At 68.0% G+C, this 685,689-nt stretch carries 636 protein-coding genes, 2 tRNA genes, 1 other RNA gene and 11 pseudogenes (1 of these 650 running past the window's edge); 348 read left to right on the plus strand and 302 right to left on the minus strand.

Annotated elements, in window-relative coordinates:
* Positions 1-891: the 3' portion of a dihydrolipoyllysine-residue acetyltransferase gene (aceF, locus tag I0D00_RS10015; protein WP_213639574.1), read on the plus strand. Its footprint begins 753 nt before the window's first position; the window shows 891 of its 1,644 coding nt (coding positions 754-1,644); the start codon falls outside the window, past its left edge; the stop codon is at positions 889-891.
* Between the two features lie 80 nt (positions 892-971).
* Here the strand turns inward: aceF and I0D00_RS10020 are convergent, their stop codons facing one another.
* Positions 972-1,502, minus strand: a complete 531-nt coding sequence (locus I0D00_RS10020; RefSeq protein WP_213639575.1) for a hypothetical protein — start codon at positions 1,500-1,502, stop codon at positions 972-974.
* Between the two features lie 76 nt (positions 1,503-1,578).
* On the opposite strand from I0D00_RS10020, the gene I0D00_RS10025 reads away from it, so the two are divergent.
* The 3 genes from I0D00_RS10025 (at position 1,579) to I0D00_RS10035 (ending at position 5,798) form a co-directional block, all read left to right on the plus strand.
* Positions 1,579-3,744 carry a putative bifunctional diguanylate cyclase/phosphodiesterase gene (locus I0D00_RS10025; RefSeq protein ID WP_213639576.1) on the plus strand — a complete coding sequence of 722 codons (2,166 nt, stop codon included), beginning with the start codon at positions 1,579-1,581 and terminating at the stop codon, positions 3,742-3,744.
* 68 nt (positions 3,745-3,812) lie between these two features.
* Entirely contained in the window at positions 3,813-4,460 is a 648-nt protein-coding gene (gene msrA, locus I0D00_RS10030) for a peptide-methionine (S)-S-oxide reductase MsrA (protein WP_213639577.1), read from the plus strand.
* 87 nt (positions 4,461-4,547) lie between these two features.
* Entirely contained in the window at positions 4,548-5,798 is a 1,251-nt protein-coding gene (locus I0D00_RS10035) for a cyclic di-GMP phosphodiesterase (RefSeq protein ID WP_213639578.1), read from the plus strand.
* Here I0D00_RS10035 and I0D00_RS10040 read toward each other — a convergent pair.
* On the minus strand, positions 5,795-6,643 hold the full coding sequence (locus tag I0D00_RS10040; RefSeq protein ID WP_213639579.1) for a 23S rRNA (adenine(2030)-N(6))-methyltransferase RlmJ: 849 nt from the start codon (positions 6,641-6,643) through the stop codon (positions 5,795-5,797). The two genes, I0D00_RS10035 and I0D00_RS10040, sit on opposite strands and share 4 nt — an antisense overlap.
* A 114-nt stretch (positions 6,644-6,757) precedes the next feature.
* On the opposite strand from I0D00_RS10040, the pseudogene I0D00_RS10045 reads away from it, so the two are divergent.
* The 5 genes and pseudogenes from I0D00_RS10045 to selO all read left to right on the plus strand — a co-directional run bounded on the left by I0D00_RS10045 (position 6,758) and on the right by selO (position 16,477).
* Positions 6,758-7,806 (plus strand): annotated as a pseudogene (locus I0D00_RS10045) (NAD(P)H-dependent flavin oxidoreductase).
* A gap of 81 nt (positions 7,807-7,887) precedes the next feature.
* The gene (locus I0D00_RS10050; protein WP_213639580.1) at positions 7,888-9,690 is read left to right on the plus strand and encodes an acyl-CoA dehydrogenase; all 1,803 of its coding nucleotides are present in this window, start codon (positions 7,888-7,890) and stop codon (positions 9,688-9,690) included.
* Positions 9,691-9,820: 130 nt separating this feature from the next.
* Entirely contained in the window at positions 9,821-11,566 is a 1,746-nt protein-coding gene (locus I0D00_RS10055) for a potassium/proton antiporter (protein WP_213639581.1), read from the plus strand.
* 33 nt (positions 11,567-11,599) lie between these two features.
* A complete protein-coding gene (gene mscK, locus I0D00_RS10060; protein ID WP_213639582.1) occupies positions 11,600-14,947 on the plus strand; it encodes a mechanosensitive channel MscK in 3,348 nt (1,115 codons plus the stop codon).
* A gap of 69 nt (positions 14,948-15,016) precedes the next feature.
* Positions 15,017-16,477, plus strand: coding sequence for a protein adenylyltransferase SelO (gene selO / locus I0D00_RS10065; protein WP_213639583.1), 1,461 nt, complete (start codon positions 15,017-15,019; stop codon positions 16,475-16,477).
* Here selO and I0D00_RS10070 read toward each other — a convergent pair.
* On the minus strand, positions 16,461-17,213 hold the full coding sequence (locus I0D00_RS10070) for an aspartate/glutamate racemase family protein (protein ID WP_213639584.1): 753 nt from the start codon (positions 17,211-17,213) through the stop codon (positions 16,461-16,463). The genes selO and I0D00_RS10070 overlap by 17 nt on opposite strands.
* A 232-nt stretch (positions 17,214-17,445) precedes the next feature.
* Between I0D00_RS10070 and I0D00_RS10075 the strand changes: the two genes are divergently transcribed.
* Positions 17,446-19,236, plus strand: coding sequence for an SLC13 family permease (locus I0D00_RS10075; RefSeq protein WP_213639585.1), 1,791 nt, complete (start codon positions 17,446-17,448; stop codon positions 19,234-19,236).
* 122 nt (positions 19,237-19,358) lie between these two features.
* Here the strand turns inward: I0D00_RS10075 and I0D00_RS10080 are convergent, their stop codons facing one another.
* Together I0D00_RS10080 and I0D00_RS10085 are read right to left on the minus strand one after the other, a co-directional pair.
* Entirely contained in the window at positions 19,359-20,231 is an 873-nt protein-coding gene (locus I0D00_RS10080; RefSeq protein WP_213639586.1) for an alpha/beta hydrolase family protein, read from the minus strand.
* A 63-nt stretch (positions 20,232-20,294) separates the two neighbouring features.
* Positions 20,295-21,185 carry a LysR family transcriptional regulator gene (locus tag I0D00_RS10085; protein ID WP_213639587.1) on the minus strand — a complete coding sequence of 297 codons (891 nt, stop codon included), beginning with the start codon at positions 21,183-21,185 and terminating at the stop codon, positions 20,295-20,297.
* A 79-nt stretch (positions 21,186-21,264) separates the two neighbouring features.
* On the opposite strand from I0D00_RS10085, the gene trxC reads away from it, so the two are divergent.
* The gene (trxC, locus tag I0D00_RS10090; protein WP_213639588.1) at positions 21,265-21,699 is read left to right on the plus strand and encodes a thioredoxin TrxC; all 435 of its coding nucleotides are present in this window, start codon (positions 21,265-21,267) and stop codon (positions 21,697-21,699) included.
* Between the two features lie 122 nt (positions 21,700-21,821).
* On the plus strand, positions 21,822-22,619 hold the full coding sequence (locus I0D00_RS10095) for a universal stress protein (RefSeq protein ID WP_213639589.1): 798 nt from the start codon (positions 21,822-21,824) through the stop codon (positions 22,617-22,619).
* Positions 22,620-22,690: 71 nt separating this feature from the next.
* On the opposite strand, the gene I0D00_RS10100 is transcribed toward I0D00_RS10095, so the two are convergent.
* On the minus strand, positions 22,691-23,464 hold the full coding sequence (locus tag I0D00_RS10100) for a ParA family protein (RefSeq protein ID WP_213639590.1): 774 nt from the start codon (positions 23,462-23,464) through the stop codon (positions 22,691-22,693).
* A gap of 238 nt (positions 23,465-23,702) precedes the next feature.
* On the opposite strand from I0D00_RS10100, the gene I0D00_RS10105 reads away from it, so the two are divergent.
* From I0D00_RS10105 to I0D00_RS10200, 20 genes are read left to right on the plus strand one after another with little or no spacing between them, the layout of a single operon-like run.
* Entirely contained in the window at positions 23,703-24,416 is a 714-nt protein-coding gene (locus tag I0D00_RS10105; RefSeq protein ID WP_213639591.1) for a beta-ketoacyl synthase chain length factor, read from the plus strand.
* The gene (locus I0D00_RS10110; protein ID WP_213639592.1) at positions 24,389-25,198 is read left to right on the plus strand and encodes a lysophospholipid acyltransferase family protein; all 810 of its coding nucleotides are present in this window, start codon (positions 24,389-24,391) and stop codon (positions 25,196-25,198) included. The genes I0D00_RS10105 and I0D00_RS10110 overlap by 28 nt, the downstream gene beginning before the upstream one ends.
* Entirely contained in the window at positions 25,173-25,433 is a 261-nt protein-coding gene (locus tag I0D00_RS10115; protein ID WP_213639593.1) for a phosphopantetheine-binding protein, read from the plus strand. Before I0D00_RS10110 ends, I0D00_RS10115 begins: the two co-directional genes overlap by 26 nt.
* Positions 25,434-25,443: 10 nt before the next feature.
* A complete protein-coding gene (locus I0D00_RS10120) occupies positions 25,444-25,701 on the plus strand; it encodes an acyl carrier protein (protein ID WP_213639594.1) in 258 nt (85 codons plus the stop codon).
* Complete coding sequence (locus I0D00_RS10125) at positions 25,698-26,246, plus strand: COG4648 family protein (protein WP_213639595.1); 549 nt, start codon at positions 25,698-25,700, stop codon at positions 26,244-26,246. Before I0D00_RS10120 ends, I0D00_RS10125 begins: the two co-directional genes overlap by 4 nt.
* The gene (locus tag I0D00_RS10130; protein WP_213639596.1) at positions 26,243-27,907 is read left to right on the plus strand and encodes an acyl-CoA synthetase family protein; all 1,665 of its coding nucleotides are present in this window, start codon (positions 26,243-26,245) and stop codon (positions 27,905-27,907) included. The genes I0D00_RS10125 and I0D00_RS10130 overlap by 4 nt, the downstream gene beginning before the upstream one ends.
* The gene (locus tag I0D00_RS10135; RefSeq protein WP_213639597.1) at positions 27,900-28,634 is read left to right on the plus strand and encodes a glycosyltransferase family 2 protein; all 735 of its coding nucleotides are present in this window, start codon (positions 27,900-27,902) and stop codon (positions 28,632-28,634) included. The genes I0D00_RS10130 and I0D00_RS10135 overlap by 8 nt, the downstream gene beginning before the upstream one ends.
* Complete coding sequence (locus tag I0D00_RS10140; RefSeq protein ID WP_213639598.1) at positions 28,631-29,575, plus strand: LpxL/LpxP family acyltransferase; 945 nt, start codon at positions 28,631-28,633, stop codon at positions 29,573-29,575. Before I0D00_RS10135 ends, I0D00_RS10140 begins: the two co-directional genes overlap by 4 nt.
* Complete coding sequence (locus I0D00_RS10145) at positions 29,556-31,097, plus strand: HAL/PAL/TAL family ammonia-lyase (RefSeq protein ID WP_213639599.1); 1,542 nt, start codon at positions 29,556-29,558, stop codon at positions 31,095-31,097. The genes I0D00_RS10140 and I0D00_RS10145 overlap by 20 nt, the downstream gene beginning before the upstream one ends.
* Positions 31,090-31,515 carry an acyl-CoA thioesterase gene (locus I0D00_RS10150; protein WP_213639600.1) on the plus strand — a complete coding sequence of 142 codons (426 nt, stop codon included), beginning with the start codon at positions 31,090-31,092 and terminating at the stop codon, positions 31,513-31,515. The genes I0D00_RS10145 and I0D00_RS10150 overlap by 8 nt, the downstream gene beginning before the upstream one ends.
* On the plus strand, positions 31,512-32,117 hold the full coding sequence (locus I0D00_RS10155; RefSeq protein ID WP_213639601.1) for an outer membrane lipoprotein carrier protein LolA: 606 nt from the start codon (positions 31,512-31,514) through the stop codon (positions 32,115-32,117). Before I0D00_RS10150 ends, I0D00_RS10155 begins: the two co-directional genes overlap by 4 nt.
* The gene (locus I0D00_RS10160) at positions 32,107-34,491 is read left to right on the plus strand and encodes an MMPL family transporter (RefSeq protein WP_246533200.1); all 2,385 of its coding nucleotides are present in this window, start codon (positions 32,107-32,109) and stop codon (positions 34,489-34,491) included. The genes I0D00_RS10155 and I0D00_RS10160 overlap by 11 nt, the downstream gene beginning before the upstream one ends.
* Positions 34,478-35,722 carry an NAD(P)/FAD-dependent oxidoreductase gene (locus I0D00_RS10165; protein WP_213639602.1) on the plus strand — a complete coding sequence of 415 codons (1,245 nt, stop codon included), beginning with the start codon at positions 34,478-34,480 and terminating at the stop codon, positions 35,720-35,722. The genes I0D00_RS10160 and I0D00_RS10165 overlap by 14 nt, the downstream gene beginning before the upstream one ends.
* 9 nt (positions 35,723-35,731) lie before the next feature.
* Entirely contained in the window at positions 35,732-36,460 is a 729-nt protein-coding gene (locus I0D00_RS10170) for a class I SAM-dependent methyltransferase (RefSeq protein WP_213639603.1), read from the plus strand.
* The gene (locus I0D00_RS10175; RefSeq protein WP_213639604.1) at positions 36,457-36,963 is read left to right on the plus strand and encodes a DUF3261 domain-containing protein; all 507 of its coding nucleotides are present in this window, start codon (positions 36,457-36,459) and stop codon (positions 36,961-36,963) included. Before I0D00_RS10170 ends, I0D00_RS10175 begins: the two co-directional genes overlap by 4 nt.
* The gene (locus I0D00_RS10180; RefSeq protein WP_213640262.1) at positions 36,963-38,162 is read left to right on the plus strand and encodes a beta-ketoacyl-[acyl-carrier-protein] synthase family protein; all 1,200 of its coding nucleotides are present in this window, start codon (positions 36,963-36,965) and stop codon (positions 38,160-38,162) included. The genes I0D00_RS10175 and I0D00_RS10180 overlap by 1 nt, the downstream gene beginning before the upstream one ends.
* Positions 38,159-38,623, plus strand: coding sequence for a hotdog family protein (locus I0D00_RS10185; RefSeq protein WP_213639605.1), 465 nt, complete (start codon positions 38,159-38,161; stop codon positions 38,621-38,623). The genes I0D00_RS10180 and I0D00_RS10185 overlap by 4 nt, the downstream gene beginning before the upstream one ends.
* Positions 38,620-39,348, plus strand: a complete 729-nt coding sequence (gene fabG / locus I0D00_RS10190) for a 3-oxoacyl-ACP reductase FabG (protein WP_213639606.1) — start codon at positions 38,620-38,622, stop codon at positions 39,346-39,348. The genes I0D00_RS10185 and fabG overlap by 4 nt, the downstream gene beginning before the upstream one ends.
* The gene (locus I0D00_RS10195) at positions 39,348-40,574 is read left to right on the plus strand and encodes a beta-ketoacyl-ACP synthase (protein ID WP_213639607.1); all 1,227 of its coding nucleotides are present in this window, start codon (positions 39,348-39,350) and stop codon (positions 40,572-40,574) included. The genes fabG and I0D00_RS10195 overlap by 1 nt, the downstream gene beginning before the upstream one ends.
* A gap of 25 nt (positions 40,575-40,599) precedes the next feature.
* Complete coding sequence (locus I0D00_RS10200) at positions 40,600-41,001, plus strand: hypothetical protein (protein ID WP_213639608.1); 402 nt, start codon at positions 40,600-40,602, stop codon at positions 40,999-41,001.
* A 62-nt stretch (positions 41,002-41,063) separates the two neighbouring features.
* On the opposite strand, the gene hemE is transcribed toward I0D00_RS10200, so the two are convergent.
* The 11 genes from hemE to I0D00_RS10250 all read right to left on the minus strand — a co-directional run bounded on the left by hemE (position 41,064) and on the right by I0D00_RS10250 (position 56,598).
* Entirely contained in the window at positions 41,064-42,131 is a 1,068-nt protein-coding gene (gene hemE, locus I0D00_RS10205) for a uroporphyrinogen decarboxylase (protein ID WP_213639609.1), read from the minus strand.
* Positions 42,132-42,285: 154 nt separating this feature from the next.
* Positions 42,286-43,704, minus strand: a complete 1,419-nt coding sequence (locus I0D00_RS10210) for an FAD-dependent oxidoreductase (RefSeq protein WP_213639610.1) — start codon at positions 43,702-43,704, stop codon at positions 42,286-42,288.
* A gap of 33 nt (positions 43,705-43,737) precedes the next feature.
* The gene (gltB, locus tag I0D00_RS10215) at positions 43,738-48,186 is read right to left on the minus strand and encodes a glutamate synthase large subunit (protein WP_213639611.1); all 4,449 of its coding nucleotides are present in this window, start codon (positions 48,184-48,186) and stop codon (positions 43,738-43,740) included.
* A gap of 238 nt (positions 48,187-48,424) precedes the next feature.
* Complete coding sequence (locus I0D00_RS10220) at positions 48,425-49,999, minus strand: SPOR domain-containing protein (protein ID WP_213639612.1); 1,575 nt, start codon at positions 49,997-49,999, stop codon at positions 48,425-48,427.
* A gap of 10 nt (positions 50,000-50,009) precedes the next feature.
* Complete coding sequence (gene aroB / locus I0D00_RS10225; protein ID WP_246533201.1) at positions 50,010-51,113, minus strand: 3-dehydroquinate synthase; 1,104 nt, start codon at positions 51,111-51,113, stop codon at positions 50,010-50,012.
* Between the two features lie 51 nt (positions 51,114-51,164).
* The gene (aroK, locus tag I0D00_RS21500) at positions 51,165-51,683 is read right to left on the minus strand and encodes a shikimate kinase AroK (protein ID WP_338050407.1); all 519 of its coding nucleotides are present in this window, start codon (positions 51,681-51,683) and stop codon (positions 51,165-51,167) included.
* Between the two features lie 4 nt (positions 51,684-51,687).
* Positions 51,688-53,766: a type IV pilus secretin PilQ gene (locus I0D00_RS10230; protein ID WP_213639613.1), complete on the minus strand. Its 2,079-nt coding sequence runs from the start codon at positions 53,764-53,766 to the stop codon at positions 51,688-51,690.
* 54 nt (positions 53,767-53,820) lie between these two features.
* On the minus strand, positions 53,821-54,345 hold the full coding sequence (gene pilP, locus I0D00_RS10235; RefSeq protein ID WP_213639614.1) for a pilus assembly protein PilP: 525 nt from the start codon (positions 54,343-54,345) through the stop codon (positions 53,821-53,823).
* Positions 54,342-54,965, minus strand: a complete 624-nt coding sequence (gene pilO, locus I0D00_RS10240) for a type IV pilus inner membrane component PilO (RefSeq protein ID WP_213639615.1) — start codon at positions 54,963-54,965, stop codon at positions 54,342-54,344. The genes pilP and pilO overlap by 4 nt, the downstream gene beginning before the upstream one ends.
* Positions 54,962-55,534: a PilN domain-containing protein gene (gene pilN / locus I0D00_RS10245; protein ID WP_213639616.1), complete on the minus strand. Its 573-nt coding sequence runs from the start codon at positions 55,532-55,534 to the stop codon at positions 54,962-54,964. The genes pilO and pilN overlap by 4 nt, the downstream gene beginning before the upstream one ends.
* The gene (locus tag I0D00_RS10250) at positions 55,534-56,598 is read right to left on the minus strand and encodes a type IV pilus assembly protein PilM (RefSeq protein WP_213639617.1); all 1,065 of its coding nucleotides are present in this window, start codon (positions 56,596-56,598) and stop codon (positions 55,534-55,536) included. Before I0D00_RS10250 ends, pilN begins: the two co-directional genes overlap by 1 nt.
* A 181-nt stretch (positions 56,599-56,779) precedes the next feature.
* Between I0D00_RS10250 and I0D00_RS10255 the strand changes: the two genes are divergently transcribed.
* Entirely contained in the window at positions 56,780-59,203 is a 2,424-nt protein-coding gene (locus I0D00_RS10255; protein ID WP_213639618.1) for a penicillin-binding protein 1A, read from the plus strand.
* An 84-nt stretch (positions 59,204-59,287) separates the two neighbouring features.
* Here the strand turns inward: I0D00_RS10255 and I0D00_RS10260 are convergent, their stop codons facing one another.
* The 4 genes from I0D00_RS10260 to rpmE all read right to left on the minus strand — a co-directional run bounded on the left by I0D00_RS10260 (position 59,288) and on the right by rpmE (position 63,137).
* Positions 59,288-60,556 (minus strand): malic enzyme-like NAD(P)-binding protein, encoded by a 1,269-nt coding sequence (locus I0D00_RS10260; RefSeq protein WP_213639619.1) that lies wholly within the window; start codon positions 60,554-60,556, stop codon positions 59,288-59,290.
* A gap of 102 nt (positions 60,557-60,658) precedes the next feature.
* Positions 60,659-62,095 (minus strand): M48 family metalloprotease, encoded by a 1,437-nt coding sequence (locus tag I0D00_RS10265; protein ID WP_213640263.1) that lies wholly within the window; start codon positions 62,093-62,095, stop codon positions 60,659-60,661.
* Entirely contained in the window at positions 62,095-62,895 is an 801-nt protein-coding gene (locus I0D00_RS10270) for a thermonuclease family protein (protein ID WP_213639620.1), read from the minus strand. Before I0D00_RS10270 ends, I0D00_RS10265 begins: the two co-directional genes overlap by 1 nt.
* 26 nt (positions 62,896-62,921) lie before the next feature.
* The gene (rpmE, locus tag I0D00_RS10275; protein WP_213639621.1) at positions 62,922-63,137 is read right to left on the minus strand and encodes a 50S ribosomal protein L31; all 216 of its coding nucleotides are present in this window, start codon (positions 63,135-63,137) and stop codon (positions 62,922-62,924) included.
* Between the two features lie 167 nt (positions 63,138-63,304).
* Here rpmE and I0D00_RS10280 point away from each other — a divergent pair, with 167 nt between their 5' ends.
* From I0D00_RS10280 to I0D00_RS10325, 10 genes are all read left to right on the plus strand, one after another.
* Positions 63,305-65,524, plus strand: coding sequence for a primosomal protein N' (locus tag I0D00_RS10280; RefSeq protein ID WP_213639622.1), 2,220 nt, complete (start codon positions 63,305-63,307; stop codon positions 65,522-65,524).
* Positions 65,525-65,629: 105 nt separating this feature from the next.
* A complete protein-coding gene (gene argS, locus I0D00_RS10285; protein WP_213639623.1) occupies positions 65,630-67,369 on the plus strand; it encodes an arginine--tRNA ligase in 1,740 nt (579 codons plus the stop codon).
* Position 67,370: 1 nt separating this feature from the next.
* On the plus strand, positions 67,371-68,039 hold the full coding sequence (locus I0D00_RS10290) for an SPOR domain-containing protein (protein ID WP_213639624.1): 669 nt from the start codon (positions 67,371-67,373) through the stop codon (positions 68,037-68,039).
* A 157-nt stretch (positions 68,040-68,196) separates the two neighbouring features.
* Positions 68,197-68,730 (plus strand): ATP-dependent protease subunit HslV, encoded by a 534-nt coding sequence (gene hslV, locus I0D00_RS10295; protein WP_213639625.1) that lies wholly within the window; start codon positions 68,197-68,199, stop codon positions 68,728-68,730.
* Between the two features lie 25 nt (positions 68,731-68,755).
* Entirely contained in the window at positions 68,756-70,096 is a 1,341-nt protein-coding gene (gene hslU / locus I0D00_RS10300; protein WP_213639626.1) for an HslU--HslV peptidase ATPase subunit, read from the plus strand.
* A gap of 52 nt (positions 70,097-70,148) precedes the next feature.
* Positions 70,149-70,523: a gamma-butyrobetaine hydroxylase family protein gene (locus I0D00_RS10305; protein WP_213639627.1), complete on the plus strand. Its 375-nt coding sequence runs from the start codon at positions 70,149-70,151 to the stop codon at positions 70,521-70,523.
* 349 nt (positions 70,524-70,872) lie between these two features.
* Positions 70,873-72,552 (plus strand): class II poly(R)-hydroxyalkanoic acid synthase, encoded by a 1,680-nt coding sequence (gene phaC, locus I0D00_RS10310; RefSeq protein ID WP_213639628.1) that lies wholly within the window; start codon positions 70,873-70,875, stop codon positions 72,550-72,552.
* Positions 72,553-72,708: 156 nt separating this feature from the next.
* Positions 72,709-73,566, plus strand: a complete 858-nt coding sequence (gene phaZ, locus I0D00_RS10315; RefSeq protein ID WP_213639629.1) for a poly(3-hydroxyalkanoate) depolymerase — start codon at positions 72,709-72,711, stop codon at positions 73,564-73,566.
* 180 nt (positions 73,567-73,746) lie between these two features.
* Positions 73,747-75,429 carry a class II poly(R)-hydroxyalkanoic acid synthase gene (phaC, locus tag I0D00_RS10320; protein ID WP_213639630.1) on the plus strand — a complete coding sequence of 561 codons (1,683 nt, stop codon included), beginning with the start codon at positions 73,747-73,749 and terminating at the stop codon, positions 75,427-75,429.
* Between the two features lie 75 nt (positions 75,430-75,504).
* Positions 75,505-76,119: a TetR/AcrR family transcriptional regulator gene (locus I0D00_RS10325; protein WP_213639631.1), complete on the plus strand. Its 615-nt coding sequence runs from the start codon at positions 75,505-75,507 to the stop codon at positions 76,117-76,119.
* Positions 76,120-76,178: 59 nt separating this feature from the next.
* Here the strand turns inward: I0D00_RS10325 and I0D00_RS10330 are convergent, their stop codons facing one another.
* The 3 genes from I0D00_RS10330 to I0D00_RS10340 form a co-directional block, all read right to left on the minus strand.
* Positions 76,179-76,934, minus strand: a complete 756-nt coding sequence (locus I0D00_RS10330; protein WP_213639632.1) for a phasin family protein — start codon at positions 76,932-76,934, stop codon at positions 76,179-76,181.
* A gap of 10 nt (positions 76,935-76,944) precedes the next feature.
* Positions 76,945-77,379, minus strand: coding sequence for a phasin family protein (locus tag I0D00_RS10335; protein ID WP_213639633.1), 435 nt, complete (start codon positions 77,377-77,379; stop codon positions 76,945-76,947).
* A 119-nt stretch (positions 77,380-77,498) separates the two neighbouring features.
* The gene (locus I0D00_RS10340; RefSeq protein WP_213639634.1) at positions 77,499-77,777 is read right to left on the minus strand and encodes a polyhydroxyalkanoic acid system family protein; all 279 of its coding nucleotides are present in this window, start codon (positions 77,775-77,777) and stop codon (positions 77,499-77,501) included.
* A gap of 158 nt (positions 77,778-77,935) precedes the next feature.
* On the opposite strand from I0D00_RS10340, the gene ubiE reads away from it, so the two are divergent.
* The 10 genes from ubiE to I0D00_RS10390 all read left to right on the plus strand — a co-directional run bounded on the left by ubiE (position 77,936) and on the right by I0D00_RS10390 (position 84,379).
* Positions 77,936-78,706, plus strand: coding sequence for a bifunctional demethylmenaquinone methyltransferase/2-methoxy-6-polyprenyl-1,4-benzoquinol methylase UbiE (gene ubiE, locus I0D00_RS10345; RefSeq protein ID WP_213639635.1), 771 nt, complete (start codon positions 77,936-77,938; stop codon positions 78,704-78,706).
* Positions 78,706-79,323, plus strand: coding sequence for a ubiquinone biosynthesis accessory factor UbiJ (locus I0D00_RS10350; RefSeq protein ID WP_213639636.1), 618 nt, complete (start codon positions 78,706-78,708; stop codon positions 79,321-79,323). Before ubiE ends, I0D00_RS10350 begins: the two co-directional genes overlap by 1 nt.
* Positions 79,320-80,909: a ubiquinone biosynthesis regulatory protein kinase UbiB gene (gene ubiB / locus I0D00_RS10355; protein ID WP_213639637.1), complete on the plus strand. Its 1,590-nt coding sequence runs from the start codon at positions 79,320-79,322 to the stop codon at positions 80,907-80,909. Before I0D00_RS10350 ends, ubiB begins: the two co-directional genes overlap by 4 nt.
* Positions 80,910-80,975: 66 nt before the next feature.
* Entirely contained in the window at positions 80,976-81,377 is a 402-nt protein-coding gene (hisI, locus tag I0D00_RS10360; protein ID WP_213639638.1) for a phosphoribosyl-AMP cyclohydrolase, read from the plus strand.
* Complete coding sequence (locus tag I0D00_RS10365; protein WP_213639639.1) at positions 81,370-81,702, plus strand: phosphoribosyl-ATP diphosphatase; 333 nt, start codon at positions 81,370-81,372, stop codon at positions 81,700-81,702. The genes hisI and I0D00_RS10365 overlap by 8 nt, the downstream gene beginning before the upstream one ends.
* Before the next feature lie 27 nt (positions 81,703-81,729).
* Positions 81,730-81,963: a twin-arginine translocase TatA/TatE family subunit gene (tatA, locus tag I0D00_RS10370; protein ID WP_213639640.1), complete on the plus strand. Its 234-nt coding sequence runs from the start codon at positions 81,730-81,732 to the stop codon at positions 81,961-81,963.
* A gap of 12 nt (positions 81,964-81,975) precedes the next feature.
* Complete coding sequence (gene tatB, locus I0D00_RS10375) at positions 81,976-82,317, plus strand: Sec-independent protein translocase protein TatB (protein WP_213639641.1); 342 nt, start codon at positions 81,976-81,978, stop codon at positions 82,315-82,317.
* Entirely contained in the window at positions 82,314-83,111 is a 798-nt protein-coding gene (gene tatC / locus I0D00_RS10380; protein ID WP_213639642.1) for a twin-arginine translocase subunit TatC, read from the plus strand. Before tatB ends, tatC begins: the two co-directional genes overlap by 4 nt.
* Positions 83,108-83,815: a 16S rRNA (uracil(1498)-N(3))-methyltransferase gene (locus I0D00_RS10385; RefSeq protein WP_213639643.1), complete on the plus strand. Its 708-nt coding sequence runs from the start codon at positions 83,108-83,110 to the stop codon at positions 83,813-83,815. Before tatC ends, I0D00_RS10385 begins: the two co-directional genes overlap by 4 nt.
* 93 nt (positions 83,816-83,908) lie before the next feature.
* Positions 83,909-84,379 (plus strand): UPF0158 family protein, encoded by a 471-nt coding sequence (locus tag I0D00_RS10390; protein ID WP_213639644.1) that lies wholly within the window; start codon positions 83,909-83,911, stop codon positions 84,377-84,379.
* On the opposite strand, the gene dtd is transcribed toward I0D00_RS10390, so the two are convergent.
* Together dtd and pip are read right to left on the minus strand one after the other, a co-directional pair.
* Entirely contained in the window at positions 84,342-84,779 is a 438-nt protein-coding gene (gene dtd, locus I0D00_RS10395; protein ID WP_213639645.1) for a D-aminoacyl-tRNA deacylase, read from the minus strand. The genes I0D00_RS10390 and dtd overlap by 38 nt on opposite strands.
* Positions 84,776-85,747, minus strand: a complete 972-nt coding sequence (pip, locus tag I0D00_RS10400; protein ID WP_213639646.1) for a prolyl aminopeptidase — start codon at positions 85,745-85,747, stop codon at positions 84,776-84,778. Before pip ends, dtd begins: the two co-directional genes overlap by 4 nt.
* Before the next feature lie 128 nt (positions 85,748-85,875).
* Between pip and I0D00_RS10405 the strand changes: the two genes are divergently transcribed.
* On the plus strand, positions 85,876-86,310 hold the full coding sequence (locus I0D00_RS10405; protein ID WP_213639647.1) for a hypothetical protein: 435 nt from the start codon (positions 85,876-85,878) through the stop codon (positions 86,308-86,310).
* 36 nt (positions 86,311-86,346) lie between these two features.
* On the opposite strand, the gene I0D00_RS10410 is transcribed toward I0D00_RS10405, so the two are convergent.
* The 11 genes from I0D00_RS10410 to I0D00_RS10460 form a co-directional block, all read right to left on the minus strand.
* Entirely contained in the window at positions 86,347-88,269 is a 1,923-nt protein-coding gene (locus I0D00_RS10410; RefSeq protein ID WP_213639648.1) for an autotransporter domain-containing SGNH/GDSL hydrolase family protein, read from the minus strand.
* Positions 88,270-88,400: 131 nt separating this feature from the next.
* Positions 88,401-89,225, minus strand: coding sequence for a quaternary amine ABC transporter ATP-binding protein (locus I0D00_RS10415; protein WP_213639649.1), 825 nt, complete (start codon positions 89,223-89,225; stop codon positions 88,401-88,403).
* Complete coding sequence (locus tag I0D00_RS10420) at positions 89,222-90,073, minus strand: ABC transporter permease (RefSeq protein ID WP_213639650.1); 852 nt, start codon at positions 90,071-90,073, stop codon at positions 89,222-89,224. Before I0D00_RS10420 ends, I0D00_RS10415 begins: the two co-directional genes overlap by 4 nt.
* Before the next feature lie 221 nt (positions 90,074-90,294).
* Positions 90,295-91,308 carry an ABC transporter substrate-binding protein gene (locus I0D00_RS10425; RefSeq protein WP_213639651.1) on the minus strand — a complete coding sequence of 338 codons (1,014 nt, stop codon included), beginning with the start codon at positions 91,306-91,308 and terminating at the stop codon, positions 90,295-90,297.
* A gap of 190 nt (positions 91,309-91,498) precedes the next feature.
* Positions 91,499-92,446: an IS481 family transposase gene (locus I0D00_RS10430; protein ID WP_213639652.1), complete on the minus strand. Its 948-nt coding sequence runs from the start codon at positions 92,444-92,446 to the stop codon at positions 91,499-91,501.
* A gap of 83 nt (positions 92,447-92,529) precedes the next feature.
* Positions 92,530-93,084, minus strand: a complete 555-nt coding sequence (locus tag I0D00_RS10435; protein ID WP_213639653.1) for a lipocalin family protein — start codon at positions 93,082-93,084, stop codon at positions 92,530-92,532.
* Between the two features lie 10 nt (positions 93,085-93,094).
* Entirely contained in the window at positions 93,095-93,349 is a 255-nt protein-coding gene (gene bamE, locus I0D00_RS10440; RefSeq protein ID WP_213639654.1) for an outer membrane protein assembly factor BamE domain-containing protein, read from the minus strand.
* Between the two features lie 67 nt (positions 93,350-93,416).
* Positions 93,417-94,019 carry a DUF924 family protein gene (locus I0D00_RS10445; protein WP_213639655.1) on the minus strand — a complete coding sequence of 201 codons (603 nt, stop codon included), beginning with the start codon at positions 94,017-94,019 and terminating at the stop codon, positions 93,417-93,419.
* A 3-nt stretch (positions 94,020-94,022) separates the two neighbouring features.
* Entirely contained in the window at positions 94,023-95,030 is a 1,008-nt protein-coding gene (locus I0D00_RS10450; protein WP_213639656.1) for a class 1 fructose-bisphosphatase, read from the minus strand.
* Between the two features lie 112 nt (positions 95,031-95,142).
* Entirely contained in the window at positions 95,143-96,495 is a 1,353-nt protein-coding gene (locus I0D00_RS10455) for a DUF3999 domain-containing protein (protein ID WP_213639657.1), read from the minus strand.
* A complete protein-coding gene (locus tag I0D00_RS10460; protein ID WP_213639658.1) occupies positions 96,492-100,001 on the minus strand; it encodes a DUF2339 domain-containing protein in 3,510 nt (1,169 codons plus the stop codon). The genes I0D00_RS10455 and I0D00_RS10460 overlap by 4 nt, the downstream gene beginning before the upstream one ends.
* 242 nt (positions 100,002-100,243) lie before the next feature.
* Between I0D00_RS10460 and I0D00_RS10465 the strand changes: the two genes are divergently transcribed.
* Positions 100,244-100,645, plus strand: coding sequence for a YkgJ family cysteine cluster protein (locus I0D00_RS10465; protein WP_213640264.1), 402 nt, complete (start codon positions 100,244-100,246; stop codon positions 100,643-100,645).
* Positions 100,646-100,715: 70 nt separating this feature from the next.
* Here the strand turns inward: I0D00_RS10465 and typA are convergent, their stop codons facing one another.
* Complete coding sequence (typA, locus tag I0D00_RS10470; protein ID WP_213639659.1) at positions 100,716-102,536, minus strand: translational GTPase TypA; 1,821 nt, start codon at positions 102,534-102,536, stop codon at positions 100,716-100,718.
* A 163-nt stretch (positions 102,537-102,699) separates the two neighbouring features.
* Positions 102,700-104,154, minus strand: coding sequence for a tRNA uracil 4-sulfurtransferase ThiI (gene thiI, locus I0D00_RS10475; RefSeq protein WP_213639660.1), 1,455 nt, complete (start codon positions 104,152-104,154; stop codon positions 102,700-102,702).
* A 327-nt stretch (positions 104,155-104,481) separates the two neighbouring features.
* On the opposite strand from thiI, the gene glnA reads away from it, so the two are divergent.
* The 5 genes from glnA (at position 104,482) to ntrC (ending at position 109,946) form a co-directional block, all read left to right on the plus strand.
* Positions 104,482-105,888, plus strand: a complete 1,407-nt coding sequence (glnA, locus tag I0D00_RS10480; RefSeq protein WP_213639661.1) for a glutamate--ammonia ligase — start codon at positions 104,482-104,484, stop codon at positions 105,886-105,888.
* A gap of 161 nt (positions 105,889-106,049) precedes the next feature.
* On the plus strand, positions 106,050-106,607 hold the full coding sequence (locus I0D00_RS10485; protein ID WP_213639662.1) for a DUF4124 domain-containing protein: 558 nt from the start codon (positions 106,050-106,052) through the stop codon (positions 106,605-106,607).
* A gap of 2 nt (positions 106,608-106,609) precedes the next feature.
* Positions 106,610-107,224 (plus strand): DUF4124 domain-containing protein, encoded by a 615-nt coding sequence (locus I0D00_RS10490; protein WP_213639663.1) that lies wholly within the window; start codon positions 106,610-106,612, stop codon positions 107,222-107,224.
* A 200-nt stretch (positions 107,225-107,424) separates the two neighbouring features.
* Positions 107,425-108,513 (plus strand): nitrogen regulation protein NR(II), encoded by a 1,089-nt coding sequence (glnL, locus tag I0D00_RS10495; protein WP_213639664.1) that lies wholly within the window; start codon positions 107,425-107,427, stop codon positions 108,511-108,513.
* Complete coding sequence (ntrC, locus tag I0D00_RS10500; protein ID WP_213639665.1) at positions 108,510-109,946, plus strand: nitrogen regulation protein NR(I); 1,437 nt, start codon at positions 108,510-108,512, stop codon at positions 109,944-109,946. The genes glnL and ntrC overlap by 4 nt, the downstream gene beginning before the upstream one ends.
* A gap of 267 nt (positions 109,947-110,213) precedes the next feature.
* On the opposite strand, the gene I0D00_RS10505 is transcribed toward ntrC, so the two are convergent.
* Positions 110,214-110,654, minus strand: a complete 441-nt coding sequence (locus I0D00_RS10505) for a hypothetical protein (RefSeq protein ID WP_213639666.1) — start codon at positions 110,652-110,654, stop codon at positions 110,214-110,216.
* Between I0D00_RS10505 and trmL the strand changes: the two genes are divergently transcribed.
* On the plus strand, positions 110,653-111,108 hold the full coding sequence (trmL, locus tag I0D00_RS10510) for a tRNA (uridine(34)/cytosine(34)/5-carboxymethylaminomethyluridine(34)-2'-O)-methyltransferase TrmL (protein ID WP_213639667.1): 456 nt from the start codon (positions 110,653-110,655) through the stop codon (positions 111,106-111,108). The genes I0D00_RS10505 and trmL overlap by 2 nt on opposite strands.
* 57 nt (positions 111,109-111,165) lie before the next feature.
* On the opposite strand, the gene secB is transcribed toward trmL, so the two are convergent.
* The 3 genes from secB to I0D00_RS10525 are packed head-to-tail and all read right to left on the minus strand — an operon-like array spanning position 111,166 to position 112,372.
* A complete protein-coding gene (secB, locus tag I0D00_RS10515; RefSeq protein WP_213639668.1) occupies positions 111,166-111,651 on the minus strand; it encodes a protein-export chaperone SecB in 486 nt (161 codons plus the stop codon).
* A 51-nt stretch (positions 111,652-111,702) separates the two neighbouring features.
* Complete coding sequence (grxC, locus tag I0D00_RS10520) at positions 111,703-111,957, minus strand: glutaredoxin 3 (RefSeq protein ID WP_213639669.1); 255 nt, start codon at positions 111,955-111,957, stop codon at positions 111,703-111,705.
* A gap of 1 nt (position 111,958) precedes the next feature.
* Entirely contained in the window at positions 111,959-112,372 is a 414-nt protein-coding gene (locus I0D00_RS10525) for a rhodanese-like domain-containing protein (protein ID WP_213639670.1), read from the minus strand.
* A 143-nt stretch (positions 112,373-112,515) separates the two neighbouring features.
* On the opposite strand from I0D00_RS10525, the gene gpmI reads away from it, so the two are divergent.
* From gpmI to I0D00_RS10540, 3 genes are all read left to right on the plus strand, one after another.
* Positions 112,516-114,051: a 2,3-bisphosphoglycerate-independent phosphoglycerate mutase gene (gene gpmI, locus I0D00_RS10530; RefSeq protein ID WP_213639671.1), complete on the plus strand. Its 1,536-nt coding sequence runs from the start codon at positions 112,516-112,518 to the stop codon at positions 114,049-114,051.
* Positions 114,052-114,158: 107 nt separating this feature from the next.
* Positions 114,159-115,394, plus strand: a complete 1,236-nt coding sequence (locus I0D00_RS10535) for a murein hydrolase activator EnvC family protein (protein WP_213639672.1) — start codon at positions 114,159-114,161, stop codon at positions 115,392-115,394.
* Between the two features lie 32 nt (positions 115,395-115,426).
* Entirely contained in the window at positions 115,427-116,737 is a 1,311-nt protein-coding gene (locus tag I0D00_RS10540) for a S41 family peptidase (protein ID WP_213639673.1), read from the plus strand.
* A 57-nt stretch (positions 116,738-116,794) separates the two neighbouring features.
* Here the strand turns inward: I0D00_RS10540 and I0D00_RS10545 are convergent, their stop codons facing one another.
* The 8 genes from I0D00_RS10545 to hisB all read right to left on the minus strand — a co-directional run bounded on the left by I0D00_RS10545 (position 116,795) and on the right by hisB (position 122,842).
* Positions 116,795-117,550: a substrate-binding periplasmic protein gene (locus tag I0D00_RS10545; protein WP_213639674.1), complete on the minus strand. Its 756-nt coding sequence runs from the start codon at positions 117,548-117,550 to the stop codon at positions 116,795-116,797.
* 130 nt (positions 117,551-117,680) lie between these two features.
* Entirely contained in the window at positions 117,681-118,436 is a 756-nt protein-coding gene (locus I0D00_RS10550; RefSeq protein ID WP_213639675.1) for a substrate-binding periplasmic protein, read from the minus strand.
* A gap of 94 nt (positions 118,437-118,530) precedes the next feature.
* Positions 118,531-119,265, minus strand: coding sequence for a substrate-binding periplasmic protein (locus I0D00_RS10555; protein WP_213639676.1), 735 nt, complete (start codon positions 119,263-119,265; stop codon positions 118,531-118,533).
* A gap of 151 nt (positions 119,266-119,416) precedes the next feature.
* Positions 119,417-120,187: an imidazole glycerol phosphate synthase subunit HisF gene (hisF, locus tag I0D00_RS10560; RefSeq protein WP_213639677.1), complete on the minus strand. Its 771-nt coding sequence runs from the start codon at positions 120,185-120,187 to the stop codon at positions 119,417-119,419.
* Between the two features lie 118 nt (positions 120,188-120,305).
* On the minus strand, positions 120,306-121,043 hold the full coding sequence (gene hisA / locus I0D00_RS10565) for a 1-(5-phosphoribosyl)-5-[(5-phosphoribosylamino)methylideneamino]imidazole-4-carboxamide isomerase (RefSeq protein WP_213639678.1): 738 nt from the start codon (positions 121,041-121,043) through the stop codon (positions 120,306-120,308).
* A 38-nt stretch (positions 121,044-121,081) separates the two neighbouring features.
* Positions 121,082-121,342: a DUF2164 domain-containing protein gene (locus I0D00_RS10570; protein ID WP_213639679.1), complete on the minus strand. Its 261-nt coding sequence runs from the start codon at positions 121,340-121,342 to the stop codon at positions 121,082-121,084.
* On the minus strand, positions 121,343-121,981 hold the full coding sequence (gene hisH, locus I0D00_RS10575) for an imidazole glycerol phosphate synthase subunit HisH (protein ID WP_213639680.1): 639 nt from the start codon (positions 121,979-121,981) through the stop codon (positions 121,343-121,345).
* Between the two features lie 267 nt (positions 121,982-122,248).
* Positions 122,249-122,842, minus strand: a complete 594-nt coding sequence (hisB, locus tag I0D00_RS10580; RefSeq protein WP_213639681.1) for an imidazoleglycerol-phosphate dehydratase HisB — start codon at positions 122,840-122,842, stop codon at positions 122,249-122,251.
* 145 nt (positions 122,843-122,987) lie between these two features.
* On the opposite strand from hisB, the gene I0D00_RS10585 reads away from it, so the two are divergent.
* From I0D00_RS10585 to I0D00_RS10690, 22 genes and pseudogenes are all read left to right on the plus strand, one after another.
* On the plus strand, positions 122,988-123,386 hold the full coding sequence (locus I0D00_RS10585; RefSeq protein WP_213639682.1) for an acetyl-CoA sensor PanZ family protein: 399 nt from the start codon (positions 122,988-122,990) through the stop codon (positions 123,384-123,386).
* A 63-nt stretch (positions 123,387-123,449) separates the two neighbouring features.
* Positions 123,450-124,556 (plus strand): NAD(P)/FAD-dependent oxidoreductase, encoded by a 1,107-nt coding sequence (locus I0D00_RS10590; protein WP_213639683.1) that lies wholly within the window; start codon positions 123,450-123,452, stop codon positions 124,554-124,556.
* Between the two features lie 60 nt (positions 124,557-124,616).
* Complete coding sequence (locus tag I0D00_RS10595) at positions 124,617-126,863, plus strand: AsmA family protein (protein ID WP_213639684.1); 2,247 nt, start codon at positions 124,617-124,619, stop codon at positions 126,861-126,863.
* Complete coding sequence (gene mutY / locus I0D00_RS10600; protein ID WP_213639685.1) at positions 126,860-127,939, plus strand: A/G-specific adenine glycosylase; 1,080 nt, start codon at positions 126,860-126,862, stop codon at positions 127,937-127,939. Before I0D00_RS10595 ends, mutY begins: the two co-directional genes overlap by 4 nt.
* Positions 127,936-128,208, plus strand: a complete 273-nt coding sequence (locus I0D00_RS10605) for an oxidative damage protection protein (protein WP_213639686.1) — start codon at positions 127,936-127,938, stop codon at positions 128,206-128,208. Before mutY ends, I0D00_RS10605 begins: the two co-directional genes overlap by 4 nt.
* Before the next feature lie 90 nt (positions 128,209-128,298).
* Positions 128,299-128,374, plus strand: a tRNA-Phe gene (locus I0D00_RS10610).
* Positions 128,375-128,796: 422 nt separating this feature from the next.
* The gene (locus tag I0D00_RS10615) at positions 128,797-129,570 is read left to right on the plus strand and encodes an ABC transporter ATP-binding protein (protein ID WP_213639687.1); all 774 of its coding nucleotides are present in this window, start codon (positions 128,797-128,799) and stop codon (positions 129,568-129,570) included.
* Between the two features lie 16 nt (positions 129,571-129,586).
* Entirely contained in the window at positions 129,587-130,339 is a 753-nt protein-coding gene (locus I0D00_RS10620; RefSeq protein WP_213639688.1) for an ABC transporter substrate-binding protein, read from the plus strand.
* 50 nt (positions 130,340-130,389) lie between these two features.
* A complete protein-coding gene (locus tag I0D00_RS10625) occupies positions 130,390-131,085 on the plus strand; it encodes an ABC transporter permease (protein ID WP_213639689.1) in 696 nt (231 codons plus the stop codon).
* Entirely contained in the window at positions 131,082-131,771 is a 690-nt protein-coding gene (locus tag I0D00_RS10630; RefSeq protein ID WP_213639690.1) for an ABC transporter permease, read from the plus strand. Before I0D00_RS10625 ends, I0D00_RS10630 begins: the two co-directional genes overlap by 4 nt.
* Before the next feature lie 23 nt (positions 131,772-131,794).
* A complete protein-coding gene (locus I0D00_RS10635) occupies positions 131,795-133,012 on the plus strand; it encodes a methyltransferase (protein WP_213639691.1) in 1,218 nt (405 codons plus the stop codon).
* A 282-nt stretch (positions 133,013-133,294) separates the two neighbouring features.
* Positions 133,295-133,370 (plus strand) — tRNA-Thr (locus tag I0D00_RS10640).
* A gap of 174 nt (positions 133,371-133,544) precedes the next feature.
* Entirely contained in the window at positions 133,545-134,600 is a 1,056-nt protein-coding gene (gene rfbB / locus I0D00_RS10645; RefSeq protein ID WP_213639692.1) for a dTDP-glucose 4,6-dehydratase, read from the plus strand.
* A 12-nt stretch (positions 134,601-134,612) separates the two neighbouring features.
* The gene (rfbA, locus tag I0D00_RS10650) at positions 134,613-135,485 is read left to right on the plus strand and encodes a glucose-1-phosphate thymidylyltransferase RfbA (RefSeq protein ID WP_213639693.1); all 873 of its coding nucleotides are present in this window, start codon (positions 134,613-134,615) and stop codon (positions 135,483-135,485) included.
* On the plus strand, positions 135,482-136,027 hold the full coding sequence (gene rfbC, locus I0D00_RS10655; protein ID WP_213639694.1) for a dTDP-4-dehydrorhamnose 3,5-epimerase: 546 nt from the start codon (positions 135,482-135,484) through the stop codon (positions 136,025-136,027). Before rfbA ends, rfbC begins: the two co-directional genes overlap by 4 nt.
* Positions 136,024-136,905, plus strand: coding sequence for a dTDP-4-dehydrorhamnose reductase (gene rfbD / locus I0D00_RS10660; protein WP_213639695.1), 882 nt, complete (start codon positions 136,024-136,026; stop codon positions 136,903-136,905). Before rfbC ends, rfbD begins: the two co-directional genes overlap by 4 nt.
* Before the next feature lie 235 nt (positions 136,906-137,140).
* The gene (locus I0D00_RS10665) at positions 137,141-138,952 is read left to right on the plus strand and encodes a sensor histidine kinase (protein ID WP_213639696.1); all 1,812 of its coding nucleotides are present in this window, start codon (positions 137,141-137,143) and stop codon (positions 138,950-138,952) included.
* Positions 138,949-140,341, plus strand: a pseudogene (gene dctD, locus I0D00_RS10670) (two-component system response regulator DctD). The gene I0D00_RS10665 and the pseudogene dctD overlap by 4 nt, the downstream one beginning before the upstream one ends.
* 307 nt (positions 140,342-140,648) lie before the next feature.
* Positions 140,649-141,641 carry a TRAP transporter substrate-binding protein gene (dctP, locus tag I0D00_RS10675; protein ID WP_213639697.1) on the plus strand — a complete coding sequence of 331 codons (993 nt, stop codon included), beginning with the start codon at positions 140,649-140,651 and terminating at the stop codon, positions 141,639-141,641.
* Between the two features lie 141 nt (positions 141,642-141,782).
* A complete protein-coding gene (locus I0D00_RS10680; protein WP_213639698.1) occupies positions 141,783-142,430 on the plus strand; it encodes a TRAP transporter small permease in 648 nt (215 codons plus the stop codon).
* Positions 142,427-143,710: a TRAP transporter large permease gene (gene dctM, locus I0D00_RS10685; RefSeq protein WP_213639699.1), complete on the plus strand. Its 1,284-nt coding sequence runs from the start codon at positions 142,427-142,429 to the stop codon at positions 143,708-143,710. The genes I0D00_RS10680 and dctM overlap by 4 nt, the downstream gene beginning before the upstream one ends.
* A gap of 431 nt (positions 143,711-144,141) precedes the next feature.
* The gene (locus I0D00_RS10690) at positions 144,142-146,052 is read left to right on the plus strand and encodes a beta-ketoacyl synthase (RefSeq protein WP_213639700.1); all 1,911 of its coding nucleotides are present in this window, start codon (positions 144,142-144,144) and stop codon (positions 146,050-146,052) included.
* Between the two features lie 73 nt (positions 146,053-146,125).
* Here the strand turns inward: I0D00_RS10690 and cysQ are convergent, their stop codons facing one another.
* Both cysQ and nudE read right to left on the minus strand, forming a co-directional pair.
* Entirely contained in the window at positions 146,126-146,947 is an 822-nt protein-coding gene (gene cysQ, locus I0D00_RS10695; RefSeq protein ID WP_213639701.1) for a 3'(2'),5'-bisphosphate nucleotidase CysQ, read from the minus strand.
* Complete coding sequence (nudE, locus tag I0D00_RS10700) at positions 146,944-147,510, minus strand: ADP compounds hydrolase NudE (protein ID WP_213639702.1); 567 nt, start codon at positions 147,508-147,510, stop codon at positions 146,944-146,946. Before nudE ends, cysQ begins: the two co-directional genes overlap by 4 nt.
* Positions 147,511-147,646: 136 nt before the next feature.
* On the opposite strand from nudE, the gene yrfG reads away from it, so the two are divergent.
* The 5 genes from yrfG (at position 147,647) to I0D00_RS10725 (ending at position 154,852) form a co-directional block, all read left to right on the plus strand.
* Positions 147,647-148,303, plus strand: coding sequence for a GMP/IMP nucleotidase (gene yrfG / locus I0D00_RS10705; protein ID WP_213639703.1), 657 nt, complete (start codon positions 147,647-147,649; stop codon positions 148,301-148,303).
* Between the two features lie 119 nt (positions 148,304-148,422).
* Positions 148,423-149,259 carry a formate dehydrogenase accessory sulfurtransferase FdhD gene (gene fdhD / locus I0D00_RS10710; RefSeq protein ID WP_213639704.1) on the plus strand — a complete coding sequence of 279 codons (837 nt, stop codon included), beginning with the start codon at positions 148,423-148,425 and terminating at the stop codon, positions 149,257-149,259.
* A gap of 148 nt (positions 149,260-149,407) precedes the next feature.
* Positions 149,408-151,054, plus strand: a complete 1,647-nt coding sequence (locus I0D00_RS10715) for a DUF6531 domain-containing protein (protein WP_213639705.1) — start codon at positions 149,408-149,410, stop codon at positions 151,052-151,054.
* Positions 151,055-151,071: 17 nt separating this feature from the next.
* Complete coding sequence (locus tag I0D00_RS10720) at positions 151,072-153,843, plus strand: RHS repeat-associated core domain-containing protein (protein ID WP_213639706.1); 2,772 nt, start codon at positions 151,072-151,074, stop codon at positions 153,841-153,843.
* Between the two features lie 598 nt (positions 153,844-154,441).
* The gene (locus tag I0D00_RS10725) at positions 154,442-154,852 is read left to right on the plus strand and encodes a hypothetical protein (RefSeq protein ID WP_213639707.1); all 411 of its coding nucleotides are present in this window, start codon (positions 154,442-154,444) and stop codon (positions 154,850-154,852) included.
* 276 nt (positions 154,853-155,128) lie between these two features.
* Here the strand turns inward: I0D00_RS10725 and I0D00_RS10730 are convergent, their stop codons facing one another.
* Positions 155,129-156,085, minus strand: a complete 957-nt coding sequence (locus tag I0D00_RS10730) for a LysR family transcriptional regulator (protein ID WP_213639708.1) — start codon at positions 156,083-156,085, stop codon at positions 155,129-155,131.
* Between the two features lie 226 nt (positions 156,086-156,311).
* Between I0D00_RS10730 and I0D00_RS10735 the strand changes: the two genes are divergently transcribed.
* Positions 156,312-157,376 carry a hypothetical protein gene (locus I0D00_RS10735; RefSeq protein ID WP_213639709.1) on the plus strand — a complete coding sequence of 355 codons (1,065 nt, stop codon included), beginning with the start codon at positions 156,312-156,314 and terminating at the stop codon, positions 157,374-157,376.
* Positions 157,373-157,951 carry a hypothetical protein gene (locus I0D00_RS10740; RefSeq protein ID WP_213639710.1) on the plus strand — a complete coding sequence of 193 codons (579 nt, stop codon included), beginning with the start codon at positions 157,373-157,375 and terminating at the stop codon, positions 157,949-157,951. Before I0D00_RS10735 ends, I0D00_RS10740 begins: the two co-directional genes overlap by 4 nt.
* Positions 157,952-158,109: 158 nt before the next feature.
* Here the strand turns inward: I0D00_RS10740 and I0D00_RS10745 are convergent, their stop codons facing one another.
* The 4 genes from I0D00_RS10745 to I0D00_RS10760 form a co-directional block, all read right to left on the minus strand.
* On the minus strand, positions 158,110-158,352 hold the full coding sequence (locus I0D00_RS10745; protein ID WP_246533202.1) for a formate dehydrogenase subunit delta: 243 nt from the start codon (positions 158,350-158,352) through the stop codon (positions 158,110-158,112).
* An 83-nt stretch (positions 158,353-158,435) separates the two neighbouring features.
* Positions 158,436-161,279, minus strand: coding sequence for a formate dehydrogenase subunit alpha (gene fdhF, locus I0D00_RS10750; protein ID WP_213639712.1), 2,844 nt, complete (start codon positions 161,277-161,279; stop codon positions 158,436-158,438).
* Between the two features lie 15 nt (positions 161,280-161,294).
* Positions 161,295-162,884, minus strand: coding sequence for a formate dehydrogenase beta subunit (locus I0D00_RS10755; RefSeq protein ID WP_246533203.1), 1,590 nt, complete (start codon positions 162,882-162,884; stop codon positions 161,295-161,297).
* The gene (locus I0D00_RS10760) at positions 162,881-163,375 is read right to left on the minus strand and encodes a formate dehydrogenase subunit gamma (RefSeq protein WP_213639713.1); all 495 of its coding nucleotides are present in this window, start codon (positions 163,373-163,375) and stop codon (positions 162,881-162,883) included. Before I0D00_RS10760 ends, I0D00_RS10755 begins: the two co-directional genes overlap by 4 nt.
* Positions 163,376-163,578: 203 nt before the next feature.
* Between I0D00_RS10760 and I0D00_RS10765 the strand changes: the two genes are divergently transcribed.
* From I0D00_RS10765 to I0D00_RS21505, 3 genes and pseudogenes are all read left to right on the plus strand, one after another.
* Positions 163,579-164,667 (plus strand): substrate-binding domain-containing protein, encoded by a 1,089-nt coding sequence (locus tag I0D00_RS10765; RefSeq protein ID WP_213639714.1) that lies wholly within the window; start codon positions 163,579-163,581, stop codon positions 164,665-164,667.
* Between the two features lie 224 nt (positions 164,668-164,891).
* Positions 164,892-165,382 (plus strand): annotated as a pseudogene (locus tag I0D00_RS10770) (glycine zipper domain-containing protein).
* 101 nt (positions 165,383-165,483) lie between these two features.
* A pseudogene (locus I0D00_RS21505) lies at positions 165,484-165,874 on the plus strand (hypothetical protein); the annotation flags it as partial.
* A 59-nt stretch (positions 165,875-165,933) separates the two neighbouring features.
* Here the strand turns inward: I0D00_RS21505 and I0D00_RS10775 are convergent.
* The 4 genes and pseudogenes from I0D00_RS10775 to I0D00_RS10790 all read right to left on the minus strand — a co-directional run bounded on the left by I0D00_RS10775 (position 165,934) and on the right by I0D00_RS10790 (position 168,745).
* Positions 165,934-167,148, minus strand: a complete 1,215-nt coding sequence (locus I0D00_RS10775; protein ID WP_213639715.1) for a 1-acyl-sn-glycerol-3-phosphate acyltransferase — start codon at positions 167,146-167,148, stop codon at positions 165,934-165,936.
* 118 nt (positions 167,149-167,266) lie between these two features.
* Positions 167,267-167,854 (minus strand): annotated as a pseudogene (locus tag I0D00_RS10780) (AMP-binding protein); the annotation flags it as partial.
* Positions 167,854-168,108: a hypothetical protein gene (locus tag I0D00_RS10785; protein ID WP_213639716.1), complete on the minus strand. Its 255-nt coding sequence runs from the start codon at positions 168,106-168,108 to the stop codon at positions 167,854-167,856. The gene I0D00_RS10785 and the pseudogene I0D00_RS10780, both read right to left, overlap by 1 nt.
* 82 nt (positions 168,109-168,190) lie before the next feature.
* Positions 168,191-168,745: an acyl carrier protein gene (locus tag I0D00_RS10790; RefSeq protein WP_213639717.1), complete on the minus strand. Its 555-nt coding sequence runs from the start codon at positions 168,743-168,745 to the stop codon at positions 168,191-168,193.
* Between the two features lie 204 nt (positions 168,746-168,949).
* Here I0D00_RS10790 and I0D00_RS21510 point away from each other — a divergent pair, with 204 nt between their 5' ends.
* Positions 168,950-169,699, plus strand: a complete 750-nt coding sequence (locus I0D00_RS21510) for an MFS transporter (RefSeq protein WP_246533204.1) — start codon at positions 168,950-168,952, stop codon at positions 169,697-169,699.
* Positions 169,618-170,235, plus strand: a complete 618-nt coding sequence (locus I0D00_RS21515) for an MFS transporter (RefSeq protein WP_338050408.1) — start codon at positions 169,618-169,620, stop codon at positions 170,233-170,235. The genes I0D00_RS21510 and I0D00_RS21515 overlap by 82 nt, the downstream gene beginning before the upstream one ends.
* 56 nt (positions 170,236-170,291) lie before the next feature.
* Here I0D00_RS21515 and I0D00_RS10800 read toward each other — a convergent pair whose 3' ends face one another.
* From I0D00_RS10800 to I0D00_RS10820, 4 genes are all read right to left on the minus strand, one after another.
* Positions 170,292-170,666: a VOC family protein gene (locus I0D00_RS10800; RefSeq protein WP_213639718.1), complete on the minus strand. Its 375-nt coding sequence runs from the start codon at positions 170,664-170,666 to the stop codon at positions 170,292-170,294.
* Between the two features lie 221 nt (positions 170,667-170,887).
* A complete protein-coding gene (locus I0D00_RS10805; protein WP_213639719.1) occupies positions 170,888-171,508 on the minus strand; it encodes a class I SAM-dependent methyltransferase in 621 nt (206 codons plus the stop codon).
* Positions 171,509-171,979: 471 nt separating this feature from the next.
* Positions 171,980-172,273: a DinB family protein gene (locus I0D00_RS10815; RefSeq protein ID WP_213639721.1), complete on the minus strand. Its 294-nt coding sequence runs from the start codon at positions 172,271-172,273 to the stop codon at positions 171,980-171,982.
* Positions 172,274-172,449: 176 nt separating this feature from the next.
* The gene (locus I0D00_RS10820) at positions 172,450-173,031 is read right to left on the minus strand and encodes a hypothetical protein (RefSeq protein WP_213639722.1); all 582 of its coding nucleotides are present in this window, start codon (positions 173,029-173,031) and stop codon (positions 172,450-172,452) included.
* Between the two features lie 707 nt (positions 173,032-173,738).
* Here I0D00_RS10820 and I0D00_RS10825 point away from each other — a divergent pair.
* Both I0D00_RS10825 and I0D00_RS10830 read left to right on the plus strand, forming a co-directional pair.
* On the plus strand, positions 173,739-174,014 hold the full coding sequence (locus I0D00_RS10825; RefSeq protein WP_213639723.1) for a hypothetical protein: 276 nt from the start codon (positions 173,739-173,741) through the stop codon (positions 174,012-174,014).
* On the plus strand, positions 174,007-174,303 hold the full coding sequence (locus I0D00_RS10830; RefSeq protein ID WP_213639724.1) for a LasR-specific antiactivator QslA: 297 nt from the start codon (positions 174,007-174,009) through the stop codon (positions 174,301-174,303). Before I0D00_RS10825 ends, I0D00_RS10830 begins: the two co-directional genes overlap by 8 nt.
* 127 nt (positions 174,304-174,430) lie before the next feature.
* Here I0D00_RS10830 and I0D00_RS10835 read toward each other — a convergent pair whose 3' ends face one another.
* From I0D00_RS10835 to I0D00_RS10850, 4 genes are all read right to left on the minus strand, one after another.
* Positions 174,431-174,841, minus strand: a complete 411-nt coding sequence (locus tag I0D00_RS10835; protein ID WP_213639725.1) for an HPF/RaiA family ribosome-associated protein — start codon at positions 174,839-174,841, stop codon at positions 174,431-174,433.
* 245 nt (positions 174,842-175,086) lie between these two features.
* Positions 175,087-175,428 carry a cupin domain-containing protein gene (locus I0D00_RS10840; protein WP_213639726.1) on the minus strand — a complete coding sequence of 114 codons (342 nt, stop codon included), beginning with the start codon at positions 175,426-175,428 and terminating at the stop codon, positions 175,087-175,089.
* 180 nt (positions 175,429-175,608) lie between these two features.
* Positions 175,609-176,211, minus strand: coding sequence for a nitroreductase family protein (locus I0D00_RS10845; RefSeq protein ID WP_213639727.1), 603 nt, complete (start codon positions 176,209-176,211; stop codon positions 175,609-175,611).
* 226 nt (positions 176,212-176,437) lie between these two features.
* Positions 176,438-176,599, minus strand: coding sequence for a hypothetical protein (locus tag I0D00_RS10850; RefSeq protein WP_213639728.1), 162 nt, complete (start codon positions 176,597-176,599; stop codon positions 176,438-176,440).
* A 240-nt stretch (positions 176,600-176,839) separates the two neighbouring features.
* Here I0D00_RS10850 and I0D00_RS10855 point away from each other — a divergent pair.
* The 5 genes and pseudogenes from I0D00_RS10855 (at position 176,840) to I0D00_RS10875 (ending at position 181,122) form a co-directional block, all read left to right on the plus strand.
* Positions 176,840-177,987 (plus strand): annotated as a pseudogene (locus I0D00_RS10855) (MlaE family ABC transporter permease).
* Entirely contained in the window at positions 177,984-178,772 is a 789-nt protein-coding gene (locus I0D00_RS10860; protein ID WP_213639729.1) for an ABC transporter ATP-binding protein, read from the plus strand. Before I0D00_RS10855 ends, I0D00_RS10860 begins: the two are co-directional and overlap by 4 nt.
* Positions 178,773-179,690 (plus strand): MlaD family protein, encoded by a 918-nt coding sequence (locus I0D00_RS10865; RefSeq protein WP_213639730.1) that lies wholly within the window; start codon positions 178,773-178,775, stop codon positions 179,688-179,690.
* Positions 179,687-180,331, plus strand: a complete 645-nt coding sequence (locus I0D00_RS10870; RefSeq protein ID WP_213639731.1) for an ABC-type transport auxiliary lipoprotein family protein — start codon at positions 179,687-179,689, stop codon at positions 180,329-180,331. The genes I0D00_RS10865 and I0D00_RS10870 overlap by 4 nt, the downstream gene beginning before the upstream one ends.
* An 86-nt stretch (positions 180,332-180,417) precedes the next feature.
* Positions 180,418-181,122 carry a glutathione S-transferase N-terminal domain-containing protein gene (locus tag I0D00_RS10875; protein WP_213639732.1) on the plus strand — a complete coding sequence of 235 codons (705 nt, stop codon included), beginning with the start codon at positions 180,418-180,420 and terminating at the stop codon, positions 181,120-181,122.
* Between the two features lie 61 nt (positions 181,123-181,183).
* Here the strand turns inward: I0D00_RS10875 and I0D00_RS10880 are convergent, their stop codons facing one another.
* Entirely contained in the window at positions 181,184-182,725 is a 1,542-nt protein-coding gene (locus I0D00_RS10880; RefSeq protein WP_213639733.1) for a phosphoenolpyruvate carboxykinase, read from the minus strand.
* A 159-nt stretch (positions 182,726-182,884) separates the two neighbouring features.
* Complete coding sequence (gene hslO, locus I0D00_RS10885) at positions 182,885-183,778, minus strand: Hsp33 family molecular chaperone HslO (protein WP_213639734.1); 894 nt, start codon at positions 183,776-183,778, stop codon at positions 182,885-182,887.
* A gap of 98 nt (positions 183,779-183,876) precedes the next feature.
* Between hslO and I0D00_RS10890 the strand changes: the two genes are divergently transcribed.
* Positions 183,877-184,674, plus strand: coding sequence for a phosphatase PAP2 family protein (locus I0D00_RS10890; RefSeq protein ID WP_213639735.1), 798 nt, complete (start codon positions 183,877-183,879; stop codon positions 184,672-184,674).
* A 10-nt stretch (positions 184,675-184,684) separates the two neighbouring features.
* Here I0D00_RS10890 and I0D00_RS10895 read toward each other — a convergent pair whose 3' ends face one another.
* Positions 184,685-185,083, minus strand: coding sequence for an RNA-binding S4 domain-containing protein (locus tag I0D00_RS10895; protein WP_213639736.1), 399 nt, complete (start codon positions 185,081-185,083; stop codon positions 184,685-184,687).
* A 117-nt stretch (positions 185,084-185,200) separates the two neighbouring features.
* On the opposite strand from I0D00_RS10895, the gene rimB reads away from it, so the two are divergent.
* The gene (gene rimB / locus I0D00_RS10900) at positions 185,201-185,668 is read left to right on the plus strand and encodes a retropepsin-like aspartic endopeptidase RimB (protein WP_476748430.1); all 468 of its coding nucleotides are present in this window, start codon (positions 185,201-185,203) and stop codon (positions 185,666-185,668) included.
* Entirely contained in the window at positions 185,665-186,570 is a 906-nt protein-coding gene (gene rimK, locus I0D00_RS10905; RefSeq protein WP_213639738.1) for a 30S ribosomal protein S6--L-glutamate ligase, read from the plus strand. Before rimB ends, rimK begins: the two co-directional genes overlap by 4 nt.
* 8 nt (positions 186,571-186,578) lie before the next feature.
* Here rimK and I0D00_RS10910 read toward each other — a convergent pair whose 3' ends face one another.
* On the minus strand, positions 186,579-187,892 hold the full coding sequence (locus I0D00_RS10910) for an ATP-binding protein (protein WP_213639739.1): 1,314 nt from the start codon (positions 187,890-187,892) through the stop codon (positions 186,579-186,581).
* Between the two features lie 90 nt (positions 187,893-187,982).
* The gene (gene ompR, locus I0D00_RS10915) at positions 187,983-188,720 is read right to left on the minus strand and encodes an osmolarity response regulator transcription factor OmpR (RefSeq protein WP_213639740.1); all 738 of its coding nucleotides are present in this window, start codon (positions 188,718-188,720) and stop codon (positions 187,983-187,985) included.
* A 224-nt stretch (positions 188,721-188,944) separates the two neighbouring features.
* On the opposite strand from ompR, the gene I0D00_RS10920 reads away from it, so the two are divergent.
* From I0D00_RS10920 to tssD, 9 genes and pseudogenes are all read left to right on the plus strand, one after another.
* Entirely contained in the window at positions 188,945-191,257 is a 2,313-nt protein-coding gene (locus I0D00_RS10920; RefSeq protein ID WP_213639741.1) for a Tex family protein, read from the plus strand.
* A gap of 3 nt (positions 191,258-191,260) precedes the next feature.
* Positions 191,261-191,647 carry a PaaI family thioesterase gene (locus I0D00_RS10925; RefSeq protein WP_213639742.1) on the plus strand — a complete coding sequence of 129 codons (387 nt, stop codon included), beginning with the start codon at positions 191,261-191,263 and terminating at the stop codon, positions 191,645-191,647.
* 248 nt (positions 191,648-191,895) lie between these two features.
* A complete protein-coding gene (gene gshA, locus I0D00_RS10930; protein ID WP_213639743.1) occupies positions 191,896-193,476 on the plus strand; it encodes a glutamate--cysteine ligase in 1,581 nt (526 codons plus the stop codon).
* 111 nt (positions 193,477-193,587) lie between these two features.
* Positions 193,588-193,791, plus strand: a complete 204-nt coding sequence (gene rmf / locus I0D00_RS10935) for a ribosome modulation factor (protein ID WP_213640266.1) — start codon at positions 193,588-193,590, stop codon at positions 193,789-193,791.
* Between the two features lie 342 nt (positions 193,792-194,133).
* A complete protein-coding gene (locus tag I0D00_RS10940; RefSeq protein ID WP_213639744.1) occupies positions 194,134-194,652 on the plus strand; it encodes an Hcp family type VI secretion system effector in 519 nt (172 codons plus the stop codon).
* A gap of 172 nt (positions 194,653-194,824) precedes the next feature.
* A complete protein-coding gene (locus I0D00_RS10945; RefSeq protein WP_213640267.1) occupies positions 194,825-196,915 on the plus strand; it encodes a type VI secretion system Vgr family protein in 2,091 nt (696 codons plus the stop codon).
* Positions 196,912-200,145, plus strand: coding sequence for a hypothetical protein (locus I0D00_RS10950; protein WP_213639745.1), 3,234 nt, complete (start codon positions 196,912-196,914; stop codon positions 200,143-200,145). Before I0D00_RS10945 ends, I0D00_RS10950 begins: the two co-directional genes overlap by 4 nt.
* Before the next feature lie 8 nt (positions 200,146-200,153).
* A complete protein-coding gene (locus I0D00_RS21520; RefSeq protein ID WP_246533205.1) occupies positions 200,154-201,350 on the plus strand; it encodes a hypothetical protein in 1,197 nt (398 codons plus the stop codon).
* 11 nt (positions 201,351-201,361) lie between these two features.
* Positions 201,362-201,581 (plus strand): annotated as a pseudogene (gene tssD / locus I0D00_RS10960) (type VI secretion system tube protein TssD); the annotation flags it as partial.
* A gap of 185 nt (positions 201,582-201,766) precedes the next feature.
* Here the strand turns inward: tssD and argA are convergent.
* From argA to I0D00_RS10980, 4 genes are all read right to left on the minus strand, one after another.
* The gene (argA, locus tag I0D00_RS10965; RefSeq protein WP_213639746.1) at positions 201,767-203,065 is read right to left on the minus strand and encodes an amino-acid N-acetyltransferase; all 1,299 of its coding nucleotides are present in this window, start codon (positions 203,063-203,065) and stop codon (positions 201,767-201,769) included.
* A 146-nt stretch (positions 203,066-203,211) separates the two neighbouring features.
* Positions 203,212-204,363: an acetylornithine deacetylase gene (gene argE / locus I0D00_RS10970; protein WP_213639747.1), complete on the minus strand. Its 1,152-nt coding sequence runs from the start codon at positions 204,361-204,363 to the stop codon at positions 203,212-203,214.
* Between the two features lie 69 nt (positions 204,364-204,432).
* A complete protein-coding gene (locus I0D00_RS10975) occupies positions 204,433-205,701 on the minus strand; it encodes an inorganic phosphate transporter (protein WP_213639748.1) in 1,269 nt (422 codons plus the stop codon).
* Positions 205,702-205,739: 38 nt separating this feature from the next.
* A complete protein-coding gene (locus I0D00_RS10980) occupies positions 205,740-206,417 on the minus strand; it encodes a TIGR00153 family protein (RefSeq protein WP_213639749.1) in 678 nt (225 codons plus the stop codon).
* Between the two features lie 113 nt (positions 206,418-206,530).
* Here I0D00_RS10980 and I0D00_RS10985 point away from each other — a divergent pair, with 113 nt between their 5' ends.
* From I0D00_RS10985 to I0D00_RS11005, 5 genes are all read left to right on the plus strand, one after another.
* Positions 206,531-207,895: a CYTH domain-containing protein gene (locus tag I0D00_RS10985; RefSeq protein ID WP_213639750.1), complete on the plus strand. Its 1,365-nt coding sequence runs from the start codon at positions 206,531-206,533 to the stop codon at positions 207,893-207,895.
* A gap of 119 nt (positions 207,896-208,014) precedes the next feature.
* Complete coding sequence (tfpB, locus tag I0D00_RS10990) at positions 208,015-209,799, plus strand: type IV pilus assembly ATPase TfpB (RefSeq protein ID WP_213639751.1); 1,785 nt, start codon at positions 208,015-208,017, stop codon at positions 209,797-209,799.
* Positions 209,800-210,061: 262 nt separating this feature from the next.
* Positions 210,062-210,982 (plus strand): SPFH domain-containing protein, encoded by a 921-nt coding sequence (locus I0D00_RS10995; RefSeq protein WP_213639752.1) that lies wholly within the window; start codon positions 210,062-210,064, stop codon positions 210,980-210,982.
* Between the two features lie 3 nt (positions 210,983-210,985).
* Positions 210,986-211,435 carry an NfeD family protein gene (locus I0D00_RS11000; protein ID WP_213639753.1) on the plus strand — a complete coding sequence of 150 codons (450 nt, stop codon included), beginning with the start codon at positions 210,986-210,988 and terminating at the stop codon, positions 211,433-211,435.
* 157 nt (positions 211,436-211,592) lie between these two features.
* Complete coding sequence (locus tag I0D00_RS11005) at positions 211,593-211,901, plus strand: DUF2388 domain-containing protein (RefSeq protein ID WP_213639754.1); 309 nt, start codon at positions 211,593-211,595, stop codon at positions 211,899-211,901.
* 54 nt (positions 211,902-211,955) lie between these two features.
* On the opposite strand, the gene gcvP is transcribed toward I0D00_RS11005, so the two are convergent.
* The 10 genes from gcvP to I0D00_RS11055 form a co-directional block, all read right to left on the minus strand.
* Entirely contained in the window at positions 211,956-214,832 is a 2,877-nt protein-coding gene (gcvP, locus tag I0D00_RS11010; protein ID WP_213639755.1) for an aminomethyl-transferring glycine dehydrogenase, read from the minus strand.
* Between the two features lie 84 nt (positions 214,833-214,916).
* Positions 214,917-215,306: a glycine cleavage system protein GcvH gene (gcvH, locus tag I0D00_RS11015; protein ID WP_213639756.1), complete on the minus strand. Its 390-nt coding sequence runs from the start codon at positions 215,304-215,306 to the stop codon at positions 214,917-214,919.
* Positions 215,307-215,403: 97 nt separating this feature from the next.
* Positions 215,404-216,501 (minus strand): glycine cleavage system aminomethyltransferase GcvT, encoded by a 1,098-nt coding sequence (gene gcvT, locus I0D00_RS11020; RefSeq protein ID WP_213639757.1) that lies wholly within the window; start codon positions 216,499-216,501, stop codon positions 215,404-215,406.
* Positions 216,502-216,739: 238 nt separating this feature from the next.
* Entirely contained in the window at positions 216,740-218,356 is a 1,617-nt protein-coding gene (locus I0D00_RS11025; RefSeq protein WP_213639758.1) for an ABC transporter permease, read from the minus strand.
* A gap of 94 nt (positions 218,357-218,450) precedes the next feature.
* The gene (locus tag I0D00_RS11030; RefSeq protein ID WP_213639759.1) at positions 218,451-219,080 is read right to left on the minus strand and encodes a hypothetical protein; all 630 of its coding nucleotides are present in this window, start codon (positions 219,078-219,080) and stop codon (positions 218,451-218,453) included.
* A 92-nt stretch (positions 219,081-219,172) separates the two neighbouring features.
* Entirely contained in the window at positions 219,173-220,174 is a 1,002-nt protein-coding gene (locus I0D00_RS11035; RefSeq protein WP_213639760.1) for an extracellular solute-binding protein, read from the minus strand.
* A gap of 179 nt (positions 220,175-220,353) precedes the next feature.
* Complete coding sequence (locus I0D00_RS11040; protein WP_213639761.1) at positions 220,354-221,571, minus strand: 2-octaprenyl-3-methyl-6-methoxy-1,4-benzoquinol hydroxylase; 1,218 nt, start codon at positions 221,569-221,571, stop codon at positions 220,354-220,356.
* A 122-nt stretch (positions 221,572-221,693) separates the two neighbouring features.
* Positions 221,694-222,881: a 2-octaprenyl-6-methoxyphenyl hydroxylase gene (gene ubiH / locus I0D00_RS11045; protein ID WP_213639762.1), complete on the minus strand. Its 1,188-nt coding sequence runs from the start codon at positions 222,879-222,881 to the stop codon at positions 221,694-221,696.
* A 4-nt stretch (positions 222,882-222,885) separates the two neighbouring features.
* Positions 222,886-224,220, minus strand: coding sequence for a Xaa-Pro aminopeptidase (gene pepP / locus I0D00_RS11050; RefSeq protein WP_213639763.1), 1,335 nt, complete (start codon positions 224,218-224,220; stop codon positions 222,886-222,888).
* 34 nt (positions 224,221-224,254) lie between these two features.
* On the minus strand, positions 224,255-224,806 hold the full coding sequence (locus I0D00_RS11055) for a YecA/YgfB family protein (protein WP_213639764.1): 552 nt from the start codon (positions 224,804-224,806) through the stop codon (positions 224,255-224,257).
* A gap of 146 nt (positions 224,807-224,952) precedes the next feature.
* On the opposite strand from I0D00_RS11055, the gene I0D00_RS11060 reads away from it, so the two are divergent.
* From I0D00_RS11060 to I0D00_RS11080, 5 genes are all read left to right on the plus strand, one after another.
* The gene (locus I0D00_RS11060) at positions 224,953-225,162 is read left to right on the plus strand and encodes a TIGR02449 family protein (protein WP_208707910.1); all 210 of its coding nucleotides are present in this window, start codon (positions 224,953-224,955) and stop codon (positions 225,160-225,162) included.
* A complete protein-coding gene (locus I0D00_RS11065; RefSeq protein WP_213639765.1) occupies positions 225,159-225,473 on the plus strand; it encodes a cell division protein ZapA in 315 nt (104 codons plus the stop codon). The genes I0D00_RS11060 and I0D00_RS11065 overlap by 4 nt, the downstream gene beginning before the upstream one ends.
* 30 nt (positions 225,474-225,503) lie before the next feature.
* A non-coding RNA gene (ssrS, locus tag I0D00_RS11070) (6S RNA) lies at positions 225,504-225,682 on the plus strand.
* Between the two features lie 48 nt (positions 225,683-225,730).
* Positions 225,731-226,327, plus strand: coding sequence for a 5-formyltetrahydrofolate cyclo-ligase (locus I0D00_RS11075; protein ID WP_213639766.1), 597 nt, complete (start codon positions 225,731-225,733; stop codon positions 226,325-226,327).
* A 378-nt stretch (positions 226,328-226,705) separates the two neighbouring features.
* The gene (locus I0D00_RS11080) at positions 226,706-227,155 is read left to right on the plus strand and encodes an EVE domain-containing protein (RefSeq protein WP_213639767.1); all 450 of its coding nucleotides are present in this window, start codon (positions 226,706-226,708) and stop codon (positions 227,153-227,155) included.
* An 11-nt stretch (positions 227,156-227,166) separates the two neighbouring features.
* Here the strand turns inward: I0D00_RS11080 and I0D00_RS11085 are convergent, their stop codons facing one another.
* Positions 227,167-227,574, minus strand: coding sequence for a flagellar basal body-associated FliL family protein (locus tag I0D00_RS11085; protein ID WP_338050409.1), 408 nt, complete (start codon positions 227,572-227,574; stop codon positions 227,167-227,169).
* Positions 227,575-227,730: 156 nt separating this feature from the next.
* Here I0D00_RS11085 and I0D00_RS11090 point away from each other — a divergent pair, with 156 nt between their 5' ends.
* Positions 227,731-228,708, plus strand: coding sequence for an NADPH:quinone oxidoreductase family protein (locus I0D00_RS11090; protein WP_213639768.1), 978 nt, complete (start codon positions 227,731-227,733; stop codon positions 228,706-228,708).
* Positions 228,709-228,760: 52 nt separating this feature from the next.
* Here I0D00_RS11090 and I0D00_RS11095 read toward each other — a convergent pair whose 3' ends face one another.
* From I0D00_RS11095 to trxA, 4 genes are all read right to left on the minus strand, one after another.
* Positions 228,761-229,729: a CDP-6-deoxy-delta-3,4-glucoseen reductase gene (locus I0D00_RS11095; protein WP_213639769.1), complete on the minus strand. Its 969-nt coding sequence runs from the start codon at positions 229,727-229,729 to the stop codon at positions 228,761-228,763.
* Positions 229,729-231,195 (minus strand): 4-hydroxy-3-polyprenylbenzoate decarboxylase, encoded by a 1,467-nt coding sequence (gene ubiD / locus I0D00_RS11100; protein WP_213639770.1) that lies wholly within the window; start codon positions 231,193-231,195, stop codon positions 229,729-229,731. The genes I0D00_RS11095 and ubiD overlap by 1 nt, the downstream gene beginning before the upstream one ends.
* A gap of 130 nt (positions 231,196-231,325) precedes the next feature.
* On the minus strand, positions 231,326-232,585 hold the full coding sequence (rho, locus tag I0D00_RS11105; RefSeq protein ID WP_213639771.1) for a transcription termination factor Rho: 1,260 nt from the start codon (positions 232,583-232,585) through the stop codon (positions 231,326-231,328).
* Between the two features lie 249 nt (positions 232,586-232,834).
* Entirely contained in the window at positions 232,835-233,161 is a 327-nt protein-coding gene (gene trxA / locus I0D00_RS11110) for a thioredoxin TrxA (protein WP_213639772.1), read from the minus strand.
* A gap of 331 nt (positions 233,162-233,492) precedes the next feature.
* On the opposite strand from trxA, the gene ppx reads away from it, so the two are divergent.
* Positions 233,493-234,995 (plus strand): exopolyphosphatase, encoded by a 1,503-nt coding sequence (gene ppx / locus I0D00_RS11115; protein ID WP_213639773.1) that lies wholly within the window; start codon positions 233,493-233,495, stop codon positions 234,993-234,995.
* On the opposite strand, the gene ppk1 is transcribed toward ppx, so the two are convergent.
* Together ppk1 and hemB are read right to left on the minus strand one after the other, a co-directional pair.
* On the minus strand, positions 234,982-237,174 hold the full coding sequence (gene ppk1 / locus I0D00_RS11120; protein WP_213639774.1) for a polyphosphate kinase 1: 2,193 nt from the start codon (positions 237,172-237,174) through the stop codon (positions 234,982-234,984). The two genes, ppx and ppk1, sit on opposite strands and share 14 nt — an antisense overlap.
* Positions 237,175-237,191: 17 nt before the next feature.
* Positions 237,192-238,205, minus strand: coding sequence for a porphobilinogen synthase (gene hemB / locus I0D00_RS11125; protein ID WP_213639775.1), 1,014 nt, complete (start codon positions 238,203-238,205; stop codon positions 237,192-237,194).
* 213 nt (positions 238,206-238,418) lie between these two features.
* Here hemB and I0D00_RS11130 point away from each other — a divergent pair, with 213 nt between their 5' ends.
* From I0D00_RS11130 to I0D00_RS11145, 4 genes are all read left to right on the plus strand, one after another.
* The gene (locus I0D00_RS11130; RefSeq protein WP_213639776.1) at positions 238,419-238,997 is read left to right on the plus strand and encodes a DedA family protein; all 579 of its coding nucleotides are present in this window, start codon (positions 238,419-238,421) and stop codon (positions 238,995-238,997) included.
* 117 nt (positions 238,998-239,114) lie between these two features.
* A complete protein-coding gene (locus I0D00_RS11135; RefSeq protein WP_213639777.1) occupies positions 239,115-239,945 on the plus strand; it encodes a dienelactone hydrolase family protein in 831 nt (276 codons plus the stop codon).
* A gap of 13 nt (positions 239,946-239,958) precedes the next feature.
* Positions 239,959-240,621 carry an isoprenoid biosynthesis glyoxalase ElbB gene (gene elbB, locus I0D00_RS11140; protein ID WP_213639778.1) on the plus strand — a complete coding sequence of 221 codons (663 nt, stop codon included), beginning with the start codon at positions 239,959-239,961 and terminating at the stop codon, positions 240,619-240,621.
* Between the two features lie 116 nt (positions 240,622-240,737).
* A complete protein-coding gene (locus tag I0D00_RS11145; RefSeq protein ID WP_213639779.1) occupies positions 240,738-241,205 on the plus strand; it encodes a thioesterase family protein in 468 nt (155 codons plus the stop codon).
* A gap of 51 nt (positions 241,206-241,256) precedes the next feature.
* Here I0D00_RS11145 and I0D00_RS11150 read toward each other — a convergent pair whose 3' ends face one another.
* From I0D00_RS11150 to I0D00_RS11165, 4 genes are all read right to left on the minus strand, one after another.
* Complete coding sequence (locus I0D00_RS11150; protein WP_213639780.1) at positions 241,257-241,712, minus strand: YaiI/YqxD family protein; 456 nt, start codon at positions 241,710-241,712, stop codon at positions 241,257-241,259.
* A 15-nt stretch (positions 241,713-241,727) separates the two neighbouring features.
* On the minus strand, positions 241,728-242,360 hold the full coding sequence (gene rhtB / locus I0D00_RS11155; RefSeq protein WP_213639781.1) for a homoserine/homoserine lactone efflux protein: 633 nt from the start codon (positions 242,358-242,360) through the stop codon (positions 241,728-241,730).
* A 95-nt stretch (positions 242,361-242,455) separates the two neighbouring features.
* Positions 242,456-243,214: a TerC family protein gene (locus I0D00_RS11160; RefSeq protein WP_213639782.1), complete on the minus strand. Its 759-nt coding sequence runs from the start codon at positions 243,212-243,214 to the stop codon at positions 242,456-242,458.
* 194 nt (positions 243,215-243,408) lie between these two features.
* Positions 243,409-245,325, minus strand: a complete 1,917-nt coding sequence (locus I0D00_RS11165) for an ATP-binding cassette domain-containing protein (protein ID WP_213639783.1) — start codon at positions 245,323-245,325, stop codon at positions 243,409-243,411.
* 50 nt (positions 245,326-245,375) lie between these two features.
* On the opposite strand from I0D00_RS11165, the gene I0D00_RS11170 reads away from it, so the two are divergent.
* Positions 245,376-245,840, plus strand: a complete 465-nt coding sequence (locus I0D00_RS11170; RefSeq protein ID WP_213639784.1) for a TIGR02444 family protein — start codon at positions 245,376-245,378, stop codon at positions 245,838-245,840.
* Here I0D00_RS11170 and I0D00_RS11175 read toward each other — a convergent pair.
* From I0D00_RS11175 to I0D00_RS11215, 9 genes are all read right to left on the minus strand, one after another.
* Entirely contained in the window at positions 245,837-246,763 is a 927-nt protein-coding gene (locus I0D00_RS11175) for an AlgP family protein (protein WP_213639785.1), read from the minus strand. The two genes, I0D00_RS11170 and I0D00_RS11175, sit on opposite strands and share 4 nt — an antisense overlap.
* A 289-nt stretch (positions 246,764-247,052) precedes the next feature.
* Positions 247,053-247,526 (minus strand): sigma D regulator, encoded by a 474-nt coding sequence (gene rsd / locus I0D00_RS11180; protein WP_213639786.1) that lies wholly within the window; start codon positions 247,524-247,526, stop codon positions 247,053-247,055.
* A gap of 267 nt (positions 247,527-247,793) precedes the next feature.
* Positions 247,794-248,285 carry a disulfide bond formation protein B gene (locus tag I0D00_RS11185; RefSeq protein WP_213639787.1) on the minus strand — a complete coding sequence of 164 codons (492 nt, stop codon included), beginning with the start codon at positions 248,283-248,285 and terminating at the stop codon, positions 247,794-247,796.
* Between the two features lie 150 nt (positions 248,286-248,435).
* Positions 248,436-249,683 carry a heme biosynthesis protein HemY gene (locus I0D00_RS11190; protein WP_213639788.1) on the minus strand — a complete coding sequence of 416 codons (1,248 nt, stop codon included), beginning with the start codon at positions 249,681-249,683 and terminating at the stop codon, positions 248,436-248,438.
* On the minus strand, positions 249,680-250,678 hold the full coding sequence (locus I0D00_RS11195; protein WP_338050411.1) for a uroporphyrinogen-III C-methyltransferase: 999 nt from the start codon (positions 250,676-250,678) through the stop codon (positions 249,680-249,682). Before I0D00_RS11195 ends, I0D00_RS11190 begins: the two co-directional genes overlap by 4 nt.
* Before the next feature lie 16 nt (positions 250,679-250,694).
* A complete protein-coding gene (locus tag I0D00_RS11200) occupies positions 250,695-251,468 on the minus strand; it encodes a uroporphyrinogen-III synthase (RefSeq protein ID WP_213639790.1) in 774 nt (257 codons plus the stop codon).
* Positions 251,465-252,403: a hydroxymethylbilane synthase gene (gene hemC / locus I0D00_RS11205; RefSeq protein WP_213639791.1), complete on the minus strand. Its 939-nt coding sequence runs from the start codon at positions 252,401-252,403 to the stop codon at positions 251,465-251,467. The genes I0D00_RS11200 and hemC overlap by 4 nt, the downstream gene beginning before the upstream one ends.
* Before the next feature lie 87 nt (positions 252,404-252,490).
* The gene (locus I0D00_RS11210; RefSeq protein ID WP_213639792.1) at positions 252,491-253,237 is read right to left on the minus strand and encodes a LytR/AlgR family response regulator transcription factor; all 747 of its coding nucleotides are present in this window, start codon (positions 253,235-253,237) and stop codon (positions 252,491-252,493) included.
* A complete protein-coding gene (locus tag I0D00_RS11215) occupies positions 253,234-254,316 on the minus strand; it encodes a sensor histidine kinase (protein ID WP_213639793.1) in 1,083 nt (360 codons plus the stop codon). Before I0D00_RS11215 ends, I0D00_RS11210 begins: the two co-directional genes overlap by 4 nt.
* 258 nt (positions 254,317-254,574) lie before the next feature.
* Here I0D00_RS11215 and argH point away from each other — a divergent pair, with 258 nt between their 5' ends.
* The 4 genes from argH to I0D00_RS11235 all read left to right on the plus strand — a co-directional run bounded on the left by argH (position 254,575) and on the right by I0D00_RS11235 (position 259,658).
* Positions 254,575-255,969 (plus strand): argininosuccinate lyase, encoded by a 1,395-nt coding sequence (argH, locus tag I0D00_RS11220; protein WP_213639794.1) that lies wholly within the window; start codon positions 254,575-254,577, stop codon positions 255,967-255,969.
* Positions 255,970-256,035: 66 nt separating this feature from the next.
* Positions 256,036-256,323 (plus strand): hypothetical protein, encoded by a 288-nt coding sequence (locus I0D00_RS11225; RefSeq protein WP_213639795.1) that lies wholly within the window; start codon positions 256,036-256,038, stop codon positions 256,321-256,323.
* A gap of 150 nt (positions 256,324-256,473) precedes the next feature.
* Complete coding sequence (locus I0D00_RS11230) at positions 256,474-256,719, plus strand: TIGR02647 family protein (RefSeq protein ID WP_213639796.1); 246 nt, start codon at positions 256,474-256,476, stop codon at positions 256,717-256,719.
* 83 nt (positions 256,720-256,802) lie between these two features.
* Positions 256,803-259,658 carry a class I adenylate cyclase gene (locus tag I0D00_RS11235; RefSeq protein ID WP_213639797.1) on the plus strand — a complete coding sequence of 952 codons (2,856 nt, stop codon included), beginning with the start codon at positions 256,803-256,805 and terminating at the stop codon, positions 259,656-259,658.
* A 68-nt stretch (positions 259,659-259,726) separates the two neighbouring features.
* Here the strand turns inward: I0D00_RS11235 and rnk are convergent, their stop codons facing one another.
* From rnk to cyaY, 3 genes are all read right to left on the minus strand, one after another.
* The gene (rnk, locus tag I0D00_RS11240; RefSeq protein WP_213639798.1) at positions 259,727-260,137 is read right to left on the minus strand and encodes a nucleoside diphosphate kinase regulator; all 411 of its coding nucleotides are present in this window, start codon (positions 260,135-260,137) and stop codon (positions 259,727-259,729) included.
* Between the two features lie 119 nt (positions 260,138-260,256).
* Positions 260,257-260,457 carry a DUF1289 domain-containing protein gene (locus I0D00_RS11245; RefSeq protein WP_215730805.1) on the minus strand — a complete coding sequence of 67 codons (201 nt, stop codon included), beginning with the start codon at positions 260,455-260,457 and terminating at the stop codon, positions 260,257-260,259.
* Entirely contained in the window at positions 260,438-260,770 is a 333-nt protein-coding gene (gene cyaY, locus I0D00_RS11250) for an iron donor protein CyaY (RefSeq protein ID WP_213639799.1), read from the minus strand. Before cyaY ends, I0D00_RS11245 begins: the two co-directional genes overlap by 20 nt.
* Before the next feature lie 302 nt (positions 260,771-261,072).
* On the opposite strand from cyaY, the gene lptM reads away from it, so the two are divergent.
* The 6 genes from lptM to I0D00_RS11280 are packed head-to-tail and all read left to right on the plus strand — an operon-like array spanning position 261,073 to position 265,632.
* Positions 261,073-261,198, plus strand: a complete 126-nt coding sequence (lptM, locus tag I0D00_RS11255; RefSeq protein WP_213639800.1) for an LPS translocon maturation chaperone LptM — start codon at positions 261,073-261,075, stop codon at positions 261,196-261,198.
* 9 nt (positions 261,199-261,207) lie between these two features.
* Positions 261,208-262,455: a diaminopimelate decarboxylase gene (gene lysA, locus I0D00_RS11260; protein WP_213639801.1), complete on the plus strand. Its 1,248-nt coding sequence runs from the start codon at positions 261,208-261,210 to the stop codon at positions 262,453-262,455.
* A 5-nt stretch (positions 262,456-262,460) separates the two neighbouring features.
* Positions 262,461-263,291: a diaminopimelate epimerase gene (dapF, locus tag I0D00_RS11265; protein WP_213639802.1), complete on the plus strand. Its 831-nt coding sequence runs from the start codon at positions 262,461-262,463 to the stop codon at positions 263,289-263,291.
* The gene (locus I0D00_RS11270; RefSeq protein WP_213639803.1) at positions 263,288-263,986 is read left to right on the plus strand and encodes a DUF484 family protein; all 699 of its coding nucleotides are present in this window, start codon (positions 263,288-263,290) and stop codon (positions 263,984-263,986) included. Before dapF ends, I0D00_RS11270 begins: the two co-directional genes overlap by 4 nt.
* Positions 263,987-264,043: 57 nt before the next feature.
* A complete protein-coding gene (gene xerC / locus I0D00_RS11275; RefSeq protein WP_213639804.1) occupies positions 264,044-264,940 on the plus strand; it encodes a tyrosine recombinase XerC in 897 nt (298 codons plus the stop codon).
* On the plus strand, positions 264,937-265,632 hold the full coding sequence (locus I0D00_RS11280) for an HAD family hydrolase (protein WP_213639805.1): 696 nt from the start codon (positions 264,937-264,939) through the stop codon (positions 265,630-265,632). The genes xerC and I0D00_RS11280 overlap by 4 nt, the downstream gene beginning before the upstream one ends.
* A 67-nt stretch (positions 265,633-265,699) precedes the next feature.
* On the opposite strand, the gene sutA is transcribed toward I0D00_RS11280, so the two are convergent.
* The 4 genes from sutA to glnK form a co-directional block, all read right to left on the minus strand.
* Positions 265,700-266,029 carry a transcriptional regulator SutA gene (sutA, locus tag I0D00_RS11285; RefSeq protein ID WP_213639806.1) on the minus strand — a complete coding sequence of 110 codons (330 nt, stop codon included), beginning with the start codon at positions 266,027-266,029 and terminating at the stop codon, positions 265,700-265,702.
* 229 nt (positions 266,030-266,258) lie between these two features.
* Positions 266,259-267,509 (minus strand): ammonium transporter, encoded by a 1,251-nt coding sequence (locus tag I0D00_RS11290; RefSeq protein WP_213639807.1) that lies wholly within the window; start codon positions 267,507-267,509, stop codon positions 266,259-266,261.
* Positions 267,510-267,587: 78 nt separating this feature from the next.
* Entirely contained in the window at positions 267,588-268,901 is a 1,314-nt protein-coding gene (locus I0D00_RS11295) for an ammonium transporter (RefSeq protein WP_213639808.1), read from the minus strand.
* Positions 268,902-268,937: 36 nt separating this feature from the next.
* A complete protein-coding gene (gene glnK / locus I0D00_RS11300) occupies positions 268,938-269,276 on the minus strand; it encodes a P-II family nitrogen regulator (protein WP_003096476.1) in 339 nt (112 codons plus the stop codon).
* A 403-nt stretch (positions 269,277-269,679) separates the two neighbouring features.
* Here glnK and I0D00_RS11305 point away from each other — a divergent pair, with 403 nt between their 5' ends.
* A complete protein-coding gene (locus I0D00_RS11305; protein ID WP_213639809.1) occupies positions 269,680-269,952 on the plus strand; it encodes an accessory factor UbiK family protein in 273 nt (90 codons plus the stop codon).
* A gap of 38 nt (positions 269,953-269,990) precedes the next feature.
* Complete coding sequence (locus I0D00_RS11310; RefSeq protein ID WP_213639810.1) at positions 269,991-271,490, plus strand: YifB family Mg chelatase-like AAA ATPase; 1,500 nt, start codon at positions 269,991-269,993, stop codon at positions 271,488-271,490.
* 24 nt (positions 271,491-271,514) lie between these two features.
* Here the strand turns inward: I0D00_RS11310 and I0D00_RS11315 are convergent, their stop codons facing one another.
* Complete coding sequence (locus I0D00_RS11315; RefSeq protein WP_213639811.1) at positions 271,515-272,435, minus strand: LysR substrate-binding domain-containing protein; 921 nt, start codon at positions 272,433-272,435, stop codon at positions 271,515-271,517.
* Positions 272,436-272,573: 138 nt separating this feature from the next.
* On the opposite strand from I0D00_RS11315, the gene I0D00_RS11320 reads away from it, so the two are divergent.
* The gene (locus I0D00_RS11320) at positions 272,574-273,953 is read left to right on the plus strand and encodes a NorM family multidrug efflux MATE transporter (protein ID WP_213639812.1); all 1,380 of its coding nucleotides are present in this window, start codon (positions 272,574-272,576) and stop codon (positions 273,951-273,953) included.
* A gap of 9 nt (positions 273,954-273,962) precedes the next feature.
* Here I0D00_RS11320 and I0D00_RS11325 read toward each other — a convergent pair whose 3' ends face one another.
* Together I0D00_RS11325 and I0D00_RS11330 are read right to left on the minus strand one after the other, a co-directional pair.
* A complete protein-coding gene (locus I0D00_RS11325) occupies positions 273,963-275,642 on the minus strand; it encodes a putative bifunctional diguanylate cyclase/phosphodiesterase (RefSeq protein ID WP_213639813.1) in 1,680 nt (559 codons plus the stop codon).
* Between the two features lie 228 nt (positions 275,643-275,870).
* The gene (locus I0D00_RS11330; protein ID WP_420850781.1) at positions 275,871-277,547 is read right to left on the minus strand and encodes a putative bifunctional diguanylate cyclase/phosphodiesterase; all 1,677 of its coding nucleotides are present in this window, start codon (positions 277,545-277,547) and stop codon (positions 275,871-275,873) included.
* 180 nt (positions 277,548-277,727) lie between these two features.
* Between I0D00_RS11330 and rep the strand changes: the two genes are divergently transcribed.
* Together rep and I0D00_RS11340 are read left to right on the plus strand one after the other, a co-directional pair.
* Positions 277,728-279,740: a DNA helicase Rep gene (gene rep, locus I0D00_RS11335; protein ID WP_213639814.1), complete on the plus strand. Its 2,013-nt coding sequence runs from the start codon at positions 277,728-277,730 to the stop codon at positions 279,738-279,740.
* A gap of 67 nt (positions 279,741-279,807) precedes the next feature.
* Positions 279,808-280,380, plus strand: coding sequence for a xanthine phosphoribosyltransferase (locus I0D00_RS11340; protein WP_213639815.1), 573 nt, complete (start codon positions 279,808-279,810; stop codon positions 280,378-280,380).
* Here I0D00_RS11340 and I0D00_RS11345 read toward each other — a convergent pair.
* From I0D00_RS11345 to dadA, 5 genes are all read right to left on the minus strand, one after another.
* Positions 280,364-282,499, minus strand: a complete 2,136-nt coding sequence (locus I0D00_RS11345) for an acetyl-CoA hydrolase/transferase C-terminal domain-containing protein (protein WP_213639816.1) — start codon at positions 282,497-282,499, stop codon at positions 280,364-280,366. The two genes, I0D00_RS11340 and I0D00_RS11345, sit on opposite strands and share 17 nt — an antisense overlap.
* Positions 282,500-282,627: 128 nt before the next feature.
* Positions 282,628-283,044 carry a c-type cytochrome gene (locus tag I0D00_RS11350; protein WP_213639817.1) on the minus strand — a complete coding sequence of 139 codons (417 nt, stop codon included), beginning with the start codon at positions 283,042-283,044 and terminating at the stop codon, positions 282,628-282,630.
* Between the two features lie 122 nt (positions 283,045-283,166).
* Positions 283,167-283,715: a cupin domain-containing protein gene (locus tag I0D00_RS11355; RefSeq protein ID WP_213639818.1), complete on the minus strand. Its 549-nt coding sequence runs from the start codon at positions 283,713-283,715 to the stop codon at positions 283,167-283,169.
* Positions 283,716-283,819: 104 nt separating this feature from the next.
* Positions 283,820-284,893, minus strand: a complete 1,074-nt coding sequence (gene alr / locus I0D00_RS11360) for an alanine racemase (protein WP_213639819.1) — start codon at positions 284,891-284,893, stop codon at positions 283,820-283,822.
* Positions 284,894-285,010: 117 nt separating this feature from the next.
* Entirely contained in the window at positions 285,011-286,309 is a 1,299-nt protein-coding gene (dadA, locus tag I0D00_RS11365) for a D-amino acid dehydrogenase (protein ID WP_213639820.1), read from the minus strand.
* Between the two features lie 155 nt (positions 286,310-286,464).
* Between dadA and dadR the strand changes: the two genes are divergently transcribed.
* Positions 286,465-286,953: an AsnC family transcriptional regulator gene (gene dadR / locus I0D00_RS11370; protein ID WP_213639821.1), complete on the plus strand. Its 489-nt coding sequence runs from the start codon at positions 286,465-286,467 to the stop codon at positions 286,951-286,953.
* A gap of 8 nt (positions 286,954-286,961) precedes the next feature.
* Here the strand turns inward: dadR and I0D00_RS11375 are convergent, their stop codons facing one another.
* Positions 286,962-287,315, minus strand: coding sequence for a YkgJ family cysteine cluster protein (locus I0D00_RS11375; protein ID WP_213639822.1), 354 nt, complete (start codon positions 287,313-287,315; stop codon positions 286,962-286,964).
* Between the two features lie 172 nt (positions 287,316-287,487).
* Here I0D00_RS11375 and I0D00_RS11380 point away from each other — a divergent pair, with 172 nt between their 5' ends.
* Both I0D00_RS11380 and I0D00_RS11385 read left to right on the plus strand, forming a co-directional pair.
* Positions 287,488-288,801, plus strand: a complete 1,314-nt coding sequence (locus I0D00_RS11380) for an NAD(P)/FAD-dependent oxidoreductase (protein ID WP_213639823.1) — start codon at positions 287,488-287,490, stop codon at positions 288,799-288,801.
* An 83-nt stretch (positions 288,802-288,884) separates the two neighbouring features.
* Positions 288,885-289,832 carry an IS481 family transposase gene (locus I0D00_RS11385; RefSeq protein WP_213639824.1) on the plus strand — a complete coding sequence of 316 codons (948 nt, stop codon included), beginning with the start codon at positions 288,885-288,887 and terminating at the stop codon, positions 289,830-289,832.
* A gap of 19 nt (positions 289,833-289,851) precedes the next feature.
* Here I0D00_RS11385 and I0D00_RS11390 read toward each other — a convergent pair whose 3' ends face one another.
* Both I0D00_RS11390 and I0D00_RS11395 read right to left on the minus strand, forming a co-directional pair.
* Entirely contained in the window at positions 289,852-291,009 is a 1,158-nt protein-coding gene (locus I0D00_RS11390) for an MFS transporter (RefSeq protein WP_213639825.1), read from the minus strand.
* Positions 291,010-291,129: 120 nt separating this feature from the next.
* Positions 291,130-292,623 (minus strand): aldehyde dehydrogenase, encoded by a 1,494-nt coding sequence (locus tag I0D00_RS11395; protein WP_213639826.1) that lies wholly within the window; start codon positions 292,621-292,623, stop codon positions 291,130-291,132.
* Between the two features lie 234 nt (positions 292,624-292,857).
* Between I0D00_RS11395 and aptA the strand changes: the two genes are divergently transcribed.
* Together aptA and I0D00_RS11405 are read left to right on the plus strand one after the other, a co-directional pair.
* On the plus strand, positions 292,858-294,195 hold the full coding sequence (aptA, locus tag I0D00_RS11400) for an omega-aminotransferase AptA (RefSeq protein ID WP_213639827.1): 1,338 nt from the start codon (positions 292,858-292,860) through the stop codon (positions 294,193-294,195).
* A 22-nt stretch (positions 294,196-294,217) separates the two neighbouring features.
* A complete protein-coding gene (locus I0D00_RS11405; protein WP_213639828.1) occupies positions 294,218-294,583 on the plus strand; it encodes a cupin domain-containing protein in 366 nt (121 codons plus the stop codon).
* Between the two features lie 117 nt (positions 294,584-294,700).
* Here the strand turns inward: I0D00_RS11405 and rpmG are convergent, their stop codons facing one another.
* Together rpmG and rpmB are read right to left on the minus strand one after the other, a co-directional pair.
* Entirely contained in the window at positions 294,701-294,856 is a 156-nt protein-coding gene (gene rpmG / locus I0D00_RS11410; RefSeq protein ID WP_003464575.1) for a 50S ribosomal protein L33, read from the minus strand.
* A gap of 10 nt (positions 294,857-294,866) precedes the next feature.
* The gene (rpmB, locus tag I0D00_RS11415) at positions 294,867-295,103 is read right to left on the minus strand and encodes a 50S ribosomal protein L28 (protein ID WP_069516515.1); all 237 of its coding nucleotides are present in this window, start codon (positions 295,101-295,103) and stop codon (positions 294,867-294,869) included.
* Between the two features lie 359 nt (positions 295,104-295,462).
* Here rpmB and I0D00_RS11420 point away from each other — a divergent pair, with 359 nt between their 5' ends.
* A complete protein-coding gene (locus I0D00_RS11420) occupies positions 295,463-297,052 on the plus strand; it encodes an ABC transporter substrate-binding protein (protein WP_213639829.1) in 1,590 nt (529 codons plus the stop codon).
* 35 nt (positions 297,053-297,087) lie between these two features.
* Here the strand turns inward: I0D00_RS11420 and radC are convergent, their stop codons facing one another.
* Positions 297,088-297,762 carry a RadC family protein gene (gene radC / locus I0D00_RS11425; RefSeq protein ID WP_213639830.1) on the minus strand — a complete coding sequence of 225 codons (675 nt, stop codon included), beginning with the start codon at positions 297,760-297,762 and terminating at the stop codon, positions 297,088-297,090.
* Positions 297,763-297,898: 136 nt separating this feature from the next.
* Here radC and coaBC point away from each other — a divergent pair, with 136 nt between their 5' ends.
* From coaBC to argB, 4 genes are all read left to right on the plus strand, one after another.
* Entirely contained in the window at positions 297,899-299,107 is a 1,209-nt protein-coding gene (coaBC, locus tag I0D00_RS11430) for a bifunctional phosphopantothenoylcysteine decarboxylase/phosphopantothenate--cysteine ligase CoaBC (RefSeq protein WP_213639831.1), read from the plus strand.
* A 2-nt stretch (positions 299,108-299,109) separates the two neighbouring features.
* Positions 299,110-299,565 carry a dUTP diphosphatase gene (gene dut / locus I0D00_RS11435; protein ID WP_213639832.1) on the plus strand — a complete coding sequence of 152 codons (456 nt, stop codon included), beginning with the start codon at positions 299,110-299,112 and terminating at the stop codon, positions 299,563-299,565.
* A gap of 1,228 nt (positions 299,566-300,793) precedes the next feature.
* Positions 300,794-302,188 carry a phosphomannomutase/phosphoglucomutase gene (gene algC, locus I0D00_RS11440; protein ID WP_213640272.1) on the plus strand — a complete coding sequence of 465 codons (1,395 nt, stop codon included), beginning with the start codon at positions 300,794-300,796 and terminating at the stop codon, positions 302,186-302,188.
* 28 nt (positions 302,189-302,216) lie between these two features.
* Entirely contained in the window at positions 302,217-303,122 is a 906-nt protein-coding gene (argB, locus tag I0D00_RS11445; protein WP_213639833.1) for an acetylglutamate kinase, read from the plus strand.
* Positions 303,123-303,170: 48 nt separating this feature from the next.
* On the opposite strand, the gene I0D00_RS11450 is transcribed toward argB, so the two are convergent.
* Positions 303,171-303,764: a DUF4124 domain-containing protein gene (locus I0D00_RS11450; RefSeq protein ID WP_213639834.1), complete on the minus strand. Its 594-nt coding sequence runs from the start codon at positions 303,762-303,764 to the stop codon at positions 303,171-303,173.
* Positions 303,765-303,789: 25 nt separating this feature from the next.
* Complete coding sequence (pyrE, locus tag I0D00_RS11455) at positions 303,790-304,431, minus strand: orotate phosphoribosyltransferase (RefSeq protein WP_213639835.1); 642 nt, start codon at positions 304,429-304,431, stop codon at positions 303,790-303,792.
* Between the two features lie 93 nt (positions 304,432-304,524).
* Between pyrE and I0D00_RS11460 the strand changes: the two genes are divergently transcribed.
* Complete coding sequence (locus I0D00_RS11460; protein WP_213639836.1) at positions 304,525-305,304, plus strand: exodeoxyribonuclease III; 780 nt, start codon at positions 304,525-304,527, stop codon at positions 305,302-305,304.
* Between the two features lie 57 nt (positions 305,305-305,361).
* Here I0D00_RS11460 and I0D00_RS11465 read toward each other — a convergent pair whose 3' ends face one another.
* Both I0D00_RS11465 and rph read right to left on the minus strand, forming a co-directional pair.
* Positions 305,362-305,730: a DUF4870 domain-containing protein gene (locus tag I0D00_RS11465; protein ID WP_213639837.1), complete on the minus strand. Its 369-nt coding sequence runs from the start codon at positions 305,728-305,730 to the stop codon at positions 305,362-305,364.
* A gap of 28 nt (positions 305,731-305,758) precedes the next feature.
* Entirely contained in the window at positions 305,759-306,481 is a 723-nt protein-coding gene (gene rph / locus I0D00_RS11470) for a ribonuclease PH (protein ID WP_213639838.1), read from the minus strand.
* Between the two features lie 143 nt (positions 306,482-306,624).
* Between rph and I0D00_RS11475 the strand changes: the two genes are divergently transcribed.
* The 6 genes from I0D00_RS11475 to I0D00_RS11500 all read left to right on the plus strand — a co-directional run bounded on the left by I0D00_RS11475 (position 306,625) and on the right by I0D00_RS11500 (position 312,042).
* The gene (locus I0D00_RS11475; RefSeq protein ID WP_213639839.1) at positions 306,625-307,488 is read left to right on the plus strand and encodes a YicC/YloC family endoribonuclease; all 864 of its coding nucleotides are present in this window, start codon (positions 306,625-306,627) and stop codon (positions 307,486-307,488) included.
* Between the two features lie 71 nt (positions 307,489-307,559).
* Positions 307,560-308,180: a guanylate kinase gene (gene gmk / locus I0D00_RS11480; RefSeq protein WP_213639840.1), complete on the plus strand. Its 621-nt coding sequence runs from the start codon at positions 307,560-307,562 to the stop codon at positions 308,178-308,180.
* A 117-nt stretch (positions 308,181-308,297) separates the two neighbouring features.
* Positions 308,298-308,561, plus strand: coding sequence for a DNA-directed RNA polymerase subunit omega (gene rpoZ / locus I0D00_RS11485; protein ID WP_213639841.1), 264 nt, complete (start codon positions 308,298-308,300; stop codon positions 308,559-308,561).
* 60 nt (positions 308,562-308,621) lie between these two features.
* Positions 308,622-310,730, plus strand: coding sequence for a bifunctional GTP diphosphokinase/guanosine-3',5'-bis pyrophosphate 3'-pyrophosphohydrolase (spoT, locus tag I0D00_RS11490; RefSeq protein WP_213639842.1), 2,109 nt, complete (start codon positions 308,622-308,624; stop codon positions 310,728-310,730).
* A 143-nt stretch (positions 310,731-310,873) separates the two neighbouring features.
* Positions 310,874-311,254 (plus strand): RidA family protein, encoded by a 381-nt coding sequence (locus I0D00_RS11495; RefSeq protein WP_213639843.1) that lies wholly within the window; start codon positions 310,874-310,876, stop codon positions 311,252-311,254.
* A gap of 53 nt (positions 311,255-311,307) precedes the next feature.
* Complete coding sequence (locus tag I0D00_RS11500) at positions 311,308-312,042, plus strand: hypothetical protein (protein WP_213639844.1); 735 nt, start codon at positions 311,308-311,310, stop codon at positions 312,040-312,042.
* A 36-nt stretch (positions 312,043-312,078) separates the two neighbouring features.
* Here the strand turns inward: I0D00_RS11500 and I0D00_RS11505 are convergent, their stop codons facing one another.
* Complete coding sequence (locus I0D00_RS11505) at positions 312,079-312,948, minus strand: SDR family oxidoreductase (protein WP_213639845.1); 870 nt, start codon at positions 312,946-312,948, stop codon at positions 312,079-312,081.
* A gap of 95 nt (positions 312,949-313,043) precedes the next feature.
* Between I0D00_RS11505 and I0D00_RS11510 the strand changes: the two genes are divergently transcribed.
* The 3 genes from I0D00_RS11510 to I0D00_RS11520 all read left to right on the plus strand — a co-directional run bounded on the left by I0D00_RS11510 (position 313,044) and on the right by I0D00_RS11520 (position 317,555).
* Positions 313,044-313,970 (plus strand): hydrogen peroxide-inducible genes activator, encoded by a 927-nt coding sequence (locus I0D00_RS11510; RefSeq protein WP_213639846.1) that lies wholly within the window; start codon positions 313,044-313,046, stop codon positions 313,968-313,970.
* A 9-nt stretch (positions 313,971-313,979) separates the two neighbouring features.
* Complete coding sequence (recG, locus tag I0D00_RS11515) at positions 313,980-316,055, plus strand: ATP-dependent DNA helicase RecG (protein ID WP_213639847.1); 2,076 nt, start codon at positions 313,980-313,982, stop codon at positions 316,053-316,055.
* Between the two features lie 93 nt (positions 316,056-316,148).
* Positions 316,149-317,555 (plus strand): aminoacyl-tRNA deacylase and HDOD domain-containing protein, encoded by a 1,407-nt coding sequence (locus I0D00_RS11520; protein WP_213639848.1) that lies wholly within the window; start codon positions 316,149-316,151, stop codon positions 317,553-317,555.
* 56 nt (positions 317,556-317,611) lie between these two features.
* Here I0D00_RS11520 and I0D00_RS11525 read toward each other — a convergent pair whose 3' ends face one another.
* The 12 genes from I0D00_RS11525 to glcD all read right to left on the minus strand — a co-directional run bounded on the left by I0D00_RS11525 (position 317,612) and on the right by glcD (position 329,528).
* On the minus strand, positions 317,612-318,346 hold the full coding sequence (locus tag I0D00_RS11525) for a hypothetical protein (protein ID WP_213639849.1): 735 nt from the start codon (positions 318,344-318,346) through the stop codon (positions 317,612-317,614).
* Between the two features lie 75 nt (positions 318,347-318,421).
* On the minus strand, positions 318,422-318,814 hold the full coding sequence (locus I0D00_RS11530; protein ID WP_213639850.1) for a helicase: 393 nt from the start codon (positions 318,812-318,814) through the stop codon (positions 318,422-318,424).
* 145 nt (positions 318,815-318,959) lie between these two features.
* Positions 318,960-319,232: an HU family DNA-binding protein gene (locus tag I0D00_RS11535; protein ID WP_090447331.1), complete on the minus strand. Its 273-nt coding sequence runs from the start codon at positions 319,230-319,232 to the stop codon at positions 318,960-318,962.
* Between the two features lie 185 nt (positions 319,233-319,417).
* A complete protein-coding gene (locus I0D00_RS11540) occupies positions 319,418-320,566 on the minus strand; it encodes an NAD(P)/FAD-dependent oxidoreductase (RefSeq protein WP_213639851.1) in 1,149 nt (382 codons plus the stop codon).
* Positions 320,567-320,643: 77 nt separating this feature from the next.
* Positions 320,644-320,811: a rubredoxin gene (locus I0D00_RS11545; protein ID WP_213639852.1), complete on the minus strand. Its 168-nt coding sequence runs from the start codon at positions 320,809-320,811 to the stop codon at positions 320,644-320,646.
* Positions 320,812-320,939: 128 nt separating this feature from the next.
* Positions 320,940-321,107, minus strand: coding sequence for a rubredoxin (locus I0D00_RS11550; protein WP_213639853.1), 168 nt, complete (start codon positions 321,105-321,107; stop codon positions 320,940-320,942).
* 114 nt (positions 321,108-321,221) lie between these two features.
* On the minus strand, positions 321,222-322,922 hold the full coding sequence (locus I0D00_RS11555) for an L-lactate permease (protein WP_213639854.1): 1,701 nt from the start codon (positions 322,920-322,922) through the stop codon (positions 321,222-321,224).
* Between the two features lie 170 nt (positions 322,923-323,092).
* A complete protein-coding gene (locus I0D00_RS11560) occupies positions 323,093-325,270 on the minus strand; it encodes a malate synthase G (RefSeq protein WP_213639855.1) in 2,178 nt (725 codons plus the stop codon).
* A gap of 59 nt (positions 325,271-325,329) precedes the next feature.
* The gene (locus I0D00_RS11565) at positions 325,330-325,731 is read right to left on the minus strand and encodes a heme-binding protein (protein WP_213639856.1); all 402 of its coding nucleotides are present in this window, start codon (positions 325,729-325,731) and stop codon (positions 325,330-325,332) included.
* A gap of 12 nt (positions 325,732-325,743) precedes the next feature.
* Positions 325,744-326,961: a glycolate oxidase subunit GlcF gene (gene glcF, locus I0D00_RS11570; RefSeq protein ID WP_213639857.1), complete on the minus strand. Its 1,218-nt coding sequence runs from the start codon at positions 326,959-326,961 to the stop codon at positions 325,744-325,746.
* 3 nt (positions 326,962-326,964) lie between these two features.
* Entirely contained in the window at positions 326,965-328,023 is a 1,059-nt protein-coding gene (glcE, locus tag I0D00_RS11575; protein ID WP_213640273.1) for a glycolate oxidase subunit GlcE, read from the minus strand.
* Positions 328,024-328,028: 5 nt separating this feature from the next.
* Complete coding sequence (gene glcD / locus I0D00_RS11580) at positions 328,029-329,528, minus strand: glycolate oxidase subunit GlcD (RefSeq protein ID WP_213639858.1); 1,500 nt, start codon at positions 329,526-329,528, stop codon at positions 328,029-328,031.
* Between the two features lie 257 nt (positions 329,529-329,785).
* Between glcD and glcC the strand changes: the two genes are divergently transcribed.
* The 6 genes from glcC to I0D00_RS11610 all read left to right on the plus strand — a co-directional run bounded on the left by glcC (position 329,786) and on the right by I0D00_RS11610 (position 335,765).
* Positions 329,786-330,559 (plus strand): transcriptional regulator GlcC, encoded by a 774-nt coding sequence (glcC, locus tag I0D00_RS11585; RefSeq protein WP_213639859.1) that lies wholly within the window; start codon positions 329,786-329,788, stop codon positions 330,557-330,559.
* Between the two features lie 93 nt (positions 330,560-330,652).
* A complete protein-coding gene (locus I0D00_RS11590) occupies positions 330,653-331,207 on the plus strand; it encodes a chorismate lyase (protein ID WP_213640274.1) in 555 nt (184 codons plus the stop codon).
* A 78-nt stretch (positions 331,208-331,285) separates the two neighbouring features.
* The gene (ubiA, locus tag I0D00_RS11595) at positions 331,286-332,176 is read left to right on the plus strand and encodes a 4-hydroxybenzoate octaprenyltransferase (protein ID WP_213639860.1); all 891 of its coding nucleotides are present in this window, start codon (positions 331,286-331,288) and stop codon (positions 332,174-332,176) included.
* Positions 332,177-332,284: 108 nt separating this feature from the next.
* Positions 332,285-332,974, plus strand: coding sequence for a phosphate regulon transcriptional regulator PhoB (gene phoB, locus I0D00_RS11600; protein ID WP_213639861.1), 690 nt, complete (start codon positions 332,285-332,287; stop codon positions 332,972-332,974).
* 76 nt (positions 332,975-333,050) lie between these two features.
* Positions 333,051-334,358 carry a phosphate regulon sensor histidine kinase PhoR gene (gene phoR / locus I0D00_RS11605; RefSeq protein WP_213639862.1) on the plus strand — a complete coding sequence of 436 codons (1,308 nt, stop codon included), beginning with the start codon at positions 333,051-333,053 and terminating at the stop codon, positions 334,356-334,358.
* Positions 334,359-334,424: 66 nt separating this feature from the next.
* Positions 334,425-335,765 carry a hemolysin family protein gene (locus tag I0D00_RS11610; protein WP_213639863.1) on the plus strand — a complete coding sequence of 447 codons (1,341 nt, stop codon included), beginning with the start codon at positions 334,425-334,427 and terminating at the stop codon, positions 335,763-335,765.
* A 4-nt stretch (positions 335,766-335,769) separates the two neighbouring features.
* On the opposite strand, the gene I0D00_RS11615 is transcribed toward I0D00_RS11610, so the two are convergent.
* The 6 genes from I0D00_RS11615 to I0D00_RS11640 all read right to left on the minus strand — a co-directional run bounded on the left by I0D00_RS11615 (position 335,770) and on the right by I0D00_RS11640 (position 342,397).
* Positions 335,770-336,633: a DMT family transporter gene (locus I0D00_RS11615; RefSeq protein ID WP_213639864.1), complete on the minus strand. Its 864-nt coding sequence runs from the start codon at positions 336,631-336,633 to the stop codon at positions 335,770-335,772.
* Positions 336,634-336,681: 48 nt separating this feature from the next.
* On the minus strand, positions 336,682-337,470 hold the full coding sequence (locus I0D00_RS11620; RefSeq protein WP_213639865.1) for a maleate cis-trans isomerase family protein: 789 nt from the start codon (positions 337,468-337,470) through the stop codon (positions 336,682-336,684).
* Between the two features lies 1 nt (position 337,471).
* Positions 337,472-338,416: a cyclodeaminase gene (locus tag I0D00_RS11625; RefSeq protein WP_213639866.1), complete on the minus strand. Its 945-nt coding sequence runs from the start codon at positions 338,414-338,416 to the stop codon at positions 337,472-337,474.
* Complete coding sequence (gene eutB, locus I0D00_RS11630; protein WP_213639867.1) at positions 338,403-339,398, minus strand: hydroxyectoine utilization dehydratase EutB; 996 nt, start codon at positions 339,396-339,398, stop codon at positions 338,403-338,405. Before eutB ends, I0D00_RS11625 begins: the two co-directional genes overlap by 14 nt.
* A gap of 65 nt (positions 339,399-339,463) precedes the next feature.
* Positions 339,464-340,870: an aspartate aminotransferase family protein gene (locus tag I0D00_RS11635; RefSeq protein ID WP_213639868.1), complete on the minus strand. Its 1,407-nt coding sequence runs from the start codon at positions 340,868-340,870 to the stop codon at positions 339,464-339,466.
* A gap of 54 nt (positions 340,871-340,924) precedes the next feature.
* Positions 340,925-342,397 carry an NAD-dependent succinate-semialdehyde dehydrogenase gene (locus I0D00_RS11640; RefSeq protein WP_213639869.1) on the minus strand — a complete coding sequence of 491 codons (1,473 nt, stop codon included), beginning with the start codon at positions 342,395-342,397 and terminating at the stop codon, positions 340,925-340,927.
* A 423-nt stretch (positions 342,398-342,820) separates the two neighbouring features.
* On the opposite strand from I0D00_RS11640, the gene I0D00_RS11645 reads away from it, so the two are divergent.
* Positions 342,821-343,963: a BCCT family transporter gene (locus tag I0D00_RS11645; protein ID WP_213639870.1), complete on the plus strand. Its 1,143-nt coding sequence runs from the start codon at positions 342,821-342,823 to the stop codon at positions 343,961-343,963.
* 19 nt (positions 343,964-343,982) lie between these two features.
* Here I0D00_RS11645 and I0D00_RS11650 read toward each other — a convergent pair whose 3' ends face one another.
* The 4 genes from I0D00_RS11650 to doeA all read right to left on the minus strand — a co-directional run bounded on the left by I0D00_RS11650 (position 343,983) and on the right by doeA (position 347,903).
* On the minus strand, positions 343,983-344,456 hold the full coding sequence (locus I0D00_RS11650; protein WP_213639871.1) for an Lrp/AsnC family transcriptional regulator: 474 nt from the start codon (positions 344,454-344,456) through the stop codon (positions 343,983-343,985).
* 87 nt (positions 344,457-344,543) lie between these two features.
* Entirely contained in the window at positions 344,544-345,584 is a 1,041-nt protein-coding gene (locus I0D00_RS11655) for a TRAP transporter substrate-binding protein (RefSeq protein WP_213639872.1), read from the minus strand.
* Positions 345,585-345,640: 56 nt separating this feature from the next.
* Positions 345,641-346,699 carry a N(2)-acetyl-L-2,4-diaminobutanoate deacetylase DoeB gene (gene doeB / locus I0D00_RS11660; protein ID WP_213640275.1) on the minus strand — a complete coding sequence of 353 codons (1,059 nt, stop codon included), beginning with the start codon at positions 346,697-346,699 and terminating at the stop codon, positions 345,641-345,643.
* Positions 346,700-346,715: 16 nt separating this feature from the next.
* Positions 346,716-347,903 carry an ectoine hydrolase DoeA gene (doeA, locus tag I0D00_RS11665; protein ID WP_213639873.1) on the minus strand — a complete coding sequence of 396 codons (1,188 nt, stop codon included), beginning with the start codon at positions 347,901-347,903 and terminating at the stop codon, positions 346,716-346,718.
* 272 nt (positions 347,904-348,175) lie between these two features.
* Between doeA and ehuR the strand changes: the two genes are divergently transcribed.
* The 3 genes from ehuR to I0D00_RS11680 all read left to right on the plus strand — a co-directional run bounded on the left by ehuR (position 348,176) and on the right by I0D00_RS11680 (position 351,555).
* Positions 348,176-349,576 (plus strand): MocR-like ectoine utilization transcription factor EhuR, encoded by a 1,401-nt coding sequence (gene ehuR, locus I0D00_RS11670; protein ID WP_213639875.1) that lies wholly within the window; start codon positions 348,176-348,178, stop codon positions 349,574-349,576.
* Positions 349,577-349,722: 146 nt separating this feature from the next.
* Entirely contained in the window at positions 349,723-350,259 is a 537-nt protein-coding gene (locus tag I0D00_RS11675) for a TRAP transporter small permease (protein WP_213639876.1), read from the plus strand.
* A gap of 18 nt (positions 350,260-350,277) precedes the next feature.
* Complete coding sequence (locus I0D00_RS11680; RefSeq protein ID WP_246533273.1) at positions 350,278-351,555, plus strand: TRAP transporter large permease; 1,278 nt, start codon at positions 350,278-350,280, stop codon at positions 351,553-351,555.
* A gap of 72 nt (positions 351,556-351,627) precedes the next feature.
* Here I0D00_RS11680 and I0D00_RS11685 read toward each other — a convergent pair whose 3' ends face one another.
* The 7 genes from I0D00_RS11685 to I0D00_RS11715 all read right to left on the minus strand — a co-directional run bounded on the left by I0D00_RS11685 (position 351,628) and on the right by I0D00_RS11715 (position 360,508).
* Positions 351,628-352,524, minus strand: a complete 897-nt coding sequence (locus I0D00_RS11685; RefSeq protein WP_213639878.1) for a peptidoglycan DD-metalloendopeptidase family protein — start codon at positions 352,522-352,524, stop codon at positions 351,628-351,630.
* 131 nt (positions 352,525-352,655) lie between these two features.
* Positions 352,656-353,552 (minus strand): response regulator, encoded by an 897-nt coding sequence (locus tag I0D00_RS11690; RefSeq protein ID WP_213639880.1) that lies wholly within the window; start codon positions 353,550-353,552, stop codon positions 352,656-352,658.
* A 101-nt stretch (positions 353,553-353,653) separates the two neighbouring features.
* Positions 353,654-354,385 carry a phosphate signaling complex protein PhoU gene (gene phoU, locus I0D00_RS11695; protein ID WP_213639881.1) on the minus strand — a complete coding sequence of 244 codons (732 nt, stop codon included), beginning with the start codon at positions 354,383-354,385 and terminating at the stop codon, positions 353,654-353,656.
* Positions 354,386-354,477: 92 nt separating this feature from the next.
* Positions 354,478-355,305: a phosphate ABC transporter ATP-binding protein PstB gene (gene pstB, locus I0D00_RS11700; RefSeq protein WP_213639883.1), complete on the minus strand. Its 828-nt coding sequence runs from the start codon at positions 355,303-355,305 to the stop codon at positions 354,478-354,480.
* A 69-nt stretch (positions 355,306-355,374) separates the two neighbouring features.
* Positions 355,375-356,991: a phosphate ABC transporter permease PstA gene (pstA, locus tag I0D00_RS11705; RefSeq protein WP_215730921.1), complete on the minus strand. Its 1,617-nt coding sequence runs from the start codon at positions 356,989-356,991 to the stop codon at positions 355,375-355,377.
* Between the two features lie 81 nt (positions 356,992-357,072).
* Positions 357,073-359,358: an ABC transporter permease subunit gene (locus tag I0D00_RS11710; RefSeq protein WP_213639887.1), complete on the minus strand. Its 2,286-nt coding sequence runs from the start codon at positions 359,356-359,358 to the stop codon at positions 357,073-357,075.
* A gap of 181 nt (positions 359,359-359,539) precedes the next feature.
* A complete protein-coding gene (locus I0D00_RS11715; protein ID WP_213639896.1) occupies positions 359,540-360,508 on the minus strand; it encodes a PstS family phosphate ABC transporter substrate-binding protein in 969 nt (322 codons plus the stop codon).
* Between the two features lie 251 nt (positions 360,509-360,759).
* Here I0D00_RS11715 and I0D00_RS11720 point away from each other — a divergent pair, with 251 nt between their 5' ends.
* From I0D00_RS11720 to arsH, 3 genes are all read left to right on the plus strand, one after another.
* Positions 360,760-361,161, plus strand: coding sequence for an acyl-CoA thioesterase (locus I0D00_RS11720; protein ID WP_208707788.1), 402 nt, complete (start codon positions 360,760-360,762; stop codon positions 361,159-361,161).
* Between the two features lie 196 nt (positions 361,162-361,357).
* Complete coding sequence (locus tag I0D00_RS11725) at positions 361,358-361,693, plus strand: ArsR/SmtB family transcription factor (RefSeq protein ID WP_213639897.1); 336 nt, start codon at positions 361,358-361,360, stop codon at positions 361,691-361,693.
* Positions 361,684-362,346, plus strand: a complete 663-nt coding sequence (arsH, locus tag I0D00_RS11730; protein WP_213639898.1) for an arsenical resistance protein ArsH — start codon at positions 361,684-361,686, stop codon at positions 362,344-362,346. The genes I0D00_RS11725 and arsH overlap by 10 nt, the downstream gene beginning before the upstream one ends.
* 57 nt (positions 362,347-362,403) lie before the next feature.
* On the opposite strand, the gene I0D00_RS11735 is transcribed toward arsH, so the two are convergent.
* Positions 362,404-363,504: a TRAP transporter substrate-binding protein gene (locus I0D00_RS11735; protein WP_213639899.1), complete on the minus strand. Its 1,101-nt coding sequence runs from the start codon at positions 363,502-363,504 to the stop codon at positions 362,404-362,406.
* A gap of 194 nt (positions 363,505-363,698) precedes the next feature.
* On the opposite strand from I0D00_RS11735, the gene I0D00_RS11740 reads away from it, so the two are divergent.
* The 6 genes and pseudogenes from I0D00_RS11740 to I0D00_RS11765 all read left to right on the plus strand — a co-directional run bounded on the left by I0D00_RS11740 (position 363,699) and on the right by I0D00_RS11765 (position 371,274).
* Positions 363,699-364,241 carry a TRAP transporter small permease subunit gene (locus I0D00_RS11740; RefSeq protein ID WP_213639900.1) on the plus strand — a complete coding sequence of 181 codons (543 nt, stop codon included), beginning with the start codon at positions 363,699-363,701 and terminating at the stop codon, positions 364,239-364,241.
* Positions 364,234-365,610, plus strand: coding sequence for a TRAP transporter large permease (locus I0D00_RS11745; RefSeq protein WP_213639901.1), 1,377 nt, complete (start codon positions 364,234-364,236; stop codon positions 365,608-365,610). Before I0D00_RS11740 ends, I0D00_RS11745 begins: the two co-directional genes overlap by 8 nt.
* A gap of 119 nt (positions 365,611-365,729) precedes the next feature.
* Positions 365,730-366,635: a D-hexose-6-phosphate mutarotase gene (locus I0D00_RS11750; protein WP_213639902.1), complete on the plus strand. Its 906-nt coding sequence runs from the start codon at positions 365,730-365,732 to the stop codon at positions 366,633-366,635.
* A gap of 465 nt (positions 366,636-367,100) precedes the next feature.
* Positions 367,101-368,078: pseudogene (gene tssA / locus I0D00_RS11755) on the plus strand (type VI secretion system protein TssA); the annotation flags it as partial.
* A 255-nt stretch (positions 368,079-368,333) separates the two neighbouring features.
* A complete protein-coding gene (locus I0D00_RS11760) occupies positions 368,334-368,633 on the plus strand; it encodes a hypothetical protein (protein WP_213639904.1) in 300 nt (99 codons plus the stop codon).
* 460 nt (positions 368,634-369,093) lie between these two features.
* Positions 369,094-371,274 carry a M14 family zinc carboxypeptidase gene (locus I0D00_RS11765; protein WP_213639905.1) on the plus strand — a complete coding sequence of 727 codons (2,181 nt, stop codon included), beginning with the start codon at positions 369,094-369,096 and terminating at the stop codon, positions 371,272-371,274.
* A gap of 89 nt (positions 371,275-371,363) precedes the next feature.
* Here I0D00_RS11765 and I0D00_RS11770 read toward each other — a convergent pair whose 3' ends face one another.
* From I0D00_RS11770 to purE, 5 genes are all read right to left on the minus strand, one after another.
* Positions 371,364-373,427, minus strand: coding sequence for a cation:proton antiporter (locus tag I0D00_RS11770; RefSeq protein WP_213639906.1), 2,064 nt, complete (start codon positions 373,425-373,427; stop codon positions 371,364-371,366).
* Between the two features lie 152 nt (positions 373,428-373,579).
* Positions 373,580-374,113 (minus strand): DUF3299 domain-containing protein, encoded by a 534-nt coding sequence (locus I0D00_RS11775; protein ID WP_213639907.1) that lies wholly within the window; start codon positions 374,111-374,113, stop codon positions 373,580-373,582.
* Positions 374,114-374,147: 34 nt separating this feature from the next.
* Positions 374,148-374,393, minus strand: coding sequence for a GlsB/YeaQ/YmgE family stress response membrane protein (locus I0D00_RS11780; protein WP_213639908.1), 246 nt, complete (start codon positions 374,391-374,393; stop codon positions 374,148-374,150).
* A 121-nt stretch (positions 374,394-374,514) separates the two neighbouring features.
* On the minus strand, positions 374,515-375,600 hold the full coding sequence (locus tag I0D00_RS11785) for a 5-(carboxyamino)imidazole ribonucleotide synthase (protein ID WP_213639909.1): 1,086 nt from the start codon (positions 375,598-375,600) through the stop codon (positions 374,515-374,517).
* Between the two features lie 100 nt (positions 375,601-375,700).
* Entirely contained in the window at positions 375,701-376,192 is a 492-nt protein-coding gene (gene purE / locus I0D00_RS11790; protein WP_213639910.1) for a 5-(carboxyamino)imidazole ribonucleotide mutase, read from the minus strand.
* A 506-nt stretch (positions 376,193-376,698) separates the two neighbouring features.
* On the opposite strand from purE, the gene I0D00_RS11795 reads away from it, so the two are divergent.
* From I0D00_RS11795 to aauR, 9 genes are all read left to right on the plus strand, one after another.
* Entirely contained in the window at positions 376,699-377,568 is an 870-nt protein-coding gene (locus I0D00_RS11795; RefSeq protein ID WP_213639911.1) for a DUF6236 family protein, read from the plus strand.
* Between the two features lie 253 nt (positions 377,569-377,821).
* On the plus strand, positions 377,822-378,292 hold the full coding sequence (locus I0D00_RS11800) for an SPFH domain-containing protein (RefSeq protein ID WP_213639912.1): 471 nt from the start codon (positions 377,822-377,824) through the stop codon (positions 378,290-378,292).
* A gap of 27 nt (positions 378,293-378,319) precedes the next feature.
* Positions 378,320-378,679 (plus strand): VOC family protein, encoded by a 360-nt coding sequence (locus I0D00_RS11805; RefSeq protein ID WP_213639913.1) that lies wholly within the window; start codon positions 378,320-378,322, stop codon positions 378,677-378,679.
* A 1,012-nt stretch (positions 378,680-379,691) separates the two neighbouring features.
* Entirely contained in the window at positions 379,692-380,606 is a 915-nt protein-coding gene (locus tag I0D00_RS11810) for a glutamate/aspartate ABC transporter substrate-binding protein (protein ID WP_213639914.1), read from the plus strand.
* Between the two features lie 240 nt (positions 380,607-380,846).
* On the plus strand, positions 380,847-381,593 hold the full coding sequence (locus I0D00_RS11815; protein ID WP_213639915.1) for an amino acid ABC transporter permease: 747 nt from the start codon (positions 380,847-380,849) through the stop codon (positions 381,591-381,593).
* On the plus strand, positions 381,590-382,258 hold the full coding sequence (locus I0D00_RS11820; RefSeq protein ID WP_213639916.1) for an amino acid ABC transporter permease: 669 nt from the start codon (positions 381,590-381,592) through the stop codon (positions 382,256-382,258). The genes I0D00_RS11815 and I0D00_RS11820 overlap by 4 nt, the downstream gene beginning before the upstream one ends.
* Positions 382,255-382,989 carry an amino acid ABC transporter ATP-binding protein gene (locus I0D00_RS11825; protein ID WP_213639917.1) on the plus strand — a complete coding sequence of 245 codons (735 nt, stop codon included), beginning with the start codon at positions 382,255-382,257 and terminating at the stop codon, positions 382,987-382,989. The genes I0D00_RS11820 and I0D00_RS11825 overlap by 4 nt, the downstream gene beginning before the upstream one ends.
* A 149-nt stretch (positions 382,990-383,138) precedes the next feature.
* Positions 383,139-385,046, plus strand: coding sequence for a sensor histidine kinase (locus I0D00_RS11830; protein WP_213639918.1), 1,908 nt, complete (start codon positions 383,139-383,141; stop codon positions 385,044-385,046).
* A complete protein-coding gene (aauR, locus tag I0D00_RS11835) occupies positions 385,039-386,361 on the plus strand; it encodes a two-component response regulator AauR (RefSeq protein ID WP_213639919.1) in 1,323 nt (440 codons plus the stop codon). Before I0D00_RS11830 ends, aauR begins: the two co-directional genes overlap by 8 nt.
* Positions 386,362-386,370: 9 nt before the next feature.
* Here the strand turns inward: aauR and I0D00_RS11840 are convergent, their stop codons facing one another.
* On the minus strand, positions 386,371-387,360 hold the full coding sequence (locus I0D00_RS11840; RefSeq protein WP_213639920.1) for a GlxA family transcriptional regulator: 990 nt from the start codon (positions 387,358-387,360) through the stop codon (positions 386,371-386,373).
* 157 nt (positions 387,361-387,517) lie between these two features.
* On the opposite strand from I0D00_RS11840, the gene I0D00_RS11845 reads away from it, so the two are divergent.
* The 5 genes from I0D00_RS11845 (at position 387,518) to I0D00_RS11865 (ending at position 392,645) form a co-directional block, all read left to right on the plus strand.
* Positions 387,518-388,363, plus strand: coding sequence for an alpha/beta hydrolase family protein (locus tag I0D00_RS11845; protein WP_213639921.1), 846 nt, complete (start codon positions 387,518-387,520; stop codon positions 388,361-388,363).
* A 14-nt stretch (positions 388,364-388,377) separates the two neighbouring features.
* Positions 388,378-389,172 carry an acyl-CoA thioesterase gene (locus I0D00_RS11850; RefSeq protein ID WP_213639922.1) on the plus strand — a complete coding sequence of 265 codons (795 nt, stop codon included), beginning with the start codon at positions 388,378-388,380 and terminating at the stop codon, positions 389,170-389,172.
* A gap of 105 nt (positions 389,173-389,277) precedes the next feature.
* Entirely contained in the window at positions 389,278-390,270 is a 993-nt protein-coding gene (locus I0D00_RS11855) for an AraC family transcriptional regulator (protein ID WP_213639923.1), read from the plus strand.
* 124 nt (positions 390,271-390,394) lie between these two features.
* On the plus strand, positions 390,395-391,423 hold the full coding sequence (locus I0D00_RS11860; protein WP_213639924.1) for a histone deacetylase family protein: 1,029 nt from the start codon (positions 390,395-390,397) through the stop codon (positions 391,421-391,423).
* Positions 391,424-391,532: 109 nt separating this feature from the next.
* A complete protein-coding gene (locus I0D00_RS11865; protein ID WP_213639925.1) occupies positions 391,533-392,645 on the plus strand; it encodes a polyamine ABC transporter substrate-binding protein in 1,113 nt (370 codons plus the stop codon).
* 54 nt (positions 392,646-392,699) lie between these two features.
* On the opposite strand, the gene I0D00_RS11870 is transcribed toward I0D00_RS11865, so the two are convergent.
* From I0D00_RS11870 to I0D00_RS11885, 4 genes are all read right to left on the minus strand, one after another.
* On the minus strand, positions 392,700-393,611 hold the full coding sequence (locus tag I0D00_RS11870; RefSeq protein WP_213639926.1) for a metal ABC transporter solute-binding protein, Zn/Mn family: 912 nt from the start codon (positions 393,609-393,611) through the stop codon (positions 392,700-392,702).
* On the minus strand, positions 393,608-394,525 hold the full coding sequence (locus I0D00_RS11875; RefSeq protein WP_246533206.1) for a metal ABC transporter permease: 918 nt from the start codon (positions 394,523-394,525) through the stop codon (positions 393,608-393,610). The genes I0D00_RS11870 and I0D00_RS11875 overlap by 4 nt, the downstream gene beginning before the upstream one ends.
* Complete coding sequence (locus I0D00_RS11880) at positions 394,525-395,268, minus strand: metal ABC transporter ATP-binding protein (RefSeq protein WP_213639927.1); 744 nt, start codon at positions 395,266-395,268, stop codon at positions 394,525-394,527. The genes I0D00_RS11875 and I0D00_RS11880 overlap by 1 nt, the downstream gene beginning before the upstream one ends.
* A gap of 155 nt (positions 395,269-395,423) precedes the next feature.
* The gene (locus tag I0D00_RS11885) at positions 395,424-396,272 is read right to left on the minus strand and encodes a LysR family transcriptional regulator (protein ID WP_213639928.1); all 849 of its coding nucleotides are present in this window, start codon (positions 396,270-396,272) and stop codon (positions 395,424-395,426) included.
* Positions 396,273-396,439: 167 nt separating this feature from the next.
* Between I0D00_RS11885 and I0D00_RS11890 the strand changes: the two genes are divergently transcribed.
* The 3 genes from I0D00_RS11890 (at position 396,440) to choX (I0D00_RS11900) (ending at position 399,200) form a co-directional block, all read left to right on the plus strand.
* On the plus strand, positions 396,440-397,525 hold the full coding sequence (locus tag I0D00_RS11890; RefSeq protein WP_213639929.1) for an amidohydrolase family protein: 1,086 nt from the start codon (positions 396,440-396,442) through the stop codon (positions 397,523-397,525).
* Between the two features lie 17 nt (positions 397,526-397,542).
* Positions 397,543-397,899, plus strand: coding sequence for a Rieske (2Fe-2S) protein (locus tag I0D00_RS11895; RefSeq protein ID WP_213639930.1), 357 nt, complete (start codon positions 397,543-397,545; stop codon positions 397,897-397,899).
* A 356-nt stretch (positions 397,900-398,255) separates the two neighbouring features.
* On the plus strand, positions 398,256-399,200 hold the full coding sequence (gene choX / locus I0D00_RS11900; protein WP_213639931.1) for a choline ABC transporter substrate-binding protein: 945 nt from the start codon (positions 398,256-398,258) through the stop codon (positions 399,198-399,200).
* A gap of 78 nt (positions 399,201-399,278) precedes the next feature.
* Here the strand turns inward: choX (I0D00_RS11900) and I0D00_RS11905 are convergent, their stop codons facing one another.
* On the minus strand, positions 399,279-400,229 hold the full coding sequence (locus I0D00_RS11905; RefSeq protein ID WP_213639932.1) for a LysR substrate-binding domain-containing protein: 951 nt from the start codon (positions 400,227-400,229) through the stop codon (positions 399,279-399,281).
* A 212-nt stretch (positions 400,230-400,441) separates the two neighbouring features.
* Between I0D00_RS11905 and I0D00_RS11910 the strand changes: the two genes are divergently transcribed.
* On the plus strand, positions 400,442-401,674 hold the full coding sequence (locus I0D00_RS11910) for a TauD/TfdA family dioxygenase (RefSeq protein ID WP_213639933.1): 1,233 nt from the start codon (positions 400,442-400,444) through the stop codon (positions 401,672-401,674).
* A gap of 599 nt (positions 401,675-402,273) precedes the next feature.
* Entirely contained in the window at positions 402,274-402,741 is a 468-nt protein-coding gene (locus I0D00_RS11915) for a hypothetical protein (RefSeq protein ID WP_213639934.1), read from the plus strand.
* Between the two features lie 143 nt (positions 402,742-402,884).
* Here I0D00_RS11915 and I0D00_RS11920 read toward each other — a convergent pair whose 3' ends face one another.
* Entirely contained in the window at positions 402,885-403,229 is a 345-nt protein-coding gene (locus I0D00_RS11920; protein WP_213639935.1) for a hypothetical protein, read from the minus strand.
* A gap of 26 nt (positions 403,230-403,255) precedes the next feature.
* Here I0D00_RS11920 and I0D00_RS11925 point away from each other — a divergent pair, with 26 nt between their 5' ends.
* A complete protein-coding gene (locus I0D00_RS11925) occupies positions 403,256-403,804 on the plus strand; it encodes an SH3 domain-containing protein (protein ID WP_213639936.1) in 549 nt (182 codons plus the stop codon).
* Positions 403,805-403,963: 159 nt separating this feature from the next.
* On the opposite strand, the gene I0D00_RS11930 is transcribed toward I0D00_RS11925, so the two are convergent.
* Positions 403,964-404,869 (minus strand): LysR substrate-binding domain-containing protein, encoded by a 906-nt coding sequence (locus tag I0D00_RS11930; protein ID WP_213639937.1) that lies wholly within the window; start codon positions 404,867-404,869, stop codon positions 403,964-403,966.
* A 172-nt stretch (positions 404,870-405,041) separates the two neighbouring features.
* Between I0D00_RS11930 and I0D00_RS11935 the strand changes: the two genes are divergently transcribed.
* The gene (locus I0D00_RS11935) at positions 405,042-406,466 is read left to right on the plus strand and encodes an aspartate ammonia-lyase (RefSeq protein ID WP_213639938.1); all 1,425 of its coding nucleotides are present in this window, start codon (positions 405,042-405,044) and stop codon (positions 406,464-406,466) included.
* A gap of 69 nt (positions 406,467-406,535) precedes the next feature.
* Here I0D00_RS11935 and pdxR read toward each other — a convergent pair whose 3' ends face one another.
* Positions 406,536-408,008: a MocR-like pyridoxine biosynthesis transcription factor PdxR gene (gene pdxR, locus I0D00_RS11940; RefSeq protein WP_213639939.1), complete on the minus strand. Its 1,473-nt coding sequence runs from the start codon at positions 408,006-408,008 to the stop codon at positions 406,536-406,538.
* A 90-nt stretch (positions 408,009-408,098) separates the two neighbouring features.
* Between pdxR and I0D00_RS11945 the strand changes: the two genes are divergently transcribed.
* From I0D00_RS11945 to I0D00_RS11955, 3 genes are read left to right on the plus strand one after another with little or no spacing between them, the layout of a single operon-like run.
* Positions 408,099-408,731, plus strand: coding sequence for an FMN-binding negative transcriptional regulator (locus I0D00_RS11945; RefSeq protein WP_213639940.1), 633 nt, complete (start codon positions 408,099-408,101; stop codon positions 408,729-408,731).
* Between the two features lie 14 nt (positions 408,732-408,745).
* A complete protein-coding gene (locus I0D00_RS11950) occupies positions 408,746-409,198 on the plus strand; it encodes a GNAT family N-acetyltransferase (protein WP_213639941.1) in 453 nt (150 codons plus the stop codon).
* Positions 409,199-409,211: 13 nt separating this feature from the next.
* Entirely contained in the window at positions 409,212-409,907 is a 696-nt protein-coding gene (locus I0D00_RS11955; RefSeq protein ID WP_213639942.1) for a GNAT family N-acetyltransferase, read from the plus strand.
* Between the two features lie 6 nt (positions 409,908-409,913).
* On the opposite strand, the gene I0D00_RS11960 is transcribed toward I0D00_RS11955, so the two are convergent.
* Positions 409,914-410,732, minus strand: a complete 819-nt coding sequence (locus I0D00_RS11960) for a helix-turn-helix domain-containing protein (protein WP_213639943.1) — start codon at positions 410,730-410,732, stop codon at positions 409,914-409,916.
* A gap of 157 nt (positions 410,733-410,889) precedes the next feature.
* Between I0D00_RS11960 and I0D00_RS11965 the strand changes: the two genes are divergently transcribed.
* The 4 genes from I0D00_RS11965 to I0D00_RS11980 all read left to right on the plus strand — a co-directional run bounded on the left by I0D00_RS11965 (position 410,890) and on the right by I0D00_RS11980 (position 414,680).
* Positions 410,890-412,329, plus strand: a complete 1,440-nt coding sequence (locus I0D00_RS11965) for an alanine/glycine:cation symporter family protein (protein ID WP_213639944.1) — start codon at positions 410,890-410,892, stop codon at positions 412,327-412,329.
* Between the two features lie 59 nt (positions 412,330-412,388).
* Positions 412,389-413,378 carry an asparaginase gene (locus tag I0D00_RS11970; protein ID WP_213639945.1) on the plus strand — a complete coding sequence of 330 codons (990 nt, stop codon included), beginning with the start codon at positions 412,389-412,391 and terminating at the stop codon, positions 413,376-413,378.
* Between the two features lie 116 nt (positions 413,379-413,494).
* Entirely contained in the window at positions 413,495-413,953 is a 459-nt protein-coding gene (locus I0D00_RS11975; protein WP_215730808.1) for a GNAT family N-acetyltransferase, read from the plus strand.
* A gap of 19 nt (positions 413,954-413,972) precedes the next feature.
* Positions 413,973-414,680, plus strand: a complete 708-nt coding sequence (locus I0D00_RS11980; RefSeq protein WP_213639946.1) for a GNAT family N-acetyltransferase — start codon at positions 413,973-413,975, stop codon at positions 414,678-414,680.
* On the opposite strand, the gene glsB is transcribed toward I0D00_RS11980, so the two are convergent.
* From glsB to I0D00_RS12005, 5 genes are all read right to left on the minus strand, one after another.
* On the minus strand, positions 414,677-415,585 hold the full coding sequence (glsB, locus tag I0D00_RS11985) for a glutaminase B (protein WP_213639947.1): 909 nt from the start codon (positions 415,583-415,585) through the stop codon (positions 414,677-414,679). The two genes, I0D00_RS11980 and glsB, sit on opposite strands and share 4 nt — an antisense overlap.
* 96 nt (positions 415,586-415,681) lie before the next feature.
* Positions 415,682-415,984 carry a DUF3240 family protein gene (locus I0D00_RS11990; RefSeq protein ID WP_213639948.1) on the minus strand — a complete coding sequence of 101 codons (303 nt, stop codon included), beginning with the start codon at positions 415,982-415,984 and terminating at the stop codon, positions 415,682-415,684.
* A gap of 1 nt (position 415,985) precedes the next feature.
* The gene (locus I0D00_RS11995) at positions 415,986-416,927 is read right to left on the minus strand and encodes a sodium-dependent bicarbonate transport family permease (protein ID WP_213639949.1); all 942 of its coding nucleotides are present in this window, start codon (positions 416,925-416,927) and stop codon (positions 415,986-415,988) included.
* Between the two features lie 122 nt (positions 416,928-417,049).
* Entirely contained in the window at positions 417,050-418,855 is a 1,806-nt protein-coding gene (oadA, locus tag I0D00_RS12000) for a sodium-extruding oxaloacetate decarboxylase subunit alpha (protein ID WP_213639950.1), read from the minus strand.
* An 11-nt stretch (positions 418,856-418,866) separates the two neighbouring features.
* Entirely contained in the window at positions 418,867-420,282 is a 1,416-nt protein-coding gene (locus tag I0D00_RS12005; RefSeq protein WP_213639951.1) for an acetyl-CoA carboxylase biotin carboxylase subunit, read from the minus strand.
* Between the two features lie 227 nt (positions 420,283-420,509).
* On the opposite strand from I0D00_RS12005, the gene I0D00_RS12010 reads away from it, so the two are divergent.
* Positions 420,510-421,457 (plus strand): LysR family transcriptional regulator, encoded by a 948-nt coding sequence (locus I0D00_RS12010; protein ID WP_213639952.1) that lies wholly within the window; start codon positions 420,510-420,512, stop codon positions 421,455-421,457.
* Here the strand turns inward: I0D00_RS12010 and I0D00_RS12015 are convergent.
* Positions 421,399-421,623 (minus strand): PA3496 family putative envelope integrity protein, encoded by a 225-nt coding sequence (locus I0D00_RS12015; protein WP_213639953.1) that lies wholly within the window; start codon positions 421,621-421,623, stop codon positions 421,399-421,401. The two genes, I0D00_RS12010 and I0D00_RS12015, sit on opposite strands and share 59 nt — an antisense overlap.
* Before the next feature lie 105 nt (positions 421,624-421,728).
* Positions 421,729-422,598 carry a transcriptional regulator HexR gene (hexR, locus tag I0D00_RS12020; protein ID WP_213639954.1) on the minus strand — a complete coding sequence of 290 codons (870 nt, stop codon included), beginning with the start codon at positions 422,596-422,598 and terminating at the stop codon, positions 421,729-421,731.
* 111 nt (positions 422,599-422,709) lie between these two features.
* On the opposite strand from hexR, the gene zwf reads away from it, so the two are divergent.
* Positions 422,710-424,197 carry a glucose-6-phosphate dehydrogenase gene (gene zwf, locus I0D00_RS12025; protein WP_213639955.1) on the plus strand — a complete coding sequence of 496 codons (1,488 nt, stop codon included), beginning with the start codon at positions 422,710-422,712 and terminating at the stop codon, positions 424,195-424,197.
* 11 nt (positions 424,198-424,208) lie between these two features.
* Here the strand turns inward: zwf and I0D00_RS12030 are convergent, their stop codons facing one another.
* Positions 424,209-425,468: an MFS transporter gene (locus tag I0D00_RS12030; protein ID WP_213639956.1), complete on the minus strand. Its 1,260-nt coding sequence runs from the start codon at positions 425,466-425,468 to the stop codon at positions 424,209-424,211.
* 85 nt (positions 425,469-425,553) lie between these two features.
* Positions 425,554-428,439, minus strand: coding sequence for a putative bifunctional diguanylate cyclase/phosphodiesterase (locus I0D00_RS12035; RefSeq protein ID WP_213639957.1), 2,886 nt, complete (start codon positions 428,437-428,439; stop codon positions 425,554-425,556).
* A gap of 221 nt (positions 428,440-428,660) precedes the next feature.
* Here I0D00_RS12035 and uvrD point away from each other — a divergent pair, with 221 nt between their 5' ends.
* The 4 genes from uvrD (at position 428,661) to I0D00_RS12055 (ending at position 433,623) form a co-directional block, all read left to right on the plus strand.
* On the plus strand, positions 428,661-430,847 hold the full coding sequence (uvrD, locus tag I0D00_RS12040; RefSeq protein ID WP_213639958.1) for a DNA helicase II: 2,187 nt from the start codon (positions 428,661-428,663) through the stop codon (positions 430,845-430,847).
* Between the two features lie 43 nt (positions 430,848-430,890).
* The gene (locus I0D00_RS12045) at positions 430,891-431,985 is read left to right on the plus strand and encodes a TRAP transporter substrate-binding protein (RefSeq protein ID WP_213639959.1); all 1,095 of its coding nucleotides are present in this window, start codon (positions 430,891-430,893) and stop codon (positions 431,983-431,985) included.
* A 104-nt stretch (positions 431,986-432,089) separates the two neighbouring features.
* The gene (locus I0D00_RS12050; protein WP_213639960.1) at positions 432,090-432,668 is read left to right on the plus strand and encodes a TetR/AcrR family transcriptional regulator; all 579 of its coding nucleotides are present in this window, start codon (positions 432,090-432,092) and stop codon (positions 432,666-432,668) included.
* 115 nt (positions 432,669-432,783) lie between these two features.
* Positions 432,784-433,623, plus strand: coding sequence for a Tim44 domain-containing protein (locus I0D00_RS12055; protein ID WP_213639961.1), 840 nt, complete (start codon positions 432,784-432,786; stop codon positions 433,621-433,623).
* Between the two features lie 170 nt (positions 433,624-433,793).
* Here I0D00_RS12055 and I0D00_RS12060 read toward each other — a convergent pair whose 3' ends face one another.
* Positions 433,794-434,264 carry an aminoacyl-tRNA deacylase gene (locus tag I0D00_RS12060; RefSeq protein ID WP_213639962.1) on the minus strand — a complete coding sequence of 157 codons (471 nt, stop codon included), beginning with the start codon at positions 434,262-434,264 and terminating at the stop codon, positions 433,794-433,796.
* A gap of 215 nt (positions 434,265-434,479) precedes the next feature.
* On the opposite strand from I0D00_RS12060, the gene I0D00_RS12065 reads away from it, so the two are divergent.
* The 4 genes from I0D00_RS12065 to I0D00_RS12080 all read left to right on the plus strand — a co-directional run bounded on the left by I0D00_RS12065 (position 434,480) and on the right by I0D00_RS12080 (position 436,950).
* Positions 434,480-434,890 (plus strand): SMI1/KNR4 family protein, encoded by a 411-nt coding sequence (locus tag I0D00_RS12065; RefSeq protein WP_213639963.1) that lies wholly within the window; start codon positions 434,480-434,482, stop codon positions 434,888-434,890.
* Between the two features lie 248 nt (positions 434,891-435,138).
* Positions 435,139-435,897, plus strand: a complete 759-nt coding sequence (locus I0D00_RS12070; protein WP_213639964.1) for an SDR family NAD(P)-dependent oxidoreductase — start codon at positions 435,139-435,141, stop codon at positions 435,895-435,897.
* 106 nt (positions 435,898-436,003) lie between these two features.
* Positions 436,004-436,486: an acyl-CoA thioesterase gene (locus tag I0D00_RS12075; protein WP_213639965.1), complete on the plus strand. Its 483-nt coding sequence runs from the start codon at positions 436,004-436,006 to the stop codon at positions 436,484-436,486.
* A gap of 83 nt (positions 436,487-436,569) precedes the next feature.
* On the plus strand, positions 436,570-436,950 hold the full coding sequence (locus I0D00_RS12080) for a DUF3301 domain-containing protein (protein WP_213639966.1): 381 nt from the start codon (positions 436,570-436,572) through the stop codon (positions 436,948-436,950).
* 37 nt (positions 436,951-436,987) lie between these two features.
* Here I0D00_RS12080 and blaOXA read toward each other — a convergent pair whose 3' ends face one another.
* From blaOXA to I0D00_RS12095, 3 genes and pseudogenes are all read right to left on the minus strand, one after another.
* Entirely contained in the window at positions 436,988-437,770 is a 783-nt protein-coding gene (gene blaOXA, locus I0D00_RS12085; RefSeq protein ID WP_213639967.1) for a class D beta-lactamase, read from the minus strand.
* 78 nt (positions 437,771-437,848) lie between these two features.
* On the minus strand, positions 437,849-438,727 hold the full coding sequence (locus I0D00_RS12090) for an alpha/beta fold hydrolase (protein WP_213639968.1): 879 nt from the start codon (positions 438,725-438,727) through the stop codon (positions 437,849-437,851).
* Positions 438,728-438,825: 98 nt separating this feature from the next.
* Positions 438,826-439,790 (minus strand): annotated as a pseudogene (locus I0D00_RS12095) (CobW family GTP-binding protein).
* A gap of 104 nt (positions 439,791-439,894) precedes the next feature.
* Between I0D00_RS12095 and I0D00_RS12100 the strand changes: the two are divergent.
* The gene (locus I0D00_RS12100; RefSeq protein ID WP_213639970.1) at positions 439,895-440,248 is read left to right on the plus strand and encodes an NADH:ubiquinone oxidoreductase; all 354 of its coding nucleotides are present in this window, start codon (positions 439,895-439,897) and stop codon (positions 440,246-440,248) included.
* On the opposite strand, the gene I0D00_RS12105 is transcribed toward I0D00_RS12100, so the two are convergent.
* Genes I0D00_RS12105 through dksA form a run of 3 tightly spaced genes read right to left on the minus strand, consistent with a single transcriptional unit; the run spans position 440,245 to position 442,516 of the window.
* Complete coding sequence (locus I0D00_RS12105) at positions 440,245-440,886, minus strand: DUF1826 domain-containing protein (protein WP_213639971.1); 642 nt, start codon at positions 440,884-440,886, stop codon at positions 440,245-440,247. The genes I0D00_RS12100 and I0D00_RS12105 overlap by 4 nt on opposite strands.
* Positions 440,886-442,091, minus strand: coding sequence for a zinc metallochaperone GTPase ZigA (gene zigA, locus I0D00_RS12110; RefSeq protein WP_213639972.1), 1,206 nt, complete (start codon positions 442,089-442,091; stop codon positions 440,886-440,888). The genes I0D00_RS12105 and zigA overlap by 1 nt, the downstream gene beginning before the upstream one ends.
* A gap of 14 nt (positions 442,092-442,105) precedes the next feature.
* Complete coding sequence (gene dksA / locus I0D00_RS12115; protein ID WP_213640278.1) at positions 442,106-442,516, minus strand: RNA polymerase-binding protein DksA; 411 nt, start codon at positions 442,514-442,516, stop codon at positions 442,106-442,108.
* Between the two features lie 91 nt (positions 442,517-442,607).
* Here dksA and folE2 point away from each other — a divergent pair, with 91 nt between their 5' ends.
* From folE2 to I0D00_RS12160, 10 genes and pseudogenes are all read left to right on the plus strand, one after another.
* Entirely contained in the window at positions 442,608-443,504 is an 897-nt protein-coding gene (folE2, locus tag I0D00_RS12120; RefSeq protein ID WP_213639973.1) for a GTP cyclohydrolase FolE2, read from the plus strand.
* Complete coding sequence (locus I0D00_RS12125; protein WP_213639974.1) at positions 443,501-444,172, plus strand: metal ABC transporter ATP-binding protein; 672 nt, start codon at positions 443,501-443,503, stop codon at positions 444,170-444,172. Before folE2 ends, I0D00_RS12125 begins: the two co-directional genes overlap by 4 nt.
* Before the next feature lie 40 nt (positions 444,173-444,212).
* Positions 444,213-445,028 carry a metal ABC transporter permease gene (locus tag I0D00_RS12130; RefSeq protein ID WP_213640279.1) on the plus strand — a complete coding sequence of 272 codons (816 nt, stop codon included), beginning with the start codon at positions 444,213-444,215 and terminating at the stop codon, positions 445,026-445,028.
* A gap of 10 nt (positions 445,029-445,038) precedes the next feature.
* The gene (locus I0D00_RS12135) at positions 445,039-445,911 is read left to right on the plus strand and encodes a metal ABC transporter substrate-binding protein (RefSeq protein WP_213639975.1); all 873 of its coding nucleotides are present in this window, start codon (positions 445,039-445,041) and stop codon (positions 445,909-445,911) included.
* An 84-nt stretch (positions 445,912-445,995) separates the two neighbouring features.
* Entirely contained in the window at positions 445,996-446,199 is a 204-nt protein-coding gene (locus tag I0D00_RS21525; RefSeq protein ID WP_246533207.1) for a MerR family transcriptional regulator, read from the plus strand.
* Positions 446,200-446,229: 30 nt separating this feature from the next.
* Entirely contained in the window at positions 446,230-446,355 is a 126-nt protein-coding gene (locus I0D00_RS21670) for a hypothetical protein (protein ID WP_274611271.1), read from the plus strand.
* Positions 446,356-446,447: 92 nt separating this feature from the next.
* The gene (locus tag I0D00_RS12145) at positions 446,448-446,933 is read left to right on the plus strand and encodes an NAD-dependent epimerase/dehydratase family protein (protein WP_213639976.1); all 486 of its coding nucleotides are present in this window, start codon (positions 446,448-446,450) and stop codon (positions 446,931-446,933) included.
* A pseudogene (locus I0D00_RS12150) lies at positions 446,934-447,262 on the plus strand (ribonucleotide reductase subunit alpha); the annotation flags it as partial.
* 144 nt (positions 447,263-447,406) lie between these two features.
* Positions 447,407-449,305: a DUF294 nucleotidyltransferase-like domain-containing protein gene (locus tag I0D00_RS12155; RefSeq protein ID WP_213639978.1), complete on the plus strand. Its 1,899-nt coding sequence runs from the start codon at positions 447,407-447,409 to the stop codon at positions 449,303-449,305.
* A complete protein-coding gene (locus I0D00_RS12160) occupies positions 449,302-450,039 on the plus strand; it encodes a 3'-5' exonuclease (RefSeq protein WP_213639979.1) in 738 nt (245 codons plus the stop codon). The genes I0D00_RS12155 and I0D00_RS12160 overlap by 4 nt, the downstream gene beginning before the upstream one ends.
* A gap of 60 nt (positions 450,040-450,099) precedes the next feature.
* Here the strand turns inward: I0D00_RS12160 and I0D00_RS12165 are convergent, their stop codons facing one another.
* Positions 450,100-451,758 carry a BCCT family transporter gene (locus I0D00_RS12165; protein ID WP_213639980.1) on the minus strand — a complete coding sequence of 553 codons (1,659 nt, stop codon included), beginning with the start codon at positions 451,756-451,758 and terminating at the stop codon, positions 450,100-450,102.
* 246 nt (positions 451,759-452,004) lie between these two features.
* Here I0D00_RS12165 and cls point away from each other — a divergent pair, with 246 nt between their 5' ends.
* Complete coding sequence (gene cls / locus I0D00_RS12170) at positions 452,005-453,450, plus strand: cardiolipin synthase (RefSeq protein WP_213639981.1); 1,446 nt, start codon at positions 452,005-452,007, stop codon at positions 453,448-453,450.
* Between the two features lie 87 nt (positions 453,451-453,537).
* Positions 453,538-454,275 carry a substrate-binding periplasmic protein gene (locus I0D00_RS12175; RefSeq protein WP_213639982.1) on the plus strand — a complete coding sequence of 246 codons (738 nt, stop codon included), beginning with the start codon at positions 453,538-453,540 and terminating at the stop codon, positions 454,273-454,275.
* Here I0D00_RS12175 and I0D00_RS12180 read toward each other — a convergent pair.
* The 7 genes from I0D00_RS12180 to I0D00_RS12210 form a co-directional block, all read right to left on the minus strand.
* Positions 454,272-455,504 (minus strand): PepSY-associated TM helix domain-containing protein, encoded by a 1,233-nt coding sequence (locus tag I0D00_RS12180; protein WP_213639983.1) that lies wholly within the window; start codon positions 455,502-455,504, stop codon positions 454,272-454,274. The two genes, I0D00_RS12175 and I0D00_RS12180, sit on opposite strands and share 4 nt — an antisense overlap.
* Before the next feature lie 56 nt (positions 455,505-455,560).
* The gene (locus I0D00_RS12185; protein WP_213639984.1) at positions 455,561-457,678 is read right to left on the minus strand and encodes a TonB-dependent siderophore receptor; all 2,118 of its coding nucleotides are present in this window, start codon (positions 457,676-457,678) and stop codon (positions 455,561-455,563) included.
* A 290-nt stretch (positions 457,679-457,968) separates the two neighbouring features.
* Positions 457,969-458,394, minus strand: a complete 426-nt coding sequence (locus I0D00_RS12190; protein WP_213639985.1) for a DUF1850 domain-containing protein — start codon at positions 458,392-458,394, stop codon at positions 457,969-457,971.
* On the minus strand, positions 458,391-460,418 hold the full coding sequence (locus I0D00_RS12195) for a TRAP transporter permease (RefSeq protein WP_213639986.1): 2,028 nt from the start codon (positions 460,416-460,418) through the stop codon (positions 458,391-458,393). Before I0D00_RS12195 ends, I0D00_RS12190 begins: the two co-directional genes overlap by 4 nt.
* Before the next feature lie 246 nt (positions 460,419-460,664).
* Positions 460,665-461,618: a TAXI family TRAP transporter solute-binding subunit gene (locus I0D00_RS12200; RefSeq protein WP_213639987.1), complete on the minus strand. Its 954-nt coding sequence runs from the start codon at positions 461,616-461,618 to the stop codon at positions 460,665-460,667.
* Between the two features lie 382 nt (positions 461,619-462,000).
* Positions 462,001-463,344 (minus strand): sigma-54-dependent transcriptional regulator, encoded by a 1,344-nt coding sequence (locus tag I0D00_RS12205; protein WP_213639988.1) that lies wholly within the window; start codon positions 463,342-463,344, stop codon positions 462,001-462,003.
* A 62-nt stretch (positions 463,345-463,406) separates the two neighbouring features.
* Positions 463,407-465,155, minus strand: a complete 1,749-nt coding sequence (locus I0D00_RS12210) for a sensor histidine kinase (protein WP_213639989.1) — start codon at positions 465,153-465,155, stop codon at positions 463,407-463,409.
* 131 nt (positions 465,156-465,286) lie between these two features.
* On the opposite strand from I0D00_RS12210, the gene I0D00_RS12215 reads away from it, so the two are divergent.
* Positions 465,287-466,117 (plus strand): AraC family transcriptional regulator, encoded by an 831-nt coding sequence (locus I0D00_RS12215; RefSeq protein WP_213639990.1) that lies wholly within the window; start codon positions 465,287-465,289, stop codon positions 466,115-466,117.
* On the opposite strand, the gene I0D00_RS12220 is transcribed toward I0D00_RS12215, so the two are convergent.
* The 8 genes from I0D00_RS12220 to I0D00_RS12255 form a co-directional block, all read right to left on the minus strand.
* Positions 466,118-466,705, minus strand: coding sequence for a LysE family translocator (locus I0D00_RS12220; protein WP_213639991.1), 588 nt, complete (start codon positions 466,703-466,705; stop codon positions 466,118-466,120).
* Between the two features lie 105 nt (positions 466,706-466,810).
* Positions 466,811-467,995, minus strand: a complete 1,185-nt coding sequence (cfaB, locus tag I0D00_RS12225) for a C17 cyclopropane fatty acid synthase CfaB (RefSeq protein ID WP_213639992.1) — start codon at positions 467,993-467,995, stop codon at positions 466,811-466,813.
* Between the two features lie 81 nt (positions 467,996-468,076).
* Positions 468,077-468,862: an HvfC/BufC N-terminal domain-containing protein gene (locus I0D00_RS12230; RefSeq protein WP_213639993.1), complete on the minus strand. Its 786-nt coding sequence runs from the start codon at positions 468,860-468,862 to the stop codon at positions 468,077-468,079.
* Positions 468,853-469,698 (minus strand): MNIO family bufferin maturase, encoded by an 846-nt coding sequence (gene bufB, locus I0D00_RS12235; RefSeq protein ID WP_213639994.1) that lies wholly within the window; start codon positions 469,696-469,698, stop codon positions 468,853-468,855. The genes I0D00_RS12230 and bufB overlap by 10 nt, the downstream gene beginning before the upstream one ends.
* A 55-nt stretch (positions 469,699-469,753) precedes the next feature.
* Positions 469,754-470,005, minus strand: coding sequence for a BufA2 family periplasmic bufferin-type metallophore (bufA2, locus tag I0D00_RS12240; RefSeq protein ID WP_213639995.1), 252 nt, complete (start codon positions 470,003-470,005; stop codon positions 469,754-469,756).
* Positions 470,006-470,111: 106 nt separating this feature from the next.
* Positions 470,112-471,035 carry an HD-GYP domain-containing protein gene (locus I0D00_RS12245; protein ID WP_213639996.1) on the minus strand — a complete coding sequence of 308 codons (924 nt, stop codon included), beginning with the start codon at positions 471,033-471,035 and terminating at the stop codon, positions 470,112-470,114.
* Between the two features lie 102 nt (positions 471,036-471,137).
* Positions 471,138-471,392, minus strand: a complete 255-nt coding sequence (gene bufA2, locus I0D00_RS12250; protein ID WP_213639997.1) for a BufA2 family periplasmic bufferin-type metallophore — start codon at positions 471,390-471,392, stop codon at positions 471,138-471,140.
* A 221-nt stretch (positions 471,393-471,613) separates the two neighbouring features.
* Positions 471,614-472,105, minus strand: a complete 492-nt coding sequence (locus tag I0D00_RS12255; RefSeq protein ID WP_213639998.1) for a winged helix-turn-helix transcriptional regulator — start codon at positions 472,103-472,105, stop codon at positions 471,614-471,616.
* A gap of 143 nt (positions 472,106-472,248) precedes the next feature.
* Here I0D00_RS12255 and I0D00_RS12260 point away from each other — a divergent pair, with 143 nt between their 5' ends.
* Together I0D00_RS12260 and I0D00_RS12265 are read left to right on the plus strand one after the other, a co-directional pair.
* Positions 472,249-472,563: a hypothetical protein gene (locus tag I0D00_RS12260; RefSeq protein ID WP_213639999.1), complete on the plus strand. Its 315-nt coding sequence runs from the start codon at positions 472,249-472,251 to the stop codon at positions 472,561-472,563.
* A gap of 1 nt (position 472,564) precedes the next feature.
* Entirely contained in the window at positions 472,565-473,866 is a 1,302-nt protein-coding gene (locus I0D00_RS12265; protein WP_213640000.1) for a DUF1329 domain-containing protein, read from the plus strand.
* Positions 473,867-473,970: 104 nt separating this feature from the next.
* Here I0D00_RS12265 and glmS read toward each other — a convergent pair whose 3' ends face one another.
* The 21 genes from glmS to rpmH all read right to left on the minus strand — a co-directional run bounded on the left by glmS (position 473,971) and on the right by rpmH (position 494,227).
* On the minus strand, positions 473,971-475,821 hold the full coding sequence (gene glmS, locus I0D00_RS12270; RefSeq protein WP_213640001.1) for a glutamine--fructose-6-phosphate transaminase (isomerizing): 1,851 nt from the start codon (positions 475,819-475,821) through the stop codon (positions 473,971-473,973).
* A 12-nt stretch (positions 475,822-475,833) separates the two neighbouring features.
* Positions 475,834-476,604, minus strand: coding sequence for a DeoR/GlpR family DNA-binding transcription regulator (locus I0D00_RS12275; protein WP_213640002.1), 771 nt, complete (start codon positions 476,602-476,604; stop codon positions 475,834-475,836).
* Between the two features lie 180 nt (positions 476,605-476,784).
* Entirely contained in the window at positions 476,785-478,143 is a 1,359-nt protein-coding gene (glmU, locus tag I0D00_RS12280; protein ID WP_213640003.1) for a bifunctional UDP-N-acetylglucosamine diphosphorylase/glucosamine-1-phosphate N-acetyltransferase GlmU, read from the minus strand.
* Positions 478,144-478,230: 87 nt separating this feature from the next.
* Positions 478,231-478,659, minus strand: coding sequence for a F0F1 ATP synthase subunit epsilon (locus I0D00_RS12285; protein ID WP_213640004.1), 429 nt, complete (start codon positions 478,657-478,659; stop codon positions 478,231-478,233).
* A 77-nt stretch (positions 478,660-478,736) separates the two neighbouring features.
* Positions 478,737-480,113 carry a F0F1 ATP synthase subunit beta gene (gene atpD / locus I0D00_RS12290; protein ID WP_213640005.1) on the minus strand — a complete coding sequence of 459 codons (1,377 nt, stop codon included), beginning with the start codon at positions 480,111-480,113 and terminating at the stop codon, positions 478,737-478,739.
* 30 nt (positions 480,114-480,143) lie between these two features.
* A complete protein-coding gene (atpG, locus tag I0D00_RS12295) occupies positions 480,144-481,004 on the minus strand; it encodes a F0F1 ATP synthase subunit gamma (RefSeq protein ID WP_213640006.1) in 861 nt (286 codons plus the stop codon).
* Positions 481,005-481,054: 50 nt separating this feature from the next.
* A complete protein-coding gene (gene atpA, locus I0D00_RS12300) occupies positions 481,055-482,599 on the minus strand; it encodes a F0F1 ATP synthase subunit alpha (protein WP_213640007.1) in 1,545 nt (514 codons plus the stop codon).
* Positions 482,600-482,620: 21 nt separating this feature from the next.
* Positions 482,621-483,157: a F0F1 ATP synthase subunit delta gene (locus I0D00_RS12305; RefSeq protein ID WP_213640008.1), complete on the minus strand. Its 537-nt coding sequence runs from the start codon at positions 483,155-483,157 to the stop codon at positions 482,621-482,623.
* Between the two features lie 14 nt (positions 483,158-483,171).
* The gene (locus tag I0D00_RS12310; RefSeq protein WP_213640009.1) at positions 483,172-483,642 is read right to left on the minus strand and encodes a F0F1 ATP synthase subunit B; all 471 of its coding nucleotides are present in this window, start codon (positions 483,640-483,642) and stop codon (positions 483,172-483,174) included.
* Between the two features lie 56 nt (positions 483,643-483,698).
* A complete protein-coding gene (atpE, locus tag I0D00_RS12315; protein ID WP_003097235.1) occupies positions 483,699-483,956 on the minus strand; it encodes a F0F1 ATP synthase subunit C in 258 nt (85 codons plus the stop codon).
* A gap of 156 nt (positions 483,957-484,112) precedes the next feature.
* A complete protein-coding gene (gene atpB, locus I0D00_RS12320) occupies positions 484,113-484,979 on the minus strand; it encodes a F0F1 ATP synthase subunit A (protein WP_213640010.1) in 867 nt (288 codons plus the stop codon).
* Between the two features lie 16 nt (positions 484,980-484,995).
* Positions 484,996-485,403 carry a F0F1 ATP synthase subunit I gene (locus I0D00_RS12325; protein WP_213640011.1) on the minus strand — a complete coding sequence of 136 codons (408 nt, stop codon included), beginning with the start codon at positions 485,401-485,403 and terminating at the stop codon, positions 484,996-484,998.
* A gap of 159 nt (positions 485,404-485,562) precedes the next feature.
* The gene (locus I0D00_RS12330; RefSeq protein ID WP_213640012.1) at positions 485,563-486,435 is read right to left on the minus strand and encodes a ParB/RepB/Spo0J family partition protein; all 873 of its coding nucleotides are present in this window, start codon (positions 486,433-486,435) and stop codon (positions 485,563-485,565) included.
* Between the two features lie 10 nt (positions 486,436-486,445).
* Complete coding sequence (locus tag I0D00_RS12335) at positions 486,446-487,234, minus strand: ParA family protein (protein ID WP_213640013.1); 789 nt, start codon at positions 487,232-487,234, stop codon at positions 486,446-486,448.
* Positions 487,235-487,246: 12 nt separating this feature from the next.
* Positions 487,247-487,894, minus strand: a complete 648-nt coding sequence (gene rsmG, locus I0D00_RS12340; RefSeq protein ID WP_213640014.1) for a 16S rRNA (guanine(527)-N(7))-methyltransferase RsmG — start codon at positions 487,892-487,894, stop codon at positions 487,247-487,249.
* Positions 487,894-489,786 carry a tRNA uridine-5-carboxymethylaminomethyl(34) synthesis enzyme MnmG gene (gene mnmG, locus I0D00_RS12345; protein ID WP_213640015.1) on the minus strand — a complete coding sequence of 631 codons (1,893 nt, stop codon included), beginning with the start codon at positions 489,784-489,786 and terminating at the stop codon, positions 487,894-487,896. The genes rsmG and mnmG overlap by 1 nt, the downstream gene beginning before the upstream one ends.
* A gap of 531 nt (positions 489,787-490,317) precedes the next feature.
* Positions 490,318-491,685 (minus strand): tRNA uridine-5-carboxymethylaminomethyl(34) synthesis GTPase MnmE, encoded by a 1,368-nt coding sequence (mnmE, locus tag I0D00_RS12350; RefSeq protein ID WP_213640016.1) that lies wholly within the window; start codon positions 491,683-491,685, stop codon positions 490,318-490,320.
* 76 nt (positions 491,686-491,761) lie between these two features.
* Entirely contained in the window at positions 491,762-493,435 is a 1,674-nt protein-coding gene (gene yidC, locus I0D00_RS12355; protein WP_213640017.1) for a membrane protein insertase YidC, read from the minus strand.
* A 2-nt stretch (positions 493,436-493,437) separates the two neighbouring features.
* Positions 493,438-493,683, minus strand: coding sequence for a membrane protein insertion efficiency factor YidD (yidD, locus tag I0D00_RS12360; protein WP_213640018.1), 246 nt, complete (start codon positions 493,681-493,683; stop codon positions 493,438-493,440).
* Positions 493,676-494,077, minus strand: coding sequence for a ribonuclease P protein component (gene rnpA, locus I0D00_RS12365; RefSeq protein ID WP_213640019.1), 402 nt, complete (start codon positions 494,075-494,077; stop codon positions 493,676-493,678). Before rnpA ends, yidD begins: the two co-directional genes overlap by 8 nt.
* Positions 494,078-494,092: 15 nt before the next feature.
* Positions 494,093-494,227, minus strand: coding sequence for a 50S ribosomal protein L34 (gene rpmH / locus I0D00_RS12370; protein WP_003246698.1), 135 nt, complete (start codon positions 494,225-494,227; stop codon positions 494,093-494,095).
* Between the two features lie 525 nt (positions 494,228-494,752).
* On the opposite strand from rpmH, the gene dnaA reads away from it, so the two are divergent.
* From dnaA to gyrB, 4 genes are read left to right on the plus strand one after another with little or no spacing between them, the layout of a single operon-like run.
* Complete coding sequence (gene dnaA, locus I0D00_RS12375) at positions 494,753-496,225, plus strand: chromosomal replication initiator protein DnaA (RefSeq protein WP_213640020.1); 1,473 nt, start codon at positions 494,753-494,755, stop codon at positions 496,223-496,225.
* 32 nt (positions 496,226-496,257) lie between these two features.
* Positions 496,258-497,361: a DNA polymerase III subunit beta gene (gene dnaN / locus I0D00_RS12380; RefSeq protein ID WP_213640021.1), complete on the plus strand. Its 1,104-nt coding sequence runs from the start codon at positions 496,258-496,260 to the stop codon at positions 497,359-497,361.
* Between the two features lie 6 nt (positions 497,362-497,367).
* Complete coding sequence (gene recF / locus I0D00_RS12385; protein WP_213640022.1) at positions 497,368-498,471, plus strand: DNA replication/repair protein RecF; 1,104 nt, start codon at positions 497,368-497,370, stop codon at positions 498,469-498,471.
* 4 nt (positions 498,472-498,475) lie between these two features.
* Positions 498,476-500,893: a DNA topoisomerase (ATP-hydrolyzing) subunit B gene (gyrB, locus tag I0D00_RS12390; protein ID WP_213640023.1), complete on the plus strand. Its 2,418-nt coding sequence runs from the start codon at positions 498,476-498,478 to the stop codon at positions 500,891-500,893.
* Between the two features lie 467 nt (positions 500,894-501,360).
* Here gyrB and I0D00_RS12395 read toward each other — a convergent pair whose 3' ends face one another.
* The 4 genes from I0D00_RS12395 to glyQ form a co-directional block, all read right to left on the minus strand.
* The gene (locus I0D00_RS12395; protein WP_213640024.1) at positions 501,361-502,134 is read right to left on the minus strand and encodes a lysophospholipid acyltransferase family protein; all 774 of its coding nucleotides are present in this window, start codon (positions 502,132-502,134) and stop codon (positions 501,361-501,363) included.
* A gap of 36 nt (positions 502,135-502,170) precedes the next feature.
* Positions 502,171-502,701 (minus strand): D-glycero-beta-D-manno-heptose 1,7-bisphosphate 7-phosphatase, encoded by a 531-nt coding sequence (gene gmhB, locus I0D00_RS12400; protein ID WP_213640025.1) that lies wholly within the window; start codon positions 502,699-502,701, stop codon positions 502,171-502,173.
* A 76-nt stretch (positions 502,702-502,777) separates the two neighbouring features.
* Positions 502,778-504,832 carry a glycine--tRNA ligase subunit beta gene (gene glyS, locus I0D00_RS12405; protein WP_213640026.1) on the minus strand — a complete coding sequence of 685 codons (2,055 nt, stop codon included), beginning with the start codon at positions 504,830-504,832 and terminating at the stop codon, positions 502,778-502,780.
* Positions 504,829-505,776 (minus strand): glycine--tRNA ligase subunit alpha, encoded by a 948-nt coding sequence (gene glyQ, locus I0D00_RS12410; protein WP_213640027.1) that lies wholly within the window; start codon positions 505,774-505,776, stop codon positions 504,829-504,831. The genes glyS and glyQ overlap by 4 nt, the downstream gene beginning before the upstream one ends.
* An 83-nt stretch (positions 505,777-505,859) precedes the next feature.
* Here glyQ and I0D00_RS12415 point away from each other — a divergent pair, with 83 nt between their 5' ends.
* The 3 genes from I0D00_RS12415 (at position 505,860) to I0D00_RS12425 (ending at position 507,751) form a co-directional block, all read left to right on the plus strand.
* Entirely contained in the window at positions 505,860-506,414 is a 555-nt protein-coding gene (locus I0D00_RS12415) for a DNA-3-methyladenine glycosylase I (protein WP_213640028.1), read from the plus strand.
* 87 nt (positions 506,415-506,501) lie between these two features.
* Positions 506,502-507,389, plus strand: coding sequence for a lysophospholipid acyltransferase (locus tag I0D00_RS12420; protein WP_213640029.1), 888 nt, complete (start codon positions 506,502-506,504; stop codon positions 507,387-507,389).
* Positions 507,390-507,487: 98 nt separating this feature from the next.
* The gene (locus tag I0D00_RS12425) at positions 507,488-507,751 is read left to right on the plus strand and encodes a PilZ domain-containing protein (RefSeq protein WP_213640030.1); all 264 of its coding nucleotides are present in this window, start codon (positions 507,488-507,490) and stop codon (positions 507,749-507,751) included.
* A gap of 3 nt (positions 507,752-507,754) precedes the next feature.
* Here the strand turns inward: I0D00_RS12425 and I0D00_RS12430 are convergent, their stop codons facing one another.
* From I0D00_RS12430 to def, 5 genes are read right to left on the minus strand one after another with little or no spacing between them, the layout of a single operon-like run.
* Entirely contained in the window at positions 507,755-508,075 is a 321-nt protein-coding gene (locus I0D00_RS12430) for a tetratricopeptide repeat protein (RefSeq protein WP_213640031.1), read from the minus strand.
* A gap of 43 nt (positions 508,076-508,118) precedes the next feature.
* Positions 508,119-509,492 (minus strand): Trk system potassium transporter TrkA, encoded by a 1,374-nt coding sequence (trkA, locus tag I0D00_RS12435; RefSeq protein ID WP_213640032.1) that lies wholly within the window; start codon positions 509,490-509,492, stop codon positions 508,119-508,121.
* Between the two features lie 12 nt (positions 509,493-509,504).
* On the minus strand, positions 509,505-510,815 hold the full coding sequence (gene rsmB, locus I0D00_RS12440) for a 16S rRNA (cytosine(967)-C(5))-methyltransferase RsmB (RefSeq protein ID WP_213640033.1): 1,311 nt from the start codon (positions 510,813-510,815) through the stop codon (positions 509,505-509,507).
* A gap of 13 nt (positions 510,816-510,828) precedes the next feature.
* Positions 510,829-511,770 carry a methionyl-tRNA formyltransferase gene (gene fmt, locus I0D00_RS12445; RefSeq protein WP_213640034.1) on the minus strand — a complete coding sequence of 314 codons (942 nt, stop codon included), beginning with the start codon at positions 511,768-511,770 and terminating at the stop codon, positions 510,829-510,831.
* Between the two features lie 55 nt (positions 511,771-511,825).
* Positions 511,826-512,332 carry a peptide deformylase gene (def, locus tag I0D00_RS12450; RefSeq protein WP_213640035.1) on the minus strand — a complete coding sequence of 169 codons (507 nt, stop codon included), beginning with the start codon at positions 512,330-512,332 and terminating at the stop codon, positions 511,826-511,828.
* A 155-nt stretch (positions 512,333-512,487) separates the two neighbouring features.
* Between def and I0D00_RS12455 the strand changes: the two genes are divergently transcribed.
* The 3 genes from I0D00_RS12455 (at position 512,488) to tsaC (ending at position 515,342) form a co-directional block, all read left to right on the plus strand.
* The gene (locus tag I0D00_RS12455; protein WP_213640036.1) at positions 512,488-513,513 is read left to right on the plus strand and encodes a LysM peptidoglycan-binding domain-containing protein; all 1,026 of its coding nucleotides are present in this window, start codon (positions 512,488-512,490) and stop codon (positions 513,511-513,513) included.
* A gap of 85 nt (positions 513,514-513,598) precedes the next feature.
* Positions 513,599-514,711: a DNA-processing protein DprA gene (dprA, locus tag I0D00_RS12460; RefSeq protein ID WP_213640037.1), complete on the plus strand. Its 1,113-nt coding sequence runs from the start codon at positions 513,599-513,601 to the stop codon at positions 514,709-514,711.
* Between the two features lie 73 nt (positions 514,712-514,784).
* Positions 514,785-515,342, plus strand: coding sequence for an L-threonylcarbamoyladenylate synthase type 1 TsaC (tsaC, locus tag I0D00_RS12465; RefSeq protein WP_213640038.1), 558 nt, complete (start codon positions 514,785-514,787; stop codon positions 515,340-515,342).
* A gap of 134 nt (positions 515,343-515,476) precedes the next feature.
* Here the strand turns inward: tsaC and I0D00_RS12470 are convergent, their stop codons facing one another.
* A complete protein-coding gene (locus I0D00_RS12470; RefSeq protein WP_213640039.1) occupies positions 515,477-516,454 on the minus strand; it encodes an NADPH:quinone reductase in 978 nt (325 codons plus the stop codon).
* 190 nt (positions 516,455-516,644) lie between these two features.
* Between I0D00_RS12470 and hemF the strand changes: the two genes are divergently transcribed.
* Together hemF and aroE are read left to right on the plus strand one after the other, a co-directional pair.
* Positions 516,645-517,565, plus strand: coding sequence for an oxygen-dependent coproporphyrinogen oxidase (hemF, locus tag I0D00_RS12475; protein ID WP_213640040.1), 921 nt, complete (start codon positions 516,645-516,647; stop codon positions 517,563-517,565).
* Positions 517,565-518,389, plus strand: coding sequence for a shikimate dehydrogenase (gene aroE, locus I0D00_RS12480; RefSeq protein ID WP_213640041.1), 825 nt, complete (start codon positions 517,565-517,567; stop codon positions 518,387-518,389). Before hemF ends, aroE begins: the two co-directional genes overlap by 1 nt.
* 83 nt (positions 518,390-518,472) lie before the next feature.
* On the opposite strand, the gene I0D00_RS12485 is transcribed toward aroE, so the two are convergent.
* The 3 genes from I0D00_RS12485 to betC all read right to left on the minus strand — a co-directional run bounded on the left by I0D00_RS12485 (position 518,473) and on the right by betC (position 522,660).
* Complete coding sequence (locus I0D00_RS12485; RefSeq protein ID WP_213640042.1) at positions 518,473-520,044, minus strand: SulP family inorganic anion transporter; 1,572 nt, start codon at positions 520,042-520,044, stop codon at positions 518,473-518,475.
* 91 nt (positions 520,045-520,135) lie between these two features.
* Complete coding sequence (choX, locus tag I0D00_RS12490) at positions 520,136-521,062, minus strand: choline ABC transporter substrate-binding protein (protein WP_246533208.1); 927 nt, start codon at positions 521,060-521,062, stop codon at positions 520,136-520,138.
* A gap of 89 nt (positions 521,063-521,151) precedes the next feature.
* Positions 521,152-522,660, minus strand: a complete 1,509-nt coding sequence (gene betC, locus I0D00_RS12495; RefSeq protein WP_213640043.1) for a choline-sulfatase — start codon at positions 522,658-522,660, stop codon at positions 521,152-521,154.
* A gap of 113 nt (positions 522,661-522,773) precedes the next feature.
* Here betC and I0D00_RS12500 point away from each other — a divergent pair, with 113 nt between their 5' ends.
* The 7 genes from I0D00_RS12500 (at position 522,774) to I0D00_RS12530 (ending at position 528,692) form a co-directional block, all read left to right on the plus strand.
* Positions 522,774-523,694, plus strand: coding sequence for a choline sulfate utilization transcriptional regulator (locus tag I0D00_RS12500; protein WP_213640044.1), 921 nt, complete (start codon positions 522,774-522,776; stop codon positions 523,692-523,694).
* Positions 523,695-523,828: 134 nt separating this feature from the next.
* Positions 523,829-524,740 (plus strand): D-alanyl-D-alanine endopeptidase, encoded by a 912-nt coding sequence (gene pbpG / locus I0D00_RS12505; RefSeq protein WP_213640045.1) that lies wholly within the window; start codon positions 523,829-523,831, stop codon positions 524,738-524,740.
* A 184-nt stretch (positions 524,741-524,924) separates the two neighbouring features.
* Positions 524,925-525,914, plus strand: a complete 990-nt coding sequence (locus tag I0D00_RS12510; protein WP_213640046.1) for a phospholipase C/P1 nuclease family protein — start codon at positions 524,925-524,927, stop codon at positions 525,912-525,914.
* A 13-nt stretch (positions 525,915-525,927) separates the two neighbouring features.
* A complete protein-coding gene (locus I0D00_RS12515; RefSeq protein WP_213640047.1) occupies positions 525,928-527,166 on the plus strand; it encodes a peptidylprolyl isomerase in 1,239 nt (412 codons plus the stop codon).
* A gap of 269 nt (positions 527,167-527,435) precedes the next feature.
* On the plus strand, positions 527,436-527,750 hold the full coding sequence (locus tag I0D00_RS21530) for a hypothetical protein (RefSeq protein WP_246533209.1): 315 nt from the start codon (positions 527,436-527,438) through the stop codon (positions 527,748-527,750).
* A gap of 79 nt (positions 527,751-527,829) precedes the next feature.
* Complete coding sequence (locus I0D00_RS12525) at positions 527,830-528,324, plus strand: peroxiredoxin family protein (RefSeq protein ID WP_213640049.1); 495 nt, start codon at positions 527,830-527,832, stop codon at positions 528,322-528,324.
* Between the two features lie 80 nt (positions 528,325-528,404).
* Positions 528,405-528,692 (plus strand): YciI family protein, encoded by a 288-nt coding sequence (locus tag I0D00_RS12530; protein ID WP_213640050.1) that lies wholly within the window; start codon positions 528,405-528,407, stop codon positions 528,690-528,692.
* 120 nt (positions 528,693-528,812) lie between these two features.
* Here the strand turns inward: I0D00_RS12530 and trpA are convergent, their stop codons facing one another.
* A complete protein-coding gene (trpA, locus tag I0D00_RS12535; protein ID WP_213640051.1) occupies positions 528,813-529,622 on the minus strand; it encodes a tryptophan synthase subunit alpha in 810 nt (269 codons plus the stop codon).
* The gene (gene trpB / locus I0D00_RS12540) at positions 529,619-530,830 is read right to left on the minus strand and encodes a tryptophan synthase subunit beta (RefSeq protein WP_213640052.1); all 1,212 of its coding nucleotides are present in this window, start codon (positions 530,828-530,830) and stop codon (positions 529,619-529,621) included. The genes trpA and trpB overlap by 4 nt, the downstream gene beginning before the upstream one ends.
* Positions 530,831-530,979: 149 nt before the next feature.
* Between trpB and I0D00_RS12545 the strand changes: the two genes are divergently transcribed.
* The 3 genes from I0D00_RS12545 (at position 530,980) to I0D00_RS12555 (ending at position 533,287) form a co-directional block, all read left to right on the plus strand.
* Complete coding sequence (locus I0D00_RS12545; protein ID WP_213640053.1) at positions 530,980-531,867, plus strand: LysR family transcriptional regulator; 888 nt, start codon at positions 530,980-530,982, stop codon at positions 531,865-531,867.
* An 86-nt stretch (positions 531,868-531,953) separates the two neighbouring features.
* Positions 531,954-532,169, plus strand: coding sequence for a dodecin (locus I0D00_RS12550; RefSeq protein WP_213640054.1), 216 nt, complete (start codon positions 531,954-531,956; stop codon positions 532,167-532,169).
* Between the two features lie 113 nt (positions 532,170-532,282).
* A complete protein-coding gene (locus I0D00_RS12555; protein ID WP_213640055.1) occupies positions 532,283-533,287 on the plus strand; it encodes an LLM class flavin-dependent oxidoreductase in 1,005 nt (334 codons plus the stop codon).
* Between the two features lie 13 nt (positions 533,288-533,300).
* Here the strand turns inward: I0D00_RS12555 and I0D00_RS12560 are convergent, their stop codons facing one another.
* The gene (locus tag I0D00_RS12560; RefSeq protein ID WP_213640056.1) at positions 533,301-533,723 is read right to left on the minus strand and encodes a PA0061/PA0062 family lipoprotein; all 423 of its coding nucleotides are present in this window, start codon (positions 533,721-533,723) and stop codon (positions 533,301-533,303) included.
* Positions 533,724-533,807: 84 nt separating this feature from the next.
* Between I0D00_RS12560 and I0D00_RS12565 the strand changes: the two genes are divergently transcribed.
* Both I0D00_RS12565 and I0D00_RS12570 read left to right on the plus strand, forming a co-directional pair.
* Positions 533,808-534,890: an aminopeptidase gene (locus I0D00_RS12565; protein ID WP_213640057.1), complete on the plus strand. Its 1,083-nt coding sequence runs from the start codon at positions 533,808-533,810 to the stop codon at positions 534,888-534,890.
* 54 nt (positions 534,891-534,944) lie between these two features.
* Positions 534,945-535,175 (plus strand): DUF1161 domain-containing protein, encoded by a 231-nt coding sequence (locus tag I0D00_RS12570; RefSeq protein WP_213640058.1) that lies wholly within the window; start codon positions 534,945-534,947, stop codon positions 535,173-535,175.
* A gap of 25 nt (positions 535,176-535,200) precedes the next feature.
* On the opposite strand, the gene I0D00_RS12575 is transcribed toward I0D00_RS12570, so the two are convergent.
* Together I0D00_RS12575 and I0D00_RS12580 are read right to left on the minus strand one after the other, a co-directional pair.
* Positions 535,201-535,848: an HAD family hydrolase gene (locus I0D00_RS12575; RefSeq protein ID WP_213640059.1), complete on the minus strand. Its 648-nt coding sequence runs from the start codon at positions 535,846-535,848 to the stop codon at positions 535,201-535,203.
* Between the two features lie 23 nt (positions 535,849-535,871).
* On the minus strand, positions 535,872-536,417 hold the full coding sequence (locus I0D00_RS12580; RefSeq protein WP_213640060.1) for a gamma carbonic anhydrase family protein: 546 nt from the start codon (positions 536,415-536,417) through the stop codon (positions 535,872-535,874).
* A gap of 136 nt (positions 536,418-536,553) precedes the next feature.
* Between I0D00_RS12580 and prlC the strand changes: the two genes are divergently transcribed.
* From prlC to I0D00_RS12645, 13 genes are all read left to right on the plus strand, one after another.
* Positions 536,554-538,602 (plus strand): oligopeptidase A, encoded by a 2,049-nt coding sequence (gene prlC / locus I0D00_RS12585; RefSeq protein ID WP_213640061.1) that lies wholly within the window; start codon positions 536,554-536,556, stop codon positions 538,600-538,602.
* Complete coding sequence (locus I0D00_RS12590) at positions 538,599-538,877, plus strand: YheV family putative zinc ribbon protein (protein ID WP_213640062.1); 279 nt, start codon at positions 538,599-538,601, stop codon at positions 538,875-538,877. Before prlC ends, I0D00_RS12590 begins: the two co-directional genes overlap by 4 nt.
* Before the next feature lie 182 nt (positions 538,878-539,059).
* Entirely contained in the window at positions 539,060-539,557 is a 498-nt protein-coding gene (locus I0D00_RS12595; protein ID WP_213640063.1) for a VOC family protein, read from the plus strand.
* A gap of 162 nt (positions 539,558-539,719) precedes the next feature.
* Positions 539,720-540,778 carry a PA0069 family radical SAM protein gene (locus I0D00_RS12600; RefSeq protein ID WP_213640064.1) on the plus strand — a complete coding sequence of 353 codons (1,059 nt, stop codon included), beginning with the start codon at positions 539,720-539,722 and terminating at the stop codon, positions 540,776-540,778.
* A gap of 205 nt (positions 540,779-540,983) precedes the next feature.
* Entirely contained in the window at positions 540,984-541,889 is a 906-nt protein-coding gene (locus I0D00_RS12605) for an AraC family transcriptional regulator (RefSeq protein ID WP_213640065.1), read from the plus strand.
* A gap of 212 nt (positions 541,890-542,101) precedes the next feature.
* Positions 542,102-543,412, plus strand: coding sequence for an ABC transporter substrate-binding protein (locus I0D00_RS12610; protein WP_213640066.1), 1,311 nt, complete (start codon positions 542,102-542,104; stop codon positions 543,410-543,412).
* Between the two features lie 92 nt (positions 543,413-543,504).
* Positions 543,505-544,437: a carbohydrate ABC transporter permease gene (locus I0D00_RS12615; RefSeq protein ID WP_213640067.1), complete on the plus strand. Its 933-nt coding sequence runs from the start codon at positions 543,505-543,507 to the stop codon at positions 544,435-544,437.
* A 10-nt stretch (positions 544,438-544,447) separates the two neighbouring features.
* On the plus strand, positions 544,448-545,281 hold the full coding sequence (locus I0D00_RS12620) for a carbohydrate ABC transporter permease (protein ID WP_213640068.1): 834 nt from the start codon (positions 544,448-544,450) through the stop codon (positions 545,279-545,281).
* Between the two features lie 15 nt (positions 545,282-545,296).
* Positions 545,297-546,400: an ABC transporter ATP-binding protein gene (locus I0D00_RS12625; protein WP_213640069.1), complete on the plus strand. Its 1,104-nt coding sequence runs from the start codon at positions 545,297-545,299 to the stop codon at positions 546,398-546,400.
* Between the two features lie 33 nt (positions 546,401-546,433).
* On the plus strand, positions 546,434-547,906 hold the full coding sequence (locus I0D00_RS12630; protein WP_213640070.1) for a mannitol dehydrogenase family protein: 1,473 nt from the start codon (positions 546,434-546,436) through the stop codon (positions 547,904-547,906).
* 62 nt (positions 547,907-547,968) lie between these two features.
* Positions 547,969-548,910 (plus strand): carbohydrate kinase family protein, encoded by a 942-nt coding sequence (locus tag I0D00_RS12635; protein ID WP_213640071.1) that lies wholly within the window; start codon positions 547,969-547,971, stop codon positions 548,908-548,910.
* Between the two features lie 49 nt (positions 548,911-548,959).
* Entirely contained in the window at positions 548,960-550,624 is a 1,665-nt protein-coding gene (gene pgi / locus I0D00_RS12640; RefSeq protein WP_213640072.1) for a glucose-6-phosphate isomerase, read from the plus strand.
* Positions 550,625-550,916: 292 nt separating this feature from the next.
* On the plus strand, positions 550,917-551,642 hold the full coding sequence (locus I0D00_RS12645) for a carbonic anhydrase (protein WP_213640073.1): 726 nt from the start codon (positions 550,917-550,919) through the stop codon (positions 551,640-551,642).
* A 62-nt stretch (positions 551,643-551,704) separates the two neighbouring features.
* Here the strand turns inward: I0D00_RS12645 and I0D00_RS12650 are convergent, their stop codons facing one another.
* The gene (locus I0D00_RS12650; protein ID WP_213640074.1) at positions 551,705-552,361 is read right to left on the minus strand and encodes a hypothetical protein; all 657 of its coding nucleotides are present in this window, start codon (positions 552,359-552,361) and stop codon (positions 551,705-551,707) included.
* Between the two features lie 355 nt (positions 552,362-552,716).
* On the opposite strand from I0D00_RS12650, the gene coxB reads away from it, so the two are divergent.
* The 4 genes from coxB to I0D00_RS12670 are packed head-to-tail and all read left to right on the plus strand — an operon-like array spanning position 552,717 to position 556,894.
* A complete protein-coding gene (gene coxB / locus I0D00_RS12655; RefSeq protein WP_213640075.1) occupies positions 552,717-553,841 on the plus strand; it encodes a cytochrome c oxidase subunit II in 1,125 nt (374 codons plus the stop codon).
* A 4-nt stretch (positions 553,842-553,845) separates the two neighbouring features.
* Positions 553,846-555,435 (plus strand): cytochrome c oxidase subunit I, encoded by a 1,590-nt coding sequence (gene ctaD, locus I0D00_RS12660; RefSeq protein ID WP_213640076.1) that lies wholly within the window; start codon positions 553,846-553,848, stop codon positions 555,433-555,435.
* Positions 555,436-555,446: 11 nt separating this feature from the next.
* Positions 555,447-555,995: a cytochrome c oxidase assembly protein gene (locus tag I0D00_RS12665; RefSeq protein ID WP_213640077.1), complete on the plus strand. Its 549-nt coding sequence runs from the start codon at positions 555,447-555,449 to the stop codon at positions 555,993-555,995.
* A gap of 11 nt (positions 555,996-556,006) precedes the next feature.
* A complete protein-coding gene (locus tag I0D00_RS12670) occupies positions 556,007-556,894 on the plus strand; it encodes a cytochrome c oxidase subunit 3 (RefSeq protein WP_213640078.1) in 888 nt (295 codons plus the stop codon).
* Between the two features lie 5 nt (positions 556,895-556,899).
* Here the strand turns inward: I0D00_RS12670 and I0D00_RS12675 are convergent, their stop codons facing one another.
* Positions 556,900-557,103 carry a twin transmembrane helix small protein gene (locus tag I0D00_RS12675; protein ID WP_213640079.1) on the minus strand — a complete coding sequence of 68 codons (204 nt, stop codon included), beginning with the start codon at positions 557,101-557,103 and terminating at the stop codon, positions 556,900-556,902.
* 74 nt (positions 557,104-557,177) lie between these two features.
* Between I0D00_RS12675 and I0D00_RS12680 the strand changes: the two genes are divergently transcribed.
* Genes I0D00_RS12680 through I0D00_RS12700 form a run of 5 tightly spaced genes read left to right on the plus strand, consistent with a single transcriptional unit; the run spans position 557,178 to position 561,100 of the window.
* Positions 557,178-557,909: an SURF1 family protein gene (locus I0D00_RS12680; RefSeq protein WP_213640080.1), complete on the plus strand. Its 732-nt coding sequence runs from the start codon at positions 557,178-557,180 to the stop codon at positions 557,907-557,909.
* On the plus strand, positions 557,884-558,465 hold the full coding sequence (locus I0D00_RS12685) for a hypothetical protein (protein WP_213640081.1): 582 nt from the start codon (positions 557,884-557,886) through the stop codon (positions 558,463-558,465). The genes I0D00_RS12680 and I0D00_RS12685 overlap by 26 nt, the downstream gene beginning before the upstream one ends.
* 9 nt (positions 558,466-558,474) lie before the next feature.
* Complete coding sequence (locus I0D00_RS12690) at positions 558,475-559,527, plus strand: COX15/CtaA family protein (RefSeq protein ID WP_213640082.1); 1,053 nt, start codon at positions 558,475-558,477, stop codon at positions 559,525-559,527.
* 25 nt (positions 559,528-559,552) lie between these two features.
* A complete protein-coding gene (cyoE, locus tag I0D00_RS12695; RefSeq protein WP_213640083.1) occupies positions 559,553-560,452 on the plus strand; it encodes a heme o synthase in 900 nt (299 codons plus the stop codon).
* A 12-nt stretch (positions 560,453-560,464) separates the two neighbouring features.
* Entirely contained in the window at positions 560,465-561,100 is a 636-nt protein-coding gene (locus tag I0D00_RS12700; RefSeq protein WP_213640084.1) for an SCO family protein, read from the plus strand.
* Positions 561,101-561,140: 40 nt separating this feature from the next.
* Here the strand turns inward: I0D00_RS12700 and I0D00_RS12705 are convergent, their stop codons facing one another.
* The gene (locus tag I0D00_RS12705) at positions 561,141-561,566 is read right to left on the minus strand and encodes a VOC family protein (RefSeq protein WP_213640085.1); all 426 of its coding nucleotides are present in this window, start codon (positions 561,564-561,566) and stop codon (positions 561,141-561,143) included.
* 111 nt (positions 561,567-561,677) lie between these two features.
* On the opposite strand from I0D00_RS12705, the gene I0D00_RS12710 reads away from it, so the two are divergent.
* Positions 561,678-562,559, plus strand: coding sequence for a LysR family transcriptional regulator (locus tag I0D00_RS12710; protein ID WP_213640086.1), 882 nt, complete (start codon positions 561,678-561,680; stop codon positions 562,557-562,559).
* 73 nt (positions 562,560-562,632) lie between these two features.
* Here I0D00_RS12710 and I0D00_RS12715 read toward each other — a convergent pair whose 3' ends face one another.
* The 7 genes from I0D00_RS12715 to zur form a co-directional block, all read right to left on the minus strand.
* Positions 562,633-563,403: a MetQ/NlpA family ABC transporter substrate-binding protein gene (locus I0D00_RS12715; protein WP_213640087.1), complete on the minus strand. Its 771-nt coding sequence runs from the start codon at positions 563,401-563,403 to the stop codon at positions 562,633-562,635.
* Positions 563,404-563,479: 76 nt separating this feature from the next.
* A complete protein-coding gene (locus I0D00_RS12720) occupies positions 563,480-564,145 on the minus strand; it encodes a methionine ABC transporter permease (RefSeq protein ID WP_213640088.1) in 666 nt (221 codons plus the stop codon).
* Positions 564,145-565,152: a methionine ABC transporter ATP-binding protein gene (locus I0D00_RS12725; protein ID WP_213640089.1), complete on the minus strand. Its 1,008-nt coding sequence runs from the start codon at positions 565,150-565,152 to the stop codon at positions 564,145-564,147. Before I0D00_RS12725 ends, I0D00_RS12720 begins: the two co-directional genes overlap by 1 nt.
* Positions 565,153-565,340: 188 nt before the next feature.
* Complete coding sequence (locus I0D00_RS12730) at positions 565,341-566,189, minus strand: PA5502 family lipoprotein (RefSeq protein ID WP_213640090.1); 849 nt, start codon at positions 566,187-566,189, stop codon at positions 565,341-565,343.
* An 81-nt stretch (positions 566,190-566,270) separates the two neighbouring features.
* Positions 566,271-567,059: a zinc ABC transporter permease subunit ZnuB gene (znuB, locus tag I0D00_RS12735; RefSeq protein ID WP_213640091.1), complete on the minus strand. Its 789-nt coding sequence runs from the start codon at positions 567,057-567,059 to the stop codon at positions 566,271-566,273.
* Positions 567,052-567,855, minus strand: coding sequence for a zinc ABC transporter ATP-binding protein ZnuC (znuC, locus tag I0D00_RS12740; protein ID WP_213640092.1), 804 nt, complete (start codon positions 567,853-567,855; stop codon positions 567,052-567,054). Before znuC ends, znuB begins: the two co-directional genes overlap by 8 nt.
* Positions 567,852-568,337, minus strand: coding sequence for a Fur family transcriptional regulator (gene zur, locus I0D00_RS12745; RefSeq protein WP_213640093.1), 486 nt, complete (start codon positions 568,335-568,337; stop codon positions 567,852-567,854). Before zur ends, znuC begins: the two co-directional genes overlap by 4 nt.
* Here zur and znuA point away from each other — a divergent pair.
* The 3 genes from znuA to I0D00_RS12760 all read left to right on the plus strand — a co-directional run bounded on the left by znuA (position 568,299) and on the right by I0D00_RS12760 (position 572,385).
* A complete protein-coding gene (znuA, locus tag I0D00_RS12750) occupies positions 568,299-569,381 on the plus strand; it encodes a zinc ABC transporter substrate-binding protein ZnuA (RefSeq protein ID WP_213640094.1) in 1,083 nt (360 codons plus the stop codon). The two genes, zur and znuA, sit on opposite strands and share 39 nt — an antisense overlap.
* Before the next feature lie 149 nt (positions 569,382-569,530).
* A complete protein-coding gene (locus tag I0D00_RS12755) occupies positions 569,531-571,672 on the plus strand; it encodes an adenosylcobalamin-dependent ribonucleoside-diphosphate reductase (protein ID WP_213640095.1) in 2,142 nt (713 codons plus the stop codon).
* Between the two features lie 29 nt (positions 571,673-571,701).
* Positions 571,702-572,385, plus strand: a complete 684-nt coding sequence (locus tag I0D00_RS12760; protein WP_213640096.1) for a TSCPD domain-containing protein — start codon at positions 571,702-571,704, stop codon at positions 572,383-572,385.
* Positions 572,386-572,389: 4 nt separating this feature from the next.
* Here I0D00_RS12760 and I0D00_RS12765 read toward each other — a convergent pair whose 3' ends face one another.
* Both I0D00_RS12765 and I0D00_RS12770 read right to left on the minus strand, forming a co-directional pair.
* Complete coding sequence (locus tag I0D00_RS12765) at positions 572,390-573,340, minus strand: homoserine kinase (protein ID WP_213640097.1); 951 nt, start codon at positions 573,338-573,340, stop codon at positions 572,390-572,392.
* 13 nt (positions 573,341-573,353) lie between these two features.
* The gene (locus tag I0D00_RS12770; protein WP_213640098.1) at positions 573,354-573,638 is read right to left on the minus strand and encodes a DUF2782 domain-containing protein; all 285 of its coding nucleotides are present in this window, start codon (positions 573,636-573,638) and stop codon (positions 573,354-573,356) included.
* A gap of 74 nt (positions 573,639-573,712) precedes the next feature.
* Between I0D00_RS12770 and polA the strand changes: the two genes are divergently transcribed.
* A complete protein-coding gene (polA, locus tag I0D00_RS12775) occupies positions 573,713-576,484 on the plus strand; it encodes a DNA polymerase I (protein WP_213640099.1) in 2,772 nt (923 codons plus the stop codon).
* A gap of 334 nt (positions 576,485-576,818) precedes the next feature.
* Here polA and yihA read toward each other — a convergent pair whose 3' ends face one another.
* Positions 576,819-577,460 (minus strand): ribosome biogenesis GTP-binding protein YihA/YsxC, encoded by a 642-nt coding sequence (gene yihA, locus I0D00_RS12780; RefSeq protein WP_213640100.1) that lies wholly within the window; start codon positions 577,458-577,460, stop codon positions 576,819-576,821.
* Between the two features lie 246 nt (positions 577,461-577,706).
* Between yihA and I0D00_RS12785 the strand changes: the two genes are divergently transcribed.
* From I0D00_RS12785 to I0D00_RS12805, 5 genes are all read left to right on the plus strand, one after another.
* A complete protein-coding gene (locus tag I0D00_RS12785; RefSeq protein ID WP_213640101.1) occupies positions 577,707-577,997 on the plus strand; it encodes a c-type cytochrome in 291 nt (96 codons plus the stop codon).
* Between the two features lie 46 nt (positions 577,998-578,043).
* Positions 578,044-578,652 carry a c-type cytochrome gene (locus tag I0D00_RS12790; protein WP_213640102.1) on the plus strand — a complete coding sequence of 203 codons (609 nt, stop codon included), beginning with the start codon at positions 578,044-578,046 and terminating at the stop codon, positions 578,650-578,652.
* Between the two features lie 155 nt (positions 578,653-578,807).
* Positions 578,808-579,437: a thiol:disulfide interchange protein DsbA/DsbL gene (locus I0D00_RS12795; RefSeq protein WP_213640103.1), complete on the plus strand. Its 630-nt coding sequence runs from the start codon at positions 578,808-578,810 to the stop codon at positions 579,435-579,437.
* A 22-nt stretch (positions 579,438-579,459) separates the two neighbouring features.
* A complete protein-coding gene (locus I0D00_RS12800; RefSeq protein ID WP_213640104.1) occupies positions 579,460-580,341 on the plus strand; it encodes an endonuclease/exonuclease/phosphatase family protein in 882 nt (293 codons plus the stop codon).
* Complete coding sequence (locus tag I0D00_RS12805; RefSeq protein WP_213640105.1) at positions 580,338-582,317, plus strand: GGDEF domain-containing protein; 1,980 nt, start codon at positions 580,338-580,340, stop codon at positions 582,315-582,317. Before I0D00_RS12800 ends, I0D00_RS12805 begins: the two co-directional genes overlap by 4 nt.
* A gap of 13 nt (positions 582,318-582,330) precedes the next feature.
* On the opposite strand, the gene I0D00_RS12810 is transcribed toward I0D00_RS12805, so the two are convergent.
* Positions 582,331-583,308 carry a DASH family cryptochrome gene (locus tag I0D00_RS12810; RefSeq protein ID WP_246533210.1) on the minus strand — a complete coding sequence of 326 codons (978 nt, stop codon included), beginning with the start codon at positions 583,306-583,308 and terminating at the stop codon, positions 582,331-582,333.
* A gap of 121 nt (positions 583,309-583,429) precedes the next feature.
* A pseudogene (locus I0D00_RS21535) lies at positions 583,430-583,924 on the minus strand (deoxyribodipyrimidine photo-lyase); the annotation flags it as partial.
* Between the two features lie 36 nt (positions 583,925-583,960).
* Between I0D00_RS21535 and I0D00_RS12815 the strand changes: the two are divergent.
* The 3 genes from I0D00_RS12815 to I0D00_RS12825 all read left to right on the plus strand — a co-directional run bounded on the left by I0D00_RS12815 (position 583,961) and on the right by I0D00_RS12825 (position 586,623).
* Positions 583,961-584,554 carry a MarC family protein gene (locus I0D00_RS12815; protein WP_213640106.1) on the plus strand — a complete coding sequence of 198 codons (594 nt, stop codon included), beginning with the start codon at positions 583,961-583,963 and terminating at the stop codon, positions 584,552-584,554.
* Positions 584,551-585,327, plus strand: coding sequence for an N-acetylmuramoyl-L-alanine amidase (locus tag I0D00_RS12820; protein WP_213640107.1), 777 nt, complete (start codon positions 584,551-584,553; stop codon positions 585,325-585,327). The genes I0D00_RS12815 and I0D00_RS12820 overlap by 4 nt, the downstream gene beginning before the upstream one ends.
* A gap of 66 nt (positions 585,328-585,393) precedes the next feature.
* Positions 585,394-586,623: a nucleoside recognition domain-containing protein gene (locus tag I0D00_RS12825; RefSeq protein ID WP_213640108.1), complete on the plus strand. Its 1,230-nt coding sequence runs from the start codon at positions 585,394-585,396 to the stop codon at positions 586,621-586,623.
* Here I0D00_RS12825 and I0D00_RS12830 read toward each other — a convergent pair.
* Complete coding sequence (locus I0D00_RS12830; protein WP_246533211.1) at positions 586,605-587,711, minus strand: DUF5924 family protein; 1,107 nt, start codon at positions 587,709-587,711, stop codon at positions 586,605-586,607. The two genes, I0D00_RS12825 and I0D00_RS12830, sit on opposite strands and share 19 nt — an antisense overlap.
* Positions 587,712-587,864: 153 nt before the next feature.
* Here I0D00_RS12830 and I0D00_RS12835 point away from each other — a divergent pair, with 153 nt between their 5' ends.
* Both I0D00_RS12835 and I0D00_RS12840 read left to right on the plus strand, forming a co-directional pair.
* Entirely contained in the window at positions 587,865-588,827 is a 963-nt protein-coding gene (locus I0D00_RS12835; RefSeq protein WP_213640110.1) for an NAD-dependent epimerase/dehydratase family protein, read from the plus strand.
* Positions 588,828-588,967: 140 nt separating this feature from the next.
* Entirely contained in the window at positions 588,968-589,939 is a 972-nt protein-coding gene (locus tag I0D00_RS12840; protein WP_213640111.1) for a TAXI family TRAP transporter solute-binding subunit, read from the plus strand.
* On the opposite strand, the gene I0D00_RS12845 is transcribed toward I0D00_RS12840, so the two are convergent.
* Complete coding sequence (locus tag I0D00_RS12845) at positions 589,940-590,566, minus strand: class I SAM-dependent DNA methyltransferase (protein WP_213640112.1); 627 nt, start codon at positions 590,564-590,566, stop codon at positions 589,940-589,942.
* A gap of 123 nt (positions 590,567-590,689) precedes the next feature.
* Here I0D00_RS12845 and chrA point away from each other — a divergent pair, with 123 nt between their 5' ends.
* Positions 590,690-592,033, plus strand: coding sequence for a chromate efflux transporter (chrA, locus tag I0D00_RS12850; protein ID WP_213640113.1), 1,344 nt, complete (start codon positions 590,690-590,692; stop codon positions 592,031-592,033).
* Between the two features lie 83 nt (positions 592,034-592,116).
* A complete protein-coding gene (locus I0D00_RS12855) occupies positions 592,117-592,470 on the plus strand; it encodes a RidA family protein (protein ID WP_213640114.1) in 354 nt (117 codons plus the stop codon).
* Positions 592,471-592,486: 16 nt separating this feature from the next.
* On the opposite strand, the gene I0D00_RS12860 is transcribed toward I0D00_RS12855, so the two are convergent.
* The 11 genes from I0D00_RS12860 to dibA all read right to left on the minus strand — a co-directional run bounded on the left by I0D00_RS12860 (position 592,487) and on the right by dibA (position 613,683).
* A complete protein-coding gene (locus I0D00_RS12860) occupies positions 592,487-593,839 on the minus strand; it encodes a glutamine synthetase family protein (RefSeq protein ID WP_213640115.1) in 1,353 nt (450 codons plus the stop codon).
* A 24-nt stretch (positions 593,840-593,863) separates the two neighbouring features.
* Complete coding sequence (locus tag I0D00_RS12865) at positions 593,864-594,421, minus strand: helix-turn-helix domain-containing protein (RefSeq protein WP_213640116.1); 558 nt, start codon at positions 594,419-594,421, stop codon at positions 593,864-593,866.
* 32 nt (positions 594,422-594,453) lie between these two features.
* Positions 594,454-595,743 (minus strand): NAD(P)/FAD-dependent oxidoreductase, encoded by a 1,290-nt coding sequence (locus I0D00_RS12870; RefSeq protein ID WP_213640117.1) that lies wholly within the window; start codon positions 595,741-595,743, stop codon positions 594,454-594,456.
* A 111-nt stretch (positions 595,744-595,854) separates the two neighbouring features.
* Complete coding sequence (locus I0D00_RS12875) at positions 595,855-597,513, minus strand: diguanylate cyclase (RefSeq protein ID WP_213640118.1); 1,659 nt, start codon at positions 597,511-597,513, stop codon at positions 595,855-595,857.
* The gene (locus tag I0D00_RS12880; protein ID WP_213640119.1) at positions 597,506-597,892 is read right to left on the minus strand and encodes a response regulator; all 387 of its coding nucleotides are present in this window, start codon (positions 597,890-597,892) and stop codon (positions 597,506-597,508) included. The genes I0D00_RS12875 and I0D00_RS12880 overlap by 8 nt, the downstream gene beginning before the upstream one ends.
* Positions 597,885-601,031: a response regulator gene (locus I0D00_RS12885; protein WP_213640120.1), complete on the minus strand. Its 3,147-nt coding sequence runs from the start codon at positions 601,029-601,031 to the stop codon at positions 597,885-597,887. The genes I0D00_RS12880 and I0D00_RS12885 overlap by 8 nt, the downstream gene beginning before the upstream one ends.
* Before the next feature lie 42 nt (positions 601,032-601,073).
* Positions 601,074-603,674, minus strand: a complete 2,601-nt coding sequence (locus I0D00_RS12890) for a hybrid sensor histidine kinase/response regulator (protein ID WP_213640121.1) — start codon at positions 603,672-603,674, stop codon at positions 601,074-601,076.
* Positions 603,675-603,763: 89 nt separating this feature from the next.
* Entirely contained in the window at positions 603,764-605,716 is a 1,953-nt protein-coding gene (locus tag I0D00_RS12895) for an ATP-binding protein (protein ID WP_213640122.1), read from the minus strand.
* Positions 605,713-610,524, minus strand: a complete 4,812-nt coding sequence (locus tag I0D00_RS12900) for a PAS domain S-box protein (protein WP_213640123.1) — start codon at positions 610,522-610,524, stop codon at positions 605,713-605,715. The genes I0D00_RS12895 and I0D00_RS12900 overlap by 4 nt, the downstream gene beginning before the upstream one ends.
* Positions 610,525-610,559: 35 nt before the next feature.
* Complete coding sequence (locus I0D00_RS12905) at positions 610,560-611,687, minus strand: HDOD domain-containing protein (protein WP_213640124.1); 1,128 nt, start codon at positions 611,685-611,687, stop codon at positions 610,560-610,562.
* Between the two features lie 49 nt (positions 611,688-611,736).
* Entirely contained in the window at positions 611,737-613,683 is a 1,947-nt protein-coding gene (gene dibA / locus I0D00_RS12910) for a phosphodiesterase DibA (RefSeq protein WP_213640125.1), read from the minus strand.
* A 166-nt stretch (positions 613,684-613,849) separates the two neighbouring features.
* On the opposite strand from dibA, the gene desA reads away from it, so the two are divergent.
* From desA to I0D00_RS12950, 8 genes are all read left to right on the plus strand, one after another.
* Positions 613,850-615,037, plus strand: a complete 1,188-nt coding sequence (desA, locus tag I0D00_RS12915) for a delta-9 fatty acid desaturase DesA (RefSeq protein WP_213640126.1) — start codon at positions 613,850-613,852, stop codon at positions 615,035-615,037.
* Between the two features lie 111 nt (positions 615,038-615,148).
* On the plus strand, positions 615,149-616,120 hold the full coding sequence (locus tag I0D00_RS12920) for a GGDEF domain-containing protein (RefSeq protein ID WP_213640127.1): 972 nt from the start codon (positions 615,149-615,151) through the stop codon (positions 616,118-616,120).
* 477 nt (positions 616,121-616,597) lie between these two features.
* Positions 616,598-617,860 (plus strand): OprD family porin, encoded by a 1,263-nt coding sequence (locus I0D00_RS12925; RefSeq protein WP_213640128.1) that lies wholly within the window; start codon positions 616,598-616,600, stop codon positions 617,858-617,860.
* A gap of 209 nt (positions 617,861-618,069) precedes the next feature.
* On the plus strand, positions 618,070-618,396 hold the full coding sequence (locus I0D00_RS12930; protein ID WP_213640129.1) for an ArsR/SmtB family transcription factor: 327 nt from the start codon (positions 618,070-618,072) through the stop codon (positions 618,394-618,396).
* A complete protein-coding gene (locus I0D00_RS12935; RefSeq protein ID WP_213640130.1) occupies positions 618,393-618,824 on the plus strand; it encodes a YeeE/YedE family protein in 432 nt (143 codons plus the stop codon). The genes I0D00_RS12930 and I0D00_RS12935 overlap by 4 nt, the downstream gene beginning before the upstream one ends.
* Positions 618,825-618,826: 2 nt before the next feature.
* Positions 618,827-619,246 carry a DUF6691 family protein gene (locus tag I0D00_RS12940; RefSeq protein WP_213640131.1) on the plus strand — a complete coding sequence of 140 codons (420 nt, stop codon included), beginning with the start codon at positions 618,827-618,829 and terminating at the stop codon, positions 619,244-619,246.
* Positions 619,247-619,255: 9 nt separating this feature from the next.
* The gene (locus I0D00_RS12945; RefSeq protein WP_213640132.1) at positions 619,256-620,122 is read left to right on the plus strand and encodes an MBL fold metallo-hydrolase; all 867 of its coding nucleotides are present in this window, start codon (positions 619,256-619,258) and stop codon (positions 620,120-620,122) included.
* Entirely contained in the window at positions 620,119-621,843 is a 1,725-nt protein-coding gene (locus tag I0D00_RS12950; protein WP_213640133.1) for a SulP family inorganic anion transporter, read from the plus strand. The genes I0D00_RS12945 and I0D00_RS12950 overlap by 4 nt, the downstream gene beginning before the upstream one ends.
* 34 nt (positions 621,844-621,877) lie before the next feature.
* Here the strand turns inward: I0D00_RS12950 and aguA are convergent, their stop codons facing one another.
* From aguA to I0D00_RS12975, 5 genes are all read right to left on the minus strand, one after another.
* Positions 621,878-622,984, minus strand: a complete 1,107-nt coding sequence (aguA, locus tag I0D00_RS12955) for an agmatine deiminase (RefSeq protein WP_213640134.1) — start codon at positions 622,982-622,984, stop codon at positions 621,878-621,880.
* 136 nt (positions 622,985-623,120) lie between these two features.
* Positions 623,121-623,999 (minus strand): N-carbamoylputrescine amidase, encoded by an 879-nt coding sequence (gene aguB, locus I0D00_RS12960; RefSeq protein WP_213640135.1) that lies wholly within the window; start codon positions 623,997-623,999, stop codon positions 623,121-623,123.
* A 261-nt stretch (positions 624,000-624,260) separates the two neighbouring features.
* Positions 624,261-624,908: a TetR/AcrR family transcriptional regulator gene (locus I0D00_RS12965; protein WP_213640136.1), complete on the minus strand. Its 648-nt coding sequence runs from the start codon at positions 624,906-624,908 to the stop codon at positions 624,261-624,263.
* A 90-nt stretch (positions 624,909-624,998) separates the two neighbouring features.
* The gene (locus tag I0D00_RS12970; protein WP_213640137.1) at positions 624,999-626,057 is read right to left on the minus strand and encodes an extracellular solute-binding protein; all 1,059 of its coding nucleotides are present in this window, start codon (positions 626,055-626,057) and stop codon (positions 624,999-625,001) included.
* 162 nt (positions 626,058-626,219) lie between these two features.
* Positions 626,220-627,599, minus strand: coding sequence for a glutamine synthetase family protein (locus tag I0D00_RS12975; protein ID WP_213640138.1), 1,380 nt, complete (start codon positions 627,597-627,599; stop codon positions 626,220-626,222).
* A gap of 276 nt (positions 627,600-627,875) precedes the next feature.
* Between I0D00_RS12975 and I0D00_RS12980 the strand changes: the two genes are divergently transcribed.
* The 9 genes from I0D00_RS12980 to I0D00_RS13020 all read left to right on the plus strand — a co-directional run bounded on the left by I0D00_RS12980 (position 627,876) and on the right by I0D00_RS13020 (position 638,116).
* Positions 627,876-628,628, plus strand: a complete 753-nt coding sequence (locus tag I0D00_RS12980; protein WP_213640139.1) for a gamma-glutamyl-gamma-aminobutyrate hydrolase family protein — start codon at positions 627,876-627,878, stop codon at positions 628,626-628,628.
* Between the two features lie 43 nt (positions 628,629-628,671).
* A complete protein-coding gene (locus I0D00_RS12985; RefSeq protein WP_213640140.1) occupies positions 628,672-630,030 on the plus strand; it encodes a glutamine synthetase family protein in 1,359 nt (452 codons plus the stop codon).
* 62 nt (positions 630,031-630,092) lie between these two features.
* Positions 630,093-631,466 (plus strand): aspartate aminotransferase family protein, encoded by a 1,374-nt coding sequence (locus I0D00_RS12990; protein WP_213640141.1) that lies wholly within the window; start codon positions 630,093-630,095, stop codon positions 631,464-631,466.
* Positions 631,467-631,628: 162 nt separating this feature from the next.
* Positions 631,629-632,726, plus strand: coding sequence for a polyamine ABC transporter substrate-binding protein (locus tag I0D00_RS12995; protein WP_213640142.1), 1,098 nt, complete (start codon positions 631,629-631,631; stop codon positions 632,724-632,726).
* 263 nt (positions 632,727-632,989) lie between these two features.
* On the plus strand, positions 632,990-634,084 hold the full coding sequence (locus tag I0D00_RS13000) for a polyamine ABC transporter substrate-binding protein (RefSeq protein ID WP_213640143.1): 1,095 nt from the start codon (positions 632,990-632,992) through the stop codon (positions 634,082-634,084).
* A gap of 54 nt (positions 634,085-634,138) precedes the next feature.
* Positions 634,139-635,281, plus strand: coding sequence for a polyamine ABC transporter ATP-binding protein (gene potA / locus I0D00_RS13005; RefSeq protein ID WP_213640144.1), 1,143 nt, complete (start codon positions 634,139-634,141; stop codon positions 635,279-635,281).
* A gap of 26 nt (positions 635,282-635,307) precedes the next feature.
* Complete coding sequence (locus I0D00_RS13010) at positions 635,308-636,189, plus strand: ABC transporter permease subunit (protein ID WP_213640281.1); 882 nt, start codon at positions 635,308-635,310, stop codon at positions 636,187-636,189.
* Positions 636,186-637,085: an ABC transporter permease subunit gene (locus tag I0D00_RS13015; protein WP_213640145.1), complete on the plus strand. Its 900-nt coding sequence runs from the start codon at positions 636,186-636,188 to the stop codon at positions 637,083-637,085. The genes I0D00_RS13010 and I0D00_RS13015 overlap by 4 nt, the downstream gene beginning before the upstream one ends.
* 83 nt (positions 637,086-637,168) lie before the next feature.
* Entirely contained in the window at positions 637,169-638,116 is a 948-nt protein-coding gene (locus I0D00_RS13020) for an IS481 family transposase (protein ID WP_213639652.1), read from the plus strand.
* 75 nt (positions 638,117-638,191) lie between these two features.
* Here I0D00_RS13020 and I0D00_RS13025 read toward each other — a convergent pair whose 3' ends face one another.
* Entirely contained in the window at positions 638,192-638,773 is a 582-nt protein-coding gene (locus tag I0D00_RS13025) for a DUF6436 domain-containing protein (protein ID WP_213640146.1), read from the minus strand.
* 120 nt (positions 638,774-638,893) lie between these two features.
* Between I0D00_RS13025 and bipL the strand changes: the two genes are divergently transcribed.
* The gene (gene bipL / locus I0D00_RS13030) at positions 638,894-639,835 is read left to right on the plus strand and encodes a phospholipase BipL (RefSeq protein ID WP_213640147.1); all 942 of its coding nucleotides are present in this window, start codon (positions 638,894-638,896) and stop codon (positions 639,833-639,835) included.
* Positions 639,836-639,839: 4 nt separating this feature from the next.
* Here the strand turns inward: bipL and I0D00_RS13035 are convergent, their stop codons facing one another.
* Complete coding sequence (locus tag I0D00_RS13035; protein WP_213640148.1) at positions 639,840-640,607, minus strand: hypothetical protein; 768 nt, start codon at positions 640,605-640,607, stop codon at positions 639,840-639,842.
* An 89-nt stretch (positions 640,608-640,696) separates the two neighbouring features.
* On the opposite strand from I0D00_RS13035, the gene I0D00_RS13040 reads away from it, so the two are divergent.
* Both I0D00_RS13040 and I0D00_RS13045 read left to right on the plus strand, forming a co-directional pair.
* Positions 640,697-641,314, plus strand: coding sequence for a 2OG-Fe(II) oxygenase (locus I0D00_RS13040; protein WP_213640149.1), 618 nt, complete (start codon positions 640,697-640,699; stop codon positions 641,312-641,314).
* Between the two features lie 35 nt (positions 641,315-641,349).
* The gene (locus tag I0D00_RS13045) at positions 641,350-641,841 is read left to right on the plus strand and encodes a 2-thiouracil desulfurase family protein (RefSeq protein ID WP_213640150.1); all 492 of its coding nucleotides are present in this window, start codon (positions 641,350-641,352) and stop codon (positions 641,839-641,841) included.
* Positions 641,842-641,905: 64 nt separating this feature from the next.
* Here I0D00_RS13045 and serA read toward each other — a convergent pair whose 3' ends face one another.
* Positions 641,906-643,135 (minus strand): phosphoglycerate dehydrogenase, encoded by a 1,230-nt coding sequence (serA, locus tag I0D00_RS13050; protein ID WP_213640151.1) that lies wholly within the window; start codon positions 643,133-643,135, stop codon positions 641,906-641,908.
* A gap of 187 nt (positions 643,136-643,322) precedes the next feature.
* On the opposite strand from serA, the gene I0D00_RS13055 reads away from it, so the two are divergent.
* From I0D00_RS13055 to I0D00_RS13065, 3 genes are all read left to right on the plus strand, one after another.
* A complete protein-coding gene (locus I0D00_RS13055) occupies positions 643,323-644,717 on the plus strand; it encodes an FAD-binding oxidoreductase (protein ID WP_213640152.1) in 1,395 nt (464 codons plus the stop codon).
* A gap of 91 nt (positions 644,718-644,808) precedes the next feature.
* Positions 644,809-645,474, plus strand: a complete 666-nt coding sequence (locus I0D00_RS13060; protein WP_213640282.1) for a fumarylacetoacetate hydrolase family protein — start codon at positions 644,809-644,811, stop codon at positions 645,472-645,474.
* A 108-nt stretch (positions 645,475-645,582) separates the two neighbouring features.
* Positions 645,583-646,494 (plus strand): SdiA-regulated domain-containing protein, encoded by a 912-nt coding sequence (locus tag I0D00_RS13065; RefSeq protein WP_213640153.1) that lies wholly within the window; start codon positions 645,583-645,585, stop codon positions 646,492-646,494.
* Positions 646,495-646,520: 26 nt separating this feature from the next.
* Here the strand turns inward: I0D00_RS13065 and rpiA are convergent, their stop codons facing one another.
* The gene (gene rpiA, locus I0D00_RS13070) at positions 646,521-647,192 is read right to left on the minus strand and encodes a ribose-5-phosphate isomerase RpiA (protein WP_213640154.1); all 672 of its coding nucleotides are present in this window, start codon (positions 647,190-647,192) and stop codon (positions 646,521-646,523) included.
* A 141-nt stretch (positions 647,193-647,333) separates the two neighbouring features.
* Between rpiA and ilvA the strand changes: the two genes are divergently transcribed.
* Positions 647,334-648,848 (plus strand): threonine ammonia-lyase, biosynthetic, encoded by a 1,515-nt coding sequence (gene ilvA, locus I0D00_RS13075; protein ID WP_213640155.1) that lies wholly within the window; start codon positions 647,334-647,336, stop codon positions 648,846-648,848.
* A gap of 25 nt (positions 648,849-648,873) precedes the next feature.
* The gene (locus I0D00_RS13080) at positions 648,874-649,314 is read left to right on the plus strand and encodes a DUF2269 family protein (protein WP_213640156.1); all 441 of its coding nucleotides are present in this window, start codon (positions 648,874-648,876) and stop codon (positions 649,312-649,314) included.
* Between the two features lie 62 nt (positions 649,315-649,376).
* Here I0D00_RS13080 and I0D00_RS13085 read toward each other — a convergent pair whose 3' ends face one another.
* Entirely contained in the window at positions 649,377-650,030 is a 654-nt protein-coding gene (locus I0D00_RS13085; protein ID WP_213640157.1) for a histidinol-phosphatase, read from the minus strand.
* 144 nt (positions 650,031-650,174) lie between these two features.
* Here I0D00_RS13085 and I0D00_RS13090 point away from each other — a divergent pair, with 144 nt between their 5' ends.
* Positions 650,175-650,654 (plus strand): RNA pyrophosphohydrolase, encoded by a 480-nt coding sequence (locus I0D00_RS13090; protein WP_213640158.1) that lies wholly within the window; start codon positions 650,175-650,177, stop codon positions 650,652-650,654.
* Between the two features lie 19 nt (positions 650,655-650,673).
* Positions 650,674-652,953 carry a phosphoenolpyruvate--protein phosphotransferase gene (gene ptsP / locus I0D00_RS13095; RefSeq protein ID WP_213640159.1) on the plus strand — a complete coding sequence of 760 codons (2,280 nt, stop codon included), beginning with the start codon at positions 650,674-650,676 and terminating at the stop codon, positions 652,951-652,953.
* Positions 652,954-653,012: 59 nt separating this feature from the next.
* On the opposite strand, the gene I0D00_RS13100 is transcribed toward ptsP, so the two are convergent.
* Positions 653,013-653,759, minus strand: coding sequence for an NRDE family protein (locus I0D00_RS13100; protein WP_213640160.1), 747 nt, complete (start codon positions 653,757-653,759; stop codon positions 653,013-653,015).
* Between the two features lie 297 nt (positions 653,760-654,056).
* On the opposite strand from I0D00_RS13100, the gene I0D00_RS13105 reads away from it, so the two are divergent.
* From I0D00_RS13105 to I0D00_RS13150, 10 genes are all read left to right on the plus strand, one after another.
* Positions 654,057-654,839 carry a sulfite exporter TauE/SafE family protein gene (locus tag I0D00_RS13105; RefSeq protein WP_213640161.1) on the plus strand — a complete coding sequence of 261 codons (783 nt, stop codon included), beginning with the start codon at positions 654,057-654,059 and terminating at the stop codon, positions 654,837-654,839.
* Positions 654,840-654,848: 9 nt separating this feature from the next.
* Entirely contained in the window at positions 654,849-655,652 is an 804-nt protein-coding gene (gene lgt, locus I0D00_RS13110) for a prolipoprotein diacylglyceryl transferase (RefSeq protein WP_213640162.1), read from the plus strand.
* Positions 655,649-656,443: a thymidylate synthase gene (locus tag I0D00_RS13115; protein WP_213640163.1), complete on the plus strand. Its 795-nt coding sequence runs from the start codon at positions 655,649-655,651 to the stop codon at positions 656,441-656,443. Before lgt ends, I0D00_RS13115 begins: the two co-directional genes overlap by 4 nt.
* Before the next feature lie 22 nt (positions 656,444-656,465).
* Positions 656,466-657,326 (plus strand): LysR substrate-binding domain-containing protein, encoded by an 861-nt coding sequence (locus I0D00_RS13120; RefSeq protein WP_213640164.1) that lies wholly within the window; start codon positions 656,466-656,468, stop codon positions 657,324-657,326.
* Positions 657,327-657,453: 127 nt separating this feature from the next.
* Positions 657,454-658,506: a putative 2-aminoethylphosphonate ABC transporter ATP-binding protein gene (locus tag I0D00_RS13125; protein WP_213640165.1), complete on the plus strand. Its 1,053-nt coding sequence runs from the start codon at positions 657,454-657,456 to the stop codon at positions 658,504-658,506.
* Between the two features lies 1 nt (position 658,507).
* Entirely contained in the window at positions 658,508-660,217 is a 1,710-nt protein-coding gene (locus tag I0D00_RS13130) for a putative 2-aminoethylphosphonate ABC transporter permease subunit (protein ID WP_213640166.1), read from the plus strand.
* A gap of 19 nt (positions 660,218-660,236) precedes the next feature.
* Positions 660,237-661,064, plus strand: a complete 828-nt coding sequence (phnX, locus tag I0D00_RS13135) for a phosphonoacetaldehyde hydrolase (RefSeq protein ID WP_213640167.1) — start codon at positions 660,237-660,239, stop codon at positions 661,062-661,064.
* Between the two features lie 34 nt (positions 661,065-661,098).
* A complete protein-coding gene (locus tag I0D00_RS13140; RefSeq protein WP_213640168.1) occupies positions 661,099-662,115 on the plus strand; it encodes a putative 2-aminoethylphosphonate ABC transporter substrate-binding protein in 1,017 nt (338 codons plus the stop codon).
* A gap of 209 nt (positions 662,116-662,324) precedes the next feature.
* A complete protein-coding gene (locus I0D00_RS13145) occupies positions 662,325-663,485 on the plus strand; it encodes a TIGR03364 family FAD-dependent oxidoreductase (RefSeq protein ID WP_213640169.1) in 1,161 nt (386 codons plus the stop codon).
* A 78-nt stretch (positions 663,486-663,563) separates the two neighbouring features.
* Positions 663,564-664,631, plus strand: a complete 1,068-nt coding sequence (locus tag I0D00_RS13150) for a transporter substrate-binding domain-containing protein (RefSeq protein ID WP_213640170.1) — start codon at positions 663,564-663,566, stop codon at positions 664,629-664,631.
* On the opposite strand, the gene I0D00_RS13155 is transcribed toward I0D00_RS13150, so the two are convergent.
* Positions 664,613-666,013 carry a GTPase/DUF3482 domain-containing protein gene (locus I0D00_RS13155; RefSeq protein ID WP_213640171.1) on the minus strand — a complete coding sequence of 467 codons (1,401 nt, stop codon included), beginning with the start codon at positions 666,011-666,013 and terminating at the stop codon, positions 664,613-664,615. The two genes, I0D00_RS13150 and I0D00_RS13155, sit on opposite strands and share 19 nt — an antisense overlap.
* Entirely contained in the window at positions 666,006-667,400 is a 1,395-nt protein-coding gene (locus I0D00_RS13160) for a DUF2868 domain-containing protein (RefSeq protein WP_338050414.1), read from the minus strand. Before I0D00_RS13160 ends, I0D00_RS13155 begins: the two co-directional genes overlap by 8 nt.
* A gap of 175 nt (positions 667,401-667,575) precedes the next feature.
* Here I0D00_RS13160 and I0D00_RS13165 point away from each other — a divergent pair, with 175 nt between their 5' ends.
* Together I0D00_RS13165 and I0D00_RS13170 are read left to right on the plus strand one after the other, a co-directional pair.
* Positions 667,576-668,745 carry a GGDEF domain-containing protein gene (locus I0D00_RS13165; RefSeq protein WP_213640173.1) on the plus strand — a complete coding sequence of 390 codons (1,170 nt, stop codon included), beginning with the start codon at positions 667,576-667,578 and terminating at the stop codon, positions 668,743-668,745.
* A gap of 47 nt (positions 668,746-668,792) precedes the next feature.
* A complete protein-coding gene (locus tag I0D00_RS13170) occupies positions 668,793-669,305 on the plus strand; it encodes a dihydrofolate reductase (protein WP_213640174.1) in 513 nt (170 codons plus the stop codon).
* Between the two features lie 66 nt (positions 669,306-669,371).
* On the opposite strand, the gene ilvD is transcribed toward I0D00_RS13170, so the two are convergent.
* From ilvD to I0D00_RS13195, 5 genes are all read right to left on the minus strand, one after another.
* Positions 669,372-671,210: a dihydroxy-acid dehydratase gene (ilvD, locus tag I0D00_RS13175; protein ID WP_213640175.1), complete on the minus strand. Its 1,839-nt coding sequence runs from the start codon at positions 671,208-671,210 to the stop codon at positions 669,372-669,374.
* 237 nt (positions 671,211-671,447) lie between these two features.
* Positions 671,448-672,311, minus strand: a complete 864-nt coding sequence (locus tag I0D00_RS13180) for an ABC transporter permease (RefSeq protein ID WP_213640176.1) — start codon at positions 672,309-672,311, stop codon at positions 671,448-671,450.
* A 13-nt stretch (positions 672,312-672,324) separates the two neighbouring features.
* Entirely contained in the window at positions 672,325-673,557 is a 1,233-nt protein-coding gene (locus I0D00_RS13185; RefSeq protein WP_213640177.1) for an ABC transporter permease, read from the minus strand.
* 104 nt (positions 673,558-673,661) lie between these two features.
* A complete protein-coding gene (locus I0D00_RS13190; RefSeq protein WP_213640178.1) occupies positions 673,662-674,735 on the minus strand; it encodes an ABC transporter substrate-binding protein in 1,074 nt (357 codons plus the stop codon).
* A gap of 30 nt (positions 674,736-674,765) precedes the next feature.
* The gene (locus I0D00_RS13195; RefSeq protein ID WP_213640179.1) at positions 674,766-675,884 is read right to left on the minus strand and encodes an ABC transporter ATP-binding protein; all 1,119 of its coding nucleotides are present in this window, start codon (positions 675,882-675,884) and stop codon (positions 674,766-674,768) included.
* Between the two features lie 677 nt (positions 675,885-676,561).
* Here I0D00_RS13195 and I0D00_RS13200 point away from each other — a divergent pair.
* Positions 676,562-677,797 (plus strand): NAD(P)/FAD-dependent oxidoreductase, encoded by a 1,236-nt coding sequence (locus I0D00_RS13200; protein ID WP_213640180.1) that lies wholly within the window; start codon positions 676,562-676,564, stop codon positions 677,795-677,797.
* Between the two features lie 48 nt (positions 677,798-677,845).
* Here I0D00_RS13200 and I0D00_RS13205 read toward each other — a convergent pair whose 3' ends face one another.
* A complete protein-coding gene (locus I0D00_RS13205) occupies positions 677,846-679,042 on the minus strand; it encodes a class I SAM-dependent rRNA methyltransferase (protein ID WP_213640181.1) in 1,197 nt (398 codons plus the stop codon).
* A gap of 187 nt (positions 679,043-679,229) precedes the next feature.
* On the opposite strand from I0D00_RS13205, the gene I0D00_RS13210 reads away from it, so the two are divergent.
* The 3 genes from I0D00_RS13210 to I0D00_RS13220 all read left to right on the plus strand — a co-directional run bounded on the left by I0D00_RS13210 (position 679,230) and on the right by I0D00_RS13220 (position 681,377).
* Entirely contained in the window at positions 679,230-680,042 is an 813-nt protein-coding gene (locus I0D00_RS13210; RefSeq protein ID WP_213640283.1) for an HDOD domain-containing protein, read from the plus strand.
* 78 nt (positions 680,043-680,120) lie between these two features.
* Entirely contained in the window at positions 680,121-680,933 is an 813-nt protein-coding gene (mutM, locus tag I0D00_RS13215; RefSeq protein ID WP_213640182.1) for a bifunctional DNA-formamidopyrimidine glycosylase/DNA-(apurinic or apyrimidinic site) lyase, read from the plus strand.
* Between the two features lie 105 nt (positions 680,934-681,038).
* Positions 681,039-681,377: a multidrug transporter gene (locus I0D00_RS13220; protein ID WP_213640183.1), complete on the plus strand. Its 339-nt coding sequence runs from the start codon at positions 681,039-681,041 to the stop codon at positions 681,375-681,377.
* Positions 681,378-681,471: 94 nt separating this feature from the next.
* On the opposite strand, the gene ggt is transcribed toward I0D00_RS13220, so the two are convergent.
* From ggt to I0D00_RS13240, 4 genes are all read right to left on the minus strand, one after another.
* On the minus strand, positions 681,472-683,166 hold the full coding sequence (gene ggt / locus I0D00_RS13225; RefSeq protein ID WP_420850787.1) for a gamma-glutamyltransferase: 1,695 nt from the start codon (positions 683,164-683,166) through the stop codon (positions 681,472-681,474).
* A 3-nt stretch (positions 683,167-683,169) separates the two neighbouring features.
* Entirely contained in the window at positions 683,170-683,421 is a 252-nt protein-coding gene (locus tag I0D00_RS13230) for a YfhL family 4Fe-4S dicluster ferredoxin (protein WP_025163485.1), read from the minus strand.
* Positions 683,422-683,538: 117 nt separating this feature from the next.
* The gene (gene coaD, locus I0D00_RS13235; RefSeq protein ID WP_213640184.1) at positions 683,539-684,018 is read right to left on the minus strand and encodes a pantetheine-phosphate adenylyltransferase; all 480 of its coding nucleotides are present in this window, start codon (positions 684,016-684,018) and stop codon (positions 683,539-683,541) included.
* A 119-nt stretch (positions 684,019-684,137) separates the two neighbouring features.
* A partial coding sequence (locus tag I0D00_RS13240; RefSeq protein ID WP_213640185.1) for a GMC family oxidoreductase occupies positions 684,138-685,689 on the minus strand: 1,552 nt, incomplete at its 5' end.

Below are 685,689 nucleotides of genomic sequence, written 5' to 3' on the forward strand. Positions count from 1 at the left end.
GCCGTGCGCCAGCTGGCCCGCGAGATGGGTGTCGAACTCGGCGCCCTCAACGGCAGCGGCCCCAAGGGCCGGATCCTCAAGGAGGACGTGCAGGCCTACGTCAAGGCGATGCTGCAGAAGGCCAAGGAAGCGCCGGCCGGCGCCACCGGCGGCGCCGGCATCCCGCCGATCCCAGCCGTGGACTTCAGCAAGTTCGGCGAAGTGGAAGAGGTGGCGATGAGCCGCCTGATGCAGGTCGGCGCCGCCAACCTGCACCGCAGCTGGCTCAACGTGCCCCACGTGACCCAGTTCGATTCGGCCGACATCACCGAGCTGGAAGCCTTCCGCGTGGCGCAGAAGGCGGTGGCCGAGAAGGCCGGGGTCAAGCTGACCGTGCTGCCCCTGCTGCTCAAGGCCTGCGCCCACCTGCTCAAGGAACTGCCGGACTTCAACAGTTCGCTGGCCCCCAGCGGCAAGGCGGTGATCCGCAAGAAATACGTGCACATCGGCTTCGCCGTGGACACCCCGGACGGCCTGCTGGTACCGGTGATCAAGAACGTCGACCAGAAGAGCCTGCTGCAGCTGGCCGCCGAGGCCGCCGCGCTGGCGGAGAAGGCGCGCACCAAGAAGCTTTCGGCGGACGACATGCAGGGGGCCTGCTTCACCATCTCCAGCCTCGGCCACATCGGCGGCACCGGCTTCACGCCGATCGTCAATGCGCCGGAAGTGGCGATCCTCGGCGTCAGCAAGGCGACCATCCAGCCGGTCTGGGACGGCAAGGCCTTCCAGCCCAAGCTGATGCTGCCGCTGTCGCTGTCCTACGACCACCGGGTGATCAACGGCGCCGCCGCGGCACGCTTCACCAAGCGCCTGGGCGAAGTGCTGGGAGACATCCGCACCCTGCTGCTGTAAGCCCCGGCTACACCTTTCGAGCACGCCACGCTCGTACCCTCGACCCCGCCTCCAGGCGGGGTTTTTTTTGCCTCGTCGCCCTAGCCCTTCTGCAGGTTGCGGATCAGGAAGCTCAGGGCCTTGGCCAGCTCTGCAGCGCCCCGGTGATCGCGCACGATGCTCAGCAGCGGACTGCCGTCCGCCGGGCTGAACAGCACGCAGCTGATGCCCGCCGGTGGGCAGTCGTAGCGGATGAAGGGATCGACGCCGAACAGCGCGAGGCGCTGGTTGCGCACGGCGAGATCGCTGCCCTGGGCGCCACGGGTCTCCTCGCGCAGCAACAGCTCGCCGGGTGCCCCCAGGCGCAGCTGGTAGCGCAGATCCTGGCGCTGTGCCTGGCCGACCTGGTAGGCGGCGCTCAGCGCATAGGTCTCGAGCAGGCCGTTGCTGTGGGCGAGCAGGGCCTGACGCTCATCCTGGGTCAGGTAAAGGCGCTTGAGCTCGCTCAGATAACGTTCCTGCTCGGCGCCACTGAGCACGGCAGCGGGCTCGGCGGCGGACAGCGGCCCGGCCAGCAGACCGCCGGCCAGGAGCAGCCCGGCGATTAGATTTCTTGTCAGTCGTAATTGCATGATGCACCCTTACCGACGCGATAGTGAAGTGGGCCGAAACCCCGACTCGGTCAGCATACTGGAAGCCAGCCGCCCAATGAAAAGCCATACCGATGCCGCGAGCCTGCTAGCGGCCGAGGCTGTGATGCAGTTGCCAGTGCCTGCGCGCCTGGGCCTGCTGCGTTTCGAGCGACTCAACGAGGCGAGCTGGACGCTGCTGTTTCTCGACCCGGACTGCGAGCAGCGCCTGGGCATTGCCGCCAGCGAACTCTGCGCCCTGATCGACGCCCCCTATGCCAGCCTGATGGAACCCGAGGCGCGCCATCGCCAGCACGACGCCATCCAGCAGCAACTGGCGCGACATTCACGCTACCTGGTGCACTACACCCTGCACACCCCCCGCGGCCCGCTGCGGCTGACCGAGTTGGGCGAGCCGTTCAAGCAACGCCAGCGCCAGCTGCTGCGCGGCTACCTGCTGGTCGCCGAAGACGAGGCGGCGCCGCACCTGCTGCCGACGCTCGACGGCCTGGCGCCGCTCGAGCAGCCGCCGGCCGGCCGGCTATCCGAACCGCGGCCACGCCACGCCGTCGGCGCCCTGCATTTGTTCCAGCGCGCGGTCGAGCAGAGCGCCAGCGCCTTTATCCTGCTCGACCGCGACGGCCTGGTGGAGTATGTCAACCCGAGCTTCACCGCCATCACCCAGTACAGCGCCGAGGAAGTCCAGGGCCGCCGCCTGTCCGAGTTGCCGGCCCTGGAAAACCTCGGCGAGCTGCTGTTCGACGCCCACTCCGGGCTGGCCGAGCAGAACAACTGGCAGGGCGAGTTCAAGAGCCGGCGCAAGAACTTCGAGCCCTACTGGAGCCAGCTGTCGCTCTCCAAGGTGCATGGCGAGGACGGCCGCCTGACCCACTACATCGGCATCTACGAGGACATCACCGCCAACAAGCAGGCGCAGCAGCGCATCGAGCGCCTGGCCTTCAGCGACAACCTCACCGGCCTGGGCAACCGCTACGCCTTCATTCGCGCCCTGGAAGAGCGTTTCGCCCTGGCCGAGGGCAAGCCCCTGAGCCTGCTGCTGGTGGACATCGACAACTTCAAGCGGATCAACGACAGCCTCGGCCACCAGACCGGCGACAAGTTGCTGAGCAGCCTCGCCCGCCGCCTGCGCAACAGCCTCGCGCCGACCAGCGTGCTGGCGCGCTTCGCCAGCAACGAGTTCGCCATCCTGCTGGAGGGCCTGGGCGTCGAGGAGGGCCAGCGCATCGCCCTGCAGGTACTGCAGACCCTGGACAAGCCCCTGTTCGTCGACAACCAGCTGATCAGCGTCACCGCCTCGGTGGGCCTGGCCTGCGCGCCGCAGCACGGCCGTGACCCGCAGACCCTGATGAAGCATGCCGGCCTGGCCCTGCACAAGGCCAAGGCCAACGGCAAGCACCAGCTGCAGCTGTTCACCGAGGCGCTGAATGCCGAGGCCGACTACAAGCTGTTCGTCGAGAGCAACCTGCGCCGCGCCCTGACCCAGAACGAGCTGGAGGTCTATTACCAACCCAAGCTGTGCCTCAAGAGCGGCCAGCTGCTCGGCCTGGAGGCGCTGCTACGCTGGCAGCACCCGGAGAAGGGCATGATCCGCCCGGACCAGTTCATCGCCGTGGCCGAGGAGACCGGCCTGATCATCCCCATCGGCAAGTGGGTGGCACGCCAGGCCTGCCGCATGAGCAAGCAGCTGAGCACGCTGGGCATCGGCGCCCTGCAGGTGGCGATCAACCTGTCGCCCAAGCAGTTCTCCGACCCGGACCTGGTCGGCTCGATCGCCGCGATCCTGGAGGAGGAGCAGCTGCCCCCGGCGCTGCTCGAGCTGGAGCTGACCGAGGGCCTGCTGCTGGAGGCCTCCGAGGACACCCGCGACCAGCTCAACCGCCTCAAGAGCCTGGGCCTGACCCTGGCGATGGACGACTTCGGCACCGGTTACTCCTCGCTGAGCTACCTGAAGAAGTTCCCCATCGACGTGATCAAGATCGATCGCAGCTTCATCAAGGACATCCCGGAGAACCAGGACGACATGGAAATCACCTCGGCGGTGGTCGCCATGGCCCACAACCTGAAACTCAAGGTGGTCGCCGAGGGCATCGAGACCGCCGCCCAGCTGGGCTTCCTGCGCCGCCAGCAGTGCGACATCGGCCAGGGCTACCTGTTCGACCGGCCGATCGCCGGACGCGAGCTGGTCGAGCGCCTCAAGCGCTACCCCACCCGCCCGCCCGCCTGAGCGGCCTGTAACGGCGCGGCCGGCTGGCGGTCTATCTGCACACAGACTCTTCCTTGAGGACACGGCACATGGTTCTACGTTCGCACATACTCGCCCACAAGCTGGAGTTGCCCAGCGCCGCACAGGCCCTGCCGGGGCGCACCACGCCGCTGCCGGTGCCGGACGCCCACTATGTCAACGGCAATCCGTTGCGAGGCCCTTTTCCGGCGGGCCTGCAACAGGCGGTATTCGGCCTCGGCTGCTTCTGGGGGGCCGAGCGGCGCTTCTGGCAGCAGCCCGGCGTCTGGACCACCGCGGTCGGCTATGCCGGCGGCCATACCCCCAACCCCACCTACGAGGAAACCTGCTCGGGCCTGACCGGCCATAGCGAGGTGGTGCTGGTGGTGTTCGACCCGCAACTGACCAGCTACGCGGCGCTGCTGAAGGTGTTCTGGGAGGCGCACAACCCGACCCAGGGCATGCGCCAGGGCAACGACGTCGGCAGCCAGTACCGCTCGGTGATCTACTGCTACGGAGCCGCGCAACTGGCCGCGGCCCGGGCCAGCCAGGCGGCGTTCCAGGGCGAGCTGGACAAGGCCGGCCTCGGCGCCATCACCACCGAGATCGCCGAAGCGCCGCCCTTCTACTACGCCGAGGCCTACCACCAGCAGTACCTGGCGAAGAATCCCGGCGGCTATTGCGGCCTCGGCGGCACCGGGGTGTGCCTGCCGGCCTGAGGGCGCACGACGACAGGGCGACGGAATCGGCGCGGGACAACGGGATATACTCTGGCCCCTGGCCACCATAGCGTCCCGCGAGCGCCCATGCCCGACGACCATCTCATCCACCCCGACCAGCTGTGCATCGGCCTGTTCATCCAGCTCGAGCTGAGCTGGTGGAAACACGGCTTCGCCCGCAACAGTTTCAAGCTCAAGGATCAGGGCCAGATCGACGCCCTGCGGGCCCTGGGCCTGAAACAGCTGCGCTACGACCCGGCGCGCAGCGACTGCCCGCCGCTGCCGCGGCCAGCGCTCGCTCCGCCCCCGCCCAGCGCACCGCTGCCGCTCGACCCCGAGGCGCTGGCGCGCCAGGCCCGGGCCGACACCCTCAGGGCCCTGCGCAAACGCCTGGCCGAGGTGGACCGCAGCTTCCTCAAGGCCGGCCAGCGGGTCAAGACCCTCAACCAGACCCTGCGCGGCCAGCCCGAGCATGCCGTCCAGCAGGCCGGCGAGGTGGTGCGCGGCCTGGTCGAGGCCCTGTGCGGCGATCACCAGGTGGTGCTGCACAACATCACCGGCAAGGCCGCCGAGGATGCCCACTCCCACGCCCTCAACGTCACGGTGCTGGCCATGCTGCTGGGGCGCCAGCTCGGCCTGGACGCCGAGGCCATCCACATCCTCGGCCTCGGAGCGCTGCTGCACGACATCGGCAAGCTCGAGGTGCCGAGCAAGGTGCTGCTCAAGAGCGAGCCGCTGACCCGCCCCGAGCAACAGCTGCTGCAGCTGCACACCGAGTTCGGCCTGCGCATGGGCCAGCGCCTGATGCTCGACGACGAGGTGCTGCGCATCGTCAACGAACACCACGAGTACTGCGACGGCAGCGGCTACCCGCGGCAGCTGCGCGAAGCGGCGATCGGCCGCCTCAGCCGCCTGGTGTGCATCGCCAATAGGTTCGACAATCTGTGCAACCCGCTACGGGCCGAGGACGCCCTCAGCCCCCACGAGGCCCTGTCGCGGATGTTCGCCCAGGAGCGCGCGCGCTTCGACGAGGTGGCGCTCAAGGCCTTCATCCGCTGCCTGGGGGTCTACCCGCCCGGCAGCCTGGTGCAGCTGGACGACCAACGCTACGGCCTGGTGCTGGGCATGAACCCCGGCCGGCCGCTCAGGCCCACGCTGATCCTGTACGACGAGCAGTTGCCCAAGACCGAGGCGCCGATCCTCGACCTGCTGGAGGAGCCGGGCCTGGCGATCGCCCGCAGCCTGCGCCGCGGCGAGCTGCCCGGCGCGGTGTACGCCTACCTCAGCCCGCACCGGCAGCTGAGCTACTACGTGGAGCCGCAGACGGCGGGGCGCTAGCCAGCGCCCCGCTCCGGCACCGGCCAGTCCAGCCGCCAGCCGCCCTCGCCCTGGGCCAGGTGCTCGGCCAGCCAGGGCAGCAGCTGGCGGAGTTCGTCCTCCAGGCCCCAGGGCGGATTGGCGATGGCCAGGCCGGAGCCGGCCAGGCGCGCGGGGTCGTCCGGGCTGTGCACCAACAGCTCGGCGCGCAGCAGCTTGGGCGCGCCGCTGCGCTGCAGTCCGGCATAGAAGCGCTTGAGCTGCTGCTCGTCCTTGATCGGGTACCAGATCGCCACGATGGCCTGGCGCATCCGCCCCAGGGCCTCGCCGAGCGCCTGCAGGCAGCGCTCCAGCTCGTCGGCCTGTTCGAACGGCGGATCGATCAGCAACAGCACGCGCTTCTCCCGGGTCGGCAGCAGCGCCCGCGGCACATGCCAGCCCTCGCCCCGGTGCACCGCCACGCGGCGGTCGCCGCGCATGTTGTCCTTGAGCAACGCGCCGTCCTCGGGGTGCTTCTCGTTGAGCTGCAGGCGGTCCTGCTCGCGGCTGAGCAGCCGCGCCAGCTCCGGCGAGCCGGGGTAGTAGCGCAGCTGGCCGTCCGGGTTCATGGCGCGGATCACCTCGAGGTAGTCCTGCAGCAGGTCCGGCACCGCCTCGGCCTGCCACAGGCGGCCGATGCCCTGCTGCCACTCGCCGGTACGGCTGGCCTGGTCGCCCGCCAGGTCGTAGAGGCCGACGCCGGCATGGCTGTCGAGGTAGGCGAAGGGCGCCTCCTTGCGCCCCAGCAGGGCGAGCAGGCGGCTCAGGACCAGGTGTTTGAGCACGTCGGCATGGTTGCCGGCGTGGAAGGCATGGCGGTAGTTCATCGGGACTCCCTCGGGACGAGGGCGCAGTGTAACCGCCCGCGGCCGCGGGCGACGACCCGAAACACCAACTGTGGCATGCTCGTGGCCCCGCCACACTGCGGCCAAGGAGGCCCCATGAGCCTGCCAGAATTGCTCGGCTGCGAACTGCCCATCATCCAGGCGCCCATGGCCGGCGCCCAGGACCAGCGCCTGGCCAGCGCCGTGTGCCAGGCCGGCGGCCTCGGCTCGCTGCCGGCCGCCATGCTCGACGCCGCCGGCCTGCGCACGCAGCTGCTGGCCCTGCGCGAGGCGACCGACCAGCCGTGCAACCTGAACTTCTTCTGCCATGCCCAGCCGCCGGCGGATGCGGCCCGCGAGGCGACCTGGCGCGAGCGGCTGGCGCCCTTCTACGCCGAGTTCGGCGTCGACCCCGCCAGCATCCCCGCCGGCCCCGGGCGCCAGCCATTCGACGCGGCCATGGCCGAGTTGGTGGAGGAACTGCGCCCGGAGGTGGTCAGCTTCCACTTCGGCCTGCCACAGGCCGCGCTGCTGGAGCGGGTACGGGCCAGCGGGGCGAAGATCCTCGGCTGCGCCACCACGGTGGCCGAGGCCCTGTGGCTGGAGGCCCGCGGCGTCGACGCGATCATCGCCCAGGGCCAGGGCGGCCGGGGTGCAGGTCGGCAGCGCCTACCTGCTGTGCCCCGAGGCCGGCACCAGCGCGGTGCATCGCGCCGCCCTGCAGAGTGGCGGCGGCGGTGCGCCTGCCGGTGATCGCCGCCGGCGGCATCGCCGACGCCCGCGGCGTGGCGGCCGCCCTGGCCCTGGGCGCGGCCGGGGTGCAGGTCGGCAGCGCCTACCTGCTGTGCCCCGAGGCCGGCACCAGCGCGGTGCATCGCGCCGCCCTGCAGAGCGAGGCGGCCCGGCACACGGCGCTGACCACCCTGTTCAGCGGCCGGCCGGCACGGGGCATCGTCAACCGCCTGATGCGCAGCCTCGGCGCCATGCCCGCCGAAGTGCCGGCCTTCCCCCTGGCCGCGGCCGCCATCGCGCCCCTGCGCGCCGCCGCCGAACGCCAGGGCCTGGGCGACTGCTCGCCGCTCTGGGCCGGGCAGAACCTGGCCGGCTGCCGGCCCGTCGGCGCCGCCCAGCTGACCCGCGAACTGGCCGCCGGGCTGGCCATGTGAACCTCCATCACGGCCATGGATAGTGCTGGGCAGCCGCAAACCGGCTGCCTAGACTCGCCCCCATCATCTGGAGGCCCGCCCATGTCCGAGACCCTGCTCAGCTCCCGCAACCTGGCGTTCGAACTCTACGAGGTGCTGGACGCCGAAGCCCTGACCCGCCGCGAACGCTTCGCCGAACACAACCGCGAGACCTTCGACGCCGCCCTGACCACCGCCCGCGGCATCGCCGAGACGCTGTTCGCCCCGCACAACCGCAAGAACGACGAGCACGAGCCGCAGTACGTCGACGGCGCGGCGCAGCTGATCCCGGAGGTGAAGCCGGCGGTGGACGCCTTCCTCGCGGCCGGCTTCCTCAATGCCACCCGCGACTTCGAGGCCGGCGGCATGCAGCTGCCCAACCTGCTGTCGCAGGCCTGCTTCGCCCACTTCCAGGCGGCCAACGCGGCGACCAGCTCCTACCCCTTCCTGACCATGGGCGCGGCCAACCTGATCGAGAGCTTCGGCAGTGCGGAGCAGAAGCGCCGCTTCCTGCAGCCGATGATCGAGGGCCGCTGCTTCGGCACCATGGCCCTGACCGAGCCCCACGCCGGCTCCTCCCTGGCGGACATCCGCACCCGCGCCGAGCCGGCGGCCGACGGCAGCTATCGCCTCCGCGGCAACAAGATCTTCATCTCCGCCGGCGACCACCCCCTGAGCGAGAACATCGTGCACATGGTGCTGGCCAAGCTGCCGGACGCGCCGCCCGGGGTGAAGGGCATCAGCCTGTTCATCGTGCCCAAGTTCCTGGTGGACGAGGACGGCAACCTGGGCCCGCGCAACGACGTGACCCTGGCCGGGCTGTTCCACAAGATGGGCTGGCGCGGCACCACCTCCACCGCGCTGAACTTCGGCGACAACGGCCAGTGCGTCGGCTACCTGGTGGGCCAGCCGCACCAGGGCCTGTCCTACATGTTCCAGATGATGAACGAGGCGCGCATCGGCGTCGGCATGGGCGCGGTGATGCTCGGCTACGCCGGCTACCTCTACTCCCTGGACTACGCCCGCAACCGCCCCCAGGGCCGCCAGCCCGACGGCAAGAACCCGAGCAGCCCGCAGGTGGCGATCGTCGAGCACGCCGACGTGCGGCGCATGCTGCTGGCGCAGAAGGCCTACGTCGAGGGCGCCTTCGACCTCGGCCTGTACGCCGCGCGCCTGTTCGACGACACCCAGACCCTGGCGAGCGCAGCTGAACGGGCGCAGGCGCTGGAGCTGCTCGACCTGCTCACCCCGATCGTCAAGTCCTGGCCCTCGGAGTTCTGCCTCAAGGCCAACGAACTGGCCGTGCAGATCCTCGGCGGCCACGGCTACACCCGCGACTACCCGGTGGAGCAGTACTACCGCGACAACCGCCTCAACCCCATCCACGAGGGCACCCACGGTATCCAGTCGCTGGACCTGCTCGGGCGCAAGGTGGCGATGAACGGCGGCGCCGCGCTCAAGCGATTGCTCAGGCTGATCCTCGACTGCTGCCAGCGGGCCGCCGCGTTCGAGTCGCTGAGCGCGCTGCGTCAACCGCTGGAACAGCTGCTGGCGCGCCTGCAGGCGGTGACCCTGGCCCTGCTGGGCGACCTGATGAGCGGCAAGGTCAATCGGGGCCTGGCCAACTCGGCGCTGTACCTCAAGGTGTTCGGCCACACGGTGATCGGCTGGCGCTGGCTGGAACAGGCGATTCGCGCCGAGCAGGGCCTGGCCGGCGGCCAGGCGGCCGACCGCGACTTCTACCAGGGCAAGCTGCAGGCCGCGCGCTACTTCCTGACCTGGGAGGTGCCGGCCTGCCAGCACGAACTGGCCCTGCTCGAGGCCCGCGACGCGACCTGCCTGGACATGCGGGACGCCTGGTTCTGAGGCCCCCCGGTTCGGCGCCATGCCCCGCTTGCGCGGGGCATTTTTTTGCCCGCCGGCCGGGGCCTGCGGTTAGAATCGCTGGCACGCGCCATGCATGAAGGCGCCCTCTCCCCTCGGCCGGAGTACGCCCTTGGACGCCAGCGCCATCAACAACCTGTTCCTGATCGGTGCATTGCTGGTGACCATGAGCATCCTGGTCAGCGCCTTCGGCTCGCGTTTCGGCATTCCCATCCTGGTGATCTTCCTCGCGGTCGGCATGCTCGCCGGGGTCGACGGCCCCGGCGGCATCGAGTTCGCCGACTACTCCCTGGCCTACCTGGTGGGCAACCTGGCGCTGGCGGTGATCCTCCTCGACGGCGGCATGCGCACCCGGGTCAAGAGCTTCCGCGTGGCGCTGTGGCCGTCGCTGTCGCTGGCCACCGTCGGGGTGCTGATCACCGCCGGGCTGACCGGCATCGCCGCCGCCTGGCTGTTCGGCCTGAGCCTGATGGAGGGCCTGCTGATCGGCGCCATCGTCGGCTCCACCGATGCCGCCGCGGTGTTCGGCCTGCTCGGCGGCCGCGGCCTCAACGAACGGGTCAGCGCCACCCTGGAGATCGAGTCCGGCAGCAACGACCCCATGGCGGTGTTCCTCACCGTCGCCCTGATCGCCATGCTGGTGCGCGGCCAGACCGGCTTCGGCTGGGAGCTGCCGCTGCAGCTGCTGCTGCAGTTCGGCCTCGGCGGCGTGCTGGGCCTGGGCGGCGGCTGGCTGCTGCTCAACCTGGTCAACCGCATGCACCTGGCCAACGGCCTCTACCCGCTGCTGGTGGTCAGCGGCGGGCTGATCATCTTCGCCATCACCAACGCCGCCGGCGGCAGCGGCTTCCTCGCCATCTACCTGTGCGGCCTGCTGCTGGGCAACCGGCCGATCCGCTCGCGCCACGGCATCCTGCACATGCTCGACGGCCTGGCCTGGCTCAGCCAGATCGGCATGTTCCTGGTCCTCGGCCTGCTGGTCACCCCCCGCGAGCTGCTGCCCATCGCCCTGCCGGCCCTGGGCCTGGCGCTGTGGATGATCCTCATCGCCCGGCCGCTGTCGATCTACCTCGGCCTGCTGCCGTTCCGCGCCTTCCATGACCGCGAGAAGCTGTTCATCGCCTGGGTCGGCCTGCGCGGCGCGGTGCCGATCATCCTCGCGGTGTTCCCGCTGATGGCCGGCCTGGAGAATGCCCAGCTGTTCTTCAACCTGGCCTTCTTCATCGTCCTGGTCTCGCTGCTGCTGCAGGGCACCAGCCTGCCCTGGATGGCCAGGTGGCTGCGCGTCACCGTGCCGCCGGAACCGGCGCCGGTGTCCCGCGCCGGCCTGGAGGTGCATGCGACCAGCGAGTGGGAGCTGTTCATCTACCGCCTGGGCGCCGAGAAGTGGTGCATCGGCGCCGCCCTGCGCGAGTTGAAGATGCCCGAGGGCACGCGCATCGCCGCGCTGTTCCGCAACAACCAGCTGCTGCACCCCTCCGGCAGCACCACCCTGAAGGCCGGCGACCTGCTCTGCGTGATCGGCCACGAGCATGACCTGCCGGCCCTCGGCAAGCTGTTCAGCCAGGCGCCGCAACGGGGCCAGGACCTGCGTTTCTTCGGCGACTTCGTCCTCGAAGGCGACGCCCAGCTCAGCGCCGTCGCCGCGCTCTACGGCCTCAAGCTGGACGGCATCGACGGCCAGCAGCCCCTGGGCCGCTTCATCGCCCATGAGATCGGCGGTGAACCGGTGATCGGCGACCAGGTCGAATGGCAAGGCCTGACCTGGACGGTGGCGGCGATGGCGGGGAACAAGATCCGCAAGGTCGGCGTCAAATTCCCCGAAGGTGTTCGCCCAGGTCCGGGCCTGTTCCTCTAAACTCACTGCCTTTCGAGCCGCACGATCGCGACCATGCCCCTATTCCGCTTCCTATTCGCCGCCGCCCTGCTCGGCCTCTGCCTCGGCGTGGCCCCGCTGCAGGCGGCCGACTCGCCGAAAATCACCGAAGTCAAGCGCAGCCTGGAGAGCCTGGCCGAGCGCAAGCTGCCGGAGGCCGAGCTGCTGGCGCTCAAGCAGACCCTGGAGAAGACCCTCGGCCTGCTCACCCAGCGCGCCGAGAGCGAACAGCGCCTGGCCGAGCTGAAGCAGCAACTCGAGCAGGCGCCGCGGCTGATCGGCGAGGCCCAGCGTGAACTGACCCGGCTCAAGGCCAGCGAGCCGACGGACATCGCCCGGCGCCACGCCGCCACGTCGGTACCGCAGCTGGAGCAGCTGCTCGGCGAGCGCAGCACCCAGCTCAGCGAGTGGCAGAAGCAGCTCGGCGACGCCAACAGCCTGATCATCACCGCCCAGACCCGCCCGGAGCGGGCCCAGGCCGAGATCAGCAGCAACCAGACCCGCACCCAGGAAATCAACAACAGCCTGAAGACCGGCAAGGAATCGGGCAAGCCGCTGACCACCGAGCTGCGCGACCAGCTCAGCGCCGAACTGGCCCTGCTCGACGCCAAGACCCAGTTGCGCCGCCAGGAGCTGGCCGGCAACAGCCTGCTGCAGGACCTGGGCCACGCCCAGCGCGACCTGCTCGAGGAGCGCATGAAGCGCCTGGAGCAGGAGCTGCAGGAGCTGCAGACGCTGATCAACGAGAAGCGCCGCGCGCAATCGGAGGAGACCGTCGCCGAGCAGTCGCGCGAGGCGGAGAAGGCCGGTTCCGACAAGCTGCTGGCCAGCCAGAGCGCGCTCAACCTCAAGCTCTCCGACTACCTGCTCAGCGCCACCGACCGCCTCAACCAGCTGACCCAGCAGAACCTGCAGATCAAGCAGAAGCTCGACAGCCTCAGCCAGACCGACCAGGCCCTCGACGAGCAGATCAACGTGCTGCAGGGCAGCCTGCTGCTGGCCAGGATCCTCTACCAGCAGAAGCAGGCGCTGCCCGCCCTGGAGCTGGACAACAACCTGGCCAACGAGATCGCCGACCTGCGCCTGTACCAGTTCGAGCTGAACCAGCAGCGCGAGCGCATCGGCAACCCCGGCGCCTATGTCGACAGGCTGCTGGCCAAGCAGCCGCCCCAGGACGTCACCCCGGAGCTGCGCAGCACCCTGCTCGAGCTGATCGCCACCCGCCGCGAGCTGCTCGATCGCCTCAACCGCGAGCTCAACGCGCTGCTCAACGAGTCGATAACCCTGCAACTCAACCAGAAGCAGCTGCAGAGCACCGCCGGCGCCCTGAGCGCCACCCTCGACGAGCAGATGTTCTGGATCCCCAGCAACAAGCCGCTGAACCTGGACTGGTTCGCCAGTGCGCCGGGGCTGCTCAAGCGGCAGATCGCCGACCTGCCCTGGGGCGCCAACCTGCGCGCCCTGGGCGCCGGCCTGATCGAGCGGCCGGTGCTGTTCCTGCCGCTGCTGCTGCTGATCGGCCTGCTGCTGTGGAAGCGCGGTTTCCTCTACCGCAAGCTGACCGAGCTGCACCAGGACGTCGGCCACTTCAAGCGCGACAGCCAGCTGCACACGCCCATGGCGATCCTGCTCAACGTCCTGCTGGCCCTGCCCGGCGCCCTGTTCTTCGCCCTCTGCGGCCTGGCCCTGCAGATCGACGCCCGCGGGCAGAACGCCAACCTGGGCTCGGCGCTGTTCGGCATGGCCCTGGCCTGGCTGGTGTTCTACACCGTCTATCGCATCGTCACCCCGGGCGGGGTGGCCGAACTGCACTTCCACTGGCCGCGCCGCCACGTCGGCTTCCTGCACCGGCAGATCCGCTACCTCGGGCTGGTGGTGATGGCCCTGGTGGCCGTGGTCACGGTGGCCGAGCACCAGCCGGCCAGCCTGGCCGAGGACGTGATCGGCATCGCCGTGGTGCTGGCCTGCTTCGGCCTGATGGCCTGGCTGCTGCACAAGCTGCTGCTCAGCGGCTCGGCGCGCGAACACAGCTCCAACTTCCGCACCCTGGTCGGCCTGCTGTTCAGCCTGCTGCCCCTGGCGCTGATCGTCGCGGTCGGCTTCGGCTACTACTACACCGCGCTGAAGCTCAGCGACCGGCTGATCAGCACGCTGTACCTGCTGATCATCTGGACCATCGTCGAGGCGGCCTTCGTCCGCGGCCTGGGCGTCGCGGCCCGGCGCCTGGCCTACCAGCGCGCCATGGCCAAGCGCCAGGCCGTGCCCAAGGAGGGCGCCGAGGGCGGCGAGACGCCGGTGGAGGAACCGACCCTGGACATCGAGCAGGTCAACCAGCAGTCGCTGCGCCTGATCCGCCTGAGCCTGCTCGGTCTGTTCATCGCCGGCCTGTACTGGGTCTGGGCCGACCTGATCTCGGTGTTCGCCTACCTGGACAACGTCACCCTCTACGAATACAGCAGCGGCAGCGGCGAGAGCGCCAGCCTGGTGCCGATCAGCCTCAGCGACCTGCTCGGCGCCCTGATCATAGTGGCCATCACCGTAGCCCTGGCGCGCAACCTGCCCGGCCTGCTCGAGGTGCTGGTGCTGTCGCGCATGCGCCTGGCCCAGGGCAGCGCCTACGCCACCACCACCCTGCTGTCCTACGTCATAGTCGGGGTCGGTTTCGTGGTCACCCTGTCGACCCTGGGGGTCAGCTGGGACAAGCTGCAGTGGCTGGTCGCCGCGCTCTCGGTGGGCCTGGGCTTCGGCCTGCAGGAGATCTTCGCCAACTTCATCTCCGGCCTGATCATCCTGTTCGAGCGCCCGGTGCGCATCGGCGACGTGGTGACCATCGGCAACCTGTCCGGCACGGTCAGCCGCATCCGCATCCGCGCCACCACCATCACCGATTTCGACCGCAAAGAAATCATCGTGCCGAACAAGACCTTCGTCACCGACCAGCTGATCAACTGGTCGCTGCACGACACCGTCACCCGGGTGATCATCCGCATCGGCGTGGCCTACGAGACCGACCTGCCGCTGGCCCGCGAGCTGATGATGCAGGCGGTGCTGGAGAACCCGCGGGTGCTGCGCGATCCCGAGCCGCAACTGTTCTTCCTGACCATCAGCGCCAGCACCTTCGACTACGAGCTGCGCTTCCACGTGCGCGAGCTGGCCGACCGCAACGCCTCGACCGACGAGATCCTCACGCGCATCGCCCTGAGCTTCCGCGAACACAAGGTGGAGATGGCCTTCAACCAGGTCGAGGTGACGCTGAAGAACCAGCAGGGCCAGGAGCTCGACCTCGGCAGCGGCCAGACCAGTGGCGGCCAGCAGCCGCAACTGCGGCCGCAGCCGGCGGCGCCGCTGGTCGACCCGAACTGAACGACGGGTTATGGTCGAGGCCTGAGCCCCCGACCATGACCCGCCGCCCGCCTCCGCTGGAGAGTTGCCTTGAAGTCGCTCACCGACCTGACCTTCGATAACCGCTTCGCCCGCCTCGGCGATGCCTTCTCCACCGAGGTACTGCCCGAGCCGATCGCCGAGCCGCGCCTGGTGGTGGCCAGCCCGGCGGCCATGGCCCTGCTCGACCTCGACCCGGCGGAGGCCGAACTCCCGGAGTTCGCCGAGCTGTTCGCCGGACACAAGCTGTGGAACGACGCCGAACCACGGGCGATGGTCTATTCCGGGCATCAGTTCGGCGTGTACAACCCGCGCCTGGGCGACGGCCGCGGCCTGCTGCTCGGCGAGGTGGTCAACGACGCCGGCGAGCACTGGGACCTGCACCTCAAGGGTGCCGGCCAGACCCCCTACTCGCGCATGGGCGACGGCCGCGCGGTGCTGCGCAGCTCGATCCGCGAGTTCCTCGCCAGCGAGCACCTGCATGCCCTCGGCATCCCCACCTCGCGGGCGCTGTGCGTCACCGCCTCGAGCACCCCGGTGTGGCGCGAGCGCCAGGAAAGCGCCGCCATGCTGCTGCGCCTGGCGCGCAGCCACGTGCGCTTCGGCCACTTCGAGTACTTCTACTACACCCGCCAGCCGGAACAGCTCAAGCAGCTCGGCGAGCACGTGCTCAGCTGCCACTTCCCCGCCTGCCTGAGCCAGGACGAGCCCTACCTGGCGCTGTTCCGCGAGGTGGTCGAGCGCAACGCCGCGCTGATCGCCCACTGGCAGGCCTACGGCTTCTGCCACGGGGTGATGAACAGCGACAACATGTCGATCCTCGGCATCACCTTCGACTACGGCCCCTACGCCTTCCTCGACGACTTCGACGCCAACCACATCTGCAACCACTCGGACGACAGCGGCCGCTACAGCTTCAGCAACCAGGTGCCGATCGCCCAGTGGAACCTGGCGGCCCTGGGCCAGGCCCTGACCGCCTTCGTCGAGGTCGAGGCGCTGCGCGAGACCCTCGGCCTGTTCCTGCCGCTGTACCAGGCCCACTACCTGGACCTGATGCGCCGGCGCCTGGGCCTGACCGATGCCGCCGAGGGCGACGAGGCCCTGGTGCAGCGCCTGTTGCAGCTGATGCAGGGCAGCGCGGTGGACTACACGAACTTCTTCCGCAGCCTCGGCGACAGTGCGCCCGAGCAGGCGCTGGCGCGGCTGCGCGAGGACTTCGCCGACCTGGCCGGCTTCGACGCCTGGGCCGCCGACTACCGGGCCCGCTGCAAAGCGGACGGCGACGACCAGGAGGCGCGGCGCACGCGCATGCACAGGGTCAACCCCAAGTACATCCTGCGCAACTACCTGGCCCAGCAGGTCATCGAGGCCGCCGAGCAGGGCGACTATGGGCCGGTGCGCGAACTGCACGCGGTGCTCAGCCGCCCCTTCGACGAGCAACCGGGTATGGCGCGTTATGCCGAGCGCCCGCCGGAATGGGGCAAGCACCTGGCGATCAGCTGCTCGTCGTAGGCCGGGTTGAACGCCGCGCTACCCCAGGCCGTGAACCTCGAGCCTCCTCCAGCAGCCACTCCAGGCCCATGGCCACATGTACTTCGCTGCTGTCGAGCAGCGGCAAGGGCGCGTCGACACCCTCCAGCAGCAGGCCGATCTCGGTGCAGCCGAGGATCGCCACCTCGGCGCCATCGTCGCGCAACCGCTCCAGGCACTGCAGGTAGAAGGCGCGCGACGCCGTCGTGAACTCGCCGCGGCACAGCTCGGCGAAGATCACCCGGTCGATCTCGGCCATGGCCGCCGCCTCCGGCAGCAGCGTCTCGATGCCGAAGCGCTCACTTAGCCGCTGCCGGTAGAAGGCTTCCTGCAGGGTGAAGCGCGTGCCGAGCAGCGCCGCGCGGCGCACGCCCTGGCGCCCCAGCGCCTGGCCCACGGCGTCGCCGATATGCAGCAAGGGGATGTCCACCGCCGCCGCGATGGCCGGCGCCACCTTGTGCATGGTGTTGCTGGCCAGCAGCAACGCCCCGGCCCCGGCCGTCGCCAGCCCCTGGGCGGCGTGCGCCAGCTGCCGGCCTGCCTCGCTCCAGTCGCCGCGGTTCTGCAGTTCGGCGATCGCCGCGAAGTCCACCGAATGCAGCAACAGGGACGCCGAATGCAGGCCGCCCAGGCGCTCCCGCACGCCCTGGTTGAGCAGCCGGTAGTAGCTCGCCGTGGACTCCCAGCTCATGCCGCCAAGAATGCCTAGCTGACGCATGCTCCGCCCTCCCCGAGTAAACCCCGAGCCTAGCCCCAACGGGGCCTGCGGGCACAGGCACAGTGCGTCGCGCAGGCGCCGGTACAGCCTTATCGAATAAGCCGAAAAGGCATATAAACCTTCTCAAACATTCTTAGACTATCTAAGCAAAGGCCACTATCTTGGCGACCTTGCGCGGCCGCCGCCGGGCGCGCCCGTCACCTCATACGAGATTCGCACGCTAAGGACGCTTATGTTCTGGGACTCCCTGCCATTGCTCTTCGTCGGCGCGCTGCTGATCTGGCTGCTGGTGGCTTTCGTCCGCGAAAAGTGGAGCCCGGACGTGGTCGCGGCGATCGCCGTGGCCGCCCTGCTGGTGGCCCAGCTGCTGGAACCCAAGGAAGTGCTCAGCGTGCTGAGCAACTCGGCGCCGGTGACCATCGCCTGCATGTTCGTGCTGTCCGCCGCCCTGGAGCGCACCGGCTGCATCGACGCCCTGGGCAACTGGCTGGGCAACCTGGTCGGCACCAGCCCGATCCGCGTGCTCACCGGCCTGACCCTCACCGCCCTGGTGATCTCCGCCTGCCTGAACAACACCCCGGTGGTGGCCATCCTCACCCCGGTGGCCATCTCCCTGGCGCGCCGCGCCGGCACCCAGCCGTCCAAGCTGCTGATCCCGCTGTCCTACGCCACCATCCTCGGCGGCACCCTGACCCTGATCGGCACCTCGACCAACATCCTGGTCGACGGCGTGGCGCGCAAGGCCGGCCTGGAGCCCTTCGGCATCTTCGAGATCACCGGCGCCGGGCTGATCCTCGCCACGGTCGGCATGCTCTACCTGCTGACCATCGGCCGCCACCTGCTGCCGGAGCGCGAGACCCTGTCCCGGCAGCTGCGCCCCGACCTGGACCGCACCTTCATGACCGAACTGCTGGTGCCCCAGGCATCGCCGGTGATCGGCAAGACCCTGGCCGAGGCCAACCTCAATGGCGGCAGCGGCCTGCAGGTGCTCAAGCTGTTCCGCGAGGACCAGGAACTCACCGAGCCCGGCCACGACACCCTGCTGGCCAGCGGCGACCGCCTGGTGCTGCACGGCCAGGTGAAGAACGTGGTGGAGCTGCGCGAGAGCGGCCACCTGTCGTTCAACCGCGGCGACGCCTTCGAGACCATCAGCAGCCACGACGTGATCCTCGCCGAGGCCATAGTCGGGCGCAATTCGCGCTACAGCCACCGGCCCATGCGCGACCTCGACCTGACCGCGCGCTACGGCATCGCCGTGCTCGCCGTGCACCGCCAGGACGAGAACATCCAGGGCAACCTCGACGACTTCGAGCTGCAGTTCGGCGACGTCATGCTGGTCGAGGGCACCCCGGCGCAGATCAAGCGCTTCGCCGACAACGGCGAGCTGATCAGCCTCAACGCCGTGCAGGAGCGTGCCTTCCGCCGCGACAAGGCGCCGATCGCCATCGTCGCCACCCTGGCGGTGATGCTCCTGGCCGCCCTCGGCCTGATGCCCATCGAGGGCCTGGCGATCATCGGCGCGGTGACCGTGCTGGCGACCCGCTGCCTGGACGTGGAAGACGCCTACAAGGCGGTGGACTGGAAGATCCTCAGCCTGATCTTCGGCATGCTGGCGATCAGCATCGCCATGGACAAGGTCGGCCTGGTCAGGCTCCTGGTGGAGAACGTCATGGGCTGGCTGCCCTGGGCCGGGCCGCTGCTGATGCTGTCGTTCATCTACCTGTTCACCTCGATCCTCACCGAGATGCTGTCGAACAACGCCGTGGCGGTGCTGGTCACCCCCATCGCCATCGGCCTCGCCCAGCACCTGGGCGTCGACCCGCGGGCCTTCGTGGTGGCGGTGATGTTCGCCGCCAGCGCCAGCTTCGCCACGCCGATCGGCTACCAGACCAACACCTTCGTCTACAACGCCGGCGGCTACCGCTTCACCGACTTCATGAGGGTGGGCATCCCGCTCAACCTGCTGCTGTGGCTGGTGGCGACCCTGGTCATTCCGCTGTTCTGGCCGTTGACGCCGATCTGATCACCCACGCCCAGCTAGCGGCGACCGCGGCTGTCGGTCGGCATGGCGCTAACCGACGCCAGCCTCGGCGAGCCGGATCCGCTGCGAACGAGCCCTCGAGGCTGAGGCCCGGACCGCCGCGCTCAGGCCACCGCGCGGGCAGGCGCCAGGCCGAGGGCGTGCTCCAACCAGGCCAGCTGCTCATCCCACAGCCCGCGCGGGGTATCGCGGCGGAAGAAGCCGAAGTGCCCGAGTCCGCTCAGCCCCCAGTGCGCCGGCGCGACCACCCGCACCTCGCGGCGTGCCGCCGGGTAGAACGCGGCCAGCGCCTCCACCGCCTGGCGCGGGGCGAAGGCCAGGTCATCGTCGATCACCAGAAACCGCGCCGGCCCTAGCAGCTCGGCGAAGTGCGGGCGCCAGGCACGGCCGTCCGGCGTGGCGATGAAGGCCGGCGTGCGGCACCAGCGCGCCCACTCCAGCGCCACCTCCCGCGGCAGCGCCTCGCCGCCCATGACCCAGCCCGGCAGCCGGCCGCAGGCGCGAGTGAGCAGCGGAATCAGCGCATACCAGTTGAGCGCCAGGCGCCACTGCCGGCGCGCCGGCCACAGGCGCCAGTAGCCGGACTGGGCGGCCACGCCGAGCAGCGCCCGGATGCGCCCGGCGTTGTCGGCCAGGCCCGGCAACTGCCCGCCCACCGAGTGGCCGAGTACCGCCAGCGGCAGGTCGGCGGGCAGGTGGTCGAGCAGGCTCGCCAGATCGATGCGCCCCCAGTCGGCCATGCACGGGGCCGGCCCCTGCCAGGTCGCCGAGCGGCTGGCGCCGATGCCGCGGTAGTCGTAGGTGAATACCCAGGCGCCGCGCTCGGCCGCGTGCTCGGCAAAGCTGCGGTAGAAACGCTGGGCGACGCCGGTGGCGCCGTTCAGCAACAGGCAGTAGCGCGGCAGTGCCGGGCGGAAGGCGCTGACGGCGAGCGGGTGACCATCGCGGGCGGGCAAGGTGTAGCTGTCGAAACGCATGGCGGACTCCTCCTGTGCAGGCCGCCACTCTTGCCGGCCGTCGCCGAGGAGAAAAGCGAGATTTCAGCCCTCCAGGGCTGAGAAAAACTCAGCGCTACGAGTCTCCATCCCGGCCAGGCGCGCCTCCAGCCAGTCGACCACCCGCAGCAGCGCCGGGCTCTGCGCCGTGGCCGGCCAGACCGCCCACAGCGCCCCGCCGCTGACCCGCCGCCCCGGCCACAGCGGCCGCAGGCCGCCGCCCTGCAACGCGTCGATGCACAGCGGCAGAAAGCCGATGGCCACCCCCAGCCCCTGCTCGGCGGCGCTCAGCACCGCCGCGTAGCTGTCCAGCTCCAGGCCGTCGGCCGCCGGTTGCCAACCGTACGCCGCGGCCCACTGCTCCCAGCTGTGCCGCTCCTGGCTCAGGCGGATCGGCAGCAGATCGTCCGGCGGCGGCCAGGACACCTCCGGAAAGCCCGCGGCCACCAGCGGCGCCAGTTGAAAACCGCTCAGGCGCCGGGCGCACAGCGCGCCCCAGTCCGCCGGATCGACGGCGAAGCGCAGGCCGAGGTCGATGCCATGGCCTTCCAGGTCGAGGATTTCGCGGCGGGTGTCGAGGCTCAGCAGGCGCTCGCCGAGCAGCCCCTGCAGTTCCCCCAGCGCAGGCAGCACCACGGCCTGGGCGAGGAAGGGAAAGCTGGATAGGCGGAACGGCCGCCGCACCTGGCGCGCCCGGGTGGCGCTCTCCAGCTGGCGAATCGCCGGCGCCACCTCGGCCCAGAACGAGCGCCCGGCGTCGGTCAGCGCCAGGCCGCGGGGCAGGCGCTGGAACAGCTTGCAGTCCAGCGCCGCCTCCAGCTCGCGCAACTGGTGGCTGACCGCCGTCGGTGTGACATGCAGCCGTTCGGCGGCGCGCTTGACGCTGAGGGTGTCGCCGAGCACGGCGAAGGTGCGCAGTAGATTCAACGATGCCATGGGTCCTCCGGTGCCGCTCACTCTAACCTTGTTTTATCGCCCTCCCGCCACCACCTTGAAGGCAACCCAGGAGTACCCCATGTCGCCACCCATGCTGATCCCCTGCCCCCACTGTGGCGGCCTCAACCGCATCCCCGCCCAGCGCCTGGGCGACAACCCGGTGTGCGGGCGCTGCAAGCACACGCTGTTGCCCGCCGCCCCCTTCGAGCTGAACCAGGCCAGCTTCGCCAGCCAGCTGCAGGGCGACCTGCCCTTGCTGGTCGACGTCTGGGCCGACTGGTGCGGCCCCTGCAAGGCCTTCGCGCCGACCTTCGCCCAGGCCGCGCACCAGCTGCAGGGCCGCGTGCGCCTGGGCAAACTGGACAGCGAGGCCAACCGCCAGCTGGCCGGACAACTGGGCGTCCGCTCGATTCCCAGCCTGATCCTGTTCCGGGGCGGCGCCGAAGTGGCCCGGCAGAGCGGCGCGCTACCGCTGCCGCAGCTGCTCGCCTGGCTCGCCGGCCAGGGCATCTGAGCGGCGCCGCGACCGACGGGGGCGCACGGCCTGACGCCTGACCTTGCGGTAGATCAATACAACGGCTAAGCCTGTGGGGATAATAAATTTCCGAGCCCCCCGACGGCTGGAGTGCCTGTCCCATGTTCAGCCACATCCTCATCGCCCATGACCTGCGCGACACCGCCGACCTGGCCCTGTGCCGGGCCGCCCAGCTGGCCCGGCAGCACAATGCCCGGCTGACCATCCTGCATGTCCTCGACCCCGGCCTCGACGGGGCGCAACAGGAGCAGGCGCAACAGGCCCTGGATCGCAGCCTGACCCGCCACGCCCCGCCCGGCAGCGAGCTGTGCCTGCGCAGCGGCAAGCCGTCCGAAGTGGTGCTGCAGCAGCTGCAGGCCCTGGGCTGCGACCTGCTGGTGCTCGGCGCCCACCACCAGCGTCACGACTTCTTCTCCGGCACCAGCCTGGACCGTATCGCCCGCCAGTGCCCGGTGCCCCTGCTGCTGGTCGCCCACAACGACTTCCAGCCCTACCAGCGCGCCCTGGCCGCCATCGACTTCTCCCTGTGCGCCTGCAGTGCCCTGGGCCAGGCCTACCGCCTGCTGCCGAGCAGCGCCGGGCTGCACGCCCTGCATGTATTCGAGGCGGACAAGGGCACGCCGCGCCAGGTCGAGGCCCAGCTGCAGATCCAGCAGGCGCTGATCGACCAGCTGCTCGAGGACGAGAGCCGCAACCTGCCCAGCGACGGCCCGAGCCTGAGCCACGAAGTTATCCAGGGCGGCATCCTGCGCTGCCTGCAGGAGCAACTGAAGGCCCGTCGCAGCGAACTCCTGGTGCTTGGCAGCCACGGCCGCAGCGCCCTGTCCCAGGCCCTGCTCGGCAGCCTGGCCCAGCACTTCCTGCACCGCGCGCCCTGCGACATCTTCGTGGTCCGCTAGACGCGGCCACTCAGCATACAACCGCAAACGCACGAGGCGCCCATGGCGCCGCGTACGTCTAGCCTGTCGCTCTAGACGCCGGCATCGAGCAGGTCGTGCAGCTCGACGAACTGCTGGGTCAGCTTGTGCCGCGCATCCAGATGGATCAGCGGCGTACAGGCCTGGTGCGATTCGCGCATCTTCACCGAGCTCATCAGGTTCACCGGCAGCACCGGCAACCCCTCGCCGAGCAACTCGTCGAGCAGCAGTTGCGGCAGGGACGCCCGCGGCTGGAACTGGTTGACCACGATGCCCTCCACCGCCAGGGCCTCGTTGTGGTCCTCGCGCAGCTCCTCGATCTCCTGCAGCAGGCCGTACAGGGCATTGCGCGAGAAGCTGTCGCAGTCGAAGGGTATCAGGCAGCGATCGGCGGCGATCAGCGCGGAAACCGTGTAGAAGTTCAGAGCCGGCGGAGTATCCAGGTAGATCCTGTCGTAGTCCTCGCCCAGCTCGTCCAGCAGTTTGCGCAGCTTGTTGATCTTGTGCTTGGCCTCGAGCTTGGGCTGCAGATCGGCCAGCTCCGCGGTGGCGGTGATCACGTGCAGGTTGGCGAACGGCGTCTCGTAGATGTCGACCCGGCCCTTCTTGGCGAAGGGCCCGCTGGCCAGGGTCTGCTTGAAGAACTCGGCGATCCCGGTGGGAATCTCGGCGCCGGTCAGGCCGGTCAGGTAGTGGGTGGAATTGGCCTGGGCATCCAGGTCCACCAACAGGGTGCGATAGCCCTGCGCCGCACTCACCGCCGCCAGGTTGCAGGCGATGCTGGACTTGCCCACGCCGCCCTTCTGATTGAACACCACACGCCGCATCGCACACCTCCCTGAGCCCGGAATGGACCTGGATTCTATGCAAAGCACGTGACAAGCGCGAGGTTGCCAGGCAAGAAGGGCCGCCCGCCGATCCGGAGCGGCCTCGCAACAATTGCGCAGAATGCGCGCCATCTAGATAATGCCGCCACTTCGCCATGGACCGTCCACGCCCCAGAGGCAGAACGGGACGGCCGCAGTTGACAAGGATGCCCGAACGGGCCGGGAAACTTTCCGTGTGATGCATTTCAGGATCGAACAATGGCGTGCCTGGGCCCCCGGCCTGGATAGCACAGATGACTGGCGTGCCTGGTGCAGGACCCCTGTGCCCCTGGAAGACGCCCAGCAGCAGCCGGATGTCGGCTTCCTCCCCGCCCTGCAACGCCGCCGCCTCAGCCGCCTGGCGCGGATGATGTTCCATGTCGCCTGGCCCCTGGCCGAAGGCCACAGGGCGCTGCCCCTGGTGTTCGCCTCGCGCCACGGCGACGCCCCGCGCACCCTGGCGCTGCTCGAGCAGCTGGCCAGTGGCGAGCCGCTGTCGCCGACCCAGTTCAGCCTTTCGGTGCACAACGCGACCATCGGCCTGTGGTCGATCCTGCGCGGCGACACCAGCGAAATGAGCGCCCTGGCGGCCGCCGGCGACGGCCTGGAGCAGGCCCTGCTGGAGGCCTGCAGCCTGCTCGGCGACGGCGCCCCGGCCGTGCTGCTGGTCCTCGCCGAAGAGATGCCACCGCCGCTCTACGCGGCCCAGGTCGACGACGTGCCCTTTCCCTATGCCGTCGCCCTGCTGCTGACCCCGGGCCAGGACTGGCGCCTGCAGCTGCACGCCGGCAGCGGCCCGCGCGCCGACTGGCCCCACGCCCTCAACCTGCTGCGCGCCCTGTGCGGCGAACGGCACAGCCTCGAGCACCACTGGAAGAATCGTCGATGGATCTGGTCACCCACCACGGCCTGAGCCGCCACAGCGCCCCCTACGGGTGGCGTCTGCTCGCCACCGCCCTGAGCTTCGCCCTGTTCGGCCTCGGTGGCGTGCTCCTGCGCCTGCTGGTCTTCCCGGCGCTGGCCCTGCTGCCCGGCGACGCGCTGGCACGCCGCAGCCGCGCCCGGGCCACCGTGAGCCGGGCCTTCCGCCTGTTCGTGCAGTTCATGTTCAGGACCGGGGTGCTGACCTACGAGGTCGAGGGCGTCGAGCGCCTGGGCCGCCCCGGGCAGATGATCATCGCCAATCACCCCTCGCTGATCGACGTGGTGGTACTGATCGCCTTCATCCGCGACGCCAACTGCGTGGTCAAGCAGAGCCTGTGGGACAACCCCTGCATGCGCGGGCCGATCCGCGCCGCCGGCTATATCAGCAACAGCGGCAGCCTGGACATGCTCGACGAGGCCGCCGCCGCACTGCTGGGCGGCCAGACCCTGATCGTCTTTCCCGAGGGCACCCGCACCACCCCCGGCCAGCCGCCGCAGTTCCACCGCGGTGCCGCCGCCATCGCCGTGCGTGGGGCGCGCATCGTCACCCCGGTGGTGATCAGCGTGACGCCCACCACCCTGACCAAGGCCGAGCCCTGGTACAGCATTCCACCGCGGCGCTTCCACTTCCGCCTGCGCGTCGGCCAGGACATAGACCCGCGGCAGTTCCAGGGTCCGCACCCGGTCGCCTCGCGCAAGCTCAACGAACACCTGCACCAGCACTTCATCAAGGAGCTCGCCGAAGATGAGCGATCTGCACACAGAGATTAAGCACCTGATCATCGACTCCCTGGGCCTCGAGGACATGAGCGCCGAGGACATCGCCGCCGACCTGACCCTGTTCGGCGAAGGCCTGGGCCTGGACTCGGTGGATGCCCTGGAGCTGGGCCTGGCGATCCAGAAGCGCTTCGGCATCAAGATCGACGCCGAGGCCAAGGACACCCGCACCCATTTCGCCAACGTGGCCAGCCTGGCGGCCTTCGTTTCCGCCCACCAGGCCGCCTGAGGACGCCCCCATGCAGAACCGCGACGAGATTTTCACCACCCTGCGCGATGCCATGGTCGAACTGTTCGAGCTGGACGCCGAACGCATCACTCTCGAGGCCAACCTCTATCAGGACCTGGAGATCGACAGCATCGACGCCGTCGACCTGATCGACCACATCAAGCGCCAGACCGGCAAGAAGATCGCCGCCGAGGAATTCAAGTCGGTGCGCACCGTCGGCGACGTGGTCGAGGCCGTACACCGCCTGGTCAACGCCGCAGCGGAATGAGAGGCCGCCTGATCGGCCTGCTGCTGGTGATCGCCGGCCTGGCCTACCCCTTTGCCGTGTACTTCGGCATCGAGCGGTTGCCACCGCAGGCCTTCGCCGCCCTGCTCGGCGGCCTCTGGCTGGGGCGCCTGCTGCTCGGCGAGCAGCGCCCCGGCAGCCGCTGGATGGCCCTGGCCGCCCTGGCCTTCTGCCTGTTGCTGGGCCTGGCCGGCGAGCCGGCGCTGCTGCGCTGGTACCCGGTGCTGCTCAGCGCCCTGCTGCTGGGCCTGTTCGGCCTCAGCCTGAGGTTCGGCCCGCCACTGGTGGAGCGCCTGGCGCGCCTGCGCGAGCCGCAACTGCCGGAGGTGGCGGTGGGCTACACGCGCAAGGTGACCCAGGTCTGGGCCCTGTTCTTCCTCGCTAACGGCCTGGTGGCCGCCGCCCTGACCCTGTGGGCGCCGCTGGCCTGGTGGACCCTGTACAACGGCCTGATCGCCTACGCCCTGATGGGCCTGCTGTTCGCCGGCGAGTGGCTGCTGCGCCAGCGCGTGCGGAGGAGCGCATGAACTGGATCGCCCCCTCCCGGCTGCTGCTGCCTGCCGATGCCCCACGCCCGGTCTGCCCCGACCTCGACCACGCCGAGCTGTGCCGGCGCGCCCTGGGCCTGGCGGCCTGGCTGCGCGAACGCGACGTCCGCCGCGTCGCCCTGTACCTGGACGACGCCGCCTACCTGGCCATCGCCCTGCTCGCCGCCTGGCGCGCCGGCGCCCAGGTGCTGCTGCCGGCCGACGCCCAGGCGCAGACCCGCCGGCGCCTGGCCGGGCAGCTTGACCTGTGGCTCGATGCGCTGGACCCCGCCGCCACCGCCGCACCCCTGCCCGCCGCGGCCCTGGACCCCGAGCGCTGCCGCCTGACCCTGTGCACCTCCGGCTCCAGCGGCGAGGCCAAGCCGATCGACAAGTCCCTGGGCCAGCTGGCCAACGAGGTCGAGGCGCTGGAGCGGCTGTGGGGCGCCAGCCTCGGCGCGGCGACCATTATCGGCAGCGTCGCCGCCCAGCATATCTACGGCCTGCTGTTCCGCGTGCTCTGGCCGCTGTGCGCCGGCCGCCCGTTCCTGCGGCGCGCCCTGCCGTTCCCCGAGGACCTGCAGCGCGCCAGCCTGGAGGCGCCGTCCGGCTTCGCCTGGGTGGCCAGCCCGGCCCTGCTCAAGCGCATGGGCGACAACCTCGACTGGCCCGCCCTGGCCCCGGTGCGCCGGGTCTTTTCCTCCGGCGGCGCGCTGCCGGCGGAGGCCGCCGCCACGCTGCAGACCCGCCTGGGGCAGTGGCCCACGGAAATCTACGGCAGCTCGGAAACCGGCGGCGTCGCCTGGCGCCAGGGCAGCGAACCCTGGCACCCCTTCGCCGGGGTCGAACCGAGCCTGAACGCCGACGGCGCCCTGCGTATCGCCTCGCCCTATTTACCGGGCGGACACCGCGAACAGACGGCCGACGCCGCCGAGCTGCTGGCCGACGGCCGTTTCATCCTGCGCGGGCGCCTCGACCGCATCGTCAAGCTGGAGGAAAAGCGCATCGCCCTGCCCAGCCTCGAGCAGGCCCTGCTGGACCACGCCTGGGTCGCCGACGTCCGCCTCGGCGTGGTCCAGCAGGGCCGCGCCTACCTCGGCGCCCTGGTCGCCCTGAGCCCGGCCGGCGTGCATGCGCTGCGCAACCAGGGCCGGCGCGCCCTCACCGAGGCGCTGCGCCGGCACCTGTCCGGACACTGCGAAACCATCGCCCTGCCGCGGCGCTGGCGCCTGCTGCGCGAACTGCCCTACAACAGCCAGGGCAAGCTGGTCCAGACAAGCGTCGATGCCCTGATCGCCGCGCCCAGGCCGACCCGGGTCGAACCCCAGTCGGCGCTCGAGCAGGACGGCGAGTGGCGCCTGGAGCTGGAGGTGCCGCTGGACCTGGCGCACTTCTCCGGCCACTTCCCGCAGACCCCGGTGCTGCCCGGCGTGGTGCAGATCGACTGGGCCCAGCAGCTGGCGCGCCGCCTCATCCCCGGGCTGCCGCCGCGCTTCGTCGGCATGGAGGTGCTGAAGTTCCAGCAGCTGGTGCGTCCCGGCGACCGGGTGCAGCTGGCCCTGCGTTTCGACGCCGAGCGCGGCAAGCTGTATTTCGCTTTCCGCAACGGCGAGGCGGCCTGCGCCTCCGGCCGCATCCTGCTGCAGGCCGCCCATGCATAGGCCCTGCGCGGTGATCCCGGTGTACAACCACGAGCACCCCCTGCCGCAGGTGGTCGCGGCGCTGCGCGACGCCGGCCTGCCCTGCGTGCTGGTGGACGATGCCTCCGGCCCGGCCTGCGCCGCGGTGATCGACGAACTGGCGCGGCAGCCCGATTGCTTTTTGCTGCGCCTGGCGGCCAACCAGGGCAAGGGCGGCGCGGTCATGGCCGGGCTGCGCGAGGCGGCGCGCCTGGGTTTCAGCCATGCGCTGCAGGTGGACGCCGACGGCCAGCACGACCTGAGCGATGTCGAGCGCTTCCTCGCCCGCTCGCAAGAACAGCCCCAGGCGCTGATCTGCGGCTACCCGCAGTACGACGCCAGCGTGCCCAAGGGCCGCCTCTACGCCCGCTACCTGACCCATGTCTGGGTGTGGATCAACAGCCTGTCGCTGTCGATCCGCGACGCCATGTGCGGCTTCCGCGTCTACCCGCTGGCGGCCACGGTGGCGCTGCTCGACTCGACCCGGCTCGGCCGGCGCATGGACTTCGACCCGGAGATCCTGGTGCGCCTGGCCTGGCGCAACCAGCCGATGCACTGGCTGCCCACCAAGGTGCATTACCCGCTGGACGGCCTCTCGCACTTTCGCCTGCTGCACGACAACGCGCTGATCTCCAAGATGCACGCCAAGCTGTTCTTCGGCATGCTGCTGCGCGCGCCGCTGATCCTCTGGCGGCGGTGGCGCGGATGAACGAGCAGGCGAAGAGCGGCCACTGGGCCGGCCAGCGCGAGCGCGGCAGCCTCCTGCTGATGAGACTCACCGCCCTGGCCGCCCGCCATCTAGGCCGCCGCGCCCTGAGCCCATTGCTGCATGCCATAGTGCTGTACTTCTTCCTGTTCGGCGGCCAGGCGCGGCGCAGCATCCGCGACTACCAGCGCCACCTGGCCGCCTGGAGCGGGCGCGCCGAGCTGCAGCCGACCCGGCGCTCGGTGTTCCGCCAGTTCATGGCCTTCGCCGACGCCCTGCTCGACAAGCTGGACATCTGGCGCGGCGCCCTGGGTCTGGAGCGAGTCAGCCTGCACGACCCCCACGACCTGCGCAGCCAGTTGCGTGGCGCCCGCGGGCAGCTGCTGGTCGGCGCCCACCTGGGCAACCTCGAGGTGTGCCGCGCCCTGGCCGAACTCGGCGAGCAGGTACGGATGAACGTGCTGGTGCACACCAAGCACGCCGAGCAGTTCAACCGCCTGCTGGGCGAGGCCGGCGCCAGCCACCTGCGCCTGATCCAGGTCAGCGAGCTGGACCCGGCGATCATGCTGCAACTGTCCGAGCGCCTGGAGCGCGGCGAGTGGCTGGCGATCGCCGGCGACCGCGTGCCGCTGCACGGCGGGCGCAACGTCACCGTGGACTTCCTCGGCCACCCGGCCGCCTTCCCCCAGGGCCCCTGGCTGCTGGCCGGCCTGCTGCGCTGCCCGGTCAACCTGCTGAGCTGCCTGAAGATCGACGGCCGCTACCAGGTGGCCCTGGAGCCCTTCGCCGCACAGGTGCAGTGGAGGCGCGGCGAGCGCGAGGCGGTGATCCACGGCTGGGTGCAGCGCTATGCCGAGCGCCTCGGCCGGCGCTGCCTGGAAGCCCCCCACCAATGGTTCAACTTCTATCCGTTCTGGAAATCACATGACGACACTTCAGCCTGAGCCGGTGATCTTCGGCGAAGCCCACCTGAGCATCGAACAGCTGGTCGGCCTGGCCCAGCGCCGCGCCCAGGCGCTGCTGCAGGACGACCCGGCGTTTCGCGAGAAGATCGCCAAGGGCGCGCGCTTCGTCGAGCGCCTGCTGGACAAGGAAGGGGTGATCTACGGCATCACCACCGGCTACGGCGACTCCTGCGTGGTGCCGGTGCCGCTGCACCAGGTCGAGGCGCTGCCGCGTCACCTCTACACCTTCCACGGCTGCGGCCTGGGCCGGCTGCTGGACGAGGAAGCCACCCGCGCGGTGCTGGCCGCACGCCTGCAGTCGCTGTGCCACGGCGTCTCCGGGGTGCGCGTGGAGCTGCTCGAGCGGCTGCAGGCCTTCCTCGACCAGGATGTGCTGCCGCTGATCCCCGAGGAGGGCTCGGTCGGCGCCAGCGGCGACCTGACCCCGCTGTCCTATGTCGCCGCCACCCTGAGCGGAGAACGCGAAGTCATGTACCAGGGCGAGCGCCGCGCCGCCGCCGAGGTCCACGCCGAGCTGGGCTGGACGCCGCTGGTGCTGCGCCCCAAGGAAGCCCTGGCGCTGATGAACGGCACCGCGGTGATGACTGCCCTGGCCTGCCTGGCCTACGCCCGCGCCGACTACCTGCTGAAATTGGCCACGCGCATCACCGCCCTCAACGTGGTGGCGTTGCAGGGTAATCCCGAACACTTCGACGAACGCCTGTTCGCCGCCAAGCCACACCCGGGGCAGACCCAGGTGGCCGCCTGGCTGCGCCGGGACCTGGCCATCGACGCGCCTACCGCGCCGCTGCACCGCCTGCAGGACCGCTACTCGCTGCGCTGCGCGCCCCATGTGCTGGGCGTGCTGGCCGACAGCCTGGGCCTGCTGCGGCAGTTCATCGAGACCGAGCTGAACAGCGCCAACGACAACCCGCTGATCGACGCCGAGGCCGAGCGGGTGCTGCACGGCGGGCACTTCTACGGCGGCCATATCGCCTTCGCCATGGACAGCCTGAAGAACCTGGTGGGCAACGTCGCCGACCTGCTCGACCGCCAGCTCGCCCTGCTGGTGGACGTGCGCTACAACCACGGCCTGCCGAGCAACCTGTCCGGCGCCCCGGCCGCGACGGCGATGATCAACCACGGCTTCAAGGCGGTGCAGATCGGCGCCAGCGCCTGGACCGCCGAGGCGCTGAAGAACGGCATGCCGGCGAGCCTGTTCTCGCGCTCCACCGAGTGCCACAACCAGGACAAGGTGAGCATGGGCACCATCGCCGCCCGCGACGCCCTGCGCAGCCTGGAGCTGACCGAGCAGGTCGCCGCCGCCACGCTGCTGGCCGCCAACCAGGGCGTCTGGCTGCGCCTGCGCGGCGGCCACCAGGCCCTGCCGGCGCCGCTGGCGGCCATGCGCGCGCAGCTGGCGGCCGATTTCCCGCCGGTGATCGAGGACCGCGGCCTGGAAGCCGAACTGCGCCTGTGCCTGACGCGCATCCGCAGCCAGCACTGGAGGCTCTATGCGTAGCCGCGGCGTGCTGCAGGCAGAGATCGAGCTGGTCGTGCCGTTCTTCGATGTCGACTCGATGGAAGTGGTCTGGCACGGCCACTATGTCAAGTACTTCGAGGAGGCACGCTGCGCCCTGCTGGACAGGCTCGGCCACAACTACCGGCAGATGCGCGAGGCCGGCTACGCCTGGCCGGTCATCGACCTGCAGCTGCGCTATATCCGCGGCGCCCGGTTCGGCCAGCGCCTTAAGGTGCGCGCCGACCTGGTGGAGTGGGAGAACCGCCTGAAGATCCACTACCTGATCAGCGACGCGGCCAGCGGCGAGCGCATGACCCGCGGCAGCAGCGTGCAGGTGGCGGTGGCGATCGCCAGCCGCGAGATGCTCCTGGCCTCGCCCCGGGTGCTGGTCGAGGCGGTGGAGCGGGCACTGGCATGAGTCCGCTGCGCCGCCTGCTCGCCGCCCTCGCCCTCGGTCTGCTGGCCACGCCTCCGGCGTGGGCCTTCGACCTCGACCAGCTCGGTGCCCGGCTGGCGACCCAGGCGGTGGTCCGCGGCCCCTTCGTTCAGGAGAAGCACCTGCGCGCCCTGGAGCGCCCGCTGACCAGCCGCGGCCAGTTCGTGCTGTCCGCCGAGCATGGCCTGCTCTGGCAGCTGCGCAGCCCCCTGCAACTGGACTACCGCATCGACCGGGCCGGCGTCGCCCGCCATACCGGCAGCGGCTGGCAAGCGCTGCCCGGCCAGGACATGGCCGCCCAGCAGAGCCGGCTGTTCCTCGCCCTGCTGCGCGGCGACCGCTCGGGCCTGGAGCGCGACTTCGACCTGCGCCTGAGCGGCAGCGGCGAGGCCTGGACGCTGCGGCTGACCCCGCGTGCCCTGCTGCTCAGACAGGTCTTCAGCGCCATCCACATCCAGGGCGGCGCCCAGGTCGAGCGCATCGAGCTGCTGGAGACCCAGGGCGACCGCACCCTGCTGCGCCTGCCGCAGAGCCGGGCGGACGTTGCCCTCCAGGCGCAGGAGCGCGACGCCTTTGCGCCCTGACCGCCCGACGCTCGAACGCCAGCTGCCCCGACTGTTCCTGGTCCTGCTGCTGGCCCTGCTGGTCCTGACCGCCTGGCAGTGGCGCCACGGTCCGCCGCTGTCGGCCGGCCTGCTCGACCTGCTGCCCCGGGGCAGCGGCGACGCACGCCTGGAGCAGGCCGAGCGACGCATGCAGGAGCCGCTCAATCGCGAGCTGCTGCTGCTGATCGGCCATCCGCAACGCCAGCAGGCCATCGACCTGGCCCGGCAGCTCGGTCGGGACTGGCAAGCCAGCGGGCGCTTCGCCCAGGTGCAGTGGCGCCTGGAGGCCGACCTCGCGGCCGTGCGCCAGCAGCTGCACGCCAGCCGCCTGGCCCTGCTGCCGTCCGCGGACCGCCGACTGCTGGTCGAGCAACCGGACGCCTTTATCCAGCAACGCGCCGCCGAGCTGTTCGACAGCTTCGCCGGCCACGGCCTGCTGCCCGCCGCGCAGGACTGGCTGGGCCTGGGCCTGCGCGCCCAGCAGGCCATCGCCGCCCAGGGGCCGGTGCAGGCCGACCTCGGCAGCGGCGTCCTGCTGCTGGAGGCGGACGGCATGAGCTGGGCGCTGCTGCGCGCCCGCAGCCACGCCGATGCCTTCGACCTGCAGGCGCCACCGGCCATCGCCGCCGAGCTGCAACGGGTGCGCGCGGCGCTGCAGCAGCAGGGCGCCCAGCTGCTGGCCAGCAGCGGCGTGCTCTACGCCGCCGCCGGCCAGGCCCGGGCCAGCCGCGAGATCGGCCTGCTCGGCGGCGCCGCGCTGCTCGGCACCCTGCTGCTCCTGCTGCTGGCCTATCGTCGAGCCTCGGCACTGCTCGGCCTGCTGCCGGTGGCCGTGGCCCTGCTCGCCGGCTGTGCCGCCTGCGTGCTGGTGTACGGCCAGGTCAATGCGCTGACCCTGGTGCTCGGCGCCAGCCTGATCGGCGTGGCCGCGGACTTCCCCCAGCACTACCTGAGCAAGAGCTGGGGCCCGCTACCCTGGCACAGCTGGAGCGCCCTGCGCGCCACCCTGCCGGGCCTCAGCCTGAGCCTGGCGACCAACCTGATCGGCTACCTGGCCCTGGCCTTCACCCCGTTTCCGGCGCTGAGCCAGATCGCCCTGTTCTCCGCCGCCGGCCTGATCGGCGCCTACCTGTGCGCGGTGTGCCTGCTGCCCGCCTGGCTCAGTGGCGTGCACCTGCGTCCGGCGCCGGCCCTGCTCGGCAGTGCCGCGCGCCTGCTGGACTGGCGCAGGCGCCTGCTCGCCAGCACCGGCAGCCGAGCGCCGCTGGCTCTGCTCCTGCTGTTCTGTGGCGGCGGCCTGTGGCAGCTGCAGACGCAGAACGACCTGCGCCAGTGGCTGGGCGCCGAACCGCAGCTGCAAGCCGAGGCGCGGCGCATCGCCGAGCTGACCGGCCAGCAGCCGACCAGCCAGTTCTTCCTAGTGCGCGCCCGCGACGAGGCGCAACTGCTGCAGCGCCAGGCCGCGCTGAGCGCACGCCTGGACGCGACGGTCGCCAGCGGCCAGCTGCGCGGCTATCGCGCCCTCAGCCAGCTGGTCGCGCCGCCCGCCGAACTGCACAGCCTGCACGGCGCCCTGCAGCGGCTGCCGCAACACTGGCAGCCGCTGCTGCAACTGGGCCTGGCGGAAGCGGCGCTGCAGGCCGAGCTGGCCGCCCTGCTCGACAGCCCGCAGCCGAGCCTGGAGCAGGCCCTGGCCGGGCCTCTGGGCGAGCCCTGGCGCCCGCTGTGGCTCGGCGCCGAGGCCGACGGCAGCGTCGCCGGACTGGTCAGCCTGCAGGGCCAGGCCGAGGTGGCGCTCCTGCGCCGCGCCGCCGCGGGGCTGGACGGCGTGCAGCTGGTCGACCGCCTCGGCGAGCTGAACCGGCTGTTCGCCGCCACTCAGCTCGGCGCCGCCGAGCTCAAGCTGCTGTCCTGCCTGGCGATCGTCCTGCTGCTGTGCCTGCCCTTCGGCCTGGCCGGCGCGTTGCGGGTGGTCGGCCTGCCGCTGCTGGCGGCCCTGGCGGCGGCGGCCTGCCTCGGCTGGCTGGGCCAGCCGCTAACCCTGTTCAGCCTGTTCGGCCTGCTGCTGATCACCGCCATCGGCGTCGACTACTGCATCCTCCAGCGCGAGGCCATCGGCGGCGCGGCGGTGAGCCTGCTCGGCACCCTGCTGGCGGCGCTGACCAGCTGGCTGTCGTTCGGCCTGCTGCTGCTCAGCCAGACCCCGGTGATCGCCAACTTCGGCCTGGCCGTCAGCCTCGGCCTGTTCTTCGCCTTCCTCCTGGCGCCCTGGGCCCGCCCGCCCGCGGCCAGCAACGAGCTGTGCATCAGCCCTACCCATAACGAGGCACGAAGCCCCCATGAAGTCTCCTGAAGTCGAACAGCGCCGGGTCGTGGTGATCGGCGCCGGCCCCTCCGGGGCCATCGCCAGCGCCCTGCTCAAGCGTCACGGCCATGACGTGCTGGTGCTGGAGCGCCAGCGCTTCCCGCGCTTCTCCATCGGCGAGAGCCTGCTGTCCCATTGCCTGGACTTCGTCGAGGAGGCCGGGATGCTCGAGGCGGTGCGCGCCGCCGGTTTCCAGGCCAAGCACGGCGCGGCCTTCGCCTGGGGCGAGCGCTATACCGACTTCGACTTCCGCGACACCTTCACCCCGGGCCAGGGCTCCACCTTCCAGGTGCAACGCGCCCAGTTCGACCAGCTGCTGGCCGACGAGGCGGTCCGCCAGGGCGTGGAGATCCGTTTCGAGGAGGAGATAGTCGCCGCCGACTTCGCCGGCGACTGCCCGCGCCTCGGGGTGCGCCGCCAGGATGGCAGCCAGTACCAGGTGGAAACCGCCTTCGTCCTCGATGCCAGCGGCTACGGCCGGGTGCTGCCGCGCCTGCTCGACCTCGACCTGCCGTCGGACTTCCCGGTGCGCCAGGCGCTGTTCACCCACCTGGAGGACCGCATCGACGACCCGGCCTTCGACCGCGAGAAGATCCTCATCACCACCCACCCCGAGCTGCGCGACCTGTGGTTCTGGACCATCCCCTTCAGCAACGGCCGCTGCTCCCTCGGCGTGGTGGCCGACGCCGGCCGCTACCAGGGCCGCGACAGCGACCTGGCGGCCTGCCTGCGCCAGTTCGTCGCCGAGACCCCGTCCCTGGCCCGGGTGCTGGCCAATGCCGTATGGGATACCCCGGTGCGCGCCCTCGGCGGCTATGCGGCCAACGTCAAGCGCCTGCACGGCCCGGGCTTCGCCCTGCTGGGCAACGCCGCGGAGTTCCTCGACCCGGTGTTCTCCTCCGGGGTGACCATCGCCATGCGCTCGGCGAGCATGGCCGCCGGCCTGCTGCATCGCCAGCTCGGCGGCGAGGCGGTGGACTGGCAGCGCGACTTCGCCGAACCGCTCAAGCGCGGCGTGGACTGCTTCCGCACCTACGTCGAGGGCTGGTACGACGGTTCCTTCCAGGACGTCATCTACTACCAGCACGCCTCGCCGGAGATCCGCCGGATGATCAGCTCGATTCTCGCCGGCTACGCCTGGGACCCGCGCAACCCCTATGTCGCCGAACCCAAGCGGCGCCTGCGGGTGCTGGCCGAACTCTGTGCGACGAGCGCATAAGGACGATCGATGAAGCGCGCCGCCACCACCTATGTCGAGGAGACCGGCTTCGGTTTCTGGTTCCTGCAGAGCCATGTCTGGCAGCACCATGTGCTGCGCGTGGCGATCGACGACCTCGAGGGCCTGATCGACCGGCCGCTGCCGAGCGCCCCGGTGCTGCTCGACGCCGGCTGCGGCCAGGGCAAGTCCTTCGCCCTGCTCCAGGCGGCCTTCCGCCCGGCCCGGCTGATCGGCCTGGACGCCGATCCCCACAGCCTCGCGTGCTCGCGCACCGAGGCCGAGCGCCAGGGCCTGGAGGTGCAGCTGATCGCCAGCGACTGCGCGGCCATCCAGCTGGCCGACGCCAGCGTCGACCTGCTGTTCTGCCACCAGACCTTCCACCACCTGGTCGAGCAGGAGAAGGCCCTCGCCGAGTTCTGGCGGGTGCTCAAGCCCGGCGGCCTGCTGCTGTTCGCCGAGTCGACCAAGTTCTACATCGACACCTGGGTGATCCGCTGGCTGTTCCGCCACCCCATGCAGGTGCAGAAGAGCGCCGAGCAGTACCTGGCGATGCTGCGCGAGCAGGGCTTCGAGTTCGCCGCGCGCAACGTCTCCTATCCCTACCTGTGGTGGAGCCGGGCCCGGGACTTCGGCCTGCTGGAGCGCCTGGGCATTCGCCGGCCCAAGCCGTTCGGCCAGCGCGACGAGACCCTGGTCAACGTCGCGGCGCGCAAGCCGCTGGCGCCTGTCGCTCGATGATCCGCGCCACCCTGCTCGGCCTCTGCCTGCTGCTCGGCGCCTGCGCCGCGCGCACGCCGCTGCCGCTGCCGCTGGCCAATCCGAGCCTGGTGGCGCCCCTGCCGCTGTCGCTGCATGTCCAGCGCGAGCAGGCCGGCCGGCACCAGGACTGGCTGCTGGTGCTGCAGGCCGAGGGCGAGGCGCTGCACTGGTCGCTGCTCGACCCGCTCGGCGTGCCGCTGGCACGGCAGCGCCTGAGCCAGGGCCAGTGGCGGGACGACGGCCTGCTGCCGCCCAACGCCGAGGCCCGCGAACTGTTCGCCGCCCTGCTGTTCGCCCTGACCCCGGCCGCGGCGCTGCCGAGCCGCTACACCCGCGGCAGCTGGACACTGACGGCCGAGGATCGGCGCCGACTTAACCCGGCGTGGCGAATCCGCTACCGTGCACCGCTGGATTTCACCCTGCACAACCCGCCTGGCCCGCGCTACCGGGTCCGGCCACTCGCCCCCGAAGAAGGTTCATGATGCCCAGTTACCTCAACGCCCTCGGCCTGCTCTGCGCCCTCGGCCGCGGCCAGCCGGCAGTGGCCGAGGGCCTGTTCGCCGGCGCGGCCGCCGGCATGCGCGCCGAGGACGGCTGGGTCGCCGGGCGCCGCCTGACGGTGGGCAGCGTGCCCGGCGCATTGCCAGCGATGCCCACGGGCTGCGAGTCGGCCCAGAGCCGCAACAATCAGCTGCTGCTGGCCGCCGCCCTGGAGATCGAACCGCAGATCCGCGCCGCCATCGCCCGCTACGGCGCGAGCCGCGTCGGCGTGGTGATCGGCACCAGCACCTCAGGCATCCACGAGGCCAGCCAGAACATTGCCCGCTTCGTGGAGGATGGCGCGCTGCCCGCCGACTACCGGTACGCGCAACAGGAAATGGTCGCACCGGCAGCCTTCCTCGCCGACTGGCTGGGCCTGAGCGGCCCGACCTACTGCCTGTCCACCGCCTGCACCTCCAGCGCCCGCGCCCTGCTCAGCGCCCATCGGCTGCTGCAGCAGGGGCTGTGCGACGCGGTGCTGTGCGGCGGCGCCGACAGCCTGTGCCGGCTGACCCTGAGCGGCTTCGCCGCCCTGGAGGCGGTGTCGGCCGAGCCCTGCACCCCCTTCTCGGTGAACCGCCAGGGCATCAATATCGGCGAGGGCGCGGCGCTCTTCCTGATGACCCGGGAGCCGTCGGCGGACGCATCGTCCCCCATCGCCCTGCTCGGCGGCGGCGCCAGCTCCGACGCCTACCACATCTCCGCGCCGCAGCCCGAGGGCCTGGGCGCCCAGCAGGCGATGCGCAGCGCCCTGGCCGCCGCCGGCCTGGCCGCCGAGCAGATCGACTACCTCAACCTGCATGGCACCGCCACCACGCACAACGACGCCATGGAGAGCCTGGCGGTGCAGGCGCTGTTCCCCGCAGGGGTGCCCTGCTCCTCGACCAAGCCCCTGAGCGGCCACTGCCTGGGCGCGGCCGGGGCCCTGGAGGCGGCCTTCTGCTGGCTGACCCTGAGCGCGCACAACCACGACCGGCGCCTGCCCCCGCACCTGTGGGATGGCCAGGCCGATCCGCAGCTGCCGCCCCTGGCGCTGGTGGCGCCGGGCGCCCGGGCCGAGCGGCCGCCGCGCTACCTGATGAGCAACTCCTTCGCCTTCGGCGGCAGCAACCTGTCGCTGATTCTGGGTACCCCGTCATGATCCCGTGGCCGATCGCCGAACTGCTGCCCCATGCCGGCGACATGATCCTCATCGACGAGGTCCTGAGCTTCGACGCGGACAGCATCGTGACCCGCCTGTGCGTGCGCCCGGGCGGGCTGTTCAGCCAGGCCGACGGCAGCCTGCCGGCCTGGGTCGGCATCGAGCTGATGGCCCAGAGCGTCGCCGCCTACGCCGGCTGCCAGGCGCGCCAGGCCGGGCGGCCGGTGCAGCTGGGCTTCCTCCTCGGCACGCGCAACTTCCGCTGCGACGTCGAACGCTTTGCCGCCGGCAGCGAGCTGCGCATCCGCGCGCTGCGTTCGCTGCAGGACGACAACGGCATGGGCGTGTTCGAATGCCACCTGCACGGCCCGGGCCTCCATGCCGAAGCCCGCCTCAACGTGTTCTGCCCGCCGCAGATCGACAGCTACCTCCAAGAACCCCCTCAGGAAACCGACTCATGACCGACCCGATTCTGGTGACCGGCTCCAGCCGCGGCATCGGCCGCGCCATCGCCCTGCGCCTGGCCCGCGCCGGCCACGACCTGGTGCTGCACTGCCGCGCGCGGCGCGACGAGGCCGAGGCGGTGCAGGCGCAGATCCAGGCCCTGGGCCGCAGCGCGCGCATCCTGCAGTTCGACATAGCCGACCGCGGCGCCTGCCGCGCCCAGCTGGAGGCCGACGTCGAGGCCCACGGCGCCTACTACGGCGTGGTCTGCAACGCCGGCCTGACCCGCGACGGCGCCTTCCCGGCGCTGAGCGAGGACGACTGGGACCAGGTGCTGCGCACCAACCTGGACGGCTTCTACAACGTCCTGCAGCCCCTCACCATGCCGATGATCCGCCGCCGCCAGCCGGGGCGCATCGTCTGCATCACCTCGGTGTCGGGGCTGATCGGCAACCGCGGCCAGGTCAACTACAGCGCCGCCAAGGCCGGCGTGATCGGCGCCGCCAAGGCCCTGGCGATCGAGTTGGGCAAGCGCAGGATCACGGTCAACTGCGTGGCGCCCGGGCTGATCGACACCGACATGCTCGACGAGCAGGTGCCCGTCGAGGAGCTGCTCAAGATGATCCCGGCGCAGCGCCTGGGCACCCCGGAGGAAGTGGCCGGCGCGGTGAATTTTCTGATGTCCGAGGAGGCGGCCTACATCACCCGCCAGGTCCTCGCGGTCAACGGTGGGTTGTGCTGATGAAACGAGTGGTAGTGACCGGCATGGCCGGCATCACCTCGCTGGGCGAGGACTGGGCGAGCATCGAGGCGGCCTTTCGTGGCAACCGCAGCGGCATCCGCTACATGCACGAATGGGACAGGTTCACTGAACTGAACACCCGCCTCGGCGGCCCGATCGACGACTTCGCCGTGCCCAGACACTGGACCCGCAAGCAGACCCGCAGCATGGGCCGGGTGTCCAAGCTGGCGGTCTACGCCGCCGAACGGGCCCTGGAAGATGCCGGCCTGCTCGGCGATCCGTGCATCCAGGACGGCCGCATGGGGGTGGCCTGCGGCTCCTCCACCGGCAGCACCGACGAGATCAAGACCTTCGGCAACATGCTGCTCAACTCGGTGGCCGACGGCCTCAACGCCAACTCCTACGTGCGCATGATGCCGCACACCACCGCGGCCAATATCAGCATCTTCTTCGGCCTCAAGGGACGCCTGATCCCCACCTCCAGCGCCTGCACCAGCGGCAGCCAGGGGATCGGTTACGCCTATGAGGCGATCAAGTTCGGCCGCCTGCCGCTGATGCTCGCCGGCGGTGCCGAGGAGCTGTGCCCCACCGAGGCCATGGTGTTCGACGCGCTCTACGCCACCAGCCTGAAGAACGCCACGCCGCACAGCTCGCCGCGCCCCTACGACAGCGGCCGCGACGGCCTGGTGATCGGCGAAGGCGCCGGCATCCTGGTGCTCGAGGAGCTGGAACATGCCCTGGCCCGCGGTGCACAGATCCACGCCGAAATCGTCGGCTTCGGCAGCAACGCCGATGGCCAGCACACCACCAAGCCGGAACAGACCACCATGCGCCGCGCCATGCAGCTGGCCCTGGAAGACGCCGGCCTGACCCCCGCAGCCATCAGCTACGTCAACGGCCACGGCACCGCCACCGAACAGGGCGATGTCGCCGAATCCCTGGCCACCAGCAGCCTGTTCGGCCCAGGCATGCCGATCAGCTCGCAGAAGAGCTTCCTCGGCCACACCCTCGGCGCCTGCGGCGCCCTGGAGTCCTGGTTCAGCATCGAGATGATGAACCGCGACAGCTACGTGCACACCCTCAACCTGGACGAGGTGGACCCGGCCTGCGGCGAACTGGACTACCTGCGCGGCGAGATGCGGCCGATGAGCAACGAGTACGTGATGAACAACAACTTCGCCTTCGGCGGGGTCAACACCTCGCTGATCTTCCGTCGCTGGCATTAACCGCAAGACCAAAGGAGATCAAGGAATGAACAGAATTGCCCGTAGCCTGCTTCTGGGCCTCGCGCTGCTCGGCATCGCCGCCTGTGCCACAAAGCCCGTCGAGAACATTCAGCAGACCGCTCCCGCCTCGAGCGTGCGGGGCGCCTCGGAAATGCAGAAGGCCATCCTCAGCGCCCTGAATGAACGCGGCTGGCTGGTGCAGCAGACCAGCGATGCACAAATCCTGGCGGAGATCAACGTACGCGGCCGCCACCACGCGGAGATCGCCATCCCCTACAGCGCCAGCCAGTTTGAAATCCACTACCGCAGCAGCCGGGGCCTGGATTACAAGAGCGGCAAGATCCACCGCAACTACAACAAGTGGGTAAACATCCTGCGCGACGACATTCTGCGCAACCTGCAGGCCAGCAGCCTAAGTCTGAACTGAAGAATCGACGCCCATGAAAAAAGCCCGACATTGCCGGGCTTTTTTCATACTCGGGCTGTCGCTCAACCGTGGTATTGCGCCGACAACTCATGCACCGCTTCGAGGAAGGCGCCGGCGTGGGCCGGGTCGACTTCCGGGGTGATGCCGTGGCCGAGGTTGAACACGTGGCCCGAGCCCGGGCCGTAGCTGGCGAGGATGCGCGCCACCTCGGCGCGGATCGCCGCCGGCTTGGCGTAGAGCACCGTGGGGTCCATGTTGCCCTGCAGGGCCACCTGGTTGCCGACCCGGTAGCGCGCCTCGCCGATGTCGCAGCTCCAGTCCAGGCCCAGGGCGTCGGCGCCGGTGGCGGCCATGGACTCCAGCCACAGGCCGCCGTTCTTGGTGAAGAGGATCACCGGCACCTTGCGCCCATCCTGTTCGCGGATCAGGCCGGCGACAATCTTCTGCATGTAGGCCAGGGAGAACTCCTGGTAGGCCGCCGCCGACAGGTTGCCGCCCCAGGTGTCGAAGATCTGCACGGCCTGGGCGCCGGCCCGGATCTGCCCGTTGAGGTAGCGGGTGACCGATTGCGCCAGCTTGTCGAGCAGGGCGTGCATGGCCTGCGGGTTGTCGTAGAGCATGGCCTTGGATTTGCGGAAGTCCTTCGACGAGCCGCCCTCGACCATATAGGTGGCCAGGGTCCAGGGGCTGCCGGAGAAGCCGATCAACGGCACCCGGCCGTTCAGCTCGCGGCGGATGGTGCGCACCGCATCCATCACGTAGCCCAGGTCCTGCTGCGGATCGGGAATCGGCAGGGCCTCGATGTCGGCGGCGCTGGCGATGACCTTCTTGAAGCGCGGCCCCTCGCCGGTCTCGAAGTACAGGCCCTGGCCCATGGCATGGGGGATGGTCAGGATGTCGGAGAAGAGGATCGCCGCATCCAGCTGCGGATAGCGGTCCAGCGGCTGCAGGGTCACCTCGCAGGCGAACTCGGGGTTCATCATCAGGCTCATGAAGTCCCCGGCCTTGGCCCGGCTGGCGCGGTACTCGGGCAGGTAGCGACCGGCCTGGCGCATCATCCACACCGGGGTGACGTCGACGGGTTGCTTGAGCAGGGCGCGGAGGAAGCGATCGTTCTTCAGGGCAGTCATGGCAGTTCCTGAGACAAAGTAGGCGGCAAAAAAGTGCGGGCATTTTCGCAGACCGCAAAACAAAAGGCACGGCGGGCGCCGTGCCTTTTGTCTAGCGGGTCAATTTGTCGCGGCCGCAGGATGGATCAGCCGAAGGCGTTACCCATCCTGCGTATCACACACCGAGATAATCCAGGATGCCTTCGGCGGCGTTGCGGCCCTCGAAGATCGCCGTCACCACCAGGTCGGAACCACGCACCATGTCGCCACCGGCGAAAATCTTCGGGTTGCTGGTCTGGTGTTTGAATGCACTCTGCTCAGGTGCAACCACACGGCCCTGGCTGTCGGTCTGGATCTCGAACTGCTCGAACCAGGGCGCCGGGCTCGGGCGGAAACCGAAGGCGATCAGCACGGCTTCGGCCGGGATGATCTCCTCGGAACCCGGGATCGGCTCGGGGCTGCGCCGGCCGCGGGCATCCGGCTCGCCGAGACGGGTCTCGACCACCTTGACGCCCTCGACCCGGTCTTCGCCGACGATGGCGATGGGCTGGCGATTGAACAGGAACTTAACCCCCTCTTCCTTGGCGTTCTTCACTTCCTTGCGCGAGCCCGGCATGTTCTCCTCGTCGCGGCGATAGGCGCAGGTCACGCTCTTGGCGCCCTGGCGGATCGAGGTGCGGTTGCAGTCCATGGCGGTGTCGCCGCCACCGAGCACGACGATGCGCTTGCCCTTCATGTCGATGAAGTCTTCCGCGGCCTTCTCGAAGCCCAGGTTGCGGTTGACGTTGGCAATCAGGAAGTCCAGCGCGTCGTAGACGCCGGGCAGGTCCTCGCCGGGGAAACCGCCCTTCATGTAGGTGTAGGTACCCATGCCCATGAACACGGCGTCGTACTCGGCGAGCAGCTGCTCCATGGTCACGTCCGTGCCGACCTCGGTGTTGAGGCGGAACTCGATGCCCATGCCGCTGAAGACCTCGCGACGATTGCTCATCACGGTCTTCTCCAGCTTGAACTCGGGGATGCCGAAGGTCAGCAGGCCGCCGATTTCCGGGTTCTTGTCGAACACCACCGGGGTCACGCCGTTGCGCACCAGCACGTCGGCGCAACCGAGGCCCGCGGGACCGGCACCGATCACCGCGACGCGCTTGCCGGTCGGCTTGACCTTGGACATGTCCGGGCGCCAGCCCATGGCGAAGGCGGTGTCGGTGATGTACTTCTCCACCGAGCCGATGGTCACCGCGCCGAAGCCGTCGTTGAGGGTGCAGGCACCCTCGCACAGGCGGTCCTGGGGGCAGACCCGGCCGCAGACTTCCGGCAGGGTGTTGGTCTGATGGCTCAGCTCCGCCGCCGCCAGGATGTTGCCCTCGGAGACCAGCTTCAGCCAGTTGGGAATGAAGTTGTGCACCGGGCACTTCCACTCGCAATAGGGGTTGCCGCAGCCCAGGCAACGGTGCGCCTGGTCGGCGGCCTGGGCCGGCTTGAAGTTGTCGTAGATCTCGACGAACTCCTTCTTGCGCTGACGCAACAGCTTCTTCTTCGGGTCTTTGCGCCCGACTTCGATGAACTGGAAGTCGTTATTCAGACGTTCAGTCATTTCAAAACCTCATCAAACTACTGCAGGCGCAAATCATTGCGGGTTGGCACGGGTGCTGGAGAGCAGCGTCTTCAGGCTCGCGGCCTTCGGCTTGACCAGCCAGAACTTGCGCAGGTAGTCGTCCAGGTTTTCCAGCAGGGTGCAGCCCCACTCGCTGGCAGTCTCCTCGACGTACTCGGCCAGCACGCGCTGCAGGTGGCTGCGGTAGGCCTCCATCGCCTCATTGTTGATCCGCTGGATCTCCACCAGTTCGTGGTTGACCTTGTCGTAGAAGCTGTTGTCCAGGTCGAGCACGTAGGCGAAGCCACCGGTCATGCCGGAGCCGAAGTTGTAGCCGGTCTTGCCCAGCACGCAGACGAAGCCACCGGTCATGTATTCGCAGCAGTGGTCACCGGTGCCCTCGACTACGGTGTGCGCACCGGAGTTGCGTACGGCGAAGCGCTCGCCCGCGGTGCCGGCGGCGAACAGTTTGCCGCCGGTGGCGCCGTACAGGCAGGTGTTGCCGATGATGGCGCTGTCCTGGGTGGCGAACGGGCTGCCCGCCGGCGGGGTGATCACCAGCTTGCCGCCGGTCATGCCCTTGCCCACGTAGTCGTTGGCGTCGCCCTGCAGGTACAGGTTGAGGCCGCCGGCGTTCCACACGCCGAAGCTCTGCCCGGCGGTGCCCTTGAAGCGGAAGGTGATCGGCGCCTTGGCCATGCCCTGGTTGCCGTGTACCCGGGCGATCTCGCCGGACACGCGGGCACCGATGGAACGGTCGCAGTTGCAGATGTCCAGCTCGAACTCACCGCCGCTGGCGGCGTCGATCGCCGGCTTGGCCAGCTCGACCATCTTCTCGGCCAGCAGACCCTGGTCGAACGGCGGGTTCTTCTCCACCTGGCAGAACTGCGGCTTGTCGGCCGGGATGTGCGCGCTGCCGAGCAGCGGGCTGAGGTCCAGGTTGCCCTGCTTGGCGGTCTCGCCCGGCAGCACTTCGAGCAGGTCGGTGCGGCCGATCAGCTCCTGCAGGCTGCGCACGCCGAGCTTGGCCAGCCACTCGCGGGTTTCCTCGGCGACGTAGGTGAAGAAGTTCATCACCATCTCGACGGTGCCGATGAAGTGGTCCTTGCGCAGCTTGTCGTTCTGCGTGGCCACGCCGGTGGCGCAGTTGTTCAGGTGGCAGATGCGCAGGTACTTGCAGCCCAGGGCGATCATCGGCGCGGTACCGAAGCCGAAGCTCTCGGCGCCGAGGATGGCCGCCTTGATCACGTCCAGGCCGGTCTTCAGGCCGCCGTCGGTCTGCACCCGCACCTTGCCGCGCAGGTCGTTGCCGCGCAGGGTCTGGTGGGTTTCGGCCAGGCCCAGTTCCCAGGGCGCGCCGGCATAGCGGATGGAGGTCAGCGGCGAAGCGCCGGTACCGCCGTCGTAGCCGGAAATGGTGATCAGGTCGGCATAGGCCTTGGCCACGCCGGCGGCGATGGTGCCGACGCCGGCCTCGGCGACCAGCTTGACCGACACCAGGGCCTGCGGGTTGACCTGCTTGAGGTCGAAGATCAGCTGCGCCAGGTCCTCGATCGAGTAGATGTCGTGGTGCGGCGGCGGCGAGATCAGCGTCACCCCAGGCACCGCGTAGCGCAGGCGGGCGATCAGGCCGTTGACCTTGCCGCCCGGCAGCTGGCCACCCTCGCCGGGCTTGGCGCCCTGGGCCACCTTGATCTGCAGCACCTCGGCGTTGACCAGGTACTCCGGGGTCACGCCGAAACGGCCGGTGGCCACCTGCTTGATCTTCGAGCTGCGCGCGGTGCCGTAGCGGGCCGGATCTTCGCCGCCCTCGCCGGAGTTCGAGCGCGCCCCGAGGCGATTCATCGCCTCGGCGATGGCCTCGTGGGCCTCGGGCGACAGGGCGCCGAGGGAGATGCCCGCGGAGTCGAAGCGCTGGAAGATGGACGCCAGCGGCTCGACCTCGTCCAGTGCCAGCGGCTGCTCGGCCAGCTTGGGCTTGAGCAGGTCGCGGATCATCGACACCGGTCGGCTGTCGACCAGGGCGCTGTATTCCTTGTACTTCTCGTAGTTGCCCTGCTGCACGGCGGCCTGCAGGGTGCTGACCACGTCCGGGTTGTAGGCGTGGTACTCGCCGCCGTAGACGAACTTGAGCAGACCGCCCTGCTGGATCGCCTTGCGGTTGTTCCAGGCCTCGCCCGCCAGCAGCTTCTGCTCGGCCTCGAGGTCGGCGAAGCGCGCGCCCTTGATCCGGCTGGCGACGCCACGGAAGCACAGCTCGGTGACCTCGTCGGCCAGGCCGACGGCCTCGAACAGCTGGGCGCCGCGGTAGGAGGCCACGGTGGAGATGCCCATCTTCGAGAGGATCTTCAGCAGGCCCTTGGAGATGCCCTTGCGGTAGTGCTTGAACACCTCGTACAGGTCGCCCAGCACCTCGCCGGTGCGGATCAGGTCGCCCAGCACTTCGTAGGCCAGGAACGGATAGACCGCCGAGGCGCCGAAGCCGAGCAGCACCGCATAATGATGCGGGTCGCGGGCGGTGGCGGTCTCCACCAGGATGTTGCAGTCGCAGCGCAGGCCCTTCTCGGTCAGGCGGTGGTGTACCGCACCGGTGACCAGCGCGGCATGCGCCGGCAGCTTGCCCGGGGCGATGTGGCGGTCACTCAGCACCAGCAGCACCTTGCCGCCGCGCACCGCTTCCTCGGCCTGGTCGGCCATGTTGCGTACCGCGGCCTCCAGGCCCAGGGCCTCGTCGTAGTTCATGTCGATCAGCTGGCGCTCGAAGCCCGGACGCTCCAGGGTCATCAGGGCGCGCCACTTGGCCGGCGAGATCACCGGGCTGCTGAGGATCACCCGCGCCGCATGCTCGGGCGACTCGCTGAAGATGTTGCGCTCGGCGCCCAGGCAGACTTCCAGGGACATGACGATGGCTTCGCGCAGCGGGTCGATCGGCGGGTTGGTGACCTGGGCGAACTGCTGGCGGAAATAGTCGTAAGGCGAGCGCACGCGCTGGCTGAGCACCGCCATCGGCGTGTCATCGCCCATGGAGCCGACCGCCTCCTGGCCCTGCTCGCCGAGCGGGCGCAGTACCTGATCACGCTCTTCGAAGGTGACCTGGTACATCTTCATGTACTGCTTGAGTTGATCGGCATCGTAGAAGGCCGAGCCGTGGTCGCGATCCTCCAGGGTGGCCTGGATGCGCTGGGCATGCTTGCGCAGCCACTGCTTGTAGGGATGGCGCGACTTCAGCCGGCTGTCGATGTCGTCGGTGGTCAGCACCTGGCCGGTCTCGGTGTCGACCGCGAGGATCTGCCCCGGGCCGACGCGGCCCTTGGCGATCACGTCCGCAGGCGCGTAGTCCCACACGCCGATTTCCGACGCCAGGGTGATGTAGCCGTTGCTCGTGGTGACCCAGCGCGCCGGACGCAGGCCGTTGCGGTCGAGCAGGCAGACGGCATGGCGGCCGTCGGTCAGCACCACGCCGGCCGGGCCGTCCCAGGGCTCCATGTGCATGGAGTTGTATTCGTAGAACGCGCGCAGGTCGGCGTCCATGGTCTCGACGTTCTGCCAGGCCGGCGGGATGATCATGCGCACGCCGCGGAACAGGTCGATGCCGCCGGTGACCATCAGTTCGAGCATGTTGTCCATGCTCGAGGAGTCGGAGCCGACGCGGTTGACCAGCGGGCCCAGCTCGTCCAGGTCGCCGATCAGCTCGTTGGCGAACTTGGTGCGACGGGCCTGGGCCCAGTTGCGGTTGCCGGTGATGGTGTTGATCTCGCCGTTGTGGGCGAGGAAGCGGAAGGGCTGCGCCAGCGGCCACTTCGGCAGGGTGTTGGTGGAGAAGCGCTGATGGAACACGCAGATGGCGGTCTGCAGGCGTTCGTCACCCAGGTCCGGGTAGAACTGCTGCAGGTCGGCCGGCATCATCAGGCCTTTGTAGATGATGGTCTTGTGCGAGAAGCTGCAGATGTAGTGATCGGCGTCGGCGGCATTGGCCACCGAGGAACGACGCCGGGCGCTGAACAGCTTGATCGCGAATTCCTGGTCACTGAGGCCGTCACCGCCGACGAACACCTGCTCGATCTGCGGCAGGCGCTCCAGCGCCAGGCGACCGAGCACGCTGGTGTCGACCGGCACCTTGCGCCAGCCGATCAGTTGCAGCCCGGCGGCGAGGATTTCGCGGTTCATGTTCTCGCGGGCGGCCTCGGCCTTGGCCGGGTCCTGGTTGAAGAAGACCATGCCCACGGCGTATTGCGCCGGCAAGTCGACGGAGAAGTGCTCCTGGGCCACGGCGCGCAGGAAGGCATCCGGCTTCTGGATCAGCAAGCCGCAGCCATCACCGGTCTTGCCATCGGCGTTGATCCCACCGCGGTGGGTCATGCAAGTCAGGGCTTCAATGGCGGTCTGCAGCAGGTGATGGCTCGCCTCGCCCTGCATATGGGCGATCAGGCCGAAGCCGCAGTTATCCTTGAACTCATCAGGACGGTACAAACCTGCTTTCATAGGGACTCTCACCAGACTGCCTTTTTCAAGGCAATTGCTTTCTAATTCAACCACTTACCAAGCGCGCAGGGCGAAGCCCCGGCTTTGCGCAGGCAAAAGGGAGGTCATTGTACATATCCACCCGGCTCGTCACAAATCCTAGCGGCGAACCGATGAAAACTTATGTCGCAAAAGCGAAGGATGCGACCGGGCGATCATGCTATTGACCGCCCGGTCACCTCGACAACGCGCCGCTCCTCTAGCGCGCCTGAGCGATGTCCTGCTTGATGCTGGCAAAGGTCCGGGGCCAAGGCTTGCCCGCCTGCACCTTGGCCGGCAGCGTCCTGAGCGCCGCCTGGGCCGCCTCCCGGGAGGCGAAGCTGCCATAAGTGACCACGTACAGCGGCTGCCCCTGATGCAACTTCTTGAAGTAGCGATACGCCCCGCCGTGCTGACGCACGAAGGCCTGCGCACTGCTTTCCGCCCGAGCCCCCAGTATCTGCAGGGTATAGTGCGATGCGCCCTGGGCTGCGTACCACTCGGCCTGCCCCGCCACCTTGCCCGGCGCCGCCGATGCCGCCTGCGGAGCAGGAGCAGGAGCAGGAGCAGGAGCAGGAGCAGGAGCAGCGACCTGAGCCTGCGGCGCCACCGGCGCCTCGGACACCACCGCGGCGACCTCGACCGGCGGAATCGCGGGGGCGACGGCCGACGCGACCTCGGCAACCGCACCGCTATTGCCCAGCGACTCCTCGCCCTCTTCGATCGAACCGCCGCCTGCGGCCTCCGCCAGCGGCTGGCGAATGACCGGCTGCGCCTCGCCCACCAACGGCAGTGGCAGCGGCTGACTGGCGCCGGCGAACTCAATTGCCGGCGCCCCTCCCGAGGCTGGCTCGACCACAGGCTGCGGCGACGCCTCGCCCGCCGACGGCGCGACCTGCCCGAGCGGCAACTGCGCCGTAGCCGACATGCCCCCATCGTTCGCCGAACGCCCCTGCATCAACCAGGCCGCCAGCACGCCAGCGCCCACCACCAGCAACGCCGCCAAGTGCTTCCTCGGCAGCCGCAGCGACAGCCCTCCGCGACGCCCACTCCCCCGCTGAGCCAGCATGGCCTCGATCAGGACCTCACGGGCCACCTCGTTGATCGCGCCCGGCCAGCCCGCCGAACGGCGATGTACATCCTGCACCTGCTCGTCCGAGAGCAATTCCAGCCCTTGCCCCGCGCCCTCCAGGCGCTGCGCCAGGTATTCGCGGGTTTCGTCCTCGGCATAGGGCTGCAACGCGAGAGCATGGAAACACTCCTCCCCGTCCGCCAAAGACTCCAGGCGCCCGACCAGCTGCGGCTCGGCAAACAGGAACACATGGGCACGCCCCTCCCCGTCGCCTCCGGCCAGGGCCAGCAGGGCGGCCAGCGCGGCATCGCCGAGATGCTCCGCATCGTCGACCAGCACGTAGACCTCCTGCCCGGTCAGCGCCATCTGCCCGACCTGCCTCAGGATGGCCGTCAACTCGACCTGCTGAACCTGCAAACCCTGAGCGATCTGCCTCAGCACGGCGTCGGGCTCGACCGCGCCACGGGCAGAAACCACCACGCAGTGCACGGCCTGCTTATTGGTGCTGGCTACCAGCGCCTGCCGCAAGAGCGTCTTGCCGCTGCCCAGGGGGCCGGACACCACCAACAACAGCTGACTGTAACGGGCGAGATGGTGCAATTGCCCCAGCACCGGCTTGCGCTGAGCCGGAAAGAACTTGAAACCAGGCACCCGCGCAGCGAAAGGATCATGGCTGAAATGGTAGTGTTCGAGAAAAGCCTCGTCAGCGTGCAGACTGGTCATGGGGCACTCATTAGTTTTTTAGCTGATCCACCAGCGCCGCATAATCGGCGGCGAGGGTGGCGTGCAATATCTCGCGAGGATAATCGCCGGTAACCACCGCCTCACCCAGGTGACGCAGCAGGACCAGACGCAAACGACCGTCGAGAACCTTCTTGTCGACGGCCATGTGCTGCAGAAAATCGTCTGGTGTCATGTCGCTCGGCGGCACCACCGGCAGACCGGCCGCCTGGAACAAGCGAATCGCCCGGTCACGTTCGGCCTGCCCGATCCAGCCGAGGCGCCTGGACATCTCCAGGGCCATCACGGTACCCGCGGCCACCGCCTCGCCGTGCAGCCAGACGCCATAGCCCTGATGGGTTTCGATGGCATGACCGAAGGTATGGCCCAGATTGAGCGTGGCCCGCACCCCCGACTCACGCTCGTCCGCCCCCACCACCCGGGCCTTGGCCGCACAGGATCGCTCGATGGCCACGGTCAGTGCCGCCCGGTCCAGAGACCGCAACGCTGCCATGTTTTCCTCGAGCCAGGCGAGGAAGTCCGCGTCGCAAATCAGCCCGTACTTGATCACCTCCGCAAGGCCCGCGGACAACTCGCGCGCCGGCAGGGTGCTCAGACTTGCCGTATCGATCAACACCGCCTGGGGCTGATAGAAGGCACCGATCATGTTCTTGCCGAGAGGGTGGTTGATTCCGGTCTTCCCCCCGACCGAAGAGTCCACCTGCGACAGCAGGGTAGTCGGTACCTGAATGAAATTGACTCCGCGCTGGTAGCAGGCCGCGGCGAACCCCGCCATGTCGCCGATCACCCCGCCCCCCAAGGCAATGACGGTGGTACGCCGATCATGTCGCGCCGCCAGCATCGCATCGAAGATCTTCTGCAGGGTTTCCCAGGTCTTGAACGCCTCGCCATCGGGCAGAACCACGGAGGTCAGCACGTAACCGTCCAGCACCGATTCGAGGGCACGCAGATACAGCGGCGCCACCGTTTCGTTGGTGACTATCGCGACCTGGCGCCCGGCGATATGTGAAGTCAAGAGATCGGGCCGAGCCAGTATGTCGGCGCCGATATAAATGGGATAACTGCGCTCACCGAGATCGACCTGAAGTGTTTGCATGGAGCCCCCGGACTGAAAAGGGCCCTAGGATAGCGCAGTTCAGCCCGCGCTTTAACGGGGCGGCAACGCTTCCAGGCGCTCCAGTATCTCCTGCACGACCAGTCGTGGCGGACGCTCGTCCGTTTCCACCACAACATCCGCGATCTCCCGATACAGTGGGTCGCGTATCGCCAGCAGATCACCGAGCACCTTGGCCGGATCGGCCGTACGCAACAGCGGGCGATTGCGGTCGCGGGAAGTCCGATCGAGTTGCTGATCAACCGACGCATGCAGGTAGACGACTCGCCCACCGCGCCGCAGCGCCGCACGATTTTCCGGGCGCATCACGGCCCCGCCCCCGGTCGCCAACACCATGCCATCGCACTCACACAACTCGGCGATCACCGCCTGCTCGCGCTCGCGAAACCCCTGCTCCCCCTCGACATCGAATATCCACGGAATATCGGCCCCCGTCCGCTGCTCGATTTCCTTATCCGAGTCCTTGAACGGCAGCCGTAGCTCTTTGGCAAGCAAACGCCCGATGGTGCTCTTGCCTGCACCCATCGGGCCAACGAGGATCAAATTGCGCACTGCGTTAACGGCTCACTGCGATGGCCTGGTTGTTCATGATACGCGGCGTAAGGAAGACCAGCAGCTCGGATTTTTCGTCCTGCACCACGTCACGCCTGAACACGCGCCCGATGAATGGCAGATCGCCCAAAAAGGGCACCTTGTCGACCGACTTACTCTGGGTGTTGGAGAATACCCCACCGATCACGATGGTCTCCCCATCGGCCACCAGCACCTTGGCATTCACCTCGTTCGTATCAATCGAAGGCACCCCCTGAAATATTTGCCCCACCGAATCCTTGTTGACCTTGACCTCCATGATGATGCGGTTGTCGGGCGTGATCTGTGGCGTCACTTCCAGTGACAAGGCTGCCTCCTTGAAGGACGTTGTAGTCGCGCCACTGGAACTCGCCTCCTGATAAGGCACCTCGGTACCCTTGAGGATCTTGGCGGTCTCCTTGTCCGATGTCACCACTTTTGGCTGAGAGACAACCTCACCATTGCCGGTGCTTTCCATTGCGGACAACTCAAGATCCAAGATCAAGTTGTCCGTAATAAGCCCGATACCGATTCCTGAGCTCGCGCCAGCTGCCCCCATATCGACAAAGGGTGTATTGAACGGAACTTCAATCGTGTCGCCGTCCTCCCCCTCCTCAAGACTCAAACGCTGGCCTCGCCCGAAAATATCCACATTACCCTTACGAAGATTCCCCCCCCAGCGAACCCCCAGGGACTTGGAAAAGTCCACATTCGCCTCAACAATCCTTGCTTCGATCATCACCTGCCGTACCGGTATATCGAGCTGGGAGACGATTCGACGCAACTCATCCAGCCGCGCCTGAGTTTGATAGGCAATAATGCTATTCGTCCTATCGTCGACCGTAATAGAACCGCGCTCGTCAGCACCTCCCTCGGCACTGGTCACAGACTGGAACAATTTGGCCATGTCAGCTGCTTTCGCATAGTTGACCTGAATGAGTTCACGCCGCAGTGGCGCCAACTCTGCAATTTGCTTCTGCGCCTCAAGCTCCTGACGTTCGCGTGCCGCGATTTCATCAGCCGGCGCCACCAGCAACACATTGCCGACCTGGCGCTTGTCCAATCCCTTGGTTTTGAGAACTAGATCCAACGCCTGATCCCAGGGCACATTCTGCAAGCGCAAGGTGATATTGCCCTGCACCGTATCGCTAGCAACCAGGTTCAGGTCGGTAAAGTCGGCGATCAGCTGCAGAACCGAACGCACATCAATATCTTGGAAATTGAGGGATAGTTTTTCGCCCGTATACGCGAAGCGCTCATTCTTGCGTTTCTCCGCATCGCTTTCCGTCAACGGCTTGATACTGAGCGTGAGCTTATTGTCAGTCTGATAGGCCAAGTAGTCATACAGCCCCGACGGCTCGATAATCACACTCGCCTTATCCGCCGAGCCGCTCGCGCTTACAAACTGGACCGGAGTCGCGAAGTCCTTGACATCCAGGCGAACACGCAGCGACTCGGGGAGCTGGGTTTTTGCGAAATCAAGGCGGATTTTCCCAGCCTGTTCCTGTATGTCAGGGCTCACCGAAGGGTCCGACAGGGTAATTACGACATTCCCCTCCCCCTGCTCACCGCGCTGAAAATCGATATTGCTGATGCTCTTTCCCTGGGCCGCATAGGTCTTTGTCCCAGACGAACTGGCTGGGACCGCCGCCGCAACAGGCTGCACCGCTGCCGTAGTGCGCGCACCGCCCTCACCGACCAATACGTAGAGATTATTACCCTCGACACGAGTGCTATATGGCGCCAGGTTAGTCAAATTTATGATAAGTCGGGTACGATCCCCCGCCTCGACTACGGTAACGCTACGCGCATTACCTACGCCCAGTTCACGATTCTTCGCCCCCAGCTTGCTGGAGACCCCTGGTAGATCCAGGGCAATACGGGCGGGCTGTTCGATCGTGTAACCCCGTGGCGCGGGAACCGGTTCGTCAAACGACAGCTTCAATTCGACCCTATCGCCAGGCAAAGCAGCGACATCCAGCGCTTGCAGGTCCGCTGCCAACAGTGCCGGCGACAACAGCATCGCCGACAGAGAAATACCTATACGCGAAAGGGAGCTATTCATTAGCGGATTCCGTTGGGCAGACCAGTTATTTTTCTTCATGTTCACTTCACTCCCTTAAGAGCGCTCCTTAAGGGATAGGCTACGCGGCCGCTCGAGCCATCCACCTTCGCCATCCGGAACGATTTCAACTACGTCGACTTTGGACTCATCAATCGCCAGTACGCGACCGTGATTGCGCCCAAGGTAGTCCCCCACCTTTATTCGGTGCACGCCCCCGGCACCACTCACCAAGGCGTAAGTAGCGTCTTCATTCCCGAGCGTACCGACCATCTCGAAGACCTCGATATTGAAGCCTTCCAGAAACTGCTTTACCCGGGCCTCGTCTGGCTTGACTTCCAGAGAGCCTTTCTGGCGTTGCACCATGTCAATTTTGATCGGTGGTTGAAATGGGCTTCGCAGCGCAGCGGCGCTGTAGGTGAAACTTTCATAGGGCTGAAATTTCGGCAGCGGTTCAATCGCGCCTTTCGGCCGTGAGCGGACCTCATCCATATATGCCTGCAGGTCCGAAAAATCCCCACCACCCCCGCAGCCACTTAGCCCGGCCATAGCGATACACAACACGAAATGGGAGCACTTCATTGTTGCACCCCCTTATCGTTATAACGATAAGTCTTGGCCAGAATATTCATGCGTAACTTGGACGCGCTATCCGTACGGGCAGGCACAAGCTCGAAATTATGCAGAGTCACGATGCGAGGCAAGCTGGCAACACCGCTAACAAAAGTCGCCAAGTCGTGATAGGCACCAACCACCTTAATCTGAATAGGCAGCTCGATATAAAACTGCTGAGTAACTTCAGGTAGCAGTTTTATTTCCTCAAATTCCAGACCACTACCCAGACCAGTGCGCGTTATATCCTCCAACAAACCCGGCACTTCGGTATCGCTTGGCAACTGCTTCAACAAAGCGCCAAACGAAATCTCCATTTCTTCCATCTGCGCCTTATAGGCCTCCAGATTGGCAGCCTGAAATGCCTTTGTCGCGAACTGCTGCTTCAGCGCCCCCTCTTCACTTTGACGCGATTCCAACTGCACCTGCAAGTCCTTCAAGTGGAAGTTGTAACCCAGCGCCAGAACCAACACCAGCAGTAGGACCCCAGCAATAAACTTGACCGCAGCAGGCCAGGAGCCGACATTGTTGAAGTCCAAGTCACTGATATCAATTTTCCGCAGGCTGTCTAACGAGTCACTCAGGCTCATTGCTGTGCCTCCTCAGCTTCTAGACCAGGCTGCGTCTGCTGCACGGTCAACTGGAATACATTGGCTTGATCGACCGTCCCCGCCGTGACCGCCTTGACCTCCGTCAAATTGGGGGACTCCAGCCACTCGGACGAATCCAGGTTGCGCATCAGATTGGAGACGCGATTGTTCGACTCGGCCGCACCGACGATGGCAATGTTCTTCCCGGTCATTTTGAGCCCGGTGAAGTGGACGCCATCCGGCAAGGTTCTGACCAGCTGATCGAACACTCGCCCAATGATCGGACGGTTACCCTGCAAATCCTGAATAATTTTCATCCGTTCAAGCAGTTGCTGCCGGCGGGTTTTCAGCTCGCTAATTTCCTTGATGCGCGCATCCAGCACCGCAATTTCCTTGCGCACGAACTCATTACGTGCATTTTGCTGCTCGATTGCACCGTTCAGATATTGGTCGCCAAGGAACACGGCACCGGCCGCGACCACCAAGACCCCACCGAGCGCGACCAAGAACCGCTGCTTGCGCTCCTCGCGCAACTGTTCGCGCCATGGAAGCAGGTTAATCCGCGCCATTAGTCAAAACTCCTCATCGCCAACCCACAGGCAATCATCAGCGACGGTGCATCACTGGCCAATGCTCCGGCATTGACTCGATTGCCCAGGGCCATCTCCGCAAACGGGTTGGCCACCAACGTCTGAGTACCAATCTTCTGCTGTATCAGGCGATCCAGATCCGGAATGGAAGCCGTGCCGCCGGCCAGGAGGATGTAGTCGACATCATTGAACTGGCCCGCCGCGAAGAAGAACTGCAAGGAGCGCGAGACCTGCTGTACCACGGCCTCCTTGAAAGGTTGCAATACTTCGCTGTCGTAGTCGTCCGGCAGACCGCCCTGCTTCTTGGCGAGCCCGGCTTCCTCCACCGACAGGCCGTAGCGACGCTGAATTTCCTCGGTCAGCTGCTTGCCACCGAACAACTGCTCGCGCGTATAGATCGTCCGGCCATCATGCAGAACGCTCAGGGTGGTCATGGTCGCACCGATATCGACCACCGCCACCGTCAGGGCCTCTTGGCCACCGCCCAGCTGCTCCGCAAGCAAGCCGTAAGCCCGCTCCAGCGCATAGGCCTCGACGTCGACCACCCTGGCGCTCAGGCCGGACAAGGCCAGCGCGGCCTCGCGGACCTCGACGTTCTCCTTGCGGCAGGCGGCGAGCAGCACCTCGACCCGATCGGGGTTGCGGGGCGAAACGCCCTGCACCTCGAAATCGATCGCCACTTCCTCGAGGGGATAGGGAATGTACTGATCGGCCTCGATCTTCAACTGGTTCTCGAGATCATCGTCAGAAAGCCCGGCTTCCATCTCGATGGTCTTGGTGATCACCGCCGAACCGGCCACCGCCACGGCGACCGACTTCACGCTGGTCTTGGCCTTGCTCAGCACGCGCGAAAGCGCCTGTCCAACGCCTTCCAGTTCGGCGATGTTCTTCTCGACCACGGCATTTGGGGGGAGCGGCTCGACAGCGTAAGCCTCTACCTTGTAGCGGCTTCCGGAGCGACTCAACTCGAGGAGCTTGACCGAGGTCGAACTGATATCGATCCCCAGCAGCGTATTCGCATTCTTATTGAAGAGCCCTAGCACGACCGATTTCCTATTGGCATCCGCGACTTACGGACTATTTATGTTTTTTCACATTAAATAACAGTCTTGACAGAAGCGCAAATGGCTCCCCAGGAAAAAAAACGCTTATAATGTGAACAGTTTTCCCCTTTTGCCTTCGCTTTCCGTTTAACTCGTTCTTTTATCTGGAAATCCAAAAATCTTGATGCGTCTGCTGAAGTTTTTCTGCTGGTCCTGTGTCGCCGTTTTTTGCGGGCTGTTACTCAGTTTGAGCGGCGCGTTCCTCTATCTTAGCCCCAACCTCCCCTCCGTCGACTCACTGCGCAGCATCCAGCTGCAGATCCCCCTGCGGGTCTACAGCAGCGATGCCAAGCTGATCGCCGAGTTCGGCGAGATGCGCCGCTCGCCCATCGCCTTCGCCGATATCCCCGCGGACTTCACCAACGCCCTGCTGGCCGCCGAGGACGATAATTTCGCCAATCATTATGGCGTCGACGTTACCGGCCTGCTGCGGGCTGCCACGCAAATATTGAAAAGCGGCCAGATCCAGTCCGGCGGCAGCACCATCACCATGCAGGTGGCGAAGAACTTCTTCCTCAGCAGTGAGAGAAGCTTCTCGCGCAAGATCAACGAGATCCTCCTCGCCTTGCAGATCGAGCGGGAGCTGAGCAAGGACGAGATCCTCGAGCTCTACGTCAACAAGATCTATCTCGGCAACCGTGCTTACGGCATCGAGGCTGCCGCCCAGGTCTACTACGGCAAGTCGATCCGCGACCTGAGCCTGTCGCAGATGGCCATGATCGCCGGCCTGCCCAAGGCCCCTTCGCGCTTCAACCCCCTGGTGAACCCGAGCCGCGCCCAGGAGCGCCGCGACTGGATTCTCGGGCGCATGCACCTGCTCGGCCGAATCGACCAGCAGAGCTACGCGGCGGCGCTGGCCGAACCGATCAACGCCAGCTATCACGTCCCAACGCCGGAAATCGTCGCCCCCTACGTGGCCGAGATGGCCCGCGCGGAGATGGTCGGCCGTTTCGGCAGCGACGCCTATACCGAGGGTTTCAATGTCACCACCACGGTCCCCAGCGAGCTGCAGGACGCCGCCAACCGCGCGGTGCGCGAGGGCCTGATCGCCTATGACCAGCGCCACGGCTACCGCGGTCCGGAAAATCGCCTGCCCGGCATGAGCATGGACACCTGGCTGCGCGAACTGGCCAAGCAGACCTCGCTGGGCGGGCTGGAGCCGGCCATCGTCACCCAGGTGGAAAGCAGCGGCATCCTCGTGCTCACCCGCAGCCGCACGGAAGAGGCGGTGGCCTGGGACAGCATGAAGTGGGCGCGCCCCTTCCTCAGTACCAACAGCCTCGGGCCGCGGCCCAAGCAGCCGGCCGACGTGGTCCAGGTCGGCGACCTGATCCGCGTGCAGCGCCAGGCCGACGGCAGCCTGAATTTCGTCCAGTTGCCTGCCGCGCAGGGCGCCCTGGTCTCCCTCGACCCACGCAACGGCGCGATCCGCGCCCTGGTCGGCGGCTTCTCCTTCGAGCAGAGCAACTACAATCGCGCCGCCCAGGCCAAGCGCCAGCCGGGCTCGAGCTTCAAGCCGTTCATCTACAGCGCCGCGCTGGACAGTGGCTACACCGCCGCCAGCCTGGTCAACGACGCGCCCATAGTGTTCGTCGACGACTACCTCGACCAGGTCTGGCGACCGAAGAACGACAACAACACCTTCCTCGGCCCGATCCGCCTGCGCGAGGCCCTGTACAAGTCACGCAACCTGGTGTCGATCCGCCTGCTGCAAGCCATCGGCATCGAACACGCCCTGGACTACGTCAGCCGCTTCGGCTTCGACCGGCAGGACCTGCCGCGCAACCTCTCCCTGGCGCTGGGCACGGCGAACCTGACCCCGCTCGAGGTGGCCAGCGGCTGGACCGCCTTCGCCAACGGCGGCTATCGGATCCAGCCCTACCTGATCGAGCGCATCGAAGACCGCCAGGGCCAACTGCTCTTCGCCGCCAACCCGGCCAGCGTGCCGGGCGGCGAGCCTGAGGAGTCGAAACCCGCCGCGGAAGGCCTGCTCGCCGCCGCCCAGACGTCCGGCGCCCCCCAGCCGGAACCCATCGTCGCCGAACGCATCATCGACGAGCGCACCGCCTACATCATGACCAGCATGCTGCAGGACGTGATCAAGCGCGGGACGGGACGCCGCGCCATGGCCCTCGGGCGCGACGACCTAGCCGGCAAGACCGGCACCACCAACGAGTCCAAGGACAGCTGGTTCTCCGGCTACAACGCCGACTACGTGACCACCGTCTGGACCGGTTTCGACCAGCCGGAGAGCCTCGGCCGCCATGAGTATGGCGGCACGGTCGCCCTGCCCATCTGGATGAACTACATGGGCGCCGCGCTCAAGGACAAACCCAGCCACCCGCCCGCCGAGCCGAGCGGCCTGCTGACCCTGCGCATCGATCCGCACAGCGGGCGCACGGCGCTGCCGAGCACGCCGGACGCCTACTTCGAGGTATTCAAGAGCGAGGATTCGCCACCACCGATGAGCGAGCTCGATCCGAGCCTGGGCATTCCCGGCAGCCCGCTGCCCGCCGACGAGGCGGCCCCGCTCGACCTGTTCTAGCCAGGCCCAGGTCCACCCGCCACCCGCGGCGCCATTGGCGCCCATAAAAAAACCCGCCGAGGCGGGTTTCTTTATGAGCCGGCCTTAGCCGTTGAACACTTCATCCACCGACTTCAGCGGATAGTGCTTCGGATAGGGCAGGGTCGCCACACCACTCTCGATGGCGGCCTTGGCCACGGCGTCGCACACCAGGGTGATCAGGCGCGGGTCCATCGGCTTCGGAATGATGTACTCGCGGCCGAACTCCAGACTGATACCGCCGTAGGCGTCGCAGACTTCCTGCGGCACCGGCAGCTTGGCCAGGTCACGCAGGGCCAGGGCGGCGGCGATCTTCATTTCCTCGTTGATGCGGGTGGCGCGAACGTCGAGGGCACCGCGGAAGATGAAGGGAAAGCCCAGGACGTTGTTGACCTGGTTCGGGTAATCCGAGCGGCCGGTGGCCATGATCACGTCGTTGCGCACCTCATGGGCCAGCTCCGGCTTGATTTCCGGGTCGGGGTTGGAGCAGGCGAACACGATGGGGTTGGCCGCCATGCGCTTGAGGTCTTCCTGGCTCAGCAGGTTGGCCCCGGACAGGCCGACGAACACGTCCGCGCCGTCGAGGGCATCGGCCAGGGTGCGCTTGTCCGTCTCGGTGGCGAACACGGCCTTGTACTGGTTCAGGTCGTCGCGACCGGCGTGGATCACGCCCTTGCGATCGATCATGTAGATGTTCTCGACCTTGGCGCCCATGCTCACCAGCAGCTTCATGCAGGACACCGCGGCGGCACCGGCGCCGAGGCAGACGATCTTCGCCGCCTCCAGGCTCTTGCCGGCGATTTCCAGGGCATTGAGCATGCCGGCCGCGGTGACGATCGCGGTGCCGTGCTGGTCATCGTGGAACACCGGGATGTCGCACTGCTCGATCAGCGCGCGCTCGATCTCGAAGCACTCGGGCGCCTTGATGTCTTCCAGATTGATGCCGCCGAAGGTGATGGAAATGCGCTTGACCGTGTCGATGAACGCCTGCGGGCTTTCCGAATCGACCTCGATGTCGAACACGTCGATCCCGGCGAAACGCTTGAATAGCACACCCTTGCCTTCCATGACCGGCTTGGAGGCCAGCGGGCCGAGGTCGCCCAGGCCGAGGATCGCGGTACCGTCGGAAATGACAGCCACCAGGTTACCCTTGCCGGTGTAGCGGTAGGCCAGCTCGGGATCGCGGGCGATCTCGCGCACCGGTTCGGCGACGCCCGGGCTGTAGGCCAGCGACAGGTCGCGGGCGGTGGCAGTGGGCTTGGTCAGCTCGACGCTCAGCTTCCCGGGACGGGGTTGTGCGTGATACTCGAGAGCGGCGGTTTTCAGATCAGACATAGTGGCATTTCCGCTTTTTGGCTGTTGAACAGGCAGGCGTGCGAGGATACGCAACTTGTATACAACGGCACAAGACCGGCAGGTCAGCCCGACGACGGGTGCCTAGCGCACGATCTTGAGGTGATCGCCGGGGCGCGGCTCGCCCGTCGGATAGAGATTGTTGAGCAGGCGCAGGCTGGCCTCGGCATCGCCCGGCAGCCTGCTCTGCTTGGCCAGGGCCACCAGGCTCTGCCCCGCCCGGGCGCGCACCACCCGCAGGCGCAGCGGCTCGGCCAACTTGCGCTCGGCAGTGGCCAGCGGCCGGAAGCTGCCGATCACCTCGAGAAAATGGGCGTCGCGGCTTTCCAGCGAAGCCTCCCCGCGCACCGCCGCAACGAACAGATAGGCCCGCCCCCCGTGCAATAGCACCGCAACGCGCCGCGCCGCGGTGCCGGGAACGATCGCGCTGTGCCCGCGCAAGCCGGCCTGGTGCAGATCCTGCCAGGCCACCAGGCGCTGCCCGCCGACCCGCTCGCGCAGCAACTGCGCGGCACTCAGGCCCTGCGGGTTGTCTGCCAGGGTCATGGCGATGACCGCCTGCCCGTCGCCGGCGAGACCGATCAGCGCGTCCGGGCGGTTGTTGATGGTCCAGCCCTCGGGGAAGCCCAGGGTGAAATCCAGCTCGCCATGGTAGAAGCGCTGGCCCCGGCGCACGCCGGTGGCCGCCGAGTCGCCGAACGGCAAACCCTCCAGATGCTTGAGAAAGGCCTCGCGCCCGACCTCCTGGCGCCCGGTCGCCAGCGCCCGCGCCGGCCCCAGCACCTGCTGCAGGCGCCGATCGTTGTCCGGATGGGTGTCGAACAGCCCGTGATAGCCGCTGCCCTGCCTCACCTGCCCGCGCCGGGCCGCCTGGTCGCTGGCGAAGTCCTCCTGGGCCTTGAGCACCTTGACCACCTCGATCATCGCCTGCGGGTCGTAGCCGCTGCGCGCCAGGTATTGCGCGCCCAGGCCGTCGGCCTCCAGCTCCATGTCGCGGCCGTAGCCGCGGACGAAGGCGCCACCCAGCACATTGGTCAGGTCGGCGGCGGCGCCGATGCCCGTACCGATCGCCACCGCCTGGCCGAGGACATTCCAGGCGCTCGACTGGCTCTGCTGCTGCACGCTATGGCGCGCGGTGACGTGCCCCACCTCGTGCCCCAGCACGGCCGCCAGCTCGGCTTCCGAATTGAGGTAGGCCAGCAGCCCGCGGTGTATATAGATGTAGCCGCCGGGCAGGGCGAAGGCATTGATGTCGGGACTGTCCACCACGGTGAACTGGTAGTTCAGCTGGCTGCGATGGCTGTGCCTGGCCACCCGCTCGCCGACCTGCTGCACATAGGCCTGCAGCGCCTCGTCGGCATAGCGCGGGTACTGCTTGAGGATCTGCTGGTTGTAGCGCTGCCCCAGCTCCAGCTCCTGGCGCTCGCTCATCATCACGAAGTCGCTGCGCCCGGTCGCCGGGTTGAGTGCGCAGCCGGCGAGCTGCAGCAGCCCCACCAGCACCAGCATGCAACGCAGCATCATCGCAGTACCTCCAGCATCGCCTCATGGCTCAGCGGCAACAGCCAACGGGCCTGTCCCGGTTTTACGCCGCCGCGCCGGGCGCGGTCAACCACCCAGCCGCGGGCCTCGACCCGCTTGCCGGCCAGGCCCTGCAGGCGGCGCCCGTCGAACTGCGCCAGGGCCTGGGGCGCGACCCGCAGCACCAGCGGGCCGTCCAGCTCCAGCCATACCCCGCCGCCATTGCGCTCGACCCGCTCGACCCGCCCCCGCACCAGGGCGAAGCCGCCCCGCGTCAGCTGCCGTGGCGCGAGCTGCGGCGGCCGGCGCCACAGGCCGACAGCGGCCCGCCGCGCGCCACGCTCGGCCGCCCGCTGGCACTCGAGCAATTGCACGTTGGGCGGAATCGCCACCAGGTAGCCGAGACCCTCGGCCAGCAGTTGCGCCTCGAGATTGCGCCCCCGCGCATCGAAACCATGGGCCAGGATGCGGCCGTAGCGGTCCCTGGCCTCGCGCCCGAGCCGCAGGCCGATGCGCCGGTCGCTGGCGCTCACCAGCTCGTCGAGACGGCGCCTCGCCGCCTCGGCATAGGGCTCGGCAGAACGCCCGTCGCGCCCCAGCTCCGGACTGTTCAGGCCGATCAGGCGGACGCTACGGCCGTCCACCAGGCGCAGGGTGTCGCCGTCCACCACCCGAAGCACCTCCACGCTCTGCAGCGCCCCCGGCGCCGGGCACAGCGCCAGAGCGGGGACAAGGAAGAACACGGAAACGAAAAAGGCGCCCACCAGGGACGCCTTTTTCAGTAGCGCGGAACAAGCCATCGGGCTCTTTCCGGCAGATCGGCTGCTTACTTGGCAGCACCGAACATGCCGAAGCGCTGCTTGAAGCGATCGACGCGGCCGCCGGTATCCAGCATCTTCTGCTTGCCGGTGTAGAACGGGTGGCACTCGTTGCACACGTCCAGGCTCAGCGGCTTGCCCAGGGTGGAGCGCGTTTCGATCACGTTACCGCAGCTGCAGGTGGCGGTGATCGCTTCGTAGTTCGGGTGGATATCGGCTTTCATGATGGATTCCTCGGGGCTGTCGTGCCGCCACCCGACACTATTGTCGGATACCGCACGGAAATAGGCCGCGGATGATACCAGACCGACAACCCGTTGCAAGCCGCCGCCCTGCCGGCTGTCGCGGGAGGCCATGCTAAGATCGCCGCGACCTTGCCTGGAGCCTCCGCGTGTCCGCCGCCATCCTGCGCCTCGCCCTGCCCTCACCGCTACGCCGCCTGTTCGACTACCGCGCCCCGCCCGGCGTGCCGCGCAGCGCCCTGCAGCCGGGCATGCGCCTGCGCGTGCCCTTCGGCCGCCGCGAGCTGGTCGGCATCCTCATCGAGGTCGGCGACAGCAGCGAAGTGCCGACGGACAAGCTCAAACCCGCCCTGGAACTGCTCGACGCCGAGGCGCCGCTGCCCCCGGCGCTGTTCAGGCTGTGCCTGTGGACCGCCCAGTACTATCAGCACAGCCTCGGCGACACCCTCAGCTGGGCCCTGCCGGTGCTGCTGCGCCAGGGCGAACCCGCCGAGGCGCGCCAGGAACGCTTCTGGCTGCGCAACGAAGGTGCCCGCACGGATGACCCGCGCCTGGCCCGGGCCCCGCGCCAGCGCGAGGCGCTGCAGGTGCTCGCCCAGCACCCCCATGGCGTGCCCCACCAGCTGCTCGGCCAGCTGCAGCTGAACAAGGACAGCCTGGAGCTGCTGCGGGACAAGGGCCTGGTGCGCGTCGAGGTGCGCCGCCACGCCCCCCGTGAGCGCCACGCCAGCTGGCTGGCCCAGCCCGAGCTGGCGCTGAATGCCGAGCAGCGGGTCGCCGAACGGGCGGTACGCGAGGGCTTCGGTCGTTTCGGCGCCTTCCTCCTGGCCGGGGTGACCGGCAGCGGCAAGACCGAGGTCTACCTGCAGCTGATCCGCGCCACCCTGGAAGCCGGCAAGCAGGCCCTGGTGCTGATCCCCGAGATCAACCTGGGCCCGCAGACCCTGGCGCGCTTCGAGCGGCGCTTCAACGCGCGCATCGCCCTGCTGCACTCGGCGGTCAACGACCGCGAGCGCCTGGACGCCTGGCTGGCGGCGCGCGACGGCGAGGCCGACATCATCATCGGCACCCGCTCGGCGCTGTTCACGCCGATGCAGCGCCCGGGACTGATCATCATCGACGAGGAGCACGACGCTTCCTATAAACAGCAGGAGGGCCTGCGCTACCACGCCCGCGACCTGGCCCTGGTGCGCGCCCGCCAGGAGAACGTGCCGATCCTGCTCGGCTCGGCCACCCCCGCACTGGAAAGCCTGCACAATGCCCAGAGCGGACGCTACCAGCTGCTGCGCCTGGAACGGCGCGCCGGCGGCGCCCAGCCGCCGCGCTTCCTGCGCCTGGACGTGAAGAGCCTGCCGCTCGACTCCGGCATTTCCGGGCCGCTGCAGCAGGCCATCCGCCAGACCCTGGAAGCCGGCCAGCAGGTGCTGGTGTTCCTCAACCGCCGCGGCTTCGCCCCGACCCTGCTGTGCCACGACTGCGGCTGGCTGTCGGAGTGCCCGCGCTGCGACGCGCGGATGACCGTGCACCAGCGCTCCAACGAGTTGCGCTGCCACCACTGCGGCCACGTCCAGCGCCGTCCCAGCCACTGCCCGAAGTGCCAGAAGCTCGACCTGCGCCCGGTCGGTGCCGGTACCGAGCGCGCCGAGGAGCGCCTGGCCATCCTCTTTCCGCAAATCCCGGTGTTGCGTGTCGACCGCGACAGCACCGCGCGCAAGGAGGCCATGAACAACCTGTTCGACACCGTCCAGCGCGGCGAGCCGTGCATCCTGGTCGGCACCCAGATGCTCGCCAAGGGCCATCACTTCCCCCGCGTCACCCTGGTGGCGATCCTCGATGCCGACGGCGGCCTGTTCTCCGCGGACTTCCGCGCCAGCGAGCGCATGGCCCAGCTGATCGTCCAGGTCGCCGGCCGCGCCGGCCGCGCCGAAGAGCCGGGCCGGGTGATCGTCCAGAGCCACCTGGCCGACCACCCCCTGCTGGTGCAGCTGACCGAGCAGGGCTACTTCGCCTTCGCCGAGCAGGCCCTGGGCGAGCGCCGCAACGCCGGCCTGCCGCCCTTCTGCCACCTGGCCCTGCTGCGCGCCGAGGCGCACAGGCCCGGCCAGGCCGAGGAATTCCTCGACGCCGCCTGCGCCGAGGCCGAACTGCTGCTGAACGAACTGGGCCTCGACGGCATCGAACTGCTCGGCCCGGTACCGGCGCCGATGGAGCGCCGCGCCGGCCGCTACCGCGCCCAGCTGCTGCTGCAGAGCGGCGCCCGCGCGCCGCTGCACCGCCTGCTGCACGTATGGCTGGCGGCCCTGGAGCGGCTGCCCGGCGGCCGCACGGTGCGCTGGTCGCTGGATGTCGACCCGATCGATCTGTTCTGATCAAAGACGACAGCGGTTGGCAAGCCTGGGACGGCCACGGATAATGTGCAGTTTTCAACCAGCGCCCCAGGGCGCCGCCGCGCCACGCGGCCGGACGAGCAGACCATGAAAGACAGCATTCGCCACCTGATCCAGCAAGCCCTGACCCGCCTGACCGCCGAAGGCGTGCTGCCCGAGGGCCTGAGCCCGGCGATCCAGGTGGAGAACACCAAGGACAAGAGTCACGGCGACTTCGCCAGCAACATCGCCCTGATGCTGGCCAAGCCGGCCGCCATGAAGCCCCGCGAGCTGGCCGAGAAGCTGATCGCCGCGCTGCCGGCCGACCCGCAGATCCGCAAGGTGGACATCGCCGGCCCGGGCTTCCTCAACTTCTTCCAGAACAGCGACGCCCTGGCCGAGCGCCTGGACGCGGCGCTGGCCGACGAGCGCCTCGGCGTGCGCAAGGCCGGCGCGCCACAGCGGGTGGTGATCGACCTGTCCTCGCCGAACCTGGCCAAGGAGATGCACGTCGGCCACCTGCGCTCGACCATCATCGGCGACGGCGTGGCGCGGGTCCTGGAGTTCCTCGGCGACGAGGTGATCCGGCAGAACCACGTCGGCGACTGGGGCACCCAGTTCGGCATGCTGCTGGCCTACCTGGAAGAACAACCGGCCGCCGCCGAGAGCGAGCTGGCCGACCTGGAGGTGTTCTACCGCGCGGCGAAGAAACGCTTCGACGAGTCGCCCGAGTTCGCCGACCGCGCCCGCCAGCTGGTGGTCCAGCTGCAGGCCGGCGACGCCCGCTGCCTGGACCTGTGGCAGCGCTTCAACGACATCTCCCTGTCGCACTGCCAGAAGGTCTACGACCGCCTCGGCGTCAAGCTCAGCCCGGCCGACGTCAAGGGCGAGAGCGCCTACAACGCCGAGCTGCCGGGGATAGTCGCGGCGCTGCGCGACCAGGGCCTGCTGACCGAGGACAACGGCGCCCAGTGCGTGTTCCTCGAGGAATTCAAGAACGCCGAGGGCAACCCGCTGCCGGTGATCGTGCAGAAGGCCGGCGGCGGCTACCTCTACTCGACCACCGACCTGGCCGCCATGCGCTTCCGCAGCCAGGTGCTGCAGGCCGACCGCGCCCTGTACTTCGTCGACCAGCGCCAGGCCCTGCACTTCCAGATGGTCTTCGAGGTGGCGCGCCGCGCCGGCTTCGTGCCCGCGGCCATGCAGCTGGAGCACATGGGCTTCGGCACCATGAACGGCGCCGACGGCCGCCCGTTCAAGACCCGCGACGGCGGCACGGTGAAGCTGATCGACCTGCTCGACGAGGCCGAGGAGCGCGCCTACACCCTGGTCAAGGGCAAGAACCCCACGCTTGCCGAAACCGAACTGCGGCAGATCGCCCGCGCGGTGGGCATCGGCGCGGTGAAGTACGCCGACCTCTCCAAGCACCGCACCAGCGACTACAGCTTCAACTTCGAGCAGATGCTCAGCTTCGAGGGCAACACCGCGCCCTACCTGCTGTACGCCTACACCCGCGTGGCCAGCGTGTTCCGCAAGCTGGGCCGGGGCGTGACGGAGATCGACGGACGGATCAGCCTGGTCGCCGAGCAGGAGCAGGCCCTGGCCGCCAAGCTGGCGCAGTTCGCCGAGGTACTGAACAATGTCGCCGACAAGGGCACGCCGCACCTGCTGTGCACCTACCTGTACGACCTGGCCGGGCTGTTCTCCAGCTTCTACGAGAACTGCCCGATCCTCGCCGCCGCGGATGAGGCCACCCAGCACAGCCGCCTGCGCCTGGCCGCGCTGACCGGCCGCACCCTGCAGCAGGGCCTGCAACTGCTCGGCCTGGAAACCCTGGAGCGCATGTAAGGTGGCCGCCCGCAAGAAGCCGGCCGCCAAGCGCGGCGCCAGCCGCTACAAGGCGCCGGCGAAGAAGCCGGTGCCGGCCTGGATCTGGCTGGCCTGCGGCCTGGCCATCGGCGGCTTCATGACCTTCCTGTTCAGTCTCGAGCCCGGCCGCGACGAGATCAAGCGCGACAAGGCCGAACAGGCGCGCAGCGCCAAGCCGGCCGCCAAGCCGAGCCCCAGCGAGCCGGCCAAGCCCAAGTACGACTTCTACACCCTGCTGCCGGAGTCGCAGGTCGTGGTCCCGCCCCAGGCCCTGGAAGAGCCGCCGCCCGCCGAGCAGAAGCCGGTGAGCGCCGAGGAGGCGGCGAAGATCGACGCGGCCCGCGCCGAGGCGGCGCTCAAGGGCGAGGTGCCGCCCCCGCCGCCGGTGCTCGCCAAGGCGCCGGCCAGCACCCAGTTCTTCCTCCAGGCCGGCTCGTTCCGCCGCAAGGACGACGCGGAAAGCCTGCGCGCGCAGATCATCCTGCTCGGCCAGGACGTGCGCGTGGAGTCCGGCAAGGTGCGCGAGGAAGTCTGGCACCGGGTGCTGATCGGTCCCTTCGCCGATCGCCAGCAGCTGGCCCAGTCGCAGAAGACCCTGGCCGCCAACGGCTTCAGCAACCTGCTGCTGCAGCAACGACAGGGCCGCTGAGCCGTACGCCGCACCCGCGGCGCGCGGCAATCCACTGTTACCGATGGGCCAGCGCCGTTCGGCCGAGAATCGCCCGGCGTCGGTTGAAAAGCCGCGCACGCCCCCCCATCTGAGTCTGCATTGGGCATTTTCGCCCCGCTGCGTGGAGACTCTCCCCTTGACCACCATCGTTTCAGTGCGCCGCCACGGCAAAGTCGTCATGGGCGGCGACGGCCAGGTGTCCCTCGGCAACACCGTGATGAAAGGCAACGCCAAGAAGGTCCGGCGCCTGTACCACGGCCAGGTGCTGGCCGGTTTCGCCGGCGCCACCGCGGACGCCTTCACCCTGTTCGAGCGCTTCGAGGGCAAGCTGGAAAAGCACCAGGGCCACCTGGTCCGGGCCGCCGTCGAGCTGGCCAAGGACTGGCGCACCGACCGTTCCCTGAGCCGCCTGGAAGCCATGCTGGCGGTGGCCAACAAGGACGCCTCGCTGATCATCACCGGCAACGGCGACGTGGTCGAACCCGAGCACGGCCTGATCGCCATGGGCTCCGGCGGCGGTTACGCCCAGGCCGCCGCCCTGGCGCTGCTGCAGCACACCGAGCAGATGTCCGCCCGCGAAGTCGCGGAAACCGCGCTGAACATCGCCGGCTCCATCTGCGTGTTCACCAACCAGAATCTGACCATCGAGGAACTGGACTCGGCCGTCTGAGCCGCCGTCCGTTCAGGAGCCCATCATGTCCATGACCCCTCGCGAGATCGTCCACGAGCTCAGCCGCCACATCGTCGGCCAGGACGATGCCAAACGCGCCGTGGCCATCGCCCTGCGCAACCGCTGGCGGCGCATGCAGCTGCCGGCCGAGCTGCGCGCCGAAGTGACGCCGAAGAACATCCTGATGATCGGCCCGACCGGCGTCGGCAAGACCGAGATCGCCCGGCGCCTGGCCAGGCTGGCCAACGCGCCGTTCATCAAGGTCGAGGCGACCAAGTTCACCGAGGTCGGCTACGTCGGCCGCGATGTCGAGTCGATCATCCGCGACCTGGCCGACGCCGCGGTGAAGATGCTGCGCGAGCAGGAGATGACCAAGGTCCGCCACCGCGCCGAGGACGCCGCCGAGGAGCGCATCCTCGACGCCCTGCTGCCGCCGGCGCGCACCGGCTTCAACGAGGACGCGGTGCCCAGTGGCGACTCCAACACCCGCCAGCTGTTCCGCAAGCGCCTGCGCGAGGGCCAGCTGGACGACAAGGAGATCGAGATCGAGGTGGCCGAGGCGGCCGCCGGCATCGAGATCATGACCCCGCCGGGCATGGAGGAGATGACCAGCCAGCTGCAGAACCTGTTCTCCAACCTCGGCAAGGGCAAGCGCAAGAGCCGCAAGCTCAAGGTCAAGGAGGCCCTCAAGCTGGTGCGCGACGAGGAAGCCGCGCGCCTGGTCAATGAGGAGGAGCTCAAGGCCCGTGCCCTGGAGGCGGTGGAGCAGAACGGCATCGTCTTCATCGACGAGATCGACAAGGTCGCCAAGCGCGGCAACACCGGCGGCGCCGACGTCTCCCGCGAGGGCGTGCAGCGCGACCTGCTGCCGCTGATCGAGGGCTGCACGGTCAACACCAAGCTGGGCATGGTCAAGACCGACCACATCCTGTTCATCGCCTCCGGCGCCTTCCACCTGAGCAAGCCCAGCGACCTGGTGCCCGAGCTGCAGGGCCGCCTGCCGATCCGCGTCGAACTCAAGGCCCTGACCCCGGAGGACTTCGAGCGCATCCTCACCGAGCCCCATGCCTCGCTGACCGAACAGTACGCCGCGCTGCTCAGTACCGAGGGCCTGAACATCGAGTTCGCCGCCGACGCCATCAAGCGCCTCGCCGAGATCGCCTGGCAGGTCAACGAGAAGACCGAGAACATCGGCGCCCGGCGCCTGCACACCCTGCTCGAGCGCCTGCTCGAGGAGCTGTCCTTCAGCGCCGGCGACCTGGCGTCCAAGCACGAGGAGGCGCCGATCCGCATCGACGCGGCCTACGTCAACGGCCACCTCGGCGAACTGGCCGAGGACGAAGACCTGTCGCGCTATATTCTCTAGATCAGCCACCCAGGCCGCCCGGCTCCCCCGGGCGGCGCAGCAGTCGAAGACCATGAGCCAGATCCCCAGCGCCATAGAGCTGCACAAAGCCTCCAAGACCCTGACCCTGCAGTACGGCGAGCGCAGTTACAGCCTGTCCGCCGAGTTCCTCCGCGTGCATTCACCCTCGGCCGAGGTCCAGGGCCACGGCAAGCCCATCCTGCAGACCGGCAAGCTGCATGTCGGCCTGAGTGCCATCGAGCCGGCGGGCAACTACGCCCTGAAGCTGTGCTTCGACGACGGCCATGACAGCGGCCTGTTCACCTGGGCCTACCTGTACGACCTGGCCACCCGCCAGGACGAGCTCTGGGCCGAGTACCTCGCCGCACTCGCCGCCGCCGGCCAGTCCCGCGACCCGAACGAGTCGGTGGTCAAGCTGATGCTCTAGCCTGGTGCGCCCCCGCCCGGGGTCGCACCGCAGCGTCACCGACACCCTTCCCCCGCCACCGGCCCCGCCGGGCGGCGCGCCCTTCCTGCCTGCCGGGTTAGAGCGCATTTTCTAATCCTTCGCGGCATACTCCCTGCGCATTCGGCTCGTTTCGCCGCCAGCTTGCGCAAACTGCCAAACTCGGGTAACCAGGGACCTGGCAGGTTCCCTGCATTTGTCGAACGGACAACTGCAAGAAAGTCGCGGAATAATCCGCCTTCGGTAACCCGAGCGATAACCGGCCCCTCGGCCCCGTGTCTCCGTGCACAGCAGTACGCCGGCATTCGCCCAGGACAATGGAGCGTCGTTGATGACAGATAGACCCAGTGATGACCTGAAGAAACAAGCCTCCGAGAACACCCTCGGCCTCAATCCGGTCATCGGCATTCGCGGCAGGGACCTGCTGAGCTCGGCGCGGACCGTGCTCACCCAGGCCATCAAGCAACCGGTGCACAGCGCCAAGCACGTGGCCCACTTCGGCCTGGAGCTGAAGAACGTGTTGTTCGGCCAGTCCGAACTCAGCCCCGAAGCCGGCGACCGTCGCTTCGCCGACCCGGCCTGGAGCCAGAACCCGCTGTACAAGCGCTACCTGCAGACCTACCTGGCCTGGCGCAAGGAGCTGCACGACTGGGTCGAGTACAGCGACCTGTCGGAGCAGGACGTCAGCCGCAGCCACTTCGTCATCAACCTGATGACCGAGGCCATGGCGCCGAGCAACAGCATGGCCAACCCGGCCGCGATCAAACGCTTCTTCGAGACCGGCGGCAAGAGCCTGCTGGACGGCCTCAGCCACCTGGCCAAGGACCTGGTCAACAACGGCGGCATGCCCAGCCAGGTCAACATGAACGCCTTCGAGGTCGGCAAGAACCTGGCCACCACCGAAGGCTCGGTGGTGTTCCGCAACGAGGTGCTGGAGCTTATCCAGTACCGGCCGATCACCGAGCAGGTGCACAGCCGCCCGCTGCTGGTGGTGCCGCCGCAGATCAACAAGTTCTACGTGTTCGACCTGTCGCCGGAAAAGAGCCTGGCGCGCTTCCTCCTGCGCAATGGCGTGCAGACCTTCGTGGTCAGCTGGCGCAACCCGACCAAGGCCCAGCGCGAGTGGGGCCTGTCGAGCTATATCGAGGCGCTGAAGGAGGCCATCGAGGTGATCACCGCGATCACCGGCAGCCCGGACATCAACATGCTCGGCGCCTGCTCCGGCGGCCTCACCACCGCCTCGCTGCTCGGCCACTACGCCGCGCTGGGCGAGCAGAAGGTGCATGCCCTGACCCTGCTGGTCAGCGTGCTCGACACCCAGCTGGATACCCAGGTGGCGCTGTTCGCCGACGAGACCACCCTGGAGGCGGCCAAGCGCCGCTCCTACCAGGCCGGCGTGCTGGAAGGCAGCGACATGGCCAAGGTGTTCGCCTGGATGCGTCCCAACGACCTGATCTGGAACTACTGGGTCAACAACTACCTGCTCGGCAACGAGCCGCCGGTGTTCGACATCCTCTACTGGAACAACGACACCACGCGCCTGCCCGCCGCCCTGCACGGCGAGTTCATCGAGATGTTCAAGACCAATCCGCTGACCCGCAGCGGTGCCCTGGAAGTCTGCGGCACGCCGATCGACCTCAAGCAGGTGACCTGCGACTTCTTCTGCGTGGCCGGCACCACCGACCACATCACGCCCTGGGACAGCTGCTACAAGTCGGCGCACCTGTTCGGCGGCAAGTGCGAGTTCGTGCTGTCCAACAGCGGCCACATCCAGAGCATTCTCAATCCGCCGGGCAACCCCAAGGCGCGCTACATGACCAACAGCGAGATGCCGCTCGACCCGAAGGACTGGCAGGACAGCTCGACCAAGCACACCGACTCCTGGTGGCTGCACTGGCAGAAGTGGCTGGCCGAGCGCTCCGGCGAGACCAGGAAGGCGCCGGCCAAGCTGGGCAACAAGGCCCACCCGGCGGCCGAGGCCGCGCCCGGCACCTATGTCCACGAACGTTGATCGACTGCGCCCTGCGCAGCACTGCCCGCGGCACCAGGAGGTGCCGCTCGACCACCCGGCCGTGACGGCCGGGGCAACGAACCAGGCGCTGCCCTGGCGGATCTGGAGGGGCCCGGACGGCCCGAACCAGCGGTTCAACCGATAGGGCCTCTGCGCATGCCGTTATCCTTTATCTTTCGCACCATCGAGCTCGACGGCCAGAGCATCCGCACCGCGGTGCGCCCCGGCAACGGGCAGATGGCGCCGCTGCTGATCTTCAACGGCATCGGCGCCAACCTCGAGCTGGTGATGCCCTTCGTCCGGGCGCTGGACCCGGACCTGGAGGTGATCGCCTTCGACGTGCCCGGGGTCGGCGGCTCCTCGACACCCGGCACCCCCTACCGCTTCCCCGGCCTGGCCAAGCTGGCGGCGCGCATGCTCGACTACCTGGACTACGGTCAGGTCAACGCCATCGGTGTGTCCTGGGGCGGCGCCCTGGCCCAGCAGTTCGCCCACGACTACCCGGAGCGTTGCAAGAAGCTGGTGCTGGCCGCCACCTCCGCCGGTGCGGTGATGGTCCCGGGCAAGCCCAGGGTGCTGTGGCGCATGGCCAGCCCGCGACGCTATATCCAGCCCTCCTATGGCGTGCAGATCGCCCCGGACATCTACGGCGGCGCCTTCCGCCGCGACCCCAAGCTGGCCCTGGCGCATGCCAGCAAGGTGCGCTCGGGGGGCAAGATGGGCTACTACTGGCAGCTGTTCGCCGGCCTCGGCTGGACCAGCATCCACTGGCTGCACAAGATCCGCCAGCCGACCCTGGTGCTGGCCGGCGACGACGACCCGCTGATTCCCTTGGTCAACATGCGCCTGCTGGCCTGGCGCATTCCCAATGCCGACCTGCACGTGATCGACGACGGCCACCTGTTCCTGGTGACCCGCGCCGAGGCGGTGGCGCCGATCATCATGAAATTCCTCGCCGAGGAGCGCCAACCCGCCATCATGCACCCGCAACCGAGCGCCGCCCGCGAGCAGTGAAGCGACCCGGCGGCCGCACCGCCGCGGTGCGAGGCCGGCGGACTTGACCCACCCGCAGGCGCAGGCTAAGAACACTAACCCGGCAGCGGCGCTGTGCGCTGCCTTGACGCGGCCTGGTACAAGCCTTGCTGCGACCCGCGGAACCCGGATCTCAGCGGATAGACGACGGAGTGTTGCCCCATGCGAGACAAGCCACGTAGCGGCGCCTTACCGGCCCCGGCCACCTTCATGACCGCACAGAACGCGGTGGTCGGCCTGCGCGGCCGCGACCTGCTGTCCACCCTGCGCACCCTGGCCCTGCAGGGCATCCGGCAACCGCTGCACAGCGCGCGGCACGCCCTGGCCCTCGGCGGCCAGCTGGGCCGCGTGCTGCTCGGCGACACCCCGCACAGGGTCAACCCGCAGGATGCCCGCTTCGCCGACCCCACCTGGCAGCTCAACCCCTTCTACCGGCGTGGCCTGCAGGCCTACCTGTCGTGGCAGGATCAGCTGAACCGCTGGATCGACGGGAGCAACCTGTCCGCCGATGACCGCGCCCGCGCGCGCTTCGTCACGACGCTGCTCGGCGACGCCCTGGCACCGTCCAACTCGCCGCTCAACCCGCTGGCGCTCAAGGAGCTGCTCAACAGCGGCGGCACCAGCCTGATCAAGGGGCTCGGCCAGCTGCTCGACGACCTGCTGCACAACGACGGCCTGCCCCGCCAGGTCAGCAAGCAGGCCTTCGAGGTCGGTCGCAACCTGGCCGCCACGCCCGGCGCGGTGGTGTTTCGCAACGAGCTGCTGGAGCTGATCCAGTACCGGCCGATGAGCGAGAGGCAGTACCTGCGCCCGCTGCTGATCGTGCCGCCGCAGATCAACAAGTACTACATCTTCGACCTGTCCAGCGACAAGAGCTTCGTCCAGTACGCCCTGAAGAACGGCCTGCAGTGCTTCATCCTCAGCTGGCGCAACCCCAGCGCCCGGCACCGCGAGTGGGGCCTGTCGAGCTATGTGCAGGCTCTGGAGGAGGCGGTGGACGCCTGCCGGGCGATCACCGCCAGCAAGGAGGTCAACCTGCTCGGTGCCTGCGCCGGCGGCCTGACCATCGCCGCCCTGCAGGGTCATCTGCAGGCCAAGCGGCAACTGCGCAAGGTGGCCAGCGCCACCTACCTGGTCAGCCTGCTCGACAGCCAGGTCGACAGCCCGGCCATGCTCTTCGCCGACGAGCAGACCCTCGAGGCGGCCAAGCGCCGCTCTTACCAGGCCGGCGTGCTGGACGGTCGCGACATGGCCCGGGTGTTCGCCTGGATGCGCCCCAACGACCTGATCTGGAACTACTGGGTCAACAACTACCTGCTCGGCAAGCAACCCCCGGCCTTCGACATCCTCTACTGGAACAACGACTGCACCCGCCTGCCGGCGGCGCTGCACGGCGACCTGCTGGACTTCTTCAAGTACAACCCGCTGAGCCACGCCGGCGGCCTGGAGGTCTGCGGCACCCCCATCGACCTGCAGAAGGTCGCCCTCGACAGTTTCAGCGTCGCCGGCATCAACGACCACATCACCCCCTGGGACTCGGTCTACCGCTCGGCCCTGCTGCTCGGCGGCGACCGGCGCTTCATCCTGTCCAACAGCGGACATATCCAGAGCATCCTCAACCCGCCGGGCAATCCCAAGGCCACCTACCTGGAGGGCCCCAGGCTCAGCGGCGACCCCCGCGCCTGGTACCACGACGCGCAGAAGCACGAGGGCAGCTGGTGGCCGCGGTGGCTGGAGTGGATCCAGCAGCGCTCCGGCGAGCAGCGCCAGACCCTCGCGACCCTGGGCAGCACCCGCTACCCGGCCATGGAGGCGGCGCCTGGGACCTATGTGCATGTGCGCTGAGCCGAGCGGGCAAGGCCCGGCCCGAACCCCGGCCGGGCTTGCCGTCCCTTCAAGCGGCCCCACCAAGAAGAGCAAATGAAAACCCGCGACCGCATCCTCGAGTGCGCCCTGCTGCTGTTCAACCAGCAGGGCGAACCCAACGTCTCCACCCTGGAGATTGCCAACGAACTGGGCATCAGCCCGGGCAACCTCTATTACCACTTCCACGGCAAGGAGCCGCTGATCCTCGGCCTGTTCGAACGCTTCCAGGCCGAGCTGGCGCCGCTGCTCGACCCGCCGGCCGACGCGCGGCTGGAGGCCGAGGACTACTGGCTGTTCCTGCACCTGATCGTCGAGCGCCTGGCCCACTACCGCTTCCTGTTCCAGGACCTGTCCAACCTGGCCGGGCGCCTGCCCAAGCTGGCCCGCGGCATCCGCCAGTGGCTCAACCTGCTCAAGCGCACCCTGGCCACCCTGCTGGCGCGGCTGAAGGCGGAGAACCAGTTGGTCAGCGAGACCCAGGCCCTGGGCCAGCTGGTCGAGCAGATCACCCTGACCCTGCTGTTCTCCCTCGACTACCAGCGCATCCTCGGCGCCCAGGGCGAAAGCCGTCTGGTGGTGTATCAGGTGATGATGCTGGTGGCGCCGCACCTGACGAGCGCCTCGCGCCAGGCCGCCGAGCAGCTGGCCCAGCGCTACCTGGAGGCCTGAGGAGCATAACGCAAACGCCCGGCACTGGGCCGGGCGTCAGGAAAGCGGCGAGGACCGCGTCAGGACTGGCTGGCGGGCGTGCTCGGCGCCGGCGCTTCCGTCGGTGCCGCGGCAGCCGCAGGCGCCACCGGCTCCGAGGCGGCCGGCGCCACCACCTTGGCCAGCGGAGTCTTCTTCACCGCCGGCTTCTTCGCCGCGGCCGGCTTGGCCGCCGCTTCGGCTAGCGGTGCCGCCGCCACCTTGGTCGCCGGCTTCGCAGCGGCCTTGGCTGCTGGCTTGGCAGCGGGTTTAGCCGTCGCCGGCTTGACCGCGGCCTTGCTCGCCGGCTTGGCCGCCGCTTTCGGAGCGGCCTTGCGCACCGGCTTGGCCGCCGGCTTGACCGACTTGGCGGCAACCCCGGTGAGCGCCTCGAGCTGCTTGGTCAGGCTCTCGACCTTGTCATTGAGTGCCTTCACCTCGCTGCGGCTGGGCACGCCCAGGCGCGAAATGGCGTTGTGCAGGCGCTTGTCGAACGCCTCCTCCAGTTCGCCCCACTTGCCCATGGCCTTGTCCTTGACCACATCGACCTTGGACTTGGCGGTCCCGACCTTGGACTCGACGGTGGACTTCACCGACTCGACCTGCTTGTCGACCTCGCTCTTGGCCTGCTTCTCGGCCTTCTCGCCGTCCTTGACCAGGGTGTCGAACAGCTTGGTGCCGTCCTTGCTGACCTTGGAGTAAGCGCCCAGGCCGGCCAACCAGATCTGCCGCGAATACTTCTCGACCTCGCCGATCCAGGAGCTGGTCTGTTTTTCGGTTTTCTTCTTAACAGCCATCCCGCTCTCCTTATTTGCTACGCGCGACATGCTCGAGCAATGCGCCCAGTTCATCCAGCTTAGCAGAGAGCTCTTCGATATCTTGCTTGGTCGGAATGCCGATGCGCTTGAGGGCGCCAGCCACGCGATTGTCGAAGGCCTTCTCGATCTTGTCGAACTGCACGTCGACCTTGCCCTTGACGCTGGTGACGCGGTTCCTCACGCCGTCGAGCTGGCTGTTGGCCGCCTCGACCTGCTCGCCGACCAGGCGCTTGCCCTGCTCCTCGACACCCTCGCCGGCCTTGACCAGCTCCTTGAAATACTCGGCGCCTTCCTGCCCGGCCTTGGCGTAGGCACCCAGGCCGGCCAGCCAGACCTTGCGGGCATAGACTTTGACATCGCTCAGCACGCCGGCTTTGGCTTCGGCTTCGGCTTCGGCTTTCTTCTTGATTGCGACTTTCGACATGGTGCACCTCACGCGCGGTGGTTTGCGGAAACGCCCACGGAATGCAGGCTTGGGTGCAAGGTATCGAGGAAAATTAGAAACCGCATACTAGCCGCCGGCGTCCGCGCCCGAAGCTCGCCTCAAGCCTTGAGGTTCTTGTCCAGCACCTCCTCGATCTGCCGTTTGATGCTGCCGCCCATGGCCGACAGCAACAGGCCCAGCTTGAGCTCCACGCGCACCCGGTCCGCACCGACCTCGATGCGCCCGTCGGCGCCGCTGCGCTTGAATTCCAGGGTGTCGCCGCTCCAGCGGTAGCGCACGTCGAAGTCGCGGGCCAGGCGCTCGGCCAGCTGCTCGGCTTTCTCCCGGGCCGCCTCGCGGCCGAGGTTATGGGAACGTTCCACATCGATTCGGGTCATGGCCTCTCTCCTCACTGCGACCTCAGATCGCGCGACTATAACAGCCCGCGCCGCCCCCTCGCCCGGCGCCGGCCCGCGCGCGCCAAGACAAAGGTAGGCCGCAGGTTTAGAATGGCCGCCACTTTAGAATCAGCCTCTCTCGTTTAGGTAAGGGCGACATGACCGACACGCGCAAGCGCAGCGACAGCGAACCCACCACGCACTTCGGCTTCCAGGACGTTCCGGAAAGCCAGAAGGCGCAGAAGGTCGCCGAGGTCTTCCACTCGGTGGCCGCCAAGTACGACCTGATGAACGACCTGCTCTCCGGCGGCATGCACCGCCTGTGGAAGCGTTTCACCATCGAGCTGTCCGGCGTGCGCAACGGCAACCGGGTGCTGGACATCGCCGGCGGCACCGGCGACCTGACCAGGCAGTTCGCCCGCCTGGTCGGCCCCGAGGGCGAGGTGGTGCTGGCCGACATCAACGAGTCGATGCTCAAGGTCGGCCGCGACCGCCTGCTCGACCGCGGCGTGGCCGGCAACGTCAAGTTCGTCCAGGCCGATGCCGAGAAGCTGCCGTTCCCGGACAACCACTTCGACTGCGTGACCATCGCCTTCGGCCTGCGCAACGTCACCCACAAGGAAGACGCCCTGCGTTCCATGCTGCGGGTGCTCAAGCCCGGCGGCCGGCTGCTGGTGCTGGAGTTCTCCAAGCCCTCCAGCGAGCTGCTGTCGAAGGTCTACGACCGCTACTCGTTCAGCTTCATGCCGCTGATGGGCAAGCTGATCACCAACGATTCCGAGAGCTACCGCTACCTGGCCGAGTCGATCCGCATGCACCCGGACCAGGACACGCTCAAGGCGATGATGGTCGAGGCCGGCTTCGAGCGGGTCACCTACCACAACATGACCGGCGGCATCGTCGCCCTGCACCGCGGCATCAAGCCCTGATGCTGCTCAGCGGGCTGCTGGCCGGGGTCGAGCAGGGCCTCAACCGGGTGCTGGCCCTGGACGGCACGGCCCTGCCGCGCCTGGCGCGCCTGCGCGGCCGGGTGATCGAGATCGATTGCCGGGCGCCTGCGCTGCAGCTGTTCATCCTCGCCGACGAGCAGGGCCTGCGCCTGGCGCCGCACTGGGCCGGCGAGGTCGCCTGCCGCCTGCGGGCGCCGGCCAACAGCCTTCTGCGCCTGGCCGCCAGCGCCGACAAGAGCGCCGTGCTGCACAGCCCCGAGGTCGAACTGGACGGCGACAGCGCCGCCCTGCTGGACCTCGCCGCGATCCTCCAGGACCTCGAACTGGACTGGGAATACGAACTGGCGCGCTGGCTCGGCCCGGTCGGCGCCCGACTGCTCGCCGGCCACCTGCGCAGCCGCGCCGGCTGGACCGCGCAGAGCCTCGACAGCCTGCGCCTGAACCTCGCCGACTACCTCAGCGAGGAGTCGCGCAGCCTGGTCGGCCGCCGCGAGGCCGACGCCCGCTTCGCCGAACTGGACCGCCTCAAGCTCGCCCTCGACCGCCTCGATGCGCGTATCGAACGCATCGCCCAACGCCATAAGCCCAACGCATGAAGCTGCTCGCCGCCCGCCGCCTGTTGCGCATCCAGCGCGTGGTCATCCGCTACCAGCTGGACGACCTGCTGTTCGACCTGCCGCTGCCGCTGTGGCTGCGCGCCCTGCGCTACGCCCTGCCCTGGCACTGGCTGCCGCGCCGCACCCTGAACCTGTCGCGCGGCGCGCGCCTGCGCCTGGCCCTGGAGGAGCTGGGGCCGATCTTCATCAAGTTCGGCCAGCTGCTGTCGACCCGCCGCGACCTGCTGCCGCCGGATGTGGCCGACGAGCTGGCCAAGCTGCAGGACCAGGTCCCGCCCTTCGACCCGGCCCATTCCCTGGCCCTGATCGAGGCCCAGCTCGGCGCCAAGGTCGGCGAGGTGTTCGCCCGCTTCGACGCCAAGCCGCTGGCCTCGGCCTCGGTCGCCCAGGTGCATGGCGCGCAGCTCAAGAGCGGCGAGGAAGTGGTGGTCAAGGTCATCCGCCCGGGGCTCAAGCCGGTGATCCGCCAGGATTTGGCCTGGTTGTTCCTGCTCGCCCGGCTGGCCGAGAAGGCCTCCCCCGACGCCCGCCGGCTGCGCCCGGTGGAGGTGGTCGGCGACTACGAGAAGACCATCTACGACGAGCTCGACCTGCTGCGCGAGGCGGCCAACGCCAGCCAGCTGCGGCGCAACTTCGAGGGCTCGGCGCTGCTCTACGTGCCCCAGGTGTACTGGGACCTGTGCCGGCCCAAGGTGCTGGTGATGGAGCGCATCTACGGCGTGCCGGTGACCGACCTGGCCAGCCTGGCCGACCAGCGCACCGACATGAAGCTGTTGGCCGAGCGCGGCGTGGAGATCTTCTTCACCCAGGTGTTCCGCGACAGCTTCTTCCACGCCGACATGCACCCCGGCAACATCTTCGTCAGCACCCGCCAGCCGTGGAACCCGCAGTACATCGCCATCGACTGCGGCATCATCGGCAGCCTCACCGCCGAGGACCAGGACTACCTGGCGCGCAACCTGCTGGCCTTCTTCAAGCGCGACTACCGCCGCGTCGCCCAGTTGCACATCGACTCCGGCTGGGTGCCGGCGCAGACCCGGGTCAACGACTTCGAGGCGGCGATCCGCACCGTGTGCGAGCCGATCTTCGAGCGCCCGCTCAAGGACATCTCCTTCGGCCAGCTGCTGCTGCGCCTGTTCCAGACCGCGCGGCGCTTCAACATGGAGGTGCAGCCGCAGCTGGTGCTGCTGCAGAAGACCCTGCTGAACATCGAGGGCCTGGGCCGCCAGCTGTACCCGGACCTCGACCTGTGGAGCACCGCCCAGCCCTTCCTCGAGCGCTGGATGCGCGAGCGCATCAGCCCGCGCCACCTGCTGCGCAACCTGCAGCAGCAGGTCGAGCAGGTGCCGCACCTGTCGCAGATGGCCCGCGACACCCTGGAGCGACTCAATAACCAGCAGCCGGTGGTCCGGGTCGAGTCGGCGGACAACCGGCAATGGCCGATCCGCCTGCTCGGTGCCCTGCTGATTGCCGGCGCCGCGGCCCAGGGCCTGGCCCTCAGCCTGCCGGCCTGGCCCAGCTGGGCCATGCTGGCCGGCGGTCTCTACCTGGTGCTGCGCCGATAGCCAGGCCCGTACCACGCTGGCACACTAGACCTCTATCCGACAGGCCCGCGACGGGCGGAAGTAGCGATGAACGATTGGCTCGACGAGATCAACTGGAACAGCGACGGCCTGGTGCCGGCAATCGCCCAGGACCACCGGACCGGCCGCGTGCTGATGATGGCCTGGATGAACCGCGAGGCCCTGGCCCTGACCGCCAGCGAGCAGCGCGCCATCTACTGGTCGCGCTCGCGCGGCAAGCTGTGGCGCAAGGGCGAAGAGTCCGGCCATGTGCAGAAGCTGCACGAGCTGCGCCTGGACTGCGACGCCGACGTGATCATCCTCAGGGTCGAACAGCTCGGCGGCATCGCCTGCCACACCGGCCGCGAGAGCTGCTTCTACCGGGTGTTCGACAACGGCACCTGGAAAACCGTCGATGCGGTGCTGAAAGACCCGCACGCCATCTACCGCGCAGGACATACCCATGACTGACACCCTGAGCCGCCTGGCCGAAGTTCTGGAGGCGCGCAAGGGCGCCGCCGCCGACAGTTCCTACGTCGCCAGCCTGTACCACAAGGGCCTGAACAAGATCCTCGAGAAGGTCGGCGAAGAGTCGGTGGAAACCATCCTCGCCGCCAAGGACGCCGCCGCCAGCGGCGACTGCAGCGAGCTGATCTACGAGACCGCCGACCTGTGGTTCCACAGCCTGGTCATGCTCGCCGCCCTCGGCCAGCACCCCCAGGCGGTGCTCGACGAACTGGACCGGCGCTTCGGCCTGTCCGGGCACGCGGAAAAGGCCGCGCGCCCGCAAAACTGATCATCCACTTACTACGGAGTACACGTCATGGGATTCGGTGGCATTAGCATCTGGCAACTCCTGATCATCCTGCTGATCGTGGTCATGCTGTTCGGCACCAAGCGCCTGAAGAACCTGGGCGGCGACCTGGGCGACGCGATCAAGGGCTTCCGCAAGTCGATGGGCAACGGCGAGGAAGACAAGCCGGCCGTGGACGAGCACAAGGGGCAGACCATCGACGCCCAGGCGCGCAAGGTCGAAGAGCCGGCGAAGAAAGACTAAGAGCCGACCGCCATGTTCGACATAGGCTTCACCGAACTGCTGCTGGTCGGCCTGGTCGCCCTGCTGGTGCTCGGCCCCGAGCGCCTGCCGGGTGCCGTGCGCACGGCCGGGCTGTGGATCGGCCGGCTCAAGCGCAGCTTCAGCGCGATCAAGGCCGAGGTCGAGCGCGAGATCGGCGCCGACGAGATCCGCCGCCAGCTGCACAACGAACAGATCCTCGAGCTGGAACGGGAGATGCAGGCGATGAAGCAGGACCTGCTGTCGTCGGCCACCACCGCCAAGCCCGAACAGGCCGCCGAGCCCGCCCCCCCCGCCAAACCAGACGCCAGCCAGGACAAGCCCGCCCAACCATGAGCCGACCAACCGAAGGCGACCAGGAAATGCCCCTGGTGTCGCACCTGACCGAGCTGCGCACGCGCCTGCTGCGCAGCGTCGTGGCGGTGCTGGCGCTGTTCGCCGGGCTGTTCTACTTCGCCCAGGACATCTACGCCCTGGTCGCCGCGCCGCTGCGCGCCTACCTGCCGGAAGGCGCGACGATGATCGCCACCGGCGTCGCCTCGCCCTTCCTGACGCCGTTCAAGCTGACCATGATGGTCGCCCTGTTCCTGTCGATGCCGATCATCCTGCAGCAGATCTGGGGGTTCATCGCCCCGGGGCTGTACAAGCACGAGAAGCGCATCGCCGTGCCCTTGCTGATCTCCAGCATCCTGCTGTTCTACGGCGGCATGGCCTTCGCCTACTTCGTGGTGTTCCCGATCATGTTCGGCTTCTTCGCCAGCGTGACCCCGGAAGGGGTGGCGATGATGACCGACATCGGCCAGTACCTGGACTTCGTCCTGACCCTGTTCTTCGCCTTCGGTGTGGCCTTCGAGATCCCGGTGGCGACCTTCCTGCTGATCTGGGTGGGCATCGTCGACGTCGCCACCCTGCGCAAGAGCCGGCCCTATGTGATAGTCGGCTGCTTCGCCGTGGGCATGCTGCTGACCCCGCCGGACATCTTCTCCCAGACCCTGCTGGCGCTGCCGATGTGGCTGCTGTTCGAGTCCGGGGTGCTCTTCGGCAGCCTGGTCAAGCGCCGCGCCGAGCACGAGGACGCCGCCGCGGACGAGGCGGAATCCGAAGACCAGCCCCCCGCGCCACAACCGTGAACCTGCTGCTGCTGGAGGACGGCGACTTCGTCGCCGCCGACCGGGTGCGGCTCGACGGCCGACGCCTCAAGCACCTGCACGAGGTGCACCGCGCCGAGGCGGGCGACAGCCTGCGGGTCGGCCGCCTGAACGGCCCGATGGGCCAGGGCCGGCTGCTCAGCCTGACGCGCGAGGCCGCCGAGCTGCAGGTGGAGCTGGACCAGGCGCCGCCGGCCAAGCTGCCGCTGACCCTGCTGCTGGCCCTGCCACGGCCGAAGATGCTGCGCCGCGTGCTGCAGACGGTGAGCGCCATGGGCGTGCCGCGGCTGATCCTGCTCAACAGCTACCGGGTCGAGAAGAGCTTCTGGCAGACCCCCTTCCTCGCGCCCGAAGCGATCCGCGAGCAGCTGATCCTCGGCCTGGAGCAGGCCCGCGACAGCGTGCTGCCCGAGGTGCTCATCGAGCAGCGCTTCAAGCCCTTCGTCGAGGACCGCCTGCCGCCGCTGGCCGCCGGCAGCCTCGGCCTGGTCGGCCACCCCGGTCCCTACCCGGACTGCCCGCGCGCCGTCGCAGGCCCGGTCACCCTGGCCATCGGCCCGGAGGGCGGCTGGATTCCCTACGAGGTGGACAAGCTGCAACAGGCCGGCCTGCAGCCGGTGCAGCTCGGCGCGCGCATCCTGCGCGTGGAGACGGCGGTCAGCGCCCTGCTCGCCCGCCTGTTCTGAGCGCCCGGCGGCGTCTCGCGCCGCCAGACGGCATGGCCAAGCCGCGCCGGCGCAGCTATGGTCGGTGCAGGACAGCAGCTGGAGCACGCCGCCATGCATCCCCTGACCCTCGACCTGCCGCGCATCGAACAGGCCCTGCTCAGTCAGGCCGAACTCGAGCACTACCTGGACCTCGCCACCGGCGCGGTGCTGAGCGTCGCCCCCGGCGACCCGGCGCCCGGCGCCGACGAGAAATACGACGTGCAGCCCGATCGCTACCTGGCCATCGAACCCCTGCCCCATGGCCAGGCGCTGGCGCTGCGCGAGGCCTTCCTGTTCGGCCTGCACGATCCCCACGCCCACACCCTGCTGAGCCACGCCCTGGCCGGACGCAAGCCGCTGCGCAGCTTCGACTACCAGCTGGAAGCGCTGCCGCGGGTGCGCCAGGCCTGGCTCGCCTTCCAGGCCCAGCAGGTGCGCGAACTGGCCCTGGAGTGGCTGCAGGACAATGGCCTGGAACAGGTGCGACAGCCGCGTGACGAGGCGCTCAGACCTCGAGGAGAAAGGTCACCGGCCCGTCATTGACCAGGTGCACCTGCATCTCGGCGCCGAAGCGCCCGGTGGCGACCTGCGGATGGTGGGCGCGGGCCTGCTCGACCAGCAGCTCGAACAGCTCGGCGCCCAGGGCCGGCTTCGCGGCACTGGAGAAGCTCGGTCGCAGGCCGCTGTTGGTATCGGCGGCCAGGGTGAATTGCGAGACCAGCAGCAGGCCGCCGTCGACATCGGCGAGGGACAGGTTCATCTTGCCCTCGGCATCGCCGAACACCCGGTAGTTGAGCAGCTTGTGCAGCAGCCTGGCGACGCTCTCGGGGCTGTCCTGGGGCTCGACGCCGACCAGCGCCAGCAGGCCCTGGTCGATGGCGCCGACCACCTCGCCGGCGACCTCCACCCGGGCCCCGCGCACCCGCTGGATCAGCGCCTTCATGCTTCGTCCGGCGACAGGTTGAGCAGGCGCCGGGCGATCTGGTTGGCGGCACGCACCAGGGCATCGGTGATGCCCACTTCGGCCGCCGAGTGGCCGGCATCGCGGATGATCTGCAGCTCGCTGTTGGGCCAGGCCTGGTGCAGCTCCCAGGCGTTGTCCAGGGGGCAGATCACGTCGTAGCGGCCATGCACTATGACCCCCGGCAGATGGGCGATCTTGGGCATGTCGCGGATCAGCTGGTCGGCCTCGAGGAAGGCGTTGTTGACGAAGTAGTGGCACTCGATGCGGGCGATCGACAGGGCGCGGTGCGCCTCGCTGAAGCGCTCGACCACCTGCGGATTGGGGCGCAGGGTGGCGGTGCGCCCCTCCCAGCTCGACCAGGCCTTGGCCGCGTGCATCTGGGCGATCTGGTCGGGACCGGTCAGGCGCTTGTAGAAGGCCTGCATCAGGTTGCCGCGTTCCTCGACCGGGATCGGCGCCAGGTAGTCCTGCCAGTAGTCGGGGAACATACGGCTGGCGCCTTCCTGGTAGAACCAGTGGAACTCCTGGGGGCGGCAGAGAAAGATGCCGCGCAGGATCAGCCCGTGCACCCGCTCGGGATGGCTCTGGGCGTAGGCCAGGGCCAGGGTCGAGCCCCAGGAGCCGCCGAACAGCACCCATTTGTCGATGCCCAGGTGCTCGCGGATGCGCTCCAGGTCGGCGACCAGGTGCCAGGTGGTGTTGTTCTCCAGGCTGGCATGGGGCGTGGAGCGCCCGCAGCCGCGCTGGTCGAAGGTGACGATGCGGTACAGGTTGGGGTCGAAGAAGCGCCGGCTCAGGGCGTCGCAACCGGCGCCGGGGCCGCCGTGGATGAACACCACCGGCAGACCGTCCGGCGACCCGCTCTCGTCCACATAGAGCACATGCGGCTCTTCGACCGCCAACTCGTGGCGGGCGTGGGGTTTGATCTCCGGATACAAAGTCTGCATGGCAAGCTCCTGAATGTAGGCGTACGGTGCGTTCCAGGCTTCGGCGGGAGCACTTCGCCCCCCTCGGGGTTGCCAAGCCGCCGGGTTCCGCTCTGCCCCGCATCATAACCATGAAAAAGGAGTTCGGCATGCCGGCACGGCGATTTGCCCTGGCTTTCCTGATGCTTTTCACCCTGCTGGCCGGCTGTGGCGGCCGCGACGATCCCCAGGCGGCCCTGGAAGCCGCCGTGCAGCAGTTGCAGGACAACCTGGAGGCGAAGGACAACGGCGCGGTACTGGCGCTCTTGCACCCGCAGTTCTCCGCCCAGCAGCAGCTCGACCGCGACTGGGCCCGGCGCACCATGGCCCTGCTGTTCCTGCGCCATCAACAGGTGCGCGTGCTGGCCCTGAGCAAGAATAGCTACCTGGACCCGACCTATGGCGAGAAAGGCCACACCGAGGCCCAGGTCGCCCTGACCGGTGCCGCCGGCCTGATCCCGGACAGCGCAGGGCATTTCGCGGTCAAGCTGGAATGGTGGCGGGAGGACGGCGAGTGGCGCCTGGCGCGCCTGGGCTGGGACTGAGACCACCCGCGCCAGACGGCGCAGGTGGTGCGGGCGTTACAGGTCCCAGTTGAGGGACAGGCCGATGCCGTGCTGGCGGTCGTCGGTGCCGCGGAACTGGTAGGCCGCGCGCAGCTGCAGCGCCTCGGCCAGGGCGTGGCTGACGCCCAGGGACGCCAGGGTCTGGCCGCCGGCCGGGGCATGGCCCTGCAGCTCGAAGCGGTTGCCGGTCACCGAGCCGAGGCCCATGCGCAGCTGACGGGGGTCATCCTCGAACTCCCGTTCGCGGGCCACCTCGGCGAACACCTGGGTCGCCGGGCTCAGCTGGTAGTTCACCTGCACACCCAGCCCCAGACGCCTGCTGTCGCGCTGCTGGTCGGCGACGTCCAGCGCCGTCGAACTCTGCCCGCGCTCGCGGTAGCCATCCACATCGACCCGGGCGTAGTCGGCACTGACGAAGGGGCTGACCCGCCAGCCAGTGCCGGCATTGGCCAGGTCATAACCCAGGCGCCCGGACAGGGCCCAGAGCTGGCCATCGGTGTCGCCCGTCTCGCGGCGCTCGACGATGCCCAGGGCGAACTGGCGATTGAGGTCGTGGTAGTCCAGATGGCCCAGGCTCAGGCTGCCGTCGGCCCACACGCGACCATTCTGGTACTGGCCGAAGGCGCTGAGCAGGTAGCTGCGCAGGTCGTACTCGGAGTCGGCCTCGCCGGCCTCCAAATTCTGCTCCTGCAGGCCCAGGGCCAGACCCAGGCGCCAGTTGTCATCCAGACGGTAGCTGCCGCCCAGGTGCAGGCCATAGGCGTCGCTGTCCCCCGCGGCCACCGCCTCGCTGCGCTGGAAACGCTGGCGCTGACCGCTGGCGGCGACGAAGCTGCGCCACTGGCCCGGCGCCTGCCAGGCGCCGCGATCGGCCTGCCATTCGCTGCGCAGCTGCTGCTGGTGGCCGTTGAGGCTGGCCATGGCCATTTCCGGCAACAGCGACAGCTGCCAAGGTGCGGCGAGGATCGCGTAGGTGTAGTCGGCGGTGATCTGCTGCACCGCCGCGGTCGGGTGCACGCCATCGTTGAACAGCAGCCTGCCCGGGTTGGCCGAGGTGCCGCCCAGGCCCCAGGTCGGATCGGCCAGGCAGCTGCTGCCGCTGAAGCAGACGTCGGTCTGACTCACCAGCGGGTCGAACCCGTAGCTCGCCAGGTCGCCCTGCACCTCGTGCAGCAGGCCGCGGAAATTCAGGCGGATGACGTTGCCGCCCAGGGCCGTCAGCTGGCTGGCCAGCGCATCGTTGTACAGCGCCGCGGCGCCCGACCAGGCCGCGCGCATGCCAGTGGCGAAGCCGGCCGGGGTCAGGCCGACGTCCGGCAGGTCGGCGACGATGATGGTGCGCGCCCCCGCCTGCTGCAGGGCGGCGACACCGGCCACCAGGTTGGCCGCCGACGTGGCGGCGCTGGCCGGATCGACCACCACCCCCTGCAACACGTCGTTACCGCCGCCGTTGACGTAGAACAGCGCATCGGGGTCTACCCGCGGCACGTCAATCAGATAGCCGTTGCGGGTCCTGACCAGGCCGCCCCCGGCGTTCACCACCGAGCCGTTGGCCGCGGTGATCGAGGCGAGGACCTGATCGGTGCGGTAGCCGCCGACCGCATAATTGCTGCCGTCCGCATTGCCGGTCAGGGCCTGCGGCAGGATGGGCGTGGACGGCAGCGCCTGCAGGCCGAGATGAGCGGCCAGACGCTGCGGGGCGACCGCGTCGAAATATTCGCTGTTGTTCGCCAGGAAAGTCGGCCCGGTACGGTTGGTGAAGCGCAGGCCGCCGGTCGGGTTGCCACCCAGCAGGGGGCTGCCGGTATCCGGGAACTGGCCGCTGTCGCTCAGCGAATCGCCGAAGATCACCAGTTGCGAGTAGGGGTTGGCCTGGGTCGCGACCGGCAGCCCGGCCAGGAGTACTGCAGCGGTCAATGCTTTGATGGGGAAAGTCATGGCTACTCCGTCTTGTTGTATTGCCGACAGGCAAGCACGACAGAGTAGCCAGTCCGGCCGCAGCCGACTGTCCCCCAAATGGGCGAGTCGCCAGCCGGAGCTTCTGGCCCAGGCGGGGAGCCGATCCGGCGCTAGCGTCCCCGGAGGCTGGCCACCCGGCGCTGGACGAAGCGGTCGACGTAGTCGTCGGCCGGCTGCTCGAGAATCTCGCGGGGCGCGCCGACCTGGACCAGGCGGCCATCCCTGAGGATGGCGATGCGGTTGCCGATGCGCAGCGCCTCGTCGAGGTCGTGGGTGATGAAGACGATGGTCTTGTGCAGGCCCTGCTGCAGCTCCAGCAGCTGCTCCTGCATGTCGGCGCGGATCAGCGGGTCGAGGGCGCTGAAGGCCTCGTCCATGAGGATGATCTCGGTGTCGGCGGCCAGCGCCCGGGCCAGGCCGACCCGCTGGCGCATGCCGCCGGACAGCTGGTGCGGGTAGTGCGTCTCGTAGCCGGCCAGACCGACCCGGGCGACCCAGTGCGCGGCCCGCTCCAGGCAGTGCGCCCGGGCCTCGCCGCGCACCGTCAGGCCGTAGGCGACGTTGTCCAGCACGCTCCTGTGCGGCAGCAGGGCGAAGCTCTGGAACACCATGCTGATCTTCTTGCGCCGCAGTTGCCGCAGGGCCTGGCGGTCGTAGCCGAGGATGTCCTCGCCATCGATCAGGATCTGCCCGCTGCTGGGCTCGATCAGCCGGTTGAAGTGGCGCACCAGGGTCGACTTGCCGGAGCCGGACAGGCCCATGACGACGAAGACCTCGCCCGCCTCGATGCGCAGCGACAGGTCGTTGACCCCCACCACGCAGCCGGTGGCGGCGAGCACCTGCTCCTTGCTCCGGCCCTGGCGTATCTGGGCCAGCGCGGCCTCGCTGTGGCGGCCGAAGACCTTGTAGACGTGGTCGACCTGGATCTTGCTCACCGCCCGTCCTCGTGCGGCGCACGGCCATAGGCCTGGGTGATGCGATCGATGACCACGGCGAGAATGACGATGGCCAGGCCGGCCTCCAGGCCCTTGCCGACATTCAGCGTCTGGATGCCGATCAGCACCTCCTCGCCCAGCCCGCGGGCGCCGATCATCGAGGCGATCACCACCATCGACAGGGCCATCATGGTGGTCTGGTTGATCCCCGCCATGATGCTCGGCAGGGCCAGCGGCAGCTGCACGCCGAACAGCTGCTGCCAGCGGTTGGCGCCGAAGGCGTTGACCGCCTCCATCACCTCGCGGTCGACCTGGCGGATGCCCAGATCGGTGAGGCGGATCAGCGGCGGCGCGGCGTAGATCACCGTGGCGAAGATCGCCGGCACCTTGCCCAGGCCGAACAGCATCAGCACCGGGATCAGGTAGACGAAGCTGGGCAGGGTCTGCATGACGTCCAGCAGCGGCATCAGCAGCAGCCGCAGACGCGCGCTGCGGGCGGCCAGGATGCCCAGCGGGATGCCGATCAGCACCGCGATGACGGTGGCCACCAGCATCAGCGCCAGGGTCTGCATCAGCTTGTCCCACAGGCCGACCGCACCGACCAGAAACAGCAGGCCGACCATCACCAGGGTCGCACGCCAGCGCCGGGTGGCATGCCAGGCGATAGCGCCGACCAGTGCCAGCATCAGCCACCAGGGCGCGGCCCGAAGCAGGCCCTCGAGGCTGACGATGGCCCACAACAGGGTCTCAGATATCTGGCGGAACAGATCGCCGTACTGGATCACCAGCTTATCGACCCAGGCGTTGACCCAGTCGGCGATGGAGAAGGTGAAACGCTCGGGAAACATAGGTCAGTCTCGGCCGTGAGTTGTCGACTGCCCCCTTGGAGGACGGTCAAGCGGGTCTGCTGGATGAATCCGCGCCAACGTCGTCCTGAATTGATCAGGCGCAGGTCTCAGAATCCGCGTCATTCGACAAAGTAGTGCGCTGTCATCAGGGACTGGAGGCTCGACGCGTTGAGGACGCAGTCCAGACGACCGGCAGCGAGGGCCGGCGCCTGGCCCGCTAATCAGTTCAGGGCCGCGTCGATCCGCGCCGCGACCTCGGCCGGGACCCAGGTCGACCAGATGTCCCGGTGCTCGCGGTAGAACTGCCGGCTGACCTCAGCGGCCTCGCTGTGCTGCTCGGACATCCGCGCCAGGATGCTGTTGAACAGCGGCAGGGGAATCTGCACCTTGTCGAATACCTTGACCAGCTCGGGGGCGCGCGCATGGAAGTCGCGGGACACGCCGATGGCGATCTTGGCCGGCAACGAGCGGCTGCCGACGGGGTTGGGGTGGTCGCCGTCGATCAGGGTCGCCCAGGCCGCGGCGTCGAACGGCGGCTCCGCCAGTTGCACCAGTTCGTAGCGCCCCATCAGCGGGGTCGGCGACCAGTAGTAGAAGAGGATGGGCTGCTGCCGGCGAATCGCCGAACTGATCGCCGCATCCAGGGCCGGGCCGGCGCCGGTGCGGAAGTTCACGTAGCTGTCCGTCAACCCGTAGGCCTTGAGCTTCTGCGAGTTGACCACGGCACAGGTCCAGCCGCTCGGGCAGTTGTAGAAGCGCCCCTTGTCCGGCTCCTCGGGGTCGCGGAACAGCGCCTTGAAGCGTGGCAGGTCGCTCACCGACTCGAGCCCGGCCGCCGGCGCATCGGCGCCCCTGACCAGGTAGGCGGGCACCCACCAGCCCTCGGTCGCCCCCCGTACCGGCTCGCCGACGGCGAACACCTCGCCGGCCGCTTCGGCCTTGCGCCAGATCTCGCTGCGTCCGGCCCATTGCTCGGCGATCACCTGCACGTCGTTCTGCTTCAGCGCGTTCTCCATGGTCAGGGTATTGCCCGGCAGCGCATCGGTCTGACAGCCATAGCCCTGCTCCAGCAGATCGCGCAGCACCTGGGTGGCGAACATGCCGCTCTCCCAGTTGAGTCCGGCGAACACCACGGTGCTCGGATAGGGGCAGGCGGCCGGCGCGGCCTGGGCGGCGGCGCCGGACAGCGCCCCGACCAGGGTCAGGGCGGCGAACACGGGACGGAACAACGGCATGGCAGTCTCCAGGTCGACGGCGGAGGCGAGTGCCGTTTGCCGCCCCGAGAGCGGCGACAGACGACTACCAAGGGTTTAGACCCCGGCGCGCCGTTTGCCCAGTTTTTCCCCCGGCGGCCTGCCGGCATTGCTCCGCGGGCGGAGGGCACGGGCTGTCGCCGGCCCGGTGCCGGGCCGCACGATTCAGCGGCTAGTTGTGTAAACCCAGTACGTTATTCAGTGAAAGCGGAACGCGACTGATTGGTGGCTGGTAGCCGAGGCTGGCGTGTGGCCGGTGCCAATTGTAGTGATGTAGCCAGGGCGTCAGGTGCTGTGCTCGCTGTGCCGAACTTTCATAGCTATGGGCATAGGCCCACTCGCGCAGACTGGTCTGGATGAAGCGCTCGGCCTTGCCGTTGGTGCGTGGCGTGTAAGGTTTGGTGCGCAGATGGCGCAGCCCCAATCGTCTGAGCAAACGCCGAAACGTGCGAGAGCGATAGCAGCTGCCGTTGTCGGTCATGATGCGGGTGAAACGAATGCCCAGGCTGCGGTAGTAGCGCAGCGCCTGGAGCAAGGCTTGGCAAGCACTGCGACCACGCTCGTCAGGATGCAGGCTGCTGAAGGCGATGCGGCTGGCATCGTCGATGGCCACGTGGACGAATTCCCAGCCCGCGCCGTCGGAGTTCTGCTGTCGGTCGCCGGTGACCCGATGGCCAGGTCGCCAGAAACGGCCCAGCTTTTTGATATCCAGATGCAGCAGATCTCCGGGTGTCGGGTACTCGTAGCGCACCACCGGTGGCGCCGGCTCCAGCTCAGCCAGTCGATGAAAGCCGGCCCGCCGCAGGCGGCGCGCAACAGTGCTGACGGCCAAGCCTAGCTCTCTGGCGATCTGCCGATAGGTCTTGCGGCATCGCCGATGTTCGATCAGACGCTCGACCACGGTATCGGGTGTCGCATGCGGGCAGTGTTGCGGACGTGATGAACGATCCATCAACCCGGCCTCGCCTTCCTCGCGAAAGCGCCGCAACCATTTGTAGGCGGTTCGCACGCTCACACCGGCCGCCTGGGCGGCTTCTTCGACCCGCAAGCCGTGCTGGATGCGCTGAACCAAAAGGGCTCGACCGCGAGGGGTAAGACGGGCATGTTTATGCAGGTTCATCCGGGGCTCCTGGAAGGCTAGGTTGGTCGCACTTCCAGAATTCCGGGAATGCCCCGGATGAACAACCTACTGAGAGATCACAGCTAGTCGAGCTCGCCGTCGGCCGCCCGCCAGATCAGCGCCCCGGTGTCGTAGCCCCGGTCGCGCGCCACCTGCAGCAGCCGGTCGCGCTGCGCCGGTTCGACCCGCGGGCTGCGCGCCAGCAGCCACAGGAAGTCGCGATCCGGATGGCCGACCAGGGCGCTCTGGTAGTCGTCGTCCAGGTAGAGCACCCAGTACTCGCCCTTGGCCACGCCGGGCAGCAGGCGGCTAAACCAGTTGTCGAAGCGCACCCACAGCTTGTCGGTCTCGCCCGTCACCTGCGGAACGGCCACGCCTTCGGCCTGTTGCCACTCGCCTTCGCGGGTAAGGCAGCGGTTGACCACCGCCAGGCTGCCGTCGTCCTGCAGGGCGTAGTGGGCCTCGGACTGGGCGCAGTTGCGCTGGAAGAACATGGGCAGGCGTGCCCACTCGTACCAGGTGCCCTGGTAGCGCTGCAGATCGACTGCGTCGACCGTTCGCGGCGGCACCGGCCCGGTTCCGGAATTGGCGCAGCCGGCCAGCAGCGCCACCATCATCAAGCTCGACAACCCGCGCATCGCGACCTCCTTACTTGAGCCCCTTGCCGGAGAACATCAGCACCTGGTCACCGGCGAACTGCACGCTGATGAAGCTCTGCTCGTCGCCCCAGGTGCAGCTGGTGATGCCCAGGGCGCCGGCGCATTCGCTGGGCGCACCGAGCAGCTGCTCGACCTCGGGCTTGCTCATGCCGGCCTGCAGTTTCGAGTAGTTGGCCTGGTTGACCTTGTTGCAGGCGACCAGCAGCACAGAAGCTGCGATCAGGGCGAGGGCGCGAAACGACATGCAGGGACTCCGCTGGATAAAGGTTCGAGCCCGCCTGATGCAGGCCCGCGATACGCTCGGTTGGACGTCAGAAGCGCGAGCCGGGTTCCTCGAGGAAGCGCAGTTCCTCCTCGCTCGAGTCGCGACCGAGAATCGCATTGCGATGGGGAAAGCGGGCAAAGCGGGCGATTATTCGCTGGTGGCGTTCGGCGTAATCGAGGTAATCGGCGAACAGCTTGTGCTCGGCGGCAGGCGCGGCATCGAGCAGGCGACTGAAGCGTCGCACCGCCTCGTCCTGCAGCAGCAGGTCCTCGGCGTGCTCCAGCACCAGGTAGATGAACACCCGCTGGATCGGCGCCAGCGCCGCTTCGCGCTCGCCATCCAGGCCGTCCAGCACCAGCTGGCGGGCACGGGCGTCACCGGCGAAGGCGCGCGGGTCGTCGCGATGGATCATGCGCGGCAGCTGGTCGAGCAGCAGGGTCAGCGCCAGCCAGCCTTCGGCCTGCTCCGCCCAGTCGCCGAGGCCGCCGGCCAGGGCCTGCTCGACCAGCCCGCCGAAGCGCTCGCGCGCCTCGGCGTCCTGGCCGTCACGCTTGCCGAACCACAGCCCGGAGCGCGCCGCGGCCACCTCGCCCGCCGTCGTCAGGGGGCCGAACCACCAGTCGAGCAGAGGCTGCCAGGGCGCGCTCATGGTTCATTCCTGGTGGTAGGCGGTAACGCGCTCGACTTCCTGCTTGGAGCCGAGGAACACCGCCACCCGCTGGTGCAGCGAGCTCGGCTGGATGTCGAGAATGCGCTGGGTGCCGTTGGTGGCGGCACCGCCGGCCTGCTCGATGATAAAGGACATCGGGTTGGCCTCGTACATCAGGCGCAGCTTGCCGGGCTTCTCCGGCTCGCGGGCGTCGCGCGGGTACATGAAGATGCCGCCGCGGGTGAGGATGCGGTGCACGTCGGCCACCATCGAGGCGATCCAGCGCATGTTGTAGTTCTTCTCCAGCGGCCCGGTCTCGCCGGCCAGCAGCTCGCCGACGTAACGCTGCACCGGCGCCTCCCAGTGGCGCTGGTTGGACATGTTGATGGCGAATTCCTTGGTGGTCTCCGGCACCTTGATGTTGTCGTGGGTCAGCACGAAGCTGCCCAGCTCGCGGTCCAGGGTAAAGCCCTTGACGCCGTTGCCCAGGGTCAGCAGCAGCATGGTCTGCGGGCCGTAGATGGCGTAGCCGGCGGCGACCTGCTGGGTGCCCGGCTGGAGGAAGGCGTCCTCGCCCAGGTCGCCCACATCACCATTGCGCTCGGGGCAGCGCAGCACCGAGAAGATGGTGCCGACCGAGACGTTTACATCGATGTTCGACGAGCCGTCCAGCGGGTCGAACACCAGCAGGTAGGCGCCCTTGGGGTAGCGGCCGGGAATCTGGTAGGCGTTGTCCATCTCCTCCGAGGCCATGCCGGCCAGGTGGCCGCCCCACTCGTTGGCTTCCAGGAGGATTTCGTTGGACAGCACGTCAAGCTTCTTCTGCACCTCGCCCTGCACGTTCTCGGTTTCCATGCTGCCGAGCACGCCGCCCAGGGCGCCCTTGGAGACCTGATGGCTGATCGCCTTGCAGGCCCGTGCCACCACTTCGATAAGGAAACGCAGATCGGCGGGGGTGTTGTGGCTGCGGGTCTGCTCGATCAGATAGCGGCTCAGGGTAACGCGGGACATGGACGGCTCCGGGAAGGAAGAAAAATCGCGCGCAGTTTAACCCTTTATCGGCTTCGGCGCCTCAGCAGCTGGATGGAAGGCCCCGGAGCAGGCCTCCATCGCGGGCTTGAGCTCAATGGCTGGGTGCCCGGCGCAGCAAGCTGGCGGCCATCAGCACCAGCAGGGCGACGCCCAGCAGCAGCACGCCCCACAGCCCCCAGCGCCGCCACTGTGGCTGGCCAGCCGCCGGCGCCGTGGCCTGCAGCGCCGCGCCCGGCGCCACCTGCGCCGAGTCGAGCTGCTGCAGGCGCTCCGGGCGAAAGCCCGGGATCAGGCTGGTCAACGGCAGCGCAACCGAGGGTGCATCCGGGTTGCCCAGGGCCAGGCGGTAGGGCGGGCCGCCACGCTGCAGGAACACCAACCAGGTGGCGCGCACGCCGACCTGCAGGCGCGGGGCGAGGCCCAGGCCGCCGCCGCGCTCGTCCACCTGCAGGCGCAGCTGCTGCACGGCGACACCGGGCAGGGCCAGTTCATCCTGTCGCTGCTCACCCTCCGGCTCCGGCAGGCGATAGAGCAGGCCGCTGCCCAGTGTCCGCCAGCGGCCCTGACCGCCACCGCGGCCACTGACCCGCACCGGCACCAGGCGGTTGTCCTGGCCCAGTTCGAGGCGGATCCGCTGCACCGGCAACGTGCGTGGCAACTGCCAGCGGAAAGAGTCGTCGGCGGCGCGGTCGGCCGGCAGCGGCTCGGACCACACCAGCGGCAACGACAGGCTGCCCGCTGGCCGACTGAACAGGCGCGCGACGGTCAGTGGCGGCGCCTCTCGCGGGCTCTCCCACATCAGCCGCAGGTAGCGCGCCTGCCGGCCCGGCAAGTCGATCTGACGCCGTTCGATGCGCTCGTCGGCAAACGACAGGCGTGCCAGCTGCGCCTGACCCCAGGAGCGCCAGGTGCGCAGGTCGTCACTGGCCTCGATGCGCAAGCGCTGAAAGCCCTCGTGGTCGCTGCTCCAGTCCAGCTCCAGGCGCACCAGGGGATCCTCGACGGCGCTGACATCGAGCAGCCAGCCGCGCCGGGCAGAGGCCTGCGCCGATGGAGCCGTCTCGACCAGTTCGATCAGCGTGCCCCTGGCGCTGCGCTGCACGCGCAGGCCCGGCGAGTCCGTCAGGTCGTCCGCTTCGGCATGCAGCGCGAACCAGCGCACCTCGTGCTCGTGCAAGGTCTCCTCGGCCGGGCTGCGCACCAGGGCATAGGCCAGGGTCTCCCCCTCGCCGTTGAACACCCGCAGGTCGCGCAGGTCGGCGAAATCAGCCGCCAGGTGCACGGCCATGGGCAGTTCCAGGCGATACCAGGGGCCCACCCCGGTCAGCGCCAGGGGCAGTTGCCAGGCGTAGTCGCCGGGCCGCTCCGCAGCCTGGCCGACAAGGCTGCACAGCAGGCCCACAAGCAGCAGCCAGGCGCGTCCAGGGTGCTTGTTAATGCTCATGCCTGCTCCTGTTCCATCTGGCCCGCCTCGTCTTTTCTGGCGGGTGGCAAGGGGGCGAAATAACCGACCACCAGGAGCAACACGCCGACCCCGATAAAGGAGACGATGCGCTCCAGCCCGCCGCGGTTGCCCAGCTCGACGAAGAACAGCTTGGCCACCACCACGGCGATCAGCAGCGCGCCGAGCAACCACAGCTCGCGGCGCTGGCGCAGGTGACCGAAGACCATCAGTGGCAGGGCGATCAGGGTCCAGACGATGGACAGCCCGGCCTGCACCAGCATCGAGTCGAGCAGGATCGGCAGGCGGTAGGGCACCCCGCCCCAATGGTGCGCCGTGCGCATCACCAGGGCGGTGAACAGGGCGAACAGCGAGGCGCCGAGCAGTCCCTGGAGCAACAGGCGGCCGCGTGCGGCCGACATACCCAGCTGCGGCAGGCTCACCGAAGACCAGGCATAGAGCGCCGCCAGGGCGAACAGCAGGCCCAGCTCCAGGGGGTTGAGCAACGGCAGGTAGGGCAGCGGCGCGGCGCCACCGTCACTGGCGATATTGGCCAGCCAGAACCAGGCGAGCATCAGCAGGGCCAGCGGCAACGCCGCCAGCACCCGGTACTCGCGCGGGTGCTCAACCAGCGGCCAGGGCCACTTCTGCGGCTTCGCCATCCACCACAGGTAGGCACTGGGCAGCAGCGCCCAACCGAGCCAGCGCCAGGCGTTGTAGTGCGCGGACAGGGCGAGGAAGCGGTAGCGCAGCTCCAGGGCCAGCACCGCCAGCAACAACCAGCAGCCGAATACGTGGGCCGCGCTGCGGGCACCGCCCGGCAGCTTCGGGCCCAGGCGTCGCAGCAGCCAGAAGTGCGCGGCGAACAGCGCCGGCCAGGCCAGCCAACCGAGATGGGCCAACGGCTGGTAGCGAAAGTGCCAGCTCTGCAGCAACACCGCCGCCGCAACCGGCACCAGCAGGCACGCGAGCAGCGCCAGCTGCGGCCAGGCCCGGCGCTGCGCCAGCACCCCGCCCAGCGCCGCGCTCGCCGCTAGCGCCAGCAGCAGGGCTGCCCCTTGCAGGCCCGTGCCCTCGACGAAACGCAGCACCTCGGCGGCCAGCGCCAGCCCCAGCCAGGCCACGCCCCACACCAGCAGCCACAGGGCCAGCGGCGCACCCGTGCGCTCAAGCAGCGGCAAGCCCTCGCCCCGCTCCAGCATGTGCAGCCGCCACGCGGCGAACAGCGCGGCGAGCGCCAGGGACGCGGGCGCCCAGAACTCGGTATGGAGCAATGGCCGCAACCCGTCGCCGTCGCCCGGGACGAGCAGCAGCTCAAGGCCGACAAGCACGGCCAGGGCGCAGGCGAACTGCAGTCCCAGGGCGAAGAGGAAGCCGGCACGCTGCTGCAGGTGCAGGCCGAGCCCGAGCACCAGCAACGCACCGGCGCCGTATACGGCGCCACTGCCGGGCAGTCCGAGCACCCGAGCCAGATACAGCCAGACCAGGCCCAGCAGCGACAGCGCCGCCAGCCCAAAAAGCAGCCGGCGCTCTCCACCCAGGCGCAGCACGCGCATCGCGGCGAACACGCCAACGATCAGCAGCCCGGCGACCAGTGCGGCGGCCAGCAAAGCAGATCCGTCACGCCCGTCATCGAACAGCGGCGCGCTGCCCATCTGCAGCGCAAGCAACAGGCCGCCGAGCAGCTGAACCGCGCAGGCGGCCAGCAGCAGGTTCCGCGCCTGCAGGCGCAGGCCGAGCAGCAGGGTCAGCAACCCCGCTGCCGCCCAGGCGATGACGCTGCCGGCGACGGCGAAGCTCAGCGGCGCCATCAGGTAGAAGAAGGCCAGGCCGGCGCCGGCCAGCCACGGCAGGCCGCGCCGCTCCCAGCTGCTGCTGGCCTCGGCAGGCGCCCGGCGCAGCTGCCAGTAGCTGAACGACAGCGCCACGCCGAGCAGCAGTGCACCCAGCACGGCGCCGCTCAGCAACGGGTCCTGGCCGATGCGCAGCTCGCCCAGGTAGGCCAGCGCCGCGCCGAATTGCAGCAGCAGGGCGAAGGCCCGTGCCAGACCCCGGCGCTGGTGCAGCGCCAGCCAGTAGACGCCGGCGCCCTCCACCGCCCAGGCCGCCGAGGTCCAGCGGGCATCCAGGCCCAGGGGAATCGCCAGGCTGGCGAACACCACGCCCAGGGCCAGGCAGGTCTCCACCAGCAGCAGCGCGCGGCCGGCGGTGCGCCCTGCCAGCAGGCGGGCCAACGCCAGGTACAGCAGCCCCAGGCCGAGGGCGCTGAAGGCCGCGGCGAATTCGAGGTGCTGCACCAGGGCGAACTGCAGGCCGAAGCCGACCAGCGGCGGGCCGAGCAGCACGGTGGCGTCGAGGTAGTCGCCCTGCCCGGCCGACCAACGCAGCAGCTCGCCGCGCGCGACGGGGGCATCGGCCGCCTCGCGCAGCTTGCGCCGGGCGAACAGCAGGCCGATGGCCAGGTACATCAGGAAGAACAGCCACAGGAAGGGCGCGGTGCTCCACAGCAGCTCCGGGGTATAGGCGCGCAGGCCCCAGGCCAGGCCGATGCTGAAGGTGCCGACGAAACCGATCAGGTTGAGCAGGCGCCAGGCCTTGAACCAGGCGATGGCCAGGATGCCGGCGTTGAGCAGGGCGAAGTAGCCGAACAGCGCGACATGATCGCCGCTGCCGGTGGAGCTCAGGATGGGCGCGGCGAAGCCGCCGAGGGCCGCCGCGGCGGCCAGGCCCAGGGCGTTCTGCGCCACCGCGAGGACCGCCGAGGCGCAGGTCACCAGCACCAGCAACGCCAGGGCCATGCCCCCCGGCAGCAGCGGATGCAGGCGCAACGCGGCGAACACCGTGAGGTAGAGCACGCCGACCCCGGCGCCCTGGAGCACCAGGGCATAGCCGGGATTGCGCCGGCGCAGCCACCAGCCCAGGCCGAGCAGGGCGATGGCGCTGGCGGCGACGCCGGCGTAGCGCAGCTCCACCGGCAGCACCAGGCCCTCGGTGGCGTAGCGCAGGAGGAAGGCCAGGCCGAGGAACAGCAGCAGCACCCCGACCCGCAGCACCGTGTTGCCGCCCAGCAGCCAGGCCCGCGCCTTGGCCAGGCCACGCTGGAGCAACGACGGCTCGCGCGGCGCCGGGCGCGCCGGCCCGGCGTGCTCGGCTGGGTCCGTGACCGCCGCGGCACCGCTCGCCGCCTCGGCGGCCTGCGGCGGGATCTCCAGGCTCCAGTCCGGCTCCGGCTCCGGCTCGGCCGTAGGCTCAGGCGCCGCGGCCGCCTGCGGGGCCCGGGCCTGCTCGACCCGCAGCAGGCGCTCGTGGATCGCCGTGGTGCCGCGCTCGAAGCGCTCGGCGAAGCTCGCCAGCTGCGCCGCCAGCTCCGCGTTGTGCCGGGCCAGCGCCTGCAGCCTGAGGGCCTGGCCCAGGCTCAGGCCCAGCACGCCGCCCAGCAGCGCGGCGCCGAGGGACTCCCCGACCAGGGTGCCCAGCGCCAAGCCCACCAGCATGAAGATCCATTGCATGCAGCATTTCCCGATCCGCTAGAACAGTTCGGCCGCACCCTGCGCCCGCGCCGCCGTCCGCAGCGTTGCTCAGTATAGGTGCCGGCCTCCTCGACACTCAGGAGACGCCCGCCCCGGACCTGGCGGACACAAGCGGGGGGCCGACGGTAGGAAAAACCGACCAGCCGGCAGAAGTGTGTTCACATTTTCACCAGCACCGCTATCATCGCCCGCCGCACAGCCACCGCACGCACATCGCCGCCATGAAGAACAACCTGATCGCCGCCGCCGAACTCGACCGCCTGGACACCTGGGCCAAATACAGCGCCGACATGTGCCACAGCTGCATGTCCAGCTGCTGCACCCTGCCGGTGGAGGCGCGCATCGGCGACCTGATCCGCATCGGCGTGGTCGACGAGTTCGAGCGCGGCGAGCCGGCCAAGAACATCGCCAAGCGCCTGCAGAAGGACGGCATAGTCGAGCGCTTCAACCAGAAGTCCGGGGTCTTCACCCTGGCACGCATGAGCAACAACGACTGCCTCTACCTCGACCGCAAGTCGCGCCTGTGTACCATCTACGACAAGCGCCCCGACACCTGCCGCAACCACCCCAAGGTCGGCCCGCGTCCGGGCTACTGCGCCTACAAGCCCAAGCCGCTGAGTTAGCCGCTCAGGCCAGAATAGAAAAACCCCCGCCGGCCTGCGCCGACGGGGGTTTTTCATTCAGCCTGACGAATCAGTTCTTGGCTTTCTTGGCTGCGCGGGTGCGCTCGCCTTCGTCCAGGATCTTCTTGCGCAGACGGATCGACTTCGGCGTGACTTCGCACAGCTCGTCGTCCTGGATGAATTCCAGGGCCTGCTCCAGGGTGAAACGAACCGGCGGCACCAGGGCGATGGTCTCGTCTTTACCGGAAGCACGCATGTTGTCGAGCTTCTTGCCCTTGGTGGGGTTCACGCCCAGGTCGTTGTCGCGGCTGTTCAGGCCGACGATCTGACCGTTGTAGATTTCCTGGCCGTGCTCGACGAACAGCTTGCCACGCGCCTGCAGGGTTTCCAGGGAGTAGGTCAGGGCCTTGCCGGTATCGATCGAAACCAGTACGCCGTTCTGGCGGCCGGACATGTGGCCGGACTTCATGGTGTCGTAACGGTCGAAGATCGAGGTCAGGATGCCGGCACCGTTGGTCAGGGTCAGGAACTGGTTACGGAAACCGATCAGACCGCGAGCCGGGATGTTGTACTCCAGGCGCACACGGCCCTTGCCATCCGGCACCATGTTGCTCAGGTCGCCCTTGCGCAGGCCCATCTCTTCCATGACCTTGCCCTGAGCATCTTCCGGGATGTCGATGGTGACGTTCTCGAACGGCTCCTGCTTGACGCCGTCGACTTCACGGATGATCACTTCCGGACGGCCTACGCCCATCTCGAAGCCTTCGCGACGCATGTTCTCGATCAGTACCGAGAGGTGCAGCTCACCACGGCCGGAGACCTTGAACTTGTCGGCCGAGTCGCCCTCTTCGACGCGCAGGGCCACGTTGTACAGCAGCTCCTTGTCCAGACGCTCCTTGATGTTGCGGCTGGTGACGAACTTGCCTTCCTTGCCGCAGAACGGCGAATCGTTGACCTGGAACGTCATGGAGACGGTCGGCTCGTCGACGGTCAGCGGCTTCATCGCTTCGACGTTGTTGATGTCGCACAGGGTGTCGGAGATGAACAGTTCATCGAAGCCGCTGATGCAGACGATGTCGCCAGCGGTGGCTTCTTCGACGTCCACGCGGTGCAGACCGTGGTGGCCCATCAGCTTGAGGATACGGCCGTTGCGCTTCTTGCCTTCGGTGTCGATGGCGACGACCGGGGTGTTCGGCTTGACGCGACCGCGGGCGATACGGCCAACGCCGATGATGCCGAGGAAGCTGTTGTAGTCCAGTGCCGAGATCTGCATCTGGAACGGGCCGTCAACGTCGACTTTAGGGGCCGGTACGTGGTCGACGATGGCCTGGTACAGCGGGCTCATGTCTTCGGCCATGGCGGTGTGATCCAGGCCGGCGATGCCGTTCAGGGCCGAGGCATAGACGACCTGGAAGTCGAGCTGCTCTTCGGTGGCGCCGAGGTTGTCGAACAGGTCGAAGATCTGATCCAGCACCCAGTCAGGACGGGCGCCCGGACGGTCGACCTTGTTGATCACCACGATCGGCTTCAGGCCGGCTTCGAAGGCCTTCTTGGTCACGAAGCGGGTTTGCGGCATCGGGCCGTCCTGGGCGTCGACCAGCAGCAGTACGGAGTCCACCATCGACATCACGCGCTCTACCTCACCGCCGAAGTCGGCGTGGCCGGGGGTGTCGACGATGTTGATGCGGTACTCGTTCCAACGGATGGCGGTGTTCTTCGCCAGGATGGTAATGCCGCGCTCTTTTTCCTGGTCGTTCGAGTCCATCACGCGCTCGTCGTTGAGCTCGCCGCGCTCCAGGGTGCCGGACTGACGCAGGAGTTTGTCTACCAGGGTGGTCTTACCATGGTCAACGTGGGCGATGATGGCGATGTTACGTAGATTTTCGATCACTTTTGTATCTCGATCAGAGGATTCGGTGTGCCGCGAAGTCTAGGCGGCGGAGATTAACTAATTGCGAATTCGGCCAGGCGGTGCAAAGGCCTGGCGGCAGCGTCGGGCTGCCCCGCGGTCGGGGGGGCGATGGCGGATGCTGCCGCCATTCAGCCCCGGGGTCTTATGTCGGACGATAAACGCGCACATTGGCATGCCCCTCGCTCAACAGGTGGTGGGCATGCAGGCGGCTCATCACCCCCTTGTCGCAATACAGCAGGTACTGGCGCGCCTCATCCAGTTCCTTGAACTTGCTGTTCAGGGCGTAGAAGGGCAGCGCCTGCACCTCGATGCCGGGCAACTCCAGCGGCTCGTCCTCGACCGCGTCGGGGTGGCGGATGTCGATCACCACCTGGCCGGCCAGGGCCTCGCCGACCTCCTCGACCTGCACGTCCTTGCCCAGCTCGTCGATCACCTTGTCGATCGGCAGCAGGGTGGCGCGCTCCAGGGCGCGCTCGAGGATGGCCATGTCGAACTGCGCCTCCTCGTAGGCGATGCGCTCGGGCTTGGCCTTGGTGGTCGGGTTGACCGAGATGACCCCGCAGTATTCCGGCATGTGCTTGGCGAACTCGGCGGTGCCGATGGCGTAGGCGGTGTCGATGATGTCCTGCTTGTGGCTGGCGATCAGCGGCCGCAGCACCAGCTTGTCGGTGGCCGAGTCGATCACCGAGAGGTTCGGCAGGGTCTGGCTGGACACCTGGCTGATCGCCTCGCCGGTGACCAGGGCGTCGATCTGCAGGCGCTCGGCCATGCGCGTGGCGGCGCGCAGCATCATGCGCTTGAGGACCACGCCCATCTGGCTGTTGTCGACCTTGCCGAGGATCTCGCCGAGCACTTCCTCGAACGGCACGCTGATGAACAGCACGCGGTGCGAGCGGCCGAACTTCTGCCACAGGTAGTGGGCCACTTCCATCACCCCCAGCTCGTGGGCGCGGCCGCCGAGGTTGAAGAAGCAGAAGTGGCTGAGCAGGCCGCGACGCATGATCTGGTAGGCGGCGACGGTGGAGTCGAAGCCGCCGGACATCAGCACCAGGGTCTGCTCCAGCGAGCCCAGAGGGTAGCCGCCCAGGCCGTTGTGCTGGCGATGGACGATGAACAGGCGCTGGTCGCGGATTTCCATGCGCACCTCGACCTCGGGCTGCTTCAGGTCGATGCCGGCGGCGCCGCACTGCTGGCGCAGCTGGCTGCCGACATGGCGCTCGACGTCCATCGAGGTGAAGCTGTGCTTGCCGCCGCGCTTGCAGCGCACGGCGAAGACCTTGCCCGGCAGCTGCTCGGCGAAATGCAGCTTGCACTTGTCCAGCACGTCGTCGAGGTCGCCCAGCGGATACTCGTGGACCTCGAGGAAATGGATCAGGCCCGGGGTGCAGCGCAGGCGCTCGATCATTTCCTGCAGCAGCTTCGGCTCGTCGACCGCAGTCTCCACCTCGAGGTTGTCCCACACACCGCTGACCTGCAGCTGCGGATCGAGGTCGCGCAGCACCAGGCGAATGTTCTTGGCCAGCTGACGGATGAAATGCTTGCGCACCGGCCGGCTCTTGATGGTGATTTCCGGGAAGACTTTAACGATCAATTTCATGAAAGCTGCGCGTGCCGAAACGGCCGAAAAAACAGGGGCGCGGATTATAGCGGAAATTGCTCAGACTTTGATCAAAAATCCCAGCCCCCTCCTGGCTCGCACCATTTTAGTGCCTTTCAGAAACATACAGCCTCAATTTGGTGCAAAAACCCTCAGCAAACTGCCGCACAGCCCCCGCCACCCCTGAGTTTCAGCCATCAAGCCCATTCCGGGGCACTGGCATGCAATTTGCTCTCTTGTGAGGCAGGTTGTCCTGGCCGACTATCGCGCCGGGCTTCACGAACTATTGAAGGCTCCCATTCGAGCCTTATTCATCTGGAGGACAGCATGTCGAAGTCGATTCAACTGATCAAAGAACACGACGTGAAGTGGGTGGACCTGCGCTTCACCGACACCAAGGGCAAGCAGCACCACGTCACCATGCCGGCTCGCGATGCCCTGGACGAAGACTTCTTCGAACACGGCAAGATGTTCGACGGCTCCTCCATCCACGGCTGGAAAGGCATCGAAGCCTCCGACATGATCCTGATGCCGGTCGACGAGACCGCCGTGCTGGACCCCTTCACCGAAGAGCCGACCCTGATCATCGTCTGCGACATCGTCGAGCCGAGCACCATGCAGGGCTACGACCGCGACCCGCGCTCGATCGCCAAGCGTGCAGAGGAATTCCTCAAGACCACCGGCATCGGCGACACCGTGTTCGTCGGCCCGGAGCCCGAGTTCTTCATCTTCGACGAAGTGAAGTTCAAGTCCGATATCTCCGGCTCGATGTTCAAGATCTACTCCGAGCAGGGCTCCTGGATGACCGACCAGGACGTCGAAGGCGGCAACAAGGGCCACCGCCCGGCCGTCAAGGGCGGCTACTTCCCGGTTCCGCCGTGCGACCACGACCACGAAATCCGTACCGCCATGTGCAACGCCATGGAAGAAATGGGCCTGGTCGTCGAAGTGCACCACCACGAGGTGGCCACTGCCGGCCAGAACGAGATCGGCGTGAAGTTCAACACCCTGGTGGCCAAGGCTGACGAAGTGCAGACCCTGAAGTACTGCGTGCACAACGTCGCCGACGCCTACGGCAAGACCGCCACCTTCATGCCCAAGCCCCTGTACGGCGACAACGGCTCGGGCATGCACGTGCACATGTCGATCTCCAAGGACGGCAAGAACACCTTCTCCGGCGAAGGCTATGCCGGCCTGTCCGACACCGCCCTGTACTTCATCGGCGGCATCATCAAGCACGGCAAGGCGCTGAACGGCTTCACCAACCCGTCGACCAACTCCTACAAGCGTCTGGTCCCGGGCTTCGAAGCACCGGTCATGCTGGCCTACTCGGCGCGCAACCGCTCCGCCTCGATCCGCATCCCCTATGTGTCGAGCCCGAAGGCCCGCCGCATCGAGGCACGCTTCCCGGACCCGGCCGCCAACCCCTACCTGTGCTTCGCCGCGCTGCTGATGGCCGGCCTGGACGGTATCCAGAACAAGATCCACCCCGGCGACGCGGCGGACAAGAACCTGTACGACCTGCCGCCGGAAGAAGGCAAGCTGATCCCGCAGGTGTGCGGCAGCCTGAAGGAAGCCCTGGAAGAGCTGGACAAGGGCCGCGCCTTCCTGACCAAGGGCGGCGTGTTCTCCGACGACTTCATCGATGCCTACATCGAGCTGAAGAGCGAAGAAGAAATCAAGGTGCGCACCTTCGTGCACCCGCTGGAATACGACCTGTACTACAGCGTCTAAGCCAGCCCCACGCCGCCTGACGGCGTGACGCCCAAGGCCTCCCCCGCCACCGCCGGGGGAGGCTTTTTTTTGTGGGCGACAATCACAGCCGGGAGGCGCCGCGCTTGCCAGCACGGCGCACCGGTGCAACGCTAGGCAGCACGAACCCCGGGAGATTGGCCATGCGCCTCATGCTCACCTGCCTGCTGCTGGCCCTGGCCCTGCCGGCCAGTGCACAGATCTACAAGTACACCGACGAGAAAGGCAATACGGTATTCACCAACCAGCCGCCGGACGGCAGCGCGGCCCAGCCCGTCGAACTGCCCCCGACCAACAGCGTGGAGATGCCGGCCCCGAGTCCCGCGCCGGCGGGCGGCGCCAGCACCGAGACGGCGGCGCAAGCGCCCTATCGCACCCTGCAGCTGACCGACCTGCCCAGCGACGAGGCCCTGCGCGCCAACAACGGCACCTTCAGCGTCGGTGTCGCCCTCGAGCCGCGCCTGGCCGCGAGCCACCGCCTGCGCCTGCTGCTGGACGGCCAGCCCTACGGCCAGCCGAGCCGCGCGCTGCGCCTGCAGCTGAGCAATCTCGACCGCGGCGAGCACAGCCTGGCCGTCGAGGTGTTGCGCGGCGACAGGACGATCCAGCAGAGCCCGACCGTGACCTTCACCGTGCAGCGGGTCAACACCAGCAGCCCGGCACTGCGCCCGCCACCGCCGCCGCCCAAGCCTGCGCCCTGAGCATGAGAGTCGCCCTGCTCTGCCTGGCCCTGCTCTGCCTGCCGCTGCAGGCGGACGTCTACACCTATATAGATGCCGAGGGTAACCGGGTCTTCACCGACCGCCCCGGCACCGGCAACGCCCAGCGCCTCCAGCTGGCGCCTGCCAACAGCATGCCCGCGCCGCCCCCTGCGGCGCCGCCGGCCGTCGTGCCGAGCGAACCACCGGCACCGGCCTACCAGCTGTTGCGCATCCTGATACCGCAACCCGATGCGACCATCCGCGACGGCGCCGGCAACCTCATCGTCACCGCCAGCAGCGACCCGGCCCTGCTCCCGGGCCACAGCTACCGCCTGCTGCTGGATGGCCAGGCCCTGGGCGAGCCCAGCCGCAGCCCGGTCTTCCCCCTGGAGAACGTCGACCGCGGCAGCCACCAGCTGGCCATCGAGATCATCGACGAGCAGGGTCGCACCCTCGAGCGCACCCCCGCCCAGCCCTTCCACATGCAGCGCATCTCCCTGGCCCAGAAGCGCCGGGTCAAGCCCTGCCAGAAGGACGACTACGGCGTGCGCCCGGAATGCCCGCTCAAGGACAAGCCGCCGGAGAAGAAGGACATCCCCCTGGTACCCTTCATCTGAGCCGAGCCCATGCCGTGACGCACCATATCGGTGCAGCAACACGCCCGCCTTTCTATACTCTCCCTGTTTTGGTTCGCCGCAGCGCCCGCCCATGGGCCGGAATACGGCCGCCGGCGCCGCCCCTGCCCGCTCCGCGGGTCTTTTCGGGGCTTTGGTTTGCTTCTTGCATTTTCCTGTTCATCGCCGGAAAGCCCTCGCCTATGACTATCAACGACGCACTGCACCGCCTGCTGCTCGACAACCTGACCACCGCCACCCTGCTGCTCAATGGCGAACTGCGGCTCGAGTACATGAACCCGGCCGCGGAGATGCTCCTGGCCGTCAGCGGCCAGCGCAGCCACGGCCAGTTCATCAGCGAACTGTTCACCGAGTCGGCCGAGGCCCTCAGCGCGCTGCGCCAGGCGGTCGAGCAGGCGCACCCGTTCAACAAGCGCGAAGCGGTGCTGACCTCGGTGACCGGCCAGACCCTGACCGTCGACTACGCGGTGACGCCCATCCTCAGCCGCGGCGCGACCCTGCTGCTGCTGGAGGTGCACCCGCGCGACCGCATGCTGAAGATCACCAAGGAAGAGGCGCAGCTGTCCAAGCAGGAAACCACCAAGCTGCTGGTGCGCGGCCTGGCCCACGAGATCAAGAACCCCCTCGGCGGCATCCGCGGCGCCGCCCAGCTGCTGGCCCGCGAGCTGCCGGACGTCGAGCTCAAGGACTACACCAACGTCATCATCGAGGAGGCCGACCGCCTGCGGAACCTGGTCGACCGCATGCTCGGCTCCAACAAGCTGCCCTCCCTGGCCCTGACCAACGTGCACGAGGTGCTGGAGCGGGTCGCCAGCCTGGTCGAGGCGGAAAGCCAGGGCGGCATCATTCTGGTGCGCGACTACGATCCGAGCATCCCCGACCTGCTGATCGACCGCGAGCAGATGATCCAGGCGGTGCTCAACATAGTGCGCAACGCCATGCAGGCCCTCGCCGGACAGAAGCACGGCCTGGGCCTGGGCCGCATCACCCTGCGCACCCGCACCCTGCGCCAGTTCACCATCGGCCACACCCGCCACCGCCTGGTGGCGCGCGTCGAGATCATCGACAACGGCCCGGGCATTCCCGCGGAGCTGCAGGAAACCATCTTCTACCCCATGGTCAGCGGGCGTGCCGACGGCACCGGCCTGGGCCTGGCCATCACCCAGAACATCATCAGTCAGCACCAGGGCCTGATCGAGTGCGAGAGCCACCCCGGGCACACCCTGTTCTCGATCTTCCTGCCGCTGGAACAAGGAGCAACGCCTGCATGAGCCGCAGTGAAACCGTCTGGATCGTCGACGACGACCGCTCCATCCGCTGGGTCCTGGAAAAGGCCCTGCAGCAGGAGGGCATGACCACCCAGAGCTTCGACAGCGCCGACGGCGTGCTCGGCCGCCTCAGCCGCGAGCAGCCGGACGTGATCATCTCCGACATCCGCATGCCCGGGTCCAGCGGCCTGGACCTGCTGGCGCGGATTCGCGAGCTGTACCCGCGCCTGCCGGTGATCATCATGACCGCCCATTCCGACCTGGACAGCGCGGTGGCCAGCTACCAGGGCGGTGCCTTCGAGTACCTGCCCAAGCCGTTCGACGTCGACGAGGCGGTTTCCCTGGTCAAGCGCGCCAACCAGCACGCCCAGGAGCAGCAGGGCCTGGCGGCGCCGGTGGAACAGCCGCGCACCCCGGAGATCATCGGCGAGGCGCCGGCCATGCAGGAGGTGTTCCGCGCCATCGGCCGCCTCTCCCACTCCAACATCACCGTGCTGATCAACGGCGAGTCGGGCACCGGCAAGGAACTGGTCGCCCACGCCCTGCACCGCCACAGCCCGCGCGCCGCCTCACCCTTCATCGCCCTGAACATGGCGGCCATACCGAAAGACCTGATGGAGTCCGAGCTGTTCGGCCACGAGAAGGGCGCCTTCACCGGCGCGGCCAACCTGCGCCGCGGCCGCTTCGAGCAGGCCGACGGCGGCACCCTGTTCCTCGACGAGATCGGCGACATGCCGGCCGACACCCAGACCCGCCTGCTGCGGGTGCTGGCCGACGGCGAGTTCTACCGGGTCGGCGGCCACACCCCGGTCAAGGTCGACGTGCGGATCATCGCCGCCACCCACCAGAACCTGGAAAACCTGGTGCAGGACGGCAAGTTCCGCGAGGACCTGTTCCATCGCCTCAACGTCATCCGCATCCATATTCCGCGCCTGGCCGACCGCCGCGAGGACATCCCCACCCTGGCCCGCCATTTCCTCGGCCGCGCCGCCCTGGAGCTGGCGGTGGAGCCCAAGCTGCTGAAGAGCGAGACCGAGGACTACCTGCAGCACCTGCCCTGGCCGGGCAACGTGCGCCAGCTGGAGAACACCTGCCGCTGGATCACGGTGATGGCCTCGGGGCGCGAGGTGCATATCGACGACCTGCCGCCGGAGCTGCTGGCCCAGCCCCAGGACAGCATGCCGGTGAGCAGCTGGGAGCAGGGCCTGCGCCAGTGGGCCGACCAGGCCCTGAGCCGCGGCCAGTCCAGCCTGCTCGACAGCGCGGTGCCGGCCTTCGAGCGGATCATGATCGAGACCGCCCTCAAGCACACCGCCGGCCGCCGCCGCGACGCCGCCGTGCTGCTCGGCTGGGGGCGCAACACCCTGACGCGCAAGATCAAGGAACTGGGCATGAAGGTCGACGGCGCCGAGGACGACGGCGACGACGACAACTGAGCGCCTCCGGCACAAAAAAGCGGGCCTTGCGCCCGCTTTTTTGTGCCCGAAGCAAACGCCCTGTCTCGGCACGGCGCCGCACCGCCATGCACCGCCGCGGCACGCCAGGCCCTCCGGCAGCGGCTGCCAGAGACCCAGTTTCGCCTCGCACGCCAGTGTTTACGGGGCCTGGACGGCACTGCAAGAAAACTGGCACAGCGAGTGCATAGACTAAAGCATTCCCAGTTTCGGGGACCTTGGTACAGGCAGGCCGGGGATTCCCCGCTTTTATTGCTCCGCCAGGCTGACCCTCAGCCGCCAGCGCCCGTCCACCTCCTCGGCGTGCCACTCGCCGCGCAGGGGACGGGCCGCCACCAGACGCAACACCAGCTCGCGGCGCTCCCGCTGCAGACGCCAGTTCACCGCCCGCCCATGCAGGCGCAGCTGGCCCTGCTGCTCACGCCCCAGGGTCTCCACCCGCAGCACGTAGGCGCCGGCGAAATGCCCGGCACGGGGCGCGGGCTCTTCGTTGAACCACAGCTGCAGCCCCCCCTCGACCACCTCCACCTGCCCCAGACGCAGCTCGGCCGGCTGCAGCAGGCGGCCGATCATCAGGCCGATGAGGAAGCCGAACAGCGCCAGCGAGGCGAACACCCGCAGCCAGGGACGCGGCCGCTCGCCGCTATCGGAGGTAGAATGCTGACCGTCTTCAGGCCCGGAGCCGCGCATGTTTCACGTGATCCTCTTTCAACCGGAAATCCCACCGAACACCGGCAACATTATCAGGCTGTGCGCCAACAGCGGCTGCCACCTGCACCTGATCGAACCCCTGGGCTTCGAGCTGGACGACAAGCGCCTGCGCCGCGCCGGCCTGGACTACCACGAGTACGCCACGCTCAGGCGCCACGCCGACCTCGACAGCTGCCTGCAGAGCCTCGGCCAGCCGCGCCTGTTCGCCTTCACCACCAAGGGCTCGCAGCCCTTTCACGAAGTGCAGTACCAGCCCGGCGACGCCTTCCTGTTCGGCCCGGAAAGCCGCGGCCTGCCGGCGGAGATCCGCGACGCCCTGCCCGCCGAGCGCCGCGTGCGCCTGCCGATGCGCGAGGGCTGCCGCAGTCTCAACCTGTCCAACAGCGTGGCCGTGGCGGTCTACGAGGCCTGGCGCCAGCAGGGCTTCGCCTGAGGCAGTCCGAGGCAATAAAAAACGCCCCGCAGGGCGTTTTCTAGCGGGCAGGCCGACTCAGCTGGCCGGAGCCTGCTCGGTGCTCTGCTGCATGCGCTTGAGCTCCTGGGCATAGAGCGCATCGAAGTTCACCGGCGCCAGCATCAGGGCCGGGAAGGAACCGCGTACCACCAGGCTGTCCAGGGTCTCGCGGGCATAGGGGAAGAGGATGTTCGGGCAGAAGGCGCCCAGGGTGTGGCTCATGGCCGCCGCCTCCAGGCCCTTGATCAGGAAGATGCCGGCCTGCTGCACCTCGGCGATGAAGGCGGTCTCCTCGCCGTTCTTCACGGTCACCGAGAGGGTCAGCACCACCTCGTGGAAGTCGCCATCCAGGGTCTTCTGCCGGGTGTTGAGGTCCAGGGCCACGCTCGGCTTCCACTCCTGGCGGAAGATCTCCGGGCTCTTCGGCGCCTCGAAGGACAGGTCACGGATGTAGATGCGCTGCAGGGAGAACTGCGGGCTCTGTTCGCCCTGAGCGGCGCCGCTGTTAGCTTGTTCAGTCATGGCAAATCCTTTCTATTGGGCTATTGGGGTACGGGGATGAGGCTATTGGTGTCACGCCTTGAGCAGAGCGTCCAGCTTGCCGGCGCGCTCCAGGGCATAGAGATCGTCGCAGCCGCCGACGTGGGTGGCGCCGATCCAGATCTGCGGCACCGAGGTCTGCCGCGCCTTGCGCGTCATCTCGGCACGCAGCTCGGGCTGGCCATCGACCTTGATCTCCTTGAAGGCGACGCCCTTGCTGGCCAGCAGCTGCTTGGCGCGAATGCAGTAGGGGCACCAGTCGCTGGAATAGATGACGATGTCCAGCATGTCACTTCACCAGCGGCAGGTTGTCACCGCGCCAGCTGGCGATCCCGCCGGACAGCTTGGCGGCGTTGAAGCCGGCCTTCTTCAGCTCGCGGCTGGCGCTGCCGGCCTGCTGGCCCATGGCGTCGACCACGATCAGGATCTTGGCCTTGTGCTTCTCCAGCTCGGCGATGCGCCCGGCCAGCTTCTCGTAGGGGATGTGCAGCGCGCCGACGATATGCCCGGCGGAAAAGTCCTTCTGCGCCCGCACATCCAGCACCAGGCCCTGCTCGCTGTTGAGCAACGAGGTGAGCTCGCGGCTGCTCAGGCTCTTGCCGCCCTTGAGCAGCTCGGTGAACACCAGCAGCGCCAGGAGGACGACGAACGATCCGCTCAGTACATAGTGGGTCGTGACAAATTCAATCAGATTGGCAAGCATCGTGCGGTTCCGGGACGGTAAAATGCCGGCCAGTATACACAGCCCCACAGGCCGACCAAAACCCGCCCGGCGGTGACGCCCACGGCTCTTGGCCGTAAAATGGCGGGCCTTTTTTGCCCCCTCACGCAGAGCGAGCCAGCTTTATGAGCGCGACGCCCAAACCCCTGGTCCTGATCATCCTCGACGGCTTCGGTCACAGCGACAACCCCGAGTACAACGCCATCCATGCCGCCGCCACGCCGGTCTACGACCGCCTGCGCGCCACCCAGCCCCACGGCCTGATCTCCGGCAGCGGCATGGACGTCGGCCTGCCGGACGGGCAGATGGGCAACTCCGAGGTGGGCCACATGAACCTCGGCGCCGGTCGCGTGGTGTATCAGGACTTCACCCGGGTGACCAAGGCCATTCGCGACGGCGAGTTCTTCGACAACGCGGCGATCTGTTCCGCGGTGGACCAGGCGGTCGCTGCCGGCAAGGCGGTGCACATCCTCGGCCTGCTGTCCGACGGCGGCGTGCACAGCCACCAGGAGCACATCGCCGCCATGGCCGAACTGGCGGCCAGGCGCGGCGCCGAGCGGATCTACCTGCACGCCTTCCTCGACGGCCGCGACACCCCGCCCAGGAGCGCCCAGGCGTCCATCGAACTGCTCGATGCCACCTTCGCCAAGCTCGGCAAGGGCCGTATCGCCAGCCTGATCGGCCGCTACTTCGCCATGGACCGCGACAACCGCTGGGACCGGGTCGAGCAGGCCTACCAGCTGATCGTCGACGGCCAGGGCCAGTACCAGGCCGCCGATGCCAGTGCCGGCCTGCAGGCCGCCTACGAGCGCGGCGAGAGCGACGAGTTCGTCAAGGCCACGGTGGTCGGCGCGCCGGTGCGGGTCGAGGACGGCGACGCCGTGGTGTTCATGAACTTCCGCGCCGACCGCGCCCGCGAGCTGACCCGCGCCTTCGTCGAACCGGGCTTCGCCGAGTTCCAGCGCCCGCGCGTGCCGCAGACCGCCGGCTTCGTCATGCTCACCCAGTACGCCGCGAGCATCCCGGCGCCCAGCGCCTTCAAGCCGGAGGCGCTGACCAACGTGCTCGGCGAATACCTGGCCAAGCTGGGCAAGACCCAGCTGCGCATCGCCGAGACCGAGAAATACGCCCACGTCACCTTCTTCTTCTCCGGCGGCCGCGAGGAGCCGTTCGAAGGCGAGGAGCGCATCCTCATCCCCTCGCCGGACGTCGCCACCTACGACCTCAAGCCGGAGATGAGCGCCCCCGAGGTCACCGACCGTATCGTCGAGGCCATCGAGCAGCAGCGCTACGACCTGATCGTGGTCAACTACGCCAACGGCGACATGGTCGGCCACACCGGCGTGTTCGGTGCGGCGGTCAAGGCGGTGGAATGCCTGGACGCCTGCGTCGGGCGCATCGTCGCGGCCCTGGACAAGGTCGGCGGCGAGGCGCTGATCACCGCCGACCACGGCAACGTCGAGCAGATGGAGGACGCCTGCACCGGCCAGGCGCATACCGCCCACACCTGCGAACCGGTGCCCTTCATCTATGTCGGCAAGCGCCCGGTCAGCCTGCGCCAGGGCGGCGTGCTGGCCGACGTGGCGCCGACCCTGCTGGCGCTGATGGGCCTGGAGAAGCCGGCGGAGATGAGCGGCACCAGCATCATCGCCCTGCAGTAAGCGCGGAAAAGACCGCAACGCCCCACTCCCTGCGGACTGGGGCGTTTTTTTTGCCCGTCACCACGGGCATACTAAGGTCGTTCCCCGCCCCCGGTGTCGCCATCCCCATGTTTCGCGCCCTCGTCCTGATTCTCCTGTCCTGCCTGCTCGCCCCGGCCCATGCCGACGACAAGGCCGACGCCCAGAAGCAGCTGGAAGCCGCCCGCAGCGACGTGGCCGAGCTGAAGAAGCTGCTGCAGCAGCTGCAAGAGGAAAAGTCCGGGGTGCAGCAGGACCTGCGCAAGACCGAGACCGAGATGGGCCAGCTGGAGCAGCAGGTCAAGGGCCTGCAGCAGGAGCTGCGGCAGAGCGAAGAGGAAATCCGGCGCCTCGACACTGAGAAAAAAAAACTCCAGGGCGCGCGCCTTGAGCAGCAACGGCTGATCGGCATCCAGGCCCGCGCCGCCTACCAGAGCGGGCGCCAGGAATACCTCAAGCTGCTGCTCAACCAGCAGAACCCGGAACAGTTCTCGCGCACCCTCACCTACTACGACTACCTCAGCGAAGCGCGCATGGAGCAGCTGGCGCTGTTCAACGAGACCCTGCGCCAGCTGCACAACGTCGAGCAGGACATCGTCAGCCAGCAGGCCCTGCTGCAGGAGCAGAAGAGCGCCCTCGACAGCCGCCGCGAGCAGCTCGCCCAGGCACGCCAGGAGCGGCGCCAGGTGCTGGCCAGGCTGAACCAGGAATTCTCCGCCCGCGACCGCAAGCTCAAGGCGCGCCAGCAGGAGCAGGCCCAGCTGACGCGGGTACTGAAGACCATCGAAGAGACCCTCGCCCGCCAGGCCCGCGAAGCCGAACAGGCCCGCCAGCGCGCCCTGCTCGCGGCCCGCCGACAGCAGAGCGCCCCGGCCGCCGGCAACGGTCCGCTGGTCAGTGCCGGCGCGGCCTTTGGCGGCCCCTTCGCCCAGGCCCGCGGCAAGCTGCCCTGGCCGGTGGACGGCCGCCTGGTGGCGCGCTACGGCGCGCCGCGCGGCGACGACGCCCGGGCCAAATGGGACGGCGTGCTGATCGGCGCCGCCGCCGGCAGCCAGGTGCGCGCGGTGCATGGCGGGCGGGTGGTGTTCGCCGACTGGTTGCGCGGCGCCGGGCTTCTGGTCATTCTCGACCATGGCAATGGCTTTCTCAGCCTGTACGGGCACAACCAGAGCCTGCTGAAAGACCCGGGCGACCTGGTCGAGGCCGGCGAAGCCATCGCCACAGTCGGCACCAGTGGCGGCCAGGATACCCCGGCCCTGTACTTCGCCATTCGCCAGCAGGGCCGCCCCAGCGACCCGGCCCAATGGTGCCGCGCGCAAGGATAGGCGCCACCTCATTCCGTAGGAGTTAGCTCGACATGCCGCATCTGCCTCGCCTCACCACTCTGGCCCTGAGCATCGCCCTGCTCGGCGGCGCGCCCCTGCTGCAGGCGGCGGAAACCCCGGATGCGACCGCGCCCAAGGTGAGCGACAAGGCACCGCTGCCGCTGGACGACCTGCGCACCTTCGCCGAGGTACTCGACCGCATCAAGGCCGCCTACGTCGAGCCGATCAGCGACAAGACCCTGCTGGAGAACGCGATCAAGGGCATGCTCAGCAACCTCGACCCGCACTCGGCCTACCTCGACATCGACGCCTTCCGCGAACTGCAGGAGAGCACCAGCGGCGAGTTCGGCGGCCTCGGCATCGAGGTCGGCATGGAGGACGGTTTCGTCAAGGTGGTGTCGCCGATCGACGACACCCCGGCCTCCAAGGCCGGCATCCAGCCGGGCGACCTGATCATCAAGATCGACGGCCAGCCGACCAAGGGCCTGTCGATGCTCGAGGCGGTGGACAAGATGCGCGGCGAGGCCGGCAGCAAGATCCAGCTGACCCTGGTGCGCGAGGGCGGCCAGCCGTTCGACGTCGAACTGACCCGCGCGGTGATCAAGGTCAGGAGCGTGAAGAGCCAGCTGCTCGACGACGGCTACGGCTACCTGCGCATCACCCAGTTCCAGGTCAACAGCGGCGACGAGGTGCTCAAGGCGCTGAACAAGCTGCGCAAGGACAACGGCAAGAAGCTGCGCGGCCTGGTGCTGGACCTGCGCAACAACCCCGGCGGCGTGCTGCAGGCGGCGGTGGAGGTCTCCGACCACTTCCTCAAGCGGGGCCTGATCGTCTACACCGAGGGGCGCATCGCCAACTCCGAGCTGCGCTTCTCCGCCGACCCGGCCGACCCCAGCGAGGGCGCGCCGCTGGTGGTGCTGATCAACGGCGGCAGCGCCTCGGCCTCGGAGATCGTCGCCGGCGCCCTGCAGGACCACAAGCGCGGCGTGCTGATGGGCACCAGCAGCTTCGGCAAGGGCTCGGTGCAGACCGTGCTGCCGCTGAACAACGACCGCGCCCTGAAGCTCACCACCGCGCTGTACTACACGCCCAACGGCCGCTCCATCCAGGCCCAGGGCATCGTACCGGACATCGAGGTGGCGCGCGCCAAGCTGACCCGCGAGCGGGACTCGGGCGACTTCAAGGAAGCCGACCTGCAGGGTCACCTGAGCAACGGCAACGGCGGCGCCGACAGGCCCAGCACGGGCCAGACCGCCCGCCCGAGCCGACCGCAGGACGACGACTACCAGCTGAGCCAGGCCCTCAACCTGCTCAAGGGGCTGAACGTCACCCGCGGCGAATAGTCGCCCAGCCAACAAAAAGCCCGGCACTGTGTCCGGGCTTTTTCGTTGCCGCCAGGGTTACAGGTAGCTGCTGGTCATGTCGTCGACGAAGCCTTCGCTGCGCAGCTCGTCCAGGGCCTTCTGCAGGCGCTGCACCACCTCGTCCGGGGTTTCCTTGTTCAACGCCAGATACAGCTCGGCCTCGTTGAAGCGCAGCACCGTGGTCAGCCCGCTGACGCCTTCCTGCTTGGCCAGGTAGCGGCCCACCGGGTCGGTGGTGGCCCACAGGTCGATCTGCCCCTTGAGCAGCTTCTGCACGTTGAGCTGGTCGCGCAGCGCGTTGACCGGCTGCAGCCCCTGGCTTTCCAGGTGCTGGCTGACCGCATCGTTCTTGTAGGCGCCGATCTTGTACTGCGCCGCCTCTTTCAGGCTGCCGACGCTGAGGTTGTTGCCCGGGGCGGCGAGCAGGACCCAGCCGCTCTTGGCGATGGGCCCGACCCACTTGAACAACGGCTGGCGCTCGGGGGTGAAGGTGGTGGAGAACAGCCCGTAGTTGGGTTTGTCCAGGGTCAGGCGGTACAGGCGATCCCAGGGAAAGCGCAGGGACAGGCTGTAGTCGATGCCGGCGCGCTTGAACATGGCGCGGACGATCTCCGCGCTGATGCCGTCGATGGCGTCGTCGCGGGCAAAGTTCTTGTCGTCGACCGCCATGTTGAACGGCGGGAAGTTCTCGGTCAGCAGCACCACCTTGTAGCCATAGGGCAGCTCGGCCTGGGCCGTGCAGGCACTGAGGATGAGGCCGAACACCAGGCCGATTTTCAGAGTTTTCAACATAAGTTTCCCCGCTTGCTTGATTTATGGTTATGGCTAGCGGCTGCCCTGCTTGGGCGAAGCCCCGGCGACATATGACGCTTGGCGTCGACCTTCCCTGGCCGCGTGCCGGCCGCTGGCCGGCACGCGGGTCTTACAGATAGCTGTTGAGAATATCGTCGACGAATCCTTCGTCGCGCATCCGCTCCAGTTCGCTTTGCAGTTTCTGCACCACCTCATCCGGCACCTCCCGGTTGAGGGCCAGGTACAGCTGGGCGCTGTCGAATCGCAGCACCGTCTTCAGGCCGCTAACGCCCTCCTGCTTGGCCAGGTAGCGGCCGGCCGGATCGCCGGTGGCCCACAGGTCGATCTGCCCCTCCATGAGCTTCTTGGCATTGAGCTGGTCGCGCAGCGCGGTGATCGGCTGCAAGCCCCGCTCCTCCAGGTGCTGGGCGATGGCGTCGCCCTTGTAGGCGCCGACCTTGTACTGCTTGGCCTGCTCCAGGCTGCTCAGGCTGATCGGACTGTCGCCCCTGGCCAGCAGCACCCAGTCGTCCGGGCCGATCGGCCCGACCCACTTGAACAGCGCCTCGCGCTCCGGCAGGCGGGCGGTGACGAATACGCCATAGCCCGGCTTCTCCAGCGCCAGCTTGTAGATGCGGTCCCAGGGGAAGCGCAGGGTCAGGTTGTACTGGATGCCGGCGCGCTTGAACATCTCGCGCACGATATCCACGGCGATGCCGTCGAGGTTGTCTTCCTGGGCGAAGTTCTTGCCGTTGATGGCCATGTTGTACGGCGGAAAGTTCTCCGTCAGCAGCACCATGCGGTAGTCCGGGTCGATCTCGGCATGGGCCGCGCCCGCCAGCAGCATCAGGGTACCGAGGCAGGCCAGCCGTAAACGCTTGAACATGGATGTTCCCTCATTGTTGTAGGTACGCAGGCGGCCCAGCATACCCAGCACACCGGCCTTCGCCCAGTAGCTGCGGCAAAATCCTGGCGCCGGCTCAGTAGCGCGCCACTATCCGGCTCAGCTCGCCCTCGGCCCGCAGGGCGTCCAGGGCCCCCTGCAGGCGCTGTACCAGCGCGTCGGGAGTGGCCAGGTTGAGCGCCAGGTAGAGCTCGGCGGTATGGAAGCGCTGCACCACGCGCAAGGCATCGACGCCCTCCTGCCTGGCCAGGTAACGACCGCCGGGGTCGGCGGTGACCCACAGGTCGACCTGCCCCTTGACCAGCTTCTCCAGGCTCTTGTTGTCGCGCAGCGCCAGCTGCACCGGCAGCCCCCGATCGATCAGGTACTGGCTGATGGCGTCGCCCTGGTAGCCGCCGATGCGGTACTGCGCGGCCTCCTGCAGGCTGCCCAGCCGGATCGGGCTGTCGGCCCTGGCCATCAGCACCCAGTCGTTGCTGGCGATCGGCCCCACCCACTTGAACTGCTTCTCCCGCGCCGGCGTGCGGGCGGTGGAGAACAGGCCGTAGCCGGGCTCGTTGAGCGCCTGCTGATAGACCCGCGCCCAGGGGAAGCGCAGGATCTGCTGGCACTCGACCCCGGCGCGCGCGCAGACCGCCCGCAGGGTGTCGGAGCTGATGCCGGTGACGCCCTCGTTCTTGGCGAAGTTGCGCCCACTCACCGCCTGGTTGAAGGGCGCGAGGTTCTCGGTGAGCAGGACCAGGTTCTGTGCGTGGGCTAGGCCGACCTCACACAGCAGCAGGACAACAGCGAATAGCCGTACGGCGGGCATGGGGACTCCGTGTCGAATTTGCAGACGGGGGCGCGGGGGCTGGCCTGACCAACCGGCGGCCAGAACGGCCGGTGCGCGGACGCTGGAATTCTAACGAAGCGGGCCGGGCGGGTCTGTCGACTCCGCCGCACTGGCGCCCAAACGCTCGCGCTCAGCGCACCACGATACCGCGGCTGGCCAGGTAGGCCTTGGCCTCGGGCACGGTGTATTCGCCGAAGTGGAAGATGCTCGCGGCCAGCACCGCATCGGCCTTGCCCTCGAGGATGCCGGCGGCCAAGTGCTCGAGATTGCCGACGCCGCCGGAGGCGATCACCGGGATGCCGACGGACTCGCTGATGGCGCGGGTGACGCCCAGATCGTAGCCGCTCTTGACGCCGTCCTGGTCCATGCTGGTGAGGAGGATCTCGCCGGCGCCGAGGTCTTCCATCTTCTTCGCCCAGAGCACCGCATCCAGGCCGGTGGGCTTGCGCCCGCCGTGGGTGAAGATTTCCCAGCGCGGCGTCTCGCCCGGCGCCGACACGCGCTTGGCATCGATGGCCACCACGATGCACTGCGAGCCGAAGCGCGAGGCCGCCTCGCCGACGAACTCGGGGGTGAACACCGCGGCGGTATTGATCGAGACCTTGTCGGCACCGGCGTTGAGCAGGTTGCGGATGTCCTGCACCGTCCTCACCCCGCCGCCCACGGTCAGCGGAATGAACACCTGGCTGGCCATGCGCTCGACCGTGTGCAGGGTGGTGTCGCGGCCGTCGACGCTGGCGGTGATGTCGAGGAAGGTGATCTCGTCGGCCCCCTGCTCGTCGTAGCGGCGGGCGATCTCCACCGGGTCGCCGGCGTCGCGGATGTTCTCGAACTGGACGCCCTTGACCACGCGGCCATTGTCCACGTCGAGGCAGGGGATGATGCGTTTAGCCAGTGCCATGGCAATCTCTCTCGTAGGGTGGGTTAGGCCGCAGGCCGTAACCCACCAAAGCGGGTATAAATTCAGCGCCCATCGGTGGGTTACGCCGCTGCGCGGCCAACCCACCCTACGGCCCAGGTTAACCCTTATAGGTGTCGCAGAAGGCCTGGGCCTCGGCCACGTCCAGGGTGCCTTCGTAGATCGCCCGACCGGTGATGGCGCCGATGATGCCCGGGGCCTTGGCGGCCAGCAGCTTACCGATGTCGCCAAGATTGTGGATGCCGCCGGAGGCGATCACCGGGATGCGGCTGGCGGCGGCCAGGGCGGCGGTGGCCTCGACGTTGCAGCCCTGCATCATGCCGTCCTTGGCGATGTCGGTGTAGACGATCGCCGAGACGCCATCGGCCTCGAAGCGCCTGGCCAGGTCCACGGCCTGCACGCTGCTGACCTCAGCCCAGCCGTCGGTGGCGACGAAGCCATCCTTGGCGTCCAGGCCGACTATGACCTTGCCCGGGAAGGCCTTGCACGCCTCGGCGACGAACTCCGGCTGTTTCACCGCCTTGGTGCCGATGATCACGTAGCTGACCCCGGCCTTGACGTAATGCTCGATGGTTTCCAGGGAGCGGATGCCGCCGCCGATCTGGATCGGCAGCTTCGGGTAACGCCGGGCTATGGCGGTGACCACCTCGCCGTTGACCGGCTGGCCCTCGAAGGCGCCGTTGAGGTCGACCAGGTGCAGGCGACGGCAGCCGCCGTCCACCCACTTGGCGGCCATGCTCACCGGGTCGTCGGAGAATACCGTGGAGTCTTCCATGCGGCCCTGGCGCAGACGCACGCAGGCGCCGTCCTTGAGATCGATAGCGGGGATAATGAGCATTGGGGAACCTGTGCGAGTCGGTGGAAGTCGGTGCGGGGTCAGCTCTTCTCGAGCGCCCAGAGGTCGCTTTCGATGCTCTCGAACCTGTCCTTCAGGTGCGTCTGCACATCGAAAATCGCCTTGTTGTAGAAGTGCGGGGCAATCTCACGAGCGAACAGATCCAGCAGTTCCTGCACCTCGAAGCTGCCCAGCTCGAGCTCGAAGCGCTCGTCCAGGAAACGCTTGAGCAGCTGCACGGCGGCCTGCTCCTGCTCGGCCTCCAGGCGCAGCAACGGCGCCCTGTCCTTGCCCCGGCTCATTTACCAGCGGCCGTCCCAAGCGATGAAGTTCTGCAGCAGCTGCAGGCCGTGGCTGTGGCTCTTCTCCGGGTGGAACTGCACGGCGAAGCGCGAGCCGTCGGCCAGTGCCGCGGCGAAGTCCTCGCCGTAGTGGCCGCGGCCGGCGACCTGCTGGGCCTTGCCCGCCGCGACGTAGTAACTGTGCACGAAGTAGAAGCGCGCGCGATCGGGAATCTCGTGCCACAGCGGATGCTTGAGCGTCTGCGTCACCTCGTTCCAGCCCATGTGCGGCACCTTGAGCGGTTCGCCGTCCTCCACCAGGCCCTTGCCGAAGAAGCGCACCTGGCCGGGGAACAGGCCGATGCAGTCGACCCCGTCGTTCTCCTCGCTGCGCTCGAGCAGCGCCTGCATGCCCACGCAGATGCCGAGGAAGGGACGGTCCTGGCTGACCTCGCGCACCAGCTCATCGAAGCCCAGGCGACGGATCTCGGCCATGCAGTCGCGGATCGCGCCGACCCCGGGGAACACCACCCGGTCGGCCTCGCGAATCACCTGGGCGTCGCTGGTCACCAGCACCCGGCCGGCGCCGACGTGCTCCAGCGCCTTGGCCACCGAGTGCAGGTTGCCCATGCCGTAATCGATAACAGCTACCGTCTGCATAAGAACCTGCCCGCCCAAAAATCATGCCCGCGTTGCTGCCCAAAAGCGTGCCAGGCAAGGCGTGGAACGCAGTCAATGGTCGTTCCATTGGCAAGTTCTACAACACCGCATGGCGCGCTTTTGAGCGCAACCCTGCGGGACGGGGCCGTTTTTCCGCAGCCCTGCGTTAATCGTCGTTCATTTGGAATAACCAAACTTCTCTCCTCTTGCCTTGCGCTGCGGAAAAACGGCCTCCGCCGCGGGCATAACTTTTGGGCGGGGCAGGTTCTACAGCACGCCCTTGGTCGACGGCATCTGCCCGGCCATGCGCGGGTCCAGTTCCACGGCCATGCGCAGGGCGCGGCCGAAAGCCTTGAACACCGTCTCGATCTGGTGGTGGGTGTTGCTGCCCCGCAGGTTGTCGATGTGCAGGGACACCAGGGCATGGTTGACGAAGCCCTGGAAGAACTCCTGGAACAGGTCGACATCGAAACCGCCGACCACCGCGCGGGTGAAGGGCACATGCATCTGCAGGCCGGGGCGACCGGAGAAGTCGATCACCACCCGCGACAGCGCCTCGTCCAGCGGCACGTAGGAATGGCCGTAGCGGGTCATGCCCTTCTTGTCGCCGATGGCCTTGGTGAAGGCCTGGCCGAGGGTGATGCCGACGTCCTCGACGGTGTGGTGGTCGTCGATATGCAGATCGCCCTTGCACTCGATATCCAGGTCGATCAGGCCGTGGCGGGCGATCTGGTCGAGCATGTGCTCGAGGAAGGGTACGCCGATGTCGAAACGCGCCTTGCCGGTGCCGTCCAGGTTGATCGAGACCTTGATCTGGGTCTCCAGGGTGTTGCGCTCGACGAATGCCGTACGTTCGGCCATCACCAGCTCCAAAAATTGCTCGCGGAAAAAGGCCGCCATTATAGGCGCCCCAGGCCCCGGGCGGCTACCGGCGCTAATCGGAAGGCCGGGCAGTCGAGCCTGGGCGCGAATCGTCTTACACTGCGTCACCGGAGGAGCCCAACCCATGCCCGTGACAGTCGACAGCCTCAGCACCCCATCCGCCCAGGACCGCCTCGACCTGGCGAAGATCTACGCCGACGCCCCGCCCTGGCTGCTCGCGCCCTACGGCGACGCGCAGGCGCTGATCCAGGCGGGCCTGGCGGCCGGCACCCTGCTGGCCGGGCGCTTCAACGACCGCCTGCTCGGCGCCGCGCTGCTGGAGCGGCATGCCGACCACTGGCGCCTGTCACACCTGTGCGTGCGCACCATCACCCGGCGCCGCGGGGTCGCCCGGCGCCTGCTCGCCGCGGCCAGGGACCGGGCCAAGGCCACCGGCCAGCCGCTGTACCTGGCGGCCCCGGCCGGACACCTGGACATCCAGGCCCTGGCCGCCACCCAGCAGCTGCCCCTGGTCCAGCTGTAGCGCCAGCCCGGGACTTCCCGCCATGTTCGCAGTCATCGGCCAACGTCCAGCACCGAGCACGCCATGGACAGTATCGACACCCTGATCATCGGCGCCGGCGCTCTCGGCCTGGCCTGCGCCGCGCGCCTGGCCCGGCCGGGCCGGAGCACCCTGGTGGTCGAGGCGGAAAGGCTCATCGGCAGCCACACCTCCAGCCGCAACTCCGAGGTGATCCACGCCGGCCTCTACTACCCGCCCGGCTCGCTCAAGGCCGAACTGTGCCTGGAGGGGCGCGAGCGCCTGTACGCCTGGTGCGCCGCGCATCGGGTCGGCCACCGCCGCCTCGGCAAGCTGCTGGTGGCCGTGAGCGGGGCCGAGCGCGGCAAACTCGACGCCCTCGCTGCCAACGCCGCGGCCTGCGGCGTGCACGACCTGCAGGCACTGAGCCGCAGCCAGCTGCTGGAACTGGAGCCGGCCGTGCGCGGGGTCGCGGCGCTGCTGTCGCCGAGTACCGGGATCATCGACAGCCACGCCTACCTGCAGTCCCTGCTCGCCGCCGCCGAGCAGGGCGGCGCGCAGCTGGTGCTCGACACCCGGGTCGAACGCCTCGAGCCCGGCGCCGACGGCTGGCTCGCCAGCGGCCGCAGCGCCGGCGAGCCCTTCCAGCTCAAGACGCAGCGGGTGGTCAACGCCGGCGGCCTGTTCGCCCAACGGCTGGCGCGGCACACCGCCGGCCTGAACGCGGCGCAGGTCCCGCCGCTGCACCTGTGCCAGGGCCGCTACTTCGGCTACCGCGGCCGCTCGCCCTTCCACCACCTGATCTACCCGCTGCCGCCAGCCGATACCGCCGGCCTGGGCATCCACGCCACCCTCGACCTGGCCGGCCAGCTGCGCTTCGGCCCGGACACCCACTACCTCGAACGACTCGACTACCGGGTCGACGAACAGCTGCGCGAGCCCTTCGCCGCGGCGATCCGCCGCTACTTTCCGGGCCTCGACAGCAGCCGCCTGACACCCGGCTACAGCGGCATCCGCCCGAAACTCGCCGGCCCCGGGGAACCGCCCGCCGACTTCCTTATCCAAGGCCCGGGCGCACACGGCCTGGCCGGGCTGGTCAACCTGTTCGGCATCGAGTCACCGGGGCTCACCGCCAGCCTGGCCATCGCCGAGCGCGTGGCGCAGATGCTTTGAGCCGCGCGGCGTTATACTTTTGCGTTCTTCCTCCCAGCCATTCACAACAAGGATTCGTCCATGAAAGCGCTCGGCAAGATCCTGGGTCTGTTTTTCCTCGGACTGCTGCTGATCATCGTGGCCCTGGGCTTCGCCCTGACCCACCTGTTCGACCCCAACGACTACAAGGACGAGATACGCCAACTGGCCCGCGACAAGGCCAACCTGGAGCTGACCCTCAAGGGCGACATCGGCTGGAGCCTGTTCCCCTGGCTCGGCCTGGAGCTGACCGACGCCACCCTGGCCAGCGCCACCACCCCGGACAAGCCCTTCGCCGACCTACGCCTGCTCGGTCTGTCGGTGCGCGTGCTGCCGCTGCTGCGCAAGGAAGTGCAGATGAGCGACATCCGCGTCGACGGCCTCAATCTCGACCTGCAGCGTGACCAGAAGGGCCGCGGCAACTGGGAAGACGTCGGCCGCCCGGCCCCCGCCTCCGCGGACGCACCGGCACCGGCACCGGCCCAGACCGCCAGTGGCGGCGCCGCCGGCGACACCCAGAGCAGACCGGCCAGCGGCGGCCAGCCGATCAAGCTGGATATCGACAGCCTGATCGTCAACAACGCACGCATCGACTACCACGACGCCCGCCTGGGCCAGCAGTTCAGCGCCGAAAGCATCCAGCTGACCACCGGCGCCATCCGCGAAGGCGCCAGCATCCCGGTCAAGCTCAGCGCCTTCTTCGGCACCAGCCAGCCGTTGCTGCGCGCCCGCAGCGAGCTGCAGGGCCGCCTGCGCTTCGACCGCGCCCTCAAGCGCTACCAGCTGGAGGGCGCACGCCTGTCCGGCGAGGCCTCCGGCGAGCCCCTCGACGGCCAGACCCTGACCTACGCGATCCAGGGCGAACTGCTGCTCGACCTGGCCGCCCAGGTCGCCGAATGGAACGGCCTGAAGCTCTCGGCCAACCAGTTGCGCGCCCTCGGCGAGCTCAAGCTGCGCGACCTGGACAAGACCGCGCAGCTGTCCGGCGGCCTGTCCATCGCCCCCGTCAACCTGCGCGACTTCCTCACCGGAATCGGCCAGCCGCTGCCGGCGATGAACGATGCCAAGGCCCTCGGCGAGTTCGAGCTGGTCAGCCGCCTCAGCGGCACGCCCAGCAGCCTGAGCCTGGAAGACCTGCAGCTGAAGCTCGACGGCAGCAGCTTCAGCGGCCAGCTGGCCGTCAGCGACCTCGCCAAGCAGGCCCTGCGCGTGCAGCTGGTGGGCGACCGCCTGGACCTCGACCGCTACCTGCCGCCGCCGAGCAAGGACAACAAGGACAGCAAGGGCGCCGACGCCGCGCGCCAGGTCGAGGTCAAGGAAGCCGTCGCCCGTGCCGGCAGCAACGGCAACAGCCCCCTGCCCGACGCCCCGACCCAGCAGGCCTGGAGCGCCAGCCCGCTGCTGCCCATCGACCGCCTGCGCACGCTCGACCTGCAACTGGCCCTGAAACTCGATCAGCTGACGGTCAAGGAGCAGGTCATCGACGAGCTGGACCTCAAGGCCAAGAGCAAGGCCGGCGTGCTGACCCTGGAGGAGCTGCGCGGCAAGCTCGGCGACGGCAGCTTCGCCACCAAGGGACGCATCGACGTGCGCCCGGCCGTGCCGCTGCTCAGCCTGCAGCAGCGCCTCAAGCGCATCCCCGTCGAGCCCTTCCTCAAGAGCGCCGAGCAGCCCGCCCCGCTCAAGGGCCTGCTGGACCTGCAGGCCGACCTCAGCACCAGCGGCAACAGCGAGAAGGCCTGGATCGACGGCCTGAACGGCACCGCCAGCTTCGCCCTGGAGGACGGCGTACTGGTCGACGCCAACCTCGAGCATCAGCTGTGCCGCGGCATCGCCACTCTCAACCGCAAGGTGCCGAGCAATCCGCCGAGCGGCCAAGACACCCCCTTCGAGGCCCTGCAGGGCAGCCTGACCCTGCGCAACGGCGTGGCCAGCAATGACGACCTCAAGGCGCGCATCCCCGGCCTCAGCGCCAAGGGCGACGGCGACCTCGACCTGCGCGTGCTCGGCCTCGACTACCGCGTCGGCGTCACCATCGAGGGCGACCAGCGCGCCATGCCCGACCCGGCCTGCCAGGTCAACGAGCGCTATGCCGGCATCGCCTGGCCGCTGCGCTGCCGTGGCCCCCTGGAGCTCGGCGCCAAGGCCTGCCGCCTGGATCAGGACGGCCTGGGCAAGGTCGCCGCCAAGCTGGCGGGCAACAAGCTCAACGAGAAGCTGGAAGAGAAGCTCGGCGACAAGGTCAGCCCGGAACTCAAGGACGCCCTCAAGGGCCTGTTCAACCGATGAGCCCCACGCAATTCTCCACCGCGGTACTCGACTGGTATGACCGCCACGGACGCAAGGACCTGCCCTGGCAACAGGGCATCACGCCCTACCGGGTGTGGGTCTCGGAGATCATGCTGCAGCAGACCCAGGTCGGCACCGTGCTCGGCTACTTCGACCGCTTTATGGCCGCCCTGCCCAGCGTGCAGGCCCTGGCCGAAGCCGCCGAGGACGAGGTGCTGCACCTGTGGACGGGCCTGGGCTACTACACCCGCGCGCGCAACCTGCAGAAGGCGGCGCGCATCGTCATGGCCGAGCACGGCGGCGAGTTCCCCCGCGACGTCCAGGCCCTGACCGCCCTGCCCGGCATCGGCCGCTCCACCGCCGGCGCCATCGCCAGCCTGAGCATGGGCCTGCGCGCGCCGATTCTCGACGGCAACGTCAAGCGCGTGCTGGCCCGCTACGTCGCCCAGGAGGGCTACCCCGGCGAGCCCAAGGTGGCCCAACAGCTGTGGGCGGTGGCCGAGCGCCTGACCCCGCGAACCCGGGTCAATCACTACACCCAGGCGATGATGGACCTGGGCGCCACCCTCTGCACCCGCAGCAAGCCGAGCTGCCTGCTCTGCCCGCTGCGCAGCGGCTGCCAGGCCCACCTGCTCGGCCTGGAGATTCGCTACCCGCTGCCCAAGCCGCGCAAGGCACTGCCGCAGAAGCGCACGCTGATGCCGCTGCTGGCCAACGGCGCCGGCGAGATCCTGCTCTACCGCCGCCCCTCCAGCGGCCTGTGGGGCGGCCTCTGGAGCCTGCCGGAGCTGGACGACCTGCGAGGGCTGGAAGCCCTGGCCGAACGCCACGCCCTGCGCCTCGGAACTCGCCGGGAGCTGCCAGGCCTGACCCACACCTTCAGCCACTTCCAGCTGGCCATAGAGCCCTGGCTGATCCACGCCGAGCGCGCCGCCCACGCCGTGGCCGAGGCCGACTGGCTCTGGTATAACCTCGCCACCCCGCCGCGCCTGGGCCTCGCCGCCCCGGTGAAGAAACTGCTGAAGCGCGCGGCCGACACCCTGAACGCCGACCCCCTCACTGGAGAGCAGCCATGACCCGCACCGTGATGTGCCGCAAGCACAAGAAAGAACTGCCCGGCCTGGACCGCCCGCCCTACCCGGGCGCGAAGGGCGAAGACATCTACAACAACGTCTCCAGGCAGGCCTGGGACGAATGGCAGAAGCATCAGACCCTGCTGATCAACGAACGCCGCCTGAACATGATGAACGCCGAGGACCGCAAGTTCCTCCAGACCGAGATGGACAAGTTCCTCTCCGGCGAGGAATACGCCCAGGCCGAAGGCTATGTCCCCCCCAGCGAATAGGCGCCTGAACGTAAACGCCCGTAATAGTTAAATATTTTTTGAGCTCGCGCTTGACAGGCCAAAGCCAAATCCGTCTAATAGCGCCCCGTTGCCCAGGTAGCTCAGTCGGTAGAGCAGGGGATTGAAAATCCCCGTGTCGGCGGTTCGATTCCGTCCCTGGGCACCACCTTTCGTTTTCAGGTGGTGTCAAAATCACCCGAAAGCCCACAAGAAACCCGCCTAGTGCGGGTTTTTTGTTTTCTACCCTTTCTATGCCCTCCCTTGTAGCCCGATGCTTTAGGGCCATCTTTGGGGGCATCGCCGGTTCGGTCGCGGCGAGCGCCCCCACGAGGCAGCTCGCCACGGCATGCTCGCACGCGCCCGGGACAGCCAACACCCGCCCCCCTTCAGCCTGCCCACCCGGGCATCCCGCCACTGTTCTTGCGCTCGCGCGACAGACAGCTGCGATCAGGCGACACCCGTGACCGGACAGGCCGAAGCCGCCCAGTAAACGGCTTGGCGGTCAGCGAAACGCTATGCTAGCTTGGCGCCACGCCAGGAAGGCCGGACCATAGCCCGGAGCGCATCCGTACAAGAAGAGGACCCCCCATGGCCGAGGCCACGCCCGCGCTGGAAATTCGCAATCTGCACAAACGCTACGGCGACCTCGAGGTGCTCAAGGGCATCTCCCTCACGGCCCAAGACGGCGACGTGATTTCCATCCTCGGCTCCTCCGGCTCCGGCAAGTCCACCTTCCTGCGCTGCATCAACCTGCTGGAGAACCCCAATCAGGGACAGATCCTGGTGGCCGGCGAGGAACTCAAGCTCAAGCCCGGCAAGCAGGGCGAACTGGTCGCCGCCGACAACCAGCAGATCAATCGCCTGCGCAGCGAGCTGGGCTTCGTCTTCCAGAACTTCAACCTGTGGCCGCACATGAGCGTGCTCGACAACATCATCGAGGCGCCGCGCCGGGTGCTGGGCCTGAGCAAGGCCGAGGCCGTGGAGCGCGCCGAGGCGTTGCTGGCCAAGGTCGGCATCGCCGACAAGCGCCACGTCTACCCCAACCAGCTGTCCGGCGGCCAGCAGCAGCGTGCGGCCATCGCCCGCACCCTGTGCATGGAGCCCAAGGTGATCCTGTTCGACGAGCCGACCTCGGCCCTCGACCCGGAGATGGTCCAGGAAGTACTTAATGTGATCCGCGCCCTGGCCGAGGAAGGCCGGACTATGCTGCTGGTAACCCATGAAATGGGCTTCGCCCGCCAGGTGTCCAGCGAGGTGGTGTTCCTCCATCAGGGCCTGGTGGAGGAACAGGGCCCGCCCGAACAGGTATTCGACAACCCGAGTTCGGCGCGCTGCAAACAGTTCATGTCCAGCAATCACTAAAATGGAGCTACATCGCATGCAGAAATATAAGAAGATCCTGCTGGCCGCGGCCGCCACCCTGGCCTTCGGCACCAGCGCGGTGGCCGCCGACAAGCTGAAGATCGGCACCGAGGGCGCCTACCCGCCGTTCAACCTGATCGACGCCAGCGGCCAGGTGGTCGGTTTCGATATCGAGATCGCCCAGGCCCTGTGCGCCAAGATGCAGGCCGAATGCGAAGTGGTCACCTCCGACTGGGACGGCATCATCCCGGCGCTGAACGCCAAGAAGTTCGACTTCCTGGTGGCCTCGATGTCGATCACCGAGGAACGCCAGCAGGCAGTGGACTTCACCGAGCCCTACTACACCAACAAGCTGCAGTTCATCGCCCCCAAAGGCAGCGACTTCAAGACCGACAAGGCCAGCCTCAAGGACAAGGTGATCGGTGCCCAGCGCGCCACCATCGCCGGCACCTGGCTGGAGGACAACCTCGACGGCGTGGTCGACATCAAGCTGTACGACACCCAGGAGAACGCCTACCTGGACCTGTCCTCGGGCCGCCTCGACGGCGTGCTGGCCGACACCTTCGTCAACTGGGAGTGGCTCAAGAGCGACGCCGGCAAGGGCTTCGAGTTCAAGGGCGAGCCGGTGTTCGACAACGACAAGATCGGCATCGCCGTGCGCAAGGGCGATCCGCTGCGCGAGAAGCTCAACGCCGCGCTGAAGGAAATCGTCGCCGACGGCACCTACAAGCAGATCAACGACAAGTACTTCCCCTTCAGCATTTACTAAGCAGCCTGTCCTGCGTCGCCCTGCCGGGCGGCGCAGGCACCTGAGCCTCCATGACCCTAGACCTCTACGGATTCGGCCCCGCCCTGGCCGCCGGCACCCTGATGACCATCCAGCTGGCGCTGTCCGCGCTGAGCCTGGGTCTGGTGCTCGGCCTGCTCGGCGCACTGGCCAAGACCTCACCCTACAAGCCGCTGCAATGGCTCGGCGGCAGCTACTCGACCATAGTCCGTGGCGTGCCCGAGCTGCTCTGGGTGCTGCTGATCTACTTCGGCACGGTCAACCTGATGCGCGAGCTGGCCGACCTGCTCGGTGTGGAGAGCCTGGAGCTGTCGCCTTTCGCCGCCGGCACCATTGCCCTCGGCCTGTGCTTCGGCGCCTACGCCACCGAAGTGTTCCGTGGCGCCATCCTGGCCATTCCCAAGGGCCACCGCGAGGCCGGCCAGGCCCTCGGCCTGTCCAAGGCGCGGATTCTCTGGCGGCTGATCCTGCCGCAGATGTGGCGCATCGCCCTGCCGGGCCTGGGCAACCTGTTCATGATCCTGATGAAGGACACCGCGCTGGTCTCGGTGATCGGCCTGGAGGAGATCATGCGCCGCTCGCAGATCGCCGTGACCTCCAGCAAGGAGCCCTTCACCTTCTTTCTGGTCGCGGCACTGATCTACCTCGGCCTGACCATCCTCGCCATGATCGGCCTGCACTTCCTCGAGAAGCGTGCCAGCCGTGGCTTCGTCCGGAGCGCCGCATGAACTGGGAAGTCATCATCAAGTGGCTGCCACGCCTGGCCGAAGGCGCCCTGTTGACCCTGGAGCTGGTCGCCGTCGCGGTGATCGCCGGGCTGATCCTGGCCATCCCCATGGGCATCGCCCGCGCCTCCAAGCACTGGTACGTGCGCGCCCTGCCCTACGGCTACATATTCTTCTTCCGCGGCACCCCGCTGCTGGTGCAGCTGTTCCTCGTCTACTACGGCCTGGCCCAGTTCGATGCGGTGCGCGAAGGGCCGCTGTGGCCCTACCTGCGCGATGCCTACTGGTGCGCCATCATCACCATGACCCTGCACACCGCCGCCTACATCGCCGAGATCCTCCGTGGCGCGATCCAGGCCGTGCCCTCCGGCGAAGTCGAGGCGGCGCGCGCCCTGGGCATGGCGCGCTGGCAGACCATGCTCTACATCGTCCTGCCACGGGCGGCGCGCATCGGCCTGCCGGCCTACAGCAACGAGGTGATCCTGATGCTCAAGGCCAGCGCCCTGGCCAGCACCGTGACCCTGCTGGAGCTGACCGGCATGGCCCGCACCATCATCGCCCGCACCTATCTGCCGGTGGAGATCTTCTTCGCCGCCGGCCTGTTCTACCTGGGCATCGCCTTCGTCCTGGTGCGCGCCTTCAAGCTGCTGGAGCAGTGGCTGCGGGTCGATGCCTGCCAGGGCCGCTGAACCGCACCCGCCGGCACCAGAAGATGGACGACCAGCCCCTCGGCGGCGACGCCCTGTTTCAGCGCTTCCAGGCGCTGGACCGACTGCTGACGGAACGGCAGGCGCTCTGGCGCCCGCAACCCTTCACTCAGCACCGCCTGCCCTGGGAGGATGTCCATCCCGAACTGGGCCGCTGGCTGCGCAGCCGCAGCCTGGAGCAGGCCGAGGCCGATCATCACCACCCCCAGCGGCTGCAAGCACCGTCCCCCTGGCCCGACCTGGCCCGCCAGAGCGACGCCCTGAGCCGCGTCGGCGAGCTGCCGCAACGCGTGCGGCCCACGCCACCGGCACGCCTGGCCCTGGATGTGCCCGGGCGCAAGTGGCAGCAGATCCAGGCGTTCGCCAGCAGCCTGAGCTTCCAGTCCGCGCCGCTGCACTGGCTCGACTGGTGCGCCGGCAAGGGCCATCTGGGCCGCCTGCTGGCCCATGACGGCACGCCACTCACCTGCCTGGAGCACGACCGACAGCTGATAGAGGACGGCCATAGACTCAGCCAGCGCCTCGGCCTGACCGCCCATCACCTGCAGCAGGACGTGCTGGCAGCCGACGCCCTGGAGCGGCTCGCCGCGCACCACACCCCGGTCGCCCTGCACGCCTGTGGCGACCTGCATGTGCGCCTGCTACAACTGGCCAGCCGCGCCGGCTGCCGCCAGCTGGCCATCGCCCCCTGCTGCTACAACCGCATCGCCACGCCCAGCTACCAGCCACTCTCCGCCCCGGCCCGAGCCTCGGCGCTGCAGCTGTCGCTGGAAGACCTGGCCCTGCCCCTCAGGGAAACCGTCACCGCCGGCGCCCGGGTCCGCCGCCAACGCGACCTGTCCATGGCGCGGCGCCTGGCCTTCGACCTGCTGCAGCGGCAGCTGCGCGGCAGCGATGACTACCTGCCGACCCCCTCCCTGCCGCCGGCCTGGCTGGACAAGAGCCTGGCCAGCTACTGTCAGGACCTGGCCAGCCTCAAGGGCCTGCCAGCCCCAGATCCGGCAACCGACTGGTCCCGCCTGGAGCAGCAGGGCTGGCGGCGCCTGGCCGAGGTGCGCAACCTGGAACTGCTGCGCGCCCTGTTCCGCCGCCCACTGGAGCTCTGGCTGTTGCTCGACCGCGCCCTCTACCTGCAGGAACAGGGCTTCGCCGTGCGCCTCGGCAGCTTCTGCGCACACCACCTCAGCCCGCGCAATCTCCTGCTGCTGGCCGAACGCCCCTGAGTTGCCCACACAATCTGTGGATAACTTTGTTGATAGAATCTGGGCAACCGGCTGAAAGATGCAGCCCAGCGCCCTTCCCAGCGCCTGCCGACTTTTTGATCATCTATAAAATGCCAATAAAAACATGTCCTTACAGACATCCGTGATGCGCGTCACGGTTCCAGCCAAGACCCCGATGGGCAGCCTGCCAGTTGTGCATAAGGATTTTTCCGCTGATAGCCAGGCGTGTTCCGCTATGGCTTTACTCGCGCAAACTAATGGATATAATGGCGGCCCTTCCGTGCCGGTATAGCTCAGCTGGTAGAGCAACTGACTTGTAATCAGTAGGTCCCGGGTTCGACTCCTGGTGCCGGCACCATCAAATTCAAAGGCTCGCAGCGATGCGGGCCTTTGTTGTTTCTGCCGCTGAAAAATTGGCCGAAACCTTTGCTCGACCATCGCTACTCCGCGCCATGCAATGCTTGCAGCCACCGCACTCAGCCGACAAGCTAGGCGGCACACTCGCAGCCTGAACCATGAGGCCACTCTCTCCATGCGAATTCTGGTCACCGGCGGCGCCGGCTTTATCGGCTCGGCACTGATCCGCCACCTGTTGAACGAAACCGAGCACCAGGTGCTCAACCTGGACAAGTTGACCTACGCCGGCAACCTCGAATCCCTGGCAACAGTCGCCAATAGTCCCCGCTATCAGTTCGTCCAGGCCGACATCGGCGATCAGGCCAAGGTGACCGAGGTACTCGCCGCGTTCCAGCCGGACGCGCTGATGCACCTGGCCGCCGAGTCCCATGTCGACCGCTCCATCGACGGCCCGGCGGCATTCATCCAGACCAACATAGTCGGCACCTACAGCCTGCTGGAAGCGACCCGCAGCTATTGGTCGGCGCTGCCGGACGGGCGCAAGCAGGCGTTCCGCTTTCACCACATCTCCACCGACGAGGTCTACGGCGACCTCCACGGCATCGACGACCTGTTCAGCGAAACCACGCCCTACGCCCCCAGCTCCCCCTATTCGGCCAGCAAGGCGGCCTCCGACCACCTGGTGCGCGCCTGGCAGCGGACCTACGGGCTGCCGGTGCTGCTGACCAACTGCTCGAACAACTACGGCCCCTACCACTTCCCGGAGAAGCTCATCCCCCTGGTGATCCTCAATGCCCTGGATGGCAAGCCGCTGCCGGTCTATGGCGACGGTCAGCAGGTGCGCGACTGGCTGTACGTCGAGGACCACGCCCGCGCCCTGCTCAGGGTGGTGACCGCGGGCCGGGTCGGCGAGACCTACAATATCGGCGGGCACAACGAGCAGAAGAACCTGCACGTGGTGGAAAGCATCTGCGCGCTGCTGGACGAGTTGGCGCCGCGCCAACCAGGCGGCTCCTACCGCGAGCAGATCAGCTTCGTCACCGACCGCCCCGGCCACGACCAGCGCTATGCCATCGACGCCGGCAAGATCGAGCGCGAACTGGGCTGGAAGCCCGAGGAAACCTTCGCCAGCGGCCTGCGCAAGACCGTGCGCTGGTACCTGGACAACCTCGACTGGTGCCGCCACGTGCAGGACGGCAGCTATCAACGCGAGCGCCTCGGCGCCCTGTAAGGAGCAGCACCCATGAAAGGCATTATCCTGGCCGGCGGCTCCGGCACCCGCCTGCACCCGATCACCCTGGGCGTGTCCAAGCAGCTGCTGCCGATCTACGACAAGCCGATGATCTACTACCCGATCTCGGTGCTGATGCTCGCCGGCATCCGCGACATCCTGATCATCTCCACCCCCCACGACCTGCCGCAGTTCGAGAAGATGCTCGGCGACGGCAGCCAGTTCGGCGTGCGCTTCGCCTACGCCGAGCAGCCCTCGCCGGACGGCCTGGCCCAGGCCTTCCTGATCGGCGAGTCGTTTATCGGCGACGACTCGGTGTGCCTGATCCTCGGTGACAACATCTTCCACGGCCAACACTTCGGCGAGCAGCTGCAGCGCGCGGCCAGCCAAGCCGATGGCGCCACGGTGTTCGGCTACTGGGTCAGCGACCCCGAGCGCTTCGGCGTGGTCGAATTCGACCCGCACGGCCAGGCCCTGTCCATCGAGGAAAAACCGGCCAAACCGAAATCCAGCTATGCAGTCACCGGCCTGTACTTCTACGACAACGACGTGATCGAGATCGCCAAGGCGGTGAAACCCTCTGCCCGCGGCGAGCTGGAGATCACCGACATCAACAACGCCTACCTCAAGCGCGGCGACCTGCGCGTCGAGCGCTTCGGCCGCGGCTTCGCCTGGCTCGACACCGGCACCCACGACAGCCTGCTGGAGGCCTCGCAATACGTGCAGACCATCGAGCACCGCCAGGGCCTGAAAGTCGCCTGCCTGGAGGAAGTAGGCTTTCAGAACGGCTGGATCGATCGCGAGCAGCTGCTCAGCCAGGCCCAGGCCTTCGGCAAGACCGGCTACGGCCAGTACCTGTTCAAGCTGGCGGAGGAGCACGCGTGAAAGTGATTCAAACCGATCTGCCGGGCGTGCTGATCCTCGAACCCAAGGTGTTCGGCGACGAGCGCGGCTTCTTCTACGAAAGCTTCAACGCCCGCGCCTTCGCCGAGGCCACCGGCCTGGACCCCGACTTCGTCCAGGATAACCACTCGCGCTCGCAACGCGGCGTGCTGCGCGGCCTGCACTACCAGGTACAGCAGGCCCAGGGCAAACTGGTACGGGTGACCGCCGGCGAGGTCTACGACGTGGCGGTGGACGTGCGCCGCGCCTCACCGACCTTCGGCCGCTGGGTCGGCGTGCAACTGTCCGCCGAGAACAAGCGCCAGCTCTGGCTGCCGGAGGGCTTCGCCCACGGCTTCCTGGTGCTCAGCGAGTTCGCCGAGTTCCTCTACAAGACCACCGACTACTACGCCCCGACCCATGAACGCTGCATCCGCTGGGACGATCCGACCCTGGCCATCGCCTGGCCGCTCGCCGCAGCGCCACAGCTGTCGGCCAAGGATCAGGCCGGCCTCAGCCTGGGCGACGCGGAGCTGTTCCCATGAAGATCCTGCTGCTCGGCGAGCACGGCCAGGTCAGCCGGGAACTGCAGCTGTGCCTGGCCGGGCAGGCCGAGCTGATCGTCCGTGGACGCGAACAGCTCGACCTGGCCGACCCGCAACAGATCCGCCAGCAGGTCCGCGCCCTGCGTCCCGAGCTGATCATCAATGCCGCGGCGCACACCGCGGTCGACCTGGCCGAGAGCGAGCCCGAGCGGGCCTTCGCGATCAACGCCACGGCGCCCGGGATCCTGGCCGAGGAAGCCGCCGACCTGGGCGTGCCGCTGCTCCACTACTCCACCGACTACGTGTTCGACGGCCGCAAGGCGGCGCCCTACACCGAGGACGACATGCCCAACCCGCTGGGCGTGTACGGCCGCAGCAAGCTGGCCGGCGAGCAGGCGATCCAGGCTGTTGGCGGTGCGCACCTGATCCTGCGCACCAGCTGGGTCTATTCGCTGCACGGGCGCAACTTCCTGCTGACCATGCAACGCCTGCTGCAGGAGCGCGACGAACTCAAGGTGGTTTCCGACCAGATCGGCGCACCGACCTGGGCCGGCAGCATCGCCGCCGTCACCGCAGAGCTGATCGGCCACTGGCGCGCCGGCCAGGCCGGCCCCTGGGGCACCTGCCACCTGACCGCCCGCGGCCAGACCTCCTGGTTCGGCTTCGCCAGTGCCATCGCCGAGCAGCTGCGCGCGCAAGGCAAGCCGGTCGCCCGGCTCGAGGCCATTCCCAGCGGCGCCTACCCGACCCCGGCGCAACGTCCGCTCAACTCGCGCCTGGACTGTACGCGCCTGCAACGGGACTGGCAGATCCAGCTGCCGGACTGGCACGACGCCCTGCTCGAGTGCCTGGCCAGCCCGCGCCGAGGGCTGCAATAGCACGGTCGGCTATCCAGAGGGCAATGAGCAGCCTCCGTCTGTCCGTTGAGCCCGCCGGACCGCACGGCGCCGAGCGCCCTCGCTCGTAGCAAGACCTGCCGCATTGAACCTGCCGGAATGGGCCATGCCCCGACCGGCAGCCGTTCACACCGCTGCCTGGTCCGACAATTGCTTTATGCTCAGGCCCTGGACACCACTCACTACGCTCAACGATACAACGGCCGAGTCACCGCCCATGCCATCCACCGCATTACCCAGCCGCCCGCGCTGGCGCAGCCTGGCCCTGCTAGCACTCGTGCTGGCCCCCCTGCTCTGGCCCCTGCAGCAGCTGGCCGAGCGCTACTACCGCGACGTGCTGAACGCCCAGAGCGCCCAGACCCTCGACCTCTACGTCGCCAACCTGCTCGGCACCCTGCGCCGCTACGAGGTGCTGCCGCCGATCCTCAGCCAGCTGCCCACCCTGCGCCAGCTGCTGCAGCAACGCGCCGACGAGGGCCTGCGCGACCAGGCCAACCGCCTGCTCGACGACCTGCAGCAGCAGACCGGCGCCGACGTGATCTACCTGATGGCCCCCGACGGCCAGACCCTGGCCGCCTCCAACTGGGCCCGGGAGGACAGCTTCGTCGAGCGCAATTTCTCCTACCGCCCCTATTTCCGCGAGGCCATGCAGGGCCGCCAGGGCCGCTTCTTCGGCCTCGGCACCACCTCGCGCAAGCGCGGCTACTTCTTCGCCGCGCCGGTACGCCAGGGCGACAGCACCCTCGGCGTGCTGGTGGTCAAGGTCGACCTGGATCACACCGAGACCCTCTGGGGCCAACGCCCCGAACAGCTGCTGGTGACCGACAACTATGGCGTGGTGATCCTCACCTCCCGTGCCGACTGGCGCTTCCACGCCACCCGCGCGCTGGACAACGCCGAGCGGGCGGTCATCGCCGACACCCAGCCCTACCGCATCCAGTCGCCCCCGCCCCTGCAGCTCGAGGACGACGCCTGGCTGCGCCAGGCCCGGCGCCTGGAAGACATCGGCTGGACGGTCAACATCCTCGCCCCGCGCAGCCTGCTCGACCGCCCCGTGCGCGCCGCCGTGGTCATCGGCGGCGCGGCGCTGCTGGTGCTGATCCTGCTGCTCGGCCTGCTGATGCAACGGCGTCGCCACTACCTCGAACGCATCGCCCTGGACGCGCGGGCCCGCCAGCAGCTGGAGCAGCGGGTACAGGAACGCACCCAGGACCTGGAACTGCTCAACAGCCGCCTGAAACAGGAGGTGCTGGAGCGCGAGCAGGCCCAGCAGGAGCTGGTACGGGCCCAGGACGAGCTGGTCCAGGCCGGCAAGCTGTCGGCCCTCGGCACCATGAGCGCGAGCATCAGCCACGAACTCAACCAGCCCCTGGCGGCGATCCGCAGCTACGCCGACAACGCCGGCGTGCTGCTCGATCACCAGCGCAGCGAGGACGCCCGCGGCAACCTGCGGCTGATCAGCGAGCTGACCGAGCGCATGGCCTCGATCATCGCCCATCTGCGCGCCTTCGCCCGCCGCGACCGCCACGCCCCGGAGAGCGTCGCCCTGCAGCCGGCTATCGACGATGCCCTGGCGCTGCTGGCCAAGCGCCGTCAGGCCATGCAGGTCGAGCTGGTCCGCGACCTGCCGGACGCCACCCTGTGGGTGCAGGCCGGCGAGACCCGCCTGCGCCAGGTACTCGGCAACCTGCTGGCCAATGCCCTCGACGCCCTGGGCGAGAAGGCGCCACCGCGGCGCATCTGGCTCAGCGCCCAGCGCGCCGGCGAACACGTCGAGCTGCAGCTGCGCGACAATGGCCCCGGCTTCTCCGCCGAGGCCCTGCAACGGGCCCGCGAACCGTTCTTCACCACCAAGACCAGCGCCCAGGGCCTGGGCCTGGGTCTGGCCATCTGCGAGACCCTGATGCGCGCCCTCGGCGGCGAGCTGCTGCTGGCCAACCACCCGGCCGGCGGCGCCCTGTTGACCCTGCGCCTGCGCGTCGCCGAGCGCGGCGTGAACATTCAGCCGCCTGAGGACATTGCCCTATGACCCTGCCCCTCGACGCCCGCACCCAGGTCCTGCTGATCGACGACGACCCGCACCTGCGCCAGGCCCTGAGCCAGACCCTGGATCTGGCCGGTCTCAAGGTCGCCAACCTGGCCGACGCCCGCGGCGTCGCCGCCCGCATCGAGCGCGACTGGCCGGGCGTGGTGGTCAGCGACATCCGCATGCCGGGAATCGACGGCCTGCAGCTGCTCGAACAGCTGCACCAGCAGGATCCGGAACTGCCGGTGCTGCTGATCACCGGCCACGGCGACGTGCCCCTGGCGGTGCAGGCGATGCGCGCCGGCGCCTACGACTTCCTGGAGAAACCCTTCGCCAGCGACGAGCTGCTCGACAGCGTGCGCCGCGCCCTGGCCCTGCGCCGCCTGGTGCTGGACAACCGCAGCCTGCGCCTGGCCCTGAGCGACCGCCACGAGCTGTCGGCCCGCCTGGTCGGGCAGTCGCCGGGCATGCAGCGCCTGCGCGAACAGGTCGGCGCCCTGGCCGGGATAGCCGCGGACGTGCTGATCCTCGGCGAGACCGGCGCCGGCAAGGAGGTGGTGGCGCGCGCCCTGCACGACCTGTCGAGCCGCCGCGGCGGCCCCTTCGTGGCAATCAACGCCGGCGCCCTGGCCGAATCGGTGGTGGAAAGCGAGCTGTTCGGCCACGAGCCCGGGGCCTTCACCGGCGCGCAAAAGCGCCGCATCGGCAAGTTCGAGTTCGCCAACGGCGGCACCCTGTTCCTCGACGAGATCGAAAGCATGAGCCTGGAGGTGCAGGTCAAGCTGCTGCGCCTGCTGCAGGAGCGGGCGGTGGAGCGCCTGGGCGGCAACCAGCTGATCCCCCTGGACATCCGGGTGATCGCCGCGACCAAGGAAGACCTGCGCCAGGCCGCCGACCAGGGCCGCTTCCGCGCCGACCTGTACTACCGGCTGAACGTCGCGCCGCTGCGCATCCCGCCGCTGCGCGAGCGCGGCGACGACATCCTGCTGCTGTTCCAGCACTTCACCGAGGCCGCCGGCAAGCGCCACGGTCTGCCGCCCCGCGAGCTGCAGGCCGGCCAGCGCGCCCTGCTGCTGCGCCACCCCTGGCCGGGCAACGTGCGCGAGCTGCAGAACGCCGCCGAGCGCTTCGCCCTGGGCCTGGACCTGGGCCTGGAGCCGGAGCTCCAGCTGGCCGGCCAGACCGACGCCCCCCTCCACGGGCAGCCTGAGCGAGCAGGTGGAGGCCTTCGAGCGCGCCCTGATCGCCGCCGAGCTGGGCCGCCCGCACGGCTCGCTGCGCAGCGTGGCCGAGGCCCTCGGCATGCCACGCAAGACCCTGCACGACAAGCTGCGCAAGCACGGCTTGAACTTCACCGACGCTGGCGGAGGCTCGCCAGAAGACCTCGAGTGACTGGCGGATTTCCGCCAAATCCGCCCCCTGCCGCACCCGGGCCGCCTCACACGGCCCCGCTCCTCGCCCCGTCGCGGCCCCTGCCAGACTGCCGCCAGCAGACTTCGCCATCGATTAGTGGGGCGCCGCATGCCAGCCTGGCATGGCGGTTGCTCTAGTCCCTGCAGGCGATCCCACAAGTACAAGTCCAGGCCCTCGCAGCCCAAGGTCCGTCGTTTTCCGACTGGCCGCCTAGACTTGCTCTTGTTCGCCCGTTTCCGGCGCTGCGGCGCTCATCGCGATAAGCACAACAAGAGGAAGCACTCGTATGTTCAAGTTCACTGCCAAGGCGCTGGCGTGCGCCCTGTCCCTGACCATCGCCGGCCTGGCCCAGGCGGCCGAGCCGATCGTCATCAAGTTCTCCCACGTGGTGGCCGAGAACACCCCCAAAGGCCAGGGCGCGCTGATGTTCAAGCGCCTGGCCGAGGAGCGCCTGGGTGACAAGGTGCGGGTCGAGGTCTATCCGAACTCCTCGCTGTTCGGCGACGGCAAGGAAATGGAGGCGCTGCTGCTCGGCGACGTGCAGATGATCGCCCCGTCCCTGGCCAAGTTCGAGCAGTACACCAAGCAGCTGCAGGTGTTCGACCTGCCCTTCCTGTTCAACGACATCGCCGCGGTCGACCGCTTCCAGCAGAGCCCCGAAGGTCAGGCGCTGCTCAAGTCCATGGAGAGCAAGAACATCACCGGCCTGGGCTACTGGCACAACGGCATGAAGCAGCTGTCGGCCAACAAGGCCCTGCGCGAGCCGAAGGACGCCCGCGGCCTGAAGTTCCGCGTGCAGGCCAGCGCCGTGCTCGATGAGCAGTTCAAGGCCGTGCGCGCCAACCCGCGCAAGATGAGCTTCGCCGAGGTCTACCAGGGCCTGCAGACCGGCGTGGTCAACGGTGCCGAGAACCCCTACTCGAACATCTACAGCCAGAAGATGCACGAGGTGCAGAAGTTCATCACCGAGTCCGACCACGGCGTACTGGACTACATGCTGATCACCAACACCAAGTTCTGGGAAGGCCTGCCGGCCGACGTGCGCGGCGAGCTGGAGAAGATCAACGTCGAGGTGACCGCCGAGGTGAACAAGCAGGCCGACGCGCTGAACCAGGAGGCCAAAGAGGCCATCATCGCCGCCGGCACCAGCGAGATCATCCAGCTGACCCCCGAGCAGCGTGGCCAGTGGCGCGACGCCATGAAGCCGGTGTGGAGCAAGTTCGAAGCCGAGATCGGCGCCGACCTGATCAAGGCCGCCGACGCCGCCAACCAGCAGTAAGGCCGTCTGGCGCCCGGGCGGTTTCGTCCCGGGCGCCCCACGGGCGCTGCCTCTGGTAGCGCCCGGCATCACCCGGTGGGTCAGCGCCTACGCCTGGCCCACCCCATGTGTTATCCACCTGTTCACCGGGAGACTCGAACGATGAACGCCATACGGCGCGTCTGGGACCACTTCGAGGAGGCGTTTATCGCCTTCCTGCTGGGGACCATGACGCTAGTGACATTCGTCTATGTGATCCTCAATAACCTCTACACGGTGTTCTACAGCCTTGGCGACAACTGGCCGGCGGCCAGCGACTTGTTCTTCGCCATCGGTGACAGCGTGATCGAGATGGCCCAGGCCATGACCTGGAGCATCGCCCTGACCAAGGCCCTGTTCGCCTGGCTGATCTTCTTCGGCCTGGCCTATGGCGTGCGCACCGCCGGGCACATCGGCGTCGACGCCCTGGTCAAGCTGGCCAAGAAGCCCACCCAGCGCATCATCGGCCTGATCGCCTGCCTGTGCTGCCTGGGCTATGCCGGGCTGATCAGCGTGGCCAGCTTCGACTGGGTGCGCACCCTGCTGACCGCCGGTATCGGCGCCGAGGACCTCGGCCACTACGGCATCAAGCAATGGCATATCACCCTGATCGTGCCCTTCGGCTACGCCATGGTGTTCATCCGTTTCCTGGAAATCTTCGTACGCATCCTGCGTAACCAGCAGACCGGCCTGGGCCTGGCCGACGAGGCCGCCGAGGCGATGAAACTGACCGAGCACGACGACGCATCGAAGAAGGACCCCAAGCCATGACCATTCTGTTCCTCTTCGTCCTGCTGTTCCTGCTGATGTTCATCGGCGTGCCGATCGCCGTGTCCCTGGGCCTGGCCGGCTCCATGACCATCATGCTGTTCAGCCCGGATTCGGTGCGCTCGCTGGCGATCAAGCTGTTCGAGACCTCCGAGCACTACACCCTGCTGGCCATCCCGTTCTTCCTGCTGTCCGGCGCCTTCATGACCACCGGCGGCGTGGCCAAGCGCCTGATCGACTTCGCCAACGCCTGCGTCGGCCATATCCGCGGCGGTCTGGCGATTTCCGCGGTGCTGGCCTGCATGCTGTTCGCCGCCCTGTCCGGTTCCAGCCCGGCCACCGTGGCCGCGGTCGGTTCCATCGCCATCGCCGGCATGGTCCGTTCCGGCTACCCCCAGGCCTTCGGCGCCGGCATCGTGTGCAACGCCGGCACCCTGGGCATCCTCATCCCGCCGTCGATCGTCATGGTGGTCTATGCCGCGGCCACCGAGCAGTCGGTGGGCAAGCTGTTCATGGCCGGGGTGGTGCCCGGCCTGCTGCTGGGCCTGGCGCTGATGGTGGCGATCTACGTGGTTGCGCGCAAAATGAACCTGCCAGCCATGCCGCGGGCCAGCCTGCGTGAACTGATCGCCACCGGGCGCAAGGCGATCTGGGGCCTGCTGCTGATGGTGATCATCCTCGGCGGCATCTACTCCGGCATGTTCACCCCGACCGAGGCGGCCGCGGTGGCGGCGGTCTACGCCGGCTTCGTGGCGCTGTTCGTGTACAAGGACATGACCATCCGCGAGTGCCCCAAGGTGCTGCTGGAGTCGGGCAAGCTGAGCATCATGCTGATGTTCATCATCGCCAACGCCATGCTCTTCGCCCACGTGCTGACCACCGAGCAGATCCCCCAGACCATCACCGCCTGGGTGATCGAGATGGGCCTGCAGCCCTGGCAGTTCCTGCTGGTGGTGAACATCGTGCTGCTGGTGGCCGGCGCCTTCATGGAGCCTTCGGCGATCATCCTGATCCTCGCGCCGATCCTCTTCCCCATCGCCATCCAGCTGGGCATCGACCCGATCCACCTGGGCATCATCATGGTGGTGAACATGGAGATCGGCCTGATCACCCCGCCGGTGGGCCTCAACCTGTTCGTCACCTCGGCGGTCACCGGCATGCCGCTGACCTCGGTGATCCGCGCCGCCTGGCCCTGGCTGATGCTGCTGCTGAGCTTCCTGCTGGTGATCACCTACATCCCGGCGGTGTCCATGGCCCTGCCGAACTGGCTGGGCATGAGCTGAGCAGCGGCAGCCGCGACTCCTGCACTCCTCGCCCGGCCTCGTGCCGGGCTTTTTTTTTGCGCCCGCGTGGGCGGCGCCCGGGCGCCGTTGATCGGCCCCAGGGGCCACGGCTAGACACCGGCGGCACACTGGCCGAAGCTCGGAAGAACCTCGCCCCGGCGCCCGCCGGCAGGGGCGCCATGCCCTCGACGGCCAGGCCACCGGCCGGCGCGGCGGCGCTTCGAAACCCGGCAGGCGCACGCTTCCGAGCAAGCAGCGCCCGGACCCGGCCGTGACTCACAGGTCATGAACCGCGTCAGCATAGGCATCCGAACAGTCGAGCCAAGGCCCGTTCCGTGCCATACCCCGAAGCAGGGGGGCGGGCGGGCGACAAGCGTCCCTGGCCTCAGCCGCGGCTTGTCCTGGCGTACTTATTTGAAGGAGTTCCCCGCGTGAAGTCTCGTTTCCCCGTGATCGTTGGTTTTGGTGGTTATAACGCAGCCGGCCGCAGCTCCTTTCACCACGGTTTCCGCCGCACCGTACTCGAGTCCATGGACGTCGCCGCGCGCCAGGAAACCCTCGCCGGCCTGGCGGTGATGATGAAGCTGGTGCGGGTGGTCGACGGCGTCCACCAGGCGCCCGACGGCACGCCCCTGAGCCTGGCCGAGATCGACAGCCGTTTCGCCGAGCAGATCCTCGCCTCGACCCTGGTGCGGCGCATCGAGAAGACCTACCTGGACGTCGACGCCGCCCACTGGCAGAAGAGCATCGGCGTCGCCGGCGCGGCGGACGCGCCGCTGAGCTTCATCACCAGCCGCAAGCAGCTGCCCGAGCCGCTGCCGGCCAACTGGTCGGTGGAGGAACTGAACGCCGCCGAGGTGCGCGTCACCCTGCACGACAACTGCGAATTCAAGGTCGACAGCTACCGGCCGCTGCCGGTCAAGTCCGCCGGCCAGCTGCCCAGCGGCTTCGAGCCGGCCGAGCTGTACAACTCGCGCTTCCACCCGCGCGGCCTGAGCATGGCGGTGGTCGGGGTGACCGATGCCCTGCGCTCCACCGGCCTGCCCTGGCAGTCGATCGTCGAGCGGGTGGCGCCGGACGAGATCGCCGTGTTCTCCAGCTGCATCATGAGCCAGCTGGACGAGAACGGCTTCGGCGGCCTGATGCAGTCGCGCCTCAAGGGCGGCCGGGTCACCGCCAAGCAACTGGCCCTGGGCCTCAACACCATGTCGGCGGACTTCATCAACGCCTACGTGCTGGGCAGCGTCGGCACCACCGGCGCCGTCACCGGCGCCTGCGCCACCTTCCTCTACAACCTGCAGAAGGGCGTCGAGCAGATCGTCCTGGGCAAGGCGCGGGTGGTCATAGTCGGCAGCAGCGAGGCGCCGATCAACCAGGAATGCATCGAGGGCTACGGCGCCATGGGCGCCCTGGCCACCGAGGACGGCCTGCGCCAGGTCGAGGGCCAGGACCAGGTGGACTTCCGCCGCGCCAGCCGCCCGTTCGGCGACAACTGCGGCTTCACCCTGGCCGAGGCCTGCCAGTTCGTGGTGCTGATGGACGACGAGCTGGCCCTGGAGCTGGGCGCCGACATCCACGGCGCGGTGCCGGACGTGTTCATCAACGCCGACGGCTTCAAGAAGTCCATCTCCGCCCCCGGCCCGGGCAACTACCTGACCATGGCCAAGGCGGTGGCCAGCGCCGTGCAGCTGCTCGGCATCGACGCCGTGCGCCAGCGCAGCTTCGTCCATGCCCACGGTTCCAGCACGCCGGCCAACCGGGTCACCGAGTCCGAGCTGCTCGACCGCATCGCCGCCACCTTCGCCATCGAACAGTGGCCGATCACCGCGGCCAAGGCCTTCGTCGGCCATTCCCTGGCCAGCGCCAGCGGCGACCAGCTGATCGCCGCCCTGGGTACCTTCAAGTACGGCATCATCCCCGGGATCAAGACCATCGACGCGGTGGCCGACGACGTGCACCAGCAGCACCTGAGCATCGCCACCAGGGACCGCCAGACCGGCGAGCAGGCGCTGGACGTCTGCTTCATCAACTCCAAGGGCTTCGGCGGCAACAACGCCAGTGCCCTGGTGCTGGCCCCCCACGTGGCCGAGCGCATGCTGCGCAAGCGCCATGGCGAGGCCGTCTTCGCCGCCTACTGCGCACGCCGCGAACAGACCCGCGCCGCCGCCCGGCAGTACGACCAGCAGGCGCTAAAGGGCCAGCTGGACATCATCTACAACTTCGGCAACGACCTGATCGACGACCAGGCCATCGAGCTGGGCAGCGAACAGCTCAGGGTACCCGGCTTCCCCCAGCCGCTGGTGTTCAAGCAGGACGACCGCTACCGCGACATGCTCGACTGAGCGCCGCGCAGGTTGGGTTGAGCAGCGCGCCCCATCACCCACCCGCCAGTAGACGGCCATGCCGCTACCCGCCTCAATCCAGGGCGCGGGCCAGCTGGATCAGCTCGGCGCGCCATTCGGCCGCAGCCGGCAGGGCGAGGAAGGAGGGGTTGAGCAGGGACTCGCGGGCCTCGTAGGTCAAGGCCTCGCCCTCGAGGGTCAGCACCTCGCCGCCGGCGCCTTCCAACACGCCCTGGGCGGCGGCGGTGTCCCACTGCGAGGTCGGCGCCAGGCGCGGGTAGCAGTCGGCCAGGCCCTCGGCGAGTTGGCAGAATTTCAGCGAGCTGCCGACGCTGAGCAGCTGCAGGTCGCCGAAACGTTCGCCGAGCCCCGCCAGCAGGCGCTCCTGGGCCGGACTGGAATGGCGGCGGCTGGCCACCAGGGTGAAGGCCTCGGCCGGCGCCAGGCGCACGCCGATGACCTGCTCGGTGCCGTCGGCCTCGGCGCGCCGGGCACCCAGCCCGGCTCCGCCGAAATAGCAGCGGCCGTTGGCCGGGATGCCGACCACGCCGAACACCACCCGCCCGCGCTCGATCAGGGCGACGTTGACGGTGAACTCTTCCGACCCGGCGATGAACTCCTTGGTGCCGTCCAGCGGATCGACCAGCCACCAGCGGCTCCAGCCGGCGCGCTCGCTCAAGGGGATGTCCGCCGCCTCCTCGGACAGCACCGGAATGCTCGCGTCCAGGGCGCGCAGGCCGTCGACCAGCAGGTGGTGGGCGGCCAGGTCGGCGGCGGTCACCGGCGAGGCGTCGGCCTTCTCGGTCACCGCCACGCCGGCGCGCCAATGGGGCAGGATGGCGCTGCCCGCCTGGCGCACCAGCTGGATCACCGCGGGAATCAGGGGATGGTTCACAGGACGAAATCTCCGCGCTGGCTGAGCAGGTCGCGCGCCAGGTAGAGGGCGGCCAGGGCACGGCCCTCGCTGAACTGGGGGTGTTGCATCAGGCTCGACAGCTCGCGCAGGTTGACCCGGTCCACCCGCATCGGCTCCGGCTCGTCGCCCGGCAGGCGCTCCTCGTAGAGGTCGCGGGCCAGCACCACCTGGATCTTCTGGCTCATGTAGCCGGGCGACAGGCTCAGCTCGGTGAGGTGCTCCAGTTGGCGGGCGCCGAAACCGGCCTCCTCCTTGAGCTCGCGGTTGGCCGCCACCAGCACGTCCTCGCCCGGCTCGATCAGCCCCTTGGGCAACGACAGCTCGTACTCGTCGGTGCCGCCGCAGTACTCCTCCACCAGCAGCGCGTGCTCGCCATCGACCATCGCCACCACCATCACCGCGCCGTAGCCGACGCCCTTGCCGACCAGGCGCTCGTAGGTGCGCTCCACGCCGTTGGCGAAACGCAGCTGCAGTTCCTCGACACGGAACAGGCGACTGCTGGCGACTATCTCGCGGGCGAGTACGGTGGGCTTCTGGCGCATGATGCGGCTCCTTGGCATGACCGGGCGGGTTATCATACCCCGGCTTTTCCGATTAGCCCCGGCGGAGATTGCGCGATAGACGACGGCTGCCGACCGAATCGCGACAGACTCCGCACCAGCCGCCGAAGACCCTGCCATGCCGCCGCTACCCTGGAGCGAGATCGACACCGTCCTGCTGGATATGGACGGCACCCTGCTCGACCTGCACTTCGACAACCACTTCTGGCTCGAGCACCTGCCCCGGCGCTACGCCGAGCACCACGGCATCAGCCGCGCCCTGGCCGACGCCGAGCTGCTGCCGCTGTTCCGCGAGCATGCCGGCCAGCTGACCTGGTACTGCACCGACTTCTGGACCCGCGAGCTCAAGCTGTCGATCCGCGAGCTCAAGCGCGAGGTGGCCGACCTGATCGCCCTGCGCCCGGACGCCGACACCTTCCTTGCCGCCCTGCGCGCCGCCGGCAAGCAGGTGGTGATGATCACCAACGCCCACCGCGACTCGCTGTCGCTCAAGCTCGAACGCATCGAACTGGCGCCCTACTTCGACCGCCTGATCAGCTCCCACGACTATGGCTTCCCCAAGGAGAACCAGCAGTTCTGGCATGCCCTGCAGCAGGACCTGAGCTTCGAGCCGGCACGCAGCCTGTTCATCGACGACAGCCTGCCGGTGCTGCGCAGCGCCCGCGCATTCGGCGTCGGCCACCTGCTGGCGGTGCGCCAGCCGGACAGCCGCCAGGGGCCGAAGAACACCGAGGAATTCGCCGCGGTCGAGGACTACCGCGCGCTGTTGCCCTGAGCCCATCCCGGCCAAAAACGACCCGCGACTGCCCAGCCTCGGCACAGGCGTGCGCAGCATTAGACGCCTGCGCCCCGGGGGCTTAGGCTAGGCCCATTACCCTTTCGGAAGGCTCGAACATGGCGCGCGCCGCAACCACCTCAACCTCCGGCGACGGCCCCGCCCAGGACGCCTACGCCTATGTCGAACTGGATGCCGCCGCCCAGGCGGGCGAGGCCGTGCTGGCCGAGGAATGCGCCCTGGCGATCAGCTACAACGGCATCAGCCATGCGGTGATGATGGTCTCGCCCTCGGCGGTGGAGGACTTCGTCGCCGGCTTCAGCCTGAGCGGCGCGCTGGTCGACGGCCTCGACGACATCTACGACATCCAGGTCAAGCGCGCCGGCGCCGCCCTCAGCGCCGAGGTGCAGATCAGCAGCCGCGCCTTCTGGGCCCTCAAGCAGCAGCGGCGCAATCTGGCCGGCACCAGCGGCTGCGGCCTGTGCGGCGTCGAGGCACTGGAACAGGCACTGCCGCAACTCGACACCCTAAACGCCAGCCCACTGCCGCCGGCCGACCACCTGCAGGGCCTGCGCGAGCGCATCGGCACCTACCAGCGCCTGGCCCGGCAGAGCGGCGCCCTGCATGCCGCGGCCTTCATCGATGGCAGCGGCGAGATCCGCCTGTGCCGCGAGGACATCGGCCGCCACAACGCCCTGGACAAGCTGATCGGCGCCCTGCTGCGCGAACGCCTCGACCCGCGCCAGGGTTTCGCCCTGGTCACCAGCCGCTGCAGCCTGGAGCTGATCCACAAGGCGGTGCGGGCGAAGATCGGCACCCTGGTCAGCCTCTCGGCACCGACCAGCCTGACCGTGCAGTGGGCCCGCCGCCACCACCTCAACCTGATCCACCTGCCCCACCACAGCGCGCCAAGGGTCTACAGCCCGGCGCCGGATGAAGCCGCGCCCACCGCCTGATATGGCGTCCTCTCGCCCCCCTGCGCGAAATGGCGGTTGCGCGGCGATGATGCAATCTTGCGCAGCGCTGCTCATTTGCCCGCTGGCAAGTTTCTCGGCCGAGCCTTAGGCTTCGCCGCGTCACTTATCCACGGCAGGATTCCAGAACATGGATCGTTCCTCTTGCGGGCTCAGTCTCGCCCTCGTTTTCTCCACCTGTGCCTTCGTCCCGCAGTCCGCCCTCGCCGCAGCAAGCTGCACGACAGGCGGCGTCAGCTACTTCGGTACTGAAGTCTATGCCGCGCCGCAAACCCCGAACGGGCAAGGCCAATACCTCTACAAGATCGCAGGCCTGCAATGCTCCGGTGGCAAGGTCATCAAATGGAACGAAAGCAGTGCCTGGTACACCCCCGATCAGATGCTGGCCACACTCAAACAGTCGAACGGCAACATGCGTCGAGCCTTCCCCAACACCTGCAAGACGCATGCAGTGCTGCTGCACGACAACTTCACCGGTTCGGTCGACGGTGTGACGGCGACCAGCTATGCGGGCGCCAATCAGACCCACTTCGATGTTTTCGCCGGCCCGGTTTTCTATGACCGCCCAGCCGAGCTGCTCTGCCCGGAGGTCGACGGCATCGGTAACCCCGACCTGCCGGGCACTTGCCCCGTGCAAAGCGCCGAGCCGGTGCTTGCCAGCTCAGGTGCCCCCAGCCAGGCCCAGGGCGACCCGATCAACGTCTCCAACGGCAACAGCTACCAGGTCGAAGTCGACTACCAGGGGCTGCCCGGTACCCAGCTGCACTTCGCGCGCTACTACAACAGCAAGACCACGAACTGGACCCATAGCTATTCGGCCAGGTTGAAGACATCTCCAAGCAAAGCACTGCTGGTCAATGCCGATGGCCGAGAGAGTCTGTTCACGATTTCCGGCAGCACCGTTACCGCCTCGCCGAAGGAACTGGGACGGCTGGAAAAGACCGTCGATGGCTGGCGTTATGACTCGCCGCAGAACGAGCACCTGTACTTCAACCCGCAGGGGCAGCTGACGCGGATCGAGCGGGCCAACGGCACGTTTGAAACCCTGGCCTATGGCACCAATCAGATCGTGCTCAGCGACTCGCTCGGCAGGTCGATGACGCTCACCTTCAACAGCGCCAAGCGCCTGAGCGGGTTGACGGCCGGCACGCTGCAGGTGGCCTACACCTACAACAGCGCCGGGCGACTCACCAAAGCGACGCGCACTCAGGGGGGGAAAAGCCGCTCGCGCAGCTATCACTACGAGGACACCCGTGAAGGCGGCTGGCTCACCGGCATCACCGACGAGCGTGGCATCCGCTATGTCACCTGGACCTTCGATGCCCAAGGGCGAGCCACCAAGAGCGAACTGAACGGCGGCGTCGACAGGTGGCTGTTCACCTACAACAGCAATGGCACCACCACCCTGACCAACCCGCTTGGGAAGAAGTCCACCTACAGCTTCCAGACCGTCGCCGGTGCCAAGCGCGTCACCTCCCTGGCCGGTGTGGCATCGGCCAACTGCCCAGGCAGCAATTCGACCTTCACCTATGACAACCGCGGCCTGATCAAGACGCGGACCGACAACAAGGGCAATGTCACCACCTACGACTACAACGCCCGCGGCTTGGAAATCTCCCGCACGGAGGCCTCCGGCACACCACAGGGGCGTACCGTCACCACCGAATGGCACCCGACGCTCTATCTGCCGGTAACCATCACCGAGCCCGGGCGCGTGCTGCGCTTCGAATACGACGCTCAAGGCAACCAGCTAAGCCAAACCATTTCCGAACGTTGATCAGAAGGAACTGACCGATGAACACTTTGCATCGCGCAAGCCTGCTCGCGCTGGCGCTGACAGCGGCACTGGGGGCGTCCAGCGCCCAGGCCAGCGAACGCAGCTGGAGCTACAGCTACAACAGCCAAGGCTTGATCGAGACCGCCGACGGCCCGCACACCGATGTGCAGGACGTCACCACCTACGCCTACGACGCCCAGGGCCGCCTGACCCAGGTGACCAACGCCCTCGGCCATATCACCCAGCTGTCCAACTTCGACAACTACGGCAACCCGCAGACCCTGACCGACGCCAACGGCGTCACCACCGACCTGAGTTACAGCCCGCAGGGCTGGCTGGCCTCGGTCAGCACCGCCGGCAGCACCACTGCCTTCGAGCACGACGCCGTGGGCCTGATCACCAAGGTCACCCGCGGCGACGGCAGCTGGCTGAGCTACACCTGGGACGGCGCGCGGCGCCTGACCAAGATCAGCAACAACCTCGGCAAGACCGTCGAGTACGACCTCGACCCCATGGGCAACCGCACCGCCCAGCGCCTCAAGGATGCCTCGAACAACCTGACCCAGCAGCAGACCTGGGTCTACGACGAACTGGGCCGCCTGCTGCGCGCCGTCGGCGCCGCCGGGCAGACCAGCCGCTACCAGTACGACCTCAACGACAACCCGAGCGCCAGCACCAACCCGCGCCAGTTCAGCCACAGCCAGGCCTATGACGCCCTCGATCGCCTGGTGAGCAACACCGACCCGCTGGGTGGCGTCACCACCCTGGCCTACGACGGCCAGGACAACCTCACCGAGGTCAAGGACCCGCGCGGCGTCACCACCCGCTATGTGTATGACGGCCTCGGCAACCTCACCCAGCTGATCAGCCCGGACAGCGGCACCACCACCTACAGCCACGACGCCGCCGGCAACGTGATCAGCAAGACCGACGCCAACGGCGTGGTCACCACCTACAGCTACGACGCGCTGAACCGCCTCACCGGCCGCCAGTACCCGGCCAGCCCGGCGCTCAACGTGCAGTACCACTACGACATGACCGCCGAAGGCAACCACGGCATCGGCCGCCTCACCGCCGTGCAGGACGCCAGCGGCGTGCTCGGCTACCGCTACGACGCCCGCGGCAACCTGGTCGAGCAGATCCGCTCGGTGGCGGTGGGCGGCGTCGACCAGTACGACCGCCTCGGCTACGCCTATGACGGCGCCAACCAGCTGACCCGCATCGACTACCCCCTGGGCCTGAGCGTGCTCTACCCGCGCAACGCTGCCGGCCAGGTGCGCGAGGTGCAGCTGCAGGTGGGCAGCAACCCGCCCAGCGCCTTCGCCGGCGCCATCGCCTACCTGCCCTTCGGCCCGCTCAGCAGCCTGACCTGGGGCAACGGCGTCAGCCTCAGCCGCACCTTCGACCAGGACTACCGCCTCAGCCAGCAGACCGTGGCCGGCTGGAACAGCAGCTACGGCTACGACGCCAACGGCAATATCGAAACGCTGGGCAGCAGCCTGCTCGGCGACCTCAACTACCGCTACGACGCCCTCGACCGCCTCACCGCGGAGCACAAGGCCGACCTAGAGCAAGGCTACAGCTACGACGCCGTGGGCAACCGCAACGGCAAAACCGTCACCCCCATAATCAATGGCCAGGCGCAGGCCGGCAGCACCCACACGTACCAGTACGCGGCCAACAGCAACCGCCTGAGCGAGATCGACGGCCTGGCGGTACTCAGCGACGCCGCCGGCAACCTGACCCAGGACCGCGCCGAGCGCGAACTGGACTACGACGCGCAGAACCGCCTGACCCGGGTGAAGCTCGCCGGCAACATCGTGGCCGAGTTCCGCTACAACGCCCTCGGTCAGCGCACCCACAAGCTCGGCGCCGACGGCACCACGGTGTTCCTCTACGGCCCGGACGGCCAACTGCTCGGCGAAGAGCGCTACGACGCCCAAGGCGCCAAGCTCAGCGGCCAGTTCTACATCTGGCTCGACAGCCTGCCCCTGGGCGGCATCACGGTGAGCTACGACGGCCAGGGTGGCGTCGCCAGCAGCACGCCGTTCTACCTGCACAGCGACCACCTCAACACCCCGCGCCTGGCCACCAGCCAGAGCCAGCAGGGCGTGTGGCAGTGGCAATCGGATGCCTTCGGCGTGGGCCAGGCCAGCGGCAGCCTGACGATGAACCTACGCTTCCCAGGGCAGTACTTCGATCAGGAGAGCGGGCTGCACTACAACTACTTCCGCGATTACGACCCGCAGACCGGGCGCTACGTCGAAAGCGATCCGATTGGGCTCAGGGGTGGGTTGAATACATACGGCTATGTCTATGGAAACCCGCTGAAGTATTCTGATCCTAAAGGCCTTGCAGTAGCAGCGCTTTGCTTTGTCCCTGGCATAGGTTGGACCACATGCGCCGTAATAGCCGAAGCAGCAATCTCGGCATGTGCTTATGTAGGCACAGCAGTTGGAGGAGCTCTACTTGGCGGCTATCTAGCGAATGAGGCCGCGCAGGATGGTGATGGCGAAGGCAACACCAACCCGTATGCTGGCCCCGTAGATGAGCCGGTGATTGTTGTTGATGAGAACGGAAATGCAATTCCCGTTGAGCCTGGACAGAGCGTCAACAGCTCCCCGAATGGCGACTACCAACAAGTCGTGGGTGCAGATGGCAGACCAACAGGAGACCGACTAGACCGAGGAGGGCACCGGAATCAGTCCGACCCTCGCGCTCAGGGGCCCCATGGACACAGGCCAGGAGTGACAACTCCTGATGGCAATCCTCACCTACCGATATATTAACTATGCCTAAATTTAACTACGATGACATCGTTACAGCTTCCAGTGCAGCCCCCTCAAATGCACGTCCAGGGAAAAAGGCTTGGGTTGTTGGGGTCTTTGAAACTCGAAGAGGTGAGTTTTTAAAGTCTTTTCCGGAAGGAGTTGTATATGTAATTGAGTTCGAGGACGGCACTTCAGCAGAAGTAGCTGAAATCCATTTAGAGCTTTACATTGAGCCCCGAAATTAGCGAGCACTAGCTTAAAAAGGCTGCAACCTGCAAGCGGGTTACAGCCTTTTTTCTATATTCAGCCTTGTAGGGCGGGTCATTGACCCGCACTGACCGGTGTTTACCTCCACGCCGTACTGCCGGCTGGCATGGCGGCAATGGGTTTGCTGCTGGCCGGCACAACGCTCGGCGGGTTACGCCTTTGGCTAACCCCGCCCTACGTCCGTATCAATTCCCCCAGCAGCCCGTTCAGACCTTTTCGGTTCAAGGTTTCAGGTTGTACTGGTACGGCGTTCAAGTTGGTGCAGCACCTACAGGTGTAGGGGCCGGATGATTTAATACGGCCTGCTGGTTAAGGTTGATACTGTTCCAGGGGCTGACAAGGAGCCACTATGAGCACAACACCTAATAAGGTTAAAACAGTAGCTTTATGCTTGCGTGGATTTGAGCTGACGCCTGAACAAGTGGAGTCTGCAACAGGGAGGAAAGCCTCTGAAACTGGTACTCGTGGTGAACCAGTTAAGCCAGGGGTAAAAAGTCTATTGAAGCGCTCATTTGTCAGATTTTCAGTGCAGATCCCTAATGGCTGCCGAATTGATGAGCTGATTCCAGCACTTTGGACTCACCTTGGCGGCATTGAGCGAATTCGAGAAGCCAGAGATATCATTAAGCCCGAGTATCTAGAAGTAGACTTAGTGCTTCCCGTTAAGAACTCTGATGAGCAAGAAGGTGGTTTCATACCCCCTTCAACCATTACCGAGCTTAGCCTTTTGGGAGCGTCTTTATCTTTCCAGTTTCTTTAGATTTATAGATACAGCTCTCACCTGACGCCGGCCTCGTGCCGGTGTCTTTTTATGCAGCCTTGTAGGGCGGGTCATGCCCCGCGCTGATCGATCTTCGGGTTAATGCGTTATTGCGTATGTCCGAATTTGATCTGCGTGGGGGGCGGGTTAAACCGATAGTTTTGGATTGTCGCCTGACACGGCGGCCGCGCAATTTTGGCGTTGGCCACACCATCGCTCGGCGGGTTACGCCTTCGGCTAACCCGCCCTACGGTTCTCATGAAAAAGGGGGCGGATTTATTTAGCCCCTTTTCCAGTCGCCCCCTTGTCCATTCCGGCTGCAAGGCTCGGCCACGATCCCTCCCTCGGATAGGCCTTCTCGAAGAACTCCACAAATGCGCGCACCTTCGCCGGCAGGTAGCGATTACCCGGATAGACCAGCATCAGCGGCAAGGCCTCAACCGAATGCTCGGTCAGGAATGGCTGCAACTGGCCACTTGAAATGGCGCCCTGCACCAGCGGCTCCGGGACATGGGCCACCCCGAGCCCGGCGGCCGCCGCGGCGATCGTGGCGTCCAGGGAGGTGAGCCGCAGCCTTCCCCGAGGCGTAAAGGCGACCCGTTTGCCGCCCTCCTCGAACGGCCAGTCACAGCCACGCCGGGTCGAGGGCGAGACGAACTGGATGCAATCGTGGCGGCCCAGATCCGCGATGCGCGCCGGTATGCCGCGCCCTGCGAGATAGCTGGGTGCCGCGCAGGTCAGCCAGCGCACGCTGGTCAGCTTTCGCGCGACCAGATCGGCGTCCGCTGGAACTCTGCCGCTGCGCAGCGCGCAGTCGATGCCCTCCTCGACCAGATTGACCATGCGATCGGTGATGATCACATCCACTGAGAGATCGGGGTAGCTCGCCATGAACTGCGCAAGATTCGCAAAGAACGCCAGGGGCACGATGGACTGGGCGACCGACACCCGCAGGCGACCACGGGGCAGTGAGCGCCCGCTGGAGAGGTTGTCTTCGGCTTCCGCGATCTCACCCAGAATGCGCACGCAATCCTGGTAATAGGCTTGCCCCTCTTCGGTCAGACCGAGTCGCCGCGTGGTGCGGTTCAACAGGCGTACGCCCAGACGCTGCTCCAGTTGCGCGACGGCGGTGGTGACCGACGCCCGGGAGGTATTCAGATTATCGGCGGCACGCACGAAGGCGCCGTGTTCGACCACCCTCACGAATATCCGCATGCAGGCCAGCTGGTCCATCTGATTGTTCCGAATCACCAAATCATCCGTTCAGTGTAATGCTGTTTTTCCCTCGGCTACGCGCCCATAAAGTGCGCCCACCTGGCCAGCGGAAAGGCGCTGGCAAGCAGACCCCGATCAATGTGGAGAACGCTGCGATGAGCCCAAGCCCGTGCACTGCCGTTGTGGCAACCAACGCCGCCCAGCAAGGCGGCCTGCTCGGCGCGCGGCGGGCGGCCCCACGGCCATGAAGCGGCGGATCGGAGTGCCCTGGCGGCTGGCCGCGCTCGGCGCGGCGCTCGGCCTTGCGTCGACCGCGAGCCTCGCGCGACCGGCGACAGACCCGTCGAGCGATCCGCCGGCGCTGCTCAGCGAAACCGGGCTGTTCGCACCGGGCTCCCGCGCGATCGCCAGCGGCCTGCAGGCCTTCGCGCCGCAATACCCCTTGTGGTCCGACGGCGCCGAAAAACGCCGCTGGCTGTCATTGCCGCCGGGCTCGGCCATCGATGCCTCGACCCCGGATGCCTGGGTATTCCCCAAGGGCACCCGGCTGTGGAAGGAGTTCGCCTACGCCGGCCAGCCCGTCGAGACGCGCTTTATCGAGCGGCTGGCGGACGGCTCCTGGCGCTACCTGACCTATATCTGGGCGGCCGATGGCCGGGACGCGGCGCTGGCCCCGGGCGAAGGCGCGACGCTGGCCGTCGCCGCGGCGCCGGGCGGCCGCTACGCCGTGCCGTCGCGCGATGATTGCCGCGGCTGCCATGAGGCCGGTCCGGTGCCGGTGCTGGGTTTCAGCGCCCTGCAGCTGTCGCCGGATCGGGATGGGCTGGCACCTCATGGCCAAGCCGTCGAAGCCGACCCTGTCAACCTCGAGGGGCTGTTGACCCGCGGGCTGCTGCGCGACCTGCCTCGGGGGCTGCTCGACCAGCCGCCGCGCATCGCCGCACGGTCGCCGACCGAACGGGCGGCCCTGGGCTATCTGCACGGCAATTGCGGCCATTGCCATAACGCGTCCGGACCGCTGGCCCTGCTGGAGCTGAGCCTGACCCAGGGCGCCGGCGCCGCCGCCGACGCCGAACGCAGCCTGCGCACCACCGTGGGCCAATTGAGCGAGTCGCGCCTGAACAACCTGGACACCCGCATCGTTCCCGGTGATGCCGCACGCAGCCTGCTCCTGGCCCGGATGCGCTCGCGCAATCCGGTGCTGCAAATGCCTCCGCTCGGCACGGTGCGGACCGATGCCCAAGCCAACGCCCTGATCGAGCGGTGGATCGTCCACGAACTTCCATTCCTACAGGAGAAAACACCATGAGAATCGCAAGCGCTGTTCTTCGCCGCGCCTCGGCGCTGTATCTGGCTGTCATGACCAGCGCCGCGCTGGCGGCGGGCGACACGGGGCAGGCCCAGCCCGAGAACCCGACGACCAGCGTGACCCGCGGCAAATACCTGGTCGATACCTCGGGCTGCCATGACTGCCATACGCCCTGGGTCATGGGGCCGGACGGGCCGGCGCCGGACATGAGCCGTGCGCTGTCCGGCCATCCCCAGTCGCTGCAGCTGCCGCCCGCGCCCAAGCTTCCCGAGGGCCCCTGGCTGGTCAGCATCGCGGCCACCAACACCGCCTATGCCGGCCCCTGGGGCGTCAGCTTCACGGCCAACCTGACGCCGGACAGGGAAACGGGCCTGGGCAAGTGGACCGAACGCAACTTCATCGAGACCATCCGCACGGGCCGTCACCTGGGGCGCGGACGACCGGTCTTGCCGCCCATGCCGGTTCAGGTGTACCGAAACATGACGGACGCGGATCTGGGGGCGATCTATGCCTACCTGCAGAGCATTCCGTCGGTGAACAATCGGGTGCCCGCGCCGATCACAGCGGAGGAATAAGCCAGTAGCCTGGATATCCCCGGTGGACAAGGCTCCGCTTGTCCACCGGGCAGGTAAAACAGCCTTTCTACAGCCCATGGCAGCCAACAAAAAGCCCGCATCGCGCGGGCTTCTTGTTGGCTGATGCGCCTGACTGGGCCAGGTCGCTTGAGCGTCGATCAGGCGCTCTTGGCCACCGGCTCGATCTCTGCGCGCTGGTCGCGCATCGCCTCCAGGGCAAAGGCGCTGAGGCCTTCGCCGGCGGTGGCGTCGATGTGGGCGTAGAGCGCGACGCGCATCTGCGGGTCCCACTGTTTCTTCAGGTGCACGGCGAAATCCGCCCGTGCCTGGGCGGGATTCGGCTGGGAAGCGAAGAAGGCGCCGATCTGGTTGGCCATCTTGATCAGTTGCGTGGCGTTCATGCCCATCTGCGAACCCCTGTGTGGTCGAAGAGGTGGAAGAAGTACAGCGGCAGGCCATCGCCAGGATGGCCCGCCGCCGGCGGTCAGAGCTGGGTCACCTTGATCCGCGGCAGGAAGTCGAGCTGCTCCTTGGTGAAGGCCTGGAACTCCTCCTGCCACTGCGACGGCGCCTCGACCTTGCTGACCTGCACCGCGGTGACCTTGTACTCGGGACAGTTGGTCGCCCAGTCCGAGTTGTCGGTGGTGATCACGTTGGCGCCGGACTCCGGATGGTGGAAGGTGGTGTAGACCACCCCCGGCTGCATGCGCTCGGTAACCACCGCGCGCATCACCGTCTCGCCGGCGCGGCTGTTGATGCCGACCCAGTCGCCGTTCTTGATGCCGCGGTCCTCGGCGTCCACCGGGTGCAGCTCCAGCACGTCCTCGGCGTGCCAGGCGCCGTTGTCGGTGCGGCGGGTCTGCGCGCCGACGTTGTACTGCGAGAGGATGCGCCCGGTGGTGAGGATCAGCGGGCGCTTGCGCGAGGTGCGCTCCTCGGTGGGGATGTACTCGGTGACCATGAAGCGGCCCTTGCCGCGCACGAAATGGTCCTCGTGCATGATCGGCGTGCCCTCCGGCGCCTCGTCGTTGCACGGCCACTGGATGCTGCCCAGGCGGTCGAGCTTGGCGTAGCTGACCCCGGTGAAGGTCGGGGTCAGGCGGGCGATCTCGTCCATGATCTGCGACGGGTGGCTGTAGTTCATCGGGTAGCCCAGGGCGTTGGACAGCGCCACAGTGACCTCCCAGTCTTCCTTGCCGGCCAGCGGCGGCATCACCTTGCGCACCGGCGAGATACGCCGCTCGGCGTTGGTGAAGGTGCCGTTCTTCTCCAGGAAGGAAGCGCCCGGCAGGAACACGTGGGCGAACTTGGCGGTTTCGTTGAGGAACAGGTCCTGCACCACCACGCACTCCATTTCCTTCAGCGCGTCGGTGACGTGCTGGGTGTCCGGGTCGGACTGCGCCGGGTCTTCGCCCTGGATGTAGATGCCCTTGAAGGTGCCGGCATGGGCGGCAGCCAGCATGTTGGGGATACGCAGGCCCGGCTCGTCGAGCAGGGACACGCCCCAGGCCTCTTCGAACAGCGGGCGGATCACCGGGTCGGAGACGTGGCGGTAGCCCGGCAGCTCATGGGGGAAGGAGCCCATGTCGCAGGAACCCTGCACGTTGTTCTGCCCGCGCAGCGGGTTGACGCCGACACCGGCGCGGCCGATGTTGCCGGTGGCCATGGCCAGGTTGGCGATGGCCATCACGGTGGAGGAACCCTGGCTGTGCTCGGTCACGCCCAGCCCGTAGTAGATGGCCGCGTTGCCGCCGGTGGCGTACAGGCGCGCCGCGGCGCGCACTTCGGCCGCCGGCACGCCGGTGTTGGCCTCCATGGCTTCGGGGCTGTGCCGCTGGTCGGCGACGAAGGCGCGCCACTGCTGGAAGTCTTCGGCTTCGCAACGCTCGGCGACGAAGGCCTCGTCGACCAGGCCCTCGGTGACGATGACGTGGCCCAGGCTGTTGAGCAGGGCGACGTTGCTGCCGGGGCGCAGCTGCAGGTGGTGCTGGGCCTTGATGTGCGGCGAACGCACCAGGTCGATGCCGCGCGGGTCGGCGACGATCAGCTTGGCGCCCTCGCGCAGGCGGCGCTTGAGCTGGGAGGCGAACACCGGGTGGCCGTCGGTGGGGTTGGCACCGATCACCAGCACCACGTCGGCGGCCAGCACCGAGTCGAAGTCCTGGGTCCCGGCCGACTCGCCGAGGGTGACCTTGAGGCCGTAGCCGGTCGGCGAATGGCAGACCCGCGCGCAGGTGTCGACGTTGTTGTTGCCGAAGGCGGCGCGCACCAGCTTCTGCACCAGGTAGGCTTCTTCGTTGGTGCAGCGCGAGGAGGTCAGGCCGCCGACCGCGTTCTGCCCGTACTGCGCCTGGATCTCCTTGAAACGCTTGGCGGCGTAGCCGATCGCCTCGTCCCAGCTGACGGTGCGCCAGGGCTGGTCGATGCTGTCGCGGATCATCGGCGCCTTGATGCGGTCCGGGTGGGTGGCGTAGCCCCAGGCGAAGCGGCCCTTGACGCAGGAGTGGCCGTGGTTGGCGTGGCCATCCTTGTTCGGCACCATGCGCACCACTTCGTTGCCCTTGACCTCGGCCTTGAACGAGCAGCCGACGCCGCAATAGGCGCAGGTGGTGGTGACGCTGCGCTCGGCCTGGCCCATCTCGATCACCGACTTCTCCATCAGCGTGGCGGTCGGGCAGGCCTGCACGCAGGCGCCGCAGGACACGCACTCGGAGTCGAGGAAGTCCTCGTCCTGGCCGGCGGCCACGCGCGAGTCGAAGCCGCGGCCGTCGATGGTCAGGGCGAAGGTGCCTTGCACCTCCTCACAGGCGCGCACGCAGCGGTTGCAGACGATGCACTTGGCGGGGTCGTAGCTGAAATAGGGGTTGGACTCGTCCTTGGCCTCGGCCAGGTGGGTCTTCACCGGGTCGTAGCGCACTTCGCGCAGGCCGACCACGCCGGCCATGTCCTGCAGCTCGCAGTTGCCGTTGGCCGAACAGGTCAGGCAGTCCAGCGGGTGGTCGGAGATGTACAGCTCCATGGTGCCGCGGCGCAGCTCGGCCAGCTTCGGGCTCTGCGTGCGGACCTTCATGCCCGGCTCCACCGGGGTGGTGCAGGAGGCCGGGTAGCCGCGGCGGCCTTCGATCTCCACGGTGCACAGGCGGCAGGAGCCGAACGGCTCGAGGCTGTCGCTGGCGCACAGCTTGGGCACGGCGATGCCGGCCTCCTGGGCCGCGCGCATCACCGAGGTGCCGGCCGGCACGGTGATGGCGGTGCCGTCGATTTCCACCGTTACCGGGGCACCGGTACGGGCGGGGGTGCCATAGTCGAGTTCACGATACAGGGCCATGAGGACGCCTCCGGATCAGCGGGCTTCGGTGGCGTCTGACGACGCCCCGAAGTCCTCGGGAAAGTGGTTGATGGCACTGAGCACCGGGTAGGGTGTCATGCCGCCGAGGGCGCACAGCGAGGCCCCGAGCATGGTGTCGCAGAGGCTCTTGAGCAGCTCGATGCGACCCGGCTGCGGCCCTTCGGAGCGGGCCACGATGATCTGCTCGAGCAGCTCCTCGCCGCGGGTCGAGCCGATCCGGCACGGCGTGCACTTGCCGCAGGATTCCACCGCGCAGAACTCCATGGCGTAGCGGGCCATGTCGGCCATGTCGACGCTGTCGTCGAACACCACTATGCCGCCGTGGCCGAGCACCGCGCCGAGGGCGGCGAAGGCCTCGTAGTCCAGCGGGGTGTCGAACTGCGACTCCGGCAGGTAGGCGCCCAGCGGGCCGCCGACCTGCACCGCGCGGATCGGCCGGCCGCTGGCCGAGCCGCCGCCGTATTCATACAGCAGCTCGCGCAGGGTGACGCCGAAGGCCTTCTCGATCAGGCCGCCGCGGGCGATGTTGCCGGTCAGCTGGATCGGCAGGGTGCCGAGCGAGCGGCCCATGCCGTAGTCCTTGTAGTAGGCGCCGCCCTTGTCGAGGATGATCGGCACCGAGGCCAGGGAGATCACGTTGTTGATCACCGTCGGCTGGCCAAACAGGCCCTCGATGGCCGGCAACGGCGGCTTCGGCCGCACGGTGCCGCGCTTGCCCTCGAGGCTCTCCAGCAGCGCGGTTTCCTCGCCACAGATGTAGGCGCCGGCGCCGCGGCGCAGCTCCAGGTGGAAGGCCTTGCCGCTGCCGAGCACGTCGTCGCCCAGGTAGCCGGCGGCGTAGGCGCTGGCGATGGTCGCCTGCAGCGTCGCCTCGGCATGCGGGTATTCGGAGCGCAGGTAGATGTAGCCCATGGTGGCACCAACGGCGAGACCGGCGATGGTCATGCCCTCGATCAACACATAGGGGTCGTCTTCCATCACCATGCGGTCGGAGAAGGTGCCGGAGTCGCCCTCGTCGGCGTTGCAGACGATGTACTTCTGTGCGGCCTCGCAGCCGGCCACGGTGCGCCACTTGATGCCGGTGGGGAAGGCCGCGCCGCCACGGCCGCGCAGGCCGGATTCGGTGACCTCGGCGACGATCGCCTCGGGGCTCATGCCCAGGGCGCGCTTGAGGCCGCGGTAGCCGTCGTGGGCGATGTAGTCGTCCAGCGACAGCGGGTCGGTGATGCCGGCGCGGGCGAAGGTCAGGCGCTCCTGGCGCTTGAGGTAGTCGATCTCCTCGGTCAGGCCGTGGCCCAGGGCATGCGCCTTGCCTTCGAGGAAGCCGGCGTCGAACAGCCCCGCCACGTCCTTGGCCTTGACCGGGCCATAGGCCACGCGACCGGCCGGGGTGGCGACCTCGACCATCGGCTCGAGCCAGAACAGCCCGCGCGAGCCGTTGCGCACCAGCTTGATCTCCAGGTTGCGCGCCTTGGCCTCGGCGGCGATGGCCTGGGCCACCCGGTCGGCGCCCAGGCTCAGGGCGGTGGCGTCGCGGGGGACGTAAACGGTCAGGGTGCCTGCGCTCATGCTGTTCTCGCTCATGCCTGTGCCTCCTGTTCTGCCAGCAGAGCCAGCAGGCCCTCGGCGTCGACGCGACCGTGCAGCTCGCCGTTGAGCATGGCGTTCGGCGCGCAGGCGCAGTTGCCCAGGCAGTACACCGGCTCGAAGGTCAGGCTGCCGTCTTCGCGGGTCTCACCCAGTTGCAGGCCGAGCTTGTCCTGCAGCTCGACGGTCAGCGCCTTGACCCCCATCGACTGGCAGGCCTCGGCCTGGCACAGTTTGAGGTGCTGGCGGCCGGGCGGGCTGGCGCGGAAGTCGTGGTAGAAGCTGACTACCCCGTGCACCTCGGCGCGCGACAGGCAGAGCTCCTCGGCGATCAGCGGCAGCAGCTCGGGCGGCACGGCGCCGAGACGGTCCTGGATGTCGTGGAGAATGGGCAGCAGGGCGCCGGGTTGCCCGCGGTGCGCGGCCAGTACCTCACGGGTAACGGCCTGGCACTGTTCGGGGTCGAAGCGCTGGGGAAGAGTGGCCATGTGCGATGCTCCAGCCGGCAGGCTTAGCCGGTGCTGTCGGGGAGATGACGCGGTCCATTCACGGTTTATGGGCCGGTTATCTCTGGCGGTCGCCTTACGGCTCGCCACATATGAAATAAAGTTCTTATACTCGGACGCAGAACAGGCCCGATAACGCAAAGTACCATGGGCTCCCCCTCGAACAAATATGAAGCCCTGATCATATGATCCGCATCGAAATCCAACCGCGCTGGCGCTTCCACCAGAGCGACGGCAGCAGCCTCGACCCCCAGGGCCTGGCCCTGCTGCAGGCGGTGCACGACACCGGCAAGCTGACCGAGGCCGCCGCCCGGGTCGGCTACTCCTACCGCCACGCCTGGAACCTGCTGGGCAAGTGGCAGGCCTTCTTCGGCAGCCCGCTGATCGAGCTGGAGCGGGGCAAGGGCGCGCGCCTGGCGCCGCTCGGCGAGAAACTGCTGTGGGCCGACCAGCGCATCCGCGCCCGCCTGTCGCCGCAGCTGGACAACCTGGCCGGCGAACTGGAACTGGAACTCAACCGGGTGCTGCAGGCCAGCAACCCCGGGCTGCGCATCTTCGCCAGCCATGGCTTCGCCGTGGCGGCGCTGCGCGAGTGGCTGGAACAGGACCCCAGCTGGCAGTGGGAACTGCAGTTTCGCAGCGGCAGCGAGGCGATGATCGCCCTGCACCGCCGCGACTGCGAGGTGGCCGGCCTGCACGTGCCGGTCGGCCCCCTCGGCGCCCTGAGCCTGAAGCGCATCCAGCCCTGGCTGCGCCCGGACCTGCGGGTGATCACCTTCGTCGAACGCACCCAGGGGTTGATCCTCGCCCCCGGCAACCCAGGCGGCGTGCGGGACCTGGCCGACCTGCTACGCGGCGACCTGCGCTTCGTCAACCGCGAGCAGGGCTCGGGCACGCGCATGCTGCTGGAGAGCCTGTTGCGCCGCGACAACCTGGACAGCGCATTGATCAACGGTTTCCATAACGAAGAGTTCACCCATGCCGCCGTGGCCGCCTACGTCGCCAGCGGCATGGCCGACGCCGGCTTCGGCGTCGAGGCGGCGGCGCGCCAGTTCGGCCTGACCTTCATCCCCATGGCCCGGGAAAACTACTGCCTGCTGTGCCACGAGGACAGCCTCGAGCTGCCGGCCATGGGCGCCCTGCTCAGGGTGCTGCAGAACCCCGAGTTCCAGGGCCGCATCGCCCAGCTGCCCGGCTACACCCTGAGCCGCCCGGGTGCGGTGCTGCCGTTGCCCCAGGCGCTGGAGCAGTGGCGCAAGGAGAGCCCGCTATAACCGCGCGCCGATACCGGCATAACGCCATCGCTCGAGCACAGTCACTCAGCCCTGCCGGGGCGCGACCAAGAAGCCTCAGACCGCCACCGTTCGCCGAAGTTCTCCTCAAAAAACAAATATTTAGCAACTGAGAACAAAGTCATGCAGCTCGTCGGCAGGTGCTTGCGCGCACCTCGCAGCGGCCCGAGGATCGCCGCCATGTCCACACAGAGGCCCTCATCCTCATGAACTACTCCTCGATCCTCCTGTTGTCCCTGAGCCTGGCCAGCGGCACCGTGCTCGCCGGCAGTAGCGAAGCCGGCATCGGCGGCGCCCTGGGCGGGGTATTGGGTGCCGTGGTTGGCCAGCAGGTCGGCGGCAATACCGGCGCGGCCATCGGTGCCGGGGTCGGCGGTGCGGCCGGCAGCGCGGTCGGCGCCGAACCGCCGCAGCACACCGGGCGGTATCCGGCGGCGCCCCTGGGCGGCGCCGGCAGCATCATCGGCCAGCAGGTCGGCGGCACCACCGGCGGCCTGATCGGCGCCGCGATCGGCAGCGGCGGCGGCGGTGCCCTGGGCAACTACTACGGCAACCCAGCCGCTACGACGACGATCGTCGTCATTACCACGACGACCGCCGCTACTATCGCGACGACCGCCATGGCCACCGCCACTACCGCAAACATGGCAAGCGCCATGGCTGGCACCGCGGCCACGGCCATGACCACGACGATTGATCCGGCGAGGCCGCGCCCGGTCCCGCTCCCCATTACCCTCTTGAGAACGATCTAATGCGCACACTCCTTTCCGCGCTGGCCTTCAGCGCCCTGGCGGCAACGCCTTCGCCGGCGACAGCAACAGGTCGCCATCGGCAGCGGCATCGGCGGCGGCGCCCTCCCGGCAGCGTCATCAGCCCAGCAGGTCGGCGGCAGCACCAGCGCCGCCGTCGGCGCCGCCTCGGCTGGCGCGGCCGGCGGCGTGATCCCGCGACGGCAACAAGACCGAGGCGGCCCTGGGCGGCGGCCTGGGTGCCGCCGGCGGCTCAGTGATCGGCGGCAAGCTCGGCGGCAGCACCCGGCTCGACCATCGGTGCCGGCCTGGGTGGCGCCGCCGGCGCCTGGGCAGCGGATAGTAACGGCAGCCGTCGCGACGACGGCGGTCATTACCACGGCGACAACGGCCATCACTACGGCCACAAGAAACACAAGCACAAACACAAGCACCACTGAGTGCCCGCCCCTGCCGAAAGCCCGCCCAGCGCGGGCTTTCGCGCTTCTGCGCGCCCGCCTCAGCCGGCCAGGCGCAGCCGATCAGGCTCATCCAGGCGCCGCAACAGCGGCGCCCGCGCCTTGTGCGCAGCAGTCGCATCCAGCCACTCCCGGGCCCGTCGGCCAGCAACTGGCCACAGAGTTCCACCCGTACGGCGCCGCGATGGGGGAACCACTGACCGTCGCGCAGCACCATGCGCGCGTGCGCCGAGGGCCACCGGCAGCAACGGCACGTCGGCGCGCGCGGCCAGGACGAAGGCGCCCATGCGGAACGCCTGCAGGCCCGGCTCGCGGCTCAGGGTGCCCTCGGGGAAGAACACCAGCGACTGCCCGCTCTCCAGCGCCGCGCCCAGGGCCTCGGCATCGGCGGCGCTGCGCTGCGGGTCGAAGCGCTCGACGAAGCAGGTGCCGAGCCGGCGCAGGAAGCGTCCGGCGATGAACTGCCCGGCCAGTTCGCGCTTGGCGACGAAGGCGAAACCCGGTGGCAGCACGGCACACAGCACCAGGCCGTCCAGGTAGCTGGCGTGGTTGGCGACCAGCACCCGCACCTCCGGCAGGCGCAACTGGCCCAGGCCGCTGACCTGCAGCGGCACCCCGACCAGGTGCAGGAAGAGCCGGGCCGAGCGGCGCACCAGCCGCCGACACCAGCTGCGCTTCGGCAACAGCGCCACCGCCAGCCAGGTCAGGCTGGCGAAGCCCAGCAGCAGCGCCCAGAGTAGCCGGCGTAGCACAGGACGGCAGAACGCCGCGCCAGGCGCCCGGCCTGGGCGCACGACGCCAACGGGCGCAGCAGCTGGCGCCACCGCGCGGCGCGGCACCCACCTCGCCGCGCTCGTACAGCTCGCGGCTGGCGGCGCGGCGGATCTTGCCGCTGGAGAGGTCTTCAGCACGCTGTGCGGCGGCGCCAGGACGATGTCGTCCGGCGGCACCCCGGTGAGGTCCAGGGCCACCCGGTTGATCGCCTGGCGCAGGCCGCGCCGCGCGTCGGCATCCTGCTCGCAGGTCTCGGCCAGCACCACCAGGCGCTCGCTGCCACCGGCCGCGTCGCCGCTGCCGAACACCGCCACACAGCCCTTGCGCAGGCCCTGCAGGTTGCCCACGGCGGTTTCCACGTCGTAGGGATAGATGTTGCGCCCGCCGCGGATGATCAGGTCCTTGGCGCGGCCGCTGAGGTACAGCTCGCCGGCGGCCATGTAGCCCAGGTCGAGGGAGTCGAGCCAGGCGCCATGGCGCACCCGCCTCTCCTGCGGGTTGCCGAAGTAGCCGGCGGTGGTCGACGGCGCCAGACTGCACGCGGCCCTCGGTGCGCTCGGGCAGCTCCACCCCCTGGGCATCGACCACCCGCAGCTGATGCGGCATGGCCGGCGCAACAGACGAAGCGCAAAGGCGTCCACCGCCCGGCGCGACCGGCTCGGCGCGGCCGCTGGCCTGGAAGGGCTCGCGCCGCACCCAGTCGACCTGCGGGCCACGGCCCAGCGGCGGGAAGGCCACGCCCAGGGTGCCCTCGGCCAGGCCGTACACCGGGGTCAGCGCCGTCGGCGCCAGGCCATAGGCGGCGAAGCGCTCGGCGAAGCGCTCCAGGGTGTCCGGGTTGACCGGCTCGGCGCCATTGAGGATCAGGCGCCAGCGGCTCAGGTCGAGCCCTTCCAGGTCCGCCGCATCGAGCTTGCTCAAGCACAGCTCGTAGGCGAAGTTCGGCGCCGCCGACAGGGTGCCGCGGTACTGGTGGATCGCCCGCAGCCAGCGGGCCGGGCGGGCGAGGAAGGCCAGCGGCGACATCAGCACCAGCTCGAAGCCGTAGTACAGGCTGCCGAACCAGGCGCCGATCAGGCCCATGTCGTGGTACATCGGCAGCCAGCTGACGAACACGTCCTCGGCGTCCACCCGCAGCGCCGTGCCCATGGCCCGCAGGTTGGCCAGCAGGTTGGCATGGCTGACCATCACCCCCTTGGGCTGCCCGGTGCTGCCGGAGGTGCCTGCAGGAAGGCCAGGTCGCCGGCCGCAACGGCTGCAGGCCGGCGCCAGCCTGCCAGCTCGGCGACGCCGAGGATCTCCCTCAGGCTCGAGCACCTGCGGCCCGAGCAGGCGGGCGAGCAAGCAGCCTCGCTGACGGTGATCAGCATGCTCGCCCCCGGCATTGCGCCGAGGATGGCGGCCTGGCGACGCAGGTGGTCCTCGATCTGCGACAGGCGCATGGGCGGGCCGGATCGGCACCGGCACGCCGCCGGCCAGGAGGATGCCGAAAGCCGAAGAGGAAGTCGCGGCCGGTCGGCAGCATCAGCGCCACCCGCTGCCCGGCCTCCAGGCCGCGCTGCGCTGCACCAGGCCGGCGGCGACGGCCGTGGCGCCCTGCTGCGGCGCCAGGTGGCTGATCGCCTCGACCGCATCGCCGTCGCCCAGCAGGCGCACGTGGCAGCGCTGCGGGTGCTGGCGCACGTGCCAGTCGAGCACCTCCATCAGGGTCTCTGCGCCGCTCGGGTGTGCAGGTCCTCGTCGAGGGTGACCCGCGTGGGCTCGGCGAGCCGCGTTCGGCCGCCGCCCCGTCGGCCTGGGCGCGCAGAACTCGAGCAGGTCATGGGGGGTGTCGGCGGTGGCGAACAGCGCCTCGGGCAGGCGCACGCCGAACTCGCGCTCGATGCGCGACCAGAGTTCGACGCGGGCCAGGCTGTCCAGGCCCAGGTCGCGGTCGAGGACGCTGTGCAGGCCGATGGGGGCGCCCTCTGCGGCATGCGGGCGCAGCTCCAGCACGGTTTGCCGGACGATCCCCAGGAGCTTCTCCGCAGCCCCCGGGGCGTCGGTGTCGACGGATGTTGCATGAGGCAGGCGACTCATCGGCGACCCCTCATTCACTGGGCCGTCGTTGGCGACGGCCCACGCCTAAGCACCATAACCCTTTGCCGGCGGCGGCGATAATAACCCTCCCCCATAACAGGCCCGCGGTTATAGCCGGGGGTGCTCTCGCCGAGCCCGCCAGCCGGGACTAGGCTTGCCGGAACGACCGCTGCCCGTGCCAGCGCCACCCATGGAGAACCTGCCATGCCTGCCAGCCTCGCCCGCGGCGTGACCCGCCGCGAAGCCTGGGCCTGGGCGATGTACGACTTCGCCAACTCCGGCTACACCACGGTGGTGATCACCGCGGTGTTCAGCGCCTACTTCGTCGCCGAAGTGGCCGGCGGGGCCGCCTGGGCCACCCTGGCCTGGACCAGCGCCCTGTCGCTGTCCTACCTCCTGGTGATAGTCGCCGCCCCGCTGCTGGGGGCCTATGCCGACGCCTTCGCCTGCAAGAAACGCCTGCTGCTGCTGAGCACCCTGGGCTGCGTCGCCGCCACCGCCGGCCTGGCCCTGGCCGGCCCGGGCGCCCTGGCCCTGGCCGTGCTGTTCATCGTGCTGTCGAACTTCTGCTTCGGCTGCGGCGAGAACCTGATCGCCGCCTTCCTCCCGGAGATCGCCCGCGAGGACGCCATCGGCCGGGTCTCCGGCTGGGGCTGGGGGCTGGGCTATCTCGGCGGCCTGGTCAGTCTCGGCGCCAGTCTCGGCTATGTCGCCTGGGCCCAGGCCCAGGGCCAGGTGGCGGCGCAGTTCGTGCCGCTGTGCATGCTGATCACCGCGGCGCTGTTCGCCCTGGCCAGCCTGCCGACCTTCCTGTTCCTGGGCGAGCGCGCCCGGCCGCAGTTGCCCAGCCCGGCGCCCGACACAACGCGGCGGTGGCCTGGCGGCGCCTCGCCCGCACCCTGGGCGAGGCCGGGCGCTACCGCGACCTGCTGCGCTTTCTCGCCTGCACCCTGAGCTACCAGGCCGGCATCGCCGCGGTGATCACCCTGGCGGCGATCTATGCCGACCAGGCGATGGGCTTCTCCACCCAGGACACCCTGCTGCTGATCCTGCTGGTCAACATCACCGCCTCCCTCGGCGCCGTGCTGTTCGGCTACCTGCAGGACCGCCTCGGCCACCGCGCCACCCTCGGCCTGACCCTGCTCGGCTGGCTGCTGATGGTCGGCCTGGCCTGGGCCGCCGAGGGCCCGCCGCTGTTCTGGCTGGCGGCCAATATCGCCGGCCTGTGCATGGGCGCCAGCCAGTCGGCCGGACGCGCCATCGTCGGCCTGCTGGCGCCGCCGACGCGCCTGGCGGAGTTCTTCGGCCTGTGGGGCCAGGCGGTGAAGCTGTCGTCGATCCTCGGCCCCATGACCTACGGCCTGACCAACTGGCTGTCCGGCGGCGACCACCGCCTGGCGATCCTGATCACCGGCGGCTACTTCGTCATCGGCCTGCTGATCCTCGCCAGCGTCGACCTCAAGCGCGGCCGCCGCGCCGCCCTGGCCTAGCTGCCGACCGGCAACTGAGCGGCGCCGGGTACGCCGGGACGGGATACCGGACGGGCTCACGACCAGGACGCGGAGTCCTTGCAGACCAGGTGGATGATGGCTGCCGGGCTCGATATCCAGAAGGCCTGCATGCCCTGGGGCAGCGGCTCGATCTCATCGCAGCGTACTACGCCCGCGGCTTCGAGATGCGCCGAAGCCGCTTCGATGTCATCCGTGATCACCTCGAGCCAGGTCTCGGCCTGGCTCAGCCCAGCAACGCGATCGAGCCAGAGATTGTTGGCGCCGAAGTGAAAACCTACGGCGGGTGCGTGCTCCGAAATCTCCCTGAGCCCGAGGACCTCGCGATAGAACTGCACCGTCGCGTCGTACTGGTGCGGCGGGATCTTCATCGCGATATTGCGGCCAGCCGTGAACTTCACCTTCTTGTCCATGTGAATTGCTCCTTATGTCTAACGATTTAGCCGGTTCAGGCAGCGAGGCCCCTTGGCAAATGTCAGCTTGACCCTCGACTTGCAGGCTGAGCCCGTGCAGATGATCCCGGCGAGGGCCCAAACGCCCCCCAGACGGGTTGCCGGGCGTGGACCCTTTACACACCCAGTGAGAGGGCGGCTTGACCGGCCCGACGATCAGTACCTCGTCACGAGCCCCTCGATCATGTGCACTTCCTGGCAACGATAAAAACCGACCCCTTACCAGGCAGCCATTCGTACTCAATGCTAAAACCGGCAGCGACCAGCTTAGACACAAGCGCCTGCTTGCCAAGACGATTGACGTAAGGCGCGAACCCGACGAGCTGCATGGTGGAAATCAACAGGCGCCAGAAGACATTGATCTCACCCACCAACGCAGTGCTGGACACGAAGAGGCCCCCAGGCTTCAACAAGCCATGCACTCTTGAGAGTGCCGCATCGACATCATCAAGAAGGTGCAACACATTGAGCCCCAGAACGGCATCGAAGCTTTGCGCTGCAAGTTCGAGGCTGTCCAGGGTACCCTGCTGGAAGCTGACATTCTCAACACCTGCAGCCATTGCCTTTCGTGCCGCGATATCCAGCATCTTGCTGGATATATCGGTAGCGACAATACGCTCGACGTAGGGCGCATGGACAATTGCCGTACTGCCAGTACCGCAACCGAACTCCAACACGGACCAGTCCGGCCGGAAATAGCCCTGCGTAATCGCCAGCTTCTTTTGGTAGTTCGCCTCGTCTCTAACCGGACTCCTGGCATAACGAGGCGCACGCTTATCCCAAAACTCTTTCGCCCCCTTCAATTAGCAACCTCCATATTACTATCACCTATTCCCTGACTGCCGCCCTCGATCAACGCAAGGCATCGCCATTGTAGTGATCTACTGATCCCGGTGATCCCGGTGATCCTTTGAACGCTTGCCCCCCGCTACGCGAACTACAGAGTGGCCAGGGCCTACTGCCCACAACGGGCCGGATATACGAATGCAACCACACTGACGACAGGCTTGAAAAGCGATTCCTCACTGCTTGTGGGGAGCGTCCATATACCACTTGTTAGGTGCTGGCTCACCGAGCCTCCTCTCTTCTAAAAGGCTCTATCTCATGCAGATATCGAGTGAATGTGTCTTTTGGACGCTCAAGGCCATTTGATGCCAATGTACGCGAAGCCATACCTCTGTGATTACTGCCGTGAGTTAATAGGTGAATCATTGCCTCCTCTACTGATAGTTTTCCATAGTCGCCGTCAGTAAATTTGAAAGAGATGATTTTGGTCAATATTTCAGGGGCGGCTGTGGCGGAGAAATGAACAAGCCACGAATCATTTTTTCAATTCTTTCTTTTAATTCTGAGTACGTTGGTGTTTCTAGAGTGTTGTCAGCAGAGTAAATCTCAGGAGTCCCTGACATTCGGCTGATAAATAAACTGTCAACCACTGTGGTGTGGTTGAGGACTCTAATAAAGAAGACAGCATCGCTCTCCGGGAGCAAGTGTAGCTGGCGTTCTCCGAGATCCAGCAGTTCAGAGTTTGCCCATTTTTTATACTGAAATGCCTTTGCAAACTGCAATTTAGAAATCTCCATTTTCTGTTGAAGGCAGTGCTTTCTCGCTCCAGCACCTAACGTTTGGTTAAGGGGCGGGCTTTAGCCCGTCCCAGCGAGCGAAACGAGTGATTTGAACCAGTTGTTAGAGCGGTTGACAGGCATAATTATTGTTTGAGTTTTGTTGGGTTGAAGTTTTGAAGCTATTGTTCTATTTCTTTTCGTGCCTCAGGGTTTAAGGACAGCTTGACAAGCTCTAGGCTGCTAAGCCCTGAGTTGCTGAGACCAATGTCTTCTCGTATAGCTGAGTACAGGGAGTTAACTGCGCGAAATAATTTCTTTGTGTCGCCACTACCGGAAACACTTTCAAAATATATTTGTGCTTTTATGACCTTTGGTGAACCCCAAAGCAAGAGGTCTGATTTGAATTTGAATGCAAAATGTACCAATTCTTGCGGATCAACCTCTTTTAGTGAGAGGTTTTTATTCGATGCCCCCATCATTCGGCTGATGATATCGATGAATCCTTGATATATTTCGATTTTTCTAAGCCTATGAGCTTCATCGGCAGAGCGCTTGCGCTCATGAGATTGGCTTATTAAAACGGCTGATATACCGACCAGTATTGTGGCCATGGCACCAATGATGGCAGCTGTTATCTCTGGACTGGCGGCTGTAAGTGCGCTTAAAAATTCTTTAATAAGAACCCATGAGCCATATCCAATTGCACCAATTACAGTAATCCCTATAAGTAATTGTAATAATTTCAGTATTTTTGATTTCATGGGCTCTAGCTCTAACTAAAATTAGACACCAAATGGTGCGTTTAAACGCACCATTTGGTGGATAACATTCCCCGCCGTCGCCAGAACAACCTCTCTATCTTGAGGCTTTCGGCTTGTGGCAGGGGCCGATGGGGGGTTATGCCCCAAGGGGGCGCATCGGTAACCCTGGGCAAGCGTTGGCATGCCATTTTTGCATCGGCGGATGGCTCCGTTGAAAACGGTCTATGCAAACAGGGGAAAGATAACCGGCGTCCTGCCCGCGGGGTGCGTCATTGCGTGGGTTGAAGCTACCCGAATAGGGAAAGTCGCCACAAGTTGTTGTGGAGAAACTCTCTCCTTGCTTCGGGCTTGCCCTGCCCATGGCGCCGGGCTAGAGTGCGCCGGTCACGGTCAACCCCGTGGCCGGGTGTGGTAACCCGTATATGTCTGAGGCGCGACAGCGCCATAGCCGAGAGCAGGCGCTTTTTTGTGCCTGCTGTTTTCTCGCGTAGTTATGGCGGGCCGTGCAAGGCAGGCTTCGGCCTGGCCGGTTCCCTCGGACGCCGGTTTACCACCCTTGTACGGTCCGCCTCCATTCGTGTGGTAACGGATGGTTGCGGCTCCTTAATCAGTTCGAGGAGCATAAGGAATGCGCTATCCACCTTTTACCCAAGGGCTCCACCTTGGGCTGTTCGTCTTGTCGTTCGCCTCCGGCCTGGAGGTGCGTCATGGCTAGATTCAACGCCGTTGTCGTTCCCTTCCCCAAACGCTGCGCACCACTCGATCACTTCGATGGCCAGGGCTGCCACTTCCAGGCGGCGGCCGAGTTGCGGGTGGCGATGCTGCATAGGCTGTTCGCCATCCTGGCGCGCATGGAGGCGCCCAGCCCCGGCGCGAGGCCGCTGCATGAGGCCTGCGGCAGCGCCCGCGCGCTGCTGAACGAGGTGCGGGTGCTGTACCGCCGTGCGTTGGCCCAGGCCCACGGGAGGGCTGGCGATGAATAGACCCTGCACCAGCCACCTGCCGACCCACGACGGCCATCGCGGCGCGATCATCAAGTGGCCGGTGAACTGCCACGCGGCCTTCGAGCGGGGCGTGGCCAGCGCCCAGGCCTGGTTGAGCAACGACGACAGCGGCTGGCTGTGGGCCAACCTGATCATCGAGCGCGACGCGCTGCCCCCTGGGGCGCAGCGCCGGGCGTTCGAGATCGGCTTCCTCAGCCGGGTGCACCAGCGCCTGTGTTCGCCGTTCGGCGGCAATCACCAGGCGAGGAAGACCTGCCTGCAGCTGTAGGCCGGCAGTCGACCTCGCCACAGGCAGCCATCTGCACGGCCCATGGCTCGCTGAGGCTTCGCCACTAAAAAGGGGCACCCACGCCTGCGTGGGTGCCCCTCGGGTCAGTCGGTTGGGTGGTACGGCCTTATGCCCGTTCCAGTTCTTCCTGCTTGGCCAGGAATTCTTCCTCCAGCAGCGCGTCGCTGGGCGCTTCGCGGGGGCTTTCCAGGCGTCCGTTGGCCGTGGCCTTGGCTTCGAGCTTGCCCATCAGGTGCTCGAGGGCGTGGCGCATTTTTTCCGTGGCGCCGTCCACCGCCTGTTCCAGGTCCTGGGCCTTGTGGCTCACGGAGATGGCCTGCAGCCCCTTGGGCCGGGCCTCGATCTGGCAGCGCTTGTCGTCGGGGCCGGATTTGTGGGCGTTCTCGTCGCTGACATGCACTTCTATGCGGGTGAGCAGATCGGCGTAGCGCTGCAGCCTTTCGGTCAGGGTCGCACTGACCCAGTTCTGCAGCCGGGCGTTGCCGTCGATCTGATGGATGTTCACTTGTATGTGCATAGGGCTTCCTCGTTCTGACGTTGCTGTTCTTGCGAGGTGTGGCGGTTCTCGGGGTTCCAGTCGACTGCATGCCCTCCTGTCACGGCGCCGGCTGCACGGGGAATGCAGCGCACGGCTCTCGCCAGATGCAATCGGTGAACGGTTCCGACGCCTCCATGATTACCAGAAGCGCGGCGGACATGCCAGCGCCGAGGGCGGTCGCGCGGTATTCCGCGCGCCGGCCGCCCTGGCCACTGGCACGCAGATCAGGCGAAGACGAAGTACTTGCGCACGGTCTCGACCACTTCCCAGGTGCCGGTCATGCCGGGCTCGACGACGAAGATGTCGCCGGCCTTGAGGTGGATCGGCTCCTGGCCGTCGGGGGTGATGATGCAATAGCCTTCCTGGAAGTGGCAGTACTCCCACTTGTCGTAGGCGACCCGCCACTTGCCGGGGGTGCAGATCCAGGTGCCCATGATCTTCTTGCCGTCTTCCGAGGTGTAGGCGTTGAGGTTGACGGTGTGCGGGTCGCCGGCGATGCGCTCCCACTTGCAGGCGTCGAGGACCGGAACCGGGGTGGTATCGCGAAGAACGGTGATAGGTTGCATGTCTGCTCCAAGGTGGTCGGGCTGAAATAGCACCCGGCTAAGCTAGCGCCGCGGCGCCGGTCGCGAATGTCTGTTCTCGACGCCCAACTGCCTGGAAGCGCGCTGGGCGATGCCCGCACCGGGCCGCACAACGCAAAAGGGCGCGCCCGCGGCACGCCCTTGGCGCTTTCAGCCCCTGGCTCAGAAGCGGTCGCGGATCACCAGCTCGTCGAACGGCAGCTTGCCGACACGCGGCTTGGGCTCGACGGCACGCTTGCCCACCGCGACCATCAGGCCGATGAGGTGGTTGTCCGGCAGGTTGATCAGCCTGGCCACGGCGTCGAAGTCGAAGCCGTCCATCGGGCAGGAGTCCAGGCCCTTGCCGCGGGCGGCGAGCATCAGGGTCTGGGCCTTGAGGCCGCAGCTGCGCATGGTCTCGTCGCGCTGCACCTGGGGCTTGTCGCGGTAGTAGGCGTCGATGGCGCCGGCCATGTAGTCCTGCACCTCCTGCGGCGCGCCCTGCCAGACGCGGCCGGCGTTCTTCTCCCAGCTGTCGAGCTGGGCGCACACCACCACCAGCATCGCCGCGTCGGTGACCTGGGCCTGGCCCCAGGCCTGCTCGCGGATCTGCTCGCGCAGCGCCGGGTCGCTGACTTCGACGAAGCGCACGTGCTGCAGGTTGAAGGCCGTCGGCGCCAGCAGGGCCAGCTGCAGCAGTTCGTCCTTCTCCTCGCGGCTGAGGCGGAAGTCCGGGTCATAGACCTTGACGGCGCGGCGGCTACGGATGGCGTCTTCGATATGCATGGTCACTCCAGTTGCGGGTTGCCTAGTGAGAGGCCGCCCATGCTAGGCACCGGCTCGGGACAACGCCATGCGCCTTGGCCGATGAAGGTTATCGAGCGCATCGATGCCGCCCTAGCCGGGCCGGGCTCGCTGATAGGCGGCGATTGGCCTCTGCTCCAGGCCGCGCTGGCGCCCTGGTGCGAGCGCGGCGCGGCAGTCTGGATGGGTTCAGGTCTCCGCTAGACGCCTAGGCGGCGAGGTCTTCGCTGATCAGCATGCCGTGCATCACCACCCAGCTCTTGCGCCCCTTGCGCAGCGCCAGAGGGCTGCGCCCGGCGATGATCCAGCCGTTGCCGAGCAGTTGATCGATATAGGCGCGCAGCGCCGGCAGTTTGCGTTGCTCTTTCATGGTCGAGTCCTTTCTTCCATTGACGATCGGGTAGGCGAGTAGAGGCGTGCCTGCCTCCACTTGTGAAGCACGTCACGCAGAATACCCCGGCCCGCGGGCCCGCAAAACCCCACAAGCGGGTGAGCGCGGCACTTTTCCGAGTCACCGCCTGGTCTTATCACATGGCGTCCCGATCGGACGCCCGCGCCCGGCTCGGCGTCGATCCGTCGCGGCGGACCTGCGCGAACTAAGCTTGGAGCTATGAGCACCGCCCCGTACATCACCCCGCTCCAGTCCCAGGATACGGATGCCGCTCCGGGCCTGCGGATCGGCGGCGACTGGACCCTGACCCACTACGCCACCCTGGAGCCCCGGGTGCGGGCGCTGCGCGGCCGCCTGACGGCGACCGCGGCGGTCGAACTGCAGGACCTCGGCGCCCTGGACACCGCGGGCGCGGCGCTGCTGGTGGAGCTGCTCGGCAGCCGGCGCCTGGGCGAACTGGCGAGCACGGCGCCGGGCCTGGCGGCCGAGCGGCGCGCCCCCTGCTGCAGGCGGTGGGCAGCGCCATGGCCGGCGCCGCCCCGCCGCCGCCGACGCGCCGGCCCTCGACCCTGCGCGAGCTGCTCGGGCATATCGGCGAAGCGGTCGAGGCGCTGTGGCAGCTGGTCGTGGCCCTGCTCGGCTTCATCGGCCTGACCCTGGCCACCATCCTCGCCGTGCTGCCGCGCCCACGCCGCTGGCGCCTCACCGCCCTGGTCGCGCACCTGGAACAGAGCGGGCTCAACGCCCTGCCCATCGTCGCCCTGCTGACCTTCCTGGTCGGCGCGGTGGTGGCCTTCCTCGGCGCCACGGTACTGGCCGGCTACGGCGCCAGCCTGTACACGGTCAACCTGGTGGCCTTCTCCTTCCTGCGCGAGTTCGGCGTGCTGCTCACCGCCATCCTCATGGCCGGGCGCACGGCCAGCGCCTTCACCGCGCAGATCGGCGCGATGCAGGCCAACGAGGAGATCGACGCGATCCGCACCCTGGGCCTCAGCCCGCTGGAGTTGCTGGTGCTGCCGCGGGTGTTCGCCCTGCTGATCGCCCTGCCGATCCTGACCTTCGTCGCCATGCTCAGCGGCATCCTCGGCGGCGCCGTGGTCTGCGCCCTGGCCCTGGACATCGGCCCGACCATGTACCTGGCGATCCTGCAGGAGAACATCGTCCTGCGGCACTTCCTGGTGGGCATGGGCAAGGCGCCGCTGTTCGCCTTCCTGATCGCGGTGATCGGCTGCCTGGAGGGCTTCAAGGTCACCGGCAGCACCCAGTCGGTGGGCGAGCGCACCACCTCCAGCGTGGTCCAGTCGATCTTCGTGGTGATCCTGCTGGACGCCCTGGCCGCGCTGTTCCTGATGGAGATGGGCTGGTGAACGCCGAGCCGATCATCGAGGTGCACGGCCTGTGCAACCGCTTCGGCGCCCAGGTGGTGCACCAGGACCTGCAGCTGCAACTGCGGCGCGGCGAGGTGCTCGGGGTGGTCGGCGGCTCGGGCACCGGCAAGTCGCTGCTGCTGCGCAGCATCCTCGGCCTGCGCCGCCCGAGCGGCGGCAGTGTGCGGGTGTTCGGCGAGGAGGTGCTGGGCCTGTCGCCGGCGCGCCGCGCACAGCTGGAGCGGCGCTTCGGCGTGCTGTTCCAGCGCGGCGCGCTGTTCTCCTCGCTGACCGTCAGCGAGAACATCGCCCTGCCGCTGATCGAGCACGCCGGCCTGCCCCGGGCCGCCGCCGAGCGCCTGGCCGGGGTCAAGCTGGCCCTGGTCGGCCTGGCCCTGGAGGCCGGCGCCAAGTACCCCGGCGAGCTGTCCGGCGGCATGGTCAAGCGCGCCGCCCTGGCCCGCGCCCTGGCCCTGGACCCGGAGATCCTGTTTCTCGACGAGCCCACCTCCGGGCTCGACCCGATCGGCGCGGCGGCCTTCGACGGCCTGCTGCGCACCCTGCGCGATGCCCTGGGGCTGAGCGTGCTGCTGGTCACCCACGATCTCGACGTGCTCTACAGCCTGTGCGACCGGGTGGCGGTGCTGGTGCGCCAGCGGGTGCTGGTGGCCGACCGCCTGGAGCGGGTCGCGGCCTACGACGACCCGTGGATTCGCGACTACTTTCACGGCCCCCGTGGACGCGCCGCCGAGCGGGCCGCCCACGGCGCGCCGGGGAGGCCCTGAATGGAACCGCGTGCCCACCATGTGTTGATCGGTCTGTTCACCGTGCTGAGCCTCGGCGCCGCGCTGCTGTTCGCCCTGTGGCTGAACAAGTCCACCGCCGACCAGGCGCTCAGCGACTACGAGGTGATCTTCAGCGAGACCGTCAGCGGCCTGAGCAAGGGCAGCGCCGTGCAGTACAGCGGCATCACGGTCGGCGAGGTGGCCCGCCTCGACCTCGACCCCGAGGACCCGCGCAGGGTGCGCGCGCACATCCGCGTGCTCAGCCACACGCCGATCAAGCGGGACACCCGCGCACGCCTGTCGGTCACCGGCATCACCGGCATCGCGGTGATCCAACTGCACGGCGGCACCCCGCAGAGCCCCTTGCTGCGCGGCGACGGCACGCAGCCGCCGCAGATCGTCGCCGAGCCCTCGCCCCTGGCGCGGATGATGGCCAACGGCGACGACCTGCTGCTGACCCTGACCCGCCTGCTCGAGCGCGCCGACCGCATGTTCTCCGAGGCCAACATCCAGCGCGTATCACGCACCCTCGAGCACCTGGAGCAGACCAGCGCCAGCGTCGCCGCCCAGCGCGACAGCCTGGGCCAGGCCCTGCAGCAGATCGGCGCCGCCAGCCAGGAAACGGCGCAGCTGATGCGCGGCCTCAACCTGCTGCTGGCCGCCGAGGGCCGCCAGAGCCTGGCCAACACGGCGCGCCTGACGGCCTCGCTGGCGCGCAGCAGCGAGAACCTCGAGCGCCTGCTCGGCGACAACCGCGAAGCCCTCGACAGCGGCCTGCAGGGCCTGGGCGAGCTGGGTCCGGCGGTCGAGGAGCTGCGCGACACCCTCGCCGTGCTGCGCGCCTTCTCCCGGCGCCTGGAACAGGACCCGGCGGGCTACCTGCTGCGCAGCGAGCGCATCGAGGAGTTCCAGCCATGAGCCGCCTAGCCTGCGCCCTGCTCCTGGCCGGCCTGCTCGGTGCCTGTTCGCTGCTGCCCGAGAGCGAGCCGCTGACGCTCTACCGCCTGCCCGCCAGCGCCCTGCCCAGCCAGGCCCAGGGCTCGGCGGGCGTCGCCTGGGGCCTGCGGGTGAACACGCCCCACGGCGGCGCCCTGCTGGACAGCCCGCGCATCGCCGTGCTGGCGGACGGCGACCGGGTCAGTGCCTACCACGGCGCACGCTGGGTCGACCGCGCCACCCTGCTGCTGCGCGACCGCCTGCTCGACGGCTTCCGCGACGACGGCCGCATCGCCCTCCTCAGCAGCGACACCAATCGCCTGCGCGCCGAACTGCAACTGGACGGCGACCTGCGCGCCTTCCACGGCGAATACCAGGAGGGCCGTGGCGAGGCCCACATCCTCCTGGAGGCGCGCCTGGTAGACAGTCGCAGCAGGCGCATCCTCGCCAGCCGCCGCTTCCAGGTACGCCAGGGGGCGAGCGACAGTTCGGTGGCGGCCCTGGTCAGCGCCTTCGGCCGGGCGGCGGACCGCCTGAGCCTGGAGCTGGTGCAGTGGACCCTGGCGCAGGGCCGGGCGGCGACAGGGCCCGGCTCGAGCGCTGGCGACGGCGCGGCAAACTGACCCGCCCCAGGACAACGCATGGCCGCAGGCGCTCGGGTTCGCTATCGTGCCCCTTGCCCAGCAATCACTGCCGCCAAGGACTCCCGATGCACGACCTCTGCGCCTACCCCATCACCGCGAAATGGCCCGCCGCTCACCCCGAGCGGCTGCAGCTCTACTCCCTGCCGACGCCCAACGGGGTCAAGGTGTCGATCATGCTCGAGGAGACCGGCCTGCCCTACGAGGCGCACCTGGTCAGCTTCGAGCGCAACGAGCAGCTGTCGCCGGCCTTCCTCTCGCTCAACCCCAACAACAAGATTCCCGCCATACTCGACCCCGACGGCCCGGACGGCCGGCCCCTGGCGCTGTTCGAGTCCGGGGCGATCCTCCTCTACCTGGCGGAGAAGACCGGCCAGCTGCTGCCCGGCGATGCCAGGGGGCGCTACGAGACGCTGCAATGGCTGATGTTGCAGATGGGCGGCATCGGCCCGATGTTCGGCCAGGTCGGCTTCTTCAACCGCTTCGCCGGCAAGGACTACGAAGACAAGCGCCCCCGCGACCGCTATGTCGCCGAGGCCAGTCGCCTGCTCGGCGTGCTCGACCGGCGCCTGGCCGAGGGGCCCTGGATCATGGGCGAGGACTACGGCATCGCCGACATCGCCACCTTTCCCTGGGTGCGCAACCTGATCGGCTTCTACGAGGCCGGCGAGCTGGTGCAGATCGAGCGCTTCGCCCACGTCACCCGGGCGCTGCAGGCCTTCCTCGCGCGGCCGGCGGTGAGCCGCGGACTGAACATTCCGCCGCGCGAATAGGCCGGCGGCGGACACGAAAAAGCCGCCCGTAGGCGGCCTCTTCTGCGAACCCGGGCGCGGCTTAGAGCTGCGGGCCGGCGTTCTTGATGGCGTCGGAGACGTCGAACTTGGCGAAGTTGTCGATGAACAGCTTGGCCAGGCCCTTGGCGGCCTCGTCGTAGGCGTTCGGGTCAGCCCAGGTGTTGCGCGGGTTGAGCAGGTTGGTTTCCACGCCCGGCACCGACTTCGGCACGCTGAGGTTGATGATCGGCAGCTGCTCGGTCTCGGTACCGATCAGCGCGCCGCTCTGGATGGCGGCGATCACCCCACGGGTGGTGGGGATGTTGAAGCGCTTGCCGACGCCGTAGCCGCCGCCGGTCCAGCCGGTGTTGACCAGGTAGACCTTGGAGCCGAAGCCGCGGATACGCTTGATCAGCAGCTCGGCGTACTCGCCGGCCGGACGCGGGAAGAACGGCGCGCCGAAGCAGGTGGAGAAGGTCGACTTGATGCCGCTGCCGCTGCCCATCTCGGTGGAACCGACCAGCGCGGTGTAGCCGGAGAGGAAGTGGTAGGCCGCCTGCTCCTCGTTGAGGATCGACACCGGCGGCAGCACCCCGGTGAGGTCGCAGGTGAGGAAGATCACCGCATTCGGCTCGCCGCCGAGGTTGCGCTCGCTGCGCTTCTCGACATGGCTCAGCGGGTAGGCGGCGCGGCTGTTCTGGGTCAGGCTGTCGTCGCTGTAGTCCGGTACGCGCTGCTCGTCGAGCACCACGTTCTCCAGCACGGCGCCGAACTGGATGGCCTTCCAGATCACCGGCTCGTTCTTCTCCGACAGGTCGATGCACTTGGCGTAGCAGCCGCCCTCGATGTTGAACACCACGCCCTCGCCCCAGCCGTGCTCGTCGTCGCCGATCAGGTAGCGGCTCTCGTCGGCCGACAGGGTGGTCTTGCCGGTGCCGGACAGGCCGAAGAACAGGGTGACGTCGCCTTCCTCGCCGATGTTGGCGGCGCAGTGCATCGGCAGCACGTCGGCCTCCGGCAGCAGGAAGTTCTGCACGCTGAACATGGCCTTCTTCATCTCGCCGGCGTAGCGCATGCCGGCGATCAGCACCTTCTTGGCGGCGAAGTTGATGATCACGCAGCCGTCGGAGTTGGTGCCGTCGCGCTCCGGCACGCACTCGAAGTTGGCGACGTTGAGGATCTGCCACTCGGCCTTGGCGGCCGGGTTGTAGGACTCAGGGTTGATGAACAGGCAACGGCCGAACAGGTTCTGCCAGGCGGTGGCGGTGGTCATCTTGACCGGCAGGTAGTGGGCCTCGGCCGAACCTACATGGACGTGGGAGACGAAGCTGTCCTGGGCGTCGGAGAAGGCCTGCACGCGGTCCCACAGGGCGTCGAACTTGTCCGCCGGGAACGGCCGGTTGATCGGGCCCCAGGCGATCTTCGCCTCGCTGCCCGGCTCCTGCACGATGAAGCGGTCGGCGGGCGAGCGGCCGGTACGCTGGCCGGTGCGCACCACCAGCGAGCCGTTGGCGGCCAGTTCGCCTTCGCCACGACGGAGGGCTTCTTCGACCAGTTGGGCGGCGCTGATGTCGGTGTACACGGCGTTGTTGGCTTGCGTCATGTGAGTCCCCGTCGGCCCGGCGGCCGAGTCTTCCAAACGTTTTGTAGTTAAGGCCTGAGCACTACTACAGCGATAAAAAAGTCGCGGGAGTATGCCAGAAAGCACCTCCCTTGGCAGCACCCGATCCGCCCAGCGGGCCGATAGACGCCCGCTATCGCCTCAGTGGCGCGTGTCCAAGGGCCCCTCGCTGCCACCGCCGGCGAACAGCTGGGCGACGTCGGCGGCATCGAAGGCGTAGCGCTGGTTGCAGAACTGGCAGTCGATCACCACCTCTCCGGCGTGCTCGGCGAGCAACAGCTCGGCATCGGCCTGGCCCAGGCTGACCAGCGCCCTGGCCGAGCGCTCGCGCGAGCAGCTGCAGCGGAAGCACAGCGGGCGCGGCTCGAACAGGCGCAGCGCCTCCTGGTGGTAGAGGCGGTGCAGCAACGTCTCGTTGTCCAGGCCGAGCAGCTCCTCGGCGCTCAGGGTGTCGGCCAGGGTCAGCAGGTGTTGCCAGCTGGCCGCGCGGGCCTCGGCGTCCGGCAGGCGGTCGGCCGGCAGTTGCTGCAGCAGCAGGCCGCGGGCGCGCTGGCCGTCGGCGCACAACCAGAACCGCGTGGGCAGCTGTTCCGAGGTGGCGAAGTAGTTGGTCAGGCAAGCGGCCAGGGTGGCGCCGTCCAGGTCGACGATGCCCTGGTAGCGCTGGCCCTGCTTCGGCTCGATGGTCATGGCCAGCACGCCTTCGGGCATCAGCTCGAGCAGCCCGGCCGCGGCGCCGATCTGCTCGGCGTGGTAGCGGGCGATGCCGCGCAACTCGCCGTCGCTGGAGCACTCGACCATCAGCAGCGGCACCGCGCCGGAGGAGCGCGCCTGCAGCACCAGCAGGCCGTCGAACTTGAGGGTGCCGATCAGCAGCGAGGCCGCGGCCAGCAGCTCGCCGAGCAGCTGCGCGACCGGCTGCGGATAGTCGTGCTTGGCCAGCACGTGCTGGTAGCTCTGGCCCAGGCCGACCAGCTCGCCGCGAACATCGGAGTCGTCGAACAGGAAGCGCTGGGTGTGATCGAAATCGTGCATTGGGCAACCGGATGTGAACAACAGATGACAAAGCGCCGCGACCTATCTATAAAGCGCGTCGCAAATTTCATCAGGGAAGGTTAGAGGAGCGACATTCTATGGATAAAGACAACCGCATCCAAGCCACTTGGCGATGGCCGGCCCTGCTCGGCCTGCACCTGCTGGCCGCCGCCGTGCTCGCCAGCTGGCTGCTGCCGGCCAGCCGCGCGCTGTGGGACGGCGCCGGCCTGTGGCTGTTCCAGTGCCTCAACGGCTCGCTCGGCCAGGTGCCGCTGTGGGACGGTTTCTGGGCCGTGACCAGCACGCGCCTGAGCGATGCCCTGGTCGGCGCGCTGATGCTCGGCCTGATGCTGAACTCGCGCTGGGTGTTCCGCGTGGGCGAGCTGCGCCCGGCGCTGTTCACCTTCCTCGGCCTGCTGCTGGTGCTGCTGGTGGTGCGCGTGCTGTTCAACAAGCTGGTCGGCCTGCTCGACTGGCAGCACGCCAGCCCCTCGACCCTGGTGCCGGGCACCTATCACCTGAGTGCCGCCTTCCCCGAACTGGAGCGCCTGTTCGAACTCAAGGACCGCTCCAGCCGCAGCTTCCCCGGCGACCACGCCTCGGTGCTGCTGCTCTGGGCGCTGTTCATGGGATTGTTCAGCCGCGGCTGGAAACGGGCGGTGAACTTCGGCCTGGCCCTGTTGTTCGTGCTGCCGCGGCTGGTGGCCGGCGCCCATTGGCTGGCGGACGTCGCGGTCGGCGGGGTGTTCATCGCCCTGACCAGCTTCGCCTGGGGCTACTGCACGCCGTTGGCCGGGCATATCGGCAACGGCCTGGCCCGGTTCAGCCAGCTGCTGTGGGGGCTGCTGCAGCGACTGCCGCTGCTCAAGCGACTGCGGGTGATTTCCCCGCTCTGAACGCCGCGCGTCAGTCGTCCTGGCCGCCGCGGAACTGCTGCAGCTGGCGGCGCTGCTTCTTGCTCGGCCGGCCGTCGGTCTGCACGCCCAGGGCGCCGGCCTTGCGCTGCGCCGCGGCGAGTTCGCGACGGGCGATGCTGTCGGCGGTCTCGCGGTACAGTTCCTGGGCCTGCGGCGCGCCCCGGCGCACCGCCGACAGCGCCTGGATCACCACGGTGCGCTCGTCGAAGCCGGCGCGGATCACCAGCTCGTCGCCGAGCTTCGGCTCCTTGCTCGGCTTGCAGCGTTCGCCCCGGCAATGCACCTTGCCGCCCTCGATCGCCGCCTTGGCCAGGGCGCGGGTCTTGTAGAAGCGCGCCGCCCACAGCCACTTGTCCAGGCGCACCTTGTCGTCGTCTTTCTCGCTCATCGCTCTCTCGATCAAAAGAATGCCGCTGCCCGACGATTCTGCCTGATGCAGTTGCCCCGATGCACAACTAGAATTCCCGGACTATCGGTCAGCAAGGCCCAATGGATACCGCCCCGCGTGAAGACCTTCGACCAACTCAGCGTGATCGGCCTGCGCGAATGGATCAACCTGCCGGACCTGGGCATGGTCGGCCTGCGCGCGAAGATCGACACCGGCGCCAGCACCTCCTGCCTGCATGCCAGCGATATCCAGCCGTTCGAGCGCGACGGCGCCGACTGGGTGCGCTTCACCGCGCACATCGGCACCCTGGTGCAGCGGCGCCATCGCTGCGAGGCGCCGCTGGTGGCGGTGAAGCGGATCAAGAGTTCCACCGGCCATGTGCAGAGCCGCTACACGATCCGCACCAGCCTGATCCTCGGCGACCGCAGCTGGTCGGTGGAATTCACCCTGACCTGCCGCAAGACCATGCGCTACCGGGTGCTGCTCGGCTCCAAGGCGCTGGTCGACGGCCAGCTGGTGGTCAACCCGGCGCTGACCTACGTGCAAGACAAACCCTCGCTCCTCGACCTACCTGGTGCCCCATGAAAATCGCCATCCTGTCGCGCAACCCGCGTCTCTATTCCACTCGCCGCCTGCTCGAAGCGGGCGAGCAACGGGGGCACGAAATGGTGGTGATCGACACCCTGCGCGCCTATATGAACATCGCCAGCCACAAGCCGCAGATCCACTATCGCGGCGAGCCGCTGGAGGGCTTCGACGCGGTGATCCCGCGGATCGGCGCCTCGGTGACCTTCTACGGCTGCGCGGTGCTGCGCCAGTTCGAGATGATGGGGGTGTTCCCCCTCAACGAGTCGGTGGCCATCACCCGCTCGCGGGACAAGCTGCGCTCGCTGCAGCTGCTGTCGCGCAAGGGCATCGGCCTGCCGGTGACGGGTTTCGCCCACTCGCCGGACGACATCCCCGACCTGATCCAGATGGTCAACGGCGCGCCGCTGATCATCAAGGTGCTGGAAGGCACCCAGGGCATCGGCGTGGTCATGTGCGAGACGCAGAAGGCCGCCGAGTCGGTGATCGAGGCCTTCATGGGCCTGAAGCAGAACATCATGGTCCAGGAATACATCAAGGAGGCCGGCGGCGCCGACATCCGCTGCTTCGTGGTCGGCGACAAGGTCATCGCGGCGATCAAGCGCCAGGCCAAACCCGGCGAGTTCCGCTCCAACCTGCACCGCGGCGGCGAGGCCAGCCTGATCAAGATCACCCCGGAGGAGCGCATGACCGCCATCCGCGCCGCCAAGGTCATGGGCCTGTCGGTGGCCGGGGTGGACATCCTACGCTCGCACCACGGCCCGCTGGTGATGGAGGTGAACTCCTCCCCCGGCCTGGGCGGCATCGAGACCACCACCGGCAAGGACGTCGCCGGGATGATCATCGAGTACCTAGAGAAGAACGCCGTGCCGCACCTGACCCGCACCAAGGGCCGCGGCTAAGACGGGCCTCAGGCCGCGTCGCGCGGCAGCAGCAGGCCCAGGGGCAGGCAGACCCGCGCCTCCAGGCCGCCGCCGGAGCGGTTGCGCAGCTCGACGCTGCCGCCGTGCAGCGCGGCGATGCGCTTGACGATGGCCAGCCCCAGGCCCGCGCCCTGGCCGCCGCGGGCGCGGTCGCCGCGGATGAAGGGGTTGAAGATGCTGCTCAGCTCGTCCGGAGCGATGCCGGCGCCACGGTCGAGCACGCTGAGCACCACGTAGGGCGCGCTGTGGTGGCCGGACAGGTAGGCGGCCACCTCCACCGCGTCGCCGCCGTAGCGCAGGGCATTCTCGATCAGGTTGACCAGCAGGCGCTTGATCGACACCCGGCGCAGCGGGAAGGCCGGCAGCGGCTCCAGGCACAGGCGCACCCGTTCCCCCTGCTGGTTGTAGGGCGCCACCACCTCGCGGATCAGCTCGCCCAGATCGAACGCCTCCAGCGGCTCGTCGCGACCGTCGCGGATGAAGGCGAGGAACTGGTCGAGGATCGCGTCCATGTCCTCGATGTCGCGCACCATGTCCTCGGTCAGCTCCGAGTCGCTGTCGAGAAACTCCATGGACAGGCGCAGGCGGGTCAGCGGCGTGCGCAGGTCGTGGGACACCCCGGCCAGCATCAGCTCGCGCTCGCGGGCGGCCTGCTCGACGTCCTCGGCCATCTGGTTGAAGGCGCGGTAGACCTCGGCCATCTCGCTCGGCGTGTCGCCGACCGGCAGGCGCACGCTGCGCCCCTGGCCGATCTGCCGGGCGGCGAACACCAGGCGCTTGAGCGGCGCGCTGAGCTGGCGCACGAAGATCCAGGCCGCCGCGGTGGACAGCAGGCCGATGCCGAGGAACCAGCCGAGCACGCTCCAGATCCGCTGGCCGCGCAGCGGGTGGGGGTACATGGGCACCCGCAGCCAGCCGTCGTCGAAGGCCGGGGCGTGCACCCAGAGCGCCGGCGGGCTGTGCACCCGCACCCGCACCTCGGTGTCCGGGCCCAGCTCGGCCTGCATCTGGCGCTGGAAGATCTCGCTGTAGGGCCAGTGCTGCTCGCTGGCCGGCACGGCCTTGTAGGGCACCCGCTTGAGGCCGGCGGCCGCGGCGATGGTCGCGCGGTCCTCCGGATCGGCCGCCCAGTAGGCGCGCAGGGTCAGGGCCGCGCCGTGGCTGTACTGGCGGTCGACCAGCACGTCCTCGTTCATCATCAGATAGACCAGGGTCAGCGCCTTGGAGAACAGCACGACCACCAGCACCAGCCAGAGGGTACGGGCGAAGAAGCTTTGCGGGAACCACAGCGGGGTTTTCATAAGCGGCTCGGCGTAGGGTGGAAAACGGTCACGGGCCTTTTCCACCAGGCGATCTCATCGGTGGGTAAGCCCCATGCGGCGTTATCCACCCTAGGACTTGGCACCGTCCGGGACGAACACATAACCGACGCCCCAGACCGTCTGGATATAGCGCGGCTTGGAGGGGTCCGGCTCGATCAGGCGGCGCAGGCGCGAGATCTGCACGTCGATGGAGCGCTCCAGGGCGTCCCACTCGCGGCCGCGGGCCAGGTTCATCAGCTTGTCCCGGGTCAGCGGCTCGCGGGCGTGCTGCACCAGAGCCTTGAGCACGGCGAACTCGCCGGTGGTGAGCATGTGCACCTGCTCGCCCTTCTTCAACTCGCGGGTGGCCAGCGACAGCTGGTAGTCGCCGAAGCTCACCGTCTGCTCCTCGCTGCCCGGCGCCCCCGGTACCACCGGCGCCTGGCGGCGCAGCACGGCCTTGATCCGCGCCAGCAGCTCGCGCGGGTTGAAGGGCTTGGCCAGGTAGTCGTCGGCGCCCAGTTCCAGGCCCTGGATGCGGCTGGCCTCGTCGCCCTTGGCGGTGAGCATGATGATCGGCACCTGGTTGTTCGCCTCGCGCAGGCGGCGGCAGGCGGACAGGCCGTCCTCGCCCGGCAGCATCAGGTCGAGCACCACCAGGTTGAACAGCTCGCGCGCCAGCAGGCGGTCCATCTGCTCGACGTTCTCCACGGTGCGCACGCGGTAGCCCTGCTCCTCGAAGAAGCGCTCGAGCAGGCGACGCAGGCGGGCATCGTCATCGACGATAAGGATTTTCTCGCCTTCGACAGAAGAGGCGGTACCGCTCATAGAGGCTCCTAGATCGAGGGGCTGTCGCGCCCGAAGGGCGCTCGAACAGCGGGCAACGTCGGCATTATGGCCCAGCCACGGCCCCCGGCGGGCCGGCCATTGTTAGCAGATTTTTCCCCGAACGGTTCCCAGCACGCCGCCGGGCGGTGTTTATAATGCGCCGCTTTCGTGTCTGGCCAGTGCTCTGCGTGGCCGGTTTTTCGTTTCAGTGTGGGTAGCTCTATATGGACAGCATCAACAACCGCATCGCCGAAGAACTGGGCGTGCGCCCGCAACAGGTCGCCGCCGCCGTGGCCCTGCTCGACGAAGGCTCCACCGTGCCCTTCATCGCCCGCTACCGCAAGGAAGTCACCGGCAGCCTGGACGACACCCAGCTGCGCCACCTGGAAGAGCGCCTGCGCTACCTGCGCGAGCTGGACGAGCGCCGCGCCAGCATCCTCGCCAGCATCGAGGAGCAGGGCAAGCTGACCCCCGAGCTGGCCCGCGAGATCAAGCTGGCCGACACCAAGACCCGCCTGGAAGACCTCTACCTGCCGTACAAGCAGAAGCGCCGCACCAAGGGCCAGATCGCCCTGGAAGCCGGCCTCGGCGAGCTGGCCGACGCGCTGTTCGCCGACCCGACCCTGGCCCCGGAGCAGGAAGCCCAGCGCTTCATCGACGCGGAAAAGGGCTTCGCCGACGTCAAGGCGGTGCTCGAAGGCGCCAAGTACATCCTCATGGAGCGCTTCGCCGAGGACGCCACCCTGCTGGCCAGCCTGCGCGGCTTCCTCAAGGACCACGCCACCCTCAGCGCCCGGGTGGTCGCCGGCAAGGAGGAGGAAGGCGCCAAGTTCCGCGACTACTTCGCACACGACGAGCCGCTGAAAAGCGCGCCGTCGCACCGCGCCCTGGCGATCTTCCGCGGACGCAACGAGGGCATCCTCAGCGCCAGCCTGAAGGTCGGCGAGGAGCTGCCGGGCACCCTGCACCCCTGCGAGCTGATGATTGCCGAGCGCTTCGCCATCGAGCAGCGCGGCCGCGCCGCCGACAAGTGGCTGGGCGAGGTGGTGCGCTGGACCTGGAAGGTCAAGCTCTACACCCACCTGGAGACCGACCTGCTCGGCGAGCTGCGCGAGGGTGCCGAGAACGAGGCCATCGGTGTGTTCGCCCGCAACCTGCACGACCTGCTGCTGGCCGCCCCGGCCGGCCCGCGAGCCACCCTGGGCCTGGACCCGGGCCTGCGCACCGGCTGCAAGGTGGCGGTGGTCGATGCCACCGGCAAGCTGCTGGATACCGCCACCGTCTACCCCCACGCGCCGAAGAACCAGTGGGACCAGACCCTCGCCGTGCTCGCCGCACTGTGCGCCAAGCACGCCGTCGACCTGATCGCCATCGGCAACGGCACCGCCAGCCGCGAGACCGACAAGCTGGCCGCCGAGCTGATCAAGAAGTACCCGGGCCTGAAGATGACCAAGATCATGGTCAGCGAGGCCGGCGCCTCGGTCTACTCGGCCTCCGAGCTGGCCGCCAAGGAGTTCCCCGAGCTGGACGTGTCGCTGCGCGGCGCGGTGTCGATTGCCCGCCGCCTGCAGGACCCGCTGGCCGAACTGGTGAAGATCGAGCCGAAGTCCATCGGCGTCGGCCAGTACCAGCACGACGTGTCCCAGCTCAAGCTGGCGCGCAGCCTGGATGCCGTGGTGGAGGACTGCGTGAACGCCGTCGGCGTCGACGTCAACACCGCCTCCGCCGCCCTGCTGGCGCGCATCTCCGGGCTCAACGCGACCCTGGCGCAGAACATCGTCGCGCACCGCGATGCCAACGGCGCGTTCAAGACCCGCGATGCCCTGAAGAAGGTCTCGCGCCTGGGCGAGAAGACCTTCGAGCAGGCCGCCGGCTTCCTCCGTGTGATGAACGGCGACAACCCGCTGGACGCCTCGGCGGTGCACCCGGAGACCTACCCGCTGGTGCAGCGCATCGCCGAAGACACCGGCCGCGACATCCGCTCGCTGATCGGCGATGCGACCTTCCTCAAGCGCCTGGACCCGAAGAAGTTCACCGACGAGCGCTTCGGCCTGGTGACCATCGGCGACATCCTCGCCGAGCTGGAGAAGCCCGGCCGCGACCCGCGCCCGGAGTTCAAGACCGCCGAGTTCCAGGACGGCGTCGAGACCCTCAAGGACCTCGAACTGGGGATGATCCTCGAGGGCGTGGTGACCAACGTCACCAACTTCGGCGCCTTCGTCGACATCGGCGTGCACCAGGACGGCCTGGTGCACATCTCGGCGCTGTCGGAGAAGTTCATCAAGGACCCGCACGAGGCGGTCAAGGCCGGCGACGTGGTCAAGGTCAAGGTGCTGGAGGTGGACATCGCGCGGGGCCGCATCGCCCTCTCGATGCGCATGGGCGACACCCCCGGCGAGAAGGTCGAGGGCCCGCGCGGCGGCGGCAAGCGCGGCAACACCCCGCGCAGCGAGCGTCACTCCAGCCAGGACAAGCCGGCCGCAGGCAACAACGCCATGGCCGCGCTGTTCGCCAACGCCAAGCAACTGAGGAAGTAAGCCATGAGCCACAGCGCCCCGGTCGGCCAGAACAGCGCATTCAGCACGCTGCTCGGCATGACCATCGAGAAAGCCGAGAGCGGCGAGGCTCAGGTACGCATGAGCATGCAGGACCACCTGCTCAACCTGCACGGGCGCATGCACGGCGGCGCGCTGTTCTCGCTGATCGACACGGCCATGGGCCAGGCCAGCCACAGCCTGTTCGATGGCCAGGCCGGCAGCATGACCCTGGAGTGCAAGATCAACTACATCCGCGCGGTCGAAGACGGCGAGATCGTCTGCAACGCCCGGGTGCTGAATGCCGGGCGCAAGGTGCATGTGCTGGAAGCGCGGGTGCAGCAGGGCGACAGGCTGGTCGCCACGGCCCAGGCCACCTTCATCTGCAAGTGAGCCACCGGAGCCGGTGCGCCGTCCGTGGCCGCCGGCCCTTCGAGGCCGAGGCGCATCGGCACGGCAGGCGGGTCGCTCTGGCGCACGCCACCTTCGCCTGCGGGTAACTGCCAACGCCCGGGCTGGTCTAGGGTAAAGCGTCCGTCCCTAGCCCAGGCCCGGGAGCAAAGCGCCGTTACCGATTCCCCCTTGTAGAGCTGTCGATCCACCCCCATATTGGGCCGACCGACGCGTGAAGGAATGCAATCTTGAGCGACCTGTTATCCCGCCGCCTGGCCCTGCTCGGCGAGCGCGCCAACCTCTCCCTGCTTTCCCAGTGCCTGCACGGCATCGAGCGCGAATGCCTGCGCGTCGACAGCGACGGCCAGCTGGCCCTGACCCCGCACCCGGCGGCCCTCGGCTCGGCGCTGACCCACCCGCAGATCACCACCGACTACTCGGAGGCGCTGCTGGAGTTCATCACCCCGGCCGAGGCCGACCCGGCCACCACCCTGGCCGACCTCGAGCTGATCCACAGGTACGCCTACAGCAAGCTCGACGGCGAATACCTGTGGAGCCCGTCGATGCCCTGCGCCCTGCCGGACGAGGAGACCATCCCCATCGCCCGCTACGGCGACTCGCATATCGGCCGGCTCAAGTACGTGTACCGCAAGGGCCTGGCGCTGCGCTACGGCAAGACCATGCAGTGCATCGCCGGCATCCACTACAACTTCTCCCTGCCGGACAGCCTCTGGGCCCTGCTGCAGCATGCCGAAGGCGACAGCCGCAGCGCCCGCGACTACCAGTCGGCGCGCTACATCGGCCTGATCCGCAACTTCCGCCGCTACAGCTGGCTGCTGATGTACCTGTTCGGCGCCTCGCCGGCCCTGGACGCCGGCTTCATGCGCGGCCGCCCGCACCAACTGCAGCAGCTCGACGCCGACACCCTCTACCTGCCCTACGCCACCAGCCTGCGCATGAGCGACCTGGGCTACCAGAGCAACGCCCAGGCCGGCCTGACCCCCTGCTACAACGACCTGGCCAGCTACACCGACAGCCTGCGCCAGGCGGTCGGCACGCCCTACCCGGCCTATGTCGAGGCCGGCACGCAGAAGGACGGCGAGTGGCTGCAGCTCAACACCAACATCCTGCAGATCGAGAACGAGTACTACTCGAACATCCGCCCCAAGCGGGTGACCCACAGCGGCGAGCGGCCGATCCAGGCCCTGGTGGCCCGCGGCGTGCAGTACGTCGAGGTGCGCTGCCTGGACATCAACCCCTTCCTGCCGCTGGGCATCGACCTCGCCGAGGCGCGCTTCCTCGACGCCTTCCTGCTGTTCTGCGCGCTGCACAGCAGCCCGCTGCTGGACAGCGACGAGTGCCACGCCTGCACCGACAACTTCCTCGCGGTGGTCAAGGAGGGCCGCCGCCCCGGCCTGCAGCTGCAGCGCCAGGGCCAGGCCGTCGGCCTGCAGGCCTGGGCCGAGGAGCTGCTCGACAGCATCCGGCCGCTGGCCGAACTGCTCGACCGCAGCCTGGGCGGCGACGCCCACCTGCAGGCGCTGCAGGCGCAGCGGGCCAAGGTGGCCGATGCCGCGCTGACGCCCTCGGCCCAGGTCCTCGCCCAGTTGCAGCAGGGGGAGAGCTTCACCCAGTTCGCCCTGCGCCACAGCAAGCTGCACGCCGAGCACTTCCGCAGCCTACCGCTGAGCGCCGAACGGCAGGCCGCCTTCGAGGCGGCCGCGGCGAAGTCGCTGCGCGACCAGGCGGAACTGGAGGCCCAGGAAGAAGGTGACTTCGACAGCTTCGCCGCGGCGTACCAGGCCAGCATCCTGGCCCAGGCGATCTAGCGAACTCCATCACAAATACAACCAGCGGGGCAAAGGCCGGGACCGACGGCCCGCTGCACCCCGCTCGGCATGGCTAGCATAGACCCGGAAGAAGCCACGCGAGCCCTGCCCATGGCGTCCGACGCCCGACCCGACGATACCCGCCAGTGGAGCCTGGAGAGCCTGAACAAGGCCTACCAACAAGGCTACATGGCGGGCCTGACCGGCCAGCCGAACAGCCAGCAGCCCTATGCCGCCGAAGTGCCCGCCGCGGCCTGGGAGGCCGGCTGGGAAGACGGTCACGAGCAGCTGCTGCGCCAGCAGAAGAGCGCCTGAGCCGCCCGCCCGGCAGCCGGACACCCCGCAGCGACTGCTCCGCTCCCCTTGCCTCGCCCCGCGAGTGTGCAGCTTATTGCTCGCCAGCCTGTGGACAAGGCTGTGCATAGCGCCACCCAGGCCCCGCCAATCCTGACGCCAAACCGCATTGCGCAACTTTCTGCGCAGGCCTGCGCCACTCTCTGCGCAGCTTTTCGTGAACCCTGTCATGGGTCGCGTCTCGAAATGCCACAAAACACTTTAAGTCATTGTTTTTATAGATATTTATATTGATGGCACGGTGCTCGCTATAGACCCGGCTCCCGGATCACCCGATCCACGAACCAGGCAAGGAGAGCATTCATGCCAACACCCGCGTATCTGTCCCTCGAAGGCACCAAGCAAGGTCTGATCACCGCTGGCACCTTCACCGAGGACTCGGTCGGCAACATCTTCCAGGAAGGTCACGAAGACCAGATTCTGGTGCAAGCCTTCAACCACCAGGTCATCATCCCGCGTGACCCGCAGTCCGGCCAGCCGACCGGCCAGCGCGTGCACAAGCCGCTGATGATCACCAAGGTGTTCGACAAGTCCTCGCCGCTGATCTTCAACTCCCTGACCTCCGGCGAACGCCTGAGCAAGTGCCGCCTGGAGTGGTACCGCACCTCCTCCACCGGTACCCAGGAGCACTACTTCACCATCGAACTGGAAGACGCGGTGATCGTCGACGTACAGTCGCGCATGCCGAACTGCCAGGACCCGGGCATGTCCCACTTCACCCACCTGGAAGACGTCTACTTCACCTACCGCAAGATCGTCTGGACCCACGAAGTCTCCGGCACTTCCGGCTCCGACGACTGGCGTACGCCGATCTCCGCCTAAGGTGATCGTGCGGTAACGCTCACGACGGCCAGGCAGAGTCCTGGCCGTCGTGTTTCAGCCGGGAAATACCCGAAAAAGTCGAGTACGCACGTTCTCCACGCCGCGCCTGGGTTACAACGGCGCCGCCGCGCGTACCGGCGCGACTCAAGGAACGATGGAAGAGGAACAACGGATGTTCGCCCAGGCCAACCAGACCCATTTCAGCCTGGACATCGAGGGCGTCAGCCACGATCTCCAGATCCTCGAATTCAGCGGCCGCGAGGCGCTCAGCCAGCCCTTCGCCTTCGAGCTGGAGCTGGTCAGCGAACGCCCCGACCTCGACCTGGAAGCCCTGCTGCATCGGCCGGCCTTCCTCGCCCTGGCGCCAGCCGGCAACGGCATTCACGGGCACATCTACCGCTTCGCCCAGGGCGAGTCCGGCAAACGCCTGACCCGCTACCACCTGAGCCTGAGGCCGCAGCTGGCCTACCTGGCGCACCGCGTCAACCAACGCATCTTCCAGCACCTGTCGGTGGCGCAGATCATCGGCCAAGTGCTCGAGGAGCACGGCATCCAGGCCAACGCCTACCGCTTCCAGCTCGGCTCGGTCTATCCCGAGCGCGAGTATTGCGTGCAGTACGACGAATCCGACCTGCACTTCGTCCAGCGCCTGTGCGAGGAGGAAGGCATCCATTACCACTTCCAGCACAGCACTGACGGGCATGTTCTGGTGTTCGGCGACGACCAGACGCCCTTCCCCAAGCTGGCCCCCACCGCCTACCAGCAGGACAGCGGCCTGGTCGCCGACACGCCTGCGATCAAGCGTTTCGGCGTGCGCGTGGAAACCCGCACCAGCCGGGTGACCCGCCGCGATTACGACTTCGAGAAGCCCAAGTTGCTGCTGGAGGCCGACGCCAAGAGCCCCTTCAGCCCGGACCTGGAGGACTACGACTACCCCGGCCGTTTCGTCGAGCGTGAGCGCGGCAAGCACCTGAGCCAGCGCGCCCTGGAACGCCACCGCCACGACTTCGAACTGGCCGAGGGCGAGAGCGACCAGAGCCTGCTGGTCAGCGGCCACTTCCTGGCCTTCACCGACCACCTGCGGCCCAGTTGGAACGACCTCTGGCTGCTCACCGAAGTGCAGCACCAGGGCAAGCAGCCCCAGGTACTGGAAGAGGCCGTGACCAGCCACACCGATAGAGCCGATGGCTTCCAGCAGGGCTACCGCAACCGCTTCAGCGCCACGCCCTGGACGGTGCCCTACCGGCCGAGCGTGCGCCACCCCAAGCCGCGCATCCTCGGCAGCCAGAGCGCCGTGGTCACCGGCCCCGCCGGCGAAGAGATCCACTGCGACCAATACGGCCGGGTCAAGGTGCAGTTCCATTGGGACAGACAGGGCCAGGCCGACGACAAGACCAGCTGCTGGCTGCGCGTGTCCAGCAGCTGGGCCGGCGACCGCTACGGCGGCATCGCCATCCCGCGTATCGGCATGGAGGTGCTGGTGACCTTCCTCGAAGGCGACCCCGACCAGCCGCTGGTGACCGGCTGCCTGTACCACAAGGAACACCAGGTGCCCTACGACCTGCCGGCGAACAAGACCCGCAGCCTGTTCAAGACCCTCAGCTCACCGGGCGGTGGCGGCTACAACGAGCTGCGTATCGAGGACCGCAAGGGCGCCGAACAGATCTACCTGCACGCCCAACGCGACTGGGACGAGAACATCGAGCACGACCAGAAGATTCGCGTCGGCAACCAGCGCCACGACACCGTCGAGGCCAACAGCCATAGCGAATTCAAGGCCGAGGAACACCGCACCACCCACGCCGACCGCAAGAGCGAGATCAAGGCCAACGACCACCTCAGCGTCGGCAACAACCAGCACATCAAGATCGGCACCGGCCAGTTCATCGACGCCGGCAGCGAAATCCACCTGTCCAGCGGCCAGAAAGTGGTGCTCGAAGCCGGCAGCGAACTGACCTTCAAGGCCGCCGGCAGCTTTATCAAGCTCGATGCCGGCGGCATCACCCTGGTTGGGCCGGTGATCAAGATCAACTCCGGCGGCGGGCCGGGCAGTGGGTCGGGGGCAGCGCCCATCTTGCCGATCATTCCCAAACCCGCCGATACCGCACCGGTCGGCGAGAAGACCGGCAAGGCCAATATCAATCCGCTGTTGCCGCTGGCAAGCCTGGGCGAGCAAGGGCCGCAACAACTGATCGTCGACGTATGGGGCGACCCCGCCTTGGGTGGCCAAGTACAACTGCTCGACCCGGAAGGTGACGCATGAGCGAGCTAAAGGATCGGCCCATCGATCAGGGCACCCGCAAACGCGCGGAATACGACAACGCCCGCCGCGCGCGGTTGGCGCTGAATATCGAGCGCAGCGATGGTCGGATGCTGCAGATTCCCGTCGAGTCGGACATGCGCAGCCACGAAGAAGAGCCGGAGATCCAGCAGAATACCTTTCTCGCCGTCGTACCCATGGCACGGCTGCCCGGCTATGACCAGTACGATATAGCGCCGAAAGGCGCACTGCCTCGACCTGGGCGCATTTATGTTTTTCAGAGCGGCAAGCTGTGGCGTGAGTTGGCCTGCGACGGCCAAGGCAACCTATCGGACGTGGATGTCGCCCATTGGCGCAAGCTGGCGACCCAGGGCAGACCGGCAGATGATCGAGCAGCAGTCGGTAGACCATTGGCGCTGACGCTGGTGCCCATGCTGCTGCAAGGCCGCTTTGTCGGCGACCAGTACAGCATGGCCTACAGCGAAATGGCCTGGACCTGGGAATACATCGCCTGGTTGGAAGCCAGCAGTGGCCGGGTCCAGAACCGCTGCCAAAATGTAGCGCCGGCGTGGTCGGCGGCGGTTGTCGGCGGCGAACAGTGGAGGCCAACACAGGCGATGCCGATTGTCGTGATCGACAAGCAAGTCGAGGGGCTTAGGCCACGCGACTTGCATATTGAGTGTGCGTTGCGCGACCCCGCGACTTTTACCCCGGCAATGACCGCGCTCGATCCCCAAGAACTATTCGTCGTACTGCATAAGCAACAGCAAGCGCTCGCACGGCATATGGGGGCTGCCGCCCCAGCTGCGCCGCCAGGGCTGCCTGCGGGCAAGGATGTTCTCGCAGAGAAAAGCTTGCGCGGTTATCCAAAACTGGTCGGCTTCATGTTGGACGACCCCTTGTTCGAGTTGCGCCATGCGGTGGAGCAGTCCCGCCTGGCAACCGAGGCCTTGCAAACCTATAACGCCCTGGTGCCGCTCCAACCGTTCGGTCGTTACGCCGAAGTGCTGCATCAATGGTCGATGCCAAACAACGCGCCATTGGCTGACCTGCGCAAGCATATCGATATGGCCGCGCTTGAGAAAACCATGCTGCATACCGAACGCCAAGGTGCGCGCGAGTGCATTCATCGCCAGCTCGAGCGGACCTTGGCGCTATCGCAGCGCAAATTGACCGCCGTATGGAACGACTGGGTCTACAGCAACGATGAGCGCTTGCTGGAACCTTACAGCCTGCTGATCGATATGCTGGAAATGCTCAGTCGCCTGCCTCAAGGCAGCGATGCACGCAGTACCGACGCCGAGGATCGCGCACTCGCGCAAGCGGTGGAGCGCCTGATCAGGCAGCTGGCGGATGCCAATCATCCGCTTACCCGTGCAGCCCTGGCCGACCAAAATGGAACACTGCCAGAACTGGCCAAGCGGCTGGCAAAGCTGGCGGCGACAAACCGGGCCATCAAGCCGGAGAACTTGGGTATAAGCTCCTTGGCAATGTTCGCCGGGCTGGAGAGCCAGCAGTCGGCCAACTATCAATACGCGGCACAGAACCTGGCTCTGGCGGTAGACGAATGGCTGAACCACCTGAGTAAAGCCGTGCTACTGACGCTCAGGCAGTTGCGCACCAACGCTGCCACCGTCCAGTTGGATATGCAGCGCCTCTTTACACCGACAGCGGGCCTGCTGAGCAAGCTGCATAGCCAAGCCAAGACGATCAAGTTCATGCCCCAGGGCGAAGCCCTCGCACAAAATATGGTGGTGCTGGGCGTGCATGGGGGCGGTCTCAGTTTTGGCCTGGCGCCCAGCGAACGCACCACCTTGACCCGACAGAATTACCTGTATGGCAACTTGCAGGGCCGCGGCGGCAATGTACTGGCCACCACCAGTGGCAAGCTGGCGGAGGCCAACCGCTTCGCCAGCAAGGACCTGGGGCGTTTTATGGTCGTGGCCGCGCCTGCCAACGACCCACTGGTGCAAGAGTTGAACAGCTGGCGGCTCGGCGCCGCCAATCTGGGCCGCGCCGGGCAAATCGCCAAGTCGCCGGCATTGCCGCTCTTTGCCACACTAATGGCGGCTTATAACCTGCATGTAAATACAGTGGGGGCTAAGGCGCTGATTGAACATGAAACAGGAAGATGGGTAGCTGGCTTCATATCGGCTTTTACAGACCTTTTCCTTGCCTCAAACAACGTTGCGCTAAAAATTATAGAAGGCTCAAGCGTCCGCTCACCCTGGTATGCGCTGTGGGAAAAGGGCCGTTTCGACGTCTCGCGGATATCGCAGCGTTGGGCCAGCAACCTCAGCAAGCGCACCGGTAGTACTTGGCTTAACGCCTCAAGGGCCGGCTCATTCGTAGCAATGGGCGTTACTTCAGTACTATTTGCGTGGGACGCCAAGCGCGCTTTCGACCAAGGCGATAAGGACGTCTCCGTTGCCAATGCCATTGCCGCCTCCGGCGGTGCCATGTGGGCGCTCTATACGGTGGGCCTATTGGCCAGCCCCTGGGTACTGGGCGCGGGTATCGTATTGCTGCTGGGTGGCGCGGTTGCCGCCGTGCTATTGGCCGATGGCGCTATCGAGCAGGCGATCAAGCACGGTCCCTTCGGCAAGGAACAGCGCCTGGCGCACATGAGCGACCCTAGGGTCGCCTATCAGCAACTGCTCGGCGCTATCGGCCAACCTCGAGTACGCATCGAGCGCCTGGAAAATTGGCAGAAAAGCGCCTCCGCGGAGGATCAGGCGAAGCTGCAGGCCGCGGAAGCCCAGGGCAATAGCGATCTCGACCCGCTGGACTGGGTAGTCGAGTTGCAATCCGGCCTGCTGAGCCAATACCCCAGTAATCAGGGCTTTACCCTGCTAGCGTCCGAACTCGAACTAACGCGCAGCTATCACAGTGGTTGGCAGCGCCGGCCGGCCAAGGTTATATCGCGGGAAAAACTCGGCGCCGTAGTGCTGGATGGCAGCCGCGTACTCTATGTACTCCCTTATCAGCATCAACCCGGCTTCAGCCCTTTGGCTGCCAGCCAATATGCCCTCAAGGTGCGCGCGCAGTTCCGCCTTGAACATCAAGCGTGTCGAGCCGGCGATCCTTTCCCGGCCTATGACGACTTGATTTTGCCGCAGCCGAGTCCGCGCCAATGGGCGGCCTTCAATCCAGCGCTGCTACCCGAGGAAGACGACGTGATGGATGACGTACCCTATTGGCTGATCGACCAGAGCGACTACCGCAAATTATGAATGCCCCCGTGATTGAGCAAAGCCCTTATACGGCTAGCGCCTACAACTCCACCGATATTCCGACCCAGCCGCCGCATAAATGGCGGCAGGATGCCAACCGCAGCAACCTGCGCCGCACCCAGTTGCGCTGGGGCCACTATGCCAACTTGCAGCCCTGGCAGGTGGTCGATATGCAACTGCAGGCCAACGAACATTGCTTTGTTGAGCGCACGGGAGAGGCTGAGCTGTATTGCGATCAGCAGCGCTGGCGGTTTGAGAACTTTAATAAACTGTTAATGTTAATACCGTTTTTAAAAATTACTGCTCTATTTGTGGTGCCGTGGTTTTTCTGGGCATTTGCGACCATGGACTTGCTACCAAAGCTAGTGCTGCCCCTTTCTTTATTGTCAGTTTTTACTGTGTTGATGTTTGGTGTTAGTGGCTGGCTCTATTGGGAGAAAAATTTAAAGGCCTATTTGATTCAAGTAGGCACTGGCTTGGCTACGGCTCTGCTCAGTGCTTTATTTACTTACAATACGTCTAGCTACGGCACCGATCTGTTTTGGTTTTGCGGGATCATGGCCTTCTCCATCTTTATGGGCCTGGTCGGTTTCGACTTCCTGCTGGACCTGTATCTGCGCCTATTCAAATACGACGGCAGTGAATTCAATAGGAAAACCGGTATGGTGACCATCACCCGGCGCTTTCGTAAGCCGTTCGTGGCGCCTTTCTATGAGTTCGACACCACCATGGAGTTTCGCCCTGGGGCGCATGGCAGTGGCGGCATGGCCCTGTGGTTGCATCACCGTTATGCCGATTGTGAAATATTCCTCGGTGGCAAGATGCATCCACTCGGCCTCACCTCGGAAGAGGCACTGGCCTTCTGGGACTGCCTGCAACGCTATATGGATATCAGCCAGCCACTACCCGAGCTGCCGGTGCTCGAACAGTTCCGCCACCTCGACCCAACCACCGCCGAGTACGATCGCCAGAACAAGCGCGATCCGCGCCACTGGCGCGATATGCCCTACCGCGCCTGGCAAGGCCGTGGGCAATCAGAAACGATGAAACGCAATCAGAAATACCCCTGGCAACAGCAGCCCTGCATCCTCCAATCCAAAATCGACCCCAGCCTGAGCATCGAGGCGTACTACCGCAGCCAGGAAGCCAAAGGCATCCAGGCCACGCCCAAGGGCGATGACTACGACAATATTTATCGGAGGTGAGAAAAGCTTTTCTGCACCCAAAAACACCCGCATATCTGTCCCTCGAAGGCACCAAACAAACTCTGATCACCGCTGGGCCCCTTCACCGAGGACTCGGTCGGCAACATTTTCCAGGAAGGTCATGATGATCAGACTCTGGTTCAAGCCTTCAACCATCAGGTAATCATCCCGCGCGACCCGCAGTCCGGCCAGCCGACCGATCTGCGCGCGCACAAGCCGCTGATGATCACCACTACAACTTGCAGAGACGAGATAGGCCTGCGCTTTACTCCTCAACGACGGTGATCGTAGCGCACGGATGCGACCGATTTATCCCACTACACGCCGCCAACTGGCCTGGGGACGGACAGCTTCAAGGTCAGGCCTCGAACCAATCCTGGGCGTAGCGCGGCTTGCGCCCAGAGCGGGCCGCGGACCTACAAGCCCTTCTCGAACACCTGCGAATTACGCTGGAAGTTGTACAGCGAGGCCCGCGCCGCCGGCAGGCGGTCGACGCTGCTGGGGACGAAGCCGCGCTCGCGGAACCAGTGGGCGGTGCGGGTGGTGAGGACGAACAGGGTCTTGATGCCCTGGGCGCGGGCGCGTTCCTCGATGCGTTCGAGCAATTCGTCGCCGCGACCGCCGTGGCGGTAGGCCGGGTTGACGGCCAGGCAGGCCAGTTCGCCGAAGTCGGAGTCGGCGATCTGGTACAGGGCGGCGCAGGCGATGATCAGGCCGTCGCGCTCGACGATGCTGAACTGCTCGATCTCCCGCTCCAGCACCTCGCGGGAGCGGCGCACCAGGATGCCCTGCTCCTCCAGCGGGCTGATCAGCTCGATCAGCCCGCCGACGTCCTCGATGGTCGCCTCGCGCAGGGATTCGAACTGCTCCTGGTCGACCAGGGTGCCGCCGCCGTCGCGGGTGAACAGCTCGGTGAGCAGCGAACCGTCGTCGGCATAGCCGACGATATGGGCGCGCTTGACCCCGCCGCGGCAGGCCTGGGCGGCGGCGTCGAGCAGTTCGGCCTGGTAGCTGTTGCCCAGGCGCGCCAGGTAGGCGGGCACCTGCTGCGGACGCAACTCGCGCACCAGCTTGCCCTGCTCGTCGAGCAGGCCGCGTTCGGGGCTGAACAGCAGCAGCTTGTCGGCGCCCAGGTCGATGGCGGCGCGGGTGGCCACGTCCTCGCAGGCGACGTTGAAGATCTCCCCGGTGGGCGAATAGCCCAGCGACGACAGCAGCACGATGCTGCGCTCGTCGAGCAGGCGGCCGATGCCCTTGCGGTCGATGCGCCGCACCTCGCCGGTGTGGTGATAGTCGATGCCGTCGACCACGCCGATGGGCCGGGCGGTGACGAAATTGCCACTGGCCACCCGCAACCGGGCGCCATGCATGGGCGAGGCGGCCATGTCCATCGACAGGCGCGCCTCGATGGCGATGCGCAGCTGGCCGACCGCGTCGATCACGCACTCCAGGGTCGGTCCGTCGGTCACCCGCAGGTCGCGGTGAAAGTGCGGGGTCAGGCCGCTCGCGGCCAGGCGCGCCTCGATCTGCGGGCGCGAGCCGTGCACCAGCACCAGGCGCACGCCGAGGCTGTGCAGCAGCACCAGGTCGTGGACGATATTGCCGAAGTTCGGGTGGGCGACGCCGTCGCCCGGCAGCATCACCACGAAGGTACAGTCGCGGTGGGCGTTGATATAGGGCGAAGCGTGGCGCAGCCAGTTGACGTAGTCGTGCATTGCAGAGGGAACCTGTAACCGAGTAGGGAACGCATGAAAAGGTGCAACACGCACCCGGTGAAGCAGCCAGCGGCACCCGCTCTATCGTCGCAGTTGGGGCAGCATCACGCGTTCTCTCCTTGCGCTGGCAAAGGCCGCCGCCGGGCTCAAGCGGCCGGGCTCAGGCAGTAGTGTTGGATCAGTTCACGCAACAGACGCACGCTCGGCTGGATACGTGACATCTCCAGGTATTCGTTGGGCTGGTGCGCGCAGGCGATATCCCCGGGACCGAGCACCAGGGTCTGGCAGCCGAGTTGCTGAAGATAAGGCGCTTCGGTGGCGAACGCCACCGCCGCCGCCGGATGGCCGGTCAGGCGCTCGGCCAGGCGTACCAGTTCGGCGTCGGCACCCTGCTCGAAGGGCGGCACGCTGGGAAACAGTGGGGCGAAGTCGATCTTCACCTGGTGCAGCTCGGCCAGCGGCTGCAGCTTCTGGCGGATCGCCGCGCGCAGGGCCTCGGGCTGCATGCCGGGCAGCGGACGCAGGTCGAATTCCAGGGAACATTGGCCGCAGATGCGGTTGGGGTTGTCACCGCCATGGATGCAGCCGAGGTTGAGGGTCGGCTGCGGCACGCTGAACTGCGGGTTGCAGTACTGCTGCTGCCAGTCCCGGCGCAGCTGCATGAGTTCGCCCATCACCGCGTGCATGGCTTCCAGCGCGCTGTGACCCAGGCTCGGGTCGGAGGAGTGGCCGCTCTGCCCGAGGATGTCGATGCGCTCCATCATGATGCCCTTGTGCAGGCGGATCGGCTTGAGGCCGGTCGGCTCGCCGATCACCGCGGCGCGGCCCAGGGGGCGCCCCGCCTCGGCCAGGGCGCGGGCGCCGGACATCGAACTTTCCTCGTCGCAGGTGGCGAGGATCAGCAACGGCTGCTGGAAGCGCTGCTCCAGCAGCGGCTGCACGGCCTCGATGACCAGGGCGAAGAAGCCCTTCATGTCGCAACTGCCGAGGCCGACCCAGCGGCCGTCGACCTCGCTCAGCTTGAGCGGATCGGTCTGCCACAGCTCGGCGTCGAAGGGCACGGTGTCGCTGTGCCCGGCCAGCACCAGACCGCCCGGACCGCTGCCGTAGCTGGCCAGCAGGTTGAACTTGCCGGGCTCGATCTCCTGCACCTCGCAGGCGAAGCCGAGGTCGCCGAGCCAGCTCGACAGCAGTTCGATCACCGGGCGATTGGATTGATCCCACTGCGCCTGGGTGCAACTCACCGAAGGCGCGGCGATCAGCGCGGCGAATTGCTCTTTGAACGAAGGCAGGCTCATCGGCGGTCTCCACTGGCGATGTTCCCATCATAGGACCATCGCCAGCGCAGATGAAACCGCCGAGTCGGATCAGACGCCGCCGAAGACGGCGCGCAGGATCAGGAAGAACAGGATCGACAGCACCGCGCCGACCGGCAGGGTGATGATCCAGGACATGAAGATCTTGCCGATCACGCCCAGGTTCAGCGCGCCGATACCGCGGGCGATGCCGACGCCCAACACCGCACCGACCAGGGTGTGGGTAGTGGACACCGGCAAGCCGATGGCCGAGGCGCCAACCACCGTGGTGGCGGTGGCCAGCTCGGCGGCGAAGCCGCGGCTCGGGGTCAGCTCGGTAATTTCCTTGCCGATGGTGGCGATCACCTTGTAGCCGTAGGTGGCCAGGCCGATGACGATACCGATGGCGCCGAGCAGCAGCACCCAGCTCGGCAGCGCCGCCTTGGCACCGACCGCTTCGCCGCCGGACTGGATAACCCCGACGATGGCCGCCAGCGGGCCGACGGCGTTGGCCACGTCGTTGGAGCCGTGGGCGAAGGCCATGGCGCAAGCGGTGAAGATCATCAGCACGGCGAAGACCTTCTCCACGCTGGCGAAGTGGAAGGCCTTGTCGGCCTCGACGTCGATCTTGATGCGGCTGAGCAGGGCGATGCCGAGCAGCATCACCAGCACACCGATGCCGGCGGCAAGGAAGAAGCCTTCGCTGCCCGACAGGTGCAGGCCGATATGCTTGAGACCCTTGGTCACGGTCATGATGGTGACCATGAAACCGGTGAGGAACATGTACACCGGCACATAGCGCTTGGCGTTGAGGAAGGGCTGGTCGGTGTCGATGATCAGCTTCTGCACGCTGACGAACACGCCGAAGGCCACCACGCCGGACAGTACCGGGGAGACCACCCAGCTGGCGACGATCGGCCCGACCTTGCTCCAGTGCACCGCATCCATGGACACGCCGAAGGCGGCGAAGCCGATCACCGCACCGACGATCGAGTGGGTGGTCGAGACCGGCCAGCCGCGGGTCGAGGCCACCAGCAGCCAGGTACCGGCCGCCAGCAGCGCCGACATCATGCCCAGCACCATCAGCTCGGGGCTGATTATCGATGCGTCGACGATGCCGCTCTTGATGGTTTCGGTTACCTGGCCACCGGCCAGGTAGGCGCCGCAGAACTCGAAGACCATGGCGATGAGGATCGCCTGCTTGATGGTCAGCGCACGGGAGCCCACCGAGGTGCCCATGGCGTTGGCCACGTCGTTGGCGCCCACGCCCCAGGCCATGAAGAAGCCGAACAGGCAGGCCAGCAACAGGAGTACGAGACCGTAGTCCGCAATCAGAGACATAAGTTAAGTTCCGTTGATCCCAGAAAGGACACTGGCGCTTAGCGCGCCAGCAGTTGTTCCAGTCGGTTGCCCACTCGTTGGGCGCGGTCGGCTACATCGCCGATCCAGTCGATGATCTGATAGAGAAACATCACATCGACCGGAGGAAGTTCCTTCTCCAGTTTGAACAGCTGGCGGCGCACGTCGATCTGCAGGCTGTCGGTGTCCTGCTCGATGACCCCCAGCTCCTCGATCAGGGTCTCCACCAGCACCGCCTCGCGGCCGGCGAAGCCGGTCTCCAGCAGCTCGTCCAGCTCGTTCATGGCCTTCAGCGCCTGGGCGCTGGCATCCACGCTGCGCTGCACGAAGCTGCGCATGATCGGCTGCAGAGCCTGAGGAATCGCCATCTCGCGGCCCAGCATCAGCCCGGCGATGTCCTTGGCGCGGTTGGCGACTTTGTCCTGTACACTCAGCAGCTCGAGCAGATCCGAGCGCGGCACCGGCAGAAACAGGCTCTTGGGCAGGTGCAGGCGCACGCTTTTCTTGAGCTTGTCGGCTTCGTGTTCCAGACGCGCCATTTCCTGCTGCACCTGCTCCACCTTGGCCCAGTCCTCGGCCATCACGGCCTCGAAGAAGGGCACCAGATTCGCCGCACACTCGTGAGCCTTGGCGATGTGCTGCTGCATCGGCCCGATGGGCGAACGCCCGAACAGGCTGACAAAGGGATTGACTGGCATAGGGTGAACCCTGGTCTTTTGAAAGGCGGCAAGTATACGGATCGCTCCCGGTGCCCGCCATCGCAGGCCATCGAACCGTCACAATTTTATAGTAGGCACTTAAGTTCCCCACCATGGTCAAAGAAACCGAAATCAAGTTGCGGGCCAGCCGCGACACCCTCGCCGCCCTGCGTGAGCACCCCCTGTTGAAGAAGCGCAACAAGAGCGGCTGGGAGCAGCGCGAGCTGTTCAACCAGTACTTCGACACCGCCGAGCGTGACCTGGCCCAGGCCAAGGTCGCCCTGCGCCTGCGCCGCGACGGCGAGCAGTTCATCCAGACCCTGAAGACCCGCGGCCAGAGCGTCGCCGGACTGTCCGAGCGCAACGAATGGGACTGGTACCTGAGCAAGGCCAAGCTGGAGCTGAAGAGACTCGACGACAGCTGCTGGCCGGCTAGCCTGGCCGCGCTGGACAAGAAACAGCTCAAGCCGCTGTTCACCACCGACTTCGTCCGCCAGCGCGCCGAGATCGCCTGGGGCCGCGGCAAGGCCAAGGTGGTGATCGAGGCCGCGCTGGACCTCGGCCAGGTCGTCGCCGGTGGCCAGCAGGAAGAAATCTGCGAGCTGGAACTGGAGCTGCGCCAGGGCGAGCCCGCCGCCCTGCTGGAGCTGGCTGCCGAACTGGCCGCCGACCTGCCCTTGATGCCGTGCGACATCAGCAAGGCCGAACGCGGCTATCGGCTGTTCGATGCCGGCAGCTACGCCCTCGGCCTGCCGGCACCAGAGCTGACGCCGGAAAGCGGCCTGGACGACGCCTTCGCCGCCCTCGCCTGGCACCTGCTGGGCAGCAGCCAGCGCCTGGCCGAACAGTACCGTTTCAACGGCCACTGGCGCCTGCTGGGCGACTGGCTGCAGCAGCTGATCGACCTGCGTGCCCTGCTCGGCAGCCTCGGCCAGGCCGCGCCGCGGGCCAGCAGCAGCGAACTGCGCCAGCGTCTCGACGCCCTGCTGCAGGACTGGCGGCCACGCCTGCTGGCCGGCCAGCAGGACGAGGCCGTGCGCCACGATGCGCCGGCGCAGTTCGCCGCCGAGCTGCAGCTCACCCGCTGGGGGCAGTTCTCCCTGCACGCCTCGCGCTGGCTGCTGGCGCGCAGCTGGACCTGCGAACGCAACAACCGCGGCAATCGCCAGGGCGCCGCGGCCCTGGGCAACTGGCTGACCACACTGATCGCCGAGGAAGGCGCCGCCCTGCAGCTCAAGCGCTACCAGCAGCAACCGGAGGACCTCGGCGAGCAACTGCCGCGCCTCGAGCGCCTGCTGGCCTGGCTGCGCCTGGCCCGGACCGTGCTGGATGTGGCGGAAGTCGACCGCCTGTACGGCGAACTGCTCAAGTTGGGCGAACTGGCGCAACGCGCCCGCAGCGAGGAGACCTTGGAAGCGCGCCGCAGCCAGGCCCATACTGTGGCTACGCTGAAGGCCTGGAAGCTGCTGGTGAAGTGAACCCGGTCGCGCCGGCGGGGCACACCCCCGGCGGCGCAGCGCAATGGAGTCGGCAGACAGGCGCAGCACCTGGCTGCACACTTAGGCCTTTGCGCCACTCGCCACGCCCAGGGAGTTCTATGTCCTCGCTCGCCTCGCCCACCCAGGATCGCCCACTGGACCTCAATGACCTGCTGCGCGAACTGGTCGCCCAGGGCCGGCTCGACCAGGACAGCGCCGAGCAGTGCCTGGCGGTCCGCCGCAGCGCGGTGAACAACCAGCAACACCCGCTGGAATTCCTCGCCACCCAGCAACTCGACGACCTCGGCCGGCCGGGCAAGAAGCTCGACCTGGAGTACCTCACCCAATGGCTGGCGGAGTTCGCCGGCCAGCCTTACCTGCGCATCGACCCGTTGAAGATCGACGTCGCCGCCGTCACCCCGCTGATGTCCTACGCCTTCGCCCAACGGCACAAGATCCTCGCCGTGGCGGTGGACCGCGAGCAGGTCACCATCGCCAGCGCCCAACCCCTGGTGCACGGCTGGGAAGCCAACCTGACCCACGTGCTCAAGCGTCCGATCAAGCGGGTGGTGGCCAACCCGGCGGACATCCAGCGCTTCACCATGGAGTTCTACCGCCTGGCCAAGTCGGTCAGCGGCGCCACCGCGGTGGACCAGAAGGTCAGCGGCGTCGGCAACTTCGAGCAACTGCTCAACCTCGGCGCCCAGGACCAGGAGCCCGACGCCAACGACGCGCACATCGTCAACATCGTCGACTGGCTGTTCCAGTACGCCTTCCAGCAGCGCGCCAGCGATATCCACATCGAGCCACGGCGCGAACAGGGCACGGTGCGCTTTCGCATCGACGGCGTGCTGCACAACGTCTACCAGTTCCCGCCCCAGGTGACCATGGCGGTGGTCAGCCGCCTGAAGAGCCTCGGGCGGATGAACGTGGCCGAGAAGCGCAAGCCCCAGGACGGCCGGGTCAAGACCAAGACCCCGGACGGCGGCGAGGTGGAGCTGCGCCTGTCCACCCTGCCCACCGCCTTCGGCGAGAAGATGGTGATGCGCATCTTCGACCCCGAGGTGCTGCTCAAGGGCTTCGACCAGCTGGGCTTCTCCGCCGACGACCTGAAACGCTGGCAGAGCATGACCAGCCAGCCCAACGGCATCATCCTGGTCACCGGGCCGACCGGCTCGGGCAAGACCACCACCCTGTACACCACGCTCAAGCAGCTGGCCACCGACGAGGTCAACGTCTGCACCATCGAAGACCCGATCGAGATGATCGAGGGCGCCTTCAACCAGATGCAGGTGCAGCACAACATCGACCTGACCTTCGCCAGCGGCGTGCGCGCGCTGATGCGCCAGGACCCGGACATCATCATGGTCGGCGAGATCCGCGACCTGGAAACCGCCGAGATGGCGATCCAGGCGGCGCTCACCGGCCACCTGGTGCTCTCCACCCTGCACACCAACGACGCCCCCAGCGCCATCACCCGTCTGCTGGAGCTGGGCGTGCCGCACTACCTGCTCAAGGCCACCCTGCTCGGGGTCATGGCCCAGCGCCTGGTGCGCACCCTGTGCCCGCACTGCAAGGCGCCGCACAGCCTGGACGAGAGCGACTGGCACAGCCTGACCAAGCCATGGAACGCGCCCCTGCCGAGCGGCGCGCACAAGGCCGTGGGCTGCCTGGAGTGCCGCGACACCGGCTACCGTGGCCGCGCCGGGGTCTACGAGATCATGCTCCTGGGCGACACGATCAAGCCGCTGATCAGCGCCGACACCGACCTCATCGCCCTGCGCCGCCAGGCCTTCAAGGAAGGCATGCGCAGCCTGCGACTGTCCGGCGCGCAGAAGGTTGCCGCCGGCCAGACCACCATCGAGGAAGTACTGCGGGTCACCCCGCAGAGCGAACAGAACTGACGCCCGACGCTCGCGGGCACGCCCTCAACGGTCGAGGATGGCCGCCGCCTGCCGGTCCTGATGGCCTACTGGGCCGCTCATATGGGCGCGGATGGCGCGCTGATTCTGCGCAACGGCATCTACGCCCGGGACGCCGCCCCGCTCGTCGCGCAGGAAAAGGCTGGGCACTGATTCACAGGTCGAGGTGGCGCCCCGGCACAGGAGCGACTATAGGCTTACAATCGCGCCCGGTCCGTACCGCACACACAAGGAGCTCGGTTCCATGGAAATCGGCAGCGTCATCTTTCTCTTCGTCGGCCTCGCCGTGGCCGTCGTCTTCATGGGCTTCAAGGTGGTGCCCCAGGGGTCGCAGTGGACCGTGGAGCGCTTCGGTCGCTACACCAACACCCTCAAGCCGGGACTGAACATCATCGTCCCGGTGATGGACCGCATCGGCCGCAAGCTCAGCGTGATGGAGAGCGTGCTGGACATCGAGCCGCAGGAGGTGATCACCTCGGACAACGCCACGGTGCAGATCGACGCCGTGTGCTTCTTCCAGGTGATCAACGCCGCCCAGGCCGCCTACGAGGTGAACAACCTCGAGCACGCCATCCGCAACCTGGTGATGACCAACATCCGCACCGTGCTCGGCTCCCTGGAACTGGACGCCATGCTCAGCCAGCGCGACGCGATCAACGAGCGCCTGCTCAAGACCGTCGACGAGGCCACCGCGCCCTGGGGCATCAAGATCACCCGCATCGAGATCAAGGACATCAGCCCGCCGGAGGACCTGATGGCGGCCATGTCCGGGCAGATGAAGGCCGAGCGCATCAAGCGCGCACAGATCCTCGAGGCCGAAGGCCTGCGCCAGGCGGCGATCCTCACCGCCGAAGGCAAGAAGCAGGCACAGATCCTCGAGGCCGAAGGCCAGCGCCAGGCCGCCTTCCTCGAGGCCGAAGCCCGCGAGCGCGCCGCCGGCGCCGAGGCCGAGGCCACCCGCGTGGTATCCGACGCCATCGCCAGCGGCAACGTGCAGGCGGTCAACTACTTCGTCGCACAGAAGTACGTCGACGCCCTCGGCCAGCTGGCCAGTGCCAGCAACAGCAAGGTGATCCTCATGCCGCTGGAGGCCAGCCAGGTGATCGGCGCGGTGGGCGGCATCGGCGAGATAGTCCGGGCCACCTTCACGGAGCAGAAGGGCTAAGCCATGTGGGACTACCTGCAACACCTGTCGTTCTGGGACTGGCTGGCCGTCGGCACCCTGCTGCTGATCCTCGAGGTGTTCGGCGCCGGCGGCTACCTGCTGTGGATCGGCATGGCCGCCGCCGGCGTCGGCGTGCTGACCTACCTGTTCCCGGCCCTGCCCTGGGCCCTGCAGTTTCTCCTGTTCGGCCTGTTCTCGGTGCTCAGCGCGGTGCTCTGGTGGCGGCGCCAGCGCACCGCGGCCAAGCCTTCCGACCAGCCCGGCCTCAACGACCGCGGCAGCGAGCTGCTCGGCCGCGAGTTCCCGCTGCACGAGGGCATCAGCGGCGGACGCGGCAAGATCAAGGCCGGCGACTCGCTGTGGCTGGTCAGCGGTCCGGACCTGCCGGCCGGCAGCCGGGTCCGGGTGGTCGGCCAGGACGGCGTGCTGCTCAGGGTCGAAGCGGCGGCATAGGCGCACCGGCACGGCCAACACGGCGGCGCTGCCCTCGCCCTGCGCCGCCGCTGGCGGCAGCAACCTCGCCCTGGCGCCCTGCATTCGGTCGACTCGCCGGAACCCGCAGGCCGCCGTGGACTCTGAGCAATATCACCACCGCTCGGGAGCCCTCTCCATGCGCCGTATCTATCTGCCCCTGCTCGCCGCCCTGTCCCTCGTCGCCGCGCCGGCCTTCGCCGACAGCTTCTGGCGCGACGTGCTGTCGTCCGGGGCGACGACCGCCTCGACCTACCTGACCTTCAAGGACAAGAAACTCATAGTCCCGGCCCAGGACGACGCCAGCAGCTTCATTGCCAGCGGCGGACAGATCCGCGGCCCCTACCTGGAGGCCGCGCTGCAACGGCTGCGCCGCGAGCATCCCGACCTGCAGCAGGCCAGTGACCTGGAACTGGCCGGCGCCATCCTCGCCGCCGAATCGCCCTAGGCGCGCCACGGCCCATGCGGCCGCCCACGGGCGGCCGCATGCGTAGGAGCCTCCTCACTCCCGATAAGCATCCAGCGGCACGCAGGCGCAGAACAGGTTGCGGTCGCCGTAGACGTTGTCGACCCGATTGACCGTCGGCCAGTACTTGTGGGCCCGGCAGTGCGCGGTCGGCGTCACCGCCACCTCGATGCTGTAGGGCCGCTGCCAGGGGTCGAGCAGGTCGGCCAGGGTATGCGGCGCATGCTTGAGCGGGTTGTCCTCGGCCGGCCACTCGCCGCTCTGCACCTTGGCGATCTCCGCGCGGATGCTCAGCATCGCCTCGACGAAGCGGTCCAGCTCGTGCTTGTTCTCGCTCTCGGTCGGCTCGACCATCAGCGTGCCGGGTACCGGGAAGGACATGGTCGGCGCGTGGAAACCGTAGTCCATCAGGCGCTTGGCCACGTCCTCCTCGCTGATCCCGGTCTGCGCCTTGAGCGGGCGCAGATCCAGGATGCACTCGTGGGCCACCCGGCCATTGCGCCCGCTGTACAGCACCGGGAAGGCGCCGCCCAGCTGGTTGGCCAGGTAGTTGGCGGAGAGGATCGCCAGCTCGGTGGCATCGGCCAGCTGCGGCCCCATCATGGCGATGTACATCCAGCTGATCGGCAGGATGCTGGCGCTGCCCCAGGGCGCGGCACTGACCGCATCGTTCTGCGGATTGGGCCCCTGCAGCTCGACCACCGGGTGGTTGGCGACGAAGGGCGCCAGATGGGCGCGCACGCCGATCGGGCCCATGCCCGGACCGCCGCCGCCATGGGGGATGCAGAAGGTCTTGTGCAGGTTCAGGTGGGAGACGTCGGCGCCGATATCCGCCGGGCGGGTCAGGCCGACCTGGGCGTTCATGTTGGCGCCGTCCATGTACACCTGGCCGCCCTGGGCGTGGATCACCTGGCAGATCTCGCGGATGCCCTCCTCGTAGACGCCGTGGGTCGAGGGGTAGGTGGCCATCAGGCAGGCCAGCTGCTCGCCGGCCTCGGCCGCCTTGCGCTTGAGGTCGTCGAGGTCGACGTTGCCCGCCGCGTCGCACTCGACTATGACCACGCGCATGCTGGCCATCTGCGCCGAGGCGGGGTTGGTGCCGTGGGCCGAGGCCGGGATCAGGCAGATGGTGCGCTGGCTGTCGCCGCGGCTCTCGTGGTAGCGGCGGATCGCCAGCAGCCCGGCGTACTCGCCCTGGGCGCCGGAGTTGGGCTGCATGCTGATGGCGTCGAAGCCGGTGATGGCGCACAACCAGGCCTCCAGCTCGTCGAGCATCGCCTTGTAGCCCTGGGCCTGCTCCAGCGGCACGAAGGGATGCAGGTCGGCGAACTGCGGCCAGGTGATGGGGATCATCTCGCTGGTGGCATTGAGCTTCATGGTGCAGGAGCCCAGCGGGATCATCGCCTGGTTCAGCGCCAGGTCCTTGTTCTCCAGCTGCTTGAGGTAGCGCAGCATCTCGGTCTCGCTGTGGTGGGCGTTGAACACCGGATGGCTCAGGTAGCCGCTGCTGCGCGCCAGCGTGGCGGGAATGCCGGCGTCGACCGCGCCGGCATCCAGCGCGGCCACCTCCAGCCCGTGGTCGGCGCCGAGGAAGATGGCGAACAGCTGCATCACCGTCTGCTCGTCGCAGGTCTCGTCGAGGCTGACGCCGAGCTTGCCGCGACCGAGGATGCGCAGGTTGATCCGCGCCGCCTTGGCCGAGTCGATGATCGCCGTCTGGCTGCCGCCGACGTCCAGGGTCAGGGTGTCGAAGAAATATCGGTTGACGCGGGCGATGCCGTGCTGCGCCAGGCCGGCGGCGAGCAGCGCGGTCAGCCGGTGCACCCGCTGGGCGATGCGCCTGAGGCCCTCGGGGCCGTGGTACACCGCATAGCAGCTGGCGATGTTGGCCAGCAGCACCTGGGCGGTGCAGATGTTGGAGTTGGCCTTCTCGCGGCGGATGTGCTGCTCGCGGGTCTGCAGGGCCATGCGCAGCGCCAGGTTGCCGCGGCTGTCCTTGGACACGCCGATGATCCGCCCAGGCATGGCCCGCTTGAACGCATCGCGGGTGGCGAAGAAGGCCGCATGGGGGCCACCGTAGCCCATGGGCACGCCGAAGCGTTGCGCCGAGCCGAACACCACGTCGGCCCCCTGCTCGCCCGGCGGGGTCAGCAGTAGCAGGCTGAGCAGGTCGCTGGCGACGCAGGCCAGGGCCTGCTGGGCATGCAGCTGCTCGATCAGCGGCCGCAGGTCGCGGATCTCGCCGTGGGTGTCGGGGTACTGCAGCAGTGCGCCGAACACCTGATGGGCGGCCAGCTCGTCCACGGCGGCGATCACCAGATCGAAGCCGAAGGCCTCGGCGCGGGTGCGCACCACGGAGATGGTCTGCGGGTGGCAGTTCTCGTCGACGAAGAACAGGTTGCTCTTGCTCTTGGCCACGCGCTTGGCCAGGGCCATGGCCTCGGCGGCGGCGGTGGCCTCGTCGAGCAGCGAGGCGCTGGCCAGCTCCAGGCCGGTCAGGTCGATGGTCAGCTGCTGGAAGTTCAGCAGCGCCTCCAGGCGCCCCTGGGCGATCTCCGGCTGGTAGGGCGTGTAGGCGGTGTACCAGCCGGGGTTTTCCAGCAGGTTGCGCAGGATCACCGTGGGGGTCAGGGTGCCGTAGTAGCCCATGCCGATCAGGCTGGTCCACACCTGGTTCTGCTCGGCGTAACCGCGCAGCTTGGCCAGGGCGGCCCGCTCGTCCAGGGCCGCCGGCAGCTCCAGGGCCCGTTTCAGACGGATCGCCGGCGGCACCGTCTGCTCGATCAAGGCGGCGCGGCTGGGCAGACCGAGAACGGCCAGCATGGCCTGCTGCTCGGCCTCGTCCGGTCCTAGGTGGCGACGCAGGAAGGCGTCGGGCTGCTGCAGCTGGGAAAGACGGGGGGTCTGGGACATGGCCATCACTCTGCTAAAAAGACAAAGCCTCGACGATGCGAGGCTCTATCAGCTTAGGAAAAACTCAGAGTTCTGCCCGATCGATCAGGCGTCCGCGTCGGCCTTGGCCTGGTAGCTGGCGGCGTCCAGCAGCTTGTCCAGCTCGCTGACATCGCTCGGCTTGAGCTTGTAGAACCAGCTGCCGTAGGGGTCGCCGTTGACGCTCTCGGGACTGTCGGCCAGGGCCTCGTTGATGGCGATCACCTCGCCACCGATCGGCGAGTAGATGTCGGAGGCGGCCTTGACCGACTCCACCACCCCGGCTTCCTGACCGGCGGCCAGGGTCTTGCCGACCTCCGGCAGCTCGATGAACACCACGTCGCCCAGGGCCTCCTGGGCGTGGTCGGAAATACCCACGGTGACGCTGCCGTCCGCCTCCAGGCGGGCCCATTCGTGGCTGGCGGCGTAACGCAGATCGGCGGGGATAGTACTCATGTATCGTTCCTCATCAGACATGACGGCGACCGCGCCGTCTGGAAAATTTAGCAGGCGCGCGCCAGGGCGTCGGCCTTGCGTCGGAAAAACCGGGCGCCTAGATCAGTGCCTTGCCATGGCGCACGAAGTTCGGCTGGACCACCCGCACCGGGAACCACTTGCCGCGGATCTCCACCTCGGCGCGCTCGGCGGTGGCCGCCGGCACCCGCGCCAGGGCGATGGACTTGTTCAGGGTCGGCGAGAAGCTGCCGCTGGTGATCTCGCCCTCGCCCAGGCCCTCGACCCGCACCGTCTGGTGGGCGCGCAGCACGCCGCGCTCCTCCAGCACCAGGCCGACCAGCTTGGCCTGGTTGCCGGCCGCCCGCTGCGCCTGCAGCGCGCTGCGGCCGACGAACTGGCGCTCGGTCGGCTCCCAGGCGATGCTCCAGGCCATGTTGGCGGCCAGTGGCGAGACGTCCTCGTCCATGTCCTGACCGTACAGGTTCATGCCCGCCTCCAGGCGCAGGGTATCGCGCGCGCCCAGGCCGACCGGCGAGATGCCGGCGCCGACCAGGTCGTTGAAGAAGGCCACCGCCTGCTCGGCCGGCAGCATGATCTCCAGGCCGTCTTCGCCGGTGTAGCCGGTGCGGGCGATAAACCAGTCGCCCTCGGCCAGGCCCTGGAAGGGCTTGAGCTCATGGATCAGCGCCGCGCGGGCCTGGGTCACCAGCTCGGCGGTCTTGGCCCGGGCCTGGGGACCCTGGATGGCGAGCACGGCCAGTTCGCCACGCTCCTGCAGTTCGACGGCGAAGCCGGCGCTGCGCTGGCGCATCCAGGCCAGGTCCTTGGCGCGGGTGGCGGCATTGACCACCAGGCGATAGCTCGGTCGGGCCTCGAGGGTGCCGGTCAGGTAGACGATCAGGTCGTCGACCACTCCGCCCTGCTCGTTGAGCATGGCGCTGTACAGCGCCTTGCCGGGTACCTGCAGGCGCGCCACGTCGTTGGCCAGCAGCTGCTGCAGGAAGGCCTGGGCCTGCTCGCCGCAGACATCCACCACGCACATGTGGGAGACGTCGAAGATCCCGCAGTCGCGGCGTACCTGATGGTGCTCCTCGACCTGCGAGCCGTAATGCAGCGGCATGTCCCAGCCGCCGAAATCGACCATCTTCGCCCCCAGGGCGAGGTGCAGGTCGTAAAGAGCTGTGCGCTGTCCCATGGATGTCTCCTTGCGGGCTTGGCAGAGCCGCGGGCAGATGCCGAAGCCCGCTTGAGCCTGCCGACCGGGGTCGCAGGCATGGGGTTCGCGCACCCGGTCCGGATGACGGCCCGCGGCGAATGGCGCGCATTGTAGCCGCAAGGCCCGGACGGGTCATCTTGGCCGATGGACTCATTGCCAGGGTCGAGCCGGCGCCGCCATGGGGCAACGGCTGGCAGCGGCGCGCGGCGCCCTCCGCCTAGCCGATGCGCCGCGCGGAGCGGCGGATCAGCAGGATCACCGGCAACAGGCCGACCAGCACCAGGGTCAGGGCCGGCAAGGCGGCGCGCGCCCACTCGCCCTCGCTGGTCATCTCGAACACCCGCACCGACAGGGTGTCCCAGCCGAAGGGGCGCATCAGCAGGGTCGCCGGCATCTCCTTGAGCACGTCGACGAACACCAGCAGCGCCGCGGACAGCACCCCCGGCACCAGCAACGGCAGGTAGACCCGCAGGAACAGCCCGATGCCGCCGACCCCGAGGCTGCGCGAGGCCTCCGGCAACGACGGGCGGATCCGCGCCAGGCTGTTCTCCACCGGCCCGTAGGCCACCGCCATGAAGCGGATCATATAGGCCAGCAGCAGCGCCGACAGGCTGCCCAGCAGCAACGGCTGGGCGGGTCCGCCCAGCCAGGCCGACAGCGGGATCACCAGGTGACGGTCCAGGTAGCTGAACGCCAGCATGATCGCCACCGCCAGCACCGAACCCGGCAGCGCATAGCCGAGATTGGCCAGGCCGACCAGCGAGCGCATCGGCCGGGTCGGCGCCAGGCGCCGCGAGAACGCCAGCAGCAGGGCCACGCCGACGGTGATCAGCGCGGCCAGACCGCCGAGGTAGAGGGTGTGCAGGATCAGCGCGCTGTAGCGCTCGTCCAGGTCGAAACGGCCGCGCTGCCAGAACCACACCAGCAGCTGCAGCACCGGGATGACGAAGGCACAGGCGAACACCAGCCCGCACCAGGCACTGGCGGCCAGCGCCTGGCCGCCCTTGAGGTGGTACAACGCCTTGCCCCGCGGCCGTTCGTTGCTCGGCCGCACCGCACCGCGGGCGCGACGTTCGCCGTACAGCGCGAGCATCACGCCGAACAGCAGCAGGCTGGCCAGCTGGGTGGCGCTGGTCAGGCTGTAGAAGCTGTACCAGGTCTTGTAGATCGCGGTGGTGAAGGTGTCGAAATTGAACACCGAGACCGCGCCGAAATCGGCCAGGGTCTCCATGATCGCCAGGGCCAGGCCGGCGCCTATGGCCGGCCGCGCCACCGGCAGGGCCACCCGCCAGAATGCCCGCCACGGGCTCAGGCCGAGGACCCGCGCGGCCTCCATCAGGCCCTTGCCCTGGGCCAGGAAGGCGTTGCGCGCCAGCAGATAGACATAGGGGTAGAACACCAGCACCAGGACGACGATCACCCCGCCGGTGGAGCGCACCCGCGGCAGCCGCAGGTCGCCGCCGAACCAGTCGCGCAACAGGCCCTGCAGCGGCCCGGCGAAATCCAGCAGGCCGACGAAGACGAAGGCCAGCACATAGGCAGGGATGGCGAACGGCAGCATCAGCGCCCAGTCCAGCCAGCGCCGCCCGGGAAACTCGCAGAGGCTGGTGAGCCAGGCCAGGCTGACCCCGAGCAGGGTCACCCCGACGCCCACCCCCAGCACCAGCACCAGGGTGTTGCCGAGCAGGCGCAGCATCTGGGTCTGCCACAGGTGCGCCCAGATCTGCCGGTCCACCTCATGCCAGCTCAGCAGCAGCACGCTCAGCGGCAGCAGCACCAACAGGGCGACGGCGAAGGCGATGGGGTACCAGCGATGCTGGGCAGGGTGGGCCACAGACTCTCCTCATTCACTGCTTGAGATCTCTATGCGCCCGACCTTCCCTGTCTGCGCGCCAATGCTGCAAAACCGGGAAACCTATCGCGCGGAATCAGATTCCATCTTCGACCCGCAGCGTGCGCACGGCGATATCGTCTGCGCTTTTGCCCTGCCATTTCGGCAGATACTCGAGCTTGCGCGCGCGAATGCTGTCGGCATTGCGACGAAACCAGGCCTCGGCCTCGGGGCCAATCGCCATCCACTCGGTCGCCTCGTCCCAGCGGCGGAACTCGGCGGAGCGGAGATTGTGCTTGCTGGCCCCATCGTTACGGATCGGCAGCAGGGAAAAACGGGCTTTCCAGATGCCCATGCGCGGGCTTACCAGCACGTGGTAGCGCTTGCCGGCCTCCAGTTGGGCCTCCAGAAAATCGGCGTTCTCCCCAACCACCATGAACAGATGGCGGCCTGGCTCGGCCTGGTAGGCCACCTTGCTGCCGGCCGAAACGACGCCGGCAAACAGGTCCTGGCCCTCGCCCTGGGTGTCGTAGACCGAGGACTGTATGGCCCCGCCGAACGAGGATGGCCGCATGAACACCACCAGGGCCTTGTCCTGGACCACCACCGGCAGATCCGAGGTCGGGGGCGCGACCATCAGCCTCGACTGACAGCCCGTCAGCGCGAGCAATGCCAGCAGCACGACAATCACGGCGGCGGGACGCCTGGAGAAACTCAATGAAATCATGGGTACTTCCTTGTCATCGGTGGGCCAGCCACGGGTAATAAAAAGCCGCGACCTGAGTCGCGGCTGCGGATTATAACCCTGTTGCCGGCAGATCAGTTCCAGCCGGCGCGATCCATCAGCATGGTGGCTTCGGCCTGGCGCTTGCCGGCCACTTCCACCGGGATGCTGTCGGCCTTGAAGCTACCCCAGGCGGCGACCTCCTCGGACGGGGCGATCTTCGGGTTGGCCGGGAACTCCTGGTTGAGCGCACCGAACAGGCCCTGGGCCTCGTCGCCGGTCATCCACTCCAGCAGCTGCTGCGCGGCCTCGGCGTGCGGGGCATGCTTGGTCACGCCGGCGCCGGACAGGTTGACGTGCACGCCGCGACCGTCCTGATTCGGCCAGAACAGCTTGGCCTTGAGGTCCGGCTTCTGCTTGTGCAGGCGGGCGAAGTAGTAGCTGTTGACGATACCCACGTCGCACTGGCCGGCATCGATCGCCTGGATCAGCGCGGTGTCGTCCGGGAACACGTCGGTGGCCAGGTTGCTCACCCAGCCCTTGACGATCTCCTCGGTCTTGGCCGCGCCATGGGTCTCGATCAGGGTGGCGGTCAGCGACTGGTTGTACACCTTCTTGCTGGTGCGCAGGCACAGACGGCCTTCCCAGTTCTTGTCGGCCAGGGCCTCGTAGCTGGTCAGCTCGCTCGGCTCGACCCGCTCGGTGGAATAGACGACGGTCCGCGCGCGCAGCGACAGGCCGGTCCAGCTACCGGTGCTGGAACGGTACTGGGCCGGGATGTTCTGCTCGATGGTCGCGGACTGCAGCGGCTTGAGCACGCCTTCCTGCTCGGCCTGCCAGAGGTTGCCGGCATCCACGGTGATCAGCATGTCGGCGGGGGTGTTCTCGCCCTCGGCCTTGAGGCGAGCCAGCAGCGGCGCTTCCTTGTCGGTGATGAACTTCACCTGCACGCCCGTCTTGGCGGTATAGGCATCGAACACAGGCTTGATCAGCTCGTCGATACGCGCGGAGTAAACCACCACCTCGTCGGCGGCCTGCACGGCGCCGGCCAGCGCGGTAAGGGTGAGGGCGGCGAACAAACGCTTGCTTACTTGCATGGATCCTGCCTCTTGTTCGAAAGGAAACTGAGGCGACGAATACTAGTGAATCCTATTTAGTTTCTCAACCTGTCTTCGCCAGGATCGACCGCTGACCGCCGTAGCCACCGTTGCCGCCCGGAACCCCGCCCCCTCGCCCGCCCCGCTGCATGCTGCGCGCAGGCCGGGACCGACGCGGCTCAGGGGCGCGCCAGCTGCGGCAGGTCGCCGGACAGTCCCAGGGCCTGGCGGACGAACAGGGCCTTGGCCTCGGGCAGGCCGTCGACCCAGTCCAGGCCGGCGTTGCGCAGCCAGCGCAGCGGCAGCGGGTCGGCCTGGAACAGCCGCTCGAAGCCCTCCATCGCCGCCATCATCGCCAGGTTGTGGGGCATGCGCCGACGCTCGAAGCGGCTCAGCACCCGCTCTTCGGCCAGCCGTTCGCCGCGCCCCTGGGCATGCTGCAGCACTTCGGCGAGCACCGCGGCATCGAGGAAGCCAAGGTTCACCCCCTGCCCGGCCAGCGGATGAATGCTGTGGGCGGCATCGCCGATCAGCGCCAGGCCCTCCTCGACATAGCGTTTGGCGTGGCGCTGGCGCAGCGGGATGCACAGGCGCCGGTCGGCGTGCAGCACCGCGCCGAGGCGCTGCTCGAAGGCCCGGCCCAGCTCGTGACAGAAGGCGCCATCGTCCAGCGCCATCAGGCGCCCGGCCTCGTCCGGCACCACCGACCAGACGATCGAGCACCAGTGTTCGTCGGGGCCGGCGTCCAGCGGCAGGAAGGCCAGCGGGCCGTCGTCGGTGAAGCGCTGCCAGGCCGTGGCCTGGTGCGGCTCGGCGCAGCGCACGCTGGTGACGATGGCGTGATGCAGGTAGTCCCATTCGCGGGTGGCGCAGCCGGCCAGGCGGCGCACCGCCGAGTTGGCGCCGTCGGCCGCCACCAGCAAGGGCGCCCGCAGCTCCCGGCCATCGGCCAGGTTCAGCAGCCAGCCGTCGCCGGAACGGCGCAGGCGCTCCAGTCGCGCCCCCGCCAGCAGGCCGATACTGCTGTCGTGCAGGCGCTCGAGCAGGGCATCCTGCACCACACTGTTCTCGACGATGTGGCCGAGCGCTTCGGCGTGCACGCTGGCGGCGCTGAAGTGGATCTGCCCGGTGCCGGTGCCATCCCACACCCGCATCTCGGCATAGGCGCTGGCGCGCCGGGCGGCGATGCCCGGCCACACGCCGAGGCGCTCGAGCACCCGCTGGCTGGCCGCCGAGAGCGCGCTGACCCGCGGCTCGAACGGCGCAGTGCGGTCGAAGGGCGCGACGCTCAGCGCGCCGCCATCGACCAGCAGAATCTCCAGGCCCGTGTCCCGCAGCGCCAGCGCCAGGGCGCTGCCGACCATACCGGCGCCGACGATGATCAGATCCGCATCCATGTCCTTTCCTTAAACAGCCTGACGCCTCCGCATAGCGGCGCCCAGGCAGGGGAGATAGAGATTCGGGGGCCGGCGCAGCCCGTGCAACCCGCACGCCGAATGCCCCATGTCCACGAGCCGGCTCAAGGCTGCCCGCGGGTGCCCAGGCCCATGGCCTGGCGGGCGAACCAGCGCTTGGCCGGCGGCAACAGGTCCAGCCCGAGCAGGCCGAGGTTGCGCCCGGCGGCCAGCAGCGGCTCGCCGTTGCTGAACAGGCGGGTGACCCGGTCGGAGAAGCCCGCCGTCAGCTGCTGATCGCCCCGCTGCCGTCGCAGATAGCCCTGCAGCACGGCGAAGTCGCCCAGCGGCGCGCGGCTGGCCAGCAGCGCCTCGGCCAGGGCCTGGGTATCGCGCAGGGACAGGTTGTAACCCTGGCCGGCGATCGGGTGCAGGCTGTGGGCGGCATTGCCCAGCACCACCAGGTGCGGACGCACCTGCTCCTGGGCCTCGACCAGCGCCAGCGGGTAGAGGTGGCGGGCACCGACCTGGCGGATGGCGCCGAGGCGATAGCCGAAGGCCTGCTGCAACTCGTCGCGAAAGCCCGCCTCGTCCAGCCGCAGCAGGCGCTCGGCGTCGGCCGCGGCCCGGGTCCAGACCAGCGCACAACGGTTGTCCGGCAGCGGCAGCAGGGCCATGGGCCCGTCCTCGGTGAAGCGTTCGAAGGCCTGGCCGCGGTGGGCTTCCTGCGGGCTGACATTGGCGATCAGCGCGCTTTGCCCGTAGGGCCGCTGGCTGACGCCGATGCCCAGCTGTTCGCGCAGGCCGGAGCGGCCGCCGTCGGCCAGCACCGCCAGCTCGCACGCCAAACAGGATTCGTCGTCCAGGGTCAGCCGGTAGCCGCCCGCCAGGGCTTCCAGGCGCGTCACCTGGGCCGGGCTGCGCCAGCTGACCACCTCGGCGTCGAGCGCCTGCCACAGGCACTGGCCGAGCCAGGCGTTCTCCACCACGTAGCCGAGCGCCGGCACCCCTTCCTCCAGGGCGCTGAGGCGCGCCGCGGCGAAGCGGCCGCGGTCGGAGACGTGGATCTGCTGGATCGGCTCGGCGCGCCGGGCGATCTGCTGCCAGAGGCCCAGGCGCTGGTAGATCTGCTGCGAGCCGTAGGACAGCGCGGTGGCGCGCGCATCGTAGCTGGGCTGGTAGCCGTCGCCCGGGGTGAAGGCCTCGATCAGGCAGATCGTCCAGCCGCGCGCCTTGGCCGCGCCCTGCAGGGCCAGGGCCAGGCTCGCACCGACCAGGCCGCCGCCGATGATCGCCAGGTTGGCGCGCTGCATGACCTCAGGCCACCTCGTTGCGGGTCGCGGCCATCAGCGCCTCGATCTCGGCGACGGTCTTCGGCACATCGGTGGTGAGGATCTCGCAACCGTCCTTGGTCACCACCACGTCGTCCTCGATGCGCACGCCGATGCCGCGCCACTTCTTCGCCACGTTCTGGTTATCGGCGGCGATGTAGATGCCCGGCTCGACCGTCATGGCCATGCCGACCTCCAGCTCGCGCCAGACGCCGCCAACCTTGTAGTCGCCGACATCGTGCACGTCCATGCCCAGCCAGTGGCCGGCGCGGTGCATGTAGAACGGCTTGTAGGCCTCGCTGGCGATCAGCTCATCGACCTCGCCCTGCAGCAGGCCCAGTTCCACCAGGCCGGCGGTGATCACCCGCACGGTGGCCTCGTGGGCCTCGTTCCAGTGCCTGCCGGGGGCGATGTACTTGAACGCCTCCTCGTTGGCCGCCAGCACCAGTTCGTAGATGGCCTTCTGCTCCGGGGAGAAGCGCCCGCCCACCGGGAAACAGCGGGTGATGTCGCTGGCGTAGCAGTCGATCTCGCAGCCGGCGTCGATCAGCACCAGGTCGCCGTCCCTGAGCGGCGCGTCGTTCTCGCGGTAGTGCAGGATGCAGGCGTTCTTGCCGGCGGCGACGATGGAGCCGTAGGCCGGCATCTTCGCCCCGCCCTTGCGGAACTCGTAGTCCAGCTCCGCTTCCAGGTGGAACTCGTGCAGACCGGGGCGGCTGGCCTGCATGGCGCGGATGTGGGCGCGGGCGGAGATCTGCGCGGCCTCGCGCATCACCTTGACCTCGGCGGCGCTCTTGTACAGGCGCATGTCGTGCAGCAGGTGGTCGAGGGCGACGAACTCGTTCGGTGGCTGGGCCCCCTGGCGGGCCTTGGAGCGGATCACGTTGATCCACTCCATCAGGTGGCGGTCGAACTCCTGGTTGGTGCCCATGGCGTAGTACACCCGCTCGCGGCCCTCGATCAGGCCGGGGAGGATGTCGTCGATGTCGCCGATGGGGAAGGCGTCGTCGGCGCCGTACTGAGCGATGGCGCCGTCCTGGCCGGCGCGCAGGCCGTCCCACAGCTCGCGCTCGGGATCGCGCTCGCGGCAGAACAGCACGTACTCGCCGTGCTCGCGGCCGGGGATCAGGGCGATCACCGCCTCCGGCTCGGGGAAGCCGGAGAGGTACTGGAAGTCGCTGTCCTGGCGATACACGTGCTCGACGTCACGGTTGCGGATGTACACCGGCGCCGCCGGCAGGATGGCGATGCTGTCGGGCTCCATCTGCGCCATCAGCGCCTTGCGCCGACGGGCGTATTCCGACTTGGGGATGCTGGTCATGGGCGGCCTGGTCCAGTGCGTGTGGGATGAGGAATCAGTGCAGCGACGGCTTGGCGGCCGCCACCGGCTTGGCGCATTCGCTGAACAGCAACAGCGGGGCGACGCGCAGGTACTCCATCACTTCCATATAGTCGTTCTCGCCGTCTTCCGACTCCTCCAGGGCATTCTGCACCTGGGCGATGGCCGACAGGTCCTGCAGCACCTCCATGGCCTCAGCGCTCAGCGCCTGGTCGCCGGCGGTCAGGCCGAAGCCACCGAGGAAGCCCTGGCACCACTGGCCCAGGGCCTTGGCCCGCTCCCGCAGCGGCGCCTCGTCCGGCGGCAGCAGCAGCACCACGGCGACCTCGTCGCCGGCCAGCTCGCCCTTGACCATCTCCTGCAGGCCGATCAGCGCCTGGCGCACGCTGTCCTGCGGCGCCTCGCCGAGCAACTCGGCGGCGTCCACCAGCCAGCCGTCGACCTCGAAGCCGGCGCCGGCGCAGCTGCGCCCCAGCAACAGGCCGTGCAGTTCGGCGGGAGACACGGGATTGGCGCTGCTGGCGAGCAGCGCGGCGAAGGCGGCGTAGGCGGAGCTGGAAGTCGGCATAGATAACTAGGCGCCAGACGGCGCAATCACTAGAATGGGGGCCTCGTATCCTAGCACCGGCAGGCGCGGCAAGACCATCGGCGGGTTTGACCCCGCGGCCGCCCGCGCCTATACACTCCGGTCAACCCTTGCCTTAGCGAGAGCCCATGGAAGACGCCGATCTGCACGCCCTTACGACCAAGCTGGACCTGCTGATCCAGCGCGTCGAGCAGCTCAAGGCCCACAACCGACTTCTCCTGGCGAATGAAAAGGCCTGGCGCGAGGAACGCGCCCATCTGATCGAAAAGAACGAAATGGCCCGGCACAAGGTCGAATCGATGATTTCGCGCCTCAAAGCCCTGGAGCAGGACTCATGACCCAGTCGAATACCGTCACCGTCCATATCCTGGACAAAGAATATTGCATCGCCTGTCCGCCGGACGAACGCGCCAACCTGGAGAGCGCCGCCCGCTACCTGGACGGCAAGATGCGCGAGATCCGCTCGAGCGGCAAGGTCATCGGCGCCGACCGCGTGGCGGTGATGGCCGCCCTGAACATTTCCCACGAGTTGCTGCACAAGGAGCAGCACCTGGAACGGCACACCAGCAGTACCCGCGACCAGGTGCGTAGCCTGCTCGAGCGGGTCGATGGCGCCCTGAACAACGAAGTCGATGGCCACAATGGCTGACGCCAGCGTCGATTCGGGTATACTGGCCGCCACTCCCTGGGGTGTGCGCCAGTTGGTGATGTCCCTGAGCCGATACGCACAAACCCGGGGGTTGCATGTTGAGGCAGGTGTGCATGTCCGCCTGACGGAAAGCCTTAACGCCTCCTGCAACCTCCACCTTGAACTCTCGGGTTCAAGGGCTAAACCGACAGCGGCACGTCGGGGAGTCACCCCTTCCTACCTGCTGCCCGCTCCCGGCAACCGGTACCTCGCCTGATATGCTCGAAGCCAACGACCTGACCCGCGCGCAGCTGCGCCGCCTGCTGCGCAAGACCCGCGGCGCCCTCGACGCACCGGCCCAGCGCCGCGCCGCCCGCGACCTCTATCGCCAGCTGAGTCACCATCCGCGCTTTCGGCGCGCCCGCCACATCGCCCTGTACCTGCCCAACGACGGCGAGATCGACCCCCGGCCGCTGCTGCGCGCCGCCCAGCGCCGCGGCAAGGCCACCTACCTGCCGGTGCTCAACCACTGGCCGCGCAGCAAGATGGTGTTCCAGCGGGTGCGCGCCCACGAGAAGATGACGCCGAATCGCTTCCGCATCCCCGAGCCCACGCGCAGCCGCGCGCAACAGCGCAAGATCTGGGCGCTGGACCTGATCCTGCTGCCGCTGGTCGGCTTCGACCGCTTCGGCGGCCGCCTGGGCATGGGCGGCGGCTTCTACGATCGCAGCCTGGGCTATCGCGACATGCGCAAAAATTGGCACAAGCCGACCCTCCTGGGCCTGGCCCACGAGTGCCAGCAGGTGGATCGGCTGAGCATGGCCAGCTGGGACGTGCCGCTCGAGGCGACGGTGACGGACAAGGGCTGGTACTGAGGCCGCCACCGCCCTAGCGGCGGTGGCGGAGCACCTGGCCCCGAGGCCTCAGGGCTGCTGGCTAAGGACGGCGGGCGCCTGGTTCTGGCGGTCCCACAGGCTCTGGGTGTAACCCGTGGTAACCATGCCCAGGCTGAACAGTATGACCAATACCCACAATAGATCTGGTTTGCGTTTCATCGAATGCCTCCCCCTTCAAGGCACACTGCGCACGGTGGACCGGCGGCGTTTTTCTTATCGGCCGAATATGCTGCCTGGCGCGAGGGCCGGCATTGTCGGCCAACCTCGGGCGCCTCGCAAGATCAGGCGCCAAACGGTTGTCGGCTGCACATACGACCATAGGCTCGCTAAATGGACCGAACAAACGGAGCAAAGTTCATGCCTTACTGGCTGATGAAATCGGAACCGGACGAACTCTCCATCCACGACCTGCAGCGCCTCGGCGAAACCCGCTGGGACGGGGTGCGCAACTACCAGGCGCGCAACTTCCTGCGCAGCATGCAGGCCGGTGACGCGTTCTTCTTCTATCACTCCAGCTGCCCGGAGCCCGGCATCGCCGGCATCGCCCGCATCAGCCGTCCGGCCTATGCCGACCCGAGCGCGCTCGACCCGCTCAGCCACTACTTCGACGCCAAGGCCAGCGTCGACAAGAACCCCTGGAGCGCGGTCGACGTACGCTTCGTCGAGGCCTTCGCCCGGGTCATCCCGCTGGCCGAACTGAAGCTACAGAGCGCCCTGCTCGAGCTGCCCCTGGTCCAGCGCGGCAACCGCCTGTCGGTAATGCCGGTGAACAGCGCGCAATGGACGGCCATCCTCGCCCTGCGCTAGGGCCGTGCCGCTCAGCGCTGCAGGATCAGGTTGTTGAACAGCAGGTCCTCGACCACCGGCTGGCCCTCCTCCTGGGTCAGTGCCTGCTGCACCTGCTGCAATGCCTCCTGGCGCAGGGCCTCCTTGGCATCCGGCGCGCTCAGGCCCTCCTCGGTCTGCTGGGCGAACAGCATCACCAGCTGATTGCGGATCAGCGGCTCGTGATGCTTGACCTTGGCCTGGGCCTCCGGCCCGCTGACCCGCAGGGCCACATCGGCCTTGTAGAACTTCAGCTTCGGCCCGCTGCCGAAGTTGCCGACCAGGGCCGGGAACAGGCTGTGGTAGATCACCTGCGGCGCGGCGGCTTTCTCCTCCTCTTCTTCGGCCAGGGCCGACAGCGGTAGCGACAGGGCGAGCAGTGCAGCGATTAGGACTTTCACGAACGAGATCTCCACGAGGTTGCCGCCTAGCATAGCCATTGCCGGCTCGACACCCAAGCCCGGCGCTTATGCCCCGCCATCAGGGCCGGCCATGCTCGTTGACCGCCGCCGTCGACTTCCTACACTGCGGGCCATACCCCCAGAGGACGAGCCCCGATGAAAGCCGTGCTGTGCAAAGCCTTCGGCCCTGCCGAAACCCTGGTCCTGGAAGAAGTCGCCAGCCCCGAGGCGAAGAAGAACGAGGTGCTCCTCGAAGTGCATGCCGCCGGGGTCAACTTCCCCGACACCCTGATCATCGAGGGCAAGTACCAGTTCAAGCCGCCCTTCCCCTTCGCCCCGGGCGGCGAGGCGGCCGGCGTGGTCCGCGCGGTCGGCGAGAAGGTCGGCCACCTCAAGGTCGGCGACCGGGTCATGGCCCTGACCGGCTGGGGCAGCTTCGCCGAAGAGGTCGCGGTGCCGGGCTACAACGTCATGGCCATCCCGCCGAGCATGGACTTCACCAGCGCCGCGGCGTTCGGCATGACCTACGGCACCTCGATGCACGCGCTCAGGCAGCGGGCCGACCTGCAGCCCGGCGAGACCCTGCTGGTGCTCGGCGCCTCGGGCGGCGTCGGCCTGGCCGCGGTGGAGATCGGCAAGGCCATGGGCGCCAGGGTGATCGCCGCGGCCAGCAGCGCGGAGAAGCTTGAGGTGGCCCGCGCCGCCGGCGCCGACGAGCTGATCGACTACAGCCAGCAGAGCCTGAAGGACGAGGTCAAGCGCCTGACCGGCGGCCAGGGCGCCGATGTCATCTACGACCCGGTGGGCGGCGACCAGTTCGACGCCGCCATCCGCAGCATCGCCTGGAACGGCCGCCTGCTGGTGGTGGGTTTCGCCAGCGGGCGCATCCCCGAACTGCCGGTCAACCTCGCCCTGCTCAAGGGCGCCGCGGTGGTCGGGGTGTTCTGGGGCGCCTTCGCCCAGCGCCAGCCCCAGGACAACGCCGCCAACTTCCAGCAGCTGTTCGCCTGGCATGCCGCCGGCAAGCTCAAGCCGCTGGTGTCGCAGACCTTTCCACTGGAGCTGGCCGGTCAGGCGATCGACTGCCTCGGCCAGCGCAAGGCCGTCGGCAAGCTGGTGGTCCGGGTCAGATAGACCGGGCCAACGAACAAGGCCGCCAACCGGCGGCCTTGTTCGTCGACGGCGTTCAGCCTCTGGGCGCGTAGGCGAACACGTCGGCGCGCATCTGGTGCGCATCCATGCCCGCCTCGACCAGCGCATCCAGGGTCGCGTAGACCATCGCCGGCGAGCCGCTGGCATAGACATGCAGCGGCTTGAGGTCGGCGAAGTCCTCGCGCACCGCCTCGTGCAGCAGGCCGCAGCGCCCGGACCAGGCGCACTGGTCGCTGACCACCTGATGCAGGAACAGGTTGTCCAGCTGCTGCCAGTCGCCCCAGCACGGTAGCTGATAGAAGTCCTCGGGCCGTCGCGCGCCCCAGTACAGGTGCACCGGATGCTTGAAGCCGGCGGCGCGGCAGTGCTCGATCAGGCTGTGCATCTGCGCCATGCCGGTGCCGGCGGCGATCAGCACCAACGGCCCAGCCGGCAGCTCGGCCAGATGGGTGTCGCCGAACGGCAGCTGCACCCGGGCGAAACCCTGGCGACGCAGGAAGGCCAGCAGGCCGCGGGTCGCCTCGTCGCGGGCGAGGATGTGCAGCTCCAGCTCGCGGCCGCAGTGCGGCGCCGAGGCCAGGGAGAAGGCGGCGTACTCGCCGTCCTCGCGCTGCAGCAGCAGGTACTGGCCGGCATGGTAGCGCGGGCTCTTGCCGGCCGGCGTGCGCAGCTGCACGCGGAACACGTCGCCGCCGACCTCGACACAATCGACCAGCTGGCAGCTCAGTTCGCGCACCGCCAGTTCGCCGGGGGCCATCACCCCGTCCCAGTGCAGCACGCAGTCGCCCAGCGGCTCGGCCAGGCAGGTGAGCAGCTCGCCATGGTCCAGCTCGGCATCGCCCTGGCGCACCCGCCCCTCGACCAGCAGCGCCGCGCAGACATGGCAGTTGCCGTTGCGGCAGCTCTGCGGGCAGTCGTAGCCCAGGCGCCGGGCGGCGTCGAGGATGCGCTCGCCGGGCCGAGCCTCGAGTACCGCGCCTGAAGGTTGCAGAGTGACACGCATCAATCGATTCCCAACTCGGTCCATAGTTCGTCGACCCGCCGCTTGACCGCCTCGTCCTGGACGATGACCCGGCCCCACTCGCGGGTGGTTTCCCCCGGCCACTTGTGCGTGGCGTCCAGGCCCATCTTCGAGCCCAGCCCGGACACCGGCGAGGCGAAGTCCAGGTAGTCGATCGGCGTGTTGTCGATCAGCACGGTGTCGCGCTTGGGGTCCATGCGCGTGGTGATGGCCCAGATCACGTCGTTCCAGTCCCGCGCATTGACGTCGTCGTCGGTGACGATAACGAACTTGGTGTACATGAACTGTCGCAAAAACGACCAGACGCCGAGCATCACCCGCTTGGCATGCCCCGGGTACTGCTTCTTCATGGTCACCACCGCCATGCGGTAGGAACAGCCCTCCGGCGGCAGGTAGAAGTCGGTGATCTCGGGGAACTGCTTCTGCAGGATAGGCACGAAGACTTCGTTGAGCGCCACGCCGAGGATCGCCGGCTCGTCCGGCGGCCGCCCGGTGTAGGTGCTGTGGTAGATGGGCTGCTGGCGGCGGGTGATGCGCTCGACGGTGAACACCGGGAAGCGGTCCACCTCGTTGTAGTAGCCGGTGTGGTCGCCGTAAGGCCCTTCATCGGCCATCTCGCCGGGATGGATCACCCCTTCGAGGACGATCTCGGCACTGGCCGGCACCTGCAGGTCGCTGCCGCGGCACTTGACCAGCTCGGTCTTGTGGCCGCGCAGCAGGCCGGCGAAGGCGTATTCGGAGAGGCTGTCGGGCACCGGGGTGACGGCGCCGAGGATGGTCGCCGGATCGGCGCCGAGGGCCACCGCCACAGGATAGGGGCGGCCCGGGTACTTCTCGCACCAGTCGCGAAAATCCAGGGCACCGCCGCGGTGGCTGAGCCAGCGCATGATCAGCTTGTTGCGACCGATCACCTGCTGGCGGTAGATGCCGAGGTTCTGTCGCTCCTTGTTCGGCCCCCTGGTGACGGTCAGGCCCCAGGTGATCAGCGGCCCGACATCCCCCGGCCAGCAGGTCTGCACCGGCAGCCTGCCCAGGTCGACGTCCTCGCCTTCCTCGATCACCTCCTGGCACGGCGCGTCCTTGAGCACCTTGGGCGCCATGGCCAGGACCTTCTTGAAGATCGGCAGCTTGGACCAGGCATCCTTCAGGCCCTTCGGCGGCTCCGGCTCCTTGAGAAAAGCCAGCAGCTTGCCGATTTCGCGCAGCTCGCCGACCTCCTCCGCGCCCATGCCCAGGGCCACCCGCTTGGGCGTGCCGAACAGATTGCCGAGCACCGGCGTAGTAAAACCGGTGGGGTTCTCGAACAACAGCGCCGGGCCGCCGCGGCGCAGGGTGCGGTCGCAGATTTCGGTCATTTCCAGCACGGGGGAAATCGGCGTCTGGATGCGCTTGAGTTCGCCGCGCTGTTCCAGACCGCGGATAAAGTCGCGCAGGTCGCGATACTGCATGCAGGAGCCTCGTCTCGGGCCAGCCAGTGGGGGCGCAAAGTTTAGCGCCGAACTGGGTTATTCAGAAGGATAGCGGGCGTGCAGATGCACGAAAGCCGGGTTTCCCCGGCCTTCGTCACAGCCCAGCGGCTTACTTGCGACGCATCGACAGGAAGAACTCGTCGTTGGTCTTGGTCGCCTTGAGCTTGTCGATGAGGAACTCGATGGCGGCGATCTCGTCCATCGGGTGCAGCAGCTTGCGCAGGATCCACATGCGCTGCAGCTCGTCCTCGGCGGTCAGCAACTCCTCGCGGCGAGTGCCGGAGCGGTTGATGTTGATCGCCGGGAACACGCGCTTCTCGGCGATGCGCCGGTCCAGCGGCAGCTCCATGTTGCCGGTGCCCTTGAACTCCTCGTAGATCACCTCGTCCATCTTCGAGCCGGTTTCCACCAGCGCGGTGGCGAGGATGGTCAGCGAGCCGCCCTCCTCGATGTTGCGCGCGGCACCGAAGAAGCGCTTGGGCTTCTCCAGGGCATGGGCGTCGACACCACCGGTGAGCACCTTGCCGGAGCTGGGGATCACGGTGTTGTAGGCCCGCGCCAGGCGGGTGATGGAGTCGAGCAGGATGACCACGTCCTTCTTGTGCTCGACCAGGCGCTTGGCCTTCTCGATCACCATCTCGGCGACCTGCACGTGGCGGGTCGGCGGCTCGTCGAAGGTCGAGGCGACCACTTCGCCGCGCACGGTGCGCTGCATCTCGGTCACTTCTTCCGGGCGCTCGTCGATCAGCAGGACGATCAGGTGGCACTCGGGGTTGTTGCGGGTGATGTTGGCCGCGATGTTCTGCAGCATGATGGTCTTGCCGGCCTTCGGCGGCGCCACGATCAGGCCGCGCTGGCCCTTGCCGATCGGCGCGCAGAGGTCGATCACCCGACCGGTGATGTCTTCGGTGGAGCCGTTGCCGGCTTCCATGACCAGGCGCTTGGTGGGGAACAGCGGCGTCAGGTTCTCGAACAGGATCTTGTTCTTGGCGTTTTCCGGGCGATCGTAGTTGATCGTATCGACCTTGAGCAACGCGAAGTACCGCTCGCCTTCTTTCGGCGGGCGGATCTTGCCGACTATGGTGTCGCCGGTGCGCAGGTTGAAGCGGCGGATCTGGCTCGGCGAGACGTAGATGTCGTCCGGGCCGGCCAGATAGGAGGCGTCCGCGGAGCGGAGGAAGCCGAAACCGTCCTGGAGGATCTCCAGCACGCCATCACCGGAGATCTCCTCGCCGCTCTTCGAGTGTTTTTTCAGCAGCGAGAAGATCACATCCTGCTTGCGCGAACGGGCCATGTTCTCGATGCCCATCTGTTCGGCCATTTCCAGCAGTTCGGTGATCGGCTTTTGCTTGAGTTCGGTCAGATTCATAGGAATGACGTAATCATTGAAGGAGGGAAGATAAGCTAGATAGCTTGGAAGGCCGCGCCGCTGAGAAGGCGACTGGATCGCCTGCTGGTGTAGCGAAAGATTCGAGTAGGAATGCGTCGGCGACGGCTATGCAGGGGGCTGCATAGGAAATGCAGCGAGGCCGAATGTAACACCGGCCCGACGAAGGCGTCTAGCCTTCGGCCAGAAAAAAGCCCCGCGAGTGACGGGGCTTTTTCGTGTACGGCGACTCTAGATGTTGCTGTCGAGGAAGGCGGCCAGCTGCGACTTGGACAGGGCGCCGACCTTGGTCGCCTCGACGTTGCCGTTCTTGAACAGCATCAGGGTCGGGATACCGCGCACGCCGTACTTCGGCGGGGTGTCCTGGTTTTCGTCGATGTTCAGTTTGCAGACCTTCAGCTTGCCCTGGTAGGTCTGGGCGATCTCGTCGAGCACCGGGGCAATCATCTTGCATGGGCCGCACCACTCCGCCCAGTAGTCGACCAGTACCGGACCTTCAGCCTGGATAACTTCTTGATCGAAGCTAGCGTCGCTGACGTTGGTGATGAATTCGCTCATGGAAAGTCTCCGTGTTCGGAAGCAAAAAGTGGCTGGCATCATAGCCCGGCTTTGGCGGCGCAGGAAGGCGAGGGCCATCGATAGGCACTATTGAACCAATCTATGGGCCTGCGCCCCTTCCGGCGCACCACCAACACCCCGCCGCGAACCAGGGCCATGCCCCTCGCCACCGAAGAATATTGCGCCGCTCGCGGCAGACTGCAACCCCGGCGCCGCACAGGCTCGACTGGTGCGACGCGGCCTCCTGGCGGTGGCGGCAGGGTCACTATGCGTTGGCTCACCCGGCCTATCGTGGCAGGATGGCAGCGTTCCACACAGAGACCTATGCTCCATGCCGCATACCCCTGCCGAGTCTTTCCCCTTGATTGCAGCTATCGACCTGGGCTCCAACAGTTTCCACATGGTTCTGGCCAAGGCCGACCACGGCGAGATCCGCATCCTCGAGCGCCTCGGCGACAAGGTCCAGCTGGCTGCCGGCATCGACGAGCAGCGCCTGCTCAGCGAGGAGGCCATGGTCCGCGGCCTCGACTGCCTGCGCCGCTTCGCCCAGCTGACCGCCAGCCTGCCGGAAGGCGCGGTGCGCATCGTCGGCACCAATGCCCTGCGCGAGGCGCGCAACCGCGGCGAGTTCATCCGCCGCGCCGAGGAAGTCCTCGGCCACCCGGTGGAGGTCATCTCCGGCCGCGAGGAGGCCCGCCTGATCTACCTCGGCGTGTCCCACAGCATCGCCGACACCCCGGGCAAGCGCCTGGTCGCCGACATCGGCGGCGGCAGCACCGAATTCATCGTCGGCCAGCGCTTCGAACCGCTGCTGCGCGAGAGCCTGCAGATGGGCTGCGTGAGCTACACCCAGCGCTTCTTCCGCGACGGCAAGATCACCCCGGCCCGCTATGCCCAGGCCTACACCGCCGCACGCCTGGAGCTGATGGGCATCGAGCAGGCCCTGCGCCGCCACAACTGGGAGGACGCGGTCGGCGCCTCCGGCACCATCAAGGCGGTATGCCTGGCCATCCAGGCCGCCGGCCTGGGCACGGGCGAGGTCAACCCCGAGGGGCTGGCCTGGCTCAAGCGCAAGCTGTTCAAGCTCGGCGAGGTGGACAAGCTCGCCCTGGACGGCATCAAGCCCGACCGCCGGGCGATCTTTCCCGCCGGCCTGGCGATTCTCGAGGCCGTGTTCGACGCCTGCGACATCCAGCGCATGAAACATTCCGAAGGGGCGCTGCGCGAAGGCGTGCTCTACGACCTGCTCGGCCGCCACCACCACGAGGACGTGCGCGAGCGCACCCTGAGCGCGCTGATGGAGCGCTACCACGTCGACCTGGAACAGGCCGCGCGGGTCGAGAGCAAGGCCCTGGAGGCACTGGAGCAGGTGCAGGACAGCTGGGGCCTGGGCGACGACTGGCACCGCGAACTGCTGGTCTGGGCCGCACGGGTCCACGAGATCGGCCTGGACATCGCCCACTACCAGTATCACAAGCACGGCGCCTACCTGGTCGAACACTCCGACCTGGCCGGCTTCTCGCGCCTCGACCAGCAGATGCTGGCGCTGCTGGTACGCGGCCACCGACGCAACATCCCCAAGGACAGGCTCGCCGACTTCGGCGCCGAAGGCATCAAGCTGGTGCGCCTGTGCGCCCTGCTGCGCTTCGCCATCCTCTTCCACCACATCCGCGGCACCCAGGAAATGCCCCGGGTGCGGTTGCGGGCGGCCGAGAGCCGCCTGGAGATTCACTTCCCCGAGGACTGGCTGGCGGCCAACCCGCTGACCCTGGCCGACTTCACCCAGGAAGCGGAGTGGCTCAAGCGCGTCGGCATCGACCTCAGCGTGCGCTGACCACCGGCGCCGTCAGCTTCTCCAGCAGCGCGGCCTGGGCGCTGCGCGAGTTCTGGTTGCCGGTCGGACTGCAGCGCAGGTAGCGACCGTCCGGCTGCAGCACCCAGGCCTGGGTGTTGTCGGTCAGGTAGCTCTCCAGTTCCTTCTTCACCCGGGTGATCAGCTTCTTGCCCTCCACCGGGAAACAGGTCTCCACGCGCTTGTCCAGGTTGCGCTCCATCCAGTCGGCACTGGACAGGTAGATCTTCTCCTCGCCCTCGTTGAGGAAGTAGAACACCCGGGTGTGCTCGAGGAAGCGGCCGATGATCGAGCGCACCTGGATGTTGTGCGAGACCCCGGGAATGCCCGGGCGCAGGCAGCACATGCCGCGCACCACCAGGTCGATCTTCACCCCGGCCTGGCTGGCCTTGTACAGCGCGCGGATGATCTTGGCGTCGGTCAGCGAATTGAACTTGGCGATGATGTGCGCCGGCTTGCCCTCGCCGGCCAGCACCGTCTCGCGGCCGATCAGATCGAGCAGGGTCTTCTTCAGGGTGAAGGGCGCATGCAGCAGCTTCTTCATGCGCAGGGTCTTGCCCATGCCGATCAGCTGGCTGAACAGCTTGGCGACGTCCTCGCCCAGGGCCACATCGGCGGTGAGCAGGCTGTAGTCGGTGTACAGGCGGGCGTTGCCGGCATGGTAGTTGCCGGTACCGACGTGAGCGTAGCGGACGATGTCGCCGTTCTCGCGGCGCAGGATCAGCATCATCTTGGCGTGGGTCTTGAAGCCGACCACGCCGTAGATCACCACCGCGCCGGCCGCCTGCAGGCGGCTGGCCAGGGCCAGGTTGGACTCCTCGTCGAAGCGCGCGCGCAGCTCGATCACCGCGGTGACCTCCTTGCCGTTGCGCGCCGCCTCGACCAGCGCATCGACTATCTCCGAGTTGGCCCCGCTGCGGTACAGGGTCTGCTTGATCGCCAGCACGTGGGGGTCCTTGGCCGCCTGGCGCAGCAGGTCGACCACCGGGGTGAAGGACTCGAAGGGGTGCAGCAGGAGGATGTCCTGCTTGCTGACCACGCTGAAGATGTTCTCGCTGTTCTGCAGCAGCTTGGGAATCACCGGGGTGAAGGGCGTGTACTGCAGTTCCGGGTGGCTATCCAGGCCGGTGATGCTGAACAGCCGGGTCAGGTTGACCGGGCCGCCGACCTGGTACAGCTCGCCCTCGGTCAGGCCGAACTGCTTGAGCAGGTAGTCGGTCAGGTGCTTCGGACAGGTATCGACCACCTCCAGGCGCACCGCGTCGCCGTAGCGCCGCGAGAACAGCTCGCCGCGCAGGGCGCGGGCCAGGTCCTCGACGTCCTCGGTGTCCACCGACAGGTCGGCGTTGCGGGTCAGGCGGAACTGGTAGCAGCCCTTGACCTTCATGCCCTGGAACAGGTCGTCGGCATGGGCGTGGATCATCGAGGAGAGGAACACGTAGTTGGCGCCCGGACCGCCCACCTCCTCCGGCACCCGGATCACCCGCGGCAGCAGCCGCGGCGCCGGGATGATCGCCAGGCCCGAGTCGCGGCCGAAGGCGTCGACGCCCTCCAGTTCGACGATGAAGTTCAGGCTCTTGTTCACCAGCAGCGGGAAGGGATGGGTCGGGTCGAGGCCGATGGGGGTGATGATCGGTGCGATCTCGTCGCGGAAGTAGCGGCGCACCCAGGCCTTGACCTTGGTGTTCCAGTGGCGGCGGCGGATGAAATTGATGTTGTGCTTGGCCAGGGCCGGGAACAGCACGTCGTTGAGGATGGCGTACTGGCGGCCGACCTGCTCGTGCACCAACTCGGAAATCCGCGCCAGCGCCTGGTGCGGCTGCAGGCCGTCGGCGCCGGCCTGCTCGCGGGCGAAGTTGATCTGCTTCTTCAGGCCGGCGACACGGATCTCGAAGAACTCGTCGAGGTTGCTGGAGAAGATCAGCAGGAACTTCAGCCGCTCGAGCAGCGGATAGGACTCGTCCAGCGCCTGTTCCAGCACGCGGATGTTGAACTGCAGCTGCGACAGCTCGCGGTGGATGTACAGGCTGCTGTCGTCCAGGCTCGGCACCACCAGCGGCGGCGCCGGGGTGGGCGCCTCGACGGGCGCCGGCTCCGGCAACTCGACGGGCGGCTGCTGGGGATCGAGCACTTCGCTCTGGGTGAGTCCTTCGGTGTTCATCGTGTCGTCCTGGGGGACTAGCGCCCCTGCTGCAAGAGTTCTGCCGCGCGAACGGCGAAATAGGTGAGGATGCCATCGGCGCCGGCGCGCTTGAAAGCCGTCAAGGACTCGAGGATCACCGCCTCGGAGAGCCAGCCGTTCTGGATCGCCGCCATGTGCATGGCGTACTCGCCGCTGACCTGATAGACAAAGGTCGGCACGCGGAATTCGTTCTTCACCCGGGCGAGGATGTCCAGGTAGGGCATGCCCGGCTTGACCATGACCATGTCGGCGCCTTCGGCCAGGTCGGCGGCCACCTCGTGCAGGGCCTCGTCGCTGTTGGCCGGGTCCATCTGGTAGCCGAGCTTGTTGCCCTTGCCGAGGTTGGCCGCCGAGCCGACCGCATCGCGGAACGGCCCGTAGTAGGCGCTGGCGTACTTGGCCGAGTAGGCCATGATGCGCACGTTGCTGTGCTCGGCCAGCTCCAGCGCCTCGCGGATCGCCTGCACCCGGCCGTCCATCATGTCCGAGGGCGCCAGCACCTGGGCGCCGGCCGCGGCATGGGACAGCGCCTGCTTGACCAGGGCGTCGACGGTGACGTCGTTCTGCACGTAGCCGCTGTCGTCGAGGATGCCGTCCTGGCCATGGGTGGTGAAGGGGTCCAGGGCCACGTCGCTGATCACCCCTAGCTCGGGGAACCTGGCGCGCAGGGCGCGGATCGCGCGCTGGGCGATGCCGTCCGGGTTCCAGGCCTCGGCGCCGTCCAGGGACTTCTTCTCCAGCGGCGTCACCGGGAACAGCGCCAGCGCCGGGATACCCAGGGCCACCCAGCGCTCCGCTTCCTGCAGCAGCAGGTCGATGGACAGCCGCTCGACGCCGGGCATCGAGGGCACCGCCTCGCGGCGGCCGTCGCCGTCGAGCACGAACACCGGCAGGATCAGGTCGTCGACACTCAGGCGGTGCTCGCGCACCAGGCGCCGGGCGAACTCGTCGCGGCGATTGCGGCGCAGGCGGGTAGCGGGGAACAGGCGGTTGGCGGGGGTAAAGCTCACGGCAGACTCCAGAGCCCGCGCGGACGGGCGAGTGTGACAGTTATAAGCGGTCATTATGACCAATAGATGACAGCCGGATCGAGTCTGCGACGGCGGGTCGCAGTGGTCGGAGGGGCATTGTGACCGTGCTGGCGCGCCGCCGTCGAGTCGCCGGCGGTTTTCCCCGCCGCCCCGAGGGAGTAGGCTGGACACCCCCGCCTGACGATGCGCTCCATGCTCGACGACCTGCTGCAGCAATTCGGCTATCCCGCCCTGATCCTGGGCACCTTCCTCGAAGGCGAGATGTCGCTGCTGCTGGCGGCCTACCTGGCCCTGCGCGGCTACCTGAGCATCGAGGGCGTGGTGCTGTGCGCCTTCTGCGGCACCTATGCCAGCGACCAGCTGTGGTACTGCCTGGGCCGCCGCCATGGCCGCCAGGTCATCGAGCGCCGCCCGCGCTGGCAGGCCCTGAGCGAGAAGGCGCTCGGCCACCTGCGGCGCCACCCGGACCTGTGGGTGCTGAGCTTTCGCTTCATCTACGGCATGCGCACGGTGATGCCCCTGGCCATCGGCCTGTCCGGCTACTCCTGGCGCCGCTACCTGCTGCTGGACGGCATCGGCGCGGCACTCTGGGCCGGCGGCCTGGGCCTGGCCGCCTACCACCTGGGCGCGAGCCTGGAGGTGCTGTTCGGCGACTTTCGCCGCTATCAGCTCTATCTCCTCGGCGCCCTGCTGCTGTTGCTGGGAACGCTCTGCTGGCGCCACCAGCGATCGCGCCCGGGCGGCGCCGAGGGCAACGCGCAGACGCCGTAATTCTCTCGGCGGCGTATCGCCGGGCGAGGTCTGCGGCTAGCATTGTAGGGATGCCGCCCCGTCCGCCGGCGCCTCTCGCGAGGCGCCCAGACAGCCCGAACGCCATGTGACGACAGTATGCGCAGACCTCTTCGCTGGTTCCTGATCGGCCTCGCCCTGCTGAGCACCGCCGCCCTGCTCGGCCTCTACCCCTATCGCGCCGCACTGCTGCCGCAGGCCGACGACCTGGCCAGCGCCAAGGCCCGCCTGGCCCCGCACCTGCGCCTGTTCACCCCGGCGGGCGACGGCCCCTTCGCCACCGTGCTGGTGTTCCACGGCTGCAGCGGGCAACGCCAGGCGCTGCTCGACAGCGTCAATGCCTGGCTGCTGCCGGCCGGCTACGCCACGCTGTTCGTCGACAGCTATGGCGCCCGCGGCATCGACGACTGGCGCGCGGTGTGCGCCGGCAAACGACTGTGGGGCAACCAGCGCGCCCTGGACGTCTACGCCGCCATCGAGTTGGCCGCGCAACTGCCCCGGGTCGATGGCCAGCGCCTGGCCCTGCTGGGCTTCTCCCACGGCGGCTGGAGCATTCTCGACGCCCTGGCCTATGCCGGCGAGGCCGGTCACGGTTTCGCCGCCCCCGGCCGCCAGGGCCTGGCGCGGGTCAGGGCGGCGATCCTCTACTACCCCTACTGCGGCTTTCCCGCCGAACTGCGCCGGCAGATGACGCCGCAGCCGCCGCAACTGATGCTGCTGGCCGGCGAAGACCACATCACCGATCACCGCCAGTGTCTGGACGCCCTGCGCCAGCTGCCCTCCGGCGCGATCCAGGTGAAGCGCTATGCTCAGGCCGATCATGTGTTCGACCATCTCAGCGATCTGGCCACCTACCAACCGCAACTCGCCAGGGATGCCCAGCAGCTAGCCAGACGCTTCCTGCGCAGCCACCTCGGCCCAGCCCAATGACCAGGAGTATTAGATGAAAGAGAAAGTCGCGGTGATTCTGTCCGGTTGCGGCGTCTACGACGGCGCGGAAATCCACGAGAGCGTGATCACCCTGCTGCGCCTCGACCAGCGCGGCGCCCAGGTGCAGTGCTTCGCGCCCAACGTCGAGCAGCTGCACGTGGTCGACCACTACAGCGGCGACGAGATGGACGAGAGCCGCAACGTGCTGGTCGAGTCCGCGCGCATCGCCCGCGGCAAGATCAAGGACGTGCGCGAGCTGCATATCGACGACTTCGACGCGCTGATCCTGCCCGGCGGCTTCGGCGCGGCGAAGAACCTCTCCGACTTCGCCCTGAGCGGCGCCAACTGCACCGTGCAGCCCGACGTGCTGGCGGCGGCCAAGGCCTTCGCCGACGCCGCCAAGCCGATCGGCCTGATCTGCATCTCGCCGGTGCTGGCGGCGCGGATCTTCGGCAACGGCGTGGAATGCACCATAGGCAACGACCACGACACCGCCGCGGCCCTGACCCAAATGGGCGCCGTGCACTGCGAATGCGAGGTCAGCGAGATAGTCGAAGATCCTGCGCGCAAGCTGGTCAGCACCCCGGCCTACATGCTCGCCCAGTCGATCAGCCAGGCCGCCTCGGGGATCAACAAGCTGGTCGATCGGGTCCTCGAACTGGTCCATGCCGGCTGAGCCGACGCGGTAGCGCTACGCCAATCCCGCCAATGCGCGCGGCACACCCGCCGCGCCACTGGTCAAGCCCGGCGCACTGCGGCAGCGTGGCGCCATCATTCCCAGGCGCACGCTCCATGACCCAACCTTTCGAACTCACCCCCGAGCTGCAACAGGCGGTGAGCGGCTTCTTCCAGCGCATCCCGTTCAACCAGCTGCTCGGCATCCAGCTCGAGCAACTGTCGCCGGAACGGGTGACCATGAGCCTGCCGATGAAGGACGAGCTGATCGGCAACTTCATGCACGGCATCCTCCACGGCGGGGTGATCGCCTCGTTGCTCGACGTGGCCGGCGGCGCCATGGCGCTGATCGGCGCCTTCGAGCGCCACCAGCAACTGCCCGCCGGCGAACGCCTGGCGCGGCTGTCCAAGCTCGGCACCATCGACCTGCGCATCGACTACCTGCGCCCCGGCCGCGGCCGCGGCTTCACCGCCAGCGCGGTGCTGCTGCGCTCGGGCAACAAGGTGGCGGTGGTGCGCAGCGAGTTGCACAACGACGAAGGCACGCTGGTGGCGGTCGGTACCGGCACCTACCTGTGCGGTTAGGACGGGGGTGAACGCAGCGATACCGGGGGCGATGGGTGTCGGCGCCGCGCCTCAACCCATCCTGCTCAAACGAGTCAGGATGCGATCCAGGGCGTTGGCGAAGGCCTGGCGGTCCTTGTCCCCATAGGCCGCCTGGCCACCGCCGACCTGGCCCTGCTCGCGTAGCTCGGTAAAGAGGTTACGGGTGGCCAGCTTGTCGCCCATGTTGCGCTCGTCGAACTCGCGCCCGCGCGGATCGAGGGCGGCCACGCCCTTCTTCAGCAGACGGTCGGCCAGGGGCACGTCGCTGCAGATCACCAGCTCGCCCGGCACGGCGTGCTCGACCAGGTAGTCGTCCGCCGCATCCGGGCCACTGGGCACCACGATCAGCTTCACGCAGGCGAAGCCCGGCCGGGCCACCGCCTGGCCCGCCACCAGCACCACCTCGAAGCCACGCTTGAGGGCGAACTTCACCAGCTGATCCCGGGCCGCCCGCGGGCAGGCGTCGGCATCGATCCAGACACGCATCGAACAATAATCTCCTCAGGCCGGCGCCCGACGTACCGTGGCGAGCAGCGCCGCGGCGCCGATGAACATGGCGCCGAAACAGCGGTTCATCAGGCGCTGCTGGCGCGGCGTACGCAGCAGGCGCAGGACCCGCGCGGCCAGGCCGGTGTAGCCCGCCATGACCAGCAGATCGACGCAGATCATGGTCACCCCCATCAGCAGGTACTGCGCCAGCAACGGCGCATGGGGGTCGAGGAACTGCGGCAGCACGGCGAGCATGAAGACGATCGCCTTGGGGTTGCTGACGTTGACCAGGAAGCCGCGCGCCACCAGGGTCAGCGGCCGGCCAAGCGGCCGTTGCGCGGGGCCGGCCGCCATGTCGGCCGGCAGCGCACGCCACTGGCGATAGCCCAGGTACACCAGGTAGAGCACGCCGAACCACTTGATCAGGCTGAAGGCCAGCGCCGAGGCGGCGAGGATCGCCCCCACCCCGGCGGCGACGATGGCGATCTGCAGCGCCAGGCCGATCTGCAGGCCCAGGGCATTCCAGTAACCGCGCCAGAAGCCGTATTGCAGGCCCGCGGACATCGAGGCGATGGCCCCGGCGCCGGGCGACAGACTGATCACCCAACAGGCGACGAAAAACGCGAGCCAGGTCTGCAGGGCCATGGCGAATACCTCGAGACGATGATTGAAGGATGCCCCAGAAAAAAGGGCAGGCCTCTCAGCCTACCCTTTGCGCTGCGCCGCGGCCAGACGCCCGATCAGTCCGGCGCGCCCTTGCGCAGGTGCACCGGCTCGACGCCTTTCTTGCGCGCCATGGCGCCGCGCAGGCGGATGTTGATCGCCTCGACCGCCAGGGAGAAGGCCATGGCGAAGTAGACGTAGCCCTTGGGCACATGCACCTCGAAGGACTCGGCCACCAGCACGGTGCCGACCACGATGAGGAACGACAGGGCGAGCATCTTCAGGCTCGGGTGCTTGTCGATGAAGTCGCTGATGGTGCTGGCCGAGAGCATCATCACGATCACCGAGATGACGATGGCCGCGACCATCACCGGCACGTTGTCGACCAGGCCGACCGCGGTGATCACCGAGTCCAGGGAGAAGACGATGTCGATGATGGCGATCTGCACGATGATGCCCATGAAGCCATAGGCCTTGCCGGCAGCCTGCTGCGCCTCTTCCGCCCCCTCCAGGCTGTGGTAGATCTCCATGGTGCTCTTGAACAACAGGAACAGGCCGCCGAAGAACAGGATCAGGTCGCGCCCGGAGATGCCCTGGCCGAAGACCTGGAACAGGTCGGCGGTCAGGCGCATGACCCAGGTGATCGACAGCAACAGCAGGATGCGCGTGCCCATGGCCAGGGCCAGGCCGAAGAAGCGCGCCTTCGGCTGCTGGGCCTTGGGCAGGCGGCTGACGAGGATCGAGATGAAGATGATGTTGTCGATGCCGAGGACGATTTCCAGGGCGGTCAGGGTGAGAAATGCGACCCAGATTTCCGGGTTGGCGAGCCATTCCATAGTGCGTTCGGTCTCATGTTTGCCAGGGTTTTAGTGTGCACCGCCGCGCCACGGGCGCAGGGTGCGCTGAACAGCTGAATCAACCAGTCGCTATCGACTGGGTCGCGGGCCACCTCTACTTCGCCTCGCTGCGAGGCCTTGCCCGGCAGCCTCGCCAAGCCGCTCGCCGGGCCGCTTGAACGCCATGCACCGGCTCAACTGGCCGCCTCCAGCTCACGCTGCAGGGCTTCGAGCGTTTCCAGGGCGAGCAGCCAGCGCTCCTCCAGCTCCGCTTCGCGGCCCTTGAGCCCGGCCTGCTCGGCCAGCAGGTCACGCAGTTCGTCCTTGCGGCTCGCCTCGTACAGGGCGCTGTCGCCCAAGCGGGCCTCGATCCCGGCGAGGCGCTGGTGCAGTTGCCCCAGCTCCTTCTCCAGGCGGTCGGCCTCGCGCTTGTGCGGCGCCAGCTGCTGGCGCAGCGCCGCGGCGGCCTGGCGCTGGGCGCGCTTGTCGGTCCGCTCGAGGCCGGCCTCGCCGCCGTTCGCCGGGGCCGGCGCCTGGCGGGCCCGGTAGTCCAGCAGCCAGCGCGCGTAGTCGTCGAGATCGCCGTCGAACGCCTGCACCCGGCCGTCGGCGACCAGGAGGAACTCGTCGGTGGTGCTCTTGAGCAGATGGCGGTCGTGGGACACCACCACCACCGCCCCGGCGAACTCCTGCAGGGCCAGGGTCAGGGCCAGGCGCATCTCCAGGTCGAGGTGGTTGGTCGGCTCATCGAGCAGCAGCAGGTTGGGCCGCCCCCAGGCGATCAGGGCCAGGGCCAGGCGCGCCTTCTCGCCGCCGGAGAAGTTCAGCACCGGCTCGTCGCAGCGCGCACCGCGGAAATCGAAGCCGCCGAGGAAGTCGCGCAGGCTCTGCTCGCGCTCGCTCGGCGCCAGGCGCTGCAGGTGCAGCAGCGGGCTGGCCTGGTCGTCGAGGGCGTCGAGCTGGTGCTGGGCGAAATAGCCGACCACCAGGTTCTCGCCGCGCTGCAGGCGGCCGCCGAGGGGCTGCAGCTCGCCGGCCAGGTTCTTGATCAGGGTCGACTTGCCGGCGCCGTTCGGCCCCAGCAGGCCCAGGCGGGCGCCCGGCGCCAGGCTCAGCTTGACCTGTTCCAGCACCGCCTTGTCGCCGTAGCCGAGGCGTCCCTCGGCCAGGTCCAGCAGCGGGCTGGAGATCTTGCCGGCCTCGCGGAAGCTGAAGTCGAAGGGCGAATCGACATGGGCCGGGGCCAGCTCCTCCAGGCGCTCCAGGGCCTTGATCCGGCTCTGCGCCTGGCGCGCCTTGGTGGCCTGGGCCTTGAAGCGGGCGATGTACTTTTCCATGTGCGCGCGCTGCGCCTGCTGCTTCTCGTAGGCCTGCTGCTGCTGGGCCAGACGCTCGGCGCGGGTGCGCTCGAAGGCCGAGTAGCCGCCGCGATAGAGGGTCAGCTTCTGCTGGTCCAGGTGGGCCACATGATCGACCACCGCGTCGAGGAAGTCGCGGTCGTGGGAAATCAGCAGCAGGGTTCCCGGATAGCTCTTCAGCCAGCCTTCCAGCCAGAGAATGGCATCCAGGTCCAGGTGGTTGGTCGGTTCGTCCAGCAGCAACAGGTCCGACGGGCACATCAGCGCCTGGGCCAGGTTCAGGCGCATGCGCCAGCCGCCGGAGAAGTCGCCGACGCGGCGGTCCATCTGCCCATGCTCGAAGCCCAGGCCGGCCAGCAGCTTGCGCGCGCGGGCGGCGGCCGTATAGCCGTCGGCGCTGTCCAGCTCGGTGTGCAGGCGGGCGATGGCGGCGCCATCCTGGGCCGTCTCGGCCACCGCCAGCTGAGCCTGCAGGCGGCGCAGGTGGACGTCGCCGTCGAGCACGTAGTCGACCGCCAGGCGCTCCAGGGTATCGACCTCCTGGCGCATATGGGCGATGCGCCAGTCCGCCGGCAGCAGACAGTCGCCGGCGTCGGGGCCCAGCTCGCCGCGCAGCAGGGCGAACAGGCTGGATTTGCCGGCGCCATTGGCGCCGATCAGGCCGGCTTTCTGGCCGGCGTGCAGGGTCAGCTCGGCGCCTTCTAGCAGGCGTTGCGGACCACGCTGTAGAGTGAGGTTCTGGAGTCGGATCATAATGGCGGCGGAGTCTACCAGAGTCGCCTGCCACATACCCGGAAAGCACCATGTCCACTGATCTGTGGCGTTTCGCCAAAGACTACTACCAGCGCCCCGGCGTCGAGGCGGCCTGCCTGCGCTTGCAGGAGCAGGGCGCCGATGTCTGCCTGCTGATCTGCGCGGTCTGGCTCGAGCGCCGCGGCGTCGCCTGCAGCCCCCAGCGCGCCGAGCAACTGCAGGGCCTCGCCCAACCCTGGCGGCGCCAGGTGGTCGAGCCTCTGCGCCAGCTCCGCCAGGACTGGCGCGCCGCCGCCCGCGGCGACGACGCCCTGGCCGCGCTGCGCGAGCACATCAAGCGCCTGGAGCTGGAAGCGGAACGGCTGCAGTTGCAGCGCCTGGCCGCGGCCTGCGGCGCCTGGCCGGGCACGGCCCCGCGGGTGTCTGCGGCCTGGTTGCAGGCCCTGGCGCCGGCTGGCGCGGCAGCGGACGACGAGGCACTGGCGCTATTGCGCGCCGCCGCCCGGTTGCCCTAGGACGAGGCCGGCGGCGTGCTGCCGTTGCCGCTCGGGGCGCCGCTCGGGGCGCCGCTCGGCGTCGCGGCGCTCGGCTCGGCGGCGGCCGCCGTCGATGCAGCGCTGCCGGCCTTGGCGGCAGCGGGCTTGCGGGCCACCGGCCTGTTCGCGGCCGGCTTGGCCGCAGCTTTGGCCGCCGGTTTTCTCGGCGCCTTGCTCACGGCCGGTTTGGCCGCGGCCGCCCCGGACGCATCGGTCGTCTTGGCAGCGGGTTTGACCGCGGGCTTGGCGGCGGCCCGCGCCGGGGCCTTGGTCGCGGCCCTAGGCGCGGCCGGCTTGGCAGGAGCCTTGGCGGCCGAGCGCGCGGCGGGCTTGGCGGCGGGCTTCGGCGCCGTCGCGGCGGCGGGGGTAGCAGCTGACTTCGCGACCGCGGCGGCGGGCTTCTTGGCCGCGGGCTTGGCCGGGGCCTTAGCCGCAGGGCGCTTGGCCGCCGCGGCCTTGCTGGCCGCGCCCGCGCCGGCCGATTTGGATTCGCGGCTGCTCAGCGCCTTGCTCGTGGCTTCCCTGACCTTGCCGACACCCTGGGCGAGCTTCAGGCTCTCCTGGGCATCGCGCTTGAGCTGCAGAATGTAGCCGCGCGTCTCGGTTTGCCGTGCCTTGAGGGTATCGAGCAACTCCTCCAGCTCGGCCACCAGGGTCTTGGCCTTGGCCTGCGCCTTGGCCTTGCCGGCTGCGGCCGCGTCCTGCAGCTTGCCGCGAGCCTTGTGCAGCTTTTCCTGGGCGCTGCCCCGCTGCTTCTCCAACTTGGCCAGGAGCTTTTCGGCATCGGCCAGCGCCTGCGCACAGGCCTTTTCCAAGTGCTCGAGCAGACTGCCGGATAGCTGATGAAGCAGGTGCAGGGGGGTACCAACCGTATTTTTCTTAGCGTTCTTCTTGGCCGACATGGCGCGCCTCCGGGTGGGGGTAGGTGCAGCCATACTAGCCCTCGGGAACGGCGCTCGCTAGTTCGCCCTGGCTATCGCCGCCGGAGCCCGGCCCCTGTCCGCCGGGTTCCGAGCGATCCAGGTCCGGTGTGCGGCGCAGCCGTGGATCGGCCCCGGACAGGGCGCCTGCCGGCGCGCCGGGCACGACCAGGAAGGGCACGCGCCTGCTGAAGGCTGGCGCGCGACATCGAGACGTCGGTGACATCGGCAATCCGCCGGGAGCCCGCAGCGCGATGGCTGCGCTAGTCGCTCAGAGGGCCGGGGTCGCCTGCTGCTGGTGGGCGTTGTGCAGCACCTCGATCAGGCAGTCCTCCAGCTCGAAGCGTTCGTGCAGCAGCTGGCCGAGGCGATTGAGCTCCTCGCTCAGCGACACGCCGTCACGGCAATCGCCGTTGTCGCAACGGTCGTTGAACGACAGCGCCACTTCGGTGATCGCCTCGATGCGTGGGTAGATCTGCTTGGCCAGCTCGAGACCGCGTTGGTCACCGAAGGCCTTGGCCTCGCTGGTCAGCTGTTCGTAGACCTCGAAATGCCCGGCCGACACGTAGTCGACCAACACTTCACAGAATTTCTGCAGGGTTTGCGCATTGGCGCTGGACGCTCGCGGGGAGTCGCTGAGGGTCGCGAAGGCGGCGACCAATTCTTGGCGCTCCTGCAACCAGCGGTCTATCAGCAGGTGAACCCCACCCCAACGTTCCTGGGCGTTCTGACAACTCTCGAGCATGACGACCTCACTTCCCTTATCGGTATTCCTGTTATACGTCCGATCCGAGACGGTTTTTTGTCAATCGGTGCATGGTCTTGGGAAGGCAACCGCCTAACGGCAACTTTCCGGCGGTGCGTGCGAGCCAGATTATGCCCCTGGGCCGATGCCGACAAGGCACCGGATTGAGAAAATTTCATACAACCGTTTAATCGGTGCCCCACGCCACGCCTGGGCTCGCCGCGCGGCGGGCGGCACCTCGAGCTCCCGGCGAAGACGGCCTGCGCATCAATCGCGGCGCAGCAACTGCACCAGGGCGAACCCCAGCATGACGACGAATCCGAGCAGGCTCCACTCCGGAATGCTCATGCCGAACAGGGTCCAGTTGACCTCCGCGCAATCGGCCGAGCCGTGCAGCACCAGGCGCACGATTTCCTGGAACGGCAGGGCTTCCATCATGTAGTCGAGGCTCGGCAGACAGGCCGGCAGCTGATCGGCCGGCACCCCTTGCAGCCAGATCTGCCGCCCCGCGGTGCCGCCGCCGGCAACGGCGAACAGCAGCGCCAGGCCGGCATAGCCGCGACGACCGCCACGCCCCGGCGCATGCAGTGCGGCAGCCAGGCAGACCAGGCCGAAGCCGATCACGCAGACCCGCTGGACGATGCACAGGGGGCACGGCTCCAGGCCGACCACGTGCTCCAGATAGAGCGCCGCGCCCATCAGCAGCAGACAGCCGAGGAAGGCGAGTGAGTACAGGGAACGAGGACTGGCCAGGGGCATGGCGGCTCCGAAGGAGGGGATACGAAGCCGCCTACGGTAGAGGAAAGCGCCCGCGCCGATCAAGGCAAAGCCACCGGCCAGAGCGGCTAGCCGTCCGCCCAAAAGCGCCATGCGTCCGCCGGCCGGGCCTCCTGCCGCCGGACGTCCCCGCTAGTGCACGACCGGCTGTGGCAGGGGCAGGCCAGCCAGGCGTCTGTCGAGCAGACCCAGGCCCTCCTGGAACAGCTGATTGCTGCGCTCGACCTCACCCAGGCGCGCCAGCAGCCGGGCCAGCTCGGCACAGGCCTCCGGGTCGCGCTGGAACACCAGGCTGCTCTCGAAATATTCCTTGGCCTTGCCCCACAGCTGATTCTGCAGACACAGCCGGCCGACGGTCAGCAGCAGGCCGGCGTCCTGCGGATGCTGCTTGAGCCAGCCCTCGGCCGCCTGTAGCTGGCGCCCCGGGTTCTGCCCGCGCAACAGCCCGTACAGGCGCACCAGGCGGCTGTCGTACTGACGCTTGAGGGCCTGGTACAACAATTCCTCCGCCTCGCTCTCGGCCCCCAGCCCCCGCAGCTGTTCGGCATATACGGCGAGCAGCTCGGGCTCCTGGCGCTGGGCCGAGGACAGCTGCTCCCAGGCCTGGGTCAGGGCCGCCAGGGCCGCCGGGGCGGCGCCCTCGCCGCCCCGCCCGGCCACGGCCAGCCGACCGTGCCAGGCCTGGCGCTCGAGTTCGGCCAGCTCGGCACCGCCGAGGACCTTGTGCTTGCGCAGCTCCGGCAACAGGCCGAGCAGGGCCGACCAGTCGCCAGCCTGCAGGTACAGTTGCTGCAACTGGCGCAGCACCTGGCGGTGCTGGGGGTAGCGCTCGCGCATGATCTCCAGGGTCTCGCGCGCCGAGTCACTCTGGCCACGCGCCTGCTGCAGCTTGGCATGGGTCAGGGCGATCGCCAGCTCGGCATCGGGCTGGCGCTTGAGCGCCCGCTCCAGCAGGGCGTCGCTGTCCTCGTGCTGGCCCAGCTTGTGGGCGGCGCGCGCCGCGCTGAGGTAATACATCAGGGGTTGCGGGTCGCTTTCCGCGGCCCGCCGCAGATAGCGCAACGCCGGCACCCAGCGGCCCTCGGCCAGGTCGACGAAGCCCTGCTCGGAGGCCAGGCGCACGCGGCGGCTGCGGTGCAGGCGCGACCAGGGATTGAGCAGCCGCCCCGAGGTCAGCAGCAGGCCCAGCGACAGGCGCAACAGGCGCCACAGCAGCCAGGCCGCCAGCAGCAGCCCGAGGAACGCCCACAGGCTGGATTCGTAGCGGAAGCCTTGGTAGGCGAACAGCACGTAGCCCTTGTGCTCGGCGACGGCCATGCCGAGCAGCGCCAGCCCCGCCACCACCAGCAGCACGGCGAGCAACAGGAAGACCCGCTTCATGGCCGCGCCTCCTCGCCATCGACGGCGTCGGCGGCCTGGGCCTCGGGGACCAGGCCGTTACGCGCCGACTCCTTGCGCTGCAGGTAGGCCTGCACGGCGCTGAGCGAGTCAGCCAGGTCCGGCGCGACCACCTCGACCGACTGGCCGATCAGCTCGTCGACGCGCGCCCGCAGGGCGCGGCTGGCGGGGTTGTCGCGGTTGAAGTGCGCGTCGAGCACCTCGGCCGCCTGCAGGAGTGCCTGGCGGTACACCGGGGTCTGCCCGTGCAACGCGGCCCACTGCGCCTGCTCCAGGGCCAGGCTGAGGGCCAGGCGCACCTGGGTCAGGCTCTGCCCGGCGAGCAGCGGGCGGATGTTCTGGTCGGCGCTGAAGTCGATGCGGAAATACTGCGACAGGGTCTGCAGCCCCTGGGACCACCAGCTGGTGCCATCGCCCTGGACGGCGAGCTCGCCGAGCACCCCGCCCTGGCTGTCGAACACCGGGTTGAGCGCGCTGAGCTGCCCCGCCTGGTCGCGCAGGGCGCCGAGCTGGAGGAACAGCCCGGTGCGGTCCGGGTTCGACGTGGCACGCAAGGCCTCCAGGCTCTTGGCCAGCTGCTCGCGGGCGGCGAAGGCCGCCGGGTCGTCCTGCTCGCGGAGAATCTCGTCGGCGCCCTGCACCAGGGCCTTGGCGCTGTCGATGTCCTGCAGGGCGGACAGGCGCAGGCTGGCCAGGCGCAGCAGGTGCTCGGCCTCGGCCAGGCGCCAGTCCTGGCGGCTGGCGCCGAGCACGGTCTCCAGACGCTGGTTGAGCAGCTGCTGGTCGCCCTGCAGCCGGACCAGCAGGCGCCGGCGCTCCTCCAGCTCGGCGACGCCCAGCAGCAGGGCCAGGGCGGCCACCGGCAGCGCCGCGCCCCTGGCGGGGCCGTTCGGCTTGTCCGCAGCGCCCTGCGGCGCCACCTCGGGCGCCTCCGGCACGGGTTGCTCTTGCTCACTCGGGGAAGTCGCTTCGCTCACGTATCCATCCTTCGCATCAGAGGTCCGGGGCGGGTTGCACCTGCAACGCCGCCAGCAACGCCGCGGCGCTGGCGCCACGACAGTCCACAACAATCTCGGCGCCCGCGGCGCGCGCCAGCTCGGCGACCCGCGGGCTGGGTACGAACAAGGGTAGCCGAGCCAACTCGGGCCAGTGTTCGCCGGCCAGCTGCTGCAGGTGCTCGAAGCCCTGCCCGCTGCTGACCACCAGGCCGTTCAGGTCCTCGCCACGCACCCGTCGGTAGAGGAGTCCGGCCGGATAGTCCGGCAGCCGGCGGCGGTACAGCGGCAGGTAGTCGACCTGCACGCCCTGCTCGCGCAATCGCTCGGCGAGCCATTCGCGACCGTCCTCGCCCCGCAGGATCAGCACCCGCGGGGTGAAGGCCCGGGCCAGTGCCTGCTGCAGCTGGGGCAGCGCCAACAGGCTCTCGCTGTCGTCGCCCCCGTCCGGGTAATAAACCGGCAGGCCGTAGTCGGCGAGAATCTCCGCGGTGGCCGCGCCGACGCCGAACCAGGGCTGCTCGGCCAGCGGTTGCGGCCAGTAGCGATCGAGCAATTCCACGCCGCAACGAGCGGCCGGCTTGCTCACCACGATCACCGCGCAATAGCGGTCCAGGTCAAGGATGGTCGCGCGCTGTTCGGCGGTCTCGGCCAGCGTCTCGATCGCCAGCAGCGGCAGGCTGCTGCTGTGGATGCCCTCGGCGGCGAGCGTCGCGGCCAGCGCCGGACACTCCTCGGCCGGCCGGGTCAGCAGCAGGCGCCAGGCAGTCACTCGGGATCGGCCTCGCCGTAGATCGCCTGCAGGATCGCCGCCGCGCCCTGGGCCAGCAGGGCTTCGGCGACCTGTACGCCGAGCTGCTCGGCCGCGGCCGCCGGCGCCCGGCCCTCCGCGCGCAGCAGCAGGCCGCCGTCCGGCTGACCGACCAGGCCGCGCAGCCACAGCTGCTCGCCTTCGAGTACCGCGTAGCAGGCGATCGGCACCTGGCAGCCACCGTTCAGGCGCTTGTTCAGCGCGCGCTCGGCCGTTACCCGCACCGCGGTGTCGGCGTGGTGCAGCGGCGCCAGCAGGGCGTGGATCTCGCTGTCGGCACTGCGGCACTCGATGCCCACCGCGCCCTGCCCGCCCGCCGGCAGGCTGTCCTCGACGCCGATCGAGGAACGGATGCGCTCGGCGAATCCGAGGCGGATCAGGCCGGCGGCGGCGAGGATGATGGCGTCGTACTCGCCGGCATCGAGCTTGGCCAGGCGGGTGTTGACGTTGCCGCGCAGGAACCGGATCTGCAGGTCGGGGCGGCGCGCCAGCAGTTGCGCCTGGCGGCGCAGGCTGGAGGTGCCGACCACGCTGCCGGCCGGCAGCGCCTCGAGGCTGTCGAAGCGATTGGAGACGAAGGCGTCGCGCGGGTCCTCGCGCTCGCAGATGCAGTACAGGCCCAGCCCCTGGGGGAAGTCCATCGGCACATCCTTCATCGAATGCACGGCGATGTCGGCCTGGTCTTGCAGCAGTGCGGTTTCCAGTTCCTTGACGAACAGCCCCTTGCCGCCGATCTTCGCCAGCGGCGCATCGAGCAGCTTGTCGCCGCGACTGACCATGGGCACCAGGCTGACCTGCAGGCCCGGATGCGCCTGTTCCAGGCGGGCCTTGACGTGTTCGGCCTGCCACAGGGCCAGGGCGCTTTTTCGGGTGGCAATGCGGATTTCGCGGGACATGGGCAATTCCAGAATTCGAACCGCCGAAGATGATAACAGGCTGGCCCGCCTGCGGCCTGCAGACGACTGCGCGGCGTGATGGCGCGGCTAGAGGCTATGCATCAGCTTGCGCACCCCGGCCACGTGCCGGCGGCTGACGATCAGCGCGTCGCCGTCCAGCCCCTTGAGGTACAGCTGGAAGTGCCCGAGGGGGGTACGTTGCAGGCGTTCGATGCGCTCGCGGGCCACCAGGGCGTTGCGGTGGATGCGCACGAACCGCTCGCCGAACTCGTCCTCCAGCGCCTTCAGCGGCTCGTCCAGCAGCACCTCGCCGCCGTCATGGCGCAGCGTCACGTACTTGTGGTCGGCGATGAAATAGATGACCTGGTCGAGCGGGATCAGCTCGATGCCCTTGCGGGTGCGGGCGCTGATGTGACTGCGCGGACCGCCCCCGGTCTCGGCCGCCGGGCGGGTCAGGGCGGCGAGTTGCACGCGGTTCGGCCGCTCGGCCTTCTTCAGCGCCTCGCTGAGGTTCTCCGGGCGCACCGGCTTGACCAGGTAGCCCACCGCGCTGACCTTGAACGCCTCCAGGGCGAACTCGTCATGGGCGGTACAGAAGATCACCGCCGGCGGCGCCTCGCGCTCGCACAGCTTGGCGGCAACCTGCAGGCCATCCAGGCCGGGCATGCGAATATCCAGCAGCACGATATCCGGCCTCAGGCTGTCGATCAGGGTCAGTGCCTCCTCGCCGTTGCTCGCGGCAGGCTCGAGGACGCGATAGCCATCGAGGTCGCCGACCATACGGCTGAGACGCTCGCGGGCCAAGGGTTCATCATCGACAATCAGGACATTCATAATGCACCGGCTTCCTGCGTGAGTCTCGCACAAGGATAGCGTAGACAGGTGTAGTGGCGGCCGTCACGGCGCTCCACGCTGAGGCTGGCCCGCGCCCCGAAAAGCGCCGCGAGGCGGGCATCGATGTTGTTCAGCGCCTGATGGGTGCCGTGCGACGGCTGCTGCTCGCCCTGTGCCTGGTAGGGGTTGCTGACGCACAGCTGGAACACGCCGTCCGCGTAGTTCGCCTCGACACGCACCAGGCCGCCCTCGATGCGCGGCTGGATGCCGTAGATCAGGGCGTTCTCCAGCAGCGGCTGCAAGGTCAGCTGCGGTATCGGCAAATCGTTCGGCACCTCGGCCACCTCCCACTGCAACTGTAAGCGTTCGCCGAGCCGGTAGCGCTCGATCGACAGGTAGCGTTTGGCCAGCTCCACCTCCTCGCTCCAGGGCACCAGGCTACCCGGCTTGGCCAGGCTGGCGCGGAACAGATCGGACAGATCCAGCACCGCCTGCTCGGCCTTGTACGGATCGACGGCCACCAGGCTGGCGATGCTGTTCAGGCTGTTGAACAGGAAGTGCGGGCGGATCCGCGCCTGCAAGGACTCGATGCGCGCGCGCAGCTCGGCCTGCTCCTGCCGCCGCCATTGGCTCTGCAGATAGAAATAGCGTAGCAGCAGTGCCGACATGATCAGGCTGATCAGCGCATGGCGCAGGTACAGGTTGACCTCGCCGTTGTGCGGCAGCGGTCCGCCGAGCTCGTAGTAGTCGGCCACCGCGGTGCAGCCCAGGGTCAGGCCGACCACCAGCGCGCAGCACAGGACGCCGGCCAGCGCCGCGCGCAGGCGCGCCAGCAAGGGCCGCAGGCGACACAGCAGCGCCGCCGACAGCAGCACGATCCACTGCACGAACAGCGAGGTCAGCGCCAGGCGCACCCAGTTGAAGCCCGGCAGCATCGGCTCGGCGAGCACCAGCACCAGCACCAGCAACTCGGCGAGCAGCACCATGCTCAGCAGCGCTTCCGGCTCGCAGAGTTCAGGGACGAAGAAGTCGTCGGCCGGGGCCGCGAGGTGCTTGTGGGGGATCCATTGAATAGGCATCGGCGCAGTTTCCGTGTAGCGCCCCCCCGGCGGCAAGACAGCCGGCTCCCAGCGGGCCAAATAAAGCGCCGAATGTCCCGCCCGGCGGTGCGAACTGTGACCTGGCCAACACTGGCCACGCCCCGCGCGCCCGGGAGCGATCGGCGCATGCGCCGCGGCGACATTGCCCGCGACCCTGTTATTATCGACGGACTTTTTCCGCCGCGCCGGCCGTTATCCGCGGCCCGCGCGAATCTGCGCACCAGCCGAGCGAATCCCATGAGCACAGAGAAGACCAATCAATCCTGGGGCGGCCGCTTCAGCGAGCCCGTCGACGCCTTCGTCGCCCGCTTCACCGCCTCCGTCGAGTTCGACAAGCGCCTGTATCGCCACGACATCATGGGCTCCATCGCCCACGCGACCATGCTGGCCGAGGTCGGCGTGCTCAGCGACGCCGAGCGTGAGGCCATCGTCGATGGCCTGACCCAGATCCAGGGCGAGATCGAGGCCGGCCAGTTCGACTGGCGCGTCGACCTGGAAGACGTGCACATGAACATCGAGGCCAAGCTCACCGAGCGCATCGGCGTCACCGGCAAGAAGCTGCACACCGGCCGTTCGCGCAACGACCAGGTGGCCACCGACATCCGCCTGTGGCTGCGCGACGAGATCGACCTGATCCTCGCCGAGCTCACCCGCCTGCAGCAGGGCCTGCTGGAGCAGGCCGAGCGCGAGGCCGAGACCATCATGCCCGGTTTCACCCACCTGCAGACCGCCCAGCCGGTGACCTTCGGCCATCACCTGCTGGCCTGGTTCGAGATGCTCAGCCGCGACTACGAGCGCCTGCTCGACTGCCGCAAGCGCACCAACCGCATGCCCCTGGGCTCGGCCGCGCTGGCCGGCACCACCTACCCGATCGACCGGCAGGTCAGCGCCCGCCTGCTGGGCTTCGACAGCGTCGGCGGCAACTCCCTGGACGGCGTCTCCGACCGCGACTTCGCCATCGAATTCTGCGCCGCCGCCAGCCTGGCGATGATGCACCTGTCGCGCTTCTCCGAGGAGCTGGTGCTGTGGACGTCCGCGCAGTTCCAGTTCATCGACCTGCCCGACCGCTTCTGCACCGGCAGCTCGATCATGCCGCAGAAGAAGAACCCGGACGTGCCGGAACTGGTGCGCGGCAAGACCGGCCGGGTGTTCGGTGCCCTCACCGGCCTGCTGACCCTGATGAAGGGCCAGCCGCTGGCCTACAACAAGGACAACCAGGAGGACAAGGAGCCGCTGTTCGACGCCGCCGACACCCTGCGCGACAGCCTGCGCGCCTTCGCCGACATGATCCCGGCGCTCAAGCCCAAGCACGCGATCATGCGCGAGGCGGCGCTGCGCGGCTTCTCCACCGCCACCGACCTGGCCGACTACCTGGTGCGCAAGGGCCTGCCCTTCCGCGACTGCCACGAGATCGTCGGCCATGCGGTGAAGTACGGCGTCGACAACGGCAAGGACCTGGCCGAGATGAGCCTGGACGAGCTGCGCCAGTTCAGCGACCAGATCGAGCAGGACGTGTTCGCCGTGCTGACCCTAGAGGGTTCGGTGGGCGCCCGCGACCATATCGGCGGCACCGCGCCGAACCAGGTCCGCGCCGCGGTCAAGCGCGGCCAGGAACTGTTGGCCGCCCGCTAGGCCTGCCTCATCGGCGGCGCCTGACGGCGCCGTCGCCACCTCCGCCTGCCTCGGACTGAACCGGCCATGCACGAACACGACGACAACGATGACGAAGCCTTCGCCGAAACCGCACTGCTGCAGGCCATCGAGAACCAGATCGAGGCCGGCGAACCGTCCGCGGCCCTGGCCACGCTGAACAAGCTGACCCTGGTCGGCTACGAGCGCGAAGACATCGTGCAGATGATGGCGCTGGTATTGGCCCACGAGGTCAAGCGCATGCTCGCCGCGGACCGGCCGTTCGACAGCGCCGCCTATGAGCAAGCCTTGCGCGCGCTGCCCGAGCTGCCGGAAGATCCGCAAGCGCCGGCGTAACGCCGACGCGCTACGCTAGTCGTTGAAGCCAGCGCGCCGCCACGCGGCTCGCTACACTGCAGGCACCCGACGCGCCATCGGCCGCGGGGGCCACCCAACCGCCGGGCATCAGCCCGGCGCCGCGCAAGACAACAAGAAGCGGGAGCACCTATGACCTTCACCCCTGATCTGGTCGCCGAACTGGAACTGCTTGCACTGTTCAACCTGGGCAACACCCAGGAAGGCCTCAAGGTTCACCATGTCGCCGCCCCCGAGGCCATCGCCGCGGCCAAGCGGCTGCACGACAAGGGCCTGGTCACTCAGACCGACGGCGGCTACCTGACCAGCCTCGGCCTGGAGGCCGCCGAGCATGCGCAATCGCTGCTGACCATCCTCAAGGTCAGCGAAACCGCCTGAGTCACCCCGCGAGCAAGCCGTCGCTCCTCAGCGAGCGACGGCGCACCGCAGCGCCACCGCCACGCCCTGCCCCGAGCCCCGACATGAGCCGTACCCAGGAAATCCGCCCGGACATCGACGACGGCATCGACCGCAAGGTGCTGGGACAGTTGCGGGCGCGCTTCCTCAAGGTCAACGAGGGCCGCCTGCAGCGCGCCATGCAGGCGCTGTCGACACGCCAGCAGCTGGTGCTCAAGCTGTTGCCGCTGCTGTTCCACGTCAACCACCCGCTGCTGCCCGGCTATGTCTCGGGCCTGACCCCGGCCGGGCTGTCCGGTTTCGAGCCGGACGACGCACTGCTCGCCGAGGCCCAGCGCCTGACCCGCTCCTTCGCCTACAAGGCGCGCCGCGGCCCGGCGAGCCTGCCGCTTCACGGCCTGTTCCTGATGGGCAGCCTGGGCACCGTGGCCCAGGCCGAGCAGAGCGACATGGACCTGTGGGTGTGTCACGCGCCGGAACTCGGCGCCGAGGCGCTCGCCGAGCTGGCCAGGAAGTGCGAGCTGCTGGAAGCCTGGGCCGCGACCCAGGGCGCCGAGACGCATTTCTTTCTGGTCGACCCGAGCCGCTTCAGCAGCGGCGAACGCGAGGCCAAGCTGACCTCCGACGACTGCGGCACCACCCAGCACTACCTGCTGCTCGACGAGTTCTACCGCTCGGCGATCTGGCTGGCCGGGCGCACGCCGCTCTGGTGGCTGGTGCCGGTGTACGAGGAGGCGCGCTACCACGACTACACCCGCACCCTGCTGAGCAAGCGCTTCATCCGCGCCGAGGAGGTGCTCGACCTCGGCCACCTGGCACGCATCCCGCCGGAGGAATTCATCGGCGCCGGCATGTGGCAGCTGTACAAGGGCATCGAGTCACCCTACAAGTCGGTGCTCAAGCTGCTGCTCACCGAGGTCTACGCCAGCGAGCACCCCGGGGTGGAGTGCCTGTCGCTGCGCTTCAAGCAGGCGGTCTACGCCAACCGCCTGGACCTCGACGAGCTGGACCCCTATGTGCTGGTCTACCGGCGCCTGGAGGAGTACCTGACCGCGCGCGGCGAAGGCGAGCGCCTGGCCCTGGTGCGGCGCTGCCTGTACCTGAAGGTCGGCAAGAAGCTCAGCCGCGCGCCGCGCGCCGCGGCCAAGAGCTGGCAGCGCCAGCTGCTGGAGCGCCTGACCGACGCCTGGCAGTGGGACCAGCGCCAGCTGGCGGTGCTCGACAGCCGCAGCCAGTGGAAGGTCCGCCAGGTCAGCGCCGAGCGGCGCATGCTGGTCAACGAGCTGACCTACAGCTACCGCTTCCTCTCGCAGTTTGCCCGCCGCGAGCAGGCCGGCAGCTCGCTCAACCGCCGCGACCTCGGCGTGCTCGGCCGGCGCCTGTACGCCGCCTTCGAACGCAAGGCCGGCAAGGTCGAGTTCATCAACCCGGGCATCGCCCCGGACCTGGGCGAGGACATCCTGACCCTGGTGCACTGCCCGACGCCCGACGCCGCCGAGCAGCACCAGTGGGCCCTGTTTCGCGGCAGCCTCGGCGCCCAGGAATGGGCGGACTTCGCCCCGCTCAAGCGGGCCCGGGAGCTGATCGAGCTGCTCGCCTGGTGCCACCGCAACGGGGTGATCGACAGCGGTACCCGGCTGTCGCTGCACCCCGGCAGCAGCGACCTCAGCGAGCCCGAACTGGCCAACCTGCTGGTCAGCCTGCAGCAGACCCTGCCCCTGCCCCTGCCGGCGGTCGACGAGGCCGCGCTGCTGCGCGCCAGCGCCCCGAGCACGGTGCTGCTGCTGGTCAACGTCGGCCTCGACCCGCTGCGCCAGCACAGCCAGATGAACCTGCACATGACCAGCGAGCGCACCGATGCGCTGGGCTATTCCGGGGTCCGCGAGAACCTCATCCTGACCCTCGACCAGGTCAGCCTGAACAGCTGGAACGAGCTGAGCGTCCACCGCTACGCCGGCCCCCACGCCCTGCTCGACTGCCTGCGCGGCCTGCTCAACAGCCTGCCGCCCGGCGCCGCCAAGCCCAGGCTGCAGGTCCGCTGCTTCTGCCGCAACCGCGCCGCGGCCATTGCCGAGCGGGTCGACGGCCTGCTGCACGACATCCTCGAGCACCTCGACGGCAGCCGGCGCAGTCGCTACCTGCTGCAGATCCAGCAGCACTACCACATGCTCGAACTGGTCCCCGGCCAGGCCCGCCACACGGCCCTGCGCGACCTGCCCGCGCTGCTGGCCCACCTGGGAACGGCGCAAGCGGACTACAGCCCGCTGCACCTGGACCGCAATGCCCTGGAGGGCGAGGACCTGGCGCTGATCCTGCCCCAGGCGCGCCCCGCCTGCATTCAGGTGTTCTACCGTCTGCACGAGCACGACGGCACAGCCGAACTGACCGTGCTCGACGAGCACAACGCGCTCTGGCGCCAGGCCCTGCCCTTCTACGACGAGCAGAGCCTGCTGACCCCGCTGCAACGCTTCCTGCACGCCTTCCTCTACCGGCGCGACGCCCTGCTGCCGCTGGACAGCCCGCTGCCCCAGGCGCCGCCGGAAATCCTCTACTACCAGGTGCTGCCGCCCGCACCGCACCGCGCCCGGCGCCTGGAGCGGCGGCCAGCGCCGAATTCGCCGGTCAGCCATCCCTTCTACGACGTCCAGGCGATCGTCGAGCCGGGCGCGGACAAGGGCACCAGCGTCACCCTGTACTGCAACCACCGCGAATTTTCCGAACTGGAATACCGCGGCGAGCTGTTCCGCGCCGTGGCCCGCCACATCCTCGCCCAACGCCGTGCCGGCGCACGCTACCCCTGCTACATCAGCGACCTGGACCTGTCCGCCGTGCTCGGCGACAGCCAGGCCCAGACGATTCACTACCTGCGCTACAAGACCGAGCTGGAAGCGGCGCTGAACAGCGCCCTGGAACGGGCCTGAGCCTAGCCCTCCGGTTGTGCGCAGCGGCCTACGGCGCCTGGGGTGCGCGGCCGGGCTCCGGCCGCTAGCTAGGCGCGGTTGTACTCGCCGGCCGCCTCGGGCTGATACTCCACCGCCAGCAGGGCCAGCTTCAGCGGCTTGCCGCCGGGCCCCACCCAGTCGATGTGCTGGCCGACCGAGAGGCCGAGCAGGGCGCTGCCGACCGGGGCGAGGATCGATACCCGCCCCTCGCCCTTGGCATCCTGCGGGTAGACCAGGGTCAGGTGGTAGTCCTTGCCGCTGCCCTCCTCGCGGCAGTGCACCCGCGAGTTCATGGTCACCACCCCGGCCGGCACCTCGTCGTGGCCGACCACTTCGGCGCGATCCAGCTCGGCCTGCAGGGCCGCGGCGCCCGCGCCGAAGTCCTCCAGGCTGTCGAGCAGGCGCTCCAGGCGTTGCAGATCGAGGCGGGTGATGGTGATCGGCGGTGCGTTGCTCATGGGGCTGCGGGTCTCCTTAGCGGGAGGCTAGAAAAGCAAAACCCCACCGGGACGGCGGGGTTTTGCGAGCGATTCCGGCCGACCCTAGCACAGCCATTCAAATAAACAAGACCGCCCGGTCAGCGCCGCCCTTGCAGGCGCGCCTGGGCCTCATGGCAGATCAGCCGGCGGCGCGCCTGGTCGGCGGCGCCCCACTCGCGGATCTCCGCCAGCAGCCGGCCGCAGCCCAGGCACATGTCGCGCTCGTCCAGGCAGCATTGGCGCCGGCACGGCGAGGCGACCGGCACGAGGGGCTGACCCTCAGAGCTCGTCGAACTCAAGATCGGCGCCTGCCTGGTCGAGGGTGATACGCGCGAGCATCTCGCCGAGCTGCTCGTCGCTGCTGTCGCAGATCCAGCGCTCGCTGGCCGCGTCGTAGTCGAAGTGGAAACCGCCGGAGCGCGCCGCGACCCACAGCTGACGAATCGGCTCCTGGCGGCTGAGGATCAGCTGGCTGCCGTTCTCGAAACGCACGGTCAGCACCCCGCCGGAGTTCTCCAGGTCCAGGTCCAGGTCGCTGTCGTCGAAGATATCTTCCACGGCCTGTTGTGCGGCATCGACCAGGTCGTGAAAACGGGCTTCGGTCAAACTCATTGCGGGTGTCCTCGAAAGATTCAGGCCCATCGGAAAAGGGGCCGGCAACGCCGGCCGCGGCGCGGGCGGCGCTCGCCGGGGGGCGCAGATAATGCAGCACTGCCGCCGGCGTGTCTCGCCCGGCACGTGGCTAAAGGATAAACCGTCGGCGCGCGAACGCCTCCCAAACGCCGCCGCCCAGCACCCCGCCGCCCCCGGCGGATAGCGGCAAAGCCCCGCCCGACGGGACTCCCGGCGCATAGGCAAGGCCTCGGGGGGCCGGTATACTCCGGCGCAATCATGCTTTTTACAAGGATTGCCCCATGAAGCGGCTGCTTACTGCCTGCATCGCGCTCGTCGCCGTCTCCGCCCTGCTCTCCGGCTGCGGCCAGAAAGGCCCGCTGTACCTGCCGGACGACAGCCCGTCCACCGCCGAACACAGCGAATAAGGACGGTCCATGAACGCCTTCAACTACCGCGACGGCGCGCTGTTCGCGGAGGGCGTGGCCTTGTCCGCCATCGCCCAACGCTTCGGCACGCCCACCTACGTCTACTCGCGCACGCACATCGAGGCGCAGTACCACGCCTACGCCGACGCCCTGGCCGGCATGCCGCACCTGGTCTGCTTCGCCGTCAAGGCCAACTCCAATATCGGCGTGCTCAATGTCCTGGCGCGCCTCGGCGCGGGCTTCGACATCGTCTCCCGCGGCGAGCTGGAGCGGGTCCTGGCCGCCGGCGGCGAACCCGCCAAGATCGTCTTTTCCGGGGTCGGCAAGAGCCGCGACGACATGCGCCGCGCCCTCGAGGTCGGCGTGCACTGCTTCAACGTCGAGTCCACCGACGAGCTGGAGCGCCTGCAGCAGGTGGCCGCCGAGCTGGGCGTGAAGGCGCCGGTATCCTTGCGGGTCAACCCGGACGTGGATGCCGGCACCCACCCCTACATCTCCACCGGCCTGAAGGAAAACAAGTTCGGCATCGCCATCGCCGATGCCGAGGCGGTGTACGCCCGCGCCGCCGCGCTGCCCAACCTGGCGGTGATCGGCGTCGACTGCCATATCGGCTCCCAGCTGACCACGCTGCCGCCCTTCCTCGACGCCCTCGAGCGCCTGCTGGCGCTGATCGACCGCCTGGCCGAGCGCGGCATCGCGCTCAAGCACCTGGACCTGGGCGGCGGCCTCGGCGTGCAGTACCGCGACGAGCAGCCGCCGCTGGCCGGCGACTACATCCGGGCCGTGCGCCAGCGCCTGGCCGGCCGTGACCTGGCCCTGGTGTTCGAGCCGGGCCGCTCCATCGTCGCCAATGCCGGCGTGCTGCTGACCCGCGTCGAATACCTCAAGCACACCGAGCACAAGGACTTCGCCATCGTCGATGCGGCGATGAACGACCTGATCCGCCCGGCCCTGTACCAGGCCTGGATGGACGTGCAGGCCGTGCAACCGCGCGACGGCGCCACCCGCCACTACGACATAGTCGGGCCGATCTGCGAGACCGGCGACTTCCTGGCCAAGGAGCGCGAATTGGCATTGGCCGAGGGCGACCTGCTGGCGGTGCGTTCGGCCGGCGCCTACGGCTTCGTCATGAGCTCCAACTACAACACTCGCGGCCGCGCCGCCGAGGTGATGGTGGATGGCGAGCAGGCCTTCGAGGTGCGCCGCCGGGAAACCCTCGACGAACTCTTCGCGGGCGAAAGCCGCCTGCCGGAGTGACCTCGATGCTATTGCGCTTTACCAAGATGCACGGCCTGGGCAACGACTTCATGGTCCTCGACCTGGTCAGCCAGCACGCCCACATCCAGCCGAAGAACGCCAAGCAGTGGGGCGACCGCCACACCGGCGTCGGCTTCGACCAGCTGCTGATCGTCGAGCCGCCGAGCAACCCGGACGTCGACTTCCGCTACCGCATCTTCAACGCCGACGGCTCCGAGGTGGAGCAGTGCGGCAACGGCGCCCGCTGCTTCGCCCGCTTCGTGCTGGACAAGCGCCTGACGGTGAAGAAGCAGATCCGCGTCGAGACCAAGGGCGGCATCATCGAGCTGGACGTGCGCAACGACGGCCAGGTGCGGGTCAACATGGGCCCGCCGCGCCTGGCGCCGGCGCAGATCCCCTTCCAGGCGGACTACGAGGCGCTGAGCTACCCGGTGCAGGTGGACGGCCAGAGCGTCGAGCTGGCCGCCGTCTCCATGGGCAACCCCCACGCGGTGCTGCGCGTCGACAGCGTCGACCACGCGCCGGTGCACGAACTGGGGCCGAAACTGGAACACCACCCGCGCTTCCCGCAACGGGTCAATGTCGGCTTCCTCCAGGTCATCGACCGCCAGCGCGCACGTCTGCGCGTGTGGGAACGCGGCGCCGGCGAGACCCAGGCCTGCGGCACCGGCGCCTGCGCCGCGGCGGTGGCGGCGATTCGCCAGGGCTGGATGGACTCGCCGGTGCAGCTGGAGCTGCCGGGCGGCCGCCTGACCATCGAGTGGGCAGGCGCGGACCAGCCCGTTATGATGACCGGACCCGCCGTGCGCGTGTTCGAAGGACAGGTTCGCCTATGACCGACCAGCAGGATTCGCCCAAGCCCCTCGACTCGGAGACGGTCGCCGCCTACCTGCGCCTGCATCCGGAGTTCTTCATCGACCACGACGAGCTGATCCCCGAGCTGCGCATCCCGCACCAGCGCGGCGACACCGTGTCGCTGGTCGAGCGCCAGGTGAAGCTGCTGCGCGAGCGCAACATCGAGATGCGCCACCGCCTGTCGCAGCTGATGGACGTGGCCCGGGAGAACGACCGGCTGTTCGACAAGACCCGCCGCCTGGTGCTCGACCTGCTCGACGCGGCCAGCCTGGAAGAGGTGGTCGGCGCCGTGGAGGACAGCCTGCGCCACGAGTTCCAGGTGCCCTTCGTCAGCCTGATCCTGTTCAGCGAAACGCCGCTGCCGGTCGGCCGCTCGGTCAGCAGCGCCGAGGCGCACCAGGCCATCGGCGGCCTGCTGGCCGGCGGCAAGACCATCAGCGGCGTGCTGCGCAAGCACGAGCTGGCCTTCCTGTTCGGCGCCGGCGAGGCCGAGCAGGTCGGCTCGGCCGCCGTGGTCGCCCTGTCGCACCAGGGCCTGCACGGCGTCCTGGCCATCGGCAGCGCCGACCCGCAGCACTACAAGAGCTCACTCGGCACCCTGTTCCTCGGCTATGTCGCCGAGGTCCTGGCCCGCGTGCTGCCGCGCTTCGCCACGCCGCTGCGCTCGGTGCGCTGAAGCCTGCCGAGTCCGCCGGATCGCCAGGTCCGGCATCGACTTCCCGCCGGAGTCACCATGCAGAGCCACCTCGACGCCTACCTCGAACACCTGCGCAGCGAGCGTCAGGTGTCCGCGCACACCCTGGACGGCTATCGCCGCGACCTGGGCAAGCTGCTGGCCTACTGCGAGGCGCAGCGGCTGTCCGCCTGGACCGCGCTGGACACCGGCCAGCTGCGCCGCCTGGTGGCCAGGCTGCACCAGCAGGGCCAGTCCGGGCGCAGCCTGGCGCGCCTGCTCTCGGCGGTGCGCGGCCTCTATCGCTACCTGATCCGCGAGGGGCTGGCCCAGCACGACCCGGCCAGCGGCCTGAGCCCGCCGAAGGGCGAGCGCCGCCTGCCCCGGGCCCTGGATGCCGATCGCGCCGCGCAACTGCTCGACGGCGCGGTGGAGGACGACTTCCTCGCCCGCCGCGACCAGGCCATGCTCGAGCTGTTCTACTCCTCCGGCCTGCGCCTGGCGGAACTGGTGGGTCTCGACCTCGACGGCCTCGACCTACCCGCCGGCCTGGTGCGGGTGCGCGGCAAGGGCAACAAGACCCGCGAGCTGCCGGTCGGACGCCTGGCCCGCCAGGCACTGGAAGCCTGGCTACCCCTGCGCGCCCTGGCCAGACCGGCGGACGGCGCGGTGTTCATCGGCCAGCAGGGGCGGCGTCTCGGCCCGCGGGCGGTCCAGTTGCGGGTGCGCCAGGCCGGCGTGCGCGAACTGGGCCAGCACCTGCACCCGCACATGCTGCGCCACTCCTTCGCCAGCCATATGCTGGAGTCGTCCCAGGACCTGCGGGCCGTGCAGGAACTGCTCGGCCACGCCGACATCGCCACCACCCAGGTCTACACCCACCTGGACTTCCAACACCTGGCCACGGTGTATGACCGTGCCCACCCTCGGGCCAAACGCAAAGGCACTCCGGAATGACCATCGAGCTGATCACCTTCGACCTCGACGACACCCTGTGGGACGTCACCCCGGTGATGCAGGACGCCGAAGCCGCGCTGCGCAACTGGCTGTGCCTGCACGCCCCGCGCCTGGGCGCCCTGCCGGTGGACCACCTGTGGGCCATTCGCGCCCGCCTGCTGCAGGCCGAGCCCATGCTCAAGCACCGCCTCAGCGAGCTGCGCCGGCGCATCCTGCTCAATGCCCTGGAAGGCGCCGGCTACCCCCATGACGAGGCGCAGGCCCTGGCCGAGTGCGGCTTCCAGGTATTTCTCGCCGCGCGCCACCAGGTCGAGCTGTTCGCCGAGGTGCATCCGACCCTGGAGACCCTGGCCGAACGCTTCCAGCTCGGGGTGATCACCAATGGCAACGCCGACGTGCGCCGCCTGGGCCTGGCCGACTACTTCCAGTTCGCCCTGTGCGCCGAGGAGCTGGGGGTCGGCAAGCCGGATCCCAAGCCCTTCCGCGAGGCCCTGGCCCGCGCCGGCGTGGCGGCGGAGCACGCCGTGCATGTCGGCGACCACCCCAGCGACGACATCGCCGGCGCCCAGGCGGCCGGCCTGCGGGCGATCTGGTTCAACCCCCAGGGCAAGGCCTGGGAGGCGCAGGCCCCGGCGGATGCCGAGATCCGCAGCCTGGCCGAGCTGCCGGCGCTGCTGGAGCGCTGGGCCTAGCGCCAGGCGCAACGCCGCCCACAAAAAAGCCCGCCGATGAGCGGGCTCTGCATGGAACCGGCGCGCCTCAGATAGGGCGGCTGCCGTATTTGCTGTCCGGCTTCTTGGGCGGGTCGGAGACCACGTTGGGCTCGACCTCCTGCACCTTGCCGCCGCGCGCGAGAAATTCTTCCATGGCGCGCGCCAGGGCATCGCGCTCCTTCTGCTTGGCTTCGACGCTGGGCAGCTCCTCGGCATCGGCCACCTTGGCCTTGGCCTTGCTCTTGCCCTTGGCTACGACCTCGCCGTCGCCATCATCGTCGCTGTCGTTATCGCCATTGTCGGCCGCGGCCAGCTCCTCGCCGTCGTCCTCATCGGCGCCGTCCAGCTCGTCTTGTTCCAGATCTTCGTCGCTCATGTTCAACCTCATGACTTGCGAAAAGCAGATTAGTTATAGCCCAGCTGCGTACTCTATCGTACACCGCCGGCAAAAATTCAAATGCCGGCGCCCGCTCCATCGCGAGCGCCGCGGCGGGCCGGGAGGAGCCGCCGCAAGGGCAGACCCGAGGCCTTGCGACGGGCATTCTAGCGCGCTGCCAGAAAAAACAAAGGGCGCCCGCAGGCGCCCTCATGCCAAAGCCGTCCGATCAGGACTTGGTGAACTCCGGATAGGCTTCCATGCCGCATTCGGCGAGGTCCACGCCCTCGTATTCCTCTTCCTCGCTGACCCGCAGACCGATCACCGCCTTGAGGATCGACCAGACGATCAGGCTGGCGACGAACACCCAGGCGAAGATGCAGGCGATGCCCAGCAACTGCGCGCCCAGGCTGGCGTCCGGGTTGGTCAGGCAGACCGCCAGCAGGCCCCAGATGCCGACCACGCCGTGCACCGAGATGGCCCCGACCGGATCGTCGAGCTTGAGCTTGTCCAGCGCCAGGATGGAGAACACCACCAGCACGCCACCGACGCTGCCGATCAGGGTGGCCTGCAGGGCGCCGGGGGTCAGCGGCTCGGCGGTGATCGCCACCAGGCCGGCCAGGGCGCCGTTGAGGGCCATGGTCAGGTCGGACTTGCCGAACAGGATGCGCGCCACGATCATCGCCGCGATCAGGCCACCGGCGGCGGCCATGTTGGTGTTGACGAATACCTGGGCGACCGCGTTGGCGTCCTCGACGGTGCTCATCTTCAGCTGCGAGCCGCCGTTGAAGCCGAACCAGCCCATCCACAGGATGAAGGCCCCCAGGGTCGCGATCGGCAGGTTGCAGCCGGGGATCGCGTTGACCTGGCCGCCGGCGCCGTACTTGCCCTTGCGCGCACCGAGCAGCAGCACCCCGGCCAGGGCGGCGCTGGCACCGGCCATGTGCACCACGCCGGAGCCGGCGAAGTCGAGGAAGCCGGCCTCGTTGAGGAAGCCCGAGCCCCACTTCCAGAAGCCCTGCACCGGGTAGATGAAGCCGGTCATGACCACGGCGAAGGCGAGGAAGGCCCACAGTTTCATGCGCTCGGCCACCGCGCCGGAGACGATCGACATGCAGGTGGCGGCGAACACCACCTGGAAGAAGAAGTCGGAGCGCGCCGAGTAGTAGGGCGCATCGTCACCGCCGCCGAGCACCGCGTCCGCGCCGTTCTCGTCGCCGAGCAGGAAGCCCAGGCTCGGCAGGATGCCGCCCTCGGGGCTGGAGTACATGATGTGGTAGCCGATCACCAGGTACATGACGCTGGCCACCGCATACAGGGCGATGTTCTTGGTGAGGATCTCGGTGGTGTTCTTGGCGCGCACCAGGCCCGCCTCGAGCATGGCGAAACCCGCCGCCATCCACATCACCAGGGCCCCGCAGACGAGGAAGTAGAAGGTATCGAAACCGTACTGCAATGCAGTCAATGCTGTGTTGTCCATGGTTCACCTCTTGCCGGCGCTTATCGTTGCGCTGTTCGGTTAAGGCGCCCGGCTTGGCAGCGGGCGCACTCCGTGTGCTTACAGGTTGTAGCCGCGCTCGTTGTGCAGGGCGAGGTCGAGACCGACCGTCTCTTCCTCGTCGCTGACCCGCAGGCCCATTACTAGATCGATCACTTTCAGGATCAGGTAGGTCAGCACGGCGGTGTAGGCCACCGTGAACAGCACCCCCTCGACCTGCACCCACAGCTGCGCCGGGATGTCCTCCACCGTGCCGAAGCCGCCCAGCGCCGGCGCGGCGAAGGCTCCGGTGAGGATGGCGCCGACGATGCCGCCGACCGCATGCACGCCGAAGACGTCCAGGGAGTCGTCATAACCCAGTTTGCGTTTCAGGCTGGTGGCACAGAAGAAGCAGATCACCCCGGCGGCCAGACCGATCACCAGCGCCCCCATGGGCCCGGCGGTGCCGGACGCCGGGGTGATGGCCACCAGGCCGGCCACCGCGCCGGAGGCGATGCCCAGCACGCTGGGTTTGCGATGGGTGATCCACTCGGCGAACATCCAGCCCAGGGCCGCGGTGGCCGTGGCCACCTGGGTGACCAGCATGGCCATGCCCGCGGTGCCGTTGGCCGCCACCGCCGAGCCGGCGTTGAAGCCGAACCAGCCGACCCACAGCATGCTCGCGCCGATCAGGGTGTAGCCCAGGTTGTGCGGCGCCATGGCGGTGGTCGGGAAGCCCTTGCGCTTGCCCAGCAGCAGGCAGGCCACCAGGCCGGCGATCCCGGCGTTGATGTGCACCACAGTGCCGCCGGCGAAGTCGAGCACGCCCCAGTCCCACATCAGCGCACCGTCGCCGCCCCAGACCATGTGCGCGATCGGCACGTAGACCAGGGTGAACCACACGGCCATGAAGATCAGCATGGCGGAGAACTTCATGCGCTCGGCGAAGGCCCCGACCATCAGCGCCGGGGTGATGATGGCGAAGGTCATCTGGAAGGTGATGAACACGCTCTCCGGGACGCTGGCGACCAGGCTGTCGAGGGTCAGGCCGGCGAGAAAGGCCCTGGACAGGCCGCCGACGAAGGAGTTGAAGTTGACCTCCCCCCGCACCATGCCGCTGCTGTCGAAGGCCAGGCTGTAGCCGTACGCCACCCAGAGCACGCTGATCAGGGCGCAGATGGCGAAGCACTGCATGAGCACCGACAGCACGTTCTTGGAACGCACCATGCCGGCATAGAACAGCGCCAGACCGGGGATGGTCATGAACAGCACGAGGACGGTCGCGACCAGCATCCAGGCTGTGTCGCCGCCGTTGAGGCTCGCCTCTTCGGCCATGGCAAGGCCAGGAACGAGAGACAAAAGGGCTCCGAGCCCTGCGAAAACTCGCAGAGTCATGGTTTAACTCCTGGGGCGTGGGGGTTCGAAGGGCGCTTAGATCGCGTCGGTATCGGTTTCGCCGGTACGGATGCGGATGGCCTGCTCCAGGTTGACCACGAAGATCTTGCCGTCACCGATCTTGCCGGTGTTGGCCGCCTTGGTGATGGCCTCGATCACCCGGTCCAGCTGATCGTCGGCGATGGCCACGTCGATCTTCACCTTCGGCAGGAAATCGACCACGTATTCGGCACCGCGATACAGCTCGGTATGCCCCTTCTGCCGACCGAAGCCCTTGACCTCGGTGACGGTAATGCCCTGCACGCCGATCTCCGACAGTGACTCGCGGACGTCGTCCAGCTTGAACGGCTTGATGATGGCAGTGACTAGCTTCATGTAACTCTCTCCCGTGTAAGGTGGACTTGCCCCAGGAATTGCGAACCCGGCTCAAGTCTATGCGCAGTGCCTGGCTTTTGTAATGCATTGGCGGTCCCGACTCCCCTGCCGCGCCGGGCCAGGCACTCCCCGCGTCGTCCGATGCAGCGAAACCGCATTGGTGCATGGGTCGACAGGGACTAAGCAGAATTCTTGCCAGCTCATGAAAAAGCGCTTTTATTCAGGCAGTTAACGGCTAATAGCCAGGACGTCGCGAATTTTCCGGAAGACAAACGCACGATAACGGTGCGCCCGCCCGCCGAGCCGTGCGCGAAAATCGTGCGCAATGCCGGCCCTTGGCCAGCCCGACGCCCAGGCCCGAGGCGCGTGCTACACTGCCGCCGTCTGTCAGTGGAACCACACCATGCTGCCTCCCAAAGCCTTTCTCGACGCCCTCGGCGCCCATGCCTCGCGCCTGTTCAACGGCGACACCCCGCTGCCGCGCAGCGAGTTCGAAGCCCAGTTCAAGGCCCTGCTGCAGAGCGGCTTCAGCAAGCTCGACCTGGTCAGCCGGGAAGAGTTCGACAGCCAGATGACCGTGCTCGCCCGTACCCGTGCGCGCCTGGAGGCCCTGGAGGCCAAGGTCGCCGAGCTGGAAGCCCGCCTCGCCACCGAGCCCGCGCCGCCCGCCGAGTAACCCGCGCGAGCCGGCACGGCACGATCAAGGAGTGATCGATGTCCCTGGCCATAGTCCACAGCCGCGCCCAGGTGGGCGTCGAGGCCCCCGCGGTCACCGTCGAGGCGCACCTGGCCAACGGCCTGCCGTCCCTGGCCCTGGTCGGCCTGCCGGAGACGGCAGTGAAGGAAAGCAAGGACCGGGTGCGCAGCGCCATCCTCAACTCGGCCTTCGAGTTCCCGTCACGGCGCATCACCCTCAACCTGGCTCCCGCCGACCTGCCGAAGGACGGCGGGCGCTTCGACCTGGCCATCGCCCTGGGCATCCTCGCCGCCAGCGGCCAGGTCCCGGCCAGCGCCCTGGAACCGCTCGAATGCCTCGGCGAACTGGCCCTGTCCGGCGCCGTGCGCCCGGTGCAGGGGGTGCTGCCCGCCGCCCTGGCGGCCCGCGCCGCCGGCCGCAGCCTGGTGGTGGCCAAGGCCAATGCCGAGGAGGCCAGCCTGGCCTCGGGGCTGACCGTGATCGCCGTCGAGCACCTGCTGGAGCTGGCCGCCCACCTCAACGGCCAGACGCCCATCGCGCCCTACCAGGCCCAGGGCCTGCTGCGTCAGCTGCAGCCCTACCCGGACCTGGCCGAGGTGCAGGGCCAGGCCGCGGCCAAGCGCGCCCTGCTGGTGGCCGCCGCCGGCGCCCATAACCTGCTGTTCAGTGGCCCCCCGGGCACCGGCAAGACCCTGCTGGCCAGCCGCCTGCCCGGCCTGCTGCCGCCGCTGGACGAACGGGAGGCCCTGGAGGTCGCGGCGATCCATTCGGTGGCCGGCCAGGCGCCGCTGGACGCCTGGCCGCAGCGGCCGTTCCGCACGCCCCACCACAGCGCCTCCGGGCCGGCCCTGGTCGGCGGCGGCAGCCGCCCGCAACCGGGCGAGATCACCCTGGCCCATCAGGGCGTCTTGTTCCTGGACGAGCTGCCCGAGTTCGACCGCAAGGTCCTGGAGGTGCTGCGCGAGCCCCTGGAAAGCGGGCAGATCGTCATCGCCCGGGCCCGCGACAAGGTACGCTTCCCGGCGCGCTTTCAGCTGGTGGCGGCGATGAACCCCTGCCCCTGCGGCTACCTCGGCGACCCCGGCGGTCGCTGCCGCTGCACCCCGGAGCAGATCGCCCGCTATCGCGGCAAGCTCTCCGGGCCGCTGCTCGACCGCATCGACCTGCACCTGAGCGTGAGCCGCGAGAGCACCGTGCTGCATCCGCCGACGGGCGAGCCGGCCGGCGACACGGCGAGCGGCGCCGCCCGGGTCGCCCAGGCACGCCAGCTGCAGCTGCGGCGCCAGGGCGTGGCCAATGCCCTGCTCGACCTGAACGGCCTGCGCCAGCACTGCGCCCTGCAGGCCGAGGATCGGCGCTGGCTGGAGAACGCCTGCGAACGCCTCGGCCTGTCCCTGCGCGCCGCCCACCGGGTACTCAAGGTGGCGCGCACCCTGGCCGACCTGGAACAGGCCGAAGGCATCGCCCGCGGCCATCTGGCCGAGGCGCTGCAGTATCGCGGCGACCCTCAGCGCTGAGGCGCGGGCCGGCGCAGCCAGCGTTCAACCGCGTCGTTCCACATCCGGCAGGCGCATCGCCGCCACCTCGGCGAGGAGGAAATCGCGCAACAGGCGGAAGCGCTCCTGGCCGCGCCGGGCCCTGGGCCAGACCAGGTAGTAGCTGCAGCCGCTGGGCACGGCGCAGGGCCAGGGCAGGCCGAGGCGCCCCTGCTCGACATCCTCGGCGACCAGCACCAGGTCGCCGATCGACACGCCGTAGCCGCGTGCCGCGGCGACCATGCCCAGCTCCAGGGTGTCGAACACCTGGCCGCCCTTGAGCGGCACCTGCTCGCTCAGGTCCATGGCCTGCAGCCACTGGCGCCAGTCGCGGCGGTCCGGAGTCGGGTGCAGCAGCTCGGCGCCCTGCAGCCGCGCCAGGTCCCAGCCGCCGGCGGCGACCGCTTCCGGCGCACACACCGGGATCAGCCACTCGGCGAACAGCAGGGCGCTGTCCCAGTCGTCGGGAAAACCGCCGCTGCCGAGCAGCACCGCGCAGTCGAAGGGTTCGTGGTGGAAGTCGACCTTGTCCACGTCCATCCAGGCGCTGGTCAGCTGCACCTCGGTGCCGCTGTGCTGCAGGCGAAAACGCGACAGCCGCGCCAGCAGCCAGCGCATGGTCAGGGTCGAGGGCGCCTTCAGGCGCAGGATGGCGTCGTCCACCCGCAGCGTGGCGCAGGCCCGCTCCAGGGCCTCGAAACCGTCGCGCAGGCCCGGCAGCAGCAGGCGCGCCGACTCGGTCAGCTGCAGGCTGCGCCCGCGCCGTTCGAACAGGCGGCAGGCGAAGTGCTCCTCCAGGGTGCGGATATGCCGGCTGACCGCGCTCTGGGTGATGACCAGTTCCTCGGCGGCGCGGGTGAAGGAGCTGTGCCGGGCCGCGGCCTCGAAGGCGCGCAGGGCATAGAGCGGCGGCAGGCGGCGGCTCATCGCTCCAAACCATGAGTATTAATCATGCAAGGCATCGTATTTATCCCTTTGTGCGCCCCTCTAAAGGCCCAGCAGAATGGCGACATCCACCGAATGCCGGGCGTTCACCGGCCAGCTTAACATTGAGCCTGACTCATCATGCAGCCACCTCTTCGCGACGAGCTTCTCGCCATCCTGCGCCTGGCCGGTCCGCTGATCGCCGCCCAGCTCGCCCATGTGCTGATGGTCTTCACCGACACCGTGATGATGGGCCTGCTCGGGCCCGCGGCCCTGGCCGGCGGCGGCCTGGGGGCGGCCAGCTATTCCTTCGTGTCGATCTTCTGCGTCGGGGTGATCGCCGCGGTCGGCAATCTGGTGGCCATCCGCCATGGCGCCGCCGACGCCGCCGGGGTCACCCGCCTGACCCAGAACGGCCTGTGGCTGGGCTGGGGCCTGGCCCTGGGCGCCGGCCTGCTGCTGTGGAATCTGCGCCCGGCGCTGCTGTACGTCGGCCAGGCGCCGCAGAGCGTGGCCGCGGCCATGCAGTTCCTGTCCACCCTGGTGTTCGCCCTGCCCGGCTACCTGAGCTTCATGGCCCTGCGCGGCTTCACCAGCGCCATCGGCCGCCCCGGCCCGGTGATGGCCATCAGCATCGGCGGCGCCCTGGCCAATTTCGTCCTCAACTACGCGCTGATCGAGGGCTGGTTCGGCCTGCCGGCCCTGGGCCTGGCCGGCATCGGCCTGGTCACCGCCCTGGTGATGAACGCCATGGCGCTGCTGCTGGCCTGGCAACTGCTGCGCGGCCCGCTGGCGCATGCCTATCCCGTGCTGCGCGGCCTGCTGCGCCCGCAATGGCGCGAACTGCAGGAGCTGCTGCGCCTGGGCCTGCCGATCGGCGGCACCTACGCGGTGGAGTCCGGGCTGTTCGCCTTCGCCGCCCTGTGCATGGGGGCGCTGGGCAGCGGCCAGCTGGCCGCGCATCAGATCGCCATCCAGTCGGTGTACGTGGCCTTCATGGTGCCGGTGGGCATCTCCTACGCCATCACCTTCCGCATCGGCCAGCACTACGGCGGCGGCCGCCTGCTCGAGGCGCGCCGGGCCGGGCGCCTGGGCATCGCCCTGGGCGCGGCCTGCATGTTCGCCTTCGCCGCACTGTTCTGGCTGGCGCCGCACCGGGTGGTCGGGCTGTTCCTCGACATTCAGGACCCGGGCTACCACGAGGTGGTCGCCCTGGCGACCGCCCTGCTGGCCATCGCCGCCTGGTTTGAGCTGTTCGACGGCATCCAGACCATCGCCATGGGCGCCATCCGTGGCCTCAAGGACGCCAAGACCACCTTCCTGGTCGGCCTCGGCTGCTACTGGGCGATAGGCGCGCCCCTGGCCTGGACCCTGGCCTTCGTCCTCGGCTGGGGCGCGGCGGGGGTGTGGTGGGGGCTGGCCGGCGGCCTGGCCTGCGCCGCCATCGGCCTGAGCCTGGGCTTCGAGTGGAAGACCGCGCGCCTGCTGCGGCCGGTGCCGCAGCAGGCCCTGACGAACTGAGCGGAGCGGCTAGATGAGCGCCTTGCCGAGCAACGCCTGACGCTGGCCGAACACCAGGAAACGCACCAGCTCGTTCAGCGACAGCGCCTTGCTGATCAGGTACCCCTGCGCCTGGTCGCAGCCGAACTGGCACAGCAGCGCCTGCTGCTCCGGGGTTTCCACCCCTTCGGCCACCACCTCCAGGTCGAGGTTGTGCGCCAGGTCGATCATCGCCCGCACCAGCTGGCGATTCTCCGCCCGCCCGGTCATGCCGGCGACGAAGCTCTTGTCGATCTTCAGCAGGGTGATCGGCAGGTTGTTGAGGTGGACGAAGGAGGAGAAGCCGGTGCCGAAATCGTCCAGGGAGAAGCGCACGCCGAGCCGGCCCAGGGCCTGCATGGTCTGCTGCACCCGATCGCTGCGGCGCATCACCGCGGTCTCGGTCAGCTCGAACTCCAGCCACTGGGCCTCGACGCCGCGCTCCTCGATCAGCCGCTGCAGGGTGGCCAGCAGCTGGCCGTCCTGGAACTGGCGGAACGACAGGTTGACCGCCATGTGCAGGGCCGGCAGGCCGCGCCCGCGCAACCACTGCATGTCGCGCAGGGCGCGGGCGATCACCCAGTAGCCGAGCGGCACGATCAGCCCGCTCTCCTCCGCCAGCGGCACGAACTCGCTCGGCGCCAGCAGGCCGCGCTCGCCGTGGCGCCAGCGCACCAGGGCCTCGACGCCGACGATGCGCCCGCTGCGCAGACACAGGCGCGGCTGGTAATGCAGCTCCAGCTCGTCGCGGCGCAGGGCCCGGCGCAGTTCGCCCTCACGTTCGGCCTGGCCGCGCGCGCCGCGCTGGCTGCGCTCGTCATAGACATGGAAAGTGCAGCCCTGCTGGCTCTTGGCCTGCTGCATGGCGATATGGGCGTGCCACATCAGCTCATCGGCGCTGCCGCCATCGCGGCCATGGGCCAGGCCCAGGCTGCAGCCGAGCAGCAGGTTCTCGCCCTCGACCCAGTAGGGCTCGGCCAGCACTTCGCAGAGCCGCTCGACCAGACGCTCGACGTGCCGCGGGCCGCGGCGCGCATCGAGCAGCAGGGCGAACTCGTCGCTGCCCAGCCGCGCCAGCTGGTCGCCGGCCGGCAACTGCGCCTTCAGCCGCGCCACCGCCTGCAGGATCAGGCGGTCGCCGGCCTGGTGGCCGAGGACCTGGTTGACGCTGCGAAAGTTGTCCAGGTCCAGATGGCCCAGGGCCAGGCCGGCACCGCCCGTCTGCGCCAGGCGCGCCGCCAGCAGGGTATGGAAACCCTGGCGGTTGGCCACGCCGGTCAAGGCATCCTGCTCGGCCAGGCGCCGCAGGGTCGCCTGCAGCGCCTGGCGCTCGCCGGCGTAACGCAGGCAGCGGCGCAGGGCATCGGCACCGAAGGTCTCGGCGACCAGCCAGTCGCTGACGCCGGCCGGCCGCTGCCCGGCGGCGGGCTCCCGCGCCAGCAGCAGCACGACCGGCAGGCTGCAGCAGCCCGCCGCCGGCAGTTGCTCGGGAGTGCACAGCAGCAGGGCCAGCCCGGCATCCTCGAACAGGCCGCTGGCCGCCGTCCAGGAGGGCGCGGTGATCAACCCCTGGTCGCCGCCCAGGCCGCGCAACTGCTCACGCAGGCGCGCGATCCAGCGGGCCGACTCGGTCAGCAGGAGCAAACGTGGGGGTTGGACTGGAGCGGCCACTCGACTTCCTTGACTGGGCATGACGACCGGCGGCACGGCCGCCCGCGGGCGCGCCGACGGGCGACGCCGCTCCATCCGCGCCCCCGGCCGCGGCGCGGGGGATTCATGGAACGCGCGACACACTAATCAACGGCGGCATATCCGACCAGCGGCACGAGGGGAAGCTGTGAGCGAGATCATGTCCGGGGCGCCCCCCAACCTTCGGCCGGGGTCGGACGCAGCCTGCGATCAGCCCAGGGACAGGCTGAGCAGGGGCTCCTGGCGCTGGCCCTGGACCTGGACCTGACCCTGCAGAAAACGCTGCAGCTCGACCAGCGGCAGCGCCTTGCTGATCAGGAAGCCCTGGCCCTGGTCGCAGCCGAACTGCTGCAGCAGCGCCAGCTCGGCCTCGCTCTCCACGCCTTCGGCGACCACCTCCAGGCCCAGGTTGCGTGCCAGGCTGATCATCGCGCTGACCAGGCGGGACTGCTCCGGGCGCACCGCCATGCCGGAGACGAAGCTGCGGTCCAGCTTCAGCAGGGAGATCGGCAGGCTGGCCAGATGGACGAAGGAGGAGAAGCCGGTGCCGAAGTCGTCCAGGGAGAAGCGCACACCGAGCTCGCCGAGGCAGCTCATGGTGTCGAGCACGTAGTCGCTGCGACGCATCATGGCGGTTTCCGTCAGCTCGAACTCCAGCCAGCGCCCGGCCACCCCGCAGTTCTCGATCAGCCGCTTGACGGTGGGCAGCAGTTGGCTGTCCTGGAACTGGCTGAAGGACAGGTTGATCGCCAGGTTCAGCAGCAGGTCGCGCTCGGCCAGCCAGCGCAGGTCGCGCAGGGCACGGTCCACCACCCAGTAGCCGAGCGGCACGATCAGCCCGCTCTGCTCGGCCAGCGGGATGAAGTCCTGGGGATAGAGCAGGCCGCGCTGGGGGTGGCGCCAGCGGACCAGCGCCTCCACCCCGACGATGGCGCCGCTGGCCAGGTCCTGGCGCGGCTGGTAGTGCAGCTCCAGTTCGTCGCGACGCAGCGCCCGGCGCAACTCGCACTCGACATCGGCGAGGCGGCGGGCCTGGCTGGAGCTGCGTTCGTCATACAGGCGATAGCTGCAGCCGCCCTCGTGCTTGGCCTGCTGCATGGCCGCCTGGGCGTGCCACAGCAGCCGGTCGGCATCCTCGCCGGCGCGGCCATAGGCCAGGCCCAGGCTGCAGCCCAGGCTCAGGCTCTCGTCCTGCAGCCAGTAGGGTTCGGCCAGGGTCTGCATCAGCGTCTGGGCCACGGACTCGACCCGGGCACTGGACTGGCTGACATCCAGCAGCAGGGCGAACTCGTCACTGCCCAGGCGCGCCAGGCAGTCCTGGGGGCCGAGCACGCCGGCGAGGCGTTGCGCCACCTGCTGGATCAGCTGGTCGCCGGCCCGGTGGCCGAGGCTGTCGTTGGCATGCTTGAAGTTGTCCAGGTCCAGGTAGCCGAGCAGCAGGCCGCGGCCGCGATTGTGCTGCAGGCGCTTGTGCAGCAGGGCCTGGAAGCCCTGGCGATTGATCACTCCGGTGAGCGGATCGCGCTCGGCCTGGGTTTGCCAGGCCTGGCGTTGTCGACTGTAATCCACACAGCGCCGCAGCACCTCGGCGCTGAGGCTGTCGCGGGCCAGCCAGTCCTGGCCCCCGGGCGGCGGCGCCAGCGGCGCGCATTCGAGCAGCAGGATCGGCTGGAGCGGGCACTGCTCGGCGGCGGGCAGGCACGAGGGGGTACTGAAGATCAGATCGGGCAGGCCGCCGGGGTAGCGCTGTGTGGCATCCTGCCAGCTGCTGGCCACCAGCAACCAAGCCGGCTCGGTCTGCTCGGCCAGCAGGCGGTCGAGCAGGCTCACCCAGTGGTTTTCCGTCGTCAACAGCAGCAGTCGACAGAAATCGCTTTGGCAGGACACAGAACCTCCGCAGCTCACATCTAACAAACTACTTTAACTTATAGTCGTACCAATCTAATAAAGCATCAAAATCTTCGCGATTATCTCACCAGCCGACCAGTTGCCGGCCGCGCCGCCTGCGCCCACCGGCGCATTGCTGATAGAATTTGCGGCCTTTTTTCCCGACTCCGGCTCGCTCCCATGTCCCGACTGAACCCCCGGCAACAGGAAGCCGTGAACTACGTCGGCGGCCCGCTTCTGGTGCTCGCCGGCGCCGGCTCCGGCAAGACCAGCGTGATCACGCGCAAGATCGCCCACCTGGTGCAGAACTGCGGCATCCAGGCCCGTCACATCGTCGCCATGACCTTCACCAACAAGGCCGCCCGCGAGATGAAGGAGCGGGTCGGCAGCCTGCTCAAGGGCGCCGAGGCGCGCGGCCTGACGGTGTCGACCTTCCACAACCTGGGGATGAACATCATCCGCAAGGAGTACGCCCGCCTGGGCTACAAGCCGGGTTTCTCGATCTTCGACGAGGGCGATATCAAGGCCCTGCTGTCGGACATCATGCAGAAGGAATATGCCGGCGACGACGGCGCCGACGAGATCAAGAACTACATCGGCGCCTGGAAGAACGACCTGATCCTCCCCGACCAGGCCCTGGCCGAGGCGCGCGGGCCCAAGGAGCAGACCGCGGCCATCGTCTACCTGCACTACCAGCGCACGCTCAAGGCCTACAACGCGGTGGACTTCGACGACCTGATCCTGCTACCGGTGAAGCTGTTCCAGGAACACGCCGACATCCTCGAGAAGTGGCAGAACCGCATCCGCTACCTGCTGGTCGACGAATACCAGGACACCAACGCCAGCCAGTACCTGCTGGTCAAGCTACTGGTCGGCACGCGCAACCAGTTCACCGTGGTCGGCGACGACGACCAGTCGATCTACGCCTGGCGCGGCGCCCGCCCGGAAAACCTGATGCTGCTGAAGGAGGACTACCCCTCGCTGAAGGTGGTGATGCTGGAGCAGAACTACCGCTCCACCAGCCGCATCCTCAAGTGCGCCAACGTGCTGATCGCCAACAACCCCCACGCCTTCGAGAAGCAGCTGTGGAGCGAGATGGGCATGGGCGACGAGATCCGCGTGATCCGCTGCCGCAACGAGGACGCCGAGTGCGAGCGGGTGGCCCTGGAGATCCTCACCGAGCACCTGCGCACCCAGCGGCCCTACAGCGACTTCGCCATCCTCTACCGCGGCAACTACCAGGCCAAGCTGATGGAGCTGAAGCTGCAGCACCACCAGATCCCCTATCGCCTGTCCGGCGGCACCAGCTTCTTCGCCCGCCAGGAGGTGAAGGATCTGATGAGCTACTTCCGCCTGCTGGTCAACCCGGACGACGACAACGCCTTCCTGCGGGTGATCAACGTGCCGCGCCGGGAGATCGGCTCCACCACCCTGGAGAAGCTCGGCAACTACGCCACCGAGCGCAAGATCAGCATGTACGCCGCCGCCGGCGAGATCGGCCTCGGCGAGCACCTCGACAGCCGCTTTACCGAGCGCCTGGCGCGCTTCACCCGCTGGATGGACGGGGTGCGCCAGCAGTGCGCGCAGAACGAGCCGATCGCCGCGATCCGCAGCATGGTGATGGACATCGACTACGAGAACTGGCTGCGCCAGAACGCCTCCAGCGACAAGGTCGCCGATGCGCGCATGGGCAACGTCTGGTTCCTCGTCGACGCCCTGAAGAACACCCTGGAACGCGACGAGGACGGCGACATGACCGTCGAGGACGCCATCGGCAAACTGGTGCTGCGCGACATGCTCGAGCGCCAGCAGGAAGAGGAGGAAGGCGCCGATGGCGTGCAGATGATGACCCTGCATGCCTCCAAGGGCCTGGAGTACCCCTCGGTGTACATCCTCGGCGTGGAGGAGGACATCCTCCCGCACCGCTCCAGCATCGAGGCCGACACCGTCGAGGAAGAACGGCGCCTGGCCTATGTCGGCATCACCCGGGCCAAGCGCAACCTGACCATGACCTTCGCCGCCAAGCGCAAGCAGTACGGCGAGATCATCGAATGCTCGCCGAGCCGTTTCCTCGACGAGCTGCCGCCCGAGGACCTGATCTGGGAAGGCCAGGAAGACGCCCCCGCCGAGGTCAAGGCCGCCACCGGCAACTCGGCGCTGGCCAACATGCGCGCCCTGCTGAAAAAAGCCTGAGGCGGCGCCACACTCGAACAGCCCGGCGCAGACCGGGCATCCGACCAAGAACCAAGAGGGACACCGCGTGGACGCGCTGAAGCAGAAGATTCGTGAAGAAGGCATCGTGCTCTCCGAGCAGGTGCTCAAGGTCGATGCCTTCCTCAACCACCAGATCGATCCCGTGCTGATGCAGCAGATCGGCCACGAATTCGCCCGGCGCTTCGCCGGCCAGGGCGTCAGCAAGATCGTCACCATCGAGGCCTCCGGCATCGCCCCGGCGGTGATGGCCGGCCTGGAGCTGGGGGTGCCGGTGATCTTCGCCCGCAAGTACCAGTCGCTGACCCTCAAGGACGACCTGCTGACCTCCAAGGTGTTCTCCTTCACCAAGCAGACCGAGAGCACCATCGCCATCTCGGCCAAGCACCTCAATGCCGACGACCAGGTGCTGCTGATCGACGACTTCCTCGCCAACGGCCACGCCGCCCGGGCGCTGATCGACCTGATCGGCCAGGCCGGGGCGAGCATCGCCGGGGTCGGCGTGGTGATCGAGAAGTCCTTCCAGGCCGGTCGCGCCGACCTCGACGCCCGGGGCTACCGGGTCGAGTCCCTGGCGCGCATCGCCTCGCTGGCAGGCGGCGCGGTCAGCTTTCTGGAATAGTCGCGTGCAGCCCCGCCAGCACTAGGCGCTGATACAGCTCCTCGCGCCAGCCGTCCGGCGCGGCCAGGCCCATGCGTGCCAGGTGGCGGGCGAAGTCGTCCGGCGGCGGCGCCTCCAGGGCGGCCCGGCCCAGCTCCAGCGCCTCGCTGAGCTTGAACCTGCCCTTCAGCCAGTTCAGCGCGCGCAGCAGGTCGCGCTCCTCGCGGCCGAAGTCGCTGCCCAGCGGATACTCGTCGAACAGACTCGGATGGCGCGCCTGCACCGCCTGCAGGCGTTCCGGGCGGTTGTCGAGAAAGCGCGGATCGAGGCGGAAGTCCCGCGGCAGCTTGCCGGCCCGCTGCGCCTGCTCGATCAGCTCGGGCTGGAAGCGCGAGTCGCTGATGTTCAGCAGCGCCTCGATCACCTCGGCATCGGTCCTGCCGCGCAGGTCGGCGATGCCGTACTCGGTCACCACCAGGTCGCGCAGGTGGCGCGCGATGGTGACATGCCCATAGCTCCAGAGGATGTTGGAGCTGAGCCGCCCGGCCGACTCGCGCCAGCTGCGCAGCAGCAGGATGGAACGCGCGCCGTCCAGGGCCTGGGCCTGGGTGACGAAGTCGTGCTGGCCGCCGACCCCGCTGAGCACCCGACCGTCCTCCAGCTGGTCGGCCACCCCGGCGCCGAGCAGGGTCATGGCGAACGCGCTGTTGATGAAGCGCGCATCGCGGCGCTGCAGGCGCTTGAGCGCCTCCTCGCCATACAGCTGGTTGACGAAGCCGATGCCGGTCATGGCGAAACGCCCGCGCCGCGTGGCATCCATGTCGCGCAGGCGCCGGTAGAAGTCCGCCGGGCCGAGGAAGAAGCCGCCGTGCAGCAGCACCCCGCCGCGCGCCGGGCACAGGTGGGGGCGTAGCGCGGCCTGGGTGCGCGGGTCGTCCAGGGCGGCCGCCAGCTCGCGGCCATCGCTGAGCTGCAGGCGCTCGCCGCGCAGCTGCGGCGAGGCGTCGAGCAGACCGCTGGCCTGCAGCCAGGCCAGGGTCGCGGCGTCCAGGCGCGCCGGCAGGCCGGCGTCGAGCAGCGCCTGCACGCTGTGCGGCCGCCCCTCGCCGTCCAGCGCGCCGGCGGCGGCCAGCTGCTGCAGGCGCAGGTCGGGATAGACGCGGCGCCGCAGCACCCCGGCCTCGGCCAGGGCCAGCAGGCCGTTGACGAACATCTCGCTGCAGCCGTACACCCCCTCGTCGAAGGGCCCCAGGCCGCCGCTCGCGGCGATCTGCGCCGCCCAGCGCCCGCCCTGCAACGCCTCGAGTCCGGCGCGGTAGGCGTCGTTGTCCTGCTGCCGCGCCAGCAGCGCCGCGGTCAGTGCATCGCCCAGGGCGCCGATGCCGATCTGCAGCGTGCCGCCATCGCGCACCAGGCTGCTGGCATGCAGCCCGATGCACTGGTCCTGCAGGCTGACCGGCTGGTTCGGCACGGAGAACAGCGTGCTGCGCTCCGGCTCGCGCAGCAGCAGGTCGAAGCGCTCGCAGGGGACTTCCGCGGTACCCGCCATATAGGGCAGGTCCTCGTGTACCTGGGCCAGGCACAGGATGCGTTCGCCGGCCGCACGGCGCCGCTCCAGCAGGGGCAGCAGGTCGAGGGTGATGTCCGGGTTGCAGCTCAGGCTGAAGTGCCGCGGGCGCCGCGGGTCGCGGGCCACCAGCTGGGCGATCAGGTTGACCCCCTTGGCATCGAGGTCGCGGGCGACCTGGCTGTAGTTGCAGCTGTTGTAATCCTGCTGCGCCGCCGGGTTGTCCAGCAGGCTGCCCGGCTCGAGGAAGAACTGCTCGATGCGCACGTTGCCCGGCAACTGGCCGGCATGCAGGTCGGCGAGGAAATCCAGCTCGGGGTAGTCGCCGTAGACCCGCTCGACGAAGGGCTCGAGGAAGCGCCGCTGCAGCTCCTGGCGGGCCCGCGGACGGCCCAGGCACAGCGCCGTGTAGATGGTCAGCTGGCGCTCCGGCAGCTGCTTGAGGCGCGCATACAGGGCGTTGACCCAGCGGTTCGGCTTGCCCAGGCCCAGTGGCAGACCGAGGCGGATGGGGCCCTCGATAGCGTCCAGCACGCGATCGACGGCCTGCTCGATGGAACACGGCTCCGGCATCTGGCGACTCCCGACGACCTCCCTGGCGATGTCAGGTTTGACTGCGCGCCGGGCGGTTTTGCTGCATCGCCGGGACGAGAATGCGAAAAGCCGCCCGAAGGCGGCTTTTCAGTGCGGCAGTGGCTGCCTTACAGGCCGGCCATCTTCTCGATGGCCGCGCGCAGTTCGTCGTCCGAACAGTCGCCACAGGTGCCTTTCGGCGGCATGGCGTTGATACCGGAGATGGCATTGGCCAGCAGGCCGTCCACCCCGTTGCTGGCGCGGGCCTGCCAGGCGGCGCTGTCGCCGATCTTCGGCGCGCCCAGCACGCCGGCGCTGTGGCAGGCGGCGCAGTGCTTGGCGACGATGTCGTCGGCCGTGCGGGCCGCGCCGCCGGCGCTAGCCGCGACCGCCTCGACGCCCTTGCACTCCTCGCCCATCACGCAGACTTCGCCGACCGGCTTGAGGCGCGCGGCGATCTCGTCGTTGGTCGCGGCCTGCGCAGTCACTGCCCACAGGGCCAATACGGCGGCCGGGGCCACCAGCATCTTGCTAATTAGGTTCACGGATACACCCTCATCGTGGCTAGTCACGCCCGCGGCCACGGTTTCGCGAGCGGGCGACAGTATAACGGGAAGCCTGCCGGGCCGAAACAACCCAGATTGTCGCAGGGTTATTGGCCCGCGCCTCAGAAGTTGGCGGGGGTGGTCGCGCTGATCAGCCGCGCCGGCGCGTCGAAGGGGTTGCGGAAGCGATGGGGCCTGCTGCTCTCGAAGTAGTAGCTGTCGCCCGGCTCGAGGATGAACACCTCGCTGCCCACGGTCAGTTCCAGACGGCCCTCGACCAGCAGCCCGGCTTCCTCGCCCTCGTGGGCGTACATCTCGTCGCCGGTGTCGGCACCGACCGGATAGGTCTCGTCGAGAAAGGAGATGGCCCGGCTCGGATGGGCCTTGCCGACCAGCTTCATGGTCACCGCGCCGTCGGAGATGTCGATCAGTTCCCCGGCCCGATAGACCACCTGGGTGTGATTGTCCTGCTCCACCTCCAGGGAGAAGAACTCCACCAGGGACATGGGAATACCGGCCAGGACCTTCTTCAGCGAGCTGATCGAGGGGCTCACGCTGTTCTTCTCGATCATCGAAATGGTGCTGTTGGTGACGCCCGCGCGCTTGGCGAGCTCACGCTGGGAAAGGCCTTTGAGTTTGCGAATGGATTGCAGTCGTACACCGACGTCCAATGCTGGAGTCCCCCTGGGGAAGATACGGAAAATGTGCCCGTATCATGGCAACAGCGTTCAGTATTTACAACACCCTGCTTGCAAATCCTGCCCGGCGAGTCGCCTCACCCCCCGCAATAGAGCAGCGGCACCCGACGCAGGTTGCAGAACAGCTGGTAGGGAATGCTGCCGGCGCGGATCGCCACGTCGCTGGCCAGCACCTGCCGGCCCCACAGCTCGACCCGGCTGCCGAGGCCCGCCCGGGGCAGATCGGTCAGGTCGACGGTGAGCATGTCCATCGACACCCGGCCGATCAGCCGGGCGGGCTGGCCGTCGATGCTCACCGGCGTGCCGCTCGGGGCATGGCGCGGGTAGCCGTCGGCATAGCCCATGGCGACCACGCCGACCCGGGTCGGCCGCTCGGTGACGAAGCGCGCGCCGTAGCCGACCGGCTCGCCGGCCGGCAGCTCGCGCACGCTGATGATCTTCGACTCCAGGGTCATCACCGGCTGCAGGCGCGCCGCCTGGGCCTGCTCCTGCTCGAAGGGGGTGGCGCCGTAGAGCATGATGCCGGGGCGCACCCAGTCGCTGGGAATGTTGGGCCAGCCGAGCACGGCCGGCGAGTTGCGCAGGCTGATCTCCGCCGCCAGGCCCTGGCGGGCCTGCTGGAACACCGCCAGCTGCTCCTCGCTGCGCGGGCAATCCAGCTCGTCGGCGCGGGCGAAGTGGCTCATCAGCACGATCTTGCCGACCTTGCCGCTGGCCAACAGGCGCCGGTAGGCCGTCTGGTAGTCGGCCGGCGCCAGGCCGACCCGGTGCATCCCCGAGTCCATCTTCAGCCAGAGGGTCAGCGGCTTGCCCAGGGCGGTGCGCTCGATCGCCTCGATCTGCCACTGCGCATGCACCACGCACCAGAGGTCGTGTTGCTCGATCAGCGCCAGTTCCTCGGCCTCGAAGAAGCCCTCGAGCAGCAGGATAGGCGCGCGGATGCCCGCCTCGCGCAACTGCAGCGCCTCCTCGATGCAGGCCACGGCGAAGCCGTCGGCCTGCTCTTCCAGCGCCTGGGCGCAGCGCACGGCGCCGTGGCCGTAGGCGTCGGCCTTGATCACCGCCAGGGCCCTGGCGCCGGCCACCGCGCGGGCCAACCGGTAGTTGTGGCGCAGGGCCTCTAGATCGATCAGGGCACGGGCTGGACGCATGGCTCTCACACTTCTTGACGGAAACGGTGAATAAAAAGGCCCGGCAGAACCGGGCCAAGCAGGATTCAAGGTCGCATGCGTGGCCGGAACGAGACGACGGCTACGGGCTGACGGGGCTCAGTGCGCAGGCGCAGGACTGACATGCCCGGAGGTCTCCTTGGACTTGCTGTAACGGAAGATATCCAGGCCCTCGGCACTGATCTGCGGGCGCTTGTTGGCCATCAGGTCGGCGAGGAAGCGGCCGGAGCCGCAGGCCATGGTCCAGCCCAGTGTGCCGTGACCGGTGTTGAGGAACAAATTGCGGAAGCTGGTGGCGCCGACGATCGGCGTGCCGTCCGGGGTCGCCGGGCGCAGGCCGGTCCAGAAATCCACCTGGCTGAGGTCGCCGCCCTGGGGGTAGAGGTCGCCGACGATCATCTCCAGGGTCTCGCGCCGCCGCGGGTTGAGGCTCAGGTCGAAACCGGCGATTTCGGCCATGCCGCCGACCCGGATGCGGTCGTCGAAACGGGTGATGGCGACCTTGTAGGTCTCGTCGAGGATGGTCGAGGCCGGGGCCATGTCCGGGTTGACGATCGGCACGGTCAGCGAATAGCCCTTGAGCGGATACACCGGCGCACGGACCCCCAGCGGCTTGAGCAGCTGCGGGCTGTAGCTGCCGAGGGCCAGCACGTAGCGATCGGCGGTTTCCAGCTTGCCGTCGATCCACACGCCGTTGATGCGGTCGCCGGCGAAGTCCAGGCGCTCGATGCTCTGGCCGAAGCGGAACTCGACGCCCATCTGCTTGGCCATCTCGGCCAGCTTGGTGGTAAACACCTGGCAGTCGCCGGTCTGGTCGTTGGGCAGGCGCAGGGCGCCGGCCAGCTTGTCCTTGACCTGGGCCAGGGCCGGCTCGGCGCGGGCGATGCCGTCGCGGTCGAGCAGCTCGAAGGGCACGCCGGACTGCTGCAGCACGGCGATATCCTTGGCGGCGTTGTCCACCTGGGCCTGGGTGCGGAACAGCTGGGTGGTGCCCAGGCGGCGGCCTTCGTAGGCGATGCCGGTCTCGGCGCGCAGCTCGTCGAGGCAGTCGCGGCTGTACTCGGACAGGCGCACCATGCGCTCCTTGTTCACCGCGTAGCGGCTGGCGGTGCAGTTGCGCAGCATCTGCGCCATCCACAGGTACTGGTCGACGTCGGCGGTGGCCTTGATCGCCAGCGGCGCGTGCTTCTGCAGCAGCCACTTGATGGCCTTCAGCGGCACGCCGGGGGCGGCCCAGGGCGAGGCATAGCCGGGCGACACCTGGCCGGCGTTGGCGAAGCTGGTCTCCATGGCCGGCGCGGCCTGACGGTCGACCACCACCACTTCGAAGCCCTGACGGGCCAGGTAGTAAGCACTGACCGTACCTATTACACCACTGCCGAGCACCATAACCCGCATTCTTCACTCCTCGCCGCGACGATGCGCTGGCGTTTGCTGTCTAGAGAGTTGATGGGCGCAGTATATTGAGCAATAGCCAGTGCTTCTCACTATATTGATAGCTATATTTGGCGAGAATTCTCGGCAAGAAAGCGTTTTTCGGAGGGACATCTCCCATGCGTACCCAGCACCAGAGCCGTCGCGAACTGGACAAGATCGACCGCAACATCCTGCGCGCCCTGCAGGAGGACGGACGCATCTCCTTCACCGAACTGGGCGAGCGGGTCGGCCTGTCCACCACCCCCTGTACCGAGCGGGTACGGCGCCTGGAGCGCGAGGGCATCATCATGGGCTACCACGCCCGCCTCAACCCGCAGCACCTCAAGGCCAGCCTGCTGGTGTTCGTCGAGATCAGCCTGGACTACAAGTCCGGCGACACCTTCGAGGAGTTCCGCCGCGCCGTGCTCAAGCTGCCCCATGTGCTGGAGTGCCACCTGGTCTCCGGTGACTTCGACTACCTGGTGAAGGCGCGGATCAACGAGATGGCCAGCTACCGCAAGCTGCTCGGCGACATCCTGCTCAAGCTGCCCCATGTGCGCGAATCGAAGAGCTATATCGTCATGGAGGAGGTCAAGGAGTCCCTCAGCCTGCCGGTGCCGGAGTAGCCGGGCGCTCAGACCAGCAGCTGGCGGGTGCTGGCGATCAGCCGGTGCACCTGGCGCTCGAGCGCAGGCGCGGTCGCCTGCTCGGGGCCGCGCCCCCGCGGGCAGGGCAGGCTCGCCGTGGTGCCGAACAGCCGGCAGATCAGCGGGCGCTGGTCGTACACCCGGCAGCCCTGGGGGCCGAGGTGCACGCAGTCCCAGCGGGCCAGCGCCGCCTCGTGCTCGGCCGCGCTCCGCACCGGCAGCCGCGCCATCTCCTCGGACGAGGCGGTGACCGGGCCGCAGCAGTCGTGGCAGCCTGGCACGCAGGCGAACGCAGGAATCTGCCGGCGCAGGTGATCGATCTTGCGATTGGTACAGCTCATCGGCGCGGTCCTGGGAAATTTCGCGCATCTTACCCGCGACCAGCGCCGGCAGTGGGAAACGCGGCGCCCTTCCGACGAATTTCCCGTTTTTTGCCCTGCCCCCTTGGCGGCGGGCGGAAACCGCGCTTATTCTTCGTAAAATTTTCCAAACAAAATAATCAGGATTTCACACATGAACGCCCGCGTTCACCAACCGGTCCACAGCCCCCAGCACGCCGCCTCCTACTATGCCGCCAGCGTCAATCGCCAGCTCGACTTCCCGCCCCTGGGCGGCGAGCTGCGCGCCGACGTCTGCGTGGTCGGCGGCGGCTTCTCCGGGCTGAACACCGCCATCGAACTGGCGCAGAAGGGCCTGTCGGTGGTGCTGCTGGAGGCGCGCAGGGTCGGCTGGGGCGCCAGCGGGCGCAACGGCGGTCAGCTGATCCGCGGCGTCGGCCACGGCGTCGAGCAGTTCGAGTCGGTGATCGGTGCCGAGGGCGTACGCCAGCTCAAGCTGATGGGCCTGGAGGCGGTGGAGATCGTCCGCCGCCGGGTCGAGCAGTTCGCCATCGATTGCGACCTGACCTGGGGCTACTGCGACCTGGCCAACAAGCCCGGCCACCTGGCCGGCTTCGCCGAGGAAGCCGAAGAACTGCGCGGCCTCGGCTACCGCCACGAGCTGCGCCTGCTGCAGCCCGAACAGATGCACGAGGTGGTCGGCTCGCAGCGCTATGTCGGCGGCCTGATCGACATGGGCTCCGGCCACCTGCATCCGCTCAACCTGGCCCTGGGCGAGGCCGCCGCCGCCCAGTCCCTCGGCGTCCGGCTGTTCGAGGACTCGCCGGTGACCCGTATCGACTACGGCCGCGAGGTGCGCGTGCACACCGCCCGCGGCCAGGTGCGCGCCGCCCACCTGGTACTGGGCTGCAACGCCTACCTCGGCCAGCTGCAGCCGAGCCTCGGCGGCAAGGTGCTGCCGGCCGGCAGCTACGTCATCGCCACCGAGCCGCTCTCCGCGGATCAGGCCAAGGCGTTGATCCCGCGGAACATGGCGTTGTGCGACCAGCGCGTGGCCCTCGACTACTACCGCCTGTCCGCCGACCGTCGCCTGCTGTTCGGCGGCGCCTGCCACTACTCCGGGCGGGACCCGGCGGACATCGCCGGCTATATGCGGCCGAAGATGCTGGCGGTGTTCCCCCAGCTCAGAGATGTCGCGATCGCCTACCAGTGGGGCGGCATGATCGGCATCGGCGCCAACCGCCTGCCGCAGATCGGCCGGCTCAGGGAGCAGCCCAACGTGTTCTACGCCCAGGCCTACTCCGGCCACGGGGTCAACGCCACCCACCTGGCCGGCAAGCTGCTCGCCGAGGCCATCGCCGGGCAGGCCGGCGGCGGCTTCGAACTGTTCGCCCGGGTGCCGCACATGACCTTCCCCGGCGGCCGCTACCTGCGCTCGCCGCTGCTGGCCCTGGGCATGCTCTGGCACCGCCTCAAGGAAGTGCTCTAGCTGTGATCTCTCAGTAGGTTGTTCATCCGGGGCATTCCCGGAATTCTGGAAGTGCGACCAACCTAGCCTTCCAGGAGCCCCGGATGAACCTGCATAAACATGCCCGTCTTACCCCTCGCGGTCGAGCCCTTTTGGTTCGGCGCATCCAGCACGGCTTGCGGGTCGAAGAAGCCGCCCAGGCGGCCGGTGTGAGCGTGCGAACCGCCTACAAATGGTTGCGGCGCTTTCGCGAGGAAGGCGAGGCCGGGTTGATGGATCGTTCATCACGTCCGCAACACTGCCCGCATGCGACACCCGATACCGTGGTCGAGCGTCTGATCGAACATCGGCGATGCCGCAAGACCTATCGGCAGATCGCCAGAGAGCTAGGCTTGGCCGTCAGCACTGTTGCGCGCCGCCTGCGGCGGGCCGGCTTTCATCGACTGGCTGAGCTGGAGCCGGCGCCACCGGTGGTGCGCTACGAGTACCCGACACCCGGAGATCTGCTGCATCTGGATATCAAAAAGCTGGGCCGTTTCTGGCGACCTGGCCATCGGGTCACCGGCGACCGCCAGCAGAACTCCGACGGCGCGGGCTGGGAATTCGTCCACGTGGCCATCGACGATGCCAGCCGCATCGCCTTCAGCAGCCTGCATCCTGACGAGCGTGGTCGCAGTGCTTGCCAAGCCTTGCTCCAGGCGCTGCGCTACTACCGCAGCCTGGGCATTCGTTTCACCCGCATCATGACCGACAACGGCAGCTGCTATCGCTCTCGCACGTTTCGGCGTTTGCTCAGACGATTGGGGCTGCGCCATCTGCGCACCAAACCTTACACGCCACGCACCAACGGCAAGGCCGAGCGCTTCATCCAGACCAGTCTGCGCGAGTGGGCCTATGCCCATAGCTATGAAAGTTCGGCACAGCGAGCACAGCACCTGACGCCCTGGCTACATCACTACAATTGGCACCGGCCACACGCCAGCCTCGGCTACCAGCCACCAATCAGTCGCGTTCCGCTTTCACTGAATAACGTACTGGGTTTACACATCTAGCCCACGCCCCGCGCGCGGTCTATTTGCCGAGCGGCAGCGGCGCGAGGGCCTCGTCGAAGCCCCCGGGGCGAAACACCAACCAGACGAAGCCGGCCGCCCCGGCCGCCATCAGCAGCGGCAGCGCGTGGCCGCTGACCCACTGGCTGGCGGCCCCGGTGAGCAGCGGCCCGAGCAGGCATCCTATGCCCCACAGCTGAGCCACGTGGGCATTGGCGCGCACCAGTTCGTCGTCGCGATAGCGCTCGCCGATCAGGATCAACGACAGGGTGAACAGCCCCCCGGCACTGGCGCCGAACAGCACCAGCACCGGCCAGATCAGCGGGCCGTGCAGCAGCGGCGGAATCGCCAGGCTGGACAGCAGCAGCACCAGGCCGCAGCCGCGGAACAGGCTGCGCCGCGACAGATGATCGGCCAGCCAGCCGATCGGCAGTTGCAACACGGCATCACCGACCACCACCACGCTGACCATGAACAGGGCCACCTCCTGGCTGAAGCCCTGACGCAGGCCGTAGATCGGCAGCAGGGTGAGCATCATCGCCTCGAAGGCGGCGAACAGTGCCACGGCCCAGGCGATCGCCGGCAGCCTGCGGCAGAACGCCGGCAGGCCGCGCCCGGAGGCGCTGTGCGCATCGACCCGGGGAGCGCCGTCGCGCCCCAGCAGCCACAGCGCACCGCCGATCAACAGCCCGGTGCCGGTCCAGAACCCCAGGTCCGTCGCGGTGCCCAGGGCGGTGAGCAGCAGGGGCCCGCAGAGCTGGCTCAGCGCATAGCCGGTGCCATACAGGGCCACCAGGCGTCCGCGCCATTGCTCCACCGCCAGCTGGTTGATCCAGCTCTCGCCGAGGATGAACACCACGGTCAGGGCCACGCCGATCAGCAGGCGCAGCAGCAGCCACACCCCGTAGTCCTGCACCAGCGCCAGCAGCGCCACGGACAGCGCGCCGAGCAGCAGGCACAGCTGCATCAGCGGCGCCGTGCCCAGGCGCGAGGCCAGGCGCCCGGCCAGGGAGGCGCCGAGCAACACGCCGACCGCCGGCGTCGCCGCCATCACCCCGATGGCGAAGCTGCCATGCCCCCAGGCCTCCAGGCGCAGCGACACCAAGGGCATGGTCACCCCGAGCGCCAGGCCGATGCTGATGACGGCCGCGCAGACGGCGAAATAGGTTCCCCAGCGCATCTTTCCTCTCCTCTCCGTGGAGGCCCGACGTAAACGGCCGGGCCCCTTTTCAGGAAGCCCGGCCGCAGGCGTGGCTCGCCAGAGCCGACCTCGAATGCGGGCACCTGGCCCGCGCAAGCTTCAGAGCTTGATCCAGGTCGCCTTCAGCTCGGTGTACTTGTCGAAGGCGTGCAGCGACTTGTCGCGGCCGTTGCCGGACTGCTTGAAGCCGCCGAACGGCGCGGTCATGTCGCCGCCATCGTACTGGTTGACCCAGACGCTGCCGGCGCGCAGCGCCTTGGCGGTCAGGTGGGCCTTGGACAGGTTGCTGGTCCACACCGCCGCGGCCAGGCCGTAGACGGTGTCGTTGGCGATGGCCACGGCCTCTTCCACCGTGTCGAAGCCGATCACCGACAGCACCGGGCCGAAGATCTCCTCCTTGGCGATGCGCATGGCGTTGTCCACGCCGTCGAAGATGGTCGGCTCGACATAGGTGCCGCCGGTCTCCTCCAGCACCCGCTTGCCGCCGGCCACCAGCTTGGCGCCGTCATCGTGACCGGCCTGGATATAGCCCAGCACGTTGTTCATCTGGGTGGTGTCGACCAGCGCGCCGACATTGGTCGCCGGGTCCAGCGGATTGCCCGGCTGCCAGGTCTTGAGGGCCTCGACCACCAGGGGCACGAAGCGCTCCTTGATCGAATTCTCCACCAGCAGGCGCGAACCGGCGGTGCACACCTCGCCCTGGTTGAAGGCGATGGCACCGGCGGCCGCCGCGGCGGCGGCCTCGAGGTCCGGGGCGTCGGCGAAGACGATGTTCGGGCTCTTGCCGCCGGCCTCCAGCCAGACCCGCTTCATGTTCGACTCGCCGGCATAGACCATCAGCTGCTTGGCGATCTTGGTCGAGCCGGTGAACACCAGGGTGTCGACATCCATGTGCAGGGCCAGGGCCTTGCCCACGGTGTGGCCGAAGCCGGGCAACACGTTGAACACCCCGGCCGGGATGCCGGCCTCGATGGCCAGCCGGGCGATACGGATGGCCGTCAGCGGCGACTTCTCGGACGGCTTGAGGATCACCGAGTTGCCGGTGGCCAGGGCCGGGCCGAGCTTCCAGCAGCTCATCAGCAGCGGGAAGTTCCACGGCACGATGGCGGCGACCACGCCGATCGGCTCGCGGGTCACCAGGCCCAACTCGTCGTGCGCGGTGGCGGCCACCTCGTCGTAGATCTTGTCGATCGCCTCGCCGCTCCAGCGGATGGCATTGGCGGCGCTGGCCACGTCGATGTGCAGCGAATCACCGATCGGCTTGCCCATGTCCAGGGTTTCCAGCAGCGCCAGCTCCTCGCCATGCTGCTCCAGCAGTTCGGCGAAACGGATCATCACCCGCTTGCGCTTGGCCGGCGCCAGGCGCGACCAGACGCCGGCGTCGAAGGTGGCGCGGGCGTCACGCACGGCGATCTCGGCGTCGGCCGCATCGCAGCTGACCACCTGCGCCAGCAGGCGCCCGTCCACCGGGCTGATGCACTCGAAGGTGGCGCCGGACTGCGCCGCGCAGTATTCGCCGTGAATAAAGGCACGGCCTTCGATGTTCAGGGTCTTGGCGCGCTGTTCCCAGTCGGCGCGGGTCAGGCTAGTCATGCGGGCATCCTCTATCGGTAAAAAGTGCTGCGGCGGCGGCCGCGAGCACTGTCAATAATTCTGCAAGGCCCCTGCGGGCCGTTTTCCTGCTGGCAACACTAAACCAGAGGGCTGCACCTTTTCAATATTTTTGACAAAGCTCGATAAAACCCCCTTGTCATGTTCATTTTATTAAACATAGACTGCGCGAAATCGCTCCCTTGCACCCACTTTTTGCGCGTTTGGACGGACAGCATGACACTCGATAACTCCCCTCAAGCGAACGAAATAAACAACGGCCTCGACGATTTCTGGATGCCCTTCACCGCCAACCGTCAGTTCAAGGCCCGCCCGCGCCTGTTGGAAAGCGCCGCAGGCATGTATTTCACCAGCAGCGACGGCCGCAAGGTATTGGACGGCACCGCCGGACTTTGGTGCTGCAACGCCGGCCACGGTCGTCGGGAAATCACCGAGGCGGTGAGCCGGCAGATCGCCAAGCTGGACTTCGCCCCGACCTTCCAGATGGGCCATCCGCTGCCGTTCGAACTGGCCAGCCGCCTGGCCGAGATCGCCCCGGCCGGGCTGAACAAGCTGTTCTTCACCAACTCCGGCTCGGAGTCGGTCGACACCGCACTGAAGATCGCCCTGGCCTACCAGCGCGCCATCGGCCAGGGCACGCGCACCCGCCTGATCGGCCGCGAGCTGGGCTACCACGGGGTCGGCTTCGGCGGCATCTCGGTCGGCGGCATGGTCAACAACCGCCGCGCCTTCCCGGTGCAGCTGCCGGGGGTCGATCACCTGCCGCACACCCTGGACATCGCGCGCAACGCCTTCAGCCGCGGCCTGCCACGGTTCGGCGTCGAGAAGGCCGACGAACTGGAGCGCCTGGTCACCCTGCACGGCGCCGAAAACATCGCCGCGGTGATAGTCGAGCCGATGTCCGGCTCGGCCGGGGTGGTGCTGCCGCCGCTGGGCTACCTGCAGCGCCTGCGCGAAATCACCAAGAAGCACGGCATCCTGCTGATCTTCGACGAGGTGATCAGCGGCTTCGGCCGCGTCGGTCAGGCCTTCGCCGCCCAGCGCTGGGGCGTCACCCCGGACATCATCACCTGCGCCAAGGGCCTGACCAACGGCGCCATCCCCATGGGCGCGGTGTTCGTCGACGAGAGTATTTACCAAGCCTTTATGCAGGGCCCCGACGGCATCGAGCTGTTCCACGGCTACACCTACTCCGGTCACCCGGTGGCCTGCGCCGCCGCCCTGGCGACCCTGGACATCTACCAGGGCGAGCGCCTGTTCGACCAGGCCATCGAGCTGGAAGGCTACTGGCAGGACGCCCTGCATAGCCTGCAGGGCCTGCCCAACGTGATCGACGTTCGCGCCGTCGGCCTGGTCGGCGGCGTGCAGCTGGCGCCCCGCGCACAGGGCGCCGGCATGCGTGGCTATCAGGTGTTCGAGCAGTGCTTCTACAACGACCTGATGGTACGGGTGACCGGCGATACCCTGGCCATGTCGCCACCGCTGATCGTGGAGAAGGCGCAGATCGACAGCCTGGTCGAGAAGCTCGCCGACGCGATTCGCCAGGCCCACTGACCGACAACCACGGAGCCACACGATGAACATCGAACAGATAGTCGACTTCGCCCAGGCCGGCAGCGCCGCCGAGCACTACCGCCCGGCGCCGGAGAAGGTGCTCAAGGGCGATCCCGCGCAGAGCGTGCGCAATCACTACGCCAGCCCCTGCGGCCAGTTCAACGCCGGCGTCTGGGAGGGCGCCGTGGGCCTGTGGACGGTCAGCTACAGCGAACACGAATACTGCGAGATCCTCCAGGGCGTCTCGGTACTCCGCGACGCCGCCGGCAACGCCAGGACCGTGCGCGCCGGCGACCGTTTCGTCATCCCCGCCGGCTTCGCGGGCACCTGGGAGGTGCTGGAGCCCTGCCGCAAGGTCTACGTGATCTTCGAGCCGGTGCCGGCCTGACTCCGCGACTTTCCTGCGTCACCCTTTAGCCCGCGTCATGCGGGCATTTTTTTGCGCCGACGACAGAAACGAAAAAGCCCGCCATGGAGGCGGGCTTTTCGACAAGGCGCGGATCAATTACTTGATCTTGGCTTCCTTGTACATCACGTGCTTGCGTACGACCGGATCGAATTTCTTGATTTCGATCTTGTCGGGGGTGGTGCGCTTGTTCTTGTCGGTGGTGTAGAAGTGGCCGGTACCGGCGCTGGACACCAAACGGATCAGTTCACGCATGATTAGCTCCTTAAACCTTTTCGCCGCGAGCGCGCAGCTCGGACAGCACTACGTCGATACCACGCTTGTCGATGCAGCGCATGCCCTTGGCAGATACGCGCAGACGCACGAAGCGCTTCTCGGACTCGACCCAGAAGCGATGGTGCTGCAGGTTCGGCAGGAAACGACGACGGGTTTTGTTGTTTGCGTGGGAAATGTTGTTCCCGGTTACCGGACCCTTACCGGTAACTTGACAGACTCTCGACATGCCTCAGCCCTCTAAACCACATGCCCAACCCGGCATGGGTTGGCCGCTTAAACTCAATGTCATTGGCGCTCTGCGCCGCGTTTCTCGAGGGTCTTACCGGCCACACCTGAAAGCGCAACAACCGGGCCCCTAGAAAAGAGCGCTGCTTTATACCAGAAAGGCTCCAAGGCAACAAGGTCGAATGCACTTTAGCGCGCCTGGGCGATGGCCGCGGACAGCCCACGGCGCCGCCTGCGCCGGGCACGGGGCGTCTCGACCGCTCGTCGCCCTGGCGCGCTGTTCCGCCACCGCCTTATGGTCTAGGGTAGGACCTTGCCGGCTCGCGACTGCAAGCGCGCCACACCACCCAGGAGCCCGCCATGCGCCTCGCCGCCCTCCCGTTGCTGCTCGTCCCACTGTTCAGTCCCCTGCTCGCCCAGGCCGCCACCCTGAGCGTCTGCACCGAAGCCAGTCCCGACGGCTTCGACGTGGTCCAGTACAACTCGCTGACCACCACCAACGCCTCGGCGGACGTCCTGATGAACCGCCTGGTGGAGTTCGATGCGGCCAGCGGCACCCTGCAGCCGAGCCTGGCCCAGGGCTGGGAAGTCAGCGAGGACGGCCTGAGCTACAGCTTCGAGCTGCGCCGCGGGGTGCAGTTCCACAGCACCGCCTACTTCACCCCCAGCCGCGCGCTGAACGCCGACGACGTGCTGTTCAGCTTCCAGCGCATGCTCGAACCCTCGCACCCCTGGCACAAGGTCGCGCCGAGCGGTTACCCCCATGCCCAGTCGATGCAGCTGCCCGGCCTGGTGGCACGCCTCGACAAGCTCGGCGAGCACCGCCTGCGCGTCACCCTCAAGCGCCCCGACGCCACCTTCCTCGCCACCCTGAGCATGGGCTTCGCCTCCATCTATTCGGCCGAGTACGCCGCGCAGCTGCTCGCCGCCGGCACCCCGGAGCGGCTCAACAGCCAACCGGTCGGCACCGGCCCCTTCGTCTTCAAGCGCTTCCAGAAGGACGCCCTGGTGCGCTACAGCGCCAACGCCCAGTACTTCGCCGGCAAACCGGCGGTGGACGACCTGGTGTTCGCCATCACCCCCGATGCCAACGTGCGCCTGCAGAAGCTGCGCCGCGGCGAGTGCCACATCGCCCTGTCGCCCAAGCCCCAGGACGTGCGCAGCAGCGCCGGCGACGAGACGCTCACCAGCGTACAGACCGCGGCCTTCATGACCGCCTTCGTCGGCATCAACAGCCAGCACCCGCCCCTGGACCAGACGCGCGTGCGCCAGGCGATCAACTTGGCCTTCGACAAGGCCAGCTACCTGAAGGCGGTATTCGAGGACAGCGCCGAGGCGGCCAGCGGACCCTACCCGCCCAACACCTGGAGCTTCGCCGGCGAACTGCCGGGCTACCCCCACGACCCGGACAGGGCCCGCGCCCTGCTGGCCGAGGCCGGCCTGGCCGGGGGCTTCGAGACGACCATCTGGACCCGGCCGTCCGGCAGCCTGCTCAACCCCAACCCGGCCCTCGGCGCACAGCTGCTGCAGGCCGACCTGGCCAAGGTCGGCATCCAGGCGCAGATCCGCGTGATCGAGTGGGGCGAGCTGATTCGCCGGGCCAAGGCCGGCGAGCACGACCTGCTGTTCATGGGCTGGGCCGGCGACAACGGCGACCCGGACAACTTCCTCACCCCGCAGTTCTCCTGCGCCGCGCTCGAGTCCGGACTGAACTTCGCCCGCTACTGCGACCCGCAGCTGGACCGCCTGATCAGCGGGGGCAAGACCACCAGCGAACAGGCGATACGCAGCGCGCTGTACCGGCAGGCCCAGGCGATCATCCAGCGGCAGGCGCTGTGGCTGCCCCTGGCCCACCCCACCGCCTTCGCCCTGACCCGCAAGGAGGTCGAGGGCTACCGGGTCAGCCCCTTCGGTCGCCAGGACTTCGCCCGGGTGCGCCTCGCCCCCTGAGCCCGACGCGGCGACCGCCGGCGCGCGGCCCGGGCCTACAACCAGCCGTACTCGGCCAGGGACAGCGGCTCGCCGTCGCCGACGATGAAGTGATCGAGCACGCGCACGTCCACCAGCTCCAGCGCCTCCTTCAGGCGCCTGGTCAGCAGCCGGTCCGCCTGGCTCGGCTCCGCCACCCCGGAGGGGTGGTTGTGGGTGAGGATCAGCGCCGCGGCGTTGTGCGCCAGGGCCCGCTTGACCACCTGGCGCGGGTAGACGCTGGCGCCGTCGATGGAACCATGGAACAGCGCCTCGAAGGCCAGCACCCGGTGCCTGGCGTCGAGGAACAGACAGCCGAACACCTCGTGGGGCTCATGGCGCAGCAGCGCCTTGAGGTAGTCGCGCACCGCCTGCGGGCTCTCCAGCGCCGAGTCGCGGCGCAGCTGCTCGGCCAGGTGGCGCCGGGCCATCTCCAGCACCGCCTGCAGCTGGGCGAACTTCGCCGGGCCCAGGCCCAGGCGCCGGCTGAAGGCCGGCAGATCGGCCTGCAGCAGCGCGCGCAGGCCGCCGAAATCGCCAAGCAGGTGGCGCGCCAAGTCCACCGCGCTCTGCCCGGCGACGCCGGTGCGCAGGAAGATCGCCAGCAGCTCGGCGTCGCTCAGGCTCGCGGCGCCCAGGGCCAGCAGCTTCTCCCGCGGGCGCTCCGCCGCGGGCCAATCGCGAATGCTCATGTCACCTCCGTGTCGAGCCAGGCGCCGCTGCTCCGCTGCGGGCGCTGTGCTATCGTAGCCCATCTTTTGCGCGGCGAACGGCCTGGGGAGGTGTCATCGCCGCGGCGCACATCCACCCAATATAAAAGGCAGGCCTATGCAGCGGCTTTATCGCAAACGCATCATCGTCGGCGTGGGGGGCGGCATCGCCGCGTACAAGAGCGCCGAGCTGGTTCGCCGGCTCAAGGATCAGGGCGCCGAGGTGCGGGTGGTGATGACCCAGGGCGGTCGCGAGTTCATCACCCCGCTGACCCTGCAGGCGCTGTCCGGCCATCCGGTGCACCTGGACCTGCTCGACCCCGCCGCCGAAGCCGCCATGGGCCATATCGAACTGGCCCGCTGGGCCGACCTGGTGCTGATCGCCCCGGCCACCGCCGACCTCATGGCCCGCCTGGCCCAGGGCGTGGCCGACGACCTGCTGACCACCCTGGTGCTGGCCACCGACGCCACGGTGGCCCTGGCGCCGGCGATGAACCAGGCGATGTGGCGCGACCCGGCGACCCAGGCCAATGCCCGCCTGCTGGCCGAGCGCGGCCTGCGCCTGTTCGGCCCGGCCGCCGGCGAGCAGGCCTGCGGCGACGTCGGCCCCGGGCGCATGCTCGAGGCCGAGACCCTGGCCCAGTGCGCCGCCGACTGTTTCGAACGCCAGGCGCTGACCGGCCAGCACGTGCTGATCACCGCCGGCCCGACCCAGGAAAACATCGATCCGGTGCGCTACATCACCAACCACAGCTCCGGCAAGATGGGCTTCGCCCTGGCCGAGGCGGCCGCCGAAGCCGGCGCCCGGGTCACCCTGGTCAGCGGCCCGGTGCACCTGCCGACGCCGGAGCGGGTCAACCGCATCGACGTGGTCAGCGCCCGCGACATGCTCGCCGCCTGCGAGGCGGCCATGCCCTGCGACCTGCTGATCGCCGCCGCGGCCGTCGCCGACTACCGCCCGGAAGTGGTCGCCCCGCACAAATTGAAGAAAGACCCGCGCAACGGCGACGGCCTGCTCCTGCAGATGGTGCGCAACCCGGATATCCTCGCCACCCTGGCCCACCGCAGCGACCGCCCGTTCAGCGTCGGCTTCGCCGCCGAGACCGAGAACCTGCTGGAGTACGCCTCGCGCAAGCTCATGGACAAGAACCTCGACCTGATCGTCGCCAACGACGTGGCCAACCCCAGCATCGGCTTCAACAGCGAGGAGAACGCCATCACCGTGATCGACCGCGACCTGCAGCAGAACGCCTTCGCCCAGACCAGCAAGAGCAAGATCGCCCGCCAGCTGCTGGCCTTCATCACCGACCGACTGAACAAGAACTGACCATGCACGCATTGCAAGCCAAGATCCTCGACCCGCGCCTCGGCCGCGACTTCCCGCTGCCGCACTACGCCACCCCAGGCTCCGCCGGCCTCGACCTGCGCGCCATGCTCGAGCGCGACACCGTCCTCGAGCCCGGCCAGACCCTGCTCATCCCCACCGGCCTGTCGATCTATATCGGCGACCCCGGGCTGGCGGCGATGATCCTGCCGCGCTCGGGCCTCGGCCATAAGCACGGCATCGTGCTCGGCAACCTGGTCGGCCTGATCGACTCGGACTACCAGGGCGAGCTGATGGTGTCCTGCTGGAACCGCGGTCAGAGCGCCTTCACCGTCGCGGTCGGCGAACGCATCGCCCAGCTGGTCCTGGTGCCCGTGGTGCAGGCGCACTTCGAGCTGGTCGAGCAGTTCGATGAAAGCCAGCGCGGCGCCGGCGGCTTCGGGCACTCGGGCAGCCATTGATCGCCCCGACTCTTTCCAGGATGAATCGCCGAGGAGCCCTTCGATGAAACTCTTCAAGCGCACCGCCAAGGATGCCCGCCCCGCCGCCCAGGGCAAAGCGCCACGCACCGGCCCGCGGCTGTCGGCATTGCTGCCGGGCCTGCTGGCCGTCGCCACGGGCCTGCTGCTGGCCGCCGGCCTGCTGTGGTTCGGTGTGCTGGCCAGCGCCCAGCAACAGCACCGCCAGCAGCTGGCCCAGGCCTGGGGCGGCGGCCAGGCCGCGACCCTGCAGCTGGCCCTCGAGCAACTGGCCAGCGCCACCCAGCGCGCGGCACACAACCCGCAGCTGCTGGAGGCCCTGCAGAGCCAGGACCGCGAACGCATTCGCACCGCCGAGCGCAACCTCGGCTATTGGGCCGGCGTGGTCGATGCCCACCTCAACCCGCACGGCCAGGCGACCCAGGACATGAACCGCGACGCGCCGATGAACTTCGCCGCCCTGGACCTGTTGCGCCGCGTGGAGAACGGCCAGATCCCCGCGGTCGAAGCCTACCGGATCGGCGAGCGCTGGCTGGTGTACAGCGCCGCGCCGGTGCGCCTGAGCGACGACCAGCCGCTGCAGGGCACCCTGCTGCTGGCCTTCGACCTCAAGCACCTGCTGGCCAGCCTGCCGCCGCTGCCGGCCGCGGTCGGCCAGCTGCAGCTGTTCCAGCAATTCGCCGGCGGCACCCCGCAGCTGCTGGCCCAGCGCGGCCAGGCCGAGGGCAGCGGGCTGCGCTTCGACAGCGGCAACCCCAACTGGGCCCTCGGCTTCACCCCGGGGCCGGCCCTCGACGCCTCGGCCCTCTCGCCGGCCCTGCTCGGCCTCGCCGCCTTGCTGACCCTGGTCGGGGCCGTGCTGGGCCTGCTGCTGGTGCACGGCGGCCTGCAGCGGCGCCTGCACGCCGACGTCCAGCAACTCGGCCAGATGATCGGAGAACTCTCGGCCGGTAAAAGCGTCAAAGCCTTCAGCCTGAGCCTGCCGGCCCTCGACGGCCTGGCCCGGACCCTGGCCCGCCTGCCGCGCCACCCTCCTGAGAGTGCGCCGGCGGCGCAAACGCCCGAAAAGGGCGCCCTCCCCCCGGCGGCCGCAACGGCGCCGCACGAGCCGGCGGATCTGGTCGATCCGCTATTCCAAGACGCCGATATCCTCGATATCGACATTCTCGACGAAGACCAGGATCTCCTGGGACTGGAGCAACCCCCCGCAATGAGTACTCAGCAAGCCGCCCCGACCCTTCCCGCCGACATCTTCCGCGCCTACGACATCCGTGGCGTGGTGGGCAGCAGCCTGACCGCCGAGACCGCCTACTGGGTCGGCCGCGCGGTCGGCTCGCAGAGCCTGGCACTGGGCGAGGCGAACGTCGCCGTCGGCCGCGACGGGCGCCTGTCCGGGCCCGAGCTGATGCAGCAGCTGATCCAGGGCCTGCTCGACTGCGGCTGCACGGTCAGCGACGTCGGCATGGTGCCGACCCCGGTGGTCTACTACGCCGCCCATATCCTCGCCGGCAAGTCCGCGGTGATGCTCACCGGCAGCCACAACCCGCCGGACTACAACGGCTTCAAGATCGTCATCGCCGGCGACACCCTGGCGGGCGAGCAGATTCAGGCGCTGAAGGCACGCATCGACGCCAACGACCTGGCCAGCGGTGTCGGCAGCGTCGAGCAGGTCGACGTGCTGCAGCGCTACTTCAAGCAGATCCGCGACGACATCGCCCTGGCCAGACCGCTGCGCGTGGTGGTCGACTGCGGCAACGGCGCCGCCGGGGTGATCGCCCCGCAACTGATCGAGGCCCTGGGCTGCAACGTGATCCCGCTGTATTGCGAGGTGGACGGCACCTTCCCCAACCACCACCCGGACCCGGGCAAGCCGGAGAATCTGGCCGACCTGATCGCCAGGGTCGAGGCCGAGCAGGCCGACCTCGGCCTGGCCTTCGACGGCGACGGCGACCGCGTCGGCGTGGTGACCAACAAGGGCACCATCGTCTACCCGGACCGCCTGCTGATGCTGTTCGCCAAGGACGTGGTGTCGCGCAATCCCGGCGCCGACATCATCTTCGACGTCAAGTGCACCCGCCGCCTGACCCCGCTGATCAGCGGCTACGGCGGCCGCCCGGTGATGTGGAAGACCGGCCACTCGCTGATCAAGAAGAAGATGAAGGAAACCGGCGCGCTGCTGGCCGGCGAGATGAGTGGCCACATCTTCTTCAAGGAGCGCTGGTTCGGCTTCGACGACGGCATCTATGCCGCCGCCCGCCTGCTGGAGATCCTCAGTCAGGACAAGCGCGACGCCGAACAGGTGTTCGCCGCCTTCCCCAGCGACATCTCCACCCCGGAGATCAACATCCCCGTCACCGAGCAGAGCAAGTTCGGCCTGATCGACAGCCTGCAGCGCGACGGCGCGTGGGGCGAGGGCAACATCACCAGCCTCGACGGCGTGCGCGTCGACTACCCCAAGGGCTGGGGTCTGGTGCGCGCCTCCAACACCACGCCGGTGCTGGTACTGCGCTTCGAGGCCGACAGCGAGCAGGAGCTCGAACGCATCAAGGGCGTGTTCCGCAGCCAGCTGCAGCGTGTCGCCGCCGATATTCACCTACCGTTCTGAAAGAGCGATTCAGCATTTGGAGTCCCGCATGACCCTCGAGCGTGATGCCGCCGCCCAGGTGGCCAAGGTTCTATCCGAAGCCCTGCCCTATATCCGCCGCTTCGTCGGCAAGACCCTGGTGATCAAGTACGGCGGCAACGCCATGGAGAGCGAAGACCTCAAGCAAGGCTTTGCCCGCGACATCGTGCTGATGAAGGCGGTCGGCATCAACCCGGTAGTGGTGCACGGCGGCGGTCCGCAGATCGGCGACCTGCTCAAGCGCCTGTCGATCGAAAGCCACTTCATCGATGGCATGCGCGTCACCGACACCGCCACCATGGACGTGGTGGAGATGGTGCTCGGCGGCCAGGTCAACAAGAGCATCGTCAACCTGATCAACCAGCATGGCGGCAGCGCCATCGGCCTGACCGGCAAGGATGCCGGGCTGATCCGCGCCAAGAAACTCAAGGTCTCGCGCCAGACCCCGGAGATGACCCAGCCGGAAATCATCGACATCGGCCATGTCGGCGAGGTCACCGGGATCAACACCGAGCTGCTGAACATGCTGGTCAAGGGCGACTTCATCCCAGTGATCGCGCCCATCGGCGTCGGTCCGGACGGCGAGTCCTACAACATCAACGCCGACCTGGTGGCGGGCAAGGTCGCCGAGGCGCTGAAGGCCGAGAAGCTGATGCTGCTGACCAACATCGCCGGCCTGATGGACAAGCAGGGTGAGGTGCTGACCGGCCTGACCACCGAACAGGTCGACGGCCTGATCGCCGACGGCACCATCTACGGCGGCATGCTGCCGAAGATCCGCTGCGCCCTGGAGGCGGTGCAGGGCGGGGTGACCAGCGCCCACATCATCGACGGCCGGGTGCCCAACGCGGTGCTGCTGGAGATCTTCACCGACAGCGGCGTCGGCACCCTGATCTGCAACCGCAAGCGCCAGTAAGACCGGCGCCTCGACCGAGGCGTCACGTGTCCGGGACAGGGAAAGGCGCTAGGGGCGCGCGCCCAGCAACTCGCTGAGCCGCGCCCGATCGGCGGCGAAACTGGCCCTGGCCTGCTGGCGCGCCTCCTGGTAGCGGGCGATGTCCTGCTGCAGACGCTGCTGCTCGGCCAGTTGATTGCCGATCTGCGCCAGCAGGTGCTCCGGCACCGCACGCCCGGCACGTTCGTGCTCGGCGGCCTGGCTCTGCAGGTTGCCCTGCTGGGTGCGCGCCGACTGCAGGTTGCCGCGGGCCACGCCGATCAGGGCGTCCAGCTCGGCCAGCTTGCGCTCGAGGGCGCGGTCGACATCCTCCGGCCCGCTATACAGCCGCAGCAACTGCGCATCGCTGCCGGCCCGGGCCTTGTCGGCCAGCAGCCGCCGACGCTCCGCGGCACTGGGCGCCGGCGGCACCACCTGGATCACCCGCCCCTGCTCGTTGAGCACCTCGTAGCCCTTGGCGATGAACTCCGGCGGCACGCCCTGGCGACTGAGCACGGTGATGCCCTGATCGTCGACATAGCGGTACAGCTCGGCGGCGCCGGCCGCGAGCGGCAGCAGCATGCCGAACAGCAGCGAACAGTGGATCAGGGCCGGTCTGTGCATCGGAGCACCATCTTATGCGGGGGCGTTAGATTCCATACTCGGCGCGGTACGCCTCCACCGCCGGTAGATACTGGCGCAGTTGCGCGTCGCCCGCCAGGTACTCGAGCACCTGCTCGAGCGACACGATGCTCACCACCGGCATGCCGAAGTCGCGCTCGACCTCCTGTATCGCCGACAGCTGGCCCTGGCCACGCTCCTCGCGGTTCAGCGCGATCAGCACGCCGGCGGCCTGGGCGCCCTGAGCCTGGATGATCTGCATCACCTCGCGAATGGCCGTGCCGGCGGTGATCACGTCGTCGATGATCAGCACCTTGCCGGCCAGCGGCGCACCAACCAGGGTGCCGCCTTCGCCATGAGCCTTGGCTTCCTTGCGGTTGAAGCACCAGGGCAGGTCGCGCTGGTGGTGCTCGGCCAGGGCCACCGCGGTGGTCGCCGCCAGGGGGATGCCCTTGTAGGCCGGACCGAACAGCACGTCGAAGGGAATTCCGCTGTCGACCACCGCCGCCGCGTAGAAGCGCCCGAGCCGAGCCAGCGCCAGGCCGCTGTCGAACAGCCCGGCGTTGAAGAAATAGGGGCTGGTGCGCCCGGACTTGAGGGTGAACTCACCGAAGCGCAGCACGCCGCGCTCGATGGCAAAACGAATGAAGTCGCGCTGGTACGCTTGCATGGAAAATCCCGGACGGCACGGATTTGGCTAGGAATTTAGCTAATTGGAGACGAGCTCGGGTATCATACACGCACGTGTTTTTGGGGGCCATTTATGCGGATCATCAGTGTGAACGTGAATGGTATTCATGCTGCAGTCGAGCGCGGTTTGCTCAGCTGGCTGCAAGCACAGAATGCCGACGTCATCTGCCTGCAGGACACCCGCGCCTCCGCCTTTGAGCTGGACGACCAAGCCTTCCAACTGGACGGCTATTTCCTCTATGCCTGCGATGCTGAAGTGCCGAGCCAAGGTGGCGTGGCACTCTATTCGCGGTTGCAACCCAAGGCGGTAATCAGTGGACTCGGCTTTGAGATGGCCGATCGCTACGGGCGCTACCTGCAGGCCGATTTCGACAAGGTGAGTATCGCCACCCTGCTGCTGCCATCCGGGCAGGGCGGCGACGAGAGCTTGAACCAGAAGTTCAAGTTCATGGACGACTTCACCCATTATCTGGACAAGCAGCGCCGCAAGCGCCGCGAGTACATCTATTGCGGCTCGCTGTACGTGGCGCATCAGAAGCTGGACGTGAAGAACTGGCGCGACTGCCAGCAGTCGCCGGGCTTCCTCGCGCCGGAACGCGCCTGGCTCGACGAGGTGATCGGCAGCATGGGCTATGTCGATGCCCTGCGCGAAGTCAGTCGCGAGGGCGAGCAGTTCAGCTGGTGGCCGGACAGCGAGCAGGCCGAGCTGCTCAATCTGGGTTATCGCTTCGACTATCAGCTGCTCACGCCCGGCATGCGCCGCAACGTGCGCACCGCACGCCTGCCGCGCCAGCCGCGCTTCTCGCAGCACGCGCCGCTGATCGTCGACTACGACTGGATCCTCAGCCTGTAAGCTCAGCAGTAACGAAAAAGCCGGCGATCAGCCGGCTTTTTCGTTCAGCGAACAGGCTTACTTCACCAGGCGCCAGCACAGCGGGTAGCGATAGACCTCGCCGGCATTGGCCTTGATGCCGGCGATGATCGTCAGCACCAGCGCCACCACGCTGACCAGCAACATCAGCGGGAAGCCGATGATGACCCAGGCCAGCACGCCGCAGATCATCATGGCCAGGCTGAAGGTGATCTGGAAATTCAGCGCCTCCTTGCCCTGGTCATCGACGAAGGCGGCGCTGTCCTTCTTCATCTGCCAGATGATCAGCGGCCCGATCACGTTGCCGACCATGGGCACCAGAAACCAGAAGAACGCCGCGTAATGACAGAACATCGCCCACTTGCGCGCTTCCGGGCCGGGGCTCGGCACGAGTTCCTGCTGCTCCATGGTCAACCTCCTGCACAGCCGAACCGTATCAGTCGGCCAGCGCCGCCTGCTGCAACTCGAACAGCTCGCCCATGCCCTGCCGGGCCAGCGCCAGCATCGCGTTCAGCTCCTCGGGCTGGAACGGCGCGCCTTCGGCGGTACCCTGCACCTCGATGAAGCCACCGGCGCTGGTCATCACCACGTTCAGGTCGGTCTCGGCGGCCGAGTCCTCCAGGTAGTCGAGGTCCAGCACCGGCTCGCCCTGGTACATGCCCACCGACACGGCGGCGATCATCTGCTTGAGCGGATCGCCGCCCTTGAGGCCGCCGCGCTTCTTGATCACCTTCAGGGCATCGACCAGGGCCACCATGGCGCCGGTGATCGAGGCGGTGCGAGTACCGCCGTCCGCCTGGATCACGTCGCAGTCGACGTACAGGGTGTTCTCGCCGAGCTTGGACATGTCCAGGGCCGCGCGCAGCGAACGGCCGATCAGCCGCTGGATCTCCAGGGTACGCCCGCCCTGCTTGCCGCGGCTGGCCTCGCGCTGGTTCCGCTCGCCGGTGGCGCGCGGCAGCATGCCGTACTCGGCGGTCAGCCAGCCCTGACCCTGGCCCTTGAGGAAGCGCGGCACGCCCGACTCGACGCTGACCGTGCAGATCACCTTGGTATCACCGAACTCCACCAGGACCGAGCCCTCGGCATGCTTGGTGTAGTTGCGGGTGAGGCGGATCGGGCGCAACTGATCGGCGGCGCGGCCACTGGGACGTTTCATCGAGGAATACCTGCTCTGGAGTGAAATCTGCCCTGCATTATAGGGGCCATGGCCCGGCGGCGACACGACCAATTGGGAGCCGGCGACGCTCTGCGCTACAATCCTGCGCCTTTCGTCCCGACTTTCCGCGAGGTGCGCCCCCGATGATCCACAGCATGACGGCCTTCGCCCGCGCCGAACAGGCCGGGCCAAACGGCACCCTGAGCTGGGAGCTGCGTTCGGTCAACCATCGCTACCTGGAACCCCACCTGCGCCTGCCGGAAGCCTTCCGCGACCTCGAGGGCGCGGTGCGCGAGGCCCTGCGCCAGGGGCTGTCGCGGGGCAAGGTCGAGTGCACCCTGCGCTTCGCCGAGGACAATGCCGGCAAGCCGCTGCAGCTCGACCGCGAGCGCGCCGCCCAGCTGGTCGCCGCGGCGGAGAGCGTGGCGGCCCTGATCCAGCAGCCGGCCCCGCTCAATCCCCTGGAGGTGCTCGCCTGGCCCGGCGTACTGGTGGCCGACGCCGCCGATCCCCAGGCCCTCAACAAGACCGCCCTGAGCCTGTTCAACCAGGCCTTGGGCGAGCTGAAGAACGGCCGCGGGCGCGAAGGCGCCGAGCTGGCCAAGCTGCTGAACGAGCGCCTGGACGGCATCCTCGCGGAAGTCGCCGCCCTGCGCGAACTGGTGCCGCAGATGCTCGAGGCGCAGCGGCAGAAGGTCCTCGAGCGCTGTGCCGAGATGCAGGTCGAACTCGATCCCCAGCGCCTGGAGCAGGAGCTGGTGCTGCTGGCGCAGAAGAGCGACGTGGCCGAAGAACTCGACCGCCTCGCCACCCATGTCGGCGAGGTACGCCGCGTGCTCAAGGCCGGCGGCGCCGCCGGCCGGCGCCTGGACTTCCTCATGCAGGAACTCAACCGCGAGGCCAACACCCTCGGCTCCAAGGCCTTCGACCCGCGCAGCACCCAGGCGGCGGTCAACCTCAAGGTACTGATCGAGCAGATGCGCGAACAGGTGCAGAACATCGAATAGCCCTGGCGGCAACCGGCCCAACCACTCATCACCTTCAAGAACTGAACGCACGACAGCCTCGGGAACCACTCATGACCACTACCACCGGCACCCTCTATATCGTTTCCGCCCCCTCCGGCGCCGGCAAGACCAGCCTGGTCAAGGCGCTGATCGACAGCGAGCCGCTGATCCGCGTCTCGGTCTCCCACACCACCCGCGCCATGCGTCCCGGGGAAGCCGACGGGGTGAACTACCATTTCGTCGACCACCAGCAGTTCCACGCCATGCTCGACCAGAATGCCTTTCTCGAGCACGCCGAGGTGTTCGGCAACCTCTACGGCACCTCCCAGCGCTGGGTCGAGCAGACCCTCGCCGAAGGCTACGACCTGATTCTGGAAATCGACTGGCAGGGCGCGCAGCAGGTACGCCGGCTGATGCCCCAGTCCAAGTCGATCTTCATCCTGCCGCCGACCCAGGAGGCGCTGCGTCACCGCCTGACCAACCGCGGCCAGGACAGTGGCGAGATCATCGAGCAGCGCATGCGCGAGGCGGTCAGCGAGATGAGCCACTACGTCGAGTACGACTACCTGGTGATCAACGACGACTTCGCCCATGCCCTCAGCGACCTCAAGGCCATCTTCCGCGCCAACCAGCTCGCCCAGGGCGTTCAGCAGCAACGCCACAGCGGCCTGCTCGGCGAGCTGCTGGCCTGAGCCCCGGCGCCCGCGCCTAAAACAGTGCTTCCCTTAACGCTGGTGATTTTTTAGACTATTCAGTCCGCTCGCCCATCTGGGCCCAGCTCTATATCTGCATTTGCTACGAGGAACACCATGGCCCGCGTAACCGTCGAAGATTGCCTGGACAACGTTGATAACCGCTTCGAGCTGGTCATGCTCGCCACCAAGCGTTCGCGCCAGCTCGCCACCGGCGGCAAAGAGCCGAAGCTGGCCTGGGAAAACGACAAGCCGACCGTGGTCGCCCTGCGCGAAATCGCCGCCGGCCTGGTCGACTATGACGTCATCGCCCAGGACGAGATCGTCGAGGAAGAGCCGCTGTTCGCCGCCTTCGAGGAAGAGGCCAACGAGCCTCTGTAAGCCCATGCCTGGTCGAAGCGGCACGGCGCGGCGTCATCCGGGTCGGCAGGGGGAACGCCCATGCCGAGCATAGACGCCCTCGCCGATCGACTTTCGACCTATCTCGACGGCGATCAGGTCAACCTGGTGCGCCGCGCCTACTTCTACGCCGAGCAGGCCCACGACGGCCAGCGCCGGCGTAGCGGCGAAGCCTACGTCACCCACCCCCTGGCGGTGGCCGGCATCCTCGCCGACATGCACATGGACCATCAGAGCCTGATGGCCGCCATGCTGCACGACGTGATCGAAGACACCGGCATCGCCAAGGAAGCGCTCAACGCGCAGTTCGGCGAAACCGTGGCCGACCTGGTCGACGGGGTCAGCAAGCTGACCCAGATGAACTTCGAGACCAAGGCCGAGGCCCAGGCCGAGAACTTCCAGAAGATGGCCATGGCCATGGCCCGCGACATCCGCGTGATCCTGGTCAAGCTGGCCGACCGCCTGCACAACATGCGCACCCTGGAAGTGCTGTCCGGTGAGAAGCGCCGGCGCATCGCCAAGGAAACCCTGGAGATCTACGCCCCCATCGCCAACCGCCTGGGGATGCACAGCCTGCGCGTGGAATTCGAGGACCTGGGTTTCAAGGCCATGCACCCGATGCGTTCCGAGCGCATCCGCGCCGCGGTGCGCCGCGCCCGCGGCAACCGCAAGGAAATCGTCAACAAGATCGAGGAGTCCCTGGTCCACTGCCTGGCCCGCGAGGGCCTGGAAGGCGAGGTGGTCGGTCGCGAGAAGCACCTCTACGGCATCTACCAGAAGATGCGCGGCAAGCGCCGGGCGTTCAACGAGATCATGGACGTCTACGCCTTCCGCATCGTGGTCGACAAGGTCGACACCTGCTACCGCGTGCTCGGCGCCGTGCACAACCTGTACAAGCCGCTGCCCGGGCGCTTCAAGGACTACATCGCGATCCCCAAGGCCAACGGCTACCAGTCGCTGCACACCACCCTGTTCGGCATGCACGGGGTGCCCATCGAGATCCAGATCCGCACCCGCGAGATGGAGGAGATGGCCAACAACGGCATCGCCGCCCACTGGCTGTACAAGTCCAGCGACGACGACCAGCCCAAGGGCACCCATGCCCGCGCCCGCCAGTGGGTCAAGGGCGTGCTGGAGATGCAGCAACGCGCCGGCAACTCCCTGGAATTCATCGAGAGCGTGAAGATCGACCTGTTCCCCGACGAGGTCTACGTGTTCACGCCCAAGGGCCGCATCATGGAGCTGCCCAAGGGCTCCACCGCGGTGGACTTCGCCTACGCGGTGCACACCGACGTCGGCAACACCTGCATCGCCTGCCGCATCAACCGCCGCCTGGCGCCGCTGTCCGAGCCGCTGCAGAGCGGCTCCACCGTGGAGATCGTCAGCGCGCCGGGTGCCCGGCCGAACCCGGCCTGGCTCAATTTCGTGGTCACCGGCAAGGCGCGCACCCATATCCGCCATGCCCTCAAGCTGCAGCGCCGCTCCGAGTCGATCAGCCTCGGCGAGCGCCTGCTGAACAAGGTGCTGGCCGGCTTCGACAGCCACCTCGACAAGCTGCCGGCCGAACGGGTGCAGGCGGTACTCGGCGAGTACCGCCTGGAGCTGATCGAGGACCTGCTCGAGGACATCGGCCTGGGCAACCGCATGGCCTACGTGGTGGCCCGCCGCCTGCTCACCGAGGGCGGCGAGGAGCCGCCGAGCGCCGAGGGGCCGCTGGCGATCCGCGGCACCGAGGGCCTGGTGCTCAGCTATGCGAAATGCTGCACGCCGATCCCCGGCGACCCCATCGTCGGCTACCTCTCCGCCGGCAAGGGCATGGTGGTGCACCTGGAGAGCTGCCGGAACATCGGCGAGATCCGCCACAACCCGGAGAAGTGCATCCAGCTGTCCTGGGCCAAGGACGTCGCCGGCGAGTTCAACGTCGAGCTGCGCGTCGAGCTGGAGCACCAGCGCGGCCTGATCGCCCTGCTGGCCGGCAGCGTCAACGCCGCCGACGGCAACATCGAGAAGATCAGCATGGACGAGCGCGACGGCCGCATCAGCGTGGTCCAGCTGGTGGTCAGCGTGCACGACCGCGTGCACCTGGCGCGGGTGATCAAGAAGCTCCGCGCCCTCGCCGGGGTGATCCGCATCACCCGCGTACGCGCCTGATCCCCGCCCGACTGAGCGGTCATTTTTCCCGCAGCTGTGCTTTGACAGCGCCCCGCCTTTGGCCGAACCTAGGCGGCCGCAGCTGCGCGACACACACCTGCGCGACGCAGCGCCTTAACCCGAGCAACCTCTCAGGAGTTCCCATGAGCAAGAGCGTCATCAACAGCGACAAGGCCCCGGCCGCCATCGGCACCTACTCCCAGGCGATCAAGGCCGGCAACACCGTCTACATCTCCGGGCAGATTCCGCTGGACCCCAAGACCATGGAACTGGTCGACGGCTTCGAGGCGCAGACCGTGCAGGTGTTCGAGAACCTCAAGGCGGTGGCCGAGGCCGCCGGCGGTTCGTTCAAGGACATCGTCAAGCTGAACATCTTCCTCACCGACCTGGCCCACTTCGCCACCGTCAACGAGGTCATGGGCCGCTACTTCCAGCAGCCCTACCCGGCCCGCGCCGCCATCGGCGTAGCCGCCCTGCCGCGCGGCTCGCAAGTGGAAATGGACGCTATCCTGGTACTGGAATAAGTCCGCCGGCGGGGCACGACGCCCCGCCTCCTACCGCGTGCAAGGACCCTCCCATGCGCCCGCTCCCCTTCGCCCTGCTCGGCCTCGGCCTGCTCGCCGGCTGCGCCAGTCAGCCCCATGACCCCAGCGGCACCTGGATCAACCAGGCGGCGATCGCTGCCGCCAGCCGCGGCGGCCCGCTGCGCGAAGCCCTGCTGGCCTACGGCCCCAACCTGGAGTGGCGGCTCGACCCGCAGCGCCAGCGGGCCAGCTACAGCAACGGCTACGAACAGGACGAGGGCCGCCTGGTGAGCCTGGACGAGCAGCGCCTGCGGGTCGACTTCTACGGCGACTACCAGGAGTTCCTCGACCTCGACGGCGACGAGCTGGTGCAGGCGGCCAGCGGCACCTGGCCGGAGCAGCGCTTCGTCCGCGCGCCGGCAGCCGCTGCCGACCACGTACCCGCGGGGGGACGCTTCGAGCGGGCCCTGTACGACGCCTACCTGGGCGGCACCTGGCGCATCGCCGAAGGCCTCGGCGAAGGCGGCCTGGTGCTGTTCCACAGCGACGGCCGGGTCGAGGGCCTGCCCGGCGCGCAGCGCTATGCCCTGTGCCTGGCCGGCGACTGCGCAGCCATGAGTGGCGAATTCGACAGCCTGTGGCTGCAGCTTGGCGAGCAGGGCCAGGCCTGGTTGTTCGAACGCGACGGCGAGCGCATGGGCATCTTCGCCGCCCTCAACCGCGCCCAGGCCGACGAGATGCCCGACTACCACAAGGGACCGCGACGCTGGCTGCTGCAACGCGACTAGGCGCCGCCGATGGCGGGCGCCGCGCGGCCCGCCATCCTAGGGCCTGAGCGGCGCCCCGGCGAGCATCTCCCCGTAGCCTTCGCGGTAGCTCGGGTAGCGCGGCACCCAGCCCAGCGCCCTGGCCCGGGCGTTGCTGCAGCGCTTGCTGCCGGCGCGACGCACCGTCGCCTCCGCGGCCCAGTGGCTGACCCCCAGCTGCTCGCGCAGCCAGGCCAGCACCTCGTGCAGGGCGACCGGCGCGTCGTCGACGCCCAGATAGCAGTCCGCCAGCGCCGCGCCCTGGGCATCGGCCTGCAGCAGGCACGCCAGCAGGCCGGCGGCATCCTCGACGTGGATGCGGTTGGCGTACAGCGGCGGCTCGCTGGCCACCCGGTAGCCCTGGCGCACCTGCTCGAGCAGCCACTGCCGTCCCGGCCCGTAGAGCCCGGCCAGGCGCACCACGCTGGCCGCGAGGCCGCAGTGCAGGGCCAGCTGCTCGGCCTCGCGCAGCACCCGCCCGGAAAAGCCCGTGGCCTCGGCCGGCGAGTCTTCGTCGACCCATTCGCCGTCCTGCTGGCCATAGACCCCGCTGCTGGAGACGAACAGCAGGCGCCTGGGCCGCTGCCCGTGCCGCGCCAGCCAGGCCAGCACCCGGCGCAACCCCTCGACGTAGATGGCCCGGTAGCCGGCCTCGTCGCGCTGCTCGGCCGCCGCGCAGTACACCAGGTAATCCAGCTCGCCGCCGGGCCAGGCCGGCGGACAGGCCTCGTCCTGCAGGTCGCCGGCCACCGGGATGATCGGGGCCGGTAGCTGCTGCGCCGCGCGGCGCAGGCCATGCACCTGCCAACCGGCCGCGGCCAGGCGCAGCCCCAGGCGCGTGCCGACATCGCCACAGCCGGCGATCAACACCCTCACAGAACGCGTCATGCGCCCCTCCACAATTTGCCGATGGGCCAGTGTAGCGCGGTTGGTTCGCCGCAATGCAAAGGCTATGCTTAGAAGCAATTCAATGGATATTCACTATGACCCTCACCGAACTGCGCTATATCGTCACCCTCGCCCAGGAACAGCATTTCGGCCGCGCCGCCGAACGCTGCCATGTCAGCCAGCCGACCCTGTCGGTGGGGGTGAAGAAGCTCGAGGACGAACTCGGCGTGCTGATCTTCGAGCGCAGCAAGAGCGCGGTGCGCCTGACCCCGGTCGGCGAGGGCATCGTCACCCAGGCGCAGAAGGTGCTGGAGCAGGCCCAGAGCATCCGCGAGCTGGCCCAGGCCGGCAAGAACCAGCTGGCCGCGCCGCTGAAGATCGGCGCCATCTACACGGTCGGCCCCTACCTGTTTCCCCACCTGATCCCCCAGCTGCACCGGGTCGCCCCGCAGATGCCGCTGTATATCGAGGAAAACTTCACCCACGTGCTGCGCGACAAGCTGCGCACCGGCGAACTGGACGCCATCATCATCGCCCTGCCGTTCCAGGAGGCCGATGTGCTGACCAAGCCGCTGTACGACGAGCCCTTCTATGCGCTGATGCCGGCCGGCCATCCCTGGGCCGAGCTGAAGAGCATCGACAGCAAGCTGCTCAACGACAAGAGCCTGCTGCTGCTGGGCGAGGGCCACTGCTTCCGCGATCAGGTGCTGGAGGCCTGCCCCACCCTGCGCAAGGGCGGTGAGGAGCACGCCAAGCACACCACGGTGGAGTCCAGCTCGCTGGAGACCATCCGCCACATGGTCGCCTCGGGTCTCGGCGTGTCGATCCTGCCGTTCTCCGCGGTGGACAGCCACCACTACGCCCCCGGGGTGATCGAGGTGCGCCCGCTCAGTGCCCCGGCGCCGTTCCGTACCGTGGCCATCGCCTGGCGCGCCAGCTTCCCGCGGCCAAGCGCCATCGAGGTGCTGTCCGACTCGATCCGCCTCTGTTCGGTGGCCCACCCGCAAGCCAAGAGCGCCTAGGGCCGCCTCATGAGCGAACTGGCAGCGGTTTCCGTCACCGCGCTCAAGGGCGTCGGCGCCGCCCTGGCCGAGAAACTGGCCAAGGTCGGCCTGGAGACCCTGCAGGACGTGCTGTTCCACCTGCCGCTGCGCTATCAGGACCGCACCCGCATCGTGCCCATCGGCGCCCTGCGCCCGGGCCAGGATGCGGTGGTCGAGGGCGTGGTGGCCGGCGCCGACGTGGTCATGGGCCGGCGGCGCAGCCTGCTGGTGCGCCTGCAGGACGGCAGCGGCACCCTGAGCCTGCGCTTCTACCACTTCAGCCAGGCGCAGAAGGACGGCCTCAAGCGTGGCACCCAGCTGCGCTGCTACGGCGAGGTGCGCCCCGGCTCCTCCGGCCTGGAGATCTACCACCCGGAATACCGCGCGCTGAGCGGCGGCGAGTCGGCGGCGGTGGAACAGTGCCTGACGCCCATCTACCCGACCACCGAGGGCCTGACCCAGCAGCGCCTGCGAGCCTTAAGCGAGCAGGCCCTGGCGCGCCTCGGCCCGCACAGCCTGCCGGACTGGCTGCCTGCGGAGCTGGCCCGCGATTACCGCCTCGGCCCCCTGGACCAGGCCATTCGCTACCTGCACCGGCCGCCGCCGGACGCCGATCTGGAGGAGCTGGCCGAGGGCCGTCACTGGGCCCAGCACCGCCTGGCCTTCGAGGAGCTGCTGACCCACCAGCTGTCGCTGCAACGCCTGCGCGAGCAGGTCCGCGCCCAGCAGGCGCCGCCGCTGCCGGAGGCTAAGCGTCTGCCCCCGCTGTACCTGCAGAACCTCGGCTTTCCGCCCACCGGCGCACAGCGGCGGGTCGGCGCCGAGATCGCCTACGACCTGAGCCAGGGCGAGCCCATGCTGCGCCTGGTGCAGGGCGACGTCGGCGCCGGCAAGACTGTGGTCGCCGCCTTCGCCGCCCTGCAGGCCCTGGAGGCCGGCTACCAGGTGGCGCTGATGGCGCCGACCGAGATCCTCGCCGAGCAGCACTTCCTCAACTTCAGCCGCTGGCTGGCGCCGCTCGGCCTCGAGGTCGCCTGGCTGGCCGGCAAGCTCAAGGGCAAGGCCCGCGCCGCGGCGCTGGAGCGGATAGCCGCGGGCGTGCCGATGGTGGTCGGCACCCATGCGCTGTTCCAGGACGAGGTGCAGTTCCGCCACCTGGCGCTGGTGATCATCGACGAGCAGCACCGTTTCGGCGTGCAGCAGCGCCTGGCGCTGCGGCAGAAGGGCGTCGGCGGGCGGCTGTGTCCGCACCAGCTGATCATGACCGCCACCCCCATCCCGCGCACCCTGGCCATGAGCGCCTACGCCGACCTGGACACCTCGATCCTCGACGAACTGCCGCCGGGGCGCACTCCGGTCAACACCCTGGTGGTCGCCGACAGCCGCCGCCTGGAGGTCATCGAGCGGGTGCGCTCGGCCTGCAACGAGGGGCGCCAGGCCTACTGGGTGTGCACCCTGATCGAGGAGTCGGAGGAGCTCACCTGCCAGGCCGCCGAGACCACCTTCGCCGACCTCGTCGCGGCCCTCGGCGGCCTCCACGTCGGCCTGATCCACGGCCGCATGAAGCCGGCGGAGAAGGCCGCGGTGATGGAGGAGTTCAAGCAGGGCCGGCTGCAGCTGCTGGTCGCCACCACGGTGATCGAGGTGGGTGTCGACGTGCCCAACGCCAGCCTGATGATCATCGAGAACCCCGAACGCCTCGGCCTCGCCCAGCTGCACCAGCTGCGCGGCAGGGTCGGCCGCGGCAGCGCCGCCAGCCACTGCGTGCTGCTCTACCATCCGCCGCTGTCGCAGCTCGGCCGCGAGCGCCTGGGCATCATGCGCGAGACCTGCGACGGCTTCGTCATCGCCGAGAAGGACCTGGAGCTGCGCGGCCCCGGCGAGATGCTCGGCACCCGCCAGACCGGCCTGCTGCAGTTCAAGGTCGCCGACCTGATGCGCGACGCCGACCTGCTGCCGGCCGTGCGCGACGCCGCCCAGGCCCTGCTGGCGCACTGGCCGCAGCATGTCAGCCCGCTGCTGCAGCGCTGGCTGCGCCATGGTCAGCACTATGGCCAAGTCTGATGCTGCGCGCGGGGCGTCCGTCGTATTGCCGTGCAGCCTGCGACCCGCTGTTTATACTTCGAGGCATTCGCCCTCCCTACGCCGGACAACCTCATGACTGAAGCAGCCCTCGCCACCGATTCCACCCCGCGTCCGCCGGCCGTGATCCAGCAGCTGCTCGACAGGCTCGGCCTGGGCTTTCGCGCCTGCCGCGAGCACGCCGACCTGCCCGCCGCCCAGCGTCTGCAGGCGGTGTTGCTGGAGGACGCGGTCGGCGCCCTGCTGGTGCTCTACCCGCAGAGCCAGCTGCTCGACCTGGGCCGCCTGGCCGAGCTGACCGGGCGCCAGCTCGCCGCGGTCAAGCCGGAGCGCCTGGAGCGCATGCTCGGCAAGCACCAGCTGGGCGAGCTGCCCGGACTGCCGCCGCTGACCAGCTCGCCCTGCCTGTACGACGAACGCCTGCTGCAGGAGCCCAGCCTGTATGTCGCCTCGGGCCAGCCCGGGGTGCTGCTGGAAATCGCCAGCGCAGCCTTCAGGGGCCTGCTCGGCAAGGCCAGTGCCGCGCGTTTCGGCGAGCCGCTGAGCAATATCCGGCCGAACCTCGATCGCCCGGACGACGACCGCGCGGAGATCAGCCAGGCGGTGCAGGCCTTCACCGCCCGGCGCATCCAGCAGCGCCTGGAGGAGACCATCGAGATCCCGCCGCTGGCGGAAACCGCGCAGCGCATCATCAAGCTGCGGGTCGACCCGGACGCCACGGTGGACGACATCACCGGGGTGGTCGAGACCGACCCGGCGCTGGCCGCCCAGGTGGTCAGCTGGGCGGCCTCGCCCTACTACGCCGCCCCCGGCAAGATCCGCTCGGTGGAGGACGCCATCGTCCGCGTGCTGGGCTTCGACCTGGTGATCAACCTGGCCCTGGGCCTGGCCCTGGGCAAGACCCTGAGCCTGCCCAAGGACCAGCCGCAGCGGGCCACCCCCTACTGGCAGCAGGCGATCTACACCGCCGCGGTGATCGAGGGCCTGACCCGGGCCATGCCGCGGGCGCAGCGCCCGGAAGCCGGCCTGACCTACCTCGCCGGGCTGCTGCACAACTTCGGCTACCTGGTCCTGGCCCACGTCTTCCCGCCGCACTTCTCGCTGATCTGCCGGCACCTGGAGGTCAACCCGCACCTGTCGCCCGACTACATCGAGCAGCACCTGCTGGGCATCAGCCGCGAACAGATCGGCGCCTGGCTGATGCGTTTCTGGGACATGCCGGAGGAGCTGGCCAGCGCCCTGCGTTTCCAGCACGACGCGGAGTACGCCGGCCCCCATGCCGCCTACCCGAACCTGGTGTGCCTGGCGGTCAGCCTGCTGCGCAACCGCGGCATCGGCAGCGGCCCACGGCGCGAGATCGCCCAGGACCTCTACGATGCCCTCGGCCTGAGCCGGGAGAAGGCCGAAGAGGCGGTCGACAAGGTACTGGCCGCCGAGGTGGCGCTGCGCGAGCTGGCCGCCCAGTTCCACTCGCCGCACTGAGTGCGGCCAACGGACCAGGACCAAGGGGCCCGCGGGCTCCTTGGTCGTTCCGCCAGCTAGCGCAGCGCGTCGCGGCGGGTGGCGAACAGCCGCGGCAGGGCCTGCAGGCTTTCGTCCAACAGGCGGCGCAGGGCGGGCTGCTCGTACAGCGCGGCATACTCGGCGAGCTGCTCGCTGGGAATCTGCCGGTAGGCGTAGAGCATGAAGGACTCCACCGCCGCGGCGCTGGACTGGTTCAGGGCCTCGGCCTGGGCGCTGGTCTGGCGGCTCAGGGACTGCTCGTCGAGGGTCTCGCCGCGCGCCCTGAGCGCCAGCAACGCCTGGGTCTTGCCCACCTCGTAGCGCAGCAGGGCGGCCAGCTCGGTGGTCCGTGCGGCCGCATCCAGGCGCCGCACCAGGGCCAGCCTGCTCGGCCGCGGCGCACGGGCGGCGAGTTGTCGACGGTAGTCCGCCAGGGCCGTGCCGCCGTCCTCGCCGACCGCCCGCTCGGCCGCAGTGAAACGCCGGGCCAGGGGGCTCTCGAGCAGCCGCCGGGCCTGCTGTAGCTGGTGTTGCTCGAACCGGCCGGCCAGTTGCTCGGCCAGGTCCCGGCACAACCCCGCGGCAGCGAAGGCCTGGCCCAGGGGCGCCTGCTGCTGGGCGCTCAGACCGCGGCGCAGCAGCGGTTCGCTCTGTTCGCAGAGCAGGTGAATCCCCGCCAGTTCGAACAGCGGCGCGAAGGCGTCGGCCTTGGACGGCGCGGCCTGCGCCATGCCGACGGCCAACAGCAGGACGACTAGGAGCACGGGCATGGGCAGGCCTCCATCGGGGACTCCAGCCAGCCTAGCGAATGCCTCGGGCGGCGGCCAGCACCGCCCCCTGCGGGGTCAGGCGGCCTTCTTCTCGTCGACGCGCTTGTTCGGTGCCAGATGCTTGGTCAGCCCCTGGAACCACAGCACCAGCGCCGGGTTGCCCTGGATCTGGATGTCCTTGCTCTGGATCCCCTGCATGAAGGCCAGCTGCTTGTTCTTCGCGTTCATGGTGGCGAAACCGTAGGCGCCGTCCCGGAAACCCAGGGCAAAGGCCGGCTCGGCGGCAGGGCCACGCCTGCTGCTGATGCGCTGATCCTTGACGATGAAATGGCGGGCGATCTTGCCGTCCAGGGTGTGCAACTGGAACTGCATATCGCGACCGGCCAGCTGTTGCCGGAAGGCGGGGTTGTCGCGGCTGGCCTTGGCCATCAGGCGGCCCAGCAACCACAGGAGAAAACGGAATTTCATGCGCACGGCCTCGACGGGGGATGGAAATGGCGGCGCATTGTAGCGGGTTGTGCGGGGGACTACAGCCAAACCAAAGCCTGGTCGTGGCGGCTGGCGCGGAGCGGGACTGGAGGCCCGGAGCCGTTCGGCCCCGGGCTGACGCGGCTCAGTTGACCGCGTCTTTCAGGGACTTGCCCGGTTTGAAGGCGACGGTGTTGCTGGCCTTGATCTTGACCGGCTGGCCGGTCTGCGGGTTCTTGCCGGTGCGAGCACCCCGGTGGCGTTGCACGAAGGTGCCGAAACCGACCAGGGTCACACTGTCCTTGCGGTTCAGTGCGCCGGTGATTTCTTCGAGCACGGCGTTGAGTACACGACTGGCCTGATCCTTGGTGAGATCGGCCTTTTCGGCGATGGCGGCGGCGAGTTCCGGTTTACGCATAGATGCCTCTTAGACGGTTATTGTTGTTGTGTCCGTGCTGTCCTTCCAGGTCAGCGCCCAAGGCGCCGCAACGGCTCTACGCTGCGGCAGACCCAGGGAGAATGGCATGTGATTCGGCCCTGCGCCAGTCTCGCCCGGCAGTTTGCGCCGGAATAACATGGCAAATCAGCCATAAGGAATGACGATCAGGCCAGCAGCGGCGGCAACTGCCTGTTCAGCGCCAGCTTCTCCTGCACCGCCGCACCGGTCAGGGCATAGCCGAGCAGGTTGCCCGCAGCGTCCCGGCACAGGGCCTTGATGTCGCGGCCAGCCCCTTCCACCGTCCACTCGCCCGCCAGGCCTCGCGGTGGCGGCGACACCACCAGCGGGCACACCGGGGTCTTCACGGTGACCGGCATGGGCCCGTAGGCCACCCGGGTCGGCGTGCCCGCCAGGGTCTGGGCCAGGGCCCGGGCGCAACTCATCAGCGGCATCACGTAGAGCAGGTTGAGGCCCTCGACCTCGGCGCAGTCGCCCAGGGCATAGACATGGGCGTGGGAGGTGCGCAACTGGCGATCGACCGCCACCCCGCGCCCCACCGCCAGGCCGGCGGCCGCGGCCAGCCCGGTGCGCGGGCGCAGGCCGACGGCGGAGATCACCAGGTCGCAGGCGATCCGGCTGCCATCGGACAACCGGGCCTCCAGCTCGGCGCCCTTGTGCTGGAGGCTGTCCAGCGTCGGGCCGAGGTGGAAGCGCGCCCCGAGGCTCTCCAGGCCGGCCTGCACCGCCGCCGCCGCGGCCGGGTGCAGCAGCCCGGGCATCACCTGCTCGCAGGGCGCGACCAGCTCGACCTGATAGCCGCCGACGCTCAGGTCGTTGGCGAATTCGCAGCCGATCAGCCCGGCGCCGAGCAGCAGCACGCGCCGCTTGCCCGCCGCCGCGGCGCGGAAGCGCGCGTAGTCCTCCAGGTCGTTGATCGGGAAGAGCGCGTCCTCGGCGTCGCCCGCCACCGGCACGCGGATCACCTCGGCGCCCCAGGCCAGCACCAGGTCGCGGTAGGCCACGGCTTCCTCGCCGAGCCACAGGCGCTTGTGCTCCGGGTCGATGGCGGTGACGCGGGTATGGGTGCGGATCTCGGCGTTCAGCTGTTCGGCCATGGCGCCGGGCTCGGCCATGCTCAGGCCGTCGGCGTCCTTGTGCTTGCCGAAGCCGGTGGAGAGCATCGGTTTGGAATAGGAGCGACCATCGTCGGCCGTGATCAGCAGCAGCGGTGTGCTGCTGTCCAGCTTGCGGAACTCGCGGGCCAGGTTGTAGCCGGCCAGGCCGGTGCCGACGATCACCAGGGGTGCGCTCATCATCCTTCCTCAATCTGCTGCGGCGCGGCGCCGTCAGGCCACCAGCGCACTGCTGCCCGGCCCGGCGCCTGCGCCACTCAGGAAATCTCGATCATCTCGAAATCGGCCTTGTCCGCGCCACAATCCGGGCAGACCCAATCGGCGGGAATGTCTTCCCAACGGGTGCCGGGGGGGATGCCCTCATCCGGCAGGCCCTGGGCTTCGTCGTAGATGAAGCCACACACGATGCATTGCCACTTGCTCATGCAGATCTCGCGTTGCCAGCACTCCTGCAGACCCTACTGCAATTGCCGGGGGCTCGCCAAGCACGCCGAGCGGGCCCGCGGCGCCCCTGGAGAGCGGCGGCCCGGGCCGCCGCGCGGGACGCTGCGACTCAGGCGATCTCGATCATCTCGAAATCCATCTTGCCCACGCCGCAGTCGGGGCACAGCCAGTCTTCCGGCACGTCCTGCCAGGGCGTGCCGGCGGCGATGCCTTCATCGGGCCAGCCCTGGCGCTCGTCGTAGATCAGCCCGCAGACCACACATTGCCACTTTTTCATTGTTACCTCAGGCGAGTCTTACTGTGTTGCGCGGGGCACGCTACCGCAAATTGCCCGGATGCGCCAAGCCGCCGGGGACGAATGTCACCCGGCGGCTTGGCGCGATGCGGGGCGTTAGCGCGCCTGCAGCAATGGATCGGTGATGCCCATGCCGTACATGGCGATCATGGTCAGGCTGCCGGCGGCCACGAGGTAGTAGAGGGTCGGCAGCATGGTCTTGCGCAGGGTGATGCCCTCGCGACCGAGCAGGCCGACGGTGGCCGAGGCCGCCACCACGTTGTGGATGGCGATCATGTTGCCCGCCGCGGCGCCGACCGACTGCGCGGCCACCATCATCGCGCCGGACACCCCGAGCAGGCCTGCAGCGTTGAACTGGAACTGCGACAGCATCAGGTTGGACACGGTGTTGGAGCCGGCGATGAAGGCACCCAGGGCGCCGACTGCCGGGGCGAAGAACGGGTAGATACCGCCCACGCTGTCGGCCACCAGCTGCGCCATGGCCACCGGCATCGACATCAGGTCGGAGGCGTTGACCCCCGAGTTGATCAGGATGCGCACCATCGGGATGGTGAAGATCAGCACGAAGCCGGCGCCCAGCAGGGTGCGGCTCGACTCATGGACCGCCGCGCCCAACTCCGCCAGACGCATGCGATGCAGCACGGCGGTGAGCAGCACCACGGCGCAGAGGATGCCGCCCGGCAGGTACAGCGGTTGGATGGCGCCGGAAACGCCGGTCTCGCCGAGGATGTCGGTCCAGCCGAAGCTGAGGGTCATCAGCGCGCCCTTCAGTTCGGGGAACACCCGCGAGGCCACGAGGAAGAGCGCCAGCAGCACGTAGGGTGCCCAGGCCATGCGCACGGAGATCGGCGCCTTGCCGGCGATGTCGTCGAGCTTCATCTCGATCCGGCCCATCCACTCGGCCGGCCAGTCCTTCGCGTCGGCGAAATCCCAGGCCTGCCTGGGCAGCAGGAAACCGGCCTTGGCGGCGGGAATCACGATGGCCAGGCCAACCATGGCGCCGATCATCGACGGGAACTCCGGGCCGAGGAACACGCCGGCGGCCATGTAGGGCAGCACGAAGCTCAGGCCGGTGAAGATGGCGAACGGCGCCATTTCCAGGCCTTCCTTCCAGGACTGATTCTTGCCGAAGAAGCGGGTCATGATCGACAGCATGATCAGCGGCATGAGGATGCCGATCAGACCGTGGGTGATCGCCACCCGGGAGAAGATCAGGTGGAAGAACACCTCCCAGCTGCTGTTCAGCGCGGTCAGCTGAGCGCTCATGCCGGCCTGATCCAGGCCGCCGGCGACCCCCACCAGGATCGGCGTGCCGACGGCGCCGAAGGACACCGGGGTGGACTGCACCATCATGCCCAGCACCACCGCAGCCAGGGCCGGAAAGCCCAGGGCCACCAGCAACGGCGCGGCCACGGCGGCCGGCGTGCCGAAGCCCGAGGCGCCCTCGATGAAGCAGCCGAACAGCCAGGCGATGATCAGGGCCTGGACCCGGCGGTCGGGGGTGATGGTGGCGAAGCCGCGGCGGATGGCGGCGATGCCGCCGGAGTGCTTGAGGGTGTTGAGCAGCAGGATCGCACCGAAGATGATCCAGAGGATCGCCGCGGTGAGGATCAGGCCTTGCAGGCTGGAGGCCAGGACCCGGTTGAAGGACATGTCCCAGGCCGTCAGGCCGATGCTCGCGGTGAGCAGGAAGACCACCGGCATGGCGTACTTGGCCGGCCAGCGCAGGCCGATCAGCAGCACACCCGCCAGCACCAGCGGCACGAAGGCCAGAATCGACAGCAGTGTTTGACTCATGGATTGGTTCCTAATTGTTGTTATGAACCAGGGTTTCCGGGGGTGTCCCGGCGCCACGCACGAGGGCCTTGCGGCCCGCAGCGCCGACCGGGGATCACCCAGGCCGACGCCTATGCTCAGAACCCCCGGCCGCGTGTGGCGGCCGGGGGTTCTACCGCTCGCTCCGCGAATCAGGCCTGCTGCTTGAAGCGCAGACGCCAGGCGTGCAGCAGCGGCTCGGTGTAGCCGCTGGGCTGCTCACGGCCCTTGAACACCAGGTCGCTGGCCGCCTGGAACGCCGCCGACTGGGCGAAGTTCGCCGCCATCGGCCGGTAGTGCGCATCACCGGCATTCTGCTGATCGACCACCTTGGCCATGCGCTCCAGGGTCTCGCGCACCTGGGCCTCGCCGACCACGCCGTGGTGCAGCCAGTTGGCGATGTGCTGGCTGGAGATGCGCAGGGTGGCGCGGTCTTCCATCAGGCCGACGTCGTGGATGTCCGGCACCTTGGAGCAACCGACGCCCTGCTCGACCCAGCGCACCACGTAGCCGAGGATGCCCTGGCAGTTGTTGTCCAGTTCTTCCTGGATCTCGCTGGCGCTCCAGTTGCGCTCGGCGGCCACCGGCACACTGAGCAGGCCGTTGAGCAGTTCGTCGCGCTGGCTGTTCAGGTCGATGGCCTCCAGCTCGCGCTGCACCGCCTGCACGTCCACCTGGTGGTAGTGCAGGGCATGCAGGACGGCGGCGGTCGGCGACGGCACCCAGGCGGTGTTGGCGCCGGCCTTGGGGTGGCCGATCTTCTGCTCGAGCATGGCCGCCATCAGGTCCGGCATGGCCCACATGCCCTTGCCGATCTGGGCACGGCCGCGCAGGCCGCAGTTCAGGCCGACCAGCACGTTGTTGCGCTCGTAGGCCTGGATCCAGGCACTGCTCTTCATGTCGCCCTTGCGCAGCATGGCGCCGGCGGCCATGGCGGTGTGCATCTCGTCGCCGGTGCGGTCGAGGAAGCCGGTGTTGATGAAGGCCACCCGCGCGCTGGCGGCGGCGATGCAGGCCTTGAGGTTGACGCTGGTGCGCCGCTCCTCGTCCATGATGCCCATCTTCAGGGTGTGGCGCGGCAGCTTGAGCAGGTCCTCGATGCGGCCGAACAATTGGTCGGCGAAGGCCACTTCGGCCGGGCCGTGCATCTTCGGCTTGACGATGTAGACGCTGCCGGTGCGCGAGTTGCCGCGACGCTGCAGGTCGTGCAGGGCGATCAGGCTGGTCATCACGCCGTCGAGGATGCCCTCGGGGATCTCGTTGCCTTCGCCGTCGAGGATCGCCGGGTTGCTCATCAGGTGGCCGACGTTACGCACGAACAGCAGCGAGCGGCCGTGCAGCTTCAGCTCGCCACCGGCGGCGGCGGTGTATTCGCGGTCCGGGTTGAGGCGACGGACGATGCGCTTGCCGCCCTTCTCCAGTTCCTCGGTCAGGTCGCCCTTCATCAGGCCGAGCCAGTTGCGGTAGACCACCACCTTGTCGTCGGCATCGACCGCGGCCACCGAGTCCTCGCAGTCGAGGATGGTCGACAGCGCGGCTTCGATCAGCAGGTCCTTGACGCCGGCGGCGTCGGTGGCACCGATCTGGCTGTTCGGGTCGATCTGGATTTCCACGTGCAGGCCGTTGTTCTTCAGCAGCACGGCCTTGGGCGCGCTGGCCTCGCCCTGGTAGCCGATGAACTTGTCGGCCTGGGCCAGGCCGGTCTGGGTGCCGTCCTCCAGGGTCACCTGGAGCTGGCCGTCGACCACCCGGTAGCTGACGGAGTCGGCGTGGGAGCCGGTCGCCAGGGGCGCGGCCTGGTCGAGGAAGGCGCGGGCGAAGGCGATGACCTTGGCGCCGCGGGTCTGGTTGTAGCCCGGGCCCTTCTCCGCGCCGCCTTCTTCGGAAATGGCGTCGGTGCCGTACAGGGCGTCATACAGCGAGCCCCAGCGGGCGTTGGCGGCGTTCAGCGCGTAGCGCGCGTTCATCACCGGCACCACCAGCTGCGGGCCGGCCTGGCTGGCGATTTCGCTGTCGACGTTGGCGGTGCTGGCTTGCACGCTGTCCGGCTGGGCCAGCAGGTAGCCGATGGACTCGAGGAAGGCGCGGTAGGCCGGCATGTCGCTCACCGGGCCCGGGTGCTCGCGGTGCCAGGTATCCAGCTTGGCCTGCAGGGCATCGCGCTCGGCCAGCAGCGCGCGGTTGCGCGGCGCCAGGTCGTGCACCAGGGCGTCGAATCCGGCCCAGAACGCCTCGCGCTCGATACCGCTGCCCGGCAGCACTTCCTCGTCGACGAAACGTTGCAGGTTGGCGGCCACTTGCAGGCGCTGGCAGTTCACGCGATCGGTCATTTCTCTACTCTCCATCAAACGTCACTCGGGCGGCGCCGGGCGCCGCGTCAGTATTCGAATCAGCCCAGGGCGGCGATGCCGGCCTTGGCCACTTGCGCGTCCTGGTCGGCCTTGACCCCGGACACGCCCACCGCGCCGACCACCTGGCCGTCGACGATCACCGGCACGCCGCCTTCCAGCGAGGTCACCAGGGGGGCGGACAGGAAGGCGTTGCGACCGCCGTTGACCATGTCCTCGTAACCCTTGGTCTCGCGACGACCGATGGCCGCGCTGCGGGCCTTCTCGGTGGCGATGTAGGCGCCAATCGGCGCGCAGCCGTCGAGGCGCTCCAGGGCCAGCGGGTGGCCGCCGTCGTCGACCACGGCAATGGCCACGGCCCACTGGTTCTGCTGGGCTTCGGCGCGGGCGGCGGCGAGGATGCGGCTGACTTCGGTCTGGCTCAATACGGCTTTGCTATGCATGGTGATCTCCGGTTAATTCAGGGCTTCTTCGACGAGTTCGATCCAGTGCCGCACGGGGGTGCGGCCGGCGCCGTCGAGGTGGGTCTGGCAGCCGATGTTGGCGGTGACTATCACCTGCGGCTGGCCGCTCTCCAGGGCGTCGAGTTTGTTGTCACGCAGCTGCTTGGACAGCTCCGGTTGGGTCAGCGAATAGGTGCCGGCCGAGCCGCAGCACAGGTGGCTGTCCGGCACGGCGGTGAGGCTGAAGCCGAGGCGGCTGAGCACGCCTTCGACCGCGCCGCCGAGCTTCTGCGCGTGTTGCAGGGTGCAGGGGCAATGGAACGCCAGGCGCTTGTCGCCGCGCACCCCGAGCTGGTCCAGGGGCTCGGCACTGAGCACCTCGACCAGGTCCTTGGCCAGGGCGCTGACGCGCTTGGCCTTCTCGGCGTAGGCCGGGTCCTGGGCCAGCAGGTGGCCGTATTCCTTGACGAAGGCGCCGCAGCCGCTGGCGGTCTGCACGATGGCCTCGGCGCCCTGCTCGATGGCCGGCCACCAGGCGTCGATGTTGCGCCGGGCGCGCTCCAGGCCCTTGTCCTGGGCGTTGAGGTGGTAGTCCACGGCGCCGCAGCAGCCGGCCTCGAAGATCGGCGTGACGCTGATGCCGAGGCGATCGAGCACCCGCGCCGTGGCCGCATTGGTGTTGGGCGACAGGCCCGGCTGCACGCAGCCTTCGAGCAGCAGCACGCGGCGCCCGTGGCGCGGCTCGGGACGCGGCTTGGCGGCACGGGCCGCGCGCGGCAGCTTGGCCTGGAGGGTTTCGGGCAGCAGCGGGCGCAGCACCTGGCCGACCTGGGTCAGGCCCTTGAACAGGCTGGCGTTCGGCACCACGGCGCGCAGGCTCTCGCGCAGCGCACGCTGGGCCAGCGGACGCGGCACGGCCGCATCGACCACGGCACGGCCGATGTCCAGCAGGTTGTGGTAGTCCACCCCCGAGGGGCAGGTGGTTTCGCAGTTGCGGCAGGTCAGGCAACGGTCCAGGTGCAGCTGGGTCTTGGCGGTGACCTCGCTGCCTTCGAGCACCTGCTTGATCAGGTAGATACGCCCGCGCGGCCCGTCCAGCTCGTCGCCGAGCAGCTGATAGGTCGGGCAGGTGGCGTTGCAGAAGCCGCAATGCACGCAGGTCCGCAGGATGCGTTCGGCTTCTTCGCCACGCGGCAGACGCTTGGCTTGTTCACTCAGGTTCGTCTGCACGGGTTACACCTCGGAATACATGCGGCCAGGGTTGAAGATGCCCTGGGGGTCGAGCTGGGCTTTCAGCTGGCGGTGGTAGCGCTGCAGGGGCGCCGCCAGCGGGTGGAACGGGGTGTCGCAGTGACCGGCGCTGAAGCAGGTGGCGTGGCCGCCGACTTCGCCGACGATCTGCCGGATCGAGGCGGCATCGGCGTCGGACTTCAGCCAGCGCTGGGCGCCGCCCCAGTCGATCAGCTGATCGCCGGGCAGTGCCAGCACGCCGGTGTGGCTCGGCACGGCCAGGCGCCACAGCGGCCGCGCATCGGCGAAGAAGGCCAGGCGCTGGTCGCGCAGGTCGGTCCAGTAGTCGCCCTCGAGCGCCTCACCGCCGAGGCGCTCGCGGGCCGCGGCCACCGAACCCTCGCCGCCTTCCAGGCGCAGGTGCAGGGCCTGGCCGTCATGGCTGGCGGCGCTCAGCGGAATCGGCTGCTGGCCCCATTCGGCAAGCTTCTGCAGGGCCTGGGCGGCGTCCATCTGCAAACGCAGGCTGAGGGTCTGGCGCGGCTTGGGCAGCACCTTGAGCGACACCTCGGTGATCACCCCCAGGCAGCCGAAGCTGCCGGCCATCAGGCGCGACAGGTCGTAGCCGGCGACGTTCTTCATCACCTCGCCGCCGAAGCGCAGGTGCTTGCCCAGGCCGGTGATCACCCGGGTGCCGAGGACCAGGTCACGGACCGCGCCGGACCAGGGCCGACGCGGGCCGGACAGGCCGGCGGCGAGCATGCCGCCGACCGTGGCGTCCTCGGTGAAGTGCGGGGCCTCGCAGGTGAGCATCTGCCCGGCCTCGTCCAGCGCCGCCTCCAGCTCGACCAGCGGCGTGCCGGCGCGGGCGGTGATCACCAGCTCGGTCGGGTCGTAGCTGACGATGCCGCGGTGGGCACGGGTGTCGAGCACCTCGCCGCCGACCTGGCGGCCGAGAAAGGCCTTGCTGTTGCCGCCCTGAATGCGCAGCGCAGTCGAGCTGCCCAGGGCGTGATTGACTTGTTCCAGCAGCGCCGCACTGGCGTCTGCGTCGTGACGCATGACCATTAGAAACGCTCCAGTTCGGGGAAAGGCAGCTGCCCGTGGTGCACATGCATGGAGCCGAACTCGGCGCAGCGGTGCAGGGTCGGGATGTTCTTGCCGGGGTTGAGCAGGCCGCTGGGATCGAAGGCCGCCTTCACCGCGTGGAACAAGGTCAGCTCGTCGCTGTTGAACTGGGCGCACATCTGGTTGATCTTCTCGCGGCCCACGCCATGTTCGCCGGTGATGCTGCCGCCGACCTTGACGCAGAGTTCGAGGATCTTGCCGCCGAGGGCCTCGGCGCGCTCCAGCTCACCGGGCTGGTTGGCATCGAAGAGGATCAGCGGGTGCATGTTGCCGTCGCCGGCGTGGAACACGTTGGCCACGCGCAGGCCGAACTCCTCGGACAGCTCGCTGATGCCCCTGAGCACGCCGGGCAGCTCGCGGCGCGGGATGGTGCCGTCCATGCAGTAGTAGTCCGGCGAGATGCGCCCGACCGCCGGGAAGGCATTCTTGCGCCCGGCCCAGAACTTGACGCGCTCGGCCTCGTCGCGGGCCAGACGCACCTCGGTGGCGCCGGCCTGCTTGAGCACCGCCTCGACCCGCGCGCAGTCGTCCTGCACGTCGGCCTCGACGCCGTCCAGCTCGCACAGCAGGATGGCCTCGGCCTCCACCGGGTAGCCGGCGCGGATAAAGTCTTCGGCAGCACGGATCGCCAGGTTGTCCATCATCTCCAGGCCGCCGGGGATGATGCCGGCGGCGATGATGTCACCGACCGCGCGCCCGGCCTTCTCCACCGAATCGAAGCTGGCCAGCAGCACCCGCGCCACCTGCGGCTTGGGCAGCAGCTTGACCGTGACCTCGGTGACGATGCCGAGCATGCCCTCGGAGCCGGTGAACAGCGCCAGCAGGTCGAAGCCGGGGGCGTCCAGGGCATCGCTGCCCAGGGTCATGCGCTCGCCCTCGACGGTGAGGATCTCCACCTTGAGCAGGTTGTGCACGGTCAGGCCGTACTTCAGGCAGTGCACGCCACCGGCGTTCTCGGCGACGTTGCCGCCGATCGAGCAGGCGATCTGCGAGGACGGGTCCGGTGCGTAGTACAGCTCGTAGGGGGCGGCCGCCTGGGATATCGCCAGGTTGCGCACGCCGGGCTGGACCCGGACGAAACGCCCCGCGGGATTGACCTCGAGGATCTGCTTGAAGCGCGCCATCACCAGCAGGATGCCCTGCTCCAGCGGCAGCGCGCCGCCGGACAGACCGGTGCCGGCGCCACGGGCCACCACCGGCACCTGACGCTGGTGGCAGAGCTTGAGCAGGCTTTCCACCTGCTCGACCCGCTCGGGCAGCACCACCATCAGCGGCGTGGTGCGGTAGGCCGACAGACCATCGCACTCGTAGGGCTTGAGGTCTTCCTGGGTGTGCAGGATTTCGAGATCCGGCAGGCGCGCTTGCAGCTCGCTCAGCAATGCGGACTTGTCGACCTTGGGCAGCGCGCCGTCGACGCGCTCGTCGTACAGAATATTCATTAGCAGGCTCAATCAGGCAGCGTCATGGTTCTGGTCAACCCGGGAATCGCGTTCCCGGACTGCTGATGTGACGCCAATATGTAGACCTGGCGAATCTCCACGTCCATCGCAAATGACACTGGTACGACCAGTTTTTAGCGACGAATAACCTGATATCTCTTGGATTTATCCTTATGAAATCAGGCCTTCAGGTTTATAGTTGCAGTCCTGTGGATATCTTTACTGAACTGGTCCTACCAGCTTAGCGAGGCACCGTGATGAGCGAATCAACTGCCGCCCCCCGCCGCCAGGTCAGCGACGTGGTGGCCGAACGCATCGAGCGCCTGATCGTCGACGGCGTGCTCAAGGTCGGCCAGCCGCTGCCCTCGGAACGGCGCCTGTGCGAGAAGCTGGGCATCTCCCGCTCGGCGCTGCGCGAGGGCCTCAAGGTGCTGCGCGGGCGCGGCATCATCGACACCGCCCAGGGCCGCGATTCGCGGGTCGCCGCGCTGAGCGGGCCGCGCGACGCCAGCCCGCTGATGAGCCTGTTCAGCTCGCAGCCGCGCACCCTCTACGACCTGCTGGAGGTGCGCGCGCTGCTGGAGGCCGAGTCGGCGCGCCTGGCGGCGCTGCGCGGCACCGACGCCGACTTCGTCCTGCTGACCCGGCGCTACGAGGAGATGCTCGCCGCCCACGACCGCCCCGAGGGCGTCGAGCCGCGGGAGCATGCGCGCCTCGACCACGCCTTCCACCTGGCGATCTGCGAGGCCTCGCACAACCCGGTGCTGCTGCACACCCTGCAGTCGCTGACCGACCTGATGCTCAGCAGCGTGTTCGCCTCGGTCAACAACCTCTATCACCGGCCGCTGCAGAAGCGCCAGATCGACCGCCAGCATGCGCGCCTGTACCACGCGGTGATCGAACGCCTGCCGGAACAGGCGCAGCGCGCGGCCCGCGAGCATATCCACGGCATCCGCGACAACCTGCGCGACATCGAGCAGGAAGAACAGCGCCTGGTGCGCGCCACCATGCGCCTGGAGGGCTGGTCCTAAGCACCGCCGCGAGCCGCCGTGAGCGGCCCCGCGGCAAACGGCGGCGAACGCCGTGGTAGACTCGCGCGCTTCCGATTCGCGGTGAACCTGCCCGTGCCCTACGCCTCCCTAGCCCACCCGCCCCGCTGGCTGAGCGCCACCCAGCTGCATCCGAGCCCCGCGGCCGGGGTGTACAGCTGGCTGTTCGTCAACCAGGACTCGCTGACCCAGCGGCTGATCGCGCTGGCCGCCGGCCACTTCGATGTCTGCCCGCTGGCCGAGGGCTGGCAGCGCCTGCGCAAGGACGAATGCGCCGCCCTCGGCGTGGCGGACGGCAGCCTCGGCTGGGTACGCGAGGTGTACCTGCGCGGCCACGGCCAGCCCTGGGTGTTCGCCCGCAGCGTGGCGGCGCGCTGCGCCCTGGAAGGCTCCGGCCTGAACCTCGACCAGCTCGGCAGCCGCTCCCTGGGCGAACTGCTGTTCAGCGACCGCGCCTTCCAGCGCGGCGAGCTGCAGGCCTGCCACTACCCGGCGCCCTGGCTGCCCGCCGAGGTGCGCGCCGAGCGCCTGTGGGCACGGCGCTCGCGCTTCAGCCGCGGCGCCCTCGGCGTGCTGGTGGCCGAGGTGTTCCTGCCGGCGTTCTGGCCGGCGGCGGGCGTCGAGGCCTAGGCTGGATAACGCTTTAGCGATCCACCCTGTGCCGCCTTCGCCCGTATAATCCGCGCAACCCGCACGGAGACGCGCCCGATGTACACCCACCTGCTGAAGTCGCTCAATCGCCTGCACCCCCGCACCTGGGACTTCATCCAGCTGATGCGCCTGGACAAGCCGATCGGCATCTACCTGCTGCTATGGCCGACGCTGTGGGCGCTGTGGGTGGCGGCAGAAGGCGTGCCGAGCGCGAAGAACCTGCTGATCTTCGTCTTCGGCGTGATCCTCATGCGCGCCGCCGGCTGCGTGATCAACGACTACGCCGACCGCGACTTCGACGGCCACGTGGCGCGCACCCAGGCGCGGCCGCTGGCCAGCGGGCGGATTCAGCCGCGCGAGGCGCTGCTGCTGTTCGCCGTGCTGGTGGCGGCGGCCTTCGTGCTGGTGCTGCTGACCAACGCCGCCACGGTCTGGCTGTCCTTCGGCGGCCTGGCCCTGGCCGCCTGCTACCCCTTCATGAAGCGCTACACCTTCTACCCCCAGGTGGTGCTGGGCGCGGCATTCTCCTGGGGCATGCCGATGGCCTTCACCGCCGAAACCGGCGGCGTGCCGCCGGAGGCCTGGCTGCTGTACATCGCCAACCTGCTGTGGACGGTGGCCTACGACACCTACTACGCCATGGCCGACCGCGACGACGACCTGAAGATCGGGGTCAAGTCCACCGCCATCCTGTTCGGCGAGGCCGACCGCCTGATCATCGCCAGCCTGCAGGGCCTGGCCCTGCTGTGCCTGCTGCTGGCGGCGGCGCGCTTCGAGCTGGGCCTGTACTTCCACCTCGGCCTGCTGGCCGCCGCCGCCTGTTTCGCCTGGGAGTTCCACGCCACGCGCAACCGCAAGCCGATGGCCTGCTTCAACGCCTTCCTGCACAACCACTGGGCCGGCCTGGCGATCTTCCTCGGCCTGGTGCTGGACTACGCCCTGCGCTGAGGCGGCCGCTTCGGAGGTGTAGACTGGCAGCGCCAGGCTGTCATATCGCTGCAATATTTCCGTTATCTAATGCGGCGCTAGACAGTTGAACGAACCGAGGCGGGACCCATGGTTGGCAAGAACATCCTGATCGTCGACGACGAAGCACCGATCCGCGAGATGATCGCGGTGGCCCTGGAAATGGCCGGCTACGAGTGCCTGGAAGCGGAGAACACCCAGCAGGCCCACGCCATGATCGTCGACCGCAAGCCCGACCTGATCCTCCTCGACTGGATGCTGCCCGGCACCAGCGGCATCGAATTGGCCCGGCGCCTCAAGCGCGACGAGCTGACCGGCGACATCCCGATCATCATGCTCACCGCCAAGGGCGAAGAGGACAACAAGATCCAGGGCCTGGAGGTCGGTGCCGACGACTACATCACCAAGCCCTTCTCGCCGCGCGAGCTGGTCGCCCGCCTCAAGGCCGTGCTGCGCCGCGCCGGCCCCAGCGACAGCGAGGGGCCGATCGAGGTCGGCGGCCTGCTGCTCGACCCCATCAGCCACCGCGTCACCATCGACGGCAAGCCGGCCGAGATGGGGCCCACCGAATACCGCCTGCTGCAGTTCTTCATGACCCATCAAGAAAGGGCGTACACCCGCGGCCAGCTGCTCGACCAGGTCTGGGGCGGCAACGTCTACGTCGAGGAGCGCACCGTCGACGTGCATATCCGCCGCCTGCGCAAGGCCCTCGGCGAGGCCTACGAGAACCTGGTGCAGACCGTGCGCGGCACCGGTTATCGTTTCTCCACCAAGAGCTAACGGCCGCTCGGTGGGTTAGGATGACCGGCCGGACACCTGAGCCGGCTGAACGGATCGACTGGCGGATGACCTCCAAGTGAACCAAGACTGGCATGGCGCCCTGCTGCGCCGCCTGCTGCTGCTGATCGGCGGCTGCCTGCTGCTGGGCCTGATCAGCGGCGAATATGCCTGGGCGCTGGCCCTCGGCCTGGGCGCCTACCTGGCCTGGACGCTCAAGCAACTGCTGCGCCTGCACCGCTGGCTGCAGGAGCACCAGCCGGGCGAGGCACCGCCGGACGGCTACGGCCTGTGGGGCGAGGTGTTCGACAGCATCTACCACCTGCAACGCCGCGACGAGCGCGTGCGCGGCCGCCTGCAGGCGGTGATCGACCGCGTGCAGGAATCCACCGCGGCGCTCAAGGACGCGGTGATCATGCTCGACCGCGACGGCAACCTGGAGTGGTGGAACCGTGCCGCGGAGACCCTGCTGGGCCTGCAGACCCCGCAGGACAGCGGCCAGTCGATCAGCAACCTGGTGCGCGACCCACGCTTCAAGGACTACTTCGAGCGCGAGAACTACCTCGAGCCGCTGGACCTGCCCTCGCCGGTCAACAGCCGCGTCCAGCTGCAGATCCACGTCACCCAGTACGGCAACAGCGAGCACCTGATGCTGGTGCGCGACGTCACCCGGCTGCACCAGCTGGAGCAGATGCGCAAGGACTTCGTCGCCAACGTCTCCCACGAGCTGCGCACCCCGCTGACGGTGATCAGCGGCTACCTGGAGACCCTGCTGGACAACGTCGAAGGGGTCAATCCGCGCTGGCTGCGCCCGCTGCAGCAGATGCAGCAGCAAGGCGCGCGCATGCAGAGCCTGCTCAACGACCTGCTGCTGCTGGCCAAGCTGGAGGCCACCGAGTATCCGGCGGACAACCAGCCGGTGGCGGTCGACCTGCTGCTGCTGTCGATCCAGAACGACGCCCAGGCCCTGTCCGGGGCGCGCCGCCACCGCATCAGCCTGGAGGCCGACCCGCACCTCAGGCTCAAGGGCAGCGAGGCGGAGCTGCGCAGCGCCTTCTCCAACCTGGTGTTCAACGCGGTGAAGTACAGCGCCGACGAGGGCCGCATCCACATCCGCTGGTGGGGCGACGAACAGGGCGGCCATCTGGCGGTGCAGGACAACGGCCCGGGCATCGAGGCCAAGCACCTGCCGCGCCTGACCGAGCGCTTCTACCGGGTCGACTCCAGCCGCGCCAGCGCCACCGGTGGCACCGGCCTCGGCCTGGCGATCGTCAAGCATGTGCTGCTGCGCCACCGCGGTCGCCTGGATATCGCCAGCACCCTGGGCCAGGGCAGCACCTTCACCTGCCATTTCCCCAGCACCCAGGTGGTGCGCCGGGCAAAGTAACGCGGCCCTTGCAAAGCCCGGCGCCAGCCCCCACCCTTTAGCGGTCATTGGTCAACCGAACCCTCCATGGACCCCTCCTCTAGTTACTCCGCCGCCACCTATTTCGCCGATTTCGGCCTGGTTCTCTTCGCCCTCTTCCTGGTTCTGCTCAACGGCTTCTTCGTCGCCGCCGAGTTCGCCATCGTCCGCCTGCGCGCGACCAAGGTCGAGGCGCTGGCCGAGCAGCACGGCTGGCGCGGGCACATCCTGCGCACCGTGCATGCGCAGATGGACGCCTACCTGTCGGCCTGCCAGCTGGGCATCACCCTGGCCTCCCTGGGCCTGGGCTGGGTCGGCGAACCGGCCTTCGCCCACCTGCTCGAGCCGCTGCTCGGCGCCGTCGGTATCGACTCGCCGAAGCTGGTCAGCGCCATCGCCTTCTTCACCGCCTTCGCCATCATTTCCTACCTGCACATAGTGGTCGGCGAACTGGCGCCCAAGTCCTGGGCGATCCGCAAGCCGGAGCTGCTGTCGCTGTGGACCGCGGCGCCGCTGTACGGGTTCTACTGGCTGATGTACCCGGCGATCTTCCTGCTCAACGCCAGCGCCAACGCCATCCTGCGCATCGCCGGCCAGGACGAGCCGGGGCCGCACCACGAGCACCACTACAGCCGCGACGAGCTCAAGCTGATCCTCCACTCCAGTCGCGCCCGCGACCCCGGCGACCAGGACATGCGCGTGCTGGCCTCGGCGGTGGAACTGGGCGAGCTGGAGGTGGTGGACTGGGCCAATTCCCGCGAGGACCTGGTGTTCCTGGAGCTCAACGCGCCCCTGGACGAGGTGTTCAGCGTGTTCCGCCGGCACAAGTACAGCCGCTACCCGGTGTACGACGCCGAGGCCGAGGACTTCGTCGGCGTGCTGCATATCAAGGACCTGCTGCTGCACCTGTCGCTGCTGGAGATGCTGCCCTCGGCGCTGAAACTCGCCGAGCTGATGCACCCGATCGAGCGGGTCACCCGGCATATGCCGCTGTCCAGCCTGCTCGAGCAGTTCCGTCAGGGCGGCGCGCATTTCGCCCTGGTCGAGGAAGCCGACGGCAAGGTGATCGGCTACCTGACCATGGAAGACGTGCTCGAGGCCCTGGTCGGCGACATCCAGGATGAACACCGCAAGGCCGAGCGCGGCATCCTCGCCTACCAGCCCGGCAAGCTGCTGGTGCGCGGCGACACCCCGCTGTTCAAGGTCGAGCGCCTGCTCGGCGTCAGCCTCGACCCCATCGAGGCGGAAACCCTGGCCGGACTGGTCTACGAGACCCTCAAGCGGGTGCCCGAGGAGGAAGAAGTACTGGAAGCCGAAGGCCTGCGCATCATCGTCAAGAAGATGAAGGGCCCGAAGATCCTCCTGGCCAAGGTCCTGCGCCTGGACTGACCGCTCAGCCGGCCGGCGCCCCGCGGCGCCAGCCCAGCAGGCCGTGCACGCACAGGGTGGCGAAGATCAGCGCGCCGCCCAGCAGCACCTGGCCGCTCGGCGCCTCGCCCAGCAGCCACCAGACCCACAGCGGCCCCAGCACCACCTCCAGCAGCAGCAGCAGGCCGACCTCGGTGCCGCTGATCCAGCGCGGCCCCAGCTGGATCAGCATGAAGGCCAGGGGCAGCAGCACCCCGGCCATGAAGGCCAGGCCGGCCCACTGCGCCGCGCCCAGGGTCGGGTGGCCGCCGAACAGGAAACCCAGCAGCGACACCAGCAGGGCCCCGGGAATCAGCGAGGGGCTCATGTCCACCGCCGGCCGGCTGCGGGCCAGGGTGAAGTTGCCCGCCAGCAGGGTGGCGGCCGCCAGGGCCCAGGCGTTGCCGGCCAGGCTGTTGCCCGGCGCCTCGTCGGCGACGATCAGCAGTACCCCGGCGACGCAGATCAGGATCGCCAGCAGGGTGCGCAGGGCCAGGCGTTCGCCGAGGAACAGCCAGGCCAGGGCCGCGGCGATCAGCGGCGCGACGCTGAGGATCAGCAGGGTGTTGGCCGCCCCGGCGAGGGTGATCGCCTGGACGAAGCCGATGGTGCTGACGCAGTAGCACAGCCCGCACCCCACGCCGACCCAGCCGCAGCGGCGGGCGGCGGCCGGCAACCCGCCGCGGTAGCGCCAGGCCAGCAGCAGGCCCAGGCCGATGGCCATGAGCAGGCCGCGCCAGGCCAGCACCTGCATGGCATCGGCGGCCAGCCAGCGCAGCACCAGGGCGTCCGGCGACAGCACCAGCACCCCGAAGGCGGTCAACAGCAAGCCCTTCTGTCTGTCCTGCACCTCAGACTCCCCGATCCCGCGCGGCGCCCCGGTACGCCCCTGCGCCCGTCACGCCAACGCGTAGCTGTCGGTCAGCAAGGTACCGAAACCCTGGGGCCGGTGCACGCAGCCGGCCAGTTGCAGGGCATGCCAGAACAGCGCCTGGTTGCTGGAGATCACCGGCAAGCCGAGGCTGCGCTCCAGTTCGCCGAGCAGGCCCAGGGTGCGCAGGTTGGTGCAGGAGAGGAACAGCGCGTCGACCCGCTGGCCGATCAGCAGCTCGCGCGCCGCCTGCTCGATGGCCGCCTCGGGAATGCGCGGAATCTCGGCATCCTCCAGCACGCCGAAGGTGCCGAAGGCCGCCACCTCGTGGCCGGCCTGCTGCAGCCCCTGGCAGATCGGGTAGTTGACCTCGCCGATATAGGGCGTGAGCACCGCGATGCGCCGCGCGTCGAGGCCGCGCAGGGCCGCCTTGACCGCGCTCCAGGGGTTGGTCACCGGCACGCCGGGGTGGGCCTGGTTGAGCAGCCGGGTCACCTCCTGCTCGCCGATCAGCATGCTCCCCGAGGTGCAGCCGAAGGCCAGCACGTCCAGCGGCAGGCCCGGCACCAGCAGCGCGCTGGACCGGCTCAGGCCCTGGGCCAGGCCGCGCAGCCCGTCCGGGGTGACGGTCGGGCTGCAGGGGGTGCGGGTGCTGTACAGCTCGACCCGCTCGCCGAGCAGCTGGCGCCACTCGTTCTCCAGGGTGAAATCGCTGGCCAGCTGCACCAGGCCGATGCGCACGTGGCCGTCATCGCTGGCGCGCACGTGGTCGAAGGTCTGCTGCAGGGCCTGGAACTCGGCGAAGGACTGGATCATCTCAGGCCTCCTCGAGCAGGCGCGCGGCGTAGTTGGCGATGGCGGTGTCCTGCACCCCGGTGCCGGTCAGGTCGCATACGGTGACCTGCTCGGCAGAGCTGCGCGCCTGGCGCTCCTCGGCGATCAGGCTGCCCAGTTCGAACACCTCGCGCTGCAGATCCGGGGCGTGGTGCAGCTCGCCGAGGGCGCGGGACTGACTGAGGCGATCGACCACCAGCACGTCGGCGTTGGCCAGGATGCTCGGCTCCAGCTCGTTCTTGTGCGGGTTGTCCGAGCCCATGGCGGTGACGTGCACGCCCTTGGGCAGGTCGCTCCAGCGCAGCACCGGCTCGCGCGCCGGGGTGGTGGTGACCACGATGTCGGCCTGGGCGCAGGCGGCCGCGGCGCTGTCGTGCACCGTCACCGCCAGGCCGTACTGCTCGCGCATGCGCGTGGCATAGGCCTCGGCCTTGCTGCGCTCGCGGCTGTGCACATGCACCTGGCGGATGTCGCGCACCAGGCGCAGGGCCGCCACCTGCAGTTCGGCCTGCAGACCGGCGCCGATCACCGCGACGCGCTGGGCGTCCTCGCGGGCCAGGTGCTTGGCGGCGATGGCGCCGGCCAGGGCGGTGCGGATGTCGGTCAGGTAGCCCTCGTCGAACAGCACCGCATCGACCAGCCCGGTCTTGGCCGAGAACAGCAGCATCAGGCCGTTGAGGCTGGGCAGGCCGAGTTTGGGGTTGTCGAAGAAACCGGGGCTGATCTTCACCGCGAAACGCGGCCAGCCCTGAATGTGCGCGGTCTTCACGTCCACCTCGCCGTTGCTCTCGGCGATGTTCATGCTGAGGATCGGCGGCATCGCCACCTCGCCGCGGCCGAGGGCGGCGAAGCCGGCCTCGACGGCCTCCAGGGCGGCCGGGTCGAGCTTGACCCGCTCGGCGATCTGCTCACGCTTATAGATTTTCATAGGGGCGCTCTCCGGCCAGGCGGCAGGCCTCGGCAAAGGTGGCGGTGGACAGGTTCTGACCGCTGACCACGAACGCCACGCGGCGCCCGCTCAGGTCCAGCTGGTGCTGCTCGACGGCGGCCACGCCGACCGCGGCGGCGCCCTCGACCAGGAGTTTCTCTTCGCGCAGGAAGTGCACCATGGCGCGGGCGATCTGCGCCTCGTCGACCCTGTAGCCGCGGTCCATGTAGCGCTGGGTCATGGCGAAGGTCCAGGCGTTGTCCAGGCCCACGCCGCCGCCCAGGCTGTCGGCCAGCGACGCCACTTCGGGCACCTGCAGCGGATGGCCGGCGGCCAGGCTCTCGAGCATCGCCGCGCCCTCGTTCATGCTCACGCCGATCACCTCGGCCCGCGGGTTGATGGTCTTCACCGCCAGACCGACACCGGCGATCAGGCCGCCGCCGGACAGGCCGGCGAACACCAGGTCGGTCTCCGGCTGCTCCTCCATGATCTCCAGCCCGCAGGTGCCCTGGCCGGCGATCACCAGCGGGTCGTCGAAGGGCGAGACATAGGCCAGGCCCTGTTCGTCGCGCAGGCGGCGCGCCTCGACGTCGGCCTCGTCCTGGGCCTGGCCGTGGATCACCAGATCGGCGCCGCTGCGGCGCAGGGCCTCGACCTTGTTCTCCGGCACCAGGCGCGAGATGCACACCCTGACCGGAATGCCCAGGTGCTGGCCGGCGTAGGCCAGGGCGCGGCCGAAGTTGCCGGTGGACATGGTCACCACGCCGCGCCGGCGTTGTTCGGCGTCCAGGCCGAGCAGCGCGTTGACCGCGCCACGCAGCTTGAAGGCGCCGGTCGGCTGCAGGCAGTCGAGCTTCAGCCAGGCCTCGCAGTCCCAGCGCCGCGACAGCGATTCGGAACGCACCAGCGGCGTGCGCAGGGCCAGCCCGGCGATGCGCTGGCGCGCCAGATAGATGTCTTGCAGTGTCAGTTGTTTGCTCATGGTTAAGTCCAACCTGTGAACGCAGGCGGGGTCGCCTGCCCGGCGACCCCGCGTTGACCTGGCGCTTACTTGGCCTGCCAGGCGCCGCTGCTGATCAGCTTGTCGGTGACCTTGTTCACCGCCCGCTCGGCGCGGGCGACGATGTCGTCCACCTCGCCGCGGCTGACCACCAGCGGCGGGGCGAAGCCGAGGATGTCGCCGTGGGGCATGGCGCGGGCGATCAGACCCTCTTCCAGGCAGGCGGCGGAGATCTGCGGGCCGACCTTGAGGCTGGGGTCGAAGTGCTGACGCTTGTTGCGGTCGGCGGAGAACTCCAGGGCCGCCAGCAGGCCGATGCCGCGCGCCTCGCCGACCAGCGGATGCTGGCCGAAGGTTTCCTGCATGCGCTGCTGCAGGTAGGCACCGGTGTCGCGGGCGTTACCGGTGAGGTTCTCGCGCTCGATGATGTCCAGGTTGGCGATCGCCGAGGCGATGCCCATGGGGTGGCCGGAATAGGTGTAGCCGTGGCCGATGGCGCCGTAGGTGTCGGTGCCCTGCTCCAGCACCTGCCACACGCGCTCGCCGACGATGACCCCGGACAGCGGCTGGTAGGCCGAGGTCAGGCCCTTGGCCACGGTGATCAGGTCCGGCTTCATCTCGTAGTACTGCGAGCCGAAGTCCACGCCCAGGCGACCGAAGCCACAGACCACCTCGTCGGCGATCAGCAGGATGTCGTACTTGTCCAGCACCTTGCGGATCTCCGCCCAGTAGCCCTGCGGCGGCGGCACGATGCCGCCGGTGCCGAGCACCGGCTCGCCGATCATGGCGGCGACGGTGTCCGGGCCCTCGGCGAGGATCATCTCCTCGAGCTTCTGCGCGCAGTAGCGGGAGAACTCCAGCTCGCTCATGCCGTCGTCGGGGCGGCGGTAGTAGACCGGCGCGACGGTGTGCTTGATGCGCTCCAGCGGCAGGTCGAAGTGGGCGTGGAACACCGGCAGGCCGGTCATGGAGCCGGAGGCGATGCTCGAACCGTGGTAGCCGCGGTCACGGGAGATGACCTTCTTCTTGTCCTTACGGCCGAGGATGTTGTTGTAGTACCAGACCAGCTTGAGCTGGGTCTCGTTGGCGTCCGAGCCGGACATGCCGTAGTAGACCTTGCTCATGCCCTGGCCGGCGAGCCTGACGATGCGCTCGGACAGAGTCGCCATGCCCTCGGTGGTGTGGCCGACATAGGTGTGGTAGTAGGCCAGCTGCTTGGCCTGCTCGTAGATCGCCTCGGCCATCTCGGTGCGGCCGTAGCCGATGTTCACGCAATACAGGCCGGCGAAGCCGTCGATGAACTCGTTGCCCAGGGAGTCCTGGATGCGGATGCCCTGGGCGCCGGTGACGATGCGCGCCGGGCTCTCGCCGTGGGCGTGCTGCTTCAGGTGGGTGGAGGCGTGAAAGACGTTCTGGCGGTCGATCTCGATGATCTTCTGGGTGTCGATGGTCATGGCATTGCCCTCGTTCGATTCGGTTTCGGGTGGCGTTCAGGCGGCTGAGCGCGGTTAACTTCCGCTGGCGCTGGGCAGGTTGCCCAGGCAGTAGTATTTGATCTGGCTGTACTCATCGAGGCCGTGGCGCGAGCCCTCGCGGCCGAGGCCGGACTGCTTGACGCCGCCGAAGGGCACGGGCGGGCCGGTCATCTTCACCGAGTTGACGCTGACCATGCCGAACTCCAGGCCGCGCAGCAGGCGCCACACCTGGCGCATGTCGTAACCATAGACATAGGCGGCCAGGCCGTACTCGGTGTCGTTGGCCTGGGCGATGAGCTGCTCCAGGTCGTCCCAGGCCAGCACGCCGGCCACCGGGGCGAAGTTCTCCTCGCGGTAGACGCGCATGTCCGCGGTCACGTCGGCCAGCAGGGTCGGCATGAAGAAGTTGCGCCCCGGCGCCTGCTCCTGGTCGCCGGCCAGCCGGCGCGCGCCCTTGGCGACGGCGTCGTCCACCAGCTCCTGGGCCTTGGCCACCGCCTTGGCGTTGATCAGCGGGCCCTGGCTGACGCCACGGACCAGGCCGTTGCCCACGGTCAGCTCGCCCATGCGCCGGGCGAAGGCATCGAGGAAGGGCTGGTACAGCGAGCGGTGCACGAAGATGCGGTTGGCCGCCAGGCAGTCCTGGCCGGTGGTCTGGAACTTGGCGTCGATCGCCGCCTGGGCGGCCTGCTCCACGTCCATGTCCGGCAGGACGATGAAGGGCGCGTTGCCGCCCAGCTCCATCGAGCACTTCTTCACCGTGGCCGCGGCCTGCTGCAGGAGCAGGCGACCGACCCGGGTCGAGCCGGTGAAGGACAGCGCCTTGACCTTGTCGCTGGCGCAGAGCACCTGGGAGACCATCTCCGGCTCACCGGTGATGACGTTGAACACCCCGGCGGGGAAGCCGGCGCGCTCGGCCAGCTCGGCCAGGGCCAGGGCGGAGAACGGCGTCTCGCCGGCCGGCTTGACCAGCACGGTGCAGCCCACGGCCAGGGCCGCGGCGGCCTTGCGGGTGATCATCGCGCAGGGGAAATTCCACGGCGTGATCAGGGCGGCGACGCCGATCGGCTCGCGCACGCTGCCCAGCTGGGCATTGCGGATATGGCTGGGGATGGTCTCGCCGTAGGCGCGGCGCGCCTCCTCGGCGAACCAGCGGATGAAGGAGGCGGCGTAATCGATCTCGCCCCGGGCCTCGTCCAGCGGCTTGCCCTGCTCCAGGGTCATCAGGCGGGCGAGGTCTTCCTTGTTCTCCAGCAGCAGGTCGTGCCACTTGCCGAGGAGGGCACCACGCTCGTCCACCGAGCGGGCGCGCCAGGCCGGGAAGGCGGCGTCGGCGGCATCGATGGCGGCGGCGATCTGCTCCTGGTCGAGCAGGGTGCAGCGGCCGATGGTTGCTTCGCTGGCCGGATCGATCACCGCTTCGTCGCGGCCGTCGTGGCCGGCGACCCACTTGCCGTTGACATAGGCCAGCTGGCGAACCAGGCGCGGATCTTTCAGTGTGTGCATGGACGGCGTCCCCTCTGCGGGCCCTGCAGCGGTGTCGCGCTGCTGGGCGTGGTGCGTGTTTACGGCTTCCACTTTAGGGGGGATGGCCGCGCGGTTTTTTCTCTTGGGCGGCGGCCGGCGCGCGGTTTTTTTTCTTTGCCCGGGCTTTCCCAGGTTTTTTTTCGGCGGCGGCTTGAGGCCGCTGCATCTGGCCGATTCGGGGCGCAGCTTGACGGGAATGCGGCATTGGCCGCGGCAGGTGGCCGGGATCACGACTCCCGACGGCGCCCTTGGGCATGCAGCGCTCGTGTCGAGCGGCCAGGATGGGGCCGGCATCGACCCCGCCAGCCGGGGTCGCCTGCGCGGCATCCTTCCAACAAGAAAATCACCGGCGAGCCGAGCACGGGCCCCACGCCCGCAGCGCTCACGGCGGATGGGGACTCTATGAATCTGATTCTATCGGGGGCGATCATCGCCCTGCTGGCGGCCACCCTGCTGGTCCTGCTGCGCTGGGGCAACCTGCGCTGCACCGGGCCGGAACCCGTGGGCCTGTTCACCTTCCTGGCGATCCTGTTCACCTCCGGCCTGGACATGGGCCTGATCATCTTCCCGCTGACCGAGTTCCCCACCTACGCCGCGGAGGCCCAGTACCAGTTCTCCAACCCCCTGGCGGTGGAGTTCGCCTTCTGGGGTTTCCTGATCTGGGCCTTCTACTTCATCACCACCTTCTATTTCTGCGTGATCGAGCCGCGGGTCAGGCTGTTCGAGCTGCGCCCGGTGAAGCTGGTGAACAACCTGGTGATCGTCTCCACCTGCGCCTTCACCGCCTACCTGTTCCTGGTCAACAGCGCCTGGTACATGCCGGAGCTGGGCGAGGCCTGGGGCTACCTGGTGGTGCTGGCGATCGTCCTGGCGGCGGTCTATTCCAGCACCGACATCCGCTACCTGAAGATCCTCAGCGTCTCCTCGACCTGGCTGTTCTTCGCCCTGATCCTCGGCATGTGGTGGGCGGCCGATCTCGGCGGCGGCCTGTTTGTCGACGCCGCGGCGCAGATCGGCAGCGGCTACTTCGCCCAGTTGCCCGGCTTCATCCTGCCGCTAGGCGACTACCACGCCTTCTACCTGTTCTGGTGGTTCGCCTGGAGCGTGATGATCGGCCAGTTCGTCTCGCGCTTCGTCGGCGGCCTGCGCACCTGGCAGCTGCTGCTGGCGCTGCTGGTGATTCCGTCGATCCCCCTGGCGATCTGGTTCGCCGTGCTGCACGGCTACTTCGACCAGGGCCTGGAGGTCGGTGCGTTCTGGAAGCTGGCCATGCTCGGCGTCGGGGTGATCTTCGTGATCAACTCGGTGGACTCGCTGGTACGCCTGTACACCGACAACCTCGGCATCACCGTGGCCAAGCTCGGCCGGCCGCGCTTCGTCGCCCTCAACGTCGGCCTGCTGAGCAGCCTGGTGCTGCTGTTCAAGTTCACCCCCTTCGAGATCCAGTGGGTGGGTCTGGTGGTGATCGGCCTCTACGCCGTGACCCTGGCGCTGCTGCTGACGCGGCATCGCCGGGCCCTGAGCGGCATCGCCGCCAGCGGCTGAAGCCGCCGGCCGCCGGTGCCTAGTCGCCGGCGTCCAGCTCCAGGGGCGGCTCGGCGTGCTTGATGGTCTTGGTGACGATGTAGGTGAAGTAGCGCTCGATGCCCAGGTCGGTCATCAGCCAGCGGTCGACCAGGCGCTGGTACTGGTCGATGTCGCGGGCCATGACCTTGACGATGTAGTCGATGCCGCCGCCGGTGGCGTAGCACTCGGTGACCTCCGGGCACTCCTGCATGGCCTTCTCGAAGCGCTGGAAGGCCTCGCGGTTGTGCTGCTTGAGGCTGACCTCGACCAGCACCGCGGCGCGCTTGAGCAGCACCTCGGTGTTCAGCTGGGCGCCGTAGCCGCGGATGATCCCCGCCTCCTCCAGGCGCTTGACCCGCTCCCAGCAGGGGCTGACCGAGAGGTTGATGGCCTCGGCCAGGCTGGACTTGGTGATGCGGCCGTTGTGCTGGAGGATGCGCAGAATCTTCAGGTCGTAACTGTCCAGACGCATAGAACCGCTCCGGCGCAGGCTCGTCCTGCGCACCAGACGTGAAAGAGCCGGCGGGACAACCCCGCCGGCTCGCGTGACGAGCGCCGTTTAGTATTTCTGTTCCAGCTCGGCGATCTCGGCCTCCAGGGCCTGCAGGGCGGTGCCGGCTTCCGGGCCGGCCAGTTCCACCAGCTTGTCACGCAGCGGCTCGCTGGCCTTGCGGAAGGTGGCCTGTTCCGCGTCGTTCAGGTGCACCACCTGGATGCCCGGCTTGGCCTGCTGGATCTTCTCCAGGCGCTCCTGGTTGTACTTGGCCTGGGTCTCGAAGATGTAGGGCGCCAGTTCGTCGATGGTCTCGTCGATGATCTGGCGCTGCGCGGCCGGCAGACCCTGGTACCAGGACTCGCTGGACAGCACCGCGACGGTGAACTGCTGATGGCCGGACCAGGTCAGCACGTCGGTGACCTCGTAGAACTTCATCTCCTCGATGGCGAAGATCGGGTTCTCCTGGCCGTCGATCATCTTCAGCTGCAGGGCGCCGTACACCTCGGAATAGGGCAGCGGGGTGGGCACCGCGCCGAACGACTTGTAGGTCTCCACCAGCATCGGCGAGGCCATCACGCGCATCTTCACGTTGTCGAAGTCGGCCGGCTTGCGCACCACCTTGTTGGTGGTCCAGACCATCTCGCCTTCCGGGTACATGCTCAGCAGGCGCAGGTTGCGGGTCTTCAGCTTGTCGGCCATGGGCCCGTAGATGGTCGGGCTCTCGGTCAGCAGCTCGAGGTTGACCTTGTTGTTCTGCGACAGCAGGTAGGGCATGGAGAACACCTGCATCGACGGCGCGGTGGAGCCGAGGATGCCGGTGGAGCCGTGGGTGAACTGCAGCACGCCGTTGGCCACCAGTTCGGTGAGGTCTTCCGACTCGCCCAGGGCGCCGTAGGGGTAGACGGTGACGGTGATGTCGCCGCCGCTCTTCTCTTCCACCAGCTGCTTGAACTTCTGCGCGTAGGCGTCCTGCACGCTGCCGCTGATCTCCTCCAGGGCGAACTTCCACTCCTCGGCCGCCGCCGCCAGGCTCGCCTGGCCCGCCAGGGCCAGGCCCATTGCCGCGGCCAGGGCCGCCTTCTTCAGTGTGCTGAACTTGCTCATGGTGAGGTCTCCGCTTGTTTTTATGTTCAGGGATGTGCGATTGAACCCGCTCGTCTTCAGCCTTCGATTAGGTCGGCGATCACCGCCAGGGTGTCGCCTATGTCCACCAGCGCCGGGAAACGCCGCGCCACCAGCATCCCGTCACGCTCGGCGCGGTATTCCACCGCCGGCGTGCCGGTGCGCTCGAAGGCATGCACCCGCGCCACCAGGTCACCGCGCCGCACCCGATCGCCCAGGCTCAGGGCCAGCTCGAGAATGCCGCGGTGCAGGCTCTGCACGTAGCAACTGGCGTCTGGCATATCCAGCTGCAGCGCCGGCTCGTCGGCCAGCTCCGGCTCACCTTCGATGATCCCGGCGAACTTGAGGAAGTTGCGCACCCCGCGATCGGCCAGAGCCATGGTCTGCGGCGTGCTGGTGCCGCCGCCGCGCAGCTCGGTGGTGACGAACACCTTGCCCTGGGCTTCCACGGCGGTGTCGTACAGCGAGGCCGCATCCAGCTCGAAGAGGATCATGCTGGCGGCGGTGCCGAACAGCCGGGCGCCCTCGATGCACTTGGCCTCCTGCGCCGGGTCCGGCAACCGGTGGGCCGCGGCGAAGGGCAGGATGTCCAGGGTCTTGCCGCCGGAGTGGATATCCAAAGCGTAGTCACACAACGGGATCAGGTAGCGCTGGAAGTAGTCGGCGATGCGCTCGGTCATCGCCCCGTGGGGATTGCCCGGGAAGGCGCGGTTCATGTTGCCCTTGTCGATCGGCGAGGTGCGGCTGCCGTTCTGCACCGCCGGGTAGTTCATCGCCGGGACTATGATCACCCGGCCCTGGACGTCCTCGGCGCGCAGCTCGCCGGCCAGCTTGAGCAGGGCGGTGATGCCCTCGTACTCGTCGCCATGATTGCCGCCGGTGAGCAACGCGGTGGGCCCCGTGCCGTTCTTCACCACGGTGATGGGGATCATGATGCAGCCCCAGGCCGACTGGTCGTGGGAGTACGGCAGCTTGAGGAAGCCGTGCTGTACCCCGTCGCGCGCGAAGTCGACGGTGGCGCTGATGGTGCTTTCGCCGACCTCGGCGATGGTCGAGAGACTGGTCGCCTGCAGGTCGGATTCGGGGGAGATATTCATTTGCGCTGCACTCATCTCAGGCCTTCACGAACAATTCGCGCGGGTAGTCGCAGAGGGTTTCCACGCCGCTGTCGGTGATCAGGATGCTTTCGGTGGTCTCCAGCCCCCAGTCGTCCAGCCACAGGCCCGGCATGAAGTGGAAGGTCATGCCCGGCTGCAACACCGTGGTGTCGCTCTCGCGCAGGCTCATGGTGCGCTCGCCCCAATCCGGCGGATAGCTCAGCCCGATGGGGTAGCCGCAGCGGTTGTCGCCGCGGTCGTAGCCGTAGCGGCGCAGGGTGCTGTTCAGTTCGCGAGCGATGTCGCCGCAGGTGTTGCCCGGCTTGGCCACCGCCAGGCCGGCCTCGAGGCCGGCGTTGATCGCCTCCTCGGCCTTGCGGAACGCCGCCGAGGGCTCGCCCAGGTAGACGGTGCGCGACAGCGGGCAGTGGTAGCGCTTGTGGCAGCCGGCGATCTCGAAGAAGGTGCCTTCGCCCTGCTTGAACGGGCGGTCGTCCCAGGTCAGGTGCGGCGCCGAGGCGTCCTTGCCCGAGGGCAGCATGGGCACGATGGCCGGGTAGTCGCCGAACTTGCCGTCGTGGCCGACGCAGGCGACCCGGTAGATCTCGCCGACCAGCACGTTCTTCGGCAGGCCCGGCTCGATCATCTCGACGATGGCGCGGTGCATGTTCTCGACGATGCGCGCGGCGACGCGCATGTACTCGACTTCCTGTGCCGACTTGATCGCCCGGCACCAGTTGACCAGGCCGGTGGCGTCCACCAGCTCGGCCTGAGGCAGGCCGCGCAGCAGCGCCTGGTGCGAGGTGGCGCTGTAGTAGTAGTTGTCCATCTCCACGCCGATCACCCCGGCGGTCCAGCCCCGCGCCGGCAGCACCTGCTCGCACAGGTAGTCGAGGGCATGGTGCGGCGGGTTCATCACATAGCGGTCGCTGTAGGAGGCGATGTCCTCCTCCGGCAGGTAGACGGTACGGCGCGCGCCGTTGGCGTCGATGCCGCGGCCGTACCACAGCGGGTTGCCGCTCTGGCCGACCACCACGCATTGCGGGGTGTAGAAGGACCAACCGTCATAGCCGGTGAGCCAGGCCATGTTCGACGGGTCGTGGACGATCAGCGTGGCGATCCCCCGCTCGGCCATGGCGGCGCGCACCTTGGCCAGTCGCTGGGCGTACTCTGCACGGCTGAAATTCAACGCGATTTCACTCATGACAGCATCTCGATAACGAACGCCGGGGCGTTCAGGCCTCTATCAGCCCGCCGGACAGCAGCCGGGCGGACGACATTGCTGCGACGCATGGAGCATGGCGCCGAGCCGTTCATGCACCCTCCAGGCCGCTTGCCGTCCCGGTACCGCGGACGTCGGTCCGCCTGGAGAAATTGTACTGAAACCTGCTAAAGTAACCGCGACAAATGCAGGTCAATACGCCTTGAGGCCCATATTATGACCATTACAATCATCGTCAAGGAATTTATTGTTCTATGACAATTGACCTGAAACCCTTCATCCGCTCCGGCCAACCCAAGTACCTGGCCATCGGCAATGCCCTGACCGAGGCGATCAACAGCGGCGCGCTGCAGCCCGGCAGCAAGCTGCCGACCCACCGCGAGCTGGCGGAAACCCTGGGCGTCAGCGTGCAGACGGTGAGCAATGCCTATGCCCACGCGGAGAAGCAGGGCGCCATCTATGCCCAGGTCGGCAGCGGCACCTTCGTGCGCAGCCGCCACGTCAGCCACGAGTCGGACTACCTGTCCACCGACGAACATGAGGACCCGCACCGCGGCATCGACCTGTCCACCGCCCATCCGGTGTGCACCCAGCGCCACGTCAAGCTCTACCGCGATGGCCTGGAACGCCTGGCCCGGGAGGGCCGCGACGACTTCATCACCTCCTTCCACCCGACCCAGGGCCTGACCCAGCACCGCGACGTGGTCTGCGCCTGGCTGGCGCAGCAGAAGATGCCGGCCAACCCCGACCACATGCTGTTCTGCAACGGCGCCGCCCATGCCCTGACCATCGCCATGGCCACCGTGCTCAAGCCCGGCGACACGGTGCTGTGCGAGCGGGAGACCTGCATGCTGCTGCTGGCCCTGGCGCAGACCCTGCACTTCAACCTCAAGGGGCTGGCCACCGACGACCAGGGCCTGCTGCCGGAGGCGCTGGAGGCGGCCTGCAAGCAGGGCGGCGCGCGGGTGCTGTTCTGCACCCCGACCATGAACAACCCGACCACCGACACCATGGGCCTGGAGCGACGCCAGGCGATCGCCGAGCTGGCGCGGCGCTACGACCTGACCCTGGTGGAGGACGACGTCTACGGCGCCCTGCAGCCGGACCGCCACCCGCCGCTGTCGGCGCTGATCCCGGAGCGCAGCTTCTACGCCACCAGCCTGACCAAGATCACCCTGCCGGGCATGCGCGCCGGCTACCTGATCACCCCGCCGCACCTGGTGCAGCAGGCCATCGGCCGCCTGCGCAGCACCACCTGGATGGCCACCCTGATGCCCTTCGAGATCGCCAGCTGGTGGATGCAGGACGGCACCCTGGAGCGCATGGTGGCCTTCCAGCAGCAGGAGTTCGCGGCGCGCCAGCAGCTCGCTCGCGAGCTGCTGGCCGACTGCAGCTTCCGCGCCCATCCCAACGGCATGCATATCTGGGCCGAGTTGCCGGCGCACTGGCAGCCGGAGAAGTTCGCCCGCCGCGCGCGCCAGGAAGGCGTGATGATCTTTCCCGCCGAGCCCTTCCTGGCCACCGCCGACCGCAGCAACCAGCACGTGCGCATCAGCCTGGGCGCCGAGCAGAGCCGCGCGCGCCTGCAGGCCGGCCTGGCGACCCTCAACGGGCTGTTCGGCGAGACGCCACCGCCCATGCATTTCGTGTTCTAAAACAGGGCACCATCATTACATTTGCTCGATAACGACGCATATGTACTGATTCAAATATTAATTGACATGATTTTTGACCGGCGATAAGGTCTGGCTTCCACAACAAGAACAATGTCCGCCGCGTCGACGACGGGCTGGAGGTGGCTATGTCTTGGTTGCACAAGTTGGATTGGCTGCTGGAGAAGCTCGAGGCCTTCATCCTCGCCAGCGCCATTCTGCTGATGGCGCTGAATTCGGTCGGCAACGTGTTCGGCCGCTACCTGTTCAACCAGAGCATCTATTTCTCCGAGGAGCTCAACCAGTTCCTCATCATCTTCGTCACCTTCGTCGGCTGCAGCTATGCCGCCCGCCATAGCCGGCACATCAGCATGAGTGCCTTCATCGAGCACCTGACCGGCAAGCCCGCCGCCGCCAGCCTGCTGCTGATCAACCTGCTCACCGCCCTGCTGATGCTCTGGCTGACCTGGGCGGCGATCGGCTACGTCGAGTCGGCCGCCCGCGTCGGCCGCGCCTCCTCGGCGCTGCAGCTGCCGCTGCACTACATCTACCTGGTGATCCCCCTGGGCCTGGGCATGACCGGCCTGCAGTTCCTGCGCCACGCCTTCACCCAGCTGCTGGTCCTGCTCGGCCGCCGCGAGGCGCCGCCGCGTCACGTCGACGCCCCCCTTCCGCCGCAACCCTGAGCCCTCGCCACCATGGATATGACCACTGCCCTGCTGCTCATCATGCTGGTCCTGCTGCTGGCAGGCTTCCCCATGATGACCACCCTGCTGGCCGCCGCCGCCGCCGGCTTCGTGTTCTTCTTCACCATGGGCCCGGAGTTCATCGTCCAGCAGATGATCGCCGGCATCCGCCCGGCCGCCCTGGTGGCGGTGCCCATGTTCATCCTCGCCGCCGACATCATCACCCGCGGCGCCACGGCCAATCGTCTGCTGGACGTGGCCACCGCCTTCGTCGGCCACGTGCGCGGCGGCATGGCGGTGACCACGGCGCTGAGCTGCGCGCTGTTCGGTGCCCTGTCCGGCTCGACCCAGGCCACCGTGGTCGGCGTCGGCAGCATCATGCGGCCGAAGATGCTGCAGCAGGGCTACAAGGACAGCTTCGCCATCTCGCTGATCATCAACGCCTCGGACATCGCCCTGCTGATCCCGCCGAGCATCGGCATGATCATCTACGGCGTGGTCTCCGGCACCTCGGTGGCCGAGCTGTTCATCGCCGGCATCGGCCCGGGCCTGCTGCTGATGCTGCTGCTGGCCGGCTACTGCTACCTCTACGCGCGGCTCACCGGCATTCCCAGGGGCGACAAGTTCAGCTGGCGCGAACGCCTGGTCACCTGCCGCCGCGCCATCCTGCCGCTGCTGTTGCCGGTGCTGACCATCGGCGGCATCTACTCCGGGGTGTTCAGCCCCACCGAGGCGGCCGCGGTGTCGGTGCTCTATGCGCTGGTCCTGGAGATGCTGATCTACCGGCGGGTGAAGTTCAGCGAACTGTCGTCCATCGCCCTGTCCACCGGCCTGATCACCGCCGTGGTGTTCATCCTGGTGGCGGCCGGCGCGGCCTTCTCCTGGGTGATCTCCTTCGCCCAGATCCCGCAAGCCATCCTCAGCGGCATCGGCATCATGAGCGCCTCGCCGACCGAGCTGCTGATCATCATCTCGATCGCCTTCTTCATCGGCTGCATGTTCGTCGACCCGATCGTGGTGATGCTGATCCTGGTGCCGATCTTCGCCCCGGCGGTGCGCCTGTCCGGCCTCGACCCGGTGCTGGTCGGCATCATCATCACCCTGCAGGCGGCCATCGGCTCGGCGACCCCGCCGTTCGGCTGCGACATCTTCACCGCCATCGCGGTGTTCCGCCGCCCCTATGTCGACGTGGTGCGCGGCAGCCTGCCGTTCTTCCTGATCCTGCTGCTGATGTCGGTGCTGCTGATCCTGTTCCCGCCGATCACCCTGTTCCTGCGCGACCTGGCCTTCCGCTAGCGCGGCTACCCGCCGACACAGGAAAACCCCGCTGTCGGCTCGAGCGCAATCGAGCCGGCAGCGGGTTTTTTTTCATTCGCCGCCGACGGCGAAGTTGGGCAGGCTGTCGACCGGCTGGGTGAAGCTGAAGGGGATGGACTCCAGGGCCAGGCCGACGTTGCGCTGCACCACGAAGTGCAGGTGCGGGCCGGTGCTGTTGCCGGTGTTGCCGGAGCGGGCGATCTGCTCGCCGACCGCCACCCGGCGGCCTTCGCGGACCCGCACCGAGCCCTTCATCAGGTGCAGGTAGACGCCCATGGTGCCGTCGTCGTGGAGGATGCGCACGTAGTTGCCGGAGGGGTTGGTGCCGCGCCCGCTCTGCTGGTTCTCGGTCTTCACCACCACGCCGCCGCGCGCCGCCACTATGGGCGTGCCCTCGGGCATGGCGATGTCCAGGGCGTAGCGGCCCTTGGGGGTGAAGTGGCTGTACTTGCCGCCCGCGCCCTGGGTCAGGCGGAACGGCCCGCCGCGCCAGGGCAGCGGATAGCGCTGCTGGGTCGGCAGCAGGCGCGGGTCGCCGAGGGCGTAGCGCAGCTTCGGCGTGTAGCGCAGCGGCCGCCCGGCGTCGCGCGGGGCCAGGGTGGCCAGGCGGATCTTGCTGCGCGGCGGCAGCACCCAGGTGATCGGCTCGTCCGGGGCGCCGACGGCGTTGTCGACGTCCACCAGCTGCAACTCGACCTGCACCGGGGCATAGAGGTCGTTGCGCACCAGCAGGGTCTCGCCGGCCGCGTGCTTCTTGGTTTCCAGCTTCACCTGGTTGTCCAGGCGCTCGACCATGCGGTCGCGGAACACGAACACCTGGGCCCCCGGGGCGGCCTGGTCGGAATAGGTGACCACGCCGTTGGCATCGGTGTACTTGTAGATGGTCAGGGCCGCCGCCTGGCTGGCGGCGGCCCAGAGGCTGCAGAGAAGAATCAGGCGCCCTAGCATATCGACTCGGATCTTATGGCTTTTGGATATCCGGACCAGGGAGACTAGCAGCCCCGCGGGCACCGCGCGAGGCGGCGCGCCCCGGGATGTGAGCCAGCTCGCGCGGCGCCCCGGCAGCCACGACCGACGGTTCAGGCGCCGGGACTGAAATGCTTCTGTGCGGTGCCGCGGGCGATCAGCCGCGACAGGTAATCGAGTTTCTGCGGGTCGCGGTCGACGAAACGCAGGGTCAGCTGCAACCACTCGCTGTCGGCCTTCGGCTCGAAGGCGGCCACCGCGTGCAGGTAACCGTTCAGTCGCGCCACCTCGCCGCCCTCGCCCTGCTCCAGGTCGAGCACCGCACTTTCCAGCACCTGGGGCAGCGCCTCGCCGCGTTTGACCAGCAGCAGCGCCTCCTTGAGGCTCAGGCCCTTGATCACGCAGGCCATGCTGCCTCCCGGTAGACGCAGCTGGCCCTGGCCACGGCCGGCGGTCGCCGCCCGGGCCGCGGGCCTGGATGGCGTCGGCGGGATGCCGGCCGCGGGCGGGGATGGCGCGGCCTCGGCCTTGATCACCTCGGCCTTGCCGCCGGTCAGGGCGGCCAGCGAGTCATTGCCGAAGCCGCTCGCCAGGGCCCGGGGCGCCTGGGCCTGGAGGGCCTGCAGCTTGCCGGCGCGGCTCAGGGCCTTCTTCACCTTGGTGACCAGCTGCTCGTTGGAGAAGGGCTTGCCGATGAAGTCCGAGACCCCGGCCTGGATCGCCTGCACCACGTTGTCCTTGTCGCCGCGGCTGGTGACCATGATAAAGGGCAGGCTCTTCAGGTTGTCCTGCTCGCGGCACCAGCCGAGCAGCTCGAGCCCGGACATCTCCGGCATCTCCCAGTCGCAGAGGATCAGGTCGATGGCGACCCGGCCGAGCAGTTGCTGGGCCTTGCGCCCATTGACGGCTTCATGGATCTGCACGCCCGGGAAGTGATCGCGCAGGCCCTTCTTCACCAAGTCGCGGATAAAGGTCGCATCGTCCACCACCAGCACGTTGACTTTACTCATCGGCCACTCCCAGTTCGAATGGCCCCTAGCATAGTCGTGGCGGCTTGCCGCTGGCTAACCCTAAAGCGGCGAACGGCGAGCCAGGTCCGCCGTCGACGGCCTCAGCTGCTCTTGCCGCCGCCCTGCACCTCTTCCTGCATGCGGGTCAGGCCGATGTGCTTCACGTCGGTGCCGCGCACCAGGTAGATCACCAGCTCGGCGATGTTGCGCGCATGGTCGCCGATGCGCTCCAGCGAACGCAGCGCCCAGATCACGTTGAGCACCCGGGAGATCGAGCGCGGGTCTTCCATCATGTAGGTGACCAGCTCGCGCAGGGCGGTCTTGTATTCGCGGTCGACGGTCTTGTCGAACTGCGCCACGGCCAGCGCCAGGTCGGCATCGAAGCGGGCGAAGGCGTCCAGCGCCTGCTGCACCATCTTGCGCACCTGGTCGCCGATATGGCGGATCTCCACGTAGCCACGCGGCGACTCGCCTTCCTCGCACAGGAGGATGGCGCGCTTGGCGATCTTGGTCGACTCGTCGCCGATGCGCTCCAGGTCGATCACCGACTTGGACACGCTGATGATCAGGCGCAGGTCGGAGGCCGCCGGCTGGCGGCGGGCGAGGATGCGCACGCACTCCTCGTCGATGTTGCGCTCCATCTGGTTGATCTGGTCGTCGACCTCGCGCACCTGCTGGGCCAGGCCGGAATCGGCCTCGATCAGCGCGGTGACCGCGTCGTTGACCTGCTTCTCGACCAGGCCGCCCATGGCCAGGAAGTGGCTGCGCACCTCCTCGAGCTCGGCGTTGAACTGCTGGGAGATGTGGTGGGTAAGGCTGTCTTTGTTGATCATCTGCGAACCCTTGGGTTAACCGGATACGTTTGCTGGTGGGGATAAGCTGTGGCGGAGCGCACCACGCGAGGCGGCGTCCTCCGCCAGGGCCATCAACCGTAGCGACCGGTGATGTAGTCCTCGGTCTGCTTCTTTTCCGGGTTGGTGAACAGGGTATCGGTATCGCCGTACTCGATCAGCTTGCCCATGTACATGAACGCCGTGTAGTCGGACACCCGCGCGGCCTGCTGCATGTTGTGGGTAACGATGACGATGGTGTACTTGGATTTCAGTTCGTAGATCAGCTCTTCGACCTTCAGCGTGGAGATCGGATCGAGGGCCGAGCAGGGCTCGTCGAGCAGCAGCACTTCCGGCTGCACCGCCACGGTACGGGCGATCACCAGGCGCTGTTGCTGGCCGCCGGACAGGCCCAGGGCCGAGTCGTGCAGACGGTCCTTGACCTCGTCCCACAGCGCCGCGCTCTTCAGCGCCCACTCCACCGTCTCGTCGAGTACGCGCTTCTGGTTCACGCCCTGGATGCGCAGGCCGTAGACCACGTTCTCGTAGATGCTCTTGGGGAAGGGGTTGGGCTTCTGGAACACCATGCCGACGCGGCGGCGCAGCTCGGCCACGTCCTCGCCCTTGCGGTAGATGTTGCGCCCGTCGAGGTTGATCTCACCTTCCACACGGCAACCGTCGACCAGGTCGTTCATCCGGTTGAAGGTGCGCAGCAGGGTGGACTTGCCGCAGCCGGACGGGCCGATGAAGGCGGTCACGCGCTGGCGCGGGATGTTCAGTTGCACATCGAACAGGGCCTGCTTGTCGCCGTAGAACAGGTTCAGGCCGGGCACTTCGATGGCCACGGCCTCCTGGTTCAGGTCCAGGCTCTGCTTGTCGCGGCCCAGGGCGGAGATATCGATACCGTGTGCTTGGTGCTGCATGGGGGACTCCCTACGCTAACAATTCGTGGGCCGCGCCCGCGCCAGGGCGGGCGGCGGCGATAGTCGGTTTTAGTGATCCAGCGCCTTGTACTTCTCGCGCAGGTGGTTGCGGATATACACCGCACTGAGGTTGAGCGAGGCGATCACCAGCACCAGCAGCAGCGCCGTGGCGTACACCAGCGGCCGCGCGGCCTCGACGTTGGGGCTCTGGAAGCCGACGTCGTAGATATGGAAGCCCAGGTGCATGATCTTCTGGTCCAGGTGCAGGTAGGGGTAGTTGCCGTCCAGCGGCAGGGCCGGCGCCAGCTTGACCACGCCCACCAGCATCAGCGGCGCGACCTCGCCGGCGGCGCGGGCCACGGCGAGGATCAGGCCGGTCATCATCGCCGGGCTGGCCATCGGCAGCACCACCTTCCACAGCGTCTCGGCCTTGGTCGCGCCGAGGGCCAGGGAGCCCTCGCGCAGGGCCCGCGGCACGCGGGCCAGGCCCTCCTCGGTGGCGACGATGACCACCGGCACGGCGAGGATCGCCAGGGTCAGCGAGGCCCACATCAGGCCCGGCGTACCGAAGGTCGGCGCCGGCGCGGCCTCGGCGAAGAACAGGCTGTCGATCGAGCCGCCCAGCACGTAGACGAAGAAGCCCAGGCCGAATACGCCGTAGACGATCGACGGCACGCCGGCCAGGTTGTTCACCGCGATGCGGATGATCCGGGTCAGCGCCCCCTGCTTGGCATACTCGCGCAGGTAGATGGCCGCCAGCACGCCGACCGGGGTGACGATCACCGCCATGATCAGGGTCATCATCACGGTGCCGAAGATGGCCGGGAAGATGCCGCCCTCGGTGTTCGCCTCGCGTGGGTCATCGCTGACGAATTCCCAGACCTTGGCGAAATAGAAACCCAGCTTGTCCAGGGTCCCCATGGCGTTGGGCTGGAAGACGCGAACCACCTTGCCCAGGCTGATCTCCTGCTCGCGGCCGTCGACCGTCCTGACCGTGACGCTGTCGCGGTTGAACTGCTGGTTGAGGCCCACCAGCTCGGCCTCCAGCACCTTGTACTCGGCGTCCCACTGGGCGCGCTCGGCGTCCAGGTCGGCCTGTGCCGCGGCATCCAGCCGGCCCTCCAGCTCCAACCTGCGGGTCTTCAGGCGCAGCGCCTCCAGGCCGTGGTTGATGCGGCCGATATCCTTCTTCTCCAGCCGGCTGAGCTGGCCGTGCAGCTCGTCGATGCGGGCGATACGCTGCTGCAGCTCATCCCAGGCGGCATCGCCCTCGGCGACCAGCTGGCCGTCCTGCTTGACGTTGACCAGGTAGCCGTAGAAGTTGCCCCACTCGCGGCGCTCCATCACCAGCAGATTGGCCGGCGTATGGGATTCCCGCAGCCATTCGGCGACCACCCAGCTGAAGTCGGCGCCGAACACCTCGCGGTTGCCCACCTTGAGCAGCTGGCGGGTCATGAACTCGCCGCCCTCGGTGTCCACCGGCAGCCCTGCGGACTTCAGGCGGGCACGGGGCACCTCTTCGGACTGCACCAGTTCGCCGGCCAGCACGCGCGGGCTTTCACCCGGAACCTGGTAGGTGGATTCGATCACGTCGGCCGGCCAGAAGTGCGCCAGGCCGCGGGTGGCGATCACCGCCAGCAGGCCGAGGGTCATGATCACCGCGATGGCGACACCACCGGCGGTCATCCACACCCAGGGCGTGCCGCTCTTGAACCAGGAGTTGAGGTTTTGCTTTTTCACGTTCACGGACGTCTACCTTCCCGAGTCTTAGAGCGAGGCGTATTTCTTGCGCAGGCGGGTACGGATGATCTCCGCCAGCGTATTCATCACGAAGGTGAAGGACAGCAGCACCAGCGCGGCGAGGAACAGCACGCGGTAGTGGGTACTGCCGACTTCCGACTCCGGCATCTCCACCGCCACGTTGGCGGCCAGGGTGCGCAGACCCTCGAAGATGTTCATCTCCATGATCGGCGTGTTGCCGGTGGCCATCAGCACGATCATGGTCTCGCCGACCGCGCGGCCCATGCCGATCATCAGCGCCGAGAAGATGCCCGGACTGGCGGTGAGGATCACCACCCGGGTCAGGGTCTGCCAGGGCGTCGCCCCCAGGGCCAGGGAGCCGAAGGTCAGGCTCTTGGGTACGCTGAACACGGCGTCCTCGGCAATCGAGTAGATGTTCGGGATCACCGCGAAGCCCATGGCCAGGCCCACCACCAGGGCGTTGCGCTGGTCGAAGGGGATGCCCAGGTCGTTGCTCAGCCACATGCGCATGTCGCCGCCGAACAGCCAGTTCTCCAGGTAGCCGCTCATGCTCAGGGAGAAGGTGCCGACCAGCAGGATCACCGGAATCAGCAGGGCCGCCTCCCAGCCATCCGGCACCACCAGGCGGATGCGCTCCGGCAGGCGGCTCCAGCCATAGGCGGCCAGGAGGATGCCGACCGGCGTGAGCAGCAGCAGGCTGAAGATGCCGGGCAGATGTCCCTCCACATAGGGTGCCAGGAACAGGCCGGCGAAGAAGCCGAGGATCACCGTCGGCAGCGCCTCCATCAGCTCGATCACCGGCTTGACCTTGCCGCGCATGGCCGGGGCCATGAAGTAGGCGGTGTAGATCGCCGCGCAGATGGCCAGCGGCGCGGCCAGCAGCATGGCGTAGAAGGCCGCCTTCAGGGTGCCGAAGGTCAGCGGCGAGAGACTCAGCTTGGGCTCGAAGTCGCTGTTGGCCGAGGTCGACTGCCAGACGTACTTGGGCTCGTCATAGCTCTCGTACCAGACCTTGCCCCACAGCGAACTCCAGGACACCTCCGGGTGCGGGTTGTCGACCACGAAAGGCAGGATCTGCCCCTTGGACTCCACCAGCACGCGGCTGGCCCGCGGCGACAGGGTGGCGACGGCCGCGCCCTCGGCAACCTGCTCGACCAGCAGGGTGCGATGCGCGGTGCTGTGGAAGATGCCCAGCTTGCCGTCTGTGTCCAGGGCCAGGAAGCCCTTGCGGCGCTCTTCCGGAAGGAACTGGGTAATCGCGCTGTCACCGAGCTTGAAGTCGCGGATGCGGGTCAGGGCCGACTCACCCTCTTCGTCACGCACCATGAACCACTGGGCGATACCACCCTTGCTGTCGCCGACCAGCAGCGAGATGCCGCCCAGCAGCGGGCTCACGGCGCTGATCTTGGCCTCGCCCTCGCGCAGCTTGTAACGGCCATTGAGGCTGTTGCTGCGCAGGTCGAAGACATCGGCGGTGGCGCGGCCGTTGAATACATAGAGCCACTGATGACGCGGATCGATCAGCAGCGCGCTGATCGGCTCGGCGATCTGCGGCAGGGCGATGCGCCGTTCTTCCTGGGTCACCTCGCCGGTGAACTCGTTCTCTTCGCGGCTCATCGACAGCACGTGCAACTCGGCGCCGGTGGCGGCGCTGAGCAGCAGGGTGTCGCCGCTCTGGCTGATCGCCACGTGCTCCAGGGCCCGGCCCTGGGGATCGAGACCGATCGGCGCCTCGCCGAAGGGGTACTCCAGGCTCGGGGTGATGGTCTTGACGTTGTCCGGATAGGTCACCCGGTAGTTCTGCTTGAACACCAGCACCTGGCCGTTGGACAGGCCCAGGGCGACTCGGCGGCTACCCGGCTGATCCTCGCTAAAGGAAACGATGCTGGCGCCGGCCGGCAGCGGCAGCTGGACGCTGCTCAGCGCCGCGCCGTCCTTGGTGGCGAAGAACTGCACCTGGCCGGCGCGATTGAGGCGCATGGCCACCTTGTTCTGCTCTTCCACCGCCAGCAGCAAGGCCTCGCCTTGCTCGGCCAGCCAGGCGGGCTGCTGCGCCTCGCGCGCCTCCAGCTCGGCGCCGGAGAAGATCGGCAGCACCACATGGGCCAGGTAGAAGAAGATCAGGGTGATCGCAGCCAGCACGACCAGGCCGCCGATGGACACGTACCAATGCGCCAGGCGGTCCTTGATGGCCCGCATGCGGCGCTTGCGCTGCATGGCCGGGGTGTTGAAGTCCAGCCGTTGGCTGCTGTTCAGAGGTGCGGTCATGGTGTCGGTGGCCAAGTCGGTCATACGAAAATCTCTGGGCAGTTGCGCACACGCGCCGCCGGATAAGCGGACCGTCAATCTAACCGCCTTGTATGACAGAAAGATTACAGCGTGGTGACGCAACAACGCCCACCGCTCCTCGGGGAGCGGCGGGCGCGTCTAGCGCGTGCCGCGGCACAGGGCCGCGGCGAGGTCGGCGGCCTGCTTAGAGACCGAGTTCCTTCAGGGTTTTCTCAGCAACCTTGGCCGGCAGCGGGATGTAGCCATCCTTGACCACCACTTCCTGCCCCTGCTTGGACATCACCAGCTTGACGAACTCCGCTTCCAGCGGGCTCAGGGCCTTGTTCGGCGCCTTGTTCACGTAGACGTAGAGGAAACGCGACAGCGGGAACTTGCCAGCCAGGGCGTTCTCTTCGGTGGCGTCGAAGGCTTCACCGCCCTTCTTCGACAGCGGCACGGCGCGAACGCTGGAGGTCTTGTAGCCGATGCCCGAATAGCCGATGGCGTTCAGGGTGCTGGAAATCGACTGTACCACGGAAGCCGAACCCGGCTGCTCGTTGACGTTGGGCTTGAAGTCGCCCTTGCACAGGGCCTCTTCCTTGAAGTAGCCGTAGGTACCGGACACCGAGTTACGACCGAACAGCTGGATCGGCTTGGCCGCCCAGTCGCCGCTCAGACCGAGGTCGCCCCAGGTCTTGGCGTTCTGCGCCGCACCGCACAGGCGGGTGCTGGAGAAGATGGCATCGACCTGGGCCATGTCCAGGCTCTTGATCGGGTTGTCCTTGTGCACGAACACCGCCAGGGCGTCGATGGCGACCGGGACGGCGGTCGGCTTGTAGCCGTACTTCTCTTCGAAGGCCTGCAGCTCGGCATCCTTCATCTTGCGGCTCATCGGGCCGAGGTTGGAGGTGCCCTCGGTCAACGCGGGCGGCGCGGTGGAGGAACCGGCGGCCTGGATCTGGATGTTCACGTTCGGGTAGAGCTTCTTGTAGTCCTCGGCCCACAGCGTCATCAGGTTGGCCAGGGTGTCGGAACCTACGCTCGACAGGTTGCCGGATACGCCCGAAGTCTTCTCATAGGCCGGCAGTGCCGGATCGACAGCAGCAACCGCGGTGGCGGTGGCGGCGCCAGCGGCAACGAACGTCATGGCCGCCATCAAACGCGTAAGTTTCATGCCTTGCTCCTAAGCTAGAGGGGTGTGGATCGAGGCCAAGTATCTGCAGGCCGTGTGAGCAATCTATGAAACCAATGTGACAATTAAATGACCGTAGCCGCATTTGCGTGAAATGCCCGGAAATACATGGCCAACACCGGCGGGCGGGCATCGTGGTCGCCCGGCGACCGCTCAGTCGGTATACTCGCCAAACCCGCAATGCTGCGGGCTCCGCGCCCACAACAACAACCGCGCCGCGAGCCATACCCGAGATGAACGAATTCGAACAGGATGATCCGATTCCGCAAGGCGACCTGGCCCTGCAGATCACCGCGCTGCCACGCGAGACCAATGGTTTCGGCGATATCTTCGGCGGCTGGCTGGTGGCGCAGATGGACCTGGCCGGCACCGCCATGGCCAGCAAGGTCGCCGGCGGCCGCGTCGCCACGGTGGCCATCGACCGCATGGCCTTCCTGGTGCCGGTCGCCGTCGGCGCCCAGCTGTCGTTCTACACCCAGACCCTGGAAGTCGGCCGCAGCTCGATCCAGATGCTGGTCGAGGTGTGGAGCGACGACCCGCTGTCCAGCGAATGGCGCAAGGTCACCGAGGCGGTATTCGTGTTCGTCGCCATCGACGGCAGCGGTCGCACCCGTCCCGTGCCGCCACGCCGCTAGCCGTCGCACGTGGCTCGAGCAGGCGTCCCTGCCGACGCCCGAGCGCCCGATACGCGACGGCCACGCCTCGCCACAGACCACCACGGCCCGCGCCATCGCCGCGCTCCGCCATGCTTGAGCCCATCCGTCATGCTGCACTTGACCCGGGCTCAGGCCTGGACGATCATTTGCATAAATGTGCAAACATGGAAGCAACATGAGCGAACCCATGATCGCGGCTCTCGCCGCCCTGGCCCAGGGCACTCGGCTACAGGCCTTTCGCCTGCTGGTGAAAAGCGGCCCGCAAGGCCTGTCGGTCGGCGACCTGGCCGCGCAATTGAAGGTGCCTTTGTCGACCCTGTCCCGTCATCTCGGCCAGCTGCAGCAAGCCCGCCTGGTCAGGACCTGGCGCGAAGGCCGCCACGTGCTCTACGCCACCGACTGGGCCGGCACCGGCGCCCTGCTGAACTACCTGACCGAGGACTGCTGCCAGGGTCGCGCCGACCTCAACAGCCTCTGCGACAACTCCGGAGATGGCCAGCCATGCCCCTGACTCACCCCCCACGCATCCTGTTTCTCTACGGCTCCCTGCGGGAGCGCTCGTTCAGTCGCCTGGCCGCCGAAGAGGCGGCACGGCACCTGACGGCGATGGGCGCCGAGGTGCGCCTGTTCAACCCGAGCGGGCTGCCGTTGCCGCACAGCACCGATGAGCGCCACCCGAAAGTCGCCGAACTGCGCAGCCTGGTCGAATGGTCGGAAGGCATGGTGTGGTCCAGCCCGGAGATCCACGGCAACCTCAGCGGGCTGATGAAAATGCAGATCGACTGGATTCCCTTGAACAACGGCGCGGTACGTCCGACCCAGGGCAAGACCCTGGCGGTGATGCAGGTCTCCGGCGGCTCGCAATCGTTCAATGCGGTGAACAGCCTGCGCGTGCTGGGGCGCTGGATGCGCATGTTCACCATCCCCAATCAGTCCTCGGTGGCCAAGGCCTACGAGCAGTTCGAGGCCGACGGGCGGATGAAGGACTCCGGCTACCGCGACCGGATCATCGACGTGATGGAAGAGCTGTATAAGTTCACCCTGCTGGTGCGCGAGCAGAAGGATCACCTGACCGATCGCTACAGCGAGCGCAAGGCGCAGGACCCGCAGGCCGGCTACGCGATCCTGCACGGCAGTGGTGCCGTCGCGCCGGCCACGGCCTGAGATTGCGCCCAACGAAAACGCCGGCCCTAAGGCCGGCGTTTGCGCTCGCGCTACGGATCAGCCGCGGATGTTGTAGATGAGCTTCTCGTTGAACTCCGCGTACTCGGCCAGGCGCTGCAGGTAGGCCTTCTGCTGGGCCCACACCTTGGCGGCCACCGGGTCGGCCGCGGCACTGGCTTCGACCACCTCGGCCGCCACTTCCTTGAGCCTGGCCAGCACCTCGTCCGGCAGGCTGCGGACGTCGACGCCCTCGGCCTTGAGCTGTTCCATGGCCTCCATGTTGCGCGCGTTGTAGGCATCGAGCATGTCGCCATTCACGTCGCGGGCGGCGGCGCGGACGATGGCCTGCAGGTCAGGCGGCAGGGTTTCCCAGGCCTTGAGGTTGATGTCCAGTTCGAAGGTGACGTTCGGCTCCTGCCAGCCCGGGGTGTAGTAGTACTTGGCCGCCTTGTGCAGGCCCAGGGCCTGGTCGTTGTACGGGCCGATCCACTCGGTGGCGTCGATGGCGCCGGTCTGCAGGGCGGTGAAGATCTCGCCGGCCGGCATGTTGACCACGGTGCCGCCCATCTTGGTCAGCACTTCGCCGCCCAGACCCGGGGTGCGCATCTTCAGACCCTTGAAATCCTCGACCGAGTTGATTTCCTTGTTGAACCAGCCGGCGGTCTGCACGCCGGTGGCGCCGCAGGCCATCGGCAGCACGCCGAAGGGCTTGTACACCTCCTCCCACAGCTCGATGCCGCCCCCCTTGTGCAGCCAGGCATTCATCTCCTGGGCGTTGGGGCCGAACGGCAGGGCACAGAAGAACTGCGCCGCCGGCACCTTGCCCTTCCAGTAGTAGGGCGCGCCATGGCCCATCTCGGCAGTGCCGCGGGACACCGCGTCGAACACCTCGAGCGCCGGCACCAGTTCGCCGGCGGCATAGATCTTCACCTTCAGGCGGCCGTTGCTCATTTCCTCGACCAGGGTGGCGAAGCGCTCGGCGCCGACGCCGACGCCGGGGAAGTTCTTCGGCCAGGAGGTGACCATTTTCCAGTTGAAGGTCTCCCCGCCCCCGCCCTCTTGGGGCTTGGCAGTGGTTTCGGCCTCCTTGTTGCAGCCAGCCAATGCGCTGGCGGCCAGGCCTACACCCGCTGCCGCGAGAATCTGACGACGTTTCATGCAATGCTCCTTCTTGTTGTATTGGTCTGACCACGGGGTCGCCGTGGCTAGACTGTGCCTCGATAACATAGGGGTTAGTGAGCATCAAGCCTAGTAGATACGACTAAAGTTGTAGTGGCATTGCTGCGCCGGCCCGGGCCAGCCTAGAATTCCCGGCTGGCCGCCCTCCTCACCCATAACGATAAGGACTTCCAATGTCCGACACGCCCCCGCTCTTACGCCTCGCTAGCCTGATCGACACGCTGAACACCCGTTTCGGCCAGGGCTGCGCCTGGCTGACCCTGTTCCTGGTGATCGGTACCGCCATAGTCGTGGTGCTGCGTTACGGTTTCGGCATCGGCGCCACCGCCCTGCAGGAAGCCGTGCTCTATGCCCACGCCCTGGTATTCATGGGGGCCGCGGCCTGGACCCTGATCCGCGGCGCCCACGTGCGCGTGGACATCTTCTACCAGAAGTTCAGCGGCCGCCGCCAAGCCCTGGTGGAGGTCTGCGGCAACCTGCTGTTGCTGCTGCCACTGTGCCTGTACCTCGGCTGGTCCAGCTGGGACTACGTCGCCAACTCCTGGTCCACCCTGGAAGCCTCCAGCGAGTCGGGCGGCCTGAAGTTCGTCTACCTGCAGAAGAGCATCATCCTGGTGCTGGCCGTCGGCCTCGCCCTGCAGGGCGTCGCCGACCTGATCAAGGCCGCTTATCTGCTGGCCGGCCGCCTGCCCAAGTCCGAGGTAAAACATGATTGAATTGATGGCGATCCTGCTGTTCGTCACCATCTGCCTGGCCCTGATGGCCGGCTTCCCGGTGGCCTTCACCCTCGGCGGCGTGTCGCTGATCTTCGCCGGCATCGGCGCCCTGACCGGCACCTTCGACTCCGGCTACCTCAGCGCCCTGCCCAACCGCCTGTACGGCATCATGAACAACCAGACCATGCTGGCGGTGCCGCTGTTCGTGTTCATGGGGGTGATGCTGGAGAAGTCGCGGGTCGCCGAAGACCTGCTGGAGTCCATGTCGCGGCTGTTCGGCACCCTGCGCGGCGGCCTGGCCATCTCGGTGTGCGTGGTCGGCGCGCTGCTCGCCGCCAGCACCGGCATCGTCGGCGCCACCGTGGTGACCATGGGCCTGATGGCGCTGCCGACCATGCTGCGGCGTGGCTACGACCCGGCCATCGCCACCGGCACCCTGGCCGCCACCGGCACCCTGGGGCAGATCATCCCGCCGTCCATCGTGCTGGTGCTGCTCGGCGACGTGATGTCCAGCGCCTACCAGCAGGCGCAGCTGAAGATGGGCATCTTCTCGCCCAAGACCGTGTCGGTCGGCGACCTGTTCGTCGGTGCCTTCATCCCCGGCCTGCTGCTGGTGGGCCTGTACATCCTCTATATCGTCGGCACCGCGATCTTCCAGCCGAAGAAGCTGCCGGCGCTGCCCAAGGACGAGCTCGGCCCTATCGAGTGGGGCAAGCTCATCGGTGCCCTGCTGCCGCCGCTGGCGCTGATCGCCGCGGTGCTCGGCTCGATCCTCGCCGGTTACGCCACCCCCACCGAAGCCGCGGCCCTCGGCGCGTTCGGCGCCATGATCCTGGCCTTCGGCAAGGGCAAGCTGAACTTCAAGCAACTGCGCGAGGTGGCCTACGGCACCACCGAGATCAGCGCCATGGTGTTCATGATCCTGATCGGCGCCTCGCTGTTCTCCCTGGTGTTCCGCGGCTTCGGCGGCGAGGTGCTGATCGAGGACGTGTTCGCCCAGCTCCCCGGCGGCGTACTCGGCGCCTTCTTCCTGGTGATGCTGGTGATCTTCCTGCTCGGCTTCATCCTCGACTTCATCGAGATCACCTTCGTGGTGGTGCCGATCGTCGGCCCGGTGCTGCTGGCCATGGGCCTGGACCCGATCTGGCTGGGGGTGATGATCGCCCTCAACCTGCAGACCTCCTTCCTCACCCCGCCCTTCGGCTTCGCCCTGTTCTACCTGCGCGGCGTCACCCCGCAGTCGGTGGCGACCAGCACCATCTACCGCGGCGTCATTCCGTTCATCCTGATCCAGCTGATCCTGCTGATCATCGCCTACCAGTTCCCCGGGCTGATCACCTGGCTGCCGGAGCAGGTCTACGGCAAGTAAGCGCTCTGCGCTGCGAGGCAACGCCCGTCACCACGACGGGCGTTTTGCTGTCTGCCCCTTGGACTGCAGGCCAAGCTGCGTTCCAATAGGGCTATCCACTCCGGCGACAGGGCATGCAGATGGCTACCTCCAATGTTGAACGGGTCGAACTCGGCGCCTTGACCTGCTGGCGCATCCGCCACGCCGATGCCGAACTGCTGGTGGCCCAGCAGGGTGCCCAGCTCCTGAGCTACCAGCGCGACGGCGAACGGCCGCTGATCTGGCTGAGCGAGCAGGCGGCCTACGAAAGCGGCCGCAGCGTGCGCGGCGGCGTGCCGGTGTGCTGGCCCTGGTTCGGCGACCTGCGGCGCAATCCACAGGCGGTGCAGGCCATGTACCAGGGCGGCAACCTGGTGCCCTCCCACGGCCTGGTGCGCGACCTGGAGTGGAGCCTGCTGGGCATCGACCGGCAGGGCGACGGCATCAACCTCGAGTTCGCCTTCAACAGCGCCGAACAACCGCTGCCGGGCTGGCCCCAGGCGGCCGAACTGCAGCTGCGCATCCGCCTCGACCGGCAGCTGCACCTCGACCTCGACAGCCGCAACCTCGGCGACCAGCCGCTGGCGCTGAGCCAGGCCCTGCACAGCTACTTCGCCGTCGGCGACATTCGCCAGGCCCAGGTCGAAGGCCTGCAGGGCTGTCGCTATATCGACACCCTGGACGACTGGCGCGAACGCCAGCAACTCGACGCCCTGCGCTTTGCCGGCGAGACCGACCGTATCTACCTGGATACGCCGAGCCAGCTGAGCATCCTCGATCCGGCCTGGCAGCGGCGCATCCAGCTGCGCAGCAGCGGCTCGCGCTCGGCGGTGCTGTGGAACCCCTGGACCGACAAGGCTCAGCGACTCTCGCAGTTCGCCGCCGACGCCTGGCAGGGCATGCTGTGCATCGAGCACGCCAATGTCCTGGAGGACCTCGTCATGCTCGCGCCCGGCGCCCGGCATCGCCTGAGCGTGAGCCTGTGGAGCGAGGCCTTGCCCGGCTGAAGCAGCGTCCAGCATGGCTGGCCTCCTCCAGAGCCAGCCAGATAGCAAAGCGCTATTACACGATTTGCCCAGGCGAGACTGGGCAACCCTCGCAAACCGAAAGACGGCCAGGCGCAGTTCTGTGATGCGCCACTAATTTGCCAGCAAGCCATTTCCTACAGCCCACAACTTCTATTTCCTACAACTTCCGCACGACTTAATACTTGTGCGGTAATTCGCAAAAGCGCCGGGAACTATCGTTTCAACAACCAGTCGAGCAAACCCATTCATTGCAACGGGTTTCACACTTTCAACAGTTGCCCGCCTCTCGTCATCTCGCTAGGATGCCCACCCCACTAAGGCCATGCGCAATTTGTTGCACATTGATGTGCGCAGAAAGTTGCACAACTCAGAACAGTTAATACGTGCCGCCCAAGGATGGAAAGGGCGTTTCTGAGTTGCCTGGACATATAACCGAGTCATGGAATGACCTATTCGAACACGCTCACCGCTCATTATTTGGAGCTGGCCAAACTCCCCATTAACCAGGGAGACTTCGCCGGCGCGGATATGCGTTATTCCAGCGAGTACGAAGTGCTGGAGAACGAGCTGGGCAAGGCCAGCGCACTGCATGAAACCACCGCCATCGACTGGCAGAAGGTTCGCGCATGCAGCGAAGCCCTGCTCAGCACCCAGTCCAAGGATCTGCGGGTCGCCGCCTGGCTGATCTGGGGCCTGTACCAGCGCGAATCCTTCGCCGGGCTGCAGGCCGGTCTGAGCCTGCTGCACTACCTGTGCCTGAATCACTGGGCCGACCTGCATCCGCGCAAGCCGCGCACCCGCGCCGCCGCTGTCGGCTGGCTGCTGCCGCGTCTGGAACAGGCCCTGGCCGAGCATGTGCCGATCGGCGAACAGCTGGCCCTGTTCCGCAGCCTCGCCGAGCAGCTGCGCGCCCTCGAAGCCTGCCTGTCCGCGCACCTCGGCGCAGACGCGCCGTTGCTGCTGCCACTGTGCCGGCGCCTGGACGAACTGGTCAGCCGCGCCAGCCAGGGCCAACCGGAGCCGGGCAGCGTCGGGGCGGCCATTGCCCAGGTCAAGCAGGTCGCCACTCAGCTGCTCACCCCCGGCGCGCCGGTGGAGAACGAAAAAGAAGCCCACAAGAACCTGCGCAGCCTGCAGGACCAGGCCCGCCCGCTGTGCGCCTATTGGCTCAGGCAGAAGGCCAGCGACCTGCGCGCCCTGCGCCTGGCCCGCACCCTGCTGTGGTTGCCGATCGACAGCCTGCCGGAGCGCAACGCCGAGCAGGTCACCGCCCTGCGCGGCCTGCCGGCGGACAAGCTGGCCAGCTACCAGGAACGCTACCAGCAGGGGCAGTACGCCGACCTGCTGGTCGACCTGGAAGCCAGCATCGCCCGTGCGCCCTTCTGGCTCGACGGCCAGCACCTGGTCTGGCAGTGCCTGCAACCCCGGTTACACAAAATTCTGCACACCCTCCCTCACCAACCCCAAACGCCCCTACTCATACATAAACAACCACCCCGCCGCCCTCACCTGCTCGCCCTCCACGGCGAACAGCAGCTGGTCGTGCTGGCCGCGCCATTCGTAGGCCCAGAGTTCGCCTGCTGGTTGGCCGCGCCACTCGGTCAGGCGCAGCCAGTTGGCGTATCCATCCGAGTCCGACGTCCAGACTCGGTCCGGGGTGCCGAGCAGGGCGCGTAGTTGCGCCGCGTCGTAGCGTTGGCTCCAGGCCAGTTCGAGCAGTTGCTGCATCAGCCGATGCTTGCTGCCCTGCCATTTGTCGACCTGGTCATCCCAGGCGGCGCCAGAGAAATGCCCGGGCTTGGTGCGCAGCGCTTGCCATTGCTCGGCCAGGTGCCGGGCCTCGGCCGACAGTGGCGGCGCGGGTTCTGCGACGGCGCAGGCAACCAGCGCCGCGCTGAAACCGCAGACGGCGAGGAATCCCAGAAAACGGCTCGTTCTCGATTTTCGCGGATGCGACATATCCTTATATCTCCGTGATCGACTCGACACTTCGCGTGCACTTATCAGGCGCACAGCTTACAACTTCACCACCCAGTCATTAATTTGACTCGTTCAAAGCCAAATCCAAGCACCCCGCATTAATAACAGTAACAATTTGATTTGCCTGCCCGCCGTTGTTTCCCACTAAACGATCTAGTCGGCTACCTATTCGGCTGGCACGCCAAGCTGTCGTTAACGTCACATGAAATGCCCAAATAGCCTTCAAATTTCCGGACATTTCCGGTAATTGACAGCAATTTAGAGCACTTCTACTTTGCAACGGTTCCCTGCCTGCGCTGGTATCAACAGCCGTTGCGGGTCAATTGAGGATGTATTGAGCCCGACTCTAACTGGCAGCGGAATGCATTCCCCCAGCAGCCCCGAGTTCCACAAGAACTCGTCCAGTCGCGAAGCCTATCCCGCTTCGCCGAGCCACTTTATTCGAAGGAAATGAATAATGAAGACAGCTCTACATACCTTGTCGGCTATCGCCTTGGTGGTCGCCGGTGTTAATACCCACCTGGCATTCGCCGACGCCGCAGTTACCCAGGACGACTTTCTGCTGCTCGAGCAGGAAAAGTCGAACAACCAGGTCTACAAGGCGTTCTTCCCGAGCACGGAACTTGCCCGCAAGGCGGCCATCAGCTTCCACGGGCAGATGCTCGAGTCGCATTACGACGACGGCTATCTGGTCATGGAATTGAATGACGAAGAGATGCAGAAGCTGCAGGTATTCGGCTTCACCTTCGCTCCGGCCACCGAGTTCATCGAGCAGCGCAACCAGATCCTCAGCAAGATGCAGAACCGCCTGCAGATGAAGAGCATGGCTACGCCCAGCGCCAGCAGTGCCAGTGGCATTCCCGGTTACGCCTGCTACGCCACGGTGGAAGAGACCTTCGCGGCGGCCGCGGGGATGGCCAGCAGCAAGCCGAACCTGGCGCAGTGGCTGGACGTCGGCGACTCCTGGGAGAAGAGCAGCAACCTGGGGGGCCACGACATGCGCGTACTGAAGCTGACCAACCAGGCCAAGACCGGCGACAAGCCCAAGCTGTTCATCAACAGCGCCATTCACGCCCGCGAGTACACCACCGCGGCCCTGACCCTGGACTTCGCCCGTTGGCTGGTCGACGGCTACGGCCAGGACGCCGATGCCACCTGGATCCTCGACCATCACGAGGTGCACATCATGCTGATGGCCAACCCGGACGGCCGCAAGAAGGCCGAGACCGGACTGTCCTGGCGCAAGAACACCAACCAGAACTACTGCGGCGCCAGCAGCAACAGCCGCGGCGCCGACCTCAACCGCAACTTCAGCTTCGGCTGGAACAGCACCAACGGCCAGGGCTCCAGCGGCAGCCAGTGCAACGACACCTACCGCGGCCCCAGCGCCGGCTCCGAGCCGGAGATCCAGGCCCTGGAGAACTACGTGCGCGGCCTCTGGCCGGACCGTCGCGGGCCAGGCAAGAACGACGGCGCACCCAGCGACACCAGCGGCATCCACCTGGACATCCACAGCTACAGCGAACTGGTGCTCTGGCCCTGGGGCGACACCAGCAGCCCGGCGCCCAACGGCAGCGCCCTGCAGACCCTCGGGCGCAAGTTCGCCTTCTTCAACGGCTACAGCCCGCAGCAGTCCATCGGTCTCTACCCCACCGACGGCACCAGCGACGGCATCAGCTACGGCGAACTGGGGGTGGCGGCCTACACCTTCGAACTGGGCACCCAGTTCTTCCAGAACTGCAGCACCTATACCAACACCATCAAGCCGAACAACCTGCCGGCGCTGATCTATGCCGCCAAGGTGGTGCGCACGCCTTACCTGACCCCCTCGGGCCCGGACGTCACCGCCCTCAGTCTGAGCGGCAGCGCCGCCACCAGCGGCGTGCCGGCCGGCACCGCGGTCACCGTCAGCGGCACCGCCAGCGATGCCCGCTTCAACAACAGCAACGGCAGCGAAAGCACCCAGGCCATCAGCGCCGTGGAGGTCTACATCGACCAGGCGCCCTGGGAGTCCGGAGCGACACCGGCGGCGCTACAGGCCAGCGACGGCAGCTTCAACGCCAGCACCGAGGACTTCACCGGCAGCCTGGTGACCGCCGGCCTCAGCGAAGGCAGGCATATGGTCTATGTGCGCAGCCGCGACAGCTCGGGGGCCTGGGGCGCGGTCAGCGCCAGCTTCCTGGTGATCGACGAGGACGGCGGCAACCCGCCGGCGCAGTACTGCAGCGCCGCCAGCGGCAGCGCCAGCTACGAGTGGATCGGCAAGGTGCAGGTCGGCAGCTTCAGCAACGCCTCCGGCGCGGCCAGCTACAGCGACTTCACCGGCCAGCAGATCGCCCTGCAGCGCGGCAACAACAGCCTGAGCCTGACCCCGCAGTTCGCCGGCACGGCCTACAAGCAGTACTGGAAGGTGTGGATCGACCTCAACCAGGACGGCGACTTCAGCGACAGCGGCGAACAGGTGTTCAGCTCGGGCAGCGCCAAGACCTCGGTGGTCAACGGCACGCTGAACATTCCGGCCGGCGCCGCCAGCGGCAAGACCCGCATGCGCGTGGCCATGCGCTACAACAGCGCCCCCAACGCCTGCGGCAGCTACGACTACGGCGAGGTGGAGGACTACAGCGTGGTGATTCAGTAAGCCGCCGGCAGGGCCGGGCAGCGCGCCCGGTCCTGCCCCGTCCGCCGCGAACCCTGTCGGCGGCTCTTCCCGCCGCCTCGCCAGGCCGGCTAACTGTGCCGATCCAGAGCATCGGCCCGCCCGCGCGCCAACTCGAACATCCGCTCCTCCACCCGCTCGATCAGCTTGCGGCTTTCCGCCGGCTCCAGCACGCCCTCGTCGGCCAGGTGCTGCACCGCCTCGCGCTGGCGGTTGAGCAGCAGGCGCAGGGCCGTATAGGTTTCCAGCTGCGCCACTACCGGGCCGTGCTCATGGCGCAATTGCGCCAGGAGGGCCTGGGCCTGCTCGAGGTTGGCGCCGATCTGCCTCCGCGCGGCCTCGGCCATGGCCGGGTCCGGGGCCAGGTCGGTGGCCAGGCTCAGCAGCGCCTGCTGGGCCTGCAGGTAGCCGCGCAGGGTGCCGTAGACCGCAGCCAGATGCTGGAAGCGACTGCGTCGCAGCCAGCCCCAACGGGCCAGGCGCTCGAGCCAGGGCGGCTCGGACCAGAGGGCCTGCAAGCGGGCCCGCGGCCCCAGGTCGGGGACGCCATCGAGAGCCGCCTCCACCGCCTCGACCAGGCGCGCCGCGGCGCCCTGGTCGAGCAGCCCGAGGCCGAACTGGTTCCAGTAGTTCTGCCGTTCGCTCTCCAGCAGCTGGCGCTTGTAGAACACCGCCAGGTCCTCCTGCGGCCCCGGCTCGCGCGGCTGGAACTCGGCGCTGAGCCTCAGCCCCTGCAGGCTGCGCTCGATGCTCGGCCAGTCGGCGTGGGCCAGCAACGGGTCGCGGCGCAGCGCCTCGAGCAGGTCGGCCACCTCGTTGTGGATCAGCCCCTCGGCCTTGACCACGGTGGCCTGCTTGGCCGGCGGCAGCTGGGCCAGGCCGAGCCACTGCAGCAGCGTGCTGATGGTGCCGCCGTTGATCACTATGGTCAGCACCACCAGGCCGGCGGTGAGGAACAGCACCTGCTCGCGGATGCTCGCCTCGATCTGCCCCTGCTGCGCCACCGACAGCGCCAGGGCCAGGGCCACCGCGCCGCGCAGGCCGCCCCAGGTCAGCACTATGGCCTTGTCGCGGGTCAGGCCGATGCCCAGGCGCGCCAGCAAGGGCGAGAGCAAGGCGATGGTGGTGCCGCGGATCAGGTTGACCCCCAGGTACAGCAGCAGCAGGCTCAGCCACATGTGCAACGGCGGCAGCGCCACCAGGCGGGCGATGATGATGCCCACCAGCAGGAAGATCAGGGTGTTGAAGATATAGGCGAGCATCTCCCAGAAATGATGCAGGTAGTGCATCACCTCCGGGCTGAAGCGGGTGCGACCGACCCCGGCCAGCAGCACCGCGGTGGTCACCACCGCCACCACCCCGGAGGAATGGAAGCCGTGCTCGGCGACGATGAAGCCCAGGTAGGCCGCGGCGATGGTCACCACGGTTTCCAGCACCGCGTCGTTGAACACCTTGCCGACCCAGAGCACCACCACCGCCGCCACCAGCAGGCCGACCAGGGCGCCGACGCAGACCACCCGGAGGAACTCCAGGCCGATTTCGCCGACCCCGGCCTCGACCGCGCCGCCCAGCAGCATGGCGTAGAACAGCACGAAGAAGACGATGGCGGTGCCGTCGTTGAGCAGCGACTCGCCCTCGATCAGGGTCTCCAGGCGCTTGCGCGAACTCTGCTCCTTGAGCAGCGAGACCACCGCCACCGGGTCGGTGGCGCTGACCAGGGCGCCGAACATCAGCGCCACCGGCCAGCTCCACTCCAGCGGCAGGGCCAGGCGCACCAGCAGCGCGGTGAGCAGGGTCGCGATGATCAGCCCCGGCACCGCCAGCAGGGCGATCTGCGGCAGCATGCGGCGGAACAGGTGCACCTCCAGGGCGAAGGCGGACTCGAAGATCAGCGCCGGCAGGAACAGGAACAGGATCAGCTGCGGCTCGATGCCGGCCACATAGTCGACGCTGTGGCCGAATTCCTGCGCCCAGGCCGGCAGCCAGGCCTGCTCCGCCAAGGCGCCGACCAGCAGGCCGAGCAACAGCAGGGCGACCGAGTAAGGCACCCGGCTGCCGTGCAGCAGGAAGCGCAGCACAGCACCGCTGAGCAGGGCGAAGACCGCAAACAGCAGAATCGCCAGACCGTCCGTCATGGCTCACTCCCGGTTCGGGCAGGCGGCCGGCCTGCCCGCGCACCGGGGCCCAGCTGCGGACAGGCCGCCTCCGTTCAGCATAGGCAACGGGACGCAGCAGGCAGCAGGAGGTAGATGAAACGAGGTACGCCGGCCCCGGGGCTACGGGATCGCTAGAGGTCCGCCTCGTCCACCAGGCGCACCGCGCCGGCATCCAGGGCATAGGCCGCATCCGCCAGCTCGTTGCTGACCGGCTCGACCTTGAGCGTGCCGCTGACCCACAGCGGCGCGTAGATGTCTTGCAACTCGATGCCCTCCGGGTAGCGCACCAGCACCAGCTGGTTCGGCGGCGGCGGCGGCACGTGGATGCAGGCGCCGGGATAGGGCACCAGGAAGAACAGGGTGCTGCGACCCTGGGCATCGCTCTCCAGCGGCACCGGGTAGCCGCCCAGGCGGATCGCCCGGCCGTCCAGCGCCGCCACCGTCCTGGCCGAGTACATCACCGCCGGCAGGCTCTTGTCCTGCTGGCGCAGGCCGCCGGGGTTGTAGAAGGTACCGTCCTGCTCCGGGCCGTCGTGGTCGATCTCCGGCATGGCCTCCAGCGCCTGGCGGTCTTCTTCCGGCATCAGCTCCAGCCAGTCGGTTTCCGCCGGCTCGGCCAGCGCCAGGTGACTGAGCAACAGCAGGGGCAGCAGCAGATAGCGCATGGGCGGGCTCGCAGCAGATGGAAAAACCTTGGGCTCAGCGCTTCTTGATCGCGCCATAGATGATCAGCAGCACCACCGCGCCGACCACCGCACCGATGAAGCCGGCGCCCTGGCCGACCCGGTAGATGCCCAGGGCCTGGCCGCCGTAGGTCGCGGCGATGGAGCCGCCGATGCCCAGCAGGATGGTCATGATCCAGCCCATGCTGTCGTCGCCGGGCTTGAGGAAGCGGGCGATGAGGCCAACGATCAGGCCGATGAAGATGATGCCGAGGATGTTCATGTCGGGCTCTCTCTTTCGGTGACAGGTGCCGAAAGCGGCACCTGGCCATCAGACGGGAGCCGGCGGCAGAGGTTCAATCCGCTGCCGCCGGCAGCACCCGCAGACGGCGCCGGCTTGCGCCTCAGGCCGGCTCGATCAGCGCCTGGACTTCGGCGATCTTGCGCTCCAGGGTGGCGCGGTCGGCGCAGCGCAGGGTGGCGTGGCCGACCTTGCGGCCGACCTTGAAGGCCTTGCCGTAGTGGTGCAGGTGGCAGTCGTCGATCGCCACGACCTTATCCACCGCCGGCACCGCGCCGATGAAATTGAGCATGGCGCTCTCGCCGACCTTGGCGGTCGAGCCCAGCGGCAGGCCGGCGACGGCGCGCAGGTGGTTCTCGAACTGGCTGCACTCGCTGCCTTCGATGGTCCAGTGCCCGGAGTTGTGCACCCGCGGGGCGATCTCGTTGGCCTTGAGGCCGCCGTCCACCTCGAAGAACTCGAAGGCCAGCACGCCGACGTAATCGAGCTTCTGCAGCACCCGGCCGACGTAGTCCTCGGCCAGGGCCTGCAACGGGTGATCGGTGCTGGCCACGGACAGGGCGAGGATGCCGCTGTCGTGGCGGTTGTGCACCAGCGGGTAGAAGCGCGTCTCGCCGTCGCGGCCGCGCACCGCCACCAGCGACACCTCGCCGCTGAAGGGCACGAAGCCCTCGAGGATACAGGGCACGCTGCCCAGCTCGGCGAAGGCGTCGGCGGCGTCGGCCGCCTGGCGCAGGACCTTCTGGCCCTTGCCGTCGTAACCCAGGGTGCGGGTCTTGAGTACCGCCGGCAGGCCGATGCTGGCCACCGCGGCATCCAGGTCGGCCTGGCTCAGCACGTTGGCGAATTCCGGGGTGGGGATGCCCAGGTCCTTGAACATCGACTTCTCGAACCAGCGGTCGCGGGCGATGCGCAGGGACTCGGCGCAGGGGTAGACCGGCACGAACTGCGAGAGGAAGGCCACGGTCTCGGCCGGCACGCTCTCGAACTCGAAAGTCACCAGGTCCACCTCGTCGGCCAGCTGGCGCAGGTGGTCCTGGTCGCCGTAGTCGGCGCGGATGTGCTCGCCCAGGGCCTGGGCGCAGGCGTCCGGCGCCGGGTCGAGGAAGGCGAAGTTCATCCCCAGCGGAGTGCCTGCCAGGGCCAACATGCGGCCCAGCTGGCCGCCACCTATTACACCGATCTTCATGGTTCTACCTCATCGACTGCCGCAGGCGCCTGCGGCCCTATGCACTGCCCTGGGCGCGGGCTCGCCCGCGCGACTCAAACTTGGCCCGGCTGGCGCGGCCTCAGGCCTGGCGCGGGTCCGGATTGTCCAGCACGGTCTCGGTCTGTTCCTGGCGGAATTTTTTCAGCGCCGCGTGGAACTGCGGGTGCTGGTGGCCGAGGATGCTCGCCGCCAGCAGCGCCGCGTTGACCGCACCGGCCCGGCCTATGGCCAGGGTAGCCACCGGCACGCCGGCCGGCATCTGCACGATCGACAGCAGCGAGTCGACGCCCGACAGCATCGACGACTGCACCGGCACGCCGAGCACCGGCAGGTGGGTCTTGGCCGCGCACATGCCCGGCAGGTGGGCGGCGCCGCCGGCACCGGCGATGATCACCTGAATGCCGCGGCCTTCGGCCTCCTCGGCGTACTGGAACAGCAGGTCCGGGGTGCGGTGGGCGGACACCACCTTGACCTCATGGGGGATGCCCAGCTTGTCCAGCATCTCGGCGGTGTGGCTAAGGGTGGACCAGTCGGACTTGGAGCCCATGATCACGCCAACCAGTGCGCTCATCGTCGTGCCTCTTCATCGGGCGCCTCACGGCGCGTCAAAAACCAACAAGCCACGCGCAGGGCGTGGCTTGTCATGTTCGGGTCAAACCCGCGAGCCGGCGGATTTTAAGGCGGCGCAGTATAGCGTAACGACACAAATAGCGCCCCCCCTGCGTGACCGTCCGTCGTCCGGCCCGGGCGCGGGCTGCGTGGTCCTTCCTCTATAGAAGGCCACGCCGGGCTGCGCAGCCCTTGAGCTAGATGTCTGCGCAGGAGCAGACTGCCAGTACGCCCCTCGCCACCAAGCAGGATATGGATATCTGAATATGCCCTCCCCTCCCCAACTCCACCGACGACCTATATGCCCGAAATACAAGCAGGCCTCGGTGCACGTTGGATTTGCCTATTACTTGAGGGACACGGTAAATGGCTGAATATGCTGAGAGAACATTCGGACCAAGTCACTGATTATCACTTATCTGGGATCGACCTTCGCCTTCTAACCCGCAGCCATGAGATTATTAGGTAATGAGTAGACATTTTGAAAGAGGCGTAATCGCCTCACCTGGAATAATAAAACGACTTCCACAAGGCTTTCAAATGGAGAGAAGCCTTTCCGCCGAAGAGCTTCGTTATTACATTATGTATTGGGATAAAATTATCATCCCCGGAAATAATCTTGTATATATCGGCTTGCCGGACGAAGAAACCCTTATAAATGCAGGCGCGATTGAACGACCAACCATTGGGTTTAATGGCTCCTTTTTCGGCGACCAAATAACGGACGCTATCTTGTCCTGCCAAAGCATTGTCGCAAAAGACCTCGTAAGGGACAAAAAAACAGACTGGGTAATACATCAGCTAACTGATGAGTGCGCTTTCCCTAGTAATTACAACCAAAGACGCAACATAATAAGAGTTGATATTTCATCCACTTTGCCGGCTCCGCCTGCAAATACCAACGTGTATGAAATTCTTGAATTTAAGGCAGCCCGCAAAGACGAATTGGCGAACCTACATTTGCATCTAGATAGCCTATACGAAACCATTCTTTCTTCACCAGACCCCGAACTCGCCTCAAAAAAAGCCATCTCAGGGCTGTCATCTGCAATCGCCGATTTGGAAAAGGTGACAAACGAACGATTTACAAAGACAAGAAAATTCGATTTTTCAGCCGAACTTAATTTGAGCGGCAAAGACATATCAGCAGGAGCAGCGTCTGGAGCGATAATAGATTTCTTTTCAACAGGAATGACAATTCCTCTAGCCACAGTTGCTGGCGCCGTTCTATCTACATTAAAAATAACATCTAAAACCACCAATACATTCCAACCTGCATCGCAGAACTCCAAACTTGCCTATTTATCTACAGCCAAAAATCACAACATACTCGACTAAATCACATAACCGAAAGGCAAGCAGCGAGTAACCTCGATGTTCCTGATGGAAAAGGCTTCGCCGTTTTCCACCCTGCGTGACCGGCACAGTGCTTGACGGCGAGGGGCGGAAGCCGCAGATGCCATCGAGGCTTGCGTAGGGTGGGCAACGCTTTGCTTGCCCACCAGCCACTTGGGCGAAAAAGAAACCGTTTTACCGTAGCCACACTATCTATTCGTTAGCCCCTACCCAACACAACTAAACGGAGTACTGGATGTACCAAAACAGACAGGCCTTGGCCTTTGGAACGCTGGCTTTTCTGGTAATCGCCGGGTTTATCGCAATCGCCCTGGCGCTGTGGGCCTGGCCCAAATACAACGTCTACAAGATGGAACTCAATGGCCGGGCCGCGCTGAAAGAGGCCGAGTGGTCGAAGCAGATTCTGATCGAGGAAGCCAAGGCCCGCGAGCAGGCGGCGCTGATGCAGGCCAAGGCCCGAGTCACCCTCGCCGAGGCGGAGGGGAAGGCTAAGATTGTTCAGGCGAAAGCCGAAGGGGCGGCCGATATCGAGCGCGCGAAGGCGGCGGCCGAAGCCAATCGCATCATCGGCGAATCGCTGAAGCACAACGAGGAATACTTGCGGTATATCTGGATCAAGGGGCTGCAGGACGGCAAAGGCGAGCGCATCTATATACCGACCGAGGCCGGCCTGCCGATTCTGGAAGCCGGCAAGGCTCGAAACTGAGGATCGAGAGTCGAAAGGAGCCTACTGATGAACCAGCACGAAAAACTCAACTACGTCGAATTCCCGGCCAAGGACCTGGCCGCGACCAAGGCATTTTTCGAGGCCGCGTTCGGCTGGGTCTTTACCGATTACGGCCCCGAGTACACGGCGTTTGCCGATCAGGGCCTGGATGGTGGCTTCTTCAAGTCCGAGCTGTGCGCCGCGCAAGACCGGGGCAGCGCGCTGCTGGTGTTCTACAGCGGCGCGCTGGAGGAGACCCAGGGCAAGGTCGAGCGGGGCGGCGGGCGGATCAGCAAGGCCATCTTCCCTTTCCCCGGCGGCCGGCGCTTTCACTTCATCGAGCCCAGTGGCAATGAGTTCGCGGTGTGGAGCGATATCGGCGCCTGACGTTCCGCAGTTGATCAAAGCTGCGTTGGGTGTGGTCGCCCCGGCCGGACTGCGGTGGCCGCACCTGCTGGTTTCGCCCCCTCGGGCGAGTTGCTTCTTCTTTGCTTGTGCAAAGAAGAAGCAACCAAGAAGAAAGCACACCCCACATCCGGCCCTGGCTGCGCCAGGGTTCCCTCGCTCCATCGCCGCTCCAGGGGCCCGCGGCGAAGGGCCCTCCCTGGCCCATCGCAGCTCTCGCGGCATCCCTGCCGCTCGCCCCCTTCCACGGCGATTGCACTCGGCCTCCTGAGGGGGCCCGGGGCCCGGCGCCACTTCCTGTGCAAGACCAATCATCGAGTCGGCGCCGCACCCGCTGGTCCGCTTCGCGCCAAGTGGCCAGCACAGCCGCTGCTGCCGTCCAGCCATGCCTCGGTGTGTCTGCCGTGGAGCGCCCCCCCGTCAGGAGGCCGAGCAGAGGCGCTGCGCAGGGGGACGCGAGGCAGGACGCCGAGCGAGTCACGAAGGGGCAGGGACGCCCCTTCGTGACGTGCCCCCGGAGCGGTGCCGGCGCGAGGGAAGTCTCGCGCAGCGAGACCCGGATGCCGGGGCGTGTTTCTTTTGCTTACTTTTCTTGGCACGAGCAAAGAAAAGTGAGGCGCCCGAGGGGGCGCAACCCGAATGTGCGGCAAAAGCCGGGAATGGCTGACACCCCACCTCACCCCCCATCACCGCGAGAAAAAGTAGCGAGTGGCCGCGATCCCCCCGGTGGAAGACGAATAGCCTGCCCCAACGCCGTTCGGTTTTCCGAATGCACAGAGCCCCCTCGTTCGCCGAGGCGAACGCGGCGCCTCGGCAGCATCAGCTAGGCAGAGATATTTTTCCTTTATTTTCAGTGTGTTACTAAACATGGCAAGTCCCAAGAGTAGCTGGCACGCTCCCTGCTCTAGCTCACTGCAGGAAGGCCGCGCGCCTTCCCCGCCGACCGCCACGCACCTGGCCGGCCCGCCCGATAACAACAACAGTGAGAACCCGCATGACCAAGAGCACGCTTTCCCGCGCCGTCGCCATCGCCCTGGCCGCCGGCCTGCTCAGCGCCCCGGCGCTGGCCGAGGAACTGACCGGCACCCTGAAGAAGATCAAGGAGTCCGGCACCATCGTCCTCGGCCACCGCGACGCCTCCATCCCCTTCTCCTACTTCGGCGACAGCCCGCAGCAGCCGGTGGGCTTCTCCCACGACCTGCAGCTGAAGGTGGTCGAGGCGATCAAGCAGCAGCTGGAGTTGCCGGAACTGAAGGTGCGCTACAACCTGGTTACCTCGCAGACCCGCATCCCGCTGGTGCAGAACGGCACCGTCGACCTGGAGTGCGGTTCGACCACCAACAACGTCGAGCGCCAGCAGCAGGTGGACTTCTCCGTGGGCATCTTCGAGGTGGGCACCCGCCTGCTGACCAAGAAGAGCTCCGGCGTGACCGACTTCGCCGACCTGGCCGGCAAGAACGTGGTGACCACCGCCGGCACCACCTCCGAGCGCCTGCTCAAGAGCATGAACGCCGAGCAGCAGATGGGCATGAACATCATCTCGGCCAAGGACCACGGCGAGTCCTTTCTGATGCTCGAGTCCGGCCGCGCGGTGGCCTTCATGATGGACGACGCCCTGCTCTACGGCGAGATGGCCAAGGCCAAGCAGCCGGCCGACTGGGCCGTGGTCGGCACCCCGCAGTCGTTCGAGATTTACGGCTGCATGGTGCGCAAGGGCGATCCGGCGTTCAAGGCGCTGGTCGACGGCGCCATCACCGCCACCTACCAGTCCGGCGAAGTCAGCGCCATCTACGACAAGTGGTTCATGCAGCCCATCCCGCCGAAGGGCCTGAACCTCAACTTCCCCATGAGCGCGGAGCTGAAGAAGCTCATCGCCACCCCCACCGACAAGGCTGCCGAGCAGCTCTGACGGTGACGCCGGCGTGCCCTCACGAGGGGCGCGCCGGCGGGGAACCGGGAGCCCAGGGCCCTGTCGGGCTCGCTCCCAGCCACCCCCCGAATGGACCGGGGGCACGTCCGCCAACCGCGGACGGGGCCGGCAGCCGCCTGCCCTGCCCCCTCCAACCGATTGTTTTGGATGCAGCCGCCAATGCCTGCGAAGGCCGGCGACCTGGCGGCTGAATCTGGCGACACCCGAGGGTTTACCCGCATGAATTACAACTGGGACTGGGGCATCTTCTTCAAGTCCACCGGCATCGGCAGCGAGATCTACCTGGACTGGTTCTTCACCGGCCTGGGCTGGACCATCGCCATCGCCCTGGTCGGCTGGGTCATCGCCCTGCTGCTGGGCACCCTGCTGGGCGTGCTGCGCACCGTGCCGAACCGCGTGCTGGCCGGCATCGCCACCGCCTATGTGGAAATCTTCCGTAACGTGCCGCTGCTGGTGCAGCTGTTCCTCTGGTACTTCCTGGTGCCGGACCTGCTGCCCGAGCCGCTGGAGCTGTGGTTCAAGCAGGACCTGGCGCCGGCCACCTCGGCCTACCTGAGCGTGGTGCTGTGCCTGGGCCTGTTCACCGCGGCGCGGGTCTGCGAGCAGGTGCGCACCGGCATCCAGGCGCTGCCCCCGGGACAGACCGCCGCCGGCTACGCCATGGGTTTCAGCCTGCCGCAGATCTACGCCAACGTGCTGCTGCCCCAGGCGCTGCGCATCGTCATCCCGCCGCTGACCTCGGAGTTTCTCAACATCTTCAAGAACTCCTCGGTGGCCTCCTTGATCGGCCTGATGGAGCTGCTGGCGCAGACCAAGCAGACCGCCGAGTTCAGCGCCAACCTGTTCGAGGCCTTCACCCTGGCCACGCTGATCTACTTCACCCTGAACATGACGCTGATGCAGCTGATGCGTGTGGTGGAGAAGCGGGTCGCGGTCCCCGGGCTGATCGCCGTAGGAGGCAAGTGATGGATTTCTCCGCAATCATCCCGGCCCTGCCGGGCCTGGCCGACGGCATGTGGATGACCCTCAAGCTGATGGCCCTGGGCGTGCTCGGCGGCGTGCTGCTGGGCACCCTGCTGGCGTTGCTGCGGCTGTCGCCGAACAAGCTGCTGGCCAACTTCGCCGCCACCTACGTCAACTACTTCCGCTCCATCCCGCTGCTGCTGGTGATCACCTGGTTCTACTTCGCGGTGCCCTTCATCCTGCGCTGGATCACCGGCGAAGACACCCCGGTGGGCGCCTTCAGCTCCTGCCTGGTGGCCTTCATCATGTTCGAGGCGGCCTACTTCTGCGAGATCGTCCGCGCCGGCATCCAGGCCATTCCCAAGGGCCAGATGGGCGCCGCCAGCGCCCTGGGCATGAGCTACGCCCAGAGCATGCGCCTGATCATCCTGCCCCAGGCGTTCCGCAAGATGACCCCGCTGCTGCTGCAGCAGAGCATCATCCTGTTCCAGGACACCTCGCTGGTCTACACCGTGGGCCTGATGGACTTCCTCAACGCCGCCCGCTCGCGCGGCGACATCATCGGCCAGGCCCATGAGTTCCTGATCTTCGCCGGGTTGGTCTACTTCCTCGTCAGCTTCTCCGCCTCGCTGCTGGTCAAGCATCTGCAAAAAAGGTTAGCCGTATGATCTCTATCCAGAACGTCAGCAAGTGGTACGGGGACTTCCAGGTGCTCAGCGACTGCAGCACCGCGGTGAAGAAGGGCGAGGTGGTGGTGGTGTGCGGGCCGTCCGGCTCGGGCAAGTCGACCCTGATCAAGTGCGTCAACGCCCTGGAGCCCTTCCAGAAGGGCGACATCGTGGTCGACGCCACCTCGGTCGCCGACCGCAAGACCGACCTGCCCAGGCTGCGCTCGCGGGTCGGCATGGTGTTCCAGCACTTCGAGCTGTTCCCCCACCTGTCGATCACCGAGAACCTGACCATCGCCCAGGTCAAGGTGCTCGGCCGCAGCAAGGCCGAGGCCACCGCGAAGGGCCTGGCCCTGCTCGAGCGGGTCGGCCTGGCCGCCCATGCGCACAAGCACCCCGGCCAGCTCTCCGGCGGCCAGCAGCAGCGCGTGGCCATCGCCCGCGCCCTGGCCATGGACCCGGTGGTGATGCTGTTCGACGAACCGACCTCGGCCCTGGACCCGGAGATGGTCAACGAGGTGCTCGACGTCATGGTGCAGCTGGCCAACGAGGGCATGACCATGATGTGCGTGACCCACGAGATGGGCTTCGCCCGCAAGGTCGCCGACCGGGTGATCTTCATGGACGCCGGCAAGATCGTCGAGGACTGCCCCAAGGACGAGTTCTTCGGCGACATCAACGCCCGCTCGGAGCGGGCCCAGCAATTCCTCGCCAAGATCCTCCAACACTGACCACCACCTCGTAGGATGCGGTTGAGCGCAGCGATACCCATCGATTGGGTGATGGGTATCGCAGGCTCAACCCATCCTACGTCCTAAGGTTTACTCGCCACCGCACCAACCGCTCGCCCAGCGCAACTGGTCAGCCCCGGACGACTATGATGCAATCCCCTCCCGCCCGCCTCTGCGCCATGCCGCCCGCCCTGACCGTGAAACCGCGCCTGTTCCGCCATCTGCTGCTGCCGTTGCTGTTGCTGGCCCTGGTGCTCGCCTGTGGCTACGCCGGCTACCGCCTCAGCGAGGGGGTGGGCATCCGCGCCCTGGCCGAGAACGGCGAGCGCCAGCTGGAGCTCAATGCCCGGGCGGTGGAAAGCGAGATCACCAAGTACACCTACCTGCCCAGCCTGCTGGAACTCAACGACGACGTGCGCCGCCTGCTGCAGACGCCCAGCCACTACCGGCGGCAGCGGGTCAACGACTTCCTCGAGGGGCTCAACCAGCGCAGCGGCAGCCTGGCCACCTATGTGCTGGACACCGAGGGCCGGGTGCTGGCCACCAGCAACTGGCGTACGCCGAGCAGCTTCCTCGGCGAGGACCTGGCGTTCCGCGCCTATTTCCAGGACGCCATGCAGGGCCGGCCGGGGCGCTTCTACGGCATCGGCAGCACCACCGGCGAACCCGGCTACTACCTGGCCCACGGCCTCAGGCAGGGCGAGCGGATCATCGGCGTGGCGGTGGTCAAGGTGCGCCTGGATGCCCTCGAGCAGCGCTGGCAACGCGCCCGCCTGGAGGCCTACGTCAGCGACGAGAACGGCATCATCATCCTCTCCAGCGATCCGGCGCGGCGGCTCAAGGCCGTCTACCCCCTGGGCCCGAACACCCGCGAGCGCCTGGCGCGCAGCCTGCAATACCACTGGGTGGCCCTGGAGGAACTGCAGCCCCTGGCGCGTCAGGGCCTGGGCGAGGGCATCGAGCAGGTCAGCTTCGCCGCCGCCGCCCCCGGCCAGGCCGCCGAGGCGGTCAACTACCTGCAGCAGAGCCGCGCCCTGGACGACACCCCCTGGCACCTGACCCTGCTCACCCCGCTGCGCGACCAGCGCCGCACGGCCATCGGCCACGCCCTGCTGGCCGCCGTGGCCTGCGCCCTGCTGATCTTCCTCGGCCTGGCGCTGAACCAGCGGCGCAAGGTGATCGCCACCCGCCTGGCCGCCCGCGAGGCCCTGGAGCAGGCCAACAGCCAGCTGGAGCGGCGCATCGCCGACCGTACCCGCTCCCTGCGCGCCAGCAACGAGCGGCTCAAGGCCGAGATCGGCGAACGCCGGCAGACCGAGGCCAACCTGCGCAAGACCCAGGACGAGCTGGTCCAGGCCGGCAAGCTGGCGGTGATCGGGCAGATGTCCACCAGCATCGCCCACGAGCTCAACCAGCCGCTGGCGGCCCTGCGCACCCTGTCCGGCAACACCGTGCGCTTCCTTGCGCGCGGCGCCCTGGACGTGGCCGGCAGCAACCTGCAGACCATCGGCGAGCTGGTCGACCGCATGGGCAAGATCACCGCCAGCCTGCGCGCCTTCGCCCGGCGTTCCGACGACCACGGCCAGGCCGACCTGGACAAGGCCGTGGAGGCGGCGCTGATGCTGCTGCAGCCGCGCCTGCAGCGCACCAAGGTGAGCATCCGCCGCGAGCATGCGCCGGCCGCCCTGGCCATCGACCAGACCCGCCTGGAGCAGATCCTGGTGAACCTGATCGGCAACGCCCTGGATGCCATGGCCGCGCAGAGCGACCGCCGCCTGTGGTTGTGCGGCCTGGCCGAGGGCGACAGCTACCGCCTGGAGGTGCGCGACAACGGCCCGGGCATCGACCCGGCGCTGCGCGGCCACCTGTTCGAGCCCTTCTTCACCACCAAGCCCGGCGAGCAGGGCCTGGGCCTGGGCCTGACCCTGTCGGCCAGCCTGGCCGCCGCCGCCGGCGGCAGCCTCGGCGTGCGCCACCCGAGCGAAGGCGGCACCGCCTTTATCCTCAGCCTGGCGCCGCTCGCCGGCGCCCCCCTGGAGCATCGACAAGATGGCTGAAGCGCTCAGCGTCCTGATCGTCGAAGACGATCCCCACGTGCTGCTCGGCTGCCAGCAGGCCCTGGCCCTGGAGGACATCCCCAGCGAGGGCCTGGGCAGCGCCGAGCAGGCCCTGGCGCGGGTCGGCGGCGACTTTCCCGGCATCGTCGTCAGCGACATCCGCCTGCCCGGCATGGACGGCCTGCGCCTGCTGAGCGAACTCAAGCGCCGCGATCCGAGCCTGCCGGTGGTGCTGATCACCGGCCACGGCGACATCGCCATGGCGGTGGGCGCCATGCGCGACGGCGCCTACGACTTCATCGAGAAACCCTTCTCCCCCGAGCGCCTGGTCGAGGTCTGCCGCCGCGCCCTGGCCCAGCGCGGCCTGGCCCGCGAGGTCGGCGAACTGCGCCGCCAGCTGGCCGGGCGCCAGGCCCTGGAGCAGCGCCTGATCGGTCGCTCGCCGGCCATGCAACGCCTGCGCGAGCTGATCGCCAACGTCGCCGACACCGGCGCCAACGTGCTGATCGAGGGCGAGACCGGCACCGGCAAGGAGCTGGTGGCGCGCTGCCTGCACGACTTCAGCCGGCGCTCGGCCAAGCAGTTCGTCGCGCTCAACTGCGGCGGTCTGCCGGAGAACCTGTTCGAGAGCGAGATCTTCGGCCACGAGGCCCACGCCTTCACCGGCGCCGGCAAGCGGCGCATCGGCAAGATCGAGCACGCCGACGGCGGCAGCCTGTTCCTCGACGAGATCGAGAGCATGCCGCTGGCCCTGCAGATCAAACTGCTGCGGGTGCTGCAGGAGCACAGCCTGGAGCGCCTGGGCTCGAACCAGTCGATCGCCGTGGACTGCCGGGTGATCGCCGCGACCAAGGCCGACCTCGACCAGCTCGGCCGCGCCGGGCAGTTCCGCAGCGACCTCTACTACCGGCTCAACGTGGTCAGCCTGGAGCTGCCGCCGCTGCGCGAACGGCGCGAGGACATCGGCCTGCTGTTCGAACACTTCCTGCAGCTCGCCGCGCTGCGCTTCGACCGCCCGGCGCCGGCGCTGGACCGCCACAGCCTGGCCGCGCTGCTGGCCCACGACTGGCCGGGCAACGTGCGCGAGCTGCGCAACGTCGCCGAGCGCTTCGCCCTCGGCCTGCCGGCGTTCAAGCACAGCGGCCTGGCCGACGGCGGCAGCGGCCCGGGCTTCGCCGAAGCGGTGGAGGCCTTCGAGCGCAACCTGCTGGGCGACGCCCTGAGCCGCCACGCCGGCAACCTCAGCCAGGCCGCCCAGGCCCTGGGCATGGCCAAGACCACGCTGTTCGACAAGGTGAAGAAGTACGGCCTGTAGACTGGCGGGCTAGCCCTCGCCGCCGCGCTGCTGGCTGTTGAAGCGCCGCCGGTAGGCGCCCGGCGCGATGCCGACCCGCTGCTTGAACAGGCGGCGGAAGGAACTGCCATCCTCGTAACCGACCTGCTGGGTGATGCGCTCGAAGTTCTCCTGCCCGCCCTCCAGCAGGTGCTTGGCCCGCTCGATGCGCAGGTTCTGCAGGTACTGCCCGGGAGTCTGCCCGGTGGCGTCCTTGAAGCGGCGGATCAGGCTGCGCGGGGTCAGGGCGAAGCGCTCGGCGACCTGCTCCAGGGTGATGGGCTCGGCCAGGTGCTTCTCCAGCCAGATCTGCACCTTCAGCACCTCCTGGTCCTGGTGGGCCTTGTCGAACTGACTGCTCATGTAGGGCGTCTGGCTGCGCTCGGCGCTGTCGACCAAGAGTTTCTTCGAGCACTCGGCGGCCAGCTGGGGCGAGGCGAAGCGGCGGATGATGTGCAGCAGCAGGTCGCTGCCGGTGGTCGAGCCGGCCGAACAGAGCAGCAGGCCGTCGTCGGTCACCGTGCGCTCGGCCTGCAGCCGCACCCGCGGGAAGTGCCGGGCGAACTGCTCGGCGAATATCCAGTGGGTGGTGGCGCGCTTGCCGTCCAGCAGGCCGGCCTGGGCGGTGACGAAGGTGCCGGTGCACATGCTGGCGATATAGCTGTTGCGGCCGTGATGGTGGCGCAGCCAGGCACATACCGGCGCCATCTCGGGCAGTACCGCGAGGATGTTGAACATGAACCCCGGCACTATGATCAGGTCGGTGTCCTCGACCTCGGCCAGGGCCTTGTGCGGCGTCAGGCGCAGGCCGCCGGTGCAGGTCACCGGCGCGCCGTCGATGGACACGCTCTGCACCTCGAAGGGGACGGCGCCACCGCCGCTGGCGAAGCGCTGCAGCACGTTGGCGCACTCGAGAAACTCCAGGGCCGCCGAGACGCTGGTGGCCGAGCAGCGATTGGCCATCAGAACCGTCACTCTCATTTCAATCTCCCCGATCCCTTAGGCGCGTGTTTCGCACGTTTTTCGTCAATTTCACCCATGGCGGGCTCGCCGCCCGCTGCCTAGCATGGCGCCCCACCAGCGGATGGCAGGCGCCGGCATGGGCGCACTGGCACCATAGTTCCAGAGGAGCACGGCGATGAAACATACAGCCTATCGACTGTTCAAAAAACCCTTCTTCGGCCGCTTCATGCGCCCCTGGCGCTGGCCGGACGACGTGGACCAGGAGCAATGGCAACGTCTGGCCATCGCCAGCGGCTCGGGCGCCCGCCTGGCCGCCCTGCTGGCCGAGGCCCACACGCCCAGGGCCAGGGGCGCGGTGTTGCTGGCCCATCCCATGGGCACCGCGGCCAAGGGCTTCTGGCTGAAGCAGGGCCACGCCGAGCTGCTGCGCCGGGCCGGTTATCACGTGATGCTGTTCGACCTCAACGGCTTCGGCGAGAGCAGTTCCACCACCATGGACTACCCCCTGGACGTGCTGGCCGCCGGCCAGGCCCTGCAGGCGCGCTACCCGCAGTTGCCGCTGGCGCTGCTCGGCGCCTCCATGGGCGCGGCCATGAGCGTCTGCGTCCTGGCCCAGGCGGATCATCCGTTCAAGGCGGCGGTGCTCGAGTCGGCCTTCCCGACCCTGCTGCACTTCTGGCGCCGCTACCCCCTGCCCCGGCTCGGCATCCAGCTGTCCAGGCTGCTCTATCCGGCCGGCGAGCGGCGCCTGCGCCCGATCCACGCCGCCGCCCACCTGGTGGGCCAGCCGCCCGTGCTGCTGATCTACGGCGAGGACGACCTCTACACCCCGGTCGCCGACGGCCAGCAGCTGCACCAGGCCCTGGCCAAGAAGACCCATACCGAGTTCTGGCAGGTGCCCGGCGCCCGGCACACCCTGGCCTATGCGGCCCAGCCCGAGGTCTATGCGCAGCGGGTGACCGCCTTCCTGAACCGACACCTGGCCTGCCACGGCCCATCCCTCAGCCACGCCATCGCCTGATCGGAGGACTGCCCATGAATCTTGCCGACCTGCTGCACGCCGCCTGCGCCTCGTCCCCCACCCAGGTGCAGATTCCCGAACACTGGGGCCAGGGCCGGGCCACCTTCGGCGGCCTGCTGGCCGCCTGCCTGTTCGAGAAGATCCGCCCGCGGGTGGCCGCCGAGCGGGCGCTGCGCTCGCTGATGGTTTCCTTCATCGCCCCGGTGGCAGCCGGCGCCCTGGATGTGCAGGTCAGGGTGCTGCGCGAAGGCAAGGCGGCGACCCAGGTGCAGGCCACGGCCTATCAAGACGATCAGCCCTGCGTGGTGATGCTGGCCAGCTTCGGCGGCGACCGCAGCTCGAGCGTGACGGTGGAGGCGCTGACGGCGCCGCACTTCGAGGCGCCCGAGACGGTTACCCCCTTTCCCTTCATCCCCGGCCTGACCCCGGACTTCACCCAGTACTTCGACTACCGCTATGCGGTCGGCAAGATGCCCTTCATGGGCGGCCGGGAACCCCACCTGGGCGGCTGGATCCGTTTGCGCGAGGCGGGGCCCCAGGCGGCCGGCGTGGCCGAGTTGCTGTGCCTGCTGGACGCCTGGCCGCCGGCGGTGTTCAGCCTGCTCAAGGCGCCGGCCAGCGGCAGCTCCCTGACCTGGAGCATTGGCTTCGTCGAGCAGCCCGCGGACTGCAGCGGCGGCGACTGGTGGCAGTACCTGGCCGACATCCGGCAGGCCGCCAACGGTTACAGCCACATCGACGCCACCCTGTGGGACCGGCACGGCCGCACGGCGCTGCTCAGCCGCCAGACGGTCAGCGTCTTCGCCTGAACGAGCAGCACTCGGCGCAACGCGGCACGACCGGGGGTGACCGCACAACAGACGCGGTATGCTTCTTGCTGTCTATCGGTCACCCAAGGCCCGCGGAAATCGCCGATGCTGCATGCCCACCTGACCACCCTGCACGTGGTCGCGCTGATCCTCGAGCTGCTCGCCGAGCGGCCCGAGCAGGCCGAGGCGCTGCTGGCCGGCAGCGGCATCCGCGCCGCCGACCTGGCCGGCGGCGACCAGCGCATCACCCGCACCCAGGAACTGCAGGTGTGCGCCAACGCCCTGGCCCTGCGCAGCGACCTCGGCCTGGAGCTGGGCCGGCGCCTGCATGTGTCGTCCTACGGCCTGCTCGGTTACGCCGCGCTGTCCAGTGCCACCTTTGGTGACGCCTGGCGCCTGCTGCTGCAGTACCCGGCCCTGCTCGGCACCTACTTCAGGCTGGAGCTGAGCGTCGAGGGCGAGCTGGCCTGGGTCGGCGCCGCCGAGTACCACCACGCGCCGGCGCTGGAGCGCTTCAACGTGGAGATGTGCCTGGCCTCGCTGCGGCTGGTCTGCGACGAGCTGCTCGGCCAGGCGCTGCCGCTGGTCGCGGCGCAGTTCCGCCATGGCCGGCCCGACTACGTCGCGCGCTACGCGGCCAGCTTCCCCTGCCCGCTGCGGTTCGACGCCACGCGCAACGCCTTCGCCTTTCCCGCCGAGTGGCTGCAGCGGCGCCTGCCCCTGGCCGACCCGGTGACCCACCAGGACATGCTCGAACGCTGCCGCAAGCAGAACGCCGAGTTCACCACCCGCCAGGCCTGGCTGCAGCGGGTGCGCCAGGAACTGGCCGCGCACCTGGCCGAACCGCCCGGCCTGGAGGCCCTGGCGCAGCAGATGCACTGCTCGCCGCGCACCCTGCGCCGCCACCTGCAGGAACTCGGCACCCACTATCAGGAACTGCTCGACGAGCTGCGCTTCGAGCGTGCCAAGGCCCTGCTGGCCCGGGCGGACTGGCCGATCTGCCGCATCGCCGAGGAGCTGGGCTTCAGCGAGAGCGCCAGCTTCCGCCATGCCTTCCAGCGCTGGAGCGGCGTGGCACCGAGCCGTTTCCGCGCATAGGGCGCTGCGGCCGAGGAATTTGGCCACTTCGATCCCCTATTGGCCGTTGCCAGCGTTCTCCCGCCGGCCCCCTGGGCGAACAATGACTCCCACAACCACAAGCGAGCCCGGGAGCCGTTCACCCATGCTGACCTACTACAGCGACGACCATCACCTGCACCACGGCAGCTGCGAGCTGATCGACGGCCAGCTGCTGCCCTGCTTCGAGAAGCCGCAACGCGCCGAGCATATCCTGGCGCGGGTGATGGAGCGCGGCCTCGGCCAGGTGCGCGCGCCCCGGGACTTCGGCCGCGCACCGCTGGCGCGCATCCACTCGGCGGCCTACCTGGACTTCCTCGAAGGCGCCTGGGCGCGCTGGCAGGCCCAGGGCGGCCAGGGCGACCTGCTGCCCTACACCTGGCCGGCACGCACCCTGCGCCAGCAGTTGCCCAGCAGCCTGCACGGCCAACTCGGCTACTACAGCTTCGATGCCGGCGCACCGATCACCGCCGGCACCTGGCAGGCGGCCTACAGCGCCGCCCAGGTGGCCCTCAGCGCCCAGGCGGAGATCGCCGCCGGCGCCCACAGCGTGTTCGCCCTGTGCCGGCCGCCGGGCCACCACGCCGCCGCCGAGGTGATGGGCGGCTACTGCTACCTGAACAACGCCGCCATCGCCGCCCAGGCCTTCCTCGACCAGGGCCGCGCCAGGGTGGCGATCCTCGACGTCGACTACCACCACGGCAACGGCACCCAGTCGATCTTCTACGCGCGCAGCGACGTGCTGGTCGCCTCGATCCACGGCGACCCGGCGGCCGAGTTCCCGTTCTTCCTCGGCCACGCCGACGAGTGCGGCGAAGGCGCCGGCGAGGGCTGCAACTTCAACTACCCGCTGCCGGCCGGCAGCGACTGGGCGACCTGGAGCGCGGCCCTGGAGCAGGCCTGCCGGCGCATCGCCGAATCCGGCGCCGAGGTGCTGGTGGTGTCGCTGGGGGTGGACACCTTCAAGGACGACCCGATCTCCCAGTTCAAGCTCGACAGCCCGGACTACCTGCGCATGGGCCAGCGCATCGAGGCCCTCGGCCTGCCGACCCTGTTCGTCATGGAAGGCGGCTACGCGGTGGAGGCGATCGGCGTCAATGCGGTGAACGTGCTGGAAGGCTTCGAGGGCGCGTAGGGTGGCTGGCGCTTTATCCGTCCAGCAGCTCCCGGTGGATGAAAAGAGCGTCATCCACCCTACGCCGACCGCCACGGCAAACACTTAGAACAAGACTGGAGTGACCCCGATGAACAGACTCACCCGCACCCTGACCGCCGGCCTCTGCGCCGGCGCCCTGCTCGGCGGCCTCGGCCAGGCCCTGGCCGCCGACAAGCCGCGCGAGCTGCGCGTGTACAACTGGGCCGACTACATGCTGCCCTCGGTGCCCAAGGAATTCCAGGCCAAGAGCGGCATCCAGCTGACCTGGGACCTGTTCGACACCAACGAGGCACTGGAGGCCAAGCTGCTCACCGGCAACTCCGGCTACGACCTGGTGGTGCCGTCCAACACCTTCCTCGACACCCAGATTCGCGCCGGGGTGTTCCAGACGCTGGACAAGAGCCAGCTGCCCAACTGGCAGCACCTCGACCCGGCGCTGCTCGAGCTGATGAGCGCCAACGACCCGGGCAACGCCCACGCGGTGCCCTACATGTACGGCACCGTGCTGCTCGGCTTCAACCCGGACAAGGTCAGGGCCGCCCTCGGCGCGGACGCCCCGGTGAACAGCTGGGATTTGATCTTCAAGGAAGAGAACGCCGCCAAGCTGGCCCAGTGCGGGGTGACCCTGCTCGACTCGCCCGGCGAGATCCTGCCGATCGCCCTGCACTACCTGGGCCTCGACCCCTCCAGCACCCGGCGCGAGGACTACGACAAGGCCACCGCACTGCTGCTGAAGATCCGCCCGCACGTGCGCTACTTCCACTCGGCCAAGTACATGACCGACATCGCCAACGGCAACATCTGCGTGGCGGTCGGCTACTCGGGCAGCTTCTACCAGTTCGCCAACCGCGCCAAGGAAGCCGGCAACGGCGTGCTCATCGACTGGCGCCTGCCCAGGGAAGGCGCGCCGCTGTGGTTCGACTCCTTCGCCATCCCGGCCAGCGCCAAGAACGTCGAGGAGGCCCACGAGTTCCTCAACAACCTGCTCGACCCGCAGGTGGTGGCGCCCATCAGCACCTTCCTCGGCTACCCGAACCCGAACAAGAGCGCCATGCCGCTGGTCAGCGCGGAGATCCGCGACAATCCGCACCTGACCCCGAGCGCCGAGGCGCAGAAGACCCTGTACGTGCTCAAGCCGCTGCCGCAGAAGGCCGAGCGCCTGCGCACCCGCGCCTGGACGCGGATCAAGTCGGGCACCTGAGCCCGCTGCGCCCCTGACCGCGGCGGCCACCACGGCCGCCGCGGCCTCGCACGGCTAACGCAGGGCGGCGAGAATGGTGCGGATGTTCGCCTCGAGCATGCCGGCATAGCTGTCGCCGGGCGTGCCGGGCAGGCCCAGGGAATCGGTGTACAGGGTCCCGGCGATCGGGATGCCGCTCTCGCGCGAAACCATCTGCATGCTGCGCGCATCGACGCTGGTCTCGACGAACAGGGCCGGCACCCGGCGCTGCTCGAGCTGCCCGAGCAGGGCGATGACCTGCTGCGGCGTGCCCTGGTTCTCCGCGTTGATCTCCCAGATGTAACCGGCGTCGAAACCATAGGCGGCGCAGAAGTACTTGAACGCCCCCTCGCTGGTCACCAGGTAGCGGCGCGCGACCGGGATCTCGGCGAAGGCCGCCAGGGCCTTGTCGTGCAGCTGTTGCAGCCGCTCGATATAGGCCGCGGCGTTGGCCTGGTAGGTCGCCGCGTGCCCCGGGTCGACGCGGATCAGGGCGTCCCGGGCGTTGCGCGCGTACTGCATGCCGTTGCGCGCATCCAGCCAGGCGTGGGGGTCCTCGCTGCCGGCCTGGCCGCTGGAGGTCAGGTACTGCGGCGTGACTCCCTCGCTCAGGCGGAACACCGGGGCGTCCGCGCCGGTCTTGCCGGCGGTGCGCAGCAGCTTGTCGAACCAGGCATTGCCGGCTTCCAGATTGAGGCCGTTGTAGAACACCAGGTCGGCATCGCTGGTCTGCTGCACGTCCAGCGGCAGCGGGTCGTATTCGTGGGGGTTGGAGCCCAGCGGCGCCAGGCTGTGGATCTCCACCCGCTCGCCACCGACGTTCTTGACGATGTCGTAGAGGATCGAATAGCTGGTGACCACCTTGAGCCTGGCGCCGCTGTCGGCCCAGGCCGGCGCCAGCCAAGGCCCGAGCAGGCCGAGAGCGATGAGTAGAAGGGTTCTGATCATGGGCTCACCTCGTGCTCGAGCATGGCGTTGTCGGGGTCATTGACGGGGCCGTCGCCGCATGGCGCCTGCTGGCGCCGACGCCGGGCCTGCAGGCCGCGCCAGATCAGGCCCTGGCTGGGGGACAGCAGCAGCGCGGCGAGAAACAACAGGGTCGAGGTCATGACGATGGTCGCGCCCGAGGCCAGGTTGTAGGTGAAGCTCAGGTAGATGCCGCTGAAGGCCGAGACCAGGCCCAGGCCGGCGGCCCAGCAGATCATCAGCGACAGGCGGTTGGTCAGCAGGTAGGCGGTGGCCGCCGGGGTGATCAGCATGGCCACCACCAGGACGATGCCGACCGTCTGCAGCGAGGCCACCGTGACCAGGGTCAGCAGGGTCATCAGGAAGTAGTGGATCAGCTTGACCGGCAGGCCGTAGGCGGCGGCCATGGTGGCGTCGAAGGTGCTGAGCAGCAGTTCCTTGTAGAACAGGTAGATCGAGGCCAGCACCAGGGCGCCGATGACCAGGGTGATCCACATTTCCTCCGGGCGCACCGCCAGCACGTTGCCGAAGAGGATGTGATAGAGGTCGGTGCTGCTCTTCTGCAGGGTGATGAGGATGATGCCCAGGGCGAACGCGGCGGTGAACATCACGCCGATCGACACGTCATGCTTGATCCGGCTGTGCTGGCTGACGTAGCCGATGGCGATGGCGGTGAGCAGACCGGAGAGCACCGCACCGATCAGCAGGTTGATGCCGAGCATGAACGACAGGGCGACCCCGGGCAGCACCGCGTGGGAGATCGCATCGCCCATCAGCGCCATGCCGCGCAGGATGATGAAGCAACCGATCACCCCGCAGATGATGCCGACCATGGCCGAGGTCAGCAGCGCCTTCTGCAGGAAGTCGTACGCCACGACGGCTTGAAGGAAGCTCATCAGCAGGCCACTCCCGGTTGCGCGGTGCAGGGCAGGTCGCCCAGGTAGGCCCTGGCCAGGGCGGCCGGGGTGCAGACCTCGGCGGCGGCGCCGTAGCCGAGGATGCGCTGGTTGATCAGGATCACCCGGTCGAAATACTCGGCGGCCTTGCTCAGGTCGTGATGCACCACCAGCACCGTCTTGCCCGCGTCGCGCAGGGCCTTGAGGATGCCGATGATGGTGCGTTCGCTGAGTGCGTCGATGCCGACGAAGGGCTCGTCCAGCAGGTACAGGTCGGCGTGCTGGGCCAGCGCCCTGGCGAGGAACACCCGCTGCTGCTGGCCGCCGGACAGCTCGCCGATCTGGCGCTGGGCCAGGTCCTGCAGGCCGACCCGTCGCAGGCACTCCAGGGCCCGCTGCCGCTCATGCCGCCCCGGCTTGTTGAACCAGCCCAGGTTGGGGTAGGTGCCGAGCACCACGGTGTCCAGCACATCGATCGGGAACTGCCAGTCGATCTCGCTGCGCTGCGGCACATAGGCGACCGTGCGGCGGGCCTGCGGCAACGGCCGGCCGCCGATCTCGACCCGGCCGTGGTCGCTGGGAATCAGCTCGAGCAGGGCCTTGAGCAGGGTCGACTTGCCGGCGCCGTTGGGGCCGATGATGCCGACCAGCTGCCCCGCTTCGATGCTCAGGCTGGCATCCTCGACGGCATAGTGGCCGGCATAGCAGACGCTCAGATTCTCGACCCGCAAGGCGTGGTTCATGGCTGCAGTCCTCGTACTGGGGCGCCGGCGGCGGATGGCCGGCAGTGGGTTGAGCAGAGGCTACCAATCAACATGATCGTTTGCTTTCGCGGCATTAATCGCTATTTACGATCAACCTAGCCAGAGCATGCCCGCCGAGCGGAACGGCGAGGCCCTCAGTCGAGGGCGATCAGGCGCAGGGCCTTGAGCGCCTTGCTGATCTGCGGGCGATGGCGGTTCTTGCTGAGAAAGGAGACGAACACCGGCTGCTCGATCTGCGGCGCGTCGGCCACCGGGAAGAAGTCGCCGCTGTCGATGTACTGCTGCGCCAGGTCGGCCGGCAGGTAGGCCGCGCCCCCGCGGCCGCGCAGGTATTCCACGCTCATCACCCCCAGGCCCATGGACACCGGCGCCAGCTGCAGCTGCGGCAGCAGTTCGCCGTGGCGGGCGACGAAGTGCGGGCAGATGGCGACCAGCACGTAGTCTTCCACGCGCACCTCGGCGAGCGCCTGCGGCTGCGCGGCGACCATCACGAAGCGCTCGTTGAACAGGTGCTGGATCTCCAGTTCCGGGCGGTACTGCGGGGTGTAGATCACCGCGATGTCCAGGTTGCCGAAGCTCAGCTCGTCGATCATGGTCTTGGAGTAGTCGGCCTCGACATGGATGGCCGTCTTGGGAAACTCCTGGCGCAGCCAGAACACCCACTTGCTGATCAGCCGCTGCCACAGACTCACCTGGGTGGCGATGCGCAGGCGGCCCTGGTAGTCGCGCGGCATGCCGATGTCCTGGCGCGCCTGGTTCCAGCACAGACGCAGGTTGGCGGCATAGCTCTCGAAGCGCCGGCCCTCGGCGGTCAGCTCGGCGCCGGCGCGGCCGCGGATGAACAGCTGGGCGCCGATCGCCTCCTCCAGGCTGCGGATGCGCATGCTCACGGTCGACTGGGTGACGCACAGGCGCTCGGCGGTGCGGTTGAAGTTACGCGTCTCCACCAGGTCGGCGAAGGTGTCCAGGAACTCGATTTTCATCCGCGGCCTCCCGGGCCAGTCATTTAATCGTATTTTTGCATTTATACGGCATTTCCAATTCATTATAAAAATCAAAATCGGGCCCATAGGATGGCAGCCATCACCCAGTCGTGGTGGCCGGGGTCGGCCTCGACCCGCCGCCGCGCATCACCACAGGAGCCTGAAGGATGACCACGATCATCGACTGCGATTGCCACAACTACTGGATGTCGGCGGAGGTGCTGCTCCCCTACATGGACGGGATCTTCAAGGACTTCTTCGTCCGCGGCGAACAGCCCGGCCCGGCCGGCGCCTTCCCCCACGGCCACCGGCCCTGGCTGCATCCAGAAGGCTTCAAGCGCGCCGACATCAACCCGACCAGCCAGGACGAGCACTACAGCCTGATGAAGGAGAAGCACCTCGACCGCTACAACATCGACTATGCCATCCTCACCGGCGACGAGGCCCTGGAGGCCTCGACCCTGGCCAACCCCCACTACGCCGCGGCGCTGGTGCGCGCCTACAACGACTGGATGGTCGACTACTGGCTGCCCAAGGACCGCCGCTTCAAGGGCTCGCTGCTGATCAGCCCGACCGACCCGCACGGCGCGGCGGCGGAGATCCGTCGCCTCGGCGGCCACCCGGACATCGTCCAGGTGCTGGCCTCCCATGGCGCCCAGCGGCCCTACGGCGACCCCTTCTACCACCCCATCTACCAGGCCTGCGCCGAGATGGGCCTGCCCTTCGCCATCCACCTGGGCGGCCAGGGCGGGGTCAACAGCAACCCGATCGGCGCGGGCCCGACCACCTTCTTCTGGGAGACCCACGCGCTGCTGCCGCAGTCGGCCATGACCCACGTGGCCAGCATGATCGCCCAGGGCGTGTTCGAGAAATGGCCGGACCTGTACTTCGTGGTCATCGAGTGCGGCGTGGCCTGGGTGCCCAGCCTGCTCTGGCGCCTGGACGCCAACTACAAGGCGCTGCGCAAGGAAACGCCCTGGCTGAAGATGCTGCCCAGCGAGTACTTCAAGCGCAACATCCGCTTCACCACCCAGCCGCTGGAGCAGCCCGGCACCAAGGTCGAGCACCTGTGGGCGATTCTCGAGGCGATGGACGGCGAGAACACCCTGCTGTTCGCCTCCGACTACCCGCACTGGGATTACGACAGCGTCGAATCCCTGCACATTCCGCCGCAGTGGCGCGACAGCATCCTCGGCGGCAACGCGCTGAAGGTGTACTCGCGCCTGACCCAGCCCCTGGCCAAGAGCGCCTGAAAGAAGAGGAGAACAACATGAATGCGAAGAAGGTTCTGGCCTGCAAGACCCACGAGGTCGTCAGCGGCCGGCAGAAGATCGTCAAGCTCGGCCACCTGCCGGTCGGCATCTTCAAGGTCGGCGACGCGTACCATGCCATGCTCAACGTCTGCCCGCACCGCGGCGCGTCGCTCTGCGAGGGGCCGCAGTGCGGCACCACCCAGGACACGCCGCACTACGAGTTCATCTACGGCAAACGCGACGACCTGGTGCGCTGCGCCTGGCACGGCTGGGAGTTCGAGATCAAGACCGGCGAGTTCATCGTCGATCGCAGCATCAAGGCCAAGACATACCCGGTCAGCGTCGAGGGCGAGGATCTCTACGTCCATCTCTGAGCGCCCGCGGGGGCGCCGCCGGCAGCGATCAGGGCGGCCGCACAGGGACAGTGCGGCGCCGGCAGCGGCCGATGACGAAGCCAGGCATTAGCCCAGCTTGGCCTTAGCGCCCGAATAGATCGTTTGCCAGGCATGGGGTCAGGCCGCAGTCTTGGTCTGCACCCGGCCAGGCCGCGTGCCCCCTCATGGACGGCCGGGCCGCATTTCCGGCGACTTGCCTGCACGGAAAGCCCCGAAGACTGCACATCCGCCGTTGCCACCGCTGGCCCGGGCTGCGCGGATGCCGACGAAGCAGCAGCCGAGCCAGCAGCACCGCTCGCCCCCTGCCACAACCTGAACCTGACGAGACGAATAAAATGAATAGAACGAATCGTACTGCTTTGGTGGCCCTTGCCCTGACACTCGCCGCCTCCCCGTCCTGGGCCCAGGAAGCCGCCTCGTGCCAGACCTTGCGCATGGCCGACGTCGGCTGGGTGGACAACGGCGCGATCAACGGTCTGACCATGGCGGTGGCCGAGGGCCTGGGCTACCAGGCGAAGGTCTCCACCCTGAGCCTGCCGATCATCCTGGTCTCGGTGCAGAAGAAGGATGTCGACTTCTTCCTCGACTACTGGTCGCCGGCCTCCGACCCGCTGTTCCAGCCGGCGGTCGCCAACAACAGCGTCACCCTGGTGGAGGAGCCCAACCTGGTGGGCGCCAAGTTCACCCTAGCGGTGCCGAGCTACCTGGCCGCCGACGGCCTCAAGGACATGAGCGACATTGCCCGCTACAAGGATCAGCTCAAGGGCAAGATCTACGGCATCGAGTCCGGTGCCGGCGGCAACCAGCTGATCAAGACCATGATCAAGGAGAACCGCTACGACCTCGGCGACTTCGACCTGGTGGAGTCCAGCGAGACGGCCATGCGCCTGCAGGTCGCGCGGGCCATCCGCAAGCAGGAACCGATCGTCTTCCTCGGCTGGGCGCCGCACCCGATGAACCTGCAGTTCGACATGACCTACCTCAGCGGCGCCGACGACCTGTGGGGGCCGGACGGCGGCGCCGCCAAGGTGCACACGGTGATGGCCAACGACTACCAGACCCGCTGCCCGAACGCCGCCAAGCTGGTGAGCAACATGAAGTTCGACATCCCGATGGAGTCGCACATGATGGAGAGGATCATGGACAAGGAGCCGGCGGTACAGGCCGCCAAGCAATGGATCGCCAAGAACCCGCAGTGGCTGGACACCTGGCTGGACGGCGTGACCACCTTCGACGGCAAGGATGCCAAGAGCGCGGTGCTGAGCTACCTGCAACAGTGACCGCTCGGGCGTGCGCCGGGCAATGCGCCCGGCGGGCGTCAGCGCGGCTCTGCCCGCCCAGCGGCGCAGCCTGCCGGCTCAGCTCTGGCTATGGCTGGCCAGCCAGTCCCAGAGCTTCTGCGCCGGCGCGCGCAGCTGCCGGCGCAGCGGCCGCACCAGCCAGAAACGCTCCGGCGTGGCCACGCACAGGTCGAACACCGGCACCAGGCCGTGGCGCACTTCGCGCTGCCAGCGCATGAACAGGTTGCGGTGGGCCAGGGCCAGGCCCATGCCCTGGCGCGCCAGCTCCAGGGCCATCACCTGGGTGTCGCAACTGACCCGCCGGGTCTGCCGTTCCAGCTCCGCCACCCCCGCCGCCTGCAGCCAGGCCCGCCAACCGACGGCGAAACCGACGGAGTGCAGCAGCGTCTGTCCGGCCAGGTCCTGGGGACTCTGCAGGCGCGCCGCCAGCTCCGGCGCCGCCAGCACCACCATCTCCTCCTCGCCCTCGCCCAGGGCCACGCATTCCAGCTCGTTCCAGTCGCCGCGGCCGTAGCGGATCTCCATGTCGGCGCCCTCGCTGCCGAAGTCGGTGCTCCAGAAACCGCTGGCCAGGTGCAGGGCCACCTCGGGATGGGCCCGGTGAAAGGCCACCAGCCGCGGCGCCAGCCAGGCCTGCTGCGCCAGCGGCGTGGCGCGCAGGGTCACCGGCGCATCGCGGGTCAGGCCGAACACCTCGGCCGTGCTGTCGCGCAGGCGCACGAAGGCGGCCTGGATCGAGGGCAGCCAGGCCTGCCCGGCCAGGCTCAGGCTGAGGCTGCGCGGATGGCGCACGAACAGCTGCTGGCCGAGGCGGTCCTCCAGCAGGCGGATGCGCTGGCTGACCGCCGACTGGGTGATGTTCAGCTCGCGCCCGGCGGCGGTGAAACTCAGGGTGCGGGCCGCCACCTCGAAGGCTTCCAGCCACAGCAACGGCGGCAGGTCCTGGGTCAGCCCGGGCCAGTCCGGGTATTCCGGCACCGGGGCGCCGGGCCGCTGGGAATCGCTCATGCGGAAGGCTCCTCGCACAGGAATGATGGGCCGAAGATAGCAGCATATGGCTAAGCCAGGCATTAGTTTGGCTTGGCCTTAGTCCGCGAATTGATCGTTTGTCAGCCACCCGGCCAGGCCCCACTCTTGGCCTGCACCCGGCAGCCGCCGACAGCGCCTCCCCGGGGCGGCCGGGCACCATTTTCATGCGATGCGCTCTTGCGGAGATACCCATGACCACCAGCCTCCTCCCCCCCGCTACCGCCGGCGCCAACCTGGGCCCTTCGGTCGACATGAAGGAGTACGGCGCCTACGCGCTGGACCTGCCGATCGTCGCCGCGGGCTATGCCGAGGCCTGCATCCAGGTCGACTGGCAGGTGATGGACACCATCGAGAGCGCCGCGTTTCCCCTGCTGTGGTTGCGCGACCACTGTGCCTGCGACGCCTGCCGCCATCCGCAGACCTACGAGCGCACCCAGTTCATCATCGACCTCGACCCCGCCTGCCTGGAGGTGGCACCGGCCATCGACGTGGCGGACGGCCACCTCGGCCTGACCTGGAGCGACGGCCATGTCAGCCGCTTCGACGCCGGCTGGCTGTATCGGCTGCGCCCGCACCAGCAGGCCTGGCAACCGAGCATAGTGCCGGCGAACCGCGCCTGGGCGGAGAACTTCAGCGCCCATCGCACTGACTTCGACGACTACATGGCCGGCGGCGGCGCGCGCCTGGACTGGCTGCATGCGCTGTGCCGCGACGGTTTCGCCATCCTGCAGAACGGCCCCAGCGAGGGCGGCGAGATCGACCGGGTCGCCGCCACCATCGGACCGATCCGCGCCACCAATTTCGGCGGCCGCTTCGAGGTCTTCAGCAAGCCCAAGCCGAACAACGCCGCCTACACCGCCCTGGGCCTGGAGCTGCACACCGACCTGACCAACTGGAAGAACCCGCCGGACATCCAGATGCTCTACTGCCTGGCCAACGATGCCCAGGGCGGCGAGTCGATCTTCGCCGACGGCGTCGCCGTGGCCGAGGCCCTGCGCCAGCAGGACCCCGAGGCCTTCCGCCTGCTGGCCGAGACGGCGATCGACTGCCGCTTCGCCGACGAGGACAGCGACATCGTGGTACGCGCCACGGTGATCCACCTCGACGAGCACGACCAGGTCATCGAGGTGCGCTTCAACAACTGGCTGCGCGACAACCTGCGCCTGCCGCCGGCGCAGATCATGCCCTGGTACCGCGCCTACCTGGCCTTCTGGAAGATCCTGCGCTCGCCGCGCTACCGCCTCGACCTGCGCCTGGCCGCCGGCGAGATGGTCGCCTTCGACAACCGCCGGGTGCTGCACGGGCGCAAGAGCTTCGACCCGCAGACCGGCCGGCGCCACCTGCAGGGCTGCTATGTCGACTACGACATGGTCGAGTCCGCCCTGCGAGTCACCGCCCGCCAGAGCCACGACGCCTCGGTCTAACCACAGTCCATGGCCGCCCTGCTGGCCCACGACCGGCCGGGCACCGTGCGCGAACCGCGCAACGTCGCCCACGGCCTGCCGGCTTTCAAGTGCAGCGGCCAGGCCACAGCCCTGCACCCGCTTTAGCCTGAGAGCGGCCGGGCGGCGCCGCGCCCCGGCCGCGAAGCCTTCAAGCTCTTGCTTGCCCAACGGAAAGTGGGCAAAGAGATCGGCGCCCCTGCCTCCAGCGCTTGCCGCGCTGGACTTCCCTCCTTCCGCCCCCCAGGCCGGCGGACCGCCAACCCAGCACCTTCATCCCGCCTGCCGACGGAAACCCGCCGCGCGCCCGATAGTAGGTGGCAAGTGCCAAGGAGAAGTTGCTTGCCGACTTGGCTGGGGGCTCGCTATGGTTCAAATCAGACTGATAGCAATCTGCCGCGCCGCCATGCCGGCTGATAGGGCAAGCCACACGATTACGGATCGTTCAGGGAGAGAACAGGCAGATGACTGATTCTTGAATATTTTTCGATACGTACTGGCTTGGTAGGGCTGTGCTTGTCTGGAATTCATCAATGTTCAATATGACGAGTTCCGTCTATTCACTGTTAACCGGTAGAAGTATGGAGAGCTACGAAACAAGTTTCACTGGAAAAATACTGAAGAGAGGCTTTTGGCTTTATGTCTGGCGAATATCATCTGGAGAAAAAACTGTTTGGTATGTAGGGCGCACAGGGGATAGTTCATCCGCAAATGCAGCATCCCCATTTGGTCGTTTGAGCCAACATCTGGATTTACGCCCATCAGCTAAGGCCAATATGCTAGCTACGAACTTGCGAAATTCAGATATGATTCCCGACGAGTGTGAGTACAATCTTTTGACATTAGGCCCCCTGTTCCCAGAACAGAGCGATTTCGAAGACCACAAGCCCTATCGAGATATCGTCGGAAAGCTGGAGGCTGAGCTAGCTTATACCCTTAGTCAAAGGGGACTGTTGGTTCTTGGCACACACCCCAAGCGGGGTGACTTCGATAAAACTCTTTTTACAGAGGTGCTAAGTAAAGCAAATGCGTTCGTCAAAAACGGTTAACAAGTCAAAGCAGCAACGCCACTTCGTGGCTGGACGCGCTAACGCACGCCGCTGTTTGAGGCGTTAGATTTCACAGAAACTTTTGAAGCTCTCATAAATGACAAAGAAATTAATTAGTGTCTTCGAGCGGCTGGATGAAGTGCTCAAGCCACATCGAGCACTGCAAGAACAAATTGATCGAATTCTGGAGCCTCAACGCCTCCTTCAAGAGCAAATAGATAAATTTTTGGAGCCGCAGCTGCGACTTCAGAAGCAAATGGATAAATATCTTGAGCCACATAGAAAGTTTCAAGATCAGATGCAGAGGTATCTCGAACCGCATCAGCGGCTGCAAGAACAACTAGATAAATATCTTCAGCCTCAGCGCCAGCTTCAAGTGCAGATAGATAAGTATCTAGAGCCTTATCGCCAAAGGCAAGAGCAAATACACAAGTACCTGGAGCCATACCGCTTACTTGAAAATCAAGTAAGCAAGCACCTGAATTCACTAAATAAATACCTGTCAGACCCTATGATGGATAGCATTTCCATCAATAAGGGTGGCGCGCTCTCCATCGCTGGCGAAGTGGTTGATGTTGAACAAATAGAAAATACTGTAGCAGAGATATCTGGTGACTACTCAAGCCCCGAGGAATTCTTCAATGCTTTCTTCAAGCTACTTGAGAAACTTGGCAATGCGACCCGCATCGCAGTTATCTACTTAGTATTTCCATATTTTCTCTCTATTGTCGCCAATCTCACAACTCCATTATATGAAGAATGGTGGAAAGAATATGCAGGAGGCGACCACCGAGCTGCAAAAAAGGAAATTGTACGAGAAGCAAATGAAGTCTATCGACCGGAAGAGCTGAATGGATATCGCTTTGTGTACGCAACAATACTCCACGTCCGAAGCTCTGGAAGTATTAGTTCTGAGATAATAGATAAGCTCTATCTAGGTAAGACGGTAAAAATTATCGAGAGAGTTAAGCGCTGGTCTCATGTTGAGTACCAAGACTCTGACTCTGGAGAGCCAAAGCAAGGCTGGGTCTTTTCTAGATATTTAGAGAAATTTCGGCATTGAGATCTAACAATTGTATATGGACTCTCCCCACAAGCAGTGAGGAATAGGTTTTCAAGCCTGTCGCCAGCACGGTTGCATTGGTCTATCCGGCCTGTTGTGGGCAAGAGCTCCATAGCCAATCCGTAGTTCGCACAGCGGCGGCCTGGAAGCCGGGCAGGTCTACCCCCCCAACTCCCCACTCTCCAGCTTGCGCCAGAGCAGGCGCACCGCCGCCTTGCGCACCAGGGCGCAGCGGTACAGGCGGATCTCCAGCGGCGTCTGCCACTGCTCGCCGCCACACACCGCCAGCTCGCCGCGGGCCAGTTCCATGGTCACCGACAGGCGCGGCACCCAGGCCACGCCCATGCCCTGCAGGGCCATGCTCTTGAGGCTGTCGGCCATCGCCGTTTCGTACACCGTGGTCGAGCGCAGGGCGCGCTGGCGCAGCAGCAGGTTGACCGAGCGGCCGAGGAAGGCGCCGGCGCTGTAGGCCAGCAGCGGCACGCTCTGGCCGCTGTCGAGGTCGTACAGCGGCTGGCCCTGCTCGTTCACCGCGCACACCGGCAGCATCTGGGTTGCGCCCAGGTGCAGCGAGGGGAAGATCTCCGGGTCCATCTGCAAGGCGGCGTCCGGGTCGTAGTAGGCGAGGATCAGGTCGCAGCTGCCTTCGCGCAGCGAGTGCACCGCCTCGCCGACGTTGGTCGCCACCAGCCGGGTGGTCAGCGGCAGGCCCTCGCGGCGCAGACGGGCGATCCACTCGGGAAAGAAACCCAGGGTCAGCGAGTGCGCCGCGACTATCTGCAACACCTCGCCCTGCTTGCCCTCGAGGTTGTGCAGGTGGCGCACCACCTCGCCGAGCTGCTCGACCAGGCTGCGCGCGGTGACCAGGAACAGCTGGCCGGCCTCGGTCAGCTCCACCGGCGTGCGGGCGCGGTTGACCAGGGTCAGGCCGAGCATCTGCTCCAGCGCCTTGATCCGCCGGCTGAAGGCCGGCTGGGTGACGAAGCGCTTCTCGGCCGCCTGGGAGAAGCTGCGGGTGGCGGCCAGGGCGACGAAGTCCTCCAGCCATTTGGTTTCCAGGTTCATGCTCAGCCTTCGCGGTTTCGCGGCATACGTCCGACGAGTTTAAGACGTCACGCCGGCATTATGCCGATTATGCATGGGCCAGCGTTTAACAGCATTAGCCGGCATACCGCCGCAAACCCTAGTCTAGAAGGCATCGCGGCCTGTGCCGCTTATTCCAGAGACTCCCGTCATCATGTCCGCTGCTGCATCCTTCCGCGTCGAAAAAGACCTGCTCGGCACCCTCGAAGTCCCCGCCGAGGCCTACTACGGCATCCAGACCCTGCGCGCCGTGCACAACTTCCGTCTGTCCGGGGTGCCGCTGGCGCACTACCCGAAGCTGGTGGTCGGCCTGGCCATGGTCAAGCAGGCCTCGGCCGACGCCAACCGCGAACTGGGCCACCTGTCGGCGGCCAAGCACACGGCGATCAGCACCGCCTGCGCACGCATCATCCAGGGCGAGTTCCACGAGCAGTTCGTGGTCGACATGATCCAGGGCGGCGCCGGCACCTCGACCAATATGAACGCCAACGAGGTGATCGCGAACATCGCCCTGGAAGCCATGGGCCATGAGAAGGGCGAGTACCAGTACCTGCACCCGAACAACGACGTGAACATGGCGCAGTCGACCAACGACGCCTACCCCACGGCCATCCGCCTGGGCCTGCTGCTCGGCCACGACAGCCTGCTCACTGCCCTGGACAAGCTGATCCAGTCGCTGGCCGCCAAGGGCCTGGCGTTCGGCCATGTGCTGAAGATGGGCCGCACCCAGCTGCAGGACGCCGTGCCCATGACCCTCGGCCAGGAGTTCCGCGCCTTCGCCACCACCCTCGGCGAGGACCTGCAGCACCTCAAGCTGCTCGCCCCGACCCTGCTCACCGAGGTCAACCTGGGCGGCACCGCCATCGGCACCGGGATCAACGCCGATCCCAAGTACCAGGCCCTGGCGGTCAAGCGCCTGGCCATCATCAGCGGCCACCCGCTGACCCCGGCCGCCGACCTGATCGAGGCCACCAGCGACATGGGCGCCTTCGTGCTGTTCTCCGGCATGCTCAAGCGCACCGCGGTCAAGCTGTCGAAGATCTGCAACGACCTGCGCCTGCTATCCAGCGGCCCGCGCACCGGGATCAACGAGATCAACCTGCCGCCGCGCCAGCCGGGCAGCTCGATCATGCCCGGCAAGGTCAACCCGGTGATCCCCGAGGCGGTCAACCAGGTGGCCTTCGAGGTGATCGGCAACGACCTGGCGCTGACCATGGCGGCCGAGGGCGGCCAGCTGCAGCTCAACGTCATGGAGCCGCTGATCGCCTACAAGATCTTCGACTCGATCCGCCTGCTGACCCGCGCCATGGACATGCTGCGCGAGCTGTGCATCGACGGCATCAGTGCCAACGAGGCGCATTGCCGGGCGCTGATGGAGAACTCCATCGGCCTGATCACCGCGCTGAACCCCTACATCGGCTACGAGAACGCCACGCGCATCGCCAAGCTGGCCCTGGACAGCGGCCGCGGCGTGCTGGAGCTGGTGCGCGAGGAGCAGCTGCTGGACGACGCCGAGCTGGCCGAGATCCTCCGCCCGGAGAACATGATCGCTCCGCGCCTGGTGCCGCTGCAGGCCTGAGCGTAACTGCTCGCACAGACGAGGCCTCACCAGCCTCACCTCTCTGGGATGGCCTCGGCCATCCCTTTTTTATTCCGCCAGTTTCCAAGCTCGACGCAACGCGGCGATCGCCGCGGCGATCTGCGCCTCGGGCACCGCGGCGAAGCCCAGCACCAGCCCGGCGCGCCGCTCCGCAGGCTCCGGGCTGTCCGCCAGCCAGTAGTCGCTGAGGGCGCCGACCTCCACCCCCACCTCGGCCGCCGCCGTCACCAGCTCGCGCTCGCGCGCCAGGCCGTCGACCCGCACGCACAGGTGCAGGCCGGCCTCCACCCGCGGCAGCGGCGCGCAGCCGGGCACATCGGTCGGCCAACCGGCCAGCAGGGCATCGCGGCGGCTCCGCGCGGCCATGCGCATGCGCCGGATATGCCGCTGGAAGTGCCCGGCGGCGATGAACTCGGCCATCACCGCCTGGCTGCCGATCTCCGAATGGCGCATGTCCAGGGCGCGGCGGCGGGCGAAGGGTTCGACCAGGGCCGGCGGCAGCACCAGGTAACCCAGGCGCAGTGCGGGGAAGGCGATCTTGCAGAAGGTGCCGACATAGAGCACCCGGCCCTGGCGGTCGAGGGCGGCCAGGGGCGCCAGGGGCGTGCCGCTGTAGCGGTACTCGCCGTCGTAGTCGTCCTCGACTATCCAGGCGTCGTGACGCTCGGCCCAGTCCAGCAGTTCCAGACGCCGCGCCAGCGACAGGACGACCCCGGTGGGGTACTGGTGCGAGGGCGTGACATAGGCCAGGCGGCAGTCGCCGGCGCGCTCCAGCGCGGCGGCGTCCAGGCCCTCGTCATCCACCGCGATGCCGTTTAACTCGGCGCCGGCCACGGCGAAGGCATGGCCGGCGGCGCGATAGCCCGGGTTCTCGATGGCCACCCGGTCGCCCGGCTGCACCAGCAGCTGGGCGCACAGGCTGATGGCCTGCTGGGCGCCACAGGTGACGACGATCTGCGCCGGGTCGCAGTGCAGGCCGCGGCTGTTGCGCAGGTAGGCGGCGATCAGCTCGCGCAGCTGCGCGTCGCCGGCCGGGTCGCCATAGCCCAGGCGCGCCGGCGACGGCTTGCGCCAGAAACGCGCCGAGAGCCGCGCCCAGGTCTCGAAGGGGAACAGGTCGAAGGCCGGCACGCCGACCCGGAAGGCCCGCGGCGCCCCCTCCAGCGGCGGGTTCAGGTGATGCGTCACGAGCCGCTGCAGGGCCGGGCTGGCCCCCGGGTCGGCGCTGCTCGGCGGGGCCGGGCGCACCACCGCGGCCAGTTCGGCGACATAGGTGCCGGCGCCGACCCGCCCCTCCACATAGCCCTCGGCATACAACTGGTCGAAGGCACGGGTCACGGTGTTGCGCGAGATGCCCAGCAGGCCGGCGAGGTCGCGGCTGGCCGGCAGGCGGGTGCCGCCCGCCAGGCGGCCATCGAGGATGCGCGCGCGCAGCGCCTGATAGAGCTGGCGCGCCAGGCCCAGGGCCGGGTCGAGCTGGATACCGTAGAGGTCGACGGGCAACGGCACTGGGCGGACCATAGATTGGCTCCATGAAGTTCGCAATAAATGGATCTTACAACAGACCAATGTCTTGCCTAGCATGGTCCTGCCTGCTTTCGGAGACTCGCCATGTACACACCCGCGCCCTTTCGCCAGCACGACCTCCCCACCCTGCACCGGCAGATCGCCGCCAGCGGCCTGGCCACCGTGGTCAGCCGGGGCGCGAGCGGCCTGCAGGCCAGCCACCTGCCGCTGCTGCTGGAGCCCGCGGAGGGCGAGTTAGGCACCCTCTACGGCCACTTCGCCCGGGCCAACCCGCAGTGGCGCGACCTCGAGAACGGTGGCGAGGCGCTGGCGGTGTTCAGCGGCCCGGACGCCTACGTCAGCCCCGGCTGGTACCCGAGCAAGGCCGAGCACGGCAAGGCGGTGCCCACCTGGAACTACATCGCCGTGCATGCCCATGGCCGCGCCGAGCTGTTCGACGAACCCGAGCGCCTGCTGCACCTGCTCGGCCGCCTCAGCGAGCGGCACGAGGCCGGCCGCGCCCAGCCCTGGGCGGTGAGCGACGCGCCGCGCGACTATATCGACGCGATGCTGCGCGCCATCGTCGGCTTCGCCCTGCCGATCCAGCGCCTCGACGGCCAGTGGAAGCTCAGCCAGAACCGCAGCCCGGCCGACCAGCGCGGCGTGCACCAGGGCCTGAACAGCAGCGCCGCCAGCGGCGACCGCGAGCTGGCCGCACGCATGCCCAGCGCTCACTAAACCAGGGAGTCACCATGTCCAGCATCGCCCTCGAGATCCGCCCGGTCACCGCCGCCGACCACGCCGCCTGGCATTCGCTGTGGCAGGCCTACCTGAGCTTCTACCGCAGCGAGCTCCCGGAGGCGACCAGCGCCGTCACCTGGCAACGCCTGCTCGCCGCCGTCGAGCCGACCCGCGCCGCCCTGGCCTGGCAGGGCGAGCGCGCCATCGGCCTGGTGCAGTGGATCTTCCACCGCAGCAACTGGTCGGTGGAAGACTCCTGCTACCTGCAGGACCTGTTCGTCGCCGCCGATTCCCGCGGCACCGGCATCGGCCGCTTGCTGATCGAGCATGTGTACACCGAGGCCCGCGCCGCCGGCGCCAGCAAGGTGCACTGGCTGACCCACGAGAGCAACGCCACCGCCATGCAGCTGTACCAGCGCATCGCCGAGCGCTCGGGCTTCGTCCAGTACCGCAAGAGCCTGTGAAGGGAGCAGCGCCATGACCTGTGCCGATTTGTCCGGCTGGCAGCCCCGCCCTGTCCCGCCACGGGCGGCGCTGCACGGCCGCTACGTGCGCCTGGAGCCCCTCGACCCGGCGCGGCACGGCGACGACCTGTGGCGGGCGCTGCAGGGTCCGGACAGCGACCCGCTGCTGTGGGACTACCTGCCCTACGGCCCTTTCGCCGAGCCTGCGGGTTTCGCCGCCTGGCTGGCCGGCAACGCGGCCGGTGCCGACCCGCTGTTCTTCGCCGTGATCGAGCAGGCCAGCCGGCGCTGCGTCGGCCTGCTCAGTTTCCTGCGCCTGGCGCCCAGGGACGGCTGCATCGAGATCGGCCACATCGCCTTCGGCGCCGCCATGCAGCGCAGCCCGGCCTCCACCGAGGCGGTCTACCTGCTGGCCGAGCTGGCCATGACCACGCTCGGCTACCGTCGCCTGGAGTGGAAGTGCAATGCCCGCAACACCCGCTCCATGCGCGCCGCCGAGCGCCTGGGCTTCGTCCACGAGGGCACCTTCCGCCAGCACATGGTGGTCAAGGGGCAGAACCGCGACAGCGCCTGGTTCTCCATCATCGACCGGGAGTGGCCGTGCCGCCGCGCCGCCTTCGAGCGCTGGCTGGCCGAAGACAACTTCGACGCCCAGGGACGGCAGCGGCAGCGACTGGCGCAGCTGCGCGAGGACTGTGGCCGGGCCTGAGGCCGCTCACTCGACCTCGAACAGGCCGTCGCGCAGGTGCGCGGCGGCCAGGCGCTGGCGAATGTCGGCGGCGATGCGCGGGTCGTCCGCGCTGTAGAGCATCACCTGGCGGTAGGCGTTGACCCGGTTGACCTCCGTGCCCAAATACACCCACACCACCCGGGTGCAGGCCGGAGTGCGCCGGTCGCCGCTGGAGACCCCGGTCTTCAGGCCGTTGAGCCGGGTGATGCGGCTCTTGAAGCTGGGAATCAGGATGGTCTGGCTCATCTCGTTGCCGGTCAGCGACTCGTAGTCGATCAGGAACAGGCGGTCCTGCAGGTAGAAGGCCGCGCCCAGGTAGCGGCAGCGCACCGAATCGTCGGCCTCCGGGCCGGGGCCGCGGGGCCGGCCCTGACGCTCCTGGCGCTCGAACAGGTAGCTGCCGCGCTCCTCGCGCAGCTGCACCAGCGACACCAGGATCTGCCCCGGCACCGACATGCAGTTGGCATACTCCAGGTAGTAGCCGCAATAGCGCGACAGGCTGCTGCCGTGCTCGCGCAGCGGCTGCAGCAGCTCCAGCAGCGGGTCGCCGGGCGCCGCGCGCTCCTGTCCGGCGTCGCGGGCGCCGACCAGCCCGGCGAACTGCTCGGCGGGCAGGCCCAGCTCGTAGGCCTCGACGCCGAAGAAATCGCAGATGCGCTTGAGGTTGTAGGGCGTCGGCCGGCTCTGGCCGCTCAGGTACTTGTTGAACTGGGCGCGGTTGATCGCCAGCTGGCGGCAGACCTCGGCGATGGAGCGGTAGTGGCTGCAGAGCAGCTTGAGGTTGTGCCCTAGATGATCGGTCATGGTGCCTGGCGAGGTGATGCGAATGACGCGATTGTAGCATCGACTCGCATCACCTCGCCGCGCCCTGCGAAATTGCCAGGGCAGGGCGATTACCCAACCATGCCCGGGTCATTCGCCCGCGTGGCGTCCCCGCATAACGACAAGAGAGACTTTCCCCATGCTCGACCTCGTCAACGACCTGCTCTGGAGCAAGCTGCTGATCGTCATGCTGATCGGCCTCGGGCTGTACTTCAGCGTCCGCTCGCGCTTCGTCCAGTTCCGCTACTTCGGCCGTATGTTCCGCATCTTCGCCGAGGCCTTCCAACGCCAGCCGGGCCAGCTCAGCTCGTTCCAGGCGCTGATGCTCAGCGTCGCCGGCCGGGTCGGCGCCGGCAACATCGCCGGGGTCTCGGTGGCCATCATGCTCGGCGGCCCCGGCGCGATCTTCTGGATGTGGGTGGTGGCCCTGGTCGGCATGGCCACCAGCTACTTCGAGTGCGCCCTGGCCCAGCTGTACAAGCGCCGCGAGCCCGACGGCAGCTACCGCGGCGGCCCGGCCTTCTATATCGAGCACGGCCTCGGCCAGCGCTGGCTGGGCATCGTCGTCTCCCTGCTGCTGCTGGTGACCTTCGGCTTCGGCTTCAACGCCGTGCAGTCCTACACCGTGGCCAGCTCGCTGCACGACACCTTCGGCCTGCCCACCCACGTCAGCGGCATCGCCCTGATGGTGGTGATCGGCCTGATCATCTTCGGCGGCATCAAGCGCATCGCCAGCATCGCCGACGTGCTGGTGCCGGCCATGGCCTTCGCCTACATCGCCATGGCGCTGTTCGTCATCGGCAGCCAGATCGACCAGGTGCCGCAGGTCCTCGGCCTGATCGTCAAGAGCGCCTTCGGCCTGGAGCCGGCCTTCGCCGGCGGCATCGGCGCGGCGATCATCATGGGGGTCAAGCGCGGCCTGTTCTCCAACGAAGCCGGCCTGGGCAGCGCGCCCAACGTCGCCGCCGTGGCCGAGGTCAAGCACCCGGTGGCCCAGGGCATCGTGCAATCGCTCAGCGTGTTCATCGACACCATCGTCCTGTGCAGCTGCACCGCGCTGATCATCCTGCTCTCCGGCGTCTACCAGCCGGGCAGCGAGATGGCCGGCGTGGTGCTGACCCAGACCGCCGTGGCCAGCGTGGTCGGCGAGTGGGGCCGGGTGTTCGTCAGCATCGCCCTGCTGCTGTTCGTCTTCACCACCCTCATCTACAACTACTACCTGGGCGAGAACGCCCTGGGCTTCTTCAGCCAGAAGCGCATGCCGGTGCTGGTCTACCGCGTGCTGGTGATCGGCCTGGTACTCTGGGGTTCGGTGCAGGACCTGGGCACGGTGTTCGCCTTCGCCGACGTGACCATGGGCCTGCTGGCGGTCGCCAACCTGGTGGCCCTGGCCCTGCTGTTCAAGGTCGGCCTGCGCCTGATGCGCGACTACGACAGCCAGGTCAAGGCCGGCGTCGAGTCGCCGGTGTTCGATCCCAAGCAGTTCGCCGACCTGGATCTCGATCCGGCGGCCTGGCCGGCCGGCGCGCCGAGCCCGGCGGCGAGTGCCGAAATCGCCCATAACGCGCATCAGCGCTGATCGATCGCGCAGTTGCAACAGGGGCCATGACGGCCCCTGTTGCGTATGAGGAGAGGCCAATGCCTTCGACAAAACTTCTGGTGCTCTACACCGGCGGCACCATCGGCATGCAACAGACCGCCAGCGGCCTGGCGCCGGCCTCCGGCTTCGAGGCCCGGCTGCGCTCGCAGCAGGCCCTGGAGACCGGCCGCCAGCTGCCGCCCTGGGTGTTCCGCGAGCTGACGCCCCCGCTCGACAGCGCCAACATGAGCCAGGCCAACTGGCTGAGCATGGCCGCGGCGATCCGCGCCGGCGTCGAGCAGGACGGCTGCGACGCGGTGCTGGTGCTGCACGGCACCGACACCCTGGCCTACAGCGCCGCGGCGCTGAGCTTCCTGCTGCTGGGCCTGCCGGTGCCGGTGGTGCTGACCGGCGCCATGCTGCCCGCCGGCGCCCCGGACAGCGACGCCTGGAGCAACCTGTTCGGCGCCATGGCCGCACTGCGGCAGGGCGTGGCCCCGGGGGTGCGGCTGTACTTCAACGGCAAGCTGATGCACGGCGCACGGGTCAGCAAGCTGGGCAGCGCGGTGTTCGAGGCCTTCGCCGAGCAGCCGCGCCAGCGCGTCGCCGCCCGGGCCGGGGCGATCCCCGCCGAGCTCGACTACCGCCAGCCGCGCCAGCCGGTGAACCTCGCCGTGCTGCCGCTCTACCCCGGCATCCAGGCCGCCCAGGTCGAGGCGCTGCTGGCCAGCGGCGTGCGCGGCCTGCTGCTGGAGTGCTACGGCAGCGGCACCGGGCCGTCGGACGATGCCGCGCTGCTGGCCGCACTGGCGGACGCCCACGCGCGTGGCGTGGTGCTCGCGGCGATCAGCCAGTGCCCCCACGGCCATGTCGCTTTCGGCACCTATGCCGCCGGCAGCCGGCTGGCCAGCGCCGGCCTGGTCTCGGCCGGCGGCATGACCCGCGAAGCGGCCCTGGGCAAGCTGTTCGCCCTGCTCGGCGCGGGCCTCTCCCAGGCCGAGGTCGAAGCCTGGTTCGCCCTCGACCTGTGCGGCGAGAACGCCGACTGAGGTCCGCGCGGCCCCGGCTCGGCCCGTGGCCGGCCCGAGCCGCGCGACCCTTGCGCACTTGCGCGGCACGGGCAAGAGTCTCAGGATGAGAAGTTGCAGCTAGAGGAGGTCGCCCGATGGCCGTACGCATTCCCGTTGAGATCCGCCCGGTCGGCGCCGCCGACCATGCCGCCTGGCTGCCCCTGTGGCAGGGCTACCAGCGCTTCTACATGACCGAGATTGCCGCCGCCGCCAGCGAGCAGGCCTGGCAGCGCTTCCTCGACCCCGGCGAACCGATGCACGCTGCCCTCGCCTGGCACGAGGACAAGGCCATCGGCCTGGTGCACTGGATCTTCCACCGATCCAGCTGGACGCTCGGCGACTACTGCTACCTGCAGGACCTGTTCATCGCCAAGGACGTGCGCAGCAGCGGCATCGGCCGCCAGCTGATCGAGCACGTCTACGACCAGGCCCGCCAGGCCGACTGCGCCCGGGTCTACTGGCTCACCCACGAGAGCAACAGCCGCGCCATGCTGCTCTACGAGCGCATCGCCGCGCGCTCGGGCTTCGTCCAGTACCGCAAGCTGCTGAACTGAACGAGACCGGGAGCCGCCCGTGTCGAGTACTCCCCTGCCCCACTGGCGACCGCCCGGGGTCCCCGCGCGCCGGCCCCTGGACGGCCAGTACGTGCGCCTCGAGCCGCTCGACCCGGACCGTCACGGCACGCCCCTGTGGCAGGCCCTGCAGGGCCCCGGCGCCGACCCGGCGCAGTGGGACTATATGGCCTTCGGCCCGTTCGCCACGCGCAGCGCCTTCGACGCCTGGCTGAGCGGCAACCAGGCCAGCGCCGACCCGCTGTACTTCGCCGCGCTCGACCCGGCCAGCGGCCAGGCCCAGGGCCTGCTCAGCCTGCTCAACATAGTCCCCGAGCACGGCCGCATCGAGATCGGCAATATCTGCTTCGGCCGCGCCATGCAGCGCAGCGTACGCGCCACCGAGGCCATCTACCTGCTCGCCCGCCACGTCTTCGAGCTGGGCTACCGGCGCCTGGAGTGGAAGTGCGACGCGCGGAACGTCCGCTCCCGGCAGGCCGCCGAGCGCCTCGGCTTCGCCTACGAGGGCCTGTTCCGCCAGCACCTGGTGGTCAAGGCGGGCAACCGCGACACCGCCTGGTACGCCGCCCTCGACGGCGAGTGGCCGGCCATCGGCCTGGCCTTCCAGCGCTGGCTGGCGGCGGACAACTTCGACGCCGCGGGACGACAGCGGCGCCGGCTGGCCGAGCTGCGCCGGCGTGACCCGGCCGAGCGAGGGACCGCGGGCTAGAACACCGACCAGCCGATGCGCTGGCTGAGCAGCTCCAGCGCCGCCATGCCGGCCAGGGAGTTGCCGGCGGCGTTCAGCTCCGGCGACCAGACGCAGACGCTGAAGCGCCCCGGCACCACCGCCACTATGCCGCCGCCGACCCCACTCTTGCCCGGCAGGCCGACCCGGTAGGCGAAGTTGCCGGCCTCGTCGTACAGCCCGCTGGTGGCCATGATGGCGTTGACCTGCTTGGCCTGGCGGGCGCTGAGCAGCTGCTCGCCGCTGTGCGGGCAATAGCCGTCGTTGGCCAGGAAGGAAAAGGCCCGCGCCAGGTCGACGCAGCTCATGCGCAGGGCGCAGTGGCTGAAGTAGCTGCGCAGCACCGCCTCGACATCGTTGTGGAAGTTGCCGAAGGCCTGCATCAGGTAGGCCATGGCGGCGTTGCGGGCGCGGTGCTGGTATTCCGACTCGGCCACCCTGGTGTCGATCACCAGCTCCGGGTTACCGGCCAGGCGGCGGACGAAGTCGCGCATCGACAGCGCCGGGGCGGCGAAGCGCGACTGGTTGATGTCGCAGATCACCAGGGCGCCGGCGTTGATGAAGGGGTTGCGCGGTCGGCCGCGCTCGAATTCCAGCTGCACCAGGGAGTTGAACGGCTGCCCGGACGGCTCGTGGCCCAGGCGCTGCCAGATCGCCTCGCCGGAATGGCCGATGGCCTGGACCAGGCTGAACACCTTGGAGATGCTCTGGATCGAGAAGGCCGTGCGCGCATCGCCGGCCACATGCAGCTCGCCGTCGTTGCCGTACACGGCGATGCCCAGCTGGTTGGGTTCGACGCCGGCCAGGGCGGGGATGTAGTCGGCCACCTTGCCCTGGCCGATCAGCGGCCGGACTTCGTCGAGTATCTCGTTCAACAGGTCTTGCATGGGGAAGCTCGCAGCCGGGCCCGGGCGGCGCCCGGGCTATGGCTGCTAGACGCTCGAGGGCCGGCGCTGATCACAGCAGCCGGCCCTTGGCGCGGGTCAGAATTTCTGCGGGCGCAACACCTCGACCGTGGCCAGGTAGCAGATCATCGCGTAGTCGGCGTAGTAGTGTTGTTGCAGGTGCTCGGCCAGCTGCTCGGCCAGCTCGCGGGCGCAGATGATCTCCACGCGGATATTGCCCTCGGTGTCCCAGCCGGCGCTGCGCACGCCGTGGCCACCGCGGCCGCGGGCATCGGTGATGGTCCAGCCGGGGGCGCCGAGGTGCTCCAGGTCGGCCACCAGCTTCTTCTCCAGGGCCGCCTCGCAGATCACGGTGAGCAGGGTACGGGTCGATGCGTTCATGTCAGAGCCCCCAGGCGATGAGTCGTTCGGCCAAGCCGTGGTAGAGCGGAATGCCGATCAGGATGTTGAAGGGGAAGGTGATCCCCAAGGACGCGGTCAAGGACAGCGAGGGGTTGGCCTGGGGCAACGCCAGGCGCAGGGCCGCCGGCACGGCGATGTAGGAGGCGCTGGCCGCCAGGGTGGCGAGCATGGCCGTGCCGCCCAGCGACAGGCCCATGAAGCGCGCCAGCAGGGCGCCGATCAGCGCGCCGATCAGCGGCATCAGCAGGGCGAAGCTCACCAGGCGCAGGCCGAACTGCTTCAGCGAACCGAGCTGACCGGAGGCGATCAGGCCCATTTCCAGCAGGAAGAACGCCAGCACCGGCTTGAACATGCTGGTATACAAAGGCTCCAGCGGCTTGATCGCCTCCTTGCCGGCCACCGCGCCGATGATCAGGCCGCCGAGCAGCAGCATGATGCTCTTGCCGAGGAAGATCTCCCGGCCCAGTTCGCCCCAGTGGGTGTCGCGGCTGATGCCCTTGGCCAGGACGATGCCGACCAGGATCGCCGGGATCTCCAGGATGGCCACGAACAGGGGCATGTAGCTCTCGAAGGCGATGTCGCGGGAGACCATGTAGGCGACCACCACGGCGAAGGTACCGGCGCTGACCGAACCGTAGTGCGCCGCCACCGCCGCCGCATTGATGCGGTCGAAGCGCAGGCCGCGCAGCAGGGTGAAGGCCAGCAACGGCAGGAAGACGCCCAGGCCCAGCACCAGCAGCGCCTGCAGCAACAAGGTCGCACTGGCGTGCTCCACCAGTTCCACGCCGCCGTGCAGGCCGATGGCCAGCAGCAGGATGATCGACAGCGTCTCGTACAGCGCCGGCGGCAGCTTCAGCTCGCTCTTCAGCAGGCCGGCGGCCAGGCCGAAGACGAAGAACAACACTACGGGATCGATGCCCATCTCACGCTCCTGATCCGGCCGACAACCTTCGACCGGGCAAAAAAAGGGAGCCTTGCGGCTCCCAGAGGACTCACTCGTTACAAGACGTTCTAAAGCCTAGCCGGCGATACATGCGGCGGCCTTCATTCGATCTCGATCAGCACTTCGTCCGGGTTGACCCGGTCGCCCTTGGCCACATGCACGGCCTTGACCGTGCCGGCGATCGGCGCCTGCACCTCGGTCTCCATCTTCATCGCCTCGGTGATCAGCACCGCCTGGCCGGCCTTGACCGCGTCGCCTTCCTTGACCAGCACATCGACGATGTTGCCCGGCATGCTGGTGCTGACGTCACCCGGCGCCGCGGCGGCCTTGCGCTTGCCGCCGGCGGCGCCGACGAACTCGTTGAGTGGCTCGAACACCACCTCTTCCGGCATGCCGTCGATGGACAGGTAGAAGTGACGCTTGCCGTCGCCCTTGACGCCGACGCCGGTGATGTCGACCCGGTAGCTCTCGCCGTGCACGTCGACCACGAACTCGGTGGGCACGCCCTCGCCGCCCGCCGGTCTGGCGCCGCCGGCCTCGGGAATCGGCAGCAGCGCCTCGGGGGTCAGGGTGCCGGCCTCGCGCTCCTCGAGGAACTTGCGGCCGATGTCGGGGAACATGGCGTAGGTCAGCACGTCCTCCTCGGACTTGGCCAGGGCGCCGATCTCGCCGCGCAGCTTGACCATCTCCGGCTTGAGCAGGTCGGCCGGGCGCACGTCGATCACTTCCTCGCTGCCGATCGCCTGCTTGCGCAGCTGCTCGTTGATCTCGCCCGGGGCCAGGCCGTAGCGGCCCTGCAGGTAGAGCTTCACCTCGTTGGTGATGGTCTTGTAGCGCTCGCCGGCGAGCACGTTGAACACCGCCTGGGTGCCGACTATCTGCGAGGTCGGGGTGACCAGCGGCGGGAAGCCGAGGTCCTCGCGCACCCGCGGGATTTCCGCGAACACCTCGTTGATGCGGTCCAGGGCGCCCTGCTCCTTGAGCTGGTTGGCCAGGTTGGACATCATCCCGCCCGGCACCTGGTTGACCTGCACGCGGGTATCCACGGCGGTGAACTCGCTCTCGAACTGGTGGTACTTCTTGCGCACCGCGTAGAAGTACAGGCCGATCTCCTGCAGCAGCTCCAGGTCCAGGCCGGTGTCGTACGCGCTGCCCTTGAGGGCGGCGACCATCGACTCGGTGCCCGGGTGGCTGGTGCCCCAGGCGAAACTGGAGATGGCCGTGTCGATATGGTCGGCGCCGGCCTCGATGGCCTTGAGCTGGCACATGGCGCCGAGCCCGGCGGTGTCGTGGCTGTGGACGAACACCGGCAGGTCGACCTCTTCCTTCAGCGCCTTGACCAGGTCGTAGGCCGCGTACGGGGTGAGCAGGCCGGCCATGTCCTTGATCGCCACAGAGTCGATGCCCATGGCCTGCATGGCCTTGGCCTGTTTGACGAACGCCTCGACCGTGTGCACCGGGCTGACGGTGTAGGCCAGGGTGCCCTGGGCGTGCTTGCCGGCGGCCTTGGTCGCCTCGATGGCCACGCGCAGGTTACGCACGTCGTTCATGGCGTCGAAGATGCGGAACACGTCGATGCCGTTGACCGCCGCCTTGGCCACGAAGGCCTTGACCACGTCGTCGCTGTAGTGGCGGTAGCCGAGCAGGTTCTGTCCACGCAGGAGCATCTGCAGGCGGGTGTTGGGCAGTGCCGCCTTGAGCTGGCGCAGGCGCTCCCAGGGGTCCTCCTTGAGGAAGCGGATGCAGGCGTCGAAGGTGGCGCCGCCCCAGACTTCCAGGGACCAGTAGCCGACCCGGTCGAGCTTGTCGCAGATCGGCAGCATGTCTTCGGTGCGCATGCGCGTGGCCAGCAGCGACTGGTGGGCGTCGCGCAGGATGGTGTCGGTGACGGTGATCTTCTTAGACATATCTCAAATCCTCACAGGCCAGCGTGGGCGGCAATGGCAGTGGCGATGGCGATGGCCAGGTGCGACGGGTTGCGCTTGATCGAGTACTCGGTCAGCTCCGGGTGGCTCTCGACGAAGCTGGTGTTGAACTGGCCGCTGCGGAACTCCGGATTGCGCAGGATCTCCTGGTAGTAGGCCGCGGTGGTCTTGACCCCCTGCACACGCATGTCGTCCAGGGCGCGCAGGCCACGGTCCATCGCCTCCTCCCAGGTCAGCGCCCAGACGATCAGCTTCAGGCACATGGAGTCGTAGTAGGGCGGAATGGTGTAACCGGTGTAGATCGCCGTGTCGGTGCGCACGCCGGGGCCGCCGGGGGCGTAGTAGCGGGTGATCTTGCCGAAGCTGGGCAGGAAGTTGTTCTTCGGGTCCTCGGCGTTGATGCGGAACTGCAGGGCGAAGCCGCGGTGGATGATGTCTTCCTGCTTGACCGACAGCGGCAGGCCGCTGGCGATGCGGATCTGCTCGCGGACGATGTCCAGGCCGGTGATTTCCTCGGTGATGGTGTGTTCCACCTGCACCCGGGTATTCATCTCCATGAAGTACACCTCGCCCTCGGCGAGCAGGAACTCCACGGTGCCGGCATTCTCGTAGCCCACCGCCTGCGCCGCGCGCACCGCCAGGTCGCCGATATAGGCGCGCTGCTCGGGGGTCAGCTGCGGGCTGGGGGCGATCTCGATGAGCTTCTGGTTACGCCGCTGGATCGAGCAGTCGCGCTCGTACAGGTGCACGGTGTTGCCGTGGCTGTCGGCGAGGATCTGCGCCTCGATGTGCTTGGGGTTGACGATGCACTTCTCGAGGAACACCTCGGCCGAGCCGAAGGCCTTGGTCGCCTCGGAGATCACCCGCGGATAGGCCTGCTCCAGCTCCTCGCGGCTGTTGCAGCGGCGGATGCCGCGGCCGCCGCCGCCGGAGGTGGCCTTGAGCATCACCGGGTAGCCGATGCGCTCGCCTTCGCGCAGCGCCTCGGCGAGGTCGGCGACGTTGCCTTCGGTGCCCGGGGTGACCGGCACCCCGGCCTTGATCATGCTGCGCCGGGCCTCGGTCTTGTCGCCCATGCGGCGGATCACCTCGGCCGAGGGGCCGATGAACTTGATCCCGCGCTCGGCGCAGATCTCCGCCAGTTCGGCGTTCTCCGAGAGGAAGCCGTAGCCGGGGTGCAGGGCGTCGCAGCCGGTCTCCACCGCCAGGTTGACCAGCTTGCGCGGGTTCAGGTAGCCGGCCAGCGGGTCGGCGCCGATGCCGTGGGCCTCGTCGGCACGCTTGACGTGCAGGGCCATGCGGTCGGCGTCGGAATAGATGGCCACCGAGCGGATGCCCATCTCGGCGCAGGCGCGCACGATGCGCACGGCGATCTCACCGCGGTTGGCAATCAGGATTTTCTTGATCACAAGCTTTTTCCTCGGCCAGGCTCAGATAATCGGTTGCTCGCGCGCCGGCACAAGCCGGTCGGCGCGTGACCGCCGTCCAGCTAGCGGTCGCGGTATCACCCTACGCCGAACAACGAATTACCCAAAATCAATAATAATTTGATTGGCTATAAGTAATAGCTAATGCATCCTTGCGGGACGCCCATCCAGGCCGCCGCCATTCGAGGTACAAGGTGCGTAAGTCATTGATGCGCATGACATTGCGCCAACTCCAGGTGTTCCGCTCGGTGTGCCAGCAGCGCTCCTACAGCCGCGCCGCGGAGGAGATGTCGCTGACCCAGCCAGCCGTCAGCCTGCAGATTCGTCAGCTGGAGGAACTGCTCGGCCAGCCGTTGTTCGACTATGTCGGCAAGAAGCTGCACCTGACCGACGCCGCCGAGGCCCTGCAACGGGCCAGCGCCGACATCTTCGGCCGCCTGGAGAGCCTCGACATGCAGCTGGCCGACCTGCAGGGCTCGCTGCAGGGGCAGCTGAGCCTGGCCGTGGAGTCCAGCGCCAAGTACTTCGTTCCCCACCTGTTCGCCGAATTTCGCCGGGAATACCCCGAGGTCAGCCTGCAGCTGGTGGTGGTCAATCACGCCCAGGCGCTCAAGCGCCTGAGCGCCAACCGCGACGACCTGCTGATCATGTCCCTGGTGCCCTCGGACATGGCCCTGGAATTCCTGCCTTTCCTCAACAACCCCATAGTCGCCGTGGCGGCGCCCGACCATCCGCTGTGCGCCCGCCAGCAGCTGAGCCTGCAGGACCTGAGCGCCTGGCCGCTGCTGGTGCGTGAGCCCGGCTCGGGTACGCGCCGGGCCTGCGAGGAGTACTGCCACCAGAAGCGCGCGCACTTCGCCCAGACCCTGGAGGTGGGCTCCACCGAGGGTCAGGCGGAAGGGGTGATCGCCGGCCTGGGCCTGGCCCTGCTGCCGCGTCATGCGGTGCGCCGCGAACTGGCCCAGGGGGTGCTGCGCGAGCTGCCGGTGACCGAGCTGCCGCTGCTGCGCAGCTGGTGTGTGGTGCACCCGCGGGGCAAGTACCTGTCGCCGGTGGCCCAGGCCTTCTTCGCCTTCGTGCGCCAGCGGCGCAGCCAGATCAGCGAGCTGGCCGAGCGCTTCGCCGGCCCAGGGAATGGGCCGCCGCCAGGTAATTAGCGGCGATCAGCTCGGGATAGTCGGACAGCTGCTGCTGCAGCAGGCGCTGCTCGGCGTAGCTCTCGATGGCGCGGCGGTATTCCATGCGCCGCTGGTCCAGCAGCTTGCGGCGGGTCTTGGCATCGAGCTTGGCGTGCGACTGCGCTTCATCCACATAGCGAGGCATGTTCTGACTCCCAGGCTGACTCTCGGAAGTCTCAGCATGCGCGCGCCCCGTGACGCTTTGACGGCGCGGCGATGACGCTGCGGTGACCGCGCCGCCGGCGCGGGCTCAGTGCTCCTCGACCGTCTTCACCGACTTGGGCGACAGGCGCAGGCTGCGCAGGCTGCGCTTGACGCTCTTGAGGTGGTTGACCAGGCTCGGCCCGCGGGCCATGGCCACGCCCATGGCGAGCACGTCGATCACCACCAGGTGGGCGATGCGCGAGGTCAGCGGGGTGTAGATCTCGGTGTCTTCCTGCACGTCGATGGCCAGGTTGACCGTGGCCAGGTCGGCCAGGGGGGTCTGGCTCGGGCACAGGGTGATCAGGGTGGCGCCCGACTCGCGCACCAGGTTGGCGGTGATCAGCAGGTCCTTGGAGCGTCCCGACTGGGAGATGCAGATGGCCACGTCGCTGGGCTTGAGGGTCACCGCGCTCATCGCCTGCATGTGCGGATCGGAATAGGCGGCGGCGGTGAGCAGCAGGCGGAAGAACTTGTGCTGGGCATCGGCGGCCACCGCGCCCGAGGCGCCGAAACCGTAGAACTCCACGCGCTGGGCCTGGGCGATCGCCGCGATGGCCTGCTGCAGCGCCTGGGAGTCGAGGTGCTCGCGCACCTCCATCAGGGTGTGCAGGGTGGTGTCGAAGATCTTCAGGCTGAAGTCGGCGACCGAGTCGTCCTCGTGGATGGCGAACTGGCCGAAACTGGCGCCGGCGGCCAGGCTCTGCGCCAGCTTGAGCTTGAGGTCCTGGAAGCCGCCGCAGCCGATGGCCCGGCAGAAACGCACGATGGTCGGCTCGCTGATGCCGACGCTGTGCGCCAGCTCGGCCATGGAGCTGTGCATCACCGCTGCCGGGTCGAGCAGTACGTAATCGGCGACCTTGAGCTCCGACTTGCGTAACAGGTGGCGGGACTGGGCGATGTGCTGCAACAAATTCACAAGATTAGGCTCGGCTTTGAGGATGGCGAATCCGTCGCTCGCCCCGCAGCCGAGGGGCGACTCGGTTATGATCGGGGCAGACGGGTTGTAGTGATCTTGTAGTTATACTACATGACTGCCGGCCCCGCACGGCCAAACCGAGTCGGAGTTCCTGCTTTGAGCATTTCCTGTGACATGCTGGTCTTTGGCGGCACCGGCGACCTCGCCCTGCACAAGCTGCTGCCCGCGCTCTACCACCTGCACCGCGACGGCCGCCTGCACGCCGACATGCGCATCCTCGCCCTGGCCCGCAGCCCACACAGCCGCGCCGCCTATCAGGCCCTCGCCGAACGCCGCTGCCGCGCCCAGGTGGCCCGCGCCGACTTCGACGAGGCCAGTTGGCATGGCTTCGCCGCGCGCCTCGACTACTTCGCCATGGACGCCGGCCAGAGCGCCGACTTCGGCCGCCTGGCCAAGCACCTGGGCGACGCCGCCGAGCGCGTGCGGGTCTACTACCTGGCCACCGCGCCGGACCTGTTCGAGGACATCGCCGCCCACCTGCAGATCGCCGGCCTGGCCGGGCCCAAGGCGCGCATCGTGCTGGAGAAGCCGATCGGCCACTCGCTGGCCTCGGCCCAGGCGATCAACGCGGCGATCGGCGCGGTGTTCGACGAGTCGCGGGTGTTCCGCATCGACCACTACCTGGGCAAGGAGACCGTGCAGAACCTGATGGCGCTGCGCTTCGCCAACGCGCTGTTCGAGCCGGTGTGGCGCGCCGGGCACATCGACCACGTGCAGATCAGCGTGTGCGAGACCCTCGGCGTGGAGAACCGCGGCGGGTACTACGACCAGGCCGGGGCGATGCGCGACATGGTGCAGAACCACCTGTTGCAGCTGCTCTGCCTGGTGGCCATGGAGGCGCCGGTGCGCTTCGACGCCGAGGCGGTGCGCAACGAGAAGGTGAAGATCCTCGAGGCGCTCAAGCCGCTGTCCGGCCTCGACGTGCAGGACAAGACCGTGCGCGGCCAGTACACCGCCGGCAAGATCGGCGGCCAGGAGGTGCCGGCCTACTACTTCGAGAAGCACGTGGACAACGACAGCGACAGCGAGACCTTCGTCGCCATCCAGGTGGAGATCGACAACTGGCGCTGGGCCGGCGTGCCCTTCTACCTGCGCACCGGCAAGCGCATGGCGCGCAAGGCCTCGGAGATCCTCATCCAGTTCAAGCCGGTGCCGCACCGCCTGTTCGGCGACGGCGAGGCCAACCGCCTGCTGATCCGCCTGCAGCCGGAGGAGCGCATCAGCCTGCAGCTGATGGCCAAGAACCCGGGCAAGGGCATGCGCCTGAAACCGGTGGAACTGGACCTCAACCTGGCCCACGCCTTCAGCACGCAGCGCCGCTGGGACGCCTACGAGCGCCTGTTGCTGGACGTGATCGAGGGCGACTCGACGCTGTTCATGCGCCGCGACGAGGTGGAGGCCGCCTGGGAGTGGATCGACCCGATCATCCAGGGCTGGCACCAGCACTACCAGAGCCCGCGCCCCTACCCGGCCGGCAGCAACGGCCCGGAGCAGTCGCAGAATCTGCTGGAGCGCCACGGCCGGCGGTGGGCGGACTGAGCCGCCGCGCCTCAGGCCCCGGCCAGACGCTGCCGGCGGAAGTACAGCGGCAGCAGGACCAGCACCCCGGCGCCCAGCACGCCGGCGGCGAGGAACAGCCCGGCGTAGCCGAGCCAGGTGGCCAGCAGGCCGCTGGCCGCCCCCACCAGGCCGCCCAGCAGCAGCTGCGCCGAGGCCTGCAGGGTGAAGTCGGCGCCCTCGTGCTCGGCGCGGCACTGACGCATCATCGCGGCGAACAGCGCCACCGTGGACATGCCGTCGGCCGCCTGCTCGAACAGCGCCAGGCCATAGACCAGGGCGTGGTTGTCGCCGGCCTGCACCAGCGCGGCCATGGCGCCGATGCCCAGGGCCTGCAGCGCGCCGAACAGCAGCAGCGCCCGTAGCACGCCGAGGCGCGCGTAGAGCAGGCCGCCGAGCAGCGCCCCGGCGATGCCCACCAGGCTGCTGATCAGGGTCAGCCGCCCCAGTTCGGCGGCGCTCCAGCCCTGGTCCACCAGCATCGGCTTGATCATCGGCGAGCCCAGGGCGTCGCCCAGCTTGAAACTCAGCAGCACCGCCAGCCACAGGCCCATGCCCGGCAGCGCCAGCAGGCCGCGGTAGTGCCGCAGCAGCAGCCCGGGACCCGCTGGCTCGGCCAGCGCCGGGCGAAAAGGCAGGCGCTCGCGTTCGGCGAAACGCCAGATCGGCACCAGGGTGAGCAGCAGCAACAGCAGCAACAGGCCCATCGACAGGCTCCAGCCGACACTGTCGTAGACCAGCAGCAGACCGCTGCCGCTGACCAGCATGCCGACCTTGTAGCCGCCCACCTGCAGGCTGTTGCCCAGGCCGCGCCAGCGCTCCGGCAGCAGGCGCACGGTGAGGCCGTCGGTGGCGATGTCCTGGGTCGCCGCCGCCAGGTTGACCAGCAGCAGCAGGCCCAGCAGCAGCGGCAGCTGGCGGCCGAACAGCTCGCCCGGCGCCAGCAGGGCCAGGCCCGCGACGACCAGGGCGATGCCGCCCTGCAGCGGCAGGATCCAGCCGCGGTGATGGCCCAGGCGCGGCGATGACAGGCGGTCGACCCAGGGCGCCCACAGCACCTTGAGCAGCCAGGGCAGGGCCAGCAGCTTGAGCAGACCGATCAGCGCCAGGTCGACGCCGTGCTGGCGCAGCAGCACCGGCAGGGAATGGGCGATCAGCCCCGAGGGCAGGCCCTGGGCGCAATAGAGCGAGGCCAGCAACAGCAGGGTGGTATTGGCGGGGCGATCCGGGGAAGCGAGGCGAGGGGCCGGCATGCTGTCCTCATGGCGGGCTGGCGGGCGCAGCGACAGTAACCAGCGCCCCGCCGCGAGACAAGAGCAGCCGCGCCGCTCCCCCGCCTCAGCCCGGCAGCACCGCGGCCTGCTCGCGCAGCAGCTGGGCGAAGGCCGACGCCTCCACCGGCCGGCTGATCAGGTAGCCCTGCAGCTCGTCGCAGTGCTGGGCCTTGAGGAAGTCCATCTGCGCCTGGGTCTCCACCCCCTCGGCGACCACCTTGAGCTCCAGACCGTGGGCCATGGCGATGATCGCCCGGGTGATCGCCGCATCCTCGCCGCCCGCCGCCAGGTCGCGGATGAAGCTCTGGTCGATCTTCACGTAGTCCACCGGGAAGCGCTTGAGGTAGCTGAGCGAGGAGTAGCCGGTGCCGAAGTCGTCAATCGCCAGCTTGACCCCCAGGTCGCGCAGCTGCTGGAAGGTGGCGATGACGCTCTCGACGTTGTCCAGCAGCTGGCTCTCGGTCAGCTCCAGCTCCAGCAGGTCGGGGGCCAGGCCGGTTTCCTCGAGCACCTGGCGCACCAGACTGGTCAGGTTGCCCTGGCGCAGCTGATGCACCGACAGGTTGACCGACACGCGGATCTCGGCCAGGCCCTGGCGCTGCCACTCGCGCGCCTGCTGGCAGGCCTGGCGCAGCACGAACTCGCCGATCGGCGCGATCAGCCCGGTTTCCTCGGCCAGGCCGATGAACTCGCCCGGCGGCACCAGGCCCAGCTGCGGGTGCCGCCAGCGCACCAGCGCCTCGGCGGCCTTGACGCTGTCGTCGGCCAGGCACAGCTTGGGCTGGTAGAAGACCTCCAGCTGGTCCTCGGCGATCGCCTTGCGCAGCTGGTTCTCCAGCTGCAGGCGTTCCAGGGTGCAGGCCTGCAGGTTGTCGGTGAAGAACTGGAAGGTGTTGCCGCCCAGGTGTTTGGCATGCTGCATGGCCATGTTGGCCTGGCTGATCAGCGCGGAGATCTCCCGCGCGTTGTCCGGCAGCAGGCTGATGCCGATCGAGGCGCTGATCACCAGCTCCTGGTCGCCGACCACCAACGGCAGGCGCAGCTTGGCCAGCAGGCGGCTGGCCATGCGCGCCAGGCTCGACAGGCTGCCGTAGGAGTCGAGCAGCACGGCGAACTCGTCGCCGGACAGCCGGGCGATGCAGTCCGCCTCGGGGGCGGCCTGGGTCAGGCGCTGGCTCATCTGGCGCAACAGCTGGTCGGCCAGGTCGTGGCCGAGGCTGTCGTTGAGCAGCTTGAAGCGGTCCAGGTCGATATGCAGCAGGGCCAGGCTGCGGCGGTTCTGCCGGGCGCGCTGGGCGGCCTCGTGCAGGCGCTGCTTGAACAGGCTGCGGTTGGCCAGGCCGGTCAGCTCGTCGTAGTGCGACAGGTAGCGCAGGCGCTCCTCGGTCTCGCGCCGCGCCGACAGGTCGGCGAAGAAGCCGACGATATGGCTGACCTGGCCCTTGGCATCGCGCACCACCTTGAGCTGCAGCCACTGCGGGTACAGCTCGCCGTTCTTGCGCGTCTCGATCAGTTCGCCCTGCCAGCTGCCGATCGCCTCCAGCTCCAGGCGGATCGACTGGTACTGGCGCCGCGACTCGCGGCTGCTGATCAGGGTCGCCACGTTCTTGCCCACCAGCTCGTCCTCGCGGTAGCCGGTGACCTGGAGGAAGGCCTGGTTGGCCGCCAGCAGGCGGTAGTCCGGGTCGAGGATGACGATGCCCTCGCTGGCCGCATCGAACACCGTGGCGGCCAGCCGTTGCTGCTGCTCCAGGCGCTTGCGCGCGCTGATGTCGCGGCGGGTGCCGAGCATGCGCAGCACCCGGCCCTGATCGTCGCGTTCCACCGCGCGACCACGGTCCTCTATCCACACCCAGTGGCCGGCGGCGTGCTGGATGCGGTACTCGATCTGGTAGCCGTCGCTTTGCCCCTTGAAGTGCTCGACCAGGGCCCGGCGCAGCAGCGGCAGGTCCTCCGGGTGCAGGCGCGGCTTGAGGTCGCGCAGCATGATCTGCACGGCCTCCGGCTCCAGACCGAACAGCTCCTTGAGGTGCGAGTGGTGCACCTCGTCGCTTTGCAGGTTCCAGTCCCACAGCCCCAGCTCGCTGGCCTCCAGGGCCAGGGCCAGGCGCGCCTGGCTCTTGCCCAGGGCCTGGGTGGCGGCGTCCAGCTCCAGGGTGCGCTCGGCCACGCGCCCCTCCAGCTCGCCGTGGGCCTCGCGCAGCTCGCGCTCGGCCCGGCGGCGCTGCTCGACCTCGCGCGCCAACTCGGCGTTGAGGCCCTCGGCCTGGCGCTTGGCGTGTTCCAGGTGGTCGATCAGCGCCTGGTTCTGGAAGCGCTGCAGCAGGCTGCGCTGCACCAGGCGGTTGACCTGCCAGGCCACCACCAGCAGGGCCAGGCTCAGGATCACCCCGAGCAGGCCCCAGCCCTGCAGCAGGCGCTGGTCGCTCAGCAGCAGGTAGGTCAGGGTCGGCAACAGGCAGGGCAAGACGAAGGTCAGGAAAGCCGTCAGGCTGATGGCATAGGCGACGCTGGCGGAGAGGATCGCCGCGCAGATCAGGCCATAGAGCAGGGCCTGCTGGAAGAACTGGTCGGCCGGCACCAGGGCGATGGCGGCGAAGGCCAGGGTCAGGCCGGAGGCGGCGGCGCCGAACAGGAAGCGCCGCTGCCACCGCGGGTGGGCCTGGCGCTGCGCCGGGGCCATGCTGAAGGCCTGCACCTGGACCAGACGCAACACCGCCAGCAGCACCAGCCAGACCAGCCAGCCGCCGAGCAGCAGGCGGGTCTGCGGGGACCACAGCAGGTAGGCGCAGACCAGGCCGTTGAGCAGCATCAACAGGGTCGGCACCCGCGAGCCCTGATAGAGCAGGCGGGTCCGCTCGACGGCGAACTGCGTGGCGAACTGTCGCTGGATAGGGCTGCCGCTGTCGGGCGGCAACTCCGCGGAGGGGGCATTTGTGCTGGCTGTCATAGGCGGTGTTCTTGTAGTGGTTGCCTAGGCGTCGGCGGAGCATACCCGAGCCAGACGCCTCGCCCAAGGAGCTTGCACGCATTTCCCGACGCCCACCGCAGAGCCTGCGTGTGGCCTCGAGCGCGCGACCGGGCGCCGCCAGGCTGACCCGCCGGTCGTCGATTGCCGCGCACCGGCCGCGGCGGTTTGCCCTGCCGGCCCCCGCCCCCTAGAATGCCGCGATGCGCGACGATCTCTCCCTTCTGCTCAACTCCCTCAACGATGCCCAACGCCAGGCCGTAGCCGCCGGCCTGGGCCGGCAACTGGTGCTGGCCGGCGCCGGCTCCGGCAAGACCCGGGTGCTGGTGCATCGCATCGCCTGGCTGATCCAGGTGGTGAACGCCTCGCCCCACAGCATCCTCTCGGTGACCTTCACCAACAAGGCCGCCGCCGAGATGCGCGCGCGCATCGAACAGATGCTCGGCATGAATCCGGCCGGCATGTGGGTCGGCACCTTCCACGGCCTGGCCCACCGCCTGCTGCGCGCCCACTGGCAGGAGGCGGGGCTGGCCGAGAACTTCCAGATCCTCGATTCCGACGACCAGCAGCGCCTGGTCAAGCGGGTGATCCGCGAGCTGGGCCTGGACGAGCAGCGCTGGCCGGCCAAGCAGGCGCAGTGGTTCATCAACGGGCAGAAGGACGAGGGCCTGCGGCCCCAGCACATCCAACCCGGCGGCGACCTGTTCCTGGCCACCATGCTGAAGATCTACGAGGCCTACGAGGCGGCCTGCGCCCGCGCCGGGGTCATCGACTTCTCCGAACTGCTGCTGCGCGCCCTGGACCTGTGGCGCGACCAACCCGGCCTGCTCGAGCACTACCAGCGGCGTTTCCGCCACGTCCTGGTCGACGAGTTCCAGGACACCAACGCCGTGCAGTACGCCTGGTTGCGGATGCTCGCCAAGGGCGGCGACAGCCTGATGGTGGTGGGCGACGACGACCAGTCGATCTACGGCTGGCGCGGCGCGCGGATCGAGAACATCCAGCAGTTCTCCGACGACTTCAAGGACGCCGAGGTGATCCGCCTGGAGCAGAACTACCGCTCCAGCGCCGGCATCCTCAAGGCCGCCAACGCGCTGATCGCCAACAACCAGGGGCGCCTGGGCAAGGAGCTGTGGACCGAAGGCGGCGACGGCGAGCCGATCAGCCTGTATTCGGCGTTCAACGAACACGACGAGGCGCGCTACGTGGTCGAGTCGATCGAGGACGCCCTGCGCAAGGAGGGTCTCAAGCGCAGCGAGATCGCCATCCTCTACCGCTCCAACGCCCAGTCGCGGGTGCTGGAAGAGGCCCTGCTGCGCGAGAAGATCCCCTACCGCATCTACGGCGGCCAGCGCTTCTTCGAGCGCGCCGAGATTAAGAACGCCATGGCCTACCTGCGCCTGCTCGACGGCCGCGGCAACGACGCGGCGCTGGAGCGCATCGTCAACGTGCCGGCGCGCGGCATCGGCGAGAAGACCGTCGAGGCGATCCGCGAGTACGCCCGCGGCCACGACCTGTCGATGTGGGAGGCGGTGCGTCTGATGCTGGCGAACAAGGCCCTGCCCGGCCGCGCCGCCGGCGCCCTGGCGGGTTTCGTCGAGCTGCTCGACAACCTCGCCGCCAAGGTGCTGAGCATGCCGCTGCACCTGATGACCCAGACCGTGATCGAGCAGAGCGGGCTGATCGCCTACCACAAGGCGGAAAAGGGCGAGAAGGCCCAGGCGCGCATCGAGAACCTGGAGGAACTGGTCAGCGCCGCGCGCGCCTTCGAGAACGCCGAAGACGACGAGCTGACCCCGCTGCAGGCCTTCCTCAGCCACGCCTCGCTGGAGGCCGGCGACACCCAGGCCGCGGAGAACGAAGACAGCGTGCAGCTGATGACCCTGCACAGCGCCAAGGGCCTGGAGTTCCCCCAGGTGTTCCTGGTGGGCATGGAAGAAGGCCTGTTCCCGCACAAGATGAGCCTGGAGGAACCCGGCCGCCTGGAAGAAGAGCGCCGCCTGGCCTACGTCGGCATCACCCGCGCCATGCACAAGCTGATCATCACCTACGCCGAGACCCGCCGCCTGTACGGCAGCGAGACCTACAACAAGGTGTCGCGCTTCGTCCGCGAAGTTCCACCGCAACTGATCCAGGAAGTGCGCCTGTCGGGCAGCGTCAGCCGGCCGTTCGCGGCGGCGGGCCGCGGCACCGGCGCCAGCATGTTCGCCGGCAGTGCCGTACCGGATACCGCCTTCAGCCTCGGCCAGCGGGTGCAGCATGCGCTGTTCGGCGAAGGCACCATCCTCAACTTCGAGGGTGCCGGCGCCCAGGCGCGGGTCCAGGTGAACTTCGAGAACGAAGGCAGCAAGTGGCTGATGCTCAGCTACGCCAAGCTGCAAGCGCTCTGACAAGACCAACAACCACACCACTGCGCAATTGGGGAGATTCTCGATGAACCGCCGTTTCCTGTTCGGCACCGCCGCGGCCCTGCTGGCCGCCATCGGCCTGGCCGGCTGCAAGGATGAACAAGCCAGCACGGAGCAGGCCGCGGCCGAGCCGGTGCAGCGTTTCGAATGGAAGATGGTCACCGCCTGGCCGAAGAATTTCCCCGGCCTGGGCACCGCCGCCGAGCGCCTGGCCGAGCGCGTGGCGACCATGAGCGGCGGCCGCCTGAGCATCAAGGTCTACGCCGGCGGCGAACTGGTGCCGCCGCTGGAGGTGTTCGACGCGGTGTCGCGCGGCACCGCCGAACTGGGCCACGGCGCCGCCTACTACTGGAAGGGCAAGGTGCCGGCCGCGCAGTTCTTCACCGCGGTGCCCTTCGGCCTGTCCACCAGCGAGATGAACGCCTGGCTGAGCAAGGGCGGCGGCCAGGCGCTGTGGGACGAGGCCTATGCCCCCCACGGCGTGAAACCCCTGGCGGTGGGCAACACCGGCATGCAGATGGGCGGCTGGTACAACAAGGAGATCAGCTCCCTGGACGACCTCAAGGGCCTGAAGATCCGCATGCCGGGCCTGGGCGGCGAGGTCCTCGGCCGCCTCGGCGCGACCACCGTGAACCTGCCCGGCGGCGAGATCTTCACCGCCCTGCAGACCAATGCGATCGACGCCACCGACTGGGTCAGTCCTTACAACGACCTGGCCTTCGGCCTGCACAAGGCGGCCAAGTTCTACTACTACCCCGGCTGGCAGGAGCCCCAGGCGGTACTCGAACTGCTGATCAACCAGAAGGCCCTCGACGGCCTGCCGGCCGACCTGCAGGCGATCCTCACCGAGGCGGCCCGGGCGGCCAACCAGGACATGCTGGACGACTACGTCTACCACAACGCCCTGGCCCTGGATCAGCTCAAGCAGCAGGGCACCCTGCTCAAGCGCTTCCCCGACGAGGTGCTGGCGGCCATGCAGTACCAGGCCGAGGCGGTGCTCGGCGAGCTGGCCGCGCAGAGCGAGCTGAACGGCCGCATCTGGGCCTCGATGAAGGCCTTCCAGGCCCAGGTCAGCCAGATGCACCAGCTGTCCGAGCAGGAGCTGTACAACTGGCGTTGAGCCCCCGCCGGCCGCACCCTGCACACGGAGCCTTCGGGCTCCGTTTGTCGTTTCAGCCCGCCCCCGCGACACAGCCGGCCCATACTCGATGGCGAGGTGAGCCGATGAAGAAACCCAGCACCACCGCGCCGAAGATCCTCGACACCGCGCTCGAACTGGCCGACGTCTGCGGCTGGGAGCGCCTGCACCTGTTCGATGTGGCGGCGCAACTGGGGGTCGGCCTGGAGGCCATCGCCGCCCACTACCGCGACAAGGATCAGCTGGTGGAGGCCTGGTTCGACCGGGCCGACCAGGCCCTGCTGAGCCGGGCGAAAGCCGCCGACCTGATCCCCCTGGAGCCGGCCAAGCGCCTGGAAGAACTGCTGATCGCCTGGCTCGACTGCCTGGCCGCGCACCGCGCCGTGACCGGGCAGATGCTGCTGTACAAGCTCGAGCCCGGGCACATCCACCTGCAGGTGCTCGGCCTGTTGCGCGTCAGCCGCACCGTGCAGTGGTGGCGCGAGGCGGCGCAGCGCCAGTCCATTCACCTGCACCGGATCGCCGAGGAGAGCCTGCTCAGCGGCGCCTACCTGCGCACCGTGCTCCACTGGCTGCGCCACCCCGAGGAAGACGCCGCCGAGTGCCGCGCCTTCCTGCGCCGGCAACTGCGCTGCGCTCCACTGCTGATGCTGCTGCGGCCCTAGGCAGGCTGCGGCGCCCTTATACAAGCAAAAACCCGAAACACTCTGCGCTGGCGTTCGTCACCCCGGCCATGCAAGATGCCGTGCAGAGTTCCAACCCACAAGAGACCGACCGAACATGCAGCGTTTTCTCAGCATCGCCCTGGCCATGTGCCTGAGCCTGGGCCTTACCATGAGTTTCGAAGCCGAAGCCAAACGCCTGGGCGGCGGCAAGTCCTTCGGCTCCGCGCCGAGCCACCAGACCCGCCAGACTGCACCGCAGAGCCAGCCAGCAGCCACCGCGCCGACCGCCGGTCGTCAGCCCGCCGCGGCCAGCGGCGCCTCGCGCTGGCTCGGCCCCCTGGCCGGCCTGGCCGCCGGTGGCCTGCTCGCCTCGATGTTCATGGGTGACGGCTTCGAAGGCCTGCAGATCATGGACATGCTGATCTTCGGCCTGATCGCCTTCCTGCTGTTCCGCTTCCTCGCCGCGCGGCGCAAGAGCCAGCCGGCCATGGCCGGTGGCGCGCCCTACCAGCGGGAAATGCCGACTGCCGCCACGCCGGTGTTCGGCAGCGGCGCCAGCGCCGCGATCAAGCCGGTGATCAACGCCCCGGCCTGGTTCAACGAGCAGAGCTTCGTCGCCGCCGGCCGCGAGCACTTCCTCAGCCTGCAGCAGCACTGGGATGCTGGCGAGATGGAGCAGATCGCCGAGTTCGTCACCCCGCAGCTGCTGGAGTTCCTCAAGCGCGAGCGCGCCGAACTGGGCGACGGCTTCCAGTCCACCTACATCGACAACCTCGAAGTACAGCTGGACGGCGTCGACGACATGAGCGACAAGACCGTGGCCACCCTGACCTTCAGCGGCCTGTCGAAGACCTCGCGCTTCGACCAGGGCGAGGCCTTCAGCGAAAGCTGGCGCCTGGAGCGGGCGGTCGGCGACAACCAGCCCTGGCTGGTGGCGGGCATCCGCCAGAACTGATCGGTTCTCCCGCACACAGCGAACCCCAGGCTTGCCTGGGGTTTTTTATGCGTGCGCACCAGCGCGGGGCGAGCCGCCTTCAGCGCCGTGCCTTGCCTTGCTTGCCGCTGCCGTGACGCTGGCGACAGGCGATGGAGCGGCGCCGGTAGTAGAGCGGCGGCCGCACCCTCTCAGGTTTGCGGGCACAGCTCGCGGACTTCGGCACGGGGCACCAGCTTCAGGAACTGCTCGGTGCTCATGTGCACCAGGCTCTCGTGATCGCCGGCCTCGAAGTAGATGTCCTGCTGGCGGGTGAGCAGCGGGTCGACCCGCATGTTCATCCCGTAGGGCTCGCCGACCGCCGGCACGGCACCGAGCTCGCAGTCCTTGAACAGACTGGCGATGTCCGACTCGGTGCTCAGGTGCCACAGCTCGTCACCCTTGCAGACCATGCTCATGTCCAGGTGGCGGTTGGCCGGCACCACGGCCATCAGGTAGTGGCCCTTGCGGTCATCGAGGATCACCGGCTTGGCCAAGCGCTCGGCCGGCACGCTGGCGACCCGCGCCGACTCCAGGCTGCTCGCCGAATGCGGGTGCGGCACGACATCGAACTGACACTGCGCACGCTCCAGGCTGCGCTGTAAGGTTGCTGCCATATGCATGATGAACCTCCTCTCGCGCCCACTGGCTGGGCTGCAAACCAGACACCGACCCCTGCTTGAATTCTAGTCCCGGGGCTCGGGCCGGGCAGAAACACTTGCGACTAGCCGAGCGGCGTGAAAGCAGTTCCCGGCCTAACCCACCGGACACGGCAGGCTTTTTCCTGCCGCCGCGGCTGCTGTATAAAGCCCGTTTCAACGCACGAGAGCCCGTTGCCATGGAAGAAGTCATAGAACAGCTGCGCGAACTGAACGAGCCGGTGCCGGTGCCCCTGGAACTGCCGGACGAGGAGACCCTGGTGGAGATCCAGGAGCAGATCCTCATCCATCTGCCCTATGCACTGCGCGAGTTTCTGCTGACCGTCAGCGACGTGGTGTACGGCCGCCTGGAGCCGGTGACCGCCGCAGACCCGCAGTCCCACACCTACCTGCCGGAAGTCGCCTCGCTGGCCTGGTCGCTCGGCGTGCCGCGTGAGTATGTCCCGCTGTGTGAAGACCACGGCAATTACTACGTGGTGGAAGAAGACGGCACCGTGCTGCTGTGGGAAGCCGATAGCGGCGAGATCAATGAGGACGAGAGCTGGGAAACGGTGTGGCACTGGGTGCGCGACGTCTGGCTGGAGAGCTGAGCGGCCCCCTGCGCCCGCGTCGAGCGCGGGGGGGTTCGCCCTGCTTGACACCCGGGCGAGCGGCCGCGGATGATGTGCAACAAATCGAACGAACCGCTCGATAATAATTGACGCTCACCCGCCGGGGGCCGCCTCGGCGCCAACCGCCGACTGCCCGTCTGCGCAGGGATCGAAGCCGCTCCCCACGCAGAGCACAGCCATCGTCCTTGCCTACACTGGACTGACCATCGCCCCTGGAGGACCTCCCCATGAGCACGCCCGTTATCCTCATCACCGGCGCCGCCGGCGGCCTCGGCCGCGCCATCGCCAAGCGCTTCTCCCAGAGCCACTGGCGAGTCACCGCCACCGATGTCGACAAGGGCGGCCTGCATGCACTCAACGGCCAGGTGCCGCTGGACTTCAGCTGCACCGCCGACCTGCGCAGCGCCGGCAACTGCCATGAGCTGATCGCCAAGGTCATGGCCAGCACCGGCCGCCTGGACGCCGTGGTCAATGCCGCCGGGGTCTGGCGCGAGGGCGCGGTGGAGCAGTTCGCCGAGGAGGACTTCGACCTGGTCATGGGGGTCAACCTGAAGGCCGCCTTCTACCTCAGCCAGGCGGCCATCCCCCACCTCAAGGAATTCCGCGGCAGCATCGTCAACATCGCCAGCGATGCCGGACGCCAGGCCTATCGCGGCTCGGCCGCCTACTGTGCGAGCAAGGCGGCGCTGGTGATGCTGAGCAAGACCCTGGCCCTGGAACTGGCGGAGCACGGGGTGCGGGTCAACGCGCTATCCCCCGGCGACATCGCCACGCCGATGCTCGACTACCAGGCCGAGCGCTACGGCAAGGGCAACCCCACGGCCTACAAGCGCGAGCTGCTCAGCCTCTACCCGCAGGGCCGCGGCGCGCGCTTCCTGCGCCCCGAGGAGGTGGCCGAGATGGTCTGGTACCTGTGCCAGCCCCACGCCGAGGCCATCACCGGCGCCGACCTGGCGATCGACTTCGGCCTCTCGGCGGGGCGCTAGGCCGGCCCGCTGGCGCGCGGCAGCGTGACCCGCGCCGGCCCTGGGTCGTTCTGATAGACAGGGCGCCGGCGCGCCCCGCGCCGTCCCTCAACTGCAAGAGAGCCCCATGGAAGCCGGAAACGCCCAACTGTCGATGACCGTGTTGATGACCCCGGATATGGCCAACTTCTCCGGCAACGTCCACGGCGGCACCCTGCTCAAGTACCTCGACGAGGTCGCCTATGCCTGCGCCAGCCGCTACGCCGGCTGCTACGTGGTGACCCTGTCGGTGGACCAGGTGACCTTCCGCGAGCCGATCCACGTCGGCGAGCTGGTGACCTTCCTCGCCTCGGTCAACTACACCGGGCGCAGCTCCATGGAAATCGGCATCAAGGTGGTCACCGAGAATATCCGCCAGCGCTCGGTGCGCCACACCAACAGCTGCTTCTTCACCATGGTCGCCGTCGACGAGCAGGGCAAGCCCACCCCGGTGCCGCCGCGCCAGCCCCAGGGCTCGGAGGAACAGCGGCGCTTCGCCCAGGGCCAGCAGCGCCGGGCCATCCGCCAGGAACTGGAGCAGCGCTACCAGCAGCTCAAGGACGAGGACTGAGGTCCCGGGCGCGACAGCGCCCGCGGCGGCTGGCAAAATGCGGGTAGACCCCGGCCAACGCCCCTGGCCGCCTGGAGCCGCCCATGCTGACCCTCGGCAATATTTTCGTCCTGATGCTGCTGGCCACCGCCGGCGCCTGGCTGTGGCACGCCCACGGCCTGCGCGAACGCGCCCTGGCCCTGGTCAAGCAGCATTGCGCCAGGGCCGATGTCGAGTTGCTCGACGGCAACGTCGCCCTGCGGCGGATCGCCCTGCTGGCCGATGCCCGCGGGCGCAAGCGTCTGGCCCGGGTCTACGGCTTCGAGTTCACCGTCACCGGCGAGCAGCGCCATGCCGGCAGCATCGTCATGTTCGGCCAGCAGCTGGGCCGCATCGAACTGGCGCCGCACCCCTTCAATGCGCCGCCGGCGGACAATCCCCGGGTCATCGAGCTGGAGCGCTGGCGCCGCGAACGCGAGCAGTAGCCAGGCCCGGCCCGGCGCCACGGCCAGCGGGAACAATCTACAGCAGCCCCAGGGCGCGCAGGCTGGCCTTGCCCAGGGCCATGCGCCGGGGCAGCTCGGCCGGGCCGTGGATGTCCATGTTCAGCGCGAAGCTGTAGCCCTTGCCGTCCTGTTCCAGCCAGCCCACCCACCAGCCGATGGCCGGCTCGACGGACGTCGCCCAGCCGGTCTTGCCATACAGGCGCCAGCCCGGCCCCTGCTCGAGCAGGCTGATCTCCCGCACCTTGGCCTGGATGGCCGGCGCCAGGGGCAGTCGGTCCTGGCTCAGGCGGGCGAGGAACTCGGCCTGCTCCACCGCGCTGATCGCCAGCGGCCCGTCCAGCCAGAACCTGTCGACTGCAGTGCCGACCTCGCCGTTGCCATAGACCAGGGCCGCCACCTGGCGGCGCATGCGCGGCAGGCCGATGCGCCGCGCCAGCATCTGGTAGGCGGACAGGTTGGACACCCTGATCGCCTCGCGCAGGCCCATGTCGCGCTCCCAGCTCTTGAGGAACTGCGGCTGGCCGTCGTAGGGGAACACCTCGTCGACGCTGGCGACCGCCCCCGTCGCCAGGCCGATCAGGCTGTTGGCGATCTTGAAGGTGGAGGCCGGGCTGTAGCGGGTTGCCGCGCGCCGCCGGTTGTGGCCCTGCAGCCGGTCGCTGCCGACCTCGTGGAGGACGAAGGTGCCCGTCGCCCCGGCCTGGGCGAACGCCCGAGACACGGCCGGACTGTCCTGCCAGTCCAGGGCCTGGGCGTGGCCAACCAGCACCAGCAGGACGCCGCATAGCATGCGTTGCATGATCATTCCCTATGATTGAGCTCGCAGCCTAGACCGCGCCGCCCCCGGAACAGTTCCGCGGGCGAGCGGCGCATCGCCTCAGCCGGCGGGCCGGAGGAACGCCCGCACCCGCTCGGCGGCGGCGTCCGGCTGCTCCTGCATGAAGCAGTGCCCGCCCGGGACCACCTGGGCATGCACATGGGGATTGCCGGCGCACCAGCGCGCCACCGACTTGGCGACGAAGGGGTAGCTGGCCTGGCCGTAGAGCACCTGGGTCGGTGTCTGCACCTTGGCCAGGGACGGCCACAGGCGCTTGGGGAAGGAGGCGAAGATGTCCGCCTCGCGGCTCGGCCGGCACTTCAGCTCGACGCCCTGTTCGGTGTCCCTCAACGCATGGTTGATATAGGCCTCGAACGCCGCCTCGGTCCAGCCACGGAACATGCCCCGGCCATGCAGGGCGGCATGCGCGGCGAGACGGTCCGGCCACAGCCGGCGGCGCTTGCGCGCCTTGCTCGCCAGGGTATTGCGCCGGCTCAGGCCGACCACGTCGGACAGCGCCATCACGCCGATCATCGCCGGGGTGAAGAGCACCGGGTCGAGCAGCACGGCGCGCTGGAACAGCTGCGGCTGCTGGGCCAGCATCAGGCTGCTGAGCACGGCGCCGAAGCTGTGGCCGGCGGCATGGACGGGCACGCCGCCGAAGGCGCCGCGGCCCTGGGCGAAGGCCTCCAGGGCCAGTTCGGCGCTGCGGTTCCAGCCGTGGAAGCGGCCGCCATGATCGCTGTCGCCATGCCCCTGGACGTCGCACAACCACAGGTCGAAGTCCTCCGCCAGGCGCTCCAGCATGGGCTCGTAGACCCGTCCGCAATAGCCGTTGCCATGCAGGAAGTGCAGCAGCGGCTTGCCCGAGGGCGGGCTGTGCCAGCCGCGCAGGGTGAAGCCGGCGGAACAGGCGTGGGACCAGGACTCTAGATGCATGGCGGTATTCGACGATCAGGGGACGACAGCCAAGCTTATCAGCCCTGCGTCGGTGACCGCGCGGTTCTGCCTGCGTGCGGCGCGGGGGCACGGAGCGATCAGGGCAACCGGCAGCGGCCGAACGCGGCGGACAGGGCCGCGCCGTCCTGCGCCTCGTCGAAGATCAGCTCCAGGCGCGAGTCCCGGCGCCAGGCGCTGGCCTGCCAGTGCAGGGCCTGACCGTCCAGGGCATTGGCCGCCAGCCAGCCGGCGTCGGTGTGCAGCACCAGCTTGGCGCGGCGCCAGGCCAGGCTCTCGAGCCAGAGCTGCACCCCTTGCCGGGCGAAGCGCTGGCTGGGGTGCCAGGTCCAGCCGATGCTCCAGCCTTCGGCCTGCGCCTGGATCTGGCAGATCGCCTCCTCCGGCGTGCGCCGGATGCTCGGTGGCGGCGCGCTCGATTCGGGCAGGGCCGACAGATCGAGGCGCCCCGCCGCCGCGCCGGCATAACCCGGCAGCTGCGCCAGCGCCAGCGCGGCCTGGCTGGTCCAGCGCAGCGGTCGCTGCGGCAGGCCGGCGAGGACCCGGCCCTGGCCGCCGCGTCCAGGCCCTCGGCCTTGTTCAGCAGCAGCAGGCCGGCCACCTCCAGCGCCGCCTGCTGGCTGGCCGCCAGCGGCTGGCCGGCCGCCAGGGCCGCGGCGTCCAGCACCAGCGGCGCCGGTTGCACGGCCAGCACCCCGGCCCAGGGCGGCTGACGCAGCTGCTCCAGCAGCTGCAGCGGGTGGCCGAGGCCGGAGGGCTCGATCAGCAGGCGCTGCGGCCGCGCCTTGCGCAGCAGGCGGCCCAGACCGACCTGGAAGGGCACGCCGTTGACGCAGCACAGGCAACCGCCGGCGACCTCGCCGAGGGCCACGCCATCGGCATCGCTGGCAAGCAGGGCGGCGTCCAGGCCGATCTGGCCGAACTCGTTGACCAGCACCGCCCAGCGCTCGTGCGCCGGCCGCTGCGCCAGCAACTGGCGAATCAGGCTGGTCTTGCCGGCGCCCAGGGGACCGCCGATCAGATGGGTGGGAATATTGTTGAGCATGGTCCTATGGTGCGGCTTTGCCGCGGCGAGGAGAAGGGCCGGGGCGCTGACGGGCAACAGGCCCCATGCTAGAGTCGCCGGCACACGAATCTGGAGCCCATGCGATGCGTCGTCTAGCGCCGCTCATTCTCTGCACCCTGTCCTCCCTGGCCTGGGGCGAAGCCTGCGTGATTCACAGCCAGGCCGAGCGCCTGGACGTCAAGGTCTGCCAGCAGAACCGCAGCATCCCGCCGAACCTGTTCCGCAGCGGCTTCTGCCAACCGCAGCTGAAGGGGCAGAAGGTCGAGGTGGCCTTCGTCGAGCAGTGCCCGCCGGGCGCCTTCGGCGTCTGTCGCAGCGCCAGGGTCGGCGGCACGCCCTACCAGCAGGACATCCACTACTACGGCGTGGCCAGCGACGCCAACTACCTCAGGCCCGCCTGCGAGCAGCAGAGCCAGGGCGTCTGGATGGCCCGCTAGGCCAGCCAGTCCAGGGTCAGCAGGAGCCGGCGCGCGCCAGCGGGAGGCGCGGGCGAGCGATGGATGAGCCCGCCGCCCTCGTTGCCCGACCACTTCTCGCCCTTGGCCAGCGCCACCCAGCCCGCCTGCAGCTGCTGAACCTGCCCGCTCCCGCCCGGCTCGGCCTGCGGATCGCCCAGGCTCCCGCGTTCCATGGCGCCCTCGCGCAGCCACTCGCTGGCCACCCCGGCATAGGTGCTGATCAGCCGCAGCGGCACGTGGTCGACATGAAAACGTGGGCACATCGGCTTGGCCAGGCTGCGCAGGCGCAGCCCCACACGGCGGGCATCGAGCAGGCAGGCGAAGGCCTGTGCCAGCCAGGTGAGGTCGGCGACAAAGGCGGCGTGCCCCGGCAGCTCGGCCTGGGCCGCCAGTAGCGGCGGCATGTGCAGCGTCTCGTCCGCGTCGATCTCGATCTGCAGGGACTCGCTCACCTCCAGCGGCTGCGCCAGCAGCAGCCGGGCGAATTCCTCTACCGGCGGCGCCAGGCGACGCTGCCAGACGGCCAGGTTGACCCCCTCGTGCAGAACCTCGGTCAGCACCTCGTGGTGCGCGCTCAGCACCTGCCGCGGCGCCGCATGCAACCGCAGGGCCTGCATCAGGCGGCCTCCTCGGCCCAGGGGCCGAACGGATCGGGCAGCAGCGCCCAGGCCTGCGGGCCGGCGGCCATCTCGGCGTCGTTCAGCAGGCAAGCGTCCAGTTCGCGGCGCAGCCGGGCGAAGTCGAGGTTCTGGCCGATGAACACCAGCTCCTGGCGGCAGTCGCCGACCGTGGCGTGCCACTTGCCCATGATCGTCGCCTGGCTCTCGGCGTCCTGCGGCCACTGCGCCTCGGGCACGAAGCGCCACCAGCGCCCGGCGTAGCCGTGGCGCATCAGGCCGCCGGCCTGCGACCAGCTGCCGGCCTCCTGCGGCTTGCTGGCCAGCCAGAAGTAGCCCTTGGAGCGCAGCAAACGGCCATTGCTCCACTCCCGCCCGAGGAAATCGAAGAAGCGCTCGGGGTGGAAGGGCCGGCGCGCCTGGTAGGCGCCGGAGGCGATGCCGTATGCCTCGGTCTCCGCCACATGCTCGCCGCGCAGTTCCTTGAGCCAGCCCGGCGCCTGGGCGGCGCGGGCGAAGTCGAAGCGCCCGGTGTCGAGGACCTTCGCCAACGGCACCTGACCCATGACCATCGGCAGGATCTCGGCTTCGGTATTGAGGCCGCGCAGAATGGCGCTCAGCTCCTCGCGCTCGGCGCTGCAGATCAGGTCGGTCTTGCTGATCAGGATGACGTCGGCGAACTCCACCTGCTCGATCAGCAGGTCGGTGATCGAGCGCTCGTCTTCCTCGCCGAGGGTTTCGCCACGGCTGGCCAGGCTGTCGGCGGCGTGGAAGTCCCGCAGGAAGTTGACCCCGTCCACCACCGTCACCAGGGTGTCCAGGCGCGCCAGGTCGGCCAAGCTCTGGCCCTGCTCGTCGCGGAAGGTGAAGGTCTCGGCCACCGGCAGCGGCTCGCTGATGCCGGTGGACTCGATCAGCAGGTAGTCGAAGCGGCCGTCCCGGGCCAGACGCGCGACCTCTTCCAGCAGGTCTTCGCGCAGGGTGCAGCAGATGCAGCCGTTGCTCATCTCCACCAGGCGTTCCTCGGTGCGGTTCAGGCTGACATCGCGCTGGACCTCGCGGCCATCGATGTTGATCTCGCTCATGTCGTTGACGATCACCGCGACCCTGAGGCCCTCGCGGTTCTTCAGGACGTAATTGAGCAGGGTGCTTTTGCCGGCACCGAGAAAGCCCGATAGCACGGTCACGGGTAGTCGTTCGGTCATTGCAGGGGTCTCCATCATTGATCACGGTCGCGCAGGTGTTTTTCCCGCTGTTCCTGGCGTTCCTTGGCTTCGATGCACAGGCTGGCGGTGGGCCGCAGCAGCAGGCGCCTGAGGCCAATCGGCTCGCCGGTCTCGCGGCACCAGCCGTATTCGCCGCGGGCCAGGCGGGCCAGGGCTTCATCGATCTTGTCGAGCAGCTTCTTCTCCCGCTCGAGCTGGCGCAGCTGCCACTGCCGCTGTTCCTCGGCGCTGCCGATATCGGCCGGGTCGCTGCTGGTTTCGCGCTCGCGCAGGGCCTCGAACTCCGCGGCGATACGCGCCTGCAGTTCGCCGCGCTGGCTCAGCAGCAAGGCGCGGAAGAAATGCTGCTGGGCGTCGTTCATATAGTCAGCGGGCGGCTGGGCGAGCAGTTCGGCTTCGGTCAGCAGGGTCAAGGTCATGGTTCGAATTCGCTGGCGCGGTGTTTTAATTGTTATAACATAACACTTATCGCCTCAGTCACACCCTGGATTTCTGATGAACGCCCTGACCCTGCCGGATATTGCCGGCCAAACGACTCACTACCCACAACCCCTGGACTGGGTCGGCATGAGCGCAATCGCCCTGCCGCTGCTGTTTGCCGGGCAACGGATCAACGCCCGCGCCGACGCCGGGGTCAGCCTGGATGATGGTGGCGCGCGCGGCATTCATATGTCACGCCTGTATCTGGCGCTACAGACCTTGGAGGCTGAAAGCCTCAGCCCTATGCTGTTACGCCAGATGCTGGAGCAGTTTCTCGACAACCATGTACAACTGTCGAATAGCGCTTATCTCGACCTGCGTGGCGAAGCGCTGTTGAACCGCCCGGCCTTGGTCAGTCCGCTCGCCGGCTGGAAGGCCTATCCCTTCGAAGTGCGTGCACGCCAGGATTCGCGGGGGTTCCACGTGGAACTGCAGGTACAGCTCGACTATTCCTCGACCTGTCCCTGCTCGGCGGCGCTGGCCCGCCAACTGATCCAGCAGCGCTTTAGCGACGACTTCGCCAATCAGCATCTCAGCCATCAAGAGGTGCTGGCCTGGCTCGGCTCCACCCAGGGCATTCTGGCCACGCCGCACAGCCAGCGCAGCACTGCCACCCTGCAGGTGCGCCTGAGCCCGCAGGCCGATGATCTGCCCCTGATAGAGCTGATCGACCGTGCCGAACGGGCCCTGGGCACTGCCGTACAAACCGCGGTCAAGCGCGCCGACGAGCAGGCCTTCGCCCTGGCCAACGGGCAGAACCTGATGTTCTGCGAAGATGCCGCACGGCGCCTGCATAGCGCCCTGTTGCTGCAGTCAGGGTTGAGCGCCTTCAGCCTGCGCGTGGTGCATGCGGAAAGCCTGCATGCCCACGACGCCGTGGCCGCCAGCAGCTGGAACTGGAGCCCGGCATGATCCGCTGCCAGCACCTGCAATGGGGGCCGAGCGGCCAGCCGCTGACCCCTCCGCTGGATCTGCACTTGCCCAGCGGCAGCCTGAGCGGGCTGATCGGCAGTAACGGGTGCGGCAAGAGCAGCCTGCTCAAGATAATCGCCGGCCTGCAACAACCGCTGCGCGGACGCCTCGAACTGGGTGTGCCGCGCCTGGGTGGCGTGGCCTATCTGGTGCAACAGCAGGCCCTCGACCGGCAATTCCCGATCGACCTGCACAGCCTGGTCAGCGCCGGCTTCTGGCGCAGCCCGCTGAGTCGCCGCGAACGCCAGGCGCGCCTGTGCCAGGTCCTGGACGATTGGGGCCTGTACGGTTTGCAGCGACACTCGCTGCAGGCGCTCTCCGGTGGCGAACTGCAGCGCGCACTGCTGGCCCGCCTGAGCCTGACCGACGCCCAGGTACTGCTGCTCGACGAACCCGAAGCGGCCCTGGACGATCAGGGCCAGACCCTGCTCTGGCAGCATATCCGCCGCTGGCAAGCCGAGGGCCGCACCCAGCTGCTGGTCAGCCATGACCTCGCCAGCCTCGGCCAGCGCCTGGACCACGCCCTGCAGCTGTCGCGCAGCGGCTGCCGCTTCGCGCCTATCCGTCAGCTGATCGGCCAGCGCTCGCCCTTGGAACAGGTGGCCTAGGGTGGAGCTGCTGTGGGCACCCTTCGTCGAGTTCGCCTTTATGCGCCGCGCCCTGCTCGGCGGCCTGGCCCTGGCGTTGAGCGCGGCCCCCCTGGGCGTATTTCTGATCCTGCGTCGCCTGAGCCTGATCGGCGACGCCATCGCCCACGGCATCCTGCCCGGTGCGGCCGTGGGTTTCTGGCTGTTCGGTCTGAGCCTACCGGCGCTGACCCTCGGCGGCCTGGTCGCCGGGCTCGGCATGGCCGGCCTGGCCGCCTGGGTCACCCGGCGCACCGGCCTGCGCGAAGACGCCAGCCTGGCGGCCATCTATCCGATTGCCCTGGCCAGCGGCGTGCTGTTGCTGGGCCTGGCCGGGCGCCAGCTGGACTTGCTGCACCTGCTGTTCGGCTCGGTGTTGGCGGTCGACCAGAGCACGCTCCACGGCATGCTGCTGGTCTCGCTCGCCAGCCTGCTGGGTTTGGCATTGATCTATCGCTGGTTGCTGCTGGACAGCCTCGACCCGCTGTTTCTCGGCAGCGTCAGCCGCTTCGGGTCCATCGCCTACGGGCTGTTCCTGACCCTGGTGGTGCTCAATCTGGTGATCGGTTTCCAGGCCATAGGCGCGCTGATGGTGGTCGGCCTGATGATGTTGCCGGCCGCCGCCGCGCGCTTCTGGAGCCGTCACCTACCCCGCCTGCTGCTGATCGCCGCGCTCACCGGCGCGCTCTGCGTCTGGCTCGGCCTGCTGCTGTCCTATTACGCCAACCTGCCCAGCGGGCCGTGCATCGTCCTGCTGGCCGGGTCGGCCTATGCCGTTTCAGTGGTGCTCGGCCCGGTCAACGGCCTGCTGCGCGCCCAGCCTCTACCTTCACTCTGAGGAAACACCCATGCGCACCTTGATTGCCCTGTTCACCCTGCTCGCCTCGCTATCGTTGGCGGCGGCGGAAAAGCTTCAGGTCATTACCAGCTTCAGCATTTTGGCCGATATTACCCAACAGATCGCCGGCGATCGCATAGAGCTGCACAATCTGGTCGGCGCCGATGCCGACGCCCATGTCTATGCGCCGAGCGCCGAGGACGCCAAGGCCGTACTCGACGCCGACCTGATCATCGCCAACGGCCTGGGCTTCGAGCCCTGGCTGGATCGACTGATCGCCAGCAGCGATGCCGCCGGCACGCGCATCGACGCCAGCAGCGGGGTACTGGCGCTGATGCTCGATGAGGACGGCCATCAGGTTGCCGACCCGCACGCCTGGCAGAACCTGGCCAATGCCGAGATCTATGTGAGCAACATCGCCAAGGCGCTGAGCCAGGCCGACCCGGCCCACGCTACCTACTACACCGCGCGCCGCGATGCCTACTTGGGCGAGATCCGCGCCCTGCTCAGCGAAGCCCGCACCGGCCTGGGCCAGTTGCCGCAGGCCCAACGCAGCATCATCACCAGCCACGACGCCTTCGGTTACCTGGGCCAGGCTTACGGCCTGAAGTTTATCGCGCCCCAGGGGCTGTCCAGCGAAGACCAGCCCTCGGCCGCCGAAGTGGCCGCCTTGATCCGGCAGATTCGCGCCGATGGCGTGCGCGCGGTGTTCGTCGAAAATATCCGCGATCCGCGGCTGATCCAGCAGATCGCCGCGGAAGGCGGCGCCAAGGTCGGCGGCACCCTCTACTCGGATGCCCTGGCCAGCGAAGGTCCGGCCAGCAGCTACCTGGGCATGTTCAAGCACAACCTCGATACCCTGCTGGCTGCGCTCAAGCCATAAGTCACGGCCGCCGCCAGTCGCCGATTTACCTACCCTCGCCTGCCGGGTAACCTGCCAGCCTTCTCGTCGCGCAGGACTTATCTGATGTTCGTCGGACAACTGGCCAAACTCACCGCCTGCACGCCCAAGACGATCCGCTATTACGAAAAGATTGGCCTGCTCCCCGAACCGCAGCGCCAAGGCAGCTACCGCTGCTATGACGAGCACCATGTCACCCTGGTGCGCATGATCCGCCAGGCCCAGGCCGTGGGCTTCAAACTGACAGAGATACTCCCGCTGATTACATAAATACTGCGCAGCCAGCGCTTCTCCCTCGAGGTGGCCAACCTCGGCATCGAGCAAAAACGCCAGCAGGTGCAGGGCGAAATCGAAGCCTTGCAGCGCCTCGATCAACAACTGCTGCAGTTCAAGCAGGAGATCAACCGCCTATTCGCACCCCATTAAGGTTCAACCAGCGAGAGCTTGACCCTGTCCCCACGGACAAGGTTTAGCCTGTCTCCCGACAAATCAGCCAGTCGCCGAGAAGGGAGATCGCTATGGGCAATTTATCGTTGGTAACCGGGGCCAATGGCCATTTGGGCAATAACCTGACCCGGGCGCTGTTGGCGCAAGGCCACAGGGTTAGGGCCGGAGTCCGCGATTTAGACAATACTCAGCCATTCGCCGGGCTGGACTGCGAACTGGTATATGCCGCGCTTGAGGACAAAGCGGCGATGCTCGAGGCGCTGGAGGGCGTCGAGGTGCTCTATCAGGTCGCAGCGGTGTTCAAACACTGGTCGCTGGACCCGGAAGCGGAAATAGTCCGAGCCAATGTCGAAGGCACCCGCATCGTGCTGGAAACCGCGGCGCAGGCGGGCGTCAAACGCGTGGTCTATGTCAGTTCGGTCGCCGCCGTCGGCCACAACGGCCAGCCCTTGAACGAGGACTCCTGGAACCAGGACCTGAGCAACCCCTACTACCGCTCGAAGATCCTCGCCGAACAACAGGCCTGGCAAGTCGCCCAGGCCCAACCGGAGCCGTAGCGCTTGCTGCTGATGTTCGTGGCCGCCGAGCTGCCTGAAGACGCGACCGACCAGGAACGCCAGCGCCATGCCGAGCAGCAGGGCGGCTCGCTCAAGCCGGTGCTCTGCGTCGACAAGCTGCCGAGCGAACTGGTCGACTTCGCCGGACTCTTGGCCGAATCCAGTCATACCGGAATCGCCTGGGACCTGGTGTTCGCCGCAGGCATGGGCGGACGCGCGGGCATTGCGCCGAGCAGCCGCTGAAGATGATGGTCGGCGCCATCGAGAGCGGCAGCATCGGCAACTTCTTCTCCTTCGATCGCACGGGCCAGGCGGTGACCTTTTTCTGATCCGCCGCCGGCGCCTGAGCGGACGCCTGGCTGCCGGTCGCGACCGGGCATGTGGCAGGTCGCGCCCCGGGTGACGCGACAGACCCGGAACCGGGTATGGTTCACTGCATGCAGCACACTCCAGCAAGCAGCTAGGAGGCCTGAATGCAGGTCGAACAGATCGAGATACGCGACCACCTGAGTCGTTACGCCCCCTTCGACGCGCTGCCGGAAGAAGTCGTCGACGACATCGCCCGCCAGGTGGAGGTCGGCTACTTCAAGGCCGGCAGCGACATCCTCGGCTACGGCGAGCCGATCGAGGATCTGCACTACATCCGCAGCGGCGCCGTGGAGATCTACCGGCGCAACGGCGAACTCTACAACCGCCTGGCCGAGGGCGAGGTGTTCGGCCAGTTCGGCCTGCTGCGCGGGCACAAGGTGCGCCTGCCGGCCAAGGCCATCGAAGACAGCCTGATCTATTTCATTCCCGGCAACCTGTTCGAGCAGCTGTGCGAGGCCTACGACAATTTCGCCGACTTCGTCGAGGCCGAGGGGGTGTCGCGCCTGAAGTCCAAGGACGCCCCCCAGGGCACGGCCACCGAGCTGATGAGCATCGAGGTGCGCAAGCTGATCACCCGGCGCACGGTCAGCGTGCCGCTGGGCACCTCGGTGCAGGACGCCGCCCGGGTGATGACCGAGCATGGCGTGTCCTCGCTGGTGATCTTCGGCTCGACCCCGGCCGGCGCCGCCGGCCCCCGGCCGACCCAGATCATGGCCGGCATCACCACCGATCGCGACCTGCGCATCCGGGTGCTCGCCGAGGGCCTGCCCCTCGACACCCCGGTCGACCAGGTGATGTCGCCCAACCCCATCACCATCCAGGCCGAGGACTCGGTGTTCGAGGCCATGCTGTGCATGCTGCGCAACAACATCCACCATCTGCCGGTGGTGCATCGCCAGCGCCCGGTGGGGGTGATCAACCTCTCGGACATCATCAAGTACGAGTCGCAGAGCAGCCTGTACCTGGTCAACACCATCTTCAACCGCAAGTCGGTGGCCGAACTGCAGGCCCTGCTGCCGGACCTGCGCGCGACCTTCCTGCGCATGGTCAACGAGGAAGCCAACGCCCACATGATCGGCAGCGCCATGTCCGGCATCGGCCGCAGCTTCACCCAGCGCCTGCTGGAGCTGGCCGAGGAGGAACTCGGCCCGCCGCCGGTGCCCTACTGCTTCATGGCCCTGGGCTCCATGGCCCGCGACGAGCAGCTGATAGTGACCGACCAGGACAATGCCCTGGTGCTGGACAACCGCTTCGACCCGCGGGTCCACGACGAGTACTTCCTCAGGCTGGCGACCTTCGTCAGCGACGGCCTGGCGGCCTGCGGCTACAGCTACTGCAAGGGCGGGATCATGGCCACCAACGCCAAGTGGCGCCAGCCGCTGCGGGTGTGGAAAGGTTATTTCAACCAGTGGATCGAGCAGCCCAACCCGGAGACCCTGCTCAACGCCTGCATCTTCTTCGACCTGGACAGCGTCTACGGCGAGGCCGGACTGGTCGAGAGCCTCAAGGAACAGCTGGCGCAGAAGGCCAGCCGCAACCCGCTGTTCCTCGCCAGCCTGGCGCGCAACGCCCTCAACCGCACGCCGCCGCTGGGTTTCTTCCGCACCTTCGTGATGGAGAAGGACGGCCAGCAGAACAACATCATCAACCTCAAGGGCCGCGGCACCGCGCCGCTGACCGACCTGATCCGCGTGCACGCGCTGGCCTGTGGCTCCAAGGCGCAGAACTCCCTGGAGCGCCTGGACGCCATCGGCGAGACCAAGCTGCTGACCGAGGAGGCCATCAGCCAGCTGCGCCATGCCCTGGAGTTCCTCTCCATCGTGCGCATTCGCCACCAGGCCATGGACCTGCAGGAAGGCCGCGACCCGGACAACTACATCGAGCCGGAGAAGATCTCCGCCAGCGACCGGCATGACCTCAAGTCGGCCTTCCAGGTGCTGAGCAATGCGCAGAAGTTCCTGCGCTTCCGCTATCCCGGGCAGCAGCAGGGCCTGCCGACATGAGCCCGCCCGGGACCCTGCCGCGCAGCGGGCAAGCGCCCGCCCCGGACTGGCCGCAACTACTCGGCGAACTGGCGGGAAAGGCCCGTGACGAGCGCCTGGCGCGCTTCTATCGGGCCGGCACGGTGAGCGCCGATACGCCGCTGGAGCAGGTCCCCCTGCTGGCCCTCGACGTGGAGACCACCGGCCTGGACAGCCAGCGCGACTCGATCGTCAGCCTCGGCCTGGTGCCCTTCGACCTGCAGCGCATCCGCTGTGGCGCGGCCAAGTACTGGGTGGTCAAGCCGGTGTGCGAGCTGAGCAGCCAGTCGGTGACCTTCCACCACATCACCCACTCGGACATCCGCGATGCGCCGCCGCTGGCCAACGTGCTCGACGAGCTGCTGGCCGCCATGGCCGGCAAGGTGGTGGTGGTGCACTACCGGCGCATCGAACGCGGCTTTCTCGACCAGGCCATGCGCCAGCTGGTCGGCGAGGGCCTGCACTTCCCGCTGATCGACACCATGCAGCTGGAGGCGCGCCTGCACCGGGGCAAGCACAGGCCGGGCTGGCTGGACCGGCTGCTGGGCCGCAAACCCCTGTCCATCCGCCTGGCCGACAGCCGCCTGCGCTACGGCCTGCCGCTGTACCAGGCGCACCATGCCCTGACCGATGCCCTGGCCACCGCCGAACTGCTGCAGGCCCAGGTGGCCCGCCTCGACGCGGCGCAGATCGCCGTCGGCGAACTCTGGCAATAAAAAAGGCGTGCCCGCGAACGGGCACGCCTTGCTTACCTGAGGGCCGGGGCGGCAGCGCGCTTAGCGCGGTTCCGACATCAGCCCCTTGACGATGGAAATACAGCCGACCAACAGCACGATGGTGAAGGGGAAGCCGGCGGACACCGCCATCGCCTGCAGGGCCACCAGGCCGCCGCCGAGCAGCAGGGCAATGGCCACCACGCCTTCCAGAATCGCCCAGAACGCGCGCTGCGGCACCGGCGCGTTGACCTTGCCGCCAGCGGTGATGGTGTCGATCACCAGGGAGCCGGAGTCCGACGAGGTGACGAAGAACACTATCACCAGGACGATACCGACGAAGGAGCTGATCTCGGTCAGCGGCAGCTCGCCGAACATGGCGAACATCTTCAGCTCCAGGGCGGCATCCTGCACCCCGGTGAAGCCGTCACCGAGCAGCTGGCTCAGCGCCGTGCCGCCGAAGGCGGTCATCCACAGCACCGACACCAGCGAGGGCACCAGCAATACCGCGATGAGGAACTCGCGCACGCTGCGGCCGCGGCTGACCCGGGCGATGAACATGCCGACGAACGGCGACCAGCTGATCCACCAGGCCCAGTAGAAGGCGGTCCAGCCCTGGCTGAAGTTGGCGTCTTCGCGGCCGATCGGGTTGGACAGCGCCGGCAGGTTGACCAGGTAGCTGCCCAGGTTGCTGAAGAAGCCGGTGATGATCGCCAGGGTCGGGCCGACCGCGATGATGAACACCAGCAGCAGCGCCGCCAGCACCATGTTGATTTCCGACAGGCGCTTGACCCCCTTGTCCAGGCCGGCCATCACCGACAGCAGGGCGATCGCGGTGATGCCCACCACCAGCAACACCATGCTGGTGTCGTTGGACTCGATGCCGAACAGATACTCCAGCCCGGCCGATGCCTGCTGCGCGCCGATGCCGAGGGAGGTGGCCAGGCCGAACAGGGTGGCGAGCACCGCCAGGATGTCGATGATGTGCCCCGGCCAGCCCCAGACCCGCTCACCGAGCAGCGGATAGAAGATCGAGCGGATGCTCAGCGGCAGGCCCTTGTTGAAGGAGAACAGCGCCAGGGACAGGGCGACGATGGCGTAGATCGCCCAGGGGTGCAGGCCCCAGTGGAAGATGGTGGCGGCCATGCTCAGGCTGGCGGCCGCCTCGGCATCGCCGGCGGCGGCGCCCAGGGGCGCCCAGTCGGTGCGCACGCCGTTCTCGACACTGGTACCGCCCAGGGCCGAGGAGTAGTGCGACATCGGCTCGGCCACGCCATAGAACATCAGGCCGATGCCCATGCCGGCAGCGAACAGCATGGCGAACCAGCCGCTGTAGGAGTAGTCCGGGGTGGCTTCCTTGCCGCCGATGCGCACCCGCCCCAGCGGCGAGAGGATCAGGCCGACGCACAGCAGCACGAAGATGTTCGCCGAGCCGAGGAAGAACCAGGCCAGGTTGCTGGTCAGCCAGTTGCGCAAGGCGGTGAACAGCGGCTCGACCTCGCTCTGCAGGGCCAGGGTCAGCACCACGAACAGCACGCTCAGCAGCGCCGAGATGGTGAACACCTTGCCGTGGATGTCCAGGTTGAAGAGGAAACGTCCCTTGATGTTGTCCTGGCCGATGACGTAGTCGGTGTCGATCAGATTCGCCGCCCCGGTCGGGGCCGGGATGCTATCCAGGCTTTCCGCTGGCGGGGCGGTGCCCTGCGCAGGATCTTTACCCATGTGAGTGCTCCTTTTCGCGTGTGTCGTGCAGACAGGCATAAAACCGTGCTCTACGCCGTCCTCATAACAACCGATTCTCTGCCGGTTGAATGTTAAGCGTAACAGCACAGTCGAGAACCTGCCGGTCCGAGCGCGGCACCCTGCATAGCGAGAACGTCAGCTCTTGCCGCGGCGCCCCCGGTTGGTGCCACACTGCAGCTCTGTCCTGGCCGACTGCGAGCCGGCTTCTGCATCACAGGAATGCGCATGTTCACGGACTTCGGCGTCCCCCACCTGTTCACCTACCTGATCGCCGCGATCCACGCCCTCGGCGTGCTGGCGGCCATCCATGCGGTGCTCACCGTGCGCACCGCCCAGGGCGCCATCGCCTGGGCGGTGTCGCTGTTCTTCATGCCCTACCTGACCCTGCTGCCCTATCTGGTATTCGGCCGCAGCCGCTTCGACGCCTATATCAAGGCGCGGCGCCTGGCCGACCAGGAAATGCACCGGGCCATGGCCGCGCTGAACTGGCGCCCCTGGGTCGAGGAGGCCCTCGCCGCCAGCGAGTCCAAGGCCTTCCGCCGCCTGCGCGCCCTGCCGCGCCTGGGCCAGATGCCCTGCCTGGCGAACAACCAGGTGTGCCTGCTGATCGACGGCGAGGCGACCTTCGCGGCGATCTTCGCCGCCCTGGCCGAGGCCCGCCAGGTCATCCTGCTGCAGTTCTTCATCGTCCGCGACGACGCCCTGGGCCGGCGCCTGCATGCCCTGCTGCTGGAGCGGGCCCGTGCCGGCGTGCGGGTGTATTTCCTCTATGACGGCATCGGCAGCCACGCCCTGCCCCGCGCCTATGTCGACGGCCTGCGCACGGCGGGCGTGCACATCCATGCCTTCCCCACCCGCGGCGGCCTGCTCAATCGCTTCCAGCTGAACTTCCGCAACCACCGCAAGATAGTGGTGGTCGACGGCGAGCGCGGCTTTCTCGGCGGGCACAACGTCGGTGATGCCTACCTGGGGCTGAAACCACCCCTGGCGCCCTGGCGCGACACCCATGTCGAGGTGCGCGGCCCGGTGGTCGCCTGCCTGCAGGAATCCTTCGCCGAGGACTGGTTCTGGGCCACCCGGCAGATGCCGCCGCTGCTGCTGCCCGCGGCCTACCCCAGCGCGGGCATGCTCTGCCAGGTGATCACCAGCGGCCCGGCCGACGCCCAGGAGACCGGTTCGCTGCTGTTCGTCGAGGCGATCCATGCGGCGCGCGAGCGCATCTGGATCACCAGCCCCTACTTCGTTCCCGACGAGGCCCTGTTCAGCGCCCTGCGCCTGGCGGTGCTGCGCGGCGTCGACGTGCGCATCCTGCTGCCGGCGCGGCCCGATCACCGGGTGGTCTACGCCGCCTCCAGCCTCTACGCCTTCGAGGCGCTGCGCGCCGGGGTGCGGGTGTTCCGCTACCTGCCGGGCTTCCTGCATCAGAAGGTCATGCTGATCGACCGCGGCGCCTGCGCCATCGGCAGCGCCAACCTGGACAACCGCTCGTTCCGCCTGAACTTCGAGATCACCCTGTTGACCGTCGACGACGGATTCGCCACCCAGGTCGAGCAGATGCTCGAGGACGATTTCGCCCGCTCCCGCGAGCTGGCCAGCGCCGACCGGCGCAAGGTGCGCCGCCTGCAGCAGCTGGCCATGCGCGTGGCGCGGCTGATTTCACCGATACTCTGAGGCGCGCCGCCACCAATCCGGGGCCCGGACTATGGTTAGAGCTGAAGTCGCGCGCACCTCCTCGCGCTCCTCAGCGGGTACCTGCCGATGAAGACCTGGTTAGCGGTGATCCTCTGTTTCTGCCTGTGGCTCCCCGCCGGCCCGGCGCCGGCCGAGCGCTACCGGGTCGGCGTCGAACTGCAGCCCTACCTGCCCTACTTCGCCGTCCAGGACGGCCAGTACCGGGGCTACGCGCGGGAACTGCTGGACGCCTTCGCCCGCGACCAGGGCCACCAGTTCGTCTACGTGCCGCTGCCGGTCAAACGCCTGCTGGGCGACTACCTCGCCGGCCGGCTGGACTTCAAGTTTCCCGACCATCCGAACTGGAAGCCCCGCCAGAAGCAGGGCCACCTGATCCATTACAGCCGGCCCGTCGCCCCCTACCGCGACGGTGTCCTGGTGCTGCCCGGCCACCTCGGCCGGGACAAGGCCAGGATCAGGCTGCTCGGCACCCTGCTCGGCTTCACCCCCTGGCCCTACCTGGCCGACATCGAAGACGGCAGCATGACGCTGACCCAGAGCAGCAGCATCGACTCGCTGCTGCGCATGGCCCTGAGCGGGCGCGTCGATGCGATCTACCTCAACCCCAGGGTGGCGCGGCAGGCGCTGCGGGCCGCCGGCCTGCCGGGCGACGCCCTGGTGTTCGACCCCGGGCTGGCCCATGTCGAGGATCACTACTACCTGTCCAGCCGCCTGCACCCCGAGGTGATCGTCGCGTTCGACCAGTTCCTGCGGCGCCACCCGCAGCTGCTGCGCCGCTTGCGGGCCAAGTACGGGATCGACTAGCCGGACTGGCGCTGGGCGAGCGGCCAGCCGGCCTCGGGCGGGCGCCCGCGCTGCCGGCGCAGCACCCGCGAGCGGCGTTTCTTCAGCCAGATCACCAGGCCGGTCAGCGACAGCCCGGCCACCGCCAGGCCGAGCAGCGACACCAGGATGCGTCCGGGCAGGCCGAGGATGCGCCCGGAGTGCAGCGGGAACTGCGCCTGCATGAAGATATCCCCGGCGCTGCCGGTACCCGGAATGTGCTGGCCCAGCAGCGCGCCGCTCTGCCCGTCCAGGTACAGCCAGGGATTGCCCAGGCCGCCATCGCCGTGGTCGTTCTCGGCGGTGTAGAAACCCACGCCGTAGACATCGAACTCCGGCGAATAGAACACCCCGCCTGCGGGTTTATCCAGGCCCAGCCGCGCCGCTTCCACCTCCCCGCGCGCCACCGCCTCGGCACGGCTTATACCGGGCTGGGGCTGCTGGTCGAGGCCGACGGGCGTGCGGCTGGCAAAGGGACTGGGGGTCAGCGGCGAGAACAGCTCGACCAGCGGCCGCACCACCTGCACATTGAGGTTCATCGACACCGAGGTCACCGCCAGCATCAGCAGCAGGGCCCAGAGCCACACGCCGCCGGAGCGGTGCAGGTCGAAGTTGAGCCTGTAGCCGCCCTGCTGCCAGCGGAAGGCCAATGACTTGCGCCAGCCGCGCCAGCTGGGGAACGCCAGCCAGAGGGCGACGAAGGCATCCAGGCTCCAGACGATGGCGACGATGCCGAACAGCAGGATGCCCAGCTCGATGCCGAAGGCATCGGGAATATGCAGGCTGTAATGCAGCTTGTAGAGAAACGGCATGAGGTTTTCCCGGCTCAGCGACACCGCGCCCCACATCCGCCGCCCCTGCTCCACGCCGGTCACCGGGTCGAGGGCCACCTGGTTGAAGTCCAGCGCGAAGGCCTTGCCGGTGGCCGGGTCGATGCGTGGATTGACGCTGACGCCGAAGGCGTGGCCCGGCTCGGTGTACAGCGGCATGAAGCCGATCTGCAGGCGCGGGTCGCGCGCTTCCAACTGCGCAGCCAGGGCTTGGGGCGCCTGCGCCACGCCCTGGCTGCGGCTTTCGAACAGCTGGGGGTTGAGCCATTCGTCGATCTCGTGATCCCAGGAGATCACCGCGCCGGTGAGCCCGGAAACGATCAGGAACAGGGCGATGAACAGGCCGAACCAGCGGTGCAGGAGAACCAGGAAGCTGCGCATGGATGTCTCTCGAAGCGATCACGCCGGACCCGGGCTCCGGGTCCGGCGAGGTGGGACTAGTAGTGCCAGCTGAGGGTCATGCTGGCGTTGCGCGGCGCACCGTAGAAGCCTTGCTCCCAGTACAGGCTGGAGATGTAGCGCTCGTCGGTGAGGTTGTTCAGGTTGGCCGACAGCGTCCAGTTCGGATCGACCTCGTAGCTGGCCATCAGGCCCAGCAGGGCGTAGTCGTCCTGCTCGATGCGCCCGGCGCTGCCGTCCGCCAGGCTGACGTCACGATGGATGTCGTCCTGCCAGCTGAGGTTGGCGCCGACCTTGAGCTTCTCCAACCCCGGCACCCGGTAGGCGGTGGAGGCGCGCAGCTGGTGCTTGGGGGCATAGGGCCGGCCATGGCTGTGGTCGGCGTTCTGGATGTCGACGTAGGTGTAGCCGCCCATGACCTGCCAGCCCGGCAGCACTTCGCCGGACACCTCCAGTTCGTAGCCCTCGCTGAGGAAGTCGACGCCCCGATAGATCTGCGTGCCACTGCCGGCATCGAAGCCGATGGACTCGGCGACGTTGGACTGCTTGGTCTTGAACAGCGCCGCCGAAACATTCAGCTTGCCGTCCAGCAGCTCGCCCTTGATACCCAGCTCATAGTTCTCGCCCTCGACCGGGTCGAGGCGCTGGAGCTCGGCGCCCTCTTCCTTCTGCGGGTTGAAGATCTCGGTGTAGCTGGCGTAGACCGAGTATTGCTCGCTCAGGTCGTAGACCAGGCCGGCGTAGGGCAGGATGCCGTCGTCCTTGCGCTCGCGGTCCACGCCGTAGGACAGGCCTGCGGTCTTCAGCTCGATTGCGCGGGCACCGGCAATCAAGCTCAGGTCCTCGGCCAGGCTGAAGCGCACCGCCGAGTAGAGGCTCTTCTGCCTGTCCTCGTAGTCGCCACCGCGCGAGCTTCCCCAAAGCGTCGGCTTGGGGGAGTCGCCGTTGAAGATCTGCTCCGAAGGCACGGCAGCGAAGAACCCAGGTACGTAGCGCGACAGTTCCGCCACCTCGGACTTGTACCAGTTGGCGCCCAGCACCGCCTCGTGCTCGCGCCCGGCCAGGCTGAACGGGCCGCTGAGCGAGACATCGGCGATCCACTGGTGGATATCGGCCGCGTAGTGCGATGGATAGCCGAACAGCCCCTGTCCGGTCACCGCATCCGGCGTGCCGAAGGCATAGAACAGCTGCGAGTCGCTCTTCTTCTTCACGTAGGTGACGCTGCCCTTGGCCTGCCAGTCGTGGGCGAGGCGCTGGGTCAGCTCGGCGAAGGTGCGTTGTTCCTGGTTGTCCCACCAGGACCAGTCGGTTGCGGTACTGGTCGAGCGCGCCAGGTCGGTCTTGTTGCCGAGCGAATCGAACAGCGGCAGGGCGCCCCACAGCGGGCTGTCGGCGTAGTTCCTGCTCAGCGTGTGGCCGAGGGCGAACAGCCTGTCATCGCTCAGGTCGGCCTCGAGCACCCCGTAGAACACATTGGCCTCGCGCGCATAGCGGTCGAGGTAGGAGTTCTTGTTCTCGTGGGCGTAGACCGCCCGACCGCGGATACGGCCCTGGTCGCTCAGTGCGCCGGAGACATCCGCTTGCACACGGCGCTTGTCCCAGGAGCCGGCGGTCAGGTCGATGCGCGCCCGGGGCATGACCGTCGGGCGCTTGCGCACGAAGTTGACGGTGGCCGACGGGTTGCCGCTGCCGCTCATCAGGCCGTTGGCGCCGCGCACCACCTCGACGCGTTCGAAGGGCGCGAGGTCGACGTCACCTGACTGGCTACCGGAGGAAAACGGAATGCCCAGGCCGTCGAACTGGAAGTTGGTGATATCGAAGCCACGGGCGGTGAAGTAGGTGCGATCGGTTTCGATCTTCTCGACCGTGATGCCGGGGGTGAATTTCAGCACATCGTTGATCGTGTTGAGCTGGAAGTCGTCGATCTGGGTACGACTGATGCTGGAGATCGACTGCGGGGTCTGACGCGGGGTCAGGTCCAGCTTGGTGGCCGCGCTGCTCGGCTGCGACTGGTAGCTGTCGGCCTCGAGCGCTGCGGCGTGGCCGACCACGGTCTGGGCGTCCAGCTCGAGCTGCTCCAGCTCGGTGGCCAGGGCATTGCTGAAACTGCAGGCGGCGGCGATGGCCACGGCCAGGTGGGTGCTTCTGAAATACACGGGACTCCCCCAATTCACTGTCGAATGGCCTGCACTCGTCCCTGGTTGCAGCGCTGCCTCACTGGCAGGCATTCGCCCGGCTGCATGCACAGCAGGACCAAACGCGAATGATTATCGAATGAATTCTACAGGAGGCTCGCCTCGGGTCAATGCAATTGATACTGATTATCACTTGCCGGAGACCACGGGGGCGCCGCCCGGAAAAAGCAAAACCCCCAGCGGCCAGGCCGTCTGGGGGTTCTGTCGTGCTGTTGCGGCCGGCGCTTGTGGCGCCGGGAGCGGGCGCGGCCTCAGCCGTCGTCCTGGCCCTCGTCCGTTGGGGACGCGGGGGAGCCGAGCTCACAGCTCCAGAGTTCCAGCGCCGGCTGGGTCGCTTGTGGCGGGCCGAGCCAGTCGGCCATGGGCCGACAACGCTGGTTGAAACACAGTTGGTAATCCCCTGCCTCGGGGGTTCGCCCCAAGCGCAGCGGTTGCAGGGGCGGTAGCTGGCGGCGGTAGTGCCAGCTGCCCTCACGCAGTTCGGCGCCGTCCGGGATTTCCATGCCGGCGCCCGAACCCTTGACCCGCGCCTCGCCGAGCAGCAGCCCCTCGGCGGTGACGCGGTAGTCTTCCTCCCAGCGGACCTTCTCGATCGTGTGCCGCCAGGCCAGGGTGAACTCGGCCGCGGGCACCTGCGCCCACACCGCCCCGGCCAGGCCCATGCACAGTCCGATCACGCGGCGGCGGCCTGGACGTGGCGGCCGCGCCAGAAGTGCAGGGCGAGGAACAGCGCCGCCAGGGCGAAGCCGATCTCGTCGCTCATCGGCGTGGCCAGGATCAGACTGGCGCCGGCGGCGAAGCCCAGCGCCCGCTCCCACCAGGGCATCTTGCAGTGCAGGAAGCCGGTGAACACCGCGCCCCACAGGCCGATGGCCAGCGCCGCCTTGAACAGGATGTAGAGGGTGGCCAGCCAGCTGCCGCCCTGCAGCATCAGCGCCGGCTCGTAGACCGCCATGAACGGCACGACGAAACCGGCGATGGCGATGCGGATGGCCCACAGGCTGATCTTCAGCCCCTTTTCCCGGGCGATCGGCGCGGCGGCGAAGCAGGCCAGGGCCACCGGCGGGGTCAGGTCGGCCATGATGCCGAAGTAGAACACGAACATGTGCGAGACGATCAGCGGCACGCCCAGTTCCAGCAGCGCCGGCGCGGCGATCGAGCTGGTGATGATGTAGTTGGGGATGGTCGGGATGCCCATGCCCAGCACCAGGCAGGTGAGCATGGTCAGCACCAGCGAGAGGAACAGGTTGTCCTGGCCGATGGCCAGGATGTAGCCGGCGAAAGTCGAGGCCACCCCGGTCAGCGACACCACGCCGATGATCACCCCGACCAGGGTGCAGGCGATGCCCACCGGCACCGCATGGCGGGCGCCCTCGACCAGGGCGTGCAGGCAGATGCGCAGGGTGTCGCGGCCGCCCTTGAGGAACCAGCAGGTCGCCACCAGCATCCCGACCACGCCGAACACCACGCCGATGCCGAGCTGGAAGAAGCCGGCGCAGAGCACCCCGAGGGCGATCCAGAAGACCATGCGCAGCGCGGTCGAGGACACCCGCAGGATGATCGCCGAACCGAGGATGACGATGGCGGTCAGGGCCAGGCCGACCATCCCGGAGAACAGCGGGGTGCGCCCGGAAAACAGCAGGTAGATGAGGATGAACAGCGGGATCAACAGGTACCAGCGCTGCTTCACCGCGGCCCAGGGGTCCGGGCACTGGTCCTTCGGCAGGCCCTGCAGGTTGGCCCGCTTGGCTTCCAGATGAACCATCCAGAACACCGAACCGAAATACAGCAGCGCCGGCACCAGGGCGGCCTTGGCCACCTCGAAGAACGGCACGTTGATGGTCTCGGCCATGATGAAGGCCACCGCGCCCATGATCGGCGGCATGATCTGGCTGCCCATGCTCGAGGTGGCCTCGACGCCGCCGGCGAAGGCCGGGCGGTAGCCGAAACGCTTCATCAGCGGGATGGTGAACTGGCCGGTGGTGACCACGTTGGCCACCCCGGAACCGGTGATGGTGCCCATCAGCGCCGAGGACACCACCGAGACCTTGGCCGGGCCGCCGAGCTTGTGGCCGAACAGGCCCATGGCGAAGTCGGTGAACAGCTTGATCATCCCGGCCTGCTCGAGGAAGGCGCCGAACAGGATGAACAGGAAGATGTAGGTGGCCGACACATAGGTCGGCGTGCCGTAGAAGCCCTCAGTGCCGAAGGACAGCTGGTTGACGATCTGGTCCAGGCCGTAGCCGCGGTGCGCCAGGTCGCCCGGCAGGTACTGGCCGAGCAGGCCGTAGGCGAGGAACAGGCCGCAGATCAGCGGCAGGGCGATGCCCATGACCCGCCGCGCCGCCTCGAACACCAGCACCGTCAGCAGCAGGCCGATGGCCATGTCCATGTCGGTGAGGTCGCCGGAGCGCTGGATCAGGTCGGCCTCGAACACCCACTGGTAGATGGCCGTGGCCATGCCGGCCAGGCCCAGCAGCCAGGCCAGGGGTTGCCAGGGCTTGTCCTTGCCGTCGGCGGGGAAGCTGAGAAAGACCACCAGCAGCAGGAAGCCCACGTGCACGGCACGGAGGATCTGGCTGGACACCGGGTGAAAGGCCGCGGTGATGATCTGGAAAGTCGAGAACAGCAGGGCCACGTAAAACAGCGCCTTCGGCCAGTCGCCCGGGCTCGCTGCGAGGCCTTGGTTGTGTTCACTCATGAAGGTAACGCCCTCATTACAACGTCGATGAAGCGGAAGAGCCGCTAACAAAACCTGCCGTGTGCGCCACGCTGGTTTTATTAGCAGTTCTGCATCTGCCTGGATGGGGCCGCGCAGCGGCCCGAGCCGGGTAGGAAGGGGTTAGCCGCGTAGCGGGGTACCCCATCGCGCGATGGTGAAGACTCTCACCCTGCTCACGCCGTGCGGCATGAGCATCGCTGCGCTCGACCCACCCCTCCGGCAGCCTTACAGCGCGCCGGCTTCCTTGTAGAAGCGCTCGGCACCCGGGTGCAGCGGGATCGGCAGGTTCTTCGCCGCGCTTTCCAGCTTGATGTCCTTGGCCGCGGAGTGGGCGGTTCCCAGGCGCTCGAGGTTGTCGAACATCAGCTTGGTCATCTGGTAGGCGACCTCGTCGGACACCCCTTCATGGCTGACCAGGATGTTGGTGATGGCCACGGTCGCCACTTCGACCTCCTGGCCGTCATAGGTGCCGGCGGGGATGGCGGCCGGCTGGTAGGCGGCGTTGCCGATCTTCGCGGTGACCTCGGCCGGGATGGCGACGAAGGTGATCGGCAGGGTCGAGGCCAGGTCGCGGATCGCCGCCATGCCCAGGCCGGAGGACTGCAGGGTGGCATCCAGCTGGCGGTTCTTGATCAGCTCGACCGACTCGGCGTAGGGCAGGAACTCGACCTTGCCCATGTCCTCGTAGCTCAGGCCGGCGGCCTCGAAGATGGCGCGGGCGTTCAGCTCAGTGCCGGACTTCGGCGCGCCGACGGAGATGCGCTTGCCCTTGAGGTCGGCCAGGCTGGTGATGCCGGACTCCTTGCTGGCGACGATCTGGATGTAGTTCGGGTAGGTGGCGGCGATGGCGCGCAGCTTCTTCAGCGGCGCCTTGAAGCCGGCATCCTCGACGCCGTTCCAGGCGTCGGCCACCGAGTCGCCCAGGGCCAGGGCCAGTTCGCCGCGGCCTTGCTGCAGCAGGTTGAGGTTCTCCACCGAGGCCTTGGTCGCCTGCACCGAGGTCTTCGAGCCTTCGATGCCGTTGCTGTACAGCTGCGACAGGCCCACACCGATCGGGTAGTACACACCGCTGGTGCCGCCGGTGAGGATGTTGATGAAGGTCGGTGCGGCGAGTACCGCGGTGCTGGCAGTCAGGGCCGCGGCGGCGGCAAACAGGCTGAAACGCTTGGTCAGTCGCATGGATCAATCTCCGTCGTTGTTATGGCTTTGTGCAGATTTTTCACTGTAGACGATGCCCCGGCGCCGCAGCGCCTGGGCCCGCATGGGCTCAGAGGGTGTCGCGAAAGCGGCGGGCGCCCGCGGCGGAGCGGCATCCGGCGCGCGCGAGGAAGCGGGGAACGGCGTGGCGAGACGGGCTCGCGTAGGGGCAGTGGCAGTTCATCGGCAAACCTCTGGTCTTTCTTATGGTCGCCCGCACACAGGCTATGCGTGGCTGACAAGGGCTATAGCAGATGCCGTGCCAGAGTGCCAAAGGCGCGGAATAGAGGGGTTTGCCTCGGCCGCAGCGGCGTCGACCAGCAGGATTTCGCCGATCGCCGAACGGCCATCGGCAAGATTCCGCCTAGTCCTCGTCGACGCTGCCCGCCGGCCTGTAGCTGGCGCGCTGCAGGCCGTGGCGCTGCATCTTCTCGTTGAGGGTGCGCCGCGGCAGCTGCAGCAGGGTCATGACCTGGGTGATATTGCCCTGGCAGCGCTGCAGCGCGTTATGCAGGCACTGCGCCTCGAAGGCCTCCATCTGCTCGGCCAGCGACTGCGCGGCCGCCTCCGGCTGCGGGGCGCTGAGCCCCAGGGCGTGGCGCTCGGCGGCGTTGATCAGCTCGCGGACGTTGCCCGGCCAGTCGTGGCCGAGCAGCCGCGCCAGCTCGCCGGGGGTCAGCGGCGGCGCCTCGCGGCTGTTGCGTTGGGCCGCCTGGCCGGCGAAATGCTCGAACAGCAGGGCGATGTCCTCGCGGCGCTCGCGCAGCGGCGGAATCTGCACGCTGGCCACGTTCAGCCGGTAATACAGGTCCTCGCGGAAACGCCCGGCGCGCACCTCGTCCAGCAGGTCCGGCTTGACCGCGCAGATCACCCGCAGGTCGACGCGGATGCTCTTGTTCGAGCCGAGGCGCTCCAGGGTCTTCTCCTGTAGCACGCGCAGCAGCTTGACCTGCTGCGCCAGCGGCAGGCTCTCCACCTCGTCGAGGAACAGGGTGCCGCCGTCGGCATGCTCGATGCGCCCGACCCGCTTGCCCTGGGCGCCGGTGAAGGCGCCGCTCTCGTGGCCGAACAGCTCGCTCTCGAACAGCTGCTCGGGGATCGCCGCGCAGTTCAGGGCGACGAAGGGCTTGGCGGCGCGCGGGCTGAAGTCGTGCAGGCAGCGGGCGACCCGCTCCTTGCCGCTGCCGGTGTCGCCGCGGATGAGGACGTTCACCGAGGTGGCGGCCAGCTCGAGGATCTGCCGGCGCAGGCTCTCCATCGGCTTGGAGACGCCGAGCAGCTGGGCCTCGATGCGGTCCTTGAAGGCGAACTGCTGGCGCAGCTGGCGGTTCTCGCAGACCAGGCGGCGCTTGTCCAGGGCACGGTGCACGCTGTCGAGCAGGCGCTCCGGGGTGAAGGGCTTCTCGATGAAGTCGTAGGCGCCCTGGCGCAACGCCTGCACCGCCATGGGCACGTCGCCGTGGCCGGTGATCAGGATCACCGGCAGGTCGCGGTCCAGCGCCACCAGCTTGTCGAGCAGCTGCAGGCCATCGCTGCCGGGCATGCGCACGTCGCTGACCAGCACCCCGGGAAAATCGCGGTCGACCAGGGCCAGGGCCTGGTCGGCACTGGCGCAGCTCTGCACCCGGAAGCCGGAGAGCTCCAGCCACTGCTGCACCGCCTCGCGGATCGCCGCCTCGTCATCGACCACTATCACCTGACCGCTCATAGCATCTCCTCAGCAGATGGCCCCAGTGTATCGCGCAGGCCGGCCCGGCCGCAGCCGCTCGCCTAGGGTGCCAGCGGCAGGCGCAGGCTGAACACCGCGCCGCGCTCGCCATTGGCCGCCTCCAGGCTGCCGCCCAGCTCGCGGACGATGCCGTAGGACACCGCCAGGCCCAGGCCCAGACCCTGGCCCACCGGCTTGGTGGTGAAGAAGGGCTCGAACACCTGGCCCAGCTGCTCGCCGGGGATACCGGCGCCGCTGTCCGCCACCGTCAACAGGCACTGCTCGCCGTCGCGCCGCAGCGTCAGGCTCAGCACCCGCGTGTCGGTCCCGGCCATGGCATCCAGGGCGTTGTGCAGCAGGTTGAGCAGCACCTGCTCGAGGCGGATGGCATCGCCCAGCACCTGCAACTCGCCTTCGATCGCCCGGCGCAGCTCCACCCGCTCGCTGCGCAGGCGCGGCGCCAGCAGCTGCAGGGCCTGCTCCAGCACCTCGCTCAGGCGCAGGCGCTCGGCGAGGCCGGCGGGGCTCTTGCGGGCGAAGGTCTTGAGGTGGCCGGTGAGCCCCGCCAGGCGCTGCAGCAGGCCGTCGATCCGCTGCAGGCCCTCGCGCACCTCGTCCTCGCGGCCGCTGTCGAGCAGCAGGCGCAGGCTGCCCAGCTGCATGCGCATGGCGGTCAACGGCTGGTTGATCTCGTGGGCCATGGCCGCCGACATCTGCCCCAGGGCGGCCATCTTCGCCGCGTGCACCAGGCCCTCCTGGGCCTCGCGCAGCTCGGCGGTGCGCAGCGTCACCTCGCGCTCCAGGCGCTCGCGGATGCCCGCCTGCAGGCGCTGGTTCTTGCGCCGCTGGGCCAGGTAGAGGAGGAGGAAGGCCAGGGTCATCCACACCCCGGCGGCGGCCAGGCGATAGCTGCGCACGCTGTCGACCAGGGCCTGGGGTTCGACCAGCAGGTGCAGGGTCCAGTCCTCCTCCGGCAGTTCGAGGCGCTGCCAGAGGTAGTCGCGGCGGCCCTGCGGGCCATCGACCCGGCGCCACTCGGCGGCCGTGCCGATCCGCCGGCGCAGCTCGCTGGGCAATGGCTGCAGCGCCTGCTCGGCGTACTTGCGTACCTCCACCAGCTCCTCCCGGTCCCGGTCGCTCAAGGCCTGCAGGGCACGAAAGCGCCAGGCCGGGCGATTGCTGAGGATCACCACGCCATAGCCGTCGGCCACCAGCAGCACGCCGGCCTGCCCCGCCCACTCGCGCTGCAGCTCCTCCAGTTCGAGCTTGACCACCAGCACGCCGAGCACCTCGCCGTCGTCGTCGCGCACCACATGGGAGAGGAAGTAGCCGGGAATGCCGGTGGTCACGCCGACCGCGAAATAGCGCCCGGACGACTGACGCAGGGCGTCCTGGAAATAGGGGCGAAAGGCATAGTTGTTGCCGACGAAACTGCTCCAGTCGCGCCAGTTGCTCGCCGCCAGGGCCTCGCCACGACGATCGAGCAGGTACAGCACATTGGCGCCGGCGGCGGTGTTGAGACGCTCCAGACGGCGATTGAGGGCATCGCGCAGCAGGCGGTCGTGGGGCGCGCGCAGCAGCGACCTGATATCGCTGTCCAGCGCCAGCACCTCGGGTACCGAGCGGAAGCGTTCGACCAGGGTGTGCAGCGACTGGGCGTACAGCTGCAGCTGACCGCGGGCCTCGAGGCTGCGCTCCTCCCAGGCCCGCCGCTCGGCATAGCGCCCGGCCAGCCAGGCGCTGGCCAGCAGGCCGAGCAGGATCAGCAGGACGATCAGGACGACGCGATAACGCAGCAGGAAAGCGGACATGCGCGGCTCGATGCAGGACGGTCCCGGTATGCTAAGGCAAAGCGCCGGCCGGTGCAGATCGGGCTTTGAGGCGTGCCCGTCCGGGGCTATAGTCCCTCCTACGGCCGCTGTCGGCCGGTGGGCCACAGAGCATGAGCAAGGCGATCCGAGCAACCACTCCACGCTTCTGGCGCGACCCCGCGCTGCCCTTCGTCGAGGCCCGCGAGGTGCTGGACGGACGCCGGGTGTGCTACGCCAGGCACGCCCACGAGACCTTCTCCATCGGCGCCATCACCCAGGGCCGCAGCACCTACCTCAACGAGAAGGCCCGCGAGCGGGTCGGCGCCGGCAGCCTGGTGCTGATGAACCCCGGCGACGTGCATGCCTGCAACCCCATCGAGGGCGAGCCCTGGTCCTACCTGATGTTCTATGTCGACGTGGCCTGGCTGACCGAGCTGCAGCACCAGCTGGGCTTCGACCGCAACCAGCCGCTGCGCGCCTTCGCCGCCATCCTCAGCCAGGATCCCGGGCTCCATGCCGGCCTCACCGGCCTGTACCGCCTGCTCGACGATCCGCAGGCCGACACCCTGGGCAAACACTGCGCCCTGCTGGAGTTCTTCACCGCGCTGCAGCAGCGCCTGGAGCCGGCGCCCGCCGCGCGCCGCGCGGACAACCCGCGCATTCAACTGGCCGCCGAGTTCATCCGCGATCACTGCACCGAGCCGCTGAAGCTGGAGGAGATCTGCGCGGCGGCCGGGCTGTCGCCCTCCTACCTGACCCGCAGCTTCCGCCGGCGCTACGGCATGACCCCCCATGCCTACCTGGTCAACAGCCGCATCCAGTACGCCCAGGCCCGGCTTCGCCGTGGCGGCGCGATCGCCGAGGTGGCCCTGGCGGCCGGCTTCGCCGACCAGGCCCACCTGCAGCGCACCTTCAAGCAGCTGCTCGCCGCCACCCCGGGGCAGTACCGCCGCGCCGGCTGATCAGGCCCACAGCAGATAACCCGCCGAGCCCAGCAGCAGCAGCGCCAGGCCGCGGTTGAACAGGCGCAGGCGCCCGGGCTCCTGCAGATAGCGGCCGAGGAACGCCCCGGCGTAGGCCCAGCAGGCGATGGACAGGTAGCAGATGACGAAGTACAGCGCGGCGAACTGGCCGACCAGCCCCGGCTCGCCGCCCGCGGCATAGGCGCCCATGCCGGCCAGGGCCGCCAGCCAGGCCTTGGGGTTGAGCCATTGCATCAAGGCGCCGGTGAACAGCGAGGGCGGTCGCTGCGCCTTGCCGCCGTCCAGCCGGCCCTCGTCGCGCGCCAGGCCGTAGGCCATGTACAGCAGGAAGGCCACCCCGGACCAGCGGATCAGTGCGCCCAGCGCCGGCCACTGGCTCATCAGCTGCTGCAGCCCCAGGCCCATGGCCAGCAGCAGCAGGGTGAAGCCGAGGGTCGCCCCGGTCACGTGGCGCAGGCTGGCGCGCAGGCCGTAGCGCGCGCCGCAGCTCAGCGCCACCAGGTTGACCGGGCCGGGGGAAATCGAGGCGGCCAGGGCAAAGGCCGCCATGGACAGTTGGACACTCATCGCACACCTATCGGGTCGTCAGAAGAAGGCTGCAGACTGACGCCGACATGGCGGTGCGGTATTGAAGAAAAATGCCCCGCCCGGGCTCAGGGCCCGGTGCACGGCTCAGCGATACAGGTCGGCGCGGGTCCAGGGCAGGTCGTGGCGGCCGTCGGCATGGGGCTTGACCGCGAGGATCTGGTGCAGGTTCATCCAGCCGTGGGCGAAGCCATAGGCGCAACCGGCCAGATAGAGGCGCCAGATACGCAGGGCCTGCTCCGGCACCAGCTGCGCGGCCCGTTCCAGCTGCGCCTCCAGGCGCGCGCTCCACAGCTCGAGGGTGCGCGCATAGTGCAGGCGCAGGCTCTCCACGTCGACGATCTCCAGGCCGGCCTCGCTGATGCGGGCGCTGATGGTCGCCAGGTGCGGCAGCTCGCCCTCGGGGAACACGTAGCGGTCGATGAACTCGCCGCCGCCGCGGGCCACCGGGCGGCCGTCGGTGTACCTGGCGGTGATGCCATGGTTCATCACCAGGCCGCCGCTCTTCACCGCGCCGAACAGGCACTGGCAGTAGAGCGGCAGGTTGGCGTGGCCGACATGCTCGAACATGCCGACGCTGACCACCTTGTCGAAGCGGCCGTCCTGGGGCAGGTCGCGGTAGTCCAGCAGCTCCAGTTGCACCTGCTGCTCCAGGCCCTCGGCCGCGACCCGCTGGCGGGCCAGCTCCAGTTGCGCGCGGCTGAGGGTGATGCCATGCACCTGCACGCCGAACTCGCGGGCGGCGAAGCGCGCCAGGCCACCCCAGCCGCAGCCGACATCCAGCAGACGCTCGCCCGGCTGCAGGCGCAGCTTGCGACACAGGTGGCGCAGCTTGGCCTGCTGGGCCTGGTCGAGGTCTTCCTTGCCCGTCTCGAAGTAGGCGCAGGAATAGACCAGCTCGCGATCCAGCCAGAGGGCGTAGAAGTCGTTGGACAGGTCGTAGTGGTAGCTGATGGCCGCGGCGTCGGTGGCCTTGTCGTGGGGCTGGAAGTCCGGCTCGGTCGGCGCCTCCTCGCCGATCAGCGCCTGGCTGAGGGCATCGCCGATCTCGATCACCTCGCCGATCGGCCCTTCCAGGTCCAGGCGGCCCTCGACGTAGGCGCCGCCCAGGGCATCCAGGCTCGGGTGCGCCAGCTGCGCCACCAGGCTCGGGTCCTTGACCACCAGGGTGACCCGCGGCTGGGGTCCGAGATCGATTTGCTTGCCATCCCACAGGCGCAGGCGCAACGGCAACTGCAGGTCCCGCAGGGTTGGCGGCAGATACGCGAGCATGGGCACCTCCACCTCTCGAAATCATCGGAAAGGTTAGTTCAGATGACCCGTTTGTCAGGGCTTAGGTTCCCTAAAAGCTGGCTATCGGCCATGTCGCTGCAGCAGGCCCTCGTGCAGCCACTGGCGCAGCCAGCTGGCGGCCTGCAGCGGCGCCTTGTCGCCCAGCCCGCTCAGCCGTTCGCACAGCTCGGCGAAGCTCCAGCCCGCCACCGCCATGCCGTGCAGGGCCGCCTCCTCGGCGGCGTCCAGGCTGCGGTAGCGGCTGATCAGGCCCTGGCGCCAGATCAGGCAGACATGGGCCTGGGCCAGCTCGACGCTGCCGGGAAACGCGGCCTGCTCCTTGTGTGCCCGCCAGAGCGCCAGGCTGTTGAAGCGACAGACCTGCCACTGCACGCCGGGCAGCAGGCGCACCTGCAGTCCCGGCCAGTCCTGCGGCGCCAGGCCGGCCATCTGCTCCAGGGTCAGGGGCTCGCCCGCCGCAGCGTCGAAGGCCAGGGTGAAGGCCCATTCCAGGCGCGCCAGTTCGCCCAGCGGGGCGGCCTGCGCCGGGACCAGGTAGCCGTCGATGAACGCGGCCAGACGATCGCCCAGCCAACGCAGGCTGAAGTGCCGCGACGGATGGGCGTCGAGGTAGGCCAGGGCCAGGGCGTCGAACTCCTCGTCGCCGAGCCAGCCGTGCAGGGCGCCGTAGTCGCCGCGCAGCGCCTCGAGCAGGCGCGCGCGGTAGGCGTTGTGGTAGATCGCCAGGCCCTCCTCGACCGCCAGGGCCTCGCTGCCGCGCAGGCTGGCGCGCAGCCGTGGATCGGGCTGCGGGTCGCCGCCCAGCAGGTAGTTCTCGAGCTGCCGCTGCCAGTCGCTCAGTCGCATAGGGCCTCGCTCTCCAGGGCGCTAGCGGCCACGGCGCGGGCCTTGTCCAGTTCGACGAGCAGCTCCGCCAGCGGCGGGAAGTGGTCGTCGCGTTCCAGCAGGGTCGCCACCGGGCCCAGATGGCGCAGGGTGCGCGCGTAGAGTTGCCAGACCGGGTCGCTGACCGGCGCATCGTGGGTGTCGATCAGGTAGCTGCCGTAGTCGCTGTGGCCGGCCAGGTGCAGCTGGCGGATGCGCTGCGCCGGCAGCCCGCTGATGAACTCCCAGGGCTCGAAGCCATGGTTGCGCGCGCTGACGTAGACGTTGTTGACGTCGAGCAGCAGCTCGCAGCCGGTGAGGTCGCTGAGGGCGGCGAGGAACTGCCACTCGCTGAACTGATCGTCGGCGCTGCGCAGGTAGCTGGAGACATTCTCCAGCACCAGCGGCCGCTCGATCACCTCCTGCACCTGACGCACACGGCCTGCCACGTGCTGCAGGCTCTCCTCGGTGAACGGCAGCGGCAACAGGTCGTGCAGCTGGTGGGCGCTGCCGCGGCTCCAGCACAGGTGGTCGGAGATCCACGCCGGCTGGACGCGATCGGCCAGGCGCTTGAGGCGCAGCAGGTAGTCGCGATCCAGCGGATGGGGGCCGCCGATCGACAGCGACACGCCGTGCATCACCAGCGGATAGTGCTCGCCGATGGCCTCCAGGTAGTAGAGCGGCTTGCCGCCCTCGACCAGATGGTTCTCCGAGACCACCTCGAACCAGTCGACCGCCGGCCGTCGCTCGAGAATCTCCTGGTAATACGGGGTGCGCAGGCCCAGGCCGAAACCCAGGCAGGCCGCATCGTTAGACATGCCGAACTCCTTCGCTCGCGGCGTATGGGCGGCCCCCCGGGCCGCCCGCCTGGCCTTACTCGCCGGGACGACCGCCGGCCTGGGTGCATTCTGCCAGAGTCATGGTCTTGAAGCCCTGGCCCTTGCACGCGCCCTGGCCCTTGCAGGCGTTGTTCGCGGTCTTGCAGTCGTTCTGGCCCTTGCAGGCGTTGACGCCGTAGCAGCTGACCGCGGCTTCCTCGGCCATGACCAGGGTCGGCAGGCTGGCGAACAGCCCGGCAGCGGCCAGTGCCAGGGCGGCACCGGCGGCGGTGGTTTTGATGGACATCTGGATGATCCTCTCAGGTTGGGGAGACATCGGTGCCGTACACCAGAAGCGCAGCCGACTCTCTTTAGAGCAGGAACAGCCACCGGCGTTACAGCGGCGGCGCGATTCAGGCCGGCGCCGCCAGCCCCAGCAGTTGCCGCGCCGTGGCCTGCACCAGCTCGCCGATCAGCTGCTCGTCGGCCCGCGGCGCCAGGTCGTCCGGCTTGCCGCTGGCGCCGGTCGGCCTGGCCAGCAGATGGCCATCGGCGTCGTCCTCGAGGCGGTACTCGCCGCCGCAGGAGCGGCAGTAGAGATGCTCGCCGGCCTGCTGGTCGCGGCGCAGGACCAGGGTCGGCCCGCACATGATGCAGGTCTGCAGGGGAATGCCGAGGTCGCTGTGGCCGACGATATGGTCGAGCGCACCGGCGCGGCCCAGCTGCAGGAAATGCGCACCCAGTGCCGCGTCGAACTGCCGGCCGAGATTCGCCTCGATGATGTCCAGCGCCTGCCCCACGGCCATGCCGGCGCGGTAGGGGCGGCTGCTGGTCATGGCGTCGAAGGCGTCGCCGATGCCGACGATCCGCGCCATCGGCGGAATCTCGTCGCCCCTGAGGCCGAGCGGATAGCCGCGGCCGTCCGGGGTTTCATGATGCAGGCGCACCGCGTCGCTGACCAAGGCGGCCAGCGGGTGGCCCTGCAGCATACGGAAGCCGACCTCGGGGTGGGTCTTGATCACCGCGTACTGGTCGGCGTCGAGCTGGGTGCGCTTGTTGAGAATCGCATCGGGGATGCCGATCTTGCCGAGATCGTGGAGGAAGCCGCCGAGGCTGATTCGCGCACTCTCGGCCGGATCGAGGCCGGCGGCGCCGGCCAGCAGCTCGGCGAACCGCGAGACCCGCCACAGATGGCCGCCGGTGTAGGGGTCGCGCGCCTCCACCACCCAGGCCATCGTCAGCAGGCTGGCCAGCAGTTGTGCCTGGGCCTCGCGCGTGGCGGGCGCCGCCTGCGCGGGCTGGCCAATGGCCCGGCCCAAGAAACTCAGCAATCCCATCAGGCTGTCTCCGCTGAAGGCGTTCAACCAGCGTAGTCGGTCCCTCGCCGGTCGCCGTCTCTGCCCGGAGTCCGGGACCGGCAGCGCCGGCCCCGTGCCCGGTCACTCGCCGACGGTGCCCTTGGCGAGGTTGCACTCGGCCAGGGTCATGCTCTTGAAGCCCTGGCCCTTGCAGGAACCCTGGCCCTTGCAGGCGTTGCTCGCGGTCTTGCAGTCGTTCTGCCCCTTGCAGGCATTGACGCCATAGCAATGGATCTGGGCCTCCTCGGCCACGACGGCGGTGCTGGTGAGGCCGGCGAACAGGGTGGCGGCGGCGAAGGCCAGGGCGGCTCCGGTAGCGGTGGTCTTGGTATTCATGGGGTGGTCCTCGAATAGTCTGGATAGGCCGGTGCGCGCAGCATGCGTCACCGGTACAGGACTAGAGGACGGTCGCCGCCTGGCGTTACAGGGCCGGGCGCAAATAGCCACGCCCGGGGCCGGTCGCGGGGGCCGAGCGCGCGGCAAGGCTCGAGCGCTTGCCGAAGAAGGGCATGCCCCCGTGCGGGGCACTCGCTCGCCAGGGCACTCGAGGGCGCTGCCTAGAGCGCCTTGTCCCGGTGTATCCGCCGAATCCTTTCGCGGGTCTCTGGGTTGGCGCCCGGTCCGTCACAGATGCCGATGTCGGCGAGACTCATCTCATTGCCGTCCTGATCGTAGAACCTTGCCCGCGTCAGCGGCGAACCGGTCTTCTTGTTGACCAGCAAGACCGGCGGCCCTTCGGCGTGCGGGTACCAGCGGTCCCCCCACTGCAGCATGCTCATGATGATCGTGTTGACCTCCTGGCCCTTTTCCGTGAGGTGGTAATCGACACCGCCGCCCCGGTTCTGCTTTTCCAAGACCTGATGTTCGAGGAGCAATTTCAAGCGCTTGGACAGGATGCTCTTGGACATGCCGAGGTTGCGCTGGAAGTCATCGAACTTGCTGGTTCCCCACAGCGCCTCCCTGATGATCAGCACGTTCCACCAATCGCCGAGGACGTCCAGCGACCGTGCCAGCGAGCAATTTCGCCCTTCAAAGCTCACCCTCTCCATAGATAACCACCTAATTATTTGAAAATTAAACGAAATCTCAAAGTTATCGGAATGCCTTGACAGGTTCTATCATGAAACCTATGGTGTTCGTGGTTCTATGATGGAACCTGAGACACCGCAAGTCAAACCTTGGAGCGATCGACATGAACACAGTGTTGTATTCCAGCCTCGTGGCCGTCATCACGGCGGTCTTCGTGGGCTATGCCTCGGCGGGCGAGGAACAGCTCGAGCAGGCCTGCCTGACCAACGAAATCGATAAGGAACTGATCAGCAGCAGCCTGGCGATTACCACCGGGGAGTGCCACCTGAATGCCGCGGAGACGGACAAGCAGCAGGCCATGCAGCATGCGCAGATGGCCTACAGCTGGTTTTCCTACGCACAGCGGCTAGCGGACGGCGTCAGCCCGACATACCTGAAACAGGCCGCGGCGAAAATTGACGAACTGCAGGTTAAATAAGATGAAGAATAGTTTTGTTCTTTCCTGGCTGTTATTCGGCTGCCTGTCCGCTCAGGCGCAGGAGCTGACCGCTGTGGGCGCCGAGGTTGCGGCCAACGCGGATGGATCCATTCCGGCCTGGACCGGCGACTTCAAGGCTGCCGGCCAGGACCTGTCCGATCCGTTCGCGGGCGAGTCGGCCAGGCTGCGCATCGGTGCCGACAACTTCCACGCGCACCGGGCCCATCTCACCGATGGACAGATCGCCATGCTGCAGCGCTACCCGGACAGCTACTTCATCGATGTCTATCCGACGCATCGCACCGCCGTGCTGCCCGAGCCGGTGCAGGAACTGGCGAAGTACAACGCGCGCAATGCCAGGTTGAGTGCCGATGCCAATGGCGTGGAAGGCTACCGCGGCTACTACCCCTTTCCCGTGCCCCGAAATGGCCTCGAGGCGGTCTGGAATCATTTCATGCGCTATCGGGGCGGCAGCCTGAATCGCGACCAGGTGCAGGTAGTCGCTCAGGCCAATGGCAGCTACAGCGAGGTGAGAATCAAGGAGCAGGTCGTCTGGCCGGAAAACCTCGATGGCTACGACGAAGTCGGCGACCGGAACGTGATGCTCTACGCCAAGCAGATCGTCGCGGCGCCGTCCCGGCTCGCCGGGAACATCCTGCTGGTTCATGAAACCGTCAACCAGGTCGAACAGCCGCGTCTTGCCTGGATGTACAACGCTGGCCAGCGCCGGGTCAGGCGCGCCCCCCAGGTGGCCTACGATGGCCCCGGCACCGCCGCCGACGGGCTGCGCACCTCCGACAACGCGGACATGTATTCCGGCTCACCGGATCGCTATGACTGGAAGCTCGAAGGAAAGCGGGAAATCTACATCCCCTACAACAACTTCCGCCTGGCCGACCCGGCGCTGTCGGTCGCCGATGTGGCCGGCAAGGGGCATATCAACCAGGGTCTGGCCCGCTACGAGAAGCATCGCGTATGGAAGGTCGTCGGCGAACTGAAGAGCGGCAAGCGCCATATCTACAACAAGCGTGTTCTATACCTCGACGAGGACACCTGGCAGATCGCCCTGGCCGAGCATTACGACAATCGCGGGGAGCTGTGGCGGGTGTCCGAAGGCTTCCATGTGCAGTTCACCTATGCCGACACGCCCTGGTATGCGGCGGAGGCCATATATGACCTGAACAGCTCCAGATACCTGATCTACGGGCTGCTGGTCGATGCACAGCAGCCCATAGAGTTCGGCTTCCGGGCCTCCAAGAGCGAATACCAGCCCGCCGCCCTGCGGCACCTGGGGGTCAAGTAGCCCGAAGGCCCCGCGGCGTCGCCCCTTCCCGGGGCGGCGCCGGAGAAACTCGGCGGAAACCTCGGACCTGCCCCGGTTTCCGCCCCTCCCCCGGCCTGCTCCGATTATTCGACCGTCACGCTTTTCGCCAGGTTGCGCGGCTGGTCGACGTCGGTGCCCTTGAGCACGGCCACGTGGTAGGACAGCAGCTGCAGCGGAATGGTGTAGAGGATCGGCGCCAGCACGTCGTGGATGTGCGGCATGTTCACCACATGGGTGCCCTCGCCGTTGCTCATGCCGGCCTGCTCGTCGGCGAAGACCACCAGTTCGCCGCCGCGGGCACGCACTTCCTGCAGGTTGGACTTGAGCTTCTCCAGCAGCTCGTTGTTCGGCGCCACGGTGACCACCGGCATGTCGCTGTCGACCAGGGCCAGGGGACCGTGCTTGAGCTCGCCGGCCGGGTAGGCCTCGGCGTGGATGTAGGAGATCTCCTTGAGCTTGAGCGCCCCCTCCATCGCCACCGGATACTGCGCGCCGCGACCGAGGAACAGGCTGTGGTGCTTCTCGGCGAACAGCTCGGAGACCTTCTCCACCACCGCGTCCATGGCCAGGGCCTCGCCCAGGCGGGTCGGCAGGCGGCGCAGCTCCTCCACCAGCTCCGCCTCCAACTGCGGCGCGAGGCTGCCGCGCACCCGGCCCAGGGCCAGGCACAGCAGCAGCAGGCCCACCAGTTGAGTGGTGAAGGCCTTGGTCGAGGCCACGCCGATCTCCGGGCCGGCCTGGGTCAGCAGGCACAGGTCGGATTCGCGCACCAGGGAGCTGATGCCGACGTTGCAGATCGCCAGGCTGGCCAGGTAGCCGCCCTGCTCCGGGCTCAGCGCCTTGGCATTGCGCAGCGCGGCCAGGGTGTCGGCGGTCTCGCCGGACTGGGAGATGCTGACGAACAGGGTGTCGGGCTGCACCACCACCTGGCGGTAGCGGAACTCGCTGGCCACCTCGATCTGGCAGGGCACCCCGGCCAGGGCCTCGAGCCAGTAACGGGCGACCATGCCGGCGTGGTAGCTGGTGCCGCAGGCGACGATCTGCACGTTGCGCACCTTGGCGAACAAATCGGCCGCCTGGGGGCCGAAGGCCTGGATCAGCACATGGTCGGCGGCCAGGCGGCCCTCCAGGGTGCGCTGCACCACCTTGGGCTGCTCGTGGATCTCCTTGAGCATGAAGTGGCGGTACTCGCCCTTGTCGGCGGCTTCCGCACCCTCGTGGTACTGCACGCTCTCGCGCTGCACCGGCTGACCGTCGACCGACCAGATCTGCACCGCATCGCGGCGGATCTCGGCGATGTCGCCCTCTTCCAGGTACATGAAGCGGTCGGTGACCTGACGCAGGGCCAGCTGATCGGAGGCGAGGAAGTTCTCGCCCAGACCCAGGCCGATCACCAGCGGGCTGCCGCTGCGGGCGGCCAGCAGGCGGTCCGGCTGCTTGGCGCTGATCACCGCCAGGCCGTAGGCGCCGTGCAGTTCCTTGACCGCCTCCTTGAGCGCGGCGGTGAGGTCCGGCTGGCTCTTGAGCTTGTGGTCGAGCAGGTGGACGATCACCTCGGTGTCGGTGTCCGAGGCGAAGACGTAGCCCAGGCCCTTGAGCCGGCTGCGCAGCGCCTCGTGGTTCTCGATGATGCCGTTGTGCACCACCGCCAGGTCGCTGCCGGAGAAGTGCGGGTGGGCGTTGTGCTCGGTCGGCGCACCGTGGGTGGCCCAGCGGGTATGGGCGATGCCCAGACGCCCGGCCAGGGGCTCGGCGCCGAGGGCCTGCTGCAGCTCGCTGACCTTACCGACCCGACGACGGCGTTCGAGTTGGTTCTGGTCGCCCAGCAGCGCCACCCCGGCGCTGTCGTAGCCGCGGTATTCCAGGCGCTTCAGCCCTTCGACCAGTACGGCGGTGATGTTGCGTTCGGCGACGGCGCCCACGATGCCACACATAGTTTGTTCTCCTCAGTCTTGCACGGTCGCGCAGATCAGCTTGATCCCGCGCGCCGTCAGTTGTTCACGAGCCTCGGCGGGGAGGCGCTCGTCGGTGATCAGGGTATGGACGCTGCCCCAGGGCAGCTCCAGGTTGGGAATCTTGCGGCCGATCTTGTCGCTCTCGACCATGACGATGACCTCGCGGGCCACCTCGGCCATGACCCGGGACAGGCCCAGCAGTTCGTTGAAGGTGGTGGTGCCACGCGCCAGGTCGATGCCGTCGGCGCCGATGAACAGCTGGTCGAAGTCGTAGGAACGCAACACCTGTTCGGCGACCTGGCCCTGAAACGACTCGGAATGGGGGTCCCAGGTTCCGCCGGTCATCAGCAGCACCGGCTCGTGCTCCAGGTCGCGCAGGGCGTTGGCCACGTTCAGCGAGTTGGTCATCACCACCAGGCCGGGCCTGTGGCCCAGTTCGGGAATCATCGCCGCGGTGGTGGTGCCGCTGTCTATGATGATCCGCGCATGCTCACGGATGCGCGTCACGGCGGCGCGGGCGATGGCCTGCTTGTAGCGGGAGACCGGCTGCACGCCGTCGCCGATCAGCTCCTGGGGCATGGGCACCGCACCGCCGTAACGGCGCAGCAGCAGGCCGTTCTTCTCCAGGGCGGCGAGATCCTTGCGGATGGTCACTTCCGAGGTGGCGAAGGCCTTGGCCAGCGCGTCGACGCTGACCTCGCCCTGCTCGTTGAGCAGGGCGAGGATGGCGTGGCGGCGCTGCGGGGTGTTGCGCTTCGACATGGTTAAGTTTCGATTCGAAAGTTAGTGGCGCGAATCAAAACCTAATGAAGCTTTGCCGTCAAGCTTGAAAACGACCAAAGGCCGTAGGAAGGGTCGGGCCGCGTAGGTTGAGCGCAGCGATACCCAAGCCGCTTTAGCGATGGGTTACGCCGCTACGCGGCGCCCCCCCTGCGGCCAGTATCACTTCTTGGTCGGGCGCTTCCAGCCTTCGATATTGCGCTGCTTGGCACGGCCGACGGCGAGGCTGTCGCCCGGCACGTCGCTGGTCACCACCGAACCGGCGCCGGTGGTGGCACGGTCGCCGAGAGTGACCGGCGCCACCAGGGCGCTGTTGGAGCCGATGAACACGTCCTCGCCCATGACGGTGCGGAACTTGTTGGCGCCGTCGTAGTTGCAGGTGATGGTGCCGGCGCCGATGTTGCTCCGCGCGCCGATCTCGGCGTCGCCCAGGTAGCTCAGGTGGCCGGCCTTGGCGCCCTCGCCCAGCACCGCATTCTTCAGCTCGACGAAATTGCCGACATGGGCCCTGGCGCCGAGCTTGGTCCCGGGACGCAGGCGGGCGAACGGACCGCAGTCGGCGCCCTCGCCAAGCTCGGCGCCGTCCAGGTGGCTGTTGGCCTTGACGATGGCGCCACAGCGCAGGGTGCTGTCCTTGATCAGGCAGTTGGCACCGATCTGCACGCCATCCTCGATCACCACCCGGCCCTCGAGGATCACGTTGATGTCGATCAGCACGTCGCGGCCGACCGTGACCTCGCCGCGCAGGTCGAAGCGGGCCGGATCGCGCAGGGTCACGCCCTGGGCCATCAGCTGGCGAGCCGCGCGCTGCTGGTAGTGGCGCTCCAGCTCGGCCAGCTGGATGCGGTCGTTGGCGCCCTGCACCTCCATGGCGTCCAGCGGCTGCTCGGTGGCCACCGGCAGGCCGTCGGCCACCGCCATGGCGATCACGTCGGTCAGGTAGTACTCGCCCTGGGCATTGCTGTTGGACAGCCGGCCCAGCCAGTCGCCGAGGCGCTTGCCGGGCACGGCGAGGATGCCGGTGTTGCCCTCGCAGATCTGCCGCTGCTCGGGGCTGGCGTCCTTGTGCTCGACGATGGCCTGCACCGCGCCATCCGCACCGCGGACGATGCGCCCGTAGCCGGTCGGGTCGTTGAGGTCGACGGTGAGCAGGGCCAGCTGGTCGTCGGCGACCTTCTGCAGCAGGCGCTCGAGGGTGGCCTGCTCGATCAGCGGCACGTCGCCGTAGAGGATCAGCACGCGCTCGGCGGACAACGCCGGCAGCGCCTGGGCCACCGCATGGCCGGTACCGAGCTGCTCGGTCTGCAGCACGAAGTTCAGGTCATCCGCCGCCAGACGCTCGCGCACTATCTCCGCGCCATGGCCGATCACCACGTGGATGCATTGGGGCGACAGCGCCCGTGCGGTGTCGATGACATGGCCGAGCATGGACTTGCCGGCGACCGGGTGCAGGACCTTCGGCAGGGCGGAACGCATGCGGGTGCCTTGGCCGGCGGCGAGGATGACGATATCGAGGGACATGGGGCAGGACCGATCCAGAAGAAGACGGAAAAGAAAAAGGGTAGCCAAGGCTACCCTTTTACCGACGTGCGATGAAGCCTGGCGGAATCAGCTGCCGCCGAACTTCTTGCGCAGCTGCTGGACGGTGCGCAGCTGGGCTGCGGCCTCGGCCAGGCGAGCGGCGGCGGAGCCGTAGTCGAACTCGGCGCCCTGTTCGTGCAGCGCCTTCTCGGCCGCCTTGACGGCTTCCAGGGCGGAGGCTTCGTCCAGGTCGGCGGCCCGCTGCACGGTGTCGGCGAGAACCTTGACCATGTTCGGCTGCACTTCCAGGAAGCCGCCGGAGATGTAGAACACCTCGGCTTCGCCACCCTGCTTGATCAAGCGGATCGGGCCCGGCTTGAGGTCGGTGATCAGCGGCGCGTGGCCCGGGGCGATACCGAGATCACCCAGGTTGCCGTGCGCGATCACCATCTCCACCAGACCGGAGAAGATTTCCGCTTCTGCGCTGACGATATCGCAATGGACTGTCATAGCCATACGCTTGCCTCACATTACAGGCTGTGGATAACACTTTATCCACAGCCTGATGCGCCCGTTGCCGGGCGCATGGGTGATTACAGTTTCTTCGCTTTCTCGATGGCTTCTTCGATGCCGCCGACCATGTAGAACGCCTGCTCAGGCAGGTGGTCGTAGTCACCCTTGAGAATGCCGCTGAAGCCAGCGATGGTGTCCTTCAGGGAGACGTACTTGCCCGGCGAACCGGTGAAGACCTCGGCCACGAAGAACGGCTGGGACAGGAAGCGCTGGATCTTACGGGCGCGGGATACCAGCTGCTTATCCGCTTCGGACAGTTCGTCCATGCCGAGGATCGCGATGATGTCCTTCAGTTCCTTGTAGCGCTGCAGCACGTACTGCACGCCACGGGCGGTCTCGTAGTGCTCCTGGCCGATCACCAGCGGGTCCAGCTGGCGGCTGGTGGAGTCCAGCGGATCGACGGCCGGGTAGATACCCAGGGAGGCGATGTCGCGGGACAGTACCACGGTGGCGTCCAGGTGGGCGAAGGTGGTCGCCGGGCTCGGGTCGGTCAGGTCGTCCGCGGGAACGTAGACGGCCTGGATCGAGGTGATCGAGCCTTTCTTGGTGGAGGTGATGCGCTCCTGCAGGACGCCCATCTCCTCGGCCAGGGTCGGCTGGTAGCCTACTGCGGACGGCATACGGCCGAGCAGTGCGGATACTTCGGTACCGGCCAGGGTGTAACGGTAGATGTTGTCGACGAACAACAGTACGTCACGGCCCTCGTCACGGAACTTCTCGGCCATGGTCAGGCCGGTCAGTGCCACGCGCAGACGGTTGCCTGGCGGCTCGTTCATCTGACCGTAGACCAGGGCTACCTTGTCGAGAACGTTGGAATCCTTCATCTCGTGGTAGAAGTCGTTACCCTCACGAGTACGCTCACCCACACCGGCGAACACGGAATAACCGCTGTGCTCGATGGCGATGTTACGGATCAGTTCCATCATGTTTACGGTCTTGCCGACACCGGCACCACCGAACAGACCGACCTTACCACCCTTGGCGAACGGGCAGACCAGGTCGATTACCTTGATGCCGGTTTCCAGCAGCTCGTTGGAGCCCGCCTGCTCGGCATAGGACGGCGCAGGGCGGTGGATTTCCCACTGCTCTTCTTCGCCGATCGGGCCGGCTTCGTCGATCGGGTTGCCGAGCACGTCCATGATCCGGCCCAGGGTCGCTTTACCGACCGGTACGGAGATGGCCTTGCCAGTGCTGCCGACGTCCAGGCCACGCTTGAGGCCTTCGGTCGAACCCATCGCAATGGTACGCACCACGCCGTCGCCCAGCTGCTGCTGGACTTCCAGGGTGGTTTCGGCGCCGACTACTTTCAGCGCTTCATAAACACTCGGCACCTGATCACGCGGGAATTCCACGTCGATAACGGCGCCGATGATTTGAACGATACGTCCGCTACTCATCTTTGGTTCCTCTGAATATTTGAACCGTTCTTAAACCGCGGCAGCGCCGCCGACGATTTCCGAAATCTCTTGGGTGATCGCTGCCTGACGCGCCTTGTTGTAGATCAGCTGCAAATCGCTGATCAGGTCACCGGCGTTGTCGGTGGCGTTCTTCATCGCGATCATCCGCGCAGCCTGCTCGGCGGCGTTGTTCTCGACCACCGCCTGGTACACCTGCGACTCCACGTAACGCACCATCAAGCCGTCCAGCAGCTCCTTGGCGTCGGGTTCGTACAGGTAGTCCCAGTGGTGCTTGAGCTCTTCATCCGGAGTCGCCACCAGCGGAATCAACTGCTCCACTGTCGGCTGTTGCGTCATGGTATTGATGAACTTGTTCGAGACCACGGACAAACGGTCGATGCGACCCTCGAGGTACGCATCGAGCATCACCTTGACCGAACCGATCAGATCGTTGATCGACGGTTCCTCGCCCAGGTGGCTGATCGCAGCGACGACGTTGCCACCAAAGTTGCGGAAGAATGCCGCACCCTTGCTGCCGATCACGCAGAGATCGATCTCCACGCCGCGCTCGCGATTGCTCGCCATGTCCTTGACCAGAGCCTTGAACAGGTTGGTATTCAGACCACCGCACAGACCCCGGTCCGAACTCACCACCACGTAGCCGACGCGCTTGACTTCGCGCTCGACCATGAAGGGATGACGGTACTCCGGGTTGGCGTTGGCCAGATGACCGATGACCTGGCGGATACGCTCCGCGTAGGGACGGCTCGACGCCATGCGCTGTTGAGCCCTGCGCATTTTGCTGACCGCCACCTTTTCCATGGCGCTGGTGATCTTCTGCGTGCTTTTGATGCTCGCAATCTTGCTGCGAATCTCTTTTGCGCCTGCCATTTGACACCTATCGGGTTAGCAGGCGGGGGCTGCGAGGCCCCCGCTGCGGCTTACCAGGTTTGGGTGGCCTTGAACTTCTCGATGCCGGCCTTGAGCTGGCCATCGATGTCGTCGTTGAAGTCACCCTTCTCGTTGATCTTGGCCAGCAGAGCGGCGTGATCCCGGTTGAAGTAGGCGATCAGGGCCTGCTCGAAGGCGCCGACCTTGGCGACTTCGATGTCCCGCAGGAAACCACGGTCGGCGGCATACAGCGACAGCGACATGTCGGCGATGGACATCGGCGCATACTGCTTCTGCTTCATCAGCTCGGTAACGCGCTGACCATGCTCGAGCTGCTTGCGGGTGGCTTCGTCCAGGTCGGAGGCGAACTGGGCGAAGGCCGCCAGTTCACGGTACTGAGCCAGGGCGGTACGGATGCCACCGGAGAGCTTCTTGATGATCTTGGTCTGCGCGGCACCGCCTACACGGGATACCGAGATACCGGCGTTGACCGCCGGACGGATGCCCGAGTTGAACATGGCCGATTCCAGGAAGATCTGACCGTCGGTGATCGAGATCACGTTGGTCGGAACGAACGCGGAAACGTCGCCTGCCTGGGTTTCGATGATCGGCAGGGCGGTCAGGGAACCGGTCTTGCCTTTCACTTCGCCGTTGGTGAACTTCTCGACATACTCTTCGGAGACGCGCGAGGCACGCTCCAGCAGACGGCTGTGGAGATAGAACACGTCGCCCGGGTAGGCTTCGCGGCCCGGCGGGCGGCGCAGCAGCAGGGAGATCTGGCGGTAGGCCACGGCCTGCTTGGACAGATCGTCATAGACGATCAGCGCGTCTTCGCCGCGGTCGCGGAAGTACTCACCCATGGTGCAGCCGGCGTACGGTGCGATGAACTGCAGCGCAGCGGATTCGGAGGCGGAAGCGGCCACCACGATGGTGTTGGCCAGGGCGCCGTTCTCTTCCAGCTTGCGCACCACGTTGGCGATGGTCGACTGCTTCTGACCGATGGCCACGTAGACGCAGCGGATGCCGCTGTTCTTCTGGTTGATGATGGCGTCGACGGCCAGAGCGGTCTTACCGATCTGACGGTCACCGATGATCAGCTCGCGCTGGCCACGGCCGACCGGGATCATGGCATCGACCGACTTGTAGCCGGTCTGAACCGGCTGGTCGACCGACTTACGCCAGATCACGCCCGGCGCAACCTTTTCAACCGCGTCGGTGGCGACGTTGTTGAGCGGGCCCTTGCCGTCGATCGGGTTGCCCAGGGCATCGACCACGCGGCCCAGCAGTTCCGGACCGACCGGGACTTCCAGGATGCGCCCGGTGCACTTGGCGCTCATGCCTTCGGCCAGGCTGGTGTAGGCACCCAGCACCACGGCACCGACGGAGTCCTGCTCCAGGTTCAGTGCCATGCCGAAGACGCCGCCCGGGAACTCGATCATTTCGCCGTACATGACGTCGGCGAGACCGTGAATGCGCACGATGCCGTCGGAAACGCTGACGACTGTGCCTTCGTTGCGGGCTTGGGAGGCGACGTCGAGTTTCTCGATGCGCCCCTTGATGATTTCACTAATTTCGGAAGGATTGAGTTGCTGCATAGCTCTGCTGCCCCTTCAAACTCAAGATTTCAATGCTTCGGCCAGCTTCGCGATCTTGCCGCGAACTGAGCCATCGATAACCAGGTCGCCGGCGCGAATGACGACACCACCGATCAGGGTGGCGTCCTCCGCGGCGTGCAGACGCACTTCTCGGCTGAGCCGTGCACTGAGAACCTTGGCGAGTTTGTCTTGCTGTTCATCGCTCAATGCGAAGGCACTGGTGACATCCACGTCGATCGACTTCTCCTGTTCGGCCTTGTACAGCTCGAACAGCGCGACGATCTCCGGCAACAGGGCCAGACGATCGTTCTCGGCGAGAACGTGGATGAAATTGCGTACCTGGGCGTCGAACTTGTCACCACACACCTCGATGAAGGTGGTGGCCTTATCTGTACTCGTCAGACGCGGGGCCTTGAGCACGCGCTGCATGGTGTCGTCCTGCGACACCGCAGACGCCAGGCCGAGCATGGCTGACCAATCGGCCAGCTGCTGGTGGGCCTGGGCGTACTCGAAGGCAGCCTTGGCGTAAGGTCGGGCCAGCGTGGTCAGTTCTGCCATGATCGCGCCCTCGCTTAGATTTCGGCTGCCAGTTTGTTAACCAGCTCCGCATGCGCGTTATGGTCGATGGATACGCCCAGGATCTTCTCGGCGCCGCTGACCGCCAGGCTGCCCACTTGGGCACGCAGGGCGTCCTTGACGCTGTTCAGTTCCTGTTCGATCTCGGCCTGAGCCTGAGCCTTCACGCGATCCGCTTCGACACGCGCCTGTTCACGGGCCTCGTCGACGATCTGGGTACCGCGTTTCTTGGCCTGCTCGATGATCTCGGCTGCCTGGGTTTTGGCTTCGCGCAGTTGTTGGGCCACTTTCTCATGGGCCAACTCCAGGTCACGAGCCGCACGGTTGGCAGCGTCCAGGCCATCTGCAATCTTCTTCTGACGCTCCTGCAAAGCCGTAATGACCGGGGGCCACACGTACTTCATGCAGAACATCACGAAGATGAAGAAGGCAACGGACTGGCCAATCAGGGTTGCATTAATGTTCACGCCAACACCTCGCTCGTTCGTTGTCCGGCAAACCAATCACTCGAATGAACGAGTGATTAGCCAGCGATTTGACCAACGAAGGGGTTCGCGAAGGTGAAGAACAGTGCGATACCAACGCCGATCATGGTCACGGCGTCCAGCAGACCGGCGACGATGAACATCTTGACCTGCAGCATCGGCACCATTTCCGGCTGACGCGCGGCGCCTTCCAGGAACTTGCCGCCCAGCAGGCCGAAGCCAATGGCGGTACCCAGGGCGCCCAGGCCGATCAGCAGAGCAACAGCGATAGCGGTCAGACCAACTACAGTTTCCATCTTTCCTCCCGACTTTTATGTCGTATTGGTTAAGGTTTCTAAGGTAGAGCGGTAAAGCAAAATCGTTTGCAGCATGCCCTCGCGGGCGTCCACCAACATCACCACATCCAGGCCGACGCCCCATCGAGGAGTCGGCCGACGGATGCCTGGGAGCTGTTAGTGGTTGTCTTCGTGCGCCATCGACAGGTAGACGATGGTCAGCATCATGAAGATGAACGCCTGCAGGGTGATGATCAGGATGTGGAACACAGCCCAGGCCCAGTGCAGCACGATGCCGAAGGCGCCCAGCAGCCAGCCGGCACTGAACACCACGGCGATCAGGATGAAGATCAGTTCGCCGGCATAGAGGTTGCCGAACAGACGCAGGGCCAGGGACACCGGCTTGGCGATCAGGGTGACGAACTCGAGCAGGAAGTTCACCGGTACCAGCAGGGCCTGGACCAGGACGTTCTTGCTACCGAACGGATGCAGGGTCAGTTCGCCGAGGAAACCGCCGATGCCCTTGACCTTGATGCTGTAGAAGATGATCAGGGCGAATACCGAGAAGGACAGCCCCAGGGTGGCGTTCGGGTCGGTGGTCGGCACGACGCGGAAGAACAGGTGGCTGTCGCCGCTCAGGTTGGCCGCGATCAGCGGCAACCAGTCAACGGGGATCAGGTCCATGAAGTTCATCAGGAAGACCCAGACGAAGATGGTCAGGGCCAGCGGCGCGATCAGCGGATTGCGGCCGTGGAAGGTCTCCTTGACGCTGGTGTCGACGAACTCCACCAGCACTTCGACGAAGTTCTGCAGGCCGCCGGGCTGACCGCTGGTCGCGCGCTTGGCGGCCATGCGGAACAGCAGGACGAAAACCAGGCCCAATACTACGGACCAGCCCAGGGTATCCACGTGGAATGCCCAGAAACCCATTTCTTTGGCTTGTTCTGCGGTGTGGGCAAAGCCCCAGTCACCATTGGGCAGCTTCCCGAAAGTCAGGTTCTGCAGGTGGTGCTGGATATAGCCCGAAGCGGTTTGTTCTGCCATGGTTGCCTCAAACGCCCTAAGGTCTCAAAAGTCTTATTTTCAGCAGCAGGGGAGCGAACCAGTTGACCAGTTGGGTCAGCAGGAAGACGCCGAATACCGCCAGCGCCTCCAATGGCTTCACGCCTGCGAACGTCAGCGCAAACAGCGCCGCCGTCAAAATCAACTTGCCCGCCTCGCCGGCATAAAACGACCGGACGATGGCCTGGGCGGCCCGCGCCCCGGAATACCGGAACGCCTTGTGGGCGAAGTACAGATTGGGCAACCACGCGATCAGGCCGCCGCACAATCCGGAATAACCGGCCACCACACCATGCCCTTGCCAGAGCAGTACGGCCGCCAGCAACACAACTACCAACTGCACCACCAGCACCGGAAATACCGGCAGGCGATGGAAGGGCAAGCGGTTCGGCGTGCGTACATCCATCGCGATCAACCCTGGAAACGGCCTCTGGTGTCGACACCAAAAAAATCAATAACTTGGCATAGTTTGTGCCGACGAAATGCGCGCAGAGTATAGGGGCGCTTCCCACCCCATTCAACCTTCGGCAACGATTTCCGACTAGTCGTTAAGCGTGCAGATGTTTCAACGAATGTGCGCCAACACGCCTTGCAGCTCATCCAGCGAACTGTAGCGGATGACCAGTTGGCCTTTGCCCTTCTGTCCGTGCTTGATCTGCACCGGCGAGCCCAGGCGCTCAGCCAGGCGCTGTTCGAGGCGGCTGATGTCGGGATCCGGCTTGACCTTCTCGACAGGTTTCTCCTTGCTGTTCAGCCACTGCCGCACCAGTGCCTCGGTTTGGCGCACGGTCAGCCCGCGTGCGACAACATGTCGCGCCCCGTCGACCTGTTGTTCGGCCGGCAGGCCCAGCAAGGCGCGGGCATGGCCCATCTCGAGATCGCCATGGGAGAGCAGGATCTTGATCTCCTCCGGCAGGCCGATCAGGCGCAGCAGGTTGGTGATGGTCGCCCGCGATTTGCCGACGGCCTCGGCGACCTGCTGCTGGGTCAGCTGGAACTCCTGCTGCAGACGCTGCAGGGCGACGGCCTCCTCGATCGGGTTGAGGTCTTCGCGCTGGATGTTCTCGATCAGCGCCATGGCGATGGCGGCCTCGTCCGGCAGCTCTCGGACCATGGCCGGAATGCGCTCCAGGCCGGCCTGGTGGCAGGCGCGCCAACGGCGTTCACCGGCGACGATCTCGTAGCGACCGCCAGCGATCGGGCGCACCACGATCGGCTGCATCACGCCCTGGGCCTTGATCGACTGGGCCAGTTCGTCCAGCGCGGTCGGGTCCATGTCGCGACGCGGCTGGTATTTGCCACGCTGGATCAGCTCCAGCGGCAGGTGTTGCAGTTCCTGGCGGTCGACCTGGACGGCTTCTTCCTGCAAGGCGGTGACACTGGTTCCCCCCAGCAGGGCGTCCAGGCCTCGCCCCAGCCCTCGTTTCTTGGCGGCCATGCGGAATTCCTTATGCGGTAGCGGTGTGGGCGCTGGCGCGCTGTCGGCGAACCAGTTCGCCGGCCAACGCCAGGTAGGCGATGGCACCACGGGATTGCTTGTCGTAGACCAGCGCCGGCATGCCGAAGCTCGGTGCCTCGGCCAGGCGCACGTTGCGCGGGATCACGGTTTGATACAGCTGCTCGGCGAAATGCTCCTTGAGCTGCGCCGAGACGTCGTTGGTCAGGCTGATGCGCGGGTCGTACATGGTGCGCAGCAGCCCCTCGATCCTCAGCTGCGGATTGAGCATCTGGCCGATGCGCTGGATGCTGTTGATCAGATCGCTGAGGCCCTCGAGGGCGTAGTACTCGCACTGCATGGGGATGATCACCCCGTCGGCGGCGACCAGGGCATTGATCGTCAGCATGGACAGCGCGGGCGGGCAGTCGATGAGGATGTAGTCGTAGTTCTCGCGGATCGGCGCCAGGGCATTGCGCAGGCGACTCTCCTTCATCTGCATTTCCAGCAGGGCGACCTCCGCCGCGGTCAGGTCGCGGTTGGCCGGCAGCAACTGGTAGCCGCCGTGTTCGGAGAACTGCATGGCCTCGCCCAGGTTGCACTCGCCGATCAGCACGTCATAGATCGAATACTCGAGGGCATGCTTATCCACACCGCTGCCCATGGTGGCGTTGCCCTGGGGATCGAGGTCGATCAGCAGCACCCGGCGCTTGGTCGCCACCAGCGAGGCCGCCAGGTTGATGCAGGTGGTGGTCTTGCCCACCCCGCCTTTCTGGTTAGCGATTGCGAATACCTTAGCCATCTGCCCTTCCCCCTAGACCGAGCGACGCAGTATCAGCAGATGGCGTTGGCCTTGGCAACCGGGAACCTTGAGCACCTCGGTGGCGATGAGGCGGAAGTCCGCCGGCAGCGCCTGCAGTTCGTCGTCCGGATGCACGCCCTTCATCGCCAGCCAGCGGGTCTGCTGGTCACCCAGATGGCGGGTCCAGTTGGCGAAGTCCTGCAGCGCGCTGAAGGCCCGCGAGCAGATGCCGGCGAACGGCCGGGGGGGCGTGAAGGCCTCGACCCGACTGTGGATAACTTCCAGGTTGGGCAGTTTCAGCTCCAGCTTCACCTGGGTGAGGAAGCGGGTCTTCTTGCCGTTGGAGTCGAGCAGGGTGAAGCGTCGCTGGGGAAACAGGATGGCCAGGGGAATCCCCGGCATGCCGCCGCCGCTGCCGACGTCCAGCCAGTCGTCGCCGCCTTCGGCGACATAGGGCACCACGGACAGGCTGTCGAGCAAATGGCGGGAGACCATCTCGTCGGGATCGCGCACCGCGGTGAGGTTGTAGGCCTTGTTCCACTTGATCAGCAGCGCCAGGTAGGCGAGCAGCTGCTCTTGCTGCGTCGCGGACAGCTCGACGCCGAGCTCGCGGGCGCCCTGGGCCAGCTCCTCGGCATGGCGATGGGTAACCGTGGACATCAGGCGCTGTGCTCCAGCTGGCGGCCGGCGCCGCGTTTCTTCAGGTGGATCAGCAGCAGCGAGATCGCCGCCGGGGTGACCCCGGGAATGCGCGACGCCTGGCCCAGGGTCTGCGGCCTGGTCTCACCGAGCTTGTGCTGGATCTCCTTGGACAGACCGGAGATGGTCGCGTAGTCGATGTCGGCCGGCAGCAGGGTGTCCTCGCTGGCTCGCAGGCGGGCGATCTCCTCCTGCTGGCGGTCGATATAGCCGGCGTACTTGGTCTTGATCTCCACCTGTTCGGCGACCTGGGGGTCCGTGGCGCCACCACCGGTGAGTTCGACCAGGCCGGCATAGTCGATCTCCGGGCGGCTGAGCAGGTTGAGCAGGTTGTACTCGTGGCTCAGCGGCGTGCCGAAGCGCGTGGCGATGGCCTCGCCCTGCGGGGTGTTCGGCCGCACCCAGGTGCTCTTCAGGCGTTGTTCCTCCTGGACGATGCCCTCGCGCTTGGCCTCGAAGGCCGCCCAGCGCGCATCGTCCACCAGGCCCAGCTCGCGGCCCTTGGCGGTCAGGCGCAGGTCGGCGTTGTCCTCGCGCAGGATCAGCCGGTACTCGGCCCGCGAGGTGAACATGCGGTAGGGCTCCTGGGTGCCCAGGGTGATCAGGTCGTCGACCAGCACGCCGAGGTAGGCCTCGTCGCGGCGCGGGCACCAGGCGTCCCGGCCCCGGGCGCGCAGTGCGGCGTTGGCGCCGGCCAGCAGGCCCTGGGCGCCGGCCTCCTCGTAGCCGGTGGTGCCGTTGATCTGGCCGGCGAAGAACAGCCCGCCGATGACCTTGGTCTCCAGGCTGTACTTGAGGTCGCGCGGATCGAAGTAGTCGTATTCGATGGCATAGCCGGGGCGGATGATATGGGCGTTCTCCATGCCGCGGATGGAACGCACCACCTGCAGTTGCACATCGAACGGCAGCGAGGTGGAGATGCCGTTGGGATACAGCTCGTGGGTGGTCAGGCCCTCGGGCTCGATGAACACCTGGTGGCTGTCCTTGTCGGCGAAGCGGTGGATCTTGTCTTCGATCGACGGGCAGTAGCGTGGGCCGACCCCTTCGATCATCCCCGAGTACATCGGCGAACGATCCAGGTTGGCGGCGATGATCTCGTGGGTACGGGCATTGGTATGGGTGATCCAGCAACTGATCTGCCGCGGCTGCTGCTCGGCCTTGCCGAGGAAGGACATCAGCGGCGTCGGCCTGTCGCCAGGCTGCTCGGTCATCTGCGCGAAATCCACCGAGCGGCCGTCGATGCGTGGCGGGGTGCCGGTCTTCAGCCGACCGACGCGCAGCGGTAGTTCACGCAGGCGGCGCGCCAGGGCGATCGAGGGGGGGTCGCCGGCGCGACCACCGGAATAGTTCTGCATGCCGATGTGGATAAGTCCGCCGAGGAAGGTGCCGGTGGTCAGCACCACCGCATCGGCGAGGAAGCGCAGGCCCATCTGGGTGACCACGCCTTTGACCTCATCCTGTTCGACGATCAGGTCGTCCGCCGCCTGCTGGAATATCCACAGGTTGGCCTGGTTCTCCAGGGTCTCGCGGATGGCCGCCTTGTACAGCACCCGATCGGCCTGGGCGCGGGTGGCGCGTACGGCCGGGCCCTTGCGGCTGTTGAGCACGCGGAACTGGATGCCGCCGTGGTCGGTGGCCTGGGCCATGGCGCCGCCGAGGGCATCGATTTCCTTGACCAGGTGACTCTTGCCGATTCCGCCGATGGCCGGGTTGCAGCTCATCTGCCCGAGGGTTTCCACGTTATGGGTCAGCAGCAGGGTCTTCACGCCCATGCGTGCGGCGGCGAGGGCGGCCTCGGTGCCGGCGTGGCCGCCGCCGATGACGATCACCTGAAAACGGGAAGGGAAATCCACCACGCACCTCGTGCCTGTTGAGAATTGGGGGGCTTTTGGGTCGAAAAGCTGGAAAGCCGGCAAGTATAGGCAGTTAGCCCAGTCGAAAGAAGCCTTTTGCACAAAAAATAGCCAACCGGGAAGGAGGCAGCGGGTCGACCGGTTAATAAAGAATATATGAATGAATTTTTATAAAGACTTGTTTTTATGTTTATTACTTATGCAGCGATTTTCTGTGGATAGGTTCCTGCAGGTCCCGCTGCCGGTGACGTTGAGCGATGTATAAGGCTGTGCCATTCCGGTCGGTAGCCGGTGGGAGAGGTGGGTGTAGCCTGTGGAGGAAATGCCCTGTTATACACAGGGACGATTATCCTCAGCTTTTTGGCCGGGTTATCGACTGGGCTCAGGGGCGGTTTTCCACAGGCCTCAGGAGCGTTGTGGATGACCTGCCGCGCGAGGTTTCGCCCAGGCGAACGCCCTCCGGCGGCATGCGCCACAGAGCTTTCGTGGGAAGGGTTAAGCGTTTGGCAGAGGAAGGCCGCTGGCGGCCAGCTATTTGCCGATGCAGAAGCTGGAGAAGATGCGCCCGAGCAGCTCGTCCGAACTGAAGGCGCCGGTGATCTCGCCCAGGGCATGCTGAGCCTGACGCAGGTCTTCGGCGAGCAGTTCGCCGGCGCCGGCCAGGGTCAGCTGGGCGTGGCCGTGGTCGAGGCTGGCTGCGGCCTGGCGCAGGGCCTGCAGGTGCCGGCGGCGGGCGCTGAAGCCGCTCTCGGTGGTCTGCTCGTAGCCCATGCAGGCCTTCAGATGTTCGCGCAGCAATTCCAGCCCGGTACCGGACTTGGCCGACAGGCTGAGGGTCACGTGACCATCGTCACCGACCTCCAGGGCCACCGGCTCGCCGGACAGATCGGCCTTGTTGCGGATCAGGGTGACCCTGGCCGGGTCCGGGCGCTGCTGGAGAAACTCCGGCCACAGGGCGAAGGGATCGCCGGCCTCCGGCGCCGTGGCGTCGACCATCAGGAGGATGCGGTCGGCCTCGGCGATGGCCTTCAGCGCGCGTTCCACGCCGATGCGCTCCACCTGGTCCTCGGTGTCGCGCAGGCCGGCGGTGTCGACCACGTGCAGGGGCATGCCGTCGATGTGGATATGTTCGCGCAGCACGTCGCGGGTGGTGCCGGCGATTTCGGTGACGATGGCCGCCTCGCGCCCGGCCAGGGCGTTGAGCAGGCTCGACTTGCCGGCGTTGGGCCGGCCGGCGATGACCACGGTCATGCCCTCGCGCAGCAGGGCGCCCTGGCCCGCCTCGCGCAGCACTGTGGATAAGTCTTCGCGCAGGCCTTCGAGCAGGCCGAGGACATGGCCGTCGGCGAGGAAGTCGATCTCCTCCTCGGGGAAGTCGATGGCCGCCTCGACATAGATGCGCAACTGGATCAGCCGCTCGGTGAGGGCGTGGATGCGTCGCGAGAACTCGCCCTGCAGGGACCTCAGGGCGTTGCGTGCGGCCTGCTCGGAGCTGGCCTCGATCAGGTCGGCGATGGCTTCCGCCTGGGCCAGGTCGAGCTTGTCGTTGAGGAAGGCCCGCTCGCTGAACTCGCCAGGCCGTGCCTGGCGCGCGCCGAGCTCCAGGCAACGGCGCAGCAGCAGGTCCAGCACCACCGGGCCGCCGTGCCCCTGCAACTCGAGCACGTCCTCGCCGGTGAAGGAGTGGGGGCCGGGGAAGAACAGGCTCAGCCCCTCGTCGATCAGCTGGTCGTGCTGCGCATAAAAGGCGCCGTAATGGGCATAGCGCGGCTGTAGTTCGCGCTGGCAGATGTCGCGGGCGATCGCTCCCGCCAGCGGGCCGGAGACGCGCACTATGCCGACCCCGCCACGGCCCTGGGCGGTGGCGACGGCGGCGATGGTTTCACGGAGGGTTTGCATGCTGGACTCCGAAGGCTGGATAGCAAGACGCCCCACTGCGGGGGCGTCTTGTTTAGCGCTCAGAAGCGGGGGCGGGTCAGGCGGCAGCAGCCTTGCTCGCGGCTTCGATCTTGCGGGTAATGTACCACTGCTGGGCGATGGACAGGACGTTGTTGACCACCCAATACAGCACCAGACCGGCCGGGAACCAGAGGAAGAAGAAGGTGAAGATGATCGGCATCAGCTTCATCACCCGGGCCTGCATCGGATCCGGCGGCGTCGGATTGAGCTGCTGCTGGATGAACATGGTGGCGCCCATGATGATCGGCAGGATGAAGAACGGATCCTTGATCGACAGGTCGGTTATCCACAGCAGCCAGGGCGCCTGGCGCATCTCCACGCTTTCCAGCAGTACCCAGTAGAGGGCGAGGAACACCGGCATCTGCACCAGGATCGGCAGGCAGCCGCCGAGCGGGTTGATCTTCTCCTTCTTGTACAGCTCCATCATCGCCTGGGACATCTTCTGGCGATCGTCGCCGAACTGTTCCTTCAACGCCTGCAACTTGGGCGATACCGCCCGCATGCGCGCCATCGACTTGTAGCTGGCGGCCGACAGCGGGAAGAACGCCAGCTTGATGATGATGGTCAGGACGATGATCGACCAGCCCCAGTTGCCCAGCAGGTCGTGGATATGGCCGAGCAGCCAGAAGATCGGCTTGGCCAGGAACCAGAGGATGCCGTAGTCGACGGTCAGATCCAGGCCGGGCGACAGCGCCTCGAGGTTGTCCTGGGTCTTCGGGCCGGCGTAGAGGATGGCGCTGGCCTCGGCACTGGCGCCGGCCGGTATGTTCAGTGCGGGACCGGTGAAGCCGATGATGTAGTTGCCCTGGCTGTCCTTGCGGGTCTGCACCAGGTTGCTGCTGTCCTTGGCCGGGATCCAGGCGGTGACGAAGTAGTGCTGCAGCCAGGCGATCCAGCCACCCTGCACGGTTTCGCGCAGGTTCTTGTCGTCCATGTCGCCGGTGGAAACCTTGGTGTAGGGCTTCTCCTGGGTCCAGAGGGCGGCGCCCAGGTAGGTCGCGGTGCCGGTGGCGGTGCTGGACGACGGGTCGCTGCTGTCGTCGCGCTTGAGCTGGGCAAACAGGTTGCCGGTCCAGGCCTGGCCACTCTGGTTGTCGATCTGGTAGCCGACGTTCAGGTCGTACTGGCCGCGCTCGAAGGTGAAGCGCTTGGTGTAGTTGACCCCGGCCTCACTGAACTGCAGTTCGACCACCAACTGGTCCTGGCCATCGGCCAGACGGTATTCGCGCCGTTCGCTGCGGTACAGCGGGCGACCGCTGGCGCGAGCGTCAGGGCCGTTGGCGCCGGTCAGGCCGCTCTGCGCCAGGTACAGGCGCTCGCTGCCGTTGTCGAACAGCTGGAACGGCACGTCCGGACGATCCTGCCGGCGCGGGTACTGCAGCAGGTGCAGCTGCACCACGTCGCCGCCACGGGGGTCGATGGACAGGTCCAGGACATCGGTCTTGACCCGGATCAGCTCGTCGCTGACCGGGCTGCCGACCACCGCCGCCTCACTGGCTTCGGTGCCAGCCGTCGGCACATCGTCGCTGCTGGCGGCAACGGCGGTTTCCGGCAAGCCGGGTACGGTGCTACTGGCTGGGGCGGTCTGAGTCGGCAGCGCAGCTTGGCCATAGTCCTGGTTCCACTGGAGAACCATCATATAGGACACGATTGCCAGGGCGACGATCAGGATCGTGCGTTGAATATCCATGATTATTCGGCCATCGAAGAGGATCGGGAGGATTTCGCGGAGGGTACCGGATCGTAGCCACCGGGGTTCCAGGGGTGGCAGCGACCGAGCCGACGGAGAGTCAGCCAGCCACCACGCAGGAGGCCATGATGTTCGATGGCTTCCTGGGCGTAGCAGGAACAGCTGGGATAGAAGCGACAGTGACTGGCCATCAGCGGGCTGATGGCATAGCGGTAGAACTGGATTGAAAGCAGAGCCAGTTTACGCATGGGGACTGTCGCTTACCCCGGGTCGGGCATTGGCCTGCGGGGCAGCTTTGTCGCGCGCCAGGCGTTTCCAGAGCTTGCCGAACTGGTGGGCCAGTTCGGCGTTCTGCAAGTCGCCCAAGCCTTTACGTGCCACCACCACTATGTCCCAGCCTGCCAGGGCATCCTGGTTGAGGCGGAAGGATTCGCGGATCTGGCGTTTCAGGCGATTGCGTTCAACCGCGAGCTTGACGCTCTTCTTGCCGATCACCAGGCCCAGTCGGGGATGATCCAGCTCGTTGTTGCGCGCGAGCAGCAGGACATTTCTGCCCGGAGCCTTGCCGCTGGGGGAGTCGAAGACTGCCTTGAACTGGCGGGGGGTCAGCAGACGCTTTTCCCGGCCGAAGCCTCGACTCACCACAAGACAGAATGCTTAGACAGTCAGACGCTTACGGCCCTTGGCGCGGCGACGCGACAGGACGGCACGGCCGTTCTTGGTGGCCATACGGGCACGGAAGCCGTGGGTGCGAGCGCGCTTGATGGTGCTGGGTTGGAAAGTGCGTTTCATGATGCGGTACCTGGGTGGTCGACGACGGGCCGGAATGGCCCCGGTTTTAAGAGACCGGCGATTGTAGAGAAAGCCGTGGGTCAGGTCAATTTCCAACCAGGCTTTCCGCCGATCAGAAAGAATATAAAGAAGAGAATATTTAAAGATGTTTTGTAGTGCTTATGATGATTAGGCCGAGGCTTTTCTGTGGATAAGTAGCTGAGAGCCTCTTCAGGCATGGGCTCAAGGGGTGGGGCAAGTCTGTCGAAAAACGGTGCTGCGGCTGTGTGGAGGGGGCGGATAAGCTGAGGATGAAACGCCGGGTTATCCACAGTGGGGTTATGCCTAGAGTTGTGCCCCGGTTTATCCAAGGGCTAGCGGCTTCGTTATCCACAGAGTTTCCGGGTGTCGGCGGAGTACCTCGCCGTTGCGGTAAGATCTTGATTTCCCTTGGTGGAGGGGCCGCTTTCGTGTGGATAACTCGTCCGGCGGAAGCTACAATGGCGGCTGTTTTTGCCTCACCGCCTTTCGACTTAGGGGATATCCGTGTCCGTGGAACTTTGGCAGCAGTGCGTGGAACTCCTGCGCGATGAACTGCCTGCTCAGCAATTCAACACCTGGATCCGTCCACTGCAGGTCGAAGCCGAAGGCGACGAGCTTCGCGTCTATGCGCCCAATCGCTTCGTGCTCGATTGGGTCAACGAGAAGTACCTGGGGCGCCTGCTCGAACTCCTGGCCGAACGGGCCAACGGCCTGGTTCCAGCGCTTTCCTTATTAATAGGCAGCAAGCGTGCGGCGGCCTCGCGAGGCGCGCCGAGCGTGGCGAGTAGCCCGGCCCCTGTCGGCGCTGCGCCCAGTCAGCCGAGTATGGCGCCCCCTCCAGCACTCGAGCAGCCCTCCCGCGCGCGGTTCGACGGCTCGGCGCAAGCCGGTGCCGGCCAGCCACAGCAACCGGTGCGCAGCGAACGCACGGTGCAGGTAGAGGGGGCGCTCAAGCACACCAGTTACCTGAACCGGACCTTTACCTTCGACAATTTCGTCGAGGGCAAGTCCAACCAGCTGGCCAGGGCAGCAGCCTGGCAGGTCGCCGACAACCCCAAGCATGGCTACAACCCGCTGTTCCTCTATGGCGGCGTGGGCCTGGGCAAGACTCACCTGATGCATGCGGTGGGCAATCACCTGCTGCAGAAGAACCCCAACGCCAAGGTGGTCTACCTGCATTCCGAGCGTTTCGTCGCCGACATGGTCAAGGCCCTGCAGCTCAATGCGATCAACGAGTTCAAGCGCTTCTACCGTTCGGTGGATGCGCTGCTGATCGACGACATCCAGTTCTTCGCCAAGAAGGAGCGCTCCCAGGAGGAGTTCTTCCACACCTTCAACGCCCTGCTCGAGGGCGGCCAGCAGGTGATCCTCACCAGCGACCGCTACCCCAAGGAGATCGAGGGGCTGGAAGAGCGCCTGAAGTCGCGCTTCGGCTGGGGGCTGACGGTGGCGGTGGAGCCGCCGGAGTTGGAAACCCGGGTGGCGATCCTGATGAAGAAGGCCGATCAGGCCAAGATCGATCTGCCGCATGACGCGGCGTTCTTTATCGCCCAGCGCATTCGCTCCAACGTGCGCGAGCTGGAAGGCGCCTTGAAGCGGGTGATCGCGCACTCCCATTTCATGGGCCGCGACATTACCATCGAGCTGATCCGCGAGTCGCTGAAAGACCTGCTGGCGCTGCAGGACAAGCTGGTGAGCATCGACAATATCCAGCGCACGGTCGCCGAGTACTACAAGATCAAGATTTCCGATCTGCTGTCCAAGCGCCGCTCCCGTTCGGTGGCCCGCCCGCGTCAGGTGGCCATGGCCCTGTCCAAGGAGCTGACCAACCACAGTCTGCCGGAGATCGGCGACGCCTTCGGCGGGCGCGATCACACCACGGTATTGCATGCATGCCGTAAGATTGCTGAACTTAGGGAATCCGACGCGGACATCCGCGAGGACTACAAGAATCTGCTGCGTACACTGACCACTTAACTCCGCCATTCCACTAGGCAAGGGACTAGACCATGCATTTCACCATTCAACGCGAAGCCCTGTTGAAACCGCTGCAACTGGTCGCCGGCGTCGTGGAACGCCGTCAGACCTTGCCGGTGCTGTCCAATGTGCTGCTGGTGGTCGAGGGCCAGCAGCTGTCGCTGACCGGCACCGACCTGGAGGTCGAGCTGGTCGGCCGGGTGACCCTGGAAGAGGCCGCCGAGCCCGGCGAGATCACGGTGCCGGCGCGCAAGCTCATGGACATCTGCAAGAGCCTGCCGAGCGACGCGCTGATCGATATCCGCGTCGACGAGCAGAAGCTGCTGGTCAAGGCCGGGCGTAGCCGCTTCAGCCTGTCGACCCTGCCGGCCAACGACTTCCCGACCGTGGAAGAAGGGCCGGGCTCGCTGACCTTCAGCCTGGTGCAGAGCAAGCTGCGTCGGCTGATCGAGCGCACCAGTTTCGCCATGGCCCAGCAGGACGTGCGCTACTACCTCAACGGCATGCTCCTGGAAGTGCAGAGCGGCGTGTTGCGTGCAGTCGCCACCGATGGTCACCGCCTGGCGATGTGCTCGATGGAAGCGGCGATCGAACAGGTCGAACGCCACCAGGTCATAGTGCCGCGCAAGGGCATCCTGGAGCTGGCGCGCCTGCTCACCGAGCAGGATGGCAGTGTCAGCGTGGTGCTGGGCCAGAACCACATCCGGGCCACCACCGGCGAGTTCACCTTCACCTCCAAGCTGGTCGACGGCAAGTTCCCGGACTACGAGCGTGTGCTGCCGCGCGGCGGTGACAAGCTGGTGGTGGCCGACCGTCAGGGACTGCGCGAGGCGTTCAGCCGCACCGCCATTCTGTCCAACGAAAAGTATCGTGGCATCCGCCTGCAACTGGCCGCCGGTCTGCTGAAGATCCAGGCCAACAACCCGGAGCAGGAAGAGGCCGAAGAAGAAATCGCCGTGGATTACAGCGGCAGCGCCTTGGAGATCGGCTTCAACGTCAGCTACCTGCTGGACGTGCTGGGCGTGATGACCACCGAGCAGGTGCGGCTGATTCTTTCCGACGCCAACAGCAGCGCGTTGGTTCAGGAAGCCGACAACGACGATTCCGCCTATGTCGTGATGCCGATGCGCCTGTAACCCTGCATGTCCCTGACCCGCGTCACTGTCACCGCGGTGCGCAACCTGCACCCGGTGACGCTCTCCCCCTCCCCTCGCATCAATATCCTCCACGGCGCCAACGGCAGCGGCAAGACCAGCCTGCTCGAGGCCGTGCACCTGCTCGGACTGGCGCGCTCCTTTCGCAGCAGTCGTCTGCTTCCGCTGATCCAGTACGAGCAGCCGACCTGCACGGTTTTCGGCCAGGTGCTCCACGCCGATGGCCGGCTGTGCAGTCTGGGCGTCTCCCGTGATCGCCACGGCGAGCTGCAGATCCGTATCGATGGACAGAGTGCGCGCAGCACGGCGCAACTGGCGGATGCCCTGCCGCTGCAGTTGATCAATCCGGATAGTTTTCGCCTGCTGGAGGGGGCACCGAAGATCCGCCGGCAGTTCCTCGACTGGGGAGTGTTCCACGTGGAACCGCGCTTTCTACCGGCCTGGCAGCGCCTGCAGAAGGCCCTGCGGCAGCGGAACTCATGGCTGCGGCATGGTACACTTGATGCCGCTTCGCAGGCGGCCTGGGACCGTGAATTGTGCCTGTCCAGCGACGAGATCGACGGCTATCGGCGTGCCTATATCCAGGCGCTGAAGCCCGTCTTCGAGCGCACGCTCAGCGAGCTGGTGGAACTGCAGGGGCTGACCCTCAGTTACTACCGTGGCTGGGACAAGGAACGCGAGTTGAGTGAGGTGCTGGCTGCATCCCTTTCCAGAGACCAGCAGATGGGACATACCCAGGCCGGACCTCAGCGGGCCGATCTCAGGTTGCGACTGGGTGCGCACAACGCCGCCGACATCTTGTCGCGCGGCCAGCAGAAATTGGTTGTCTGCGCCCTGCGCATCGCTCAGGGCCATTTGGTCGACCAGGCCAAGCGCGGCCAGTGCATCTATCTGGTGGATGACTTGCCGTCAGAACTGGATGAGCTGCACCGTCGCGCGCTGTGCCGTTTATTGGAAGATTTGCACTGCCAGGTGTTTATCACCTGCGTAGACCACGAATTGTTGCGGGAAGGCTGGCGCACGGATACGCCGGTAGCAGTGTTCCACGTGGAACATGGCGGCATCACCCAGACCCACGACCACCGGGAGTGAAGGCATGAGCGAAAACCAAACGTACGACTCCAACAACATCAAGGTCCTCAAGGGCCTGGATGCCGTACGCAAGCGACCTGGTATGTACATCGGCGACACCGACGATGGCAGCGGTCTGCACCACATGGTGTTCGAGGTGGTCGATAACTCGATTGACGAAGCGCTCGCCGGTTACTGCAGCGAGATCACCATCACCATTCATCCAGACGAGTCCATCAGCGTGCGCGACAACGGTCGCGGCATCCCGGTGGATATCCACAAGGACGAGGGCGTGTCCGCCGCCGAGGTGATCATGACCGTCCTGCATGCCGGCGGTAAGTTCGACGACAACAGCTACAAGGTCTCCGGCGGTCTGCACGGGGTCGGCGTATCTGTGGTCAACGCGCTGTCCAAGGAGCTGATCCTGACGATCCGCCGCAATGGCAAGATCTGGGAGCAGACCTACGTCCATGGCGTGCCCCAGGCGCCCCTCGCGGCCGTGGGCGATACCGACGGTACCGGCACCCAGATCCACTTCCGCCCCTCGGAAGAGACCTTCCACAACATCCACTTCAGCTGGGACATCCTGGCCAAGCGCCTGCGCGAGCTGTCGTTCCTCAACTCCGGGGTGGGTATCCTGCTGAAGGACGAGCGCAGCGGCAAGGAGGAGCTGTTCAAGTACGAGGGGGGGCTGCGTGCCTTCGTCGAGTATTTGAACATCAACAAGTCCACGGTCAACCAGGTGTTCCACTTCAACGTCCAGCGCGACGACGGTGTCGGCGTGGAAGTCGCCCTGCAGTGGAACGACAGCTTCAACGAGAACCTGCTGTGCTTCACCAACAACATTCCCCAGCGTGACGGCGGCACCCACCTGGCAGGTTTCCGCTCGGCGCTGACGCGCAACCTGAACGCCTATATCGAGCAGGAAGGCCTGGCCAAGAAGCACAAGATCTCCACCACCGGCGACGATGCCCGCGAAGGCCTCACGGCGATCATCTCGGTCAAGGTGCCGGACCCCAAGTTCAGTTCCCAGACCAAGGACAAGCTGGTCTCCTCCGAGGTGAAGACCGCGGTGGAACAGGAGATGGGCAAGTACTTCTCCGACTTCCTGCTGGAGAACCCCAACGAAGCCAAGGCCGTGGTCGGCAAGATGATCGACGCGGCTCGGGCCCGCGAAGCCGCCCGCAAGGCGCGGGAGATGACCCGGCGCAAGGGCGCGCTGGACATCGCCGGACTGCCCGGCAAACTGGCCGACTGCCAGGAGAAGGACCCGGCGCTGTCCGAACTCTACATAGTGGAGGGTGACTCCGCCGGCGGCTCGGCCAAGCAGGGCCGCAACCGCAAGACCCAGGCGATCCTGCCGCTCAAGGGCAAGATCCTCAACGTCGAGAAGGCCCGCTTCGACAAGATGATCTCCTCCCAGGAGGTCGGCACCCTGATCACCGCCCTCGGCTGTGGCATCGGCCGTGAGGAATACAACATCGACAAGCTGCGCTACCACAACATCATCATCATGACCGATGCCGATGTCGACGGTTCGCACATCCGTACCCTGCTGCTGACCTTCTTCTTCCGCCAGCTCCCCGAGCTGGTCGAGCGTGGCTACATCTATATCGCCCAGCCGCCGCTGTACAAGGTCAAGCGCGGCAAGCACGAGCAGTACATCAAGGACGACGAGGCCATGGAAGAGTACATGACCCAATCGGCCCTGGAGGACGCCAGCCTGCACGTCAACGAGAGTGCACCCGGCCTGTCCGGAGAGGCCCTGGAGCGTTTGGTCAACGACTACCGCATGGTGATGAAGACCCTCAAGCGCCTGTCGCGTCTGTACCCCCAGGAACTCACGGAGCACTTCGTCTACCTGCCGGCGGTGACCCTGGAGCAGCTGGCCGACAAGGACGCCATGCAAGGCTGGCTGCAGCAGTTCGAGACGCGCTTGAAGACCATGGAGAAATCCGGCCTGGTGTACAAGACCAGCCTGCGCGAAGACCACGAGCGGCATCTGTGGTTGCCGGAGGTCGAGCTGATCTCCCACGGCATCTCCAATTACATCACCTTCAACCGTGACTTCTTCTCCAGCAACGACTACAGGACGGTCACCAGCTTGGGCGATCAGCTCAACAATCTGCTGGAGGACGGCGCCTATGTGCAGCGTGGCGAGCGCAAGAAGCCGGTCAGCACCTTCAAGGACGCCTTGGGCTGGCTGATGACCGAGAGCACCAAGCGCCACAGCATCCAGCGCTACAAGGGACTCGGCGAGATGAACCCGGACCAGCTGTGGGAAACCACCATGGACCCGGAAGTGCGCCGCATGCTCAAGGTACGGATCGAGGACGCGATTGCCGCGGATCAGATCTTCAACACCCTGATGGGCGACGAGGTGGAGCCGCGTCGCGACTTCATCGAAACCAACGCCCTGGCGGTGTCCAACCTGGACGTCTAAGCCGTTTTCCTGTGGGTATAGCGAGTGGCTTACACGGATTGGCGCGTTTGGATATATAGAACTCCGTCGCTCGCGACTAATCTATACCCGTCCACTAAGCGAAGGACTCGCTTGGAATCAAGGATGATAGACCATCGCTAGGAAGCACCGACAGGATGTCTAATGGTCAGGAAAAAACCCGCTTCGGCGGGTTTTTTGTTATTTGCTTAAGCCTACGTTTGTCCCCCGACCTGTTCATTCCTGTCACTCGATCTTGGCAGGAATGACACCGCGTCGAATGGTGGCTCGGGCTCTAGCCTGGAGCATGAAAAAGCCGGCCACTAGGGCCGGCTTTTTTGTCTCCTGTAGAAACTTATGCACGCAAACGACAAAATTCTGAAGGCTAATAAAGGCTAATCAATTCAGCTATTTACGGCCAGCATTACGGCCTGTTGACGCTTTTCTTGCACAGCTTATCCACAGACGGGTCAGTTCGGTTCGACGGACTCGCCGAATGGCGCGGCGGGGCCGAGTGCGCCGATATCGCGCTGCGCCTGAGCGACCCAGGCGAAGGCGCGGTCGTTCAGCTCGGCGATCGCCCGCGGCCCCTCGCCTTCGGCGTGCAACGCCGGGCCTATGACGACCTGAATGGTGCCGGGCTTCTTGCTCCAACCCTCCTTGGGCCAGAACTCGCCGGCGTTGTGCGCCACCGGCAGCACCGGCAGGTTGGCATTGACCGCCAGGGCCGCGCCGCCGCGGGAGAACTTGCCGATCTGGCCGCTGGGGATGCGCGTGCCTTCCGGAAAGATCAGCACCCAGGCGCCCTGCTGCAGGCGTTCGTGGCCCTGCTTGGCGAGCTGCTTGAGCGCCGCCTTGGGGTTGCTGCGGTCGATCGCAATGGGGCTGAGCATGGCCATCGCCCAACCGAAGAAGGGGATATGCAGCAGCTCGCGCTTGAGCACCTGGCTGAGGGGCTCGAACTGCGCGGAGAGGAAGAAGGTCTCCCAGGTGCTCTGGTGCTTGGCGAGGATCACGCAGGGTCGTTGCGGGATGTTCTCCAGACCTTTGACCTCATAGCGAATGCCCACCAGCACCTTGGCCAGCCAGACGGCGAAGCGGCACCAGGTCTGGTTGACGAAGCGGTAGCGGGCACGGAACGGCAGGAGGGGCGCGACGAAGACGCTGAGGATGCACCAGAAGCAGGCGCTCAGCGCCAGCAGCAGGTAAAAAAGGACGGTTCTAGCGGACTGCACTGGCGACATAGGAGCCTTTACCGTGGCAGGTCGGAGCCTGCGTTATCAGGAGAGAAGATGGTCGGCGACCGCCGCCAGATCCTCGAATACCAGGGTGCCCTCTGGCAATGCCTTGGCCAGGGTGCGTTCGCCCTTGCCGGTCTTGACCAGCACGGGCCGACAATCGACGGCGCGGGCGGCATCGAGGTCACCGCTGCTGTCGCCGACGAACCAGACGCCAGTGAGTGGCACCGCGTAATGCTCGGCGATGGCCTGGAGCATGCCGGGTCTGGGTTTGCGGCAGGCGCAGCCGTCGTCCGGCCCGTGGGGGCAATGGACGATCAGGCCGAGCTCGCCGCCCTGCTCCGCCACCAGTTGGCGCAGGCGCGCGTGCATCGCCTCCAGGGTCGCCAGATCATAGTAGCCGCGGGCCAGCCCCGACTGGTTGGTGGCCACCGCCACGGTCCAGCCGGCCCTGGACAGGCGGGCGATGGCCGCGATGGCCCCGGGCAGCGGGATCCACTCCTCGAGGGATTTTATGTAGGCGTCGGAGTCGTGATTGATCACGCCGTCGCGGTCGAGAATCAGTAGTTTCATATGCCTAGCTTCGTGCTGAGGAGGGCCTGGGCACCAAGGCTAAAGCCCTGGTGCCGATGCCTGTTCCGGCCGGGCGTCAGCCCAGCACGGAGATGTCGGCGACGCCGAGGAACAGGCCGCGCAGCCGCGCCAGCAGCGCGTAGCGGTTGGCCCGCACGGCCGGCTCCTCGGCATTGACCAGCACCGCCTCGAAGAAGCTGTCCACCGGCTCGCGCAGGCTGGCCAGGTGCTCCAGGGCTTCGCGGTAGCAGCGCGCCGCCGCCATCGGCAGCACCGCCTGCTCGGCGTGCGCCACGGCCTCGGCCAGGGCCTGTTCGGCCGGCTCCTGCAGCAGTGCGGCGTCGACCTGGGCCGGTACCTCGCCGTCGAACTTGCTCAGCAGGTTCCACACCCGCTTGTTCGCCGCGGCCAGGGCCTCGGCCTCGCTGCGGGCGCGGAAGGCCTGGACCGCCTGCACGCGCTGGTCGAAGTCCAGCGGCGCTCTCGGGTTGAGGGCGCGCACCGACTGGTACACGGCCACATCCACGCCCTCGTCCTCGTAGCGCGCGCGCAGGCGGTCGAAGACGAAATCCTGCACCTGGGCGGCCAGGCCGTCGGCCTTGACCTTGTCGGCGAACTGCTCGATGGCGAAGGCCAGGGTGTCGTTCAGGTCCAGGTCCAGGCCTTTCTCGATCAGGATGCGCAGCACGCCGAGGGCGGCGCGACGCAGGGCGTAGGGGTCCTTGCTGCCGGTGGGCAGCATGCCGATGCCGAAGATGCCGACCAGGGTGTCGAGCTTGTCGGCCAGGGCCACGGCGGCGCCGGTGAGGGTGCTCGGCAGTTCCGCGCCGGCGCCGCGCGGCATGTACTGCTCGTTCAGCGCCAGGGCCACATCCTCGGCCTCGCCGTCGTGCTTGGCGTAGTAGTAGCCGGCGATACCCTGCATCTCCGGGAACTCGCCGACCATCTCGCTGGCCAGGTCGCACTTGCTGAGCAGGCCGGCCCGCGCCGCGCGCTCGGCGTCGCCGCCGACCCGTTCGGCGATGAAGGCGGCTAGCTGGGAAACCCGCTGGGCCTTCTCGAACACCGAACCGAGCTGGGCCTGGAACACCACGCCGGCCAGGCGCTGGTTGAAGTGCTCCAGCGGCAGCTTCTGGTCCTGCTTGAAGAAGAACTCGGCGTCGGTCAGGCGCGGGCGCACCACCTTCTCGTTGCCCGAGACGATCTGCGCCGGGTCCTTGCTCTCGACGTTGGCCACGGTGATGAAGCGTGGCAGCAGCTTGCCGCTGGCATCCAGCAGGCAGAAGTACTTCTGGTTGTCCTGCATGGTGGTGATCAGGGCTTCCTGAGGCACCGCGAGGAAGCGTTCCTCGAAGGAGCAGACCAGCGGCACCGGCCACTCGACCAGGGCGCTGACTTCGTCGAGCAGCGCCGCCGGTACTATGGCGCTGCCCTGCTGCTCGGCGGCCAGTTCGGCGACGCGGCTGGCGATCAGCGCGCGGCGCTCGGCGAAGTCGGCCAGCACATAGGCGCTGCGCAGGTCTTCCAGGTAGGTGGCGGCGCTGCTGATGCGCACCTTGGCCGGGCTGTGGAAGCGGTGGCCGCGGGACTCGCGGCCGGCCTTCTGGGCGAGGATCTCGCAGTCGATCACCTGGTCGCCGAACAGCATCACCAGCCACTGGGTCGGGCGCACGAACTCGTCGCGCCGCGCCGCCCAGCGCATGCGCTTGGGAATCGGCAGCTCGTTCAGCGAGGCCTCGACTATCGCCGGCAGCAGGGCGCTGGCCGGTTGCCCGGGAATGCGCTGGGTGTAGCGCAGCTTGGGCCCGCTCTGGTCGATCTCGGCCAGCTCCACGCCGCACTTCTTGGCGAAGCCGAGGGCGGCCTGGGTCGGCTCGCCGGCGGCGTTGAAGGCGGCCTGCAGCGGCGGGCCGTCGAGGTTGTGGCTGCGATCGGGCTGCTGGCTGGCCAGCTGGTCGATCTGCACCGCCAGGCGCCGCGGCGCGGCGTACATGCGGCTGGCCCGGTAGTCGAGGCCGGCGGCCTTGAGGCCCTTCTCGATGCCGGTGAGGAAGGCTTCGCCGAGGCTCTTCAGGGCCTTGGGCGGCAGCTCTTCGGTGCCCAGTTCGACGAGGAAATCCAATGCACTCATTCTGCAGCCTCCAGCTTGGCCAGTACTTCGTCACGCAGTTCGGGGGTGGCCATGGGGAAGCCGAGTTTGCGCCGCGCCTGCAGGTAGCTTTGGGCCACGGCGCGGGCCAGGGTGCGCACGCGCAGGATGTAGCGCTGGCGTTCGGTCACCGAGATGGCGCGACGGGCGTCGAGCAGGTTGAAGGTGTGCGAGGCCTTGAGCACCATCTCGTAGGTCGGCAGCGGCAGCTCCAGTTCGATCAAACGGTTGGCTTCGCTCTCGTAGAAGTCGAACAGCTCGAACAGTTTCTCGACGTTGGCGTGCTCGAAGTTGTAGGTGGACTGCTCCACCTCGTTCTGATGGAACACGTCGCCGTAGGTGACCTTGCCGAACGGGCCGTCGGTCCACACCAGGTCGTAGACCGAGTCGACGCCCTGGATGTACATGGCCAGGCGCTCGAGGCCGTAGGTGATCTCGCCGGTCACCGGGTAGCACTCGATGCCGCCGGCCTGCTGGAAGTAAGTGAACTGGGTCACTTCCATGCCGTTCAGCCAGATCTCCCAGCCCAGGCCCCAGGCGCCCAGGGTCGGCGACTCCCAGTTGTCCTCGACGAAACGGATGTCGTGCACCAGGGGGTCGATGCCGATGGCCGCCAGCGAGCCCAGGTACAGCTCCTGGAAGTTCTCGGGATTGGGCTTGAGCACCACCTGGAACTGGTAGTAGTGCTGCAGACGGTTGGGGTTCTCGCCATAGCGGCCGTCGGTGGGGCGGCGGCTCGGCTGCACGTAGGCGGCGTTCCAGGATTCCGGGCCGACGGCGCGCAGGAAGGTGGCGGTGTGGAAGGTGCCGGCGCCCACTTCCATGTCGTAGGGCTGCAGCACCACGCAGCCCTGCTCGGCCCAGTACTGCTGCAGGGTCAGGATCAGGTCTTGGAAGGTGCGCACGGCAGGCGTAGTCTGGCTCACGAAAAATTCACCTGTTGAGGCTGCGACGGAAAACCCGGGAGTATAACCCAATCCGTCCACCCTCCACCGCCCGGGAAGGCCCTATGCCACGCTGCTTCTGGTGCACCGAAGACCCGCTCTACCAGGCCTATCACGACCGCGAATGGGGGGTGCCGCAGCGCGATCCCCAGGCCCTGTTCGAGCTGCTGTTGCTCGAGGGCTTCCAGGCCGGCCTGTCGTGGATCACCGTGTTGAAGAAGCGCGCGCGCTATCGGGAGGTGCTGCACGGCTTCGACCCCGAGCGCCTGGCGCAGCTGAGCGACGCCGAGATCGACGCCTTGATGCAGGACCCCGGCATCATCCGCAACCGCCTCAAGCTCAAGGCTGCGCGGCAGAACGCTCGGGCCTGGCTCAGGCTGGAGGACCCGGTGGCGCTGCTCTGGTCCTTCGTCGGCGGCGCGCCGAAGGTCAACCACTTCGCCGCGCGCGGCGAGGTGCCGGCGGTCACCGCCGAGGCCGAGGCCATGAGCCGCGCGCTGAAGAAGGCCGGCTTCACCTTCGTCGGTCCGACCATCTGCTACGCCTACATGCAGGCCGCCGGCATGGTCATGGACCACACCACCGACTGCGAGCGCTACGCCGAGCTGGCGGCCGGCTGACTCCGCCCGCCGGACAACGCCCCTGCGGCTGCATGGCGGGCCGCGGCCTGGTTACAATAGGCGTTTTGCGATTTCCTGGAGTTGCCTGTGGAGAAGCTCAAAGGTGTGCTGGTGGTGGGCTTCCTGCGCCTGCTCGCCCTGCTGCCCTGGCGTGCCGTGCAAGGACTGGGCAGCGCCATCGGCTGGCTGATGTGGAAACTGCCCAATGGCTCGCGCAGCGTCGCCAGCACCAACCTGAGCAAGTGCTTTCCGGAGCTGGACGCGGCGGCCCATCAGCGCCTGCTGCGCGAGAGCCTGGCGGGCATCGGCAAGACCCTGACCGAGAGCGCCTGCGCCTGGGTCTGGCCGGCGCACAAGTCGCTGGCCCTGGTGCGCGAGGTGGAGGGCCTGGAGGTGCTGCAGCAGGCCCTGGCCTCCGGCAAGGGGGTAGTCGGCATCACCAGCCACCTGGGTAACTGGGAGGTGCTCAATCACTTCTACTGCGCCCAGTGCAAGCCGATCATCTTCTACCGTCCGCCCAAGCTCAAGGCGGTGGACGAGCTGCTGGCCAAGCAACGGGTGCAGATGGGCAACCGCGTGGCGCCCTCGACCAAGGAGGGCATCCTCAGCGTCATCAAGGAGGTGCGCCGCGGCGGCGCCGTGGGCATTCCCGCCGACCCCGAGCCGAGCCTGTCCGCCGGCGTGTTCGTGCCCTTCTGCGGCGTGCCGACCCTGACCAGCAAGTTCGTCCCCGGCATGCTCGCCGGCGGCAAGGCCCTGGGGGTGTTCCTGCATGCCCTGCGCCTGGCCGACGGCAGCGGCTACAAGGTCATACTCGAGGCCGCGCCCGAAGGCATGTACAGCGAGGATGTCGGCGAGGGCGTGGCCGCGATGAGCGCGGTGATCGAGCGCTACGTGCGCACCTATCCGAGCCAGTACATGTGGAGCATGAAGCGCTTCAAGAAGCGTCCGGACGGCGAGCCGAAGTGGTACTAGCGCCGCAGGCCCCCCTAGGGTTTCTGTCGCCTTCGCGAAGACCGGCTGGCACTATGCTCGGGTCATTTCCAGCGCCCTAGTCGAGGATATCTGCAGTCATGTCCAACCAGCGCCAACATGTCCGTACGTCGATGAAATGCCGGATCAAGATCTGTCATCCGAGCTTCGGTGAGCTGGTGGCCCAGACTCGCGACCTGTCCGATGGCGGGGTGTACGTCAAGCACCCGCAACTCGCCGCGCTGGAAGCCGGCACCCGGGTCACCGGGCAGGTCCAGGACCTGCCGATCGAGGCGCCGGTGCTGCAGATGGAGGTGATGCGCGTGGATGCCGAGGGCGTCGGCCTGCGCTTCGTCGAGGGCTGAGGTTCAGTCGCCGGGCTGGTGCCGCTGCAGGCGCTTGAGGAACACCGTCATCTCCTTCTCCGCCTGCTTGTCGCCGTGGCCCTGGGCCGCGGCGATGCCCTGCTGCCAGGCCCGCTCGGCCGCCTGCTGGTCGCCCAGCTCCAGCTGCGCCTTGCCGAGCAGCTTCCAGGCCGCGGAGTACTTGGGATCGTGCTCCACGCAGCGCTGCAGGTGCTCGGCGGCGCGGGCGAATTCGCCGGCATCCAGGTAGCCCTTGCCCAGGCCGAAGCGCAGCAGGGCATTGTCCATGCCCTGGGCCAGCATTTTTTCCAGGGACTCCAGCATGGTGACTCCGGCTCGCAGTGGGTGGATGACGGCGCCGTGGCGCTTAGAAGAAGGTTAGCCCGACCTGGAACAGGCTTTCCGCCGCGCGGATGTATTTCTTGTCGACCAGGAACAGGATCACGTGGTCGCCGGACTCGATCACCGTGTCGTCGTGGGCGATCAGCACCTCCTCGTCGCGGATGATCGCGCCGATGGTGGTGCCCGGCGGCAGGGCGATCTCCTCGATCATGCGCCCGACCACCTTGCTCGACTTGGCGTCGCCGTGGGCGATGGCCTCGATGGCCTCGGCCGCGCCGCGGCGCAGCGAGTGCACGCTCTCGATGTCGCCGCGGCGCACGTGGGTCAGCAGGGTGCCGATGGTGGCCAGCTGCGGGCTGATGGCGATGTCGATCTCGCCGCCCTGGACCAGGTCGACATAGGCCGGGTTGTTGATGATGGTCATCACCTTGCGCGCGCCGAGACGCTTGGCCAGCAGCGAGGACATGATGTTGGCCTCGTCGTCGTTGGTCAGGGCGAGGAAGATGTCGGCGTCGTTGATGTTCTCTTCCACCAGCAGGTCGCGGTCCGAGGCGCTGCCCTGCAGCACCACGGTGCTGTCCAGGTTCTCCGACAGGTAGCGGCAGCGCGCCGGATTCATCTCGATGATCTTCACCTGGTAGCGGCTCTCGATGGCTTCGGCCAGGCGCTCGCCGATATGCCCGCCGCCGGCGATCACCACCCGCTTGTAGCTGTCCTCGAGACGGCGCATCTCGCTCATCACCGCGCGGATATGGGCCTTGGCGGCGATGAAGAACACCTCGTCGTCGGCCTCGATCACCGTATCGCCCTTGGGCATGATCGGCCGGTTGCGGCGGAAGATCGCCGCCACCCGGGTGTCGACGTTGGGCATGTGCTCGCGTAGCTGCTTGAGCTGCTGGCCCACCAGCGGGCCGCCGTAGTAGGCCCTGACCGCCACCAGCTGGGCCTTGCCCTCGGCGAAGTCGATCACCTGCAGGGCGCCGGGGTACTCGATCAGGCGCTTGATGTAGTTGGTCACCACCTGTTCCGGGCTGATCAGCACGTCCACCGGGATGGATTCGTTGTTGAACAGGCCGCTGCGGGTCAGGTAGGCGGCCTCGCGCACCCGGGCGATCTTGGTCGGGGTGTGGAACAGGGTGTAGGCCACCTGGCAGGCGATCATGTTGACTTCGTCGCTGTTGGTCACCGCCACCAGCATGTCGGCGTCGTCCGCGCCGGCCTGGCGCAGCACCGCCGGAAACGAGCCGCGGCCCTGCACGGTGCGGATGTCCAGGCGGTCGCCGAGCTCGCGCAGGCGGTCGCCGTCGGTGTCGACCACGGTGATGTCGTTGGCCTCGCTGGCCAGGTGTTCCGCCAGGGTGCCACCGACCTGGCCGGCGCCGAGAATGATGATCTTCATCCGCTCTGTTCCTCAGCCGCGATCGGCGGCGATCTTGATCAGCTTGGCATAGTAGAAGCCGTCATGGCCGTCCGCCTGGGCGAGCAGCTGGCGGCCGTGGGGCTGCTTCAGGCCGAATGGCCCGGCGATATCCAGCTCGCGGGCACCGGGGGTGCGGGCGAGGAAGGCGGCGATCACCTCGGTGTTTTCCGTCGGCAGGGTCGAGCAGGTGGCGTAGAGCAGGATGCCACCCACCGCCAGGGTCGGCCACAGGGCGTCGAGCAACTCGCCCTGCAGCTGCGCCAGGGCGGGAATGTCCGCGGCCTGGCGGGTCAGCTTGATGTCCGGGTGGCGGCGGATCACCCCGGTGGCGGAACAGGGCGCATCCAGCAGGATGCGCTGGTACGCCTGGCCGTCCCACCAGCTGTCTATGGCACGGGCATCGGCGGCGATCAGCTCGGCTTGCAGGCCGAGCCGCTCGAGGTTCTCGCGCACCCGCACCAGGCGCTTCTCTTCCAGGTCCACCGCCACCACCGCGGCCAGCCCGGGCTGCGCCTCGAGCAGGTGGCAGGTCTTGCCGCCCGGCGCGCAGCAGGCGTCGAGCACCCGTTGCCCGGGCGCCAGCTCGAGCAGTTCGGCGGCCAGTTGGGCGGCTTCGTCCTGCACGCTGACCCGGCCTGCGGCGAAGCCCGGCAGGCTGGTCACGTCGCAGGCCTGGACCAGGCGGATGCCGTCGCGGCTGTAGGCGCAGGGCTCGGCGGCGAAGCCGGCGGCGCGCAGTTCCTCCAGGTACTGGTCGCGGCTGCCGTGGCGCCGGTTGACCCGCAGAATCAGCGGCGGATGGGCGTTGTTGGCCGCGCAGATGGCCTGCCAGTGTTCGGGCCAGTGGGCCTTCAGGGCCTTCTGCAGCCAGCGCGGGTGGGCGCTGTGCAGCACCGGGTCGCGCTCGAGGCTGGCGATGAGGCTGTCGCCCTCGCGCTGGGCGTTGCGCAGCACGGCATTGAGCAGGCCCTTGGCCGAGGATTTCTTCAGTTTGTCGGCGCAGCCCACGGTCTCGCCGATCGCCGCATGGGCCGGGATGCGCGTGTAGAACAGCTGGTACAGGCCGATCAGCAGCAGGGCCTCGAGGTCGCGGTCGGCGGCCTTGAAGGGTTTCTGCAGCAGCTTGTCCGCCAGCAGGGCCAGACGCGGCTGCCAGCGGGCGGTGCCGAAGGCCAGATCCTGGGCCAGGCCGCGGTCGCGCGGCTCGACCTTGTCCAGCAGCGGCGGCAGGCTGCTGCCCAGCGAGGCCTTGCCGCCGAGCACGCTGGCCAGGGCGCGGGCGGCGGCCAGGCGCGGGTTCATTGGCATGCCCTCATCACTGCAGCACCGTGCCGATGGCGAACTGCTCGCGGCGGCTGTTGTACAGGTCGGCGAAGGCCAGGGCCTTGCCGCCGGGCAGCTGCAGGCGGGTCAGGCGCAGGGCGCCGCTGCCGCAGGCCACCGTCAGGCCGTCCTTGCTGGCGGCGAGTATCTGCCCCGGCGTACCCCGCTCGTCCACCCGCTGCGCGGCGAGGACCTTGAGTGGCGCGCCGGCGAGGCTGCTGTGGCAGATCGGCCAGGGGTTGAAGGCGCGGATCAGCCGCTCCAGCTCGGCGGCCGGGCGCTGCCAGTCGAGGCGCGCCTCGTCCTTGTTCAGCTTGTGCGCGTAGGTGGCCAGGCCGTCGTCCTGCACCGCGCCGACCAGGGTGCCGGCGGCCAGGCCGGCGATGGCCTGGACCACCGCCGGCGGCCCCAGTTCGGCGAGGCGGTCGTGCAGGCTGCCGCCGGTGTCCCCGGCGCTGATCGGCGTGCTGGTCTTGAGCAGCATGGGCCCTGTGTCCAGGCCGGCCTCCATGCGCATCACCGTCACCCCGCTCTCCTCGTCGCCGGCCTCTATGGCGCGCTGGATCGGCGCCGCGCCGCGCCAGCGCGGCAGCAAGGATGCGTGGCTGTTGATGCAGCCCAGGCGCGGGATGTCGAGCACCGCCTGCGGCAGGATCAGGCCATAGGCCACCACCACCATCAGGTCGGGCGCCAGCGCCGCCAGCTCGGCCTGGGCCGCCGGGTCGCGCAGGGACAGGGGCTGGTAGACCGGGATCGCATGCTGCAGCGCCAGTTGCTTGACCGGGCTGGGGGTCAGCTTCTGCCCGCGCCCGGCGGGACGGTCCGGCTGGCTGTAGACGGCGACGATCTGGTGCGGGGTGTCGAGCAGGGCCTTGAGGTGCTCGGCGGCGAATTCCGGGGTGCCGGCGAAGACGATGCGCAGTGCTTCAGTCATGGGCTCTCGCTAAAGAAAAAGGCTTGCCGCGGCAAGCCTTTATGGAAGTCGTGGGTCAGGCCCGCTGGCGGTGTTGCTTTTCCAGCTTCTTCTTGATGCGATCACGCTTGAGCGTCGACAGGTAGTCGACGAACAGCTTGCCGTTGAGGTGGTCGCACTCGTGCTGGATGCACACCGCCAGCAGGCCTTCGGCGACCAGCTCGAAGGGCTGGCCATCGCGGTCCAGCGCCTTGATCCTGACCTTCTGCGGGCGGTCGACGTTCTCGTAGAAACCGGGCACCGACAGGCAGCCTTCCTGGTACTGGTCCATCTCGTCGGTCAGGGTCTCGAACTCGGGGTTGATGAACACCCGCGGCTCGGAACGGTCTTCCGACAGGTCCATCACCACCACGCGCTTGTGCACGTTGACCTGGGTCGCGGCGAGGCCGATGCCCGGGGCTTCGTACATGGTTTCGAACATGTCGTCGATCAGCTGGCGCAGGGCGTCATCGACCACGTCCACCGGCTTGGCGATGGTGCGCAGGCGCGGATCGGGGAATTCGAGGATGTTCAGGATGGCCATAATTGGGTTTGTGATGCACTTGTGGAATAAAGTCAAAATCCGCTGCTAAGATGATGAGCAGCATTGAAAAACGGCTTCACGCCGCTGTTTCACTGGGTTTCAGTCGCGGCGCCAGGGCGCTCCACGTGAAGACACATAATAAAGGGATTCACCGTATGAGGAAATCACTACTCGCCCTGCTGCTGCTCGCCGCAGGCGGCTTGGCCCAGGCCGAAGTGCAGCTCAAGGAAGGTCACCCCGACCGTTACACCGTGGTCAAGGGCGATACCCTCTGGGACATTTCCGGTCGATTCCTCAGTCAGCCGTGGAAGTGGCCGGAGATCTGGCACGCCAACCCGCAGGTGGAGAATCCCCACCTCATCTACCCCGGCGATGAACTCAGCCTGGTCTACGTCGACGGCCAGCCGCGCCTGGTGCTCAATCGCGGCGAGTCGCGCGGCACCATCAAGCTGTCGCCCAAGGTGCGCGTCACGCCGATGGCCGAGGCCATCCCGACCATTCCGCTGGAGGCGATCAACAGCTTCCTGCTGAGCAACCGCATCGTCGATACCCCGGAGCAGTTCCAGGGCGCGCCCTATGTGGTCGCCGGCAACGCCGAGCGCGTGGTCAGCGGCGCCGGCGACCGCGTCTATGCCCGCGGCCAGTTCGATGAAGGCGCGCCGGTGTACGGCATCTTCCGCCAGGGCAAGACCTATATCGATCCGGAGACCCAGGAGTTTCTCGGGATCAACGCCGACGACATCGGCGGCGGTGAGATCGTCGCCGAGGAAGGCGACATCGGCACCATGAACCTGACCCGCTCGACCCAGGAGGTACGCCTCGGCGACCGCCTGTTCCCCACCGAGGAGCGGGCGATCAACTCGACCTTCATGCCCAGCGAGCCGGCCAACGACATTAACGGCCTGATCCTCGACGTGCCGCGCGGGGTGACCCAGGTCGGCCAGTTCGACGTGGTCACCCTGAACAAGGGAATCCGTGACGGCCTGGAGGTGGGCAACGTGCTGGCGGTGTACAAGACCGGCGAAACCGTGCGCGACCGGGTCACCGGCGAAGCGGTGAAGATTCCCGATGAGCGGGCCGGTCTGCTGATGGTGTTCCGCACCTACGACAAGCTCAGCTATGGCCTGGTGCTCGGCGCCACCCGCTCTCTCGAGCTGTTGGACAAGGTGCGCAACCCGTAACAGCGAAAAGCCCCGCCAATGCGGGGTTTTTTCTGCCTGCCGCTAGCTGCCGTCAGCGCGGCGCGACCGATCAAGGATGATCAGCATGTCGCAACCTTTCAGCCCCAGCATGTCTCCCGCCGAATGCGCGGCCCGTCTGCGCCTGCATGCCCTGCCGGAGCTGGGGCCGCGGCGTTTCCGCAGGCTGCTGGCCGCATTCAAGTCCGCCTCGGCCGCCCTCAGCGCCCCGGCCAGTGCCTGGCGGGCCCTGGGCCTGCCGGCGGCCTGTGCCGAGGCGCGGCGCAGCGCCGAGGTGCGCGAGCGCGCCGCGTCCGCCCTGGCCTGGCTGGACAGGCCCGGTCATCACCTGCTGATGTGGGACGACCCGGCCTATCCGGGCCTGCTGGCCGAGTTGGCCGACGCCCCGCCGCTGCTGTTCGTCGCCGGTGATCCCGGCCTGCTCGAGCGGCCGCAACTGGCCATGGTCGGCAGTCGCCGCGCCTCGCGTCCCGGCCTGGACTGTGCCCGCAGCTTCGCCAGCAGCCTGGCCGGCGGCGGCTTCGTGATCACCAGCGGCCTGGCCCTGGGCATCGACGGTGCGGCCCACCAGGGCGCGCTGGAGGCGAACGGCAAGACCGTCGCGGTGCTGGGCACCGGCCTGGGGCACATCTATCCGGCGCGGCACCAGCGACTGGCGGCGGAGATCGTCGAGCGCGGCGGAGCCCTGGTCTCCGAGCTGCCGCTGGACTGTCCGCCCCAGGCCAGCAACTTTCCCCGGCGCAACCGCATCATCAGCGGCCTGTCCCTCGGCGTGCTGGTGGTCGAGGCCAGCCCCTCCAGCGGTTCCCTGATCACCGCCCGCCTGGCCGCAGAGCAGGGCCGCGAGGTGTATGCGATTCCCGGCTCCATCCACCATCCCGGGGCGCGCGGCTGTCACCAGCTGATTCGCGAAGGCGCCATCCTGGTGGAAAGCATCGAGCACATTCTCGAGGCCCTGCGCGGCTGGCAGGTCCAGCCTGCCGCGGCGGCCGCGCCGACTGCGCCGCTGCAGCCAGGCCATCCCCTGCTCGACCTGCTGCTCGCCGCCCCGCACAGCAGCGAGGCCCTGGCCTCGGCCAGTGGCTGGCCGCTGGCCGAGGTCCTGGCCGCCTTGACCGAGCTGGAGCTGGAGGGACGCATCGCCCGCGACGGCAGCCGTTGGGTCGGCCTTGCCGGCTGAGCCGCAGTACGGTTTCTCAAGCGACGGCAAGCTTGGATACACTGCGCCGCAGTGGATTTCCGGAGAGCGGCAGATGGTCAGCAGTTGGCAGGTGCAACAGGCGGCGCGGGTGGTACGGCAGGGCGGCGTCATCGCCTACCCCACCGAGGCGGTATGGGGATTGGGCTGCGACCCTTGGGACGAGCTGGCGGTGGAACGCCTGCTGGCGCTCAAGGAGCGGCCCGTGGAGAAGGGCCTGATCCTGGTGGCGGACCGCATCGAGCAGTTCGACTTCCTGCTCGAGGACCTGCCGGAGGTCTGGCGCGAGCGCCTGGCCGGCAGCTGGCCGGGGCCGAACACCTGGCTGGTGCCGCACCAGCGGCGTCTGCCCGAGTGGATCAGCGGCCGCCATGCCAGCGTGGCCCTGCGGGTCAGCGATCATCCCCTGGTGCGCGCCCTGTGCGCCCTCACCGGCCCGCTGGTGTCGACCTCGGCCAACCCGGCCGGGCGGCCGGCGGCGCGCAGCCGCCTGCGGGTCGAGCAGTACTTCCCGCGGCAGCTGGACAAGGTGCTCGGCGGCGCCCTGGGCGGGCGCAAGAACCCCAGCCTGATCCGCGACCTGGTCAGCGGCGAGGTGATTCGTCCTTCCTGAGCCTGTCCGGGGGCGTAGGCTGGGTTAGGCGCGAAGATCGGCTTCGCCGACAGCAATCGATCCCTGTTACGCGGCGAGCAAACACCGTGCAGGCATGCAGGTTGCCGTGGTTCGCCGCCAACCCACCCTATAATTTACGGCAGCAGAATGGTCGAGCCGGTGGTCTGCCGGGCGCTCAGCGCGGCCTGGGCGGCGGCGGCGTCCTTGAGCGCGTGGCGGCTGCCGATCTCCACCTTGAGCTGGCCGCTGCTGATCATGGCGAACAGCTCGTCGGCCATCGCCTGCAGGCGTTCCGGGGTATCGGCATAGCCGGCCAGGCTCGGCCGGGTGACGAACAGCGAGCCCTTCTGCGCGAGGATGCCCAGGTTGACCCCGGTGACCGCGCCGGAGGCGTTGCCGAAGCTGACCAGCAGGCCGCGCGGGGCGACGCAGTCCAGCGAGGTTTGCCAGGTGTCCTTGCCGACGCCGTCGTAGACCACCGGGCACTTCTGCCCGTCGGTCAACTCCTGCACCCGTTGCACCACGTTCTCGTGGCTGTAGTCGATGCACGCCCAGGCGCCCTGCTCCAGCGCCCGCGCCGCCTTCTGCGGCGAACTGACGGTGCCGATCAGCTTCACCCCCAGGGCCTTGGCCCACTGGCAGGCGAAGGAGCCGACGCCGCCGGCGGCGGCATGGAACAGGATGGTTTCGCCGCCCTGCAGGGCGAAGGTCTGGCGCAGCAGGTACTGCACGGTGAGGCCCTTGAGCATGACGGCGGCGGCCTGCTCGAAGCCGATCGCCTCCGGCAGCCTGACCAGCTTGCTGGCCGGCAGCACGTGCAGCTCGCTGTAGGCGCCGAGCGGGCCGGTGGCGTAGGCCACGCGGTCGCCGACCCGGAACTGCTCGACTTCGGCACCCACCGCCTCGACGATGCCGGCGCCCTCGGTGCCGAGGCCGGAGGGCAGTGCCGGTGGCGGATAGAGGCCGCTGCGGTAGTAGGTGTCGATGAAGTTCAGGCCGATCGCCTGGTTCTGCACCCGCACCTCGTGGGGGCCGGGAGTGGCCGGCTGGTAGTCGAGGTATTCGAGCACTTCGGGGCCGCCGTGGCGGCTGAACTGGATACGCTTGGCCATATCAGGCTCCTGTGCAAAGGGGGGACGCAACCCGGCCATGATGCCGCCCGGCGTGCGCGCGGGCACCTATCCAATCGTCCCTATTGACCGGCGTCAACAGCGGCGCGCCGGCGGCAGATGTTATGCTGGCCGCCGACTTCGCCGGCCGCTGCGCGCTGCGCCGGCCCGACCCGTTTTTCAAGGTGCCGCCGTGAGTGACCGTACTGAGGCCGTGAAGGCCTATCTGCTCGATCTGCAAGACCGTATCTGCGCAGCGCTGCAAGCCGAGGACGGCAGCGCCGACTTCATCGAGGACGCCTGGCAGCGGCCCGCCGGCGGCGGTGGCCGTACCCGGGTGCTGGAGAACGGCGCGCTGATCGAGAAGGGCGGGGTGAACTTCTCCCATGTGTTCGGCAGCGGCCTGCCGCCCTCGGCCAGCGCCCACCGCCCGGAACTGGCCGGCCGCGGCTTCGAGGCCCTCGGCGTGTCCCTGGTGATCCACCCGCACAACCCGCACGTGCCCACCTCCCATGCCAACGTGCGCTTCTTCAGCGCCGAGAAGGAAGGCGAGGAGCCGGTCTGGTGGTTCGGCGGCGGTTTCGACCTGACCCCCTACTACGCCAACGAGGAAGACTGCGTGCACTGGCACCGGGTGGCCCAGGCCGCCTGTGCGCCCTTCGGTGCGGACGTCTACCCGCGCTACAAGGCCTGGTGCGACCGCTACTTCCACATCAAGCATCGCGACGAGCCGCGCGGCATCGGCGGGCTATTCTTCGACGACCTCAACCAGTGGGACTTCGACACCAGCTTCGCCTTCATGCGCGCCATCGGCGACGCCTACCTGGAGGCCTACCTGCCGATCGTGAAGCGGCGCAAGAGCACCCCCTTCAGCGAGCGCCAGCGCGAGTTCCAGGCCTTCCGCCGCGGCCGCTACGTCGAGTTCAACCTGGTCTACGACCGCGGCACCCTGTTCGGTCTGCAGTCCGGCGGGCGTACCGAGTCGATCCTCATGTCGCTGCCGCCGCTGGTGCGCTGGGGCTATGACTGGCAGGCCGCGCCCGGCAGCGAGGAGGCGCGCCTGACCGAGTATTTCCTGCAGGACCGCGACTGGCTGCAGGAGGTGGGGGCCTGATGGACCGCTATGGCGTATTCGGCAATCCCATCGGCCACAGCAAGTCGCCGCTGATCCACCGCCTGTTCGCCGCGCAGACCGGCCAGCAGTTGAGCTACGAGGCGCTGCTGGCGCCGCTGGAAGACTTCCCCGGCTTCGCCCGGGCCTTCTTCGTCGGGGGCCGCGGCGCCAACGTCACCGTGCCGTTCAAGGAGCAGGCCTTCCAGCTGGCCGACGAGTTGAGCGAGCGGGCCCGCCGCGCCGGCGCGGTGAATACCCTGAGCAAGCGCGCGGACGGCAGCCTGTTCGGCGACAACACCGACGGCGCCGGTCTGGTGCGCGACCTGACGGTCAATGCCGGCCTGGACCTGGGCGGCAAGCGCATCCTCCTGCTCGGCGCCGGCGGCGCGGTGCGCGGCGTGCTCGAGCCGCTGCTGGCGCAGCAGCCGGCGGCCCTGGTGATCGCCAACCGCACGGTGGCCAAGGCCGAACAGCTGGCCGCCGAGTTCGCCGACCTCGGCCCGCTGGTGGCCAGCGGCTTCGACTGGATAGACGCGCCGGTGGACCTGATCGTCAACGGCACCTCGGCCAGCCTGGCCGGTGAGCTGCCGCCGATCGCCGCCAGCCTGATCGCCCCCGGTCGGACGATTTGCTACGACATGATGTACGCCCGCCACGCCACCGCCTTCAATGCCTGGGCCGCCGAGCAGGGGGCGGCGCGCACCCTGGATGGGCTGGGCATGCTGGTGGAGCAGGCCGCGGAGGCCTTCCAGCTGTGGCGCGGGGTGCGCCCGGACAGCGCACCGGTGCTGGCCGAACTGCGCCGCCAGCTGCAGCAGGGATAAATCCGTAGGGTGCGCTGTGCGCACCGATGCAACGGCATGGCCAAGACCTTCGGCGAGCCGATGGCGCGCGTGGCGCCGCCTGCCTAGTCCTCGAACTGCACCGGGCAGCGCTCGGCGCCTTCGAGCTTGTGGATCTCCTCGATCACCTGGGGCCGGGCGCGACGCAGCACCAGGCTGCGGTGCTGCGCCTGCAGGCGCCGCGCTTCCTGGTGCAGCATCTCGACCCCGGCGTAGTCGATGAAGTTGACGTGGTGGGCGTCGATGATCACCCGCTCGCCGCCGCTGCGTTGCAGCAGTTGCTGCAGGTAGTGGCAGGCGCCGAAGAAGATCGAGCCCTCGACCCGCAACAGCTCCTCCTCGCCCTCCTGCCAGAACTTCACCCGCGGCTGCGAGGTGCGCTTGAGGTAGAAGAACAGCGAGGCCAGCACCCCGGCGTAGATCGCCGTCTGCAGCTCCAGCAGCAGGGTCGCCAGCAGGGTCAGGGCCATCACCAGGAACTCCGCGCGGCTGACCCGGAACAGCGCCCGCGCACCGGCGATATCCACCAGGCCCCAGCAGATCAGCAGGATGCCGGCGGCCATGGACGGCAATGGAATCAGCGCGATCAGGCGGGCACCGAACAGGGCGAACAGCGCCACCAGCAGCGCGGAGAACACCCCGGCCAGGGGCGAACGGGCGCCGGCCTGCAGGTTCAGCGCCGAACGGGTGAAGGAGCCGGCCGAGAGGAAGCCGGAGAACCAGGGGCCGACCAGGTTGGACAGGCCCTGGGCGCGCACGTCCTGGTTGGCGTCGAGAAACTGCTGGGACTTGCCGGCCAGGGCGCGGGCGATCGACAGGCTGGTGACCAGGCCGAGCATGCCGCAGGCCACCGCCGCCGGCAGCAGCTGCAGCAGGCTGGTCAGGTCGAACTGCAGCGGGCTGAACGGCGGCAGGCGGCCCTCGAAGGCGCTGACCAGGGCGATGCCGGAGGTCAGCCGTTGCGGCAGCAGCAGGACCACCAGGCTGCCACCGACCAGCCCCAGCAGCAGCGCCGGCAGGCGTGGCCACAGCCGGCGGATCAGCAGGCTCAGGCCGAGGGTGAACAGGGCCAGGGCCAGGGCGCGCCAGTCGCTCTCCGGCAGATGCTCGCCGATGTTCAGCAGGGTGGCCAGGGCCGTGGCCTGGCTCGGCACGCTGATGCCGAGCAGGTTGGGCAGCTGGCCGAGGGCGATGACCACGGCGGCGCCCATGGTGAAGCCCAGCACCACCGAATGGGAGACGAAATTGACCAGGGCGCCGAAGCGCAGCAGGCCGAGCAGCCACTGGAACAGCCCGGCGACGAAGGTCAGCAGCAGCACCCGGGCGATGAACTCGTCGCTGCCGGGGGCGGCGAAGGGGCTGACGCTGGTGAAGATGACGATGGCGATCGCCGCGGTCGGCCCGCAGATCAGGTGCCAGGACGAGCCCCACAGGCAGGCGATGATCACCGGCACTATGGCCGCATACAGGCCGTATTCGGCCGGCAGGCCGGCGATCAGGGCGTAGGCGATGGACTGCGGCAGGGCCAGGATGGCGCCGCTCAGGCCCACCAGCAGGTCGTTGCCGAGGCTGCGCCGGCTGAGGTTGGGCAACCATCTGAGGAAGGGCAGCAGGGTCTGGCGGTCGGGTAACGGCATCGGTGTCGTTCTGTGGGAGGGTGGGCTTGCGGCCCACCGCGTGCGAGAAGGGTAGGCCGAAGCCTACCCTACGCCAAGTTTACCGAGCGGCTCAGAGCCGTGCCTTCACCGCCGCCAGGGCATCGCCGCCGTCGCGGGTGGTGACGCCCTGCAGCCAGCCGTCGAGCACCGCCGGGTTGGCCTTGAGCCAGGCCTTGATCGCCTCGGCATTGCTCGCCTGCTTGCTCAGCACCTGGTTCATGATGCTGTTCTCCATGTCCTGGGTGAAGGCGAGGTTGCTCAGCAGCTTGCCGACGTTCGGGCACTGCGCGGCGTAGTCCTTGCGCGCCAGGGTGTTGACGTTGCCGCTCTCGCCGAAATACTTCTCGCCGCCGCGCAGGTACTGCATGTCGTAGTTGACGTTCATCGGATGCGGGGTCCAGCCGAGGAACACCACGAACTGCTCGCGCTTCACCGCGCGGCCGACCTGCACCAGCATGGCCTGCTCGCTGGACTCCACCAGCTTCCAGTCGCCCAGGCCGAACTCGTCGGCCTCGATCATCTGGCGGATCGACTCGTTGGCCGGCGAGCCGGAGGCGATGCCGTAGAGCTTGCGGTCGAACTTGTCGGCGTGCCGGTCGAGGTCGGCGAAGGTCTTCACCCCGGCCTCGTAGGCATAGCTCGGCACGGCCAGGGTGTATTCGGTGCCGCTGAGGTTCTGCGCCAGCTTGTCCACCGCGCCGCTGGCGACGAACTTGTCGTAGTTGTCCTGCTGGGCCGGCATCCAGTTGCCGAGGAACACGTCGACCTGGCCCTTCTGCAGGCCGGCGAAGATGATCGGCACCGCCAGGGTCTGGCTCTGCGCCTTGTAGCCGAGGCCCTCGAGCAGGAAGCTGGCGATGCCGTTGGTCACGGCGATGTCGCTCCAGCCCGGATCGCCGAGTTTCACCGTGGCGCAGCGGGCGTCTTCGGCCTGAGCGTGAAAGGCGCCGGCGGCCAGGATCAGGCCGGCGGCCAGGATGGTGCTGAATGTTTTCATGCCTGCATTCCCCTCTAGGGTTGTTGTTCTGGGTGTGGAGTGGCGACTTGCCGCCGGCGCCACGCGGGCGCCGGCGGCGGCGCGCAAGCTCAGGGTTGTGGATAGCGGGCGCGACGCTCGAGGTCGTCCAGGTCGATATGGTTGCGCATGTACTGCTGGCTGGCGTCGACCATGGGCTGGTGGTCCCAGCTCTTCAGCCTGCCGTGGGTCAGGGCCTCGGCGACCAGGCGCCGGCGCCGCTGGCTGGCCAGGGTGGCCTGGTGGATCGCCGGCATGTCCCAGCGCGCGCGGGCCTCGGCGAGGAGCTCGGCGACCAGGTCCTGGTACTCGGCCGCGGCCGCCAGGTTCTCCAGCTCGCGCGGGTCGTTGACCAGGTCGAACAGCAGCAGCGGGTCCTTTTCAGAGTAGATGAACTTCCACTGCGCCCGGCGGATCATCATCAGCGGCGCGTCGCTGCCCTCGGCCATGTACTCGCCGAGCACCTCGTCGTGGCCACCCTCGCCCCGCAGGTGGGGCAGCAGCGAGCGGCCGTCCAGGGCCAGGCCCGGCTCGACGCTGCCGCCGGCCAGTTCCACCAGGGTCGGCAGCAGGTCCATGGTCGACACCGACTGGCTCACCCGGTGGGCGGCGAAGCGCTGCGGGGCATGCACCAGGAAGGGCACCCGGGCGGCCATCTCGAACCAGTGCATCTTGTACCAGAGGCCGCGCTCGCCGAGCATGTCGCCGTGGTCGCCGGAGAAGACGATGATGGTGTCCTCGGCCAGGTCGCAGTCCTTGAGGGTCTTGAGCAGCTTGCCGATGTTGCTGTCGATGTAGCTGCAGGCACCGAAGTAGGCGCGGCGGGCGTCCTTGATCTTGTCCTCGGGCAGCGGCTTGTCCCACAGGTCGATGACCTTGAGCAGGCGCTTGGCGTGCGGGTCCTGCTCGGCCTGGTCGATGGTATGGCTCGGCAGCGGGATCGCCACGTCCTCGTAGAGGTTCCAGAATTCCTCGGGGATGGTGTAGGGGTCGTGGGGGTGGGTCATCGACACGGTCAGGCAGAACGGCTGTTCGGGGCTCATGCGCACGTGGTCGTAGAGGTACTGCTGGGCCTTGAACACCACCTCCTCGTCGAAGTCCAGCTGGTTGGTGCGCACGCAGGGGCCGGCCTGCAGCACCGAGGACATGTTGTGGTACCAGCTCAGGCGCTTCTCCGGCTCGTCCCAGTTCACCGCCCAGCCGTAGTCGGCCGGGTAGATGTCGCTGGTCAGGCGCTCCTCGTAGCCGTGCAGCTGGTCCGGGCCGCAGAAGTGCATCTTGCCGGACAGCGCGGTGCGGTAGCCCAGGCGGCGCAGGTAGTGGGCGTAGGTCGGCACGTCGCCGGGAAAGTCGGCGGCGTTGTCGTAGGCGCCGATCTTGCTCGGCAGCTGGCCGCTGACCAGGGTGAAGCGCGACGGCGCGCACAGCGGGCTGTTGCAGTAAGCGGAATCGAAGACCACCGCGGATTCGGCCAGCCGCACGAGGTTGGGCATCTTGACCGGCGAGGCCGGGTCATGGATCGGCAGGATCGGCGCGGCCATCTGGTCGGCCATGATGAAGAGGATGTTGGGACGTTTCATGGCGAGCCTGTTTTCCATATGAAGGGTTTATGCGAAATTGCTGGTTCGATCATTGCGCCTCATGGCTAGCGGGTAAACCCGCCGGGAAGACATGACTCGGATAACTTCAGCTTATGTTTAAACACTTCGACGGCCTGTCCCTGGATGCCCTGCTGGTGTTCGAGTCCGCCGCGCGCCACCTGAGCTTCACCGCCGCGGCCGGCGAACTGGGCAGCAGCCAGCCGGCGATCAGCCAGCAGATCAAGCGCCTCGAGCAGCAGCTGGCGACCCGCCTGTTCGACCGGGTCTACCGCGGCATCGTCCTCACCGAGGCCGGCGAGCTGCTGCTGCGCCACGTGCGCGACGGCTTGCAGAGCCTGGACGACGGCCTGGCGGCGCTCAGCGCCCAGCCGCAGCACGAGGTGCTGCAGGTGGCCACCGACTTCGCCGTCGCCGCCTACTGGCTGATGCCGCGCCTGCATCGCTTCAACCAGCGCCATCCGGAGCTGGACGTCAGCCTGATCACCACCAACCGCGACCTGGGCGTGCTGCCGCCGGAGATCGACGTGGCCATCGCCTTCGGCGACGGCCGCTTCAAGCACGGCGAGGCGCACCTGCTGTTCGCCGAGGAGGCCTTCGCCGTGTGCAGCCCTCAGCTGCTCAAGGATCGCCCGCAGCCGTTGCCGGCGGCGGCCCTGGCCGAGCTGCCGCTGCTGCACCTGCGCCCCGACAGCCGCTCGCGCTGGCTCGACTGGAACGGCCTGTTCCGCGCCCTGGCCATCGCCGAGGCGCCGAGTCCCGGCAGCCTGCGCTTCGACAACTACACCCTGCTGATCCAGGCCGCCATCGCCGGCCAGGGCGTGGCCATCGGCTGGCGGCACCTGGTCGACGAGTTGCTCGAGCAGAACCTGTTGTGCCGGGTGTGCCGCGAAGCGGCGCGCACCGAGTTCGGCTATTACGTGGTGCTGCCCGAGCGCAAGCGCCGCCAGCGCCTGACCGAGCAGTTCGTCGACTGGCTCAAGGCCGAACTGGGCGGCGAGGGCGCGCCGCTCTAGCAGGGTCCGCGCCGGCTGACGAAAGGTGGCCGCCCGGGGCCCCGGCCCCTGCAAGGGCGCCGGCCGACTGCCTATACTGTCGGAGGCGGAACCCAGCGTTGCGCCGACCTCCCCCTCAGCCAGTGAAACCTTCCGTGAAAATCCGTCATTCGATAGTAAGCCTGCTGCTGATCTGCAGCTGCGTTGTAGTTGCATCGAACAGCCATGCCGTGCAAAAGCTCCCCCGCCAGCAGGAGCTGGCCGCCGGCAGCGCCCTGCTGGTCGACCTGCAGACCGGCCAGGTGCTCTATTCCAGCCATCCCGACCTGGTGTTGCCGATCGCCTCGGTGACCAAGCTGATGACCGCCCTGGTCACCCTCGACGCCAAGCTGCCGCTGGATCAGGTCCTGCCGATCACCATCCGCGACAACAAGGAGATGCAGGGGGTGTTCTCGCGGGTGCGCATCGGCAGCGAACTGAGCCGCCGCGACATGCTGCTGCTGGCCCTGATGTCCTCGGAAAACCGTGCCGCCTCCAGCCTGGCCCACCACTATCCGGGCGGCTACGCGGCGTTCATCGCGGCGATGAACGCCAAGGCCCTGGCCCTGGGCATGCGCAGCACGCGCTTCGTCGAGCCCACCGGCCTGTCCGAACACAACGTCTCCAGCGCCAACGACCTGGTGCTGCTGCTCAAGGCCAGCCAGCAGTACCCCCTGCTCAGCCAGTGGAGCACCACCTCGGAGAAGACCGTGGCCTTCCGCAAGCCCAACTACAGCCTGGGTTTTCGCAACACCAACGGCCTGGTGCGCAAGGCCAACTGGAGCGTGCAGCTGAGCAAGACCGGCTTCACCAACGAGGCCGGCCACTGCCTGGTGATGCGCACCGTCATGGCCAAGCGGCCGGTGGCCTTCGTGGTGCTGGACGCCTTCGGCAAGTACACCCACATGGCCGACGCCAACCGCCTCAAGCGCTGGCTGGAAACCGGCCAGGTCACCCCGGTGCCGGCGGCGGCCATCAGCTACCGCAAGCACAAGCAGGCCCAGCGCGGTTTGCAGGTGGCCCAGTGAACGAGCCGCGAGGTGCCCTGTGCGCCCCGTGGGCAGAGGAGAATCTGGTCTAGAGCGGCCCAACCTTAGTTGGGTAGATGCCCGGATGGCGACTGCGCTTTAGTTGGAGTCCGGCGTTGCAATGGTTCTGCCATCGACGCCGGCTAGTACTGCTCGACTCCAACAACAAAAGAGCGCTCTGCCCATGAAAACCATCCCCACCCTGGCCCTCGGTCTAGGCCTTGCCGTCTGCGCCGGCCAGGCGGCCGCCTGGTCGCAACCCACCCACAAGCACATCGTCAAGGACGCCCTGGCGTTCATGAACTCCGGCTCCGCCAGCGCCGAGATGCGCCGCGCCTACCAGTTCTACGTCGCCGCCGCCGGCAGCGAGGCCAGGGCCGGCGAGATCCTCGGCCAGGCCGCCTACGACGTCGACGACTTCAAGGACACCCGCCTCGGCGGCTGGTGGGTCGGCTACGAGCACGCCCCGGTGGCCGGCGCCGCCGCCTCCCTGGTCAACTACACCTCCTACTGGCACTTCATCAACATGGCCCGCCAGGGCGACGCCCACGGCAACGACCACGGCGGCTACGACTACCGCTACCGCAAGGTCGACGGCAGCTGGAGCGGCGACGTCGACTGGTACGCCATGGTCTACCTGTACAACCGCGAGCTGAAGAAGAGCGACTTCGACAGCACCGAGGCGCACTACCGCCAGGGCAGCCGCTCGAACTGGCAGGAACACTACGGCGACTTCCAGACCGCCGCCTTCCAGCCCATCGACAACCTGGCCAAGTACTGGTTCGACCAGTTCAAGGCTGCGCCCTCGCTGCAGACCATCGGCTACTCGCTGCACGCCACCGGCGACGTGGCCCAGCCGCATCACGCCTGGGTCACCTCGGGCAACGGCCACTCCGGCTGGGAAGGCTGGGTCGACGACCACTACTTCAGCGAGCGCCTCAACGACCCATCGGCAGTAGCCAACCTGGTCGGCCGCTACGATCCACAGCAGCCGTTGCGCGACCTCCTGACGCAGACCGCCCAGGTCGCCTACCAGCACCCCGAGCCGCTCTACGACACCAGCTACGCCACGCGCCTGCGGGTGGCCCGGGAGCTGATACCGGAGTCCATCGCGCTGACCGTCAACGTGCTGACCAAGGGGGCGAACAGCTTCTACGGCCAGGGCGGGCTCTGAGGTGGCGGCTTCTTTGCGCCGTGCCTTGGTCGTGCTGGGGCTGGCAGGCATTTGCCTGTCGGCCCAGGCCGCCCAGGACCTGCAGATCGACGGCGAACGCCTGCCGGGCAAGAGCATCGCCCTGCTCGAGCAGGCGCTGACCCGGGTCAAGTTCAACACCGACCGCGCCCAGCTGCGCGCCGGCCTGGTGGAGAACCGCCTGCTGGCCCGGGACGTCGAGGCCGAGCTGCAGCCCCGCTACCGCGCCGAGCTTGAGGCGCTGACGGCGGTGGAGGCGGCCAACCTCATCGAGCAGGTCCATGGCCGGCGCTTCGAGCATGACGTGCGGCCCTTCCTGCGCCAGCCGCAGCCGCTCAGTGCCGAGCGCCTGCGCCAGGTGCTGGCGCCGCCGCAGCAGGGGGTGGTGCTCGACAGCCTGCAGTTGAGCCCGGCGCAGCAGGCCGAAGCGGGAGAGGTGCAGCTGATCGCCTGGCAGTTCCCCGGCCAGGCCGAGCGGCGCCTCGACCTGCTGGCCCTGTACCAGGGCGACAACGTCCAGGGCCGGGTCGAGCTGCAGCAGGGCAACCTGGCCTACCTCGGCGAGCAGGTGCGTCAGCACGTGCTGCGCGACTACCTCTGGTACCAGCTGGCCGAACAGGGCTTCAGCGAGGCCGAGCGCCAGGGTCTGCGCCTGCTGGTGCGCGACAAGCTGATCCGCCACCAGTACCTGCACCAGATCGGCCTGCACGGCGACTTCCATCACGAGACCGACAGCCTGAGGCAGCTGGCCCGCCAGGTCGGCGATGCCGACGCCGAGGCCTACTACCGGCGCCACCTGGCGCAGTACCGCAACGTCGCCCAGGTGCAGGCCGCGCATATCCGCCTGGCCGACCAGGCCAGTGCCGACCGGGTGCATGGCGAACTCATCGCCGGCCTGGACTTCGACGAGGCGGTGCGCCGCCATTCCCTGGCCGACGACAAGGGGCGCACCCCGCCCGGCGACCTCGGCCTGATCCGCCCGCAGGACCCGCAGCTCGATCTGCTGCGCAAGACCGCCTTGCTGCAGAAGGCCGGCACCCTTTCGCAGCCGATGCGGATCGATGGCGCCTTCGAGATCGTCCGGGTGCGCCGGCGCGAGGACCGCCAGCTGCCCCTGAGCGACCCCAGCGTGCGCTACGAGGTCAACCAGGCGGTGGCCAAGGAACAGCTGGCCAGCCAGTTGCAGGCGCGTCTGCAGGCCTTGCGGGCCAAGGCCAGGGTGGAAGGCCTGTGAGGCGCTGGCTGGGGGCGGCCCTGCTCTGCTGCGCTGCTGCGGTGGTCCTGGCCGCCTGGTGGGTGGCGTCTGAGCCGGCACCTTCGCCCGCGCTGCCGCAGGCCCGCGCGGTCGAGCCCGCGCCGCCGTCCTGGCCCGCCACCCTCCCCGTCGCGCCAGGCGCCGCATCTATCGCCTCGCCGGCCGCCATTGCGAGTGCGCAGCGGCCTGCCGCTGCCGAGCCGTCAGCCAACCTCGCGCCGCTGGAAGACCAGCTGCTGATACAGCTCATGCTCGAACGCGGCGATCCGCGCAGCCCGGCGCTGGGCGAACTCGCGCCGCGGCCGACGCCCTCCGCGGCGGTGCTGGCCAACCCGGCGCAGTACCAGGCCTTCGAGGACCGCCACAGCCGCGCGCAGATCCAGGCCTACGCCGGCGGCGTGCAACAGATACCGGCGATCCGCGCACGCATCGAGCAGGCGGCGCAATCCGGCGAGCGCAGCGCGGTGGAACTGGACGAAGCCCGCGCCGCCCTGGAGCAGCTGGAGATGCTCCAGGCCAGGTTGCGGCGCGAGGCGCCCGAGCTGCTGCCGAGTTCGCCTTAGTCGATCTGTGGATAGCCGTGCACGCGCTGGCCTATAACTACATGGGTCTTCTCTTGGTGATCACTGCATGGGAGCCGGTATGACCCCTTCAGCAACGCCCGCCCCCGAGTGGCGGGTGCAGCGCTGGTTCAACACCCGGCAGGTGCCGAGCGTGGCCAGCCTGCGCGGCAAGGTGATAGTGCTGGAGGCCTTCCAGATGCTCTGCCCGGGCTGCGTGAGCGAAGGCCTGCCACAGGCGCAGCGGGTGCGGGCCAGCTTTTCCCCCGAGCAGGTGGCGGTGGTCGGCTTGCACACGGTCTTCGAGCATCACCAGGCCATGACGCCGGTGGCTCTGGAGGCCTTCCTCCACGAATACCGCATCGGCTTCCCGGTCGCCGTCGACCTGCCGGACCCGCAAGGGGCCGTGCCCTGCACCATGCGCGACTACGGGATGCGCGGTACGCCGACCCTGGTGCTGATCGACGCACAGGGCTGTATCCGCCAGCAGCACTTCGGCAAGGTCGGCGACCTGGTGCTGGGGGCGCAGATCGCCCTGCTGATCGCCGAGGCCGGGCACAGCACCGCGGGCGGATAGCGCTATGCTTCGCCAGGCCGGATCGCCGGACCCGCTGCCCGGTGCATTCGGCAAGACCCATACCCCAGGGAGGGAATCCTATGTTTGTCGTGCTGCTGAAGTTTTCTGAGAACAAAGGCCAGGCCGCTCGGCTGATGGACGGCCATAACCAGTGGATCAAGAGCGGTTTCGATGCCGGCGTGTTTCTCCTGGTCGGCAGCCTGCAGCCAAACCTGGGGGGCTCCATCCTGGCCCACAACACGACGCTCGGCGAACTGCAGGAGCGCGTGAATGGCGATCCGTTCGTGAAGGAGAATGTCGTCAGCGCCGAGATACTGGAGATAGCGCCCAAGAAAGCGGACGCGCGCCTGAGCTTTCTAGTGGATTGACGGTGTCACACAGCCTCAACGATCCCGGGCTTGAGGGCAAGGCCTCGAGACTGCCGGTGCAGGCATGAAAAAAGCCGCTGCCTCCCCAAGGGAGCAGCGGCTTTTTTGTGGCTTAGGCTTTTAGCAGCGCGCGCCGCGCACCCCTTCGGCCAGCTGGCGGCACAGGCCGAGCACGCCGTCCACGGCCTGCTGGTCGGTCTCGGCGGCGGCGATCCGCTCGATCAGCGCCGAGCCGACCACCACGCCGTCGGCCAGGCGGGCGATGGTCGCGGCGTGTTCCGGGGTGCGGATGCCGAAGCCGATGCTGATCGGCAGGTCGGTGTGGCGGCGCAGGCGCGCCACGGCCTGCTCGACGTGCTCGACGGTGGCCGAGCCGGCGCCGGTGACGCCGGCCACCGAGACGTAGTAGACGAAGCCGGAGCTGCCGCCCAGCACCTTGGGCAGGCGCGCGTCGTCCGTCGTGGGGGTCGTCAGGCGGATGAAGTCGAGCCCCGCGGCCTGGGCCGGGTCGCACAGGTCGGCGTTATGCTCCGGCGGCAGGTCGACCACGATCAGGCCGTCGACCCCCGCCTCCTTGGCATCGGCGATGAAGCGCGCGACTCCGTACTTGTGGATGGGGTTGAAGTAGCCCATCAGCACCAGCGGTGTGCCCTGCTCGCCCTGGCGGAATTCGCGGACCATTTGCAGGGTCTTGGCCAGGTTCTGCTTGCCTTCCAGGGCACGGATGTTGGCCAGCTGGATGGCCGGGCCGTCGGCCATCGGGTCGGTGAACGGCATGCCCAGTTCGATCACGTCGGCGCCGGCCGCCGGCAGGCCCTTGAGGATCGCCAGGGAGGCGTCGTAGTGCGGGTCGCCGGCGGTGACGAAGGTCACCAGGGCGGCGCGGTTCTGTTCTTTCAGCTCGGCAAAGCGGCTCTGCAGGCGGCTCATGCGTGCTTCTCCTGTTCGCTCATGTGGTGCATCACGGTCTGCATGTCCTTGTCGCCGCGGCCGGACAGGTTGACCACCATCAGGTGCTCCCTGGGCAACGAGGGCGCGCGCTTGAACACTTCGGCCAGGGCGTGGGCGCTCTCCAGGGCCGGGATGATGCCCTCCAGGCGGCAGCACTGGTGGAAGGCGGCCAGGGCCTCGTCGTCGGTCACCGAGGTGTATTCGACCCGGCCGATGTCGTGCAGCCAGGCGTGCTCCGGGCCGATGCCGGGGTAGTCGAGGCCGGCGGAGATCGAGTGGGCGTCGATGATCTGGCCGTCGTCGTCCTGCAGCAGGAAGGTGCGGTTGCCGTGCAGCACGCCGGGCACGCCGCCGTTGAGGCTGGCCGCGTGCTTGCCGCTGTCGATGCCGTAGCCGGCCGCTTCGACGCCGACGATCTGCACCGACTCGTCGTCGAGGAAGGGGTGGAACAGGCCCATGGCGTTGGAGCCGCCGCCGATGCAGGCGACCAGGCTGTCGGGCAGGCGGCCTTCCTGGGCCTGCAGCTGCTCGCGGGTTTCCTTGCCGATGACCGCCTGGAAGTCGCGGACCATGGCCGGGTAGGGGTGCGGGCCGGCGACCGTGCCGATCAGGTAGAAGGTGCTGTCGACGTTGGTCACCCAGTCGCGCAGGGCCTCGTTCATGGCGTCCTTGAGGGTGCCGGTGCCGGCGGTGACCGGGATCACCGTGGCGCCCAGCAGCTTCATGCGGAACACGTTGGCCTGCTGCCGGTCGATGTCGGTGGTGCCCATGTAGATCACGCATTCCAGGCCGAAGCGCGCTGCGACTGTGGCGGTGGCCACGCCGTGCATGCCGGCGCCGGTCTCGGCGATGATGCGCCGCTTGCCCATGCGCTTGGCCAGGAGGATCTGGCCGATGCAGTTGTTGATCTTGTGCGCGCCGGTGTGGTTGAGCTCCTCGCGCTTGAGGTAGATCTTCGCCCCGCCGCAGTGCTCGCTCAGGCGCTCGGCGTAGTACAGCGGGCTGGGCCGGCCGACGTAGTCGCGCTGGAAGTAGGCCAGTTCCCGGGCGAACTCGGGATCGGCCTTGGCCTTCTCGTACTCGGCGGCCAGCTCGTGGATCAGCGGCATCAGGGTTTCGGCGACGTACTGGCCGCCGAACGAGCCGAACAGGCCGTTGGCGTCGGGGCCGCTGCGGTATGAGGTCATGGGGGAGCTCCTGCGGATGAATGGTGTAGGAGCGCCCCATGGGCGCGATCACGGGCATGGCCCGCTCCTACGATCTGTGTTGAGGATACGGCTGTGGCGGTTGACAGAAAAGCGATAAGATCGCCTGGACCTGTCAGGAAATCTCACAGATGAGCCAGGAGCTCCCCCCCCTCAACGCCCTGCGCGCCTTCGAGGCGGCGGCCCGCCTGCAGAGCGTCAGCCAGGCGGCCGACGAGCTGCATGTCACCCACGGCGCGGTCAGCCGGCAGATTCGTGGCCTGGAGGAACACCTCGGGGTGGCGCTGTTCGTCAAGGAAGGACGCGGCCTTAAACTCACGGATGCCGGGCTGCGCCTGCGCGACGCCAGCGGCGAGGCCTTCGCCCGCCTGCGCGGCGTCTGCGCCGAGTTGCAGCAGGGCCAGGCCGAGGCGCCCTTCGTCCTCGCCTGCCCCGGCAGCCTGCTGGCGCGCTGGTTCATCCCCCGGCTGGATCGCCTCAACCGCGAGCTGCCGGAGCTGCGCCTGCAGCTGTCGGCCAGCGAGGGCGAGCTGGACCCGCGCCGCCCCGGCGTCGACGCCACCCTGCTGTTCGCCGAGCCGCCCTGGCCGGCGGACATGCGGGTGTTCGAACTGACCGCCGAGCGCATCGGCCCGGTGCTCAGCCCGCGCTACGGGCGTTTCGCCGAGTTGCACCGGGCACCACCGGCGGCGCTGCTGAACGAGCCGTTGCTGCACACCAGCTCGCGGCCCCAGGCCTGGCCGAGCTGGGCGGCCAGCTGTGGCCTGGACGCCGGGGCGTTGAAGCCGGGCCAGGGCTTCGAGCATCTCTACTACCTGCTGGAGGCAGCGGCGGCCGGGCTGGGCGTGGCCATCGCCCCGCAGCAGCTGGTGGCCGACGACCTGGCGGGCGGGCGCCTGGTCGCGCCCTGGGGCTTCGTCGAGACCCCGGCGCGCCTGGCCCTGTGGGTACCGGCGCGGCAGCTGGACAAGCGCGCCCAGCGCCTGGCCGAGTGGCTGCGCGGCGAGCTGGGCGGCTGAGCGGCCGGCCGGTTCCGCAACAATCCGGAGCACATGGCCGGCACTTCTCGTCTAGCGTTTAACTATCGCTCAGAGGAGGAATCGCCATGTCCAACCATCACACCTACAAGAAGATCGAGATCGTCGGCTCGTCGCCGGTCAGTTCCGACGAGGCGATCAACAACGCCCTGGCCGAGTGCGCCAAGTCCATCCGCAACCTGGAGTGGTTCGAGGTGGTGGAAACCCGCGGCCATATCGAGAACGGCAAGGTCGGCCACTACCAGGTGACGCTCAAGGTGGGTTTCCGTATCGCCAATAGCTGAGAACTGTGCCGGTCGATCGTCTGCCCTTGGAATCTTCCGCAGCAAGCCCCACTACTGGACTCGGATATCGGCGCCGCCCCGGCGTCGATCAGCAGGGGTCACCAGGCGGGCCGATGAGCGTTCTAGCACAGACCAGGATTTCCATTCTCGACCTCGCGCCGATCCGCGACGACGGCGGCCCAGCCCAGGCGCTGGGCAACTCGCTGAAGCTGGCGCAGCACGCCGAGCGGCTCGGCTTCAGCCGCTTCTGGGTCGCCGAGCACCACAACATGGACGGCATCGCCAGCTCGGCCACCGCGGTGCTGCTCGGCTACCTGGCCGCCGGCACCTCGAGCATCCGCCTCGGCTCCGGCGGGGTGATGCTGCCCAACCATGCGCCGCTGGTGATCGCCGAGCAGTTCGGCACCCTCGCCACGCTCTATCCCGGGCGCATCGAACTGGGCCTGGGCCGTGCCCCGGGGGCCGATCAGTTCACCGCGCGGGCGCTGCGCCGGGAGCGCTCCGGCAGCGCCGACGACTTCCCCGCGGATGTCGCCGAGCTGCAGCGCTACCTGGGCCCGCGCAGCCCGCAGCAGCGGGTCATCGCCATGCCCGGCAGCGGCACCCAGGTGCCGCTCTGGCTGCTCGGCTCCAGCCTGTTCAGCGCCCAGCTGGCCGGCGAGATGGGCCTGCCCTATGCCTTCGCCTCGCATTTCGCGCCGCGCTACCTGCACGAGGCGATTCGCGTCTATCGCAATCACTTCAAGGCCTCGGCGGTGCTCGAGCGGCCCTACGTGATGCTCGGCGTGCCGCTGGTGGCGGCCGACAGCGACGAACGCGCCGATTACCTGGCGACCTCGGTGTACCAGCGGATTCTCGCCCTGCTGCGCGGCCATAGCCTGGTGCAGCGCCCGCCGGTGGCGAGCATGGACGGCCTGTGGCTGCCCCACGAGAAGCAGGCGGTGGCCGACTTCCTCGGCCTGGCGGTGGTCGGTGGCCCGGCCAAGGTGCGGGCGAAACTGGAGGTGTTGCTGGAGCAGACCGGTGCCGACGAGCTGATCTTCACCGGCGACCTGTACGACTTCGACGATCGCCTGCGCTCCTTCGAGCTGCTGGCCGAGTTGCGCCAGGCCGCCTGACCCGCCGTCCCGCTCAGAAGGTGCCGCAACGCAGCACCCGGCCGCGGGCCAGGACGTTGCGCTGGTCGTCGTACAGCCAGGCCTGGGCGTTGTACATGATGGAGCGCGCCTCCAGGCGGTAGCGCTGGCCGGCGGCGAAGTCGGCGTAGCGCACGCGGATCTCGCAGGTGCGCTGGATCGGCTCGGACATCATGTCGGAACCGCTACCGCCACCCGGCACCTCGAACAGGAAGCGGCTGATCAGCTCGTGGGAGCCCGGCGACACCTGGAAGTAGCGGCCGTCGTCGAGGCGCTTGCCGTCGAGCTCGTCGGCCATCAGCAGGTCGCTGGCCGGGGTGTACAGCTCGACCCAGGCAAGTCCCGGGTCGTGCGGTGGCAGCGGCGAGGCGCAGGCGCCGAGGAGGGACAGGCTGGCGATCAGGGCGAAGCGACGCATGACGGTCTCCGAGTCTAGGGAATGGATCAGTCCAGATCGATCCCATGTTGGAGGCGTTGGCGACAATGCGCTAGCGTGGCGCGCATGACACACAACCGCGCTCCTTTCTCTATCGACTCCCCGGCCTGGCGCTGGGTTCCGCTGCTGGCGGCCCTGCTGCTGGGTGGCTGCGGCACCCTGGACTACTACGGCCAGCTGGCCCGCGGCCAGTTCGAGCTGCTGCGCGCACGCCAGCCGGTCGAGCGCCTGCTGGCCGATCCCGCCACCCCCGCGCCGCTGCGCCAGCGGCTGTCGTTGGCCCAGCAGGCACGGTCCTTCGCCAGCGCCGCGCTGGCCCTGCCGGACAACCGCAGCTACCGCCTGTACGCCGATCTTGGGCGGCCCTATGTGCTGTGGAACCTGTTCGCCACCGGCGAGTTCTCGGTCGAGCCCGAGCTGCACTGCTTTCCCATCGCCGGCTGCGTCGCCTACCGCGGCTACTACCGCCAGGGCCGCGCCCGCGGCGCTGCTGCGCTGCTGCGCCAGCAGGGCCTGGATACCTACATCGGCGGCGTCGAGGCCTATTCGACCCTGGGCTGGTTCGACGACCCGCTGCTCAACACCATGCTGGCCTGGAGCGACGAGCGTCTGGTGGCGGTGATCTTCCACGAGCTGGCCCACCAGCAGCTGTATGTGGCCGGCGACACGGCGTTCAACGAGTCCTTCGCCACCTTCATCGAGCGCGAGGGCCTGCGCCAGTGGCGGGCGAGCCGTGGCCTGGCCGAGGCAGACGCGGCGCCGGAGCGGCAGCGCGCCCAGTTCAGCGAACTGGTGCTGGCCAGCCGCGAGCGCCTGCGAATCCTGTATGCCGGCGACCTGCCGACGGCGGCCATGCGCGCCGCCAAGCAGGCCGAGTTCGCGCGCCTGCGCCGCGACTACCGGACCCTGCGCGAACGCCAGTGGGGCGGCGTGGGCCGCTACGACGCCTGGGTCGAGGCGCCGCTGAACAACGCCAAGCTGTTGCCGTTCGGCCTGTACGACCGTTGGGTGCCGGCCTTCGCCAGGTTGTACGCCGAGGCGGGCGGCGCCTGGCCGGCCTTCTACCGCCGCGCCGAGCGACTCGGCCGCCTGCCGGCGCCGCAGCGAGCCGAGGCCTTGCAGGCCCTGCAGGGCGACGGCCAGAACTAGCGGGGCATGCCGCGGGTCCAACCCTAGGAGTCTCGCGACCAGAGGCGATGGACCATGAACAGATGGATGCTGGTACCTGTGATCGGCCTGCTCGGCGCCGCCGCGCTGGCGCAGCCCAAGCCCTGCGAGGAGCTGAAGCGGGAGATCGAGGTGAAGATCCAGGCCGCCGGGGTGATCAGCTACACCCTGGAGATAGTGGCGAACGACGAGGTGCACGACCCGAGCATGGTGGTCGGCAGCTGCGACAACGGCACCAAGAAGATCATCTACCAGAAGAACGGCTGAGCCCGGCCGGCCAGGGTGGCGGCGCCTAGGCGGCGAAGGCCCGGCGCAGCTCGCCCAGGGTGGCGAAGTGGTAGGTCGGCGCCTCGCCCAGCAGCTCCTCGGCGCTGCCGAAGCCATAGCCCACCGCCGCCGCATCCAGGCCGTTGCGCCGGGCGCCGATCAGGTCGTGCTTGCGGTCGCCGATCATCAGCGTGCTGGCGGCTTGCAGCCCTTCCTCCTGCAGCAGATGGCCGATCAGCTCGGCCTTGTCGGTGCGGGTGCCGTCCAGTTCGCTGCCGTGGATGGCGCGGAAGTGCCGGGCGAAGCCGAAGTGTTCGGCGATCCGCGCGGCGAACAGGGTCGGCTTGCTGGTGGCGATATACAGCCTGCGGCCTTGGTCGTTCAGGGTCGCCAGCAGCGCCTCGATGCCGTCGAACACGCGGTTCTCGTACAGCCCGACCTCGGCGAAACGCTCGCGGTAGTGGCCCACCGCCCGCCAGGCCGTGGCCTGGTCGAAACCGTAGGTCTGCATGAAGCACTGCAGCAGCGGCGGGCCGATGAAGTGTTCCAGCGCCTGCAGCTCGGGTTCGTCGATGCCCAGGCGGGCCAGGGCGTGCTGCACCGAGCGGGTGATGCCCTCGCGCGGGTCGGTGAGGGTGCCGTCGAGGTCGAAGAGGATGTTCCGGTAGTGCATGGACAGCCTTGTGCCGGTCGCGATCAGTTGGAGGAGTAGCCTTCCATCAGGTGCTGGTCCTTCAGGCGCACGTAGTTGTCGGCGCTGTAGCGGAAGTAGCTGCGCTCCTGTTCGGTCAGCGGGCGGGCCTGCCTGGCCGGGCTGCCGACATACAGGTAGCCGCTCTGCAGGCGCTTGCCCGGCGGCACCAGGCTGCCGGCGCCGAGCACCACCTCGTCCTCGATCACCACGCCGTCCATGACGATGCTGCCCATGCCGATCAGCACCCGGTTGCCGACGCTGCAGCCATGCAGGGTGACCTTGTGGCCGACGGTCACGTCGTCGCCGATGTTCAGCGGGTAGCCGCCGGGGTTGAAGGGGCCGGCGTGGGTGATGTGCAGCACGCTGCCGTCCTGCACGCTGGAGCGCTCGCCGATGCGGATGCTGTGCATGTCGCCGCGGATGACCACCAGCGGCCAGACCGAGCTGTCGTCGCCGATCTCGACGTCGCCGAGGATCACGGCGGAGGCGTCGACGAACACCCGTTCGCCGAGTTGCGGGGTGAACTGCTGGTAACTGCGAATCGCCACGATAGAAACCTCTTAAGCTGCGGTGAGCGGTGATTGTAATTAAGATAGCCGGCAAATCCGCCGAAACCTGGCTTTGCAGGCTTTTTGCCAGCGCCGGTTCCGCCATGAAACTCCCTCGGTTACAGGTGACCCAGTCGTGACTGCGAACAACCCCCTGCTGCAAGACTTCGACCTGCCGCCCTATTCCGCCATCCGTCCCGAGCATGTCGAGCCGGCCATCGATGCCATTCTCGCCGACAGCCGCGCGGCCATCGGCGAACTGCTCAAGCAACAGTCTGGCACACCGAGCTGGGACGGCCTGGTGTTGGTGCTCGACGAGCTGCACGCGCGCCTCGGTCGCGCCTGGGGTCCGGTCAGCCACCTCAACGCGGTGTGCAACAGTGCCGAACTGCGCCAGGCCTACGAGGCCTGCCTGCCCAAGCTGTCCGAATACTGGACCGAGCTGGGCCACAACCGCGCGCTGTACCAGGCCTATCAGGCCCTGGCCGACAGCCCGGCCGCGGCCCAGTTCGAGGTGGCCCAGCAGACCATCCTCGAGCACGCCCTGCGCGATTTCCACCTGTCCGGCATCGACCTGGCCGAGGCCGACAAGCAGCGCTTCGGCGCCATCCAGAGCAAGCTGTCCGAGCTCGGCAGCCGCTTCTCCAACCAGCTGCTCGATGCCACCCAGGCCTGGACCAAGCACATCGCCGACGAAGCGACGCTGGCCGGCCTGACCGACTCGGCCAAGGCGCAGATGCAGCAGGCCGCCGAGGCCAAGGGCCTGGACGGCTGGCTGATCAGCCTGGAGTTCCCCAGCTACTACGCGGTGATGACCTACGCCGACGACCGCGCCCTGCGCGAAGAGCTGTATGCTGCCTACTGCACCCGCGCTTCCGACCAGGGGCCGAACGCCGGCCAGCACGACAACGGCCCGGTGATGGCGGAGATCCTCGACCTGCGCCAGGAGCTGGCCCGGTTGCTCGGCTTCGGCAACTACGCCGAGCTGAGCCTGGCCACCAAGATGGCCGAGTCCAGCGAGCAGGTGCTGAGCTTCCTGCGCGACCTGGCCGTGCGCAGCAAGCCGTTCGCCGCCCAGGACCTGGACGAGCTGCGCGCCTTCGCCGCCGAGCAGGGCTGCAGCGACCTGCAGAGCTGGGACGTCGGCTACTACGCCGAGAAGCTGCGCGAGCAGCGCTACAGCATCTCCCAGGAGATCCTGCGGCCCTACTTCCCCATCGACAAGGTGCTCGGCGGCCTGTTCGCCATAGTCGAGCGGCTCTACGGCATCCAGATCGAGGAGCTCAGCGGCTTCGACAGCTGGCACCCGGACGTGCGCCTGTTCGAGATCAAGGAGCACGGCCAGCACGTCGGGCGCTTCTTCTTCGACCTCTACGCCCGCGCCAACAAGCGTGGCGGCGCCTGGATGGACGGCGCCCGCGACAAGCGCCGCAGCGCCAGCGGCGAGCTGATCAGCCCGGTGGCCAACCTGGTGTGCAACTTCACCCCGGCGGTGAACGGCAAGCCGGCGCTGCTGACCCACGACGAGGTCACCACCCTGTTCCACGAGTTCGGCCATGGCTTGCACCACCTGCTGACCCGGGTCGAGCAGGCCGGCGCCTCGGGCATCAACGGCGTGGCCTGGGACGCGGTCGAGCTGCCCAGCCAGTTCATGGAGAACTGGTGCTGGGAGCCCGAAGGCCTGGCGCTGATCTCCGGCCACTTCGAGAGCGGCGAGGCGCTGCCCCAGGACCTGCTGGACAAGATGCTGGCGGCGAAGAACTTCCAGTCCGGGTTGATGATGGTGCGTCAGCTGGAGTTTTCCCTGTTCGACTTCGAGCTGCACGCCCATCACGGCGACGGCCGCAGCGTGCTGCAGGTGCTCGAGGGCGTGCGCGACGAGGTCTCGGTGTTGCGTCCGCCGGCCTACAACCGTTTCGCCAACGGTTTCGCGCACATCTTCGCCGGCGGCTACGCGGCCGGTTACTACAGCTACAAGTGGGCCGAGGTGCTGTCCGCCGACGCCTTCTCGCGCTTCGAGGAGGAAGGCGTGCTCAACGGCGACACCGGCCGCGCCTTCCGCGAGGCGATCCTGGCCCGCGGCGGTTCCCGGGAACCCATGGTGCTGTTCGTCGACTTCCGCGGCCGCGAGCCGCGCATCGACGCCCTGCTGCGCCACCTCGGCCTGAGCCAGGAGGCGGCATGACAGACTCGGCGCCGAAGAAGCGTTTTATCGCCGGTGCGGTGTGCCCGGCCTGCAGCGAGATGGACAGCATCAAGATGTGGGACGAGGACGGCGTGCCGCACCGCGAGTGCGTGCGCTGCGGCTACGCCGACACCCTGGACGAGCGCGGCAACTCGGTGGCCAAGGAGCTGCCGACCCGGGTCAACGTCGGCGCCCTCAAGCCCAAGGCCGTCGACCCCAAGGTCAAGGCGGTGCAGTTCTTCCCCAATCCCAAGCTCAAGAAACCCACGGAGTAATATCCGGGCGGCGTTTTGCTCAAGCCTGCCCCGACTCGGATGCAGTTCCGTAGCCTGGATTAGCCTAGGCTACGGTCCATTTCGCTCAGCGCCTGGTTGTGTCGATTTACGACCTCTGCAAACGATTAACTGGTAGTCCGCGCCATTCCCAGCGATGACGGGATTCGACCAGGAGAGCCGCCATGTCGCGCATACAAAGGATCAACCCCTGCCTGTGGTTCGATGACCAGGCCGAGCAGGCCGTCGCGTTCTACCTGTCGATCTTCGCCAATTCGCGGATCGTCAGCCTCTCGCGCTACGGCGAAGCGGGACGCGAAATCCACGGCAAGGCGCCGGGCACGGTGATGGCTCTGGCCTTCGAGCTGGATGGCCAGGCCTTTACCGCACTCAACGGCGGTCCGCTGCTGCGCTTCAACGAGGCCATCTCGCTGCAGGTCAATTGCCAGACCCAGGCCGAGGTGGATCACTACTGGGACGAACTCTGCGCCGGCGGCGATCCCGCCGCGCAACAGTGCGGCTGGCTCAAGGACCGCTACGACCTGTCCTGGCAGATAGTGCCCAGCGTGTTGCCGGAGCTGCTCAGCGACCCCGACCCGAGCAAGTCGCAGCGGGTCATGGCGGCGCTGCTGCAGATGCGCAAGCTCGACATCGCCGCCCTGCAACGAGCCTACACCGGCTAGCTGGGTGGCCTGGACGATTCGAGAACGGCTGTTGCGGATTGCTTCGGCGCTTATCCGGGTTATCAGGGCTGGGCAGGGGATGCCGGCGGCAGGCGACGGCAGGTACTTGGTTACAGGGCAAAATAACTGTATTTATATACAGTATTTTGCCGGAGCCGTCCCATGTCCGTTTCCCTGCCGCCGCGAGGCCGCGGCACCGCCAGCAATCCCGCCAACCGCTTCGCGCCGAGCCGCTCGGTGGCCGAAGACGACGGCTGGTTCCAGGAGGTACCGCCGAGCCGCGCCACCGAGGTGCGGGTGGAGATGGCCAAGAGCATCATCACCCGCAACCAGTCGCCGGACCTGCCGTTCGACCGCTCGATCAACCCCTACCGGGGCTGCGAGCACGGTTGCATCTACTGCTACGCGCGGCCCAGCCACGCCTACTGGGACCTGTCGCCGGGGCTGGACTTCGAGACGAGGCTGATCGCCAAGAGCAACGCGCCGAGCCTGCTCGCGCAGCAGCTGGCCAGGCCCGGCTACGTCTGCGCGCCGATCAACCTGGGTTCCAACACCGATCCCTACCAGCCGATCGAGCGCCAGCAGCAACTGACCCGGCGCACCCTGCAGGTGCTGCTCGAGCACCGCCATCCGGTGACCATCGTCACCAAGGGCGCGCTGATCCTGCGCGATCTCGAGCTGCTCGGGCAGCTGGCCGAGCAGCGCCTGGTGGCGGTGATGATCAGCCTGACCACCCTGGACGACGAGCTCAAGCGCATCATGGAGCCGCGCGCGGCCTCGCCGGCGGCGCGCCTGCGGGCGATCCGCGTGCTGCGCGCGCAGGGCGTCCCGGTGGGCGTGCTCTGTGCGCCGATGATTCCGATGATCAACGACATGGAGCTGGAGCGCCTGCTCGAGGCGGCCAAGCAGGCCGGGGCGCAGCGCGCGGCCTACATGTTCCTGCGCCTGCCGCGGGAGGTCGCGCCGCTGTTCGAGGAGTGGCTGCAGGCGCACTACCCGCAGCGCGCCGAGCACGTCCTCAGCCTGGTGCGGCAGAGCCGCGGCGGCGCGCTGTACGACAGCCGCTTCGGCGCACGCATGCGCGGCGAGGGGGCCTTCGCCGCCCTGCTGGCGCAGCGCTTCGCCGTGGCCAGCAGGCGCCTCGGCCTGCAGGGCCGCGAGGACTTCGAGCTGGACTGCTCGCGCTTCTGCCCGCCGGGCGGGCAGCTGGCGCTGTTGTGAGCGCCGCATGGCCGGTGCGGGCGCGGGTCAGCCGGTGCGACTCGCGCTGCCCCTGCCGATCGGCTAGGCGCCGCTTCTCCGGCTGGCAGGGCTACTCTGTCAAAGGGAGTACCATGGGTCAGGCGGCTGGCCGGACGGAGCCGCCTCGGCATTGTGCTCCGGCGCCGCCGCACAACCTGCAACCAGCCCGAATCTGCCAGTCACCATGAACCGTACCCTGCGCGTCCCCGAACCCTCCTTCGAACTGATGGACGATCACGAGGGCCACTCGCTGATCTATCGCCAGCATGGCTTCCCCAGCCCGCTGGTGCGCTGGCATTTCCACAAGGAATACGAGCTGCACCTGATAGTCGCCAGCTCCGGCAAGGTGTTCATCGGCGACTACATCGGCAACTTCTCCCCGGACAGCCTGTTCCTCACCGGGCCCAACCTGCCGCACAACTGGATCAGCCAGGTGGAAGAGGACGAGGTGTTCGCCGAGCGCGACATGCTGGTCAACTTCACCGACAAGGTGCTGGACAGCGGCATCCCGGTATTCGACGAGCTGAAGAGCCTGGCGCCGCTGCTGGCGCGGGCGCAGTTCGGCATCGAGTTCCGCGACCCGCGCTGCATCCGCGAGGCGCGCCAGTTGCTGCAGAAGATCGCCGACTCCCAGGGCGCCACCCGCCTCGGCCACTTCTTCATCCTGCTCGAACTGCTGGCCGCCTGCGAGGACTACCAGCTGCTCTCCGGCCGGCTGCCCACCCAGCCGGCGGACGAGCTGCATGTCGACCGCATCAACCGCGCGGTGGACTACATCTTCCAGCGCTACGCCCAGGACCTGGGCCAGGAAGAGGTGGCGCAGTACCTGGGCATGACCCCGACCTACTTCTCGCGCTTCTTCAAGCAGGCCACCGGGCGCGGCTTCGTCGAGTTCGTCAATCGCCTGCGGGTGAGCAAATCCTGCGAGCTGTTGAGCCAGAGCGACATGCCGGTGACCGAGGTCTGTTTCGAGTCCGGGTTCAGCAACATTTCCAACTTCAACCGACGCTTCCAGCAGTTGAAGGGCATGACGCCCTCGGACTACCGCAAGCAGGTGGTGCAGCGCCTGACCGAGCAAAACCTGTACTGATTTGTAGAGAATCCAGATGGATGTGCCTGATTTTGTTGGGTTGTAGCGGGTAGTTAGGGATTTGGCTCTGTTTATTGAGTGCAAAAAAGTATCGGTTCAGGTGCAGTCAGGGATTTGTTCCAGCCAGCCCCCGGAGGTGTAATGCAGGTCGACTAATACAAAAACAATACCGTGCTCCTGGTGCTGTAGCGGCTCAGGAGGGGAGTTCGAAAATGAACCAAACAGCTAAAGCACTTCTTGCTGCATCCTGCCTGTCGCTCACGGCTTTCGCCCAAGCCGCGCAGAACCTGACCATCGCCACGGTCAACAACAGCGACATGATCCGCATGCAGCGGCTCGCCAAGACCTTCGAGGAGCAGAACCCGCAGATCAACCTGAAGTGGGTGGTGCTCGAAGAGAACGTCCTGCGCCAGCGCCTGACCACCGATATCGCCACCCAGGGCGGCCAGTTCGACGTGCTGACCATCGGCATGTACGAGGCGGCGCTGTGGGGCGAGAAAGGCTGGCTGGAGCCGATGACCAACCTGCCGGCGGACTATGCCCTGGACGACGTGTTCCCCTCGGTACGCGAAGGCCTGTCGGTGGCTGGCAAGCTCTATGCCCTGCCGTTCTACGCCGAGAGTTCGATCACCTACTACCGCACCGACCTGTTCGAGCAGGCCGGCCTGCGCATGCCCGAGCACCCGACCTGGGAGCAGATGCGCGAGTTCGCCGCGGCCCTGCACAAGCCGGAGCAGGAGCAGTACGGCATCTGCCTGCGCGGCAAGGCCGGCTGGGGCGAGAACATGGCGCTGATCAGCACAGTGGCCAACGCCTACGGCGCGCGCTGGTTCGACGAGCAGTGGCAGCCCGAATTCAGCGGCAGCGAGTGGAAGCAGGCGCTGAACTTCTACGTCGATACCCTGAAGCAGTTCGGCCCGCCGGGCGCTTCCAGCAACGGCTTCAACGAGAACCTGGCGCTGTTCAACAGCGGCAAGTGCGCGTTGTGGGTGGATGCCAGCGTGGCCGGCTCCTTCGTCACCGACAGCAGCCAGAGCAAGGTCGCCGACCAGGTCGGCTTCAGCCGCGCGCCGCAGCAGGTCACCGACAAGGGTTCGGCCTGGCTGTATTCCTGGGCGCTGGGCATTCCCACCAGCTCCAAGGCCAAGGCGGCGGCCAAGCAGTTCAGTGCCTGGGCCACGTCCCAGGCGTACGCCAAGCTGGTCGCCGAGACCGATGGCGTGGCCAACGTGCCGCCGGGCACCCGCGCCTCCACCTACAGCGACGCCTACATGACGGCCGCGCCGTTCGCCAAGGTCACCCTGGAGTCCCTGAAGCAGGCCGACCCGGCGAATCCGACGCTCAAGCCGGTGCCCTATGTGGGTATCCAGCTGGTCACCATTCCCGAGTTCCAGGCCATCGGCACCCAGGTCGGCATGCAGTTCACCGCGGCGCTGACCGGCCACATGTCGGTCGACCAGGCGCTGGCCGCGGCCCAGCAGTCCACGGCGCGTGAAATGAAACGCGCCGGCTATCCCAAGTAGCCAACGCCTCCGGGCGTTCCCGGCGCCGCGCCTGCAGTCCCGATGGCCGGCGCCCGACTGCCCGCTCTCTCCCGGATTTACACGGAGTCGCCATGAATACTTCGACCCTCGACGCGCCCCTGAAAAGTGCCCCCGCGGCCAGCGGTGCCAAGCGTCGTCCACTCAAGCTCGGCTGGTTTCTGGTCAGCCCTTCGGTCGGCCTGCTGCTGCTGTGGATGATCGTGCCGCTGGGCATGACCGTCTATTTCTCGCTGATTCGCTACAACCTGCTGTATCCCGGCGAGAACCCCTTCGTCGGCCTGGAGAACTTCGAGTACTTCCTCAGCGACGCCGGCTTCATGCCGGGTGCGCTCAACACCCTGACCCTGGTCGGCAGCGTGCTGCTGATCAGCGTGGTGTTCGGCGTGCTGATCGCCGCGCTGCTGGAGGCCTGCGAGTTCTGGGGCCGGGGCGTGGTGCGGGTGCTGCTGATTTCGCCCTTCTTCATCATGCCCACGGTCAGTGCGCTGGTGTGGAAGAACCTGATCTTCCATCCGGTCTCGGGGATACTCGCGGCGATCTGGAAGTTCTTCGGCGCGCAGCCGGTGGACTGGCTGGCCGAATACCCGTTGCTGTCGATCATCTTCATCGTCTCCTGGCAGTGGCTGCCGTTCGCCATCCTGATCCTGATGACCGCCATGCAGTCGCTGGACCAGGACCAGAAGGAGGCCGCGCGCCTCGACGGTGCCGGGCCCATCGCGATCTTCTGGCACCTGACCCTGCCGCACCTGGCCCGGCCGATCGCCGTGGTGGTGATGATCGAGACGATCTTCCTGCTCTCGGTGTTCGCCGAAATCTTCACCACCACCGCCGGCGGCCCGGGCTTCGAGTCCACCAACCTGGCCTACCTGATCTACAACCACGCGCTGCTGCAGTTCGACGTCGGCATGGCATCGGCCGGCGGCTTGATCGCGGTGGTCATCGCCAACCTCGCGGCGATCGTGCTGATCCGGATGATCGGCAAGAACCTCACCAACCAGCAATGAGGCCTTGATCATGTTGACCCTCAAACAATCCCGTCGCCTGCAGAGTGTGCTGGTGGGTTCCTCGGCCTGGGCCATCGCCGCGCTGATCTTCTTCCCGATCCTGTGGATGATCCTCACCAGCTTCAAGACCGAGATCGACGCCTTCGCCACGCCGCCGCAGTTCCTCTTCATGCCGACGCTGGAGAACTACCTGCTGATCAACGAGCGCAGCGACTACTTCAGCTTCGCCTGGAATTCGCTGCTGATCTCGGTCACCGCGACCCTGCTGTGCATGCTCATCGCCGTGCCGGCGGCCTACTCCATGGCCTTCTTCGAGAGCCGCCACACCAAGCGCACGCTGCTGTGGATGCTGTCGACCAAGATGCTGCCGCCGGTGGGCGTGCTGATGCCGATCTACCTGATCTGCCAGAGCCTGGGCCTGCTCGATTCGCGCATCGCGCTGATCGTCATCTACACCCTGATCAACCTGCCGATCGTGGTCTGGATGATTTACACCTACTTCAAGGACATCCCCGTCGACATCCTCGAAGCCGCGCGCCTGGACGGTGCCACCACCCTGCAGGAAATCGCTCGCGTGCTGTTGCCGATCGCCCGCGGCGGCCTGGCCTCGACCATGCTGCTGTCGCTGATCCTGTGCTGGAACGAGGCCTTCTGGTCGCTCAACCTGACCAGCTCGGCCGCCGCCCCGCTGACCGCCCTGGTCGCCTCCTACTCCAGTCCGGAAGGCCTGTTCTGGGCCAAGCTCTCGGCCGTTTCGACCCTGGCCTGCGCGCCCATCCTGATTTTCGGCTGGATCAGTCAAAAACAACTCGTGCGCGGCCTGTCCTTCGGCGCCGTCAAGTAACAAGAGGATTTCCCCATGGCTAATTTGAAGATCCGCAACCTGAAGAAAGGCTTCGACGGCACCGCCATCATCAAGGGCATCGACCTGGACATCCGCGACCGCGAGTTCGTGGTGTTCGTCGGTCCCTCCGGCTGCGGCAAGTCCACCCTGCTGCGCCTGATCGCCGGGCTGGAAGAAGTCACCAGCGGCCACATCGAGCTGGACGGCAAGGACATCACCGACATGGCCCCGGCCAAGCGCGACCTGGCCATGGTGTTCCAGACCTACGCCCTGTACCCGCACATGACCGTGCGCAAGAACCTGTCCTTCGCCCTCGACCTGGCCGGCGTGGACAAGCGCGAGGTGCAGGAGAAGGTCGACAACGCCGCGGCCATCCTCGAACTCAAGCCGCTGCTCGAGCGCAAGCCCAAGCAGCTCTCCGGCGGCCAGCGCCAGCGCGTGGCCATCGGCCGCGCCATCGTGCGCAACCCGAAGATCTTCCTGTTCGACGAACCGTTGTCCAACCTCGACGCCGCCCTGCGCGTGCAGACCCGCCTGGAGCTGGCGCGCCTGCACCAGGAGCTGCAGGCGACCATGATCTACGTGACCCACGACCAGGTCGAAGCCATGACCCTGGCCGACAAGGTGGTGGTGCTCAACGGCGGTCGGGTCGAGCAGGTCGGCTCGCCGATGGAGCTCTACCACCATCCGGCCAACCTGTTCGTCGCCGGCTTCCTCGGCACGCCGAAGATGGGCTTCCTGCGCGGCCAGGCCGGCAAGGCCGATGCCGCCGGCTGCGAGGTGCAGCTGGCGTGCGGCGCGCGGCTGAGCCTGCCACTGGCCGCCGGCGGCCTGGCCGCGGGCAGCGCGGTGACCCTGGGCGTGCGTCCCGAGCACTTCAACATAGTGCCGGCCGGCCAGGGCCAGCTGCAGGTCACCGCCGATGTCAGCGAGCGCCTGGGCAGCGACACCTACTGCCATGTGCGCACCTCTTCCGGGGAGATGCTGACCATCCGCGTGCGCGGCGATTTCGCCCCGCGCGCCGGCGAAGTCCTCGACCTGGCCTTCGACCTGGGTCATTGCCACCTGTTCGACGCCGATGGCCAGGCCATCGCCAAACGACTGCAGCAGGCGGCCTGAGGCCGCCCGTCAGCCCCATCCAGGAATTCTCAGATGAAACTCAATCGCCAGCATCTCGACCGGCTGGCGGCGCCTATCGCGCTGCCCGCCTACCGTGCCGACGCCACCCAGCAGGGCATCGTCCATATCGGCGTCGGTGGTTTCCACCGCGCCCACCAGGCGGTCTACACCGAGGCCCTGATGAACCGGGGCGAGGCCCTCGACTGGAGCATCTGCGGCGTCGGCCTGCGCGGCGCCGACCGCGCCATGCGCGATGCCCTGGCCGCGCAGGACTACCTCTACACCCTGGTCGAGCTGGGCGACGATGCGCACGGTGCGGTGCGGGTGGTGGGCGCCATCAGCGGCATGCTGCTGGCCGAGGATTCGCCCCAGGCGCTGATCGACAAGCTGGCCGATCCGGCGATCCGCATCGTCTCGCTGACCATCACCGAGGGCGGCTACTGCATGGACGACAGCAGCGGCGAGTTTCTCGCCGAACTGCCGGACATCCAGCACGACCTGGCCCGTCCCGAGGCGCCGCGCAGCGTCTTCGGCTTCCTCTGCGCGGCCCTGGCCAGGCGCCGCGCCGCCGGCACCCCGGCCTTCACCCTGATGTCCTGCGATAACCTGCCGCACAACGGTGCGGTGACCCGCAAGGCGCTGCTCAGCTTCGCCAATCTGGCCGACCCCGGGCTGGCGGCCTGGATCGAGGCCAATGTCAGCTTCCCCAATGCCATGGTTGACCGCATCACCCCCATGACCAGCGCGGCGCACCGCCAGCAGCTGGCCGAGCGCCACGGCATCGAGGACGCCTGGCCGGTGGTCTGCGAGCCCTTCGTGCAATGGGTGCTGGAGGACAAGTTCGTCAACGGCCGGCCGGCCTGGGAGAAGGTCGGCGTGCAGTTCACCGACGACGTCACCCCCTACGAGGAGATGAAGATCAAGCTGCTCAACGGCGGCCATATGGCGCTGACCTATCTGGGCTTCCTCAAGGGTTATCGCTTCGTCCACGAGGCGATGAACGATCCGCTGCTGCGCCGTTACCTGCGCACCTTCATGGACCAGGACGTCACCCCGCAACTGGCGCCGGTGCCGGGCATCGACCTGGAGGCCTACAAGGACACCCTGATCGAGCGCTTCTCCAACCAGGCCATCGCCGACCAGCTGGAGCGCATCTGCTCCGATGGCTCGTCGAAGCTGCCCAAGTTCATCGTGCCGACCCTCAATCGACTGATCGCCGACGAGCGCCCGCTGGAGCGCGCGGCGCTGGTGCTGGCGGCCTGGGCGCTGTATCTCGAAGGCGTCGACGAGCGCGGCGAGCGCTTCGCCATCGCCGACCCGCGCGCCGCCGAGTGCCAGCAGCTGGTGGCCGACCGCGAGCGGATCAGCACCCGCTTGCTCGGCGCCGAGGCGATCTTCGGCACGGCGATCCCGAACTCGGCGGCGTTCGTCGCCGCCTTCCAGCGCAACCTCGACAGCCTGCGCAGCCAGGGGGTCACGGCCACCCTGGAGACCCTGCTGGCCTGATCCGCCAGGAATCCCGGTCCGCCTTGGGCGCCCAGGCGCCCTCATCTCATGTGGAGTCAGTTATGTATCTGGTATGTGGCGAAACCCTGTTCGATGTCTTCAGCCAGGACGCCGGCGCGCGCAGCAGCGAGCTGGGGTTCAAGGCGATTGCCGGCGGCTCGCCGTTCAACGTGGCCGTCGGCCTGCGCCGCCTGGCCGCCGATTCGGCGCTGTTCGCCGGGATTTCCACGGATTTTCTCGGTGCCCGCCTGCGCCGGGTGTTGCACGAGGAAGGGGTGAGCGGCGACTACCTGGTGTCCAGCGATGCACCCACCACCCTGGCCATGGTCGCGGTCGATGCCCAGGGCGTGCCGCATTACAGCTTCCGCGGCGAGGGCTGCGCCGACCGCGTGCTGGGCCTTGAGCATCTGCCGGCGCTGGATGCGCGGGTGCGCGGTATCCATGTCGGCTCCTACTCCCTGGTGGTGACGCCGGTCGCCGATACCCTGCTGGCGCTGGTGCGGCGCGAGAGCGAGCGGCGCCTGATCAGCCTCGACCCCAACGTGCGGCTCAATGTCGAGCCGCGCGTCGCCGTCTGGCAGCAGCGCATCGAGGCCTTCGCCGGCCAGGCCCATCTGATCAAGGTCAGCGAGGAAGACCTGGCCCTGCTGTACCCGGACCACAGGGCCGAAGAGGTGGTCGAGCGCTGGCTCGGCCAGCGCTGCCAGCTAGTGTTCCTCACCCGCGGCAGCGACGGCGCCAGTGTCTTCAGTCGCCTGCACGGCCATTGGTCGGTGCCGGCGCAAGCGGTGGCCACCCGCGACACCGTCGGCGCCGGCGACACCTTCCAGGCCGCGCTGCTGGCCTACCTGGCCCGGCACGGGCTGGACAGCCCCGCCGCCCTGGCCGAGCTGCCGATCGCCCATGTCGAGGCGATGCTCGATTACGCCGTGCGGGCGGCGGCGGTGACCTGCTCGCGGGTCGGCCCGGACCTGCCCCGTGCCCATGAGCTGCAGGCCCGCTGAAGCGCAGGCCGGCGTCGTGCCCTCCCCAACCCTATTCGCAGGAGCCGTTATGTCGCATTTCCCGTCACCCTTCGATGTCACCCGTTCGCCCGGCTGGCAGGCCCTGGCCGGGCATCGCGAGCAGTTCGCCGGCTTCAGCATGCGCGAGACATTCGCCGAAGATCCCCAGCGTTTCGCCGAGTTTTCCCTGAACGACTGCGGCCTGTTTCTCGACTACTCGAAGAACCTGATCACCCGCCAGACCCGCGAGCTGTTGGTCGAGCTGGCCCAGGAGGCGGGCCTGCAACAGGCCATCGCCAGCCTGTTCGCCGGCGCGCCGATCAACGCCTCGGAGGGCCGCCCGGCCCTGCACACCGCGTTGCGCCGGCCGATCGGCGACCAGGTGCTGGTCGATGGTGTCGACGTGATGCCCGAGGTACATCGGGTGCTGCAGCAGATGAGCGAACTGGTCGGCCGTCTGCATGGCGGCCTGTGGCGCGGCTACAGCGAAAAGACCATCACCGACGTGGTCAACATCGGCATCGGCGGCTCCTTCCTCGGCCCGCAGCTGGTCTCCGAGGCGCTGCTGCCCTTCGCCCAGCGCGGCGTGCGCTGCCACTACCTGGCCAACATCGACGGCAGCTCGTTCCACGAACTGGCGGCCAAGCTGCGCGCGGAAACCACCCTGTTCATCATCTCCTCGAAGACCTTCGGCACCCTGGAGACCCTGAAGAACGCCCAGGCGGCGCGCAGCTGGTATCTGGCCCAGGGCGGCACCGAAGCCGAGCTGCACCGCCACTTCATCGCGGTATCGAGTAACGTGCCGGCGGCGGTGGCCTTCGGCATCCGCGAGGAGAACGTCCTGCCGATGTGGGACTGGGTCGGCGGCCGCTACTCGTTGTGGTCGGCCATCGGCCTGCCGATTGCCATGTCCATCGGCATGTCCAACTTCAAGGAGCTGCTGTCCGGTGCCTACCGCATGGACGAGCATTTCCAGAGCGCGCCGTTCGAACGCAACATGCCGGTGCTGCTGGCGCTGCTCGGCATCTGGTACGGCAACTTCTGGGGCGCCCAGAGCCACGCGATCCTGCCGTACGACCATTACCTGCGCAACATCACCAAGCACCTGCAGCAGCTGGACATGGAGTCCAACGGCAAGGCCGTGCGCCAGGACGGCAGCCCGGTGCACTGCGCCACCGGTCCGGTGATCTGGGGCGGCGTCGGCTGCAACGGCCAGCACGCCTATCACCAGCTGCTGCACCAGGGCACCGCGCTGATCCCGGCGGACTTCATCGTGCCGGTGAGCAGCTACAACCCGGTCGCCGACCACCAGCAGTGGCTGTTCGCCAACTGCCTGTCGCAGAGCCAGGCGCTGATGCGTGGCAAGACCCTGGCCGAAGCCGAGGCGGAGCTCAGGGCCAGGGGCCTGGACGAGGACGAGGTGCAGCGCCTGGCGCCGCACAAGGTGATCCCGGGCAACCGGCCGAGCAACACCCTGGTGATGGAGCGGGTCAGCCCCCGTCGCCTCGGCGCCCTGGTGGCGCTGTACGAGCACAAGGTGTTCGTGCAGAGCGTGATCTGGGGCATCAACGCCTTCGACCAGTGGGGCGTGGAGCTGGGCAAGGAGCTGGGCAAGAGCGTCTATTCTCGTCTGGTGGGCAGCGCAGCGGGGACGGCGGAGGATGGCTCGACCCAGGGCCTGATCGACTTCTTCCGTGGCCGCCATCGCGGCTGACCGGCGGCGGGACCCTCCAGGCGCCCGCTGAGGGTGGCGCGGCTATGACCCGCTGCCCGCTGCGGTTGTCCAGTACAGGTTGACAGCCGTCCAGCCGCGGGGCTTCTGCGAGTCGGCGGGGCTTTTGCATCCTCGAGGTCTGCAGCATGGGATTGCTCGCGCTTCTGCTCGCCGGGCGGGCAACTGGCGCTCCCGTAAATTGTGACTCTTCGGGGCCGACGGCTGTCCGCATGGCAGTCTGGTAGTCTTCACCTTCGCCACCGCGCGACCGTTTCAGCACGAGGTAGATGCAATGCCCTACAAGCACAACGCCATTCCCTTGAAAGCACGTACCGCGCCGGAAAGCGCCGATGAGGCGCTGAATGCCATAGTCGGCGGCTTCAAGCGCTTCCGCCATGAGGTCTTCCCGCAGCAGCAGGAACTGTTCAAGGCGCTGGCCAGCGCGCAGAACCCGCGCGCCATGTTCATCACCTGCGCCGACTCGCGCATCGTGCCCGAGCTGATCACCCAGAGTGCCCCGGGCGACCTGTTCGTCAGCCGCAACGTCGGCAACGTGGTACCGCCCTACGGCCAGCTCCTGGGCGGGGTCTCCACCGCCATCGAGTACGCCGTGCTGGCGCTGGGCGTGCAGCACATCATCGTCTGCGGCCATTCCGACTGCGGGGCGATGAAGGCGGTACTGGCGCCCGAGAGTCTGGAGCGCATGCCGACGGTCAAGGCCTGGCTGCGCCACAGCGAGGTGGCGTTGCGGGTGGTCGAGCAGAACTGCGGCTGCGACGGCCACGACACCCTGGGCATCCTCACCGAGGAAAACGTGGTCGCCCAGCTCAACCACCTGTCCACCCACCCGTCGGTCGCGGCCAAGCTGGCCAGCGGCCAGCTGTTCATCCACGGCTGGGTGTATGACATCGAGACCTGCGCGATCCGCGCCTACGATGCGGAGAAGGGCGAGTTCCGCCCGATCGACGACGGCCCCTTGCCGATGGCCACGCCGCGGGCGCGCTATCCGCAGAGCTGAACCAGCGCTGTACCGGCCGGCGACGGTCGCGGGCGCCCGTCGCCGGCCGGGCCGGACGCGGTTTAGCTGGCCGCGCGGGACTGGTCCAGCACCAGTTCGACCCCCAGCTGCGCGGACAGGCAGGGCCAGCGCTGCCAGGCCGCCTCGGTGTGCGGGTCGTTCAGACGCTCCCGGTAGGCGCGCACCGAGGCCTGGCCGAAGCGCTCCTCGTCGAGCATGCCGTCCACCGCATGATGCACGGCCTCGTCCAGCTGGTTGGCGAAGGGTTCGCCGATCAGCTGGTGGGCGATCAGGTTGGCCACCGTGGTGTCCAGCGGAATCAACGGCCGCCCCAGGTGGCTGCTGTAGCGGTCGTTGACCTCCTCGACCAGGCGGTGGGCCAGGTAGGCCTCGTCGAGCAGGCCGTCGAGGCCCTCGTGCCCCTCCATCAGCGCCGGCGGCTGCAGGAAGAACTGCTCGGCCACCTTCAGCACCGGTTTGATTCCTTCCTCTATCCCGGCCTCGCGGGCCACCTGCTGGGCGGCGTCCAACACGTCCGGCACCTGCTCGATATAGGCCGTGACGAAGCGCGTGAGGGCGCCCAGGGCATCCTGGTGCGGCAGGCGGATGGAGGGGTGCAGGCGGTCGAGCTGGGCTTGCAGTTGCTGCGCCAACTGACTGCTGGCGGCTTCGTGCTGGTGGGCGCGTTGGATCAGTTCGCGCAGGGCGGCGGTGTTCATGACTGCTCCTGAGGTGAGGACATGGACGTGAACCTTAGCTGGCCGGGCGCGGCAGCTAAGATGCAATTGTCATAATTTTTTAATGCTTATGCGAGTGGGCTATAACCGCCAGGGGCCTATTGCGCCCGGCCATCGGCCTCGCGTGACGTTTAGGACAAGGCTTCGGCCATTTTTCTCTGCGCGTTGCCAGCCTGAAGTCGCCGTCTATACTCGAACCCGAAAGGCTGTATCTGATGGAACCGGACGGGCTTCGGCACGGAGAGGTTTCGACAGTTGTCGCCAGCAGTTCTGGCAGTCGATCCCTTTGCCGCAGGCCTTGCCGGCGGGATAACAAGAACCATAAGGGGAACCCGCAATGATGCGACATCCACGAGTCTGGATGGGCCTCCTGCTGTGGTTGGCGATGGGCTCGGCGCAGGCCGAGTGGGGCGTGAACATAGCGCCCGGCGCCACCGAGGTCAGCCGCTCAGTTTTCGATCTGCACATGACCATCTTCTGGATCTGCGTCGTCATCGGCGTGCTGGTGTTCGGCGCCATGTTCTGGTCGATGCTGGTGCACCGCCGCGCCGCCGGCCAGAAACCCGCGCACTTCCACGAGAGCACCACGGTGGAGATTCTCTGGACCGTGGTGCCTTTGCTGATCCTGGTGCTGATGGCCATTCCGGCGACCAAGACCCTGATCGACATCTACGACAGCGGCGAGTCCGAGCTGGATGTCCAGGTCACCGGTTACCAGTGGAAATGGCATTACAAATACCTGGGCCAGGACGTCGAGTTCTTCAGCAACCTGACCACGCCGGCCGAACAGATCAACAACCAGGCCGAGAAGGGACCGCACTACCTGCTCGAGGTCGACGAGCCGCTGGTGGTGCCGGTCGGGGCCAAGGTGCGCTTCCTCATCACCTCGGCCGATGTCATCCACTCCTGGTGGGTGCCGGCGCTGGCGGTGAAGAAGGACGCCATCCCCGGCTTCGTCAACGAGTCCTGGACGCGCATCGACGAGCCCGGCATCTTCCGCGGCCAGTGCACCGAGCTGTGCGGCAAGGACCACGGCTTCATGCCGGTGGTGGTCGAGGCCAAGTCCAAGGAGGACTTCGCAGCCTGGCTGGCCGAGCGCCAGCAGGCCGCCGCCGCCGAGAAGGAGCTGACCAGCAAGCAGTGGACCCTCGAGGAGCTGATGGCCCGCGGCGAGAAGGCCTACGCCACCAGTTGCGCGGCCTGCCACCAGGCCGGCGGCGAGGGCCTGCCGCCGATGTTCCCGGCGCTGAAGGGCTCGGCCATCGCCACCGGCCCGGCCGACGGCCATATCGCCATAGTGGTCAACGGCAAGCCCGGCACCTCCATGGCCGCCTTCGGCAAGCAACTGTCGGAAGTCGACCTCGCCGCCATCATCACCTACGAACGCAACGCCTGGGGCAACAAGCTCGGTGACATGGTCACCCCGCAGGACATCGTCGCGTTCAAAAAGGCTCAGGAGTAAGGACATGAGTGCAGTGATCGACCAGGGTCATGCCGCGCATGACCACCACCATGGCCCGGCCAAGGGCTTGATGCGCTGGGTACTGACCACCAACCACAAGGACATCGGCACCATGTACCTGTGGTTCAGCTTCGCCATGTTCCTGCTGGGCGGGTCCATGGCCATGGTGATCCGCGCCGAACTGTTCCAGCCCGGGCTGCAGATCGTGCAGCCGGAGTTCTTCAACCAGATGACCACCATGCACGGCCTGATCATGGTCTTCGGCGCGGTGATGCCGGCCTTCGTCGGCCTGGCCAACTGGATGATCCCGCTGATGATCGGCGCGCCGGACATGGCCCTGCCGCGGATGAACAACTTCAGCTTCTGGCTGCTGCCGGCGGCCTTCGGCCTGCTGGTCAGCACCCTGTTCAGCGCCGGCGGCGGGCCCAACTTCGGCTGGACCTTCTATGCGCCGCTGTCCACCACCTATGCGCCGGAATCGGTGACCTTCTTCATCTTCGCCGTGCACCTGATGGGCATCAGCTCGATCATGGGGGCGATCAACGTGGTCGCCACCATCCTCAACCTGCGCGCCCCGGGCATGACCCTGATGAAGATGCCGCTGTTCGTCTGGACCTGGCTGATCACCGCCTTCCTGCTGATCGCGGTGATGCCGGTGCTGGCCGGTTGCGTGACCATGATGCTGATGGACATCCACTTCGGCACCAGCTTCTTCAGTGCCGCCGGTGGCGGCGACCCGGTGCTGTTCCAGCACGTGTTCTGGTTCTTCGGCCACCCCGAGGTGTACATCATGATCCTGCCGGCGTTCGGCGCGGTCAGCGCGATCATCCCGGCCTTCGCCCGCAAGCCGCTGTTCGGCTACACCTCGATGGTCTACGCCACGGCGTCCATCGCCTTCCTGTCGTTCATCGTCTGGGCCCACCACATGTTCACCGTCGGCATCCCGCTGACCGGCGAGCTGTTCTTCATGTACGCCACCATGCTGATCGCCGTGCCCACCGGGGTGAAGGTGTTCAACTGGGCCAGCACCATGTGGCAGGGCGCCATGACCTTCGAGACGCCCATGCTGTTCTCGGTGGCCTTCGTCATCCTCTTCACCATCGGCGGCTTCTCCGGGCTGATGCTGGCCATCGCCCCGGCGGACTTCCAGTACCACGACACCTACTTCGTGGTGGCGCACTTCCACTACGTGCTGGTGCCGGGGGCGATCTTCGGCATCTTCGCCTCGGTCTACTACTGGCTGCCCAAGTGGACCGGGCGCATGTACGACGAGACCCTCGGCAAGCTGCATTTCTGGATGAGCTTCATCGGCATGAACCTGGCGTTCTTCCCCATGCACTTCGTCGGCCTGGCCGGCATGCCGCGGCGCATTCCCGACTACAACATGATGTTCGCCAACTTCAACATGGTCTCCTCGATCGGCGCCTTCATGTTCGGCGCCACCCAGTTGCTGTTCCTGTTCATCGTCATCAAGTGCATCCGCGGCGGCGCACCGGCGGCGGCCAAACCCTGGGACGGCGCCGAGGGGCTGGAGTGGAGCGTGCCGTCGCCGGCGCCCTACCACACCTTCCAGACCCCGCCGGAAGTGAAGTAGGGGGCCTGGACATGAGCGAGGCCATGGGAACCCGTCGCCTGGTCCAGCGCCTGCTGCTGCTGGTGGCCGTCATGTTCGGCTTCGGTTTCGCCCTGGTGCCGATCTACGACGTCATGTGCCAGGCCTTCGGCATCAACGGCAAGACCGCCGGTGCCTACCAGGGCACCCAGGTGGTGGACGAAATGCGCCAGGTGCGCCTGCAGTTCCTCGCCACCAACGCCGCCGGCATGGTCTGGGAGTTTCGCCCGCTGGCCGACGAGATCACGGTGCACCCGGGGGCGAGCCACGAGATGCTGTTCGTCGCCCACAACCCCACCGATAAGCCGATGACCGCCCAGGCCGTGCCCAGCGTGGCGCCGTCCAAGGCCGCGGCCTATTTCCACAAGACCGAGTGTTTCTGCTTCACCCAGCAGGTGCTGCAGCCCGGCGAGCGTGTGGAGATGCCGGTGCGCTTCATCGTCGACAAGGACCTACCGCAGGACGTGAAGCACCTGACCCTGGCCTACACGCTGTTCGATATCACTGCGCGTAAACCGCCTGTCGCCCAGGCGACTCCATAAGGAGCACAACAATGTCGAGTCACGAGCAGTACTATGTTCCGGCCCAGAGCAAGTGGCCGATCATCGCCACCCTCGGCCTGCTGATCTCGGTCTACGGGGTCGGCACCTGGTTCAACGACGTGAAGGCCGAGCGGGCGGACTCCAACGGCCCGCTGCTCTTCTTCATCGGCAGCCTGTTCCTCGCCTACATGCTGTTCGGCTGGTTCGGCAATGTGATCAGGGAGAGCCGCTCCGGCCTGTACAGCGCGCAGATGGACCGCTCGTTCCGCTGGGGCATGAGCTGGTTCATCTTCTCCGAGGTGATGTTCTTCGCCGCCTTCTTCGGCGTGCTGTTCTACGTGCGCACCTTCGCCGGCCCATGGCTCGGCGGCGAGGGCGACAAGGGCGTGGCCAACATGCTGTGGCCGGGTTTCGAATACACCTGGCCGCTGCTCAACAGCCCGGACCCCAAGCTCTACCCGGCGCCCAGCGGGATCATCAGTCCCTGGGAGCTGCCGCTGCTCAACACCGTGCTGCTGGTGACCTCCAGCTTCACCCTGACCTTCGCCCACCACGCCCTGCGCAAGAACCAGCGCAAGCCGCTGAAACTCTGGCTGGCGCTGACCATTGCGCTGGGGGTGGCCTTCCTGGTGTTCCAGGCCGAGGAATACATTCATGCCTACACCGAGCTGGGCCTGACCCTGGGCTCGGGCATCTACGGCGCGACCTTCTTCATGCTCACCGGCTTCCACGGCGCCCACGTGACCCTGGGAGCCATAATGCTGACGGTCATGCTGGTGCGCATCCTGCGCGGGCACTTCAGTCCCGATCAGCACTTCGGCTTCGAGGCGGCCGCCTGGTACTGGCACTTCGTCGACGTGGTGTGGATCGGTCTGTTCACCTTCGTCTATGTGCTGTGAGGTGGCTACCAGGTGACCTGGGAGCCCAGCTGGCCGCTGTAGAAGCCCCAGGCGATCAGGCCGACGGTCAGCGCGGTGAGGGTCACCCGCAGGGTCAGGGCATTGACCAGGCGCGAGCTGCGGCCCTCGTCCTTGACCAGGAAGAACAGGCCGCTGAACAGGCTGGCCAGGGTGGCCAGCAGCAGGAGGACGATGGCGACCTTGAGCATAGGGAACTCCGGGGCAGGGCAATGCGCGGTAGAGGCAGTATACCCAAGCGCTTCGCTGTTCTGGCGGGGTGTCCATGAGCGCCTTCCGTCCCGGCCTGCTGCCCAGCCTGGTGGTGATGGCGCTGCTGCCGCTGTTGCTCGGCCTGGGCCTCTGGCAGCTGACCCGGGCCGAGGAGAAGCGCGCGTTGCTGGCCATGCACGAGTCCCGGCGCCTCGCGGAGCCGGTCACTGTCGCGCAACTGCAGCGGCGACAGGATCGGGCCTATGTGCGGGTCCGCCTGCACGGGCGCTTCGATGCCGAGCATGGCCTGCTGCTGGACAACCGTATTCGCGGCGGCCGGGCCGGGGTGGAGGTGCTGCAGCCTTTCTACGACCAGGCCAGTGGCCTGTGGCTGCTGCTCAATCGCGGCTGGCGGCCCTGGCCGGACCGCCGCGTCGTGCCCGCCTTCACCACGCCAGAGGGGGCCCTGAGCCTGACCGCCTGGGCCTACGTGCCGCCGGGGGAGCCTTTCCAGCTGCCGCGGGGTGCGGACGCGCCGGGCTGGCCGCGGCTGGTCACCACGGTCGAGCCCGCGGCCCTGTGGCGCCACCTCGGGCGCGCCGGCCTGCCCCAGGAACTGCGCCTGGAGGCGGGCCCCGCGACTTTCCAGGCCGACTGGCCGGTGGTCGCCATGAGCCCGGACAAGCACCTGGGTTACGCCGTGCAGTGGTTCGCCCTGGCGGCGGCCCTGCTCGGCCTGTTTATCTATCTTGGTCTGCATAACGCGCGGGAGACTCGCCATGAACCCAGCCATCGCCCTGCCTGACACCTCGGCCAAGCGCCGGCGGCGTGGCCGCCTGCAGCTGCTGCTGATCCTGGCCGTGGTCATCGGACCGATGATCCTGGCCAGCGCCATGTACCAGTGGCGCTTCTGGGTGCCGGAGACCCGCAGCTACCACGGCGAACTGATCGGCACCGGCCAGACCCGCGCCGATCTGGGCGTGACGGCCGAGGAAAGCCGCTGGCAGCTGCTGGTCACCAGCGCGGATGCCTGCGGGCAGGATTGCCAGCAGCTGGTGTTCCTCGCCCGGCAGATCCATATCGGCCTCAATCGCGACGCCACCCGTGCCGTCCATGGCCTGGCCAGCGGCGCGGCGCTGGACGCCGACCTGGATGCCAGGCTGCGTCGCGAGTACCCCCAGTTGGGGCGCTATCGCCTGCAACTGCCGATCTACCAGCAGAGCACGCAGCAGAGCGGTGGCGCCCAGCTGTGGATAGTCGACCCCCATGGCAACCTGGTGCTGCGCTACGACAGTCGCAGCAAGGGCAAAGCCATCCTCGACGACCTACGCTATCTGCTGAAGATCTCGCAAATCGGCTAAGGACTCGCCATGCACAAACCCGGATACCGACTGGCCCTGTTCGCCACCCTGCTGGCCCTGCTGGTGGTCATGCTCGGCGCCTATACCCGGCTCAGCCATGCCGGCCTGGGCTGCCCGGACTGGCCCGGTTGCTACGGTTTTCTCGGCGTGCCGATGAGCGAGCGGAGCCAGGCCCTGGCCGCGGCGCGTTTCCCCGAGGCGCCGCTGGAAGTGGCCAAGGGCTGGTACGAGATGGTCCATCGCTATTTTGCCGGCGGCCTCGGCCTGGTGATCCTCGCCCTGGCGGTACAGGCGCTCGGCCGCCGCGGTACACCGGGCCAGCCGTGCAAGCTGCCGTTGCTGCTGCTCGGCCTGGTGCTGGTGCAGGCCGCGTTCGGCATGTGGACGGTGACCCTCAAGCTCTGGCCGCAGGTGGTCACCGCCCATCTGCTCGGTGGCTTCGCCACCCTCAGCCTGCTGTTCCTGCTGACGCTGCGGCTGTCCGGCGCGGTCGCCCCCCTGTCCGCAGCGCCGGCGCCGCTGCGCGGCCTGGCCGCGTTCGCCCTGCTCCTGGTGATCGGCCAGGTCGCCCTCGGCGGCTGGGTCAGCAGCAACTACGCGGCGGTCGCCTGTGTCGACCTGCCGACCTGCCACGGCCAGTGGTGGCCGGCCATGGATTTCGCCAATGGCTTCCACCTGACCCAGCACATAGGCCCGAACTACCTCGGCGGCCAGCTCGACAGCGACGCGCGCACCGCCATTCACATGAGCCACCGTCTGGGCGCCGTGCTGGTCGGCCTGACCCTGCTGCTGCTGGCCTGGCGACTGCGCGCCGCCGGAGCCGCTCGCCTGGCCGCCCTGCTGGTGCTGGCCCTGGGCCTGCAGCTGACTCTGGGCATCAGCAACGTGCTGCTGCACCTGCCGCTGGCCGTGGCGGTGGCGCACAACGCCGGCGGTGCCGGGCTGCTGCTGTGCCTGGTGCTGATCAACTACCGCCTGCACCTGGCGGCCGCGGCGAGGTGCCGGGTGCAGGGCGAGGCACGACCGTCCAGTCGCGGGCTGCGAGCGCTGCCGAGCGAATAACCAGAACGATCGAGGAGAAATGCCGATGGCTACCCTATTGCGCAAGCAACACGTCCACGCCGGCTGGCGCGACTACCTGGAGCTGACCAAGCCCAGGGTGGTACTGCTGATGCTGATCACCTCCCTGGTCGGCATGTTTCTCGCCACCCGCGCCGGGGTGCCCTGGACGGTGCTGGTCTTCGGCAACCTGGGCATCGGCCTGTGTGCCGGCGCGGCGGCGGCGGTCAACCATGTGGTGGATCGACGCATCGACTCGATCATGGCGCGTACCCACAAGCGCCCGTTGGCCGAGGGCCGCGTCTCACCGGCCGCGGCGCTGAGCTTCGCCCTGCTGCTGGCGGTGGCCGGCCTGGCGCTGCTGCTGGCCTTCACCAACCCCTTGGCGGCCTGGCTGACCCTGGCCTCGCTGCTCGGCTATGCGGTGATCTACACCGGCTTCCTCAAGCGCGCCACGCCGCAGAACATCGTCATCGGCGGCCTGGCCGGGGCCGCGCCGCCGCTGCTCGGCTGGGTCGCCGTGACCGGCCACATGAGTGCCGAACCGCTGCTGTTGGTGCTGATCATCTTCGCCTGGACCCCGCCGCATTTCTGGGCCCTGGCCATCCACCGCAAGGCCGAGTACGCCAAGGCCGACATCCCCATGCTGCCGGTGACCCACGGCGAGCACTACACCAAGGTGCACATCCTGCTCTACACCTGCGTGATGTTCGCGGTGACCCTGCTGCCCTACGCCATCCACATGAGCGGCCTGCTCTACCTGGTCTGCGCCGTCGCCCTGGGCCTGCGCTTTCTGCACTGGGCCTGGGTGTTGTACCGTGACAGCCGGCCGCACGCGGCGATCAACACCTTCAAGTACAGTATCTGGTACCTGTTCCTGCTGTTCATCGCTTTGCTGGCCGATCACTACCTGCTGCTCAACCTGTAAATCGTTGGTGTCATGACCCGTACCCAGAAAACCGTCTTCATCCTCGTCGCCGTCGTCGCCCTGGTCCTCGGCCTGACCGTCAACAAGGTGCTGACCAGCCAGGGCCAGGCCGACCCCACCGCCCTGCTCGACGCCGGCATCGTGCTGCTGCCGCAGAGCCGCGACCTGCCCGAGCTGAGCCTGGTCGACCAGGACGGCCAGGCGTTCAGGGTCGACCAACTCGAGGAGCAGTGGAGCCTGCTGTTCTTCGGCTACACCTTCTGCCCGGACATCTGCCCGGCCACCCTCGCCGAGCTGCGCCAGCTGCGCACCCTGTTGCCGGCGGAGGCGCGGGCCAACCTGCGGGTGGTACTGGTCAGCGTCGACCCCCAGCGCGACACGCCGGAGCAGCTGAAGAAGTACCTGGGCTATTTCGACGCCGAGTTCATCGGCCTGACCGGCGAGCCGGAGGCCATCCAGAAGTTGGCCAACGCGGTGAGCATTCCCTACATCCCGGCCGACACCAGCGAAGAGAACTACACCGTCAACCACAGCGGCAACCTGGTGATCATCGGCCCGGACGGCACCCAGCGCGGCTTTATCCGCGCGCCGCTGAAGAACGCCAAGCTCGCCGCGCAGCTGCCCGCGCTGCTCAAGCCGGCCGGCTGACTCGGCAACGGCCGCGCACGCGGCGCGGCCTGGCGCTCGGCTACTTGGCGAACAGCTGGTCGATGTCCCTGAACGCCTTGAACTCCAGGGCGTTGCCGCAGGGGTCGAGGAGGAACAGGGTGGCCTGCTCGCCCACCTGACCCTGAAAGCGCACATGAGGCTCGATGACGAAGCGGGTGCCCCGGGCGACCAGGCGCTCGGCCAGGCGCTGCCAGTCATCCCAGGCCAGCACCACGCCGAAATGCGGCACCGGCACGTCGTGGCCGTCCACCGGGTTGCTGTGGGCGGCTTCCTGCTGCGCCATCTTCGGTGCCTGATGGATCACCAGCTGGTGGCCGAAGAAATCGAAATCCACCCACTGCGCACTGCTGCGCCCTTCGGCGCAGCCGAACAGCTCGCCGTAGAAGCGTCGGGCGGCAGCCAGATCGAAGACGGGAATGGCCAGATGGAAGGGCGCGAGTGGCATGGCGAGGCTCCTTGAGGGGCTATGTCCGCTCCATTCTAGTAACGACGAAATCGATTGAAAGCGAATATCCTTGTGCGCGAGCACAAAAGAAATCGATCAGTCGAGGTGGCGATGCTGCGCGAGCTGAAAACCTTCCTGATGGTCGCCCGGCAGGGTACCTTCGCCGCCGCCGGCCAGCACCTGGGCCTGACCCAGTCGGCGGTCAGCGCGCAGATGCGCGTGCTGGAACAGCACCTCGGCGTGCGCCTGTTCGACCGCAGCGGCCGCGCCGCCGTACTCAACGCCGCCGGGCGGCATGCCCTGCCGCTGGCCGAGCAGATACTCGCGCTCTACGGGCAGATGGCGCAGCCCACGGCCCTGGCCGAGTGGCAGGGCGAACTGCGCGTTGGCGCCATCGCCACGGTGCAGACCGGTCTGCTGCCCGAGGCCCTGCCGCGCTTTCGCGCCGCCGCGCCGCGGGTCGAGCTGAAGCTGGTGCCGGGGGTGTCGCTGCACCTGCTGAGCCAGGTGGATGCCGGCGAGCTGGACCTGGCGCTGCTGATCAGACCGCCGTTCGAGTTGCCCAAGGAACTGCTGCAAGTCGGCCTGGCCCGGGAGCCCTTCGTGTTGATCGCGCCGCTGGGCGTCGAGGGCGATGAGCCCCTGCGCCTGCTCGCCGAGCAGCCCTTCGTGCGCTACGACCGTGCCTCCTTCGGCGGCCGGCGGGTCAGCCAGTTCCTCCGCGAGCAACGCCTGGAGGTGCGCGAGACCCTGGAACTGGACGAGCTGGAGGCCATCGTGCGCATGGTCGAGTGCGGCCTCGGGGTGTCGCTCATCCCCCGCGCCGGCCTGTGGCTGCAGCGGCCGGCGCAACTGCGGGTGATCGAACTGGGTCCGCTGACCTTCCACCGCGAACTGGTCGCGGTCATGCGCCGGGCCCAGCGCCAGCCGGCGCTGGAGTGTCTGTTGGCGTGTCTGCGGCCGCAGGCTGGCGGGGATCTCTCCGGGCCCTGACGGCGCGCGGCGCGCAGAAGCGACGAGCCCCGCACTAGGCGGGGCTCGGCATGACGTGAGAGCGGCGGGCGGCTTAGAAGGCCGGCACCACGGCGCCCTGGTACTTCTCGGCGATGAAGGCCTTCACCTCGGCGCTGTTCAGCGCCTTGGCCAGCTTCTGCAGGGCGACGCCGTCCTTGTTGTCGGCACGGGCCACCAGGATGTTGACGTAGGGCGAGTCGCTGCCCTCGATGGCCAGGGCGTCCTGGGTCGGGTTGAGCTTGGCTTCCAGGGCGTAGTTGGTGTTGATCAGCGCCAGGTCGACCTGGTTCAGCACCCGCGGCAGGGTCGCCGCTTCCAGTTCACGCACCTTGATGGCCTTGGGGTTCTCGGCGATGTCCTTGGGTGTGGCGAGGATGTTGCCGGCGTCCTTGAGCTTGATCACCCCGGCCTTCTGCAGCAGCAGCAGGGCGCGGCCGCCGTTGGTGGCGTCGTTGGGAATCACCACCTGGGCGCCCTCGGGCAGGGCGTCGAGGCTCTTGTGCTTGCCGGAATAGGCGCCGAAGGGCTCGACGTGCACGCCGGCGACGGCCACCAGCTCGGTACCACGGCTCTTGTTGAACTCGTCGAGGTAGGGCTGGTGCTGGAAGAAGTTGGCGTCCAGGCGCTTCTCGGCCACCTGCACGTTGGGCTGCACGTAGTCGGTGAAGACCTTGATCTCCAGCTCGACGCCGTCCTTGGCCAGGGCCGGCTTGACGAACTCGAGGATCTCCGCGTGAGGCACCGCGGTGGCGGCGACGCTGAGGCTCTCCGCCTGGGCGGACAGGGCGGCGAAGGCCGCGGCGGCAACTAGCAGTTTTTTCATGAAGGGCTCCTTGTGGGATCGGCGAGCGGCAGCGGGTGGCTGCCCTATTTTCTGGACTGTTATTTACGAGAGCTTTTTACTTTCTGGAGAAGTGCACCACCAGCTTGTCGCCGGCGCTTTGCAGTATCTGCACGAGGATCAACAGCAGCACCACGGTGACCAGCATCACGTCCGGCTGGTAGCGCTGGTAACCGTAGCGCACCGCCAGGTCGCCGAGGCCGCCGCCGCCGATCAGGCCGCTCATGGCGGTGTAGGACACCAGGGTGATGGCGGTGACGGTCACCGCCGCGACCAGGCCCGGCAGGGCCTCGGGCAGCAGGGCGTTGGTGATGATCTGGCGGGTGCTGGCGCCCATCGCCTGGGTTGCCTCGATGATGCCGCGGTCCACTTCGCGCAGGGCGGTCTCCACCAGGCGCGCGAAGAACGGCGTGGCGCCCACCACCAGCGGCGGGATGGCACCGGCCACGCCCAGGGAGGTGCCGGTGACCAGCACGGTGAGCGGGATCATCAGGATCAGCAGGATCACGAAGGGCACCGAGCGCAGCACGTTGACCAGCAGCGAGAGCACGCCGTACAGGGCCTTCTGCTCGAACAGCTGGCGCGGCCCGGTGAGGAACAGCAGCACGCCCAGGGGCAGGCCGAGCAGCACGGTGAACAGCAGCGAGCCGCCGAGCATGCTCAGGGTATCCAGGCTGGCCTGCCAGATCTCCGGCCAGTCGACGTTGGGAAACAGCGTGTCCATCAGCGCAGCACCTCCAGGTGCACGTCCGCCGCCTCGAAGCGGGCGATGGCGGCGTCCAGGTCGCCGCCGGTCAGGGCCAGGGTCAGCTGGCCGTAGGGGGTGTCCTTGATCCGGTCGATGCGCCCGGCGAGGATGCTGTAGTCCACCCCGGTGTCCCGGGCCACGGTGCCGAGCAGCGGCGCATAGGTGGCCTGGCCCTGGAAGGTCAGGCGCAGGATGCGGCCGGCGACATGGGCGAAGTCATCGCGCTGCTCGTCCTCGTCGACGTGCTCGGACTCCAGCACGAAGCGCTTGGTGGTGGGGTGTTGCGGGTGCAGGAAGACCTCGGCCACCGCCCCCAGCTCGACGATCTGGCCGGCGTCCATCACCGCCACGCGGTCGCAGACGCGGCGGATCACGTCCATCTCGTGGGTGATCAGCACTATGGTCAGGCCCAGCTCGCGGTTGATCTCGGCCAGCAGCTGCAAAACCTGCGCGGTGGTCTGCGGATCGAGGGCGCTGGTGGCCTCGTCGCACAGCAGGATCTGCGGCTCGGTGGCCAGGGCGCGGGCGATGCCGACCCGCTGCTTCTGCCCGCCGGACAGCTGCGCCGGGTATTTGTGGGCATGCTCCTGCAGGCCGACGCGGGCCAGCAGCGCGGCGACGCGCCGGTCGATCTCGCGGCGCGGCAGCTCGCCGGCCAGCTTCAGCGGCAGGGCGACATTGGCGGCGACGGTCTTGGAGGACAACAGGTTGAAGTGCTGGAAGATCATCCCCACCCGCTGGCGGAAGCGCCGCAGGCCGTCGGCGTCGAGGGCGGTGGTGTCGACCTCGTCGACCACGATGCGCCCGCCGGAGGGCTCTTCCAGGCGGTTGATCAGGCGCAGCAGCGTGCTCTTGCCGGCGCCGGAGTGGCCGATGATGCCGAACACCTCGCCGCGGGCGATGTGCAGGTCGGTCGGTTGCAGGGCTGGGATGGCGCGTCCGGCGACGTGGTACGCCTTGTGGACAGACTGGAATTCGATCACGCGGAAACCTTTTGGGTTCGTCGAGCCGGCGGGTAGGCCGTAAAGGCCGGCTAGTCTACCGGGGCTTGTTTAGGTCGCAAAAATCTTTGTAGACCTATACTTATAGCTAAATTGCATTAACTGAGGCCCGGAGCCAGGCCCGCAATGCAAACGGCCGGGCGAACCCGGCCGTGCCCTGCCTCGCGGCCCTAGGGCCGGTGGGTCGGGCTGAGCACCAGCTGCGGCACCTGCCCCGGCTTGAGCGCCTGGGTCAGTTGCGGGCTGAAGCTCGGGTCGAGGCGCTTGACCCGGGCGTTGAGCAGGGCGGCGACCCACTGGTAGTCCTTGGCCTGGCGTACCTCGATGCGCACCGCGCAGCGGTACGCCACCACGTCTGCGGCGACCCGGTCGAGCAGGTTGCGCAGGCCTTCGTTGTCCTGCCGGTCGAGCATCGGCAGCGGTATCGCGCTGCTGGCGGCGCCGGGGTCGATCAGTTGGGCCCGGGGTGCGGCGGGGGCGGCCGGTGCGTTCGGCAACTGGCTGCGCCGAATGGCGGCGGCCTGGCGCTCGGCGGCCAGGCGCAGCTGGCGCGCCTGCTCCTGGCGGGCCTCTTCGGCCCGCGCGGCGGCCTGCTCGGCGGCGCTGTGGGCGCGGTCGGCGGCATCCAGTTCGGCGTCGCGGGCCTGGGCGATGGCGCCGTCCAGGCCGGTGGTCAGCGCCGGGGCCTGGGGCATCAGGCGGCGGGCCTGGCTCAGGGCGGTGGTGGCGCTATCCAGGTCGCCGCTCTGCAGGGCCTGCTGGCCCTTCTGCAGGTAGGCCTCGGCCAGCTGCCGCTGGTACTGCTCCAGGCGGGTGTCGCCGCCGGCCCGCTGTTGCAGGGCGTCGAGCCGGGCCTCGGCCGCTTCCAGCTCGCCCGCGGCCAGGCTGCGGTCGAGCTGGCGAAAGGCGCTGACCAGTTCGTCGGTCGGCAGCGCGGCGACCTGAGGCGCCTGCTGGCAGGCGGCCAACAGCCAGGCGGTTGCGAGCAGGGCCAGGCAACGTGAGGCGAACGACTTCATGGCTGCGAGTCTCGAGTTGTGCAAAAAGTGCGCAAGTCTACACCGCCCGACCGGCAGGCACCAAGCCGTGCCGCACATGGCTCAGGCCGCGCGGCGTGGCGCGGCCAGGCTCAGCAGGAACAGGCTGGCGGCGGCGACCACGATCGACGGGCCGGCGGGGGTGTCCTGGAACCAGGATAGGCTGAGCCCGCCGCACACCGCCAGGACCCCCAGCAGGCTGGCGCCCACCGCCATCTGCTCCGGGGTGCGGGCATGGCGCTGGGCGGCGGCGGCGGGGATGATCAGCAGCGAGGTGATCAGCAGCACCCCGACTATCTTCATCGCCACGGCGATCACCACGGCGATCAGCAGCATCAGGCTCAGGCGGATCGCCGCTACCGGCAGGCCCTCGACCCGGGCCAGTTCCTCGTGCACGGTGATCGCCAGCAACGGTCGCCACAGCAGGCACAGCAGCAGCAGGACCAGGGCGCTGCCGGCGACAATCCAGGCCAGGTCGGCCGCGCCGACGGCCAGCAGGTCGCCGAACAGGTAGCTCATCAGGTCGATGCGCACCTCGCGCATAAAGCTCAGCACCACCAGGCCGAGGGACAGGGTGCTGTGGGCGAGGATCCCCAGCAGGGTGTCGGAGGCCAGCGGCTGGCGGGTCTGCAGGGTCACCAGCAATACCGCCAGGAGCACGCAGCCGACGGTCACCGCCAGGGTCGGGCTGACGTCCAGCATCAGGCCGAGGGCCACGCCGAGCAGGGCGGCGTGCGACAGGGTGTCGCCGAAGTAGGCCATGCGCCGCCACACCACGAAGGAGCCCAGGGGGCCGGCGACCAGGGCCAGGGCCAGGCCGGCGAGCAGGGCGTTGAGCAGAAAGTCAGCCATGGTTGCAGCCATCTCCGTGGACGTGCGGTTTCAGCGGGCCCTGGATCTTCAGGCCGTCGCGCGCCTCGACCACGGCGCCGTGCAGGTCGTGCTCGTGGTCGTGGTGGTGGTGGTAGACCGCCAGGCTCTTGGCGTCCTGGCCGAACAGCTCGACGAAGGCCGGGTCGAAGCTGACCTGCTCGGGGTGGCCGGAGCAGCAGACGTGGCGGTTGAGGCAGACCACCTGGTCGGTGGTGCTCATCACCAGGTGCAGGTCGTGGGAGACCATCAGTACGCCGCAGCCATGGCGGTCGCGCAGGCGGGTGATCAGGCGATACAGCTCGGCCTGGCCGGCCACGTCGACGCCCTGCACCGGCTCGTCCAGAACCAGCAGTTCGGGCTTGCGCAGCAGGGCGCGGGCCAGCAGCACGCGTTGCAGTTCGCCGCCGGAGATGCCCTGCAGCGGGCTGTCGAGCACCTGGCCGGCGCCGACCTCGGCCAGGGCGGCCTGGGCGCTGGCGCGATCGACCCCCGGCACCAGGCGCAGGAAGCGCAGCACGCTGAGCGGCAGGGTGGCATCGACATGCAGCTTCTGCGGCATGTAGCCGATGCGCAGTTTCGGCTTGCGCCAGACGCGGCCGCTGTCGGGCTGCAGCAGGCCGAGCACGGCGCGCACCAGGGTGGTCTTGCCGGCGCCGTTGGGGCCGATCAGGGTGACGATCTGCCCGGGCTGGACGCTCAGTTGCACGTCCTGCAGCACGGCCTGCCCGGCGAAGCTGACGCCCACGCCGTCGAGGCGGATCAGCGCCGCGCTCATTCGGCCTCCCGGCAGCCGGCGCACAGGCCGACCACTTCGACGGTCTGGCTGTCGACGCCGAAGCCCACGGCCGCGGCGGCCGCGACTATCGCCTGGCTGATCGCCGCCTGCTCCAGTTCGATCGCCGCGTGGCACTGGCGGCAGATGAGGAACTGGCCCTGGTGCACGTGCTCGGGCTGGTTGCAGCCGACGAAGGCGTTGAGCGAGGCGATGCGGTGCACCAGGCCGTGCTCCAGGAGGAAGTCCAGGGCGCGGTAGACGGTCGGCGGCGCGGCGCGGCGGCCGTCTTCCTCGCTCAGCACGGCGAGGATGTCGTAGGCGCCGAGGGGCTTGTGGCTCTGCCAGACCAGCTCCAGCACGCGCTTGCGCAATGCGGTCAGGCGCAGGCTTTGGCGCGCGCAGATGCTCTCGGCCTCGGCCAGGGCCTGGCTGACGCAGCGCGAATGGTCGTGGGGACGGGAGGCCAGCGGCGTGAGAATCATGTGCGGCGACGCCTTGGTAGAGAGACGTTATTATATTACCTGTTTCTTCCAGCCCGAGTATTCGCCGTGTCGCATCTTTCTTCCGCCGCCAGCCTCTTGTTCGCCAGCCTTGTCCTCAGTTTCAGCGCCCAGGCCGAGGTGCGCCTGCTGACCTCCATCAAGCCGCTGCAGCTGATTGCCGCCGCCGTGCAGGACGGTGTCGGCGTCCCGGAGGTGCTGCTGCCGCCGGGCGCCTCGCCGCACCACTACGCGCTGCGTCCCTCGGACGTGCGCCGGGTGCGCGAGGTCGAGTTGCTGTACTGGGTCGGCGCCGACCTGGAGAGTTTCCTGCCGCGGCTGCTGCAGGCGCGGGACAAGCCGAGCATCGCGGTGCAGGACCTGCCGGGCATGCAGTTGCGGCATTTCGGCGACGAGCATGCAGGGCATGATGGACATGACGAGCACGATGGGCATGACGAGGCCGAGCACGGTGAGCACGAAGACGAGCATGAGGCGGACGAGCACGACGATGCCCACCGCCCCGGCAGCCTGGACGCCCACCTGTGGCTGGCGCCGGCCAATGCCCGGGTGATCGCCGCGCGCATGGCCGCCGACCTGGCCGCCGCCGATCCGGCCAATGCGCCGCGCTACCGGGCCAACCTGGCCGCCTTCGAGGCGCGCCTGGCGGATCTCGACCGGCGCCTGCGCGTACGCCTGGCCGGCGTCGCCGGCAAACCCTACTTCGTCTTCCACGAGGCCTACGACTACTTCGAGGCGGCCTATGGCCTGCGGCATGCCGGGGTGTTCAGCCTCGGCGGCGAGGTGCAGCCCGGCGCCCGCCATGTGGCGGCGATGCGCGACCGGCTGGCGCAGGCCGGCCCGGCCTGCGTGTTCAGCGAGCCGCCGCTGCGCCCGCGCCTGGCCGAGACCCTGAGCGCCGGCCTGCCGGTGGCCCTGGCCGAGCTTGACGCCATGCGCGGCGCCCTGGCGGTCGAGGCCGACGGCTACGAGCGCCTGCTCGAGCAACTGGGCGAGAACCTGGCCGGTTGCCTGGAGGGCCTGTAGCGTCGCGTCGCGACCGGCGCGCCTCCACGATCGCCGCCCAGCGGCTAAGGTAGAAGGCAGCGGCCCCGGGGCGCGCGGGGCGGCGGGCGACGCGCCGGATGCCGCCGATCCTGACGCGGCCGCGTGGCTCGGCGCCGGGAGGACGGCTGATGACGAAGCGCGGCAAGAGCAAGGCGACGGCGGTCCCCGAGATCCCGCTGCAGGCCGCCGCCCTGGATATCTGGGCGCAGAAGTACTGCCTGCGCGATGCCCATGGCGCGGCGCTGGATGCCAGCGTCGAGCACACCTGGCAGCGCATCGCCCGGGCGGTGGCGGAGGTCGAGGCGCCGGCGCTGCGCGCGCACTGGTATCGGGAATTCCTCTGGGCCCTGCGCCACGGCGCCATCCCGGCCGGGCGCATCGTCGCCAACGCCGGCGCCGGGGCCCATAAGCCGGCCACCTCGACCATCAACTGCACCGTCTCGGCGACCCTCGAAGACTCCATGGAGGCGATCCTCGGCCGGCTGCAGGAGGCCGGGCTGACGCTCAAGGCCGGCTGCGGCATCGGTTACGAGTTCTCCACCCTGCGCCCCCGCGGCGCCCGAGTCTCCGGGGCCGGCGCGCAGACCAGCGGGCCGCTGTCGTTCATGGATATCTACGACAAGATGTGTTTCACGGTGAGCTCGGCCGGGGGCCGGCGCGGCGCGCAGATGGCCACCTTCGACATCGCCCACCCGGACGTGCGCGCCTTCATCGACGCCAAGCGCGAGGACGGCCGGCTGCGCCAGTTCAACCTCAGTCTGCTGGTCGGCGACGACTTCATGCAGGCGGTCGAGCAGGACAAGGACTGGCCCCTGCTGTTCCCGGTGCATGCCAAGGAGCGCGACACCCTGGATCTCGGCGATCCGGCCCAGGTGCGCTGGCGCGACTGGCCGCTGCAGCAGGGCTACTGCGTCGGCGAGGACGGCCGGGTGGCCTGCAGGGTCTACGGCAGCCTGCCGGCCCGCCAGCTGTGGGATCAGCTGATGGCCGCCACCTACGCCTACGCCGAGCCGGGCTTCATCCTCATCGACCGGGTCAATGAGTGGAACAACAACTGGTGGTGCGAGCACATCCGCGCCACCAACCCCTGCGGCGAGCAGCCGCTGCCGCCCCATGGCTCCTGCCTGCTCGGCTCGATCAACCTGACCCGCTTCGTCCTCGACCCCTTCGGCGCGACGGCGCGCTTCGACTGGGAGGCTTTTCGTCGCGTGGTGCGCATCTTCACCCGGCTGCTGGACAACGTGGTGGAGATCAACGGCCTGCCGTTGCCGGCCCAGCGCGAGGAAATCCTCGGCAAGCGCCGCCACGGCATGGGCTTCCTCGGCCTGGGCTCGGCCCTGGCGCTGCTCAAGCTGCGCTACGGCAGCGCCGAGGCCTGCGCGTTCACCGAGGAGGTGGTGCGGGAGATGGCCCTGACCGGCTGGCAGGTGGCCCTCGAGCTGGCCGAGGAGAAGGGTCCGGCGCCCTTGCTGGCCGAGGAGTTCGAGGTGAGCGCGCGGATGCTGCGGCTGCGTCCGGAGTTGGCGGCCGACGGTTATCAGGCCGGCGACAAGGTTCCCGGCCGGGTCCTGCATGCCAGGTACTCGCGCTATATGCAGCGCCTGGCCGAGCAGGCCCCCGAGCTGGTGGCGGCCCTGGCCGAGCGTGGCGCGCGCTTCACCCACCACAGCTCCATCGCGCCCACCGGCACCATCAGCCTGAGCCTGGCCAACAACGCCTCCAACGGCATCGAGCCGAGCTTCGCCCAGCACTACTGGCGCAACCTGATCCGCCCCGGGCGCAAGAGCAAGGCGCGGGTCGAGGTGTTCAGCTACGAGCTGCTGGCCTACCGCGCCCTGGTCAACCCGCGGGCCATGCCCGGCTCCGATGACCCGGCCGAGCGCCTGCCCGACTACTTCGTCAGCAGCGAGGACATCGGCCCTACCGAGCACGTGGATATGCAGGCGGCGGCGCAGAAGTGGATCGACTCGTCGATCTCCAAGACCGCCAACGTGCCCGCCGACTACCCCTTCGAGGCGTTCAAGGACATCTACCGCTACGCCTGGCGCCAGGGCCTCAAGGGCTGCACCACCTTCCGCTTCAACCCGGCGGCGTTCCAGGGGGTGCTGGTCAAGCAGGCGGACCTGGCGCGCACCCGCTACCGCTTCGAGCTGGAGGACGGCAGCCAGGTGGAACTGCAGGGCGACGAGGAGGTGGAGTACGACGGCCAGGTGCACAGCGCCGCCAACCTGTTCGAGGCGCTGAAGGAAGGCTATTACGGCAAGTACTGAGCGGCCCGCGCCGGCCGATGGAGACGCGCATGGTGGTGAAGATCGAGCAATGCATCACGGGCTTCCAGCTGGTCGACGAGGCGCCGCCGTCGCCGCGGGCCACGGCCGAGGCGCCGCCGCCGGTGCAGATGGACGAGACGCTGCAGCGTCCCGAGACCCTGTTCGGGGTGACCTACAAGATCAAGTCGCCGCTGTTCGAGCATGCCCTGTACGTCACCATCAACGACATCCTGCTCAACGCCGGCACGCCCCACGAGCAGCGCCGGCCCTTCGAGATCTTCATCAACTCCAAGGGCATGGAGCACTTCCAGTGGATAGTGGCGCTGACCCGGATCATGTCGGCGGTGTTCCGCAAGGGCGGCGACTGCACCTTCCTGGTCGAGGAACTCAAGGCGGTGTTCGACCCCCGCGGCGGCTACCTCAAGCGCGGCGGGGTCTATATGCCGTCGCTGGTGGCGGAGATCGGCGCGGTGCTGGAGCGCCACCTGACCGCCATCGGCCTGCTCGAAGGTCACGCGCTGGATGAGCAGCAACGGCGCCTGCTGGCGGAGAAGTGGGCGGTCTACCAGGCCAGCCAGGATGCCGCCACGGTGGAGCCCGGGGAGGGCTTCCCCCCCGGCGCGCAGCTGTGCGGCAAGTGCCAGACCCAGGCGGTGGTGCAGCTGGAGGGCTGCGCCACCTGCCTCAACTGTGGCTATTCCAGGTGCGGCTGAGCGGCTACAGGGCGAACGGCAGCGGCTGCTCGACCCGCTGGCGCTGGGCCAGGCGACGGAGGAACTCGTTGGGATCGTGGATCAGCACTTCCTGGCCGGCGAAGGACTCGGCGGCGATCAGCCGCGACAGCCAGAAGCGCACGCAGGCCACGCGCAGCATGGCCGGCCACAGCTCGGCCTCGGCGGCGCCGAACGGTCGCAGCGCCGCATAGGCGCCGAGCAGGGCCTGGGCGCGGGCGTGATCGAGGCTGCCGTCGGCTTCCGAGCACCAATCGTTGAGGGTGATCGCCAGGTCGTAGAGCATCGGCCCCGAACAGGCGTTGTAGAAGTCGATCACCCCGGTCAGGTGGTTGCCGTCGAACAGCACGTTGTCGCGGAACAGGTCGGCGTGCAGGTTGGCCCGCGGCAGGGCGAGAATCTTCGCCTTCAGCGCGGCGATCTCGGCCAGGGCGTCGCGCAGCAGCGGCAGGTCGGCGTCCGGCAGCTTCAGCGCCAGGCTCGGGCCTTCGGCGAGCATCCAGTCCAGGCCGCGGTCGCTCTTGCGCTCGAGGGGGTGGCCGCGGGTGGCCAGGTGCAGGTGGGCCAGCAGGCTGCCGACCTCGGCGCAGTGGTGGGCGTTGGGGTGGCTGATGTGCTTGCCGGGCAGGCGCGGCTGCAGCAGCGCCGGCTTTTCCGCCAGCTCGCGCAGCGCCTCGCCGCTCTCGGTGCGCAGGGCATAGGGCACCGGCAGGCCGGCCTCGTGGAGCACGTCGAGCAGTTCGATGAAGAACGGCAGGTCGGCGCTCGGGCCGCGCTCGATCAGGGTCAGGACGAACTCGCCCTGTTCCAGGCTGACGAAGAAATTGCTGTTCTCGCTACCGGCGGCGATGCCCTGGAAGTCGCGCAGGCGACCGAGCCCGTAGGGCGCGAGAAAGGCTTCCAGTTCATGACGCTCGAGGGGGGTGAAGACCGACATTATGAGGATCGCTTTACCATTTGAAGATTTCCCACGCCGGAATCAGCATGTCCGGGTGGTCGGAGCGCACGAAGTTGCCATCACTGCCATCGGCACGCACCAGGAAGTAGGGTTTACCGCCTTTCGGCGTGACCTTGATCGCATAGAGGAAGCCATTGACCCGGTACTCCTGGATGGTCTTGTCGCCTTCCTGGCGGATGGTCACGTCCGGTTCCGCGGACACCGGATCCTCGGCTTGCGCCGCGACCGCGGCGAATGCCAGCAGGCTGGCCAGCAACAGGCGATTGGCTGTGCGCATGATAACCTTGTCCCTTTGTCGTCAATGGTGCAGTCATTCTAGCGCTGCCTCCGCCGAAAAGGTTGATCCTGCTCATGTCAAACGCTCCCCTGGTGCTGGTCGACGGCTCCTCGTACCTGTACCGCGCCTTCCATGCCCTGCCGCCGCTGACCACCTCCAAGGGCCTGCCCACCGGCGCGGTCAAGGGCGTGCTGAACATGCTCAAGAGCCTGCGCAAACAGTACCCGGACAGCCCCTTCGCCGTGGTCTTCGATGCCAAGGGCGGGACCTTCCGCGACGAGCTCTACGCCGAATACAAGGCCAACCGCCCGTCCATGCCCGACGAGCTGCGGGTGCAGGTCGAGCCGCTGCACGCCAGCGTCCGCGCCCTGGGCCTGCCGCTGCTGTGCGTCGAGGGGGTGGAGGCCGATGACGTGATCGGCACCCTGGCCCGCCAGGGCGCCGCCGAGGGCCGCGACGTGGTGATCTCCACCGGCGACAAGGACATGGCGCAACTGGTCTGCCCGCACGTTACGCTGGTCAACACCATGACCGGAAGCCACTACGACGTGGAGGGCGTGAAAGAGAAATTCGGCGTCGGTCCCGAGCTGATCATCGACTACCTGGCGCTGATGGGCGACAAGGTCGACAACATCCCCGGCGTGCCCGGGGTCGGCGAGAAGACCGCCCTGGGCCTGCTGGTCGGCCTCGGCGGCGGCCTCGACGTGCTCTACGCCAACCTCGACAAGGTGCCCGCGCTGCCGATCCGCGGCGCCAAGTCGCTGCCGGCCAAGCTCGCCGAGCACCGCGAGATGGCCTACCTGTCCTACGAGCTGGCGACCATCAAGCTGGACGTGCCGCTGAATATCGAGATCGACAGCCTGCACCCGGGCGCGGCCGATGTGCCGGCGTTGCTCGAGCTGTACGACGAGCTGGAATTCAAGAGCTGGCTGGACGAGCTGCAGCGTCAGGACAAGCAAGCGGCGACCAAGGTCGCGGCGCCGGCCGGTGAGTCCGCCGCCGAGGCGCCCGGCGAGGCCGCTGTCCCCGCGGCCGACTACCAGATCGTCCTGGAGCAGGCGCAGTTCGAGGCCTGGCTGGGCAAGCTCAAGGCGGCCGAGCTGATCGCCTTCGACAGCGAGACCACCAGCCTCGACGCCCAGCAGGCGCAGCTGGTCGGCCTGTCCTTCGCGGTCAGCGCCCGGGAGGCCGCCTACATCCCCCTGGCCCACTCCTACATGGGCGTACCCCAGCAGCTGGACCGCGACGCGGTGCTGCAGGCGCTCAGGCCGCTCCTCGAGGACCCGGCCAGGGCCAAGGTCGGCCAGCACGCCAAGTACGACATCAACGTCCTGGCCAACGCCAGCACGCCGATCAATGTGCGGGGCGTGGCCTTCGACACCATGCTCGAGTCCTATGTGCTGGACGCCACCGCCACCCGTCACGACATGGACAGCCTGGCGCTCAAGTACCTGGGCCACAGCACCACCCGGTTCGAGGACATCGCCGGCAAGGGCGCCAAGCAGCTGACCTTCGACCAGATCGCCCTGGAGCAGGCCGGGCCCTACGCGGCGGAAGACGCCGACATCACCCTGCGCCTGCACCAGACGCTGTGGGCCAAGCTCGAGCAGACGCCGTCCCTGGCCCAGGTGCTCAAGGAGATCGAGATGCCGCTGGTGCCGGTGCTGGCGCGTATCGAGCGCCAGGGCGCGCTGGTCGACGCCAAGCTGCTCGGCGAGCACAGCCAGGAACTCGGCGACAAGCTGGTGGAGCTGGAGCGCCAGGCCTTCGCCATCGCCGGCGAGGAGTTCAACCTGGCCTCGCCCAAGCAGCTCGGGGTGATCCTCTACGAAAAGCTCGGCCTGCCGATCCTCAGCAAGACCGCCAAGGGCCAGCCGTCCACCGCCGAGGCAGTGCTCGCCGAGCTGGCCGAGCAGGACTTCGAGCTGCCCAAGGTGCTGATGCAGTACCGCAGCCTGAGCAAGCTCAAGAGCACCTACACCGACCGCCTGCCGGAGCAGATCAACCCGCGCACCGGGCGCATCCACACCAGCTACCACCAGGCGGTGGCGGCCACCGGGCGGCTGTCCTCCAGCGACCCGAACCTGCAGAACATCCCGATCCGCACCGCCGAGGGCCGGCGCATCCGCCAGGCCTTCGTCGCGCCCAAGGGCTACAAGCTGCTGGCCGCCGACTACTCGCAGATCGAGCTGCGCATCATGGCCCACCTGGCCAAGGACGCGGGCCTGCTGGACGCCTTCCGCCACGACCGCGACGTGCACCGCGCCACCGCCGCCGAGGTGTTCGGCGTGGCCCTGGAGGAGGTGACCACCGAGCAGCGGCGCAGCGCCAAGGCGATCAACTTCGGCCTGATCTACGGCATGAGCGCCTTCGGCCTGGCCAAGCAGATCGGCGTCGACCGCAAGCAGTCCCAGGCCTATATCGACCGCTACTTCGCCCGCTACCCCGGCGTACTGGCCTACATGGAGCGTACCCGCGAGCAGGCCGCGCAGCAGGGCTTCGTCGAGACCCTGTTCGGCCGCCGCCTGTACCTGCCGGAGATCAACGCGAAGAACCAGGCGCTGCGCAAGGGCGCCGAGCGCACGGCGATCAACGCGCCGATGCAGGGCACCGCGGCGGACATCATGAAGCGCGCCATGGTCGCGGTGGACGCCTGGCTGGGCGAGTCCGGGCTGGACGCCAAGGTGATCCTGCAGGTGCACGACGAACTGGTGCTGGAGGTGCGCGAGGACCTGGTCGAGCAGGTCGGCGAGCGGATCAAGGCGCTGATGGGCGCCGCCGCGCAGCTGGAGGTGCCGCTGCTGGTCGAGGTCGGGGTGGGCGACAACTGGGACGAGGCGCACTGAGGGCGCGGCCGGGCGCCCCTGTGGCACAGCGCCGCTGGGGCCGGCCCTGCCTAAAACCCTATCGCCTTAACGGGATTTTTTTTATTGCTAATGGATTTTAAAAGGGCGCTGAACTTTGCGTTTGCCCGGGCAGTCAGAGTCTAGGAATGGCCGTTAAAGCCTTCGATGCTCTTATGTTGTGTTAAGTGTTGGCAGACATCTGAACCCCGCCCTAGCGGTTCAGACCCTTAAACCCCGAACTTCTCCCTCCCCATACGAAGCTCGGGGTTTTTTTTGCCCCGCAGAAAAGTGGCGTGGCGCCGTGGCGATGGGCCGCAGCCCTCGCCGTTCGTCCCTATCGCTCCTCGACTTCGGCCGCCTGGCCCAGCCCCAGCCACTCGGCCAGCACCGCCTGGGCTTCCTCCACGCCCTGGCGCTTGGGCGCGGAGAACAGCTGGATGCTGACGCCCTCGCCCCAGCCCTTGCGAATCTCCTGCTGGACCTTGAGCAGCGCGTTCTTCGCCGCGCCGAAGGCCAGCTTGTCGGCCTTGGTCAGGAGGATGTGCATGGGCATCCGGCTGGCGCCGGACCAGTCCAGCATCAGGCGGTCGAACTCGGTCAGCGGATGGCGGATGTCCATCATCAGGATCAGCCCGCGCAGGCTCTCGCGGCTGCCCAGGTAGGCCTCCAGGTGCTTCTGCCAGTGCTGCTTGAGCGGGATCGGCACCTTGGCGTAGCCATAGCCGGGCAGGTCGACCAGGCGACGCTCGTCGTCCAGGCGGAAGAAGTTGAGCAGCTGGGTGCGTCCCGGGGTCTTCGAGGTGCGCGCCAGGCTGGCATGGGTCAGGGTGTTCAGCGCGCTGGACTTGCCGGCGTTGGAGCGCCCGGCGAAGGCCACTTCATAACCGAGGTCGTCCGGGCACTGGTCGACCTTGGCGGCACTGATGAGGAAGCTGGCCTGTTGACACAGGCCCATAATGGGATTCTTGGTTTGCATCGGGCATCCGTTGAGGGCGGGCGTGGGAGCGTACGGGCGCGCGCGGCCCTTGCGACAATTGCGCGCATCCTGCCGGGCGCTACGCCGCGCGGCAAGTGGCGTCGTTTCCGTTTCGGTGGCGCCAGTATATAATGCCGCAGATTTTGTGTGCGCTTTGTCCAGCCGTTGGCTCAGTGTTCACGGGAGCGATATAGACCATCTGCCTTTAGAAAGCAGGACGTTCCCCTCCGCGATGAGGTCGATCTCATGAAGAAATTACTGCTTGCCGCCGCCGTATCGATGTTGTCGTTCCAGGCCCTCGCCGCCCAGGATCCGGAAGCCGTGTACGCCCGAGCCTGCGCAGCCTGCCATAACGGCCAGCTGCCGATGGCACCACAGAAAGGCGACAAGGCCGCCTGGGAACCGCGCCTGGCCAAGGGCATGGACGTGCTGGTACAGAACGTCACCAATGGTCTCAATGCCATGCCGCCCCGCGGTTTGTGCATGGACTGCAGCGCCGAGGATTACCAGGCGGTCATCGAGTTGATGAGCCAGTAACGCCGACGCACATCTCTTTCTCTTTTAGCCGTAGTTGGATTAGCTGATGAACAAACTACTCGTGAGTCTGCTGTTGACCCTGGGCATCACCGGCCTGGCCCAAGCCGCAGGTGGTGATGCCGCTGCCGGTCAGGGCAAGGTCGCGGTCTGTGGCGCCTGCCATGGTGCCGATGGCAACAGCGCTGCACCGAACTTCCCGAAGCTGGCCGGCCAGGGCGAGCGCTACCTGCTCAAGCAGCTGAACGACATCAAGTCCGGCGACCGCCAGGTGGTGGAGATGACCGGCCTGCTGGATAACCTCAGCGAACAGGACCTGGCCGACATGGCCGCCTACTTCGCCAGCCAGAAGATGAGCGTCGGCGCGGCGGACCCGAAGCTGGTGGCGCGCGGCGAGGCGCTGTTCCGCGGCGGCAAGCTGGAAGAAGGCATGCCGTCCTGCACCGGTTGCCACGCACCGAACGGCGCCGGCCTCGATGCGGCGGGCTTCCCCCAGCTGGGTGGCCAGCATGCGGCCTATGTGGCCAAGCAGCTGACCGACTTCCGCGAGGGCAACCGCACCAACGACGGCGACAGCCTGATCATGCGCTCGATCGCGGCCAAGCTGAGCAACAAGGACATCGAAGCGCTGTCCAGCTACGTGCAGGGTCTGCACTGAGTACTGCAACAGCTTGCAATGCTGTAACGAGTAAAGGGTGGCTTCGGCCACCCTTTTTCGTGGGGGGCACCGCTACAATAACTGGAACCGCGAATCGCGCCGCGGGTCGAACGCTGGCTGCCCCAGGGCACCGCTCAATCCTCAAGGAGTCACACATGCGTAACCTGATTCTCAGTGCCGCTCTCGCCACCGCCAGCCTGTTCGGCATGGTCGCCCAGGCCGAGCCGATCGAGGCCGGCAAGCAGTACGTCGAGCTGACCAGCCCGGTGCCGGTGTCCAAGCCGGGGCAGATCGAAGTGGTCGAGCTGTTCTGGTACGGCTGCCCGCACTGCTATCAGTTCGAATCGACCATCAACCCCTGGGTCGAGCAGCTGCCGGACGACGTCAACTTCGTGCGCATCCCGGCGCTGTTCGGCGGCGTGTGGAACGTGCATGGCCAGGCGTTCATCACCCTGGAGAGCATGAAGGTCGAGCAGAAGGTGCATGACGCGGTGTTCGACGCCATTCACAAGCAGGGCAAGAAGCTGGCGTCCCCGGAAGAAATCGCCGAGTTCCTGGTCGGCCAGGGCATCGACAAGGACGCCTTCCTCAAGACCTACAACTCCTTTGGCGTCAAGGGCCAGATGGAGAAGGCCAAGAAGCTGGGAATGGCCTACCAGATCAGCGGCGTGCCGGTGATGATCGTCAACGGCAAGTACCGCTTCGACATCGGCAGCTCCGGCGGCCCGCAGCAGGCCCTGCAGGTGGCCGACCACCTGATCGACCGGGAGCGTGCCGCGCAGTAGGCGGCCGCAGCGAGCGCCGGGCATGCTGCGTCGATGGTCCAACGCACGCCAGGCCGGCCTGTGTGATCCGCGGGTCAACCCGGCCTGTCCGGTGGCCGGCGACTGGCCCGGCGATGGCCGTCTGCGCCTGCTCAGCTTCAACATCCAGGTCGGCATCAGCACCGAACGCTATCGCCACTACCTGACCCGCGGCTGGCAGCACCTGCTGCCGCACCCCGGCCGCGCCGGCAACCTGCAGCGCATCGGCGCGCTGCTCGGTGACTACGACCTGGTGGCGTTGCAGGAGGCCGACGGCGGCAGCCTGCGCTCCGGCTTCGTCAACCAGGTCGAGCACCTGGCCCACCTCGGCGCCTTCCCCTATTGGTACCAGCAGCTCAACCGCAACCTCGGGCGCCTGGCCCAGCACAGCAACGGTGTGCTCAGCCGGCTGCGCCCCAGCCTGCTGGAGGACCACCCGCTGCCCGGTCCCCCGGGCCGCGGGGCGATGCTGCTGCGTCTGGGCGAGGGGGCGGATGCCATCGCGGTGGTGATGATGCACCTGGCCCTCGGCGCCCGCACGCGCACCCGCCAGCTGGCCTATATCCGCGAGCTGATCGGCGACTATCGCCACCAGGTGCTGATGGGCGACATGAACACCCATGCCCGCGACCTGCTGCAGCATTCGCCGCTGCGCGATCTCGGCCTGCTGGCGCCGCAGCTCGAGGCGACCTTCCCCAGCTGGCGGCCGCAGCGCTGCCTCGACCACATCCTGCTCAGCCCGGGGCTGCAGCTGGAGCGTTTCGAGGTGCTGGACCTGCCGATCTCCGATCACCTGCCGGTGGCGGTGGAGATCCGCCTGCCGCAATCCCGCGAGCAGCCGCGCACGCCTGCGCTGACGAAGCCGTCCCGAGGAGGTCAGGCATGAATGAGGAGGCGCAGCGCTGGCGCAGCAAGTACCTGGCCAGCCTCGAGCAGCAGGAAAGCCTCGAGCGGCGCTGGGCCGAGCGCCTCGACCTGCTGCGGCGCGGCCTGGTGCGCAGCAGCCTGGCCGCCGAAGGGGCGGACAAGGCGGTCGACCGCTGCATGCAGGAGCTGCGCGAGATCCTTCGCCGGGATGACATGGACGGCGGACTCGCGGCGCTGATTCCGCGCCTGGAGAAGGCCGTGCTGGGCTCCGAGCAGCAACGCCAGCAGCGCGTCGCGCAGCTCGCCGATGCCCTCAGCGGCCTGGTCGGTCCGCTGCTCGAACTGGAGCTGCCGCGTGAGGTGCGCAAGCCGCTGAAGAGCTTCGCCAAGCGCCTGGGCAACCACGGTGAGCAGGCGCGCGAGCTACCGGCCCTGCTCGCCGAGCTCGGCCTGCTGCAGCAGCAGGCGCTGGCCGAGCTCGGCCACCCCGCCGCGCCGCGCCCAGGGCTGTTGCAGCGCCTGTTCGGCGGGCGCGACGATGCCCCCGCGGCGACTCCAGAGGCCGCGCCGCCGGCCCAGCCACCGTCGGCAGCGACGGCCCGGGTCCGGCTGACCGAAGCTCAGGCCGACCTGGCCGCGCCCGTGCGAGCCCCGCTGGTTGACGAGGCGCCGCTGGCGGCAGCGGCCGCCGCAACGCCAGTACGGCGCCCCGTGCCCGGTGCCGCTTCGCTGGACAGCCTGCCGGCACCCGCCGAGTTGCTGGCGGCGTCGCCCGGATCGACGCTGCAGCAGGATTCGTCGCCAGAGCCAGAGCCAGAGCCAGAGCCAGAGCCAGAGCCAGAGCCAGAGCCGGATCGGCCGGCGGCTGCCAGCGACCTCGAGCCCGCCGCCGAGGCGCAGGCGCCGGAGGAGGACGCCGAGTACGCCTTGCCGAGCCCGCCCGAGCCCGGCTACAGCGCCATCGCCGACCATGTCGAGGCGACCCTGCTCGGCCTGCTGGACGAGCTGCCGCTCCCCGAGCGCCATCAGGCCCAGGCCGAGCTGCTGCGCGAGCGGATCCGCGCCGGCTTGAACCTCTATGAGCTGGTGCCGGTGCTGGACGACCTGGCCGTGCTGATGCTGGCCATCGCCGACGTCGGCCAGCGCGACTTCGAGATCTATCTCAAGCAGCTCAACGAGCGCCTGGACAGTTTCCAGGGCTCCCTGCAGGACGCCCACGAAGGTTACGCCGATTCGCTCAGCGCGGCCCGCGAGCTGGACAGCGAGCTGCGCCAGCAGGTCGACGGCCTGCACAGCAGCGTGCAGCAGGCCACCGACCTGGGCGGCCTGAAGGACCTGGTGGAAAATCGCCTCGATGGCCTGCTCGCCACCATGCAGCAGCACCAGCGCCAGCGCGATGCGCACGAGCAGCTGGTGGGGGGGCGCCTGCAGACCCTGGTCGAGCGGGTGGCGCACATGGAGCAGGAGGCCAAGGGCTTCCGCCAGCACCTGGAGGAGCAGCGGCAGAAAGCCCTGCTCGATCCGCTCACCGGGCTGCCCAACCGCGCCGCCTGGGGCGAGCGTCTGGACCTGGAGCTGGCGCGCTGGCAGCGCTATGGCGGTGAGCTGCTGCTGGCGATGGTCGACATCGACCACTTCAAGCGGGTCAACGACGCCTACGGGCACCTGGCCGGCGACAAGGTGCTGAAGATCATCGCCCACGAGCTGCGCAAGCGCCTGCGCAAGATCGACTTCATCGCCCGTTTCGGCGGCGAGGAGTTCGTCCTGCTGCTGCCCTCCACGCCACTGGCGGGTGGCCTGCAGCTGCTGGAGACGTTGCGCGAGGGCATCGAAGCCTGCCCGTTCCACTTCCGCGGCGAGCGGGTGGGCATCACCCTGTCGGCCGGGATCAGCGCCTTCGCCGCAGGCGAGCGCAGCGACCAGGTGCTGGAGCGCGCTGACCGGGCGCTGTACCGGGCCAAGCGTGGCGGGCGCAACCGCATCGAACAGGGCTAGCCAGCGTCGGCGCTCAGGCCGCCCTGGGCAGGTAGGGACGCCAGGTCTCGGGGATCTGCTCCAGGCGCGGGTAGTTCAGCGCCTGCAGCTGCAGCTGCGGCAGCAGGAAGGGCGTGTGCCGCAGCTGCTGCGGCAGGTGGCGCAGTTCCGGCAGCCAGAGGCCGACGTAGGCGGCGTCGGGGTCGTAGGCGCGGGCCTGGCGCAGGGCGTTGAACAGGCGGCCGCGCTGCGGGTCGCTGGCGACGCCGGCGAGGTAGGCCCAGTTGCCCCAGTTGCTGGCCGGTTCGTAGTCGATCAGGTGTTCCTCGAACCAGGCGGCGCCGTGCCGCCAGTCCTGCTGCAGGTCGTGGATCAGGTAGCTGGCGACCAGCTGGCGGCCACGGTTGGACAGGTAGCCGGTGGCCGCCAGCTCGCGCATGTTGGCGTCCACCAGGGGCAGGCCGGTGCGGCCGAGGCACCAGCGCCGGAAACGTCCGTCGAGCTGGCTGGGCGCGCGCCTGGTCGCCTTCACCCCGCCGGCGCGGAACAGCGCACTGCCGTGGCGCACCAGGGTCCAGCGGAAAAAGTCGCGCCAGAGCAGTCCCAGCCACAGGCTCTGGGTGGCGTCGTTGCGCCCGGCCTGGGCCTCGTGGCGGCGCAGCTCGGCGGCCACCCGGCGCGGCGACAGGCTGCCATTGGCCAGCCAGGGGGAAAACTTCGACGAATATTCGCTGCCGATCAGGCGGTCGCGGCCCTCGCCGGAGTGGCGCAGCGCCGGGCTGGCCCACAGGTAGTCGCGCAGGCGCGCCTGCCCCGCGGCCTCGCCGCCGTAGAAGGGGAAGGCGCTGGCGGGGACGCTGAGCGGCTCGCCCAGGCCCAGCTGGGACAGGCTCGGTAGCGCCTGCCGCAGTGCCTCGGCGCCCTCCGGCAACGGCGGCAGCCGGCTCGGCGCCGCCTGCGGCTGGAACACCTGCAGGCGCTGTTCGAGCCGTTCGCGGAACTGGCTGTACAACGGCGGCAGCCGGCTCGGAGATGTGTATAAGAGACAGGTGTACAGCCAGTTCCGCGCGGCGCAGCAGTCCGCTGCCCTCCAGCTGCTGCAGCGCCACCTCGCCGAGGCTGTGCCGCACCCGTTCGACCTCGGCCCGCTCGTGCGGGGCGATCTCCTCCAGGGTCAGCACCCGGTCCAGGCCCAGGCGGGCCACCAGCTCGGGAATCACCTGCTCGGCGCGGCCCGGCAGCACCAGCAGGCGGGAGCCGCGCTGGCGCAGGGCGCCGTCCAGCGCGGCCAGGCTTTCCAGGAGGAAGCGCGCGCGGTGCACGCCCAGGCGGCGGGTGCCGAATTCGCCCGGCTGCAACTGTGCCGGGTCGAAGACGAACAGCGGCAGCAGGCGCTCGGCCTGCAGGGCGGCCCGCAGGGCCGGGTGATCGTCGAGACGCAGATCCTGTTTGAACCAGAGCAGGGCGTGCATGGCGGGCTCCTCGGAAACCTGGCGATGCCCGATGAAATCTACTGCCGGGACCCGCTCACTGTGGCCCAGGTGGCCTGGCGCTGTCAGCCTTCGGCTGACGGACGACGCCGTTCTATCCGCCGAAGGGCGCTTTACCGACAGACGGACGTGGCGCATATCACTAAACTGTGGCGATGCGTTGAGGAGTGCAGCATGGACATATTCGGCATCGCCGCGCTGATCTTTCTGGTCACCGACCCCTTTGGCAATATCGCCATCTACATCGCCGCGCTGAAGAACGTCGCGGCCAAGCGCCGTCTGTGGGTGGCCGGACGCGAGCTGCTGTTCGCCCTGGCCCTGCTGCTGCTGTTCCTCAGCTTCGGCGACAAGCTGCTCAGCGGCCTGGGCCTGTCGCGCGAGGCCACCGCCATCGCCGGCGCCATCATCCTCTTCGTGGTGGCCATGCGCCTGATCTTCCCCAGCCCCCAGGGGCTGCTCGGCGACCTGCCGGACGGCGAGCCGATGCTGGTGCCGCTGGCGACCCCGGCGGTGGCCGGGCCCTCGGCCCTGGCGGTGCTGATGACCCTGCGCAACACCCACGAGGGACCGCTGTGGGAGCTCTACCTGGCGGTGATCCTGGCCTGGGCGGCGACCGCCTGCATCCTCCTGCAGGCCTCGTTCCTGCAGCGCTTCCTCGGCGCCCGCGGCCTCACCGCGGTGGAGCGGCTGATGGGCATGCTGCTGATCATGCTCAGCGTCGACATGCTGCTGGACAACCTGCAAAGCGTGCTGCACATCAGCCCATGAGAGTCTTCTGCCTCGTCCTGTTCCTCGCCCTGCTCGCCGGCTGCGCCCGCGGCCCGCAGATCGATACGCGGTACAGTGCCGTCGGCCAGAACAGCCGGGTGCAGTACATCATCCTGCACTACACCTCGGCCGACCTGGCGCGCTCGCTGCGCCTGCTGACCGAGGGCGAGGTCAGCAGCCACTACCTGATCGGCGACGCCCCGCCGACCATCTACCGCCTGGTCGACGAGAACCGCCGTGCCTGGCACGTCGGCGACAGCCAGTGGCGGGGGCGCACCTGGCTCAATGCCAGCACCATCGGCATCGAGCTGGTCAACCAGGGCTACTACGAGGGACCGAACGGGCGCTATTGGCAACCCTTTGCGCCGGCGCAGATCGAGGCGTTGATCGTCCTGCTCCAGGACCTCATGCGCCGCCACGACCTGGCGCCCGGCAGCATCCTCGGCCACAGCGACGTGGCGCCGCAGCGCAAGGTCGACCCGGGGCCGCTGTTCCCCTGGCGGCGCCTGGCCGAGGCCGGCCTGGTGCCCTGGCCGGATGCCCAGGCGGTGGCGCGCCAGCAGGCGCTGTTCGCCGCCAGCCTGCCGAGCGTGGCCTGGTTCCAGGCGCAGCTGGCCCTGCAGGGCTACGACGTGCCCCGGCATGGCGAGCTGGATGAAGCCACGCGCAACGTGCTGGCGGCCTTCCAGATGAAGTACCGGCCGGCCCGTTACGACGGCGAGGCGGATGCCGAGACGGCGGCCCTGCTGCTGCTGCTCAACAGCCCGGACTGAGCGCCCGGGCGCGCCGGCAGCCGACAGCCGCGCTATCATCCGCGCCATCGAATGGGGGGATGCAGCATGCTCAACGGCCTGTGGCTGAGTTTTTTCCTGGTGGCGGCGGTGGCCGGGCTGTCGCGCTGGCTGCTCGGCGGCGAGCCGGCGGTGTTCGCCGCCATGGTCGAGAGCCTGTTCGCCATGGCCAAGCTGTCGGTCGAGGTGATGGTGGTGCTGTTCGGCACCCTGACCCTCTGGCTCGGCCTGCTGCGCATCGCCGAGAAGGCCGGCCTGGTGGATGGCCTGGCGCGCCTGCTCGGCCCGCTGTTCGCCCGGTTGATGCCGGAGGTGCCGCGCGGCCACCCGGCCCTCGGCCTGATCACCATGAACTTCGCCGCCAACGGCCTGGGGCTGGACAACGCCGCCACGCCGATCGGCCTCAAGGCCATGCGCGCCCTGCAGGACCTCAACCCCAGCAGCACCACGGCGAGCAATGCGCAGATCCTCTTCCTGGTGCTCAACGCCTCCTCCCTGACCCTGCTGCCGGTGAGCATCTTCATGTACCGGGTGCAACAGGGCGCGCCGGACCCGACCCTGGTGTTCCTGCCGATCCTCCTGGCCACCAGCGCCTCGACCCTGGTCGGCCTGCTGTCGGTGGCGCTGATGCAGCGCCTGCGCCTGTGGGACCCGGTGGTGCTGGCCTACCTGGTGCCCGGCGCCCTGGCCCTGGGCGCCTTCATGGCGCTGCTCGCCGGGATGAGCGCCACGGCGCTGGCGGCGCTGTCCTCGCTGCTCGGCAACCTGACCCTGTTCGGCGTCATCGTCGCCTTCCTGCTGCTCGGCGCGCTGAAGAAGGTGGCGGTCTACGAGCAGTTCGTCGAGGGTGCCAAGGAAGGCTTCGACGTGGCCAAGAGCCTGCTGCCCTACCTGGTCGCCATGCTCTGCGCGATCGGCGTGCTGCGCGCCTCCGGCGCCCTGGAGATCGGCCTGGACGGCATCCGCTGGCTGGTCGAGGTGCTCGGCTGGGACACCCGCTTCGTCGACGCCCTGCCCACCGCCATGGTCAAGCCGTTCTCCGGCAGCGCGGCGCGGGCCATGCTGATCGAGACCATGCAGAGTCAGGGGGTCGACAGCTTCCCGGCGCTGGTCGCGGCCACCGTGCAGGGCAGCACCGAGACCACCTTCTACGTGCTGGCGGTGTATTTCGGCGCGGTCGGCATCCAGCGCGTGCGCCACGCGGTGGGCTGCGCCCTGCTGGCCGAACTGGCCGGGGTGCTGGCGGCGATCGGGGTGTGCTACTGGTTCTTCGGCTGAACCGGCAGCACCAGCCCCAGGTTGCGCACGGCGTCGTCGTGCACCCCGGCGGCCGCCTGCGCGGCCAGTACGCGGAAGCGCAGCACGCCGATCAGCTGCCCGGCCTCGGTGAGTACCTGGACCTGCCAGCGGCCGAGCGCGTCGGCGGGGAAGTTGCGCTTGTGGGTCCAGGCCCGATAGCCCTGCTTGCGCCCGCCGTGGATCGACAGGGCGATGCGTTCGATCTCTTTTCCCTCGTGGCGCCAGACGTGGTAGATGCGCTCGTTCAGCCCCCGCGGGGCGCTGATCGCGGTGTAGGCGAACAGGCCCTGGCGGCGTAGCTGTTCGACGCCGAGCTGCTGGATGCGCTGGCCCGGGGCGCGCCGGTAGCCGTCGAACTCGGCGGACAGCGCCACCTCGGTCAGCCACAGGGTCGCCGGCGGCACCCAGACCCGCGCCAGCCAGCCGCCGAGGCCCAGTGCCAGGCACAGGCCGAGCAGCAGCAGGCCGCGCCTCCAGCGCTGCAGGCCGATGCTGCCGAACAGGCTGGGCAGCGCCAGCAGCACCGCGGTGGCCAGGGCCAGGCGGTAGCTCTGCGGCGTGGTCAGCTTGAGGATGATCGGCAGCGCGGTGAGCAGCACGGCGAACAGCGTCAGGCAGTGGAAGGCGAGGAACAGCCAGCGCCGCGGCGCCAGCCAGCGGTAGTACAGCGGATCGATGATCGACACCAGCGCGGCCACCGCGAGCAGGCCGCTGAACAGGGCCTGGCCGCTGTTCCAGGTGGTGGTGATGAAGAAGAACGGCAGGACGAAGAACAGGCTCTCCTGGTGGATCAGCTGGGTCGCGTAGCGCAGCAGCGGCGGCGGCAGCTCGATGCCGAAGGTGCGGGCGATGCGCTCGCGCAAGAGGTTTTCCAGGGTCAGCCACAGCCAGCTGAGCAGCATCACCAGGGCCAGCACGCTGGCCAGCCCGGCCTGGCGCTCGACCAGCAGGAAGCTCGCCAGCCCGGAGGCGAAGCCGAAGATCGCCACCAGCCAGGGATAGCGTCGGATCAGGGCGGCAAGGTGCAGCAGCAGGGCTTGGCCGCGCTGGACTAGGGGCACTGGCAAGGGCGGGCTCATGGCAAGGCTCGAGGGACGGCCAAGGATACTGCATCGGCCCGCACCAGGGGGCGCGGCCTGGCCTATGCTGTCGGCAGGCGGCGCGTGGTGCGGGCAGGGCTCGCGCCCCTGCCGCCGGCGAGCGTCCGGGAGGGGAGTGTCATGCGCGTCTTGATCACCGGTGCCGCCGGCTTTATCGGCCAGCGGGTGCTGGCGGAACTGGCCGTCCAGCACCCCGGATGGACGCTGATCGCCGCCGATATCCGCCCGCTCAGCGTGCAAGGCCTGCCGCTCAACGTGGAGCCGGTGCGCCTGGATATCAGCCGCGCTGCCCAGGTACTGGACTGCGTCCGCGAGTGGCGCCCGCAGGCCATCCTGCACCTGGCGGCGGTGGTCAATCCGCCCGCCAGCCTGAGCGCGGCGCGTCTGCACGCCATCGAGGTGGGCGGCACGCGGGCGGTGCTGGAGGCGGCGCTGGCCGAGGATGTCGAGCAGCTGATCGTCACCAGTTCCGGCGCGGCCTACGGCTACTGCCCGGACAACCCCGAGTGGATCGACGAGGAGCACCCGCTGCGTGCCGACGGGGCGTTCCTCCATGCCCGTCACAAGCGCGAGATCGAGCAGCTGCTGGCCAGCGCCCGCGCCGCTCAGCCGCGCCTCCGGCAGCTGGTGCTGCGGCCCTGCACCATCCTCGGCAAGCGCATCGACAGCCGCCTCGGCGAGCTGTTCGGACGGCGCGCGGTGGTCGGGCTGCGGGGCCACGACAGCCGCTGCGGCTTCGTCTGGGAGCAGGATGTGGTGAACGTCATTCGCCTGGGCCTGGAGCAGGGCCGTGCCGGCATCTTCAACCTGGCCGGCGACGGCGCCCTGACGCTCCGGGAGATCGCCGCCCTGCTGGGCAAACCCTACCGTCCCCTGCCCGCCGCCGTGCTGGGCATGGCGTTGCGCCTGCTCAAGCCCCTCGGCCTGAGCCGCCACGGGGGGGAGCAATTGGACTTCCTGCGCTACCGGCCGGTGCTGGCCAATCGACGGCTGAAGGAAGCCTTCGGCTACAGCCCGCGCTACAGCAGTCGCCAGGCCTTGCTGGCGTTTCTCCAGGCCCGGGGTATTCAGCCCCGGGGCTGAGGCGTGACGGTCCCGGAGACGCTCGGCGGCGCCGAGCCCCTGGCCTATCGTGCAAAGTGGTGGCGAAAGGTTAGTCTGTGCGCATCCGGCGTAGCCCAGACGGGGGAGCGCTCGAACGAAATCTGAGAAGGAGAGTTCCCATGAAAGGCCAATCCCTCGCCTGGGTCCTGTCGGTTGCCCTCGCCGGCGTCGTCCTCGGCGGTACGGCGCGGGCCGAGGAGCGCCGCGTGCTCATCGGCACCGGTGGCGAGACCGGCATCTACTACGTGGTCGGCCAGTCGATCTGCCGTTTCCTCAACCAGGATGCGGGCGAGCAGGGCGTCGGCTGCAAGGCCCCGGCCAGCGGCGGCGGCGTGGCCAACGTCAGGGGCCTGCGCAGCGGCGCATTCGATTTCGGCATCATGCAGGCGGACCATCAGTACAAGGCGCTCAAGGGCCAGGCGCCGTTCGAGGCCGAGGGGCCGATGGCCGACATCCGGGCGCTGTTCTCCCTGCACGACGAGGTGTTCACCCTCCTCGTCCGCCGCGATGCCGGGATCGCCAGCCTCGACGACCTCAGGGGCAAGCGGGTGAACGTCGGCAACCCGGGGTCCGGGCAGCGCAACACCCTGGACGAGCTCATGCGCGTGAAGGGCTGGGACAGGTCGGTGTTCGCCCTGTCCGCCGAGCTCAAGCCGGCCGAGCAGGCCTCGGCCCTCGGCGACAACAACATCGACGCCATGACCTACTTCGTCGGCCACCCCAACGGGGCGATCCAGGAGGCCACGACCATTACCGACGCCGTGCTGGTGCCGGTGAGCGGTGCCGAGGTCGAGCGCCTGCTGGCCGAGCGGCCCTACTACAGCAAGGCCGAGATACCCGGCGGGCTGTACCGCGGCAACGCGGCCGCGGTCCCCTCGATCGGCAGCCGGGCGGTGCTCTCCACCACGGCCAGCACCGATCCCCAGCTGGTCTACCTGCTGGTCAAGGCGGTGTTCGAGAATTTCGAGCGCTTCCAGGGCCAGCACCCCAGCTTCGCCGGCCTCAGGGCCGCGGACATGATCGAGGTCGGCCTCAGCGCCCCGCTGCACGAGGGCGCCCTGCGCTATTACCGGGAGCGCGGCTGGCGCTAGCTAGGGCCGGCGCCAGACGCTGGCCAACCAGGGCTGCTGGGCCCGCGGCAGGCCGGCCGGGCGGTAGTAGTGCTCGAGCTCGTCGAAGCCGGCGGCCGCCAGCAGGGCGCGCCAGTGCTCGAGGTCGTAGTAGGCGCCATAGCGATCGCCGTTGAAGCCCTCCCGATTGTCGCCGCGGGGGTTGGAGCTCAGCAGCACGCCGCCGGGCTTGAGGGTGGCGTGCAGCTGGCGCAGCACCCGCGGCAGCGCCTGGCTGGGGACGTGGAACAGCACGGCGTTGGCGAAGATGCCGTCGAACCGCGCAGCGGGCAGCTCGAGGGCCAGGAAGTCCTGCCGCCAGACCTCGCAGCCGCTCTCCGCCCGGGCCATCTCGACGAAGCGCGGGCAGCCGTCCAGGCCGACGGCGGTGTGGCCGAGGGCCTCGAAGGTGCGCAGGTCGCGGCCCGGCCCACAGCCGAAGTCGAGGATGCGGAAGGGCGCTGCGCCCTGGATATGCCTCAACAGGGCGGCGATATTCTGGCTGACGTCGTGGTCGCGGGTGCCGTCGCGAAAGTCCTCGGCGTGGGCCTGGTAGTGGGCCAGGGTCAGGGCGCTGATCTGCTGCAGTTGCTCGGCATCGTAGGGCATGGGACGGGGTAGCCGGTGGACCAGGGGAAGCCCCTATTTAACCCCATCCCGGGGCCGGTAACACGGCTTCGGGCGGCGCGGGTTATAGTGCGCCGACTCCGCAAACCGACTGGATGCCCGCCCATGGCCGAGCCCACCGAACACGCCCCGCCGCCCTCCGTCAGCCTGCTGCAGGCCCTGGCCTTCTGGCTCAAGCTGGGGCTGATCAGCTTCGGCGGGCCGGCCGGACAGATTTCCATCATGCACCAGGAGTTGGTGGAGAGGCGCCGCTGGATCTCCGAGCGGCGCTTCCTGCATGCGCTGAACTACTGCATGTTGCTGCCGGGGCCGGAGGCCCAGCAGCTGGCCACCTACATCGGCTGGCTGCTGCACCGCACCTGGGGCGGGCTGATCGCCGGGGCGCTGTTCGTGCTGCCCTCGCTGCTGCTGCTGATCGGCCTGTCCTGGGTCTATGTCGCCTTCGGCGATGTCCCGCTGGTGGCCGGGATCTTCTATGGCATCAAGCCGGCGGTCACCGCCATCGTGGTGCAGGCGGCCCTGCGCATCGGCTCGCGGGCGCTGAAGAACAACTGGCTGTGGGCCATCGCCGCGGCGGCCTTCGTCGCCATCTTCGCCCTGAATGTGCCCTTCCCGCTGATCGTCCTCGGCGCCGCGCTGCTCGGCTACCTGGGCGGGCGCCTGCTGCCGGAGGCCTTCAGCGTCGGCGGCGGGCATGGCGCGGCCAAGCAGTTCTACGGGCCGGCGCTGATCGACGACGACACGCCGACCCCGCCGCATGCGCGTTTTCGCGTCTCGCGCCTGGCCCTGATCCTCGCCGCCGGCGCCGGGCTCTGGCTGCTGCCGATGGGGGTGCTGTGCGCCCTGTACGGCTGGGACGGGACCCTGACGCAGATGGCCTGGTTCTTCACCAAGGCGGCGCTGCTGACCTTCGGCGGCGCCTACGCGGTGCTGCCCTATGTCTACCAGGGCGCCATCGGCCACTACGGCTGGCTGAGCCCGGCGCAGATGATCGACGGCCTGGCCCTGGGCGAGAGCACCCCGGGGCCGCTGATCATGGTGGTGGCCTTCGTCGCCTTCGTCGGCGCCTACCTGCAGCCGATGCTGGCCGGCGACTCGCCCTTCGTCAGCGGCGCCGTGGCCGCCTGCCTGGTCACCTGGTTCACCTTCCTGCCGTCGTTCCTGTTCATCCTCGCCGGCGGCCCGCTGGTGGAGTCGACCCATGGCGAGCTGCGCTTCACCGCGCCGCTGACCGGCATCACCGCCGCGGTGGTCGGGGTGATCCTCAACCTGGCGCTGTTCTTCGCCTACCACGTGCTCTGGCCCGAGGGCTTCGCCGGCCGCTTCGACTGGCCCTCGGCGCTGATCGCCCTGGCCGCGACGGTGGCGTTGCTGCGCTACCGCCGCGGGGTGATCCAGGTGCTGTTCGCCTGCGCCCTGGCCGGCCTGCTGCTGCAGGGCTGGGGATGAGCGGGGCCTCGCCCTGGGCGCTGGCGGCCGGGAGGCAAAGCACCTAAGGTGGCGGGCCACCCTGAAATTGCAGAGGAAAGACCATGAGCATCAGCCGATACGAAACCAGTGTGCGCATGAGCCGCGTGGTGGTGCACAACCAGACCGCCTACCTGTGCGGCCAGGTGGCCGAGGACCGCAGCGCCGGCATCCAGGAGCAGACCCGGACCATGCTGGCCAAGGTCGACAGCCTGCTGGCGTCGGTGGGCAGCAACCGCGAGCAGATCCTCTCGGCCACCCTCTACCTCAAGGACATGAGCCTGTTCGCCGAGATGAACAGCGTGTGGGACAGCTGGGTGCCGGCGGGCTTCGCCCCGGCGCGGGCCTGCGTCGAGGCGAAGATGGCCAGCCCGGAGCTGCTGGTGGAGATCTCGGTGATCGCGGCGGTGCCCGCCTGACGCGGCGTACCGCGGGCTAGAGAAACCAGCGGTACTCGCGGGCGCTGACCTCGTGCAGGAAGGCCAGGTGGTCCTGGCGCTTGTTCTCGCAGTAGACCATGACGAACTCGCTGCCCAGGCCCTGGTTGACCACCGGGTGCTCGCGCATGGCGGCCACCGCGGCGAGCATGTCCTGGGGGAAGTCGATGCCGCTGGCGCGGTCCTGATTGAGCGGGGCGATCGGCTCGCGGGCGGCGTCCAGGCCGTGCTCCATGCCGGCCAGGATGGCCGCCAGGACCAGATAGGGGTTGGCGTCGGCGCCGGCCAGGCGGTGTTCGATGCGCAGGTTGCCGCCGTCCGACTCGGGGATGCGGATGCACGCGTCGCGGTCCTCGTAGCCCCAGCTGGCGCGGCTGGCGGCATTGACCATGGCGCCGTAGCGGCGGAAGGCATTGTGGTTGGCGGCGAAGATCGGCATGCAGTGCGGCAGCAGCTCCAGGCAGCCGGCCACGGCGTGGCGCAGCGGGCGTTGCGCGTCGGCGGCCAGCAGGTTGTGGCCGGCCGCATCGTACAGGCTGACGTGCACGTGCATGCCGCTGCCCGGCGCGTCCAGGTAGGGCTTGCTCATGAAGCTGGCGCGGTAGCCGTGCTTGAGCGCCACGCCGCGGCTGCTGCGGCAGAACAGCGCGGCCCAGTCGGCGGCGCGCAGGCCGTCGTCGCAGTGGCCGAAGTTGATCTCGAACTGGCCGGGGCCGAGCTCGGCGGTGATCACGTTGGCGTCCACACCCTGCTCGTTCGCCGCCGCGACCATCTCGTCGAGCACGGCGGAGAAGCGCGACAGGCGCTCGATGTGCATGTTCGGCTGGTCGTCGGCATCGTCGCTCAGCGGGTCGCGGGGGAATTGCGGCAGGCCGTCCTGCAGCTTGCGGTCGAACAGGTAGAACTCCAGCTCGAAGGCCACCACCGGACGGATGCCGCGCGCGGCCAGGCGCGCCAGCACCCGGGCCAGCACCTCGCGCGGCTCGAACTCGATGGGCGCGGCGGTGCCGTCCGAGCTGATCAGCATCTGCCCCAGCGGCTGGCGCTCCCAGCGCACCGGCTTGAGGGTGCCGGGCACCAGGCGGCGCGGCGCATCCGGGTCGCCGTCGGCGAAGCAGTAGTCGCCGATCGGGTACAGGCCGCCCTGGACGCCCAGCAGCACGCAGTTCTGCGGCAGCTTCAGGGGGCTGCCGGCGGCGACCTTCTCGAGCATGTCGATGGGGTAGCGCTTGCCGTAGAAGTGCCCGGGAATGTCCAGGCTGATCAGGTCGACGTAGCGCACCGCGGGGTGCCGGGCGCGAAAGGCGCGCACTTCGCTGAGCAGGTCGGGGAAGCTGGGGGTCGTGGTCATGGCGTGCGGTCCTGCGGGCCTGGGTTAGCGGAACACCCAGAGCACCCGGGTCGGTTGGTCGGTGAGGTTGGCGTAGCGGAACTGGGTGTGCGGCGGCAGCTGGAAACCGTCGTTGGGGCCGAGGGTCACCGGTTCGGCGCTGCCCTCTAGCCAGATGGTCAGCTCGCCCGCGAGGACGAAGCCGCCCTGCTCGTCGCTGTCGTTGAGGTGGCCCTCGCCGCTCGTGGCGCCGGGCTCCAGGTGGCTGTCGAGCATGGAGAAGCCGGACGACATGTTCGGCGAGACCAGCACGTCGGTGATGCCGCCGCCGTAGTACAGGGTGCGGCGCTCGCCGGGGCGGGTCACCCAGGGCAATGCGCGCGGCTTGCTCAGGCTGTAGAAGTAGGTGGTCGGCACGCCGAGGGCTTCGCTGATGGCGGTCAGGTCGGCCACGGTCGGTCGCGACAGGCCGCGCTCGACCTGGGAGAGGAAGCCCACCGAGCGACCGATGCGCTCGGCCAGCTCGCCGAGGGTGAGGTTCTTGTGCTTGCGCAGGTCGCGAATCAGGATCGCCAGACCTTCGATTTCTTCCTGCATGTCCATGCCGCTGTCCTCGATTCAGTGCGTCGGGTGGGTCAGACGAGATCGCGCAGCCGGTACCAGGCCTTGCCGGCGGCCTCCAGCGGCGCCGCCAGCAGCGCGCCGCCGGGGAAGCGCGGGTTGCCGATGGCCTGGTACAGCGCCAGCAGCGCCTCGTCGCCGAGTATGGCGTCGCTCACCGCGCGGGCGCCGGCCAGGGTCGGCAGCACGCCGTGGCCGGAGAAGCCCTGCAGCCAGTAGCGCTGGCCCTGGCGGCCGATGTCCGGGGTGCGCTTCATGCTGCAGTCGATGTGCCCGCCCCAGGCGAACTCCAGGTCGACCCCGCGCAGTTGCGGGAAGGCCCGCTCCAGGTAGGGCCGGGTGGCCGCGGCGACGTCCCTGGGGATGCCGCCCAGGTAGGTGCAGCCGCCGCCGAACAGCAGGCGGTGGTCCGGGGTCAGGCGGAAGTAGTCGGGGACGAACTGGTTGTCGATCACGCAGCTGTTGCGCGGCAGCAGCGAGCGGGCCAGTGCCGGGTCCAGCGGCGCCGTGGCCACCTGGTAGGAACCGACCGGCAGCAGGCGGGCGGCCAGGTCGCGGTCGAGGCGGTCGATATAGGCGTTGCAGGCCAGCACCAGGACGTCGCCGCGCACCTCGCCGCGCTCGGTGCGGGCGACGTAGCCGCCGGCGGTCTCGCGGTAGTCGAGCACCCGGCTCTGCTCGTAGATGCGCCCGCCGGCCCGTTCGATGGCGGCGGCCAGGCCCTGGGCCAGCTTCAGCGGATTGAGGTGGGCCGCCTCGGGGTCGTAGAGCGCGGCCAGGTAGCGCGGGCTGGCGATCCACTCGGCCAGCTCCTCGCGGCCTATCAGGCGCAGTTGGTCGTAGCCGTACTTCTCCCGGGCGTCCTGCTCGGCCTCCTGCAGCTGGCCGACGCGGCGCTGCTGCACCGCGGCCCACAGGCTGCCCTGGCGGTAGTCGACGTCGAAGCCGTGGCGCTGCGGCAGCTCGCGCAACTCGGCGGCGGCCCAGCGCATGCTGTCCCACAGGCGGCGGCTGCGTTCCGGGCCCAGGGCCCGTTCCAGCGGCGGCATGTCGCAGGACCAGCCGAGCAGCGCCTGGCCGCCGTTGCGCCCGGAGGCCGCCCAGGCCACCCGGCTGGCTTCCAGCAGGCACACGCGCTTGCCGGCCAGGGTCAGGCGCAGGGCGCTGTGCAGGCCGCTGAAGCCGGCGCCGACGATCAGCACCTCGCAGTCTTCGCTGCCGCTCAGGGTCGGGCGCAGGGGGAGGGGGCCGGGAAAGGTGCCGGCGTAGTAGCTGGCTACATGCTGGGCAGACTGCTTGAACATGGCGCTCTCATGAAATATTCAAATATTTATTTCATGAAAATATGAGCTAAATAATTCACGCGGTCAAGCCGCCTGTGGCCCGTGCGCGCCGCCAGGTGCGCCATGCCGCCTTCAGCCGGCCTGGCGCACCTGGTTGCGCCCGCCGTTCTTCGCCGCGTACAGCGCGCGGTCGGCGCGCTCCAGCAGCTCGCCGGGACTGCAGTCGATATCGGTACAGGCGATGCCGGCACTGAGGGTGACGGTGAACTCCGCGCCCTCGGCGATGAAGCGCAGCTCGGCGAAGCGCTCGCGGATCTCGTCGAGGATCCGCTGCGCCTGTTCCGGCAGGCAGTCCGGCAGCACGGCGAGGAATTCCTCGCCACCGTAGCGGCCGAGGCTGTCGATCCGCCGCAGGCGCTGGCGCAGCAGGTTGGCCAGGGCGCGGATGACGTTGTCGCCGGCGGTGTGGCCGTAGTTGTCGTTGACCTTCTTGAAGTGGTCGATGTCGAGCATCACCACGCTGGCGCGGTTGCCGCTGCGGCGGGCGCGCTCCAGTTCGATGGCCACCTGCTCCTTGATGTCGGCGTGCTTGAGCAGCCCGGTCAGGCTGTCGCGGGACAGGGCGTTGCTCAGCAGGCGGGCGCGCTGGGCGCGGGCGAACACCGTGGTGATCAGGGCGTTGTCGGACAGCGGCTTGGTGACGAAGTCGTCGCCGGCCATCATCAGCGCGTTCATCTGCCGGGCGATGTCGGTTTCCGCCGACAGGTAGATGATCGGCACCCGCAGCCAGTCGTCGTTGAAGCGGATGATCTGCGCCAGCTCGGGGCCGGTGCAGCCGGGCATATTGACGTCGAGCAGCACCACCTCGGGGTTGAACTCGCGCATGCGCTGGAAGATGTCCGCCGGGTCCTGGGTCGTCTCCACCAGCATGTTGGCGTCGCGCAGCACCAGGCTGTAGCGGCTGGCCAGCTCGCGGTCGTCGTCGATGATCAGCACCCGGTAGGGCTCGCCCTGCTGCTGGGCGAAGCAGCGTTCCAGACGGTTCTCCAGCTGGGGGATGTCCACCGGCTTGGTGAAGAAGCCGGTGGCGCCGATGCGCACCGCCTCCAGGTGGGTGGCGAAGTCGTCCTGGGTGCTGATCACCAGCAGCGGCAGGGGCCTATCGAGTCGTCGCTGCAGGCCGGCGGCGTAGGTCAGCCCGGTCTGCTCAGAATCCTGCAGGTTGACGTCGACGATCAGGGCGTCCGGCAGGCGCCGGCCGATGGCCGCGTCCAGCGCCTCGACGCCGGTGAAGTGCTCGGCGTGGTAACCGAAGTTGCTCAGGGTCAGGCGCATGTTCTCGCCGACGCTGGCCTCGTCCTCGAGGATGTAGATGCACTGCTCGTCGCGGTCACCGCGGCCGCTGCGCGGCAGCACCGGCGGATCGTCGCTCGCCGGCTCGACCCGGTACTGCTGGCCGGCCAGCTGCTGCAGGTTGTCGATGAAGCTCTGCAGGCCCTGCTGTTTCAGCTGCAGGCTGGCCAGGCACTGCTCGGCCTGCAGCTCCAGCTCGCGGGCACGCTCGCCCAGGCTGATGAAGCCGAAGGTGCCGGCGGTGCCGGCCAGTCTGTGCAGCTGGTCGCGCAGGCCGTTCAGGTGCTGCTGTTGCTCGTCCGGGGTGCAGGCGCGCAGCAGCAGCTGGGCCTTGTCGGCCAGCTGCGGCAGCTCCTGGTTCAGGCGGGCGGCGAACTGCTCGCCGAGCTGTTGCAGGTGGCGCTGCAGTTCGCCGCTCGCTTCGCCGCGCTCAGCCATGGACCTGGCTCCAGATCTGCCGCACCTGGGCCGCCAGCTGCATGGGGTCGAAGGGCTTGATGATCACGTCGCGGGCGCCCAGGCTGCGGTAGTGCTGGATCTCCGCCGGTTGCACCTTGGCGGTCATGAAGGCCACCGGGATCAGGTCGATGTCCACCAGGGTGCGCAGCTTCTCCAGCGTCTGCGGGCCGTCCATGCCGGGCATCATCACGTCCAGCAGGATGAAGTCGGGGGCGAAGCCCTGGATCTGGTCCAGGGCCTCCTGGCCGGACGAGCAGCTGAGCACCTTGAAGCCGCCGACGGCCTCCAGGGCGACCCTGGCTACGGCTTGGATCGAGGCGTCGTCTTCAACGTGCAGGATACGGGTCAGTTCAGGCATGCCGATTCTCCTTGGCGGGCAGCAGGCGGCCGAGCAGTTGCAGGAAGTGTTGCGCATTGCCGCGCGACTTGGCTAGGGCGGCGTGCACCTGGCCGAACTGCTCGGCCGGCAGTTCCTGGGCCGAGAGTACCACCACCGGCAGCTCGGGGTGGTCTCGGTGCAGCGCCTCGAGCAGGGTCAGGCCGCTGCCGTCGGGCAGACCGAGGTCCAGCAGGACTAGGTCGAAGTGCTCCTGCAGCAGGCGCTGGCGCGCCTCCCTGAGGCTGCCGGCGGGGACGAAGTCCGCCAGCGCGCGGCCCTGTTCGGCGATCACCAGGCGCAGGTCGGCATCGTCCTCGACGTGCAGCACCCGGGGCTTCTCCGGCAGGCCGCGCAGAGCCTGGCGCACGCGCTCGAGCAGGCGCTGCGGATCGAACGGCTTGCCCAGCCAGTCGATGGCCTGGACGCCGCCCTTGAGCTGCAGGCGGCCCTCCTCGCTGGCCGCGGAGATCACCAGCACTGGCAGGTCCTCGGTGGCCGGCGCGTCGCGCAGTTCGCGGATCAGTTGCAGGCCGCTGCCGTCCGGCAGGCCCAGGTCCAGGGTCAAGGCGGCGAAGGTCTGTTCGGCCAGCCGGGCCCTGGCCTGCTCCAGGCTGGCGGCCAGCACCACCCGGTAGCCGGCCTGGCTCAGCAACTGGCGCAGCAGCTGGGCGATATCCGCTTCGTCCTCGACCACCAGCAGGCAGGGTCGCGGGTCGTTCTCGGCCGCGGCGGCGCGCGGCTGCCCCTCCAGCGCCGGCAGTTCGAACCAGAAGGTCGCGCCCTGGCCCTCTATCGAGTCGAAGCCGATGCGCCCGCTCATGCGTTCGATCAGCTCCTTGCTGATGGCCAGGCCCAGGCCGGTGCCACCCTTCTGCCGGCTGTCGGTGGCGTCGGCCTGGGAGAACTTCTGGAAGATCCGCGCGCGGAACTGCTCGGCGATGCCCGGCCCCTGGTCGCGGACGCTGACCCGCACCCGGTGGCCTATGGTCGTGGCATCGAGTTGCACCTGGCTGCCGCGGGGGGAGAACTTGATGGCGTTGGAGAGGAAATTGGCCAGCACCTGCTGCACGCGCATGGCGTCGGCGCGAACCCGCACGGGGGCTACCGCGCCCTGCACCAGCTGCACGCCATGCTGGTCGGCGTAGGCCTGGTTGCTGGCCCGGCTGTCGTCGAGCAGGGCGCTCAGCTCCAGGTCGCTGACATCGAAGGTCATCTTGCCGGCGACCAGCTTGTCCATGTCCAGCAGGTCGTTGATCAGGTGGCTCAGGCGCAGGCTGTTGTGATGGGCGATCTCCAGCATCTGCTGCATCTCCGCCGGCAGCTGGCCGAGGGCCCCGCCCTGGATCAGGCCGAGGGAGCCGGCGATCGAGGTCAGCGGGGTGCGCAGCTCGTGGCTGACGGTGGAGACGAACTCGCGCTGCAGGCGCTCGATGCGCCGATGTTCGGTGATGTCGTGCATCACCGCCACGGCCCCCAGCTGGCGGCCGTCCGGGGCGTACAGGGGGTCGGCGTTGGTGCTGACCAGGCGCGGGGCCTGGCCCTTGGCGAGGATGCTGATCTCGCTCTGGCGCACCCGCTCGCCGCGCAAGGCGCGCAGCAGGGGAATCTGCGCCTCGGCCAGCGGGGTCAGGCCGTCGGCCTCGAACAGGTCGTAGTATTCACCCCACTGTTCGGGCGGCAGCTGGCCGACATCGGTGCCGTGCCAGCGCCGCGCGGTTTCGTTGAACAGGGTCAGGTTGCCCTGGGCGTCGCAGGCCACCACGCCCTCGGCGAGGGCCTCGAGCAGGCGCTGGTTCATTTCTTCCTGCTGCTCGAGCAGCGCCTGCTGGCGCTTGCGGGCGCTGATGTCGGTGAGCACGCCATGCCAGATCACCGAGCCATCGGGTTGGCGCCGAGGGGTGGCCTGACCCTCGACCCAGATCAGCCCCTTGCGCGGGTGCTGCACGCGGTATTCCTGCCGCCAGGGGCCGAGTTCGCGGGCCGAGCGCAGGATGGAGGCGACGGCCGTCGCGCGGTCGTCCGGGTGGATGGCGGCGAAGATCGCCGTGCTGCGCTCGTGCACGTCCTCGGGGGCCAGGCCGTAGATGTCTTCGATGCCTTCGCTGGCATAGGGGAAGCGTACCGTGCCCTGCTCGCGCAACTGCGCCTGGAACACCATGCCGGGAATCTGCGCGGCGATATGGCGCAGGCGCTGCTGGGCCGCCTCGAGCGGGCCGAGGTCCTGGGCGATGATGACGAAGCCGAGCGGTTGACCGCCCTCGCCCTGGATCGTCGAGAGGGTCAGCAGCAACGGCAGCCGGCTGCCGTCCTGGCGGATATAGGTCCATTCGAACGGCTCGACCCGAGCCTTCGCCGCGCGCCCCAGGAGGGCGGCGAGGTCGCAGTCGGGGCTCGTCTGCCGGCTTTCCTCCTCGTTCGCGGCGTCCCGCCGCCGGGCGCCGAGCAGGCTGGTTGCCAGGGGTTGGCCGAGCAGCTGCTGGCGGCTGAAGCCGAGCAGCTGCTCGGCGGCCGGGTTGATGCCACTGATGTGGCCGGCCGCATCGGTGGTGACGATGGCGCTGCCGGCACTGTCGAGGATGGCGCGCTGCAGGGCCGCCTGTTCGGCCTGGCGCCGCTGGCTCAGGCGCAACTCGCACAGCTGCACCACCTGCCGGGCCAGGCGCTGAAGGCCGTCGCGCTGCTGCGCGCTCAACTGGCGCGGGCGGCTGTCGATCACGCACAGGGTGCCGAGCGGGTGGCCGCCGCTGCCGGTCAGCGGCATGCCGGCGTAGAAGCGGATGTGCGGCGCCCCGGTCACCAGCGGATTGTCGTGAAAGCGTGGGTCCTCCAGGGCGTTGCCGACCTCGAAAAGTTGGTCGGCGAGGATGGCATGGGCGCAGAAGGCGAACTCGCGGGGCGTTTCGCAGGCGTCCAGGCCGACCCGGCTCTTGAACCACTGGCGTCGCTCGTCGACCAGGGAGATCAGGGCGATGGGGGTGTCGCACAGCTGGGCGGCGAGCTGGGTGAGGTCGTCGTAGGCCTGCTCGGCGGGGCTGTCGAGCAGGGCATAGCGGCGCAGCTCGGCGAGGCGCGCGGCCTCGTCCGGGGGCAGGGGGGCACCGCTGGGGACTCTGTTCATTGCCGGCTCCTGTGCTGGCCAACCGGAGGTGCCGGCCGGTATCTAGCGTGCTGTGTCATGGTCGTCGGGCGCCCTTCGGCGATCGTGGGGGAAACCGCTCAGGCATCGGTCTAGGGTGTCCAGCAACTGCTCGGTGTCGAACGGCTTCTCCAGCCAGGTGACGGTACCGTCGTCGTCCAGCAGCTTGCGGCCCTCGTCGCAGTAGGCCGAGATCACCAGGATCGGCATCGCGCGGGTCTCCGGGTTGGCGCGTATCTCGCGGATCAGCGCCAGGCCATGGCCGTCGCTGAGGCGCAGGTCGAGGGTCATGGCGGCGTAGCGCTGCTGGCCCAGGCGCAACTGGGCCTGGGCCTCGCTGAACACGCAGTCGACCCGGTAGCCGGCATGGCCGAGCATGGTCTGCAGCAGGTGCACGATGCTCGGTTCGTCCTCCACGACCAGCAGCCGCGGGCCGCTCGAATGCGCCTCGTGCGGCGGCAGCGCCGCCTGCATCTCGATCAGCGGCAGCTCGAACCAGAAGGTCGCGCCCTCGCCGGGAACCGAATGGAAACCGACGCTGCCGTCCATGCGCTCGATCAGCTCCTTGCTGATCGCCAGGCCCAGGCCGGTGCCGGCCTGCTCGCGACGGTCCGAGCCGTCGGCCTGGGCGAACTTCTGGAAGATGCGCGCACGGAACGCCTCGGGAATGCCGGGCCCGCGGTCGCTGACGCTGACCCGCACCCGACTGCCGCGCAGCTCGCTGTGCAGCTGCACCCGTGCGCCGCGGGGGGAGAACTTGACGGCGTTGGAGAGGTAGTTGGCGAGCACCTGCTGCAGGCGCGCGGCATCGACCCGCACCCACATGTCGCCCGGCTGGTCGAGGCTGAAGGACACGCCGTGCTGCTGGGCATAGGCCTGGTTGGCGGCCAGGGCTTCCTCGATCAGCGGCTTGAGCGGCTGGGTCAGCAGGTCGAAGGTCATCTTGCCGGCGGCCAGCTTCTCCATGTCCAGCAGGTCGTTGATCAGGTGGCTGAGGCGCTGGCAGTTCTGCTGGGCGATCTGCAGCATCTGCGCCATCAGCGGCGGCACCTTGCCGATGGCGCCGCCATTGACCAGGCCCAGGGAGCCGGCGATGGAGGTCAGCGGGGTGCGCAGCTCGTGGCTGACGGTGGAGACGAATTCGCTCTTCAGGCGCTCGATGCGCTTGCGCTCGCTGAGGTCGAGCATGGTGCCGCTCAGGCGCTGCAGGCGGCCCTGGGCATCGCTCTGGATATAGCCGCGCAGCAGTACCGGCACCTCTTGTCCGTCGCGGTGCTGCATGCTGGTTTCACGGCTGAACGACTCGTCACCGGCCTCCACCGCCTGGCTCAGGCTGTCCTGCAGGGCGTTGAGGTCGGCGGGCAGCACCAGCTTGAGCCAGCGCATGATCGGCTGCGGGCGTTCGTCGGGGGGATAGCCGAGCATCTCCCAGGCGCGCGGCGAGGCGAACAGGCTGCCGGCCTGCAGGTCGATGTCCCACCAGCCGTCGTTGCTGCCCTTGAGCACCAGGCGCTGGCGCTCCTCGCTCTGGCGCAGGGCCTCGCTGTTCCGCCGGATCTGCTCGGTCATCTTGCGCGCCAGGGCCTCGGCCTGCTCCCGGCGCAGGGTCAGCAGCGAGGCGAGCACGAACAGCAGCAGGCTGACGCCGAGGCCCAGCAGCACCAGCGGCCCGGCGTTCTGATAGCTGGCCTCGAAGGCCGGCAGGCTGGCGAAGGTCAGGGTCCAGCGCTGGCCGTAGAGCGCCAGCTGCAGCTGTTTGGTGAACTCCGGGGCGCGTCGAGCCTCGCCCTCCCGGGTGCTGAACAGCAGGGCCTCGGCCTGGGGCCGGGCGCCGTCGTAGATGGCGAAGTCCAGCTGCGGGGCCTGCTCGCCGAGGATGCCGGCCATCAGGTCGTCCATCCGGTAGGGGCTGTAGACGATGCCGCGCAGCGCCGCCAGGCGCTGTTCGGGGCTGTCCAGGGGACGATCCGGGTGATACACCGGGACGTACATCAGCAGCCCGGCCTGGACCTTGCCGTGGGTCTCCTGCAGCAGGGTGACCCGGGCGGTGACACGCGTCTCGCCGCTGCCCGCGGCGAGCAGCATGGCGGCGCGCCGGGTCGGTTCGGACAGCATGTCGTAGCCGAAGGCGGCCAGGTTGCGGCCCGTCAGCGGCTCGAGAAAGTGTATCGAGCTGTACTGCGGGCGCGGTCCCGGCGGGTGCAGGCGGAAATTGGGGAAGCCCTCGGCGCGCACGCCGGCCTCGTAGGCCGCCACCTCTTCGGGCTGCAGCAGCTGGGCGTAGCCGACGCCCTGGATGCCGGGGTAGTGGGCGGCCAGGTCGAGGCGCCGGTAATAGGTGCGCCACTCGCGGCGCTCGACCTGCTGGCTGGCGTCGAACAGGCCGGCGGCGCCCAGGAGGATCTGCTCGTGATCGTTCATGCGCTTGTCGATCGCCTGGCTGACCTCGTTCGCCAGCAGGTCGAACTGGCGCTGGGCGGCGAGATGCTCGCGCTGCTGCAGGTACAGCCAGCTCGTCAGGTTGGCCAGCAGGGCGATGGCCAGGACCGCCCAGGCCAGGCCGTTGCGGCGGCTGAAGAGGGTCTGCCGGTTGGCGCCGCCGTGCTGGCGGGGAGTCGCACTCATGCCTGATCCTTCATCGGGGGTGGCGCCTGGCGAGGCCAGGACGGCCGCGCGACCTTGCGGCGGCGTTGAAGTCTGTCGCCGGGGCGGGCTCATGCTGACTGTTCCCCGCTGGCGTCGACGCGTGGCAGCTCGATCCAGAAGATAGCACCCTGGCCCTCCACGGAGTCGAAGCCGATGCGCCCGGCCATGTGTTCCACCAGCTCCTTGCTGATCGCCAGGCCCAGGCCGGTGCCGTTCTGCCGGCGGCTGTCGGAGGCGTCGGCCTGGGCGAACTTCTGGAAGATGCGCGGGTGGAAGGCCGCCGGGATGCCGGGGCCGTGGTCGCGTACGTGCAGGCGCAGGCATTGCCCGCGGCGCTCGGTGAAGAGCTCCACGTCCCCGCGGGGCGGGGAGAACCTGGCGGCGTTGGCCAACAGGTTGCTCAGCACCTGCTGCAGGCGGTGCGCGTCGATGTGCACCCAGTCCGCGCAGTGGCCGAGCTGGCGCAGGCGCACCCCGTAGTCGGCGGCGTAGGCCTGGTTGGCCTGCAGCGCCTGGTCGATCAGCGGCTGCAGGGGGCGTGGCTGGCAATCGAAGAGCATGCGCCCGGCCTCCAGCTTGCCGATGTCCAGCAGGTCGTTGATCAACAGGGCGAGGCGCCGGCTGTTGTCGCCGGCGATCTGCAGCATCTGCCGCAGGTGCCCGGGGACCTCGCCGAGGGCGCCGCCGTTGAGCAGCTCCAGCGGGCCGCTGATGGCGGTGAGCGGGGTGCGCAGTTCGTGGCTGACGGTGGACACGAACTCGTTCTGCAGGCGTTGCAGGCGCTTGCTTTCGCGGATGTCCTGCAGGTGGAGGATCCACCTGGCGTGCTCGGGCGTGTCGCCCTCGAGGGCGGCGGCGCTCAGCTCGACATCGATGGCTTCGCCCTGGGCGTCGAGCAGGCAGGCCTGAAGGCCGCGTACCGGGCCGGGGGCGGGGGCGGCGAGCAACTGCTCCTGCAGGCTATGCAGGCGGTTGTCGCCGAACTGGGCGAGGCGGTGGCCGAGCAGGCTCCGTGGCTCGCGCTGCAGCAAGCGGCACAGGGAGCGGTTGACGGACAGCAGGCGCGCCTCGGCGTCGAGCAGCGCCAGGCCCTGGGGGGCCTGGTCGAAGGCCTGGCGAAACTGCCGCTGACTCTGGTTGAGGGCCAGCAGCAGGCTGGCCTGGCGGTGCTGGCCGTGCAGGCTCAGGCCGATCAGTGCACTCACCGCCAGGGCCAGGCCCCAGCCGGCCAGTCGCAACCAGAGCAGGGGGGCCGGCCGGGCCTGGGCGGCGCGGGCCTCGAGCTGCCACTGGGCGCCGGCCAGCTGCACCTGCAGCGCCACCGTCGGCGTGCCGTCCGCGGCGCGGCCCTTGACCAGGCTGGCCGCGGTGCCCTCGAGGCGTTCGAGGTGGATGGCCAGGTCGAGTTCGCCGGCCACCCGCTCGACCTGGGCATACAGCCGGTCGTAGTCGATCACCGTGCTGATCAGCCCCCAGTAGCTGTCGTCGCCGAGAAACACCGGCACCCGGTAGATCAGCCCCCTGCCGCCCTGCACCAGTTGCAGCGGGCCGTCCAGCCCCGGCGCGCGGCTGGCGATGAGGCGCTGCACCGCCGGCCACTGCTGGGGCTGGTCGGGGTAGTAGAGGCCCAGCGCGCGCTCGTTGCCGGCCAGCGGGTAGACGAAGGCGATGCGGTTGCCCGGCGCCAGGCCGATGTTGCGGATATGCCGGCCCTGGCGCAGCAGGCCATCCAGCCAGGGCTGCAGCTCGGGGGAATGCACCTGGCCCTGGCGCGCGCCGATATAGGAGGCCAGGCCGGTGGCCAGGTGCAGGGTGGCGTTGAGTTCGCTGAGCAGCACCGCGCGCACCTCGCCGGCGCGGGCGGTGAGGCGCTGCTGGGCGGACTCGAACTGGCGCAGGGCATACTGCTGCAGCAGCAGTTCCACGCCCAGGCCGAGCAGCAGCAGCAGGCCGAGGCTGATCGTCCAGTTCAGCGTGCGCCGCCGGCGCGACCTGGTGCCCAGGCGGCTCGGGCGACTCATGCCGGGGCCTGCTCGGGCAGCTCGAACCAGAAGGTGGCGCCCTGGCCTTCCACCGAATCGACGCCGATGCGTCCGCCCATGCGCTCGATGATCGCCTTGCTGATGGCCAGGCCGAGGCCGGTGCCGCCCTTGCTGCGGGTGTCGGTGGAGTCGACCTGGGAGAACTTGCCGAACAGGCGGTGCTTGAAGCGCTCCGGCACGCCGGGGCCCCGGTCGTGCACGCTGACCCGCAGCCAGCCGGCGTGGGACTGCGCCCGCAGCTCGATGGCCTGGCCGGGGGGGGAGAACTTCGCCGCATTGGACAGCAGGTTGGCCAGCACCTGCAGCAGGCGCTGAGCGTCGGCCCGGACCCGGGCGGCTGCGGTGTTGTCGTACAGTTCGAGGCCGACCTCGAACTGCCGGGCATAGGGCAGGTTCTGCTCCAGGGCCTGCTCGAGCAGCGGCCGCAGTGGTTGCTCGAGCAGCTCGAAGGGCATCTGCCCGGCGGCCAGCTTGTCCATGTCCAGCAGGTCGTTGATCAGGGCGCCGAGGCGCTGGCAGTTGCCCTGGGCGATCTTCAGCATCTGCTGCATGGTGGCGGGCACCTCGCCGAGCACGCCACCGTTGATCAGGCCGAGGGAGCCGGCGATGGCGGTCAGCGGGGTACGCAGCTCGTGGCTGACGGTGGAGACGAAGTCGTCCTTCATCCGTTCGATGCGCTTGCGTTCGCTGATATCGCGGATCACCGCGATGAAGCGCGGTTCGTCCTGGTGGCTGATCTGCGAGACGGCCAGCTCCAGGGCGAAGACTTCGCCGCTGCTGCGCTGCCCGCTCAGCTCCCGCACGCTGCCGATCAGGCGCGCCTCGCCGCTGTCGCGGTAGCGCGCCAGGTAGTCGTCGTGGGCCGAGCGCTCGGGCTCCGGCATCAGCAGCTTGACGTTCTGCCCCAGCACCTGTTCCAGGCGGTAGCCGAACAGCTGCTCGGCGGCGCGGTTGAAGGTCTCGATGCGGCCGTACTGGTCGATGGTGACGATGGCGTCGAGGACGTTCTCCAGCAGGGTGCGCAGGTAGTCCTCGCGCTCGCGCAGCGCCCGCTCGGCGGCGATGCGCTCGGTGAAATCCTGCACCTGGGAGACGAAATGCACCGGCTGGCCCTGGCCGTCGCGCACCAGGGAGACGCTGAGCAGCACCCAGACGGTTTCGCCGCGCTTGTTCAGGTAGCGCTTCTCCATCTGGTAGGCGTTGATCCGCCCCTGCAGCAGGGCCTCGAGCTGCTCCAGGTCGGCCTGCAGGTCGTCCGGGTGGGTGATGTGCTGGAAGTCGCTGCACAGCAGCTCCTCGCGGCTGTAGCCGAGCATCCGGCAGAGCTCGTCGTTGACCTCCAGCCACTGGCCCTGCGGGGAGACCAGGGCCATGCCCTGGGGGGCGGTGCTGAAGGCCGTGCTGAAGCGCTGCTGGCTGAGCTTGAGCTGGTCCTCGACCGCCTTGCGCGCGCTGATGTCCCAGATGAAGCCGGAGATCCACAGCAGCTGGCCTTGGCTGTCGTATTCGCCGCGGCCTTTGCCGCGCACCCAGACGTCGTGGCCCTCGGCATGCCGCAGGCGGTAGGTCAGCTCGAAGGCTTCCTGGCGGGCGAGCGCCTCGATGATGCGGTAGGTGTCCGGCAGGTCGTCGGGGTGGATCAGGCTGGCGTAGCTGCGCCGACGGTTGTCGATGAGGTCGTTGGCCGGGTAGCCGCACAGGTTGGCGATTTCCTCGCTGATATAGCGCATGGTCCACGCGGCGTCGTTGTCGCAGCGGTAGACCACGCCGGGCAGGTTGCTGACCATGCCGCGGAAGCGGCTCTCGCTCTTCTGCAGGGCGCGGGTGGCCTGCTGCAGCTCGCTGATGTCGCTGGCGATGCCGAGGAAGCCGGTGATGCCGCCGGAACCGTCGCGGATGGCGCTGACGGTCAGGTTGACCGTGCGTCGTTGACCGTCCTTGCGCACATAGGTCCACTGCCGGGTCTCGGGCTCGCCCCGGCGCGGGTTGTGCACGAACACCTCGAAGCCCTCCACCGGCCGCCCCGCGGCCTGGCCGAGGGCGCGGCCGCGCTGGCGCACCTCTTCGGTCAGGTGGAACACCGCCGGGCTGCAGCGGCCGACCGTTTCCGCGGCCCGGTAGCCGAGCAGGCGCTCGGCGCCGGAGTTGAACAGGGTGATCAGGCCGGCGGGGTCGGTGGCGATGACCGACACCCCGGTGGCGGAATCGAGCACCGCCTGGAGGAAACCGCGCGCCTGGTGGATTTCCAGGTCGCGCTGTTTGCTGTCGCTGATGTCCTGCACGGTGCCGACCAGGCGCTGCGGCCGGCCCTGTGCGTCGCGCTGCAGGCGGCCCAGCTCATGGATCCAGCGGGTGGTGCCATCGGGGCGGACGATGCGGTAGATCACCTCGTGCCCGCCGCCGGCCTCGGCCTGGCGCTGGCTGGCTGCGATCAGGTGGCGGTCCTCGGGGTGCACGCACTGGCTGAAGGCCGCCATGCTGGGGCGGAACTGCTGCGGGTCCTGGCCGAAGATGGCGAAGATGACCTCCGACCAGTGCGCCTCGCCGCTGCCCAGGTCGACCTCCCAGTGGCCCAGGCGGGCGATCTGCTGGGATTCGTTCAGGCGCTCCAGCAGGGCCTGGCGGGCTTGGGCCTGGCGCTGGCGTTCGAGGGTGGCGCCGACCCAGCGGGCGAACAGGCGGAGGAACTCGCGGTCGGCCTCGTCGAAGGGGTGCTCGCGCACGTGCGCGGCGGAGAAGTTGAGGGTGCCGAAGCGCCGGCCGCCGACCCAGATGGCGATGCCGATATAGGTCTCCAGGGCGAACTGCTGGTAGCAGGGGTGGCCGGCGTGGGGCGACTGGGCCATGTGTTCGATGGCCAGTACCTCGTCGCTCTGCAGGGTGAGGCTGCAGTAGGTGTCGCCGAGGACGAAGCTCTGGCCGTCCTGCAGGCTGCCGTGCGGCGACACCTGGACCTGTACCCGGTACTCCTCGCCGTCGATCTGGCTGATGATCGCCAGCGGCAGCTGGTAGAAGCGCGCGCCCAGCTGCAGGGCCTGGCGCAGCTGCTCCTGGCTCTTGTGCTGGGGCAGTGCGGCGATCTCGTTGAGCGCACGCAGCGCGTCCTGCTGGCGCTGCAGGCGCCACTGCTGGTGCTCGCGCTGGCGGTCGCGGCGCAACGCCTCGATCAGCTGCCCTAGGGTGGCCAGCAGCGGATGCAGCTGCTCGAGCAGCTCGTGGGGGTAGCCCTCGGCCCGGTTGGCCAGGCCGAGCAGGCCGATCAGTTGCCCGCGGCTGAAGATCGGCAGGCCGGCGGCGGCCTGCAGCGGCTGGTGCGGCGTGGACAGGCCGCTGGACAGCCCGGGCGGCACGGGGTCGAGCAGCAGTGGCTGGCCGCTGAGCAGCACCCGTCCGAACAGGCTGTCGGGGTCGCGCAGCGTCGTGTCGGGCGGGGCGTCCTGTGCGTCTGCCGTGGGACGGGCCAGGTCGCATACCGCGTAGGTGCACAGGTAGGGCGCGTCGTCGGCGTCGCTCAGCACCTCGCCGATGAAGCCGAAGGGGCTGGCGCTGAGCTCGAGGATGCGGCGCAGCAGGCCGTCGAACACCTGGTACTGGTTCTGCGCGTCGATATAGGCGGCCTGGGCCTGGGTGATGACGGTCAGCAGCTGGCGCGCCTGCTCGCTCTGCTGGTGCTTGCCCAGCAGCGCCTGCTGGTGGCGCTGCATCAGCGCCCGGGTGCCGTTGCGGGTGGCGAACAGCAGCAGCAGGAGCAGGGCCTCGGCGCCCAGCCAGGCCAGCAGCCACTTGCCGACCAGCCACTGCTTCTCCTCCTGGTGGCGGACGTACAGCTCGCTGACATCGCGCCAGACCAGGGCCAGGGCCTCGGCCCGGCCCGGCCCGGCATCCTGCAGCTGCGGATAAGCGGGCAGGACGATCTGGTTGAGCAGATAGGTCTGGCCGCGGTCGGCGATCAGTTTGAGCGTGGTGCCGCTGTCCGGGTCCGGCAGCAGCTGCTGCTCCTGCCAGCGGCGCACCTCCGGGCGCGAGGCGTCCATCAGGTGCCAGCGCCTGGCGCGCGTCGGCAGGCCGCGCAGGCTCTCACCGCCGTCCGGCGAGGCGAGCAGGTTGTGGCGCACCAGCAAGGCGACGCCGGCCCCCAGCTCCTGATCGAGCCGACGCAGGTCGTCGAGCACGCCGAGGCCCACCTCGATCGCCCCGACCGTGGCCATGCCGTCGCCGCGTTCCACCTGCAGCGGTGCGACCGCGCGCATGCCCAGGTGGTCGGGCTGCAGGCTCAGGCCGGAGCGGCTGCGGCCGTCGTCCAGGGCGTCGCGCAGCATCGGCCGGCCGGCGCCCTGGCGATCGCCGAAGACCTTGGGCTCGTGCACCCGCAGCAGCACCTCGGCGCCGGGTGCCAGGTGGACATAGAGGAGAAAGGGGTGGCCGCTCTGCAGGCGGCGCCAGCGCGGCACCAGGCGGGTGTACAGCTGGCTGCGGATATAGCCGCGGCTGGCGTCGTCGGCGTCCTTGCCCTCGGCGGCCAGCACCTGGGCCTGGCGCACCAGCTCCACCACCCAGGCGTCGGCGGCCATGGCATCGGCGAGCGTCTGCGCCTGCTCCTGCAGGCTGTCCTGGCTGCCCTGCTGGGCCAGGCGCTGCAGCTCGCCCTGGCGGGTCATCTGCAGTTGCCACAGGGTGTCCCGCTCGTGCAGCGCCTGCCCGCCGAGCACGCTGAAGAGCAGCGCCAGGAGCAGGCTGCCGCCGACCACGATCCAGCGGACGCTGTCGCGCTTGGCGGCCGGGCTCATCGACGACGTTCCGGGGCGCGGGCTGCCGGCATGCTTCAGTTCAACCCGGCCAGGCGTCGCAGGCGTGCCAGGTCGTCGCTGTCGGGTTCGGGGTGCTGCTCGCAGACGGCCAGGCGCATGACGATGGTCTCTCGTTTGACGTTATTGCTGGCCAGACCATAGCAGGCGCCGATCAGCTCGCGAAGTGGCGTCGGCAGGCGCCAGTGGGCCTTCAGGCGAAAGGCCAGTTCGTTGCTCCATTGCGCCAGCGCCTGCTGCAGCTGTTCGGGCTCCAGGGGCTGCCCGGCGGTCTTCCACAGCTGCGCCTGGTGCAGCACGCACAGTTCGCCGATGCGATGCAGCACCGCGGCACACTGCAGCGGCGCCGGATCGAGCCTGGCCTGTGCGGCGAGCTCGGTCACCCGCTCGCCGAGGCGCTCGACCTGCTCGATGTAGGCCAGGGCCTGCAGTTTCAGTTCGCCGTCCTCCAGTTCGGCGGCCGGACGCAGGCCGAGGCCGAGGCCGATATTGCGGCTGGTGATCGGGCCGAGGATCTGCAACGCCTCGGCCAGGCTCAGGCAGGGGCGGTCGCTGTGGTTGTATTCGCGGCTGTTGGCGGCGGCGACCAGGCGCGCGGTCAGGGCCGCGTCGTGCTGCCAGCGCTCGTTGAGCTGCTGCAGACTGGGCTGTTCGGCGGCGTCGGCCTGCAGGCCGTCGAGCATGCCGGCCTGCAGGGGCAGGTCGAGGGCGCCGGCCGGCAGCGCGGCCAGGTGCTCGAGGAAGCTGGCGGCGCTGACCGCTGCGCTGGCTGCCTCGGCCTCGGCCGTCGGCAACAGTTTCTCCAGGCACTCGAGCACCCTGGGCAGCTGGAAGGGCTTGCTGATGAAGGCGCTGATGCCCAGGCGGCGCATTGCCAGCACGCTGTCGCGGTCGGCCCGCCCGGTGACCATCAGCAGCGGCACCTGGGCATTGTCGCGGCGGACCCGCTCGAGCAGGTGGCTGCCCTGGTCGTCCGGCAGGTTCCAGTCGCTGATCACCAGATCGGCGGCATGCTGCTGCCAGTCGAGCAGGGCCTCGGCCACGCTGCCCAGGCACTTGACCTGGGCGTGCGGGCGCAGGCTGAGGACGATCTGCTTGAGCAGGTCGGCGATCCAGGGGTCGTCTTCGAGAATCATCACGCGCATGGCTGGTCCTTGCGTTCAATGGCTGGACATCTCGTCCGCGGTGGCCGCATCAGAGGACTTCCTGTGGTTGTGGCTGCGGCTCGCCGGGCCTTGCGCGCGCGGCCGGCGCGCTGCCGATCTGCTCGGCCGCGACCGGTCGGCCGAAGTGGTAGCCCTGGCCATAGTCGCAGCCTAGCCGACGGAGGAACTCGGCCTGCTCCGGCTGCTCGATGCCCTCGGCCACCACCTGCAGGCCCAGGCTGTGGCCCAGGGCGATCACCGCGCGGCTGATCGCCGCATCGTCGCCGTCGTGGGGCAGGCCGCGGACGAAGCTCTGGTCGAGCTTGAGCTTGTGCACGGGCAGGCGCTTGAGCCGCGCCAGGGAGGAATAGCCGGTCCCGAAGTCGTCGATGGCCAGGCCCACGCCGAGCCGGCGCAGGCGTTCGAGGCGCTCCTGGGCGGCGTCGGGGTCTTCCATCACCGCGCTCTCGGTGACCTCCAGCTCCAGGCACGCCGGGTCCAGGCCGGTCTCGGCGAGGACCCGGGTCACCTGCCGATCCAGCTCGCCGCGGCCGAACAGGCGGCTGGACACGTTCACCGCGACGAAGCGCAGCGCGACGCCGCTTGCCTGCCAGGCGACCATCTGGCGGCAGGCCCGTTCCAGCACCCAGGCATCGATGGCGCCGATCAGGCCGCTGTCCTCGGCGATCGGAATGAATTCCGCCGGCGGCACCAGGCCGCGTTGCGGGTGCTGCCAGCGCACCAGGGCCTCGACGCCGAGCAGGCGACCGTCGTGCAGCTCGTGCAGGGGCTGGTAATGCAGGCGCAGCTGATCGCCGTCCAGGGCCTGGCGCAGGGCGCCGACCAGCTCGACCCGTTGCCGTGCGTATTCGGTGAGGCCCTGGTCGTAGAAGGCGAAGCCCTCGCGGCCGTTGCTCTTGGCCTTGAACAGCGCCGAGTCGGCGTTGCGCAGCACCTGCTCGACGTCGTCGATGGCCTCGGGGAACAGGCTGATGCCGATGCTGGCGCCGATGTACAGCTCGTGGCCGGCGAGCAGGAAGGGGCTGGCGAGGCTGTGCAGCAGGCGCTGGGCCAGGCCGGTGGCCTGGTCCGGCGCCGGGCACCGCTCGCAGAGCAGGCCGAACTCGTCGCCGCCCAGGCGGGCCAGGGTCATGTCGTCGCCCAGCTGGGCGGCGAAACGCTCGCCGACCGCCCGCAGCAGCAGGTCGCCGACGTTGTGGCCGAGGCTCTCGTTGATGTGCTTGAAGTGGTCGAGGTCGATCAGCAGCACCGCGCCCTGGGACTGGCCGCGGCGGGCGCGGTCGAAGGCGTGGGCCAGGCGCTCGCTGAACAGCCGGCGGTTGGGCAGGGCGCTCAGCGGGTCGTAGTGGGCCAGCTGGTCGAGTTCGCGCTCCGAGCGCTTGAGGGCGCTGATGTCGGAGAACACGGCGACGTAGTGGCCGATCCGCCCCTGCGCGTCGTGGATGGCGCGGATGCAGTGCCACTGCGGGTAGATCTCGCCGCTCTTGCGCCGGTTCCACACCTCGCCGCTCCAGCTGCCGTGGCGCTGCAGGGCCTCCCAGAGGCCCCGATAGAAGGCGGTGTCGTGGCGCCCGGACTTGAGCAGGCTGGGTTCCCGGCCGAGCACCTCCTCGGCGCTGTAGCCGGTAATGCGGCTGAAGGCCGGATTGACATGGACGATGCGCTGCTCGGCGTCGGTGACCAGCACCCCTTCCTGGGTGGCCTCGAACACCGCGGCGGCCTGGCGCAGGCTGTCTTCGCTGGCGCCGAGGTCCCGGCTGGTGCGGGTCAGCCGATGCTGCTGGGCGCGTAGCAGTCCATACAGCAGGGCACCGCTGAGCAGGACGAACAGCAGGCCCTTGAGCGACTGCAGGCGTTCGAACTGCGCGAGCGTCAGTCCGAGCGAGGCGAGCAGCCCGTCGCTGAGCAGGACCCACAGGCCGGCGGCCAGCATGTAGAGCAGGGTGAGGCGCGAGGCGCCGAAGCGTGTGTTCATGGAGGGGGCGATCAACTCCTTTTGCGTGCAGGGCAGTATAGAGGCAGGCGCAGCCGCGTCATTCTTATCCAAAAGACCAACTGGTTTTCTGTCCGAGGTCAGGGATAATGCGGAACGGCCTGATATTTGGAACAGGCCGCGTCACCTTCCAGAGGTACTCGACCCCATGTGGTACTACGGCTTTCTCGACCTGTCGGTCTGGCAACTGATCGCGGTCACCCTGGTGCTGACCCATGTGACCATCGTCAGCGTCACCGTCTATCTGCACCGCTACTCGGCGCACCGCGCCCTGGAGCTGCACCCGGCCCTGAAACACTTCTTCCGCTTCTGGCTGTGGCTGACCACCGGGCAGAACACCCGTGAATGGACCGCCATTCACCGCAAGCATCACGCCAAGTGCGAAACCGTCGACGACCCGCACAGCCCGGTGGTCAAGGGCCTGGGCACGGTGCTGCGCAAGGGCGCCGAACTCTACCAGGAAGAGGCGAAGAACCAGGAGACCCTGCGCATCTACGGCAAGAACTGCCCGGACGACTGGATCGAGCGCCACCTCTATTCGCGCTACCCGATCGGCGGCGTGACCCTGATGGCGATCATCGACCTGGCCCTGTTCGGCGTGCTCGGCATGACCGTCTGGGCGATCCAGATGATGTGGATCCCGGTCTGGGCCGCCGGGGTGATCAACGGCCTCGGCCATGCCGTCGGCTACCGCAACTTCGAGTGCCGCGACGCGGCCACCAATCTCGTGCCCTGGGGCATCCTGATCGGCGGCGAGGAGCTGCACAACAACCACCACACCTACCCGAACTCGGCCAAGCTGTCGGTGCGCAAGTGGGAGTTCGACATGGGCTGGGCCTGGATCAAGCTGTTCAGCCTGCTGGGCCTGGCCAAGGTGCAGCGGGTCGCGCCCATCGCCCATCGGGTCGAGGGCAAGCGCCAGCTGGACATGGACACCGCCATGGCGATCCTCAACAACCGCTTCCAGATCATGGCCCAGTACCGCAAGCTGGTGATCGGCCCGCTGGTCAAGCAGGAGCTGCTCAAGGCCGATGCCTCGGTGCGTCACCAGTTCCGCCGCGCCAAGCGCCTGCTGGCCCGCGAGCCGAGCCTGCTGCAGGACAGCCAGCAGCTGCGCATCGATGCCATGCTGGCGCACAGTCAGGCGCTCAAGGTGATCTACGAGAAGCGCCTGGCGCTGCAGCAGATCTGGGCCAAGACCAGTTCCAACGGCCACGAGATGCTCGAAGCGATCAAGCAGTGGGTGCACGAGGCCGAGGCCAGCGGCATCCAGTCCCTGCGCGAGTTCGCCGGGCAGCTGCAGAGCTACTCCCTGCGCCCGGCCGCCGCGCACTGAGGCGGCCCCGCGCCGCGCCTGCAAAGCCCGCCGTTCGGCGGGCTTTTGCGTTGGCCGCTCCGCCGGGCCTCTATGCTGGGTATATCCCCCTGCAGTCAGCGGAGCGGCCCCATGGACGAGCACAGTCCTATCCCCGTCGAGTTGGAGGAGCTGACCCTGGCGCTGCTGCACAGCCGCGCGGAGGTGGCGCGCCTGCGCGGGCGCGAGCAGCTGTTCAGTACCCTGCTGGGCAGTGTTAACGCCGTGCTCTGGGCCTTCGACTGGGAGCTGCAGCGGGTGATATACGTCAGTCCGGCCTACGAGCGGATCTTCGGCCGCTCGGCCGCCTTGCTCCTGGCCGACTACGCCGAGTGGCGCAACTGCATCTACCCGGACGACCTCGACTACGCCGCCGAGAGCCTGGCCAAGGTGCTGGAGACCGGTGCGGTGGAGAGCCGCGAGTACCGCATCATCCGCGGCGACGGCCAGCTGCGCTGGCTCAACGACAAGTGCTTCATCAGCCGCCAGAACGCGGCCGGGCAGGCGCAGATCATCGTCGGCATCGCCGAGGACATCACCGAGAAGAAGCAGCTGGAGGGCGAGTTGCACCGCCTGGCCACCACCGACGTGCTGACCCAGAGCAGCAACCGCCGGCACTTCTTCGAGTGCGCCCTGCGCGAGTTCGAGCACGCCCGCCAGTTCGGCACGCCCCTGGCCTTCCTGCTGCTCGACATCGATGACTTCAAGCTGATCAACGACAGCTACGGCCACCAGATGGGCGACCAGGTGCTGCAGCGCCTGGCCCTGTGCGGCGCCTCGGTGCTGCGCCGCGGCGACCTGTTCGGGCGCATCGGCGGCGAGGAGTTCGCCGCCCTGTTTCCCGGCTGCGAGCCGACCCTGGCCGAGCAGATCGCCGAGCGCCTGCAGCGCGAGGTCAAGCGCCTGGGCTTCAGCCATCGGGGCAAGCAGTTCGGCATCACCGTCAGCCAGGGGCTGACCTGCCTGGAGCGTGGCGACCAGAACCTCGATGGCCTGTTCGCCCGTGCCGACGCGGCCATGTACCGGGCCAAGCGCCAGGGCAAGGACCAGATCGTCCGCGGCTAGGCTGCGAACGCCCGCCCGCGTGTGGCGAAAATCCGCCGATGCAGGATTACGGCTAGGCGAAAATCCGCCCAGCTGCCGCGGCTCATCGACCCCGCAGGCGCCATGCGGGCCCGCCCGATCCGCGTCCCAGAGCGTCCCCCGGCCACCGTTTCGAAATTGGCACAGTACCTGCGTAGGGCTCTTCAGACCCACGCCGGCCCCTCGGGCAGGCGCAGAATAACAACGAAGAGATCCGCGCCGATGAACCTCACCTGCCGCCGCTCCGTCGCTCCCTGGCCTACCCCTCCGGCCCAGGCTCCGCGCTTCGTCGTCCGCCCCTGATAGCCACGCGCCCCGCCCCCTTCGGCGCCCCGGGCAGCCCTGCGGCTGCCGGTCCGGACGGGGGCGGTGGCGACCGAATTCGGCCGGCGCCTGTCTCTTCGCCCTGAAGCCTGCGCCGGCCGGTGCGTCACCCCTACCACACTGGAGTAAACCATAATGAAAAAGACCTCCCTGGCTCTGGCCATAGCCGCCGGCACCCTGTCCCTGAGCCCGCTGGCCCAGGCCGAGTTCATCAAGGACAGCAAGGCCAGCCTGGAAGCGCGCAACTTCTACTTCAACCGGGATTTCCGTCAGGACAGCCGGCCGACCCCGAGCCAGGCCAAGCAGGAGGAGTGGGCGCAGGGCTTCATCCTGCGCGCGGAGTCGGGCTATACCGAAGGCACCGTGGGCTTCGGCCTCGATGCCATCGGCATGCTCGGCTTCAAGCTGGACTCCGGCGACGGCACCGCCGGTAGCGGCCTGCTGGTGCCCGATCGTTCCGGCGGCTCCCAGGACTACTCCTCCGACCTGGCCGTCGCCGCCAAGGTCAAGGCCTCCAAGAGCACCCTGCGCGCCGGCAGCATGCAGTTCAAGAACATGGCCATCGCCTCCAGCGACAGCCGCCTGACCCCGCAGGTGTTCAAGGGGGGTCACCTGGTCTCCCAGGAAATCGACGGCCTGACCCTGGACGGCGGCTACCTGCGCGAGGTCAACCACCGCAACTCCGGCGACTTCGAGGACATCGCCATCACCAGCGGCGGCCGGCGCGGCATCGCCACCAGCGGTGGCACCAGCACCGATTCCTTCCAGTTCCTCGGCGGCAGCTACAAGCTGACCCAGGACCTGACCGCGGCCTACTACCACTCCAACCTGGAGGACCTGTACAAGCAGAACTCCTTCAACCTGGTGCACGTGCTGCCGCTGGGCGACAAGCAGAGCCTGAAGACCGACCTGCGCTATGCCCGCTCCACCGACGACGGCTCGCGCAGCAACGTCGACAACAAGGCCCTCGGCGCCATGCTCACCTACGGCCTGGGCGGCCACAGCTTCGGCCTGGGCTATCAGAAGATGAGCGGCGACACCGGTTTCGCCTACATCAACGGCACCGACCCGTTCCTGGTCAACTACGTGCAGATCGGCGATTTCGCCAACAAGGACGAGCAGTCCTGGCAGGCGCGCTACGACTTCAACTTCGCCTCCATCGGCGTTCCCGGCCTGACCTTCATGACCCGCTACCTGAGCGGCGACAACGTCGAACTGGGTGCCAACCGTTCCGAGGGCAAGGAGTGGGAGCGCGACACCGAGCTGATGTACGTGTTCCAGTCCGGCGCGCTGAAGAACCTCGGCGTACGCTGGCGCAATGCGATGGTGCGCTCGAACTTCGCCAACGACATCGACGAGAATCGCCTGATCGTCAGCTACACCCTGCCGCTGCTGTAAGGCTGCTCCGCCCGCGACGGGAGACTGGCACGACCGGGTAGTTGCATCCTGCCCGGCCGTGACGAGGCCCGCAAAAGCCCGCCAATCGGCGGGCTTTTGCGTTTCGCGGACTGGCCCCTAGGTCCGCCTGCCTGAGCGGCGCGGTGGCCCGGGCTTGCATTACAGTCTATAAAAAAATAGATTGTTTTTGTCTTAAGTGAGAGCGGCCGATGAATACGTCCGAAGCGTCCCAGGATATCCAGCGGCTGCGCGCCAATGCCGATGCCGCCGGCCAGCTGCTCAAGGCGCTGGCCAATGCCGACCGCCTGCTGCTGCTCTGCCAGCTCGCCGAGGGTGAGCGCAGCGTCGGCGAGCTGGAGGCCCAGCTCGGCATCCTCCAGCCGACCCTGTCCCAGCAGCTGGCGGTACTGCGCCGCGAGGGGCTGGTGGCCACCCGCCGCGCCGGCAAGCAGATTCACTACCGGATCAGCAGTCCGGCGGCATTGGCGCTGATCGACACCCTGTATCGGCTGTTCTGCGCGGGAGAGACCGCATGACCATCGACTGGCTGCATTTCAGCCCCTGGGCCTCCCTGGCCGGCGGCGCCCTGATCGGCCTGGGCGCGGCCCTGTTCATGCTGGGCAATGGCCGCATCGCCGGCATCAGCGGCCTGCTCGGCGGTGTCCTGGAGGGGGGCGAAGGCCGGGCCGAGAAGGCGCTGTTCCTGCTCGGCCTGCTCCTGGCACCGGCGCTGTGGGGGCTGTTCGCCGCCATGCCGGCGGTCGAGTTCGAGGGGGGCTGGCTGGGGGTGCTGCTGGCCGGCCTGCTGGTCGGCCTCGGCACCCGCTACGGCTCCGGTTGCACCAGCGGCCATGGCGTGTGCGGCGTCGCGCGCCTGTCGCCGCGGTCGCTGGCGGCCACGCTCGGCTTCATGGCCAGCGGTTTTCTCACGGTGTTCGTCCTGCGTCATCTGCTCGGAGGCTGAGGATGCGCTCACTCACCGCATTGCTCGCCGGCCTGCTCTTCGGTCTCGGCCTGTTGCTCTCGGGCATGGCCAACCCGGCCAAGGTGCTCGGCTTCCTCGACCTGGCCGGGGCCTGGGACCCGTCGCTGCTGCTGGTCATGGCCGGGGCCATCGGCGTCGCCGCCGCGCCCATGGCCTGGGCCAGGGGCCGTTCCCGCTCGTTGCTCGGCGCGGTCGTGCGGCTGCCGGGCAAACGCGAACTGGATCGGCGTCTGATCGGTGGTAGCCTGGTGTTCGGCATCGGCTGGGGCCTCGCCGGCATCTGTCCGGGGCCGGCCCTGGTCATCCTGTTCAGCGGCCACTGGCAGGCCGTCCTGTTCGTGCTGGCGATGCTGGCCGGGATGCTCCTGTTCGCCGTCCAGCAGCGCCGCCACAGCGCCTGAGGAGTCGTCATGTCCCCCGCAATCGCCGCCTTCTTCGATCCGCCTACCTCCAGCTACAGCTATGTGGTCAGCGATCCGGGCAGCGGGCGCTGCGCCATCATCGACCCGGTGCTGGACTACGATGCGGCTGCCGGCCGTACTTCGCACGCGGGGGCCGAGCGCCTGGTCGCCCATGTGCGCGCGCAGGGGCTGCGGGTCGACTGGGTGCTGGAGACCCATGTGCACGCCGATCACCTGAGCGCGGCGGCCTATATCAAGGCCGAACTGGGCGGGCAACTCGGCATAGGGGCGCGCATCACCGAGGTGCAGGCGACCTTCGCCAAGCTGTTCAACTGCGGCGGCGACTTCGTCGCCGATGGCCGCCAGTTCGACCGTCTGTTCGCGGATGGCGAGGCCTTCGGCGTCGGCACGCTCGCGGCGCGGGCGCTGCACACCCCGGGCCACACCCCGGCCTGCATGACCTACCTGATCGGCGATGCCGCCTTCGTCGGCGACACCCTGTTCATGCCCGACTACGGCACCGCCCGCTGCGATTTCCCCGGCGGCGACGCGCGGGCGCTGTACCGCTCGATCCGCCGACTGTTCGAGTTGCCCGGGCAGACCCGGGTGTTCCTGTGCCACGACTACAAGGCGCCGGGCCGCGACCACTACCAGTACCAGACCACGGTGGCCGAGCAGCGCGCACACAACGTGCAGGTGCGCGAGGGCATCGACGAGGCGAGCTTCGTCGCCATGCGCCGCGCCCGCGATGCCGAGCTGAACGTGCCGGCGCTGATCCTGCCGGCGGTGCAGGTGAACATGCGCGGCGGCGAGTTGCCGCCCGCCGAGGGCAACGGCACCCGCTACCTGAAAATCCCGTTGAACATGTTCCGATGAGGTGGCGCCCGGACTGGCTGCGCGGCTACGACCGCCGGGTGGCCGGCCAGGATGGCCTGGCTGCGCTGATCGTCACCCTGATGCTGATTCCCCAGGGCCTGGCCTACGCCATGCTGGCCGGGCTGCCGCCGCAGACCGGCCTGTACGCCAGCATCCTGCCGCTGCTGGCCTATGCCCTGTTCGGCTCCAGCCGCACCCTGGCGGTCGGCCCGGTGGCGGTGGTGTCGCTGATGACCGCCGCGGCCCTCGGCCCGCTGTTCGCCCCGGGCAGCGCCGAGTACCTGGGCGCGGCCCTGCTGCTGGCCCTGCTGTCGGCGCTGCTGTTGCTGGGCATGGCGCTGCTGCGCCTGGGTTTCCTCGCCAACTTCCTCAGCCATCCGGTGATCTCGGGCTTTATCAGCGCCTCCGGCCTGCTCATCGCCGTGGGCCAGTTGCAGCATATCCTCGGCATCCCGGCCTCGGGCCAGGCCCTGCCGCAGCTGCTGCCCGCGCTCTATGCCGGCCTGCCGCGGGTCCATCTGCCGACCCTGGCGATCGGCGCCGGCAGCCTGCTGTTTCTCTGGTGGGCGCGGCAGCAGCTGCGGCCGCTGCTGCTCGGCCTCGGCGCCGATCCGCGACTGGCGGCCAGTCTGGCCAAGGCCGGGCCGGTACTGGCCATCGTCGTCTCGGTGCTGCTGGTCGGCGCGCTGCAGCTGGAGCAGGCCGGGGTGCGGGTGGTCGGCAGCATCCCCAGCGGCCTGCCGCCTCTGACCCTGCCGCCCCTGGACCTGGCGCTGATGGCGCAGCTGCTGCCGGCCGCGGCACTGATCAGCCTGATCGGTTTCGTCGAGTCGGTCTCGGTGGCGCAGACCCTGGCGGCCAAGCGCCGCCAGCGCATCGCCCCGGACCGCGAGCTGCTCGGCCTCGGCGCGGCCAACCTGGCGGCGGCGTTCAGCGCCGGCATGCCGGTGACCGGCGGCTTCGCCCGCTCGGTGGTCAACTTCGAGGCGGGCGCGCAGACGCCCATGGCCGGCGTGTTGACCGCATTCGGCATCGCCCTCAGCGCGCTGCTGCTGACCCCCTGGCTGCACGACCTGCCCCAGGCGGTGCTGGCGGCGGCGATCATCGTCGCGGTGCTGGGCCTGGTCGACCTCGGCGCGCTACGCCAGACCTGGCGCTATTCCCGCCAGGACGGCGCGGCGCAGGCGGCCACCCTGGGCGGCGTGCTGCTGCTCGGGGTCGAGGTCGGCATCCTGCTGGGCGTCGGCCTGTCGCTGCTGCTGTTCCTCTGGCGCACCAGCCGTCCGCACATGGCGGTGGTCGGCCAGCTGCCGGGCAGCGAGCACTTTCGCAACATCCTGCGCCATGCCGTGGTGCAGAGCCCCAGCGTACTGTCGCTGCGGGTCGACGAGAGCCTGTACTTTCCCAATGCGCGCTTTCTGGAGGAGCGCATCGGCGAGCTGATCGCCGCGCGGCCCGAGGTGTGCCACCTGGTGCTGATGTGCTCGGGGGTCAACCTGATCGATGCCAGCGCCCTGGACAGCCTGGAGGCCATCGCCGAGCGCCTGCGCAGCGCCGGCGCGCAGCTGCACCTGTCGGAAGTGAAGGGACCGGTGATGGATCAGCTGCAGCGCTCGGACTTTCTCCAGGACTTCGGCGGCCAGGTGTTCACCAGCCAGTACCAGGCGTTGCACGCCCTGGACCCGGACAGCACCCGCCGGGCCCTGCAGCAGACGGCCTAGGCCGGCGTAAGGCTCGCCAGCCCAGGTCCGGGGCTCAGCGCCGTTGCGGCGCCGGCTGCTGCTGGGTGATGCAGTGGATGTTGCCGCCGCCGAGGAGGATCTCCCGGCCGGGCACCAGCACCACCCGGTGCTCGGGGAACAGCCGCTGGAGGATGGCGCGGGCCTCTTCGTCCCTGGGGTCGTCGAAGCTGGGGGCGACGATGCCGCCATTGACGATCAGGAAGTTGACGTAGGAGCCGGCCAGGCGCACCGCCGGGCTGCGCTCCTGGCTGCCGGCGGCCAGGTCGACCCCGGCGCACTCCTCCTCGCTGGCATGCAGCGGGCCGGGAATCGGCATCTTGTGCACGATCAGCTGGCGGCCGCGGGCGTCGCGGGCCTGCTCCAGCACGGCCATGGCGGCCTGGCAGCGCGGGTAGTTGGGGTCCTGCGGGTCGTCGGTCCAGGCCAACAGCACCTCGCCGGGGCGCACGTAGCAGCAGAAGTTGTCGACGTGGCCGTCGGTCTCGTCGTTGAACAGGCCGTCCGGCAGCCAGATCACCGTATCGATGGCCAGGTGCTCGCGCAGCCGCTGCTCGATCGCCGCGCGGTCCAGGTGCGGGTTGCGGTTGCGGTTGAGCAGGCACTCCTCGGTGGTGATCAGGGTGCCTTCGCCGTCGACGTGGATCGAGCCGCCCTCGAGCACGAAGCCCTCGGTGCGATAGCGGGCGCAGCGCTCGATCTCGAGGATCTTGCTCGCCACCTGGTCGTCGCGCTGCCAGGGGAAGTACAGGCCGCCGTCGAAACCGCCCCAGGCGTTGAAGGCCCAGTCCACGCCGCGCACCTCGCCCCGCTCGTTGCAGACGAAGGTCGGCCCGGTGTCGCGCACCCAGGCGTCGTCCGTGCTGATCTCCACCAGGCGGATGGCCGGGTGGTCCAGGCGCGCGCGGGCGTTCTCGTACTGTTCGGCCGAGACGCAGACGGTCACCGCTTCGAACTCGGCGATGGCCTTGGCCACCGCGGCGAAGGCGGCCTGGGCCGGCTTGCCGCCGAGGCGCCAGTTGTCCGGGCGCTGCGGCCAGACCATCCAGGTCTGGGCGTGGGGTTCCCACTCGGCCGGCATGCGGAAGCCGTCGGCGCGGGGGGTGCTGGTCAGTGCGGTCATTGGATCACCAAAACGTGGAGCTGACTGAGAGGGGGGGCGGCCCGCACAGGTCGGGCCGCGTAGGTTAAGGGTAGCGCTAGCCATGGTCGAGGGCGATGGCTAGGGCGCCTCGACCTTCCTGCCGGGCATGTGGAGATCAGGACTGCAGGGTCCCGTCCAGGGTCTTGAGCGGGCCGTAGAGGTTGGGCCGGCGGTCGCGGAAGCTGCCCCAGGCGCTGCGTACGTGCTCCAGCCGGTCGAGGTCGAAGCGGTGCACCAGCACGCCTTCCTCGGTCTCGTTCAGTTCCTCGACCTTCTGGCCGAACTGGTCGGCGATAAAGGAGCTGCCGTAGAAGCGGATGTGGTAGTCGTCCTGGTCCTCGCGGCCGATGCGGTTGCTCGCCACCAGCGGCATCAGGTTGGCGCCGGCGTGGCCCTGCTGCACGCGCTGCCAGTGGTCGCGGGAGCTGATGCTCGGGTCGTGGGGCTCGCTGCCGATGGCGGTCGGATAGAAGAGGATCTCGGCGCCGAGCAGGGCCATGCTGCGCGCGCACTCGGGGAACCACTGGTCCCAGCAGATGCCCACGCCGATCTTGGCGTAGCGGGTGTTCCACACCTTGAAGCCGGTGTCGCCCGGGTTGAAGTAGTACTTCTCGTGGTAGCCGGGGCCGTCCGGGATGTGGCTCTTGCGGTAGATGCCGAGGTTGCTGCCGTCGGCGTCGATGATGGCGATGCTGTTGTAGCGCGCGCGCCCGGCCAGCTCGAAGAAGCTGATCGGCAGCACCACCTGCAGTTCCTTGGCGACCCGCTGGAAGTGGGCGATGGCCTCGTTGGCCTCCGCCGGGGTGGCCAGCTGCAGGTAGTCGGGGTTCGGCTTCTGGCAGAAGTACGGCGTCTCGAACAGTTCCTGGATCAGGATGATCTGCGCGCCCTGGGCGGCGGCCTGGCGCACCAGCCTCTCGGCGTTGGCGATATTGGCGGCGCGATCCCAGGAACAGGCCATCTGGGTGGCGGCGACGGTGACGATGCGGGACATGGAACACCTCGTAGGAGCTATGGGCGGCGGCCGCTGCACGCGCACGGCGGCCGATGGCGATGCCGGCTCGGCGGACCCGGAGTCGGCGAGCGGCTGTGCATCTTATAGCCGATAAATATCGGTATTAAAAGGGTTGATAATTAAAAAGGCAGATAATACTGCTTCATAAACAGATAAATATCGATATAAAACGGTGTGTAGGGGCAGCCCAGGCGCCCGCTACCGCCCGGCTGGAGTCGATGCGATGGCGTTCCCTCGGCCCTATTCGGGCGGCAGCGGCTGGGCTCTCTTCGGCAGGCAGGGCGGCAGGTACAGGCCCAGGTAGGCGTCGAACACGCGCATGCCCTCCTCGGCCAGGCGCGGACTAATCTGGCCGTGCAGTTGCACCGAGCGGGCGTAGACCCGGTCGCCCAGCTCCATGGCCAGGGCGAACACGTCGACATCCTCCGGCAGCGGCGGCAGGACGAAGTGGCGCTGGAACAGCGCCTGCATCAGCTGACCCAGTTCGATGTCATGCTGGCGGTCGGCCTGGGTCACCTCGGCCAGGCCGTGCTGGGCGAGGATCAGCTGACGGGCGGCGGCATCCTCGGCGTAGATCGCCAGCATGCGCCGTTCGACGATGCGCGACAGGTCGCGCCAGGCGTCCAGCTCGGCGTGGGCCACCGGCGCCTGCAGGCTGGCGCGAAAGGCGGCGTGGATATCCGCGGTCAGGGCTTCGAGCAGCGCCGGCACGCTGGCGAAGAAGTGGTACACCGAGGAGGGCGGAATCGCCGCGCGCTCGGCCACGCTGTAGATCGACAGGCCGGCCACGCCCTGTTCGGCGAGCAGTTCGCGGGCGGCGGCGAGGATCACGGCGATGCGCGCCTGGCTGCTGGCGCGGGGTTTGCGGGCGGTGGCGGGGCGCGGCATGGCGGTCTTCTCGGCAGGGGACGGCTTATTGGACGTCAGCCGTCATCCCGGAAGCAAGCCGCAGGCGCCCTGGGCGCACCGCTCGCCGGCTCAGGGGGCGGCGCGAAAGCGCGTCCAGACCCGGTCGCGGACGACGGCGTGCTTCTGCGGCATGGCCGTCAGGGCGTACAGGCGGCGCTTGGTGTCGCGATCCGGGTAGAGGCCGGGCTGGCTGCGCAGGGCCGGGTCGAGGAAGGCCTGGGAGGCGACGTTGGCGTTGGGGTAGAGGACTGCCGCGGTGATCCGGGCGGCGACCTCGGGGCGCATCAGGTAGTCGATGAGGCGGTGGGCCAGGTCGGCGCGGCGGGCGCTGCGGGGGATCACCAGGTTGTCGATGAACAGCACCGAACCCTCGTCCGGCACCAGGAAGCGCACCGGCTGGCCGGCGTCGGCGGCGGCCAGGGCGTCGCCGACCCAGGCCATGGCCAGGCACAGGCGGCCGTGGTTGAGGTCGTCGATATAGCGCTCGCTGTCGATGTAGCGCAGGTGGGGGCGCAGGCCGTCGAGCACAGAGGCGGCGCGCTCGATGCGGCTCGGCGCGCTGCGCGTCAGGTTGCGCCCCTGGTAATTGAGCAGCAGCGACAGGGTCTCGTCCGGCGCATCCAGCAGGCTGATGCCGCAGGCGGCCAGACGCGCGCTCTGCTCGGCGTCGAACAGCAGGCTCCAGCTGTCCGGCAGCGGCCCGCCGAACGCGGCCTCGGCCTGCGCCGTGTTGATGGCCAGGCCCACCGCGCCCCACAGGTAGGGCACGGCATGGCGATTGTTCGGGTCCGCCGCGGCCAGCTTGCTCAGCAGCTCCTTGTCCAGGTGGGCACGGTTGGGCAGCAGGGTGAAGTCCAGCGGTTGCAGGGTGCCGGCCGCGATCAGGCCCGGCAGTTCATCGTTCGACGGCACGGCGAGGTCGATGGCGTCGCCGCTGGCCAGGGCCTGGTCCAGTTCGGCGTCGGTGCTGAAGGTGCGGTATTCGACGCGGATGCCGGTCTCGGCCTCGAAGTCCTCGAGCACCTGCGGGGCGATGTAGTCGTTCCAGTTGTAGAAGCGGATGACCTCCTCGGCGCCGGCCAGCAGCGGCGTCAGGGCAAGCAGCAGCGAAGCAAACAAGCGGGGCATGGGCGTCTCCCTGTCAGCATGGTGGTCCACGCCATCCGGCGCGGCCGTCGGGTGCGGCAAGCGCAGGCCGGCCGCTGCCCGCCCGCGCGACAGGCGAGCAGGATGCGGCGGGTCCGGCTGAATAGAACGACGCCGGCTCGAGGCCGGCGTCGGGGGTGTTGCTTACACGGTGTGCAGGTACCAGTTGTACTCGAGGTCGGAGATGGTGGTCTCGAACTCCTCCAGCTCGGCTTCCTTGCAGGCGACGAAGATGTCGATGTACTCGGGGCTGATGTACTTGTTCAGCACCTCGCTGTCGTCCAGCTCGCGCAGGGCATCGCGCAGGTTGTTCGGCAGGCTCTGCTCCAGCTGCTCGTAGGAGTTGCCCTCGATCGGCTCGCCCGGCTCGATCTTGTTGGTCATGCCGTGGTGAATGCCGGCGAGGATCGCCGCCATCATCAGGTAGGGGTTGGCATCGGCGCCGGCGACCCGGTGTTCGATGCGCACCGCGTCGGCACTGCCGGTCGGCACGCGCACCGCCACGGTGCGGTTGTCCAGGCCCCAGCTCGGTGCGTTGGGCACGTAGAACTGGGCGCCGAAGCGCCGATAGGAGTTGACGTTCGGACAGAGGAAGGCCATCGACGCCGGCATGGTGTCGAGGATGCCGCCGATGGCGTGGCGCAGCACGTCGCTCTGCAGCGGGTCCTCGGAGGTGAAGATGTTCTTGCCGGTCTTCTTGTCGAGCAGCGAGACGTGCACGTGCAGGCCGTTGCCGGCCTGGCCCGGATAGGGCTTGGCCATGAAGGTCGAGTCCATCTCGTGGTCGTAGGCGATGTTCTTGATCAGGCGCTTGAGCAGCAGCGCATAGTCGCAGGCCTTGATGGCGTCATCGACGTGGTGCAGGTTGACCTCGAACTGCGCCGGGGCGCTCTCCTTGACGATGGCGTCGGCCGGCAGGGCTTGCTCCTTGGCGGCTTCGAGCATGTCCTGCAGGCAGTCGACGTATTCGTCGAGGTCGTCGATCAGGTAGACCTGGGTGGAATGCGGGCGCTTGCCGGAGATCGGCGAACGTGGCGGCTGCGGACGGCCGTTCACGTTCTCCTGGTCGATCAGGTAGAACTCCAGTTCGAAAGCGGCGCAGATGGTCAGGCCTAGTTCGTCGAACTTCTGCACCACCTGGCGCAATACCTCCCGCGGGTCGGCGAAGAAAGGCGTGCCGTCCAGCTCGTGCATGGTCATCAGCAGCTGCGCGGTGGGGCGCTTCTGCCAAGGCTCGTTGCTCAGGGTATTGGGGATGGGGAAGCAGATACGGTCGGCGTCACCGATATCCAGGCCCAGGCCGGTGCTTTCCACCGTCGAGCCGTTGATATCCAGGGCGAACAGGGAAGCCGGCAGGTTGATGCCTTTCTCGTACACCTTGTGGAGGCTGGCGCGCTCGATGCGCTTGCCGCGCACCACGCCATTCATATCTGCAATGAGAAGGTCGACGAACTGGACCTCAGGATGTTCCTTAAGGAACGCGTTCGCTTCATTAAGCTGAACGGCACGCGGGGGTACCGACATGATGCAACACCTTTTTTGTTAAAAATATCAATCATGCGACTGCACGACTGTGAGTCAATCCTAAACACCAAACGCTGTCAAGAGAGGCGTATTCTGCCCTAAAAAAGGGCCGCGTGGCCAAATACAGGGCGTTTCAGGGCGGCTGAGGGCCGCGCGCGGCCAGGCCCGGCGCGCCGCTCAGCGGACTGTGTTCGATTTTTTACATGACTATTGTGTAAAAAAATGAACAAGGCTAAGCTCGGCTCAAACCCATAACAGCAATAAAACGGGTGTCCCATGCCACACCTGCCGTTGATCGGCGTCACCGCCTGTACCAAGCAGATCGGTCTGCATCCCTACCATATAACCGGCGACAAGTATGTTCGCGCCGTGGTCGTCGGAGCCGGTGGCCTGCCGCTGATCATTCCGGCCCTGGGCGAGCTGATCGACCAGCCGTCGCTGCTCGATAATCTGCACGGCCTGTTGTTCACCGGCTCGCCGTCCAACGTCGAGCCCCATCATTATAGTGGCCCGCCGAGCAGCGCCGGCACCCAGCACGATCCGGCACGCGATCGCACCACCCTGCCGCTGATCCGCCAGGCCATCGACGCCGGCATTCCGCTGCTGGGCATCTGCCGCGGCTTCCAGGAAATGAACGTGGCCTTCGGCGGCAGCCTGCACCAGAAGGTGCACGAAGTGGCCGGGATGATGGACCACCGCGAGCCGCAGGACGCGCCGCTCGAGGTGCAGTATGCCCCCAGTCACCGGCTGCAGGTGCAGCCGGGTGGGGTGCTCGCCGGCCTCGGCTTGCCGGGCGAGATTGAGGTCAATTCCATTCATGGCCAGGGCGTTGAGCGTCTGGCGCCGGGCCTTCGCGTAGAGGCACTGGCGCCAGACGGGTTGATCGAAGCCTTCTCCGTCGAAGGTGCGCCAAGCTTCGCCCTCGGGGTGCAATGGCACCCCGAGTGGCAGGTAGGATCCAACCCGAACTATCTCGCCATCTTCCAGGCCTTTGGTGAGGCTTGCAGGAAGAGGGCGGGGCAACGCTGAGCCGGCTATAAAGGAATCGGCTCTTTCCAACCCTGAGGTCTCTATGAGTACCAAACTGGACCAGCTTTCGAGCTGGCTGAAAGAACGCAAAATCACCGAAGTCGAATGCCTGGTCAGCGATCTTACCGGGATTGCCCGCGGCAAGATCTCGCCGACCAACAAGTTCCTCGACGAGAAGGGCATGCGCCTCCCCGAGAGCGTGCTGCTGCAGACCGTCACCGGCGACTATGTCGAGGACGACGTCTACTACGAGTTGCTCGACCCGGCCGACATCGACATGGTCTGCCGCCCGGACGAGAACGCCGTGTATCTGGTGCCCTGGGCCATAGAACCGACCGCCCAGGTGATCCACGACACCTACGACAAGCAGGGCAACCCGATCGAGCTGTCGCCGCGCAACCTGCTGAAGAAGGTGCTCAGGCTCTACGCCGACAAGGGCTGGAAGCCGATCGTCGCGCCGGAGATGGAGTTCTACCTGACCAAGCGCTGCGGCGACCCGGACTTCCCCCTGGAGGCGCCGCTGGGCCGCTCCGGCCGGCCGGAAACCGGACGCCAGTCGTTTTCCATCGATGCGGCCAACGAGTTCGATCCGCTGTTCGAGGACATGTACGACTGGTGCGAGCTGCAGGGCCTGGACCTGGACACCCTGATCCACGAGGAAGGTCCGGCGCAGATGGAGATCAACTTCCGTCACGGCGATGCCCTGGAGCTGGCCGACCAGATCCTGGTGTTCAAGCGCACCATGCGCGAGGCCGCGCTCAAGCACGACGTGGCGGCCACCTTCATGGCCAAGCCGATCACCGACGAGCCGGGCAGCGCCATGCACCTGCACCAGAGCATCGTCGACCTGGAGACCGGGCGGAACATCTTCTCCAACGACGACGGCTCGATGAGCGAGCTGTTCCTCCATCACATCGGCGGCCTGCAGAAGTTCATTCCCGAGGTGCTGCCGCTGTTCGCGCCGAACGTCAACTCGTTCCGCCGCTTCCTGCCGGACACCTCGGCGCCGGTGAACGTCGAGTGGGGCGAGGAGAACCGCACCGTCGGCCTGCGCGTGCCGGATTCCGGGGCGCAGAACCGCCGGGTGGAGAACCGCCTGGCCGGTGCCGACGCCAACCCCTACCTGGCCCTGGCCGCCAGCCTGCTGTGCGGCTACATCGGCATGGTCGAGGGCATCGAGCCCAGCGCGCCGGTGGTGGGCCGCGGCTACGAGCGGCGCAACCTGCGCCTGCCGCTGACCCTGGAGGCGGCGCTGGAGCGCATGGAGGCCTGCGAGATGGTGAAGGAGTACCTGGGCCACAAGTTCGTCAGTGGCTACGTCGCGGTCAAGCGCGCCGAGCACGAGAACTTCAAGCGGGTCATCAGCTCCTGGGAGCGTGAGTTCCTGCTGTTGTCGGTCTGAGCGAGCGGGGCCGGCGGCAGCGCCCGCCGGCCCCCGATCAAAGCATGCAATCTGAGGTAGCTATGAGCAAACCCGTGAACAACCCGAAAACCCGCGAGTGGCAGGCCATGAGCCGCGACCATCACCTGGCGCCGTTCAGTGACTTCAAGCAGCTGGCGGAGGTCGGCCCGCGCATCATCACCAGGGCCGAGGGGGTGTACCTGTGGGACAGCGAGGGCAACAAGATCCTCGACGGCATGGCCGGCCTGTGGTGCGTGGCGCTGGGTTACGGGCGCGAGGAGCTGGTCCAGGCGGCGGCCGCGCAGATGCGCGAGCTGCCGTTCTACAACACCTTCTTCATGACCGCCCACCCGCCGGTGCTGGAGCTGGCCAAGGCCATCGCCGAGCTGGCCCCCGCGGGCATGAATCACGTGTTCTTCACCGGCTCCGGCTCCGAAGGCAACGACACCATGCTGCGCATGGTCCGCCACTACTGGGCGATCAAGGGCAAGCCGAGCAAGAAGGTCGTCATCAGCCGGCTCAACGGCTACCACGGCTCCACCGTGGCCGGCGCCAGCCTGGGCGGCATGAAGTTCATGCACGAGCAGGGCGATCTGCCGATCCCCGGCATCGAGCATATCCCGCAGCCCTACTGGTTCGGCGAGGGCGGCGAGATGAGCCCCGACGAGTTCGGCATCTGGGCCGCCGAGCAGCTGGAGCAGAAGATCCTCGAGGTCGGCGAGGACAACGTCGCCGCCTTCATCGCCGAGCCGATCCAGGGCGCCGGCGGGGTGATCGTCCCGCCGGACAGCTACTGGCCGAAGGTCCGCGAGATACTCGGCAAATACGACATCCTGTTCGTCGCCGACGAGGTCATCTGTGGCTTCGGCCGCACCGGCGAGTGGTTCGGCAGCGACTACTACGGCAACGCCCCGGACATGATGACCATCGCCAAGGGCCTGACCTCCGGCTATGTGCCCATGGGCGGGCTGGTGGTGCGCGACGAGATCGTCGAGGTGCTCAACCAGGGCGGCGACTTCAACCACGGCTTCACCTACTCGGGGCATCCGGTGGGCGCGGCCGTGGCCCTGGAGAACCTGCGCATCCTGCGCGACGAGAAGATCGTCGAGCGGGTCCGGGAGCAGACGGCACCCTACTTGCAGAAGCGTCTGCGCGAGCTCGCCGACCATCCGCTGGTGGGCGAGGTGCGCGGCGTCGGCCTGCTCGGCGCCATCGAGCTGGTCAAGGACAAGGCGACCCGCACGCGTTACCCGAGCGAGCTGGCGGTGGGCATGATCTGCCGCGGCCACTGCTTCGACAACGGCCTGATCATGCGCGCGGTCGGCGACACCATGATCATTTCGCCGCCCCTGGTGATCAGCAAGGCGGAGATCGACGAACTGGTGGACAAGGCACGCCTGTGCCTCGACCTGACCGCCAAGGCCGTGCTGAGCTGAGTGAAAGATCGTTAGCGTTCCAGGCCCCTTAGGCCTGAAAGTTGTAAAGAGTGCCAGGACCTTGCCAGACTGCATCCGTGCGTTGGCCAGGCTCACCGGGAGGTGGTGCAGTGAGGCTGCGCCACGTTCCGGAATACTTCTACGACAACAGGAGCTGTACGCATGAAAAGATTCGGCAAAACCCTTCTCGCGTTGTCCCTGGCGGGCGCCGTCGCCGGCGTCGCCCAGGCTGAGGACAAGGTGCTGAACGTCTACAACTGGTCGGACTACATCGCCGCGGACACGGTGGAGAAATTCCAGAAGGAGACCGGCATCAAGGTGGTCTACGACGTCTTCGACAGCAACGAAACCCTGGAGGCCAAGCTGCTCTCCGGCCAGTCGGGTTATGACATCGTCGTGCCGTCCAACAACTTCCTCGCCAAGCAGATCAAGGCCAAGGTCTACCAGCCACTGGACAGGTCCAAGTTGCCGAACTGGAAGAACCTCAACCCCGACCTGCTGAAAACCCTGGAGGTCAGCGATCCGGGCAACCAGTACGCCTTCCCCTACATGTGGGGCTCCATCGGCATCGGTTACAACCCGGACAAGGTTAAGGCGGTACTCGGCGACAATGCCCCGGTCGACTCCTGGGACCTGCTGTTCAAGCCGGAAAACATCGACAAGCTGAAGTCCTGCGGCGTGGCGTTCCTCGACTCGCCCACCGAGATCCTGCCGGCCGCGCTGCACTATCTGGGTTACCAGCCGGACAGCCAGGACCCGAAGGAGCTCAAGGAGGCTGAGCAGCTGTTCCTCAAGATTCGCCCGTCGATCGCCTACTTCCACTCGTCCAAGTACATCTCCGACCTGGCCAACGGCAATATCTGCGTAGCCATCGGCTATTCCGGCGACGTCTACCAGGCGAAGGCGCGTGCCGAGGAGGCCAACGGAGGGGTGACGGTTGCCTACAAGATTCCCAAGGAAGGCGCCGGCACCTTCTTCGACATGGTGGCGATCCCCGCCGACGCCTCGAACGTCGAGGCCGCCCATGCCTTCATGAACTTCCTGATGCAACCGGAGATCATGGCGGAGATCACCAACGAGGTGCAGTTCCCCAACGGCAATGCCGCGGCCACCGCGCTGGTGGACGAGGAAATCCGCAACGATCCGGGCATTTACCCCACCGAGGAGGTGATGCAGAAGCTCTATGCCTTCCCGGACCTGCCGGCCAAGGTACAGCGCACCATGACCCGCAGCTGGACCACGATCAAGTCGGGCCGTTAAGCCACACGCAGTCCCTGCTTCCGGCGGGTCCGCCCGCCGGAAACCCTAACAATAAGAAGGAAGCTTGTATGCGTTGTTCGATTCTCCCGGCCGGCCCGCTGGCCGCGCCTATCGGAGGTGCGTCTTCACGCGCCGGACTGTCCGCCGCCTGGCTGCGCCGGGTCATGGCCGTGGGCTGGCGCTAGGCCGCTCAACAGCTGCCGTCTTTTCCGATAGAGTGCCGGCCCTTTTATGCGCGGGCCGCTGATGAAAGAGGACATACCATGCGAATTTCCCTCTGCAAGACCCTGGCCAGCGGCGCCCTCGCCCTCGGCCTGACGACCCTGGCCCAGGCGGCGGGGACCGTCCATATCTACAACTGGAGCGACTACATCGGCGAGACCACCCTGGCCGACTTCGAGCAGGCCAGCGGCATCAAGCCGGTGTACGACGTCTTCGACTCCAACGAGACCCTGGAAGGCAAGCTGCTGGCCGGCCGCTCCGGCTACGACCTGGTGGTGCCGTCCAATCATTTCCTCGGCAAGCAGATCAAGGCCGGCGCCTTCCAGAAGCTCGACCGCAGCCTGCTGCCGAACTGGGACAACCTCGACCCGGCGCTGCTCAAGCAACTGCAGCGCAACGATCCGGGCAATCAGCATGCGGTGCCCTACCTGTGGGGCACCAACGGCATCGGCTACAACGTCGAGAAGATCAAGGCGGTGCTCGGCGTCGACAAGATCGACTCCTGGGCCACGGTCTTCGAGCCGGAGAACATGCAGAAGCTGAGCCGCTGCGGCGTGGCCTTCCTCGACTCCGCCGACGAGATGATTCCGGCGGTGCTCAACTACCTGGGCCTGGACCCCAACAGCACCGAGCGAGCCGACTACCAGGCCGCCGAGGCCAAGCTGCAGGCCATCCGTCCCTATGTCACCTACTTCCATTCTTCCAAGTACATAGGCGACCTGGCCAACGGCAATATCTGCGTGGCCGTGGGCTATTCCGGCGACATCCTGCAGGCCGCCGACCGCGCCGAGGAGGCCGGCAGGGGCATCGAGATCCGCTACGCGATCCCCAAGGAAGGCGCCAACCTGTGGTTCGACATGCTGGCCATCCCCGCCGATGCCGGCAACGTCAAGGAGGCCCACGCCTTCATCAACTACCTGCTGGAGCCGGCGGTGATCGCCGGGATCAGCGACTACGTCGGCTACGCCAACCCCAACACCAAGGCCGGTGAGTTGATGGATCAGGACGTACGCAGCGACGAGGCGGTGTACCCGCCGCAAGCGGTTCTGGACAGGCTGTATATCTCGGCGGAGCTGCCGACCAAGGTGCAAAGGCTGATGACCCGTAGCTGGACCAAGGTCAAATCAGGCCAGTAAAAATTCAAACGCCCGGCCGCAGGGGTTGGGCGCTATTTTCCGGGAGTTTTGGTAATGGCAGTTGCTTCTAGTGCCTATAAGAAGGTCCTCGAGGGCGATCAGCAGCCCAAAGAGGTACTGGTCAAGATCGAGCGGGTGACCAAGAAGTTCGACGAGACGGTCGCCGTCGACGACGTCTCGCTGACCATCAACAAGGGTGAGATCTTCGCCCTGCTCGGCGGCTCCGGTTCGGGCAAGTCGACCCTGCTGCGCATGCTCGCCGGCTTCGAGCGGCCCACCGAGGGGCGGATCTTCCTCGACGGCGTGGACATCACCGACATGCCGCCCTACGAGCGGCCGATCAACATGATGTTCCAGTCCTACGCGCTGTTTCCGCACATGAGCGTGGCCGACAACATCGCCTTCGGCCTCAAGCAGGACCGCATGCCCAAGGCGGAGATCGACGCCCGGGTCGAGGAAATGCTCAAGCTGGTGCAGATGACCCAGTACGCCAAGCGCAAGCCGCACCAGCTGTCCGGCGGCCAGCGCCAGCGCGTGGCCCTGGCCCGCTCCCTGGCCAAGAGTCCCAAGCTGCTGCTGCTCGACGAGCCCATGGGTGCCCTGGACAAGAAGCTGCGTTCGCAGATGCAGCTGGAGCTGGTGGAGATCATCGAGCGCGTCGGCGTGACCTGCGTGATGGTCACCCACGACCAGGAAGAGGCCATGACCATGGCCCAGCGCATCGCCATCATGCACCTGGGCTGGATCGCCCAGATCGGCAGCCCGGTGGACATCTACGAGACCCCCACCAGCCGCCTGGTCTGCGAGTTCATCGGCAACGTCAACCTGTTCGACGGCCAGGTGGTCGAGGACATGGAAGGCCACGCGCTGATCGACAGCCCGGACCTGGAGCGCAACATCTTCGTCGGCCACGGCGTCAGCACCTCGGTGCAGGACAAGAGCATCACCTACGCCATTCGCCCGGAAAAGCTGCTGGTCACCACCGAGCAGCCGACCTGCGAGCACAACTGGTCGCGTGGCACCGTGCACGACATCGCCTACCTGGGCGGTCACTCGGTGTTCCATGTGCAGCTGCCCAGCGGCAAGATCGTCCAGTCCTTCGTCGCCAACGCCGAGCGCCGCGGCGCGCGGCCGACCTGGGACGACGAGGTCTTCGTCTGGTGGGAGGACGACAGCGGGGTGGCATTGCGCTCATGAACATTTCCCGAAGCATCAATCGCCGGCTGCCCAAGGGCCGGCACTTCGTCATAGGCGTGCCCTTCGTCTGGCTGTTCCTGTTCTTCCTGCTGCCCTTCGCCATCGTGCTGAAGATCAGCTTCGCCGAAGCCGACCTGGCCATCCCGCCCTATACCGAAATCTACGCCTGGGCCGACAACCAGCTGTCGCTGGTGATCAACCTGGGCAACTACATCTTCCTCAGCGAGGACGAGCTGTACCTGGCCGCCTACCTCGGCTCGTTGCAGATGGCCTTCTTCAGCACCCTGCTGTGCCTGCTGATCGGCTATCCGATGGCCTATGCCATCGCTCGCGCGCCCAAGGAAATGCAGACGGTGTTCCTGCTGCTGATCATGATGCCGACCTGGACGGCGATCCTGATCCGCGTCTATGCCTGGATGGGCATCCTCAGCAGCAACGGCCTGCTCAACGGCCTGCTGCTGAGCCTGGGGCTGATCGACTCGCCGCTGCGCATCCTCAACACCAACGTCGCGGTGTACATCGGCATCGTCTACTCCTACCTGCCGTTCATGGTTCTGCCGCTCTACGCCAACCTGGTCAAGCACGACCAGAGCCTGTTGGAGGCGGCGGCCGACCTGGGTTCGAGCAACTTCAACAGCTTCTGGAAGATCACCGTGCCGCTGTCGAAGAACGGCATCATCGCCGGCTGCATGCTGGTGTTCATCCCGGTGGTCGGCGAGTTCGTCATCCCCGAGCTGCTCGGCGGGCCGGAGACCCTGATGATCGGCAAGGTGCTGTGGCAGGAGTTCTTCAACAACCGCGACTGGCCGGTGGCGGCGTCCCTGGCGGTGGTGATGCTGGCGATCCTGATCATCCCGATCATCCTGTTCAACCGTAACCAAGCGAAGGAAATGGAGGGCCGCGTATGAAGCGCCTGAATTTCTCCACCCTCATGCTCTGGGCCGGGCTGGTGTTCATCTACCTGCCGATGGTCATCCTGGTGATCTACTCGTTCAACGGCTCGCGCCTGGTCACGGTGTGGGGGGGCTGGTCGGTGAAGTGGTACGTCGGCCTGCTCGACAACACCCAGCTGATGAACGCGGTGATGCGCTCCCTGGAGATCGCCCTGTATACGGCCATCGCCGCCGTCGCGCTGGGGACCCTGGCGGCCTTCGTGCTGACCCGGGTGACCCGCTTCAAGGGCCGTACCCTGTTCGGCGGCCTGGTCACCGCGCCGCTGGTGATGCCCGAGGTGATCACCGGTCTGTCGCTGCTGCTGCTGTTCGTGGCCATGGCCCAGCTGATCGGCTGGCCCGCCGAGCGCGGCCTGCTGACCATCTGGATCGCCCACACCACCTTCTGCACCGCCTATGTGTCGGTGGTGGTGTCGTCGCGTCTGCGCGAGCTGGACCTGTCCATCGAGGAGGCGGCCATGGACCTGGGCGCCAAGCCCTGGAAGGTGTTCTTCCTGATCACGGTGCCGATGATCGCGCCGTCCCTGGCGGCCGGCGGCATGATGTCCTTCGCCCTGTCGCTGGACGACCTGGTGCTGGCCAGCTTCGTCTCCGGGCCGGGTTCCACTACCCTGCCGATGGAGATCTTCTCCGCCGTGCGCCTGGGGGTGAAGCCGGAGATCAACGCCGTGGCCAGCCTGATCCTGCTGGCGGTGTCGCTGATGACCTTCCTCATCTGGTTCTTCGCCCGGCGTGCCGAGGAGCGGCGCAAGCGCGCCATCCAGCAGGCCATGGACGAAACCACCGGGGCCGGCCAGAAGAACGGGCCGGACAGCCGCCGCGACCCGTCGCAGCAGCCGGCCGTGGCCTAGCTGTGATCTCTCAGTAGGTTGTTCATCCGGGGCATTCCCGGAATTCTGGAAGTGCGACCAACCTAGCCTTCCAGGAGCCCCGGATGAACCTGCATAAACATGCCCGTCTTACCCCTCGCGGTCGAGCCCTTTTGGTTCAGCGCATCCAGCACGGCTTGCGGGTCGAAGAAGCCGCCCAGGCGGCCGGTGTGAGCGTGCGAACCGCCTACAAATGGTTGCGGCGCTTTCGCGAGGAAGGCGAGGCCGGGTTGATGGATCGTTCATCACGTCCGCAACACTGCCCGCATGCGACACCCGATACCGTGGTCGAGCGTCTGATCGAACATCGGCGATGCCGCAAGACCTATCGGCAGATCGCCAGAGAGCTAGGCTTGGCCGTCAGCACTGTTGCGCGCCGCCTGCGGCGGGCCGGCTTTCATCGACTGGCTGAGCTGGAGCCGGCGCCACCGGTGGTGCGCTACGAGTACCCGACACCCGGAGATCTGCTGCATCTGGATATCAAAAAGCTGGGCCGTTTCTGGCGACCTGGCCATCGGGTCACCGGCGACCGCCAGCAGAACTCCGACGGCGCGGGCTGGGAATTCGTCCACGTGGCCATCGACGATGCCAGCCGCATCGCCTTCAGCAGCCTGCATCCTGACGAGCGTGGTCGCAGTGCTTGCCAAGCCTTGCTCCAGGCGCTGCGCTACTACCGCAGCCTGGGCATTCGTTTCACCCGCATCATGACCGACAACGGCAGCTGCTATCGCTCTCGCACGTTTCGGCGTTTGCTCAGACGATTGGGGCTGCGCCATCTGCGCACCAAACCTTACACGCCACGCACCAACGGCAAGGCCGAGCGCTTCATCCAGACCAGTCTGCGCGAGTGGGCCTATGCCCATAGCTATGAAAGTTCGGCACAGCGAGCACAGCACCTGACGCCCTGGCTACATCACTACAATTGGCACCGGCCACACGCCAGCCTCGGCTACCAGCCACCAATCAGTCGCGTTCCGCTTTCACTGAATAACGTACTGGGTTTACACAACTAGCCTGGCGAGGTCTTCGGCTGAAGACAAAGGGTCACTGCGGTGGCCCTTTTTCTTTTCCCCCGGGCGGGCGCCGGCTCACTGCGCCGGCGTTGCGGACCAGTCGCAGAAACAGCCCAGCGCCAACGTGTTGCTGGCGTTCACCGTCCGCCCGGCCGTCAGGGCCTCGAGGATGGGCTCGATGAAGCTGTTGTTCGCGTTGCAGGTGAGACCCTCGCTGTAGGGGCCGAAGTAGGCCAGGCGGCCGCGCTCGTCCCAGATGGCCACCGCCGGGCTGGCCGGTATGCGCTCGGTGCCGGGCAGGGTCGGCAGCGCTTGCAGATCGTCCAGGCCGGCCGGCAGGCGGCCCCGGCTGCCGGGCTTCGGCACGGCGTAGAAGGCCACGCCGCGGGGGCTGAACTGCTCGATCAGCTCGCTCAGGTGCTGCTGGTTGCCGACGTTGCAGGGGCAGGCCGGGTCCCAGAAGTGCACCAGACGGATCGGCCCGGGGCCGGCCAGCTCGTCCGGCAGGCGCAGCTCGGCGCCGGAGAACAGCGCCGCCCGCTCGTCGAAGGGGCGTAGGTAGCGCGCCTCGAACCAGTCCAGGGCGGCGAACAGGGCGGCGGCCGCGCTGAGGGTGAGCAGGCCGGCGAGCAGGGTCTTGCGGCTGGGGCGGGGCATGGCGGGGCGGTCATGAAAAGGGCGCCTAGCTTGCCACGCTGCGCACTGGAGCTGAACATCTGCGCACGCCTGCGGCACAATGCCGCTGCGCCGCGTCCGTCCTGCCACTGGAAAGCCCTAATGTCCGAGTCGTTCAACCCCGATCACCTGCGCCCGCTGTTGCGCCCCCTGGCGGCCGGCACGCTGGAGTTGCCGGTGGTGCAGGCCTATCGGGCCTTCTACGGCATCGACCTGGGGCGGCAGCACGCGCATCTGGACTGCCGCCTGGGCAGCTTTCCGGTCGCCGGTTACCAGATCGCCGCCCAGCTCTGGGCGCCGCCCCAGCCGCGGGCGACGCTGCTGCTGGTGCACGGCTACTACGACCACATGGGCTTGTACCGTCATGTGGTCGACTGGGCGCTGGGCATGAATTTCGCCGTGCTCGCCTGCGACCTGCCGGGGCACGGCCTGTCCAGCGGCGCCCGGGCCAGCATCGACGACTTCGCCGAGTACCAGCAGGTGTTGAGCGCCTTGCTCGACGAGGCGGCGCTGCTGCAGCTGCCGCAGCCCTGGCACCTGTGCGGGCAGAGCACCGGCGGGGCGATCCTGCTGGACTACCTGCTCAACGGCGCGCCGCGGCCGGAGGTCGGCCAGAGCATCCTCCTGGCGCCGCTGGTGCGGCCGCGGGCCTGGACCTGGTCGCAGCTCAGCTATCGCCTGCTCAGCCCCTTCGTCAAGGCGATTCCCCGGCGCTTCAGCGAGAACTCCCACGACGCCGCGTTCATCGACTTCGTGCAGAACCGCGACCCCCTGCAGCCGCGCAACCTGCCGACGGCCTGGTTCGCCGCCTTGCGTGACTGGGTGCCGCGGATCGAGGCGGCGCCGCGCAGCGCCGTCAGCCCGCTGATCGTTCAGGGCGAGGCGGACATGACGGTGGACTGGGCGCACAACCTGGCGGTGCTGCAGGACAAGTTCGCTGCCCCGCAGATCCTGCGCCTGCCGCGGGCGCGCCATCACCTGGCCAACGAGGCGGCGGACCTGCGCCGGGAGTATTTCGCCTTCCTCGGCGAGCGCCTGGCCTGAGGGCTCAGATGCCCTGGGGCGCGGGCTCCAGTTCGGCGGCGCTCTGGCCGACCGCCAGGCCGGCGCGGATCGCCGCCAGGGTCGCGCGGTAATAGGCCTGGCCCGCGGTGGACTGGGCGAACTCGACGAACTCCTCCAGCTCCGGATCGGACAGCTCGCGGTAGACGTGCAGCAGGGTGTTGTCCAGGTCCGCGCCGATCTGCTCGATCAGGTGCTGGCGCTGGGTATTGAGCAGGGTCTGGGCGGCGCCACCGCCGAGCAGTCCGGGGAGCATCTGGCTGAGGCTGTCGGCGGCGACGCCGGCCAGGGCCAGACTGATCTCGGCGCCGGCCTCCTCGGCCGGCAGGGCCTGGGCCAGGTGGCGAATCAGCAGGCGCCGGGTGGCGCTGGCCTCGCCGCGCGGCAGGCCGTCGGCGTGCAGGGCCAGTTGCTCGCGGCTGGTGGCGAGCAGTTCGGCGGCGACCACCTTGCGCCCCAGCGGCGACTGGAAGAACTGCAGCGCCGGCCCAGGGTCGGCCAGCTGCTGGCGCAGGCTGAACTGCGCGCGCTGGTCCATGGCCCGCGGGTCGAAGCGGCGGTTGCTGTTTTCCACCAGGGCCTGGTACACCGCCGGCGGCAGGCTGCGCCGGTAGCGTTCCTGGGCGGCGCGCAAGGCGTCGTTGAAGTGCGCCCGCTGCTGCGGCCAGCCGGCGGCCTGGTACAGCTGGAGCTGGGCGTCGGCCAGGCTCGGCAGGCTGAGGATCAACAACAAGACAACGCAGAGGGCGCGCATACCGACTCCTGTGTAGCGGGTGGCTATTTTCAATGGCCAGTCGATGCTTGTCGAGGCGCGCCGCCGTGCCAGGCTGTAGAATCGCCGGCATGCCTACCGACGCCCTTGATCTGCCCCTTTCGAACATCGTCGACGACCTAGCCGAACAGGGCTGGTCGTTGCAGCCGCTGTTCGCGCCTACTGCTCTGACCCTCGAGTTGGCCGCCGAGTGCCGCAGGCGGGCCGCCCAGGGCGCCCTGACCCCGGCCGGCGTCGGCAAGGCCCAGGAGGTGCGCGAGGGCATCCGCGGCGATCGTATCGAATGGCTGGATGCCGGCCAGTCGGCGGCCTGCGACCGCTACCTGGCGCTGCTCGACGAGCTGCGCCTGACGCTCAATCGCGGGCTGTTCCTGGGCCTGGAGGACTACGAGAGCCACTTCGCCCTGTACCCGCCCGGCGCCTTCTACCAGAAGCACCTGGACCGCTTTCGCGACGACGACCGCCGCGCGGTGTCGGTGGTGCTCTACCTCAACCCGGACTGGCAGCCCGAGCACGGCGGCGCCCTGCGCCTGTACCTGGCGGATGGCTCGACCCGCGACATCCCGCCCCGGGCCGGCAGCCTGGTGGCGTTTCTCTCGGCCGAGATGCTCCACGAGGTGCTGCCGACCAGTCGCGAGCGTCTGTCGCTGACCGGCTGGTTCCGCCGCCGGGGGACCGATCCGCTTTAACGGGCTCGTCGATGTCGCGCCGCCAAGGAGGAAAGATGCAAAAGATTCTGGTCAGCCGCTGTCTGCTCGGCCACCCGGTACGCTACGACGGCGGCGCCCACGGCCCCTTCGGCCTGCTCGAGCGCTGGCAGGCCGAGGGCCGGGTGGTGGCCCTCTGTCCCGAGGTGGCCGGCGGCTTGCCGACGCCGCGACCGCCGGCGGAGATTCCCGGCGGCCAGGGCGCCCAGGTGCTCGATGGCCTGCGGCCAGTGCTCAGTGCCGAGGGCGAGGACTTCAGCGCCGCCTTCCTCGCCGGGGCGCGGCAGGCGCTGGCCCTGGTCGAGCGCCAGCAGATCCGTCTGGCGGTGCTCAAGGCGCGCAGCCCGTCCTGCGGCAACCGCGAGAACTACGACGGCAGCTTCAGCGGGCTCAAGGTGGCCGGCGAGGGGGTGACCGCGGCGCTGCTGCGGCGTGCCGGCGTGCAAGTGTTCAACGAGGAGGAACTGGCCGAGGCCGAGGCGGCGCTGCAGGAGCTGGAGGCGGACTGAGGCAGGGGCGGCGGAACGAAAGAAGGGAGGCCGCCGGCCTCCCTTCCTCGTGCTCAGCCGGGGCCTAGAACAGCACGCGGCTGCGGATGGTGCCGTGCACGTGCTGGAGTTTCTCCAGGGCCAGGTCGGAGTACTCGGCGTCGACGTCGATCACCACGTAGCCGACCTTGTCGTTGGTCTGCAGGAACTGGCCGGAGATGTTGATGCCGTTGTCGGCGAACACCTTGTTGATCTCGCTCATCACCCCCGGCACGTTGGCGTGGACGTGCAGCAGGCGGTGCTTGCCCGGGTGCGAGGGCAGGGCCACCTCGGGGAAGTTGACCGAAGACACCGAGGTGCCGTTGTCGCTGTACTTGACCAGCTTCTCCGCCACTTCCAGGCCGATGTTGGCCTGCGCCTCGGCGGTGGAACCGCCGATGTGCGGGGTCAGGATCACCCGGTCCAGGCCGCGCAGCGGGCTGGCGAACTCTTCCTCGTTGGACTTGGGCTCGACCGGGAACACGTCGATGGCGGCGCCGATCAGGTGTTCGTCCTTGATCGCCTCGGCCAGGTGGTCCAGCTCGACCACGGTGCCGCGGGCGGCGTTGATCAGGATGCCGCCCTTCTTCATGGCGCGGATTTCCTTCTCGCCGATCATCCACTGGGTCGACGCCAGTTCCGGCACGTGCAGCGAGACGATGTCGCACATGCCCAGCAGCTCGTAGAGGTTGCCGATCTGCGTGGCGTTGCCCAGGGGCAGCTTGGTCACCACGTCGTAGAAGTACACCTGCATGCCCAGGGCTTCGGCGAGGACCGACAGCTGGGTGCCGATCGAGCCGTAGCCGACGATGCCGAGCTTCTTGCCGCGGATCTCGAAGGAGTTGGCCGCGCTCTTGATCCAGCCGCCGCGGTGGCAGGAGGCGTTCTTCTCCGGGATGCCGCGCAGCAGCAGGATGGCCTCGGCCAGCACCAGCTCGGCCACCGAGCGGGTGTTGGAGTAGGGCGCGTTGAACACCGCGATGCCGCGCTCGCGGGCGGCGTCCAGGTCGACCTGGTTGGTGCCGATGCAGAAGCAGCCGACCGCCACCAGTTTCTTGGCGCAGTCGAAGACCTCGGCGGTCAGCTGGGTGCGCGAGCGGATGCCGATGAAGTGGGCCTCGGCGATCTTCTCTTTCAGCTCGTCGCCTGACAGGGCGCCCTTGAGGTACTCGATGTTGGTGTAGCCGGCGGCCCTCAGGGTGTCCACGGCATTCTGGTGGACGCCTTCGAGGAGAAGGAACTTGATCTTGCTCTTGTCGAGAGAGGTCTTGCTCATCGGAGTACCTGTTGTCCCACAAATAGTGTCAGGAAAGGCGTCAGCGGCAGGGCTGACCGGAGCCGCTAGGTCGGTGCCGGGGGCACGATTCACGGGGGGCGTATGCTAGCATGATCTCCTTTTTCCATGCTTGGTTGCGACCTGAATGGTTCTCAGGGCGACCATGAATCCTTTGAGAGTTCACGTGATGACCCCAGCTGCCCTGATTGAAGAACTGCAGACCCTGGTCGAGCCCGGCAAGGTGCTCACCGACGCCGACGCCCTGGCCACCTACGGCAAGGACTGGACCAAACACTTCGCCCCGGCACCCAGCGCCATCGTCTTCCCCAAGAGCGTCGAGCAGGTCCAGGCCATCGTCCGCTGGGCCAACCGGCACGGCGTCGCCCTGGTGCCCTCGGGCGGGCGCACCGGCCTGTCCGCCGCCGCGGTGGCGGCCAACGGGGAAGTCGTAGTCGCGTTCGACTACATGAACCAGATTCTCGCCTTCAACGAGTTCGACCGCACCGTGGTCTGCCAGCCGGGGGTGATCACCCAGCAGCTGCAGGACTTCGCCGAAGACCAGGGGCTGTACTACCCGGTGGACTTCGCCTCCGCCGGTTCCAGCCAGATCGGCGGCAACATCGCCACCAATGCCGGCGGCATCAAGGTGATTCGCTACGGCATGACCCGCAACTGGGTCGCCGGCCTCAAGGTCGTCACCGGCACCGGCGAGCTGCTGGAGTTGAACAAGGACCTGATCAAGAACGCCACCGGCTACGACCTGCGCCAGCTGTTCATCGGCGCCGAAGGGACGCTCGGTTTCGTGGTGGAGGCCACCATGCGCCTCGACCGCACGCCGCAGAACCTCACCGCCATGGTCCTCGGCACCCCGGACTTCGATTCGATCATGCCGGTGCTGCACGCCTTCCAGGGCAAGCTCGACCTGACCGCCTTCGAGTTCTTCTCCGACCGCTGCCTGGACAAGATCCTCGCCCGCGGCGACGTGCCGGCGCCCTTCGAGACCCGCGCGCCCTTCTATGCGCTGCTGGAGTTCGAGGCCACCACCGAGCAGGTCGCCGACGCGGCCCTGGCCACCTTCGAGCACTGCGTCGAGCAGGGTTGGGTGCTCGACGGGGTGATGAGCCAGAGCGAGCAGCAGCTGCAGAACCTGTGGAAGCTGCGCGAGTACATCTCTGAGACCATCGCCCACTGGACCCCCTACAAGAACGACATCTCGGTCACAGTGTCGAAGGTGCCGGCCTTCCTCGCCGACATCGACAACCTGGTCAACAGCAACTACCCGGACTTCGAGGTGCTCTGGTACGGCCACATCGGCGACGGCAATCTGCACCTGAACATCCTCAAGCCGGACGCGCTGAGCAAGGACGAGTTCTTCGCCAAGTGCGCCACGGTGAACAAGTGGGTGTTCGAGGTGGTGCAGAAGTACAACGGCTCGATCAGCGCCGAGCACGGCGTCGGCATGACCAAGCGCGACTACCTGGGCTACAGCCGCTCCGAGGCGGAGATCGGCTACATGAAGGCGATCAAGGCAGTGTTCGACCCCAATGGCATCATGAACCCCGGGAAGATCTTCCCGCTCTGATCGGCGTTCCTTAGCCTTTGGTAGCAGCGACAGTCCGTGCTGGCTCGGCCAGCATGGGCGATTGAGCAGAGAACAGACCCAGGAGGCGGTGATGAGTTACCAGCACCAGTATGTCGATGGCACCCATATCCACTTTCCGATGGGCAAGGTGGTGTGCGTCGGCCGCAACTATGCCGAGCACGCCAAGGAACTGAACAACCCGCTGCCGAGTGAGCCGCTGCTGTTCATCAAGCCCGGCAGCTGCGTGGTGCCGCTGGAGGATGGCTTCGCCATTCCCGCCGATCGCGGCGCGGTGCACTACGAGGCGGAGATCGCCGTGCTGATCGGCAAGCCGCTGTCGCGCAGCCCCGACGCCGAGGAGGTGCGCGACGCCATCTCCGGCTTCGCCCCGGCGCTGGACCTGACCCTGCGCGAGGTGCAGGCCCGGCTCAAGGAGCAGGGCTATCCCTGGGAGATCGCCAAGTCCTTCGACGGCGCCTGCGTGCTGGCGCCCTTCGTGCCGGGCGATGCCATCGAGGCGCTGGGCGACATCGGCATCCGCCTCAGCATCAACGGCGAGGTCCGCCAGGACGGCAACAGCGGCGACATGCTCAACCCCATACTGCCGCTGATCCAGCACATCTGCGGCCACTTCAGCCTGCAGCCGGGCGACGTGGTGCTCACCGGCACGCCGGTCGGCGTCGGTCCGCTGCACCAGGGCGACGAGCTGGTGCTGGAGCTGCCGGGGCATGCGCGCTTCGCCAGTCGCGTGCTGTAGGGCGGTCCTGCGGGGCGCCCGGCGGGCGCCTTTCGTCGCGGTAATCGAACCTTAAAGCTAGGCCGCTAGTCTGATGGTCGTCGCACTTCCCCTCCCCGAGTCCCGTCGATGCCCAAGCCGCTGCCCCGCTTCCTGTCCCCCCGTCGCCTGGCGCTGCCGACCCTGGTGGTCCTGGCGGCGCTGTCGGTCGACTACCTGCAGTGGCACAAGCGCGCCTACTTCTGGTTCAAGGAGCAGGGCCTGAGCCTCGCCGAGCAGCAGGCGAGCATCTGGCTGCCGGGCTACCGGGCGGTGCTGCAGGGCAAGCCGCTGGCCGGCCTGGAGGATGACGAGACCTCCGGGCTGACCTACCACCCCGGCAGCGACACCCTGTTCACCGTCACCGGCAAGAACCCGCAACTGGTCGAACTGTCGCTGGACGGCGAGATATTGCGGCGCATCCGCCTGGCCGGCTTCGCCGATCCCGAGGGGGTCGAGCTGGTGGCCGACGGGCGCCTGGCGATCATCGACGAGCGCGAGCGCAAGCTGACCGCCTTCCACCTGGCCGACGACGCCCTGAGCATCGATGCCGCCGACTACCCGGCCTTCGACCTGGGCTTCGCCGACGCCGGCAACAAGGGCTTCGAGGGCATCGCCTGGGACTCGCGCCGGCAACGGGTGCTGCTCGGCAAGGAGCGCTCGCCCCTGGGGCTGTTCAGCCTGCCGTTCCCCGGCGAGGACGGGGCGATCGGCACCCTGCAGCCGATGCCGACGGGCAACCTGTTCGTCCGCGACATCTCTTCGCTGAGCTACGACGCGCGCACCGGGCATTCGCTGGTGCTGTCCGACGAGTCGCAACTGCTGCTGGAGCTGGACGGCGAGGGCGAGCCGGTCAGCTTCATCAGCCTGGGCGGCGGCCGCAACGGCCTGGGCAAGGGCATCGAGCAGGCGGAAGGGGTGGCCATGGATGCGGCGGGCACCATCTATATAGTCGGCGAGCCCAACCTGCTCTACGTGTTCAAGCGGCCGGCGGACAGCTAGGCTCGGCCCGCGCCCGCCGGCGCGGTTCAGCGGGTCAGGCGCTTGACCCCTTCGGCGGTGCCGAGCAGCAGCAGGTCGGCCGGACGCGCGGCGAACAGGCCGTTGGTGACCACGCCGACGATGTTGTTGATCTGCGCCTCCAGCCCGGCCGGATCGACGATCGACAGGTTGTGCACGTCGAGGATCTGGTTGCCGTTGTCGGTGACCACCCCTTCGCGGTACACCGGGTCGCCGCCCAGCTTGACCAGCTCGCGGGCGACGTGGCTGCGGGCCATGGGGATCACCTCCACCGGCAGCGGGAAGGCGCCGAGCACCGGCACCAGCTTGCTGGCATCGGCGATGCAGATGAAGGTCTTGGCCACCGCCGCGACTATCTTCTCGCGGGTCAGGGCGGCGCCGCCGCCCTTGATCAGGTTGAGGTGTTCGTCGCTCTCGTCGGCGCCGTCGACATAGAACTCCAGGTCGCTGACCGCGTTCAGTTCGTACACCGGGATGCCGTGGCCCTTGAGGCGCGCGGCGGTGGCCTCGGAGCTGGCCACGGCGCCGTCGAAGTCCATCCGGTGCTGGGCCAGGGCGTCGATGAAGCAGTTGGCGGTGGAGCCGGTGCCGACGCCGACGACGCTCTTGGCATCGAGCTGGGGGAGGATGAAGTCGACGGCGGCCTGGGCGACTGCCTGCTTGAGTTGATCCTGGGTCATCGCGGTTTCTGCGCCTGAGTGGGTCGGGAGGCGCGAATTATAGCCGGATGCGCCGGCAAAACCCCGCCATTCGTATGGTCGCTCGGCGCGGGCCTGGGGTAGACTCCGGGGTCCCCTAGCGCAACCGCCTGCGATATCGCCATGCTCGAACAGTACGTCAAGAAGATCCTCACCTCGCGCGTCTACGACGTCGCGGTGGAAACGCCCCTGCAAGCCGCCAACCAGCTGTCCCAGCGTCTGGGCAACCAGATTCTGCTCAAGCGCGAAGACCTGCAGCCGGTGTTCTCCTTCAAGATTCGCGGCGCCTACAACAAGCTGGCCCAGCTGACTGCCGAGGAGCAGGCCCGCGGCGTGGTCACCGCCTCGGCCGGCAACCACGCCCAGGGCCTGGCGCTGGCGGCCAAGGTGCTGGGGGTCAAGGCGACCATCGTGATGCCCAAGACCACCCCGGAGATCAAGGTCAACGGCGTGCGTTCGCGCGGCGGCAAGGTGGTGCTGCACGGCGACAGCTTCCCCGAGGCCCTGGCCTACTCGCTGAAACTGGTGGAGGAGAAGGGCTACATCTATATCCACCCCTACGACGACCCGCACACCATCGCCGGCCAGGGCACGGTGGCGATGGAGATCCTCCGCCAGCATCCCGGCCAGCTGGACGCCATCTTCGTCCCGGTGGGCGGCGGCGGGCTGATCGCCGGCATCGCCGCCTACGTCAAGTACCTGCGCCCCGAGGTCAGGATCATCGGCGTCGAGCCGGACGACTCGAACTGCCTGCAGGCCGCCATGGCCGCCGGCGAGCGGGTGGTGCTGCCGAGCGTCGGGCTGTTCGCCGACGGCGTGGCGGTGGCGCAGATCGGCCAGCACACCTTCGACATCTGCAAGGATCACGTCGACGAGGTGATCACCGTCAGCACCGACGAGATCTGCGCGGCGATCAAGGACATCTACGACGACACCCGCTCGATCACCGAGCCGGCCGGCGCCCTGGCGGTGGCCGGGATCAAGCGCTATGTCGAGCGCGAGGGCTGCGCGGGCCAGGTGCTGGTGGGCATCGAGTCGGGGGCCAACGTCAACTTCGACCGCCTGCGCCACGTCGCCGAGCGCGCCGAGCTGGGCGAGAAGCGCGAGGCGATCATCGCCGTGACCATTCCCGAGCAGCCGGGCAGTTTCAAGGCCTTCTGCGAGGCGATCGGCAAGCGCCAGATCACCGAGTTCAACTACCGCTACCACACCGACAAGGAAGCGCACATCTTCGTCGGCGTGCAGACCCATCCGGAGAGCGATCCGCGCGCGGCCCTGGTGGCCAGCCTGAGGGAGCAGGGCTTCCCGGTGGTCGACCTGACCGACAACGAGCTGGCCAAGCTGCATATCCGCCACATGGTCGGCGGCCACGCCGCGCGGGTCAGCGACGAGGTGGTGCTGCGCTTCGAGTTCCCCGAGCGGCCCGGCGCGCTGTTCAACTTCCTGCAGCGCCTGGGCGGCCGCTGGAACATCTCCATGTTCCACTACCGCAACCATGGCGCCGCCGACGGCCGGGTGGTCGCCGGCCTGCAGGTGCCCCAGGCCGAGCGGCACCTGGTGCCGGCGGCGCTGGACGAGATCGGCTACCCCTACTGGGACGAGAGCGACAATCCGGCCTACCGGTTGTTCCTGGGCTGAGCCGGCGCGCCGGCGGGATGAGTGAATGGAACCCTACCAGCTGTTGAAGATTGCCCACGGCCTGCCCGCCATCCTGCTGCTGCTCGGTGTGCTGGCCCATGTGCTGATGCTGTGGAAGGCGGCGCGCGGCGGCGATGCGGCGGTGCTGCAGCGCAAGCTCGCGCGTACCCGCCTGATCAGCCTGCCGCTGCTCGGCCTGCTGGCGCTGAGTCTGCCGGTGAGTGGCTGGTTTCTCGTGGATGGGGCGGGCTGGCCGCTGTCGCAGACCTGGCTGCTGGCCAGCAGCGTGCTGTTTGGCCTTTTGGTGGTCTGCGGTCTGTTGCTGGGTGGACGCCTGAAGGCCTGGCAGGCGCTGGGTGAGGCGCCGGCTTCGAGCGGGCTGCTGCGGGTTACCGCCGCCTATGCCGGGCTGAGCCTGCTGTTGCTGCTGGTGATTCTGGGGCTGATGGGGGCCAAGCCGGCCTGAGCGTCGAGCCGCCATGGAAAACGCCGCCCATCGAGGCGGCGTTTTGCTGTGCAGCGGGGCGTTCAGCGTAGCGAAATGATCGGCCAGCCGCGCTGCTGCGCTTCGGCGCGCAGCTTCGGGTCGGGGTCCACCGCCACCGGCCGGGTCACCCGCTCCAGCAGCGGAAAATCGTTCATCGAATCGCTGTAGAAGCAGCTGTCGTCCAGGTTCAGGCCGGTTTCCGCGAGCCAGCGATCGAGGCGGGTGACCTTGCCTTCCTTGAAGCAGGGCACGTCGGTGGTGCGCCCGGTGTAGCGGCCGTCCGCCATCTCGCACTCGGTGGCCAGCAGGGTGTCGACGCCCAGGCGTGCGGCGATGGGGCCGGTGACGAAGCGGTTGGTGGCGGTGATGATCAGCAGCTTGTCGCCGGCGGCGCGATGCTCGGCCAGCAGCGCCTCGCCCTTGGCCAGGATGATCGGCTCGATGCAGTCGCGCATGAACTCGCGATGCCACTGCTCGAGCTGGGCCATCTCGCTGCGTCCGAGGATCTCCAGGCTGAAATTCAGGTAGTCGCGGATGTCCAGGCGCCCGGCCAGGTAGTCCTCGTAGAAGGCATCGTTGCGCGCCTTGTAGGCCACGCCGTCGAGGATGCCGCGCGCGCACAGGTAATCGCCCCAGGCGTGGTCGCTGTCGCCACCGAGCAGGGTGTTATCGAGGTCGAAGAGAGCCAAGCGCACGCGTATCACCTATCTATCGCAACAGCCGAGGGCCGCCAGAATAGCGGCTTTTCCCGGCTATTCCTATTCCCGGGACGGCCGCGTTGCCGCTGCCGCGGGCTTTGTGGAACAATGCCGAAACATGCGTTTACGAGGTTATGCGCCGTGATCGACTCTGATGGTTTTCGCCCTAATGTCGGCATCATCTTGACCAACGATGTCGGTCAGGTGCTCTGGGCGCGTCGGATTAACCAGGACGCTTGGCAGTTCCCGCAAGGCGGGATCAACGACCATGAGACGCCGGAAGAGGCGCTGTTCCGCGAGTTGAACGAGGAAGTCGGCCTGGAGCAGGAGGATGTGAAAATTCTCGCCTGCACCCGCGGCTGGTTGAGGTATCGTCTGCCCCAGCGCCTGGTGCGCACCCACAGCCAGCCGCTGTGCATCGGGCAGAAACAGAAATGGTTCCTGCTGCGCCTGACCGGCGCGGAGGACAAGGTGCGTATGGACTTGACCGGCAAGCCGGAATTCGACGGCTGGCGCTGGGTCAGTTACTGGTATCCGCTGGGCCAGGTGGTGACATTCAAGCGCGAGGTCTACCGTCGCGCCCTCAAGGAACTCGCTCCGCGCCTGCTGGCGCGGGACTGACACTGACTAGAGCCGAGCCATGCTCAATACGCTGCGCAAGATTGTCCAGGAAGTTAATGCCGCCAAGGACCTCAAGGCGGCGTTGGGCATAATCGTGCAGCGCGTCAGGGAGGCCATGGGCAGCCAGGTCTGCTCGGTCTACCTGCTCGATCCGGAGACCAACCGCTTCGTCCTGATGGCCACCGAGGGCCTCAACAAACGCTCCATCGGCAAGGTCAGCATGGCCCCCAGCGAGGGCCTGGTCGGCCTGGTCGGCACCCGCGAGGAGCCGTTGAACCTCGAGGACGCCGCCGCCCACCCGCGCTACCGCTACTTCGCCGAGACCGGCGAGGAGCGCTTCGCCTCCTTCCTCGGCTCGCCGATCATCCACCACCGGCGGGTGATGGGCGTGCTGGTGGTCCAGCAGAAGGAGCGCCGCCAGTTCGACGAGGGCGAGGAAGCCTTCCTGGTCACCATGAGCGCGCAGCTCGCCGGGGTGATCGCCCATGCCGAGGCGACCGGCTCGATCCGCGGCCTGGGGCGCCAGGGCAAGGGTATTCAGGAGGCCAAGTTCATCGGCGTGCCCGGCTCGCCCGGGGCGGCCGTGGGCACCGCGGTGGTGGTGCTGCCGCCGGCCGACCTGGAAGTGGTGCCGGACAAGAGCGTCGAGGATATCGAGGCCGAACTGCGGCTGTTCAATACCGCCCTGGAAGGGGTGCGCGCCGACATGCGCAACCTCTCGACCAAGATGGCCAGCCAGCTGCGCCCGGAAGAGCGCGCGCTGTTCGACGTGTACCTGATGATGCTGGAAGACGCCGCCCTGGGTAACGAGGTGGTCAACATCATCCGCACCGGCCAGTGGGCCCAGGGTGCCCTGCGCCAGGTGGTCGGCGAGCACGTCAACCGCTTCGAACTGATGGACGACGCCTACCTGCGCGAGCGCGCCTCCGACGTCAAGGACCTCGGCCGGCGCCTGCTCGCCTACCTGCAGCAGGCGCGTCAGCAGAGCCTGGAATACCCGGACAACTGCATCCTGGTCAGCGAGGAGCTGTCGCCGACCATGCTCGGCGAGGTGCCGGAGGGCAAGCTGGCCGGCCTGGTCTCGGTGCTCGGCTCGGGCAACTCCCATGTGGCGATCTTCGCCCGGGCCATGGGCATCCCGACCGTGATGGGCGCGGTCGACCTGCCGTACTCGAAGATCGACGGCATCCAGCTGATCGTCGACGGCTACCACGGCGAGGTGTTCACCAACCCCAGCGAGCTGCTGCGCAAGCAGTACGCCGACGTGGTCGAGGAGGAGCGTCAGCTGACCCAGGGCCTCGATGCCCTGCGCGCCCTGCCCTGCGAGACCCTGGACGGCCACCGCATGCCGCTGTGGGTCAACACCGGCCTGCTCGCCGACGTGGCCCGGGCCCAGGAGCGCGGCGCCGAGGGCGTCGGCCTGTATCGCACCGAGGTGCCGTTCATGATGAACGAGCGCTTCCCCAGCGAGAAGGAACAGCTGGCCATCTACCGCGAGCAGCTGGCCGCCTTCCACCCGCTGCCGGTGACCATGCGCAGCCTGGATATCGGCGGCGACAAGGCGCTGTCCTACTTCCCGATCAAGGAAGAGAATCCCTTTCTCGGCTGGCGCGGCATCCGCGTCACCCTCGACCATCCGGAAATCTTCCTGGTGCAGACCCGCGCCATGCTCAAGGCCAGCGAGGGCCTGAACAACCTGCGCATCCTGCTGCCGATGATCTCCGGCATCCAGGAGCTGGAAGAGGCCCTGCACCTGATCCACCGCGCCTGGGGCGAGGTGCGCGACGAGGGCACCGACGTGCCGCTGCCGCCGATCGGGGTGATGATCGAGATCCCCGCCGCGGTCTACCAGACCCGCGAACTGGCGCGCCAGGTGGATTTCCTCTCGGTCGGCTCCAACGACCTGACCCAGTACCTGCTGGCGGTGGACCGCAACAACCCGCGGGTCGCCGACCTCTACGACTTCCTCCACCCGGCCGTGCTGCAGGCGTTGCGTCGGGTGATCAGCGACGCCCACGCCGAAGGCAAGCCGGTGAGCATCTGCGGCGAGATGGCCGGCGACCCGGCGGCGGCGGTGCTGCTGATGGCCATGGGCTTCGACAGCCTGTCGATGAACGCCACCAACCTGCCCAAGGTCAAGTGGCTGCTGCGCCAGATCAGCCTGGGCAAGGCCCAGGAGCTGCTGGGCCAGGTGATGAGCATCGACAACCCGCACCTGATCCACAGTACCCTGCAGCTGGCCCTGCGCAACCTCGGCCTGGGCCGGATGATCAATCCGGCATCGGACATCCAGGCCTGATAGCGGGCCCCGCGTCCTTCATCCGCTCGTGCGCGCCAGGGTAGGCGGGGCGCTGGCCCTCAACACTCCAGGCTGGTCTCCCCAAGCGGCACGCCCAGGGGGCCGTAGCGGCGCTCGACCAGTTGCCGCGAGCCGTCGGCGCGCACCAGCAGCGCCGTGCTGGCGAGGGTGCCGTAGCTGCGGGTGGCGATGAAGATCCCGGACAGCAGGCGTTCGGTGTTGAGGCCGACACCGGTGTCGGGCAGCGCCGAGTCCGGGGGCTGCTGGGCATCGTGCAGCAGGTCCAGCAGGGCCGGTACCTGGGGCTCGACCAGGCACTCGCTGAGCAGCGCCTTGCCCTTCTCCACCTTCGGCCAGGGGGTGTCCAGGTCGGCGTTGGAGAAGCCGTACAGGCCTTCCTCCAGCTGCCGCGCGATGCCCTCGCGGGAATTCAGGAACCACAGTTGCTTGGCGTCGCCGACCAGCAGGTTGAACGCCGAGTAGTTGCCGGCGCGCTCGGCCAGCTCCGTGAGGAACGCCTCGGGCTCCAGTTCGCCCTGCAGGAACTGCAGCGGCAGCTCGCCGCGGGAGCGACCAAAGGGGGGCTGGCGCGGGTCACGGATATTGGTCAGGGCGGCGTAGCGGCCCTGCGGGCCGGCGGCCAGCCAGGTGCCGCCGGCTTGCAGGTCGCGTCCGCCATAGATGTTCGGCGCATCCTCCCAGGCCGCCAGGGGCTGGCTCGGGCGCTCGTAGAATTCGTCGCGATTGGCCGCCAGAACCAGGGGAAGGGGATGGGAGGGGCGCCAGGCGAATACGATCAGGCACATAGAAACTCCTTGGGTGGCGGGACTCTGAAGCCGGGTATCGGTGGCCGCCTGGGGTCGCACTGCGCCCGCGGGGACCGGAGTCCAGTTCCTGCATGTGATTTTCTTGTTACGTCAGTGTGCGCGCAAGACGCTCCAACAGTTGCCCGACAGCTTAGGCGTTGGGGCCGGGCCAGGGGAAGGGCATAGAGGGCAATTAGTCGCATCCGCATGCCCTGCGCAGCGGTGTCGAGGCGTGCCCCGGTGGAGCGCGGGGGGCCGCTTCCGTTACCATGCCGCTTTATTTCGGGGGGAGCTTCGATGGAGCTGCTGCTGTATATGCTGCTGGGCGCGGCTGCGGGGGTGCTGGCGGGGCTGTTCGGCGTCGGCGGCGGCATCATCATAGTGCCGGTGCTGGTGTTGAGTTTCACCGCCCAGGGCGTCGATCCGGCCGTGCTAACCCACCTGGCGGTCGGCACCTCGCTGGCGACCATCATCTTCACCTCGATCAACTCGGTGCTGGAACATCACCGCAGGGGCGCGGTGCGCTGGCCGATCTTCGCCTGGATGACCCTGGGCATCCTGCTCGGCGCGGGCCTGGGCTCGCTGACCGCGGCGGCGATCCAGGGCCCGCAGCTGCAGCGGATCATCGGCGTGTTCGCCATCGCCGTGTCGCTGCAGATGGCCCTGGACCTGAAACCCAGGGCCAGCAGCGCTGTCCCAGGCAGGCTGGCCCTCGGCGCTGCCGGCGGGGTGATCGGCTGGGCCTCGGCGATCTTCGGCATCGGCGGCGGTTCGCTGAACGTGCCCTTCCTGACCTGGCGCAGCCTGCCCATGCAGCAGGCGGTGGCCACCTCGGCGGCCTGCGGCCTGCCGATCGCCCTGGCCAGCGCCCTGAGTTTCATGTGGCTGGGCTGGGACAATCCGCAGTTGCCGTCCTGGAGCCTGGGCTTCGTCTATTTGCCGGCGCTGGCGGGGATCGCCCTGACCAGCATGTTCTTCGCGCGCTTCGGCGCACGCCTGGCCCATCGCCTGTCACCGCGCGTGCTCAAGCGCCTGTTCGCCCTGCTGCTGTTCAGCGTGGGCCTGAGTTTCCTGTTGTGAGGACCTGACATGTTGCCCTATCCGCAGATCGACCCGGTGGCCATCGCCCTGGGGCCGCTGAAAATCCACTGGTACGGCCTGATGTACCTGATCGGCATCGGCGGCGCCTGGTGGCTGGCCGCGCGCCGCCTGCACGCCTTCGAACCGAACTGGAACAAGGAGAAGCTCTCCGACCTGGTGTTCTGGGTGGCCATGGGGGTGATACTCGGCGGCCGCCTGGGCTATGTGCTGTTCTACGACCTCGAGGCCTACCTGGCGCAGCCGAGCCTGATCCTGCAGGTGTGGAAGGGCGGCATGTCGTTCCACGGCGGCTTCATCGGCGTGCTGCTGGCCACCTGGTGGTTCGGCAGCCGCAACGACAAGGGCTTCTTCCAGCTGATGGACTTCATCGCACCGCTGGTGCCCATCGGCTTGGGTGCCGGCAGGATCGGCAACTTCATCAACGCCGAGCTGTGGGGCAAGGCCACCGACCTGCCCTGGGCCATGGTCTTCCCCACCGACCCGCAGCAGCTGGCGCGGCATCCCTCGCAGCTGTACCAGTTCGCCCTGGAGGGCGTGGCGCTGTTCGCCATCCTCTGGTTCTACTCGCGCAAGCCGCGGCCGACCATGGCGGTCTCGGGCATGTTCGCCGCCTGCTACGGCGTGTTCCGTTTCATCGTCGAGTTCGTCCGGGTGCCGGACGCCCAGCTCGGTTACCTGGCCTGGGACTGGCTGACCATGGGCCAGGTGCTCAGCCTGCCGATGATACTCGGCGGCCTCGGCCTGATCGCCTACGCCTACAAGCGCCAGTCGGCCCAGGAGAGCAGTCGATGAAACAGTACCTCGAGCTGATGCGTCGGGTGCGCGAGACCGGCACCTTCAAGAGCGACCGCACCGGCACCGGCACCTACAGCCTGTTCGCCCAGCAGATGCGCTTCGACCTGGCCGCGGGCTTCCCCCTGGTCACCACCAAGAAGTGCCACCTCAAGTCGATCATCCACGAACTGCTGTGGTTCCTTAAGGGCGACACCAACATCCGGTACCTGAAGGACCACGGCGTCAGCATCTGGGACGAGTGGGCCGACGAGAACGGCGAGCTGGGCCCGGTGTACGGCTACCAGTGGCGCAACTGGCCGGCGCCCAACGGCGAGTCGATCGACCAGATCGCCAAGCTGATCGAGATGATCAAGCAGAATCCGGACTCGCGCCGGCTGATCGTCTCCGCCTGGAACCCGGCGCTGATCGAGCAAATGGCCCTGCCGCCCTGCCACGCGCTGTTCCAGTTCTACGTCGCCGAGGGCCGGCTCAGCTGCCAGCTGTACCAGCGCTCGGCGGACATCTTCCTCGGCGTGCCCTTCAACATCGCCAGCTATGCCCTGCTGACCCTGATGGTGGCCCAGGTCACCGGCCTCGAGCCCGGCGAGTTCGTCTGGACCGGCGGCGACTGCCACCTGTACGCCAACCACCTGGAGCAGGCCGACCTGCAGCTGACCCGCGAGCCGCTGCCGCTGCCGACCATGCAGCTCAATCCGGCGGTGCGGGACCTGTTCGCCTTCCGCTACGAGGACTTCGAGCTGGTCGGCTACCAGGCCCACCCGCACATCAAGGCGCCGGTGGCCGTATGACCGCCGGCGCGCGGCGGGCCTGATGCTCAGCGCCGAGCTCCGGGCCTTTCACATGGTCGCGCGCCTGGGCAGCATCACCCAGGCGGCGAAGAAGCTCGGCCTCAGCCAGCCCACGGTCACCACCCAGGTGCGCAACCTGGAAAGCCGCTACGGGGTGGAGCTGTTCTACCGCGGCGGTCGCCGCCTGACCCTGACCGACGAGGGCGTGCAGCTGCTGCCCCGGGTGCAGAAGCTGCTGCAGGAAGAGGCCGACATCGAGTTCTACCTGCGCAACTGCGGCCACTCCCGCGGCAGCCTGCGCATCGGCGCCACCTCGCCCTATTACGTGCTGGAGCTGATCAAGCGCTTGCGCGAGCGCCTGCCGCCGATCGAGGTGACCCTGGAGATCGGCAACTCGCAGCAGGTGATCGAGGCTTTGGAGGAATACCGGGTCGACCTGGCCGTCTCCTCGCAGCTGACCCAGGACCCGCGCCTGATCCGCCTGCAACTGGGCCAGGACCCGCTGGTGCTGGCCGTGCACCGCCGTCACCCGCTGGCCGGCCAGGGCAGCGTGGCGCTGGCGGCGCTGGGCGGGCACTGCCTGCTGATGCGCGAGCGCGGCTCGACCACCCGGCAGATGACCGAGGCCCTGCTCGAGGGCGCCGGCGTGGCGCCGCTGGCGCAGCTGGAGATCGGCAGCCGCGAGTCGATCCGTGAGGCGGTGCTGCGCAATATCGGCATCAGCATCATCGCCCGCCACGAGGTGCCCGATCATCCCGAGCTGCGGGTGGTCGAGCTGCAGGGGGCGCCGCTGATCGGCGAATACCTCTACTGCCTCAAGGAGCGCCGCCAGGCGCGGCTGCCGGCGGCCTTCCTGGCCCTGGCCCGGGACACGGCGAGCTAAGCAACGACCCGCCCCAGCAAATAAACCGATACCACTATCGGTGCTTTTGCCCCATCTGCCACACAGCCTTAGTACGGGCCGCCTAGCATCCACCTCATTCGAGTCGAACACTCCATGAGGTTGCACGATGAACAAGCCGGCCGCCGTAAGCATGCAGGTGCGCGACATCCACAAGGGCTTCGCGGCCTTCCGCGCGCTGGACGGCGTGTCGCTGCGGGTCGAGGCCGGCGAGCTGGTGTGCCTGCTGGGCCCCTCCGGCTGCGGCAAGACCACCCTGCTGCGCTGCATCGCCGGCCTGGAGCGGCAGGAGCGCGGCAGCATCCTGATCGGCAGCCGCGATGTCTCGGCGCTGCCGCCCCAGGCCCGTGACTACGGCATCCTGTTCCAGTCCTATGCGCTGTTCCCCAATCTCACGGTGGCGCAGAACATCGCCTACGGCCTGGCCGGCAGCGATCGCGAGAGCCAGCATCGGCGAGTGGCGGAAATGCTCGAGCTGGTCGGCCTGCTCGGCAGCGAGCAGAAGTATCCGGGGCAGCTCTCCGGTGGTCAGCAGCAGCGCGTGGCCCTGGCCCGCGCCCTGGCCCCGGCGCCTTCGCTGCTGTTGCTGGACGAGCCGATGTCCGCCCTCGATGCCCGGGTGCGCGAGCACCTGTGCGGCGAGCTGCGTCAGCTGCAGCGGCGCCTGGGCATCACCACCCTGATGGTCACCCACAACCAGGACGAGGCCATGCTCATGGCCGACCGCATCGCCGTGATGAACCAGGGCCGGGTCGAGCAGTACGGCACCCCGCAGCAGATCTACGGCCAGCCGGCTACGCCCTTCGTCGCCGAGTTCGTCGGTCAGGGCAACTGGCTGCCCTTCGAGCGCGGTCGGGACGGTGGGGCCCGGGTCGGCGCGCTGAACCTGCGGGTGGAGGGTGCCCAGGGCCTCGAGCGCGGGCGCCTGTTCTGCCGGCCGGAGACCATAGTGGTCAATCCGCCGCAGCCCGGGGACAACCTGTTCCGCGCGCGGATGCGCGAGATCACCTACCTGGGCAACCGCTGCCGGATGAGCTTCGAGCTGGCCGAGTTGCCGGGCCACGGCCTGCTCGCCGAGCTGGCTCCCGAGGCCATGCCGCGCCTGGCCAGCCCGGAGATCTGGGTGGCCCTGCCGCCGCAGAGCCTGCAGGTGTTCGCCTGAGATGAGCAGCCTGATCCTCGACTCCGTCGCCACCCCGCGCGGCCGCTCGAGCGGCCTGGGCGATCGGCTGTTCGTCGCCGGTGGCAAATGGCTGTTGCTGCTGTTGCTGCTGCTCGCGGTGCTGCTGCCGCTGCTGGCCATGCTCTGGCGCGGCTTCAGCGGCGCGGACGGCCAGGGTGGCGGCCTGGCCGCGGCGGCCGCGCTGTACGCCAGCGACAACTTCCGCTGGTTGCTCGGCAACAGCCTCAAGGTGTCCGCCACCACCGCCGCGCTAGTGGTGCCGCTGGCCTATCTGTTCGCCTACGCCCTGCAGCGCACGCTGATTCCCGGCAAGGGCCTGTGGCGGGCCATCTCCCTGCTGCCGCTGCTGGCGCCGTCGATGCTGCCGGGCATCGCCCTGATCTACCTGTTCGGCAACCAGGGCCTGTTGCGCGACCTGCTGGCCGACAACATCTACGGTTTCTGGGGCATCGTCCTCGGCGAGGCCATCTACACCTTCCCCCATGCCCTGATGATCCTCATCTCGGCGCTGTCGCTGGCCGATGCCCGCCTGTTCGACGCCGCCTCGAGCATGGGCGCCTCGCCCTGGCGGGCGTTCTGCAGCATCACCTGGCCGGGCAGCCGCCAGGGCGTGTTCGCCGCCTTCTGCCTGGTGTTCACCCTGTGCATCACCGACTTCGGCGTGCCGGTGGTGGTCGGCGGCGACTACCAGGTGCTGGCGCTGGAGGCCTACAAGGCGGTGGTCGGCCAGCAGCAGTTCGGCCGCGGCGCACTGATCGGCATGGTCCTGCTGCTGCCGGCGCTGCTCAGCTTCGCCGTCGACCTGTGGCTGCGCCGACGTTCGCGCGACGCCCTGGGCGGCCGCGCCCAGGTCCATCACCCGCGGCCGGCGCGGGGGCGCGAGGCGGCCTTCCTGCTGCTGGTGCTGCTGCTGTGCGCCGTGCTGTTGCTGGTGTTCGGCATGGCGGTGTACTCCTCGCTGGTCCGTTTCTGGCCCTACGACCTGAGCCTGGTGCTGGACCACTACGCCTTCTCCGACCTGCCCGGTGGCTGGCTGGCCTACCGCAACAGCCTGGTGCTGGCCGGCTGCACGGCGCTGTTCGGCAGCCTGCTGATCTTCACCGGCGCCTACCTGCTGGAGAAGACCCGCCAGGACCCGCTGACCCAGCTCCTGCGCCTGCTCTGCTTCGTGCCCATGGCGGTGCCCGGCCTGGTCCTGGGCCTGGGCTACGTCTTCTTCTTCAACCTGCCGGGCAACCCGCTGAGCGGCCTGTACGGCAGCCTGACCCTGCTGGTGGTGTGCACCATCGCGCACTTCCTGACCACCGCGCAGATGACCGCCAGCACCGCGCTGCGCCAGCTCGACGGCGAGTTCGAGGCCGCCGCGCTGTCGCTCAAGGTGCCCCTGGCGCGCCACTACCTGCGGGTGACGCTGCCGCTGTGCCTGCCGGCGCTGCTGGACATCGTCCGCTACCTGTTCGTCTCGGCGATGACCACGGTGTCGGCGGCGATCTTCCTCTACAGCCCGGACAGCATGCTGGCCGCCGTGGCCGTGCTGAATATGGACGACGCCGGCAACGTCGGCGGCGCCGCCGCCATGTCCACCCTGATCCTGCTCACCTCGGCCGGCGTTTCGCTGCTGCTGGCCGGGGCCTCGCGCGGCCTGTTGCGCCGCTCCCAGACCTGGCGCCAGCGCGCGCCAAGTCACTGACCCGCCCCTGGAGACTGCCATGCACTACCAACACCCGACGCGCCTCGCCGCGGCCATCTTCGACTGGGCCGGCACCGTGGTCGACTTCGGTTCCTTCGCCCCGACCAGGATCTTCGTCGAGGCCTTCGCCAGCTTCGACGTGGAGCTCAGCCTGGAGGAGGCCCGCGGCCCCATGGGCATGGGCAAGTGGGACCACATCCGCGCCCTGTGCGATCAGCCGCAGATCGCCGCGCGTTTCCAGCGCCGCTTCGGCCGCCTGCCCAGCGACGAGGATGTCACGGCCATCTACCAGCGCTTCATGCCGCTGCAGGTCGCCAAGGTCGGCGAGCATTCGGCGCTGATTCCCGGGGCGCTGGAGGTCATCGCCGGGCTGCGCGCACGCGGTCTGCGGATCGGCAGCTGCTCCGGCTACCCCCGGGAGGTGATGGCCAAGGTGGTCGAGCTGGCCGCCGCCGCCGGCTACAGCCCGGACCACGTGGTCGCCTCCGACGAGGTGCCGCGGGGACGGCCCGGCCCGGCCCAGGCCCTGGCCAATGTCGTCGCCCTGGGCCTGGACGACGTCGCCGCCTGCGTCAAGGTCGACGACACCGAGCCGGGCATCCTCGAGGGCCGCAGCGCCGGCATGTGGACCGTGGCCCTGCGCTTCTCCGGCAACTTCCTCGGCCTGAGCTGGGAGGGCTACCAGGCCCTGTCCGCCGAGCGCCGCGCGGCCGAGCGCGCGCGTATCGACGGGCTGTTCGCCGCGAGCCGGCCGCACTACCTGATCGACACCATCGCCGAGCTGCCGGGGGTGATCGAGCTGATCGACGCCCGTCTGGCCCGCGGCGAATCCCCGCAGCACTGCTGAGCCGAACCCTGGCCATACCCGATAGGAGCCTCACATGTTCAAGCGCATCGCCCTCGCCGCCCTGCTGGCCGGCCTCAGCCTGCACGCCAGCGCCGCCACCGAGCTGACCGTCTACACCGCCCTCGAAGTGGAACAGCTCAAGCCCTACCAGCAGGCCTTCGAACGGCAGCACCCGGACATCCGCATCAAGTGGGTGCGCGACTCCACCGGCATCATCACCGCCAAGCTGCTGGCCGAGAAGGATCGCCCCCAGGCCGACGTGGTCTGGGGCCTGGCCGCCTCCAGCCTGGCCATCCTCGACCAGCAGGGCATGCTCCAGGCCTACGCCCCGGCCGAGCTGGACAAGATCGGCGCCAACTACCGCGACGCCGCCCACCCGCCGGCCTGGGTCGGCATGGACGTGTGGGCCGCGACCCTCTGCTTCAACCGCATCGAGGCCGAGAAGCAGGGCCTGCCCAAGCCGACCCGCTGGGAGGACCTGACCGACCCGGTGTACCAGGGCAAGATCGTCATGCCCAACCCGGCCTCCTCCGGCACCGGCTACCTGGACGTCAGCGCCTGGCTGCAGACCTTCGGCGAACCCCAGGGCTGGGCCTACATGGACAAGCTGCACCGCAACATCGGCCAGTACACCCACTCCGGCTCCAAGCCCTGCAAGCTGGCCGCCGCCGGCGAGTTCCCGGTGGGCATCTCCTTCGAGTACCCGGCGGTGCAGCTGCAGCGCAAGGGTGCGCCGCTGGACATCGTGCTGCCCAAGGAGGGCCTGGGCTGGGAGATCGAGGCCAGCGCCATCGTCAAGGGCACCGAGCAGTTGGCGGCGGCGCAGAAGCTCGCCGACTTCGCCGCCAGCCGCCAGGCCATGGAGCTGTACAAGGCCAACTTCGCCGTGCTGGCCCAGCCGGGCATCGCCGAGCCGTTCCAGGAGCTGCCGGCCGACTACGAGCAGCGCCTGATCAACAACGACTTCGCCTGGGCCTCGCAGAACCGCGACAGGATCCTCGCCGAGTGGCGCCGGCGCTACGACGGCAAGTCCGAGCCGGTCGCCCAGTAGAGCGGGCTAGCGGAGCCCCGCTGTATGGGCTCCGCCAACCGCTGCCCAGAGTCGATTCGTCCGGCCGCGCTGGCGGCCACCCGCAGGGTGGAAAACCGCACAGCGTTTTCCACCTCCGCCCGGTGGCTGTGCCGCGCGCCAACCTCCCTATGCCATTCATCTGCGACGGCCGCGACCATGGCCGTCTGCAACCTTTCAGGAGTTCCTTCATGAGTCAGCACGATTGCGACCTGCTGGTCGTCGGCGCCGGCATCCTCGGCCTGGCCCATGCCTGGGCCGGCGCCCGGCGCGGCCTGCGGGTCAAGGTGTGCGAACGTAGCCAGGCGCCCCAGGGCGCCTCGATCCGCAACTTCGGCCAGGCCCTGGTCACCGGCCAGGCGCCGGGGCCGATGCTCGACCTGGCGCGCCAGTCCCGCGGCCTGTGGGCCGAGCTGGGCCAGGCCGCCGGCCTGCAGCTCAAGCAACAGGGCTCGCTGCTGTTCGCCCGCAGCGAGGCCGAGCAGGCGCTGCTCGAGGCCTTCTGCGCCGGCCGCGCCCGGGAGCAGGGCTACCGCGTCGAGCTGTTGCGCGGCGCCGCCCTGCAGGGCCTGTACGACGGCCGCTTCGCCCACCACCGCGCCGCCTTGCACGGCCTCGACGACCAGCAGCTGTATTCCCGCGAGGCGCTGCCGCAGATCGTCGACTACCTGGCCCGCGCGCACGGCGTGCAGTTCCACTTCTCCACCCTGGTGCGCGACGTCGAGGGCGGTCGGGTCGACACCACCGCCGGCACCTTCCGCGCTGCCCGGGTGGTGGTCTGCTCCGGGCATGACTACCAGACCCTGCTGGCCGAGCAGCTGGCCGCCCTGCAGCCGCAGGTCTGCGCCCTGCAGATGCTGCGCGTGCGCCTGCAGCAGTCGCTGGCGCTGCAGCACGCGGTGCTCACCGGCCTCAGCTGCGTGCACTACGGCGCCTTCGCCGACTTGCCGGAGGCCGAGGCCGTCCGCGCGCAGATCCGCCGCGAGCAGCCGGAGCTGGAAACCCATGGCATTCACCTGCTGGTCAGCCCGACGCCCCACGGCGAGCTGATCATCGGCGACTCCCACGTCTACGGCGACGATGTCGGGCCCTTCAACGCCGAGGCCGTCGACCGCATCCTCATCGCGCTGGCCGAGCACACCCTGGGCGGCAAGCTGGAGGTGCTCGAGCGTTGGCAGGGCGTCTACGGCGCCCGGGGGCCGGGGCCGTTCAGTGTGCTGGCCGCCGCCGAGGGGGTGACCGCGGTGCTGATGCACACCGGCCTGGGCATGAGCGTGGGCCTGGGCCTGGGCGAGCGCACCGTCGCCGCGCTGCTGGGAGAAGGCGCCTGGCCGACGGCGCAGGCGGCTTGACGCCTGGTTAATCGCTGCTGGGACGGCGCGGCGTATTTGTTACCCTGACCTCTTTGTGTGTTGGGGAGGAAGCTGTTTATGTCGAGGATTCTGAGCGCCGTGCTGCTGTTCTGGCTGGCCCTGCCGGGGTGGGCGGCCGAGCCGTCCGGGCCGCTGCTGCGTGTGGGTATCAGCGAAGTGCCGCCCTTCGTCATCCAGGAGGAGAACGGCGAGTGGCGCGGCATCAGCATCGACCTGTGGCGGGACATCGCCGCCCAGGCGGGCTACCGCTTCGAGCTGCAGCCGATGCCCTTCAAGGCGCTGCTGCCCGGTCTCGAGGCCGGCCAGCTGGACGTGGTGGTCGGCGCCCTGACCATGACCGCCGAGCGCGAGGCGCGCTTCGACTTCACCCACCCCTTCTACCAGACCGGCCTGGCCATTGCCGTGCCGCGGGAGGGCGAAGGCGGCGGCTGGTACGCGCTGCGGGCGCTGCTGTCGTGGCAGTTCCTCAGCCTGGTGCTGGGGCTGGCGGCCCTGCTGCTGCTGGTCGGCGCCCTGGTCTGGCTGTTCGAGCGGCGGCGCAACCAGGAGCAGTTCGGCGGCAGCCCGGCCCAGGGCCTGGGCTCCAGCTTCTGGTGGGCGGCGGTGACCATGACCACGGTCGGCTATGGCGACAAGGCCCCGGTGACCCTGGGTGGGCGCCTGATCGGCCTGGTGTGGATGTTCGCCGGCCTGATCATGGTGTCGACCTTCACCGCGGCGGTGACCAGCACCCTGACGGTGGGCAACCTGCAGGGCGGCATCCAGGGCACCGACGACCTGCGCCGGGCCCACGTCGCCACCATCGACAAGACGGTCAGCGCCCGCTACCTGGAAAACCAGCGCATCCGCCACAGCGACTACGACAACCTGCTCGGCGCCATGGCCGCGGTGCAGCGGGGCGAGGCGGACGCGGTGGTCTACGACCTGCCGATCCTGCAATACCGCAATGGCGAGCTGGGCCAGGGTGGCCTGCGGGTGTTGCCCGGCACCTTCGAGAACCAGTCCTATGCCTTCGCCCTGGCCAGCGGCAGCCCGTACCGCGAACAACTCAGCCAGGCGATCCTGCGGGTCACCGGCAGCGACGACTGGCGCAAGCTGCAGGAGCTCTACCTGGGCCGGCCCTGAGGCGGTTCGGGCCGCGCCAGCAGCTGCGCCGCCAGCTGCGCCAGTGCGTCCTGGCGCTCGGCGCCGTCGCGAAAGCCGCCCGGCGCCAGGCGCGACCATTCGGGATGGGCGCGGGCCTTGCGCAGGGGCTCGGGCAGCGGCGCGTCGCGCCACTGGGCGGCGTCGGGCGGGGCCAGGCGCAGCGTCGCGGTCGCGGCGTGGCCACGGGCGGCCAGGGCCTCGAGCAGCTGGCCCTGGCGCAGGGCCAGCAGGCGCAGCACGGCGTCGTCCACCGTCAGCTCATGGCCGCCGCGCAGCTTGCCGAGCAGGCGCCCGCCGTAGTTGCGCGCGGTCTGCAGCCCGCCGCCGGCCAGGGCGCCGAGCAGCGCGGCGGCGCCGAGGGTGATGCCGCCGACCAGCAGGTCGATGCCGGCGCCGGTCGCCGCCCCTGCCGCCATGCCGCCGCCGACCTTGATCCCGAGCTGCCTGAGGGTCTCGGGGTTGAACAGGTCGTCGCCCCAGCGGCCGTCGAGCAGCGGCAGGTCGCCGGCGTCGGCGTCCCCGGGGGCGAAGGCGTGCAGGCGCAGCAGGGCCTCGACGCAGCGCTGCTCGCGCTGGCGGATGAGCGTGCGCAGCTGCTGCAGGGCCTGTTGTTCCGGCGCCGCCGCGGCTTCGACGCTCTGCCGGCAGGCGGCGCAGTCGAGCAGCAGCTCGGCGATCAGCCGGGCGCCGGCCTGGCGGCGGCTGTGACGCTGCGCCTCATGGTCGTCGATCAGCCGCTGCAGCGGCCCCCGGGCCTTGTCCAGCAGCAGCGCCAGGCTCTGGTACAGGCGCCGTTCGCTATCCAGCGGCGGCGCCACGCTGTCGAAGGCCACCCGTGCGTGCAGGCCGAGGCGGGCCAGGGCAGCGTTCCAGTCGTCCTCGCGGTGCTGGCCCCCGGCGACGAAGTTGAGCACTGGCAGCAACGGCCGGCCGCTCATGCTCAGCACCGCCAGCTCGTCGCGGTACTTGGCCAGCACCGGCTCGCGGGCGTCGATCACGTAGAGGCCGGCGTCCGAGGCCAGCAGCTGGCGCAGCACCTTGGCCTCCTGCTCGAAGCGCAGGCGCGCCTCGCCGCCGTCGAGGAAACGGCCCAGGCGGGCCGGGCCGTCGAGGCGTTCGCCGGGACGGTCCAGGCGCTCCAGGTGTTCGAGCAGGGCGATGGCATCCTCCAGACCGGGGGTGTCGTACAGCTCCAGCAGGGATTCGCCGTCCACCGACAGCCGTGCGCCCTCGACGTGGCGGGTGGTGCTGGCCCGCGGCGACACCTCGCCGAACTCGCCGTCGCGGGTCAGGGTGCGCAGCAGCGAGGTCTTGCCGACATTGGTGTGGCCGACCACGGCCAGTTTCAGCGGGCTAGTCATGGCCGCTCTCCAGCCAGCGCAGCGGTGCACCCGCGCTGTGGGGCAGGCGCAGTTGCGCCAGGGCGTCGTGCCAGTCGGCCAGGCGGGCGTCGTCGAGGGCTTCCCCGGGCGGCGCCGGCAGCAGCCAGATACGCGTGCTGGCGGCGCTGCGGGCCAGTTCGCCGAGCAGCGCCAGGCTGCCGCGGTCCGGCGAGCGGCGCGGATCGCAGGCCACCAGCAGGCGCGCCGGCGGGAAGCGGCTGAGCTGCTCCAGCAGGCGCTGGCGTTGCTCGCGGCTGTCGATCACCCCGGCGTCGTCGACCCCCTTGGGCAGGGCCGGTGGCCAGGGGCGAGTCCCGTCCAGCTCGATGGCGACCAGCAGGGCGCCCTGACTGGCCTGCGAGCCGGGTTCGGCGGGCACTCCGGGCGTCGGCGCCGGCGCCGGATCGCAGACGCCCAGGCGCTCGCTGCCCGGCAGCAGGCGCTCGCGCAGCAGCTCGTAGCCGGGCAGCCCGGTGTCCAGGGTCAGCTGCGTGCAGCCGCGGCGCCAGCGCCACAGGCACAGCAGCATCAGCAGCAGGCGCGGCAGCAGGCCATAGACCAGCAGCGCGCCGAGCAGCCAGCTGGCCCAGCTGTGGCGCGCCGCCTCGCCGGCCAGGGCGGCGTCGCCGCTGGCGCGGATCAGCTCGGCATCCGGCAGGGCGAAGCCGAGCAGCGCCGGCAGCGCCCCGAGGCCCTGGGTCAGGGCGACGAAGGTGTCGCCGCCGAGCAGGGTGCTTTCCCAGACGAAGCCGTAGCGACGGGTGGCGAGCAGCGCCAGCAGGCTGAGCAGGGCGGCGAGCAGGGCCAGCAGCCACAGGCCGTGCACCAGCACGCCCAGGCCCCAGCGACCCAGGCCGGCGCGTTGCAGCAACAGCAGCAGTGCCGGGGCCAGTTGCGCGGCCCGGGCATCGCGGGCCAGCTTGTCGCTGAGCCACAGCCACAGCCGGCCCAGGGCGCCGGCGTTGTCGCCGGCCAGCAGCAGGCCCAGGGTCCAGCCGAGCACCAGCAGCAGGTGGAGGCCGAGCAGGCTGCCCAGGGCCCAGAACAGGTTGACCGGGCGCTGGCCGTCACCTAGGGCCGCCACGGCCAGGCCGGCGCCGCTGAGCACGGCCAGCACGAGCAGCGTGGCCAGGGCCAGCCGCGCGCCCTGGCGCCAGTGCCAGAGTGCCTGCAGCTGGCCATCGCGTTCGGCCAGCTGGACGGCACGGCGCTGGATGCGTTCGGCCAGACTACCGCCGGCGGCCCGCGCCCGGCGATTGACCTCGCCGTCCTCCAGGGGGCCGGCCTGCTCCTCGCGCAGGCGGATGGCTTCGCTCAGCCACAGGCGTTGCAGATGGTCGAGGCGGGGTTTCTCGGATGGGCTCACGCGGAGCTCCAGTGGCCGGTGGAAAACAGAGCATAACCGCAGCGTCCCGGCCATGGCACGGTCGCGAAGGTATACTCCGCAGGCAGTCCGTTCGCGCCCGCGGCGGCTCGTTGCGTTGGTGGCGGGAACGCCCTGTGCCGAGCGCCGACTGAATAACAACAATGCGAGTGCCGTCTTGAAATTACCGCACCTGGATTGGGTCAATCAGGATTCACCTTATCTGCGCCAGCATCACCACGGTTTCCATAGCCTGAGGTTCGAGGGCGAGCTGGAGCCGGTGTTCAGGCGCTATCACGCCGGTGTCTTTCTACGGCGCATGCGCTGGGCGTTGCTGGTGGCCATGCTGCTGGCGCTGCTGTTCGTCGTGCTGGACTTCGTCAACCTGCCGGACCCGCTGCGCGGGCAGATCCTCGGCCTGCGCCTGGGGGTGATCCAGCCGGCACTGACGCTCGCCTGGCTGGCGACCTATCGCCGGGGGCTGCGCGATCATCTGCAGGTGATCGGCGGCGCCGTGGCCTTGCTGTGCGGGCTGGCGGTGGTCGGCATCATCGGCATCGCTCACGCCCACGCCTTCCCGTTGCCCTATGAGGGCATCATCCTGGTCACGGTGTTCTTCTACTTCCTCACCGGTCTGCGCTGCACCACCGCAGCCTTGTGCGGCTGGCTGACCCTTGTCGCTTATCTGGCGGTGGAGCTGGCCGTCGGCCTGACCGGGGAAGCACTGATCAGCAACGTCTTGTTTCTGGCGTTGGCCAATGTCATCGGCTCGGTGGGCTGTTACTCCCAGGAATACGCCACGCGGCTGAACTTCCTCGCCCATGGCTTGTTGCAGGACCTGGCGGACAAGGACTTTCTCACCGGCCTGCTCAACCGCCGCGCCTTCACCGCACGGGCCGAGCGCAGCTGGCGCCAGGCCCAGCGTGAGCGGCGCGCCCTGGGCGTGGTGATGATGGATGTGGACTTCTTCAAACGCTACAACGACCACTATGGCCACGCCGCCGGCGATGAGGCCCTGCGTCAAGTGGCCCAAGTGATAGGCGAACGCGCCAGGCGGCCGTTGGACTGTGCGGCCCGCTATGGCGGAGAGGAGTTCGTCGGCTGCTGGTACGACCTGGGCGAAGAACAGATGCTGGCGATTCTGGAGGATATCCGCAGCACCATCGAGGCCCTGGGGCTGCCCCACGTGAAATCGGAGGTTGCCGGCGTGGTGACCCTCAGCATCGGCCTGGCGTACCTGACGCCGCAACCGCAGCAAAGCCTGGAGGACGCCCTGCGCCTGGCCGATGTGGCCCTGTACCTGGCCAAGGAGCAGGGTCGCAACCGGCTGGTGTGCAAGAAGCCTTGAGACACCGAGGCTTCAATCATCCGCGCCGAGCCGTTATCCTCGCGGCCATGAAAACGACCCTGCCCCTCTGCCTGATCGCCGCCCTCGCCGAAAACCGCGTGATCGGCCGCGACAACCAACTGCCCTGGCACCTGCCGGCGGACCTCAAGCACTTCAAGGCGCTGACCCTGGGCAAGCCGATCATCATGGGGCGCAAGACCTGGGATTCCCTCGGTCGGCCGCTGCCGGGGCGGCTCAACCTGGTGGTCAGCCGCCAGCCTAGCCTGCAACTCGAAGGCGCGGAAGTCTTCGCTTCCCTGGAGGCGGCTGTCGCACGTGCGGATGAGTGGGCTCGCGAGCAGGGCGTCGAGGAGCTGATGCTGATCGGCGGCGCGCAACTCTACGCCCAGGGCCTGGCGCGGGCCGAGCGCCTGTACCTGACCCGGGTGGCGCTGGAGCCCGAGGGCGATGCCTGGTTCCCCGAGCTCAACGAGGCCGACTGGCGCCGCGCCGCCGTGGACCAGCAGCCGGCCACGGCAGATGCCCCGCCCCATGCCTTCGAGACCTGGGTGCGGCGCTAGCGTCGCTTAATAAACGGACAGAAAAAAGCCCGGCCAGTTGGCCGGGCTTTTTCATCGGGCGGGCACTCAGCCGTCGAGCATCGCCTTGTTGCGCACCGCGCCCTTGTCGGCGCTGGTGGCCAGCAGGGCGTAGGCCTTGAGCGCGGTGGTGACCTTGCGCGGGCGCGCCTCCACCGGCTTCCAGCCCTTCTTGTCCTGGGCGTGGCGGCGGTGGGACAGTTCTTCATCGCTGACCAGCAGGTTGATGCTGCGGTTGTGGATGTCGATCTTCACCTTGTCGCCTTCCTGCACCAGGCCGATGGCACCGCCGGCGGCGGCCTCCGGCGAGGCATGACCGATGGACAGGCCCGAGGTGCCGCCGGAGAAGCGGCCGTCGGTGAGCAGCGCGCAGGCCTTGCCCAGGCCCTTGGACTTCAGGTAGCTGGTGGGGTAGAGCATCTCCTGCATGCCCGGGCCGCCCTTCGGCCCTTCGTAGCGGATGATGACGATGTCGCCGGCCTTGACCTCGTCGGCGAGGATGCCGCGCACGGCACTTTCCTGGCTCTCGTAGATCTTCGCCGTGCCCTCGAACTCGAGGATCGACTCGTCGACCCCGGCGGTCTTCACCACGCAGCCGTCCAGGGCGATGTTGCCGTAGAGCACGGCCAGGCCGCCTTCCTGGGAGTAGGCGTGCTCGACGCTGCGGATGCAGCCGTTCTCGCGGTCGTCGTCGAGGCTGTCCCAGCGGGTGCTCTGGCTGAACGCGGTCTGGGTCGGGATGCCGGCCGGGCCCGCCTTGAAGAAGCGGTGCACGGCCTCGTCCTGGGTCTGGGTGATGTCCCACTCGGCGATGGCGTCGGCCATGCTCGGGCTGTGCACGGTGGCCACGTCGGTGTGCAGCAGGCCGCCGCGGGCCAGCTCGCCGAGGATGCCGAAGACCCCCCCCGCTCTATGGACGTCTTCCATATGGTACTTCTGGATGTTCGGCGCCACCTTGCACAGCTGCGGCACCAGGCGCGACAGGCGGTCGATGTCCTTCAGGTCGAAGTCGATCTCGGCCTCCTGGGCGGCGGCCAGCAGGTGCAGGATGGTGTTGGTCGAGCCGCCCATGGCGATGTCCAGCATCATGGCGTTTTCGAACGCCTTGAAGTTGGCGATGTTGCGCGGCAGCACCGAGTCGTCGTTCTCGCCGTAGTAGCGCTGGCACAGCTCCACCGCCAGGCGCCCGGCGCGCAGGAACAGCTGTTCGCGATCGCTGTGGGTGGCCAGGGTCGAACCGTTGCCCGGCAGGGACAGGCCCAGGGCCTCGGTCAGGCAGTTCATCGAGTTGGCGGTGAACATGCCGGAGCAGCTGCCGCAGGTCGGGCAGGCGCTGCGCTCGTACTCGGCGACCTTCTCGTCGCTGGCGCTGTCGTCGGCGGCCACCACCATGGCGTCGACCAGGTCCAGGCCGTGGCTGGCCAGCTTGGTCTTGCCGGCTTCCATGGGGCCGCCGGAGACGAACACCACCGGGATGTTCAGGCGCAGGGCGGCCATCAGCATGCCGGGGGTGATCTTGTCGCAGTTGCTGATGCAGACGATGGCGTCGGCGCAGTGGGCGTTGACCATGTACTCCACCGAGTCGGCGATGATCTCGCGCGAGGGCAGGGAATAGAGCATGCCGTCATGGCCCATGGCGATGCCGTCGTCCACCGCGATGGTGTTGAATTCCTTGGCCACGCCGCCGGCCTTCTCGATCTCGCGGGCGACCAGCTGGCCCATGTCCTTGAGGTGCACATGGCCGGGGACGAACTGGGTGAAGGAGTTGGCGATGGCGATGATCGGCTTCTTGAAGTCCTCGTCCTTCATCCCGGTGGCGCGCCACAGGGCACGGGCGCCGGCCATGTTGCGGCCGTGGGTGGAGGTTTTCGAGCGGTAATCGGGCATGGCGGTAGGTCCTGCGAAGGCTGGTCAGGTCAGGGGGGCGAGGCCCGCTGATTAGTACGTATGGTGAGCGCGATGGGCGCCGCTGGCAAACGGTAGTGGGCGTCTGCGAGGGGCTGGGGCCATTTGGCTACGCGGGATCGCCGCTGGCTCGGCCGGGGCTCTTGAGTCCGCCTGGGTTGGGGCAGGTAGGCGCGATTCTAATCCCAGGCGGCGCACCGGCGAAAGCGCGAACCGATGTCAGGCCGGCTCGATCAGTTCGATGCCGCGCAGGCGCTCGGCGCGGCGGCGCAGCAGCTCGATGGTCACCAGCAGGGCGATGGACACCAGGATCAGCAGGGTGGCGATGGCCAGGATGCTCGGGTTGATCTGCTCGCGCAGGCCCGAGAACATCTGCCGCGGGATGGTGCGCTGCTGCGGGCCGGCCATGAACAGGATCACCACCACCTCGTCGAAGGAGGTGATGAAGGCGAACAGGGCGCCGGAGATCACCCCCGGGCGGATCAGCGGCATGATGATGTCGAAGAACACCCGCAGCGGCGTGGCGCCCAGGTTGAGGGCGGCGCGCACCAGGCTGTAGTCGAAGCCGGTGAGGGTGGCGGTGACGGTGATGATCACGAAGGGCGTGCCGAGGGCCGCGTGGGCGAGTATCACCCCCAGGTAGGTGCCGGCCAGGCCCAGGTCGGCGTAGAAGAAGAACATGCCGGCGGCGGTGATGATCAGCGGCACGATCATCGGCGACAGCAGCAGGGCGGTGATTAGGCGGCGCTGGGGCATGTCGTCGCGGGCCAGGCCGACCGCGGCGCAGGTGCCCAGGGTGGTGGCGATCAGGGTGGCGAAGACGCCGATGAAGAAGCTGTTCTGGATCGCCAGGATCCACTTCGGGTCCTCGAAGATCTGCTCGTACCAGCGCAGCGAGTAGGCCGCCGGGTCCAGGCGCAGCATGCCCTCGGTGAAGCTGAAGAAGGGCTCGACGTTGAACGACAGCGGCACTATGACCAGGATCGGCAGGATCAGGAACAGCAGCACCAGCCAGGAGCTGGTCTGCAGCAGCCAGGCGCCGAGGCGGTGCCAGAAGCCGAAGTAGGCGGGAATCTTGCTCATCGGTGTTCTGCTCCTAGCCCAGCTTGATATTGCTGGCGCCGACGAAACGGTCGTACAGCCAGTACAGCACCAGGATCAGCCCCAGCAGCAGCGAGCCGAGGGCGGCGGCCAGTTCCCAATTGTTCGAGCGCTGCATGTGGAAGGCGATGATGTTGCTGATCATCTGCCCGTCGGTGCCGCCGACCAGCGCCGGGGTGATGTAGTAGCCGACCGAGATGATGAACACCAGCAGGGCGCCGGCGCTGAGTCCCGGCAGGGTCATCGGGAAGTAGATGCGCAGGAAGGCCGGGATCGGCTTGGCGCCGAGGGACATGGCGGCGCGCAGGTAGCTGGGGTCGATGCCGCGCATCACGCTGTACAGCGGCAGGATCATGAACGGCAGGAGGATATGGGTCATGGCCACGACTGTGGCGAACGAGGTGTAGAGCATCTCGAAGGGCTCGCCGATCAGCCCGCTGCCGAGCAGGAAGGAGTTGATCACCCCGTTGGTCTGCAGCAGCGCGATCCAGGCCGTGGTGCGTACCAGCAGCGAGGTCCAGAACGGCAGCAGGACCATCACCAGCAGCAGGTTGGCACGGTTCTCCGGCAGGCCGGACAGGTAGTAGGCCAGGGGGTAGCCGAGCAGGGCGCAGAGCAGGGTGATGACCAGCGCCATGTTCAGGGTCTTGGTGTAGAGCTGCAGGTAGATCTGGGTGTCCTCGCGCACCTGGATGCCCTGTTCGGGGTGCAGCTCCAGGTCCAGGGCGGTCAGGTAGTAGTCGTAGGTGTAGCGCTGGCCGGCGCGCTGGATGGCGAACCACAGCGCCGGTTTCTGCCAGTTGCGGTGGGCCTCGAGCACCGTCTCGGCGCCCTGGCTGGCCAATTGCGCCTCGTCCAGCCGGCGCACCTTGCGCGCGGTGGACTTGACCACGCTGGACATGCCGGCATAGGCGCGGTTGATTTCCTCGGCCAGCTTGCCGGACAGGCGCTGTTCGGCCAGGCCCTGCAGCTCGACGGCGAACACGCCGAAGGTCTGCCGGTCGGGGGTGGTCTTGCCGTCCCAGCGCTCGAGCTCGGCCAGGGTCAGCGGAATCAGTTCGGCCACCGTCGGGTGGTGCACGCTGCGCCACAGCATGCTGCCGATGGGGGCGACGAAGGTCAGCAGGATGAAGGCCAACAGCGGTACGACGAACAGGAAGGCGGTGATGCGCTTCTTGCGCCGGGCGCTGGCGGCCTGGCCGGCTTCGGTGGTGGTCAGGGCAGTCAAGGCATGGCTCCGTGTAGGGTGGGTTAGCCGAAGGCGTAACCCACCGACCGGTGGTAGCAACGCTGCTGGGTTACGCCGCTATGCGGCTAACCCAGCCTGCGGATTTACTTGAGCAGCCACTCGTTGAACTTCTCGCCGAGGGACTCGCCGTAGTCGGCCCAGAACTCCGAGCCGGCCTGGATGCCCTTGTCCAGGTGGGCGGTCGGCAGGTGCGGCGCGGCGCTCTGGTCGGCCAGCGGCATGGAGGACTTGCGGGTCGGGCCGTAGGCCACGTCCGGCATGCCCGCCAGCGGCTTGGAACCGGTGGCGTAGGCAATGAACTTCTGCGCCAGCTCCTTTTTCGGCGAGCCCTTGACGATGGCCCAGGCGTCGAGGTCGTAGACGTGGCCGTCCCAGACGATCTCGAAGGGTTTGCCTTCCTGGCGGATGGCGTCGTAGAAACGCCCGTTGGCCGACTGCACCAGCACCGCGCCGCCGTCGTTGAGCAGTTGCGGGGCTTGCGACCAGGAGTCGAACCAGACGATGTCGTTCTTGATCGTGGCCAGCTTGTCCAGGGCGCGCTGTTGGCCTTCCGGGGTGGCCAGCACTTCGTAGACCTCCTCAGGCGTCACGCCGTCGGCCAGCAGGGCCCACTCCATGTTGACCTGGGGGCGCTTGCGCATGGCGCGCTTGCCGGGGATCTTCTTGGTGTCGAAGAAGTCGCCGATGGTCGCCGCCTTGGTGCCGCCGATGGTGTTCTGGTTGTAGGCGAACACCACCGACCAGACGATGTTGCCGATGGCGCATTCGCTGGCCAGGGCCTCGGGGATGAAGTCCTGCGCGGCCGGGGTGCCGTCGATGCCCGGCGGCAGAATGTCCCGCGGGATGCTCTCCAGCAGGCCTTCGGAGCAGGCGCGCTCGAGGTCGATCACCTCGAAGTCGACCACGTCCCACTGGATGTTGCCGGACTCGACCTGAGCCTTGATCTCGGCCACGCCACCGGAATAGTCCTCGAACAGCACCTTGACCCCGGTGTCCTTCTGGAAGGGGTCGATCACGTGTTTCTTCTGCGCCGCGCCGTAGGCGCCGCCCCAGGACACCACGGTCAGGCTGTCCTCGGCGCTGGCGGCGAAGGACGCCGTGCCCAGCGCCGCGGCCAGGGCGAATGCGGAAAAGCGGGTAGTCAGTGATCTAGCCATTGCTGTGCTCCATTGCCTGTTGTTGTGTGCTCAGGGCGCCGCCGACACGGCGGGGCGATCCAGGGCCTGGCTGTCCTGCGGCAGCCAGGCCAGGGCGACCTCGTCCTTGGCGCTGAGTTGCGGGGCTGAACTGTCGTTCAGGTTCTTGACTACCAGCTCGGTGCCGTCGGCGGTCTCGAAGTGGTAGCGGATGTATTCGCCGACATAGTGGCGGGTGATGAAGCGCGCCTTGACCTGGTTGCCGGCGCTGCCGAGGCGGTCGGTGAAGGTCAGCTTCTCCGGGCGCACCGACACCATGGTGGGCAGGCCGACCTCGGTGCAGTTGGCCTTCAGGGTGTCGACCTTGGAGCCGTCCTCCAGGCGCACGCCGACCGTGTCGCTGCCGACCGTCTCGATCACCCCCTTGAGCTTGTTGCTCTCGCCGATGAAGTCGGCGACGAACAGGTTGGCCGGGCGCTCGTAGAGCACGTCGGGCGGCGCGCACTGCTGAACGATGCCGTTCTCGAACACGGCGATGCGGTCGCTCATGGTCAGGGCTTCGGTCTGGTCGTGGGTCACGTAGATCACGGTGAAGCCGAGCTGCTCGTGCAGGCGCTTGATCTCGAACTGCATCTGCTCGCGCAACTTCTTGTCCAGGGCGCCGAGGGGCTCGTCCATCAGCACGATGTCCGGGGCGAAGATCAGCGCCCGGGCCAGGGCCACGCGCTGGCGCTGGCCGCCGGACAGCTGGCCGGGGTAACGGCCGCCGAAGTCCTGCAGCTCCACCAGGGCCAGGTACTCCTCGACCTTGGCGCGGATCTGCTCCTTGGGTTGCTTGCGGATCTTCAGCGGGTAGGCGAGGTTCTCGCGCAGGGTCATGTGCGGGAACAGCGCGTACTGCTGGAACACCATGCCGATGTTGCGCTGGTAGGGCGCGATGCTGGTGACCGAGCGGCCGTTGATCAGGATCTCGCCGCTGGTCACGTCCTCGAAGCCGGCGAGCATCATCAGGCAGGTGGTCTTGCCCGAGCCGGAGGGGCCGAGCAGGGTGATGAACTCACCCTGGGCTACTTCCAGGTTGAAGTCCTTGACCACCAGGGTCTTGTGGTCGTAGGTCTTCTTCACGTTGCTGAACTGCAGGAACGGTTTGCCCCCAGCCTGATCCGCCATATCCCTCCCCAGCCTCCGATCAAAACAGGCATCCGGCTCGTGGCCCTGGCCTGACCTCATGATTCGACCAACCGTTCTCGATTGTTACGAACAGTCGTTATGGACATAACTAAAAGCAATAAGTACGCCAGTCCCAGAGAGGCCCCCGCGACGGCTCTATCGCCTCAACCAAGCCTAGTTCAGCCTGTGCATTGTGCGAGGGGATGGGCAGTGCGGTAACGCCGGGGGCACCGGACGACACGCTTTCGGATAGTGCGGTGGCCAGTTCGCCGGCTGTGCGGGGTTCGGTTTCGGTGCGGGGGCGATGGCGGTGCTCCCGAGGCGTTCCTGTCGCGGGCCGAGGCCGGCAGTGGGGTGAGCCCGCCGGAAACATGGAGGTGGTCGGCGCCGCGGTCTGCACGCCGCCGCGAGCGCTGGCCAGGTTGCCGGCCAGCGGCGCCTGGGAGACCATCCGGTCCGGAGGACCAAGGCCCGGGCGGCCGTCGCCTTGGTTACCATTACGAATCGGTGGGTATCAGCCAGCCGGCCTGCTCGCACAGCTTCGGCTTTCAGTGCAGCTTATGGCGCGCGGTACCCTGGCTGCTGCTGGTCGAGTCGAGCCGGCGCCCGGAAACCCGAGGCCGGCCGCTCCCGCTCACAGTCGCGCCGCGGCCAGGGCGCGCACCAAGGACTTCGGCATGAACTGCGACACCATCGTTCTGGGCGCCGGCATCATCGGCGTGTGCACCGCCCTGCACTTGCAGGCCCGCGGCCAGCGGGTGAGCCTGGTCGACATCAAGGCGCCGGGCGAGGGCACCAGCTTCGGCAACGCCGGGTTGATCGAGCGCTCCAGTGTGGTGCCCTACGCCTTTCCCCGGGAGTTCTGGCGCCTGTTGCGCTACGGCCTGAACCGCCAGTCGGACGTGCGTTACAGCCCGCGCCACCTGCCCCAGGCGGTGCCCTGGCTGCTCAGCTACTGGCGGCACTCGGCGCCCGAGCCCCTGGCGGCGGCGGCCCGGGCGATGCGGCCACTGATCGAGCGCTGCGTGCTGGAGCACGACGCCCTGGTCGAACAGGCCGGGCTGGGACACTTGATCCGCGCCGATGGCTGGATCGAGATATTCCGCTGCCCGCGGGCCCTGCAGCGTGCCCGGCAGGAGGCCCGCGCCAGGAGCGTCTATGGCCTGCACTTCGAGCTGCTCGATGCCGCGCAGTTGCGCGCCCGCGAGCCAGGCCTGTCCGAGGCGGTGTGCGGCGGCGTGCACTGGCTGGACCCGAAGACGGTCCGCGACCCCGGCAGCCTGGTCAAGGGCTATGCGGCCCTGTTCGCCTCGCGCGGTGGCCAGGTGCTGGAGGGCGATGCCCGCTCGCTGCAGGCGACGTCGCCGGGCTGGCAGGTGATGACCGCCCAGGGGGCGCTGAGCGCGGCGCAGGCGGTGATCGCCCTGGGTCCGGAGTCCGACGCGCTGTTGCGGCCATTGGGCTACCGCATTCCCCTGGGCATCAAGCGCGGTTACCACATGCACTACGCGGCCGCCCGCGAGCTCAGGCACGCGCTGTGCGACAGCCGGGGCGGCTACGTGCTGGCGCCCATGGACCGCGGCATACGCCTGACCACCGGCATCGAGTTCGCCGCCGCCGATGCGCCGGCCAACGAGATCCAGCTGCGCCGTGCCGAGGCCCTGGCCCGGCGGCTGTTTCCCCTGGGCGAGCGCCTCGATGCGCAGCCCTGGCTGGGCCGGCGGCCCTGCCTGCCGGACATGCTGCCGGTCATGGGCCCCGCGCCGCGCCATCCGGGGCTATGGTTCAATTTCGGCCATGCCCACCACGGCCTGACCCTGGGGCCGGTCAGCGGCCGGCTGCTGGCCGAGCTGATCACCGGCGAGCGGCCCTTTACCGATCCGGCGCCCTACGGCGCCGAACGCTTCGCCTAGCGCAAGGCGCGCGGAGGCCCCGCGGCCCGTGCAGGCGCGGGCCGCGGCTCAGCTGTTGGGCAGCAGGCGGCAGGTCAGGCTCTTGATGTAGCGGGTCTCGGCGATAGCCGGGTGCACCGGGTGATCCGGGCCCTGGGCGCCGCGTTCGAGCAGCTGGATGTTGCGGTCCAGGTGGCGCGCGCTGGTCAGCAGGATGTTCTGCAGGTCGTCTTCGGGCAGGTGCATGGAGCAGCTGGCGCTGACCAGGATGCCGTCCTTGCCCAGCAGGCGCATGGCCTGCTCGTTGAGGCGGCGGTAGGCGGCCTCGCCATTCTTGAGGTCTTTTTTCCGCTTGATAAAGGCGGGTGGGTCGGCGATCACCACGTCGAAGCGCTCCTCGGCGGCCTTGAGCTCCTTGAGCGCGGCGAACACGTCGCCTTCGACGCAGCTGACCCGCTCGGCGACGCCGTTGAGCGCGGCGTTGCGCTCCACGCCATCGAGGGCGAAGCCGGAGGCGTCCACGCAGAACACCTCGCTGGCGCCGAAGGCGGCGGCCTGCACGCCCCAGCCGCCGATGTAGCTGAACAGGTCGAGCACCCGCTTGCCCTCGACGTAGGGCGCCAGGCGCGCGCGGTTCATGCGGTGGTCGTAGAACCAGCCGGTCTTCTGCCCCTCGATCACCGGCGCCTCAAACTTCACCCCGTTCTCCTCCAGGGCGACCCATTCCGGCACCTGGCCGTAGGCGGTCTCGACGTAGCGCTCCAGGCCCTCGGCGTCGCGCGCTGCGGAGTCGTTCTTGAGCAGGATGCCGCTGGGCTTGAGCACCTGGATCAGGGCGGCGAGCACCTCGTCCTTGTGCCGTTCCATGGTGGCCGAGGCCAGCTGCACCACCAGGATGTCGAAGAAGCGGTCGACCACCAGGCCCGGCAGCAGGTCGGAGTCGCCGTACACCAGGCGGTAGCAGGGCTTGTCGAACAGGCGCTCGCGCAGGCTCAGGGCGACGTTGAGGCGGTGCACCAGCAGCGACTTGTCCAGCACATGCTTGACGTCCCGCGACAGTAGGCGCGCGCAGATCAGGTTGTTCGGGCTCAGCGCGACCACCCCCAGGGGCTTGCCGCCGGCGGCCTCGAGCAGCGCCTGGTCGCCCGCGGCGAAGCCGTGCAGCGGCGTGGCGGCGACGTCGATCTCGTTGCTGTAGACCCACAGGTGGCCGGCGCGCAGGCGTCGATCGGCATTGGCTTTCAGGCGCAGGCTGGGCAGGGACATGGGGGCTCTCCGGAAAAAGAGCGGGAGTATAACCCAGGCCAGTTCGCCTACGGTGCTCGCCGCGGGTGGCTGCACAGCGCAATGGACAATGGCTAAACTGTGCGCCTTCTCACTGTCCGATAAGTCGCCCGGCATGGCCCACGAACTCAGCGCGGAACAGATCCAACAGGTCCTGCAGGGCATCAGCGTGCCGCCGCAGCCACAGATCATGGTCGACCTGCAGATGGAGCAGGTCATGCCCCATCCGGACCTGCGTAACATCGCCCGCCTGATCGGCCAGGACCCGGGCCTGTCCGGGGCCCTGCTCAAGCTGGTCAATTCGCCGTTCTTCGGCCTGGCCAACCGCATCGCCTCGATCCAGCAGGCGGTCAACCTGCTCGGCTGCGATACGGTGATCAACCTGATCAACGCCCAGTCGATCAAGGGCGAGCTGAGCGACGAGACGATCGTCACCCTCAACCGTTTCTGGGACACCGCCCAGGACGTGGCCATGACCTGCCTGACCCTGGCCAAGCGCATCGGCTACCAGGCGCCGGACGAGGCCTACACCCTGGGCCTGTTCCACAACTGCGGCATTCCGCTGATGGTCAAGCGCTTCCCCGACTACATGATAGTGCTGGAGGAGGCCTACTACAGCGCCGGCGGCGAGTGCCGCGTGGTGGACACCGAGAACCGCCTGCTCAACACCAACCACGCGGTGGTCGGCTACTTCACCGCCAAGTCGTGGAACCTGCCGCTGCACCTGTGCGAGGCCATCGCCAGCCACCACAACGCGCTGTCGATCTTCAGCGACGACTCCGGCCGCGATGCCCAGCTCAAGACCCTGCTGGCGATCCTGAAGATGGCCGAGCACATCTGCCAGACCCACCTGACGCTCGGTAACCAGCCCGAGGATCACGAGTGGCAGAGCATCGAGCAGCTGGTGCTGGAGTATGTCGGCCTGTCCGAATACGACTTCGAGAACCTGCGCGAGAGCATTCGCGACCTCGGCGCCGGCTGACCCGCGAGGCGGGACCGGCCGAGGCATTGCTGCTAAGGTAGAGGCCCGCCTGTCCCGCCAACCGCCGACATATCCGCCATGCCCGAACTGCCCGAAGTCGAAACCACCCGCCGCGGCATCGCCCCCTACCTGGAGGGCCAGCGCGTCAGCCGGGTCATAGTGCGCGAACGCCGCCTGCGCTGGCCGATCCCCGAGGACCTCGACGTGCGCCTGTCCGGCCAGCGCATCGAATGCGTCGAGCGGCGCGCCAAGTACCTGCTGATCCGGGCCGAGAGCGGCAGCCTGATCAGCCACCTGGGCATGTCCGGCAGCCTGCGCCTGGTCGAGTGCGGCCTGCCGGCGGCCAAGCACGAGCACGTGGACATCGAGCTGGAATCGGGCCTGGCGCTGCGCTACACCGACCCGCGGCGCTTCGGTGCGCTGTTGTGGAGCCGCGATCCGCTGCAGCACGAACTGCTGGCCCGGCTCGGCCCTGAGCCCCTGACCGAGCTGTTCGGCGGCGAGCGCCTGTTCCAGCTGTCCCGCGGCCGGGCCATGGCGGTCAAGCCCTTCATCATGGACAACGCGGTGGTGGTGGGGGTGGGTAACATCTACGCCAGCGAAGCCCTGTTCGCCGCCGGCATCGACCCGCGCCGCGAGGCCGGTTCGATCTCCCGGGCGCGCTACCTGAAGCTGGCCGAGGCGATCAAGCGCATCCTCGCCCAGGCCATCGAGTGCGGCGGCACCACACTGCGCGACTTCGTCGGCGGCGATGGCCAGCCGGGCTACTTCCAGCAGGAGCTGTTCGTCTACGGTCGCGGCGGCGAATTCTGCAAGAATTGCGGCGGCACCCTGCGCGAGGTCAAGCTGGGCCAGCGTGCCAGCGTCTACTGCCCGCGCTGCCAGCGCTGAGCGGGCCCCGCGTCTTGCCTGGCGATTGACGGCCGTCACGCTGACAATTGCCGGAGCGCTGTTATAGTTACCCTCACTGCCTCCTAATAGCTGAAGGATCGCCCCATGAATCTGTTTCGCTCGACCGCCGCTGTCCTGGCACTGACCACTGGCCTGCTGGCGCTGCCGGCCCAGGCGGAAGTGATGCAGCAGAACGCCAGCGGTGACCCGCTCTATACGGCCAATGCGCCTAAGGGCTACGCGATGCTCGGCGACCTGCTGATTGCCCGCCCGCTGTTGATCGGCGCCACGGCGATAGGTGCGGTCGCCTTCGTCGTCAGCCTGCCGTTCACCGCCTTGGGCGGTAACATCGGTGAGGCCGGCGAGGCCCTGGTGGTGGAACCGGGCAAGGCGGCCTTCGTGCGTTGCCTGGGTTGCACCACCAGCGGCTACAAGCGCGACTGAACAGCGTCAGCGAGTTGCAGTAGAAAGCCGGCCCCGTTGCCGGCTTTTTTGTGGGCGCGTGACAGGCGGGCAAGCGCCCCCGGGGCGCGGGTTTCTAGGGGAAGGTCACGGCGGTGCCGATGCCGCGCGGGTCGCTGGCGGCCTCGACCCGCTTGTCCCGCTTGTCCCACAGCAGCACCTGCTGGTTGCCGTACTGGCGCCCCACCGCCTTGAGCCGGTGGCCGCGGGCTGCGAGGGCGGCGAGCTGTTGCGGGGCGAAGGCGCCGGGTTCGTGCTCGATCACATCCGGGCGGAACTGGTGATGGTAGCGCGGCACGGCGGGCCAGCGCGCGATGGGCTGGCCGTCCAGGTACTCGAGGATGGCCAGCAGCACCATGCTCGGGATACGGCTGCCGCCGGGGGTGCCGAAGCTGGCGAAGGCGTGCGGGCTCTCGAGGAAGGTCGGGCTCATGCTCGACAGCGGGCGCTTGCCGGCGGCGATGGCATTGGCCTGGCTGCCGGCCAGGCCGTAGGCGTTGGCGCCCTGCACGTCGGCGGCGAAGTCGTCCATCTCGTCGTTGAGCAGGACACCGGTGCCGGGCACGGTGAAGGCGGCGCCGAACGGCAGGTTGATCGACAGGGTGGCGGCCACCGCATTGCCGGCGGCGTCCAGCACGGTGAAATGGGTGGTGTGGTCGCCCTCGTGCCAGTCGCCGGCGGGCGGCAGGCTGCTGCTGGGGGTGGCCCGTTCGGCGTCGATGCTCGCCGCCAGCCGCGCGAGGTGGGCGGGGGCGAGCAGCTGCGCGGTCGGGTTGGCGACGAAGTCCGGGTCGCCGAGCAGGCCGCGGTCGCGGTAGGCGCGGCGCAGGGCCTCGACCACGAAATGGCTGCGTTGCGCGGCATCGGCCTGGCGCCAGGGCAGCCGCTGCAGCAGCAGCAGGCTCTGGCCCAGGGCCAGACCGCCGGCGGAGGGCGGCGGCGCACTGATCAGCTCGCGCTCGTCGGCGAGTGTCACGCGCAGGGGCTGGCGCTCCACGACCCGGTAATCGTCGAGATCGCGCTGCGACCAGATGCCGCCGGCGGCGCGCACGCCGCTCAGCAGGCGTGCCGCGGTGTCGCCGGCGTAGAAGCCGTCGTGGCCGTCGCGGGCCAGGTGTTCCAGGGTGCGGGCCAGCTCCGGTTGACGCAGCAGGCTCAGCTCTTCGGGAATCTCCCCCTCGTCGAGGAAGATGCGCGCGCTCTCGGGATCGTCGCGCAGGGCCGCCAGGCGCCAGCCAGCGCGCTCGCGGTAGACCCGGTCGATCGCCACGCCGTCGCGGGCCAGGCGAATGGCCGGGGCCAGGGAGTCGCGCAGCGGCAGGCGGCCGAAGCGCTGCGCCAGTTCCACCAGGGCGGCCGGCAGGCCGGGAATCGCCGCCGCCAGCGCGCCGTTGAGGGACAGCGCCGGCTGAACCTCGCCGTCGCGCCGATACAGGTCTGGGTGGGCGGCCAGGGGCGCCCGTTCGCGGGCGTCGAGGAAGCGGTAAGTCGGCCGCTCGCCGGCCTCGCGCAGCAGGAAGAAGCCGCCGCCGCCGAGCCCCGAGCCGTAGGGTTCGACCACCGCCAGGGCGGCGGCGATGGCCACGGCGGCGTCGAAGGCATTGCCGCCCCGCGCCAGGGTTTCCTGGCCGGCGACCGTGGCGGCGGGGTGGGCGCTGGCGATGGCGGCGCGCCCGGGCTGCCCGGCGGCCTGCACGCCGAGGGCGAGCAGCACGAGCAGCACGCCGGCGAGGGCGCGCCAGGCGAACGGGCCGCGGTTCGGGCGGCCCACCGGTCAGGCCTTGCCGGTGATGATCAGGTACTTCTCCATCAGCTCGTCCTTGCTCTCGACATGGTTCTCGTCGAGGGGGATGCAGTCCACCGGACAGACCTGCTGGCACTGCGGCTCGTCGTAGTGGCCGACGCATTCGGTGCACAGGTTCGGGTCGATCACGTAGATCTCCTCGCCCTGGGAGATCGCGCCGTTCGGGCACTCGGGCTCGCAGACGTCGCAGTTGATGCAGTCGTCGGTGATGATCAGGGACATTGAATAGGTGCTCCAGCCGAGGCCCGCAGCCGCGGCACTGTCAGACAACGATAGGCGGATTGTGCCGGATTGTCGGGCCGGGCGCCATGTGTCGAGGGACGCCCGGCGGCAGCTCGCCTAGGGCTTGAAGCGCTGGGCCAGGGCCTCGGCGACGGCCGGGTGGACGAACTTGGAGATGTCGCCGCCGAGGGCGGCGATCTCCCGCACCAGGGTCGAGGAGATGTAGGAGTACTTCTCCGACGGGGTGAGGAACAGGCTCTCCACGTCCGGCGCCAGCTGGCGGTTCATGTTGGCCAGCTGGAACTCGTACTCGAAGTCGGAGACCGCGCGCAGGCCGCGCAGGAAGGCGTTGGCGCCCTGTTCCCCGGCGAACTGCGCGAGCAGGCCGGAAAAGCCCATGACCTCGACGTTCGGCAGGTGCTTGGTGACTTCGCGGGCCAGGTGCACCCGCTGCTCGAGGGGAAACAGCGGGTTCTTCTTCGGGCTGGCCGCCACGGCGATGACCACGCTGTCGAACAACCGCGAGGCACGCTCGACCAGGTCGCCATGCCCCTTGGTGATGGGGTCGAAGGTGCCCGGGTATAACACTCGATTCATCGTGACGTCCTGACGCGGTCCGTTCGGGTGTCGGATGGTAGCGCAGCCGTCCATGACGGCCAAGTCACGCGCCACCGGCCTCGGGGCCGCGCCGCGCCGGCCCCAGGCTTGAGCCTAGCCTAGTGCGCGGGCGCATTCGCGCCGAGGCGCGCGGCCAGGCGTGTGGCCAGTTTCGCCGTGAGGCCGTAGATCGACAGCTGCGGGTTGGCACCGACGCTGGTGGGAAACAGCGAGCCGTCGTGGATCGACAGGTTGTCCAGCTGGTGGTGCCGGCCGAGGCTGTCGCAGACCGCCTGGCGCGGCTCCTCGCCCATGGCGCAGCCGCCCATCACGTGGGCGCTGCCCAGGCGGGTGCGGTACAGCGCCAGCGGCAGTTGCTCGATCAGCCGGCGCGCCTCGCCCAGGGTCCGCACATAGCCGGCGTCGGCATGCAGCGGCAGCACGGCCTTGGCGCCGGCGGCGAACTGGATCTCGGCCATGCTGTGGAAGGCCCGGCGCACGCCGTCCCAGCTGTAGTCGGTCATGCGGTAGTCGAGTACCGGACTGCCGTCGCCGCGCAGTTCCACCCGGCCTTCGGCGCTGTCCGGGTGGAAGCCGTCGCGCAGCAGCGCCAGCATCACGTTGGTGTGCGGCAACTGCTCCATGCGCAGGGCGTTGTCGATGCCGAAGCGGCCGAGCAGGGTGGCCGCCAGGGCCGGCTGCAGCGGCGGCACTTCCAGTTTGTAGGACTGGCGACCGGCGACGCCGTCGTCCCACTGGAACTGGTCGGAGTAGACCGACTGCGGCGCGCCGTAGAAGGGGTTCACCGGGCGCTCGAACTGGGCGGCGGAGAAGTTCACCAGGTGCAGGTAGGTGCGCTTGCCGGTGCGCTGGTGCGGGTCGGGGGCCTGCGAGCGCAGGAGGATGGCCGGGGTGTTGATGCCGCCGCCGGCGAGGACGTAATGCCGGGCCTCGACCCGGATCTTGCGGCCGTTGGGCGCCACGCCGCGGGCGTCCAGGCCCAGGCACTCGATGCCGGCGACCCGCTCGCCGTCGTGCAGCAGGCGTTCGGCCCGGGCCAGGTAGAGCAGCTCGCCGCCGCGCTCCAGGGTTGCCGGAATGCTGGTGACCAGCATCGACTGCTTGGCGTTGGTCGGGCAGCCCAGGCCGCAGTAACCGAGGTTCCAGCAGCCGCGCACGTTGCGCGGAATGATCTGCCAGTGGTAGCCGAGCTTGGCGCAGCCGGTGCGGATCACCTCGTTGTTGGGGTTCGGCGGGATGGCCCAGGGGGCGACGCCCAGGCGCCGCTCCATGCGCTCGAACCAGGGCGCCATGTCCGCCGGGCCGTGGCCCACGACGCCGTGCTCCCGGGCCCAGTGCTCCAGGGTCGGCTCCGGGGTGCGGAAGCTCGAGGTCCAGTTGACCAGGGTGGTGCCGCCCACGGCCCGGCCCTGGAGGATGGTGATGGCGCCGTCCTTGCTCATGCGTCCGACGCCTTCCTGGTAGAGGCTGGTGTAGGCCTCGCTCTCCTGCATCCTGAAGTCTGTGCTGGTCTTCAGCGGGCCTTCCTCGATCAGCAACACCTTGAAGCCGGCGGCGCTGAGGATTTCCGCGCTGGTGGCGCCGCCGGCGCCGCTGCCGACTATGGCGATATCGGCTTCCAGGGTCAGGTCCTGCTCCAGGCGCGAGCCG

The organism is Pseudomonas lalucatii (assembly GCF_018398425.1).
GTDB lineage: Bacteria > Pseudomonadota > Gammaproteobacteria > Pseudomonadales > Pseudomonadaceae > Aquipseudomonas > Aquipseudomonas lalucatii.

Bases quoted from the DNA above. Each gene is read 5' to 3' on its own strand.
- I0D00_RS11280 (WP_213639805.1), top strand. From the start codon at position 264,937: ATGACCATCGAGCTGATCACCTTCGACCTCGACGACACCCTGTGGGAC.
- I0D00_RS11815 (WP_213639915.1), top strand. From the start codon at position 380,847: ATGAATTACAACTGGGACTGGGGCATCTTCTTCAAGTCCACCGGCATC.
- I0D00_RS12885 (WP_213640120.1), bottom strand. From the start codon at position 601,031: ATGAACAGAGTCCCCAGCGGTGCCCCCCTGCCCCCGGACGAGGCCGCG.
- I0D00_RS10130 (WP_213639596.1), top strand. From the start codon at position 26,243: ATGAACTGGATCGCCCCCTCCCGGCTGCTGCTGCCTGCCGATGCCCCA.
- blaOXA (WP_213639967.1), bottom strand. From the start codon at position 437,770: ATGCAACGCATGCTATGCGGCGTCCTGCTGGTGCTGGTTGGCCACGCC.
- glyS (WP_213640026.1), bottom strand. From the start codon at position 504,832: ATGAGTGCATTGGATTTCCTCGTCGAACTGGGCACCGAAGAGCTGCCG.
- zigA (WP_213639972.1), bottom strand. From the start codon at position 442,091: ATGACCGAACGACTACCCGTGACCGTGCTATCGGGCTTTCTCGGTGCC.
- I0D00_RS10890 (WP_213639735.1), top strand. From the start codon at position 183,877: ATGGATAAAGACAACCGCATCCAAGCCACTTGGCGATGGCCGGCCCTG.
- I0D00_RS13150 (WP_213640170.1), top strand. From the start codon at position 663,564: ATGTCGAGGATTCTGAGCGCCGTGCTGCTGTTCTGGCTGGCCCTGCCG.
- I0D00_RS12285 (WP_213640004.1), bottom strand. From the start codon at position 478,659: ATGGCTATGACAGTCCATTGCGATATCGTCAGCGCAGAAGCGGAAATC.
- purE (WP_213639910.1), bottom strand. From the start codon at position 376,192: ATGAGCGCACTGGTTGGCGTGATCATGGGCTCCAAGTCCGACTGGTCC.
- I0D00_RS12975 (WP_213640138.1), bottom strand. From the start codon at position 627,599: ATGTCGGTACCCCCGCGTGCCGTTCAGCTTAATGAAGCGAACGCGTTC.
- rimK (WP_213639738.1), top strand. From the start codon at position 185,665: ATGAAAATCGCCATCCTGTCGCGCAACCCGCGTCTCTATTCCACTCGC.
- I0D00_RS11000 (WP_213639753.1), top strand. From the start codon at position 210,986: ATGTGGGACTACCTGCAACACCTGTCGTTCTGGGACTGGCTGGCCGTC.
- doeB (WP_213640275.1), bottom strand. From the start codon at position 346,699: ATGAATATCTCCCCCGAATCCGACCTGCAGGCGACCAGTCTCTCGACC.
- I0D00_RS11135 (WP_213639777.1), top strand. From the start codon at position 239,115: ATGCGCAGACCTCTTCGCTGGTTCCTGATCGGCCTCGCCCTGCTGAGC.
- I0D00_RS11065 (WP_213639765.1), top strand. From the start codon at position 225,159: ATGACCCAGTCGAATACCGTCACCGTCCATATCCTGGACAAAGAATAT.
- chrA (WP_213640113.1), top strand. From the start codon at position 590,690: ATGGCCGAGCCCACCGAACACGCCCCGCCGCCCTCCGTCAGCCTGCTG.
- I0D00_RS12690 (WP_213640082.1), top strand. From the start codon at position 558,475: ATGCACAAACCCGGATACCGACTGGCCCTGTTCGCCACCCTGCTGGCC.
- I0D00_RS13200 (WP_213640180.1), top strand. From the start codon at position 676,562: ATGAACTGCGACACCATCGTTCTGGGCGCCGGCATCATCGGCGTGTGC.
- rpoZ (WP_213639841.1), top strand. From the start codon at position 308,298: ATGGCCCGCGTAACCGTCGAAGATTGCCTGGACAACGTTGATAACCGC.
- glnK (WP_003096476.1), bottom strand. From the start codon at position 269,276: ATGAAGCTAGTCACTGCCATCATCAAGCCGTTCAAGCTGGACGACGTC.
- I0D00_RS11550 (WP_213639853.1), bottom strand. From the start codon at position 321,107: ATGAAAAAGTGGCAATGTGTGGTCTGCGGGCTGATCTACGACGAGCGC.
- I0D00_RS13190 (WP_213640178.1), bottom strand. From the start codon at position 674,735: ATGGCTAGATCACTGACTACCCGCTTTTCCGCATTCGCCCTGGCCGCG.
- dapF (WP_213639802.1), top strand. From the start codon at position 262,461: ATGCTATTGCGCTTTACCAAGATGCACGGCCTGGGCAACGACTTCATG.
- I0D00_RS11345 (WP_213639816.1), bottom strand. From the start codon at position 282,499: ATGCCGGAGCCGTGTTCCATCGAGCAGGCCGTCGATCGCGTGCTGGAC.
- hisB (WP_213639681.1), bottom strand. From the start codon at position 122,842: ATGGCCGAACGTACGGCATTCGTCGAGCGCAACACCCTGGAGACCCAG.
- gmhB (WP_213640025.1), bottom strand. From the start codon at position 502,701: ATGAAACTACTGATTCTCGACCGCGACGGCGTGATCAATCACGACTCC.
- glnL (WP_213639664.1), top strand. From the start codon at position 107,425: ATGACTATCAACGACGCACTGCACCGCCTGCTGCTCGACAACCTGACC.
- I0D00_RS12790 (WP_213640102.1), top strand. From the start codon at position 578,044: ATGAACAAACTACTCGTGAGTCTGCTGTTGACCCTGGGCATCACCGGC.
- cyoE (WP_213640083.1), top strand. From the start codon at position 559,553: ATGGCTACCCTATTGCGCAAGCAACACGTCCACGCCGGCTGGCGCGAC.
- I0D00_RS11710 (WP_213639887.1), bottom strand. From the start codon at position 359,358: ATGACCGACTTGGCCACCGACACCATGACCGCACCTCTGAACAGCAGC.
- I0D00_RS10230 (WP_213639613.1), bottom strand. From the start codon at position 53,766: ATGAATAGCTCCCTTTCGCGTATAGGTATTTCTCTGTCGGCGATGCTG.
- dtd (WP_213639645.1), bottom strand. From the start codon at position 84,779: ATGAAGGCGCTGATCCAGCGGGTGCGCGGGGCCCGGGTGGAGGTCGCC.
- trkA (WP_213640032.1), bottom strand. From the start codon at position 509,492: ATGAAGATCATCATTCTCGGCGCCGGCCAGGTCGGTGGCACCCTGGCG.
- I0D00_RS11290 (WP_213639807.1), bottom strand. From the start codon at position 267,509: ATGGACAACACAGCATTGACTGCATTGCAGTACGGTTTCGATACCTTC.
- I0D00_RS10730 (WP_213639708.1), bottom strand. From the start codon at position 156,085: ATGGACCAGCTGGCCTGCATGCGGATATTCGTGAGGGTGGTCGAACAC.
- I0D00_RS10800 (WP_213639718.1), bottom strand. From the start codon at position 170,666: ATGGACAAGAAGGTGAAGTTCACGGCTGGCCGCAATATCGCGATGAAG.
- yidC (WP_213640017.1), bottom strand. From the start codon at position 493,435: ATGGATATTCAACGCACGATCCTGATCGTCGCCCTGGCAATCGTGTCC.
- I0D00_RS10755 (WP_246533203.1), bottom strand. From the start codon at position 162,884: ATGAGCGAGAACAGCATGAGCGCAGGCACCCTGACCGTTTACGTCCCC.
- recG (WP_213639847.1), top strand. From the start codon at position 313,980: ATGAGCGAACTGGCAGCGGTTTCCGTCACCGCGCTCAAGGGCGTCGGC.
- ppx (WP_213639773.1), top strand. From the start codon at position 233,493: ATGCCGCATACCCCTGCCGAGTCTTTCCCCTTGATTGCAGCTATCGAC.
- tatC (WP_213639642.1), top strand. From the start codon at position 82,314: ATGAGCCGACCAACCGAAGGCGACCAGGAAATGCCCCTGGTGTCGCAC.
- I0D00_RS12815 (WP_213640106.1), top strand. From the start codon at position 583,961: ATGGACATATTCGGCATCGCCGCGCTGATCTTTCTGGTCACCGACCCC.
- I0D00_RS12770 (WP_213640098.1), bottom strand. From the start codon at position 573,638: ATGCGCACAGCCAATCGCCTGTTGCTGGCCAGCCTGCTGGCATTCGCC.
- I0D00_RS12965 (WP_213640136.1), bottom strand. From the start codon at position 624,908: ATGCCGCGCCCCGCCACCGCCCGCAAACCCCGCGCCAGCAGCCAGGCG.
- zur (WP_213640093.1), bottom strand. From the start codon at position 568,337: ATGATTCTCACGCCGCTGGCCTCCCGTCCCCACGACCATTCGCGCTGC.
- I0D00_RS10790 (WP_213639717.1), bottom strand. From the start codon at position 168,745: ATGAGTCGCCTGCCTCATGCAACATCCGTCGACACCGACGCCCCGGGG.
- phaC (WP_213639630.1), top strand. From the start codon at position 73,747: ATGCGAGACAAGCCACGTAGCGGCGCCTTACCGGCCCCGGCCACCTTC.
- grxC (WP_213639669.1), bottom strand. From the start codon at position 111,957: ATGCTGGACATCGTCATCTATTCCAGCGACTGGTGCCCCTACTGCATT.
- I0D00_RS12950 (WP_213640133.1), top strand. From the start codon at position 620,119: ATGAGGTGGCGCCCGGACTGGCTGCGCGGCTACGACCGCCGGGTGGCC.
- I0D00_RS12030 (WP_213639956.1), bottom strand. From the start codon at position 425,468: ATGCCGGCCCCTCGCCTCGCTTCCCCGGATCGCCCCGCCAATACCACC.
- hslO (WP_213639734.1), bottom strand. From the start codon at position 183,778: ATGCACGATTTCGATCACACCCAGCGCTTCCTGTTCGACGACTCCGAT.
- hemE (WP_213639609.1), bottom strand. From the start codon at position 42,131: ATGACTGCCCTGAAGAACGATCGCTTCCTCCGCGCCCTGCTCAAGCAA.
- atpD (WP_213640005.1), bottom strand. From the start codon at position 480,113: ATGAGTAGCGGACGTATCGTTCAAATCATCGGCGCCGTTATCGACGTG.
- alr (WP_213639819.1), bottom strand. From the start codon at position 284,893: ATGCGTCCAGCCCGTGCCCTGATCGATCTAGAGGCCCTGCGCCACAAC.
- cyaY (WP_213639799.1), bottom strand. From the start codon at position 260,770: ATGAGTTTGACCGAAGCCCGTTTTCACGACCTGGTCGATGCCGCACAA.
- I0D00_RS10785 (WP_213639716.1), bottom strand. From the start codon at position 168,108: ATGCGCCTGTCGCAGATCGAGGACCACCTGCGTCGCCAGGCCGCCATC.
- I0D00_RS10110 (WP_213639592.1), top strand. From the start codon at position 24,389: ATGGATCTGGTCACCCACCACGGCCTGAGCCGCCACAGCGCCCCCTAC.
- fabG (WP_213639606.1), top strand. From the start codon at position 38,620: ATGACCGACCCGATTCTGGTGACCGGCTCCAGCCGCGGCATCGGCCGC.
- tsaC (WP_213640038.1), top strand. From the start codon at position 514,785: ATGGTCAGCAGTTGGCAGGTGCAACAGGCGGCGCGGGTGGTACGGCAG.
- glcE (WP_213640273.1), bottom strand. From the start codon at position 328,023: ATGCGTCACGACGCAGACGCCAGTGCGGCGCTGCTGGAACAAGTCAAT.
- thiI (WP_213639660.1), bottom strand. From the start codon at position 104,154: ATGAAATTGATCGTTAAAGTCTTCCCGGAAATCACCATCAAGAGCCGG.
- I0D00_RS11830 (WP_213639918.1), top strand. From the start codon at position 383,139: ATGCAATCCCCTCCCGCCCGCCTCTGCGCCATGCCGCCCGCCCTGACC.
- I0D00_RS12860 (WP_213640115.1), bottom strand. From the start codon at position 593,839: ATGACCACGACCCCCAGCTTCCCCGACCTGCTCAGCGAAGTGCGCGCC.
- I0D00_RS12090 (WP_213639968.1), bottom strand. From the start codon at position 438,727: ATGCATCTAGAGTCCTGGTCCCACGCCTGTTCCGCCGGCTTCACCCTG.
- I0D00_RS10975 (WP_213639748.1), bottom strand. From the start codon at position 205,701: ATGTCTCTGATTGCGGACTACGGTCTCGTACTCCTGTTGCTGGCCTGC.
- atpB (WP_213640010.1), bottom strand. From the start codon at position 484,979: ATGGCAGAACAAACCGCTTCGGGCTATATCCAGCACCACCTGCAGAAC.
- I0D00_RS11145 (WP_213639779.1), top strand. From the start codon at position 240,738: ATGACCCAACCTTTCGAACTCACCCCCGAGCTGCAACAGGCGGTGAGC.
- I0D00_RS11405 (WP_213639828.1), top strand. From the start codon at position 294,218: ATGAACATCGAACAGATAGTCGACTTCGCCCAGGCCGGCAGCGCCGCC.
- I0D00_RS13015 (WP_213640145.1), top strand. From the start codon at position 636,186: ATGAAGCGCCTGAATTTCTCCACCCTCATGCTCTGGGCCGGGCTGGTG.
- msrA (WP_213639577.1), top strand. From the start codon at position 3,813: ATGGTTCTACGTTCGCACATACTCGCCCACAAGCTGGAGTTGCCCAGC.
- ilvA (WP_213640155.1), top strand. From the start codon at position 647,334: ATGCTCGAACAGTACGTCAAGAAGATCCTCACCTCGCGCGTCTACGAC.
- I0D00_RS12215 (WP_213639990.1), top strand. From the start codon at position 465,287: ATGAGCAAGGCGATCCGAGCAACCACTCCACGCTTCTGGCGCGACCCC.
- I0D00_RS10995 (WP_213639752.1), top strand. From the start codon at position 210,062: ATGGAAATCGGCAGCGTCATCTTTCTCTTCGTCGGCCTCGCCGTGGCC.
- ctaD (WP_213640076.1), top strand. From the start codon at position 553,846: ATGAGTGCAGTGATCGACCAGGGTCATGCCGCGCATGACCACCACCAT.
- I0D00_RS12200 (WP_213639987.1), bottom strand. From the start codon at position 461,618: ATGCGACTGACCAAGCGTTTCAGCCTGTTTGCCGCCGCCGCGGCCCTG.
- gcvH (WP_213639756.1), bottom strand. From the start codon at position 215,306: ATGAGTACTATCCCCGCCGATCTGCGTTACGCCGCCAGCCACGAATGG.
- I0D00_RS12905 (WP_213640124.1), bottom strand. From the start codon at position 611,687: ATGCGCGTGATGATTCTCGAAGACGACCCCTGGATCGCCGACCTGCTC.
- I0D00_RS11555 (WP_213639854.1), bottom strand. From the start codon at position 322,922: ATGAGTCAAACACTGCTGTCGATTCTGGCCTTCGTGCCGCTGGTGCTG.
- hslU (WP_213639626.1), top strand. From the start codon at position 68,756: ATGTCCATGACCCCTCGCGAGATCGTCCACGAGCTCAGCCGCCACATC.
- nudE (WP_213639702.1), bottom strand. From the start codon at position 147,510: ATGCGCCAGAAGCCCACCGTACTCGCCCGCGAGATAGTCGCCAGCAGT.
- I0D00_RS10220 (WP_213639612.1), bottom strand. From the start codon at position 49,999: ATGACCAGTCTGCACGCTGACGAGGCTTTTCTCGAACACTACCATTTC.
- phaC (WP_213639628.1), top strand. From the start codon at position 70,873: ATGACAGATAGACCCAGTGATGACCTGAAGAAACAAGCCTCCGAGAAC.
- I0D00_RS11795 (WP_213639911.1), top strand. From the start codon at position 376,699: ATGAGTAGACATTTTGAAAGAGGCGTAATCGCCTCACCTGGAATAATA.
- I0D00_RS11565 (WP_213639856.1), bottom strand. From the start codon at position 325,731: ATGCATAGCAAAGCCGTATTGAGCCAGACCGAAGTCAGCCGCATCCTC.
- ubiB (WP_213639637.1), top strand. From the start codon at position 79,320: ATGAAGCTGCTCGCCGCCCGCCGCCTGTTGCGCATCCAGCGCGTGGTC.
- I0D00_RS12455 (WP_213640036.1), top strand. From the start codon at position 512,488: ATGAGGAAATCACTACTCGCCCTGCTGCTGCTCGCCGCAGGCGGCTTG.
- I0D00_RS11040 (WP_213639761.1), bottom strand. From the start codon at position 221,571: ATGGATGCGGATCTGATCATCGTCGGCGCCGGTATGGTCGGCAGCGCC.
- I0D00_RS11965 (WP_213639944.1), top strand. From the start codon at position 410,890: ATGCTCGACCTCGTCAACGACCTGCTCTGGAGCAAGCTGCTGATCGTC.
- arsH (WP_213639898.1), top strand. From the start codon at position 361,684: ATGCCCCTGACTCACCCCCCACGCATCCTGTTTCTCTACGGCTCCCTG.
- desA (WP_213640126.1), top strand. From the start codon at position 613,850: ATGTGGTACTACGGCTTTCTCGACCTGTCGGTCTGGCAACTGATCGCG.
- I0D00_RS13205 (WP_213640181.1), bottom strand. From the start codon at position 679,042: ATGTCCCTGCCCAGCCTGCGCCTGAAAGCCAATGCCGATCGACGCCTG.
- I0D00_RS13020 (WP_213639652.1), top strand. From the start codon at position 637,169: ATGAACCTGCATAAACATGCCCGTCTTACCCCTCGCGGTCGAGCCCTT.
- I0D00_RS12010 (WP_213639952.1), top strand. From the start codon at position 420,510: ATGCGCATGACATTGCGCCAACTCCAGGTGTTCCGCTCGGTGTGCCAG.
- I0D00_RS12015 (WP_213639953.1), bottom strand. From the start codon at position 421,623: ATGCCTCGCTATGTGGATGAAGCGCAGTCGCACGCCAAGCTCGATGCC.
- znuB (WP_213640091.1), bottom strand. From the start codon at position 567,059: ATGGCTGACTTTCTGCTCAACGCCCTGCTCGCCGGCCTGGCCCTGGCC.
- I0D00_RS10405 (WP_213639647.1), top strand. From the start codon at position 85,876: ATGCCGGCACGGCGATTTGCCCTGGCTTTCCTGATGCTTTTCACCCTG.
- I0D00_RS12130 (WP_213640279.1), top strand. From the start codon at position 444,213: ATGCGCCGCGCCCTGCTCGGCGGCCTGGCCCTGGCGTTGAGCGCGGCC.
- I0D00_RS21525 (WP_246533207.1), top strand. From the start codon at position 445,996: ATGTTCGTCGGACAACTGGCCAAACTCACCGCCTGCACGCCCAAGACG.
- rpmG (WP_003464575.1), bottom strand. From the start codon at position 294,856: ATGCGTGAACTGATCCGTTTGGTGTCCAGCGCCGGTACCGGCCACTTC.
- I0D00_RS11885 (WP_213639928.1), bottom strand. From the start codon at position 396,272: ATGAAAATCGAGTTCCTGGACACCTTCGCCGACCTGGTGGAGACGCGT.
- gcvP (WP_213639755.1), bottom strand. From the start codon at position 214,832: ATGTCCCAGACCCCCCGTCTTTCCCAGCTGCAGCAGCCCGACGCCTTC.
- I0D00_RS10985 (WP_213639750.1), top strand. From the start codon at position 206,531: ATGGTCAAAGAAACCGAAATCAAGTTGCGGGCCAGCCGCGACACCCTC.
- pilO (WP_213639615.1), bottom strand. From the start codon at position 54,965: ATGAGCCTGAGTGACTCGTTAGACAGCCTGCGGAAAATTGATATCAGT.
- argB (WP_213639833.1), top strand. From the start codon at position 302,217: ATGACCCTCGAGCGTGATGCCGCCGCCCAGGTGGCCAAGGTTCTATCC.
- gmk (WP_213639840.1), top strand. From the start codon at position 307,560: ATGACCACTACCACCGGCACCCTCTATATCGTTTCCGCCCCCTCCGGC.
- I0D00_RS10620 (WP_213639688.1), top strand. From the start codon at position 129,587: ATGCAGAAATATAAGAAGATCCTGCTGGCCGCGGCCGCCACCCTGGCC.
- I0D00_RS12135 (WP_213639975.1), top strand. From the start codon at position 445,039: ATGCGCACCTTGATTGCCCTGTTCACCCTGCTCGCCTCGCTATCGTTG.
- I0D00_RS11320 (WP_213639812.1), top strand. From the start codon at position 272,574: ATGCAGCCACCTCTTCGCGACGAGCTTCTCGCCATCCTGCGCCTGGCC.
- I0D00_RS10830 (WP_213639724.1), top strand. From the start codon at position 174,007: ATGAATAGACCCTGCACCAGCCACCTGCCGACCCACGACGGCCATCGC.
- phaZ (WP_213639629.1), top strand. From the start codon at position 72,709: ATGCCGTTATCCTTTATCTTTCGCACCATCGAGCTCGACGGCCAGAGC.
- I0D00_RS10875 (WP_213639732.1), top strand. From the start codon at position 180,418: ATGCACGACCTCTGCGCCTACCCCATCACCGCGAAATGGCCCGCCGCT.
- I0D00_RS12820 (WP_213640107.1), top strand. From the start codon at position 584,551: ATGAGAGTCTTCTGCCTCGTCCTGTTCCTCGCCCTGCTCGCCGGCTGC.
- I0D00_RS12245 (WP_213639996.1), bottom strand. From the start codon at position 471,035: ATGGGATTGCTGAGTTTCTTGGGCCGGGCCATTGGCCAGCCCGCGCAG.
- I0D00_RS10925 (WP_213639742.1), top strand. From the start codon at position 191,261: ATGAGCCACAGCGCCCCGGTCGGCCAGAACAGCGCATTCAGCACGCTG.
- spoT (WP_213639842.1), top strand. From the start codon at position 308,622: ATGCCGAGCATAGACGCCCTCGCCGATCGACTTTCGACCTATCTCGAC.
- rpiA (WP_213640154.1), bottom strand. From the start codon at position 647,192: ATGACCCAGGATCAACTCAAGCAGGCAGTCGCCCAGGCCGCCGTCGAC.
- yihA (WP_213640100.1), bottom strand. From the start codon at position 577,460: ATGCAAACCAAGAATCCCATTATGGGCCTGTGTCAACAGGCCAGCTTC.
- phoU (WP_213639881.1), bottom strand. From the start codon at position 354,385: ATGATCAACAAAGACAGCCTTACCCACCACATCTCCCAGCAGTTCAAC.
- lgt (WP_213640162.1), top strand. From the start codon at position 654,849: ATGTTGCCCTATCCGCAGATCGACCCGGTGGCCATCGCCCTGGGGCCG.
- I0D00_RS12035 (WP_213639957.1), bottom strand. From the start codon at position 428,439: ATGACAGCCAGCACAAATGCCCCCTCCGCGGAGTTGCCGCCCGACAGC.
- I0D00_RS10765 (WP_213639714.1), top strand. From the start codon at position 163,579: ATGATCCGCATCGAAATCCAACCGCGCTGGCGCTTCCACCAGAGCGAC.
- pdxR (WP_213639939.1), bottom strand. From the start codon at position 408,008: ATGGTCCGCCCAGTGCCGTTGCCCGTCGACCTCTACGGTATCCAGCTC.
- I0D00_RS11935 (WP_213639938.1), top strand. From the start codon at position 405,042: ATGTCCGCTGCTGCATCCTTCCGCGTCGAAAAAGACCTGCTCGGCACC.
- ptsP (WP_213640159.1), top strand. From the start codon at position 650,674: ATGCTCAATACGCTGCGCAAGATTGTCCAGGAAGTTAATGCCGCCAAG.
- I0D00_RS12500 (WP_213640044.1), top strand. From the start codon at position 522,774: ATGTTTAAACACTTCGACGGCCTGTCCCTGGATGCCCTGCTGGTGTTC.
- I0D00_RS12260 (WP_213639999.1), top strand. From the start codon at position 472,249: ATGAACACAGTGTTGTATTCCAGCCTCGTGGCCGTCATCACGGCGGTC.
- I0D00_RS10035 (WP_213639578.1), top strand. From the start codon at position 4,548: ATGCCCGACGACCATCTCATCCACCCCGACCAGCTGTGCATCGGCCTG.
- I0D00_RS10185 (WP_213639605.1), top strand. From the start codon at position 38,159: ATGATCCCGTGGCCGATCGCCGAACTGCTGCCCCATGCCGGCGACATG.
- pstB (WP_213639883.1), bottom strand. From the start codon at position 355,305: ATGCAGCACCAAGCACACGGTATCGATATCTCCGCCCTGGGCCGCGAC.
- I0D00_RS10140 (WP_213639598.1), top strand. From the start codon at position 28,631: ATGAACGAGCAGGCGAAGAGCGGCCACTGGGCCGGCCAGCGCGAGCGC.
- bipL (WP_213640147.1), top strand. From the start codon at position 638,894: ATGTCCGAGTCGTTCAACCCCGATCACCTGCGCCCGCTGTTGCGCCCC.
- I0D00_RS12510 (WP_213640046.1), top strand. From the start codon at position 524,925: ATGAAAACCATCCCCACCCTGGCCCTCGGTCTAGGCCTTGCCGTCTGC.
- I0D00_RS13105 (WP_213640161.1), top strand. From the start codon at position 654,057: ATGGAGCTGCTGCTGTATATGCTGCTGGGCGCGGCTGCGGGGGTGCTG.
- I0D00_RS11235 (WP_213639797.1), top strand. From the start codon at position 256,803: ATGAGCCGTACCCAGGAAATCCGCCCGGACATCGACGACGGCATCGAC.
- I0D00_RS12675 (WP_213640079.1), bottom strand. From the start codon at position 557,103: ATGCTCAAGGTCGCCATCGTCCTCCTGCTGCTGGCCACCCTGGCCAGC.
- I0D00_RS10260 (WP_213639619.1), bottom strand. From the start codon at position 60,556: ATGTCTGATCTGAAAACCGCCGCTCTCGAGTATCACGCACAACCCCGT.
- I0D00_RS11750 (WP_213639902.1), top strand. From the start codon at position 365,730: ATGGCTACCTCCAATGTTGAACGGGTCGAACTCGGCGCCTTGACCTGC.
- I0D00_RS11800 (WP_213639912.1), top strand. From the start codon at position 377,822: ATGTACCAAAACAGACAGGCCTTGGCCTTTGGAACGCTGGCTTTTCTG.
- polA (WP_213640099.1), top strand. From the start codon at position 573,713: ATGTCAAACGCTCCCCTGGTGCTGGTCGACGGCTCCTCGTACCTGTAC.
- glmS (WP_213640001.1), bottom strand. From the start codon at position 475,821: ATGTGTGGCATCGTGGGCGCCGTCGCCGAACGCAACATCACCGCCGTA.
- I0D00_RS10430 (WP_213639652.1), bottom strand. From the start codon at position 92,446: ATGAACCTGCATAAACATGCCCGTCTTACCCCTCGCGGTCGAGCCCTT.
- rfbA (WP_213639693.1), top strand. From the start codon at position 134,613: ATGAAAGGCATTATCCTGGCCGGCGGCTCCGGCACCCGCCTGCACCCG.
- I0D00_RS11840 (WP_213639920.1), bottom strand. From the start codon at position 387,360: ATGAGAGTGACGGTTCTGATGGCCAATCGCTGCTCGGCCACCAGCGTC.
- I0D00_RS11870 (WP_213639926.1), bottom strand. From the start codon at position 393,611: ATGATCAGAACCCTTCTACTCATCGCTCTCGGCCTGCTCGGGCCTTGG.
- hisH (WP_213639680.1), bottom strand. From the start codon at position 121,981: ATGCAGACGGTAGCTGTTATCGATTACGGCATGGGCAACCTGCACTCG.
- I0D00_RS10305 (WP_213639627.1), top strand. From the start codon at position 70,149: ATGAGCCAGATCCCCAGCGCCATAGAGCTGCACAAAGCCTCCAAGACC.
- I0D00_RS11715 (WP_213639896.1), bottom strand. From the start codon at position 360,508: ATGAAACTTACGCGTTTGATGGCGGCCATGACGTTCGTTGCCGCTGGC.
- hisF (WP_213639677.1), bottom strand. From the start codon at position 120,187: ATGGCACTGGCTAAACGCATCATCCCCTGCCTCGACGTGGACAATGGC.
- I0D00_RS12875 (WP_213640118.1), bottom strand. From the start codon at position 597,513: ATGGCTGAGCGCGGCGAAGCGAGCGGCGAACTGCAGCGCCACCTGCAA.
- I0D00_RS10870 (WP_213639731.1), top strand. From the start codon at position 179,687: ATGAGCCGCCTAGCCTGCGCCCTGCTCCTGGCCGGCCTGCTCGGTGCC.
- I0D00_RS11620 (WP_213639865.1), bottom strand. From the start codon at position 337,470: ATGATCCAGTCCTTCGCCGAGTTCCAGGCCCTGCAGCAGACCTTCGAC.
- I0D00_RS11845 (WP_213639921.1), top strand. From the start codon at position 387,518: ATGAAACATACAGCCTATCGACTGTTCAAAAAACCCTTCTTCGGCCGC.
- folE2 (WP_213639973.1), top strand. From the start codon at position 442,608: ATGAACGCCCTGACCCTGCCGGATATTGCCGGCCAAACGACTCACTAC.
- I0D00_RS11740 (WP_213639900.1), top strand. From the start codon at position 363,699: ATGTCCGACACGCCCCCGCTCTTACGCCTCGCTAGCCTGATCGACACG.
- I0D00_RS10720 (WP_213639706.1), top strand. From the start codon at position 151,072: ATGAACACTTTGCATCGCGCAAGCCTGCTCGCGCTGGCGCTGACAGCG.
- I0D00_RS11380 (WP_213639823.1), top strand. From the start codon at position 287,488: ATGAACGCCCGCGTTCACCAACCGGTCCACAGCCCCCAGCACGCCGCC.
- gcvT (WP_213639757.1), bottom strand. From the start codon at position 216,501: ATGGGACAGCGCACAGCTCTTTACGACCTGCACCTCGCCCTGGGGGCG.
- I0D00_RS10840 (WP_213639726.1), bottom strand. From the start codon at position 175,428: ATGCAACCTATCACCGTTCTTCGCGATACCACCCCGGTTCCGGTCCTC.
- I0D00_RS10490 (WP_213639663.1), top strand. From the start codon at position 106,610: ATGAGAGTCGCCCTGCTCTGCCTGGCCCTGCTCTGCCTGCCGCTGCAG.
- I0D00_RS10825 (WP_213639723.1), top strand. From the start codon at position 173,739: ATGGCTAGATTCAACGCCGTTGTCGTTCCCTTCCCCAAACGCTGCGCA.
- yrfG (WP_213639703.1), top strand. From the start codon at position 147,647: ATGCCGCCGCTACCCTGGAGCGAGATCGACACCGTCCTGCTGGATATG.
- I0D00_RS11765 (WP_213639905.1), top strand. From the start codon at position 369,094: ATGAAGACAGCTCTACATACCTTGTCGGCTATCGCCTTGGTGGTCGCC.
- argA (WP_213639746.1), bottom strand. From the start codon at position 203,065: ATGCACGACTACGTCAACTGGCTGCGCCACGCTTCGCCCTATATCAAC.
- tatB (WP_213639641.1), top strand. From the start codon at position 81,976: ATGTTCGACATAGGCTTCACCGAACTGCTGCTGGTCGGCCTGGTCGCC.
- trmL (WP_213639667.1), top strand. From the start codon at position 110,653: ATGTTTCACGTGATCCTCTTTCAACCGGAAATCCCACCGAACACCGGC.
- I0D00_RS13035 (WP_213640148.1), bottom strand. From the start codon at position 640,607: ATGCGCGCCCTCTGCGTTGTCTTGTTGTTGATCCTCAGCCTGCCGAGC.
- I0D00_RS10210 (WP_213639610.1), bottom strand. From the start codon at position 43,704: ATGACTGAACGTCTGAATAACGACTTCCAGTTCATCGAAGTCGGGCGC.
- I0D00_RS11650 (WP_213639871.1), bottom strand. From the start codon at position 344,456: ATGCGTCTGGACAGTTACGACCTGAAGATTCTGCGCATCCTCCAGCAC.
- I0D00_RS10865 (WP_213639730.1), top strand. From the start codon at position 178,773: ATGGAACCGCGTGCCCACCATGTGTTGATCGGTCTGTTCACCGTGCTG.
- I0D00_RS10095 (WP_213639589.1), top strand. From the start codon at position 21,822: ATGTTCAGCCACATCCTCATCGCCCATGACCTGCGCGACACCGCCGAC.
- radC (WP_213639830.1), bottom strand. From the start codon at position 297,762: ATGAGCATTCGCGATTGGCCCGCGGCGGAGCGCCCGCGGGAGAAGCTG.
- I0D00_RS10940 (WP_213639744.1), top strand. From the start codon at position 194,134: ATGCCAACACCCGCGTATCTGTCCCTCGAAGGCACCAAGCAAGGTCTG.
- I0D00_RS11080 (WP_213639767.1), top strand. From the start codon at position 226,706: ATGCCTTACTGGCTGATGAAATCGGAACCGGACGAACTCTCCATCCAC.
- I0D00_RS11955 (WP_213639942.1), top strand. From the start codon at position 409,212: ATGACCTGTGCCGATTTGTCCGGCTGGCAGCCCCGCCCTGTCCCGCCA.
- zwf (WP_213639955.1), top strand. From the start codon at position 422,710: ATGACTGCCGGCCCCGCACGGCCAAACCGAGTCGGAGTTCCTGCTTTG.
- mscK (WP_213639582.1), top strand. From the start codon at position 11,600: ATGCCCCTATTCCGCTTCCTATTCGCCGCCGCCCTGCTCGGCCTCTGC.
- dadR (WP_213639821.1), top strand. From the start codon at position 286,465: ATGCGTACCCAGCACCAGAGCCGTCGCGAACTGGACAAGATCGACCGC.
- I0D00_RS10485 (WP_213639662.1), top strand. From the start codon at position 106,050: ATGCGCCTCATGCTCACCTGCCTGCTGCTGGCCCTGGCCCTGCCGGCC.
- I0D00_RS12870 (WP_213640117.1), bottom strand. From the start codon at position 595,743: ATGTTCAAGCAGTCTGCCCAGCATGTAGCCAGCTACTACGCCGGCACC.
- I0D00_RS13195 (WP_213640179.1), bottom strand. From the start codon at position 675,884: ATGGCGGATCAGGCTGGGGGCAAACCGTTCCTGCAGTTCAGCAACGTG.
- cfaB (WP_213639992.1), bottom strand. From the start codon at position 467,995: ATGCTCGCGTATCTGCCGCCAACCCTGCGGGACCTGCAGTTGCCGTTG.
- I0D00_RS12430 (WP_213640031.1), bottom strand. From the start codon at position 508,075: ATGCTGGAGTCCCTGGAAAAAATGCTGGCCCAGGGCATGGACAATGCC.
- I0D00_RS10165 (WP_213639602.1), top strand. From the start codon at position 34,478: ATGAAGTCTCCTGAAGTCGAACAGCGCCGGGTCGTGGTGATCGGCGCC.
- I0D00_RS12080 (WP_213639966.1), top strand. From the start codon at position 436,570: ATGCTGACCCTCGGCAATATTTTCGTCCTGATGCTGCTGGCCACCGCC.
- pyrE (WP_213639835.1), bottom strand. From the start codon at position 304,431: ATGCAAGCGTACCAGCGCGACTTCATTCGTTTTGCCATCGAGCGCGGC.
- I0D00_RS12710 (WP_213640086.1), top strand. From the start codon at position 561,678: ATGCTGCGCGAGCTGAAAACCTTCCTGATGGTCGCCCGGCAGGGTACC.
- rfbD (WP_213639695.1), top strand. From the start codon at position 136,024: ATGAAGATCCTGCTGCTCGGCGAGCACGGCCAGGTCAGCCGGGAACTG.
- I0D00_RS11005 (WP_213639754.1), top strand. From the start codon at position 211,593: ATGCGCCGTATCTATCTGCCCCTGCTCGCCGCCCTGTCCCTCGTCGCC.
- I0D00_RS10155 (WP_213639601.1), top strand. From the start codon at position 31,512: ATGAGTCCGCTGCGCCGCCTGCTCGCCGCCCTCGCCCTCGGTCTGCTG.
- I0D00_RS10420 (WP_213639650.1), bottom strand. From the start codon at position 90,073: ATGTTTCCCGAGCGTTTCACCTTCTCCATCGCCGACTGGGTCAACGCC.
- I0D00_RS10595 (WP_213639684.1), top strand. From the start codon at position 124,617: ATGAAAGCGCTCGGCAAGATCCTGGGTCTGTTTTTCCTCGGACTGCTG.
- I0D00_RS10945 (WP_213640267.1), top strand. From the start codon at position 194,825: ATGTTCGCCCAGGCCAACCAGACCCATTTCAGCCTGGACATCGAGGGC.
- I0D00_RS12900 (WP_213640123.1), bottom strand. From the start codon at position 610,524: ATGAGCCCGGCCGCCAAGCGCGACAGCGTCCGCTGGATCGTGGTCGGC.
- I0D00_RS10585 (WP_213639682.1), top strand. From the start codon at position 122,988: ATGCCCGTGACAGTCGACAGCCTCAGCACCCCATCCGCCCAGGACCGC.
- I0D00_RS11640 (WP_213639869.1), bottom strand. From the start codon at position 342,397: ATGCACACACTGAAAGATCCGCGCCTGGTTCGCCAGCTGGCCTATGTC.
- I0D00_RS12210 (WP_213639989.1), bottom strand. From the start codon at position 465,155: ATGTCCGCTTTCCTGCTGCGTTATCGCGTCGTCCTGATCGTCCTGCTG.
- glcD (WP_213639858.1), bottom strand. From the start codon at position 329,528: ATGAATATTCTGTACGACGAGCGCGTCGACGGCGCGCTGCCCAAGGTC.
- I0D00_RS12600 (WP_213640064.1), top strand. From the start codon at position 539,720: ATGTCCGTTTCCCTGCCGCCGCGAGGCCGCGGCACCGCCAGCAATCCC.
- I0D00_RS11685 (WP_213639878.1), bottom strand. From the start codon at position 352,524: ATGCTAGGGCGCCTGATTCTTCTCTGCAGCCTCTGGGCCGCCGCCAGC.
- I0D00_RS12045 (WP_213639959.1), top strand. From the start codon at position 430,891: ATGAACCGCCGTTTCCTGTTCGGCACCGCCGCGGCCCTGCTGGCCGCC.
- I0D00_RS21530 (WP_246533209.1), top strand. From the start codon at position 527,436: ATGCTCGAACGCGGCGATCCGCGCAGCCCGGCGCTGGGCGAACTCGCG.
- I0D00_RS11465 (WP_213639837.1), bottom strand. From the start codon at position 305,730: ATGGAGCAGCAGGAACTCGTGCCGAGCCCCGGCCCGGAAGCGCGCAAG.
- I0D00_RS12565 (WP_213640057.1), top strand. From the start codon at position 533,808: ATGACACACAACCGCGCTCCTTTCTCTATCGACTCCCCGGCCTGGCGC.
- I0D00_RS11055 (WP_213639764.1), bottom strand. From the start codon at position 224,806: ATGCCGACTTCCAGCTCCGCCTACGCCGCCTTCGCCGCGCTGCTCGCC.
- I0D00_RS13025 (WP_213640146.1), bottom strand. From the start codon at position 638,773: ATGCCCCGCCCCAGCCGCAAGACCCTGCTCGCCGGCCTGCTCACCCTC.
- I0D00_RS10680 (WP_213639698.1), top strand. From the start codon at position 141,783: ATGAACGCCATACGGCGCGTCTGGGACCACTTCGAGGAGGCGTTTATC.
- I0D00_RS11530 (WP_213639850.1), bottom strand. From the start codon at position 318,814: ATGAAATTCCGTTTTCTCCTGTGGTTGCTGGGCCGCCTGATGGCCAAG.
- I0D00_RS11675 (WP_213639876.1), top strand. From the start codon at position 349,723: ATGTCTTGGTTGCACAAGTTGGATTGGCTGCTGGAGAAGCTCGAGGCC.
- pgi (WP_213640072.1), top strand. From the start codon at position 548,960: ATGTCGCATTTCCCGTCACCCTTCGATGTCACCCGTTCGCCCGGCTGG.
- ilvD (WP_213640175.1), bottom strand. From the start codon at position 671,210: ATGCCCGATTACCGCTCGAAAACCTCCACCCACGGCCGCAACATGGCC.
- eutB (WP_213639867.1), bottom strand. From the start codon at position 339,398: ATGAGCAAACAACTGACACTGCAAGACATCTATCTGGCGCGCCAGCGC.
- I0D00_RS11175 (WP_213639785.1), bottom strand. From the start codon at position 246,763: ATGTCGGCCAAGAAGAACGCTAAGAAAAATACGGTTGGTACCCCCCTG.
- choX (WP_213639931.1), top strand. From the start codon at position 398,256: ATGAATAGAACGAATCGTACTGCTTTGGTGGCCCTTGCCCTGACACTC.
- rpmE (WP_213639621.1), bottom strand. From the start codon at position 63,137: ATGAAAGCCGATATCCACCCGAACTACGAAGCGATCACCGCCACCTGC.
- I0D00_RS12265 (WP_213640000.1), top strand. From the start codon at position 472,565: ATGAAGAATAGTTTTGTTCTTTCCTGGCTGTTATTCGGCTGCCTGTCC.
- I0D00_RS12560 (WP_213640056.1), bottom strand. From the start codon at position 533,723: ATGCGTCGCTTCGCCCTGATCGCCAGCCTGTCCCTCCTCGGCGCCTGC.
- I0D00_RS10135 (WP_213639597.1), top strand. From the start codon at position 27,900: ATGCATAGGCCCTGCGCGGTGATCCCGGTGTACAACCACGAGCACCCC.
- rfbB (WP_213639692.1), top strand. From the start codon at position 133,545: ATGCGAATTCTGGTCACCGGCGGCGCCGGCTTTATCGGCTCGGCACTG.
- I0D00_RS11520 (WP_213639848.1), top strand. From the start codon at position 316,149: ATGACTGAAGCAGCCCTCGCCACCGATTCCACCCCGCGTCCGCCGGCC.
- I0D00_RS10545 (WP_213639674.1), bottom strand. From the start codon at position 117,550: ATGTTGAAAACTCTGAAAATCGGCCTGGTGTTCGGCCTCATCCTCAGT.
- I0D00_RS12645 (WP_213640073.1), top strand. From the start codon at position 550,917: ATGCCCTACAAGCACAACGCCATTCCCTTGAAAGCACGTACCGCGCCG.
- I0D00_RS13130 (WP_213640166.1), top strand. From the start codon at position 658,508: ATGAGCAGCCTGATCCTCGACTCCGTCGCCACCCCGCGCGGCCGCTCG.
- I0D00_RS11270 (WP_213639803.1), top strand. From the start codon at position 263,288: ATGACCGACCAGCAGGATTCGCCCAAGCCCCTCGACTCGGAGACGGTC.
- I0D00_RS12980 (WP_213640139.1), top strand. From the start codon at position 627,876: ATGCCACACCTGCCGTTGATCGGCGTCACCGCCTGTACCAAGCAGATC.
- I0D00_RS11215 (WP_213639793.1), bottom strand. From the start codon at position 254,316: ATGCCTATTCAATGGATCCCCCACAAGCACCTCGCGGCCCCGGCCGAC.
- I0D00_RS10540 (WP_213639673.1), top strand. From the start codon at position 115,427: ATGCCGCATCTGCCTCGCCTCACCACTCTGGCCCTGAGCATCGCCCTG.
- I0D00_RS12855 (WP_213640114.1), top strand. From the start codon at position 592,117: ATGAGCATCAGCCGATACGAAACCAGTGTGCGCATGAGCCGCGTGGTG.
- hisA (WP_213639678.1), bottom strand. From the start codon at position 121,043: ATGCTCATTATCCCCGCTATCGATCTCAAGGACGGCGCCTGCGTGCGT.
- I0D00_RS13040 (WP_213640149.1), top strand. From the start codon at position 640,697: ATGCCTACCGACGCCCTTGATCTGCCCCTTTCGAACATCGTCGACGAC.
- aptA (WP_213639827.1), top strand. From the start codon at position 292,858: ATGACACTCGATAACTCCCCTCAAGCGAACGAAATAAACAACGGCCTC.
- I0D00_RS12670 (WP_213640078.1), top strand. From the start codon at position 556,007: ATGTCGAGTCACGAGCAGTACTATGTTCCGGCCCAGAGCAAGTGGCCG.
- I0D00_RS13115 (WP_213640163.1), top strand. From the start codon at position 655,649: ATGAAACAGTACCTCGAGCTGATGCGTCGGGTGCGCGAGACCGGCACC.
- I0D00_RS12100 (WP_213639970.1), top strand. From the start codon at position 439,895: ATGCGTCGTCTAGCGCCGCTCATTCTCTGCACCCTGTCCTCCCTGGCC.
- I0D00_RS12325 (WP_213640011.1), bottom strand. From the start codon at position 485,403: ATGGATGTACGCACGCCGAACCGCTTGCCCTTCCATCGCCTGCCGGTA.
- I0D00_RS11890 (WP_213639929.1), top strand. From the start codon at position 396,440: ATGACCACGATCATCGACTGCGATTGCCACAACTACTGGATGTCGGCG.
- I0D00_RS11680 (WP_246533273.1), top strand. From the start codon at position 350,278: ATGACCACTGCCCTGCTGCTCATCATGCTGGTCCTGCTGCTGGCAGGC.
- aroB (WP_246533201.1), bottom strand. From the start codon at position 51,113: ATGCAAACACTTCAGGTCGATCTCGGTGAGCGCAGTTATCCCATTTAT.
- I0D00_RS10550 (WP_213639675.1), bottom strand. From the start codon at position 118,436: ATGTTCAAGCGTTTACGGCTGGCCTGCCTCGGTACCCTGATGCTGCTG.
- I0D00_RS10115 (WP_213639593.1), top strand. From the start codon at position 25,173: ATGAGCGATCTGCACACAGAGATTAAGCACCTGATCATCGACTCCCTG.
- I0D00_RS11735 (WP_213639899.1), bottom strand. From the start codon at position 363,504: ATGAAACGTCGTCAGATTCTCGCGGCAGCGGGTGTAGGCCTGGCCGCC.
- mutM (WP_213640182.1), top strand. From the start codon at position 680,121: ATGCCCGAACTGCCCGAAGTCGAAACCACCCGCCGCGGCATCGCCCCC.
- I0D00_RS11855 (WP_213639923.1), top strand. From the start codon at position 389,278: ATGCTGCATGCCCACCTGACCACCCTGCACGTGGTCGCGCTGATCCTC.
- I0D00_RS10075 (WP_213639585.1), top strand. From the start codon at position 17,446: ATGTTCTGGGACTCCCTGCCATTGCTCTTCGTCGGCGCGCTGCTGATC.
- I0D00_RS10340 (WP_213639634.1), bottom strand. From the start codon at position 77,777: ATGACCCGAATCGATGTGGAACGTTCCCATAACCTCGGCCGCGAGGCG.
- lptM (WP_213639800.1), top strand. From the start codon at position 261,073: ATGAAGCGGCTGCTTACTGCCTGCATCGCGCTCGTCGCCGTCTCCGCC.
- I0D00_RS12890 (WP_213640121.1), bottom strand. From the start codon at position 603,674: ATGAGTGCGACTCCCCGCCAGCACGGCGGCGCCAACCGGCAGACCCTC.
- I0D00_RS11930 (WP_213639937.1), bottom strand. From the start codon at position 404,869: ATGAACCTGGAAACCAAATGGCTGGAGGACTTCGTCGCCCTGGCCGCC.
- I0D00_RS11780 (WP_213639908.1), bottom strand. From the start codon at position 374,393: ATGAACATCCTCGGCATCATCTTCATCGGCCTGATCGTTGGCCTCATC.
- I0D00_RS13080 (WP_213640156.1), top strand. From the start codon at position 648,874: ATGGAACCCTACCAGCTGTTGAAGATTGCCCACGGCCTGCCCGCCATC.
- I0D00_RS10920 (WP_213639741.1), top strand. From the start codon at position 188,945: ATGGACAGCATCAACAACCGCATCGCCGAAGAACTGGGCGTGCGCCCG.
- I0D00_RS12595 (WP_213640063.1), top strand. From the start codon at position 539,060: ATGTCGCGCATACAAAGGATCAACCCCTGCCTGTGGTTCGATGACCAG.
- I0D00_RS12940 (WP_213640131.1), top strand. From the start codon at position 618,827: ATGCGCTCACTCACCGCATTGCTCGCCGGCCTGCTCTTCGGTCTCGGC.
- I0D00_RS11960 (WP_213639943.1), bottom strand. From the start codon at position 410,732: ATGACCGATCATCTAGGGCACAACCTCAAGCTGCTCTGCAGCCACTAC.
- gpmI (WP_213639671.1), top strand. From the start codon at position 112,516: ATGAGCGCGACGCCCAAACCCCTGGTCCTGATCATCCTCGACGGCTTC.
- I0D00_RS12935 (WP_213640130.1), top strand. From the start codon at position 618,393: ATGACCATCGACTGGCTGCATTTCAGCCCCTGGGCCTCCCTGGCCGGC.
- I0D00_RS11130 (WP_213639776.1), top strand. From the start codon at position 238,419: ATGCTCGACGACCTGCTGCAGCAATTCGGCTATCCCGCCCTGATCCTG.
- I0D00_RS11745 (WP_213639901.1), top strand. From the start codon at position 364,234: ATGATTGAATTGATGGCGATCCTGCTGTTCGTCACCATCTGCCTGGCC.
- I0D00_RS11810 (WP_213639914.1), top strand. From the start codon at position 379,692: ATGACCAAGAGCACGCTTTCCCGCGCCGTCGCCATCGCCCTGGCCGCC.
- I0D00_RS10080 (WP_213639586.1), bottom strand. From the start codon at position 20,231: ATGCGTTTCGACAGCTACACCTTGCCCGCCCGCGATGGTCACCCGCTC.
- I0D00_RS11075 (WP_213639766.1), top strand. From the start codon at position 225,731: ATGCTCGAAGCCAACGACCTGACCCGCGCGCAGCTGCGCCGCCTGCTG.
- I0D00_RS11690 (WP_213639880.1), bottom strand. From the start codon at position 353,552: ATGAGTAAAGTCAACGTGCTGGTGGTGGACGATGCGACCTTTATCCGC.
- elbB (WP_213639778.1), top strand. From the start codon at position 239,959: ATGAAAGAGAAAGTCGCGGTGATTCTGTCCGGTTGCGGCGTCTACGAC.
- I0D00_RS12305 (WP_213640008.1), bottom strand. From the start codon at position 483,157: ATGGCAGAACTGACCACGCTGGCCCGACCTTACGCCAAGGCTGCCTTC.
- I0D00_RS11720 (WP_208707788.1), top strand. From the start codon at position 360,760: ATGAACGAATTCGAACAGGATGATCCGATTCCGCAAGGCGACCTGGCC.
- glcC (WP_213639859.1), top strand. From the start codon at position 329,786: ATGAGCGAATCAACTGCCGCCCCCCGCCGCCAGGTCAGCGACGTGGTG.
- I0D00_RS11375 (WP_213639822.1), bottom strand. From the start codon at position 287,315: ATGAGCTGTACCAATCGCAAGATCGATCACCTGCGCCGGCAGATTCCT.
- dibA (WP_213640125.1), bottom strand. From the start codon at position 613,683: ATGAACACACGCTTCGGCGCCTCGCGCCTCACCCTGCTCTACATGCTG.
- I0D00_RS13060 (WP_213640282.1), top strand. From the start codon at position 644,809: ATGAGTTACCAGCACCAGTATGTCGATGGCACCCATATCCACTTTCCG.
- I0D00_RS10365 (WP_213639639.1), top strand. From the start codon at position 81,370: ATGACTGACACCCTGAGCCGCCTGGCCGAAGTTCTGGAGGCGCGCAAG.
- I0D00_RS12880 (WP_213640119.1), bottom strand. From the start codon at position 597,892: ATGCCTGAACTGACCCGTATCCTGCACGTTGAAGACGACGCCTCGATC.
- ehuR (WP_213639875.1), top strand. From the start codon at position 348,176: ATGACAATTGACCTGAAACCCTTCATCCGCTCCGGCCAACCCAAGTAC.
- I0D00_RS12180 (WP_213639983.1), bottom strand. From the start codon at position 455,504: ATGCGCAGCTTCCTGGTTCTCCTGCACCGCTGGTTCGGCCTGTTCATC.
- ubiD (WP_213639770.1), bottom strand. From the start codon at position 231,195: ATGCAGTATCGCGACCTGCGCGACTTTATCCGCGGTCTGGAACAGCGC.
- I0D00_RS11460 (WP_213639836.1), top strand. From the start codon at position 304,525: ATGCGGATCATCAGTGTGAACGTGAATGGTATTCATGCTGCAGTCGAG.
- I0D00_RS12920 (WP_213640127.1), top strand. From the start codon at position 615,149: ATGGACGAGCACAGTCCTATCCCCGTCGAGTTGGAGGAGCTGACCCTG.
- rsd (WP_213639786.1), bottom strand. From the start codon at position 247,526: ATGCTCGAGAGTTGTCAGAACGCCCAGGAACGTTGGGGTGGGGTTCAC.
- I0D00_RS12835 (WP_213640110.1), top strand. From the start codon at position 587,865: ATGCGCGTCTTGATCACCGGTGCCGCCGGCTTTATCGGCCAGCGGGTG.
- I0D00_RS12795 (WP_213640103.1), top strand. From the start codon at position 578,808: ATGCGTAACCTGATTCTCAGTGCCGCTCTCGCCACCGCCAGCCTGTTC.
- I0D00_RS11305 (WP_213639809.1), top strand. From the start codon at position 269,680: ATGCTGCCTCCCAAAGCCTTTCTCGACGCCCTCGGCGCCCATGCCTCG.
- argE (WP_213639747.1), bottom strand. From the start codon at position 204,363: ATGAGCCTGCCTTCGTTCAAAGAGCAATTCGCCGCGCTGATCGCCGCG.
- pip (WP_213639646.1), bottom strand. From the start codon at position 85,747: ATGCAGACTTTGTATCCGGAGATCAAACCCCACGCCCGCCACGAGTTG.
- I0D00_RS13230 (WP_025163485.1), bottom strand. From the start codon at position 683,421: ATGTCCCTGATCATCACCGACGACTGCATCAACTGCGACGTCTGCGAG.
- I0D00_RS12125 (WP_213639974.1), top strand. From the start codon at position 443,501: ATGATCCGCTGCCAGCACCTGCAATGGGGGCCGAGCGGCCAGCCGCTG.
- pepP (WP_213639763.1), bottom strand. From the start codon at position 224,220: ATGACCAGCATCCCCAAGTCGGAATACGCCCGTCGGCGCAAGGCGCTG.
- rep (WP_213639814.1), top strand. From the start codon at position 277,728: ATGTCCCGACTGAACCCCCGGCAACAGGAAGCCGTGAACTACGTCGGC.
- I0D00_RS12760 (WP_213640096.1), top strand. From the start codon at position 571,702: ATGGTGGTGAAGATCGAGCAATGCATCACGGGCTTCCAGCTGGTCGAC.
- I0D00_RS12425 (WP_213640030.1), top strand. From the start codon at position 507,488: ATGTCCAACCAGCGCCAACATGTCCGTACGTCGATGAAATGCCGGATC.
- I0D00_RS12620 (WP_213640068.1), top strand. From the start codon at position 544,448: ATGTTGACCCTCAAACAATCCCGTCGCCTGCAGAGTGTGCTGGTGGGT.
- I0D00_RS10070 (WP_213639584.1), bottom strand. From the start codon at position 17,213: ATGCGTCAGCTAGGCATTCTTGGCGGCATGAGCTGGGAGTCCACGGCG.
- I0D00_RS11450 (WP_213639834.1), bottom strand. From the start codon at position 303,764: ATGCACAGACCGGCCCTGATCCACTGTTCGCTGCTGTTCGGCATGCTG.
- ntrC (WP_213639665.1), top strand. From the start codon at position 108,510: ATGAGCCGCAGTGAAACCGTCTGGATCGTCGACGACGACCGCTCCATC.
- atpA (WP_213640007.1), bottom strand. From the start codon at position 482,599: ATGCAGCAACTCAATCCTTCCGAAATTAGTGAAATCATCAAGGGGCGC.
- I0D00_RS12220 (WP_213639991.1), bottom strand. From the start codon at position 466,705: ATGAGTGTCCAACTGTCCATGGCGGCCTTTGCCCTGGCCGCCTCGATT.
- I0D00_RS12635 (WP_213640071.1), top strand. From the start codon at position 547,969: ATGTATCTGGTATGTGGCGAAACCCTGTTCGATGTCTTCAGCCAGGAC.
- I0D00_RS12205 (WP_213639988.1), bottom strand. From the start codon at position 463,344: ATGAGCGGTCAGGTGATAGTGGTCGATGACGAGGCGGCGATCCGCGAG.
- I0D00_RS11655 (WP_213639872.1), bottom strand. From the start codon at position 345,584: ATGAGCAAGTTCAGCACACTGAAGAAGGCGGCCCTGGCCGCGGCAATG.
- I0D00_RS10425 (WP_213639651.1), bottom strand. From the start codon at position 91,308: ATGCCGTTGTTCCGTCCCGTGTTCGCCGCCCTGACCCTGGTCGGGGCG.
- rsmG (WP_213640014.1), bottom strand. From the start codon at position 487,894: ATGTCCACGGTTACCCATCGCCATGCCGAGGAGCTGGCCCAGGGCGCC.
- I0D00_RS11540 (WP_213639851.1), bottom strand. From the start codon at position 320,566: ATGAGCGCACCCCTGGTGATCGTCGGCACCGGCCTGGCCGGCTACAAC.
- I0D00_RS11210 (WP_213639792.1), bottom strand. From the start codon at position 253,237: ATGAATGTCCTGATTGTCGATGATGAACCCTTGGCCCGCGAGCGTCTC.
- I0D00_RS10880 (WP_213639733.1), bottom strand. From the start codon at position 182,725: ATGACGCAAGCCAACAACGCCGTGTACACCGACATCAGCGCCGCCCAA.
- yidD (WP_213640018.1), bottom strand. From the start codon at position 493,683: ATGCGTAAACTGGCTCTGCTTTCAATCCAGTTCTACCGCTATGCCATC.
- I0D00_RS13055 (WP_213640152.1), top strand. From the start codon at position 643,323: ATGACCCCAGCTGCCCTGATTGAAGAACTGCAGACCCTGGTCGAGCCC.
- I0D00_RS10735 (WP_213639709.1), top strand. From the start codon at position 156,312: ATGAAGCGGCGGATCGGAGTGCCCTGGCGGCTGGCCGCGCTCGGCGCG.
- I0D00_RS11990 (WP_213639948.1), bottom strand. From the start codon at position 415,984: ATGAACGCATCGACCCGTACCCTGCTCACCGTGATCTGCGAGGCGGCC.
- I0D00_RS12615 (WP_213640067.1), top strand. From the start codon at position 543,505: ATGAATACTTCGACCCTCGACGCGCCCCTGAAAAGTGCCCCCGCGGCC.
- I0D00_RS13100 (WP_213640160.1), bottom strand. From the start codon at position 653,759: ATGTGCCTGATCGTATTCGCCTGGCGCCCCTCCCATCCCCTTCCCCTG.
- I0D00_RS10455 (WP_213639657.1), bottom strand. From the start codon at position 96,495: ATGAGCATTAACAAGCACCCTGGACGCGCCTGGCTGCTGCTTGTGGGC.
- ubiH (WP_213639762.1), bottom strand. From the start codon at position 222,881: ATGCAGCGCGCCAACCTGGCGATCATCGGCGGCGGCCTGGTCGGTGCG.
- I0D00_RS10910 (WP_213639739.1), bottom strand. From the start codon at position 187,892: ATGAAAACCCCGCTGTGGTTCCCGCAAAGCTTCTTCGCCCGTACCCTC.
- aguB (WP_213640135.1), bottom strand. From the start codon at position 623,999: ATGTCCCGCATCGTCACCGTCGCCGCCACCCAGATGGCCTGTTCCTGG.
- bufA2 (WP_213639997.1), bottom strand. From the start codon at position 471,392: ATGAATACCAAGACCACCGCTACCGGAGCCGCCCTGGCCTTCGCCGCC.
- I0D00_RS12105 (WP_213639971.1), bottom strand. From the start codon at position 440,886: ATGCAGGCCCTGCGGTTGCATGCGGCGCCGCGGCAGGTGCTGAGCGCG.
- atpG (WP_213640006.1), bottom strand. From the start codon at position 481,004: ATGGCAGGCGCAAAAGAGATTCGCAGCAAGATTGCGAGCATCAAAAGC.
- I0D00_RS11310 (WP_213639810.1), top strand. From the start codon at position 269,991: ATGTCCCTGGCCATAGTCCACAGCCGCGCCCAGGTGGGCGTCGAGGCC.
- I0D00_RS11500 (WP_213639844.1), top strand. From the start codon at position 311,308: ATGCGCCCGCTCCCCTTCGCCCTGCTCGGCCTCGGCCTGCTCGCCGGC.
- I0D00_RS11805 (WP_213639913.1), top strand. From the start codon at position 378,320: ATGAACCAGCACGAAAAACTCAACTACGTCGAATTCCCGGCCAAGGAC.
- I0D00_RS10820 (WP_213639722.1), bottom strand. From the start codon at position 173,031: ATGAAATCAAAAATACTGAAATTATTACAATTACTTATAGGGATTACT.
- rmf (WP_213640266.1), top strand. From the start codon at position 193,588: ATGGCGTCCGACGCCCGACCCGACGATACCCGCCAGTGGAGCCTGGAG.
- I0D00_RS10630 (WP_213639690.1), top strand. From the start codon at position 131,082: ATGAACTGGGAAGTCATCATCAAGTGGCTGCCACGCCTGGCCGAAGGC.
- I0D00_RS12720 (WP_213640088.1), bottom strand. From the start codon at position 564,145: ATGGACACGCTGTTTCCCAACGTCGACTGGCCGGAGATCTGGCAGGCC.
- I0D00_RS11905 (WP_213639932.1), bottom strand. From the start codon at position 400,229: ATGAGCGATTCCCAGCGGCCCGGCGCCCCGGTGCCGGAATACCCGGAC.
- I0D00_RS12055 (WP_213639961.1), top strand. From the start codon at position 432,784: ATGCAGCGTTTTCTCAGCATCGCCCTGGCCATGTGCCTGAGCCTGGGC.
- I0D00_RS12070 (WP_213639964.1), top strand. From the start codon at position 435,139: ATGAGCACGCCCGTTATCCTCATCACCGGCGCCGCCGGCGGCCTCGGC.
- I0D00_RS10615 (WP_213639687.1), top strand. From the start codon at position 128,797: ATGGCCGAGGCCACGCCCGCGCTGGAAATTCGCAATCTGCACAAACGC.
- I0D00_RS11150 (WP_213639780.1), bottom strand. From the start codon at position 241,712: ATGCGTGTCTGGATCGATGCCGACGCCTGCCCGCGGGCGGCCCGGGAT.
- I0D00_RS10745 (WP_246533202.1), bottom strand. From the start codon at position 158,352: ATGAACGCCACGCAACTGATCAAGATGGCCAACCAGATCGGCGCCTTC.
- coxB (WP_213640075.1), top strand. From the start codon at position 552,717: ATGATGCGACATCCACGAGTCTGGATGGGCCTCCTGCTGTGGTTGGCG.
- I0D00_RS11495 (WP_213639843.1), top strand. From the start codon at position 310,874: ATGAGCAAGAGCGTCATCAACAGCGACAAGGCCCCGGCCGCCATCGGC.
- I0D00_RS12550 (WP_213640054.1), top strand. From the start codon at position 531,954: ATGTCCAACCATCACACCTACAAGAAGATCGAGATCGTCGGCTCGTCG.
- I0D00_RS11775 (WP_213639907.1), bottom strand. From the start codon at position 374,113: ATGCGCTATCTGCTGCTGCCCCTGCTGTTGCTCAGTCACCTGGCGCTG.
- I0D00_RS10435 (WP_213639653.1), bottom strand. From the start codon at position 93,084: ATGCGCGGGTTGTCGAGCTTGATGATGGTGGCGCTGCTGGCCGGCTGC.
- I0D00_RS11785 (WP_213639909.1), bottom strand. From the start codon at position 375,600: ATGAAGATCGGTGTAATAGGTGGCGGCCAGCTGGGCCGCATGTTGGCC.
- I0D00_RS13140 (WP_213640168.1), top strand. From the start codon at position 661,099: ATGTTCAAGCGCATCGCCCTCGCCGCCCTGCTGGCCGGCCTCAGCCTG.
- I0D00_RS12825 (WP_213640108.1), top strand. From the start codon at position 585,394: ATGCTCAACGGCCTGTGGCTGAGTTTTTTCCTGGTGGCGGCGGTGGCC.
- coaD (WP_213640184.1), bottom strand. From the start codon at position 684,018: ATGAATCGAGTGTTATACCCGGGCACCTTCGACCCCATCACCAAGGGG.
- I0D00_RS10850 (WP_213639728.1), bottom strand. From the start codon at position 176,599: ATGAAAGAGCAACGCAAACTGCCGGCGCTGCGCGCCTATATCGATCAA.
- I0D00_RS12650 (WP_213640074.1), bottom strand. From the start codon at position 552,361: ATGAACACCGCCGCCCTGCGCGAACTGATCCAACGCGCCCACCAGCAC.
- I0D00_RS10725 (WP_213639707.1), top strand. From the start codon at position 154,442: ATGAGCACAACACCTAATAAGGTTAAAACAGTAGCTTTATGCTTGCGT.
- I0D00_RS12605 (WP_213640065.1), top strand. From the start codon at position 540,984: ATGAACCGTACCCTGCGCGTCCCCGAACCCTCCTTCGAACTGATGGAC.
- I0D00_RS11525 (WP_213639849.1), bottom strand. From the start codon at position 318,346: ATGCCCGTGCTCCTAGTCGTCCTGCTGTTGGCCGTCGGCATGGCGCAG.
- I0D00_RS11560 (WP_213639855.1), bottom strand. From the start codon at position 325,270: ATGACCGATCGCGTGAACTGCCAGCGCCTGCAAGTGGCCGCCAACCTG.
- I0D00_RS11090 (WP_213639768.1), top strand. From the start codon at position 227,731: ATGAAAGCCGTGCTGTGCAAAGCCTTCGGCCCTGCCGAAACCCTGGTC.
- ubiE (WP_213639635.1), top strand. From the start codon at position 77,936: ATGACCGACACGCGCAAGCGCAGCGACAGCGAACCCACCACGCACTTC.
- I0D00_RS12990 (WP_213640141.1), top strand. From the start codon at position 630,093: ATGAGCAAACCCGTGAACAACCCGAAAACCCGCGAGTGGCAGGCCATG.
- I0D00_RS12665 (WP_213640077.1), top strand. From the start codon at position 555,447: ATGAGCGAGGCCATGGGAACCCGTCGCCTGGTCCAGCGCCTGCTGCTG.
- I0D00_RS10555 (WP_213639676.1), bottom strand. From the start codon at position 119,265: ATGCCCGCCGTACGGCTATTCGCTGTTGTCCTGCTGCTGTGTGAGGTC.
- I0D00_RS12765 (WP_213640097.1), bottom strand. From the start codon at position 573,340: ATGTCGGTCTTCACCCCCCTCGAGCGTCATGAACTGGAAGCCTTTCTC.
- I0D00_RS12195 (WP_213639986.1), bottom strand. From the start codon at position 460,418: ATGAGTGAACACAACCAAGGCCTCGCAGCGAGCCCGGGCGACTGGCCG.
- I0D00_RS12075 (WP_213639965.1), top strand. From the start codon at position 436,004: ATGGAAGCCGGAAACGCCCAACTGTCGATGACCGTGTTGATGACCCCG.
- I0D00_RS10265 (WP_213640263.1), bottom strand. From the start codon at position 62,095: ATGCTGCGTTGCATGCTGGTGCTGGTGGGGCTGCTGCAGCTCGCCGGC.
- I0D00_RS12575 (WP_213640059.1), bottom strand. From the start codon at position 535,848: ATGCACTACCGGAACATCCTCTTCGACCTCGACGGCACCCTCACCGAC.
- I0D00_RS10020 (WP_213639575.1), bottom strand. From the start codon at position 1,502: ATGCAATTACGACTGACAAGAAATCTAATCGCCGGGCTGCTCCTGGCC.
- potA (WP_213640144.1), top strand. From the start codon at position 634,139: ATGGCAGTTGCTTCTAGTGCCTATAAGAAGGTCCTCGAGGGCGATCAG.
- I0D00_RS10085 (WP_213639587.1), bottom strand. From the start codon at position 21,185: ATGGCATCGTTGAATCTACTGCGCACCTTCGCCGTGCTCGGCGACACC.
- fdhD (WP_213639704.1), top strand. From the start codon at position 148,423: ATGGCGCGCGCCGCAACCACCTCAACCTCCGGCGACGGCCCCGCCCAG.
- I0D00_RS10195 (WP_213639607.1), top strand. From the start codon at position 39,348: ATGAAACGAGTGGTAGTGACCGGCATGGCCGGCATCACCTCGCTGGGC.
- I0D00_RS13045 (WP_213640150.1), top strand. From the start codon at position 641,350: ATGCAAAAGATTCTGGTCAGCCGCTGTCTGCTCGGCCACCCGGTACGC.
- I0D00_RS10625 (WP_213639689.1), top strand. From the start codon at position 130,390: ATGACCCTAGACCTCTACGGATTCGGCCCCGCCCTGGCCGCCGGCACC.
- I0D00_RS11505 (WP_213639845.1), bottom strand. From the start codon at position 312,948: ATGACGCGTTCTGTGAGGGTGTTGATCGCCGGCTGTGGCGATGTCGGC.
- I0D00_RS11725 (WP_213639897.1), top strand. From the start codon at position 361,358: ATGAGCGAACCCATGATCGCGGCTCTCGCCGCCCTGGCCCAGGGCACT.
- I0D00_RS10175 (WP_213639604.1), top strand. From the start codon at position 36,457: ATGATCCGCGCCACCCTGCTCGGCCTCTGCCTGCTGCTCGGCGCCTGC.
- I0D00_RS12525 (WP_213640049.1), top strand. From the start codon at position 527,830: ATGACCCCTTCAGCAACGCCCGCCCCCGAGTGGCGGGTGCAGCGCTGG.
- I0D00_RS11295 (WP_213639808.1), bottom strand. From the start codon at position 268,901: ATGACTCTGCGAGTTTTCGCAGGGCTCGGAGCCCTTTTGTCTCTCGTT.
- I0D00_RS10040 (WP_213639579.1), bottom strand. From the start codon at position 6,643: ATGAACTACCGCCATGCCTTCCACGCCGGCAACCATGCCGACGTGCTC.
- sutA (WP_213639806.1), bottom strand. From the start codon at position 266,029: ATGAGCGACGAAGATCTGGAACAAGACGAGCTGGACGGCGCCGATGAG.
- I0D00_RS11915 (WP_213639934.1), top strand. From the start codon at position 402,274: ATGGAGAGCTACGAAACAAGTTTCACTGGAAAAATACTGAAGAGAGGC.
- I0D00_RS21510 (WP_246533204.1), top strand. From the start codon at position 168,950: ATGCCTGCCAGCCTCGCCCGCGGCGTGACCCGCCGCGAAGCCTGGGCC.
- dut (WP_213639832.1), top strand. From the start codon at position 299,110: ATGCACGCATTGCAAGCCAAGATCCTCGACCCGCGCCTCGGCCGCGAC.
- serA (WP_213640151.1), bottom strand. From the start codon at position 643,135: ATGAGCAAGACCTCTCTCGACAAGAGCAAGATCAAGTTCCTTCTCCTC.
- I0D00_RS12865 (WP_213640116.1), bottom strand. From the start codon at position 594,421: ATGGACATGCAGGAAGAAATCGAAGGTCTGGCGATCCTGATTCGCGAC.
- I0D00_RS12335 (WP_213640013.1), bottom strand. From the start codon at position 487,234: ATGGCTAAGGTATTCGCAATCGCTAACCAGAAAGGCGGGGTGGGCAAG.
- I0D00_RS10410 (WP_213639648.1), bottom strand. From the start codon at position 88,269: ATGACTTTCCCCATCAAAGCATTGACCGCTGCAGTACTCCTGGCCGGG.
- I0D00_RS12730 (WP_213640090.1), bottom strand. From the start codon at position 566,189: ATGAAGTCGTTCGCCTCACGTTGCCTGGCCCTGCTCGCAACCGCCTGG.
- I0D00_RS11770 (WP_213639906.1), bottom strand. From the start codon at position 373,427: ATGACGGACGGTCTGGCGATTCTGCTGTTTGCGGTCTTCGCCCTGCTC.
- rhtB (WP_213639781.1), bottom strand. From the start codon at position 242,360: ATGGCCCTGCAGACCTGGCTCGCGTTTTTCGTCGCCTGTTGGGTGATC.
- I0D00_RS12845 (WP_213640112.1), bottom strand. From the start codon at position 590,566: ATGCCCTACGATGCCGAGCAACTGCAGCAGATCAGCGCCCTGACCCTG.
- I0D00_RS13125 (WP_213640165.1), top strand. From the start codon at position 657,454: ATGAACAAGCCGGCCGCCGTAAGCATGCAGGTGCGCGACATCCACAAG.
- fmt (WP_213640034.1), bottom strand. From the start codon at position 511,770: ATGACTGAAGCACTGCGCATCGTCTTCGCCGGCACCCCGGAATTCGCC.
- cls (WP_213639981.1), top strand. From the start codon at position 452,005: ATGTTCACGGACTTCGGCGTCCCCCACCTGTTCACCTACCTGATCGCC.
- I0D00_RS10050 (WP_213639580.1), top strand. From the start codon at position 7,888: ATGTCCGAGACCCTGCTCAGCTCCCGCAACCTGGCGTTCGAACTCTAC.
- I0D00_RS12785 (WP_213640101.1), top strand. From the start codon at position 577,707: ATGAAGAAATTACTGCTTGCCGCCGCCGTATCGATGTTGTCGTTCCAG.
- phoB (WP_213639861.1), top strand. From the start codon at position 332,285: ATGGTTGGCAAGAACATCCTGATCGTCGACGACGAAGCACCGATCCGC.
- glnA (WP_213639661.1), top strand. From the start codon at position 104,482: ATGTCGAAGTCGATTCAACTGATCAAAGAACACGACGTGAAGTGGGTG.
- I0D00_RS10465 (WP_213640264.1), top strand. From the start codon at position 100,244: ATGAAGAACAACCTGATCGCCGCCGCCGAACTCGACCGCCTGGACACC.
- I0D00_RS10105 (WP_213639591.1), top strand. From the start codon at position 23,703: ATGCATTTCAGGATCGAACAATGGCGTGCCTGGGCCCCCGGCCTGGAT.
- I0D00_RS12155 (WP_213639978.1), top strand. From the start codon at position 447,407: ATGCAGGTCGAACAGATCGAGATACGCGACCACCTGAGTCGTTACGCC.
- I0D00_RS12895 (WP_213640122.1), bottom strand. From the start codon at position 605,716: ATGAGTCGCCCGAGCCGCCTGGGCACCAGGTCGCGCCGGCGGCGCACG.
- I0D00_RS13155 (WP_213640171.1), bottom strand. From the start codon at position 666,013: ATGACTAGCCCGCTGAAACTGGCCGTGGTCGGCCACACCAATGTCGGC.
- I0D00_RS12545 (WP_213640053.1), top strand. From the start codon at position 530,980: ATGAGCCAGGAGCTCCCCCCCCTCAACGCCCTGCGCGCCTTCGAGGCG.
- I0D00_RS11185 (WP_213639787.1), bottom strand. From the start codon at position 248,285: ATGCCCCTGGCCAGTCCTCGTTCCCTGTACTCACTCGCCTTCCTCGGC.
- doeA (WP_213639873.1), bottom strand. From the start codon at position 347,903: ATGAGTGAAATCGCGTTGAATTTCAGCCGTGCAGAGTACGCCCAGCGA.
- I0D00_RS10350 (WP_213639636.1), top strand. From the start codon at position 78,706: ATGCTGCTCAGCGGGCTGCTGGCCGGGGTCGAGCAGGGCCTCAACCGG.
- rpmH (WP_003246698.1), bottom strand. From the start codon at position 494,227: ATGAAACGCACTTTCCAACCCAGCACCATCAAGCGCGCTCGCACCCAC.
- coaBC (WP_213639831.1), top strand. From the start codon at position 297,899: ATGCAGCGGCTTTATCGCAAACGCATCATCGTCGGCGTGGGGGGCGGC.
- I0D00_RS10170 (WP_213639603.1), top strand. From the start codon at position 35,732: ATGAAGCGCGCCGCCACCACCTATGTCGAGGAGACCGGCTTCGGTTTC.
- glsB (WP_213639947.1), bottom strand. From the start codon at position 415,585: ATGCAAGACCTGTTGAACGAGATACTCGACGAAGTCCGGCCGCTGATC.
- I0D00_RS10570 (WP_213639679.1), bottom strand. From the start codon at position 121,342: ATGAGCCGGGGCAAGGACAGGGCGCCGTTGCTGCGCCTGGAGGCCGAG.
- I0D00_RS11875 (WP_246533206.1), bottom strand. From the start codon at position 394,525: ATGAGCTTCCTTCAAGCCGTCGTGGCGTACGACTTCCTGCAGAAGGCG.
- algC (WP_213640272.1), top strand. From the start codon at position 300,794: ATGAGTACTCAGCAAGCCGCCCCGACCCTTCCCGCCGACATCTTCCGC.
- I0D00_RS10125 (WP_213639595.1), top strand. From the start codon at position 25,698: ATGAGAGGCCGCCTGATCGGCCTGCTGCTGGTGATCGCCGGCCTGGCC.
- mutY (WP_213639685.1), top strand. From the start codon at position 126,860: ATGAGCCCCACGCAATTCTCCACCGCGGTACTCGACTGGTATGACCGC.
- hemC (WP_213639791.1), bottom strand. From the start codon at position 252,403: ATGTCCCGCGAAATCCGCATTGCCACCCGAAAAAGCGCCCTGGCCCTG.
- secB (WP_213639668.1), bottom strand. From the start codon at position 111,651: ATGACTGAACAAGCTAACAGCGGCGCCGCTCAGGGCGAACAGAGCCCG.
- rsmB (WP_213640033.1), bottom strand. From the start codon at position 510,815: ATGAACCCGCGCCTGGCCGCCGCCCGCGCCCTGGCCAGCGTGCTCGGC.
- I0D00_RS11825 (WP_213639917.1), top strand. From the start codon at position 382,255: ATGATCTCTATCCAGAACGTCAGCAAGTGGTACGGGGACTTCCAGGTG.
- I0D00_RS11975 (WP_215730808.1), top strand. From the start codon at position 413,495: ATGGCCGTACGCATTCCCGTTGAGATCCGCCCGGTCGGCGCCGCCGAC.
- I0D00_RS12255 (WP_213639998.1), bottom strand. From the start codon at position 472,105: ATGGAGAGGGTGAGCTTTGAAGGGCGAAATTGCTCGCTGGCACGGTCG.
- argH (WP_213639794.1), top strand. From the start codon at position 254,575: ATGAGCACAGAGAAGACCAATCAATCCTGGGGCGGCCGCTTCAGCGAG.
- I0D00_RS12160 (WP_213639979.1), top strand. From the start codon at position 449,302: ATGAGCCCGCCCGGGACCCTGCCGCGCAGCGGGCAAGCGCCCGCCCCG.
- I0D00_RS10760 (WP_213639713.1), bottom strand. From the start codon at position 163,375: ATGGCCACTCTTCCCCAGCGCTTCGACCCCGAACAGTGCCAGGCCGTT.
- I0D00_RS12555 (WP_213640055.1), top strand. From the start codon at position 532,283: ATGAGCGTTCTAGCACAGACCAGGATTTCCATTCTCGACCTCGCGCCG.
- I0D00_RS11315 (WP_213639811.1), bottom strand. From the start codon at position 272,435: ATGAGCCGCCGCCTGCCGCCGCTCTATGCCCTGCGCGCCTTCGAGGCC.
- trpA (WP_213640051.1), bottom strand. From the start codon at position 529,622: ATGAGCCGCCTGCAGAGCCGCTTTGCCGAGCTGAAAGAACAGAACCGC.
- I0D00_RS13065 (WP_213640153.1), top strand. From the start codon at position 645,583: ATGCCCAAGCCGCTGCCCCGCTTCCTGTCCCCCCGTCGCCTGGCGCTG.
- I0D00_RS12840 (WP_213640111.1), top strand. From the start codon at position 588,968: ATGAAAGGCCAATCCCTCGCCTGGGTCCTGTCGGTTGCCCTCGCCGGC.
- recF (WP_213640022.1), top strand. From the start codon at position 497,368: ATGTCCCTGACCCGCGTCACTGTCACCGCGGTGCGCAACCTGCACCCG.
- dctM (WP_213639699.1), top strand. From the start codon at position 142,427: ATGACCATTCTGTTCCTCTTCGTCCTGCTGTTCCTGCTGATGTTCATC.
- I0D00_RS10665 (WP_213639696.1), top strand. From the start codon at position 137,141: ATGCCATCCACCGCATTACCCAGCCGCCCGCGCTGGCGCAGCCTGGCC.
- I0D00_RS10505 (WP_213639666.1), bottom strand. From the start codon at position 110,654: ATGCGCGGCTCCGGGCCTGAAGACGGTCAGCATTCTACCTCCGATAGC.
- I0D00_RS10715 (WP_213639705.1), top strand. From the start codon at position 149,408: ATGGATCGTTCCTCTTGCGGGCTCAGTCTCGCCCTCGTTTTCTCCACC.
- bufA2 (WP_213639995.1), bottom strand. From the start codon at position 470,005: ATGTCCATCAAAACCACCGCCGCCGGTGCCGCCCTGGCACTGGCCGCT.
- rph (WP_213639838.1), bottom strand. From the start codon at position 306,481: ATGAAACGTCCCAGTGGCCGCGCCGCCGATCAGTTGCGCCCGATCCGC.
- I0D00_RS11035 (WP_213639760.1), bottom strand. From the start codon at position 220,174: ATGCAAGTAAGCAAGCGTTTGTTCGCCGCCCTCACCCTTACCGCGCTG.
- pilP (WP_213639614.1), bottom strand. From the start codon at position 54,345: ATGAAGTGCTCCCATTTCGTGTTGTGTATCGCTATGGCCGGGCTAAGT.
- ubiA (WP_213639860.1), top strand. From the start codon at position 331,286: ATGTACACCCACCTGCTGAAGTCGCTCAATCGCCTGCACCCCCGCACC.
- I0D00_RS11385 (WP_213639824.1), top strand. From the start codon at position 288,885: ATGAACCTGCATAAACATGCCCGTCTTACCCCTCGCGGTCGAGCCCTT.
- dadA (WP_213639820.1), bottom strand. From the start codon at position 286,309: ATGCGGGTTATGGTGCTCGGCAGTGGTGTAATAGGTACGGTCAGTGCT.
- I0D00_RS11510 (WP_213639846.1), top strand. From the start codon at position 313,044: ATGACCCTCACCGAACTGCGCTATATCGTCACCCTCGCCCAGGAACAG.
- I0D00_RS10590 (WP_213639683.1), top strand. From the start codon at position 123,450: ATGGACAGTATCGACACCCTGATCATCGGCGCCGGCGCTCTCGGCCTG.
- mnmE (WP_213640016.1), bottom strand. From the start codon at position 491,685: ATGCAAACCCTCCGTGAAACCATCGCCGCCGTCGCCACCGCCCAGGGC.
- I0D00_RS12985 (WP_213640140.1), top strand. From the start codon at position 628,672: ATGAGTACCAAACTGGACCAGCTTTCGAGCTGGCTGAAAGAACGCAAA.
- I0D00_RS12530 (WP_213640050.1), top strand. From the start codon at position 528,405: ATGTTTGTCGTGCTGCTGAAGTTTTCTGAGAACAAAGGCCAGGCCGCT.
- I0D00_RS11995 (WP_213639949.1), bottom strand. From the start codon at position 416,927: ATGGGCATCGATCCCGTAGTGTTGTTCTTCGTCTTCGGCCTGGCCGCC.
- I0D00_RS10605 (WP_213639686.1), top strand. From the start codon at position 127,936: ATGACCCGCACCGTGATGTGCCGCAAGCACAAGAAAGAACTGCCCGGC.
- I0D00_RS11535 (WP_090447331.1), bottom strand. From the start codon at position 319,232: ATGCGTAAACCGGAACTCGCCGCCGCCATCGCCGAAAAGGCCGATCTC.
- I0D00_RS12395 (WP_213640024.1), bottom strand. From the start codon at position 502,134: ATGTCGCCAGTGCAGTCCGCTAGAACCGTCCTTTTTTACCTGCTGCTG.
- I0D00_RS10145 (WP_213639599.1), top strand. From the start codon at position 29,556: ATGACGACACTTCAGCCTGAGCCGGTGATCTTCGGCGAAGCCCACCTG.
- I0D00_RS10950 (WP_213639745.1), top strand. From the start codon at position 196,912: ATGAGCGAGCTAAAGGATCGGCCCATCGATCAGGGCACCCGCAAACGC.
- fdhF (WP_213639712.1), bottom strand. From the start codon at position 161,279: ATGGCCCTGTATCGTGAACTCGACTATGGCACCCCCGCCCGTACCGGT.
- I0D00_RS10025 (WP_213639576.1), top strand. From the start codon at position 1,579: ATGAAAAGCCATACCGATGCCGCGAGCCTGCTAGCGGCCGAGGCTGTG.
- trpB (WP_213640052.1), bottom strand. From the start codon at position 530,830: ATGACCTCATACCGCAGCGGCCCCGACGCCAACGGCCTGTTCGGCTCG.
- pilN (WP_213639616.1), bottom strand. From the start codon at position 55,534: ATGGCGCGGATTAACCTGCTTCCATGGCGCGAACAGTTGCGCGAGGAG.
- I0D00_RS11850 (WP_213639922.1), top strand. From the start codon at position 388,378: ATGAATCTTGCCGACCTGCTGCACGCCGCCTGCGCCTCGTCCCCCACC.
- I0D00_RS11225 (WP_213639795.1), top strand. From the start codon at position 256,036: ATGCACGAACACGACGACAACGATGACGAAGCCTTCGCCGAAACCGCA.
- I0D00_RS11030 (WP_213639759.1), bottom strand. From the start codon at position 219,080: ATGATTTCATTGAGTTTCTCCAGGCGTCCCGCCGCCGTGATTGTCGTG.
- I0D00_RS12625 (WP_213640069.1), top strand. From the start codon at position 545,297: ATGGCTAATTTGAAGATCCGCAACCTGAAGAAAGGCTTCGACGGCACC.
- atpE (WP_003097235.1), bottom strand. From the start codon at position 483,956: ATGGAAACTGTAGTTGGTCTGACCGCTATCGCTGTTGCTCTGCTGATC.
- rpmB (WP_069516515.1), bottom strand. From the start codon at position 295,103: ATGTCGAGAGTCTGTCAAGTTACCGGTAAGGGTCCGGTAACCGGGAAC.
- znuA (WP_213640094.1), top strand. From the start codon at position 568,299: ATGGTCGTGGGGACGGGAGGCCAGCGGCGTGAGAATCATGTGCGGCGA.
- I0D00_RS11095 (WP_213639769.1), bottom strand. From the start codon at position 229,729: ATGCGTGTCACTCTGCAACCTTCAGGCGCGGTACTCGAGGCTCGGCCC.
- I0D00_RS12755 (WP_213640095.1), top strand. From the start codon at position 569,531: ATGACGAAGCGCGGCAAGAGCAAGGCGACGGCGGTCCCCGAGATCCCG.
- aroE (WP_213640041.1), top strand. From the start codon at position 517,565: ATGGACCGCTATGGCGTATTCGGCAATCCCATCGGCCACAGCAAGTCG.
- trxA (WP_213639772.1), bottom strand. From the start codon at position 233,161: ATGAGCGAATTCATCACCAACGTCAGCGACGCTAGCTTCGATCAAGAA.
- I0D00_RS11895 (WP_213639930.1), top strand. From the start codon at position 397,543: ATGAATGCGAAGAAGGTTCTGGCCTGCAAGACCCACGAGGTCGTCAGC.
- bamE (WP_213639654.1), bottom strand. From the start codon at position 93,349: ATGTCGTTTCGCGCCCTCGCCCTGATCGCAGCTTCTGTGCTGCTGGTC.
- dctP (WP_213639697.1), top strand. From the start codon at position 140,649: ATGTTCAAGTTCACTGCCAAGGCGCTGGCGTGCGCCCTGTCCCTGACC.
- I0D00_RS12165 (WP_213639980.1), bottom strand. From the start codon at position 451,758: ATGGGTAAAGATCCTGCGCAGGGCACCGCCCCGCCAGCGGAAAGCCTG.
- I0D00_RS11165 (WP_213639783.1), bottom strand. From the start codon at position 245,325: ATGATCCGACTCCAGAACCTCACTCTACAGCGTGGTCCGCAACGCCTG.
- I0D00_RS10120 (WP_213639594.1), top strand. From the start codon at position 25,444: ATGCAGAACCGCGACGAGATTTTCACCACCCTGCGCGATGCCATGGTC.
- I0D00_RS10445 (WP_213639655.1), bottom strand. From the start codon at position 94,019: ATGAGCGCGCCCTGGCAGCCTCTGCTCGACTGGTGGTTCGGCCCCCTG.
- aguA (WP_213640134.1), bottom strand. From the start codon at position 622,984: ATGACCGCACTGACCAGCACCCCCCGCGCCGACGGCTTCCGCATGCCG.
- I0D00_RS11970 (WP_213639945.1), top strand. From the start codon at position 412,389: ATGCCTTCGACAAAACTTCTGGTGCTCTACACCGGCGGCACCATCGGC.
- I0D00_RS12970 (WP_213640137.1), bottom strand. From the start codon at position 626,057: ATGCCCCGCTTGTTTGCTTCGCTGCTGCTTGCCCTGACGCCGCTGCTG.
- I0D00_RS11395 (WP_213639826.1), bottom strand. From the start codon at position 292,623: ATGACTAGCCTGACCCGCGCCGACTGGGAACAGCGCGCCAAGACCCTG.
- I0D00_RS10150 (WP_213639600.1), top strand. From the start codon at position 31,090: ATGCGTAGCCGCGGCGTGCTGCAGGCAGAGATCGAGCTGGTCGTGCCG.
- I0D00_RS10525 (WP_213639670.1), bottom strand. From the start codon at position 112,372: ATGCTTGCCAATCTGATTGAATTTGTCACGACCCACTATGTACTGAGC.
- I0D00_RS11545 (WP_213639852.1), bottom strand. From the start codon at position 320,811: ATGAGCAAGTGGCAATGCATCGTGTGTGGCTTCATCTACGACGAAGCC.
- I0D00_RS12145 (WP_213639976.1), top strand. From the start codon at position 446,448: ATGGGCAATTTATCGTTGGTAACCGGGGCCAATGGCCATTTGGGCAAT.
- betC (WP_213640043.1), bottom strand. From the start codon at position 522,660: ATGAAACGTCCCAACATCCTCTTCATCATGGCCGACCAGATGGCCGCG.
- rnk (WP_213639798.1), bottom strand. From the start codon at position 260,137: ATGAGCAACGCACCGCCGATCACCATCACCCGCCTCGATCTGCAACGC.
- I0D00_RS12800 (WP_213640104.1), top strand. From the start codon at position 579,460: ATGCTGCGTCGATGGTCCAACGCACGCCAGGCCGGCCTGTGTGATCCG.
- phnX (WP_213640167.1), top strand. From the start codon at position 660,237: ATGCACTACCAACACCCGACGCGCCTCGCCGCGGCCATCTTCGACTGG.
- I0D00_RS12945 (WP_213640132.1), top strand. From the start codon at position 619,256: ATGTCCCCCGCAATCGCCGCCTTCTTCGATCCGCCTACCTCCAGCTAC.
- I0D00_RS10450 (WP_213639656.1), bottom strand. From the start codon at position 95,030: ATGTCCCGCGTTACCCTGAGCCGCTATCTGATCGAGCAGACCCGCAGC.
- glmU (WP_213640003.1), bottom strand. From the start codon at position 478,143: ATGTCCCTCGATATCGTCATCCTCGCCGCCGGCCAAGGCACCCGCATG.
- tfpB (WP_213639751.1), top strand. From the start codon at position 208,015: ATGTCCTCGCTCGCCTCGCCCACCCAGGATCGCCCACTGGACCTCAAT.
- oadA (WP_213639950.1), bottom strand. From the start codon at position 418,855: ATGTCTAAGAAGATCACCGTCACCGACACCATCCTGCGCGACGCCCAC.
- dnaN (WP_213640021.1), top strand. From the start codon at position 496,258: ATGCATTTCACCATTCAACGCGAAGCCCTGTTGAAACCGCTGCAACTG.
- I0D00_RS11475 (WP_213639839.1), top strand. From the start codon at position 306,625: ATGATCCACAGCATGACGGCCTTCGCCCGCGCCGAACAGGCCGGGCCA.
- rho (WP_213639771.1), bottom strand. From the start codon at position 232,585: ATGAATCTGACCGAACTCAAGCAAAAGCCGATCACCGAACTGCTGGAA.
- I0D00_RS12060 (WP_213639962.1), bottom strand. From the start codon at position 434,264: ATGCATATGGCAGCAACCTTACAGCGCAGCCTGGAGCGTGCGCAGTGT.
- I0D00_RS10200 (WP_213639608.1), top strand. From the start codon at position 40,600: ATGAACAGAATTGCCCGTAGCCTGCTTCTGGGCCTCGCGCTGCTCGGC.
- I0D00_RS10460 (WP_213639658.1), bottom strand. From the start codon at position 100,001: ATGCAATGGATCTTCATGCTGGTGGGCTTGGCGCTGGGCACCCTGGTC.
- I0D00_RS12700 (WP_213640084.1), top strand. From the start codon at position 560,465: ATGACCCGTACCCAGAAAACCGTCTTCATCCTCGTCGCCGTCGTCGCC.
- gyrB (WP_213640023.1), top strand. From the start codon at position 498,476: ATGAGCGAAAACCAAACGTACGACTCCAACAACATCAAGGTCCTCAAG.
- I0D00_RS12680 (WP_213640080.1), top strand. From the start codon at position 557,178: ATGAGCGCCTTCCGTCCCGGCCTGCTGCCCAGCCTGGTGGTGATGGCG.
- I0D00_RS11170 (WP_213639784.1), top strand. From the start codon at position 245,376: ATGTCCACTGATCTGTGGCGTTTCGCCAAAGACTACTACCAGCGCCCC.
- I0D00_RS12715 (WP_213640087.1), bottom strand. From the start codon at position 563,403: ATGAAAAAACTGCTAGTTGCCGCCGCGGCCTTCGCCGCCCTGTCCGCC.
- I0D00_RS11230 (WP_213639796.1), top strand. From the start codon at position 256,474: ATGACCTTCACCCCTGATCTGGTCGCCGAACTGGAACTGCTTGCACTG.
- I0D00_RS11910 (WP_213639933.1), top strand. From the start codon at position 400,442: ATGACCACCAGCCTCCTCCCCCCCGCTACCGCCGGCGCCAACCTGGGC.
- I0D00_RS11160 (WP_213639782.1), bottom strand. From the start codon at position 243,214: ATGGAATGGCTCGCCAACCCGGAAATCTGGGTCGCATTTCTCACCCTG.
- I0D00_RS12930 (WP_213640129.1), top strand. From the start codon at position 618,070: ATGAATACGTCCGAAGCGTCCCAGGATATCCAGCGGCTGCGCGCCAAT.
- aauR (WP_213639919.1), top strand. From the start codon at position 385,039: ATGGCTGAAGCGCTCAGCGTCCTGATCGTCGAAGACGATCCCCACGTG.
- lysA (WP_213639801.1), top strand. From the start codon at position 261,208: ATGAACGCCTTCAACTACCGCGACGGCGCGCTGTTCGCGGAGGGCGTG.
- I0D00_RS11420 (WP_213639829.1), top strand. From the start codon at position 295,463: ATGCGCCTCGCCGCCCTCCCGTTGCTGCTCGTCCCACTGTTCAGTCCC.
- I0D00_RS11625 (WP_213639866.1), bottom strand. From the start codon at position 338,416: ATGAAAATCTATAAGCGTGAGCAGATCGCCGAGCGGGTCAAGCTCGAC.
- I0D00_RS12485 (WP_213640042.1), bottom strand. From the start codon at position 520,044: ATGCCGTTACCCGACCGCCAGACCCTGCTGCCCTTCCTCAGATGGTTG.
- znuC (WP_213640092.1), bottom strand. From the start codon at position 567,855: ATGAGCGCGGCGCTGATCCGCCTCGACGGCGTGGGCGTCAGCTTCGCC.
- I0D00_RS13180 (WP_213640176.1), bottom strand. From the start codon at position 672,311: ATGAGCAAGATTCCCGCCTACTTCGGCTTCTGGCACCGCCTCGGCGCC.
- I0D00_RS12995 (WP_213640142.1), top strand. From the start codon at position 631,629: ATGAAAAGATTCGGCAAAACCCTTCTCGCGTTGTCCCTGGCGGGCGCC.
- I0D00_RS12230 (WP_213639993.1), bottom strand. From the start codon at position 468,862: ATGCGACTGAGCGACTGGCAGCGGCAGCTCGAGAACTACCTGCTGGGC.
- I0D00_RS13220 (WP_213640183.1), top strand. From the start codon at position 681,039: ATGAATCTGTTTCGCTCGACCGCCGCTGTCCTGGCACTGACCACTGGC.
- ppk1 (WP_213639774.1), bottom strand. From the start codon at position 237,174: ATGAACACCGAAGGACTCACCCAGAGCGAAGTGCTCGATCCCCAGCAG.
- argS (WP_213639623.1), top strand. From the start codon at position 65,630: ATGAAAGACAGCATTCGCCACCTGATCCAGCAAGCCCTGACCCGCCTG.
- I0D00_RS10335 (WP_213639633.1), bottom strand. From the start codon at position 77,379: ATGTCGAAAGTCGCAATCAAGAAGAAAGCCGAAGCCGAAGCCGAAGCC.
- I0D00_RS12570 (WP_213640058.1), top strand. From the start codon at position 534,945: ATGAACAGATGGATGCTGGTACCTGTGATCGGCCTGCTCGGCGCCGCC.
- def (WP_213640035.1), bottom strand. From the start codon at position 512,332: ATGGCCATCCTGAACATCCTCGAATTCCCCGATCCGCGCCTGCGCACC.
- I0D00_RS13170 (WP_213640174.1), top strand. From the start codon at position 668,793: ATGAAAACGACCCTGCCCCTCTGCCTGATCGCCGCCCTCGCCGAAAAC.
- I0D00_RS11860 (WP_213639924.1), top strand. From the start codon at position 390,395: ATGCTGACCTACTACAGCGACGACCATCACCTGCACCACGGCAGCTGC.
- choX (WP_246533208.1), bottom strand. From the start codon at position 521,062: ATGAAAACATTCAGCACCATCCTGGCCGCCGGCCTGATCCTGGCCGCC.
- I0D00_RS13120 (WP_213640164.1), top strand. From the start codon at position 656,466: ATGCTCAGCGCCGAGCTCCGGGCCTTTCACATGGTCGCGCGCCTGGGC.
- I0D00_RS11945 (WP_213639940.1), top strand. From the start codon at position 408,099: ATGTACACACCCGCGCCCTTTCGCCAGCACGACCTCCCCACCCTGCAC.
- I0D00_RS10100 (WP_213639590.1), bottom strand. From the start codon at position 23,464: ATGCGGCGTGTGGTGTTCAATCAGAAGGGCGGCGTGGGCAAGTCCAGC.
- I0D00_RS13000 (WP_213640143.1), top strand. From the start codon at position 632,990: ATGCGAATTTCCCTCTGCAAGACCCTGGCCAGCGGCGCCCTCGCCCTC.
- dprA (WP_213640037.1), top strand. From the start codon at position 513,599: ATGTCGCAACCTTTCAGCCCCAGCATGTCTCCCGCCGAATGCGCGGCC.
- I0D00_RS12630 (WP_213640070.1), top strand. From the start codon at position 546,434: ATGAAACTCAATCGCCAGCATCTCGACCGGCTGGCGGCGCCTATCGCG.
- I0D00_RS11610 (WP_213639863.1), top strand. From the start codon at position 334,425: ATGGACCCCTCCTCTAGTTACTCCGCCGCCACCTATTTCGCCGATTTC.
- I0D00_RS11390 (WP_213639825.1), bottom strand. From the start codon at position 291,009: ATGCGCTGGGGAACCTATTTCGCCGTCTGCGCGGCCGTCATCAGCATC.
- pstA (WP_215730921.1), bottom strand. From the start codon at position 356,991: ATGACCGCCGGTGGTGTCGCCATCGCGGTGATCATGACCCTCGGCCTG.
- I0D00_RS12610 (WP_213640066.1), top strand. From the start codon at position 542,102: ATGAACCAAACAGCTAAAGCACTTCTTGCTGCATCCTGCCTGTCGCTC.
- tatA (WP_213639640.1), top strand. From the start codon at position 81,730: ATGGGATTCGGTGGCATTAGCATCTGGCAACTCCTGATCATCCTGCTG.
- I0D00_RS12685 (WP_213640081.1), top strand. From the start codon at position 557,884: ATGAACCCAGCCATCGCCCTGCCTGACACCTCGGCCAAGCGCCGGCGG.
- ompR (WP_213639740.1), bottom strand. From the start codon at position 188,720: ATGAGCGGTACCGCCTCTTCTGTCGAAGGCGAGAAAATCCTTATCGTC.
- I0D00_RS11865 (WP_213639925.1), top strand. From the start codon at position 391,533: ATGAACAGACTCACCCGCACCCTGACCGCCGGCCTCTGCGCCGGCGCC.
- I0D00_RS10635 (WP_213639691.1), top strand. From the start codon at position 131,795: ATGGACGACCAGCCCCTCGGCGGCGACGCCCTGTTTCAGCGCTTCCAG.
- I0D00_RS11190 (WP_213639788.1), bottom strand. From the start codon at position 249,683: ATGAAGCGGGTCTTCCTGTTGCTCGCCGTGCTGCTGGTGGTGGCGGGG.
- I0D00_RS12590 (WP_213640062.1), top strand. From the start codon at position 538,599: ATGACAGACTCGGCGCCGAAGAAGCGTTTTATCGCCGGTGCGGTGTGC.
- I0D00_RS12065 (WP_213639963.1), top strand. From the start codon at position 434,480: ATGGAAGAAGTCATAGAACAGCTGCGCGAACTGAACGAGCCGGTGCCG.
- I0D00_RS10740 (WP_213639710.1), top strand. From the start codon at position 157,373: ATGAGAATCGCAAGCGCTGTTCTTCGCCGCGCCTCGGCGCTGTATCTG.
- I0D00_RS12050 (WP_213639960.1), top strand. From the start codon at position 432,090: ATGAAGAAACCCAGCACCACCGCGCCGAAGATCCTCGACACCGCGCTC.
- bufB (WP_213639994.1), bottom strand. From the start codon at position 469,698: ATGTCTAACGATGCGGCCTGCCTGGGTTTCGGCCTGGGCCTGCGCACC.
- I0D00_RS12705 (WP_213640085.1), bottom strand. From the start codon at position 561,566: ATGCCACTCGCGCCCTTCCATCTGGCCATTCCCGTCTTCGATCTGGCT.
- I0D00_RS12175 (WP_213639982.1), top strand. From the start codon at position 453,538: ATGAAGACCTGGTTAGCGGTGATCCTCTGTTTCTGCCTGTGGCTCCCC.
- xerC (WP_213639804.1), top strand. From the start codon at position 264,044: ATGCAGAGCCACCTCGACGCCTACCTCGAACACCTGCGCAGCGAGCGT.
- I0D00_RS10845 (WP_213639727.1), bottom strand. From the start codon at position 176,211: ATGCATATCGAAGACGCCATCCGTAGCCGCCGCGCCGTCAAGGTCTAT.
- I0D00_RS13145 (WP_213640169.1), top strand. From the start codon at position 662,325: ATGAGTCAGCACGATTGCGACCTGCTGGTCGTCGGCGCCGGCATCCTC.
- I0D00_RS10535 (WP_213639672.1), top strand. From the start codon at position 114,159: ATGTTTCGCGCCCTCGTCCTGATTCTCCTGTCCTGCCTGCTCGCCCCG.
- hisI (WP_213639638.1), top strand. From the start codon at position 80,976: ATGAACGATTGGCTCGACGAGATCAACTGGAACAGCGACGGCCTGGTG.
- I0D00_RS12805 (WP_213640105.1), top strand. From the start codon at position 580,338: ATGAATGAGGAGGCGCAGCGCTGGCGCAGCAAGTACCTGGCCAGCCTC.
- I0D00_RS10895 (WP_213639736.1), bottom strand. From the start codon at position 185,083: ATGAGCGAGAAAGACGACGACAAGGTGCGCCTGGACAAGTGGCTGTGG.
- I0D00_RS12275 (WP_213640002.1), bottom strand. From the start codon at position 476,604: ATGTCGAAGCGCAACACCCCGCAGCGCCGCCACGCCATCCTCGCCCTG.
- I0D00_RS11950 (WP_213639941.1), top strand. From the start codon at position 408,746: ATGTCCAGCATCGCCCTCGAGATCCGCCCGGTCACCGCCGCCGACCAC.
- I0D00_RS12415 (WP_213640028.1), top strand. From the start codon at position 505,860: ATGCCACGCTGCTTCTGGTGCACCGAAGACCCGCTCTACCAGGCCTAT.
- I0D00_RS10835 (WP_213639725.1), bottom strand. From the start codon at position 174,841: ATGCACATACAAGTGAACATCCATCAGATCGACGGCAACGCCCGGCTG.
- I0D00_RS12925 (WP_213640128.1), top strand. From the start codon at position 616,598: ATGAAAAAGACCTCCCTGGCTCTGGCCATAGCCGCCGGCACCCTGTCC.
- gltB (WP_213639611.1), bottom strand. From the start codon at position 48,186: ATGAAAGCAGGTTTGTACCGTCCTGATGAGTTCAAGGATAACTGCGGC.
- trxC (WP_213639588.1), top strand. From the start codon at position 21,265: ATGTCGCCACCCATGCTGATCCCCTGCCCCCACTGTGGCGGCCTCAAC.
- I0D00_RS10980 (WP_213639749.1), bottom strand. From the start codon at position 206,417: ATGCCAGTCAATCCCTTTGTCAGCCTGTTCGGGCGTTCGCCCATCGGG.
- I0D00_RS11635 (WP_213639868.1), bottom strand. From the start codon at position 340,870: ATGACCATCGACACCCAGAAGATCATCGAGATCGACCGCCAGAACGTC.
- I0D00_RS11060 (WP_208707910.1), top strand. From the start codon at position 224,953: ATGGAAGACGCCGATCTGCACGCCCTTACGACCAAGCTGGACCTGCTG.
- I0D00_RS10330 (WP_213639632.1), bottom strand. From the start codon at position 76,934: ATGGCTGTTAAGAAGAAAACCGAAAAACAGACCAGCTCCTGGATCGGC.
- I0D00_RS10180 (WP_213640262.1), top strand. From the start codon at position 36,963: ATGCCCAGTTACCTCAACGCCCTCGGCCTGCTCTGCGCCCTCGGCCGC.
- I0D00_RS10325 (WP_213639631.1), top strand. From the start codon at position 75,505: ATGAAAACCCGCGACCGCATCCTCGAGTGCGCCCTGCTGCTGTTCAAC.
- I0D00_RS11645 (WP_213639870.1), top strand. From the start codon at position 342,821: ATGAATCTGATTCTATCGGGGGCGATCATCGCCCTGCTGGCGGCCACC.
- I0D00_RS12330 (WP_213640012.1), bottom strand. From the start codon at position 486,435: ATGGCCGCCAAGAAACGAGGGCTGGGGCGAGGCCTGGACGCCCTGCTG.
- I0D00_RS11880 (WP_213639927.1), bottom strand. From the start codon at position 395,268: ATGAACCACGCCTTGCGGGTCGAGAATCTGAGCGTCTGCTATGCCGGC.
- I0D00_RS11925 (WP_213639936.1), top strand. From the start codon at position 403,256: ATGGATAGCATTTCCATCAATAAGGGTGGCGCGCTCTCCATCGCTGGC.
- I0D00_RS10390 (WP_213639644.1), top strand. From the start codon at position 83,909: ATGCATCCCCTGACCCTCGACCTGCCGCGCATCGAACAGGCCCTGCTC.
- I0D00_RS12470 (WP_213640039.1), bottom strand. From the start codon at position 516,454: ATGGCCAAGCGTATCCAGTTCAGCCGCCACGGCGGCCCCGAAGTGCTC.
- uvrD (WP_213639958.1), top strand. From the start codon at position 428,661: ATGCGCGACGATCTCTCCCTTCTGCTCAACTCCCTCAACGATGCCCAA.
- I0D00_RS10270 (WP_213639620.1), bottom strand. From the start codon at position 62,895: ATGGCTTGTTCCGCGCTACTGAAAAAGGCGTCCCTGGTGGGCGCCTTT.